The sequence below is a fragment of the Amycolatopsis sp. NPDC098790 genome (assembly GCF_044759945.1).
In the GTDB taxonomy this organism is placed as follows: Bacteria; Actinomycetota; Actinomycetes; order Mycobacteriales; family Pseudonocardiaceae; genus Amycolatopsis.
In genome coordinates, this window is record NZ_JBIWAI010000001.1 from 1,186,811 (window position 1) to 2,084,377 (window position 897,567).

General features: G+C 70.8%; 893 protein-coding genes, 6 tRNA genes, 1 other RNA gene, 6 pseudogenes and 3 riboswitches (2 of these 909 only partly in view). Of the genes and pseudogenes, 496 read left to right on the forward strand and 410 right to left on the reverse strand.

Translation table 11 applies throughout. The features are described 5' to 3' along the window. On the forward strand, positions 1-1,330 hold the 3' portion of the coding sequence (locus ACIQWX_RS05935; RefSeq protein WP_400866170.1) for an MFS transporter. The gene continues 86 nt to the left of window position 1, outside the view; only the last 1,330 of its 1,416 coding nucleotides appear in the window; its start codon lies beyond the left edge, outside the window; it ends in the stop codon at positions 1,328-1,330. A gap of 70 nt (positions 1,331-1,400) precedes the next feature. On the opposite strand, the gene ACIQWX_RS05940 is transcribed toward ACIQWX_RS05935, so the two are convergent. Beyond that, positions 1,401-2,060, reverse strand: coding sequence for a DUF1707 domain-containing protein (locus tag ACIQWX_RS05940; protein WP_400866173.1), 660 nt, complete (start codon positions 2,058-2,060; stop codon positions 1,401-1,403). A 192-nt stretch (positions 2,061-2,252) separates the two neighbouring features. On the opposite strand from ACIQWX_RS05940, the gene ACIQWX_RS05945 reads away from it, so the two are divergent. Beyond that, the gene (locus ACIQWX_RS05945; protein ID WP_400866175.1) at positions 2,253-3,173 is read left to right on the forward strand and encodes a hypothetical protein; all 921 of its coding nucleotides are present in this window, start codon (positions 2,253-2,255) and stop codon (positions 3,171-3,173) included. On the opposite strand, the gene ACIQWX_RS05950 is transcribed toward ACIQWX_RS05945, so the two are convergent. The 3 genes from ACIQWX_RS05950 to ACIQWX_RS05960 are packed head-to-tail and all read right to left on the reverse strand — an operon-like array spanning position 3,174 to position 6,204. After that, on the reverse strand, positions 3,174-3,833 hold the full coding sequence (locus tag ACIQWX_RS05950; protein ID WP_400866178.1) for a response regulator: 660 nt from the start codon (positions 3,831-3,833) through the stop codon (positions 3,174-3,176). Further along, positions 3,830-4,966 (reverse strand): MacS family sensor histidine kinase, encoded by a 1,137-nt coding sequence (macS, locus tag ACIQWX_RS05955; RefSeq protein ID WP_400866181.1) that lies wholly within the window; start codon positions 4,964-4,966, stop codon positions 3,830-3,832. Before macS ends, ACIQWX_RS05950 begins: the two co-directional genes overlap by 4 nt. Then, complete coding sequence (locus ACIQWX_RS05960; protein WP_400866184.1) at positions 4,963-6,204, reverse strand: AI-2E family transporter; 1,242 nt, start codon at positions 6,202-6,204, stop codon at positions 4,963-4,965. Before ACIQWX_RS05960 ends, macS begins: the two co-directional genes overlap by 4 nt. Before the next feature lie 236 nt (positions 6,205-6,440). On the opposite strand from ACIQWX_RS05960, the gene ACIQWX_RS05965 reads away from it, so the two are divergent. Both ACIQWX_RS05965 and ACIQWX_RS05970 read left to right on the forward strand, forming a co-directional pair. Next, positions 6,441-7,409, forward strand: a complete 969-nt coding sequence (locus ACIQWX_RS05965; RefSeq protein WP_400866187.1) for a hypothetical protein — start codon at positions 6,441-6,443, stop codon at positions 7,407-7,409. A gap of 186 nt (positions 7,410-7,595) precedes the next feature. Further along, on the forward strand, positions 7,596-10,823 hold the full coding sequence (locus ACIQWX_RS05970; RefSeq protein WP_400866190.1) for a beta strand repeat-containing protein: 3,228 nt from the start codon (positions 7,596-7,598) through the stop codon (positions 10,821-10,823). Between the two features lie 185 nt (positions 10,824-11,008). Here the strand turns inward: ACIQWX_RS05970 and ACIQWX_RS05975 are convergent, their stop codons facing one another. Together ACIQWX_RS05975 and ACIQWX_RS05980 are read right to left on the reverse strand one after the other, a co-directional pair. Further along, on the reverse strand, positions 11,009-11,779 hold the full coding sequence (locus ACIQWX_RS05975) for a dioxygenase (protein WP_400866193.1): 771 nt from the start codon (positions 11,777-11,779) through the stop codon (positions 11,009-11,011). A 23-nt stretch (positions 11,780-11,802) separates the two neighbouring features. Further along, entirely contained in the window at positions 11,803-12,228 is a 426-nt protein-coding gene (locus tag ACIQWX_RS05980) for a MarR family winged helix-turn-helix transcriptional regulator (RefSeq protein ID WP_400866196.1), read from the reverse strand. 67 nt (positions 12,229-12,295) lie between these two features. On the opposite strand from ACIQWX_RS05980, the gene ACIQWX_RS05985 reads away from it, so the two are divergent. Next, entirely contained in the window at positions 12,296-12,748 is a 453-nt protein-coding gene (locus ACIQWX_RS05985) for a MarR family winged helix-turn-helix transcriptional regulator (RefSeq protein WP_400866199.1), read from the forward strand. Here ACIQWX_RS05985 and dnaB read toward each other — a convergent pair. The 12 genes from dnaB to ACIQWX_RS06045 all read right to left on the reverse strand — a co-directional run bounded on the left by dnaB (position 12,745) and on the right by ACIQWX_RS06045 (position 22,487). Then, complete coding sequence (gene dnaB / locus ACIQWX_RS05990; RefSeq protein WP_400869406.1) at positions 12,745-14,160, reverse strand: replicative DNA helicase; 1,416 nt, start codon at positions 14,158-14,160, stop codon at positions 12,745-12,747. The two genes, ACIQWX_RS05985 and dnaB, sit on opposite strands and share 4 nt — an antisense overlap. A gap of 502 nt (positions 14,161-14,662) precedes the next feature. Next, positions 14,663-15,451 carry an ESX secretion-associated protein EspG gene (locus tag ACIQWX_RS05995; protein WP_400866201.1) on the reverse strand — a complete coding sequence of 263 codons (789 nt, stop codon included), beginning with the start codon at positions 15,449-15,451 and terminating at the stop codon, positions 14,663-14,665. Between the two features lie 87 nt (positions 15,452-15,538). After that, on the reverse strand, positions 15,539-16,903 hold the full coding sequence (locus ACIQWX_RS06000; protein WP_400866204.1) for a hypothetical protein: 1,365 nt from the start codon (positions 16,901-16,903) through the stop codon (positions 15,539-15,541). A 1-nt stretch (position 16,904) separates the two neighbouring features. Continuing rightward, a complete protein-coding gene (locus ACIQWX_RS06005; RefSeq protein WP_400866207.1) occupies positions 16,905-17,504 on the reverse strand; it encodes a DUF3558 domain-containing protein in 600 nt (199 codons plus the stop codon). Then, positions 17,501-17,854, reverse strand: a complete 354-nt coding sequence (locus ACIQWX_RS06010) for a hypothetical protein (protein ID WP_400866210.1) — start codon at positions 17,852-17,854, stop codon at positions 17,501-17,503. Before ACIQWX_RS06010 ends, ACIQWX_RS06005 begins: the two co-directional genes overlap by 4 nt. Positions 17,855-17,982: 128 nt before the next feature. Then, on the reverse strand, positions 17,983-18,441 hold the full coding sequence (gene rplI / locus ACIQWX_RS06015) for a 50S ribosomal protein L9 (protein WP_257926071.1): 459 nt from the start codon (positions 18,439-18,441) through the stop codon (positions 17,983-17,985). A 14-nt stretch (positions 18,442-18,455) separates the two neighbouring features. Then, on the reverse strand, positions 18,456-18,704 hold the full coding sequence (rpsR, locus tag ACIQWX_RS06020) for a 30S ribosomal protein S18 (protein ID WP_003098744.1): 249 nt from the start codon (positions 18,702-18,704) through the stop codon (positions 18,456-18,458). Positions 18,705-18,744: 40 nt separating this feature from the next. Then, entirely contained in the window at positions 18,745-19,254 is a 510-nt protein-coding gene (locus tag ACIQWX_RS06025; RefSeq protein WP_400866214.1) for a single-stranded DNA-binding protein, read from the reverse strand. Positions 19,255-19,271: 17 nt separating this feature from the next. Then, on the reverse strand, positions 19,272-19,598 hold the full coding sequence (gene rpsF / locus ACIQWX_RS06030; RefSeq protein WP_176173898.1) for a 30S ribosomal protein S6: 327 nt from the start codon (positions 19,596-19,598) through the stop codon (positions 19,272-19,274). Positions 19,599-19,700: 102 nt separating this feature from the next. Next, positions 19,701-20,573, reverse strand: coding sequence for a hypothetical protein (locus ACIQWX_RS06035; protein ID WP_400866217.1), 873 nt, complete (start codon positions 20,571-20,573; stop codon positions 19,701-19,703). Between the two features lie 87 nt (positions 20,574-20,660). Then, positions 20,661-21,572, reverse strand: a complete 912-nt coding sequence (locus ACIQWX_RS06040) for a hypothetical protein (RefSeq protein ID WP_400866220.1) — start codon at positions 21,570-21,572, stop codon at positions 20,661-20,663. 120 nt (positions 21,573-21,692) lie between these two features. Continuing rightward, positions 21,693-22,487, reverse strand: coding sequence for a hypothetical protein (locus ACIQWX_RS06045; protein ID WP_400866223.1), 795 nt, complete (start codon positions 22,485-22,487; stop codon positions 21,693-21,695). A gap of 114 nt (positions 22,488-22,601) precedes the next feature. On the opposite strand from ACIQWX_RS06045, the gene ACIQWX_RS06050 reads away from it, so the two are divergent. Further along, positions 22,602-23,375, forward strand: a complete 774-nt coding sequence (locus ACIQWX_RS06050) for a deoxyribonuclease IV (protein WP_400866226.1) — start codon at positions 22,602-22,604, stop codon at positions 23,373-23,375. On the opposite strand, the gene ACIQWX_RS06055 is transcribed toward ACIQWX_RS06050, so the two are convergent. Beyond that, positions 23,372-24,922, reverse strand: coding sequence for a glycosyltransferase family 87 protein (locus ACIQWX_RS06055; protein WP_400866229.1), 1,551 nt, complete (start codon positions 24,920-24,922; stop codon positions 23,372-23,374). The two genes, ACIQWX_RS06050 and ACIQWX_RS06055, sit on opposite strands and share 4 nt — an antisense overlap. Positions 24,923-24,971: 49 nt before the next feature. Then, complete coding sequence (locus ACIQWX_RS06060; protein WP_400866232.1) at positions 24,972-26,030, reverse strand: ROK family transcriptional regulator; 1,059 nt, start codon at positions 26,028-26,030, stop codon at positions 24,972-24,974. Positions 26,031-26,086: 56 nt separating this feature from the next. Between ACIQWX_RS06060 and ACIQWX_RS06065 the strand changes: the two genes are divergently transcribed. Beyond that, entirely contained in the window at positions 26,087-27,130 is a 1,044-nt protein-coding gene (locus ACIQWX_RS06065) for a Gfo/Idh/MocA family oxidoreductase (RefSeq protein WP_400866235.1), read from the forward strand. Between the two features lie 42 nt (positions 27,131-27,172). On the opposite strand, the gene ACIQWX_RS06070 is transcribed toward ACIQWX_RS06065, so the two are convergent. From ACIQWX_RS06070 to ACIQWX_RS06085, 4 genes are all read right to left on the reverse strand, one after another. Continuing rightward, a complete protein-coding gene (locus ACIQWX_RS06070; RefSeq protein ID WP_400866238.1) occupies positions 27,173-29,497 on the reverse strand; it encodes a transglycosylase domain-containing protein in 2,325 nt (774 codons plus the stop codon). A gap of 79 nt (positions 29,498-29,576) precedes the next feature. Beyond that, entirely contained in the window at positions 29,577-31,835 is a 2,259-nt protein-coding gene (locus ACIQWX_RS06075) for a transglycosylase domain-containing protein (RefSeq protein WP_400869408.1), read from the reverse strand. Between the two features lie 328 nt (positions 31,836-32,163). After that, positions 32,164-34,623: a transglycosylase domain-containing protein gene (locus ACIQWX_RS06080; RefSeq protein WP_400866241.1), complete on the reverse strand. Its 2,460-nt coding sequence runs from the start codon at positions 34,621-34,623 to the stop codon at positions 32,164-32,166. Positions 34,624-34,972: 349 nt separating this feature from the next. Beyond that, the gene (locus ACIQWX_RS06085; RefSeq protein WP_086679625.1) at positions 34,973-35,371 is read right to left on the reverse strand and encodes a DUF5318 domain-containing protein; all 399 of its coding nucleotides are present in this window, start codon (positions 35,369-35,371) and stop codon (positions 34,973-34,975) included. Between the two features lie 245 nt (positions 35,372-35,616). Between ACIQWX_RS06085 and ACIQWX_RS06090 the strand changes: the two genes are divergently transcribed. The 4 genes from ACIQWX_RS06090 to ACIQWX_RS06105 all read left to right on the forward strand — a co-directional run bounded on the left by ACIQWX_RS06090 (position 35,617) and on the right by ACIQWX_RS06105 (position 38,640). Then, complete coding sequence (locus ACIQWX_RS06090) at positions 35,617-36,162, forward strand: PadR family transcriptional regulator (protein WP_013230991.1); 546 nt, start codon at positions 35,617-35,619, stop codon at positions 36,160-36,162. 72 nt (positions 36,163-36,234) lie between these two features. After that, positions 36,235-37,323 carry an inositol-3-phosphate synthase gene (locus ACIQWX_RS06095; protein WP_400866245.1) on the forward strand — a complete coding sequence of 363 codons (1,089 nt, stop codon included), beginning with the start codon at positions 36,235-36,237 and terminating at the stop codon, positions 37,321-37,323. A gap of 91 nt (positions 37,324-37,414) precedes the next feature. Then, positions 37,415-37,945, forward strand: a complete 531-nt coding sequence (locus ACIQWX_RS06100; protein WP_400866248.1) for an RNA polymerase sigma factor — start codon at positions 37,415-37,417, stop codon at positions 37,943-37,945. Continuing rightward, complete coding sequence (locus tag ACIQWX_RS06105; RefSeq protein ID WP_400866251.1) at positions 37,942-38,640, forward strand: hypothetical protein; 699 nt, start codon at positions 37,942-37,944, stop codon at positions 38,638-38,640. Before ACIQWX_RS06100 ends, ACIQWX_RS06105 begins: the two co-directional genes overlap by 4 nt. Here ACIQWX_RS06105 and ACIQWX_RS06110 read toward each other — a convergent pair. Then, positions 38,633-39,271 carry an HAD family hydrolase gene (locus ACIQWX_RS06110; protein ID WP_400866254.1) on the reverse strand — a complete coding sequence of 213 codons (639 nt, stop codon included), beginning with the start codon at positions 39,269-39,271 and terminating at the stop codon, positions 38,633-38,635. The genes ACIQWX_RS06105 and ACIQWX_RS06110 overlap by 8 nt on opposite strands. 66 nt (positions 39,272-39,337) lie before the next feature. Here ACIQWX_RS06110 and ACIQWX_RS06115 point away from each other — a divergent pair, with 66 nt between their 5' ends. From ACIQWX_RS06115 to ACIQWX_RS06135, 5 genes are all read left to right on the forward strand, one after another. Beyond that, positions 39,338-39,796, forward strand: a complete 459-nt coding sequence (locus tag ACIQWX_RS06115) for a MarR family winged helix-turn-helix transcriptional regulator (RefSeq protein ID WP_400866257.1) — start codon at positions 39,338-39,340, stop codon at positions 39,794-39,796. Then, a complete protein-coding gene (locus tag ACIQWX_RS06120; RefSeq protein WP_400866260.1) occupies positions 39,786-41,003 on the forward strand; it encodes an MFS transporter in 1,218 nt (405 codons plus the stop codon). Before ACIQWX_RS06115 ends, ACIQWX_RS06120 begins: the two co-directional genes overlap by 11 nt. A gap of 109 nt (positions 41,004-41,112) precedes the next feature. Then, entirely contained in the window at positions 41,113-43,176 is a 2,064-nt protein-coding gene (locus ACIQWX_RS06125) for a PhoX family protein (RefSeq protein WP_400866263.1), read from the forward strand. A gap of 85 nt (positions 43,177-43,261) precedes the next feature. Next, a complete protein-coding gene (locus ACIQWX_RS06130) occupies positions 43,262-44,857 on the forward strand; it encodes an SdrD B-like domain-containing protein (protein ID WP_400866268.1) in 1,596 nt (531 codons plus the stop codon). 13 nt (positions 44,858-44,870) lie between these two features. Further along, positions 44,871-45,548, forward strand: coding sequence for an SDR family oxidoreductase (locus ACIQWX_RS06135; RefSeq protein WP_400866271.1), 678 nt, complete (start codon positions 44,871-44,873; stop codon positions 45,546-45,548). A 255-nt stretch (positions 45,549-45,803) separates the two neighbouring features. Here ACIQWX_RS06135 and ACIQWX_RS06140 read toward each other — a convergent pair whose 3' ends face one another. From ACIQWX_RS06140 to ACIQWX_RS06150, 3 genes are read right to left on the reverse strand one after another with little or no spacing between them, the layout of a single operon-like run. Next, the gene (locus tag ACIQWX_RS06140) at positions 45,804-47,111 is read right to left on the reverse strand and encodes an amidohydrolase family protein (protein WP_400866274.1); all 1,308 of its coding nucleotides are present in this window, start codon (positions 47,109-47,111) and stop codon (positions 45,804-45,806) included. A gap of 23 nt (positions 47,112-47,134) precedes the next feature. Next, positions 47,135-47,785, reverse strand: a complete 651-nt coding sequence (locus ACIQWX_RS06145; protein ID WP_400866277.1) for a response regulator — start codon at positions 47,783-47,785, stop codon at positions 47,135-47,137. Next, entirely contained in the window at positions 47,782-49,578 is a 1,797-nt protein-coding gene (locus ACIQWX_RS06150; protein WP_400866279.1) for a sensor histidine kinase, read from the reverse strand. Before ACIQWX_RS06150 ends, ACIQWX_RS06145 begins: the two co-directional genes overlap by 4 nt. A 173-nt stretch (positions 49,579-49,751) precedes the next feature. Between ACIQWX_RS06150 and ACIQWX_RS06155 the strand changes: the two genes are divergently transcribed. Together ACIQWX_RS06155 and ACIQWX_RS06160 are read left to right on the forward strand one after the other, a co-directional pair. Continuing rightward, positions 49,752-50,453, forward strand: coding sequence for an ABC transporter ATP-binding protein (locus tag ACIQWX_RS06155; protein ID WP_400866281.1), 702 nt, complete (start codon positions 49,752-49,754; stop codon positions 50,451-50,453). Next, the gene (locus tag ACIQWX_RS06160) at positions 50,450-52,702 is read left to right on the forward strand and encodes an FtsX-like permease family protein (RefSeq protein ID WP_400866284.1); all 2,253 of its coding nucleotides are present in this window, start codon (positions 50,450-50,452) and stop codon (positions 52,700-52,702) included. Before ACIQWX_RS06155 ends, ACIQWX_RS06160 begins: the two co-directional genes overlap by 4 nt. Before the next feature lie 39 nt (positions 52,703-52,741). Here the strand turns inward: ACIQWX_RS06160 and trmB are convergent, their stop codons facing one another. The 6 genes from trmB to ACIQWX_RS06190 all read right to left on the reverse strand — a co-directional run bounded on the left by trmB (position 52,742) and on the right by ACIQWX_RS06190 (position 57,632). After that, on the reverse strand, positions 52,742-53,437 hold the full coding sequence (gene trmB, locus ACIQWX_RS06165; RefSeq protein ID WP_400866287.1) for a tRNA (guanosine(46)-N7)-methyltransferase TrmB: 696 nt from the start codon (positions 53,435-53,437) through the stop codon (positions 52,742-52,744). A gap of 9 nt (positions 53,438-53,446) precedes the next feature. Then, positions 53,447-53,998, reverse strand: coding sequence for a hypothetical protein (locus ACIQWX_RS06170; protein ID WP_400869410.1), 552 nt, complete (start codon positions 53,996-53,998; stop codon positions 53,447-53,449). A gap of 174 nt (positions 53,999-54,172) precedes the next feature. Continuing rightward, the gene (locus tag ACIQWX_RS06175; RefSeq protein ID WP_400866290.1) at positions 54,173-54,934 is read right to left on the reverse strand and encodes a hypothetical protein; all 762 of its coding nucleotides are present in this window, start codon (positions 54,932-54,934) and stop codon (positions 54,173-54,175) included. Continuing rightward, on the reverse strand, positions 54,931-55,836 hold the full coding sequence (locus ACIQWX_RS06180) for an ABC transporter ATP-binding protein (protein WP_400866291.1): 906 nt from the start codon (positions 55,834-55,836) through the stop codon (positions 54,931-54,933). The genes ACIQWX_RS06175 and ACIQWX_RS06180 overlap by 4 nt, the downstream gene beginning before the upstream one ends. A gap of 90 nt (positions 55,837-55,926) precedes the next feature. After that, positions 55,927-56,676, reverse strand: a complete 750-nt coding sequence (locus ACIQWX_RS06185) for an ABC transporter permease (RefSeq protein ID WP_400866293.1) — start codon at positions 56,674-56,676, stop codon at positions 55,927-55,929. A 17-nt stretch (positions 56,677-56,693) separates the two neighbouring features. Beyond that, positions 56,694-57,632 (reverse strand): ABC transporter ATP-binding protein, encoded by a 939-nt coding sequence (locus ACIQWX_RS06190; protein ID WP_400866295.1) that lies wholly within the window; start codon positions 57,630-57,632, stop codon positions 56,694-56,696. A gap of 197 nt (positions 57,633-57,829) precedes the next feature. Between ACIQWX_RS06190 and ACIQWX_RS06195 the strand changes: the two genes are divergently transcribed. Further along, positions 57,830-58,417, forward strand: coding sequence for a TetR/AcrR family transcriptional regulator (locus ACIQWX_RS06195; protein WP_400866298.1), 588 nt, complete (start codon positions 57,830-57,832; stop codon positions 58,415-58,417). Beyond that, positions 58,414-59,325 (forward strand): SDR family NAD(P)-dependent oxidoreductase, encoded by a 912-nt coding sequence (locus ACIQWX_RS06200; protein ID WP_400866301.1) that lies wholly within the window; start codon positions 58,414-58,416, stop codon positions 59,323-59,325. Before ACIQWX_RS06195 ends, ACIQWX_RS06200 begins: the two co-directional genes overlap by 4 nt. A 1-nt stretch (position 59,326) precedes the next feature. Here the strand turns inward: ACIQWX_RS06200 and ACIQWX_RS06205 are convergent, their stop codons facing one another. After that, a complete protein-coding gene (locus tag ACIQWX_RS06205) occupies positions 59,327-59,983 on the reverse strand; it encodes a response regulator transcription factor (RefSeq protein ID WP_125309175.1) in 657 nt (218 codons plus the stop codon). After that, positions 59,980-61,131 carry a sensor histidine kinase gene (locus tag ACIQWX_RS06210; protein WP_400869412.1) on the reverse strand — a complete coding sequence of 384 codons (1,152 nt, stop codon included), beginning with the start codon at positions 61,129-61,131 and terminating at the stop codon, positions 59,980-59,982. The genes ACIQWX_RS06205 and ACIQWX_RS06210 overlap by 4 nt, the downstream gene beginning before the upstream one ends. A gap of 153 nt (positions 61,132-61,284) precedes the next feature. Between ACIQWX_RS06210 and ACIQWX_RS06215 the strand changes: the two genes are divergently transcribed. The 13 genes from ACIQWX_RS06215 (at position 61,285) to ACIQWX_RS06275 (ending at position 74,183) form a co-directional block, all read left to right on the forward strand. Continuing rightward, positions 61,285-62,844 carry a dynamin family protein gene (locus ACIQWX_RS06215; protein WP_400866304.1) on the forward strand — a complete coding sequence of 520 codons (1,560 nt, stop codon included), beginning with the start codon at positions 61,285-61,287 and terminating at the stop codon, positions 62,842-62,844. A gap of 59 nt (positions 62,845-62,903) precedes the next feature. Then, entirely contained in the window at positions 62,904-63,551 is a 648-nt protein-coding gene (locus ACIQWX_RS06220; protein ID WP_400866305.1) for a hypothetical protein, read from the forward strand. 45 nt (positions 63,552-63,596) lie between these two features. Continuing rightward, on the forward strand, positions 63,597-64,076 hold the full coding sequence (locus ACIQWX_RS06225; RefSeq protein ID WP_400866307.1) for a hypothetical protein: 480 nt from the start codon (positions 63,597-63,599) through the stop codon (positions 64,074-64,076). Then, on the forward strand, positions 64,073-64,687 hold the full coding sequence (locus ACIQWX_RS06230; RefSeq protein WP_400866310.1) for a TetR/AcrR family transcriptional regulator: 615 nt from the start codon (positions 64,073-64,075) through the stop codon (positions 64,685-64,687). Before ACIQWX_RS06225 ends, ACIQWX_RS06230 begins: the two co-directional genes overlap by 4 nt. An 18-nt stretch (positions 64,688-64,705) precedes the next feature. Further along, positions 64,706-65,092 carry a nucleotide exchange factor GrpE gene (locus tag ACIQWX_RS06235; RefSeq protein ID WP_400866312.1) on the forward strand — a complete coding sequence of 129 codons (387 nt, stop codon included), beginning with the start codon at positions 64,706-64,708 and terminating at the stop codon, positions 65,090-65,092. Then, complete coding sequence (locus tag ACIQWX_RS06240; RefSeq protein ID WP_400866315.1) at positions 65,089-66,927, forward strand: dynamin family protein; 1,839 nt, start codon at positions 65,089-65,091, stop codon at positions 66,925-66,927. The genes ACIQWX_RS06235 and ACIQWX_RS06240 overlap by 4 nt, the downstream gene beginning before the upstream one ends. Positions 66,928-67,031: 104 nt before the next feature. After that, positions 67,032-67,733: a hypothetical protein gene (locus tag ACIQWX_RS06245; RefSeq protein ID WP_400866317.1), complete on the forward strand. Its 702-nt coding sequence runs from the start codon at positions 67,032-67,034 to the stop codon at positions 67,731-67,733. 293 nt (positions 67,734-68,026) lie between these two features. Next, positions 68,027-69,850 carry a phosphoenolpyruvate carboxykinase (GTP) gene (locus ACIQWX_RS06250; RefSeq protein ID WP_400866320.1) on the forward strand — a complete coding sequence of 608 codons (1,824 nt, stop codon included), beginning with the start codon at positions 68,027-68,029 and terminating at the stop codon, positions 69,848-69,850. Positions 69,851-69,930: 80 nt separating this feature from the next. After that, positions 69,931-70,806, forward strand: coding sequence for a TIGR03621 family F420-dependent LLM class oxidoreductase (locus tag ACIQWX_RS06255; protein WP_400866323.1), 876 nt, complete (start codon positions 69,931-69,933; stop codon positions 70,804-70,806). Positions 70,807-70,819: 13 nt separating this feature from the next. Continuing rightward, on the forward strand, positions 70,820-71,701 hold the full coding sequence (locus ACIQWX_RS06260) for an LLM class F420-dependent oxidoreductase (protein ID WP_400866326.1): 882 nt from the start codon (positions 70,820-70,822) through the stop codon (positions 71,699-71,701). After that, a complete protein-coding gene (locus ACIQWX_RS06265; RefSeq protein ID WP_400866329.1) occupies positions 71,698-72,303 on the forward strand; it encodes an ATP-binding cassette domain-containing protein in 606 nt (201 codons plus the stop codon). The genes ACIQWX_RS06260 and ACIQWX_RS06265 overlap by 4 nt, the downstream gene beginning before the upstream one ends. Next, positions 72,297-73,574 carry a hypothetical protein gene (locus tag ACIQWX_RS06270; RefSeq protein WP_400866331.1) on the forward strand — a complete coding sequence of 426 codons (1,278 nt, stop codon included), beginning with the start codon at positions 72,297-72,299 and terminating at the stop codon, positions 73,572-73,574. The genes ACIQWX_RS06265 and ACIQWX_RS06270 overlap by 7 nt, the downstream gene beginning before the upstream one ends. 30 nt (positions 73,575-73,604) lie before the next feature. Further along, the gene (locus ACIQWX_RS06275) at positions 73,605-74,183 is read left to right on the forward strand and encodes an EndoU domain-containing protein (protein ID WP_400866333.1); all 579 of its coding nucleotides are present in this window, start codon (positions 73,605-73,607) and stop codon (positions 74,181-74,183) included. Here the strand turns inward: ACIQWX_RS06275 and ACIQWX_RS06280 are convergent. The 3 genes from ACIQWX_RS06280 to ACIQWX_RS06290 form a co-directional block, all read right to left on the reverse strand. Continuing rightward, positions 74,180-74,995 carry a GNAT family N-acetyltransferase gene (locus tag ACIQWX_RS06280; protein WP_400866335.1) on the reverse strand — a complete coding sequence of 272 codons (816 nt, stop codon included), beginning with the start codon at positions 74,993-74,995 and terminating at the stop codon, positions 74,180-74,182. The genes ACIQWX_RS06275 and ACIQWX_RS06280 overlap by 4 nt on opposite strands. A gap of 9 nt (positions 74,996-75,004) precedes the next feature. Next, on the reverse strand, positions 75,005-75,277 hold the full coding sequence (locus tag ACIQWX_RS06285) for a helix-turn-helix transcriptional regulator (RefSeq protein ID WP_364448300.1): 273 nt from the start codon (positions 75,275-75,277) through the stop codon (positions 75,005-75,007). A gap of 113 nt (positions 75,278-75,390) precedes the next feature. Further along, positions 75,391-77,010, reverse strand: a complete 1,620-nt coding sequence (locus ACIQWX_RS06290; protein ID WP_400866338.1) for an alpha/beta hydrolase — start codon at positions 77,008-77,010, stop codon at positions 75,391-75,393. Between the two features lie 188 nt (positions 77,011-77,198). Here ACIQWX_RS06290 and ACIQWX_RS06295 point away from each other — a divergent pair, with 188 nt between their 5' ends. Together ACIQWX_RS06295 and mctP are read left to right on the forward strand one after the other, a co-directional pair. Further along, a complete protein-coding gene (locus ACIQWX_RS06295; protein WP_400866340.1) occupies positions 77,199-77,477 on the forward strand; it encodes a DUF3311 domain-containing protein in 279 nt (92 codons plus the stop codon). Further along, positions 77,474-79,129, forward strand: coding sequence for a monocarboxylate uptake permease MctP (gene mctP / locus ACIQWX_RS06300; protein ID WP_400866343.1), 1,656 nt, complete (start codon positions 77,474-77,476; stop codon positions 79,127-79,129). The genes ACIQWX_RS06295 and mctP overlap by 4 nt, the downstream gene beginning before the upstream one ends. Before the next feature lie 14 nt (positions 79,130-79,143). On the opposite strand, the gene ACIQWX_RS06305 is transcribed toward mctP, so the two are convergent. Continuing rightward, positions 79,144-79,737 (reverse strand): hypothetical protein, encoded by a 594-nt coding sequence (locus ACIQWX_RS06305; protein ID WP_400866345.1) that lies wholly within the window; start codon positions 79,735-79,737, stop codon positions 79,144-79,146. Positions 79,738-79,945: 208 nt separating this feature from the next. On the opposite strand from ACIQWX_RS06305, the pseudogene ACIQWX_RS06310 reads away from it, so the two are divergent. Then, positions 79,946-80,317, forward strand: a pseudogene (locus ACIQWX_RS06310) (peroxidase-related enzyme); the annotation flags it as partial. Here ACIQWX_RS06310 and ACIQWX_RS06315 read toward each other — a convergent pair. The 4 genes from ACIQWX_RS06315 to ACIQWX_RS06330 form a co-directional block, all read right to left on the reverse strand. Then, positions 80,314-81,240, reverse strand: a complete 927-nt coding sequence (locus ACIQWX_RS06315) for a GNAT family N-acetyltransferase (RefSeq protein WP_400866347.1) — start codon at positions 81,238-81,240, stop codon at positions 80,314-80,316. The pseudogene ACIQWX_RS06310 and the gene ACIQWX_RS06315 sit on opposite strands and share 4 nt — an antisense overlap. A gap of 226 nt (positions 81,241-81,466) precedes the next feature. Next, positions 81,467-81,628, reverse strand: a complete 162-nt coding sequence (locus ACIQWX_RS06320) for a hypothetical protein (protein WP_400869608.1) — start codon at positions 81,626-81,628, stop codon at positions 81,467-81,469. Between the two features lie 225 nt (positions 81,629-81,853). After that, positions 81,854-83,044 carry an ATP-binding protein gene (locus ACIQWX_RS06325; RefSeq protein ID WP_086670979.1) on the reverse strand — a complete coding sequence of 397 codons (1,191 nt, stop codon included), beginning with the start codon at positions 83,042-83,044 and terminating at the stop codon, positions 81,854-81,856. A 153-nt stretch (positions 83,045-83,197) separates the two neighbouring features. Beyond that, complete coding sequence (locus ACIQWX_RS06330; RefSeq protein ID WP_400866350.1) at positions 83,198-83,932, reverse strand: MerR family transcriptional regulator; 735 nt, start codon at positions 83,930-83,932, stop codon at positions 83,198-83,200. A gap of 178 nt (positions 83,933-84,110) precedes the next feature. Here ACIQWX_RS06330 and ACIQWX_RS06335 point away from each other — a divergent pair, with 178 nt between their 5' ends. Next, the gene (locus tag ACIQWX_RS06335; RefSeq protein WP_400866353.1) at positions 84,111-84,650 is read left to right on the forward strand and encodes a DoxX family membrane protein; all 540 of its coding nucleotides are present in this window, start codon (positions 84,111-84,113) and stop codon (positions 84,648-84,650) included. A gap of 60 nt (positions 84,651-84,710) precedes the next feature. On the opposite strand, the gene ACIQWX_RS06340 is transcribed toward ACIQWX_RS06335, so the two are convergent. After that, complete coding sequence (locus tag ACIQWX_RS06340; protein ID WP_400866356.1) at positions 84,711-86,015, reverse strand: acetyl-CoA C-acetyltransferase; 1,305 nt, start codon at positions 86,013-86,015, stop codon at positions 84,711-84,713. Positions 86,016-86,107: 92 nt separating this feature from the next. Here ACIQWX_RS06340 and ACIQWX_RS06345 point away from each other — a divergent pair, with 92 nt between their 5' ends. Further along, positions 86,108-87,442, forward strand: a complete 1,335-nt coding sequence (locus ACIQWX_RS06345; protein ID WP_400866358.1) for a 3-oxoacyl-ACP reductase — start codon at positions 86,108-86,110, stop codon at positions 87,440-87,442. Position 87,443: 1 nt separating this feature from the next. Beyond that, complete coding sequence (locus ACIQWX_RS06350) at positions 87,444-88,277, forward strand: MaoC family dehydratase (protein WP_400866360.1); 834 nt, start codon at positions 87,444-87,446, stop codon at positions 88,275-88,277. On the opposite strand, the gene ACIQWX_RS06355 is transcribed toward ACIQWX_RS06350, so the two are convergent. Beyond that, positions 88,269-88,925 carry a TetR/AcrR family transcriptional regulator gene (locus ACIQWX_RS06355; protein WP_086670992.1) on the reverse strand — a complete coding sequence of 219 codons (657 nt, stop codon included), beginning with the start codon at positions 88,923-88,925 and terminating at the stop codon, positions 88,269-88,271. The two genes, ACIQWX_RS06350 and ACIQWX_RS06355, sit on opposite strands and share 9 nt — an antisense overlap. A gap of 126 nt (positions 88,926-89,051) precedes the next feature. Here ACIQWX_RS06355 and ACIQWX_RS06360 point away from each other — a divergent pair, with 126 nt between their 5' ends. The 3 genes from ACIQWX_RS06360 to ACIQWX_RS06370 all read left to right on the forward strand — a co-directional run bounded on the left by ACIQWX_RS06360 (position 89,052) and on the right by ACIQWX_RS06370 (position 91,595). Further along, positions 89,052-89,714: an SCP2 sterol-binding domain-containing protein gene (locus ACIQWX_RS06360; protein ID WP_400866363.1), complete on the forward strand. Its 663-nt coding sequence runs from the start codon at positions 89,052-89,054 to the stop codon at positions 89,712-89,714. A 69-nt stretch (positions 89,715-89,783) separates the two neighbouring features. Beyond that, complete coding sequence (locus ACIQWX_RS06365) at positions 89,784-90,335, forward strand: SCP2 sterol-binding domain-containing protein (protein WP_400869414.1); 552 nt, start codon at positions 89,784-89,786, stop codon at positions 90,333-90,335. A 54-nt stretch (positions 90,336-90,389) separates the two neighbouring features. Next, positions 90,390-91,595, forward strand: coding sequence for a YDG/SRA domain-containing protein (locus ACIQWX_RS06370; protein ID WP_400866366.1), 1,206 nt, complete (start codon positions 90,390-90,392; stop codon positions 91,593-91,595). On the opposite strand, the gene ACIQWX_RS06375 is transcribed toward ACIQWX_RS06370, so the two are convergent. Beyond that, entirely contained in the window at positions 91,582-92,055 is a 474-nt protein-coding gene (locus ACIQWX_RS06375) for an FxsA family protein (protein WP_400866369.1), read from the reverse strand. The two genes, ACIQWX_RS06370 and ACIQWX_RS06375, sit on opposite strands and share 14 nt — an antisense overlap. 68 nt (positions 92,056-92,123) lie before the next feature. Between ACIQWX_RS06375 and ACIQWX_RS06380 the strand changes: the two genes are divergently transcribed. Then, complete coding sequence (locus tag ACIQWX_RS06380) at positions 92,124-93,437, forward strand: hypothetical protein (protein ID WP_400866371.1); 1,314 nt, start codon at positions 92,124-92,126, stop codon at positions 93,435-93,437. On the opposite strand, the gene ACIQWX_RS06385 is transcribed toward ACIQWX_RS06380, so the two are convergent. The 5 genes from ACIQWX_RS06385 to pdhA form a co-directional block, all read right to left on the reverse strand. Beyond that, complete coding sequence (locus ACIQWX_RS06385; RefSeq protein WP_400869416.1) at positions 93,413-95,359, reverse strand: ABC transporter ATP-binding protein; 1,947 nt, start codon at positions 95,357-95,359, stop codon at positions 93,413-93,415. The two genes, ACIQWX_RS06380 and ACIQWX_RS06385, sit on opposite strands and share 25 nt — an antisense overlap. A gap of 20 nt (positions 95,360-95,379) precedes the next feature. After that, positions 95,380-95,970 (reverse strand): TetR/AcrR family transcriptional regulator, encoded by a 591-nt coding sequence (locus ACIQWX_RS06390; protein ID WP_400869418.1) that lies wholly within the window; start codon positions 95,968-95,970, stop codon positions 95,380-95,382. Positions 95,971-96,094: 124 nt separating this feature from the next. Next, on the reverse strand, positions 96,095-97,417 hold the full coding sequence (locus ACIQWX_RS06395; protein ID WP_400866373.1) for a dihydrolipoamide acetyltransferase family protein: 1,323 nt from the start codon (positions 97,415-97,417) through the stop codon (positions 96,095-96,097). Between the two features lie 8 nt (positions 97,418-97,425). After that, positions 97,426-98,418: an alpha-ketoacid dehydrogenase subunit beta gene (locus tag ACIQWX_RS06400; RefSeq protein WP_400866376.1), complete on the reverse strand. Its 993-nt coding sequence runs from the start codon at positions 98,416-98,418 to the stop codon at positions 97,426-97,428. After that, positions 98,418-99,623 carry a pyruvate dehydrogenase (acetyl-transferring) E1 component subunit alpha gene (gene pdhA / locus ACIQWX_RS06405; protein ID WP_400866378.1) on the reverse strand — a complete coding sequence of 402 codons (1,206 nt, stop codon included), beginning with the start codon at positions 99,621-99,623 and terminating at the stop codon, positions 98,418-98,420. Before pdhA ends, ACIQWX_RS06400 begins: the two co-directional genes overlap by 1 nt. A gap of 370 nt (positions 99,624-99,993) precedes the next feature. Between pdhA and ACIQWX_RS06410 the strand changes: the two genes are divergently transcribed. Continuing rightward, positions 99,994-101,415, forward strand: coding sequence for a M20/M25/M40 family metallo-hydrolase (locus ACIQWX_RS06410; protein ID WP_400866381.1), 1,422 nt, complete (start codon positions 99,994-99,996; stop codon positions 101,413-101,415). Positions 101,416-101,449: 34 nt separating this feature from the next. Here the strand turns inward: ACIQWX_RS06410 and ACIQWX_RS06415 are convergent. Both ACIQWX_RS06415 and ACIQWX_RS06420 read right to left on the reverse strand, forming a co-directional pair. Further along, positions 101,450-101,883: pseudogene (locus ACIQWX_RS06415) on the reverse strand (transglutaminase family protein); the annotation flags it as partial. 107 nt (positions 101,884-101,990) lie between these two features. After that, on the reverse strand, positions 101,991-102,281 hold the full coding sequence (locus tag ACIQWX_RS06420; protein WP_400866384.1) for a hypothetical protein: 291 nt from the start codon (positions 102,279-102,281) through the stop codon (positions 101,991-101,993). Positions 102,282-102,480: 199 nt separating this feature from the next. Here ACIQWX_RS06420 and ACIQWX_RS06425 point away from each other — a divergent pair, with 199 nt between their 5' ends. The 4 genes from ACIQWX_RS06425 (at position 102,481) to ACIQWX_RS06440 (ending at position 107,320) form a co-directional block, all read left to right on the forward strand. Continuing rightward, entirely contained in the window at positions 102,481-103,305 is an 825-nt protein-coding gene (locus ACIQWX_RS06425; RefSeq protein ID WP_400866386.1) for a basic amino acid ABC transporter substrate-binding protein, read from the forward strand. A gap of 81 nt (positions 103,306-103,386) precedes the next feature. Further along, a complete protein-coding gene (locus ACIQWX_RS06430) occupies positions 103,387-104,190 on the forward strand; it encodes an amino acid ABC transporter permease (protein WP_400866388.1) in 804 nt (267 codons plus the stop codon). Next, the gene (locus ACIQWX_RS06435; protein ID WP_400866391.1) at positions 104,187-104,945 is read left to right on the forward strand and encodes an amino acid ABC transporter ATP-binding protein; all 759 of its coding nucleotides are present in this window, start codon (positions 104,187-104,189) and stop codon (positions 104,943-104,945) included. Before ACIQWX_RS06430 ends, ACIQWX_RS06435 begins: the two co-directional genes overlap by 4 nt. Before the next feature lie 62 nt (positions 104,946-105,007). Then, on the forward strand, positions 105,008-107,320 hold the full coding sequence (locus ACIQWX_RS06440) for an oxidoreductase (protein ID WP_400866394.1): 2,313 nt from the start codon (positions 105,008-105,010) through the stop codon (positions 107,318-107,320). 47 nt (positions 107,321-107,367) lie between these two features. On the opposite strand, the gene ACIQWX_RS06445 is transcribed toward ACIQWX_RS06440, so the two are convergent. Continuing rightward, complete coding sequence (locus tag ACIQWX_RS06445; RefSeq protein ID WP_400866397.1) at positions 107,368-107,943, reverse strand: hypothetical protein; 576 nt, start codon at positions 107,941-107,943, stop codon at positions 107,368-107,370. 165 nt (positions 107,944-108,108) lie between these two features. Between ACIQWX_RS06445 and ACIQWX_RS06450 the strand changes: the two genes are divergently transcribed. The 3 genes from ACIQWX_RS06450 to ACIQWX_RS06460 all read left to right on the forward strand — a co-directional run bounded on the left by ACIQWX_RS06450 (position 108,109) and on the right by ACIQWX_RS06460 (position 112,623). Beyond that, the gene (locus ACIQWX_RS06450; RefSeq protein WP_400869420.1) at positions 108,109-109,920 is read left to right on the forward strand and encodes an NHL domain-containing thioredoxin family protein; all 1,812 of its coding nucleotides are present in this window, start codon (positions 108,109-108,111) and stop codon (positions 109,918-109,920) included. 1 nt (position 109,921) lies between these two features. After that, entirely contained in the window at positions 109,922-110,254 is a 333-nt protein-coding gene (locus ACIQWX_RS06455; protein ID WP_400866400.1) for a GroES family chaperonin, read from the forward strand. A gap of 413 nt (positions 110,255-110,667) precedes the next feature. After that, complete coding sequence (locus ACIQWX_RS06460; protein WP_400866403.1) at positions 110,668-112,623, forward strand: VanW family protein; 1,956 nt, start codon at positions 110,668-110,670, stop codon at positions 112,621-112,623. A gap of 4 nt (positions 112,624-112,627) precedes the next feature. On the opposite strand, the gene ACIQWX_RS06465 is transcribed toward ACIQWX_RS06460, so the two are convergent. Both ACIQWX_RS06465 and ACIQWX_RS06470 read right to left on the reverse strand, forming a co-directional pair. After that, entirely contained in the window at positions 112,628-113,335 is a 708-nt protein-coding gene (locus ACIQWX_RS06465) for a leucine-rich repeat domain-containing protein (RefSeq protein WP_400866406.1), read from the reverse strand. Next, a complete protein-coding gene (locus ACIQWX_RS06470; RefSeq protein ID WP_400866409.1) occupies positions 113,332-114,171 on the reverse strand; it encodes a helix-turn-helix transcriptional regulator in 840 nt (279 codons plus the stop codon). Before ACIQWX_RS06470 ends, ACIQWX_RS06465 begins: the two co-directional genes overlap by 4 nt. A gap of 110 nt (positions 114,172-114,281) precedes the next feature. On the opposite strand from ACIQWX_RS06470, the gene ACIQWX_RS06475 reads away from it, so the two are divergent. Next, positions 114,282-115,661, forward strand: a complete 1,380-nt coding sequence (locus ACIQWX_RS06475) for an MFS transporter (RefSeq protein ID WP_400866412.1) — start codon at positions 114,282-114,284, stop codon at positions 115,659-115,661. Here the strand turns inward: ACIQWX_RS06475 and ACIQWX_RS06480 are convergent. From ACIQWX_RS06480 to mug, 5 genes are all read right to left on the reverse strand, one after another. Next, positions 115,651-115,944, reverse strand: a complete 294-nt coding sequence (locus tag ACIQWX_RS06480; RefSeq protein WP_400866415.1) for a GlsB/YeaQ/YmgE family stress response membrane protein — start codon at positions 115,942-115,944, stop codon at positions 115,651-115,653. The genes ACIQWX_RS06475 and ACIQWX_RS06480 overlap by 11 nt on opposite strands. Positions 115,945-116,095: 151 nt before the next feature. Then, entirely contained in the window at positions 116,096-116,371 is a 276-nt protein-coding gene (locus tag ACIQWX_RS06485; protein WP_400866418.1) for a GlsB/YeaQ/YmgE family stress response membrane protein, read from the reverse strand. A gap of 135 nt (positions 116,372-116,506) precedes the next feature. Beyond that, complete coding sequence (locus ACIQWX_RS06490; protein WP_400866421.1) at positions 116,507-118,342, reverse strand: acyl-CoA dehydrogenase; 1,836 nt, start codon at positions 118,340-118,342, stop codon at positions 116,507-116,509. A gap of 139 nt (positions 118,343-118,481) precedes the next feature. Then, the gene (locus tag ACIQWX_RS06495; protein ID WP_400866424.1) at positions 118,482-119,267 is read right to left on the reverse strand and encodes a response regulator transcription factor; all 786 of its coding nucleotides are present in this window, start codon (positions 119,265-119,267) and stop codon (positions 118,482-118,484) included. A 248-nt stretch (positions 119,268-119,515) separates the two neighbouring features. Continuing rightward, positions 119,516-120,070 carry a G/U mismatch-specific DNA glycosylase gene (mug, locus tag ACIQWX_RS06500; RefSeq protein ID WP_400866427.1) on the reverse strand — a complete coding sequence of 185 codons (555 nt, stop codon included), beginning with the start codon at positions 120,068-120,070 and terminating at the stop codon, positions 119,516-119,518. Positions 120,071-120,097: 27 nt separating this feature from the next. On the opposite strand from mug, the gene ACIQWX_RS06505 reads away from it, so the two are divergent. After that, complete coding sequence (locus ACIQWX_RS06505; RefSeq protein ID WP_400866430.1) at positions 120,098-120,742, forward strand: class I SAM-dependent methyltransferase; 645 nt, start codon at positions 120,098-120,100, stop codon at positions 120,740-120,742. Positions 120,743-120,808: 66 nt separating this feature from the next. Then, entirely contained in the window at positions 120,809-120,985 is a 177-nt protein-coding gene (locus ACIQWX_RS06510; RefSeq protein ID WP_400866433.1) for a hypothetical protein, read from the forward strand. Here the strand turns inward: ACIQWX_RS06510 and ACIQWX_RS06515 are convergent. Continuing rightward, positions 120,926-121,552 carry a VanZ family protein gene (locus tag ACIQWX_RS06515; protein ID WP_400866436.1) on the reverse strand — a complete coding sequence of 209 codons (627 nt, stop codon included), beginning with the start codon at positions 121,550-121,552 and terminating at the stop codon, positions 120,926-120,928. The two genes, ACIQWX_RS06510 and ACIQWX_RS06515, sit on opposite strands and share 60 nt — an antisense overlap. A 370-nt stretch (positions 121,553-121,922) precedes the next feature. Between ACIQWX_RS06515 and ACIQWX_RS06520 the strand changes: the two genes are divergently transcribed. From ACIQWX_RS06520 to ACIQWX_RS06535, 4 genes are all read left to right on the forward strand, one after another. Then, entirely contained in the window at positions 121,923-123,002 is a 1,080-nt protein-coding gene (locus ACIQWX_RS06520; protein WP_400866439.1) for a Gfo/Idh/MocA family protein, read from the forward strand. A 50-nt stretch (positions 123,003-123,052) separates the two neighbouring features. Then, complete coding sequence (locus tag ACIQWX_RS06525; protein ID WP_400866442.1) at positions 123,053-123,832, forward strand: alpha/beta fold hydrolase; 780 nt, start codon at positions 123,053-123,055, stop codon at positions 123,830-123,832. Between the two features lie 114 nt (positions 123,833-123,946). Then, the gene (locus ACIQWX_RS06530; protein ID WP_400866445.1) at positions 123,947-125,641 is read left to right on the forward strand and encodes a bifunctional metallophosphatase/5'-nucleotidase; all 1,695 of its coding nucleotides are present in this window, start codon (positions 123,947-123,949) and stop codon (positions 125,639-125,641) included. 38 nt (positions 125,642-125,679) lie between these two features. Continuing rightward, entirely contained in the window at positions 125,680-126,006 is a 327-nt protein-coding gene (locus tag ACIQWX_RS06535) for an MmcQ/YjbR family DNA-binding protein (RefSeq protein ID WP_400866448.1), read from the forward strand. Here the strand turns inward: ACIQWX_RS06535 and ACIQWX_RS06540 are convergent. Beyond that, the gene (locus tag ACIQWX_RS06540) at positions 125,996-126,529 is read right to left on the reverse strand and encodes a GNAT family N-acetyltransferase (protein ID WP_400866451.1); all 534 of its coding nucleotides are present in this window, start codon (positions 126,527-126,529) and stop codon (positions 125,996-125,998) included. The genes ACIQWX_RS06535 and ACIQWX_RS06540 overlap by 11 nt on opposite strands. A gap of 94 nt (positions 126,530-126,623) precedes the next feature. Here ACIQWX_RS06540 and ACIQWX_RS06545 point away from each other — a divergent pair, with 94 nt between their 5' ends. From ACIQWX_RS06545 to ACIQWX_RS06555, 3 genes are all read left to right on the forward strand, one after another. Then, entirely contained in the window at positions 126,624-127,274 is a 651-nt protein-coding gene (locus ACIQWX_RS06545) for a hypothetical protein (protein ID WP_400866454.1), read from the forward strand. A 99-nt stretch (positions 127,275-127,373) separates the two neighbouring features. Then, on the forward strand, positions 127,374-127,724 hold the full coding sequence (locus ACIQWX_RS06550) for a YciI family protein (protein WP_086671078.1): 351 nt from the start codon (positions 127,374-127,376) through the stop codon (positions 127,722-127,724). Continuing rightward, entirely contained in the window at positions 127,721-128,947 is a 1,227-nt protein-coding gene (locus ACIQWX_RS06555; RefSeq protein ID WP_400866458.1) for an RNA polymerase sigma factor, read from the forward strand. The genes ACIQWX_RS06550 and ACIQWX_RS06555 overlap by 4 nt, the downstream gene beginning before the upstream one ends. Here the strand turns inward: ACIQWX_RS06555 and ACIQWX_RS06560 are convergent. Then, positions 128,939-129,009 (reverse strand) — tRNA-Gly (locus ACIQWX_RS06560). The genes ACIQWX_RS06555 and ACIQWX_RS06560 overlap by 9 nt on opposite strands. A gap of 110 nt (positions 129,010-129,119) precedes the next feature. Here ACIQWX_RS06560 and ACIQWX_RS06565 point away from each other — a divergent pair. Further along, positions 129,120-130,313: an oxygenase MpaB family protein gene (locus ACIQWX_RS06565; RefSeq protein ID WP_400866461.1), complete on the forward strand. Its 1,194-nt coding sequence runs from the start codon at positions 129,120-129,122 to the stop codon at positions 130,311-130,313. A gap of 45 nt (positions 130,314-130,358) precedes the next feature. Beyond that, positions 130,359-130,940, forward strand: coding sequence for a dCTP deaminase (dcd, locus tag ACIQWX_RS06570; protein WP_086671086.1), 582 nt, complete (start codon positions 130,359-130,361; stop codon positions 130,938-130,940). On the opposite strand, the gene ACIQWX_RS06575 is transcribed toward dcd, so the two are convergent. After that, positions 130,937-132,133 (reverse strand): FAD-dependent oxidoreductase, encoded by a 1,197-nt coding sequence (locus tag ACIQWX_RS06575; RefSeq protein WP_400866464.1) that lies wholly within the window; start codon positions 132,131-132,133, stop codon positions 130,937-130,939. The genes dcd and ACIQWX_RS06575 overlap by 4 nt on opposite strands. A gap of 73 nt (positions 132,134-132,206) precedes the next feature. Here ACIQWX_RS06575 and ACIQWX_RS06580 point away from each other — a divergent pair, with 73 nt between their 5' ends. The 3 genes from ACIQWX_RS06580 (at position 132,207) to ACIQWX_RS06590 (ending at position 138,057) form a co-directional block, all read left to right on the forward strand. Further along, positions 132,207-132,677 carry a MarR family winged helix-turn-helix transcriptional regulator gene (locus tag ACIQWX_RS06580; protein ID WP_400866467.1) on the forward strand — a complete coding sequence of 157 codons (471 nt, stop codon included), beginning with the start codon at positions 132,207-132,209 and terminating at the stop codon, positions 132,675-132,677. 116 nt (positions 132,678-132,793) lie between these two features. Further along, positions 132,794-137,212 (forward strand): hypothetical protein, encoded by a 4,419-nt coding sequence (locus ACIQWX_RS06585; RefSeq protein WP_400866470.1) that lies wholly within the window; start codon positions 132,794-132,796, stop codon positions 137,210-137,212. A gap of 155 nt (positions 137,213-137,367) precedes the next feature. Next, positions 137,368-138,057, forward strand: a complete 690-nt coding sequence (locus ACIQWX_RS06590) for a CAP domain-containing protein (protein ID WP_400866473.1) — start codon at positions 137,368-137,370, stop codon at positions 138,055-138,057. A 3-nt stretch (positions 138,058-138,060) separates the two neighbouring features. On the opposite strand, the gene ACIQWX_RS06595 is transcribed toward ACIQWX_RS06590, so the two are convergent. The 3 genes from ACIQWX_RS06595 to ACIQWX_RS06605 all read right to left on the reverse strand — a co-directional run bounded on the left by ACIQWX_RS06595 (position 138,061) and on the right by ACIQWX_RS06605 (position 141,998). Then, entirely contained in the window at positions 138,061-139,068 is a 1,008-nt protein-coding gene (locus tag ACIQWX_RS06595) for a cation diffusion facilitator family transporter (RefSeq protein WP_400866476.1), read from the reverse strand. A gap of 17 nt (positions 139,069-139,085) precedes the next feature. Further along, positions 139,086-139,547, reverse strand: a complete 462-nt coding sequence (locus ACIQWX_RS06600) for a DUF742 domain-containing protein (RefSeq protein ID WP_400866479.1) — start codon at positions 139,545-139,547, stop codon at positions 139,086-139,088. A 237-nt stretch (positions 139,548-139,784) separates the two neighbouring features. Continuing rightward, positions 139,785-141,998 (reverse strand): (Fe-S)-binding protein, encoded by a 2,214-nt coding sequence (locus tag ACIQWX_RS06605; RefSeq protein ID WP_400866482.1) that lies wholly within the window; start codon positions 141,996-141,998, stop codon positions 139,785-139,787. A gap of 166 nt (positions 141,999-142,164) precedes the next feature. Here ACIQWX_RS06605 and ACIQWX_RS06610 point away from each other — a divergent pair, with 166 nt between their 5' ends. From ACIQWX_RS06610 to ACIQWX_RS06620, 3 genes are read left to right on the forward strand one after another with little or no spacing between them, the layout of a single operon-like run. Beyond that, positions 142,165-142,494 carry a multidrug efflux SMR transporter gene (locus ACIQWX_RS06610; RefSeq protein ID WP_086671101.1) on the forward strand — a complete coding sequence of 110 codons (330 nt, stop codon included), beginning with the start codon at positions 142,165-142,167 and terminating at the stop codon, positions 142,492-142,494. Next, positions 142,491-143,051 carry a TetR/AcrR family transcriptional regulator gene (locus ACIQWX_RS06615; RefSeq protein WP_086671102.1) on the forward strand — a complete coding sequence of 187 codons (561 nt, stop codon included), beginning with the start codon at positions 142,491-142,493 and terminating at the stop codon, positions 143,049-143,051. The genes ACIQWX_RS06610 and ACIQWX_RS06615 overlap by 4 nt, the downstream gene beginning before the upstream one ends. 21 nt (positions 143,052-143,072) lie before the next feature. Further along, complete coding sequence (locus ACIQWX_RS06620) at positions 143,073-143,507, forward strand: GNAT family N-acetyltransferase (RefSeq protein ID WP_400866486.1); 435 nt, start codon at positions 143,073-143,075, stop codon at positions 143,505-143,507. Here the strand turns inward: ACIQWX_RS06620 and ACIQWX_RS06625 are convergent. The 3 genes from ACIQWX_RS06625 to ACIQWX_RS06635 all read right to left on the reverse strand — a co-directional run bounded on the left by ACIQWX_RS06625 (position 143,485) and on the right by ACIQWX_RS06635 (position 145,106). Next, positions 143,485-143,652 (reverse strand): DUF397 domain-containing protein, encoded by a 168-nt coding sequence (locus ACIQWX_RS06625; RefSeq protein ID WP_400866489.1) that lies wholly within the window; start codon positions 143,650-143,652, stop codon positions 143,485-143,487. The genes ACIQWX_RS06620 and ACIQWX_RS06625 overlap by 23 nt on opposite strands. 1 nt (position 143,653) lies before the next feature. Beyond that, positions 143,654-144,490 carry a helix-turn-helix transcriptional regulator gene (locus ACIQWX_RS06630; protein WP_400866492.1) on the reverse strand — a complete coding sequence of 279 codons (837 nt, stop codon included), beginning with the start codon at positions 144,488-144,490 and terminating at the stop codon, positions 143,654-143,656. 82 nt (positions 144,491-144,572) lie between these two features. After that, entirely contained in the window at positions 144,573-145,106 is a 534-nt protein-coding gene (locus ACIQWX_RS06635; protein WP_400866495.1) for a YbhB/YbcL family Raf kinase inhibitor-like protein, read from the reverse strand. A gap of 169 nt (positions 145,107-145,275) precedes the next feature. On the opposite strand from ACIQWX_RS06635, the gene ACIQWX_RS06640 reads away from it, so the two are divergent. From ACIQWX_RS06640 to ACIQWX_RS06670, 7 genes are all read left to right on the forward strand, one after another. Then, a complete protein-coding gene (locus tag ACIQWX_RS06640) occupies positions 145,276-146,046 on the forward strand; it encodes a DUF4097 family beta strand repeat-containing protein (RefSeq protein WP_400866498.1) in 771 nt (256 codons plus the stop codon). A gap of 28 nt (positions 146,047-146,074) precedes the next feature. Then, positions 146,075-146,308 carry a hypothetical protein gene (locus tag ACIQWX_RS06645; protein ID WP_400866501.1) on the forward strand — a complete coding sequence of 78 codons (234 nt, stop codon included), beginning with the start codon at positions 146,075-146,077 and terminating at the stop codon, positions 146,306-146,308. Between the two features lie 67 nt (positions 146,309-146,375). After that, positions 146,376-147,821 (forward strand): alpha/beta hydrolase, encoded by a 1,446-nt coding sequence (locus ACIQWX_RS06650; protein ID WP_400866504.1) that lies wholly within the window; start codon positions 146,376-146,378, stop codon positions 147,819-147,821. Between the two features lie 179 nt (positions 147,822-148,000). Next, complete coding sequence (gene dnaK / locus ACIQWX_RS06655) at positions 148,001-149,872, forward strand: molecular chaperone DnaK (protein WP_086671117.1); 1,872 nt, start codon at positions 148,001-148,003, stop codon at positions 149,870-149,872. Then, positions 149,869-150,576 carry a nucleotide exchange factor GrpE gene (gene grpE, locus ACIQWX_RS06660; RefSeq protein WP_400866508.1) on the forward strand — a complete coding sequence of 236 codons (708 nt, stop codon included), beginning with the start codon at positions 149,869-149,871 and terminating at the stop codon, positions 150,574-150,576. Before dnaK ends, grpE begins: the two co-directional genes overlap by 4 nt. A gap of 30 nt (positions 150,577-150,606) precedes the next feature. Next, entirely contained in the window at positions 150,607-151,788 is a 1,182-nt protein-coding gene (gene dnaJ / locus ACIQWX_RS06665) for a molecular chaperone DnaJ (protein WP_400866511.1), read from the forward strand. Positions 151,789-151,793: 5 nt separating this feature from the next. Further along, complete coding sequence (locus ACIQWX_RS06670; RefSeq protein ID WP_400866514.1) at positions 151,794-152,219, forward strand: heat shock protein transcriptional repressor HspR; 426 nt, start codon at positions 151,794-151,796, stop codon at positions 152,217-152,219. Positions 152,220-152,269: 50 nt separating this feature from the next. On the opposite strand, the gene ACIQWX_RS06675 is transcribed toward ACIQWX_RS06670, so the two are convergent. From ACIQWX_RS06675 to ACIQWX_RS06700, 6 genes are all read right to left on the reverse strand, one after another. Further along, positions 152,270-153,823, reverse strand: a complete 1,554-nt coding sequence (locus ACIQWX_RS06675; protein ID WP_400866517.1) for an ABC-F family ATP-binding cassette domain-containing protein — start codon at positions 153,821-153,823, stop codon at positions 152,270-152,272. A 387-nt stretch (positions 153,824-154,210) separates the two neighbouring features. After that, the gene (locus ACIQWX_RS06680; RefSeq protein ID WP_400866520.1) at positions 154,211-154,744 is read right to left on the reverse strand and encodes a DUF305 domain-containing protein; all 534 of its coding nucleotides are present in this window, start codon (positions 154,742-154,744) and stop codon (positions 154,211-154,213) included. Continuing rightward, positions 154,741-155,496 carry a lytic polysaccharide monooxygenase gene (locus ACIQWX_RS06685; protein ID WP_400866523.1) on the reverse strand — a complete coding sequence of 252 codons (756 nt, stop codon included), beginning with the start codon at positions 155,494-155,496 and terminating at the stop codon, positions 154,741-154,743. The genes ACIQWX_RS06680 and ACIQWX_RS06685 overlap by 4 nt, the downstream gene beginning before the upstream one ends. Before the next feature lie 145 nt (positions 155,497-155,641). After that, complete coding sequence (locus ACIQWX_RS06690) at positions 155,642-156,358, reverse strand: dienelactone hydrolase family protein (protein ID WP_400866526.1); 717 nt, start codon at positions 156,356-156,358, stop codon at positions 155,642-155,644. Positions 156,359-156,401: 43 nt separating this feature from the next. Then, entirely contained in the window at positions 156,402-157,505 is a 1,104-nt protein-coding gene (locus ACIQWX_RS06695; protein ID WP_400869422.1) for a globin domain-containing protein, read from the reverse strand. A 353-nt stretch (positions 157,506-157,858) separates the two neighbouring features. Continuing rightward, a complete protein-coding gene (locus ACIQWX_RS06700) occupies positions 157,859-159,034 on the reverse strand; it encodes a globin domain-containing protein (RefSeq protein ID WP_400866529.1) in 1,176 nt (391 codons plus the stop codon). A gap of 234 nt (positions 159,035-159,268) precedes the next feature. On the opposite strand from ACIQWX_RS06700, the gene ACIQWX_RS06705 reads away from it, so the two are divergent. The 4 genes from ACIQWX_RS06705 (at position 159,269) to ACIQWX_RS06720 (ending at position 164,681) form a co-directional block, all read left to right on the forward strand. Then, positions 159,269-159,754, forward strand: a complete 486-nt coding sequence (locus ACIQWX_RS06705; protein ID WP_400866532.1) for a MarR family winged helix-turn-helix transcriptional regulator — start codon at positions 159,269-159,271, stop codon at positions 159,752-159,754. A 100-nt stretch (positions 159,755-159,854) separates the two neighbouring features. Further along, complete coding sequence (locus tag ACIQWX_RS06710) at positions 159,855-161,042, forward strand: MFS transporter (protein ID WP_400866535.1); 1,188 nt, start codon at positions 159,855-159,857, stop codon at positions 161,040-161,042. 96 nt (positions 161,043-161,138) lie between these two features. Next, complete coding sequence (gene clpB / locus ACIQWX_RS06715; protein WP_400866538.1) at positions 161,139-163,733, forward strand: ATP-dependent chaperone ClpB; 2,595 nt, start codon at positions 161,139-161,141, stop codon at positions 163,731-163,733. A gap of 198 nt (positions 163,734-163,931) precedes the next feature. Beyond that, positions 163,932-164,681 carry a hypothetical protein gene (locus ACIQWX_RS06720; protein WP_400866541.1) on the forward strand — a complete coding sequence of 250 codons (750 nt, stop codon included), beginning with the start codon at positions 163,932-163,934 and terminating at the stop codon, positions 164,679-164,681. Here the strand turns inward: ACIQWX_RS06720 and ACIQWX_RS06725 are convergent. Then, on the reverse strand, positions 164,678-165,337 hold the full coding sequence (locus ACIQWX_RS06725) for a hypothetical protein (protein ID WP_400866544.1): 660 nt from the start codon (positions 165,335-165,337) through the stop codon (positions 164,678-164,680). The genes ACIQWX_RS06720 and ACIQWX_RS06725 overlap by 4 nt on opposite strands. Before the next feature lie 71 nt (positions 165,338-165,408). Here ACIQWX_RS06725 and ACIQWX_RS06730 point away from each other — a divergent pair, with 71 nt between their 5' ends. The 12 genes and pseudogenes from ACIQWX_RS06730 (at position 165,409) to ACIQWX_RS06785 (ending at position 173,744) form a co-directional block, all read left to right on the forward strand. Next, positions 165,409-166,176, forward strand: coding sequence for an SDR family NAD(P)-dependent oxidoreductase (locus tag ACIQWX_RS06730; protein ID WP_400866547.1), 768 nt, complete (start codon positions 165,409-165,411; stop codon positions 166,174-166,176). A 129-nt stretch (positions 166,177-166,305) separates the two neighbouring features. Further along, on the forward strand, positions 166,306-167,040 hold the full coding sequence (locus ACIQWX_RS06735) for an ABC transporter ATP-binding protein (RefSeq protein WP_400866550.1): 735 nt from the start codon (positions 166,306-166,308) through the stop codon (positions 167,038-167,040). After that, on the forward strand, positions 167,040-169,487 hold the full coding sequence (locus ACIQWX_RS06740) for an ABC transporter permease (protein WP_400869424.1): 2,448 nt from the start codon (positions 167,040-167,042) through the stop codon (positions 169,485-169,487). Before ACIQWX_RS06735 ends, ACIQWX_RS06740 begins: the two co-directional genes overlap by 1 nt. Positions 169,488-169,514: 27 nt before the next feature. Next, complete coding sequence (gene pyrE / locus ACIQWX_RS06745; protein WP_086671745.1) at positions 169,515-170,078, forward strand: orotate phosphoribosyltransferase; 564 nt, start codon at positions 169,515-169,517, stop codon at positions 170,076-170,078. 80 nt (positions 170,079-170,158) lie between these two features. Continuing rightward, entirely contained in the window at positions 170,159-170,713 is a 555-nt protein-coding gene (locus ACIQWX_RS06750) for an RNA polymerase sigma factor (RefSeq protein WP_400866554.1), read from the forward strand. Further along, positions 170,710-171,261, forward strand: a complete 552-nt coding sequence (locus ACIQWX_RS06755) for an Asp23/Gls24 family envelope stress response protein (RefSeq protein ID WP_400866557.1) — start codon at positions 170,710-170,712, stop codon at positions 171,259-171,261. Before ACIQWX_RS06750 ends, ACIQWX_RS06755 begins: the two co-directional genes overlap by 4 nt. After that, entirely contained in the window at positions 171,258-171,614 is a 357-nt protein-coding gene (locus ACIQWX_RS06760; RefSeq protein ID WP_400866560.1) for an Asp23/Gls24 family envelope stress response protein, read from the forward strand. Before ACIQWX_RS06755 ends, ACIQWX_RS06760 begins: the two co-directional genes overlap by 4 nt. Beyond that, positions 171,611-171,913, forward strand: coding sequence for a hypothetical protein (locus tag ACIQWX_RS06765; RefSeq protein ID WP_400866563.1), 303 nt, complete (start codon positions 171,611-171,613; stop codon positions 171,911-171,913). The genes ACIQWX_RS06760 and ACIQWX_RS06765 overlap by 4 nt, the downstream gene beginning before the upstream one ends. 61 nt (positions 171,914-171,974) lie before the next feature. Further along, positions 171,975-172,389 (forward strand): annotated as a pseudogene (locus ACIQWX_RS06770) (Asp23/Gls24 family envelope stress response protein). A gap of 19 nt (positions 172,390-172,408) precedes the next feature. After that, positions 172,409-172,570: a hypothetical protein gene (locus tag ACIQWX_RS06775; RefSeq protein ID WP_400866566.1), complete on the forward strand. Its 162-nt coding sequence runs from the start codon at positions 172,409-172,411 to the stop codon at positions 172,568-172,570. A gap of 110 nt (positions 172,571-172,680) precedes the next feature. Next, a complete protein-coding gene (locus ACIQWX_RS06780) occupies positions 172,681-173,073 on the forward strand; it encodes a DUF2784 domain-containing protein (protein ID WP_400866569.1) in 393 nt (130 codons plus the stop codon). 14 nt (positions 173,074-173,087) lie between these two features. Beyond that, on the forward strand, positions 173,088-173,744 hold the full coding sequence (locus ACIQWX_RS06785) for a TrmH family RNA methyltransferase (RefSeq protein WP_400866572.1): 657 nt from the start codon (positions 173,088-173,090) through the stop codon (positions 173,742-173,744). On the opposite strand, the gene ACIQWX_RS06790 is transcribed toward ACIQWX_RS06785, so the two are convergent. Further along, entirely contained in the window at positions 173,745-175,880 is a 2,136-nt protein-coding gene (locus tag ACIQWX_RS06790; RefSeq protein WP_400866575.1) for a molybdopterin-dependent oxidoreductase, read from the reverse strand. It abuts the gene before it with no gap. A 51-nt stretch (positions 175,881-175,931) separates the two neighbouring features. Between ACIQWX_RS06790 and ACIQWX_RS06795 the strand changes: the two genes are divergently transcribed. Next, positions 175,932-176,951, forward strand: coding sequence for a glycoside hydrolase family 76 protein (locus tag ACIQWX_RS06795; protein WP_400866578.1), 1,020 nt, complete (start codon positions 175,932-175,934; stop codon positions 176,949-176,951). Here the strand turns inward: ACIQWX_RS06795 and ACIQWX_RS06800 are convergent. The 4 genes from ACIQWX_RS06800 to ACIQWX_RS06815 all read right to left on the reverse strand — a co-directional run bounded on the left by ACIQWX_RS06800 (position 176,916) and on the right by ACIQWX_RS06815 (position 181,074). Beyond that, positions 176,916-177,437, reverse strand: a complete 522-nt coding sequence (locus ACIQWX_RS06800; RefSeq protein ID WP_400866581.1) for a GNAT family N-acetyltransferase — start codon at positions 177,435-177,437, stop codon at positions 176,916-176,918. The genes ACIQWX_RS06795 and ACIQWX_RS06800 overlap by 36 nt on opposite strands. 35 nt (positions 177,438-177,472) lie before the next feature. Next, on the reverse strand, positions 177,473-178,972 hold the full coding sequence (locus tag ACIQWX_RS06805) for a hypothetical protein (protein WP_400866584.1): 1,500 nt from the start codon (positions 178,970-178,972) through the stop codon (positions 177,473-177,475). Between the two features lie 125 nt (positions 178,973-179,097). Further along, positions 179,098-179,964, reverse strand: coding sequence for a LacI family DNA-binding transcriptional regulator (locus ACIQWX_RS06810; RefSeq protein ID WP_400866587.1), 867 nt, complete (start codon positions 179,962-179,964; stop codon positions 179,098-179,100). Between the two features lie 72 nt (positions 179,965-180,036). After that, positions 180,037-181,074 carry a LacI family DNA-binding transcriptional regulator gene (locus ACIQWX_RS06815; RefSeq protein WP_400866590.1) on the reverse strand — a complete coding sequence of 346 codons (1,038 nt, stop codon included), beginning with the start codon at positions 181,072-181,074 and terminating at the stop codon, positions 180,037-180,039. Positions 181,075-181,181: 107 nt separating this feature from the next. Between ACIQWX_RS06815 and ACIQWX_RS06820 the strand changes: the two genes are divergently transcribed. The 7 genes from ACIQWX_RS06820 to ACIQWX_RS06850 all read left to right on the forward strand — a co-directional run bounded on the left by ACIQWX_RS06820 (position 181,182) and on the right by ACIQWX_RS06850 (position 186,772). Beyond that, positions 181,182-182,198: a substrate-binding domain-containing protein gene (locus ACIQWX_RS06820; protein WP_400866593.1), complete on the forward strand. Its 1,017-nt coding sequence runs from the start codon at positions 181,182-181,184 to the stop codon at positions 182,196-182,198. After that, positions 182,195-183,184 carry an ABC transporter permease gene (locus ACIQWX_RS06825; protein ID WP_257923599.1) on the forward strand — a complete coding sequence of 330 codons (990 nt, stop codon included), beginning with the start codon at positions 182,195-182,197 and terminating at the stop codon, positions 183,182-183,184. The genes ACIQWX_RS06820 and ACIQWX_RS06825 overlap by 4 nt, the downstream gene beginning before the upstream one ends. Next, positions 183,181-183,987 carry an ATP-binding cassette domain-containing protein gene (locus ACIQWX_RS06830; protein ID WP_400866597.1) on the forward strand — a complete coding sequence of 269 codons (807 nt, stop codon included), beginning with the start codon at positions 183,181-183,183 and terminating at the stop codon, positions 183,985-183,987. Before ACIQWX_RS06825 ends, ACIQWX_RS06830 begins: the two co-directional genes overlap by 4 nt. Positions 183,988-183,989: 2 nt before the next feature. Further along, the gene (locus ACIQWX_RS06835) at positions 183,990-184,817 is read left to right on the forward strand and encodes a PfkB family carbohydrate kinase (RefSeq protein WP_400869427.1); all 828 of its coding nucleotides are present in this window, start codon (positions 183,990-183,992) and stop codon (positions 184,815-184,817) included. After that, the gene (locus ACIQWX_RS06840) at positions 184,814-185,449 is read left to right on the forward strand and encodes a nucleoside/nucleotide kinase family protein (RefSeq protein ID WP_400866600.1); all 636 of its coding nucleotides are present in this window, start codon (positions 184,814-184,816) and stop codon (positions 185,447-185,449) included. The genes ACIQWX_RS06835 and ACIQWX_RS06840 overlap by 4 nt, the downstream gene beginning before the upstream one ends. Then, on the forward strand, positions 185,446-186,186 hold the full coding sequence (locus ACIQWX_RS06845) for an SDR family oxidoreductase (RefSeq protein ID WP_400866603.1): 741 nt from the start codon (positions 185,446-185,448) through the stop codon (positions 186,184-186,186). The genes ACIQWX_RS06840 and ACIQWX_RS06845 overlap by 4 nt, the downstream gene beginning before the upstream one ends. Before the next feature lie 175 nt (positions 186,187-186,361). Next, on the forward strand, positions 186,362-186,772 hold the full coding sequence (locus tag ACIQWX_RS06850) for a VOC family protein (RefSeq protein ID WP_400866606.1): 411 nt from the start codon (positions 186,362-186,364) through the stop codon (positions 186,770-186,772). 1 nt (position 186,773) lies between these two features. Here ACIQWX_RS06850 and ACIQWX_RS06855 read toward each other — a convergent pair whose 3' ends face one another. From ACIQWX_RS06855 to ACIQWX_RS06870, 4 genes are all read right to left on the reverse strand, one after another. After that, entirely contained in the window at positions 186,774-187,442 is a 669-nt protein-coding gene (locus ACIQWX_RS06855) for a DedA family protein (RefSeq protein WP_400866609.1), read from the reverse strand. A gap of 130 nt (positions 187,443-187,572) precedes the next feature. Continuing rightward, positions 187,573-188,394, reverse strand: coding sequence for a YceI family protein (locus ACIQWX_RS06860; protein WP_400866612.1), 822 nt, complete (start codon positions 188,392-188,394; stop codon positions 187,573-187,575). Beyond that, complete coding sequence (locus tag ACIQWX_RS06865; RefSeq protein WP_400866615.1) at positions 188,391-190,964, reverse strand: MFS transporter; 2,574 nt, start codon at positions 190,962-190,964, stop codon at positions 188,391-188,393. Before ACIQWX_RS06865 ends, ACIQWX_RS06860 begins: the two co-directional genes overlap by 4 nt. Beyond that, positions 190,961-191,491 (reverse strand): MarR family winged helix-turn-helix transcriptional regulator, encoded by a 531-nt coding sequence (locus ACIQWX_RS06870; RefSeq protein ID WP_400866618.1) that lies wholly within the window; start codon positions 191,489-191,491, stop codon positions 190,961-190,963. Before ACIQWX_RS06870 ends, ACIQWX_RS06865 begins: the two co-directional genes overlap by 4 nt. Before the next feature lie 185 nt (positions 191,492-191,676). On the opposite strand from ACIQWX_RS06870, the gene ACIQWX_RS06875 reads away from it, so the two are divergent. Genes ACIQWX_RS06875 through ACIQWX_RS06890 form a run of 4 tightly spaced genes read left to right on the forward strand, consistent with a single transcriptional unit; the run spans position 191,677 to position 194,265 of the window. Then, entirely contained in the window at positions 191,677-192,102 is a 426-nt protein-coding gene (locus tag ACIQWX_RS06875) for a PPOX class F420-dependent oxidoreductase (RefSeq protein ID WP_400866621.1), read from the forward strand. Between the two features lie 57 nt (positions 192,103-192,159). Continuing rightward, positions 192,160-193,551, forward strand: a complete 1,392-nt coding sequence (locus ACIQWX_RS06880) for an FAD-binding oxidoreductase (protein ID WP_400866624.1) — start codon at positions 192,160-192,162, stop codon at positions 193,549-193,551. Positions 193,552-193,585: 34 nt separating this feature from the next. Next, positions 193,586-193,858 carry a type II toxin-antitoxin system Phd/YefM family antitoxin gene (locus tag ACIQWX_RS06885; protein ID WP_400866627.1) on the forward strand — a complete coding sequence of 91 codons (273 nt, stop codon included), beginning with the start codon at positions 193,586-193,588 and terminating at the stop codon, positions 193,856-193,858. Next, a complete protein-coding gene (locus ACIQWX_RS06890) occupies positions 193,858-194,265 on the forward strand; it encodes a type II toxin-antitoxin system VapC family toxin (protein WP_400866630.1) in 408 nt (135 codons plus the stop codon). The genes ACIQWX_RS06885 and ACIQWX_RS06890 overlap by 1 nt, the downstream gene beginning before the upstream one ends. A gap of 53 nt (positions 194,266-194,318) precedes the next feature. Here ACIQWX_RS06890 and ACIQWX_RS06895 read toward each other — a convergent pair whose 3' ends face one another. From ACIQWX_RS06895 to ACIQWX_RS06910, 4 genes are all read right to left on the reverse strand, one after another. After that, the gene (locus tag ACIQWX_RS06895; protein WP_400866633.1) at positions 194,319-195,023 is read right to left on the reverse strand and encodes a DedA family protein; all 705 of its coding nucleotides are present in this window, start codon (positions 195,021-195,023) and stop codon (positions 194,319-194,321) included. 45 nt (positions 195,024-195,068) lie between these two features. Beyond that, positions 195,069-195,410, reverse strand: coding sequence for a hypothetical protein (locus ACIQWX_RS06900; RefSeq protein WP_400866636.1), 342 nt, complete (start codon positions 195,408-195,410; stop codon positions 195,069-195,071). A 24-nt stretch (positions 195,411-195,434) separates the two neighbouring features. Then, positions 195,435-196,586 carry an N-acetylglucosamine-6-phosphate deacetylase gene (gene nagA, locus ACIQWX_RS06905; protein ID WP_400869429.1) on the reverse strand — a complete coding sequence of 384 codons (1,152 nt, stop codon included), beginning with the start codon at positions 196,584-196,586 and terminating at the stop codon, positions 195,435-195,437. A gap of 91 nt (positions 196,587-196,677) precedes the next feature. Further along, positions 196,678-197,250: an RNA polymerase sigma factor gene (locus ACIQWX_RS06910; RefSeq protein WP_167379675.1), complete on the reverse strand. Its 573-nt coding sequence runs from the start codon at positions 197,248-197,250 to the stop codon at positions 196,678-196,680. 188 nt (positions 197,251-197,438) lie between these two features. On the opposite strand from ACIQWX_RS06910, the gene ACIQWX_RS06915 reads away from it, so the two are divergent. Next, on the forward strand, positions 197,439-197,723 hold the full coding sequence (locus ACIQWX_RS06915; RefSeq protein ID WP_400866639.1) for a YciI family protein: 285 nt from the start codon (positions 197,439-197,441) through the stop codon (positions 197,721-197,723). Here ACIQWX_RS06915 and ACIQWX_RS06920 read toward each other — a convergent pair. From ACIQWX_RS06920 to ACIQWX_RS06945, 6 genes are all read right to left on the reverse strand, one after another. Continuing rightward, entirely contained in the window at positions 197,718-198,653 is a 936-nt protein-coding gene (locus ACIQWX_RS06920; RefSeq protein ID WP_400866642.1) for a PDR/VanB family oxidoreductase, read from the reverse strand. The genes ACIQWX_RS06915 and ACIQWX_RS06920 overlap by 6 nt on opposite strands. 50 nt (positions 198,654-198,703) lie before the next feature. Beyond that, positions 198,704-199,561 carry a metal-dependent hydrolase gene (locus tag ACIQWX_RS06925; RefSeq protein WP_400866645.1) on the reverse strand — a complete coding sequence of 286 codons (858 nt, stop codon included), beginning with the start codon at positions 199,559-199,561 and terminating at the stop codon, positions 198,704-198,706. Next, positions 199,558-201,030, reverse strand: a complete 1,473-nt coding sequence (locus ACIQWX_RS06930) for a flavin-containing monooxygenase (protein WP_400866648.1) — start codon at positions 201,028-201,030, stop codon at positions 199,558-199,560. Before ACIQWX_RS06930 ends, ACIQWX_RS06925 begins: the two co-directional genes overlap by 4 nt. Before the next feature lie 81 nt (positions 201,031-201,111). After that, positions 201,112-201,585, reverse strand: a complete 474-nt coding sequence (locus ACIQWX_RS06935) for a pyridoxamine 5'-phosphate oxidase family protein (RefSeq protein ID WP_400866651.1) — start codon at positions 201,583-201,585, stop codon at positions 201,112-201,114. Between the two features lie 2 nt (positions 201,586-201,587). Then, positions 201,588-202,499 carry an SDR family oxidoreductase gene (locus tag ACIQWX_RS06940; RefSeq protein WP_400866654.1) on the reverse strand — a complete coding sequence of 304 codons (912 nt, stop codon included), beginning with the start codon at positions 202,497-202,499 and terminating at the stop codon, positions 201,588-201,590. 81 nt (positions 202,500-202,580) lie between these two features. Then, positions 202,581-203,483, reverse strand: a complete 903-nt coding sequence (locus tag ACIQWX_RS06945; protein WP_400866657.1) for an aldo/keto reductase — start codon at positions 203,481-203,483, stop codon at positions 202,581-202,583. A 63-nt stretch (positions 203,484-203,546) separates the two neighbouring features. Between ACIQWX_RS06945 and ACIQWX_RS06950 the strand changes: the two genes are divergently transcribed. Both ACIQWX_RS06950 and fbaA read left to right on the forward strand, forming a co-directional pair. After that, entirely contained in the window at positions 203,547-204,371 is an 825-nt protein-coding gene (locus tag ACIQWX_RS06950; RefSeq protein ID WP_400866660.1) for an LLM class F420-dependent oxidoreductase, read from the forward strand. A gap of 154 nt (positions 204,372-204,525) precedes the next feature. After that, positions 204,526-205,557 (forward strand): class II fructose-bisphosphate aldolase, encoded by a 1,032-nt coding sequence (gene fbaA / locus ACIQWX_RS06955; protein WP_400866663.1) that lies wholly within the window; start codon positions 204,526-204,528, stop codon positions 205,555-205,557. Between the two features lie 54 nt (positions 205,558-205,611). Here the strand turns inward: fbaA and ACIQWX_RS06960 are convergent, their stop codons facing one another. Next, complete coding sequence (locus ACIQWX_RS06960) at positions 205,612-206,793, reverse strand: hypothetical protein (RefSeq protein WP_400866666.1); 1,182 nt, start codon at positions 206,791-206,793, stop codon at positions 205,612-205,614. Between the two features lie 242 nt (positions 206,794-207,035). Here ACIQWX_RS06960 and ACIQWX_RS06965 point away from each other — a divergent pair, with 242 nt between their 5' ends. Then, entirely contained in the window at positions 207,036-207,446 is a 411-nt protein-coding gene (locus ACIQWX_RS06965) for a DUF3151 domain-containing protein (RefSeq protein ID WP_372667318.1), read from the forward strand. A 40-nt stretch (positions 207,447-207,486) separates the two neighbouring features. On the opposite strand, the gene ACIQWX_RS06970 is transcribed toward ACIQWX_RS06965, so the two are convergent. Then, entirely contained in the window at positions 207,487-208,701 is a 1,215-nt protein-coding gene (locus ACIQWX_RS06970) for an alpha/beta fold hydrolase (RefSeq protein ID WP_400866670.1), read from the reverse strand. 87 nt (positions 208,702-208,788) lie between these two features. Here ACIQWX_RS06970 and ACIQWX_RS06975 point away from each other — a divergent pair, with 87 nt between their 5' ends. Next, the gene (locus ACIQWX_RS06975; protein WP_400866673.1) at positions 208,789-209,433 is read left to right on the forward strand and encodes a TetR/AcrR family transcriptional regulator; all 645 of its coding nucleotides are present in this window, start codon (positions 208,789-208,791) and stop codon (positions 209,431-209,433) included. Here ACIQWX_RS06975 and ACIQWX_RS06980 read toward each other — a convergent pair. The 3 genes from ACIQWX_RS06980 to ACIQWX_RS06990 form a co-directional block, all read right to left on the reverse strand. Then, positions 209,430-210,593, reverse strand: a complete 1,164-nt coding sequence (locus tag ACIQWX_RS06980) for a GGDEF domain-containing protein (protein WP_400869432.1) — start codon at positions 210,591-210,593, stop codon at positions 209,430-209,432. The genes ACIQWX_RS06975 and ACIQWX_RS06980 overlap by 4 nt on opposite strands. A gap of 322 nt (positions 210,594-210,915) precedes the next feature. Then, positions 210,916-212,178 (reverse strand): MFS transporter, encoded by a 1,263-nt coding sequence (locus ACIQWX_RS06985; protein ID WP_400866676.1) that lies wholly within the window; start codon positions 212,176-212,178, stop codon positions 210,916-210,918. 326 nt (positions 212,179-212,504) lie between these two features. Then, the gene (locus tag ACIQWX_RS06990; RefSeq protein WP_400866679.1) at positions 212,505-213,650 is read right to left on the reverse strand and encodes an LLM class flavin-dependent oxidoreductase; all 1,146 of its coding nucleotides are present in this window, start codon (positions 213,648-213,650) and stop codon (positions 212,505-212,507) included. Between the two features lie 177 nt (positions 213,651-213,827). Here ACIQWX_RS06990 and ACIQWX_RS06995 point away from each other — a divergent pair, with 177 nt between their 5' ends. Next, complete coding sequence (locus ACIQWX_RS06995; protein WP_400866682.1) at positions 213,828-215,708, forward strand: FAD/NAD(P)-binding protein; 1,881 nt, start codon at positions 213,828-213,830, stop codon at positions 215,706-215,708. Between the two features lie 15 nt (positions 215,709-215,723). On the opposite strand, the gene ACIQWX_RS07000 is transcribed toward ACIQWX_RS06995, so the two are convergent. The 8 genes from ACIQWX_RS07000 to ACIQWX_RS07035 all read right to left on the reverse strand — a co-directional run bounded on the left by ACIQWX_RS07000 (position 215,724) and on the right by ACIQWX_RS07035 (position 224,321). After that, a complete protein-coding gene (locus tag ACIQWX_RS07000; protein WP_400866685.1) occupies positions 215,724-216,830 on the reverse strand; it encodes a glycosyltransferase in 1,107 nt (368 codons plus the stop codon). Between the two features lie 16 nt (positions 216,831-216,846). Further along, on the reverse strand, positions 216,847-217,740 hold the full coding sequence (locus tag ACIQWX_RS07005; protein ID WP_400866688.1) for a glycosyl hydrolase family 18 protein: 894 nt from the start codon (positions 217,738-217,740) through the stop codon (positions 216,847-216,849). A gap of 69 nt (positions 217,741-217,809) precedes the next feature. Next, a complete protein-coding gene (locus tag ACIQWX_RS07010) occupies positions 217,810-219,357 on the reverse strand; it encodes a dipeptide ABC transporter ATP-binding protein (RefSeq protein WP_400866691.1) in 1,548 nt (515 codons plus the stop codon). Beyond that, a complete protein-coding gene (locus ACIQWX_RS07015) occupies positions 219,354-220,148 on the reverse strand; it encodes an ABC transporter permease (protein ID WP_400866694.1) in 795 nt (264 codons plus the stop codon). Before ACIQWX_RS07015 ends, ACIQWX_RS07010 begins: the two co-directional genes overlap by 4 nt. 28 nt (positions 220,149-220,176) lie before the next feature. Next, the gene (locus tag ACIQWX_RS07020; protein ID WP_400866697.1) at positions 220,177-221,130 is read right to left on the reverse strand and encodes an ABC transporter permease; all 954 of its coding nucleotides are present in this window, start codon (positions 221,128-221,130) and stop codon (positions 220,177-220,179) included. Continuing rightward, a complete protein-coding gene (locus ACIQWX_RS07025) occupies positions 221,127-222,734 on the reverse strand; it encodes an ABC transporter substrate-binding protein (RefSeq protein ID WP_400866700.1) in 1,608 nt (535 codons plus the stop codon). The genes ACIQWX_RS07020 and ACIQWX_RS07025 overlap by 4 nt, the downstream gene beginning before the upstream one ends. A 127-nt stretch (positions 222,735-222,861) precedes the next feature. Beyond that, positions 222,862-223,500, reverse strand: coding sequence for an HNH endonuclease family protein (locus ACIQWX_RS07030; RefSeq protein WP_400866703.1), 639 nt, complete (start codon positions 223,498-223,500; stop codon positions 222,862-222,864). A 140-nt stretch (positions 223,501-223,640) separates the two neighbouring features. Then, positions 223,641-224,321, reverse strand: a complete 681-nt coding sequence (locus ACIQWX_RS07035) for a hypothetical protein (protein WP_400866706.1) — start codon at positions 224,319-224,321, stop codon at positions 223,641-223,643. A 76-nt stretch (positions 224,322-224,397) separates the two neighbouring features. Between ACIQWX_RS07035 and ACIQWX_RS07040 the strand changes: the two genes are divergently transcribed. Continuing rightward, positions 224,398-225,684, forward strand: coding sequence for an adenylosuccinate synthase (locus ACIQWX_RS07040; RefSeq protein ID WP_372667303.1), 1,287 nt, complete (start codon positions 224,398-224,400; stop codon positions 225,682-225,684). Between the two features lie 11 nt (positions 225,685-225,695). Here the strand turns inward: ACIQWX_RS07040 and ACIQWX_RS07045 are convergent, their stop codons facing one another. Together ACIQWX_RS07045 and ACIQWX_RS07050 are read right to left on the reverse strand one after the other, a co-directional pair. Further along, the gene (locus tag ACIQWX_RS07045; protein WP_400866709.1) at positions 225,696-226,193 is read right to left on the reverse strand and encodes an OsmC family protein; all 498 of its coding nucleotides are present in this window, start codon (positions 226,191-226,193) and stop codon (positions 225,696-225,698) included. Positions 226,194-226,345: 152 nt separating this feature from the next. Continuing rightward, the gene (locus ACIQWX_RS07050; RefSeq protein ID WP_400866712.1) at positions 226,346-229,267 is read right to left on the reverse strand and encodes a BTAD domain-containing putative transcriptional regulator; all 2,922 of its coding nucleotides are present in this window, start codon (positions 229,265-229,267) and stop codon (positions 226,346-226,348) included. A 261-nt stretch (positions 229,268-229,528) separates the two neighbouring features. Here ACIQWX_RS07050 and ACIQWX_RS07055 point away from each other — a divergent pair, with 261 nt between their 5' ends. Both ACIQWX_RS07055 and ACIQWX_RS07060 read left to right on the forward strand, forming a co-directional pair. Beyond that, complete coding sequence (locus ACIQWX_RS07055; RefSeq protein WP_400866715.1) at positions 229,529-229,750, forward strand: hypothetical protein; 222 nt, start codon at positions 229,529-229,531, stop codon at positions 229,748-229,750. A gap of 53 nt (positions 229,751-229,803) precedes the next feature. Then, positions 229,804-230,709 (forward strand): TIGR03564 family F420-dependent LLM class oxidoreductase, encoded by a 906-nt coding sequence (locus tag ACIQWX_RS07060; RefSeq protein ID WP_400866718.1) that lies wholly within the window; start codon positions 229,804-229,806, stop codon positions 230,707-230,709. Here the strand turns inward: ACIQWX_RS07060 and ACIQWX_RS07065 are convergent. Continuing rightward, the gene (locus tag ACIQWX_RS07065; protein WP_400866721.1) at positions 230,690-232,324 is read right to left on the reverse strand and encodes a cation:proton antiporter; all 1,635 of its coding nucleotides are present in this window, start codon (positions 232,322-232,324) and stop codon (positions 230,690-230,692) included. The genes ACIQWX_RS07060 and ACIQWX_RS07065 overlap by 20 nt on opposite strands. A 149-nt stretch (positions 232,325-232,473) precedes the next feature. On the opposite strand from ACIQWX_RS07065, the gene ACIQWX_RS07070 reads away from it, so the two are divergent. Then, positions 232,474-233,703 carry an MFS transporter gene (locus tag ACIQWX_RS07070; protein ID WP_400866724.1) on the forward strand — a complete coding sequence of 410 codons (1,230 nt, stop codon included), beginning with the start codon at positions 232,474-232,476 and terminating at the stop codon, positions 233,701-233,703. Here the strand turns inward: ACIQWX_RS07070 and ACIQWX_RS07075 are convergent. The 3 genes from ACIQWX_RS07075 to ACIQWX_RS07085 form a co-directional block, all read right to left on the reverse strand. After that, on the reverse strand, positions 233,687-235,231 hold the full coding sequence (locus ACIQWX_RS07075; RefSeq protein WP_400866726.1) for an amino acid permease: 1,545 nt from the start codon (positions 235,229-235,231) through the stop codon (positions 233,687-233,689). The genes ACIQWX_RS07070 and ACIQWX_RS07075 overlap by 17 nt on opposite strands. A gap of 70 nt (positions 235,232-235,301) precedes the next feature. Next, on the reverse strand, positions 235,302-236,216 hold the full coding sequence (locus ACIQWX_RS07080; protein ID WP_400866729.1) for a serine hydrolase domain-containing protein: 915 nt from the start codon (positions 236,214-236,216) through the stop codon (positions 235,302-235,304). 41 nt (positions 236,217-236,257) lie between these two features. After that, positions 236,258-237,409, reverse strand: coding sequence for a glycerophosphodiester phosphodiesterase (locus ACIQWX_RS07085; RefSeq protein ID WP_400866732.1), 1,152 nt, complete (start codon positions 237,407-237,409; stop codon positions 236,258-236,260). 894 nt (positions 237,410-238,303) lie between these two features. Here ACIQWX_RS07085 and purD point away from each other — a divergent pair. From purD to ACIQWX_RS07130, 9 genes are all read left to right on the forward strand, one after another. Then, a complete protein-coding gene (gene purD / locus ACIQWX_RS07090; protein ID WP_400866734.1) occupies positions 238,304-239,575 on the forward strand; it encodes a phosphoribosylamine--glycine ligase in 1,272 nt (423 codons plus the stop codon). 114 nt (positions 239,576-239,689) lie between these two features. Then, the gene (locus tag ACIQWX_RS07095; RefSeq protein WP_400866736.1) at positions 239,690-240,070 is read left to right on the forward strand and encodes a hypothetical protein; all 381 of its coding nucleotides are present in this window, start codon (positions 239,690-239,692) and stop codon (positions 240,068-240,070) included. A gap of 25 nt (positions 240,071-240,095) precedes the next feature. Further along, complete coding sequence (locus ACIQWX_RS07100) at positions 240,096-240,662, forward strand: DUF3558 domain-containing protein (RefSeq protein WP_400869434.1); 567 nt, start codon at positions 240,096-240,098, stop codon at positions 240,660-240,662. A gap of 9 nt (positions 240,663-240,671) precedes the next feature. Further along, on the forward strand, positions 240,672-242,240 hold the full coding sequence (locus ACIQWX_RS07105; RefSeq protein ID WP_400866739.1) for a hypothetical protein: 1,569 nt from the start codon (positions 240,672-240,674) through the stop codon (positions 242,238-242,240). A gap of 2 nt (positions 242,241-242,242) precedes the next feature. Further along, positions 242,243-243,001 (forward strand): ESX secretion-associated protein EspG, encoded by a 759-nt coding sequence (locus tag ACIQWX_RS07110; protein WP_400866741.1) that lies wholly within the window; start codon positions 242,243-242,245, stop codon positions 242,999-243,001. Positions 243,002-243,134: 133 nt separating this feature from the next. Next, positions 243,135-243,446, forward strand: coding sequence for a hypothetical protein (locus ACIQWX_RS07115; RefSeq protein ID WP_364447879.1), 312 nt, complete (start codon positions 243,135-243,137; stop codon positions 243,444-243,446). 20 nt (positions 243,447-243,466) lie between these two features. Continuing rightward, the gene (locus ACIQWX_RS07120) at positions 243,467-244,606 is read left to right on the forward strand and encodes a transglycosylase SLT domain-containing protein (protein WP_400866744.1); all 1,140 of its coding nucleotides are present in this window, start codon (positions 243,467-243,469) and stop codon (positions 244,604-244,606) included. Positions 244,607-244,615: 9 nt separating this feature from the next. Further along, a complete protein-coding gene (locus tag ACIQWX_RS07125; RefSeq protein ID WP_400866746.1) occupies positions 244,616-245,788 on the forward strand; it encodes a pyridoxal phosphate-dependent aminotransferase in 1,173 nt (390 codons plus the stop codon). A 101-nt stretch (positions 245,789-245,889) separates the two neighbouring features. Further along, on the forward strand, positions 245,890-246,081 hold the full coding sequence (locus tag ACIQWX_RS07130) for a hypothetical protein (protein ID WP_400866748.1): 192 nt from the start codon (positions 245,890-245,892) through the stop codon (positions 246,079-246,081). Between the two features lie 19 nt (positions 246,082-246,100). Here ACIQWX_RS07130 and ACIQWX_RS07135 read toward each other — a convergent pair whose 3' ends face one another. Both ACIQWX_RS07135 and ACIQWX_RS07140 read right to left on the reverse strand, forming a co-directional pair. Next, a complete protein-coding gene (locus ACIQWX_RS07135; RefSeq protein WP_400866751.1) occupies positions 246,101-246,679 on the reverse strand; it encodes an HAD family hydrolase in 579 nt (192 codons plus the stop codon). 17 nt (positions 246,680-246,696) lie between these two features. After that, complete coding sequence (locus ACIQWX_RS07140; protein WP_400866753.1) at positions 246,697-247,719, reverse strand: threonine aldolase family protein; 1,023 nt, start codon at positions 247,717-247,719, stop codon at positions 246,697-246,699. A gap of 135 nt (positions 247,720-247,854) precedes the next feature. On the opposite strand from ACIQWX_RS07140, the gene ACIQWX_RS07145 reads away from it, so the two are divergent. The 4 genes from ACIQWX_RS07145 to ACIQWX_RS07160 are packed head-to-tail and all read left to right on the forward strand — an operon-like array spanning position 247,855 to position 250,640. Further along, complete coding sequence (locus tag ACIQWX_RS07145; RefSeq protein ID WP_400866756.1) at positions 247,855-248,364, forward strand: SigE family RNA polymerase sigma factor; 510 nt, start codon at positions 247,855-247,857, stop codon at positions 248,362-248,364. Next, positions 248,357-249,073: a hypothetical protein gene (locus ACIQWX_RS07150; RefSeq protein WP_400866759.1), complete on the forward strand. Its 717-nt coding sequence runs from the start codon at positions 248,357-248,359 to the stop codon at positions 249,071-249,073. Before ACIQWX_RS07145 ends, ACIQWX_RS07150 begins: the two co-directional genes overlap by 8 nt. Before the next feature lie 34 nt (positions 249,074-249,107). After that, positions 249,108-249,704 (forward strand): TetR/AcrR family transcriptional regulator, encoded by a 597-nt coding sequence (locus ACIQWX_RS07155; protein ID WP_400866761.1) that lies wholly within the window; start codon positions 249,108-249,110, stop codon positions 249,702-249,704. Between the two features lie 18 nt (positions 249,705-249,722). Next, positions 249,723-250,640, forward strand: a complete 918-nt coding sequence (locus ACIQWX_RS07160; protein ID WP_400866764.1) for a LysR family transcriptional regulator — start codon at positions 249,723-249,725, stop codon at positions 250,638-250,640. A gap of 58 nt (positions 250,641-250,698) precedes the next feature. Here the strand turns inward: ACIQWX_RS07160 and ACIQWX_RS07165 are convergent, their stop codons facing one another. From ACIQWX_RS07165 to ACIQWX_RS07175, 3 genes are read right to left on the reverse strand one after another with little or no spacing between them, the layout of a single operon-like run. Continuing rightward, positions 250,699-251,310 (reverse strand): NAD(P)-dependent oxidoreductase, encoded by a 612-nt coding sequence (locus ACIQWX_RS07165; protein ID WP_400866766.1) that lies wholly within the window; start codon positions 251,308-251,310, stop codon positions 250,699-250,701. Next, on the reverse strand, positions 251,307-252,074 hold the full coding sequence (locus ACIQWX_RS07170) for an inositol monophosphatase family protein (RefSeq protein ID WP_400866769.1): 768 nt from the start codon (positions 252,072-252,074) through the stop codon (positions 251,307-251,309). Before ACIQWX_RS07170 ends, ACIQWX_RS07165 begins: the two co-directional genes overlap by 4 nt. A 58-nt stretch (positions 252,075-252,132) precedes the next feature. Continuing rightward, on the reverse strand, positions 252,133-252,843 hold the full coding sequence (locus tag ACIQWX_RS07175) for a FadR/GntR family transcriptional regulator (RefSeq protein WP_400866772.1): 711 nt from the start codon (positions 252,841-252,843) through the stop codon (positions 252,133-252,135). A 159-nt stretch (positions 252,844-253,002) separates the two neighbouring features. On the opposite strand from ACIQWX_RS07175, the gene ACIQWX_RS07180 reads away from it, so the two are divergent. The 4 genes from ACIQWX_RS07180 to ACIQWX_RS07195 are packed head-to-tail and all read left to right on the forward strand — an operon-like array spanning position 253,003 to position 258,047. Next, positions 253,003-254,301: an ABC transporter substrate-binding protein gene (locus ACIQWX_RS07180; RefSeq protein WP_400866774.1), complete on the forward strand. Its 1,299-nt coding sequence runs from the start codon at positions 253,003-253,005 to the stop codon at positions 254,299-254,301. A gap of 1 nt (position 254,302) precedes the next feature. Next, positions 254,303-255,223 (forward strand): carbohydrate ABC transporter permease, encoded by a 921-nt coding sequence (locus tag ACIQWX_RS07185; RefSeq protein ID WP_400866777.1) that lies wholly within the window; start codon positions 254,303-254,305, stop codon positions 255,221-255,223. Next, positions 255,220-256,038: a carbohydrate ABC transporter permease gene (locus tag ACIQWX_RS07190; RefSeq protein WP_400866780.1), complete on the forward strand. Its 819-nt coding sequence runs from the start codon at positions 255,220-255,222 to the stop codon at positions 256,036-256,038. Before ACIQWX_RS07185 ends, ACIQWX_RS07190 begins: the two co-directional genes overlap by 4 nt. Positions 256,039-256,052: 14 nt before the next feature. Further along, positions 256,053-258,047: an alpha-galactosidase gene (locus ACIQWX_RS07195; protein ID WP_400866783.1), complete on the forward strand. Its 1,995-nt coding sequence runs from the start codon at positions 256,053-256,055 to the stop codon at positions 258,045-258,047. Here ACIQWX_RS07195 and ACIQWX_RS07200 read toward each other — a convergent pair. The 3 genes from ACIQWX_RS07200 to ACIQWX_RS07210 form a co-directional block, all read right to left on the reverse strand. Further along, positions 258,030-259,226, reverse strand: coding sequence for a glycosyltransferase (locus tag ACIQWX_RS07200; RefSeq protein ID WP_400866786.1), 1,197 nt, complete (start codon positions 259,224-259,226; stop codon positions 258,030-258,032). The two genes, ACIQWX_RS07195 and ACIQWX_RS07200, sit on opposite strands and share 18 nt — an antisense overlap. A gap of 118 nt (positions 259,227-259,344) precedes the next feature. Continuing rightward, positions 259,345-260,334 carry a lactonase family protein gene (locus tag ACIQWX_RS07205; RefSeq protein ID WP_400866788.1) on the reverse strand — a complete coding sequence of 330 codons (990 nt, stop codon included), beginning with the start codon at positions 260,332-260,334 and terminating at the stop codon, positions 259,345-259,347. Then, positions 260,327-260,944 carry a bifunctional 4-hydroxy-2-oxoglutarate aldolase/2-dehydro-3-deoxy-phosphogluconate aldolase gene (locus tag ACIQWX_RS07210; protein ID WP_400866791.1) on the reverse strand — a complete coding sequence of 206 codons (618 nt, stop codon included), beginning with the start codon at positions 260,942-260,944 and terminating at the stop codon, positions 260,327-260,329. The genes ACIQWX_RS07205 and ACIQWX_RS07210 overlap by 8 nt, the downstream gene beginning before the upstream one ends. A gap of 113 nt (positions 260,945-261,057) precedes the next feature. On the opposite strand from ACIQWX_RS07210, the gene ACIQWX_RS07215 reads away from it, so the two are divergent. From ACIQWX_RS07215 to ACIQWX_RS07265, 11 genes are all read left to right on the forward strand, one after another. Further along, entirely contained in the window at positions 261,058-263,097 is a 2,040-nt protein-coding gene (locus ACIQWX_RS07215; protein ID WP_400866793.1) for a hypothetical protein, read from the forward strand. A 16-nt stretch (positions 263,098-263,113) separates the two neighbouring features. Beyond that, complete coding sequence (locus ACIQWX_RS07220; RefSeq protein ID WP_400866796.1) at positions 263,114-263,797, forward strand: SDR family NAD(P)-dependent oxidoreductase; 684 nt, start codon at positions 263,114-263,116, stop codon at positions 263,795-263,797. Between the two features lie 13 nt (positions 263,798-263,810). Further along, the gene (dgoD, locus tag ACIQWX_RS07225; RefSeq protein ID WP_400866799.1) at positions 263,811-264,956 is read left to right on the forward strand and encodes a galactonate dehydratase; all 1,146 of its coding nucleotides are present in this window, start codon (positions 263,811-263,813) and stop codon (positions 264,954-264,956) included. Further along, positions 264,950-265,795 (forward strand): DUF4380 domain-containing protein, encoded by an 846-nt coding sequence (locus ACIQWX_RS07230; RefSeq protein ID WP_400866802.1) that lies wholly within the window; start codon positions 264,950-264,952, stop codon positions 265,793-265,795. The genes dgoD and ACIQWX_RS07230 overlap by 7 nt, the downstream gene beginning before the upstream one ends. Continuing rightward, complete coding sequence (gene purB / locus ACIQWX_RS07235) at positions 265,792-267,219, forward strand: adenylosuccinate lyase (RefSeq protein ID WP_400866805.1); 1,428 nt, start codon at positions 265,792-265,794, stop codon at positions 267,217-267,219. Before ACIQWX_RS07230 ends, purB begins: the two co-directional genes overlap by 4 nt. A 120-nt stretch (positions 267,220-267,339) precedes the next feature. Next, positions 267,340-268,158: a substrate-binding periplasmic protein gene (locus tag ACIQWX_RS07240; protein WP_400866807.1), complete on the forward strand. Its 819-nt coding sequence runs from the start codon at positions 267,340-267,342 to the stop codon at positions 268,156-268,158. Position 268,159: 1 nt separating this feature from the next. Further along, positions 268,160-268,936 (forward strand): ABC transporter substrate-binding protein, encoded by a 777-nt coding sequence (locus ACIQWX_RS07245; protein WP_400866810.1) that lies wholly within the window; start codon positions 268,160-268,162, stop codon positions 268,934-268,936. Then, positions 268,933-269,694, forward strand: a complete 762-nt coding sequence (locus ACIQWX_RS07250) for an ABC transporter substrate-binding protein (RefSeq protein ID WP_400866813.1) — start codon at positions 268,933-268,935, stop codon at positions 269,692-269,694. The genes ACIQWX_RS07245 and ACIQWX_RS07250 overlap by 4 nt, the downstream gene beginning before the upstream one ends. Then, entirely contained in the window at positions 269,695-270,447 is a 753-nt protein-coding gene (locus ACIQWX_RS07255) for an amino acid ABC transporter permease (RefSeq protein WP_400866816.1), read from the forward strand. After that, positions 270,444-271,184 (forward strand): amino acid ABC transporter ATP-binding protein, encoded by a 741-nt coding sequence (locus ACIQWX_RS07260; protein ID WP_400866819.1) that lies wholly within the window; start codon positions 270,444-270,446, stop codon positions 271,182-271,184. The genes ACIQWX_RS07255 and ACIQWX_RS07260 overlap by 4 nt, the downstream gene beginning before the upstream one ends. Positions 271,185-271,227: 43 nt before the next feature. Then, the gene (locus ACIQWX_RS07265; protein WP_400866822.1) at positions 271,228-272,109 is read left to right on the forward strand and encodes an MOSC domain-containing protein; all 882 of its coding nucleotides are present in this window, start codon (positions 271,228-271,230) and stop codon (positions 272,107-272,109) included. On the opposite strand, the gene ACIQWX_RS07270 is transcribed toward ACIQWX_RS07265, so the two are convergent. Continuing rightward, positions 271,992-272,798, reverse strand: coding sequence for an S-adenosyl-l-methionine hydroxide adenosyltransferase family protein (locus ACIQWX_RS07270; protein ID WP_400869436.1), 807 nt, complete (start codon positions 272,796-272,798; stop codon positions 271,992-271,994). The genes ACIQWX_RS07265 and ACIQWX_RS07270 overlap by 118 nt on opposite strands. Positions 272,799-272,845: 47 nt before the next feature. On the opposite strand from ACIQWX_RS07270, the gene ACIQWX_RS07275 reads away from it, so the two are divergent. From ACIQWX_RS07275 to ACIQWX_RS07285, 3 genes are all read left to right on the forward strand, one after another. Beyond that, complete coding sequence (locus ACIQWX_RS07275) at positions 272,846-273,850, forward strand: phosphoribosylaminoimidazolesuccinocarboxamide synthase (RefSeq protein ID WP_400866825.1); 1,005 nt, start codon at positions 272,846-272,848, stop codon at positions 273,848-273,850. After that, positions 273,771-274,235, forward strand: a complete 465-nt coding sequence (locus ACIQWX_RS07280; protein WP_400866828.1) for an NADPH-dependent FMN reductase — start codon at positions 273,771-273,773, stop codon at positions 274,233-274,235. Before ACIQWX_RS07275 ends, ACIQWX_RS07280 begins: the two co-directional genes overlap by 80 nt. A 74-nt stretch (positions 274,236-274,309) precedes the next feature. Beyond that, positions 274,310-275,005 carry a DUF2334 domain-containing protein gene (locus ACIQWX_RS07285; protein WP_400866831.1) on the forward strand — a complete coding sequence of 232 codons (696 nt, stop codon included), beginning with the start codon at positions 274,310-274,312 and terminating at the stop codon, positions 275,003-275,005. Here the strand turns inward: ACIQWX_RS07285 and ACIQWX_RS07290 are convergent. Then, positions 274,975-275,670 carry a DUF2306 domain-containing protein gene (locus ACIQWX_RS07290; RefSeq protein WP_400866834.1) on the reverse strand — a complete coding sequence of 232 codons (696 nt, stop codon included), beginning with the start codon at positions 275,668-275,670 and terminating at the stop codon, positions 274,975-274,977. The genes ACIQWX_RS07285 and ACIQWX_RS07290 overlap by 31 nt on opposite strands. A 40-nt stretch (positions 275,671-275,710) precedes the next feature. Here ACIQWX_RS07290 and ACIQWX_RS07295 point away from each other — a divergent pair, with 40 nt between their 5' ends. Beyond that, positions 275,711-276,469, forward strand: coding sequence for a TetR/AcrR family transcriptional regulator (locus tag ACIQWX_RS07295; RefSeq protein WP_400866837.1), 759 nt, complete (start codon positions 275,711-275,713; stop codon positions 276,467-276,469). On the opposite strand, the gene ACIQWX_RS07300 is transcribed toward ACIQWX_RS07295, so the two are convergent. Genes ACIQWX_RS07300 through ACIQWX_RS07310 form a run of 3 tightly spaced genes read right to left on the reverse strand, consistent with a single transcriptional unit; the run spans position 276,432 to position 278,804 of the window. Beyond that, the gene (locus tag ACIQWX_RS07300) at positions 276,432-277,067 is read right to left on the reverse strand and encodes an MBL fold metallo-hydrolase (protein WP_400866840.1); all 636 of its coding nucleotides are present in this window, start codon (positions 277,065-277,067) and stop codon (positions 276,432-276,434) included. The genes ACIQWX_RS07295 and ACIQWX_RS07300 overlap by 38 nt on opposite strands. A gap of 34 nt (positions 277,068-277,101) precedes the next feature. Further along, a complete protein-coding gene (locus tag ACIQWX_RS07305) occupies positions 277,102-277,869 on the reverse strand; it encodes a tyrosine-protein phosphatase (protein ID WP_400866843.1) in 768 nt (255 codons plus the stop codon). Positions 277,870-277,871: 2 nt separating this feature from the next. After that, entirely contained in the window at positions 277,872-278,804 is a 933-nt protein-coding gene (locus ACIQWX_RS07310; RefSeq protein ID WP_400866846.1) for a DUF5937 family protein, read from the reverse strand. A 61-nt stretch (positions 278,805-278,865) separates the two neighbouring features. On the opposite strand from ACIQWX_RS07310, the gene ACIQWX_RS07315 reads away from it, so the two are divergent. Further along, the gene (locus tag ACIQWX_RS07315) at positions 278,866-280,005 is read left to right on the forward strand and encodes an MFS transporter (protein ID WP_400866849.1); all 1,140 of its coding nucleotides are present in this window, start codon (positions 278,866-278,868) and stop codon (positions 280,003-280,005) included. Positions 280,006-280,039: 34 nt separating this feature from the next. Then, a complete protein-coding gene (locus ACIQWX_RS07320) occupies positions 280,040-281,536 on the forward strand; it encodes an aldehyde dehydrogenase family protein (protein ID WP_400866852.1) in 1,497 nt (498 codons plus the stop codon). Positions 281,537-281,627: 91 nt separating this feature from the next. On the opposite strand, the gene ACIQWX_RS07325 is transcribed toward ACIQWX_RS07320, so the two are convergent. After that, positions 281,628-283,187, reverse strand: coding sequence for a GMC family oxidoreductase (locus ACIQWX_RS07325; protein WP_400866855.1), 1,560 nt, complete (start codon positions 283,185-283,187; stop codon positions 281,628-281,630). A 149-nt stretch (positions 283,188-283,336) separates the two neighbouring features. On the opposite strand from ACIQWX_RS07325, the gene purS reads away from it, so the two are divergent. Both purS and purQ read left to right on the forward strand, forming a co-directional pair. Beyond that, the gene (gene purS / locus ACIQWX_RS07330; protein ID WP_086675945.1) at positions 283,337-283,576 is read left to right on the forward strand and encodes a phosphoribosylformylglycinamidine synthase subunit PurS; all 240 of its coding nucleotides are present in this window, start codon (positions 283,337-283,339) and stop codon (positions 283,574-283,576) included. Further along, positions 283,573-284,250 carry a phosphoribosylformylglycinamidine synthase subunit PurQ gene (purQ, locus tag ACIQWX_RS07335; protein WP_400866859.1) on the forward strand — a complete coding sequence of 226 codons (678 nt, stop codon included), beginning with the start codon at positions 283,573-283,575 and terminating at the stop codon, positions 284,248-284,250. The genes purS and purQ overlap by 4 nt, the downstream gene beginning before the upstream one ends. Positions 284,251-284,398: 148 nt before the next feature. On the opposite strand, the gene ACIQWX_RS07340 is transcribed toward purQ, so the two are convergent. The 3 genes from ACIQWX_RS07340 to ACIQWX_RS07350 all read right to left on the reverse strand — a co-directional run bounded on the left by ACIQWX_RS07340 (position 284,399) and on the right by ACIQWX_RS07350 (position 288,268). After that, entirely contained in the window at positions 284,399-284,824 is a 426-nt protein-coding gene (locus ACIQWX_RS07340; protein ID WP_400866862.1) for a pyridoxamine 5'-phosphate oxidase family protein, read from the reverse strand. A 67-nt stretch (positions 284,825-284,891) separates the two neighbouring features. Continuing rightward, a complete protein-coding gene (locus ACIQWX_RS07345; RefSeq protein ID WP_400866866.1) occupies positions 284,892-286,637 on the reverse strand; it encodes an ABC transporter ATP-binding protein in 1,746 nt (581 codons plus the stop codon). After that, complete coding sequence (locus ACIQWX_RS07350; RefSeq protein ID WP_400866868.1) at positions 286,634-288,268, reverse strand: ABC transporter ATP-binding protein; 1,635 nt, start codon at positions 288,266-288,268, stop codon at positions 286,634-286,636. Before ACIQWX_RS07350 ends, ACIQWX_RS07345 begins: the two co-directional genes overlap by 4 nt. Positions 288,269-288,670: 402 nt before the next feature. Between ACIQWX_RS07350 and purL the strand changes: the two genes are divergently transcribed. Beyond that, on the forward strand, positions 288,671-290,977 hold the full coding sequence (gene purL / locus ACIQWX_RS07355) for a phosphoribosylformylglycinamidine synthase subunit PurL (RefSeq protein ID WP_400866871.1): 2,307 nt from the start codon (positions 288,671-288,673) through the stop codon (positions 290,975-290,977). Between the two features lie 71 nt (positions 290,978-291,048). Here purL and ACIQWX_RS07360 read toward each other — a convergent pair whose 3' ends face one another. The 5 genes from ACIQWX_RS07360 to ACIQWX_RS07380 form a co-directional block, all read right to left on the reverse strand. Further along, a complete protein-coding gene (locus ACIQWX_RS07360) occupies positions 291,049-292,110 on the reverse strand; it encodes a pentapeptide repeat-containing protein (RefSeq protein WP_400866874.1) in 1,062 nt (353 codons plus the stop codon). A 4-nt stretch (positions 292,111-292,114) separates the two neighbouring features. Beyond that, on the reverse strand, positions 292,115-293,047 hold the full coding sequence (locus tag ACIQWX_RS07365) for a hypothetical protein (RefSeq protein ID WP_400866877.1): 933 nt from the start codon (positions 293,045-293,047) through the stop codon (positions 292,115-292,117). Between the two features lie 173 nt (positions 293,048-293,220). After that, entirely contained in the window at positions 293,221-294,090 is an 870-nt protein-coding gene (locus ACIQWX_RS07370; protein WP_400866880.1) for a lysozyme, read from the reverse strand. 192 nt (positions 294,091-294,282) lie between these two features. Further along, positions 294,283-295,080, reverse strand: a complete 798-nt coding sequence (locus ACIQWX_RS07375; protein WP_400866882.1) for a lysozyme — start codon at positions 295,078-295,080, stop codon at positions 294,283-294,285. Between the two features lie 99 nt (positions 295,081-295,179). Beyond that, a complete protein-coding gene (locus ACIQWX_RS07380) occupies positions 295,180-295,884 on the reverse strand; it encodes a type VII secretion system-associated protein (protein ID WP_400866885.1) in 705 nt (234 codons plus the stop codon). Positions 295,885-295,940: 56 nt separating this feature from the next. On the opposite strand from ACIQWX_RS07380, the gene ACIQWX_RS07385 reads away from it, so the two are divergent. Then, a complete protein-coding gene (locus ACIQWX_RS07385) occupies positions 295,941-296,321 on the forward strand; it encodes a sterol carrier family protein (protein WP_400866888.1) in 381 nt (126 codons plus the stop codon). Between the two features lie 13 nt (positions 296,322-296,334). Here ACIQWX_RS07385 and ACIQWX_RS07390 read toward each other — a convergent pair whose 3' ends face one another. Then, positions 296,335-297,132 carry an SAM-dependent methyltransferase gene (locus ACIQWX_RS07390; protein WP_400866891.1) on the reverse strand — a complete coding sequence of 266 codons (798 nt, stop codon included), beginning with the start codon at positions 297,130-297,132 and terminating at the stop codon, positions 296,335-296,337. A 200-nt stretch (positions 297,133-297,332) separates the two neighbouring features. Here ACIQWX_RS07390 and ACIQWX_RS07395 point away from each other — a divergent pair, with 200 nt between their 5' ends. From ACIQWX_RS07395 to arfB, 6 genes are all read left to right on the forward strand, one after another. After that, positions 297,333-298,211 carry a helix-turn-helix domain-containing protein gene (locus tag ACIQWX_RS07395; protein ID WP_400866893.1) on the forward strand — a complete coding sequence of 293 codons (879 nt, stop codon included), beginning with the start codon at positions 297,333-297,335 and terminating at the stop codon, positions 298,209-298,211. Between the two features lie 269 nt (positions 298,212-298,480). After that, positions 298,481-298,720 (forward strand): DUF397 domain-containing protein, encoded by a 240-nt coding sequence (locus ACIQWX_RS07400; RefSeq protein WP_072475608.1) that lies wholly within the window; start codon positions 298,481-298,483, stop codon positions 298,718-298,720. Then, complete coding sequence (locus ACIQWX_RS07405; protein ID WP_400866896.1) at positions 298,707-299,012, forward strand: hypothetical protein; 306 nt, start codon at positions 298,707-298,709, stop codon at positions 299,010-299,012. Before ACIQWX_RS07400 ends, ACIQWX_RS07405 begins: the two co-directional genes overlap by 14 nt. Before the next feature lie 118 nt (positions 299,013-299,130). Further along, complete coding sequence (gene purF / locus ACIQWX_RS07410) at positions 299,131-300,657, forward strand: amidophosphoribosyltransferase (protein ID WP_400866899.1); 1,527 nt, start codon at positions 299,131-299,133, stop codon at positions 300,655-300,657. Positions 300,658-300,685: 28 nt separating this feature from the next. Then, positions 300,686-301,756 (forward strand): phosphoribosylformylglycinamidine cyclo-ligase, encoded by a 1,071-nt coding sequence (gene purM / locus ACIQWX_RS07415; RefSeq protein ID WP_400866901.1) that lies wholly within the window; start codon positions 300,686-300,688, stop codon positions 301,754-301,756. Between the two features lie 50 nt (positions 301,757-301,806). Further along, entirely contained in the window at positions 301,807-302,223 is a 417-nt protein-coding gene (gene arfB / locus ACIQWX_RS07420; protein WP_400869439.1) for an alternative ribosome rescue aminoacyl-tRNA hydrolase ArfB, read from the forward strand. Here the strand turns inward: arfB and ACIQWX_RS07425 are convergent. From ACIQWX_RS07425 to ACIQWX_RS07435, 3 genes are all read right to left on the reverse strand, one after another. Beyond that, positions 302,220-302,954 carry a GNAT family N-acetyltransferase gene (locus tag ACIQWX_RS07425; protein WP_400866903.1) on the reverse strand — a complete coding sequence of 245 codons (735 nt, stop codon included), beginning with the start codon at positions 302,952-302,954 and terminating at the stop codon, positions 302,220-302,222. The genes arfB and ACIQWX_RS07425 overlap by 4 nt on opposite strands. 176 nt (positions 302,955-303,130) lie before the next feature. Beyond that, the gene (locus tag ACIQWX_RS07430) at positions 303,131-303,781 is read right to left on the reverse strand and encodes a VanZ family protein (RefSeq protein WP_400869441.1); all 651 of its coding nucleotides are present in this window, start codon (positions 303,779-303,781) and stop codon (positions 303,131-303,133) included. A gap of 239 nt (positions 303,782-304,020) precedes the next feature. Then, complete coding sequence (locus ACIQWX_RS07435; RefSeq protein ID WP_400866906.1) at positions 304,021-304,926, reverse strand: Gfo/Idh/MocA family protein; 906 nt, start codon at positions 304,924-304,926, stop codon at positions 304,021-304,023. A gap of 66 nt (positions 304,927-304,992) precedes the next feature. Between ACIQWX_RS07435 and ACIQWX_RS07440 the strand changes: the two genes are divergently transcribed. From ACIQWX_RS07440 to ACIQWX_RS07455, 4 genes are all read left to right on the forward strand, one after another. Then, positions 304,993-305,625 (forward strand): hypothetical protein, encoded by a 633-nt coding sequence (locus ACIQWX_RS07440; protein WP_400866908.1) that lies wholly within the window; start codon positions 304,993-304,995, stop codon positions 305,623-305,625. Then, positions 305,615-306,676 (forward strand): CbiQ family ECF transporter T component, encoded by a 1,062-nt coding sequence (locus ACIQWX_RS07445; RefSeq protein WP_400866911.1) that lies wholly within the window; start codon positions 305,615-305,617, stop codon positions 306,674-306,676. The genes ACIQWX_RS07440 and ACIQWX_RS07445 overlap by 11 nt, the downstream gene beginning before the upstream one ends. After that, on the forward strand, positions 306,673-308,271 hold the full coding sequence (locus ACIQWX_RS07450; RefSeq protein ID WP_400866914.1) for an ABC transporter ATP-binding protein: 1,599 nt from the start codon (positions 306,673-306,675) through the stop codon (positions 308,269-308,271). Before ACIQWX_RS07445 ends, ACIQWX_RS07450 begins: the two co-directional genes overlap by 4 nt. A gap of 597 nt (positions 308,272-308,868) precedes the next feature. Then, entirely contained in the window at positions 308,869-309,690 is an 822-nt protein-coding gene (locus ACIQWX_RS07455; RefSeq protein WP_400866916.1) for an ECF transporter S component, read from the forward strand. On the opposite strand, the gene ACIQWX_RS07460 is transcribed toward ACIQWX_RS07455, so the two are convergent. Both ACIQWX_RS07460 and ACIQWX_RS07465 read right to left on the reverse strand, forming a co-directional pair. After that, positions 309,681-310,535: a 3-hydroxybutyryl-CoA dehydrogenase gene (locus ACIQWX_RS07460; protein ID WP_400866918.1), complete on the reverse strand. Its 855-nt coding sequence runs from the start codon at positions 310,533-310,535 to the stop codon at positions 309,681-309,683. The two genes, ACIQWX_RS07455 and ACIQWX_RS07460, sit on opposite strands and share 10 nt — an antisense overlap. A gap of 105 nt (positions 310,536-310,640) precedes the next feature. After that, the gene (locus ACIQWX_RS07465; RefSeq protein WP_160698812.1) at positions 310,641-310,829 is read right to left on the reverse strand and encodes a DUF3073 domain-containing protein; all 189 of its coding nucleotides are present in this window, start codon (positions 310,827-310,829) and stop codon (positions 310,641-310,643) included. Positions 310,830-311,036: 207 nt separating this feature from the next. On the opposite strand from ACIQWX_RS07465, the gene ACIQWX_RS07470 reads away from it, so the two are divergent. Then, the gene (locus ACIQWX_RS07470) at positions 311,037-311,933 is read left to right on the forward strand and encodes a hypothetical protein (RefSeq protein WP_400866921.1); all 897 of its coding nucleotides are present in this window, start codon (positions 311,037-311,039) and stop codon (positions 311,931-311,933) included. 66 nt (positions 311,934-311,999) lie between these two features. On the opposite strand, the gene ACIQWX_RS07475 is transcribed toward ACIQWX_RS07470, so the two are convergent. The 3 genes from ACIQWX_RS07475 to ACIQWX_RS07485 are packed head-to-tail and all read right to left on the reverse strand — an operon-like array spanning position 312,000 to position 314,672. Next, positions 312,000-312,932: an asparaginase gene (locus tag ACIQWX_RS07475; protein WP_400866924.1), complete on the reverse strand. Its 933-nt coding sequence runs from the start codon at positions 312,930-312,932 to the stop codon at positions 312,000-312,002. Beyond that, positions 312,929-313,492: an aerial mycelium formation protein gene (locus tag ACIQWX_RS07480; RefSeq protein WP_400866927.1), complete on the reverse strand. Its 564-nt coding sequence runs from the start codon at positions 313,490-313,492 to the stop codon at positions 312,929-312,931. The genes ACIQWX_RS07475 and ACIQWX_RS07480 overlap by 4 nt, the downstream gene beginning before the upstream one ends. A 49-nt stretch (positions 313,493-313,541) precedes the next feature. After that, positions 313,542-314,672 carry a YgfZ/GcvT domain-containing protein gene (locus ACIQWX_RS07485; protein WP_400866930.1) on the reverse strand — a complete coding sequence of 377 codons (1,131 nt, stop codon included), beginning with the start codon at positions 314,670-314,672 and terminating at the stop codon, positions 313,542-313,544. Positions 314,673-314,703: 31 nt separating this feature from the next. On the opposite strand from ACIQWX_RS07485, the gene ACIQWX_RS07490 reads away from it, so the two are divergent. Beyond that, positions 314,704-315,552, forward strand: a complete 849-nt coding sequence (locus ACIQWX_RS07490; protein WP_400866932.1) for an aminodeoxychorismate lyase — start codon at positions 314,704-314,706, stop codon at positions 315,550-315,552. Here the strand turns inward: ACIQWX_RS07490 and ACIQWX_RS07495 are convergent. The 9 genes from ACIQWX_RS07495 to ACIQWX_RS07535 form a co-directional block, all read right to left on the reverse strand. Further along, entirely contained in the window at positions 315,531-315,956 is a 426-nt protein-coding gene (locus tag ACIQWX_RS07495; RefSeq protein ID WP_400866935.1) for a hypothetical protein, read from the reverse strand. The genes ACIQWX_RS07490 and ACIQWX_RS07495 overlap by 22 nt on opposite strands. Positions 315,957-316,089: 133 nt before the next feature. Further along, the gene (locus ACIQWX_RS07500) at positions 316,090-316,938 is read right to left on the reverse strand and encodes a biotin-dependent carboxyltransferase family protein (protein WP_400866938.1); all 849 of its coding nucleotides are present in this window, start codon (positions 316,936-316,938) and stop codon (positions 316,090-316,092) included. After that, positions 316,935-317,531, reverse strand: coding sequence for an allophanate hydrolase subunit 1 (locus ACIQWX_RS07505; RefSeq protein WP_400866941.1), 597 nt, complete (start codon positions 317,529-317,531; stop codon positions 316,935-316,937). The genes ACIQWX_RS07500 and ACIQWX_RS07505 overlap by 4 nt, the downstream gene beginning before the upstream one ends. Before the next feature lie 4 nt (positions 317,532-317,535). Next, complete coding sequence (locus tag ACIQWX_RS07510; RefSeq protein ID WP_372671748.1) at positions 317,536-318,150, reverse strand: FABP family protein; 615 nt, start codon at positions 318,148-318,150, stop codon at positions 317,536-317,538. 233 nt (positions 318,151-318,383) lie between these two features. Further along, complete coding sequence (locus ACIQWX_RS07515; protein ID WP_400866945.1) at positions 318,384-318,695, reverse strand: DUF1416 domain-containing protein; 312 nt, start codon at positions 318,693-318,695, stop codon at positions 318,384-318,386. Continuing rightward, complete coding sequence (locus ACIQWX_RS07520) at positions 318,695-319,531, reverse strand: sulfurtransferase (protein ID WP_400866948.1); 837 nt, start codon at positions 319,529-319,531, stop codon at positions 318,695-318,697. The genes ACIQWX_RS07515 and ACIQWX_RS07520 overlap by 1 nt, the downstream gene beginning before the upstream one ends. Positions 319,532-319,561: 30 nt before the next feature. Beyond that, positions 319,562-319,996 carry a DUF4395 domain-containing protein gene (locus ACIQWX_RS07525; protein ID WP_400866951.1) on the reverse strand — a complete coding sequence of 145 codons (435 nt, stop codon included), beginning with the start codon at positions 319,994-319,996 and terminating at the stop codon, positions 319,562-319,564. 262 nt (positions 319,997-320,258) lie between these two features. After that, complete coding sequence (locus ACIQWX_RS07530) at positions 320,259-320,684, reverse strand: TlpA family protein disulfide reductase (protein ID WP_400866954.1); 426 nt, start codon at positions 320,682-320,684, stop codon at positions 320,259-320,261. Between the two features lie 11 nt (positions 320,685-320,695). Continuing rightward, positions 320,696-321,592 carry a DUF2993 domain-containing protein gene (locus tag ACIQWX_RS07535; protein ID WP_400866957.1) on the reverse strand — a complete coding sequence of 299 codons (897 nt, stop codon included), beginning with the start codon at positions 321,590-321,592 and terminating at the stop codon, positions 320,696-320,698. A 152-nt stretch (positions 321,593-321,744) separates the two neighbouring features. On the opposite strand from ACIQWX_RS07535, the gene ACIQWX_RS07540 reads away from it, so the two are divergent. The 6 genes from ACIQWX_RS07540 (at position 321,745) to pstB (ending at position 327,644) form a co-directional block, all read left to right on the forward strand. Beyond that, positions 321,745-322,491, forward strand: coding sequence for a winged-helix domain-containing protein (locus ACIQWX_RS07540; RefSeq protein ID WP_400866960.1), 747 nt, complete (start codon positions 321,745-321,747; stop codon positions 322,489-322,491). Positions 322,492-322,558: 67 nt separating this feature from the next. Then, a complete protein-coding gene (gene mshD / locus ACIQWX_RS07545; RefSeq protein ID WP_400866963.1) occupies positions 322,559-323,464 on the forward strand; it encodes a mycothiol synthase in 906 nt (301 codons plus the stop codon). A 225-nt stretch (positions 323,465-323,689) separates the two neighbouring features. Continuing rightward, positions 323,690-324,820, forward strand: a complete 1,131-nt coding sequence (gene pstS / locus ACIQWX_RS07550; protein WP_400866966.1) for a phosphate ABC transporter substrate-binding protein PstS — start codon at positions 323,690-323,692, stop codon at positions 324,818-324,820. A 197-nt stretch (positions 324,821-325,017) separates the two neighbouring features. Beyond that, positions 325,018-325,938, forward strand: coding sequence for a phosphate ABC transporter permease subunit PstC (gene pstC, locus ACIQWX_RS07555; protein ID WP_400869444.1), 921 nt, complete (start codon positions 325,018-325,020; stop codon positions 325,936-325,938). Position 325,939: 1 nt separating this feature from the next. Further along, on the forward strand, positions 325,940-326,857 hold the full coding sequence (pstA, locus tag ACIQWX_RS07560) for a phosphate ABC transporter permease PstA (RefSeq protein WP_400866969.1): 918 nt from the start codon (positions 325,940-325,942) through the stop codon (positions 326,855-326,857). A gap of 10 nt (positions 326,858-326,867) precedes the next feature. After that, positions 326,868-327,644: a phosphate ABC transporter ATP-binding protein PstB gene (gene pstB / locus ACIQWX_RS07565; protein ID WP_103337881.1), complete on the forward strand. Its 777-nt coding sequence runs from the start codon at positions 326,868-326,870 to the stop codon at positions 327,642-327,644. A gap of 78 nt (positions 327,645-327,722) precedes the next feature. Here pstB and ACIQWX_RS07570 read toward each other — a convergent pair whose 3' ends face one another. The 14 genes and pseudogenes from ACIQWX_RS07570 to ACIQWX_RS07635 all read right to left on the reverse strand — a co-directional run. Beyond that, positions 327,723-328,283, reverse strand: coding sequence for a dihydrofolate reductase family protein (locus ACIQWX_RS07570; RefSeq protein WP_400866974.1), 561 nt, complete (start codon positions 328,281-328,283; stop codon positions 327,723-327,725). A 116-nt stretch (positions 328,284-328,399) separates the two neighbouring features. After that, positions 328,400-329,065 carry a phosphate signaling complex protein PhoU gene (gene phoU / locus ACIQWX_RS07575; protein ID WP_400866977.1) on the reverse strand — a complete coding sequence of 222 codons (666 nt, stop codon included), beginning with the start codon at positions 329,063-329,065 and terminating at the stop codon, positions 328,400-328,402. Between the two features lie 83 nt (positions 329,066-329,148). Next, a complete protein-coding gene (locus ACIQWX_RS07580; RefSeq protein WP_400866980.1) occupies positions 329,149-330,546 on the reverse strand; it encodes an LCP family protein in 1,398 nt (465 codons plus the stop codon). Between the two features lie 1,733 nt (positions 330,547-332,279). After that, a complete protein-coding gene (locus ACIQWX_RS07585; protein ID WP_400866982.1) occupies positions 332,280-332,948 on the reverse strand; it encodes a GGDEF domain-containing protein in 669 nt (222 codons plus the stop codon). Positions 332,949-333,057: 109 nt separating this feature from the next. After that, positions 333,058-333,621 carry an isopentenyl-diphosphate Delta-isomerase gene (gene idi / locus ACIQWX_RS07590; protein WP_400866985.1) on the reverse strand — a complete coding sequence of 188 codons (564 nt, stop codon included), beginning with the start codon at positions 333,619-333,621 and terminating at the stop codon, positions 333,058-333,060. Positions 333,622-333,707: 86 nt separating this feature from the next. Next, the gene (locus ACIQWX_RS07595; RefSeq protein WP_400866988.1) at positions 333,708-334,541 is read right to left on the reverse strand and encodes an alpha/beta fold hydrolase; all 834 of its coding nucleotides are present in this window, start codon (positions 334,539-334,541) and stop codon (positions 333,708-333,710) included. Positions 334,542-334,577: 36 nt separating this feature from the next. Beyond that, positions 334,578-337,718, reverse strand: coding sequence for an NACHT domain-containing protein (locus tag ACIQWX_RS07600; RefSeq protein ID WP_400866991.1), 3,141 nt, complete (start codon positions 337,716-337,718; stop codon positions 334,578-334,580). A gap of 10 nt (positions 337,719-337,728) precedes the next feature. Further along, the gene (locus ACIQWX_RS07605) at positions 337,729-338,256 is read right to left on the reverse strand and encodes a cysteine hydrolase family protein (protein WP_400866994.1); all 528 of its coding nucleotides are present in this window, start codon (positions 338,254-338,256) and stop codon (positions 337,729-337,731) included. Beyond that, positions 338,253-339,686, reverse strand: a complete 1,434-nt coding sequence (locus ACIQWX_RS07610) for a purine-cytosine permease family protein (protein ID WP_400866997.1) — start codon at positions 339,684-339,686, stop codon at positions 338,253-338,255. The genes ACIQWX_RS07605 and ACIQWX_RS07610 overlap by 4 nt, the downstream gene beginning before the upstream one ends. Then, positions 339,683-340,558 (reverse strand): PfkB family carbohydrate kinase, encoded by an 876-nt coding sequence (locus ACIQWX_RS07615; RefSeq protein ID WP_400867000.1) that lies wholly within the window; start codon positions 340,556-340,558, stop codon positions 339,683-339,685. Before ACIQWX_RS07615 ends, ACIQWX_RS07610 begins: the two co-directional genes overlap by 4 nt. Then, on the reverse strand, positions 340,555-341,550 hold the full coding sequence (locus ACIQWX_RS07620) for an ADP-ribosylglycohydrolase family protein (protein ID WP_400867003.1): 996 nt from the start codon (positions 341,548-341,550) through the stop codon (positions 340,555-340,557). Before ACIQWX_RS07620 ends, ACIQWX_RS07615 begins: the two co-directional genes overlap by 4 nt. Next, complete coding sequence (locus ACIQWX_RS07625; protein WP_400867006.1) at positions 341,547-342,239, reverse strand: GntR family transcriptional regulator; 693 nt, start codon at positions 342,237-342,239, stop codon at positions 341,547-341,549. Before ACIQWX_RS07625 ends, ACIQWX_RS07620 begins: the two co-directional genes overlap by 4 nt. A 33-nt stretch (positions 342,240-342,272) precedes the next feature. Further along, positions 342,273-342,911: a VC0807 family protein gene (locus ACIQWX_RS07630; protein ID WP_400867009.1), complete on the reverse strand. Its 639-nt coding sequence runs from the start codon at positions 342,909-342,911 to the stop codon at positions 342,273-342,275. 152 nt (positions 342,912-343,063) lie between these two features. Beyond that, a pseudogene (locus ACIQWX_RS07635) lies at positions 343,064-343,333 on the reverse strand (tRNA dihydrouridine synthase DusB); the annotation flags it as partial. 57 nt (positions 343,334-343,390) lie between these two features. Here ACIQWX_RS07635 and ACIQWX_RS07640 point away from each other — a divergent pair. From ACIQWX_RS07640 to ACIQWX_RS07650, 3 genes are all read left to right on the forward strand, one after another. Continuing rightward, positions 343,391-343,570 (forward strand): hypothetical protein, encoded by a 180-nt coding sequence (locus tag ACIQWX_RS07640; RefSeq protein WP_400867012.1) that lies wholly within the window; start codon positions 343,391-343,393, stop codon positions 343,568-343,570. Between the two features lie 258 nt (positions 343,571-343,828). Then, complete coding sequence (locus ACIQWX_RS07645) at positions 343,829-344,287, forward strand: hypothetical protein (RefSeq protein WP_400867014.1); 459 nt, start codon at positions 343,829-343,831, stop codon at positions 344,285-344,287. An 89-nt stretch (positions 344,288-344,376) separates the two neighbouring features. Further along, on the forward strand, positions 344,377-346,845 hold the full coding sequence (locus ACIQWX_RS07650; RefSeq protein ID WP_400867017.1) for a tetratricopeptide repeat protein: 2,469 nt from the start codon (positions 344,377-344,379) through the stop codon (positions 346,843-346,845). 228 nt (positions 346,846-347,073) lie between these two features. Here ACIQWX_RS07650 and ACIQWX_RS07655 read toward each other — a convergent pair whose 3' ends face one another. Both ACIQWX_RS07655 and ACIQWX_RS07660 read right to left on the reverse strand, forming a co-directional pair. Continuing rightward, on the reverse strand, positions 347,074-347,220 hold the full coding sequence (locus ACIQWX_RS07655) for a hypothetical protein (RefSeq protein ID WP_400867020.1): 147 nt from the start codon (positions 347,218-347,220) through the stop codon (positions 347,074-347,076). Then, the gene (locus tag ACIQWX_RS07660; protein ID WP_400867022.1) at positions 347,217-347,351 is read right to left on the reverse strand and encodes a hypothetical protein; all 135 of its coding nucleotides are present in this window, start codon (positions 347,349-347,351) and stop codon (positions 347,217-347,219) included. Before ACIQWX_RS07660 ends, ACIQWX_RS07655 begins: the two co-directional genes overlap by 4 nt. A 348-nt stretch (positions 347,352-347,699) precedes the next feature. On the opposite strand from ACIQWX_RS07660, the gene ACIQWX_RS07665 reads away from it, so the two are divergent. After that, the gene (locus tag ACIQWX_RS07665) at positions 347,700-348,116 is read left to right on the forward strand and encodes a hypothetical protein (RefSeq protein ID WP_400867025.1); all 417 of its coding nucleotides are present in this window, start codon (positions 347,700-347,702) and stop codon (positions 348,114-348,116) included. Between the two features lie 225 nt (positions 348,117-348,341). Continuing rightward, positions 348,342-349,073 carry a hypothetical protein gene (locus tag ACIQWX_RS07670; protein ID WP_400867027.1) on the forward strand — a complete coding sequence of 244 codons (732 nt, stop codon included), beginning with the start codon at positions 348,342-348,344 and terminating at the stop codon, positions 349,071-349,073. 116 nt (positions 349,074-349,189) lie between these two features. Here ACIQWX_RS07670 and dusB read toward each other — a convergent pair whose 3' ends face one another. Beyond that, complete coding sequence (dusB, locus tag ACIQWX_RS07675; RefSeq protein WP_400867030.1) at positions 349,190-350,335, reverse strand: tRNA dihydrouridine synthase DusB; 1,146 nt, start codon at positions 350,333-350,335, stop codon at positions 349,190-349,192. 57 nt (positions 350,336-350,392) lie between these two features. Then, positions 350,393-350,956, reverse strand: a complete 564-nt coding sequence (locus ACIQWX_RS07680) for a hypothetical protein (protein ID WP_400867033.1) — start codon at positions 350,954-350,956, stop codon at positions 350,393-350,395. 429 nt (positions 350,957-351,385) lie between these two features. Here ACIQWX_RS07680 and ACIQWX_RS07685 point away from each other — a divergent pair, with 429 nt between their 5' ends. The 3 genes from ACIQWX_RS07685 to ACIQWX_RS07695 are packed head-to-tail and all read left to right on the forward strand — an operon-like array spanning position 351,386 to position 353,462. Beyond that, the gene (locus ACIQWX_RS07685) at positions 351,386-352,417 is read left to right on the forward strand and encodes a hypothetical protein (protein ID WP_400867035.1); all 1,032 of its coding nucleotides are present in this window, start codon (positions 351,386-351,388) and stop codon (positions 352,415-352,417) included. 11 nt (positions 352,418-352,428) lie between these two features. Beyond that, positions 352,429-353,142: a radical SAM protein gene (locus ACIQWX_RS07690; protein WP_400867037.1), complete on the forward strand. Its 714-nt coding sequence runs from the start codon at positions 352,429-352,431 to the stop codon at positions 353,140-353,142. Next, positions 353,139-353,462 (forward strand): hypothetical protein, encoded by a 324-nt coding sequence (locus ACIQWX_RS07695; protein ID WP_400867038.1) that lies wholly within the window; start codon positions 353,139-353,141, stop codon positions 353,460-353,462. The genes ACIQWX_RS07690 and ACIQWX_RS07695 overlap by 4 nt, the downstream gene beginning before the upstream one ends. Before the next feature lie 26 nt (positions 353,463-353,488). On the opposite strand, the gene ACIQWX_RS07700 is transcribed toward ACIQWX_RS07695, so the two are convergent. Further along, the gene (locus tag ACIQWX_RS07700; protein ID WP_400867039.1) at positions 353,489-353,869 is read right to left on the reverse strand and encodes a hypothetical protein; all 381 of its coding nucleotides are present in this window, start codon (positions 353,867-353,869) and stop codon (positions 353,489-353,491) included. Between the two features lie 89 nt (positions 353,870-353,958). On the opposite strand from ACIQWX_RS07700, the gene ACIQWX_RS07705 reads away from it, so the two are divergent. Together ACIQWX_RS07705 and ACIQWX_RS07710 are read left to right on the forward strand one after the other, a co-directional pair. After that, positions 353,959-354,921: a Gfo/Idh/MocA family protein gene (locus ACIQWX_RS07705; RefSeq protein ID WP_400867041.1), complete on the forward strand. Its 963-nt coding sequence runs from the start codon at positions 353,959-353,961 to the stop codon at positions 354,919-354,921. Between the two features lie 45 nt (positions 354,922-354,966). Then, the gene (locus tag ACIQWX_RS07710; protein ID WP_400867042.1) at positions 354,967-356,820 is read left to right on the forward strand and encodes a DUF2339 domain-containing protein; all 1,854 of its coding nucleotides are present in this window, start codon (positions 354,967-354,969) and stop codon (positions 356,818-356,820) included. Positions 356,821-357,010: 190 nt separating this feature from the next. On the opposite strand, the gene ACIQWX_RS07715 is transcribed toward ACIQWX_RS07710, so the two are convergent. Both ACIQWX_RS07715 and ACIQWX_RS07720 read right to left on the reverse strand, forming a co-directional pair. Continuing rightward, entirely contained in the window at positions 357,011-357,619 is a 609-nt protein-coding gene (locus ACIQWX_RS07715; protein WP_400867044.1) for a GNAT family N-acetyltransferase, read from the reverse strand. Beyond that, positions 357,616-357,789 (reverse strand): hypothetical protein, encoded by a 174-nt coding sequence (locus ACIQWX_RS07720; RefSeq protein ID WP_400867046.1) that lies wholly within the window; start codon positions 357,787-357,789, stop codon positions 357,616-357,618. Before ACIQWX_RS07720 ends, ACIQWX_RS07715 begins: the two co-directional genes overlap by 4 nt. A 57-nt stretch (positions 357,790-357,846) precedes the next feature. Between ACIQWX_RS07720 and ACIQWX_RS07725 the strand changes: the two genes are divergently transcribed. Both ACIQWX_RS07725 and ACIQWX_RS07730 read left to right on the forward strand, forming a co-directional pair. Continuing rightward, positions 357,847-358,812, forward strand: coding sequence for a helix-turn-helix transcriptional regulator (locus tag ACIQWX_RS07725; protein WP_400867048.1), 966 nt, complete (start codon positions 357,847-357,849; stop codon positions 358,810-358,812). A gap of 61 nt (positions 358,813-358,873) precedes the next feature. Next, entirely contained in the window at positions 358,874-359,362 is a 489-nt protein-coding gene (locus ACIQWX_RS07730) for a DUF6328 family protein (protein ID WP_400867050.1), read from the forward strand. Here the strand turns inward: ACIQWX_RS07730 and ACIQWX_RS07735 are convergent. Beyond that, positions 359,338-359,721, reverse strand: coding sequence for a VOC family protein (locus tag ACIQWX_RS07735; protein ID WP_400867052.1), 384 nt, complete (start codon positions 359,719-359,721; stop codon positions 359,338-359,340). The genes ACIQWX_RS07730 and ACIQWX_RS07735 overlap by 25 nt on opposite strands. A 32-nt stretch (positions 359,722-359,753) precedes the next feature. On the opposite strand from ACIQWX_RS07735, the pseudogene ACIQWX_RS07740 reads away from it, so the two are divergent. Then, positions 359,754-360,073 (forward strand): annotated as a pseudogene (locus ACIQWX_RS07740) (Tat pathway signal sequence domain protein); the annotation flags it as partial. A 122-nt stretch (positions 360,074-360,195) separates the two neighbouring features. Beyond that, positions 360,196-362,370 (forward strand): RNA polymerase recycling motor ATPase HelR, encoded by a 2,175-nt coding sequence (gene helR, locus ACIQWX_RS07745; RefSeq protein ID WP_400867054.1) that lies wholly within the window; start codon positions 360,196-360,198, stop codon positions 362,368-362,370. Here helR and ACIQWX_RS07750 read toward each other — a convergent pair. Further along, a complete protein-coding gene (locus tag ACIQWX_RS07750; protein WP_086677247.1) occupies positions 362,360-362,836 on the reverse strand; it encodes an Lrp/AsnC family transcriptional regulator in 477 nt (158 codons plus the stop codon). The genes helR and ACIQWX_RS07750 overlap by 11 nt on opposite strands. Positions 362,837-363,101: 265 nt before the next feature. Here ACIQWX_RS07750 and ACIQWX_RS07755 point away from each other — a divergent pair, with 265 nt between their 5' ends. Continuing rightward, positions 363,102-364,628: an APC family permease gene (locus ACIQWX_RS07755; protein WP_400867057.1), complete on the forward strand. Its 1,527-nt coding sequence runs from the start codon at positions 363,102-363,104 to the stop codon at positions 364,626-364,628. On the opposite strand, the gene ACIQWX_RS07760 is transcribed toward ACIQWX_RS07755, so the two are convergent. Further along, positions 364,625-365,986, reverse strand: coding sequence for an FAD-dependent monooxygenase (locus tag ACIQWX_RS07760; protein WP_400867059.1), 1,362 nt, complete (start codon positions 365,984-365,986; stop codon positions 364,625-364,627). The genes ACIQWX_RS07755 and ACIQWX_RS07760 overlap by 4 nt on opposite strands. Before the next feature lie 63 nt (positions 365,987-366,049). Between ACIQWX_RS07760 and ACIQWX_RS07765 the strand changes: the two genes are divergently transcribed. Further along, on the forward strand, positions 366,050-366,670 hold the full coding sequence (locus ACIQWX_RS07765; RefSeq protein WP_400867061.1) for a TetR/AcrR family transcriptional regulator C-terminal domain-containing protein: 621 nt from the start codon (positions 366,050-366,052) through the stop codon (positions 366,668-366,670). Here ACIQWX_RS07765 and lysA read toward each other — a convergent pair. From lysA to ACIQWX_RS07780, 3 genes are all read right to left on the reverse strand, one after another. After that, a complete protein-coding gene (gene lysA / locus ACIQWX_RS07770; RefSeq protein WP_400867063.1) occupies positions 366,648-367,991 on the reverse strand; it encodes a diaminopimelate decarboxylase in 1,344 nt (447 codons plus the stop codon). The two genes, ACIQWX_RS07765 and lysA, sit on opposite strands and share 23 nt — an antisense overlap. A gap of 157 nt (positions 367,992-368,148) precedes the next feature. Beyond that, on the reverse strand, positions 368,149-369,054 hold the full coding sequence (locus tag ACIQWX_RS07775; RefSeq protein WP_400867065.1) for a dihydrodipicolinate synthase family protein: 906 nt from the start codon (positions 369,052-369,054) through the stop codon (positions 368,149-368,151). Beyond that, positions 369,051-369,737, reverse strand: coding sequence for a GntR family transcriptional regulator (locus tag ACIQWX_RS07780; protein ID WP_400869447.1), 687 nt, complete (start codon positions 369,735-369,737; stop codon positions 369,051-369,053). Before ACIQWX_RS07780 ends, ACIQWX_RS07775 begins: the two co-directional genes overlap by 4 nt. A 62-nt stretch (positions 369,738-369,799) precedes the next feature. Between ACIQWX_RS07780 and ACIQWX_RS07785 the strand changes: the two genes are divergently transcribed. The 5 genes from ACIQWX_RS07785 to ACIQWX_RS07805 all read left to right on the forward strand — a co-directional run bounded on the left by ACIQWX_RS07785 (position 369,800) and on the right by ACIQWX_RS07805 (position 374,736). After that, positions 369,800-371,026: an extracellular solute-binding protein gene (locus tag ACIQWX_RS07785; protein WP_400867067.1), complete on the forward strand. Its 1,227-nt coding sequence runs from the start codon at positions 369,800-369,802 to the stop codon at positions 371,024-371,026. Next, the gene (locus ACIQWX_RS07790) at positions 371,023-372,066 is read left to right on the forward strand and encodes an ABC transporter ATP-binding protein (RefSeq protein ID WP_400867069.1); all 1,044 of its coding nucleotides are present in this window, start codon (positions 371,023-371,025) and stop codon (positions 372,064-372,066) included. Before ACIQWX_RS07785 ends, ACIQWX_RS07790 begins: the two co-directional genes overlap by 4 nt. Then, positions 372,063-372,956, forward strand: coding sequence for an ABC transporter permease (locus ACIQWX_RS07795; RefSeq protein ID WP_400867071.1), 894 nt, complete (start codon positions 372,063-372,065; stop codon positions 372,954-372,956). Before ACIQWX_RS07790 ends, ACIQWX_RS07795 begins: the two co-directional genes overlap by 4 nt. Further along, positions 372,953-373,780 (forward strand): ABC transporter permease, encoded by an 828-nt coding sequence (locus ACIQWX_RS07800; protein ID WP_400867073.1) that lies wholly within the window; start codon positions 372,953-372,955, stop codon positions 373,778-373,780. The genes ACIQWX_RS07795 and ACIQWX_RS07800 overlap by 4 nt, the downstream gene beginning before the upstream one ends. A gap of 113 nt (positions 373,781-373,893) precedes the next feature. After that, entirely contained in the window at positions 373,894-374,736 is an 843-nt protein-coding gene (locus ACIQWX_RS07805) for a MerR family transcriptional regulator (protein WP_400867075.1), read from the forward strand. On the opposite strand, the gene thrS is transcribed toward ACIQWX_RS07805, so the two are convergent. From thrS to ACIQWX_RS07825, 4 genes are all read right to left on the reverse strand, one after another. Continuing rightward, the gene (gene thrS, locus ACIQWX_RS07810) at positions 374,666-375,934 is read right to left on the reverse strand and encodes a threonine--tRNA ligase (protein WP_400867077.1); all 1,269 of its coding nucleotides are present in this window, start codon (positions 375,932-375,934) and stop codon (positions 374,666-374,668) included. The genes ACIQWX_RS07805 and thrS overlap by 71 nt on opposite strands. Positions 375,935-376,061: 127 nt before the next feature. Beyond that, positions 376,062-376,685: a dihydrofolate reductase family protein gene (locus tag ACIQWX_RS07815; protein WP_400867079.1), complete on the reverse strand. Its 624-nt coding sequence runs from the start codon at positions 376,683-376,685 to the stop codon at positions 376,062-376,064. A gap of 60 nt (positions 376,686-376,745) precedes the next feature. After that, positions 376,746-377,213: a heme-degrading domain-containing protein gene (locus tag ACIQWX_RS07820; RefSeq protein ID WP_400867081.1), complete on the reverse strand. Its 468-nt coding sequence runs from the start codon at positions 377,211-377,213 to the stop codon at positions 376,746-376,748. 25 nt (positions 377,214-377,238) lie between these two features. After that, positions 377,239-377,616, reverse strand: a complete 378-nt coding sequence (locus tag ACIQWX_RS07825) for a VOC family protein (RefSeq protein ID WP_400867083.1) — start codon at positions 377,614-377,616, stop codon at positions 377,239-377,241. 74 nt (positions 377,617-377,690) lie between these two features. Here ACIQWX_RS07825 and ACIQWX_RS07830 point away from each other — a divergent pair, with 74 nt between their 5' ends. Continuing rightward, entirely contained in the window at positions 377,691-379,637 is a 1,947-nt protein-coding gene (locus ACIQWX_RS07830; protein ID WP_400867085.1) for a phosphocholine-specific phospholipase C, read from the forward strand. On the opposite strand, the gene ACIQWX_RS07835 is transcribed toward ACIQWX_RS07830, so the two are convergent. Further along, on the reverse strand, positions 379,634-380,863 hold the full coding sequence (locus tag ACIQWX_RS07835) for a M20 family metallopeptidase (protein ID WP_400867087.1): 1,230 nt from the start codon (positions 380,861-380,863) through the stop codon (positions 379,634-379,636). The two genes, ACIQWX_RS07830 and ACIQWX_RS07835, sit on opposite strands and share 4 nt — an antisense overlap. 77 nt (positions 380,864-380,940) lie before the next feature. Between ACIQWX_RS07835 and ACIQWX_RS07840 the strand changes: the two genes are divergently transcribed. The 4 genes from ACIQWX_RS07840 to ACIQWX_RS07855 all read left to right on the forward strand — a co-directional run bounded on the left by ACIQWX_RS07840 (position 380,941) and on the right by ACIQWX_RS07855 (position 382,232). After that, positions 380,941-381,423 carry a tRNA adenosine deaminase-associated protein gene (locus ACIQWX_RS07840; RefSeq protein ID WP_400867089.1) on the forward strand — a complete coding sequence of 161 codons (483 nt, stop codon included), beginning with the start codon at positions 380,941-380,943 and terminating at the stop codon, positions 381,421-381,423. Beyond that, positions 381,420-381,875 carry a nucleoside deaminase gene (locus ACIQWX_RS07845; protein ID WP_400869449.1) on the forward strand — a complete coding sequence of 152 codons (456 nt, stop codon included), beginning with the start codon at positions 381,420-381,422 and terminating at the stop codon, positions 381,873-381,875. Before ACIQWX_RS07840 ends, ACIQWX_RS07845 begins: the two co-directional genes overlap by 4 nt. 20 nt (positions 381,876-381,895) lie before the next feature. Then, positions 381,896-382,111 carry a CsbD family protein gene (locus ACIQWX_RS07850; RefSeq protein WP_400867091.1) on the forward strand — a complete coding sequence of 72 codons (216 nt, stop codon included), beginning with the start codon at positions 381,896-381,898 and terminating at the stop codon, positions 382,109-382,111. A gap of 33 nt (positions 382,112-382,144) precedes the next feature. Then, positions 382,145-382,232, forward strand: a tRNA-Ser gene (locus tag ACIQWX_RS07855). A gap of 88 nt (positions 382,233-382,320) precedes the next feature. On the opposite strand, the gene ACIQWX_RS07860 is transcribed toward ACIQWX_RS07855, so the two are convergent. Next, positions 382,321-383,379, reverse strand: coding sequence for a hypothetical protein (locus ACIQWX_RS07860; RefSeq protein WP_400867093.1), 1,059 nt, complete (start codon positions 383,377-383,379; stop codon positions 382,321-382,323). An 81-nt stretch (positions 383,380-383,460) separates the two neighbouring features. Beyond that, a complete protein-coding gene (locus ACIQWX_RS07865) occupies positions 383,461-384,129 on the reverse strand; it encodes an NBR1-Ig-like domain-containing protein (RefSeq protein ID WP_400867095.1) in 669 nt (222 codons plus the stop codon). 89 nt (positions 384,130-384,218) lie between these two features. Here ACIQWX_RS07865 and ACIQWX_RS07870 point away from each other — a divergent pair, with 89 nt between their 5' ends. Beyond that, on the forward strand, positions 384,219-384,641 hold the full coding sequence (locus ACIQWX_RS07870) for a hypothetical protein (RefSeq protein WP_400867097.1): 423 nt from the start codon (positions 384,219-384,221) through the stop codon (positions 384,639-384,641). Between the two features lie 68 nt (positions 384,642-384,709). Further along, entirely contained in the window at positions 384,710-385,477 is a 768-nt protein-coding gene (locus tag ACIQWX_RS07875; RefSeq protein WP_400867099.1) for an SDR family oxidoreductase, read from the forward strand. Here ACIQWX_RS07875 and ACIQWX_RS07880 read toward each other — a convergent pair. Then, positions 385,470-386,042: a hypothetical protein gene (locus ACIQWX_RS07880; RefSeq protein WP_400867101.1), complete on the reverse strand. Its 573-nt coding sequence runs from the start codon at positions 386,040-386,042 to the stop codon at positions 385,470-385,472. The two genes, ACIQWX_RS07875 and ACIQWX_RS07880, sit on opposite strands and share 8 nt — an antisense overlap. Continuing rightward, positions 386,039-386,350 (reverse strand): hypothetical protein, encoded by a 312-nt coding sequence (locus ACIQWX_RS07885; protein ID WP_400867103.1) that lies wholly within the window; start codon positions 386,348-386,350, stop codon positions 386,039-386,041. Before ACIQWX_RS07885 ends, ACIQWX_RS07880 begins: the two co-directional genes overlap by 4 nt. 109 nt (positions 386,351-386,459) lie before the next feature. On the opposite strand from ACIQWX_RS07885, the gene ACIQWX_RS07890 reads away from it, so the two are divergent. The 3 genes from ACIQWX_RS07890 to ACIQWX_RS07900 are packed head-to-tail and all read left to right on the forward strand — an operon-like array spanning position 386,460 to position 388,043. Then, complete coding sequence (locus ACIQWX_RS07890) at positions 386,460-386,615, forward strand: hypothetical protein (protein ID WP_400867105.1); 156 nt, start codon at positions 386,460-386,462, stop codon at positions 386,613-386,615. A 47-nt stretch (positions 386,616-386,662) separates the two neighbouring features. Continuing rightward, positions 386,663-387,580, forward strand: a complete 918-nt coding sequence (locus ACIQWX_RS07895) for a TauD/TfdA dioxygenase family protein (protein ID WP_400867107.1) — start codon at positions 386,663-386,665, stop codon at positions 387,578-387,580. A gap of 16 nt (positions 387,581-387,596) precedes the next feature. Continuing rightward, a complete protein-coding gene (locus ACIQWX_RS07900) occupies positions 387,597-388,043 on the forward strand; it encodes a limonene-1,2-epoxide hydrolase family protein (protein WP_400867109.1) in 447 nt (148 codons plus the stop codon). 293 nt (positions 388,044-388,336) lie between these two features. On the opposite strand, the gene ACIQWX_RS07905 is transcribed toward ACIQWX_RS07900, so the two are convergent. Beyond that, positions 388,337-389,275: a CapA family protein gene (locus ACIQWX_RS07905; protein WP_400867111.1), complete on the reverse strand. Its 939-nt coding sequence runs from the start codon at positions 389,273-389,275 to the stop codon at positions 388,337-388,339. A 126-nt stretch (positions 389,276-389,401) separates the two neighbouring features. On the opposite strand from ACIQWX_RS07905, the gene ACIQWX_RS07910 reads away from it, so the two are divergent. The 6 genes from ACIQWX_RS07910 (at position 389,402) to ACIQWX_RS07935 (ending at position 395,144) form a co-directional block, all read left to right on the forward strand. Beyond that, the gene (locus tag ACIQWX_RS07910; protein ID WP_400867113.1) at positions 389,402-391,879 is read left to right on the forward strand and encodes an endonuclease/exonuclease/phosphatase family protein; all 2,478 of its coding nucleotides are present in this window, start codon (positions 389,402-389,404) and stop codon (positions 391,877-391,879) included. A 134-nt stretch (positions 391,880-392,013) separates the two neighbouring features. Then, the gene (locus ACIQWX_RS07915) at positions 392,014-392,553 is read left to right on the forward strand and encodes a hypothetical protein (protein ID WP_400867115.1); all 540 of its coding nucleotides are present in this window, start codon (positions 392,014-392,016) and stop codon (positions 392,551-392,553) included. Next, positions 392,550-393,749: a putative T7SS-secreted protein gene (locus ACIQWX_RS07920; protein WP_400867117.1), complete on the forward strand. Its 1,200-nt coding sequence runs from the start codon at positions 392,550-392,552 to the stop codon at positions 393,747-393,749. The genes ACIQWX_RS07915 and ACIQWX_RS07920 overlap by 4 nt, the downstream gene beginning before the upstream one ends. Then, the gene (locus tag ACIQWX_RS07925; RefSeq protein WP_400867119.1) at positions 393,749-394,324 is read left to right on the forward strand and encodes a hypothetical protein; all 576 of its coding nucleotides are present in this window, start codon (positions 393,749-393,751) and stop codon (positions 394,322-394,324) included. Before ACIQWX_RS07920 ends, ACIQWX_RS07925 begins: the two co-directional genes overlap by 1 nt. After that, complete coding sequence (locus ACIQWX_RS07930; RefSeq protein WP_400867121.1) at positions 394,321-394,839, forward strand: hypothetical protein; 519 nt, start codon at positions 394,321-394,323, stop codon at positions 394,837-394,839. The genes ACIQWX_RS07925 and ACIQWX_RS07930 overlap by 4 nt, the downstream gene beginning before the upstream one ends. After that, entirely contained in the window at positions 394,836-395,144 is a 309-nt protein-coding gene (locus ACIQWX_RS07935; protein ID WP_400867123.1) for a YbaB/EbfC family DNA-binding protein, read from the forward strand. The genes ACIQWX_RS07930 and ACIQWX_RS07935 overlap by 4 nt, the downstream gene beginning before the upstream one ends. Here the strand turns inward: ACIQWX_RS07935 and ACIQWX_RS07940 are convergent. From ACIQWX_RS07940 to ACIQWX_RS07965, 6 genes are all read right to left on the reverse strand, one after another. Next, positions 395,141-395,545: a hypothetical protein gene (locus ACIQWX_RS07940; protein ID WP_400867125.1), complete on the reverse strand. Its 405-nt coding sequence runs from the start codon at positions 395,543-395,545 to the stop codon at positions 395,141-395,143. The genes ACIQWX_RS07935 and ACIQWX_RS07940 overlap by 4 nt on opposite strands. Then, entirely contained in the window at positions 395,542-398,268 is a 2,727-nt protein-coding gene (locus tag ACIQWX_RS07945) for an FtsK/SpoIIIE domain-containing protein (protein ID WP_400867127.1), read from the reverse strand. Before ACIQWX_RS07945 ends, ACIQWX_RS07940 begins: the two co-directional genes overlap by 4 nt. 32 nt (positions 398,269-398,300) lie before the next feature. Further along, positions 398,301-398,546: a hypothetical protein gene (locus ACIQWX_RS07950; RefSeq protein WP_086677304.1), complete on the reverse strand. Its 246-nt coding sequence runs from the start codon at positions 398,544-398,546 to the stop codon at positions 398,301-398,303. Between the two features lie 4 nt (positions 398,547-398,550). Then, on the reverse strand, positions 398,551-398,811 hold the full coding sequence (locus ACIQWX_RS07955; protein ID WP_086677306.1) for a hypothetical protein: 261 nt from the start codon (positions 398,809-398,811) through the stop codon (positions 398,551-398,553). A gap of 499 nt (positions 398,812-399,310) precedes the next feature. After that, positions 399,311-399,395: transfer RNA gene (locus ACIQWX_RS07960), tRNA-Ser, on the reverse strand. A gap of 44 nt (positions 399,396-399,439) precedes the next feature. Then, entirely contained in the window at positions 399,440-400,183 is a 744-nt protein-coding gene (locus ACIQWX_RS07965) for a PP2C family protein-serine/threonine phosphatase (protein ID WP_400867130.1), read from the reverse strand. A gap of 78 nt (positions 400,184-400,261) precedes the next feature. On the opposite strand from ACIQWX_RS07965, the gene ACIQWX_RS07970 reads away from it, so the two are divergent. Further along, complete coding sequence (locus ACIQWX_RS07970) at positions 400,262-401,947, forward strand: class I SAM-dependent DNA methyltransferase (RefSeq protein ID WP_400867132.1); 1,686 nt, start codon at positions 400,262-400,264, stop codon at positions 401,945-401,947. Between the two features lie 8 nt (positions 401,948-401,955). Next, positions 401,956-402,846, forward strand: coding sequence for a serine/threonine-protein kinase (locus ACIQWX_RS07975; protein WP_400867134.1), 891 nt, complete (start codon positions 401,956-401,958; stop codon positions 402,844-402,846). Here the strand turns inward: ACIQWX_RS07975 and ACIQWX_RS07980 are convergent. After that, positions 402,836-403,345 (reverse strand): hypothetical protein, encoded by a 510-nt coding sequence (locus ACIQWX_RS07980; RefSeq protein ID WP_400867136.1) that lies wholly within the window; start codon positions 403,343-403,345, stop codon positions 402,836-402,838. The two genes, ACIQWX_RS07975 and ACIQWX_RS07980, sit on opposite strands and share 11 nt — an antisense overlap. A gap of 215 nt (positions 403,346-403,560) precedes the next feature. Between ACIQWX_RS07980 and ACIQWX_RS07985 the strand changes: the two genes are divergently transcribed. Then, positions 403,561-404,208 (forward strand): L,D-transpeptidase, encoded by a 648-nt coding sequence (locus ACIQWX_RS07985; RefSeq protein WP_400867138.1) that lies wholly within the window; start codon positions 403,561-403,563, stop codon positions 404,206-404,208. 111 nt (positions 404,209-404,319) lie between these two features. Then, positions 404,320-407,151 carry a PQQ-dependent sugar dehydrogenase gene (locus tag ACIQWX_RS07990; RefSeq protein ID WP_400867140.1) on the forward strand — a complete coding sequence of 944 codons (2,832 nt, stop codon included), beginning with the start codon at positions 404,320-404,322 and terminating at the stop codon, positions 407,149-407,151. Positions 407,152-407,217: 66 nt separating this feature from the next. Here ACIQWX_RS07990 and ACIQWX_RS07995 read toward each other — a convergent pair whose 3' ends face one another. Next, positions 407,218-408,735, reverse strand: a complete 1,518-nt coding sequence (locus ACIQWX_RS07995; RefSeq protein ID WP_400867142.1) for a 3-hydroxyacyl-CoA dehydrogenase — start codon at positions 408,733-408,735, stop codon at positions 407,218-407,220. 38 nt (positions 408,736-408,773) lie between these two features. After that, positions 408,774-409,442 (reverse strand): TetR/AcrR family transcriptional regulator, encoded by a 669-nt coding sequence (locus ACIQWX_RS08000; RefSeq protein WP_400867144.1) that lies wholly within the window; start codon positions 409,440-409,442, stop codon positions 408,774-408,776. A gap of 127 nt (positions 409,443-409,569) precedes the next feature. Between ACIQWX_RS08000 and ACIQWX_RS08005 the strand changes: the two genes are divergently transcribed. After that, entirely contained in the window at positions 409,570-410,016 is a 447-nt protein-coding gene (locus tag ACIQWX_RS08005; protein ID WP_400867147.1) for a nitroreductase family deazaflavin-dependent oxidoreductase, read from the forward strand. Here ACIQWX_RS08005 and ACIQWX_RS08010 read toward each other — a convergent pair. From ACIQWX_RS08010 to ACIQWX_RS08025, 4 genes are all read right to left on the reverse strand, one after another. Further along, entirely contained in the window at positions 410,006-410,203 is a 198-nt protein-coding gene (locus ACIQWX_RS08010; protein WP_400867149.1) for a hypothetical protein, read from the reverse strand. The genes ACIQWX_RS08005 and ACIQWX_RS08010 overlap by 11 nt on opposite strands. 9 nt (positions 410,204-410,212) lie before the next feature. Then, on the reverse strand, positions 410,213-410,878 hold the full coding sequence (locus ACIQWX_RS08015) for a response regulator transcription factor (RefSeq protein ID WP_364447464.1): 666 nt from the start codon (positions 410,876-410,878) through the stop codon (positions 410,213-410,215). Continuing rightward, positions 410,875-412,029: a sensor histidine kinase gene (locus ACIQWX_RS08020; RefSeq protein WP_400867151.1), complete on the reverse strand. Its 1,155-nt coding sequence runs from the start codon at positions 412,027-412,029 to the stop codon at positions 410,875-410,877. Before ACIQWX_RS08020 ends, ACIQWX_RS08015 begins: the two co-directional genes overlap by 4 nt. Positions 412,030-412,552: 523 nt before the next feature. Next, complete coding sequence (locus tag ACIQWX_RS08025) at positions 412,553-413,197, reverse strand: hypothetical protein (protein ID WP_400867153.1); 645 nt, start codon at positions 413,195-413,197, stop codon at positions 412,553-412,555. A 168-nt stretch (positions 413,198-413,365) separates the two neighbouring features. Between ACIQWX_RS08025 and ACIQWX_RS08030 the strand changes: the two genes are divergently transcribed. The 11 genes from ACIQWX_RS08030 to ffs all read left to right on the forward strand — a co-directional run bounded on the left by ACIQWX_RS08030 (position 413,366) and on the right by ffs (position 424,972). Next, on the forward strand, positions 413,366-414,115 hold the full coding sequence (locus ACIQWX_RS08030) for a response regulator transcription factor (protein ID WP_276585749.1): 750 nt from the start codon (positions 413,366-413,368) through the stop codon (positions 414,113-414,115). Continuing rightward, a complete protein-coding gene (locus ACIQWX_RS08035; RefSeq protein WP_400867156.1) occupies positions 414,093-415,622 on the forward strand; it encodes a sensor histidine kinase in 1,530 nt (509 codons plus the stop codon). Before ACIQWX_RS08030 ends, ACIQWX_RS08035 begins: the two co-directional genes overlap by 23 nt. Positions 415,623-415,674: 52 nt before the next feature. Then, on the forward strand, positions 415,675-417,564 hold the full coding sequence (locus ACIQWX_RS08040) for a glycosyltransferase family 39 protein (RefSeq protein WP_400867158.1): 1,890 nt from the start codon (positions 415,675-415,677) through the stop codon (positions 417,562-417,564). Between the two features lie 553 nt (positions 417,565-418,117). Further along, positions 418,118-419,125, forward strand: a complete 1,008-nt coding sequence (locus tag ACIQWX_RS08045; RefSeq protein ID WP_400867160.1) for an ABC transporter substrate-binding protein — start codon at positions 418,118-418,120, stop codon at positions 419,123-419,125. Then, entirely contained in the window at positions 419,122-419,994 is an 873-nt protein-coding gene (locus ACIQWX_RS08050; RefSeq protein ID WP_400867162.1) for an ABC transporter permease, read from the forward strand. Before ACIQWX_RS08045 ends, ACIQWX_RS08050 begins: the two co-directional genes overlap by 4 nt. Further along, positions 419,991-420,779 carry an ABC transporter ATP-binding protein gene (locus tag ACIQWX_RS08055; RefSeq protein ID WP_400867164.1) on the forward strand — a complete coding sequence of 263 codons (789 nt, stop codon included), beginning with the start codon at positions 419,991-419,993 and terminating at the stop codon, positions 420,777-420,779. The genes ACIQWX_RS08050 and ACIQWX_RS08055 overlap by 4 nt, the downstream gene beginning before the upstream one ends. 25 nt (positions 420,780-420,804) lie before the next feature. Then, a complete protein-coding gene (locus ACIQWX_RS08060; protein WP_400867166.1) occupies positions 420,805-423,501 on the forward strand; it encodes a nitrate- and nitrite sensing domain-containing protein in 2,697 nt (898 codons plus the stop codon). Beyond that, positions 423,498-423,932, forward strand: a complete 435-nt coding sequence (locus tag ACIQWX_RS08065) for a roadblock/LC7 domain-containing protein (protein ID WP_361087652.1) — start codon at positions 423,498-423,500, stop codon at positions 423,930-423,932. Before ACIQWX_RS08060 ends, ACIQWX_RS08065 begins: the two co-directional genes overlap by 4 nt. Further along, on the forward strand, positions 423,932-424,279 hold the full coding sequence (locus tag ACIQWX_RS08070) for a DUF742 domain-containing protein (RefSeq protein ID WP_400869452.1): 348 nt from the start codon (positions 423,932-423,934) through the stop codon (positions 424,277-424,279). Before ACIQWX_RS08065 ends, ACIQWX_RS08070 begins: the two co-directional genes overlap by 1 nt. Further along, positions 424,257-424,856 (forward strand): GTP-binding protein, encoded by a 600-nt coding sequence (locus tag ACIQWX_RS08075; RefSeq protein ID WP_400867168.1) that lies wholly within the window; start codon positions 424,257-424,259, stop codon positions 424,854-424,856. The genes ACIQWX_RS08070 and ACIQWX_RS08075 overlap by 23 nt, the downstream gene beginning before the upstream one ends. A gap of 21 nt (positions 424,857-424,877) precedes the next feature. After that, an RNA gene (gene ffs / locus ACIQWX_RS08080) (signal recognition particle sRNA small type) lies at positions 424,878-424,972 on the forward strand. Positions 424,973-424,977: 5 nt separating this feature from the next. On the opposite strand, the gene ACIQWX_RS08085 is transcribed toward ffs, so the two are convergent. After that, positions 424,978-425,853, reverse strand: a complete 876-nt coding sequence (locus ACIQWX_RS08085; RefSeq protein ID WP_400867170.1) for a spermidine synthase — start codon at positions 425,851-425,853, stop codon at positions 424,978-424,980. A 55-nt stretch (positions 425,854-425,908) separates the two neighbouring features. Between ACIQWX_RS08085 and ACIQWX_RS08090 the strand changes: the two genes are divergently transcribed. After that, complete coding sequence (locus ACIQWX_RS08090) at positions 425,909-427,459, forward strand: ALF repeat-containing protein (protein WP_400867172.1); 1,551 nt, start codon at positions 425,909-425,911, stop codon at positions 427,457-427,459. A 43-nt stretch (positions 427,460-427,502) separates the two neighbouring features. Continuing rightward, a complete protein-coding gene (locus ACIQWX_RS08095) occupies positions 427,503-429,836 on the forward strand; it encodes a DNA polymerase III subunit gamma and tau (protein ID WP_400867174.1) in 2,334 nt (777 codons plus the stop codon). Here the strand turns inward: ACIQWX_RS08095 and ACIQWX_RS08100 are convergent. Then, entirely contained in the window at positions 429,833-430,261 is a 429-nt protein-coding gene (locus ACIQWX_RS08100) for a TIGR03618 family F420-dependent PPOX class oxidoreductase (RefSeq protein ID WP_400867176.1), read from the reverse strand. The genes ACIQWX_RS08095 and ACIQWX_RS08100 overlap by 4 nt on opposite strands. Positions 430,262-430,310: 49 nt before the next feature. Between ACIQWX_RS08100 and ACIQWX_RS08105 the strand changes: the two genes are divergently transcribed. Further along, the gene (locus tag ACIQWX_RS08105) at positions 430,311-430,664 is read left to right on the forward strand and encodes a winged helix-turn-helix transcriptional regulator (protein WP_400867178.1); all 354 of its coding nucleotides are present in this window, start codon (positions 430,311-430,313) and stop codon (positions 430,662-430,664) included. Here the strand turns inward: ACIQWX_RS08105 and ACIQWX_RS08110 are convergent. Then, on the reverse strand, positions 430,649-431,497 hold the full coding sequence (locus tag ACIQWX_RS08110) for an N-acetylmuramoyl-L-alanine amidase (RefSeq protein WP_400867180.1): 849 nt from the start codon (positions 431,495-431,497) through the stop codon (positions 430,649-430,651). The genes ACIQWX_RS08105 and ACIQWX_RS08110 overlap by 16 nt on opposite strands. A 79-nt stretch (positions 431,498-431,576) precedes the next feature. On the opposite strand from ACIQWX_RS08110, the gene ACIQWX_RS08115 reads away from it, so the two are divergent. The 3 genes from ACIQWX_RS08115 to ACIQWX_RS08125 all read left to right on the forward strand — a co-directional run bounded on the left by ACIQWX_RS08115 (position 431,577) and on the right by ACIQWX_RS08125 (position 432,937). Further along, on the forward strand, positions 431,577-431,936 hold the full coding sequence (locus ACIQWX_RS08115; RefSeq protein ID WP_400867182.1) for a YbaB/EbfC family nucleoid-associated protein: 360 nt from the start codon (positions 431,577-431,579) through the stop codon (positions 431,934-431,936). Positions 431,937-431,941: 5 nt separating this feature from the next. After that, on the forward strand, positions 431,942-432,538 hold the full coding sequence (gene recR, locus ACIQWX_RS08120) for a recombination mediator RecR (protein WP_364014686.1): 597 nt from the start codon (positions 431,942-431,944) through the stop codon (positions 432,536-432,538). A 159-nt stretch (positions 432,539-432,697) separates the two neighbouring features. Continuing rightward, complete coding sequence (locus tag ACIQWX_RS08125; RefSeq protein ID WP_400867185.1) at positions 432,698-432,937, forward strand: hypothetical protein; 240 nt, start codon at positions 432,698-432,700, stop codon at positions 432,935-432,937. On the opposite strand, the gene ACIQWX_RS08130 is transcribed toward ACIQWX_RS08125, so the two are convergent. Together ACIQWX_RS08130 and ACIQWX_RS08135 are read right to left on the reverse strand one after the other, a co-directional pair. Then, the gene (locus ACIQWX_RS08130) at positions 432,894-433,451 is read right to left on the reverse strand and encodes a glucosaminidase domain-containing protein (protein WP_400867187.1); all 558 of its coding nucleotides are present in this window, start codon (positions 433,449-433,451) and stop codon (positions 432,894-432,896) included. The genes ACIQWX_RS08125 and ACIQWX_RS08130 overlap by 44 nt on opposite strands. Before the next feature lie 56 nt (positions 433,452-433,507). Next, positions 433,508-434,605: a UDP-N-acetylglucosamine 2-epimerase gene (locus ACIQWX_RS08135; RefSeq protein ID WP_400867189.1), complete on the reverse strand. Its 1,098-nt coding sequence runs from the start codon at positions 434,603-434,605 to the stop codon at positions 433,508-433,510. A gap of 84 nt (positions 434,606-434,689) precedes the next feature. Here ACIQWX_RS08135 and ACIQWX_RS08140 point away from each other — a divergent pair, with 84 nt between their 5' ends. The 11 genes from ACIQWX_RS08140 to ACIQWX_RS08190 all read left to right on the forward strand — a co-directional run bounded on the left by ACIQWX_RS08140 (position 434,690) and on the right by ACIQWX_RS08190 (position 446,938). Continuing rightward, positions 434,690-435,712 carry a glycosyltransferase family 2 protein gene (locus ACIQWX_RS08140; RefSeq protein WP_400867191.1) on the forward strand — a complete coding sequence of 341 codons (1,023 nt, stop codon included), beginning with the start codon at positions 434,690-434,692 and terminating at the stop codon, positions 435,710-435,712. Between the two features lie 8 nt (positions 435,713-435,720). Then, positions 435,721-437,016 carry a lipopolysaccharide biosynthesis protein gene (locus tag ACIQWX_RS08145; protein WP_400867193.1) on the forward strand — a complete coding sequence of 432 codons (1,296 nt, stop codon included), beginning with the start codon at positions 435,721-435,723 and terminating at the stop codon, positions 437,014-437,016. Between the two features lie 61 nt (positions 437,017-437,077). After that, positions 437,078-439,057, forward strand: coding sequence for a DUF6541 family protein (locus tag ACIQWX_RS08150; protein ID WP_400867195.1), 1,980 nt, complete (start codon positions 437,078-437,080; stop codon positions 439,055-439,057). A gap of 59 nt (positions 439,058-439,116) precedes the next feature. Then, positions 439,117-439,818, forward strand: a complete 702-nt coding sequence (locus ACIQWX_RS08155; protein WP_372671766.1) for a glycosyltransferase family 2 protein — start codon at positions 439,117-439,119, stop codon at positions 439,816-439,818. 12 nt (positions 439,819-439,830) lie between these two features. After that, on the forward strand, positions 439,831-440,265 hold the full coding sequence (locus ACIQWX_RS08160; RefSeq protein ID WP_400867197.1) for a DUF2304 domain-containing protein: 435 nt from the start codon (positions 439,831-439,833) through the stop codon (positions 440,263-440,265). Between the two features lie 4 nt (positions 440,266-440,269). Next, positions 440,270-440,830, forward strand: a complete 561-nt coding sequence (locus ACIQWX_RS08165) for a uridine kinase (RefSeq protein ID WP_400867199.1) — start codon at positions 440,270-440,272, stop codon at positions 440,828-440,830. Positions 440,831-441,134: 304 nt separating this feature from the next. Continuing rightward, on the forward strand, positions 441,135-442,814 hold the full coding sequence (locus ACIQWX_RS08170) for an ABC transporter substrate-binding protein (protein WP_400867201.1): 1,680 nt from the start codon (positions 441,135-441,137) through the stop codon (positions 442,812-442,814). Positions 442,815-442,899: 85 nt separating this feature from the next. After that, positions 442,900-443,901 (forward strand): ABC transporter permease, encoded by a 1,002-nt coding sequence (locus tag ACIQWX_RS08175; protein ID WP_400867203.1) that lies wholly within the window; start codon positions 442,900-442,902, stop codon positions 443,899-443,901. Continuing rightward, on the forward strand, positions 443,898-444,827 hold the full coding sequence (locus tag ACIQWX_RS08180) for an ABC transporter permease (protein ID WP_400867205.1): 930 nt from the start codon (positions 443,898-443,900) through the stop codon (positions 444,825-444,827). The genes ACIQWX_RS08175 and ACIQWX_RS08180 overlap by 4 nt, the downstream gene beginning before the upstream one ends. 6 nt (positions 444,828-444,833) lie before the next feature. Beyond that, positions 444,834-445,829, forward strand: a complete 996-nt coding sequence (locus ACIQWX_RS08185) for an ABC transporter ATP-binding protein (protein WP_400867207.1) — start codon at positions 444,834-444,836, stop codon at positions 445,827-445,829. After that, on the forward strand, positions 445,826-446,938 hold the full coding sequence (locus tag ACIQWX_RS08190; RefSeq protein WP_400867209.1) for an ABC transporter ATP-binding protein: 1,113 nt from the start codon (positions 445,826-445,828) through the stop codon (positions 446,936-446,938). Before ACIQWX_RS08185 ends, ACIQWX_RS08190 begins: the two co-directional genes overlap by 4 nt. Before the next feature lie 53 nt (positions 446,939-446,991). Here ACIQWX_RS08190 and ACIQWX_RS08195 read toward each other — a convergent pair whose 3' ends face one another. Continuing rightward, positions 446,992-447,414: a YybH family protein gene (locus ACIQWX_RS08195; RefSeq protein WP_400867211.1), complete on the reverse strand. Its 423-nt coding sequence runs from the start codon at positions 447,412-447,414 to the stop codon at positions 446,992-446,994. 80 nt (positions 447,415-447,494) lie between these two features. On the opposite strand from ACIQWX_RS08195, the gene ACIQWX_RS08200 reads away from it, so the two are divergent. The 3 genes from ACIQWX_RS08200 to ACIQWX_RS08210 all read left to right on the forward strand — a co-directional run bounded on the left by ACIQWX_RS08200 (position 447,495) and on the right by ACIQWX_RS08210 (position 450,120). Continuing rightward, on the forward strand, positions 447,495-447,854 hold the full coding sequence (locus tag ACIQWX_RS08200; RefSeq protein WP_400867213.1) for a YciI family protein: 360 nt from the start codon (positions 447,495-447,497) through the stop codon (positions 447,852-447,854). Further along, complete coding sequence (locus ACIQWX_RS08205) at positions 447,851-449,038, forward strand: RNA polymerase sigma factor (protein WP_400867215.1); 1,188 nt, start codon at positions 447,851-447,853, stop codon at positions 449,036-449,038. Before ACIQWX_RS08200 ends, ACIQWX_RS08205 begins: the two co-directional genes overlap by 4 nt. A 434-nt stretch (positions 449,039-449,472) precedes the next feature. Continuing rightward, positions 449,473-450,120, forward strand: coding sequence for a DedA family protein (locus ACIQWX_RS08210; RefSeq protein ID WP_400867217.1), 648 nt, complete (start codon positions 449,473-449,475; stop codon positions 450,118-450,120). Here ACIQWX_RS08210 and ACIQWX_RS08215 read toward each other — a convergent pair. Beyond that, on the reverse strand, positions 450,117-451,013 hold the full coding sequence (locus ACIQWX_RS08215) for an EamA family transporter (RefSeq protein ID WP_400867219.1): 897 nt from the start codon (positions 451,011-451,013) through the stop codon (positions 450,117-450,119). The genes ACIQWX_RS08210 and ACIQWX_RS08215 overlap by 4 nt on opposite strands. An 86-nt stretch (positions 451,014-451,099) precedes the next feature. Here ACIQWX_RS08215 and ACIQWX_RS08220 point away from each other — a divergent pair, with 86 nt between their 5' ends. Continuing rightward, positions 451,100-452,008 carry a LysR family transcriptional regulator gene (locus ACIQWX_RS08220; protein WP_400867221.1) on the forward strand — a complete coding sequence of 303 codons (909 nt, stop codon included), beginning with the start codon at positions 451,100-451,102 and terminating at the stop codon, positions 452,006-452,008. Between the two features lie 15 nt (positions 452,009-452,023). Here ACIQWX_RS08220 and ACIQWX_RS08225 read toward each other — a convergent pair whose 3' ends face one another. Further along, positions 452,024-452,644, reverse strand: coding sequence for a TetR/AcrR family transcriptional regulator (locus ACIQWX_RS08225; RefSeq protein ID WP_400867223.1), 621 nt, complete (start codon positions 452,642-452,644; stop codon positions 452,024-452,026). A 61-nt stretch (positions 452,645-452,705) separates the two neighbouring features. On the opposite strand from ACIQWX_RS08225, the gene ACIQWX_RS08230 reads away from it, so the two are divergent. Then, positions 452,706-453,311: a peroxiredoxin-like family protein gene (locus ACIQWX_RS08230; RefSeq protein ID WP_400867225.1), complete on the forward strand. Its 606-nt coding sequence runs from the start codon at positions 452,706-452,708 to the stop codon at positions 453,309-453,311. Here the strand turns inward: ACIQWX_RS08230 and ACIQWX_RS08235 are convergent. Further along, complete coding sequence (locus ACIQWX_RS08235) at positions 453,298-453,849, reverse strand: DedA family protein (RefSeq protein ID WP_400867227.1); 552 nt, start codon at positions 453,847-453,849, stop codon at positions 453,298-453,300. The two genes, ACIQWX_RS08230 and ACIQWX_RS08235, sit on opposite strands and share 14 nt — an antisense overlap. Before the next feature lie 80 nt (positions 453,850-453,929). After that, positions 453,930-455,690 carry a 2-isopropylmalate synthase gene (leuA, locus tag ACIQWX_RS08240; protein ID WP_400867229.1) on the reverse strand — a complete coding sequence of 587 codons (1,761 nt, stop codon included), beginning with the start codon at positions 455,688-455,690 and terminating at the stop codon, positions 453,930-453,932. Positions 455,691-455,908: 218 nt separating this feature from the next. On the opposite strand from leuA, the gene ACIQWX_RS08245 reads away from it, so the two are divergent. Then, the gene (locus ACIQWX_RS08245; RefSeq protein WP_400867231.1) at positions 455,909-456,328 is read left to right on the forward strand and encodes a hypothetical protein; all 420 of its coding nucleotides are present in this window, start codon (positions 455,909-455,911) and stop codon (positions 456,326-456,328) included. A gap of 12 nt (positions 456,329-456,340) precedes the next feature. On the opposite strand, the gene ACIQWX_RS08250 is transcribed toward ACIQWX_RS08245, so the two are convergent. After that, on the reverse strand, positions 456,341-457,516 hold the full coding sequence (locus ACIQWX_RS08250; protein WP_400867233.1) for a Fic family protein: 1,176 nt from the start codon (positions 457,514-457,516) through the stop codon (positions 456,341-456,343). 131 nt (positions 457,517-457,647) lie between these two features. Continuing rightward, positions 457,648-458,238 (reverse strand): nitroreductase family protein, encoded by a 591-nt coding sequence (locus tag ACIQWX_RS08255; protein ID WP_400867235.1) that lies wholly within the window; start codon positions 458,236-458,238, stop codon positions 457,648-457,650. 227 nt (positions 458,239-458,465) lie between these two features. Here ACIQWX_RS08255 and ACIQWX_RS08260 point away from each other — a divergent pair, with 227 nt between their 5' ends. Next, positions 458,466-459,731 carry an aspartate kinase gene (locus tag ACIQWX_RS08260; RefSeq protein ID WP_372671620.1) on the forward strand — a complete coding sequence of 422 codons (1,266 nt, stop codon included), beginning with the start codon at positions 458,466-458,468 and terminating at the stop codon, positions 459,729-459,731. Continuing rightward, the gene (locus tag ACIQWX_RS08265) at positions 459,731-460,765 is read left to right on the forward strand and encodes an aspartate-semialdehyde dehydrogenase (protein WP_400867237.1); all 1,035 of its coding nucleotides are present in this window, start codon (positions 459,731-459,733) and stop codon (positions 460,763-460,765) included. The genes ACIQWX_RS08260 and ACIQWX_RS08265 overlap by 1 nt, the downstream gene beginning before the upstream one ends. A 49-nt stretch (positions 460,766-460,814) precedes the next feature. Here the strand turns inward: ACIQWX_RS08265 and ACIQWX_RS08270 are convergent, their stop codons facing one another. Both ACIQWX_RS08270 and ACIQWX_RS08275 read right to left on the reverse strand, forming a co-directional pair. Next, positions 460,815-461,912: a DUF4034 domain-containing protein gene (locus ACIQWX_RS08270; protein WP_400867239.1), complete on the reverse strand. Its 1,098-nt coding sequence runs from the start codon at positions 461,910-461,912 to the stop codon at positions 460,815-460,817. Positions 461,913-461,922: 10 nt separating this feature from the next. Continuing rightward, a complete protein-coding gene (locus ACIQWX_RS08275; protein WP_400867241.1) occupies positions 461,923-463,401 on the reverse strand; it encodes a M48 family metalloprotease in 1,479 nt (492 codons plus the stop codon). A 158-nt stretch (positions 463,402-463,559) separates the two neighbouring features. Here ACIQWX_RS08275 and ACIQWX_RS08280 point away from each other — a divergent pair, with 158 nt between their 5' ends. Both ACIQWX_RS08280 and ACIQWX_RS08285 read left to right on the forward strand, forming a co-directional pair. Beyond that, positions 463,560-464,750, forward strand: coding sequence for an RtcB family protein (locus tag ACIQWX_RS08280; RefSeq protein ID WP_400867243.1), 1,191 nt, complete (start codon positions 463,560-463,562; stop codon positions 464,748-464,750). A gap of 16 nt (positions 464,751-464,766) precedes the next feature. After that, positions 464,767-465,147, forward strand: coding sequence for a hypothetical protein (locus ACIQWX_RS08285; protein WP_400867245.1), 381 nt, complete (start codon positions 464,767-464,769; stop codon positions 465,145-465,147). A gap of 72 nt (positions 465,148-465,219) precedes the next feature. On the opposite strand, the gene ACIQWX_RS08290 is transcribed toward ACIQWX_RS08285, so the two are convergent. Next, positions 465,220-466,356, reverse strand: a complete 1,137-nt coding sequence (locus ACIQWX_RS08290; RefSeq protein ID WP_400869454.1) for an MFS transporter — start codon at positions 466,354-466,356, stop codon at positions 465,220-465,222. 172 nt (positions 466,357-466,528) lie between these two features. Between ACIQWX_RS08290 and ACIQWX_RS08295 the strand changes: the two genes are divergently transcribed. The 3 genes from ACIQWX_RS08295 to ACIQWX_RS08305 all read left to right on the forward strand — a co-directional run bounded on the left by ACIQWX_RS08295 (position 466,529) and on the right by ACIQWX_RS08305 (position 469,858). Next, positions 466,529-468,055, forward strand: coding sequence for a DHA2 family efflux MFS transporter permease subunit (locus ACIQWX_RS08295; protein WP_400867247.1), 1,527 nt, complete (start codon positions 466,529-466,531; stop codon positions 468,053-468,055). Further along, positions 468,036-468,635, forward strand: coding sequence for a TetR family transcriptional regulator (locus ACIQWX_RS08300; protein ID WP_400867250.1), 600 nt, complete (start codon positions 468,036-468,038; stop codon positions 468,633-468,635). Before ACIQWX_RS08295 ends, ACIQWX_RS08300 begins: the two co-directional genes overlap by 20 nt. Before the next feature lie 692 nt (positions 468,636-469,327). Beyond that, a complete protein-coding gene (locus ACIQWX_RS08305; protein ID WP_400867252.1) occupies positions 469,328-469,858 on the forward strand; it encodes a hypothetical protein in 531 nt (176 codons plus the stop codon). An 85-nt stretch (positions 469,859-469,943) separates the two neighbouring features. Here the strand turns inward: ACIQWX_RS08305 and ACIQWX_RS08310 are convergent, their stop codons facing one another. Next, positions 469,944-470,993 carry an alpha/beta hydrolase gene (locus ACIQWX_RS08310; RefSeq protein WP_400867254.1) on the reverse strand — a complete coding sequence of 350 codons (1,050 nt, stop codon included), beginning with the start codon at positions 470,991-470,993 and terminating at the stop codon, positions 469,944-469,946. Between the two features lie 145 nt (positions 470,994-471,138). Here ACIQWX_RS08310 and ACIQWX_RS08315 point away from each other — a divergent pair, with 145 nt between their 5' ends. The 4 genes from ACIQWX_RS08315 to ACIQWX_RS08330 all read left to right on the forward strand — a co-directional run bounded on the left by ACIQWX_RS08315 (position 471,139) and on the right by ACIQWX_RS08330 (position 474,224). Beyond that, entirely contained in the window at positions 471,139-471,687 is a 549-nt protein-coding gene (locus tag ACIQWX_RS08315) for an NADPH-dependent FMN reductase (protein ID WP_400869456.1), read from the forward strand. A 136-nt stretch (positions 471,688-471,823) separates the two neighbouring features. Continuing rightward, positions 471,824-472,246: an organic hydroperoxide resistance protein gene (locus ACIQWX_RS08320; protein WP_400867256.1), complete on the forward strand. Its 423-nt coding sequence runs from the start codon at positions 471,824-471,826 to the stop codon at positions 472,244-472,246. 39 nt (positions 472,247-472,285) lie between these two features. After that, the gene (locus ACIQWX_RS08325; protein ID WP_176174268.1) at positions 472,286-472,762 is read left to right on the forward strand and encodes a Dps family protein; all 477 of its coding nucleotides are present in this window, start codon (positions 472,286-472,288) and stop codon (positions 472,760-472,762) included. Positions 472,763-472,835: 73 nt separating this feature from the next. Beyond that, positions 472,836-474,224: a glutamate decarboxylase gene (locus tag ACIQWX_RS08330; protein ID WP_400867258.1), complete on the forward strand. Its 1,389-nt coding sequence runs from the start codon at positions 472,836-472,838 to the stop codon at positions 474,222-474,224. A gap of 51 nt (positions 474,225-474,275) precedes the next feature. Here ACIQWX_RS08330 and ACIQWX_RS08335 read toward each other — a convergent pair whose 3' ends face one another. Continuing rightward, positions 474,276-475,337: an NADH:flavin oxidoreductase/NADH oxidase gene (locus ACIQWX_RS08335; RefSeq protein WP_400867260.1), complete on the reverse strand. Its 1,062-nt coding sequence runs from the start codon at positions 475,335-475,337 to the stop codon at positions 474,276-474,278. A gap of 74 nt (positions 475,338-475,411) precedes the next feature. On the opposite strand from ACIQWX_RS08335, the gene ACIQWX_RS08340 reads away from it, so the two are divergent. Together ACIQWX_RS08340 and ACIQWX_RS08345 are read left to right on the forward strand one after the other, a co-directional pair. Beyond that, positions 475,412-476,038, forward strand: coding sequence for a TIGR03085 family metal-binding protein (locus tag ACIQWX_RS08340; protein WP_400867262.1), 627 nt, complete (start codon positions 475,412-475,414; stop codon positions 476,036-476,038). Between the two features lie 10 nt (positions 476,039-476,048). Continuing rightward, positions 476,049-476,234: a tautomerase family protein gene (locus ACIQWX_RS08345; RefSeq protein ID WP_176174273.1), complete on the forward strand. Its 186-nt coding sequence runs from the start codon at positions 476,049-476,051 to the stop codon at positions 476,232-476,234. A 4-nt stretch (positions 476,235-476,238) separates the two neighbouring features. Here the strand turns inward: ACIQWX_RS08345 and ACIQWX_RS08350 are convergent, their stop codons facing one another. Then, positions 476,239-478,089: a prolyl oligopeptidase family serine peptidase gene (locus ACIQWX_RS08350; protein ID WP_400867264.1), complete on the reverse strand. Its 1,851-nt coding sequence runs from the start codon at positions 478,087-478,089 to the stop codon at positions 476,239-476,241. 39 nt (positions 478,090-478,128) lie between these two features. Here ACIQWX_RS08350 and ACIQWX_RS08355 point away from each other — a divergent pair, with 39 nt between their 5' ends. After that, positions 478,129-478,893 carry a methyltransferase domain-containing protein gene (locus ACIQWX_RS08355; RefSeq protein WP_400867266.1) on the forward strand — a complete coding sequence of 255 codons (765 nt, stop codon included), beginning with the start codon at positions 478,129-478,131 and terminating at the stop codon, positions 478,891-478,893. Positions 478,894-479,019: 126 nt separating this feature from the next. On the opposite strand, the gene ACIQWX_RS08360 is transcribed toward ACIQWX_RS08355, so the two are convergent. Continuing rightward, a tRNA-Pro gene (locus ACIQWX_RS08360) sits at positions 479,020-479,093 on the reverse strand. Positions 479,094-479,122: 29 nt separating this feature from the next. Then, complete coding sequence (locus ACIQWX_RS08365) at positions 479,123-480,103, reverse strand: metallophosphoesterase (protein WP_400867268.1); 981 nt, start codon at positions 480,101-480,103, stop codon at positions 479,123-479,125. Between the two features lie 118 nt (positions 480,104-480,221). Here ACIQWX_RS08365 and ACIQWX_RS08370 point away from each other — a divergent pair, with 118 nt between their 5' ends. After that, complete coding sequence (locus ACIQWX_RS08370; protein WP_400867270.1) at positions 480,222-482,036, forward strand: protein kinase; 1,815 nt, start codon at positions 480,222-480,224, stop codon at positions 482,034-482,036. A gap of 6 nt (positions 482,037-482,042) precedes the next feature. Here ACIQWX_RS08370 and ACIQWX_RS08375 read toward each other — a convergent pair whose 3' ends face one another. Beyond that, positions 482,043-482,456 carry a hypothetical protein gene (locus tag ACIQWX_RS08375; protein WP_400867272.1) on the reverse strand — a complete coding sequence of 138 codons (414 nt, stop codon included), beginning with the start codon at positions 482,454-482,456 and terminating at the stop codon, positions 482,043-482,045. A 134-nt stretch (positions 482,457-482,590) separates the two neighbouring features. Beyond that, complete coding sequence (locus tag ACIQWX_RS08380) at positions 482,591-484,771, reverse strand: transglycosylase domain-containing protein (protein WP_400867274.1); 2,181 nt, start codon at positions 484,769-484,771, stop codon at positions 482,591-482,593. A 343-nt stretch (positions 484,772-485,114) separates the two neighbouring features. Between ACIQWX_RS08380 and ACIQWX_RS08385 the strand changes: the two genes are divergently transcribed. Continuing rightward, positions 485,115-485,411: a WhiB family transcriptional regulator gene (locus ACIQWX_RS08385; protein ID WP_400867276.1), complete on the forward strand. Its 297-nt coding sequence runs from the start codon at positions 485,115-485,117 to the stop codon at positions 485,409-485,411. An 85-nt stretch (positions 485,412-485,496) separates the two neighbouring features. Here ACIQWX_RS08385 and ACIQWX_RS08390 read toward each other — a convergent pair whose 3' ends face one another. Genes ACIQWX_RS08390 through ACIQWX_RS08400 form a run of 3 tightly spaced genes read right to left on the reverse strand, consistent with a single transcriptional unit; the run spans position 485,497 to position 487,880 of the window. After that, positions 485,497-486,606 carry an ArsA family ATPase gene (locus ACIQWX_RS08390; protein WP_400867277.1) on the reverse strand — a complete coding sequence of 370 codons (1,110 nt, stop codon included), beginning with the start codon at positions 486,604-486,606 and terminating at the stop codon, positions 485,497-485,499. After that, positions 486,603-487,610 (reverse strand): ArsA-related P-loop ATPase, encoded by a 1,008-nt coding sequence (locus tag ACIQWX_RS08395; RefSeq protein WP_400867279.1) that lies wholly within the window; start codon positions 487,608-487,610, stop codon positions 486,603-486,605. The genes ACIQWX_RS08390 and ACIQWX_RS08395 overlap by 4 nt, the downstream gene beginning before the upstream one ends. Positions 487,611-487,631: 21 nt before the next feature. Beyond that, positions 487,632-487,880 carry a hypothetical protein gene (locus ACIQWX_RS08400; protein WP_400867280.1) on the reverse strand — a complete coding sequence of 83 codons (249 nt, stop codon included), beginning with the start codon at positions 487,878-487,880 and terminating at the stop codon, positions 487,632-487,634. Positions 487,881-487,985: 105 nt separating this feature from the next. Between ACIQWX_RS08400 and ACIQWX_RS08405 the strand changes: the two genes are divergently transcribed. The 7 genes from ACIQWX_RS08405 to ACIQWX_RS08435 all read left to right on the forward strand — a co-directional run bounded on the left by ACIQWX_RS08405 (position 487,986) and on the right by ACIQWX_RS08435 (position 492,367). After that, positions 487,986-488,147, forward strand: coding sequence for a DUF4177 domain-containing protein (locus ACIQWX_RS08405; protein ID WP_003068074.1), 162 nt, complete (start codon positions 487,986-487,988; stop codon positions 488,145-488,147). 5 nt (positions 488,148-488,152) lie between these two features. Beyond that, positions 488,153-488,608 carry a RidA family protein gene (locus ACIQWX_RS08410; RefSeq protein ID WP_364465571.1) on the forward strand — a complete coding sequence of 152 codons (456 nt, stop codon included), beginning with the start codon at positions 488,153-488,155 and terminating at the stop codon, positions 488,606-488,608. Next, the gene (locus tag ACIQWX_RS08415; RefSeq protein WP_086679262.1) at positions 488,608-489,234 is read left to right on the forward strand and encodes a hypothetical protein; all 627 of its coding nucleotides are present in this window, start codon (positions 488,608-488,610) and stop codon (positions 489,232-489,234) included. The genes ACIQWX_RS08410 and ACIQWX_RS08415 overlap by 1 nt, the downstream gene beginning before the upstream one ends. A gap of 36 nt (positions 489,235-489,270) precedes the next feature. Beyond that, positions 489,271-490,422 (forward strand): hypothetical protein, encoded by a 1,152-nt coding sequence (locus ACIQWX_RS08420; RefSeq protein ID WP_400867281.1) that lies wholly within the window; start codon positions 489,271-489,273, stop codon positions 490,420-490,422. Positions 490,423-490,530: 108 nt separating this feature from the next. Next, positions 490,531-491,349, forward strand: a complete 819-nt coding sequence (locus tag ACIQWX_RS08425) for an NUDIX hydrolase (protein WP_400867282.1) — start codon at positions 490,531-490,533, stop codon at positions 491,347-491,349. Then, positions 491,346-492,116, forward strand: coding sequence for an MBL fold metallo-hydrolase (locus ACIQWX_RS08430; protein WP_400867283.1), 771 nt, complete (start codon positions 491,346-491,348; stop codon positions 492,114-492,116). Before ACIQWX_RS08425 ends, ACIQWX_RS08430 begins: the two co-directional genes overlap by 4 nt. Continuing rightward, entirely contained in the window at positions 492,113-492,367 is a 255-nt protein-coding gene (locus tag ACIQWX_RS08435; protein ID WP_400867284.1) for a glutaredoxin family protein, read from the forward strand. Before ACIQWX_RS08430 ends, ACIQWX_RS08435 begins: the two co-directional genes overlap by 4 nt. On the opposite strand, the gene ACIQWX_RS08440 is transcribed toward ACIQWX_RS08435, so the two are convergent. Together ACIQWX_RS08440 and ACIQWX_RS08445 are read right to left on the reverse strand one after the other, a co-directional pair. Next, entirely contained in the window at positions 492,345-493,502 is a 1,158-nt protein-coding gene (locus ACIQWX_RS08440) for a carboxylesterase family protein (RefSeq protein ID WP_400867286.1), read from the reverse strand. The two genes, ACIQWX_RS08435 and ACIQWX_RS08440, sit on opposite strands and share 23 nt — an antisense overlap. Beyond that, positions 493,499-494,314, reverse strand: a complete 816-nt coding sequence (locus tag ACIQWX_RS08445; RefSeq protein WP_400867288.1) for a VOC family protein — start codon at positions 494,312-494,314, stop codon at positions 493,499-493,501. Before ACIQWX_RS08445 ends, ACIQWX_RS08440 begins: the two co-directional genes overlap by 4 nt. Before the next feature lie 83 nt (positions 494,315-494,397). Between ACIQWX_RS08445 and ACIQWX_RS08450 the strand changes: the two genes are divergently transcribed. Next, positions 494,398-495,363, forward strand: coding sequence for an Lrp/AsnC family transcriptional regulator (locus ACIQWX_RS08450; RefSeq protein ID WP_400867290.1), 966 nt, complete (start codon positions 494,398-494,400; stop codon positions 495,361-495,363). Between the two features lie 129 nt (positions 495,364-495,492). Here the strand turns inward: ACIQWX_RS08450 and ACIQWX_RS08455 are convergent, their stop codons facing one another. From ACIQWX_RS08455 to ACIQWX_RS08470, 4 genes are all read right to left on the reverse strand, one after another. Further along, entirely contained in the window at positions 495,493-496,554 is a 1,062-nt protein-coding gene (locus tag ACIQWX_RS08455; protein WP_400867292.1) for a DNA polymerase III subunit beta, read from the reverse strand. A 95-nt stretch (positions 496,555-496,649) separates the two neighbouring features. Further along, positions 496,650-497,900, reverse strand: a complete 1,251-nt coding sequence (locus ACIQWX_RS08460; RefSeq protein WP_400867294.1) for an MFS transporter — start codon at positions 497,898-497,900, stop codon at positions 496,650-496,652. Between the two features lie 408 nt (positions 497,901-498,308). After that, positions 498,309-498,983, reverse strand: a complete 675-nt coding sequence (locus ACIQWX_RS08465) for a Crp/Fnr family transcriptional regulator (RefSeq protein WP_003081747.1) — start codon at positions 498,981-498,983, stop codon at positions 498,309-498,311. 149 nt (positions 498,984-499,132) lie between these two features. After that, positions 499,133-499,384, reverse strand: coding sequence for a hypothetical protein (locus ACIQWX_RS08470; protein WP_013230551.1), 252 nt, complete (start codon positions 499,382-499,384; stop codon positions 499,133-499,135). A gap of 227 nt (positions 499,385-499,611) precedes the next feature. Between ACIQWX_RS08470 and nth the strand changes: the two genes are divergently transcribed. Genes nth through ACIQWX_RS08490 form a run of 4 tightly spaced genes read left to right on the forward strand, consistent with a single transcriptional unit; the run spans position 499,612 to position 502,772 of the window. Then, positions 499,612-500,295 (forward strand): endonuclease III, encoded by a 684-nt coding sequence (nth, locus tag ACIQWX_RS08475; protein WP_400867296.1) that lies wholly within the window; start codon positions 499,612-499,614, stop codon positions 500,293-500,295. Continuing rightward, positions 500,292-500,891, forward strand: coding sequence for a TlpA family protein disulfide reductase (locus ACIQWX_RS08480; RefSeq protein WP_400867298.1), 600 nt, complete (start codon positions 500,292-500,294; stop codon positions 500,889-500,891). The genes nth and ACIQWX_RS08480 overlap by 4 nt, the downstream gene beginning before the upstream one ends. Continuing rightward, positions 500,888-501,583, forward strand: coding sequence for an NUDIX hydrolase (locus ACIQWX_RS08485; protein ID WP_400867300.1), 696 nt, complete (start codon positions 500,888-500,890; stop codon positions 501,581-501,583). Before ACIQWX_RS08480 ends, ACIQWX_RS08485 begins: the two co-directional genes overlap by 4 nt. A gap of 4 nt (positions 501,584-501,587) precedes the next feature. Then, the gene (locus tag ACIQWX_RS08490; RefSeq protein WP_400867301.1) at positions 501,588-502,772 is read left to right on the forward strand and encodes a MarP family serine protease; all 1,185 of its coding nucleotides are present in this window, start codon (positions 501,588-501,590) and stop codon (positions 502,770-502,772) included. On the opposite strand, the gene ACIQWX_RS08495 is transcribed toward ACIQWX_RS08490, so the two are convergent. Further along, complete coding sequence (locus ACIQWX_RS08495) at positions 502,769-503,650, reverse strand: GntR family transcriptional regulator (protein WP_400867303.1); 882 nt, start codon at positions 503,648-503,650, stop codon at positions 502,769-502,771. The genes ACIQWX_RS08490 and ACIQWX_RS08495 overlap by 4 nt on opposite strands. Positions 503,651-503,759: 109 nt before the next feature. On the opposite strand from ACIQWX_RS08495, the gene ACIQWX_RS08500 reads away from it, so the two are divergent. After that, positions 503,760-504,857 (forward strand): FAD-dependent monooxygenase, encoded by a 1,098-nt coding sequence (locus ACIQWX_RS08500; RefSeq protein ID WP_400867304.1) that lies wholly within the window; start codon positions 503,760-503,762, stop codon positions 504,855-504,857. Here ACIQWX_RS08500 and ACIQWX_RS08505 read toward each other — a convergent pair. Genes ACIQWX_RS08505 through nhaA form a run of 3 tightly spaced genes read right to left on the reverse strand, consistent with a single transcriptional unit; the run spans position 504,837 to position 507,489 of the window. After that, a complete protein-coding gene (locus tag ACIQWX_RS08505; RefSeq protein WP_400867306.1) occupies positions 504,837-505,754 on the reverse strand; it encodes an alpha/beta fold hydrolase in 918 nt (305 codons plus the stop codon). The genes ACIQWX_RS08500 and ACIQWX_RS08505 overlap by 21 nt on opposite strands. Before the next feature lie 4 nt (positions 505,755-505,758). Beyond that, a complete protein-coding gene (locus tag ACIQWX_RS08510; RefSeq protein ID WP_400867308.1) occupies positions 505,759-506,259 on the reverse strand; it encodes a phage holin family protein in 501 nt (166 codons plus the stop codon). 42 nt (positions 506,260-506,301) lie between these two features. Then, positions 506,302-507,489, reverse strand: coding sequence for a Na+/H+ antiporter NhaA (nhaA, locus tag ACIQWX_RS08515; protein ID WP_400867310.1), 1,188 nt, complete (start codon positions 507,487-507,489; stop codon positions 506,302-506,304). A gap of 189 nt (positions 507,490-507,678) precedes the next feature. On the opposite strand from nhaA, the gene ACIQWX_RS08520 reads away from it, so the two are divergent. Continuing rightward, a complete protein-coding gene (locus ACIQWX_RS08520; protein WP_400867311.1) occupies positions 507,679-509,136 on the forward strand; it encodes a peptide MFS transporter in 1,458 nt (485 codons plus the stop codon). Here ACIQWX_RS08520 and ACIQWX_RS08525 read toward each other — a convergent pair. Next, positions 509,133-509,849: a VIT family protein gene (locus ACIQWX_RS08525; protein ID WP_400867313.1), complete on the reverse strand. Its 717-nt coding sequence runs from the start codon at positions 509,847-509,849 to the stop codon at positions 509,133-509,135. The two genes, ACIQWX_RS08520 and ACIQWX_RS08525, sit on opposite strands and share 4 nt — an antisense overlap. A gap of 118 nt (positions 509,850-509,967) precedes the next feature. Here ACIQWX_RS08525 and ACIQWX_RS08530 point away from each other — a divergent pair, with 118 nt between their 5' ends. Further along, on the forward strand, positions 509,968-510,321 hold the full coding sequence (locus tag ACIQWX_RS08530; protein ID WP_400867315.1) for a cupin domain-containing protein: 354 nt from the start codon (positions 509,968-509,970) through the stop codon (positions 510,319-510,321). 58 nt (positions 510,322-510,379) lie between these two features. Here the strand turns inward: ACIQWX_RS08530 and ACIQWX_RS08535 are convergent, their stop codons facing one another. From ACIQWX_RS08535 to ACIQWX_RS08545, 3 genes are all read right to left on the reverse strand, one after another. Next, the gene (locus ACIQWX_RS08535; protein ID WP_400867317.1) at positions 510,380-510,874 is read right to left on the reverse strand and encodes a DUF6319 family protein; all 495 of its coding nucleotides are present in this window, start codon (positions 510,872-510,874) and stop codon (positions 510,380-510,382) included. Between the two features lie 142 nt (positions 510,875-511,016). Continuing rightward, a complete protein-coding gene (gene acs, locus ACIQWX_RS08540) occupies positions 511,017-512,999 on the reverse strand; it encodes an acetate--CoA ligase (RefSeq protein ID WP_400867318.1) in 1,983 nt (660 codons plus the stop codon). Between the two features lie 100 nt (positions 513,000-513,099). After that, positions 513,100-513,702, reverse strand: coding sequence for a GNAT family N-acetyltransferase (locus ACIQWX_RS08545; protein ID WP_400867320.1), 603 nt, complete (start codon positions 513,700-513,702; stop codon positions 513,100-513,102). A gap of 112 nt (positions 513,703-513,814) precedes the next feature. Here ACIQWX_RS08545 and ACIQWX_RS08550 point away from each other — a divergent pair, with 112 nt between their 5' ends. Together ACIQWX_RS08550 and ACIQWX_RS08555 are read left to right on the forward strand one after the other, a co-directional pair. Further along, positions 513,815-514,312: a phosphoribosyltransferase gene (locus tag ACIQWX_RS08550; RefSeq protein WP_372671571.1), complete on the forward strand. Its 498-nt coding sequence runs from the start codon at positions 513,815-513,817 to the stop codon at positions 514,310-514,312. After that, positions 514,305-515,027 carry an oxidoreductase gene (locus ACIQWX_RS08555; protein WP_400867322.1) on the forward strand — a complete coding sequence of 241 codons (723 nt, stop codon included), beginning with the start codon at positions 514,305-514,307 and terminating at the stop codon, positions 515,025-515,027. Before ACIQWX_RS08550 ends, ACIQWX_RS08555 begins: the two co-directional genes overlap by 8 nt. On the opposite strand, the gene ACIQWX_RS08560 is transcribed toward ACIQWX_RS08555, so the two are convergent. From ACIQWX_RS08560 to ACIQWX_RS08590, 7 genes are all read right to left on the reverse strand, one after another. Continuing rightward, positions 515,024-516,115, reverse strand: a complete 1,092-nt coding sequence (locus ACIQWX_RS08560) for a HoxN/HupN/NixA family nickel/cobalt transporter (RefSeq protein ID WP_400867324.1) — start codon at positions 516,113-516,115, stop codon at positions 515,024-515,026. The genes ACIQWX_RS08555 and ACIQWX_RS08560 overlap by 4 nt on opposite strands. Before the next feature lie 55 nt (positions 516,116-516,170). Further along, entirely contained in the window at positions 516,171-517,100 is a 930-nt protein-coding gene (locus ACIQWX_RS08565; RefSeq protein WP_400867326.1) for an N-acetylmuramic acid 6-phosphate etherase, read from the reverse strand. 23 nt (positions 517,101-517,123) lie between these two features. Further along, complete coding sequence (locus ACIQWX_RS08570; protein ID WP_400867328.1) at positions 517,124-518,125, reverse strand: MurR/RpiR family transcriptional regulator; 1,002 nt, start codon at positions 518,123-518,125, stop codon at positions 517,124-517,126. Positions 518,126-518,336: 211 nt separating this feature from the next. After that, entirely contained in the window at positions 518,337-520,058 is a 1,722-nt protein-coding gene (locus ACIQWX_RS08575; RefSeq protein ID WP_400869459.1) for a serine hydrolase, read from the reverse strand. A gap of 46 nt (positions 520,059-520,104) precedes the next feature. After that, positions 520,105-521,361 carry an exo-beta-N-acetylmuramidase NamZ domain-containing protein gene (locus ACIQWX_RS08580; RefSeq protein WP_400867330.1) on the reverse strand — a complete coding sequence of 419 codons (1,257 nt, stop codon included), beginning with the start codon at positions 521,359-521,361 and terminating at the stop codon, positions 520,105-520,107. Further along, positions 521,358-523,097, reverse strand: coding sequence for a glycoside hydrolase family 3 protein (locus ACIQWX_RS08585; protein ID WP_400869461.1), 1,740 nt, complete (start codon positions 523,095-523,097; stop codon positions 521,358-521,360). The genes ACIQWX_RS08580 and ACIQWX_RS08585 overlap by 4 nt, the downstream gene beginning before the upstream one ends. A 704-nt stretch (positions 523,098-523,801) precedes the next feature. Continuing rightward, positions 523,802-524,632: an HAD family phosphatase gene (locus ACIQWX_RS08590; RefSeq protein ID WP_086679259.1), complete on the reverse strand. Its 831-nt coding sequence runs from the start codon at positions 524,630-524,632 to the stop codon at positions 523,802-523,804. A gap of 614 nt (positions 524,633-525,246) precedes the next feature. Here ACIQWX_RS08590 and ssd point away from each other — a divergent pair. The 10 genes from ssd (at position 525,247) to ACIQWX_RS08640 (ending at position 531,713) form a co-directional block, all read left to right on the forward strand. Next, on the forward strand, positions 525,247-526,320 hold the full coding sequence (gene ssd / locus ACIQWX_RS08595; protein WP_400867331.1) for a septum site-determining protein Ssd: 1,074 nt from the start codon (positions 525,247-525,249) through the stop codon (positions 526,318-526,320). Beyond that, positions 526,317-526,496 (forward strand): hypothetical protein, encoded by a 180-nt coding sequence (locus ACIQWX_RS08600; protein WP_400867333.1) that lies wholly within the window; start codon positions 526,317-526,319, stop codon positions 526,494-526,496. Before ssd ends, ACIQWX_RS08600 begins: the two co-directional genes overlap by 4 nt. Positions 526,497-526,743: 247 nt before the next feature. After that, positions 526,744-526,923, forward strand: a complete 180-nt coding sequence (locus ACIQWX_RS08605) for a hypothetical protein (RefSeq protein WP_400867335.1) — start codon at positions 526,744-526,746, stop codon at positions 526,921-526,923. Beyond that, complete coding sequence (locus ACIQWX_RS08610) at positions 526,920-528,071, forward strand: TadA family conjugal transfer-associated ATPase (protein WP_400867337.1); 1,152 nt, start codon at positions 526,920-526,922, stop codon at positions 528,069-528,071. The genes ACIQWX_RS08605 and ACIQWX_RS08610 overlap by 4 nt, the downstream gene beginning before the upstream one ends. Before the next feature lie 13 nt (positions 528,072-528,084). After that, on the forward strand, positions 528,085-528,843 hold the full coding sequence (locus ACIQWX_RS08615) for a type II secretion system F family protein (protein ID WP_400867339.1): 759 nt from the start codon (positions 528,085-528,087) through the stop codon (positions 528,841-528,843). Then, positions 528,840-529,553, forward strand: coding sequence for a type II secretion system F family protein (locus tag ACIQWX_RS08620; RefSeq protein ID WP_400867341.1), 714 nt, complete (start codon positions 528,840-528,842; stop codon positions 529,551-529,553). Before ACIQWX_RS08615 ends, ACIQWX_RS08620 begins: the two co-directional genes overlap by 4 nt. A 28-nt stretch (positions 529,554-529,581) precedes the next feature. Continuing rightward, positions 529,582-529,746: a DUF4244 domain-containing protein gene (locus ACIQWX_RS08625; protein ID WP_091389387.1), complete on the forward strand. Its 165-nt coding sequence runs from the start codon at positions 529,582-529,584 to the stop codon at positions 529,744-529,746. 20 nt (positions 529,747-529,766) lie between these two features. Continuing rightward, on the forward strand, positions 529,767-530,102 hold the full coding sequence (locus ACIQWX_RS08630; protein ID WP_400869464.1) for a TadE family type IV pilus minor pilin: 336 nt from the start codon (positions 529,767-529,769) through the stop codon (positions 530,100-530,102). After that, positions 530,089-530,454, forward strand: a complete 366-nt coding sequence (locus ACIQWX_RS08635; RefSeq protein ID WP_400867342.1) for an Rv3654c family TadE-like protein — start codon at positions 530,089-530,091, stop codon at positions 530,452-530,454. The genes ACIQWX_RS08630 and ACIQWX_RS08635 overlap by 14 nt, the downstream gene beginning before the upstream one ends. 641 nt (positions 530,455-531,095) lie before the next feature. Continuing rightward, positions 531,096-531,713, forward strand: coding sequence for a bifunctional DNA primase/polymerase (locus tag ACIQWX_RS08640; protein ID WP_400867344.1), 618 nt, complete (start codon positions 531,096-531,098; stop codon positions 531,711-531,713). A gap of 98 nt (positions 531,714-531,811) precedes the next feature. Here the strand turns inward: ACIQWX_RS08640 and ACIQWX_RS08645 are convergent, their stop codons facing one another. Beyond that, the gene (locus ACIQWX_RS08645; RefSeq protein ID WP_400867346.1) at positions 531,812-534,298 is read right to left on the reverse strand and encodes a DEAD/DEAH box helicase; all 2,487 of its coding nucleotides are present in this window, start codon (positions 534,296-534,298) and stop codon (positions 531,812-531,814) included. 313 nt (positions 534,299-534,611) lie between these two features. Here ACIQWX_RS08645 and ACIQWX_RS08650 point away from each other — a divergent pair, with 313 nt between their 5' ends. The 3 genes from ACIQWX_RS08650 to ACIQWX_RS08660 all read left to right on the forward strand — a co-directional run bounded on the left by ACIQWX_RS08650 (position 534,612) and on the right by ACIQWX_RS08660 (position 538,404). Beyond that, positions 534,612-536,906: a sodium-translocating pyrophosphatase gene (locus tag ACIQWX_RS08650; RefSeq protein ID WP_400867347.1), complete on the forward strand. Its 2,295-nt coding sequence runs from the start codon at positions 534,612-534,614 to the stop codon at positions 536,904-536,906. A gap of 215 nt (positions 536,907-537,121) precedes the next feature. Next, on the forward strand, positions 537,122-537,712 hold the full coding sequence (locus ACIQWX_RS08655; protein ID WP_400867348.1) for a hypothetical protein: 591 nt from the start codon (positions 537,122-537,124) through the stop codon (positions 537,710-537,712). 41 nt (positions 537,713-537,753) lie between these two features. Beyond that, positions 537,754-538,404 carry a hypothetical protein gene (locus ACIQWX_RS08660; protein ID WP_400867350.1) on the forward strand — a complete coding sequence of 217 codons (651 nt, stop codon included), beginning with the start codon at positions 537,754-537,756 and terminating at the stop codon, positions 538,402-538,404. Positions 538,405-538,422: 18 nt separating this feature from the next. Here the strand turns inward: ACIQWX_RS08660 and ACIQWX_RS08665 are convergent, their stop codons facing one another. Further along, a complete protein-coding gene (locus ACIQWX_RS08665; RefSeq protein WP_400867352.1) occupies positions 538,423-539,229 on the reverse strand; it encodes a serine protease in 807 nt (268 codons plus the stop codon). A 296-nt stretch (positions 539,230-539,525) separates the two neighbouring features. Here ACIQWX_RS08665 and topA point away from each other — a divergent pair, with 296 nt between their 5' ends. From topA to ACIQWX_RS08715, 10 genes are all read left to right on the forward strand, one after another. Next, positions 539,526-542,405 carry a type I DNA topoisomerase gene (topA, locus tag ACIQWX_RS08670; RefSeq protein WP_400867354.1) on the forward strand — a complete coding sequence of 960 codons (2,880 nt, stop codon included), beginning with the start codon at positions 539,526-539,528 and terminating at the stop codon, positions 542,403-542,405. Between the two features lie 119 nt (positions 542,406-542,524). Continuing rightward, a complete protein-coding gene (locus tag ACIQWX_RS08675) occupies positions 542,525-543,133 on the forward strand; it encodes a hypothetical protein (protein WP_400867356.1) in 609 nt (202 codons plus the stop codon). An 86-nt stretch (positions 543,134-543,219) separates the two neighbouring features. Further along, the gene (locus tag ACIQWX_RS08680; protein WP_400867358.1) at positions 543,220-544,011 is read left to right on the forward strand and encodes an ESX secretion-associated protein EspG; all 792 of its coding nucleotides are present in this window, start codon (positions 543,220-543,222) and stop codon (positions 544,009-544,011) included. Then, positions 544,004-544,186, forward strand: a complete 183-nt coding sequence (locus ACIQWX_RS08685) for a hypothetical protein (RefSeq protein ID WP_400867360.1) — start codon at positions 544,004-544,006, stop codon at positions 544,184-544,186. Before ACIQWX_RS08680 ends, ACIQWX_RS08685 begins: the two co-directional genes overlap by 8 nt. Then, complete coding sequence (locus ACIQWX_RS08690; RefSeq protein WP_400867362.1) at positions 544,179-544,970, forward strand: hypothetical protein; 792 nt, start codon at positions 544,179-544,181, stop codon at positions 544,968-544,970. The genes ACIQWX_RS08685 and ACIQWX_RS08690 overlap by 8 nt, the downstream gene beginning before the upstream one ends. 472 nt (positions 544,971-545,442) lie before the next feature. After that, a complete protein-coding gene (locus ACIQWX_RS08695) occupies positions 545,443-546,054 on the forward strand; it encodes a hypothetical protein (protein ID WP_400867364.1) in 612 nt (203 codons plus the stop codon). A 148-nt stretch (positions 546,055-546,202) separates the two neighbouring features. Beyond that, on the forward strand, positions 546,203-548,332 hold the full coding sequence (locus tag ACIQWX_RS08700) for a bifunctional MFS transporter/dTMP kinase (protein ID WP_400867366.1): 2,130 nt from the start codon (positions 546,203-546,205) through the stop codon (positions 548,330-548,332). Continuing rightward, positions 548,329-549,534, forward strand: a complete 1,206-nt coding sequence (locus tag ACIQWX_RS08705; RefSeq protein WP_400867368.1) for a DNA polymerase III subunit delta' — start codon at positions 548,329-548,331, stop codon at positions 549,532-549,534. The genes ACIQWX_RS08700 and ACIQWX_RS08705 overlap by 4 nt, the downstream gene beginning before the upstream one ends. A gap of 85 nt (positions 549,535-549,619) precedes the next feature. Beyond that, positions 549,620-550,159 (forward strand): DUF6232 family protein, encoded by a 540-nt coding sequence (locus ACIQWX_RS08710; protein WP_400867370.1) that lies wholly within the window; start codon positions 549,620-549,622, stop codon positions 550,157-550,159. Positions 550,160-550,177: 18 nt separating this feature from the next. Further along, entirely contained in the window at positions 550,178-550,513 is a 336-nt protein-coding gene (locus ACIQWX_RS08715) for a hypothetical protein (protein WP_400867372.1), read from the forward strand. Between the two features lie 55 nt (positions 550,514-550,568). Here the strand turns inward: ACIQWX_RS08715 and ACIQWX_RS08720 are convergent, their stop codons facing one another. Continuing rightward, positions 550,569-552,233 carry a hypothetical protein gene (locus ACIQWX_RS08720; protein ID WP_400867374.1) on the reverse strand — a complete coding sequence of 555 codons (1,665 nt, stop codon included), beginning with the start codon at positions 552,231-552,233 and terminating at the stop codon, positions 550,569-550,571. Between the two features lie 133 nt (positions 552,234-552,366). Here ACIQWX_RS08720 and ACIQWX_RS08725 point away from each other — a divergent pair. Further along, a tRNA-Thr gene (locus ACIQWX_RS08725) sits at positions 552,367-552,440 on the forward strand. 210 nt (positions 552,441-552,650) lie between these two features. Then, positions 552,651-553,076 (forward strand): DUF2690 domain-containing protein, encoded by a 426-nt coding sequence (locus tag ACIQWX_RS08730; RefSeq protein WP_400867375.1) that lies wholly within the window; start codon positions 552,651-552,653, stop codon positions 553,074-553,076. 43 nt (positions 553,077-553,119) lie between these two features. Here the strand turns inward: ACIQWX_RS08730 and ACIQWX_RS08735 are convergent, their stop codons facing one another. Next, complete coding sequence (locus ACIQWX_RS08735; protein WP_400867377.1) at positions 553,120-553,575, reverse strand: GreA/GreB family elongation factor; 456 nt, start codon at positions 553,573-553,575, stop codon at positions 553,120-553,122. Positions 553,576-553,698: 123 nt separating this feature from the next. On the opposite strand from ACIQWX_RS08735, the gene ACIQWX_RS08740 reads away from it, so the two are divergent. The 7 genes from ACIQWX_RS08740 (at position 553,699) to ACIQWX_RS08770 (ending at position 560,217) form a co-directional block, all read left to right on the forward strand. Then, complete coding sequence (locus ACIQWX_RS08740) at positions 553,699-554,286, forward strand: TetR/AcrR family transcriptional regulator (RefSeq protein ID WP_372669805.1); 588 nt, start codon at positions 553,699-553,701, stop codon at positions 554,284-554,286. Positions 554,287-554,392: 106 nt separating this feature from the next. Beyond that, a complete protein-coding gene (locus ACIQWX_RS08745) occupies positions 554,393-555,595 on the forward strand; it encodes a M14 family metallopeptidase (RefSeq protein WP_400869467.1) in 1,203 nt (400 codons plus the stop codon). Positions 555,596-555,623: 28 nt separating this feature from the next. Further along, on the forward strand, positions 555,624-556,142 hold the full coding sequence (locus ACIQWX_RS08750; protein ID WP_176174334.1) for a gamma carbonic anhydrase family protein: 519 nt from the start codon (positions 555,624-555,626) through the stop codon (positions 556,140-556,142). A 33-nt stretch (positions 556,143-556,175) separates the two neighbouring features. Beyond that, the gene (locus ACIQWX_RS08755) at positions 556,176-556,598 is read left to right on the forward strand and encodes an uL11 family ribosomal protein (RefSeq protein WP_400867380.1); all 423 of its coding nucleotides are present in this window, start codon (positions 556,176-556,178) and stop codon (positions 556,596-556,598) included. 1 nt (position 556,599) lies between these two features. Next, positions 556,600-557,004 carry a hypothetical protein gene (locus ACIQWX_RS08760; RefSeq protein ID WP_400867382.1) on the forward strand — a complete coding sequence of 135 codons (405 nt, stop codon included), beginning with the start codon at positions 556,600-556,602 and terminating at the stop codon, positions 557,002-557,004. Positions 557,005-557,116: 112 nt separating this feature from the next. Continuing rightward, the gene (glyA, locus tag ACIQWX_RS08765; protein WP_400867384.1) at positions 557,117-558,385 is read left to right on the forward strand and encodes a serine hydroxymethyltransferase; all 1,269 of its coding nucleotides are present in this window, start codon (positions 557,117-557,119) and stop codon (positions 558,383-558,385) included. A 176-nt stretch (positions 558,386-558,561) separates the two neighbouring features. Then, on the forward strand, positions 558,562-560,217 hold the full coding sequence (locus tag ACIQWX_RS08770; RefSeq protein ID WP_400867386.1) for an MDR family MFS transporter: 1,656 nt from the start codon (positions 558,562-558,564) through the stop codon (positions 560,215-560,217). Between the two features lie 50 nt (positions 560,218-560,267). On the opposite strand, the gene ACIQWX_RS08775 is transcribed toward ACIQWX_RS08770, so the two are convergent. Further along, positions 560,268-560,780, reverse strand: coding sequence for an inorganic diphosphatase (locus tag ACIQWX_RS08775; protein WP_370969222.1), 513 nt, complete (start codon positions 560,778-560,780; stop codon positions 560,268-560,270). A gap of 176 nt (positions 560,781-560,956) precedes the next feature. On the opposite strand from ACIQWX_RS08775, the gene dacB reads away from it, so the two are divergent. The 13 genes from dacB to folK all read left to right on the forward strand — a co-directional run bounded on the left by dacB (position 560,957) and on the right by folK (position 574,730). Next, on the forward strand, positions 560,957-563,263 hold the full coding sequence (gene dacB, locus ACIQWX_RS08780; RefSeq protein ID WP_400867388.1) for a D-alanyl-D-alanine carboxypeptidase/D-alanyl-D-alanine-endopeptidase: 2,307 nt from the start codon (positions 560,957-560,959) through the stop codon (positions 563,261-563,263). Between the two features lie 81 nt (positions 563,264-563,344). After that, entirely contained in the window at positions 563,345-564,355 is a 1,011-nt protein-coding gene (locus ACIQWX_RS08785; RefSeq protein WP_400869470.1) for a zinc-dependent metalloprotease, read from the forward strand. Next, on the forward strand, positions 564,352-565,311 hold the full coding sequence (tilS, locus tag ACIQWX_RS08790) for a tRNA lysidine(34) synthetase TilS (protein ID WP_400867390.1): 960 nt from the start codon (positions 564,352-564,354) through the stop codon (positions 565,309-565,311). Before ACIQWX_RS08785 ends, tilS begins: the two co-directional genes overlap by 4 nt. A 3-nt stretch (positions 565,312-565,314) precedes the next feature. Then, positions 565,315-565,866: a hypoxanthine phosphoribosyltransferase gene (gene hpt / locus ACIQWX_RS08795; protein ID WP_086671409.1), complete on the forward strand. Its 552-nt coding sequence runs from the start codon at positions 565,315-565,317 to the stop codon at positions 565,864-565,866. Positions 565,867-566,010: 144 nt separating this feature from the next. Next, positions 566,011-566,376 carry a hypothetical protein gene (locus ACIQWX_RS08800; protein ID WP_160695415.1) on the forward strand — a complete coding sequence of 122 codons (366 nt, stop codon included), beginning with the start codon at positions 566,011-566,013 and terminating at the stop codon, positions 566,374-566,376. Between the two features lie 23 nt (positions 566,377-566,399). Then, entirely contained in the window at positions 566,400-567,797 is a 1,398-nt protein-coding gene (locus ACIQWX_RS08805; RefSeq protein WP_400867393.1) for a hypothetical protein, read from the forward strand. Between the two features lie 61 nt (positions 567,798-567,858). After that, the gene (locus ACIQWX_RS08810; protein WP_400867395.1) at positions 567,859-568,644 is read left to right on the forward strand and encodes an ESX secretion-associated protein EspG; all 786 of its coding nucleotides are present in this window, start codon (positions 567,859-567,861) and stop codon (positions 568,642-568,644) included. Between the two features lie 393 nt (positions 568,645-569,037). Beyond that, on the forward strand, positions 569,038-569,853 hold the full coding sequence (locus tag ACIQWX_RS08815; RefSeq protein ID WP_400867397.1) for an ESX secretion-associated protein EspG: 816 nt from the start codon (positions 569,038-569,040) through the stop codon (positions 569,851-569,853). 200 nt (positions 569,854-570,053) lie between these two features. Continuing rightward, positions 570,054-572,462 carry an ATP-dependent zinc metalloprotease FtsH gene (gene ftsH / locus ACIQWX_RS08820; protein WP_400867399.1) on the forward strand — a complete coding sequence of 803 codons (2,409 nt, stop codon included), beginning with the start codon at positions 570,054-570,056 and terminating at the stop codon, positions 572,460-572,462. After that, the gene (gene folE, locus ACIQWX_RS08825; protein WP_400869473.1) at positions 572,440-573,048 is read left to right on the forward strand and encodes a GTP cyclohydrolase I FolE; all 609 of its coding nucleotides are present in this window, start codon (positions 572,440-572,442) and stop codon (positions 573,046-573,048) included. The genes ftsH and folE overlap by 23 nt, the downstream gene beginning before the upstream one ends. Positions 573,049-573,083: 35 nt before the next feature. Next, on the forward strand, positions 573,084-573,890 hold the full coding sequence (gene folP / locus ACIQWX_RS08830; RefSeq protein ID WP_400869476.1) for a dihydropteroate synthase: 807 nt from the start codon (positions 573,084-573,086) through the stop codon (positions 573,888-573,890). After that, positions 573,883-574,242: a dihydroneopterin aldolase gene (gene folB, locus ACIQWX_RS08835; RefSeq protein ID WP_400867401.1), complete on the forward strand. Its 360-nt coding sequence runs from the start codon at positions 573,883-573,885 to the stop codon at positions 574,240-574,242. Before folP ends, folB begins: the two co-directional genes overlap by 8 nt. After that, positions 574,239-574,730 carry a 2-amino-4-hydroxy-6-hydroxymethyldihydropteridine diphosphokinase gene (gene folK, locus ACIQWX_RS08840; RefSeq protein ID WP_400867403.1) on the forward strand — a complete coding sequence of 164 codons (492 nt, stop codon included), beginning with the start codon at positions 574,239-574,241 and terminating at the stop codon, positions 574,728-574,730. Before folB ends, folK begins: the two co-directional genes overlap by 4 nt. 195 nt (positions 574,731-574,925) lie before the next feature. Here folK and ACIQWX_RS08845 read toward each other — a convergent pair whose 3' ends face one another. Then, positions 574,926-575,861, reverse strand: a complete 936-nt coding sequence (locus ACIQWX_RS08845) for a MerR family transcriptional regulator (RefSeq protein WP_400867405.1) — start codon at positions 575,859-575,861, stop codon at positions 574,926-574,928. A 61-nt stretch (positions 575,862-575,922) separates the two neighbouring features. Between ACIQWX_RS08845 and ACIQWX_RS08850 the strand changes: the two genes are divergently transcribed. The 7 genes from ACIQWX_RS08850 (at position 575,923) to ACIQWX_RS08880 (ending at position 583,334) form a co-directional block, all read left to right on the forward strand. Beyond that, entirely contained in the window at positions 575,923-576,384 is a 462-nt protein-coding gene (locus ACIQWX_RS08850; protein WP_400867407.1) for a DUF3180 domain-containing protein, read from the forward strand. Positions 576,385-576,453: 69 nt separating this feature from the next. Beyond that, complete coding sequence (locus ACIQWX_RS08855; RefSeq protein WP_400867409.1) at positions 576,454-578,706, forward strand: DUF6779 domain-containing protein; 2,253 nt, start codon at positions 576,454-576,456, stop codon at positions 578,704-578,706. 280 nt (positions 578,707-578,986) lie between these two features. Continuing rightward, positions 578,987-580,090, forward strand: a complete 1,104-nt coding sequence (locus ACIQWX_RS08860) for a PrsW family intramembrane metalloprotease (protein ID WP_400869479.1) — start codon at positions 578,987-578,989, stop codon at positions 580,088-580,090. A 90-nt stretch (positions 580,091-580,180) separates the two neighbouring features. Then, on the forward strand, positions 580,181-581,140 hold the full coding sequence (locus ACIQWX_RS08865) for a Rossmann-like and DUF2520 domain-containing protein (protein WP_400869482.1): 960 nt from the start codon (positions 580,181-580,183) through the stop codon (positions 581,138-581,140). Further along, positions 581,137-582,042 carry a pantoate--beta-alanine ligase gene (gene panC, locus ACIQWX_RS08870; RefSeq protein ID WP_400867411.1) on the forward strand — a complete coding sequence of 302 codons (906 nt, stop codon included), beginning with the start codon at positions 581,137-581,139 and terminating at the stop codon, positions 582,040-582,042. Before ACIQWX_RS08865 ends, panC begins: the two co-directional genes overlap by 4 nt. Before the next feature lie 9 nt (positions 582,043-582,051). After that, positions 582,052-582,549, forward strand: a complete 498-nt coding sequence (gene panD / locus ACIQWX_RS08875; RefSeq protein ID WP_400867413.1) for an aspartate 1-decarboxylase — start codon at positions 582,052-582,054, stop codon at positions 582,547-582,549. 5 nt (positions 582,550-582,554) lie between these two features. Then, positions 582,555-583,334, forward strand: coding sequence for a type III pantothenate kinase (locus tag ACIQWX_RS08880; RefSeq protein WP_400867415.1), 780 nt, complete (start codon positions 582,555-582,557; stop codon positions 583,332-583,334). On the opposite strand, the gene ACIQWX_RS08885 is transcribed toward ACIQWX_RS08880, so the two are convergent. Then, complete coding sequence (locus ACIQWX_RS08885; protein WP_400867417.1) at positions 583,331-583,897, reverse strand: TetR/AcrR family transcriptional regulator; 567 nt, start codon at positions 583,895-583,897, stop codon at positions 583,331-583,333. The two genes, ACIQWX_RS08880 and ACIQWX_RS08885, sit on opposite strands and share 4 nt — an antisense overlap. Positions 583,898-583,935: 38 nt before the next feature. On the opposite strand from ACIQWX_RS08885, the gene ACIQWX_RS08890 reads away from it, so the two are divergent. Beyond that, positions 583,936-584,781 carry an SDR family NAD(P)-dependent oxidoreductase gene (locus ACIQWX_RS08890; RefSeq protein WP_400867419.1) on the forward strand — a complete coding sequence of 282 codons (846 nt, stop codon included), beginning with the start codon at positions 583,936-583,938 and terminating at the stop codon, positions 584,779-584,781. Here ACIQWX_RS08890 and ACIQWX_RS08895 read toward each other — a convergent pair. From ACIQWX_RS08895 to ACIQWX_RS08905, 3 genes are all read right to left on the reverse strand, one after another. Then, positions 584,744-585,169 (reverse strand): DUF6640 family protein, encoded by a 426-nt coding sequence (locus ACIQWX_RS08895; protein ID WP_400867421.1) that lies wholly within the window; start codon positions 585,167-585,169, stop codon positions 584,744-584,746. The genes ACIQWX_RS08890 and ACIQWX_RS08895 overlap by 38 nt on opposite strands. A 33-nt stretch (positions 585,170-585,202) precedes the next feature. Further along, positions 585,203-585,508, reverse strand: a complete 306-nt coding sequence (locus ACIQWX_RS08900; RefSeq protein WP_400867423.1) for a DMT family transporter — start codon at positions 585,506-585,508, stop codon at positions 585,203-585,205. Between the two features lie 25 nt (positions 585,509-585,533). Further along, positions 585,534-585,597, reverse strand: a riboswitch (guanidine-III (ykkC-III) riboswitch). Between the two features lie 26 nt (positions 585,598-585,623). Further along, positions 585,624-586,376 (reverse strand): methyltransferase domain-containing protein, encoded by a 753-nt coding sequence (locus ACIQWX_RS08905; protein ID WP_400867425.1) that lies wholly within the window; start codon positions 586,374-586,376, stop codon positions 585,624-585,626. Positions 586,377-586,453: 77 nt separating this feature from the next. Between ACIQWX_RS08905 and lysS the strand changes: the two genes are divergently transcribed. Together lysS and ACIQWX_RS08915 are read left to right on the forward strand one after the other, a co-directional pair. Continuing rightward, on the forward strand, positions 586,454-587,965 hold the full coding sequence (lysS, locus tag ACIQWX_RS08910) for a lysine--tRNA ligase (protein WP_400867427.1): 1,512 nt from the start codon (positions 586,454-586,456) through the stop codon (positions 587,963-587,965). A gap of 134 nt (positions 587,966-588,099) precedes the next feature. Further along, complete coding sequence (locus ACIQWX_RS08915) at positions 588,100-588,450, forward strand: Lsr2 family protein (protein WP_086674451.1); 351 nt, start codon at positions 588,100-588,102, stop codon at positions 588,448-588,450. Positions 588,451-588,556: 106 nt separating this feature from the next. On the opposite strand, the gene ACIQWX_RS08920 is transcribed toward ACIQWX_RS08915, so the two are convergent. After that, entirely contained in the window at positions 588,557-589,390 is an 834-nt protein-coding gene (locus tag ACIQWX_RS08920) for a DUF6597 domain-containing transcriptional factor (protein ID WP_400867430.1), read from the reverse strand. A 63-nt stretch (positions 589,391-589,453) separates the two neighbouring features. Here ACIQWX_RS08920 and ACIQWX_RS08925 point away from each other — a divergent pair, with 63 nt between their 5' ends. After that, a complete protein-coding gene (locus tag ACIQWX_RS08925) occupies positions 589,454-590,011 on the forward strand; it encodes a TIGR03086 family metal-binding protein (RefSeq protein WP_400867432.1) in 558 nt (185 codons plus the stop codon). Between the two features lie 324 nt (positions 590,012-590,335). On the opposite strand, the gene ACIQWX_RS08930 is transcribed toward ACIQWX_RS08925, so the two are convergent. Then, entirely contained in the window at positions 590,336-591,160 is an 825-nt protein-coding gene (locus ACIQWX_RS08930) for a (2Fe-2S)-binding protein (protein WP_400867434.1), read from the reverse strand. A gap of 368 nt (positions 591,161-591,528) precedes the next feature. On the opposite strand from ACIQWX_RS08930, the gene ACIQWX_RS08935 reads away from it, so the two are divergent. The 4 genes and pseudogenes from ACIQWX_RS08935 to ACIQWX_RS08950 form a co-directional block, all read left to right on the forward strand. Further along, entirely contained in the window at positions 591,529-594,087 is a 2,559-nt protein-coding gene (locus ACIQWX_RS08935; protein WP_400867436.1) for an ATP-dependent Clp protease ATP-binding subunit, read from the forward strand. Positions 594,088-594,229: 142 nt separating this feature from the next. Then, complete coding sequence (locus ACIQWX_RS08940) at positions 594,230-594,595, forward strand: type II toxin-antitoxin system RelE/ParE family toxin (protein WP_400867438.1); 366 nt, start codon at positions 594,230-594,232, stop codon at positions 594,593-594,595. Between the two features lie 4 nt (positions 594,596-594,599). Further along, positions 594,600-594,953 (forward strand): helix-turn-helix domain-containing protein, encoded by a 354-nt coding sequence (locus ACIQWX_RS08945; protein WP_400867440.1) that lies wholly within the window; start codon positions 594,600-594,602, stop codon positions 594,951-594,953. Between the two features lie 58 nt (positions 594,954-595,011). Further along, positions 595,012-596,259: pseudogene (locus ACIQWX_RS08950) on the forward strand (Hsp70 family protein); the annotation flags it as partial. A gap of 13 nt (positions 596,260-596,272) precedes the next feature. On the opposite strand, the gene ACIQWX_RS08955 reads toward ACIQWX_RS08950, so the two are convergent. The 5 genes from ACIQWX_RS08955 to ACIQWX_RS08975 all read right to left on the reverse strand — a co-directional run bounded on the left by ACIQWX_RS08955 (position 596,273) and on the right by ACIQWX_RS08975 (position 600,405). Next, the gene (locus ACIQWX_RS08955; RefSeq protein ID WP_400867442.1) at positions 596,273-596,725 is read right to left on the reverse strand and encodes a YbaB/EbfC family nucleoid-associated protein; all 453 of its coding nucleotides are present in this window, start codon (positions 596,723-596,725) and stop codon (positions 596,273-596,275) included. Further along, the gene (locus tag ACIQWX_RS08960; protein WP_400867444.1) at positions 596,718-597,779 is read right to left on the reverse strand and encodes a hypothetical protein; all 1,062 of its coding nucleotides are present in this window, start codon (positions 597,777-597,779) and stop codon (positions 596,718-596,720) included. Before ACIQWX_RS08960 ends, ACIQWX_RS08955 begins: the two co-directional genes overlap by 8 nt. Before the next feature lie 7 nt (positions 597,780-597,786). Continuing rightward, positions 597,787-598,167 (reverse strand): hypothetical protein, encoded by a 381-nt coding sequence (locus ACIQWX_RS08965; protein WP_400867446.1) that lies wholly within the window; start codon positions 598,165-598,167, stop codon positions 597,787-597,789. Between the two features lie 100 nt (positions 598,168-598,267). Continuing rightward, entirely contained in the window at positions 598,268-598,906 is a 639-nt protein-coding gene (gene pcp / locus ACIQWX_RS08970; RefSeq protein WP_400867448.1) for a pyroglutamyl-peptidase I, read from the reverse strand. A gap of 65 nt (positions 598,907-598,971) precedes the next feature. Beyond that, entirely contained in the window at positions 598,972-600,405 is a 1,434-nt protein-coding gene (locus tag ACIQWX_RS08975) for a M1 family metallopeptidase (RefSeq protein WP_400867450.1), read from the reverse strand. 147 nt (positions 600,406-600,552) lie between these two features. Between ACIQWX_RS08975 and ACIQWX_RS08980 the strand changes: the two genes are divergently transcribed. Continuing rightward, positions 600,553-603,714 carry a BTAD domain-containing putative transcriptional regulator gene (locus tag ACIQWX_RS08980; protein WP_400867452.1) on the forward strand — a complete coding sequence of 1,054 codons (3,162 nt, stop codon included), beginning with the start codon at positions 600,553-600,555 and terminating at the stop codon, positions 603,712-603,714. 112 nt (positions 603,715-603,826) lie between these two features. On the opposite strand, the gene ACIQWX_RS08985 is transcribed toward ACIQWX_RS08980, so the two are convergent. After that, positions 603,827-604,633, reverse strand: coding sequence for an ABC transporter permease (locus ACIQWX_RS08985; protein ID WP_400867454.1), 807 nt, complete (start codon positions 604,631-604,633; stop codon positions 603,827-603,829). After that, entirely contained in the window at positions 604,630-605,607 is a 978-nt protein-coding gene (locus ACIQWX_RS08990; protein ID WP_400867456.1) for an ATP-binding cassette domain-containing protein, read from the reverse strand. Before ACIQWX_RS08990 ends, ACIQWX_RS08985 begins: the two co-directional genes overlap by 4 nt. A 105-nt stretch (positions 605,608-605,712) precedes the next feature. Between ACIQWX_RS08990 and ACIQWX_RS08995 the strand changes: the two genes are divergently transcribed. Then, positions 605,713-606,729 (forward strand): endonuclease/exonuclease/phosphatase family protein, encoded by a 1,017-nt coding sequence (locus tag ACIQWX_RS08995; RefSeq protein ID WP_400867458.1) that lies wholly within the window; start codon positions 605,713-605,715, stop codon positions 606,727-606,729. Here ACIQWX_RS08995 and ACIQWX_RS09000 read toward each other — a convergent pair. Continuing rightward, positions 606,716-607,513: an SIR2 family NAD-dependent protein deacylase gene (locus ACIQWX_RS09000; protein WP_400867460.1), complete on the reverse strand. Its 798-nt coding sequence runs from the start codon at positions 607,511-607,513 to the stop codon at positions 606,716-606,718. The two genes, ACIQWX_RS08995 and ACIQWX_RS09000, sit on opposite strands and share 14 nt — an antisense overlap. Further along, positions 607,506-607,817 (reverse strand): antibiotic biosynthesis monooxygenase family protein, encoded by a 312-nt coding sequence (locus ACIQWX_RS09005; protein WP_400867462.1) that lies wholly within the window; start codon positions 607,815-607,817, stop codon positions 607,506-607,508. Before ACIQWX_RS09005 ends, ACIQWX_RS09000 begins: the two co-directional genes overlap by 8 nt. Positions 607,818-607,867: 50 nt before the next feature. On the opposite strand from ACIQWX_RS09005, the gene ACIQWX_RS09010 reads away from it, so the two are divergent. After that, positions 607,868-609,256, forward strand: a complete 1,389-nt coding sequence (locus ACIQWX_RS09010) for an ATP-binding protein (protein ID WP_400867464.1) — start codon at positions 607,868-607,870, stop codon at positions 609,254-609,256. Here the strand turns inward: ACIQWX_RS09010 and ACIQWX_RS09015 are convergent. Continuing rightward, positions 609,242-610,648, reverse strand: a complete 1,407-nt coding sequence (locus tag ACIQWX_RS09015; RefSeq protein WP_400867466.1) for a M1 family metallopeptidase — start codon at positions 610,646-610,648, stop codon at positions 609,242-609,244. The two genes, ACIQWX_RS09010 and ACIQWX_RS09015, sit on opposite strands and share 15 nt — an antisense overlap. A gap of 68 nt (positions 610,649-610,716) precedes the next feature. On the opposite strand from ACIQWX_RS09015, the gene ACIQWX_RS09020 reads away from it, so the two are divergent. Further along, a complete protein-coding gene (locus ACIQWX_RS09020; RefSeq protein WP_400867468.1) occupies positions 610,717-611,463 on the forward strand; it encodes an alpha/beta fold hydrolase in 747 nt (248 codons plus the stop codon). On the opposite strand, the gene ACIQWX_RS09025 is transcribed toward ACIQWX_RS09020, so the two are convergent. The 4 genes from ACIQWX_RS09025 to ACIQWX_RS09040 all read right to left on the reverse strand — a co-directional run bounded on the left by ACIQWX_RS09025 (position 611,453) and on the right by ACIQWX_RS09040 (position 615,381). Beyond that, the gene (locus tag ACIQWX_RS09025) at positions 611,453-612,370 is read right to left on the reverse strand and encodes an N-acetylmuramoyl-L-alanine amidase (protein WP_400867470.1); all 918 of its coding nucleotides are present in this window, start codon (positions 612,368-612,370) and stop codon (positions 611,453-611,455) included. The two genes, ACIQWX_RS09020 and ACIQWX_RS09025, sit on opposite strands and share 11 nt — an antisense overlap. 195 nt (positions 612,371-612,565) lie before the next feature. Next, positions 612,566-613,441 (reverse strand): A/G-specific adenine glycosylase, encoded by an 876-nt coding sequence (locus ACIQWX_RS09030; protein ID WP_400867472.1) that lies wholly within the window; start codon positions 613,439-613,441, stop codon positions 612,566-612,568. Positions 613,442-613,689: 248 nt separating this feature from the next. After that, positions 613,690-614,181: a beta-class carbonic anhydrase gene (locus ACIQWX_RS09035; protein ID WP_400867474.1), complete on the reverse strand. Its 492-nt coding sequence runs from the start codon at positions 614,179-614,181 to the stop codon at positions 613,690-613,692. 99 nt (positions 614,182-614,280) lie between these two features. Then, positions 614,281-615,381: a LacI family DNA-binding transcriptional regulator gene (locus ACIQWX_RS09040; protein WP_400867476.1), complete on the reverse strand. Its 1,101-nt coding sequence runs from the start codon at positions 615,379-615,381 to the stop codon at positions 614,281-614,283. A 177-nt stretch (positions 615,382-615,558) separates the two neighbouring features. Here ACIQWX_RS09040 and ACIQWX_RS09045 point away from each other — a divergent pair, with 177 nt between their 5' ends. The 3 genes from ACIQWX_RS09045 to ACIQWX_RS09055 are packed head-to-tail and all read left to right on the forward strand — an operon-like array spanning position 615,559 to position 618,191. Beyond that, entirely contained in the window at positions 615,559-616,464 is a 906-nt protein-coding gene (locus ACIQWX_RS09045) for a metal ABC transporter solute-binding protein, Zn/Mn family (protein ID WP_400867478.1), read from the forward strand. Between the two features lie 2 nt (positions 616,465-616,466). Beyond that, positions 616,467-617,312, forward strand: a complete 846-nt coding sequence (locus ACIQWX_RS09050) for a metal ABC transporter ATP-binding protein (RefSeq protein WP_400867480.1) — start codon at positions 616,467-616,469, stop codon at positions 617,310-617,312. 3 nt (positions 617,313-617,315) lie between these two features. Further along, positions 617,316-618,191: a metal ABC transporter permease gene (locus ACIQWX_RS09055; protein ID WP_400867482.1), complete on the forward strand. Its 876-nt coding sequence runs from the start codon at positions 617,316-617,318 to the stop codon at positions 618,189-618,191. Here ACIQWX_RS09055 and ACIQWX_RS09060 read toward each other — a convergent pair. From ACIQWX_RS09060 to ACIQWX_RS09070, 3 genes are read right to left on the reverse strand one after another with little or no spacing between them, the layout of a single operon-like run. Continuing rightward, positions 618,188-619,396, reverse strand: a complete 1,209-nt coding sequence (locus ACIQWX_RS09060) for a DUF445 domain-containing protein (RefSeq protein WP_400867484.1) — start codon at positions 619,394-619,396, stop codon at positions 618,188-618,190. The genes ACIQWX_RS09055 and ACIQWX_RS09060 overlap by 4 nt on opposite strands. 38 nt (positions 619,397-619,434) lie before the next feature. Beyond that, positions 619,435-620,610, reverse strand: coding sequence for a DUF445 domain-containing protein (locus ACIQWX_RS09065; RefSeq protein ID WP_400869484.1), 1,176 nt, complete (start codon positions 620,608-620,610; stop codon positions 619,435-619,437). Positions 620,611-620,669: 59 nt separating this feature from the next. After that, complete coding sequence (locus ACIQWX_RS09070; protein WP_400869487.1) at positions 620,670-621,842, reverse strand: DUF445 family protein; 1,173 nt, start codon at positions 621,840-621,842, stop codon at positions 620,670-620,672. A 177-nt stretch (positions 621,843-622,019) separates the two neighbouring features. Between ACIQWX_RS09070 and ACIQWX_RS09075 the strand changes: the two genes are divergently transcribed. Both ACIQWX_RS09075 and ACIQWX_RS09080 read left to right on the forward strand, forming a co-directional pair. Further along, positions 622,020-622,943, forward strand: coding sequence for a hypothetical protein (locus ACIQWX_RS09075; protein WP_400867486.1), 924 nt, complete (start codon positions 622,020-622,022; stop codon positions 622,941-622,943). A 197-nt stretch (positions 622,944-623,140) separates the two neighbouring features. Next, positions 623,141-623,791: a class II aldolase/adducin family protein gene (locus ACIQWX_RS09080; protein WP_400867488.1), complete on the forward strand. Its 651-nt coding sequence runs from the start codon at positions 623,141-623,143 to the stop codon at positions 623,789-623,791. On the opposite strand, the gene ACIQWX_RS09085 is transcribed toward ACIQWX_RS09080, so the two are convergent. The 16 genes from ACIQWX_RS09085 to ACIQWX_RS09160 form a co-directional block, all read right to left on the reverse strand. Next, a complete protein-coding gene (locus ACIQWX_RS09085; protein ID WP_400867489.1) occupies positions 623,788-624,309 on the reverse strand; it encodes a hypothetical protein in 522 nt (173 codons plus the stop codon). The two genes, ACIQWX_RS09080 and ACIQWX_RS09085, sit on opposite strands and share 4 nt — an antisense overlap. Before the next feature lie 69 nt (positions 624,310-624,378). Beyond that, positions 624,379-625,050 (reverse strand): HD family phosphohydrolase, encoded by a 672-nt coding sequence (locus ACIQWX_RS09090; RefSeq protein WP_400867490.1) that lies wholly within the window; start codon positions 625,048-625,050, stop codon positions 624,379-624,381. 73 nt (positions 625,051-625,123) lie between these two features. Further along, positions 625,124-625,762 carry a hypothetical protein gene (locus tag ACIQWX_RS09095; protein WP_400867491.1) on the reverse strand — a complete coding sequence of 213 codons (639 nt, stop codon included), beginning with the start codon at positions 625,760-625,762 and terminating at the stop codon, positions 625,124-625,126. A 2-nt stretch (positions 625,763-625,764) separates the two neighbouring features. Then, positions 625,765-626,778, reverse strand: coding sequence for a hypothetical protein (locus tag ACIQWX_RS09100; protein ID WP_400867493.1), 1,014 nt, complete (start codon positions 626,776-626,778; stop codon positions 625,765-625,767). Positions 626,779-626,917: 139 nt separating this feature from the next. Beyond that, positions 626,918-627,544 carry a transglutaminase family protein gene (locus tag ACIQWX_RS09105; RefSeq protein ID WP_400867495.1) on the reverse strand — a complete coding sequence of 209 codons (627 nt, stop codon included), beginning with the start codon at positions 627,542-627,544 and terminating at the stop codon, positions 626,918-626,920. A gap of 73 nt (positions 627,545-627,617) precedes the next feature. Beyond that, positions 627,618-628,223: a histidine phosphatase family protein gene (locus tag ACIQWX_RS09110; RefSeq protein ID WP_400867497.1), complete on the reverse strand. Its 606-nt coding sequence runs from the start codon at positions 628,221-628,223 to the stop codon at positions 627,618-627,620. After that, positions 628,223-628,585: a hypothetical protein gene (locus tag ACIQWX_RS09115; RefSeq protein WP_400867498.1), complete on the reverse strand. Its 363-nt coding sequence runs from the start codon at positions 628,583-628,585 to the stop codon at positions 628,223-628,225. The genes ACIQWX_RS09110 and ACIQWX_RS09115 overlap by 1 nt, the downstream gene beginning before the upstream one ends. Before the next feature lie 14 nt (positions 628,586-628,599). Further along, on the reverse strand, positions 628,600-630,033 hold the full coding sequence (locus ACIQWX_RS09120; RefSeq protein ID WP_400867499.1) for an MBOAT family O-acyltransferase: 1,434 nt from the start codon (positions 630,031-630,033) through the stop codon (positions 628,600-628,602). A gap of 53 nt (positions 630,034-630,086) precedes the next feature. Next, positions 630,087-631,043, reverse strand: coding sequence for a 23S rRNA (guanosine(2251)-2'-O)-methyltransferase RlmB (rlmB, locus tag ACIQWX_RS09125; protein WP_372669925.1), 957 nt, complete (start codon positions 631,041-631,043; stop codon positions 630,087-630,089). Between the two features lie 29 nt (positions 631,044-631,072). Next, on the reverse strand, positions 631,073-632,461 hold the full coding sequence (gene cysS / locus ACIQWX_RS09130; protein ID WP_400867501.1) for a cysteine--tRNA ligase: 1,389 nt from the start codon (positions 632,459-632,461) through the stop codon (positions 631,073-631,075). Positions 632,462-632,504: 43 nt separating this feature from the next. Next, entirely contained in the window at positions 632,505-633,191 is a 687-nt protein-coding gene (locus ACIQWX_RS09135) for an HAD family hydrolase (protein ID WP_400867503.1), read from the reverse strand. Positions 633,192-633,212: 21 nt separating this feature from the next. Further along, on the reverse strand, positions 633,213-633,599 hold the full coding sequence (locus tag ACIQWX_RS09140; RefSeq protein ID WP_400867505.1) for a PPOX class F420-dependent oxidoreductase: 387 nt from the start codon (positions 633,597-633,599) through the stop codon (positions 633,213-633,215). A 10-nt stretch (positions 633,600-633,609) separates the two neighbouring features. Continuing rightward, a complete protein-coding gene (locus ACIQWX_RS09145) occupies positions 633,610-634,005 on the reverse strand; it encodes a PPOX class F420-dependent oxidoreductase (protein ID WP_400867507.1) in 396 nt (131 codons plus the stop codon). A 442-nt stretch (positions 634,006-634,447) separates the two neighbouring features. Next, on the reverse strand, positions 634,448-634,918 hold the full coding sequence (gene ispF / locus ACIQWX_RS09150; protein ID WP_400867509.1) for a 2-C-methyl-D-erythritol 2,4-cyclodiphosphate synthase: 471 nt from the start codon (positions 634,916-634,918) through the stop codon (positions 634,448-634,450). Then, positions 634,915-635,535, reverse strand: coding sequence for a 2-C-methyl-D-erythritol 4-phosphate cytidylyltransferase (locus ACIQWX_RS09155; RefSeq protein WP_400867511.1), 621 nt, complete (start codon positions 635,533-635,535; stop codon positions 634,915-634,917). The genes ispF and ACIQWX_RS09155 overlap by 4 nt, the downstream gene beginning before the upstream one ends. Positions 635,536-635,587: 52 nt before the next feature. Then, entirely contained in the window at positions 635,588-636,079 is a 492-nt protein-coding gene (locus tag ACIQWX_RS09160; protein ID WP_004559016.1) for a CarD family transcriptional regulator, read from the reverse strand. A 275-nt stretch (positions 636,080-636,354) separates the two neighbouring features. Here ACIQWX_RS09160 and ACIQWX_RS09165 point away from each other — a divergent pair, with 275 nt between their 5' ends. Together ACIQWX_RS09165 and radA are read left to right on the forward strand one after the other, a co-directional pair. After that, positions 636,355-637,035: a hypothetical protein gene (locus ACIQWX_RS09165; RefSeq protein WP_400867513.1), complete on the forward strand. Its 681-nt coding sequence runs from the start codon at positions 636,355-636,357 to the stop codon at positions 637,033-637,035. 39 nt (positions 637,036-637,074) lie between these two features. Continuing rightward, positions 637,075-638,433 carry a DNA repair protein RadA gene (gene radA, locus ACIQWX_RS09170; protein WP_400867515.1) on the forward strand — a complete coding sequence of 453 codons (1,359 nt, stop codon included), beginning with the start codon at positions 637,075-637,077 and terminating at the stop codon, positions 638,431-638,433. On the opposite strand, the gene ACIQWX_RS09175 is transcribed toward radA, so the two are convergent. Both ACIQWX_RS09175 and ACIQWX_RS09180 read right to left on the reverse strand, forming a co-directional pair. Next, complete coding sequence (locus tag ACIQWX_RS09175) at positions 638,434-639,543, reverse strand: hypothetical protein (protein WP_400867517.1); 1,110 nt, start codon at positions 639,541-639,543, stop codon at positions 638,434-638,436. Then, the gene (locus ACIQWX_RS09180) at positions 639,536-640,129 is read right to left on the reverse strand and encodes an RNA polymerase sigma factor (RefSeq protein WP_400867519.1); all 594 of its coding nucleotides are present in this window, start codon (positions 640,127-640,129) and stop codon (positions 639,536-639,538) included. Before ACIQWX_RS09180 ends, ACIQWX_RS09175 begins: the two co-directional genes overlap by 8 nt. A 56-nt stretch (positions 640,130-640,185) precedes the next feature. Between ACIQWX_RS09180 and ACIQWX_RS09185 the strand changes: the two genes are divergently transcribed. From ACIQWX_RS09185 to ACIQWX_RS09195, 3 genes are all read left to right on the forward strand, one after another. Further along, positions 640,186-640,872 (forward strand): contact-dependent growth inhibition system immunity protein, encoded by a 687-nt coding sequence (locus ACIQWX_RS09185; RefSeq protein WP_400867521.1) that lies wholly within the window; start codon positions 640,186-640,188, stop codon positions 640,870-640,872. Beyond that, a complete protein-coding gene (locus ACIQWX_RS09190; protein WP_400867523.1) occupies positions 640,869-641,546 on the forward strand; it encodes a contact-dependent growth inhibition system immunity protein in 678 nt (225 codons plus the stop codon). The genes ACIQWX_RS09185 and ACIQWX_RS09190 overlap by 4 nt, the downstream gene beginning before the upstream one ends. A gap of 97 nt (positions 641,547-641,643) precedes the next feature. Beyond that, the gene (locus tag ACIQWX_RS09195; RefSeq protein ID WP_400867525.1) at positions 641,644-642,237 is read left to right on the forward strand and encodes a C39 family peptidase; all 594 of its coding nucleotides are present in this window, start codon (positions 641,644-641,646) and stop codon (positions 642,235-642,237) included. Here ACIQWX_RS09195 and ACIQWX_RS09200 read toward each other — a convergent pair. After that, complete coding sequence (locus ACIQWX_RS09200) at positions 642,234-643,475, reverse strand: alpha/beta hydrolase family protein (protein WP_400869490.1); 1,242 nt, start codon at positions 643,473-643,475, stop codon at positions 642,234-642,236. The genes ACIQWX_RS09195 and ACIQWX_RS09200 overlap by 4 nt on opposite strands. Before the next feature lie 46 nt (positions 643,476-643,521). Beyond that, positions 643,522-644,094, reverse strand: a complete 573-nt coding sequence (locus tag ACIQWX_RS09205) for an ArsR/SmtB family transcription factor (RefSeq protein ID WP_400867527.1) — start codon at positions 644,092-644,094, stop codon at positions 643,522-643,524. A 120-nt stretch (positions 644,095-644,214) separates the two neighbouring features. Here ACIQWX_RS09205 and ACIQWX_RS09210 point away from each other — a divergent pair, with 120 nt between their 5' ends. Together ACIQWX_RS09210 and ACIQWX_RS09215 are read left to right on the forward strand one after the other, a co-directional pair. Next, the gene (locus tag ACIQWX_RS09210) at positions 644,215-644,970 is read left to right on the forward strand and encodes a helix-turn-helix domain-containing protein (protein WP_400867529.1); all 756 of its coding nucleotides are present in this window, start codon (positions 644,215-644,217) and stop codon (positions 644,968-644,970) included. A gap of 76 nt (positions 644,971-645,046) precedes the next feature. Beyond that, positions 645,047-645,229 carry a DUF397 domain-containing protein gene (locus ACIQWX_RS09215; RefSeq protein WP_400867531.1) on the forward strand — a complete coding sequence of 61 codons (183 nt, stop codon included), beginning with the start codon at positions 645,047-645,049 and terminating at the stop codon, positions 645,227-645,229. Here ACIQWX_RS09215 and ACIQWX_RS09220 read toward each other — a convergent pair. From ACIQWX_RS09220 to ACIQWX_RS09235, 4 genes are all read right to left on the reverse strand, one after another. Further along, on the reverse strand, positions 645,207-645,710 hold the full coding sequence (locus ACIQWX_RS09220; RefSeq protein ID WP_400867533.1) for a hypothetical protein: 504 nt from the start codon (positions 645,708-645,710) through the stop codon (positions 645,207-645,209). The two genes, ACIQWX_RS09215 and ACIQWX_RS09220, sit on opposite strands and share 23 nt — an antisense overlap. 88 nt (positions 645,711-645,798) lie before the next feature. Next, positions 645,799-648,333 (reverse strand): trehalose-phosphatase, encoded by a 2,535-nt coding sequence (otsB, locus tag ACIQWX_RS09225; RefSeq protein ID WP_400867535.1) that lies wholly within the window; start codon positions 648,331-648,333, stop codon positions 645,799-645,801. A gap of 38 nt (positions 648,334-648,371) precedes the next feature. After that, positions 648,372-649,811: a trehalose-6-phosphate synthase gene (locus ACIQWX_RS09230; RefSeq protein WP_400867537.1), complete on the reverse strand. Its 1,440-nt coding sequence runs from the start codon at positions 649,809-649,811 to the stop codon at positions 648,372-648,374. Between the two features lie 82 nt (positions 649,812-649,893). After that, the gene (locus ACIQWX_RS09235; RefSeq protein WP_400867539.1) at positions 649,894-651,387 is read right to left on the reverse strand and encodes a threonine/serine exporter ThrE family protein; all 1,494 of its coding nucleotides are present in this window, start codon (positions 651,385-651,387) and stop codon (positions 649,894-649,896) included. A 167-nt stretch (positions 651,388-651,554) separates the two neighbouring features. Between ACIQWX_RS09235 and ACIQWX_RS09240 the strand changes: the two genes are divergently transcribed. After that, positions 651,555-651,627 (forward strand) — tRNA-Thr (locus ACIQWX_RS09240). 3 nt (positions 651,628-651,630) lie between these two features. Here ACIQWX_RS09240 and ACIQWX_RS09245 read toward each other — a convergent pair. Beyond that, a complete protein-coding gene (locus ACIQWX_RS09245) occupies positions 651,631-652,026 on the reverse strand; it encodes a hypothetical protein (RefSeq protein ID WP_400867541.1) in 396 nt (131 codons plus the stop codon). Between the two features lie 45 nt (positions 652,027-652,071). Here ACIQWX_RS09245 and ACIQWX_RS09250 point away from each other — a divergent pair, with 45 nt between their 5' ends. The 3 genes from ACIQWX_RS09250 to ACIQWX_RS09260 are packed head-to-tail and all read left to right on the forward strand — an operon-like array spanning position 652,072 to position 655,318. Beyond that, on the forward strand, positions 652,072-652,884 hold the full coding sequence (locus ACIQWX_RS09250) for a hypothetical protein (protein WP_400867543.1): 813 nt from the start codon (positions 652,072-652,074) through the stop codon (positions 652,882-652,884). Next, positions 652,881-654,638, forward strand: a complete 1,758-nt coding sequence (locus ACIQWX_RS09255) for a hypothetical protein (RefSeq protein WP_400867545.1) — start codon at positions 652,881-652,883, stop codon at positions 654,636-654,638. The genes ACIQWX_RS09250 and ACIQWX_RS09255 overlap by 4 nt, the downstream gene beginning before the upstream one ends. Before the next feature lie 8 nt (positions 654,639-654,646). Then, positions 654,647-655,318: an SEFIR domain-containing protein gene (locus ACIQWX_RS09260; RefSeq protein WP_400867547.1), complete on the forward strand. Its 672-nt coding sequence runs from the start codon at positions 654,647-654,649 to the stop codon at positions 655,316-655,318. 3 nt (positions 655,319-655,321) lie between these two features. Here ACIQWX_RS09260 and ACIQWX_RS09265 read toward each other — a convergent pair whose 3' ends face one another. Further along, positions 655,322-655,519 carry a hypothetical protein gene (locus tag ACIQWX_RS09265; RefSeq protein ID WP_400867549.1) on the reverse strand — a complete coding sequence of 66 codons (198 nt, stop codon included), beginning with the start codon at positions 655,517-655,519 and terminating at the stop codon, positions 655,322-655,324. Positions 655,520-655,651: 132 nt separating this feature from the next. Next, positions 655,652-655,993 carry a hypothetical protein gene (locus tag ACIQWX_RS09270; RefSeq protein ID WP_400867551.1) on the reverse strand — a complete coding sequence of 114 codons (342 nt, stop codon included), beginning with the start codon at positions 655,991-655,993 and terminating at the stop codon, positions 655,652-655,654. A 300-nt stretch (positions 655,994-656,293) separates the two neighbouring features. On the opposite strand from ACIQWX_RS09270, the gene ACIQWX_RS09275 reads away from it, so the two are divergent. From ACIQWX_RS09275 to ACIQWX_RS09310, 8 genes are all read left to right on the forward strand, one after another. Further along, positions 656,294-656,998 carry a hypothetical protein gene (locus tag ACIQWX_RS09275; protein WP_400867553.1) on the forward strand — a complete coding sequence of 235 codons (705 nt, stop codon included), beginning with the start codon at positions 656,294-656,296 and terminating at the stop codon, positions 656,996-656,998. 62 nt (positions 656,999-657,060) lie between these two features. Further along, positions 657,061-657,729 (forward strand): hypothetical protein, encoded by a 669-nt coding sequence (locus tag ACIQWX_RS09280; protein WP_400867555.1) that lies wholly within the window; start codon positions 657,061-657,063, stop codon positions 657,727-657,729. A gap of 192 nt (positions 657,730-657,921) precedes the next feature. Then, positions 657,922-658,743 carry a lysostaphin resistance A-like protein gene (locus tag ACIQWX_RS09285; RefSeq protein ID WP_400867557.1) on the forward strand — a complete coding sequence of 274 codons (822 nt, stop codon included), beginning with the start codon at positions 657,922-657,924 and terminating at the stop codon, positions 658,741-658,743. Beyond that, a complete protein-coding gene (locus ACIQWX_RS09290) occupies positions 658,740-659,906 on the forward strand; it encodes a sensor histidine kinase (protein WP_400867559.1) in 1,167 nt (388 codons plus the stop codon). The genes ACIQWX_RS09285 and ACIQWX_RS09290 overlap by 4 nt, the downstream gene beginning before the upstream one ends. Further along, positions 659,903-660,547 carry a response regulator gene (locus ACIQWX_RS09295; RefSeq protein WP_400867561.1) on the forward strand — a complete coding sequence of 215 codons (645 nt, stop codon included), beginning with the start codon at positions 659,903-659,905 and terminating at the stop codon, positions 660,545-660,547. Before ACIQWX_RS09290 ends, ACIQWX_RS09295 begins: the two co-directional genes overlap by 4 nt. A gap of 77 nt (positions 660,548-660,624) precedes the next feature. Beyond that, a complete protein-coding gene (locus ACIQWX_RS09300; protein WP_400867563.1) occupies positions 660,625-661,488 on the forward strand; it encodes an alpha/beta fold hydrolase in 864 nt (287 codons plus the stop codon). Between the two features lie 103 nt (positions 661,489-661,591). Then, positions 661,592-662,995 carry an MFS transporter gene (locus ACIQWX_RS09305; protein ID WP_400867565.1) on the forward strand — a complete coding sequence of 468 codons (1,404 nt, stop codon included), beginning with the start codon at positions 661,592-661,594 and terminating at the stop codon, positions 662,993-662,995. Positions 662,996-663,009: 14 nt separating this feature from the next. Continuing rightward, positions 663,010-663,627, forward strand: coding sequence for a TetR/AcrR family transcriptional regulator (locus ACIQWX_RS09310; RefSeq protein ID WP_400867567.1), 618 nt, complete (start codon positions 663,010-663,012; stop codon positions 663,625-663,627). A gap of 2 nt (positions 663,628-663,629) precedes the next feature. Here the strand turns inward: ACIQWX_RS09310 and ACIQWX_RS09315 are convergent, their stop codons facing one another. Together ACIQWX_RS09315 and ACIQWX_RS09320 are read right to left on the reverse strand one after the other, a co-directional pair. Continuing rightward, entirely contained in the window at positions 663,630-663,788 is a 159-nt protein-coding gene (locus ACIQWX_RS09315; protein WP_400867569.1) for a hypothetical protein, read from the reverse strand. 373 nt (positions 663,789-664,161) lie between these two features. Beyond that, positions 664,162-666,354: a tetratricopeptide repeat protein gene (locus ACIQWX_RS09320; protein WP_400867571.1), complete on the reverse strand. Its 2,193-nt coding sequence runs from the start codon at positions 666,352-666,354 to the stop codon at positions 664,162-664,164. Positions 666,355-666,724: 370 nt separating this feature from the next. Between ACIQWX_RS09320 and ACIQWX_RS09325 the strand changes: the two genes are divergently transcribed. From ACIQWX_RS09325 to ACIQWX_RS09335, 3 genes are all read left to right on the forward strand, one after another. Next, positions 666,725-667,705, forward strand: a complete 981-nt coding sequence (locus ACIQWX_RS09325) for a hypothetical protein (protein WP_400867573.1) — start codon at positions 666,725-666,727, stop codon at positions 667,703-667,705. Positions 667,706-667,967: 262 nt separating this feature from the next. Further along, positions 667,968-669,350, forward strand: coding sequence for a TIR domain-containing protein (locus tag ACIQWX_RS09330; RefSeq protein WP_400867575.1), 1,383 nt, complete (start codon positions 667,968-667,970; stop codon positions 669,348-669,350). Then, on the forward strand, positions 669,325-670,179 hold the full coding sequence (locus ACIQWX_RS09335; protein WP_400867577.1) for an ion transporter: 855 nt from the start codon (positions 669,325-669,327) through the stop codon (positions 670,177-670,179). Before ACIQWX_RS09330 ends, ACIQWX_RS09335 begins: the two co-directional genes overlap by 26 nt. Here ACIQWX_RS09335 and ACIQWX_RS09340 read toward each other — a convergent pair. Then, positions 670,168-670,854: a TioE family transcriptional regulator gene (locus ACIQWX_RS09340; protein ID WP_400867579.1), complete on the reverse strand. Its 687-nt coding sequence runs from the start codon at positions 670,852-670,854 to the stop codon at positions 670,168-670,170. The genes ACIQWX_RS09335 and ACIQWX_RS09340 overlap by 12 nt on opposite strands. Before the next feature lie 29 nt (positions 670,855-670,883). Between ACIQWX_RS09340 and ACIQWX_RS09345 the strand changes: the two genes are divergently transcribed. Then, positions 670,884-671,852, forward strand: coding sequence for an erythromycin esterase family protein (locus ACIQWX_RS09345; RefSeq protein ID WP_400867581.1), 969 nt, complete (start codon positions 670,884-670,886; stop codon positions 671,850-671,852). Between the two features lie 52 nt (positions 671,853-671,904). Here ACIQWX_RS09345 and ACIQWX_RS09350 read toward each other — a convergent pair whose 3' ends face one another. Further along, the gene (locus ACIQWX_RS09350; RefSeq protein WP_400867583.1) at positions 671,905-674,229 is read right to left on the reverse strand and encodes a chitobiase/beta-hexosaminidase C-terminal domain-containing protein; all 2,325 of its coding nucleotides are present in this window, start codon (positions 674,227-674,229) and stop codon (positions 671,905-671,907) included. Between the two features lie 175 nt (positions 674,230-674,404). Next, positions 674,405-675,544 (reverse strand): DUF2716 domain-containing protein, encoded by a 1,140-nt coding sequence (locus ACIQWX_RS09355; RefSeq protein WP_400867585.1) that lies wholly within the window; start codon positions 675,542-675,544, stop codon positions 674,405-674,407. A gap of 77 nt (positions 675,545-675,621) precedes the next feature. Here ACIQWX_RS09355 and ACIQWX_RS09360 point away from each other — a divergent pair, with 77 nt between their 5' ends. Further along, positions 675,622-676,245, forward strand: a complete 624-nt coding sequence (locus tag ACIQWX_RS09360) for a hypothetical protein (RefSeq protein WP_400867587.1) — start codon at positions 675,622-675,624, stop codon at positions 676,243-676,245. On the opposite strand, the gene ACIQWX_RS09365 is transcribed toward ACIQWX_RS09360, so the two are convergent. Further along, on the reverse strand, positions 676,234-679,038 hold the full coding sequence (locus ACIQWX_RS09365) for an alpha-L-fucosidase (RefSeq protein WP_400867589.1): 2,805 nt from the start codon (positions 679,036-679,038) through the stop codon (positions 676,234-676,236). The two genes, ACIQWX_RS09360 and ACIQWX_RS09365, sit on opposite strands and share 12 nt — an antisense overlap. Positions 679,039-679,185: 147 nt before the next feature. On the opposite strand from ACIQWX_RS09365, the gene ACIQWX_RS09370 reads away from it, so the two are divergent. Next, the gene (locus tag ACIQWX_RS09370) at positions 679,186-680,067 is read left to right on the forward strand and encodes a sigma-70 family RNA polymerase sigma factor (RefSeq protein WP_400867591.1); all 882 of its coding nucleotides are present in this window, start codon (positions 679,186-679,188) and stop codon (positions 680,065-680,067) included. A gap of 104 nt (positions 680,068-680,171) precedes the next feature. Here the strand turns inward: ACIQWX_RS09370 and ACIQWX_RS09375 are convergent, their stop codons facing one another. Together ACIQWX_RS09375 and ACIQWX_RS09380 are read right to left on the reverse strand one after the other, a co-directional pair. Next, a complete protein-coding gene (locus ACIQWX_RS09375; protein WP_400867593.1) occupies positions 680,172-680,381 on the reverse strand; it encodes a hypothetical protein in 210 nt (69 codons plus the stop codon). Then, on the reverse strand, positions 680,378-683,506 hold the full coding sequence (locus ACIQWX_RS09380) for a SpvB/TcaC N-terminal domain-containing protein (RefSeq protein WP_400867595.1): 3,129 nt from the start codon (positions 683,504-683,506) through the stop codon (positions 680,378-680,380). The genes ACIQWX_RS09375 and ACIQWX_RS09380 overlap by 4 nt, the downstream gene beginning before the upstream one ends. 182 nt (positions 683,507-683,688) lie before the next feature. Here ACIQWX_RS09380 and ACIQWX_RS09385 point away from each other — a divergent pair, with 182 nt between their 5' ends. The 6 genes from ACIQWX_RS09385 (at position 683,689) to ACIQWX_RS09410 (ending at position 690,271) form a co-directional block, all read left to right on the forward strand. Further along, the gene (locus tag ACIQWX_RS09385) at positions 683,689-685,311 is read left to right on the forward strand and encodes a S8 family serine peptidase (RefSeq protein WP_400867597.1); all 1,623 of its coding nucleotides are present in this window, start codon (positions 683,689-683,691) and stop codon (positions 685,309-685,311) included. Continuing rightward, a complete protein-coding gene (locus ACIQWX_RS09390) occupies positions 685,308-685,883 on the forward strand; it encodes an RNA polymerase sigma factor (protein WP_400867599.1) in 576 nt (191 codons plus the stop codon). The genes ACIQWX_RS09385 and ACIQWX_RS09390 overlap by 4 nt, the downstream gene beginning before the upstream one ends. Next, positions 685,880-686,365, forward strand: coding sequence for a hypothetical protein (locus tag ACIQWX_RS09395; RefSeq protein ID WP_400867601.1), 486 nt, complete (start codon positions 685,880-685,882; stop codon positions 686,363-686,365). The genes ACIQWX_RS09390 and ACIQWX_RS09395 overlap by 4 nt, the downstream gene beginning before the upstream one ends. Before the next feature lie 140 nt (positions 686,366-686,505). Then, positions 686,506-689,019, forward strand: coding sequence for a CHAT domain-containing protein (locus tag ACIQWX_RS09400; RefSeq protein ID WP_400867603.1), 2,514 nt, complete (start codon positions 686,506-686,508; stop codon positions 689,017-689,019). A 131-nt stretch (positions 689,020-689,150) separates the two neighbouring features. After that, entirely contained in the window at positions 689,151-689,642 is a 492-nt protein-coding gene (locus tag ACIQWX_RS09405) for a DUF4232 domain-containing protein (RefSeq protein ID WP_400867605.1), read from the forward strand. A 20-nt stretch (positions 689,643-689,662) separates the two neighbouring features. Further along, positions 689,663-690,271, forward strand: a complete 609-nt coding sequence (locus ACIQWX_RS09410; RefSeq protein WP_400867607.1) for a DUF4232 domain-containing protein — start codon at positions 689,663-689,665, stop codon at positions 690,269-690,271. A gap of 123 nt (positions 690,272-690,394) precedes the next feature. Here the strand turns inward: ACIQWX_RS09410 and ACIQWX_RS09415 are convergent, their stop codons facing one another. Together ACIQWX_RS09415 and ACIQWX_RS09420 are read right to left on the reverse strand one after the other, a co-directional pair. After that, entirely contained in the window at positions 690,395-691,702 is a 1,308-nt protein-coding gene (locus ACIQWX_RS09415; protein WP_400867609.1) for a DUF2079 domain-containing protein, read from the reverse strand. Positions 691,703-691,758: 56 nt separating this feature from the next. Next, positions 691,759-693,057: a sensor histidine kinase gene (locus tag ACIQWX_RS09420; protein ID WP_400867611.1), complete on the reverse strand. Its 1,299-nt coding sequence runs from the start codon at positions 693,055-693,057 to the stop codon at positions 691,759-691,761. Positions 693,058-693,120: 63 nt separating this feature from the next. Here ACIQWX_RS09420 and ACIQWX_RS09425 point away from each other — a divergent pair, with 63 nt between their 5' ends. Continuing rightward, entirely contained in the window at positions 693,121-693,957 is an 837-nt protein-coding gene (locus ACIQWX_RS09425) for a maleylpyruvate isomerase family mycothiol-dependent enzyme (protein ID WP_400867613.1), read from the forward strand. Here the strand turns inward: ACIQWX_RS09425 and ACIQWX_RS09430 are convergent. Beyond that, entirely contained in the window at positions 693,954-696,701 is a 2,748-nt protein-coding gene (locus ACIQWX_RS09430; RefSeq protein ID WP_400867615.1) for a BTAD domain-containing putative transcriptional regulator, read from the reverse strand. The two genes, ACIQWX_RS09425 and ACIQWX_RS09430, sit on opposite strands and share 4 nt — an antisense overlap. A gap of 139 nt (positions 696,702-696,840) precedes the next feature. On the opposite strand from ACIQWX_RS09430, the gene ACIQWX_RS09435 reads away from it, so the two are divergent. Next, positions 696,841-697,203: a hypothetical protein gene (locus ACIQWX_RS09435; RefSeq protein WP_400867617.1), complete on the forward strand. Its 363-nt coding sequence runs from the start codon at positions 696,841-696,843 to the stop codon at positions 697,201-697,203. A gap of 135 nt (positions 697,204-697,338) precedes the next feature. Here the strand turns inward: ACIQWX_RS09435 and ACIQWX_RS09440 are convergent, their stop codons facing one another. Then, the gene (locus ACIQWX_RS09440; protein WP_400867619.1) at positions 697,339-697,911 is read right to left on the reverse strand and encodes a dihydrofolate reductase family protein; all 573 of its coding nucleotides are present in this window, start codon (positions 697,909-697,911) and stop codon (positions 697,339-697,341) included. Next, a complete protein-coding gene (locus tag ACIQWX_RS09445) occupies positions 697,908-698,882 on the reverse strand; it encodes a small ribosomal subunit Rsm22 family protein (RefSeq protein ID WP_400867621.1) in 975 nt (324 codons plus the stop codon). Before ACIQWX_RS09445 ends, ACIQWX_RS09440 begins: the two co-directional genes overlap by 4 nt. 147 nt (positions 698,883-699,029) lie before the next feature. On the opposite strand from ACIQWX_RS09445, the gene ACIQWX_RS09450 reads away from it, so the two are divergent. Genes ACIQWX_RS09450 through ACIQWX_RS09465 form a run of 4 tightly spaced genes read left to right on the forward strand, consistent with a single transcriptional unit; the run spans position 699,030 to position 701,882 of the window. Beyond that, positions 699,030-699,455, forward strand: a complete 426-nt coding sequence (locus ACIQWX_RS09450) for a YciI family protein (RefSeq protein WP_400867623.1) — start codon at positions 699,030-699,032, stop codon at positions 699,453-699,455. Beyond that, the gene (locus ACIQWX_RS09455) at positions 699,455-699,802 is read left to right on the forward strand and encodes a YciI family protein (protein ID WP_400867625.1); all 348 of its coding nucleotides are present in this window, start codon (positions 699,455-699,457) and stop codon (positions 699,800-699,802) included. The genes ACIQWX_RS09450 and ACIQWX_RS09455 overlap by 1 nt, the downstream gene beginning before the upstream one ends. 39 nt (positions 699,803-699,841) lie before the next feature. Continuing rightward, positions 699,842-701,107, forward strand: coding sequence for an RNA polymerase sigma factor (locus ACIQWX_RS09460; RefSeq protein WP_400867627.1), 1,266 nt, complete (start codon positions 699,842-699,844; stop codon positions 701,105-701,107). A gap of 4 nt (positions 701,108-701,111) precedes the next feature. Continuing rightward, positions 701,112-701,882 (forward strand): hypothetical protein, encoded by a 771-nt coding sequence (locus ACIQWX_RS09465; protein ID WP_400867628.1) that lies wholly within the window; start codon positions 701,112-701,114, stop codon positions 701,880-701,882. Here ACIQWX_RS09465 and ACIQWX_RS09470 read toward each other — a convergent pair. Genes ACIQWX_RS09470 through ACIQWX_RS09480 form a run of 3 tightly spaced genes read right to left on the reverse strand, consistent with a single transcriptional unit; the run spans position 701,879 to position 704,908 of the window. Continuing rightward, positions 701,879-702,433, reverse strand: a complete 555-nt coding sequence (locus tag ACIQWX_RS09470; RefSeq protein WP_400867630.1) for an HD family hydrolase — start codon at positions 702,431-702,433, stop codon at positions 701,879-701,881. The genes ACIQWX_RS09465 and ACIQWX_RS09470 overlap by 4 nt on opposite strands. 10 nt (positions 702,434-702,443) lie before the next feature. Next, entirely contained in the window at positions 702,444-704,129 is a 1,686-nt protein-coding gene (locus ACIQWX_RS09475) for an L-lactate permease (protein ID WP_400867632.1), read from the reverse strand. Next, positions 704,126-704,908 carry an IclR family transcriptional regulator gene (locus tag ACIQWX_RS09480; protein WP_400867633.1) on the reverse strand — a complete coding sequence of 261 codons (783 nt, stop codon included), beginning with the start codon at positions 704,906-704,908 and terminating at the stop codon, positions 704,126-704,128. Before ACIQWX_RS09480 ends, ACIQWX_RS09475 begins: the two co-directional genes overlap by 4 nt. Before the next feature lie 735 nt (positions 704,909-705,643). Between ACIQWX_RS09480 and ACIQWX_RS09485 the strand changes: the two genes are divergently transcribed. From ACIQWX_RS09485 to ACIQWX_RS09540, 12 genes are all read left to right on the forward strand, one after another. Continuing rightward, entirely contained in the window at positions 705,644-706,837 is a 1,194-nt protein-coding gene (locus ACIQWX_RS09485) for a MurT ligase domain-containing protein (RefSeq protein ID WP_400867634.1), read from the forward strand. Continuing rightward, a complete protein-coding gene (locus ACIQWX_RS09490) occupies positions 706,830-707,537 on the forward strand; it encodes a type 1 glutamine amidotransferase (RefSeq protein ID WP_400867636.1) in 708 nt (235 codons plus the stop codon). Before ACIQWX_RS09485 ends, ACIQWX_RS09490 begins: the two co-directional genes overlap by 8 nt. A gap of 26 nt (positions 707,538-707,563) precedes the next feature. Beyond that, on the forward strand, positions 707,564-708,943 hold the full coding sequence (locus ACIQWX_RS09495; protein WP_400867637.1) for a sensor histidine kinase: 1,380 nt from the start codon (positions 707,564-707,566) through the stop codon (positions 708,941-708,943). Continuing rightward, positions 708,943-709,623 (forward strand): response regulator transcription factor, encoded by a 681-nt coding sequence (locus tag ACIQWX_RS09500; protein ID WP_400867638.1) that lies wholly within the window; start codon positions 708,943-708,945, stop codon positions 709,621-709,623. The genes ACIQWX_RS09495 and ACIQWX_RS09500 overlap by 1 nt, the downstream gene beginning before the upstream one ends. 184 nt (positions 709,624-709,807) lie before the next feature. After that, positions 709,808-710,137 (forward strand): gas vesicle protein, encoded by a 330-nt coding sequence (locus ACIQWX_RS09505; protein ID WP_400867640.1) that lies wholly within the window; start codon positions 709,808-709,810, stop codon positions 710,135-710,137. Between the two features lie 59 nt (positions 710,138-710,196). Beyond that, on the forward strand, positions 710,197-710,469 hold the full coding sequence (locus ACIQWX_RS09510) for a gas vesicle protein (RefSeq protein WP_400867641.1): 273 nt from the start codon (positions 710,197-710,199) through the stop codon (positions 710,467-710,469). Continuing rightward, a complete protein-coding gene (locus ACIQWX_RS09515) occupies positions 710,466-711,197 on the forward strand; it encodes a GvpL/GvpF family gas vesicle protein (protein ID WP_400867643.1) in 732 nt (243 codons plus the stop codon). Before ACIQWX_RS09510 ends, ACIQWX_RS09515 begins: the two co-directional genes overlap by 4 nt. Next, on the forward strand, positions 711,190-711,339 hold the full coding sequence (gene gvpJ, locus ACIQWX_RS09520; RefSeq protein ID WP_400867644.1) for a gas vesicle protein GvpJ: 150 nt from the start codon (positions 711,190-711,192) through the stop codon (positions 711,337-711,339). Before ACIQWX_RS09515 ends, gvpJ (ACIQWX_RS09520) begins: the two co-directional genes overlap by 8 nt. Beyond that, on the forward strand, positions 711,336-711,551 hold the full coding sequence (gvpK, locus tag ACIQWX_RS09525; protein ID WP_400867646.1) for a gas vesicle protein GvpK: 216 nt from the start codon (positions 711,336-711,338) through the stop codon (positions 711,549-711,551). Before gvpJ (ACIQWX_RS09520) ends, gvpK begins: the two co-directional genes overlap by 4 nt. Next, a complete protein-coding gene (gene gvpJ / locus ACIQWX_RS09530; protein WP_400867648.1) occupies positions 711,552-711,869 on the forward strand; it encodes a gas vesicle protein GvpJ in 318 nt (105 codons plus the stop codon). It abuts the gene before it with no gap. Continuing rightward, the gene (locus tag ACIQWX_RS09535; protein WP_400867650.1) at positions 711,866-712,423 is read left to right on the forward strand and encodes a GvpL/GvpF family gas vesicle protein; all 558 of its coding nucleotides are present in this window, start codon (positions 711,866-711,868) and stop codon (positions 712,421-712,423) included. The genes gvpJ (ACIQWX_RS09530) and ACIQWX_RS09535 overlap by 4 nt, the downstream gene beginning before the upstream one ends. Before the next feature lie 74 nt (positions 712,424-712,497). Then, a complete protein-coding gene (locus tag ACIQWX_RS09540; RefSeq protein ID WP_400867652.1) occupies positions 712,498-713,025 on the forward strand; it encodes an NHL repeat-containing protein in 528 nt (175 codons plus the stop codon). On the opposite strand, the gene ACIQWX_RS09545 is transcribed toward ACIQWX_RS09540, so the two are convergent. From ACIQWX_RS09545 to ACIQWX_RS09560, 4 genes are read right to left on the reverse strand one after another with little or no spacing between them, the layout of a single operon-like run. Then, the gene (locus ACIQWX_RS09545; RefSeq protein WP_400867654.1) at positions 713,022-713,753 is read right to left on the reverse strand and encodes a dienelactone hydrolase family protein; all 732 of its coding nucleotides are present in this window, start codon (positions 713,751-713,753) and stop codon (positions 713,022-713,024) included. The genes ACIQWX_RS09540 and ACIQWX_RS09545 overlap by 4 nt on opposite strands. Before the next feature lie 37 nt (positions 713,754-713,790). Continuing rightward, the gene (locus tag ACIQWX_RS09550) at positions 713,791-714,192 is read right to left on the reverse strand and encodes a CoA-binding protein (protein ID WP_086674561.1); all 402 of its coding nucleotides are present in this window, start codon (positions 714,190-714,192) and stop codon (positions 713,791-713,793) included. Positions 714,193-714,216: 24 nt separating this feature from the next. Further along, on the reverse strand, positions 714,217-714,789 hold the full coding sequence (locus ACIQWX_RS09555) for a hypothetical protein (RefSeq protein ID WP_400867656.1): 573 nt from the start codon (positions 714,787-714,789) through the stop codon (positions 714,217-714,219). Positions 714,790-714,846: 57 nt separating this feature from the next. Further along, positions 714,847-715,350 carry a VOC family protein gene (locus tag ACIQWX_RS09560; RefSeq protein WP_400867658.1) on the reverse strand — a complete coding sequence of 168 codons (504 nt, stop codon included), beginning with the start codon at positions 715,348-715,350 and terminating at the stop codon, positions 714,847-714,849. A gap of 139 nt (positions 715,351-715,489) precedes the next feature. Here ACIQWX_RS09560 and ACIQWX_RS09565 point away from each other — a divergent pair, with 139 nt between their 5' ends. Next, positions 715,490-716,281 carry a 2-keto-4-pentenoate hydratase gene (locus ACIQWX_RS09565; RefSeq protein WP_400867660.1) on the forward strand — a complete coding sequence of 264 codons (792 nt, stop codon included), beginning with the start codon at positions 715,490-715,492 and terminating at the stop codon, positions 716,279-716,281. After that, entirely contained in the window at positions 716,278-717,033 is a 756-nt protein-coding gene (locus tag ACIQWX_RS09570) for a 2-keto-4-pentenoate hydratase (RefSeq protein ID WP_400867662.1), read from the forward strand. Before ACIQWX_RS09565 ends, ACIQWX_RS09570 begins: the two co-directional genes overlap by 4 nt. Here the strand turns inward: ACIQWX_RS09570 and ACIQWX_RS09575 are convergent. The 4 genes from ACIQWX_RS09575 to ACIQWX_RS09590 form a co-directional block, all read right to left on the reverse strand. Then, a complete protein-coding gene (locus tag ACIQWX_RS09575) occupies positions 717,017-717,901 on the reverse strand; it encodes an alpha/beta fold hydrolase (protein WP_400867664.1) in 885 nt (294 codons plus the stop codon). The two genes, ACIQWX_RS09570 and ACIQWX_RS09575, sit on opposite strands and share 17 nt — an antisense overlap. Further along, a complete protein-coding gene (locus tag ACIQWX_RS09580; protein WP_400867666.1) occupies positions 717,901-719,376 on the reverse strand; it encodes a wax ester/triacylglycerol synthase family O-acyltransferase in 1,476 nt (491 codons plus the stop codon). The genes ACIQWX_RS09575 and ACIQWX_RS09580 overlap by 1 nt, the downstream gene beginning before the upstream one ends. A gap of 104 nt (positions 719,377-719,480) precedes the next feature. Further along, positions 719,481-721,400, reverse strand: coding sequence for an ABC transporter ATP-binding protein (locus tag ACIQWX_RS09585; RefSeq protein WP_400869492.1), 1,920 nt, complete (start codon positions 721,398-721,400; stop codon positions 719,481-719,483). Between the two features lie 373 nt (positions 721,401-721,773). Next, the gene (locus ACIQWX_RS09590) at positions 721,774-722,241 is read right to left on the reverse strand and encodes a DUF1579 family protein (RefSeq protein ID WP_400867668.1); all 468 of its coding nucleotides are present in this window, start codon (positions 722,239-722,241) and stop codon (positions 721,774-721,776) included. A 49-nt stretch (positions 722,242-722,290) separates the two neighbouring features. Here ACIQWX_RS09590 and ACIQWX_RS09595 point away from each other — a divergent pair, with 49 nt between their 5' ends. Further along, positions 722,291-722,737: a MarR family winged helix-turn-helix transcriptional regulator gene (locus ACIQWX_RS09595; RefSeq protein WP_400867670.1), complete on the forward strand. Its 447-nt coding sequence runs from the start codon at positions 722,291-722,293 to the stop codon at positions 722,735-722,737. A 3-nt stretch (positions 722,738-722,740) separates the two neighbouring features. Here the strand turns inward: ACIQWX_RS09595 and ACIQWX_RS09600 are convergent, their stop codons facing one another. Continuing rightward, on the reverse strand, positions 722,741-723,196 hold the full coding sequence (locus ACIQWX_RS09600; protein ID WP_400867672.1) for a winged helix-turn-helix transcriptional regulator: 456 nt from the start codon (positions 723,194-723,196) through the stop codon (positions 722,741-722,743). Between the two features lie 87 nt (positions 723,197-723,283). Between ACIQWX_RS09600 and ACIQWX_RS09605 the strand changes: the two genes are divergently transcribed. Then, the gene (locus ACIQWX_RS09605; RefSeq protein WP_400867674.1) at positions 723,284-723,871 is read left to right on the forward strand and encodes a dihydrofolate reductase family protein; all 588 of its coding nucleotides are present in this window, start codon (positions 723,284-723,286) and stop codon (positions 723,869-723,871) included. Between the two features lie 20 nt (positions 723,872-723,891). After that, on the forward strand, positions 723,892-724,275 hold the full coding sequence (locus tag ACIQWX_RS09610; RefSeq protein ID WP_400867676.1) for a TIGR03618 family F420-dependent PPOX class oxidoreductase: 384 nt from the start codon (positions 723,892-723,894) through the stop codon (positions 724,273-724,275). 1 nt (position 724,276) lies between these two features. Here ACIQWX_RS09610 and ACIQWX_RS09615 read toward each other — a convergent pair whose 3' ends face one another. Together ACIQWX_RS09615 and ACIQWX_RS09620 are read right to left on the reverse strand one after the other, a co-directional pair. Then, positions 724,277-724,981: an MBL fold metallo-hydrolase gene (locus ACIQWX_RS09615; protein ID WP_400867678.1), complete on the reverse strand. Its 705-nt coding sequence runs from the start codon at positions 724,979-724,981 to the stop codon at positions 724,277-724,279. A gap of 48 nt (positions 724,982-725,029) precedes the next feature. Next, positions 725,030-725,611 carry a TetR/AcrR family transcriptional regulator gene (locus ACIQWX_RS09620; protein WP_400867680.1) on the reverse strand — a complete coding sequence of 194 codons (582 nt, stop codon included), beginning with the start codon at positions 725,609-725,611 and terminating at the stop codon, positions 725,030-725,032. Positions 725,612-725,685: 74 nt separating this feature from the next. On the opposite strand from ACIQWX_RS09620, the gene ACIQWX_RS09625 reads away from it, so the two are divergent. The 7 genes from ACIQWX_RS09625 (at position 725,686) to ACIQWX_RS09655 (ending at position 735,185) form a co-directional block, all read left to right on the forward strand. Next, complete coding sequence (locus ACIQWX_RS09625; protein WP_400867682.1) at positions 725,686-728,112, forward strand: beta-glucosidase H; 2,427 nt, start codon at positions 725,686-725,688, stop codon at positions 728,110-728,112. Between the two features lie 151 nt (positions 728,113-728,263). Next, a complete protein-coding gene (locus ACIQWX_RS09630) occupies positions 728,264-729,166 on the forward strand; it encodes a GNAT family N-acetyltransferase (protein WP_400867684.1) in 903 nt (300 codons plus the stop codon). A 98-nt stretch (positions 729,167-729,264) separates the two neighbouring features. Then, a complete protein-coding gene (locus ACIQWX_RS09635; protein WP_400867686.1) occupies positions 729,265-729,702 on the forward strand; it encodes a hypothetical protein in 438 nt (145 codons plus the stop codon). Between the two features lie 32 nt (positions 729,703-729,734). Continuing rightward, entirely contained in the window at positions 729,735-731,354 is a 1,620-nt protein-coding gene (boxC, locus tag ACIQWX_RS09640) for a 2,3-epoxybenzoyl-CoA dihydrolase (protein WP_400867687.1), read from the forward strand. A gap of 5 nt (positions 731,355-731,359) precedes the next feature. Continuing rightward, positions 731,360-732,781: a benzoyl-CoA 2,3-epoxidase subunit BoxB gene (boxB, locus tag ACIQWX_RS09645; protein WP_400867688.1), complete on the forward strand. Its 1,422-nt coding sequence runs from the start codon at positions 731,360-731,362 to the stop codon at positions 732,779-732,781. 8 nt (positions 732,782-732,789) lie between these two features. After that, positions 732,790-734,334, forward strand: coding sequence for a benzoate-CoA ligase family protein (locus ACIQWX_RS09650; protein WP_400867689.1), 1,545 nt, complete (start codon positions 732,790-732,792; stop codon positions 734,332-734,334). Further along, positions 734,331-735,185 carry an amidohydrolase family protein gene (locus tag ACIQWX_RS09655; protein WP_400867691.1) on the forward strand — a complete coding sequence of 285 codons (855 nt, stop codon included), beginning with the start codon at positions 734,331-734,333 and terminating at the stop codon, positions 735,183-735,185. The genes ACIQWX_RS09650 and ACIQWX_RS09655 overlap by 4 nt, the downstream gene beginning before the upstream one ends. Here the strand turns inward: ACIQWX_RS09655 and ACIQWX_RS09660 are convergent. Then, positions 735,177-735,557 (reverse strand): VOC family protein, encoded by a 381-nt coding sequence (locus ACIQWX_RS09660; RefSeq protein ID WP_400867692.1) that lies wholly within the window; start codon positions 735,555-735,557, stop codon positions 735,177-735,179. The genes ACIQWX_RS09655 and ACIQWX_RS09660 overlap by 9 nt on opposite strands. A 52-nt stretch (positions 735,558-735,609) precedes the next feature. After that, positions 735,610-736,056, reverse strand: coding sequence for a MarR family winged helix-turn-helix transcriptional regulator (locus tag ACIQWX_RS09665; RefSeq protein WP_400867694.1), 447 nt, complete (start codon positions 736,054-736,056; stop codon positions 735,610-735,612). An 83-nt stretch (positions 736,057-736,139) separates the two neighbouring features. Here ACIQWX_RS09665 and ACIQWX_RS09670 point away from each other — a divergent pair, with 83 nt between their 5' ends. The 5 genes from ACIQWX_RS09670 (at position 736,140) to ACIQWX_RS09690 (ending at position 739,837) form a co-directional block, all read left to right on the forward strand. Continuing rightward, entirely contained in the window at positions 736,140-737,105 is a 966-nt protein-coding gene (locus tag ACIQWX_RS09670) for a ring-cleaving dioxygenase (RefSeq protein WP_400867696.1), read from the forward strand. After that, positions 737,102-737,704, forward strand: a complete 603-nt coding sequence (locus ACIQWX_RS09675) for an alpha/beta hydrolase (protein ID WP_400867698.1) — start codon at positions 737,102-737,104, stop codon at positions 737,702-737,704. Before ACIQWX_RS09670 ends, ACIQWX_RS09675 begins: the two co-directional genes overlap by 4 nt. Before the next feature lie 42 nt (positions 737,705-737,746). Beyond that, positions 737,747-738,886, forward strand: coding sequence for a dipeptidase (locus ACIQWX_RS09680; RefSeq protein ID WP_400867700.1), 1,140 nt, complete (start codon positions 737,747-737,749; stop codon positions 738,884-738,886). Positions 738,887-738,932: 46 nt separating this feature from the next. After that, the gene (locus ACIQWX_RS09685; protein ID WP_400867702.1) at positions 738,933-739,397 is read left to right on the forward strand and encodes a lipopolysaccharide assembly protein LapA domain-containing protein; all 465 of its coding nucleotides are present in this window, start codon (positions 738,933-738,935) and stop codon (positions 739,395-739,397) included. A gap of 122 nt (positions 739,398-739,519) precedes the next feature. Continuing rightward, on the forward strand, positions 739,520-739,837 hold the full coding sequence (locus ACIQWX_RS09690; RefSeq protein ID WP_400867704.1) for a hypothetical protein: 318 nt from the start codon (positions 739,520-739,522) through the stop codon (positions 739,835-739,837). A 41-nt stretch (positions 739,838-739,878) separates the two neighbouring features. Here ACIQWX_RS09690 and ACIQWX_RS09695 read toward each other — a convergent pair whose 3' ends face one another. Continuing rightward, positions 739,879-740,703 (reverse strand): maleylpyruvate isomerase family mycothiol-dependent enzyme, encoded by an 825-nt coding sequence (locus ACIQWX_RS09695; protein WP_400867706.1) that lies wholly within the window; start codon positions 740,701-740,703, stop codon positions 739,879-739,881. 82 nt (positions 740,704-740,785) lie between these two features. Here ACIQWX_RS09695 and ACIQWX_RS09700 point away from each other — a divergent pair, with 82 nt between their 5' ends. From ACIQWX_RS09700 to ACIQWX_RS09735, 8 genes are all read left to right on the forward strand, one after another. Then, entirely contained in the window at positions 740,786-741,577 is a 792-nt protein-coding gene (locus ACIQWX_RS09700) for an Abi-alpha family protein (RefSeq protein ID WP_400867708.1), read from the forward strand. Positions 741,578-741,581: 4 nt separating this feature from the next. Further along, on the forward strand, positions 741,582-742,817 hold the full coding sequence (locus ACIQWX_RS09705) for a DUF445 domain-containing protein (RefSeq protein WP_400867710.1): 1,236 nt from the start codon (positions 741,582-741,584) through the stop codon (positions 742,815-742,817). 109 nt (positions 742,818-742,926) lie between these two features. Then, on the forward strand, positions 742,927-745,854 hold the full coding sequence (locus ACIQWX_RS09710) for a patatin-like protein (protein WP_400867712.1): 2,928 nt from the start codon (positions 742,927-742,929) through the stop codon (positions 745,852-745,854). Between the two features lie 219 nt (positions 745,855-746,073). Continuing rightward, the gene (gene ectA / locus ACIQWX_RS09715; protein ID WP_400867714.1) at positions 746,074-746,583 is read left to right on the forward strand and encodes a diaminobutyrate acetyltransferase; all 510 of its coding nucleotides are present in this window, start codon (positions 746,074-746,076) and stop codon (positions 746,581-746,583) included. A gap of 15 nt (positions 746,584-746,598) precedes the next feature. Further along, on the forward strand, positions 746,599-747,852 hold the full coding sequence (ectB, locus tag ACIQWX_RS09720) for a diaminobutyrate--2-oxoglutarate transaminase (protein WP_400867716.1): 1,254 nt from the start codon (positions 746,599-746,601) through the stop codon (positions 747,850-747,852). 12 nt (positions 747,853-747,864) lie between these two features. Then, complete coding sequence (locus ACIQWX_RS09725; protein ID WP_400867718.1) at positions 747,865-748,257, forward strand: ectoine synthase; 393 nt, start codon at positions 747,865-747,867, stop codon at positions 748,255-748,257. A 30-nt stretch (positions 748,258-748,287) separates the two neighbouring features. Further along, positions 748,288-749,190 carry an ectoine hydroxylase gene (thpD, locus tag ACIQWX_RS09730; RefSeq protein WP_400867720.1) on the forward strand — a complete coding sequence of 301 codons (903 nt, stop codon included), beginning with the start codon at positions 748,288-748,290 and terminating at the stop codon, positions 749,188-749,190. Positions 749,191-749,592: 402 nt separating this feature from the next. Next, complete coding sequence (locus ACIQWX_RS09735; protein WP_400867722.1) at positions 749,593-752,352, forward strand: BTAD domain-containing putative transcriptional regulator; 2,760 nt, start codon at positions 749,593-749,595, stop codon at positions 752,350-752,352. Between the two features lie 287 nt (positions 752,353-752,639). Here the strand turns inward: ACIQWX_RS09735 and ACIQWX_RS09740 are convergent, their stop codons facing one another. The 6 genes from ACIQWX_RS09740 to ACIQWX_RS09765 all read right to left on the reverse strand — a co-directional run bounded on the left by ACIQWX_RS09740 (position 752,640) and on the right by ACIQWX_RS09765 (position 757,599). After that, a complete protein-coding gene (locus ACIQWX_RS09740) occupies positions 752,640-753,308 on the reverse strand; it encodes a DUF4190 domain-containing protein (RefSeq protein ID WP_400867724.1) in 669 nt (222 codons plus the stop codon). A 250-nt stretch (positions 753,309-753,558) separates the two neighbouring features. Continuing rightward, the gene (locus ACIQWX_RS09745; RefSeq protein WP_400867725.1) at positions 753,559-754,443 is read right to left on the reverse strand and encodes a hypothetical protein; all 885 of its coding nucleotides are present in this window, start codon (positions 754,441-754,443) and stop codon (positions 753,559-753,561) included. After that, on the reverse strand, positions 754,440-754,916 hold the full coding sequence (locus ACIQWX_RS09750) for a DUF6932 family protein (RefSeq protein ID WP_400867727.1): 477 nt from the start codon (positions 754,914-754,916) through the stop codon (positions 754,440-754,442). The genes ACIQWX_RS09745 and ACIQWX_RS09750 overlap by 4 nt, the downstream gene beginning before the upstream one ends. 57 nt (positions 754,917-754,973) lie before the next feature. After that, positions 754,974-755,363 carry a hypothetical protein gene (locus ACIQWX_RS09755; RefSeq protein WP_400869495.1) on the reverse strand — a complete coding sequence of 130 codons (390 nt, stop codon included), beginning with the start codon at positions 755,361-755,363 and terminating at the stop codon, positions 754,974-754,976. Positions 755,364-755,379: 16 nt separating this feature from the next. After that, entirely contained in the window at positions 755,380-756,129 is a 750-nt protein-coding gene (locus ACIQWX_RS09760) for an OmpA family protein (RefSeq protein ID WP_400867729.1), read from the reverse strand. 651 nt (positions 756,130-756,780) lie between these two features. Next, on the reverse strand, positions 756,781-757,599 hold the full coding sequence (locus ACIQWX_RS09765; RefSeq protein ID WP_400867731.1) for an SGNH/GDSL hydrolase family protein: 819 nt from the start codon (positions 757,597-757,599) through the stop codon (positions 756,781-756,783). A gap of 255 nt (positions 757,600-757,854) precedes the next feature. Between ACIQWX_RS09765 and ACIQWX_RS09770 the strand changes: the two genes are divergently transcribed. Beyond that, positions 757,855-758,517, forward strand: coding sequence for a DUF3159 domain-containing protein (locus tag ACIQWX_RS09770; protein WP_400867733.1), 663 nt, complete (start codon positions 757,855-757,857; stop codon positions 758,515-758,517). Between the two features lie 108 nt (positions 758,518-758,625). Here the strand turns inward: ACIQWX_RS09770 and ACIQWX_RS09775 are convergent, their stop codons facing one another. Together ACIQWX_RS09775 and ACIQWX_RS09780 are read right to left on the reverse strand one after the other, a co-directional pair. After that, on the reverse strand, positions 758,626-759,582 hold the full coding sequence (locus tag ACIQWX_RS09775) for an N-acetylglucosamine kinase (RefSeq protein WP_400867735.1): 957 nt from the start codon (positions 759,580-759,582) through the stop codon (positions 758,626-758,628). Beyond that, the gene (locus ACIQWX_RS09780) at positions 759,579-760,625 is read right to left on the reverse strand and encodes an SIS domain-containing protein (protein WP_400867737.1); all 1,047 of its coding nucleotides are present in this window, start codon (positions 760,623-760,625) and stop codon (positions 759,579-759,581) included. The genes ACIQWX_RS09775 and ACIQWX_RS09780 overlap by 4 nt, the downstream gene beginning before the upstream one ends. A gap of 148 nt (positions 760,626-760,773) precedes the next feature. Here ACIQWX_RS09780 and ACIQWX_RS09785 point away from each other — a divergent pair, with 148 nt between their 5' ends. Both ACIQWX_RS09785 and ACIQWX_RS09790 read left to right on the forward strand, forming a co-directional pair. Further along, positions 760,774-761,529 (forward strand): GntR family transcriptional regulator, encoded by a 756-nt coding sequence (locus tag ACIQWX_RS09785; protein WP_086678867.1) that lies wholly within the window; start codon positions 760,774-760,776, stop codon positions 761,527-761,529. Next, a complete protein-coding gene (locus ACIQWX_RS09790; RefSeq protein ID WP_400867739.1) occupies positions 761,526-763,052 on the forward strand; it encodes an MFS transporter in 1,527 nt (508 codons plus the stop codon). The genes ACIQWX_RS09785 and ACIQWX_RS09790 overlap by 4 nt, the downstream gene beginning before the upstream one ends. A 158-nt stretch (positions 763,053-763,210) precedes the next feature. Here the strand turns inward: ACIQWX_RS09790 and ACIQWX_RS09795 are convergent, their stop codons facing one another. Continuing rightward, the gene (locus ACIQWX_RS09795; protein ID WP_400867741.1) at positions 763,211-764,161 is read right to left on the reverse strand and encodes a threonine/serine dehydratase; all 951 of its coding nucleotides are present in this window, start codon (positions 764,159-764,161) and stop codon (positions 763,211-763,213) included. Between the two features lie 147 nt (positions 764,162-764,308). Between ACIQWX_RS09795 and ACIQWX_RS09800 the strand changes: the two genes are divergently transcribed. Beyond that, a complete protein-coding gene (locus ACIQWX_RS09800; RefSeq protein ID WP_400867743.1) occupies positions 764,309-765,061 on the forward strand; it encodes a hypothetical protein in 753 nt (250 codons plus the stop codon). 543 nt (positions 765,062-765,604) lie between these two features. Here the strand turns inward: ACIQWX_RS09800 and thiE are convergent. Continuing rightward, complete coding sequence (thiE, locus tag ACIQWX_RS09805; protein ID WP_400867745.1) at positions 765,605-766,264, reverse strand: thiamine phosphate synthase; 660 nt, start codon at positions 766,262-766,264, stop codon at positions 765,605-765,607. 31 nt (positions 766,265-766,295) lie between these two features. Further along, a riboswitch (TPP riboswitch) is annotated at positions 766,296-766,401 on the forward strand. Between thiE and thiO the strand changes: the two genes are divergently transcribed. From thiO to ACIQWX_RS09825, 4 genes are all read left to right on the forward strand, one after another. Continuing rightward, positions 766,395-767,468 (forward strand): glycine oxidase ThiO, encoded by a 1,074-nt coding sequence (thiO, locus tag ACIQWX_RS09810; RefSeq protein WP_400867747.1) that lies wholly within the window; start codon positions 766,395-766,397, stop codon positions 767,466-767,468. Its footprint overlaps the riboswitch before it by 7 nt. Then, on the forward strand, positions 767,468-767,668 hold the full coding sequence (thiS, locus tag ACIQWX_RS09815; protein WP_329054587.1) for a sulfur carrier protein ThiS: 201 nt from the start codon (positions 767,468-767,470) through the stop codon (positions 767,666-767,668). Before thiO ends, thiS begins: the two co-directional genes overlap by 1 nt. A gap of 1 nt (position 767,669) precedes the next feature. Continuing rightward, positions 767,670-768,428: a thiazole synthase gene (locus tag ACIQWX_RS09820; protein WP_400867750.1), complete on the forward strand. Its 759-nt coding sequence runs from the start codon at positions 767,670-767,672 to the stop codon at positions 768,426-768,428. Between the two features lie 97 nt (positions 768,429-768,525). Beyond that, positions 768,526-768,954, forward strand: a complete 429-nt coding sequence (locus ACIQWX_RS09825; RefSeq protein ID WP_364452288.1) for a MarR family transcriptional regulator — start codon at positions 768,526-768,528, stop codon at positions 768,952-768,954. Here the strand turns inward: ACIQWX_RS09825 and ACIQWX_RS09830 are convergent. Both ACIQWX_RS09830 and thiD (ACIQWX_RS09835) read right to left on the reverse strand, forming a co-directional pair. Further along, positions 768,951-769,754, reverse strand: a complete 804-nt coding sequence (locus ACIQWX_RS09830) for an ion transporter (protein ID WP_400867752.1) — start codon at positions 769,752-769,754, stop codon at positions 768,951-768,953. The two genes, ACIQWX_RS09825 and ACIQWX_RS09830, sit on opposite strands and share 4 nt — an antisense overlap. Before the next feature lie 59 nt (positions 769,755-769,813). Next, entirely contained in the window at positions 769,814-770,641 is an 828-nt protein-coding gene (gene thiD, locus ACIQWX_RS09835; RefSeq protein ID WP_400867754.1) for a bifunctional hydroxymethylpyrimidine kinase/phosphomethylpyrimidine kinase, read from the reverse strand. Positions 770,642-770,746: 105 nt separating this feature from the next. Between thiD (ACIQWX_RS09835) and ACIQWX_RS09840 the strand changes: the two genes are divergently transcribed. After that, positions 770,747-771,757 carry a phosphatidylinositol-specific phospholipase C domain-containing protein gene (locus tag ACIQWX_RS09840; RefSeq protein ID WP_400867756.1) on the forward strand — a complete coding sequence of 337 codons (1,011 nt, stop codon included), beginning with the start codon at positions 770,747-770,749 and terminating at the stop codon, positions 771,755-771,757. Here the strand turns inward: ACIQWX_RS09840 and ACIQWX_RS09845 are convergent. After that, the gene (locus ACIQWX_RS09845) at positions 771,754-772,677 is read right to left on the reverse strand and encodes an NADP-dependent oxidoreductase (protein WP_400867758.1); all 924 of its coding nucleotides are present in this window, start codon (positions 772,675-772,677) and stop codon (positions 771,754-771,756) included. The genes ACIQWX_RS09840 and ACIQWX_RS09845 overlap by 4 nt on opposite strands. A gap of 92 nt (positions 772,678-772,769) precedes the next feature. On the opposite strand from ACIQWX_RS09845, the gene ACIQWX_RS09850 reads away from it, so the two are divergent. Further along, positions 772,770-773,165, forward strand: a complete 396-nt coding sequence (locus ACIQWX_RS09850) for a winged helix-turn-helix transcriptional regulator (protein ID WP_400867760.1) — start codon at positions 772,770-772,772, stop codon at positions 773,163-773,165. Here ACIQWX_RS09850 and thiD (ACIQWX_RS09855) read toward each other — a convergent pair. The 3 genes from thiD (ACIQWX_RS09855) to ACIQWX_RS09865 form a co-directional block, all read right to left on the reverse strand. Next, positions 773,148-773,948, reverse strand: coding sequence for a bifunctional hydroxymethylpyrimidine kinase/phosphomethylpyrimidine kinase (thiD, locus tag ACIQWX_RS09855; RefSeq protein WP_400867762.1), 801 nt, complete (start codon positions 773,946-773,948; stop codon positions 773,148-773,150). The two genes, ACIQWX_RS09850 and thiD (ACIQWX_RS09855), sit on opposite strands and share 18 nt — an antisense overlap. Continuing rightward, entirely contained in the window at positions 773,945-775,579 is a 1,635-nt protein-coding gene (gene thiC / locus ACIQWX_RS09860; RefSeq protein WP_400867764.1) for a phosphomethylpyrimidine synthase ThiC, read from the reverse strand. The genes thiD (ACIQWX_RS09855) and thiC overlap by 4 nt, the downstream gene beginning before the upstream one ends. Further along, a riboswitch (TPP riboswitch) is annotated at positions 775,573-775,694 on the reverse strand. It overlaps the preceding gene by 7 nt. A 38-nt stretch (positions 775,695-775,732) precedes the next feature. Further along, positions 775,733-776,644 carry a S1C family serine protease gene (locus tag ACIQWX_RS09865; protein ID WP_400867766.1) on the reverse strand — a complete coding sequence of 304 codons (912 nt, stop codon included), beginning with the start codon at positions 776,642-776,644 and terminating at the stop codon, positions 775,733-775,735. 201 nt (positions 776,645-776,845) lie between these two features. On the opposite strand from ACIQWX_RS09865, the gene ACIQWX_RS09870 reads away from it, so the two are divergent. Further along, positions 776,846-779,011, forward strand: coding sequence for a glycoside hydrolase family 15 protein (locus ACIQWX_RS09870; RefSeq protein ID WP_400867768.1), 2,166 nt, complete (start codon positions 776,846-776,848; stop codon positions 779,009-779,011). Between the two features lie 40 nt (positions 779,012-779,051). Here ACIQWX_RS09870 and ACIQWX_RS09875 read toward each other — a convergent pair whose 3' ends face one another. Then, a complete protein-coding gene (locus tag ACIQWX_RS09875) occupies positions 779,052-779,630 on the reverse strand; it encodes a peptide deformylase (protein ID WP_400867770.1) in 579 nt (192 codons plus the stop codon). 155 nt (positions 779,631-779,785) lie between these two features. Between ACIQWX_RS09875 and ACIQWX_RS09880 the strand changes: the two genes are divergently transcribed. Then, a complete protein-coding gene (locus ACIQWX_RS09880; protein ID WP_003101701.1) occupies positions 779,786-780,094 on the forward strand; it encodes a DUF3263 domain-containing protein in 309 nt (102 codons plus the stop codon). Then, positions 780,091-780,717 carry a LytR C-terminal domain-containing protein gene (locus ACIQWX_RS09885; protein WP_400867773.1) on the forward strand — a complete coding sequence of 209 codons (627 nt, stop codon included), beginning with the start codon at positions 780,091-780,093 and terminating at the stop codon, positions 780,715-780,717. Before ACIQWX_RS09880 ends, ACIQWX_RS09885 begins: the two co-directional genes overlap by 4 nt. Before the next feature lie 71 nt (positions 780,718-780,788). On the opposite strand, the gene ACIQWX_RS09890 is transcribed toward ACIQWX_RS09885, so the two are convergent. Genes ACIQWX_RS09890 through ACIQWX_RS09900 form a run of 3 tightly spaced genes read right to left on the reverse strand, consistent with a single transcriptional unit; the run spans position 780,789 to position 784,760 of the window. Beyond that, a complete protein-coding gene (locus ACIQWX_RS09890; RefSeq protein ID WP_400867774.1) occupies positions 780,789-783,059 on the reverse strand; it encodes an AAA family ATPase in 2,271 nt (756 codons plus the stop codon). A 24-nt stretch (positions 783,060-783,083) separates the two neighbouring features. Further along, positions 783,084-784,031: a CDP-diacylglycerol--serine O-phosphatidyltransferase gene (pssA, locus tag ACIQWX_RS09895; protein WP_400867776.1), complete on the reverse strand. Its 948-nt coding sequence runs from the start codon at positions 784,029-784,031 to the stop codon at positions 783,084-783,086. 3 nt (positions 784,032-784,034) lie between these two features. Then, positions 784,035-784,760, reverse strand: a complete 726-nt coding sequence (locus ACIQWX_RS09900; RefSeq protein WP_400867778.1) for a phosphatidylserine decarboxylase — start codon at positions 784,758-784,760, stop codon at positions 784,035-784,037. A gap of 249 nt (positions 784,761-785,009) precedes the next feature. Between ACIQWX_RS09900 and ACIQWX_RS09905 the strand changes: the two genes are divergently transcribed. Then, a complete protein-coding gene (locus ACIQWX_RS09905; RefSeq protein ID WP_400867780.1) occupies positions 785,010-785,228 on the forward strand; it encodes a hypothetical protein in 219 nt (72 codons plus the stop codon). Positions 785,229-785,268: 40 nt separating this feature from the next. On the opposite strand, the gene ACIQWX_RS09910 is transcribed toward ACIQWX_RS09905, so the two are convergent. Beyond that, a complete protein-coding gene (locus ACIQWX_RS09910; RefSeq protein WP_400867782.1) occupies positions 785,269-785,553 on the reverse strand; it encodes a GlsB/YeaQ/YmgE family stress response membrane protein in 285 nt (94 codons plus the stop codon). A gap of 72 nt (positions 785,554-785,625) precedes the next feature. On the opposite strand from ACIQWX_RS09910, the gene ACIQWX_RS09915 reads away from it, so the two are divergent. After that, entirely contained in the window at positions 785,626-786,192 is a 567-nt protein-coding gene (locus ACIQWX_RS09915; RefSeq protein ID WP_400867784.1) for a helix-turn-helix domain-containing protein, read from the forward strand. After that, complete coding sequence (locus ACIQWX_RS09920) at positions 786,189-787,442, forward strand: MFS transporter (RefSeq protein WP_400867785.1); 1,254 nt, start codon at positions 786,189-786,191, stop codon at positions 787,440-787,442. Before ACIQWX_RS09915 ends, ACIQWX_RS09920 begins: the two co-directional genes overlap by 4 nt. Here the strand turns inward: ACIQWX_RS09920 and glp are convergent. Next, a complete protein-coding gene (gene glp, locus ACIQWX_RS09925; protein WP_400867787.1) occupies positions 787,396-788,589 on the reverse strand; it encodes a gephyrin-like molybdotransferase Glp in 1,194 nt (397 codons plus the stop codon). The two genes, ACIQWX_RS09920 and glp, sit on opposite strands and share 47 nt — an antisense overlap. A 73-nt stretch (positions 788,590-788,662) precedes the next feature. On the opposite strand from glp, the gene ACIQWX_RS09930 reads away from it, so the two are divergent. From ACIQWX_RS09930 to groL, 5 genes are all read left to right on the forward strand, one after another. Continuing rightward, a complete protein-coding gene (locus ACIQWX_RS09930) occupies positions 788,663-789,340 on the forward strand; it encodes a TIGR00266 family protein (RefSeq protein ID WP_372670208.1) in 678 nt (225 codons plus the stop codon). Continuing rightward, positions 789,340-789,963 (forward strand): AIM24 family protein, encoded by a 624-nt coding sequence (locus ACIQWX_RS09935; protein ID WP_400867790.1) that lies wholly within the window; start codon positions 789,340-789,342, stop codon positions 789,961-789,963. Before ACIQWX_RS09930 ends, ACIQWX_RS09935 begins: the two co-directional genes overlap by 1 nt. A gap of 112 nt (positions 789,964-790,075) precedes the next feature. Next, entirely contained in the window at positions 790,076-790,282 is a 207-nt protein-coding gene (locus ACIQWX_RS09940) for a cold-shock protein (RefSeq protein WP_329054617.1), read from the forward strand. 66 nt (positions 790,283-790,348) lie between these two features. After that, positions 790,349-791,812: a serine/threonine-protein kinase gene (locus ACIQWX_RS09945; protein ID WP_400867791.1), complete on the forward strand. Its 1,464-nt coding sequence runs from the start codon at positions 790,349-790,351 to the stop codon at positions 791,810-791,812. 229 nt (positions 791,813-792,041) lie between these two features. Beyond that, positions 792,042-793,670 (forward strand): chaperonin GroEL, encoded by a 1,629-nt coding sequence (gene groL / locus ACIQWX_RS09950; RefSeq protein ID WP_003085442.1) that lies wholly within the window; start codon positions 792,042-792,044, stop codon positions 793,668-793,670. 51 nt (positions 793,671-793,721) lie between these two features. Here the strand turns inward: groL and ACIQWX_RS09955 are convergent, their stop codons facing one another. The 3 genes from ACIQWX_RS09955 to ACIQWX_RS09965 all read right to left on the reverse strand — a co-directional run bounded on the left by ACIQWX_RS09955 (position 793,722) and on the right by ACIQWX_RS09965 (position 795,548). Then, positions 793,722-794,045, reverse strand: a complete 324-nt coding sequence (locus tag ACIQWX_RS09955) for a hypothetical protein (RefSeq protein WP_400867793.1) — start codon at positions 794,043-794,045, stop codon at positions 793,722-793,724. A 261-nt stretch (positions 794,046-794,306) separates the two neighbouring features. Beyond that, positions 794,307-794,525, reverse strand: coding sequence for a PspC domain-containing protein (locus tag ACIQWX_RS09960; protein WP_400867795.1), 219 nt, complete (start codon positions 794,523-794,525; stop codon positions 794,307-794,309). 93 nt (positions 794,526-794,618) lie between these two features. Then, positions 794,619-795,548: an o-succinylbenzoate synthase gene (locus ACIQWX_RS09965; protein ID WP_400867797.1), complete on the reverse strand. Its 930-nt coding sequence runs from the start codon at positions 795,546-795,548 to the stop codon at positions 794,619-794,621. Positions 795,549-795,620: 72 nt separating this feature from the next. Between ACIQWX_RS09965 and ACIQWX_RS09970 the strand changes: the two genes are divergently transcribed. Then, the gene (locus ACIQWX_RS09970) at positions 795,621-798,410 is read left to right on the forward strand and encodes an AfsR/SARP family transcriptional regulator (protein ID WP_400867799.1); all 2,790 of its coding nucleotides are present in this window, start codon (positions 795,621-795,623) and stop codon (positions 798,408-798,410) included. 97 nt (positions 798,411-798,507) lie between these two features. Here the strand turns inward: ACIQWX_RS09970 and ACIQWX_RS09975 are convergent, their stop codons facing one another. Beyond that, positions 798,508-799,353 carry a DUF72 domain-containing protein gene (locus tag ACIQWX_RS09975; protein WP_400867802.1) on the reverse strand — a complete coding sequence of 282 codons (846 nt, stop codon included), beginning with the start codon at positions 799,351-799,353 and terminating at the stop codon, positions 798,508-798,510. Positions 799,354-800,100: 747 nt separating this feature from the next. Continuing rightward, positions 800,101-800,862 (reverse strand): DUF4253 domain-containing protein, encoded by a 762-nt coding sequence (locus ACIQWX_RS09980; RefSeq protein WP_400867805.1) that lies wholly within the window; start codon positions 800,860-800,862, stop codon positions 800,101-800,103. A gap of 291 nt (positions 800,863-801,153) precedes the next feature. Between ACIQWX_RS09980 and ACIQWX_RS09985 the strand changes: the two genes are divergently transcribed. The 3 genes from ACIQWX_RS09985 to ACIQWX_RS09995 all read left to right on the forward strand — a co-directional run bounded on the left by ACIQWX_RS09985 (position 801,154) and on the right by ACIQWX_RS09995 (position 804,713). After that, a complete protein-coding gene (locus ACIQWX_RS09985) occupies positions 801,154-804,168 on the forward strand; it encodes a BTAD domain-containing putative transcriptional regulator (RefSeq protein ID WP_400867807.1) in 3,015 nt (1,004 codons plus the stop codon). Between the two features lie 104 nt (positions 804,169-804,272). Then, entirely contained in the window at positions 804,273-804,443 is a 171-nt protein-coding gene (locus ACIQWX_RS09990; RefSeq protein WP_400867810.1) for a hypothetical protein, read from the forward strand. An 18-nt stretch (positions 804,444-804,461) separates the two neighbouring features. After that, a complete protein-coding gene (locus ACIQWX_RS09995) occupies positions 804,462-804,713 on the forward strand; it encodes a hypothetical protein (RefSeq protein WP_400867813.1) in 252 nt (83 codons plus the stop codon). Positions 804,714-804,772: 59 nt separating this feature from the next. Here the strand turns inward: ACIQWX_RS09995 and ACIQWX_RS10000 are convergent, their stop codons facing one another. Then, complete coding sequence (locus ACIQWX_RS10000) at positions 804,773-805,423, reverse strand: DedA family protein (protein WP_400867816.1); 651 nt, start codon at positions 805,421-805,423, stop codon at positions 804,773-804,775. A gap of 109 nt (positions 805,424-805,532) precedes the next feature. Between ACIQWX_RS10000 and ACIQWX_RS10005 the strand changes: the two genes are divergently transcribed. Further along, positions 805,533-806,648, forward strand: a complete 1,116-nt coding sequence (locus tag ACIQWX_RS10005) for a sensor histidine kinase (RefSeq protein ID WP_400867819.1) — start codon at positions 805,533-805,535, stop codon at positions 806,646-806,648. Then, entirely contained in the window at positions 806,639-807,283 is a 645-nt protein-coding gene (locus tag ACIQWX_RS10010) for a response regulator (RefSeq protein WP_400867822.1), read from the forward strand. Before ACIQWX_RS10005 ends, ACIQWX_RS10010 begins: the two co-directional genes overlap by 10 nt. 10 nt (positions 807,284-807,293) lie before the next feature. Here the strand turns inward: ACIQWX_RS10010 and ACIQWX_RS10015 are convergent, their stop codons facing one another. Beyond that, positions 807,294-808,940: a DNA repair helicase XPB gene (locus ACIQWX_RS10015; protein ID WP_400867825.1), complete on the reverse strand. Its 1,647-nt coding sequence runs from the start codon at positions 808,938-808,940 to the stop codon at positions 807,294-807,296. A 74-nt stretch (positions 808,941-809,014) separates the two neighbouring features. Between ACIQWX_RS10015 and ACIQWX_RS10020 the strand changes: the two genes are divergently transcribed. Continuing rightward, positions 809,015-809,629, forward strand: a complete 615-nt coding sequence (locus ACIQWX_RS10020) for a hypothetical protein (RefSeq protein WP_400867827.1) — start codon at positions 809,015-809,017, stop codon at positions 809,627-809,629. Here the strand turns inward: ACIQWX_RS10020 and ACIQWX_RS10025 are convergent. After that, positions 809,626-810,561: an NADP-dependent oxidoreductase gene (locus ACIQWX_RS10025; RefSeq protein ID WP_400867830.1), complete on the reverse strand. Its 936-nt coding sequence runs from the start codon at positions 810,559-810,561 to the stop codon at positions 809,626-809,628. The two genes, ACIQWX_RS10020 and ACIQWX_RS10025, sit on opposite strands and share 4 nt — an antisense overlap. Positions 810,562-810,658: 97 nt before the next feature. Here ACIQWX_RS10025 and ACIQWX_RS10030 point away from each other — a divergent pair, with 97 nt between their 5' ends. Beyond that, complete coding sequence (locus ACIQWX_RS10030; RefSeq protein WP_400867833.1) at positions 810,659-811,198, forward strand: TetR/AcrR family transcriptional regulator; 540 nt, start codon at positions 810,659-810,661, stop codon at positions 811,196-811,198. Here ACIQWX_RS10030 and ACIQWX_RS10035 read toward each other — a convergent pair. Further along, entirely contained in the window at positions 811,195-812,577 is a 1,383-nt protein-coding gene (locus tag ACIQWX_RS10035) for an FAD-dependent oxidoreductase (RefSeq protein WP_400867836.1), read from the reverse strand. The genes ACIQWX_RS10030 and ACIQWX_RS10035 overlap by 4 nt on opposite strands. A 59-nt stretch (positions 812,578-812,636) precedes the next feature. After that, entirely contained in the window at positions 812,637-813,602 is a 966-nt protein-coding gene (locus ACIQWX_RS10040; RefSeq protein WP_400867839.1) for an ABC transporter substrate-binding protein, read from the reverse strand. A 187-nt stretch (positions 813,603-813,789) separates the two neighbouring features. On the opposite strand from ACIQWX_RS10040, the gene ACIQWX_RS10045 reads away from it, so the two are divergent. The 8 genes from ACIQWX_RS10045 (at position 813,790) to mdlC (ending at position 823,456) form a co-directional block, all read left to right on the forward strand. After that, positions 813,790-816,540: a nitrate- and nitrite sensing domain-containing protein gene (locus tag ACIQWX_RS10045; protein WP_400867842.1), complete on the forward strand. Its 2,751-nt coding sequence runs from the start codon at positions 813,790-813,792 to the stop codon at positions 816,538-816,540. A 13-nt stretch (positions 816,541-816,553) separates the two neighbouring features. Further along, the gene (locus tag ACIQWX_RS10050) at positions 816,554-817,231 is read left to right on the forward strand and encodes a copper homeostasis protein CutC (protein WP_400867845.1); all 678 of its coding nucleotides are present in this window, start codon (positions 816,554-816,556) and stop codon (positions 817,229-817,231) included. Positions 817,232-817,734: 503 nt separating this feature from the next. Beyond that, entirely contained in the window at positions 817,735-817,947 is a 213-nt protein-coding gene (locus ACIQWX_RS10055; protein WP_400867848.1) for a hypothetical protein, read from the forward strand. A gap of 47 nt (positions 817,948-817,994) precedes the next feature. Next, the gene (locus ACIQWX_RS10060; protein ID WP_400867850.1) at positions 817,995-818,957 is read left to right on the forward strand and encodes a hypothetical protein; all 963 of its coding nucleotides are present in this window, start codon (positions 817,995-817,997) and stop codon (positions 818,955-818,957) included. Between the two features lie 167 nt (positions 818,958-819,124). Further along, complete coding sequence (locus tag ACIQWX_RS10065; RefSeq protein ID WP_400867853.1) at positions 819,125-820,771, forward strand: protease pro-enzyme activation domain-containing protein; 1,647 nt, start codon at positions 819,125-819,127, stop codon at positions 820,769-820,771. Between the two features lie 82 nt (positions 820,772-820,853). Then, a complete protein-coding gene (locus ACIQWX_RS10070; protein ID WP_400867856.1) occupies positions 820,854-821,696 on the forward strand; it encodes a Scr1 family TA system antitoxin-like transcriptional regulator in 843 nt (280 codons plus the stop codon). Between the two features lie 2 nt (positions 821,697-821,698). Next, the gene (locus ACIQWX_RS10075; RefSeq protein WP_400867859.1) at positions 821,699-821,860 is read left to right on the forward strand and encodes a DUF397 domain-containing protein; all 162 of its coding nucleotides are present in this window, start codon (positions 821,699-821,701) and stop codon (positions 821,858-821,860) included. A 9-nt stretch (positions 821,861-821,869) separates the two neighbouring features. Continuing rightward, complete coding sequence (mdlC, locus tag ACIQWX_RS10080; RefSeq protein ID WP_400867862.1) at positions 821,870-823,456, forward strand: benzoylformate decarboxylase; 1,587 nt, start codon at positions 821,870-821,872, stop codon at positions 823,454-823,456. A gap of 62 nt (positions 823,457-823,518) precedes the next feature. Here the strand turns inward: mdlC and ACIQWX_RS10085 are convergent, their stop codons facing one another. The 4 genes from ACIQWX_RS10085 to ACIQWX_RS10100 form a co-directional block, all read right to left on the reverse strand. After that, entirely contained in the window at positions 823,519-824,382 is an 864-nt protein-coding gene (locus ACIQWX_RS10085) for an ABC transporter ATP-binding protein (protein ID WP_400867864.1), read from the reverse strand. A 20-nt stretch (positions 824,383-824,402) separates the two neighbouring features. Beyond that, positions 824,403-825,236: an ABC transporter permease gene (locus ACIQWX_RS10090; RefSeq protein WP_400867866.1), complete on the reverse strand. Its 834-nt coding sequence runs from the start codon at positions 825,234-825,236 to the stop codon at positions 824,403-824,405. Beyond that, positions 825,233-826,003 carry an ABC transporter permease gene (locus ACIQWX_RS10095; protein WP_400867868.1) on the reverse strand — a complete coding sequence of 257 codons (771 nt, stop codon included), beginning with the start codon at positions 826,001-826,003 and terminating at the stop codon, positions 825,233-825,235. Before ACIQWX_RS10095 ends, ACIQWX_RS10090 begins: the two co-directional genes overlap by 4 nt. Before the next feature lie 92 nt (positions 826,004-826,095). Next, on the reverse strand, positions 826,096-827,103 hold the full coding sequence (locus tag ACIQWX_RS10100) for an ABC transporter substrate-binding protein (RefSeq protein WP_400867871.1): 1,008 nt from the start codon (positions 827,101-827,103) through the stop codon (positions 826,096-826,098). Between the two features lie 726 nt (positions 827,104-827,829). Here ACIQWX_RS10100 and ACIQWX_RS10105 point away from each other — a divergent pair. The 6 genes from ACIQWX_RS10105 (at position 827,830) to ACIQWX_RS10130 (ending at position 834,554) form a co-directional block, all read left to right on the forward strand. Continuing rightward, positions 827,830-831,009, forward strand: a complete 3,180-nt coding sequence (locus ACIQWX_RS10105; RefSeq protein WP_400867873.1) for a nitrate- and nitrite sensing domain-containing protein — start codon at positions 827,830-827,832, stop codon at positions 831,007-831,009. 20 nt (positions 831,010-831,029) lie between these two features. After that, a complete protein-coding gene (locus tag ACIQWX_RS10110) occupies positions 831,030-831,491 on the forward strand; it encodes a roadblock/LC7 domain-containing protein (protein WP_086676266.1) in 462 nt (153 codons plus the stop codon). 25 nt (positions 831,492-831,516) lie between these two features. Further along, complete coding sequence (locus ACIQWX_RS10115; protein WP_400867875.1) at positions 831,517-832,296, forward strand: DUF742 domain-containing protein; 780 nt, start codon at positions 831,517-831,519, stop codon at positions 832,294-832,296. Then, complete coding sequence (locus ACIQWX_RS10120; RefSeq protein WP_086861435.1) at positions 832,277-832,885, forward strand: ATP/GTP-binding protein; 609 nt, start codon at positions 832,277-832,279, stop codon at positions 832,883-832,885. The genes ACIQWX_RS10115 and ACIQWX_RS10120 overlap by 20 nt, the downstream gene beginning before the upstream one ends. A gap of 367 nt (positions 832,886-833,252) precedes the next feature. Beyond that, a complete protein-coding gene (locus tag ACIQWX_RS10125) occupies positions 833,253-833,669 on the forward strand; it encodes a roadblock/LC7 domain-containing protein (protein WP_091390236.1) in 417 nt (138 codons plus the stop codon). A 6-nt stretch (positions 833,670-833,675) separates the two neighbouring features. After that, positions 833,676-834,554, forward strand: a complete 879-nt coding sequence (locus tag ACIQWX_RS10130; RefSeq protein ID WP_400867878.1) for a DUF742 domain-containing protein — start codon at positions 833,676-833,678, stop codon at positions 834,552-834,554. Here the strand turns inward: ACIQWX_RS10130 and ACIQWX_RS10135 are convergent. Further along, a complete protein-coding gene (locus tag ACIQWX_RS10135; RefSeq protein WP_400867880.1) occupies positions 834,551-836,788 on the reverse strand; it encodes a helicase-associated domain-containing protein in 2,238 nt (745 codons plus the stop codon). The genes ACIQWX_RS10130 and ACIQWX_RS10135 overlap by 4 nt on opposite strands. A 91-nt stretch (positions 836,789-836,879) precedes the next feature. Between ACIQWX_RS10135 and ACIQWX_RS10140 the strand changes: the two genes are divergently transcribed. The 5 genes from ACIQWX_RS10140 (at position 836,880) to ACIQWX_RS10160 (ending at position 841,976) form a co-directional block, all read left to right on the forward strand. Next, entirely contained in the window at positions 836,880-837,059 is a 180-nt protein-coding gene (locus ACIQWX_RS10140; RefSeq protein ID WP_400867882.1) for a hypothetical protein, read from the forward strand. Between the two features lie 105 nt (positions 837,060-837,164). Then, positions 837,165-838,556: an NAD-dependent malic enzyme gene (locus tag ACIQWX_RS10145; RefSeq protein WP_372670265.1), complete on the forward strand. Its 1,392-nt coding sequence runs from the start codon at positions 837,165-837,167 to the stop codon at positions 838,554-838,556. 98 nt (positions 838,557-838,654) lie between these two features. After that, a complete protein-coding gene (locus ACIQWX_RS10150) occupies positions 838,655-840,154 on the forward strand; it encodes an alpha/beta hydrolase (RefSeq protein WP_400867884.1) in 1,500 nt (499 codons plus the stop codon). 434 nt (positions 840,155-840,588) lie between these two features. Then, positions 840,589-841,059 carry a cyclic pyranopterin monophosphate synthase MoaC gene (moaC, locus tag ACIQWX_RS10155; protein WP_400867886.1) on the forward strand — a complete coding sequence of 157 codons (471 nt, stop codon included), beginning with the start codon at positions 840,589-840,591 and terminating at the stop codon, positions 841,057-841,059. Continuing rightward, positions 841,056-841,976 carry a molybdenum cofactor biosynthesis protein MoaE gene (locus ACIQWX_RS10160; RefSeq protein WP_400867888.1) on the forward strand — a complete coding sequence of 307 codons (921 nt, stop codon included), beginning with the start codon at positions 841,056-841,058 and terminating at the stop codon, positions 841,974-841,976. Before moaC ends, ACIQWX_RS10160 begins: the two co-directional genes overlap by 4 nt. Here the strand turns inward: ACIQWX_RS10160 and ACIQWX_RS10165 are convergent. Continuing rightward, the gene (locus ACIQWX_RS10165) at positions 841,963-842,406 is read right to left on the reverse strand and encodes a nitroreductase family deazaflavin-dependent oxidoreductase (protein WP_400867890.1); all 444 of its coding nucleotides are present in this window, start codon (positions 842,404-842,406) and stop codon (positions 841,963-841,965) included. The two genes, ACIQWX_RS10160 and ACIQWX_RS10165, sit on opposite strands and share 14 nt — an antisense overlap. Positions 842,407-842,457: 51 nt before the next feature. On the opposite strand from ACIQWX_RS10165, the gene ACIQWX_RS10170 reads away from it, so the two are divergent. After that, positions 842,458-842,913, forward strand: a complete 456-nt coding sequence (locus tag ACIQWX_RS10170) for a MarR family winged helix-turn-helix transcriptional regulator (protein ID WP_400867892.1) — start codon at positions 842,458-842,460, stop codon at positions 842,911-842,913. 288 nt (positions 842,914-843,201) lie between these two features. Here ACIQWX_RS10170 and ACIQWX_RS10175 read toward each other — a convergent pair whose 3' ends face one another. The 3 genes from ACIQWX_RS10175 to moaA form a co-directional block, all read right to left on the reverse strand. Further along, on the reverse strand, positions 843,202-843,834 hold the full coding sequence (locus ACIQWX_RS10175) for a transglycosylase family protein (protein ID WP_400867894.1): 633 nt from the start codon (positions 843,832-843,834) through the stop codon (positions 843,202-843,204). A 1,152-nt stretch (positions 843,835-844,986) separates the two neighbouring features. Next, entirely contained in the window at positions 844,987-845,247 is a 261-nt protein-coding gene (locus tag ACIQWX_RS10180) for a MoaD/ThiS family protein (RefSeq protein WP_400867896.1), read from the reverse strand. Position 845,248: 1 nt separating this feature from the next. Continuing rightward, positions 845,249-846,256: a GTP 3',8-cyclase MoaA gene (moaA, locus tag ACIQWX_RS10185; RefSeq protein ID WP_400867898.1), complete on the reverse strand. Its 1,008-nt coding sequence runs from the start codon at positions 846,254-846,256 to the stop codon at positions 845,249-845,251. 151 nt (positions 846,257-846,407) lie between these two features. On the opposite strand from moaA, the gene ACIQWX_RS10190 reads away from it, so the two are divergent. The 5 genes from ACIQWX_RS10190 (at position 846,408) to ACIQWX_RS10210 (ending at position 850,021) form a co-directional block, all read left to right on the forward strand. After that, entirely contained in the window at positions 846,408-846,887 is a 480-nt protein-coding gene (locus ACIQWX_RS10190; protein WP_400867900.1) for a MarR family winged helix-turn-helix transcriptional regulator, read from the forward strand. Positions 846,888-846,920: 33 nt separating this feature from the next. Beyond that, positions 846,921-847,325, forward strand: coding sequence for a helix-turn-helix transcriptional regulator (locus ACIQWX_RS10195; protein ID WP_364452110.1), 405 nt, complete (start codon positions 846,921-846,923; stop codon positions 847,323-847,325). Further along, positions 847,322-848,131, forward strand: a complete 810-nt coding sequence (modA, locus tag ACIQWX_RS10200) for a molybdate ABC transporter substrate-binding protein (RefSeq protein WP_400867903.1) — start codon at positions 847,322-847,324, stop codon at positions 848,129-848,131. The genes ACIQWX_RS10195 and modA overlap by 4 nt, the downstream gene beginning before the upstream one ends. 67 nt (positions 848,132-848,198) lie before the next feature. Beyond that, on the forward strand, positions 848,199-848,957 hold the full coding sequence (locus tag ACIQWX_RS10205; RefSeq protein ID WP_400869498.1) for an ABC transporter permease: 759 nt from the start codon (positions 848,199-848,201) through the stop codon (positions 848,955-848,957). Then, positions 848,954-850,021: a sulfate/molybdate ABC transporter ATP-binding protein gene (locus tag ACIQWX_RS10210; RefSeq protein WP_400867905.1), complete on the forward strand. Its 1,068-nt coding sequence runs from the start codon at positions 848,954-848,956 to the stop codon at positions 850,019-850,021. Before ACIQWX_RS10205 ends, ACIQWX_RS10210 begins: the two co-directional genes overlap by 4 nt. 1 nt (position 850,022) lies before the next feature. On the opposite strand, the gene ACIQWX_RS10215 is transcribed toward ACIQWX_RS10210, so the two are convergent. Continuing rightward, a complete protein-coding gene (locus tag ACIQWX_RS10215) occupies positions 850,023-851,795 on the reverse strand; it encodes a multicopper oxidase family protein (RefSeq protein ID WP_400867907.1) in 1,773 nt (590 codons plus the stop codon). Between the two features lie 192 nt (positions 851,796-851,987). On the opposite strand from ACIQWX_RS10215, the gene ACIQWX_RS10220 reads away from it, so the two are divergent. After that, a complete protein-coding gene (locus ACIQWX_RS10220; RefSeq protein WP_372670279.1) occupies positions 851,988-852,782 on the forward strand; it encodes an HAD-IIA family hydrolase in 795 nt (264 codons plus the stop codon). A 37-nt stretch (positions 852,783-852,819) separates the two neighbouring features. Continuing rightward, positions 852,820-853,620 carry a metallophosphoesterase gene (locus ACIQWX_RS10225; RefSeq protein ID WP_400867909.1) on the forward strand — a complete coding sequence of 267 codons (801 nt, stop codon included), beginning with the start codon at positions 852,820-852,822 and terminating at the stop codon, positions 853,618-853,620. Here the strand turns inward: ACIQWX_RS10225 and ACIQWX_RS10230 are convergent, their stop codons facing one another. From ACIQWX_RS10230 to ACIQWX_RS10285, 12 genes are all read right to left on the reverse strand, one after another. After that, entirely contained in the window at positions 853,621-853,995 is a 375-nt protein-coding gene (locus ACIQWX_RS10230) for a YccF domain-containing protein (RefSeq protein ID WP_400867911.1), read from the reverse strand. Further along, the gene (locus ACIQWX_RS10235; protein ID WP_400867913.1) at positions 853,995-854,744 is read right to left on the reverse strand and encodes a PhzF family phenazine biosynthesis protein; all 750 of its coding nucleotides are present in this window, start codon (positions 854,742-854,744) and stop codon (positions 853,995-853,997) included. Before ACIQWX_RS10235 ends, ACIQWX_RS10230 begins: the two co-directional genes overlap by 1 nt. A 65-nt stretch (positions 854,745-854,809) precedes the next feature. Next, positions 854,810-856,222 carry a hypothetical protein gene (locus ACIQWX_RS10240; RefSeq protein WP_400867915.1) on the reverse strand — a complete coding sequence of 471 codons (1,413 nt, stop codon included), beginning with the start codon at positions 856,220-856,222 and terminating at the stop codon, positions 854,810-854,812. 14 nt (positions 856,223-856,236) lie between these two features. Next, positions 856,237-856,797 carry a DUF3558 family protein gene (locus ACIQWX_RS10245; protein WP_400867917.1) on the reverse strand — a complete coding sequence of 187 codons (561 nt, stop codon included), beginning with the start codon at positions 856,795-856,797 and terminating at the stop codon, positions 856,237-856,239. Further along, on the reverse strand, positions 856,794-857,315 hold the full coding sequence (locus ACIQWX_RS10250) for a hypothetical protein (protein WP_400867919.1): 522 nt from the start codon (positions 857,313-857,315) through the stop codon (positions 856,794-856,796). The genes ACIQWX_RS10245 and ACIQWX_RS10250 overlap by 4 nt, the downstream gene beginning before the upstream one ends. Positions 857,316-857,362: 47 nt before the next feature. Further along, a complete protein-coding gene (locus ACIQWX_RS10255; protein WP_400867921.1) occupies positions 857,363-858,055 on the reverse strand; it encodes an ESX secretion-associated protein EspG in 693 nt (230 codons plus the stop codon). Positions 858,056-858,088: 33 nt separating this feature from the next. After that, positions 858,089-859,318, reverse strand: coding sequence for a hypothetical protein (locus ACIQWX_RS10260; protein ID WP_400867923.1), 1,230 nt, complete (start codon positions 859,316-859,318; stop codon positions 858,089-858,091). After that, positions 859,315-859,752, reverse strand: coding sequence for a hypothetical protein (locus tag ACIQWX_RS10265; protein ID WP_400867925.1), 438 nt, complete (start codon positions 859,750-859,752; stop codon positions 859,315-859,317). Before ACIQWX_RS10265 ends, ACIQWX_RS10260 begins: the two co-directional genes overlap by 4 nt. Next, entirely contained in the window at positions 859,749-860,324 is a 576-nt protein-coding gene (locus ACIQWX_RS10270) for a 4Fe-4S single cluster domain-containing protein (protein WP_400867927.1), read from the reverse strand. The genes ACIQWX_RS10265 and ACIQWX_RS10270 overlap by 4 nt, the downstream gene beginning before the upstream one ends. Then, on the reverse strand, positions 860,312-860,527 hold the full coding sequence (locus tag ACIQWX_RS10275) for a DUF2997 domain-containing protein (protein ID WP_400867929.1): 216 nt from the start codon (positions 860,525-860,527) through the stop codon (positions 860,312-860,314). The genes ACIQWX_RS10270 and ACIQWX_RS10275 overlap by 13 nt, the downstream gene beginning before the upstream one ends. Then, positions 860,524-862,140: an AAA family ATPase gene (locus tag ACIQWX_RS10280; protein ID WP_400867931.1), complete on the reverse strand. Its 1,617-nt coding sequence runs from the start codon at positions 862,138-862,140 to the stop codon at positions 860,524-860,526. Before ACIQWX_RS10280 ends, ACIQWX_RS10275 begins: the two co-directional genes overlap by 4 nt. A gap of 30 nt (positions 862,141-862,170) precedes the next feature. Beyond that, the gene (locus tag ACIQWX_RS10285) at positions 862,171-863,070 is read right to left on the reverse strand and encodes a hypothetical protein (protein ID WP_400867933.1); all 900 of its coding nucleotides are present in this window, start codon (positions 863,068-863,070) and stop codon (positions 862,171-862,173) included. 103 nt (positions 863,071-863,173) lie between these two features. Between ACIQWX_RS10285 and ACIQWX_RS10290 the strand changes: the two genes are divergently transcribed. Beyond that, positions 863,174-864,832 carry an AMP-binding protein gene (locus ACIQWX_RS10290; protein ID WP_400867935.1) on the forward strand — a complete coding sequence of 553 codons (1,659 nt, stop codon included), beginning with the start codon at positions 863,174-863,176 and terminating at the stop codon, positions 864,830-864,832. Between the two features lie 87 nt (positions 864,833-864,919). Continuing rightward, positions 864,920-866,059, forward strand: coding sequence for a hypothetical protein (locus ACIQWX_RS10295; protein ID WP_400867937.1), 1,140 nt, complete (start codon positions 864,920-864,922; stop codon positions 866,057-866,059). 43 nt (positions 866,060-866,102) lie between these two features. Here ACIQWX_RS10295 and ACIQWX_RS10300 read toward each other — a convergent pair whose 3' ends face one another. Then, on the reverse strand, positions 866,103-867,071 hold the full coding sequence (locus ACIQWX_RS10300; RefSeq protein WP_400867939.1) for a R2-like ligand-binding oxidase: 969 nt from the start codon (positions 867,069-867,071) through the stop codon (positions 866,103-866,105). Then, on the reverse strand, positions 867,068-867,667 hold the full coding sequence (locus ACIQWX_RS10305) for a TetR/AcrR family transcriptional regulator (protein WP_086675184.1): 600 nt from the start codon (positions 867,665-867,667) through the stop codon (positions 867,068-867,070). Before ACIQWX_RS10305 ends, ACIQWX_RS10300 begins: the two co-directional genes overlap by 4 nt. A 95-nt stretch (positions 867,668-867,762) precedes the next feature. Here ACIQWX_RS10305 and ACIQWX_RS10310 point away from each other — a divergent pair, with 95 nt between their 5' ends. Further along, entirely contained in the window at positions 867,763-868,380 is a 618-nt protein-coding gene (locus ACIQWX_RS10310; RefSeq protein WP_400867942.1) for an HAD family hydrolase, read from the forward strand. Here ACIQWX_RS10310 and ACIQWX_RS10315 read toward each other — a convergent pair. Then, positions 868,377-868,613 (reverse strand): hypothetical protein, encoded by a 237-nt coding sequence (locus tag ACIQWX_RS10315; RefSeq protein ID WP_372670300.1) that lies wholly within the window; start codon positions 868,611-868,613, stop codon positions 868,377-868,379. The two genes, ACIQWX_RS10310 and ACIQWX_RS10315, sit on opposite strands and share 4 nt — an antisense overlap. Positions 868,614-868,744: 131 nt before the next feature. Between ACIQWX_RS10315 and ACIQWX_RS10320 the strand changes: the two genes are divergently transcribed. Beyond that, the gene (locus tag ACIQWX_RS10320; protein ID WP_086861937.1) at positions 868,745-869,131 is read left to right on the forward strand and encodes a cold-shock protein; all 387 of its coding nucleotides are present in this window, start codon (positions 868,745-868,747) and stop codon (positions 869,129-869,131) included. 10 nt (positions 869,132-869,141) lie between these two features. On the opposite strand, the gene ACIQWX_RS10325 is transcribed toward ACIQWX_RS10320, so the two are convergent. Genes ACIQWX_RS10325 through ACIQWX_RS10335 form a run of 3 tightly spaced genes read right to left on the reverse strand, consistent with a single transcriptional unit; the run spans position 869,142 to position 872,374 of the window. Beyond that, a complete protein-coding gene (locus ACIQWX_RS10325) occupies positions 869,142-869,618 on the reverse strand; it encodes a DUF2771 family protein (protein WP_400867944.1) in 477 nt (158 codons plus the stop codon). A gap of 10 nt (positions 869,619-869,628) precedes the next feature. After that, the gene (locus ACIQWX_RS10330) at positions 869,629-871,533 is read right to left on the reverse strand and encodes an MFS transporter (RefSeq protein WP_400867946.1); all 1,905 of its coding nucleotides are present in this window, start codon (positions 871,531-871,533) and stop codon (positions 869,629-869,631) included. A gap of 49 nt (positions 871,534-871,582) precedes the next feature. After that, on the reverse strand, positions 871,583-872,374 hold the full coding sequence (locus ACIQWX_RS10335) for a glutaminyl-peptide cyclotransferase (protein WP_400867948.1): 792 nt from the start codon (positions 872,372-872,374) through the stop codon (positions 871,583-871,585). A gap of 51 nt (positions 872,375-872,425) precedes the next feature. Between ACIQWX_RS10335 and ACIQWX_RS10340 the strand changes: the two genes are divergently transcribed. Together ACIQWX_RS10340 and ACIQWX_RS10345 are read left to right on the forward strand one after the other, a co-directional pair. Further along, positions 872,426-874,687: a DUF3027 domain-containing protein gene (locus ACIQWX_RS10340; RefSeq protein ID WP_400867950.1), complete on the forward strand. Its 2,262-nt coding sequence runs from the start codon at positions 872,426-872,428 to the stop codon at positions 874,685-874,687. After that, positions 874,653-877,490 carry a sacsin N-terminal ATP-binding-like domain-containing protein gene (locus ACIQWX_RS10345; protein WP_400867952.1) on the forward strand — a complete coding sequence of 946 codons (2,838 nt, stop codon included), beginning with the start codon at positions 874,653-874,655 and terminating at the stop codon, positions 877,488-877,490. The genes ACIQWX_RS10340 and ACIQWX_RS10345 overlap by 35 nt, the downstream gene beginning before the upstream one ends. Before the next feature lie 5 nt (positions 877,491-877,495). On the opposite strand, the gene ACIQWX_RS10350 is transcribed toward ACIQWX_RS10345, so the two are convergent. Next, complete coding sequence (locus tag ACIQWX_RS10350) at positions 877,496-877,723, reverse strand: DUF2530 domain-containing protein (RefSeq protein WP_086675179.1); 228 nt, start codon at positions 877,721-877,723, stop codon at positions 877,496-877,498. 82 nt (positions 877,724-877,805) lie between these two features. Between ACIQWX_RS10350 and ACIQWX_RS10355 the strand changes: the two genes are divergently transcribed. Further along, positions 877,806-879,275 carry an NCS2 family permease gene (locus tag ACIQWX_RS10355; protein ID WP_400869503.1) on the forward strand — a complete coding sequence of 490 codons (1,470 nt, stop codon included), beginning with the start codon at positions 877,806-877,808 and terminating at the stop codon, positions 879,273-879,275. Here the strand turns inward: ACIQWX_RS10355 and ACIQWX_RS10360 are convergent, their stop codons facing one another. Then, a complete protein-coding gene (locus tag ACIQWX_RS10360; RefSeq protein ID WP_400867954.1) occupies positions 879,276-879,854 on the reverse strand; it encodes a hypothetical protein in 579 nt (192 codons plus the stop codon). A gap of 100 nt (positions 879,855-879,954) precedes the next feature. On the opposite strand from ACIQWX_RS10360, the gene ACIQWX_RS10365 reads away from it, so the two are divergent. Both ACIQWX_RS10365 and ACIQWX_RS10370 read left to right on the forward strand, forming a co-directional pair. After that, the gene (locus ACIQWX_RS10365) at positions 879,955-880,386 is read left to right on the forward strand and encodes a MarR family winged helix-turn-helix transcriptional regulator (protein WP_400867956.1); all 432 of its coding nucleotides are present in this window, start codon (positions 879,955-879,957) and stop codon (positions 880,384-880,386) included. A 125-nt stretch (positions 880,387-880,511) separates the two neighbouring features. Then, positions 880,512-881,768, forward strand: coding sequence for an MFS transporter (locus ACIQWX_RS10370; protein ID WP_400867958.1), 1,257 nt, complete (start codon positions 880,512-880,514; stop codon positions 881,766-881,768). On the opposite strand, the gene ACIQWX_RS10375 is transcribed toward ACIQWX_RS10370, so the two are convergent. From ACIQWX_RS10375 to ACIQWX_RS10400, 6 genes are all read right to left on the reverse strand, one after another. Then, positions 881,765-882,034, reverse strand: coding sequence for a hypothetical protein (locus ACIQWX_RS10375; RefSeq protein WP_400867960.1), 270 nt, complete (start codon positions 882,032-882,034; stop codon positions 881,765-881,767). The genes ACIQWX_RS10370 and ACIQWX_RS10375 overlap by 4 nt on opposite strands. 368 nt (positions 882,035-882,402) lie before the next feature. Continuing rightward, positions 882,403-883,206 carry an arylamine N-acetyltransferase gene (locus ACIQWX_RS10380; protein ID WP_400867962.1) on the reverse strand — a complete coding sequence of 268 codons (804 nt, stop codon included), beginning with the start codon at positions 883,204-883,206 and terminating at the stop codon, positions 882,403-882,405. 103 nt (positions 883,207-883,309) lie between these two features. Further along, positions 883,310-883,933, reverse strand: coding sequence for a superoxide dismutase (locus tag ACIQWX_RS10385; protein WP_086675172.1), 624 nt, complete (start codon positions 883,931-883,933; stop codon positions 883,310-883,312). Between the two features lie 189 nt (positions 883,934-884,122). Then, entirely contained in the window at positions 884,123-884,782 is a 660-nt protein-coding gene (locus ACIQWX_RS10390; protein ID WP_400867964.1) for a heme oxygenase (biliverdin-producing), read from the reverse strand. A gap of 73 nt (positions 884,783-884,855) precedes the next feature. Beyond that, the gene (locus tag ACIQWX_RS10395) at positions 884,856-885,452 is read right to left on the reverse strand and encodes a TetR/AcrR family transcriptional regulator (RefSeq protein WP_400867966.1); all 597 of its coding nucleotides are present in this window, start codon (positions 885,450-885,452) and stop codon (positions 884,856-884,858) included. A gap of 16 nt (positions 885,453-885,468) precedes the next feature. Next, a complete protein-coding gene (locus tag ACIQWX_RS10400; protein WP_400867968.1) occupies positions 885,469-886,965 on the reverse strand; it encodes a glutamate--cysteine ligase in 1,497 nt (498 codons plus the stop codon). A gap of 211 nt (positions 886,966-887,176) precedes the next feature. Here ACIQWX_RS10400 and ACIQWX_RS10405 point away from each other — a divergent pair, with 211 nt between their 5' ends. Genes ACIQWX_RS10405 through ACIQWX_RS10415 form a run of 3 tightly spaced genes read left to right on the forward strand, consistent with a single transcriptional unit; the run spans position 887,177 to position 888,976 of the window. Continuing rightward, on the forward strand, positions 887,177-887,983 hold the full coding sequence (locus ACIQWX_RS10405; protein ID WP_400867970.1) for a TrmH family RNA methyltransferase: 807 nt from the start codon (positions 887,177-887,179) through the stop codon (positions 887,981-887,983). Between the two features lie 11 nt (positions 887,984-887,994). Beyond that, complete coding sequence (locus ACIQWX_RS10410; protein WP_400867972.1) at positions 887,995-888,606, forward strand: DUF2537 domain-containing protein; 612 nt, start codon at positions 887,995-887,997, stop codon at positions 888,604-888,606. Positions 888,607-888,622: 16 nt separating this feature from the next. Continuing rightward, positions 888,623-888,976, forward strand: coding sequence for an MmcQ/YjbR family DNA-binding protein (locus tag ACIQWX_RS10415; protein WP_400867974.1), 354 nt, complete (start codon positions 888,623-888,625; stop codon positions 888,974-888,976). Here the strand turns inward: ACIQWX_RS10415 and sepH are convergent. From sepH to ACIQWX_RS10430, 3 genes are all read right to left on the reverse strand, one after another. Next, positions 888,973-889,815 (reverse strand): septation protein SepH, encoded by an 843-nt coding sequence (sepH, locus tag ACIQWX_RS10420; RefSeq protein WP_400867976.1) that lies wholly within the window; start codon positions 889,813-889,815, stop codon positions 888,973-888,975. The two genes, ACIQWX_RS10415 and sepH, sit on opposite strands and share 4 nt — an antisense overlap. 236 nt (positions 889,816-890,051) lie before the next feature. Continuing rightward, positions 890,052-891,200 (reverse strand): sensor histidine kinase, encoded by a 1,149-nt coding sequence (locus tag ACIQWX_RS10425; RefSeq protein WP_400867978.1) that lies wholly within the window; start codon positions 891,198-891,200, stop codon positions 890,052-890,054. Next, positions 891,197-891,859 (reverse strand): response regulator transcription factor, encoded by a 663-nt coding sequence (locus ACIQWX_RS10430; RefSeq protein ID WP_400867980.1) that lies wholly within the window; start codon positions 891,857-891,859, stop codon positions 891,197-891,199. Before ACIQWX_RS10430 ends, ACIQWX_RS10425 begins: the two co-directional genes overlap by 4 nt. Positions 891,860-891,973: 114 nt before the next feature. On the opposite strand from ACIQWX_RS10430, the gene ACIQWX_RS10435 reads away from it, so the two are divergent. From ACIQWX_RS10435 to ACIQWX_RS10460, 6 genes are all read left to right on the forward strand, one after another. Continuing rightward, positions 891,974-892,516 (forward strand): hypothetical protein, encoded by a 543-nt coding sequence (locus ACIQWX_RS10435; protein WP_400867982.1) that lies wholly within the window; start codon positions 891,974-891,976, stop codon positions 892,514-892,516. After that, positions 892,513-893,607, forward strand: a complete 1,095-nt coding sequence (locus ACIQWX_RS10440; RefSeq protein ID WP_400867984.1) for a peptidoglycan-binding protein — start codon at positions 892,513-892,515, stop codon at positions 893,605-893,607. Before ACIQWX_RS10435 ends, ACIQWX_RS10440 begins: the two co-directional genes overlap by 4 nt. Next, positions 893,604-894,290 carry an ABC transporter ATP-binding protein gene (locus tag ACIQWX_RS10445; protein WP_400867986.1) on the forward strand — a complete coding sequence of 229 codons (687 nt, stop codon included), beginning with the start codon at positions 893,604-893,606 and terminating at the stop codon, positions 894,288-894,290. Before ACIQWX_RS10440 ends, ACIQWX_RS10445 begins: the two co-directional genes overlap by 4 nt. After that, positions 894,287-895,492 carry an ABC transporter permease gene (locus ACIQWX_RS10450; protein WP_400867988.1) on the forward strand — a complete coding sequence of 402 codons (1,206 nt, stop codon included), beginning with the start codon at positions 894,287-894,289 and terminating at the stop codon, positions 895,490-895,492. Before ACIQWX_RS10445 ends, ACIQWX_RS10450 begins: the two co-directional genes overlap by 4 nt. Positions 895,493-895,729: 237 nt before the next feature. Further along, a complete protein-coding gene (locus ACIQWX_RS10455) occupies positions 895,730-897,247 on the forward strand; it encodes an amidohydrolase family protein (RefSeq protein WP_400867990.1) in 1,518 nt (505 codons plus the stop codon). Positions 897,248-897,295: 48 nt separating this feature from the next. Beyond that, positions 897,296-897,567 carry the 5' portion of a glycosyltransferase 87 family protein gene (locus ACIQWX_RS10460; protein ID WP_400867992.1) on the forward strand. 970 nt of this gene lie beyond the right edge of the window, so the window shows 272 of its 1,242 coding nt (coding positions 1-272); it begins with the start codon at positions 897,296-897,298; the stop codon falls past the right edge of the window.

Here is an 897,567-nt window from a genome sequence, read left to right on the forward strand (position 1 = left end):
CGCGCTGGCCGTGCTGGCCCTGCCCACCCTGCTCGTCTCGCTCGACGTCTTCGTCCTCGTCCTCGCGCTGCCGAAGATCGCCGCCGGGTTGCACGCCGATGGGACCCAGCAGCTGTGGATCATGGACACCTACGGCTTCATGGTCGCCGGGTTCATGGTCACCATGGGGACCCTCGGCGATCGGATCGGGCGGCGGAAGCTGCTGCTCATCGGGGCCGCCGCCTTCGGGCTCGCCTCCGTCGGGGCCGCCTTCGCCACCAGTGCCGGGATGCTCATCGCCGCGCGGGCCGCGCTCGGGATCTCCGGCGCCACCCTCGCGCCCTCGACCCTCTCCCTCATCGGGACCCTCTTCAAGAACCCGCAGCAGCGCGCGCAGGCCATCGGGATCTGGGCCGGCTGCTTCACCGTCGGCGCCATCATCGGCCCCATGGTCGGCGGGCTGCTGCTCGAGCACTTCTGGTGGGGCTCGGTCTTCCTGCTCGGCGTCCCCGCGATGGTCCTGCTCCTCGTCATCGGCCCGAAGCTGCTGCCCGAGTACCGCGACGAGCAGGCCGGCCGGCTCGACCTCCCCAGTGTCTTCCTCTCGCTCGCCGCGATCCTGCCCGCCGTCTACGGCGTCAAGGAGCTCGCCCGCGATGGCTTCCACCTGGTCCCGGCCACGGCACTGATCATCGGCCTGGTCGTCGGGTACGTCTTCTACAAGCGGCAACGCGCCCTGAAGGACCCGCTCGTCGACTTCAGCCTCTTCGCCGCGAAGTCCTTCCGCACCACGCTCGGCGGGATGCTGCTGTTCAGCATGCTCGGCGGCACCACGATGCTGTTCACCGCGCAGTTCCTGCAGGTCGCGCAGCACCTTTCGCCGGTCGGGGCCGCGCTCGGGCTGCTGCCCGGGATGGCCGCCTCCACCGTCAGCTTCCTCGCCGCGCCGCACCTCGCGCGCCGGTTCAAGACACACGTCCTCATCGCCGGCGGGGTCGCCCTCGCCGCGGCCGGGATGGCGGTCCTCGCGCTCGTCGATCCCGCGGCCGGGCCGGCGTGGCCCGCGCTCGGGTTCGCCGTGACGTCGCTGGGGGTCGGGCCGATGGTCGCGCTCGGGACCGATCTCGTCGTCGGCTCGGTGCCGGAGCGCAAGGCCGGCGCCGCCGCGTCGCTCGCGCAGACCGTCAACGAGTTCGGCTACGCCATCGGCATCGCGACCGTCGGGACGCTGGGCAACGCCGTCGTCCACGCTCACGGCTTCGCCGCCGGGCTGCACGTCGTCGCCGGGCTCGCCGCCGTCGCGTTCGCCGTCCTCGTCGGCTTCGTCGCGCGGAACCTCCGGACCGCGTGAAAGCGAAGGCCTCCCCGCCCGATGCCTGGGCGGGGAGGCCTCCTTGACGCCGGGGGCAGAGGGGCCCCGGCTAGCCGAACAACCCGCGCCGCGGGTGCCGGATGACCAGCGAGCCGCCGTGGACCCGGCCGCTCAGCACGAACCGGGGGTTCCCCATGTGCCCGTTGCTGCGCGTCTTGTCCTCCAGCGAACCGAACTTGACGTCGGTGATCGAGTTGACGTCGACCGCCGCGTGCTCCGGGATGATCACCTCGACCGAACCCCACTTGGCGTCCAGCTCGATGTGCACCACCGGCGACTGGACCTGGGCCTCGGTGAAGTCGAGCTTCGTCGAGCCGTACTTGTTCCGCACGACCATCTCCGGCGGCACCACCCACGGCCCGCTGCGGACCAGCGACGAGTACTTCGCGTTCAGCTCGAACCGCCGCCCGGGCGCGAAGCTGCTCGTGGGCGGCGCCGCGTACGACGGCGCGGCGGCCATCGCGGCCGCCGGGTGGTAGAGCCCGGCGAGGTCGGCCAGCACGGCGTTCAGCTCGCCGCGCGTCCGGGACGCCAGCGCGCGGTCGGTGCGCTCGGTGAACTCGTCGAGGTCGATCATCCCGCGGCCGATCGCCTTCTGCAGCACCCCGACGACGTGCTCGCGCTCGTCGTCGGACACCCGAAGATCGCGCTCGCCCAACGGCTTGGTTTCGGTCACCGGTTCCGCCGCCGCGGTCTCTTCCTCGCCCATGCCCACGATGGTAGAACCGGATTTCACCAGGGAGATCGGGGGAAAACCCTGAACGGACCCGTATTCTGCGGCGCCGCCCTCTGCGCGGCGCTGATCCTGCTGCCCGGGTGCACGGCCGAAGCACCGCCGCCGCCACCGAGTACGAGTGCCCCGACCGCCCCGCCGACCGCGCCGCCGGAAGGACTCCGCGGCGTGCCGACCACCGGGGGCATCGGCGTCACCGTCCTGCTCCCCACCCTCGGTCCGACCGTGTTCGACGCCGACCGCGGACCCACGGCCACCCCGCCCGGCTACCCCGGCGACGACCAGCCGCTGAGCGTGCTCCGGGTCGGGAAGTCCGCCGTCCTGACGAGCTACCCGCCGGGCGGCGACCCCCTCGAAGTCCTCGTCTACACCGGCCCGGCGAGTCCGCCGCGTTCGCTCGGCCGCGCGCGGTCGGTGGCGCCGGGCGCCGACGGCGAGAGCGTGTGGCTGATCCGGCAGGACGCGCCGGACGACTGCCGCCTGCAGCACGTCTCGCTGTCCGGCGGCGACCTCGGCCGCGGCCAGCCGGCCAGCTGCCGCACCGGCGTCCGGACCGAGACCCGGCACGGCCTGCTGATCACCATCAACGCCGACGCGGCCGAGTCGACGGACGCGGTGATCGACCCCGGGACCGGCCGGACGGTCCAGCAGGCGCCACGCGTCCTCGCCGCCGCCGGCGACTGGCTGCTCCTCGACGGCCTCACCGACCTGACCCTCGTCGACCTGCGGGACGGCAGCCGCAAGCAGCTCAGCCGGCCGGTGATCGCGCGGACGCCCACCGTCGTCCCCTCCCGGGACGGCGGCGTCTGGGCCCTCGACTTCGCCGATCCCGCCTACCGCAGCACCAGCACGCAGACCCGTGACCTGTGGCTGCTGCGCCCGGACACGCTGACCTGGGAGCACGCCGCGGCGATGCCGTTCATCACCGAGCACCTCAAGCGCGGCGGCGGCTTCGACTGGTCCGAAGACGGCGACCTCGTGCTGGCCGACGGCGTCCTCGCCGCGTGGCACCCCGGCGAACCCCAGTGGCGGCTCGGCAAGGCGGCCCTGCCGAAGAGCGAGTGGTGGGGCTTCGCCGTGCTGCCGTGACTAGTCCTCGTCGAGGCCGTGCTCGATCGCGTACCGGGCCAGCTCCACGCGGTTGTGCAGCTGGAGCTTCCGCAGCGTCGACTGCACGTGGTTCTCCACCGTCCGGTGCGACAGCACGAGCCGCTCGGCGATCTGCCGCGCGGTCAGCCCTTTCGCGACCAGGCGCAGGACGTCGGTCTCGCGCTCGGTCAGCCGCGGCGGCTCGGCGCCCTCGGCCGGGGCGTCGGCCATCCGCCGGTACTCGCCGAGCACCAGCCCGGCCAGGCCCGCGGTGAACACCGGGTCGCCCGCCGCGGTCCGGTGCACGGCGTCCACCAGCTCCGCCGCCGAAGCCGACTTCACCAGATAGCCGGACGCGCCGGCCTTCACCGCCTCCAGCACGTCCTTGTGCTCGCCGCTCGCCGACAGCACCAGCACCTTCGTCGACGGCAGCGCCGAGGTGATCTCGCGGGTCGCGTCCACGCCCGAAGTGCTGCCCAGGTTGAGGTCCATCAGCACGACGTCCGGCAGGACGGTCCGCGCGATGCGCAGCGCCGCGTCGGCGTCCGGCGCCGTCGCCTTGACGTCGAAGCCGTGCTCGGTCAGGTCGCGGGCCACCCCGTCGCGCCAGATCGGGTGGTCGTCGACCACCATCACGGAGATCCGCGGCTCGTCGCTCATCTCGCACCCCTCGTGCTCGGCACCCTGACCTCCCACTCCGTGCCCCGGCCGGGCCCGGTGTCGAGGGTCGCGCTCCCGCCGAGGTCGCGGACCCTCCCCCGGATGGATTCCACCACGCCGAGGTGCCCGTCCGCGGCCGCTCGCTCGAGAACGCCGTCCGGAATGCCCGGTCCGTCGTCGCGGACGCTGACCACGACCTCGCCGCCGAGGTCCTCCAGCAGCACCCACGCCCGCGCGTCGGGGCCCGCGTGCTTCTCGACGTTGGAGAGCGCTTCGCGGGTAATGGCGACCAGCTCGTCGGTGACGTGGGCGGGCAGCTCGACGTCGTCCGCCGGGGCCGAGACCTGCACCGACGACGTCGCGAGCAGCTGCAGCGCCGCGCGCAGGCTCGCCGTGCCGCGGTCGTTCGGCGTCAGCGGCTCGGTCGTCACCAGCGACCGCAGTGCGATCTCCTGCTCGCCCGCCAGCTTCGCCAGTTCGGCCGCTTCGCCGCCGACTTCGTTGCCGCGCTTGCGGACGCGGGCCAGCACCTGCAGCACGCTGTCGTGGATCGACCGCGCGAGCCGCTCCCGCTCGGCCGTCGCCGCTTCCTTCCGCAGCGCCTGCTCCAGCCGCGCCGCGGACCGGCGGCCCATCGTCGCGGCCATCCCGACCAGCAGCCCGGCCGCGGCGAGCAGGACGCCGTCGCGAGCGACGTCGAGGTCGAACTTCTCCCGGGCCAGCCCGGTCGCCACGCCGACGACCAGCCCGGCCAGCACCCCGCCGCCCGCGCCGAAGCGCGCGCCCGCGGCGACCGGCGGCACGGCCGCCCACACCGTCGTGATCAGCGGGACGTTCAGCGCGAACTGCGCGTCGCTGAGCACCCACGGCGAAGTCAGCAGCAGCGCGGTCGTCAGCACGAGGTCGAAGACGACCAGCGCCGGCGGCCGCGTCCGCTCGCGCAGGTAGAGGAAGCTGCTGCCGACCGACCACAAGGCCATCACGCCGAGGACCGTCCAGGCCAGCCACTCGCGCTGGTAGTGGCCGCTCTGGACGATCACGGTGCCGCAGGCGAACGCCCAGGTGAGCACGCGGAACGCGAGCACGCCACGCCACATCGGCGTGATCGGGTCGGGCGTCCGCGCGGTGGTCACGGCTTGTCGGTGCGCTTCGGCGGCGCGGCCGTCGCCGAATCGGCTTCGTCCTCGGCGACCGTCGCGATTTCGGCCTTCGGCCCGCCGGGTTCGGCGTCGTTCGGCTGGGCGGCCTGGTCCTTCAGGACGTCCACCTCGGCCGGATCCGGGTTGGTTTCGTGCAGCAGCGACCGGACGCCGGCGTTCAGCACGGCCAGCAGCGGCACGGCCAGCAGCGCGCCGGCGATCCCGCCCGCGACCAGGCCGGCGGTGATGGCCAGGACCACGGCCAGCGGGTGCAGCTTCACGGCCCGGCCGAGCAGCAGCGGCTGCAGGATGTGGCTCTCCAGCTGCATCACGCCGATCACGATGGCCAGCACGATCACCGCGCCGATGAACCCGTTCGTCACCAGCGCGATCAGCACCGCGACACCGCCGGTGATGACCGCGCCGATGATCGGGATGAACGCGCCGATGAACACCAGCGTCGCCAGCGGGATCACCAGCGGCACACCCATGATCCACAGGCCGACGCCGATGCCGACCGCGTCGACCACGGCGACCGCGGCCGTCGCCCGCACGTAGCTGACCAGCGACGCGAACCCGCGGCGCCCGGCGACGTCGACGCGGTTGCGGACCCGCCGCGGCACGGCGCGGACGAGGAACGTCCAGATGCCGTCGCCGCCGCTGAGGAAGAAGATCGTGATGAACAGCGTCAGCAGGAAGCCGGTGAGGATCTCGCCGACGGTGCTCGCCGTGGTCAGCGCGGTCGTCGTGATGGACGCCTGGTTGTTCTGGATGAACCCGATCGCCTGGTTGATGAAGTCCTGGATCTGCTCCTGGCGCAGGTGCGGCGGCCCGTTGAGCAGCCACTCCTTGATCTGGTTGAGGCTGTCGTTGAGCTGCTGCTGCAGCTGCGGCAGGCCGGAGGAGAACTGCGTGATGACGAACGTCAGCAGGCCGCCGAGCACCGCCAGCCCGGCGATCAGCACGATCGCCGTCGCCAGCCCGCGCGGGAACTTCACCGCCACCAGCTTCTGCACCGCGGGCGCGAGCAGCGCCGACAGCAGCAGGGCGATGGACAGCGGGATGATGACGACGGACAGGTAGCCGATCACCCACACCACGGCGTACAGCGCGGCGACCACCACGATGAACCGCCACGCCAGCGCCGCGCTGATGCGCAGGCCCCGGGGGATCAGCCCGGTGATGTCCTCGTGCTCCGGCAGGAACGGGTCTTCGCGTCGCGCGTGGCTCACCGGATCACCGTACTGGCAACAGCGCCCGATTCGAGCGCTTTCCACGTGCCGAGTCCGACACGCTCGGCTGCCAGCGAAGATCACCGCGTGTCAGACCCGGTTGCACGCTGTGTTCTTCACACGATGGGGGCATCAAGTCGTGTCGAGGATGCGAGCCGTGTCGCGTATTTGGTTGAGTCGCTTCCGCAACGGCAATCGCCGAACGATCACCCGGTTTCGAAGGAGACGCACCAGTGGTGGACCACGCGACGAACGAGGGGCAGGGCGCCAAGCGCGCCGGCCGGCTCGTGTCGCGTGCGCTGCTGGTGCTGGGCGGCGCCGTCGCCGGCACCGCCGCCGCGTGGCTCGTCTCCGGCGCGGCCGCCTCCGCGGACACCGTCGAGGTCGGCACCGCCTCCGTCACGCCGTTCACCGACGCCACGTCCGGCAGCCTCGGCGACGTCAACCACGGCACCGCGCACCTCGCGGGCGACACGGCCGGCGGCCTCGCCGAAGCGGCGAGCTGCCACCAGGACGCGACGACGTGGAGCGAGCCGCAGCGGCCGTGCCACACCGACGCCCGCACCCTCGAGCACAAGGTCTCCGAGCGCGTCAGCGACTCGGTGTCGGACCTCACCGACGACGCGGTGCTGAGCCCGGTGGAGCGCACCCTCGGCGCGGCCGAGCACATCGCCCGCAAGCCGGAGGACACCCGCCAGGTCCTCGAGGAGACCGTCGCCCCGGCGCCGGCGCAGGACTTCGGCCACCGGGTGTGGCAGCTGCTCGACCCGGCCGGCCGTGGCGACCTCCTCCCCGAGCTGCCGGGCATCGACCCGGCCGGGCAGGAGCCGTCGACCTCCGGTGCCGCCCAGGCGGCCGCGCCGGTCGCCGTGACGACCGTCGAAATCCCCGAATCCGTGCGCGCCGCCCTCGCGATGGCGAAGGCCGCCGCGCACACCGACGGCACCGGTGCCGCGGGCTCGTCCCGTGACGGGCACCGTGACCTGCCGTCCCCGCTGACCCCGGCGCAGCTTCCGGTCGCGCCGGCCGTCCCCACCGCCCCGGGTGGCAGCACCGCCCCCGGTGGACACCTCGACGGCCCCAACTTCGGCGTCCCGTTCTGGACGACCGAAGCCGTCGAATCCGCCGTCGCGGCGATGAGCCGCGCCGGCCTGCGCACCTCGATGCGCACCCCGGGCGAGCAGCCCGGCGTCACTCCTGACTGAACACCTCCCTCCACGGGTCGCTGACGCGCCCGAGCCCGTCTTCGTCTGACGGCGCCTGCGTCCGCGAAACACCCGTGATCAGGCGGTGCGCTTTTTCGCGCCCGCAAAAGTTCTTTCCCCCTCCGGTGCGTATCGACGCACCCTCACAGGCCCGCAAGGGAACCCGAAATAAAGGAGAAAAACCCCATGCAGACGTGGGCAAAGCGCGGACTCCAGACCGCACTTGTCACGGGTGGGTTGCTGATGCTGGGTACCGGCATCGCCTCGGCTGACGAGAACGTCAACCCCGACACCCCTGCCTCGCCGCTCGACTTGAACGTCACGGTTCCGATCCAGGAAGCCAACAACGCGGTCGGCACCCCCTTCGGCCAGCTGGACCTGCCCGCCGGGCAGACGGAGCTGAGCGCCAAGCCGGTCACGCAGGCCGCGAACGAAGCCGCGAAGCAGTTCGACGACGCGAGCCCGATCAGCCAGAGCACCCTCGGCGGAAAGTTCACGCCGAGCCACAACAACCTCAAGGGCAACAAGGTCACGGGCGACGTCGTCGTCCCGATCCAGATCGTGGACAACGCGGTCGGTGTGCTCGGCGACGCGACGGTCCAGGGTGGCAACCACACCCAGACCTGGAGCCACGACCAGGACATCGACACCACCGGTGAGGACTCGAGCCTCGCGGGCAACGCGGTCGCCCTCGACTGGGCGCTCCCCGTCCAGATCGCCGGCAACGGCGGCGGCGTCGCCGGCGGCACCGGCCGCGTGGTCGGTGGGTCGGCCAGCCAGAGCACCACCGAGACCGGCGACGTCGACACGAACGGCGACGGCTCGGCCCTCTCCGGCAACGTGGTGGCCGGCCAGTTCGCCACCCCGGTGCAGGTGACCGGCAACGCCGCGTCGTACCTGCTCGGCAACGGCCAGAGCCACGGCTACACGGCCGACACCGTCGCGACCTCCGGCGGCTCGCTGTTCAGCTCCGGCGACCAGGCCAGCGGCTCCGGCAACGTGGTCGGCGCGCCGATCGCCCTGCCGGTCAAGTTCAACTGCAACTCGGGCGCCGTGTGGGGCTCGCTGTCGAACTCCGACGGCTGCAACACCTCGGCCGACGCCACCGCCGGGGACACCCGCGAGGGCAGCCTGGACATCCCGACCTACCTCGAGACGAGCGGCAACGACTCGTTCCTGTCCGGCAACGGCGGGGCGGCCTCGCTGTCCCCGATCGCGAACGTCGCGGGTGTCGCGGGCTCGTGGATCGGCAACGCCTCGGCGGGCATCCCCGACGCGGGCAGCTCCTCCAGCACGGTGGACTCGGGCGGCTTCGTCAAGACCGCCGGTGACAACGCGAGCGGCTCGGGCAACGTCCTGAACCCGTCGGTCGCGCTGCCGGTCGAGGCCTTCGGCATCGGTGGCACCTACATCGGCCAGGCCAACGCCGCGCACGACAACACCACCGACGCCAACGCGGGCAACGGTAGCTACACCAGGGGCAACGGCTCCGTCCTCGGCGGCAACATCGTCAACACCCAGGCCGCGGGCGCGCCCGAGGTCTTCGGCATCGGCGGCAGCCACATCGGCAACGCGACCGGCACGGCGACCGAGGACAAGACGGTCACCGCCGGGGCGTACGACGGCACGCAGGGCAACGACTCGTCCGGCTCGGGCAACGTCGTCCAGGTGCCGGTCGGCCTGCCCGCCGAGGTCTTCGGCGTTGGCGGCTCGTTCATCGGCCAGGGCTCCGGCTCGGCCGACGAGACCAAGGTCGTCTCCGGCGGCGGCGGTGGCAGCACCCACGACGACAACGGCTTCCTGAGCTCGAACCTGGGCACCGTGCCGGCTTCGCTGCCGGTGCAGGTCGCCAACATCGGCGGCGCGTTCGTCGGCCAGGGCCACGGCAAGGGCTCGACCGACACGACGTCCAACGCGGGCGGCGACGTCACGGCGAACGGCCCCGCGGGCGCCGGCGCCGGCAACATCATCGAGGCCCCGGTCTCGCTCCCGGTGCTGGCCGCCGGCAGCGGTGCCGCCCTCGCGGGCATCGGCACCGGTGAGAACGACAACATCACCGACTCCTCGGCGGGCGGCGACGCCCTCACCGACGGCCAGGACGGTGCGCTGACCGGCAACATCGTGAAGGCCCCGGTCGCGGGTGTCGCGCAGGTCTTCAGCGACGGCGTCGCGGCCGCGGCCCTGGGCCACGGCCTGGGCACCAGCGACACCACGTCGGAGGCGGGTGGCGACGCCACCACCAACGGTGACGGTGGCGCCGTGGCCGGCAACATCGTCGGCGCGGACGCGCTGCCGGTCGCGCAGGTCTTCGGGGACGCCGTCAGCGCGGCGGGTGTCGCCACCGGCACCGGGATCAACACGACGTCCGTGGAGAACGCGGGCGACGACACCACCTCGGGTGTCGAGGGCGCCATCTCCGGCAACATCCTCGACATCCCGGCCACGGCGATCGTGCAGCTGTTCGGCGACGCGGTGGCCGTGGGCGGCGTGGCGCACGCCATCGGCGACAACTCGCTGACCACGGAAAACGGTGGCGAGGCAATCACCGCCGGCGACGGGTCCAGCCTGTCGGGCTACAACTTCTACCACGCGTTCGCGCTGCCGGTGCAGATCTTCGGCGTGCCCCTCGAGCTGCTCGGGGTCGCGACCGCGGACGCGACGGACATGACGAGCATCGACGAGGCCGAGGACGCCATCGCGTTCCCGGTCGAGGGCTCCGAGCTGGCCGCCGACGAGCTGCCCTCGCTGGCCGCGCTGCGCAGTGGCCAAGCGACCGCGGGGCTGCCCACCCAGGGCCTGCCGTCGCTGGACGGGCTGACCGGCAAGCTGCCGATCGCCGGGCTGCCGACGGAGGGTCTTCCGTCGCTGGCGGGCCTGACCGGCAAGCTGCCGGTCGCCGGGCTGCCGGCGCAGGGCCTGCCCTCGGTGGACGGCCTGACCAGCAAGCTGCCGGTCGCCGGGCTGCCCACCCAGGGCCTGCCCGCGCTGCCGGTCGCCGCGCCCCTCGGCACCGAGCGCGCCGACCTGCCGACCGGTGGGGGCAACCCGCTGGCCGGGCTGACCAAGCTGGCGCAGCTGCCGGCCGCGGGTGGCCTCAACGGTGCCCCGGCGCTGCCGAAGGCGGGCCTGCCCACCCCCGCGTCGCTGCCCGTGGTGAACGGCCTGCCCGGCCACACCCAGCGTGCGGACCTGCCGGTCGCCGCCCCGGCCCTGCCGGTCGCGCTGCCGGTCGCCCTGCCGGTGACCCCGGCGCTGCCCGCCGCCCCGGCGCTGCCGGCCGCCCCGGCCCTGCCGGTGAACGCCAAGCTGCCGGTGCTGGACAGCGCGGCCCCGAACGCGCAGGTCCCGGCGATGTCGGGCCTGGACTCCACCGGCTTCCTCACGAAGCTGCTGGGTCTGGTGAAGCGCAAGTAGTTCGGTGACGCCGGGCGGGTTCCAGCCAGGACCCGCCCGGCCCTCCAACCCCGGCAGGCGCTCCACCGCGCCGCGAGGTCTCCTCGCACGGAGCGCCTGACGATCGATGGAACGCTCCTTCCCTGGAGACGGCGAGCCCCAGGAACCGATCAGGTTCCTGGGGCTCGTTCGTGTTCGCGGGCAGGTCAGGAGAACTGCAGGGACCGCTTCGCCAGCCCGTGCCAGAAGCCGTCGATCACCGTGCGGCCGGACTTCTCCTCCGCGGTCGCGCCGAGGGAGACGAACAGCGGCGCGAAGTGCTCGATCCGCGGGTGCGCGAGGGTCGCGGCCGGCGCCTTGTGCCGGAAGTCGAGCAGCGCGTCGACGTCACCGCCGCGCACGACCTCGTCGCCCCAGTGGTCGAACTCGGCCGACCACGCGGGCGGCGTCCCGTCGGTGGCGCGGGCCATGCCGCTGAGGTTGTGGGTGAAGAAGCCGCTGCCGATGATCAGCACGCCTTCGTCGCGCAGCGGCGCGAGCTTGCGGCCGAGGTCGAACAGCTCCTGCGGGTCGAGCGAGGGCATCGACACCTGCAGCACCGGGACGTCGGCGTCCGGGTACATCTCGACGAGCGGCACGTAGGCACCGTGGTCGAGGCCGCGCTCCGGCGCGTCGTGGACCGGTGTATCTGTGGAGCGGAGCAGTTTGCGCACCTTCTCCGCCAGCTCCGGCGCGCCCGGCGCCGCGTACTTCACCTGGTAGTAGCGCTCGGGGAAGCCCCAGAAGTCGTACACGAGCGGCACGGTCGTGGTGGCCGCGATGGTCAGCGGAGCCTCCTCCCAGTGCGCCGACACGACGAGGATCGCGCGGGGCTTGGGCAGGTCGGCCGACCAGGCGGCGAGCTGGCGGGTCCACACGGCGTCGTCGGCGAGCGGCGGCGCTCCGTGGCTGAGGTAGAGGACCGGGGTGCGGGTCATCGACGGCTCCAGTGCTTGAAAGTTCAACTACTAGGATAACCGACGCCGGCTCGGTCCGGGATATTCCTTTGGCGGCCCTCCAGGTTCGCGGCGCAGCGTTCGAGGGTGCGGATCGTCGTGCGGTAGTCGTCGTCGCTGACGCCGTCGGTCACCGCGGTGCGGAACGCCCGGACGCGCGCCTCGACCCGGGCGTGGGCTTCGCGGCCGGTGTCGGTGAGTTCGCCGCTTTCGGCGACCCACCCGCGAGTCCGGAGGTCGGCCACCTGTTGGGTGGTCGCGCCGAACGGGGCCAGCGCCGCGTCGACCTCCTCCGGCGTGCGCGCGCCGAGGGCGATCGTGTTGAGTACCTGCCAGTGCCGGCGGCTCAGCGACTCCGCGTCGAGGGCCTGGGCCATGGAGGACTCGAGGAGCTCGTGAACGTGGCGCAGGTGCCACCCGAGGGGTTTCATGGGTACTCCGAGATGTCGATGAACAACTACATGTAAAAGTACATGTAGTTTGGAGGGTGGAGCAACCATGACGGACGCGGTGGCCGAGGTCGAGCGAGCCATGATCGCGATCCGCCGCAGTCAGCAGCGGCGGGCGCTGAGCCGGATCGGCAAGGCTCGCGGCCAGGGTGCGCACGACGCCGTGCACGAACTACTGGACGTCGTCGAGGAACTCACCGAACGCGGCGAGGCCGGCACGGTGACCGCGTTGAGCGCGGCCATGGGCGTCGACCAGCCGCGCGCGAGCCGGCTCGTCGCACGCGCGGTCGAGCAGGGCCTGCTCCGCCGCGAAGCCGATCAGCGCGACGGACGGCGTGCGGTGCTCGTGCCGACCGAGGCCGGCCAGGCGCACCTCGACGAGCTGCACGCCTTCCGGCGCTCGGTGTTCGCCGAGGTCATGGCGGACTGGCCGGAGGAGGACCGCGACACCTTCGGCAGGCTCCTCACGGCGTTCGTCCGCGGGTACAGCGCGCTCGGTTAGTCGTGCGAAAGGTCCACGAACCGGCTGTAGTGCAGCTGGTGGGCGACGGTGATCGTCGCCGTCGGGCCGGCACGGTGCTTCGCGATGATCAGGTCCGCTTCGCCCGCGCGGGGGTCGTCGCGCTCCCAGGCGTCCGGGCGGTTGACCAGGATGACGAGGTCGGCGTCCTGCTCCAGTGAGCCGGACTCACGCAGGTCGGACAGCATCGGTTTCTTGTCCGTCCGCTGCTCGGGACCACGGTTCAGCTGGCTGATCGCGATCACCGGGACCTCGATCTCCTTCGCCAGCAGCTTCATCTGCCGCGAGAACTCCGAGACTTCCTGCTGCCGCGACTCGACGCGCTTGCCGGACGTCATCAGCTGCAGGTAGTCGAGGACGACGAGCTTCAGGTCGTTGCGCTGCTTGAGCCGCCGCGCCTTGGCCCGGATCTCCATCATCGTCATGTTCGGCGAGTCGTCGACGAACAGCGGCGCCTCGGACACCTCGCTCATCCGGCGGGCCAGGCGTGTCCAGTCGTCGTCGGACATCTTGCCGCCTCGCATGTCGGAGAGGCGGATCTTCGCCTCGGCCGAGAGCATGCGCATGACGATCTCGGTCCGGCTCATTTCCAGCGAGAAGATGACGCTGGTCAGCCCGTGCTTGATGGAGGCCGACCGGACGAAGTCGAGGCCCAGTGTCGACTTGCCGACACCGGGACGGGCCGCGACGATGATCATCTGCCCCGGGTGCAGGCCGTTGGTCAGCTCGTCGAAGTCGGAGAAGCCGGTCGGGATGCCCTGGGACTGGCCGCCGCGCGAGGCGATGGCGTCGATCTCGTCCATCGTCGGCTGCAGCAGCTCTTCCAGCGCGACGTAGTCCTCGCTGGTCCGCCGCTCGGTGACGTCGTAGATCGCGGCCTGCGCGCGGTCGACGACCTCGTCGATGTTCGCGCCGTCGGCCGCGGCCGCGCCGTAGCCGTACTGCACGATCCGGGTGCCCGCCTCGACCAGCCGGCGCAGCACCGCCTTCTCGGCGACGATCTCCGCGTAGTAGCCCGCGTTCGCCGCCGTCGGCACCGTCGCGATCAGCGTGTGCAGGTACGGCGCGCCGCCGACGCGGCCCAGCTCCCCGCGTCGCTCCAGCTCCGCCGAGATGGTGATCGGGTCGGCGGGCTCGCCGCGGCCGTAGAGGTCGAGGATGCAGTCGTAGATCGCCTGGTGCGCGGGCCGGTAGAAGTCGTCGGGGCCGAGCGCCTCGATGACGTCGGCGACCGCGTCCTTCGACAGCAGCATGCCGCCGAGCACGGACTGCTCGGCCGCGATGTCCTGCGGCGGCTGGCGGTCGAACCCGCCGCCCCCGCCACCTGGGCCGGGGTCGCTCGGCCCCGGGTCGGACTCCGCGTACATCGGACTGCGGTCGTCGGTCAGCGCCACCGCCCCGGACACCTCCTCATCGTGTCGAACACCCGTTCGAGTATGCCGGATCTTCGCTCTCGAAGCACGCGGCTCGATCCGCGTCACCCGTCCACGGGCCCCTCCCCGATGATCGGGGACAACGTCCGTCAGTCGTCTTAGACACGCGGAGCGCCACCGTGAGTACAGGCCCGAGCGGGCACGCTAGATCCCCCGGAAGGCGGATGGCAATTCAGGATGGGGACCCTTCTGTGGACAACCTGGGGATGAATGGGGGTAACCAGTCACAGGTGGCGCGAGAGCTGTGGACAAGTTGGGGACAAGGTTGATCGGCTTCGGCGAACCCGCAGGTCAAACCCTGTGAACAAGGTGTGGAGAACTTCCCGGAAACTCGTCCGGCGTGTCGCGTGAAACCTGTTGTTCGGCGTGTCGTGGACCAGCCGGAGCCCATTGAGCCACACGCCCTGTGGATGAATATCACGGAGGGTAGAGCGGTAACCCGGAGGGCTGAACGGCCGGCGGGTCAGGCCGCGGTGAGCCTGCCCTGTGCGCTGCGTAACCGGTCGGCGAGAACGCGCTGGTCGGCCGGGGTGAACGCGATCCGGTTCTCCCCGCGGCCCGGAACCTCTTCGGTCAGCCATCGGCCTTCCGAGGTATCGATGTAGTTCACCGGGCGTTCGATCCGGCGCCACGCGCCGGTGCGGCTGCGGGCGGCCACGTACAGGCTGCCACTCCCCATTCGGCGTAGCGCGAGGATCCGCTGGAGCTCCTGGACCTCCTGCGAGCCCTCGGCCGGGCGGTCGTTGCGGAGCACCGCGAACCCGCCGTCGTCACCGCGCGAGGTGCCCTCGAGCTGGTTCTTCGGCACCGCGAGCGGCGTTCCGCGTCCCGGCGCCAGCTTCGGGATCTGCCCGAGGAAGTCGTCGAGCAGCTCCCCCGGCCGGGTCGACTCCAGCACGACGACGTCCAGCTCTTCGTGCTTGGCCAGCACGAACGCCTCGCCGCCGGCGCTGCCGGCCAGCAGCCGGTAGCTGACCGGCTTGCCCTGGAACCCGCCGTCGACCCAGCCGTAGTACTCCAGCTGCGGCCGGGCGATCGCTTCGACCGTCGCGACGAACCCGGGGTGCATGCCGCGCGGGCCGAACAGCCCGGCCTTGGCGAGCTCGGCGTTGACGCGCTCGTCCTCGGCGCGCTGGGCCTCGTCGCTGTACCAGGTCGGCGTCTCGGACAGCACCGTGTGCGGCTCGCCGCCCCGGCGCCGGATCAGGTTGATCAGGGTGCCGGTCGAAATGGTGACCTGCCTGTCCAGCACGCTTTCCCCCAGTAGGAATCCGAACCCGGTACAGCTTGAGGAGCCGGGCGCGCCCATCTTGGCACGCACCCGGCCCTCCCGCGTGCGCTACTCGCCGATGACCGGCGGGGCCGTCAGCTCGTCGGTCCCGAAGATGTCGTTCGGGTCGTCGCCGAGCAGGTACTTCGACGTGCGTTCCTCGTCGCCGCCGCCCTGGCCCTTGGCGCCGTGGCCCATGCCGCCCATGCCACCCATCCCGGTGGAGCCGGTGCGCCCGGCCGCCGCGCCGCCCGCGCCCATCGCGCCGCCGGCGCCCATGCCGCCCCGGCCCGCGCCGGCCGCGCCCGCGCCACCCGGCAGGGCCGCGCCGCTCGAACCGCCGGGCCCGAAGCCCGCGCCGCCACCCGGGCCGAAGCCGGCCGTCGGGTCGCCGATCCCGCCCGACCCGCCGGGCCCGAACCCGCTGCCACCGCCACCGCCACCGGAGAAGCTCGGTGTGCCGCCACCGGGCCCGAAGCCCGGCATCCCCGGCACGTCGGACGGCGAGAAGCCCGACGAGTGCGTGCCGTCGTTGAAGTTCGGCGGGGTGTAGTTGCCGCCGCCGGGGAGCTTCGACGGGTCGTAGCCCCCGCTCGGCACCTTCCCCGGGTCGAAGCTCGGCACCTTGGACGGGTCGTACCCACCGCCCGGCACCTTCGACGGGTCGAAGCCGCCACCGGGCATGTTCGGCGGCTGGCCGTTGAACGACGGGACGCCGCCGGGGCCGGGCATGTTCACGCCGCCGGGCCCGGTGCCCGGAGCACCGCCGCGCTCGCCGTCGCCGGTTCCGGTGCCGTCACCGTTGCCGTCGCCCGGCTTCTTCTTGCCGTCGTCGACGTTGACGTTCTCCTGCTGCCCCTTCAGCGCGGAGTACGTCGGCAGCTTCTGGCCGTTGTCGTTGCTCGCCTTGTAGTAGGTGTTGAAGGCGTCGACATTGGCCTGGCCCTTGGTGTTGTAGTCGCGGATCGCCCGGTCGGTGTCGGTCGTCCACGGCGTCACCGCGTTGAGCAGGTTGTTCTTCGGCGGGTCCTTCGGGACCTCCTGCACCTGCGCGTGCACCGTGGTGAACGCGTTGTTCTGCTCGCCGAGGTACTTGTCGGAGTCGGTCAGCTTGGTGCCCGAGTCCTCCATCCACACCCGCAGCGGGTGCGCGCCGGCGTTCTGCGCCGCGTCCGAACCACTGCCGGTCCAGGCCGAGTCCATCTCCTTGGCCAGGGTGTCGATGGTCGTGAGCCGGTCCGCGTACGCGCCCTTCAGCCGGCTCGCCGCCGCCTGCCCGTTCTGGATCGAGCCGGTGCCGGGGCCGGTGGTGATCTGGTGCCAGATGTCGTAGCAGTCGATCTTGCGGTCGCCCTGCGTCGACGTGTGGTCGTCCGAGTGCGTGGTGGCCATGTTGTACGCGGCGAACCCGCCGAGCAGGACCAGTTCCAGCATCTCAGCCCCCCATCAAGGTCTGGATCATCGCTTCGCCGAACTTCCCCGCGACCGAGCACGGGTCCGACGCACCCGCGCCGTGGTCGTACTGGACCAGGATGTTGACCGCCAGCTCGTTGGTCACCCCGACGAACAGGCCGCACTTGCCGTTCTTGCGGTCGTCCAGCGCGGCGGCGTAGACGGCCGGGTACCCGTAGGCCTGCGACTCGCCGAAGTAGGCGTCGTTCGCCTTCGTGTCGTAGACGTCCTGGAGCCCGTTCTTGTTCGCCGTCACCGTGGTCACGTCGATCTGGTTGCCCGGGTCGGCGGCTTCCTGGAACGTGCAGCTCGGGCCGTTGCCGGTGCTGCGCGGGGTGCCGTCACCGAGGCCGAGCGTGGAGCGGCCGGCCGCGTTGATCGTGTTGCACGCGTCCGACGTGATGTTCGCGGTGTTCAGCGGCTCCGGCACGCGCGGCGCCGAGTCGGCGGCGGACCGGGAGGTCTCGCTGCCGGACTCGGCGGTCGCCGCCGGGTTGGCGGTGCCGCGGGTCTGGCCCGAACAGCCCGCGACGGCGAGCACGGCGAAGGCCAGGGCCGGAACGGCGAGGAGTCGTCGGTTCACGTGGCCTGGTTCCCCGTCTTCGAGAGGTCGGCCTGCGTCTCCGACTCCTTGGTGGTGATCTTCTGCTTCGCGGCCGTGAGTGCGTCGATGTAGTTCTTGACGTACTCCTGCATCTTGGAGTTCTGCTCGAGGAACGCCTTGCCGGACGGGTTCGCGAGCTTCTCCCAGTCGCCGCTCGCGAACTCCTTGCCGGGCGCCTTGACGTTCGCCATCAGGTTGGCGTCGTCGTAGTCGCGCTTGAGGTCGGCCTGGAGGTCCTGCCACTTCTTGATCACGCCGTCGATCTTGTCGGCGTCGAACGTGAAACCCCCGCCGCCGGACGGCGCGGACATGTTGACCTCGTTACCCATCCGAGTGCGCTCCCTTCGCGTCCCGCTCCATTGTCCTACGACGGCGGCCGCCTGTCCGGGGTTCCCCCGAAACGCGTGAAGGCGGGCCGCCCACCAGGGAGCGACCCGCCTTCGTCACGGCGTATGCCTTACTGCGAGGCCTTGACCTCGAGGCGCACGTCGACCTTGACGTCCGGGTGCAGCCGGGCGCCGACCGAGTGCTTGCCGACGGTCTTGATGTGGTCGCGCAGCTCGATGACGCGCTTGTCGAGCAGCGGGCCACCGGCCGCCTTGATCGCGTCGACGATCTCGCCGGCGGTGATCGAACCGAAGAGCTTCTTCGAGCCCTCGGCCGCCTTGCCGGTGAGCTGGATGGCGCCGAGGCCCTCCAGCGTCGCCTTGATCTCCTTGGCGTGGTCGAGGTCACGGATGCGACGGCTCTCCTGCGCGCGCTGGATCGTGCGGACGTTCTTCTCCGCGCCCTTGGAGGCCACGATCGCGTAGCCCCGCGGGAGCAGGTAGTTGCGCGCGTAACCGTCCTTGACCTCGACGATGTCGCCGGGGCCGCCGAGGTTGGCCACGTCCGTGGTGAGGATGATCTTCGCCATGTCAGTGCCCTCCCTTAGCGCGCGGTCGAGGTGTAGGGCAGCAGCGCCATCTCGCGGGAGTTCTTGACCGCGATGGCGATGTCACGCTGGTGCTGGCTGCAGTTGCCGGTGACGCGACGGGCACGGATCTTGCCGCGGTCGGAGATGTACTTCCGCAGCAGGTTGGTGTCCTTGTAGTCGATCAGTTCCGGGCGGCCCTTCTTCTCGGCCTTGCAGAACACGCAGACCTTCTTCTTGGGCTTGCGGATGGGTGGCTTGGCCACTGGTTACTCCTGGATCAAATCTGTGTGGATGTGTACGAGATCAGAACGGGGGCTCGTCGCTGAAGCCGCCGCCACCGCCGCCACCGGCCGGCGGGGCCGAGCCCCACGGGTCGTCGGCGGGGGCGCCGCCGCCACCGCGGTTGCCGCCGCCACCGCCGCCGCCGAAGTCACCGCCGCCGCCACCGCGGCTGACCTTGTTGACCTTGGCCGTGGCGTAGCGCAGCGAGGGCCCGATCTCGTCGACCTCGAGCTCGACGACGGTGCGCTTCTCGCCTTCCTTCGTCTCGAACGACCGCTGCTTCAGGCGGCCCTGCACGACGACGCGGGCGCCGCGGGTCAGGGACTCGGCGACGTTCTCCGCCGCCTGGCGCCAGATGTTGCAGCGCAGGAACAGCGCCTCGCCGTCCTTCCACTCGCCGGACTGCCGGTCGAGCGTGCGCGGGGTGGACGCGACGGTGAAGTTCGCGACCGCCGCACCGGACGGGGTGAAGCGCAGTTCCGGGTCGGACGTCAGGTTGCCGACCACCGTGATGACGGTGTCTCCAGCCATCGGGGTTCCCCTCGGGCTCAGGCCTTGGCGGCAGCGGGCTTGGCCGCGGCGCGCTTGACCTCGCGACGCATGACCTTGGTGCGGAGCACGGTCTCCTGCAGCGACAGCTGGCGGTCCAGCTCCTTCACCGCGTCCGAAGACGAGTTCAGGTCGAGCAGCGCGTAGATGCCCTCGGCGTGCTTCTTGATCTCGTACGAGAGGCGACGACGGCCCCAGACGTCGACCTTCTCCACGGAACCGCCCGAAGTGCGGATCACGTTGAGGAAGTTGTCCAGCGTGGGGGCGACCGTGCGCTCGTCGAGCGTGGGGTCCAGGATGACCATTACCTCGTAATGGCGTGACACAACCACTCACCTCCTATGGGCTCGCGGCCACGGACTGTCCGTGGCAGGAGGGTTTGTCCAGGTAAGGCTACCTGGGGGTGCTTCCGGGGCCGGAGGCCGGGGTCAGCTCGCGCGGCGCAGGACCCAGGTGCGGACGAGCCCCGCCGTGACGCCGGCCAGCACGATCACCGCGAGCAGCATCGGCAGCTGGACGTCGCTGGAGGCGCCGTTCGAGGCGAGCGACTGCGCGTTGCCCGCGTCCCGGATGCCGGCGCTCTGGCCGCTCTGGTCGCCCTGACCCGCCTGCGGGGCGGAGGCGTCACCGGGGAGCGTCCCGTTCGCCGGGTACCGCACACCGGGGGCGACGGCCGTGCCGGCGGTCGCCGTGGGGATCCCGCTGTAGTCGCGCATCGGGGCGCTGCCGCCCGTGCCGCCCGCGGTGCCGGGGTTGAGGTTCGAGAGGTTGCCGGTGCTGCCGCCGGGGACGGTCCCGGTGCCGCCCGGCGTGGTGCCCGTGCCGCCCGCACCCGGCTGGCCCGGCGTGCTCGGGGCAACGTAGTTGCCGGCGAGCAGCGTGAGGTTGCAAGCGTTCGCGACTGTGCTCTCCACGCTGTTCAGGGTCTTGTTCGGGTCGAAACCGAGACCCCACGTGCCTGAGTTCGCCAGTGCGGTGCGGACTGCCTTGCCGATCGCGGCACCGTTCGCCACGCCGCCGGCGGAGTTCGGGACCTGGCCCACCAGGATCGCGTGGTTCTTGGCGATCGAGTCGCCGGCCCAGCTGCCGATCGCGAGCGTGCCGGCGTTGTTCGCGCCGTTCGTGACGAGGGTCTTGACCGAAGCCCCGTCGATCGCAACCGAGTCGCCCATCTGGCCGGTGACTGTGCCCGTGCAGCTGTTGCTGACCACCTGCTGGGTCGCGGAGGCGGTGCCGGCGGAGAGGAATGCGCCGCCGGCCAAGAACGCGGCGACGGCGGTGGCGGTCAGGATCTTCCGCACGTGCGGGTCCTCCAAAGCGTTACGGGGGCGTCGTTCCAGGCACCAGGATCAACGAAGGAGATACGCGAAAGATACTCGGCAGTCGGGTCAATTCGCAGCGGCCATTCGGCGGAGCACCCAGGTTCGCACGAGGCCCGCGCTGACTCCGGAGAGTGCCAGCACCGCGATCAACAGGGGCAGGTTCGACCCGTCCGTGAAACCGTCGGACACCGACGGTAGCGCTTCGGCCTGGCCCGCCGTCTGGACGCCGGAGTTGCCGGCGGCGCTCTGGTCGGGCCCGGTGAGCCCGTACTGCGGCGCGTAACCCGGGATCTGGCTGCCGTACCGGAGGGCGGGCGACGGCGTGAAGAGCCCAGCCGTCGCGAACGGGATGCCGCTGTAGTCCCGCATCGGCGCGTAGCCCGTGCCGATGCTGAACGGGAACCCGCCGAACGCCGGGCTCGCGCCGCCGCCGGAGAAGCCGGGGAGCAGCGGGCTGTTCGCCTCCGGGATGCCGCCGGAGCCCTGCGGGGTGCCGCCCTGCTGGTTGCCGCCGGTCCCACCGGACGGCGGGTTCTGCTGCGGGTTGCCGCCCGTCCCGGGCTGCGGCGATGCCTGCCTGCCGCCGCTGTTGATCGAGTTGAGGCCGCTGGTCCCGGCGGTGTTCAGGCCGTCCGCGGCCTGGTTGAGCGCGCTCGCCGCGGGCGCGCCGACTCCCGGCACCGGGGCGACCACGTCGTTGACCACGGTGACGGTGACCTTGCAGACCGTGTTGAGCAGCCCGCCGACCACGCTCGTGAGCACGGTGGTCGCCTGGCCGACGATGCCGAGGTCGATGGCGGGCAGGCCGAGGATCGAACCCTTGATGTGGTCACCCGGCTTCGCGGTGACCGTGCTGCCGCAGGGGACGGTCTTCGTCTCGGCCGCCGAAGCCGTGCCGGGGGCGCCGAGCACGGCCGAACCCGCGAGCACGAACGCCGTCGCTCCGACCGCCGTTGCCCTCCGTGTCCGATCCTGCATGCTGCCACCCCATCGTCGGTGTCCCTTTCCCAGAACAACGACGTTAAGGCAGCACGGTGACGCCCGCTCGTTCAGAAATGTCCGGCATTCGAGTGGAAGCGGACGTCACCTTGGGTGAGATCAGGCCGGGTTGCGGCGGATCCAGACCCGGACGAGGGCCGCGGCGACGATCGCCAGCGCCAGGACCGCCAGCAGCATCGGCAGCTTCGCCGGCGGCGTGACGCCGGGCAGCGCCTCGGCCGTGCCGGACTTCTGCTCGTCGACCGTCGGGACCTGCTGGCCGGGGATGATCTGCGCGATCACCGGGGCCTGGACCAGGCTGCCCGGCAGCAGCGCGGAGTTGGTGAAGATGCCCGAGATCGCGTCGCCGGGCAGGCCCGCGTTGCCGGGACCGGTGAGCACCGGGCCGGTGCTGTCGCCGGGCGGGGTCTGCCCCGGCGGCGTCGGGCCGGGCGGGGCCGGTGGTGCGGGCGGGGCGGGCGGGTTCGGGCCCGGCGGGAGGGGTAGCGGAGGAAGATCGACGCCCTGCGTCACGCCGCCGACGGTGTTCACGACGGTCTGCGCGGCCGGGCAGACGACCTTCGAGGCCGCGTCGCCGACCACCGGCACGTCGCCGATGCCGAGCGCGCGGACGGTGTCGCCCACCGGCAGCGTGAGCAGCGGGGCTGAGCCGTTCGTGTTCCGGGACGTCGAGTCGAGCCCGACGGTCAGCCGGTCCGGGGCGTTCAGCGGGGCGCCGGCGTCCAGCAGGAGGCCAGTTTTCGCGTCGCGGGCCTGGCCGTTCTGCAGGGTGGCCGAGCAGTCGCCGCCGAGGGTCGGGCTCGGGTCCGCGCTCGCGACGCCCGGCAGCGCCAAAGCGGCCGAAGCGGCGAAGGTGAATCCCAGTGCGGTGATCCGGGTGAACTGCTTCCCCATCGATGCCCTCCGGCAGTCGGACCAATCTGGATCACGGAACGCGCTCACGGTACTCCACGAGCGTCACCAAACGGGCCCACAGGGCAAAGAAGCACCCGGAGTAGCGTGCTCGGCATGCTGATCGGTGCCCATGTCCGTGACGACGACCCGTTGACCGCGGTCGCCGAGCGCAAAGCCGACGTCGTCCAGTTCTTCCTCTCCGACCCGCAGGGCTGGAAGGCCCCGAAGCCGCACCCCCACGGCGAGGCCATCGCGGCCGACCCCGTCGAGGTGTTCATCCACTCCCCCTACCTCATCAACGTGGCTTCGCTGAACAACAAGATCCGGATCCCATCCCGCAAGAACGTCACGCAGCACGCGGACGGCGCCGCGGCGGTCGGCGCGAAGGGCCTGATCGTGCACGGGGGCCACGTCGGGGCGAACGACGACGTCGAGGCCGGCCTGGACAACTGGCGCAAGCTCTTCGAGCGCGAGCAGGAGAAGGGCGGCTTCAAGGTCCCGATCCTGATCGAGAACACCGCGGGCGGCGAGAACGCGATCACCCGCGACCTCGACGTCATCGCCCGGCTGTGGGACAAGGTCGGCGAGTTCGGCGCCGGGTTCTGCCTGGACACCTGCCACGCGTTCGCCGCGGGCTGGGACCTCGCGACCGCCGTCGAAAAGGTCAAGGCCATCACCGGCCGGATCGACCTGGTGCACCTCAACAACTCGCGCGACGAGTTCGGCTCGACCCGCGACCGGCACGCCAGCGTCGTCGAGGGCGAGGGCACGATCGACCCCGGGGTGCTGGTCGAGGTGGCCAGGGCCGCCGGCGCGCCGGTCGTCGTCGAGACGCCGGCCGACGGCCAGGCGACCGACATCGCCTACCTGCGCGAACAGCTGGGTTAAGCGGCCACGGCCTTGCGGCGGCGCCGGACGGCGTTCGGGACGACCACGTCCCGGGCGCCGTCGAGGAAGCCGCCCGCCGGGTCGTCGTCGCCCGCGACGCGGACCAGGTCCGTGCCCGGCCGGTAGATCTCGCGCACGACCAGCACGCACAGCGCGGCGACGGCGAGGTCGCGGAGCACGACCGTGCCGAGGAACCAGCCTTCGGGCAGGCCCTTGTGGTCGACGCCGAGGTAGTAGAACATCCGCGGCACCCAGACCAGGGCGTCGAGCAGCATCCAGCCGAGCAGCAGCCGCCAGCGCGGGATCGCCAGCACGGCCAGCGGCACCAGCCACAGCGAGTACTGCGGGCTCCACACCTTGTTCGTCAGCAGGAACGCGGCCACGACGAGGAACGCGAGCTGGCCCACGCGCGGCCGTCGCGGCGCGGCGAGCGCGAGGTAGGCGATGCCCGCGCAGCAGGCCAGGAACAGCACGGCGACCGTCAGGTTCAGGTACGCCGGGTTCTGGTTCTTCTGCAGCACGCCGTCGAAGCCGGCCCAGCCCGTCGTGTACGAGAGGACGTTGTACAGCGAGTCCGGGTCCATCGGCCGCAGCGTGTTGAGCCGGAAGAACTCCCACCAGCCGCGGGTCGCGGTCAGGATGAACGGCGCGTTCACCGCCAGCCACGTCACGACGGTGGCGGCCGCGGTCTTCCAGAACGGCGTGAGCTTCCCGGCGCGCAGGCACAGGAAGAAGAGCACGCCGAGCAGGAACAGCGGATAGAGCTTGGCCGTCGCGCCCAGGCCGAGCAGGAGCCCGGCCAGCAGCGGTTTCTTGCGCGCCCAGGCGAGCAGGCCGGTCGCGGTGAACGCGGTCGCGATCGCGTCGAAGTTCGTGAACGCGTGCACCAGCACCAGCGGTGACACGGCCACCAGCACCATGTCCCACGGCCGGCGTTTCGTCGTCCGGCCGGTCGCCCACACGGTGACCAGCCAGGCCAGCGCCAGGAACAACGCCGTCAGGTCGAAGTAGACGGCGACCGGCAGCGCGCCGGGCAGCCAGCCGCTCTCGGCGACGTTCAGCCAGCCCGCCGCGAGCTTCGCGTTCGCCCACTGGAAGAGGCCGGTGAACACCGGGTACTCCATGTACCGGGTGTCGTTCTCCGCGGTCTGTGAGCTCTCCTTCCACGACGTGTAGTACGGGAAGGTGCCCGGCCGGTCGAGCCGCTCGGAGCTGTAGAGCGGCACGATGTCGGAGTAGCACATCGCGACGAACGGGCGGCCCGCGCGCCAGTCGAGCTGGGTGGCGCCGCTGGAGTCCTGGTACTGCTGGATGCAGGAGCCCTTGCCGAGCCAGCAGAGCATCAGCGCGAGCGTGGCCAGCAGCAGGCCGACGCGCTGCGGAGACCAGAACCAGTGCCTGCCGACCGCCGCGTGCTCGCCGAGCGGGCCGCCGAGGGGTCTGGTGACCGCCGCCGCGAGGGGCTCGTTCCAGCTCGGGACGACCCGTTCCGCCCGGGTAAGCGTCACGGGGCCGGGGTCCGGCTCGCGCGTGGTCTCCTCTGGCACGAGTGCGGATGTTAGCGGGCGGCGCCCGCCACCGAGGTGAAGCCGGTGATCATGCCGGATTCGCGTAGTACGAGGCCAGGACCTCGGCGGCGGCTCCGCGCGTGACGATCTCCTCGCCGAAGGCGTCTTCGACGACCTCGATGCGCTGCCACTGCGGCAGCGGCAGCAGCTCCTCAAGCCGCTCCGAAACGGCGTCGCGGTACGTGCCCGGTTCGTCCCGCACGGCCCGCCCGGCCAGCACGATCCGCTCCAGGTCGAGCACCTGGACGAGGTCGGCGAGGCCGATCCCGAGGAACCCCGCGGCGGCCCGCGTGCCGGGCGCCCGCTTGGCCATGATCTCGACGCAGCCGCGCCGCCCGCAGGCGCAGACGGGCCCGTCGAAGGCGATCGTGGTGTGCCCGAACTCACCCGCGTTGGTCCGCGGGCCGCGGTAGAGCCGCCCGTCGATCAGCAGGCCGACGCCGATCCCGGTGCCGACGAGCACCACCGCGGTCGCCGTCGGCTCGCCGTGCGGCCAGAGCTGGGCGAACGCGGCGGCGTTGGTGTTCTTGTCGAGCGTCACCGGCAGCCCCGTGCGCTTCTCGAGCAGGTCGCGCAGGGGGACGTCGTGCCAGCCGGGCATGTTCGTCGCGTCGCGGACCACCCCGGCGAGGTGGTCGAGCGGGCCGACCGCGCCGAGGCCGAGGCCCAGCACGTCGAAGCCGTCGGCGAGCTCGGCCGCGGTCGTCCCGATGGCTTCGACGGCCTGCTCGGGCGTGAAGCCGGCCGGGAGCGGGCCGCCCGCCGTCTCCTCGACCTCGCCGATGAGGTTGGTGCGCAGCACGCGGTACTCGTCGCGGTCCAGGCGCGCGCCCAGCGCGTGGCGGGCGCCGGCCCGGATGGTCAGCTGCGTGCGGGGCTTGCCGACGCCCGTCGACGGCTGGCGTTCCTCGTCCAGCAGGCCGGCGTCGAGGAGTTCGGGCACGATCTTGGAGACGGCCTGCTGGGTGAGCCCGGTGCGTTCGGCGAGTTCGACGCGGCTGAGGCCGCCGGCGCGCAGGATGTGCGTGAGCAGGAGGGCGCGGTTGTGTTCGCGCACGTTGCGCAGGTTCACCCCGGTGTCCGCCATGGTCCGGATCTTCCCACGTCTGGTCAATAACGCAACAGTGTTGTTTAATGGGCCGCATGAGTGACTTGCGCGTGGGCATCCTCGGGTACGGCATCGGCGGACGCGTCTTCCACGCCCCGCTCGTGGCGGCGACGCCCGGCCTCACCCCCGCGGTGATCACGACGTCGAGCAACGCGACGCAGGCCCGCACCGACCACCCCGGCGCCGAGGTCGTCCCGAACGCCGACGCGTTGTTCGAGCGGGCCGGCGACCTCGACCTCGTCGTGGTCAGCACGCCCAACCGCACCCACGTGCCGCTCGCGCTGCGGGCGATCGAAGCCGGGCTGCCGGTGGTCGTCGACAAGCCGTTCGCGCCGACTGCGCTCGAGGCCGAGCAGGTCGTCGCCGCGGCGAAGGCGGCCGGCGTCGGCCTGACCGTCTTCCAGAACCGGCGGCTCGACTCCGACTTCCTCACCGTCCGGAAGGTCCTCGAGTCCGGCAAGCTCGGCGACGTCTTCCGCTTCGAGTCCCGCTACGACCGCTGGGTGCCCAAGCCCAAGGACAACTGGCGCGAGTTCGGCGACCCGGCCGAGGCCGGCGGCCTGCTCTACGACCTCGGCGCGCACATCGTCGACCAGGCGCTGCAGCTGTTCGGCCCGGTCACGCAGGTCTACGCGGAGACCGACCGCCGCCGCGCCGGCGTCCAGGTCGACGACGACGTGTTCGTCGCGCTCAAGCACGCCAACGGCGTCCGGTCGCACCTGTGGGCGTCCGCGCTCGCCGGCACCCTGAACCCCCGCTTCCGGGTGCTCGGCGACCAGGCGACGTTCACCAAGTACGGCCTCGACGTGCAGGAACCCCAGATCAAGGCGGGCATGCGCCCCGGCGACGACGGCTGGGCCGTCGAACCGGCGTCGGACGCGGGCAAGATCGGCGTCGGCAACGACGTCAAGACGGTCCCCACCGAGGCGGGCCGCTACGAGCAGTTCTACGCCGAGGTGCGCGACGCCCTGCGCGGCGAAGGCGCCTTCCCGGTCGACCCGGAGTCGTCGGTCGAAGCGCTGCGCGTGATCGAGGCGGCGCACCGCTCGGGCGTCGAAGGAACGGTCATCAAGCTCTGACCCCCGGTCTGGCCGTGACGCCGGTGTCCCCCAGCGCCGACGTCACGGCCTCTTCCTTCCTCGCTGCCGGTCCTGCAGTTCCTGCAGCCGCTGCTGGAACTGGCGGAACTGGTCCAGCTGCTGCTGGTCGCCCTGCCCCACCTGGATCCGCCGGTCCTGCTGCTGTTGTTGCTGCTGCGGCGGCTGCTGGACCTGCACCCGGTCCTGCGGCGAGCTGATCGCCGCCACGCGGTCGAAGCGCTCGCCCGGCCGGCCGGACAGGTACAGCTGCATGAACCGGTCCCAGATCGGGCCGGCCAAGGTCGAGCCGAACAGCGGGGCGCCGTTCGGGCCGCGCAGCGCCTTGTCGCCGTCGCTGCCCACCCAGACGGCCGCCGACACCGAGGGCGTGTAGCCCACCATCCACGTCTGCGAGTTCGCGTTCGCCGCCGACGCGGGTTCGTCGTTCTGCGGGGTGTGTTGCTGCGTACCGGTTTTCCCGGCGCATTCGTGGCCCGTGGGGCAACTCAGCCGCGAGAACTGGATCACCGGGGCCAGCGCCGCCGTGACGTTCCCGGCGATCTGCGCGCTCTTCTGCGGGTCGTTGTCGGCGAACGCGTCGGCCGAGCGATCCTTGGCCTCGTAGGCGGTTTCGCCGTTCGCGTTGGTCACCTTCTGCACGAAGTGCCGGTCGCGCTGGACGCCGTTCGCCGCGAAAGTCGCGTACCCCGAGGCCATGTCGGCCGCCGTCACCTGGGTGTCGCCGCCGCCGATGGAGATGTTGTTGTCGCCGGTGAACAGCTTGCTGCGCCCGCCGTTGTCCGACGTCCGGATTCCCGCTTCCTGCGCCGCTTCCGCGACCCCGGACGGCTTGGTGACGTTGAGGACCATGTCGTAGAACACCGTGTTCGTGGACCGCTGCATGGCTTCGGCGACCGTGCACTGCTGCGAGCAGCTGCTGCTGTCGCCCGCGTTGCGGATCGGCAGGTCGACGCCGGGGAACGTCCGCGGTGACGTGCCGTCGAAGCGCGCGTCGAGGCCGCGGCCGAGCTTGAGGAACGCGGCCAGGTCGAACGGCTTCATCGACGAACCCGGGTTGTGCGGCTCGTCGGCCCAGTCGCGGCCGGCCTGGTCCTCGCCGTTCGGGCCCTTCACGAGCGCGTCGCCGCCGTAGTACGCGAGCACGCCGCCGGTCTTCGGGTCGACGGCGACGAGCGCGTTGAGGATCCGGTCGTCGGTCTGGTCGGCCATGCCCTCGGCCACGGCTTTTTCCGCCGACTGCTGGGCCTGCGGGTCGATGGTGGTGAACACCTGGAACCCGCCCGCGTAGTACTGCTTCTCGTCGATGCCCTGCGCGGCCAGCTCGGCCTTGACCTTGGCCTTGATGAACGGGTTCAGCGCGCCGGCTTCCCGGCTCTCCTTCAGCGGGATCGGCGCCGGGAACTTCGCCGCCGTGCGCTGGGCCGCCGTCAGGTAGCCGTTCTTCTGCATCCGGTCGAGCGCGGTGTTCCACCGGCCCGTCGCGACGGCCGTGTTCTCCGAGCGGCCCGGCTGCTGGATCAGCCCGGCCAGCAACGCGGCCTGCGAGTAGTCGAGCTGCCCGACGTCCTTGCCGAAGTACGCCTGCGCGGCGGCCTGGATGCCGTAGGCGCCGCGGCCGAAGTAGATGATGTTGAGGTAGGCGGTGATGATGTCCGCCTTCTCGTAGGTCTGGTTCATCTTGAACGACTTCGCGAGCTCGACCCACTTGCGCGTCAAGGTCGGGTCGTCGTCGCCGGAGGCGTTCTTGATGTACTGCTGGGAAATCGTCGACCCGCCGCCGGTCCCGCCGGTGACCTGGTTGTACGCCGCGCGCAGGATGCCGCCGACGTCGAAGCCGGAGTTGGTCTCGAAGGACGCGTCCTCGGTCGCGATCACGGCTTTCTTGACGACGTCCGGGATCTGGTTCGCCGCCAGGATCTGCCGGTTGCCGCCGGTGGGCACGTCCTTGCCCATCTCGGTGCCGTCGCTGAACAGGTAGGTCACGGCCTGGCCCTGCGCCTGCGCGACGGTCTCCGGCGAGGGGACGTCGACGGCGAGGTAGGTGATCAGGAACCCGATCGCGGGAACGGCGAAGGACAGCCCGGCGACGACGTAGGCGATCCGGCGGACCCGCCGCCAGCGCCGTCGCCGCAGGTCCCGGTCGGTGAGCGGCCGCGGCCGGCGCGGCGGCTGGCCGGGACGCGGCCGCAGGATCGGCACGGTCGGCGGCTCGTCCTCGGTGCCGTTGTGCGCGTGGTGGGTGATCAGCTCCGGCTCGGTGCCCAGCAGGCCGGAGCGCGGCACCGGCCGCCGGGTACGTCGACGCGGGACGTGCTGCCGGCCGGGTGACGTGGGGTCGTGGTTCACGGGCCGTCCTCCACGGTGGGCTGCGGACGCAGTCCTCTCGAAGAGGACACGGACCGCGGCCCACCGTGGTTCAGCCCGGCTAGTTGTCCGGCTCGTCGGACTTCGTCGGTGTTTCCTTCGACGTCGGCGTCTTCGTGTGCTTCGGCGTGCTCGTCGGCGACGACGACTCGTTGCCGTGGTCGCCGCCCTGGTCGCCGTCGTTGCCGCCGCCGTTGTCGTTGCCGTCGCCCTGGTTGTCGCCGGTCGGGGTCGCGTCCGTCGTCGTGGCGACGTCGGACGCCGGCGGCGGGACCTCGCCGCCGATCCGGTCGACCTTGTCGAACCGCTCGCCCGGCGTGCCGGCCAGGTACAGCGAGAGGAACTTCTGCCACATCGGGCCGGCGATGGTCGAACCGTAGATCGGCGAGTTGTTCTTGCCGTGCAGCGGCTTGTTGCCGTCGCCGCCGACCCAGGCCGCCACCGAGACCGACGGCGTGTACCCGACCATCCACGTCTGCGAGTTCGCGTTCGCCGCCCACGACGGCTCGCCCGCGACCTTCGTGTGCTGCTGCGTCCCGGTCTTGCCGGCGCACTCGTGGCCGTTCGGGCACTTCAGCTTCGAGAAGTCGATGACCGGCTTCAGCGCCTCGGTGACGTTCCCGGCGATCTGGCGGCTCTTGTCGGAGTCGCTGTCGAACGCCGCCTTCCCGTCGGTCGGCGCCTCGTACGCGACTTCGCTCTGGCCGTTGGTCACCTTGAGCACGAAGTGCCGCTGCCGCTGCTCGCCGTTCGCGGCGAACGTCGCGTACGCCGAAGCCATGTCCAGCGGCGTGATCTGGGTTTCGCCACCGCCGAGGGAGATGTTGTTGTCCTTGGTCGAGATGATCGACTGGCCGCCGTCCTCCTTGACCTTGACGCCGGCCTCCTTCGCGGCTTCCTTGACCGGGCCCTGCTTGGTGTCGTTGAGGACCATGTCGTAGAACACCGTGTTCGCCGAGCGCATCATCGCCTCCGCGACCGTGCACTGCTGCGAGCACGAGCTGCCCGGACCGGCGTTGCGGACGACGCGGCCGTCGAACGTGCGGTTGTTCGAACCGTCGTAGGTCTTGTCGAGCCCCTGGCCCTTCTTCAGCAGCGCCGTGAGGTCGAACGGCTTCATCGACGAGCCCGGGTTCTGCGGCGTGTCCGCCCAGTCGCGTCCGGCCTGGTCCTGCCCGTTGACCTGCACGATCGGCTTGCCGCCGTAGTAGGCGAGCACGCCGCCGGTCTTCGGGTCGACGGCGACCAGCGCGTCGAGCAGGTTGTCGTCGACCTGGTTCTCGAGCGCCTCGGTGGCGGCCTTTTCCGCGGCCTGCTGCGCCTTCGGGTCGATCGTCGTCTGGACGACGAAGCCGCCGGAGTAGTAGCGGTCCTCCGGGATGTCGTGCGCGGCCAGTTCGTCCTTCACCTGCTGGACGACGAACGCGGGCGGCGCGCCGGCCTGCTGCTTGCTGTCCTCCAGGGGGATCGGCGTCGGGAACTGCGCCGCCGCGCGGTCGGCCGCGGTGATGTAGTTGTTCTTCACCATCCGGTCGAGCGCGGTGTTCCAGCGGTCGTTCGCGACCTTGGGGTTCTCCGACCGGCCCGGCTGCTGGATCAGCCCGGCCAGCAGCGCGGCTTCCGAGAAGGTCAGGTCCTTCGCTTCCTTGTGGAAGAAGGCCTGCGACGCCGCGCCGACCCCGTACGCCCCGCGCCCGAAGTAGATGATGTTCAGGTACGCGGTGATGATGTCCTTCTTCTCGTACGTCTGGTTCATCTTGAAGGACTTGGCCAGCTCGGTCCACTTGCGCGTCAACGTCGGGGCGTCGTTGTCGGTGGCCTTCTTGATGTACTGCTGCGAAATCGTCGAACCACCGCCCGTGCCGCCGGTGGCCTGGTTGTAGACCGCGCGCAGCAGGCCGCCGACGTCGAAGCCGGAGTTGGTCTCGAACGAGTCGTCCTCGGTCGCGATCGCCGCGTGCTTCATGACGTCGGGGATCTGCTCCGGCGTCAGCAGCACGCGGTTGCCGCCGCGCGGGACGTCCTTGCCCATCGGCGAGCCGTCGGCGAAGAGGTAGGTCACCGCCTGGCTCTGGCTCTGCGCGACCTCGGTCGGCGACGGCACGTCGACCAGGAAGTACGTGATGACGAACGCGATCGCGGGGAGCACGAAGAATACGCCGACGAACGCGTAGGCGACCCGCCGGATGATCTTCCAGCGGCGCTTCTTCTTCTGTTCCGGCGTGAGGACCGGCTTGCCGTCGTCATCCGGCCGGCCGTCGTCGTAGCCGTCCGGCTCTTCGTACGCGTGGTGCGTCATCAGCTCGGGGCCACCGCTCATCGGCGGCGGCTCGGGGCGGTACCCGCGCGGCGGCGTCCGCGGCGGCTGCTGGGGTGGCGGCGGTTGCTGCTGCCACGGCTGCTGCGGCCGGCGCGGTCCTTGGCCGGGCGGACCCTGGGGTGCGCGACGGCGCGGATCGGGTCCCTGGCCGGGCCAGGAGCGGGATCGATCGTCGGGCACGGTGCAGTCCTCCAGTGTGCGCGGGCAGCACGATTGCCGCCCCCTTCTGGAAAGGACGCGCGTGACGGGGAACGGTTGCGGAATGATCTTCCTGAAACGCTTCAGGGCCCTCCGCGCGTTCGCGGAGGGCCCTGAAGGAGGAACGTCGCTATCCGGGCCCGGAGCCCGGTGGCGAGGCGACCCCGCCACCACCTCCGAAGGTGTTGCCGTCACCGGGGTTGATGGACGTGATCGGCGGCCCCGGCCGGGTCCGGGACGTCCGCGTCGTGCTCGTCTCGGTGTCCGACGGCTCGGTGCTCGGCGGGGTCTCCGTGGTGGTCGGCGGCGTCGTCGTGGTCGGCGTGTCCGGCGGCTTCTGCTGCGTCGACGTCACGTCGTTGACGTCCTTGCCGATCGCCGCGACCTTGTCGAACTTCTCCGCCGGCTTGCCCTTGAGGTAGAGGTTCATGAAGTTCTGCCACGTCGGACCGGCGATGGTCGCACCGAAGATCGGCTTGTTCTTCGGGTCGTGCAGCGGCTTGTTGCCGTCGCCGCCGACCCAGACCGCCGCCGACACCGACGGCGTGTACCCGACCATCCACGTCTGCGCGTTGCGGTCGTTGTACGACGAGGGGTCGCCGGCCTTCGCCGTGTACTGCTGCGTACCGGTCTTGCCCGCGCACTCGTGGCCGCTCGGGCACTTCAGGTTCGAGTGGCTGATGACCGGCTGCAGCGCCTCGGTGACGTTGCCCGCGATCTGCTGGCTCTTCGACGCGTCGTCGTCGAACGCCGGGTTGGTCTTGATGTTGTTCTGGTCGAACTCGACCTCGTCCTGGTTGTTCGTCAGCTTCGCGACGAAGTGCTGCTCGTGGTACGTGCCGCCGCTGGCGAAGGACGCGTACGCGGCCGCCATGTCCTCCGGCGTCACGGCCGTGCCACCACCACCGAGCGAGATGTTGTTGTCGTCGGTGTAGAGGACGCTCTTGCCGTCCGGCGCCACCTTGACCCCGGCCTCCTTGGCCGCTTCCGCGACCCGGGACGGTTTCGTCACGTTCAGGACCATGTCGTAGAACACGGTGTTCGCCGAGATCTCCATCGCCTTCGCGACGGTGCAGTCCTTGCCGCAGCTGGCGCTGTCACCCGCGTTCCGGACCGTGCGGCCGCCGAGCACCCGGTTGTTCGAGCCGTCGAACGTCTCGCCGAGGCCCTTGCCCATCTTGAGGAACGCCGTGAGGTCGAACGCCTTGACCGACGAACCCGGGTTGCGCGCCTGGTTGGCCCGGTCCTGGCCGATCTGGTCCTTGCCCTCGGCGTCCTTCACCGTCTCCGGCCCGCCGTAGTAGGCGAGCACCCCGCCGGTCTTCGGGTCGACGGCGACGAGCGCGTTCAGCAGGTTCTCGTCGGTCTGGCCCTTCATGCCGTCGGCGGCGGCCTTCTCGGCCGCCTCCTGGGCCGCCGGGTCGATCGTCGTGTAGATCTTGGCGCCGCTGGAGAACAGCTTGTTCTCGTCGTAGCCCTTCACCGCGAGCTCGTCCTTGATCCGCTGCTGGACCTGGTAGGTCAGCTTGCCGGAGTTCTGCTCCTTGTTGGCGTTCTTCGGGATCGGCGTCGGGTACTGGAAGGTGGCCCGCTCGTCCGCGCGCAGCCACTTGTTGGCGACCATCTGGTCCATCACGTACGCCCAGCGCTTCTGGGCGTACGCCTGGTTTTCCGAACGGCCGGGACCCTGGATCAGGCCGGCCAGCAGCGAGGCTTCGGACGCGTTGAGGTCCTTGGCGTCCTTGTTGAAGTACGCCTTCGCGGCCGCCTGGATACCGTTCGCCCCGCGTCCGAAGTAGACGATGTTCAGGTAGGAAGTGATGATCTCTTCCTTGGACTGCTGGTTGTTCATCTTGAACGACTTGGCCAGCTCGGTCCACTTGCGGGTCAGCGTCGGGGCGTCGTTCTGCGTTGCCTGCTTGATGTACTGCTGGGAGATGGTCGAACCACCGCCCTGGCCGCCGGAGACCTGGTTCCAGACCGCGCGCAGGATGCCGGTGACGTCGAAGCCCGAGTTGGTCTCGAACGTCGCGTCCTCCGCCGAGTACACCGCGTGCTTGACGACCTCGGGCACCTCGCCCGGCTTGAGCAGCTGGCGGTCGCCGCCCGGCGGCAGCTCCCGGCCCATCACCTGACCGCTGGCGTCGTAGTAGGTGATCGGCTGGTTCTGCAGCGACTTGATGCTCTCCGGCGTCGGCACGTCGACCAGGAAGTACGTGATGACGAACGCGATCGCGGGCACGACGAAGAACAGCCCGACGAAGGCGTACGCCACCCGCCGGATGATCTTCCACCGGCGCTTCTTGCGCTGCGCCGGCGTGAGGACCTTCTTGCCCTTTTCGTCGAGCTCGTCCTGGGGCTCGACGTCGTCGGCGAACTCGTTGAAGGCGGCGTCGTCGTAGCCGTCGTCGTACGGGTCGCGGCCGAAGTCGTCGGTGCCGTTGTGCGCGTGGTGGGTGATCAGGTCCGGCTCGCGTCCCGGCGGCGGCACCGGCCGGTTGCCGGGCTGGCGGAAGCCCTGCGGCGGCGACCCGGGCGGACCCTGCTGGGCGCGCTGCCCGGGCGGCGGCATGGCCCGGCGCGGCGGCATGCCCTGCTGGCCCTGCTGACGCGGGCGCTGCGGCCGCCGTGGCGGCTCTTCGCCGGGCCACTGCGGGCCGCCTTCGTCGCCGGACGGCCACTCGGGCGACCCACCGCCACGCGGGTTGCCCCGGGGCGGCGTTCCACGCTGAGCCGATTCACCGCGTGGCCGGCGGGGAGCCTCTTCGCCGGGCCACGCCGGTCCGGCGTCTTCCCCCGGCCACGGGCCTTGGGCACGGCGAGGTGCATCTGGCTCCTGGCCGGGCCAGGAGCGGTTGCGGTCGTCGTTCACGAATGGGCCTCCCAGACCGGCACCCGGTAGTGCGCCGTTCTGCGCTCTTCAGCGGTTGTGATCCAGCTCACCGGCCTGCGGTCCTTCGCGGACCGTCGGCCGGTTCCCCCGTGCCGAGGACGTACGACCGGACCAGGTGGTTCCAGTGGCACGCCCGGCAGACTTCGACGTCGTACACGGTGAACTCAGCGAACAAACCGGCCATCCTGGCCAGCTCTTCGGGGGTCCTCGCCGAGCCCGCGACGTGCTTGAGTTCGTCACCGTAGACCCAGGACACCAGGGTCAGCGGTTCCTGGCGGCAGATCGGGCAGGGCTGGTCACCGGCCCGGCCGTGGAACTTCGCCGCCCGCAGCAGGTACGGGCTCGCGTCGCAGGCTTCGTAGCTGCCGACGCGCCCGGAGCGGACTTCGGCCAGCAGCGCACGGCGCTGCAGCGCGTAGTCCACGACCTGCCGCTGGTTAATCACCAGGACAGAGTACGGGCTCTTCCTGTGTCGTCCACGCCCCCTAGCGCGGGCAACCCCGCGACCGGGACGGACACGCCGGACGTTCGATAACTCTCCGGTGAATTTCCCCCACTCCAGAGTGAGGGTGCTCGTTAGCTTCGCCACTTCGATGTATCGGCGCGATATAGTGGCTGAGTAGGTTGGATCGAGGCGATCATTCGGAGCAACGCCCGTCGTCTCGGTTTGTTCCCGGAAGGGGGTGCGCTGTGCTGGAGTTCGCGATCCTGGGTCTTCTGCACGAAGCGCCCATGCACGGGTACGTGCTGCGCAAGCGGCTGCACGAGACGCTCGGCACGTTCCGGACGTTCTCGTACGGCTCGCTGTACCCGACCCTGCGGAAGCTGCTGCGGGCCGGGTACCTGGTCGAAGAGCTGGACGAGGCCGACGACCGGGCGTGGTCGCGGCGCGGACGGCGGGTCTACAAGCTCACCGCGGAGGGCAAGGAGCGCTTCGGCGAGCTGCTCGGCGACGCCGGGCCGCAGACCTGGGACGACGAAGGCTTCGGCGTCCACCTGGCCTTCTTCTCGCGGACCCCGGCCGACGTGCGGCTGCGGATCCTCGAGGGCCGCCGCCGTCGCGTCGAAGAACGCCGTGAGGGCATGCGGGCCGCGCTGGCCAGGGCCGAGGAGAAGATCGATCGCTACACCCGCGAGCTGCACCGGCTGGGGCTGGAGACCAGCGAGCGGGAGGTGCGCTGGCTCAACGAGCTGATCGCGCACGAACAAGCCGAACGGCAGGGTCCGGAGACCTGAGCCGCCCGGCGCGGGCCGCAGCGTCGCGGCACCAGACCTACTGAACAGACACGGATTGAAGGAGAAACCCCCATGGGCGAGAACCGCCGCGTACGGGTGGCCATCGTGGGCGTCGGCAACTGCGCGGCGTCGCTGGTCCAGGGTGTCCAGTACTACCGCGACGCGGACCCGGCCACCCGCGTCCCCGGTCTGATGCACGTCGACTTCGGCGGCTACCACGTCCGCGACATCGAGTTCGTCGCCGCGTTCGACGTGGACGCCAAGAAGGTCAGCCGCGACCTGTCCGAGGCGATCTTCGCTTCCGAGAACAACACCATCAAGATCGCCGACGTGCCGCCGCTCGGCGTCACCGTCCAGCGCGGGCACACCCACGACGGCCTCGGCCGCTTCTACCGCGAGACGATCGAGGAGTCCGACGAGACCCCGGTCGACATGGTCGCCGCGCTGCGCGAGGCGCAGGCCGACGTGCTCGTGTCGTACCTGCCGGTGGGCTCCGAGGTGGCGGACAAGTTCTACGCCCAGGCCGCGATCGACGCCGGCGTGGCGTTCGTCAACGCGCTGCCGGTGTTCATCGCCTCCGACCCGGAGTGGGCCCAGAAGTTCACCGACGCGGGCGTCCCGATCGTCGGCGACGACATCAAGTCCCAGGTCGGCGCCACCATCACGCACCGCGTGCTGGCGAAGCTGTTCGAGGACCGCGGCGTCCAGCTCGACCGGACGATGCAGCTCAACGTGGGCGGGAACATGGACTTCCTGAACATGAAGGAGCTCGAGCGGCTCGAGTCGAAGAAGATCTCCAAGACCCAGTCGGTGACTTCGCAGGTCGACCGCGAGCTCGGCAAGGGCAACGTCCACATCGGACCGTCGGACTACGTGCAGTGGCTCGACGACCGCAAGTGGGCCTACGTCCGGCTCGAGGGCCGCGCGTTCGGCGACGTCCCGCTGAACCTGGAGTACAAGCTCGAGGTGTGGGACTCGCCGAACTCGGCGGGCATCATCATCGACGCCGTGCGCGCCGCGAAGATCGCGCTCGACCGCGGCATCGGCGGCCCGATCCTGTCGGCGTCGTCGTACTTCATGAAGTCGCCGCCGGAGCAGTACGACGACGCGACCGCGCGCGACGCCGTCGAGAAGTTCATCCGCGGCGAGGTCGAACGCTGATCCACCGCTGAAGAGAAGGCCGTCACCGCTGGTGGCGGCCTTCTTCGCGTGGTGCACTAAACCGGTGGGGCGGGGTGTGCGTTGGCGGGGTGTGAGCGCGAGCGTGGGCGAAAGCGTGCCGGGGGACCTGGGCGCGCCGACCTTCCACGGCCTCTTCCGGGAGTACTTCGCCCAGATGACGAGGCTGGCGCACCTGCTCGGCGCGGACGACGCGGAGAACGTCGCCCAGGAGGCGTTCGTCAAGCTCCACCAGCGCTGGGACACGCTCAGTGATCACACGCGCGTGGCGGGGTACCTGCGCACGACCGTGGTGAACATGTCGCGGTCGCGCACGCGGCACCTGCGCGTGGTCCGGCGGACCCCGCAGGAGAGGCCGCCGGACGAGCTGTCGGCCGAGGTCCGGGCGGTCGCCAACTGGGAGCACGAGCGGTTGCGGACGGTGCTGGGGAAATTGTCCCGTCGCCAACGCGAGGTGCTGGTGCTTCGCTATTGGCTGGACCTCAGCACGGCGGGCATCGCGGAGACGCTCGGGATCTCCCCGGGCACGGTCAAGGCGACCACGCACCACGCGATGGAGAACCTGCGCAAGCACCTGGGGGAAGAGCCGGGAGGTGAGCGATGACCGACCTCGAACGCAAGCTGGCCGAAGCACTGCGGGGACAGGCGGAGAAGGTCACGCCCAACCTCGACGCGGCGTGGGCGGAGCAGCAGAGGAGGCAGCGGCGACGGCCGAGGCGCCGCCGGTTGACGGTGGTGGTCGCCCCCCTGGCGGCGGTCCTGGTGGTGCTGACCAGCGTGCTGCTGGCGACCGAGGTCAACGAGGCGCAGTCACCACCGGCAGCCCCGGCGACGCGGCCCGGGCAGGACCTGGTGTTCGCCGCCCCGGAGATCGCGCCGGCGAACGTGAGCGGCGGCGGCGAGCCGGTCGCCCTCACCGACTTCGCGGGCCAGACGGACGCCTGGACCTCCTTCGCCACCGACCCCGAAGACCCGGCGGGCCGGAAGCTGCTTTGCGTCGTGGCGTTCGTCAAGGGGATCCCCCATATCGCGCCCAAAGGCCAGTACGGCATCGAGTCGCCGTCGTGCGTCCCGCTGACGGACGGTGTCGTGCGGGCCGGGTACGTGGGCAAGGGCGGTGGGCCGCTGCCGGCAGGCAAGGCGGTCTTCCTGGTCGACCCGTCGGTGCGGGTGCTGCGCCTCTACGACTTCGACGGTGACCTGAGCCAAGCGAAGGCGGTCGGCAAGCTGGGCGAGAACCAGGTGTTCGTCGCCGACGTGAAGCTCGGCTCGCCGCCGGTGCGGTTCAGCGTCAGCTGAGCCCGAGCGCCCCCGGCAAGTCGGTGATCTTCTCCACCACCGCCGTGGCCTGCCCCAGCACCTCCGGATCCGGCGGGAAGTGCGGGTTCGGCACCGCATAGACCGCCATCCCGGCCGCCAAAGCCGACCGCAACCCGTTGGTCGTGTCCTCGACAGCCGCACAATCGCCCGGCGCCACGCCCAGCAGCTCAGCCGCCCGCAAGTACACATCCGGCGCCGGCTTCCCGGCCCCGACCTGCTCCGACGACACCGCCGCCCCCACCGGCAACCCCGTCACGTCCAGGAATCCTTTGATCAGGATCACCGGCGACGAGCTCGCGATCGCCACCGGCCACCGGCCCGAAACCTGCCGCACGACCTCCACCGCACCCGGGATCAGCGGCGGCTCGGCGGCGTACCGCGCCGCCATCCGCTTGACCACCAGCGTCGCGATCTCGGCCGGCGTGGACCGCGCCCCCAGCTCTTCCACCAGGTACCGGGCCCACTCGGGCGTGCTCATCCCCTGCTGCGCCCGCGTCGCCTCCGGGCGCCACGTGCCGCCGTGCTCGGCGACCACCGCGCGGCGCACCTCGTCCCAGATGCGCTCCGAGTCCACCAGGACGCCGTCGAGGTCGAAGATCACCGCTTCCATACCCCGAGCCTAGCCTGTGAGCGGAATTACTTAGCTACCCTTACTATATTTTGTTAGCCTGGCTAAGTGACTTCCCCGATCGCCGACCTCGCCCACCGGCTGCGGCCGCTGGTCTTCCGGTTGTACCACCAGGTGCGCCGCCAGACCCCGCAGCTGACGCTGACCCTCACCCAGGGCTCGGTGCTGAGCGAGCTGGTCAACGGCGGGCCGCGCCGGATGAGCGCGCTGGCCGAGTTCGAGCAGGTGAAGCTGCCGTCGATGACCGACGTCGTCAGCCGGCTCGAACGCCTCGGCCTCGCCACCCGCACGCCGGACCCCGCCGACCGGCGGGCCGTGCTCGTGGACGTCACCGACGAGGGCCGCCGCTTCTACGCCGAGACGGTGGCTGCCCGCGAGGAGTTCCTTCGCGAACGGCTCATCGCCATGGACGACACCGACCGCGCAGCGATCGAAGCCGCCCTCCCGGCTCTCGCCAAGCTACTGATCGACACCAAGAAGGAGGAACTGATCAGCGATGAGCGCTGAGCACCACTCGAGCCTGCTGGACGCCGTCAAGGGCCAGCCCAAGCAGGTGTGGATCACCGCGTTCGCCGCGGTCATCGCCTTCATGGGGATCGGGCTGGTCGACCCGATCCTGTTGTCCATCGCCAAGGGCCTGGACGCGACGCCGTCGCAGGTCACGCTGCTCTTCTCGTCCTACCTCGGCGTCCAGGTCATCGCGATGCTGGTCACCGGCGCGGCGAGCGCCAAGTTCGGGCCCAAGAAGACCGTCCTGGTCGGGCTGTCGCTGATCGTCGTGGCCACCGCGTTGTGTTCGGCCGCCGGCTCGATCGAGCAGCTCGTCGGGCTGCGTGCGGTCTGGGGGCTCGGCAACGCGTTCTTCATCGCGACCGCGCTTTCGGTGATCGTCGGCGCCGCGACCGGCGGGCAGTCCGGTGCGATCCTGCTGTACGAGGCCGCCCTCGGGGTCGGCCTGTCGGTCGGCCCGCTGCTGGGCGCGCTGCTCGGCTCGATCTCCTGGCGCGGCCCGTTCCTCGGCACCGCGATCCTGATGGCCGGCGCGCTCGTGCTGTGCGCGGTCTTCCTCAAGAGCGACAAGGGCGAGCAACGCGCCCCGATCAAGCTGCTCGACCCGCTTCGCGCGCTGAAGCACACCGGCCTGCTGCGCACGTCGGTCGCGTCGGCGCTGTACACGGCCGCGTTCTTCGCCGTGCTGGCCTGGTCGCCGTTCGTCCTCGGCTGGAGCGCCATCGCCGTCGGGCTGGTCTTCTGCGGCTGGGGCCTGTGCGTCGCCGTCGCCGGGGTCGCCCTCGCACCGCGCCTGGCCGCCAAGCTCGGCGAGCGGCACGCCGCCGCGGCCGCCGTCTTCGGCTACGCCGTGCTGATGCTGGTGCTCGCCGTGCCGAGCAAACCGGTCCTGGTCGCCGGGATCGTCGTCTCCGGGCTGGTGTCCGGCCTGCTGAACACGCTGTTCACCGGCACCGCGATGTCGATCAGTGACGCGCCGCGCCCAGTCGCCAGCGCGGGTTACAACTTCTGCCGCTGGCTCGGTGGTGCTGTCGCCGCAACGCTCGTCGGGCACGTCGCCGAGTGGTTCGGCTCGCCGCAAGCGCCGTTCATCGCCTCCGCCGTGCTGTGCGTCGTCGCGGGTGCGCTGCTCTCGCTGCGGGAGAAGAAGGCGGACCCGCACGCGGTGCCGCAGGAGGCCGTGCTCGTCGGCGAAGAGTTCTGACAGGACCGTTCGGAGCAGCCGTACACCCGCCGTTCACCTGTATGTCGAGAATGGCTGGTTTGGGAGGCTTACGGTCGGTTCGTTCCCGAACTCCCACCATGGAGGCCTCGTGCCCGACCGTCTGCTCCCGCTCTTCCCCGCCCACCCCGGCGGCCGCTCCCCGATCACCTGCGAATACCGCTGTGGCAACGCCTGTGCCCACCCCGAGCCGAACGAGTCCGGGAACGAGTACTTCGGCGACGTCGTGAAGGCCATCTCCCGCCGCGGGGCCTTCAAGGCCGGCGCAGTGATGGCCGCCGCCGCGGGCGGGTTCGCCGCGTTGTCCGGGACGGCCGCCGCCGCGCCGGCCGGGCACTCGCCCCGGCCGCCGCGCCCGGTGCCCGGCACCGACTTCGACCCGGTCCCGCCGAACAAGCTCGACGCGGTCACCGTCCCGGACGGGTACGCGCAGCGCGTCCTGATCCGCTGGGGCGACCCGGTCGTCGCCGGCGCCCCGAAGTTCGACTTCACCAAGCAAACGGCGGCCGCGCAGGCGAAGCAGTTCGGCTACAACAACGACTTCGTCGGCCTGATCCCGCAGGACCCGCTGGGCCTGACCAACCTGCTCGTCGTGAACCACGAGTACACGACCGAGGTCCACCTGTTCCCGGCCGACCAGTACGACCCGGCCAACCCCACCGAAGAGCAGGTCAAGATCGCCTGGGCGGCGCACGGCCTGTCGGTACTGCTGACCCGCCGCGACCCCGTCCGCGGCGGCCTCGAGGTCGTGCCCAGCCGGTACGGCCGCCGCATCACCCTCGACACGGTCTTCGAGGTCCGCGGCCCGGCCGCCGGGTCGAAGTACCTGAAGACGTCGGCCGACCCGAGCGGGCGCAAGGTCCGCGGCACGCAGAACAACTGCTCCGGCGGCGTGACGCCGTGGGGCACCGTGCTGTCCGGCGAGGAGAACATCCACCAGTACTTCGCCAACTCGGAGCAGCGGACCGACCCGGTCGAGTCCGCGCGGCTGAAGCGGTACGCGATCGGCACGGGCACGAGCACCCGCAAGTGGGAGCGGTTCGACAAGCGCTGGGACGTCGCGCAGGAGCCCAACGAGCCGAACCGCTTCGGCTGGGTCGTCGAGATCGACCCCAACGACCCGACGTCGACGCCGGTCAAGCACACCGCGCTCGGCAGGCTCAAGCACGAGGGCTCGAACATCAAGATCACCGCCGACGGCCGCGTCGCCGCCTACACCGGCGACGACGAGCGGTTCGAGTACATCTACAAGTTCGTCTCCAAGGGCAAGTACAAGCCGGGCAAGAGCGCGCACGCGCGTCGCCACAACTCGGCGCTGCTCGACGACGGCACCCTGTACGTCGCCCGCTTCACCGGCGACAGCCCGGGCGAGGTCGACGGCACCGGCAAGCTCCCCGCCGACGGCGAGTTCGACGGCGCCGGCGAATGGATCCCGCTGGCCAGCGGCACCAAGTCCTTTGTGGACGGCATGACCGCCGAGGAGGTCTACGTCTTCACGCGCCAGGCCGCCGACAAGGTCGCCGCGACGAAGATGGACCGGCCGGAGGACATCGAGCCGAACCCGGTCAACGGCCGGATCTACGCGGCGCTGACCAACAACTCCGACCGCGGCGCGGCGGGCAAGGCCGGCGTCGACGAGGTGAACCCGCGCGTGGCCAACAAGAACGGGCAGATCCTGGAGTGGGAGGAGGCCCGCGGCGACGCGGCGTCGACGAAGTTCTCCTGGCGGCTCCTGCTCGTCTGCGGTGACCCGGCCGCGGCCGACACCTACTACGGCGGCTTCGACAAGACCAAGGTCAGCCCGATCTCGTGCCCGGACAACGTCACGTTCGACCGGCACGGCAACCTCTGGATCTCGACCGACGGGAACGCGCTCGGCGCGAACGACGGCCTGTTCTCGGTGCCGGTGACCGGCCCGGAACGCGGGCACGTCAAGCAGTTCCTCTCGGTGCCGGTCGGCGCCGAGACGTGCGGCCCGAACGTCACCGACCACGTGGTGCTCGTCGCGGTCCAGCACCCGGGTGAGAACGCCGCCAGCTCGGCGAACCCGACGTCGCACTGGCCCGACGGTGGCACCTCGCAGCCGCGGCCGTCGCTGGTCTCGGTGTGGAAGAAGGGCCGCTTCGGCCTGCCCGGCCGCATCGGCGAACGCTGACCCGCGACCCGCACCGGCCGAGGTTCACTCTTAAGTGGACGGTTCTCGGCCGGTGCGGGCCCCGGCGCCGCGCCATAGTCGAGGCATGGTCCGTTCGGCGCGCGTGGTGGCAGTGGCGGTGGTGGCGCTCTCCGGGACGGTCGTACCCGCGGCCGTCGCGGATCCGCCGTCGGCGTGCGGCGGGATCGCCGCCAACCCGAGCGTCGAGGAGACGGCGCGCAACGGCGCCCCGGACGCCTACGTCTTCACCCCGGCCGCGCCCGTGCCGCCCGGTACGCCGCCCGCGAAGGCGCCGAGGCTGCTGACCGAGCAGGCGTTCGCCGTCGACGGGCAGCGTTCGGCGGTGATCCAGACGCCGGACGGCCGGGCCAGCACGGCCTACTCGACCGAGAAGTTCGTCCCCGGCGGCGTCTACACCTTGAGCGTGTCGACCGGCTCGTACGCGCCGGAGACCGGACCGGCGACCGGGCTGCGCTTCTTCGACGTGAACGGCGCCCAGGTCCAGGAGACCAAGCTCGTCGCGGGCCACTTCGCCGGTGACGGACAGCTCGTCCGGCAGGACTTCCCGGCGGCGACGGCCCCGGCGAAGGCGGCCGCGGTGAAGTTCTTCGCGACGACGAGGGCCGAACGGGTGCGCTGGGACTGCGTCGACCTGCAGCTCGCGGCGTACTCGGTGAAGAAGGAAGTGCAGAACCCGGCGACCGGCGCGTGGGGCCCGTTCGCGACGGTCACCGCGGGCGAGACCGCGCACTACCGCGTCACCGTGACGAACGACGGCACGCAGGACCTGAACGGCATCACCGTGGTGGACCCGTGGTGCACCGGGAAGTTCGAGCCGTTCGCGCTCGCGGCGGGGGCCAACAAGGCGCTGACCTGCGACCACCCGAACCTGACGGTGGCCGACACCGGGCACGTCAACACGGCGAAGGTGACCGGCGTCCAGTTCGACGGCGGCACGCTGGGCGACAAGACGGCGTCGGCGACGATCACCGTGCAGCCGCCGCCGTCGATCGCGAAGATCGGCGACTTCGCCTGGGCCGACCGCAACCGCGACGGCATCCAGGACCCGGACGAGCCCGGCGTCGCGGGCGTGAAGGTGACGCTGAAGGACGGCGCCGGCGGCACGGTCGGCACCGCGACGACGGACGACAAGGGCAAGTACGGCTTCGAGAAGCTGAAGGACGGCACGTACCAGGTCTGCTTCGCGGTGCCGTCGGGCTACGCGGTGACCAGCAAGGACGCGGCGCCGGACGACCGCGATTCGGACGCGGGCCCGGACGGCTGCACCGCACCGCGCACGGTCGGCGGCCCGTCGCACGAGGACTTCGCGGCGGACCTCGGCCTGGTGACGCCGACGAACCGGATCGGCGACTTCGCCTGGTCGGACACGAACGGCAACGGCCTGCAGGACGCCGGCGAGCCGGGCTTGGCCGGCGTGAAGGCGGTCCTGAACAACGGAACGAGCGTGGTCACCGGCCCGGACGGCGCGTACGGCTTCGACGGCCTCGAGGACGGCAGCTACCAGGTGTGCTTCACGGCGGAGGGCAAGCACCCGGCCCCGAAGGACGCGGACGACGACGCGAAGGATTCGGACGCGGACCCGGCGACGGGCTGCTCGGACCCGCGGCAGCTGGGGCCGGACAAGCGCGAAGACCGCGCGGTGGACGTCGGGTTCGCCTAGTTACGGTGGGGACATGACGGATCTTCCCCTCGCCCTCGTGACCGGCGCGTCCCGCGGCATCGGCAAGGCGGTCGCCCACCAGCTGGCCCCGACCCACCGCCTCCTCCTCGGCGGCCGGGACGCGGCGGCGCTCGAGGCGCTGGCGAAGGAGCTCCCGGGCGCGAAGCCGTGGCCGGTCGAGCTGACCAACCCGGACTCGCTCGCCTCGGCGGTCGCGGACATCGAGTCCCTGGACGTCCTGGTCCACTCGGCCGGGGTCGCCCGCATCGGCCGCATCGAAGACGTCTCCGCCGAAGCCTGGCGCGACAACTTCGAGGTCAACACCCTGGCGGTGGTCGAGCTGACGCGCCTGCTGCTCCCAGCATTGCGGGCGGCCAGCGGCCACGTGGTGGTGATCAACTCCGGAGCCGGCCGCAACGCCCGCCCCGGCTGGTCCCCGTACGCGGCGAGCAAGTTCGCGGTCCGCGCCTTCGCCGACGCCTTGCGCGAGGAGGAGCCGGAGATTCGGGTGACGTCGGTGTACCCGGGCCGCACGGACACGGAGATGCAGCAGGAGATCTTCAAGGGTGAAGGGCGCGACTACGACACGTCGCACCTGCTGAAGGCGGACTCGGTGGCGACCGCGGTGGTGACGGCGGTGTCCGCCACCCCCGACGCCCACCAGACCGAGGTCATCCTCCGCCCGCGTTGACCTCCCGGCCCCCGCCCTCTCCCGCGAGTGCAGGTGCCGGTGACGTCATGAAAGGGTCGTTCACCACGTCTGACGTCCTGAAAGAGTCGTTCATGACGTCCCGGCCGGCCCCTCGTTGGCCCACCACCCCGAAGCCGGATTGTGACGACGGACGGCAGCACCGGGTCAAGGCGGGAAAGCGTGCCTTGACCCGGCGCTGCCGTCCGTGTTCTGGCTTCGTATCGGGGTGGGGGGAGGTCTGGGTGGGGTGCCGGTTCAAGCCCGCAGCCGGGCGGCGGTCTCGGCCACCTCGGCCTGCACCTTCGCCCGATCGACGCGAAGCGACTCCCCATCGGCGACGACCTGCTCGCCCGCGACCCACACGTCCCGAACCCGCCGCGACCCCGCCGCCCAAACCAAGTTCGACAGCAGCTGCACGTCCGGCACGTCCAAGCCACAAGCGAACGCCGGGTCGTCCAAGTCGATGTGCACCAGGTCGGCCCACCGCCCCGGCTCCAGCACCCCGATGTCGTCCCGGCCCAACGCCGCAGCCCCGCCCCGGGTCGCCAGCAGGAACACGTCCGAAGCCGTCAACACCGTCGAATCGCCGGTCGCCAACCGCGCGAACATCGCCGACAGCTGCAGCTCTTCCCACAGGTCGATGTCGTCGTTGGACGCCGGCCCGTCCGTGCCGAGACCCACCGCGACCCCGGCCGCGCGCAAGTCCGCCACCCGTGCGATCCCCGAAGCCAGCTTCGCGTTCGACCCCGGGCAGTGCGCCATGCCGACGCCATACTGAGCGAACAGCGCGATGTCCGCGTCCGACAAGTGGATCGCGTGCGCCGCCAGCACCCGGCCGTCCAGCATGCCCAGCTCCCGCAACAGCGCCGGTACCGAACCGTGCGATTCCCGGACCGCGGTGTCCTCGAGCGCTGCCTCGGCGATGTGGATCTGCACCAGCGCACCCCGCGAAGCCGCCGACTCCGCCGTCGCGCGCAACCCCTCCGCGGACAGCATGTACGCCGAGTGCGGGCCGTAGCCCAGCTCGATGCGGTCGCCGGGGCCGAAGCGGAGGCCGTCCGTGTCGATCCAGCGCTCGATCGCTGCCAGCTGGGCCTTCCAGTCAAGGCCCGGCAGCTCCATCACCGGCGGTGCGACCAGCACTCGGCCGCCCGTCGTGAGGACCGCGTCGACCAGCTGCTCGCCTTCGAAGTACATCTCGGCGCTCGTCGTGACGCCGTGGCGGAGCATCTCGACCGAGCCCAGCAGCATGCCGGTGCGGACGTCCTCCGGCCGCAGCTTCGCTTCGGCGGGCCAGATGATCTCGTTGAGCCAGGGCAGCAGCGGCAGGTCGCCGCCCATGCCGCGCAGCAGCGTCATCGGGCTGTGCGCGTGCGTGTTGACCAGGCCGGGGAGCAGGATGCCGGTCAGGGTGGTGACCGGTGCGGCGGACCCGGGGGCGGTGGCCGCCGGTCCGCAGTAGGAAATGCGCCCGTCGGCGTCCACATCGACGACCGCGTCACGCAGGAGCGAACAGGACGCGTCGGCGGGGAGAACGACAGGGGCGTGGAAACGGCGTTGCATCTCTGGATACTACGCACCCTGGATTACGAGACGACTCCACTCCGCCACGCCCAGGCGGCGATTTCCACGCGGTTGCGTGCGCCGATCTTTCCCTGCACCGACGCCAGGTGCGTCTTCACCGTCGACAGCGACAGGAACAGCTCCGCGCCGATCTCGGTGTTCGTCAGCCCGCGCGCCGCCGCCTTGACGACGTCCATCTCCCGCGCGGTCAGCGGTTCCGACGGCGGGGCCACCTGCGACCGGGTCGAGCCGCCGTCGAAGTGCTTGAGCAGGCGGATCGTGATCTGCGGGGAAACCAGCGCGTCGCCGCGGTCGGCCGCGCGGACCGCCTCGATCAGCAGTGCCGGGCCCGCGTCCTTGAGCAGGAAGCCGTGTGCGCCGTTGCGCAACGCCGTGTGCACGTACTCGTCGAGGTCGAACGTCGTCACGACGACCACCTTCAGCGGGTCGGCGACGTCCGGGCCGGCCAGCTGCCGGGTGACCTCCAGCCCGTCGAGGCCCGGCATGCGGATGTCGAGCAGGCAGACGTCCGGGCGCAGCTCGCGGGCCTTCGACACCGCCGAGACGCCGTCCGCGACGTCGGCGACGACCTCGATGTCGTCCTGCGCGTCCAGGATCATGCGGAAGCCCATCCGCACCATCTCCTGGTCGTCGGCGATCAGTACCCGGATCACTCGTCCCCTTCCGTGTCTTCCCCGGCCGCCAGCGGCAGCCACGCTTCGACGCGCCAGCCGCCGTCCGGGCCGCGCCCGGCCGACAGCCGTCCCTTGAGCAGCGCGACGCGTTCGCGCATGCCGACCAGACCGTATCCGCCCGAGCCGCCGGCGGGCCGCCGCGCCGTCTCGTGGCCGTTGTCCGTCACCCGCAGGTGCAGCTCCGAGCCGCTCACCTCGGCCAGCACGAACGCGTCGGTCGCGTCCGAGGCGTGCTTGCCGACGTTCGTCAGCGACTCCTGCACGAGCCGCAGCGCCGAGCGGCCGACCTCGTGCGGCAGGTCCGGTGGCAGGTCGAGGTGCATCGACGTCGGCACGCCGTGGTTGGCGGTCTCGACCAGTTTCCGCAGGTCGGCTCCAAGATCGGTGGTGGCCTGCTCGCTGAACTCGCTCGACCCGGCGGGCGCGTCGCCGCGCATGGACCGGACCAGCCGCCGCATCGCGGCCAGCGCCTCGACGCCCGCGTTCTCGATCCGGGCCATCGCCTCGACCGCGACCTCCGGCTTCTGCGAGGCCATCATCCGCGCGGCCTGGGCCTGCACGACGATCCCGGTGACGTGGTGGGCGACGACGTCGTGCAGCTCGCGGGCCAGCGCCATCCGCTCGGCGGTCTGCGCGTCGGCCACCGCGGACTGGACGACCGTCGTGCGCTCGGAGTCGCGCGACCGCAGCATCATGCCGATCGCGATCGAGACGCCCAGCAGCAGCGTCGCGGTGAACGCCAGGATGGACAGCGTCTGCGGATCGGTCGTCAGGCCGGACGGCTTGTTCGAGTTGACGATCGCGCCGAGCGCCACGACGGCGGACAGGATGCCGATCCGCGGCCACGACTGGCTCAGCCCGCGGGCCCGGGTCACGTTCACCACCACGCCCATCCCGGCGATGACCTGCACGGCCGGGACGCCGCCCGGCATCGGGTAGTCGTAGCGCAGGTGCAGGAACGGCGTGACGAGCGTGGACACCAGCATGATCCCGGCGACGCCGAGGAGCGCGTCCGCGGGCCGCCGCGGCGAGAGCACCGCGATGAGGGCCGCGACGAGCGAGCAGAACAGGATCGGGAACCCGCGGGCGTTGCTCGAGTACGTGTAGCCGAACTCGAACAGCAGCGCGAACCCGAGCAGCCCGATCAGCGGCCACTGGCCCATGGCCAGCTCGTTGACCCGCTGCAGCTTCCGCGTCCGCGGATCGGCCTTCGGACGGCGGTCCCGGAGCGTGATGGCGGGGACGACCGGGCCGAGGAGCAGCAGCAGGCCGAACACCAGCCCCTGGGTCGCCGTGCCGCCGTCGATGTCGTCGACGCCGCGGTACCGGCCGAAGAGGGCGATCAGCCCGCCGACGACCAGGAAGCTGACCACGCAGAACGCCACGCCCGCCCGCGCGCGCCGGGTGACGTAGTAGACCATCAGCACCCCGGCCACGACCTCGGTGATGGTGATCTTCGGCAGCACGCTGGAGTACGGCGGGACGTGGAACGCGTGGATCCACAGCGTCGAGAACACGAGCACCGCGCCACCGGCCACGCCCGCGACCGCGGCGCGCTTCTGCGCCCACACCGCGCAGGCGGTCATCGCGAAGATGCCGGGCAGCAGCCCGAAGTCGATGAACTTGGGACCGTGGTCGTCGAGGGCCGCCTGGGTCGTGTAGACGACGTCGAAGAGCAGGGCGGCGTACAGGACGGCCGAGGGCACGCCGATGCGCCGCACGAGGGCGGCGACGCGGGTGTACAGCGTTTTCGGCGGGGGCGCGGCGGTCACAACGTGACGTTAGAGGATCCGCCCGCGTTCGCACCTTGGCCGAGTGGCCCGCGCTCCCTCGGCCGATCGGCCGATGCCGCACCGGGCGTGACTGGCCGTCTGCCCGAAGTGGACACCCCCGGCTCTCCGCGAAGCTCGTCGGCGTCAAGATCCGAACCGACAGGGAGAACGTGGTGGACCCGAACACTCCACAGTGGACAAATGGGCCGGTGCTCTCCGGCCGCGGGCTCGTGAAGCGCTACGGCGCGCAGTACGCCCTGGCCGGCATCGACATCGACATCCAGCCGCGGGACGCCGTCGCGATCGTCGGGCCGTCGGGCTCGGGCAAGACGTCGCTGCTGCACGTCCTGGCCGGCATCCTCAAGGCCGACGACGGGCAGATCTTCCTGGCCGGGCAGCGGATCGACCACCTCGGCGAGAAGAAGCGCAGCGAGCTGCGCCGCACCGAGTTCGGCTTCGTCTTCCAGTCGGGGATGCTGGTCGCGGAGCTGTCGGCCGAAGAGAACGTCGCGCTGCCGTCGCTGCTGGCGGGGCTCGGCCGCAAGGAAGCCATCGACGCCGGCCGCCAGTGGCTCTCGCGCCTCGGCCTGGCCGGCAAGGAGAAGCGCCGTCCCGGCGAGCTGTCCGGCGGCGAGGCTCAGCGCGTCGCGATCGCCCGGGCGCTGACCCACCGGCCGAAGGTCATCTTCGCCGACGAGCCGACCGGCGCCCTCGACACGCGCACCGGCCGCGACACGATGGACGCCCTGCTCGGCGCCGCCCACGAGACGGGCGCCGCGGTGATCGTGGTGACCCACGACCGCGAGCTGGCCGAGTCGATGCCCAAGACCGTCGCCATCCGCGACGGCCTCATCGCGACGAAGCTGGCAGCGTGAACTCGCTCCAGATCGCCCTGCGGGTGCTGAAGGTCGACCGGCGGACCCGGACGTCGGCGATCCTCACCGCGATCGGGGTGGCCGTCGCGACCGGGCTGGTGCTGCTGCTGGCGACGCTGCCGTTCGCCACGCAGCAGCGCGAGCAGCGTGCCCTCTGGCAGGGCGAACACTTCTACAGCGGCCTCGCCGGCGACGCCCCGGCCAAGATCCTCTACAGCTCGTCGAAGGACTACTTCGACGGGCAGCAGATCATGCGCGTCGACGTCGCGCCGGCCCCCGGCACCGCGGCGGCCGGAGTCGCGCTGCCGCCCGGGGTGCCGCAGCTGCCGGGACCCGGCGAGACCGTCGTGTCGCCCGCACTCGGCCGGCTCCTGCAGGGCCACCCGGCCGACCAGCTCGGCGACCGGTTCGGCAAGCCCGTCGGCGCGCTCGGCGAAGACGGCCTCCGCTACCCGGAGCAGCTCGTCGCGCTCGTCGGGCACACGCCGGACGCGATGCCGGTGCGCGCCGACCCGATCGGGGGCTTCCCCGCCGGGAAGGCGAGCCCGGACGCGCTGCTCATGCTGCTGTCCTGGGTCGGGATCATCGTGCTGCTGGTGCCGAGCCTGGTGCTCGTCGCGTCTTCGGCGCGGCTGACCGCGGCCCGGCGCGAGCGGCGGCTGGCCGCGATCCGGCTGGCCGGGGCGACGCCGGGGCAGGTCACGAACATGGTGGCCGCCGAGACGACGTTGTCCGCGGGCATCGGCGCGCTGCTGGGCCTGCTGATCAGCCCGGCGCTGCACGGCCTCGCGTCGTTCGTGCCGTGGGGCGGCGGCACGTGGCTCGCGTCCGACTTCGCGCTGCCGGTCGGCCTGACGGTGTTCATCGTCCTGGCCATCCCGGTGCTCGTGGTGCTCGCCGGTGTCCTCGGCCTGCGCCGCGTGCTCAAGAACCCGCTGTTCGCGACGGGCGGCCACACGAAGAAGCCGTTGCGCTGGTGGCGGCTGCTGGCGCTGCCCGCGGCCGGGCTGTTCTTCCTCGTCTCGGTGACGACGGCGAAGGACTCCGGCGGCATCACGATGGTCATGGCGGGGCTGTTCCTGCTGGTCGGCTCGGCCGCGATCGTCGGGCCGTGGGTGACGTCGGCGGTGGGTGGCACGTTCGTCCGGATCTGGCGGCGCCCGTCGGCGCTGCTCGCCGGCCGCCGCCTGCGTGACGACCCGAAGGGCGCCTACCGCGCCTCCGCCGGGATCGTGCTCGCGGTGTTCGCCGGGTCGATGGCGCTGACGCTGCTGCCGACGTTCGAGTCGATGGCCGGCGGCGGGCGGTCGTTCGTGGACTCCGCGCTCTACGTCGACACCGACGGGCAGCACGCGAGCAAGCTCGTCGAGCAGGCCAACGCGTCGCTGCAGAAGTACGGGCAGTCCGAGAAGGCCGTCGCCGTCGGCGAGGTCTACCTGGTCCAGGGCGAGGGGAACAACCGCACCGGTCACCGCGCGCTGGTGCTGACCTGCGCCGACGCGGTGAAGCTGACCCGGTTCGGGCTCACCGCGGAGAACTGCACGGGCGGGCCGGCCGTCTTCGGCGACTCGGCGCTCGACCTGGCGCAGTTCAAGATCACCGACACCTGGGAAGGGCAGGCGTCGCCGGTCAAGTCGGGGACGCGGGCGGAAGCGATCCGCCTGCCCGATTCGGACCTGTCGAGCACGTCGATCATCGACCCGGCCGCGCTGCCGGACGGCTTCACGCCGAAGTACGTCACCGTCGTCGCGCCGACCACCGACGCCAACCGCGAGATCGTCCGGACGGCGCTGGCCGCTCCGGCCGCCGGCGAGGAGATCGGCAGCCGGGACCAGTACCTGTTCAACCAGCAGACCGAGCTCGGCGACCTGCGCCGGGTCACGGTGATCGGGCTGATCGCCGCTGGTGTGCTGGCCGGCTGCAGTGCCGCGGTCGCGACCGCGGGCTCGGTGATGGACCGCCGTCGCACGTTCGGGGCGCTGATGGCCGCCGGCACGCCGGTGCGGGTGCTGGCGAGGGCGTTGCGGATGGAGGCCGCGCTGCCCGCTCTGGTCGCCACCATCGGCGCGGGAATCGTCGGGGTACTGGTCGGTGTTGGGCTCTACAGCATGGTCGACCCGCGGGGCATCGTGCTCAGCCCGTGGCTGCTGGCGCCGGTCGTGCTCGGCGTCGGCGTGGCCCTGCTCGGCGCGTCGGTCTGCACGCCCGCCCTCAAGCGGGTGCAGGCCGAGCCGCTGGCCGAGGAATAGGGAGGAAGTTCGCCCCTCTGTCGGGGGAGGGGCGAACTCCTACCGCTTTTCGAAGATCAGGTCGTGGGAGACGCGGCCGTCGACGTCGGCGCGCTGCTCGAACTTGGTCACCGGCCGCCACTCCGGCCGCGGCGCCCAGCCGTCGTACCGGTTCTTCAACGCCGGTTCGGCGGAGCAGACCTCGAGCATCTGCTCGGCGTAGTTCTCCCAGTCGGTCGCCATGTGGAAGGTGCCGCCGGGCGCGAGCCGCGACGCCACGAGCGCGGCGAACGACGGCGACACGATCCGCCGCTTGTGGTGCTTCTTCTTCGGCCAGGGGTCCGGGAAGAACAGCCGGACGCCGTGCAGCGTGTCCGGCTCGACGTGCTCGGTCAGCAGCACGACGGCGTCACCGTGCAGCAGCCGCAGGTTTTCGACGCCCAGCTTTTCGGCGCGCAGCATCAGCTGGCCGAGGCCCGGGTCGTAGACCTCGGCGGCGACGTAGTTCAGCTCCGGCGCGGCGGCGGCCAGCTGCGAGGTCGTCTCGCCCATGCCGGACCCGATCTCCAGCATGACCGGCGCTTCGCGGCCGAACCACTCGGTGAAGTCCAGCGTTCCGGCGGGCAGCTCACCGACCGTGCGGCCGAGCTTCGGCCACAGTTCGTCCCACGCTCGTTGCTGCCCGACGGTCATCCGGCCACCGCGCTTGACGTAGCTGACCACGCTGCGCAGCCGGGGCTGGTCCTCGTTTTCCACTCACCGAGGTTAACGAACGGCTTCGAGCACCCCGAGACGAGACCGCAGGCCCGCCAGCCCGGCGATCGCGATCGGTTCCGGCGTCGGCCCGGTGTGCGCGGGCAGGACGTCGATCCAGCCCGGGTGCCGGTCGGTGTTCATCACCGTCGTGGGAATCGCGTGCCCCGATTTCCCGCGTTCGGACGGCATGAACTCCCAGTAGCCGGATTCGCCGTCCGCCGCCCACGGGACGAATTCCCAGCCCGGCCGCCTGCCGAGCAGCTGCGCGATGCGGTCTTCGACGCGGAAACCCTGTTCCCGCGAATCGAGGGTGCCGTCGGCCACCGCCCGCAGCCACCACGGCGCGGGAATCGGCCCCGCCATGCCTGCCGAGGCGCGGAAGAGGGCCAGGACGCGGTCTTCGGGCGCGCGGTGCACCCACGCCCGGCGCAGCTCGGCCGGGTTCGCGGCCGCCGCGGCGGTCTGCGGGAGCTCGATCGCCCGCGACCATTCGAGGTCCAGCATGGGTTCGAGCCGGGGTACGTCGTCTTCGACGCGAGCTCGGGGAATGGTGCCGCCCAATTCTTGCCCGGTGTTCACCGTCAAGGATCACCTCCAGGGGAGCGCAGACGGTTCCGGTGCTCACTTACGAATATTGCCTGGTCATAGCAGTATGTCCGGTGCCTGTGAGAGAAGCCACAGCCTCTTCATCTTTTGTTAACACGAATTTTTGAGCTATTGACAGCGCCGTCACGCTCAGGCGTCGCGGCGTGCCGTGGTGATGACCCCGGCCACGAACAGTGCAACGCAGATCGCCGCGAAGTAACCGAGGTACCCCCACGGCCCGAGCGGCGCGGCCGGCAGCTGCATCGGCCCCGCGCCGAGCCCGCCGGCGCCGACGAACTGGTCGGCCGCGTGGAACGGCATCCACTGGTAGATGTGCTTGCCCGCGCCCGGGATGAAGATCACCACGCCTTCGAGCACCTGCGTCCAGACGAGCACGATCGTCAGCGCGAAGGCGACACTGCGCAGCAGCAGGGCGACGCCGACGCCGGCCACCGCGGAGAGCAGGAAGACCAGGCTCTGCCCGAGCACCGAGCGCCACTCCGCGCCGGAGTGCAGTGCGAGGTCGGCGTCCGGGTTCACCACCGTCGCGAGCCCCCACGAGCCGAAGCCGACGAGCAGCCCGAGCCCGGCACCGACCGCGCCGACGACGGCCACCTTCGCCAGCAGCGCGGGCACCCGGCTCGGCACGGCCTGGAACGTCAGCCGCATGGTGCCCCAGTTGAACTCCGACGCCGTCGCGAGGATCGCGAGGACGACCAGCACGGTCCGGCCGTTTCCGCTCGCGAGCTGGGTGTTGCCGACCGTCGGCGGGATCTCCGGGCCGGCCAGCGCGAAGAACAGCGCGGTGAACCCGAGCGGCGCGGCCAGCGCGAGCGCCAGGCACCACCACGGCGCCCGGGTGCTGAAGAGCTTGATGCGCTCGGCGCGCAGCAGGTTGGCGGTGGTGGTCATCGGCCGGCTCCAGCGGTGAACTCGGTGGCCTCGCGGGTGAGGTCGAGGTAGGCCTGTTCGAGCGAGCCGGTGATCGGGCTCAGCTCGTGCAGCGTCGCGCCGGCGTCGAAGGCGAGCTGCCCGATCCGGTCACTGTCCATTCCGGACACCACGAACGCGCCGCCGTCTTCGGTGAACTCCGCCTGCCCGGTCAGCGCGGCGCGCAGCTCGTCGGCGTGCGGGGTGCGCACGCGCACACCGTGCTGGCTCGTCTGCGCGACGAAGTCGTCCATGGTGCCCTGGTAGATCAGCCGGCCCCGGCCGATCACGACCAGGTCCTGGGCGGTCTGCGCCATCTCGGGCAGCAGGTGGCTGGAGACGAAGACGGTCCGGCCCTCGGCGGCCAGCGCGTGCAGCAGCTGGCGGATCCAGGCCATGCCCTCGGGGTCGAGGCCGTTCACCGGCTCGTCGAACAGCAGCACGCGGGGGTCGCCGAGCAGCGTGCAGGCGATGCCGAGCCGCTGCAGCATGCCGAGCGAGTACTGCCCGGCGCGGCGGCCCTCGGCGCTGGTCAGCCCGACCAGGGCGAGCACCTCGTCGACGCGCTTCTCGGGGAGGCCGTTGGTCGCGGCCAGCCAGCGCAGGTGGTCGCGCCCGCTGCGGCCGGGGTGGCGCCAGGTGGCGTCCAGCATCGCGCCGACCGTCCGAAGTGGATCTTTCAGCTGCCGGTACGGGACGCCGTCGACGAGGACGGTGCCCGCGTCGGGGGTGTCGAGGCCGAGGACCAGCCGCATGGTCGTGGACTTGCCGGCGCCGTTCGGGCCGAGGAAGCCGGTGACGCGGCCGGACCGCGCGGTGAACGTCAGCTCGTTGACGGCGGTGGTGGCGCCGTACCGCTTGGTCAGCGCGTTCGCTTCGATCACCTGGGGAGCGTACCGACAAAAGGGAATCCGGGTCGCCCCCCGACAGCGCGACCCGGATTCCCGTTTTCCCCTTTATCCCCTTGTTCCCCCTTATGCGTCCCGCTTCTTCGCGACCCCGAGTGCGATGAGCAGGAACACGACCGCGATGCCGGCGAAGTACGCCAGCGCCCAGCCCGGGCTCAGCGGCGAGTCCGACGGCGGGGGGCCGTCGACGACCGCCGAGCCGCGCAGGAACTTGTTCGCCACGTTGAACGGCATCCACTCGTGGATGTGGGCGCCGATCTTCGGGATGAGCTGCACCAGCTCCTCTACGGCCAAGTAGTAGATGAGCAGCAGTGCGATGGCACCGGCGCTGTGCCGGATGAGGATCCCGAGCGCGACGGCGAGCACCGCGCTGAGGGCGAACACCGGGCCGAGGCCCGCGACGTTCATCCAGTCCTGCGAGGTGTGCAGGCCGAGGCCGTCGTCCGGCCGCATGAGCATGCCGAGGCCCAGCGCGCCGAACGCGGCGATCTCCCCGATCACCAGCGCCACGAGCGCCACGACGACCGCCTTGGCGATCAGCGCCGGCGAGCGGTGCGGCACGGCCTGGAACGTGGTGCGGATGGTGTTGAAGCGGTATTCGGTGGTCACCGCGAGCGCGGCGAGCACCATCACGACGGCGATCCCGAACTGGGAGCCGCCGAACTGGGTGGCCGGCAGCGTGAGCTGCGCGTCGGACGGCGTCGCGCCGGCGATGATGGCGGCGAAGCCGATGGTCAGGGCCAGGGTGATGAGCGCGCACCACCACGGCGAACGAGTGGAGAACAGCTTGATGCGTTCCACGGCGAGCAGGTTCATGGTCTTGGTTTCCCCGGTTACTTGGCGGACTCGAGCACGTGCTGCGCCTCGGCGTCGAGGCCGGTGTGGTACTCGACGGAGTCGCCGGTGATCTGCATGAAGGCCTGCTCCAGCGAGCCGGTCTGCGGGCTCAGCTCGTGCAGCACGATCCGGTTGGCGGCGGCGATCTCGCCGATCTTGTCGCTGTCCATCCCGGACACCACGAGCGCGTTCGCCTCCTCGACGACGCCGGCGCTGGCGCGCTGCAGGGCGTCGCGCATCTCGGCCAGCTGCGGCGAGCGCACCTTGACCGTGTTCTCCGCGGCGCGGGCGACGAAGTCTTCGGTGGACGACTGCGAAATCAGCTGTCCCCGGCCGATCACCACGAGGTTGCTGGCGGTCAGCGCCATTTCCGAAAGCAGGTGGCTCGACACGAACACCGTGCGGCCTTCCTCGGCCAGGCGGTGCATGAACTTCCGGATCCAGAGGATGCCCTCCGGGTCCAGGCCGTTGACCGGCTCGTCGAACAGCAGTACTTCCGGGTCGCCCAGCAGGGCGGCCGCGATGCCGAGCCGCTGCGACATGCCGAGCGAGAACCCGCCGGCGCGCTTGCCCGCGACGCTGGTCAGGCCGACGGTCTCGAGCACCTCGTCGACGCGGCTCGCCGGGATGCGGTTGGACTTCGCCATCCACAGCAGGTGGGCGCGCGCCGAGCGGTTCGGGTGCACCCACTTCGCGTCGAGCAGCGCGCCGACGGTGCGCAGCGGTTCCTTGAGTTCGTGGTACTTCTTGCCCCCGATGGTGACCTGGCCGCCCGTCGGGTTGTCCAGGCCCAGGATCATCCGCATGGTGGTGGACTTGCCCGCCCCGTTCGGGCCGAGGAAGCCGGTGACCTGACCCGCGGCCACGGAGAACGACAGGTTGTTCACCGCCAGTGTCTTCCCGTACCGCTTGGTGAGGCCGGTTGCCTCGATCATGACTGCTCCTCTTCCGCCCCTCGCTTACGACGCGTTCATCGTCGCGGGTCGGGGGCGGTTCGCGCGTCACCCTGCGGGCCTAACCGCTCCCCCTACCTGAGTAGTACCTTGCTGGCTCTTCGGCTGATGCGCGATCCGTGATGACCCTGAGACGACCCTGATTCGACGTCATTAATGAACTATGGTTCAATAATGGCGTGGCCCGGCCGAGGAGCATCACCGACGAGCGGCTGCTGGGTGCGGCGGAGACCGTGATCGGCCGGTGCGGCCCCGGTTTCACGCTCGCGCAGGTGGCTTCGGAGGCCGGGGTTTCGGTCGGCACGGTCGCGCAGCGGTTCGGCTCGAAGAGCGGCCTGCTGCAGGAGATGAGCCGGCGGGCCACGCGGCGGGCGGTCGAGCAGATGCGGGAGTGCGCCGAGCGGGCGGACGACCCGGTCGACGGCCTGCGCGCCGCGGCGGTGGCGGTCTACGCGGTCCTCGGTGACGCCGAAGAGGCGGCGAACCACCTGGGCCAGCTCGGCGTGGACATCGGCGACCCGGTGCTGCGGTCGCTGCTGGGCGAGCACTTCACGGCGGTCGAGGAAGAACTGCGGCGGCTGGTGCGGGCGGCGGCAGGGTCGTTGCCGCACGCGCCGGGCGTGCCGCGGGCGGCCCGGGTCGTGCTGGACGTGATCAACGGAGTGTCGATCGACTGGTCGATCCGGCCGCACGGGCGGCTGGCCGACCGGCTGGCGGAGGACGTCGACGCGGTTTTGATCGCGTGGCGGGGACGGGAGGATTCATGAGTCTCGAAGGCAAGGTAGCGGTGGTCACGGGGGCGACCCGGGGCTGCGGCCGGGCGATCGCGGTGGAGCTGGGCCGCGCGGGCGCGACGGTGTACGTCACCGGCCGCACAACGCGCGAAACGGTGTCACCGATGAAGCGCCCGGAAACGATCGAAGAGACGGGCGAGCTGGTCGAGGCGGCGGGCGGCAAGGCCGTGGTCGTCCGCTGCGACTTCACGTCCCAGTCCGATGTGGACGCTTTGAGGACGCGCATCGAGTCCGAAGTGGACGGAATCGACCTCCTGGTCGACGACGTCTGGGGCGGCGACATGTACTTCCACTTCGACGCGCCGTTCTGGGAGACACCCCTCGAAGACGCGCTCACCTTGACGCACAACGCGTTGGACACCCACCTGATCGCGCTGCACAAGCTGCTGCCCCTGGTGGTGGCTCGCCGCGGCCTGGTGCTGGAGGTGACCGACGGCGACAACGACGACTACGTCGGCGCGGGCCTCCCCTACTACCTGGCCAAGTGCGGCATCCGCGCACTCGGCCGGGCGCTGGGCGTGGAGCTGAAGAAGAACGACTGCGTCGGCCTCGCGGTGACGCCGGGCTTCCTGCGTTCGGAGTCGATGCTCGACCACTTCGAGGTCACCGAGGAAAACTGGCGAGACGCGGTGGGCAAGCTGGCCCCGGTCGACTTCAAGATTTCCGAGACGCCGTACCTGCTGGCCCGCGGCGTCGCAGCCCTGGCCCAGGACCCCGCGGTGTCCCGCTTCGCCGGCCAAACACTGGCGTCCTGGACGTTGATGCACGAGTACAATCACACGGACATCGACGGCGACCGCCCCGACTTCGGCCGCTGGATCACCGAAGTCCGCAACGCGGGCAAGGACCCGGCGACGACTCCACCGGACAACTTCCGCTGATTCAGGCGAGGCCGGGGCGGGCGAGGCCGGTTTCGTAGGCCAAAACCACGGCCTGCACCCGGTCCCGCAGCTCCAGCTTCGCCAGGATCCGCCCGACGTGCGTCTTCACCGTCGCCTCCGAGAGGAACAGCGCCTCCGCGATCTCCAGGTTCGACATGCCCTTCGCGATCAGCACGAGCACCTCGCGCTCGCGGTCGGTCAGCACGTCCAGCTCCGCGGTGTCGCGCATCGGCGTGCCGCCGGAACCGACGAAACGGTCGAGCAGGCGGCGGGTCACCGATGGCGACACCACCGCGTCGCCCGAAGCCACCGCCCGCAGGGCCGACACCAGGTGGCCGGGCTGGGTGTCCTTCAGCAGGAACCCGCTCGCGCCACCCTGCAGCGCCGCGTAGACGTACTCGTCGAGGTCGAACGTCGTCATCACGAGCACGCGCGCGGTGCCGGCCGCGACGATCCGCTTGGTCGCCTCGACCCCGTCGAGCACCGGCATCCGGACGTCCATCAGGACGACGTCGGGCCGCAGTTGCGAAGCCAGTTCGATCGCCTGCGCGCCGTCGCCCGCCTCGCCGACGACGTCGATGTCGGCCTGTGCGCCCAGCACCATGCGGAACCCGACGCGCATCAGTTCCTGGTCGTCGACGACCACCACCCGGATCACTTGTCCAACCTAACCGGCAGGGCCGCGCGGACCTGCCACCCACCACCCGGAGCGGGGCCCACGTCGAGCGTCCCGCCGTACACGTGCGCGCGTTCGCGCATGCCGATCAAGCCGTTGCCGCCCGGCAGGCGCTGCGCGGAACCCGCCAGCTGCGGGACGCGCCCGGCGCCGTCGTCGGACACCAGCACCTCCACCAGGTCGCCGGTCCGGTGCACCCGCACCGACGCCGTCGCGCCGCGGCCGGCGTGCTTGAGCGTGTTCGTCAGCGACTCCTGCACGATCCGGTAGATCCCGAGCGAGACGCCGGCGGGCAGGTCGCCCAGGTCGTCGGCCTCCAGCTCGACCGGCACACCGGCGGTGCGCATCCGGTCGGCCAGGTCGGCGATGGCGTGCGCGTCCGGCTGCGGGACGCGGGGTTCGCCGTCGGCGTCGTCGCTGCGGAGCACGTCGAGCAGGCGCCGCAGCTCGCCGAGCGCACCGCGGCCGGTCTCGGAAATCGTTTGCAGGGCCCGTTGAGCGAGCTCGGGGTTGCTCTCGATCGCGTAGGACGCGCCGTCGGCCTGCACCACCATGACGCTCACCGCGTGCGCGACGACGTCGTGCAGCTCGCGCGCGATCCGCCCGCGCTCCTCGGCCACCGCGATCCGGGTGGCCTGGTCCCGTTCGGTCTCGAGCAGGTGCAACCTGGCCTCCACTTCCACGTCGTAGGCGCGCCGGGCGCCGACGAACTCGCCGAGCGTCCAGCACAGCGCGATGCCGAACGCGAGGAACAGGATCGCGATGACGAGCTCCTCGTCCGGCGGTTCCAGCGCCAGCTGCACGGCCGACGAGACGATGACCGCCCCGACGAAGATCAGCCCCTGGCGCCGCCCGGCGTAGACGACGACCGAGTAGATGCTCATCGCCAGCCCGGCGGCGCTGCCGATGCCGAGCATCAGCGTCGCGTGCACGATGCTGATCACCAGCACGACGTAGGCCGACCACAGCGGCGACTTCCGCCGGAACACCAGCGGCGCGACCATCGCGACGATGATCGGCACGGCGACGTACCAGGGCGGCAGCTCCGGCAGCTCGGTGAACTGGTCGGCGACGAAGAGCAGCAGGTCGACCAGGCCCAGCAGGACGGCGAGCACCGTGTCGCCCGCCATGGGGTGGGCACGCATCCAAAGACTCAGCCGTCGCACCAGGCAACACTAGGTCGCGGGCCCGGGATCGCGCGTCGGTCGCCGGTACCACCTTCGGTGCGACCTGCGGATGAGGGACATGGCACGATTCACGGGGTTGTCCGTACGAGGGGAGGCATGGGGGCCGTGACGTCACCGGAGCAGGGCCGGCTCGCGGGACCGCTGTCGATGTCGGTGGCCAACCTGTGCCACCGCCTGCAGTCGCAGGTCTCCGCGCGCACCGCGGCCGGCTTCGCCGAAGTGCTGCGCCGGCTCGGCGCGCCACTGCAGGTGGCCGTCGCCGGGCGGATCAAGTCGGGCAAGTCGACGCTGGTCAACGCGCTGATCGGGCGCCGGGTCGCGCCGACCGACATCGGCGAGTGCACGCGGCTGGTGACGCGGTTCCAGTACGGCACGGTCGACCGCGTCGAGATCGTCTTCACCGACGGCCGCAAGCAGGTGCTCCCCTTCGCCGCCGACGGCATGATCCCGGCCGAGCTGGGCGTCGACATCGACAAGGTGTCGCACATCGAGGCGTACCTGACCAACGCCGTCCTGCAGGGCATGACCGTGATCGACACCCCCGGTCTCGGCTCGCTCGACGCCGCTTCGGTGTCCCGGACCGAGCAGCTGCTGGGCGCCGCGAAGCACAGCGAGGACGAAGAAGGCTCCGACGAGCTCGACGACACCTCGCGCAACGCCGTCGCCGGCGCCGAAGCCGTCCTCTACGTCGTGACCCAGGGCGTCCGCGCCGACGACCAGCAGGCCCTCGCCGCCTTCACCGCCGCCACCGCGAGCCGCGAAGCGGGCCCGGTCAACGCCATCGCCGTGCTGAACAAGGCCGACACCATCGCGCCGGAGTCGGTCGAGGGCGCGGACGGCGACGTCTGGAAGGCCGCGACGATCCTGTCGGAGAAGCAGGCGAGCACGTTGAAGCCGCGCGTGGCCGACGTGCTGCCGGTGATCGGCCTGATCGCCGAGTCCGCCGAATCGGGCGGGTTCACCTCCGCCGACGCCGATGCGCTGCGGCAGCTCGCCGACCTCGACGACGACGTCCTGCAGACCATGCTGATCTCGGCCGACATCTTCACGACCTGGGAGTGCGACGTCCCGTCGGGCACCCGGCTGCGGCTGCTGGAGAAGCTCGACCTGTTCGGCATCTCGCACGCCGTCGAGGCCATCCGCAAGGAACCGGAGATCACGGCGGGCGCGCTGCGGCGTTCGCTGCTCGACGCGTCGGGTCTGGAAGCGGTGCGGCAGCGGCTGTCGATCGTGTTCGCCGCCCGCGCCGACGGCATCAAGGCGGCCGCGGCGCTGGCGTCGGTCACCGCGCTCGCGCACGCCTCCGGCGACCCGGGCGAACGCCAGCGCGTCCACGACGCCATCGAGGTGCTGCTCGCCAAGCCCGAGGCCCACCAGCTGCGGCTGCTCGAAGCGCTGACGCTGGTCGCGTCCGGCGCGGTCGACATGCCGGAAGACCTGTCCGAGGAGGTCCTGCGCGTCGGCAGCAACGCCGACATCGGGGCCCAGCTCGGCAAGCCCGGCGCGCCCCGGCCGGAGCTGGCCGCGCACGCGCTCGAACGCGCGGGGTGGTGGCGGTCGTTCGCGTCCTTCGGCGCGACGCCCGCGCAGAGCCGGGTCGCGCACGTCGTGCACCGGGCCTACTTCTTGATGTGGCAACAAGTCCGCGAAGCCTGAGTTTGTTTCTGCTTGCCGACTTCGCCGGTCAGGACCCGTTTCCCGCGTACTGTTGAGACGTGCGCCTAGAAAACACGACATCGTGGCGAGCGGGCTGGAGCAGCGAGAACGAGATCGACGTCGCGCTGTACATCCGTGACGCCCTCGCGCTGTCCGTTTCCGAAGGACAGGTGCTGCCGCCCGTGGAGCCGCAGGTCCCGGTGCACGTCCCACCCGAGATCGACCGCGCGGCCGTCCAGGCGCAGTGGGCCGACTGGTGGACCGACCTGCTGGCCTTCCTGCGCAACCGCGAGGACCCGGACCCGCGCAGCCCGCGCTCCCGCTACGGCAGGCCCGCGCTCGCGCAGGGCTCGGCGATGCGCCAGGCGCTCGACTTCTTCGGGCCCGCCGCGGCCCGCCACTTCGCCAACGCGCGCGGGCCCGCCCTGCGCGGCGCGGGCGAGCCGTCGGGCGGCACGCCGTGGGCGCCCGGCTTCTACCGGCGCCAGATCGTGGCCGGTGAACGGCTCGGCCAGCTCGTGCGCGAGGCCGAGGTCCGGCTGGGCCGGCGCGCGTACCCCTTCCGGCTGAACGTCATCGAGATCTCCGTCGCAGGGTCGATCTGGCTGCGCACGGCGGAGGACCAGTTGCTCGTCTCGTCCCGGCTCGCCGAGGACGGCCCCGGCCTCGAAGCCGTGCTCCGCGAGGTGATCGACCAGCTCGTCTGACCCCCGGCTTTCATAAACCGAGCACGCGGTCTAATAATAGACGGCATGGAGACGACCGTCGACGAGCCGTCGTGGCTGCGCACCGCGTCCTGGATCGGCTGCCCGCTGGTCGGCGGCGCGCTCGGCGTCGGCGTCTGGGCCATCGCGGCGTGGGTCAGCGGCCTGGACGCCTTCCCGTTCCAGGGCGTGTTCAAGGTGCTCACCAAGCTGCCGCAGCCGTGGGCGACGCTCGCCGCGGTCGCCGGCGGGCTCGTGCTCGGCCTCGTGTTCGCCGTGGTCTGGGCGGTCGAACGGCTGGTCGTCACGGTGTCGCCGACCCGCGTCACGCTGGTCCGCGGCGACAAGACGCGGCGCATCGAGGCGGACCTCGAAGCCGTCTACCTCGACGGCAAGGAACTCGTCCTGCGCACCACCGACGGCCGGGAAATCGCCCGCGAAAAGACCGACCTGCGCACCAGTGAGCTGGCACCCGCGTTCGCCGAGCACGGTTACCCCTGGCTCGACGAACCGCCGGTCGAGCGATGAGGACGGTCGACCCGGCCAAGCACGCGGCCAAGCGTGCCTCGATCGTCGACGCGGCCGCCGGCTGCTTCGCCGAGAAGGGCTTCGAGCGGACGACGACCGCGGACATCTGCCGGGCCGCGGGCATCAGCTCCGGCAGCCTCTTCCACTACTTCCCCAGCAAGCGCGCGGTGTTCACGGCGATCTTCACCGACGACGCGGCCCAGACGGCCGAACGCCTCGAAGCCGCCGCGAAGGCGGATAACCCGTTCGCCGGGCTGCTCGACGTCGTCGCCGAGCTGGCGGGCCAGCTCGCGCACCCCGCCGTGGTCCGGCTCGTCCTGGAGGCCGCCGCGCAGGCCGCCCGCGACGACGACTTCGCGGAGCTGATCCACCGCAACGACGGCGCCTTGCGCGACGGCCTGGCCGTGCTCCTCGAGCGGGCTGTCGAGGCCGGGCTGATCGACCCCGGCCTGCCGGCACCCGCGGCCGCCGGCTGGGTCGCCGGACTGCTCGACGCGATCATTTCCCGGGCCAGTCTCGACTCCGACCTCGATCTCGCGGCCGAACAGGCGATCCTCCGGACGATCCTGATCCGGTTCCTTCGCCCGGTTTCGCCCCCGGCTGGCGGCTGAATCCGCCAGACTGTCCGCATGGCGTGGTTTCGCAAGGACGGAACCGACCGCGGGTCCGCCGCGTCGGACACCGATGTGCACCCCTTGCAGCAGGTGAGTGATCTCGATCGGGCGCTCGCGGATCGCCACGCGCTGATCCAGATGTGCCTGTACGCCCTGGACCGCGCCCGCAGCGGCGGCGTCGTCGAACGCCTCGAAGAAGGGCTCGCCGCGATCGGCGTCCAGGCCCTGCGCCCCGACGGCGAGCGGTTCGACCCGGCTCGCCACGAGGCGGGCGGCGCGGTCCCGACCGACGACCCCGCGCTCGACGGCGTCGTCGCGGAAACCGAGGTCACCGGCTTCGCCGACCACGACCGGCTGCTGCGCGCCCCGATCGTCACCGTCTACGCGAAGAAGAACCCGTGAGCGCACCGACCGCGCCGAGCCTGCCCGCGCAGGTCCAGACGGCCCGCGACCAGCTGCTGACCGTCGTCCGCGACGCCGATCCGGACGCCGCCAAGTGGGTCGACGAGGTCCGCAGGGCCCGGCCGAAGAAGCCGGCCGTGGTGGTCGTCGGCGAGACGAACCGCGGGAAGAGCTCGCTGGTCAACGCGCTGCTCGCGACGCCGGGACTGTCCCCTGTGGACGCCGACGTCGCCACCGCCACCTACCTCGTGTTCGACCACGCCGACGCGTGGGGCGCGCAGGCCTGCTACCCCGGCCAGCTCGCGTCCGTCCCGATCGACCTCGGCCAGCTGATCAACTGGGTGTCCGCCGCGCACGAGCTGCCGCCCGGCCAGCTCCCGCCGCGGTACGTCGAGGTCACCGGGCCGGTCCCGCTGCTCGAACGGCTCTCGCTGGTCGACACCCCCGGCGTCGGCGGGCTCGACTCGCTGCACGGCGAGCTGGCCAAGGAAGCCGCCGCGGGCGCGACCGCGCTGCTGTTCGTCGTCGACGCCTCGGCGCCGTTCACCTCGACCGAGCTGCAGTTCCTGCGCGACGTCGGCGAGCGCGTCGAGACCGTGGTGTTCGCGCTGACCAAGGTGGACATGTTCCGCGGCTGGCGCGAGGTCATGGAGGCCGACAAGCAGCTGCTGCGGGACCACGCGCCCCGCTTCGCCGACGCCGTGTTCCACCCGGTGTCGGCGCGGATGTTCGAGACGGCCGCGAAGGCGCCGAACGAGCAGATGGCCGCGATGCTGCGGGAGAAGTCCGGCGTCGCCGCGGTGCAGACGGCGCTGCAGGAGCTGCTCGTCGGCCGCTCGGCCATGCTCGGCGAGGCCAACACGCTGCGCGCGTTGTCCAGCGCCCTCGGCGAGCTGAAGGCGAAGCTGCAGGCCGAGAGCCGGGCGCTGTCGGCGGGTGAGGCCGAGGCCGAGCAGCTGCGCGAACGCCGTGACCAGCTGCAGGCCGAGCGCCGGACGTCGACCCGCGGCTGGCAGCTGAAGCTGCGCGGCGAGGTGCAGCGCACCCGCGTCGAGGTCGGGCACGAGAGCGCCCGGCAGATGCGGGACGCCCAGACCCACTTCCGCCAGCTGATCGACGCGGCCAAGCGCGACGAGCTGGCCGCGCTCCCCCAGCAGGTCGACATCGCGCTGCAGACGACGTCGCAGCGCATTTCGATGCTGCTTTCGCAACGGCTGAACCAGGTCACCAACGTCTCGCTGTCGGAGCTGTTCTCCCCCGAGGAGCTGGACGTCATCCGCGCGCAGTTCGCCCGGGCCGGCGGCCCGCCGGTGGTGCTGCGCCCGCCGGACAAGAAGCCGCCGACGGCCGAGGACAAGCTGCTCGTCTTCATGGGCATCTCCGGCGGGGTCGGCGCGGGCAAGGTGGCCGCGCTGCCGCTGGCCGGCGTCGCGATCCTCAACCCCGTCGTGCTGCCCGCGACGATCATCATCGGCCTCGGCGCCGGCTGGTGGATGGCCCGCACCCGCAAGCACGCGGCCGACAAGCAGCACATGAAGCAGTGGCTGGTCGAGGCCATCGCGGACGCCCGCTCGACGCTCGACCAGCTCGTCGCCGAGCAGCTCATCGAGGCCGAGCAGCAGCTGTCGATGGCACTGGACGAGGCGTTGGGCCGGCGCATCGACGCCATCGAGGCGGAGCTGAAGGAAGTCGACAAGACGATCAAGATGGGCGCCCAGGAGCGCGCCAAGAAGATCGTCATCGTGTCGAAGCGGCTCAAAGAGGTCTCCGAAGGCCGCGACCGGGCCGAAGCGTTCCTCACCCGGATCCGGGCACTGCGGGACAAGACGACCTGAGCACCCGCCCGGTTGTGGAGCGGAACCGAACGGGCCTACGGTGAGTCATACCCTCCGACAGCAGGTCAGAGACGGCGTTACCCGGTTCTAAGGGGGCAGTTCCCATGTGGGTCGACGAGAGCGGCGGCAGCGACACCGACGCGAGCGGTACGAACGCGATGACCGTCCACGTCGACGGCCAGGAGTACCAGGCCGAGGTCAACTACGACGTGAACGAGGACGGCGTCGACGACACCGCGATCGTCGAACACGACGACGGCACCGCCCAGGCCTTCATCGACACGAACCACGACGGTGAGGCCGACCAGTACGCCGTGCTGGACGAGAACGGGAAGGTCGTCGAGCAGGCCGTCTACGACGAGGCCAGCGGCGAGTGGGTCGAGGCGTCCGGGGGCGGTCACGACGACTCGGACACGGGCGGCCGCGACGACGGCTCCGGCGGCCACATCCACGCGGACATGCCGGACGGCGAGGTCGACGCCGGTGCCGCGACCATCGACACCGACCACGACGGCCACAACGACACCGCCATCGTCGAGACGAAGAGCGGCGGCACGATCGCCTTCACCGACAAGGACGGCGACGGCGAAGCGGACATCGCCGTGCAGACCGACGCGGACGGCACGACCACGACGTTCGAGCACTCCGGACCCGGCCAGTGGACCGAGGTCTCCAGTGGACTGATGGATTCGGGCAGCGAGGGCGACCCGGCGGGCGACGCCGAATGGGGCGGCGCCGGCACGCAGACGCTGGAAGGCGTCGCGCGCATCGACTCCGGCACGGGACAGTGGATTTCGCCGAACTGACGTGACTCAGGTCATAGTTTGGAAAGCCCGGGGCTTCGGTCCCGGGCTTTCTTCATGTCGTCAACAAAAGAAATTGACCTTCTGAATCGATTCCCTTATCGGTCTTGTGAGAGAACGTACACGTCAGCTCTCTGTTACCTGCCGGTCATGCGGTTACTCTCGAAGAATCCCAAAATCCCGCACACCGGTTCACACCCGGTGCGCGAAGCCATTCGGTCGCCGGCAATGGAGCCCGCACCAGGACAGCGTCGTTCCGGTGCGGGCTCGTTTGTCGTCGGAAGTCAGGAGTAGAGATGACCGCAGTCGCCATCCCCGGACTGGACACCGCGCCGACGACGCACAGTGGCGTGCTGTCCTTCGTCCGGGAGGTCGCCGAGCTGACCACCCCGGACCGCGTGGTGTGGGTCGACGGGTCCGACGAAGAAGCCGCCCGGATCAACCAGGAGCTGGTCGAGGCCGGCACGTTCGTGCAGCTCAAGTCGAAGCCCAACTCCTTCTGGGCCACTTCCGACCCGAACGACGTCGCCCGCGTCGAAGACCGGACGTTCATCTGTTCGGAGCGCCCCGAGGACGCCGGGCCGACGAACAACTGGATGGACCCGGCCGAGATGAAAGCCACCATGACCGAGCTCTTCCGGGGCTCGATGCGCGGCCGCACGATGTACGTCATCCCCTTCTGCATGGGTCCCCTCGCCGACGAGAATCCCAAGCTGGGTATCGAAATCACCGATTTCGCCTACGTTGTCGCTTCGATGCGCGTGATGACCCGCGCGGGCAAGGCGGCCCTCGACAAGTTCGTCGCGCCGGATGGCACCGAGCGCGAATTCGTGCCCGCCCTCCACTCCGTGGGTGCGCCGCTCGAGCCGGGTCAGAAGGACGTTTCCTGGCCCTGCAACGAAACGAAGTACATTTCGCACTTCCCCGAAGAGCGCGCGATCTGGAGCTACGGCTCGGGCTACGGCGGCAACTCCCTGCTGGGCAAGAAGTGCTACTCGCTGCGCATCGCCTCGGTGATGGCCCGTGACGAGGGCTGGCTCGCCGAGCACATGCTGATCCTCAAGCTGATCTCGCCGGAGGACAAGGTCCACTACGTCGCGGCCGCGTTCCCGAGCGCCTGCGGCAAGACCAACCTCGCCATGCTGCAGCCGACCATCCCGGGCTGGCGCGCCGAGACCCTCGGCGACGACATCGCGTGGATGCGCTTCGGCGAGGATGGCCGGCTGTACGCGGTCAACCCCGAGTTCGGCTTCTTCGGCGTCGCGCCGGGCACCGACTGGCACACCAACCCGAACGCCATGCGCACGATCGAGAAGGGCAACACGGTCTTCACGAACGTCGCCCTGACCGACGACGGCGACATCTGGTGGGAGGGCATGGAGAACAAGCCCGCGCACGCCACCTCGTGGAAGCACCAGGACTGGACGCCCGACTCGGACGAGAAGGCCGCCCACCCGAACTCGCGCTACTGCACGCCGATGTCGCAGTGCCCGATCCTCGCGCCGGAGTGGGACGACCCGAAGGGCGTCCCGATCTCGGCGATCCTGTTCGGCGGCCGCCGCAAGACGACGGTCCCGCTGGTGAACGAGGCCCGCGACTGGCAGCACGGCGTCTTCATGGGTGCCACGATGTCGTCGGAGACGACGGCGGCGGCGGCCGGCGCGGTCGGCAACGTCCGCCGCGACCCGATGGCGATGCTGCCGTTCCTCGGCTACCACGCCGGTGACTACTTCAAGCACTGGCTGAACCTGGGCAAGAACGCCGACGCGAACAAGCTGCCGAAGATCTTCTACGTCAACTGGTTCCGCCGCGGCGACGACGGCCGCTTCCTGTGGCCGGGCTTCGGCGAGAACTCGCGGATCCTGAAGTGGGTCATCGAGCGCGTCGAGGGCAAGGGCAACGCCGTCGAGACGCCGGTCGGCTTCGTGCCGCGCGCCGAGGACCTCGACACCGAGGGCCTGACCGAGCCGATCGAGGACATCCAGGCCGCCCTGGACGTCAAGCCCGAGGAGTGGCGCGAAGAGCTGCCGCTGATCGAGGAGTGGTTCGAGAAGATCGGCGACAAGGTTCCGACGTCGCTGCGTGACGAGCTCGACGCTCTGGCCCAGCGCCTGAGCTGAGCTCCCTGAGACAGGAGGGGACGCTTCCCGGCCGCATCCGGGAAGCGTCCCCTTCTACCTTTCCCAGTAGTTTCGTTGCCATGAGACCGTTCCGCTTCGGCGTGGACCTGGTGGTGCCCGGCTCGCGGGCCGAGTGGGTGGAGAAGTGCCGGAAGGCCGAGGACCTCGGCTACGACGTCGTCGGCGCGGCCGACCACGTCGGGATGGCGCCGCCGTTCCCCGCGCTCGTGCTGGCCGGCGAGGCGACCGAACGCGTCCGGCTCAACACGTTCGTCATCAACGCCTGCTTCCACAACCCGGTGCTGCTCGCCCGGGACGTCACGGGCACCGACCGGTTCACCGACGGCCGGCTGGAGCTGGGCATCGGCGCGGGGTACGTCGAGGACGAGTTCCACGCGGCCGGGATCGAGTGGGGCACGCCCGGGCAGCGGTTCGCCCGGCTCGAACGCGCGGTCCTGGAACTGAAGCGGCTCTACGCGGACCCGTCGCACAAGCCGGAACCCGTGCAGAAGCCCGGCCCGCCGCTGCTGCTCGGCGGGCGCGGTGACCGCGTGCTCAAGCTGGCCGCCGAGCACGCCGACATCGTCGGCTTCACCGGCACCGCCGCGACGAAGACCGAAGGCCGGATGGCGCTGGCCGGCGCGGCCGAGCTGACCGAGCGCGTCGAGTTCGCGCGGAAGGCGTTGAACGGCCGGGACGTCGAGCTGAACCTGCTGGTGCACTTCACGCGGATCACCGACGACCGGCGAAGCGCGCTGGAAGCGGTCAACCGGCGGGTGCCCGATCTGTCCGCAGCAGAGCTGGGCGAACTGCCGACCGTGCTCGTGGGGTCCGCCGAGGCCGTCGCCGATCAGCTGCTGCGCACCCGCGAGACGCTCGGGATCAGCTACTTCACGGTGATCGAAGACGACCTGCCCCGGCTGGCCCCGGTGGTCGAACGGCTTCGCGACCGGTGAGTAGGTTGGGATCATGATTGGGGATTTCCGCTTCGGCGTGAACATGGTGGTTCCGGACAGCCGCACCGCGTGGGTCGAGAAGTGCCGCAAGGTCGAGGACCTCGGCTACGACGTCCTGTCCGTCGCCGACCACCTCGGCATGGCCACGCCGTTCCCGTCGCTCGTGCTCGCCGGCGAGGCCACTTCCCGCGTCAAGCTGAACACCTTCGTGCTCAACGCGCCCTTCTACAACCCGGTGCTGCTCGCCCGCGACGTCACGGGCACCGACCAGTTCACCGACGGCCGGCTCGAGCTGGGGCTCGGCGCCGGGTACGTCAAGGCGGAGTTCGAAGCGGCCGGGATGCGGTTCCCGTCCGCCGGCGAGCGCGTCGACCACCTCGAACGCACGATCCTCGAACTGAAGCGGCTGTACGCCGACCCCGAGCACAAGCCGTCGCCCGTGCGTCCGCAAGGCCCGCCGCTGCTGCTCGGCGGACGCGGCGACCGCGTGCTCGGCCTGGCCGTCGAGCACGCCGACATCATCGGCTTCACCGGCACGGCGAAGACGCCGGACGGCGCGCCCATCGCGGCGGGCACGCCCGAGGACGTCGACGAGCGCGTGGCGTTCGTCCGGGCGAAGCTCGGCGAGCGGGCGTCCGAGGTCGAGTTCAACCTGCTCTGCCAGTTCGTGAAGGTGACGAACGACCGCGCGGCCGGCCTGGCCGAGCTCGAACAGCTCGTCCCGGGCGGGATGACCGCCGAGCAGATCGGCGAGCTGCCGATCGCGCTCGTCGGCACGCCCGCCCAGATCGCCGACCAGATCCGCGCGCACCGGGAGCGGTGGGGGTTCACCTACTTCACGATCCTCGAGATGTTCCTCGACGAGTTCGCCCCGGTGCTCGAGCATCTCCGATGATCGACGCGCGGGGCATCGGGGTCCGGGCCGGCGAACTGTGGCTGTTCGACGACCTGGACTTCTCCGTCGACCCCGGCGAGTGCGCCGCGATCGTCGGGCCGAACGGCGTCGGCAAGTCGACCCTGATGCGCTGCTTCTACGGCATGCAGAAGCCGCAGCGGGGCCGGGTCCTCGTCGACGGCAAGGCGCCGGACGAGCGGGACGTCGAGTTCCGCCGCAAGGTGTCCGTGCTGTTCGACGACTCCGACTTCTTCGCCGAGCTGACGCCGATGCAGCACCTGGAACTCCTGTCCGGCTCGTTCGGCGCCGACCTCGGCGACCACGAGGAACTGCTGCGCGACGCGGGGCTGGGCGACCGCATGCGCGTCACGTCCGGGCACTTCTCCGCGGGGCAACGCCGTCGCCTGCTCCTGCTCGGCGTCACCGCCCGGCCGCACAAGCTCCTGCTGCTCGACGAGCCTGAGCGCGCACTCGACGTCGAAGGCAAGGAATGGCTGGTCGAGCTGATCGCCCGGTCGACGGCGGCCGGCGCGGCGGTCGTGGTGGCCACCCACCACCCGCCGCTGCTCGAAGCCGCCGACAGCACGCTCGAGCTGTGGTGACACTCGCGCCGCGCCGGATGCGGATCCCGGGCCGCAAGCGGTTCGGCGGGGTCTTCAGCGGCGACACGGCGTCGTTCCTCTTCCTGTTCGCCTTCGGGTTCCTGTTCACCGCCTTCTTCCACGTCGACGGCTGGCGTCAGGCCGTCTACGGCTCGGCCCACGTCGACTTCCCGGCCGTGCTCGGCCTGCTCACGCTCTGCTGCGCGGTGGGCTGGCGCGGCCTGCTGCGCCGCGGGTTCGCGTGGGTCGAACCGGCGGAGCTGACCTGGCTCGACTTCGCGCCGGTGGACCGCGGCCGCGTCGTCACGCTGCGGCTGCTCGGCGCCTGGACCGGCGTCGTCGCGGTGACCGGTTACCTGGCCGCGTTGCTGCTCGCGGTCGGTGGCGCGGGGCTGGACCAGTGGCGTGCCGGCATCGCCGTCGTGGCCGCGACCGCCGTCGTCGCCTTCGTGAGCGCGCGGCGGACGTCGCTGCGGTTCGACGCGTTCGGCCCGCTGGTGCTGGCGGTCGCCGGCCTGGCGATCACCGCTCTCGGGCTCGGCCCGGTGACCGTCGAGCTCGTCGCGGCGGGTGTGCTGGTCGCGGCGCTGCCGCTGGCCTTCGGCGGCGAACCGGTCTCGCGCGCGGGCCGGTCCGCGCTGCTCGCCGGGTGGGACGGCCGGGTGCTGCGCTCGGTCGCCGTCACCTTCCTCGACCCGATGATGCTGCTCCCGCCGTCCGCGCCGACCGGGCTCTCGGTCCGCCGGCCGACCCCGCTGCGGCTGGCGGTCGCGGGCACGCTCGGCCGGTCGCGGTACGCGGGTGCGGCGGTGCTGGTCGGCTTCGCGGTGGTCGTCGCGCACCTCGCGTTGCCGACCCTGCCGGGCGCGGTCCTGGTGGGCATCGGCGCGTACGTCGCGCTGACGCCGTTCGGCGCCGGGCTCGGCGAGCTGTGGCGCAACCCGGGCCGCCGCCGCTGGCTCGGGTCGTCGGACCGCGACCTCGTCCTGGCGCACGGCGTGGTGCTCGCCGGCACCGGCCTGCTCTGGACGGGCGTGCTCGCGGTGGTCACCCTCGCGGGTGGGACGTCGTTCGGCGCCGGGGCGTGGCTCGCCGTGCCGCTGGCGGTGCTTTCGATCCTGCGCACGGTCACGCGCACCGCCGTTGACTACGCGAATCCGGCTTTCGTGGACACCCCGATGGGGCCGATGCCCGCCAACCTGGCCCGCCAGCTGTTCCGCGGCCTCGACCTGCTGGTGCTCGGCATCGTGGTGCTGTCGGCCGCCGTTTGACCTACGCTCGTTGCGTCGAAGGGAGCAGCGGTGGGCGGCGGACACGCACCGGGCGTCGGGCGGAGGGCGACCAGTGAGTTCCCGCCCGGCTGGACCGACGAGCACATCATTTCGGTGGTCAAGGACGTCGCGAACGACCCCAGCGAGGCGCGGCGGCGGCAGCCGAACGGCCGCTGGCGCTGTGCCGGCGAGCGCTTCAACGTGCACCTGATCGTGCTGGTCGAGGAGGACGGCCACGTCCACACGGCGTACCCGGTGGCGGGCCCCGGCGTGGTCCGCAACCCGGACGCGGCCCGCGACCCGGCGAACCCGACGGTGGCCGACCTCAAGGAGAACCGGATCAGCTTCTTCGGCGACAGCGTCCTGACCCAGCTGGCCGGCCGCCTGTCCCCGGAGGACTACACGCACTACCGGACGCTGCTGTGGTCCGGCGAGTGGGAGGAACTGGCGGACGTCCTGGCGGCCCACGCGGTCAAGATCGGCTTCGCCTTCTCGACGGACGAGTTCTCCGACTTCGAGCGGCTGCTGAACAGCTACGACCTGCCGGTCCCGGCGTGCGCGTTCCTCAACGACCGCGAGCACATCCTGAACCAGCTCCGCCCGGTCTAGCGGAAGTCGTACCCGGTGAAGTTCGCGATCGGGACGTACCCGAGGCGCCGGTACAGGGCGTTGCTGGTGACGTTGGCGGGATCGGTGTAGAGGACGACGTCCGTCGCGCCCGCGGCCAGCGCGGCCTGGCTCACCGCGAACGTCACGGCGCCCGCGTAACCCCGGCCGCGGAACCGCGCCGGCGTGTAGACGGGGTCGACGCGGACCATGCCCGCCAGCACCGGGGTCGAGCCGGCGATGGCGACGGGACCGTCGGTCGCCCAGAACGTGAACTGCTTGCCGGCGAAGTTCGAGGCGGCCCAGGACCGCTCGTCGGAAATGGGCGCCTGCCCGACCGCGACGGCGAACTCACTGCACCAGCGGACGATCTCCGCGTGCTCCAGCGCGTTGACCGCGTGACCATCGGGCATCGGCTCCGGCGGGACGAGCGTGCCGAGCCGGTGCAGCCGGACCCGCACCCCGGGCACCGGCACCGCGCCGGTTCGCCGTTGCCACGCCTCGATGAACGCGGCGGCGGTGTCGTCCTCCGCGGTCACGCCGCACAACGGCTCGCCGTCCAGTTCCGCGGCGAGGGTGTCGGCCTGCTCGGGGCCGACCGCGGTGAGGAGCAGCCGTTGCGACGGGCGGCGGTAGCAGACCGCGCGGACCTCGCCGTCCTGCTCCAGCCGTCCGAAGAGAGTGCCCTTCTCCTCGTTCGTCCGCAGCTTCTCGAGCCGGGTCAGCTGCGAGGTGTGCAGCGCGGGCCGCGAACGCAGGAAGTCGCCGACGCGGGTGAGGAAGCCGTCGATGTCCTCGGTGAGGTGCCAGGCCATGTCCAGCGGTCAGCTCGCCTGGGACAGCGGTGGGGACGCCGTCGCCGCGACCGTCGCGCGCAGCTCGTCCAGCGGCAGGCCCACGGCGTCCGCGATGGCCGTGACCGTGAAGAACGCCGGTGTCGGGATGCGGCCGGTCTCGATCTTCCGCAGCGTCTCGACCGAAATCCCGGCCTCCGCGGCGACGTCGACCATGCTCCGGCCGGCCCGCGCCGTCCGCAGCGCCTGGCCGAGGCGTTCGCCCCGTTCGCGCTCTTCGTCCGTTAGCGGTACCCGCACCATGGGGCCAATACTAATACCAGAGTTGTCCACTGCCTGTGGACAACTCTGTGCACAGGTGTGGAAAAGGCCCCGCCGATCCGGAGATCGGCGGGGCCCCACCACATCTAGTGCCCTCAGGCGCCCGGAGGCACCGGAAGTGGCATGCCGGGCAGGCTCTGGTCGTTCGGCACGACGCCGTCGACCAGGTAGGCCTCCACGACCTTGTCCACACCCGCGTTGCCGCCGGCGTAGATGCCGTGGTCACCCTCACCGGTGATGGTCAGCATCCGCGAGTTGTCGAACGCCTTGTGCGCGCGCCGCGCACCCTCGATCGGCGTCGCCGGGTCGTGCTCCGACTCGACGATCAGCACCGGCGGGACACCCTTGCCGTTGAGCACGGGCAGCGGGGCCGGCTGCTTCTTCCAGAACAGGCACGGCTGGATGAACCAGCCCGCGCCGAGCAGGGGCAGCTGCTGGTCGATCAGCTTCTGCGACTGCTTGATCGCGCTCTGGGTCGAGCCGGTCCACGGACCCTCGTTGCACGGGATCGTCCAGAACGAGGCGTCGTAGGCGTCGCCGTCGGTCGGGACCATCAGCGGCTGCGCACCGGAGGTCTCGTTGCTCTTGTCCGCGGCCTTGACCTTCTGCGCGGCCGACGTCTTGGCCTGCGCGGACGCGGTGCCCTGGGTCAGCGTGCGGACGCTGACCAGGTAGTCGGCCAGCCCCGGGAACGAACGCTTCGAGTAGATGCTCGACGCGATGAAGGAGTCCAGGCCGTTGGCCGAGACGGTCGAGCCGTCGGGCAGGGTGACCGCGCCCTGGGTCAGTGCGTAGCGGACCTGCTCGTAGGTCTGGCGGGCGGCCTCGCCGGTGGTGCCGAAGTGGTAGAGCTTGTCGTACTTCGCCACCCACGGGAGGAAGTCCTGCCGGAAGCGGCGCTCGAAGCCGAGCGGCTGCCAGTCGAACGACTTCTGCCAGGTCGTGGTGAACTCCGTCGAGGAGTCGAGGACGAACCGGCCGGTGCGCGTCGGGTAGGCCTGCGCGTAGTGCGCGCCCATCCAGGTGCCCGCCGAGTAGCCGACCCAGTTGATCTTGTCGCGGCCGAGCAGCACGCGCAGCAGGTCGATGTCCTTGACCGTCTGGTCGGTGTTGATCAGCGGGCCCAGCTCGCCGGACTTCTGCTGGCAGGACAGCGCCGCGTACTTCGTCGCCTGGAGGATCAGGTTCAGGTTCTGCTTGCTGCGGTCACGCGGGTCCAGGTCCGAGCCGGTGCCGATGGCGCCACCGCACGTGATGTTCGTGCTCTTGCCGGTGCCGCGCGGGTCGAACCCGACGATCTCCTGGTGCTCGCGCAGCTTGGGCTGGTTGCGCAGGCGGGCCGGGAAGTTGCGCCCGGGCGCCCCCGGGCCGCCCGGGTTGGTGACGACGCTGGCCGTCGCGTCCTTGGTCGCCTTCAGGCGGCTGACCGCGATGGTCAGGTCGACCTGGGCGTTCGCCTGGTACCAGTTGCGCGGCGTCTTGTAGGTCGCGCACTCCATGTCCTCGGCGCCCGCGGGCGGGGCCGTCGGCAGCTCGTCGGGGACGGCGCACTTGTGCCAGCTCAGCGTCTGGTTCGCGTACTGCGGCGGGATGTTCGTGGAGTTCAGCGGCTGCTTGCCTGCCGCGGCGTCCTGGCCTGCGAAGGCAGGCGTGAACCCGGCCAGCAGGGTGCCGGCGATGGCCGGGATCACCACCGCGTAGCGGAGTCGTGTCATACGGTTGCCCCTTGTCGGGTTTTCGCGTGCGAGTCCGGCTATTCCTATAGGCCGGGTGGGGGCGGGGCAACCGACGTTGGTCGGCAACGCAGAGCGTGGCGATCAAATCGATATCGGACAGACGTGACTCCCTGTCACCCAGGTTCTAAGGTCAGGCGGTCGGTTACGGGAGTGTTAGGTGAGGTCCGATGTCGACTGCGAAGCACGACGGGAAGGTGCGCGGGCTGCGGTTCAGCCCGTGGAACCTGCTCCTGATCGTTCCGCTGCTGGTCCTGGTCACGCCACTGTTCAACATGGACGGTCCGCGGCTGTTCGGGATGCCGTTCTTCTACTGGTTCCAGTTCCTCATGGTGGCGGTCGGGGTGCTGAGCACCTGGATCGTCTACATGATGACGCGGGACAAGCCGACCGTTGACGCGCCGGACAAGCTGAGCGTCGAGGACCTGGACGAGGGGGACGCTCGATGAGCAACCTGCAGTGGCCCGAGCTGATCATCTTCACGGTCCTGTTCGCCCTGGTCACCGTGCTCGGCTTCATGGCGTCGCGCTGGCAGCGCGGCAGCACGCTGGACCACCTGGACGAATGGGGCCTCGGCGGCCGCAAGTTCGGCTCGTGGATCACCTGGTTCCTGCTCGGCGGCGACCTCTACACGGCGTACACGTTCGTCGCGGTGCCCGCGCTGGTGTTCAGCGCCGGCGCGCTCGGCCTCTACGCGCTGCCGTACACGATCGTCGTCTACCCGATCGTGCTGCTGCCGGCGCTGCGGATGTGGTCGGTCTCGCGGGTCCGCGGCTACGTGACCCCGGCCGACTTCGTGCGCGGCCGCTTCGGCTCGCCGATCCTCGCGCTGCTGATCGCGATCACCGGCATCGTCGCGACCATGCCGTACATCGCGTTGCAGCTGGTCGGCCTCGAAGCCGTGCTGCGGACGATGGGCATCAACGGCTCCGGCATCGTCGGGCACCTGCCGCTGCTGGTCGCGTTCGTGATCCTGGCCTTCTACACCTACCAGTCCGGCCTGCGGGCGCCCGCGCTGATCGCGTTCGTCAAGGACATCCTGATCTACATCGTGATCCTGGTGGCGATCATCTACCTGCCCTCGAAGCTGGGCGGCTGGTCGCACATCTTCGACACGGCGGCGGCGAAGCTCGGCACGCCGAACCCGACGACCGGCAAGCCGGCCGGGTCGATCCTGCTGACGGCCAACAACCAGCTGCAGTACGCGACGCTGGCGCTGGGGTCGGCGCTCGCGCTGTTCCTGTACCCGCACTCGCTGACCAGCGTGCTGGCCTCGCGCGGCCGCAACGTGATCAAGCGGAACATGGTCGCGCTGCCGGCGTACTCGCTGGTGCTGGGCCTGCTGGCGCTGCTCGGCTACGTGGCGATCACCGCCGGGGTCAAGCCGCTGACCAACGCGGCGACCGGCAAGGCGGACGGCAACACGATCGTCCCGGTGCTGTTCGACAACCAGTTCTCGTCGTGGTTCGCCGGCATCGCGTTCGCCGCGATCGGCATCGGCGCCCTGGTGCCCGCCGCGATCATGTCGATCGCCGCGGCGAACCTGTGGACGCGCAACATCTACAAGGAGTACATCCGCAAGAACGCGACCCCGGCTGAAGAGGCGAAGCAGGCAAAGCTGGCTTCGCTGGTCGTGAAGCTCGGCGCGGTGGCCGTGATCATCCTGATCGACCCGCAGTTCTCGATCGACCTCCAGCTGATCGGCGGCGTCCTGATCCTGCAGACGCTCCCCGCCGTCGCGCTGGCGCTGTACACGCGCTGGTTCCACCGCTGGGGCCTGATCGCGGGCTGGGTCGTCGGCATCGGCTGGGGCCTGATCATGCTGTACGGCATCCCCAACCCGGCCAACGGCAAGGCGCACTTCGGCGGTTCGGCGCTGGCCCTTGGCAACATGTCGATCTTCGGCTGGCACCCGTTCTCGGGTTCCCAGGTCCAGATCTACGTCGGTTTCGTCGCGTTGATCGCCAACCTGGTGGTGGCGGCGATTGTCACGGTGATCGCGCGGCAGATGAAGGTGTTCAACGGCACCGACGACACCAACGCCGAGGACTACCACGCCGACGAGAACGACAAGGACCTGCGGCCCATCGGTGTCCACTGAGTCCACTGTGTCCACTAAGGACGGATGACCGCGCGGGAGACGAGGTAGAGCACCAGCCCGTTGAGCAGGTGCCAGAGGAAGTGCGTGCCGACCGGGACGTAGTCGCAGACGTCCCGGTCGAGCGTGCGCAGGGACAGGGAAAGCGCGAAAACGGCCCCAGCGACGGCGAAGCGCGTCCAGGCGGCGTCGCGTTGGATGGCGAGCACCGCGGCAAAGCCGAACAGCCCGATCAGCGGGGCGAGGTAGAGCCCACCGCCCAGCAAGGCGGTGACCGCGGTGAGCACGAGAAACCCGGGCGCGGCAACCCAAGCCCACCGCCGGCTCCAGTAAGTCCGCACGAACACGACGGCGTACACCAGCACGAAGACGAGGATGGCCCCCGAGTCCGCGGCCCCCGCCCACCGCGTCGCAACAAGGTGGAAGACGCTGCTGGCCACGAAGACCAGCCCGATGAGAACGGCGAGCAACCGCCCGGTCCGGTCCCCCTTGGCCAGCCGCCAGACGAGAACGGCGGCGAGGAGGAAAGCAAGGTTCCCGAGATCGTTGAGCGGCTCACCCCAGAGCCCGGGCGCAACGCGTTCGCAGTACCCGTCGACGTAGTCCGTCACGGTGACAGCCAACCAGGGATCACCCGCACGCGGCCAGGTGCTGTTCCGGTTGCCCACAATCGGCCGGGGCTGTGGACAACCAGCTCGCACAGCACCGCGAACCCCACTTTTCGTCGGCGGCCGCCGATAAGCTGGACAAGGGCACGCCCCCCAGAGAGGGCGGGGGCCGTTCTTCGCCGGGTCGTCGCCCGCAGCTCCAACGGCGCACGAGCGCGAGCTGGTCGTCGTCGCCACCTCCGGCGCCAACCACTGCACCTACTGCGTCGTCGCGCACGGCGCCATCCTGCGCATCCGCGCCAAGGATCCCGAACTTGCCGACCGCGTCTCGAGCAACCCGTGGCAGGTCGAACTCGACGAGCGCGGCCGGGCGATCGTCGACCTCGCGCTCGCCCTCGCCCAGGACTCCGCCCTCTTCGGCGAGGGTGACCTCGAAGCCGCGCGCAACGCCGGCCTCACGGATGACGAGATCTGGGACGTCGGCGCGATCACGGCGTTGTTCGCGATGTCGAACCGCCTCGCCCACCTGACCGCGCTGCGCCCGAACCCCGAGTTCTACCTGCTCGGCCGCGTGCCGCGTTAGAACTTCACGCGCCACGTTTCGTCGGTCAGCTTCGGGCCCCAGTCGTCGAAGTCCTCCTCACGGACCAGCTCGAAGCCGGCGGCGCGGTAGATCGAACGCGCCGCGGCGAGGATCGAGACCGTCGACAGCTCCATCGCCCGGTAGCCGTGCGCTCGCGCGAACGAAACGCACTCGGTGACCAGCCGCTTGCCCACGCCGTGGCCCCGGGCTGACGGCTCGAGCAGCAGCAGCCGCAGCTTCGCGGTGTCGTCGTCCGGGCCGCGGGTGCACGCGATGCTGCCGACCCGCTCGCCGTCGAGCTCGGCGATCCAGAACGCCTGCCGCGGGTCGTCGTGCTCGGCGAAGTCGGCGACGATCCGGGCGACCAAGCCCTCGAACCGGGCGCTGAAGCCGTACTCGCGGCCGTAGACCGCGCCGTGGCGTTCCACCACCCAACCGAGGTCACCCGGTCGTGGCGGGCGAAGCACCAGCGCCGGGTCGCGACGGCGGTCGCCGACCAGGTCGCCGATCGTGCGCATCGCGGTCAGCAGGCGCTGCTGGTCTTCGTCGGCGAACCGGCGCAGCAGGCCGCCGATCTGCTCGGTGGACCGGGCGTTCAGCACGGCGAACGCGTCCCGGCCCGCGGCCGTGGGGCGCACGAGCTGGCGCCGCGCGTCCTCGTCGGAACGTTCACGCGCGACCAGCCCGCGTGACTCGAGCCGGGCGAGCAGCCTGCTGGCGTAGCCGGCGTCGAGGTCGAGACGTTTGCGCAGCTCAGTGACCGGCACCGGGTCCTGGTGCGCGAGCTCGAAGAGCACGCGGGCTTCCGGCAGCGAGTACTCGGCGTCGGCCGGTCCCTCGTCGAGCACGCCGATGACCCCGGTGTAGAGCCGGTTGAAGGCGCGGACCGCGGCCACGCGGTCGGCGAGCTGTGCGTCGTTCATTGACCACCTCAACAAGTTCGTTGACTAAGTCAAAGATTACTCGACAGACCGGCGCGGGCAAGGGACTCACCGGGGAAATGGGAAACCCCGCGATGCTGCCAGGTCGGGGGTCCGCCAGCATCACGGGGTCGTAGGGGGTATCGACCGCACTTTGCGTGTCGTTACACCTTCAGCACTTTGTGGCATAGGTCACTCTAATGGGCGACCGCCACGGGGTGAAACAGGATCAGCGCATGTAGCCCGAGCGAGCCTGCGCGATCGCGATGAGTTCCTGACGGACCGTCGCGGTCGCGGCGGTGTCGATCGCCCGGTTCAGCGCCCGGCGAGTGCGAGCCTCGGCGCGACGGGCACGGAGCTTGGCGGCGATGTTGTTCATCGGTGTCTGCATCCCCTTCAGGGTCTTCGGTTGCTTGTGTCTCTAGTATGCACCTTTTTTCACAAGGAAGCCAATGAATATCCGGTGACTTGGCGCACTAGCCGATGAATCATCGGCAAACTTGGGTATAGACCGGAGAGATCGGGGGTGGTCGCCGTCACGACGAAGCAACCCGATACATGCTTCTAGGGCTCTCTAGCTCAAATGCTAGAAAGCCTCAGAAACGCGGATAGCAGGTCAGTCGCGCCCGAGCAGGTAGTGGCCGAAGTGCGGCACGGTGAAGGCGATCTGGCCCCGCTCGGCGGAGTAGACCAGGCCCTTCTTCATCAAGCTGTCGCGCGCGGGCGACAGCGAGGACGGCTTCCGCCCGAGGAACACGGCGACGTCGGCGGTGCCGGCGGGCTCGTCGCGGCCCTGGGTCAGCTCGGCCATCGCCTGCAGGTACTCGCGCTCGGCCGGCGTCGCCCGGTCGTAGCGCGAGCCGAAGAAGCCGACCGCCAGTTCGGACTCGGCTTCGGGTGCCGCGACCTGGACGTCCTTGACGGTGATCGGGTCGGACGGCGCCGCGTCCCAGGCGGCCTTGCCGTAGGCCTGGATGAAGTACGGGTAGCCGCCGGACGCGTCGAAGAGCGCGTCGAGGGCTTCCGGCTCGATGCCGGCGTCCTCGCGCTCGATCGGCGCCATCACGGCGTAGTCGGCGTCCTCGCGGTCGAGCCGGTCGATGCGCGAGTACCGGAAGAGCCGCTCGGAGTAGGACTTCGACGCCGACAGCACGGCGGGCAGGTGCGGCAGCCCGGCGCCGACGACCACGAGTGGCGCCCCGGACTGGGACAGCTCGTGACAGGCCGCGCACAACGCCGAGACGTCGTCCGGCTGCAGGTCCTGCATTTCGTCGATGAGCAGCGCGACGCCGGTCCCGACGTCCGCGGCCAGCTCGGCGACGTCGGTGAAGAGCTCGACGAGGTCGATCTCGATGTCCCCGGAGTCCGCGCGCCCCTGGGCGGCGGGCACGTCGATGCCCGGCTGCCACCGGTCGCGCAGCTTGGCGTCGGCCTTGTTGGCCCGCAGCGCGAACGCCTTGAGCACGCCGAGCACCTCTTCGACCCGGTCGGGAGCGCGGTGCCGCACGGCGAGGTCCCGGATGGCCCGGTGCAGCGCGGCCGACAGCGGTCGCCGCAGCTCGGCGTCCGGCCGCGCTTCGATCTTCCCGGCACCCCACTTGTGCCGCACGGCCATCGCGCGCAGCTCCCCGAGCAGCACGGTTTTCCCGACGCCCCGCAAGCCGGTCAGGACGAGACTGCGTTCGGGTCTCCCCCGCGCGACCCGTTCGAGCACGACCTCGAAGGCCTTGAGCTCACGCTCACGCCCGGCCAGCTCGGGCGGCCGCTGTCCGGCGCCCGGCGCGAAGGGGTTGCGGATGGGGTCCACTCTGCCAAGTTATCGACGTATCTAGCGCGAGCCCGATATTCCGCCATAGTCGGCTAGGCGTGTCGCCGGAGTTCGACCGGATGGCCGTACATAGAGACGAACAGGTCTGCAGCCCTGCTCGTCCCTACCCCCAGCGCGCACTACGACGTAGCACTACGCGCCGAGGTTCCGTTCCGAGTAGATCTTCATCGCGTCGCGCACGAACTCCGCGCCTGCGCCTTCGAACCCGTAACGCGGGTCGTCGACGTACAGCTGCCCGAGCCCCGCGAAGTACCCCGCCGAAACGGACGAAACCGCCGGCTGCAGCCACACGTGCAGCCGCCGCGTGATCGCCTGGACTTCGTCGGAGCCGGCCGCGAGCCCAGCGGCGCGAGCGTCACCGAACGCCGTCGCGATGTCCACCTGCTCCTGCTGGTGGGCCTTCTTCTCGTCGGCCGACAACGAGCTCCACCACTGGTCGCCGCGCCGGTAAGCGTCCGCGCCCCAGCGACGTGTGACCTCTTCCTCGTACCGCGTGTGGTCGAAGCCGTCGAAAACCTCCTCCGCCATCAGTCGTTCACCTCCCTTCAGTTTCCGCAACGTGGTCCGGACCGAGTCGATCTGCCGCCCGATCCGCCGCCGCTCCTGTTCGAGCAGCTCCAGGTGGGTTTCGAGCGCCGTCGAACTGTCGCGTTGCCCGTTCAGGACCTCCGCGATCGCCGGGAGCCCGAGGCCCAGTTCGCGCAGCAGCAGGATCCGCTGCAGCCGGACGAGCGCCTGCTCGTCGTAGTAGCGGTAGCCGTTGCTGCCGACGCGGCTCGGTTCGAGCAGGCCGACCGCGCCGTAGTGGCGCAGCGTCCGGCTCGTCGTCCCGGCCGAGCGCGCGAGGTCCTGGATCGACCACTCCATGCCGACGACGATAGAAGTTGACGCAGCGTCAAGGTCAACCGCTAAAGCTATATAGCTCAATCTAGAACCAACACGATATTCCCGCAGAAACCGCGATGAGGATTCGACCGCAGGACGAGCGGGCACTCAGCGAGTAGGTTCGACCAGGCAGCGGCCCGTACGAGGAAGGCAAACGACCGTGATACTCCGTCGAGTGGCACGTCCCCTGCTCGCCACGATCTTCGTGACGGGCGGAATCAATGCGCTGAGGCAGGCCGAAGGGCACGCGAAGGCGGCGGAACCGTTCCTCAACAGCGCGTTCGAGAAGGTCGGCGACGTCGTGCCGGAGCAGGTTCCGCGCGACCCGGTGACGCTCGTCCGCATCGACGCCGCCGTGAAGATCGGCGCCGGTCTCGCGCTCGCGGCCGGCAAGGCGCCGCGGCTCGCGGCCGGGCTGCTGCTCGGCAGCCTCGTGCCGACGACGCTCGCGACGCACAGCTTCTGGACCATCAAGGACCCGGCCGAGAAGCAGCAGCAGCAGGTCAACTTCTTCAAGAACGCGAGCCTGGCCGGTGGCCTGCTGCTCGCGGTCAGCGACACGCACGGGAAGCCGTCGGCGGCCTGGCGCGCGCGTCACGCGGCCAAGGACGTCAGCGCCGCGGCCGGCAAGCTGAGCCGCAAGGGCCAGAAGCGCGCCAACAAGCTCGCGAAGCGGGCCCAGAAGGCCCTCCCCAACTAACCACTTTCATAGGGAAAGTGCCGCCCCCGGACATCGAGGGCGGCACTTTCCCTGCGAAAGCTACTTCTCCAGGATCGCGGTGACGCCCTGGCCGCCCGCCGCGCAGATCGAGATCAGGCCGCGGCCGGACCCCTTCTCGTGCAGCAGCTTCGCCAGCGTCGCGACGATCCGGCCGCCGGTCGCGGCGAACGGGTGCCCGGCCGCCAGCGACGAGCCGTTGACGTTCAGCTTCGCCCGGTCGATCGCGCCCAGCGGCGCGTCCAAGTCCAGCTTCTCCTTGGCGAACGCCGGGTCCTCCCACGCCTTGAGCGTGGCCAGCACCTGCGACGCGAACGCCTCGTGGATCTCGTAGAAGTCGAAGTCCTGCAGCGAAAGCCCGGCGCGCGCGAGCATCCGCGGCACGGCGTACGCGGGCGCCATCAGCAGGCCCTCTTCGCCGTGGACGTAGTCGACGGCCGCGGTCTGCGAGAACGTCAGGTACGCCTGCACCGGCAGCTTGTGCGCCTTCGCCCACTCGTCGGTGGCGAGCAGGACGGTCGACGCGCCGTCGGTCAGCGGCGTCGAGTTGCCCGCGGTCATCGTGCCGCCCGGGCCGCCGAACGCCGGCTTGAGCTTGGCGAGCTTCTCCGCGGTCGAGTCGGCACGCAGGTTCTGGTCGCGCGCGAGCTTGAGGAACGGCGTCACGAGGTCGTCGAAGAAGCCGCGGTCGTAGGCGGCGGCGAGGTGCTGGTGGCTGGCCGCGGCCAGCTCGTCCTGCGCCTCGCGCGTGATCTCCCAGATCTTCGCGGTGAGCGCCGCGTGCTCGCCCATCGACAGGCCCGTGCGCGGCTCTTCGTTGCGCGGGATCGCCGGCACGATGTGGCCGGGCCGGATCTTCGCGACGAGCTTGAGGCGGTCGCCGAGCGTCTTCGCGGCGTTGAGCTGGATGAGGATCTGGCGCAGGTCCTCGTTGACGGCCAGCGGCGCGTCGCTCGTCGTGTCGACGCCGCCGGCGATGGCCGAGTCGATCTGGCCGAGCGCGATCTTGTTGGCGACGTTCACGATGGCCTGCAGGCCGGTATCGCACGCCATCTGGACGTCGGACGCGGGCGTCGCGGGCGAAAGCTTGCTGCCCAGCACGCTCTCGCGGGCCAGGTTGAAGTCCTTCGAGTGCTTGAGCACGGCCCCGGCGGCGACCTCGCCGATCACCTCGCCCTGCAGTGAGAAGCGGCTGACCAGGCCGTCGAGCGCGGCGGTGAACATGTCCTGGTTCGACGCCTTCGCGTACGGACCGTTGGACCGCGCGAAGGGGATCCGGTTGCCCCCGATGATCGCGACCTTGCGAACGGAAGGTGCTGCTTTTGAATGTCGCGGTTTCGGCGGCATGACTCCACCTCTCTGGTCGGCTCTCTCACACTGTAACCTACTCCTGAGTAGGTTAGACTGCGACGTGACGCAGACTGCACGGGAGGCAATCGATGGCTGACAGGTACCAGCAGTTCACGAAAACCCCGGTGGGGAAGTTCGTGGTGCCGAAGCTCGGCCTGCCCAACCCGGCCACGCTGCGCCGCTACCAGCCCGGGCAACCCGCCCTCGAGGGTCCCGCACTTCTCGGCGCCGCGCCCGGCAGCCGGCTGGAGAAGACCCTTCGCGACCAGCTCGCCGACGCGGGCATCGAGGTCGTCACGTCGGCGGCCGACCGGCACGCGGCGCTCGTCTTCGACGCCACCGGCGTCACGGAGCCGGGGCGCCTGCGCGAGGTCTACGACTTCTTCCACCCGGTGATCCGCAGCGTCGGGCCGTCCGGCCGCGTGGTCATCCTGGGCACGCCGCCGGAGCAGGTCGAAGGCCGCGAGCGGATCGCGCAGCGCGCTCTCGAGGGCTTCGTGCGCTCTGTCGGCAAGGAGCTGAAGCGCGGCGCGACGGCGCAGCTCGTTTATGTCGCCGAAGGCGCCGAAGAGGCGACGGAGTCGACACTGCGTTTCCTGCTCTCGGCGAAGTCGGCATTCGTCGACGCGCAGGTCATCCGGATCGGCGCTGAAGGCAAGACGGCGTCCGCACCGGCGAACTGGGCGAAGCCCCTCGACGGCAAGGTCGCGCTGGTCACGGGCGCGTCCCGCGGCATCGGCGCGGCGATCGCCGAGGTACTGGCCCGCGACGGCGCGCACGTCGTCGCGCTCGACATCCCCGCCCAGGGCGGGGACCTGTCGAAGGTGGCCAACAAGATCGGCGGCTCGTCGCTGCAGCTCGACATCACTTCGCCGAGCGCGCCGGCGAAGCTCGCGGAGTACCTGAAGGAGCGTCACGGCGGCGTCGACGTCGTTGTCCACAACGCGGGCATTACCCGCGACAAGACGCTGGGCAACATGAGCGAGAGCGCGTGGGACTCGGTCATCGCGGTGAACCTGGCGGCGCAGCTCGCGGTGAACGACAAGCTCCTGGGTGACCGCGTGCTGAACGAGAACGGCCGCATCATCGGCGTCTCGTCGATCGCGGGCATCGCCGGCAACGTCGGCCAGACGAACTACGCGACGTCCAAGGCAGGCGTGATCGGCATGGTGAACGTCGGCGCGCCGCAGCTCGCGGCGTACGGCGGCACGATCAACGCCGTCGCGCCGGGGTTCATCGAGACGAAGATGACGGCGGCGGTCCCGCTGTTCATCCGCGAAGCCGGCCGGCGGCTGTCGAGCCTCGGCCAGGGCGGGCTGCCGGTCGACGTCGCCGAGACGATCGCCTGGTACGCGAACCCGGCGTCGGCCGCGGTGAACGGCAACGTGGTCCGCGTCTGCGGCCAGGCCCTGCTGGGGGCCTGACGTGGCGATCCGCGAACTCGACAGCACGCCGAGCCTGGCGACGCTGTACCCGAAGGCGCTGCTCGGCTTCCGCAAGACGGGCTCATCGCTGCCCGACACCGAGCTGGTCCGCACGGGTGTCGTCGTCGACCCGGCGCACCTCGCCGCGTACAACACGGTGTGCGGCTTCCGGCTGAGCGACGAGCTGCCGGCGACGTACCCGCACATGCTGGCGTTCCCGCTGCAGATGGCGCTGATGACCGAGCCGGGGTTCCCGTTCCCGCTGCTCGGCATGGTGCACGTGGCGAACCGGATCACGCAGCACCGCGCGTTGCGGCTGGGCGAGGCGTTGACGATCCGGGTGCGCGCGGAGAACCTGCGTGACCACGAGAAGGGTCGTCAGTTCGACGTCGTGAGCGAGGCGTGGGCCGGCGACGACCTGGTGTGGGTCGACGTGAGCACGTACCTGCGTCGCGGCTCTTCGTCGGGTTCCTCTCCGCGGCGGGACCAGCTGGCGCCGCCGACCCCGGACGCGATCTGGCGGGTACCGGGCGACATCGGCCGGCGCTACGCGGAGGTCTCGGGCGACCGCAACCCGATCCACCTGCATCCGCTGACGGCCCGCCTGTTCGGCTTCCCTCGCGCCATCGCGCACGGGATGTGGACGAAGGCCCACGCCCTGGCGGCCTTCGAGGGCCGGCTGCCGGCGGCGTTCACGATCGACGTCAAGTTCAAGCAGCCGGTGCTGCTGCCGGCCAAGGCGGGCTTCACGTCGTGGTCTTCCCCGGAGGGGTGGGCGTTCGAGCTGTGGAGCAAGGCGAAGCCGCACCTGGAGGGCACGATCACCTCACTCTGACGGCTTCCAGACCTCGCCCTCGATGAGGTCGTTGAAGCCGAGCCAGACGAGGTTCATCAGCCAGGACGCCAGGACGCCGTCGGAGATGTCGGGGTGGTCGAGGGCCCAGTCGGCCAGCGATTCGGCCGCCCCGACCAGCGCCGCGGACAGGCCTTCGCCGGAGAACTCGGCCTGCTCGCCGACGCCCTTGCGCGTGCCGGCCGACACGACGAGGGCCGCGACCAGCTGGATCGCGCGCGCCCGCATGTCGGTGATCTCCGCGGCGAACGCCCCGCCGACGGTGAGGGCCTGGCGGTGCAGCACCGTCCACGACTCGCGGTACTCCGCGACGAAGCGGTAGAACGACCGCAGGCCGTGCCAGAGCTGCATGTCCGGTGGCAGATCGGGCTGCACGCCGGCCTGGATGGCCTCGAGCAGCCGCGTCGCCTCGCGGCGGATGCACGCACCGAACAGGTCCTCTTTGGACCCGAGGTAGGTGTAGATCATCGGCTTCGAGACGCCGGCGACGTCGGAGATCTCGTCCATCGAGGCCGCGTGGTAGCCGTGGCGCGAGAAAACCTGGACGGCGGCGTCCAGGATCTGCCGCTCGCGCACCGCGCGCGGCAGCCGCCTGGCCCGTTCGGGCGGACGCTGATCATCCTCTGACACGCTGGACCTCCCTGTTGCTGACGGGAGACGGTACCGGGCGCTGCCCCGTCAGGGTGATTTCGGCACGCTTGCCCGCCTACCTACTGGCGGGTAGCCTTACGCGTGAGTAACAGCAGAGGAGTGACCATGGCCGACAACGCCGGGATGACCAGCGCCGATCAGGTCGCGGTGCTCCGTGGGGCGGCGCTGCTGGACGCCCTGGAGCGGCTCGACCCGCTGAGCCCCGAGGCGCACGCCCTCGACGTGAACGCCCTCGCCGACGCGGTGAACCCGCGCGACCTCGGCAAGGACGACTTCCGAAGACTCCTGAACGCGCTCCTGAGGCTGGCCGCCCAGGCACCGGCGTTCGACTTGAGCAAGGTCGAGCCGGCCCGGTTCGCATCGTTGGTGGCCTCGGCGTCGCGCGCGCAGCTGGAGAGCGTGGTCGCGGAGAGGCCGTTGCGCGACCGGGTACTGGACGAAATCTTCGCCCGCATGGGCGCGCACATCAGGCCGGACAGGGCCCGCGACCTGCACGCGGTGGTCCACTGGCGCCTCTCGGGCGGAGTCGGAGAGGGCGGCTACGACCGCTACGAGACGGCGATTTCGCACGGCTCGTGCACGGTGAGCCGAGAGATGCACTCGGCCCCGCGAGTAACGATCACCATCGCCCCGGCCGATTTCTTCCGGCTCATCACCCACCAGGCAACACCGGCGGTGTTGTTCGTCACGGGCAGGATAAAGGTCAAGGGCGATCTGGCCTTCGCGGCGGGCCTGATCGGCTACTTCGACCTCCCGCATCCCGTGTAGTTTGTCGCTGTGCCCCGAAAGACGAAGTGGCGCCTTTCCCGGCCCCGCGGAGTACGCGCCGGCGACGCGGTGAACGCGTTCGCGGACAAGCTCGTCATGGCCAACTTGACGCCCGCGCAGTTCATCCAGGTCCTGGAAACCCTGCACATGCTGGGTTCGGCGGGAGCGGGCATCGAGCTCAGTTCTCTGTCGACGGACGTCCTGGTGGACGTGGTCCGCAGGTGTTCCCGCGACCAGCTGAAGGCGATTGCTTCTCATGCCGAGCTGCGTTCTGTGTTCCTTGACGAGATTTTCCGCAGAATGTCAGAACACTTTTCCCCAGCGCGAGCCCGCCACGTGGATTTCGTGGTTTCGTGGCGCTTTTCCGAGGGTGCGGGCGAGGACGGTTACGACCGTTTCCAGACGGTGATCGAGGACGGGGTGTGCGTTTCCTCGCCAGACCTGTCCCGATCACCGGACACAACGATCACGTTGTCGGTGGACGACTTCATCCGGATGGCCACAGGCAACGCAGCAGTGGCGGCGATGTTCGTGACGGGCCGGGTGAAGGTGAAGGGCGAGTACGCCCCGGCGGTGCGGTTCTCGAGCTACTTCGACATCCCCAAGCCAACCGTGGACTAGCTGTCGCACGGCGGTGACACCAAACTGTCGGTGTCCCACCTTAGAGTGGTCGACATGAGCCTTGCCGACGTGAACCATGAGCACGTTCTTGCCGCTATAGACGAGTTCAACGAACTCGGGCGAGAAGCATTCTTGAGCAAGTACGGCTTCGCGGAAGCGCGTCAGTACGTGGTCTCCCACCAGGGTCAGGAGTACGACTCGAAAGCGCTGATCGGCGCAGCACATCGCTTCGCGCAGGGGCGAGCACTTCGGCCGGCTGAGTTCAGCGGCGGGGTGAAGACCGTGGGCGCGCGGCTCCTCGACCTCGGTTTCGATTTTCACGATGTTCGGCCACCGGCCAAGAACAAGCGGGTCTACGGCGACATCCCGGGCTACCCGGAGGGATCGATGTTCGCTAGCCGGGCGGAGGTAGCGGAGAGTGGAGTGCACCGCGCCCTACAAGCGGGCATTGTGGGAACCGGCGAACTGGGTGCCGAGTCGATCGTTTCGTCGGGTGGCTACGAGGACGACGATGATCGCGGTGAAGAACTGATCTACACCGGTCACGGTGGGCGCGACGAGCGCGGACGCCAGGTCGCCGACCAAACGTTCGCCGCACCGGGCAACGCCGCCCTCCTGACCAGCTCACAGACCAAAGAGCCGGTTCGCGTGGTGCGCGGCCCGGATCCGAAGTCGCCGCACGCTCCTGACCAGGGTTACCGCTACGACGGTCTCTACCGGGTGGAAGCCGCAGCGATGGAGCGCGGCCAAGGGGACTACCTGGTCTGCCGGTTCCAGATGATCAAGTTGACCAACGCGGCGGACGTCAGTTTCGGTCTGGGTGACTACCTCCTCCCTTCGGAACCGGCGCACCCCGGGAAGACGATCGGTAACGCTGAACCGGAGCGCAAGCCCGTGACGGCGCAACGCATCGTCCGCACCACCAGGGTCGCGGAAGACGTGAAGAAGATGTACAACCACACGTGCCAGATCTGTAGCACCCGGTTGTCCGTCGGCAACGGCGAAGCGTATTCAGAAGGCGCCCACATCAAGGCACTCGGTGGCTTGCACCGCGGGCCCGATCAAATGTGCAACGTGCTGTGCTTGTGTCCCAACTGCCACGTGCAGTTCGACCGCGGCGCGATCGTGATCGACGCCAACCGCACTGTGCTTCGCGAGGGCACGCCGGCCGGCACTTTGAAGGAGATGCCTGGGCACGAGATCAAGGATGAGTTCCTCGAGTACCACCGACAGGTGTACTCCGAACTCACCCCTCGATGATCCGGCCCTCGATCACCGTCGGCTGGTCACGCCGCGGCCCCGGCTCCGAAGGCGGAACGACCTCGCTGTCCACCACCATCACCGGCCCCCGGCGTTGGTTGGCGAACCGGACCGCCCGCTTCTCCATCCGCCGCAGCCACCACCGCCGGACCAGTGCCCGGGACGGCGGGAGCATCAACAGCAACCCCAGCACGTCGCTCACGAACCCCGGGACCAGGATGAACACCCCGCCGAGCGCGACGAGCATGCCGTCGGTCAGTTCCTTCTCCGCCGGCTGCCCCGCCCGGGCCGCCGACGTGAACGCCCGCATCGCCTTGCCGCCCTCGCGGCGGGCCAGCCAGGAGCCCAGGAACGCGCCGGCCAGGAGGAGGCCCAGCGTGCCGAGGACGCCGACGGCCGAGCCCACCGCCCAGATCGCGGCGATCTCGGCGAAGACGTAAATCAACAACGCGACAGCCATACCCGGTCAACGAACGACCTGTCCGTTTTGCTCCCGCGCCCCGAAGCAACCGGCTAGTCTCACCCTTCGTGTCCGACTGGCTCCGCTGGCTGCTCATCGCGTTGTGCCTGGTCCTGGCCCTGCTGATCGCCACGCGAGGACGGCGTCGGCGGGGGTTCGCCGGGGTCACGTGGACTCGACCACAGCGGACGGCGAAGCGGCGTGGGATGGCCGCCTCCGTCCTCGGCTGGCTCGTCGTCGCCCTGGTCGTCGCCGGGGCGACCGGCGGTGGCCTGCTCTGGTTCCTCGGCTGGCCGCGGCTGCCCAGCGCCGCGCAGTTCGACGTCGGCCAGGTGCTCGACCTGCTGAAGATCGCCCTCTCCGTCGTGGCCGGCTTCGGCGGGGTCGTGCTGCTCGCCGTCAACTACCGGAAGCAACGGGTTGCCGAAGATGAGCACGACCTGGCCGTCCAGCGGGCTGAACGGGAAGCCGTTCAGAAGTTCAACGAACGGTTCGGCAGCGCCGCCGAACAACTGGCCAACGACAACGCCGCCGTCCGGCTCGCCGGGGTTTACGCCCTGGCCGGCCTCGCCGACGACTGGGCCGACAAGCGCCAGGTCTGCGTCGACGTCCTCTGCGGCTACCTCCGGATCACCCGCGAGGCCGACGGCGAACACGAGGTGCGGGAGGCGATCCTGCGCGTGATCCGCGACCGCACCCGTCAGAGCGGGAAGCTGTCCTGGTCCGCGCTCGACTTCGACTTCACCGGCGTCACCTTCGAAAACGCCGATTTCGCGCGGCGGAAGTTCAGCGGCGAAGTCCTGTTCGACGGCGCGGACTTCGTGGGCGGGGTCGCTTCCTTCGCCGGTGCCGAGTTCGGGAAGCTCCTGAGCTGCCACGGCACCCGGTTCTCCGCCGCCGAAACGAACTTCGGCGGGCTGACCTTCACCTCCGGCAAAGCCGAGTTCGTCGGTGCCGAGTTCGGTGGCGAGAAAGTCGACTTCGCCGACGGATACCTGCAGTCCTCGTCGGTGGCCTTCTTCCGCTGCCGCTTCCGCGCGCCCGTCGTCGACTTCTCGCAGCTGGACTTCACCTTCGGCCGGGTGGTGTTCGACCGGTGCGACTTCGCGGACCTCGAACTCGACCTCTCGATCGGCCTCGACGACCAGCCGTTCTCCCTGGTGCCGCTACTCGCCGAGAACTGCCGGTTCGAACGGTGCCGGATCGAGCTGGGCCGGGGTGGCCAAGCGGTCAAGCTCGCGGACTGCGTGCTCGACACCGTGACCGTCGCCGACACCGGCGAGCACCCGCAACAGCACCCGTGGCCGGGCAACGAGCTGCGCGGTGGCACCTCACTGCCCGGCCACTACGTGACGTCTCAGCTCGGCACCTCGTCGAGGTAAGCGCGCGCCTGGAGGGTGAACAGGTCCGCGTACCCCGCCTTCGCCGCCATCAGCTGCTCGTGCGTGCCGTACTCCGCCACCTTTCCGTGGTCCAGCAACAAGATCCGCTCCGCCTGCCGCACCGTCGAGAACCGGTGCGAGATGTACAACGTCGTCCGGCCCTCGGACAGCTCACGCAACCGCGAGAACAGGTCGTGCTCGGCTTGCGCGTCCAGTGCCGACGTCGGCTCGTCCAGGATCAACAGCGGCGCCTCGCGCTGGAACGCCCGCGCCAGCGCGATCTTCTGCCACTCGCCGCCGGACAGCGAAACGCCCTGGTCGAACCAGCGCCCCAGCGGGCTGTCGTAGCCGGACGGCAGCCGCTCGATGCGCTCGTCCGCGCCCGCTCGGCGGGCCGAGTCCTCGATGTGGGGGCGGTCCTCCAGGCGGCCCAGGTCGCCCAAACCGATGTTCTCCGCCGCCGTTCCCTGGTACGTCACGTAGTCCTGGAACATCGCGCTGATCCGCGTGCGCAGCTCCACCGGGTCGTACTCGCGGATGTCGACGCCGTCCAGCAGGATCCGGCCGCCGGTCGGGTCGTACAGCCGGCAGAGCAGCTTGAACAGCGTCGACTTGCCCGCGCCGTTGCGGCCGACCACCGCCACCGTCTCGCCCGGGTGGATCTCGAAGCTGACGTCCTCCAAAGCCGGCTCCTCCGCGCCCGGGTAGGCGAACGTCACCGAGTCGAACTCGATGTGTCCGTCCACTTTGGAGGGAAGCGGACGTGGCGAAGCGGGTGCCGTGATCTCCGGCTTCGTGTCCAGGAAGCGGTACAGCGTGTCCAAGTAGAGGTTGTTCTCGTACATCCCCGAAAACGCCGTGAACAGCCCGGACACCGACGTCTGCACGGACGTCGCCGCGGCCGTGTACAGCGCCAGGTCGCCGAGCGTGAGCCGCCCACCGACCGCCTCCAGTGCGATGTACAACGCGATCGCCGAGCCCGCGAACGTGCTCAGCAGCCCCCAGGACGTCGAGCTGATGTTGCGGTTGATCGTCAGCTTCCGCTGCCGCTCGTACGACACCAAGCCGAGCCGGCGGAACCGGTCGACGAAGTACGGGCCGAGCCCGAACAGCTTCGTCTCCTTGGCGTAAGTGTCCGTCGTGACCAAAGAGGACAGGTAGTCCATCCGGCGCTTGATCGGCGACATCAGGAACGTCAGCCAGAACGCGCGCGAGCCGTACTTCGACTGCGAGATGAACGCCGGGATCGGCGCCAGCAGCGCGACCAGTGCGAGCAGCGGGCTGATCGCGACGAGCAGCGCGATCATGCTGCCGAACGTGATCAGCGTCCGGACTAGCCCCAACGCCGAGTTCATCATCGACAGCGGCCGCGTCGGCGCTTCCTGCGCGGCCTGGCGCAGCATGTCGTAGGACGCCGAACCCTCGAAGTACGCGAGGTGCAGCTCGCTGGCGTGCGCCATCACCTGGTGGCGGATGGTCAGCGTCATGCGTTCCTGCAGTAGCGACTGCGCGATCGACGTCATGGCGCTGCTGATCGCGGTCGCGGCGAGCACGCCGAACTGGAACAACGCGACGTTCACGATGTCGCCCGTGGTCCCCTTGCCCTGGATCGCCGCGACGACCGCGTCGAGCAGCAGCTTCGCGACGTACGCGGTCACGGTCGGCAGCAGGCCCGACAGCAGCGTGATCAGCGCCAGGAGGATCGTCAGGATCGGGCTCGCCTGCCACGTCAGCTTGACGACCTTCGGCAGGCCGCGGACCGTGCCCGCCACGGACGTCTTCGCCCGCTTGAGCCGCGAGCGCAGGTCCTTCGGCTGGTCTTCCGGCTTCGGTTCGGGGATGTCGACGGGCCCGGTGAGCCCGCTCTCCGGCACCGTCGACGCGTGCCGCCGCCGGCCGCGCCTGGCCAGCATGAACTCCATGCCGCCCCCACCGCCCGGGATCACGGGGCCTCCACGGCGCCGTGCAGGAAGACGTCGACCACCTGGCGCGTGGTGGGCGCATCGCCGTCCGCGGCCATCGGGCGGCCGCCGAAGAGCAGGGCCAGGAACAGCGAGGCGAGCTGCTCGGGCGGCAGCCGCAGCCGGTCCTTCTCGGGGGTGAACAGCTCGACCATCGCCCCGCGCATGGTGGCCATCGACTCGCGGCGGCCGCCCTTCCACGAGCCGCGCCGGTCCTTGAGGCGCTGTTCGGGATCACGCTGCTTGTGCCGTCCGGACGCGTGCAGGGCGCCCATCAGCGCACCCATCCGCTCGAGGTGCGCGCCGAGCGCGTCGGCGGCCTCGACGAGCCGGTCCGCCAGCGGCTGGTCGACGGGGATGTCGGCGATCGCGTCGAGCACGTGGTCGGGCCGCAACGCCTCGGCGGTGCAGGCGTCGAACAGCTCGTCCTTGTCCTTGAACGCGCGGAAGATGGTGCCCTCGCCGATGCCGGCGGCGCGGGCGATCTGGCTGGTCGTGACGTTGGCGCCGTGCTCCATGAGGAGCGGCAGCACCGCGTGCACGATCATGGCGCGCCGGGCTTCGACGCTCATGCCCGGCGCTCTCCGCCGGGTTTCGGGTGCTGGTGTCATGCCGTCCAGTGTGCGGAGTGAGTGCTCACTCCGTCAAGCGGATAAAAGCGAGGGCCGCCCGAAGACGGCCCTCACCTGCGAAAACTCAGTACGTCATCGCCATGGCCGGGTCGGCCAGGAGCGCGCCGACGTCGGCCAGGAACTCCGAGCCCTGCTGGCCGTCGACCACCCGGTGGTCGAAGCTCAGCGACAGCTGGAGCACCTTGCGGACCTTGATCTCGCCGTCCACCACCCACGGCTGGTCCTTGATCGCGCCGAGGCACAGGATCGCGGATTCGCCAGGGTTGATGATCGGCGTTCCGGTGTCGACGCCGAACACGCCCACGTTGGTGATCGTGATCGTGCCGTTCGCCATGTCCGCCGGTGACGTCTTGCCCTCGCGAGCCACGTCGGTCAACGTCGTCAGCGCCTGAGCCAGCTCCTTCAGCGACATGGAATCGGCGTCGCGGACCTTGGGCACGATCAGGCCGCGCGGGGTCGCCGCTGCGATGCCGAGGTGCACGTAGTCCTTGTAGACGATCTCCTGCGCCGCTTCGTCCCAAACCGCGTTGACGTCGGGCGTGCGCTTCGCCGCCAGGCAAACGGCTTTCGCCGCGAACGTCAGCGGCGTGACCTTGACCCCGGCGAACTCGCGCGACTTCTTCAGCTTCTCGCGGAACTCCATCATCGGCGTGACGTCGATGGTCAGGAACTCCGTGACGTGCGGAGCGGTGTACGCGCTCTGCACCATCGCCGCCGCGGTCATCTTGCGGACGCCCTTGATCGGCACGCGCCGCTCGCGGGAGCCGCTGTCCACAGTGGACACTACGGGCGTGGCCACCGCTGCTCCGTTGGCTGCCCGCTCGACGTCCTCGCGGGTGATCACGCCACCGGAAGCGCTACCCGTCAACGCGTGCAGGTCGACGCCGAGGTCCTTCGCCAGCTTCCGCACCGGCGGCTTCGCCAGCGGGACGTACCCGCCGCGAGGAGCCGCGACCGGGGCCGGAGCCACCGCGACCGGAACAGGCGCAGGAGCCGGAGGTGCGGCAACAGCGGCAGCCGCACCCTTGCGGGCTCGCCGCTGCGTCACCACGGCCTTGGAGCCGTAGCCGACCAGCGGCTTCATCTCCTCTTCTTCAGCAGGAGCGGGAGCAGCGGCGGCGGGAGCAGCCGAAGCCCCACCGGGGTCGACGTCGATGGTGAGGATCGGCGTGCCGACCTCCACCGTCTGGCCCGGCTCGACGTGCAGCTCCGTGACCACGCCGGCCCACGGGATCGGCAGCTCGACGGCGGCCTTCGCGGTCTCGATCTCGACCACGATCTGGTTGACCGTCACCGTGTCGCCCGGCTTCACGTGCCAGTTGAGGATGTCGGCTTCGGTCAGCCCCTCCGCCGTGTCGGCCAGGGGGAACTGTTTGAACGTAGGCATGATCCCCCTTACCAGGCGAGCGAGCGGTCGACGGCGTGCAGCACCCGGTCCAGGTCGGGGAGGTAGTGCTCCTCGAGCTTGGCCGGCGGGTACGGCGTGTCGAACCCGGTCACCCGGAGGACCGGCGCTTCCAGCGAGTAGAAGCACTCCTGCTGGACGCGCGCCGCGATCTCCGACGTCAGCGACGACTCCGAGGGCGCCTCCGACAGCGCGATCAGCCGGCCGGTCTTGCGGACCGACTCGAACACCGGGCCGAGGTCCAGCGGCGAGAGCGTGCGCAGGTCGATGACTTCCAGGGACTTGCCCTCGTCCTCCGCCGCGGCGGCCGCGTCGAGGGCGACCTTCACCGACGGGCCGTACGCGACGACCGTCGCGGTCGTGCCTTCGCGCACCACCTGCGAGGAGAACATCTTCTGAGGCGTGCCGGTGACGTCGATCTCCGCGCGCAGCGCACCCGAGTGGTACAGCCGCTTCGGCTCGAAGAACAGGATCGGGTCGTCCGACTTGATCGCTTCCTGGATGCCCCAGTAGGCGTCGACGGCGTTCGAAATGGACACGACCTTGAGGCCCGGGATGTGCGCGAACAGCGACTCCGGCGACTCCGAGTGGTGCTCGACCGCGCCGATCCCGCCGCCGAACGGCACCCGGATCACGACGGGCATCTTGACCTTGCCCTGCGTCCGGTAGTGCAGCTTCGCCAGCTGCGAGGAGATCTGGTCGAATCCCGGGAAGATGAAGCCCTCGAACTGGATTTCGCAGACCGGCCGGAAGCCGCGCACGGCCAGGCCGACCGCGGTGCCGATGATGCCGGACTCCGCCAGCGGCGTGTCCAGCACGCGCTGCTCGCCGAAGTCCTTCTGCAGGCCGTCGGTGATCCGGAAGACGCCGCCGAGCTTGCCGACGTCCTCGCCCATGATCAGGACCTTGGGGTCTTCTTCCATCGCGCGGCGCAGGCCGAGGTTGAGCGCCTTGCCGATGGTGAGTTTCTGGAGGTCGGTCATCAGTGCTCACCCGCCGATACGAAGCCGTCGAGGTAGGACAGGAACTCTTCGCGCTGCGCGTCCAGCACCGGGTTGCCCTCGGCGTAGACGTTGCTGAAGATCCGGTCCGGCGGGGGCTCCGGCATGTTGAACGTGTACTCGCGCAGGTCCGCGGCGAAGGTGTCCGCCTCGGCCTGGACGCTGTCGAAGAACGCCTGGTCGGCGTAGCCGCCGCGGGCCAGGAACGCCCGGACGCGCTCGATCGGGTCCTTGAGCTTCCACTCCTCCAGCTCGTCGGAGAGGCGGTAGCGGGTCGGGTCGTCGGTCGTCGTGTGCGCGTCCATCCGGTAGGTGAACGCCTCGATCAGGACGGGTCCGTTGCCGTGGCGGCACTCGTCGAGCGCCCAGCGCGACACCGCCAGGCACGCGAGGACATCGTTGCCGTCGACGCGGATGCCGGGGAAGCCGTAGCCGCGGGCGCGCTGGTACAGCGGCAGGCGCGACTGGCGCTCGGTCGGCTCGGAGATCGCCCACTGGTTGTTCTGGCAGAAGAACACCAGCGGCGCGTCGTAGACGGCGGCCCAGACGAATCCTTCGTGGACATCGCCCTGCGAAGTCGCTCCGTCACCGAAGTAGCAGATGGTGGCTTCGCCGTCGTCGTCGCCGACCTTGCCCTCGAACTTCTGGCCCATCGCGTAGCCGGCGGCGTTGAGCACCTGGTTGCCGATCACGATGGTGTACGGGTGGAAGCCCGTGCCCTGGTAGTCCCAGCCACTGTGGTCGGTGCAGCGGAAGATGCCCAGCAGGTCCTTCATGTCGACCCCGCGCGCGTACGCGACGCCGTGCTCGCGGTAGCTGGGGAACGCCATGTCGTTCTTCTTCAGCGCCCGGCCGGAGCCGATCTGCGCGGCCTCCTGCCCGAGCAGCGGGACCCAGATGCCGAGCTGGCCCTGACGCTGCATGGCGTTGGCCTCGCGGTCGGCGCGGCGCACCAGCACCATGTCGCGGTAGAGCCCGCGCAGCGCTTCGGCGTCGACGTCCTCGACGTACTTGTCGAACTGGGGCGAGGGGACCCGTTCGCCTTCGGGGGTGAGCAGCTGAGTCAGCTCAGCGCCACCTTCGCTGGTTGCCCGCAATCCGGCGATCACCTGCTCGGGGGAAGGCTGGGCCGCTACGGCGGCCGGCCCGTCTCCGGGCTCCGGGTGCGTCCACTGTTCGGACGGCATGCGCAGTACTCCTCGGTGTCGGTGCCTCTGGCGGCCGCTTGTGGCGACCACAGCGACTGCACCGGCGGGGACCAGCGCATCGGGTCCGAAGCGCTCGGTCACCGTCGGCGTTGACGGTTCACGCCGCCATCCTGGCACGAAGGTCGCTGTCTTGGTCAGACGCGGTTGCTGATTTGTTGCTGAGAAAGGGGGTCTGAACAGGGAAAACGCTTGGAAGCCCGAGCATCGGACCTACGAGAGTAGGTAATCGACGCGCGCGCTCACCAGGCGTGGCCGCGTCACCACGCGCACCGGACCGCACGCGATCACCCACATCGGGGACGACCTTGTGATGTGCCGCACTGTCGGACCCGCGTGGCACGATGGCGGCGTGGAGCAGAAATCCGTTCGTGAATCCGTCGTGACGTCGTGGACCGACGACGTCGTCCCGAGCCTGTCGGGCCTGGTGGCCATCCCCGCCCTGTCCCCGGCCTTCGACGCCGACTGGGCGACCACCGGGCACCTGGCCGCCGCCGTCGACCACGTCCGCGAGTGGATCGCCGCGCGCGACCTGCCCGGCGCGACGCTCGACGTCGTGCAGCTCGAAGGCCGCACGCCGCTGCTGCTCGTCGACGTCCCGGCGACCCCGGGCGCGGCGGGCAAGGGCACCGTCCTGATGTACGGCCACCTCGACAAGCAGCCGCCGGTCGGTGGCTGGTCCGAGGGCCTCGGCCCGTGGACGCCGGTGATCCGCGACGGCCGGCTGTACGGCCGCGGGTCCGTCGACGACGGCTACTCCGGCTACGCGGCGACGACGGCGATCCAGGCCGTGCACGCGGCCGGCGGCGAGCACGCCCGGATCGTCGTGCTGCTGGAGACCGGCGAGGAGTCCGGCAGCCCCGACCTGCCCGCGTACGTCGAGCACCTGGCCGACCGGATCGGCGACGTCTCGCTGGTGGTCTGCCTCGACGCCGGCGGCAGCGACTACGAGCGGTTGTGGCTGGTCACGAGCCTGCGCGGGATGCTGCACCTGGATGTCACCGTGCAGCTGCTGGGCTCCGCGCAGCACTCCGGCGTCGCCAGCGGTGTCGTCGCCAGCTCGTTCCGCGTGCTGCGCAAGCTGCTCGAACGGCTCGAGGACAGCGCCACCGGTGAGCTGCTGCTCGACGAGCTGAAGGTCGACGTCCCGGCGAACCGGCTGGCCGAGCTGAAGGCCGTCTCGCAGGACTTCCCGGAGGCGCTCGCGACGGCGTTCCCGCTGGTCGAAGGCGGCCGCGTGATCACCGAAGACGCGCTGGAGCTGGCGCTCAACAACACCTGGCGCCCGACGCTCTCGGTGATCGGAGCCGACGGCTTCCCGAAGCCCGCCGACGCCGGCAACGTGCTCCGCGAGAGCACCACGCTGACCCTGAGCTTCCGGCTCCCGCCGACGGCCGACGCCGAGAAGGGCCTCGAAGCCGTCAAGAAGGCCCTGACCACCGACGTCCCGTACGGCGCGAAGGTCACCTTCGGGCACAACCCGCAGGCGGAGGACGGCTGGAACGCGCCGACCGAGGCGCCGTGGCTGACCACCGCCCTGCGCACGGTCAGCGACGAGGTCTTCGGCCAGCCGCACCGGGCGGCCGGCATGGGCGGGTCGATCCCGTTCATGGGCCTGCTCTCGCGCAAGTACCCGGAGGCGCAGTTCCTGGTCACCGGCGCGTGCGGGTCGGACTCGAACATCCACGTGCCGGACGAGTGGCTGCACCTGGACTACGCGCAGCGGGTCACCGAGGCCGTCGCGCACATCCTGGACGCCCACGCCCGCGGCTGACCTTCCCTGAGCGGCGCTCTCCCGGGAGCGCCGCTCAGGCCAGCCGGGTCAGGTGCACCGAGACGTCCAAAGTGGACTGACCGCCGGTGAAAATTCCCTTCAGCGGCGCCGGTCCAGACGTCCACCCAGGCGTGCGACTCGCCCTCGACCACCTCGCCGAGCTTGGCGTCCGGCTTCGTCCTGGCAGACGCCTTCGCGCGCTTGCCAGGCGTCCGTCGCGGTCGAGTGAACGCCGGTCGTGCCCGGCTGGTACTTGAGCTGCTTGTCACCCACTCGCACACCGCCAGCACGGCGTCCGCCGGATCCAGCCCGGTTCGCAACGCGGTGGGCCTCGCGCGCCAGTTCGGGGTCGCGCGGGGTGTAGTCGGTCGGCGTCAGGTATTCGGTGCGGTGGTCGACGACCGTGTCGGACCGCAGGTCCTTCCACGACGCCGTGCGGATCGGCTCGGCTTCGTCCGCGGTCTCGACGCGCCCGGGCCATCGGATCGGCCACGTTCGCCGCGCGGTACGAAACACCGCCGTACCTCGAGCCGTGCACGGAGGGCCTGGCCGCCGTCAGCCGGAAGCGGCGCTCGTCAGCGTTCCGTGTAGGCGAATTCCCAGCTGTCCTTGAACCCGACGTAGTAGCAAGGCAAGACGATGCGGTAGTACCGAGCGTAGTTGTTCTGGACCTGCACACATTCGGGTCGGTTGGCGAAGCCCCCGACGAACCCTTCGGCCTGCGTGTCCGCCAAGGCCGGTCCGCCGGCCGCCAAGAAAGATCCGGCGATCACGCCGGCCAAGACGGCCGCTCTGCCGCGATTCGACATCTCTGTTCCTCCCTCGTCCGCGAGCCGGACCCGGCCCACGTTTTCGACGGTAGCCACAGCCTGAAAAGTCGATCAAGATCCCGACAGGGTGTGATCCAGATCACTCGTATCGGATCATCGCAGCCGGCGCCCCTCCGTACGTTGCGCGTCACCCCGGCCATCGCAACGTGTCTGTAACGGGCAGTCGCTGGGCGTTGAGTCGATTGAGTGGCAGTATGCGTACTCTCAGAACCTGAGAACTACGAGGAGTGACGACGTGGCCCGAGTACCCCAACTCAAGGCGCTCGCCCTGATCCCGGCTCTCGCCCTGGCCGCCGGTGCCCTGGCCGCGTGCGGGGGCGACGAAGGCGGCACCGCCGCCGGTGGTGTCCAGCTCATCGCGGCGGGCAAGCTCACGACCTGCACGCACCTGCCCTACCAGCCGTTCCAGGTGAAGCAGGGCGACAAGATCGTCGGCTTCGACGTCGACCTCGTGGACCTGGTCGCGAAGAAGCTGAACGTCCAGCAGAACATCGTCGACATCGCCTTCGAGAACATCGAATCCGGCGAAGCGATGAACAGCGGCCAGTGCGACCTCGCCGCCGCGGGCATGACGATCACCGACGAGCGCAAGCAGAAGTTCGACTTCTCGAACCCGTACTTCGAGGCCACCCAGGCCCTGCTGGTCAAGGCCGGTTCGCCGATCAAGGACTTCAGCAACGTCGCCGGCAAGAAGATCGGTGTGCAGTCGGCCACGACCGGTGCCAAGTACGCCCAGGAGCACGCGAAGGGCGCCGAGATCGTCACGTTCGACGACCTCGCTCTTGAGGAGCAGGCGGTCAAGAACGGCACCGTCGACGCGGGAGTCAACGACAACGGCGTCCTGTACGACTTCGTCAAGACGAACCCCGACACGGCGGTCTCGACCGAGTTCAAGACCAACGAGTTCTACGGCATCGGCGTCAAGCAGGGTAACTCCGCCCTGGTCACGGCGATCAACGACGCGTTGAAGACCTCGGTGACGGACGGCACCTACGCGCAGATCTACCAGAAGTGGTTCGGCAAGGCGCCGACGTGGCTGCCCGGTAACCCGACCCAGTAAGACCCCCGCCTGTGGCCGGTGCTTCGGCACCGGCCACAGCGGTGTTTCCGACGCCCTTTCCGGGCCTGCTCGAGGAGTGAAATGGCACTGAGCCGACGCCGGCGACGCTCGGCGTTCCGGGGTGCGCAGTACGTCCTGTTGCTCGTGATCGTCGTCGTCTTCGCCCTCCTGGCCAACTGGGGCCAGATCGGCCGGGCGTTCTTCGACCTCGACGTCGCGGCGAAGCAGTTCCCCGACGTCATCACGGTCGCGCTGAAGAACACCATCATCTTCACCGCGCTCGGCTTCGCGCTGGGCCTGGGCCTGGGCCTTGTGCTCGCCCTGATGCGGCTGTCCTCGGTGGGGCCGTACCGGTGGTTCGCGCGCGCCTACATCGAGTTCTTCCGCGGCCTGCCCGCGCTGCTCATCTTCCTGGCCGTCGGCGTCGGCGTCCCGATCGCGTTCCCGGACACCCACCTGCCGCGCAACATCTCCATCATGATCGCGCTCGGCATCGTGTCGTCGGCCTACATGGCGGAGACGATCCGGGCCGGTATCCAGGCCGTTCCGCGCGGGCAGGTCGAGGCCGCCCGCTCGCTCGGCATGTCGCCCACGCGGTCGATGATCACCATCGTCATCCCGCAGGCGTTCCGGATCGTGCTGCCGCCGCTGGCCAACGAGCTGATCATGCTGACCAAGGACTCGTCGCTGGCGTTCCTGCTCGGGACGACGCCGGCGCAGCAGGAGCTCGCGCAGTTCAGCCGCCAGGCGCTGCTGGAGGCGAAGGGCCTGACCCCGATCGTCGTCGCGGGTCTCTGCTACCTGGTCATCACCATCCCGCTGTCGATCCTGCAGCAGCGGCTGGAGAAGAAATACGGGGCCGGAGTGGCCGGGGGTACCAAGTGAGCGACGTGATCGTCGAAATTTCCGGCCTGCACAAGGCGTTCGGCTCGCTCGAGGTGCTCAAGGGCATCGACCTGCAGGTCGAGCGCGGCCAGGTCGTCTGCATCATCGGGCCGTCCGGCTCGGGCAAGTCGACGCTGCTGCGCTGCGTGAACCTCCTCGAGGAACCGCAGCAGGGCAAGATCGTCGTGAACGGCAACGAGATCACCGACGAGGACGTCGACATCGACGGCGCCCGGCGCAAGATCGGCATGGTCTTCCAGGGCTTCAACCTCTTCGCGCACCTGACGGTCCTGGAAAACCTGACCGTCGCGCAGCGCAAGGTCCTCAAGCGCGGCAAGGAAGAAGCCGAGCGGATCGCGCGCGAGAACCTCGAGAAGGTCGGGCTGAGCGAGAAGGAGACGTCGCTGCCCGGCCAGCTTTCCGGTGGTCAGCAGCAGCGTGTCGCGATCGCGCGGGCGCTGTCGATGAACCCGGACGTGATGCTGTTCGACGAGCCGACGTCCGCGCTGGACCCCGAGCTGGTCGGCGACGTGCTCGCCGTCATGCGGCAGCTGGCCGAAGAGGGCATGACGATGCTGGTCGTGACGCACGAGATGCAGTTCGCCCGCGAGGTGGCCGACAGCGTGCTGTTCATGGACGGCGGCGTCGTGGTCGAGCAGGGCCCGCCGAGCCAGGTGATCGGCGACCCGCAGCACGAACGCACGAAGTCGTTCCTGAAGCGGGTCCTGGATCCGACGCACAGCCTCGACGACTGAAACGCCTGCGAATTCCGTTCGCGTTCGCTACTTTGAGAGTGGGGTGAGGGAGGGGGCAGTCCGTGACGACCGAAAGCGCGCTGCCTCCCCTCGACCCCTTCGCGGGCATCCCCGACCGCCGCTACGAAGTCAAGGCCTCCGACCTGCTGAAACCCGGCAACGGCGGGTTGCTGCGCTGGCGCCGGACGGCCACCAACGCGCCGATCGTCTACGTCGAGGACGCCTACATCACCGGCACGCTGGACCTGCGCGCCGCGGACCTGAAGTACCTGTTCCGGTTCGAGCGCTGCCGGTTCGAGCACCCGCCGGACGTGCGCGAGGCCAACCTGCTCGGGCTGGTGTTCCGCAAGTGCTGGCTGCCCGGGCTCAAGGCCCGCAACATGCGCAGCCGCAACGACGTCCGGCTGATCCGCAGCGTCGTGCAGGTCGACGGCGCCGACCGCGAGATCGAGGAGACGACCGTCCAGCGCGGCGACGACCGCGAACGCGGGATGCCGAACGCCGCGGTCAACCTGACCGACGCCGTGATCGAGGGCTCGCTGGTGCTGACCCGCACGGTGATCGCCCACCCGCACGGCAAGGCGATCCACGCCGACCGGCTGGTGCTCGCCGGCGCGCTGCTGGCCTACCGGATGGTCGCGAACGGCGAAGTCCGGCTCCCGGGCCTGCGGACCGGCGGTAACGTCAACTTCTCCGGCGCCACGCTCAACAACCCGGACGGCTTCGCGCTCAACGGCAACGGCCTGCACATCGGCGGCAGCCTCCTGTGCGAGGTCGACAACTACGGGCCCGCCAGCCAGCGGAAGCGCTTCTCCGCCACCGGGATCATGTACCTGCCGAGCGCCACGGTGGACAGCGACATCGTGCTGCGCGAGGCCAAGCTGACGGTGTCCCAGCAGGGCCCGATCGCCGTCGACGCCTGGAAGTCCAACGACCCGTACATCGACCCGCGGCCCGCGCTGGTGGCCGACCGGCTGCGCGTCGACGGCAACGTCGAACTGTCCGACGGCCTCCAGGCGCTGGGGACGCTGCGCATGGTCAACGCCCGCATCGGCGGCTCGCTGCGGCTGGCCGGCGCCGAGGTCAGCGTGGTGCGCGGCAAGTCCCAGCCGTACTACGACCGCGCGCTGCACCTGGACGGCACGGAGATCGGCGGCGACATCGAGGCGACGAGCCTGCGCGTCCCCGCCGGCCAGCTGCGCCTGGCCGACGTCACGGTCGGCGGCAACTTCCTGGCCTGGAACTCGATGTTCCGCCACCCCGGCCGGGACGTGTTCTCGGCGCGCCGCTCGAAGATCGCGGGCAACTTCCAGCTCACGGACGCGACGATCCACGGCACGCTGCGCCTGCAGGGCGTCGAGGTCGGCGGCTCGATCAACCTGGCGGGCACGCGGCTGACCGAGCCAGGACTGCGCGCGACCAGCAGTTTCTCGCTGGACATCCGGACGGGCCGGATCGGCCGCGACCTGACTTTGCGGGACAACAACAGCCGCCCGTTCGTCGCGGAGGGCGGCGTCAACCTCGACGGCGCCCAGGTCGCCCGCCGCGTGGACCTGCGCGGTTCGGAGCTGAGGTCGCTGCCGCCGTTCAGCGTGGCGCTGGACGCGGGCGACGTCGCGGCGGACGAGTTCACGCTGACGCCGAACCTGCCCCCGGCCGGCCGGGTGGTCCTGCGCCGGGCGCACTGCGGAACGTTGACGGACAACGACGAGTTCTGGGCCTCGTCGGGCGGAATCGAGCTGGAGGACTTCCGCTACGACGCGCTGGGCCGGGGAATCCCGCTCGACGACGACAAGGCGCTGGATCGTCGGATCGAGCTGCTCCGCAAGGCAATGCGCGGTTACCGTCCGGGCCCGTACGACCAGCTGGCCCACATGCTCCGCGCGGCGGGCAACGAAGAGCACGCGTCGACGGTGGCGTTGCGCAAGCAGCAGTTCAGGTACGAGGCACTGGCCCGCGGCTTCAAGTTCTTCGGCCCGGGGGTCCGGCTGTGGAGCTGGCTGCAGCGGTCGATGGTCGGGTACGGCTACCGCCCGGTACGCGCGCTGGGGTGGCTGTTCACGCTGCTGGTGCTGGGCAGTCTGTGGTTCGGGCTGGGAACGGACGACTGCACCACCTGGAAGTCGGACGAGACGCACCAGATCATCGCGAACGGGCCGCGGTGCGTGGTCAACCAGCAGGACACGGGCCTGCAGTGGAACCCGGTGATCTACACGGCGGATCTGCTGGTGCCGATCGTGGACTTCGGGAACAAGTCGCGCTGGTACATGCACGGAACGGACATCTGGGTGGCGGCCGGGTTCACGGCCTCCGGGTGGATCTTGGCGACGACGGTGGCCGCGGGGGTCAGCCGGATGCTGCGCCGGGAGAATTGATCGCTCTTCGGCTTTCTAGCGCACGTTCTAGAGAACGCCAGAGTCCGTTAGTCGATGAAGCGGGACCAGAAGTCTATGTAGCGGGGCCCGTCCGGCGGGGCCGTGCTGATGCCGCCCGCCGCGAACTCGCGGTGCAGGTAATCCCGCAGGTCACAGCCGTACACGATGATGTCCGTCTGGTACACCGAGAGCACCGGGAAGCCCGTCGTGCCCGGCATTCCCGGCAGGTACCGGTGCCCGCAGACCGGCACCAGCTGGGGCACGCCGGCCAACCGGCGGCGGGCTTCGCGGACCGCGTCCTCCGGGCCGACCGGGCGCGTGCCCCAGTCGGGGAGCCAGAACCCGTTGTGCTCGACGTCGTAGAGGACGCCGTCGACCGGCCAGGCCAACCGTTTGCGCAGCTGCTCCGGGTTGCCGCAGCGCCAGTCCGGCCAGCGGTCGCCGATCGGGACGCCGGCGGACAGGAACGTGCGGTGGTCCGCGGCGAAATGGAAACCGAAGCGGCGCTCGACGTCGTCGAGCTCGGGTCCGGTCAGCCCGGGACGCACCGGTTCCCGGAGGTTCTCCTGCAGGTGCCGTGCCTCCTCGAAGGTGAGGGCGCCGGCCGGCTGGACGGGGGTCATGTGCCGAGCCTAAGCGGCGGCTCACCCCGCCGCGCGTCCTTTTCCGCCGTTTTCACGGGGCACCCCCATGGGGTGAGTTTGTTCTCTCATCGGCTGGACTTCGGAACAGAGGGTGAACGCGTGTAGTTCACTCTTGCCGTGACTTCACCCCGACCGCAGGCCCGCGTGCGCGCCCCCGAGCTGCGCGGCGACCTCTGGCTGAACACCGGCGGCCGCCCGCTGACCCTCGCCGAGCTGCGCGGACGCATCGTCCTGCTGGACTTCTGGACCAGCGGCTGCATCAACTGCCTCCACGTCCTCGACGAGCTGCGACCGCTGGAGGCCGAGTTCGCCGACGTGCTCGTCACCATCGGCGTCCACTCGCCGAAGTTCCTGCACGAGGGCGAGCCCGCGTCGATCGAAGCCGCGGTCCGGCGCTACGACGTGCACCACCCCGTCGTCAACGACCCGACGATGGAGCTGTGGTCGCAGTACGCGGTCCGCGCGTGGCCGACGCTCGCCGTCGTCGACCCCGAGGGGTACGTCGTGCACGTCGCCGCGGGCGAAGGGCACGAAGAGGCACTTCGCCGCGTCATCGCGGACCTCGTCACGAAGCACGAAGCGAAGGGGACGCTCCGCCGCGGCGGCAGCCCGTACGTGCCGGTCGAGGAGCAGGTCAGCGAGCTGCGGTTCCCGAGCAAGGCCGTCGCGACGGCCGAGGGACGCGTCCTCGTCGCCGACACCGGCCACCACGCGATCGTCGAGTTCGCGTCCGACGGCGAGACCGTCATCCGGCGCTTCGGCAGCGGGGAACGCGGCGGCCAGGACGGCCCGTTCGACATCGCGACCTTCGCCGAGCCGTCGGGCATCGCGCTGCTGCCCTACGACGTCGCCGAGCGCGCCGGCTACCACGCCGTCGTCGCCGACACCGCCGGTCACCGGCTGCGCGGCCTCGACCTGATCACCGGCGAGGTGACGACGGTCGCCGGCACCGGCGCGCAGTGGCGCAGCGGGCCGGACTCCGGCAAGGGCGTCGAGGTCGACCTGACGAGCCCGTGGGACGTCGTCTGGTACGGCCCGGCCGGCGGGATCGTCGTCGCGATGGCGGGCAACCACACGTTGAGCGTGTTCGACCCGGTCTCCGGCAGCATCCGCCGCTTCGCCGGGACGACCGTTGAAGGCCTGCGAGACGGCGACGTCGGCGAAGCGTTCTTCGCGCAGACGTCGGGGCTCGCCGTGGACGGCGACAAGCTGTGGCTCGCCGACGCCGAGACGTCGGCGCTGCGCTGGATCGAGCCCGACGGCGAGTCGTTCACCGTCCACACGGCGATCGGCGTCGACCTGTTTTCGTTCGGCCACACCGACGGCCCGGCCGACAAGGCGCTGCTGCAGCACCCGCTCGGCTTGGCGGTGCTGCCCGGCGACAAGATCGCGATCGCCGACACCTACAACGGCGCCGTACGCCGCTTCGACGTCTTCACGCGCGAAGTGACCACGATCGCCACCGGGCTTTCGGAGCCGCAGGGGCTACTTCTGCACGACGGCGAGCTGCTGGTCGTCGAGTCGGCGGGCAACCGCATCGGCCCGCTGTCCGCTGCCGAGCCGACGGTCGTGTCGGGAGACGCGCACGCCGTCCGCCGACCGCCGACGGTGCTGGCGCCCGGCGAGATCGACTTTTCGGTCGTCTTCAGCGCGCCGCCGGGCGAGAAGCTCGACGACCGCTTCGGCCCGTCGACGCGGCTGGAGGTCAGCGCGTCGCCGCCGTCGCTGCTGGTTGAGGGCGGGGGAACCGGCACGGACCTGAAGCGCACGATCCGGCTCGCCGACGGCGTGACCGAGGGTGTGCTGCAGGTCGTCGCGCAGGCCGCGAGCTGCGACGACGGCGGCGAGCACCCCGCGTGCCGGATCACCCGCCAGGACTGGGGCGTGCCGGTGCGCCTGGCCGCGGACGGGGCGCGGGAGCTGAGCCTGGTCATGGCGGGTGAGCCGGCCGAGTAGCATGCGGAGCGTGTCTGCCGGGCCGAAACTCGAGATCCAGATGCTGCACGACCGCGTGCTCGTGCGGCTGTCGCCGGAAGAGGGCGAGCGCCGCAGCAGCGGCGGCATCGTGATCCCCGCGACGGCGCAGGTCGCGCGGCGGCTCGCGTGGGGTGATGTACTGGGCGTCGGCAACAGTGTGCGGAACGTCAAGACCGGCGACCGCGTGCTCTTCAACCCGGACGACCAGCTCGAGGTCGAGATCCAGGGCGAAGGGCACCTGGTGATGCGCGAACGCGACATCCACGCGGTGGCGATGGAGCGGACCGAGCACGGCACGGGGCTCTACCTGTAAGCCGGCTCCCGCGGAGGGGCAGGGGCGTGGCGGACGACGACGAGCGCGAGCGCGCCGAGGTGTGGGAGCCGGGGGGTGCGGAGCCTGCCGTGGCTGAGCCCGGGGTGGGGGAGCCGGCCGAGGTTGCGCCCGAGACGGCTGCGCTTGGCGGGGAGTTACCCGCCGCGCCTGAAGCCGGGACCACGGATTCGCCTGCGGCGGAAACGCCCGCTGCCGAGCCACCCGCAGGGGTGGAGGTCGCGGCGGCGGATCCGGTCGGTGCGCTCGAAACCGAGGTCGGGGGCTCGGCGCCTGCCGCGCCCGAAGGTCCGGCGGCTGATGGCCTGGCCGCTACGACCGTGCTCGCCGAGCCCGCGGCTGAGGTCGAGGCGGCTGCGCCGGCTGCCGCCGGGGGTGCTGGCGAGCTGGCTGCCGTGGCTTGGCCTGCGGAGCCTGTCGTCGGGGAGCCGCCCGCGGTTGAGGTCGCCGGGACCGCGGAAACGCTCGCCGCCGAAAGCGCGGCCGGGCCCGTTGCGGCGCCGTCCGCGGTTGCGGTGGCCGAACCCACTGCGCAAGTCCCGGCCGTCGATGACGCCGGCGTCACCGCGGATCTCTTCTCCGATGATCTGCTCGGCGAACTCCTCGAAACCCCCGCTCCGCCGCCCGCGCCCGAAACGCCGGCGCGGAAGCTTCGGAAGGGCGTTGCCCGGACCATGATGTCCATCGGGATCGCGCTCGGGCTCTTCGTCATCCTCTACGCCGTCGATCTGCTCGTCAGCGCCGGTGATGTGCCGCGCGGGGTGACCGTTGCCGGGATCGATGTCGGGGGGCTCAGCCACGCCGAAGCCGAAGCCAAGCTGCGCAAGCAGCTCGAGCCGCGGCTGACCAAGCCCGTCGTCATCCACGCCGGCGATGTGCAGGCCGAGCTCGTGCCCTCGAAGTCCGGGCTCGGGCTCGACTGGCCGAACACCCTCGGGCTCGCCGGGCACCAGCCGCTCAGTCCGATCACGCGGGTCATGTCCTTCTTCTCCAGCCGCGAGGTCGGTGTCGCCACGCGGACCGACCCCAACCAGATCAGCCAGGCCGTGCGCGAACTCGCCGACGGCAAGCTGAACCACCCGGCCACCGAAGGCGCGGTCGGGTTCGTCGCGGTCGAGGGCAGCGACGGCCGCGTCACGCCCTACCCGATCCTGCCGCGGCAGGGTCAGCAGCTGACCGACCTCGGCGGCGCCGTGCGGACCGTCACCGACCACTGGCTCGACCCCGGCGGCGTCAAGCTCGGCATGGCGATCACACCCGTGAAAGCCACCGCCGCCGGCGTTCAGGCCGCCTACCAGCAGGTCGTCGTGCCCGCCGTGGCGCAGCCGGTCGTCGTGCACGGGCAGGGCAAGGACGTGCCGCTCACGCCCGCCACCATCGCGTCGGCGTTCCAGTTCGCCGCCGTCGAGGGCGGGGCCGTCGAGGTCCGCATCGACCAGGGCAAGCTGCAGGCCGCCCTCAAGGACCCGCTGGCGAGCACCGAGACCGACGGCAAGGACGCCCAGATCGTCTTCACCGGCGACCAGCCCGCCGTCGAGCCGTCCGAGGACGCCCGGAAGGTCAACTGGGAGAAGACCTTCCTGCCGCTCATCGACGTGCTCAAGAAGACCGGCGGCCGGGACCTGCCCGTCGTCTACAGCGCGTCGAGCCCCAGCGTGACGACCGACGCCGCCAGCGCGCTCGGCATCAAGGAGGTCGTCGGCGAGTTCACCACCGGCGGCCTGGCCGGCCCGGCCGCGACGAACAACCGGACGCTCGCCGCCCGCGTGTCCGGCACGATCGTCAAGCCCGGCGAGACCTTCAGCCTCAGCGCCCGCTCCGGCCCGCGCACCGCAGACGCCGGCTACGTGCCCGCCCCGGCCGACGAAGACGGCACCGGCGCCGAAGTCGTCGGTGGCGGCGTCTCCCAGCTCGCGTCCACTTTGTACAACGCGGGCTACCTCGCCGGCCTGACCGACGGCGGTCACCTCGAGCACGACCACTACCTCGACCGCTACCCCGCCGGCCGCGACGCCAAGGCCGTCAACGCCGACGGCAGCGCCGTCGAGCTCAAGCTGACCAACGACTCGCCGACCGGGATCGCCGTCCAAGCCACCGTTTCCGGCGACTCCGTGACCGTCCGGATCTGGGGCACCCGCCACTACCGCGTCGAGAGCCAGACCGGCGCGCAACTCCCCGGCGATCCGCCACCGGTCCAGTTCGGCGGCACCGAACCCTGCGTGCCCTCGATCGGCACGCCCGGCTTCAGCGTCACCGACACGCGCGTGCTCTACGACGTCACGAGCGGCGCCGAGATCCGCCGCACGTCGCACACGGCGACCTACGGCCCGCGTCCGACCGTCCTCTGTTGAGTTGTCAGCGAAGGACCATGCAACCAGCCTCCTCGAAGTCGCGCAGCCACGCCGGCTCCCGGAGGTGCTTGTTCCACCGCAGATCCAGCTTGTTTAATTTGGACAGCTGAGCGATCGACGACGGCAAGGTCTCCAGCAGGTTCTCCCGCAGGTCGAGCTGGCGCAGCTCGCTCAGCGAGCCGATCGACGACGGTAGCGACGTCAACCGGTTGCCCCGCAGGTGCAGCTCCCGCAGAGAACCGAGCGCACCGATCGACTCCGGCAACGCGGTCAACCCGTTGCGGTAGAGCCGGAGTTCGCGCAGCGAAGCCAACCCGGAGAGATCCGCGGGCAGCGACGAAATCCGATTGTCCGTGCACCCCAGGTACCGCAACCGGTCCAGCCGGCACCACGCCGAAGGGAACGACGTCAGCCGGTTGTCGCTGACGTACAGGTACTCGGTGAGCCCGGCCAGGTCGCCCAGCTCGTCCGGCAACACGTCGAACTCGTTGTGCCCCAGGTCCAGCGTGTGCAACGACGTCAGCGCCGAGATCCCCGGCGGCAGCGAAGAAAGCCGGTTCGCCGCCAGGTTGAGCACCTCCAGCCGGGTGTGCGCCCAGAGCGAAGAAGGCACCGCCGCAAGCGAATTGCGGTACAGATCGAGCCGGGTCACCCCCGGTGGCAGCGAAGGCACCGACGTCAGCCCCTGACCGCTCAACTCGACCGACGTCATGACGGCCTCCTGGTCCGGGGCAGCAACGCCCGGCTGCGAGCGTCGTCCGGAGTGGACACCTGGATTCGCAGCCCCGGCGCCTCGGACACCGCCAGTTCGGTCAGCCGGAGGTTCATCCGGCCGGCCTGGGGGTGGTTCAGCTGCCGCAGCCGCGCCTGGGGTTCGGCGACCTCGTGCCGGGCCCACAGCTCGGCGAACTCCGGGCTCAGCGCCGACAACCGGCGGATGTCCTCTTCCCACGATGGGTCGCCGACGTGCCTGCCGTACTCGGCGCGCAACCGCGCGACCATGTAGGGGACCTCCTCGTCGTAGTTCACGAAGAACCGCCGCGCGTTCGGCTCGGTCACGCAGCACCACAGCAGGTTCTTGTGCAGGCACGGCAAGCTGTGCCACTCCCAGAACAGCTCCTCCTGGGCCGCGTTCGACTCCAGGATGTCGAACCGGCCGTTGACCAGCGTGGCGGGCAGCGGGTCGAGCGCGCGCAGCACCTCGCGCACGGTGTCCGGCACCGTTTCCACCGTCGACGGCAGCCGCGACGGCGTCAGCTCCGCCAGCCGGTACAGGTGCTCCCGCTCCGGCGGTTCCATCCGCAGCGTGCGCGCCACGGCGTCGAGCACCTGCGAGCTCGCGTTGATCGGCCGCCCCTGCTCCAGCCACGTGTACCAAGTGACGCCGACGCCGGCGAGCAGCGCCACCTCCTCGCGGCGCAACCCGCTCAAGCGACGGCGTGGGCCGGGCGCGAGCCCGACCTCCTCCGGGCCGATCCGCGCGCGGCACGCCTTGAGGAACTGGCCGAGTTCCTCTCGGCGGCTGGTGTGGACCGGCGTCTGGGTCATGCGGACATGGTGCCGGAGGGGTACGACAATTCTGGCCGAAGCAGGTACTCCCAGCACCAGCATCACCAGGCTCTCTCCGCGAAGAGCCGGACAACCCCAAGGTCGGAGCCATGACTCTGACCACCTCTGCCCCGGCCACCGACCGGGCCGCCCGGCCGGACCGGCGGCCGTGGTTCATGCTGGCCGTCCTGCTGCTCGGCCAGTTCATGGCGCTGCTCGACGTCACCGTCGTGAACGTCGCCATGACCGACATCCGAACCGACCTGCACGCGTCCGGCGCCGCGCTGCAGCTCGTCGTTTCCGGCTACACCGTGGGCTACGCGATGCTGCTCATCACCGGCGCCCGCCTCGGCGAGCTGTTCGGACGGCGACGGCTGTTCGTCACCGGCACGATCGCCTTCACCGCCTGCTCCGCCCTCTGCGGCCTGGCGCCGGACGAAACAACCCTCATCATCGCCCGGATCGCCCAAGGAGCGGGCGCCGCGCTGATGATGCCGCAGGTCATCAGCCTCATCCAGGCACGGTTCACCGGCGCCGCGCGGGCGAAGGCGCTCAGCGCGTACACCGCCGTCATCTCGGTCGCGTTCGTGGCCGGGCAGGTGCTCGGTGGCGTGCTCGTCGGCGCGGACCTGTTCGGGGCGGGCTGGCGGCCGATCTTCCTGGTGAACGTCCCGATCGGCGTGCTCGTGGCCGTCCTCGCCGTGAAGCTGGTGCCCGGTGGCGTGGCCCAGGCGGGGCGCCGGCTGGACCTCGCGGGCCTCGCGATCGCCGTCCCGGCCGTGGTGCTCGTCGTGCTGCCACTGGTGCTCGGGCACGAGATCGGCTGGCCCGCCTGGACGTTCGCCTCGATCGCGGTGGGCGCGCTGCTGGCCGCGCTGTTCGTGGTCGTCGAACGCCGGGTGGCCGACCCGCTCGTCGATCTCGCCGTCCTGAAGATCCGCGGGGTCGCACCCGGCTTGGCGACGCTCGCGGCGGGCGTCGCGTCCTACGGCGGGTTCCTCTTCTGCGTGTCGCTGCACCTGCAGTCGGGCCTGGGCAAGACGGCGATGGCCGCCGGGCTGGCGATGGCGCCCGGTGGCGTCGTCTTCGGCCTGTGCGGGTTCTTCTGGAACCGGCTGCCGAAGCGGGTGCACGCCTGGCTGACCCCGTGCGGTTACGTGGGATCCGCGGCCGCCTACGCGCTGCTCGGCCTGGGCCGGGACGGCGGGACGCTGTTCTTCGTGGCCCTGCTGCTGTTCGGCCTGTCGATGGGACCCGCGTTCGGCGCCCTGATGGTGAACGCGCTGACGCACGTCCCGCTCGATCGAGCGGCGGACGTCAGCGGCCTGCTGACCACCACGCTGCAGCTGGGCCAGGTCGTCGGCGTGGCCACGTTCGGCAGCCTGTTCCTGACCCTGGCCGTGACGTCGTCCGCGACCGCTCTCACCACCGCGATGACCTGCGCCGCCGCGCTGCTGCTCGTCGGCGCAGGCCTGTCGCTCAAGCGGTAGTGCGGTGGCCGCCCTTGACCCGGGCGTAGATCGCCGAAGCCGCGATGACGCCGACGACGGCGGCCACGACCTGGAAGACGTGCCGGATCCAGTCGATACCGGCGGTGTCGCGGACGCCGAACACCCCGGCGAGCCAGTTGCCGATGAACGCGGCGACGATGCCGACGACGATCGTCAGCCAGATCGGGATCTTCTGGTCGCCCGGGGCGAACAGCCTGCCCAGCACGCCCAGGATCAGGCCCACGATGATCGTCGAGATGATGCCCCAAAGTCCGCCGAGCACAGCTGCCTCCTCGGATAGCGCAATAAGCGCCACGGTGGCACCGATCCCGCCGTCCCGCGCGCGCTGACCCCCGATGAGGTGACACGAAAAGACCCGGCCCGGTCCGCCCCCGACAGCGGACCGGACCGGGCCGGGTCTTCCGAAGTACCAGCTACCTGGTTACGCCTCGACGTCCGTACGCACCGGCGGCGATGCTCACACCGATGGCGGCGAGGACGACCTGGGTCAGGATCTCCAGCCAGTCGATGCCGTTGGTGTCGGCGTACCCGAGACCGCGCGCGATGGCCGTGCCGATGAAGGCGGCGATGATACCGATCACGATGGTCAGCCAGATCGGGATGCCCTGCTTGCCGGGTGCGACCAGCCGGCCCAGAACGCCGATGATCAGCCCGACGATGATGGCGCTGACGATGCCGGCGACAGTCATCACTTTCTCCTCTCAAGGATCCGCGAACCCGGCCACTCGGGTCCGTCGGACTCGGTGAGCGGAGTGCCCGCGCCGCCCGGCCCTGAAACACGGAACGGGCCCTCCTCACACGAGGAGAGCCCGTTTCGTGACCAATCAGAACGCGGCTTCGTCGAGCTCCATCAGCGCGTTGTCGGCGGCCTCCACGATGGCGCGGCGGGCGGTCAGCTCCGGCAGCACCTGCTTCGCGAAGAACGACGCCACGGCGATCTTGCCCTCGTAGAACGGGACGTCCTTGGCGGACGCGCCCGCGTCGAGCTTGCCGATCGCGACCTCGGCGTGCTTGAGCAGCTGCCAGCCGATGAGCAGGTCGCCGACCGACATCAGCAGGCGGACCGTGTGCTGGCCGACCTTGTTGATGTTCTGCGGGTCTTCCTGCGACGTCGTCAGGTAGCCGATCAGCGAGCCCAGCATGCCCTGGGTGTCCTCGAGGGCCTGCTTGAGCAGCGCGCGCTCGTTCTTGAGCCGGCCGTTGCCCGCCTCGGACTCGATGAACTTCGTGATCTCGCCGGCGACGAAGGCGAGCGACTGGCCCTTGTCGCGGACGATCTTGCGGAAGAAGAAGTCCAGCGACTGGATCGCCGTGGTGCCTTCGTAGAGCGAGTCGATCTTGGCGTCGCGGATGTACTGCTCGATCGGGTAGTCCTGCAGGAAGCCGGAACCGCCCAGCGTCTGCAGCGACTGCACGAGCTGCTCGGTGGCGCGCTCGGAGCCGACGCCCTTGACGATCGGCAGCAGCAGGTCGTTGACGCCGTGCGCGACCTTCTGGTCACCCTCGCCGGTCCACAGCTGGTCCTGGAACGACGCCGTGTAGAGGTACACCGCGCGGAGGCCCTCGGCGTACGCCTTCTGCAGCATCAGCGAGCGGCGGACGTCCGGGTGGTGCGTGATGGTGACGCGCGGCGCGGTCTTGTTCAGCATGTTCGGCAGGTCGGCGCCCTGGACGCGCTCCTTGGCGTACTCGAGCGCGTTGAGGTAGCCCGTCGACAGCGTCGCGATGGCCTTCGTGCCGACCATCATCCGGGCGTACTCGATGACCTGGAACATCTGCGCGATGCCGTCGTGGACCTCGCCGAGCAGCCAGCCCTTGGCCGGGGTGCCGTGCTGGCCGAACGTCAGCTCGCACGTCGTCGAGGCCTTGATGCCCATCTTGTGCTCGACGTTCGTGACGTAGGCGCCGTTGCGCTCGCCCAGCTCACCGGTCTTCGAGTCGAAGTGGAACTTCGGCACGAGGAACAGCGAAAGGCCCTTGGTGCCCGGCTTGGTCTCGATGCCGGGGCCCTCGGGGCGCGCCAGTACGAGGTGCATGATGTTTTCGCTCATGTCGTGCTCGGCCGAGGTGATGAACCGCTTCACGCCGTCGATGTGCCAGGAGCCGTCCTCCTGCTTGACGGCCTTGGTGCGGCCCGCGCCGACGTCGGAGCCGGCGTCCGGCTCGGTCAGCACCATCGTGGCGCCCCAGGCCCGGTCGATCATGAGCTGGGCCCAGTGCTTCTGCTCTTCGGTGCCGTTCTTGTCGACGATCATCGCGAAGTTCGGGCCCGCCATGTACATGAACAGCGGGGCGTTCGCGCCGAGGATCAGCTCGGACGCGGCCCACTGGACGGTCGGGGGAAGGCCGAAGCCGCCGAGGTCGTTGGTCAGGCCCAGACGCCACCACTCGCCCTCGATGAGCTGCTGGTAGCTCTTCTTGAACGACTCGGGGATCTTGACGCTGAAGGTCTTCGGGTCGTACACGGGCGGGTTGCGGTCGGCGTCGGCGAAGGACTCGGCGAGCGGGCCGGTCGCGAGCTTGTTCAGCTCGGACAGCACCCCGCGGGCGGTCTCCTCGTCGGACTCGGCGAGCACACCCTTGCCCAGGCGCTCCTGCACGCCCAGGACCTCGAAGAGGTTGAACTCCAGGTCTCGGACGTTGCTCTTGTAGTGGCCCATGTCGTCACTCCAATGTGTTCGGCTCCCCGGCCGGGCACATGTTCGCCTTACTCGCCGGTAACTTCAGGATATTACCTGCGGGTAACTGGAGCAAGCAGATCCGCACTTCCCGGTAAGGAAATCCGGGCCGTTTGAGGGGTCAGCGCTGGCCCGGGAGGGCGGTTGTGTCGGCAGTCACCGGCACGTGGCCGTCTTCCGCGCGGGCGACCAGTATCCCGCCGCGGAAGGCGATGGTGACGGCGTGCGTGCGGTCCCGCGCGGAGAGCTTGCGCAGGATGCTCTTGACGTGGGTCCGGACCGTTTCGACGGACAGGAACAGCAGCTTCGCGATCGCCGAGTTCTCGAGGCCTTCGGCGACCAGCTGGAGCACCTGGTACTCGCGCCGGGACAGCGGCATCGAGCCGCGCGGCGCGGGCGGGCTGTCGTGGGCGAGGTCGCCCTTGGGCACGGTCGCCCGCTTCGGCCGGGCGGTCAGCGCGGCCAGCGCCGGGTCGATGTACCGGCGCTCGGTGTGGGCGCGCCGGATCGCTTCGGCGAGGCGCCGCGAATCGATCGACCGCGGCACGATCGCGTGCGTGCCCGCGGCGATCGCGGCCGCGAGGTACTGCTGCGTGCGGTTCGTGTCCCGGATGAGCGTGACGAGGATCAGGGCCGGGTCGCCGGCGTTGAGCAGCTTCGTCAGGTGGCAGTTCGGATCGAGCGCCGAGTCGAGCACCACGACGTCCGGCTTGACCTGCTCGCACAGCTGCAACGCGGCGTGGTGGCTGGCCGCCTGGCCCGCCCAGTGCAGCCCCTGGCTGCGGTGGACGAGCGCGGCGAGGCCGTCGCGGAAGATCGGGACGGGGTCGACGACCGCCACGCCGAGACTGCGCCCGCCGGGTCCGGTCGGCCCGGTGGGCCTGCGGGTGGGCTCGATGCCGTGCATCGCGGGCCTCCGTCTCTGCGCCGTCGCTCCTGGGCGTCCGGTCCCCCCTGCCGGGACCGGCCAAAAGTGACTCCTCCTGCTTGGTACGAGTCGCGATTGCGCAGCTCATGACGCCAATTACCCCTCATGGCCCAATCCGCCGGTTACAGCAAACTTTCAGTAGAAGACGATCTTGATGGGGCGGTTCGGCCGGGCCGGGGAGGACCCGTTGGGGCGGTTGGCGCTACTGAGGGTGGCTCGCCCCGTATTCAACGATTTCGACGGGCGTTGGATGCGGCTCGCAGCTCGGCGAACTCGGCGGCGAGCCCGGCCGGCGTCCAGTGCGCGTTGAGCCCGCTCGGGTTCGGCAGCACCCACACGTGGGTGTCCCCGATCCGGTGTTCCTGCCGCCCGACGCGCGCCTTCGGAAAGCCGAAGGCGGTCCGGTAGGCGGTGATCCCGACGACGGCGAGCCACCGCGGCCGGTACTCCTCGACCTTGGCTGTCAGGATCTTGCCGCCTTCGCGGAATTCGTCGGCGGTGAGCTCGTTGGCGCGGGCGGTGGTCCTGGCGACGACGTTCGTGATGCCGAGTTTCAGGTCGAGCAGCTGGTCTTGTTCTTCCGGTGCGTACCGCCTCGGGGTGAAGCCGCTGTTGTGGAGAGCGGGCCAGAAGCGGTTGCCGGGCCGGGCGAAGTGCTGCTTGAGCGCGCCGGAGTAGAGGCCGGGGTTGATGCCGCAGAAGAGGACGTCGAGACCGGGCGCGATGACGTCCGGGATGGTCGTGTTGTGCGCGGCGGCCAGCTGGTCCTTGGTGGGTCTCACGTGCCCAGTTTCCGGCATGCTCGTTCTGTGGAAGTCACCGCGGACGGGTGCCCGGTCGAGGTCTACCTGCTGTTGCCGGCTGCGGGGGAGCCGGAGATCGTGCATGGGGCTTTGGCGCCGGGGGCGTCGATTCTGGAGCTGGGGTGCGGGGCCGGGCGGGTGACGCATCCGTTGGTGGCGTTGGGGCATCCGGTCGTCGCTGTGGACGATTCGGCGGCGATGCTCGCGCACGTTCGGGCGTCGACCGTGTGCGCTCGGATCGGGGAGCTGGACCTCGGGCGGACGTTCAATGCCGTGTTGCTGGGGAGCCATTTGATCAACACCGCGGTGGATGGTGATCGGTCGGCGATGCTGGCGGCCGCTCGGCGGCATCTTGGGCCTTCGGGGCGGTTGATCGTCGAGTGGCATCCGCCGTCTTGGTTCGACTCGGTTGGGTCCGGGCAGGGTGGGGCTTTCGGCGAGGTGGGGGTGGTGTTGTCCGATGTGGTCCGGGAGGGGGATTTGCTGTCGGCGACGGTTCGGTATTCGGCTCGGGGGCGGTCGTGGAGTCAGGAGTTCACGTGCCGGTGTCTCGAACTTGAGACCGTCCTGACCTCGGCTGATCTGGTCTTCGATCGGTGGCTCACCGCGGACCGCACCTGGTTCACGGCTCGAGCCCGTGGCGGGGGGTAGCGAATTCACCACCTACCTGCGTAACCTGTGTGATCTCCCGCACAGCGCCGTTCCGAGGAGGATTTCGTGCAGCTTCCGCTCATCCTCGGCCTCGTCGCGCTGGTCATCGCGGTCGCCGCCCTCGTGGTCGTTCTCGAAGACCGGCGCGCCGCCAAGCGGGCCGCCTTGCAGCGGAAGGCCCGGTTAGCGCGTCTCGGCGAGGTGGACCCGCTCGCGCCGAGCCGGCTGCGCGCCGATCGGTGAACGCAGGACCGTCAGCAGCAGCGCTCCGAACACCCAGCCGACTCCCGCGCCGGACGCGTTGTTCATGAGGTCGTCCACGTCGAAGATGCGGTAGACGTACGGCGCCGTCCCGAAGTTCGCCGTGAGCTGCGTGATCTCGATCAGCAGCGAGGCCGTGAAGCCGATCAGGAGCGTGCCGACCAGTCCGCGGCGCCACAGCACCCGCGCGAACACCCCCAGCGGGACGAACAGCAGCACGTTCAGGCACGCCTGCTGGAACGTCTGCGTCGCGAACCACTGCGACCCGTGCTTGAGCATCTCCGTGTGGATGTCGCTGATCCACTGGAACGGGTGCAGCTGCACGGTCTGGCTCAGCCGGCGTGTGCCCGGCCCGGGCAGCGGCAGGAAGACGACCGCCAGCGTCATGCACCCGTACAGCAGCACCGCGGCGGTCGACAGAAGACCCCGGACGCGCAGGCCGCCGTAGCGCGCGAGTTGCGTGATCAGCTGCGGCACCAGGACCACCGTCCACAGCGCCAGGAAGCCGATGAACCCGTACTGCAGGGCGGTGACCTGTGCGTTCGTCATGCCACCGACGTTATGGATCTTGCCCCGCGCGTACTTCGGTCGAAGAGCCCGACCGCATCGGCCACTCGGCCGACCGGTGGCGGGCCGATCGGTCAGTCGTCTTCGCGGTCTTCGGAACGTTCGGAGCGCCACGCGCTGAACACCGTGCCGCCGATCAGCAGTACGACGACGGCCAGCACCACGAGTACTACTTCGATGCCCACTTGTCCCCCACACGCCGTAGTGTCCGGCACATCGTCCCTGGCCGGGCGGCCGTTACCGGTGATCGATGTCATGCCGAGACATAACCGGTTGCTGCTTGCGCGGACCGGGGAATGCCCACGACGCTCGGCACGTCGAAGTCTTGTGCAGGGCAACGAAAGGAACGCTCATGGCACCGGTCCGGGTCGGCATCGTCGGGCTCAGCGCGAACGGCGGCTGGGCCGCCACCGCGCACGTGCCCGCGCTGGCCGTCGTGGACGGCTACGAACTCCGCGCGCTCAGCGGGAGCAGCGCCGAGTCGGCGCGGGTGGCCGGGGAGAAGTACGGCGTGCCGCTGACCTTCGGCGATGCCGGGGAGCTGGCGCGGCACCCGGAGGTCGACCTGGTCGTTGTCGCCGTGAAGGTGTCCGAGCACCGCGCGCTGATCGAGCCCGCGCTCGCCGCCGGCAAGCAGGTGCTCAGCGAGTGGCCGCTCGGCGCGAGCCTCGCCGAAACCGAGGCACTGGCGGCAGCGGCGAAGGACCACCAGACCGCCGTCGGCCTGCAGGGGCGGTCCGCGCCCGCGTTGCGCTACCTGCGCGACCTCATCAAGGACGGTTACGTCGGCCGCGTGCTTTCGACGTCGCTGATCGGCTCGGGCGGCAACTGGGGGCCGAGCGTGCGCGCCGGCCGGGACTACCAGCTGCACCCCGAAGGCGGGGCGACCATGCTGACGATCCCGTTCGCGCACACCGTCGACGCCTTCGACATGGTGCTCGGCCGGTTCGCCGAGCTGTCGGCGACGGTGGCGACCGTCCGGCAGCGCGTGCGCGACGAGGTCACCGGCGACTCCGTCCCGATGACCGCGCCGGACCAGATCGGCGTCACCGGTGTGCTGAACAGCGGCGCCGTCGCCTCGCTGCACCTGCGCGGCGGGTCGTCGCCCGCCACGGACTTCCACTGGGAGATCAACGGGACCGAGGGCACCCTGGTCGTCACCGCCGCGGACCCGCTGTTCTGGATCGCGAAGCTGACGCTGCGCGGCAGCCGGACCGGCACGCTGGAGAAGCTCACCGTGCCCGCGCGGTACGAGCTCCCGCAGCTGGCCGGGCGCAGTTCCGAGCCGTCGTACAACGTCGCGCACGCCTACGCGCGGCACCTCAAGGGCGACCTGCCGGACTTCGCGCACGCCCTGCGCGTACACCGCGTGCTCGACGCCGTCCAGCGATCGGCCGACGCCGGGACGCGGGTTCACCCGGACGCAGAGTAACTGTTACCCGCGGTTGTAGATTCCGTCCGGCTCGGACCTACTCTCGGGTAATGGACGACGTTGTCTTCGACCGCGCGGGCCGGGGCGAGCCACTGGTGCTGATCCACGGCATCGGGCACCGCCGTCAGGCGTGGGCGCCGGTGTTCCCGCTGCTCACGCCGCATCGCGACGTTATCGCCGTGGACCTGCCGGGCTTCGGCGAGTCGCCCGAGCCGTCCGGCGGGTACGGCGTCGAGCCCGCGCTGGTGATGTTCAAGGAGCTGTTCACCGAGCTGGGCCTCGACCGGCCGCACGTCGCGGGCAACTCGCTCGGCGGCCTGCTGTCGCTCGCGCTCGGGCAGGCCGGGCTCGTCCGCAGCGTCACGGCGTTGTCGCCGGCCGGGCTGTGGAACCGCACCCAGAAGATGTATGCGATCGCGACGCTCAAAGCCCACCGCGCGCTCGCCCAGCGCACGCCACCGCACGTCGTGCGCCGCATCGCCGCGACCCCGGCCGGGCGCAAGGCGCTGACCGGGATGATCGTCGGGAAGCCCGCGCTGCTCACCCCGGACGACGTCGTCGAGGACGCCCACGCGCTCGCGACCGCGCCCGGCTTCGAACCCACCGCCGCTCAGTCGCGCGGGGACTTCCGCTTCACCGGCCCGGTCACCGGCGTCCCGGTGACCATCGCCTGGGCCGAGCACGACCGGATCCTCGCCCGGCCCCGCGTCGCCGACCTGCGGAAGGTCGCGCCGGACGGGACGTTCCGGCTGCTGCCGGGCTGCGGGCACGTGCCGATGAACGACGACCCCGGACTCGTCGCGCGCGTACTGCTCCAGGGAAGCCGTTAGGTGACATTCGCTTTACGTCCGTCTTTTGACCCTGGTAGGTGACTGCTTCGCGAGGCAGAATCCTCCGCCGTGCGCCCGTTTGGGGACCTTGGGCGCGAATCGGAGGAAACACGCATGAGGCTTTCAACCCGGCTCGTGGTGCTCGCCGCGGCCGCGCTGGCGACGACCGCGGTGACCACCGCGCCCGCGTCCGCGGGCCAGCGCCCGGACCCCACCACCGACGTCCGGATCATCACCTTCAACGACTTCCACGGGAACCTCGAGCCGCCGTCCGGCTCCAGCGGCCGGGTGACGCAGTCCGACGGGACCACTGTGGACGCCGGCGGTGCCGCTTACCTGGCGACGCACGTGAAGCAGCTTCGCTCGCAGGTGCGCAACTCGCTCGTGCTGTCCGCCGGGGACAACGTCGGCGCGTCGCCGGTGATCTCGGCGCTGTTCCACGACGAGCCGACCATCGACTTCCTGAACCAGCTCGGCGTCAGCGCGTCCGTCGTCGGCAACCACGAGTTCGACGAGGGGTACAAGGAACTGCAGCGCATGCAGTTCGGCGGCTGCAACCCGACCGACGGTTGCCAGTTCGACAAGACCTTCAAGGGTGCGAACTTCCCGTTCCTCGGGTCCAATGTGTACTTCACCAACGGCTTGCCCGCGCTGCTGCCGTTCACCGTCAAGTTCGAAGGCGGCGTCCCGATCGGCGTCATCGGCGCGACGCTGAAGGACCTCCCGACCGTCGTCACGCCGGAGGCCATCAAGGGCCTCAAGTTCGGCGACGAGGTCGAGGCGATCAACCGCACCGCGAACCTGCTCGACTTCTTCGGCGTCAAGTCGCAGGTCGTGCTGCTGCACCAGGGTGACAGCACCGAGGTCGAGGGCCCGAACGACTGCCGCGTCCTGCCCGGCCCGGCCACCGCGATCGCGAAGGCCGTGACCCCGAAGGTCGACGCGATCTTCACCGGCCACAGCCACCAGCAGTACAACTGCGTGATCAACGACCCGGCCGGCCAGCCGCGCACGGTCATCCAGGGCGCGTCGTTCGGCCGCCTGCTGTCGGTGCTGGACCTGAAGATCAACCTGAAGACGCGCGACGTCGTCCGGTCGGCCACCCAGGCCCGCAACGAGATCGTCACCCGCACGGTAACGCCGGACCCGGCCGTCGCCGCGCTGGTCGCCGAGGCCAAGACCAAGGCGGCGCCGATCGCGAACCGCCAGGTCGGCACCATCACCGCGGACCTGCCGGCGGCGGGCAACGCGGCCGGTGAGTCCTCGCTCGGCGACGTCATCGCCGACGCGCAGCTCGAGGGCACGAAGGCGAACGACGCGGTCATCGCGATGACCAACCCGGGCGGCATCCGCGCCGACCTGACGTACAAGTCGTCGGCGAACAACGAGGGCGACGGCGTGGTGACCTACGGCGAGGCGTTCACCGTCCAGCCGTTCGCGAACATCATGCAGACGATCACGCTGACCGGCGCGAACCTGAAGAACGTGCTGGAGCAGCAGTGGGCGCCGGGCGTGAACCCGAAGTTCCTGCAGATCTCGAGCTCGCTGCACTACAGCTGGTCGGCGTCCGCGCCGCAGGGCTCGCGGGTCTCGAACATCACGGTGAACGGCACGCCGGTCGACCCGGCCGCGACGTTCCGCGTGTCGGTGAACAACTTCCTCGCCGCCGGCGGGGACGGCTTCACCGAGTTCACCAAGGGCACCAACCTGGCCGGCGGCCCGGTGGACCTGGACGCGCTGATCGCGTACCTGGGCGCCCACGCGAACGTGGCCCCGCCCGCGGCGGACCGGATCACCCGCCTGCCGTAGGTCCGCTTTTTCCAAGACCCCTGGTCGACAATGGACCCATGACGACCTGGGAAGACGTCGTACGCCTGGCCTCGGGACTCCCCGAGGTCGAGGCGGCGACCTGGTACCGCACGCCCGCGCTGAAGGTGGCGGGCAAGGGGTTCGCGCGGCTGCGCACCGAGGCCGAGGGCGGCCTGGTCGTGATGTGCGGGCTCGACGAGAAGGCCGCGTTGCTGGACTCCGGCGACGCGGCCTTTTTCACGACCCCGCACTACGACGGGCACGGCTCGATCATCGTCGACCTGGAGAAGGTCGACGTCGATCAGCTGCGTGAGCTGCTCGAAGACGCGTGGCGGCGGAAGGCGCCGAAGCGGCTCACCACTTGAGCTCGCCCTTGAGCATGCTCATCAGGATCATGTCGTGGCGCTCGCCGTCGGGCGCCACGAACGCCTCGCGGTGGCGGCCGTCCTCGGCGAACCCGACCTTGCGGTAGACGTGCCGGGCGCGGTCGTTTTCGGCGACCACCCAGAGCGTGATCATGTGCAGCCGCATGGAGTTGAAGCCGTAGCGGCACATCAGGCGCAGCGCCTCGGTGCCGTAGCCGCCGCCGTTGCGGTAGGCGGGGTCGCCGATGTAGATGTCCAGTTCGGCGTTGCCGACCTCGGGCAGGGCGTCGCGCAGGTCGACGATGCCGATGAGCTCGCCGCCGGCCACGGTCTCGATCCCGAGCACGACGGACTCGTAGCTGTTGACCGGGCGCTCTTCGGCGCGTTTGCGGATCTGCGCGAGCGAGCGCGGGTGGCTGTTGTCCATCCACCGGCTGACCTCGGGATCGCTCTGCCACAAGTGGATCTTCCCGGCGTCCTCCGGTTCGAGCGCGCGCAGCCGGACGAGTTCTCCTTCGAGCATGTCGTCATCGTGCCGGACATCGCGGCGGGGTTCGCGCGATTTTCGGGTGACCCCGGCTCCCGGCCCGATGTCGCCCGGTGGTGGGATATGGCGCATGTCGACCGAATGGCCGCTGCGCCAGGACCCGGAAGGGCCGGTCATCATCGCGCTGGCCCTGGTGAACGACCCGGACGCGCTGGGCTTCGTCGTGCTGGACGACGAGGACGACTGGTTCATCAGTGACGGCACCGAGCTGTCCGACGACGTGCTGGTCAACCGCGAGAGCTTCCGGAAGATGTCGCTGCGCGAAGCCGTCGAGCTGCTGCCGCAGATGACCGCTTTGCAGGACCTGCCTACGGGCATGGCCGCGGACTGGGACCCGGAGCGCCGGACGTGGCTGCTGTCGTCGGTGACCGGTTCCGACGACGAGGACGAGGACATCCGCCTGCTGACCCAGCGCCGCGAGTCCTGGGAGTTCGAAGGTTCGCCGGACGACGAGGCCCAGATCAGCACGGGCCTGACGGAGATCCCGACGGGCCCGCAGCAGCCGGTCCGCGCGGTCCGCCAGGTCGTCCGCGAGCAGGACGGTACTTGGCTGTTCGTCGGGTTCGAGGTCCCGGAGGCGGAGGACTTCGAGGTCGAAGGGCTGGAGCTGGAGCACGTGGCGGGGCTTTACCCGGACGTCCGCACGGTGCTGAAGGCCGCACCTGGCCAGGTGTACGACCGCGCGACCCCGGACTCCGAGTGGGAGCTCGTCGAGGGCTGAGAAAAGTTCGGGCGCGGTTGTCCCGGAGACGTCCGCGCCGTTCGTCCTTACAGTGAGAGCCGGCGATCGGCGCCGGTCAGGATCTGCGAGGAGCCCCTCATGCCCAAGTACGCCGCGATCATCTACGCCACCGACATCGACCCGACCGCGCCCGAGGCCGCGGACATGATGAAGGACTACGACGAGTTCGGTGCGGGCGCGGCAGCCGTGATCCGCGGTGGCGCGGCGCTGTACCCGACCGCGACCGCGACGACGGTCCGCGTCACCGGCGGCAAGGGCGGCGACCTCGTCACCAGCGACGGCCCGTACGCGGAGACCAAGGAAGCCCTCACCGGCTTCTACCTGATCGAGTGCGCCGACCTCGACGAGGCCGTCAAGGTCGCTTCGCGCATCCCGGGCGCCTGGGACGGCGCGATCGAGGTCCGGCCGGTCGTCGACTTCGGCAAGTGACCGGCGCCGGGGACGCGGTCGCGCGGCTGGTCCGGGATGAGGGCACCCGGGTACTGGCCACGCTGGTCCGCGTCACCGGCAGCGTCGACCTGGCCGAGGACGCGGTCCAGGACGCCGTCGTGCGCGCGCTCGAGACGTGGCCGCGCGACGGCGTCCCGGACAACCCGCGCGGCTGGCTCCTGGTGGCGGCCCGCCGCCGCGCGGTCGACGTCGTCCGCCGCGAAGCGAAGCGGCTCGGTAAGGAGGCGGACGCGATGCCGGCCGTCGACCCGTCCCCGGACCCGGTGTCCGTCCGCGACGACCTGCTGCGGCTCGTCTTCACGTGCTGCCACCCGGCGTTGTCACTGGACGCGCAGGTGGCTTTGGCGCTTCGGACGTTGGGCGGTTTGTCGACGTTGGAGGTCGCGCGGGCGTTGCTGCTTCCCGAGGCGACGATGGCGAAGCGCCTGACGCGGGCGAAGCAGAAGATCGCTCAGGCGCGCATTCCTTATCGAGTGCCTCCCGCCGAAGAGCTGCCTTCACGGCTGGCCGGGGTGGCGTCGACGGTGTACCTGATCTTCAACGAGGGCTACACGGGCCGCGAGTCGCTGCTGTCCGAGGGAGTCCGCTTGGCGCGGCTGCTGGCATCGCTGATGCCGGACGAGCCGACGGCGCTGGGGTTGCTGGCGTTGGTGCTGCTGCAGGACGCCCGCCGCGCGGCCCGGTTCTCATCGGGCGTGCCGGTGTTGCTGTCCTCGCAGGACCGGTCGACGTGGGACTTCGCGCTGATCAAGGAGGGCGTCGAACTGGTGGGCCAGGGGTTGCGCCGGACGCCGTCGACGCCGAACGCGTACGTAGTGCAAGCGGCGATCGCGGCCTGCCACGACCTGGCGCCTTCATACGAAGAAACGAACTGGGACGCGGTGATTTCCTGGTACGACGTGCTGTTGTCGATCCAGGACACCCCGGTGGTGCGCTTGAACCGCGCGGCGGCGGTGGCCGAACGCGACGGCCCGGCGGCGGGGTTGGCTTTGGTGGATTCCTTACCGGGGTTGGCTGATTACCCGTGGTGGCACGCGTCGCGGGCGGAGTTGTTGCACCGCATGGGTTCGCCGACGGCTGCCGAGGCTTTGGAAAGTGCGGCGGAAACCGGTTTGCCCGCCGCGCACGTGACGCATTTGCGCGCCCGGATACAAAACGAAAACCCCGGGCGAAATGCCCGGGGTTTCGATGAGAGCGGATGACGGGAATCGAACCCGCGTATTCAGCTTGGGAAGCTGATGTTCTACCATTGAACTACATCCGCAGTGCGTCGTCAGCATACACGGCGTCGTGATCCCCATGTCCAGGCCCCTCCCTCCTTGACTCCTCCGCTTCAAGTGACAACACTTGTTGTCGACCTCGGAGGTGAGCGCCATGGATGAGCCCGAGCTGTTCCGGGAAGGTGGGTTCCGGCTGGCCCAGCGGCTGTTCATCGATGGGGACATCCGGGGTGACGAGCGGCAGGTCGCGCGCATCCGGGAGTTCGCGCAGGTTCAGGACCAGCGGGCCGACGACGTCGTCGCCTGGATGGCTCGGCTGCCCAAAGGTGAAGGGCGGCGGCTCTTCGAAGACGCGTTGACGAACGGCGCCACCGCGGACGGGCCGCTCAAGGAGTTCTTCGACGACGTCGACGCCAAGCCCTACTGGGTCGATGACGAGCGCCTCGAACGCGGGGCCAAGGCCATCACGCGCGCCGGGTTGCTCGGGCTCTTCCCGCTCGGGGACATGTCGCTGATGGGCGGTTACCTCGCCTCCCGCGCCACGAAAGCCCTGGTCGGGACCGGGCAGATCGAATACAAGGCCACGCGGCGGCTCGTCGAGACCGCCACCTGGTGGATCGACGTCACCACCCCCGGCGCTCTCAAGCACGGTGAAAAGGGTTATGCCTCCGCTCTGCGGATCCGGCTCGTGCACGCCCACGTGCGCGCCGCGATGAATCGGCGGGACGACTGGGACTACGCCGCCTGGGATCGGCCCGTCAACCAGGTTCAGACCGCCGGGACCCTCCTCCTCTTCTCCCTCGTCTACGTCTTCGGCACGCAACTGCTCGGCCTGCGCTACTCCGCCCGCGAGCGCGGCGACATCCTGCACCTCTGGCGGTACATCGGCTGGCTCATGGGTGTCGACGACGAGCTGCTCCCCACCTCCGAAGAGGACGCCTGGCGCCTGCTCTGGCTGCTCGCCGCCACCGAGTTCATCCCGGACGACGACTCCAAGCGGCTCGCCAAGGCGCTGATCGAGGCCAACGCCGCCGTCGGTGAGGGGCGCGGCGCGGTCGGGAAAGTGCTGTCGCACGTCTCCGTCGCCGTGCACTCGTCGATCAGCCGGCTCGTGCTCGGGAAGACCAACGCCGACTTCCTCGGGCTGCCGAACGATCCCGTCGCGCAGGCCGCGATCGTCGCCGTCGCCGGGGTCAACTTCGCCGCCGAGACCGTGCGGCGGCTCATTCCCGGCGCCACCGCCTTGCAGGAGCGGATCGGCGAGGCCGGGCGCCGCGGGTACGTGAAGCGGCTCGAGAAGCTCTTCGCGCCCGACACCTCCTACGCGCAGCACATGCGGGTCGCCTGAGCATGCGTTCTCGGGTGGTCTGTTACCACCGGATAGGCTTCGGCCGTGCTGCTCAGTGACCGTGACCTCCGCAAAGAGCTCGACGCCGGCCGGCTCGGCATCGACCCCTTCGATGCCGGCATGGTCCAGCCGTCCAGCATCGACGTCCGGCTCGATCGCTTCTTCCGGGTCTTCGACAACAGCAAGTACACCCACATCGACCCGCAGCTGCAGCAGGACGAGCTGACCTCGCTCGTCGAGAAGGAGGGCGACGAGCCCTTCGTGCTGCACCCCGGCGAGTTCGTCCTCGGCTCGACGTTCGAGCTCGTCACCCTGGCCGACGACCTCGCCGGCCGCCTCGAGGGCAAGTCGTCGCTCGGGCGCCTCGGGCTGCTCACGCACTCGACCGCCGGCTTCATCGACCCCGGCTTCTCCGGGCACATCACCCTGGAACTGTCGAACGTCGCCAACCTGCCGATCACGCTCTGGCCGGGCATGAAGATCGGCCAGCTCTGCATCTTCCGGCTCTCCAGCTCGGCCGAGTTCCCGTACGGCTCGAGCGAGGCCGGGTCCCGCTACCAGGGGCAGCGCGGCCCGACCCCGAGCCGGGCGTACAAGAACTTCCACCGCGTCGACACCTGGCGCTAAGCGGCCGCGATCTTCTCGTCCCAGTCGATGTGGTGGCTCCACATGAACTCGTTCGGGTCCTCGTCGAACGGCTTCGAGAACACCCGCTTGATGAAGAAGTCCCGCACGACCCGCCCGACCGGGCCGATCACCTTCTGGTCGCCGTTGCGCTTCCCGGCCGCGACCACGGCCTCGACGCGCTCGCGCCGCAGACCCTCGTAGGTGGCGAGCGCCCGCTCGACGTCCGGTACGTCGCGCAGGCATTTGCCCAGCGTGACGGCGTCTTCGATGGCCATCGACGCGCCTTGGCCCGCCGCTGGTGACGTCGCGTGCGCCGCGTCGCCGATGATCACCATGCGGCCGCGGTGCCAGACCGGGACCGACGGGAAGTCGAACGTCGGCCACGCCGGGTAGACCTCGCGGGTCGCGCGGATGATCTCCGTCGCCGGCGTCCGGTCGGGCGCGACCAGGTGCAGCAGTTCGGCGCGCAGCTTCTCGCCGGCGAGCGTCGCCAGTTCGGACGCGGTCGGCTCGGACTTGCGCGCCGGGTTCGCGAACCACCAGACGCGGCCGTCCGGGCTGACGACGTGGCAGAAGAACACCCGCTTGCCGAACACCATGTTCAGCACGCCCGGCTCGTCCGGCAGGGACAGGCCTTCGGCGAACCCGCCGGTGTTGAGCAGCGGCACGTACCGCGGCGACGGCGCGTCCGGGTCGATGATCGTGCGGACGCGTGACCGGAGCCCGTCGGCGCCGATCAGCAGGTCGCCGGTTTCGTGCGAGCCGTCCGAGAACTCGGCTCTGACCTGCGAAGACGGCTGGCTCGCGCCGATCAGGCGTTTGCCGTACTCGGCGTGGATCCCGCGCCGGGCGGCCTCGTCGCGCAGGGCGACGTAGAGGTCGGAGCGCAGGACGGTCTGGCTCACCGTGCCGTCCGGCAGCGTGCCGCCCAGGGGGAATTCGGCCAGTTTGGTGCCGTTGCCGAGCGCGATCGACATGCGCGGCGAGTCGAAGCCCGTCTTCTTGACGACGTCCCTGAGCCCCAGCGGCAGCAGCGCGTCCAGGCCGTTCACCGCCAGCGTCAGGAACGCGCCGACGCCCTCGGCACCCCGGTCGTACGCCTCGAACAGCACCGGTTCGTGCCCGGCTTCGTGCAGCGCGATGGCCGTGATCGTGCCCGCGATGCCGCCCCCGATGATCAGCGCCTTGGTCATCTCGTTCGTCCCCTCGAATCTCTTAGAAACTAATTCGTTCTGTCGAACTAAAGAGTGGGCTAGGCTGGCGGCCGTGTCAAGCGAGCGAGCTCAGCTGGTCGAAGAAGTCCTGTTCAGGTCGCGGGAGCTGTCGACCGAGACGGTCATGTTCCACACCGCGATCGCCGAGACGCGGGGGCTGTCGGCGGTCGACGCCAAGGTCCTGGACTACCTCGCGCGGTTCGGTCCGCAGACGCCGAAGGACCTGGCCCGGCTGTCCGGCCTGGCGCCGGCGTCGGTGACGGCGATGATCGACCGGCTCGAGCGCAAGGGCATCGTCGGCCGCCGCCCGCACCCGGACGATCGCCGCCGCGTCTTCATCGAGCTGGACGAGCAGGCCATCGCCAGCGGCGTGCACCTGTGGGACAACCTGGTCAAGCGCATGTACGAGCTGTGCGACCGCTACACCGACGACGAACTCCGCACGGTGATCGGGTTCGTCGAGGCGGCCACGGAGATCACCCACGAGTCGACGCAGAAGCTGACCGGCGCCACGGACGGGTGAGAACCGGCGCGTAAACCCCTCTTTCGTGCCAGGCTCCGAAAGGTCGTCCCGGCCCCCGGAGGTAGCGAGGAATGCGGTTGCCGAATAGGCCGCTTCGCTTGGTTCTCGTTCTGGCAATGATCATTTCGGTATCGGCGGTGACGCCATCGGCCGGCGCGGCCGGCGCCCCACCGTTCGCGGTCGGCTACGACGACGTCGTCTACGGCGACTTCCTGTACGCGGGCAACGGCGTCCTGCGCTGCCCGCTCACCGCCGACCGCGCGCCGACCGCCGGCGCGGTGCACACTCCGACGGCGTGCGCGAACACCGCGGACCGCAAGGACACCCTGGTCAACGACGACTTCTTCATGCAGTGGGCGGACGTCGACGCCGACCCGGGCACGTTCGACTCGGCGAGCGCGTCCGTCCGCGTCCCGCCCGGTGCCCGGATCGTCTTCGCCCGGCTGAACTGGGCGGGCAACACGACCGGCACGACGTGCGGGTTCCGCGAGGGCGTTCCCGCGATCCCGCCGCCCGGGAACCCCGCGACGCAGAACGTCCGGCTTTCGGTGGGCAGCGCGAAATCGGTCGACGTTGCACCCTCGGCGTTCACCGAAGACGGCCCGTACTACTCCGCGCACGCCGACGTGACCAGCCGGTTCGCCGGGGTGCCGACCGGCACCCCGCTCGACGTGACCGTCGGCAACGTCTGGGCCCCCAAGGGCTTCGACTGCGTCGGCGGCTGGTCGATCGCGCTGGTCTACGCGTACCTGGAACGCAATCCGGACTTCGCGCCCAACAAGCGCAAGGTCGTCGTGGACGACGGCCACGTCCGCCAGACCGCCGACGTCCCCACCGAAACGACGATTACCGGCTTCCGCGCGGCGGCCGCCGACGCGCACGTCGGCGTCACCGCCTACGACGGCGACTGGGGTGGCTCCGGCGACCAGTTCCTGATCGACGGCACCCCGGCCGCCGAGCCCGCGACCGGCGGGACGTCGAACTTCTTCATCTCCAACGCGGACAACGCGTCCGCGCCGGGCGTGAAGAACAACTTCAGCGTGGACGCCAAGTCGTTCGACGTCGACACCATTCCCGCGGGCGCGACGAGCACGAAGCTCGGCTTCGTCACCAGCGGCGACACGTACCTCGCGCAGAACCTGGCGTTTTCCGTGCCGGTGCCCGAACTCCACGTCGCCGTGCGCCCGGCGCGGCCGAAGGCGCACGCCGGCGAGCCGGTGACGTTCGCCGTCGCCGTGACGAACCCGGGCAGCGTCCCGGCGACCGGCGTGCAGGCCACCGCCGACGCCGTTCCGGCGTGTGCCAAGGCACTCGGCACGCTCGCCCCGCACCAGACCGTCACCTACGACTGCACCGGCCCAGCCCCGGCCGACGACTTCACGAACACCGTGAAGGCGACGGGCACGAGCACCCTCGGCGACGCGCTCGACGGCACCGCGTCCGCGGCCGTCGACGTCGTGCACCCGGCGTTGGGCATGACGAAGACCGCCGACCAGCCCGCCTACCGCGCCGGCGACACCGCGACCTTCACGATCAAGGTCACGAACACCGGCGACACCGGGCTTTCCGGCCTGCGGGTCACCGACCCGAAGGCACCGGCGTGCGCCCTCACCGGAGCCCTCGCCCCGGGCGAGAGCCGCACGACGACGTGCACGGCCAAGGCCCCGATCGTCGACGGCGTCAACACCGCGACCGCGACCGCCACCGACGACCTCGGCAAGGACGACCTCGGCAAGGAGGTCACGGCCACCGCGGACGCACCCGCGCCGACGATCGCGCCCGCCGTCGAGGTCACCAAGACCGCGGACCCGCCGGTGATCCACGCGGGCGACGCCGTCACGTTCACCGTCGCGGTCAAGAACACCGGCGACAGCCCGCTCGCGCCGGTGAAGGTCACCGACGACACGACGACGTCGTGCTCGCGCACGTTCGACGGCCTGGGCCCGGGCGCGACGCAGACGTACACGTGCACGGCGAACCCGTCCACGACGAAGACGTCGCAGGTCACCGCCACCGGCATCGACCTGTCGGGTCGGCCGGTGGCCGCCACGGCGTCGGCGACCGTCACGGTGCTCACGCCGGCCCTGACGCTCGCGAAGGACGCGTCACCGGCCGTCGTGCGCGCCGGCGACCCGGTCACGTTCACGATCACGGTCGCCAACGCGGGCGACGCGCCGCTGACCGACGTCGCCGTCACCGACGACCGCACCCCGGCGTGCGCCAAGGCGATCGGCGCGCTCCCGCCGCAGGGCAGGCAGACGTACACCTGCACCGCCCCGGCCCCGCCGGACGACTTCACCAACACGGCGGCCGCGTCGGGGAAAGACCAGCTCGGCCGCACGGTGACGGTCACCGACGACGCCGTGGTCGACGTGATCCACCCGGCCGTGACGCTCGCCGCGCAGGCTTCGCCCGCGGCCGTCCGCGAAGGCGACCTGGTGACGTGGACGATCACCGCGTCGAACACCGGCGACGTGCCGCTGACCGGCGTGACAATCACGGACGACCAGGTCGCGGACTGCGCGAAGCCGCTCGGAACGCTGCCGCCGCAGGACACGCGGACGTACACGTGCACGACGCGCGCGGGCACCACCGGCGTCACGAACAAGCCGACGGTGACGGGTACCGACCCGACCGCCCGTCCGGTGACGGCGACCGCGGAGGCCGCGTTCGTGGTGCAGCACCCGGCCGTGGCGATCACCGCGCAGGTGACGGGCGGCCCGTTCCGCGAGGGCGACGCGGTACCGCTGCGCATCACCGCGCACAACGCGGGTGACGTGCCCCTGACCGGTCTCCGGGTCACGGACTCGTCGACGCCGGCACCCGTCGCCCCACGAGCCACCGGACCACAGGCGCGAGCCACGGGGTGCACCCAGGACCTCGACGGCACCGTCGAGCCAAGCGCCACCAAGGCCTACAGCTGCACCCTCACGGCACCGGCTGACGACGTCACCGCCAAGATCCAGGTCACCGCCACCGCACCGGTCGGCCCGCCGGTCACGGCGGAAAGCACCGCCACGATCGACGTGATCCACCCGGCCGTCGCGATCACCCGGTCCGCCGATCCGAAGACCGTGCGCCCCGGCGACACCGTCACGTCGGCGATCACCGTCACCAACACCGGCGACAGCGTGCTGCACGACGTCTCCGTGGCCGACCCGGGCGCACCGGCATGCGCCAAATCCCTGGGTTCACTCGAACCGCGAGCCACGCGGAACTACAGCTGCACGCAAACCGCCGGCGAAGCCGACTTCACCGCCGTCGTGAGAGTCACCGGTACCGACGCCACGAACCGTCCCGTGACCGCCACCGCCGGGCAACCGGTCCACGTCATCCACCCGGCGATCACCATCACGAACGACGCGACGCCCGCGCGGGTCCGGCAAGGCGACACCGTCACGTTCACCCTCGTCGTCACGAACACCGGCGACGTCCCCCTGACCGCAGTGTCCATTGCGGACAGTCGCACTCCGGCGTGCGCTCAGACCATCGGCATCCTCCCTCCCGGCGCTTCCCAGCACCACTCCTGCACGGTAAACGCCAGCACCGACAGTTTCGTGAGCTCCGCCACCGCGGAAGGCACCGATCCGGTGAACCGCCAGGTCAGCGCCACCGACGACGCGGCCTACACCGTCGTCCACCCCGGGTTGACGATCACGCAGGACCTCCACGGCGGCCCGTTCCACCCCGGCGACCCCGTGAGCAGCACGATCACCATCACGAACACCGGCGACGTCCCGCTCACCGACGTCAAGGCCGACCCGTGCGCGAAGACCTTCGACCGCCTCGAAGCCCAGCAGGTCCAGAAGTACGACTGCACCACGACCGCACCGCAGGACGACGTCGTGAGCACCGCGAAAGTCACGGCCACAGCTCCGATCGGCCCGCCCGTCGAGGCCAAGGACAGCGACGAGCTGGACGTCATTCACCCGGCCGTGAAGATCACGCAAGAAGCGAAGCCGGCACAGGTCCGCGCAGGCGACGACGTCACGTTCAGGATCACCGTCACGAACACCGGTGACGTCCCGCTGACCAGCGTGTCCGCACGTGACGACAAACCGTGCGCGAAGCAATTCGGCGCTTTGGCCGCCGGGGAAAAGCGGATCTACACCTGCACCCGAAAGGCACCGGCCGACGACTTCACGGATACCGTCGAAGTAACCGGAATGGACCCGGCCAATCGCTCGGTGCAATCGACGGCGGAAGCAAAAGTCGACGTCGTCCACCCGGAGATCGCCTTGATGAAGGACGCGACGCCGTACGAAGTCCGCGAAGGCGCGACGGTCACGTTCTCGATCCTGGTCAAGAACACCGGCGACGTCCCGCTCACCGCGGTGTACGTCGTGGACGACCACACGCAGACGTGTGCGCATTCCGTCGCGAACCTCGCCGCGGACGCCGAAATCACCTACACCTGCACGACGACCGCGGGGAAAGCGGGGTTCACGAGCAAGGCGACCGTCACCGGCCAGGACCCGACGGGCCGCCCCGTCCAAGCGTCCGGCGACGCCACCTTCGTCGTGCGAAGCGGCTGAACGGAGTAACGCCGGAGCGTCCGATTGCCGCGAAATTCCGGTCGGTCGTCGAATGCTCGGCGACCGGAATGTGATCAGCGCGTTCGTAGGGTTCTCGCTGTAATCGTTCCGTGATACGTTCTCGCGCCGTGTCCCCCATTGGTGAACGTGCTCGCGTGGTGATGGTGTCACTCAGTGTGCTGCTCGGCGTCCTTTCCGCCGCGACAGGCACCTGGATGGCCACCGCCGAAGGAAACACCGCCGAGCTCGGCGCCGCGGCGCTCGTGTTGCCCGATGCGCCGGCCGGAGCCGGCAGCGGCAGCGGTACCGACCTCGCGGGCGGCAAGGCCCCGGCTCCGAAGCAGGCCACGACCGAGGCGCCCGCGCCGACGACGACCTCCAGCGAGGCACCGGCCCCGACCGAGACCACGACCGCGCCGCCGACCACGTCCGAAGCGGCCCCGCCGCCGACCACCAAGGCCGCCGCCCGCGTCGCGCAGTCGACCACCGCGCAGGTCGTCTCCCTGGTCAACGACGAGCGCGCGCAGGCCGGCTGCAAGCCGCTGACCGAGGAATCGCACCTCACCGACGCCGCGCAGGACTACAGCGACGACATGTCGGCCCGCAACTTCTTCGCCCACACCAACCCCGAGGGCGTGACGTTCGACCAGCGCATCAAGATCGCCGGCTACTCGAAGCCGGGCGCGGAGAACATCGCGAAGGGCCAGACGTCCGCGGCGCAGGTCATGGACGCGTGGATGAACTCCGAGGGCCACCGCGCGAACATCCTGAACTGCTCGCTGACGAAGATCGGCGTCGGCTTCACAAAGGCGGGCAACTACTGGGTCCAGGACTTCGGGTACTGACCGCTACTGGTTCGGAGCGTTCCACCGCTCCGCGATCTCGCCGTAGCGCGCCAGCACGGTCGCGCGCAGCTCCGGGTCCGTCCGCGGCACCGGCTCGATGAACACCTCGGTGACGTCGTTGAACGACTCGGTCAGCTCGCCCGCCAGCCGGACGCACGCGCGTTCGAGGTCGCCGGCGCTCAGGGAGTCGTCGAAGTCGACGCGGGTGCAGACGAGGACCTGGTCGGTGCCCATCAGCATCGTCTGCAGGTCCACGACGGCCTCGATCTCCGGCGCGGCGGAGAGGTGGTCGCGGACGCCGCGGACGATCTCCGGGTTGGCCTGGCGGCCGATGAGCAGGCCGCGGTTCGTCCGCCCGAGCAGGTAGGCGACGCAGGCCAGCAGCACGCCGATGACGATCGACGCGACGCCGTCCCACACCTCCGACCCGGTGATCTGGTGCAGCCCGATGCCGGCGAACGCGACCAGCAGGCCGATCAGGGCGGCGGAGTCCTCGAACAGGACGGTCTTCGGCGTCGGGTCGTCGATCAGCCGCAGGTACTGCCAGAACGACCGGTTTTCGGCCTTGGACTCCCGGACGGTCTGGCGCACCGCCTGCACCCACGACGTGCCCTCGAGCAGGAACGCGACCGCCAGCACGATGTAGCTGAGGATCGACGTGCTCTGCGCCTCGCCGTGGCCGAACAGCGTCGACACGCCTTCGTAGAGCGCGAACATCGAGCCCGATGCGAAGATCGACACGGCGGCCAGCAGCGACCAGAAGTAGCGCTCCTTGCCGTAGCCGAAGGGGTGCACGCGGTCGGCGGGCCGGTCGGAACGTTTCAACGCCGTCAGCAGCAGGACCTCGGTGAACGTGTCGGCCACCGAGTGGGCTGCTTCGGAGAGCATCGCGCCGGAGCCGGTGATGATGCCCGCGATCAGCTTCATGATCGCGATCGCCAGGTTCACCCCACCGGCGAGCAGGACGGTCAGCGTGCTTTCGCCACCGGGCTTTTCGGGTTCCTCGCTCACCTTGGTGAGCGTAATGGTCAGAGGCGGCGCAGGCCGTGCAGCACGCGTTCCATGAGCGCCACGGCCGGGCGGCCTTCGGTGTTCACCCGCGTGTCGTGGATCGTGATCAGGCCCTGCTCGGCCATGTCGTCGAGCAGCACCCGGGCGACGCCGAGCGGCACGCTGAGCCGGGCCGCGACCTCGGCGACCGAGCGCGGGTGGAGGCACAGCGAACGCACCGAGCGGAACTCGCCGGTCAGCCGGGCGCCGTTCCAGGACGCGCCGGTCCGGGTGGAGATGAGGGCTTCGATCGCCAGGTGCCGCCGCGACTGCGTGCGGCCGCGCGTCAGGACGTACGGGCGGACGAGCGTCCGCTGCGTGGGAAGCGCGCCGGAGGAGGGCTCCATGCGGTACTCGCCGACGGGCGGGATGTCGCGGAGGGCGTGCCTGCCGGTGGTTTCCCCGAACCCGGTTCTCGTGGACCGCAGGTCCTCGCCCATCAACGCTGCCCCCTGATTCCTTGATCGTCGAAGTGGCCTCGCTGGCAGCGGTGGCGGCGAGGAAAGGCCAGCTTACGCCCGGTGGACAGGCTTTTGGCCAACGTTTGTTTCCGCCCTGATGGGCCATTGCGGTGAATATTGTGAACGTTATTCGTGTAATCGATTTCCGCGTTTCACGCAATGAGAAACGGCCCCGACCGGTAACCCGGTCGGGGCCGTGCGTTTCTCGTCCGTCTGTCACTCCTGCGCGAGCGACGGCGCTCCGAGGGCGATCGGCTTCGGCTCCGGCTTGCGCTTGACCGACTCCAGCAGCATCTGCGCGACGTCGACGATCTCGACCTTCTCGCTCGCGCTGCCGTCGGCCTGACGGGCCGTGAGACCGTCGTTCAGCATCACCTTGCAGAACGGGCAGCCGGTCGCGATCTTCGACGGCGCGGTGCCGAGCGCCTCGTCGACGCGCTCGACGTTGATCCGCTTGCCGATCTTCTCTTCCATCCACATCCGCGCGCCGCCGGCACCGCAGCACATCGACTTGTCGCCGTGCCGCGGCATCTCACGCAGCTGTGCGCCGGTCGCGCCGACCAGCTCGCGGGGCGCCTCGTAGACCTTGTTGTGGCGGCCGAGGTAGCACGGGTCGTGGTAGGTGACGTCCTCGGCGACCGGCGCCACCGGCACCAGCTGCTTCTCGCGGACCAGGCGGTTCAGCAGCTGCGTGTGGTGCACGACGTCGAACTGGCCGCCCAGCTCCGGGTACTCGTTGGCGAGGGTGTTGAAGCAGTGCGCGCAGGTCACGACGACCTTGCGGGCCTTGCGCTCGCGGCCCTCGAACACCGAGTTCAGGACCTCGACGTTCTGCTGCGCCAGCATCTGGAACAGGAACTCGTTGCCCGCGCGGCGGGCCGGGTCACCGGTGCAGGACTCCTCCGAGCCCAGCACCTTGTACTTCACGTCGGCCATGTGCAGCAGCTCGGCGACCGCGCGCGTTGTCTTCTTCGCGCGGTCCTCGAACGCGCCGGCGCAGCCGACCCAGAACAGGTACTCGGCGTCGCCCATGTCGCCGTCGAACACCGGGACCTCGAAGTCCAGGTCCTCGGTCCAGGCCAGCCGGTCCTTGGCGTTCTGGCCCCACGGGTTGCCCTTGTTCTCCAGGTTCTTGAACATGCCGTTCAGCTCGCTGGGGAACGACGACTCGATCATCACCTGGTAGCGGCGCATGTCCACGATGTGGTCGACGTGCTCGATGTCGACCGGGCACTGCTCGACGCACGCGCCGCAGCTGGTGCAGGACCACAGGACGTCCGGGTCGATGACGCCGCCGTCGTCGCCGATCAGGGCCTTCTGCGACTCGGCGATCGCGAGGACGTCGATCCCGGCGTACATGTTGTCGCCGGACAAGCCGACCTCGTCGCCCGCCATGTCCCGCTTGCCACCGGCCATGAGGTACGGCGCCTTCGCGTAGGCGTGGTCACGCAGCTGCGTGATGACCAGCTTCGGCGACAGCGGCTTGCCCGTGTTCCACGCGGGGCACTGCTCCTGGCAGCGGCCGCACTCGGTGCACGTCGAGAAGTCCAGCCAGCCCTTCCAGCTGAAGTCCTCGATCTTGCCGACGCCGAAGGTGTCCTCGTCCGGGTCGGCTTCCTCGAGGTCGAGGACCTTGCCGCCGCTCATCATCGGCTTGAGCGCGCCGAGGGCGACGCCGCCGTCGGCCTCGCGCTTGAAGTAGATGTTGAAGAACGCACTGAAGCGGTGCCAGGCGATGCCCATGGTCATCGTGCGCGCGACGACGATCAGCCAGACCGTGGCGCTCATCAGCTTGACGAACGCGAAGATCGTCACCAGGTTCGGGCTGGCCGGCAGCAGCTGGCCGATCGGGTTCGAGACGAAGGACGCCCACATCGGCCCTTCGTGGGTGTTCAGCGCGGACTTCGCGGCGCGGACGCCGATGATGCCGATGCCCTCGACCAGGACGACGGCCTCGATGAAGTACGCCCACTTGAAGTTCGAGCCGGCGAAGCGCGACTGGCGGTCGGCGCGGCGCGGGTGGTTGCGCTGGCGGATCGCCATCAGCACCAGGATGCCGACGATCGTGCCGAGCCCGAGCAGCTCCATGAGCAGCTGGAACGGCGGGAAGTCGTCGAGGATCGGCCAGCCCCACGTCGGGACGAAGACCTCGCCGTATGCCTCGAACAGGGCGAGCGAGCCGAGCAGGAAGCCCCACATGACGAGCCAGTGGGCCGGCCCGACGCTCTTCTTGCGGTTCATCCGCGTGTGAGCGGCGAACTCCTTGATCAGCGTCTTCATGCGCGGCATGAACGGGCCGTTGCGCGTCGAATCGGGCTGCCCGAGGCGGATCACCCGCACGAAACGGGCGATCGTCGCGGCGAACATGCCCCACGCGACGAGGCCGAGCACGACGGAGATCCCGCCGAGCGTCAGTTGCAGAGCGCCCATCGTTCGGGTGCCTTTCGTCCGGGAAACTGCGTTGATCAAAGCAGTGGTGGTGCGGGGAGACTAACCGTCCTTACTGATGAGTAACCCGTTGAGTGGCCCTAAGTCCCACCGATGTGGTGTACGTCGCTCTTTGTTTTGGGACGATCGTTCAGGTACTTTTCACCCTATGGGTGCGTACCTTCTCCTCGCGTTGGCGATCGCCGCCGAGGTCTCCGCGACGGTCTCGCTGAAGCTCTCCGAGGGCTTCTCCAAGCTCGGGCCGTCGATCGTCGTGGTGGCCGGGTACGCCGTCGCGTTCGTCGCGCTGTCGTACGTGCTGAAGATGGGGTTGCCGATCGGGGTCGCGTACGCGATCTGGGCCGCGGCCGGCGTCGCACTGGTGGCGATCGTCGGGGTGGTGTTCCTGAAGGAGCCGGTCAACGCGGCGATGATCGCCGGACTGGCCCTGGTCATCGGCGGTGTCGTGCTGATCGAGATCGGGAGTGCATCGACGTGAAACTGCAGGTCGACGGCCGTAAAGCGCGGGGCGACAAGCGGCGCGCGGAGATCATCGAGGCGACGCTGCGGGTGATCGAGCGCGACGGCGTCGCGGGCGTCACCCACCGGACGGTCGCAGCCGAGGCCGGCGTCCCGACGACGTCCACGACGTACCACTTTTCGTCCCTGGACGACCTGCTGGTCGCGACGCTCATCTCGTGCGCCCGCGACATGGCGACCGAGGTGTACTGGATGATCGACCGGGCCCGGTCACGCGGTTCGCGCGGCGCTTCGGAAGTCGCCGGCCTGCTCGCCGAGGCGTTGGGGCCACGCCGCGGCCGGACGATGGCCGAGTACGAGCTGTACCTCCTGGCGGCGCGCAAGCCCGAGTTGCGGCCGGCCGCGCGTCGCTGGCTGGACGTCCTGACGTCGATGGTCCGCCACGACGACGAAGTGGCGTTCCGGGTGTTCCTCGCGGGCATCGACGGCCTGCTCATCCAGGGGCTGATCGACGACGAGCCGCCGTCCGCGGAAGAGCTGCGTCCGGTGGTGGACTACCTGCTGAAACCGCGTTGACGGGGTAGTTAGCTTCGGATCATGCGAACCTTCGGTGAGTACGAACTGGACGACGATCGCGCGCGGCTCGACCTCGAGGTGGTGTGGAAGTTCTTGTCCACCGAGGCCTACTGGGGTCGCTGGCGGACGCGTGCGCAGGTCGAAGCCGCGATCGACGGCTCTTGGCGGGTCGTCGGCGCCTACCGCGGGTCCGAGCTGGTCGGCTTCGCGCGGGCCTTCTCCGACGGCGTCGGCTCGGCGTACCTGGCGGACGTGTTCGTCGTCGACTCCGCCCGGGGAACCGGTCTCGGCAAGGAGATCGTGCGCGAGATGATCGACAACGGGCCGGGCGCCGGTTTCCGCTGGATGCTGCACACGGCGGACGCGCACGGGCTGTACCGGCAGTTCGGCTTCGGCGAGCACACCAAGGGGCGCTATCTGGAGCGCGAAGGCGTCAACGCGGAGTCGTTGCGGTGAGCTGTAGGAAGGCGTCCCACGATCGGGTGGAGATTTCGAGGGTTCCGCCCGGGCGGTCCTTGGTGTCGCGGATCCGCACCACCTGAGCGAGGGCAACCTCCACGCAGTCCGCATCCGCGCTGTGGCTCGATTTCCGCCAGTGCATGTCAGGCCTCCAGTTCGCCGATCACCTCCCGGAGGAGCTGCGCGGAGTCGGGCTCGCTCAGCGCGAGGGAGGTCATGGATCCGATGGCGGCGCGGTAGGCCGCCACCTGATCGTCATCGTAGAGGTAGGCGCAGCCCTGGTACTGCTCCAGAAAGACGATGGGCGGCAGCGCCGGGAACTCCAGGATCGAGAACGAGCCCCACACCCCGGGGTGGCCGTGGTCAGTCGCCGGGAGGATCCGCAGCCCGATGTTCTCCCGGTTCATCGCCGTGAGCAGCCGGCGAAGCTGCTCCGCCATGGCCGCCGGGCCGCCGAAGCCCCGCCGCAACGCGGACTCGCCGAGCAGGACCGTGTAGTCCAGCCGATCCGGGCCGCGAAGCCGCTCCTGCCGGGCCAGCTTGACCGCGGTCAGCCGCTCGACCTCCTCCCTGGTGCGCTGAGGAAGCGCTACGACAGCGCGGATGTAGTCCTCGGTCTGCAGCAACCCGGGCATCAGGATCGGCTGCCAGGTGAACACCGTCGTCGCCGCGCGCTCGAATTCGGCGTGGGCGGCGACCTCGGGTGCCACTGTCGACTCAAGCCAGTTGGGCTCCCGGGCGTGCTCGGCCAGTTCGAGCAACCGGTTCCGCTCGGCCAACCCCACGCGTAGCTGCCCGAGCAGGAGCGCGACCTCCTCCATCTTGGGCACCCGCAACCCAAGCTCCCAATTGGAGAGTTCGGCGGGATGCACGTCCGTCGCCCGCGCCAGCTCGCGAAGGCCGTACCCGCGTGCCAAGCGTGCCGTCCGCAACCCGAACCCCAGCGCTCTCGACCGGGGTGTCGCTATCGGTGGTGACATGACCGCAGTGTGTCATCGGGCACCGACAAAAACGGGCCCGGCACCGTTGCCGATCCGCAACAGCACCGGGCCCGGGAAAACCTCAGCCCTTGTTCTCGTACACCGGCGTGATCACCGCGCGGGCCAACGTGTGGCCGAACATGTTGAAGCCGAGGAACGCCGGGGTCGCGTCCTCCGGGACGTCCAGCTTGTCCACATCCAGCGCGTGCACCGCGAAGTAATAACGGTGCGGGCCGTGCCCGGGCGGGGGCGCCGCGCCGAGGAACTGCTTCACCCCGCCGTCGCCCTTCAACGTCACCGCGCCTTCCGGCAGACCCGCACCGTCGCCCGCTCCCGAGGCCAGCTCCGTCACCGAGGCCGGCAGGTTGAACACGGCCCAGTGCCAGAAACCACTGCCGGTCGGGGCGTCCGGGTCGTAGCACGTCACCGCGAAGCTCTTCGTCTCCGCCGGGAAGCCTTCCCACGCCAGCTGCGGCGAACGGTCCTCGCCGCCCGCGCCGAAGATGCCGGAAAGGTGGGGTGTGGCGAGGGTTTCGCCGTCGGCGACGTCGTTGCTGCGGAGGGTGAAGGACGGCACGTCGGGCAGGGATTCGTACGGGCCGGGTGCTTGCGGCATGGATCCTCCTGATCACGGAACTGAGCCTGGCGCCAGGTTAGGCCCCTCGACCCGCCCCCGCGTGTCAGGGACGGATCTCAGGGTTCTTTCGGGGGGTTACCCCCATGTGCGCGCACCGCACCCGGCCATAACGTTTCTCACGCAGAGGAAACAACTGAGGGGAACGACCATGGCGCGCCCGCTTCTGGCTCTGGGTGGCATCGTCCTGATCGGCGTCGGCCTGGCGACCGCGTTCGGCTGGGGCTGGGGATCGGACTTCGAGAACAGCAAGACCCTTTCGGAGACGATTCGCAGCGTGAAGCTGGAAGGCGACTCGGGGTCGGTGAAGATCCGCACCGGGACGGGACCGTCCACAGTGCGCGAAAAAGTCAATTACCACTGGCGCAGCAAGCCGGGCGACACGTTCTTCCGCGTCGACGGCGACCAGCTCGTGCTCACCGACTGCGGGAACAACTGCTCGGTCGACTTCGAGGTCGTCGTCCCCGCCGGCGTGCCGGTGACCGGCCGGCTGGACTCGGGCGGCCTGGACGTCGCCGGGGTGGCGAGCGTGGACGTCCAGTCGGACTCCGGGCACGCCCGCGTCGAAGACGTGCCGGGCCTCGTGAAGCTGCGGCTGGAAAGCGGCGGGATCGACCTGTCGGACGTCGGCGAGGTCCAGGTGCACGCCGACTCGGGCAGCATCAAGGGCACCGGGGTGCGCGGGCCGGTCGACGTGACGGCGTCGAGCGGGAGCGTCGACTTCACGCTGGCCCAGGCGAACAACGTCAAGATCAAGGCGGACAGCGGCAGCATCGACGTCGAGGTGCCGGGCGGGCCGTACCGCGTCGTCGGTGACAGCGACAGCGGGCACCGCACCGTCGACGTCCCGACCGACGGGTCCGCGCCGAACACGCTCGACCTCACGACCGACAGCGGCAGCGTCACGGTCCGCGCGGCCTGACCTTCCTTACTACGGGGGCACTTTCACCATGGGCAAGATCGAACGGCGCGTGCTGGCGGCCGCGTTGCTGGGGGCCGTCGCGATGTTCGGCGTCGTGGGGTTCACGCGTGGGGAGGAGACCGCGGCGCCGGCGCAGGGGGTGCCGGTCGCCGCGGATTCCCACTATCGAGTGACTTCCTGGGTCGGTACTCCGGCGGAAGTCGTTGTGCGGCAAGGAAACTCGGATTTCTTCTTCTCTTCCTGGACCGGCCGCCGCTCCTGAACTGTCGGGGGTCGCTGTTAGGAATGGGGTGCGCCGAAGGACGGCGTGCAGGGGGAGGAACCACATCATGGACGTGCGCCGGGTCGTCGCGGTCATCGCGGCGGTCGTGGTCATGGGGGTCGTGCCGGCGGTCGCCTCAGCGGCTCCTTCGCTGTCGTGGCACGCGTGTGCGACGCAGCAGGAACCGACGGCCGAATGCGCGACGGTCGACGTGCCGATCGACCGTGCGCGACCGGAACTGGGGTCGGCGCGGCTCGCGCTGGCGCGGTTGCCGGCCGCCGATCCGTCACATCGGATCGGCTCGCTGCTGGTGAACCCCGGCGGGCCGGGTGGCTCCGGCGTCGGGTTCGTGCAGTTCGGCGGGCTGGCTTCGCCGGACCTCGCACGGCTGCGGCAGCGGTTCGACGTCGTGGGCTTCGACCCGCGCGGCGACTGGTTCAGCACGCCGCGCATCACGTGCGACCCCGGGACGCTCTTCGACCCGGCGCTGGACCGGTTCCCCGCTTCCCGTGCGAGCTTCGACGCGCTGGTCGCGCACAACCGCGCGGCGGGCGAGGACTGCGTGGCCCGGACCGGGCCGTTGCTGGCGAACGCGGACACGCAGAGCGCGGCCGACGACATCGAGACGATCCGCGTGGCGCTCGGCGAGCCGAAGATCTCGTGGCTGGGCCTGTCGTACGGCACCGAGCTGGGCGCGGTCTACGCGTCGAAGCACCCCGACCGGGTGCGCACGATGGTGCTCGACGGCGCCGTCGACCACGCCCGGCCACTGCGTCAGGCGATCCTCGAGGAGGCGGCGGCGACCGAGGACGCGCTGGTCCGGTTCGCGGGCTGGTGCCGTGGCTCGGCCGAGTGCGCCCTGCACGGGCAGGACGTCCTCCGCTTCTACGACGACGTCGTGGCCCGGGCCTCGCACGGCGCGGTGTGGGCGGGCGACCTGGGCCGCTCGGCGACGGCCGACGAGGTCTCGGCGGGCGTCTACAACCACCTCTACATCCGCGAGGAGTGGCCGGCGCTGGGCAAGGCTCTGGCCGCGGCCGGTGGCGAGTTCCCGGACGCGCGCGGGCTGACCGAGCGAAACCAGTTTCTGTCGCCGATCTACGGGGCGTACCGGGCGATCGGCTGCCACGACTTCCCGTCGCCGTTCACCGGGCCGGCCGACATGGCACTGACGGCCGGGCTGCTTCGCGCGGTGGCGCCGCACAGCTGGCGGTACTCGGAGTTCTGGGACTTCACCAGCGGCTGCACGGGCTGGCCGGTCCCGGCGAAGAACCCGCCCCAGCCGCACCCGGTCCACGGCGCCCCGCCGATCCTGGTGGTGGGCGGCGCTCACGACCCGGCGACGCCGCTGTCCTGGGCCCGCGCCTTGGCGTCGAGCATCGACGGCGCGGCCCTGCTCACCCGCACCGACGACGGCCACACGGGGCTGTTCAACTCCGCGTGCGCCCGGGAAGCCGAGGTGAACTACCTGGTGAGCGGGCTCACACCCGGTTCCCGCCAACTCTGCCGGTGAACCCGGGAACAAGAACCCGGAGTGCCTCGTTAGGCTGGGTACGAAGGTTGAGCGCAGTCGACTCAAGTCCGACTTGACGAGGTGCGCGACGGCCCGACTAAACTTGCCAAGGCCCCGCTCAAGGCGGTGGCGAACGTGCAGGTCACGAACATAGCAGGCTTACACAGGAGGAAAGCACCATGGCGCGAGCGGTCGGCATCGACCTCGGCACGACCAACTCGGTCGTCGCCGTCCTTGAGGGCGGCGAGCCGACGGTCATCGCCAACTCGGAAGGCTCCCGGACCACCCCTTCGATCGTCGCCTTCGCCAAGAACGGCGAAGTGCTGACCGGTCAGCCGGCGAAGAACCAGGCCGTGACGAACGTCGACCGGACGATCCGGTCCGTGAAGCGGCACATCGGCACCGACTGGAAGACCGAGATCGACGGCAAGAACTACACGTCGCAGGAGATCAGCGCCCGGGTGCTGATGAAGCTCAAGCGTGACGCCGAGGCGTACTTGGGCGAGACCATCACCGACGCGGTGATCACCGTCCCGGCGTACTTCGAGGACGCGCAGCGGCAGGCCACCAAGGAAGCCGGCCAGATCGCCGGCCTGAACGTGCTCCGCATCGTCAACGAGCCGACCGCCGCCGCGCTGGCGTACGGCCTGGACAAGGGCGAGAAGGAGCAGACCATCCTGGTCTTCGACCTCGGTGGTGGCACCTTCGACGTCTCGCTGCTGGAGATCGGCGAGGGCGTCGTCGAGGTCCGCGCGACCTCCGGTGACAACCACCTCGGTGGTGACGACTGGGACGAGCGCATCGTCAAGTGGCTGGTCGACAAGTTCAAGGCCACGAACGGCATCGACCTCACCAAGGACAAGATGGCGCTGCAGCGCATCCGCGAGGCGGCGGAGAAGGCGAAGATCGAGCTGTCCAGCTCGAACTCGGCCGGCATCAACCTGCCCTACATCACGGTCGACGCCGACAAGAACCCGCTGTTCCTCGACGAGCAGCTCTCGCGCGCCGAGTTCCAGAAGATCACCTCGGACCTGCTCGAGCGCACCCGGAACCCGTTCAACAACGTGATCCGCGACGCGGGCATCGCCGTCGGCGACATCGACCACGTCGTGCTCGTCGGTGGTTCCACCCGCATGCCGGCCGTGTCGGACCTGGTCAAGGAGCTGACCGGCGGCCGCGAGCCGAACAAGGGCGTGAACCCGGACGAGGTCGTCGCCGTCGGCGCGGCGCTGCAGGCCGGTGTCCTGAAGGGCGAGGTCAAGGACGTCCTGCTGCTGGACGTCACCCCGCTGTCGCTGGGCATCGAGACCAAGGGTGGCGTGTTCACCAAGCTCATCGAGCGCAACACCACGATCCCGACCAAGCGCTCGGAGATCTTCTCCACCGCGGACGACAACCAGCCGTCGGTGCAGATCCAGGTGTTCCAGGGTGAGCGCGAGATCGCCGCGCACAACAAGAAGCTCGGCATGTTCGAGCTGACCGGCCTCCCGCCCGCCCCGCGTGGCGTGCCGCAGATCGAGGTCACCTTCGACATCGACGCGAACGGCATCGTGCACGTCCTGGCGAAGGACCTGGGCACGAACAAGGAGCAGTCGATGACGATCACCGGTGGCTCCGCGCTGCCGAAGGACGACATCGAGCGCATGGTCAAGGACGCCGAGGCGCACGCCGAGGAGGACAAGACCCGCCGCGAAGAGGCCGAGACCCGCAACCAGGCCGAGACGCTGGTCTACCAGACCGAGAAGTTCCTCAAGGACAACGACGACAAGCTGCCCGAGGACCTCAAGGGCAAGGTCAAGTCCGCGATCGACGAGTCGAACGAGGCGCTCAAGGGCACCGACTCGGCGAAGATCCGCGAGTCGATCGAGAAGCTGAACACCGCTTCGCAGGAGCTGGGCACCGCCCTGTACGCCAACGCGAACGCCGCTCAGCCGGGCGCCGAGGGCGCCGCGGGTGCCGGTGCGGCCGGGGACGCCGGTGCGGCCGGCGGCCAGGCCAAGGCCGATGACGTGGTGGACGCCGAGATCGTCGAAGAGGACGAGAAGAAGTGACCCACAGCTACGACGAATCCGAGAACCAGGGCCGCGGCCCCGAGGAGCCGGTGGTCGTGCGGGACCGGCGTCGGGTGGACCCCCAGACCGGGCAGGTCCGCCCGCCCGGTCCGGCCCACGCCGCGCCGGACCCCGACGAGGCGCCCGTGGAGCACGCGGGCCCCTCGCTGGGTGAGTCCATTGTGGACGATTCGGTGTCGGTCGTCTCCGACGTCGAGAAGGAGCTGGCCGAGCGCACCGCCGACCTCCAGCGCCTGCAAGCGGAGTACGCCAACTACCGCAAGCGGGTCGAGCGCGACCGCGAGGCGGTCGTCCTCGGCGCGAAGGCGACCGTGGTGAACGACCTGCTGCCGCTGCTCGACGACCTCGAGCGGGCCGAGCAGCACGGTGACCTCACCGGCGCGTTCAAGGCGGTCGGCGACAAGCTGATCAGCGGCCTGCAGCGCGCGGGTCTCGAGTCGTTCGGCTCCGAGGGCGAAGCCTTCGACCCGAGCGTCCACGAGGCCGTGCAGCACAACACCTCGCCGGACGTGGCGGGACCGACGGTCACCGTGGTCATGCGCCGCGGCTACCGCTTCGGGGACCGCGTACTGCGGGCGGCGCTGGTCGGCGTGACCGACCACGAGCCCGGCGCGGCCCCGGTGGACCCGTCCGTCGGTGGCGAGCTGCCACTCGGCGGCGGACTCGATGACCAGCAGCAGTAAGAAGAACCCAGTGGGAGGAGGAGACGCCCGATGAGCGCACGGGAATGGATCGGTAAGGACTTCTACCGTGAGCTGGGCGTCTCCTCCGACGCCACCGCGGACGAGATCAAGAAGGCCTACCGCAAGCTGGCCAAGGAGAACCACCCGGACGCGAACGCCGGCAACGCGCAGGCGGAGCAGAAGTTCAAGGCGGTCTCCGAGGCCTACGGCGTGCTCTCCGACGCGAGCAAGCGCAAGGAGTACGACGAGGCGCGGCGCCTGTTCGGCGGCGCCGGGGGCGGGTTCAACTTCCCCGGCGGCAGCGGCGGGGCCGGCGGCTTCGACATGGGCGACATCTTCGGCCAGGCCGGGGCCGGCCAGCAGGGCGGCTTCGGCGGGCTCGGCGACATCCTCGGCGGGCTGTTCGGCCGCGGCCGGGCGTCGGCGGGCGCGACGGCCAACCGGCCGCAGCGCGGTGCCGACGTCGAGACCGACGTCCGGATCGACTTCACCGAGGCGGTCAAGGGCGCGACCCTGCCGCTGCGGCTGTCGAGCCCGGCGACCTGTTCGACGTGCGGCGGCAACGGCGCGAAGCCGGGCACGTCGCCGCGGACCTGCCCGACCTGTTCCGGGTCGGGGCTGGTCAGCCGCAGCCAGGGCGCGTTCGCGTTCTCCGAGCCGTGCCGCGACTGCCGCGGCCGCGGGCAGATCATCGACGACCCGTGCCCGGAGTGCGGCGGCGAAGGGGTCAGCACGCGGACCCGCACGCTCACCGTCCGGATCCCGCCGGGCGTCGACGACGACCAGCGGATCCGGCTGGCGGGCCAGGGCGAACCGGGCCGGGGTGGCGCGCAGGCGGGCGACTTGTACGTCCGGGTGCACGTGGCTCCGCACGCGTTGTTCGGCCGCAAGCCGAAGTCACTCGACCTGACGCTCACCGTGCCGGTGGACTTCACCGAGCTGACGCTCGGCACCACGATCACGGTGCCGACGCTGGACGCCAAGGTCTCGCTCAAGGTGCCGCCGGGCACGGCGAGCGGGCGGGTACTGCGCGTGCGCGGCAAGGGCATCGCCAAGCGCGACGGTTCGCAAGGTGACCTGCTCGTCACCCTCCAGGCCGCGATTCCCGCCAAACTGGACGACAAGGCGCGCGAGGCACTGCAGGCGTACGCCGAGTCGATGGCCGGGCACGACCCCCGGCCCGAGATCACTGAGCTGCTCGAAGGCAGGTGAGTGGGATGTTCGGCGGGATTCCGCAGGAGGGCGACGAAGAGACCCCGGTGTTCGTCATCTCGGTGGCGGCCCAGCTCGCCGGGATGCACGCGCAGACACTGCGCACGTACGACCGGCAGGGCCTGGTGTCGCCGGGCCGCACGGCCGGTGGCGGGCGACGCTACTCGATGCGGGACATCGCGCTGCTGCGCGAGGTGCAACGTCTGTCCCAAGAGGACGGTGTGAACCTGGCAGGCATCAAGCGCATCATCGAGCTGGAGAACCAGGTCGACGCGCTGCGGGCCCGGCTCGCGGAGATCACCGAGGAACTGGCGGCGGCGTACGCCGCGGGGGAACAGGCCGCGGCGGCCGCGCACGCGTCCTACCGCCGGGACCTGGTCCCGCTCAACCAGCAGACCGCGCTGGTGGTCTGGCGGCCCAAGCGCCGCTGACCGCTGGAGCGAAGAAGGCCTCCCCGGGCGACCGGGGAGGCCTTCTTGCGTCACAGCTCCAATCGAGGCCAGGTCGCCAGATCCGCCAGCATCCGGCGGTCGTGCGTGGCCACCACCACCGCGGCCGGGGTGGTCCGCAACGCCTCCGTCAGCTCCTCGACCAGCGTTGCCGACAGGTGGTTGGTCGGCTCGTCGAACACCAGCAGGTCCGGACGCCCGGCCAGGCGCAACGCCAGGTCGAGCCGCCGCTGCTGGCCCTGGGACATCCGGCCCACCGGCGTGCGCACCGCCTCCGCGTCGAGCAGGCCCATGGCCGAGAACGGGACACCCTCGCGCTCGAACAGCCGGCGTGCCGTCAGCTCCTCCGGCCACGCCGGAACTTCCTGGCCCACCAACGCGATCCGCGCGTCGGGAGCCCGGCGGACCGCGCCGCTCGTCGGGGCCAGCTCGCCGGTCAGGGCCGACAGGAACGTCGACTTGCCGGTGCCGTTGCCGCCCGTCACGAGTAGCCGGTCACCCCGGGCGATCGTCAGCGTGACCGGCCTCCGGAGGCGGCCGGCCACGGCGACCTCGTGCACGTCGACCAGCGAGCGGCGGGGGCTGGTGCCGAAATCGGGCCAGCGCAACGACAACGGCGGCTCCGGCACCGTCACGCGGTGCGCCTCCAACGCCGCGCGTTCCCGGTTCAGCGCCTGGACCACGCCGGGTGCGCGTGACTGGCGCTGGTGACGGCCAGTGCCCTTGTCCGGCCGCCAGCCCGTGCTGAGCCGGTCGCGGGCCTGCGTCACCGCGAGCGTCAGCTGCCGGTGCGTGTCCTGCTGCTCCTCGAACTCCTGCAGCCAGCGCTCGCGGTCGCGGCGGCGGCCGTCCTGCCAGGCTTGGTACCCGCCGGCGTACACGCGCGGGCGGCCGTCCTGGCTGGGGTCGAGGTCGAGGAACTCCGAAGCGACGTCGGCGAGCAGTGCGCGGTCGTGGCTGACCAGCGCGACGCCGCCGTCGTGCCCGCGCAGGCGGGCGGTGAGGAACGCGAGACCGTCGGCGTCGAGGTGGTTGCCTGGCTCGTCGAGCAGCAGGAAGTCGTGCCGCGCGCCGAGCAGGCAGGCCAGCCGCACGCGGTAGCGCTGCCCGACCGACAGCGTGCTCAGTTCGCGGCTCCGATCGGTGCAGGCGGCGAGGGCTTCGAGGGCGACGTCGACGCGGCGTTCGGCGTCCCACGCGTCGAGGCGCGTGGCCGCTTCGAGCGCCGTGGCGTAGCGGTCTTCGTCGAAGGGGACCGCCGCCACGTCGAGTGCTCGCAAGGCGTCGTGGGCTTCGCGAAGGGCTTCGGTGGTCAGCGTGCCGACGGTTTCGCCGGACCGGAACGGCAGGGCCTGCCGGGCGACGCCGACCGTGCCCGTGCGGTGGACGGTGCCGTGGTCGGGGGTCCGCAGCCCGGCGAGGACGTGCAGCAGGGTGGTCTTGCCGCGCCCGTTTTCGCCGACGATGGCCAGCCGGGACCGGGCCGACACGGTGACGCTCACGTCGTGCAGGACGCGGCGGGAGCCGAGCGTGACGCCGACGCCGTCCGCGCGCAGATGGGCGTGTTCGGTCGCAAGGGGGTTCAAGGGATGCTCCGCAGCTCTGGTGGGAGCCGGGCAGCACAAGAGCGGCCGCCCGGCGATGGCCGGAACGGCGGGCAGGGAAAAGAGAGTTCGGTGCGCCGCCGCTAGCGGCGGTTGCGTAACCTCGCGAAGACGGCGAAGGAGAACATCATGTTCGCGAGGTTAGTGGGGCGCGGGAAGGCGGCCAAGCGAATTTCGGCGCCGGGGCGGTTGCCGGGGCGCCCGGGGTGGCGCGCGGGGAGGGACTGCGACCGCAGGGGTGGCCGGGGTGGCGCAGGGAAGGGCCGCGGCCGGGGTGGCGCGCAGGCAAGCCCGCAACCGGAACCGCACCGGCCGCGAGCAGCCGGGCAGGAGGCTGCTCGCGGCCGGCACCCCGGGGCCGCGGGGACGTCACACCTTGAAGTTCAACAGCTGCTTCACCTCGGCGGTCCGCGACTCGATCACCCGCCGGGCCAGATCACGGACCTGGGCGTTGACCCCGCCGTTCGCCGAGTTCTCCGTCTGGGCCAGCTCGACCGCGCCCTGCTGCTGACCCGTCAACACGTCGAGGAACTTGCGCGGGAACTCGGCGGCCGGCGCCGTGCGGAGCGCTCCCAGCACGTCCGGTGCCGTCATCTTCATGCCACCGTGGCCCGCGTGGGCCTGGGGGTTCATGTCCATCGACTCGGGCTGGCCCCACGCCGTGAGCCAGTTCCTCATGTCGGTGATCTCCGTCTGCTGGGTCGACTCGATCGCCGCCGCCAGCTCCTTCAACGCCGCTGGCAGCGGACGGTCCGCGGCCAGCCGGACGACGTCGATGCCCTGCTGGTTCTGCGGGATCAGCATCTGCAGGAACATCACGTCGGCCGCGTTGTACGCGGGTGGAGCCGCCGTCGCGCTGCAACCCGTCAGCAGCAGCGCGACAGCGGCGAGCCATACCCTCACTGGCGCTGCCAGAGCGCCGGGGTGTTCGGCGGCTCCCAGCCCGCGATCGCCGTGTGCGGCTGGATGCAGCGGTAGCTCACCCCGTTGTACGTGACCGTGTCACCGACCTTGTACGCCGTCCCGGCCGCCCACGTTCCGCTCGAAGGCGGGGTCGTCGGCGTCGTGGTCGGCGGGCGGGTCGTGGTCGGGGGCGGAGTCGTCGTGGTCGGCGGCGGGGTGGTCGGGCCGCCCCCGCCGATCTGGAGGTCGACGCAGCTGTAGAACGCGTTGGCCGTGTCGGAGATGTTCCAGATCGCCAGCACCTTCACGCGGCCCGAGTAGCCGGCCAGGTTCACCGTGTGCTGCACGGTCGCCGGGGGCTGCTGGTTGTTGCCCGCGATGTTCGCGACGCGCGTGCCGCCGATGTAGTACTCGTAGTTCGACGTCGCGTGCCGGGCGGTGAACACCCAGTTGAACGTCACCGTCGTGCCGACCGACTTGGCGGGCCACGGCTTCGACTCGTCGGCCAGCTCGGCGAACTGCCCCAGCCCGGCGTTGCAGCTGCGCAGGCCCTTGGGACCTTCGACGCTCTGGGGTTCGTAGACGATCTGACCGCAGTTGGGCACCTTCCCGGCCGCGCAGTTGGCCTGCCGGCTGGGTGGGTCGGAGATGTATCCGTGCGCGCTCGCGGTGGTGGCGGGGAGGACGACGACCAGCACCGGGGCGAGCAGGACACCGGCAGCGGCCGCGAAAAGCTTTCTGTTCCAGGTCATTTCGGCTCCTCGATGGGGAACAGCGTTGTTCCAGGGGGAGGACGAACGAGCACATCCGGGGAAGATGTGGTCTAGACCATAAGTCGATTCGGGCACAACGGTCAATCAACTACAGCCGTTCGGCGAGATCGCTAGCCCGCTCGGCTCAGTGCGAAGGTCGGGCCGGTTGCTGCAGGTGTTCGCCGAAGAACGCCGTCACCCGGCGCCACGCGTCTTCCGACGCCCCGTGGTGGTAGGTGAACCCGACGACCTTGAGCAGCAGGTTCAGCGGCGCCGCGACCTCGATCTTGTTGGCGAACCCGTGGCTCGCGCCGTCGTACTCCTTGACGTCGTGCGGGATCGAACGCTCGGTGAGCGCCGTCTCGAGCTTCGCCGCCGCGCCGCGCAGCGAGAAGTCCTTCTTGCCGAAGCTCGCGACGATCGGGCACGCGTCGTCGAGGACCGACAGGTTCTTCGGCAGCTGCCCGTAGTAGGGCGCCGACGCCTCGAAGCCGCGTGACGCCGCGACGAGCGCGAAGCCGCCGCCCATGCAGAAGCCGGCGATGCCGATCCGGCCCGACGAGTCCGGCCGCTCTGCCAGAAGCGCGCGCGACGCCTCGATGTCGTCGAACGTCCGGCCCTGGTTCGCGAACATGTCCGAGAACACGCGACGCACGCAGCGGCGCATCCCGCCGCGCGAGTACAGGTCCGGGCTGAGCGCGAGGTAGCCCTCCGCGGCGAAGCGGTCGGTGATGTTCTTCGTGTCCTGGCTCAGCCCGAACGCGTCGTGGATCAGCACGACGCCCGGGTGCGGCCCCTCGCCCGCGGGCTCCGCCAGGTAGCCGCCGATGGTCCCGTCCGGAACCGGAATAGTCATCTCCATATCCGCGAAGATAGCGAGAATCCAAGCGGCCCGCCGAAATCCCTCAGTCCATGGTGAACGGGTCGAAGCGGATGCGCTCGAGCTCGACGCCGGCGGCCAGCAGCTTCGCGATCGTCGCCCGGATCATCTCCGGCGAGCCGGAGACGAGGACGTCGTGGTCCTTCCACGCGCCGCGCTGGGTCACCGCGTGGGCGAGCGTGCCGCGGTCGCCGCCCGGCACCGCGCCCTCCTCGGTGACCGGGGTGACCGTCAGCCACTTCGACACCGCCGTCAGCCGCCGGAGGTCGTCCAGCGCGTACAGGTCCTCCGGTCTTCGGCCGCCGAAGAACAGGTGCACCGGCGGGTTGCGCTTCCAGTGCGCGAGGTCGTCGAGGATCGAGACGAACGGCGTGACCCCGGTCCCGCCGGCGATCATCAGCAGCCGCTTGCGCGTCGCGGTCGGGCGCACGTTGAGCGTGCCCATCGCCGGCCCGAGCCGCCAGACGTCCCCCTGTTTCGTGTGGTTGACGATGCTGCCGCTGACCCAGCCGCCGGGTACCGCGCGCACGTGGAACGTCATCTGGCCGTCGCCGCGCGGCGCGCCCGCCGGGGAGAGGTAACGCCACATCCGCGGCCGCTGCGGCACCTCCACGCTCACGTAGCTGCCGGCCCGGTACGGCAGCAGGCCCTCGGTCTGCACCCGGACCATCGCGACGTCGCGGGACAGCTTGCGGTGGTCGAGCACCCGCGCCGCCCACGACGCCGGGCCGGTCTCGGCCTGCGCGGCCTCGCGCATGGTCTTGGCGATGAGCCCGTACGCCGTCGTCCACGCGCACTCCACCTCGTGCGTCCACTTCTGCTTGAGGAACCGCTTCAACGCGGCCAGCAGCGCGACCCCGACGGCGTCGTAGTGGCGGGAGACGACGGCGAACTTGCGGTGGTCGCGGCCCAGCTGCGCGAGGAACGTGGCCAGCTCGTCGGGCCGGTCGACCATCTGCACGACGTACACGATCGCGCGCAGCAACCGGCTCCGCTGGTTCGCCATGGTGACCGGGAAGAGGTCACGGCAATCGGGCGCGATGACGAACAACGCGCCGTAGAAGTACTGCGCGAGTTCGTCGGCTTTCGGTTCGATCTCCGCAAAACTTTCACGAATGAGTTTGGCCAGTTCGCGGCCTTCCACGGCCGAAACCGGAACGGCCGGGGGCAACGGCGAGACCTTCAGTGATTCAGCGTTCATCGGGAACGGTGTTCTCCAGTCGTGCAATGGCTTTTTTTGGTGCCGTGTGTGCGGCGTCGCCGTGCGGTGCCGCCCCCGAGGGTTCCCGACTGTAGGCGAATTCCCGTGCAGATGCGCGTGATTCCGCGTGGTCCGCTCGAACGGAGCAATTTCGCCACACGCGGTCAACCCCGTCTGGCGCAGCGTAAAAACGATCACCCGGACGGTTTACGCGAGGCGCGTAACAATTCCCGCAGTTCGTTCGATTTGTGCACCGGACCCGAGTGTCCGGAATGGGGGTGCTAGTCGATCGTGAACGGGTCGTACTGGATCTGGTCCAGCGCGCTGCCCGCGACCAGCATGCGCGACACCGTCGCGCGGATCATCGCCGGCGAGCCGGAGACGAGGATGTCGTGCTCCGGCCAGGCGCCGTACCGCGTGACCGCTTCGGCCAGCGTGCCCTGCTCGAACCCGGGGACGTCGCCGCCGCGCTCGACCACCGGCGTGACGGACAGCCAGGGGTTGACCGACGCGAGCGCGCGCAGCTCCTCGAGGTCGTACAGGTCCTCGCGGGACTGTCCACCGTAGAAGAGGTGCGTCTTAGGGTTCTCACCCCACAGTGCGAGGTGGTCGAGGATCGACCGCAGCGGCGCGACGCCCGTGCCGCCCGCGACCATCAGCACGCCTCGTGACCCTTCGCGGTCGACCGTCATCCGCCCGAGTGGCGGGCCGAGCCGCCAGACGTCGCCGGGCTGGGTGTGGCTGACTATCGCCCTGGACACCCAGCCGCCGTCGATGGCGCGGACGTGGAACTCGATGCCGCCGTCCTCACGCGGCGCGTTCGCCGGTGAGAGGTAGCGCCACAGCCGTGGCCGCTGCGGGACTTCGACGCTCACGTACTGGCCCGGGTGGTAGGGCACGGGCTGGTCGGGCACCAGCCGGACCAGGGCGAGGTCCCAGGTCAGCCGCCGGTGCTCGACGACGGTGGCCGACCACGACGGCGGGTTCGTGTCGGCCGCGGCGGCGTCCTGCATGGCCCGCGCGGCGATGGTGAACGCCTCGGCCCACGCGCGCTCGACCTGGGGCGTCCACTCCCGGCCGAGGTGGTTCTTCAGCGACGCGAGCAGCGCCGTCCCGACGGCTTCGTAGTGGCGCGGGACCACGCCGAACTTGCGGTGGTCACGGCCCAGCTGCCGCAGGAACGGCGCGAGGTCGTCGGGCCGGTCGACCATCTGCACGATGTGCACGAGCGCGCGCACCAGCCTGCCGCGCTGGATCTCCATGTTGATCGGGAAGAAGTCGCGCGTGGTCGGCGCGAGGGTGAACAGCATCCCGTAGAAGAACTGGGAGATTTCGGCGATGTAGGGCTCCGACTTGGCCCAGCTGTCCCGGATGAGCCGGACCATCGCCGTGACGGCCGCGGGTGCTTCACGCGGGGCCGAAGACCTGGGGAACGGGCTGACCGAGTCGGCGGTCATGGGTTGCGGCCGCCTCCTGGATCCATCGCCACTGCTGCACCTCTGTCACTCGGCCGCGCCGCGCGCGCGGTCCGTCCGCAGGGTAGCCGCCGGGCGCCCTTTTGCCCGCATTGTTGCTCCGACCGGGTGTATTGCGGCCGGTGACGGCGTGGGCGACCTCACCGGGGTGATCCTTGCTCGCGCAAGCGACGGGCAATAAACTTGTATTGCACAAGTAATCACAGGGAGGGCCCGATGGGCTTCGACGACACCGACGACGACGTCCGGGTCGAGCTCATGCGTGAGCTGAAGACCGCGTCGCAGCTCCAGCACGCCTGGGTCATGCAGGCCTGGCAGGACCAGCCGGGGCTGCACCCGGCGGCCGCGATGCTGCTGTCGGACCTCGCGAAGAACGGCGAAGCCAGGCCGTCCGAGCTGGCCAAGCGCCGGTTCGTCGACCTCTCGGTGGTCAGCAGGCAGATCACGCAGCTGTCCGCCGCCGGGCTGGTGGACCGCCGTCCCGCACCCGAAGACGGCCGCGCGTCCCTGGTGAGCGTGTCCGAGAAGGGCCGGGCCGAGCTCGCGCGCTGGCGGGTCAACTACCTCGAGTTCATGGAGAAGGCGCTCGGCGGCTGGGACGACGAGCGCGTCACCGACCTCACCGGACGGCTCGCCGAGATGAACGCCGACCTCCGGCGGGCGCTCGGCAGCGCGGCCTGCCTGGCCGACACGAACAAGTGACGGAGTGCCCGTGAAGGAGCACCGGCAGTTGCATTTCGCACGCCGGAAAGTCTCCGTTCGGGCCTGACCCGGCGGCGGGCCCCAGGGTTAACGTCGGTAGGTGACGCGTAGCCGGGTCGCACTGCTGTGCGCGCTGGGGATCGACAACTTCGGCTCAGGTCTGTTCCTCCCCTTGGCGCTGGTCTACGTGACGCAGGTGGTCGGTGTGCCGCTCGCGATGGCGGGCACGGCCGTCACGCTCGGCACCATCGGCGGGCTGGTCGTGCCGCCGCTGGCGGGCCGGCTCGTCGACCGCGTCGGACCACGGACCGTGGTCATCGGCGCCCAGCTGCTGCAGGCCGCCGGCGCGGGCGCGTACCTGCTCGCCGACGCCGCCGGCCCGGTCGTGGCGGCCGCGGTGCTGCTCGCCACCGGCCAGCAGCTCTTCTACAGCTCCCTCTTCGTGCTCATCGCCGACGTCGCGGGCGACGTCCAGAAGGATCGGCCGTTCGCCGAAGTGGGGATGGTGCGGGCCGGCTGCTTCGGCCTCGGTGGGCTCGTCGCGGGTGCGTTGCTGACCTGGCTCGGCGCGGGCGGGTACCGGGTCGCGCTCGTTCTCGACGCGGTGACGTTCTTCGTGGCCGCGTCGGTCCTCGCCCTGTTCGTCCGGCTCGCGCGGCCGCACAAACCGCAGTGCGAACGGTCGGTGAAGGTGCTGCGCGACCGGCCGTACCTCGCCTTGATCCTCTTCAGCGGGCTGTTCGGGCTCTCGCTCGACTTCTTCCTCATCGGCACGCCGGTGTTCGTGCTCGACCGGCTGCACGGTCCGGCCTGGCTGCCCGGCGCGATCCTCGCGCTGCTGACCGTGCTGACCAGCGTCGGCGGCACGCTCGCGCTGCGGCTCACCGCCCACCTGACCCGGATCGCGGCGATGCGCGCGGGCTCGGCGCTGTTCGCGGCGTGGTGCCTGGTCACCCTCGGCGTGCTGCTCGTGCCGGACGGCTGGCAGGTGGCGTACCTGCTGGTGTCGACCCTCATCTTCGCCGCCGGCGACCTGGTCTTCGGCCCGCGTTCGGGTGCGCTCGCCGAAGCCGCGGCACCTCCGGTCGCCCGCGGCCGTTATCTGGCTGCGTACCAGTACGCGTTCACCGTGGCGCAAGTCCTCGCACCCGCCGTGGTGGCGTTGTTCTCGGTCGCGGACTGGTTACCCTGGGTGCTGGTCGGGGCGTGCGCCGGCCTCGCCGTGGCCGGGCTCGGCACGCTGGGCTCCCGGTTGCCGGCGGGCGCCGTCGCACCCGGTCAGAGTTGAGCGGAACAGACTCAAGTTTTCGTGCGTTAAGGATAGTGACGGGCCTGGGTCAGGCCTGTCACCAGGACTTTTGATGTACCGAGCATGAGGTGAGGGATGGACGCTTTCAACCCGACCACGAAGACCCAGCAGGCGATCTCGTCCGCGGCGCAGGCGGCCACCATGGCCGGCAACCCGCACGTGTCGGCCGCCCACCTGCTGGGCGCCCTGCTGGCGCAGGGTGAAGGGCTGACCGCGCCGCTGCTGACCGCGGTCGGGGCCGACCCGGGGGTGGTGCACAAGGAGCTCGAGCCGCTGATCGCGGCGCTGCCGTCCGCGACCGGCGCGACGGTGTCGAGCCCGCAGTTCGACACCTTCGCCGTGAAGTCGCTGACGCGCGCGCAGAAGCTGGCCACCGAGCTGGGCGACGAGTACGTCTCGACCGAGCACCTGCTCGTCGGGCTCGCCACCGAAGGCGGCCAGGTCGCCGACCTGCTCAAGCGCCACGGCGCGACGCCGGACGCGCTGCAGGAGGCGTTCGTCAAGGTCCGCGGTTCCGCCCGGATCACCAGCGAAGACCCGGAGAGCACGTTCAAGGCGCTCGAGAAGTACGGCGTCGACCTGACCGAGCGCGCCCGCGCCGGCGAGCTCGACCCGGTCATCGGCCGCGACACCGAGATCCGCCGCGTCGTGCAGGTGCTGTCGCGGCGCACGAAGAACAACCCGGTCCTGATCGGCGAGCCGGGCGTCGGCAAGACGGCCATCGTCGAGGGCCTGGCCCAGCGCATCGTCGCCGGGGACGTGCCCGAGTCGCTGCGCGGCAAGCGCGTCGTCGCCCTCGACCTCGGGTCGATGGTGGCCGGCGCGAAGTTCCGCGGCGAGTTCGAGGAGCGGCTGAAGGCCGTGCTCAAGGAGATCACCGACTCCGCGGGCGAGGTCGTCACGTTCATCGACGAGCTGCACACGATCGTCGGCGCCGGCGCGACCGGCGAGGGCGCGATGGACGCCGGCAACATGATCAAGCCGATGCTCGCCCGCGGCGAGCTGCGGATGGTCGGCGCGACCACCCTCGACGAGTACCGCCAGCACATCGAGAAGGACGCCGCCCTGGAGCGGCGCTTCCAGCAGGTGCTGGTCGGCGAGCCGTCGCCGGAGGACACGATCGCGATCCTGCGCGGGCTCAAGGAGCGCTACGAGGTGCACCACGGGGTCCGGATCACGGACGCCGCGCTGGTCGCCGCCGCGACGCTGTCCGACCGCTACATCACCGCGCGCTTCCTGCCGGACAAGGCCATCGACCTGGTCGACGAGGCCGCGTCCAAGCTGCGCATGGAGATCGACTCTCGGCCGGTGGAGATCGACGAGGTCGAGCGGGCCGTGCGTCGCCTGGAGATCGAGGAGATGGCGCTCGCGAAGGAGAGCGACGCCGCTTCGAAGGAACGGCTCAACGCGTTGCGCGCGGAGCTGGCCGAGAAGCGCGAGACGCTGACCGCGTTGACCGCGCGCTGGCAGAACGAGAAGGGCTCGATCGAGAAGGTCCGTGAGCTGAAGGAGCAGCTGGAGCAGCTGCGCGGCGAGTCCGAACGCGCCGAGCGCGACGGTGACCTCGGCAAGGCCGCCGAGCTGCGCTACGGCCGGATCCCGGCGCTGGAGAAGGAGTTCGAAGCGGCCACCGAGGCGAGCGAGGCCAGCCAGCAGAACGTGATGCTGAAGGAAGAGGTCGGCGCGGACGACGTCGCCGACGTCGTGGCCGCGTGGACCGGCATCCCGGCGGGCCGGCTGCTCGAAGGCGAGACCGGCAAGCTGCTCCGGATGGAGGAGGAGCTCGGCAGGCGGGTCATCGGGCAGGCCGAGGCCGTGCAGGTCGTCGCGGACGCGGTGCGCCGCAGCCGGGCCGGCGTCGCCGACCCCGACCGCCCGACCGGCTCGTTCCTGTTCCTCGGCCCGACCGGCGTCGGCAAGACCGAGCTGGCCAAGGCGCTGGCGGAGTTCCTGTTCGACGACGAGCGCGCGATGCAGCGCATCGACATGAGCGAGTACGCCGAGAAGCACTCGGTGGCGCGCCTGGTCGGTGCCCCGCCCGGGTACGTCGGCTACGACCAGGGCGGCCAGCTGACCGAGGCCGTCCGGCGCCGGCCGTACTCGGTGGTTCTGCTCGACGAGGTCGAAAAGGCCCACCCGGACGTCTTCGACGTGCTGCTGCAGGTCCTCGACGACGGTCGGCTGACCGACGGACAGGGCCGGACGGTGGACTTCCGCAACACCATCCTGATCCTGACCTCGAACCTCGGTTCGCAGGCCATCGCCGACCCGTCGCTCGACGAGCGGCAGCGGCGGGACGCGGTGCTGAACGTGGTCCAGCGGCAGTTCAAGCCGGAGTTCCTCAACCGGCTCGACGACATCGTCGTGTTCCACTCGCTCGGCACCGAGCAGCTGACGTCCATTGTGGACATCCAGGTGGCCCGGCTGGCGGCGCGGCTCGCGCAGCGGCGGCTGAACCTGGACGTGACGGACGGCGCCCGCGAGTGGCTGGCGCTGAACGGCTTCGACCCGATCTACGGCGCCCGCCCGCTGCGGCGGCTGGTCCAGTCGGCGATCGGCGACAAGCTGGCGAAGGAGCTGCTGTTGGGCGAGATCCGGGACGGCGACACCGTGCGCGTCGACATCCCGGCCCTGGAGGCGGGCGACTCGCTGACCGTCGAGCGCGTCTGACCGCTCGTGAGTGAGAAACAGTGTTAGAACACTGTTTCTCACTCACGACCAGCCGCGGCGGACCACTCGGGCGTGGCGTCCACAGTGGTGAGTTGTGGCGATTTGTCGACTCAGTGCCGGGGAAATGCTCCGAACGGGCCCGGCGACACGGGTACCGGCGATCATCTCTTCGGCGTAGCAGGCGATACCCTGCACGTCGTGGGTATTCCGGCGTGGATCTGGTTCGTCATCGCGGCCGTCGCCCTGGTGGCGGGCCTCGGGCTGCTCGCTGCCGACCGGGCGAAGGAGGGCTCGCGCAACCGCGAGCGCATGCGCTGGGCCCAGTTGCGCGGCTGGCAGTTCGTCGAAGAGGACGAACGGCTGCCGCAGCAGTGGTCCGGCGGTGCGATCGGCTACTTCGGCGCGGACGCCGCCGTGAACGTCGTCGCGGGGTCGACCTTCACCTCCGACGGCCGCCGCCCGGTGTTCATCTTCGACATCGAGTCGGAGGGGCAGATCCCCGCGGTCGTCGTCGCCGTGCGCTGCAACAAGAAGCACCGGATCCCCATCGAGATGTGGCTGTCCAGCGTGCCGTTCCAGCGCGCCGACATGCCGGAGATGCTCGGCCCGATCGGTTCGCGCTACGCGTTCGCGGACGACGCCGACGGCGCCCGCGTGGTCATCACCCAGGAGCTCGTCGACGCCGCGGACCAGCTCGGCGGCGACGTCGGCGTGGCGTGGCTCGAGGCCGAGTGGGTGCTCGCCAGCGTCGTCCCGACCGCCGGCCCGTCCCGGCTCGAGCGGCTGCTGCGCGACCTCGGCGAGATCGCGGACATCGTCGACCCGTTCGACGAGGACTACGACGCGGGCCGCCACCAGGCGAGCGCGCCGATCCCGTCCGCCGGCGGCAACCCGCCGACTCCCGCCGCCGGGACGCCGATCCCGCCGCCCGCCGAGCCGCAGGACTAAAGAACCGGCTGGTCGAGCACGCTGGCCGCCAGCGTGCCGCGCAACGACGTCGTCCCGCCCTGGACGTGCACCACGTGGTCGACCCCGAGGTCGCCGCTGAAGGAGCCGGCTGACGTCTTGAGCAGGCCGGACGCCGGGCCGAGCTGGCCGCCGAGTTCGTGCGTCTGCCCGACCTCGAGGTCGCCCGCGAAGCTGCCGATGACGTGCTGCTCCGACGTCGTCCCGACCGCGCCCAGCCGGCCGAGGTCCACCGCCTGCCCGGACGACCGCCGCACGGCGACCCCGCCCGAGAGGTCTCCGGTGAAGAGCCCGGCGTCGAGCTGCTCGGCGTTCTCGCTCAGGACGTCGACGCCGTTGCCCAGCCAGACGCCGTGGCGGGCCCGCTCGACCGCGCCCGCGCGGTCGCCCCGCGTGGCGACCGCTTCCGTGCGGTCGGCCGCGATCCGGACGTCGCCGAGCTGCTTGCCGACGAAGTCGCGGCGGCCCGCTGACAGCGTGTCGCCGTCGTTGTCGAGCGTCATGGTGTGCCGGTGGTCGACGGGCAGGGACAGGTCGGCCGGGGACGCGAGCGCCGTCGCGGGGGCCGCGAACAGGAGGGCCACGGGCGCGGCGACCTTGGGCAGGTAGCCGCTCTTGCGCCTGCTGTGCTTACCCATGCGCGGGACGATAACCCGACGCCGAAACGGCTGCACGCGGAGGCCCTGACCTGTGGGTATCGTTCACCCACATGACCACCACCGCTCTCATCACCGGAGCCACCGCGGGCATCGGCGCGCAGTTCGCGCGCACGCTCGCCGCCGAGAAGTACGACCTCGTGCTCGTCGCGCGTGACACCGCGCGGCTGGAGGCCTACGCCGGTGAGCTGCGGGAACAGCACGGGGTCGCCGTCGAGGTGCTGCCCGCCGATCTGTCCGAAGTGGACGGCCGGGCGGCCGTCGAGGAGCGGCTCGCCGCCGGGCCGGTCGACCTGCTGGTCAACAACGCCGGGTTCGGGCTGAACGGCGACTTCTGGACCATCCCGCCGGACGCGCTGCAGCGCCAGCTCGACGTCAACGTCACCGCCGTCCTGCGGCTGACCCGGGCCGTGCTGCCCGGCATGATCGAGCGCGGTCACGGCGACATCATCCAGGTCAGCAGCGTCGCGGGGTTCTTCAGCGGCCGCGGTTCGACGTACACGGCCAGCAAGAACTGGGTCACGTCGTTCACCGAAGGCATCGCCGCTTCGCTGCCGAAGGGTGTCCGGATGATGGCGCTCTGCCCCGGTTTCACCGCGACCGAGTTCCACCAGCGGGCCGGCATCGGGAAACCGGGCCCGAAAATCGCCTGGCTGGGTGTCGAACAGGTGGTCGGCGAGGCGCTCACGGACCTGCGTCGCGGCAAGGTGATCTCGGTGCCGAGCCTGCAGTACAAGGCCGTCGTCGCGGTCGGCGGCCTGCTGCCGCGCGCGGTGCTGCGCCGGATCAGCGGCGGCTTCGGCGGCAAGGGCCGTACCTGAGGCCTCACTTTCCCTACGAAAGCTCCGCGGAGCTTTCGTAGGGAAAGTGACGGAGTAGGGCTGTCCCTACCCGCAAGACGCACGCGCGCACCAGGGTGGTTCCCCAGCGGGATCCATAGCGTTTTCCCCATGACGAACGAAGCGGTGCGGCTCGAGGCCGTGCGCAAGGAATACAGCGGTGTGGTCGCGCTGGACGGGGTCTCGATCTCGTTCCCGCGCGGCGGTTTCACGGCGGTGATGGGCCCGTCCGGGTCGGGCAAGAGCACGTTCCTGCACTGCGCGGCCGGGCTCGACCGGCCGACGGCGGGCCGGGTCGTGCTCGACGGCCAGGACCTCGACGGCAAGAGCGAGACGTACCTGACGAAGCTGCGGCGCGACCGCGTCGGCTTCGTCTTCCAGGCGTTCAACCTGCTGCCGGCGCTGACGGTCGAGCAGAACGTCGTGCTGCCGCTGCAGCTGGCCGGCAAGCGCCCGGACAAGCGGCTCGTCGCGCGGATCCTCGCGCACGTCGGCCTGGACGGGCGCCGCAAGCACCTGCCCGGGCAGCTGTCGGGCGGGCAGGCGCAGCGCGTCGCGATCGCGCGGGCGCTGGTCACCGACCCGGCCGTGCTGTTCGCCGACGAGCCGACCGGCGCGCTCGACACCCGCACCGCCGCCGACGTGCTCGGCCTGCTGCGCGACTCCGTGCGGTCGTCCGGCCAGACGGTGATCATGGTGACGCACGACCCGGTCGCCGCGTCCTACGCCGACCAGGTCGTCTTCCTGGCCGACGGCCGGATCGCCGGCCGCCTGGACCGGCCGACCGCGGAAGCCGTCGCCGAGCGGATGACCCACCTCGGCGCGTGGGACCGGGTGGCGGCGTGATGTTCTCCCTCGCACTCCGGACGCTGCGCCTGCGCAAGGGTGGCTTCCTGGCGACGTTCGTCGCCGTGTTCTTCGGCGCGCTGATCGTCTCGGCGTGCGGTGGCCTGATGGAAACGGGCATCCGGTCGGAGACGCCGGTGCAGCGGCTGGCCGCGGCACCGATCGTCGTCGGCGGGCAGCAAACGCTTGCGGTGCCCGAAGACGACCCGGCGACCCTCGACCCCGAGGACAAGCACAAGTACAAGAACGCGACGCTGCCCGAGCGCGTCCGGGTCGACGCGGCGCTGGCCGACCGCCTGCGCGCGGTCCCCGGCGTCACGGACGTCGTCGGCGAAGTCAGCTTCCCGGCGCAGCTCGGCGCGGCGAGCGCTTTGGGCCACGCATGGGATTCCGCCGCTTTGACGCCGTACGCGTTGACCGGCGATGCGCCGAAGCCGGGTGAAGTGGTCGTTGACGCCGACATGGGGATCGACGTCGGGACCACTCTGCCCGTCGCGGCGCACGGGACCGTCGGCCAGTACCGCGTGTCCGGCGTCGCGAAGGCGCCCCAGTCCATGCGGGACTCGGCGCTGTTCTTCGCCGCTTCCGACGCGGAAAGGCTCTCGGGACACCCTGGGCAGTTCGACGCGATCGGCGTCTTCGGCGGGGACGCGGCCGTGGTGTCGGCGGTCGTCGGCGACGCCGGGGTCGTGACGACCGGCGCCGACCGCGGGGCACTGGAGTTCCCCGAGGTGGCCAACAGCGGCGAGAACCTGATCGTGCTCGCCGCCGTCTCGGGCGGGCTGTCGGCGATGGTCATGGTGTTCGTCGTCGCGGGCACGCTCACGCTGTCGACCCAGCAGCGCCAGCGCGAACTCGCGCTGCTGCGGGCGATCGGCACGACCCCGCGGCAGCTGCGGCGGATGGTGCTCGGCGAGGCGCTCGTCGTCGGCCTGCTCGCGGTCGCCGTCGCGGTCGTGCTCGGGCCGGTGCTCGGGAACTGGCTGTTCGACCAGCTCGCGGCGAACCACGTCGTCCCGGACGTGCTGCGGTTCGGGCAGGGCTGGATCCCGGCGATCGTGGCCGCGGGCGCGTCCTTGGTGGCCGTCTTCGCCGCGTCCTTCGTGGCCGGTCGCCGGGCTTCGAAAGTTCGTCCCACCGAGGCGCTGGCCGAAGCGGCCGTCGAACGGCGCTGGCTGACGCCGATCCGGCTGATCACCGCGATCCTGTGCTTCGCGGGCGGGACGGCGCTGGCGATCGTCACGGTCGCCGTCATGACCGGCCCGGTCGCGGCCAGCACGGCCGGCCCGGCGGTGATGCTGTGGGCGTTCGGCCTGGCGGCGCTCAGCCCGGGCGTCACCAAGGTGGTGGCGATGCTGCTGCGCTGGCCGGTGCAGGCGCTGAGCGGCGTCACCGGCCGGGTCGCGCTGCGCAACACCCGCGTCGGCGCGGTGCGGACGGCCGGCGCGGTCACCCCGATCATGCTCGCGGTCGGCATCGCGACCGCCAACATCTACCTGCAGACGACCCAGGAGGCCGTCTCGAACCAGGCGTACACCGAGGAGCTGCGCGCGGACGCCGTCGTGGCCGGCCCGGGCGGGCTCGACCCGTCGGTGCTGGGGCGGGTGCGCGCGACCCCGGGGGTCGCCGGCGCGTCGGAGTACGTCACGAGCACGGTGTTCATCGAGAAGCCGTTCGATTCGAATCAGGACGACGACGGCTGGCCCGCGCTGGGCGTCAGCGAGCTGACCGGCAACGCGATCGAGGTGCCGGACACGCTGGGCCGCCACGTCGGCGACACGCTGTCGCTGCGGCTCGGCGACGGCGCTCCGGTGGACGTCCGGGTGGCCGCCGTCGTGAAGCAGCGCGCCGGGTTCGAGAAGCTCGTGCTGCCGGCCGACCTGCTCGCGCCGCACACGACCGCCGGTCTCGCGCCGCAGCTGCTGGTGCGCGCGGCTCCCGGTGTCGACGCGGCGACGCTGACTTCGCGGCTTCGCGAGGCGACAGCGGGAATGCCCGTCTCTATCGGTGATCGGGACGCGCTCATCGCGGCGCACGCGAAGGGCAACGAGGTCGGCGCGTGGGTCAACTACCTGCTCGTCGGGATGATCATCGCGTACACGGTGATTTCGGTGGTGAACACGCTGGTGATGGCGACGTCGAAGAGGCGGCGCGAGTTCGGGCTGCAGCGGCTGAGCGGGTTCACCCGCGGCCAGGTGCTGCGGATGGCCGGCGTCGAAGGCGGGCTGATCGCGACCATCGCCGTGCTGCTCGGGACGCTCGTCGCGGCGGGCTCGATCGTGCCGTTCTGCCTGGTGGTCAGCGGATCGCTGCTGCCGTCGGGGCCGCTCGCGATCTACCTGGTGGTGCTCGCGATCGCCGTGGTGCTCTCGCTCACCGCGATCCTCGTGCCGGCCTGGGCGGCGACGCGCGGGCGTGCGGTCGACGCCACATCCATCGGGGAGTGAGCGGGGCCGTGTGTAAGACTCTCGGCCGTGGCGAACCCCGGGTTGGATCAAGCGGCGAAACTCGAACTGGCCAGGCTGGTCACCGATCTTTCCGTGGTGCACGGAAAAGTGACCTTGGCCTCGGGCAAGGAAGCCGACTACTACATCGATCTCCGGCGCGCGACGCTGCACCACGCGGCCGCGCCGCTGATCGGCAAGCTGCTGCGCCAGCTGACGGCGGACTGGGACTACGTGGCGGCCGGCGGCCTGACGCTCGGCGCCGACCCGGTAGCGCTGGCGATGCTGCACTCGGCCGCGACGGACGGCGTGGTGCTGGACGCGTTCGTCGTCCGCAAGTCCGTCAAGGAACACGGCATGCAGCGCCGCATCGAGGGCATGGAGGTCCGCGGCCAGCGCGTGCTGGCGGTGGAGGACACGTCGACAACGGGCGGCAGCGTGCTGGAGGCGGTCGCGGCCCTGCGCGAAGCGGGCGCGAACGTGATCGGCGTGGTGACGGTGGTCGACCGCGACACCGGGGCGCGGGAGGCCATCGAGAAGGAAGGCCTGGAGTACCGGTACGTCCTGGGTAAGGACGACCTCGGCCTCGACTGAGTCGCCGCGGTGACCCAGGTCACCGACAATCACCCCGTGACGTTTCCCGTCCGCCGGTGTCCTCCTCCCGAGGAGGTGCCGTGACGACCACCGCAACGCCGCTCGACGACGCGACCCTCGTCGGGCGTGCCAAAGACGGCGATGTCCGGGCCTACGAACAGCTCGTGCTGCGCTACCAGGGCCCGATGTTCCGGCTCGCCGTGAAGATGCTCGCGCACCGCGGCGACGCCGAGGACGTCGTGCAGGAGGTGTTCCTCAACGCCTGGCGCAAGCTCGGGCAGCTCGGGGACGACGCCGCGTTCGTCGGGTGGCTCTACCGGGCCACCACGAACCGGTGCCTCAACACGATCCGCGCGCGCAAGCCGCAGGCGGACGTCGACCTCGACACCGCCGAGTCGCCGCGGGCGGACCTGCAGCCCGAACGGGCCGCGCAGGTGAGCGGGCAGCTCGCGGCGTTGAACGCGGCACTGGAACAGCTCACGCCCGAACAGAGAGCGTGCTGGCTGCTGCGAGAAGTGCACGGCCGGTCCTACGAAGAGATCGGCGAAGTCGTCGGCGCGACCGCGACCGCGGTGCGCGGCCGGATCGCGCGGGCCAGAGCCCAGCTGGCGGAGGTGATGCAGCCGTGGCGATGACGGACTACGAACTGCCCTGCGAACGCGACGTCGAGCAGGTGTGGGAGCGGCTCGACGCGGTCGGTGCCGGGCTGGCCGACGAGCACGAGCTGACCTGCCCGCACTGCCGAGCCGCGCGGGAAAGCCTGCTGGCGCTGCGGGAAGCGACCGCGGAACTGGCGGTCGAGGACGACGACGTGCCGCCCGCCCTGTTCGGCCGGATCATGTCCGCCGTCCGGGCCGAGGTGCGGCGCAGCTCGATGGTGGCGCTGCCGACGCCGGAACCGGGGTTCGTCGAGATCAGCGAGCAGGCCGTCGCGGCCGTGCTGCGGTACGCGGCGGACACGGTCGACGGCGTCCGGGCGCGACGCTGCCGGGTGCACACCCTCGCCGACGGCGGCGTCGAAGTCGAACTCACCCTCGCGGTGAGTCTCCGGAACGCCACCGGCGGTGCGGCGCTGGCGCTGGTGCGGGAGCGGGTGACCGCGGCGGCCGCGGCCCGGGTCGGGCTGACGCTGGCGAAACTGGACCTGCTGGTCGACGACGTGTACGGGGAGCCAGGGGAATGAACGTCGAGTACGTCATCGCCGATCCGGTGATCGCCAGCGTGGCGGCGAACGCGGCGAGCGCGACCCCCGGCGTCGTGCGGCTCGAACCGGGCCTGCGCGGCCTGGTGACGGCGTGGACGCGGGCCGCCCGGCAGCGCTGGAAGGGGCTCGACCCGGCGCCCGCCGACGGCGTCCGCGTCCGCACCGCCGACGGCCGGGTGAGCGTCGAGGTCGACCTGGTCACGTCGGCGGCCGACCAGGCCGCGGCGGTCGGCCGGGCGGTGCAGCGCTCGGTCGGCCGGTTCGTGACCGAGCAGACCGGGCTGGCCGTCGACGGGGTTTCGGTGTCCATCCTGGACATCGAGCCCCGGTGACCGGCGCCGAAGCCGTCGAGAAGATCGTCGGCGCCCTCGAAACCGTGGACGGCCTCCGTCCGGCGACCCTGGTCTCCCCCGAGACGACGTGGCTGCCAGTGGGTCAGGCCGTCGACTTGTCGGCCGACGTCGTCCAGATCCGCCTCATCGCCACGCGGCTGCCGATCCCGCCGTTGCTGGAACAGGCCGCGGCGGCGGTGCGCCCGGTGCTGGCCGGCACGGAGTGGGAAGGCGCGCGGTTGCGGCTGGTCGTCACGGACCTCGACGGCGCGGCCTTCAGGAGAGCCACGTCACAGTGATCCTCTCCCGTCCCCGGGGTCCTTGCCTACGAAGGGATCGAGACATCCAGGGAGGACCACGATGACCGCGACGGCCGAGACCACCGCCCTCGTCACCAAGCAGGGCACGACCACCATCGCCGACACCGTCGTGCAGAAGATCGCCGGGCTCGCCGCGCGCGAGGTCAGCGGCGTGCACGACCTCGGCGGCGGCGCCGCGCGGGCGTTCGGGGCGCTGCGCGACCGCATCCCGGGCGCGTCGGCCAGTGCCGGCCAGGGCGTCTCGGTCGAGGTCGGCGAGAAGCAGGCCGCGGTCGACCTGCACATCCTCGTCGACTACGGCGTCGCCATCGCCGACCTCGCGCGGTCGGTGCGCCGCAACGTCGTCGCGTCGATCGAGCATGACCGGGCTGCAGGTCGTCGAGGTGAACATCAACGTCAGCGACGTCCACCTGCCCGGCGACGAGGCGCCCGCGCCGGCCGACCGGGTCGGCTGATCCGGCGTACCGTCGAGGTGTGGAAGAGCCGTCGAAGCCCGACGAGCCGCCGGACCGGCCCGGGCACACCCCGCCGTGGAAGAAGCCGCAGCCGTACCCGCACGAGGAGCCGACGAAGTACCCCGCGAAGCGCCCGCCGGAGTTCCCACCGGGCGTGACGCCTCCGTCACCGCCCAGGTGACGAGGTTGCTCCGCAGGGTTGAACATCACACAACCGGGCACTCTCAGGGGCGGCCGAATCCGATCAGCGGAGTAAAGTCGCTGGTAGGGGGTCGGTGAAGGGGGCGTGTGGTGGCGAAGTTCCTGGCGGACGTGACTGTCGCGGTGCACATCCTGGCCCTGCTGCTCATCGGTTTCGGCGGGTTCGTCGCCTGGCGCTGGCCCAAGCTGATCTTCGTGCACATGCTGGGCGTGGCTTGGGGTGTCCTGGTCAACGTGGCGCCGGTGCCCTGCCCGTTCACCGCGCTGGAGAACTTCTTCCGGCACCAGCAGGGCCTCGGTGACCTGCCCGGCGGGTTCAACGCCTACTACCTCTACGACACGGTGTTCCCGAGGTCGTGGCTGCCGGTGATCGGCGTCGTCGCGATCGCCGTGGTGGTGTACTCCTACGTCGGCGTCTACCACCGCTGGCGCCACCGCGACCACAGCGAGGACGCCCGCCACCACCGGGTCCGGTTGGGCTAGGCGACAATCGGGGGGTGAGCACTTCCCCGGACGTCGGACCCACCGAGTGGGTGAGCCGCGAAGAGGTCGGTGTCGGCCCGTGGCCGGGTGAATGGCCGCCGGACGAGCGGTACGACCCGGACCTGCTGCGCGACGGCGACCGCCGCAACGTCGTCGACGCGTACCGCTACTGGCGCCGCGAGGCGATCGTGTCCGATGTGGACAGTCGCCGGCACCCGTTCCACGTCGCCATCGAGAACTTCCAGCACGACCACAACATCGGCACGGTGGTCCGCACGGCGAACGCCTTCGCGGCGGCGGAGGTCCACATAGTCGGCCGCCGCCGCTGGAACCGCCGCGGCGCGATGGTGACGGACCGCTACCAGCACCTGCGCCACCACGACGACGTCACCGGGTTGGTGGAGTTCGCTTCCACGCAGGGACTGGCGGTGGTCGCGGTCGACAACACCCCGGGGTCCGAACCGGTCGAGACGGCGTCGCTGCCGCGTGCGTGCGTCCTGGTGTTCGGCCAGGAAGGGCCGGGCTTGTCCGAGCCGACGCGAGAGGCGGCGTCGCTGACGGTGTCGATCGCCCAGTTCGGCACGACCCGCTCGATCAACGCGGGAGTGGCGGCGGGCATCGTCATGCACGCCTGGATCCGCCAGCACGCCGATTTGTCGACGGCCTGGTAGCTACGCCGGGGCGACCTCGACCGGGATGCCGTTCAGCACCGAGGTTCCCGACGGCACGTCGAGCAGCGTCTCGTCCGCGACCAGGTTCGAGTTGACCCCCGGGTTCGCGCTCGCCACCCGCGTCCGCGAACCGGCCGCGTCGTGGCCCCAGCCGTGGGGGATGCTGACCACGCCTTGCCTGACCTCGTCCGTCACCTCCACCGGTACCTCCAGCTTGCCCGCGCGTGAGGTCACCGACGCCAGCGCGCCGTCCGTCAGGCCCAGGCGCGTCGCGTCGGCCGGGTGGACCAGGACCGTGCAGCGGTTTCCGCCGCGGATCAGCGGGGCGAGGTTGTGCATCCACGAGTTGTTCGAGCTCAGGTGGCGCCGGCCGATCAGCACGAGACCGTCGTCGAGCGGGCGGTCCAGTTCGGCACGCAGCCGCGGGACATCGGCGACGACGTCCGGCGGCGCCAGCTCGATCCGGCCGGACGCCGTGCACAGCACCTCCGGGATCCGCGGCTTCAGCGGCCCGAAGTCCATCCCGTGCGGCGCGGCTTCGAGGTCGGCGAGCGTGACGTCGTACGGCCCGGCGCGCAGCAGCAGGTCGACCAGCCGCGCGGGCCCGGTGCGGTCGTGGGTCACCTCCAGCTTGGCGCGGCGGGCGACGTCCGCCGCGACGAAGTCGTCCAGCGCGGCGACGTCCGCTTCGGGGCCCTGACCGGTGACGATGCCGGTGAGCCGCAGCATCGTCTCCCACTCCTGCGGCAGCTGCGACGGCAGCGTCGCCGGCGTCCAGTTCGCGACGTTGCGCACCGAAAGCTGGTAGAACGCCAGGTCGAAGTGCGGCCGCTCGAGCGGTGACGGGCCGGGCAGGATGACGTCGGCCCGGCGGGACGTCTCGTTGAGGTAGACGTCGACCGAGATCATGAAGTCGAGGTGGTCGAGCGCCGCCGCGAGCCTGCCGGCGTTCGGTGTGCTCAGGCAGGGGTTGCCGCTGACCGTGATCAGCGCGCGGACCTGGCCGTCGCCCGGGCTTTCGATCTCGTCGGCGAGCGTCGCGACCGGCAGTTCGCCGACGACCTCCGGGTAGCCGCGCACGCGGCTGCGCCAGCGCCCGACCGCGAACGGCCGCCGGTTCCCGGTCGGCTGGCACGCCGCCAGCGGGAACATCGCGCCGCCGGGTGCGTCGAGGTTGCCGGTGAGCACGTTGAGGACGTCGACGAGCCAGCTCGCGACCGTGCCGAACGTCTGCGTCGTCGTGCCGATCCGCCCGTAGACCACGGCGTTCTCGGTGGCCAGCTCGAGCGCCATCCGGCGGATCTCGCCCGCGTCGATGCCGGTGCGCGGGGCGACGGCTTCGGGCGTGAACGGCTTGGCCAGCTCACGGACGTCGTCGAGGCCGTTGAGGTGGTCCGCAAGCCGTCCGGGGGTCACGCGGTTCTCCGCGAACAGCACGTTGACCAGCGCGAACAGCAGCAACGCGTCGGTGCCGGGCCGGATGGCGTGGTGCTCGTCGGCGAACGCGGCGGTGCGCGTGCGGCGGGGGTCGACGACCACGATCTTGCCGCCGCGCTCGCGGATCCCGCGCAGCCGGCCGCGGATGTCCGGCGCGGTCATCAGGCTGCCGTTGGACACGAGCGGGTTGGCGCCGAGGACCAGCAGGTGGCGCGTGCGGTCGAGGTCGGGGACCGGGATGGCGAGCGGGTCGCCGAACATGGTGCCGGCGGAGTAGTGCTTCGGCATCTGGTCGACGGAAGTCGCGCTGTAGAAGTTCTTGGTGCCCAACGCTTTGTAGAGCACGCGGCCGTAGAGCGTCAGCGCGATGTTGTGCACGCCGGGGTTGCCCGCGTAGACGGCGACGGCGTCCCGGCCGTGTTCCTCGAGGATCGGCGGGAGGCGACGCTCGATCTCGTCGTAGGCCTCCTGCCAGCTGACTTCGACGAACTCGCCGTCGCGCTTGAGCAGCGGCGCGGTCAGCCGGTCGGGGTCGTGGTGCAGCGCCCCGAGCGACGCGCCCTTCGGGCAGATGTAGCCCTTGGAGAAGACGTCGTTCTGGTCGCCCGTCACCCGGGTGACCTGCTGGTTCGCGTCGAGCGTCACTTCGAGGCCGCAGGTGGCTTCGCAGAGCGGGCAGGTCACGTGGGCCGTCGTCATGGCAACCCAACATACCGAGCGGTATGTCGATGGGCAAGGCACGATTGCGACATGGACGTCTCAGCCGCCGAACGCGCGGTGACCTCGCGGCACCTGCGCCGGGTGTGGGCGCTCCCCGGCACGGTCCTCGGCCGCAGCGGCTGGCCCCCGTCGCCCGGCCAGCGGCTGCACTGGCATTGGAACTACTGGTGGCAGGCGCACCTGCTGGACACCTTGGTCGACGCTCAGCTGCGTGCGCCCACCCCGGCGCGCCTGGCGCTGATCCGGTCGTTCGCGCGTTCGGTGCGGCTGCGCAACTTCGGCCGCTGGACGAACGACTACTACGACGACATCGCGTGGCTCGGCCTTGCACTGCAACGGGTTCAGTCCCTCGGCATCGACGTCGGCCCGGCGCTGGCGGCGATCGACACGCAGCTGCTGTCCGGCTGGACGCCCGCGGCGGGGGGCGGCATCTGGTGGCGCCGCGGCGACGACTTCAAGAACGCCCCGGCCAACGGCCCGGCGGCGATCTTCCACGCCCGGTCGGGAAACCTGACCCCCGCCCGCGAGATGACGGACTGGCTGACGTCCACTTTGGTCGATCCAGCGTCCGGTCTGGTCTGGGACGGCATCCGCGCGGACACCGGCGAGCTCGTGAAGCACATTTACACGTACTGCCAGGGCGTTTACCTGGGCGCCTGCCTCGAACTGTCCGAAATGGACAACGCGGCTCGCACGGTCCGCGCGGTCGCGGAGCACGTCGCACCGGGCGGCATCATCCGCGGCCAGGGCGGCGGCGACGGCGGCTTGTTCGGCGCGATCTTGGCCCGGTACTTGGCGTTGGCAGCGCACGCGTTGCCCGGCCCGGAGGCTTCGACGGCCCGCGAGCTGGTGCTGAAGTCGGCGGAGGCGTGCTGGTCGGGAGCCGCCGAGGGCCCGGTGTTCAGCGCGTACTGGGACCGTCCGGCGCCGTGGCCGTTGCCGGATGACGCACCGGAGCGGGACATGTCGGTGCAGGTGGGCGGCTGGATGCTCCTGGAAGCCGCGGCGACGCTCTCACCAGACGTCGCCGGCCCGCCAGTCGGCGGTTAGCTCGCCGTCGAGGTCGAGGGTCACCCGGCCCGGGAAGACGTAGACACCGCCGTCGTCGTCCTCGGTGCGCTGGACCCCGGTCGGCGTCAACGCGAACGTCGGCCCGCGCCACCGCTGCCAGCCGCGGCCCGCGTACAGCGGCGCGCCGGCCCGGGTCGCGCTCAGCGCGCCCACCTCGTACCCCGGCAGCAGCTCCTCCATCGCCGCCATCAACGCACTCGCGACTCCGCGCCTGCGGTGGTCCGGGTGCACGGCGACGCCCTCGACGTACCCCGTGTTCAGCACGCGGTCGCCGGACAGCAGCCGGCGTTGCACGAGCGACGCGTGGCCGACCAACTGGTCGCCCTCGAAGGTGAGGGCGTGCATGCCGCCCAGCGTGTTTTCCCAGCCCGGCGGGTCGAAGTCCGTGAACGCGCCTTCGAGCAGCGCCCGGACGGCGAGCAGGTCGGCGGCCGGCAGCTGGGCGGTGTGCGCGAGTCGGATCACCCCGCCATTCTCCCGCTACGGACGCGGGTGGCGAGTCACTGCTGGACGCCTTCCTTGCGCGGGTCGAGGTCGACTTCGGTGCGCTTGTCGTCCTCCCCGGCCTTGTGCCAGTCGGCGATCGCGGCCTGGAGCCGGGCCTTCTGCTCCGCGTCGCTCGCCGCGTACTTCTCCGCGGCCTTCTTGATGCGGTCGGCCGCCTGGAGGTAGCGCGCGGTCGTCTTCTGGAAGAACGACTCGACCTCGGTCCGCAGCGCGATCAACGCCGTGTCCCCCGCCGTGGGGACGACGCCGCGGCCGGCCAGCTGCCCGTCGGAGTAGGACGCCGTGGCGACCTTGCGCAGCAGTTCGGAGTAGTGCGAAGCGGCGTCGACGCAGTGCTGGGCGATCTCCATGACCACCACGACGTCCACGGCGAACCGGCCGGACGCCGACGGGTCGCTGTCGTCGCCGTCGGGACTGCTCTTCGTGAAGTCGTAGAGCTCCAGCATCGTGCGGTCGACGCCGGCGATCCGGTGGTCGATGGCCGTGATCGCCCGCTGGTAGTCCGTCTCGGCCGCGGTCAGCTCTTCGTGGAGGGCGCGGACGGCGGCGTCCAGGTGGGTGAAGAAGGCGCTCAGCTGCGGGAACTTCAGCTCTTCGTTCGGCTTTCCCTCGCGCAGGTTCAGCGCGAAGTCGATCAGGCTCAGCGCCGTGCCGATGCTGCCCGGAGCCTCTTCCCCCAACGCCGTGGTGACCGTCGTGACGATCCCCCACGCCTGGCTGGCGGCGTTCACCGCCACCTTCTCCTTCGGGGTGTCCGACGACGGCGCCGCGGCTTCGAACAGCTCGCTGGTGGCCCGGGCGAGGAGCTGCAGGGTGTTGTTCCGGGTGGCGTGGATCGTCGTGGCGCGCAAGGAATAGCAGTTCGCCAGCCACCGCACGAGAACGCTCTGGTTCTTCAGCGTGGGGCCGACCGTCGAAAGGAAGCCGCCCTTGAGGCTGTTCGCCGCGAGCCCCGTCCAGCCGGCCAGCCACGCCCGGTTGTTGTTGCTGTCGTCCCGGACGGAGAGCTTTTCGACGACGCCGGGCAGCGCGTAGGCGTCGACCGATCCCTCGGGTCGCAGCGTCTTGTCGGCATCGAGGAGGCTTTCCCGCGCGTCCTCGAGCGACGAGAGCTCCGGCCCGCCCGCGAGGTCCGGGAGCGCGGCCGCCAGCTGTTCCCGCTTCGCCCACGCCCAGTCCCCGACCTGGGAAAACACATCAGCCGCCCGGCACTCGACGTACCTGGCGTCCTGGACGCTCCAGCCGTCGCAGGGGGCGGACGGCCGGTTGGCCGGGGTGCTGTCGTTGACGGCCCAGGCGACGACCGGGCAGGTCGTCAGGTGGCCCCGCGCTTCGACCGGGACCTGCCACCGGGCGGGCTCGGGCGCGCCGTCGATCTGGGTGGTGCCGCCGCGCAGGGTCTGCCCGGCGTCCCGGGTCCAGCGGCGTTCGAGCGCCTGCCAGTAGTCGTTGAGCGCCGCCGAGAGGGAAGCCGAGTAAACGCTTCCGCTCATGTACTGACCGCTCATCCGTCATTTCCCCCGATTCGTTCGCTGTCGAGCGGGCCCGAGAGTAGCAACGAAGTGACGCATTTAGGGCAATTGTCACTCCATGGCGTCCGGAAGTGGCCGCTGTCCGGTCAGCAGCCGCAGGACGCGCCGTGCAGGAACCGCGGGGTCAGCGAAACCGACTCCGGGGGCCGGTCCGGATCGGCCACGCGGGCCAGCAGCAGCTGCACCGCCCGGCGGCCGAGGTCCGCGACGGGCTGGGCCAGCGTCGTCACCGCCGGGCTCACCCGGCGGGCCCACTCCATGTCGCCGTACCCGACCACCGCCAGCTCCGAGCCGATGCGGATGCCGCGGCGGTGGGCCTCGTACTGGACGCCCACGAGCATCGACTCGTCCGCGACCACCAGGGCCGTCGGGGAGGGCCAGCCGTCCAGGAGCTTCGCCGTCGCGCGGGCCGCGCCGCCCGACGTCGACAGGCCGCACTCCACGAGTTCGCGGTTGAACCGCAGCCCCGCCTGCTCGAGCCCCAGCCGGTAGCCGCGGACGCGCTCGCGGCTGGTCTCCAGGCCGTCGTCGCCCGAGATGAAGCCGATCTTGCGGTGCCGGCGCTCGGTCAGGTGCCGGACCAGCGACGCCACCGCGTGCACGTTCTCCGTGCCCACCTGGTCGACGTCGTTGCGGGCGGCCACCCGGTCGACCAGGACCGTCGGGACGCCCATCCGGACCAGGCCGTTGACCGCCGCTTCGGAGCCCGCCGACGGCACCAGCAGCACGCCGTCCACGAGGTCCGCCCGCAGGGCGCGGACGACCGCGGCCTCTTCGCTCACGGTGTCGCCGGTGTCGGCCAGGGTGACGTCGCAGCCCGACTGGGCGGCGGCTGCCTTGATCGAGCGCAGCAGCTCACCCGAGTAGGGGTTCGCGGTGACCCCCATCGCGACGCCGATCCGGTAGGTGACCGGGGGGTCCCACAACCGGAGCTCCGGCGAAAGTGCGGTCATACTCTGCCCTCGCAGACGTTCAGCCGAAACGTATCCGCTGAACGCCCGCAAGATGACGGCAAAACCCCAGAATCACTGATGTGAGTGAACCGACGGGCAGCCGCACGACTCGCGGTGACGCAGAGTGGGTGCCAGCCGGACCGTCTCGGCCTTGCGCGAAGGGTCGTTGATCCGGGCCAGCAGCAGCCGGACCGCCTGCCGGCCGATCTCCTCGATCGGCTGCGCCATCGTCGTCAGCGGCGGGTCGACCAGGTCCGCCCACTCGACGTCGTCGTAGACCACCACCGGCAGGTCACGGCCGATGCGCAGGCCGCGCCGCCGGGCCTCGTGCAGGACCCCGACCATCATGCTGTCGTTCCCGACGACCAGCGCCGTCGGCGGCTCGGGCAGCGCCAGCAGCGTGCTCAACGCCAGCGAGCCACCCTCGTGCGACGAGTTTCCGCAGGCCACGAGCTCGGACGACCACGTCAGCCCGGACCGGCCGAGCCCCAGCCGGTAGCCGAGCACGCGCTCCTCGCTCGTCGACAGCCCGGGCGCGCCGCTGATCATCCCGATCCGCCGGTGCCCGAGCGTCCCGAGGTGCGCGGTCAGCGCCGAGGTCGCCTGGATGTTCTCCGTGCCCACCTGGTCGACGTCGGTCCGGGTGGTCAGCCGGTCGATCAGCACCGTCGGCACGTCCAGCGACACGAGCTCGCCGATCACCGGGCCGTCGCCGGGCGCCGGGGTGATCAGCAGGCCGTCGACGCGACGGGAGCGCAGCGCCCGCACGGTGTCACGCTCCGTGTCCGCGGTGTCGTGCGTGTCGGCCAGCAGGACGGTGTAGCCGTGCGCCGACGCCTCCCGCTCGATCGCCTGCATCAGCGTCGCGAAGTACGGGTTGGCCACCAGCGAGATCGCCATCCCGATCGACCGCGTCCCGCCGGTGACCAGCGACCGGGCGATCGCGTCACCGGTGTAGCCGGTCGTCTCGATCGCCCGCAGGACGGCCGCCTTGGTGTCCTCGGCGACCGCCCGCGTCCCGTTGACGACGTGCGAGACGGTCGTGATCGAGACGCCGGCGAGCTCGGCGATGTCCCGCTGGGTCGGCCGCGATGATCTCGGCTGGGGCATGCCAATCCTTTCCGGCAAGCGTTTGCGCAAACGCTTGCGTGCACGGTGCAGTCTGTCTACCTTCCGGTCCATCGGCAAGCTTCGACACGAACAAAGGGTGGGAACCCATGAGACAGCGAAGTCTCACCGCAGTCGTGCTGGCCGCCGTCCTCGCCGCGACGACCGGGTGCACGGTCGAACGCCACTGGGGCGGCAACACCAACACCGGCGGGAGCGGCAAGGCCAAGGTCGGCCTGGTCACGAAGACCGACACCAATCCCTACTTCGTCGAACTCCGCAACGCCGCGAGAGCGGCCGCGCAGGCCAACGGCGCCGACTTCAGCGCGCTCGCGGGCCAGTTCGACGGCGACAACGACGGCCAGGTCCGCGCCATCGAGAACCTGCGGCAGCAGGGCGCGAACACGATCCTGATCACGCCCAGCTCGTCGACCGGCGTGCTCAAGGCGATCAAGGACGCCCGCGACGCCGGTGTCCTGGTCATCGCCCTCGACACGGCCACCGAACCGGCCGACGCCGTCGACGCGACCTTCGCCACCGACAACTTCGCGGCCGGCGAGCAGCAGGGCGCGTACGTCAAGGCCGCGCTGGCCGGCACCCCGCCCAAGCTGCTGATGGTCGACGGCACGGCGGGCAGCACGGTCGACACCCAGCGCCACGGCGGTTTCCTCAAGGGCATCGGGCTGACCGACGGCTCGCCGGAGATCAAGGGCCACACCGCGGCCAACGGCGACCAGAGCCTCGCTCAGCAGGGCATGGAGAACCTGCTCCAGCGCAGCACCGACATCAACGCCGTCTACTCGATGAACGAGCCGATGGGCCGTGGCGCGTACGCGGCGCTGAACGCCCGCGGGCTGACGAACCAGATCGTGATGGGCTCGATCGACGGCGGCTGCGAGGGCGTCCAGAACGTCAAGAACGGGCAGTTCGCCGCCACCGTCATGCAGTTCCCGAAGAAGATGGCCGAGCAGGGTGTGCTCGCCGCCGTCGAATACGCCAAGACCGGCAAGAAGCCGGCCGGGTTCGTGAACACCGGGTCCGCCGTGATCACCGACAAGCCGCTGCCCGGCATCGAGAGCCACGACTCCGCCTGGGGCCTGCAGAACTGCTGGGGAGGAAACAAATGACCACGGCAGTCGCCACCAAGGAACGTGAGTCGCTCGGTGACTTCCTCCTCCGCGCCCCCGCGGTCGGTCCGGCGCTCGCGCTGGTCGTCGCGATCGTGGTGTTCTCGCTCGCCACGGACACGTTCTTCGACCTCGACAACCTGTCCACAGTGGTCCAGCAGTCGCTGGTCGTCGGGACGCTCGCGTTAGGACAGACGCTCGTCATCCTCATCGCGGGCATCGACCTGTCCAACGCGTCTTCGATGGTCGTCGCGACGCTGATCATGGCGAAACTCGCGGCAGCCGGCACGAACGGCTTCGTCGCGCTGCTCGCCGGCGTGGTGCTGACGATCATCGTGGGCATCTTCATCGGCGGGCTCGCGACGCGGATCAAGCTGCCCGCGTTCATCATCACGCTCGGCACGTTCACCATGCTGACCGCGGTGTCGAAGCTGATCGCGGGCGGCCAGGCCGTGCCGGTGACCGATGGGCTGCTGCAGTGGCTCGGCACCAAGCGCTACCTCTTCGGCGGCATCCCGATCACCTACGGCATGACGCTGGCGCTGCTGATGTACCTCGGTGTCTGGTACGCGCTGACGAAAACCGCGTGGGGCAAGCACGTCTACGCGGTCGGCAACGCGCCGGAGTCCGCGCGGCTGTCCGGCATCAAGGTCAACCGCACGGTGCTGTCGGTGTACATCGTGGCCGGCCTGACCTTCGGCATCGCGGCCTGGCAGGCGCTCGGCCGGACGCCGAACGCCGACCCGAACCAGTTCCAGCTCGGCAACCTCGACTCGATCACCGCCGTCGTCCTCGGCGGCACGAGCCTCTTCGGCGGCCGCGGCTCGGTGCTCGGGACGCTGATGGGCGCGCTGGTCGTGGCGGTGCTGCGGTCGGGGCTGACGCAGATGAACGTCGACGGCAACTACCAGGACCTCGCCACCGGCGCCCTGCTCATCGCCGCCGTCGTGGTGGACCGGATCGCGAGGAGGCAGCAGCAGTCATGAGTGGACCCATCCTCCAGGCTCGCGGGCTGGTCAAGCGCTACGGCCGGGTGACGGCCATCGACGGCGCCGACTTCGACCTCCTGCCCGGCGAGGTGCTCGCCGTGGTCGGGGACAACGGCGCCGGGAAGTCCTCGCTCATCAAAGCCCTGTCCGGCGCGGTGATCCCGGACGAAGGCGAGATCAAAGTGGACGGCAAGACCGTCCACTTCAAGTCCCCTTTGGACGCTCGCCACTACGGGATCGAGACGGTGTACCAGGACCTCGCCGTCGCGCCCGCGCTCGACATCGCGTCGAACATGTTCCTCGGGCGCGAGAAACGCTTGAAGGGACCGTTCGGGCTGTTCCGCAAGCTCGACACCGCGACCATGCGGTCCGAGGCGCAGCGGATCCTCGACGAGCTGGGCATCAACATCAAGTCGATCACGCAGCCCGTCGAGACGCTTTCCGGTGGTCAGCGCCAAGGCGTCGCGGTGGCGCGCGCGGCCGCGTTCGGCACCAAGGCCGTGATCATGGACGAGCCGACCGCAGCTTTGGGGGTCGCCGAGTCCGGCAAGGTGCTCGACCTCATCGGCCGGATCCGCGACCGCGGCCTGCCGGTGGTCTTGATCAGCCACAACATGCCGCACGTCTTCGACATCGCCGACCGCATCCACGTGCACCGCCTCGGCAAGCGCGTCGCGGTCGTGTCGCCGAAGACGCATTCGATGAACCAGGTCGTCGGCCTGCTCACGGGTGCGTTGCGGCTCAACGAAAACGGCGAAGTCGAAGAAGCCGGCGCGACCCACGTGGCCGGCTTGAAGTGAAGGTGCTGCTGGCGGGTTTGTGCACTGTGGACGTCGTCCAGCGGGTCGACGAGCTTCCGGCGCCGGGCGAGAAGGTCCAGTCGCTGCGGGTGGACGTCGCGGCCGGGGGGCCCGCGACGAACGCCGCGGTGACGGCCGCCGCGCTCGGCGCCGAAGCGACCCTGCTGACCGTCCTCGGTGCACACCCGCTGGCCGCGCTCGCCCGCGCCGACCTCGAAGCGCACGGCGTCCACCTGATCGACCTGGCTCCTTCGCCCGAAGACCCGCCACCGGTCAGCGCGGTGGCGGTCCGAAACCACGACGGCGAGCGCACCGTCGTCGCCCGCAACGCCGCCGACCGGCACTTTCACGTGAAAGTGCCGCTTTTGGCAGCTGATGTCGTTTTGCTTGATGGGCACTATCCGAAACTGGCGCTGACTGTCGCGAGAGGGACCGAAGCGCCGGTGGTGCTGGACGCCGGGAGCTGGAAGCCCGTGCTCGACGAGCTGCTGCCCCTGGTCGACGTCGCCGCCTGCTCCGCGCACTTCGCCGCGCCGGAGCCGGGGCTGCACGCGCGGGGCGTCCCCACCGTCATCACCACCGCGGGCCCCGGGCCGGTGCGGTGGTCCACTGCGGACGGCGGCTCGGGTGAGGTGCCTGTCGCCGACGTGGAAGCGCGGGACACACTAGGTGCGGGCGACGTCTGGCACGGCGCCTTCGCCGTCGCCGTGTCCCGCGAACCGACGGTGACGGACCGGATCCGCTTCGCCAACGAGGTGGCCGCCGAACGGGTGCGGCATGTGGGACCGCGGTCGTGGACGACCGCGATCGCAGGAAGGAACAGGACATGACGGCGTTCGACGACTTGCTGGCCAGGGCCGAGGGCCTGACCGTGCGCGGGCAGCGCAACGTGCTGGGCATCATCGGCGCGCCCGCGTCGGGCAAGACCACGCTCGCGTGGGCGCTGGCCAACGCGCTCGGCTCGCGCGCCGCGGTGGTCGGCATGGACGGCTTCCACCTCGCGCAGGTCGAGCTGCGCCGGCTGGAGCGCACCGAGCGCAAGGGCGCGCCCGACACGTTCGACGCGGCGGGCTACTACCACCTGATCCGCCGGCTCGCCGAAGGCCGCGAGACGGTCTACGCGCCGGAGTTCCGCCGCGAGATCGAGGAGCCGATCGCGGGCGCGGTGGCCGTGCCGCCGGAGGTCCAGCTGGTGATCACGGAGGGCAACTACCTGCTGCTCCCGGACGACCCGTGGAGCGGCATCCGGCCGCTGCTGACCGAGGCGTGGTTCCTCGCCCCGGACGAGCCCGAGCGGATCGAACGCCTGGTGTCGCGCCACCGCCGTTACGGCCGCTCCCTGGTCGAGGCCCGCCGGCGCGCGCTGGGCTCGGACCAGCGCAATGCGGACCTGATCTCGCAGACCCGTGACCGCGCCGACCTGGTGCTGGAGAACCTGCCGCTGGCGAACTTCGCGATTTGACGCTCATCGTCACCGGCGGCAGCCGGGGGATCGGCGCGGCGATCTGCCTGCTCGCGGCCCAGCGCGGCTACGACGTCGTCGTGAACTACTCCGGTGACCCCGCGCCCGCTCGCGAAGTGGCCGAGCAGGTGCGTGCATCCGGCCGTCAGGCGCGGGCGGTCCGCGCGGACGTCTCGGTGGAGGACGACGTCGTCGCGCTGTTCGACGCGGCCGTGGAGCTGGGGCCGGTGACGGCGCTGGTCAACAACGCGGCGATCGTCGGCAACACGCCCGGGCGGCTCGACTCCTACGACGTCGACGTCGTCCGGCGCACCCTCGACGTCAACGTGACGGGGGTGTTCCTGTGCTGCCGCGAGGCGGTCCGCCGCATGTCGACCCGCTACGGCGGCGAAGGCGGCGCGATCGTCAACATCTCCTCGACGGCCGCGCGCACCGGCTCGGCCGGGGAGTGGGTGCACTACGCGGCGTCCAAGGCGGCCGTCGACACGCTGACGTTCGGGCTGGCCCAGGAGATCGCGGGCGAGGACGTGCGGGTCAACGCGGTCGCGCCGGGGATGATCCACACGGGTCTGCACGCGGCCGCGGGCCTGCCGGACCGGATGGCGAAGTACGCGCCGCAGATCCCGATGGGCCGCGCCGGGCAGCCGGCCGAGATCGCGGAAGCGGTGCTGTTCCTGCTGTCGCCGGCGTCGTCGTTCACGACGGGAGCGGTGCTCGACGTCGGTGGCGGCCGGTGACCGGTCAGGCACGCTCTGATAATTCGGAATGACCTTCGGTCACTGGCGTCCGCCTGCTGGGACGCCCGGAGACGGCGAGATCACGATCGGACGCGGACTTGGTCACCTCGGTTTCGGCCGGCGAACGCTGTGCAACTCTGGGGAGCCGCCACCCGAAAGGACGGCTTCGGAAGCCATGGCAAAACTCATGTCCGTGCACCACCTCGCGCTCACCGTGACCGACGTGGACCGCAGCGTGCCGTGGTACGTGCGCGTTCTGGACCTCGAGGAGGTCACCCGGCGCGAAGAGCCGGACACGGGGCTGCGGAAGGTTGTGCTCCGGTCCGCCGGGGACGAGTTCTCCGTGGTGCTGGTCCAGCACGCGGACACCGGCAGACGCGGGTTCGACGAGCGCCGGACCGGGCTCGACCACGTCGCCTTCCGGGTGCAGTCGACCACCGAGCTGGCCGAATGGGAATGCCGGCTCGCGGAGTTCGGCGTGTCCTACCTGCCGGCCGCGCCGTCACGGACGTTCGAAGGCTCGAAGGTCGTCGTGTTCCGCGATCCGGACGGCATCCAGCTCGAAATCTGGGCCGACCCGCAGTGACTCAGGCGCGGGCGTCGTCGCGTTCTTCGACGGGGCGGCGCATCTCCTGGCGGTAGCGAAGCACGCCGTAGCCCGTACCCACCACGAAGAACGCGATGCTGGCCCACAGCGCCACCGTCTTCAGCCACGGCAGGGCGTCCAGCAGTCCCGCGCCGTAGTAGCCGAGCAGCACTAGCGTCGGCACCCACAGCAGGCCGCCCAGCGCCGTCGCCGCCATGAAGCGGCGGGGGTCCATCCGGGCCGCGCCCGCGATCAGCGGGGCCAGCGTGCGGATCCACGGGATCCAGCGGGCCGCCACGATCGCGAAGAACCCCTTGCGGTCCAGGAACCGCTGCGCGCGCTCCAGGGCCTGGCGGTTCAGCACCTTGCCGTCGCGCCTCGCGATCAGCTTGGTGCCGCTCGTGCGGCCGATGTAGTAGCCGATCTGGTTGCCGAGCACGGCGACGATCAGCGCGGCTCCCGACAGGAACCACGCGTTCGCGTCCGAACCGTGCTGGGCCAGCACCACGCCGGCCCCGAACAGCAGCGAATCACCGGGCAGGAACAACCCGATGATCAACGCGCATTCGACCAGCACGAAGCTCAGCACGATCACCCAGACGAGCAGCGGCCCGGCGGTGTCCAGCCAGCTCACGCCGACGCCCGCGGCCTCGATGCTCACGACGTTCACACCGCGAGCCTACGTGGCCCAGGTGAACACCCCACGGCGAACGGTCGAATCGAGCTGTCCGGAATATTCAGGTTCTACGAACGGTGAAGGCCCCCTCACCAGCGGTGAGAGGGCCTTCCCGAAAAACGCGTCAGAACTGCGGCAGCGACTCGCCCTGCACCGCTTCGATGTCCAGCTCGACCTTCACGGTCGTGCCGACCGCCGCGACGCCGGCGCGGACCATCGCGCTGTAGTTGATCGCGAAGTCGTTCCGGTGCAGCGTCGTCTCGGCGTGGAACGCCGCGCGCACGCCACCCCACGGGTCCGGGCCCCAGCCGCCGTACGTCAGCTCCAGCTCGATCTCGCGGCGCTCGCCGTGCAGCGTCAGCTCGCCCCGCATCGTCCACGAGTCCGCGCCGCGCTGGTGCAGCCCGGTGCTCGTGAACGTGATCACCGGGTGGACGTCGACGTCGAGGAAGTCCGCCGAGCGCAGGTGGTCGTCGCGCATCCGGATGCCGGTGTCGATCGTCGCCGCCTTGATCTCGGCGTGCACCGACGACCGCTCGGCCGGGCGGCCGATCTCGATCCGGCCGGACAGGTCCGGGAACCGCGCCTTGATGCTCGCGATGCCCAGGTGCCGGGCGGTTGCGACCACCGACGAGTGCATCGGGTCGATCACCCACGGCCCGGCGGACGGCAGCTCGACCGCCTCGGCGACCGGGGCCAGCACGACGTCGCCGAGCGAGCCGGAGCCGTCCGAGGCGACCTGCGCCATCCGGGCGACCGGGGTGTACCCGGCCGCCGTGACGACGGCGGTGTACGTCCCCGCCGGGAGGCCGCCGGTGACGACCTCCCCGCGGACGTCGGCCGCCTGCCGGGCGACCTGCCGCCCGGCCGGGTCGGTCACGGTGAGCACCGCGTGCTCCACCGCCCACCCCTCGGCCGTGCGGAAGGTCGCGCGCAAGCCGCTCATGACCGGTCGACCAGCTCGTCGAGGGCCTGGTCGTAGCTCAGCCGGACGTCGTGGCCCGCTTCGCCGCCGGTCAGCTCCACCTGGCTGGTCGCCGGCGGGTAACCGCTCGCGACCACGGTGTACGCGCCCGCGGGCAGGTCGCTGACCAGGTACCGGCCATCGGCGTCGGTCCGCGCGACCGCGGCCACGTTGCCCTCGGCGTCGAGCACGGTGATCCGCGCGTCCGGGACGACCCGGTCGCCCTCGGTGCGCGCGACACCGGTCAGCTGCACCGAGCTGGCCAGCTCGATGTCGTGGCGCAGCACGCCGCTGTCGGGCACGGTCAGCGTCACCGCGACGGGCCGGTGGCCCGCGCCGCTGGCGACCAGGGTGTAGGCCCCGGCGCCGACCCCGACGAAGGCGTACGTGCCGTCCGTGGTCGTGATGAACGCGCCGTTGACCTCGCCGCGGCCGTCGGTCAGCGTGACCGTGACGTTCGCCAGCGGGGAGCCGGTGGCGGCCGCCCGGACGGTGCCGGTCAGCTCGCCGGACCCGGTGAGCGTGACGTCGACCGTCGCCGGCCCGTTGCTGATCACGACGCTGGAGGCCTGCGGCTGGTGGCCGTGGGCCGACACGATGAGGACGTACGCGCCCGGGCCCTGGCTGGGCACCGAGTAGCTGCCGTCCGCGGCGCCGGTGGCCCGCGCGACCTGGCGGCCGCGCTGGTCGATCAGGGTCAGCGCCGCGCCCGAGACGTGGCTGCCGTCCTGACGGCGGACGTGGCCGGTCACCGGCGCGCCACCCGCGCCGACCGGGGTGTCGAGCTCGGCGTCCGCGAGGGAGTTCGTGATCGGCAGCGCGCCCGAAACGGCCTGGTAGTCACCGTGCCCGTTCGTGCTCAGCGCGTGCCGCCCGCCGCCGACCAGCGCCGGCTCGCGGTCGACCGGCTTGACCGGCTCGACGATCTCGGTCGGCTCGTCCGCGTGGTCGTCCGCCTCGAGCAGCGCCTCGCCGCCCTCCATGGCCGCCGCGGCCGGGGCCGCGTTGGTCAGCGGGATCTCCTTCATGAACAGCAGCACGATCGTGGCCAGCAGGGCCACCGCACCCGCGATGTAGAACACCGTGGTGATCGACTCGGTGAAGCCGATCAGCACCGGGGTCTTGATCGCCTCGGGCAGGTTCTGGATGCCGCTGGTGTCCCCGGACAGGCTGCCGATGCCCGCGCCGGCGCCCTCGGGCAGCTTGCCGCCGAACGCCTTCGTGATGTTGGGCAGCAGGGTGTTGAACAGGACCGTCAGGAAGATCGCGACACCGGCGGTACCACCGATCTGGCGGAAGAACGTCGCCGACGCGGTCGAGACGCCCATGTCGCTGCGCGGGCCCGCGTTCTGCACCGCGATGATCAGCGTCTGCATGCACTGGCCGAGGCCGAGACCGATGATGGCGGCCGCGACGAGCGGGTGCCACAGCGGCGAGTCGTACTTGACCTGCGCGAAGAAGAACGCGCCACCGGCGATCAGGATCGTGCCGACGATCGGGAAGATCTTGTAGCGCCCGGTCTTCCCGGTCAGCCGGCCGGACACGATCGAGCTGGTCATGATGCCCGCCATCAGCGGCAGCATCAGCAGACCGGACTCGGTCGGGGTGTAGCCCTGCACGACCTGCATGAACTGCGGGATCATCGTGATCGCGCCGAACATCGCGACACCGACGATGACGCCGCCGATGATCGCCACGGTGAACGTCGAGTTCTTGAACAGCCGCAGCGGGATCAGCGCGGCGTCCTTCATGATCTTCTCGACCAGGATGAACGAGATGACGCCGACGCCGCCGACGACGTAGCAGAGGATCGCCTTGCCGTCGCCCCAGCCCCACTTCTGGCCCTGCTCGGCGACGATCAGGAACGGCACGACCGCGACGACCAGCGTCAGCGCGCCCCACCAGTCGATCTTGTGCTCGTGGCGCTCGTGCGGCACGTTCAGGACCTTGGCCACGACGAACAGCGCGATGATGCCGATCGGGACGTTGATCAGGAAGACCCAGCGCCAGCCGTGCAGGCCGGCCAGGTTGTCGATGCCGGCGAAGAAGCCGCCGAGCACCGGGCCGAGCACGGTCGACAGGCCGAACACGGCCAGGATGTAGCCCTGGTACTTCGCCCGCTCACGCGGCGGCACGATGTCGCCGAGGATGGTCATGGCCAGCGACATCAGACCGCCGGCGCCGAGGCCCTGCACCGCGCGGAACGCGGCCAGCTCGTACATCGACGTCGAGAAGGTCGACGCGGCGGAACCGGCGACGAAGATGCCGATCGCGGCCAGGTAGAACGGCTTGCGGCCGTAGATGTCGGAGAGCTTGCCGTAGATCGGCGTGACGATCGTCGAGGTGATCAGGTACGCCGTGGTCGCCCACGCCTGCAGGTCGAAGCCGTGCAGGTCGTTGGCGATCTTGACGATCGACGTGCCGACGATCGTCTGGTCGAGCGCGGCGAGGAACATGCCGCACATCAGGCCGCTCAGGATCGTGACGATCTGGCGGTGGCTCAGCCGTGGTGGTTCCTTCGCCACGGGTTGTTCGACGGTGGTGGTGCTCATGCGTTGGCCCCCTTGGCCGGTGCACCGGCGGACGCACTCGCGTCGGCCAGCTGTGGAGAGTGGTTCTCGATACCTGTGTTGAGCCGGCCGAACAGCGTGTTCAGGGTCTGGATCTCCCCTTCGGTCCAGTCCCCGAGCACTTCGGCCAGCCACTGGTTGCGCTGCTTGCGGTTCTCTTCGAACACCCGCATGCCCTCGGAGGTCGGTGCGAGCAGGCAGGCCCGGCCGTCTTCGGGATCGGCCTGGCGCTCGACCAGGCCGTGCTGGACGAGCGAGCTCGACTGCCTGCTGATCGTGGAGATCTCGGAGTGGAGCGACTCGGCGAGCCTGCTGGTGCGCTGCGGGCCCTCGTGGATGAGGGTGAAGAGGATCGCGTAGGCCGCCCGCTCGATGCCGTCGGGACCCTGCTTGGACACCTGGGACTTCGCCTTGTTGATCAGGCGGACCAGGCGCACGAGCTCGTGCCCGAGCTGGTCGGCGAGGTCCAGCTCGGCTTTGGGCCGGGTGGCGGAGACATCAGGTGCCATGGGTGGAGTCCTTCACGGCGTTGGTTGGCGGCTGCAACTAGTTGCCTCAGGCAAGGATGTGCCTTCACCACCGGTTATGCAAGCGGACGCCGGGTCGATGTGTCGGAACACACTTTAGTTGCCATACGCAAGCAGTTTCCCGGCGGCTCGCGGAACAAACGCGGCGGCACCCGGTTGGTACAGCTATGACGGACGACACAGCGCTGAAGGACTTCCTCGCCGCGCGCCGCCACGGCGTGCTGGCCACGATCCGCCGCGACGGGCGGCCCCAGCTGTCCACGATCACGCACCTGTACGACGCCGAGGCGAACACGATCGTCGCGTCGATCACCGAGACCAGGGCGAAGACGAAGAACATGCGCCGCGACCCGCGGGTGACCTACCACGTGGGCAGCGAGGACGGCTGGAGCTACGTCGTCGCGGAGGGAACGGCGTCGCTGACGGCGCCGGCGGCGTCACCGGACGACGAGACCGTCGAAGCGCTCGTCGACTACTACCGCCGGGCGGCGGGCGAGCACCCCGACTGGGACGAGTACCGCGCCGCGATGGTCAGCGACCAGCGAGTACTCCTTCGGGTGCACGTGGACAAGCTGCTGGGACTGGTCCGGTAGGGCCGTTTTGAAATAGAAGTTCCGCAGTGCGGAGTATCCGGGCTTACCATGAAAGCCATGAGCGACGAAGCTTTGGTCACCCGGCTGCGCGACCTGCTCGGCAAGGGCGCGGTGCTCACGGACGCCGACGTCACGGCGTCGTACGCGCGCGACATGATGCCGCTGGCGCCCTCGGGCCGGCCCCTGGCGGTGGTGCTGCCCGCGAACGTCGAGGAGGTGCAGGCGGTCGTCAAGGCGTGCGCCGAGGCGGGGGTGCCGATCGTGCCGCGCGGGGCGGGCAGCGGCCTGTCCGGCGCGGCGAACGCGATCGACGGCTGCGTGACGCTGTCGCTGACCAAGCTGAACGAGATCGTCGAGATCGACCCGGGCAACCGGCTGGCGGTCGTCCAGCCGGGCGTGGTCAACCTGGACTTCCGCAACGCGGTGGAGAAGCACGGGCTCTTCTATCCACCGGACCCGTCGAGCTACGACTGGTGCACGATCGGCGGCAACCTGTCGACCAACGCGGGCGGCCTGTGCTGCGTGAAGTACGGGGTCACGACGGACTCGGTGCTGGGCCTGGAGGTCGTCCTGGCGGACGGGTCCCTGCTGAAGACGGGGCGCCGGACGGTGAAGGGCGTGGCGGGCTACGACCTGGCCCGGCTGTTCGTGGGGAGCGAGGGCACGCTGGGCGTGATCACACAGGCGACGGTCCAGCTGAAGCCGCTGCCCCAGGCCCCGGCGACGCTGGTCGCGGGCTTCTCGACGACCGAGGCGGCCGGCGAGGCCGTAGCGCGGGTCGTGCGTGAGGGGCTCGTGCCGTCTCTGCTGGAGATCATGGACGCGTCGTCGATCAAGGCGTCCGAGACGTACTTGAAGACGGATCTGGGTGCCGGGTCGGACTGTCAGGCGTTGTTGCTGGGGCAGTCCGACGCCGGTGGCGAGGTCGCACGGCGGGAGCTGGCGGCGTTGGAGCAGATCTGCGTGGACTGCGGGGCGGATCTGGCGTACACGACCGAGGACCTCGAAGAGGGGCGGATGCTGCTGCAGGCCCGCCGGGTGGTGCTGACGGCTTTGGAGACCTACGGGCAGTGGCTGACCGATGACGTTTGCGTGCCGCGGACTCGGATCGCGGAGCTGATCCGCGGGTGCGAGAAGATCAGCTCCGAGGTGGGGCTGCGGATCGCGGTGGTCGGGCACGCGGGCGACGGCAACATGCACCCGACGATCGTCTACCAGCCCGACGACGCCGACGAGTTCGCTCGGGCACGGAAGGCGTTCGACGAGATCCTCGAGGTCGGGCTGTCCCTGGGTGGGACGGTGACCGGGGAGCACGGGGTCGGCAAGATCAAGCGCGAGTGGCTGGAGCGCGAGATCGGACCGGTGGGGATGCGGGTCCACCGCCAGATCAAGGCGGCGCTGGACCCGGGGAACCTGTTCAACCCGGGGTCGATGTTCTCGATGACCTGATTGTAGTACTACATCGTAGTACTACAATGGTGCCATGAATCAGGTAGCTGTCCGCGAGCTGAACCAGGACACGGCCGGTGTGCTGGCCAGGGTGAAGGCCGGTGAGGATGTCGAGATCACCGAACGCGGCACGGTCATCGCGCGGATCGTTCCCGCGCAGCCGAGTCCGGTTTCGGTGCTGATCGCGTCGGGGAAGCTGCACCCGGCCTCGGTGGACGGGCCGATGCCGCGCCCGCACGGACCTGTCCGAACCGACCTCGAAGCCGGGGAGCTGGTTCGCGCGCTCCGCGACGACGAACGCTACTGATGATCTATCTCGATACGGCTGCCTTGGTGAAGCTGGTCAGGCACGAGACCGAGAGTGAGGCGCTGGTCGACTGGCTGGACGAACGACAGGGCACCCTGCTCGTGACGTCGGTTCTGGCCGAAGTCGAACTGCCCCGGGCTCTCTTACGCAGCGACCCTGGCTTGCTGACCGATGTCCCCGCGGTGATGGCGCGGGTTGCGAAGTACGAGATTGACGACGTGGTGCGCCGGACCGCAGCAGCCTACCCATCACCTGATCTGCGCTCGTTGGACGCGATCCACCTGGCCACCGCGCACGCCGTGTTCGGCAGGCAGCTGACGTCGTTCGTCACCTACGACAAACGCCTGCTGGCCGTCGCCGAGGCGATGGGACTGCCGACCGACAGCCCGGGCGTGGACATCAAGTGACCTGACGGAAAAGGGCCCCACCGCCGACCGGTGGGGCCCTTCAAGTCCAAGCTTCAGTCCCGGACCCGCGGAATCCGCTGAGTGACCTCGGCGTCGGCCTCGGCCGGCACCGCCTTCTTCTCGCGCCGCGCCTTCAGGTACTCCAGCACGATCGGCACCACCGACACCAACACGATCAGCACGAAGATCGCGTCCACGTTGTTCGCGATGAACGACACCCCGCCCAGCAGCGACCCGAGCACCGTGATGCCCGCCGCCCACAGGATGCCGCCGATCACCGTGTACGTGAAGTAGCGCTTCGGGTCCATGCGGCCGATGCCCGCGATCCACGTGATGAACGTCCGGACGAACGGCACGAACCGGGCCAGCACCACCGCCTTGGGCCCGTGCTTCTCCAGGAACTCGTGCGTCTTGTCGACGTACTCCTTCTTGAAGAACTTCGAGTCGGGCCTGCTGAACAGCTTCGGCCCGACGAAGTAGCCGATGTAGTAACCGACCACGTTGCCGAGCAGCGCCGCGACCGTCACCAGCACGCAGACCAGCCACAACGGCGCGTCGAGGGTGCCGTTCGCGATGAACAGGCCCGCCGTGAACAGCAGGGAGTCACCGGGCAGCACCGGGAAGATGCTGCTCTCGATGAAGATGATCAGGCACAGCACCGCGATGACCGGCGTCGTCAGGCCGCTCAGCAGGTGCTGCGGGTCCAGCCACGACGGCAGCAGGGACATCGTGTTGACCGTGCTCTGGGCGAGAATCACCCCAAAAACGGTACAGGGTCACCCTGAGTCGTTACTGAGACCCGGTCAGACCAGCGTCAGCAGCCCCACCACGGACCCCGCGGCGAGGCCCAGCAGCACCGCCAGCAGCAGGATCCAGTACGCGGGCAGCTGCGCCGATTGACGCGGCGGGGGTGGCGGTGGCGGGGAGTACGCGGTGGGTGCTTCGGACGCCGCGTCCAGCGCCGCCCGCTCGCGCTCCAGCGAGTCCGCGCCGGCGCCCGAGAGGAGCCCGTACGCGGACGGCAGCTCATTGGTCGGGACGGCGTCCGTCTCCTTCTCCCGCGGCGGCGAAGCCGACGGGGCGAAGACGGCTTGCGCGCGAAGGGCGTCCGCCAGCAACTGCTCGGGGTCCTTCGGCTCGCTCATCTCCGCCCAATTCGCTCGTCCGTATCAGGTACTCAAGGTAGCCGTACCCACCTCGGCGACCCACTCACCCCGGCGCAGCACCTTCGCGGGCCGCAGGTCCTGGTCGAGGACGACGATGTCGGCCACGTACCCGGGGCACAGCATCCCGGTGCGGTCGGCGATGCCGAGCAGCTCGGCGGGCCGTTGCGACGTCGCGTGCACCGCGTCGAGGATGCCGAGTTTCGCACCCCGGACCAGATTGCGGAAGGCGGTGTCCATCGTCAGGGTGCTGCCGGCCAGCGAGCCGTTGTCGGCGAGGGTCGCGACGCCGTCGTGGACGTCGACCTCGAGACGGCCCAGCGTGTAGCGGCCGTCGGCGGCGTCGGTGGCCGACATCGCGTCGGTGATCAGCACCGTCCGGTTGCGGCCCGCGTGCTTCGCGGCCAGCCGCACGACCGTCGGGTGCAGGTGGACGAGGTCGCAGATGAGCTCGATCGTGATGCGCTCGTCATCGAGCAGTGCCCCGACCGGGCCCGGCTCGCGGTGGTGCAGCGGCCGCATGCCGTTGAACAGGTGCGTCGCGACGGAAGCGCCCGCGTCGATGGCGGGCAGCAGCTGCTCCTCGACGCCGTCGGTGTGCCCGATGGCGGCGATGACGCCCGACTCGGCCAGCTGCCGGACGGCCTTGATGCCGCCGTGCAGCTCCGGGGCGATGGTGACCATCCGGATCGCGCCCTGGCCGGCGCGCAGGAGCTTGTCGACCGTGCCGGTGTCCGGCTCCAGGAGCGTCTCCGGGTCGTGCGCCCCGCAGCGGGCCTTCGAGATGAACGGCCCCTCCAGGTGGATGCCCGCGACCTCGCCGTCCTGGACGAGCTCACGCAGCGCCGCGACCTGGTCACGCAGGATGTCCACCGGGTCGGACACCAGGCTGGCGAGCATGGTCGTGGTGCCGTGACGGCGGTGCGCTCGCACCGCCGTCAGGAGTTCCTCGGGATCGAGGGAGGTGAACGAAGCACCTCCCCCGCCGTGGCAGTGGGTGTCGACGAACCCGGGCACGACCAGTGCCCCGCCGACGTCGACGTGCTCGCCCGACGGCGGGGTCCCGGAACCCACGCCGGCGATCCGCCCGTCGGAGACGGCTACCCAGCCGTCGTCGAGTACACGGTCCGGGGCAGCGACCCGGCCGCCCATGATCACGAAATCTCCGGCGCCTCTCACGCACCCCAGCATATATTGGTCTGGACCAAGCATGGTGATACGACTCAGTGATCGGAATGGTCCACCCGGGTCACTGTGGGGCCTGCATGGCCTTCTGGAGTGCCTCGAGCGCCCGGCTGGCGGTCGACTTAACGGTACCCTTGGAAATGCCTGCGGCCTCAGAGATTTCGGCTTCGCTCAGCCCACCGTAGTAACGCAGCACCAGCACTTCGCGCTGGCGGGGCGGCAGCTTGGACAGCGCGCTGACCACCGCCTGGTGCTCGCTGGACAGCATCGCGAGGCTCTCCGCGGACCGCGCGTTGACCGCGTGCGGCGGCACGTATTCGCGAGCTGTCTTGCGGCGGCGCAGCACGCTGCGCGACCCGTTGACCACGGCCGTGCGCAGGTAGCCGACGGCGGCCGCGGCGTCCCGGAGGCGCCCCCAGTTGCGGTGCAGGCCGGTGAAGGCCTCCTGGACGACGTCTTCCGCGGTCGCGGGCTCGTCGACCAGCAGAATCGCCAGCCGGACCAGCCGCATGCGGTGCTGGCGGTAGAGGTCTTCGAGGGTCAGCGGTGTCGGCGTCTGCGCCGGGGCCGGACCGTCCATGACCCGCAGGTGGCCGAGGGTCGCCTCGACGCTGCGTTCCGCATTGCCCTCGAGCATGAACCCCTGCCTGTCCTCGACCCCGGTTTGCACGGTGTGTCGCGTCAGCAGGTTCACGGTATTCACAGCGCTCACACAGGTACTGACGCACGCCCAGCCTATCGGGTTGGGTTGCCGTCGCCACAGATCGGCCGCCGCGACACGGGTAGGTTCGGACGCGTACCGCCCGCGCGACCCCGGAGAGCCCCATGGCCTGGTTCCTCGTCGAAATCACCTACGTCCAGGAGAAGATGCCGGACGTCCGCCCCCGGCACCGCGAGTTCCTGAGCGCGCTGGCCGAGCAGGGCCGCGTCGCGGTCGCCGGCCCGCTCGGCGACGGCACCGGCGGCCTCACGCTCTACCAGGCCGACGACGAGGCGCACCTGAAGGAGACGATCGACCAGGACCCGTACTTCCTGGAAGGCGTCGTCGCCGAGCGGTCGATCCGCGAGTTCAAGCCGGTCATCGGCGCCTGGATCCCGCAGGGGTCATAGGTCGAGGACAGCGGTGCCGCGGTCGACGCAGATCCGCATCGGCGCGCCGCCGGCCGTCGGCACCGCGCACGTCCCGCAGAAGCCCTGCCGGCACGAGTAGGGCGTGGCCGGGCGCGCCTCGAGGAGCACGTCGAGGGCGGTTCGATCGCCCGGGACGTCGAGAACTTGCCCTGAGCTGCGCAGAGTGAGCCGGAACGGCTCGCCGGCGACGATCGGCGGCGGGGCGAACCGCTCGAAGTGCACCGCGCAATTCTTCAGCGCCAGGTCGACGCGGACGCCGGTGATCATCGGCACCGGGCCGCAGCAGTACACCGCTGCCCCTTCGGGCAGACCTTCCAGCAGCTCCGCGCCGGACGCCGGGACGCCGTATTCGGTGTCGGGGCGGATCCAGACGCGGTCGTCGTCCGGCAGTTCGTCCAGGAACGGCATCGACTCGCGGCTGCGGCCGGTGTAGACCAGCCGCCAATCCGCGCCGTTCGCCGCGGCCGTGTGGACCATCGGCAGGATCGGCGTGATCCCGATGCCGCCGGCGATGAACAGGAACGGGCCGCCGCCGACGAAGGGGAACGCGGTCCGCGGGCCCCGGACGGTCACCCGCGTGCCCGGCTCGAGCGCGTGGACCTCGGCCGACGCGACGCCGATCTTCCGCACGGCGATGCGGTAATGATCCTTTTCGGACGGATCGCCGCAGAGGGAGTACTGCCGCACCAGGCCCGAGGGCAGCACGAGATCGAGGTGCGCGCCCGGTCGCCAGCCCGGCAGCGGCCCGCCGTTCGCCAGTCGCAAGCTGACGACGTCCTCGGCCTCGGACCGCACTTCTTCGACCACCAGGTGCAGGTTCCGGTCCACGGCACGCACCGGAGGACGCCGCCGCCCGCTGAACCCGGACATCCGGCGGTAAACACCCACGACACCGACCAAAGTGGACATCAGGTGATCGGTCCGCCCACTCCCGTCCAGCCGGGCGGGCCGGCCGAGTGTCACCCGGCGGCCCGGGCGGCCGGGGAACTCGCCAGGTACGCCACCGCCTGCTCGGTGCTCCCCGTTTCGGTCGGGTGGTACGACTTCCGGAAGTACGGCCGGATTTCCTGTACCAGCTGACGCCCGCTCGGCAGCAACCCGCGCTTCGCGGCTCGGAAGTAACCCCGCAGCGACGCGCGGCCCGGGCGCGTCGGATCGTTATGCATCAGATATCGCGTGCCGCGTGCGAACACCCACGCCAGCACCGGCGTCACCGCCGCCATGCTCCGCACCCGCCGCGTGTACCGCCCGTCCAAGTGCATGAAGAGGTCGAACGCGACCGACCGGTGTTCGACCTCCTCGGCGCCGTGCCAGCGCAGCAGGTCGAGCATCACCGGGTCGGCGCCCGCGTCCTCCAGGGGCGCGTCGAGCACCCATTGGCCGAGGAACGCCGTGTAGTGCTCGATCGCGGCGACCATCCCGAGCCGTTCGACCAGCCACTCCTCGGCCGCGCGGCCGGTCAGGTCGCGGTCGCCGAGCAGCTTGCGGAACAGCCACTCCATCTGCGCGATGAACGGCCGCACCGGCACGCCGGCGGCTTCGAGGTGCGCGGCCGCGCCGTCGTGGGCCTCGGCGTGCACCGCCTCCTGGCCGATGAACCCGAGGACGTCGGCCTTGAGCCGCTCGTCGCGGATCAGCGGCACCGCCTGCTTGAACACCTCGACGAACCAGCGCTCGCCCTCGGGCAGCGCCAGGTGCAGGACGTTGATGGTGTGCGTGACCTGCGGTTCGCCCGGAACCCAGTGCATCGGCAGCGCCGCCCAGTCGAACTTCACGTCCCGCGCGTGCAGGACGAGCTGTTCGTCCGGGGAGGTCATGACGAGCGGCCGGACAGCTCGTAGTCCGCGGGGTCGACCTTGCGCGTCTCGAGCCAGTAGCGCCACGTGAAGCCGGGCCAGATCGTCCGGTTGACGCCCTTCGCGTCGAGGTACCAGCTCTTGCAGCCACCCTGCGTCCAGACGCCCTTGACCAGCTTGTCCTGGATCTCCCGCTGGAACTTGTCCTGCACGCTCGGCCGGACGTCGAGCGCGGCGGCGTCGCGGGAGTCGGCGAGCTTGATCGCGTCGACGACGTACCGCGACTGCGACTCGATCATGAACACGACGGAGTTGTGGCCCAGCGCGGTGTTCGGCCCGAGCAGGAAGAACAGGTTCGGGAAGCCGGACACGCTGATGCCCTTGTGCGTCTGCATCCCCTCGACGGCCCACTCCTTGGCGAGGTTGCGGCCGTCGACGCCGGTGATGTCGAGGTACTCGAGCGCGTCGGTGACCTTGAAGCCGGTGCCGTAGACGATGGCGTCGACTTCGTGCTCGACACCCGCGGAGTCGACGATCGAGTGCGCCTTGACCTCCTTGATCCCGGAGGTGTTCACGTCGACGTTCGGCCGGGCCAGCGCCGGGTAGTAGTCGTTGGAGATCAGGACGCGCTTGCAGCCCATCGTGTAGTCCGGCGTGACCTTCTTGCGCAGCGCGCGGTCCTGGATGCCCTTCGCGATGTTGCGCTTCGCGATCAGCTCGCCGGCCTTCATGATCGCCGGGTGGCCGTTGAAGCCGATGGCACGGGCTTCGAGCAGCCAGTACAGCGCATTGCGGTAGAGGCGCTGGACGCCGGGAACGCGCTTGAACAGCGTCTGCGCCCAGCCCGGCATCGCGTGGTCGGGCTTCGGCATGATCCACGGCGGCGTGCGCTGGAAGAGCGTCAGCTCCGCGACGTCCGGGGCGATCTTCGGGACGAACTGGACGGCGCTGGCACCGGTGCCGACGACGGCGACCTTCTTGCCGCGCAGGTCGTATTCGTGGTTCCACTGCGCGGAGTGCCAGGTCTGGCCCTTGAACTCCCCGATCCCGGGCAGCTCGGGGACCTGCGGGATGTGCAGGCCGCCGACGCCGGAGACGAGGAACTGCGCGACGAACTCGCGGCCGTCCTTCGTGGTCGCCGTCCAGCGGCGCTCGCCCTCGTCCCAGTGGGCGCCGGTGAGCTCGACGCCGAACCGGATCTTCTCGCGCAGCCGGTACTTGTCCGCGACGCCCTTGAGGTAGTCGAAGATCTCCGGCTGCGGCGAGAACGACCGCGACCAGCCCGGGTTCTGCTCGTACGAGAACGAGTACATGTGCGACTGCACGTCGCACGCGCACCCGGGGTAGGAGTTGTCGCGCCAGGTGCCACCCACCTCGTCGGCCTTCTCCAGGACCACGTAGTCCCGGATGCCGGCCTTTTCGAGCTGGATCGCCTGGCCCAGACCGGAAAACCCGGTCCCCACGATCACGACCTTGAACCGCTCGGTCATCTGTCGGCCTCCACCGCTTCGAGGATGCTGCCCAGATGACGTTACCTCAGGTAACAGTTACTTGGAAGTACTCCCTACCGATCAGTACGTCCCGCCGAGCTTGGTGTGGTCCCAGCTGACGACCTTCGTCGGGCGGAACACCAGCCCGACGCGTTTCGGGGCCTGACCTGCGATGAAGCCCTTGAGTTCGTCGGGGACGGGGTCGCCGGGCTTGGCGCCGGCGTAGCGCTGCATGAGCGTGATCCCCATCCGCGTGACTTCTTCGGTGTCCTCGATGAGCTCGACGTCCGCCTCGAGCGAGACGCCGCGGAGCTTCTCGTAGCTGTCGCCGTCCTCGATGAGCACGGTCGCCTCCGGCAGGCGGCGGAGGTTCTTCGCCTTCTGCGAGGTGCCGTACGTCCAGGTCGCGACGCCGTCCTCGTTCGGGTAGTACCAGAGCGGGGCGAGGTGCGGGCGGCCGTTCGGGCCGACGCTGGCGACGTTGATGACCTTCTGCTCGGCGAAGTACGCGCGGACTTCGTCGTCGGTCATCCGGATCTGGTCACGACGGGACATCTTCACCCCTTGGTGGCGGCCCGGCCGCCGTGGCCGGTGACCGCCGACTCGAACGCGCCGCGAGCCTCGATATCGGCGAGCGCGGCCTTGTCCGCCGAAGGTACCCGGCTGCGGGAGCCGATCTCGATGATCGGCGGGAGGAAGGTGCGGAGCAGCTTGAGGCCGCCGACCCAGCGCGGCACGTGGATGGTCCGGGCGCGCTTGAGGATGCCGGCTTCGAGGTCGTCGAGGGCGACGTCGAGGGGGTAGGTCTTGCCGATCAGGCCGGGCATCGACGCGCGGAGCTTGCCGAACACGGGGTGCGCGTCGGCGCTCTCGACGAGGTCGGTGCGGATCCACGTCGGGTGCGCGACGCCGACCTTGACGCCGAGGTGGGCGACTTCGGCGCGGAGGCTGTTGGAGAAGGCTTCGACGCCGGCCTTGGCGGCGGAGTAGTTCGCCATGCCCGGCGCGTGCGTGATCGCGGCGAGGCTGGAGATGGCCAGCAGGTAGCCCTTGCGCTCGATGACGTGCGGGAGCGTGACGCGGAACGTGCGCCAGACGCCGAGCAGGTCGACCTCGATCACCTTCTCGAACGCGGCGCGGTCGACCGAGCGGACGAAGCCCGCGGTCGCGATGCCGGCGTTCGCGATGACGATGTCGATGCCGCCGAAGTGCTCCACGACGCCCTTGGTGGCTTTTTCGAGCGCGTCCCAGCTGGTGACGTCGGCTTCCCAGGCGTGCGCGTTGGGTCCGATGCGGTCGGCGACCTTCTTCTGCTCGTCGGCTTCGAGGCCGACGAGGGCGACCTTCGCGCCGCGCGCGGCCAGCCGTTCGGCCAGGCCGGCGCCGATGCCGCGGGCCGCGCCGGTGATCAGCACGACCTTGCCGTCGACCTTCTTGGTGCCGCTCAGCAGCGAAAACGGGTTGGCCACGGTGCCCTCCTAGACGTCACTTGAGGGCACCGTACCTCAACTTACCCGCAGTAAGCTACCCAGCAGTAAGTCCTTCTTTCCCTAGGAAAGCTCGGCCAGTTCGTCGGGAGTCAGCGTCAGGGTGACCGACGCGATCAGGTCGGTGAGCTGCTCGGTCGTGCGGGCGCTGGCGATCGGCGCGGCGACCGTCGGCTGCTGCCGGAGCCAGGCGAGCGAGACCGCGGCGACCGACGTGCCGTGTGCCGCCGCCACCGCGTCGAGCTTGGCCAGGACGCGCTCGCCGTTACCGTCCAAATAGGACTCGGCGCGGGCGGCGCGCGGGCTGTCGACGTTGTGGTCCTTCGTGCGGTACTTGCCGGTCAAGAAGCCCTTCGCAAGGGAGAAGAAAGGCAGCGTGGCCAGGCCTTCGCGCTCGACGAGCGGGGCGAGGTCGCGTTCGTAGTCACGCTCGACGAGGTTGTAGTGCGGCTGCAGGACGGCGTAGCGGGCGAGGCCGCCTGTGTCCGAAATGGACAGTGCCTCGGCGAGCCGTTCGGCGCTGTAGTTGGACGCGCCGAGGTAGCGGACCTTGCCCGCGCGGACCAGCGCGTCGAAGGCTGCGAGCGTCTCCTCGAGCGGGGTGTCCAGGTCGTCCCGGTGCGCGTAGTAGAGGTCGATGTGGTCGGTCTTGAGGCGGCGCAGCGAGTCTTCGGCCGCGGCCTGGATGTTCTTCGCGGAGAGGCCCGGCCGGCCCTCCCACATGCCGACCTTGGTCGCGACGACGACGTCGTCCCGGTTGCCGCGCGCGGCCAGCCAGTTGCCGAGGATCTCCTCGGAGCCGCCCCCGCCGCCGTAGAGGTCGGCGGTGTCCACGAAGTTGCCCCCGGCGGCGGTGTAGGCGTCGAGCACGGCGAAGGACTGTGGCTCGTCCGCCGTCCAGCCGAAGACGTTGCCGCCGAGGTTGAGGCCGTACACGTCGAGGTCGGTGTTTCCCAGCTTGGTCATGTCTTCGACAGTAATTCGCCGGACCCGGGAGGAAAATCGCCGTCCCACGCGTTGGAGTGTTCCATGGCTATCGAACTGGGCAAGCTCGGGATCTGGCGGTACCACGCCAACGTGGACGCGAAGTTCGCGGCGGAAGCGGAAAAGCTCGGCTACGGGGCGATCTGGCTGGGCGGCTCACCCAGCGGCGACGACCTCGCGTCGGTGGACGGCATCCTGGAGGCGACGGACTCCCTGGTCATCGCGACCGGCATCGTGAACATCTGGCAGGACGAGCCGGCGGACATCGCGCGCGTCTACGAGCGCATCGCGGCGAAGTACCCGGACCGCTTCCTGCTCGGCGTCGGCGCGGGACACCGCGAAGCGACGAAGGAGTACAAGAAGCCGTACGCGGCCCTGGTCGACTACTTGGACGGCCTGGACGCGGCGGGTGTCCCGGTCGCCGGACGCGCGTTGGCGGCGTTGGGTCCGAAGGTGGTGGCGCTGTCGGGTGAGCGTACGGCGGGCGCGCACCCGTACCTGACGACGCCGGAGCACACCCGGTCGACGCGCGAGATCCTGGGTTCGGGCCCGCTGCTGGCGCCGGAGCACAAGGTCGTCTTGTCGACCGACGCGGACGAGGCCCGGGCGATCGGGCGGAACACCGTGAAGTACTACCTGGGGCTGTCGAACTACGTCGCCAACCTGCGCAAACTGGGCTTCACGGACTCCGACCTGGAAGGTGAAGGCAGCGACCGGCTGGTGGACGCGCTGGCGTTGCACGGCGACGCGGCGACGATCGCCGGCGGGCTGGCGGCGCACCTCGAGGCGGGGGCGGACCAGGTCGTCGTCCAGGTGCTGAACGAGGACCCGTGGCCGGGCTACCGCGCGCTGGCCGCCGAGCTGCTGTGATCTCCGTCCGGCCGCCGGCTCGCCCGGCGGCCGGACACACCCTCTTCTGAACCGATTCCACGTGCGGAAAAGTTTCTTCCCGGGGACCGGTGTGCGGCGGCGGTCCACCTCGTACGATGCGGTCGGGACCCATCCCTGCCAAGGAGGAATACCGATGCCCATCGCGACCCCCGAGGTCTACGCGGAGATGCTCGACCGGGCCAAGGCGAACGAGTTCGCCTACCCGGCCATCAACGTGACCTCGTCCGAGACCGTGAACGCCGCCATCCGCGGCTTCGCCGAGGCGGAGAGCGACGGCATCATCCAGTTCTCCACGGGTGGTGCGGAGTTCGCGTCGGGCCAGAAGGTCAAGGACATGGTGACCGGCGCGACCGCGCTCGCGGAGTTCGCCCAGGTCGTCGCCGCGAAGTACGACGTGAACGTGGCGCTGCACACCGACCACTGCCCGAAGGACAAGCTGGACGGCTTCGTCCGCCCGCTGATCGAGATCTCGGCCGAGCGCGTCAAGAACGGCCAGAACCCGCTGTTCCAGTCCCACATGTGGGACGGCTCGGCGATCGACCTCGACGAGAACCTCGAGATCGCCGCGGAGCTGCTCGCCAAGACGGCGGCCGCGAAGATCATCCTCGAGGTCGAGATCGGCGTCGTCGGCGGCGAAGAGGACGGCGTCGAGGCGGAGATCAACGAGAAGCTGTACACCGCCGAGGGCGACTTCCTGAAGACGATCGACGCGCTCGGCTCGGGCGACCGCGGCCGCTACCTGCTGGCGGCGACGTTCGGCAACGTCCACGGCGTGTACAAGCCGGGCAACGTGAAGCTCCGCCCGGACGTCCTGAAGGGCGGCCAGGAGGCGGCGTCGAAGAAGCTCGGCCTGGACGCGGGTTCGAAGCCGTTCGAGCTGGTCTTCCACGGCGGTTCGGGCTCGCTCCCGGAGGAGATCCGCGAGGCGGTGTCGTACGGCGTGGTGAAGATGAACGTCGACACGGACACGCAGTACGCGTTCACCCGCCCGATCGTGGACCACTTCTTCAAGAACTACGACGGCGTGCTGAAGATCGACGGCGAGGTCGGCAACAAGAAGGTCTACGACCCGCGCTCGTACCTGAAGGCGGCTGAGGCCGGGATGGCGCAGCGCGTCGTCGAGGCTTGCCAGGCTCTGGGCTCGGCGGGCACGAAGGTCAAGTAGTCAGACGACGAAGGGGCGGCACTTTCACGTGAAAGTGCCGCCCCTTCGTCGTGTTCAGACCGTTTCGGCGATTGAACGCCGAGCCGTCCAGCGGCGCGAAGCCGGACCGGCCGCTGCCCACAGCGCGAACACTCCCACCAGCACCACCAAAGCCGTCCAGTACGCGACCGGCGGGGCCGACTCCGTGTGCGCGTCACCCAGCACCCACGGCCGGAACTGCGACTGCACCCAGAACGCCCCATAGCCGAACGCCGTCACCAGCAGCGCCCCGGCCGCCGCGCGTACGACGCCGCTGCTCATCGCGAACGCCAGATCCACCGCCAGCCCCACGAACAACAGGTAGAACGGCACCGTCGACACCGGGAACCCCAGCCCCAGCAGCAGCGGCCACATCACCGACCGGTAGGCCACGTACGCCAAGGCCACGAGAGAAGCCGCCCAGCGGAAACCCAGCGTGCGGCGGGCCAGCACCAAGATCAACGCCATCACCCCGATGCCCCACAGGGGGTACACCCACGAAGGAATCGGCATCGTGAAGTGGATGACCGCGGCCTGGTCGACCGGGTGGCCGATCTGGTTGGCCGCGAACGAAAGCAGCGACGGCTCGGCCTCCGGCGTCCCGCGCTCCCACGCGCGCAACCCGAGGATCCCGTACTCCTGCTGGCCGTTCGGGAAGAACGTGTTCTCCAGGAAGAACGCCCACAGCGCGAGCAGCACGCCCGTCCGGAAGCGCCCCGGCGGGGACAGCCGCAGCCAGCCCAGCAGGACGCCCGCCTGCATGATGCCCGTGCCCAGGTACAGCATCATGTGGGACGGGCTCCACGCGGTCAGGTCCAGGCCGTTGACGCGGTGGTTGATCACGTCCAGTGGAGCCGCCACCAGGAACACCAGCAGGCCGATCTGCATCAGGCGCAGCGACGTCTTGTCCGCACCCAGGCCCGTGTAGCTGTGGATCGCCACCAGCACGACGATGATCACCGTGCCGACCGTGTTGATCAGGTGCGGCGGCGCGAGGTCGTCGCGCAGCCACATGAAGTGCCACGACATGTCCCACGACGAGCCCAGCAGCTTGAACGCGAACGCCGCCAGCCACATGCCGTAACAGAACCGGAGCACCCAGTCCGGGGTCGGCTGCCCCGGGGCGCCGCGGTGCCAGTGCCGCGTGAAGAACAGCCGCGTCTTGCCGAGGGGGCTGCGCGGGATCACGTCCACCGGGACGTCGACTGCCTTGGCCATGTCGGACATCATGGCCGGTCATGGTCACGAGCGGGTCAGGACCGTGGCGAAAGACGCGAAAATCGGGATTCACCCCTAAGGGTGGACGATTTGCTTCGGGCGTGCGTGGGTTGGCAAGGTGTGCCGCCATGATGCCGAAACGAGTTGTGGCCGCCGTTCTGGTCGGTGCTCTGGTCCTGGCCGGCGGCGGGGTTCTCGCGGGCCTGTTCTTCTGACCCGCGGGGGTGGGCAGAATGGGCGGCATGACGCACAACCTGCTCGGCCCCGAGCCGACGCTGCTGCCCGAGCACACCGCCGCCCAGGCCGCGCTCGACGCCGGGACCGACCCGGCCGCCGTCGCCGCCGAACACCCCGACTACAGCGAGGCGTGGGCTTCGCTGGCCGAGAAGGCCCTGGAGGCGGGCGAGACCGTCGCCGCGTACGCGTACGCGCGCACCGGCTACCACCGGGGCCTCGACCAGCTGCGCCGCGCCGGCTGGAAGGGCTTCGGCCCGGTGCCGTGGTCCCACCGCCCCAACCAGGGGTTCCTGCGGGCGCTGGCCGTGCTCGGCAAGGCCGCCGGGAAGATCGGCGAGACCGAGGAGTACGACCGCTGCCGCACGTTCCTCGCCGACTCCGACCCCGCCGCCGCGGAAGCCACCGGCCTCAAGTGACGCCGCGGGCCCGGGACCGCGCGGTCCCGGGCCCAGCGGGTCAGAACAGGCCGCAGTTGGACAACGCGGGCAGGCCGGCGAAGCGCGCCTCGAGCCACGCGAACGCCTCCGGGAACGCGCGCACCGCGGTGAGCACGTGCGTCGGCACCAGTGACGTGCTGAACTGCACCTTCACGCCCTTGCCGCACCACGTCCGGCCCAGCTCGCGGTCCTGCGCGTAGGGCACGATGTCGTCGAGTGCGCTGTGGACGATCAGCACCGGCACCGACGGCTTCAGCGTCCCGATCTTCTGCTCCGCCACCCTCGACGCGTACGGCTCCTCACCGAGGTACGCGGTCAGCGAGCGACCGTCGGTCGTCAACGTCGACGACCGCGTGAACGCGTGCGCCGCGATCGCCTCCACCGTGCACTCGGTCCGGACCTGCTCGAACAGCTGCTTGCCGCGCGCGTTGAGCAGCGCCGGGATGTTCAGCTCCGGGTACGCGTAGTTCATGCTCACCAGCGCGAACCCCAGGAACCCGACCGCGTAGTGCCCGTCGAGGTTCGCGGCCACCGAAGCCAGGTCCGCCGGCACCGCGCCCGCGTACGCGCCCTTCAACTTCAGCTCGGGCGCGTAGCTCGGCTGCAGCTCCGCCGCCGCGGCCGACGCGCCGCCGCCCTGGGAGTAGCCCGCGATCGCGACCGGGCCGTCGTCCGGCAGCCCCGCCTCCGGGAGCCGCTGCGCCGCGCGGATCGCGTCGAGCACCGCGTGCGCCTCGGCGGCCCGGTTGACGTACGTGTGGTCGCCCGGCGTGCCGAGCCCTTCGTAGTCGGTGACGACGACGCCGTAGCCCCGCGTCAGCAGCCCGGCGATGAACGGGCCCTCGTACTCGAACCCGGCGGCAAGCGCTTTCGACGGCGCGCAGTCGTCGCCCTCGCCCTGCGTGCCGACCGCGTAGGAGACGATCGGGCGCACGCCGGCGCCGTGCCACGCCGAGCGCGGGGTCAGCACCGTGCCGGTGACGGCGATCGGCGAACCGTGCGTGTCGGTGCTGCGGTACATGATCCGCTGGACGTTCGCGTCGGCCTTGATCAGCTTGACCGGGTCGATGTAGAACGTCGACGCCTCGTGCCGGATGACGTCGCCGTCGCTGCCGGCCGGAAGCGGTGACGGGGGATCGTAGAACGACGCCGCGGAGGCGCCGGGTGCCGCCACGGCCAGTGCGGAAACCGTGGCGACCGCCGCGAAGAGGACGCGGCGAGGGAAGATACGCATGCTTGCTCCTCGTTGAGCAGGTCGAGTGCGCGGGGAACACCTTTTTGGACAGAGGTGTCGGAAAAAGAGTCACGTGAGGTGGACCACATGTCAAGCCCGGCTCCGCGCGGGCGGCCGCGCAAGTTCCCGGTCGGGGAGCAGCGCGCCCGCGTGCTGCACGCGACGGCGAAGGTCGTCGCGCAGCACGGGATGCAGGGCGCGACGATCGAGCAGATCGCGCGCGAAGCCGGCGTTTCCCGCCAAGCCGTCTACGAGCAGTTCGGGGACCGCGCGACGCTGTTTTCCGAGGTCGTGGCCGTGACGGAGGAGCAGGCGTTCGCCGCGATCGCGGGCCCGTCGGTGACCGACCCGCAGCCCGGCCTGCGGGCCTGGGCGCGGGCCAACTACGCCAACATGGTCACCTTCGTCGCGGACAGCCCGGAGGCCTACGGCGTGCTCCGCGCGGCCGAGCGCGCGGGCGACCCCGCTCTCACCCGGTTGAGGGAGAGGCTGGCCGTCGTCTACGCCGACGCGAGCCGCAAGCGGTGGGCCGCGCACGGCATCGACTCCGGTCGCGCCGACCGCGCGCTCGTCACGCTCTTCTTCGCGATGACGGAGTCACTGGTGCAGGCGACCTGGGACGGCGAGCCGCCCGACCAGGAAGCCCTGATCGACCTGCTCACCGAATTCACGGTCGGCGGCGTCGCCCGCCTCCAGGCGAAGGCGAGCGACGTCATCGACCGGCTGCGCTAAGCCGCGGCGAGGGCCGCTTCGGCGGACCCCACCACGCGGTTCCGCCCGCCGTGCTTGGCCGCGTACACGGCCGCGTCGGCGGACGCCATCACTTCCTCGATCGACGACCCGTCGAGCGGGTAGGCGGCGACGCCGATCGACGCCGTCTGGCGTTCGATGTCGACGAAGGCGCCTTCGTTGGTCTTCGTGCTGATGATCAGCTCGCTGACCCGTTGCCGGATCCGTTCCGCGGTCACGATCGCGTCCTCTTTGGACGTCGACGGCAGCAGCGCGACGAACTCCTCGCCGCCGAACCGGCCGACCAGGTCGTGCGCGCGCGTCTCCTGCTTGACCACGGCCGCGACCGCCTTGAGCACGTCGTCCCCCGCGAGGTGCCCGTAGGTGTCGTTGATCCGCTTGAAGTGGTCGAGGTCGATCATCATGGCGCCGAAGCTGCCCTTGTCGCGCTCGGCGCGCGAGATCTCGCGCTGGGCGCCGTCCTGCCAGGTGGTGGCGTTGAGCAGCTGCGTCTTCTGGTCGGTCGTCGCCAGCTCCTCGAGCCGCTTGACCAGCACGGACCGCTGCAGCACGTACAGCGGGAGGATGACCAGCACCGAGAGCAGCGGCTCCTGGCCGAGCACCATCACCAGCAGCCCGCCGACGCACAGCGTGGACAGTTCGAGCAGGTTGTCGTCCATGCCGCCGAGGCAGTTCTCGACCGTGGCCTCCTCCGGGTTGGCCAGGTAGAGGCCGAGCCCGGTGAGGGCCGCGTTGACCACGAAGTACACCGCCACGGCGAGCGAGACGGCCGCGACGCTCAGCCCCGTCGAGAAGTGCGTGACCAGCCCGGCCGAGCACGCCGACAGCGTTGCGCTGGTGGCGTTCGCGGCGACCCGGTGCGGCTGCCCGGGACGGGTGCCGGACCAGCTGCGCAGCGCCAGGCCGACGTACAGGGTCACCCCGAGCAAGGTGACCAGCTGCGTCGGCAGCAGGAGCGCGGCGGGCAGCAGCCACACCGACGTCATGTTCATGTGCGGACCGTCGCTCAGGATGCGCCGCTGGCGCTCGATCCGACGGCTGACCTCGGTCTGGGCCAGGGCGAGCGCGCCCAGCAGGCCGAGGATGCCCAGGTGCTTCAGCGTGATCGTGGTGGTGACCGTGGCGACGGCCGTCCAGCCCACCAGTACTGCGATCGCCGCGAGCGTGACAGCGATCCAGCGGGGCGGCCGCCGCCACAGCGCCCAGCCCGCAACACCAGAAATCACGCCTTGTCCAGACCGTTCCCCCAATGTGACCATTTTTCCCCCAGACCCTTGCGCTCGGTGGTGGTGATGAACCACTCACGGACAGTTTCAGCCCGTTTGCCGTCTGTCCACAAGGGCCTTAGGTGTGTACATTTTCCGGGACGCCGGATCGAAGGGTGGCCAGCGATGCGTTCCAGAGATCAGTGAGCCGGAGCCGCGCCGCAAGGTCGCGATGACGAAACCAGCGTGTCGAGCGTGCTCAGGCGCGTTCGGCGCGCTGGGTCTCATAGTCATGCCCGCCTTCGCCCGCCCTCGAAAGCCGTGAGCGCCGCCAGGCGAGCGCGAGCGGAGCCGTAAGTATCAATCCGGCAACGCCGAAGATGCCGACGGTCGTCTGCGCCCCGACGAGGTCCGTCAGCACGCCGCCGATGAGCGGGCTGACGCCGAGCATCGTCGTCAACCCCGTGTTCGACAGGCCCATCGTCTGGGCGCGGTTCTCGTCCGGCACCGCGAGCGTGAGCGACGCCGTCGCCTGCAGCAGCGCGACCGAGCCGAACGCGCCGGACAGTACGAAGAGGACGATCGACACGTACGGGTTCGGCTGCGCGAAGCCGGCCAGCATGGGCACCGCGCACAGCGCCGACAGCGGCCCGATCAGCTTCGGCCGCGCCGCGGCGGGCACCCACCGCGTGAAGACGAACGTGCCGATGACGCTGCCCACCGGGTCGGCCGCGAGCAGGAGCCCGACGAGCTCGGGGCCGCCGCCCGCCGACGAGACGTACGGCGCGGCGATCCCCTCGTAGACCGGCAGCAGACCCATCAGCCAGGTGAACAGGACGAGCGCCCGCAGCGCGGGGTTGGCGAACGCCACCCGGCCGCCGGTGCCGATCATGGCGAAGAAGGACTTCCGCTTCTCGGCGTTCGCGGCCGGTGGCCGCGAACGCACGCCGAACCGGATGAAGGCGGCGGACAGCAGGAACGTCGCGGCGTCGAGCGCCAGGGCGACGTGCGGGTCGAGCGCCAGCAGCAGCGCACCGCCGCCGGCGAACCCGAGCAGCTGCGCCGTCTGCACGGTCATGCTCCGCACGCCCATGCCGACGACGAACCGGTCGCCTTCGAGGATCTGCGGCAGCAACGCGAGCTGCGCGGCCTTGAACGGCGGGTTGAGCAGCGACACGCCGGCGACGAGGACGCAGACGACCCAGAACGGCAGCGACGGGATGGCGACGAGCAGGATCAGCCCGGCCCGCACGAGGTCGACGGCGACCATGACGGTCCGGCGCGAGAACCGGTCGGCGAGGCCGGTCAGGAAGATGCCGCCGAGCAGCGACGGGGCGAAGGTCAGGGCGTAGGTGAGGCCCGTCAGCGTGGCCGAGCCGGTAGCGGTGAAGACGAGGATGGACAGCGCGACCCTGGCCAGCTGGTCCCCGGTGATCGAGAGCAGTTCCCCGAACCACAGCGCGCGGAACTCGGCGATCCCGAACACCTCGCGGAACGTGACGCGATCCCGCGGAGCTGCCATGCGCTTTCTCCCGACCTCTTGTGCAGACCGTGCCTCTCCCATGACCGATGGTGAGAAGAGGACCGGTCGGTCATGAGGCAGTCACGGTACGTGAGTTACCTCAGCCAGTGTCCCGTGACTGTTGGTAAATCTCTAGGTTCTTTCGCCGGTATCCAAGGTGTCACGGAGCTTTCCTGAACGGGTCAGACGATAGCCCGCAGTGTCTGGCCGGTCGCCCAGGAGTCACCAATGGATCATTCCGTACCCGATGGGCGGAGGACCAGAGGCAAAAGTAGCCACCTCGCGTTCGCGAGGTGGCTACGGAGGTCGGGAGGGGTTGGGCGTGGTCAGCCGTCGACGGCCAGGGCGTCCTCCGCCGGGGTCCGGATCGGCTGCGCCGCCCGTTCGGCGTCCCTCTTCGCCACCTCTTCCCGGACGATCGGGATGACGTACCGGCCGAAGTCGATCGTGTCGCCGAGCATGTCGTAGCCGCGCGCCGACAGGATCTCGACACCGAGGTCGTAGTAGTCCAGCAACGCCTGCGCGACCGTCTCCGGCGTCCCGACCAGCGCGTTCGAGTTGCCCGCGCCGCCCGTCGCGGCCGCCGTCGGGGTCCACAGCGCCCGGTCGAACCGCTCGCCCTCGGCCGCCAGCGCCAGGAGCCGCTGGGAGCCCGTGTTCTCCGGTTCGGTCAGCTTGTGCCGGCGGGTCAGGGGCTGGCCGCCCCTCGTGCGGTCCTTGATCGCCCCGACCGTCGCGTACGCCTTCTCCCAGGCCAGCTCCTCGGTCGGCGCGATGATCGGGCGGAACGCCACCTGGATCCGCGGCACGTCCGTGCGGCCGGCCGCCAGTGCCGCCGCCTTCACCGACTCGATCTGCTCCGCGGTCTGCGCGAGCGGCTCGCCCCAGAGGCAGTAGATGTCCGCCTCGGCGCCCCCGGCGGCGTACGCGGCCGGCGACGAGCCGCCGAACGACACACCCGGTCGCGGCTTCTGCACCGGCTTCACGTCGGACACGTAGTCCGCGAAGCGGTAGTACTCGCCTTCGAAGTCGAACGGCTCGTCCGACGTCCAGGCCTTCTTGATGATCTGGATGGCTTCGCGCGTCCGGGCGTAGCGCTGGTCCTTCGTGACGTAGTCGCCTTCGCGCTGCTGCTCGTGGTCGTTGCCGCCGGTGATGAAGTGGACCGTCAGGCGGCCGTCGGAGATCTGGTCGAGCGTCGCGAACGTCTTCGCCGCGAACGTCGGGTACGAGACGTTCGGGCGGTGCGCGAGCAGGATCTGCAGCCTCTCGAGCTTCGTGGCGACGTACGCGGCCGCCTGCGCCGGGTCCGGCGAGCCGGAGCCGTAGGCGAACAGCACCCGGTCCCAGCCGAAGTCCTCGTGCGCGCGGGCCAGGCGCAGCGTGTACTCCTTGTCGAACACCCCGCCCGACCGGGCGTGCGTCTCCGACCCGTCGTGCGTGCCTCCGATGCCCAGGAACTCGACCGGCATACCGTCCTCCATCCACGTCGGTACCGCCAGAGCTACGCCTCGCGAAAGAGCGCGGCAACGGAGTCCGCAGGGTGGAACCGGCGCCGGTGCCCGCCGGCGCGGTTTGGTTTTTATTCCCGCAATTCCGGAGTATGGGAAGGACGTCCGGCGCCGGATCCCGCGCGTAGCTTCGGTCGCGTGGCCGATCGCGCGCCGTTCACCCTCGCCGTCGTGGGCGCCGGACCCCGGGGGGTCGGCGTCCTCGAGCGGCTCGGCGCGAACGCGGACCTGCCGCGCGACCGGCGGCTCGAGGTGCACCTGATCGACCCGTTCCCGCCCGGGCCCGGCCGCGTGTGGCGCTACGACCAGTCGCCGTTGCTGCGGATGAACTCCATGCCCGAGGACGTCACGATGTTCACCGACGAGTCGGTGAAGATGGCGGGCCCGGTGCGGCCGGGGCCGACGCTCCTGGAGTGGGCGCGGAACGTGCGTGACGGCAAGCTGGACGCCGAAGTCCCGCCGGACGTCGTCGCCGAGCTGACCGCGCTCGACAGCTTCGACTTCCCGACCCGGCGGCTGCAGAGCGCCTACCTGACCTGGGTCTACCGCAAGGTCCTGGGCGACCTCCCCGACGGCATCGACGTCGTCGAGCACGCGGCGCGCGCGGTCGGCGTCGACGGCGACGACGTCAGCCTGTCCGACGGCACGACCGTGCGTGCGGACGCCGTCGTGTTCACCGTCGGGCACCTCGACGCGGAGCCGGACGAGCGGGAGCGTGAGCTGGTGACGTTCGCCGCGCGGCACGGGCTCGCCTACTACCCGGCCGGCTACACCGCCGACGTCGACTACTCCGGCATCGCGCCCGGAGAAACCGTGCTGGTGCGCGGGTTCGGGCTGGCGTTCGTCGACCTGATGCTGCTGCTCACCGAGGGCCGCGGCGGCCGGTTCGAGGAGCTCGACGGCGGTGGCCTGCGCTACCACCCGAGCGGCGTCGAGCCGGTGCTGCACGTCGGCTCGCGGCGCGGGGTGCCCTACCACGCGAAGATCGGCTACCGCCTACGCGGGAAACCGTTGCGGCTGCCCCGGTTCTTCGACGCCTACGCCATGGACGGCCTCGCCGGCGACGCGCTCGACTTCCGCACGGACGTCTGGCCGCTGATCGCGAAGGAACTGGCCTGGGGCTACTACAGCGAGCTGTTCACCGGGCACCCGGATCGCGTGTCCATGGACTTCGTGGTGTTCGCCGACGCCTTCGCCGACCTGCCGTGGGATTCCCCGGGCATGCACGACCTCGTGGCGCGGGCGGTGCCCGCCGAGGACGACCGGCTCGACCTCGACCGCCTGGACCGGCCCATGTCGGGCCGCGAGTTCGGCACGGCGGAGGAGTTCGGCAAGGAACTGCGCGAATACGTCGAAGCCGACCTCGCGCGCCGCGCGGACCAGGCGTTCAGCGCCGATCTGGGCGCGTTCATGGCGCTGCTGTCGGTGTACGGCCAGCTGCCGGTGTTAGTCCAAAAAGGACGGCTTGACGCGTCGTCGCAAGTGTCCGATATGGACGGCTGGTTCCACGGCTTCTTCTCCTACTACGCCAGCGGACCGCCGCCGCGCCGGCTGGAGGAGCTGCTGGCGCTGCACGAAGCCGGTGTGGTTTCCTTCGCCGGCGCCAAAATGCGGGTGACGACGGACGGCGGCGCGTTCGTCGCGACCAGCGCCAGCTACCCGGGGACGGTGTCCGCGCGGACGCTCGTCGAGGCGCGGCTCCCAGGTCCGAGCGTGACCCGCGCGGCCGACGGCCTGCTCCGGCAGCTGCGCGACGCGGGCGAGCTGGCCGAGGAGACGGTGGCCGACCCGGTGACCGGCGCGTTGCTGCCGTCGGGCCGGATCCACACGCGCGTGTCGGACTCGCGTCTGCTGGACGGCACGGGCCGCCCCCACCCGCACCGGTTCGCGGTGGGCCCGCACACGAGCGCCCGCTCGGCGGCGGCGTTCACCCGGCCCCGGACGAACGCGTCGAGCTTCCGCCAGAACGACGCCGTCGCCCGCGAGATCCTGGCCCTCGTGAGTGAGGAACAGGGTTAGAACACTGTTCCTCACTCACGAGGCCCAGGCGACCACCTCGGCGAGGACCTGCTCAACCGGCGGCATTTCCGCGATCTCGGCCGCGATGCCCCGAGCGGTGTCACGCGGTTTCGGGTTGTCGAGCAGCTCGCGGGCCGCCGCCTCGATCGCGGGGATGCGGATCTCGTCGCCGACCAGGGCCTTTGCGACGCCGAGGGTGGCGAGGCTTTCCGCGTTGGCGAACTGGTCGGCGCCTTGCGGCAGGATCAGCTGCGGCAGCCCGGCCGCGAGCGAGGCGAGGACGGTGCCCGTGCCGCCGTGGTGGACCACCAGTCCGGCGTGCTTCAGCACCTCCGCCTGCGGCACGAACCCGGCGACCTGGACACGAGACGGCAGCGAACCCAAAGCAGCGGGATCGCCGGGACCCAGCGCCACCAGCACGTCGACGTCGAGGTTCGCCAACGCGCGGATGGCGCCGCGCAGGACGTCCGTCGCGCCGAAGACGACCGTGCCGAGCGTCAGGTAGACGAAGCCGTCTTCCGGGAGCGGCGGCAGCGGAACGTCCGGGTCGTACGGCGTCGGCCGCATCCGGAACACCTTCGGGATGCTCGCGGTGCCCGGGTCGCGGACGCTGTCCGGCCAGACGTCGACGCAGGCGTCGCCGAAGAGCGCGTCGGAGGGGAGCGTGCCCCAGAGCGGCCGCAGCCGTTCCGCGGCGACGGCCAGCACCTCCGGCGGCATCGACCGCCCGATCACGACCGAGACGGCGGGGATGCCCGCGCGGCGGGCCGCGATCCCGGCGCCGACGTCGCTCATCTCGTAGACGACGAGGTCGGGACGCAGCTCCGGGAGCAGCGGCGTCAGGTCGTCGAGCAGCGACTGCGGCAGCAGCTCGGCGAACATCGTGATGCCGATGTCCATGAAGCCCGCGTCTTCGCCGTGGCGTTTCTTGGCTTCGGCCTCCGCCTCGCCGATGCCGATCCCGGCGCGGTGGACTTCGAAACCGAGGTCACGCACCTTTCCGGTGAACGCCTCACCGGTGCCGAAGACGACGTCGTGACCGGCTGCTTTCGCGGCGTTCGCGAGCGGCAGCAACGGGAACAGGTGGCCGTAGGCCGGGCGGCACGTGAAGAGGATGCGCACCACCCGAGCGTACTGCTCAGCCCTTGACGACCGGAGCGATTTGCTGCACCCACTGCTGCGGCGCCGTCGTCCCGCCGGGCAGGGAGTTGAAGTACTCCCAGCCGTCGATGCCGCCGAAGTCCGCGTACTTGCTCTTGAGGCTCCGCACGGTCGACTGGAGGGTCGACATGGCGACGTACCCGCTGCAGTTGGCGGGGTTGGTCACGGTCCCGGCGACGACCTTGCTCGCGGGCACGACCCCGCGGCGGATGATGTTGTCGTAGCCGGAGGTGCTGGAAAGGGAGCCCCAGCCGCAGTAGAACTGCGCGTTGAACCAGGAGATCTGCGCGCCGCGGTCGCGGTAGAGCGTGTCGTAGTTGAGGCCGGAGAGGCCGCCGCCGCCGCTGAGTTCGGTGGCGACCGGGGCGAGGGTGATCAGGAACGAGCTGCCGAAGTCGGCGCGCAACGCGTCGATCAGCTTGTTGAGGGCGCCGTTCGACATGTGCTCTTCGATGTCGAGGTCGATGCCGGAGAGCGAGTAGGTGCGGATGAGGTTCCGCAGCACCGGGTAGTAGGTGTCGAACTGGGTTTCGAGCCGCTGGAAGCTGCCCGCGGCGGCCCCGCCGACGAACGCGAGGACGTGCACACCCTGGCTGCGCAGGGTGGCGAGGTCCTGCCACATCCGCGTGAACTTGGCGGCGTTCGGGGGATCGTCGTTGAGGTGGACGACGCTGTTGGCGTCGAGGTGGACGGCCCCGACGATGACGTCCGTGGCCCCGGCGTCGCGCAGGGGAAGCGGCGAGACGTAGGAGGACCCGTTGTAGATGGTCTGGTAGTAGACGACAACCCTGCGCCCGGCGGCGGCCGAAGCCGGCACCGCACCCGAAATCATCAGCACCAAGGCCACGAAGGCCACGCCGATCCTCCGCATGGTCCAGACCATACGTCGCAGTGGGTGGTTGGGGAAACACCCACCGCTGGTTCTGTCCGGTTTCCTGTCTCAGCCCACCTCCTGGACCGACCGCCCCGGAATCGCCGCCAGCAGCTCCTTCGTGTACTCCGCCTGAGGGTCCTCCAGCACCTGCGCGACCGGCCCCAGCTCCACCAGCTGACCCGAGCGCATCACACCCACCTGGTCCGCGATCTGCCGCACCACCGCCAAATCGTGGGAAATGAACAGGTACGACAACCCCAGCGAAGACTGCAACTCCGCCAGCAACGCCAAGATCTGGGCCTGCACCGAAACGTCCAGCGCCGACACCGGTTCGTCGCACACCACCAGGTCCGGGCGCAACGCCAGCGCGCGGGCGATCGCCACCCGCTGGCGCTGGCCGCCCGACAGCTCCGCCGGCTTGCGACGCGCCACCGACGCCGGCAACGCCACCTGGTCGAGCAACGACGGGACCGAAGTGCGCGGCAGCCCGAACGCGCGCAACGGCTCCCCGACGACGTCCTCGATCGAGAGCTTCGGGTTCAGCGACGCGTACGGGTTCTGGTACACGATCTGCATCCGCCGCCGCAGCCGTCGCAGCTCCTCGCCGGACACCCCGGTGATGTCCTGGCCGTCGAACGACACCGATCCGGACGACGGCGTCTCCAACCGCAAGAGAAGACGGGCCGTCGTCGACTTGCCGGAACCCGACTCGCCCACCAGCGCCAGCGTCTGGCCGCGCGGGATGTCGAACGAAACGCCGTCGACAGCGCGGATGCTGTCGAACGACTTCGCGAGGTCCCGCACGGACACGATCGGCGAAGCAACCGGCGCGGGCGGACGCAGCGTGCTCGACAGGCTCGGCGCCGCCGCGATCAGCTGCCGCGTGTACGGGTGCGTCGGCGCGCTGACCACCGACGAACCCTCCTCGACCACCGACCCCTGGGACAGCACCACGATCCGCGACGCCCGATCCGCCGCGACGCCGAGGTCGTGCGTGATCAGCAGGATCGCCGTCCCCGACTCGGCGGCCAGCGACGTCAGGTGGTCGAGGATGCGCCGCTGGACCGTGACGTCCAGCGCCGACGTCGGCTCGTCCGCGATGATCAGCTTCGGTTGCCCGGCCAGCGCGGCCGCGATCAGCACGCGCTGCCGCAACCCGCCCGACAGCTGGTGCGGGTACTGCCGGGCGCGCAACGACGGTTCCGGGACGCCCGCGCGCTCCAGCAGGGAAATCGCTTCCAGCGACGCCGAACGCCGGTCCGCCAGGCCGTGGATCTTCAGCACCTCCGCGACCTGGTCGCCGATCCGGTGCACCGGGTTCAGCGACACCGCCGGGTCCTGCGGCACCAGCGCGATCTCGCGCCCGCGCACCGACCGCCATTGCCGAGGTGACAGCGAAAGCAGGTCGCGGCCGTCGAAGGTGATCGAACCGCCGTCGACGCGGCCGCCGCGGGGCAGCAGGCCGATCGCCGCATGCGCGGTCGTCGACTTGCCCGAGCCCGATTCGCCGACGACGGCGACCACTTCGCCGGCGCCGACGTCGAACCCGACGTCACGCACGGCCGGAATCCCCTTGTACGACACGGCCAGGTCCGAAATCCGCAGCAGGCTCATCGATCTCCTCCGTCCAGCGCGCGGGACAGCCGGTTCGCGGCGAGCACCACCGCCGCGACCGTCAGGCCCGGGAACGTCGTCATCCACCACGCGGTGGCCAGGAAGCTGCGCCCGCCCGCGACCAGCGAGCCCCACTCCGGCGTCGGCGGCGTCGCGCCGAAGCCGAGGAAGCTCAGCGCCGACACCTCCAGCACGGCCGTCCCCAGCGTCAAAGTCGCCAAGGCGAGCACCGGCCCCGCCGCGTTCGGCAGGACGTGCCGCAGCAGCACCCCCGACCAGCGCACGCCGGACGCGCGGGCCGCTTCGACGTACACGCCGTTTCGCACGCGAAGCACCTCCGCGCGCATGACCCGCGCGAAGGACGCCAGGTTCGCGATGCCGACGGCGATCGCGACGTTCGTCGTGCCGAAGCCCAGCGCCGTGACCAGGGCCAGCGACAGCAGGATCGGCGGGATGGCCAGGAAGACGTCGACGACCCGCATGATCGCCGTGTCCGCCCAGCCGCCGCGGAACCCGGCCAGCAGGCCCAGTGCCGAACCCGCGATCAGCGCCACCAGCACGGCGATCGCGGTGGCCCGCAGCGAGAGCGACGCGCCGTGGATCACGCGCGCGTAGACGTCCCGGCCGGTTTCGTCGGTGCCGAACAGGTGGTGCAGCGATGGTCCCTGCAGCCGTTCGGCCGGGACGCCGGTGATCGGGTCGTACCCGGTCAGCAGGCCCGGCACGAAGGCCGCGAGCAGCACGAACGCGAGCACCACCACCGCGAGCACCAGCCCGGGCGGAGCTTTCACGTGAAAGCTCCGCTTTTGAACGGCGAGGTCAACCACGGGCCACCTCCGGCGTCCGGGCGATGCGCGGGTCGAGCAGCGGGTACAGCAGGTCGACGACCAGGTTGAGGACCACGAACACCAGCGCGGCCAGCACGATCACCGCCTGCACGACCGGGACGTCCTGCGCGGTGACGGCGGCCGCGGTGATCCGGCCGACGCCGTCGCGGGAGAACACCGTCTCGGTGATCACCGAGCCCGCGACGAGGTTGCCCGCCACGACGCCGGCGACGGTCAGCGTCGGCACGGCCGCGTTGCGCAGTAGGTGTCCGAAGTGGACACGCCAACGGCTCGCCCCCTTGGCCGCCGCGATCTCCGCGTACGGCTCTTCCTGCTGCGTCGCCAGGCTCTTCGCCAGCACCTGCCCGATGATCGCGCCGGTCGGCAGGGCCAGCGTGATCGCGGGCAGGATCACCGCGGAGAACCCCTGCGTGCCCAGCGCGGGCAGCAGCCGCAGGCGGAACGAGAAGAACTGGATCAGCAGCAGCCCGACCCAGAACGGCGGCAGCGAGATGGCCAGCGACGGCAACGACAACAGCGCCTGCCGCAGCCAGCGGAACCGCGTGAACGTGCCGAGGACCGCCGACCCGCCGCCGAACAACACCGCGAACACGAGCGCCAGGCTCGTCACGGCGAGCGTCGGCGGCAACGCCGTGACGACCATGTGCGACGCGTCGTCGCCGGTCGCGACGCTGCGCCCGAAGTCGCCGTGCAGCGCCGAGACCAGCCGTTTCAGGTACTGGACCGGCAAGGGCGAGTCGAGGCCGTACTCCGCGCGGGCGGCGGCGAGCTGCTCGGGCGTGGCCGCCGAACCCGCGTCGCTGCTGGCGAGCTTCGCCGAAACGGCGTCACCCGGCAGCAGGTAGAGGATCAGGAACGACAGCGTGAACGCCGCCCACAGCACGAACACCGCCTGCCCGACGCGGCGGAGGAGGTAACGCCTCACGACAGCCACGCGTCGAACAGCTGCAGCCGCGACGACGCTTCGAAGTCGACGGCGTGCGCCTTCGAGCTGAGCGCGACGACCTGGGTCAGCTCGAACACCGGCACCGCGTAGGCGTGGTCGATGATGAGCTTCTGCACCTCGTCGGCGGACGGCTTGCGCTTGGCGGTGTCCACAGTGGACGACTGAGCGTCGAGCGCGACGTCCAGGGGGTTGCCCGGCGTCAGCTTGCTGCGGTTGCCCGCCTTGGTGGAGAACTGGCCGCGCAGGATGTCCGGGTCGGCGCGCGTGACGTTGTACCAGAGGAAGTCGTAGTTGCCGGACAGCTGGATCTGCGTGGTCTCGGCCGTCGTGTGCTGCTCGATCCGCAGGTCGAAGCCGATCTTGCGGAGCTGCTGCTGGACCAGCTCCAGCACGCTGCGGTTCTGGTTGAACACCGGCGAGAACACGACGGACGCGCTCAGCGGCTGCCCGTTCTTGACGCGGATCCCGTCGGGACCGGGCACCCAGCCGGCGGCGTCCAGCAGCGCGGCCGCGCCCTTCTGGTCGTACGCGAGCTGCTGCGAGAAGTCGCCGACCAGCGGGGTCGCTGAGCCGAGGATGCTGGTGGCGGCCTTGTAGCTCGGGGTCAGCACGGTGTTCACGACCTCGGTGCGGTCCACGCCCTTGAGCACGGCCTGGCGCACCTTCTCGTCGGTGAGCACGCCGCGGGTGGTGTTGGCGTGCAGGTTGAACACGACACCGGGGTTCGGCCGGATGTTCTCGCTGAAGCCGTTGCCGGTGAACTGCGGCTCGTCGACCGGCTGGATGTCGGTGGCCGCGTCGAGCTGGCCGGAGGCGAGGCTGCCGGTGCGGACGCCGGGCTCGGGCACGATCTTGTAGTCGATCTTGTCGAGGTAGGCCTCGCCCTGGTGCTTGAACAGCGACGAACCCCAGTTGTAGCCCGTGCGCTTGGCCAGGACGATCTCCTGGTTCTGCTTGAGGCTTTCGAAGACGAACGGTCCGGAGCCGATCAGTCCGTTGCCCTGGCAGCGCTGCTCCGGCGTCTTCTTGAACGCGGCGGGCGCGAGGAGGCCGAGCGACATCGTCGAGCTGGCCTGCAGGAACTGCGCGCTGGGCGCGGAAAAGTCCAGCCGCACGGTCTGCGGGTCGACGACCGTCGACGCCTTGTACGCGGCGAGGTAGCCGTAGCCGAGCTGAGCTTTCGTGCCGAGGGCCTTGATCGCGTCGAAGCTGGTCTTGACCGCGGCGGCGTCGACCGGGCTGCCGTCGGAGAACGTCGCGCCGGCGCGCAGGTGGAAGGTGAACGCCGTCGAATCGGCGTTGATCTCCCACTTCTCGGCCAGCCACGGCTTGATCTCGCCGGTCTTCGGGTCCTGGTCGGTCAGCGAGTCGACGAGCTGGCGGCCGACGTTGATGGACGCGTTCGTGGCGGCCTGCTGCGGGTCGATGCAGTCGGGCGCGGACGAGATGCCCAGCCGCAGCGTGCCACCGGGTTTCGGCGGCCCGGAAGCGGTTTCTTCGGTGCCGGCGGCGGAGCAGGCGGTGAGCAGGATCGGCAGGGCGAGCAGGGCCGCGGCGTTGCGGGCGCGGAAGAGTGGGGACACCGGACGGCCTCCAGCGGGGAGCGGTTGCGTCTTCAACCGGCGACGCTAACCACGCGCTGAAGGCCGTCCCATCAGGCGAACCGCGGTCCCAATCCCTGACACCGCAAGAATTCGGCCTTGACAGCGATCAGCAGCGGCCAAGCATGTCCGTCAGCGCGCTCTTCTCCGCCGTGCTGATCGTCAGCTTGAACTTGTACTTCACCGCGGTCCACATCTTCGCGTAGGTGCACCAGTAGCTCGTGAGCGGCGGCTTCCACTGGTCGGGCGACTTGTCGCCCTTCTCCTGGTTCACGTTGTCCGTCACGGCGATCAGCTGCGGGTCGGTCAAGTCGTTCGCGTACGCCTGGCGCTGCGCGGTCGTCCACGACGACGCGCCGGTGCGCCACGCGGCGGCCAGCGGCACGACGTGGTCGATGTCCACATCGGACGCGGCGGTCCAGGTCGCGCCGTCGTACGGGCTCTTCCAGCTGCCGGACGTCGGCGCGCAGTCCGAGCCGGTGGCGACGTTCGTGCCGTCGCGCTTCAGCACCACTTCCCGCGTGTTGCAGCTGTTGCCCTGGTCGATCCAGTGCGGGAACTTGTCGCGGCTGTAGCCGGTCTGCGAACCGTCGGCCTTGACGGTCAGGGACGCGAGCTCGGTCTTCGCCGTCGAAGCCGACGGGATGCCCGGCGGGGTGGCCTCGGCGACGCTGACCAGCGTCCCGGAGAGCACGGCGGTGGCCGCGAGAATGGTGAACGAATGACGAACAGCACGCCTGGTTGGCATTTTGCTGCCTCCGGTTCAGGTACGGGGACAGCTAACCCTGATACACCGGAGTGGCGTGTGCAACACGTATAGGTGACATGTTGCTGCCCGTTGGTGAACGCTTAGTTGCGCCACGGTCACTCAGCCGTGAAACTAGCAGGTCAGGCCGGTCCGCGGACCAGCCGAAGGTCTTGCGTGTGCCGGTACCAGGTCCACTTGTTCACAGCGCGCTCGTGGACGACGTCGTCGCTGACGGGCCGCGTCGGGATGCACCCGATCTGGAACGCGCGCGCGGAGAACGTCGTCGGCCGCTTGAAGATGGTGCCCTTCACGACGCGGATCGCCAGGCCGGGACCGCCCGGGTCCGGCGTCACCTCGACCGAGGACGCGGGCCCGCGCAGCGCGACCTGCTCGTCGGCGTAGGCCACCCCGCGCACCAGCCGCAGCTCGCCGCGCCCGACGAGCACGCCGCCGACGTCGTCGCGGATCAGCGGCACCGGGTCGACCTCGCCGCGCAGCGCGAGCGCGACGGCCTGCAGCGGCGTCTTCGGCAGGTTCCAGAGCGCGGCGACCGAGGAGTCCGGCGACGACGGCACGTACCCGACCGACACGCCGGAGAGCGCGTCCTTCCGCAGCAGGCGCAAGACGACCGCGGCGAGATCCGCGTCCGTGCCCGACACGACCAGGTGATCGTGTTCGCCCAGCAAGGGGTCGATTTCCGCCTTGCCGGGCCGGCTGGGTACGCGGACGGATTCGACGTCGTCGACTTCTTCGAAGCCGGCCGCGCCGTCACCACAGGCCACCACGATTCCGCGCACCCGCAGGTCCTCCGTTACAGTCATGCACCGGCATTTCGTCAGCGCCACCGGTGTCCGTCCGGGACACTAAACCTCAGTCGTCGAACACCTGGAGTGTCACATGCCGGCCATCGTGCTCATCGGTGCCCAATGGGGAGACGAAGGCAAGGGCAAGGCCACCGACCTGATGGGTGACCGCGTCCAGTGGGTCGTCCGCTACCAGGGCGGCAACAACGCCGGTCACACGGTCGTCCTGCCGAACGGCGAGAACTTCGCCCTGCACCTCATCCCTTCGGGCATCCTGACGCCGGGCGTGACGAACGTCATCGGCAACGGCGTGGTGGTCGACCCGGGTGTGCTGCTGGACGAGCTTTCGGGGCTGGAAGCGCGGGACGTCGACACGTCCAAGCTGCTGATCTCCGCCGACGCGCACCTGATCATGCCGTACCACGTGGCCATCGACAAAGTCACCGAGCGCTACCTCGGCAGCCGCAAGATCGGCACCACCGGCCGCGGCATCGGCCCGTGCTACCAGGACAAGATCGCCCGCGTCGGCGTCCGCGTGCAGGACCTGCTCGACGAGAAGATCTTCCGCCAGAAGGTCGAAGCCGCGCTGGAGTTCAAGAACCAGGTGCTGGTGAAGGTCTACAACCGCAAGGCCCTCGACGCGAACGAGGTCGCCGACGAGGTGCTGGCCGCCGGCGAGAAGTTCGCGCACCGCATCGCCGACACGCGCCTGCAGCTCAACCAGGCCCTCGAACGCGGCGAAACGGTGCTGCTGGAGGGTTCCCAGGGCACGCTGCTCGACGTCGACCACGGCACGTACCCGTTCGTGACGTCGTCGAACCCGACGTCCGGCGGCGCGAGCGCGGGCTCGGGCATCGGCCCGGGCCGGATCACCACGGTCCTCGGCATCCTCAAGGCGTACACGACCCGCGTCGGCTCGGGCCCGTTCCCGACCGAGCTGCACGACGAGTCCGGCGAGTACCTGCGCAAGCAGGGCGGCGAGTTCGGCGTGACGACGGGCCGTTCGCGCCGCACGGGCTGGTTCGACGCGGTGATCGCGCGCTACGCGGTGCGCGTCAACGGCATCACCGACTACTTCCTCACGAAGCTGGACGTGCTGTCCGGCCTGGAGAAGGTCCCGGTGTGCGTCGGCTACGAGGTCGACGGCTTCCGCACGCCGGACATGCCGATGACCCAGACCGACGTGCACCACGCGATCCCGATCTACGAAGAGCACCCGGGCTGGTTCGAGGACATCTCGGCGTGCCGCACGTTCGAGGAGCTCCCGGCGAACGCGCGCGCGTACGTCGAGCGCCTGGAAGAGCTGTCGGGCGCCCGGATTTCGGCGATCGGCGTGGGCCCGGGCCGGGACCAGACGATCGTCCGGCACACGTTTGTATAAGGCGCTGTCGTCTAAGTCAGTTTGGTGCTGACCGGCGTCTCGTTGCGGAAGAGGTCGAGCACCGGGCAGTGCTCGTCGACCTCGCGCTTGAGGTCTTCGTAGCGCTCCCGGCTCGCCGGCCCTTCGAGCTCCACGGACACACGCACGTCCCCGAAACCGGGGCGGGTGTTGAAGGAGAAGCCGAAGAAGCCGTGCAGGTCGAGATCGCCGTCGACGGTGACCTTGACGGAGTCGAGCGGAATGCCGCGCTTGGCCGCCCAGAACTGGTAGGTGACGACCTGGCAGGACCCGAGGGCGGCGAGCGCGTACTCGACGGGGTTCGCGGCCTGGTCGGTCCCGCCGAGCGCGGGCGGCTCGTCGACGGTGAAGCTGTGGTCCCGGACTTGGACGTGCACTTCGGTCCTGGTCCCGGTCTTGAGGGTGTTGGCAACGGAGAAGGAAACGGCGGCGTTGTGCGGATCGGCGTCGACGGCCTTGCGGGTGCCTTCGATGACGTCGGTGAGCGACATGGGTGCTCCTCGGTGATCGGTGATCACCACAGGGTGGGCGAATCCCGCGCAAGGCGCGCGGGTTCTCAAGTCCTGGGAGCGGCGGTGTCCGGCATGCGGAAGCGCTTGCGCGGGCGGGCGAGGCGGGGATTACGACCGCCGGGTTTCGCCGTTCAGGGTGAAGGCTCGGCGACCGCTCCGGCGAGCCCGTGGTAGCCGTGGGTTTCCGCGAGCTGCCGGGCCGATCCGAGGTAGTGGTCGCCTTGCGCCGTCGATCCGGCGGCGTGGTGGATCCGGCCGATCGTGATCAGTGCTTCGCATTCGTCGAACCGGGTGCCGGTCCGGCGGGCGAGCCGGAGCGCGTGGTGGCCGCTGACGAGCGCACGCTGGTGGTGACCGGCGGCCAGGAGGCTCACCGCGAGGGCGGCGTGCCCCGCGATTTCGGCACCGGGCACGCCGGTGCCGCGCGCGAACTCGAGCGCGGTTCCGGCGAGGCGAACGGCGCGCTCGGGATCGCCGGTACCCGCGTGGATGGTGCCGAGCACCGCGAGTGCGTACGCCTCGGTGCACCGGTCGCCGGATCTCCGTGCGTGCTGCGCGGCCTCTTCCGCGGCGGGCAGCGCGGCGTCGTAGTCGCCTCCCCTCGCGTGAACGCGGGCGAGCAGGACGAGATCGTGCGGACTGTGCGATTCAGCGGCCCGATCGGCGTAAGCCGTCGCCGCCTCGGTCAGCCGGCCGCGGTATTCGTGGAGGACGCCGAGACTTTGCCGGCGGAGCGCGCTACCCAGTGGATCGAGTGCGGCCGCCTCCGCGAAGAGAGCGTCGGCCCGGTCGAGATCACCGGCGTCCAGGTGGACGGTGGCCAGGTTGCCCAGCACACCGGTCACTCCCCGCCGGACCTGCGCCGTGCGGTAGAGCGCCAGCGCGGCTTGGAAGTGCGTGACGGCGGACGGGAACTCGTAGCGGAGCGCGTGAGTGGCCGCGAGGTTGTTGTGCGCGGCCGCCCGCACGTCCGGCAGACCGAGGGCTTCGGCGGATTCGAGGCCGATCCGGGCGAGTTCCGGCGCTTCCGCGAGCCAGGTGGTCATGCAGTGCCCGCGCAGGGCGTCGACGAGCTGCCAGGTCAGCAGGTGGTGCTTGCCTGCGTGGGCGCGGCGGATCGCGGCCACGAGGTTGTGGACTTCGGCGCTCAGCCAAGCCAGTGCGCTTTCCGCGCTGTCGAACGCGCTCCGCTGCGGCTCGGTCTCCGGCATGCGCAGGACGAACGGGTAAAGGATATCGGCGGCCGCGGCGGTGCGGGCGAGGTAGTGGTCGAGCAGCGCGTGCGTCGCCATGTCGCGTTCGTCTTCGAGGCAATCGGTGCGCGCGCGTTCGGTGGCGTAGCCGCGAAGCAGGTCGTGCAGCCGATAGCGCCCCGGCGCGTGCTCCTGGACGAGGTGTGCCAAGGCCAGCCGCTCGAGCTGCCGGGCCGCCGTCGAAGCCGGGGCGTCGATCAGGGCGGCGACCGCCGGCACGGTCGTGTCCGGGCCAGGCACCAGGCCGAGCAGCCGGAACGTGCGGCGGGTCGCGGCGTCGAGCGCCTCGTAGGAGAGGTCGTAGGCGACGCGCAGCGCGCTGGTGTCGCCGTCGGTGGTCAAGCTGTCCAGTACGCCGTGGTCGCGCAGGTCGGCTAGGTGATCGGCGACCCGGCGGCCGGTCCGGTGGCGGATCTGGGCACCGGTGATGCGCAGGGCGAGAGGCAGCCGCGCGCACGTTTCGGCCAGTGCGGCGGTGGCGGCCGGTTCCTGGGCCGCGCGCTCGGGGCCGATCGCGGCCCCGAGGACGGCCACCGCGTCGGCCGCGCCGAGGACGTCCAGCGCGAGGCGGTGCGCGCCGTCGAGGGCGACCAGGCCGTCGAGCCGGTTGCGGCTGGTCGCCACGACCATGCACCGCGGCGCGGCGGGCAGCAACGGGCGGACGTGCTCGGCATCGAGGGCGTCGTCGAGAACGCAGAGCACGGCCTTGGCCGCCAGCACGGACCGGAACAGCGCGGCGGCTTCGTCCACGTCGTCCGGGATCTCCCGCGCCGGGACGCCGAGGGCCCGCAGGAACCGCCCGAGCACCAGGCCGGGACGGGCGGAGCCGTGGAGGTCGGCGTAGAGCTGCCCGTCGGGAAAGCGGTCGCGGACGCGGTGCGCCCACTGGATCGCCAGATCCGACTTGCCGACCCCCGCCGTCCCGACGACGACCGCGAGCCGGGAACCGTCGCCCGCGGGCAGAAGACGATCGAGAGCCAGCAGTTCGGCGTGCCGTCCGTGGAACCCGGCCGCCGCCCGCGGAAGCTGCGCGGGACTCACGGACGACGTGACGGGAATTGCCTGCCGCAGCACGGCCAAATGGGCCGCACGCAGGTCGGAGCCCGGTTCGGTACCCAGCTCGGCGGCCAGCCGGCTGCGGATCGTGTCGTAGGCGCCGAGCGCCGCCGCCTGTTGTCCCGCGCCGGCCAGTGCGAGCATCAGCAGCGCCCACAGCCGTTCGCGGAGCGGGTGGTCGGCGACCAGCCGATGCAGCTCGCCGGCCACTTCCGAGCACGCACCCAGGTCGAGCCGCGCGCGGCAGTGGTGTTCGACGACGGCGAGCCGGGGCTCGGTCAGCCGATGGGCCTCGCCGTCGGTGGCCGCGGTCGCGGGCAGGTTGGCCAGCGGCCGTCCCCGCCACAACGCCAGGGCGCGCCCCAGCGTCTCCGCGGCGACCTTGCCGTCTCCGGCGAGGAGTGCTTGCCTGCCGGTCACGGCGAGGCGGTCGAACCGTTCGAGATCGATCTCGTCGGGCCGGGCTTCGATCAGGTAGCCGCCTGCCCTGGCGTGGATCCGCCGCGCGCCGGGCTCCAGTTCGGCGAGCTGCCGCCGCAGCTGGGCCACGTGGGTGCGCAGGTTCGCCGGCGCCGAGGGTGGCGCCGCCTCACCCCAGATCACCTCCACCAACCGGGCCGGTGAGACCACCACGTTGGGCGTCAGCAGGAGCGCGGCGAGAAGGGCCCGTTGCCGCCGCGAGGACAACCGCAGGTGCGCGGTTCCCGACCGGACCTCGACCGGGCCGAGGAGCAGGAACTCCACGACGTCCCTCCCGGTGATCGTGGCGTGAACAGTCGATGTTCCCCCGGATGTGCCGATCCTGTACAGCCGCCTGCCATCGTGGAGCCACTGGGGGTCCGGGCCGGTGTGCACGGCGGGGCGAGGGGGTCCACCGTGCGCACCGGCCCGGTTGCCGGCGCTGCGGAAGCACTCGACCGGGGGACGCGAAGACGGTAACGCCGGCGGTAACGGAGCGATAACGAGAGGACGGACACCGCAGCCACACCGCAGGAGAGCCCTTTCGTGGAGACGCACAGCCGAGGCCCGATCGACGTGACCCGGGTCGCCGGGTTCCGCACCGCCACCGCCGACCCGGAGGACCTGCGGCGCGCGGTCACCGCGTCGCCGGGATTCGCGCACGTCGATCAGCAGGCCGCGGTGCTCGAACTGGTTCTGCAGGCGGGGACTACTCGGCCGCGGGGCCGGCTTCGTTCCCTGCGAAGGCTTCTGGGCCGCCGACGTTGATCTCAGGTCCTGGGACGCCGGAAATCGGTGGCGCCGCTCGTTAACTTGGGGTCATGACCATCGGAGTCACGCTCCCCTCGGGCGACACCGACACCGCCCCGAACCTCGTCGACGAACTTCTCGCCCAAACCCGGCAAGCCGCCGACGCCGGACTGAAATCCGTCTGGTTCTCGCAGCTCCCGCTCAGCCAAGACGCCATCGCCGTCGCCGCGCTGGCCGGGCGCGAGAACCCCGGCCTCGAGGTCGGCACCTCCGTCGTCCCGACCTATCCCCGGCACCCCCTCCTCGTCGCGAGCGCCGCGCAGACCGCGCAAGCCGCCGCGCACGGGAACTTCACCCTCGGCATCGGGCTCGGCTCGAAAGGCTTCCTCGGTCCCGTCTACGGCCTCGACTACCCGCCGCCCATCCGGCACCTGCGCGAGTACCTCACCGTCCTCAAGAAGGTCTTCGCCGGCGAAGCCGTCGACTTCGATGGCGAAACCGTCCAGGCGAAACCGCTCGGACCGTCCACAGTGGCCGGCGCCGCCGACATCCCGATCATCGTCGCCGCAATGGGACCGCAAGCGCTCAAGGTCACCGCCGAACTCGCCGACGGCACCCTGCCCTTCCTCGCCGGTCCGAGAGCGCTTTCCGAAACGATCGTGCCTGCCATGGACGGCAAGCGGATCATCGCCGCCGTCCCCGCCATCGTCACCGATGAGCCGGAAAAAGTCCGGGAAAAAGCCGTCGAGCAGATGTCCTTCTACGGCCAGATCCCCTCCTACCGGCGGATCCTCGACGTCGAAGGCGTCGACCACGCGGCCGACCTCGCCATCATCGGCGACGAAAAGACCGTCCTGGAAGGGCTCCAGCGCTACTACGACGCCGGTGCCACCGACGTCCTCGTCTCCCAGACCGGAATCCGGTCGAGCGCGGAACGCCAAAGGACCTGGGAGGTCATCAGCTCAATCGGTTCGTGAGGGTCGCCGTCACCGACATCTCCTCGAGGTCCAGTTCGCGCAGCACCTTCTGCAGGACGTCGTCGTCGAGGCGGCCCGCCCGGTTCTCCTCGATCATCGCCTTGCGCTGGATGATCAGCAATTCCTTGCGGGCCTTCGCGAACTGGGCCTGCGGGGTGCCGGGACGGTCCTCGCCCGAGAGCTTGATCGTGGCTTCGGCGAACCGGTAGCGCGTGTCGACCAGTCGTTCCAGCCGCTCCTTGAGCCGCTGGACCTTCTCGGGCGGCAGGTCGAGCGACGCCAGCCGCTCGCGGCTGATCTCGCGCAGCCGGTCGTGCGCCGCCTTCTTCGCGACCTCGCGCGCGGCCAGTTCCTCGGCTTCGTCCCGTGATGCCTCCGACGGGTCCTGCACCTTCAGCACCCGGATCAGCGGCGGCAGCGTCAGCCCCTGGATCAGCACCGTCCCGATCGCCACGGTGAACGCGAACAGCTGGATCTCCTCGCGTCCCGGGGTTTCGGCGGGGACACCGGCCGCCGCGGCCAGCGTCACGACGCCGCGCATGCCCGTCCACGACAGCACCGCCAACGACCGCCACGGCGGGGCCTCGCGCCCACGGCCGAACAGCCGCATCGCCCGCGGTAGGTACGCGAAGACGAACACCGCCGGGATCCGCACTCCCATCGTCACCAGCAGGACGACCACCGCGACCAGCGCGAGCGTCCCGTTGTCGCGGGCCGCGTGCGCGGCGCCGTCGAGCACGAACGGCAGCTGCAGCCCCATCAGCGCGAACACCAGCGCTTCCAGCATGACGTCGATCGACGCCCACACCGATCTGTCCTGCATGCGCGTCGCCGGCGACGCGTAGAGCGAGCGCGCGCCCAGGTACAACCCCGCGGCGACGACCGCCAGCACGCCGGACCCGCTGAACTCCTCGCCGAACGGGTGCAGGTGCTCCGCGGTGACGTACGCGCCGAACGGCACGATGATCCCGAACGCCGACTCCATCAGCGGATCGTCGAGCAGGCGCCGCACCAGCACGACGGCCGCGCCGATCGCCAGGCCGACCGCGATGCCGAGCACGGTGGCGACGCCGAACACCGCGAACCCGTGGCCGGCCGAGCCCGCCGTGCCCGCGACCGCGGCGAGCGCGACCTTGTAGAGCGTCAGCGCGGCGGCGTCGTTGACCAGGCTTTCCCCGGTCAGCACGGTCATCAGCCGCCGCGGCAGGCCGAGCTTGCGCCCGATCGCCACCGCCGTCACCGCGTCGGGCGGCGCCACCACCGCGCCGAGGACCAGCGCCGAGGCGAACGGCACGTCCGGCAGCAGCAGGTGCACGACGAACGCGACGACCACCGCGGTCACCGCGACCAGCACCACGCCGAGCGCGACGATCGGCCGCAGGCTGTTCTTGAAGTGCGTCAACGAGCTTTCCAGCGACGTCGAGTAGAGCAGCGGCGGCAGCACGACGGTGAGCACCAGCTCGGGTTCCAGCTCGAACCGCGGGACGCCGGGGATCAGCGCGACCCCGAGCGCGACGACCACCACCAGCAACGGCGCCGAGAGGTTGCAGCGCCGGGCGAGCGCGGTCAGGGCCAGCGAGCCGGCGAGCACGCCCATCAGCGTCAGGATTTCCACCCGCCTGATCTTCCCGCAGGTAGAAGCCCTGCGCTCGGCTTCCGCTCAATGGAAGTGACCTGGATAACGTCGGACCCCCTGTGCATACTTGTGCGCAATACGCACACCTGTGCGGATCACGTGCACCGACGCACATCCGGAGGTTCCCCATGTCCCCTGGCACTCGCTCCTGGGTCGTGCCCCTGGCCTGGACCGCCGTCCTGCTCGACGGGTTCGACCTGGTCGTGCTCGGCACCGTGCTGCCCGTGCTGCTGCGCGACCACGTCTGGGGCCTGACGCCCGGCACGGCGTCGGTCGTCTCGACGGTCGGGCTGGCCGGGATGATGCTGGGCGGGCTGGCGATCGGCACGATCACCGACGTCATCGGCCGCCGGAAGTCGCTGATCATCTCGGTGACGCTGTTCTCGCTCTGCACGCTGCTGTGCGCGTTCGCGCCTTCGACGTTCATCTTCGGCCTGCTGCGGTTCATCGCCGGCCTCGGCCTCGGCGGCTGCCTGCCGACGGCGATCACGCTCGTCACGGAGTACGCGCGCCAAGGCAAGTCCGGCAGTGCGACGACCACGGTGATGACCGGCTACCACGTCGGCGCGGTGCTGACGGCGCTGCTCGGCATCGTGCTGATCTCGCCGCTTGGCTGGCGCGCGATGTTCGTCGCCGGCGCCATTCCCGCCGTCGTGCTGATCCCGTTGATGCTGAAGTTCCTGCCGGAGTCCGAGTCGTTCCAGCGGGTCCGCGAGACCGAGCGGTCGGCCGGGCACGCCGTCGCCGGCCTGTTCCGCGGCGGCCTGCTGCGCGCGACGATCGCGTTCTGGGTGACGTCGTTCATGGGGCTGCTGCTGGTGTACGGGCTGAACACGTGGCTGCCGGAGATCATGCGCCAGGCCGGCTACCCGCTGGGCGCGGCGCTGAGCCTGCTGCTGACGCTGAACGTCGGCGGCATCGTCGGGCTGCTGGTGGCGGGCCGGGTCGCCGACCGCGTCGGCATCCGGCCGTCGGCGATCGTGTGGTTCTGCGCGGGTGCGGTGTTCCTGGCCCTGCTGAGCGTGAAGCTGCCCGCCGTCGGGCTGTACGCGGCGGTGTTCCTGACCGGCTGCTTCGTGTTCAGCGCCCAGGTGCTGGTGTACGCGTACATCGGCCGCATCTACCCGGACGCGATCCGCGCGACGGGTCTCGGCTGGTCGGCGGGCATCGGCCGGATCGGCGCGATTTCGGGCCCGCTCCTCGGCGGCGCGCTGCTGACGGCCGGAATCGCGTACCCGTGGGGCTTCTACGCGTTCGCGGGAGTTGGCGCACTGGGCGCGGCGGCCGTGACGGTGGTCCGTCCCGGCCGCCACTCCACAGCGGCGGAAACCGCGCCGGACGTCAGCCGAGTTCCTTGAGCTCCTGCTCCACCGCGGCGAGCTCGGCGGCCGAGCCCTGGACCTTCGGGCCCGTGAACCACTTGCGGGCCGAAAGCACCCACCACAGGGCCGCGCCGCCGAGCACGACCAGGAACGCGATCGGCGTGTAGTTGAACGAATCCACCGTCACCGGCGACACCTGCGGCAGCATGAACAGCACGAAGATCACGACGACCCACGCCGTCGCGATGATGCCGACCGGCTTGCTCCAGCGGCCGAGGTGCCACGGGCCGCGCTCGAAGCTGTCGCCTCGGCGCACCCGCAGGAACACCGGGATCACGTAGGCGACGTAGAGCCCGACGGTCGCGATCGACGTCACCGCGGCGTAAGCCGTGGTGCTCCACAGGTACGGCAGGGCCAGCACCAGCGCGCCGCCGGCGCCGAGCCACACGGCGTTGGTCGGCGTCTGCGTGCGCTTGTTGATCTTGTGCCAGAAGCCCGACCCCGGGATCGCGCCGTCGCGGGCGAACGCGTAGATCATCCGCGAGTTCGCCGTCACCGACGCCATCCCGCAGAACAGCTGCGCGCCGATGCAGATCAGCAGCAGGAACTTGCCGGTGACCGCGCCGGTGGCGTCGATGAAGATCTGCGCGGGCGGGACGCCGGTGGCCGAGCCGACCGCGCCGTCGTAGTCCTGGATCGCGAACGTCAGGCCGATCAGCAGGATCCATCCCGCGACGAGCGAGACGACGATCGACATGACGATGCCGCGCGGCCCGGCCGTCGCCGCGCTCTTCGTCTCCTCCGTCATGTGCGCCGACGCGTCGTAGCCGGTCAACGTGTACTGCGCGACCAGCAATCCCAGTGCGAAGACGTAGAAGGCCGAGCCCCAGCCCGTCTGGTTGACGAAGCTGCCGAAGACGAACGACGCGTCCTGGTGCTTGGCCGGCACGAAGACCAGCACGCCGACGATCACCAGCACGCCGATGAGGTGCCACCACACGCTGACGTTGTTGAGGATCGCGACGATCCGGACGCCGAAGGTGTTCAGCAGGCCGTGCACCACGAGGATGATCGCGAGCAGCAGGATCGTGTGCCCCGGCGTCGCGGTGAAGCCCCACTGCAGGTCGAGGAACGCGTTGAGGAACAGCGCCGCGCCGAAGTCGATGCCGGCGGTGACCGCGATCTGCCCGATGAGGTTGAACCAGCCGGTGAACCACGACCACACGGGCCCGGACTTGTTCGGCGCGAGCTTCGCCGCCCAGTAGTAGAGGCCGCCCGCCGTCGGGTAGCTCGAGCAGACCTCGGCCATGCCGAGGCCGACCAGGATGACGAACACCCCGACCAGCGGCCAGCCCCAGATCATCGCGGCGGGTCCGCCGGTCTTCATGCCGAAGCCGTAGAGCGTCAGGCAGCCGGAGAGGATCGAGATGATCGTGAACGAGACGGCGAAGTTGGAGAACGCGGACATCGTCCGTTTGAGCTCTTGGGCGTACCCCAGCTGGTGCAGGCGCGCGCTGTCTTCGTCGGCGTGGTCGGGGGTGGTCTGCTGGTCGGAAAGATCCATCGGGCACCTCTTGAAAGGTATGCGGCCAGACCATTGAATTCGCCGAAGGTAGCCCTGGTCCCGAAGGGTGTCAAGCCTTCGTCAAATACTCGTCCAGCTGCTTGAGCAGGGGCCCGCCACCTCGGTGGTCGTTCGAGATGAGCGTCGCGGTGATGCCCGAGGACGGCTGGTGGTTGCTCCGGAACGTGACGCCGTGGTCGCCGCCTTCCAGCCGGACCACGCCCGGCCCTGGCAGCCAGAAACCGAGGCCGTAGTGCTCCCCGCGCAGCATCCGGTCGACCCACTCGCGGGGCACGATCCGGCCGTCGAGGAACGCGGGCCAGAACTTCCGGAAGTCCGGTGCGGAGCTGTAGATCCCGCCGTCGCCGAAGCCCACGACCGGCAGGCTGAACACGTTGGTGCGGCCGTCTTCGAGGTAGCCGGTGGCCGTCCGGGCGGGCAGCGCGTCCGAACGCAGGAACGCCGTGTCCGTCATCCCGGCGGGTTCGGTCACGCGGGCATGGACGAGTTCGGCGAAAGGTATGCCCGCGATCCGTTCGGCGATCAGGCTCAGGACGGCGAAGGCGCTGTTGTTGTAGTTGAACCGTTCGCCCGGCGGGAACTTCTGCGGGTAGCCGTCGAGCGCGGCGAGGTAGTCGGCCGACGTGGCGAGCAGCGGGGTCGGCAGCGGGTCCTCGTCTTCGTCGCAGTAGTCGCCGATGCCGGACGTGTGCGTCAGCAGGTGCTCGACGGTCACGCGGTCGTCAATCAGCGGCAGGTCGTCGCCGAGGACTTCCCTTGCCGTGGTTTCGAGCGTCAGGCGGCCTTCGGCGATGAGCCCGACGACGACCAGCGCCGTGAACCCCTTGGTGCCGCTGGCGATCGCGAACCGCGTGTCGACGGTGTTTTCGACGCCGTGGGCGATGTGCGCGTAACCGGACGCCTTGGCGAGCAGCGTCTCGTCGCCGCGGCTGACCAGCACGACACCGGAAAAGGGCGCTTCCATGGACTCAGCGTCCACGAAAAGCGCCCTTCACGGCAAAGCGATTACCGGCCCAGGAACGCGTGCAGCGACTCGAGCGCGGTGTCCGGCTGGTCGGCGAAGAAGCCGTCGACGCCGGCCTTGAGGAACGCGGCCTCCTCGGTGAAGACGTCACCGAAGGCGTCCGGCTCGGCCGACGAGCGTAGGTTCGCCGGCAGGAACGGGTTTTCGTTCCGGAACGTGTACGGCTGCACCTTCAGGCCCGCCTTGTGCGCGTCGGCGACGAGCGCGGTCGGCGAGGTCAGGTTCCCGGCGGCGTCGAGCGGGATGATCTGGCCCTTCTCCGGCCCGAGGTACTTCGCGTACTTCGCGACGTCCTTGAGGCCCTTCGGCGTCACGACATCCTTGTACGTCCGCGGGTCGCCCTTCGCGACGAAGTCAGCCGGGGCGCCGGTCGCCGAGGTCAGCTGCAGCAGCGGCGTCCGGACCTGCTTGTGCAGGTCGATCAGGTTCGACACCTCGAACGACTGGATGATCGCCGGCGCGTCCGGCCGGTCGAGGCCGTTGCGCTTGAGGAGCGAGACGAGCTTCGGCTCGGTCGGGTTGCCGATCGACTGGAAGAACGTCGAGTGCTTGACCTCGGGGTAGGTGCCGAGCGTCCGGTGCAGCTCCTTGCCGAGCCGCTTGGTCAGGTCGAGCACCTCCTGGAAGGTGGCGATCTGGTAGCGACCGTTGTAGAGCGTGTTGTGCGGGCGGTTCTGCGGGATCCGCTCGGTCGCGCGCAGGGTCTTCAGCTCGGCGAGCGTGAAGTCCTGGGTGAACCAGCCGGTGGTGGAGACGCCGTCGATGACGAGCGTCTTCTTGCGGTTCGCGAACTCGGGGTGCTTCGCGACGTCGGTGGTGCCGCCGATCTCCGGCTCGTGCCGGGCGACGAGCTGGCCGTCCTTGGTGGGCACGAGGTCGACGTCGACCCAGCTGACGCCCATCCGGTAGGCCAGCTCGTAGGAGGCGAGGGTGTGCTCCGGCCGGTAGCCGGGGGCACCGCGGTGTCCGACGATCACGGGGTCATCGTGGCCCCGCCCGTGCGCGGCCGCATCGGCGGACCCCCCGCTCGGGGAGGACGCTGTGGCCGCGCTCGCCGACCCGACGGCCAGCCCGGTGACGCTCAGCAACGCCAGTCCGGCGAGTGCCAGTACGCCGACACGTTTGCGCTTCATCTGGTGACCTCTTTTCACACAGGGTGTGCCCTGGATGTACTCGCGCCACCCTTGATGTCGCAAGCGTCCGAAGTGCGTATCCGGGCGAACCGGGCGGTGAACGGCCGGTGGACTCCTGTTCGCGGAAGTGTGCCCCGCGGCACGGCGGTGGGTGGCGCGGTCGAGGGCCGGGGCGCACTCCGCCGGCCGCGCGGCTGCGCGGTGCACTCCGCCGGCCCCGCGGCTGCGCGGCGCACCCCGCCCGCCGGCCGGTGCGGTGAACACCGGGTGGACTCCTTCTCGGGCAGCGCCGCCCCCGCGCAGCACCCCGCCCTCCCTGGGGGAACCCCCGCTTTCAGCGTATCGGCGCCCTCCGACGAAAACTCCGGTTCGCCGGGGCAGGCGGCCGAGTTGTCCACACCGGTGGCGACTTGTGGACAAGCTCGTCGGCCGCCTCCCTGACCGGCGATCGCTCGTCATTTCGGCGCGACCGTGCGCACCCGCCGTGCCTTAGGGCGGGAAAAGTCCGCCACGGCCGAGGGGCTGGCGGCACACTGGTTGCCGGCGGGCGCGGTGAACGCCGGGTGGGCTCCTGTTCGTGCAGTGCCCCGCCTTCCCGCGCGGCACCTCGCCCTCCTGTGCGGCACCCCGCCCCCTGCACGGCACCTCCGCCCGCCCGCGCAGCAGCCCGCCCTGCCTGGGGGAACCCCCGCTTCCAGCGTATCGGCGCCCTCCGACAAAACCCCCGCATCGCCGGCGCCGGAGACCGACTTGTCCACACCGGTGCCGACTTGTGGACAAGTCCGCCAACCGCACCCGGCCACCGCCCGTCACCCTCGGCGCGACCGCCCTCACCCGACGTGCCCACCGACGGCGAAATGTCCGGCGCGGAACCGGCCGGATACGCTGTGCGGCGTGCGCGTACTGGTAATCGGGTCCGGCGCCCGGGAGCATGCACTCGTCCTCGCGGCCTCCGGCGACCCCGCCGTCACCGCCCTGGCCTGCGCTCCCGGCAATGCCGGGACCGCCGCCGTGGCCGAGCAGCTCGGTGTCGAAGCGGCCGATCCCGAGGCGGTTGCCGCGCTCGCGAAGAGCTGGCAGGCCGATCTCGTCGTCGTCGGGCCCGAGGTCCCGCTCGTCGCCGGGGTCGCCGATGCCGTCCGGAAGGCGGGCATCGCCTGCTTCGGGCCCTCGGCCGCCGCCGCGCGGATCGAAGGCTCCAAGGCGTTCGCGAAGGACGTCATGGCGGCCGCGAACGTGCCGACCGCGCGCAGCGAGGTGGTCGACAACCCGGCCCGCCTCGACGCCGCGCTGGCCCGCTTCGGCCCGACCTGGGTGGTCAAGGACGACGGCCTCGCCGCCGGCAAGGGCGTCGTCGTCACCACCGACTACGACGTCGCGCGCAAGCACGCCATCATGCTGCTCGACGGCGGCCACCCGGTCCTCTTGGAGTCCTTTTTGGACGGTCCGGAAGCCTCGCTGTTCTGCTTCGTGGACGGCAACACCGTCGTCCCGCTGCTGCCCGCGCAGGACTTCAAGCGCGTCGGCGACGACGACGCCGGCCCGAACACCGGCGGCATGGGCGCCTACGCGCCGCTGCCCTGGGCGCCCGAAAACCTGGTCGACGAGCTGGTCGAGCGGGTCGTCCAGCCGGTCGCCGACGAGCTCGTCGAGCGCGGGGCGCCGTTCTCCGGCCTGCTCTACGCCGGGCTCGCGCTGACCTCCGACGGCCCGCAGGTCATCGAGTTCAACTGCCGCTTCGGCGACCCGGAGACGCAGGTCGTGCTGGCCCTGCTGCGCAGCCCGATCGCCGGGCTGATGCACGCCACCGCCACCGGCAAGCTCGCCGAGCACCCGCCGCTGGAGTGGGCCGGCGGCGCCGCGGTCACCGTCGTGATCGCCGCCGACGGCTACCCCGGCAAGCCGCGCACCGGTGACGTCATCGGCGGCGCCGAGCTGGAGGGCGTGCTGCACGCGGGCACCCGCCGCCGCGACGACGGCGCCGTCGTCTCCTCCGGCGGCCGCGTGCTGTCGGTCGTCGGCACCGGCAAGACGCTCAAGTCGGCGCGCAAGCACGCGTACGAGACCGTCGAGAAGATCCACCTCGCGGGCTCGCACCACCGCACGGACATCGCCCTCAAGGCGGCGAACGGCGAGGTCGGCGCCCCGGCTAAACAACGCGCCTGACGGGCGGAACCGGCGGCGTCCGGTCTTCGTCCAACCTCAGGCTCCTGCTACACGTGGGTTGGTAACCTCGTCGGGAGCCGGCCGGTCACTGTCCGCATGACGTCAGGGGAGAGCATGTCAGGACCCTCGTACGACCTCAGCCCGGCCGTCCCCGTGGCTCCGGCCGCCGCGGACGTCCTGGTCCACCCGGACAAGCTGCTCGACGTCGCCCGGATCGTCGAGGAGCAGGCCAACGCCCTCGAAGACCAGCTGCTCACCAAGCTCGGCCTGCTGCGGATCGACGCGCCCTCGGCCGATGTGATCAGCACCCAGTCCATCGAAGCCTGGAACGCCCTCATCGCCGACGGCGACCGCTCCTACGCGGGCCAGGTCCGCGAGTACGTCGCCGGCCTGAAGCGCCTCGTCTCGCAGCTGCGGGACGCCGCCAAGGACTACAAGGTCAGCGACGAGGAGAAGGCGGCCGTGTTCGGTGACCGCGGCAAGCACGGTGCGTAGCCGCGCGCTGCGGATCACCGGGGGCGTGCTCGCGACGGCGGCGCTCGCCGGCTGCTCGGCGGGCACCGAAGGCACCCCCTACCCGGTCGAGACGGCCGCGACAGCGGCGTCGCAGAGCGCGAAGGCGGCCCAGCTGCCGCAGCGCCCGGCCGACCTGCCGCTGCAGGGCGTCAACCTGTGCGACGTCTTCCCGCAGGTGCAGCTCGACGCGCTGAAGATCACCAGCACGCCCCGCGAAGGCCCGTCGGAGGACGGGCCGACGTGCGTGTTCGACGCCGACGGCGCCGAGCCGGTGCACGCCTACCACGTCCGCGCCGTGACGGCGGACCTCGACGAGTGGATCACCGGGGCCCGCAAGAAGAACAGCATGACCACCGAGCCGAAGACGATCGGCGGCTACCCGGCGCTGACGAACTACCGCGCGGCGGGCGACCCCGCCGACTGCGAGGCGCTCGTCGGCGTCGCGCGCGGCCAGACGCTGGCCGTCCAGACCTTCGCCATCACCCGCGGCCAGCTCACGCAGCCGCAGCTGTGCGAGATGTCGGTGCACGCCGCCGACATCGCGTTGCAGTCCTTGAAAGCACGCAACTAGGGAGGGCGCGTGGAATTCTCCGAGCTCGCGGCCGGCATCCAGAACCACCGCTTCGACGGCTGGACCAACACCGCGATCGCCGACCAGATCACGCGGATGGTCAACGGTGACGGCACCGGCAGCATCGGCACGGCCGTCGACGCGCTGAAGGCCGTCGCGACCGCGCTCGCCCACACCGACCAGACGCTGCGCGCGCAGCTGCTGAAGCTCGGCGTCGAGTGGCAGAGCCAGGCGGGCGGCGCGGCGAGCCAGGTGCTCACCGAGCAGGCCGGGTTCTCCCAGGACGCCACGACGAAGGTCGCGCACGCCGCCGAAATGGTGTTCGAGCAGGGCGAATCCTTCAACCGCACCAAGTACAAGCTGCCGGACGCCGAGACCGTCCGGAAGGGCGCGGGCGGCTACACGCTGACCGACGGCCTGCTGCTGTCCCTCATCGGCTTCGAGACCGACCACGCGCGTCAGGTCGAGGCCGCGAACAACGCCAAGGAGCAGGCGAAGCAGGCGCTCAACGAGTACGCGCAGGAGAGCGGCACCAACCTGCTCTCGACGCAGTCGCTGGCCGACCCCGAGTCGCTCAAGCTGGCCGCCCCCGGGATCACGCCGGGCGTGCTGGACGTCGCGGGCGCCGCCGTAGCGGTGACGCCGGACGGCGGCGTGAAGCCCGCTTCGGACAAGGTCCGCTCGGTGCGCGTCGAGCCGCCGGTGGTGCAGCCGGTGTCGCACACGGTCCACGCCGACCCGCCGACCCCGGTCTACGGCGTCGCGGCGCAGCAGCCGTCCCGGCCCGCGCCGCAGCCGCCGCGCCAGACCGGCTCGGCGACCGCGCCGGCCGCCCAGCACACGACGCCTTCGTCGTCGACGACCCCGGCCGGCGTCAAGCCGCCGACGTCGACGCCCGCGCCCGGCTGGGTCAACGCCCCGGGCCGCGGCACGGCGTCCGGCGACGCCACGCACTTCTCGCCCGGCCTGGCCGTCGGCGCGAGTGGTGAGCAGTTCGTCCCGCCGGGTGCGCCCGGCTCGCTGCCGCCCGGCTCGTCGCCGGCGACGGCGCCCATCAAGTCGCTCGGCGGCGGGGGCGCGTCCGGCGGCTCGGCCGGTCTCGACAGCTCGGCGGGCCGCGGCCCGGACGGGCTGCTGGCCAAGGGCCGCACGGTCGGCTCGATGCCGCAGGCGCCGCTCCCACCCGGCCAGTTCACGGCCGAACGCGGGTTCACGGTCAAGCCCGGCGCGACCCCCGGTGAGATCGGCGCGGGCGCGGCGGCGCTCGGCGCGGGCGCGGCCGGTGGCGCGCTGAGCGGCGACAAGGACCGCCAGCGGCGCGAGAAGGGCCCGGCCAAGGGCCCGGTGCGGCCGCTGCCGGTCGGCGAGCTGCCCGAGGAGGAGGCCGCCGCGCTGCGCAAGTCGGAGCAGATCAGCCCGAAGCAGAAGCCCGGCGAGGCGAAGTTCCTCAACGAGGCGGCCCCGCGGGAGGACGACGCCGAGCACGTCCGCCGCTTCGGCGTCGACGACCAGGACCTGTTCGCCGACCAGCGGATGGTCTCGCCCGACGTCATCGGCGACCACGAAGGGGACCGCTGACCGTGTCGCTGGTGCTGTCCGCGCACGAGTTCGACGTGCTCTGGGAGTCGCTCGAACTACCCCGCCGCCACGTCGCGCTGGACGTGCCGAGCGAGGGAACCACCCACGCCGAACGGCGCGAGCTGGTGGACGCGGCGTGGGCGTCGCTGAGCGAGCGGCGCCTGGCCCGCAACCGCCGGGTGACCGGCGAGGTGGCCGACCAGCTGCACCTGCTGGCCCGCCCGCAGTACGGCATCGACGTCTGGGTGTGGGCCGAGCGCGAGATCCGCGGCCGCGCGGTGAGCGCCCGCGGCCAGGCGGTCCTCGCGGTGGTCGACCACGGCGAGGTCTGGCTCATCCCGGCGACCGAAGACGGCCTCGCGGAGACGGCGGTCTCGGTGGCGGGCGACCTCGGCCCGGGCATCGGCCAGACGGTGAGCATCCCGTACGACGTCCTCCGCTCGGCCGATTCGGCGGCGAAGGGCGACGCGAAGGCACTGGTCACGGCGTTGGAGGACCGCGGCGTCGAGCTGTTCCACGCGCAGGAGCTGTCGGGGATGCTGCTGGGCCAGGAGGCCCGCGGCCAGTTCGGCGCGGAACGCGTCGGCCGCGACGGCGTGGTCCACCGAGCAGGTCGCGTGGTGGCGTTCTTCGACACCGACGCCGGCCGGTACCTGTTCCAGGTGGTCTCGGACCGCGAAGGCCGCGAGTGGGCGACCGTGACCCCGGCGGACAACGCCCTGCTCGCGACCCGGATCCGCGAGCTGGTGGCGGAGGCCTGAGCCCCGCCGGGTGGAAGTTGCCCGGGATCCGCACGCGCGCCCCTCGGGAAGTCATAAAGTAAGCGCGGGAACCGTCCCGGTCATGACGACGTCTGATCGGGCGGATACGAGTTTCCGAAGGGGATGACGAACCGTGCCTGTCTACGACACCGAATCGATGGCCATCGCGGCCGGCCAGGTGGAGAAGCTGAAGGACGAGTTCGAGAAGTCCAAGCAGAAGGTCACCGGCCTGGACCACGAGAAGGAAAGCCCCTTCGGCGGCATGGACGAGACGGGTGACGCGCACGGCGCGGTCGGCAAGTTCAAGGACGGCGTGCACAGCCAGTTCGACGCCGCGGGCAAGCACATGGAGGCGCTGGGGTTCGCCATGCGCAAGGCCGCCGGGCTGATCGCCGAGACCGACCAGGTCGGTGCGAGCGACCTGACCCTCCACGTCGACAAGTGAACTGAGCAGGGGGCACGAGAGTGGGCTTGAACGGGGTCGGCGCCGGAACGCCGGACAATTGGGACGCTTTCCTCAAGAAGGTCCAGCAGGTCGAAAAGGTCGACCTGCAGAAAATCACCGACGCGGCGACGCAGTTCCGCGAGGCGGGCAAGAACGCGGGTGACCACAACGCGTCGCTGAAGACGTCCACCGATTCGCTGGACGCGAAAGTGTGGGCCGGTCCGGCCGCCGACCAGTTCTTCACCTACGTCCGCCAGGTCCGCGACGCCGGCACCAAGGTGCAGACCCACCTCGAAGACGTCGCCAAGGACCTCGACGACCTGCAGGCGAGCCTCGCGCAGATCAAGAAGAACGTCCAGGACAAGCAGGACGGCGCGGAAAAGGCGGTCAACGCCCGCAACGCGCAGGCCCAGGACGCGATGAACAAGGCGGACGCCCAAGCCGCGCAGCACCAGCAAGACCCCAACAAGCCGGCCCCCGCCCAGAGTTCCGCGGACATCAAGGCGAAGGCCGCGACCGACATCCACGACATCACCGCCGGTTTCGACGGCGACGTGACGGGGTTGCAGACCCAGGCCGACACGGCGATCAAGGCGTCGCAGAAGCTGATGTCCCAGCAGATCGAGGGCGGCTACGACCAGGTCCCGCTCCCGGCGAGCACCCCGGCGGCCCCGCAGAGCACCGGCGGCATCCACAGCAACGGCTCCTCCCACCACGGCGGCGGTGGCGGAGGAGGCGGCGGCGGAGGTGGCGGAGGCGGCGGCCTCGGCCCGAGCGGCGGCCCGCCGTCGTCGCCCCCGCCCGGCAACGTCCAGCAGTGGATCCAGGAGGCCATCAAGGCACTCCAGGCCGCCGGCGTGCCGGTGACCGAGGCCGACATCCCGAACATCTGGGCGATCATCCAGCACGAGTCGGGCGGGAATCCCAACGCCATCAACAACTGGGACTCCAATGCTGCCGCGGGGCACCCGTCCAAGGGGCTCATGCAGTGCATCGACTCGACGTTCAACGCCCACAAGCTGCCCGGCCACGACAACATCTACAACCCGGTCGACAACATCATCGCGGGTGTCCGGTACTCCTACGACCGCTACGGCGGCCTCGACAACGTGCCCGGCATCAAGGCCATGGCCCACGGAGGTGCCTACCGGGGCTACTAGCCTGGCCCCATGGCCGACCTCGAGGCGGGTCCCGCGCTGCGGGCCGGTGTGCCGCCCTTCCACGTCATGGACGTCCTCTCCGCGGCGGGGGCCCGGCAGCGCAGCCACGGCGATCTCGTGTCGCTCGCCGCCGGGCAGCCCTCCGCTCCCGCTCCGAAGCCCGTGCTCGAAGCCGCGCAGAAGGCCCTCCAAGACAGCACCCTCGGCTACACCGAACAGCTCGGCGTCCCCGAGCTGCGCGAGGCCGTCGCCGGGCACTACCAGCGGAAGTACCGCCTCGACGTCAGCGCGCGGGACGTCGTCATGACCACCGGGTCGTCCGGCGGGTTCCTGCTCGCCTTCCTCAGCGCCTTCGACCCCGGTGCCAAGGTCGCGATGGCCCGGCCCGGCTACCCCGCCTACCGGAACCTGCTGTCCGTCCTCGGCTGCGAGGTCGTCGAGTTCGCGACCACCGCCGAGACGAACTTCCAGCCGACCGTTGAACTGCTGGACCAGCTCGGCCCGATCGACGGCCTGATCGTCGCCAGCCCGAGCAACCCGACCGGGACCGTCCTGCCGCCCGGCGAGCTCGCCGCCATCACCGGCTGGTGCTCGTCGCACGGCGTTCAGCTGATCAGCGACGAGATCTACCACGGCATCTCCTACGGCGCCGGGCTCGACTGCGCGTGGCAGTACGGGCGCGAGCCGCTCGTGCTCGGGAGCTTCTCGAAGTACTTCGCGATGACCGGCTGGCGGCTCGGCTGGATGCTCGTGCCGCAGCGGCTGCACCGCGCCGTCGACGTCCTGACCGGGAACTTCACCATCTGCCCGCCCGCGGTTTCGCAGTACGCCGCGCTCGCGGCCTTCACGCCGGAGGCGTACGCGGAGGCCGACGCGCACGTCGAGCACTACCGCGCCAACCGCGACCGGCTCTTCGCGGGGCTCAAGGGCATCGGCCTGGACAAGCTCGCCCCGGCCGACGGCGCCTTCTACGCGTACGCCGACGTCAGCGCGTACACCGAGGACAGCCTGAGCTGGTGCCAGCGGCTGCTCGCCGACACGGGCCTCGCCATCACGCCCGGCGTCGACTTCGACCCGGTCGACGGCGGCAAGTACGTCCGGTTCTCCTTCGCCGGCAGCGCGGCCGACATCGACGAAGGCGTCCGGCGGCTCGGGGGGTGGCTGCGCCAGGGGGAACCCTGATTCATCCCTGAACGTTGGCTCGACGAGGGGAGTTTCCCCGGCCGAGGTGCCACAGTGGAGGCATCGGGCCGGTGAGGCCACGGGAGCAATCGGAGGAAGCCATGTTCTGGAAGATCGTCGGCGGCCTGATCGTCGCCTGGGTGGCGTTCATGGTGCTGGGCGCCGTGATCGGCTTCGTGTTCAAGGCCGTCCTGTGGATCGCCATCATCGGCGGCATCGCCTTCCTCGGCGCGGCCGGCTACAAGGCCATCAGCGGCGGCCGCAAGGACCCGCGCCGCATCAACCGCTACTGACCGGCGGGCCGGGCGTGGCTCACTCGAGCCACGCCTTCGCCGCGTCGGCGCCGTTCCAGACCTCGGCCTTGAGCCCGACCGCGCGTGCTCCGTCCACATTGGACGGCCGGTCGTCGAAGAACAGGCAGTCGGCCGGTTCCGCGCCTAGCTCGTCGAGCAGGAGGCGGAAGATCTTCGCGTCCGGCTTCACGCACCGGACGTCGCCCGAGAACACCATCACGTGGAAGTGGCGCGCCCAGTCCTGCGCGCGGGCCCACTCGCCGAACACCACCGGCGCGTTCGAGAGCAGCGCCAGGTTCGCGCCCGCCTCGGCCAGCGCGTCGAGCAGTGCCGCGGAGGACGGCTCGAGGTGACCCCAGCCCTCGATGTCGACGCGCGTCAGCTCGGCCGACAGCTCTTCGCCGACGGACACGCCCAGCGCGTCGCCGACCGTCTGCCAGTACTCGAGCGGCGTGCTCCCGGCGTCGTACGGGATCCGGTAGTCCCAGTACGCCTTCTCGAACTCCGGCAGCGGCACGCCCATGCGCGCGGCCAGGTCCGGGCGGGCCAGGCTCGGCTTGCTCAGCACGTCGCCGTAGTCGAACACGATCCAGTTCACGGTTGCCCCCAGTTGAGTCAAGCGCCGGTCTTGATCCGGCGCAAAGCTTCTTCGACGTCGGCCGCGCTCAGGTCCCGGTGCGTGACGAACCGGACCCGGCCCGCCATCGGCACCGCGCGGATGCCGAGCGAGTCGAGCCAGGCGAGCGCGGTCGGGATGTCCGGGACGTCGGCGAGGACGATGTTGGTGTCCGGCTCGTTCGTCGGCCAGCCGTGCTCGCGCAGGCCCTCGGCCAGGCGCCGCGCGTTCTCGTGCGACTCGGCCAGCTCGGGGATCCGGTCGAGCGCGACCAGGCAGGCCGCGGCGAGGACACCGCCCTGCCGGACGCCGCCGCCGAGCATCTGCCGCATCCGGCGCGCCCGCTCGACGAACGCGACGCTGCCCGCGACGACCGAACCGACCGGCGCGCCCAAGCCCTTGCTGAAGCAGGCCGACACGCTGTCGACGCCGACCGTCAGCGCGGCGGGCGGCACCTCCAGCGCGACCGCGGCCTGCCAGAGGCGGGCGCCGTCGAGGTGCACGGTCAGGCCGGCTTCCTTCGCGACGGACAGCAGCTGGGCGTGCTCATCGGGCGGGGTCACCGCGCCGCCCGCCGCGTTGTGGGTGTTCTCGAGGCAGAGCAGCGATGTCCGTAATGTGAAGTACGGCCCGGGTTGTCCGATCGCGGCCGCGAGGGCGTCGGGCGATGGGCGGCCCGGGCCGCCGTCGTGTTCCAGGATGTCCGGCATGCCGCCGGCCAGCCACGCCGCCGAGCCCAGCTCGTTGGACAGGACGTGCGCGCCCCGCGTGGCCAGGAACCGGTCGCCGCGCTGCAGGTGGAGGCTCAGCGCGACGAGGTTCGCCATCGTCCCACTCGGTACCCACAGGGCGGCCGGCATGCCCAGGACGTGCGCGGCGCGTTCCTCCAGCGCCTGGATGGTCGGGTCGCGTTCGAGGACGTTGTCCCCGACCTCGGCGGACGCCATGGCCGCGCGCATCGTGTCATCCGGACGGGTGACGGTGTCGGAACGGAAGTCCAGCGGCGGCAGCGTGAAGGTCACGGAGCGATCACATCACATCAACCGGATGAGGATCAATGAGGCCTCGGGTGGTCGAACCCACTCGGTCCGTGCAACCGTGGACGCCCCTGATTCCGTCCTACCCACCGACGACAACAGAGCGGAGCACGACTGCGCGTGGACCAGCGCGACGAGGAGGAGTTCGCGGAGTACTTCGCCGCCAGGCGGGACGCCGTGCGCCGGACCGCGTACATGCTCTGCGGCGACTGGCACCGGGCGGACGACCTCGCGCAGACGGCGTTCGTCGCGCTGCACCGGAGGTGGAAGAAGATCAGGGATCCCGCGGCGACCGACGCGTACGTCCGCACGACGCTCGTCCGGGCGTCGATCGACGAATCGCGGCGTCCGTGGCGGCGTGAGTGGCAGACCGAGACGCTGCCCGAGCCCGCCGACGACACGCCCGGCCTCGACGACCTCGTCGCGACCAGGGAGGACCTGCTCGCGGCGTTGAAGGAAGTGCCGCCCAAGCAGCGGGCGGTGCTGGTCATGCGGTTCTTCGAAGGACTCGACGTGACCGGCGCGGCGAAGGCGCTGGGCTGCAGCGAAGGCAACGTGAAGAGCCAGACCGCGCGCGGGCTGGCGAACCTCAGGCAGGTCCTCGAGAGGGAGGTGGAGACCAATGGATGAGCAGGAGCTGCGGTCGTTGTTCTCCGCCGCGCCGGGCGACGCGCCCACGCCGGGCTTCACGCAGGACGACGTCGTCCGCGAATCCCGCCGCCAGACCGTGCGGCGCCGGAACCGGATCACCACCGGGGTGAGCGCCGCGGCGCTGGTCGTCGTCGGCTTCGGCGCATACGGACTGCTTTCCGGGGGTACTCCCGAGTCGATGACGACCGCGGACAACGGCGTGGTGTCGTCGCAATCCGGGCCGGGATCGGGGCAACCCGGGATCAGCCCGGCACGTCCTGAGATCGGTGGGGAGTCACCGAACTTCTCGTCCGAACCACCTCGGCAGGGAGGTGACCAGGGCGGGAAGACCGGCCAGCTGGCCGAAGGCGCCTCCGGGTGCGAAGAGGTGGACGGGGAGCTCGCCATTGCCCTCGCTGGCGAGCTCCCCGGCCACGTCGCCGGTACCCCGGCCGTGCCGGGCGGCGCCTGTTCGACGGCGGCGCGCTCCGCCGGGTTCCCGGTCCCGGGCGGTGAGGTCGCCGCGGCGGTGTACCCGAAGGGCCTCCCCGTGGTCTTCAAGTCCCAGCCCGCCGGCACGGTGACGGCCGAGGTCGCGACGGCGTCCGGTGGGAAATTGGTGCTGGTCAGCGTGCCTGCTTCGGGTGCGGCGGCGCCGTACGCGGGGCAGGTGGCGGCGTTCGCGCACGATCTCGCGGCCCGCTTCTGAGCCCCGGTTCGCCCGGTTGGCAGAATGACCGGTCATGACCGCTGCGACCACCCCGAAGGGGGAACGACGGCGCGCCGCGCTCGTCGAGGCCGCCGCGAAGCTGCTCGTCGAGGGCGGGTTCGACGCCGTCCGGCACCGGGCGGTCGCCGAGCGCGCGGGGCTGCCGCTCGCCTCGACGACGTACTACTTCGACTCGCTGGAAGACCTGGTCGCGGCGGCCGTCGAGCACCACGGGCACGGCGAGCTGGAGACCGGCCGCCGCCGGCTGGAGGAGCTGGCGACGCGCAACCGGGGCGTCCAGGCCACCGTCGAGCTGGTGCTGGAGATGCTGCTGGGGCCGGAGACCGACGACCCGGAAGCGGACGCGGAGGCGGTGCTGCTGCGGTACGAGCGGCTGGTCGCGACCGGCCGGCGTCCGTACCTGCGGCCGTTGATGCGGACGTTGTCGGCGCAGCTCGACGAGCTGCTGACGGAGATCTTCGCCCGCTCGGGCACGCCGGTTTCCGCCGCCGAGCTCGAACGGCTGATCGCCCTGGTCGACGGCGCGGTCGTCAACGCGCTGATCGCGGTCGACCCGGCCCCGCGCGCGGCGGCGTCACGCATGCTCCAGAACGCACTCGAAGGCACCTGATTCGTTACTGTCGTGCAGGTGGACTTGAACCTGCTGACGGCGTTGGACGCGTTGCTGGAAGAGAACTCCGTGCAGGCGGCGGCCGACCGGCTGCACCTCACCCCGCCGGCGATGAGCCGCACGCTGGCCCGGATCCGGGCGACGACCGGCGACGACATCCTGGTGCGCACCGGCCGCACGATGACCCCGACCCCACGCGCGCTGGCGATGCGCGACGAGGTCCGGACGCTGGTGGCCCGCGCGAACCGGGTGCTGGCCCCGGCCCGCACGGTCGACCCGGCGACGCTGCGGCGCACGTTCACCATCCAGGGCCACGACGCGCTGCTGGCGGCGCTGTTCCCGGCGTTGCTGCGGACGGCGTCGGCCGAGGCACCGGGAATCGGGCTGCGGTTGCTGGCGGAGGCCCCGGTGGACACGCCGGATTTGGCGCGTGGCCACGTCGACCTGGAGGTGGGGGCGACGGTGTCGGGCTCGCCCGAGATCAGCCACCTCGTGGTGGGTGAGGACCGGCTGGCGGTGGTGTCGCGGTCCGGCGTGCGGTTGGACGTCGAGGAGTTCGCGGCGGCGGAGCACGTGATCGTGTCGCGCCGGGGGCGGTTGCGCGACGGGGTGGACAAGGCGCTGGCGGAGCTCGGGTTGCGTCGCCGGGTGGTGGCGGCGTTGCCGACGGCGGCGCTGGCGTTGCAGGCGATCGCGCACAGCGACGTGGTGGGGGTGCTGGCGGTCCGCGCGACGGCGCCGGCGCGGGCGGACTTGGGGTTGACGGCAACAGAGCCGCCGATCGAGCTGCCGGGGGCGCCGGTGGTGGTGAGCTGGCACAGCCGGTACGACACGGACCCGGCGCACGAGTGGCTGCGAGGCCATTGCCGCACGGCGCTGGCGGAGGTCTTGGAGGGGGACGGAGCCGCGGAGTCCGCCCCCGCCCGGATGACGTGAATGACTCATTCATGTCGTCTGGCGACATGAATGACTCATTCATGTCGTTTGGTGAGCGTCACTTGGGCAGGGCCACCAGGACCTCGCCGCGGGGGCCGTTCTCGGCCGCGTCGAGCATGGCCGCCGCCACCGTTGCGTGCGTGACCGAGGCCGGGAACCACCGCCGCGGCACGTCGGCGAGTCCCACCGCTCGGCGCGTCGGGCTCACCGGGCCCGTCTTCATCGGGCCCACCTGGACCACCGTGCCGCCCATGCCGAGGATCGCCGCGTCCGCCGCGACCTTGTCCGGCAGTTCCTCCTTCATGAACTGCGAGAGCAACGTCCGGGTCAGCCAGCCCGCCGCGGACGCCGACGGGCCCGTCCCGAACGCCCCCACCGACACCACCCGCGACGGTCCCGCCGCCACCACCGCCCGCGCCCCCGCCGCCAGCACGCCCGGTGGGTCACCCTTCCGCAACCCCAAGGCGTCCAGCACGATCTCGTTGCCGCGCAACGCATCCGCGATCCCGGCGCCGTCGAACACGTCAGCCGCCACCGTGAGCAGCCCGTCCTCAGGAGGAAGCGACGGGCGCCGGCTGATCGCCACCACCGAATGCCCACGGGAAAGCGCTTGCCGCACCAGTTCGCTGCCCACCGCGCCCGACGCGCCGAGCACCGCCACCCGGCTCACGCGAGCACCTCGAGCGCCGCGGCGTGCAGACCCGGTGCCGCGACGAGGATGTCGGCGGAGTTGACGTCCCAAGTCCCGCCCGACAGGTCCGAAACCACCGCGCCCGCCTCGAGCGCCAGCAGCGAACCGGCCGCGGAGCCCGGCAGGTCGGGTTCGTACTGCCAGAACACGTCGTACTGCCCGGCGGCGAGGCCGAGCAACGGGAACGTCGTCGGGATCGTGTTGCGCACCAGCAACGCCTTCGAAGCCATTGCTGCCCAAGCATTCGCGAACCGCGCGTAGACCGCCGGGAAGCTGCCCGCCTGGCTCGCCGTCACCGCCGCGGCCGACAACTCGGTCTTCGCCGAGACGTGCAACCGCTGTCCATTGAGGAACGCGCCCTGCCCGCGTGCGGCGGTGTAGGTCAGGTCGCCGATCGGCTGGCGGACGACCGTCAGCTCCGGCTGCCCGTCCGTGATCAGCGTGATCGTCACCGCCCACTCCGGCAGGCCGTGCACGTGGTTGACCGCGCCCTCGGTGCCGTCGACCACCCACCACCGCCCGGCCGGCACCTCCCGGCCGCTCTCGTCTTCGTCCCACCAGCCCACGCCGTCGACGCCGTCGAGCGCCGAGCGCACCACCGAAGTCGAGGTCGCTTCGAGGCGAGTGCCGAGCGCGTACATCGCCTCCCGGTCCGGCGGGCGGCTCGCCGGGTCGAAGGAATCCAGCAACGCCTGTCCGGCCTTCGAGGCCGCGGCAACCATCGTGTCCAGAACGTCGGTCATGAACCCATTACGACACGACCGGCGACCTGATTCAAATGCAACTTTGTTACTCGACGAGTTACCCTCGTGCAGGCTTCCGCTGAGCCTTCTCCAGGTCGTCGCGGGACTTCGTGACGAGCGCGAGCATCGCCTGCTCGGCCGCCGTCGGGTCGCCGGCGACGATCGCGTCGAACACCTTCCGGTGGCTCGGCACCGGGTCTTCCGCCGCCGACGCGCCGTGCACGAGCTTGTCGCGCTCGGCGAGCCCGATCGCGATGATCCGTTCCATCCGCATCAGGAAGTTGTTGTGGGTGGCGGTCATCAGCCGCCGGTGGAAGGCCAGGTCGGCCTGGACGCTCGCCTCGGCGTCGTCGCCCGCCGCGGCCATGTCGGCCAGCGCCTCCCGCAGCGACTCGACGTCCTCGTCGGACGCCCGCTCGGCCGCGATCCGCGCCGCCGCCGGCTCGACGACCGCGCGAACCTCGGTCAGCTCGTCGAGCAGGCCCGGGTCGTCGGCGGCCGCGGTCTGCCAGCGCATGACGTCGGCGTCGAGCATGTTCCACTTCTCGCGCGGCTGGACGAACGTGCCGCGCTTCTGCCGCGCGTCGATCATCCCCTTCGCGGCCAGCACCTTCAGCGCCTCGCGCAGCGCGGTCAGGCTGATGTCGAGCTCTTCACGCAGCGCGGGCAGGTCCAGGACGGTGCCCTCGCCCCACTCGTCGGAGAGGATCCGGCTGGCCAGTGCCTCCACGGTCTGGCCGTGCAGCCCGCGTGGCCGGTGTTCGGTCAATGGAGGGCCTCTCAGCTGGCAGGTCGGGATCGGAGACATCCTACGCTGCCCACTAAGTCGTCATAAATTATGAATACATCTTGACACCGGCGTCGCCCGGTTGCACTCTTTGGCAGCAAGTCACGCCCTAGCGGGCGCCACCGACAAAGGGGTCACGACATGACGAGTGCAGGCCTGTCCCGCCGTCGTTTCCTGCGCAACGCGAGCCTCGCCGGGCTGGGCGCCGTCGGCTCGGGCAGCTTCCTCGCCGCCTGCGCCACCTCCGCGAACTCCGGCCCGGTCAAGCAGGCCGCCGGCGCGGTCACCGTCCAGTCGAACCTGTCCTCGCCCGAGGCGAAGAAGGCGATCGAAGCGCTGGCCAAGGCGTTCGGCGACAAGGGCGGCGCGACGGCGACCGTCAACACCGTCGCGTCGGAGACCTTCCGCACCCAGCTGCCCAGCTACCTGACCGCGGCCACCCCGCCGGACACCTTCACGTGGTACCCGGGTTCGCTGCTGTCCGGCTACGCGCGCAAGGGCCTGCTCCTCGACGTCGGCGACGTCTGGCAGACCATGGGCGACTACAGCGCCGCGTTCCGCGCGCTCTCCGGCGACGGCGCCGGCCACCAGGTCTTCATCCCGACGTCCTACTACTGGTGGGGCTTCTTCTACCGCAAGTCCAACTTCGCCAAGTGGGGCGTCCAGCCGCCGACGAACTGGACCGAGTTCCTCGCGCTCTGCGAAACGTTGAAGGGCAGGGGAATCTCGCCGATCGGGCTCGGCGCCGGCGGCAACACGCCGTGGACGGCGTCGGCCTGGTTCGACTACCTCAACATCCGGATCAACGGCGCGCCCTTCCACCGCGAACTCCTCGCCGGCAAGCAGCGCTTCGACGACCCGCACGTCAAGAAGATCTTCGACCCGTGGCGCCAAGCCCTGCCGTACTTCGACCCCAACGGCACCGCGATCGCGTTCCAGGACGCCACGACCGTGCTGCTGCAGGGCCGCACCGGCATGGTCCTGACCGGCACGTTCTTCGCCGACGCCGCCCCGAAAGACGCGCTCGACGACCTCGACTTCTTCCAGTTCCCGATCCTCGACCCGGCCGTGCCGGTGGCCGAGGAGGGCCCGACCGACGGCTTCTTCGCCAGCGCGCGCACCCCGCACGTCGCCGAGGTCAAGGAGTGGTTCAAGTACGTCGCGACGGCCGAAGCGCAGGAGCTGTACATCAAGAACTCCTCCGGCACGGTGTTGCCGACCAACCCTTCCGCGAAGGACAACGGCACCCCGCTGGTCCAAAAGGGACGCAAGATGCTCGCGGACGCCAAGGAGATCACGCAGTTCTTCAACCGCGACTCCTCTGACGCACTGCAGCCGACCGCCGACGCCGCGCTGATCCGGTTCATCCAGAAGCCCAACGAGCTGGACTCGATCCTGAGCGACTGGCAGACCGCCGCGCAGAAGGTCTGGCAGTCCTGACATGGCGGTGCTGACCGCCGAACGGCCGAAGACCGCGGCGCGGGCGCCGAAACGCCGTCGCCGGATCTCACCGGTGCTGCTGGCGTTCGTCCTGGTGCCCCTGGTCGTCGAGGGGTTCTGGGTGTTCTGGCCGGCGCTGCAGGGCTTCTACCTGGCGTTGACGAACTGGGACGGCGTCTCGGCGCCCACGTTCGTCGGTCTGGGCAACTTCGCCGAGATGTTCTCCGACGACATCTTCAAGACCGCCGCGCTCGACACGGTGATCTGGCTCGTGCTCTTCGGCGGGCTCTCGGCCGTCGGCGGGCTCGCGCTGGCGACCCTGTTGCAACGCGAGCGCAAGGGCGTCGGGTTCTACCGGGCCGCGCTGTTCACGCCGGTGGTGTTCTCGCTGGTCGCGACTTCGCTGATCTGGCAGGTGATCTACCAGCCGGACGGCGTCTTCAACAAGGTGCTCGGCGCGATCGGCCTCGGCAGCTGGCAGCACGCCTGGCTCGCCGACCCGAAAACGGCGCTGTACGCGGTGCTCGTCCCGGCGCTGTGGCGGCAGCTCGGGTACGTGATGGTGCTGTACCTGGCCGGCCTCAAGGGGATCGACCCGGTGCTCTACGAAGCGGCCAAACTGGACGGCGCCACGGCCTGGCAGCAGTTCCGCAACGTGACGTGGCCGCAGCTGCGCAGCGTCAACTCTGTAGTCCTGTCGGTGATCATCATCGACTCGCTGCGGTCGTTCGACGTCGTGTGGTCGATGACGAAGGGCGGGCCGTACCACTCGTCCGAGCTGCTCAGCACGTACATGTACGCGACGGCGTTCCAGTCTCTGCGCCTCGGCTACGCGTCCGCGCTCGCCGTGGTGATCTTCGTGCTGGCGTTCGGCGTGATCGTGACCTACCTCGTGCGCGCGTTCCGGGAGGAAGACCAGTGAGGGTACGGACCTTCGGTTTCCACCTCCTGTCCGGCGGGCTGGCGGTGCTGTGGCTGCTGCCGATCCTGCTGGTGCTGACGACGAGCGTCCGGTCCTTTTCGGACATCGCGTCGAACGGGCTCGGCGCGTTGCCGTCGTCGTTCACCTTGGACGGCTTCGGGCAGGCATGGGGCGAGGGCGGCGGCGGGCACGCGATGCTCAACAGCCTGCTCGTGACGATCCCGACCGTGTTGCTCGCGCTGCTGCTCAGCTCGGCGGCGGCGTTCGCGCTCAGCCGGTACCAGATCCCGTTCCGCCGCACGATCATCCTGGTGATGCTGGCCGGCAACCTGCTGCCGCCGCAGATCCTGCTCGTGCCGGTGGCGAAGCTGTCGGAGCTGCTGGGTATCTACGACACGCTGACGGCGTTGATCGTCGTGCAGGTCGGGTTCGGGCTCGGCTTCTACACGTTCGTGCTGCAGGGGTTCATGCGCTCGATCCCCGGCGAGATCCAGCAGGCGGCGCTGATCGACGGCGCCGGCGTCGCGCAGATCTTCTGGCGGATCATCCTGCCGATGACCCGCCCGGCGCTGGCCGCGCTCGGCGCGCTCGCGTTCACGTGGACGTTCAACGACCTGCTGTGGTCGATCACCGTGCTGCGCACCGGGACCGTGATGCCGGTGACGCCGGCGCTGCTCGGCCTGCAGGGCCAGTACGTGTCCAACTGGAACGTGATCGCGGCGGGCTCGGTCATCGCGGCCGTGCCGACCGTGGCCGTGTTCCTGCGGTTCCAGAAGCACTTCATCTCGGGTTTGGCGATCGGGGCGATCAAGTGACGTGGACCATGTCCATGAAGTCCACTTCGTACACCGTGGCGCTGGACCCCACCGAGCGCTGGCTCGAGCTGGTGGCGTGGGGTCCACACGGGATCGAGGACGGGCCGTCGGTGTTCACGAACGCGGGCGCGGTGCACTTCATCACCGACGCCGACGCGGCTCCGGTCGAGTACGCGCCGCTGGGGCAGCGCCCGTTCTCCGGCGCGGACGTCTCGGTGCGCGGTGGTTCGTGGTGGCGGTTCGACTCCGCGTCCTCGGGCGATGACCTGCGAGTGACCTTTGTGGACGATCCCTCGGGTCTGCGTGCGGTGCTGTGCTACCGGCCGGTGCCCGAAACGGACGTCCTGACCCGGTGGGTCGAGTTCGAGAACACGGGCTCGTCGACGCTGGAGTTCGACCGGCTGGGCTCGGCGGGTGTGTGCGTGCCGACGGTGTCCGGCGCCCGGTTGACGTACCTGACCGGCCAGTGGTCACAGGAGTTCACGCGCCGCACGGTGGACCTGCCCGCCGGCGGGTTCCGGATGGAGAGCCGGTTCGGCGTCCCGGGTCACGCGCACGTGCCGTGGCTGGCGGTGCAGGACGCGTCCGGCGGTCCCGCGTACGGCGTCTCCCTGGAGTGGCCGGGATCGTGGTCGATCGAAGCGGACGTCGAGCCTTCAGGCTTGACGCGCGTCCGGGCCGGACGATTGCCGTCGCCGGGTCCGGTGCTGCTGGAACCGGGTGCTTCCCTGGTGACGCCCGCGGTTGCACTGGCGTCCAGTGTGGACGGACTCGCCGGGCTCGCCTCGGTGTGGCACGACTACGACCGCGTGCTGGCCGGCTCCCGTTGGCGACGGCCGCGTCCAGTGCTCTACAACTCCTGGGAAGCCACCGGCTTCGACGTCCGGAGCGAGCACCAGCTGGAGCTGGCGAAGCGGGCGGCCGACCTCGGCGTCGAGCTGTTCGTGGTCGACGACGGCTGGTTCACCGGCCGCGACGACGACACCGGCGGGCTCGGCGACTGGACCCCGGCGGACCCGTCGTTCGGCGAATTCGTCGAGTCGGTGCGGGAACTGGGCCTGGAGTTCGGGCTGTGGGTCGAGCCCGAGTCGGTCAGCCCGAAGTCGCGGCTGTACGCCGAGCACCCGGACTGGGTGTACCGCATCGACGGCCGCCCGCAGACGCTGATCCGCAACCAGCTCCTGCTGGACCTCGGCTTGCCGGAGGTCGTCGCCTTCGTCAAGTCCACTTTGGACGCGTTGCTGACCGAGTACCCGATCTCGTACCTGAAGTGGGACATGAACCGCCCACCCACCGAACGCGGCCGCCCGGGCTCGCCGGATGCGGACTTGGACGCCGAGCACGTCGCCGGGTACCTGGCGGTGCTGGACCATCTGCGCGCGGCGCACCCGCACGTCACGATCGAGGCGTGCGCGGGCGGTGGCGGCCGGACGGACCTGGCGACGGTCGCGCGCACCGACGTCGTCTGGCCGAGCGACAACACGGGACCGCTGGACCGGCTGGCGATCCAGGACGGGTTCCTGCTGATGCACGCGCCGCACCTGATGAGCTCGTGGGTGACGGACTCCCCGGGCGTCTTCGACCCGCGGCCACGCTCGCTGCGCTTCCGGTTCGTCACGGCGATGGCCGGGGTGCTCGGGATCGGCGCCGACCTGTCGAAGTGGACGCCCGAGCAGCACGCCGAGGCAGCCGGACTGGTCGCGGTCTACAAGTCGATCCGGGACGTCGTCCACCACGGCGTCGCCCGGGTCCTGGCGGGCGCGAACCAGTACACCTCGGAGGACGGCGACACCGTGGTGGTGCTGGCGTGGAACACCGGCGAGCTGACGGGCGCACCGCTGGTCCCGGGACGCTCGTCGCGCGTGCGTCTCGAAGTGTGTCCCAAATCGTCCTATGTGGACGAAAGCGGAGCCCGGTACTCAGGCGCCTACCTGAAGTACGCGGGTCTCCCCTTCGACTGGACCGCGGCCCACGACGCGGACGTCGTCGTCCTACGCCGGGTCGAGTAGCAGCTTCGCGGCGGCGACGGTGCCGTCGGTGCTGACGAGCGCCGCCACCTCAGCGGCGCGGTCCTTCACGGCCAGGGCCGCGCCGAGTGCCGCCGTCAGGGATTCGACCGTCGGCACCGGACCGTCGTGGGCGACGCCGGCGCCCAACGCGGCGACCCGGCCCGCCCAGTACGGCTGGTCGGTCGCCTGCGGCACGACCACCTGAGGGACGCCGGCCCGCGCGGCCGTCGTCGTGGTCCCGGCGCCGCCGTGGTGCACGACCGCCGCCATCCGCGGGAACAGTGCCTGGTGGTTGACCTCGTCGACCAGGAAGACGTCGTCGCCCTCGACGGTCAGGCCCGCCCAGCCGCGCTTGAGCACCAGACGGCGGCCGTGCGCCCGCACCGCCGCCACGGCCACCTCGGCGACGTCCGCTGCCGCGTGCATCGGCATGCTCCCGAACCCGACGTACACGGGCGGCTCGCCGTCGGCCAGGAACGCCGCCAGGTCGGCGGGCAGCGGCCGCTCGTCCGGCACGATCCACGCGCCGGTCTGGACCACGTCGAGGTCCTCGTCCGGCAGCCACGGGTCCAGGACCCGGTCGGTCGCCAGCCACGGCCGCTTGCCGACGACGAACCCGCGCACGTCGTCCACCGCGGGCAGGCCGTGCGCGGCCCGGCTCGCGTTGAGGCCTGGCCCGAACAGCACGTTCAGGCTCTCTCGGTCGACGTCCCAGAGCGCGCGGTTGTCGGTGACGCCCGCCGGGTGCGGCCGGCCGGGGTAGGCGAGCGGCGCGTGGTGCGGCGACGGCAGCGACAGCTTCTGGAACGCCACGTAGTGCGCCGGGATCCCGGCCAGTTCGGCCACCGACAGCGCGCCGGCCGCGGTCGGCATCATGCCGGTGGCCACCAGCACGTCACAGTCCTCGGCGGCCGCCGGCATGACGTCGAACTGGGCCGCGATCAGCTGCGCGGCCCGCTCGGGCAGCGAAGACGGCGCCGGCGCGGCCTTCGTCAGCTCGCGCGCCGACGGCCCGACCGGCACCAGCGGCACGCCGACAGCGGCCAGCCGCCGCACGAAGTCCTCGTCCGGCGGCGCGCACACCGTCACCTCGGCGCCCAGTTCCTTCAGCCGCACCGCGAACGCCGCCAACGGCTCGACGTCGCCGCGGGAGCCGTAGGTGGACAGCAGAACACGCATCGCGCAAACCCCCAGGTCGTTGATCAGTGCGCTGATTCTGCGGGACGCACGGGGGCTTGCCGCAAGCCCGGGGGTGCGCTATACCTTGGGTACGCCGGAAGAGTCCCCTGTGGACTTCTCAGAGCGGGAGCACGAAGGTCGGCGAACCCGTCGGGTAGTGCCGCAGCTCCGCTTCCCCCGAAGCCGTCAGCGTGAACGCCGTGATCGCGTCCGCCGACTGCGCTGCGACGTAGCACGTGCCGTCCACCAGCGCGAAGTGCCGTGGGTTCGCGCCGCACGGCTGGTCGGCCACCGCGGCCGCCTCGTCCAGCGCGAACTCCGTCACGCAGTCCGGGCCGCGGTTCGACACGTACATGCGCGAACCGGTCAGCTCCAGGTGGGCCACCAGGTTCGGCGTCACCGACGACAGCGTCGACGCCGTGACCGACACCACGTCGAACGCGCCCGGCGAAGATTCCCGGACCGTCACGACGGTTCCGGCCAGTTCCCCGACGACGTACGCAAGGTCCGTGCCCGGACGGCGGACCAGCTGGCGCGGGCCGGTGCCCGGCGGCAACGCCGAGACCGCGAGCAGCTCGGCCGAACCGTCGGAGGACAGCGTGTAGCTGCGGATTTCGTCGGTGCCCAGGTCGACCGCGCTCACGATGCCGTCGCCGGGAACCGCCATGTGGACGTGCGCGGCTTCCTGGCGGTCGGTGCGCAGACCACTGCCTTCGTGCTGGACCAGCGCGGTCCGTGCCTCGATGGCGCCGTACGGCGATAAGGAGAACACGGCCAGGCTGCCGCCGGTGTAGTTGGCGCACACCAGGAACCGGCCGTCCGGGGTGACCGCGAGGTGGCACGGGTGCGCGCCACCCGTCTCGGCCGTGCCGAGGACCGACAGCTTGCCGGAGTCGTCGAAGGAAAGCGCTGTCACCGAACCGGTAGCGGTCTCGTTCACCGCGTACAGCACCGGCAACGAGGGGTGCCGGGTCAGCCACGACGGCGACTCCAGCGGCAGCGTGGCCACTTCCGTCAACGAACCGGTCGCGGACCGGGAGAACGTCGTGATGCCGGTGCCGTTCCCCGCTTCCCCGGTGTAGCACCCGACGAAGACCAGCTCAGCCATGCGCGCTCCTCAACAGCGTCTCGACCCGGGCGGAGATGTCCGCGGTGGTGCCGCGGGTCAACGCCGAGCCGACCCCGCACGCCACCGCGCCCGCTGCCAGCCAGCCTGGCACGTCCCCGGGCCCGATGCCGCCGGTGGGCACGAGCGGCGCCTGCGGGAGCGCGGCCCGCACGTCCGTCACCCACGACGGGGTCAGCGCGGAGGCGGGGAAAACCTTGACGGCGTCGGCACCTTCTTCGAGCGCACGCACGATTTCGGTGACCGAACCGGCCCCGGGGAAGGCGGCGGCCCCGTACCGGTGAGCGGTACGGATGACGGCGGCGTCCACCGACGGCGACACGAGGAACCGCGCCCCAGCGCGGATGGCGAGCACGGCGGAGGCCTCGTCGAGGACGGTGCCGGCGCCGATGGTCGCGTCCGGGTAGGCGGCGGCCAGGCCGGAGATGGCGTCGAGGGCACCGGGGTTGGTGAGCGGCAGTTCGACGGACCGCAACCCGGCTTCGAGCGCGGCGCGGGCGGCGGAGACCGCGGACTCCGCGTCGTAGGTGCGCACGATGCCGATGACGCCTTGGCGCAGTGCGTTCGCTGTGATCTCCCACCGGTAGCTCATCGGCCGAGCATACCCCGTGAAATCTTAATTTAGGATTTATTCTTGACGGGCGCCGAGACCGCCCGGCATGCTGCTCCCCGGCTCGCAGTTCACCGGAGAAAGGCGTCCGGCACATGCTCCTCAAGAGAACTCTGGCGGTGGTCGCCGCGATGGCGGCCGCGGTCACCGTGGCCCCCGCCCAAGCGGCCCCGGCCGTGGACCAAGGCGCTCCCGACTACTACGACAGCGGGGTCGCGAAGACCCCCTACATGGGCTGGAACACCTACTACGGCCTCGGCGCCCCGAGCGAGACGTCGGTCAAGTCCGTCGCGGACTTCCTCGTCTCCAGCGGCCTGCGCGACGCCGGCTACCGCTACGTCTGGATTGACGGCGGCTGGACCGCGCCCGATCCGCGTGACGCACAGGGCAACCTCCACGAGGACGCCGCGAAGTTCCCGAGTGGACTGTCCTCTTTGGTCACCTACCTGCACGGCAAGGGCCTGAAAGCCGGCATCTACACCGACGCCGGCGCCTCCGACGGCAAGAACTGCGCCGCCGGCTCGGGCGGCTACTACGAGCAGGACACCAAGCGGTTCGCGAGCTGGAAGTTCGACGCCGTCAAGGTCGACTTCCTCTGCGGCATCGCCCAGAACCTCAAGCCCGCCGAGGCGTTCACGCAGTTCAGCCAGGCCCTCGCCAAGGCGGGCCGCCCGATGGTGCTCAACATCTGCAACCCGGTCACCGACGAGTGGGGCGTCCCGCACGGGCCCGACCAGGTCGCCGGCATCGCCTACAGCTACGGCCCGCTCGTCGCCGACTCCTGGCGCACCAGCACGGACATCGCGTTCGGCACGCCGTACGAGGGCATCTGGAAAGACGTCCTGCGCAACATGGACGCCAACGCCGCGCACCCCGAGGCCAACGGGCCGGGTCACTACAACGACCCCGACTACCTCATCCCGATGCGCAAGACCGAGCAGGGCACCTACGAGCTGAACGAGGAGGAGTCGACCACCCAGTTCGTCATGTGGGCGGAGATGGCCTCCCCGCTCATCCTCGGCTCCGACCCGCGCACGCTCCCCGCGTCGATGCTGAAGACGTTGAAGAACCCCGAAATCGTCGGCGTCAACCAGGACCGCCTCGGCATCCAGGGCGTCCGCGTCGCGACGACCGGCAGCACCGACACCTACAGCAAGGTCCTCTCCCAGCGAGGCGACCGGGCCGTCGTGCTCCTCAACCGCGGTGAGACGCCGACGCAGATGACGCTGAAGTTCGCCGACGCGGGCCTCAGTGGCCGGGTGTCCATTCGCGACCTCCGCGCTCGCGCCGACCGCGGCACTGCCGTCGGCGAGTACACGGTCACCGTCCCGGCGCACGGCACCGCGTTCCTCCGCCTGCACGGCACCGACCTCGTCCCCGGCGACGACGTCGGCGGGCCCGCGTCCGCCAGCCCGGCGGTCGTCCGGACCGGCGGGAAGACCGTGACGTTCTTCCGCGACTCCGCCGGGAACCTCCGGCAGCACGGCCTCGACGGGTCGCTGCAGGTCGGCGGCAAGTTCCTCGGCCAGCCCGCCGCGGTGGCCACGCCGACCGGCATCGACGTCTACGTCCGCGGCCTCGACAACGCCCTCTACCAGCGCAGTTACTCGAAGCGCTGGGGCGACTGGAAGCGGCTCGGCGGCACGCTCACCGACTCGCCGTCCGTGACCGGCGACGGAACGGTCTTCGTCCGCGGTGCCGACGGCCAGGTCTGGCAGCGGACCAGCGCCGGTCAGTGGTCTGGTCTCGGCGCGCCCGGCGGCAAGCCGATCTACGGCCGTCCCGGCGCGGCGACGTCCACCAGCGGCACGGTCGTCGCCGTCCGCACCGCCGACGACAGCGTCTGGGCCCGCACGAAGACCGGTGACGCCTGGTCGGACTGGACGTCCATCGGCGGCACCGTCAGCAGCAGCCCGACGCTGGTCGCGGCCGGCGCGAAGGTCGCGCTCACCGCGTCCGCGAGCGACTACTCGCTGTGGGCCAACGAGTGGTCCGGCTCGTGGGCGGGCTGGTTCAAACGGCCGGAGTACCCGAGCGGGAGCATCGTGGGAACCCTCGGCGCGGCGTCCGACGGCGCGTCGCTGTGGTTCGCCGCCCGCGGGCCGGACGACCATGTGCACGTAGCGAAGTTCTGAGAAACGGAGAACGGCGATGTCCACGCGCACCGCGGTGGTGACCGGAGCGGCGTCCGGGATCGGGCTGGCCACGGCCCGCAAGCTCCTGGCCGACGGCTACCGCGTGCTGGGCGTGGACATCGCCGAACTCCCCGACGGCGTCACGCCGATCCGGGGCAGCGTCGCCGAGGAAGCGACCTGGGCGGACATCGGCGAGGTGGACGCCCTGGTCAGCAACGCCTACGTCCCCAGCACCGGGCCGCTGCACGAAATCGACCGCGCCGAGTGGCAGCGCCAGCTCGACGTCAACCTGACCGGCACCTACCTCGCATTGAAGGCGTGCCTGCCGTCCCTGCGAAAAAAGGGCGGCGCGGTCGTGCTCGTCTCGTCGGTGCACGCGCACTTCGGCCTGCCGGGCCACCCCGCGTACGCCGCCAGCAAGGGCGCGCTCGTCGCGCTGGCCCGGCAGCTCGCCGTCGAATACGCCCCGGACGTGCGGGTCAACTCCGTCCTGCCGGGCCCGGTGCTCACCGAGGCATGGGCGCGGATCTCGCCGGAAGACCGCGAGCGCAGCGCCCAGGCGACCCCGGCCCGCCGCCTCGGCGACCCGGCCGAAGTCGCGAACGTGATCGCGTTCCTGCTCTCGGACGCGGCATCGTTCGTCACCGGGGCCGAGCTGACCGTCGACGGCGGCTGGTCCGCCGCCAAGGATTCCGCGTAGATGGGGGACACGGGTGAAGATCACCGGGGTTGAAACGTTTCTGACCGCGCCGCGCTGGCTGTTCCTCAAGGTCAGCACGGACGAGGGCGTCTGCGGCTGGGGCGAGCCCGTGGTCGAGGGCCGCGCGGAGACCGTGCGCGCGGCCGTCCACGAGCTGTCCGAGCTGCTGATCGGCCAGGACCCGCTGCGCATCGAAGACCACTGGCAGGTGCTGCGCCGCGGCGGCTTCTACCGCGGCGGGCCGGTGCTCTCGAGTGCCTTGGCCGGGTACGACCACGCGCTGTGGGACATCGCCGGCAAGGTCCGCGACGCGCCGGTGCACGAGCTGCTCGGCGGCCCGGTGCGCGACCGCGTCCGCGTCTACAGCTGGGTCGGCGGCGACCGGCCGTCCGGCATCCGCGAAGCCGTGTCCGCGCAGGTCGAGGCCGGGTTCACGGCGGTGAAGATGAACGTCGCCGGCCCGCTGACGGCGATCGCTTCCCCCGCCGAGGCCGACGCGGCGGTGGCGCGCGCGTGGGAGGCGCGGGAGGTCCTCGGCCCGCACCGCGACCTGGCGATCGACTTCCACGGCCGCGTCTCGCCCGCGATGGCGCGGCGGCTGGTCAAGCTCCTGGAGGACGTCCAGCCGATGTTCGTCGAGGAGCCGATCCTGCCGGAGACCCAGGGCGACGCGCTGCGCTCGGTCGTCGAGGCGTCCACCGTGCCGATCGCGGTCGGTGAGCGGCTCTACTCCCGCTGGGAATTCAAGCCGGTGCTCGACGCGGGTGTCGCCGTGCTCCAGCCGGACCCGTCGCACGCCGGTGGCATCTCCGAGCTGCGGCGGATCGGCGCGCTGGCCGAGGTGTACGGCGCTTCGCTCGCCCCGCACTGCCCGCTCGGCCCGATTTCGCTGGCCGCGTCCATGCAGGTCGCGTTCGCGACGCCGAACTTCCTGATCCAGGAACAGAGCGTCGGCATGCACTACCACGAGGGCCGCGAGCACCAGTACCTCGTGGACGCGTCGCTCTTCGCGTTCCAGGACGGCTACGCGGCCCGGCCGGTGAAGCCCGGGCTCGGCATCGAGGTCGACGAAGAAGCCGTCCGGCGTGCCGACGCGGTCGGGCACAGCTGGCGCTCGCCGGTCTGGCGCCACGACGACGGCGGCCTCGCCGAATGGTGACCTGGCTCGAGCGCGGCGAACTGCGGCTCGGCCTGGTCCCGGAGCTGGGTGGGCGGCTGCTTTCGGTGCGCCACCGCGGTACCGAACTGCTCTGGCGGAACCCGGAGCTGCTCGACGACGACCTGCGCGGCGACTACCGGCCGAACTCCGGGCGGATGGGCGACTGGGTCAACTACGGCGGCGACAAGACGTGGCCCGCGCCCCAGGGGTGGTCCGGTCCCGGCGAATGGGCGGGCCCACCGGACCCGGTCCTCGACTCGGGGCCGTACGCGGCGGTCGTCGACGGCGACACGGTCACCATGACCAGCGCGCCGGACCCGCGCACCGGCCTCCGGTTCACCCGCGCGATCACGATCCTCGACGCCGGTTACGCGCTGCGGCTGAGCGCGCTCAACACCGCGGACCGCCCGGTCCGATGGGCGCTGTGGAACGTGACCCAGCTCCCCGGCGGTGGCACGGTCACGGCGGGACTCCGGCGGCCGGACGTCGTCGCGCTGGTCGCGGGCACCGGCACGCCGGAGTACACAGTGGACGGTGACCGGCTGGTCGTGCCGCCGCAGGACGTCGTCGGCAAGCTCGGCGTCCCGGGCACGGCGGGCTGGGTTTCCTACGGTGCCCTGACGCTGTCGTTCGACGTCGACCCGGCGGGCGAGTACCCGGACGAGGGGTCGCCGCTGGAGATCTGGCTGGAGCACCCGCTGCCGTCGCCGCTCGCCGGGCTGGGCGACCTCGACCCGCCCGCGCGGATCGTCGAACTCGAGGTGCTCGGCCCGCTGACCTGGCTCGACCCGGGAGCCACGACGAGCCTGACCATCCACGCGGGTATCGTTGAGCCGTGACGGACAAGCCCCGCATTCCGAACGTGCTCGCCGCCCGCTACGCCTCGCCGGAGCTGGTCCGGCTCTGGTCGCCCGAGGAGAAGGTCGTCCTGGAGCGGCAGCTCTGGATCGCCGTCCTCAAGGCGCAGAAGGACCTCGGCGTCGACGTGCCCGACGGCGTCGTGGAGGACTACCAGCGGGTGATCGGCACCGTCGACCTCGAGTCGATCGCCGCCCGCGAGCGCGTCACCCGGCACGACGTCAAGGCGCGGATCGAGGAGTTCAGCGACCTCGCCGGCCAGGAGCACATCCACAAGGGCATGACCTCGCGCGACCTCACCGAGAACGTCGAGCAGCTGCAGCTGCTCCGCTCGCTGGAGCTGATGCGCACCCGCGTCGCCGCCGTGCTGGCGAAGCTGGCCACCCTCGCGGTCGAGCACGCCGACACCGTCATGGCCGGCCGCTCGCACAACGTCGCCGCGCAGGCCACCACGCTGGGCAAGCGGTTCGCCACGGCGGCCGACGAGCTGCTCGTCGCCTTCGAACGGCTCGACAACCTCGTCGAGCGCTACCCGCTGCGGGGCATCAAGGGCCCGGTCGGCACCGCGCAGGACATGCTCGACCTCCTCGGTGACGAGTCCACTTTGGACCAGCTCGAAGACCGCGTGATGCAGCACCTGGGTTTCAACCAGCGGTTCGTCAGCGTCGGCCAGGTCTACCCGCGCTCGCTCGACTTCGACGTGCTGTCCACTGTGGTCCAGCTCGCGGCGGCGCCGTCCAGCCTGGCCAAGACGATCCGGCTGATGGCCGGCCACGAGCTGGTCACCGAGGGCTTCAAGCCCGGCCAGGTCGGCTCGTCCGCCATGCCGCACAAGATGAACACCCGCTCGTGCGAGCGCGTGAACGGCCTTGCCGTCGTGCTGCGCGGCTACCTCTCGATGATCGGCGAGCTGGCCGGCGACCAGTGGAACGAGGGTGACGTCTCCGACTCGGTCGTCCGCCGCGTCGCGCTGCCGGACGCGTTCTTCGCGCTCGACGGCCTGCTGGAGACGTTCCTCACGGTTCTTTCGGAGTTCGGCGCCTTCCCAGCGGTGATCGAGCGTGAGCTGGATCGCTATCTGCCGTTCCTCACCACGACGAAGGTGCTCATGGCGGCGGTCCGCGCCGGCGTCGGACGTGAGACGGCCCACGAAGCCATCAAGGAGAACGCCGTCGCCGTCGCGCTCGAGATGCGCGAAGGCCGCGCCGACAACGACCTCCTCGACCGCTTCGCCGCCGACGAGCGCATTCCGCTCGACCGCGGCGAGCTGGACAAACTCCTCGCCGACCGGATCTCCTTCACCGGCACGGCGGGCCGTCAGGTCGGACAGGTGGCCGAACGCGTGGCGCGGGTGCTGGAGCGCTTTCCCGAAGCCGCGGGCTACGCGCCGCAGCCGATCCTGTGAGCTGACGCACGCGTCCACGGACTGGAACGAATCCACTCGAACGGGCCAAATCCCTAATCTCGATCGCTGACCCCGTGTTCTCCGCGCGCGACCCGCGCGCGCTCACCCATGGAAGAAGCGATGAGATCCACGCTGTCGAAGATCGCCGCGCTCGTCACCTCGGGCGCGCTGGCGCTGACCCTGGCCGCGTGCGGCTCGGACAGTGGTTCGGCCACCGCCCTGCGCGTCGGCACCCTGAGCGACGCCCCGCCGTCGATCTACCTGGAGAACGGCCGGTTCACCGGCTACGACAACGAACTGCTGCGCGACATCGCCCAGCGTGAGGGCTTCGAGGTCGAGTTCGTCGGCACGGAGTTCGCCGGCCTGCTGGCGGGTGTGGCGAACGGCAAGTTCGACATCGGCAGCTCGACGATCTCGAGCACCGAGGCGCGCAAGAAGACGGTCGCGTTCTCCAACGGCTACAACACCGGCTTCACCACGATCGTGACGGCCAAGGGCGCGAACCTGAAGGAACCGGCGGCGTTCGCCGGCAAGCGGCTCGGCGTCGTCCAGGGTTCGGTGCAGGACGAGTTCGCGGGCAAGACCGCGGGTGCGCAGGTCGTGCGTTTCCCGGACTACAACGCGGGTTTCGCGCAGCTGAAGAACGGCACGCTCGACGGCTGGGTGGTCCCGCAGGACATCGGCCAGAAGTACCTCGACCAGAACCCCGCGGTCCCGCTGGAGCTCGGCTACACCGTCGAGGACAAGGACACCCCGTCGGCGTTCGCCGTGGCGAAGAAGAACACGGACCTGCTGAACAAGCTGAACGACGGGCTCGCGAAGGCCGTCGCCGACGGCACGGTCGCCCGGATCTACGGCCAGTTCTACAAGAGCACGCCGCTGTCCGAGGAACTCCAGCAGGGTGGGCCCGGGTTGCCCGTCAAGAACGTGGGTGTCTGAGATGAAGAAGCTGCTCATCACCGCGCTGGCCGCTGCGCTCACGCTGACCGCGTGCGGCGGTGGTTCGGACAGCGCTTCCTCGACGCTGCGCGTCGGCACCCTGAGCGACGCCCCGCCGAACATCTTCCTCAAGGACGGCAACTACACCGGCTTCGACAACGAGCTGCTCAAGGACATCGCGGCCAAGCAGAACCTCAAGCTGGAGTTCGCCGCGACCGACTTCTCCGCGCTGCTCGGGCAGGTCGCGTCCGGCCGCTACGACATCGCCAGCTCGGCGATCGCGCAGACCGACGAGCGCAAGAAGACCGTCGACTTCTCCGCGGCCTACGACTTCGAGACGATGAGCATCCAGGCCAAGCAGGGCACGCCGGTCACCGACGAGAAAGGCTTGGCGGGCAAGCGGGTCGCCGTCATCCAGGCGACCGTCGGCGACCACTGGCTCGGCACCACGGTCCCGGACGCCCACGCCGTGCGGTTCCCCGACTACGCCGCCGCGCTGACCGCGTTGAAGACCGGCGCTGTGGACGCGTACATCCTGGACAAGAGCATCGCCGAGAAGAACGTCACCGACAACCCGGACGCCAAGCTCGTCGTGGTGAAGAGCTTCGTCACCGACGTGCCGCACGGCTTCGCGGTGAAGAAGGGCAACACCGAGCTGCTCGGGAAGATCGACGACGGTCTCAAGAAGGCCATCGCCGACGGCACGTGGCTGAAGCTGCACCAGCAGTTCCTGCCGAACGCGCCGGTGCCGGCCGGGTTCTCCGGGGGCGGCTCGTGAAGAAGGCACTGATCACCGCGGTCGTCGCGGTGCTGCTGACCGCGTGCGGCAGCTCCGACAGCGGGCCGGACACCCTGCGCGTCGGGACGCTCAGCGACTCGAAACCCAACGCCTACCAGGAAAACGGCACCTTCACCGGGTTCGACAACGAGCTGCTCAAGGCCATCGCGCAGAAGGAGGGCCTGAAGCTCGAGTTCGTCGCGACCGACTTCTCCGCCCTGCTCGGCCAGGTCGCCAACGGCACCTTTGCGATCGGCAGTTCGGCGATCGCGCAGACCGAAGCCCGCAAGAAGACCGTCGGCTTCTCGGAGCCGTACAACTACCAGGCCCTCGGCATCGCGGCGCGCGACACGGCCGGCATCACCGACGAGAACTCGTTGTCCGGCAAGCGGATCGGCGTCGTCCAGGGCACGGTGTCGGACAACTGGCTGGCGTCCAACGCGCCGGCCGCGCAGGCCGTCCGGTTCCCGAACGACGCCGCCGCGTTGAGCGCGCTCAAGACCGGCGCGGTCGACGGCGCGGTGTTCGACCAGGCCACCGCCGAGGACTACGCGAAGAACAATCCCGGCCTCAAGGTCGCCAAGTCGATCGTCACGACCATCCCGCACGGCTTCGCCGTCAAGAAGGGCGACGACGAGCTCGTGAACAAGCTCAACGACGGCATCAAGAAGGTCGTCGCGGACGGGACGTGGCTCAAGGTGCACGACCAGTTCGAGCCGACCGCGCCCGTGCCCGCCGAATTCAAGCCGGGGCAATAGATGGACCAGTTCCTCGACACCTTCCTGAACTGGGAGTACATCTGGCAGGTCTTCCCGGACCTGCTCAAGACCGGCCTGCTCAACACGCTCGTCCTCGCGCTGACGTCTGGGTTGATCGGCATCGTGTTCGGCATGGTGCTGGCGGTGATGGGCCTGTCCACCAAGCGCTGGCTGCGCTGGCCCGCGCGGATCTACACGGACATCTTCCGCGGCCTGCCGGCGATCCTGACGATCCTCGTGATCGGCCAGGGCCTCGGCACGCTCGCGCGGGACGTCGTCGGCACCAACCCGTACCCGCTCGGCATCCTGGCGCTCAGCCTGATCGCGGCCGCCTACATCGGCGAGATCTTCCGGTCCGGCATCCAAAGCGTCGACAATGGACAGCTGGAAGCCAGCCGCGCGCTCGGGATGAGCTACGGCAAGGCGATGCTGCTGGTGATCATCCCGCAGGGCGTCCGGCGCGTGCTGCCCGCGCTGGTGAACCAGTTCATCGCGTTGATCAAGGACTCCAGCCTGGTGTACTTCCTCGGCCTGCTGTCCGAGCAGCGCGAGCTGTTCCGCATCGGGCAGGACCTCGCGGCCAACACCGGCAACCTGTCGCCGCTGGTCGCCGCCGGGTTCGTCTACCTGGTCATCACCGTGCCGCTGACGCACCTGGTCAACTACATCGACAAGAAGCTCCGGACCGGCCGCAAGGTGCGCGCCGACGAACCGGAGCCGGACCTCGTCTCCAGTGGAAAGGTCACTTCGTGACGACGGCAGTGCGATCGTCCAGTGTGGAACTGCGGGACATCCACGTCCGGTTCGGGACGCTGGAAGTGCTGCGAGGCGTGGACTTGCGCGTCGAACGCGGCAAGACGACGTGCGTCATCGGGCCGTCCGGCTCGGGCAAGTCGACGCTGCTGCGGTGCGTGAACCGGTTGCAGGAGCCCGATTCCGGCGACCTGCTGCTCGACGACGAGTCCGTGATCAAGGCGGACCCGGACGTCCTGCGCCAGCGCGTCGGCATGGTGTTCCAGCACTTCAACCTCTTCGGCCACCGGAGCGTGCTGGACAACATCGTGCTGCCGCTGCGCAGCGTGAAGAAGCTGAGCAAGGAAGAGGCGACGGCGATCGCCCGCGCCCGGCTCGCCGAGGTCGGCCTCGCGGACAAGGCGCCGTACCGCCCGAGCGCGTTGTCCGGCGGTCAGCAGCAGCGCGTCGCGATCGCGCGGGCGCTGGCGATGGACCCCGAGGTGATGCTCTTCGACGAGGCCACCAGCGCGCTCGACCCCGAGCTGGTCAAGGGCGTGCTGGACCTGATGGCCGGGCTCGCGTCGCGGGGGCTCACGCTGATCGTGGTCACGCACGAGATGGGCTTCGCCAGGAGCGTGGCCGACGAGGTCGCGTTCATGGACGCGGGCAAGATCGTCGAGCAGGGGCCGCCGGCGCAGCTCTTCGACGACCCGCAGAGCCCTCGCCTGCGGCGATTCCTGTCACAGGTCCTCTAGAAACGACGCGCTTCCCCGCCGGGCCCGCGGGTAGCCTGCGGGCATGGCGAGGATCGCGCGGTTGACGTACTACCCGGTCAAGGGCTGCGCCGGCACCGACGTGCCGGTCGCCGAGGTCACCCCGGCCGGGCTGGCGCACGACCGCGTCTTCCAGGTCGTCGCGCCCGACGGCGACTTCCGCAGCCAGCGCCGCTACCCGGTGCTGGCCGCGGTCCGGCCGCGGGTGCTCGGTGACCGGCTCACCCTGTCCGCGCCCGGCCGCGACGACCTCGAACTCGACGTCCGGCGCGACGGCCCGCGGCACCCGGGGTCGACGTTCTCCTGGCACGGCGAAGGCATCCACCAGGGCGCCGAAGCCGCGGAGTGGTTCTCGGACCTGCTCGGCCTGCCCTCGGTGCTGATCGGCGTCGCACCGGACCACGAGCGCGTGACGAGCGGTGAGACGCCCGGCACGGCCGCGTTCGCCGACGGGCACGCGCTGCTCGTCGCCAGTGAGTCCTCTTTGGACGGCTTGAACGCGCGCATCCTCGAACGCGGTGGCGAGCCGGTGCCGATGGACCGCTTCCGCCCCAACGTGGTCGTCTCCGGCTGGCTCGACCCGCACACCGAGGACGAGGTCCGCGCGATGACCGCGGGCAGCGTGGAGTTCGGCTACGCCAAACAATGCGTGCGCTGCACGGTCCCGATGGTCGACCAGGAAACGGGCAAGAAGGCCGGCCCCGAACCGATCCGCACGCTCGCCGGTTACCGCCGTCACGCCGACGGCGGGGTGACGTTCGGGATGAAGGCGGCCGTCGTCCGGCCGGGTCAGCTCGCGGTCGGCGACGAGGTGATCGTGCACTCCTGGGCCGGTCCGAGCCCGAGCACCGCCGCGGCCGAACCGCCGTTGACGGCGACGGCGAGCCGCCCCGCCGAGTCCGTGTAGAGCACGCTCGCCCCGGCCGGGACGTCGGCGAAGGTCCGCCCGATCTCGGTGGTCACCGCGACCCGCTCGCTGTGCACGGACACCGCGCCCGACAGCCCCGACAGCTCCAGGTCCGCCGGGGTCGCCGCGAGCTGGACGTTGCCGAAGTGGTCGACCGTCAGCACCTCCGACACGAGCTTCCCCGGGAACGCCGCCACGAACGGCTCGGGCAGCTCGACCAGGTCGTCGACGCGTTCGCCGAAGTCGCTCGGCGCCACCCCCAGCGCAAGGTGCGCGGCCGCGGGCGCGAAGACGTCCCGCCCGTGGAACGTCGCCGACGTGACCGGCAGCCGCATCGACGGCTCGGTCAGCTCGTAGGCCGCCCGGACCCCGCCGAGTGCGTGCGCGGCCGGCAGCAGCAGGCCGTTGTCCGGCCCGACCAGCAGCCCGCCCCCGGCGACGACGACCACGCCGAGCCGGGCCGTGCCGACGCCCGGGTCGACGACGGCGACGTGCACCGCTTCCGGGAGGAAGGGCACGGTCTGGGCCAGCGCCATCGCGCCGTGCCGGATGTCCTGGGGTGGTACTTCGTGCGTCACGTCGATCACCCGCACGGCAGGCGCGAGCCGCGCGATCACGCCGTGGCAGGCCGCCACGAAGCCGTCGCGCAGGCCGTAGTCGGTCGTCACCGAGATCCAGTCGTACGCCATGTGAGCATCATCCATGGTGGCGGAGGGTGCCCGTTAGGGTTCAGCGCGTGACACCCCTCCCCACCCCCGAGCGGCTCGCCACCGGCAAGGTCCGCGACCTCTACGCCGCGGGCGACGACCACCTGCTGGTCGTCGCCTCCGACCGCATTTCGGCCTTCGAGCGCGTGTTCCCGACCCCCGTCCCGGACAAGGGCCGGGTGCTCACCGCGATGAGCGTGTTCTGGTTCGGCGAGCTGGCCGACGTCGTCCCGAACCACCTGGTCGCCTGCGACGGGCCCCGGATCCCGAAGGCCTTCCGCGGCCGGGCGCTGCTGGTCGAGCGCCTGAAGATGCTGCCGGTGGAGGCCGTCGTCCGGGGGCACCTGGCCGGCCGGGGGTACGCGGAGTACCGCAAGTCCGGTTCGGTGTGCGGGGTCGCGCTGCCGCCGGGGCTCGCCGAGTCCGCGCGGCTGCCGGAGCCGATCTTCACGCCGTCCACGAAGGCGCGGCCCGGCGAGGTCGACGAGCACCTCGACTTCGGGACGTTCGCGTCGATCCTCGGCACGCGGCTCGCCGAGAAGGTGCGGGAGGCCTCGCTCGAGCTGTACCGCCGCGGCGCCGCGCGGGCCGGGGAGCAGGGCCTGCTGCTGGCCGACACGAAGTTCGAGTTCGGCGTCCGGCGCAACGGCGAGCTGGTGCTGGCCGACGAGCTGCTGACGCCGGATTCGGCACGCTACTGGCTCGCCGACGGCCACCGCCCCGGCCGCCCGCGCCCGTCGTTCGACAAGCAGCACGTGCGCGACTGGCTGGTCGGCCCGGCGTCGGGCTGGGACTGCGTCTCGGCGCTGCCGCCGCTGCCCCCGGAGGTGGTGACGGCCACGCGTGACCGGTACATCGAGGCGTACCACCGCGTCACCGGGCTTTCGCTGGCAGACTGGCCCCGTGATCCTGCTGATCTGCGGCAGCCTGCGAGCAGGCTCGGGCAATGCGGCGGTGCTGGGGACCGCCGCGACCCTCACCGCGAGCAAGACGTACACCGGCCTCGGCGACCTGCCGCACTTCAACCCCGATGACGACCGCGATCCGCTGCACCCGGCCGTCGCGGAGCTGCGCGCGTCGATCAAAGAGGCGGACGCGATCCTGATCTGCACGCCGGAGTACGCGGGCGGCCTGCCGGGCTCGTTCAAGAACCTCCTGGACTGGACGGTCGGCGGCGGCGAGATCTACGGCAAGCCGGTCTCGTGGATCAACGCGTCGTCGGTGGCGGCCCCGACGGGCGGCCGCGACGCACACGACTCGCTGCGAAAGGTGCTGAAGTACGCGGGCGCGAAGATCGTCGAAGAGGCGTGCGCGCGGATCCCGGTCTCGCGCGCGGACGTCGCCGACGGCCAGGTCGCCGATCCCGACCTGCGCGGCCGGATCGCCGTGGCGGTGTCGCGGCTGCGGGAAGGCGTCTGACCCTTCCGGCAACGGACGCTCGCCCGTTCTGCGCAGTTCACGGCGACGTCAGACGCGTGCGTCCCAATGGTGGCGTGGACGCTCGCTTGCTGGTTTCGCTGTCGGGAATCACCCCGCGCACGCTGCACCGGTGCGCCGACCTCGCGGCCGAGCTCGACCGCCGGAAGGTCCCGCTCTCGCTGCTCTACGCCGCCCGCACCGGCGAAGGCCCGGTGACGGAGTGGGTGCGCACGCGCGCCCGTGCCGGCGATTCCGTGCTGCTGCACGGCTACGACCACGCCGTCACGCCCTCCCACCGCGCGGTGTACCTGGGCAAGAAGGCGGAGTTCGCGACCCTGCCGGCGCACGAGGCGCGCCTGCGGTTGATCGCGGCGAAGGCGGCGTTGGACAACGCAGGCCTGTCCGTCGACGGCTTCGCGCCGCCGCGCTGGATCGCTTCACAGGGCACGCTGCAGGCGCTGACCGAGCACGGCTTCCGCCTGTGCGCGGACCTCGGCGCGGTCCGCGACCTGGTGACGGGCGAGGTCCGCCGGGCGCGCGTGCAGGAGTTCACGAGCCAGTCGCACCGCACGGAGACGGTCCGTTGTTTCGCGCTGGTGCTGGCGGCGGCGCGCTCGGCCCGCCGGGGCGGGCTGGTCCGGCTGGGGGTGGAAGCCACGGACCTGACCCGCCCCGGCCTCCGCCAGGCGCTGCTGGACGCGGTGGACGTGGCGTTGGAGAACCGCGCGTTCGGCGCGACTTACGGCTCGCTTCGCGCGGTCGCGGCCTGAGCCTTCCGAGCGCCGCCCTTGCGGCGTTCCAGCACCCAGTCCGTGACGAGGAGCAGCAGTAGCGGGCTGAGCCAGACACCGATGCTTGCGGCGCTGTAGCGCATCAGTTCTTCGCTGCCGCCGAACGTGGTGTTCACCTGCGGGGTCAGCACGATCGTGGCGACGACGTTGACCACCCGGCTCAGCACGATCGACATGGCGAGCGCGAAGCTGCGTGACATCCACCGGCGGTGTTCGCCGAAACGCCGTTGCCGGGCCATCCGAAGCCCGGCGATCGTCACCGCGAGCCACAGCGCCGAGCCGACGAGGTTGGCCACCCGCACCGACGGCCCGGCCGCCGTGTGCCAGCCGATGTAGAGGCCGAGCAGACCGGCCGGGAGCGCGCCCGCGAAGACGTAGATCCGGCCGGTGATCCGGTGCCCGCGCCGGTGGCGGGTGCGGAAGGCGGGCCAGATCTGGAAGCACGCGGTCACCATCGCGACGGTCCCGAACAGGACGTGCGCGACGAGCAGCGGGTAGTAGAGGTCGTTGCCTTCCGGCGGTCTCAGCCGGGACTGGGCGGGGTCGAGGGTCAGGTACGGCGGCACGGAGAAGGCCAGGAACGCCGCGGCCACCAGCATCAGCGGGACGACCCAGGGGCGGCGCCACCAAACTATGTACGTCATACATCTGAGTGTACGGCATACAGAGTTTTAGGATGGACGAATGGCGACGCAGGACGGCAATGTGGAGCGCAGTCTCGAGCTGCTGTGGGCCGGGCGGTCGAGGGGACGGCGCGGACCCCGGCCGCAGCTCAGCGTGGCGCGGATCGCGGACGCCGCCGTCCGGATCGCGGACGCGGACGGCTTGGAAGCGCTGTCGATGCAGCGGATCGCCACCGAGCTCGGCTATTCGACGATGGCGATCTACAACCACATCCCGAGCAAGGACCTGCTGCTCGAGGTGGTGGCCGACGTCGGCGCCGGCAAGCCGCCGGAGCTGGACGGCGACTTCCGGCAGGCGGTCCGGCAGTGGGCGGGCGCGCTGTGGGCGGGCTTCCGGCAGCGGCCGTGGATCCTGCGCGTCCCGCTCGGCCACACGCCGGTCGGCCCCCACCAGCTCGCGTGGCTCGACCGCCTGCTGCGGCCGTTGCTCGCGGCCGGCCTCGCGGGCGCCGAAGCCAGGGCGGCGGCCCTGCACCTGACGGCGGTCGTGCGCGGCACGGCGCAGATCAGCCTCCAGCTGGCCGGCCCCCGCACTGAAGGCGAGCTGGCGCGAGCTCTCGCCGGCGTCCTCGACCCGGCGGAGTACCCGGCGCTGACGGCGCTCCACGAGGCCGAAGCCGCGACCGGCCCCGAACCCGAGCGAACCGCCTCGGGCGACGAGCTGCCGGTCGAGCTCGGGTTCGGCGTGGACCGCTTCCTCGACGGCGTCGAGGCGTGGGTGGCTAGAACTTCGCCGGTTCGGCCCGCTCCAGCACCTTGACCTCGGTGCCTTCCGGCGCGAGGTTCCCGAAGAGGCCGTAGTGCAGGGCCGGGTTGGCGAGCACGGCTTCGTGGATCGGCACGGCTACGCGCGGCGCGACGGCCCGCAGGTAGTCGACGGCTTCACCGGCCTTGAGCCACGGCGCCCCGGTCGGCAGGCCGAGCACGTCGATCTTCTGCTCGGGCACGAAGAACGAGTCGCCGGGGTGGAAGAAGGCACCGTCGTCGAAGACGTACCCGATGTTCGGGATCACGGGGATGTCCGAGTGGATGACGGCGTGCTCCCCGCCGACGGCCTTGATCGAGGTGTCCCCGACGGCGAACGCGTCCCCCACATTGGCGACGTCGAACGGAAGGCCGAGCTTTTCGACCTCGGGAGCGGACCCGGGGTCGACGATCAGCTTGGCGTCCGGGTTCGCTTCGAGGACCTTGGGCAGCCGTTCGACGTCGAGGTGGTCGAAGTGCTGGTGCGTGACCAGCACGGCGGACAGCTCCCGCTCGCCCTCGAACCCGGTGGAGAACGCCCCGGGGTCGATCAGGATCCGCTCGGAGCCGGTCTCCAGCAACAGGCAGGCGTGTCCGAAATGGACGATACGCATCGATGTTCTCCTTCGCAGGTGGTCGTTTTCCAGCCTAGTCCCGGTTCACCAGCCGGTGCCGGATCGCGGCGAGGTCGCCGCGGCCGACGCCCGCGTCGAGGAGGTACCGCTCGGCGTCGAACCCGTCGAGCGTGTCCCGGATGGCCGCCGCGGTCGTCGTGCCCCGTTCCGCGAGGAGAGCCGCGATGGCCGGTCCCTGGTCTTCGGCGCCCATCGCGGCGAACAGTGGTTTCACGGCTTCGGCCGACAGGTCGTAGTCCGCGGCGATCACGTCGGGCTCGACGTCGGCCAGCGCCAGCAGGAGGAGCGCGACCAGGCCGGTCCGGTCGCGCCCGGCACCGCAGTGGAACAGCACGCCGCCGGGCGCGGACCGGGCGATCGCTTCGACGACGGCGGCGCAGCGCTCGGCCTTCCGTTCGAGGAAGACGCGGTAGTAGAGCGGGGTGCCGTTCAGCCGCCCGCGGTTGACGTACCGCCAGAACTCCAGGTCGTCGATGTCGTCGAGGGGAACTTCGATGCGGTCGATGCCCGCCGGGGTGGTCGGACCGGCGGCGGCGAACTGCGCCGAACCCGCCAGCGCCGTCGGCGAGTCCGCCGTCGGCCGGATTTCGTCGGCGTTGCGCAGGTCGATGACGGTCCGCACGCCGGACTCCCGCGCCTGCGCCCACCCCGCACCGGTCACGAACCGGAGGTCCGCAGCCCGGAAGAACGCGCCGTGGCGAGTCGTGCGCCCCGATCGCGTCGGCAGGCCGCCGAGGTCCCTGGTGTTGTGGAAGCCTTCCCAGGCCACTGCTCTGGTCACCGTCACAGTTTGCCGGTCAGCAACGCGTCGCCGAGTTCCGTGCGCCGGTACAGCACCCGATGCCCTCGACGTTCCGACGCCAGCAACCCGGCCGCGCGCAACGCCGTGAGGTGCGCGGAAACCGTCGCCGGCGCCAAGCCGTGCCGCCGGGCCAGTTCCGTCGTCGCCGCTGGGCGGTCCAGGCTCGTCAACAGCAGCGCCCGCGTCCGGCCGAGGACCTCCGCCAGCGCCTCCGGTGGGTCGGACGAGGACTCCCACAGCGAAGCCACCCCCCGCGCCGGGTACAGCAGCGAAATCTGCCACGGCGGCACCGTCACCACGCCGACGTTCGGCCACGCGAACACCGCCGGGATCAGCAGCAGGCCGCGCGCGTCCAGCTCCAGCCGCTCGCGGGCCCGGACGTCGACCAGGACCGACGTCTCCGACAGCCGCACTCGCGGGTGCAGCCCGGCCAGCATCCCCGCGATCCCGCCGGATCCCAGCTGCCGCGTCCGGTACGCGATGTCCGCCGCCAGCAACTCGCGTAAACGCGGCCACTCCGGCGCCAGCAGCGCGTTCCACACCGTCTCGAGCTGGCCGGCCAGCAGGTCGCGCGCGGCCGCGGGGTCGGGAGGCAGCCGCGACAGGTCCGCGTCCACCATCCCCAGCTCCAGCGCCACCTGCGCCGGCGGCGTCGCGCGCACGGCTTCGAGCTGCGCCTGCGCGGTGGTTTCCGGGCCGTCGGGCGGCGGGCTCAGGAACTCCGTGATGTAGTGCCGCGCGCTCAGGACCGCGGCCAGCTCGGGCACGTCGGGAAGCCCCGACAGCCACGGCAGCCGCGCCGGGTGCCGCCGGACGCCGAGCAGCGTCTGGACGGCGCCCAGCACCTCCTCCAACGGCGAGATCGCGAACCGGACGCGCTGCGCACCGGCCGCCGTCAGGACCAGCTCGATCATCGGTGATTCGTCCTCACCCGAATCAGTGTGCCCCGAACGGGCGGGGAACGACGCTACCGGCATGTCGTTGTTCACCCATCGCGCCTACTGGCGCTGGTCGGCCGGGGTCCAGTTCGCCCGGCTCCCGGCGACCATGGCGCCGCTCGCGTTCACCCTCCTGACCACCGCGACGACCGGCTCCTACCGGCTCGGCGGCGTGCTGATGTCGGTCTTCGTCGCCGCCGAGATGGCGTGCGCGGTGCCGGTCGGGCGGCTGCTCGACCGCGTCGGCCCGGCGCGCGGCCTGCCCGCGCTGCTGCTCCTGACCGCCGCCGGGTACGTCGTGCTGGCGCTGGCCGCCGACGCACCCGGACCCGTCCTGGTCGCGCTCGTCGTGCTGCCCGGCGTCTCGGCCGGCGCGTTGTCGGGCGGCTTCCGGACGCTGCTCGCGGACACCGTCGACGACGAACTGCTGCCGCGCGCGATCTCCGTCGACGCGATGCTCCTCGAAGGCGTGCTCATCGGCGGTCCGGCGCTGGTCGCGCTGCTCGACCTGGCCGGCACGGTCGTCCCGCTCGTCGCGATGGCGATCGCGTGCCTGGCGGCGGCGCTGCTCGTCCCGCGTCGCGTTCACGAGCACGAACGGGTGGAATCCGGTGACGACGTCCCACCCGCGCGGCTCGTCACCTACCTGCCGTGGCTGGGCTGCGCGTTCACCGTCGGGCTGCTGCTGTCGACGATCGAGGTGGCGCCGCTCCCGCTGGTCCAGCGGCTCGGCGCGCCCGAGACGGCGGCGCCGATCGTGATCGCCGTGCTGAGCGGGGCGAGCATCGCGGGCAGCGCGCTCTACGCGTGGCGCGGGAAGACCGGCGACCCGCGGTTGTTCCTCGCCGGGTTCGTCGCCGGCGGGCTCACCCTCGCGGGCGGCTTCGGCTGGGCCGGGCTCCTCGGCTCGGTGGCGCTGATCGGCGCCTGCACCGGGCCGCTGGTGGCCGCCACCTCGGTCAACCTGCAGCGCCTGCTGCCGAAGAACCGCAGGTCCGCCGGGTTCTCGCTGAGCTTCACCGTCCAGGCGGCCGGCTTCGGGCTGGGGTCGCTCGCGGTGGGCGTGCTGCCGCTGTGGGTCACCCCGTTGTTCGGTGTCTTTGCCGCGGCGATCGCCGGTGGAATGCTGGTGGCGAAGCCCGCGCGAGCTATTGGCACGATGTCAGTAACGTCGTAACCTGGGCTGACCCGCGACCTCCAGGGAGACGCCGATGACTGCCGTCCAGCCGAAGCCGACGTCGGTCGGCGAGACCTTCGACTCGCTCAGCCCGGCGACCGACGAGGTGGTCGGAACCTATCCGATCCACACCGCCGAGGACGTCCAGGCGGCCGTCGCGCGAGCGCGTGTCGCGGCGAAGTGGTGGGAAGAGCTGGGCTTCGCGGGGCGCGCCGAGCGGCTGCGGAGCTGGAAGGGCGTGCTGACGCGGCGGCTGCCGCAGCTGTGCCAGGTGGTCCGCGACGAGACCGGCAAGCCGATCGCGGACGCGCAGCTCGAGAGCGTCCTGGCCATCGAGCACATCGCGTGGGCGGGCAAGCACGCCAAGAAGATCCTCGGCAAGCAGAAGCGTTCGGCCGGCCTGCTGATGTCGAACCAGGCGGCGACCGTCGAGTACCAGCCGCTGGGCGTGGTCGGCGTGATCGGCCCGTGGAACTACCCGGTGTTCACGCCGCTGGGCTCGATCGCGTACGCGCTCGCGGCGGGCAACGCGGTGGTGTTCAAGCCGAGCGAGTACACGCCGGGCGTCGGGAAGTGGCTGGTCGACGCGTTCGCCGAGATCGTCCCGGAGCAGCCGGTGCTGCAGCTGGTGACGGGCTTCGGCGAGACGGGCGCGGCGCTGGTCGGCGCGGGTGTCGACAAGATCGCGTTCACCGGCTCGACGGCGACGGGCAAGCGCATCATGGCCGCGGCGGCCGAGACGCTGACCCCGGTGGTCATCGAGGCGGGCGGCAAGGACCCGGTCCTGGTGGACGCGGACGCGGACCTGGACGCGGCGGCCGACGCGACGGTCTGGGGCGCGTTCTCGAACTCGGGCCAGACGTGCATCGGCGTCGAGCGGGTGTACGTCCACGAGAAGGTCCACGACGAGTTCGTCGCGAAGGTGGTCGAGAAGTCGAAGGACGTGCGCGCGGGTTCGGACGAGGCCGCGCAGTACGGCCCGGTGACAATGCCGTCGCAGCTGGGCGTGATCAAGAGGCACATCCAGGACGCACTGGCCCGGGGAGGCAAGGCGGTCCTGGGCGGCGAGGACGCGGTCGGCGACCGGTACGCGCAGCCGACGGTGCTGATCGACGTCCCGGAGGACTCGGAAGCGGTGACGGAGGAGACGTTCGGCCCGACCGTGACGATCGCGAAGGTCGCCTCGATGGACGAAGCGGTCGAGAAGGCCAACAGCACGAAGTACGGCTTGGGTTCGACGGTGTTTTCGAAGTCCCGCGGAGTGGAGCTGGCCGAGAAGCTGCGCACGGGGATGACGGCGATCAACGCACCGCTGTCGTTCGCCGGCATCGCGTCGCTGCCGTTCGGTGGCGTGGGCGACTCGGGCTTCGGCCGCATCCACGGCCCGGAGGGCCTGCGCGAGTTCGCCCGCTCGAAGGCGATCGCGCGCCAGCGGTTCACGGCCCCGCTGACGTTGACGTCGTTCAGCCGCAAGGAATCAACGGACGCACTGGTGGCAAAGCTGGTGACGATCCTCCACGGCAAGCGCTGAGCCGGTCCGGGGCTGTGGACAACTCGCGTCCGCAGCCCCGGAATTGTCGGTGGCCCCCGGTAAACTGGTGACCGGGGGCCGCGGCCCGCCCTCACCGCCCCCGAATCAGGTCCGCGCCCTTCTCCGCCACCATGATCGTCGGCGCGTTGGTGTTCCCCCGCGGCACCACCGGCATCACCGACGCGTCCACGACCCGCAACCCCTCGACCCCCTGCACGCGCAGCTGCGGATCCACGACCGAACCGATCGAGCAAGTCCCCACCGGGTGATAAAGCGTCTGCGTGTTCTCCCGGATGTGGTCAGCCAGCTCGGAATCACTCAAATCGTGCCGCGCCGGCAGGAACGGCTGGTCCAGGAACCGCTTCAACGGCCCCGAGTGTCCGATCTCGATGAGCGCGCGCAACCCGGCGATCATCGTCTCCATGTCCCGCGACTCCGCGTAGTACGCCGGGTCGATTTCGGGCTTCCACAACGGGTTCGCCGACTTCAACCGCAGCCGGCCGCGGCTCGCGACGTCCACCAGCGTCGCCGCCGACGTGAACCCCGGAACCGTCGGTTCGCGCATCCCGTTGTCGTAGAACAACGTCGGCGCGACGTGGATCTGCATGTCCGGCGCCGGCAAACCATCGGTCGTCGGGAAGAACGCGCCCGCCTCGCCGATGTTCGACGCCAGCGGCCCGCGCTTCGTCAGCTGGTAGCGGACGAGCCCACCCGGCGTCGCCGCGTCGACGAGGTCCGTCGTGCCGCGCGTCGACCAGATGATCCCGCACGCCGGGTGGTCGTGCAGGTTCTCGCCGACGCCGGGCAGCGCCGCGACGACGTCGATGCCGTGCTCGCGCAGGTGTTCAGCCGGACCGACACCGCTCACCATCAGCAGCTGCGGCGAATTCACCGCGCCACCGCTCAAAATCACTTCGGCCGACGCACGCGCGGTCGTCTCGACGCCGTTGTCCAAATAGGACACGCCGACCGCGCGCGTCCCCTCGAAGACGACCCGCGTCGCGGGCGAGTTCGTCTTCACCGTCAGGTTCGGCCGCTCCAGCGCGGGCCGCAGGTACGCGTCGGCGGTCGACCAGCGACGGCCCTTCTTGCAGGTGACCTGGTAGACGCCGGCGCCTTCCTGGCTCTCGCCGTTGAAGTCGTCGGTGCGCTTGAGTCCCCAAGCGACGGCGGAGTCGACCCACGCGCTCGACAGCTCGTGGGTGAAGCGGCGGTCCTCGACGTGCAGCGGGCCGTCGGTGCCGTGCAGGGGCCCGTCGAGCCGCTGGTTGCCCTCGGCGCGCTTGAAGTACGGGAGGACGTCGTCCCAGCCCCAGCCTTCGGCGCCGTAAGAATCGCGCCAGCCGTCGTAGTCGGCGCGGTTGCCGCGGATGTAGATCATCGCGTTGATCGACGAGCAGCCGCCGAGCATCTTGCCGCGCGGCCAGTAGGCCGTCTTGCCGGTGTGCTTCTGCTCGACCGTCTCGTAGTTCCAGTCCCACTTGGTCTTGAACAGGCCCGGGAACGCGGCCGGGATGTGGATTTCGTCGGCGGTGTCCTCCGCGCCCGCTTCGAGCAGCAGGACCTGGGCGGACGGATCTTCGGTGAGCCGGTTCGCCAGCACGCACCCGGCGCTCCCGGCGCCGACGATCACGTAGTCGTAGGAGTCCACGGTGCCTCCACAGCTGTTGGCGCGATGTCAACGACTCATCATGGCGCAGGTCGGCGCGCACGGCCAGTCTAGGTCCTCGCGGGCCGCCGAACTGGGTGAACTATGCTCGGGAGGTACCCACGACCTGCGTGAATAAGGAGCAGCCTGCCGTGGCCCGAGTCGTCGTCGACGTCATGCCGAAGCCCGAAATCCTCGACCCGCAGGGGCAGGCCGCGCTCGGCGCCGCCGGTCGCCTGGGGTTCACCGGGATCAAGGAGATCCGCCAGGGCAAGCACTTCGAGATCGAGGTCGACGACACGGTCGACGACGCGACGCTCGAAAAGATCGCCGAGGGCTTCCTCGCGAACCCCGTCATCGAGCAGTGGACGATCACGCGGGTGGACGCGTGAGCGCGCGCATCGGCGTCATCACGTTCCCGGGCACGCTCGACGACGGCGACGCGGCCCGCGCGGTCACGTACGCCGGCGCCGAAGCGGTGCCGCTGTGGCACGCGGACGAGAACCTGCACGACGTCGACGCGGTCGTCGTCCCGGGCGGCTTCTCCTACGGCGACTACCTGCGCGCGGGCGTGATCGCCCGGTTCGCGCCGGTGATGACGCCGGTGATCGAGGCGGCGCGCGGCGGCATGCCGGTGCTCGGCATCTGCAACGGGTTCCAGATCCTCTGCGAGGCCGGGCTGCTGCCGGGCGCGATGATCCGCAACCAGGGCCTGCACTTCATCTGCCGCGACCAGTGGCTGCGGGTGGAGAACACGTCGACCGCGTGGACCACGCGCTACGACGAAGGCGCGGAAATCCTCATCCCGATGAAGAACATCGACGGGTGTTACGTGGCCGAGCAGTCCACTTTGGACGAGCTGGAGGCCGAGGGGCGCGTGGTGTTCCGGTACGTCGGCGGCAACCCGAACGGGTCACGCAACGACATCGCCGGGATCCGGTCGGAGAACGGCCGGGTCGTCGGGCTGATGCCGCACCCGGAGCACGCGATCGACGCGTTGACGGGCCCGTCGGACGACGGGCTGGGCATGTTCTTCAGCGCGGTGGACGCGCTGGTCAAGGCCTGATCTTCCGCGGCCGGGGAGTCTTCGGGCTCCCCGGGGCGTGGGGTAGCGGGCGGGCCTCGGCCCCCGTTCACCAGTTTACCGGCGGGCACCGACAGTTCCGGCGCGTTCCGGGGCCGCGGACACGAGTTGTCCACAGCCCCGGCCCCGGTCAGCTCTTGCTCTGGTCGTTCGACAGCCACTTCTCCGGCCGCACCCGCACCAGCACCGACCGTTCCCCGAGCGCCGAGTCGACATAGGCCCTCGCCTGGTCTTCAGGCCAGTACCGCCCCGCGATCCGCAGCGCCTGCTCGCGCGTCGGGGGCTCGTCGTTCGCCACCACCGGGCCCTCGACCGTCACGTACTTGTACGGCGGGTTCTCGTCCTGCACCGCCAGGCTCAACCGGCCGGCCGCGGTGATCGCCCGGTCCTTGACCGTGTCGCGCTCCATCCAGATCAGGACCTCGCCGCCGGGCGAGTAGTCGTACCAAACCGGGACCGCCAGCGGCGCCCGGCCGGCGCGCTCCACCGCCAGCACCCCCACGTGCACCCCGCTCAGGAACTCTTCGCGCTCCGAAGCGGTCATCACGAACGACATGGCACTCCCCAGGTAGAAGATCGGCCTACCTGGGGAGCAACCACCCGGCCACTCCGGACATTCCGGACTACGAAGCCGCGGCCACCAGACGTGCGTACGAGCCGCCCGCGGCCAGCAGCGAGGCGTGCGGGCCCAGCTCCGTGATCCGGCCGTCCTCGACCACCGCGACCCGGTCCGCCGCTGCCGCCGTGTGCAGGCGGTGGGCGATCGCGATCACCGTGCGCCCGGACAACACGCTGTTCAGCGACTTCTCCAGGTCGCGCGCCGAGCCCGTGTCCAGCAGCGACGTCGCCTCGTCCAGTACCAGCGTGTGCGGATCGGCCAGCACGACGCGGGCCAGCGCCAGCTGCTGCGCGATCGCCGCCGGCACCGGGTGCTCGCCCGAGCCCAGCTTCGTGTCGAGCCCGGACGGCAGCGTCGCCACCCACTCCGCCGCGCCCGCCGAGTCCAGCGCCGCCAGCAGTTCCTCGTCGGTCCAGTCGCCGCCCGCGCGACGCGCCGGCAGCGCCAGGTTCTGCCGCAGCGTTCCCGAGAACACGTGGTGCTCCTGGGTCAGCAGCAGAACCTCGCCGCGCAGGACGTCGTCGGCCAGCGCCGAGACGTCCTGGCCGCCGATGCGCACCGACCCCGCCGACGGCGCCGCGATGCCCGCCAGCAGCCGGCCGAGCGTCGACTTGCCCGCGCCGGACGGGCCGACGATCGCCAGCCGCTCGCCGCGCGGCACCCGCAGGTCGATGCCGTGCAGCACCTCGCGGTCGGCCGTGTAGGCGAACCGGACGCCGTGGACGTCGATGTCCCGCCCGCGCGGCACCTCCGTCACCTTCGGCGACTGCTCGAGTGACACCGAGTGGATGCCGCGGATCCGGCGTGCCGCGGCCGCCGCGACCTGCAGGTCCTCCAGCCAGAACAGCGCCTCGTTCAGCGGCCCCGACATCGCCTGGACGTACAGCAGCATCGTGGTGATCTCGCCGAGCCCGGCCCAGCCGCGCGTGTACGCGAGCAGCCCGAGCGGCAGCATGACCGCCAGCGGCAGCACGTAGCTGATCTCCAGCGACGGCAGCCACCGCAGCTGCAGCGCCCGCATCCGCCGCTCGCCGAGGATGCTCTGGTCCAGCGCGTCGTTCGCCGCGTCGACGCGCCGCTCGGTGAGGCCGAGCGCCTCGACCGTGCGCGCGCCCTCCGCCGTCTCGTGGACGCTGGTCGTCAGGTCCGCCCAGCGGTCCAGCATCCACTGCATCACCGACGGGATCCGCCGCTGGTACCAGACGTTGACGGGCACCAGCAGCGGCACCGCGACCAGCAAGCCCAGCGAGAGCAGCGGAGACGTCACCACCATCGCGACGACCGTGAACACCACGGTCACCGCCGCGATCAGGATCTCCGGCGCCGCGAACCGCGCCGCGTGGTCGATCCGGCCGAGGTCGGTGGTGGCGCGGCTGAGCAGGTCGCCGGTGCCGGCCGCCTCGACCGTGCCGAGCGGCAGCCGCAGCGCCGTCCCGACGAACTCCTCGCGCGTCTCGGCCAGCACCAGCTCACCGAACACCGCGCCGCGCATCCGCGCGATCTTCCGCGCGACCGCCTGCAGCACCAGGATCCCGACGAACACCGCCGCCAGCACGTCGACGTGACCCGTCGTCGTGCCGGCCGCGACGTCGTCGACCAGCGCGCCGAGCAGCTGTGGCCCGGCCAGCCCGATCAGCGTCGCCACGTACAGCGCGCCGAGCAGCAGCCCGAACTCGCGCTTGTGGGACACCGCCGTCTTCAGCGCCCAGCGCCGGACGTCGCGCCGGGACGCCGTGGGAAGCCGTTTCACACCGTCACCCCCTTCGCGGTGAAGACCTCGTCGGCCACATGTGTCCACAGTGGACTCTGGCTGAACACCACCGTCGTCTTGCCGCGGCGCAGGGCCGCGACGCGCTCGGTGATGCGTGCCTCCGTGTGCGCGTCGACCGCCGACGTCGGCTCGTCCAGCACGAGTACGTCGGCGTCCGTCGCCAGTGCGCGGGCCAGGTTCAGCCGCTGCCGCTGGCCGCCGGACACCTCTCGCCCGCGCTCGCCGATCACCTCGTCGACGCCGTCGGGCAGCGCGTCGACGATGTCGTCGGCGTCGGCCGCGTACAGCGCTTCGGTGATCCCGACGTCGCCCGGCCGCGACGGCGCCAGCTGCTCGCGCAGCACGCCGGAGAACCAGATGTCCTGGTTGTGCGCGTAGACGACCCGCCGTCGCAGCTCCGCGAGTGCGACGTGGTCCGCCCGGACGTCGTTGACCAGCACTTCTTCGCCTTCGGCCGGGTCGGCGAACCGGGCCAGCCGGTCGGCCACGGCTTCGCCGTCGGCGCCGAAGTCGACGACCGTCAGCCGCCCGGCCGCGACGCGCACGCCGGACTCGGTGTCGACCAGTTCCAGCGGCCCGTCGGGCAGCCGGACCGGCGTCTCCGGGTCCGCCAGCTTGGGTCGGATCGCCAGCAGCGCCACGACCTTCCGCGCCGCGACCAGGCCGGACGTGATCGACCCGACCGCCTCGGTGGCGGCGGTGACCGGCCAGATGAGGAACGCCGAGACGCCGTAGAACGCCACGAGCTGCCCGACGCCGATCTCCCCGGACACGGCGAGCCGCGCGCCCAGCCAGGTGATCACCACGGTGACCAGGCCGGGCAGCGCGATCTCGGCCGCGGCCAGCCACGCTTCGGCCTTGCCGACCTCGATACCGGCCAGCCGGACCCGTTGGCTCGTCTCGTGGAAGCGGGCGAAGAACCGCCGCTCGCCGCCGATGCCGCGCAGGATCCGCAGGCCGGACACGATGTCCGCGCCGAGCGCGTTGACGTCGCCGCGCTTCTCGCGTTGCTTCGCCTTGCGCTTCTGCAGGGGCGCCAGCAGCGGCCCGATGCCGAGCACCGCGACCGGTACGCCGACCAGCGCGACCACGCCGAGCAGCGGCGACGTCGAGATCAGCCAGATCGCGACGACGACGAACGCCAGCAACGAGCCGAACGCCCGGCCGGTCACCTCGACGGTGTTGCCGATGTGGTTGATGTCGGTGGTGCTGATCGCGACGAGGTTGCCGGTGGTGGTCTGTTCGCGCAGGCCGGCGCCGACGCGGGTGGTGTGCGCGGCGACGGCCCGCTGGGTCGAGCCCGCGCCGTGCAGCCAGAGGCCGTAGTTGAGGAAGTGCAGCCAGGTCCCGGTGAGCGTCTGCACCACCCCGAGCAGGGCGGCGGCGAGCGCCCAGCGCCAGACGGCATCGCCGTCGTGCGCGCTGACGGCACCGATGCCCTGCCCGATGACCAGCGGCACGAGGGCACCGGGAAGCGCCCAGACGACACCGAGCCCGGCGGCGCCCAGCACCGTGCCGAGCCGAGCCCGGAACACGGCGAGCAGGAAGCGGCTCGCACTCGGCCGCGCGGGCAGCCGCAGCGGCGGAAAGGGATAAGTGGCGGAAAGCACGATTCCCGACGGTAAGCCGCCGACCAGCGTAAGGCGACCGATTTTCCGGCGCGCGCACGCCGGCCGCCGCACCCCGGGCCCTCGGGGGACCCCCGGTTTCAACGTTACCGGTGGGGACTGACAATTCCGGATCCGCGCATCCCGCCGCCGGGCGCGTTGTCCACACCCGCCGCCGTCTTCCACACCCCACCGCCGTGGGGGGACCCCCGGTTTCAACGTTACCCGCGAGGACCGACAGTTCCGGGCCCGCGCACCCGAGTTGTCCCCAGGCGCGCCCGGACACGGCCGAGTTGTCCCCAGGGCCGCGCCCGGTGTCGTCCCGCTCACACCCACCTCGCGGCCGCTCGATCCCGGCGGGCCCACCGTCCGAAGCGTCCGGGTGCGACCCGTATCCTGGCGGCCGTGGCGAACCCTGACACGGACACCGTGACCAGCACCGTTGACACCACCGAGCGCGCCGGGGCGACCCCGGACCACAGCCAGCCCTACCGGGAACTGGGCCTCGCCGATGACGAGTACGCCCGCATCCGGGAGATCCTCGGCCGCCGGCCCACCGATGCCGAGCTGGCCATGTACTCGGTGATGTGGAGCGAGCACTGCTCCTACAAGTCCTCCAAGAAGCACCTCCGCTACTTCGGGGAGACCGCCACCGACGAGATGAAGGCCAAGATGCTGGCCGGCATCGGCGAGAACGCGGGCGTCGTCGACATCGGCGAAGGCTGGGCGGTCACCTTCAAGGTGGAGAGCCACAACCACCCGTCCTATGTGGAGCCGTACCAGGGCGCCGCGACCGGCGTCGGCGGCATCGTGCGCGACATCATGGCCATGGGCGCGCGGCCCCTCGCGGTCTCCGACGCGCTGCGCTTCGGCCCGGCCGACGCCCCCGACACCAAGCGCGTGCTGCCCGGTGTCGTCGCCGGCGTCGGCGGCTACGGCAACTGCCTCGGCCTGCCGAACATCGGCGGCGAGCTCGTCTTCGACCCGTCGTACTCCGGGAATCCACTGGTCAACGCCCTGTGCGTCGGCGCGATGCGCGTCGAAGACCTGCACCTGGCGTTCGCGTCCGGCACCGGCAACAAGATCATCCTGTTCGGCGCCCGCACCGGGCTCGACGGCATCGGCGGCGTTTCCGTCCTGGCGAGTGACACCTTCTCGGGTGACGAGTCGTCGGGTGGCCGCAAGAAGCTCCCGAGCGTCCAGGTCGGCGACCCGTTCACCGAGAAGGTGCTCATCGAGTGCTGCCTCGAGCTGTTCGCGCAGAAGCTGGTCGTCGGCATCCAGGACCTCGGCGGCGCCGGGCTGTCCTGCGCGACGTCGGAGCTGGCCGCGGCCGGTGACGGCGGCATGCACATCTACCTCGACCGCGTTCCGTTGCGCGCCACCGGGATGACGCCCGCCGAGGTGCTCTCGAGCGAGTCGCAGGAGCGCATGTGCGCCGTCGTCTCGCCGGAGAACGTCGAGGCGTTCATGGCGGTCTGCCGCAAGTGGGACGTCATCGCCACCGACATCGGCGAGGTCACCGACGGCGAGCACCTGGTCATCACCTGGAACGACGAGGTCGTCGTCGACGTCCCGGCGCACACGGTCGCCCACCAGGGCCCGGTGTACGACCGGCCGATCCAGCGTCCGTCCACTCAGGACGACCTGATCGCCGACACGTCGGACAAGCTGCCGCGTCCGTCCACTCCGGACGAACTGCGCGCGGACGTCCTCAACCTCATCGCCTCGCCGAACCAGGCGTCGAAGGAGTGGGTGACGTCGCAGTACGACCGGTACGTGCGCGGGAACTCCGTGCTGTCGCAGCCGTCGGACTCGGGCATGATCCGGATCGACGAGTCGTCCGGCCGCGGCGTCTCGGTCGCGACCGACTGCAACAGCAAGTTCGTCTACCTCGACCCGTACCGCGGCGCGCAACTGGCGCTCGCGGAGGCGTACCGCAACGTCGCGACGGGTGGCGCGACGCCGGTCGCGGTGTCGGACTGCCTGAACTTCGGCGCGCCGACGGACCCGGGCGTGATGTGGCAGTTCGAGCAGGCCGTGCACGGCCTCGCCGACGGCTGCGTCGAGCTCGGCATCCCGGTGACGGGCGGCAACGTCAGCTTCTTCAACCAGACGGGCTCGACGGCGATTCTGCCGACGCCGGTGATCGGCGTCCTCGGCGTGATCGACGACGTCACCCGCCGCATCCCGACCGGCATCGGCGCGGAGGCGGGCGAAACCCTGCTGCTGCTGGGCGAAACCCACGACGAGCTGGACGGTTCGGCGTGGGCCCGCGAGCTCCACGGCCACCTCGGCGGCGTCCCGCCGAAGGTCGACCTCGCCCGCGAAAAGCTGCTGGGCGAGATCCTCGTGGCGGGTTCCCGCGACGGCATGATCTCGGCGGCCCACGACCTTTCCGACGGCGGCCTGATCCAGACCCTGGTCGAGACCGTCCTCATCGGACAGTGCGGCGCCCGGGTGTTCCTCGACGCGGACGAGGACCCGTTCGTCCAGCTGTTCTCCGAGTCGGCGGGCCGCGTGCTGGTGGCCGTCCCGCGCACGGAGGAGCTGCGCTTCACCGAGATGTGCACGGCCCGCGGCCTGCCGTGGCGCAAGACCGGCGTGGTCGACCCGGAGTCGGGAACGCTGGAGCTGCAGGGCATCACGGAGTTCACGCTCGACGAGCTGCGCACGGCGTGGGAGTCCACCCTCCCGGCCCTGTTCGACTGACCTGTGGACAGCTGACCGGAGGGCACCGGCTTTTGTCGGTGCCCTCCGCTAGCGTGGAAAACGGGGGCTGCTCAGCCCGCCTCGGCGACGATCCGCACTTCCCCGTCGCGCAGTTCTTCGCCAGTCCAGCCGGCCGGCAGCCGAAGATCCTTCTCGGCGGCCACCTTCGTGTTGTACAACGAAACCGACGCCGGCAGCGAAGCGAACCGCAGGTCCGTCTGCCCGCCGAAAGAAGTCCGCCGCAGGTCCAGCTCGCACGACGCAACCGCTCCCGAGAACACCGCGTCCTTCGCGAACGTCGCGTCCTTGAACGTCGTCTTCCCCGCGAACGTCGTCTCGGTGAAGTCGGCGTCTTCGGCGAAAGTCGTTCCGCTGAACCACGCGTGGCTCTCGAACACCGCGCCGCGGCAGCGGAAGTACCCCAGCAGCCGGCCCGAGCCGGTGCCCGCCGAGGTCAGGTACACCCGGCCCGCGAACCGGCAGCCGCTGAAGTTGGTGCTGCTGTGCAGCGACGCGTACCGCAGCAGCAGGCCGCCGATCAGCTTGCCCGACAGGTCGAAGTACTCGAGCGTCGCGCCGGTCAGATCAAGGTCGTAGACCGGGCCTTCGGCGTCCCGCGCGGGCAGCAGGTCCGTGACCAGGCGCTGCGCCGTGAGCCGGACCGTCAGTTCGCGTTCCACGTCCGGAACGGTGCCGTCGCCGCGCGAAAACGGGCGCCGCAGGTACGAACACAGCACGTCCAGCACCGTCTGCGTGTACGACGGCCGGCTCCGCGCCAACCCCGCCAACGCGTGCAGCGCCCCGACACGCACCTGGTCCGCGTCGTGACCCAGCAGCTCGACGGCCTTCGCGAACCGCTCGTCGGCCACCCGCTCGCGGTCCTGCTCCGCGCGCTGGGCCTCCAGTTCGTGCCGGCGCCGCTCGATGTCCTGGCGCCGTTCCTCGACGCGGCGGCGCCGGTCGTTCAGCCACAGCGCGTACAGCGCCACGATCGCGCCGCCGGCGAGGCCGCCCGTCTTCAGCGCCTCGCTGCGGCTGGTGGCGGGGTCGGTCAGCAACCAGCCGCCGACGCCCGCCAGCAGGACCACCGACGCGAGGAACGTCCACGCCAGCGGTGATCGCCACAGCTTCACCGGGTCAGGAAACCAGCATCGTGCTGACGCAGAAGCCCTTGTCGTCGAAGTTCGTCGCGCTCAGCGTGCCCTTGACGTTCTTGCCCGCGGACGTCCCGGTGACCTGGCCCTCGACGAGGAACTCGTCGTCCGGCACGTCGCCGAGCGTCAGCTGCAGCGGCGGCTTGAGGAACGTCTTGAGCCACGAGTCGAGCAGGTCCTTCGAGTCCGAGCAGCCCAGCGCGAGCGCGCCCGCGTTGTCGCCCGCGTTCAGCTTGTCGATGAAGCCCTGCAGCACGACCTTGGCGTCCGCGCCACCACCGGACGACGGCGGCTTGCTGGTCGACGTCGGGGTCTTCTTCGTGGTCGACTTCGGCGCCGTCGGCTTGGCCGACGTGCTCGTCGACGGCGGCGCCGCGACGTTGTTGTTGTCGTCCTTCGACAGGAAGAAGCCCGGCGCGACGAAGCCGGTGATGCCCAGGACGGCCAGCACCACCACCACGACGGCGCCGATCGCGATCCACATCCCGGTCTTGCCCTGCTTCGGCGGCGCCGGCGGCCCGCCGAAGCCCTGGCCGTAGCCCCCGGACTGGTCCCAGCCCGCCATCTGGCCGCCCTGGTTCGGGTCCCAGGCCTGCTGGCCGTACTGCTGCGCGTTCGGGTCCGCCCACGCCGACTGCTGCTGCGCGTTCGGGTCGCCCCAGCCCTGCTGCTGCTGCGCGTTCGGGTCACCCCACTGCGGCTGCGGGGTCTGCGGGAACCCGCCCGAGGGGTAGCCCTGCTGCTGCTGGCTCGGGTCGAAGCCCTGCGGGTACTGCTGCGTCGGGTACGGCTGTTGCTGCTGGTTGGGGTCCCACCCACCCTGCTGCGGGTACGGCTGCTGGAAGCCGCCGGACTGCGGCTGCTGGCCGTACGGGTCGGGCTGGCCGGGCTGGCCCGGCTGAGGCGGGTACGTCATCTTTCATGCCTTCCGGGCGCTGGGTGTTCGTGCGCTTCCGACGTCCGCAAGGCCTGTTCGGTTCCCCCAGGACGTGGTGAGCAGCATTCTGCAAGCTCGGACGGTACGGCATGAAACCGGCTCCCGGGCGTGAGGACGCGAAGTCGTCACGATCCGGGAGCCGGTGGAGTGGATCAGCCGTTGGCGAGCGCCTGGAGCCGGTCGTAGGCACCGTTGAAGGTGTCCTGGTCGAGCGGGCTCGAGGTGTACTGCCAGACGGTGTAGAAGCCCCAGTTGTAGGGCAGGGTGCCGACCGACGACGAGTACCGCGCGACCCACAGCGGGGCCGTGCTGGAGAAGTCACCGCTCACGCAGCTGCTCCACCAGCTCGTCGACGTGTAGATCACCGGGTAGCGGCCGGTCAGGGAGTGGTAGGTGTCGTGGAAGTCGAGGATCCACGACGTCATCCCCGCTTTGCTCAGCCCGTAGCAGGTCGCGCCGTACGGGTTGTACTCCATGTCCAGCGCGCCGGGCAGCGTCCTGCCGTCCTTCGACCAGCCGCCGCCGTGGGCGACGAAGTACCGGGCCTGCGCCGCGCCGCTCGCGGTGTTCGGGGTGGCGAAGTGGTAGGCGCCGCGGATGAAGCCCTGGTTGTAGGAGCCGTTGTACTGCTGCGCGAAGTACGGGTTGGTGTAGCTGGTGCTCTCCGTGGCCTTGGTCCAGACGAACCGCTTGCCCTGGTTCCACCAGTTCGCCCAGTCGACGTTGCCCTGGTAGCTGGCGACGTCCATGCCGGCCACCGTGGCCAGCACCTGGCCCGGGATGGCCTGGGCGGGCTGCGGCTGCTGCGCCGCCTTCTGCGTGTCCGGAGTCGACTTGTCGCCTTCGACGCGCCGGATCTGCGACCCCAGTTCGTGGTTGTGCTGCGCGATGTCCGCGTTGATCGCGGACACGGGGTCGGCCTCGGGGGAGAAGGTCGCCGCCTGGGCCGTGCTGCCGAGCAGGAGCAGCGTGGCGGGGACGACCAGGGCGGTGAACAGCCGCCTTCTTCGGGAAGTGGACATCGTTGAATCCCTTCACAGATACCCTCGCTGAGGGCGGCTTACTGCAGGTAGCCGCCCGTGCACGATTGTTGGGGACGAAGTGGCGTTTGTCACTCAGTTCCGTGAAATTGGGTATACGTGTGGGTGATTTTCCCGGGAAGACGGTCGTCAACCGGTGACCGGTTAACACCTATAATTCGTGACCCCGCCCGGTCAGCCCAGCGCGAGGGCGCGCAGCCGGTCGGCCGAGCCGTTGAACCAGTTCTGGTCGCCGGGCAGGCTGCCGCGGTCGGCGAACTGCCAGATCGTGTGGATGCTCCAGGAAGCGGGCAGCTCGCCGATGAAGGTGTTGTAGCGGGCGATCCACAGCGGGTTGCCGCCGAAGCCGGAGTTGTTCGCGGTGCAGCGCTTCCACCAGCTCGTCGACGTGTAGATCGTCGGGTAGCGCCCGGTGGCCGCGCGGTAGGTCTCGGAGAAGTCGCTGATCCAGCGGGACATCCCGGCCGCGTCCTTGCCGTAGCAGGTTTCGCCGTAGGGGTTGTACTCCGCGTCGAGCGCGCCCGGCAGCGTCTTCCCGTCGGCCGACCAGCCGCCGCCGTGGGCGAGGAAGTAGCGCGCCTGCGACGCGCCGTCGGAGATGTCCGGCCGGGCGAAGTGGTAGGCGCCGCGGATCAGCCCCGCGTTGTAGGAACCGTTGTACTGCTGGGCGAACTGCGGGTTGACGAACCCGGTGCCCTCGGTCGCCTTGACGTAGACGAACTTCGCGCCGGTCCGCGCGGCGCCGGGCCAGTCGACCGGGCCCTGGTGCCCGCTGACGTCGTGGCCGAGCTGCTCGTCGTCGCCGCCGTACAGCACGCCGGGCGCCGCGTCGACGCCTTCGACCTTGGCGATCTGCGAACCGGCGAAGTGGTTTTCGGCGCCTTCGTAGATGTCGTCGGCCGTTGCCGGCGTCTGCCCGGCGACGAGCAGAGCGGCGACGGCGAAGGGCAGCAGCGTACGTTTCACCCTCATGCACCCCACCGGTCTCGTCAGACTTTTCCAGTCTCACGATGCACCCGAGTCGCCGGATTGGCGACTCGGGTGGTCACTCGATGGGGTTAAACCCGCAGGTCAGCGCGGTTCGTCGGCCAGCGCCTTCAGGAGGTGCTCGGCCGGCACGACGGCGGTGATCAGGTCGTGCGGGTTCACCGCGACGGGGTGACCGCCGAGCAGGCTGACGATGTCGCGCCCGAGCACCGCGCGCGCGTGCGGCCACTCGCGCGGCACCAGCGCCTTGCGCGTGTAGGCGGGCACCATGACGCGGCCGTCGGTGTTGTGGAAGCCGATCACCGTGCGCTGCACCGGCGACATCGCGTAGACGAACAGCGTCGCGTCGAGGACGACCTTCGGCAGGTCCGACGGCGGCCGGTGCTCGGTGCGGACGAGCTGCAGCATGTGCTCCAGGTCGTTCGTCGGCTCCGGGAAGCCGAGCGCCTTGGGCGACGGGCGGTAGCGGTCGTTGGCGTGGAAGTCCGCGACGACGTCGCCGGCGCCGTTCACCGGGTACGCGCCGACGACCGCCCACGACGGCACCGGGCCGTTCGGGTCGAAGGCCTCGTCGATGACGTAGAGCCAGCTGTTGGGGTTGGCGCGGGCGTTCGCGCGCATGTCCGCGGTGATCTCGGGCGTGCCGTGCTTGCCGGAGCGCCGGGCCTGCTGCCCGCCGCGGCGCGCGGCGCGGTTGGGCTTGCTGTGCTTGCCGGGGCGATCGGCCCCGCTTCCGGTGGGCTGCTGCGAAACCATCCGATCCGCCTCGTCCCGCTGCGCCATCGCCATCCCTGCGTTGTCGGGTGTCCCTGAAGAGTCTTGGTGCGCCACTCTACTGTTTGCCCATGGCCTCTTCGCGTTCGGTCGACCCCGGACAGTTACGTGCGGCGGTGCTGGCGATTTCCCCGTGGCTGCAGGGCGACGCGCCCGATCCCGCGCGGCCGGAACTGGCCGCGGCGGTCCGCCTCAGCCTGCGCGCGCTCGCGGCCGACGCGCCGGGCCGCACGGTCGAAGTCCGCGTGCCGCCGTTCGCGGCGGTGCAGTGCGTGGAGGGCCCGCGGCACACCCGCGGCACCCCGCCGAACGTGGTCGAGACCGACCCGCGCACGTGGCTCGAACTGGCCACCGGCCGGCTGGACTGGACCACGGCCGTGGCGGACGGCCGGGTGTCCGCGTCGGGCACCCGGGCCGACCTTTCCCACTGGCTGCCGATCGTCCAGCTCTGACCGGCCGGCCTCGCTACGGCTTGCGGCCGACGGCTCCGGCGATCGTCCGCTGCGCGACGTTGAGCTCCTTCAGGCGCGGGCCGTCCGGCCACCAGTCGGCGCACAGCGTCACGCCCGGGTCGACCAGTTCGAGGCCGGGGAAGAGTTCCTCGATCTCCTTCTGCGTCCGGAACGTGCCGGAGCCCATCGGGCTGTGCACGAAGAAGTCCTCCATGCGGCGCGCGGTCGCGGAGTCCTCGTTCTCGGGGTCGAAGAAGTGGCTGAGCCCGACGAAGGAGCCGGACGGCAGCGCGTCGACGTACTCCTTCATGATCTCCTTCGGCCGGTCGGCGTCGCCCTTGAAGTGGTGCAGCGTGCCCATCTGCAGCAGCACGAGCGGCTGGGTGAAGTCGATGTGCTCGCGGACGATCTCGTTCTCGAGGATCCGCTGCGGCTCGAAGATGTCCTCGGCGACGAAGTGCGTGTGCTCGTTCTCCTCCAGCAGCGCCCGGCCGTGCGCGAGGACCACGGGGTCGTTGTCGACGTAGACGACCTTGGTCTCCGGGTTGATCCGCTGGACGACCTGGTGCGTGTTCTCCGCGGTCGGCAGGCCGGACCCGAGGTCGAGGAACTGGGTGATGCCGGTCTGGCTGGCGAGGAAGCGGCACGCCCGGATGAGGAAACCCCGGTTCTCGAACGCGAGGTCCTGCGCCTCCGGTGCGGCCTGCTGCACCTTGTGCAGGACCTCCCGGTCGATTTCGTAGTTGTCCTTCCCGAGCAGGAAGGCGTCGTACACGCGCGCGATGCTCGCTCGGGTCGGGTCGACCCCCACGGGAACTCGTTCGGTCCGGGTCGCGGCGTCGGGCATCTTGAACCTCGCAAGTTCTGTGTCGAAAGTCTCGTACTCTACGTAGAGTAGGACTCCACACGCATGCGGTAAACCGGGTCACCTCTTTGCGCAGGACGGCCCAACGTGTACTTTCGGTAGTCGGGCTAGAACCCCCTGGTGACGTGAGCGCGGAAGGTCCGGGAATGAACGCGGTGAACGCGTCCGCAGGTGAACAGAACATCGGCCCCACGGCGCGCCGCATGATCCTGGGCTCGCAGCTTCGCCGACTCCGCGAAGAGGCCGGCATCACCCGTCAGCAGGCCGGTTACAACATCCGCGGGTCCGAATCCAAGATCAGCCGCCTCGAACTGGGCCGCGTCGGGTTCAAGGAACGCGACGTCACCGACCTGCTCACGATGTACGGCGTCGAGGACGCGACCGAGCGCCAGACGTTCCTCGACATGGTCAAGCAGTCGAACGAGCCCGGCTGGTGGCGCCGCTTCGGCGACACGATGCCGAACTGGTTCACCGACCTCGTCGGCCTCGAAGAGGCCGCGGCTCGAATCCAGATCTGGGAGCCGCTGTACGTCTCGGGCCTGCTCCAGATCGAGCCGTACGCGCGGGCGATCTTCAGCCACGGCCGCCCGGAGATGGCCGACGAGCGCGTCGACCAGCTGGTCGCGCTGCGCATGCGGCGCCAGAAGATGTTCAGCAGGCCGGACGCGCCCCGGGTGTGGATGGTGCTCGACGAGTCGGTGCTGTTCCGCCCGATCGGCGGGATGAAGGTGCTCAAGCAGCAGATCGAATACCTGCTGGAGATGAGCGCGCTGCCGCACGTGTCGGTGCAGGTCCTGCCGTTTTCGCGAAGCGGGCTGTCGGCCGAGCACGCGTTTTCGCTGCTGCGGTTCGGCGAGCCGGAACTGCCGAACATCGCGTACGTCGAGTACCTGACCGGCGCGCACTACATCGAAAAGCGCGAAGAGATCGAGAAGTACAGCCGGGCGCTGGACATGCTGGCGGTCGACGCGGAGACGCCGGAGCGCAGCCGCGCGTTGCTCGCCAAGCGGCGCGCGGAGATCTGAGCGCCGGAACCGGTCCCGGTGAACCGTCCGGCTCTCCCCGCCGTGACCCCACTGAGCGGTAACCCGCAGTAGCAGCTGAGCCATCCGGGCCGCTATCTATCACCCGATAGGTTAACCGTGGCCTGGTGATTCTTTACCGTCCGAGAACTTTGCACAAAATTCTGCACGTGCATTTACCGCTGCAAGCACACGTGCTAGCCTCCGATACGCGGGCAAATGCACATGCAGATGCAACGCCCTGGAAGCTTTTCCGCATCGAGAGGTGGACCATGGCTGAGCGATTCGAGAACGGCATCCCGGCCGACCGGCTGTCCGGTGCCGAGTGGCGCAAGGCGAGCTACAGCGGTGCCGTCGGCAACTGCGTCGAGGTCGCGCCGCTGTCCAGCGGTGAGATCGCGATGCGCAACTCGCGCTTCCCGACCGGCCCGGCGCTCGTCTACACGCGTGCGGAAATGGCGGCCTTCCTGGCCGGCGCCAAGGACGGTGAGTTCGACGATGTCCTCGGCTGAGGCCGTCGCCCCCGTTTTCGACATCGAGACCGGTCTGCAGGAACTGGTGGCCCGCGGCTACCAGTTCGTCCACCCCGCCGACGAGCGCGGCGAGGTCCTCGCCGTCGTCGGCGTGCGGGTGCACGACGACGTGGTGGACGTGGTCCGGCTCAACGCCGAAGACGACGTCGTGGCGACCCGGATGCCCGGCACCGAGGAGAACATCCTCGAGCCGGAGCGCTGGTTGTGGCGCCGCCGCGGGGAAGGCGCGCAGGTGCTCACGGAGATGCTCTCCCTACCGGATGCCTGCTAGCGATGAAGACTTCAGGCCCTGTCCGAAGTGGTCAGTACCACGTCGGGCGGGGCCTGACTCATGTCCGCACCGTCTACACTGAAAACCGGCCTGACCACGTCTTCCCAGGAGCTCCTCGGTGGTTTCCGACCCGCAGCTCGTGTCCGACCAGCCCGAACCGGAACCCCGTGAGGAGTGTGGCGTCTTCGGCGTCTGGGCTCCCGGGGAAGAAGTCGCGAAGCTGACCTACTACGGCCTCTACGCCCTGCAGCACCGCGGGCAGGAGGCCGCCGGCATCTCCGTCTCCGACGGCTCGCAGATCGTGGTCTTCAAGGACCTCGGCCTGGTCAGCCAGGTGTTCGACGAGCAGATCCTGCAGTCGCTGCAGGGCCACATCGCCGTCGGGCACTGCCGGTACTCGACCACCGGCGCGACCATCTGGGAGAACGCCCAGCCGATCTTCCGCACCACCGAGACCGGCAGCGGCCTTTCCTTCGCGCACAACGGCAACCTCGTCAACACGGCCGAGCTGCGCGAACGCACCATCGAGGCCGGGCTCAAGCCGCACGCGGGCCTGACCGGCTCGTCCAGCGACTCGGACCTGATCTGCGGGCTGCTCGCCGCGAACGCCGCGGACAAGGGCATCGAAGCCGCCGCGATGGACCTGCTGCCCACCTTGAAGGGCGCCTTCTGCCTGGTGTTCTCCGACGAGAACACGCTCTACGCGGCGCGTGACCCGCACGGGGTGCACCCGCTGGTGCTCGGCCGGCTCGAGCGCGGCTGGGTCGTCTCCAGCGAGACGGCGGGCCTCGACATCGTCGGCGCGTCCTTCGTCCGCGAGGTCGAGCCGGGCGAGCTCATCGCGATCGACGCCGCGGGCCTGCGTTCTTCGCGGTTCGCGAACCCGGACCCCAAGGGCTGCGTCTTCGAGTACGTCTACCTCGCGCGCCCGGACACCACGATCGCCGGCCGCGGCGTGCACGCCACCCGCGTCGAGATCGGCCGCCGGCTGGCCAAGGAGCAGCCGGTCGAGGCCGACCTCGTCATGCCCGTGCCGGAGTCCGGCACGCCGGCCGCGATCGGCTACGCGCAGGGCTCGGGCATCCCCTACGGCACCGGCCTGGTGAAGAACGCCTACGTCGGGCGCACGTTCATCCAGCCGTCGCAGACCATCCGCCAGCTCGGCATCCGGCTCAAGCTGAACCCGCTGCGCGACGTCATCCGCGGCAAGCGCCTGGTCGTGGTGGACGACTCGATCGTCCGCGGCAACACCCAGCGCGCGCTGGTCCGGATGCTGCGCGAGGCCGGCGCGCTCGAGGTGCACGTCCGGATCGCGTCGCCGCCCGTGCGCTGGCCGTGCTTCTACGGCATCGACTTCGCCTCGCGCGCCGAGCTGGTCGCGAACGGCGTCGACCTCGACGGCATCCGGCGCTCGATCGGCGCCGACTCCCTGGGTTACATTTCCCTGGACGGCCTGGTCGCGGCGGCGGAACAGCCGAAGTCGCGGCTGTGCACGGCGTGCTTCTCCGGCGAGTACCCGATCCCGCTGCCGGAGGACGCGCTGATCGGGAAGCACCTGCTCGAAAGCCTCGACTCGGTCAATGGCGCGGCGACCCCGGTCAGCCCCGCCGGGTACGGTGCCGAAGACGCCGTCCGGCGTCCCTGAGTTCCTTCCAGTAGGGAGTCCGTCCACCGTGAGCGAGTCCACGAGCGCCACGTACGCCGCCGCCGGGGTCAGCATCGACGCCGGCGACCAAGCCGTCGAGCTGCTCAAGCCGCACGCCGAGCGGGCCACGCGGCCCGAGGTCCTCGGCGGCGTCGGCGGCTTCGCCGGGCTCTTCTCCCTGAAGCTCGACAAGTGGAAGGAGCCGGTGCTCGCGTCCTCGACCGACGGCGTCGGCACCAAGATCGCGGTCGCGCAGGCGCTGGACAAGCACGACACCGTCGGCATCGACCTGGTCGCCATGGTGGTCGACGACCTGGTCGTGACCGGCGCCGAGCCGCTGTTCCTGCAGGACTACATCGCCGTCGGCAAGGTGCACCCGGAGAAGATCGCCGCGCTGGTCGGCGGCATCGCCGAGGGCTGCGTCCAGGCGGGCTGCGCGCTGCTGGGCGGCGAGACCGCCGAGCACCCGGGCCTGATGGGCGAGCACGACTACGACATGTCGGCCACCGGCGTCGGCGTGGTCGAGGCTTCGCAACTGCTTTCGCCGGAAAAGGTCCGTCCGGGTGACGTCGTGCTGGCCCTCGGCTCGTCCGGATTGCACTCGAACGGGTACTCCCTGGCCCGGCACGTGCTGCTCGACATCGCGCGGATGCCGCTCGGCGGGCACGTCGAGGAGTTCGGCCGCACCCTGGGCGAGGAGATGCTGGAGCCGACGCGGATCTACGCGAAGGACTGCCTGGCGCTCGCCGCCGAGACCGAGGTCCGGACGTTCGCGCACATCACCGGCGGTGGCCTGGAGGCCAACCTGGCCCGCGTCATGCCGCGCGGCCTGGTCGCCCGCCTCGAGCGCGGCACCTGGACGCCGGCGCCGGTGTTCGCCCTGATCGGCCAGCGCGGCAAGGTCGAGCGGGCCGAGCTGGAGAAGACGTTCAACATGGGCGTGGGCATGGTCGCGATCGTCGGCGCCGAAGACGTCGACCGCGCGCTGGCCATGCTGACCGCGCGGCACGTTCCCGCGTGGATCCTGGGCGACGTCCAGCCCGCCGGCGACGTCGACGGCCCGCGCGCGGTGCTCTCGGGTGACCACCCGCGCTTCTAGAAACGTGGTTGATCGCGGCTGTCACACTGGTTGACGTGGCAGCCGAAGACGTGGTGATCGGCTCCCGGTTCACGATCCCGGGAGCCGAGTTGAGCGAGCGCTTTTCGCGCTCGTCCGGCCCGGGCGGGCAGGGCGTGAACACCACGGACTCGCGCGTCGAACTGTCTTTCGACGTCGCCGCGTCGCCGTCGATCCCCGAGTACCTGCGTGACCGGGTCCTGGCCGGGCTCGGATCGCGGCTGGTCGACGGCGTCCTGACGATCGCGGCCAGCGAACACCGCTCCCAGCTGCAGAACCGCGAAGCAGCACGCGGCCGGCTCGCGAACCTGCTGCTCGACGCGTCGGCGCCGCCGCCCGCCAAGCGGCGCCCGACGAAGCCCTCGCGGGGTTCGAAGGAGCGCCGCCTGGCGTCGAAGAAGCGCCGGAGCGACGTGAAGCGTGGCCGCTCCGGCCGCTTCGACGATTAGCTCAGCGACAGGTGCACGCATTCCCCGGCCGGCTGGTAGCCGACGCGGGCGTAGACGTTCCCGATCCCCAGGTCACCGGGGGTGAGGAACGCCGTGTGCGCACCGGCCTCGTGTGCTTCGCGCGTGAGCCTCGCGGTGAGCGCCGCGGCGATCCCGCGGCCGCGGTACGGCTCGAGCACGGCGATCCCGGCGACCTCGGTGGTGCCGTCGACGACCTCGAGCGCGACCCCACCGCCGACGACGACGCCGCCGGCTTCCGCGAGGAGGTGCCGTCCGCTCGTCTTCAGCTGCTCGACCTCGTCGTCGCCGATCTCCGCGGGTGCGCCGAACGCCGTGTACTGCGCCGACCGCATGCGCCGGAAGTCCTCGCCGGACTCCGGGGCACGCAGCCGGATCCCGGCCGGCGCCGGCTTGTCGACCCTGCCGTCCGGGGTGCACGTCATCAGCGGCACCCGGCGTTCGAGCCCGTACCCCGCGTCGACCAGCAGCTTCTCCAGGTCGGGAGCGACGTCGGTGAAGTACTCCAGCCGCGGGAGCAGGTCCCGCCGCCGGTACGCCTCGGTCAGGGCGTCGATCTCGGACGGCGTCGGCCGCGCGCCGTCGTCCGGGATCGCGTAGTTGAGCATCGGGTGCGTGGTGCCGGGCGAGAAGGTGGCCAGGAACGGGCCGACCCGCTCGGTGTCGCGGCCGCGCGGTGCCGTCTTGCGGACATAGGCCTGAATGGCGGACATGTGAGCCTTTCGAAAAGCACGTCAAGGAACCGCAGCCCTCGGAAGCGGGCTTGCGGGCAGGTCGCTGGGCGTCGGGCCTAGCGGGGGCCGACGCCGAGAGCGGCGCCAGGCATAGGCGGTCATTCCTTGACTCGAAGGGGCTCTTCGCCTCCAGCTTCGCACGGGCCGCAACCGGATTACTGGCGTTCCGGGTGCGCGATGGCCGCGTAACGCGTGTCCCAGACCGAGCGCGGCACGCGCATCCGGAGCGTGGGCGACTCGCAGATCCGCCGCCGTTGCGCGGGAACGGTCACCGGGGGCGGCGGGTCCAGGGCACGCCACCCGCGACGGCTCAACGCGGCACCGAGCGTCGCGCCCGCGGTGTTGAGCAGGACGTCGTCGGCCGAGGTGACCCGGCCGCAGTGGATCAGATATTGCGTGCCTTCCACCAGCACGGACGCGAGCAACGCGGCCAGCGCGACGCGCAGCAGCGTGCGCAGCCGGCGGACCCGCAACGGCAGCAACGCGCCGAGCGGGCACAGCAGCAGGACGTTGCCGGTCACCTGCCAGAGCGAACCGTCGTCGGCGAAAGCCGCGGTGACGTCGGAACCGGGAACGAGGTCGAGCGTGCTCTCGGAGGAGCCGCCGACCGGCATGATGACCAGGCAGAACACCAGAAAGGCCAGGAGTGCGGCGGCGCAGTCGACGGCGGCCGTCGCGGTCGCGAAGCGGGCCGGGAGTCTCCGCCGGCGGCGGGCCGCGAGCAGTGGCCACCCCAGCAGCGCGTACGGCAGTGCGATCGCCGAAATCGGAATCATCCCCCAGAAGGCGCGAAGCAGCGCTTCCATGCGCGTCCTCTCTTGGAACCCCTCCATGCGAATTCACCTTCGCACCGCAAGATCGACTCGGCAGTCCGAGGGCACCGCACTATTCGGTGATCTTTCCGGTGGCGGCGTTTGTCTTCCCGTGGTTCGGTCAGGACGTGCACTGTCCACAGTGGAGATTGTGGACAACCCTGTGGATGAATTCGGGGAGTTCCAGGAGAAGCCTTACTTCACAACGTAAATCCGCGTGCCGGGCCTGTGTACTACTCGGCGAGCGCGCGGGCCTGTTCGAGCAGTTTCTGGAGGTGCAGACCACGCCGGACGTCACACGGGTGAGTGGTGGTGCCGCTCGCGATCATGGCGGCGAAGTCGTCCAGCAACGCGGTGTAGGACTCCTGCGCCGAGCCCGGTTTGCGCCCCAGCGTCCGGTATCCGTGCTCGCCCCAGACGGCGACTTCGACGACGGTCGGCTGCACCGGCAGCCGCAGCGAGAGCGTCGCGGTGCTGACCACACCGCCTTCGTGCGCGAGCATCAGGTGCCAAAGGTCGCCGGGGCTCTGCCGGGCCGCCACGACCTCGATGATCGGCCCGAGCGCGGCGTCCAGCATGTCGAGCGCGTGCGGGCCGATGTCGAACAGCGCGCCGCCGTCGTCCTGCCGCCATTCCGAAGCGGCGTACTGGCCGCCGAGCAGCGCGCCGGACAGCCAGCGCGCGCCACCGCCCGCCCAGCCACCCGCCTGGGCGAGGCCGGCGAGCCACTCCTGGGTCTGCGCGGAGTACCGCAGGGTCAGCACGACCAGCGCGGCGACGTCCGCGGCCGCGACGGCGTCGGCCAGCCGCTGCGCCCCGGCCAGGTCGGCGGCGATCGGCTTCTCCAGGATCAGGTGCTTCCCGGCTTCGGCCGCGCGCACGGCCAGCTCGGCTTGGATCGACGGCGGAACGGCGAACGCGACCGCGTCCACCTGCTCGAACAGCTCCTCGACGCTGCCGGCGGTGGCCGCGCAGTGCGTGTCCGCAAGCGCTTGCGCGGCCTCGGGCCGCCGGGCCCAGACCGCGGTCAGGGCGGTGCCGGGGTGATCGGCCAGTCCGGGTGCGTGGATCGTCGTGGCCCACGGGCCGGCGCCGATCAGGCCGACGCGCAGCTGTCCGTCCGCGATGAGCTGTCCCACGGCCCGCAGTCTAGGTGTGGTGCTCGTCGCGCCGGAACCGCGTCCGCCGCTGGTTAAGGTTCTCGCATGATCGCCGCACGTTTCGCCCGCTTGTCCGCCGTCTGCGCCCTGCTGCTGGGCGCCTCCTTCGCGGGCGCCGCGCCCGCCTCGGCTGCCGATGGGGCGTGCGCCGAAGGTGCCGGCGTGACGGTGGTCGTCGACTTCGGCGACCTGGGCCCGCAGCCGCTGATCCGCTGCGCCCCCGGCACGCCCGCGAACGGCATCGCCGCCCTGCAGGAGGCCGGGATCGACGTCGCCGGCTCGCAGAAGTACGGCCTCGCCGTGGCCTGCCGGATCGACGGCAAGCCGGGGCCCGACGTCGAGTCGTGCGCGGGGATGCCGTCGGCCACGGCGTACTGGAGCTACTGGCACGCTTCGGCGGGCGGGGCCTGGGAGTCGAGCCAGGAGGGCGCGCAGACGTCGAAGCCGGTGGCCGGTGGCTTCGAGGGCTGGGCGTTCGCGCGGCCGAAGTCGGCGAACGACCTGCCTGCCCCGCCTCGCGTCGCCCCGGTGCGCCAGGCCGCGACGGCCGCCCCGGACGTTTCCCAGGCCGGCGACGTCACCTTCCCGTGGGGTTTCGTGATCGGCGGCGTCGTGATCCTGCTGCTCGCCGGCGCGGGTGTGTTCGTCGCGTCGCGCCGGCGTCGCCGTGGTCAGTAGGGCGCTGCACCCCGGCGCCTGGTGGGTCTGGGCGCTCGCGCTGGCCGTCGCCGCCAGCCGGACGACGAACCCGCTGCTGCTCGGCCTGATCATCGCCGTCGCGGGGTTCGTCGTCGCGAACCGGCGCAGTGACGCGCCTTGGGCGCTGGCGTTCCGGCTCTACGCGTACGTCGGCGCGCTGATCGTCGCGTCGCGCGTGCTGTTCCGGCTCCTGGTCGGCGGCGAAGACGGCGGGCACGTCCTGCTGGCGCTGCCGCGGATCCCCCTGACGGCCGGGTTGTCCCTGCTCGGGCCGACGTCGGCGGAAGCGTTGCTCGGCGGGTTCTACGACGGCTTGCGGCTGGCCACGATGGTCGTCTGCGTCGGCGCGGCGAACGCGCTGGCCAACCCGAAACGCCTGCTCAAGGCGGTCCCGGGGGCGCTGTACGAAGTGGGCACGGCGGTCACGGTCGCCCTGACGGTCGCGCCGCAGCTCGTCGAGAGCGTCCAGCGCGTGCGGCGGGCGCGGCGGCTGCGGGCGGGCCGGACTCGCGGGCTGCGGGCGGTCAAGGGCATCGTGGTGCCGGTGCTGGAGGACGCGATGGACCGGGCGCTGCGGCTGGCGGCCGCGATGGACTCCCGGGGCTACGGGCGCCGCGCGTACCTGAGCCCCGGCGTGCGGGTGCTGATCGCCGCCTGCGTGCTGCTCGGACTGCTCGGCGTGTGCGTCGGCGTCTACGGCGTGCTCGACGGGACGTCGTCGTGGCCCGGGGTGCCGCTGCTGGTCCTTGGCCTGGCGGTGGCGGTCGTGGGGTTCGTCGTCGGCGGGCGGCGCGTGCGGCGGACGGCGTACCGGCCGGACCCGTGGCGGTTCCCGGAGACGCTGGTCGTGCTGGCCGGCGTCGGGTCGTGCGTTTCCCTCTTCGTTTTCGCCCAGGTCGATCCGGCGAACCTGTACCCGTCGTTGAGCCCGTTGCGGTGGCCGGAGGTTTCCCTGGTGCACGTGGTTTCCCTGCTCGTCGCGGCGCTGCCCGCGTTCGTGGCGCCGCCTCCGCCGGCGGTGGTCCGGTGATCGAGTTCTCGCGGGTCACGGTGACCTACCCGGACGCGGCGCGGCCGGTGCTTTCGGACGTGTCCCTGCAGGTCGAGGAGGGTGAGCTGTGCCTGGTCGCGGGCCCGACCGGAGCCGGCAAGTCGACGTTCCTCGGCGCGATCAACGGGCTCGTCCCGCACTTCACGGGTGGCCGGCTGGCCGGGCGGGTGCTGGTCGACGGGCGCGACACGGCGTCGTTCCCGCCGCGTGACCTGGCTTCGGTCGTCGGGGTGGTCGGGCAGGACCCGCTCGCCGGGTTCGTCACGGACACCGTCGAGGAGGAACTGGCGTACGCGATGGAGCAGCTCGCGGTGGCGCCGGACGTCATGCGCAAGCGCGTCGAGGAAACCCTTGACCTGCTGGGGATCGCGGACCTGCGCAACCGTCCACTTCGGACTCTGTCGGGCGGGCAGCAGCAGCGCGTGGCAATCGGCTCGGTGCTGACGGCGCACCCGTCGGTCGTCGTGCTCGACGAGCCGACGTCGGCGCTGGACCCGACGGCGGCCGAGGACGTGCTGGCGGCGATCACGCGGCTGGTGCACGACCTCGGGACGACGGTGGTCGTCGCGGAGCACCGGATGGAGCGGGTGGCGCAGTACGCGGACCGCCTGTTGTACCTGCCGGGCGACGGTTCGGTGCGCTCGGGACCACCCGCGGAGATCCTGGCGACGTCGTCGATCGCCCCGCCGATCGCCGAGCTGGGCCGGCTCGCGGGCTGGTCACCGCTGCCGTTGTCGGTCCGGGACGCGCGGCGGGTCGCGGGGCCGTTGCGATCGCGGCTTCAGAAATTGTCGGTGGTGGGTCGTACTCTCTCGGTCACCGGTTCGGCACTGGACGTGAGAGAGGTGGTGGTCCGATACGGGGATGTCCTGGCGGTGCGTGGGGTGGACCTGCGCGTCGGGCAGGGGGAAGTAGTCGCGCTGATGGGACGCAACGGCTCCGGCAAGTCGTCGCTTCTCTGGGCGGTGCAGGGCAGCGGCCCGAGGTCGGCGGGGAAGGTCGACGTCGGCGGCGCGGACCCGGCATCGCTCAAGCCACGAGCGGCCCGTCAGCGCGTGGGGCTGGTCCCGCAGACCCCGGCCGACCTGCTGTACCTCGATTCGGTCGACGCCGAGTGCGCACAGGCCGACACGGAGTCCGAGGTACCGGCGGGAACGGCCAGGGCCCTGCTGGACCGGCTCGCCCCCGGGATCGCCGGTGAAGCGCACCCCGGCGACCTGTCCGAAGGGCAGCGACTGGCGTTGGTGCTGGCGGTCCAGCTGGCGTCGGCCCCGCCGGTCGTGCTCTTGGACGAGCCCACGCGCGGCCTGGACTACCACGCAAAGCGGCGCTTCGCGGCGACCCTGCGAGAGCTGGCCTCGCAGGGTCACGCGGTAGTGCTGGCCACCCACGACGTCGAGTTCGTGGCGACGGTGGCGAGCCGCGTGGTGGTGATGGCCGAGGGCGAGGTGGTGGCGGACGGCCCGACGAAGGAGGTGATCGTCGCCTCACCGGCGTTCGCGCCACAGGTGGCGAAGATCCTGGCGCCGGAGAAGTGGTTGACGGTCGACGAGGTCGCCGAGGCGCTGGCATGAGGTCGGAGGAGGCGGAGGGGCGGGGCGGGGGCGGGCGGGGGGCCAAGGTCGGCGGCGAGCGATGGGCCGGCTGGTGGCTTGGTGCCTGGGCGCGCTCGGTGTCTTGGTGGTTCGGTCGGCTGGAAGTCAAGGTTTGCGGCGGGCGGTGGCTCGGCTGGCGGCTTGGTGCCTGGCGCGCACGGCGGTGCCTTGGTGGTTTGGTCGGCGGGGGGCCAAGGTCCGCGGCGAGCGATGGGCCGGCCGGAGGCTTGGTGCCTGGGCGCGCTCGGTGGTGCCTTGCTGGTTGGGTCGGCGGGGGGCCGAGGTCGGCGGCGGGCGGTGGCACGGTCGCCGGCTTGGCGCCTTGCTGGTTTCGTCGGCCGGAAGCCAAGGTCGCGGCGAGCGAGTGCGCGGTTCGCGCCTGGGTGCGCCCGGCGGCGATGGCCTGGTTCCTTCGACCGGAAGCCAAAGCCCGCGGCGAGCGGCGGCCCGGCCGGTTGCTCGGCGCCTCGGCGCGCCCCGCGGTGCGGGCCGAGGCGGCGAGCCACGCGTCAGCGGGCGTGAGTTCGGTGCGCCCGGCGGTGCCCTCAGCTCGCGTCGCCGCCTGGAGGTCGCGGCATGACTGACTTCCTCGGCCCGCCGACCCGCGCGGTCCGCGTCACCCTCCAGCCCGCGCTGGTCCTCGCCACGGCCACCATCCTCGGCCTCGCCATGTTCTGCTGGCCCCTCTTCGCCCACCCGCAACCCGCCGCGGCCGCGCACACCGCCGATGCGCCCTTCGTCTTCATGGCGACCCTGCCGGTGCTGATCCTGGTCGTCCTCGCCGAACTGTCCCGCGGTGGCATCGATGCCAAAGCCCTCGCCCTGCTCGGCGTGCTCTCGGCCGTCAACGCCGGGCTGCGGCCACTCGGCGCCGGCACCGGGGGCATCGAGCTGGTCTTCTTCCTGCTCGTCCTCGCCGGACGCGTCTTCGGACCCGGGTTCGGCTTCGTCCTGGGCTCGACGTCGCTGTTCACCAGCGCGCTGCTCACCGCCGGCGTTGGACCGTGGCTGCCGTTCCAGATGCTTGCGTCTTCACTCATCGGGCTCGGTGCCGGCCTGCTGCCACGCAAACCGCGCGGCAAAGGCGAAATCGCCATGCTCGTCGCGTACGGCGTCTTCGCGGCCTACTTCTTCGGGCTCCTGATGAGCCTGTGGTCGTGGCCGTTCCTCGCCGGCACCAGCACGCAGCTCGCGTTCGTGCCCGGCGCGCCGCTGCTCGACAACCTGCACCGGTTCGCGGCGTTCACGATCCTCACCTCGACGCTCGGCTGGGACACCGGCCGGGCGATCACCAACGCGGTTGCGATCGTGCTGCTCGGGCCGGCCGTCCTTGCCGTTTTGCGGCGCGCCAGCAGGCGGGCCGCCTTTGACGCGCCCGTGGAGTTCGATCAGCCGTAGGAGTAGAAGCCCCGGCCGGTCTTCTTGCCCAGCAGGCCCGCGTCCACCATGCGCAGCAGCAGCGGCGGCGACGAGTACAGCGGCTCCTTGAACTCCGCGTACATCGAGTCCGCGATGGCCTTGATCGTGTCCAGGCCGATCAGGTCCGACAACCTCAGCGGGCCCATCGGGTGCGCCGTGCCCAGCTCCATGCCGCGGTCGATGTCCTCCGCCGAGGCGAAGCCCGACTCGATCATGCGGATCGCCGAGAGCAGGTACGGCACCAGCAGCGAGTTCACGATGAACCCCGCGCGGTCCTGGGAGCGGATGACCGTCTTGCCCAGGGCCGTCGTCGCGTGCTCTTCCGCTCGGCGGGCCGTCTCGTCGCTCGTCAGCAGCGACGGGACCAGCTCCACCAGCGGCAGCACCGGCACCGGGTTGAAGAAGTGGATGCCGACCACCTGCTGCGGCCGGCTCGTCGCCATGCCCAGCTTCATGATCGGGATCGACGACGTGTTGGACGCGAACAACGCGTCCTCCGCCTCGACGATCTTGTCCAGCTGGCGGAAGACGTCGACCTTCGCCTGCTCCTGCTCGAGGATCGCCTCGATGACCAGTTCGCGGTCGGCGAACTCGGCGATGTCCGTCGTGAAGCGGAGCCTGCCCAGCGCCGCGTCGGCGTCTTCGGGGGTGAGCTTGCCGTTCTTGACGCCGCGCTGCAGCGACTTCTCGATGCGGGCCTTGCCCGCGTCGAGCGCCGGCTGGTTCACCTCGGTGACCACGACGTCCAACCCGGACCGGGCGTGCACCTCGGCGATGCCGGACCCCATGAGGCCCGCCCCGACGACTCCAACCCGACTTACCACCGGCTCACTCCTTCATCGCTTCGCAGGCCCGTTCTTGGGCAGCACGCAGCGCGCGAGGGCGGTGACCAGGTTGTGCCCGGCTCGCCCTCGCGCGGTTACGCGTGCTCAACGACGGTACTCGTCGTACCCGTCGTCGTACGGGTCTTGATCTTCGCTGTCGGACTCCTCGTAATGACCGCTGGAGGAGTTACTCGACAGCTCGCGCTGCAAAGCATCGAAGTCGGTCTCGTGCGAGCTGTACTTGAGCTCGCGCGCCACCTTCGTCTGCTTGGCCTTAGCCCGGCCGCGCCCCATGGCTCGACCCCCTCGCACAGGGGCGGGGCGGCCGGGGGAATCGGCGGCCCCGCATCGTCTCGACAATTCTTTCCTGCTCACACCGTACCGTGTCCGGGGGGTTCGATGCGACGTGGCACGGTGTGCCGGTGGTGACAGTGTCCGGCGGACACCGGTTACCGGCCGGTCGGTGACGATCGGCGCAGGTAGGCGTGCCACGATCTACTCGTGCTCCGTCCCTTCGCGGCCTACTTGCGGGTGTACGAACCCCTGCTCGCCCTGGGCGAGCCGCCGGACGAACGGCTGCGCGCGGCCGTCGCGGCGGCCAAGCTGCGGCGGACGGACGCGGGCACGCGCGAGCAGGCCATGTGGTTCAAGTCACAGGTCGCCGCGCCGCGGCGGCTGCTGCCCGCCGAGCTCGCCGACGGGCGTCCCGCACCGAGCCTGTTGACCGACGTCTTGGTGCTCTCGCCCGAAGACATCCCGGACGGCCGGGCCGGGCAGGGGCCGTTCGTCTGCCCGCTCGAGCTGCGGGCCCGCTCGGCCGCCGCGCTGGTCACGTTCATCGGGGACGCGCACCCGGCGCTGAAGAACGTCGTCCTCGACGAGGGTGGCTTCACGCAGGAGACGATCCGCGCGCGGACGAAGTCGGCGATGGCGGACCTGAGCACGTCGGCGGCGCACACGCTGTCGACGACGTGGACCGTCCCGCTGCCGTGGTTCGTGCTGGTCGACCCGGACGAGCGTCGGCTGGTGCTCGGCAGCGGCCGCGACGACCCGAAGCGGGAGCTGTCCTGGCGGACCACCCTCGCCGACGCGCAGCACCGGGCGCGCGAGGCGGGCGAGCTGCTGGAGCAGACGTTCGGCGACTCCGGACCCGGCCGCGTGCTGTTCGAGACGCGGCGGTGGCTGGACAACTTCCACGCGGACTCGGTGGTCGAGCTCGACTACGGCGGGCTCGTGCAGCTGTTCGCGGACCCGATCCTGGAGTCCGACAACACCGCGGACGAGGTCCACGACATCCTGGACGCGCTGCGCTCGGGCAACGTCGAGGAGCTCGCCGAGCTGTTCTCCGACCTGCGCGAGTTCTGGGGCGACCTCGCGGCGAAGGAACGCTCGAACTAGCCCGGGCGCCGCCGTCCGTCCCCGGAACTGTCGGTGCCCACCGGTAGCGTGGAAAACGGGGCCTGCTCAGCGCAGCTCGGGCACCCGCACCTCGCCGACCGGGCGCCCGCCACCGAGCACCGCGCCGCGGGCCAGATCGCCGAGCCCCGAGACGTCCGCGCCCAAGTACCGCAGCGCCTCGACCGCCAGGGGTGCGCAGGCCCGCTTGTTGCCGTCGTCGATCTTCATCGCCACCGCGAACCCGTCCGGGAGCGCGAACGCGTGGACGCCCTCCGCGCCGCCCTTGGCCACCAGACCGTCCACGGCGGACATCAGCTCCGTGTCCTCGCGGCCCGTCCCCGCCACCAGCCACGGGTGCGCGCGCATCGCCGAGGCGACCTCGGACAGGGGACCCGAAGGAGCGGACGCGACCCGGCCGAACGAGCGGGCCAGCCCCGTCAGCGAGAACGCGAAGAGCGGCGCGCCGCAGCCGTCGACACCCGTGTGGGCGATCGGCTCGCCCGTCAGCTCGGAAACGACCGCCGCGAGCGCCTGCTGCAGCGGGTGGTCCGGGGACTCGTACCCGGACGTCGGCCAGCCGGCGCGGACGCAGGTCGTCAGCATCGCCGTGTGCTTGCCGGAGCAGTTCATCATCACGCGCCGCGGCTCGGCGGCGTCGCGCATGCTCGGGACGTGCAGCGGGAAGTCGGGCGGGCAGGCCAGGTCGTCTTCGCCGAGCCCGGCCGCGTCGAGCAGCTCGAGCACCCGCTTCACGTGCCCCGGCTCGCCGGAGTGCGACGCGCACGCCAGCGCCAGCTCCTCGCCCGTGAAGTCCAGTCCGGACCGCAGCATGCCGACCGCCTGCAACGGCTTGTTGGACGAACGCGGGAAGACCGGCGAAGTCACGTCGCCGAGGGCCACGCGCGGGTCGCCTTCGGGGCCGGTGATCACGAGCGCGCCGCGGTGGACGCTCTCGACGAAACCGGACCGGACGACTTCCGCGAGGACGGGGTTCGTCACTCGCCGTGCCCGCCTTCGCTCTCCAGCAGCTCGTCCACAGTGGCCGAACCCTGCTGGTAGCGCTTCGCGATTTCCGCGTTGAGCGCGTCCATCACGCCTTGGACCTCACGGCGGAAGGACGAAACCGACAGCTCTTCGCTGGCGTAGGTGTCCAAAGCGGAGGCGAGCTTCTCGTCCGTCAGGGACTCGACGTCGGTGAAGTCGGTGTCGCCGATCAGGGCCTCGGCGTGCCGCCGGTGCTCGCCGGCGCGGGACGGCTCGAGCTGCTGGTGACGCCCGGAGCCCGCGGCCGGGCCCAGCGCGTTGTCGGCGAGGATCGTGGCCAGCTGGTCGACGATGCTCGACTCGCCGCCGGAGCTGCGCCGGGCCTGCTCGGCGCGGACGATGTCGATCCGGGCGTGCAGGAGACGGCGCAGGTAGGACAGGTCCGTCTCTTCCTGCGCGGCTTCGTCGCGCCGCTCGCGCAGCACCTTCAGCGGCAGTTCACCCAGGCCGCTGAGGTACCCCGGGCCGAGCACGCGGTCGATCCGCCGCCTGCCGCCGGGCCGCACTTCGATCACAGCGCAGTTTATCCCGGTTGAGCGTGATCTCGCCGTCAGGGGCTTTGGTTCAACCACGAAGTTGCGCCGCCGCCGCACGGCCGGGTGCGGGCTGCTCCGAAGGGACGGAATCGGGGTCGATCGCCGCCTGGACGAGGTTGTCCTCCGAGCCGGTCAGCAGCTCCGCGCCCACCGGGGTGGACCGCTTGACCAGCGCCAACGCGATCGGGCCGAGCTCGTGGTGCTGGATGACCGTGCCGATCCGGCCGACGGTCCGGCCGTCGAGCAGCACCGGGTCGCCGGTTTCCGGCGTGACCTCGGGCGAACCGTCGAGGTGCAGCAGGAGGAGGTTGCGCGGCGGGCGTCCCACGTTGTGGACCTTCGACACCGTCTCCTGGCCGCGGTAGCAGCCCTTGGCGACGTGCGCGGCCGAGCCGACCCAGCCCACCTCGTGCGGGATCGTGCGGTCGTCGGTGTCGACGCCGAGCCGTGGCCGCAGCGACTCGACGCGCAGGGCGTCGAACACCCAGCTGCCGGCCGCGCGGGCACCCGCGTCGGTGAGCTTCTTCCACCAGTCCACCAGCGACGCACGCGGGACCGCCAGGTCGACGCTCCACCGGCCGGGCCACGGCATCCGCCGCGCGAAGCCGCCGCCGGGCAGCGCCGCGACCGCGTACGGTTCCGGGCCGACCTCGGCGCCGACCGCGCTCAGCACGCGCTCGGCGTCCGGGCCGAGCACGGTGAGCAGCGCGAGCTCGCCGGTCGCGTCGCGGATGTCCACCTTGGACCAGAACTTCATCGCTTCGAGGTATTCGCGCAGCGTCTGGGGGCCGCCCTTCGGCAGCGCGCTGGTGACGCTCGTACCGGGGTCGGTGTCGAGGTAGACGGTGCCGTCGAGGTGCGCGACCACCATGTGCGTTTCGACGCGGCCCTGGCTGTCCAGCACCAGCGCCTCGGTGCCCGAGCCTTCGGCGAGTTCGGTCACGTGCTGCGAGATGACCAGGTGCAACCACGACAACCGTTCTTCGCCGCTGACGGCGAGGAATTCGCGGTGCGAGCGGTCGATCACGACCGCGCTGCGCGAGGCCGTGCGCTGCTCCGCGAAGGGGTCTCCCCAGTGCCAGGGGACGCCGGCTTCGGGGTGGTCGTCGGGGGCGGGGATCGATCCGGGCACGTCCAGCAGCGGCGAGCGGTACGGCATACCGCCCAGCCTAGGTGAGTACCGTGTCGGCATGCGCGTGCTCGTCCTCCTCGACGGAACCCCGGCCGACCCCGACATCGCCCAGATCAAGGTCGACGACCTCGGTCTGCTGCGCGGCGACGGCGTCTTCGAGACGATCCTGGTCGTCGACGGCCAGGCCCGTGAACTGCGCCCGCACCTCGAGCGGCTGGCCCGTTCGGCGGCCATGCTGGACCTCCCCGAGCCCGACCTCGCCGCGTGGGAACGGGTCGTCGCGCAGGTGCTCGAGAGCTGGACCGGCGGCCGCGAAATGACGCTGAAACTGGTGTACACCAGGGGATCCGACGGCGATCCGGCCGCCGTCCCGACCGGGTTCGCCCTCGGCTCCGAGGTGCCCGCGTCGATCTTGAAGGCCCGCGCCGAAGGTGTCGCCGCGATCACCCTCGAACGCGGCTTCCCGCCGGACCTCGCCGAGCGCGCGCCCTGGCTGCTGCTCGGCGCGAAGCCGTTGTCCTACGCCATGAACATGGCGGCCGTGCGCGAAGCCGGCCGCCGCGGCGCCGATGATGTGATTTTCACCGCCGCCGACGGTTCGATCTTCGAAGGGCCGACGTCGACCGTGGTGCTCGCGAAGGGGCGGACGCTCTACACGCCGCCGTCGAGCATCGGCATCCTGCCGGGCACGACCCAGGCCGCGCTGTTCCGCGGCGCCGAGAAGGCAGGCTGGGCGGTCAAGGTGGAGCCGCTGACCGTGCGCGACCTCGTCGAGGGCGACGGCGTGTTCATGGCGTCGAGCGTGCGGAAGCTGACCCGCGTGCACACGCTGGACGGCGAGCGGCTGCCGGACTCGTCGGCGGTGTACGCCGAGCTCGTGGCGGCCTACGAGGCCGAGTACGCCTGACCGAGGCGGATCCGGACGACGGCGGGGGCGACCTCTTCGGCGCGGTAGGCGGCGATCTTGTGGTGGCCGTCGAGGATCAGCTCGCGCTCGCCGTCGGCCAGCACGACCGCGACCGGGCGGTGGCCGGTGCGGATGGCGGTCCGGTAGTAGCCGACGCGGGACTCATCGGACGGCGGCCAGGTGTCGGTCGGCGTCAGCAGCTGGTCTTCCGGCAGCCGTTCCGGCCCGCTCACGCGGTAGTCGCCGTCGACGAGCAGGTCGAGGACCGGGCCGAGCGTGGTGGCGAGCGGGCGGCGCAGCTGACCGGTGGCCAGCGCGATCCGCAGCGACTGGGGCAGCTCCGCCCGCGTCCGCGCGTTCACGTCGAGGAAACCCGTGCCACCGCTGATCGTCACCTGTTCCACGCTTATCAGGACGGGTGGCGGCGCGACATGGTTCCAGCCCTCACGCGGACGGGTGCACGGCGTGATCCGGGTCTCACCCGCCTGGCGGTACAGGACTCACAAGCGCGGAGCTTTCACGTGAAAGGCTCCGCGCTCAGGTCGGGCGGAACCGCACCCGCGTGCCCGGCCGGGCCTGGGCGAGCGCGCCCAGCGCGGCGGGCCGCACGACTGCCGCGACGGGGTAGCCGCCGGTCGTCGGGTGGTCGGCGAGGAACACCACCGGCAGCCCGCTCGGCGGCACCTGGATCGCACCCGTGACAACGCCTTCGCTGGGCAGCTCGCCGTCGCTCGCGCGGCGCAGCGGCGTCCCGTCGAGGCGCAGGCCGACGCGGTTGGACTCCGCCGTGACGGTCCACCACGCGGAGAGGCCGCGTGCCGGGTCGTCGAGCCAGTCGTCACGCGGGCCGAGCGTCACCGGCACCACCAGCTCGGCCGGCGCCGGCGCCGGGACGACGACGTCCGCGCCCGCCGGAATGCCGGTGACCGAACCGAGGGGCAGCACGTCACCGCTCTTCAGCGGTTCGGGCCCGATGCCCGACAGGACGTCGCGGGAGCGGCTGCCCAGCGCCTCCTCGACGGCGATCCCGCCGGAGACCGCCAGGTAGCAGCGCAGCCCGGCCGACGGCGTGCCGACGGTCAGCGTCTGGCCGGCCCGCACCGGCACCGGGACGTGGGAGCCGAACGGGCGGCCGTCGACGGCGACTTCGACCGCCGGGCCGGTCACCGCGATCGTCGCGGACGCCGTGAGCCGGGCCGAAAGACCGCCAAGCAGCGCTTCGATGCCCGCGGCCGCCGGAGCGTTGCCGACCAGCCGGTTCGCCAGCTGCAGCGACGCGGTGTCCAGCGCGCCGGACGGCGCGACCCCGAGGTGCGCGTAGCCGGGCCGGCCCAGGTCCTCGACCAGCGCGTACCGCCCGGGGTCGAGCACTTCGAGGGACCTCACCGGACGCGCCGGAAGCGGACGCGGTCGCCCGGCGCGAACAGCGCGGGCGGGTCGGCGTGCGGGTCGAACAGCGTCGCCGACGTGTGGCCGAGCAGTCGCCAGCCACCTGGCGATTCACGCGGGTAGACGCCGGTGAACTCGCCCGCCAGCCCCACCGAACCGGCCGGGACGCGGGTGCGAGGGGACTCCAGCCGCGGCTGCTGAAGCTGGGACGGAAGCCCGGTCAGGTAGCCGAAGCCGGGCGCGAAACCGGTGAACGCGACCGTGTAGACGGCTTCGGTGTGCAGCTCGACGACGGCATCGGTGGAGATCCCGGCATCCGACGCGACCAGGGAAAGGTCCTCGCCGTCGTAGCGGACGTCGAGGGTCACTTCGCGCGGCTCGCCGGCGGGCGGGTGCGTCAGATCGGCGTCGTCCAGGAGCGCTCGCACCGCTGCGACACCCCCGACGACCAGGAGGCTGCGGGCGCCGGGCACGAGGTCGACGACGTCGGCCGGGCGGGCGGCGAGAACGGTCGCGTGGGCCGCCCGCATCTGCTCCAGGGAGTCGCAGTCGAGCAGGGCGGCGTCCGCGCCACACGGCCGCCAGCGCACGGCGTCAGCCGACGACGCGGCGCAGCAGGGCCGAGGAGTGCGGCTGCATCTCCTGGCCCACCATCGCGCGTTCCTCGACGTAGCCGAGGGAGCCTTCGATCAGGCCGTACAGCCGCTGGGCCGCGGTGACGTCCTTGGCCGTGGCCGTGCGGATCACCGCGTCGGTGCCGAGCTCCCAGGACGTCTGGTTGCGCGGCTTGCCGTAGTACAGCTCGACGATGCCGGTGTTGTGGGTGAGCAGCAGCTCGATCGTGTCGTCCTCCTGCGGCCGCCAGAACCCGGACTCGCGGGCGGCCGGGCGGATGACGTTGCCGTCGTCGTCCAGCAGCCAGGCACGGGCCTCGTGGATCAGGAAGGGGCGGCCGTCGTGGGAGATCGTCAGCTGCTGCGCGAACTTGCGGGGGCCGTCGATGGTCGGGTAGTCGACCTCGCCCTCCCCGCGCCAGACGCCGACGAGCGGCAGCAGGGCGAGACAGGCGTCGTTGAGGTTCGGGCCCTCACGCAGGTTCGCGGTGTCGTTCGGGATGGGCAGGTCGTCCCACAGCGGGAGGTTGCGCGTGCGGGTGCTCTCCGCACGGGCCTCCGCTGCCGCGATGGCTTCGTCGCCGCTGGCGGTCATGGGTCAGCGCTGGTCCGCGTACAGCCGGTAAACGACGTAGACGGCGAACCAGGTGATCGCGACGCCCGCCAGCACCAGGAGGGTCGTAAACAAGGCTTCCACGGCTGGCAGCTTAGTCCGCCGTCCCGCGTCCGGCCCCGCGCAGGGTCGTCACGGTGAGCACAGTCACCCGGCCGGAAACGCCACGGAGGGCACCTCCACCGAAGTGAAGGTGCCCTCCCGGAGGACGAACGTCAGCCGACCGAGATGGCCAGCTGGTGCAGGCCAGGGCCGTCCGCCGTGACCGAAGCCTCGCCGTTGCCCGTGCGGTGCAGGGCGCGGACCGTCCACTCACCCGGCGCCGCGTAGAAGCGGAAGTCGCCATCGGCCGAGGAGACCACCTCGCCGGTGAAGTCGCCGCCGCCGTCCAGCAGGCGGACGAACGCGCCGCCGACCGGGCCGTCCGCGCCGGTCACCTTGCCGGCCAGGACCACCTGGCCGCGGGTGTCGAAGTCCGCCGGCGTGGCCTCCTGGACCGGTGCGCCGCAGCTGTCGTCTACCGCCATCACTTGGCTCCCAACTCGACCGGCACGCCGACCAGCGAGCCGTATTCCGTCCACGAACCGTCGTAGTTCTTGACGTCCTCGTAGCCCAGCAGCTCGTGCAGCGCGAACCAGGCGATGGAGGAGCGCTCACCGATGCGGCAGTAGGCGATGGTGCCCTTGCCCTCGTCGATGCCCTCGTCCTTGTAGAGCTCCTTGATCTCTTCCTCGGTCTTGAAGGTGCCGTCCTCGTTGGCGACCTTCGCCCACGGCACGTTCAGCGCGCCGGGGATGTGGCCGGGAACCTGGGACTGCTCCTGCGGCAGGTGCGCCGGGGCGAGCAGCTTGCCGGAGAACTCGTCCGGCGAACGGACGTCGACGAAGTTCTTCGAGCCGATCGACTGGACGACCTCGTCGCGGAACGCGCGCAGCGAGAGGTCCTGGTCCTGCGCCTTGTACTGGGTCGTGTCGCGCTTGACCTCGTCCGAGTTCAGCTCGCGGCCGTCGAGCTCCCACTTCTTGCGGCCGCCGTCGAGCAGCTTGACCTTGTCGTGGCCGTACAGCTTGAAGTACCAGTAGGCGTACGCCGCGAACCAGTTGTTGTTGCCGCCGTAGAGGACGACGAGGTCGTCGTTCGAAATGCCCTTCTCCGACAGGAGCTTCTCGAAGCCCTCCTTGGAGACGAAGTCGCGGCGCACCCCGTCCTGCAGGTCGTTGCGCCAGTCGAACTTCACCGCGCCCCGGATGTGGCCGGCGTCGTAGGCGGTGGTGTCCTCGTCGACCTCGGCGAACACGACGCCGGGGGTGTCCAGGTTCTCCTCGGCCCACTGGGTGGTGACCAGGACGTCTTCACGGCTCATGGGAAACGGACTCTCTTTCTGGGTTGGACTTCAGGACGACGCGCGGGCGGGACTGAAGCGCTTGATCAGCAAGAACATTTCGCAGCCGAGGCAGAAGTCGAAAGCTGCGTTGAGGAAGGCCGCGAACAGCGCGAAGGCCGTGGCGACGATGCCGAGCGGGGTGATGTCGAGGGCGAACCCGATCGTGCCGGCCAGTGCGAACACGAACCCGACGGCCTGGGCGAACCGCAGCGGCGCCGCGTCCTCACGCTCGGACGTCGGGCCGAGGCGCGGGGCCACGAGCGTGCGGTACACGATCGAGTAAGGCGCCGGCTTGAGCCCGACGAACGCGCCGATGGCGAACACGACGGTCTGGATCGCCAGCAGCGGCCACCACTGGGTGACCAGGACGATCGCCAGCACGATCGTGGTCAGGATGGCGGCGAACCGCGGGCCTCGCGGGTCGACGGCCGGTCCGGCGGACATGGTTCCTCCAGCTGGAGCAGAGGGGGTGCGTGCGAACGGCACGCTTCAGCGGCTTCGGGGCTGGCTGGTTCCGGGCGTGGTTCAGCGCCGGTCGGAGGAAGCGCGACACAGGCTGCTGCGGACGCGGCAGAGGTCGACTGCGCGTCGCTGCGTCAAGAAGGTGGTCAGCCCGGTCACGGGTGCGAGGGTACCCAGAGCTCTCTCAGGGTGGGAACCACGTTCATACCTTGGGACGATTCCCAGCAGCCGGGACAATCCCCGGTCAAGCCGTCCGGGTCGTGAGATGCGGCCGCAGCGCGGCCAGCAGTTCGGGGCCCTTCGGGACGCCGCCGACGCGCAGCAGCTCCCGGCCGTCGGGGGTCAGCGCGATCGTGGTCGGCGTCCGCAGCACGGACAGCGACTGCGCGACCTCCGGCTGGTTCGTGACGTCGAGTTCGACGTGGTGCAGGCCGTCCGTCCGCTCGGCCAGCGGCCCGAGCACGGCCTTCGCGTGCCGGCAAGGCGCGCAGAAGGTGGTGGAGATCTGGACCAGCGTCACGGCGGACGCCGGGTCGAGCACGTCGGTGACGGGGCCGGGCAGATCACGCACGGGCTTGGCGTTTCGCACCCGGCCGTTGCGCGCCCGCAGCAGCAGGCCGACGGCCGTGGCCGCCACCAGCACCGCCACGAGCACCCACAGCCCCGTCACCGCACCGCTCCCTACTTGCTCAAGTCCGCGAAGGACACGTTCGTCGCTTCGCCCTTGATCGTCACCGATCCGCTCTGCACCCGCACGCCGGTCGGGGTGACCGACAGCGGCAGGTCCTTCGTGTTGATCGACGCCTTGAAGTTCGGCATCAGCGCGTTCTGCACCGCCTGGGGAACGACCGTGGTCTCCTGGTCATTCCCGAACTGCAGCCGCTTGGGGACGAAGTCGATCGTCCCGCCCTTCGCGTCGGCCTCGATCATCGCGAAGCAGAAGATTTCCAGATCCTTGCCCGCGAACTGAAGGTGTCCCGAAATGCGGACACCGGTGCTCGACTCGTCCTGGTCGGCCTGGCCCTCGGTGGTCGTCGTGGTCGGCGTCGGCTCGCTCTGCCCGCTGTCGCCGTTCTGGACGTACTCGGAGGTCGACGGCTCGATCCGCAGGTCCTTGATCTTGTCCAGCGGCGAGAGGCGCGCGAGGTCGGCGGCCTTGATGGTCACCGCGCCGGTCAGCTTGCCGATCGTGATCGCCTTGGTGTTGCCGTTCGTGATGTCCGACAGCGGCGCGGTGACGTCCTCGAGCTCGGCGTTGACCGCGACGTCCTGGAGCTTGTCGGCGACCGGCACGCCGGCGGCGGAGACGCTGATGTGACTGTAGTCACCGCCCAGGGCCTGCGTGAGGAACGGGAAGCCGTGGATCGTCACCGACGGGTCGTCGGTCAGCTGCAGCTGCGTGCGCGCCTTCTGGGAGATCATGTGCTCGGCGTACGCCGCAGCCCCGAAATCGGCGCCGACCAGCAGCAAGACCAGGACGACGAGCGCGATCACCCAGCGGCGGGCCCGGCGCCCGCGGCGCCGCGCGTCCGGCCTCGGTGCGGGTCGGTCGTCCCGGGTCACGGGCCTGCTCACCATCGCGTCCGTACTCCTGTTCGTCGGGGACACCGGGGATTTCTCCAGGTGTGATCGATCCAGCAAGGGTTAGGTGCCCGGCCGTTCAGCCGCTATTCTCACTTAGCACCGACCAACGCCGACGTGCGGCGACGATTGTGGAGGCGGTGCGGCTCATGAGCCTGGACCTTCTGGTACTGACTGCGGAAGCCGACGCCACTTCGGTGCTGCCCGCGCTGGACCTGCTGCCGCACACCGTACGCGTCCGCGCTCCCGAAGTGACCGCCCTGCTCGACGCGGGCCACCGCGACGTGATCCTCCTCGACGCCCGCAGCGACCTGGCCTCGGCGAAGAGCCTCTGCCGGCTGCTCAAGGGCACCGGCGAAGACGAGGCAGCGACCCCCATCATCGCCGTCGTCGGCGAGGGCGGGCTCGTCGCCGTCAGCGCCGAATGGCGCACCGACGACATCCTGCTGCCCACCGCTGGCCCCGCCGAGGTCGACGCGCGGCTGCGGCTGGTGACGACCCGCGACGGCGGTTCCCAGCAGGTCGACGCCGAGCTGCGCGTCGGCGAGCTGGTCATCGACGAGGCGACCTACACCGCCCGCCTGCGCAAGCGCACCCTCGAGCTCACCTACAAGGAGTTCGAGCTGCTCAAGTACCTCGCGCAGCACGCCGGCCGGGTGTTCACCCGCGCCCAGCTGCTGCAGGAGGTCTGGGGCTACGACTTCTTCGGCGGCACGCGCACGGTCGACGTGCACGTCCGGCGGCTGCGCGCCAAGCTCGGCCCCGAGCACGAGCAGATGATCGGCACCGTGCGCAACGTCGGCTACAAGTTCGAGCGGCCCGCCAAGGGCGGCGTGCGGCCGGGCGTGCCCGCTCAGGCCGAGGCGCCCGTCGAGGCCCCCGAACTCGCGCGCTGACGTCCCCACGTTCACCAGGACGCGTTGACAGCCTTCGCGTTGCCTCCCGCGCGGGTACGGTCGCAGGGTGACTGGAGACGGCGAGTGGCGCCAGGAACTGGACGACAAGCAGCTCGACGACGTCCGCGGGCTGCTGCTGGCCGTCCGCGACGCCGACGGGCGGCCCGAGGTCGAACCCGAGGGGGCGCTGCCCGGTGAGTTCGACGGCGGCGAGCACCTCGTCGCCTGCGTCGAGGGCGAGGTCGTCGGCTACGCCCACCTCGACACCACCGGCGACTCGTTCGGGCACCAGGTCGCCGAGCTGTTCGTGCACCCCGCCCACCGCGATCGCGGCTACGGCGCGAAGCTGCTTCAGGCCGTCGACGAGCGCGCCGCGGTCGGGTTCCGCATCTGGGCGCACGGCGACCACCCGGCAGCGCGCAAGCTGGCGCTGAAGACCGGCTTCGAGCGCAAGCGCGAGCTGCTCATCCTGCACACGGACGTCGAGGGCGCGGACTGGCCGGAGCCGCGGCTGCGTGACGGCGTCTCGCTGCGGACGTTCGTGCCGGGCCAGGACGAGGACGCCGTCGTCCGGGTCAACGCGCTGGCCTTCGACTGGCACCCCGAGCAGGGCGCGCTGACCGCCGACGACATCCGTGCCGACGAGGCGCGCCCCTGGTTCGACGCCGACGGCTTCTTCCTCGCCGAAGAGGACGGACAGGTCATCGGCTTCCACTGGACGAAGGTCCACGAGGCCACGCCGGGCCGGTTCGGCGGCGAGCGCGTCGGCGAGGTCTACGTCGTCGGCGTCGACCCCGCGGCGCAGGGCGGCGGGCTCGGGCGGGCGCTGACCCTCGCCGGGCTGCGGTACCTCGCGGGCCGGGGGCTGAGCCAGATCATCCTGTACGTCGAGGGCGACAACGCGCCGGCGCTCGCCGTCTACACCAAACTCGGGTTCGCGCGGCACGAGACCGACGTCCAATACGGTCGGTGAGCGTTACAAACGCCGTGCCAACAAACCGTCACAGTGTGCGAACGCCCAGGTCACGGGCGGGACACGGCACTCTTTCGGACTAGTAGCCCTGCTCACATCGACAGCCTTGTTCACTTTTCGTTCACCTGGACAGGGGGGACCGTCCACCGTGGCTGCCTAATGTCCGGATCCGGCGCGGCAGCACGCCGCGGCGACCCGGTCAAGCTCCTGATGGAGGAAACAGCAGTGAAGATCATGCGGCCCCTGAGCGCGGTGGGCATCGTCGCGAGCGCCGCCCTCGTGCTCGCCGCCTGTGGTTCCGACCCCGCGGCGTCCAACAGCAGTGGCTCGAACTCGGCTTCGGCGCCCGCTGCCACCGGCACCGCCGACGTGGAGTGCGGTGGCAAGAGCCCGCTCTCCGCGGAAGGTTCGTCGGCGCAGAAGAACGCCATCGACATCTTCACGCAGCAGTACGGCAAGAAGTGCTCCGGCCAGCAGGTGAACTACAACCCGAGCGGTTCGGGCGCGGGCGTCAAGCAGTTCAACGCCAACCAGATCGACTTCGGCGGCTCGGACTCGCCGGTCACCGGCGCGGACCTCGAAGCCGCCAACAAGCGCTGCGCGAGCGACGCCTGGAACATCCCGATGGTCGTCGGCCCGGTGGCCGTCGCCTACAAGCTGTCCGGTGTGGACAAGCTGACGCTGACCCCGTCGGTCATCGCGAAGATCTTCAGCGGTGGCATCACCAAGTGGAACGACCCGGCCATCAAGGCGGTCAAGGGCAACGAGAGCGCCAACCTGCCCGACAAGGCCATCCAGGTCGTCTCCCGCGCCGACGAGTCGGGCACCACCGACAACTTCCAGAAGTACCTGGGCGCGGCGGCGAAGGCCGACTGGACCAAGGGTGCCGGCAAGAAGTTCAACGGTGGCGTCGGCAACGGTGCGCAGGGCTCCAACGGTGTCGCGACCGCGGTGAAGGCCGCCGACGGCGCCATCACCTACGTCGAGGGCGCGTTCGCCAAGGACGGCCTGACCCCGGCCCTCATCGACAGCGGCTCCGGCGGCGTCGAGCTCAACGCGGCGAACGTGGCGAAGTCCCTCGACTCGGCCAAGTTCCTCAAGGACGGCTCGAACGACCTCGCGCTCGACCTCAACGGCATCTACGCCAGCAACACCCCGGGTGCCTACCCGCTGCTGCTGACGACCTACGAGATCGTCTGCTCGAAGTACGCGAACGCCGACGTCGCGAAGGCCGTCAAGGCGTTCCTGACGGTGGCCGCCACCGAAGGCCAGCAGCCGCTGTCCGCCAAGGGCTACGTGCCGATCCCGCAGTCGCTGCAGACCAAGGTCCTGGCCGCGGTCAAGGCGATCTCCTGAACGCCCGTTGCGACTGACATCCGAGTGATAGAGGCTGGTCAGCAGTCCTGATGAGCGAGTCATCCTCGACGCGAACGCCCACCGGCGACCCCGGTGGGCGTTCGTCGTCCGCCACGACGCCCCCGGAGGTCCCGATTTCGGAGCAAGCAGCACCGCCGGCGGCGCCCGAGCCGCCCGCGAGCGAAAAACCGAAGAAGGTGCGGCCCGGTGACCGCATCTTCCAGAACCTGACCACCGGGGCCGGGATCTTCGTCGTCGCCCTGATCGGCCTGATCGGGATCTTCCTGCTCATCCAGGCGATCCCGGCGCTGCAGGCCAACAAGGCGAACTTCCTCACCAACCACGGCTGGTCGACCAACGACCCCGCGAACATGTCGTTCGGCATCCTCGACCTCCTCGAGGTCACGGTGGCGACGTCGCTCGTGGCGCTGATCATCGCGATGCCGATTTCCCTGGGCATCGCGCTGTTCCTGACGCAGTACGCGCCCGCCCGCCTCTCGCGGCCGTTCGCCTACGTCATCGACCTGCTCGCCGCGGTCCCCTCGATCATCTTCGGCCTCTGGGGCATCCTCGTGTTCGCCCCGGCGATCGAGCCGTTCTCCCAGTGGATCAACGACACGTTCTCGTGGTTCCCGCTGCTGGCGCCCGGCAACGTCTCGCCGAGCGTGCGCGGCACGATCTTCACCGCCGGCATCGTGCTCGCCGTGATGATCCTGCCGATCATCACGTCGCTCTCGCGCGAGGTGTTCGAGCGGACGCCGACCCCGCACATCGAGGGCGCGCTGGCGCTCGGCGCGACGCGCTGGGAAGTCATCCGCACGACGGTGCTGCCGTTCGGCAAGGCCGGCTACATCGGCGCGTCGATGCTCGGCCTCGGCCGCGCGCTGGGCGAGACGATCGCCCTCGCCGTCATCCTGCTCATCCCGCAGGGGAAGAACTTCGACTGGAGCCTCTTCGACGGCGGGTCGACGTTCGCGTCGAAGATCGCCGCGAACTACAGCGAGTTCAACAACGAGACGTCGGCGGGCGCGTACATCGCGGCCGGTCTCGTGCTGTTCGTGCTCACGTTCCTCGTCAACTTCGCCGCGCGTTCGGTCATCGGGAAGAAGGTGGACTGACATGACCACGTCCACGCTCGAAGCGCCCGCGACAACGCCGGCGTTCCAGCAGGTCAGCATGGGTCGCAAGGTCAAGAACGGCCTGGCGACCACGCTGGTCTGGCTCTCGTTCCTGGTCGCCGTCGTCCCGCTGGTGTGGGTGCTGTACACGGTGATCGCGAACGGCGTCAAGCGCATCCCGTACAGCAACTGGTGGAGCGAAGACTTCGGCGACGTCCTGTCCGACGAGGTCGGCGGCGGCGTGCTGCACGCGATCATCGGCAGCCTGCTGCAGGGCCTCGTCTGCGCGATCATCGCCGTGCCGATCGGCATGCTCGTCGCGATCTACCTCGTCGAGTACGGCCGCGGCAAGCTCGCCAAGGCCACCACGTTCATGGTCGACATCCTCTCCGGTGTGCCGTCCATCGTGGCCGCGCTGTTCATCTACGCGCTGTGGGTCACCACGCTCGGCCTGCCGCGCAGCGGTTTCGCCGTGTCGCTGGCCCTGGTGCTGCTGATGATCCCGGTGGTCGTCCGCTCGTCGGAGGAGATGCTGCGGATCGTCCCGGACGACCTGCGCGAGGCGTCGTACGCGCTGGGCGTGCCGAAGTGGAAGACGATCATGAAGATCGTCCTCCCGACGGCGCTGTCCGGCATCGTCGGCGGCATCATGATGGCGCTGGCCCGCGTGATGGGCGAGACGGCACCGCTGCTGGTGCTGGTCGGCTACTCGGCCTACACGCACTGGGACATCTTCAGCGGCGAGCAGGCGGCGCTGCCCCTGCTGATGAACAACGAACGCGTCAGCAACCCGATGGACCCCGGCACGGTCGGCTTCGACCGGATCTGGGGCGCGGCCCTGACCCTGGTGCTCATCATCGCGATCATCAACCTCCTCGCCACCGTGTTCGCGCGCCTTGTCGCCCCGAAGAAGAAGTGAGCTGTAAGCCATGGCAAAGCGAATCGACGTCAAGGACGTCGACATCTACTACGGCAAGTTCCACGCCGTCGACGGTGTCACCCTGTCCGTGCCCCCGCGCAACGTCACCGCGTTCATCGGCCCGTCGGGCTGCGGCAAGTCGACGGTGCTCCGCACGCTGAACCGCATGCACGAGGTCATCCCCGGCGCCCGCGTCGAGGGCGACGTCCTGCTGGACGGCGAGAACATCTACGCCTCGGCGGTCGACCCGGTCCAGGTCCGCCGCACGATCGGCATGGTGTTCCAGCGCCCCAACCCGTTCCCGACGATGTCCATCAAGGACAACGTCGTCGCGGGCCTGAAGCTGGGCGGCACCAAGGGGAAGAAGACCCTCGACGACATCGCCGAGCGCGCCCTGCGCGGCGCGAACCTGTGGAACGAGGTCAAGGACCGGCTCAACAAGCCGGGCGGCGGCCTGTCGGGTGGTCAGCAGCAGCGTCTGTGCATCGCCCGCGCGATCGCGGTCCAGCCGGACGTCCTGCTGATGGACGAGCCGTGCTCGGCGCTGGACCCGATTTCGACGCTCGCGATCGAGGACCTGATCGGTGAGCTGAAGAAGGACTACACGATCGTCATCGTGACGCACAACATGCAGCAGGCGGCGCGGGTTTCCGACCAGACGGCGTTCTTCAACCTGGCCGGCGTGGGGCAGCCGGGCCGGCTGGTGGAGCTCAACGACACGGAGAAGATCTTCTCCAACCCGGACGAAAAGGCCACGGAAGACTACATTTCCGGCCGCTTCGGCTGAGTCGTCGTTGGGGGACAAGGCCTTTCTCGCCGGTGCTCGGGGTCGGCGAGAAAGGCCTTTCCTTTTGTCCTTTGTGGATCACCGCTTCGGGGTGTACCGCAGGGTCAGGATTCCCGATTCCCACGTTTTGCTTTCCAGCAAAAGCAATTCCCGCCGCTCGGTGAACATCGGCTGCCCCGCGCCGATCGCCGTCGGGTAGAGCTTGATCCAGTGTTCGTCCACCAGCCCGGCGCCGACGAACTGCTGCACGATCGACACCCCGCCGAAGAGCACCATGTCCTTGCCGGGCAACGCCTTCAGCGCGGCCACCTCCGCCGCGAGGTCGTCGCCCGCCAGCCGGTGCGGCTCGGCCACTTCCGCCAGCGACCGTGAGAACACCACCTGCGGCGTCGAGATCATCCACGTCGCGAAGTCCGCCAGCTCGGCCGGGCTCGCCGGGTCCGTCGCCTGCGCGCGGAAGTTCTGCTCGATCGCGTCGTGGAAGCCGCGCCCGGTCAGGATCGTGTCGACGCGGCCGCGCAGCTCGTCCGACAGCGCGATGTTCAGCTCCGGGTCGGGGAGCATCCAGTCCAGCTCGCCCGCCGGGCCGGCCAGGTGGCCGTCGAGGGTGAGGTTGACGTAGGCGATGACCTTGCGCATGTCCGGCTCCTTCGTGGGTGTGCTGTCACCCGTTGAGAGACACCGGCCGCGCGGAACTCATCGGTCTCCACGAAAAAAGCCCCTGACCTGCGTCAGGGGCCTTCTCGAAGGGTTGCTCAGATGTCGTCGTCGGAGCCGTAGCCCGGCATCTTGCCGGTGACCACGAAGATCATCCGCTTCGCGACCGACACCGCGTGGTCGGCGTAGCGCTCGTAGAAGCGGCCCAGCAGCGTCACGTCGACCGCGGCGGCCACGCCGTGCGGCCACTCGCGGTCCATCAGGACCGTGAACAGGTGGCGGTGGATGTCGTCGACCTGGTCGTCGTCGGACTCGATCGTCTTCGCCGCTTCGATGTCCTTCGAGTGGATGACCGCCTCGACCTGGCGGGCCAGCTTGACCGCGACCTCGCCCATCTCGGTGAAGTACGGCTTCACCGCCTCGGGCAGCACGGGGTCGGGGTGGCGGCGCCGCGCGGCCTTCGCCACGTGCAGCGCCAGGTCGCCCATCCGCTCCAGGCTTTCGGCGGCGTGGATCGCCGCCAGCACCGTGCGCAGATCGGTGGCCACGGGCGCCTGCAGGGCCAGCAGGGCGTACGCCTGCTCCTCGCACTGGGCGCGGGCGTCGTCGACCTTGGCGTCGTCGCTGATCACCTGCTCGGCGAGACTGAGATCGACCTCCAGCAGTGCCCTCGTGGCCCGCTCCATGGCGTCGGCGACCTGGACCGACATCGCGGCCAGGTGGTCGGCGAGCTGTTCGAGTTCGACATGGTAAGCCTCACGCATGGCCCAACCCTACGGGCAACCGTGTCCAAAAACCGAATCGCCGGATGAACCACACGTGAACCCGGTCTAACGATCCTCGCGGATCAGCCCGTGCTGCTGCTCTTCTTGCTCGTCGTCGACTTCGAGGTGCTGGTCTTCGACTTCGACGTGCTCGTCGGCGGCGCCTGCTCGCTCGCCGGGATCGGCGCGTTCGGGTCCGGCAGCGGGGTGTTGTTGCGCAGCGCGTCGAAGAGGGCCTTCGTCTTGCTGCGGACGAGCACCTCGTTGCCGCGGTTGTTCGGCAGGCCGACCGTCGGGACGGTGAGGAACGAGATCTTCGACGGGTCCAGGCCCTTCATCGACTGCGCCAGCGTCATCATCTGCTTGACGCCGAGGTTGTCGCCGAAGGTGGCCTTCGCGAACGCCGTGATGAAGTCGCTGAGCTTGCCGGGGTCGAGCACGACGTCCGACGACATGACCTTCTTCAGGAGCGCGCCGATGAACTCCTGCTGCCGCTTGATCCGGCCGTAGTCGGAGGTCTTGTCGCCCTTGACGTGCCGGGCGCGCACGAAGTTCAGCGCCTGGTCACCGGAGATCGTGACGTCCCCGGTCTCCAGCAGCACCTTGCCGAGGACGGTGTCGTCGATCGGGATCTCGTTGTGCACGGTCACGCCGTGCACGGCGTCGACCATTTCCTTGAAGCCGTTGAAGTCGATGCCGACGAAGTGGTTGATCCGCAGCCCGGTGAGCTGCTGGATCACCTTGGTGATGCAGGGCGGCCCGCCGACCGCGTAGGCGGTGTTGAGCTTGGCGATCTTCTGCCCGGGGACCTTCTCGTCGGTCGTCTTGCTCTGCGTGGTGTCCCAGCGCTGGCACTCGGGCCGGTCGATCTCGAGGTCACGCGGGAAGGACGTGACGACGACCCGCTTCCGGTCGGCGGGGATGTGCGCCACCATCACGGTGTCGCTCCGCGCACCCGGATTGCTGTCGGCGGTCCCGACGCCTTCCTCGGCGGACGCGCCGTCGCGGGTGTCGGAGCCGACCATCAGGAAGTTCTCGTCGTTGGCCTGGGCGTCGGCGTCCTGGATGTCGGAGGAGTTCTCGTCGAGCGCGGAGACCTGCGTGAACTTGGCGTCGAAGTAGGTCTGCGCGCCCCAGGCGCCCCCGATGCCGAGGAAGACGAGCCCGGCGACGACGGCCGCGGCGATCCGGCCGAAGCGGACCGAGCGTTCGATCTTGCGGGCTTTCTTTTCTTGGAGCCGGGTCTGCTCGGCCTTCTCGGCGTCCTCCGCTTCGGCCGCCGGCGTAGGAGTGACGACGCGCTGAAGGGCGGTCCGCGTGCTCTCGATGAGCGAAGCGGGCGAGAGGCGCTCACGGCGTTCGCGGCGCTTCGCTTCTTCGGCTTCCATCTCGTCGTGGGCGGCGGAGAACCGGGCGAGGGTGTGGTCGATCTTGCGCCGGTACTGCGTGGCCTCGTCGATCGCTTCCATCTCGTCGGTCATGGTGAGCGGATCGAGCTCGGCCCTGGCCGGGACGGCACCGGGCCGCCGCTTGGGCGGTTCGGCGACCGGGGGACGCTTCTGGGTGGGGGCATCGACCGCGGCTTCGGCACCGCTCTGCGCGACGCCTTCGGCTGCCGCGCGGCGCGGGCCGGGGCTGTCGGGCGTGGCGCCAGGGCGCCGGGGGCCAGCCGGATCGGGGCGGCCGGCGGTCTCGTCGGCGGCACCGGCACCGGCTCGGCGGGGGGCGGGCCCGTCGGCGTTCGCGCGGCGAGAGGCAGGCCCTTCGGCGGCGGGCCGACGTGCCGGCCGCTGCATCGCGGTGGCTTCGCCGGGCGATCCCTCGGGCGCGGGGCGCCGGGCGGCGGCCGTTTCAGGTGCTGCGGCCCGGCGAGCCGGCCGCTGCGGCGCGGCCGCTTCGGGAGAGCCTTCGGCGCGCCAATCGGAGGCGGGGCCGTCAGCCGCGCCGCGCCGCGGCGCAACGGCACTCGGACGCTGCACAGCCTCGGGAGCACTTTCGGCAGCGCGGCGGGCGCCCGGGCGCTGCGCGGCATCGGGAGCGCTTTCACCGCCGCGGCGAGCATGGCCGGCCGCACGCGGGGCGGCGGCTTCCGGAGAACCTTCGCCGGCGGCACGTCGGCCGGCGGGGCTGCCGGTGGCCGGGCGGGGCGCGGCAGCTTCAGGTGAGCTTTCCGGCCCCGGGCGCCCCTCGCCGGCACGGCGTCCCGGGCGGGGTGCGGCGACCTCGGAGGAGCCTTCGAAATCCGCGCGACCTCGGCCACCAGAGGCCGAGCGGGGGGCGGCGGCCTCAGGCGAGCTTTCCAGGCCCGGGAGCCCCTCGGCGGCGCGGCGTCCCGGGCGGGGTGCGGCTGCCTCGGAAGAGCTTTCGAAATCCGGGCGACCTCGGCCGCCGGTGGCCGAGCGGGGTCCGGCGGCCTCAGGCGAGCTTTCCGGAGCTGGGCGGCCCTCGGCGCGGCGAGCGGAGTGCGGTGCGGCGACCTCGGAAGCGCCTTCCGCACCCGGGCGCCCGTCGGCGGCACGCCGAGCGGGGCCGCCAGGCGCGGCCGGGCGCTGCGGTGCAGCTCCTTCCCCTTCCGGAGCCGGACGCCTCAACCGCCGTGGTGGCTGGGGTGCCGCCGCCGTCTGCTGGGGGCCGGGGTTGGCCGCCGGGGGGCGGCGCTGCAACGGGGCCTCCGGGGCCGGGGCCGCCGCCGTTGTGCGGCGGGGCTGGCGCGGCCTCGGGGGGCGCGGTTGACGGTTGGCGTCCGTGGGTACTGAGTCCTCGCCGGGGTCCGAGGGTCGCGCACGCGGTGGCTCGGCCGCGCGGGCCCGGCGGCCCGGCTGCTCGGGACGCTCCTCGCGCCCCGGGACCGGGCGGACGCCGGTGGACTTGGCGACGACGTCCGAGACGCTGATCCCGCCCTGGTCCTCCATCGACCGGCGTCTGCCGGTGCGGGGCCGCGCGGGACCGTCCGAACGGCGACCGGTTCCCGGGCTGTCGTGCTCGTCCGGCACTCGGTCTCCTTTCGCGCGATCGAAGGCGGGGTCGTGACTTGGCCGTCTTCCCCCGCGAGAGGTGATCGTTCCCCCGGAGGTTTTCGTTATCGTACGGATACCCCCCGTTCGTGACGACACCCTCCCGGAATTTTCTTCACCTTGAGTCGACGAACGGCCGCTGGCCGTCGACTAACGGGTGACCGATGCCCGCAGCTTTCCGGGGTAATGCGCGGTTTGTGTTACTCAGAGTGGGTTATTAACCGCGTGGTTTGCGCGTCGTGATAGGCGACTTTGTTCCGTCCGGCCCGTTTCGCGGCGTAAAGCAGGTCGTCGGCGCTTCGCAGCTGCCGCTCGGGCTCCGCCGGACCCTCGTGGGCCAGGCCGGCGCTGATGGTCACGCGCAGTCCCGGCTGCAGTTCCGACCAGGGATGACGGGCCACGCGCACGCGGGCGGCGTCGACGATCCGGACCGCGTGCCCGGCGTCGACGCCGGGCAGCCACAGCACGAACTCCTCGCCGCCGTAGCGAGCGCAGAACCCCTCCGGCGGCAGCTCCTCCTGGAGGAGGTCGGCCACCCGGCGGAGGACGCGGTCGCCGACGAGGTGACCGTACGTGTCGTTCACGCGCTTGAAGCGGTCCAGATCGACGAGCGCGAGGCCGAGCGGGCCGGGCTGCCGATCGGCGAACGGTCGGTACAGGCGCTCGTCGAGGTAGCGGCGGTTGTAGCTCGACGTCAGCGCGTCGCGCAGGCTGCCGTCGCGGGCGATGTCCAGCGCGGAGCGAAGGTGCTGGTAGGCGCGCCGCCAGTCGCCTTGGGTGGCGAAGAGCGTCGCGACGGCCTCGTGGAGGCGGAGCAGGTCCGGCGCGGGCGGGCTTCGGCGCAGCACGGCTTCGTCCCCGGCGACCATGCCCACCTCCACCACGCATTGGTTGTCGTCGTAGCGGAGGCCACGCTTGAGGACGAAGGTGAATTTAGCTCAAACGGGAGTGCGGTGGTCACACTCCGGAGTTGCGTCGTCAGAGTCCCGAGAACGGCTCGATGCCCTTGAGCTGGGCGAATTGGTCTTTGGCCCAGTAACTCACATTAGCCGTCTCGTCGTTCAGTAGCTCTTGGTAGCCGGTCCACGGAACCCAGCGCCACTCGCCGACCTCGGCCGGGTTCGGCTCCGGCTCGGCGTCGGCCCAGGCGGCGAAGACCGGGCAGAACTCGTTCTCGACGATCCCCTGGAACGGCGGCGTCCGGTAGCGGTACTTCGGCAGCACGCAGTGCAGGCCGGACAGCGACGGCAGCCCGAGCTCGTAGTCCGCGCGCCGGCGCACGGCGTCTTCGAGCGGCTCGCCCGGCGCCGGGTGACCGCAGACGCTGTTGGTCCAGACCCCCGGCCAGACCTTCTTGTGCAGCGCGCGCTGGGTGATCAGCAGGGCGTTGTCGGCGCGCCGCAGGACGTAGCACGAGAAGGCCAGGTGCAACCGGGTGTGCTCGTGGTGGCTGGCCAGCTTGGGGCCGGTTTCGCCGGTGGGCACGCCGTCTTCGGTGACGAAGACGACCTGCTCGGTCTCGGGTTCGATCGCGGTGTCCACACCCCCAGTGAACACGACGGGCGGGCGGCCCCCGTACCGCGATGCGGGTGGGTTACGGGTGGTCCGCCCGGCCGGGTGACGGGCCGTTACCGCGCGTCGAGGTGCTCGACGATGAGCGTCGTGACGGCCTCCGGCGCCTCTTCCGGCGCCCAGTGCGTCACGTCCTCGAGCATTTCGAACCGGTAGGGCCCGGTGACCCAGTTCGCGGTGTCGAGCGCCGCGGTCGAGCCGAACGAGACGTCCTCGGTGCTCCAGACGTAGAGCGTCGGCACGGAGATCTTGCCGATCTTCCCGCCGGGCCGGCCGGCGCGGTACCAGTTGAGGGCCGCGGTGAGCGCGCCCGGCTCGGACAGCCGCTGCACGTAGTCGTCGACCTTGGAAGGCGGCAGCCGCCGCTCGAACATCTCCCGCAGCGCGCGGCCGTCGTTCTCCAGCATCCGCCGCTCGGTGACGCGGGTCTGGCGCCACTCGGTCATGTACCGCGTCCGCAGGTGCTGGTCCTCGTCGGTCTTCATGGCGTTGGCGAGCGCGGCCGGGTGCGGTGTGGAGACGACGGTGAGGCTGCGCAGCCGTTCGGGGTGCGCATCGGCGGTCCACCAGGCGACGGCGCCGCCCCAGTCGTGCCCGACGAGGTCGAACTGCTTCCAGCCGAGCTGTTCGGTGATCGTGACGACGTCCCCGACGAGGTGGTCGATGGAGTAGTCGGAGGCGGGTTCGGGCCGCACATCGGGCGAGTAGCCGCGCTGATCGGGCGCGACGGCCCGGTAGCCGAGAACGCCGAGGGTGGCGACCTGGTGCTCCCACTCGACGGCGGCTTCGGGGAAGCCGTGCAACAGCAGCACCGGCCGGCCGTCTTCGGGCCCGGCCGCGATGGCGTCGAAGGAACCGGTTTCGGTGGGGATGCTGATGTGGTCGATCACGACTGGAATCTACTTCGCCCGGTTGAACGTCCGGTGTCAGCGCCCCTCGACGGTGACGACGGTGCTGTCCGGTCCGAGCAGTTCGGCCCCGACCGGCTCGACCAGGTCGCTGATGTGGATCGTGAGCCTCGGCCGCCCGGCGAACGGCCGCAGGTCGAGCCGGCCCATCCCCGTCACGGTCAGCTTTCCGAGCCGGTCGAGCCCGGCGAGCGGGGCCAGGTCGGGCATGCCGCGCAGGTCTCGCAACCGCAGGTCTCGCAGGTCCCTCAACGCGGACAGCAGCGAAAGGTCCGGGAGGTCGGTCGCGGTCAGGTCGAGCACCCGCAGCCCGGTCAGGTCCGCGATCGGTGCCGGATCCGCGGGCGGGCAGTCGATCAGGTGCAGGCGCCGGAGCCCGGCAGCCCAGCGGCGGAGCCCCGTCAAGTCCCCGAGCGCCTTGCAGCCGAGGAACGCCAGGGACGCCGGTGCTGTGAGGAAGGCGAGCGGTTCCAGGTCGGTGAGCCGGAAGACGTGGCTCAGCGACAACGACCGCAAGCCGGGCATGCGCACGAGATCGGCCAGCTCGGCGGGGTCGTGGAGCCAGCTCAGCTGAAGGCTTTCCAGCTGCGGCAGCCCGGCCAGCGCCGCCCAGCCGTGGGTGGCGACGTGGGCTTCGATCGAGGTGAGGCCCGGCACCGCGGCGAGCGGGGCGAGGTCGACCGACTCCGGTACCGGCGGCCCGGTCAACGCGAACCGGGACAGCCGGGTGCCCGCCAGCGACGGCAGGTCGTACCCGGCGAGGTCCGCGACGCCGAGTGCCTCGAGCCCGGGCAAGCCGCGAACGAAGTCCAGGCGTCCGTACCCGTCGTCGAACCGGCACCGCAGGTCTCTGAGGTGCCGGAGGTGTTCCAGGCCCGCCACCTCGGCCGGATCGTTCACGGTGAGCCGGCCGTCGTACAGCGGCGAGTCGGCGAGCACCCGCTCGGAAAAGTCGGCCGGGTCGAACAGCACCCGGGCCGCCATCAGTTGCCGGATGGCGGCGGGATCTTCGCTGGCGCCGTACCGGGCCAGCAGGTCGAGGGCGCCCGCGCCGCCGATCAGCGTGGCGGCACGCAGGAGGAAGGGCACTTCCGCCGGCTCGGGAGCGCAATCGGCCAGGAGGTCCAGGACGAACTCGCCGGCGTCCGCCAGCGCTTCGGCCTCTTCGAGGTTGGCCGGCGGGATCAGGGTGCTGGCGCGGTCCTCGATTTCGTTGCGCAGCCGCTCGCTCAACACCGGTGACGTCTCCAGGCACGCCAGCGCCACCAGGTCCAGCTTCAGCCGTTCCTGCTCGTCCGCGTCCCACCGGAGGATTCCGTCCAGCAGGCGCTCGCGCTGGGCCGGGTGGGCGTGGCCCGCGGCCAGGACCACCACTTCGCGCCACTCGTCGAGGTGGGCGTTCGCCGTCAGGATGCCGATGTCGTCCTCTTCCACCGCCGCCTGGGCGGCCAGGTACTCCTGGAACGTGCGGTGCACGAAGTCGATCCGGCCCGGGACCGGTTCGCGCAGCACGCCGCCGCGGTTCAGGAGGTGGCGGAACACCGTCCGCGGGGTCACGTCGATCTGGCCCATCGAGCGCAGCTTCGCCGCGACGCGGCCTTCGGCGTCGGCGGCCGGGACGTCCGTGTGGCCGTTGCGGACCAGCCAGTACGCCAGGTTCCGCAGCAACACCAGTTTCTCGGTCAGGGAAAGCCGGACGTTCGCTTCGATCCGGCGTTCGATGTCCCGGCTGTCGAGCAGCATCCGCAAGGCGACGTCGTAGAGCTCCATGCGGTTGCCCGGCAGCCGTCCGCTGCCCTCGTGGTGGAGGGCGCAGAGCAACGCGCACATCAGCGGGTTCTCGGCGAGCCGCCGCAACGCGCTCCGCGTGCCGATCGCCGCGACCAGTGCGTCGCCGCGGTCTTCCGGAGCCGGCAGCGCCTGGTGCCAGCGCGTGACGAACGTCCGGACGTCTCGGGGTGTCATCGGCTGGAGCCGGACTTCGGTGAACCCCTCGCCGCGCAGCCAGTCGGGGGCCACCGCGGCCGGGCGGGTGGTGACGACGAACCGGGTGCGCGGGAACGCGCCGATCAGCTCTCGCAGCCAGTCACGCACTTCGCGGCGGCGCTCGTCCGGGACCTCGTCGAGGCCGTCGACGAGCAGCACGGCGCGGCCGCCACGCAGGCGCCGCTGCACCCAGCCGGCCGGCATCTCGTCGGCGATGTGCCTGCCGACCTCGTCGAGGAAACGCTCCGGCGACGGCAGCGGCGACCGGCTGAACCGCCGCAGCCGCACCAGGAACGGCTCCAGCTCGGCCCAGCCTTCGACGTCCTGCAGCCGCCGGCTCGCGCACTGCACGGCCAGCCACTGCAGGAGCGTCGTCTTGCCGGACCCCGCTTCACCGCGCAGGAGGATCCGCGACGTCCGCGGCAGAACGTGCTCGATCCGGTCGTCGGCCGCGACGCCGTCTTCCGAAGTGACGGACAGGCTCAGGTAGGCGACCGACAGCGGGTACAACCGGGTCGCGTCGGGCAAGCTCGCGCCGAACAGCTCCATCCGGTCGAGCGCGGTGACCACCTGGCGGCGGAAGTCCGCGGCGAAGTCGTCGGGGTGACGGCGTTCGGGCAACGCGGCCAGGACGTTCCGGACCGTCTCGAGGATCTCCGTCTCCCGGCGCAGGACCTCGACGAGCGCGCCGGGCTGGAAGCGGGGCAGGGTGCTCGTCACCTGCACCACATACGCGCAGCACTCGCGGAGAACGCGCTGGTAGAGCTCGATTCCGTCGGCCGGGAGCAGCTTGGTGACGCCGGGGACGGTGCGGAGCAGGTAGCGGTAGAGGAACGTGGCGTCGAGGTCGGTCGCGAACAGGTCGTCGTCGGTGAGGGCGGCGCGCTCGAACGTTTCGCGGACCGCGTCCACCGCGGCCGCCCGCTCGTTGTCCGGCAGCGCCCGGAACTCGACGTCGAGGAACGGCAGGAGGCGGTCCGCCACCCGGGACTCGAGGTTCGTGAACAGCAGGCGGAGCTTGCGGCGGTCGTTCAGGCCGGTGAGCTGCTTCTCCGCCAGGTCGAGCACCTTGGCCGAGGCGTCGGCGGCGATCGGGCGGTCGCCGAGCCAGATCTTCGCCGCGGCCTTCACCACCGCTGTCGTCAGCGCGATCGCCGAAGCTTCGAGGCTCACCGAATCGAGCCTAGCCCAGCACCTCCTCCGTCGTGGCCACCTTCACCAACGGCCCGTACAGCCGCATGATGTCCAGCGCCTTCGCGTGGCTCTCGTCGTCCACTCCCGCGCACGCGTCCGACACCACCGTGACCGATACGCCCGCGTCCGCCGCGGCCAACGCCGTCGACAGCACGCAGCAGTCTGTCGACACACCGGCCAGGACCAAGCGTGCGCCGCCGACCCGGGTGGCCATGCGGGCCGTCCACTTGCCGAACGTGGTCGCGTCCACTGTGGACTGTGGTTGGAACTCGGGGATCACTTGGTAGAGCGGGTCGTCCGGTGGTCGCAGCGCGAACGGCCACTGCTCGTAGTACTGCTTCCACGCTCCTTCCGGGCGCGCCGGCGCGATGAACCTCGTGAACACGACGTCGTCGCCGAAAGCCGTTACCAAGCGGTGGATCCGCGGGAGTACCTCGGCGAAGCGCGGGGTGAACCATTCGCTCGCCGGGGTGGCGAACACGTTCTGCAGGTCGATGACCGCCAGGACCGATCTCACGCCGCCTCCTGCGCGTGGATGCGCCGCCGCGTCGACAACGTCACCACGAAACCGAGCGCCAGCGCCAGCAACACGCCCAGGTTCGCGTACGCCCACGAGCCGTCGCGGCCGCCGAGTCCCAACGGTTCCAGGAGGTAGCCCTGCCACTTCAGCCACTCCGCGGACGTGTTCGTCACCAAGCCCCAGCCCAGCGCCGTCGCCACCACGACCAGAGCGATCGGCCCGGGCCGGACGTCGCCGTAGCGGCCGGCCGGGTCGAACAGGTCGCGCTCGGCGTAGTCGCGCCGGCGCAGCAGGACGTCCGCGAGCATCACGCCGCACCACGCCGCCACCGGGACGCCCAGCGTCACCAGGAAACCCTGGAACTGGCCGAGGAACTCGCCGCCGAAGAAGACGATGTAGATCGTGCCCGCCACCATGAGCACGCCGTCGACGAACGCCGCCACCGGGCGCGGCACGCGCAACCCCGCCGAGAGCAGCGCCAAGCCCGACGAATAGATGTCCAGCACCGCGCCGCCGACCAGGCCGAGCACCGCCACGATCGCGAACGGCACCAGGAACCACAGCGGCAGCAACGTCGTCAGCGCGCCGATCGGGTCGGCCGCGATCGCCTTGTTCAGGTCCGGCGACGAGCCGGCCAGCAGCAGCCCGAACACCAGCAGCACCAGCGGCGCCACCGACGCGCCGAACGTCGTCCAGCCGACCACTCCGCGGCCCGACGACGAGCGCGGCAGGTAGCGCGAGTAGTCCGCGGCCGCGTTGACCCAGCCGAGGCCGAAGCCGGTCATCAGGAACACCAGCGCGCCGACCCACTGCTGCGCCGAGCCGGACGGCAGCGCGCTCACGGCGTCCCAGTGCACGTCACCGGCCACGAGCACGACGTAGACCACAGTGAGCACGCCGGTGATCCAGGTGATCCACGTCTGCAGCTTCATGATCGCGTCGAAGCCGAGCACGCCGGCGGCGACCGTCAGCGCGGCGACCACGACCAGCGCGATCACCTTCGTGGCGGTCCCGCCGCCCCAGCCGAGGCGCTCGAAGACCGTCGACGTCGCCAGCGTCGCCAACGCCGTCAGCACGGTTTCCCAGCCGACCGTCAGCAGCCACGAGATCGCCGACGGCAGCCGGTTGCCGCGGACGCCGAACGCCGCCCGCGAGAGCAGCATCGTCGGCGCCGAACCGCGCTTGCCGGCGATCGCGATGAACCCGCACAGCAGGAACGAGAACAGGATGCCGACGACACCCGCGACCAGCGCCTGCCAGAACGAGATGCCGAAGCCGAGCGTGAACGAGCCGTAGCTCAGCCCCAGCACCGACACGTTCGCGCCGAACCACGGCCAGAACAGCTGCCGCGGGCGCCCGCGGCGTTCGGCGTCGTCGATCACGTCGAGGCCGTTGGTCTCCACCTCGAGCCTGCGGGTACCGCTCATGTCGTGGCCTCCACCAGCTTGTCGATCTCCGCCCGGCGCGGTGCCGTCGCCGGGCCGCGGCGGGTCACCGAAAGCGCGGCCGCCGCGTTGGCGCGCACGGCGGCGTCGAGGAGGGTACTGCCGCGCAGCAGCTCCGCGGCCAGCACGCCGCAGTGCGTGTCGCCGGCGCCGTTCGTGTCCACGGCGTCGACCGGGAAGCCCGGCACGTCGGTGACGCGCCCGTGCTCGTGGACGCGGCAGCCCTTCGCGCCGTCCCGGACGACGGCGACCGGCGGCAGCTCGCCGAGCACGTCGGCCTCGCGGGCGTTGCAGCTTAGAATGTCTACAATGGACAGTAACTCGTAAAGGTCTCCAGGGGTGATTTCGGCGGCCAACGGGCCGGGATCGAACAGGATCCTCGAGCCGGGCAGCAGGGGTAGCCACTCGAGGAGAGCCGTGCGATTGCTCTTATGCAACAAACTGTAGCCAGTCACGTACACGACGTCGTCATCCTTTGGAACGACATCGGCGAGCGCGGCGGGCCGCAGCCGTCCTTCGGCGCCGGTGCCGGTCGCGAAGGTGCGCTCACCGCTCGCGTCGACCAGCGCGACGACGACGCCGGTGTCCAGCTCCGACGTCGGTTCGTGAGCCAGCTCGACACCTTCGTCCGCCAGGGCGGCACGCACGAGATCGCCGAAAGCACCGGTGCCGTGGCTGCCCGCGTAGAGCACGCGAGCACCGGAGCGCGCGGCCGCGGCCATGACGTTGAAACCCCCGCCGGGCAACAGGTTCGTGGAAGACGCCATGACGTCGCCACCCGGCGGGGGCAGGGCCGGCACCGCCATGACGAGGTCGAGGACGACCTGCCCGGTGTGCACCAGCCGCCCGGTCATCGGCGGCGCAGCTCGAGGAGCTCGTCGACCAGCGGGCCGAGGTCGAGGCGGTTGACGGCCAGGACGGTCTCGACGACGTCGGGGCGGAAGACGCCGACACCGTGCGCGGCGCCGAGCATCGCCCCGCAGATCGCGGCGACCGTGTCGGTGTCGCCGCCGAGCCCGGCGGCCAGCCGCAACGCCGCCGGCGGGTCGTCACCCATGGCCTCGGCCAGCGCGAACGCGGCCACGACGGACTCCTGCGAGGCGACGGACGTGCCGATGACCCGCGCGACCGCATCGGCGACGGCGGCCGGCGCCATGCCCCGCACCCAGCCGCGCGCCCAGCGAATCCGCGCGGCGATCTCCCCGCCGGGCGCCCAATGGCCGCGTTCCCCGCCGACGACGGCCGCGCGCTCACCCGCGTCGAGCGCTTCGGGCAGGCTCGCGCCGTCGACGCCGGCGGACACGGCGGCCGCGACCGCCGCGGCGGACGCGATGCCCAAGCTGGTGTTGTGCGTGACGCGCGCGGTCGCGACGACGGCGTCGACCAGCCGGTGCAGGTCCTCGGACGGCGTGGCGATGCCGACCGGCGTGACGCGCATGGCGGCGCCGTTGGTCGTGCCGGTGCGACCCGCCTCGTCGGCCGGGACACCGTTCTGCAGCTGGGAAAGCGCCCGTTTCGTCGATGGGCCGAGCAGGTCCGCGGAGCCGCGGCGGACCATGTCCGCCTCCCAGATGAGCAGGGCGTCGGCGAAGACGTGCGGCTCGACGGTGCCGCGGCCGTCGATGAGGAGGCGGGCCAGCAGGACGGCCTGCTCGGTGTCGTCGGTGACCGACCCCGCGGGCATCGACGGCGCGACCGGCTGCTCGGCGACGGCGGTGAGCAGGCCGGTGACCGGCCCGTAGGTGGCGGCGATCGCGGCGCGGGACATGGACTGCGTCGGCATGCCGAGCGCGTCGCCGACGGCGAGGCCGGTGAACGCGCCGAGCGCCCGGTCCCGCGCGGTCACCGGTGTCCGAAGGTGAGGTGGAACTGGAACCGGTCCGGGTCCAGGAGGCTGACGACGCGTTCGACGAGCCGGCCTTCGACGTCGACCGAGGTCCGCTCGGCGCGGAGGAAGAGCTCGCCGATGCTGCGGCCGAGGAGCCCGGCGGCGCAGGCGTCGAGGCGTTCGGTGCTGATCCACTGGTCGCCGCCGACGGAGATCCGCCCGGCGGCTTCGAGGGTCTTGGTGAGGGAGCCGTCGCGGAGGCCGGTTTCGGGAAGATCGGCGAGGAGTCCGACGGCGGGGACGGTGGCGGTTTCGAGCGAAACGCCCCGGTCGTGCTCCCGCCGCAGCCGCCGGACGGCGACGTAGGCCGTCTCGCCGAACTCCTCTTCGAGGGCTTGGTCTTCGACGGCCTCGATGCCGAGGAGCTCGGTGGTGACGGGCGCGCCGGCGTCGGCGAGGGCGCGGGCCCAGCCGATCCGCTGGTCGAGCTGGACGCCGTCGAAGGTGACGAACGAGCCGACGCCGGCCTGGGTGGAGATGAGTTCGAGCTGCTGGAGCTCGGAGAGGGCGCTGCGGACGGTGCCGCGGCTGACCTGGTACTGCAGGGCGAGCTGGTTCTCGCCGGGGAGCCGTTCGCCGTGGGCGAGGCGGCCCGAGCGGATCAGGTCGGAGAGGTCACCGACGAGCTGCTGCCGCTTGCTGTACATGTACACACCTGTACACCCCGGTGTTGTCGCAGGTCAAGCGGCGATCAGGTGGTTGGCGTCGGCTTCGATCATCTTGCCGGCCCGCTCGGCCGTCTTGCCGCCGACGACCATGATCACTGCGAAGGCGCCGACGAAGATGACGGTGCTCAGCCACACCATGGTCTCGATGGGCAGCGTGAAGGCGCCGACGATGCGAGCGGCGGACTCCAGGACGAAGCCGATGCCCCAGATGATGCTGGTGTGACGCATGATCTTTTCGAACGGCGCGGTGCCGGAGAGGCGTTCCCAGGCGGCTTCGTTTTCGGCTTTGCCGCGGGTGAGGAACGGCTGGATCGTCTTGGTCATGATCGGCGCCGCGGTGAACGCGGAGGCGAGGATGACGAGCCCGGTGATGCCGCTGCCGAGCGAGTCCTTGGCGATCATCATGCGGGCGTCGCCGGAAACGAAGGTCAGCAGCATGCCGACGACGTTCGTGACCAGGACGACCAGGGCGAGACCGTTGAGGGTGCGGTGCTTGGCGAACTGCTGGAGCGTCCTCGCGAGCGGGACGACGCCGCTGAGGGCGAGCGAGAGGAAGACGCTCACGCCGAGCGCGTGGAGCCCGTAGTAGACGCCGATGGGGACGGCGATGTCGATGGCGAGGGACTTGAGCGGGGAACCGTTGTTCGTCATGGGAAAAGCTTGTCGCGGTGGGGAGTCCGGGACGGATGCCGTCCGCCACGACTTGGACCTGACAGATGTCACGGCCGCGTCGTCGGGTCCGCATGGGAACCTTCTTGCGCGCCTTGCAGACTCGCACTCGTGCTGGCTCTTCGGGGTGAGCCTCAGCCGCCTGAATGCATGTCTTCCGCTTCGGGGACGCAGTCGTCGTCCGGGTCGTCCAGCCAGCCGTGCGGCAGCGTGACCTTGCCCGGCGAACCCTGGCGTCCTCGCGGCCCGGTCGCGGCTTCGGGGAACGGCGCGTCGTGGTCGAGCTGGGCGATCAGGTCGTCGAGCTGCTGCATCGAGGACAGCATCGCGAACCCGCGGCGCAGCTCCGAGCCGACCGGGAAGCCCATCAGGTACCACGCCATGTGCTTGCGGATGTCGCGCATGAAGCAGCCAGCCTGCCGCAGAAATATCCCCTCGCACGTCGCGGGAGGTACACCGTGATGCACGGTCGTTCGCGCCGAGTGCTGGTGCACGTCGAGCACCGCACCTTCACCCTCGACCGGGGCCAGGCGTCTCCCGCTGACTCGCCGGACAGCGTCGACGAGCCCGAGGATCGACTGTCCTACGCCGGGATTCTCCTGTCGTACCTGCAAGACGACGTCGTCGACCGCGAGATGTAGCTGCCGATGGGCGAGGCGCCCACCCTCACCGATGACGAAGCACTGATCACCGTGCTGCACATGACGATGCGCTGGAACCGAGGCGAACTCCCCGAACGCCTTCGGAACAACTAGTCCGAGGGCTCACTGCCCGCCACGGCGTCGGGCGGTACTGGAGGAGATGGTGTCCAGGGTCTCGTCGTGTCGCTTTTGGTTCTGCAGCGACGACTGTAGGTTGTGGTACCCCGGCCGGGGGTGTTGCGTGAGGGGAGCTGGCTGATGGGATTCGAAGTCGTGCTGGGGGCGTTGATCGCGTGGGCCGCGGGCAAAGCCCGCCGCGCAGGCAAGACGCTCGACGGTGTCGCGAACGACGTGATCGACGCTGTCACGGCGAAAGCCCGCGCCAGGGTGCTGAAGTTGGTGCTGAGCAAGATCGGGACCGACTCGGCGCTGGTGAAGCTGGAGGCAGAGGTCGCCGCGATCGGTGAAGTGTCGGAGCTGACCCGCACGCGGGTTGAGCTAGCTGTCACCGCCGCGCAGCAGGACGATCCGGACTTCGCTGCGGCCCTGGCCACGGCTGTGGCTGAAGCCGAACGCCACGGCGGGATGGTGGCGACGCAGGGCGGAACGGTCATCACCGGCACCGCGACGACCACCGGCCCGGGTGACGCGTTCGGTGCGGTGGGGTCGGTGACGAAGGTGGTGGCGCCGGGCCCTCGGACGCCGGGGCGGGCCTGACTCCACCCGCCCCGGCGCACACCCACCCGACGCTGTCGGGCCCGCCTGTTGCCGTCATCGGGCATTGCCATGCCGGCCCCGGCAGCACGGTGATCGGTGCGGTCGGCCAGCTCACCATGATCGCTACCGCGGCCGAGCCACGCCCGGCGGCGTTGGTAGACGTGCTGCGACCAGGCCGGGCCGCGGGCCTGTTCGTCGGCCGTGATGATGAGGTAGGGCAGTTGCTGGAGCTGCTCACTCCGGCTCCGGCGCTGGCGGCAACCGCGCCTGATGTGGGGCGGGGTGCAGTGGTGGTGTCGGCGGTGTCGGGGATGGGCGGCATCGGCAAGACCGCCTTGGCCGTGCACACCGCTCTGCTCGCTGCCGAGCGCGGCTGGTTTCCTGGCGGGGTGCTGCTGGTGGACCTGCGCGGCTACGCTCCCGGCCAGGTTCCAGTGCGTCCGGAGCAGGTGTACGCCTCGTTGTTGCGCGAGCTGGGCTTGCCTGCCGAGCAGATCCCCGGTACGTCCGCCGAGCAGGCCAGCCTCTACCAGGGGGTCCTCGACCAGCTTGCCATGATCGACGAGCGGGTGTTGCTGGTGCTGGACAATGTCGCCGACTCCTCCCAGGTGCGAGAGCTGCTACCGCGCCAGCTGGCGCATCGGGCGCTGGTCACCACTCGCGACGTTCTGGACCTGCTCGACGCGCGCCGGGTCTTCCTCGACGTGCTCAGCGATATCTCAGCGGTCGATCTGCTGACCCGGCTGCTGCGCGCCGACAACCCGGAAGACACGCGTTCGGACACCGAGCCGGAGGCGGTGGGGCGGCTGGTGGGGGTGTGCGGTCGGTTGCCCTTGGCGGTGAGGATCGTCGCGGCGATCCTCACCGACGAACCCGCCCTCACCGTCTCAGCGTTGGCTGAACAGCTCGCCGATGTTGAGACTCGCCTGAATGGCATGGCCTACGCAGGAGGGGATGTTGGCGCGGTCATCGATTTCTCTTACTGCCGCTTGGCCGCCCGCGCGCCACAAGCGGCTGAGCTGCTGGCGCTGCTGACGGTGAACCCGGGGCCGGACCTGTCGACCGAGACTGCCGCCGCGATCGGCGGCACCACCACCGCAGTGGCCGCGACGCGGTTGCGGGCCCTGAGGGCGGCGTCGCTGCTGCAGTACACCTCGACCGGTCGGTGGCGGCTGCACGACCTGCTCGCCCTCTATGCCCGACGCCATCTCGCCCTCGATGCCGCAGATCAGGCCACCACCCGCCTGCTGACCTACTACGCCGACGCCGCCCACGCCGCCGACGACCACCTGAAGGGCCTGCCCGGCCAGCCAGGTCCGGACCGATTTGCCGGCAGGCGGGATGCCCTGGCCTGGTTCGACGCCGAACACGCCAACCTCACTGCCGCCGTCGCGCACGCCCACCACACCGGCCATCTCAACCACACCACCGAGCTCGCCGCGTGCCTGGCAGATTATTTGAGCTGGCGACGGCATCTCAACGACTGGGTCACTGTCGCCACCCACGCATTCTCCGTCGCCACCACACTAGCCGACCCACAACACTGGGCCGGAGCTTGCAACAACCTCGGGATTGCGCTGCGGGCGTTGCGGCGGTTTGACGAGGCGATCACCGTCCTCCAGTGGGCCGGCGAAATCTATCGGGAGTTGGGCGATCGCCGCAGCGAAGCGCAGGCGTGGGGCAACCTCGGGATCGCGCTGCAGGAGGTGCGGCGGTTTGACGAGGCGATCATCGCTCATCAGCAGGCCGGCGACATTTTCCGGGAGTTGGGCGATCGCCACAGCGAGGGGCGGGCGTGGAACAACTTCGGGATTGCGCTGCAGGAGGTGCGGCGGTTTGACGAGGCGGTCATCGCTCATCAGCTGGCCGGTGACATCCACCGGGAGTTGGGCGATCGCCACGGCGAAGGTCGGGCGTGGAGCAACTTCGGGCTCGCGTTGCGGGCGGTGCGGCGGTTTGACGAGGCGGTCATCGCTCATCAGCAGGCTGGCGATATCTATCGGGAACTGGGCGATCGCCACAGCGAAGCGCAGGCGTGGAACAACCTCGGGATCGCGCTGCAGGAGGTGCAGCGCTTCGACGAGGCGATCACCGTCCTCCAGCGGGCCGGCGATATCTTCCGGGAGTTGGGCGATCGCCACAGCGAGGGGCGGGCGTGGAACAACTTCGGGCTCGCGTCGCAGGAGGTGCGGCGGTTTGACGAGGCGATCATCGCTCATCAGCTGGCCGGTGATATCTTCCGGGAGTTGGGCGATCGCCACGGCGAAGGTCGGGCGTGGAACAACTTCGGGCTCGCGTTGCGGGCGGTGCGGCGGTTTGACGAGGCGATCATCGCTCATCAGCTGGCCGGTGATATCTATCGGGAGTTGGGCGATCGCCACAGCGAAGGCCGGGCGTGGAACAACCTCGGGGCCGCGCTGCAGGAGGTGCGACAGTTCGATGAAGTCGTCCGTGCGTGGGGCGAGGCCGCTGCTGCCTTCGATGACGCTGGTGATGAGGAGTCGGCTGCTGTAGTGCGCCGCCAGTTGGAGAAGGTCGGCTGTGACGAAGCATCGTAGCCGTCTGGTGGGACCGCTCGCCTGTGGTTCCGCATGAACCGGCGAACGCTCCGCCCGCACCAAGTCAAGCCAACCGAAAGCGGGGTTCGGCGCCCACGGTGGTCTTCAACAGCAGGGCGCCCTCGTTGTCGAACATCTCGGCCCGTCGTCGGGCGCTCGGGAGCGCATGCAGGAAAGATGGGAGTGTGGCCCGCAAAGTTCTCGTGAAGCAGCCAAACCGAGCCTCCTTCACGTTGAGCGAGACTTCCGCTCCCGACGAGCACCATCTGCAAGAGGTGCTGAAACACCATCCCGAACTGTGGTGCCGGCGATCAGACCGGTGCCGGTGATGTGGGTGGAATCCAGCTCGTGCGCGATGCCGAAGTCGCTGATCATCGCGCCTTCTGCGCATCAAACTCGACGTCTGCTCCGTTGATCCGAAACTTCACTCGCTTCTTATCGCTGCGCCGGAGGAACATCCGGATGACGGCGGCCAGGGACGGCCAGAATGCCTCGTTGGTGATCACAGCGTGGACGATCTCGGTCGCGGTGTTGGAGTGCTCAAGGCCGAGGTTGTGCTGAATCTCTGCCTCGTCGAGTGCAAGCTCAAAAGGCTCGCGGTGACCTTCGGAATCCGGAGGGTGAGGTCGTTGGCTTCCCTGCTGGACTCAACTTCGAGATAGAACGTCGGTTCGGTGATGCTCGTGTCGGACATGGCAGTAAGCCTCGCACCTACGGTCAGTCGACGTCGTCGACTTGTGGGGAGTTGGCGCATCGTCGCAGTTAAAAACCCGGAACTGGCGCGTTCCGTTTCAGTCGCAAGTGGCGCTACGCGTCAACTTACTGTAACTTACTAGCTGTTACAGTAAGCGGGCATGGAGGCGAAGATGGTGCGGATGGTGGTCGGTGGTCGCGACTTGGACATCAAGAAGGAAGACGTCGTCAGGGCGATGCGCGATGCCCCCGTGGAAACGATCCGTAAGCACGTGGTCGAACTCGGGGAGACGGTGTACCCGCCGAAGCAGGTTCTTGCGACGGTTACTGGGTGGGATCGAACCTCCTTTACAACAGCGGAAGCGCAGCGTGTCCTGGCCCGGCTCGGCTTCGTCTGCCGCACCGCTGGGACCCTGCCGGACGGCACCCCAGCGTGGGTCGCTGCGGATGGCAGACCTGATCAGCTCGAAGATCGTGTTGCAGATTTGGAAGCAGCGCTCGCGGTCGCTCATCGGGCGATCGCGGGTCTTGCCTCCAGAGTCGATGAATTAGAGGGTCGAACCGAGGGGAAGGGTTGAGAAGTTGTCACTGTGTTGACATCGGTCGGCCAGAACCGAAGTTGGAAGTGACAACCGCTCGGATCTGGTCACAGTAGTGAACGCCGAGCAGCGCGATGTGGCCTTCGTGCGTGCAAGTGTCTAGGCATTGATGTGGTGCCGAGAACTCGACGAAATCAGTCAATCTGGGGTGACAGCTGGCTGCTGCGGCAGGCCGTCTTCCACCTCCCCGACACAGTGGACATCGTGACCACGAACCTAGACAATTCGACGAACGCACCGTGGCGACACCAGGCCGCATGGGCGCGGCATGCGTATGAGCGTCGAGCTGATCTGGACTGGTGGAGGACCAACGCGCCAGAGGATCCCAGGAGCCTCCAGGCTCGCTCATGGGCCTATGCACTACTCGCCTTCGCCAAGCACACCGCTGTCGTCGCAACAGCAGCGGATCTGGACCGGGTGCTCGATTCCCTGGCGCCTCACCAGTTCGCGGCGATCAAGATGGGATTTACCCGACACCTCAGCCGGGGTGGTCGCCGTCTTTCACTTCGCGACGAACTTCGGTTGGGAAAGGTCTCTGTCCGCGGGCGCACCGCCACTTTGCTAAGCGTGATCACTCACGACTCAACCCGCGAGCAACTGGCGAAAATCATCCAGCAGGAGCTTCCTGCGCTCCTGCGCGACGGGCTTTTGGCGCCGGCATCGGCGGAGAACTCAGCCGAATCCATTTCGATCAAAATCGACGGAATCCATGGTGTGAGACAGCTTGATCTAGAGGGTGTGGCTTTGGCCGGTCTGACTGATGCCAAGGCGGGGCGGGTGCTGGCTGCTCCACACGAGTGGCCGCCTGCTGTAGTGCAGGCAGCCGCGCAGCGGTTGTCACAGAAGGCGGCCCAGGCCAGGTCGCCTCTTGCGGTTACCGCAGAGGAGAATCGTTGGTTCCCGGACGTTCCGTGGCGGCACAGCGACGATCGCTGACTTCTAGGAATGAAACTATGCGAGCTTTCGTCGAAGATCAGCCAGCCTTATCATGCTGGCCGTAACTTACAGTTGCTGGGTACTTCGCAGCATCGACTGACGAGGTGGGTTGGGGGTCAGCCGCCCGAGTGCATGTCTTCCGCTTCGGGGACGCAGTCGTCGTCCGGATCGTCCAGCCAGCCGTGTGGCAGCGTGACCTTGCCCGGTGAACCCTGGCGCCCGCGGGGGCCGTCGGCGTTGTCGGGGAAGGGCGCGTCGTGGTCGAGGCGGCCGATGAGGTCGTCGAGCTCGGTCAGGCTGGACACCATCGCGAAGCCGCGGCGAAGTTCGGAGCCAACCGGGAAGTTCATAAAGTACCAGGCCATGTGCTTGCGCAGGTCGCGCAGGGCCTTGGTCTCGCCGTCGTGGGAGATGAGCAGCTCGGCGTGCTGGCGCAGCACCCCCGCCACCTCGCCGAGGTTGGGTGGCGTCGGCAGCGGGCGTCCGGCGAAGGCGGCTTCGAGCTCGCCGAACAGCCAGGGGCGGCCGAGGCAGCCGCGGCCGACGACGACGCCGTCGCAGCCGGTTTCGGCGACCATGCGCAGGGCGTCGTCGGCAGAGAAGATGTCGCCGTTGCCGAGGACGGGGATGCTGGTGACGGCTTCCTTGAGGGCGGCGATCTTGGTCCAGTCGGCTTGGCCGGAGTAGCGCTGGGCGGCAGTGCGGGCGTGGAGGCTGACGGCGGCGGCGCCTTCGGCTTCGGCGATGCGGCCGGCGTCGAGGTAGGTGCGGTGGTCGTCGTCGATGCCTATGCGGAACTTCGCGGTGAACGGGACGCCTGCTGGTTCGGCGGCTTTCACGCAGGCGGAGATGATGTCGGCGAACAGCTTCCGCTTGTACGGAAGCGCTGCCCCGCCGCCCTTGCGCGTGACTTTAGCGACAGGGCATCCCCAGTTGCTATCCACGTGGTCGGCCAGGCCTTCGCCGACGATGATCCGGACGGCTTCGGCCATGGTCTTGGGGTCGACGCCGTAGAGCTGCATCGACCGGGGCTTTTCGTTCGCCCCGAAGGTCATCATGTGCATGGTGCCGGGGTGGCGTTCGACAACGGCCCGCGCGGTGATCATTTCGCACACGTAGATGCCGGCGCCGTACTCGGCGCACAGCTGGCGGAAGGCGACGTTGGTGATGCCGGCCATCGGGGCGAGCACGACTGGCGGATCGACCTGGTAGGGGCCGATCTTCAGGGCGGGCTTGCTCAGGGTGGCGGTCACGTCCTCCATTGTCGCCTGTGGTGTCGGTCACTGGCGACCGGGCCAGGTCAGGGGGATTTCGGCGGCTTACTCCGGTCGCCCGGTGGCAGGGGTCATCCGGGCCGTCGGCCAGGTCCGCAGCCACGCGATCGCGTCGACCTCCTTGGCGCACACCCGGACCCGCTGGTAGTCGGCGGGATCGAGGCCGTAGTAACCGTGGCGGATCACGCCTTGGTAGATCACGTCCGACACGATGAGGACGACGTCCGGCTCGGTTGACGCCCGCAGCCGCGCATACGCGGCCTCCGCGTCGACCAGGCGGCAAGCCAGGTTGAGATCAGTGCCGAACCAGCCCGTGGCGTCCTGGATCAGCTCGCCCGCGTGGACGGCGACGCGGAGACGGATCCGGTCGCCGGCGGGATCCGCGTTCGCTGCGTGGATCGTTCTGGCGAGTCGTGGAAGCAGGAGGTCGAGCAGGTCCGCCTTCGAGACGGTCGGCGGGATCACCATGAGCACGCCGTCGCCGCGGTGGTGAACGGCCGGGCTCGCTCGGGTCAGCCCGATCGTTCGGATGGCAGCGTTCATCGATTCGTTCAGGATCGCTCGGGCCCGGAGCTGACCGCGATTGTTCAGCTTGCCGTAGCCCGCCATGTCCACCACCAGGATCGAGTGGTGCATCGGCCCCGGGGAGCGCCGTTGCCGCGGTACCGGCGTCAAACGTGAATTCGTTCCCTGAAGGTTCATCACGGCTGGTCACCGAATCGCGTGCAAGAGGCAAAGCTCGACCACGCGGCGTGACACGCCGGTGTAGCATCCGGCCACAACCTCGAGGTGCTTCCGCCGGGCGCGCCGGAGTGGTCGTGGAACGCATTCCCGGCATCGGACGGCAAAGGGGGCGGCATGGCGATCACTCCATCTCGGTTCGGGACCCGTTCAGTCTGGTGCCAAGGCGGCCACGGGTGAACGCCGAGATCCGTCCGGATCCGCCGAGTTGTGGCCCGGCCGCCGGATCACGGCCGGAACCGTCGGAAAAACGTCGAGGACTGCCGAGTTGTCGATCAGTGAAGGTGTGCACGAACCATGAACCCGGCAATGCAGTCTCCGGACGACAAGACCTATGTCGCGGCCCTGAGGGCACTGATCGGTCCGGGACTGTACGCGGCGGACCTGGAGAATTCTCCGTTGATCGATCTCCCTGTCGTGCATCGGCTGGCCGGAAGGGATTCGACACCGAACGCCAAGGCGCGTTCCTTCATCGAGCTCTTCGAGGGCGTGGTCACCGGGCAACTGGTCAAAAACGATCGTACGGCCGCCGAGATGCTGTTCGCGCTGGACAATTGGGCCGGTGTTCCCGCCCGGGACCGGCGGGTCGAGGTCGCCAGATTGCGCGATCCGAACTGGACCTGGGAGAGCAGTTACCGGAAGGAACCGCTCGAACGAGATCTCACCATGATATTTCGCGCACTCGTCCGATGGGGTGTCGAAGCCAGGCCTGCGCGGGGCGGCACTGACCCGGGCCAAACCCGCAACGCGGGTGAGGCGCTGCCGGAACACGCGAATTTCACGCCGGTCAGCTACACCACGAAATTCGCGATGCCTGACGTCCCGAGGTTCTGGAACGATCTCTGTCTGACTGCGAAGCGCAGGTTCTATCTGGTCGGCGGGACGAACAAGTCGTGGTTCGGCAAGAGCAGCGAGCAGTCCCACGAACTGGGGCAGGCGATGACCAGAATTCTGCTCGGCGGCGGCACGGTCAAAATCGTCTCGAGGCGGGACTCGGTCGTTGTTGCCCAGACGAAGCACTTCTTCGATCGGTTCGTATTCGATCCGGCTCGCCGGGATGGACAGCAGGCGGCCCTGCAAGCGGCCATCGATGCCCAAAGGCTTGTCTACGTCACGGTCCCGCATTCGAACTACGATGCGGTGATCTCCGATGATCGGATTGTTCTGCTTCCCATCCCGAACACGCCGAGCTTCCGGAACGAAGCGCTGGTGCTGGAATGGAAGCTGGACGGCGGGTACCATCCCTTCATGAACTACCTGGCGGACATCGACCGGACGATTTCCCAGGCTGACCCGGTCGGTTTCGATGCTCAGGTGGCCAACCGATAGGCGATGTGGTCATGAGCAGGACCCTCTCGGCCGATGCTGCCCGGTCCCTGTGCCGCCTCGGGCTGCGTCCGCGCGATCTGGTGCTCTACGTGACCTCGGCGTGCAACCTGCGGTGCCGCCACTGCTACGTGGGAACAGAACTGCTGAACGCCGCGGAGAGCTACGACGCGGCGGACGTGGTCGCGTTCGCCGCGAGTTTTCCTCGGCTGCGACGGGTGACCGTGCTCGGCGGGGAGCCGTTGCTGCACGAGCGGATCAACGAGATCCTCGCCGGGTTGGTCGCGCTCGCGATCGACGAACTGCGGGTGACGACCAACCTGACCGGCTTCTTCAACTTCGATCGGAGCCGGTTCCGTCCGGACGATCTGCTCGTGGCGGTCAGCCTGGACGGGCACGACGCCGCCACGCACGACGCCGTTCGCGGGCGTCGCCGCTTCGAACGCACGTGTGCGAACATCAGCGAACTGGTCGAAGCGGGATGGTGGGTCGAGGTCACGCACACCGTGATGCGGCACAACGTCGACCACCTGCGTCACCTGATCGAGCTTTGCCGCCGGCTCGGGGTGGGGCTGCTGAACCTGCATCTGATGTCGAACATGGGCAACGCACTCCAGAACCCGGACCTCGTCGTACCGGCCGAACGGTGGCTCGAAGCCCGCCGGATGCTGGAAGGTCTGAGCGATCCGCGTGGCGGGTTGAGGATCCGCTACCCCCGCTTTTCGTGACCGATGCCGAATACCGGGGAATGCTCGCCTCCGGCGAATACCACCCGCACGCGGCCGGGAGTTACTACGCGGACGGCGACCGAGTCGTGCTGTACCCCGACGGCCGTGTCTACATCTCTTCCGAGGCGTTCGGCACCGAGTCCCACATCGGGTGGATCGTGGACGGCCGGTTCCACGAGAACGTGTCGCCGAGCAGCGAACTCGCGCTGCTGGCGAGCGACCCCCAGCTCAGCATCGCCGAGGTGACGAAGGAACGTGCCGGCAGTGCTGAGCAGCCCAGAGTTCTCTCCGTGTCGTTCAAGCGCACGATCTTCGCGTAGTCGCACGGTGCGTCGACCAGGGGCGGTCAAGCGACGAGGTCGTCCCAGCGGACCAGCACCGCCGTCGCCAGGACGCCGGCCACGATGATCTTGATCAGGACCGCTCCGGTGGTCAGCCCGGTCACCGATGCGAAGTCCAGCAGGATGCTCGCCACGAACGCCGCCGCGAGCACCTGGGCGCCCCACCGGCGCTTGAAGGCGAGCGCGACGACCGCGACCAGCTGGATCGCCGTCGCGAACGCCGACAGCACGAGCCACGGCGTGGGATCGGGGTCGCTCGTCAGCAGCCGGATCTCCGCGATCATGAGCACCAGCGTGCCCAGGCCGAAGATGACCAGCATCACCGGCAGGAAGACACGTCCGGCGCCGGCGGGCGTGGCGCGTTCGGGCACACGGCGACGGGGCACGGCGAAGCCTCCGCTCGGCTCGGGAACCTCCACCGTGCCCGACCGCGCGGCGGCGATCCACCGTGCTTTTGCCGACATAGGGTTCCGGCATGACCGACAAGCCCCTCCGCTGGGGAATCATGGGGACCGGCGGCATCGCCGGCGCCTTCGCGGAAGACCTGAAGCTGACGGACTCCGGGGTCGTCGCGGCCGTCGGCTCGCGCACGGCCGGGAGCGCCGAGCGGTTCGGCGACGCGCGCGGCGTTCCGACCCGCCACAGCAGCTACGAAGCCCTCGCGAACGATCCGGACGTCGACGTCGTCTACGTCGCCACTCCGCATCCCCTCCACCACGGCAACGCGCGGCTCGCCCTCGAAGCCGGCAAGCCCGTGCTGGTCGAAAAGCCGTTCACCATGAACGCCGAAGAGGCGCGGGACCTCGTCGCACTGGCGAAGGAACGCGACCTGTTCCTCATGGAAGCCATGTGGACGCGCTTCCTGCCGCACGTCCGGCGCATCCGCGAGCTGCTGCCGAGCCTCGGCGACGTCGTCACCGTCGCCGCCGACCACGGGCAGTGGTTCGCCGAAGACCCCGCCTTCCGGCTCTTCGCGCCCGAACTCGGCGGTGGCGCCCTGCTCGACCTGGGGATCTACCCCGTGTCGTTCGCGTCGATGGTCCTCGGCACGCCCGAGCGCGTCGCCGCCATGGCGACCCCCGCCTTCACCGGCGTCGACGCGCAGATGTCGATGCTGTTCGGCTACCCGAGCGGTGCGCAGGCCGTGCTGAACTGCACGTTGAGCGCCGTTTCGCCGACCACCGCGGTCATCGTCGGGACGGACGCGCGCATCGAGGTCGACGGCCCGTTCTACGCTCCCGCGTCGTTCACGCTCGTCCCGCGCGAAGGCGAGCGGGTCCGCCACGAGTACGTCGACGAGGGCCGTGGCCTGCGGCACCAAGCCGACGAGGTCGCGCGGCGGCTGGCGGCGGGCGAGACCGAGAGCCCGCTCATGCCGCTCGGCGAAACCGTTTCCATCATGACGACCATGGACCGGGTACTCAGCGCGGTTGAGTAGTGCTACGGATCCGCTGGTGGGCCGGTGTGGGCGATTCTGTCCGGTATGACCACCGAGGCAGATGTGCTCCTCCGGCTCGCCGGCGAGATCGACGACTTGGGGCGTCGTCTCGCCGTGGTGGGCTCCGAACTCCGTTCCGTGCGGGCCGAGCAGCCGCAGCCGGCCGAACCGCAGGCCGAGCCGCCGAAGCAGGCTGAGCCGCCGAAGCAAGCCGTGCCGCCGAAGCAGGCCGTGCCGCCCCAGCCCCAGCCCCAGCCCCAGCCCCAGCCTTGGCCGCAGCCGCCTCCGCAACAGGCGCCCTGGCCGCAGAACCCCTGGCAGCCGCCCCAGCAGCGCTACGCCCCGCCGCCGTCGCCCTACCTCCCGCCCACGCCGCGGCCGACGCTGGGCGAAAAGCTCGGCAAGGAAGGCGCCGGCAGCCGCGTGCTGGCCTGGGTCGGCGGTGGCGTAACGCTGCTCGGCGTCGTCCTGCTGCTCGTGCTGGCCGTCCAGCGGGGCTGGCTCGGGCCGCTGCCGCGCGTGCTCGTCGGGGCCGCCTTCGGGCTCGCGCTGACGGGCGCCGGTGTCTGGCTGCACCGCAAGCCCGCCGGCCGCACCGGGGCGTTCGCCCTCGCCTGGACCGGCATCGCGACGCTCTACCTCGACGTCGTCGCCGCGACGACGCTGTACGACTTCCTGCCGGTCCTCGCCGGGCTCGCCGTGGGCCTCGCGGTCGCCGCCGGCGGCCTGTTCGTGGCCGTGCGCTGGGAATCGCCGCTGCTGGCCGCCGTCGTCGTGCTCGGCTGCGCGGTCTGCGCGCCGATGATCACCCGCGGGTTCACACCCGAGCTCGTCGCCTTCCTGCTGATGGTCCAGCTCGCGACGGTGCCGGCGCAGCTGCGCCGCGACTGGTCGTCCCTGACGCTCGCCGCCGGTGTGCCGCCGCTGCTCGCCTCCGTCATCAGCACCGCCGTGGTGCACAGCAGCTGGGCGAACACCGGCGCGGCGCTCGGCGCGGGACTCATCGGCGTGACGCTCGCGCTGATCGTCTTGCGCCGCCGCGAAAACGACCCTGCCGCGCTTTCCCTGCTCGCGATGGCGATCCTGCCGACGCTGGTCGCGGCCGTGCTGCTGCCGAAGGTCCAGGCGGTGCCCGTCGCGGCGGGTGCCGGGGTCGTCCTCCTGGCCGTGTGGGCGGCGCGCCGCTGGTGGCCGGGCCTCGCCGGGCAGCTGGCCGGGCTCGCCGGGCTGCTGGCGATCCTGCAGGCGACCGTCACGCAGTTCGACGGCCCGGCTCGCGCCGCGGTGCTGCTCGGCGAGGCGCTGCTGCTCGTCGTGGCCGCGCTGGGCGGGCGCAACAAGGTCGCCCTCGGCGCCGCGCTCGGCTTCGCCACGATCGGTGGCGTGATCGGCGTGTTCTTCGACGTCACCCCGGTTTTGCTGATGGTGTACCGGAGCCGGCCCGTCGGTGACGTCGCCGGCGCGCTCGCGGTCGCCGCGCTGCTCCTCGCGGTTTCGGTCGCGCTGCCGTGGGCGGCGCTGCGGCTGGCGGTCTTCCGCGGGCCGAACGACGACCTGCCGATCTGGCTCGTGGCCGGGGTTTCCGCGCTGTACGGCGCCGCCGGGGTCGTGCTGTGCGCGTCGCTGCTGGCCGTTCCCGGGCGCACCGGTTTCCTGCTCGGCCACGCGCTGATCACGGTGTCCTGGACGATCGCGGCGCTCGTCCTCCTGCTGCGCGGCATCGACGTCGTCGCGCTGCGCGTGATCGGGCTGGTCCTGGTCGGCGCGGCCGTGCTCAAGCTGGTGCTGTTCGACCTGGCGACGCTGGACGGCCTCGCGCGCGTCGGCGCTTTCCTCGGCGCGGGACTGGTGCTGCTCGTGGCCGGGACGCGGTACGCGCGGCGGGTCGCCTCGCGCTGAGGCGGGAGAATTGTCGGTCCCCTGTGGTTACCTGGGTCACAGCCCGACGACCAGGGGGAACGACCGATGACCGAACCGAACCTCGCGGCCGGCGTACGCCGCCATCGGGTTCGAGACACCCGATGGCTTCGACGCCGAGTACTCCGTCCGCATCCGCGTGGTGCCCGCCCGCACCTGGGGGTGGTGAGTATCAGTCCACTGTAGACAACTGAATACGCATGACCACGCGTCGCGGTGTGGGGTGGCTGACTTCGGTGAACCCGGCGTCGGCGAACACCTGACGGGCGCCGACGTGCAGTTCGCCCCACGTGATCTCCTTGCCCGGCTGGGTGATCATCGGGTACGCCTCGAGCGCGCGCGCACCGCGTTCACGGGCGAAGCCGATGGTGGCCTCGGCCAGCGGGTAGGTGAGGCCGCGGCCGCGGTAGCCCTTGCGGACGGCGAAGCACGTCACGGCCCAGACGCCGTCGTCGTCCTTGTCCTCGGCACGGCCGGACCACGGGACGCGCGAGCCGCGCAGCTTGGGGTAGGCGGTCCGCGGTGCCACGGCGACCCAGCCGGCCGGTTCGCCGCCGACGTACGCGACGAGCCCGCTCGTGGCGGCGTCCCGGTCACCGCAGCCCGTCTGGCTCCGCAGCATGGCGGTCCGCTGCTCCTGCGTGGAGTCGCGCCAGATCCAGCCGGCGACCTTGAACCGCTGGCACTGGCAGCGGCCGGGGTAGTCGGCGGTGCCGAAGATCGCGACGAGGTCGTCCCAGGACGCCTCGTTGGCGGGGACGACGGTGACGTCGGCCGTCATGCGGGCGCGTACTCCTCGATCATGTCCGCGATGATCCGCCGGAGGTTCGGGGTCCGCCCGTCGGGCCAGGTGAAGCTGCCGGGCAGGCCGCCGGGCGTCATCGTGCCGGCCGCGACCGTGGTCGGGAGCTCGTCGCCGTCGACCACGAGCGTCGGGTGGGAGTCGGTCATGGCCGCGCAGCCTAGGATCGGTTCCGGACGATCCACTTCCGGAATCGAGAAGGCACCGTGGCGGACGAGACGAGCCCGACGGCGCGGGCGTTGCGCACGCTGGAGCTGCTGCAGGCCACGCCGGGCATCACCGCCGACCGGCTGGCCGGCAAGCTCGGCGTGTCCGAACGCGCCGCCCGGAGGTACGTCGACATCTTGCGCGAGGCCGGCATCCCGGTGGTCGCCACCCGCGGGCCGTACGGCGGTTACCGGGTCGGGCGCGGCCTGCGGCTGCCGCCGTTGACGTTCAGCCCGGCGGAGGCGCTCGGGCTGGTCATGGCGGTGCTCGACGGCCACCACGACGCCGGCGACTCCGCGACGCTGGTCGGCGGCGCGCTCGGCAAGATCGTGCAGGCCCTGCCGGAGCCGGTCGCGGCGCAGGCCGAGGCCGTCCGGCGGACCGCCGCGGCCGCACCGGACACCGCCGCCGCGCGGCCCGACCCCGGCACCACGGCGGCCCTCGTGCACGCCTGCGCCGACCGCCGGCGGGTCCGGCTCGGCTACCGCTCGGAGGCGGGCCGGGAGTCCGACGGCGAGGTGGATCCGTGGGCGGTCGTCGTCCGCCACGGCCGGTGGTACCTGCTCTGCCGCACCCACCCGAAGGGCGCGCGACGCGCGTACCGGATCGACCGCGTCCGCGCCGTCGAGCTCGGCGACGACACCTTCGAGCCGCCGGAGGACCTCGACCCCGTCGCGACGGTCGAGGAGCACCTCGCGGCCGGCTGGGAGTACGACGTCGAAGTCCTCATCGACGCGCCGCTCGACCGCGTGGGCCGGTGCCTTCCGCGCGCGGTCGGGAGGCTCGAGCGCGTCGACGATCGCACGACCCGGCTGACCGGCAGCACCAGCAACCCCGCGTGGTACGCCGAGCAGCTCGCCCGGAGCCCGGCGCCGTTCCGGATCGTGCGGTGCCCCGAGGTCCGGGAGGCCGTCCGCGTGCTCGGGCAGCGCCTGCTGGCGGCCACCGAAAGTCCCCGTTCCTGAGCGGAAAGCAACCTTCGTTTCCCAGCGGGTGGACGACGGGGAGTCCACGTATCGTTTTTCCGTGGCCGAACACACCGGCGAGACCCGCAACGAGCAGCTGACGCGCAACGTCGGCGAGCTGCTGCAGGAGCTGCGCGTCGCACAGGCCGGCGTGCAGATCCTCTTCGGCTTCCTGCTTTCGGTCGTGTTCACCGACCGCTTCCACGACGCCAGCGGGTTCGAGAAGTCGCTGCACCTGTCCGCGGTGGCGCTCGCGGTGGCCGCGACGGCCCTCCTGACCGCGCCCGCCGCGTGGCACCGCCTGCTGTTCCGCACCGGGAGCCGGGAACGGATCCTGACGGTCGGCAACCGCCTCGTCCTGGTCGGCCTGGTCTGCCTGGCCCTGGCGATCACGTCGACCGTCGCGCTCATCGCCAAGGTCGTCTACGGCGAGATCGCGATGATCGTCATGGGGGTGCTGTGCGTGCTGATCTTCGGCATCCTCTGGTTCGCCATGCCGCTGCGGCTCAACCCCACCGAGGACGATCAGCCGACGGGACCGCCCAAGTAGAGCGTGTCCTCCTGGACGAAGCAGAGCGGGTTGCCGAAGGGGTCGTCGGCGTAGAAGGACCGTTCGCCCCAGAACTGCGTCTCGATGGCGTCGTCGAGCCAGCGCGGCCCGGCGCCGCGCACCCGCTCGAACGTCGCCTCGACGTCGTCGACCGCGAGGTAGACGATCCGCGGATCCTTGCGCGGCCGCGGTTCCCGGTGTTCGAGCGGCGCCTCGACGCAGGCGAGGACCACGCCGCCGCAGGTGAAGTAGTGCCGGTTGACCGCGATCCGCTCGCCGGGATCGCCGAGGACGGCGGCGTAGAAGGCGACCGCGACCTCGATGTCGTCGACGGGCTGGATGAGCCGGAAGACCCGCATGCGCGCACAGTACCGCTGTTCATCCGGTGTTCGGCCGCGACCCGAGCCGGGGCGCGTACCTGCGCACGGTCGACAAGCGCCGATCAACAAGCTGACGTTCGAGCGCGGCTACACCGTCGAAGCGTTCTTCCGGCTGGCGGCGAACTTCAAAGACGGCTGGTGCGGCCTGTCCGCCCGCGAGGGCAGCGGCGCGGCCGCGGGCAAGACCGGCGACGACCCGAAGGAGTCGGCGGCCACACTGTCCCTTTCGGATGGCGGCGAGCTGCAGTGGGCGGGGCGCACGATCGTCTACGTCGACGGCTGCCCGGTGGTGCGGAACCCGGCCACGCCGGCGGTCGGGCTCGCGAACCCGCGTGAATTCATGCTGGGCTGAGGCCCTTGACAGCGGGTGGACAATAAAAAATCGACGTGCCTTCCGAATTGAAGAGGAAGATCCGTCGAATGTTCCATCAGTCTAACCGCTGTGAGGGGAAATTGTCAAATCAGGGGTACGACGAGGAATTGCGGGACGAGCGCGCGTACGTCGACGGGCTGTACGCGCGCCTCGACCGTGAACGTGACGAGGCGAGCGCCCGCTACCGCTGCGCACTCGGGGAACCCGGGACCACGCTGGTGGAGCGGGACGCGGACGTGCGCATCCGGGCCCGGGAGACGGTCCGGCTGAACGTCGCCGACAACGGGCTCTGCTTCGGCCGGTTGGACGCCCTTTCGGGCGAAACCAGCTACATCGGCCGGATCGGTCTCTTCGACGGCGAAAACGACTACGAGCCCCTTCTGCTGGATTGGCGGGCGCCCGCGGCACGCCCGTTCTACGTCGCCACCGCGGCGACGCCGGAAAACACGCGCCGCCGTCGCCAGTTCCACACGCTGGGGCGGAAAGTCGTCGATTTCACCGATGAGGTGCTCGGCCGGCCGGGGGACGACGAGCGCGGGGACGCGGCGTTGCTGGCCGCCGTCGACGCGCCGCGCGGCGAGGGCATGCGGGACATCGTTGCGACGATCCAGGCCGAGCAGGACGAGATCATCCGGCTCGGCCACCCGGGGGTGCTAGTCGTCGAAGGCGGGCCGGGCACGGGAAAGACGGCCGTCGCGCTGCACCGCGTCGCCTACTTGCTCTACACCCGGCGCGAGCGGATGTCGCGCAGCGGTGTGCTGGTGGTCGGGCCGAGCCCGCTGTTCCTGGACCACATCGGCCGCGTGCTGCCGTCGCTCGGCGAGTCCGACGTCGTCTTCCTGACCACCGGCGACCTCGTCCCGGGCCTGCGCGTGACCGCCGAGGACACGCCGGAAGCGGCGCGGCTCAAAGGATCGCTCGACATCCTCGACGTGCTGAAGGCGGCGGTCGCCGACCGGCAGCGGGTGCCCGACGAACCGGTGCCGGTCGAGCTGGCCGACGTCACCGTCGACCTCGACGCCGCCGTCGCGGACGAGGCCCGGCTCGAGGCGCGCCGATCCGGGCTGCCGCACAACGAGGCCCGCGCGGTCTTCCGCGAGCACGTCGTGGGGACGCTCGCCGAGCAGGCCGTCAAGCGGATCGGCGAAGGCTGGCTGACCAGCGAAGACCGTGGGGCGTGGGCCGAACTGCGCGCCGACGTCGTCGACGAGCTGGCCGGGCACGAAGACCTCGGCGCCGCGATCGACGCGCTGTGGCCGGAGCTGACACCGGAGACGCTGCTGGCGCCGCTGTACATGTCACCGCGCCGGCTCGAGGCCGCGGGCGCCGACCCGGCGTTGTTCCGCGCGGACGGCGCGGCGTGGACGGTCTCGGACGTGCCGTTGCTCGACGAGCTGGTCGATCTGCTCGGGCACGACCACGCCGCCGAACGCGCGGCGGCCCGTCGGCGGGCGGAGGAGGACGCCGAGTACGCCGAAGGCGTCATGGACCTGATCAAGCTCGACCGCGAGGAGCTGGACGAAGACCTCGGCCTGGTCGCCACCGACCTGCTGTACGCCGAAGACCTGGCCGGCCGGTTCGTCGAGCGCGACACACGTGACCTGGCCGAACGCGCGGCCGCCGACCGCGACTGGACGTACGGGCACGTCGTCGTCGACGAAGCGCAGGAACTGTCCGAAATGGACTGGCGGGTGCTGGTGCGGCGGTGCCCGAGCCGGTCGTTCACGATCGTCGGCGACCTCGCGCAACGCCGCAGCCCGGCCGGGGCGACGTCGTGGGCGTCGATGCTCGAGCGGTACGTCGCCGACCGGTGGGTGTACCGGGAGCTGACGGTCAACTACCGGACGCCGGCGGAGATCATGACCGTCGCCGGCGCGCTCCTCGCGGAGTTCGCGCCGGAAGCGCGGCCGCCGGAATCGGTGCGCGCGTGCGGGATCCGGCCGTGGGCACGGCGAATCGTCGACGGCGAACTGCAGGACGCCGTCGACGAATTCGCCCGCGCCGAGGCCGGGCGCGAAGGCACCAGCGTCGTCATCGGCCCGCCGGACGTGCCCGGCGCGGTCCCGCCGTCGGCGGCCAAGGGCCTGGAGTTCGACGCCGTCCTCGTCGTCGAACCGGAGCGGATCCTGGCCGGAGGCGCGCGTGGCGCGGCCGAGCTGTACGTCGCGCTCACCCGCGCCACGCAGCGCCTCGGTGTGCTGCACCGGGATCCGCTGCCGGCGGTGTTGTCGGGGCTGGCCGAAGCTACGCCGTGAGCCGGCCCCAGGCGTAGTTCTGCTTGGCCAGCTTGAGGTAGACGAACAGCTCGGTCCCGGACACGCCGTCGATCTTGCGAATCTCCTCGCCGAGCACTTCGAGCATGTGGTCGTCGTCCCGGCAGACGAGTTCGGCCAGCAGGTCGTAGCGCCCGGCGCAGAGCACGACGTAGTGCACGTGCGCGAGCTCGGACAGCTTGTCCGCCACCTCGCGCGGATCAGCGCCGTCGACGCTGATCCCGACCATCGCCTGGCGGGTCAGATCGACGTTGACCGGGTCGGTCACCGCCACGATCTGCATGAGGTCGTCGCGCAGCAGCCGCTGCACGCGCTGGCGGACGGCTCCCTCCGAAAGCCCCACCGCCTTCGCGAGCGCGGTGAACGACGCGCGGCCGTCCTGCTGCAGCAGGGCGATGAGCGATCTGTCCGTGTTGTCCAGTCCGCGCGCACGTGAATCGTCACCCATGCCGTCCCTCCCTGTGTTTCGGCATGTGATTTGTCAAGTGCGCAGCGTATCGAGACCTGACCAGAAAGCGAGACCCCTGCGGCAGCTTCACGTGATCCGGCGCCAGGATCGTGATTTGCCGAGGATTCGGTGGCTGAGGGGGAAACTCACGAGTCATTCCGAGGCGGTTTTGTAAGCCCGCGCACAGCTCGACCCGCTCGCCGGGCCGCGGCGGGTACCGTCTGGCGGCTCCGCCGTCTCCCGCAACCCCAGGAGGACCAACGCAATGACCGTGGCACTCGCCCCCGCCGTCCCGGAAAAGGGACTGCGCGGCGGCGCGCTGGGCATGGTGTCGTCGATGGTCATCGGGATGTCGTCGACCGCGCCGGCGTACTCGATCGCGGCCACGCTCGGCCTGATCGTGCTGGCGGGCACCGGCTTCAAGGCGGCCGCGTTCGTGCTGCTGTCGTTCGTGCCTGTGTTGTTCGTCGCGTTCGCGTTCCGCGAGCTGAACACCGCGGAACCCGACTGCGGCACCAACTTCACGTGGGCCACGCGCGCGTTCGGCGCGCACGCGGGGTGGTTCACCGGCTGGGTCGTCACGGTCGCCCAGCTGCTGGTGATGAGCAGCCAGTCCGCGTTGACCGGCCGGTACACGCTGCTGCTGTTCGGCGCGTCGGACGCGGCGGGCAACCGGTGGGTCACGACGGCGATCGGTGCCGCGTGGCTGCTGGCGCTGTGCTGGCTCTGCTACCGCGGCATCGAGGTGTCCGCGCGGGCGCAGTGGATCCTGCTCGGCGTCGAACTCGCTGTCCTGGTGCTCTTCTCGGTCGTCGCGCTCGTCCGCGTCTTCGAAGGCACGGCCGGGCCGCAGGCGCAGGTGCCGCGTCTGGACTGGCTGTGGCCGGGTGGGGTCGGCGTCGGCACGGCGGTCTCGGCGGTGCTGCTGGCCGTGTTCATCTACTGGGGCTGGGAAAGCTCGCTGTCGGTCAACGAAGAGTCCGCCGATCCGCGCCACGCGCCGGGCCGCGCCGCCGTGCTCTCGACGGTGTTGCTGGTGCTGAACTACCTGCTCGTCACGGTCGCCGCGCTCGCCTTCGCCGGCGTCGGCACCGAGGGGATCGGCCTGGGCAACGAGGCCAACTCCGACGACGTCCTCGCCGGCCTCGGCGGCGCGGTGTTCGGCGACGGCGCGACGGGCAAGGTGCTGGGCGTGCTGCTGATCGTCTCGGTGCTCACCAGCGGCGCGGCCACCAGCCAGGCGACGATCATGCCCGCGGCGCGCACGACGTTGTCGATGGCCAGCCACGGCGCGCTGCCCCGCGTTTTCGGGCGGGTGCACCCGAAGTTCCGGACGCCGTCGGTGGCCACCTGGGCGTTCGGGCTCGTGTCGCTGGCCGTGTACGTCCTCCTGGTGCTGGTCAGCGACAACGTGCTGTCGGACTCGGTCGACGCGGTCGGGCTGACCATCGCGATCGAGTACACGATGACGGCGCTGGCCTGCGTCTGGGTGTTCCGCCGGACGCTCTTGGCGAGCGCGCGCAACTTCGTGCTGCGCGGGCTGTTGCCGTTCGTCGGCGGCGTGTTCTTCCTGGCCGTGCTGGTGTTCGCGCTCGTCGAGTACGCGAAGCCGGACGCGGGCGAGACGACGGTGTTCGGCATCGGTGGGGTCGCGGTGATCGGCGTGGTGTCGATCGTGCTCGGCGTGCCGCTGATGTTCGCCGTGCACCGCGCGTGCCGGGACTTCTTCGCCGGCCGCCGCCTGCCGCGCGGGGTGGTGCGGCGCGGCGGCGACGTCATCGAGCCGGTCTAGAACCAGGTGTCGAGCGCTGTCGCCAGTGGGCCTTCGCCCGCCCACGCGATGACGCCGTCGGGACGGAGGAGCAGCGGGCCGGTGTTCGTCACGCGGACGACGTCGACCCGCGGTTCGGTCACGGGCTCCGTCGTCAGCAGGAGGCCGCGGCCGGTGCGGGTGTGCTCGTGCAGCCGGGTTGTGGCGCCCTGATCATCGACGATTTCGAAGTCCGGGCAGTGCTCGCCGACCGGCTTTCCGGCGGGATAAGGGAAGTCGTAGCGGGTGTTGACGCCGGACAGGAGGTCCGCGAAGTACTTGTTCGCTTCGGGCAGGTCCATCAGCTCCGCGACGATCTCGCGCAGCGCGTCGACGTGCGGGCCGGGTGCCAGCAGTGCTGATTGGGCGCGTGTGTTGCGTAGCACCGCTTCGCCCGCCGGGTGCCTTTCGCGCGTGTACGTGTCGAGGAACGCTTCGGGCTTGTCGCCGCGGAGGACCGCGCCGAGCTTCCAGCCCAGGTTGACCGCGTCGAGCAAGCCGAGGTTGAGGCCCTGGCCGCCGCTGGGCGAGTGGACGTGCGCCGCGTCACCGGCGAGGAAGACGCGGCCGCGGCGGTAGTCGGCGGCCTGGCGGGCCTGGTCGCCGAACCGCCGTTCCTCGCGGAACTCCTCGACGACGACGTCCGCGCCGGTGATCCGCCGGATGCTCGCGGCGAAGTCCGCTGGAGTGAAGGGCTCCGGGTTCGACGCGGGCTCGGTGAGCCCGACCATGCTGCCGCCGTGCAGGAAGGCGCCCCCGGCGTACCGCCCGGCCGGCGGGACGTCGCCGGAGAAGCGCGCCTGCCCGGCGACCGTGCGCAGCAGCGCCGGCGTGCCGGGGAAGGCGAAGCCGGCCAGCTTTCGGACGGTGCTGCGGCCGCCGTCGCAGCCGACGACGTACCTTGCGCGCCACGTCTTCCCGGCGGTCACGGTGACGCCGTCCACATCGGACTCCAGCGCGGTGACGTCGTGGCCGCGCAGTACCCGGATACCTTCGGCGTGCTTCGCGAGGACGCGTTCCAGCTCCGGCTGCCAGATGTTGGTCCGGGGGCGGTCCTCCCGTGGCTCGATCTTGAAGATGCTCGCGAAGTGGCCGCGGGTGGTGCCGTGGTCGCGGGCGAGGTCCTTCGTACCTTCGACGTCGGCTTCGGCGAGCTGGCCGCCGAGACCGCGTCGCCAAAGTGCTTCGGTCGCCAGCGCGCCCAGGCCGCGTGCCTTCGGCTCCTCGGAGGGTGCTTCCAGTCGCTCCAGGACCAGCGGTTCGGCGCCGGCCAGCTTGAGTTCGGCCGCGAGGAGCAGGCCCACCGGGCCCGCGCCCACGACGATCACATCGACATCCACGGTTCCTCCTTAACTTGTTAAGGGCTAGGATGTCCTTAACAAGTTAAAGCGTCAAGGAGGAGCATGTCGCTGGACGTCGACGGCGCGGTGCGCGTCGCGCTTCGCCTGCTCGAAGCCGAGGGGCTGGACAAGCTGACCGTCCGGCGGCTGGCGACCGAGCTGGGCGTCAAGGCACCCGCGTTGTACTGGCACTTCCGCAGCAAGCGCGCGCTGCTGGATCACATGACGGACGCGATCGTCGCGCCGGTCGTCGTCGGGTTGCCGTCGTCGGGGCCGTGGCTCGAGTGGCTCGAAGACGCGGGCTTCGCGCTGCACACGGCGTTGCTCGCGCACCGCGACGGCGCTCGCGTCGCGCTGGGTGCGGACCTCACCGTGGCCCGCGCGCTCGGCGAGTTCGCCGAGCGCGCGGTCGGGGTGCTGCACGACGCGGGCTTCCCGATCGGCGAGGCCACCCGCGCGGCCGGGGTGCTCGTGCACTTCGTGCTGGGCCGGGCCGTTGAAGCCCAGACGCGGCCGTCGCCCGCCGAGGAGGCCGCGCTGATCGCGTCGGACTCGTTCCCGTTCCCGCTGATGGCGCGGGGACTGCGGGAACGTGCCGGCTCGACGGTCGAGGACGACTTCCGGTACGCGCTCGGCGTGCTGCTCGCCGGGTTGGCGGCGGCTAACCGAGGTCGCGACGGCTGAGGTCCTCCTCGGTTTCGCGGCGCACGAGCAGCGTCGCGACGCCGTCCTTGACGCCGACCAGCGGCGGCCGGCCGACCTGGTTGTAATTCGACGCCAGCGAGTGGTGGTACGCGCCGGTGCACGGCACGGCCAGGAGGTCGCCGGCGTGCAGGTCGCCGGGCAGGCTGATGCCGTCGGCGAGGACGTCGCCGGCTTCGCAGTGCCTGCCGACGACGGTCATCGGCACGCGCTTTTCCTTGGAGCGGCGCCCGACCAGGCGCGTTGTGTAGCGGGCGCCGTAGAGCGACGGGCGCGCGTTGTCGCTCATGCCGCCGTCGACCGCGACGAACGTGCGGCTGCCGCGTTTGACCGCGCACACGCGGTACACGGTGATCCCGGCCGGGCCGACGATCGCCCGGCCCGGCTCGATGGTCAGGCGCGGCATCGGGAAGCCGTGCGCCGCGCACTCGTAGGCGAGGGCGACGCGCAGCCGTCGCGAGTAGCCGCCGAGGTCGAACGCGGGTTCGCCGCCGACGTACGGCACGGCGTGCCCGCCGCCGAGGTCGAGTTCCCGCAGCGTGACGCCGTGGGTGTCGCGCAGCCGGACGAGGACCGCGGCCATCCGCCGCGCGGCGGCCTCGTACCGGTCGATCCTGGTCACCTGCGAGCCGATGTGGCAGTGCAGGCCGACGAGCCGCAACCCGGGTTGCGCCTTGATGGCTTCGGTTGCGGCGTCGACGTTGTCGGGTACGCCGTCGAGGAGGGAGAAGCCGAACTTCTGGCCTTCGGTGCCGGTGCTGATCGCTTGATGGGCCCCGGCCGCGACCCCGGGCGTCACGCGGATCATCACCTGCTGCGGGCCGTGCGCTAGGGCGCCGAGCTGCTCGATTTCGTCGAGCGAGTCGACGACGATCCGCCGGACGCCGTACGCGAGAGCGGCTTTCAGGTCTTCGGGCGTTTTCGCGTTGCCGTGCAGCAACATGCGCTCGGCGGGGAAGCCGACAGCGCGTGCGACAGCGATCTCGCCCGCGGAGCAGGTGTCGAGCGACAGCCCCTCTTCGGCAACCCAACGCAGTACGGACCGCGTACACAGCGCCTTGCTCGCGTACGCGACTTCGACGTCCGGCAGCGCTTCGCGGTACTCGCGGGCGGTGTCGCGGACCTGCTGCTCGTCGAGGAGGTAGGACGGCGTCCCGAACCGGGCGGCGAGGTGACTGACCTTCGCGCCGGCGAAGAGGAGTTCGCCGTCTTCGCCGAGTCGGGTGCTTCGCGGCCAGACTCCTGGCTCGAGGTGGTCGGCGGCTTCGCAGCCGAGGCTGGGAAGAAGCTCGCTGAGCGTCACGGGGTGCCTCCGGGCATCACGGCGGATCGGACCCGGTCAGGACACCGCTGTCCGGGCGCCCGGTGATCACCCGTGAATGCCGTCCTGACGGGTTCCCGCCGGCCGCTGACGGCTTGTTAACGCGTGAGTAACTTCGGCCACACGTTGCTCCCCGGACCTACGACAGCCCCCACGAAGACAGCAACCCGAACAGCTGCTCCCGCTCGCCCGCCGTCAGCAGGCGGCTCGGCGGGCGGACGTCGGGGCGGCACAGGCCCAGCTGGCCGAGCGCGTCCTTGACCACGCTGACGTTGTTCGCGTTGCCGTTCGCCGCGCGCAGCTCCTCGAACGGGCGGATCCGCTCCCAGACGGTCATCGCCGCTGGGTAGTCCCCTGTGGACAGCGCGCGCAACATCTCCAGTGACGTCGCCGGGTCGACGTTCACCAAGCCCGACGTGAACCCGGTCGCGCCGACGGCGAAGTAGCCTGGCGCCGAAAGCTCGGCCAGGCCGGCGATCCACACGAACCGCTCGAAGCCGGCGTCGCGCGCGACCGAGCCGAACCGCACCGGGTCCGGCACCGCGTACTTCACGCCGATGACGTTCGGTGCCGCCTCGCCCAGTGCCCGCAGCTGTTCACCGGCGATCGCCGGGTTGCGGACGTAGAGCACGACGCCGAGTTCGGGGACCGCGGACGCGATCGCGGCGTGGTAGTCGACCCAGCCGTCGCCGGAGATGTACGGGTGTACGGGCTGGTGGATCATGATCATGTCGGCGCCCGCGTCGCGCGCGTGCGCGGCGGCCCGCGTCGCCGACGTGACGTCGTGACCGATCCCGGCGAGCACGCTGGCCCGGCCGGCCACGGCTTCGACGGTGACTTCCAGGCACTGCCGGGCCTCCGCCGCGTCCAGCGCGTAGAACTCGCCGGTGTTCCCGTTCGGCGTCACGACCTCGATGCCGCCGGTGACCAGCCGGTCGACGAGTTTCGCGTACGTCTGCCCGTCGACGGCGCCGTCGGCGTCGAACGGCGTGACCGGGATGGCCACCACCCCGGACAGCCGCCGCCTCTGCTGCTCGAACGTCATCGGGCCCCTTTCGTGTGCTCACCCGGCAGGCCGCACGCGACCCGGTCGAGGAAATCCGTGATGTGCCGGCGCAGCAGGTGTTCGGCCTGCCGGGCGTTCCCGCTCTCGGCGGCGGCCAGGATCGCCCGGTGCTCGGCCGCCTCGCCCTGCCACGTCGGGCTGATGCCCCAGCCGGTGACGGTGATCAGCGCGGCCTGGTCGCGAAGGCCGTCCAGGACGTCGACCAGCAGCGGGTTACCGCACCCGGCGTAGAGCGCGCGGTGGAACAGCCGGTTGGTCAGGCTCGCCTTCGCGCGGTCGGCGGCGTTCGCGCCGGTCTCGACGCCGGCCAGCACCTGCCGCGCGTCACCGAAGTCCGCACCGCGCTCGACGGCGCGCCGGACGGCTTCGGGCTCGAGGATCGCGCGCAGGTCGTACACGGCGTGCGCGCTCTCGGCGTCCATGACCCGGACCGCGGCGCCCTTGTACGTGCTCATCGTGACCAAACCGGAACCGGCGAGGATTCGCAGCGCTTCGCGCACCGGCGTCTTCGACACCCCGAGCAGGGCGCCCACCTCGGCTTCGACGAGCGTTTCGCCCGGCCCGAACTCCCCGCTCAAGATCGCTTCCTTGATCGCGTCCCGCACGAAATCCGTGCGCGAGACGGGCGGCGGCGGCCTCCTGGCCGAAGAAGTGCTCGCCACTGGCATGTCCGATCTGATATACGATGCGACATACAACATTATCACGGACCCAGGGAGCAGCCATGCAGCGTCGCACCGGCTTCCGATTCCGACGAGTGCTGCTGGCGGCGAGCCTCGCGGCCGGCCTGGCGGCCTGTGGCGCGCCGGGCGGGGACGGCGGCCAGGCTGCGGATCCCTCGGCTGTGCCGGACAAGCCGAGCAAGCCCGTCGACCTGAACATCCTGGACGTCGCGGGCAACCTGCAGCTCACCAAGCAGATGATCGAGAACTTCAAGGCCGCGCACCCGGAAGTGCTCTCGAAGGTCACGTACTCGACGGCGCCCGCCCCGAGCATGGCGGGCAAGCTGAAGGCCGAGCAGGACGGCGGCGTCGCCCAGACGCACCTCGTCCTCAGCGGCACGGACGGCCTGTCCGCGGGCATCGCGAACGGCACGCTGGCGAAGGTCCTCCCGGACTTCGCCGGCCGGTTCCCGAACCTCATGCAGAACTACCTCGAGCCCGCGGCCAAGATGCAGGAGCTGGCCAACGGCTACGGCGTCGAGGTCGTCTACTACCCGTCCGGCCCGCTGCTGGAGTTCAACCCGGGCGCGGTGCCTTCCGCACCCGCGTCGCCGCAGGAGCTGCTCGACTGGGCCAAGGCGCACCCGGAGAAGTTCCAGTACGCGCAGCCGTCGAACTCCGGCCCGGGCCGCACGTTCCTGATGGGCCTGCCGTACCTGCTCGGTGACAAGGACCCGAAGGACCCGGACAAGGGCTGGGACAAGACCTGGGCGTTCCTGCAGGAGCTGGGCAAGTACGTGAAGTACTACCCCTCCGGCACGACCGAGACCATGAAGAACCTGGCGTCCGGTTCGGTGGACATGATCACGTCGACGACCGGCTGGGACATCAACCCGCGCAAGCTCGGCACGGTGCCCAACACGGTCAAGACCGCGATCATGCAGCCGATGCACTGGGTCACCGACGCCCAGTACGCCCTGATCCCGAAGGGTCTTTCGCCCGACCAGGAATCGGCGATCCTGCAGCTGATCGCGTGGATGCTGAAGCCGGACCAGCAGGCGATCGCCTACGACGACGGCTACTTCTACCCCGGCCCAGCGGTCAAGGACGTCACCCTGCAGATGGCGCCGCAGAAGAGCCAGGACACGATCAAGCAGTTCGGCCGCCCGGAGTACGAGCAGTGGATCGCGCAGTACCCCAAGGAGACCTCGCTGCCCGCCGAGCAGCAGGTCAAGGCGTTCGACAAGTGGAACCAGCTGGTCGGCGGCTCGAAGGTCGGCAAGAAGTGACGTTCGAGCAGCTGCGGCTGGACGGCGTCTCGCGCAGCTTCGGCACCGCGAACGCCCTGAGCGGCCTCGACCTCGCCATCGCGCGCGGCGAGTTCGTGGCCCTGCTCGGCCCGTCCGGCTGCGGCAAGTCGACCGCGCTGAACTGCCTCGCCGGCCTGCTGCCGCTGACGGGCGGCAGCATCTGGCTCGACGACACCCGCATCGACGGCCAGCCACCGGAGCAACGCGGGTTCGGGATGGTCTTCCAGAACTACGCGCTCTTCCCGCACATGTCGGTCCGCGCCAACGTCGGCTTCGGCCTCAAGATGCGCAAGGTCGGCCGCGCCGACGCCCGCCGCCGCGTGGACGAAGCCCTCCGCCTGGTCCAGCTCACCGACCACGCGGCGAAGTTCCCCGCGCAGCTGTCCGGCGGACAGCAGCAGCGCGTCGCCATCGCCCGGGCCGTGGTGCTCGAACCGCCGGTGGTCCTGATGGACGAGCCACTGTCCAACCTGGACGCCAAGCTCCGCCTCGAGATGCGGATGGAGATCCGCCGGCTTCACCAGACGCTCGGCCTGACCACGGTGTACGTCACCCACGACCAGGAGGAGGCCCTGTCACTGGCCGACCGCCTGGTCGTGCTGCGCGAAGGCTCCGTGCAGCAGATCGGCACACCGGAAGAGGTCTACGCCCAACCGGTCAACAGCTATGTGGCCTCCTTCATGGGATATCGCAACCTCCTGGACGTGACGGTCACCGAAACCGCCGGCTCCTCGGTCACCGTGGAGGGCTCGGGAGTCCGCCTGACCGGCCGCGGCTCGCTCACCGAGGGCCCGGCCAAGGTGGCCATCCGCCCGGAGGACTTCGTCGTCGGCGACGGCGCGGAGAACGCCCTCGACGTCACGGTCGAGATCGTCGAGTACCACGGCCGCGAGCTGTCGGTCTCGGCCCGCCTCGAGAACGGGACGCCGGTGTACTTCCGGACCGACAAGCGCCTGGCTCCCGGCGACACCACCCGGATCGGCGTCCCGGCCGAACGCGTCCTGGTGTTCGAGCCGTGACGGCCGTCGCGAGCGCCCGCCCGGCACTGCGTCACCGCCTGGCCGAACGCGGTGTCGACCGCACGCTGCTCCTCCTGGTGCCCGGCCTCCTGGTCACGGCCTGCCTGTTCCTGTACCCCTTCCTGTACGGCCTCCAGTTGTCGTTCGCCCCGCGCCGTGGCGGCGTCTTCGCCAACTACGCGCGCTTCTTCAGCGACCCCTACCTCCGCGACACCATCTGGACGACGCTCGCCATCGCACTGCCCGCGACGTTCATCAACGTGCTCGCCAGCATCCCGATCGCCTACGTGATGCGCGGCCGCGTCCGCGGCAAGCGCCTCCTGACGACGATCCTCGTCGTGCCGATCACGCTCGGCACGGTGCTCACCGCGCAGGGCCTGATCATGTACGGCGGCCCGGCGGGCTGGCTGAACAAGCTGCTCACCGTCCTCGGCGTCACCGACCAGCCGCTCCCGCTGATCCACAACTACACCGGCGTGCTGCTCTCCCTGGTGATCACCGGTTTCCCGTTCTCCTTCCTGCTGACGTTGTCCTACCTCTCGGGCATCGACCCCTCCCTGGAGAAGGCGGCCGCGACGCTCGGCGCCAACTGGGTCCAGCGCTTCCGCCGGATTACGCTGCCCCTGCTGGCTCCCGGCCTGGCGATCACCTTCTGCCTTTCGTTCGTGATGGCGTTCTCGGTCTTCCCGAGCGCGCAACTCGTCGGCGACCCCGCGAACGAGACCCGCGTCATCTCGATCGCGGCCTACCACGCCGCGTTCGAGGAGTACGACTACTCGATGGGCTCGGCCGTCGCGATGCTCATGGCGGTGGTCATGCTGATCGTGATCGGCCTGGTCATGGCGTGGCGCGGCACGCTGTACCGCGGAGCGACCGGAGGCAAGGGATGACCGGCTGGGTCGCGCGTCCCGGACGTTGGGTCGTCTGGACCGTCGTCGCGTTCTTCTTCGTCAACCTCGCCGGCGTCGTGCTCTCGGTGGTCGTCGACTCGTTCGGCACGCAGTGGTTCGGCACCTGGCTCCCGGACGGCTTCACCACCCACTGGTACGCCGACGCCTGGCGCGAGTTCGGCCTCTCCGACGTCCTCCTCACCACGGCGATCGTCGCCCTGGTGGTGATCGCCGTGTCGGTGGCGGTCGGCGTCCCGGCCGCCTACGCGCTGGCCCGCCGTTCGTTCCCCGGCAAGCGCCTGGTGATGCTGCTGTTCGTGCTGCCGATCCTGATTCCTCCCATCACCTACGGCATCCCGCTGGCCACCGTGCTCTACAAGTTCCACCTGGCCGGCACGATCACCGGCGTCATCCTGGCCAACCTGGTGCCCTCGGTGCCGTTCGTCGTGCTGACCATGACGCCGTTCATCGAGCAGATCGACCCGAAGATCGAAGCCGCCGCGCGCATGTCCGGCGCGCGCACGGTCTCGGTGTTCACCCGGATCCTCGGCCCGCTGCTGCTGCCGGGGATCCTGGCCGCCTCGATCCTCGTGCTGGTCCGGACGGTCGGCATGTTCGAGCTGACGTTCCTCACCGCCGGCCCGGATTCGACGACCCTCGTCGTGGCGCTCTACAACTCGGTGTTCGCCGCGGGCATCCGGGCCAACCAGTCGGTCGACGCCATGGCGACCATCTACACCGCCTCCATGCTCGTGCTCCTCCTCGTCGCGTTGCGGTTCGTGAACCCGACCCAGCTCGTCACCCGGATCCGGGAGGAGACCTAGCTCGTTCGCTCATGCGTTCGACTCTACCGCCGATCGTCGAACAAATGATCGACACGATCGAGCGAACCCGCAGGTCTTGCGCCTCCCCCGAGGGGAGCTGCCACTCTTGCGGCATGCGGTATTCGATCGGCGAACTCGCCCACCGGACCGGGCTGACCGTCAAGGCTGTCCGGTTCTACTCGGATCGCGGCCTCGTGCCGCCGTCCGGGCGCAACACCGCGGGCCAGCGCCGTTACGACGACGCCGCGCTCGCCCGGCTCGACGTCATCCGGGTCCTGCGCGACCTCGGTGTCGACCTCGCCACGATCCGGCAGGTGGTCGACGGCGAGACCACCGTCGCGGAGGTGGCGGCGGAGCACGCCGCGGCGGTGGAGGTGCAGATCGGCGTGCTGCGCCGGCGAAGGGAGGTGCTGTACGCAGTGGTGGATCGCGGCTCGAGCCCCGAGGAAGCGAGTCTCTCGCACCAGCGGGCCCTGCTGTCCGAAGTGGAGCGGCGGTGCCTGATCGGCGACTTCCTCGCCGCTGCCCTGGGTGATCGCCCCGACCTGGCGGGGATCGCCCGGACCCTGACCCCGGACCTGCCCGAGGACCCGAGCCCCGAGCAGGCTGAGGCGTGGCTCGAGCTGGCCGCGCTGATGCGGGACACGGAGTTCCGCGCGAACCTGCGCCGGTTCGCGGACGGTCACGAAGCCGGGTTGCGTCGCGACCTGGCGGCCGAGGTGCGGGACGCCGTCACCCCGGCCGTCGTGGCCGGGATCGTGCCGAAGTCCCCGGCGGCGAAGGCGATCGTCGACGGGTTGGGGCGCGATCCCGGCGAGCTGCGGAAATGGCTCGGCGTCGCCAACGATCCGCGCCGTGAGCGCTACATGCAGCTATTGGGGGTGATCAACGGCTGGGCAGCACCGGAAAGCCTGGCTCCCGCCTTCGACTGGCTGGCCGAGGCCATGGCGGCCTGATCGCCTCCACGATCGATGCCAGCGCGTCCGCCACCGGTTGGGCGTCCACCCGGCTTCCGTCGCGCAACCGGACGGAAAGCTGCCGGGCGGCGACCTCCTGCGGTCCGATCACGGCCTGGTAGGGCACGAGCCGGCCGTCCCGGATCCGTGCGCCGAGGCTGCCTTCGGCCGCGATCTCGACCCGCAGGTCGTCGTCGCAACTGTCCACAAGCGACTGAGCGTACGGCAGTTCCGCGGCGGACAGTGGCAGCAACCGCAGCTGCACCGGCGCCAGCCAGGCCGGGAACGCGCCGCCGTGGACCTCGACCAGGTGCGCCACCGCGCGTTCGACGCTGCCGATGATGCTGCGGTGCACCATGACCGGCCGGTGCTTCGCGGCGTCCGGGCCGACGTACTCGAGGCCGAACTGTTCCGGCTGGTGGAAGTCGACCTGGACGGTGGACAGGGTCGACTCGCGACCGGCGCCGTCGGCGATCTGGACGTCGATCTTCGGGCCGTAGAAGGCGGCTTCGCCCTCGACGGCGTCGTACGGGAGGCCGTCGAGGACCGACCGCAGGATGGCAACGGCGCCGTCCCAGTTCCCGGGCACGTACTTCCCGCCGGGACCGGGCAGGGACAGCCGGTAGCGCGCGGGGCGGATGCCGAGCGCGTCGTAGGCCTGCCGGATCAGCGCCAGCGCGGCGGCGGCCTCGGCTTCGACCTGGTCGGGGGTGCAGAAGACGTGCGCGTCGTTGAGCTGGATCGCGCGTACGCGGTTCAGCCCGCCGAGCACGCCGGAGAGCTCACTGCGGAACATCCCGCCGAGCTCGGCGATCCGCAGCGGCAGTTCGCGGTAGCTGCGGCCGCGCGAACGGTAGATCAGCGCGTGGTGCGGGCACAGGCTCGGCCGCAGCACGAGCTGCTCGCCGCCGACGTCCATGGGCGGGTACATGTCGTCGCGGTAGTGCGCCCAGTGCCCGGAAACCTCGTACAGCTCCCGTTTGCCGAGGACCGGGGAATGGACGTGCCGGTAGCCGGCGCGCCGTTCGAGGCGGTGGACGTACTCCTCGAGGCTGTGCCGGACGACGGCGCCGTCGGGCAGCCAGTAGGGCAGGCCGGCGCCGATGAGCGGGTCGGTGCCGAACAGGCCGAGTTCGCGGCCGAGCTTGCGATGGTCGTGCACTGTGGACTCCTCGTGGACGGCGAGGCGGAGGACCACAAGACGAAAGCCCGGGGCGACCGCCCCGGGCTTTGCGTGAGCATGGATCAGCGCGCCGGGACACTTTCCGGCGTCGTCGTGTTCGCTGCGCGCTCCATGGGTCCAAAGTAACGGGGGCGTCCAGCCGTTATTCCGCCACGAGCCGGAAGGTGTCGAACTCCGGTTTCCCGGCGGGCCGCAGCACGAGCACGGTGACCCCCGCGGCGGTGTGCCGGCTCTCGACGTGCTCGAACTTCTTCGGCAGCACCCCGTCCGGGAAGAGCCGCCGTCCCTTGCCGAGGACGACCGGGAACAGCCACAGCCGGTACTCGTCGACGAGGTCGTGGTCGATCAACGTCCGTAGCAGGGCACCGCTCCCGTGGACCTGGAGCTCGTCGCCCGGCCGTGCCTTCAGCTCGCGGACGGCCTCGACGACGTCGCCGGCCACGATCGACGTGCCCTGCCAAGGCGACTCCGTCAGGGTGCTCGAGACCACGTGCTTCGGCAGGCCGTTGAGCCGCGAGGCCAGCGGGTCGGCGGGGTCGGTGACCTTCGGCCAGTGCGCGGCGAAGATGTCGTGCGTCCGGCGGCCGAGCAGGAACGCACCCGCCCGGGCGATCCACTCCTCGGCGAGGGCCGCCATGCCCTCCTCGTAGAACGGCGTCACCCAGCCGCCCAGGTCGAACCCGCCGGACGTGTCCTCGTCGACGCCGCCAGGGCCCTGGTAGACGCCGTCCAGGCTCAGGAACGTCGTGGCGATCAGCTTGCTCATGGTGCCTCCTCGGATGCCGTGTACCAGTACGTCACCCGAGGAGGCGCCGGATCGACAGCGTCAGCGCGCCAGGAACAGCTCCAGCTGCTCGACGACGAACGCGTGGTCGTCGGCCTGCGGGAGCCCGGAGACACCCACCGTGCCGACCGGCCCGACGTCGCGGACCAGGACCGGGAACACGCCGCCGTGAGCCGCGTACTCGTCCGAGTCCAGCCGGGAGTCCGCCTCGAACGAGCCGCCCTTCGCGCGGAACTGCGTGCCCACGTGGAACGAGCTGTGGCCGTAGCGGTCGACCACCCGGCTCTTGCGGTCGATCCACGCGTCGTTGTCCGCGGACGTCCCGGGCAGGGCCGCGTGGAAGAGGCGCTGCCCGCCCCGCCGGACCGAGATCGTCACCGGCAGCCCGCGCTCCCGCGCCGCGGCCAGCAGCTGGGCGCCGAGGGCGAGCGCCGTCTCGTTGTCGAACTTCGTGAACTGGAGACGTTCTTCCTGGTCAGCGAGCTGGGCGAGGCGATCGGCTTCGGTCATCCACCCATTAAATCAACACTGTTGTTTAATCGCCAGTGAACTCGGTCAAGGACAGCACGTTGCCGTCCGGGTCGGGGAACCAGGCGATCCGGCCGCCCGGCGTGGTCCAGATTTTGTCGGTGTCCTGTGGCACCGTTTCGAACGTCAGGAACTCCACGCCCCGGTCGCGCAGGCCGGCCACCGCGACGCGGATGTCGGCCACCGCCCAGCCGAGCACCGTGAACGGCTGGGGCGTGAACTCGGGTACGGCCGTGACGCGCAGCATGGTCGCGCCACTGCGGAAGACACAAGCGAAGGGGGTCTGCTCGATGAACTCGAGCCCGGCGACATCCGTGTAGAAGGCACGTGAGCGCTCCAGGTCGGTCGACGGTGCGAAGGCGACCAGTTCCGCTGAGCCGAGCATGGCTTCACCTCATCTCTCGGCGGCGAACGTACCTGGTTCGCCGGCGTGGGCAAACCTCGTGCGAGGAGGCAGGCATGGGCCGCATCCGGCGGCGCACGGTGCTGGGCGGCGCGGCCGCGGCCACCGTCGCCGGCTCGTTGACGGCCTCGTGCGCCGCCCCGCCGCGGACGGGGACGATCGACGACGTCCGCCACGTCGTGGTGCTCATGCAGGAGAACCGGTCGTTCGACCACTACTACGGGACCATGGCCGGCGTACGCGGCTTCGGCGACCGCGCGGCGCTGCGGGACGTCTTCCGCCAGCGCGGCAAGGGCGCGCCGGTGCTGCCGTTCCGGGTCGACACGTCCGTTGTGGACGGCCAGGACCTCGGCGAGTTGCCACACGACTGGAACAGCTCGCACCGCGCGTGGAACGGCGGCGCGTACGACGCCTGGGTCGCGGCGAAGAGTCCCATGACGATGGGGTACTTCACGCGCGACGACATCCCGTTCCAGCGGGCGCTGGCGAGTGCGTTCACGCTGTGCGACCACTATTTCTGCTCGATCCAGGGTCCGACGCATCCGAACCGGCTGTTCCACTGGACCGGCACGATCGACCCGGACGGTGTCGCCGGCGGCCCCGTCACGCACAACTTCCCGGACTACGAGCCGTCGTTCCGCTGGACGACCTACCCCGAACGGCTCGAGTCCGCCGGGATCACGTGGCGGATCTACGCGAACGACGAAGAGCGCGGCGTCCCCGAGCACTTCGTCGGCGACTACGGCGACAACCCGCTGTGGCTGTTCCAGAACTTCCACGACGCGCTGTACTCGACGGACCCGGTGAAGCAGCGGCTGGCCGAGCGCGCGAACCTGCGCAAGAAGCTGCTGCCGGACTCGGGGAAGGGCAAGGACCTCGACCACGTGCTGGCCGAGTTCATCGCCGACTGCGCCGCCGGGGCGCTGCCCGCGGTGTCGTGGGTCGTGGCGCCGTACGGCTACTGCGAGCACCCCGCCGCCCGGCCGGTCGACGGCGCCGCCTACGTCCAGCGGATGCTGAAAGCGTTGTGGGACAACCCTTCGCTGTGGGAGTCGACGGTCGTCTTCATCAACTACGACGAGAACGACGGCTTCTTCGACCACGTCGTCCCGCCGACGCCGCCACCCGGGACCCCGGGCGAGTTCCTGCCGGGCGACCGGCCGGAGAAGGGCGGGGCGTCCGGCCCGCCGCAGCCGATCGGGCTGGGGCCGCGCGTGCCGATGACCGTCGTCTCGCCGTGGAGCCGCGGCGGCTGGGTGAACTCGCAGGTCTTCGACCACACGTCGGTGCTGCGTTTCCTCGAGACCTGGACCGGGGTGCGCGAGCCGAACATCTCGGCCTGGCGCCGGGCGATCTGCGGCGACCTGACCAGCTGTTTCGACTTCCGCACGCACGACACGACGATCCCGCTGCTGCCGGACGCGGACGCGTTGCGCGCCGAAGCCGACCGGACGCAGTCCCGGCTGCCGAAGCCCGGGCTGGGGCCCGCGGCGCTGGTGCAGGACCCCGGCACGGCGAAGGCGCGTCCGCTGCCGTACCAGCCGGTCGCCTGGGTGACGGCCGGGCCGGGCGCGCTGAAACTGCACCTGGCCAACCACGGCACGCAGGCGCTGCAGCTGGCCGCGTACGCCTACCACGCGGGCGGAGCTTCACAACGCTTCGACGTCGGCCCCGGCGCCGCCACGACAGGCGAAATCCCCTACGCCGAGTCGTACGACATCGCGATCCACGGGCCGAACGGCTTCGTCGTGGAGGCGTCCGGAAAACCGGGCCTCGACGCCTCCGTGACCTTCACCTCGGCGCCCGCGCTGCGCGTCACGGTGACCAACAACGGGCCGGCGCCGGTCGCGCTGAACGGCGTCACCCTCCCGCCGGGTGCCTCGCACGACTTTCCGGTGCCGGCGAAGAACGGCTGGTACGACGTCGTTTTCGAGACGCCGGGGTGGCGCCGCCGCTTCGCCGGCCACCTGGAGGACGGGCGCCCGTCGCGGACCGGGCCTTAGCGGAGGGAGTCGAGAGCGAAAGCAGCCAGCATCGCGACGCCGTTCGGCATGGCGTCCTCGTCGAAGAGCACGCGGTTGGAGTGGTTGGCCGCCGCCTCGGCGGGGTCGACGCCGGGCGGGCACGCGCCCAGGAACCCGTACGCGCCTTGGACGCGTTGCAGGACATAGGAAAAGTCCTCGGCGCCCATCAGCGGGTCCGCCATCAGCTCGACGTTCCCGGGGCCGAGCACGGCCTCGCCGAGCCGCAGGACCTCGGCGGCGACGCGGTCGTCGTTGACCGTCACCGGGTAGCCCGGCTCGACGTCGGCGACGACGCGGCAGCCGTACGCCGCGCCGACCTGCTCGCACACCTGGTACAGCTCGTCGCGGACCAGTGCCCGCGTCTGCTCGGACAGGGTGCGGATCGTGCCCTGCAGCTCGGCGGTCTCCGGGATGATGTTCGTCGTCGTGCCGGCCTGGATCCGCGTCACCGACAGCACCGCGGGATCGAACACGCTCACCCGGCGCGTGATCATCGTGTGCAGCGCGCCGACCATCGCCGCGGCCGCGGGCACCGGGTCGATCGTGTGCTGCGGCGCGGAGCCGTGGCCGCCCTTGCCGGTCACGTGCACCGTGAACGAGTCGGCCGACGCCATCTGCGGACCCGGCCGGATCGACAGCAGCCCGCTGCGGAGGTTGGCCAGGATGTGCACGCCGAACGCGCGTTCGACCCGCGTTCCGGCGGCGTCGAGCACGCCCTCGTGGATCATGAAGCGGGCGCCGTGGTGGCCCTCCTCGCCCGGCTGGAACATGAACACGACCGAGCCGGCCAGCTGGTCCTTCCGCTCGGCGAGCAGCCGGGCCGCCGACGCGAGCATCGCGACGTGGGTGTCGTGCCCGCACGCGTGCATCGACTCGGCGTCTTCGGACGCGAAGTCGAGGCCGGTCTCCTCGGTGAGCGGCAGCGCGTCCATGTCGCCGCGCAGGAGCACCGCCGGGCCGGGCTTGCCGCCGCGCAGGACGGCCGTCAGCGACGTCGTGGCCTTGCCTTCGGTGATCTCCAGCGGGAGGTCGCTCAGGGCCTCCTTGATCGCCGCCTGGGTGCGCGGCAGGTGGAGCCCCTGCTCCGGGTGGCGGTGCACGTCGCGCCGGAGCGCGACCGTGCGGTCCTGCAGCGCCCGCGCGTCGTCGAGGAGGCCGTCGAACGGCGTGCCGGGCAGGGTGGGCAGGTCAGTGGGGCCGGTCATGGTCCCGATAGTGCCCCATGCGGCGCTTCGGGCGCACCGTGCGTGCGTTCGGTCGAGCGGCGGAATACGGTGTGCGCATGGCGGTGGATGAGCCGGTCACGGGCTTCGCGGTAGCCGTGGTCCGGGAAGACGGTCGGTGGCGGTGCAGTGCGCTCGACCCGGGGGCGCTGACCGAGCTGGACGCGGCGATCACTGAACTGGGCAAACTACGTTCCACCGGCGCGAGCTTCGGGCTGCTGGCGGTCGACGACGAGTTCTTCGTCATCGTCCGCCCGAGCCCGCGGGGGCCGTCGTTGCTGCTCTCGGACGCGGCGGCGGCGCTGGACTACGACATCGCGGCGGACGTCCTCGACGTCCTGCGCGTCGACCCGCCGGACGAGGAGGACGACTCCGTCTGGCCCGAGGGCGACCTGGAGATCCTCGCGGACCTCGGGCTGCCCGGGCCGGAGCTGGAGGTCATCGTCGGCGAGGTCGACCTGTACCCGGACGAGCAGCTGCAGATGGTCGCGCAGCGGTGCGGCTTCGGCAGCGAGTTCGGCAAGCTCCTGGACGAGCTCTGAGACGGCTGTCCGACACCGAAGCGGTCGAGGCCGCGCTGGAGGCGGCGCGCGCCCCGGGCGCGGACGTCCCGATCGGGGCGGTCGTGTTCGGCCCGGACGGCACGCCCCTGGCGGCGGCGCGCAACGCACGCGTCGAGCTGGGCGACCCGACAGCGCACGCGGAGATCCTCGCGTTGCGCTCGGCGGCGTCCGTGGTCGGCGACGGCTGGCGCCTGGAGGGCTGCACGCTGGCGGTGACGCTGGAGCCGTGCACGATGTGCGCGGGGGCGCTGGTGCTGGCCCGCATCGCGCGCCTGGTGTTCGGGGCGTGGGAGCCGAAGACGGGCGCGGTGGGGTCCCTGTGGGACGTCGTGCGTGACCGCCGTCTCAACCACCGGCCCGAGGTGCACGGAGGCGTGCTTTCGGTGGAGTGCGCGGCGGTCTTGGAGACGTACTTCGCTACGCGGCGCTGATTTTTGGGTACTCCTCCGGTATGACGATGAAGCACAAGATCCAGCAGGCAGTGGGTAGTGCTCGCGAGAAGGCCGGCGAGGTGACCGGCAACCGCCGTCTGGAGTCATCGGGCCGAGCCCAGAAGCGGTCGGCCCAGTTCCGCTCCGCGGTCGACGACGTCCGGGTACGGGCGGGCCGAGCGGTGCGGGAAGCGCAGGTCAGGCTCCGCTCGGGGCGGCGTATCGACCCCTCGTGAGGCTGCGGAGGGCCTTCGGGTATTGTTCTCGGCGGTGGCGTGTCCGAGCGGCCGAAGGAGCACGACTCGAAATCGTGTGACGGCTAATCCCCGTCCGTGGGTTCAAATCCCACCGCCACCGCTCTCATCCGGACCCCCGGTCAGCCCAGCTGGCCGGGGGTCCGTGCGTTCTGTGCCCTTGCCGGACACCTTGCAGCGCTGGACGTTGTTCAGCCCTGGGGCTGAGCTTCATAGCCGAACGCCATGCCTTCTGGAGCCAGCTCCACCAGTTTGGCGAGAACCGGCTCCGTGTTCCGACCCCACATCTTGGTCAGTAACCAGGTGCGATCCGGTTCCCGCAGGGGCGCGTCGACGAACCAACGGTGAAGGTTGCCCTTGGCCTTGGGGTGTGCAGCCACGAACGCATCCGGCAGGTCGTCCGCATCGGGCGTTCCGGGAACGCTGACGAACCGTGTCTTCGGGAGAGCCTCGGCGAGCCGGGAGGCGGGCACCCCAGCGACGTGGAGACCGGTTACCAGGGCAAGAACTGCCTGGCGCTTGCGCAGTGGCTCGGTGGTTCCTGCGGGAGTCGTGATCGCGTACGGCGTCCAATCGCGTCCCTCGCTTTCGCGAGCCGCTCGAGCGTGCGATTCGCGGCGGCGCAGCTGGATGGTCAGATCAGTGGCTTCCGGAAGCGGGATGACCTGCTGTACGTCCAGCAACAGCCGCTCACCGACCTTGTACGGCGTGAGCCGGATGCACTGGATGTCGAGGCCGTAGACCTCGTTCAACCACAGGACGGTCGTCGTGATCTCGCGGTCGAACCCGCCGGAAACGAGAACCAGGCGTACCTCTCGGCTGAGGACGGCATCTTCTCCGCCGACGTCATCGAGCCAGCTCGCCAGCTGATGACGGGCGCCGTCCGCGGCTTCGGGATCAACCTGAAGCAAATAGCGTTCGAAGGCTTCACTGACATCGTCGAAGGTCAGGGCTGACACCATCGCCGCGTACCGCAGCGCCTGGAGTTCGAGGTGGCCGCCGTCCGTCGTGCGCTTGAGCTCGATGACCACGGGCTTGCCGTCACGATCGACGCCCAGCAGATCTATCCTCCGCCGAGCGCCGGCGAACTCCGCGAACTCTTCACTCACGATCAAAACGTCTTCGACCACCGCGTTGATCTGGGCCCGCAGCAGACGCTGAAGATCAGCTCGTTCCAGCACTTGCTCAGCGGCGAACGTCGACGACGGAACGGCTTCCAGCTTTTCAGCGGTCAGTTCGAAGAGAGGCATGGTTGCCAGCCTCGCGGGCGACGGCGATCAGGAGAAGCACCGCTTTGTCACAGCCGTGTTGCGTCCGCCCGAACGGCGCGGTCAAGCAAGGCGCCGAAGATCGGGTGCCGGTGCCCGGATGTCGACGACTATGGTCAGAAAAATTCCCTGGAAGTACCGGTCCGGAAAATATTCGTACCCCCGGTCGTCGACCATTTTCCAATGAGCTTCGGCCGTCCCCGGCAGAACGTGGGCCTTCAACGGCACAATGACATCGACGGTCTCGCCGGGGTGGGTGTCGCTGATCCGCACCTGAACCGGTGAACTCGGGATGCCCAGGCCGCCGGGTGCGCCAAGCCGCCGCAGGAATCTGCCGGTCCACGGAACCGTGCCGGTGTTTCGTAGGCGCCACACCTTCTCGAACTTGAATCCGGGCGGCATCACAGTCCCGTCGGGGACCGTCACGTCGGCGACGAAGGACGACTCGTCGCCGGGAATCGGGTAGCACGTGCCGTGTCGGGAGTCCCGGCGCCGCCGCGGGCCCGTGACAGTTTCCACGTACGCCGACCACAGATGGCCGTCACCGCCGTAGGCCGCTTCGTAGAAGTCGATCAAATTCCAGCCGGGGGTGTCCCGTCCTCGTTCCACGTTGCTCAGATGGCCCTTGCTCACCCCGGCCGCACGCGCGGCGGCGGTCAAGGTCACGTCGTTCGCGGTGCGGAGGTGCCGCATCGTCTCGCCAAGCGTCTCGAGGGCGCTCTCCCGGCTCATGGTGACCACCCTGGTTGGGGGTTCGCCAAACCGCAATCGGCCGATCTAGTTTTGTCTGCCCACCGCCGACGACGGTCAGGAGAACCTCCATGCTCAAGCCGCCCACAGATGCCGATCTTGGGCAGTCTTTGAGGCTCGTCCGCGTTGTCAACCAGCTCCGCGCGGAACGGGCCGGAGTGAATATTCTGGTGCACAACCACATCCTGGATCAGATTGCCTGGACGTCGATTTTCGCGATGCAGCAGGCGAAATTTGCACCTTCGAACTTCCTGCAGATGGAGGTGACCGACGGCAGCGTCCGCAAGACCGGGTTTCGAGCGGATCGGCTGGGGCAGTACTGGGCGTTCGACTTGGGGAACGGCTGGCAGAACAGCGACCAGGCCGCGCAGCTGGCGATCAAGGGCTGGGCGGAAAGCGTGGCCGGCTTCGGCGCCCTGGTGGTGGACAAGCACGTCGTCGGTTGCGGTGCCGCGCGCCTGAACAACAGCTGTGTGCTGGTCCTCGCCTGGTAGCGGCTTGACTTGAAGGGGACTTGAAGTGTGAGCGTGGTCGGCAGCACCCGATCACCAAGGAGCGCCACATGAAGGTCCTCGTCACCGGGGCCACCGGCAACACCGGCCGGCACGTTGTCACCGGCCTGCTCGACCACGGCGTCGACGTCAGAGTTCTCCTCCGCGACCCGGCCAAGGCACCCGGAGGAGAAATCGTCCAGGGCGACATCTCCGATCCGGCCGAAGCTGCCGAGGGTGTTGATGCCGTCTACTTCGTCTGGCCCTTCTACTCCTCCGAAGGAATCGACAAAGCCCTAAAATCCTTCGAAAACAAGAAAATCGTCTATGTCTCATCCGCGGCCGCCGAAGACGGGGGATTCTGGGGTGACGTGGAAGCCGCCGTCCAAAAAGTCACCGATGACTGGACCTTCCTCCGCATCACCGGCCTCGCCACCAACACCCTCGGCTGGGTGACCCAAGCCAAAACCGGCAAAGTCCGAGCCCCGTACGGGCAAGCCAAAAGATCCCTCGTGCACGAAAAAGACGTCGCCGACATGGCCGTCGAAGCCTTCACTGGAGACCACCGCAGCCAGATCTACCTCGTCACCGGTCCCGAGGCCCTCACCCAAGCACGGCAAGCGGAAATCCTCGGCGCGGCGCTGGGAACGCGCACCCGGTGGGAAGAACAACCCGAACACGAAGCAATTACGCAGCTGGGCGCGGAATTTGCGGCACAAGCACTGCCCTATTGGGCGTCTCTGGTAACAGAACCGGAACCCGTCTCGCTCGACGTCCCCACCGTCACCGGCCACCCCGCGCGGTCCTTCGAAGACTGGGCGCGGGAACGGTTCAGCTGAGCTCGACCACCGGCGACGTCAGCGGCTCCAGTTCGGCCGCCAGCAAGGACAACGACGCGATCTGGGCGAACACCGTCCGGACGACCGCCGTGCACGCAGAACTGACCGTGCTCACCACCTCGGCCGACCGGTCGCCCGCCAGGACCGCCGATACCGACGCCGACGCTGCGGCCGCCAGTTCGCACACCTGCGTCGACGTCGAAACCGCCACCGTGTCCAGTTCCGCGGCGATCCGGGCGCCCAGCGCGGCCGTGGCGGCGGCCGCGCGGGCGGCTGCCGCGTACTGACCGTCCACTGTGTCCGCCCAGATGCCGAACGTCTCCGCGCTGCCGCCGGTCTCCGCGTGCTCCACTCCCGCGCGGAACTCCGCGGAAGCCGATGTCACCAGCAACGCTCCCGAGTCGACCGCCGACGCCGACGCGCTGATCGACGGTGGTGAACAGTCCAGGTGACGCAGGGCCGCGACCGGGTCCGGGGCCCCGATGCGGCCCGCCGCCGCGCGCAACGACGCCAACGACGAAGCCGCCGCCGTCAGCGCCGGGTGCTCGAACACCGGGGACGTCACGGCGCCACCGCGATGCGGCCGCGGAAGCCCGTGCTGCGGGTGCTCTCCGCCGTCATGCGCAGGCGGCCGGCCAGGTCGGACGTCGCGTCGCCGAGCACCCGCGCGTCGGCTTCGCGGGCCGCCAGCGCCGCTGACCAGCGGGCCGCCAGCTCGCGGGCCTGGGCCGAGATGCCGAACGGCGTCGAGTCGACGCGGGCCTCGGCGAACCGGCCTGCCGCCTTATCGTCGGCGGCCGCGGCCTGGTCCAGCAGGTCGGCGGCCGCACGCAGCCGGTCCGAATCGATCCGCGAGCCTCTGCCTTCCGGCATGGGGACCTCCGTCGTCAAGGGCGCTCACCCGATCGTGGAAGATCTTGCCTCATGCCTCCCGGGCCGTCCGCATCGCGGTGACCTGCGGCGTTGAACAGCGTTCCACCAAGTGGACGTCTTGACCGCGACTCGGGAAGAACGCGACCATGAACGCATGCCCGCCACCTCGGAAAGCGCACCGATCCGGGCCTTCGAGCGGTCGATCGGAGAAGGCGTCGTGGAGCTCCTGCTGCGCCGCGGCCGCCTGGGCTCGCCCCCTGCCTGACGCGCGCCCGGCGTCCGAACCCTCCCGAAAACCCCTGGAGCACAACCATGTCCGTAGACGTCCCTGCCCGGATTCAGCTGCGCGAGGCCCGCACGCCCGCCGACGGCATCGTCGAAGGCCCGCGCGTCCTGCGCGAACCTCAGAGCACCTACGAACTCTTCCGGATCCGCCCGCTCGGCCGCGTGATCGGCGCGGAGGTCGACGGCGTCGACCTCCGCGAACCGCTCACCCCCGAGCTGCGCGAAGAGCTCAACCGCGCCCTGCGCGAGTGGAAAGTGCTCTTCTTCCGCGACCAGGACATCACGTCGGCGCAGCAGCGCGCGTTCGCCGCGAACTGGGGCGAGCTGGAGACCAACCCGTTCATCCCGAAGGGCGACGACGACGCCGTCACGCGCTTCGAGCGCACCGCCGCCATGCCCGGTTACGAGAACATCTGGCACGTCGACGTCACCTGGCGGCCCAACCCGGCCCTCGGCTCGGTGCTGCGGCTGATCGAGGTGCCGCCCGTCGGCGGCGACACGATGTGGGCCGACATGGCCGCCGCCTACGACAACCTGCCCGAGGACGTCCGCACCCGCATCGACGGGCTCACCGCCGTCCACGACTACCTCCCCGGCTTCGACCGGTTCTCCGATCCCGCGCTCCTCGCGCGGTGGCAGGAGCAGTTCCCGCCGGTCGAGCACCCGGTGGTCCGGACGCACCCGGAGACCGGGCGGCGCACGCTGTTCGTCAACCAGGCGTTCACCACGCACATCGTCGGCATGGACCGCGACGAGAGCGACCGGCTGCTGCGGTACCTGTTCCTGCAGGCCCACACGCCGGAGTTCCAGGTCCGGTTCAGCTGGCGGTCCAACTCGGTGGCGTTCTGGGACAACCGCGCGACGCAGCACTACGCGGTCAACGACTACCACCCGCACGTCCGGATCGCGGAGCGCGTCGCCATCGCGGGCGACCGGCCGTTCTGACCCTTAGCCTGGGGACATGACCGATGAACCCCAGGCAGTGGTGACCGGTTTCCTCAAAGCCCTTGAAGACCTCGACGTAGACCGCGCGCTGACGTTCGCGGCGAGCGACATCGTGTACCAGAACGTGCCGTTGCCGCCCGCTCGCGGCGTCGCCGCGGTCGAAAAGCAGCTGCGTCTCATGGCCAAGTACGGCTCCGGCTTCGAGGCGCGGACCCACCACATCGCCGCGGACGGCAACGTCGTGCTCACTGAACGCACCGACGTGCTGCGCCGCGGCGCGTGGGAAGCGGAGTTCTGGGTGTGCGGCACGTTCGAGGTCGAAGCCGGCCGGATCGTGCTGTGGCGCGACTACTTCGACTGGACGACGGTGCTGGCCGCGAGCGCGAAGGGCGCCGGGCGGGTCGCGCTCGCCGGCGCGCGCACGCTTTTCGGCCGCTACAAGGCGAAGCAGGCCGTGCGCTAGACCCGGTGTTCGCCGCGGTCGTGGTCCCGGAGGTCCACGACCGCGGCTATCCCCAGAACCAGCACGAACACGCAACTGAGAACAATCAGCCCCCACATGATGGTTCTCCCTCCCCCACGTGTTCGTGCTGGTCGAGAGCTGTCGAGGAGTGGTCTGTGCCACTTTTCCGGCGGCTCACGCAGACCGTACCGCCGCTTCACGCGGGTTGTTCCCGGTCTTAGGGAGCATTTAAGGCAGATGCGCCGGATGGGTGACACCGGCGCCAGAACCTGTCACAGCCCGCGCGCATTCGGTTACGCACCAACGACAACCGAGGCGATTCCATCCCTGATGGTGACGGTCGTCGAGCGCCGAGCCGAAAGATCCGCGACGTACTGCAGCACCTTGCCCGCTTCGTCCCCGGCGAGCGGTACGCACTCGTTGTCGGCGTTGCGGCGCACCGGGATCAGCTCGAGCCGCGGTTCGTCGCCGAACATGCAGCCGGCCAGCAGCCCGTCGACGTGGCGACCGCGCATCGCCGGCCAGTCGAACACGAGGTTGCCGAGGCTGTAGAGGATCGGGCGGCCGCGGTAGACCTCGACGGCCTGGATCGTGTGCGGCCCGTGTCCCGCGACCAGGTCGGCGCCGGCGTCGATCACCGCGCGGCCGTAGGTCACCTGGTACTCGGCGAGTTCGGGGCCCGGCAGACCCCAGTGCATCGAGACGACGACGTGGTCGTGGGCCGCCTTGGCCTGCTTGACGTCGGCGACGATCCGGTCCAGGTGCTCGGGCACCGGTGTCGTGCGCACCAGCGGCGGCCGGCCCGGAATCTCCGCGACGCGCGGATCGGGCTGGTACGCCGTGGTGGCAAACGCTTGCGCGACGCCGGGAAAGTCCAGATGCGCGCCATAGGGGCGAAGAGACGTGTACGCGAGGAAAGCGACCTTCTCCCCGGCTCGTTCGATCACGGCGGGTGCGTGCGCGGCGTCGAGGTTCGCGCCGGCGCCGCAGTGCGCGATCCCGGCGTGGTCGAGGACCGGCAGCGTCGCCGGCACGGCGAGGTCGTTGGCGCACGAGACGACGTCGATGCCCGCCGACGTCAGCGCTTCGGCCATCACCGCGTCGAGGGGACCCTCGAGGTTCGCGAACCGGACATCGGCGCCCTTGAGCAGCGGTTCCAGTCGCTCGAACGCCGTGGACGGCGTCACGCGCCCCTGAACGTTGACGTCTCCGCCGAGTACCAGCGTGATCACGAAACCTGCTCTGCCGAACGAGTGACGACGAAAGTAGTTGTTACGAATCGTTGCATCTTTGTCTTCCTCCTCCTCACTTGCCCGGGGGACTATGCCACGACTGTTCAAGCACAAAGGGGACTCAGGGTGACCAAGACCCACAGAGGCAAGGCCGCGCTCACCGCGGCCGTCGCGTCCGGCCTCGTACTCGGCGGCGTGGCCGCACCGGCCGCGCTCGCCGCGCCGAGCGCCGACGCGGTCATCGCCGAGGTCTACGGCGGTGGCGGCAACTCCGGCGCCACGTTGACCAACGACTTCGTCGAGCTCGCCAACCACGGTACTGCGGCCGCGAGCGTCGACGGGTTCAGCGTCCAGTACCTGCCCGGTTCGCCGAGCGCGTCCAGCACGTGGCAGGTGACGCAGCTGACCGGCAGCGTCGCGCCCGGCGGGCGGTACCTCGTCGCCGAGGGCAAGGGCAGCGGCGGCACGGTCGCGCTGCCCGCTCCGGACGCGACCGGCGCGATCGCGATGTCCGCGACCGCGGGCACGATCGCCCTCGTCTCCGGCACCACCGCGCTGACCTGCAAGACCGCCGCGGACTGCGCTGCCGACGCGCGGATCAAGGACCTCGTCGGCTTCGGCACGGCGACCGTGCGCGAAGGCGCCCCGACGGCCGCGCCGTCCAACACGACGTCCGTCGCGCGCGCCGCGGCGCTGGCCGACACCGACGACAACGCGGCGGACTTCGCCGTCGGCGACCCGACCCCGACGAACACCAAGGGCGAGACGACCGGCGGCGGCACCCCCGGCGACCCGGGAACCCCGGCGAAGATCCACGAAATCCAGGGCACCACGCGCATTTCGCCGTTCAAGGACAAGAAGGTCAGCGACGTCACCGGCGTCGTGACGGCGACCCGGAATTTCGGCTCCGTGCGCGGCTTCTGGCTGACGGACCCGAACCCGGACAGCGACCCGCGCACCAGCGAGGGCCTGTTCGTGTTCACCGGCTCGACCAGCCCGGCCGTCGCGGTCGGCGACGCGGTGACCGCGACCGGCACCGTCCGCGAGTTCTACCCGGACGCGCCGGCGACGTCGAACTACCAGTCGCTGACCGAGCTGAGCAGTGCACAGTGGACGGTCGGCTCGCACGGCAACGCGCTGCCCGCGCCGACCGTGCTCAACCCGGACACCGTGCCGACGACGTACGCGCCGTCGCCCGGCGGGAACATCGAGCCGCTCGCGCTGGAGCCCACCAAGTACGCGCTGGACTTCTGGGAGTCGCACGAGAGCGAGATCGTTTCGGTCACCGACGCCCGGGTCGTCGGCCCGTCGAACTCGTTCAACGAGCTGTACGTGACGTCCAAGCCGGACCAGCACGAGTCGGTCCGCGGCGGCAGTGTCTACTTGGGATACGACCAGCTCAACAGCGGCGTCATGAAGGTTTCGTCGCTGATCCCGTTCGACCAGCGGCCGTTCCCGCAGCTCAACGTCGGCGATGTGCTGACCGGCACCACGTCGGGCCCGGTCGAGTACAACAACTTCGGTGGCTACACGCTGTTCGCCAGCGTGCTGGGGACCGAAAAGGACAATGGGCTGCAGGCCGAGACCACGCGCAAGCAGCGGTCCGGCGAGCTGGCCGTCGCGACGTACAACGTCGAGAACCTGGCGCCCGGTGACCCGCAGGCGAAGTACGACCGGCTCGGCGAGGCGATCGTGACGCACCTCGCGACGCCGGACATCGTGAACCTGGAAGAGATCCAGGACAACACGGGCGCGACCGACGACGGAACGACCGCGGCGGACCAGACGCTGCAGAAGTTCACCGACGCGATCGTCGCCAAGGGCGGCCCGCGTTACCAGTGGCGCTCGATCGACCCGGTCAACGACCAGGACGGCGGCCAGCCGGGCGGCAACATCCGCGTGGCGTTCCTGTTCAACCCGGCGCGCGTGTCCTTTGTGGACCGTCCGGGTGGGACGCCGACCTCGGCGGTCGGCGTCGTCCGCGACCACGGGAAGACGCACCTGACGGCGTCGCCGGGCCGCGTCGACCCGACGAACGAAGCGTGGACGGCGAGCCGCAAGCCGCTGGCCGGCGAGTTCGTCTTCAAGGGCCGCACGGTGTTCGTCATCGCCAACCACTTCAACTCCAAGGGCGGCGACCAGCCCACGCACGGCCGCTTCCAGCCGCCGGTCCGCAGTTCCGAGGTGCAGCGGCAGAAGCAGGCCACGGTGCTGCGCGGGTTCGTGGATTCGCTGCTGGCGTCCGACCGCAACGCGAACATCGTGGTGGCCGGTGACCTGAACGACTACCCGTTCTCGCCGGCGGTCCAGACGCTCACCGCGGGTGGCGCGCTGAAGGACCTGATCGCGACGGTGCCGGAAGCGGAGCGGTACAGCTACGTGTTCGAGGGCCAGTCGCAGGTGCTGGACCACATCCTGGCGTCGAAGGCGCCGCGCGGGGTGGACTACGACGTCGTCCACATCAACGCGGAGTTCGCCGACCAGGCCAGCGACCACGACCCGCAGGTGATCCGGTTCCGGCCGAGCACGGGCAACGCGATCGCGGACGGGCTCAACGATCTGCTCGACTACCTGGAGCAGGTGCTGGGCAAGTACTTCCCGTAAGCCTCGTTGTCTAAGGCCGCCATCGGGCTCTGGCCCGGTGGCGGCCTTTTTCTGGTCCACTCCTTTGGGTGACTGTGAAACCGCGGAGCGTGCGCGGCCGTCTTTACTGGTGACGGACCACAGGGAGGGGTGGCGTGAACGGGTACGCGGTGAAGGTCGACGAACTGGGCAAGCTCATCGGCGACCTCGACACGGCGGCGGGCCGGATGGCCGACGCGAACAAGAAGCTCGGCGGCGGAGGGGCGTTCGGCTCCCTGGGGAGTGCCGACCTGGGCAAGGCGGGTATCGAGTTCGAGGATGCCTGGGGCTACGGGATCGGGCGGCTCGGCGACGCGGCTTCGGAGGTCACTGAGCGGCTGAGGCTGGCCAAGGGGAAGTACGAGCAGATCGAGGCGGAGTTCGGCGAAGGGCTGACGAAGTTCGGCTCGGCGGTGCTGGGCGACGATCCCGCCGAAGACGGGAAGACCGGCGGGACGCGGGGGACGTACCCGACGGTCGGGCAGCCGGCGGGCGACGGTCCGATCGGTGACGTGCCGGATGACGACGGCAAGGTGGGCGGCGGTGTCACCGGCGGCGTGCCGGGCATCAACGACCAGGCCGAACGCGACGAAGGCATGGTCGGCGGCGGCGCGACCGGCGGCATCACCGATCTCCTGAACGGCCTCGGCCGATGAGCGTCCGCGACTTCCCGGCCCTGGGCTTCGACCCGGCGCCCGGCGATCTCGACGGCATCACCGACCTGGCCGGCAAGTACCGCGCGGTGAGCACCGACCTCACCGAGGCCGACGACGCGCTTCGCCAGATCGTCCGCAAGCAGGGCATCTGGCAGGGCGAGGCGAGCGAGGCGTTCGCCCGGCGGATCGGCCCGCTGCCGCAGTACCTCGAAGGCGCCGCACGTTCGATGGGCGAAGCCGCCGACGCGCTCGAATCGTGGGCTCGCGATCTCGGTGACCTGCAGAAACGGGCGTCGGAGCTGGAGGCCCGAGCGGAAGCGGCAGCGAAGGCGGCCGAAGCGGCGCGGGCGAACCCGGACCTGGCGCTGGCGAACCGGACGTTCCCGGATCAGCAGTCGTTGCAGATCGCCCAGCGCCTGCTGGACAACGCCGGCCAGAAGCTCCAGACCGCGATCGACGGCTGCCAGAACGTCCAAGACGCGGCGAAGCAGCTTCAACAGGAGCACACGGAGGCCGCCGGCCGGGTCGCGGCGGCGCTGCGAAAGGCGAAGGAACTGGCGCCAGACGAGCCGGACCTCCTCGACAAGCTGGGTGACGCTGTCGGCGGGGCACTTGCCGACTTGTCGAACACCCTCGCCAATTCGGTGGACCAGGCATGGGACTTCGTCCAGGACCACGCCGAAGTGATCTCCAAGCTCTCGGACGTGGTGGGTGACCTGGGGAACGGACTCGGCGTTGTCAGCGACGCGGTCCCCGATCCGGCCGGCATGGTCCTGAGCGGGATAGCCACCGGTCTCGGGATCGCGGCGTTGGAGGGTCACGCGACGGCGAAACTCGCGGGTGCCGACGTGGCGCCCGAAACCCTCACGTTCGACGCACTCGGCGCGGTCACGTCGCTCGTGGGGGTGATTCCGATGGTGCCGGATTCCGCGGCGAAGGCGATGACCGTCGCGGGATACGGATTGGTGGCGGAACAAGTCGGCGGAGAACTCGCCGCCGACGCCGTGGGCAAGCAGTTCGAAGGGCCGATCGGCGACTTCAAGAACTACTGGATACCGAAGAGCACCGCGCAAGAAGCCGGAATGGCGTTTTCGTGGGCGGGCGTCGCGGCCTTGAACGCCGCGGACGCCGGGGCGCAGGCCGACAACGCGCCGGAGCGTCGGCGCGAGCGGGCGGAAGACGAGGTGTGGAACTGATGCCGCTGCAGATCGATCTACCGCCCGGTTTCGCCGGCATGCCGGTGGGCAGCGACGACAGGTTGAACCGGGGCCACGCCTGGATGGTCGCTGAGAACGTGGCGGCCGGTGCCGGGACGTCCGTCGAGGAGTTCGGCAGCTATCTGATGGCCCTGGTGCCCACCATGCAGGCCAACGGCATCCGCGTGTTCGGCAAGTTCGCGGTCGGCCGCCGCAAGGGTGACGTCGCCACCCTGACGCTCGGTGTCGCGCAGTGGCCGGAGACCTCACCCGAGAACCGCGATGCCTTGGTGGCAGCGATGGCCGAGCAGTACCGGAGCCGGCACAAGCTCGCGGTGGTGCGGCCTATCCGCCTGCCGATCGGTCCGGCGGTCGTGGCGTTCAGCGGAGGCGAATTCCACCTGCCCGAGGACGACGTGCGCACGCAGATCAAGGCGGAGTACCAGATCCCCCTGTCCGACGGCCGGTCCGTGGTGATCCTCTCCGTGGTCGCGGAGTCCGAGGATGCCTGGCCGGCGGTCGCGGAAGCGACGGCGAGGGTGGCTTGGAGTCTTCGCAGCGGGGAAGCGGCGTGATCAGCACGGGCGATCTGATCATCGCCGGCAGCCAGTTCCGGGGGAGCCGCACCGAGCTCTACCTGATAGTCGGGTCTTTCGTCGTGGTCGGGCTGACGGCCGCCGGGGTGTTTCTCTTCGTGAGGGGCAGGCTCGAGAAGAACCGGCGAGCCGGCATCGCATCGATCGCGCAGCTGCTCGACGGCCGTCCGTTCGCCTGCATCTCGTACGCCGAGTGTCCGCTGAGCGTGCCCGACCTGCTGAGCATGGCGCAGGCCCGTGGCTACGCCTTGACCCCGAACCCGGCGGCGTCGCGCTACGAGTTCGTGCTCGGCGCGCCGCAGACGGCGTTCACGGGCCACCCCCGTGCGGCCTACATCGCGCACATGCTGGACGGCCGTCCCGACTTGGAACTGCCGATCGTGTTCGAGCCGATGAGCCTTCCCGAGCTGATGGTCGTCGCGCACAGCCGGGGCTACACCGTCCAGAAGAGCGATCGGGTCTACGCGTTCATGCGACACCAGGAGAGGCCATGAGCAACGCACAACTGATCGAAGAAATGCGCTGGCAGCTCAAGCAGATCGAAGACCGCAAGGCCGAAAACCAGCGTCGCCTCGACGAAATCGCCGAGAGCGGGCCCGTCACCGTGCTCACCGGGCCCGATGGTCGGGTCAACGAAGTGCGGCTCGCACCCGACGCCATGCGACTCGACGCCGGCACGCTCAGCCAGATCATCACGGCCGCCATCCGCAAAGCCGGGCCCGCTGCCACGCCGCCATCGCGACGCAAGCCGATCCCCGCCGACGAAGATGAGCCCTACGACACCGTCTACGACGTCTAGGCCGGCGGCTGCTCTCCCCGCTTCGACGCCGCCCGCTTGGCGCGCCAGCCCAACGCGAGGACCGCCTGCACCAGCTCCTGATAACTCGGCTTGACCTCTTCGAGGTACCGGTCCAAGTACGCCGGACGCGCCGTTGCCACCGGGCGGGGCTCGTCGCCCGGGTCCAACCACAGCAAGCCCTGGATGTTGTGCAGCGCCATCTTCCACCAGCGCGTCGCTCGCGCGGCTGCCTGTGTCTCGCGGTCGGCCGCCGCCTCGATCGCTGCCTGGGCCGCCTCTATCTCCGCTTCCAAACCCTCCGCGCGGGACAGCTCCCATTCGCGCAGGTTCTCCGCCGAGCCGCGGGACAGCGCGATGATTTCCTTGTACCGCATGGCCGCGGTGGCGCCGTCGTCGGTCATTGGACGTTCTCCGGGCGCTGGAACGGGATGATCACTTCGGGGGCGCCGTGGGTCGTGCGGTCGAAGAACAACGCGCGGCCCGGGCGCGGGGACCAGTGCACCACCTGGCCCGCCGCGAACGGCGCCAGCTCGTTGCCCTGGACGTCGAGCGCTGCCCACGTGCCGATGTCGTCGGTGCCGGCGAAACCCAGCGTGTCCTTCAGCCGGGCGATGCTGCGCCACCAGCCGATCGTGTGGATGCCGTGGGCCGGCCCCTGTTTCAGCACCACGCGCAGGTGGTCCAGGCCACTCTTCAGCTGGCCGACGGCCTTCGCCTCCAACGTCGGCAACGCCGCGTCCACGCCGTACAGGAGCAGGATCTTCGCGCCGCCCGCCATCCCGCCGGTCATCGACTCCAGCACGCCGGTCAGGTCGTCGACCAGCGTTGCCGCGTGGTCTTGGCGCAGCCGCTCGGTCAGTTCCAGCGCGGCCGGCGCGCACGCCTCGATCGGGCAGCTCAGCACGAACTCGACCTCGCCGGGTTCGTACTGCTTGGCCAGCGACCGCGCCGCCGAGTCCATGATGGACAGTGCCTCGGCCGTCGCCGACCCGAGCACCGCGACGTTGCGGCCCGGCGCCCGTGGCAGGTCGACTCCGCACGCCGTCTCGGTCACGTCGATCGACTGGCCGAGCAGCGCGCGCGGCTTCGAGTTCGTCTTGAGGTCGAGGTACGCCGGGAACTGTTCCAGCACCGGCGAATGCGCGCCGTCGAACAGGCGCGGACGCGGGAAGTAGCCCGCGTACGACTCCCACAGCCGGTGCTGCAGCCGGACGAACACGTTCTTGCTGCTCGCGTCCGGGATGTGCGCCAGCTGGTTGCCGTGCGCCACACCGGAGTCGTGATTGATCACCGCGTGCCACTTCGGCGCCGACACCGCCGCGTTGTTCGTCTCCGCCAGCACGCGCCGTGCCTTCGGCATCGCGATGCGCAGCGTGCACTGCTCGAACACCGCGGGCTTGCCCCAGAACGCTTCGATGCCGGCGACGTCCTGGCTGGCCAGCACCAGGTGGATGCCCTGCGACCGGCCGCGCCGCGCGATGTCCTCCAGCAGCTGGGTCGCCGCCGCCGTCACCTGGTCGCGGCCCGCGAACAGGTACTGGAACTCGTCGATCACCGCGACGATCCGCGGCCAGTGCCCGCCCGGGTCCGCCTCGCGCAGGTCGGCGAGGTTGGTGACCTCGTGCTCCTTCGCGGCCGCGGACCGGCGACGCAGCTCGTCGGCCAGGAACCGCAGCAGCGCCAGGCCGAATTCGCGGTCGGTGTTGACGTTGACGCCGACGAGCCGCGCGTGCGGCAGCCAGCTCGCGTCCTTGCGCCCCGGCGCCAGCCCGGCGAACGAGACGCCTTCCTTGAAGTCCAGCAGGTACAGCGCCAGCTCGTCCGGGGTGTAGCGCGCCGCGAGACTGCCGAGCAGCGCGTACAGGAAGTTCGTCTTGCCCGAACCGGACGGTCCGCCGATCAGGGCGTGCGGGCTGGCGTCACCGATGACGACCTCGACCGGCTCGCCCTCGTAGAACCCGACCGGCGCGCGCAGTTCCCGCGCGGAGCTTTCGTGGCCGAGTTCGGCCGGCAGCAGGTCGTCGAACGACCGCGGCCCGCCCTGCTTGGCGATCAGCGCTTCGGCGATCTTGTCGACGGCGCGGATCACCTGCCCCGACGGCATCGGCGGGTCGAGGTCGACGGTCAGGTCGGTGCCGGTCATGCTGCTGATCGCGTGCCGGTCGTCGACGAGGCTCAGCGTCTCCACCGGCGCACTCACCGCCGTCGGCACGTCGACCATGATCAGGCAGATCCCGGCGGCCAGCGCGCCGCTCGCGACGCGCTTGAGGTCGCGGGCGCGTTCCGGTTCGAGGGTTTCGCCGTTGCCGTACAGCACGACGACGCGGAACGGCTCGATCCGCTGGCCCGACTTCTTCCGCAGCTCCCGCAAGGACGTGAAACCGGCCTGCATGCCGGTCGCGTGGATGCGGCGGATGTGCCCGGCCAGCTCGTCGAGGAGGTCCTCGAGGCGGCCCGGGTCGTACAGCGAAAGCGCGCTCGTGCGGCTCAGCGGGTAGAGGTCGGGCAGGATCGCGGTCAGCTGCCCGATGTCCCACAGGTGCACGCGCACCGCGCCCGGTTCGAACGTCGAGAGCACGCGGATCAGCAGGTTCTGCACGATGCCGTCGATGACGGGCCGCGTCTTCGGCGCCGACGTGATCGCCAGGTGCGACTCGTCGAGCAGCGGGACGGCGACGTCGAACACGCGAGAGGCGTCACTGCCCGCGGCCGTCGCGGAACCGACGCGCCACAGGCCGGGCGAGGTGATGCCCGCGTTGTGGCCGACGCGTCCGAGCCACTCGCCCGGCGGCAGCCCGGCCGGGCCCGGCGCGTTCTGCGCGACCAGCTCGCGCAGGATCGACGGACCTTGGCTCCAGTCGGTGTAGAAAGCGCTTCGCGCGTTGCTGAGCGCACCGAACACTTCGTGCGCGGCGGGGTGTTTGGCCCATTCGTTCTGCTGTTCGGTGGTCGCGTGGTTCATGCCGACGCGGACGATGTCCCGCTCCAGCTCGAGTTTCGCGAGGTCGGCCTCGGCGGCTTGGCGCGCGCCGGCGGCCGCGCCCAGCACCAGTCCGATCTGGTGGCGTACCCGGTCGAGCGCGGTTTCGACGCGGTTGCGTTGTTCGGCTGCCCTGTTGGCCATCGGCGTCCCCAAAAACGGTGTCCCTGTAAGGATTACAAACGCGACCGGTATCCGCTCACCAGATCCTCCGCGGAAGCCAGGCGGCCGAGGAGCTGGTCCAGCCCCTCGCCGGCCTGTGCGTACTGCGAAGGGAGCCAGGGATCGGCCTTGGCCTGGGCGTCCACGAGAGCCTGTCGAGCTTCTCCGAGCAGGCTGGTGGCCCGTTCGGAGTGGGCGCGCGCGTCGGCGAGCCCGGTGACGACAGCGGTGAGCAGCTGGTGGAGTTCGGCTAGCGTCATCCCGCTAGAGACGCGCCGAGTAGGAGTCGGCGGAGGAAATGCTCGCTTGGACGGTGCTCTGCAGACCGTTGATGCCCTGCAGGGCTTCCGCGAGCAGACCGTGGGCCTGGCTCACTTCGTGCTGGCTGCTGCCTTGGGTCGCCTGCGACAGCGACTGCTGCGCTTCTTCGAGAGACTGCGCTGCCTGTTGCAGGGCGGCGATGCTCGCGGACGCCTTTTCGTTGGCGAGTGCGATGCCAGCGCGGATCTCTTCGACTCCGGCCATCGGGCCTCATACTCCTCGGAATCGGGGTGGTTGAGAGGGGGACTTCTATTGAAACAGATCCAACGACTGAGCGTGATCATCTGATTGTGCGGAGTGATCGTGACCGCGAAATCAGCAAGGCCCCGGACGTGGGAACGTCCGGGGCCAGACCGATCACGGTGTGTGCTGGGGGTGGCCCGGCAGCACGACCGCACGCGAAACGTCGTTGGCCAGCGCTGTCGCAGGTCAGAGCGGTTTTCGTGCCACTGCTGGCCTTTCTGGAAGCGTTGGGCTCGGTTCGCGGAAAGACTAGCGCGACTGGAGCAGCGGCCTGCGCCCCACCCCATCGGCTAACTCCCTGTGGGCGCGCGAATTTGTCCGTCAGTCTGTCGAAGACATTTCACCTTCCGGTGGAGAGCTTGCTCCGACCGGCGGCACGGCACTAGGCGGTTCGCGCGACAGCGGCCTCGAAACGACGAAACGCCGGGCGCGGGGCCCGGCGTCTCGTCCGTTCAACGTGCGGAGGATACAGGATTCGAACCTGCGAGGGCGTGAACCCAACACGCTTTCCAAGCGTGCGCCTTAGGCCGCTCGGCCAATCCTCCGCGGGAGACGATACCGGATGGCTCCGACGTCTCCCGCACGTGGGTCAGCTCGTGACGTCGGCCACCACGCAGGTGATGTTGTCCGGGCCGCCGCCTTCGTTGGCCAGGCGGATCAGCTCCGGGATCGCGTCGGCCGGGTCGGGGATGGAGTCCAGGGCGTCGCGCAGGGTCGCTTCGGTCACCGGGCCGCTCAGGCCGTCCGAACACAGCAGGTACCGGTCGCCCGGCTTCGCCTTGAACGTCCAGATGTCCGGGTCGGCGGACCCGGTCGTCTGCAACGCTTTCATCAGCAGCGAACGCCGCGGGTGGGTCGCCGCGTCCTCGGCCGCGACCCGGCCGTCCTCGACCAGTGCCTGCACCAGCGTGTGGTCGCGGGTCAGCCGGCGCAGGTCGCCGTTGCGCAACAGGTAGCCGCGGGAGTCGCCGATGTGGGCGGCCGCGAACTCGGCGCCGTCGAACATCAGCGCCGTCAGCGTCGTGCCCATGCCTTCGGTCGCCGGTTCGTTGGACGCGACCTCCGCCAGCCGCTGGTGGATCGACTTGACCACGCCGGTCAGCGTCGCGGCGAGGTCGACGCCCGCCAGGTCCATCCGCCGCAGGTCGACGTCGAGCTCGCGCAGCACGTCGACCGCGGTCGCGCTGGCGACTTCGCCGTGCGGCTGGCCGCCGATGCCGTCGGCGACGGCGAGCAGGCGGGAACTCGCGTACAGCGAGTCCTCGTTGACCTTGCGGCGCCTGCCGACGTCCGACCCCGCGGCGTACCGGAGGACGTACCGATCGTGTGTCATGCCACCCATGAAAGCATTGGTTGACTGAGTTCACAAGCAACTCGGCTGAATGGAGCACTCTCCGATAGAGTGCCCGCCATGGACGACGACGCCACGGTCAGCGCGGCCGACATCGCGCGGCTCGCCGGGGTCGGCCGGGCCGCAGTGAGCAACTGGCGCCGTCGCTACCCGGACTTCCCGGCGCCCGTCGGCGGCACGGCGTCCAGCCCGTTGTTCGGCCTGTCCGCCGTCGCCGGCTGGTTCCGCGCTCGCGGCAAGAAGTTCGAGCTGTCCGCCGGCGAACGCGCGTGGCAGCGTCTGCGCGCGCTGGGCGACGACCTCGACCTCGCCGAGCGCGTGAGCCGCGCCGGCGTCTTCTTCGCCTTCCAGGCCGGAATCCTCGACACCTTCGACAGCAGGCTCGACGACCCCGAGCTGATCACCCTGCTCAGCGAGATGACGCACCGGGCGGGCCCGCTCGAGTCGTTCGAGCTGTTGTGCCACCGGTACTTCGAGGCGCATTCGCGGCGGCTGTCCGCGACGCCGGAACCGGTCGCCGAGCTGATGGCCCGGCTCGCCGGTCCGGTGTCGACGATCCTCGACCCCGCCTGCGGCTTCGGCGCCCTCGGGCTGGCGAGCGGCGCGAAAACCGTGCTGGGCCAGGACAGCGACCCGATGACGGCCTCGATCGCGACGCTGCGGCTGCGCCTGCGTGGCATCGAGGCCGAGGTCCACGCGGTCGACGCGCTGCGCGAGGACGCCTTCGCCGGCCGGACCGCCGAAGCCGTGCTGTGCGATCCGCCGTTCAACGAACGGGCCTGGGGACACGACGAGCTCGTCGGCGACGCGCGCTGGGAGTACGGCCTGCCGCCACGCGGCGAGCCCGAGCTCGCCTGGGTGCAGCACTGCCTGGCGCACGTCGAACCCGGTGGGGCGGTGGCGATCCTGATGCCGGGAGCGGCGGCCGGGCGGCGCAGCGGCAAGCGCATCCGCGGCAACCTGCTGCGCGCGGGCGCGGTCCGCGCGGTGATCACCCTGACCGGCTCCGACCTCTGGCTCCTGCGGCGGCCGGTGCCGGGGCAGCGTCCGCCGTCGACCGTGCTGCTCGCCGAGGCGGGCGACGATCTGTCCACAGTGGACGAGATGTGGCGGGAGTTCGGCGAGCGTCCCGAATCCGGCGTCCGGATCATCGACCTGCTGGACGACGACGTCGACTTGACACCGGCCCGGCGCCGCGGCCGCGACGAGGACCTCGGCCGCGCTTTCCAAGCCGTGCAAGGCCGGTTCGCCGAGCTGACGCCGCGGCTGCCGCCGCTCGAAGCGGCCGACACCGAACCCGCGTTCACGACGATCGGCGAGCTGGTCAAGGCCGGGGTCGTCGAGGTCAAGCACGCCGCTCGCACCGACGGCGAGCACCCGGTCGCCGAAGAGGGGAACGTCGTCGCGTCCGTGACCGGGATCGCGTACGTCCACAGTGGACCACCGGCGCCGGTCGGGGCCGGGCTCACCGTGTACCGCGTCGACCCGGACCGGCTGGACGCGGACTTCCTGGCCGGCTGCCTGCGCGCGGCCGACCTGCCCGCCGCGTCGGCGTCGACGCGGATCGACGGCAGGCGCGTGCGGATCCCGCGGGTGGCGATCGACGTCCAGCGCGAGTACGGGCAGGTCTTCCGGCGCCTCGCCGAGTTCGACACCGTCCTGCGCCAGACGGCGGAAACGGGCCGGGAGCTGGTCCGGCTAGGCTTTGCCGGACTTGTCGAAGGACGGCTCAGGCCGCGCCGATAGGGAAACGGATGCTGATCGCCGACCGCTACGAGCTCGACGAGCTGCCGCTCGGCCGCGGTGGGATGGGCGCGGTGCACGGCGGGCACGACCGCCGGCTGGGCCGGCGCGTGGCGATCAAGCTGCTCAGGCTGCCGGGCCGCGACGAAGAGCTCGAAGCCCGCTTCGCCCGCGAAGCGCGGATCCTGGCGACGCTCGACCACCCCGGCGTGCCGACGCTGTACGACTACGGCACGCACGACGACCGGTTGTTCCAGGTCATGCAGTTCGTCGACGGCGTGACGGTGGCCGACCTGCTCGCCGAGCACGGGCCGCTGCCGGTGCCGTGGGCCGCGGCGATCGCGGCGCAGGCGTGCGCGGTGCTCGCCGCCGCCCACGCGCTCGCGGTCTGCCACCGGGACCTCAAGCCGTCCAACCTGATGCTCGGGCCCGACGGCGGGGTCAAGGTGATGGACTTCGGGCTCGCGGTGCTGCGCGAGGCGGACGCGGCGCAGTTCACGCGGGCCGGGCAGCTGCTGGGGACGCCGTCGTACATGGCGCCCGAGCAGATCCAGCGCGGCGGCGCCGAACCGCGCAGCGACCTCTACGCGCTGGGCTGCGTGCTGCACGAGATGCTCACCGGGCGGCGGCTGTTCGACGGGCCGACCGCGTACGCCGTGTTCGAGCGGCAGGTCAAGGAGCTGCCGCCGCCGGTGCCGGGGGTGCCGAAGCCGCTCAACGCGCTGCTCGCCGAGATGCTGGAGAAGGACCCCGAAGCACGGCCGCCGGGCGCGGCCGTGCTGTACGAGCGGCTGGGCGCGTTCGTCGGCTCGCTGCCGCCGTTGCCGGGGTTCCTCGTGCCGCCGTCGGTGCCCAGCCCGGGCCGGATGTACGCGCGGATGCTGGGGCGCGTCAGCGGCTGAGCGCCGCGGGCCGCTGGTCGGCGAGCGGCAGGCCACGGCGTTGGATGCGGTAGTAGGTCGTGGCGTTCTGCACGGCGATGCTGACGCCGAGGGTGAAGGCGATCGACGCGGAGGTCAGCGGCCCGGAGATCCCGAGCGCGGTGCCGAGCGCGACCAGCCCGACCCGGACGCCGATCGTGAGCACCCACAACCCGATGGTGACGGCCGAACCCTTTTGAAAGGTGGTGCCGTCACGCTCGGTGAGCGTGGTGGTGGTGCTGCGCAGCACCCCGAGCCCGGCGAGGACGACGAGATCGGCGGCCAGCAGGCCCAGTTCGGCGCCCGACGCGCCAGGCAAGTCCTTGGCGGCGAGGTACGCGCCGACGGCGACGAGGACCAGCGGCATGACGGTCAGCGTCCGGCGGTTGAGCAGCGTGCCGCGGACCTGCTTGTAGACGACCCGGTAGAAGACGTAGGCGGCGATGGCCACGTAGAGCAGGACGTTCGCGGCGCTGGGCATGTCGGGGCTCCTCGGTTCCTTGTCGGTGCTGCCAGCTTCGCCGCGGCGGGCGTGGGTTTCGTCGGCTCGCGGATCGGGTCCGGGTTGATCTTGGCCTCAACCCACGGGTTGATGTTCTGACCGAATCGTGACCTTCCCGGACGAACCTCTACCGGGTGAACGTCGTCTTTACGGGTGTCCACAAGCGATGATCGAACAGCTGGGGGTTACGGATCGTGAAGAGGCTTTTGGCGGGAGCGGCCGCACTGGCCACCGCGTTCGTGCTGACCGCCTGCTCCGGGGGTGGGGCGGCGACGCCGAACGCGGGCGGCGGGGCCGTCGCCGCGGCCGGGACCGGGGGCGGGACGCCCACCACCACGTCGAGCACCACCGCGGCCCCCACCACGACGACCAGCGCCACCCCGACGCCGGCCCCGACGACGTCCAAGACCAAGCCGGCGCCGACCACCACCAAGCCGAAGCCCAAGCCGAAGCCCGCCGCTCCGGCGAGCGATCCCGGCGTCCCGTGCGCCGCCGCGGCGGCCGCGTCCGGCACCGCCGCCTGTGTCGACATCTCCGCGCACAAGGCGTGGATCCTGCAGGGTGGCAAGGTCGTCTACGGGCCGGTCCCGATGCTGCCGGGCCGCAAGGGCTACGCGACTCCGACCGGCACCTTCCACGTGCTGTCGAAGGAGAAGATGCACCTCTCCAAGGAGTTCGACAACGCGCCGATGCCGAACTCGGTGTTCTTCTACCCGGGCGACGCCTTCCACACCGGCAGCCTGTCGGTCTACTCGCACGGCTGCATCCACCTCTCGGCGAGCGCGTCCCTGAAGTTCTTCAACACTTTGCACATCGGTGACGTCGTGCAGGTTGTCCCGTAATCACTCACTGCCCAACACGGACAGTAGGTCACGAACAGATAAAATCACTCGGCGGAGTGCAACTGGCCCCCCTGCTCAGGCGATAAGTGATCGCTTGGGAAGGGGGGCCAAATGGCCTTGGGAAAGCTCAGAGCACTACGCCACGCCTTCGTGGCGGCAGTACTGACCGGCGCGCTACTGCCGGTCGTGTCCACTGGGGAAGCGGCAGCGGCGACGACGCTGCCGGGGGGATTCGTCCTGCGGGACACCAGCGCCGGGCTGGGGGAACAGCCACTCACGGACTTCGCGTACCTGCCGGACAACTCGACGTTCGTCGTCGGCAAGGGCGGCACGGTCCGCTGGCTGCCCGCCGACGGGGCGGCCGGCCGGACGATCGCGACGCTGCCGGTGCGGACCGATGAGGACCTCGGGCTCGTGGGGCTGGCCGTGGCGCCGGACTACGCGACGTCCCGCACCATCTACCTGACGCGGTCGATCAACCAGACCAGCGGTTTCGTCATGCGGCTGGCCAAGTTCACCGTCACCGTGGACGCGGCGGGCGCACCGGTCGGGCTGACCGGCGAGCAAACGCTGTTCGAGGTGCCGGGCATCTTCAACGTCCACGGCATCAACGGCGTGGTGGCCGCCGCCGACGGGACGATCTGGCTGTCCATCGGCGACAACGGCGACTTCCGGAAGGCCGACCCCGGCTCGCTGCGGGCCCAGGACATCAACCAGCCGTACGGCAAGGTCTTCCACCTGACCGCCGACGGCAAGGGCGTGCCCGCGAACCCGTACTACGACGCGGCCAACCCCGGCTCGACCGCGAGCAAGGTCTTCGCGCGCGGGTTCCGCAACCCGTTCCGGATGAGCGTCGACCAGAACTCCGGCCTGCCGGTCCTCGGTGACGTCGGCTGGAACACCTGGGAAGAGATCGACGTCGTCCAGCGCGGCTCCAACCAGGGCTGGCCCTGCTGGGAGGGTAACCACCCGACCCCGGGCTTCACCGGCCTCGCGGGTTGCGCCGGCGTCGCGAACCAGCCGCCGGTCTACGAGTACCAGCACGGCAGCGGCACCATGCAGGGCAACAGCGTCTCCGGCGGGATCGTCTACAACGGATCCAGCTACCCGGCCGCCTACCGCGGGTCCTACTTCTTCGGCGACTACGTCACCAACAAGATCTGGACACTGCGCTACGACGACCAGGGCAAGCTCACCCAGGCCCCGGAGAACCCGCCGGTCTTCACCGGCATCGGCGGCCCGGTGAAGTTCGCGGCGGCGCCGAACGGCGACATCGTCTACGCCGACATCCTCAGCGGCAGCCTGCGCCGGCTGAGCTACTCGGCGGGCAACACCGCGCCGGTCGCCAAGGCGACGACGGCCACCGACCCGGCCGCCCGCACGGTGTCGTTCGACGGCTCGACGTCGGTGGACTACGACAACGACCCGCTGAAGTACGACTGGGACTTCGGCGACGGGACCACCGCGGCCGACGCCGGCCCGACCGTGTCCCACGCCTACGCGGCGGGCACCGAGGCGTTCACCGCGAAGCTGACGGTCCGGGACCCGCTGGGTGCCACCGACACGACCACCATCGCGGTCGCGCCGGGCAACCACACGCCGGAGATCACGCTCACGACGCCGGGCGACACCGCGACCTTCGCGGTCGACCAGCAGGTCGCGCTCAGTGCCACCGCGACCGACGCCGAGGACGGCGCGCTGCCGATCACCTGGACCACGGCGGTGCGGCACTGCCCGAGCGAGGCAACGTGCCACTCGCACCCCGGTGCCGGCGGTACCGGAGCGAGCTTCTCGGCGCCGTTCACCGAGCACCCGGACTCCCGGATGGAGTTCACGGCGACGGTGACCGACAGCGCGGGTGTCGTCACGACGAAGACGTACACCGCCGTGCCGCGCCGGCACCGGATCACCCTGCTCAGCACGCAGCCCGCGGCGCTGAGCATCCCGGTCGAGGGCGGCGTGAACACGGCGCTGGTGACCGAGGGCGCCAGCTTCGACGTCGAAGCTTCGCCGCTGGGCACCGACGGCGTCTCGAAGTTCACCGGCTGGCAGGGCGGACCCACCGACACGACGTGGGTCGTCACGGTCGGCACGAGCGACATGACGCTGACGGCGAACTACGCGACCCCGATCGACCAGCGCTACAACGCCGACCCGGCGTTGCAGGCGAAGCTCGGGGCGCCGACGGCGGCCGAGGTCACCGACGGCACGGTCCACTACCGGGCCTACGCGAACGGCCGGCTGTACTGGAGCGCGGCGACCGGGGCCAAGTACCTGACCGGCCCGGTGCTGGACAAGTACGTCGCCATGGGCGGGCTCACCAAGCTCGGCCCGCCGACGACCGACACCGCGTCCACTTCGGACGGTGCGCAGTTCAGCGACTTCACCAACGGCGGCAACGTGGGCTCGATCTACTACACCGCCGCCACCGGTGCGCACGCGATCTACGGTGAGATCCGGAAGAAGTGGGCGGCGCTCGGCTACGGGGCGGTCATCGGGTACCCGACGAACGACGAAGACGGGACGCCCGACGGCATCGGCCGGTTCAACCACTTCATCAAGGGCACCAACGTCGGTTCGATCTACTTCACGCCCTCGACGGGTGCGCACGCGATCTACGGCGAGATCCGGAAGAAGTGGGCGGCGTTCGGGTACGAGCGCGGCCTCGGCTACCCGACGAACGACGAGGACGGCACGCCGGACGGCGTCGGCCGGTTCAACCACTTCAGCCTCGGTCACTCGATCTACTTCACGAACGCCACCGGGGCGCACGTGATCAAGGGCGAGATCCGCAAGCGCTGGGCGGCGCTGGGCTGGGAGCGGTCGTACCTGCGCTACCCGACGACGGACGAGTACGTGACGGGATCGGTGTACCGCAGCGACTTCCAGGGCGGTTACATCACGTACACGCCGCAGACGGGAGCGGTCGACCGTCCCTGGTGACGGATTTTCCTCTGAGTGAACGAAAGCGGGCCGTCTCCGGGATTCCGGAGGCGGCCCGCTGTCCTTTCAGGACCGGAGGTCGGCGGGGCTCGTGCCGGCCGACGTGAGGGGCAGTCCGAGCGCGACCCGCTCGGTGAGCCACGGGCTCGGGCGGTACCGCGGGTCTCCGGTGGTCGCCGCCAGGCCGCGCAGGATGCGCAGGACGATGTCGCCGCCCACCAGGTCGCCCCACTCCAGCGGGCCGCGCGGGTAGCCGAGGCCGAGCCGGACCGCCGTGTCGATGTCCGACGGCGTCGCCAGGTGCTGGCCCGCGATGAAGCACGCCGTGTTGACGATCGAGGCCAGGAGGCGCTGGGCGATCGGGGCCGGGCCGTCGCGGACGACCGTCACCGGCTTGCCCGTCGCCGCCAGCGCGCCCCACGCCGCGCGGCCCGCCGCCGGTTCGAGTCCCGGGTGGACGGACATCGTCAGGCGCCGTTCGTAGCCGCCCAACGGGTCGACGCCGGCGACGCGGGCCAGTGGCAGTCCGGCGCGCGTTCCCGCGTCCACTGTGGACTCGCCGTAGAGGGGTACGAGCAGGACCGCGTCCGGGTACGCGTCCGACACCACCTGCACGCCGGCCGCCGACAGCACGCGGGCGAGGTGCTCGTCCGCCGTGAACACCGGGCTCGACGGCTTCGGCGGCGCGGCCGGCTCGTCGGTGACCTGCTGCTTCCCGTCGGCGTAGGTGTAGAAGCCCTCGCCGTTCTTGCGGCCGAACAACCCGGCGGCCACCCGCGGACGCGTCAGCCACGACGGGCGCAGCCGCGGGTCGCCGTGGAAGCCGCTCCAGATGCTCTCCAGCACGGCGTGGGAGACGTCGAGCCCGGTCAGGTCGAGCAGTTCGAACGGCCCGAGCTTGAGGCCGAGCGTTTCCCGCGCGACGCGGTCGACGTCGGCCGGCTCGGCCAGCGCCTCGGCGAGGATCTGCAGCGCCTCGGTGTTCAGGCCGCGGCCGGCGTGGTTGACCAGGAAGCCCGGCGCGTCCTTCGCCAGCACCGGTTCGTGGCCCCAGCTCCGGACCAGGTCGAGCGCCTCGCCGGGCAGCCAGTCGTGCGTGCGCGTGCCCGGGACCACCTCGACCAGGCGCATCAGCGGCACCGGGTTGAAGAAGTGCAGGCCGATCAGGCGTCCCGGGTCGGCCAGCTCGGCGGCGATCTCGGTGACCGACAGCGAACTGGTGTTCGTCGCGAAGATCGTCTCCTGTGGACAGACGCGCTCGAGCTCGGCGAACAGGGCCCGCTTCGTCGCCAGGTCCTCCCGGACGGCCTCGACGACGAGGTCGACGCCGTCCGCGGGAGCGCCGGGCGCGTCCACCGGCACGAGCCGGGCGCGCACCGCCGCCGGGTCGTCGAGCTTGCCCTTCGCGGCCAGCTTGTCCACCATCGCGCCGACGTGCTCGATCGCTTCGGCGACGGCCTCGCGCCGGACGTCGGCCAGCTCGACGGTCACCCCCGCGGTCGCGGCCAGCTGGACGATCCCGCGGCCCATCACCCCGGTCCCGATCACCCGGATCCTGCCGACCTTCCCGGCCCACCCCGTCACGTCGCGCCGCCTTCCGCTGTTGGACTCCCGCCCACAGCCTAGAGGCCGACGAACTCCGCCATCCGCTTCGCCGAATGGGCGAAGAACGCGTCGGCCGGGTCGACGCTGCCGACGTACTGGCCGAACAGGTCGAAGCTGATCGCGCCGAACAGCTGGGTCCACGCCATCAGCAGCCGGGCGACGGTCTCGGGGCCGGCGACGAGCCCGAGGGCCTTCGTGAGCGTCTCGGCCTGGGCGCGCAGCTCGGGCGGGACGTCGCCCTCGGCCCGCAGCTCGGTCTGCGTGAGCACCTTGACCAGGGCGAGCGCGACGCGGGATGCCGGCACGACGGTGTCCTGCGGTGCCGCGTACCCGGGGATCGGCGAGCCGTAGATGAGCGCGTACTCGTGGGGGTGGGCGCGGGCCCAGTCGCGCGTGCCCTGCCAGATCGCCAGCCACCGGTCGCGGGGGTCGCCGGTGCCTGGGTCCGCCTTCTCGGCGGCTTCGCCGATGGCGTTGTAGGCGTCGACGATCAGGTCGGTCAGCAGCCGGTCGCGGCTCGGGAAATACCGGTAGAGCGCGGACGACACCATGCCCAGCTCGCGCGCCACCGCGCGCAGTGAAAGCCCGTGCGCGCCGACGTCGGCGAGCTGGCGGCGGGCCTCGTCCTTGATCTCCTGGGTGAGCTCGGCGCGGGCTCGTTCGCGCGCGGTGCGGGTCGCGGTCATGCGGATCAGTGTGCCACGACGAGAGCGCTGCACAAAACCGAGAGCACTGCTCTTGACATCAGTGCTCTCGTGGGTGTTCACTGCTCTTAACCGAGAGCACTGCTCTCCAAACTTTCCGGAGGACGCCATGACCGCCGCCCGCTACATCGAGCCGAAGAAGTCGACCAACGCGTTCAACGAGGCCGTCGCGAAGCTGACCAGGATGGGCTTCAGCGTCTGGGGCAGCCGGGTGCTGACCGTCGTCGGACGCAAGAGCGGCGAGCCGCGGTCGGTGCCGGTGAACCTGCTGACCGTGGACGGCGTCCGCTACCTCGTCGCCCCGCGTGGCGAGACGCAGTGGGTGCGCAACCTGCGCGTTGCCGGCGAAGGCACGCTTCGCGTCGGGAAGCGCGTCGAGGCGTTCACCTTCCGCGAGCTGGCCGACGACGAGAAGCCGGGCATCCTGCGCGCGTACCTCAAGCGCTGGAAGTTCGAGGTCGGCGTGTTCTTCGACGGCGTCGACGCGAAGGCGTCGGACGAGAAGCTGCGCGAGATCGCGCCCGGCTACCCGATCTTCGAGATCTTCACGAAGTAGGTTTGCGCCGCGTCAGGTTCGCCGCGACCAGGACCACGCCGACCAGGAACGCGACGAGCCCGATCAGGAACCACAGCTTCTGGCCGGTCATGAAGCTGCCGGTGATCACGCCGATGCCCTGCAGCACCCAGACGGCGCCGACCAGCACGAACACGACCCCGACCGCGAGGGTGATCCACCGCCTCATCGGCCCAGCTTAAGCCGGTCGCCCGTCGGGCACGAGTTTGTGGCGGTAGGCGTAGACGACGGCGTGCACGCGGTCGGGGAGGCCGAGCTTGCTGAGCACGCGGGAGACGTGCGTCTTGACCGTCTCTTCGCCGACGTGCAGCTGCCGCGCGATCTCCGCGTTGCTGCAGGCGTTGGCGATCAGCAGCAGGACCTCGCGTTCGCGGGAGGTCAGCCGGGCCAGCTCCGGGGGTTCGGCGGCCGCGGGTTCGAGCACCGCGGCGAACTTCGCGACCAGCCGCCGGGTCACCGACGGGTCGATCAGCGCGTCCCCGCGCGCGGCCACCCGCATCGCCGCGACCAGCTCCTCCGGCGCCAGGCTCTTCAGCAGGAACCCGCTCGCCCCGGCGCGCAGGGCGCGGTAGACGTACTCGTCGGCGTCGTAGGTGGTGAGCACGAGGACGCGGGTGTCGTTGCCCGGCGCGGCGAGGATCGCTTCGGTCGCGGCGAGGCCGTCGAGGCGGGGCATCCGGACGTCGAGGACGGCGACGTCCGGGCGCAGACGCGCGGTCTCGGCGACGGCTTCGCGGCCGTCGGAGGCCTCGCCGACGCAGGTGAAGTCTGGCTGGGTGTCGAGGAGCGCGCGCATCCCGGAGCGGAACATCGCGTGGTCGTCGGCCAGCAGGACGCGGATCATGTGCTCTCCACCGGGAAGGTCGTGCGCAGCTGCCATTGCTCGCCGGTTTCGCCGTAGGAGACCTGGCCGCCGAACAGGGTGACGCGCTGGCGGATGCCGGCCAGGCCGCGGTGGGCGTGCTCCCGCTGCGGGGTGCGGCCGGCCCGCAGGCCGTTCGTCACCGTGAGCACGACCTCGGTGCGGCCGTGGTTCAGCTCGACCTCGACCGGGCCTTCGCCGTGGCGCAGCGCGTTGGTCAGGGCTTCCTGGGCGATCCGGTACAGGGCGACGTCGAGCGAGCCGGGCAGCTCGCGGGGTTCGCCGCGCAGGGTCAGCCGGGTCGGCAGGCCGGCCGCGCGGACGGTCTCGACCAGCTCGTCGAGGTTGTCGAGGCCGGGTTGTTCGGCGTTGGGCTGGGCGTGCAGGAGGTCGAGGAGGCGGCGCAGGTCGGCCATCGCCGAGCGGCTCGCGGACTCGACCGCGCCGAGGGACCTGCGGACCGGGCCGTCGCCGTCGGGCAGGCCGAGCCGGGCCGCGCCGGCGTGCACGCCGATGGCGCTGACGTGGTGGGAGATGACGTCGTGGAGGTCGCGGGCGATGGTCGTGCGCTCCTCGAGGACGGCCCGTCTGACGGCTTCTTCTTCGTGCTGGCGGCGTTCGTCGGCGGCGCGTTCGAGGTCGGCGATGTAGGCGCGGCGGGCCGTCGTGTACCGGCCGACCAGCCACGGCAGGAGACCGCTGACGCTGACGCTGATGGCGATCAGCCGCCAGTCGGACGCGGTGCGCCCGCCGCCTTCGACGCACCCGGCGACGACCCCGGCGAGCAGGGCGAGGAGCGCGAGGACGGCGGGTTTCGGGCGCAGCCAGGCCCCGGCCCGGTAGCCGGCGATGAGGATGCCGGCGTTGTTGCCGACGACGTAACCGCTGCAGGTGCAGAGCAGAAGGGGCGAGCCGGCGAAGAGGACGGCGTGCGCGAGGGCGACCCAGCCGGAATACCGCGCGGGACCGGCGAGGGCGGCGTTGACGGCGATCCCGCCGAGCAGGACGACCCAGGCCCGCCACCCGGCCTCGGCGAGGGGAGCGCGAAGCCCGAAGAGGGCGGCGTCGCAGACGACACAGACGAGCGCGACCAGCAGCGACTGGCGTCGCAGGGAGCCGCTGATGTCGTGCACAGCTGCCACTGTGCCCTAGTCGAGGGCGAGGCCGGGCGGGAACGCCCCGATGCGGCGGGAGGGGGACGCGACATCGGGGCGTTCCCTGGTCAGAGGAACATCGGCCCGGGCACCGAACGCCACGTCGGGGCGCCGGTGCCCGGAAACTGTCGGTGCTGCCCGGTAGCGTTGAAACCGGGGGCTCCCCTACGCGCGCGGGTTGTGCGCGTAGGGCCGAGAGCGCTGGCTCGCGGCCGCCCGAGCGCCCCAAGGTGGCCTTCGGTGCGTGAGACGCACCCAATGTGGCCTTCGGTGCGTCTGACGCAACCAAGGCCACCTTGGGGCGCTCGGGCCAGGCGGTCCGGGGGGCAAGCGCGGTCGGGCAGGTCCGGACGTCATGAACGACTCGTTCAGGGCTCCTGACGTCATGAACGACTCGTTCAGGGCTCCTGACGTCATGAACGACTCGTTCAGGGCTCCTGACGTCATGAACGACTCGTTCATGACGTCCGCCAGCCCCCGCCGAGCCGGAATGCTCAGCCCGTCAGTTCGTCGGGCGGGCCGAGTAGTCCCCGCGGCGCTGGCCGCGCTGGCCCTGGCCGGCCTCCAACCCCTGACCCAACGAGGTCGCCGTCGCCGTCGTGCCTTCGACCTTCGCCACCACCGTCACGTTCGTGTCGCCCTGCTTGACCTCGCCCGTCTTCTGGGTCGACCCGTTGAGCGTGTACGTCTGCTTGTAGCCGTCCTTGCTCGTCAGCGTCACCGACGTCGCGCTCAGCTCCGTCACGTCGCCCGTCTGCAGGCGCTCCGTCGTGTAGCCGCCGCTGCCGTTCGACACCACGAAATCTCCGTGCAACGCCTCGCGCAGCGCTGCCATTCCGCCGCCGAAGTTGCCGCCTCCCGGGAAGCCCTGGCCCTGGCCGCCGCGGGGGAACTGGCCGCCGCCCGGGCCGCCGAAGCCGCCCGGGCCCTGCTGCGCCGAATTGTCGGCGCTGCTCGTGCCCGCCCAGATCGCCGCGCCGCCGCCGGCCGCGATCACCACCGCGATGCCGGCCGCGATCGCCGTCTTCTTGCCGGACCAGCCCTTCTTCGGCGCGGACTGGGCCGGGTCGCCCCAGTTGGCCGGGGCCGGCTCACCCCAGGCCGGGGTGCTCTCGGCAGGGGGTGGCGTGTTCGGCTCGGTCGTCATCGTGTCCTCCGGTGGTGCCCACACTGGTCCCGGCCAGGTTCGCCGCCGTGGCTGTGTTTGAGCTGTGCGCGGCGTCAGCGGGCGCTGTGCCTCGAACGAACGAACTCTCACAGGAAACGCACAGCGCAGACACAGTGAGCACCGATGAGGCGCCGAGAAGATGGCACTATGACCGCTATGAACGCCACGTCACCCGGCCCCGGCAAGGCCGACCTGCGCCGCGCCGACGGGAGCCCGGTCCGGGTCCTCGTCGTCGACGACGAGGCGACGCTGGCCGAGCTCGTGTCGATGGCCCTGCGCATGGAGGGCTGGGAGGTGCGCAGCGCGGGCGACGGCACGGAGGCCGTCCGGATCGCGCGCGACTTCCGCCCGGACGCCGTCGTCCTCGACGTCATGCTCCCCGACTTCAGCGGTCTCGAAGTCCTGCGCAGGATGCGCTCCGAGGCGCCGCACCTGCCCGTCCTCTTCCTGACGGCGAAGGACGCGGTCGAGGACCGCATCGCCGGGCTCACCGCGGGCGGCGACGACTACGTCACCAAGCCCTTCAGCCTCGAAGAGGTCGCGCTGCGCCTGCGCGCGCTGCTGCGTCGGGCGGGAGGGGTGACCGGCGCGAGCGGGTCGCAGCTGGTCGTCGGCGACCTTACCCTCGACGAGGACAGCCGCGAGGTGCACCGCGGCGGCGACCTCGTGCCGCTGACCGCCACCGAGTTCGAGCTGCTGCGCTACCTCATGCGCAACCCCAAGCGGGTGCTGTCGAAGGCGCAGATCCTGGACCGCGTGTGGAGCTACGACTTCGGCGGGCAGGCCAACATCGTCGAGCTCTACATCTCCTACCTGCGCAAGAAGATCGACGCCGACCGCGAGCCGATGATCCACACCATGCGGGGCGCCGGGTATGTCCTCAAGCCCGCCGGCTGAACCGAAGCGCGCCCGACGGCCGTGGTCGCTGCGGCGGCGGCTGATCGTCCAGCTCGCCGCGCTGCTCGCGCTGGTGTGCGTGGTCGTCGGCGTAGTCACGGAGTTCGCGCTGAGCGAGTTCCTCGTCGGCCAGCAGGACAAGCGGCTGGCCGCGGCGAGCGAACGCGGCAAGCACCCGGGTGAGCGTCCGCCCTGGGTCTACGGCGACACGCCGCCGCCGGACCCGCTGCGGGTGCTCGGCCAGGGCGACGGCACGCTCGCCGTCACGGTGACCGGCCCGGTGGTCCGGGCGAGCGTCCTCGACTTCACCGCCGGCGGCACCGGGCAGGGGAAGGGCAAGCCGCCGCTCAAGCCGATCACGGCCGAGCAGGTGAAGACGCTGCTCGCGCAGCCTGCCGACGGCCGTTCGCACAGCGTCGACCTCGGCGGCAGCCTCGGCGAGTACCGCGTGGTCTCGACGACGTCGCCCAACGGCGAGAAGACGGTCATCGGCCTGCCGCTGAAGGACGTCAACGAAACGCTCTGGCGGCTGGGCTTCATCCTCGGCGGCGTCGCGCTCGCCGGGATCCTGGTGGCCGGCGCGGTCGGCGCGGCGACGATCCGGCGCACGATGAAGCCGCTCGACCGGCTGGCCGCGACCGCGACGCGCGTTTCGGAACTGCCGCTGGACCGCGGTGAAGTCGCGTTGTCCGAACGGGTTCCCGAAGCGGACACCGACCCGGGCACCGAGGTCGGCAAGGTCGGCTCGGCGCTGAACCGGATGCTGCAGCACGTCGCGAACGCGCTGTCCGCGCGGCACGCGAGCGAGAACCGCGTCCGCCAGTTCGTCGCGGACGCGAGCCACGAGCTGCGCACGCCGCTGGCGGCGATCCGCGGGTACGCCGAGCTGACCCGGCGCAGCGGCGAGCAGGTGCCGCCGGACGTCGCGTTCGCGATGGGCCGCGTCGAGTCCGAGTCGCGCCGGATGACGACGCTGGTGGAGGACCTCCTGCTGCTCGCGCGCCTGGACTCCGGGCGCCCGGTGGTGCACGAGTGGGTGGACCTGTGCCGGCTGGTGGCCGACGCGGTCGCGGACGCGCACGTCGCGGGCCCGGACCACAAGTGGCTGATGGACGTCCCGGGCGAGCCGCTCGGCGTCCTCGGCGACGCGGGCCAGCTGCACCAGGTGGTGATCAACGTGCTGGCCAACGCGCGCACGCACACCCCGGCGGGCACGACGGTGACGACCACACTGTCCACAACGGACGGAGTGGTCCGGCTGCGCGTGGCCGACGACGGCCCCGGCATCCCGCCGGACGTCCTCCCGGACGTGTTCGAACGGTTCGCTCGAGGGGACAACTCGCGGTCGCGGGCGGCGGGGAGCACAGGACTGGGGCTGGCGATCGTGGCGGCGGTGGTCGGCGCGCACGGCGGCCGCGTCGGGGTGCAGAGCCGCCCGGGACGGACGGAGTTCGAGATCACCTTCCCGGAAGCCCCGGCCACCCGATCGGGGCCGATGCACAGCTGACGCACAGCTTCGGCACAAGTTCACCACATGCGCCGCCGACACGGTGAAGGTCATGACGACCACGCTGTCGGCGCCCGCGCACGCCCAGCCCGCTCCTGCTCCCACCCAAAAACCCCGGTGGGTCAAGCCTTCCGTGGCCGCGCTCCTCCTCGGAACCGGGCTGCTCTACCTGTGGGACCTGGCGAAGACGGGCTGGGCCAACGACTTCTACGCCATGGCCGCCCAGGCCGGCACGTGGAGCTGGAAGGCGCTGTTCTTCGGTTCGCTCGACCCCGGCAACGTCGTCACCGTCGACAAACCGCCTTTCTCGCTCTGGATCATGGGGTTGTCCGGCCGGATCTTCGGGTTTTCCAGCTGGAGCCTGCTCGTCCCGAACGCGCTCGCCGGGGTCGCCTCCGTCGGGCTGCTCTACCTCGCCGTGCGGCGGCTTTCCGGGCCCGGTGCCGGGCTGCTCGCCGGGGCCGCGCTCGCGTTGACGCCGGTCGCCGCGCTCATGTTCCGGTACGACAACCCCGATGCCTTCCTCGTGCTGCTGCTCGTCGCCGGTGCCTACTGCGTCGTGCGCGCGCTCGAGCGCGGCAGCACGACTTGGCTGGTGCTCGCCGGGGTCGCGATCGGGTTCGGCTTCCTCGACAAGATGCTGCAGGCATTCCTCGTCCTGCCCGCGTTCGTGCTCGCCTACGCCGTTGCGGCGCCGACGTCGGTCGGGCGGCGGGTCGGCCAGCTCTTCGCCGCGGCCGGGGCCGTGGTCGTCTCCGCGGGCTGGTGGATCGCCGCCGTCGCGCTGTGGCCGGTCGCCGACCGGCCCTACATCAGCGGTTCGACCGACAACACCGTGCTGGAACTGGCTTTCGGCTACAACGGCCTCGGCCGCATCTTCGGCGAAGGCCGGGGCGGGGGCGGCGGCGGGACGTTCACGCCGCCCGCCGGGGCGGAGCTGCCCGCCGGTGGCCGCGGGTTCGGTGGTGGTGGCTTCGGCGGCGAAACCGGCCTGACACGCTTGTTCAGCGGCGAGTTCGGCGGGGAAGCGTCGTGGCTGCTGCCCGCCGCGGTCATCGGCCTGGTCGCCGGCCTGTGGTTCACGCGCCGCGCGTCCCGCACCGACCGGACGCGGGCGGCGCTGCTGCTCTGGGGCGGCTGGCTGGTCGTCACCGCGCTCGTCTTCAGCTACATGAGCGGCATCATCCACCCGTACTACACGGTCGCGCTCGCCCCCGGGATCGCCGGCACGCTGGGCATCTCCGCGCGTGAACTCTGGCGCGGCCGGGCGAACTTCGCGGCCCGCGCGGTGCTGGCCGTCATGCTCGCCGTCTCCGCGGTCTGGGGGTTCGTGCTGCTCGCGCGGACGCCGGAGTGGCAGCCGTGGATCCGCTACGCGCTGCTCGTGCTCGGCGCGGCCGCCGTGCTGGCGCTGCTCTTCGGCGCCGACCGCGTCCGACGGCTCGGCCCGGTCGTCGCCGTGGTCGGCCTGTGCGGCGCGCTGCTCGGGACGGCGTCCTTCACCTTCGCCACGGCGGCGACCGCGCACTCCGGCGGGACGCCGTCGTCCGGCCCGTCCGTCGCGAGTGGACGCGGGTTCGGCGCCGGCGGCTTCGGCGAGGGGCAAACCGACGCCGCGGTGATCGACCTGCTGAAGGCCACGACGACGAAGTGGGCCGCGGCGCAGAGCGGCGCGATGCAGTCGGCCGGGCTGGCGCTCTCGAGCGGCCGCCCGGTGCTCGCGATCGGCGGCTTCAGCGGCAGCGACCCGGCGCCGACGCTCGCGCAGTTCCAGCAGTACGTCGCTGCCGGCGACATCCACTACTTCGTCGCCGGCGGGCGCGGTGGCTTCGGCGGCGGCCGCGGGACGTCGGGGGAAATCCAGTCCTGGGTGGAGCAGAACTTCGCACCGGTGACGGTCGGCGGCACCACGGTTTACGACCTGACAAAATCGGTCAATTGATCGAAATTCGGGAAATGTTTCAAGCGTGTTAACAGTCGAGGAATCATTCGCCGATCGGCGTTCGGTGCGGTATCGAATGGGTCGTACACCTGTTCGACCACCGTCTCGTCGAGCGGTGAATTCCGAACGATTGTTCGCTTCCGCGGCGTTGCCCTCGGTGATGATCACGACGTGGCGTAACGACTAGGAACTACAGCGCGTGCAGTTGCACGGGCCCGCGAGAAGATCTTGGCCGGGCGGCCGACAGAAACACGCGTGTACTTGATCTTCGCGAGCCGTGATGTTGCTGGTTGACACGGTTGACGGTCACTCGTTCGGAGGCATCCGCTGGGCATTGTGGTGATCTTGTGCTCCTCGCTAGGCTCTCGGCCGGGTGAGGGACAAGGGGTAGCTGATCCGGTGCGCTGAGGGACCGGATCTCACTGGGTGTGGGTGATCCCTGTCCGCGTTCTCTCACTCGTGACCCGATCAGGTGCGTCTGGAAGAGAGCAGCGATGACTGTGCGCTTTCGGCGCCGCAACACTCCACTTCCCCCGCCTCTTGGAGTTTCGCTGTGACTTTCCGCCCCCGTCGGCTGACGGTGTTCCTGACTTTGCTGACCCTCGCCGGCGTCACCGCCCTTTCCGGGTGCAGCGACAGCACCGCCGAAGGCACCGGCGGCAAGATCACCCTCGGGTTCAGCGCGTGGCCGGGCTGGTTCCCCTGGCAGGTGGCGCAGGAACAGGGCCTGTTCGCGAAGAACGGCGTGAACGTCGACCTGAAGTACTTCGACAACTACACCGACAGCATCAACGCGCTCTCCAGCGGGGCCATCGACGCGAACAGCCAGACCCTCAACGACACGCTTTCCTCGGCTTCCGGCGGCGCCAAGCTGTCGATCGTGCTGGTGAACGACAACTCCACCGGCAACGACAAGATCATCGCCCGTGAAGGCATCAACGCCGTCGCCGACCTGAAGGGCAAGAAGGTCGCGGTCGAGCAGGGCACGGTCGACCACTACCTGCTGCTGCTCGCGCTGCAGGAAGCGAAACTGACCGAAAAGGACATCGAGCTGGTCAACCTGCCGACCGACGCCGCCGCGGCCGCGTTCGTCGCCGGCCAGGTCGACGCGGTGGGCGCGTTCGCGCCGTTCACCTCCAAGGCCCTCGAGCGCCAGGGCAGCCGCGCGATCTCGACGTCGGCGGAGTTCCCCGGCGCCATCCCGGACCACCTCGTCACGTCGCAGAAGCTGGTCAAGGAGCGCCCGAAGGACGTCCAGGCGCTGGTCAACACCTGGTTCGAGACGCTGACCTGGATCAAGAACAACAAGGACGCGGCCGTCGGCATCATGGCCAAGCGCGGCGGGGTCTCCGACGCCGACTACAAGACCTACGACGCCGGCACCACGATCTTCACGCGCCAGCAGAACATCGACGCGTTCACGCCGGGGGTCACCGCGCAGCACCTCGACTTCCAGGCGAACAAGATCATCGACTTCATCGTCAGCACCGGACTCGCGCAGCAGCGGCCGTCGCTGGACGGGCTGTTCGACGACCAGTTCGTGAAGGCCGCGCCGCAGTGACCGGTCCGGCCCAGCAGCTCACCGAACGCCGCGAGTCGGCTCGCTCGGGGTGGGCCCCGCTGCCGCGCCGGGCCGCGCCCAAGACCGCGTCCGCGCTCTTTTCCCTGCGCACGCCCATTTCCGCGGGCGCGCGCTGGACGCTGGCGGTGCTGTCCTTCGCGATCCCGTTCCTCGCTTGGGTCGCGCTCAGCGTCAGCGGCGCCGTCGACTCGACGTTCCTGCCGTCGCCGGCCGCGGTGGTCAAGGCCGGTGTCGACATGGCGGGCACCGGCGAGCTCTTCGACGACCTCTGGGCGACGACCCAGCGCGTCCTCGAAGGCTTCGGCCTCGCCGTGCTCGTCTCGGTGCCGCTCGGCATCCTGATGGGCAGCTTCACCGCGGGGCAGGCGTTCTTCGAGCCGCTGATCGGGCTGCTGCGCTACCTGCCGGCGAGCGCGTTCATCCCGCTGCTGATCATCTGGCTCGGCCTCGGCGAGCCGTCGAAGATCGCCATCCTCTTCATCGGGACGGTCTTCTTCAACACGCTGATGACCGCCGACGTCGTCCGCGGCGTGCCGGGCGCGCTCATCGACGTCTCGTACACACTCGGCGCCCGCCGGGGCGAGGTGCTGCGCAAGGTCGTCGTGCCGCACTCGCTGCCGGGCATGATCGACGCGGTCCGCGTCAACGCCGCCGCGGCGTGGAACTTCGTGGTCGTCGCCGAGCTGATCAACTCCTCGGCCGGCCTCGGCTACCGGATCGTGCGGGCGCAGCGGTTCCTGCAGACCGACAAGATCTTCGCCGTGCTCGTGGTCATCGGGATCGCCGGGCTCGTCATCGACGTCCTGCTGCGCCTGCTGCGCACGCGGGTCGGGAAGTGGGCGGCATGACGCTGGAACTGCGGAACGTCGCCAAGGACTACACCGTGCGCGGCAAGGTGACCCGCGCGCTCGACGGCGTCGACCTCGAGGTGCTGCGCGGCGAGTTCGTCTGCGTCGTCGGCGCGAGCGGCTCGGGCAAGTCGACGCTGCTTTCGCTGGTGGCCGGGCTCGGCAAGCCGACCGAGGGCGAGATCGTGCTCGACGGCGTTCCGGTGACGGGCCCCGGCCCGGACCGCGGGCTCGTCTTCCAGTCGGGCGCGCTGTACCCGTGGCGCAGCGTCGAGAAGAACGTCGCGTTCGGACTGGAGCTGCTGCCGGTCGACGCGGCCGAGCGCGCCAAGCGGGTGGACTGGTACCTCGCCGAAACCGGGCTCGACGCCGTGCGCAAGTCGCTGCCGAAACAGCTTTCGGGCGGCCAGAAGCAGCGCGTCGCGATCGCCCGGGCGCTCGCCTGCGAACCGGATGTGCTGTTGCTGGACGAACCCTTCGGCGCCTTGGACGTCCAGACCAAAGAGGACATGCAGGTGCTCATCCGCCAGGTGTGGGCCGACACCGGCACCACGGTCCTGATGGTCACCCACGACGTCGAGGAAGCGGTGTTCCTGGGCGGCCGGGTGGTGGTGCTCGCCTCCGACCCCGGCCGCATCGCCGCCGACGTCGAGGTGACGCTGCCCGCCGAGCGGGACCTGGCGGTGAAGCGCGAACCGCGGTTCCTCGCGCTGCGCGCCCGGATCGAGGACCTCGTCCGGGAGCAGCACCGCGGGCACGTTAGCCGGGTGGCCGCGGACGCGTGAGAACGGAAGACGGGAAGGTGGCGGGATGAAGCACGGCGGGGCGACCGCGGAACGGCCGGGCGGCGGGGGAATCCTCGCCCGGCTCGGCATTCGCGGCAAGCTGAACCTGCTGCTCCTGCCCCCGCTGGTCGCGGTGGTGCTGGTGTCGGTGCCGTTCGTGCTGACGCAGGCGGGCAGCGCCGGTGCGGCGGCGCAGTCGGCCGCGGTTGCGCGGCAGGCCCAGCAGCTCGGCGGGCTGATGTGGCAGCTGCAGCGCGAGCGGCTGCTGACCGGCGCGTTCGTGGCGACGCCGTCGGCGAGCCCGGACCAGATGCTCCAGCAGCAGAAGGTGGTCGACCGGACGATCGCCGAGGTCCGCGGGGCGCTGGGTGCCGACGCGCCCGACGAGCTTTCCGCGGCGCTGACCCGGATCGGCTCGCTCGGCGAGCTGCGGCAGAACGCCGTCCGCCGCGGTGTCGCGCTCGACAGCGTGGCCCGCACCTACCACGCCGTGATCGACGCGGTGATCGACTCGCTGCGCCTGGTCCCGCAGCTCACCAGCGACGCCGAGGGCACCCGCGAGCTGACGGCGCTGGACGCGCTGCTGCGCGCGAACGAAGAGAGTTCGCTGCGCGCCATGGCCCTCATCGTGACCGCCGTGGCGCCCGAGGCCGGCCAGTCCATTTTGGACGACGCGACCCAGCAGGTGCCGATCTTCATCGACCGGTTCGTCAAGCAGGGCGACGACGGCGACGACAGCGAGCGGGCCGCGCTGGTCGTCCGGGTCGAGCAGAGCGACGCCGGCCGCCGCGTCGACGAGCTCGCCTCGCAGGTCGGCAACCCGCGGGACGCGGCGGGCACGACGCAGTACGTCGCCGACGTGCTCGCCGCGGCGGAAACCCATGCGGGGCAACGGAAGCTCGTGCAGGAACGCGCCACCGGCGAGATCGCCGACTCGGCGACCGGACGAGCCGACGCCGGCACGCGGCTGGCCTGGACGGTCGGCGCCGGCGCCGGGCTGCTGTTCCTGCTGGTCGCCTTCCTCGCCGTCGCGGTCTCCCGGTCGATCGCCCGGCCGCTGCGGCGGCTGACCACCGCGGCGACGTCGGTCGCCGACCTCGCCGGCACCGAGCTCGTCCGCGTCACCGACACCGAGGAGGCCGAGCAGCAGGTCCCGCGGCTGGCCACCATCGACGTCGTCTCGAGCGACGAGCTCGGCAAGCTGGCCGCCGCGTTCAACCGGGTCCAGACCACCGCGGCCGAGCTGGTCGAACGGCAGGCGCTGACCCGGCGCAACACCAGCCTGATGTTCGCGAACGTCGCCAAGCGCACGCAGAACCTCGTCGGCCGCCAGCTCGCGCTGATCGACGAGGTCGAGCGCAACGAGCAGGACACCCGGCTGCTGGCCAGCCTCTACCGGCTCGACCACCTCTCGACCCGCTTGCGCCGCAACGCCGACAACCTGCTCGTGGTGTCCGGCACCCGCGACGAAGCCCGGATCGCCGGCCCGATCGAGCTGGCCACGGCCCTGCGTTCCGCGCTCGCCGAGATCGAGGACTACCAGCGCGTCAAGCTCGGCGTCGTCGCGGAGATCCTGCTGTCCTCGGCCCTCGGCGCCGACCTGGTGCTCGTGTTCGCCGAGCTGCTGGAGAACGCGACGTCGTTCTCGCCGCCGGGGTCGGTGGTCGAGGTCGACACGATGCTCCTCGCCGACGGCTCGTGCCTGGTGAACATCGTCGACCACGGCATCGGCATGACCGCCGAGAAGCTGGCCGAGGAGAACCAGCGGCTCGTCGAGCGCGAACGCCTCGAGCTGGCCCCGACCAGCGTGCTCGGCCTGTTCGTCGTCGGCCGCCTCGCGCGGCGCCACGACCTGGGCGTCGAACTGCTCGCGACGCCGACCACCGGCGGCGTGACCGCGCGGCTGACGATCCCGCCGTCGCTGTTCAGCCACCGCTCGGGGCTGCGGCAGCCGACGTCGGCACCGGCACCCGCGCCGACCCCGATCGAGGCGCGGCCCGCCGAGGCCGTCGCGGTGTCCACTTCGGACGTTGCGCGGCCTGCCGAGCCGTTGCCGGCGCCGGCGATCCCGGCGCTGCTGAGCGTCGCGCACGCCAACGGCTTCCGCTGGTTCAACCAGCTGGAACCGGTGTGGCCGGACGCCGAACCCGCCGAGCCTGCGGCCGAGCCGGACGCCGAGAGCCGCGGTGGCCTGCGCCGCCGGGTCCGCGGCGCCCAGCTGCCCGGCCCGGGCGCGACCGCGCCGGTGGCCGTCGAAAAGCCGCGCCACGACCCGGAAGCGACCCGGACCGCCATGGACGGCTTCCAGAGCGCCTTCGCCAAGGCGGAGCTTTCACGTGAAAGCTCGGCCGTGCCTTCGCCGGGCGACGGCGCGTCGCTGCCGGTGCGCGTGCCCGGGGACTCGGCGATGCCCGCGTCGCACCCGGCGCGCGGCCTCGCCACCCCGCCGGCCGGTGTCCCGGCCGCCCCGCAGTCCCGGGACGGCCTGGTCCGCCGCGTCCCGGGTGCCCAGCTCGCCCCCGGCCTGCGCCCGCAGGCCACGGGCAGGCCGATCGCCCGCGCCGTCGTGAACCGCACCAGGCGGGACCCGGCGGCCGAGCGAGCGGCGTTCGACTCGTTCGCCGCCGGCCTCGCCAAGGCGGACGTGGTGACGGCAGACAGCCCGCCGTACGGCGTGGTCGCCGGTCGTGTGACGGAACGAGCAGAAGAGAGCAGGAAATGAGCATCCCCGCAGCAGGTGTCAGTGTCGAAGCCCAGAACTTCAACTGGCTGGTGAGCCGCTTCGCGCAGCACACCGCGGGCGCGATCGCCGCCATCGCCGTCTCGGCCGACGGCTTGCTGATCGCGATGTCGTCGGAGCTCGAGCGGTCCAACGCCGACCGCCTCGCCGCGATCTCCTCCGCCATGCTCGGCCTCGCCCACGGCGTCTCCGAAAGCCACCCGCTCGGCTCGCCGGACAAGGTGATCATCGAGCTGGAGCACGGGTACCTGCTGGTCTGCACCATCAGCATCGGCTGCTCGCTCGGCGTGCTGGCCAACAAGCAGGCGAGCCTCGGCACGATCGCCTACGAGATGGCGATGTTCGCCAACCGCGCCACCGAAGTCCTCACGCCGGGGCTCATCGAGGAGCTGAAGAACACCGTGGGTTCGTGATGACCGAAGAACCTTCGCTGCTGAGGCCGTACCTGATGACCTCGGGGCGGGCCCAGCCGGTCGACCAGAGCCTGGAGATCGAGGCGCAGGTGATGACGTCCCGCCTGGGCGCGGCGTCGCACCCGAAGCTCACGTTCGAGCGGCAGGAAATCGTTTCCCTCTGCCGGAACACCATGTCGGTCGCCGAGGTGGCGGCCATGCTCGGCCTCCACATCGGCGTCGCGCGCGTGCTGGTGGCCGACCTCGCCGAGCTGGGTTACGTCGTCGTCCGGCGGCCGGCGAACCACACGTCGCAGGACCTCGGCATGATCGAAAGGGTCATTCGTGGACTCGAAGCCATTCACTGAGCCGGCGGCCCGCCCGCCGGCCCCGGTCAAGATCGTCATCGCGGGCGGCTTCGGCGTCGGCAAGACGACGGCGGTCGGCGCCATTTCGGAGATCAAGCCGCTGACGACGGAGGCGGCGATCACGTCGGTGGCGGCTTCGGTGGACAGCACCGGCCACGTCCCGGCGAAGACCACGACGACGGTGGCGCTCGACTTCGGCTGCATCACGATCGACGACGAGGTGAAGCTGTACCTGTTCGGCACGCCCGGCCAGGACCGCTTCGGCTTCATGTGGCAGGACCTGGTCCACGGCGCGCTGGGGGCGCTGGTGATCGTGGACACCCGGAGGATGGACGACTGCTACCCGGCGGTCGACTACTTCGAGAACGCGGGCCTGCCGTTCGTGGTGGCGGTGAACATGTTCGACGGGTCGCTGGGCCACAACCTCGACGACGTGCGGTGGGCACTGGCGGTCAGCGAGGACGTCCCGCTGATCACGTTCGACGCGCGGCAGAAGCTTTCGGTCCGGGACGCCCTGCTGGCGGTCCTGCGCAACACGTTCAAGAAGGCCCGAGCCCAGGCGGGCGCGGGGGCCTGAACGCGTGTGGGTACACTGATCCACGGACCCCGCGCGGCGTCCACCCTGTGAACCTCCCCAGGGCCGGAAGGCAGCAAGGATAAGCAGGCTCTGACGGGTGCGCGGGGTCCCCTTTTTTGTCCTAGAACAGGCCCAGCACGTCGTCCGGTGGCTGGGGCGACGGTGGGCGGTCCTCGTCCCTGATCGGCGTGGCTCTTCCCGCCAGTTTTCGCAGCTCCGCCCCCTCCACGCACCTCGTCGGGAACGCCGCCGAGGCCGTCCGGCGGGCTATCTCCGCCGTCGGCAACGGTGACGCCGATGCCGCGAACACCAGGTTGCCGAAGCGGCGGCCCTTCAGCACCGCCGGGTCCGCCAGCAGCAGGACCTCCGGGAACACCTCCCGCAGCGTCGCCAGGAACCGCCGCGCGAACGGCAGGCCCGAGCCGTCCGTGATGTTCGCCAGGTAGATCCCCGCAGGACGCAGGATCGTCGCGATCGCGCCCGTCGCCTCCAGGGTTGCCAGGCCGCCCGCCAGTGTTGCGCGCTCGAACGCGTCGACCACCGCCAGGTCCGCCGTGTCCTCGCGGCGGGTCGCCAGGCCCGCCCGGCCGTCCGTGATCCGGACGCGCAGGCCCGGCACCCGCAGCCCGAGCTGGGCGCGGACCAGCTCCACCAGCTCGCCGTCGGCGTCGAACACCAGCTGGCGCGACCCCGGGCGCGACGCCGCCACGTACCGCGGCAGGGTGCACGCCGCCCCGCCGATGTGCAGCGCGTCCACCGGCCCCGGCGGCAGCTGGTCCACGACGTCGCCGAAGCGCCGGACGTAGTCGAACTCCAGGTTGGCCGGGTCGTCGAGGTCGACGTACGACTGGGCGACGCCGTCCACCGACACCAGCCACGCGTTGCCGCGGTCGGCGTCGCGCAGCAGCTCCGCCGTCCCGAACCGGACCGGGTAGCGCCCGGGCACCGGACCGGGTTTTCGCGAACGGCTCACGAAGCCGCAGCGTATCGGAAACATTCCGCCCGGCCCGGCGATAAGTGAGCGGAACGATCATCGATCGAGGGGGTTTTCCTTGCGTGCGAACGCAGTAATCGTCGCCGCGGCACTCGCCGCCGGGGTCTTCGCGACGCCGGCGGCCGCGGACGTGCTGCCCGACCGGGCCCAGGCCGTCGGGTACCTGGAAACCGGTGGCCCCGGCGTCGCCAGAGCCGCCGAAGCGGCGTTGTTCGGCTCGCCGGCCGACCTTCAGGCCTTCCTGGCGACGGGCCGCCAGCAGGCGAAGGACGACGACGACCGGGTCCTGGTGACCCAGACGCTCACGACCGGCGGCCCGGTCACCAAGCGCGCCGCCCAGGAAGCGCTCAACGGCACCATCGAGGACGTCCGCGCGTTCCTGGCCACCGGCCTGGCCCAGGCCCGCGTCGCCGACGACCGCATCGCCGTCGGCCAGGCCATGAGCACCGGTGGCCCGACGGTCAACGAGCGGGCCCAGCGCGCCCTCGACGGCACGCCCGCCGACGTCCGGGCGTTCCTCGAAACCGGCCTCCAGCTGGCGAAGGACGTCGACGACCGCGTCACGGCCAGCCAGGCCATGGCCGCCGGCGGCCCGGAGGTGAAGGCCGCCGCGCAGACCGCGCTCGACGGCACCCCGGCCGACGTCCGGTACTTCCTCTCCCTCTGGCGCCAGGTCGCCGCGGACGGCGACACCGAGCTCGCCGCGGTCCAGGGCCAGCTCGACGGCGCCAAGGCGGGCGCGGCGGCCAACCACCCGCTCATCGTGCGGCTCGCCGGGGAGCGAGCGCGGAAGATCGCGGCGGACGCGCGTCAGGCGAACACCGACCGGCTCGCCGCCCAGCGGGCCAAGGGGCAGCAGGACGGCCGGGCGGCCGCCGGGGCCGAGGCCGCCGCGCAGCAGGAGGCCCGCGACGCGGCGGCCCGCGCCGCGCAGGCCAAGACGGACAACGACAAGCTGCTCGCCGACGCGGCCGACCCGGCGCTGACCGTGCCGAACGGCCGTCGCGCGTCGGTCTACCTGCTGCGCAACGGCGGCGCCGCCGTCAAGAACGCCGCGCGCGCCGCGCTGAGTGGCACGGACGACGACGTCGTCACCTTCGTGCGCAGCGGGCTCGTCGCCGCACAGGAGACCGACGACCGCGCCGCCGTCGCCGCGATCGCGGCCGACACCACGGCCCGTCCGGGGCTGCGGCAGGCCGCTCGTGACGCGCTCGCCGGGCCGTACGCCGGGGTCGCCGCGCTGCTGCGCACGGGCGACTACCCGGGCCGCGACACCGACGACCGCGTCGAGGTCAACCAGATCATGGCCGCCGGCGGACCGGCGACGAAGTCGTGGGCGCAGCAGGCGCTCGACGGCACCGTCGCGGACGTCCGCGAGTTCCTCGCCCACGGTCAGCACGAAGCGCACCTGGTCGACCTGGACGTCTACGTGACCCGGACGCTGTCCGACGGCCCCGAGGTCGACGCCGTCGCGCAGGGCGTGCTCGACGGCCCGCGCTCGGGCCTGCAGCCGTACCTGGACGGCGAACTGGGCAAGGCGCGGGCGCGTGACGCCTTCACCGCGGCGCACGTCGCCAAGGTGAACGGCCTGCTGGCCCAGCTGCCCTGACCGCACGGCGAAGGTTGTCGGTGGTGCCCGGTACCCTCGCGAGGTGGCTCTCGCGCTGTACCGCAAGTACCGTCCGGCAACCTTCGCCGAGGTCGTCGGGCAGGAGCATGTGACCGAACCCCTCCGCACGGCGCTGTCCGCCGGGCGGATCAACCACGCCTACCTCTTCTCCGGTCCACGCGGCTGCGGGAAGACCTCGAGCGCGCGCATCATGGCGCGCTCGCTGAACTGCGTGAAGGGGCCGACGCCGGACCCGTGCGGCGAGTGCAACTCGTGCAAGGCGCTCGCGCCGGAGGGCTCGGGCAGCGTCGACGTCACGGAGCTGGACGCGGCGAGCCACGGTGGTGTCGACGACGCCCGCGAGCTGCGGGACAAGGCGTTCTACGCGCCGGCCGAGTCGCGGTACCGGGTGTTCATCATCGACGAGGCGCACATGGTCACCACGCAGGGCTTCAACGCCCTGCTGAAGATCGTGGAAGAGCCGCCCGAGCACGTCATCTTCATCTTCGCGACGACCGAGCCGGACAAGGTGCTGACCACCATCCGCTCGCGCACGCACCACTACCCGTTCCGGCTGATCCCGCCGAGCTCGATGCGCGCGCTGCTGGAGCGCAACATCGCGGCGGAGGGCGTCGAGGTCGAGCCGTCGGTGTACCCGCTGGTCATCCGCGCGGGCGGCGGCTCGGCGCGCGACACGCAGTCGGTGCTGGACCAGCTGCTGGCGGGCGCGGGCCCGGACGGCGTTTCGTATTCGCGCGCGGTGGCGCTGCTGGGCGTCACGGACGTCGCGCTGATCGACGACATGGTCGACGCGCTGTCGACGGAGGACGCCGCGACGGTGTTCTCGACGGTGGAGAAGCTCGCGGAGGCGGGCCACGACCCGCGCCGGTTCGCGACGGATCTCTTGGACCGCTTGCGTGATCTGGTGCTGCTGCGCGCGGTGCCGGATTCGGCGGGCGGGCTGGTGTCCGCGCCGGAGGAAGAGCTGACCCGGATGGTGGCGCAGGCCGAGCGCATCGGCCTGGCGACGCTGTCCCGGTACGCGGACATCGTCCACAATGGACTGCTGGAGATGCGCGGCGCGACTTCGCCGCGGCTGGTGCTCGAGCTGTTGTGCGCGCGGATGCTGCTGCCGTCGGTGACGGAGGCGGAGAAGGCGCTGCTGGCCCGGATCGAGCGGCTGGAGCGCCGGGCGACGCTGGCCGGTGGGGGTGGCGCTCCGGCGGAGGGTGGCGTGGAGCCCCCGGTGCGGGCGGCGTCGGAGAGGGAGTTTTCCCGGCCTTCGCAGCGAGCGTCGTCGGCTGGGCCGGCCCCGGTGGCGGCTCCCGAGCCGGCTGCGCGACCGGCACCCGCGGCGGCCAGCGCCGGCGTTTCAACCCCGGCGGCCGGACTCGGCACCTCGCCGGGCCAACCCGCCGACGGTCGTACTCCGAGCGGCGGCACGCCGGCGGTGGCAGCCGCCGGCGCCTCGGCGGGGCAGGCCGCTGCCGCAGCCCCCGCGACCCAGTCCGCCGACGGTGGCTGGGGAACTCCGCGCACCCCGGGCGGCGGCACCCCCGCCCCCGCGGCGGCGCAGCCCGCCCCCGCTGCCCAACCCGGCGATGGTGGCTGGGGAACTCCGCGGACTCCGGGCGGCGGCACTCCGGCTCAGCCCGCGGCCCAGTCCGGTGATGGTGGCTGGGGCACCCCGCGGACTCCGGGCGGCGGCGTTCCGGCCCAGCCCGCTGCGGCGGCTCCCGCGTCCCAGCCCGCCCCGGCCGCGGCCGAACCCGCTGCTTCCGGCGCTCTCGATGCCGCCGGGATCCGGAACGTCTGGCCGCAGCTCATGACCGCCCTGCGGAAGTTCACCGGCGGCCGGAGCCTCGAGGCGATGCTGACCCAGGCCACCGTCGCGAGCGTCGAAGGCAACTCGCTCACCCTCACCCACAAGTCCGAACCGCTGGCCCGCCGCCTGTCCGACCAGGACAACGCGCAGAAGATCGCCGGCGCGCTGGCCGACGTCCTGGGTGGTGACTGGCGGGTCCGCTGCGTCCACGGCAACGCCCCCGCCGCGCCCGCCGCCCGGGCCCAGCAGGCCGCGCCCGCGCCGGAACGGTCGTTCACCCGGCAGTCCGCGGCCGCCCCCGCTCCCGCCGCGGCGCCCGCGCGGCCCGCGCCCGCTCCGGCACCCGCTGCCGCCCCGGCGCGGCCGAAGGTCACCACCGCCGAGCCGGACATCCCGCTGCCCCCGGAACCGTCCGACGAGGACGACGACGACCTCTACAACGAGGACGCCAGCCCCGCCCCGCCGCCGCCCCCACCGCCGCCGGACCAGGACCCGGACGAGGTCGCCCGCAAGCTCATCTCCGACCACCTCGGCGCCCGCCCCCTGGACTAGGCCCAGGGGCCGATGCCCGTCACGCGGTCCGCGGTGATCCGCACGATGACCGCGGTCGGCGAGCCCTGGTTGCCCAGCAGGTACTTCGGGGCACCGAGGTAGCGCTGGGCCTGCCGGTCCATCAGCGCGGTGAACTCGTCGGCGATGTCCGGGCCGACGACCCGGGCCGTGCCGCGGACCAGCAGGTACTGCGGCAGCCCACGCTCGTCGTGCCCGTCGTGGTCTTCGATCAGCACGGTCACCCGCGGATCGCGGCGGATGTTGCGCACCTTGGGCCGCCGCCCTTCCATGCCCATGACGATCTCGTCGCCGTCGCGGCTGGCCCAGACCATCGAGGTCTGCGGCGAGCCGTCGGGGTTGATCGTGGTCAGCACGGCGTTGAACGGCCGCTCGAACAGGCGATGACTGCTTTCGGGAAGTTCCATGTCCCCGAGACTAGGAATCCGAAAGGAACCGCTCGGTACCTTGGTTCCCATGGGTGACTTCCCCGGCGACGTCTTCCTCGCCGACTGCCCCGCCCGGCTGGCGATCGAGATCATCGCCGACAAGTGGGCGGTCGTCGTCGTGTTCGCGCTCAGCCGCGGGCCTCGGCGGCACGGCGAGCTCGTCGACCTCATCGGCGGCATCTCCCGCAAGGTCCTCACCCAGACCCTGCGCAAGCTCCAGGGCTACGGCCTCGTCGACCGCCGCGCGTACGCCGAGGCGCCGCCCCGCGTCGAGTACCGGCTGACCGAGCTCGGGCAGACCCTCGTCGAACCCATCGGCGTCCTGACGAAGTGGGCCACGGTCAACGGTGACGCCGTCGTCGCGGCTCAGGACGCCAGGTAGGCCTCGATCGCCGCCGCGAGCGTGGATGCGTACTGCTGGCGCCCTTCCTCGCTGGTCATCCGGGCCGCCTCCGCCGCGTTGCGCATGTTGCCGCACTCCACCAGGACCGCCGGGCGGGTCGACAGGTTCAGCCCGCCCAGGTCCGACCGCGCCGACAAGCCGTTGCCGCCGATGTAGTTCGACGTGCTGAACCCCGACGTCCGCAGCGTGTCGCGGACCACCTGGGCGAGCCTCGTCGACGGCTCGCCCTGCGCCGCGTTCAGCGGTGGTGCCGAATACGCCACGTGGAAGCCGTTCGCGCCCGCCGCCGTCGAGCCGTCCGCGTGGATCGAGACGACCGCGTCCGCCGCGGCCTCGTTGCCGATCGCCGCGCGGCGGTCGACGCACGGGCCGACCCCGGTGTCGTTCTGTCGCGTGTAGACGACGCGAATTCCCTTGCCCGCCAGCGCTTTTCCGACCCGCTGCGCGACGTCCCAGGTGAACGCGTGCTCGGGGTAGCCGGCGTTGGTCGCGGTGCCCGTCGTGTTGCACGGCTTGGTCTGCCCGCGCCCCGCCGGCACCTGGCGGTTGATCTCGGCCGGGTGCGAGCCGTTCCCGCCGTTGTGCCCGGGGTCCAGCACGACGACCCTCCCGGACGCGACCGGCGGCGGCGCGGCAACCGACGAAGACAGGACCGGCGAAGTGACCGGCGAAGGAGCGGAAGTCACGGTCGTCGGCGTGACCGTCCTGGTGGTCAAGGGGACCGGCGCCGCCGGGACGTCGTCGGAGCAGCCCGTGAGCAGCAGGGCACCGGCCAGCAGGAAGGGGACAATCGCGCGTCGCACGGCGACCACGGTGCCACAGCCCGGCACCCCGCGTGGCGCGACTACCCTGGTGGCTGACACAGGCGTGCAGAGAGGACCCGAGCGAATCATGGCGCAACCCGGCGGCGGCTTCGACATTTCCCAGCTCATGCAGCAGGCGCAGCAGATGCAGCAGAAGCTCGTCGAAGCCCAGGAAGAGCTCGCGAACACCGAGGTCACCGGCACCGCCGGCGGCGGGCTGGTCACCGCGACCGTCTCCGGTGACAGCCAGCTGAAGAGCCTCAAGATCGACCCGAAGGTCGTCGACCCGGACGACGTCGAGACGCTGTCCGACCTGATCGTCGCGGCGGTGCGCGACGCGTCGGCGAGCGCGCAGAAGCTCACCGAGCAGAAGCTCGGCCCGCTGGCAGGCGGGCTCGGCGGCGGTGGCGGCATGCCGGACCTCGGCAGCCTCGGCTTCGGCGGCTGACGAACTTGTACGAAGGTGTCGTCCAGGACCTGATCGACGAGCTCGGGCGGCTGCCCGGGGTCGGGCCGAAGAGCGCCCAGCGGATCGCGTTCCACCTGCTGGCCACCGACCCGGCCGACATCGCGCGGCTGCAGGACGTGCTCGGCAAGGTCAAGGAGGGCGTGCAGTTCTGCGAGGTGTGCGGCAACGTCTCCGAGCAGCAGAAGTGCCGCATCTGCCGCGACGAGCGCCGCGACCTCACGGTGATCTGCGTGGTCGAGGAGCCGAAGGACGTGCTGGCGGTCGAGCGGACGCGCGAGTTCAAGGGCCGCTACCACGTCCTGGGCGGCGCGCTCGACCCGTTGTCCGGCATCGGGCCGGAGCAGCTGCGGATGCGCGAGCTGCTCAAGCGCATCGGCGAGGCGGACATCAAGGAGATCATCATCGCGACGGACCCCAACACGGAGGGCGAGGCGACGGCGACGTACCTGGTCCGCATGCTGCGGGACTTCCCGGGGTTGAGCGTGACGCGCTTGGCATCGGGGCTCCCGATGGGCGGCGACCTGGAGTTCGCGGACGAGCTGACTCTCGGACGCGCGCTTTCGGGCCGGCGGGTGCTCTAGGGACCGTCGAGCCGATCCGGACGTTCCTGCTCCTCGGGCGGGCGCGGAAGGCGGAGCTCGTCGACATCCAGGACTGCGCCGAGCTGCCCGGCTCGTACGGGGTCCACCGGCGCGACGGGATGCTGGAGCTGACCATCGGCGGAGGTCCCGCTGTGGGAAATGGACGGCGTGCTCCGGCTGGAGCTGGTGCCGGGCGGGGTGGTGCGCTTCGTCCTGGAGTTCGACGGCGGCCCGAGGCGGGCCGCCGTCGCCGGCGAGGAGGACCTGCTCGCCACGCTGACCATCGGCGGGGTCGCGTTCTTCGAGAAGCTCGGTGAACTGACCCAGGAGTTCTACGACCAGGAGATCGAGAAGCTCACCGGTCGAAGCGGCGCAGGTCGTACAGGTCCATCAACCTGATCACCTTGTTCGCGTACTCCGGGTCGGTGGCGTACTTCCGCGCCACCGCCCGGACGAACGCGTCGGGGTCGTCCCGCACCGGCAACGCCGCCGCGTAGTTCGACGACGTCGTCAGCAACCTTCCGTAATCGCGGAATGAGTCGGAAATCGACGCGTACGAGCGGAAATACGCATCCACCGGGTGACAAGGCGCCGGAATGCACTCCGTCGTCGGGTAGGAAGCGCACCGCACCGCGATCGGTCCCGGGCTCGCCGGCGTCACGCACTTGAAGCCGAAGTAGTTCAGCTCGTTCACCGACAGCCGGCTGCGGCCCCAGTTCGACTCCAGGATCGACTGCGCCACCGTCACCGACGCCGGGATGTCGTACGCCGCGTGGATCGCCTGCGCGATGGGTCCCGCCGAGCCGACGTACGCCTCCTGGAAACCCGAGGAAAGCGCCGCGTCGCGCACCGACGCCTGGTCGATGGGCGGCGGGACCACCGCCAGCAGCGCCGCCAGTCCGATGTGGATCATGGCGACACTTTGCCCGGCTCACCCCCGGAAAAACGCGGGGTCACCCCAAAGAGACCTCAGCAGTAGCCGAGCTGCGCCAGCGTGTCGACGACGATCTCGGACGGGTGGTACTTGTCCATCCAGGACTCGCCGCGGCGGTTCTGGTATGTGTCGAGGAAGTTCTGCAGCTTGTCGCCGCGCATTTCCGTGAGCACGACCGTCTCGCCGAGGTGCTGCGGCGTCTCCGTGCGCTCGCGGTGCACCGCGCAGGGGAGCCCGAGGTAGTAGCACTCCGCCGAAAGACCACCCGAGTCGGTGACGACGTACTCGGCGCGCGCCACCAGCGGGAGGAACTTCAGGTAACGCATCTTCGGCTGGACGATGAACTGGTCGTCGAAGATGTTCCCGATGCCCAGCGCGCGGATCTTCTCGCGCTCCGGCGCGCCGGCCATGTACAGGATCGGCATCTTGCGGCTCTGCTCGCGCAGGATCTCCAGCGCCTCGCGGTACTTGTCCGGGCGCGAGACCAGCTCGAAGCGGTGCAGCGTGGCGAGACCGAACTTCTCCGGCAGGTTCGGCACGTCCAGCGGCCCGTTGATGGCCAGGCGCATCGCGTCGATCGCCGTGTTGGCCTCGGTGTCGACGACCACGCCGCGGGCGTTGCGGAGGTTGTTGACCTCACGCGCGCTCGGCGCGAAGTGGATGTCGACGATCTTCGCCGCGATCTTGCGGTTCAGCTCCTCGGGCAGCGGCGACAGGATGCTGCCCGACCGCGCGCCGGCCTCGACGTGCCCGACGCGGGACTTGAGGATCCGCTTGCCGATCAGCGAGCCGTACGGCGTGGTGAACGTGTCGCCGTGCACCAGCACCAGCGGGGGACGGCCGTCCTCGGTCAGCGCGGCGCGCAGCTCCTGGCGACGGCTCCACGCGGTGCGCAGCACCTGCGCGGCCCAGCCCGGCACCTGCGCCGGCGACTCGAGGTTGTGGGCCTTCTCCTCCGGCACCAGCCAGACGTCCGGCGCGGGCATGTCGAGGTCCGCGAGGACGTCCGCGACCTCGTCGACGTGCTGCGCGGTGAACCAGATCTTCGGCCGCATCCCGCGCTCGCGGATCCCGTGGTAGACGGGCGCGATCTTGATCAGTTCCGCGGTGGTGCCGAGAATGAAGGAAATCACCGTGAAAGCCCATTTCTGGTCGGGTGCGGTGGCGTAAGGATACTGGCCGACCTCCCGTGGGGGCCGCCGGGTAGCCTCGGCCCGGTGAGTGCGAACCCGCTCCTCCCTTCGCTCAGCGTCGTGATCCCGGTCTACAACGAGCAGGACTGGATCGAACGCAGTGTCGGCGCGCTGCTCGCCTCGGCCGAGACGGCGAACTGGCCGATCGAGGTCGTGGTCGTCGACGACGGCAGCACGGACGCCACGCCGTCGCGGCTCGACGAGCTGCGCGAACGCCACGGCATCACCGTCGTCGGCCAGGCCAACTCCGGCCGCTTCGAAGCCCGGCGGGCGGGCATCGCCAAGGCCTCCGGCAACCAGATCCTGCTGCTCGACAGCCGGGTCGTGGTGGACGACGGCTCCCTGACCTTCCTGCGCGACCAGCTCGTCGACCACCCCGAGCGCACGGTGTGGAACGGCCACGTCAACGTCGCCTCCGAAAACAACCCGTACGCCGGTTTCATGGCCGGGCTGGTGAAGATTCCCTGGCGCCGCTACTGCGCCGACCCGCGCCTGATGTCCTTCGGCATCGAGGAGTTCGACCTCTTCCCGAAGGGCACCGGATTTTTTTCCGCGCCGCGCGGCGTTCTCGAAGCGGCTTCGGACGCTTTCGTTTCCCTGTTCGACGACGTGCGCTTCGCCAGCGACGACACCGGCGTCCTGCGCTGGATCGCCGAGCGCCACCGCATCTTCCTCGCCCCGGAGTTCTCCGCGACCTACCACGGGCGCGACAGCTTCAAGAAGTTCGCCGCGCAGGCCTACTTCCGCGGGACGACGTTCGTGGACTCCTACCTCGGCTCGCCCGGACCGGCCCGCAACGGCCTCTTCGCCGCGTTCGGTGTCGGCCTGCTCGGCCTCGGCGTCGCGGTCAGACGCCCGAAGACGGCCGTGCTGCTCGCGGCCGCCGGTTCGGCCGCGGCCGGGGCCGCCGTGACGCGCTTCGGCGCGACGACCGCGGAGGCCAAGGCCGTCGCGAAGCTCGCCCCGGTGTTCGGGGCCGGGTTCGGCGCCGGTGCCGTCCGCGGCCTCGTCATGGCGCTGCGCGCCCGCCGGCGGCGGGGACGATGAGCTCCCCGGTGACCGACGAAGCGGACGGGCGCAGCCTGGCGAAGGAGACCGGGCGCTCGGCCGGGAAGATCGGCGTCTCGCTGCTCGTCGCGATCGCGCTCGGGTACGTCCTGACGCTGCTCGCCACCCGCTGGCTCGGCCCGGAGAACAGCAAGGTCTACCTCTCGTTCTGGGGCATCCTGATGGGCCTCGGCAGCGCGCTGTCGCCGCTGGAGCAGGAGCTGTCCCGCCAGTCCGCGGTGGCCGCGCTCGACGGCGGCAAGGCCGGCAAACCCGCGTTGCGCGCCCTGACCGTCGGTGCCGTGACCGTCGCCGTCGTCGCCGCGCTGACGATGACCGTGCCGGTGCTGTCGGACCGGCTCTACAACGGCAACACCGCCCTCGGCGTCATCGTGCTCTGCGGCGCGATCTCGTTCGCCTGCCAGTTCGCCGCCCGCGGCCTGCTCGTCGGGCAGCAGCGGATCAAGCCGTACTCCTGGCTGGTCGTGGCCGAGGCCGCGGTCCGCGTGCTCGTCCTGTTCGGGATCGTCGCCGCCGGGCTCACCGGCGTGACGTCGTTCGCGATCGCGGCCGCGGCGGGCTCGTTCGCCTGGCTGCTGTTCGTCAAGCCGGTCTCCGGGCTGGTCGACCCGCACGCCGACGGCGAGGGCTGGGGCCCGGTGACCGCCCGGATCCTCGTCCTGCTGACCGGCGCCGCGCTGACCGCGAGCGTCATCACCGGCTACCCGGCGATGGTGAGCCTGCTCGCGCCCGGCGGCTCCGAGCGCGACGTCGGCGTCCTCTTCGCGACGCTCACCGTGTCGCGGGTGCCGTTGCTGCTGCTCTCGCCGCTGCAGGCGCTCGCCGTGCCGACGGTCGTCCGGCTTTCGGGCACCGAAGACGGGCAGCACCGGCTGCGGAAGCTCCTCGCGGTCGGCGCGCTCGGCACGATCGTCCTCGGCGTCGTCGGCGCACTGGTCGGCTGGCTGATCGGGCCGTGGCTGGTCTCCCTGCTCTACGGCTCGGGCTTCGTCGCCCAGGGCTGGTGGGTCGCGTGGATGGTGTGGGGTGCGGTGCTGCTCACGGCGCTGCAGCTGATGACCGCCGTGCTGGTGGCGCGCAAGGAAGCGAACAAGGTGCTCGTCACCTGGGCCGTGGTCGCGGTCGCCACCGCCGCGACGCTGCTGCTCGTGCCGGGCGACCCGATCCTCAAGGCGGTCGCCGGGCTGGCCGGGGGCCCCACGCTGGGGCTCGTGGTCGTGTTGGCGTTCGTCCTCCGGCGGCCGGGCAACGTGCGGCCCGCCCCGGACGTCCCAGTAGGGTGACCCGGCCGGAACCGGGACAGGATCGGCGTGAAACGCCGGTGAGGTTGGACAGCGGAAAACCATGAACGTACTTCTGGTCGTGCTCGCCTTCTGGCTGCCGGGCCTCGTCTTCGGGGCCGCGATCCGGCTGCGCGGCTGGCTGCTCGCCGCGGCCGCGCCGATCCTGACGTTCGGCATCGTCAGCCTGGGCGTCCCGGTGCTCGGCGGGCTCGGCATCCGCTGGACGACGCTCGACGTCGCCCTGTGGACGCTGGTGCTCTCGATCGTCGGCTTCGGGCTCGCCTTCGGAGTGCAGCGCTTCACCGCGCGCCGCCACCCGGACTGGGCCGAGAAGGACGCCGAGGCGGCCGCGCCCGCCCGTTCGCTGCGCGAGCACCTGCTGATCGGCGCCGGCGTCGGCGCGGGCAGCCTCGTCGGGATCGTCACGTTCCTGCGCGGCGCCCGCGGCCTGAACCAGGTCCAGCAGGGCTGGGACGCGCCGTTCCACGCCAACCTCGTCCGCTGGATCGCCGAGCACGGCGACGCCCGGCCCTCGACCGTCGGCACCATCGCGAACCTGCCGAACCAGACGAACTACTTCTACCCGGACACCTACCACGCCCTGCTCGCGCTGGTCTTCGACAAGGCCGGGCTGGCGATGATGCCGACGCTGAACATGGGCGCGCTCACGGTGATCCTGTGCGTGCCGATCGGCGTCGCGGCGATGGGCCACGTCTGGCGGATGCCCGCGCTCGCGGTCGCCGCGGCCGCCGCGGTGTCGGCGTCGTTCACCAACTTCCCGTACGACTCGCTGTGGCGCGGCCCGCTCTGGCCGTACGTCGCCGGCGTCGCGCTGATCCCGGCGATGCTCGCGCTCGCGCGCCGGCTGCTGGAGCCGCGCGGGATCGCCGGCCCGGTCGCGATCGGCGTCGGCGTGGCCGGCCTGATCGGCCTGCACACCAGCGTCGCGTTCGTCGTCGTCGTGTACTTCCTGCTCATCCTGCTCGCGGTGCTCTTCAAGTTCGAGCGGATCGACTGGCGCCGGTCGGCGGCCTCGCTCGGGGCCACGGTCGCGCTCGCCGTCGTCTGCGGGCTGCCGCTGGCGCTGCCTTCGCTGTACAACGCGGGCGGCGTGACGAGCGCGTTCTGGGCGTCGGAGGCCACCGTCACCGGCGGTCTGGGCGAGACCCTCACGTTCTCGCCGATGGCCGCGTTCCCGCAGTGGTGGATCGGCGTGCCCGCTCTCATCGGCGTCTTCCTGCTGGTCAAGCACCGCCGGATGCTGTGGATGGTCGCCGCCTACGTCGTCTTCGGCGGGCTGTTCGCGGCCACCGTCTCGCTCGAGACGCCGCTCATCCACACCCTCACCGGCATCTTCTACAACGACCACTGGCGGATCGGCGCGCTGGTTCCGCTGGCCGGCGCGGTCGCGTTCGGCGAGTTCACCGACACCGCCGCCCGCTGGATCGCGCGCAAGGCGGGCGGCCGGCTGCCGAACGTCTCACCGGCGACGCTCACCGCGGTCGGCGTCGTGCTGCTGGTCGTCGTCATCGGCGGGTTGAGCCGCGGCGGCTACATCGGCCGCAACGCCGCCCGGCTGCAGCAGAACTACAGCGGCGGCCCGACGGTCAGCAACGACGAGCGCTCGGCGTTCGACTGGCTCGCGGGCCACGTCGGGCCGGGCGAGCGGGTGATGAACGGCAAGGCCGACGGCTCGGTCTGGATGTACGCGCTCGACGGCGTCCAGCCGGTCGAGTGGACGTTCTACGGCGCCGAGATGGACACCCCCGCCGGCTACCTCAGCATCTACCTCGACGACATCGACCAGTTCCCGCGCGTGCGGGAGCTGCTCACCGACCTCAAGGTCCGGTACGTCTTCGTCGGCAAGGGCAAGGTCACGAAGGACACCAACAGCGGGCCCGGCCTGATGCACCTCGACACGACCCCCGGCTTCAAGGTCGTGTTCCGCAACCCCGGCGCGACCGTGTACGAGATCGAAGGCCAGCAGGGCGTCGTCGCAGCCGGTGCGGCTCCAGGGTCCGCGGCCGGTAACGGGCAGTGAAAGGCTAGAGTGATCGCGTGTCCAGCACCTCCGTGACCAGCCGCCGCGTGCTCATCGTGATGCCCGCGCTGAACGAGTCCGCGAGCGTCGCTTCGGTCATCGACCAGGTGAAACGCGCTCTGCCGAGCGGTGACCTGCTCGTCGTCGACGACGGTTCGGTCGACGAAACCGCCAAGCTCGCCCGCGCGGCCGGGGCCGAGGTGGCCCGCCTCGCGGTCAACCTGGGTGTCGGCGGCGCGATGCGCACCGGCTTCCGCTACGCCGCCGCCCGCGGGTACGACGTCGTCGTGCAGGTGGACGCGGACGGCCAGCACGACCCGGACGAGCTCGACGCGCTGCTGCGCGGGCTGGACGACGCCGACATCGTGATCGGCTCCCGGTTCGCCGGCAAGGGCTCGTACAAGGCGAGCGGGCCGCGCAAGTACGCGATGGTCGCGCTCTCGCTCGTGTTCTCGCGGCTGGCGAAGACCAAGCTCACCGACGTCACGTCGGGTTTCAAGGCGATGGGGCCGCGCGCGATCCGGCTGTTCGCCGGCTACTACCCGGCGGAGTACCTCGGCGACACCGTCGAGTCGCTGGTGATGGCCATCCGGGCCAAGCTGACCATCAAGGAAGTCCCGGTCGTCATGCGGGAGCGCGCGGGCGGCACGCCCAGCCACTCACCCGTCAAGTCCGCCGTCTACCTGAGCCGGGCGGGGCTCGCGCTGCTGCTGGCGCTGGTGCGCCGCCGGCCCGCGGTCGACTCGTCCGACTCGGCGTAAGGGGAAGCAGAAATGCAGGGTTGGCGCATCCTCAGCATCGTCGTCGCCTGTGTCGTGCTGTTCGTCGTCCTCGAGATGATGCGGCGGCGGAAGCTGCGCGAGAAGTACGCGGGCGTGTGGCTCGTCGTCGCGGTCGGCGTGGTCGTCCTCGCGGTGCTGCCGCAGGCGGCCGAGTTCCTCGCCGAGCACACCGGCGTGCAGACGCCGTCGAACTTCGTCTTCCTCCTCGCCGGCGTCGTGCTGGCACTGGTGTCGCTGCACCTCTCGACCGAGGTCGGGCACCTGGAGGAGGAGGTGCGCACGTCGGTCGAGGAGATCGCGCTGCTGCGCTGCGAGCTGGAGGACGCCAAGCGCGAGCTGGCGGGCCGGATCAGCGAGCTGGAGGCGCGCACGACCGCGCCGGACGACGTCAAAGGGCTTCCCGAGGTCGAGCGCGTCAGCAAGTGACGGCTTGATCGAGGCCCTGCTGGCCGCGCCCGCCCGCCTCGGCGGCGTCCGGGTCCTGGCCATCGACGGCCCGTCGGGTGCCGGGAAGTCCACGCTGGCCGCCCAGGTCGTCGCCGACCTGCGGGCGCGCGGCTGCCGGACCGAGCTCGTGAGCACCGACGCCTTCGCCACCTGGGACGACCCGGTTTCGTGGTGGCCGCGGCTGGTGGACGGCGTCCTGCGGCCCCTCGCGGCCGGCGTCGAAGGGGCTTACCGGCGGATGGACTGGACGAGCGGGACGCCCCGGCCGGGCGAGCTGGTCCGGGTGCCCGTGCCGGACGTCCTGGTGCTGGAGGGCGTTTCGAGCGGCCGCACTTCGGCAAGACCCCTGCTTTCGCACCTCTGCTGGCTTTCCGGCGGCTCCGACGCCGAGCGGCTGGCCCGGACCGTCGCGCGGGACGGCGTGGCCGCACAGGCCGAACTGGGCCGCTGGCAACGCTTCGAACGCGGCTGGTTCGCCGTCGACGGCACCGCGTCGGCCGCCGGATCCGACTTTCGTAGGGGTTCATCCGGTCACCGTGCGTGAGCGTTGGACTCCGTATCGATCAAGGTGGAACGGTTGCGCCACCACGACCGGGCTAACGTTGGTACCGCCATCTGAGTTAGTGATCCGGCACCGGGTGGAGTTGCGGGCCACAAACGGTCACATTTTGTCACGATTTACGGACACATTGCGGTCAAATCGGTGCCCACGTAGCGCGATCGTAACCTCACGTACTTAAGCCCAGGCCGACTTCCCGCTAGTGTCGCTGGGCACACCGATCGTCCGTCGAGTTCCTGACCGACCGGACGGTGACTTTGAAACCCGAACATCTCCCAAGGGGTGCCAGATGCAGCAATTGCGGCTGACCCGAACACGCCGCGTGGCCCTGATCGGGCTCGCCGGCGCGCTCGCGGTTTCGCTGTCCGCTTGTGCGGAATCCAAGCGTGAAGAGGGCGCGGGGGGTGGTTCCGGGGGCACGATGATCTTCGGTGCGGCCGGTAACCCGAAGTTGTTCGACCCGATCTTCAACGACGAGGGCGAGACCTTCCGGATCACGCGGCAGATCTTCGACACGCTGATCCAGAACAAGCCGGGCACCGCCGACCTCGAGCCCTCCCTCGCCGACAAGTGGGAGCCGAGCAACGACGGCAAGACCTGGACCTTCAGCCTGAAGCAGGGCGTGAAGTTCTCCGACGGCACCCCGTTCGACGCCACCGCCGTCTGCTTCAACTTCGACCGCTGGTTCAACATGAAGGGCGCCGCCGCCCAGAGCCAGATGATCTACTACGCCGACGTCTTCGGCGGCTTCGCGAAGAACGAGAGCGACGACTACAGCGACCCGGTCTACAAGAGCTGCGAGGCGAAGGACCCGGCGACCGCGGTCCTCAACCTGAACAAGGCCAAGGGCGCGTTCCCGGCGGCGTTCACGCTGCCCTCGTTCTCGATGCAGAGCCCGACCGCGCTGAAGCAGTACAACGCGGACCAGGTCACGCAGAGCGGTGACTCGTTCACCTACAGCGAGTACGCGAACAAGCACCCGGTCGGCACCGGGCCGTTCAAGTTCGACAGCTGGGACCAGGGCAAGGGTGAGATCACCCTGTCCAAGAACGACACCAGCCCGACGCAGACGGCGAAGCTCGACAAGCTGATCTTCAAGGTCATCCCGGACGAGAACGCCCGCAAGCAGGCCCTCAAGGCCGGCGACATCCAGGGCTACGACTACCCGGCGCCCGCCGACTACAACCTGCTGCGCGGGGACGGCGAGCAGGTGCTCGTGCGGCCGCCGTTCAACGTGCTGTACCTGGGCATCAACCAGTCCGGCCCGGCCGGGGAGAAGCTGAAGGACGTCCGCGTCCGCCAGGCGCTGGCCTACGGCATCAACCGCGAGCAGTTCGTCAAGAGCAAGCTGCCCGAGGGTTCCGAGGTGGCCACCGAGTTCGTCCCGAAGACGATCTCCGGCTACACCGACGACGTCACCAAGTACCCGTACGACCAGCAGAAGGCCAAGGACCTGCTGCAGCAGGCCGGCGCGACGAACCTGACGCTGAAGTTCTACTACCCGACCGAGGTCACCCGTCCGTACATGCCGAACCCGGCGGACGTCTTCACGTCGATCTCCGAGGACCTGAAGGCCATCGGCGTCAAGGTCGAGGCCGTCGCCAAGCCGTGGAACGGTGGCTACAAGGACGACGTGCAGAAGTTCGGCAAGCAGGACCTGCACCTGCTCGGCTGGACCGGTGACTACAACGACGCCGGGAACTTCGTCGGCACCTTCTTCGGCCGCAAGAAGCCGGAGTTCGGGTTCGACAACCCGCAGCTGTTCCAGGCGCTGGCCGCCGCGGACGCTTCGCCCGCCGGCGACGCGCACGCCAAGGCGTACCAGGACGTGAACAAGCAGATCATGGACTACCTGCCCGCGATCCCGATCTCCTACGGCCCGCCCGCCATCGTGGTCGGCCCGAAGGTCAAGGGTCTGGTCGCCAGTCCGCTGACCGATGAGCGGTTCAACACCGTCACCGTGAACTGACAGTTCCACCACGCGAGGCATGGGGTGGGTGCTACCGCGCCCACCCCATGCCCGTACTCAGCGGGCTCGCCCCAAAGGACTGCAAGTGCTCCGTTTCCTCGTGCGTCGGCTGCTACAAGCGATACCGACGCTCCTCATCCTGTCCATCCTGGTCTTCGCCTGGCTCCGCTCGCTGCCCGGAGGGCCCGCGGCCGCCCTCCTCGGCGACAAGGCGACGCCGGAGAAGATCGCCAACCTCAACCACGTGCTGGGGCTCGACCAGCCGGTCATCATCCAGTACTTCAAGTTCCTCGGCCGCGCGGTCACCGGTGACTTCGGCGCCTCGCTGGTCTCCACCCAGCCGGTGATGTCGGAGATCGGCACGTTCCTGCCGGCCACCATCGAGCTGGGGATCTCCGCGATGATCGTCGCGGTGATCATCGGCATCCCGGCCGGCTACCTCTCGGCCCGCTACCGCGGTGGCGCCGCTGACAACGTGATCATCGTGCTGACGCTGATCGGTGTCGCGGTCCCCGTGTTCTTCCTCGGCTACATGATGCAGGACCTGCTCGCCGGGCCGCTGGGCCTGCCGTCGCAGGGACGGCAGACCGCCGGGCTGGACGCCACCGCCGTCACGAACTTCGCGATCCTCGACGGCATCATGACCAGCGAGTGGGACGCCGTCTGGGACGCGATCAAGCACCTGATCCTCCCGGCGTTCGCGCTCGCGACCATCCCGCTCGCGGTGATCACGCGGATCACGCGCGCGTCGGTGCTGGAAGTGCTCAACGAGGACTTCATCCGCACGGCCAACTCGAAGGGCCTCACGCAGCCGGTGGTCCGCCGCCGGCACGTGCTGCGCAACGGCCTGCTCCCCGTGGTCACCACGATCGGCCTGCAGACCGGCGCGCTGCTCGGCGGCGCGGTGCTGACCGAGCGCGTGTTCAACTTCCGCGGCCTCGGGTTCCTGCTGGCCGAAGGCATCGAACGGCGTGACTACCCCCGGCTCCAGGCGCTGCTGCTGTTCGGGGCACTGGTCTACGTGCTGGTGAACATGCTGGTCGACGTCTCGTACGGGATCATCGACCCGAGGGTGCGTGTGCGATGAACACTCTGCTGAACAAGAAGAAAGAGCCGATCGACAAGCTCGCCGCGGCGAGCGGGCACAGCCTCGGCGGCGAAGCCCTCCGTCGGATGCTGCGCAGCCCGGTCGCCATCACCGGAGCCGTGATCACCGGCCTGTTCGTGCTGCTGGCGGTGTTCGCGCCGCTGGTCGCGCCCAAGGACCCGTTCGAGCGGTACCTGCAGGACAAGGTCGCCCTCGGCCAGGGGATCATCCCCGGCGCCCAGCCGGGTTACCCGCTCGGCGTGGACGACTTCGGCCGCGACGAGCTGTCGCGGCTGATCGCCGGCGCGCAGAACACCCTCCTGGTCGGCGTGCTGGCCACGGTGATCGGCGTGCTCCTCGGCGTCATCATCGGCGGGCTCGCCGGTGCCTTCGGCGGCTGGGTCGACACCGTCCTCATGCGACTGGTCGACGTCATGCTGTCGGTGCCGTCGCTGCTGCTGGCGATCTCGGTCGCGGCGCTGTTCGCCAAGCCGAGCCAGTGGACGGTGATCCTCGCCGTCTCGCTGATCGGCGTGCCGATCTTCGCCCGGCTGCTGCGCGGTTCGATGCTGGTGCAGCGGGGCAGCGACCACGTCCTCGCGGCGACGTCGCTGGGCGTGAAGCGCGGCGCGATCGTGTTCCGGCACATGCTGCCGAACTCGCTCGGCCCGGTCATCGTGCAGGCGACGCTGACCCTGGCGACCGCCATCCTCGAGGCCGCGGCGCTGTCGTTCCTCGGGCTGGGCGACCCGGACCCGAACCGGGCGGAGTGGGGCATCATGCTGAGCAAGGGTGCCCGGCAGTTCCTCGACGTCCGGCCCGAGCTGGCGTACTACCCCGCGATCGCGATCATCGTCGTCGCGCTGGGCTTCACGCTGCTCGGCGAGTCCCTCCGCGAAGCCCTCGACCCGAAGAACAGGCGGTGAACCCCCATGGCACTCCTTGAGGTCCGTGATCTCACGGTCCAGTTCGTCCGCCGTGGCGAGCAGTCGTTCACCGCGGTGGACAACGTCAGCTTCGACGTCGAGCCGGGCCAGACGGTCGGGCTGGTCGGCGAGTCCGGCTGCGGCAAGTCCGTGACGTCGCTGGCGATCATGCGGCTGCTGGCCAAGCGCGGCAACAAGGTCAGCGGTTCGGTGCGCTTCGAAGGCACCGATCTGCTCAAGCTGTCCAACAAGGAAATGAGCGACCGCCGCGGCCGCGACCTCGGCATGGTGTTCCAGGACCCGCTGTCCTCGCTGAACCCGGTCATCCCGATCGGGCTGCAGATCACCGAGGTGCTGGAGCGCCACCGCGGGATGTCGCGCAAGGCGGCGTCCGTCGAAGCGGTGGACCTGCTCGACAAGGTCGGCATCCCCGACCCGTCGCGCCGGCTTTCCGAGTACCCGCACCAGCTTTCCGGCGGGATGCGGCAGCGCGCGCTGATCGCGATCGCGCTGGCGTGCCGGCCGCGGCTGCTCATCGCCGACGAGCCGACGACCGCGCTCGACGTCACCATCCAGGCGCAGATCCTGGCGCTGCTGCGGGAACTGGTGCAGGACACCGGCACCGCGCTGATCATGATCACGCACGACCTCGGCGTCGTCGCCGGGCTCTGCGACGAGGTCAACGTGCTCTACGGCGGCAAGATCGTCGAGCGCGCGCAGCGGCACCAGCTGTTCGCCGAGCCGCGGCACCCGTACACGCACGGCCTGCTCGCCTCGATCCCGCGCCTCGACGCGGGCCGTGGCGAAAAGCTGATCCCCATCCGGGGCTCGGTGTCCGACAACATCCCGTGGGACCACGGGTGCGCGTTCGCGCCCCGGTGCCCCAACGCGCTGCCGGTCTGCCGTGAGGTCCAGCCGCAGCTGGTGCCCGACCAGGGCGGGCTGCTGCGCTGTCACAACCCCGTGCGGCCCGCGGTCGCGGCGGGAGGAGGAACCCGATGACCCGTCCTGCTGGTGACGTGCTGCTCGAGGTCGACGACCTCAAGGTGCACTTCCCGATCAAGCGCGGCGTCGTGTTCGACCGGACGGTCGGGCACGTGTACGCGGTCGACGGCGTCGACCTGGCCATCCGCCGCGGCGAAACCTACGGCCTGGTGGGCGAATCGGGCTGCGGCAAGTCCACTTTGGGCCGGGCGATCCTGCGGCTGAACGAGCCGACCTCCGGGTCCGTGAAGTTCGACGGCACCGACGTCGCCCAGCTCAAGGGAGAGGAGCTGCGGAAGGCCCGGCGCCGGATGCAGATGATCTTCCAGGACCCGATGTCCAGTTTGGACCCGCGCCAGTCGGTGGAGTCCATCCTGCTCGAGGGCATGCACGCGCACGGCCTCGACAAGGACAAGGAAGCCACCCAGCGGCGGCTGCGTCAGCTGCTGGCCGCGGTCGGCCTCCCGGAGACGTCGCTGCGCAAGTACCCGCACGAGTTCTCGGGCGGGCAGCGTCAGCGCATCGGCATCGCGCGGGCGCTGGCGGTGGAGCCGGACCTGATCGTCGCCGACGAGCCGGTGTCCGCATTGGACGTTTCGGTGCAGGCCCAGGTGGTCAACCTGCTGGAGGACCTGCAGGACCAGCTCGGGCTGACGTACGTGGTGATCGCGCACGACCTCGCGGTGGTGCGCCACATCTCCGACCGCATCGGCGTGATGTACCTGGGCGCGCTGGTCGAGGAGACCGACGCGGACTCGCTGTACCGGGACCCGCTGCACCCGTACACCCGGGCGCTGCTGTCGGCCATCCCGGTGCCGGACCCGCAGGTCGAGGACACCCGCGAGCAGATCCTGCTCGCCGGTGACCTGCCCTCGCCGGCGAACCCGCCGTCGGGCTGCCGCTTCCACACGCGCTGCCCGTGGCGGCAGGCGAGCCTGTGCGACACGGACCGCCCGCAGCTGCGCGAAGTCGGCGGCGGCCACCGGGTGGCGTGCCACTACGCGGAGGACATCCGCGACGGGCGCATCCAGCCGCACGAGGTCAAGCCGGAACTGGTGGAGCTCACCGGGGCGCTGAACCCCGACCTGGGCCCGCCGGACGTCGGCACGGCCGCCGAGATCCTCTGAGTTCTCGCGTTTCTGAGGGCCGGCCGGGGCTGTTCGCCCCGGCCGGCCCTTTTTCACGGCTTGAGGTCGAGCGCTGCGCTCATCGAACCGTCCATGTAGAACGGCGTCGAGTCGTGGACGTGGGTGATCCGCCACTCGCCGTCCTGCTCGCGGAAGCAGACGGTGGACCGGAACCACAGTTCGAAGGGCTGTGGCAGGCCCTTGGGTGTCGTCGACAGCCGGGTGAGCGCGTGGCAGTACGCGATGCCGCCGCCCACGGTGATTTCGAGGTCGCGGGTCTCGTACTCGATCGGGCCGTCGAAGGTGGCGAACCACGCTTCGCGGGCTTCGACGTCTTCGCCGTGGTGCACCAGCGGCGGGGCGAGGGTGAACGCCACGGCGTCCGGTGCGTACTGCGCCGCCAGCGCCTTGGCGTCGCGGGCGGTCATCGCCTTCGCACGCGCCGCCATCAGGTCGCGAATCCGCTGCTCGGTCATGCCATCCTCCTGGGGTGTGGTGCCTACGGAGGGGACGTAGGCGCCGCCGCGCGGATTTCGACACCCTTGCGGAGGCGATCGTGAAATATGTGGTGCTGATCTACGGCAACCCCGAGTCGCGCCAGGCGTGGGAGGGGATGAGCGAGGAGCAGCGGGCCGCCGGGCTCGCGTACTACCAGCAGCTCAACGACGACCTCGACGAGTCCGGCGAGCGCATCGTCTCCGAGCGGCTGGCGTACCCGGAGCTGACGACGCGGATCAGCGCCGGCACGACGACGGACGGGCCGTTCGCCGAGGCGAAGGAGTTCCTCGCCGGCTTCTACCTGCTCGACTGCGCGGATCTCGACCGAGCGCTGGAGATCGCGGCGCGCGTCCCGGAGGCGGCGTTCGGGGTGGTGGAGGTGCGGCCGGTGATGGGGCTGCACGGGCCGGAGCTGTGAACCCGGAGCTGCTGCGGACGCTGGCGCCCCAGGTACTGGCAGCGCTGGTCCGGAGGTACGGCGACTTCGAGGCGTGCGAGGACGCGGTCCAGGAGGCGTTGCTGGCGGCGTCGCAGCAGTGGCCGTCATCGGGGATCCCGGACCACCCGAAGGGGTGGTTGATCACGACGGCGTCGAGGCGGCGCATCGAGCAGTTGCGCAGCGAGTCGGCCCGTCAGCGGCGGGAGGTGGCGGTGGCGCTGTCGGAGCCGCCGGACCCGCTGGCTGCTTCCGGGGTGGACGACACGCTGACGTTGCTGCAGCTGTGCTGCCACCCGGCGCTTCCGCGGCCTTCGCAGGTGGCGTTGACGCTGCGTGCGGTGGGCGGCTTGACGACGGCGGAGATCGCCCGCGCGTTCTTGGTCCCCGAGGCGACGATCGGCCAGCGGATCAGCCGGGCGAAGCGCTCGCTGCGCGGGGTCCGCTTCGCCGGCGACGACCGTCCCGAGCGCCTGGCGGCGGTGCTCGAAGTGTTGTACTTGATCTTCACGGAGGGGCACACGGCGAGTTCCGGCGGTGCGGTGAGCCGCGTCGAGCTGACGACCGAGGCGATCCGGCTGGTGCGCGGGCTGCACGCGGAGGTGCCGGCCGACGGCGAGGTCACGGGTCTGCTGGCGCTGATGTTGCTGACGGAGGCCCGCCGCCCGGCCCGGGTGTCGGCTTCGGGGGCGCTGGTGCCGTTGGCTGCGCAGGACCGTTCGCTGTGGAACGGGTCGTTCATCGCGGAGGGGGTCGCTTTGATCACGGGGGCGCTGGTGTCGGCACCGATCGGGCCGTACCAGCTCCAGGCGGCGATCGCGGCGGTCCACGCGGAGGCGTCTTCGGCGGAGACGACGGACTGGACGCAGATCTTGACGTTGTACGACTTGCTGCGGGTGGTGGCGCCGGGTCCGATGGTGACTTTGAACCGGGTGGTGGCGTTCGCGCAGGTCCACGGGGCTGAGGCGGGGTTGGCGGAGCTGGCGCGGGCTTCGGATCCGGCGCTTGTGGGGCACTATCGGGTGGATGTGGTGCGGGGGCATCTGCTGGAGGAGGTGGGGGATTTCGCCGGGGCTCGGGAGGCGTACTCGGCTGCGGCGCGGCGGACGTTGAGTTTGCCAGAGCAGGCTTACCTGCAGGCTCGGGCTGCGAAGCTCAAGCCCTGAGCCGCACCGGAATCTCGGCCCGCTTGGACCCCGCCCCGCCAGGACCCCGCCCCGCCAGGACCCCGCCCCGCCAGGACCCCGCCCTTCCCTGGGGGGCGTGCCCAGGTCCAGTCTATCGGCCCCCACCGACCAAAACCGCCGTTCGCGCCAACCACCCACAACTTATCCACATGGGGGTGAACCCTGTGGACAACTCCGCGCCCCAACCCGCAACCCTGCCCCGCACCAGCCCGCAACCCCGACCCGCGCCATCCCTCAACCCGGCCCGAACCGACCCGCAACCCCGACCCGAACCGACCCGCAACCCCGACCCGCACCGACCCTCAACCCCGACCTAAGTCGTACCCCTGGCAATACCCGAGTAGGCCGCCCCCGCCACCCCACCCCCGGTACCCTGCGAAAAGCACATTCCGCGACAGCAGGGGGTTCGAACAGTGCACATCGACCAATGGCTGGAGGCGATCCCGCCGCTCTCGGTGTACCTGATCGTCGGCGCGGTGATCATGATCGAAAGCCTCGGCATTCCGCTGCCCGGCGAGATCGTGCTGGTCAGCGCCGCCCTCTTGGCCTCGCAGCACAGCAACCTCAGCCCCCTCTGGATCGGGATCCTCGCCAGCGCCGGCGCCATCATCGGGGACAGCATCGGTTACCTGATCGGGAAGACCGGCGGGCAACGGCTGTTCGCCTGGGCGGGCCGGAAATTCCCGAAGCACTTCGGCCCGACGCACATCGCCAACGCCGAACGGATCTTCAACAAACGCGGTGTCTGGGCCGTCTTCCTCGGCCGCTTCATCGCTTTCCTGCGCATCCTCGCCGGCCCGCTCGCCGGGTCGCTCCGCATGCACTACCCGAAGTTCCTGCTCGCGAACGCCGCCGGCGGGATCGTCTGGGCCGGTGGCACCACCGCCGCCGTCTACTACCTCGGCGTCGTCGCCGAAGAGTGGCTCGGGAACTTCTCCAAGTACGGCCTCGTCGCCGCCGTCGTGATCGGCATCGTCGTCTTCTTCGTCATGAAGAAGCGGCTCGGCAAGAAGCACGAGAGCGACGACGTGACGCCGAAGCAGGAAGAGAACGCGGCCTAGACCGTCACCAACTCCGGCGCAGGCTTGCGCGCCGGGCGCAGCGAGCCCAGCAGCACCCCCGCGATCACCACGACGGCGGCGCCGACCTCCAGCCAGGTCGGCCGCTCGCCGAGGAACGCGAACGACGCCGTCAGCCCGACCACCGGCACCAGCAGCGAGAACGGCGACACCACGCCGGCCGGGTTGCGGCGCATCAGCGTCGTCCACAGGCCCGAGCCGACGACCGTCCCGATCAGCACCACGTACGTCAGCCCGCCCAGCGCGGTCAGGCCCGTCGGCGTGCCGAGCGTCGTCAGCGACCGCCACTGCGCGGCCGGGCCCTCCATGACCAGCGACAGCGCGAACATCGGCAACGGCGGCACCACCGACATCCACAGCGTGAAGTGCAGCGGGTTGTCCGGCTCGGCCTTGCGCGTGCTGAGGTTGCCGAACGCCCAGCTCAGCGCGGCCAGCAGCGTCAGCACCATCGGCAGCAGCGCCGCGTGCCCGGACTGCTGCCACGCGATCGCCGCCATCCCGGCGACGGCCAGCACGATGCCGGTCAGCTGGTGCGGCGTGACGCGTTCGCGCAGGAAGACCGCGCCGAGCAGCACCGTGAACGGCGCCGACGCCTGCAGCACCAGCGACGCGAGCCCGGTCGGCATCCCGGTGTCCATCGCGATGAACAGGAACGCGAACTGCCCGGTGCCGAAGCCGAGGCCGTAGCCGAGCAGGTGCCGCACCTTCACCTTCGGCCAGGGCACGAACAGGATCGTCGGCACGGCGATTACGGCGAACCGCAGCGCACCCGCGAACACCGGCGGGAACTGGCCGAGGGTGGCGTGGATGGCGAGGAAGTTGAGGCCCCAGAGGACGGCGACGAGCACGGCGAGCAGGCGGTCACGAGCGGGCATACGTCCACTCTGACAACGCCGACCGTGAAGGACCAGCGAGAATATCTGCAGGGACTGTGTAGCCGCGCTTCAACTACGCTGGGGTCGTGGACCTGGGTCGCCTGCGCACGCTGCGCGAGTTCGCCGACCGCGGCAGCGTGACGGCGGCCGCGCGGGCGCTGCACTGCACGCCGTCCGCGGTTTCGCAGCAGCTGCGTGCGCTGCAGGGCGAGGTCGGGCTGCCGCTCACCGAACCGGCCGGGCGCGGGCTGCGGCTGACCGACGCCGGCCGCGCGCTGGTCGCCCGCGCCGACGAGGTGCTGGCCGCGCTCGAACGCGCCGAGTCCGAATTGGACACCTACCGCAGCGCGCCGCGCGGGCGCGTGCGGATCGCGATCTTCCAGTCGGCCGGGCTGATGCTGCTGCCGGGGCTGCTGACCCGCGTCGCCGGGTACGACGGCCTCGAGGTCGACGTCCGCGACGTCGACATGACGCCGCCGGAGGTGCCGGGCCTGGTCGCGGACTACGACGTCGTCGTCGCGCACCGGGACGAGCACGCGCCCGAGTTCGACCAGGACCGGCTCGACGTCGTGCCGCTGCTGCGGGAGCCGCTCGACGTGGCATTGCCGGCCGGACACCGCCTGGCGAGCCGGCGGCGCGTCGAGCTGGCCGAGCTGGCGGACGAACGCTGGATCGGCGTCGACCACGGCTTCCCGGTGGACGACGTGCTGCGCTCGCTGACCGTCCGCACCGGCGTCCGGCCGGTGGTGGTGCAGCGGATCAACGACTTCCGGATCACCGAGCGGCTGGTCGCGGCGGGCCACGGGATCGCGCTGGTGCCGCGCTACACGATCGACACCCGCCGCGGCAGCGGCTTGGTGAGCCGCCCGCTGGCCGGCATCCGCGCGGCGCGGCTGGTGGAGGCGGTCTGCCGCACCGGCGCGCTGCAGCGCCCGGCGGTCGCCAAGGTGATCGACGAGCTGCGCGCGGAGGTCGCCCAGCTCACCGCCTCGTGAGTGGGAAACAGTGTGCTAACCCTGTTTCCCACTCACGACCCGGAAGCCGCGCAGGTAGGCCAGGGCGATGCCCAGCGCGTCTTCGAGCGCCGTGAGGTCGTGGCGGATGTGGGCCAGCAGCAGTCCACCTTGGACGGACGTCATCGCCGCCTGCGCCAGCCGCGCCGGGTCGGCGTCGGGAGCCAGTTCTCCCTTGTCCCGCAACACTTCCAGCCCGCGCGTCAGGTGGGACTCCCACGTCCGGTAGGCCTGGTCGACCAGCGGCGCGAGCTTCGGGTTGTCGCCGACCTCGCCGGCGAGGTTGCCCAGCGGGCACGCGATCGGGCCGCCCGCGCGGCGGTGGACGTCCAGCAGCTGCTCGGTCCACGTCTCCAGATCGGCCCACGACGACAGCGTGAAGATCGCCGGCTGGTTGCCGAGGATCTGCTCGAGGTAGCGGTCGATCACCGCCCCGACCAGCTGTTCCTTGTTCTTGAAGTAGTGGTACATCTGCGATTTCCCGGCCCCGCTCGCGGCGAGCACCTTGTCGACGCTCGTGCCCGCGACGCCGTCGACGTACATCAAGCCCGCCGCCGCGTCGACGATCGCGTCACGCGTCCGCTTGCCGCGCGGGGTCGAAGCCGCTTGCGTCTCCATGTACTGAATAGTACAGTTCGCGTCACTGTACCGAACAGTACAACCGAGCCAGGGGGATCCCATGACGCTCAACAACGCGCTGACCGGAGTGAACGACCACCTCCGCGACGCCTTGCCGCCGGAGATCTTCGAGGTCCTCGAAGCGGACCGGCGCCGCGCCGCCGGGACGAAGTTCGCCGAAGTGGGCGAGAAGATCGAGGACTTCACGCTGCCCGCGGCCGATGGCGCACCGACGAGCCTGGGCGACCTGGTCGCGGACGGGCCGGCGGTGCTCGTCTTCTACCGCGGCCAGTGGTGCCCGTACTGCAACCTGACGCTGCGCACCTACCAGCAGGAACTCCTGCCCGAGCTGACGGCGAGGAACGCGACCCTCGTCGCGATCAGCCCGCAGAAGCCGGACGGCCCGCTCCCGGACCTGGACTTCCCGGTGCTCTCGGACGTCGGCAGCACGGTCGCGCGGGGGCTCGGGCTGAGCTACCCGGTGTCCGCCCCGGTCCGCGAGGCGATGGAGCAACTCGGCACGGACCTCGAGCAGGTCAACGGCACCTGGGAGCTGGTCCACCCGGCGGTGGTCGTGGTGGATCAGGACCGGGCACTGCGGTTCGTCGACGTCCACCCGGACTTCACGACGCGGACCGAGCCGGCCGACATCCTCAAAGCGCTCTAGCGGACCGCTTGACGCTGTAGGTGATCACCGAACCCAGGACCAGGGCGACGCCCAGGGAGAGCAGCATGCTGATCCCGGGTTCGGTGATGATCCGGCCGCCCGCGTAGCCGAGGAAGGCCACGTAGGACGTCCAGAGCGTGACGCCGACGGCGGAGGCGGTGAAGAACTCCGCCATCGGCCACCGCAGGGAGCCGGCGAGCAGGGCGCCGACCGTCCCGCCGGACGGCAGCCAGCGGGCGACCACCAGCACCGGACGCGGGTGGCGCTGCAGCCGGCCGTCGAGCCAGCCGATGCCGGCGGCGATCTTCCGCCGCCGGCTCAGCCGGTTCAGCGCCGCCCGGCCACCGAACCGGCCGAGGGCGTAGAGCGCCTGGTCGGACGCCAGGCACCCGGCACTCGCGACCGCGATCACGACCGCCAGCGACGTCCCGCCCTGCGCCGCCGCGACGCCCATCCCGAGGAGCGTCACCTCGGTGGGCAGCAGCGGCACCAGCGAGACGACGAACAGCACCAGCAGTCCGGCCGTAGTCGCGTCCACACCTCCATTAACCGCCTGCCGGGCCCGGAAAACTCCTGATCGAGGAGTACTCACAGGAACCCGACAGGCGGCCCACAGGTTCAGCGGTTGGCGCGGTTGACCGCCGAGACGACCGCGCGCAGCGACGCCGTCACGATCGACGGGTCGATGCCGATGCCCCAGAACACCCGGTCCGAGATCGCGCACTCGATGTACGACGCCGCGCGCGCGTCGTCGCCAGGGGAGAGCGTGTGCTCGGAGTAGTCCAGCAGGCGCAGGTCGAAGCCCACGGTCGACAGCGCGTCGAAGAACGCCGCGATCGGGCCGTTGCCGCGGCCGGTGACCTCGTGCTCGTCGCCCTCGACCTTCACGGTCGCGGTGATGTCGTACTCGCCGTCACCGTTGTCGCGGACGTGCTGGCGGACCAGCTCCAGCGGCGTCTTCAGCTCCAGGTACTCGGCCGAGAAGGCGTTGTACATCGTGGCCGGGTCGACCTCGCCGCCCTCGGTGTCGGTGTAGCGCTGGATGACCTTCGAGAACTCGATCTGCAGGCGCCGCGGCAGGTCGAGCTGGTGCTCGGCCTTCATGATGTAGGCGACGCCGCCCTTGCCGGACTGCGAGTTGACCCGGATCACGGCCTCGTACGTGCGGCCGACGTCCTTCGGGTCGATCGGCAGGTACGGGACCTCCCACGGGTACTCGTCGATCGGGACGCCCTGCTTGTCGGCGGCGTCCTTCAGCGCGTCGAGGCCCTTGTTGATCGCGTCCTGGTGGCTGCCCGAGAAGGCCGTGAACACCAGGTCGCCGCCCCACGGCGAGCGCTCGCCGACCGGTAGCTGGTTGCAGTACTCGACCGTCCGCTTGATCTCGTCCATGTCGGAGAAGTCGATCTGCGGGTCGATGCCCTGGCTGTAGAGGTTCATGCCCAGCGCGACCAGGTCGACGTTGCCGGTGCGCTCGCCGTTGCCGAACAGGCAGCCCTCGATGCGGTCGGCGCCGGCCTGGTAGCCCAGCTCGGCGGCGGCGATGCCGGTGCCGCGGTCGTTGTGCGGGTGCAGCGACAGGATCACCGAGTCGCGGCGCTCCAGGTTCCGCGACATCCACTCGATCGAGTCGGCGTAGACGTTCGGCGTCGCCATCTCGACGGTCGCCGGCAGGTTCAGGATGACCGGCTTCTCCGGCGTCGGCTGCCAGATCTCGGTGACGGCGTTGCAGACCTCGAGCGCGTAGGACAGCTCGGTGCCGGTGTAGGACTCGGGCGAGTACTGGAAGCGGAAGTCGGTGTCCGGCTGCTTCGCGGCCAGCTCGACGACCATTTCCGCGGCCTGCGTCGCGATCTTCTTGATGCCCTCGCGCTCCTCGCGGAAGACGACGCGGCGCTGCAGGATCGAGGTCGAGTTGTAGATGTGGACGATCGCCCGCGGCGCGCCTTCGAGCGACTGGAAGGTCCGCTCGATCAGCTCGGGACGGCACTGGGTCAGCACCTGGATGCTGACGTCGTCCGGGATGGCGCCCTCTTCGATGATCTCGCGGACGAAGTCGAAGTCGGTTTGCGACGCGGCCGGGAAGCCGACCTCGATCTCCTTGTAGCCCATGCGTACGAGCAGGTCGAAGAACTTCCGCTTGCGCGCGGGCGACATGGGGTCGATCAGGGCCTGGTTGCCGTCCCGCAGGTCGACGGCGCACCACAGCGGCGCGCGCTCGATGCGCTTGGTCGGCCACGTGCGGTCGGGCAGGTCGATGTTCTCGACGAGGTCGTACCAGGGGCGGTAGCGATGGACCGGCATGGAGGTACCGCGCTGGGTGTTCCAGACGGGCTGGTCAGCGGGCGCGGGACGAGAGGGCTTGCGGATCTTGCTCATGGGATTGGGGGTGTCTCCAGCTCGACGGGTGCGACCGGCACCACGAAGCCCCGCGACGAGGAGCCGGTCGGATCAGGCCCCGTCGCGGCAGCGAAGCAGGAGAACACGCGCCACGCCCCCACCATAACCACGGAACGCGGGATGAGGGAAGCCGGGAGGCCCCCACCGTGGGTTACCTGTGGGTAGCAATTGGCCGGTGGCCGTGCGAAACTGCGAGCATGGGTGAGCACGCAGAGTCGTCGTCTTCGGCGTCATCGACGTCCTCGTCGTCCTCGGCACCATCGTCGTCGTCTTCGGAGGAGACGAAGGTGTCCCGCAGGGCGCCGGTGGACTGGCGCGGCGCGAGCGGCCGCGTGGCCTCGGTGCTGGCGTCGATCGTCCGCTGGGTGGGGTTGATCTTCGCGGCGCTACTGGTGATCCACGTGATCTTCACGGTGGGCTCGGCGAACCCGGACAACGGCATCGTGTCGTTCGTCAAGTCGTGGGCCGACTCGCTGGCGCTGGGGTTCAGCGACTTGTTCACGCCCAGTGACGAGAAGCTGCGGGTGCTGGTGAACTACGGCATCGCGGCGCTCTTCTGGCTCGTGGTGTCCGGGATCCTCGCGAAGATCATCCGCCGGGTGGGCGGGGCTTCCTGAAGGTGCCGGGGCTCAGCTCTCCGCGAGCTCGTCGTACACCCGATCGCAGATGTAGCGACGTCCGTAACTTCCTCCGGTGATCTCCCGGAGGAAACCGGCGTCCTCCAGTTTCCGGATCGCGTTGGCGGCGGTCGGATAGGAAACGCCGAGGTCCGCCTGCACCTTCGGAATGGTCATCATCGGATAGCCGATGAGGTTCACAGCCAGCTCGTGGACGGTGCCGCGGGCACCGGTGCCCTTCATCGTCTCGATGACCTCTTGGGAGAACGCCATCAGGCTGCGGATCGTTTCCGCCGCCGCCAGCGCCCTGGCTTTCACCGCTTCGGCGAAGAACCGTACCCAGGGATCGAAGTTCCCGGTCATGCTCACGGTGCGCAGGTGGTCGATGTAGTCGTCGCGGCGGGGTTCCAGCCACGGGGACAGGTTCAGCACAGGGTGCTTGAGCACGTGCTCTTCGATGAGCTGCAGCGTGATGACCAAGCGGCCGATCCGGCCGTTCCCGTCGCTGAACGGGTGCAGGGTTTCGAACTGGTAGTGGCCGAGGGCCACTTTGACCAGTACCGGCATTTCCTGATCGGCGTTTATCCACTTTTCCCAGTCGCTCACGCCCTCGAGCAGCAGGTCGCCGTTGGGCGGCGGAACGAACCTGGATTGATCGATTCCCCTGCCTCGATCCCCGATGCAGACGAGCCGCTCGCGGAGCCGCCCGGCGTCGTATGCGTCGCCCCGGGTACCCGCCACGAGAATCCGCTGAAGAGTCGACACCACCTGCAGGCAGATCGGAAGCCTCTTGATGAGGTCGAGGCCGGCGAAGGCCGCCTGGACGTAGTTCCGCACTTCCCGCACCTCCGCCGTCGGCTGATGGCTTTCGACGTATTGGGCTTCCAGCACGTCGGCGTAGGGCGCGTACGTTCCTTCGAGTGCTGATGTGCTGACGGCTTCCCGGGTCAGCGACGGTCGCACCAGCAGCCCGGGGTTCGGCAGCCGGTCGGTCAGGGCGTCCAGCGCGCCGAGTGCTCGGTCGGCTTCACTGATGATCTTGTAAGTGCCGGGTGAGAGTTCGACTACACTCGGCAGTGATGCGGGTACGAACGCGAAGTGGTCGTAGGACTGCTTGGTTCGTCCGTCAACGCCGCTGACCGGCACCAGGCGGCCGACCGGTGACTGCTGGAACGCCTCTACCTGCACTTCTAAAGCTTAGCGTACGAAGCTTTAGTTCCGCGGTCGAGTTCTAAAGGTTCTTACGGTTGGCTGCCCTGAAATGCAAGGCATGGTCGCGATCCTTCAATACTCCTCGGCCCGTTGCTCCGCTGTCGGCCCTAGATCGCCGGCTTGCCCCACTGGCCGGTGAACGCGAACTCCTCCAGCGGCACCCGCACCCGTTCCGACTTCTCCCGCTCGACCCGCCACTCCTCCTCGAGCACCTCCGGGTCCCCAGGCGAACCCACGGCGATCGCCACCTTCGGGACGGCATCATCCGGGAGCGAGAACGCGGAACGAACAGCGTCCGCCGAAAAGCCCGCCATCTGGTGCGCCACCAATCCCAGCTCCACCGCCTGCAGCACGAGGTTCTCCGACGCCAGCCCCAGCCCGTACTCGGCGTACGGCACCGACCCCTTCGCGTTCGTCGTCACCATCACGCCGATCAGCAGCAACCCCGCCCGCCCTGCCCATGCCTGGTTGCCAGAGTTCAACGTCGACAAGATCGCGTCGAACGACGGCGTTCCGCGCAGGCCCACCAGGTAGCGGGCCGGCTGGGTGTTGCCGAACGACGGGGCCCAGCGGGCCGCCTCCAGCAGCGCCCGGACCTGGTCCGGCGTGACCACGGCAGCCGGGTCCAGAGCCCGCGGGCTCCACCGCTCGGCCATCAAGGAAGCGATCGGGACGCTCGTCACAGCTGGCTTTCGCACGATCTTGACGTTACCCGTGAGTGCTGTGCGTCACTCGGGAGGAAGGGCTCCGCGCATTTCCTTGGTGTTGCGGAAGATTTACTTCCAAGCCGCTCCGGGAAGCGGCCCGCCCCACGTCAAGAGGGTGGCGGGCCGTCCAACCCCCGGTAGGCTCCCAGTCAAATCAGGGACGCGGGGGCTCTCCGGTGCCCACCAGGGAGCCGCCCGGCCCGCGAGGAGGTTCGGGCGTGGCCCTCGTGGTCCAGAAGTACGGCGGATCGTCGCTGGAAAGTGCCGACCGGATCAAGCGCGTGGCGGAGCGGATCGTCGCGACGAAGAAGGCGGGCAACGACGTCGTCGTGGTCTGCTCGGCGATGGGTGACACCACCGACGAGCTGCTCGACCTGGCGCAGCAGGTCAACCCGGCGCCGCCGGAGCGGGAGATGGACATGCTGCTCACCGCCGGTGAGCGCATCTCGAACTCGCTCGTCGCCATGGCCATCGCGGCCCAGGGCGCCGAGGCCTGGTCGTTCACCGGTTCGCAGGCCGGCGTCGTCACGACGTCGGTGCACGGCAACGCGCGCATCATCGACGTCACCCCGAGCCGCGTCACCGAGGCGCTCGAGCAGGGCTACATCGCGCTCGTCGCGGGCTTCCAGGGCGTCGCGCAGGACACCAAGGACATCACCACGCTCGGCCGCGGCGGGTCGGACACCACCGCCGTCGCGCTGGCCGCCGCGCTGAACGCCGACGTCTGCGAGATCTACTCCGATGTGGACGGTGTGTACTCCGCCGACCCGCGGATCGTGCCGGACGCGAAGAAGCTCGACGTCATCCCCTACGAGGAGATGCTCGAGCTCGCCGCGAGCGGGTCGAAGATCCTGCACCTGCGTTCGGTCGAGTACGCGCGCCGCTACGGCGTGCCGATCCGAGTCCGCTCTTCCTACAGTGACAAGCCGGGCACGACGGTGACCGGTTCTATCGAGGAGATCCCCGTGGAACAAGCCCTGATCACCGGTGTGGCGCACGACCGCTCCGAAGCCAAGATCACGGTCACCGGGGTGCCGGACCACGCCGGTGCCGCGGCCCGGATCTTCCGCGTGATCGCCGACGCCGAGATCGACATCGACATGGTGCTGCAGAACGTGTCCAGCACCGTGTCCGGCCGCACCGACATCACGTTCACGCTGTCGAAGGCCAACGGCGCCAAGGCGGTCAAGGAACTGGAGAAGGTCAAGGCGGAGATCGGCTTCGAGTCCGTTCTCTACGACGACCACGTCGGCAAGGTCTCGCTGGTCGGCGCCGGGATGCGCTCGCACCCCGGTGTCACGGCGACGTTCTGCGAGGCGCTGGCGCAGTCCGGGGTCAACATCGAAATCATCAACACGTCGGAAATCCGGATCTCGGTGCTGATCAGGGACGCCCAGCTGGACGACGCCGTGCGCGCGATCCACGCCGCGTTCGAGCTCGGTGGCGACGAGGAAGCTGTGGTCTACGCGGGGAGTGGTCGCTGATGGCGGAAGGTCTGCGGGTCGGGGTGGTCGGCGCGACCGGCCAGGTCGGCGCGGTCATGCGCAAGCTGCTGGCGGAGCGGGAGTTCCCGATCGCCGAGCTCCGGTACTTCGCTTCGGCGCGCTCGGCGGGCTCGAAACTGCCTTGGCGTGACACGGAAATCACGGTCGAGGACGCGGCGACGGCCGATCCGTCCGGTTTGGACATCGCGCTGTTCTCCGCGGGCGGGTCGACGTCCAAGGCGCAGGCGCCGCGGTTCGCCGAGGCCGGCGCGACGGTGATCGACAACTCCTCGGCGTTCCGGATGGACCCGGACGTGCCGCTGGTCGTCAGCGAGGTGAACCCGCAGGCGATCAAGGAAGCGCGCAAGGGGATCATCGCCAACCCCAACTGCACCACCATGGCCGCGATGCCGGTGCTGAAGCCGCTGCACGACGAGGCTGGGCTGGTCCGGCTGGTCGCGTCGACGTACCAGGCGGTGTCCGGCAGCGGGCTTGCCGGCGTCGACGAGCTGGCGGGCCAGGTGAAGGCGGCCGCCGAGCACGCGTCGCTGCTGACCCACGACGGCGCGGCGATCGACTTCCCGAAGCCGGAGAAGTACGTCCGCCCGATCGCGTTCAACGTCCTCCCGATGGCCGGGTCCATTGTGGACGACGGCGAGTTCGAGACGGACGAAGAGAAGAAGTTCCGCAACGAGAGCCGCAAGATCCTGAGCATCCCCGGCCTCGGCGTCTCGTGCACCTGCGTGCGCGTGCCGGTGTTCTCGGGTCACTCGATCTCGGTCAACGCGCAGTTCGCGCAGCCGCTGTCCGTCGAGCGCGCGACGGAGCTGCTGACGCACGCGCCGGGCGTCGAGCTGTCGGAGGTCCCGACCCCGCTGCAGGCCGCGGGCAACGACCCGAGCTACGTCGGCCGCATCCGCGTCGACCAGGGTGTCGAGAACGGCCTCGCGCTGTTCATCTCGAACGACAACCTGCGCAAGGGCGCGGCGCTCAACGCCGTGCAGATCGCGGAGCTGATCGCCGAGCAGCACTGACGTCCACAGTGGAGGCCCCGCACCGGATCCGGTGCGGGGCCTTCGCTTGTCACGGCCGGGTCGCGCCGTGGCAGGCCAGGTAACGCGTCTTGACGAACTCGAACACCGGCTTGCCGCCGTAGGCCCAGACGAGGGCGTCCGCGTGCGCACCGAGCACCTTGAACTGCTCGACGGCCTCGTCGCAGCGGCCGTTGACCACCAGCGCCTTGGCCGCGTACGCGCGGTCACGCAGGTTTGCCGGGTGCTCCCGGCCGTCACCGGCCAGCCACGGCAGGACGACGTCGAGTGCGCGTCCGGTTCGGTCGCTCTTCCACGCCTCGACTTCCTTCGCCTCCGCTTCGTGCGCGGCGACCAGACCGAGGCCCGCGAGCGTCGGCGACTTGGCGACGGCCTCGTCGGCGAACGCGAACATCAGCTCGTGCGAGCCGAACCACTTGGCGCACCAGTACTGCAGCGCCTGCTCGTGACCCTGCCGGTGGAGCGGGTCGCGGGCCACGAGCTCCGCCCAGACCGCGCGGAAGTCGTCGTTTTCGTACTGCCGCCCGCGGGCGACCGTGAGCATGGTGAACCACGGCGTCGGGTCGGCCGGTGCCGCTTCGGCCGCGGCGTGGGCGGCCGTTTCGGCTTCCTCGAGCACGCGGAAGAACCCGGCCCACTGGTCCTCGGAAACGTGTTCGGGGGTGAACGACGTGCGGATCTGCCAGGCCAGCGCCACCAGGCCCTGCGCGTGGACGGCTTCGGCATCCGCGCTTCCGGCCGTCCGCCACTCCTTCAGCGGAGCGTCGTCGTCCGCGGCGGCGTCCCCGAGCTGCTGCACGGCGAAGGCCCGGCGGTCCCAGTCGGTGCCGAGGTCTGCCAGCAGCGCGGCACCCGGCTGCCAGTCGCCGGCGCGGTAGGCCGTGACGGCTTCGGCGAGACACGCGTCGGCGATGAACTTCGCCGACGTCACGTCCTTGTCGGGCGGGAGCCCCCACAGCGCGACGTCCGGCATCTCGGTCTTCGGCTTGTCCTCTTGCGGGACGTACTGCGCGAGTTCGGCCGGGGAAAGCGTTTTCGCGTAGTCCTCGACGCTCATCCCGCGGGCACGCGCGGCCTTCACCAGCGCGACGGCGGCCTTGCGGCGCTTGGAGTTGAACAGGGAAAGCAACGGGATCTCCTCAGGAACGGACGGGCAGCGCGCCGGCCGCGGCCAGCAGACGGCGCAGGGGGAGGGTGTCGGGGTCGGCCGCCGCGGCGACGTCGAGGGCGGCGGGCAGGCCGGTGTCGTACGGCTCGTCGACGACGAGCTCCGGCGGGCCGGACCAGGACAGCTTCCAGCGCAGCACACCGGCTTCGGCCAGCACCGGAGTGACCACAACGGACAGTCGCTCGCGGACGGACGTCGCCAGGAACTCGCGTTTCGCCCGTGGCCCGGCCGACGCAGGCGGTTTGCTGGCCGGATCGGCCAGCTCGGCCGCGTGGCCCGCGTCGATGAGGTCGAGCGCCGCGGCCAGGGTCCGTCCGGCGAGGACCTCGGCGGCGAACCGGGCACCGGTGTGGCGGAGACCGGTGTTCACGAGCGCGTCCCAATCGAGCCGCCCCTTGGCCTTCGCCTCGGGTGACAGCCCGTCGGTCATGACGGCGTCCAGGGTCGCGGCCGGGTCGCGCAGGACCTCGCTCGCCGGGCGGGCGCCGTCCGGCCGCGCCGGCACCTCGGGCCGGGCTTCCAGCGCGGCGATCCGCGCCGGCGTCGGCGGGTGCGAGTCGTAGCGCGACGCCTCTTCTTCCGGCGGGTTCCGCCGGATCCGGTCGAGCTCCTCGGCGCGCTCGGTGTCGGCGAGCAACAGCTGGAACCCGGCGGCCAGCCGGTCGGGCAGGTAGCCGGCGTCCCAGCCGAGCGAGGCGTAGCGGTTGAGGTAGAAGTCCCAGGCCACCGCGAGGGCTTCGACTTCGCGCAGCGCGCTGGTGGCGGCCGCGGTGCCGGCGAGGCTTGCGGCGGCCACGTCGGCGGCGAACTCCTGACGGCGGCAAACCGCCGCCGAAACCGAGAAGTAGAGCTTCGCGTAGAGCACGAACAGCTTGCGGACCAGCCCTTCGAACCAGCCGTCACCGTCCAGCCCGGTCAGCGCTTTCTCGATCGACCGGCGGCCGCGGTAGGTCAGCCCGGCCAGGCGGGTGTCGCGGTTGGTGTAGTGCGCCAGCTCGTGCCCGAGCAGGGCGCGCAGCTGGTCGTGGCGCAGACCGGCGAGCAGCTGGGCGCCGATGAACATCTCGCGCCGCCGGACCCGCAGCCCGAGCCACCCCGTCTGCTCACGCACGCCGGCGTTGACCTCGCTGACCAGCGTGATCGTGTCCGGCGGCCGGGTGCCGACGGTGTCGGCGAGTTCCCGCACGAGTGCCCACAGCCCGGGCTGGCCCGCCGGCGTCACCGGCACGCCCGGCAGGTCGCCACCGCGGGTCCGCTCGATCGCGAACAGGGCCTTGAGCAAGGCGAACGAGACCGGGACGACGACGATGCCGAGCTTGATCGCCAGCAGCCCCGACTGCCGGAAGGCGTAGTACTCGGCCACGGCGAAGCCGCCGACGACCAGCAGCACCAGCACCGGGAACCCGGCCAGCAACAGGACGGCGACCAACGCGCGCCACGACGTCTTCACGGTTCCTCCCCCACACCGTCCCTTCCGGACGGTCGGCTCATTCTGCCGGACCGATCGCGTCGGCCGGATTTCTTTTCGCTCACGAACGAAAACGCTTTGGTTGTTCGCCGGGCGATGGGGGATCCTTTGCACCGCAAGCAAGACAAAGGGGAGGAAACATGTACACCGCTGTCGACGGCGCGCGCGTCCCGATCCGGATGTGGGCGGACCCCGCGTCGGTCGAAGACCAGGCCATGCGGCAGCTGCAGAACGTCGCCAACCTGCCGTGGGTGCACGGTCTCGCCGTGATGCCCGACGTGCACTACGGCAAGGGCGCCACGGTCGGCAGCGTCATCGCCATGCGCGACGCCGTTTCGCCCGCCGCCGTCGGGGTCGACATCGGGTGCGGGATGAGCGCCGTCCGGACGTCGCTCACCGCCGCCGACCTGCCCGACGACCTCGGGAAGCTGCGCCGCCGGATCGAAAGCGCCGTGCCCGTGGGCTTCGGGCTGCACAAGACGCCCGTGAACCCCGCGAAGGTGCACGGCGTCGGCGGCTGGGACGCGTTCTGGAAGGGCTTCGGCCAGTTGCACGAGGGCGTCCAGGAGCTGCACGACCGGGCCGCGCGGCAGATCGGGAGCCTCGGCGGCGGGAACCACTTCATCGAGGTCTGCCTCGAGCAGGGTGGCGCCGACTCCGGGCGCGTCTGGCTGATGCTGCACTCGGGTTCGCGCAACATCGGCAAGGAGCTCGCCGAGCGGCACATGGCGGTCGCGCGGAAGCTGCCGCACAACGCCGACCTGCCCGACCGCGACCTCGCGGTGTTCGTCGCGGGCACGCCCGAGATGGCGGCGTACCGGCGCGACCTGTTCTGGGCGCAGGACTACGCGGCGCGCAACCGCGCGACGATGGTCGCGCTGGTGAAGCTGGCGCTCGCCGAGGTGGTGCCCGGCACCACCTTCGACGACGCGATCTCGTGCCACCACAACTACGTCGCGGAGGAGACCTACGACGGCGTCGAGCTGCTCGTCACCCGGAAGGGCGCGATCCGCGCCGGATCGGGTGACCTCGGGATCATCCCGGGCAGCATGGGGACCGGTTCGTACATCGTCCGCGGGCTCGGGAACACCGCGTCCTTCGAGTCGGCGTCGCACGGCGCCGGCCGCCGGATGTCGCGCAACAAGGCCAAGAAGCTGTTCACGGCCGACGACCTCGCGGCGCAGACGGCGGGCGTCGAGTGCCGCAAGGACTCGGGGGTCGTCGACGAGATCCCGGCCGCGTACAAGGACATCGAAACGGTGATCCAGGCCCAGACGGACCTGGTCGAGGTCGTGGCGCACCTCAAGCAGGTGGTCTGCGTCAAGGGCTGAGCGGTACCTTGGCGCCATGACGAGGGGTGGAACGACGGCCGCGCTGCTGGCCGGTGCCGCACTGCTGCTGAGCGGGTGCGCGGAGGTCAGCAACGCGGTCGACCAGGGGTCGAAGACCGTCGACAAGGTGGGCGTCTGCACCGAGGCCCTCGGGCTCGCGGACCTGAACCCGCTGGTCGACCCGGAGAAGCTCAAGGCGCGGGCCGCGGACAAGGAGAAGCGGCTGCGCGAGCTGGCGTCGGACGTCCAGGACCAGGACGTCAAGAACGCGCTGCTCGGCATGGCCGGGTCGTACGTCGAGGTGCAGAAGGAACGCATCGAAGACGCCGGCGTGGTGGCTCAGTGGGTCCAGCGCAACGTCAAGAAGCTCGACGCCCTCCGCGCCGCCTGCGGCTGACCCGCGAAAGCCGAGCTTTCACGTGAAAGCTCGGCCCCCAGGTGGGAGCTTTCACGTGAAAGCTCCGGCCGGCTAGCTCTCGGCCAGTGCCGGGACCGGCTCCGCGGCCGGTTCCGGTGCTCGCCGGTGCAGCAGGCCGGCCGCCGCGATCACCAGGCCGCCGAGCCCGGCCGCCGCGAAGCCCCACGCCGCGTTCGAGTGGTCGATCGCGAAGCCGACCACCGGGCTGCCCAGGGCCAGCCCGAGCCGCGTCGACGCGTCCTGCAGCCCCATCGCCTCGCCGCGGACCTGCGGCGGCGCGATCCGGCTGACCGTCTCGGTGGTCGCCGCGAGCGTCGGCGCGCAGAGCAGGTTCGTCGGGATCAGCACCAGCATCAGCAGCCACCACGGCTGGTCGGCCAGCCCGACCGGCACCACGAGCAGCGCGAGCAGCAGCATCAGCACACCCTGCGGCAGCGACTTCTTCACCGCGCCGTGCACGATGCCGCCGATGATCGACGCCACGCACATCACCGCGATGACCAGCCCCGTCACGCCGATGTCGCCGTTCGCGCGCAGGGCCGCGAGCGTCGCCAGTTCGGTGCCGACGAGCACGAACAGCGTGCCGGCGGCGATCAGCAGCGTCGCCACGAGCCGGCCGGTCAGCCAGCTCCGCAGCGGCGGCCGGGTGGTGGACGCGCCCGGCTCGACCGACTCGCGGATCGGCGGGTCGATGAGCCAGATCAGGAACGCCGTGCCGCCGAACAGCGCGCCGAGCGCGCTGAGCGTGAAGGTCGGCGAGAGCGTGGTGATCGCCGCGATGCCGATCGCCGGACCGATCATGAACGTCGCTTCGACGGAGATCGTGTCGAGCGAGTAGGCCGCGCGGCGCTCTTCGACCGGGACGAGCGCGGCCAGGATCTGCCGCGCCAGCGAGCCCGCCGGCACCGAGAGCATCCCGGCCGGAACGGCGACCGCGGCGAGCGCCGCGTAGGGCAGGTGCGGCGCGGCGAACCAGAACACCGTCGTGCCGATCCCGCAGACGGCGACGATCGGACGCAGGCCGTAGCGGTCGAGGCAGCGGCCCAGCAGCGGCGCGCCGAGGGCCATGCCGAGGGTGATCCCGGCCCCGACCAGCCCGGCGGCGCCGTAGCCGCGGTTCAGGCCGGTGACGATGTACAGCGTCATCAGCACGCCGTTCATGGTCATCGGCAGCCGCGCCGCGAACATCAGCGCCATCGTCGACGGGACTCGGGGGACGGTCAGGACCCGGCGGTACGGCTGGAACGGCACCTCTCGATGAGAACTCAAGGTGGTACGCGCGTGCAAGTTATTTCCTGGTGGCGTTCACTACTTCTGAGAGTTACTGTCATTTGGTAGTCACTACCAATTGGGGGTCGCTATGACTCAACTCCAGCCACGCAGGTGGTGGGCGCTCGGGGCGCTCGCGGTGAGCCTGCTGACCGTCGGGCTCGACCTGACGGTGCTGAACGTCGCCGTGCCGACGCTCGCCGTCGACCTCGGCGCGACGACCACGCAGCTGCAGTGGTTCGGCAACGCGTACACGCTCGCGCTGGCCGCCCTGCTGCTGCCCGCGGGCCTGCTGGGTGACCGGTTCGGCCCGAAGAAGCTGCTGCTCGGCGCGCTCGCGCTGTTCGGGCTGGCCTCGCTGGCCTGCGCCTGCGCAAGCACGCCCGGCCAGCTGATCGCCGCCCGCGTCGTGCTCGGCGCCGGCGCGGCGTTCCTCATCCCGCTGTCGCTTTCGCTGCTCAACGTCCTGTTCCCGCCGGAGGAGCGGGCGAAGGCGCTGACGACGTGGGTCATGGCGACCTTCGTCGGCATCCCGCTCGGACCGCTGCTCGGCGGCTGGCTGCTCGACCACTACGCGTGGGGTTCGGTGTTCCTGATCAACGTCCCGCTGACCGTGGTCGGCCTGGTCGCGGTGCTGGTCCTGGTGCCGCTCACGCCCGGCTCCGGCCGGGGCGCGATCGACTTCACGGGCATCGCGCTGTCGGCGGCCGGGTTAGTGGCGCTGACGTACGGCTTCGTCCACGCGGGCGAGCACGGCTGGGCCGACCCGGTGACGTACGGCCTGATCGCGCTCGGCGTCGCGGTGCTCGCGGTGTTCGGCCGGACGCAGACCCGGACCGCCGCACCCCTGACCGACCTGGCGTTGTTCCGCGAGCCGCGGTTCGTCTGGGGCGCGGTGCTCGCGACGATGGCGTCGTTCGCGCTGATGGGCCTGCTGTTCGTGCTGCCGCAGCTGTTCCAGGCGGTGCAGGGCGCCGACGCGCTGCAGACCGGCGTGCGGCTGCTGCCGCTGATCGGCGGGATGCTGGTGTCGGCGAAGATCGCCGAACGGCTGGTCGCCGCGGTGGGCGTGCGGGTGGTCGTCACGGCGGGGTTCGCGCTGCTCGCGGCCGGGCTGGCGTGGGGTTCGGCGACGTCGCCGTCCGACGGCTACGGCGTCACCGTGGCCTGGGAAAGCGTCATCGGCCTGGGCACGGGGTGCACGCTGCCGCCGCTGATGTCGATGGCGATGGGCGCGCTCACCGAGGGGCGCGCGGGTGCCGGGTCGGCGCTGATCCAGGTGCTGCGCCAGGTCGGCGGCACGATCGGGGTGGCGGTGCTGGGCACGGTGCTCAACGGCGTCTACCGCGACGGCGTTTCCACGGGTGGCTTGCCGGCACCGGTGGCCGACGCGGTGCGCGGGAGCGCTTCGGGTGCGGTGGCCGTCGCGGAGAAGCTGCACCTGCCGTCGCTGGCCGACTCCGCTCGGGTGGCGTTCACCGACGGCATGGCGGCGACGCTGTGGGTGTGCGCCGGGCTGGGTGTCGTGGGTGCGCTGCTCGCGCTGCTGTTCCTGCCCGGGCGGGCGGGGCCGGAGGTGCGGCCGCGAGAATCGGAGCATGACGTCGTCGCCGGCTGAGCCCTCGGGGCTGCGTGAACGCAAGAAGGCCAAGACGCGCGCCGCGATCCAGCGGCACGCGTTGCGGTTGTTCCGGGAGCAGGGTTACGCGGCCACGACGGTCGACCAGATCGCGGCGGCGGCGGAGATCTCGCCCAGCACGTTCTTCCGCTACTTCCCGACGAAGGAAGAGACGGTGCTGTACGACCCGTTCGACCCGCTGCTGATCGCGGCGGCGCTGGCCCAGCCGGCGGAGCTGAGCCCGATCGGCGCGTTGCGCGCGACGGTGGACGTGATCCGCGACCAGCTGTCGGGCGAGGCGTGGGAGCAGGAGAGGCAGCGGCAGCTGCTGGTGTTCCGCGAGCCGGAGCTGCGCTTGGCGGTGATGGACAAGTTCGCCGAGGGGATCGACTTGCTGGCGGGGCTGGCGGCCGAGCGGACGGGCCGCGCGGCGGACGACTTCGAGGTGCGCAACTGGGCGGGCGCGGTGGTCGGGGTGGTGCTGGCGGCGTTCGTCGGTGCGGCGGCGGATCCGGAGATGGACACGTTGGCGGTGCTGGATCGGGCGGTGGCGCACCTCGAGGCGGGGTTGCCCCTCTGACGAGCGGCTCGGCGAAGCTGCCCGATTCACCTGTCCCGGCGCCGCGGCCAAACGTCTTGAATGAGTCATTCAGGACCTCCGAGGTCCTGAATGACTCATTCAAGACAACTCACCGGCGGCACGGGCAGCGGTGTTGCCGACGGTGCCGGCGCGGCAGCCGGTCGGGTTCGGGCGCCGGTGGTCTCGACGGCTCGCCGGCCGCCGAGGCACGCGCGCCGGTCGCCGGGAGCCCGCCCGCGCCGATCGGCCATTCGTGTCTCCCGCCGCCGGCCGCCTTCCTCGCGAAGCGCTTTCCCGGCACCCGATTCCGGAACCGATTTCGCATTTCCGCCCCCACCTCGGGCAACACCGTGTGGGTGGCGGTGCGAGCGTGGGGGACGACCCGTCTGGAGCAGTCGCGACACGCGCTCCGACGGAGTGATGAAGCCAAATGATCACCGTTTACACCCGGGTGAGTGACCCACCCGTTCCACAGTGGACATCGACTACCAGCAGTAACAGTAAGAATCGATCAGGATGATCTTCAGGGGGAAGGGCAAGCTTCCGACGTTAATCAATTGCGGGACAGTTCGCCTCAAACGCATCCGGCACGTAAGGGTTAGAAAACATCCCCAACCGGTGATCGGGTGGCCTATCTCCGATACGGGGGGTATCGATTTACCCCGTCAGGTCTCGACGCCAGGAGGTAGGAAATGAAAGGCAAGTTCGGGCGGTCCATCGCCCTGGTAGCCGCGAGCAGTCTGCTGGCGGTCGGAATGGCCGGGATCGCGTCGGCGAGCCCGGGCGGGGGCAAGGGTTCCTCCAGCACCCAGGCCCTCGCCGCGCAGGTGCTCCAGATGCGTGACGACCTGACCAAGGTGGCCTACGCGGGCAACGTCGGTGCCACGCGCGCCGACCTCGGTCAGCTCAGTCCCGTGCTCGCGGACATCGCCGCCGGGAAGCGCTACACGATCCAGACCGACACCGAGCAGCTCGCCGGCCTGGCCAAGGGCCGGGCGGACGAGTCCAGCCGGCTGCTGGCCGACCCGACGGCCAAGGCCCGCCAGCTGCCGCCGCTGCCGGTGCCGATCCCGGCGCTGCCGGACCTGCCGGGGCCGCTGAAGATCGTCAGCGACCTGGTGAAAGCCCTGCTCGCCGCGGTCACCGGCATCCTGGGCGGAATCCTCGGCGGCCTGCCCGTGCCGCCGCTGCCGGTGCCGCCATTGCCGGTTCCCGGCTCGTAGCGCCACCGAAAGGCCACCGGAAAACAGGGGGGACCCGGAGCCCGGCCGCGGACATTTCTCCGCGCCGGGCTCCGGGTTCGTCCCGTCAGGCGAAAGACAGACCCTGCCGCAACGCACCAGCCGTCTCGGCCAGCGCCTCGCGGAACCGCGTCCCCACGCCGGTGAAGTTGATGAACCCGTGGATCAGGTCCTCGTGCCGGCGCAACGCCACTTCGACCCCCGCGGCACGCAGCTTTTCCGCGTACGCCTCACCTTCGTCGCGCAGCGGGTCGAACCCCGCCGTGACGACCAGAGCCGGCGGCAGGCCGCTCAAGTCGTCCGCGCGCAACGGTGACAGCCGCGGGTCGGTCAAGTCGGTGCCTTGCGGGACGTAGTGGCCCTCGAACCACTTCATGTGCACATCGGTCAGGAACAGGTCCTCGGCGAACAGGTCCTGCGAGCGGTACCGCTGCGCGAAGTCCGTCGCCGGGTAGATGAGCAGCTGGAACGCCGGCGCCGGGCCGCCGCGCCGGACCGCCTGCTGCGCCGTGACCGCCGCGAGGTTGCCGCCCGCGCTGTCGCCGCCGACCGCGATCCGCGCCGGGTCGGCGCCGAGGTCGCTCGCCTTCGCCACCGCGTACTCGAACGCCGCGAGCGCGTCCTCCGTCGCCGACGGGAACGGGAACTCCGGCGCCAGCCGGTACTCGATCGACAGCACCCGCACCCCGGCGTGCTTGGCCAGGAACCGGACGGCGTTGTCGTGGCTCGCGCGCGTCCCGATCACCCAGCCGCCGCCGTGGAAGAACACCAGCAGCGGCGACTTCTCGGGCAGCCCGACCGGCGTGTACAGCGTCGCCGGCAAGTCGCCGTCCGGCGTCGGCACGGCGATCTCGCGCACGGAAACCGGTTCGATCGGCCGGCCGCTGACCAGGTGCCGCCCGACGTCGAGCAGGGCGCGCGACTGCTCCACCGACCCCCGCACCAGCTCGGCGCCGGCCACCTTCTGCAGCCGCAGCAGCAGCTGGGCGTCGAGCGCGAGGTCCTGGCCGTCGATGCGCACCGGACGTCCGGCGACCGCCCGCCGCAACGGCGTGGGCAGCCAGAACGCGAGCTGGGACGCGGCGGCCTGGGCACGGACCGGGAGCGGGATCGCCATCGTTGCCTCCTGGGGGTCGCCGGGCACGTTACTCGTCAGTAGGTAGCCGGTCCAGCTGTGACGCGGGCCTCGGTCCCAAACTCTGGATATCCACTTAAGTGGAGGGGTTAGCCTGAAAGACGTGACTTCAGCCAGGACGATCAACGTGCTCGGGATCGGCGGCTCTCTGCGGGAGGGCTCGCAGTCCGAACGCGCGCTGCAGATCGCGCTCGACGGCGCGGCGGAAGTCGGCGTCCGGACCCGCATGCTCTCCGGTCCGGAACTGGTGCTGCCGTTCTACGACGCCGGCGAGCCGGACCGCGACGAGCGCGCCACCACCCTCATCGAAGCCGTGCGGCAGGCCGACGGGCTCATCGTCGTGTCGCCGGGCTACCACGGCGCGCTGTCCGGCCTGGTCAAGAACGCCCTGGACTACGTCGAGGACCTGCGCGACGACCAGCGCCCCTACCTCGACGGCCGCGCCGTCGGGCTGGCCGCCGTCGCGTACGGCTGGCAGGCCGCGGTCACCACGCTCGAGCAGCTGCGCACGATCACGCACGCGCTGCGCGGCTGGGCCACCCCCCTGGGTGGTTCGATCAACTCGGCCGAGACCAAGTTCGACGAAGGCGGCGGCGCGTCGGACGAGAAGAGTGTCCGCACCCTTCGCCTGATCGGTCGGCAGGTCGCTGAGTTCGCGGTGACGCGGGCCGCATGACGTTTCGCCCGGTGGCCGCCGGGGGTAATCGATCCACGTGACGCCTGCCATGTGGGGGCACTGTTCCGCGGGTGCGGGATGTTGTGTCCAGTGAGACGCTCGTTGGGGAGCGTCCGGGACAGAAGGCAGGCTGAGCATGGGTCAGGCGATCTACACCGCGGTGGCGACGGCGCGCGGCGACGGCCGCAACGGCGAGGTGACCTCCTCCGACGGCGTCATCGACGAGTCGCTGGCCATCCCGAAGGAGATGGGTGGCCCGGGCGGGGACAAGACCAACCCCGAGCAGCTCTTCGCCGCCGGTTATTCGGCCTGCTTCCACAGCGCCCTGCAGCTGGTCGCGCGCCAGGCCAAGGTCCCGCTGAACGGCTCGACCGTGACGGCGGAGGTCAGCGTGCTCAAGCAGGACGTCGGCTTCGGCCTCGGCGTCGCGCTGAACGTCTCCCTGCCGGGTCTCGAGCAGGCCCAGGCCGACCAGCTGGTCGAGCAGGCCCACCAGGTGTGCCCGTACTCCAACGCGACCCGCGGCAACATCGAGGTCGCGCTCTCCGCCACTGTCTGAACCCGCTTGTGTAGAAGTCCGAGGAAAGGATCACCAGAGATGAGCAAGTCTCCGATCAAGAGCCCGCTTTCCGAGGCCGACAAGGAAATCACCGGTAACGCCCTGCAGGCGACGCTGGTCGACCTGGTCGACCTGTCCCTCATCGCGAAGCAGGCGCACTGGAACGTCGTCGGCTCGAACTTCCGCAGCGCGCACCTGCAGCTCGACGAGCTGGTGAACACCGCGCGGCAGTACGTCGACGAGGTCGCCGAGCGCGCCAACGCCATCGGCATCTCGCCGAACGGCAAGGCGAAGACCGTCGTCGAGAGCTCGGGCGTGCCCGAGTACCCCGACAACTGGCAGTCCGTGGAGTCCACGGTCGCCGCGATCGTCGACATCCTCGCCGCGCTCATCGAGCGGCTGCGCCAGCGCATCGACGAGACCGACAAGAGCGACCTCGTCACGCAGGACCTGCTGATCGAGATCACCCGCGCGCTGGAAGAGGCGCACTGGATGTGGCAGGCCCAGCAGGCTTGATTTTTCGCGCGAAAGGGGTCGTTCCGGACGGGACGGCCCCTTTCGCGTTGCCGGGCTCAGTACGTTCGGTGGCATGGTCTTGCATCAGGGGAAAGCCGACCGCCCGGACCGCGCCGGCGGCACGAACCCGCTTTACGCCGGGGCGAACCCGGCGCTGGCGGCGGGGTTCGTCATGCCGCACGACAAGCTGCGCGACGACCCGCTGCCGCCGGACTCCGCGCTGCAGCTGGTGCGCGACGAGCTGATGCTCGACGGCAACGCGCGGCTCAACCTCGCCACGTTCGTCACGACGTGGATGGAGCCGCAGGCACGCGAGCTGATGGCCGAGTGCGTCGACAAGAACATGATCGACAAGGACGAGTACCCGCAGACGGCCGAGCTGGAGCGCCGCTGCGTCAACATCCTCGCCGACCTGTGGCACGCGCCCGATCCCACGGACATCATGGGCTGCTCGACGACCGGCTCGTCGGAAGCCTGCATGCTCGCCGGGATGGCGTTGAAGCGGCGCTGGTCCAAGCTCGGGCGCACCGGCAAGCCGAACTTGGTGATGGGCGTGAACGTCCAGGTGTGCTGGGAGAAGTTCTGCGAGTACTGGGAGGTCGAGCCGCGGCTGGTGCCGATGGACGGCGACCGGTACCACCTCTCGGCCTCGGAGGCCGTCGCGCGGTGTGACGAGAACACGATCGGGGTGGTGGCGATCCTGGGCTCGACGTTCGACGGCAGCTACGAGCCGGTCGCGGAGATCGCCGCGGCTCTGGACGCGCTGGAGGCGCGGACGGGCTGGGACATCCCGGTGCACGTCGACGGCGCTTCGGGCGCGATGATCGCGCCGTTCCTCGACCCGGAGCTGGAGTGGGACTTCCGGCTGCCGCGGGTGGCGTCGATCAACACGTCGGGCCACAAGTACGGGCTCGTGTACCCGGGCGTCGGCTGGGTGGTGTGGCGCGACCAGGCCGCGCTGCCGTCGGAGCTGGTGTTCAACGTCAACTACCTCGGCGGCGACATGCCGACGTTCGCGTTGAACTTCTCGCGCCCGGGCGCCGAGGTCGCGGCCCAGTACTACACGTTCGTGCGGCTCGGCCGGGAAGGCTTCCGGGCGGTGCAGCAGGCTTCGCGGGACGTCGCCCTTCACTTGTCCGCCGGAATCGCCGGGCTCGGGCCCTTCTCGTTGCTGACCCGCGGGGACCAGCTGCCGGTGTTCGCGTTCACGACCCGCTCGGACGCGGGTTTCGACGTCTTCGACGTGTCACGGCGGCTGCGTGAGCGGGGCTGGCTGGTGCCGGCGTACACGTTCCCGGAGAACCGGACGGACCTGGCGGTGCTGCGGATCGTCGTCCGCAACGGCTTCACGCACGACCTGGCGGACCTGCTGCTGGCGGACCTCGCTCGGGTCCTGCCGGAGCTGGAGAAGGAGGGCGGCCGCCCGAAGGACCCCGCCAAGGCGACCGCCTTCCACCACTGACCTCGTGAGTGAGAAACAGTGTTCTAACACTGTTTCTCACTCACGACGGGGTCAGTGCCAGGACTTGGCGCGGGCGTACTGGTCCGGCCACGGCACGTCCGCGCCGAGCACGTTGGCCGCGCGCAGCGGCCAGTGCGGGTCTCGCAGCAGGGCGCGGGCCAGGAAGACGACGTCGGCCTGGTCGTTCCCGATGATCTCCTCGGCCTGGTGCGGATCGGTGATCATGCCGACGGCGCCGGTCGGGAGGCCGGCTTCGGCGCGGATCCGCTCGGCGAACGGGACCTGGTAACCCGGGCCGAGCGGGATGTCCGGGTGCGGGGTGTTGCCGCCGGTCGAGGTGTCGATCAGGTCGATCCCGCGCTCGGCCAGCAGCTTCGCCAGGCGGACGGAGTCGTCGAGCGTCCAGCCGCCGTCGGTCCAGTCGGTGGCGCTCAGGCGGGCGAAGAGGGGAACGTTGGTCGTCGCGCGCACGGCGTCCGCGATCTCCAGCGCGAGCCGGGTGCGGCCCTCGAAGTCGCCGCCGTAGCGGTCGGTGCGGGTGTTCGACAGCGGCGACAGGAACTGGTGGACGAGGTAGCCGTGCGCGAAGTGCAGTTCGAGCACGTCGAAGCCGGCGTCGACCGCTCGACGGGCCGCCTCCGCGAACGCTTCCGGCAGGGCTGCCACCTCGTCCGTGGTCAGCTCGCGCGGGGTCGCGTACTGGCCGAACGCCGTCGCGGACGGGCCGACGCTCTCCCAGCCGCCCTCGTCCGGCGAGACGCTGCCGGGGCCTTCCCACGGCCGATGCGCCGAGCCCTTCCGGCCGGCGTGGCCGAGCTGCATGCCGATGGCGGTGCCCTGCCCGTGCACGAAGTCCACGATCCGGCGCCAGGCTTCGGCCTGGGCGTCGTTCCAGATGCCGGTGTCCTGCGGGCTGATCCGGCCTTCGGGCGTGACGGCGGTGGCCTCGGTCATGACGAGCCCGGCGCCACCGGTGGCGAACTGGCCGAGGTGCACGAGGTGCCAGTCACCGGGGACGCCCTCGGTGGCGGAGTACTGGCACATCGGCGACACCCAGGCGCGGTTCGGCAGGGTCAGGCCGCGGACGGTGATCGGGCTGAAGAGTCGGCTCACCTACGGATCAACGACACGTGCCGGTGGTCTCTTCCCGTCGCCACCACCCGGTACCGGCGGGTAACGTCGACCACATGGGTGTCGCTGCTGACGAACGCCAGGCCTTGAGCTCCCTCCTCGACGAACTCGGGCCCGACGCGCCCACCCTGTGCGCAGGGTGGACCACGCGGGACCTCGCCGCGCACCTCGTCGTGCGCGAACACCGGCCCGATGCCGCTCCCGGGATCGTCGTGCCCGCGCTCGCCGGGTACACGCAAAAAGTCCAGGACCGCTACGCCGCCAAGCCCTGGGGCACCCTCGTCGAGCAGGTGCGGAAGGGGCCGGCGAAGTTCTGGCCCACCGCCGTCGGCCCGCTCGACGAGCTGACCAACACCGCCGAGTTCCTCGTCCACCACGAAGACGTCCGGCGCGCGCAGCCCGGCTGGGAACCCCGGCCGGCCGACCCCACCCGGGACGCCGCCGCCTGGAAGTCCGCGCGGCAGGCCGCCAAGCTCAACCTCCGCAAGGCGCCCGTCGGCGTCACCCTCCGCACGAAGGACGGCCGCGAGGCCGCCGTCAAGACCGGGCCCGACCCCGTCACCGTCGTCGGCGAGCCCGTCGACCTGCTGCTGTTCGTGTTCGGCCGCGACGCCGTCGCTCTCGAATTCGAAGGCGACGCGGCCGCCGTCACGAAGCTGCGCTCGGTGAACCGGGGGCTTTAGGCTGCGCGTCATGCCGATGATCAGCGTTGCCATGTTCCCCGGCCGCACCCCCGCCCAGAAGAGCGCACTGGTCAGGGAGCTGACCGACGCCTTCATCCGCACCTGCGGCGGCAAGCCCGAGGGCGTCCAGGTGACGCTCGTCGAGATCGGCGCCGACCACTGGGCCACCGGCGGGGTCCTGCACTCCGAACGCTGACGGGTCAGCGCAGGCCGAGCGCCCGCAGCGCGAAGTGGACCTCGATCGACGTCTGCTTGATCGTCTCCGCGATCACCAGTGAGCCGTGGCCCGCGTCGTAGCGGTAGAACTCGTGGTGCAGCTCGCGGCCGCCGAGCCGGTCGAGGTAGTTCTCGATCTGGCGGATCGGGCAGCGCGGGTCGTTGTCGCCGGCCAGCACGAGCACCGGCGCCGTCACCGCGTCGACGTACGTGAGTGGCGAGCACTCCCGGTACACCGCCGGCACGTCCTCCGGCGAGCCGCCGAACAACGCCCGGTCGAACGAGCGCAGCTGCTCCATCTCGTCCTCGTACGCCGCGACGTAGTCCGCCACCGGCACCCCGGCGACGCCCGCCGCCCACCGCGTCGGCTGCGTGCCGAGCGCGAGCAGCGACAGGTAACCACCCCACGAAGCGCCGTTCACGACGCACTTGGCCGGGTCGCTCAGTCCACTTTGGACGGCCCAGTCGTGCACCGCGGCGACGTCCTCCAGCTCGGTCAGCCCGGGACGGCCCTCGATGGCGTCGCGCCACGCCGAGCCGTAGCCGGTCGAACCGCGGTAGTTGACCTCGACGACCGCGAACCCGGCGTCGAGCCAGGTCGCCCGATAGGCCGAGAAGCGGTCTTCGTCGGCCGCGTGCGGGCCGCCGTGCAGGGAAAACACCGTCGGCAGCGGGCCTTCCGGCGCGTCCGACGGCCGCGAGACCAGCGCGTGGATCCGCCCGCCGACGCCTTCGACGAACGCGTCGGTCACCGGCTCCGACCCCGGCGCGCGCTCGCCCGGCGGCTCGAGCAGCACCGAGTCGGCGCCGTCGGCGGTGCGCGCCCGGACCGCGGCCGGCTCGGCGGCGCTGGACCACGAGTACTCGACCGTCCCGTCCGGACGGACGCCCGCCCCGCCGATCCGGCCGGCCGGGGTGTCCACAGAGGACAGCTCGGCCGAGTCGAGGTCGTAGCGGTACAAGGAACTCCGGCCTTCGTGGAAGTGGACGACGAGCAAGGCACGCGCGTCCGGGTACCAGCCGGCGACGACCTCGCCGGGCAGGTCCAGCTCGATCTCCGTCTCGGTGTCCTCTCGGACGTCCCAGACCAGCAGCTCCTCGCGGCCCCGGCGCTCGTGCAGCACCAGCAGGCGCTGGTCGCCGGCCAGCGGCGAGAACTCGAGAGCGGTCAGGCCCTTGCCTTCGCCGTCCCACTTGTCGGCCACCGCGGCGAACCCGCCGGTGGCGAGCACCCGCAGGGCGGGGTGGCGCGAGTCGCCGTGCTCGGAGTGGGAGATCGCGATCAGGCTCTCGTCGCGGGAGAGCGACGCGATGCCGGCGTCGTCCGCGTGGCTGTAGAAGCGGTGCGTCTCGCCGCCGATCCGGGCGAACAGCTCGCTGCCGTCGTCGGTCGAGACGCCGACCGCGACGAGGTTCGCGCCGATCTCGAGGCCGGCGGGGTAGCCGTCGTGGACGTCCGGCACGGCCTTTTCGGGCTCGCTGCCCTCGGTCGCGGCGAAGGGCTCGCGCACCCACGAGCCGAACTCGTCGCCGTCGGTGTCGTCGAACCACCAGATCTGCTCGCCGTCCGGGGACGGCGTCGCGTGCAGGGTGCCGTTCGGCCGGTCGGTGACGCGGCGGTGTTCGCCGGTCGCGCGGTTCCAGGCGTAGACCTCCCAGACACCGCTGGAGTTGGAGACGTAGATGTTGGCGTCGGGGGCGTCGCGGGCCCACTCGGGGCTCGAGATGCGCGGCGCGTGGAAGCGGGCGCGCCAGCGGTTCTCGGCTTCGGCGTCGTCGAACAGCCGGTCCGGGACCACCGCGGGCGGGTATTGGTTCGCTGACTGCGTGCTCACCCCTCGATCCTGCCACCTTCTGGCCGTACTGTGTGCGGGGTGCTGGAGGGTTACGCGCCGGGCTACGGGCGAGACGCAGTTTCGATGATGTCCGCGCGCACGGCGGCGGAGCGCGCAACGTTCGCCCAGCCGCTGTTCGGACCGGGGACGTGGGTGGTCGACCTCGGCTGCGGCCCGGGCTCGATCACCGTGGGTCTCGCGGCGGAATCCCGGGTGACGGGCGTCGACGTCGACGCGGATCAGATCGCGCAGGCCCGCGCCGCCGCGCGCCGAGCCGGACGGTCCACAGTGGACTACCTGGTGGCGTCGGCGTACGACCTGCCCTTCGCTTCCGAGAGCGTGGACGTCGCTTTCTCGCACGCGTTGTTCGAGCACCTGTCGCGTCCCTTGGACGCGCTGGCGGAACTGCGTCGCGTGCTGAAGCCGGGCGGCAGGCTGGCCTTGTCCACATCGGACTGGAGCAAGGCGCGCCTGCGCCCGAAGACGGCGAACGTCGACGCCGCGTTGAGGGGGCACTACCTGCTGCGCCGCCAGGCGGGCGGCAACCCGTTCGCGGGCCGGGTGATCGCCGACCAGTGCGCGGAGGCGGGGTTCACGGAGGTCGTGTCGAGAGCCCGCTACCGCTCGGACATGAGCTACCGGGACCTGGCGAGGTACGTCGAGACGCGGCTGGAAGCGGCGCTCAAGGAAGAGGGCCGCGATCGCGACCAGCTGGCGAGCGCGGCGCGTTCGGCGTGGGTGTGGACCCGCGGCGGCGACGGCGACTTCAGCCAGTGCTGGGTCGAGGTGACGGCGACCCGCTAGCCGAGACGCGCGGGGGTCCGGGGGCGAAGCCGCCCGGCGGGGTTTGGGGTTCGACCCCAAAAAACACCGAGAGGGCCAGCGCGGTTGGCGTTTTCCGCCAACACACCGGCCCTCTCGGCGCTCTCGTCGGGGTGGCGGGATTCGAACCCACGACCTCCTCGACCCGAACGAGGCACGCTACCAAGCTGCGCCACACCCCGAGGTACTGCTTAACGGGTCGTGGAGAAGTCTAGCGGACCGTGTCTCGGGCTTTTCGGGGGGCCGACTTACGCGACTTCGGCGACCCCGACCCGCGCGGGACCAGGGTCAACAAGCTGGCTTCCGGCGGGCACGCGAACCGCGCCGGCGCCCACGGCGACGTCCCCAAGCCGGCCGAGACGTGCAGCCACATGTGCGCGCCCCACCGGGACACACCCCGGGCGCGACTGCGATCCAGCTCACAGTTCGTGACCAGGGCGCCGTAACCCGGGAGCCGGAGCTGGCCGCCGTGGGTGTGGCCCGCCAGGACCAGGTCGTAACCGTCCGTGGCGAACGTGTCCAGGACCCGCGGTTCCGGCGAGTGCGTCACGCCGATGCGGACCGCGGCGCCGCTGTCGGCCGGGCCCGCGATGTCGGTGTAGCGGTCACGGCGCAGGTGGGGGTCGTCGACGCCGGCCGCGAACACCGCCTGGCCGCCGACGTCGATCGTGCGGCGGACGTGCGTCAGGTCGGTCCAGCCGTGCTCGACGAACGCCGCGCGCAGGTCGCGCCACGGCAGCTGGACGCCGTGGATACGCTTCTTCTTGCCCTTCGGCATCAGGTACCGGGCCGGGTTCTTGGGCTTCGGCGCGTAGTAGTCGTTGCTGCCGAAGACGAACAGCCCGGGCCGGTCGAGCAGCGGGCCCAGCGCGCGCAGCACGGACGGGACCGCCGTCCGGTGCGACAGGTTGTCGCCGGTGTTGACGACGAGGTCGGGGTTCAGCTCGTCGAGCGCGGCGACCCAGCGCTGCTTGCTGCGGTGGCCCGGCAGCATGTGCAGGTCCGAGACGTGCAGGATCGTGAAGGGCCGCGACCCGGGCGCCAGCACCGGGAGCTCCGCGGTGCGCAGGGTCCAGTGGCGCCGTTCGATGCCGACGGCGTAACCGAGGGTCGCGACGCCAAGCGCCACCGTCCCCGCGGCGAGGCGCTTCGCGGTGGCCCCCGACGTGCTTGTGTTACTGAGCGTGCTCACGAAGTCCAGGATACGTGCTCAACGGTTGGGTGAACTCGCCGCCGTTCCGGGGAACCTGCCGCTTAGCATTTGCGTCGGCCCGACAAGGGACGAAGAGCCGGGGGGCTTGGGGAGAACGATGGAGCAGTTCGGGCCGTACCGGATCGAAGGCCTGCTCGGCCGCGGCGGCATGGGCGAGGTCCACCGGGCCTACGACACCGCGCACGACCGCGTCGTCGCGCTGAAGCTGTTGTCCGATCCGTTCGTCGCGGACGAGGCCTTCCGCGCGCGGTTCCGCCGCGAGTCGCAGATCGTCGCGCGGCTGCGCGAGCCGCACGTGATCCCGATCCACGCCTACGGCGAGATCGACGGCCGCCTGTACCTCGACATGCGGCTCGTCGAAGGCAAGGACCTCAAGGACGTGCTCCAGGAGGGCCCGCTCGAGCCCGCGCGGGCCGCCGGGATCGTCGACCAGGTCGCGGGCGCGCTCGACGCCGCCCACGAGGACGGCCTGGTGCACCGGGACGTCAAGCCGTCCAACGTGCTGGTGACGAGCGCGGACTTCGTGTACCTGGTGGACTTCGGCATCGCGCGGTCGATGACGGCCGAGGGGACGTCGATCACCGGCACCGGCAACGTGATCGGCACGCTCGACTACATGGCGCCCGAACGCTTCGGGGACGCGCCGATCACCGGGCTCGTCGACGTCTACGCGCTCGCGTGCGTGTTCTTCGAGTGCCTGACCGGGCGGCGCCCGTTCCCGGCGGAGGGCGCGGCCGCGCAGATGGGCGCGCACCTGAACGCGCCGCCGCCGGTGCCGTCGCGGGAGCGGCCGGGGGTGCCGCCGGCCTTGGACGCCGTGGTGGCGCGCGGGATGGCCAAGAACCCGGCCGACCGGTACCCGACGGCCCGGGCGTTCGCCGAGGCCGTCCGGACGGCCCTCGCGGCGCCGGCCACCCCGCACCCGACGTGGCAGAAGACCCTGCCGGGCCCGGTGACCCCGCTCGCCACCCCGGCCGCGCTGCCGCCGACGCTGGCCGCCCCGCCGCCGACCCTGGCCGCGCCGCCGCCCACCTTCGCGGGGCCGGTGTCGCAGCAGCACGCGGTGTCCGCGCCGATGACCCCGCCGCGGCCGATGCCCGCGCAGACCGGGCCGTACACGGGCCCGCGGAGCGTCCCGCCGCCGTTCACCGGGCCGTCGGGCAAGATCGCCCCGGCCGCGGGCGGGCCGCCGAAGTCCCAGCGGAACCGGTGGATCGCGTTGTGCGCCGCGCTGGCGGGTGTGGTGGTGGTCGCGCTGGTGATCACGTACGTGGTGACCAAGGGCGGGACGACCCAGATGGGCGGCCCGGGCCCGACGCCGCCGGTGACGGTCACGGACTCCCCGCCGCCGTCGCCGAAGCCCGAGACGACGTCGGAGACACCACCGTCCACTTCGGAATCGAAACCGGCCCGCGACACCAAGCTGTACGAGTCGATTCCGGCGGTGTACAAGCAATACACGTGCGAAGACGCGGAGCCGCCGCCCGGTGTGGCCGCGGCGGTCCAGTGCGGTGACTCGAACGTCGGGGACGTCAAGGCGGGCAACGTGGTGTTCCCGCAGCCGACGGGCGCGAAGTTCCTGCGGTTCGCCGACGCGGCGGCGATGGACAAGTGGTTCCAGGACATCGTGAAGACCCAGGGCCTCACCCGCAACGACGCCCAAGGCGCGTGCCGGCCGATGAAGTTCCCGAAGATCTGGGGCACGTACTACCGGGCCGAGACGCGCGCGCCGGTGCCCGGCGACTACCTGACGTGTTTCCTGGGCGACCCGGCCCAGCTCGTCTGGACGGACTCGAAGAAGCTGATGGGCGGGGTCCTGCTGTCCACGAAGGTCACGAACAACGACCAGCTGGACCAGCTGTACTACTGGTGGAACATGGAAATCCTGTCCGACATGCCCGGCGGGAGCTGACCGGGTTCAGCCGGTGAGCTTGACGACTTCGTCGAGCCCGGGGACGAAGAACACGTCCGAAGGGCACGGGCGGTCGACGAGGAGGATCGGAGCGGAGCCGGCGTCGCTGCTGACGTAGGACAGGCACAGCCGGATCCGGTGTTCCTGGTTCATGGATTGCCACGGTTCGTCGAACTGGGTCCGCAATTCGAACCCGGGGCTGTTGACGACCGCGTCCGCCGGATGCGGCGGTGACAGGTACCGTGCGGCGTTCTTCGCCGCCACCGCCGGATCGGCGTTCTTCACCGCGGGATCGGAGTTCATTTCCAGAAGTATCGATTTCGCCGAACTCACGGCGTTGTCGATCGCGTGCGCTCGCGCTTGTTTCGCGGCCGCCTCACTGGAGTATTGGCAAGCCACGGGGACGGCGAGCACGGCCAACGCGACCACGGCGGCGGCGATCGGGGCGCGTTTCACCTCTCCAAGTTAGCGGAACGAGCCGTTCACCAGTTCCCGATCGCGCCGACGAGAACGGGGCGGGAGATCGCGCGTCTCCCGCCCCGTTTTCGTTCGTGCTAGCGGGCGCCGCCGCCCATGTACCGCGGATCGGGTTGGGGCAACGGCAACACCGGCTGGCTCGCGTCCAGGATGTTCTTCATCGCGCCGAACCACGTCCTCGCCGGGGCCTTGCCACCGAAGATGTTGCCGGTGGGACAGACCCGGACCGTTCCCGGTGCGTTGCCGTCGCAGATGCCGCCCTGGCCGCCGCCGAACTTGAACGTCATCGCCGCTCCCGCCAGCTGCGGGGTGCCGCCGACGAACGTCGCCGAGACGTTGCCCTGGGTCGTGCCCGTCTTACCGATGATCGGGCGGTCCCACTTCACCGCGCTCGCCGCGCCGGCCGACGTGCCGCCGGTCTGGTCGTCCTTGCTCATGCCGACCGCGAGGGTGTTCGCCAGCCCCTCCGGCACCGCCTGCTCGCACGGCGCTTCCTTGACCGGAACGGGCTTGCCGTTGCGGTCCGTCACGCCGGCGATCGGCGTCGGCGGGCACCAGACGCCGCCCGAGAGGATCGTCGCCGCCACGTTGCCCAGCTCCAGACCGCTCAGCGGGCTGAAGCCCAGGGTGAACGCGCCGAACCCGGGGTTGTTGCCGCGCGGGCCGTAGTACTCGGCCTGGCTCAGCCGCTTCGCCTCCGACTCGGCCTTCGGGTCCACGGTGCCGCCGCCGATGTTGCTCGCCATCGTGTCGCGCATGCCGAGCCGCCGGGCCATGTCGATGCCCGGCGCGGTGCTGCCGAGCCGGTCTTCGAGCTCGACGAACGCGGTGTTCGGCGACGTCGCGAGCGCCGTCTGCAGGTTCGCGCCCTGGGCGATCCGGCTGTAGTCGCCGGCGTTGCCGACGCAGTACCAGTTCGAGTTGGCGGGCGGCCCGGTCTTCGGACAGGTCTTCGCGCCACCGGTGAACACGTGGGACACGTAGGTGTCCGGCACCTGGACCGGTGAGTAGATCCCCGCCACGCCCTTTTCGAGCGCCGCGGCCGAGGTGAAGATCTTGTACGTCGACCCCGCGCCACCGGTGTTGTAGACGCCGGTCGGCAGCGCGTACGTCGTCTGGCCGGCTTCCTGGTCCTGGCCGTAGTCGCGGTTGGCCGCCAGCGCGACCACCTCGTGCCGGTCCTTGCCCGGTCTGATCAGCGACAACGTGTTCGCCACGTACTTCTGGGTCTTGCCGACCTGCGTCTCCGCCGAGACCTTCGCCTCGTGGTTGGCGCGCTCGTCCAGCGTGCTCTTGATCGTGTAGCCGCCGGTATAGAGCTGGTCCTTGGTCATCCCGCCCGCCTTGAGCAGGTAGTCCTCGACGTACTGGCAGAAGAACCCGGACTCCGGGCCCGCGCCGATGCAGTTGGCCGGCGGCTTCGCCGGGAAGTCCGGCACCACGCCCAGCGGCTCGGCCTTGAAGCGGTCGGCGTCGGCCTTGGCCAGCTTCTTGTTCTCCACCATCCGGTCGAGCACCAGGTTGCGGCGCGCGGTCGCCTTGTCCGCGTGCTTCCACGGGTCGTTGTTGATCGGGTTGTTCACCAGCCCGGCCAGCAGCGCGGCCTGCGGCACGGTGAGCTTCTCCGGCGTCGTGTTGAAGTACGCGTGCGCGGCGGCGCCGACCCCGTAGATCTGCCGGGAGAACTCGACGATGTTGAGGTAGCCGGCGAGGATCTGCTGCTTGGTCAGCTTCGTCTCGAGCTGGATCGCGATCCGCGCTTCCTTCAGCTTGCGGGCGATCGACTGCTCCTGGGCCTTCTTCTGGCCGACCTCGTCGTTCCGGTAGACGACGTTGATGAGGTAGTTCTTCACGTACTGCTGGGTCAGCGTCGAGGCGCCCTGCGTGTCGGCGCCCGTGCTGTTGCTGACGGCCGCGCGCAGCGTGCCCTGCCAGTCGACGCCGTGGTGGTCGTAGAACCGCTTGTCCTCGACCGAGACCAGCGCCCACTTCATGGCCTCGTTGATCTGGTTCTCGTTGATCGGCAGCCGGTACTGGTCGTACAGGGTCGCGATCGGCTTCCCGGTGCTGTCGGTGACCGTCGTCACCAGGGGCGGCGGGATGTCGGCGAGGTCCGACGAAGTCTTCTCCACCGTCTCGCTGGCCTGGTTGGACATGACACCGGCAGCCCCCACGACGGGGAAGAGCATGCCGGCGACGAGCACCCCCGCGAGCAGACAGAGGCCGATGAGCTTGAACAAACCATCCGCTTTTCGCACGAGGGCCAGGCTACCCGGGGCGGGTCGGGTGCCGGTGACGCCGTGTCTCCGACGGTGTGAATTCAGTGACAAAACCGACCCCCTTCGGTGACATCTGGTAACGGAAGGCATCCTGGGTCTCGACGGGGGGAACCGAGGGCCCCTACAGTCCGTCAACGTCTCACGAAGACAAGCCGACGGATGGATCAACGCGGGTGGGAGCTCGCCTGGTCCGTTCGGCGGCACCGGCACCGGGGAGGTGCCCGGTAACCGACGTGAGCAGAGGGAGACACGCTCGCGGGGGCAAGGAGCGCAGTGCCTTTCCCCGCTGGTGCGTCGATCACCAGGGTAGGGAGCTGGGGGTATGGAAACCAACCAGTCGAGCTGGCGAATCAACGCGTCCTGCCGGGACGCCGACCCGGACGGCCTGTTCGTCCGGGGCGCGGAGCAGAACCGGGCCAAAGCGGTCTGCATGGGCTGCCCGGTCCGGACGGAATGCCTCGCCGAAGCACTCGACGGCCGGATCAACTTCGGCGTGTGGGGAGGCATGACCGAACGGGAGCGGCGGGCGTTGCTGCGCCGCCGCCCCGACGTGGTGAGCTGGGCGGAACTGCTCGACGCGGCCAAGAGGGACGCGCTCGAGCGGGTGGAAGTCGGCTGACGCGCGGCCCGAACGCCGTGAATGACTCATTCATGTCGCCAGATGACATGAATGAGTCATTCACGTCATCCGGCGACGGGGCCGCTCAACCGGCGAGCTTCACGCCGATGTCGCGCAGACCGTCCAGGTCGTGCACGTCACCGGCCAGAGCGGGGACCCGGGCCAGCGCCACCTCGGGGTGCGCCCGGGTGAACCGCGCCAGCAGCCGCTCCTCGCGGGCCGCCAGCGAGACGCGGTCCGCGTGCAGCCGCAGCACCGCCTCGGCCAGCGGCGCGTTCTGCACCGTCTCCGCCGCGGCCAGCGCCTCCGCGCCCGACAGCGAAGCCAGCACCGGGTGCGTCCGGTTCGCGATCAGCCCCGCCAGCGGCATCGACTCCGAAGACAGCCGCTCGACGAAGTAGGACGCCTCGCGCAGCGCGTCCGGCTCCGGCGCGGCCACCACGAGGAACGACGTCCCCGACGAGCGCAGCAGCTCCGCCGTCTTGCGGGCGCGCTCGCGGAAGCCGCCGAACATGCTGTCGAACGCCTGCATGAACGCCGACGCGTCGGTCAGCAGCTGGCCGCCGATGATCGTCGACACCGCTTTCGCGAACATCGAGAACCCCGCGTTGACGACCTTGCGCAGGCCCCAGCCGCCGGCCTTCGCCGGGCCCGTCAGCAACCGGATCATCCGGCCGTCCAAAGCGGACGACAGCCGCGTCGGCGCGTCCAGGAAGTCCAGCGCGGACCGGCTCGGCGGGGTGTCGACGATGATCAGGTCCCAGTCGCCGGTCGCCGCGAGCTGGCCCAGCTTCTCCATCGCCATGTACTCCTGCGTGCCGGAGAACGACGTGGAAATGGTCTGGTAGAAGGGGTTCTTCAGCAGCTGCTCGGCGCGTTCCGGGCCGGCGTGCACGCGCACCATGTCGTCGAACGTGCGGCGCATGTCGAGCATCATCGCCCACAGCTCGCCCTTGGGCTCGAACCCCTCGACCCGCACCTGCTTCGGGTGGTTGCCGAGTTCACGCAGCCCCAGCGCCTGCGCCAGCCGGCGCGCGGGGTCGATCGTCAGCACCACCGTCTGCCGCCCGCGCTCGGCCGCGCGCAGGGCCAGCGCCGCCGCCGTCGTCGTCTTGCCGACGCCGCCGGAGCCGCAGCAGACGATCACGCGGCTTTCGGAGTCGTCGAGCAGCGCGTCGATGTCGATGGTGGTCACAACCGCACCCCCTGGTCGGTCAGGGCCTCGGCCAGGTCGTAGAGAGCGGCGACGTCGACGCCGTCGGTCAGGTCCGGCAGTTCGAGCGTCGGCAGGTCGGCCTCGGCGAGTTGCTCACGCGCCCGCTGCTCGGCGGCGACGCGCACGGCGTGCTCGACGGTCTCCTCGACCAGCGCTTCGAGGGTGTCCTCCGGCAGCTTCAGCCCGGCCGACGCGAGCCCGTCGCGGACGCGGGAAGCGTCGACGCGCCCGTCCGCGGCGGCCGTCACCGACCGCGCGGGCAGCCGCGGCGGCCGGACCCGGTTGACCAGCACCGCGCCCGGGCGCAGGTCGGCGCCGTCCAGCTCGGCCACGGCCTCGACGGTCTCGCGGACCGGCATCTCCTCCAGCAGCGTGGCCAGGTGGATCACCGTCTCGCCGGAGTGCAGCAGCCGCACGACCCCTTCGGCCTGGCCGCGGATCGGGCCGGTCTTCGCGAGGTCGGTGAGGGCCTTGGTGACGTCGAGGAACTTGACGACCCGGCCGGTCGGCGGCGAGTCGACGACGACGGCGTCGTAGGTGTGCCGCCCGTCGGACTCGGTGCGCCCGACGCACTCCTTGACCTTCCCGGTGAGCAGGACGTCCCGCAGGCCCGGGGCGAGGGTGGTTGCGAACTCGATCGCGCCCATCCGCCGCAGCGTCCGGCCGGCGAAGCCCAGGTTGTAGAACATCTCGAAGTACTCGAGCAGCGCGGCTTCGACGTCGATGTGCAGCGCGCGCAGCTCGCCCCCGCCGGGGACGGACGCGATGCGCTGCTCGGCGTAGGGCAGCGGCTCGGTGTCGAAGAGCTGGGCGATGCCCTGCCGGCCTTCGACCTCGATGAGCAGCACCCGACGGCCTTCGCGGGCGAGCGCGAGGCCGAGCGCGGCGGCCAGCGTCGTCTTGCCGGTCCCGCCCTTGCCGGTGACGAAGTGCAGCCGGGCGCGGGCAAGCTCGTCGGTCCAGCCGGCATGGGGAATGGTCACTTCTTCACCCTAAATCAGCTCTCAGCTGGCCAGCAGCATGACGCTGACCGCAGCGGCGACCGCCGCGACCAGCACCCAGGCGACGAGCCCGGGCAGCACGGTGAGGGTGAGCACACCCAGGACGAGCACCAGCGTGAAGGTGATCACGCCGCCGAGGGCGACCTGGCCGGAGTTCTGCGTCCGGTCGCGCACTTTGGCCATCACGACGAGCACCAGGGGCAGCCCGGCCGCCGCGAGCAGCGCCGTCGCGATCACGCGCCACGTTTCCACGCACCCACGCTAGCGGCGTGAGATGAACCACACTCCGGCGCGTCGCGCGCGGTTTTCCGGCGGTGGCCCCCGGCGGTCTTGCCCGCTTGGCTACGCTCCCGTTCCATGAGCGCCACCAAGTGGGAGTACGCGACCGTCCCCCTCCTGATCCACGCGACGAAGCAGATCCTCGACCAGTGGGGCGAGGACGGCTGGGAGCTGGTCACCGTGCTGCCGAACCCGAGCGGCGAGCAGCACGTCGCGTACCTCAAGCGTCCGAAGGGCTGACCCGCGTGAGCTGGAGCGAACGGCTGAAGGAGCTCGGCATCGAGCTGCCCGGCGTGGCGGCCCCGCTGGCCGCCTACGTGCCCGCCGTCCAGAGCGGGAACCACGTCTACACCTCCGGCCAGCTGCCCTTCGTCGACGGCGTGCTCGCCGCGACCGGCAAGGTCGGCGCGGAGATCAGCCCCGAAGAGGCCAAGGGCCACGCCCGCACGTCGGCGCTCAACGCGCTCGCGGCCGTGCACGCGCTGGTGGGCATTGACAACGTCACGCGGATCGTCAAGGTTGTCGGCTTCGTGGCTTCCGCGGAGGGCTTCACCGGCCAGCCGGCGGTCGTCAACGGCGCGTCCGAGCTGCTCGGCGAGGTCTTCGGCGACGCGGGCATCCACGCCCGCTCGGCCGTCGGCGTCGCGGAGCTGCCCATCGGGTCGCCGGTGGAGGTCGAACTGATCGTGGAGGTGCAGTGATGGACCCGGACATCGAGCAGTCCACCCACGAGCTGCTGCTCCGGCTGGCCGGGCGGCTGCCCGACCAGCTGCTGTGGCGGTTCCGCGACTGGCTCGGCGAGGGCGCCATGGGCACGCTCGCCCGGACCCTGCCGAGGTCTTTGCTTAAGCACAGGATTGACCTCGACCAGACGGAGTACCGCCTGCTCGTGGCCGGTCTCATCCCGCACGGCGCCGACTGGCACCAGGTCAGTTCGACGCTGGGGGTAGACGACGTTGCCGAGAACCGGTACACATTCACGGCGAGTGCGCCCGAATGGGTTAACTCGGTCGACTCCGTGTCCGTGTTGATCCACGCAACGTTGCGCGGTCGCCCGGACGTGGGGGAAGTGCGGCAGAGCTGGCGACACGTCGGTGTGGTCGGGCAGGGCACGGCCAAGCGCGTCCTGCTGATCACCGCGCTCAACGGTCTGCCGAGGTTGACCGGCGAACTGCAGCGGGTGCTGCGCGTTCTGGGCGACGAAGAGCCCAGCGTCGAGGTCATCCCGCCGCGCTTCGACCTGCCGGAGTACCACCGGGCCGCGCTGGCCGATTCGGAACTGGTCTGCGTGGGCGCCGCTGCGGGGAACCGGCTAGTAGCCGCATAACGCTCGCCCGCCAGCGAGCTGGGAGGGAGCAAGGCAATGGTGGAGGTCCACGACGGCCCGCCCATGGACGGGTTTTCGGTGCCCCTGCGCCTGCACAACCTGTTGCTGGCCCTGGCGGGCCGGATCGACGACAGCGCGCTCACCGAAGCGCGTGAGCTGATCGCCCGGGCGCACATCGACGAGGCGGTCGAGCTGACCACCGGCACGCTCATCGCGGGCCGGATCCCGGTCAGCTCCGCCGAGCAGCGCGAGCTCGCGCTCGTCCTCGAGATGAGCCGGTCGGACGCGACGCTGGCGAACGACCTGCTGGTCGACGAGGCCGAGCCGGTCAACACGCACCGGTTCACCGGCGAGAACTCCCCGGAGTTCGGCATCGCCGAGGCGCTCGACCGGACGCTGCAGGTGCTGCCGGACGTCCGGTCGGTGCACGCGGTGTGGCGCAACACGCCGGCCGGGAGCGTGCCGGGCGCGCTGCCGCAGCGCGTGGTGCTGGTCGAGCTGGGGCCGGAGGGCAACCCGCCCGCCGTCGCGTTCCGCGTCGACACGGCGCTGCGCCGGGCCGGGATCCACTCCGTCGTCGAGGTCAGCGGTCCGGGCGTCGCGCACTCCGAGTACCACCAGGCGGCTTCGGCGGCCGCGTCGCCCGCGTGGGTGACCGGGAGCACGACGTCGTCCGCTTCGGTGTACCGGCCCGAGCCGGTCAAGCCGCCGGTGACGGTGAAGGCCGAGCCGGTCGCGGAGTCGTCGGGCAGCAGGCACAGCATCCGGTCGAGCACGGCCACGACGACCCCGCCGGAGCCGGTGGCCCCGGTGGTGCCGATCGTGTCGCCGCCGCCCGTCCCGGAGCCGCCCCGCCAGTCGCGGGCGGACCGGTCGTCCGACCGGTCCGAGACGCGGGCGGAGCGCACGGCCGACCTGACGCCGGCGGAGGTCGCGCAGCTGCGGCAGGCGCTGGCCGAGGACCCGGAGAAGGGCCGCGAGATCGCCGCGGGCAAGCCGTCGATGCACGAGGTCGTCGAGCTGCCGGCGCTGGACCTGGACGACCCGAGCCTGAGCGAGCGCGACCGGGCGCTGCTGCGTGAGCTGCACGCCGAGCTGGCCGAGCGCGAGCGGGCCGAGGCGGCGAAGATGCGGCTCAACGGCGCGTCCCGCTCCGGCGGCGACCAGCGCGGCTGGACCGCTCCTTAAGCTTTGCGGCGCAAAGCGGCACTTTCCCTGGGAAAGTGCCGCTTTCGCTGTGTCTGGGATGCCACAACCGCGCGACGGAACGCGGGGGTCCGGAGGTATGTTCCGGTGGTGGAGCAGCCAACGGAGTTTGTCTTCGACCTCCCCGTCGGTGCCGGGGTAGCCACCCGCGCCAATGCCGACGGGCCGCCCGTCGTCCCGAAGGACGCGGCCACCGTGATCCTGGTCCGAGACGGCGCCGACGGCGTCGAGATCTTCCTGCAGCACCGGGTCAAGGGCATGCCGTTCGCGGGCGGGATGACCGTCTTCCCCGGCGGCGGGGTCGACAAGCGCGACGCCGACGCGTCGGTGGCGTGGGCCGGCCCGGAGCCGTCGTGGTGGGCCTCGCGGTTCGGCTGCGACGACGCGCTCGCGCGGGCGCTGACCTGCGCGGCGGTGCGGGAGACGTTCGAGGAGTCCGGCGTCCTGCTCGCGGGCGGCGCGGACGACGTGCTGACCGACGTCACGCCGTACGCGGCCGCCCGCCAGGCGCTGGAGACGCGCGAGGTGTCGCTGGCCGGCTTCCTCGCCGACGCGGGCCTGACCCTGCGCGCCGACCTGCTGCGCCCGTGGGCGCACTGGATCACCCCCGAGCAGGAGCCGCGCCGGTACGACACCCGCTTCTACGTCGCGAAGCTGCCGGACGGCCAGCAGGCCGACGGCGCGACGTCGGAGGCGTCGAGCTCCGGCTGGCAGCGGCCCGAGGACGCGATCGCCGACGCGCGCGAAGGCCGCCGGATGCTGATGCCGCCGACCTGGCTGACGCTGAGCGAGCTGGCCAAGTTCGCGACCGCCGACGACATCCTGAACGAGCGGCGCGAGATCGTCCGCATCGCGCCGACGCTCGTCCGCGAGAACGACCACGTCCGCGTCGTGCTGGAGAAGCGATGAGCGCCCCCGCGTACGGCGTGCTGCGCCAGGTGTCCGAGACGGCGTCGGTGCTGCTGGAGAACAACCCGTCCTCGATGACGCTCGAAGGTACGAACAGCTGGGTCCTGCGGGCGACGCCGGACTCGCCTGCCGTCGTCGTCGACCCCGGTTACCGCGACCTCGAGCACCTCGAACTGCTGGCCGGCATCGGCTCAGTGGAGCTCGTCTTGCTGACCCACTTCCACCCCGACCACGCCGAGGGCGCGCCGTGGTTCGCCGAGCGCGTCGGCGCGCCGGTGCGGGCGTTCGACGCTTCGCTGTGCATCGGCTCCTCGTCCTTTGTGGACGGCGAGGTGATCTCGGCGGGCGGTCTCTCCATCCGGGTCCTGCACACCCCCGGGCACACCGACGACTCGGTGTCGCTGGTGCTCGACGGCCAGGTCCTGACCGGCGACACCATCCTCGGCCGCGGCACGACCGTGCTGCACGACCTCGGGGACTACCTGCGCTCGCTGCGGAAGCTGATCGAGCTCCCGGCGGGCACGCTCGGGCTGCCGGGGCACGGTCCAGAGCTGCCCGATCTCGCCGCGACTGCCGCCGAGTACCTTGCCCACCGGGAACAGCGGCTGGACCAGGTGCGTTCGGCACTGAAGACGCTGGGCGCGGACGCGTCCCCGCGCCAGGTCGTCGAAGTCGTGTACGCCGACGTCGACCGGGCGCTGTGGGCGCCGGCCGAACTGAGCGTGCAGGCGCAGCTGGACTACTTGCGGTCGGAGGAACAGGGATGAGCAACGTCGAGGTCGAGTTCTACTGGCGCCCGGGGTGCGGGTTCTGCGCCGCGCTGGACCGGCCGATGTCGAAGAGCGGCTTCAACATCCGCAAGATCAACATCTGGGAGGACCCCGACGCTGCCGCGCGCGTGCGCGAGGTCGCGAACGGCAACGAGACGGTGCCGACCGTGATCGTCGGCTCGACGGCCATGGTCAACCCGTCCTTCGCCGAGGTCGAGGCCGCGGTCAAGGCAGCTTCGGCGGGCTGAGCGTGCCGGGCCGCTCTCCGTGGAGGAAGGCGGCCCACACCTCGCGCAGCCCGGTTTCGTTCTCGAGGCCCTTCGGGGCGCCTTCGAGCATCGGCGCGTCCCAGACGTCGTGGGTGCCGAAGAGGAACGGGATGTCGATGCAGTGGCAGGCTCCGAACCGGTTGCCCGGGGCCTGCCAGTCGAAGCGGTAGGTGAAGGCGCCGAGTTTCTCCGCCAGCCGGTCGCTGGTGAAGAAGCGGTTCGCTTCGGCGATCACGTCCTGGGGCGCGTCGGGGACGAAGGCGCGCAGTTCTTCGCGGGTCCAGCTGATCAGTGCCGGGCCTTCGGGTGCCGCTTCGATGAGGTCCTTCGCGACGAGGTCGTCGTCGGCGACCAGCTGGAACGGCGGCTCGATCGAGCCGGGCTTGCCGGGGACCGAGAGCTGCGCGGCGAGCAGCCGCTCGACCGGGGCCGAGCGGATGTCGTCTTCGAGGGCTTCGGTGAACCGTCCGGCGGACACCGCGGCTTCGTCCGGTGTGGACGGTCGCATCCCGAGAGGCGCGCTCTGCAGCGCGATCCGCTTGAGGTCGGCGCGCTGTGACGACCACAGGGCGAGTGTGGACTGCGCGCCTGCCGACTGCCCGCCGAGCGTGACCTCGGCCGGGTTCCCGCCGAACGCGGCGATGTTGTCTCGCACCCAGTCGAGCGCGGCGAGCTGGTCGGCGATGCCGAGGTTCGGCGGAATCCCGTCGGCGTGCAGGAACCCGAGCACGCCGAGGCGGTAGTTGAGCGTCACGACGACGACGTCCGCCTCGCGGGCCAGGCGCGTGCCGGTGTACCAGACCTGGCCGCCCGAGCCGCTGGAGAACCCGCCGCCGTGGATCCACACGAGCACCGGGCGGCTCCCGCTGGTCGACGGCGTGAAGACGTTGAGGCTCAGGCAGTCTTCGCTCTGCGGCAAGGGCATCGGGCCGAGGGCGTGCTCCAGACGTGACGGCGGTTGCGGTGCCGCGGGGCCGGGCTCCAGCGCGTCGCGGACGCCGGTCCACGGCTCTGTTTTTGCCGGTGCCTCGAAGCGTTTCGCTGTGGCGTAGGGGATTCCCTTGAATTCGTTCGTGGTGCCACGGATCCGGCCGGTGCTGGTTTCGACGATCATCGTGCCTCCTCTTCGAAGTGGACGGCGGCCCCGAGGGCGTCTTCGGCGCTGACGAAGAATCCCTTGTGGTGGGTCGTGGTCGGGACGTGCTGCTCGATCAGTTTCCGCGCTTTCGCGAGATCCGCCACCACGACGCCGTGCGCGGCGAAGTAAGGCAGTTGCTTCGGGGTTTCGCCCGGGAGAAGGTCGTTCACGCCGACGATGTCGACGAGGTCGTGGCCGTCGGTGATGACGGCGTAGCGGCTCTTGTAGGCGTCGATTTCGTCATCGGGGACGACGAGCACGATCCCGGCGACGGCTTTGGCGCCGTTGGGGTGGTTCAGGTAGCGCGGCTGGTGGACGTACTCCGGGGTGAGGTGCTCGGCGGTGTGGAGGATGCCTTCGGGCGTGCGGTCGCGTCTGATGTGGACACTCCGGAAGCGCGCGGTGCGGGTGCCTTCGGGCAGTTCGACGTCCCGTTGCAGCTTCAGCACCCCCGACGTCGAGAGGCCGGCTTCGCGGAGTCTTTTGTCGGCTTGCTCGGAGTCGTCGACGCCGAAGGAGCAGCCGTGGAGGCCGTCGCCGCGGGCGTCGAGGATCGGCAGGACGTGCCAGGGGTCGCCGGCGGCTTCGTCGACGATGCCGATGAGTTCGAGGAAGGAGCCGCCGAAGTAGGCGCAGCGGTTCGCGGTGCAGCTCGGTACGGGTTCGCTCGTGCCGGTCGGGGCGGCGAAGTGCCGTGACGGCGGGCTGAGCGTGAAGCCGAGCTGCTCGTAGCGTTGCCAGGTGCGTTCGTAGTCCCTGGTCAGGAAGACGGTGTGGTCGATGTGCATGGTTCCAGGGTGGGTTGTGCGTAGGGTTTTTCCCTCTGGCGTGCTTCTTGTGCACGGAATCCGACAGTCTTTAGTCTCGTTTGGTGGAATCCGGCTTGCTCGACGACCTGGACCGCCGCCTGGCGCACGCGTTGCAGCTGGACGGGCGTGCGTCGTTCAGCACGATCGCGTCGGTACTGGGGGTCTCGGACCAGACGGTGGCGCGCCGCTACCGGAAACTGCGGTCGTCGGGGGTGCTGCGGGTGGTGGGCGTCCCGGAGGCGGCGCCGCTGGGGCAGGTGCACTGGTTAGTTAGGTTGCGTTGTGTCCCGGACGCGGCGGCTGCGATCGCGGCGGCCCTGGCCCGGCGGCCGGACACGCAGTGGGTGAGCTTGATGTCCGGCGGGACGGAGATCGTTTGCTTCATCCGGGCGCCGCTGCGCGAAGAGGCGGACGGGTTGCTGCTGGGACAGCTGCCCCGGACGCCGCGGGTGGTGTCGATGACGGCGTACCGGCTGCTGCGCCGGTTCGCGGGCGGGCCGGCGGGGTGGCCGGGCCGGTCCAGCGCGTTGTCCGCTGCTCAGGTCGCCGCCTTGCCGCCGGTGTTTTCGGGTGCGTCGTACGTTCCGGAGCCGGGCGACGTGGGCTTGCTGACCGCGTTGGCCCAGGACGGTCGTGCCGACATGTCGACATTGAGTGCGGCATCGGGCCGTTCGGAGTCGACGGTCCGCCGCCGGCTGTCGGCGTTGCGGGCCTCGGGAGCGCTGTACTTCGACGTAGAGGTGGACGCGGCCCTGCTGGGCTACCCGCTGACGGCGACGTTGTGGTTGACGGTGGCCCCATCGGCGTTGGAATCAACGGGACGCGCGTTGGCAAAGCACCCGCAGGTGGCCTTCGCGGCGGCGACCACGGGCCCGGCGAACATGGTGGCGAACATCGGATGTCGCGACGACGCGGCGCTGTATGCGTACTTAGCGGATGACCTGGGTGGGTTGGCGGGGGTCCAGCAGGTGGAGACGGCCCCGATGATCCGCACGCTGAAGCGCTTCGGCACGTTGCAGCCGGTGTAGCAGGACGACCCGCGCGGAGGTGCTGAGCGAGGCGGCTCGAAGCCGCAGATGCCTCGAACCGGTCGAGCAGGTGGCTCGCCGTCCGACGCTGGCGGCCGGGAACGACCCGAGCCGTCGACATCGGTGGATCTACCGGGCCAGCATCGGCATGAGGTAGTACGTCAGTTCCACCTCCCCGGGCTCCGCCGACCGAAGGATGCACGCCCGCATCCCCGGCTGGATCGACAGCTCCACCCGCTCACCCGAGAACGCCTGCAACGCGTCGAGCAAGTATTGAGCCTGGAACGACGGCGACGTCCGACCTCCACTGACCTCGGCCTTCAGCGTCTCCTCCGCCTCGCCCGTGTCCTGACGCGCGCTCGCCAACCGGACCTGCGAATCGCCGACCTCCACCGTCAACACCCGCCGGTCCTCCGCGTACACCCCCACCCGGCGAACCGCCGCCGCCAGGGCGTCCGCATCCAAAGACACCCGAGTGTCGACCGCCGATGACGGGATCGAGTCCTCCGAAAGAAACCCAGCGTCGAGGACAGCCGTGCCCACCAAGCCGCCCGGCCAGCTCAACCCGAACCGGCTCGGGCCCGCGTGCAGGCCGACCACTCCCTTTGCCTGGCGGGCCGCCTCCGTCAGGAGCGTTGCCGGGACCAGGACGTCCAATGACCCCGGGGATCGCAGCGGCAGGCGGGCCACCGCCATCCGGTAGCGGTCCGACGCCGTCAGCGTCAGCCGGGAATCCGCCCGGAGCCGGACCCCCGTGAACAGCGGGAGCGGGTCGTCCTTCGACGCCGTTCCCGCGACGATCCGCAGCGCCGATGCGAACGCCGCACCGTCCACTTCGGACACCAATGGGGGCTCCGAAGCCGGTGGGGCGGCCTCGGTGGACAGCAACGGCAGCGCGAACCGAGCGTTGTCGACCCGCAGGGCCAAGCGGCTGCCTTCGACGACCAAGCGCACCAGCTCGGCGTCGAGCATGCGAAGAGTCTCGGCCAGCGGGGCCGCCGGGACGGTGACCGAACCGTCCGTGTGGGCGGTCGCCGGGCAGTCGAACCGGACGGCCAGGTCCGGGTCGCTGCCGGCGACCGTCAGCCCGGCCGCGTCCGCCCTCAACCGCAGCCCGGCGCGGGCGGGCAGCAGTCGGGAAGCGGCGGTGACGGCCGCCGAGAGGCGGTGGGCAGGCGCGGTGACGTCCATACCCGCAAGCTAGCGGCGACCACCGACAAAAACGGTCGTGAGTGAGAAACAGGGTTAGAACACTGTTTCTCACTCACGACCAAGCCGCGGCAGACCTACCGGCCCGCGCCGACCAGCGAAGGGGCAGCCGGAGCCGCAATGGGCGCCCGGACCGTCCCCCGCAGCAGCCAAACCAGCAGCGCGAGGACCAACCCGGCCACGCTGGCCGTCAAGAACGCCGCCGAAGGACCGGCGTGCTCCACGACGTACCCGCTCACCGACTGCCCGGCGGCCAAGCCCAGCGTCACCGCCGTCAGCACCCAGCCGAACGCCTCCGCCGCGGTCCCGGACGGCGCCACCAGCTCGATCGCCGACGAGTGCGCCGTCGACTGGGGCGTGATCAACGCCCCCGCCAGCAGCATCATCAGCGCCAGCCCCCACAGCGACGACGGCCACGCGAGCAGCGCCACCAGCGCCCCGAAGCCGCCGAGCAGCGCCGGCAGCCGCAGGCCCATCCGGCGCGGCCACGGGCGCAAGCTGTACGCCACGCCGAACGCCACCGAGCTCAGCGACCACGCCGAGAGCAGCAACCCGCCGAACGACGGCTCGCCGGCCTCGGTCGCCGCCGCCGGGACCGCCACCTCGACGAACCCGATCACCACGCCGAACCCGAGCGCGGCCAGCGCCAGCGTCCGCATGCCCGGGCTCGCCAGCGCGCCCAGCAGCGAGCCGGACGACGCCGACGACGGACCCCACGCCCGGACCGCCGGGCTCAGCGCGAACAGCACCGCGCCGGTGAACTGCAGCGCGACGCCCAGCACCAGGCCGGTGCCCGCCCACGGGGCCAGCACCAGCAGCCCGGCGACGCCGGGGCCGAGGATGAAGAACACCTCCATGCTGATCGCCTCGTACGAGAACGCCGCGTTGCGCGCGCCACCCGGGGGCAGCAGCCGCGTCCACAGCGCCCGCGACGCCGAGCCGACCATCGGTTCCGACAGGCCGGTCGCCGCGGCGAACGCCACCAGAACCGTCGTCGATGCGTGCGATTCGATGGCCGTGACCAGGGCCGTCATGGACACCGCGAGCAGCGCCGACACGATGAGCAACGGCCGCGTCGGGCCGAACCGGTCGATCAGCCTGCCCTGGATCACCGCGCCCACCGAGACGCCGACGAGCGAGCCGGCCGAGACCAGCCCGGCGGCGGCGAAGGACCCGGTCTCGCGCTGGACGTAGAGCAGGGCCGAGATGCCGATCATGGCGATCGGCAGGCGCGCGAGCACGGACGCGACAGCCGGCCACCGGGCGGCGCGGGTCGTCAGCGCGCCGCGGTAGTCGGCCAGAGACGTACGACCTTCGGAGTGGGACACGCGTACCAGTATGCGACAGAGTGGTACGTGAGTACCAGTTATTTAACGGTCAGGTGCGTCACCAGGTCGACGTTCGGGTGCGTCACCCGGTCTCGATCGGGTAACAGTCACGATATTCTCCGTGAACTCGTGCAACGAAACGGCCGGGACGGCGTCCTTGAGAGTGAATGGCCTTGAATTCGTGGGTATGGGCCGTGATGGTTGAACAACAGCACAGAACCCAGCTCCCTCCGGCACTTGGGTCGGGGCCTGATCCCGGAGGGCGGGGAGCGCGGATCGTCGGGGGATGGTCCGCGCGACAACGAAGAGCCGGTGCGCCACGTCGGGGGTGGCGCCCGGCTCTTTGTTCTATCTATCAAGCCATGAAGAAGGCCCCTCGGCAAGCCGAGGGGCCTTCGACGTGAGAACTCAGCGAGCCCGGCGGGCCAGGCGCTCCGGGTCCAGGATCAGCACGCTCTTGCCTTCGAGCCGCAGCCACCCGCGGTGGGCGAAGTCGGCCAAAGCCTTGTTGACGGTCTCGCGGGACGCGCCGACGTACTGGGCGATCTCTTCCTGCGTCAGGTCGTGCGTGACCCGCAGCAGGCCCGCCTCCTGGCTGCCGAACCGCTGCGCGAGCTGCAGCAGCGCCCGCGCCACGCGGCCCGGGACGTCGGTGAAGATCAGCTCCGCGACCATGTTGTTCGTCCGGCGCAGGCGGCGCGCGACCACGCGCAGCAGCTGCTCGGCGATCTCCGGGCGGGTCGAGATCCACTGGCGCAGGGCCGGGCGGTCCATGGTGACCGCGCGGACCTCGGTGACCGTGGTCGCGCTCGACGTCCGGGGGCCGGGGTCGAAGATGGACAGCTCGCCGAACATGTCGGACGGGCCGAAGATGCCCAGCAGGTTCTCGCGGCCGTCGGGCGACTTGCGGCCGATCTTCACCTTGCCGGACTGGATGATGTAGAGCTTGTCGCCGGGTTCACCCTCGTTGAAGATGACGTGGCCGCGGGGGAACTCCACGGATTCCAAGGTCTGGGCCAGCGCCTCCGCCGCTGCCGGCTCCACACCCTGGAAAATGCCCGCACGGGCCAGGGTTTCGTCCACCTCGGGTGCCTCCTCGTCGAGAAACGTGCACGCCCTCCCGTGTGTGGAAGAGCGTGACGCCGATCACTTGCGCGTCAGTCTAGGGCGTACTCACGAGATCGCCCGTCGGACGCGCGCGCCCGCCGGATGATCTCGTTCGAACGTGGAGCCTAACTCCGCACGCGACGCGCGCGTAGCCTGGCTGCCCGTCCGCCCAGCCTACGCAGCCGGAACAGCTCCAGCGCACGGCCGATGCCGTGCCCGTAGAGCGCCCTGACCTCGTTGGGCTGCGCCTGCTCGAGGAACTCTTCGACCTCGTTCTCCTGCACCGCGACGTGCTTGAGCCGGCTTTCCACGCGCTCCATGAACAGCGCGAAGAACATGATCACCAGGGGGACCAGGATGACGAACCAGACGGTCATGACCGGACCCCGAAACACTCAGTGAAAAGCATCTACTCCAGATCCTCGCTCATGGCGGCCGGAAAACTGCGCCGAGGTGGTGCTCTGGCGTGTCGGTCGTCCACCGGTGCACTGACCGGCCCGTCCGACGGCGCCCGTAGGCTATCGGGGTGCCACCTGCCACCACGAACGCCCCCCAAGAGGGCGCTGGTGAAAGCCGGTTAGCTCTGGTGAGACGCGCCAGGCGGATGAAGCGTTGCTTGGACGACGTGTATCCGGACGCCCACTGCGAGCTCGACTTCACCACTCCACTGGAACTGCTGGTCGCGGTCGTGCTGTCCGCGCAGACCACCGACGTCCGGGTGAACCTCGTCACGCCCGCACTGTTCAAGCGCTACCGGACCGCCGCCGACTACGCGGGCGCCGACCGCACCGAGCTGGAGGAGTACCTCCGCAGCACCGGTTTCTACCGGGCCAAGGCGAACTCCGTCATGGGCCTGGGCGCGGCGCTCGTCGAGCGCTTCGACGGCGAGGTGCCGGGCAAGCTCGACGACCTCGTCACCCTGCCGGGTGTCGGCCGCAAGACGGCCAACGTCGTGCTCGGCAACGCCTTCGACGTCCCGGGCATCACCGTCGACACTCACTTCGGCAGGCTGGTCCGCCGCTGGGGCTGGACGGCCGAAGACGACCCGGTCAAGGTCGAGCACGCGGTCGGCGAGCTGATCCCCCGCAAGGAGTGGACGATGCTCTCCCACCGGGTGATCTTCCACGGCCGGCGCGTCTGCCACGCCAAGAAGCCCGCCTGCGGGGCCTGCCCGCTCGCCAAGGACTGCCCCTCCTACGGCACCGGCCCGACCGGCTTCGAGGAGGCCGCCAAGCTCGTCAAGGGCGTCGAAAAGGACCACATCCTGGCCATGGCGGCGCCCCGGTGACGACCGTCACCAAGTGGGCGCTGGCCGCCGCCGTGCTGGCGGTGGCGCTCATCGTCGCGCTGCTGCCCCGCGGGGGTGACGACAGCGCCGCGAAGCCGTCGGAGGACCTGGCGCCGGCCCGGTCCGCGGCGGCGCTCCAAGCATGTCCGGCTCCGAGCGCGAAGCAGCCCGTGAAACAGCTCCAAGGCGTCAAGGCCGACTGCCTCGGCGACGGCGCGAGCGTCGACGTCGGCCAGGCCCTCGCCGGCGCTCCGGTGCTGGTCAACGTGTGGGCGTCGTGGTGCGAGCCGTGCCGGACCGAGCTGCCCGTGCTCCAGGAGTACGCGAAGCAGCCGGGCGCCGTGCGCGTGCTCGGCGTCCAGGTGCAGAGCCCCGCGAAGGACGGGCTGGAACTGCTCGCCAAGCTGGGCGTGCACCTGCCGTCGGTCTACGACGGCGACGGGCAGAGCGGGCCCGTCCGGACGGCCCTCAAGGTGCCGGCTTCGCTCCCGGCGTCCTACTTGGTCACCGCGTCCGGCGAGGTCCGGTTCATCGCCAACCCGCGGGTCTTCGGGAACACTGACCAGGTGCGCGCGGCTGTGGGAGGGACTTCATGATCGGACCGCTGGTCGAGCCGGAGTCCGTTCCCGAGTGGCTCCGGCCGCTGGTCAAGGTCAGCGGCGAGGTCGATTCGAAGACGTTCACCCGGTTCAGCCCACCCGAGGGCAGCTACACGCGCGCCGCCGCGGTCCTCATCCTCTTCGGCGAGCGCGAGGCCGACGGCGAGCCCGACGTCCTGCTGCAGCGCCGCGCCGACACCCTGGGCTCGCACGCGGGCCAGGTCGCCTTCCCGGGCGGCGGCGCCGAGGACGGCGACGACGGCCCGGTCGGCACCGCGCTGCGCGAGGCCGAGGAGGAGACCGGGGTCGTCCCGTCCGGCGTCCGGCCGGTCGCGGTGCTGCCGGAACTGTTCGTCCCGGTCTCGAAGTTCGCCGTGACGCCGGTGCTGGCGCACTGGGACACCCCGTCGCCGGTGCACGCCGTCGACCCCGGCGAGACGGCGTCCGTCGCCCGCGTCGCGCTCGCCGACCTGGCCGACCCGGCCAACCGGTTCACGGTCCAGAAGGCCGGCGCGCCGTGGAAGGGCCCGGCGTTCGAGGTCTCGGGCCTGTTCGTCTGGGGTTTCACCGCCGGGTTGCTGTCCGTCCTGCTCGGCCTGGGAGGCTGGGAGCGCGAATGGGACTCGGGCGACGTCCGGGACCTCGACGAGGCGCTCGCCGCGTACCAGGCGCGGTTGACGGAGGGGTGACGCGGTGAACTGGGTCGATGTGCTGGTCCTGCTGCTGGCCGTGCTGGCGGCGGTGTCCGGTGCGTACCAGGGCGTGATCGTCGCGCTGCCGTCGCTCGTCGGCGTCGTGCTCGGCGCGCTCGTCGGGATCAAGCTCGCGCCGGTGGTCGTCGCGTTCTTCGACGACCCGGTCTGGAAGGTCGCTTTCGCGGTCGCGACCGTCGTGTTCCTGGTCGCCTTCGGCGAGGCGATCGGCGTCTACGTCGGCCGCAAGCTGCGGCAGAAGATCAACCCGGACAAGCTCTCCGGCATCGACAAGACGCTCGGCGCGGTCGTGCAGGCCCTCGTCGTCTTCGTGGTGGCGTGGCTGATCGCGACGCCGCTGACGACCGTGTCCGGCGTGCCGGGCCTGGCCAAGGCGATCAACGGCTCGGTGGTGCTCGGCAAGGTCAACGACGCCATGCCGGAGGCCGCGCAGGGCTTCCCGAGCCAGCTGCGCAAGCTGCTCGACGCGTCCGGCTTCCCGTCCATCGTCGACCCGTTCCAGAAGGCCCCGACGGCCGACACCTCGCCGCCCGACCCGGCACTGCAGAGCAGCGGGACCGTCCAGGCGCTGCACGGCAGCGTCGTCAAGATCCGCGGCAGCGCCAGCTCGTGCTCGCGGTCGCTGGAAGGCAGCGGGTTCGTGATCGCGCCGCAGCGGGTGATGACGAACGCGCACGTCGTGGCCGGCACCGACACCGTCGGCATCGAGACGACCCAGGGCGACTTCCCGGCCCGCGTCGTCTACTTCGACCCCGAGGTCGACATCGCGGTGCTCGCCGTGCCGCGGCTGCGTGCCGAGCCACTGCAGTTCGCGCCCGAGACCGCGCTCGCGGGCGACAGCGCGATCGTGCTCGGCTACCCGCTCGACGGCCCGTACCGCGCGACGCCGGCCCGGGTGCGCGGCCGGATCAACCTGCGCGGCCCGGACATCTACGACGCCAACACCGTGCAGCGGGACGTCTTCACCGTCCGCGCCGAGATCCGCAGCGGCAACTCGGGCGGCCCGATGGTGACGCCGGACGGCCGGGTCATCGGCGTCGTGTTCGGCGCGGCGGTCGAAGACCCGGAAACCGGCTTCACGCTCACCGCCGAGCAGGTGCGGGCCGAGGTCGACGCGGCGCCGTCGCAGACGACGAACGTGTCCACCGGCTCCTGCGCCGCCTAACGCCCGAACCGCAGCGCGAGGCCGTCCAGCAGGGCCCGCATGCCGGACTCGAAGAGGTCGTCGAGGACCAGGTCGTAGCCGTCACCGCCGAGGTCGCGGAGCATCTTGGCGAACACCGGCCGTCCGGCGGACATCGCCTCCAGGGCCGGGGTCTGCAGGTCGATCCACTGCTCTTCGGACAGCCCGGACGAGGCCAGCGCGCTCTGCTCGCGTTCGAGGTGGATCGCGATGCCCTGGACGTAGCTGAAGAACAGCACGTGCAGGTCGCACAGCGTCGCCGCGTCGACGTCCAGTTCGGACAGCGCGGAGAGGGCCCATTCGCCGTGCATGCCGAGGTTGCGCAGGGCCAGCGGCCGGGTGAGCGGCGCGAGCTGGGCGAGCCACGGGTGCCGCTTGTAGAGCGACCAGAGCGTGCGGCCGCCGAGCGTCAGCCGGTCCCGCCAGTCGCCGCGCGGGGTCGCCGGGTAGCCGCGCTCGCCGAACGCGCTGTCGGCCATGAGCATGACCAGCTCGTCCTTGCCCCGCACGTACTTGTACGGCGCCATCGCCGCGACGCCGAGGCGCGCCGCGACCCCGCGCATGGACAGCGCGCCGAGGCCCTCGGTGTCGGCGATCGCGATGGCGGTCCGCACGAGCTGCTCGCGGGTCAGGCCACGGGGGCCACCGCGGCGCTCCCGGCCCGCGACGACCGTGCCGGACCGCGGCTCGGCCTGCACGACGCCTTCCTGGCCGAGCAGGGCGAGCGCCTTCGCCGCGGTCGCCATGGCGACGCCGTGGTCGGCCGCGAGGCGCCGGGTCGAGGGCACCCGCGCACCCGGCGGCAGCTCGCCGCGCGTGATCCGGTCGCGCAGTTCGTCGGCGATGGCCACGTACTTCACGGCGTCTCCCTGACCTAGTACAGCCGACCATCTGTACTAGTACAGAACTGGCCTTTCAGCTGTGCCAACTCCAGTGTTGTCGCCATCAGCGTACGACTCTGGAGGGAACATGCGAAACGTCCTGATCTCCGGCGCGGGTGTCGCCGGCGGCACCCTGGCCTGGTACCTGGCGCGGGAGGGCTTCGACGTGACCGTCGTGGACCGGGCGCCCGGCGTCCGCAGCGGCGGGCAGGCGATCGACGTGCGCGGGGTCGCGCTCGACGTCGTCGACCGGATGGGCATCGGCGACCGGCTGCGCGCGGTGCGCACCCGGATGCGCGGGATGTCCATGGTGGACGGTGACGGCCACGAGCTGTTCCGGTCCGAGGAGTTCGCCTTGAGCAGCGGGCGGCTCGACAGCGACGACATCGAGGTGCTGCGCGACGACGTCGTCGCGATCCTGCACGAGGCCACCGACGTCGAGTACGTCTTCGGCGACTCGGTCACGGCGCTCACCGAAGAGCCGCACGGGGTCCGCGTCGAGTTCGAGCACGGCGGCTTCCGGACGTTCGACCTGGTCATCGGCGCGGACGGGCTGCACTCGGCCGTCCGGCGGCTGGCGTTCGGGCCGGAGGCGGGCTTCATCCACCACCTCGGGCAGTACCTCGCGATCTTCCCCACGGCCAACTTCCTCGGCCTCGAGGACTGGCAGGTCTGGTTCCGGCACGAGGAGACCGGCGGCGTCGCCTACCCGGTGCGCGGCAACAGCGAGTTGCGCGTGACGCTCGGCTTCGGCTCGGAGCCGCTGCCGCGGATGACCGTCCCGGAGCAGAAGCGGCTGATCGCCGAGCGGCTCGCCGGGGTCGGCTGGGAGGTGCCGAAGCTGCTCGAAGCGATGGCCGAGGCGGAGGTGTTCTACTTCGACGCCATGGCGCAGGTCCGGATGGACCGCTGGACGACGGGCCGGATCGCGCTGGTCGGCGACGCCGGTTACTGCGCTTCGCCGCTCTCCGGCCAGGGGACGAGCTTGGCGTTGGTCGGCGCGTACGTCCTGGCTCAGGAGCTGGGACGGGCGGGTCACGAAGAAGCCTTCGCGGCTTACGAACGGCGGATGCGGCCGTTCGTCGCGCTTAACCAGGCGCTGGCCACGGAGAACCCGACCGGTGGCCCGTCGGAGGAGTCGACCGGGCGCGCGAAGAACGCCATCTCACTTGAGGAAGTCCACTAGCGCCGCCGAAGTGCGCTCCGGGGCCTCGAGGTGGGGGAAGTGCCCGACGCCGGGCCAGAGCTCCGGCTCGGCGTGCGGGCCCGCCCAGCGCACCGACGCCGTCGCCGTCTCGGGGAGGATGCAGGTGTCGTCGGCGCCGTGCAGCTGCAGGGTCGGCGCCGCGATCCGGCTCCCGACGGCGTCGGTGAACCGGCGGCCCTCGCCGCGGAACTGCGCGCGGAACGCCCAGCGGTAGTACTCGAGCGCGCTGTGCGCGACGCCGGGCACGAGCATCGCCTGCCGGAAGGCCTCGACGCTGCCGTCGAAGTCCGAAGTGGACCGCCAGCGGCTGCCGGACCAGCCGCCGAACAGGTCCGCGACGGCCTGGGCGTCGTTCTTCACGAGCCACTTCTCCGGCGCCATCGGCAGCTGGAAGCGGAAGAGGTGCCCGGCCGCGCGGCCCTGGCCGCGCCACGGGCGGACCGACGAGCGCAGCGCGAGGGGGTGGGCGGCGCCGATCGCCGTCACCGACGAGACGAGCCGGGGGTGCAGCGACGCGACCGTCCAGGCGAGCATCCCGCCCCAGGCGTGCCCGACGAGGTGGGCGCGGCGGGCCCCCAGCGACTTGATCAGCCCGCCGACGTCGCCGGCGAGCGTCCAGGCGTCGTAGCCGCGGGGTGGCTTGTCCGAGTCGCCGTAACCGCGCAGGTCGACGGCGACCGCGCGGAACCCGGCGTCGGCGAGCGCCCGCAGCTGGTGGTGCCAGGTCCACCAGAACTCGGCGAACCCGTGCAGCAGCACCACGACGGGTCCGTCACCGAGTTCGGCGACGTGCAGTCGGATGCCGTTCGCGGACACGTCGCGGTGCGCCCACGGGCCGTCGAGCCGGACGCTCGACGGGTCGGGGGACGGGTGCAACGACTCAGTCGCGCGTGGTGGTCAGGTCGGCGTCGGGCGCCTTGTGCGGCTTCAGCGCGGCGGCCGTCTCCTTGACGCTGGCGATCGTCCGCTCGGGCGCCTTGAACTTCTTCACCTTGCGGTAGCCCAGGAACCCGGCCGCGCCAGCGACCAGCAGCATCAGGACGAACACGATGCCGAAGGCGCCCCAGCGGTGCAGCGGCCGGAACCAGTCCGCGAGTCCTTCGGACAGGAAGAAAAAGAAGAAGAACGAGCTGTACAGCAGGACGGTCAGCGCGATCAGGAAGTAAACGGCCCCCTTGAGGCCCTTCTTCACCTCGCCGACCAGCTCGGACTTCGCGAGCTCCATCTCCGCCCGGACCAGGGTCGAGATGTGCTGGGTCGCGTCGCCGACGAGCCTGCCGATCGACTGGTCGCCGGGGACGTCGGTGTCGGAGGACAGCGGGAGGTAAGGCACGGCCCCCACGCCGTCGGGGCCGGTGCGTTCGTGTTTGGGGCTGCTCACCGGGTCATCGTGCCATGTGTCCCGAAACCGGGCGCGGCGGCGTCACAGTGTGTCGGCGATTCGGGCGTGGACTTTGCTACGGCGGAGTAGCAGTGCCGCCGCCAGGAGGGACGCCGTCGCCGACGCGATCAGCACCGCCGCCTTCGCCAGTTCGCTCTCGCCCTCGGGCAACGCCAGCTCCGCGATCAGCAGGCTGACCGTGAACCCGACCCCGCCGAGCACGGACAACGCGGCCATGTCCCGCCAGCCCATGCCCCGCGGCTTCTCCGCCACGCGCAGCTTCACGGCGAGCAGGCTCGCCCCGAGGATGCCGGCGACCTTGCCGCCGAGCAGCCCGGCGAGCACGGCGAGCGGCAACGCCGTCGTGAACACCGCGCCGAGCGCGTCGCCGTTGACCGAGATCCCGGCGGCGAACAGCGCGAACACCGGCACGGCGACGGCCGCCGACCACGGCTGGAGCCGGTGTTCGAGCCGCAGCGCGGGCGCCTCGGCCTCGCCTTCGTCGGCGCGGACGCGGGTGAGCAGGCCGAGCGCGACGCCGGCGATCGTCGCGTGGATGCCGGCCGAGTGCACGGCGACCCAGACGACCAGCGCGAGCGGCACGTACAGCCACGGCGTCCGGACGCGGCGGTGCTGCAGGAAGGCGTACAGCGCGAGCGCGGCCACCGCCACGGCCACCGCGACCAGGTCGAAGCCGGTCGTGAAGACGACGGCGATGACGACGATCGCGCCGAGGTCGTCCACCACGGCCAGCGACAGCAGGAAGACCCGCGCGCTCGAGGGCAGGTTCGACGCGGTCAGCGCGAGCACGCCGAGCGCGAACGCGATGTCCGTGGCCACCGGGATCGCCCAGGCCCGCTCGATGCCGGGCGTGCCCCAGCCGACCGACAGCGCCACGAGCGCGGGCACGACCATGCCGCCTGCCGCGGCCACGACCGGCAGGATCGCCTGCTTGAACCGGGACAGCTCGCCGATGACGAGCTCACGCTTCAGCTCGAGGCCGGCGACGAAGAAGAACAAGGCGAGCAGGCCGTCCTTCGCCCAGTCGCCGATCGTCAGGTTCAGGTGCAGGAACTCCGGGCCGAGCCGGAAGTCGCGCAGCGCGTGGTAGCTGTCGCGCAGCGGGGAGTTGGCCCAGAGCAGGGCGACGGCGGTCGCGCCGAGCAGGATCAGCCCACCGGTCGTCTCGGTGCGCAGGTAGCGGGCGAATTCGCTGAACGGGCGGGTCATCGGGGCGGCTCCTGGGTTCGCTGATCACTGTTGCCGACCAGACTTCCCGGCGCACCTCGGCGTTATTTTAATCCCTCTTTGTCACCGACGGTTATGGCCGCCCTCACAAGGGGTGCCGGTGGTGGGTCACCAGGTGGGCTCATAGCATGCCAAGCGACAACGAAGTCCGAGACAAAGGAAGACAGAGTTGTGAGCACCTCCACCGAGGTCCAGCAGGACACGAGGTTCTTCGGGCACCCACGAGGACTGGCGAACCTCTTCGGCGTCGAGATGTGGGAGCGCTTCTCCTACTACGGGATGCTCGGCATCCTGCCGATCTACCTCTACTACAAGGTCGAGCAGGGCGGGCTGGGCCTGGCCCAGGAGTCGGCGCTCGGCATCGTCGGCGCGTACGGCGGCCTCGTCTACCTCTCCGCCGTCGTCGGCGCGTGGGTGGCCGACCGGCTGCTCGGCTCCGAACGGACGCTGTTCTACAGCGCCGTGCTGATCATGATCGGCCACATCAGCCTGGCGCTGCTGCCCGGACTGGCCGGCATCGGCGTCGGCCTCGTGTGCGTCGCGGTCGGCTCCGGCGGGCTGAAGTCCAACGCGACGGCGATCGTCGGCACGCTCTACGCCGACGGCGACGAGCGGCGCGACGCCGGCTTCACGATCTTCTACATGGGCGTCAACCTCGGTGGCTTCGTCGGCCCGCTGCTGACCGGGCTGGCGCAGACCGAGGTCGGCTTCCACCTCGGGTTCGGCCTCGCCGCGATCGGCATGGCGCTGGGCTTGATCCAGTACACGCTGGGCCGCAAGAACCTCGGCGAGAAGGCCAAGGAGATCCCGAACCCGCTGCCGTCGTCGCGGCGCGCGCTCGCGGTCGGCGGTGCTTTGGTGCTGGTCGCCGCGATCGTCGCGCTGGTGGTCAGCGGGGTCGTCAACCCGAACAACCTCGCCGACGTCGTCGTGTGGGTGGTCGGCGTGATCTCGGTGATCTACTTCCTCGTCATCCTGACCAGCGGCAAGATCACCGGCGTCGAGCGCAGCCGGGTGTTCTCGTTCATCCCGATGTTCATCGCGAGCGCGGTGTTCTTCTCGCTGTACCAGCAGCAGTTCACGGTCGTCGCGGCCTACACCGACCAGCGGCTGAACCGGAACCTGTTCGGCTGGGAGATGCCGGTGTCCTGGGTCAACTCGATCAACCCGGTGTTCATCATCGTCTTCGCCCCGCTCCTGGCGGCGCTGTGGACGAAGCTCGGCGAGCGCCAGCCGTCGACGCCGATGAAGTTCGTCCTCGGCACGGTGCTGATGGGCGCGGCGTTCCTGCTGTTCCTGCCGATGGTGGGGAGCGGGCAGAACGCGAGCCCGATGCTCGCGATGGTCGGCATCCTGTTCGTCTTCACGATCGCCGAGCTGTGCTTGTCACCGGTCGGGCTGTCGCTGTCGACGAAGCTCGCGCCGGAGGCGTTCCGGACGCAGATGGTGGCGTTGAACTTCCTGTCGATCTCGTTCGGCACGGCGATGTCCGGCAAGCTCGCCGAGTACTACTCGGTCGACGACGAAGCGCCGTACTTCAGCACGGTCGGCCTGGTCGCCATCGGCGTCGGCGTGCTGCTGTTCCTGGGCATCCCGTTCATCCGCAAGCTGATGAAGGGCGTCCACTAGCCGACGGTGACCCCGAAGATCACCCCGACGAAGTAGGTCACGACCATGGTGAGCGCGCCGACCCCGACGTTGCGGAGGATCGCGCGCCCCACGTTCGCGTCGCCGAGCCTGGCGCTGATGTACCCGGTCAGCGTCAGGCCGACGACGACCGCGGCCGCGCACGCCCACACCCGCAGGGAGACGCCGGCCCAGGCGATGGACAGGATCGGCAGCAGTGCGCCGACGGAGAACGCGAGCAGGGACGCCCACGCCGCCTGCCACGGGCTGGTCAGGTTGTCCGGGTCGATGCCGAGCTCGGCCTCGGCGTGCGCCTGCAGGGCGTCCTTTTCGGTCAGTTCGCGCGCGACGCGGTTCGCGAGGTCCGGCGAGAGGCCCTTGTCTTCGTAGATGCCGGCGAGCTCGCGCTCCTCGGCCTCCGGCATGGTCTTGAGCTCCTGCTTTTCCAGCCGGAGCAACGCCTGTTCGGTGTCGCGCTGGGTGCTCACGGAGACGTATTCCCCACCCGCCATGGAAAAGGCGCCGGCGACGAGCCCGGCGATTCCGGCGGTGAGGATCGTGGTGCTTTCCGTGGTCGCCCCGGCCACCCCGACGACGATCCCGGCGACGGACACGATCCCGTCGTTGGCCCCGAGAACCCCGGCCCGCAGCCAGTTCAGCTTCCCGCCGAGCCCCTGGTGCGGTTCGTGGGCGTGTTCCACGGCGATTTCGGTCACGGGACAAGTGAAACACGAATGGGGAATCGTGGCGAGACTTGTTCTTTTTGTCAGGTAGTCCTAATTGATGCGTGCCTTACCTAAGCCGTCCTGTGTGGACTCTCAGCCGCGATGGGTCATGATGTCGGGTATGGAGGAGCAGGTGTGGCAGCCGCTGCGGACGGTGGAGGGCCTCCCGCTGAACGGCGGCGAGGGCCGCTACCGGCTGCTGGAGACGGCGTCGAGCGGGCTGGCGTATTTGATCCACTACCCGGCGGGGGTGGCCTCGCCAACGCACGCGCACGACCACGACTCGATCGTCTACGTGCTGTCGGGGCGGTTGAGGGGTGCGGTGGACGGGGTGGAGGGGGAGCTGGAGCCGGGGGATTCGGTGCTGCACCCCCGCGGGGTGGCCCACCACGTAGAGGCGCTGACGGACTCGATGTGGGTGGAGTTCAAGTCCCCGCTGCCCGGGCGTCCACCAATCGCCTGAAAGCGGAAACGCCCGGCCCCGCTCGAAGCGGAACCGGGCGTTTCCTGGGAGTGAAGCCTCAGGCGTCCAGCTCGGCGAGGGCCTGCTTGGCCTTCTCGAGCTCGGCCTCGAGCGCCGCGACCTTCGCCGCCTGCGCCTCGCGGGCCTGGTTGATCACCTCGTCGATCGGGCCGGACAGGTCCGCGTGCAGCTCCTTGGCCGCGCGCGACACCGCCGCCGCGGGGATCTCCAGACCCTTCGCGACCCACTTCGAACCGTTCTTCAGCTCGGCCTGCCACTCGCCGTCGGCCGTGCCGGTGACGGTCAGGGTCAGCTCGACCGTGCGGGTCTTCTTCGCCGTCGACGCCGTCGCCGCACCCTTCGGGCGGCCGCGCTTCGGCTTCGGGGCCTCTTCGGCGGCGGGCTCGGCCGAGCCCTCCGAAGAAGCCGGGGACGCGGACTCGGTGACGGTCGCCTCGTCGGCGGAAACCTCCGGAGCCGGAGCGGCCGAAGCCGGAGCGGAAGCCGAAGCCGAAGCCGTTTCCTCGTCGTGCGTCAGGACATCCACGGTCATCGTCGTGTCGTCTCCTTGCCCGGGAAGGGGGTGTGGTTCGCGGCACAGCGTAGAACATGCGTTCGAGCCGTGCCACTCGGGGGGTCATGACAGAGCCCTCCCGGCGCGAAGCCGGAAGGGCCCTGACGACGAGAACGCTAGCTCACTCCTCGGACTTGCCCGACTTCAGGCCCGACGAGATCAGGTCCATCACCGACGAGTCGGCCAGCGTGGTCACGTCACCGACCTGCCGGTTCTCGGCCACATCCCGCAGGAGCCGGCGCATGATCTTGCCCGAGCGCGTCTTCGGCAGCTCCGGCACGACCATGATCTGCCGCGGCTTCGCGATCGGCCCGATCTCCTTGGCGACGTGGTTGCGCAGCGCCTGGATGGCCTCTTCGCCGCCGTCGACCGCGTTGCCGCGCAGGATGACGAACGCGACGATGCCCTGGCCGGTCGTCGGGTCGGTCGCGCCGACGACCGCGGCCTCGGCCACCGTCGGGTGCGACACGAGCGCCGACTCGACCTCGGTCGTCGAGATGCGGTGGCCGGACACGTTCATCACGTCGTCGACGCGGCCCAGCAGCCAGACGTCACCGTCGTTGTCGTACTTCGCGCCGTCGCCGGCGAAGTAGAAGCCCTGGTCCTTGAAGCGCGACCAGTACGTGTCGCGGAAGCGCTCCTCGTCGCCCCAGACGCCCCGCAGCATCGACGGCCACGGCTTGTCGAGCACCAGGTACCCGCCGCCGCCCGGGCCGACCTCGGTGCCCTGGTCGTCGACGACCTTCGCGGAGATGCCCGGCAGCGCCTTCTGCGCCGAGCCCGGCTTGGTCGAGGTGACGCCCGGCAGCGGCGAAATCATGATCGCGCCGGTTTCGGTCTGCCACCACGTGTCGACGATCGGCGTCTTGCCCGCGCCGATGTTCTCGCGGTACCAGATCCACGCCTCGGGGTTGATCGGCTCGCCGACCGAGCCCAGCACCCGCAGCGACGACAGGTCGTACTTCTCCGGGATTTCCGCGCCCCACTTCATGAACGTGCGGATCAGCGTCGGCGCCGTGTAGTAGAGGGAGACCTTGTACTTCTGGATGATCTCCCAGTGCCGGCCCTCGTGCGGGGTGTTCGGCGTGCCTTCGTAGACGACCTGCGTCACGCGGTTGGCGAGCGGGCCGTAGACGATGTAGCTGTGGCCGGTGATCCAGCCGATGTCGGCGGTGCACCAGTAGACGTCTTCGCCGGCCTTGTGGTCGAAGACGTTGTGGTGCGTGTACGCCGTCTGCGTCAGGTAACCGCCCGAAGTGTGGAGAATGCCCTTCGGCTTCCCGGTCGTTCCGGACGTGTAGAGGATGAACAGCGGGTGCTCGCTGTCGAACGCTTCGGGAGTGTGCTCTTCGGACTGTCCGTCGACGAGCTCGTGCCACCACAGGTCGCGGCCGTCGGTCCACGGGACGTCGCCCTCGAGCTTGTCGCCCGTGCGCCGCACGACGATGACCTTCTCGACGGTCTCGGCGCCTTCGAGCGCTTCGTCGACGTTGGCCTTCATCGGCGCGGCCTTGCCGCGGCGGAACTGGCCGTCGGAGGTGATCACGACCTTCGCGGCGGCGTCGTCGACGCGGGCCCGCAACGCCGTCGGGGAGAAGCCGCCGAAGACGACGTTGTGCAGCGCGCCGATCCGCGCGCACGCGAGCATCGCGAAGATGGCCTCGGGGACCATCTGCAGCTGGATCGCCACGACGTCGCCGGCGTTGACGCCCAGCGACGTGAGTGCGTTGGCGGCCTTGGAAACCTCGGTCTTCAGCTCGGCGTAGGTGATGTCCCGCGTGTCACCCGGCTCGCCGACCCAGTGGATCGCGACCTGCTCGCCGTGCCCGGACTCGACGTGCCGGTCGACGCAGTTGTACGCGACGTTCAGCTTGCCGCCGACGAACCACTTCGCGAAGGGCGCATTGGTCCAGTCCAGTACCGTGGTCCACTTCGTGTCCCACGTCAGCCGCTCCGCCTGCTTGGCCCAGAACGCTTCGCGATCGGCGTCCGCCTCGGCGTAGAGGTCGGCCTTCGCATTGGCCTGGCCAGCGAATTCGTCACTGGGCGGGAACGTGCGGCTCTCGGTGAGCAGGTTGTCCAGGGCGGGGGACTGCTCGGTCATGGTTGCAAGGCCTCCTGTAGTGCGCCGACATGACGGCTAGCGGCACGCTAGCGACGTTAGTCCGCCTTGTAAAAGGTTGCACCCACGTTGCCCGGTCGTTTCACCGAGGCAGGCGAGCCGCGGTGACTAAGCGTTCGTTCAGCCGCGCCTTCGCGGCGGGCCACTCCGGCGCCACCATCGAATAGGTGACGGTGTCGCGGGACGAGCCGTCCGGCCGGATCCGGTGCGCCCGCAGGATGCCTTCGCGAAGCGCGCCAAGCCGTTCGATGGCGCGTTGCGAACGCAGGTTGCGGATGTCGGTCTCCCACGCGACCCGTTGCGCACCAAGGGTTTCGAACGCGTGCTGCAGGAGGAGCCGCTTCGACTCGGTGTTCAGCCCGGTGCGCTGCCAGTCCGCGCCGATCCACGTATGCCCGATCGAAAGGATCCGGTGCTTCTCGACGACCTGGTAGTACGACGTCGTCCCGGCGACGCGCCCGGAGGCGACGTCGATCTGCGCGAAGGGCCGCCGGTCGGGGTCGGCGAGCGCCCCTTCGACGAACTGCTCCATGGCCGCGAGGTCGGCGGGCTGCCGGACGCTCAGCCACGCCCAGATGCCGGGGTCGGTGCCCGCTTCGAGGAGGCCCTTGGCGTGCTCGGGCGTCAGCGGCTCCAAGCGGACGTGCTCGCCGGACAGGGTCGGTTGGGTGTTCCAGTCGCTCACGTGATCACCGTAGGCGGCGCATTGGCTTTCCGAGATAGCCAGTTTCCGAGCATTTTCGAAGGCCACTTCGGGGTTGCCTATGCTCGGCTGACCACGACGAAGGGCGAGATCGATGGGCGAAGAGCGCGAAGAGCTGAGCTGGGAGCTGTTCGGCACCGCGAGCCGTGAACTGGCTCACACCATCGCCGACGACGGCTTCGCGCCGGACCTCATCCTGTCCATCGCCCGCGGCGGCCTCTTCGTCGCCGGCGCGCTCGGCTACGCGCTCGACGTCAAGAACCTGCACGTGATGAACGTCGAGTTCTACACCGGCGTCGACCAGCGCCTCGACCTGCCGGTGATGCTGCCGCCGGTGCCCAACGTCGTCGACCTGACGAGCAAGAAGGTGCTGATCGCCGACGACGTCGCCGACACCGGCGCCACGCTGAAGCTGGTCCGCGACTTCTGCCTCGAGCACGTCGCCGAGGTGCGCTCGGCGGTCGTCTACGAGAAACCGCACTCGACGGTGAAGTGCGAGTACGTCTGGCGGCACACCGACCGCTGGATCAACTTCCCGTGGTCGGTGCTGCCGCCCGTGGTCTCCCGCGAAGGCCAGGTCCTCGATGCCTGATCCGCTCAAGCCCCTCCTCGACCTCGAAGGCGTCGCGGCGGCCGCGAAGTCCGCTCAGGACGCCGTGTTCGCGGTCCACCGGCTCCCGGCCAACCTCCGCGGCGGCGCGGCGACCGCGGCCGAGGCGTCGGTCCGCGCGGCCCGCGCGTCCGCCGGCATCGAAGGCGCGAACCCCGAACTGCCGGCCGACGGCGCGGTCGCCGACCCGGTCCTGGCCGGCGCGCTGCGCGTCGCGGAGACGCTCGAAACGCTGCTCCCGACGTGGCGCCGCGCGCCGTTGCAAGCCTTGGCGCGCATGCACGTGCTGGCGGCGGCGGACCTCGTCGACGACCCGGATGCGTTGGGACGCCCGCATTCCGGCGGTGGCCGGCTCGAGCTGCTCGCCCAGCTCGTGACGGGCGCGACGTCGGCCCCGGGCCCCGTGCTGACGGCCGTCGTGCACGGGGAACTGCTGGCGCTCAAGCCGTTCGGCAGCGCGGACGGCGTCGTGGCGCGCGCCGCGGCCCGGCTGACGATGGTCGCGACGGGGCTGGACCCGAAGGCCCTGAGCATTCCCGAAGTCGCGTTCTTCCGCCGCGTGCCGCGTTATCTCGAAGCCGCTTCGGGGTTCGCAAGCGGGGAGCCCGAAGGCGTACGCGCGTGGCTGCTCTTCTGCTGCGAGGCGTTCGAAGCGGGCGCGCGCGAGGCGAAGAGCATCTCCGACGCGGCGTCTTAAGAGGACAGTTTCGCCGACCACTTCTCTTCGATGCGACCGAACCGCCACACCGCCAGCGCGACGACCCACGTCAGCACGAACAGCCCGACGATCCCGAACCCGACGTAGTCCAGGTCCACCGACGCGATCGCGGCCAGCGGTCCCGAGGTGATGTCGAGCTTCTCTGCGAGGATTGACACCAGCTCGATCGTGCCGATGACGAACGCGACGGCGACCGACAGCGTCGTCACCGTGATGTTGTAGAAGATCTTGCGCACCGGCTTCGCGAACGCCCAGCCGTAGGCGAAGTTCATGAAGCAGCCGTCCACGGTGTCGAACAGGCTCATCCCGGCGGCGAACAGGATCGGCAGCACGAGGATCGCGTACCAGGGCAGGGCGAACGTCGCCGCGCCGGCGGCCAGCACCAGCAGCCCGATCTCGGTCGCGGTGTCGAAGCCCAGCCCGAACAGCACGCCGACGGGGTAGATGTGCCACGGCTTGCGCACGGACTTCGTCGCGCCGCGCAGCAGGCGGTTCATCACGCCGCGGTTGTTCAGCTGGTGCTCCAGCGCGGCCTCGTCGAACTCGCCGTGCCGCATCCGCTTGAACACCCGCAGGATGCCGATCAGCACCACGAGGTTGAGGATCGCGATCACGTACAGGAACACGCCGGACACGGACGTCCCGATGATGCCGGTCGCGTTGTGCAGTGCCGAGGAGTCGTCCTCGACCTGCCCGGCCAGCGCGCGGACGCCGAGGGAAAGCAGCAGGCAGAGCGCGAACACGATCGTCGAGTGCCCGAGCGAGAACCAGAAGCCGACCGAAAGCGGACGCTGGCCGTCGGCCATCAGCTTGCGGGTCGTGTTGTCGATGGCGGCGATGTGGTCGGCGTCGAACGCGTGCCGCATGCCGAGCGTGAACGCCGTGACGCCGAGGCCGATCCCGAAGACCCCGGACGCGCCGAGCGCGTAGTGCTGGGGTGCGACGAAGACCGCCAGCACCACCCAGCCCACGACGTTGAGCAGCAGGATGAACCCGGCCATCCCGCCGATGGACACCCACTCGCGGCGCGAAAGCCCGCGCCGCGAGTCCTCGATCGTGCTCGCCATCGCCGCCCGCCTTCCCTCATCTGAGAGGTTAGACAGGTGAGCAGATGAAGAGCAATCAGCTGGCGCGCACGCGCACCAGGTCCAGCGCCTTCCGCACGTGCCCACCGGACGCGTGCAGTGCCTTCGCGGCGCTCTTGACGTCCTCGCCGGACAGCAAGTGCACCAGCGCCACCTTGAGGTCGCCCCCGGCCTCGGTGAGCGCGTCCGAGCAGTCCGCCATCGTCATGCCGGTGGCTTCCTGCAGGATCCGGATGGTCCGGCCGCGCAGCTTCGCGTTCGTCGCCCGCATGCTGACCATCAGGTTGGAGTAGGTCCGGCCCAGCTTGATCATCGTCGCCGTGGAGAACGACGTGAGGATCATCTTCTGCGCCGTGCCCGCCTTCATCCGGGTCGAGCCGGCGATCGCCTCCGGGCCGGTGTCGACGGCGATGAGCACGTCGACGCCGGTCGGCTTGGCGGCCTTCGGGTTGCCCGAGACCAGCCCGGTGCGGGCACCCTGGCGCGACGCCGCGGCCAGCGCACCCAGCACGTACGGCGTCCGGCCCGACGCCGTCAGCCCCAGCACGAAGTCGCCCGGCTGGACCATGGCGGCCATCTCGGCCGCGCCGGCCCCGTCGTCGTCCTCCGCGTTTTCGACGGCGCTGCGCAGGGCCTTCTCGCCGCCGGCGTGGTGCGCGATGAACCAGTCCGCCGGCACGTTGAACGTCGGCACCAGCTCGGCCGCGTCCAGCGTGGCCAGGCGCCCCGACGTGCCCGCGCCGACGTAGTGCACCCGGCCGCCCGCCCGCAGGGCTTCGACCGCGTAGTCCACCGCGCGGGCCACCTGCGGCAGCACCTCGGCCACCGCGCCGGCGACCGTGCGGTCCTCGGCGTTGATCGCGCCCAGGATCCCCGCGGTGGACATCAGGTCGATGTCCGTGGTGCGGGGATTGCGGGTTTCGGTCGGCGAATCGACGTGCACCGCCTGCGTGGGGACGGTCATCATGCGCCTCACATTTTCTCCGGTCATCACTTGCCGGTTTCCCGCGGACGGCGACGACCGTCCGGCCTGACCCCCAAGCGGTGCGAGCCGACCGCGTCCCTGGTCGCGTCCAGGGCGCTGACCGACGCGTCCATGTGCCGCTGCGCGACGCCGATGAACAGGCAGTCGATGACGGTGAGCTGGGCGATGCGGCTCGCCGTCGCTCCCGAACGGAAAGTGGTTTCCCGGGCTGCGGTCGTCAAAACGTAGTCGGCGACCTCGGTGATCGGGGACCGCGGGAAGTTCGTCACGGCGATGGTGACCGCGCCGTGCTCGCGGGCCACCCGCAGCGCCTCGACGGTGTCGGTGGTCGCGCCGGTGTGCGAGACGCCGATCGCGACGTCACCGGGGCTCAGCACCGCGGCCGAGGTCAGCATGATGTGCGTGTCCGACCACGAGAAGCAGACGCGGCCGATGCGGTGCAGCTTCTGCTGCAGGTCCGCGGCGACGAACGCGCTGGCGCCCACGCCGTAGACGTCCACGCGGCCGGCGCTCGCGACGACCTCGATCACGCGCTCCAGCGTGGCGACGTCGAGCTGGTCGGCGGTCTCTTCGACGGCACGCGCGTCGGCGAAGCTGACCTTGCCGATGACGGCCGCCAGGTCGTCCTCCGGGCCGATCTCGCCGCCGAGGTTGCGCGTGGTGCGCGCCTCGGTGCGCGCGGTGTCCGCGGCCAGCGCGATGCGCAGCTGCGGGTACCCGCCGACGCCGACGGCCTTGCAGAACCGCGTCACCGTGGTCTCGCTCGTGTTGGCGGCCAACGCCACCTCGGTGATGCTGCGTCTCGCCACCGAGGCGGGATCTTCCAGCACCACCTTGGCCACGCGCTGCTCGGCGCGGGCCAGTCCGGGGAGCAGGGACCGGATCCGCACCAGCGGGCTGGCGTCCGCGTCGCGCACGGCCGGCTGGACCGCGACGGCTTCGGACGGTGCCGCGCTGATTACGGATTCGGTATCACTCACCGTCGGAAAGTTACTAACCGTTGGCATCTGCGACAAGGCTACCCACACCCTTCGGTCGGATCGCAACCCGTCCGTGTCTGCGGATCTGGATTTGCGATTAATCACTGACCAGAAAGTCGCCAACCAGGTCGGTCTTGTTAACGAGGTCAAGCTAACGACTTGGCAACTTAGTGTCGCGGCGCAAACGGCAAGCAGACGGTAAACTCGGCGAGATTCTCGACGGTCGGCGACCGCGCGGTCACCTTGCGCTCAAGTGCCAACCCTCCGCGACGAACGCGGCGGGGTTTCGTTCACCGTCGAGGAGTGATCGGCCGCTCTCGGTGACTTTCACACCGTCGACCGAAACACCGCGGCCCGTGTAACTCGGGTCGGTGCTGTAACGCCAGCGCAGGCTCACCGAGGTTCCCCGCGGAAGGGTGCCCGCCGCCCGCCACCAGGCACGGTGCCCGTGTCCGGAGAGCGACGTCACATCTCCGGAGGGTGCGCCCGGGCCGGATACCGACAACGCGATCGGTTGCCAGTTCACCCCGTCGGTGGTCGCCTGCAGCTGAAGTGGATCAGTGCTTCCCTCGGTGTCCACGAAGGCGTAAAAGGACACGCGTGCTTGATCACTTTGCGTAGTAAAGGGGCCGGTACTCAGCGTGGCGACACCGGCGTTACCCAGCGTGCTCGTCCAGGCGTCCTTCCCTGCCTTGGGTTCGACGGCCATCGCCGTCGCCAGCGACGTCGCCCACACCTGGCGCGCGGTGTTGATCGAGCCCCAGTTGCGGGAGGGGTGCACGCGGTTGGTCAGCAGGATCGCGAAGGAGCGCGACTCCGGGTCGATGACCAGCGTCGTCCCGGTGAAGCCGGTGTGCCCGGCGGTGACCGGCGACGCCAGCGCGCCCATGTACCAGGGCTGGTCGAGCTCGAAGCCGAGGCCGTGCGCGTCGTCCGGGAACTGCTGGTTGTAGTTGGTCAGCATCATCTGCCGCACGGTGTCCTCGCGGAGGATCCGGTGCCCGCGGTAGCTGCCGCCGTTGAGCATCGTCTGGGCGAGGACGGCCATGTCGTTCGCGGTGCTGAACACGCCCGCGTGCCCGGCGACGCCGCCGAGCGACCACGCGTTCTCGTCGTGCACGCTGCCGCGGACCATCCCGCGCGGCGGGTTGGCCTCGTACTCCGTCGCGGCGATCCGGTTCAGCTTCGACGCGGGCGGGTTGTAGCCGGTGTCGACCATGCCGAGCGGCGCGGTGATCCGGTCGTGGACGACCTTGTCGAGGCTCTGCCCGGTCAGCTTCTCGACGATGAAGCCGAGGGTGAGCAGGTTGATGTCGGAGTAGAGGTAGGTCGTGCCCGGCTTGTTCTTCAGCGGGCTGTCGAGCACCGCCTGCCGGCGCGACGGGATGTCCGGGTAGCCGGCCCACAGCGACGGGATCGGGTCGGCGTCGAACCCGGAGACGTGCGTGAGCAGCATCTTGACGGTGATGGCGGCCTTGTCGCCGGTCGCGAACTCCGGGAAGAACTTCGACACGGGCGTGTCGATGGTCAGCTGCCCGCGTTCGACCAGCTGCAGCACGGCGATCGACGTGAACAGCTTCGAGATCGACGCCATGTCGAAGATGGTGTCGTTGCGCATCGGGACCTGCTGGTCGGCGGGCAGTTCGGTGCCCGCCGCGCCGGCGTACCGCAGCGCGCCGCCGACGGCGTACCGGTCGACGACCACGCCGTTGTGGGCCAGCAGGCCGACCGCGCCGGAGAAGTGCGGGTGCCCGGTGGCGTCCGGTTTCGTCCAGCTCGCCAGGAAGTCCTCGGCGGCCTTGATCGGCGCCGGATCGAGGTTGACCTCCCGGGGGCTCCCGGTGCGCAGCGTCGTCCACGCCGGGGCGAACCCCTGCTGCGGCCGGTCGAAGCGGCCTGCGTCGTCGTGGCGTCCGATGGCGCTGGCTCCCGAGGTCAACGTGGTCAGCGCGACCAGCACTCCGGTGGCCGCGGCGATGACCTTCCTAGCACGCACGAGTTCCCCCTCAGCGGTAGAGCAGGTGGCGACGACGTTTCCGGTCGAATTCGGCGAGCTCGGCCCGCCAGGCCCCGGTGACCTCGTCGACGCCCGCTCCGGCGTCGACCATGGTCCGCAGGCGGTCGGACCCGGAGAGCTTGTCGATGTAGTTGTCCGGGCGCCAGGCGAAGACGTCCGGGTGCAGCGCCTTCGCCGTCACGAGCATGGCGACCGCGGTGCGGATGGCGTCGAACACGCGCGGGTCGCCCACGCTCACCTGCACGCCCCCGCAGGCCTGGTTGACGAACTTGCTGAACGTCGGCACGAAGTAGATCTCGCGGAACTTCGCCCCGGGCAGCTGGAGGTCTTCGAGCTTCTCGCGCCAGCGCCAGTCGAGTCCGGGCGCGCCGATGATCTCGAACGGCCTGGTCGTGCCACGGCCTTCGGAGAACACCGTGCCTTCGAACATGCCGGTGCCGGGGTAGACGAGAGCCGTGTCGGGGGTCGGCATGTTCGGGCTCGGCAGCACCCAGTTCAGGCCGGTCTGCGCGAAGAGCGTGTCGCGCTGCCAGCCGCGGACCTGGACGACGTCGAGGTGGTCCAGCTGCACGCCTTCGCCGGGCAGGAACTCCTCGGCGAAGAAGCGGGCCAGCTCGCCGACGGTCATGCCGTGCTGCTGGACGATCGGTTTCCGGCCGATGCCGGACGCGAACTTCGGGTCGAGCAGCGGGCCCGCCGCCCGGCCGCCGATCGGGTTGGGCCGGTCGAGCACGACGAACGCGGCCTTGACCTGCGCGGCGGCCACCATCGCCGTGTAGAGCGACCAGATGTAGGTGTAGAAGCGCGCGCCGACGTCGGCGATGTCGAAGACGACCGTGTCGACGCCCGCCTTGGTGAACAGCGTCGCGAGTTTCGCCGCGTCGACGCCGTACGCGTCGTACACCGGGACGCCCGTGCGCGGGTCCGTGTAGTCGCCTTCGGAGCCGCCGGCCTGCGCGCTGCCGCGGAAGCCGTGCTCGGGCCCGAAGGCCGCGACCGGCTTGACGCCGGCCGCGACCATCGAGTCGACGATGTGGTCGCCGTTGAGCAGGACACCGGTCGGGTTCGACAGGACGCCCAGCTTGCGGCCCTTGAAACTTCGCCAGCCCTGGGCGGCCAGCTGCTCCGCGCCGGTGAGGACGCGACCGTGACCCTGGGGTTCGGCTCCGGCCACCGCGGAGCCGCCCGCGAGGGCCGGGACCGCGAGCGCGCCCGCGCCGAGGAAGTGGCGCCGGTTGAGGTTCACCAGGTCAGCCCGTGGCCGAAGGGGTACTTGACGGTGTGCACGTCGGCGCCCGCCGGGATGTCGACCGGCAGCTTCCCGACCGGCTTCGTCTCGCCGAGGATCACCTTGGCCAGTGCTTCGAGCGTCGGCCCGATGTAGCCGTAGGTCGCCAGCCAGGTCTTGACGGTGGACGCGTAACCGGCGTCGTACGGGATCTGCGCGGCGACCGCGACGACCGGCTTGCCCGTGGCCTGCAGAGCGTCGAGGAGCTTGGTCTGCAGCGGGAAGCCGCCGATGTTGTTGGTCAGCACGACGACCAGGTCGACGTTCTTGGCGTTGGCGACGGCTTGCGCGATCTGGGCGTCCGTCGGGGCCTGGCCGGTCTGGTAGGCCGTCGCGGCCGTGCCGTGGGCGGTCAGCTTCTGCGCGAGCGTCGTCGTGGTGGAGACGCCCCAGCCGGTGACGAGCGCCGTGGCGGGCTTCTGCTTCAGCGGCAGCAGGCCGGCGTCGTTCGCGACGGCCGTGATGCCGCGGTCGGCGATGTCCTGCGCGGTGGCGAGGTGCGCCGGCGTGCCGACGGTCTTCATCACCCGGTTCGGGTCGACGAACGGCGCGAAGAGCATGCCGCTCTTGAACTTCAGCTTCAGCACGCGCAGCACGCTCTGGTCGATCCGCTGCATCGGGATGTCGCCGGACTTCACGGCGGCGAGCACCGAGTTGATGGCGACGTCGAGGTGCACCGGCATGAGCAGCTGGTCGACGCCGGCCTTGAGCGCGAGGACCGGGATTTCGGCGTCGCTGTGCATCTCGCGCACGCCCTGCATCTCGAGGGAGTCGGTGATGACGACGCCGTTGTAGTGCAGCTCGTTGCGCAGCTTGCCGGTGACGATCGGCTTCGACAGCGTCGCCGGCTCGAGCGACGGGTCGAGGCTGGGGAACTGGATGTGCGCGGTCATGATCGAGTCGATGCCGGCCTTGATGGCGGCCTTGAACGGCGGCACGTCGGTGGCCCGCCACTGGTCCTCGGTGCTGTCGATCCGCGGCAGGCCGGTGTGGCTGTCGGTCGGCGCGGCGCCGTGGCCCGGGAAGTGCTTCGCGGTCGCGGCCACGGACTTCTGGAAGCCCCCGACCTCGGCGGTCACGAAGTCGCTGGCCAGGCCGGGCTGCCCGGCGAACGACCGGACGCCGATGACCGGGTTCACCGGGTTGGAGTTGACGTCGGAGTCGGGCGCGAAGTCCTGGTTGATGCCGACGGCCCGCAGCTCCTGGCCGAGGATGGTCGCGGCCTTCGTCGCGCGGCCGGTGTCCCGCCCGGCGGAGATGGCCATGGCGTTCGGGAACTCCGTGGCCGGCGCGCCCATCCGGGTGACGGTGCCACCCTCCTGGTCGGCGGCGACCTGCAGCGGGATGTGCGCCCCGCTGGTGATGGCGGCCTTCTGGAGGCCGTTGGACAGCTTCGCGACCTGCACCGGGTCGTCGAAGTTGTCGCGCGAGTCGTTGTTGAAGTAGATGACGCCGCCGAGGTGGTACTTCCGGACGACCTGGGCCGGGGTGTCGACCCCGAAGTCGGTCTGGTTCTTCGGGTTCACCTCGTCGGCGGACTTGCCGTTCACCCAGGTCACGAACAGCTGCCCGACCTTCTGCTCGAGCGTCAGCCCCCGCAGTGCCTGCGTCGCCGCGGCTTCCGCCTGCGCGTCGGCGCTCACCCGCGGCGCGCTCGCCGCGGTCGCGACACCCACACCGGTGAGGGCGAGCACCCCCGCGACGGGCAGGGCGAGCGCATGGAACCTCCGATTTCGGGTCGTCACGACCAGCCTCCCAGAAAGTTGCGGGCGCCCGGCGGACGTGAGAAGTCCACTCGGAGGCGCCAGTATCGGGAAGCTACTCACCGAATCCGTCGATGTCCATCGACCGACCGCACGAACGGTCCAGTCGTACCCGGATCGGTAGGAAAGTCGCCGTTCGCAACATGTGTGGCGGCCGAACGGGCGGCGGACCACTTCGGCGACTGGGCTGTACCCGGCTTTCCTTTACCGCCGACTTTCTGCATAGACGAGGCGGCGCCCGTGACCCCGAAGGGTCAACGGGCGCCGCCTGCAAGCGCGAACTTCTCGGGCGACCAAGCGTGCAACTCTGGTCGTACCTACATGGACTCGGCGTGTGGCGTCCCACTACGCAGTCCCTAGACGACGAGCCTCCCGCGGCGCGCTGCGCGTGGGTACCCGGAGTCCGCGCACGGAGGTTTGCCGGGGTGGAACAGGCTTCTCTTCTACCTGCTCCCTGGCCGACCGAACGTCCGCACCTACTTTCTACGCCGTGAGCCCGGTCACTTCAAGTGCGCGGATGGGTGCACCGGTACAGAGGCTGGATCGGGTGACACCGGCACCCTGCGCGACGGACAATTCGGGGCTGGGCCAAGCAAAGCCGAGGCCGTGCGGCCGTGTGGGTGGCGGTTGATCGGCTATCGGGACCGACGGCGACGGTTGAGGCCGTACCAGGTCGCGCCGGCCGCCACCGCGCCGACACCGAGCGCCACCATCCCCGCCGATCGCGTCGGGATCCGGCTGCGCAGCGACATCGGCCGGTCGAACGCCAGGATCGGCCACCCGCGCTCGAGGGCCTCCCGCCGCAGGAGCTTGTCCGGGTTGACCGCGTGCGGGTGCCCGACGACTTCGAGCAGCGGGATGTCGGTGCTCGAATCGGTGTAGGCGAAGCACTCGGCGAGGTCGTAGCCGTGGGTCGCGGCGAGCTGCTTCGCGGCGACTGCCTTGTTGGCGCCGTAGCAGTAGAAGTCGACTTCGCCGGAGTAGCGGCCGTCGACGATCTGCATGCGCGTCGCGACGCTCCGGGTCGCGCCGAGCATCTCCGCCACCGGCGCGACGACCTCTTCGCCGGTCGCCGACAGCACGATGACGTCGTGGCCGTCCTCGCGGTGGCGCGCGATCAGCTCCGCCGCCTCCGCGTACACGAGCGGGTCGACGACGTCGTGCAGGGTTTCGCGGACGATCGCCGAAACCTGGGCGACGTCCCAGCCCGCGCACAGCGCGGAAACCTCGGCCCGCAGCCGCTCGGTCTTGTTTTCGTCGGCGCCGGCGAGCGAAAACACCAGCTGCGCGTAGGCGCTCCGCAACGCGGCGCGACGGTTGATCAATCCTTCTTTCAGCAAGGGTTTGCTGAACGCCAGCGCGCTCGACGAGGCGATGATCGTCTTGTCCAGGTCGAAGAACGCGGCCACCGCGTGCTCCGGGCCCGGCTTCCGGATGCGCGACGGGGCGCTGCTCGGTTCGGCCACCTGCCCAGGATAGGAGCTTGATCGCGGCGCGTCCCGTTGATCCACCACCCGCGCGGCGCGGCAGGCGGAAAATCCATGACAGGAAGGCACTTCCGGCGCGCTGTGCCGTTACCGAACTGTGTGCCTCGCCCGGTGCGCGAACCGGCCACCGGCGGAGTTACAGTGAGGGAGCCCGGTGTCCAACCGGGCCGGTTCAGTCCGACCCCCCGGGGCTGAACCCACGGCGGCCCTCGTCCCTCCCCCCTGGCGAGGGCCGCCCTCTTAACTCTCCTCTTGCCTTTCCGGCCCGCGCGTCCGCCGCGGGCCGTTTTGCCTTCCGCTAACCTTTCTCGATTCTGTTTCCCCAGGCCGTGTCGGCCATTCTCGAATACGGTCGAATTCGTCGAATGCGGGCATTCGCCCGGCTTTCCCGCCGCAGGTGCGTCGCGGGCGGGCGCGATCTTGCCACACCCCACCGGCAAAACCGGCTCGCGAGCCGCGCACCGGGCACCAGTTGTCCACAACACCCCGGTTGTCCACAGCCGCCCGCCCACCCCGTTGCGCCCCCGCACCACCGCCCGCGACGGTGGGAACCGGGCCACCCACGGCCCCCACCGACGACGGGGGAGGAACGCATGACGGGGGAACGACCGCTCGTGGTCGCCGCGGACGAAACCGTGCTCGACGAAATCCTGCGCGTGGCCGCGGTCGCGGGCTGCGAGCTCGACCGGGCACCGGACCTGACGGCGGCCCGCGGCCACTGGGCCAGGGCGCCACTGGTGGTCCTCGACGAAGAAGCCGCGCGGCTGCCACCCGTGCTGCCCCGGCGGGGCGGGATCCTCCTGGTCTGCAAGGGCAGTCCGGGGCCGCGGACGTGGGAGAGCGCGTTCCGCGGCGGCGTCGAGCGCGTGATCTCGTTGCCGGACGAGGAGACCGAGCTCGCGGGAGCCTTCGCCGACGTCGTCGAGACGCCGGCGGAGGAAGCCGGCCTGGTGCTCGGCGTGGTCGGCGGCCGGGGCGGCGCGGGCGCGTCCGTCTTCGCCGCGACGCTGGCACTGGCGGCCGACCGCGAACCGGGCGGCGCCCTGCTGGCCGACTGCGATCCCCTCGGCGGCGGGCTGGACCTGTTGGTGGGGCTGGAAAAGACCCCGGGGTTTCGCTGGCCGGAGGTCCAGCCGGGCGGCCGCGTCTCGCTACCGGCGCTGGCAGCGGAGCTCCCGCAGCGAAGACATCGCGGCGGCAGCCTGCCGGTGCTGGCGTGCGGCGGCGAAGGTGAAGGCCCGGCGGTCGAGTCGCTGTCGGCGGTCCTCGCGGCCGGCCGCCGATCGGGCCGCACGGTGGTCTGCGACCTCCCGCGCGCGCTGACCGACGCGGCGGCGGAAGCGGTCGCGGTGGCCGACCTCGTCGTGCTGGTGGTCCCGGTGGAGTTCCGCGCCTGCATGGCGGCGAAACAGGTACTGCGGCAACTCTCGGCGTTGACGGCCCGCCTCGGCGTGGTCGCGTGTGGACGGTCCCGGACGGGCGCAACGCCCCTCCAGACAGCCGGCCTCCTGGGCCCACCCTTGCTGGCATCGATGGACCCGGAGCGAGGCCTGCCAACAGCGATCGAGCGCGGCGAGTTCCCGGCCAAGCCGGGAGGCCCCCTGGCAAAAGCGGCAGCGCAGGTGCTGGCGGTAGCCCGCCGCGAAGCCCGGACGGCGGCCCGATGAGCGCCCACCTCCACCCGCCGGCCCCGCCGATCCGGGTGGCCGAGCTGCTGCTGCCGACGGTCCTGGCGATGGCCGCCCGCGGCCCGGTGAGCGCGGAGAACTTCTTGACGGTGCTGGCGGGCACCCGCGTGACAGCCCATTCCGGAGACTCCCGACCGACGGCGGTGCGACCGTGACGACCAACTTCGTAGACCGCGCCCGCCCGCAGGCGCCGCCGATCGGGGCGGCCGAGTGCCTGACCGTGCTGGCCGGCACCCGCGTAACAGCCGCACGCGCCCGCGACCCCTTCCGCCCGCCAGCACCGCCGATCAGGGCGGCCGAGCTCCTGTTGCCCACGGTTTTGGCCCCCGCCGACCGCGGCCCGGTGACCGTGCCGGCGGGCACCCGCGTGACAGCTCACCCTCGTCCCACGGCGGTGCAACCGTGACCACCGACTTCGTAGACCGCAACCGCCTCTGTCCGCAGGCGCGGCCGATCCGGGTGGCCGAGCTTCTGTCGCCCACGGTCTTGATCCTCGCCGGCCGCGGCCCGGTGACCGCGCTGGCCGGCACCCGCGTGACAGCCCACCCCGGCGACCCCCAACCCGCGGCGGTGCATCCATGACCACCGACTTCGTAGACCGTGTCCGCAACCGCCTCGCCGGCGACCGCCGCCAAGCCGACCCGGTCGCGGTGGCGACGGCCGTCCGGGCCGAAGCCGGCGGCGCCCTCGGCCACGACGCGGTGCTCGACGCGGCCCGCCGCGCCCGCGACGAGTTCGTCGGCGCCGGCCCGCTGGCCCCGCTCCTCGAGAACCCGGCGACGACCGACGTGCTCGTCACCGGCCCGGCCGAAGTCTGGACGGACGGCGCGGAAGGCCTGGCCCGCACCGACATCCGGTTCCAAGACGAGGAAGCCGTCCGCCGCCTGGCCCAGCGCCTCGCCCTCGCGGCGGGCCGCCGCCTCGACGACGCACAGCCCTATGTGGACGGCTGGCTCCCCGGAGCCGGCCCCCACGGCCGCATCCGCGTGCACGCCGTCCTCCCGCCGGTCGCGGCGAACGGCACGTGCCTGTCGCTACGCGTCCTGCGCCCGGCGACGCACGACCTCGCGAAGCTGCAGGAGCTCGGCGCGTTCGACGAGAACGGCGCGAAGGTGCTGCGGACGGTCGTCAAGCGCCGGATGGCGTTCCTCGTCACCGGCGGCACGGGCGCGGGCAAGACGACGTTGCTGGCCGCGCTGCTCGGCGCGGTCGACCCGGCCGAGCGGATCGTGTGCGTCGAGGACGCCGGCGAGCTGCACCCGGCGCACCCGCAGTTCGTCAGCCTCGTCGCCCGGCCGGCCAATGTGGAGGGTGCGGGCGCGGTGGGCCTGCCGGAGCTCGTCCGCCAGGCGCTGCGCATGCGGCCCGACCGCCTGGTGGTCGGCGAGGTCCGCGGCGCCGAGGTGGGCGCCCTGCTCGCGGCCATGAACACGGGCCACGACGGCGGCGCGTGCACGGTCCACGCGAACTCCCCGGCCGAGGTACCGGCCCGCATCGAGGCGCTGGCCGCGCTGGGCGGCCTGCCCCGCGACGCGGTCCACAGCCAGCTGGTCGCGGCGATCCGCGTGGTCCTCCACATGCGACGCGACCCGGGCGGCCGTCGACGCCTCGCGGAAGTGGGCGTCCTGCGCGCGGAACACGGCCGCGCACGAGTCGTCCCGGTGTGGCGCGCGGGCCGCTGGACGATCGACCGCCACCTCTTCGCCGCGACGGGGGCGATCGCGTGCTGAGAAGGAGGTCCCGATGATCACGCCGTGGTTCCCGCTGTGCGCAGGGGCGGCCCTGGCGTGCTGGCCCGCGGCGCCGACTCGCCTCCAGGCCGCGGTCGAGCACCCGGCGACGTTCCGCCTCCCCGACGTGTGGGCGGTGCTCCGATGGCTGCTCCCCGCGGCGTTGGCCGGCGTACTGGCGGGCCTGGGAGGAGCGATCGCCGCGGGAGTGCTGACGCTGGCCTGGCACCAGGAGCGAAAAGCCCACCGCCGCGCCGCAAAGGACATCGAGCTGGCAGCCCACACGGCAACGGCTCTGCGCACGATGGTCGCGGAGCTGCGTTCCGGCGCCCACCCGGTGACGGCGGCGGAAGCAGCGGCCGAGGTGGTCCCAGCACTGGCAGACGACCTGCGAGCACTGGCCACATCGGCCCGCCTCGACGGCGAGCTGAAGGCACCGGCCCTCCCAGAACTGGCGACGGCGTGGACATTGGCCAAACGCCACGGCCTCCCGATGGCCGAGGTCCTGCAAGCGACCCGCAGCGACGCGGAGGCAACGTTGACGTTCGCCCGCCGAACCCGGGCCAAGCTGGCAGGCCCCCAAGCAAGCGCGGCGGTTCTGACGGGCCTCCCAGCGCTGTGCTTGGTGCTGGGCCAGGCGATGGGCGCATCCCCGCTGGAGGTGCTGACCGGGAGCACACCGGGCCAGGTGCTGCTGGTGGTGGGCAGCGTCCTGCTTTGGGCGGGAACAGCGTGGTGCCGAGCCTTGACGGGCCGGGTGAAGCTCCGATGACCGCGACCGTTCTCCTTCTCTGCGCCGCCGCTCTCCTCATCTGGCCGAACGAAGCTGCGGCGAGGCGATTCACCTGGCTGTCCAGCCCTCCAACCCCCGAGCCCCGCAAATGGCCCCGAGCGATCCCCCACCTCGCGACCAGCCTCGCCGGCATCTCGACCGCGGTCCTGATCGGCGGCCTGCCCGGGATGGCCGCAGGCGCCCTGGTGACCGCCGCCGGGTGGTGGGCCGTCCGCCGCAGCCGGCGGCCCCGCGCACCGAACCTCGACGTGGCGGCCAAGCTCCGGCTCGCCCGAACACTCGATCTCCTCGCGGCCTGCCTCCGCGCGGGGCTGCCGGTCCCGACGGCCCTCGACGCGGTGGCCGGCACCGCACCGGCCGAGGCGGGCGCGGCACTCCGCTCCACCGCCGGCCTGCTCGCCCTCGGCTCCACCGCGGAGGAGGCCTGGGCACGAACCGTCCCGGGGCTCGGCGAACTGGCGGCCGCGGCGATCCGGACGTCCCGTTCCGGAGCCGCGTTCGCCACGGCGGCCGCCGACCTCGCCGGGCGGTTCCGCGACGAACTCGCCACCGAAGCTGAGGAACGCGCGGAACGAGCCGGCGTGGCGCTGGCACTGCCCGTCGGCCTGTGTTTCCTGCCGGCCTTCTTCTGCCTGGGCGTGCTGCCGGTCGTCCTCGGCCTGGCCGGACGGCTCGGCCCGCTCTTCTGACCACCGACAAGTACTGAAGGGAAGACCCATGCGCGCGCCCCGCTCCGACGACGGTTCCACCACGGTCGAGTACGCGATCGTCACGGTCGCCGTCGCGGCTTTCGCGGCCGTCCTCTACACCCTCCTCACCGGCGACTCGGTCGTCTCGTGGCTGACGAACCTGGTCATGAAGGCCCTGACGGTGCCGTCGTGAGCCGAAGAGACGAAGGAGCGGTGACGGTCGAGGCGGCCCTCGGCCTGGCCGCCCTGACGGTGGTGACGGTCCTGCTGGTCGCGGGCCTCACGATCCTGACGAGCCAGCTCCGCTGCACGGACGCAGCCCGCGAGGCGGCGCGGCTCCTGGCCAGAGGCCAACCCCAGGAGGCGGCCTCGGCGGTCCACAACATCGCCCCACCGGGGGCGAACCTCGCCATCAGGCACGACGGCGACGCGATAACGGTCGAGGTGAGCACCCACCCGGCGGGCGGGCTGCTGCCGTCGATCGCCCTGAACGCGACGGCATACGCGGTCGCCGAACCCGGAACGGAGGCCGCCGATGAGCCAGGCTGAACCACGCTCTGACAGCGGCGTGGCCACCATCTGGACAGCAATGGCAGTGGCCGCGCTGACCGGGGTGGCGGTCCTCGGCTGCTGGCTCGCGACGGCGGTCCTGGCCCGTCACAGGGCAGAGACAGCCGCCGACCTGGGCGCGCTCGCGGCCGCCTCGCACGCGGTGGAAGGCCCGGTCCGGGCATGTGAGCGCGCGAGGTGGATCGCGGACCGGATGGCGGTCACGCTCCTGGCCTGCAGATGGCAGCAACTGGACGCCTTCGTGGAGGTGCGGGCACCGAGCCTGGCGTTCGGCGGACTGCCGGGCCCCTCCGCCAGAGCCCGCGCCGGCCCCGCGGGCCGACCACCGTGACCGGCTCATCGGCCGGAGCCCGCGCCGGGCCCACCGGTCGGAGCCCGCGCCGGGCCCACTGGCGGCCCACCCGGAGGCCAGGTGGCCCGTCAACCGGCCCGGGCCAGGTGGCCCGTCAACCGGCCCGGGCCGCAGCCCGAGTCGCCGACCGGCGACGTGCCGGGCCGGTGTGGCCACCGCGTCCGGATCGCCACGGCCCTGACCGCTCACCGGGACCCCGTGAACCGCCCGTTCGCCGGACGCCGACCGGTCGGTATGCCACGGTGACCGGCTGATCCGCCGGGGCGGACGATAAGTGGCCAATTGTCACGGGCAGCGGTCGGTAGTGCACGGTGAGCGGTCAAAAAGGCTGCTCACCTGGGCCGATTCCTCCGGCAAAAGCCGCCGCTCAACGTCCGGGCAAGCCCTCGGTCCTGGGGATTCGCGCGACGAACGGTCCGTCACCGGCTGCCGTTCACCGTCGATCGGACGTCGCCGGGTTCGGTCGGGCTTAGGGACTACCGGGCGTTCATCGCCGCGTAACCACCGGTTGTCGCGCGGGGGTTCCGGGCAATGTGCAACTTGCCGTTAAGTGAGATGTGCGACACCACGGCAGGGTCCCAGCCGGTCGCGGAGAACCGGAACCTAAGGCAGGAAAGACAATGTTGGACGCGAATTGGCCGGACAGCTGGCGCGGCGCCTTCCGCATCGAACTGCGGGCGGAGGCGATCGGTCTCGCCTGGCGTGGCTGGCCGGTGCTCCCGGGCGTCAACCCCGCCCCGCTCACCGAAGGCGACGACCTCACCTGGCGCCGTCCGGTGCCGGCCAGTGACGCCTGGCGCGAGCAGATCGGCACCCACGCCCACGAGGTCGCCACCTGGTTCTCCGACCGGACCCACAGCCTCCTCGTCGCCACCGGCACCGTGCTCGACGCCATCGAGGTCGACGACGAACTCGGCAAGCGCGCCTGCCGCCTGCTGCGCGCCCTCGGTCACCCGGCGCCGATCATCGCGCTGCCGAACGGCCGGTGGCTTTTCCTCACCACCGTCGCCGACCGCATCCCGGCCGAGCTGGCGGCGCGCGCCGACGTCCAGTGGCACGGCAAGGACAGCTACATCCCGCTGCCGCCGTCGCCGTTCCAGCACGGTGTCGTGCACTGGCGCGTCAAGCCCGAGGTCTGCGGCTGGCAGCTGCCGGACGCCGCCGAGGTGCAGGACGTCCTCGTCCGCGCACTGGCCGGTGCCGACGCCGCGCAGCTGGTCCACACCACCGCGGCCTGATCACCGGACGACAGAGCCACCCGAACCACCGCCGACGGCCGGTCCCAGCCCGGCCGAGGCGGAGCACGACACAACTCCATGAACCACCAAGTGGCCGTCTAGGCACCGTGTTGACGCAACGCCCCGAGCACGGTTCCCAGGACAGCCACTGCCCCCGCCTTGTCCAGCGGTTCGTTGCCGTTCCCGCACTTCGGCGACTGGACGCAGGACGGGCATCCCGTCGGGCACTCGCAGGAGACGATCGCCTCCCGCGTTGCGGCCAGCCACGGGACAATCGCGGCATAACCGCGTTCGGCGAATCCCGCACCCCCGGGATGGCCGTCATGCACGAACACCGTCGCCTCCCCGGTGTCTTCGTGCCACGCGGTACTCACCCCGCCGATGTCCCATCGGTCGCACGTAGCGAACAGCGGTAGCAGGCCGATCGCCGCGTGCTCGGCGGCATGCAGGGCACCGGGGACTCGTGCCGGAATCAGTCCGGCACTCCCCGGTGTCCTGCCACCACCCTCGTGAACGGGCCCCCGACCGTTCGCCAGGGGTTCCTCCCCGGTCCCCACCGGCCCCGCAGGTTCGGTCCCCACCCGATGGCCCCCGGTCCCCACCTCGCCATCGGCCGAAGCCCGCGGACGTCTTCCGGCGGCGGCAGCGACCGCCGGCCCCAGCAGCGAAGACGAGATCGTGTACCAGACCGCCCGCGTGTGCAGGCTCTGCTCCGGCAGGTCCAACGGCGTGTGGTCCAGCACCTCACCCGACGGCCGTCGCCGCAGGTAGCCGACCACCTGCGACGTCACCGCCACCTCGCCGAGGCACACACTCACCCCGCCGAAGTCCTGCTTCTCCTGCGTGCTCAGCACCGCGATGTCCACGATCTCGCGTGGGGTCGTCGTCCAGTCCGGGTTCTCCGAGTGGACCATCGCCAGCCCCTGGTCCAGGTCCAGCTCGTCGACGACGTACGACGACCCTTGGTGCAGGTAAACCGCGCCGGGGTGGACCGCGAAGCACGCCGACCCCGGATCGACCGTCCCGAGCATCCGCCCGGAGTCCGACTCGACCACCGCGATCTGCTCGCCACCCGTCCCGCGGATCCCGACCTCGGCGTGTGGCCGCTCCCGCGACGTCCAGTACCAGCCGCTCGACCGCCGGCGCAGCAGTTTCTGCTCCGCCAGCTCGGCCAGCACCTCCTGAGCCGCCGCGCCGCCGAACATCTCCAGCTCCGGAACGGTCAGCGGCAGCTCCGCCACCGCGCACGCGAGCTGCGGCGCCAGCACGTACGGGTTCGCCGGGTCAAGCACCGCCGTCTCGACCGGCCGCGAAAGCAGCGCCGCCGGGTGGTGCACCAGGTACGTGTCCAGCGGATCGTCCCGCGCGACGAACACCACCAGCGCCGAGTCGCCGGAACGCCCGGCCCGCCCGGCCTGCTGCCAGAACGACGCGAGCGTGCCCGGGTAGCCGGCCAGCACCACCGCGTCCAGCCCCGCGATGTCGACGCCCAGCTCGAGAGCATTGGTCGTCGCGACGCCCAGCAACCGTCCCGACAACAACGCCGCCTCCAACGCGCGACGCTCTTCCGGGAGGTAGCCGGACCGATACGCCGCAACGGTTTCCGTCAACGCCGGGTCCACTTCGGACAAAATGCGACGCGTACCCAGCGCGGCCAGCTCCGCGCCGCGCCGGGACCGGATGAACGCCAGCGAACGCGCACCTTCGACGACCAGATCGGCCAGGATCCGCGACGTCTCCGCGCCCGCCGAACGCCGGACCGGCGCGCCGTTTTCTCCAGTCAGTTCTTCCAGCAGCGGCGGCTCCCAAAGCGCCACCGTCCGTGCCCCGCGTGGCGAAGCGTCCTCTGTCACTGCGGAACAAGGCACGCCCGTCAACCGCGAAGCGAACGAAGCAGGCGAAGCCGTAGTAGCCGACGCAAGCACGAACACCGGCGAGGCGCCGTAATGCTCGGCCACACGCCGAAGCCGGCGAAGCAGCAATGCGACGTGCGAGCCGAAAACCCCGCGATAGCTGTGGCACTCGTCGACGACCACGCAGCTCAACCGCCGGAAGAACGCCGCCCACCGCCCGTGTTGCGAAAGGATCCCGCGGTGCAGCATGTCCGGGTTCGTGAACACCCAGTTGGCGTGCGCGCGCACCCAGTCGCGCTCCACCATCGGCGTGTCCCCGTCGAACGACGCCGCCCGTACTCCCGGGACGTCCAAAGAGGACACCGACCGCAGCTGGTCCGCGCCCAGCGCCTTCGTCGGCGACAGGTACAGCGCGTTCGCTTTCTCGCCCGCGGCGAGCCGCGACAGCACCGGCAGCTGGTAGGCGAGCGACTTGCCCGACGCCGTGCCGGTCGAGATCACGACGTGCCGGCCCTCGTACGCGTGCGAAGCCGCCTCCGCCTGGTGCGCCCACGGCAGCGAGACCCCGCAGTCACCGAACGCGCGCACCACCGCCGGATCGGCCCACGCCGGCCACGGCACGCACGTCGCGGACCGGCCCGGCAGGTCCGCGACGTGCGTGATCGGGTCTTCGCGCGCGGGGATGCCGGCGGTCACCCGCCCCAGCAGCCGCCGCCCCCGTGATTCGTCCACCCGCCGAGCTTGGCACAGGGGTACGACAGTTCCGGAGATCGCCGGAGCCCCAACGGAATCCGACCAGAGGGATCGATCAAGTGAGGAGGCTCACAAGGTAACGGAATGTACTGTCCCGGGGACGCCTTAAAGGCGCTGGTTGCGATACCAATACACTCCCGCAATCCACACCCTCTGTGGTGAGCGTCATGCGAGACGTGCATCGCCGCACGGCTAGCGTGTCGCTCGGTACAGGGTCCATGCCAGCGTCGGCCGTGTCGAACCCCCGGCTCGCCGTCGATGCTGGCGATCGGCGACGTCTCCTGGAGGACGAATGTCACGGCAGTTCCTCGCGGAGGGCGGGTCCATCACGCTCTCCGGAGGTGGCTACACGATTGTCGGTGTAGTCGCCGTGGTCGCGCTTGCCGCACTCGTCATCGGCTACGTCCTGCTCAAGGAGGTGCTGGCCGCAGGCCAGGGCACCGCCAAGATGCAGGACATCGCCAAGGCGGTGCAAGAAGGCGCGGCCGCTTACCTCAAGCGGCAGCGGAACACCCTCGCCATCTTCGGCGTGATCGTGTTCCTCCTGCTCTTTATCCTTCCCGCGGACGACTGGAACGAGAAGATCGGCCGTTCGATCTTCTTCCTGGTCGGTGCGGGTTTCTCGTTCGCGATCGGCTACCTCGGCATGTGGCTGGCCACGCAGGCGAACCTGCGGGTCGCCGCCGCCTCGCGTGAGGAGGGCGGCCGCGAGAAGGCGATGCGCGTCGCGTTCCGCACCGGTGGCGTTGTCGGCATGATCACCGTCGGCCTCGGCCTGTTCGGTGCCGCGGTCGTCGTGCTGGTCTACACCGGCCAGGCGCCCAAGGTGCTCGAGGGCTTCGGCTTCGGCGCCGCGCTGATCGCGATGTTCATGCGTGTCGGCGGCGGCATCTTCACCAAGGCCGCCGACGTCGGCGCGGACCTGGTCGGCAAGGTCGAGCAGGGCATCCCGGAGGACGACCCGCGCAACGCCGCGACCATCGCGGACAACGTGGGCGACAACGTCGGCGACTGCGCCGGCATGGCCGCGGACCTCTTCGAGTCCTACGCCGTCATGCTGGTCGCCGCGCTGATCCTGGGCAGCACCGCCTTCGGCGTGCACGGCCTGATCTTCCCGCTGATCGTCCCGGCCATCGGCGTCATCACCGCCGTCATCGGTGTCTACATCACCAAGGCGAAGACGGGCGAGGGCGGCCTGGTCACGATCAACCGCTCCTTCTACATCTCCGCGGTGATTTCCGCGGTGCTGTCGGCGATCGCGGCGTTCGTGTACCTGCCGAGCAGCTTCTCCGACTTCGGCGCGGGCTTCGAGGGCACGGGCAACCCGGCGGTCATCGCGACCATCGCGGTGATCATCGGCATCGTGCTCGCGGCGGTCATCCTCAAGCTGACCGGCTACTACACCGGGACCGAGTACAAGCCCGTCAAGGACGTCGGCCAGACGTCGGAAACCGGTGCGGCGACGGTCATCCTGTCCGGTATCTCGATCGGCTTCGAGTCCGCTGTGTACACCGCGCTCGTCATCGGCGCGGCGGTCTTCGGCGCGTACCTCCTCGGCGGCGGCATCGCGCTGTTCGCCGTGGCGCTGGCCGGCACCGGCCTGCTGACCACCGTCGGCGTCATCGTCGCGATGGACACGTTCGGCCCGGTTTCGGACAACGCGCAGGGCATCGCCGAGATGTCGGGCGACGTCGACGAGCAGGCCGCGCAGATCCTCACCGAGCTCGACGCGGTCGGCAACACCACCAAGGCCATCACCAAGGGAATCGCGATCGCCACGGCGGTCCTCGCCGCGACGGCGCTGTTCGGGTCCTACTCGGACGCGATCACGAAGACGCTGTCGGGCATGGGCAACGGCGTGGTCACCGGCGTCGACGCGGCGAAGTCGTTCGTCAACGAGATCGTCAGCCCGAACACGCTGGTCGGCGTGATCATCGGTGCGGCCGTGGTGTTCCTCTTCTCCGGTCTCGCCGTCAACGCGGTCTCCCGCGCGGCCGGCGCGGTGGTCTACGAGGTGCGCCGCCAGTTCCGCGACATCCCGGGGATCATGGAGGGCACCACCCGCCCCGAGTACGGCAAGGTCGTCGACATCGTCACGCGCGACTCCCTGCGTGAACTGACGACGCCGGGTCTGCTGGCGGTCTTCGCTCCCATCGCGGTCGGCTTCGGCCTCGGCACCGGCGCGCTCGCCGGCTACCTGGCCGGCGCGATCGCCTGCGGCACCCTGATGGCGATCTTCCTCGCCAACTCCGGTGGCGCGTGGGACAACGCGAAGAAGCTGGTCGAAGACGGCAACCACGGCGGCAAGGGCTCGTCCGCGCACGAGGCCACCATCATCGGTGACACCGTCGGTGACCCGTTCAAGGACACCGCCGGCCCGGCGATCAACCCGCTGATCAAGGTGATGAACCTGGTCTCCGTGCTGATCGCGCCCGCCGTCGTGCAGCTGACGATCGGCAACGACGCCAACACCGCGGTCCGCATCATCATCTCGCTGGTCGCGCTCGCCGTGATCGTGGCGGCGATCGTGGTGTCGAAGCGGCGGGGCACCGTCATCTCCGACACCCCGGCCGAGGTCAAGGCCTGACGCACCACCGTTCCCGGGCCCGGCACGCAGCGTCGCGTGCCGGGCCTGTGTCGTCCCGAGGCTTCGCCTCGGGGCCGGGGGCTCCGCCACCCGGAGCCCCCGAAAAGCGCCCGGGGGCGTGTCCGGTGTTCCCAAACAGGCTCGGCGACTTGCGAAGCAGCACCGAATCGGTACCGTCGGCCCTTCCGGGACGTCGTCGAGCAGGAGGTGTTCAGGTGCGGCCGCGGTCAACCGTCTTCGCCGCCCTAACCACGACGATCACGATCGGCCTCGCCGGCTGCGGGCAGCAAGCCCCCGCGCAGTCGCCGGCGCGGGACCAGGGTCTGTCGGTGACGACCGTGGTGCCGCAAGCCGATCCCGCGGCGAGATGGGCGGACGCCTACTGCGGTGCGGTGACGCACCTCGTCCGCGCGCTGGCGGACCTGCCGAGCGTCGACCCCAGCACGCCGCAGCAGGCGTCCAGGACGTCCAGTGACCTGCTTTCCTCGGTGGTCGGCGGGCTCGACCGGAGCCTGGCGGGCCTGAACGCGCTCGGCGCGCCCCCGGTGCCGTCCGGGGACAGCGGCCGCGAGAACGTCATCGGCCAGTTCTCCGAGATCCGCACGCAGGCCCAGAACGCCCGGCAGCGCATCGACGCCGTCCGCGGCGACGCGGCGGCGACCAAGGAGGCGCTCGGCGAGGCCAGGGCCACGCTCGACCGCATCGACGCGCTCGACTACCTCAAGGGCCTCAAGGGCGTGCCCGCGCTGGCCGCGGCGGAGCAGCGTGCTCCGGCGTGCCGCGAGCTCGATCAATCTTCTCGGTGAAGATCTCGCGCCGAATCGAACTTGTGTTCTAGTATGGCGCGGTGGATCGGACGATCTCGCTCTTCTCCGCCGAGGCCAGCGGGCCGGGTCTGGGCGACCTGGCCGGCCTGTTGTGCTGCCACGGCCAGATCACCGGCTTCGGGCGCACGGCCGCCCGGCTGTCGGTGGTCGTCGAGGAGCCGTGGCGGGCGCACGTCCTGGCGCGCGAGTTCCGCTGCCGCGGTGCCGACGCCCAGGTCTCGAAGGCCGACTGCGGCAGTCCGCAGGTGCGCACGTCCTTCCGCGTCGACCTGTTCCCGCTGGCGCTCAGGTGGCTGCGTGAGGGCTGCGCGGGCCCGGTGGAGGACGATTCGGGCAAAGCCGTTCCGGACGGCTTCCGGCTGAGCGGGGCGATGCTGCGGATGTGGGTGCTGGCCGGCGGCCGCCCCGGCACGCAGGGCTACCTGCTGGGCGTCGACCCGCTGGCGCCGGGCATGCACGAGCGGCTGGTCGAGGCGCTGACGCCGCTGGGTGTCGCGGCGAAGCTGACCGGCCCGAAGGCCGAGGTCCCCGCCGTCAAAGTCACCGGGAAACGCCGACTGGAGGCGCTGCTGGAACTGATCGGGCAACCACCACCGGGCGCCGAAGCGGCGTGGCCCGGGGCGGCACCGCAGCCGGTCCCGCACCCGGAGGCCGTGACGAGCACGGCCTGACCGGGCGCGGGCCGGGCGTCATGGCCGGGGCAGGGTGCAGCCGGCCTGCGTGAGGGCGATTTCGTTGGCCGCGGTGAGGCACGCGGGAATGCCGTACGTCTCCTGGCCGTAGTTCGTCTTGTAGCGCACGGTGACGTTCCCGGCCTGGTCGACCTCGCACGGGTTGTTGTCCGTGCAGCGCGCGCCGTCCTCGTTGCCGGTGTTGTTCACGCCGACGACCTTGCCGCCGGAGACGATCGGCGAACCCGACGTGCCGCCGATGGTCTGGCAGGCGGACGTGTAGCGGATCGAGTCCTTCCAGGTCCAGCTGCCCTCCTTCAGCCGGTAGACGAACCCGTCGATGTTGCAGGAGTAGATCCGCTTCCAGTAGCCGGAGACGACGTCGATCGCGGCGCCGGCCGTCGGGTGCGCGTTGGACAGCTCCAGCGGCGAGATCCCGTAGCTCGACCTGATCTGCGCGTAGGTGGTGGTGAGCTGGTAGAGCGACACGTCGGTGTCGGTCATCGTCCCGTAGACGATCTTCTTCGCGCGCAGCGTGCCCGCGTTGCCGCCGCTCGCGTTGAGCAGCGTGAACGTCCGGCTGGACGTCCGGTTGGTGATGACCTGCCCGGGTGCCGGGAAGCCGGTCTCGAGGCAGTGGCCGTTGGACATGACGAGCGCGGGGGCGGTGTCGGGCGTCGCGGCCGGCTTCACCACCGAGCCCGAGCAGTTGGACAGCGCGACCGTGCCGGCGAAGTTCGCCGCGGCCGCACTCGCCGGGGTCGTCCCCAGTAATACTGTGGCGGTCGCGGCGGTGAGCAGGGCGCCGAGGAGGCGTCGGGTCATGGCGGATCCTTTCGGCTGGGCGGGGAAACCAGTGAAGCGGTGACGTCCCCGCGCCCACCACCGTCGAACGGAGGGTATCCGTACGGTCACGCGCTAGGCTGCGCGGGACGTGGCCGAAATCACGTGGCAGGTACGTTGGGGAAACATCGTCGAGGTCAGCGGCGATGCGCTGGGCACAGGACCGGCGGCGTGTTGGGCCACCTCCGCGCCGTCCGGGCCGGAACAGCGTGCACACTGGCAGGTCGAGACGCGGGCCCTGGGCAGGGACGTGGTGCAGTTCCGCCTGGCGGGACGAGATGAGCGGAGAGCAGGACAGCGTGGCAGGAGCACGGACCAAGAAGAACGGAGCCTCGGCGGACAACGGCGCCGGGCACCGGCGGCTGGTGATCGTCGAGTCCCCGACGAAGGCCCGCAAGATCGCCCCCTACCTGGGCGGCGGGTACGTCGTCGAGTCCTCCGTCGGGCACATCCGCGACCTGCCGCGTGGTGCCGCCGACGTGCCCGCCCAGTACAAGGGCGAGTCCTGGGCGCGCCTCGGCGTCGACGTCGACAACGGCTTCAAGGCCCTCTACGTGGTCACCCCGGACAAGAAGTCCAAGGTCACCGAGCTCAAGGGCCTGCTGAAGGACGTCGACGAGCTCTACCTCGCCACGGACCCCGACCGCGAGGGCGAAGCCATCGCGTGGCACCTGCTCGAGACGCTGAAGCCGAAGGTCCCGGTCCGCCGGATGGTCTTCCACGAGGTCACCGAGCAGGCCATCCGCGCGGCCGCCGACTCGACCCGTGAGCTGGACGCCGACCTCGTCGACGCCCAGGAAACCCGCCGCATCCTCGACCGCCTCTACGGCTACGAGGTCTCGCCGGTGCTGTGGAAGAAGGTCATGCCGAAGCTCTCGGCGGGCCGCGTGCAGTCGGTGGCGACCCGGATCGTCGTGGAGCGCGAGCGTGAGCGGATGCGCTTCACGTCGGCGTCGTACTGGGACGTTTCCGCCACGATGGACGCCGGCGAAGAGGCGTCGCCGCGCAACTTCTCGGCCCGCTTGGTGGCCGTGGACGGCGCTCGCCTCGCCACGGGCCGCGACTTCGGCTCGGACGGGCAGCTGAAGGCGTCGAACAACGAGATCCGCGTGCTGGTGGAAGCCGACGCGCGGCGCCTCGCCGAGGGGCTCAAGCAGCGTGACTTCAAGGTCTCGAGCGTCGAAGAGAAGCCGTACACGCGGAAGCCGTACGCGCCCTTCATGACCTCGACGCTGCAGCAGGAGGCCGGCCGCAAGATGCGGTTCACCTCCGAGCGCACGATGCGGATCGCGCAGAAGCTGTACGAGAACGGCTACATCACCTACATGCGTACCGACTCCACGACGTTGTCGGAGTCGGCGATCTCGGCCGCGCGCAGCCAGGCCACGCAGCTGTACGGCAAGGAGTACGTCTCGCCGTCGCCGCGCCAGTACACGCGCAAGGTCAAGAACGCGCAGGAGGCCCACGAGGCGATCCGGCCGTCGGGCGAGGTCTTCCGCACGCCGGGCCAGGTCGCGGGCGAGCTGGACACCGACGAGTTCCGGCTCTACGAGATGATCTGGCAGCGCACGATCGCGTCGCAGATGGCGGACGCCAAGGGCACCACGATGTCCGTGCGCATCGTCGGCAACGCGGCTTCGGGCGAAGAGTGCACCTTCGCGGCTTCGGGCCGCACGATCACCTTCGCGGGCTTCCTGAAGGCGTACGTCGAGGCCGTCGACACCGAGACCGGTGGCGAGGCCGACGACAAGCAGAGCCGCCTGCCGGTGCTGGAGAAGGACCAGGCGCTCACCGCGTCGGACCTGAACCCGGACGGCCACACCACTTCGCCGCCGGCGCGGTACTCGGAGCCGAGCCTGGTCAGCAAGCTGGAAGAGCTGGGCATCGGCCGGCCGTCGACGTACGCGTCGATCATCAAGACCATCCAGGACCGCGGCTACGTCTGGAAGAAGGGCTCCGCGCTCGTTCCGTCGTGGGTCGCGTTCGCCGTGATCGGCCTGATGGAACGGCACTTCGAGCGGCTCGTCGACTACGACTTCACCGCCGGCATGGAGGACGAGCTCGACCGCATCGCGGCCGGTGACGAGCAGCGCGCGCAGTGGCTGTCGAAGTTCTACTTCGGCGGCGACATGGGCGTCGACGGCTCGATCGGCCGGCTGGGCGGCCTGAAGAAGCTGGTCGAAGGCAGCGTCGAGGACATCGACGCGCGGGAGATCAACTCGATCCCGCTGTTCAGCGACGCCGACGGGCACACGGTCGTGGTCCGCGTCGGGCGCTACGGGCCGTACCTCGAGCGCGAGGTCAACGGCGAGTCGCAGCGCGCGAACCTGCCCGAGGACCTGCCGCCGGACGAGCTGTCGCAGGAGATCGCGGAAAAGCTGTTCGCGACCCCGCAGGAGGGCCGCACGCTGGGCACCGACCCGGTGAGCGGGCACGACATCGTCGCGAAGGAAGGCCGCTTCGGGCCGTACGTCACCGAAGTGCTGCCGGAGATCGAGATCCCCGAAGACGCCACGGCCGCGCAGAAGAAGGCGGCCAAGGCGAAGGCACCGAAGCCGCGTACGGGCTCGCTGTTCAAGTCGATGGACATCGAGACCATCACGCTGGACGACGCGCTCAAGCTGCTCTCGCTGCCGCGCGTGGTGGGCAAGGACCCGGAGTCCGGTGACGAGATCACCGCGCAGAACGGGCGCTACGGGCCGTACCTGAAGAAGGGCACGGACTCGCGCTCGCTCTCGACCGAGGACCAGCTCTTCTCGATCACGCTCGAAGAGGCGCTGAAGATCTACTCGGAGCCGAAGCAGCGTGGGCGCTCCGCGACGGCGAAGCCGCCGCTCAAGGAGCTCGGCGAGGACCCGGTTTCGAAGAAGCCGATGGTCGTCAAGGACGGCCGGTTCGGCCCGTACGTGACCGACGGCGAGTACAACGCGACGCTGCGGAAGGGCGACGAGATCGAGTCCCTGACCGCGGAACGGGCGTCCGAGCTGCTGGCCGAGAAGCGGGCCAAGGGACCGGCGCCGAAGCGGAAGGCGCCGGCGCGCAAGCCGGCCGCGACGACGGCGAAGACGGTCAAGGCGGGCACGAGCAAGACCGCCAAGACCGCGGCCGCCAAGTCCACCACGACGAAGCGCAGCTCGACCGCGACGAAGGCCAAGTAGGACCGCTCACGAAGGCCCCCGGTCCGCCGGGGGCCTTCGTGGCGTCCGGCCACACTTTCGAGTGACACCTCGAACGGATGTTCGGGAAATTGTCGGTGGTCCCGGGTTTCCTGGACCGCGTGACCAAGACACCACGCACCGTGTACACGGTGACCACCAAGATCCTCAAGCCGGTCCGGGCGGCGGCCGCCGGCAGTACCACCGCCATGGACATGATGGCGTCGATGACCGGCTTCGCGGGCACCGGCGGCGTCTGCGGAGTGGCCGTCGCGATGTCCGGCGAGCCGTGGAGTTCGGCGTTCTTCGACGACCGGGCCGAGTTCGGGATCGCCGGGGACGGCTTGAGCCTGTCCGGGCCTTCGCCGGGCGGCGTCGCGGAGCTGCTCCGCCTGGCGTTGACGCGCCTGCCTCCGCTGCCGCCGGTGCCGGGCGAGGGGCTGTACCTCGACGCCGACGAGCGGGGCGTGCTCGAGCCCGAGCAGGAGTGCCTCGTCCTGGACCTGCTGGACGACCTGCGGCGGCCGCGGCGCGGCACGGTCCAGTTCGACATCGCCCGCGACGGCTCGCCTTCGCGGTGGGAGGTGCTCGCGTTCGTCGACGACGACCGCGGGCGGCACCTGGCGGCCCTGAGCAGACCGCGGGGCGGCCACCGCCGGCTCTGGTGGCTGCCCGGCACGGTGGAGCGGCTCGCGGACTTCGTCGAAGGGCGGGTGCCGGAGCATGGGTGAGCCGCTCGCCGACCGTTCACCGAACGACGTCACCCTCTCGAACATATGTGCGAGAAATTGTCGGTGCCAGGGTGTTCAATCTAGGGGTGAACACTTCAGTCGCCGTCTTCGACGTCATCGACGAGGTCATCGCCCCGCTCTCGGCCGAGGTGCCGGAGCGGCCCTCGGTGATGGAGTTCTACGACCCCGAGTTCGAGATCCCGCCGGTGCTGGCGGACACCGAACCGCTGCCGGGGCGCCGCTCCGCACCCGTGTCGAGCCTCGCCGACGAGGTGGAGCAGTACACCCGGTTCGTCGCCGGGATGGCCGCGATCGGCCTCGCCCCGGGTGGCGAGGTCACGGCGGAAGCGGTCGGGCTGTACCGGGCGCTGCGCGGCGGGTTCATCCGCGGCGTGGTCACCGGCGTCTTCCCGGCCCGGCGGGAGCCGTGGGAGGTGCGGTTCTTCGGCGACGAGGACTACACCACGGTGCTGCACAAGCTCGGCAACCGCGCGCGGCTGCGGTCCGGCTTCCTGAGCGAGCTGCCGGGCTGGGTGTTCGACGGCCTGCCCGACCGGCCGCCGGGGCCCGGGCCGCACCTGCGCATCGAGACCGACGAGGGCGGCCTGATCCCGCGCCGGTGCGAGCGGGCGGTGGAGCAGATCCGGGAGTGCGCAGCGCGGCCGCGGCTGGGCACGGTGCTGGTCGACCTCGCGGTGCGCGACGCGATCTTGGCCGAGTACCCGCACGGCGCGTTCGGGCTGGTGGACAACGACCTGGGCCGCTACCAGTTCAGCGCGGCGGTCGGCCGGACCGGGCGCTGGACGGTCACGTGGGGTCCTGCCTCGCGGAGCACGGCCGAGCAGTGGATCGTCGAGGCGGTGCAGAGCCATGCCTGAGCACGCGGCGGTCCGGGCGACGGCCGGGGAAGGGGTGGACAGGGTGGTCGCGGCGGCCCCTCGGGACCTGACGGTCCGCGACGCGATCCTCGAGGCGGCCGAGCTGAACAGCGGCGTTCCGGAGCCGCGTGCGGACGACGAGTCCGGTCCGAGCGAAAGGGGAAGGAATGGCTGACCGCACGGCGGCCCGGGAGCTGCTCGAGCTGGCGGCGGGCCCGGTGCTGGCGGCGATGCCGGACCGGGACCCGGTCGACCGGCTGTACAACCCGGACGTCAGCGACCACGACATCCTGGTCCACGGCCCGGTCTCGGACGACCCGGCGGACCTGGTGGCCGAGGTCGAGCGGCACACGGCGTGGGCGGCCTGGATCGACGGGACGCCGTTCGGCGAGGACGGCGAGCTGAACGAGCTCGGCTTCGAGGTGGTGTCGCTGATGCTGCGCGGTTCGGTGCGGGCGGCGCTGTGCGGCGTGTTCGACGGCGAGCCGGAAACGGCGGACATCCGCTGCTACGCGGACGGCGAGCGCGCGTTCATGATGGGCTCGCTCCCGGGCCGCACGGCGATCCACTTGGCGGACTTCGAGGAGCTGCCGGAGATGCTGGTGGCGGAGCTCCCGGAGGCCCCGTTCGGAGCGTCACCGCGCGCGATCTGGCTGTCGGTGGACGACGACGGCCTGGTCCACGACGGCCAGGACGACGACGTATGGGCAATGCGCGAGCTGCTGGCCAGACCCCGCTCAGGCACGGCGGTCCTGGACATGCTGGCGTTCGGCGGCCTGTGCGCGGAGTTCCCCGACCACGGGTTCGTCCTGGTGGACACGGACCTGGGCAGGTTCGCCCTGGCCGCCCTGGACCGCGGCGACGGTTGGAGACAGCTGGTGCTGAGCCCGTTCAGCCGGGGAATGCTGCGCGACTGGTGCCGAAAGATGATCGACCTGGGCCAGGAGGAGACACCATGAGCTGAGGCGGCCTCGTCCGAGCCGAGCCGAGCCGAGCCGAGCCGAGCCGGGCCCGGACGGGCCGGCCGCCTGGCAGCGCGACCCCGTCCCGACCGAGGGTGGGGGTGGCCGACAAACCCCGAATCGGCCGCCCCCCAATCAGCCCCCGCCGAAAGCCCCCGAACGACCCACCCCACTACCCCAGTCCCCAGGCGAACCCATGCCCAACTCGACCAGAACCCGGCAAACTGGTCACCACAGGACACCGACTGGCCACCCGCCCACCGAAAGCCCCTGTGATTGGACTCACTACGATCCGTCACCATTGGCGGTCGACCCGGCCACCGGCGGACTGGACACTGCAGGGGGTTCGGGCACGGGCTTGCACAGCGTGACCGACCCTCCAATGCAGACAGAGCCATTGGGCGGATGCGTTATCCGCCAGCGTCGCTACCCTGGAAAGGCGAGGACATTCAGTAGTGAGGTGGTCACCATGAGCGCGAACGGTGAGGCTCCCTTCTTCAATGCCCCCGAGCTCACTCAGCGCGACGGCACACTGTCCGCAGCACCCGGCGAAATGTTCGCCGACCCCGTCTCGGGGCTGGTCACGGCCGCCCCCGAACCGCACGCCGCGGTCGCGAATGGCCACGAGCCCGCCGCCGTGCCGGTGGCCGGGCCGGTGCCGCACGACGACGAGGCCGTGCGCCGGATGGTCGAGGAAACCCTCCGGGAGGAGGACGCCAAGACCCCGGAGGCGATCCCGCCCGCGGGCACCACGGGCGCCGTCGGCGGAGAACCAGCCCCGCCGATGGGGCTGCTCCCGCGGCAGCGCAACCGGCGGCGCACCTGGCCGAACCGGCCGCCGTTGCAGCGGCCGCTGAAGCGCAAGCCGCCCGTGGACGCGGGCGACGACTTCGACGAAGACCTCGAGGTGGTGCCCGTCAAGCGGCGGCGGCTGCCGGCGATGTCGATGCCGGCGTTCAACCGGCCGTCGTCGAGCGCAGCCGGGGTGATGCTCGCCGTGGTGTTGCTGATCGTGTTCGGTTTCGTCGCCATCGAGATGGTCTCGAGCCTGGTCAGCAGCGTGACCGGGCTGTTCGACTAGCGTCCGCTCGCTGGTCCCCGTCCCGCCGGGACCTCGGGGCCGTCCGCGCGGCAAGGGCCGATCGGGCTACCCTGACTTCACGGTCGGGCGACCTCACGAGGGCGTCCGGCATCGCCGTGACTAGTGGGGTGGGCGTATCAGCGAGGGCGTGCGATCGGTACCCGGGGCCGGCCCGGGTGGGTCGTCGGGCGCCGAGGCGTCCACGATCAACCGGGTCCGGCGGGTACTGGCGATCAAACCGTTCCGGCGCCTCTGGGGCGTCACGTACCTGTGCAGCGTGGCCGACTGGCTGAACATCCTCGCCCTGACCGGCCTGGCCACGAAGCTGACGAACAACTACTTCGCCCAGAACTTCGCCTTCGTCGGCGTTGTGCTGACCGGCCTGGCGCCGGGCCTGCTGTTCGCGCCCGTCGGCGGGCTGCTCGCGGACCGGTTCGACCGCCGCAAGGTCATGGTGGTCGCCGACCTGCTGCGCTGCGGCTTCCTGCTGTCCATCGCCTTCGTCAGCGCGCCGTGGTGGCTGCTCGTCGGCAACTTCCTGGTGGGCAGCGCGGCGAGCATGTGGATCCCCTCGAAAGAGGCAGCGGTCCCGAACCTGCTCCGCCGGCCCGACCAGGTCGAGACGGCCAACCAGCTCGGCATGGTGATGACGTACGGCCTGGCCGTCGTCACCGCGGCCGGCGCGAACGCGATCCTCACCGGGATCAACACGAACTTCCTCCACGTTCCCGGCGAAGACACCAGCCTCCGCATCGCGAAGCTGGTCGTCGTCATCACCGCCCTGCTCTACCTGGCCAGCGCGATCCTCATCGCCACCCGGATCCCCGAGCTTTCGCTGCGCAACGTCCACGCGCTGCCGGAGCAGAAGGTCAAGCAGGCCGACGAGGAAAAGCTCGGCATCGGCACGATGATCGCCGACGGCTTCCGGTTCATCCGCAGCACGCCGCTCGTGCGCGGCCTGCTGGTGGGCGCGTTCGGCGCGTTCGCCGCCGGCGGTGCCGTGATCGGCTCGGCCAAGCCGTACTCGTCGAGCCTGCTGGCCGGTGACTCGGCGTTCAGCCTCCTCGTGCTGGCCGTCTTCGTCGGCCTCGCCTCCGGGATGGCGGTCGCGCCCAAGCTTTCCCGGCGGCTCCCGCACGACCGGCTGTTCGGCGTCTCCATCATCGCGGCCGGGCTCTCGCTCGCCCTCGTGGCGCTGTCGCCACACCTGTCGATCTCGCTCGTCACCGTCGTGCTGGTCGGCTTCTGGGCGGGGACGGCGTTCCTCACCGGTGTCACGATCATCGGCTCGCGGGTCGAGGACGCCATCCGCGGCCGGATCAACGCGATCTACCAGCTGATGATGAAGCTCGTGCTGTTCGGCACGACCGTCACCGTGCCGGTGCTCGTCGGTGTCGTGGCGAAGCGCACCATCAACGTCTGGGGCAGTCCGGTCACGATCGACGGCACCCGGCCGATCATGCTCGCCGGTGCCGCGATCGCGCTGGTCGCGGGCCTGTTCGCCTACCGGCAGATGGACGACAAGCGCACCGAGCCGATCCTCTCCGACCTGCGCAACGCGCTGCGCCGCACGCCGCGGCGCGTCAACGGCTTCCTCATCGCCGTCGAGGGCACCACCGCGATCAACACGGCGATCCAGGCCGTCAACCTCGCCGACTGGATGCGCGGCGGCACCCGGCCCGTCGTCGTCGCGGCCGACCCGGCACTCGACGACCAGCGGCTCACCGCCCTCGTCTCCGGCGCGTCGCTGACCGGGGCGCGGGCCCAGGCGCTGGCCGCCGCGGCGGTGCGGGCCGACATCGTCGAGCGGCACGTCCAGCCGGCGCTCGACGCCGGTTCGGTCGTGGTCATGGAGCGGTTCGTCGACTCGCCGCTGGCGCACCTCTCGGCCGTCGCCGGCCTGGACAGCGACGAGCTCGAAGGCCTCGCCGACTGGGCGACCGGGCGGCTGCGCCCGGACCTCACCGTCCTGCTGGACTCCGCCCCGCACGGCGCGCCGCGCGACCGGTCGACCGCGATGAACGACCAGTGGCGCGTCCAGCACCTGCTCACCGAGATGGCCGCGGCCGACCCGGACCGGTACGTCGTGATCGACGCCGACGGCACGGACGCCGAGGTCGCCGAGCGCATCCGCACCGCGCTGCGCGCCGTGTTCGTCGGGCGCCTGTCCGCGCTCGCGCCGACGACGGAGAAGCCGGTGACGCTGCCGCTGGACGTCGACGTCGACGTCACCCTGCCCGTCGAAACCCCGGAAGAGCCTCGCGTGGAGGCGAAGTGACGACGACCGAGCGCATCGGCGTCTGGAACCAGCTCGTCGGCCAGGACCCGGCGGTCGAAACGCTGAGCTCGGCCGCGTCCGCCGCCGCGAAGATCGTCGCCGGCGAGCCCGCCCCGCCCGGCGCGATGACGCACGCGTGGCTGCTCACCGGGCCGCCCGGGTCCGGCCGCTCGGTGGCCGCGCGGACGTTCGCCGCGGCCCTGCAGTGCAGCACCGGCACCGGCTGCGACGCCTGCCCCGGCTGCCACACGACGATGGCCGGCACCCACGCCGACGTCCGGCTGGTGGTGCCGGAGGGCCTGTCCATCTCGGTCGCCGAGATGCGGGCCCTGGTGCAGGCGGCCGCGCGCCGCCCGACCACCGGCCACTGGCAGGTCGTGATCATCGAAGACGCCGACAGGCTCACCGAAGGCGCGTCGAACGCGCTGCTGAAGGCCGTCGAGGAACCGCCGGACCGCACGGTCTTCCTGCTCTGCGCGCCCTCGGACCACCCCGAGGACGTCTCGGTGACGATCCGCTCGCGCTGCCGCCTGGTGGCACTGCGGACCCCGCCGCCGGAGGCGATCGCGGACGTCCTGGTGCGCCGCGACCACGTCGACCCCGAGCGCGCGCAGTGGGCGGCTTCGGTGTGCGGCGGGCACGTCGGCCGCGCGCGCCGGCTCGCTACGGACGAGGCCGCGCGGCAGCGCCGGGCCACCGTGCTGCGCATTCCGCTGGGCTTGAGGCGGCCGAGTGACGTCTTCACGAGCGCGGACCAGCTGATCAGCGCGGCGGAGGCCGACGCCGGCGAGGCGAGCAAGTCCCGCGACGAAGACGAGCGCAACGAGCTGCGGACGGCGATGGGCGGCGACGGCGTCGGCAAGGGCGTCGCCGGCGCCAAGCGAGCCGCCGAAGCGGCGGTCAAGCAGCTGGAGAAGAAGCAGAAGTCGCGCGCGACCCGCACGCAGCGCGACACCCTCGACCTCGCCCTGGTCGACCTGGCCGCGTTCTACCGCGACGTCCTGGTGACGACGACGCGGTCCGGCGCGACGCTCAACCACCCCGACCACGCCGACCAGATCCGCGAAGCGGCGCAGGCGTGGACGCCGGAGTCGACGCTGCGCCGTCTCGAAGCGGTGCTGGAATGCCGCGAGGCGATCGACTTGAACGTGAAGCCGCGCATCGCCGTCGAAGCGATGGTCACAACTCTTCGCCAAGGCTGAGGTCCGCCCGAAAGGACATTGCCGCGGTTCTGCCCCCGGGTGACGCTGGTTGCCGTCACGTCGGCCGCACGGGGAGGACCGGAGCATGTCCGAGCGCAGCGGTGTCATCGGCGTCAAGGTCGAGAACCAGGTCCTCTGGGTCGGCCGCGAGGCCTACCCGGTCCGCAACATCGCGCGGGCGCGGGTCGTCCGGCTGACGATCCGGCGGGCGGCCGCGTTCGGCCGCTTCCTCGGCTTCACGCTGCTGTGGCTGGTGCTCGGCATGGGCGCGACCCTGGGTTTGCGAGCCGCGCGGAGCCAAGGCGTGCACCTGGACAAGAGCCTCGGCCAGGTCGTGGTGATCGTGACGGCGGTGCTGATCGGGATCAGCGCGGTCCGGCTGCTCTACCTGCTGCTGCGCCCGGCGCTGTTCGCGCTCGTCATCGAAACGGCCGGAAACCCGTACACCGCGCTGGCGACCACCGAACGGCACATCCTCGACGAGATCGTGCACGCGATCATGGCGGCCGTCGACGATCCGCGGGTGGTCTTCCACAAGACCGTGAACTACACCCGCTACGGCGACACCATCGGCGGGGACAAGTTCGAAGTCGGCGGACACGGCATCGGCAAGATCGTGCACTGAGCGGGAAAGGACCGGCTGATGAGCGGCACCCACTACTACGGCGACCAGGTCGGCGGCGACAAGTTCGAAGTGCACGACCAGGGCATCGGCAAGATCGTCCACCACGGGCCCGTCGACCAGCAGGCGGCGTTCCGCGAACTGCTCGCGGCCGTCCAGGCGCTGCGGCCGCAGGTGACCGGCACCGACCGCCAGGTGATCGACGAGTCGCTGGCCACCCTCCAGGCGCCCCGGCCGGAACCGGCCCGGCTACGGCGCGCGCTCGGCGCCGTCTCCGGCGTCGCGATGATGGTCGGCCAGGTCGGCGTCCCGGTCGCCGAAGCCGTGCGCAAGGTCATGACCGCCCTCGGCGCGTGACCCGCGCAAAGGAGCCCGCCAGGCGAACCTGGCGGGCTCCTTCACACCCCTCGGGTCAGTCGCGCGGCCGCGGTGACGGCTTGAACGGCTTCTCCTCGACCGCCACGGCCAGCGGACGACGGCGTGCGCCCGGCATCGCGGCCACCATCACCACGCCCAGCAGCAGCATCGCCGTGCCCGTCCAGAACAGCGGCACCGTGTCGTACGCGCCGCCGGTGTAGGCGAGGTTCTTCACCGGCCCCTTCGGCGCCTCGCCGCCCGCGGGCGGCGTCGACGTCGACCCGCAGACGACGCCGCCGGTCGGCGCGTAGGCCCGCGCGACCTGCTCGCCGAGCGAAAGCTGGGCCAGCGACGACGGCAGGTTCTTCGCCTGGTCGTCCGGCAGCAGGCTCTTGAGCTTGGTCGTCGGCAGCAGTTGCAGGTCGAACAACCGCGCCGACGCGCCCAGCTGGAAGCCCTTGAACGGCGTGGTCATCTGCGCCGACTTCTGGTCCAGCCCGGCGATGCTCAGTCGCAGCACACCGAGGTCCAGCACCGTGCCGGCGGTGTTGCCGACCTGCTGGATGCCCTTGGTCAGCGTCGAGACCAGCCCGCCGACCACCGGGATGTCGTTCAGCTGCCCGAACTGGTCGCTCAGGCCCTTCAGCGGCAGCCCGATCGGGATGTCCTTCGTCGGGTGCGCCGCGTCCAGCGTGTACAGCGTCTTGCCGCCGGCCGCGATGGTCAGCACCGGCGCGGTGTAGTCCACTTTGGACGTCTTCGCGTCACCGGTGGAGGTCACCTTCAGCGTCGGCTGGCTGGCCACCTTGATGCTCAGCGCCAGCGGCGTGCCCTTGAGGATCTCGATGTCCGCGGCCTGCAGCGTCGACGTCGACTGCACGGCCTTGTTCTTCGAGCCCGGCACGTCGACCAGCTTGACCTGCGACCGCGACGACAGCGTGTTCGGCAGGCTCAGCAGCGACCCGGTGCCGTTCGCCGCCGTCTGCCCGCCGCCCTGCAGCAGGCCACCCAGGCTCTGCAGGCCCTTCGTGAGGTCGAACCCGCTGGCCAGCGAGCTCGGGTCGAGCTTCGGCTTCAGCGCGTCCAGCCCCAGGTTCGGCATCGACGGGATGACGTTCAGCAGCGACAGGCTCGCCACCGACGTGCTCGCGTCCGCGATGGTGTCGACGCACGGACCGAGCGTCGGGCTCCACCGCGCGTGCGCGCTCCCGTTCAGCAGCCCGACGTTCAGCAGCGGGTTCGACGGCGCGTTGAGCCCCCCGCTGATCGGCTGCGGGTTGTCCGGCAAGGCGGTCTGCACGACGCTGCCGGGTGTCTGCGGCGCGTTCCCGCCGATCGACACCCCGAACGGCGAGGCTTGCGCGATCGCCTTCTCGTAGTTCAGGTAGGCGTCCGAGTTCGCCGACGCGCTCGACAGGCCCATCCCGGCCTCGAGCGCCGACTGCTTCGGCAAGGTGTCCCCGAACCCCGGCAGGATCGTGCTCGTCGGCACGGCGTTGGGCAGCAACCGCACGATCCCGAGAGCGGTCCCGGCATCCCCGACGGCCTGCCCCAGCGGTTGCGGCCCGACGGGCGCCGAGATCGGCGCCTGCCCCGGGTTCGCCGGCTGCGGGATCGGCGTGGTCGGATAGGCCGGATCGGCGCTCGCCGGCGCCGCGCTGAACAGGAGCAACGCAGCAGCTGCCGGCAGCGCCACCGAACGGGGCAGTCTTCGCCGCATGTGCCAGAGCCTCCAGATAGGTCGACCGGGGAGTGAGACCGACGTCATAGGGCCCTAACGACAGTCCCCCGGGAAAGTGACGCGCACAGCCTCCGCTACACTTGCTACTGTCGCCAGCGCGAGCCGGAGACACGCCGCCTTAGCTCAGTCGGCCAGAGCGATTCACTCGTAATGAATAGGTCAGGGGTTCGATTCCCCTAGGCGGCTCCGCAGGTCAGGCCCCATCCGAGACACCTCGGGTGGGGCCTGACTCGTCTGGTGGGTGACCAAGACGCCCGGCCAGCACGCGGAAATAGTTTTCCAAGATCACCCCTCTGGGGCATAGGTCCAGACCCCTTCGGCGGAAGCGGACCTCGCGCCGCTGGTGTTTCACTCGATTCGCGGTCCGCTCGGGCCGTCTTTCGAAGGGGGAGTTCAGTGAAAGTTCTGCGTGCTTCCGGGGTTCTCGCCGCGCTGGTCGTCTCCGGGGTGATGGTCGCCGCTCCGGTGGCAGGGGCTGCCGAGGCCGTTCCGCGTAGCTGTGATGGTGGGCAGCCCATCGCCACCGACACCATCACCGCCAAGAGCTCGACCTACGGGTCGATCATCGTCGAACTGCGGTACAGCCCCTCCTACGCCTGTGCCTGGGGGCGGATCCGGGGCGGCCGGGTCGGGGATGGCGTCTTCGTCAGCCGGCAGTGGAACGGGAACCCGAACGACGTCGAGTACAACATCGGCAGCGCCAACATCACGTCCGGCAGTGATGTCTACACCGCCTGGTTCGACGACGACGGGCACAAGATGTCCGCGTGCGCCAAGAACGATTCGACGCAGACCGTCTACACCTGCACCGGCTGGTACTGAACGGACGCGGGTGGGGCGGCCGCCGCCCCACCCGCGGTCGGGACTACTTCGGGGCGACCACCTTGACCACAGTGGACTTCGCTTCGCCTCGGGGGGTTCGGTAGGTGATCTCGTCGCCCGCCTTGGCTCCCACCAGGGCCAGGCCCAGGGGGCTGTCCGAGGTGATCGCATCCGCGTCCTCTCCCGGGACCGTCACCACCTGGAACGTCTCTTCGTCTCCGTCCGAGAAGCGGAGCGTCACCACTGTGCCGTCGGGGAGCTGGGAGTTGCCGTAGCCGCCGTGCTCCATCTTCGCCGCCAGGTCCGCTATCTGGCGGTCGAGGCGGGCCGCCGCCTCGGCGCGGTCGATCACGTCCGCCTGGTCCGCCGCGTCACCGGTGCGCTCCTGCTCGCCGGGTTGCGGCGCGAGGGCTTCCCGTTGCGCGCGCAGGTTCGCGATTTCCTTCTCCAGCTGGCTGCGCGCTGCCGAGCTGAGCCCCTTGTCCCCTGAGATCACCATGCCGGGCATTGTCCGCTGCGCGGAGCGGGGTGGCCAATCCGGTTTTTCACCCGGGGGCCACCCACGGGACGTCTGCCCTAGGATTCGGGGCTGCCGTCCAGTCAGAAGGTAACGAGAATCACCGTGAGCGCAGTCCCCGGTCGCAGCGACCGGCTCTCCCCGAACCAGCTGGCCAAGCAGGAGCAGATCGTCGAGGCCGCGCGGATCGTCCTCGCCCGCGACGGGCTCGCCGGGTGCACCGTCCGGGCCATCGCCGACGCCGGGCCGCTCACCAAGAGCGCGATCCACTACTACTTCGCCGACATCGACGTCCTCATCGACCGCGCCATGGCCGCGCACATCACCGCCTTCGCCGCGGGCCTGCGCGAAGTCGCCGCGAAGCACGACGACCCGCGTACACGCCTCTTCGCCGTCCTCGAGGAGTACCTGAGCGTCTTCGCCGCCAACCCCAACGCGGCGTTCCTCTGGTTCGAGTACTGGATCGCCGCCGGCCGCGCGCAGCACCCGCAGGCCATCGACGCCATGCTGACGTCGCTGACCGAGCTGCTGGCCGAGCTGCTCGCCCCGCTGGACGTCGACGACCCGCGCGCCCGGGCCCGCGCGCTCCTGTCGTACTTGCTCGGCACGGTCGTCCAGCAGCGGGTGCGGCCTCGGCCGTTCGCCGCGCTGCGCGGCGACATCGAGGCGCTCTGCTTCGCCAACTACGGCTAGCAACGCCCTTTAGATCCGTAGACGTACGGATTGCGTGGTACGTCCGGCTCCGGCCAGGGTCGAGAGACCCCCGAGAGCAGGAGACGCTATGCGCCCACGAACGTGCCTGGCGGCGGCCGCGGCCGCCCTCTTGATGCTCACCACCGGCGGCGTGGCCGCTGCCCAGCCCACCGGCCCGCAGGTCTACGAGGTGACCGGCACCGGCACGGCCCAGCAACGCACCGAGGTCGCGAGGACCGGCGCCGACATCCTCGACAGCACGAACGGCACGACGACCGTCATCGCCAACCCCGCCGAAGCAGCCCAGCTGCGCGCGCTCGGCTTCGGCGTCAGAGCGCTCGGCGCGGTCAACCGGCCGCGGACCGCCGCGACCGTCGAGGACTTCCCGGCCGGCTACACCGGCTACCACACCTACGCCGAAACGCAGACCGAGCTGCAGAAAGCCGTCGCCAACTACCCCTCACTGACGAAGCTGGGCAGTGCCGGGACGTCGTACGAAGGCCGCGCGCTTTCCCTGATCAAGATCTCCGACAACGCCGCGGCCGACGAGAACGAGCCCGAGGTGCTCTTCACCTGCAACCAGCACGCGCGCGAGCACCTCACGACGGAGATGTGCCTGCACATCGTGCAGCGGCTGACCAGCGGGTACGCCACGAACAGCGCGATCAAGCGGCTCGTCGACAGCACCGAGATCTGGGTCGTCCCGAGTGTCAACCCCGACGGCTCCGAGTACGACATCTCCGGCGGCACGTTCCACAGCTGGCGCAAGAACCGCCAGGGCCCCGGCACCGACACCAACCGCAACTGGGGCTACAAGTGGGGCTGCTGCGGCGGCTCGTCGGGCTCGACGTCCAGCGAGACCTACCGCGGCACGGCGGCGTTCTCCGCGCCCGAGACCCGCGCCGTCTCGAACTGGGTGAACTCGCGCGTGGTCGGCGGTGCGCAGCAGATCAAGACGCACATCGACTTCCACACCTACTCCGAGCTGGTGCTCTGGCCGTTCGGCTACACCTACGACCGGACCGCGCCCGGGCTCACCGCGGCCGAGGCGACGAAGTTCGAGAACCTGGGCCGCCAGATGGCCGCGACCAACGGCTACACGCCGCAGCAGTCCAGCGACCTCTACATCACCGACGGCAGCGTCAACGACTGGATGTGGGCGCAGCACAAGATCTGGAGCTTCACCTTCGAGATGTACCCGAAGGGCAGCAGCCCCGGCTTCTACCCGCGGGACACGCAGATCGTGCCGCAGACGACTCGCAACGACCAGGCCGTCGACATCCTGATCAACGCGGCGATCACGGGCTGAGCGCACGGGGGCGGTTTAGGGTCTGGGCATGCCTCTGTTCTCGTTCGAAGGGCTCAGCCCGCAGGTCCACCCGGACGCCTGGATCGCCCCCACCGCCACCCTCATCGGCGACGTCGTCGTCGAGAAGGACGCCTCGATCTGGTTCGGCGCGGTGATCCGGGCCGACTTCGGCCGGATCGTCATCCGCGAGGGCGCCAACATCCAGGACAACTCGGTGATCCACGTCAACGACGGCGTCTGCGAGGTCGGCAAGAACGTCACCGTCGGCCACCAGTGCCTGGTGCACGACTGCACGATCGGGGAGCAGGCGCTGATCGGCAACGGCTCGACGGTGCTCGACAAGGCGAAGATCGGCGCGCGGGCGCTGGTCGCGGCCGGGGCCACCGTCACGCCGGCGACGGAGGTGCCGGAGGAGGTCATCGCGATGGGCAGCCCGGCGAAGAAGTTCGTGCCGCTGACCGACTCGGCGCGCATGTGGGTCGAGCACAACGCGGCGATCTACCAGGAGCTGGCACGCCGGCACCGCGCGGGCACAAAACCGGTTTGACCCTCCAGTAACTGGAGACCCTAGCTTCGGGGCATGGCTCCGAAGAAACTCACCCACCAGGTCACCCTCGAACTCAGCGCGGGCAACGCCCCGGTCGTCGACCTCGGCAAGATGCTGGGGCAGACCGGGGTCAACCTCGTCGAGATCAAGAAGGCCTACGACACGGCGACGGCGACCCAGCGCGGCGACATCGTGCCGGTCGTCGTCTCGGTGTTCGAGGACCGCTCGTTCGCGCTGCGCCTCAAGACGCCCCCGACGTCGTTCCTCATCAAGAAGGCGCTGGGGGACAAGGGTTCTTCGCGTCCGGGGCACGAAGTCGCGGGCAAGATCACCAAGGAACAGCTGCGCGGGATCGCCGAGCGGAAGCTGCCGGACCTCAACACCTCCGACGTCGAGATGGCGATGCGCACGATCGCGGGCACGGCCAGGTCCATGGGCGTCGTGGTCGTGGACTGAGGTGCGCAAGCACGCGGTCGTGCCGCCGTTCCACGCGCTGGACCCCGAGCTCGGGGTGGCGGAACGGTTGCTGCGCAAGGGAAATCCGCAGTTGAACGGAATCGTCGCCCAGCTGCCCGATGAACACGCGGCCGCGCGCCGCCTCAACGCCGTGCTGGCGGAGGCCGGGGCGCGGCCGCGGCTCGTCGACACGGGCGCGGCGTGGCGGATCGTCTACGTGACGCCGCGAGCCGGCGAAAGCGAGCTGGCGGCCGGCGCCGCGGGGCTGGCCGAGCTGGTCACGGTGGGCGGCTGGCGGCGGGTGAAGCGCTGCGCGACCTGCGGCCGGCCGTTCTGCGACCGCACTTCGGGGTGCACCCGCAAGTGGTGCGCCGAACACCGTCGAGCCTCGAGCGCGGTGGACTAAGCTCTTCCGCGCAGCAGCGACTGGCGCCATCGAGGTGGAGCACCACCGGGAAGCGACGACGAGGCCGGCACCGCGCGCCTGGGTGAAGGCCACTCCAGAGCCGGAGCACGCCATGACACACCAGCCGAAACTGAACGCGCTCGCCACGGCCGACCCCGCGATCGCCGGGCTCGTCGAGGACGAGGCGAAGCGCCAGCACGACAAGATCCGCCTGATCGCGTCGGAGAACTACGTCTCGCAGGCCGTGCTCGAAGCGACCGGCACCGTGCTCACCAACAAGTACTCCGAGGGGTACGCCGGCAAGCGCTACTACGAGGGCCAGCAGTTCATCGACCAGGTCGAGCAGCTGGCCATCGAACGCGCGAAGGCCGTGTTCGGCGCGGACCACGCGAACGTCCAGCCGTACTCCGGGTCTCCGGCGAACCTGGCCATCTACCTGGCGTTCGCGCAGCCCGGCGACACCGTGCTCGGCATGGCGCTGCCGGACGGCGGCCACCTCACGCACGGCTGGAGCGTCTCGGCGACCGGCAAGTGGTTCAACCCCGTCCGCTACGGCGTCGCGAAGGAAACCGGCCGCGTCGACCTCGACCAGGTGCGCGACCTCGCGCGCCAGCACCGGCCGAAGCTGATCTTCGCCGGCGGCACGGCCATCCCGCGCACCATCGACTTCCCGGCGTTCGCCGAGATCGCGCGCGAGGTGGACGCGGTGCTCGTCGCCGACATCGCGCACATCGCCGGCCTGGTCGCGGGCGGCGCGCACCCGTCGCCGGTCGGGCACGCGCAGGTGATCACGACGACCACGCACAAGACGCTGCGCGGCCCGCGTGGCGCGATGATCCTGTCGGACGCCGACCACGCGAAGGCCGTCGACAAAGCGGTTTTCCCGGGCCTGCAGGGCGGCCCGCACAACCACACGACGGCCGCGATCGCCGTCGCGCTCGGCGAGGCGCAGCGCCCGGACTTCAGCGACTACGCCCACACGATCGTCGCCAACGCGAAGGCGCTGGCCGACGCACTCCTGGCGAAGGGCTACGACCTCGTGTCCGGCGGCACGGACAACCACCTGCTGCTGATCGACCTGACGAACAAGGCGGTCGCGGGCAAGCCGGCCGCGCAGGCGCTGGACCGCGCGGGCATCGAGCTGAACTACAACACGGTGCCGTTCGACCCGCGCAAGCCGTTCGACCCCTCCGGCATCCGCCTCGGCACGTCCGCGATCACGACCCGCGGCCTCAAGCCGGAGCACCAGCCGCAGGTGGCGGAGTGGATCGACCGCACGGTGACCGCCGCGGCGGCGTCCGACGACTCCTCCCTGGACGCGATCGCCGCGGAGATCCGCGAGTTCCTGGCGCCGTTCCCGATCCCGGGCTACTCGGCCTGACGTCCACCCGAAGGCGGCACTTTCCCTACGAAAGTGCCGCCTTCGGCGCGTCCGAACCCTGGGAGACCGGGGTCACAGGAAATTTGATTGCACCATGCAAGCTCTCTGGGAATACTTGGTCGAGACAAGTAGTTGACGGATACAAGCAACTACGCGAAGGCTGAGGGAGACCCACCATGAGCGACACCACCACGGCGGAAGGAGCAGCCGCTACGAACGGCAAACTGTCCCACCGCCAGATCCTGACCGTCCTGTCCGGGCTGATGCTCGGCATGTTCCTCGCCGCACTCGACCAGACGATCGTCTCGTCCTCGATGCGCACCATCGCCGACGAGCTCCACGGCCTGTCCCTGCAGGCCTGGGCCACCACGGCGTACCTGATCACCGCGACGCTCTCGACGCCGCTGTACGGCAAGCTGTCCGACCTCTACGGCCGCAAGCCCATGTACCTCACGGCGATCTCGCTGTTCCTGGTCGGCTCGCTGGCCAGCGGCATGGCGACGTCGATGTACGAGCTCGCCGCGTTCCGCGCCTTCCAGGGCCTCGGCGCCGGTGGCCTGATGTCCCTGGCGCTGGCGATCATCACCGACATCACCGCGCCGCGTGAGCGCAGCAAGTACCAGGGCTACTTCATGGCGGTGTTCGGCATCTCGAGCGTCGCGGGCCCGGTCGTCGGCGGGTTCTTCGCCGGCATCGACACCTTCGCCGGCATCACCGGCTGGCGCTGGGTCTTCCTGGTCAACGTCCCGATCGCGCTCGCCGCGCTGGTCGTCGTCACCAAGGTGCTGAACCTCCCGCACACCCGCGTGGACCAGAAGGTCGACTACTGGGGTGCCGTCGCGCTGGCCACCGGCCTGGTGCCGCTGCTGATCGTCGCCGAGCAGGGCCGCGAGTGGGGCTGGGGCTCCGCCGCTTCGATCGCGATGTACGTCGTCGGCGGGCTGGGCGTGGCCGCGTTCGTCTGGATCGAACGCCGGATGGGCGACGCCGCCCTGCTGCCGCTGCGCCTGTTCAAGCGGCCGGTCTTCCGGATGTCGACGCTCGTCACGGTCGTGCAGGGCGCGGGGATGTTCGGCGCGATGATGTCGCTGCCGCTGTACCTGCAGATCGTCAAGGGCGCGACGCCGACCCAGGCCGGCCTGCAGATGCTCCCGCTGACCCTGGGCATCATGATCGCCAGCCTGACCAGCGGCCGGATCATCTCGGCCACCGGGCGCTACAAGATGTTCGCGGTGGCCGGCATCGGCCTGATGGCGGTGGCCCTGTTCGCGCTGTCCACGATCACCGTCGACACCTCGCTGGCGCTGGTCATGGTCATCGCCTTCGTGATCGGCCTCGGGCTCGGCGCCTCGATGCAGACGCTGGTGCTGGCCGCGACCAACGACGTCCGCCCGCAGGACATCGGCGTCGCCACCTCGGCGGCGACGTTCTTCCGGCAGATCGGCGGCACGGCGGGCACCGCGGTGTTCCTGTCCATCCTGTTCGGCACGGTCGGCGACCGGATCGCGAACGCCATCCGCTCGGCGATGACCAGCCCGGCCTACGTCTCGGCGCTCGCCCAGAACCCCGCGTTCGCGCAGCAGATGAAGAGCGGTGCGCTGGACGTCAACGACACGTCGTTCCTGTCCACGCTCGACCCGACGCTGGCCCGGCCGATCCTGCAGGGCTTCGCCGAGTCGATGAGCACGGTGTTCCTGGTCGGCGGGATCGTGCTGACCGTCGGCTTCGCGCTGGTGTGGTTCCTCAAGGAGAAGCCGCTCTCGGACAAGTCGGCGATGGAGCAGCGCGCGGAGGCCGAGGCGGACGCTCCGGCCCTCGCCCTGGCGCACTGACCGCGTGAAAAGGCCCCCTCGGGATTCCCGAGGGGGCCTTTCGCATGGGCTCAGTGGCCGCCGTTGGCTTCTTCCTTGGCCAGGCGGTCGGTCTCGCGCTCGTACGACCGGGCGATCTCCGCCTCGGCCTCGGTGCGACCGACCCAGGAGGAGCCTTCGACGCTCTTGCCGGGCTCGAGGTCCTTGTAGACCTCGAAGAAGTGCTGGATCTCCAGCTTGTGGAACTCGTTCAGGTGGTGGATGTCGCGCAGGTGCTCGAGGCGCGGGTCGTTCGTCGGGACGGCGAGGACCTTGTCGTCCGGGCCCTTCTCGTCGGTCATCCGGAACATGCCGATCGCGCGGCAGCGGATCAGGCAGCCCGGGAACGTCGGCTCCTGGACGAGGACGAGCACGTCCAGCGGGTCGCCGTCCTGGCCGAGGGTGTCGTCGATGAAGCCGTAGTCGGCCGGGTACTGCGTGGCCGTGAACAGGGTCCGGTCCAGCTTGATGCGGCCGGTCTTGTGGTCGACCTCGTACTTGTTGCGCTCCCCTTTGGGGATTTCGATCGTGACGTCGAACTCCACGCCTGTCCTCACTGCTTCTTGATAGGTCCCGGCATCCCCTGCGTCGCAGGCGGCAACCTTCATGACTGTCTTGACGTCTCCTAGTGTGGACTACGCCCTGCGTCGGGGTCGCATCGATGTCGGCCTCGCGGCATGTGAGCTTGGCCCCTTCCGGGGCAGGTGAGAAGGAGTGGTGGGTGCCGGAAAACGACCAGCCGATGTGGCCGTCGTCGGACGAAGACGGCTCGTCGTCCGGTGCGCGGGAGACCACGCCGATGGCGCTGCCCGACCCGCCGGCGAGCGCTCCGGACGAGCCCGGCGTGCCCAAGGTCACAAGCAGTGAGGCGCCGAAGGGATCGTGGTTCGCGCCGAACGTCGCGCCCGAACCGGTCCCGGGCCTGAACGTGCCCGCGGAGGAGCCGCCGCCCCCGCCGCCCCCGGCGAAGCAGGACCTCGCCGACCGGCTCGGGTCCCGCGAACCGAAGCCGAAGCCCGCCGAGGCCGAGCCGGTCGCGGAGAGCACCCAGTACATCGACGTGAAGCAGGCCGAGAGCACCCAGTACATCGCGGCCGAGCCGAAGCCCGCGGACACCCAGCAGATGGCTCCGCAGAAGACGCCGATCGTGCCGGTGGAGCGCAACGTCTGGCCCGGTGAGCAGCCGGAACGCCACGACGAGCCGCGGTCCGAGAAGCCCGAAGCACAGCCGTGGCGCGAAGAGCTCCAGCACTGGCGCGAGGAGCAGCAGCGCCGCGAAGAGCAGCTGGCCCAGCGCCGCCAGGAGCCCCAGCAACCCCAGCAGCAGCGATCCGACGCGCCCTGGGCGCAGCGCATCGACGTGCCGGAACGCACCGCCGAGCCGGCCGAACGGCGTCCCGGGCTGCCGCCGGAGCCGCCGCGCGGGGTCGTCCCGTCGGCGTCCGCCGGGTCGCTGGCCCGGCCGCAGCGGATCGAGCCGGACGGTCAGCGGTTCGACGCCGAGGCGACCGTCGGGATCGAGCGGCCCACCCAGTTCCCGGGCGCCTTCCAGCAGCAGCCCCAGCCCCGCAACGAGCCGCCCGCGGAGCCGCCACCGCCCCCGGCCGAGCCCGCGGCCGCCGGGGAACCGCCGAAGAAGCGCCGCAAGGGCAAGGTCATCGCCATCGTCGCGGTCGTCGTGCTCCTGCTGGCCGGCGGCGGGGTCGCCGCCGCGATGCCGAAGGTGTCGAACCGCCTCGGCCTGCCGTGGGCCCCGAACGCGCCGAAGGGCGACAGCCCGGACCCGGTCGCGGCCACGCGCCAGCTGCAGGGCCCGGACCCGGCGGGGAAGGCGCCCACCGCGAACGGCGTCAAGTCGGTGCTGGCCGGCCCGGCGGGCAACAGCGCGCTGGGGCAGCTCAACGGCAGCGTCGTCGACCCGGTGACCGGCACGACGCTGTGGGACCACAGTGCGTCGACCGCGGTGACCCCCGCGTCGACGACGAAGGTGCTCACGACAGCCGCCGCGCTGCTGGCGATGGACCCGAACACGCGGCTGTCGACGAAGATCGTCCAGGGCGCCGACCCGGGCACGGTGATCCTGGTCGGCGGCGGCGACGTCACGCTGACCGCGCTGCCGCTGGGCACCGAGTCGCCGCTGTACCCGGGCGCCGCGCACGTCGACGACCTCGTCGCGCAGGTGAAGAAGGCCAACCCGGACGTCAAGAAGGTGCAGGTCGACCTCAGCCTGTTCAAGGGCGCGACGACCGCGCCGGGCTGGGCCGCGGGCGACGCGCCGTCGACGTTCGCCACCCAGATCGGGTCCGTGATGGCCGATGCCGGGCGTCAGGACCCGAAGAACAACAACTCCCAGCGCGTGCCCAACGCGGGCAGCGCGCTGGCAGGGACGATCGCGTCGAAGCTCAGCGCGTCGGCGGGCGGCCAGGCGACCGCGCCGAAGGACGCGAAGGTGCTCGCCGAGGTCAAGTCGGCCCCGCTGACCGAGCTGGTCAGCGACACGATGGAGCTGTCCGACGACGTCCTCGCCGAAGCGCTCGCCCGGCAGGTCGCGCTGGCGACCGGCCAGGAGGCGACCTTCGCGGGCGGCGCGGCGGCGACCATCAAGGTGCTGAAGGACCACGGTTTCGACACCGCCGGCGTCAAGCTGTCGGACGGCAGCGGCATCTCGACGGAGAACAAGATCCCGGCGAAGCTGCTGACCCAGCTGATGGCGGCCGCGGCGGCCCCGGACGGCAAGAACCCGAACACCGGCAAGCTGCGCGCGATGCTGGCCGGCCTCCCGGTGGCGGGCGGCTCGGGCACCCTCGCGGACAAGCGGTTCGAGACGCCGGCGTCGCAGGCCGGCCGCGGCTGGGTGCGCGCGAAGACGGGCACGCTGACCGGCGTCAACACGCTCGCCGGCCTGGTGCTGGACCAGGACGGCCGGGTGCTGGTGTTCGCGTTCATGTCCAACGGCTCCGACCAGCAACCGGGCCGGGACGCGATCGACGCCCTGGCCACCAGCCTGCGCAAGTGCGGGTGCTCGTAGAACCGTACGAAGATCGTGGCCGGAAACCGACCTGGGCCGGGTAGCGTCGGAAGGGTGAGTCAGGAAACCGAGACCCGGCCCATGGTCGACTGGGCGCTCGCCGCGCAGACGGGCGCGCTGCTCGTGCGCGGCGGTCCGCAGGTCCCTCGCGAAGAGGCCGAGGCGGCCGTCACCGATCTGCGCGAGCTGACCATCACCGCCGAGGGACACGTCCGCGAGCTGACGAACCTGGGCCTCGACCTGCCGCTGCTGTCCGGCGAAGTCGTCGACCGGCCCGGCTGGGTGCGCTCGGCCGCGAGCGGGCTGGACGCGCTGACCGGGCGTGCGCTGCCGCGGCAGGGCGGGCCGTTCGGGCCGATCCTCGCCGGTGGTGCCGGCGTGCAGACCGGGCTGGTGCTCGCGTTCCTGGCCAGCCGCGTCCTCGGGCAGTACGACCCGTTCGGCGGTCCGGACAAGGAAGGGCAGCTGCTGCTCGTCGCGCCGAACGTCGTCGCCGCCGAGCGCGCGATGGACGTCCCCGGCCGCGACTTCCGGCTCTGGGTCTGCCTGCACGAGTGCACCCACCGCCTCCAGTTCACCGCGGTCCGCTGGCTGCGCGACTACTTCGCCGACGAGGTCGAGCGGCTGGTCGCCGGGCTCGCCGGCGGCGGCTCCGACAGCCTCGCCGACCTCGTCGGACGGCTGCCCGAGGCGATCAAGCAGGGCCCGAAGCTGAACCTCGCCGAGCTGCTCCAGTCGCCGAAGGAACGCGCGGTCTTCGACCGGCTGCTGGCGCTTTCGACGCTGCTGGAAGGCCACGCCGACTTCGTGATGGACGCCGTCGGCCCGCAGGTCGTCCCGAGCGTCGACACGATCCGCGCGCGGTTCACCGCCCGGCGCAAGGGCGGCGGCGTCTTCGACCGGCTGCTGCGCGCGTTGCTCGGCGTCGACGCGAAGATCCGTCAGTACGAAGAAGGCGCGAAGTTCACGAAGCACGTCGTGGACGCCGTCGGCATGGAGGGCTTCAACGCCGTCTGGCGCTCGCCGAACACCCTGCCCTCGCGCGCCGAGATCGCCGACCCGGCCGCGTGGGTCCGGCGCCTGCACGGATGACCGGGCCGGCGGTCGCGGCCGTCCGGCGGGCTGTCCGCGGGTTCCTGGACGCCTTCGAAGCCCCGGACGAGCTGTGCGTCGCGGTTTCCGGCGGCGCCGACTCCCTCGCGCTGTGCGAGGCCGCGGCGTACGTCGGGCACCACCGCGGCCACCGCGTCCGCGCGCTGGTCGTCGACCACGGCCTGCAGGAGGGCTCGGCGAAGATCGCGTCCGACGCCGCCGCGGCCGCGAAGTCGCTGGGCGCCGACGAAGCCGAGGTGCGCCGGACCGAGGTCACCGGCCCGGGCGGTCCGGAAGCCGCCGCGCGCAAGGCCCGCTACCGCGCTTTGGCCGGCCACGACCTCGTCCTGCTCGGCCACACCCTCGACGACCAGGCGGAAACCGTCCTGCTCGGGCTCGGCCGCGGCTCCGGCCCGCGCAGCATGGCCGGGATGCGGCCGCACGACCCGCCGTGGGGCCGTCCGCTGCTCGCCGTCCCGCGCGCGACCACCCGGGCCGCGTGCGCCGAGCTCGGCGTCGAGCCCTGGGAGGACCCGCACAACGCCGAACCGCGCTTCACCCGCGTCCGGTTGCGCACCGAAGTCCTGCCGTTGCTGGAAGACGTCCTCAACGGCGGCGTCGCCGGCGCGCTCGCCCGCACGGCCGCGCAGCTGCGTGAGGACAGTGAGGCACTGGACACAATGGCGGACATGATCTTCACCCGCGCGGGCGGCTCCGAAGGGCTGGATGTAGGCGTCGTCGAAGCCGAGCCCGCGGCGATCCGGCGGCGGGTTATCCGCAGGTGGCTGCTGCAATCGGGTGTGCGCGAGCTCACCGACGGGCACCTCCGGGCGGTCGACGGCCTCGTCGCCCGGTGGCGTGGTCAAGGTGGCGTTTGGTTGCCGGGCAACTTGGAAGCCCGGCGGGCGCATGGCAGGCTCTGCGTCGTCTCCCAACCCACCACCCGAGGGGAATGACCCGTGTACGAGGGCGAAATCGCCTCCGTGCTCGTCACCGAGCAGCAGATCAAGGACAAGATCACGGAGCTGTCGGCGCAGATCGCCGCCGACTACCCGGCCAACGGGCAGGGCGAACTCCTGCTGGTGGGCGTCCTGAAGGGCGCGGTCATGTTCATGACCGACTTCGCCCGCGCGCTGCCGCTGCCGACGCAGCTGGAATTCATGGCCGTCTCCTCGTACGGCTCGGCGACGTCGTCGTCCGGCGTCGTGCGGATCCTCAAGGACCTCGACCGGGACATCGCCGGCCGGGACGTGCTGATCGTCGAGGACATCGTCGACTCGGGCCTGACGCTGTCGTGGCTGCTGAAGAACCTCGCGAGCCGGAACCCGGCGTCGCTCGAGGTCGTTTCGCTGCTGCGCAAGCCGGAAGCGGTCAAGGTGGACGTCCCGGTCAAGTACATCGGCTTCGACATCCCCAACGAGTTCGTCGTGGGCTACGGCCTCGACTACGCCGAGCGCTACCGGGACCTGCCGTACATCGGGACGCTGGACCCGAAGGTGTACACGGCGTAGTTCACCGACCGTTCACCGCAATTACCGGGTTCGCGGAACCCCACGGCCGGAGTTTGCGTCATACGCTCTGATCACGTGCGTTAACCTATGCGAAGACCATTCGTGCCCGCGGTGACCGGGTCGGGGGAACGGGAGAGAGCTCAGATGGGGAACAGCAGCGCTGCCGACGCGAACGCCTTCAAGGCCGCGGCCGCGGCGGGTCAGGTCGGGATCGACCCCGACGCCGCGCAGACCGTGCTGAACAAGATCCGCACCGGCAAGGACGCGGTCGAAGCACTCCTCAGCGGCGCGGGCACGCTCGCGCAGCCGCCGAAGCTCGGCGACAACCCGGTCGGCAACGCCATGGCCGCGAAGTTCGTCCAGCGCGCGGACGGCGGTGGCGACTCCTACGCCGCCGCCCTGCAGAACCTGCTGGACCAGTACTCCGCCGCCGAAGAGGGCATCGTCACGGCGATGTCCCGGTACCACGAGATCGACAACGCCGCCGCCGATCCGTTCCGCAACGCCTGAGTCCTGAGGGGGATCTCGAAGTCATGGCTCCGAACCACAGCGACCAGCCGGCGGCGACCACCGACCCGGGCTCGCTCGTCCCGCTCGGCGACAACTCCACGTCGCAGAACATCGTCGACAACGCCCGCGGCAGCGCCGGCGGCTTCGACATGGGCAGCGACCGCGCGATCGCGAACCCGCCGAACTGGAACGCCCAGGCCAGCCAGCAGCTGTACGAAGGCGCGGTCAACAACAACGACCCCGGCACGGCCGAGGCGACCGGGCACGCCTGGTCGCACCACGGCTCCGAGCTGAAGCAGGCGTCCGACCACCTGTACAACGCGATCTCCGAGCTGGGCAACGCCTGGGTCGGCCGCGGTGCCGCGGGTGCGCAGGGCGCGCTGGTGGCCATCGCGAACTCCGGTTCCCAGGCCTCCGACGCCGCGCACACGATGTCCGACCGGCTCGCCCGGCAGGCCGCGGCGGCCGCCGAGGTCAAGAAGATGCCCGCCCCCAAGGACTACGACCCGAAGCAGGCCATGGCGGCCGCGCTGGCGGGCGGCCCGGCGGCGCTGATCGCCGACCAGAAGGCGCAGGCGGACGCCGCCAACGACGTCAAGGCGCAGCAGGTCGCGTTCTTCAACGCCTACACCAAGGCGATGAGCGAGGTCGACAGCTCGACCCCGAGCTTCGGCCCGGAGTCGCTCGGCATGAAGCCGACCGGTTCGCACAACTCCGTGTCCTTCAACGGCATCAGCTCCGTCGGCAGCACCGGCCCGGTCCAGGGCCTGTCCGGCGCGGGCGGCGCGGTGTTCGCCTCGAGCGGCTCGGGCTTCGGCGGCCACGGCGGCGCGTTCGACGCGCAGCACGCGGCGGTCGGCCCGAACGGCGTCCACGGCGGCGTCGGCGGCTTCGGCCAGGACGCGGCGGCGCTCGGCGGCGACGGCACGAGCGGCCCGGGCGGCACGTCCGCCGGGACGGGTGCGGGCACGAGCACGGGTGCGGGCAGCGTCACCGGCGCCGGGCACCAGGGCGGCGGCAGCCCGCTGAGCAAGATCGGCATGGGCCTCGGCATCGGCGGCGCCGCGGGCGGCCTCGGCGCGCTGGCTTCCCGCGCGCTGGCCAAGGGCGGCAAGTCGGGCGCGAAGGCGAACGACACGTCGCTGGCCTCGGCCGACGGCCAGGGCCAGAGCGCCGCGTCGGCCCAGGCGCCGCAGCAGGGTCTCGTCTCGTCGGCGGGCACCATCGGCGGGCAGACCCCGCCGCCGATGAACCCGGGCATGGGCGGCATGGCCCCGCACGGCGCCCAGGGCGAGCAGGACGAGGAGCACACGCACGCGTCGTTCCTCATCGAAGCCGACCCGGACGCGGCCTTCGGCGCCGACCAGGCGACCCCGCCGCCGGTGATCGGCGCGTGGTCCGAGGACGACGAGAACCGCTGATCCTTCCCGGGCCGGGCACGCCGACGGCGCGCCCGGCCCGTTTTCTCCTGGGGGTGGCTCGATGCCGAACGCTGAGCTGCTCACCCCGGTCGAGGTGGACTTCCTCTGGGAGTCCGCCGGGCTGGGCGAGCTGCCGTACCCGCTGCGCGTCCGTTCGCACGGCCAGACCGTGGACGAGCGGTCGCTGCTGCGGCAGAGGACGCTGGAAGGGCTGGCCGCACGCGGGCTGGCCGACGGCCGCGGCCGGCCGGAACCGCACGTCGAGGACTACTTCGGCGTGCTGGCGCAGGCCGAGCTGAGCCTGGACGCGGTCCAGCTGATCGCCCCGGACGCCGAGCCCCTGCTGGCGATCGCCGGCGTACTGGGCGGCCAGGGCCTGCTGGCGGTCCAGGACACGCGTGGCCTGCACCTGCAGCCGTGCCCGGTGGACGGCCTGGCGAGCGCGATCGTCTCCCTGCTGCCGGGCGCCCCGCGCGGCTCGGAGAAGTCGGTGACGGTCCCGCTGGAGCAGCTGGTCGGCGCGCACGGGGTCGACTTCCTGTCCCGCCGCGCCAACGGCGACGAGCGCGCCTCGGCGGACGAGGACCGCAAGGCGCTGGCGAAGCTGCACGCCCAGCCGAGGCTGCGCGGCGGCCAGATCGCGGCCAACGCGCGGTCCCGCATGGGCGGCCGGACGAGGACGCCGGTGCTGAGCTGGTTCGACACGGAGACGGGCCGGTATTTCACGCAGGCGAGCCAGGGCCGCGACGGCCGAGACTGGATCACGATCGCCCCGGCGGACGCGGCGACGTTGCGCCACCGGCTGGGCGAGATGCTGGCCGGGGCCGCGCAGACGAGCACAGTCTGACGGCCGCTCCGGCGCGAGGGCTTCGGCCGGCTAAGCCGCGCCTCTGCCTCTGCCCCTGCCGCGCCCGCGCTCCTGCGCGGGCCGTCGGCCGCCGGGGGCTGGTCGGGCTCGCCCGCTCGCGCGCAGGCCTCTGGCCGCCGGGGAGGCTCAGCTTCACCCCGCCCAAGCGATGTCCTTCCGCACCCGGGGTGCCGGCAAAGTCTGCGGCCGCTTCGGCGACCCGGAACGCCGACTTCGCCGGCCCCTGCCCGCCGCCGGGCCGTACCGCGGCCACGGCCATCCCCGGCCTCTGCCAAGATCGGGCTCCGGCTTTCTCCGAGCGTGCGTGATCCGGCGATCCGTTTTTGTCGGTGCCGCGGGCTACGCTGAGCAAGAGTCCGAACCGGGAGAGTAGTGATGCAAGAGTTCTTCTCGCCGCTCGCGTTCGACTTCCTCTGGGAGTCGGCGCAGGTCGGTGAGCTGCCGTACCCGCTGCTGGTCAGGTCGCACGGCGCGACCGAAGACGAGCGCGTCTCGCTGCGCCACCGCGTGGACGCGGAGCTGAAGGCCCGCGGCGTCCGCGATCCGCGCGGCAGGCTCGCGCCGCCGATCGAAGACGCCCTGCAGCTGCTGGCCTTCGCCCCGCTGACCATCGACGCCCTGCACATCCCGCAGTTCGAGGCGCCCACCATCGGCGTGCTCGCGGCGGCCGACGACACCATGGGCGTCCTCGCGGTGCAGGACGCCGACGGCATCTGGCTGCGGGACGTCCCACCGGACGGCCTGGTCTCCGCCGTCGTCGGCGTGCTCCCGGCCGGGCCGCGCGGGAGCGAGGCGTCGGTCACACTTCCGCTGGACGACGCCCTGCGCACCGCGCCGATCCGGGTGCCGGTCTCGCTCCCGTCGAACCCGGCGGAGGAGCGCGGGAAGGCACGCCGGACACCGCTGAGCGAGCGCATCACCGCCGACCCGCGGGAGGCCTACGGCCGGATCTCCGGGCAGCCGCGGCAACGCGGCGGTCAGCTGGCAGCGAACAGCCGTTCGCAGGTCGGGGCCAAGCAACGGTCCCGGGTGCTGGCCTGGTTCGACACCGCGACCGGGCGGTACCTCAGCCTCTCCCGCGCAGGTACGGACGGCCGCGAGTGGGTCACGGTCGCCCCGGCCGACCCAGCGACGCTGCGGACCCGGCTGGGCGAGATGGTGAGCAGTGTGTCCGACGGCACGCGCTAGCGTGAACACCGTGGACGCCGGCCGGGAACCCGGGCGCGGTATCGCCCGTTGACCTGCGAGAGGCTCACAGGGGATGAACGCGGCAGCGGACGGTACCCTGATGGGACGGGTGTCCAGGCACCGGGTTGTCAACATCGTGATGGCGGGTATCACAGGAGCCGCCCAACCAGGGAGGGTCGAGGCCACCAGGGCCGAGTCGTATGAACCGGAAGAGCGTGCTCAGGAACCCACTGCTGTGGATCGTCGCGGGGTTGCTGGCGTTGTTCGCGTACAACACGATCTTCGACAGTGATCGTGGGTACACCCAGGCACCCATCTCGGTGGCGAACTCCCAGATCTCCTCGAACAACGTCAAGGAAGCCAGCCTCGAGGACAAGGAACAGCAGCTCAAGCTGCTGCTGTCCAAGCCCATCGACGTGGACGGGCAGCAGGTCACCCAGATCATTTCGCAGTACCCCTCGGACGCCACCCGCCCGATCTACGACTCGTTGATCGCGGCGAAGACCGGCGGCCAGCCGATCAAGTTCACCACCAAGGTGACCCAGCAGGGCGTGCTGACGCAGATCCTCATCTTCGCCATCCCGCTGGCCCTCGTCCTGGGCCTGCTGATGTGGATGATGAACAACGCCCAAGGCGGCGGCAACCGCGTCCTCAACTTCGGCAAGTCCAAGGCCAAGCAGCTGAACAAGGACATGCCCAAGACGACCTTCGGGGACGTCGCGGGTGCCGACGAGGCCGTCGAAGAGCTGTACGAGATCAAGGACTTCCTGCAGAACCCGGCGCGCTACCAGGCGCTCGGCGCGAAGATCCCGAAGGGCGTGCTGCTTTACGGGCCGCCGGGTACCGGTAAGACGCTGCTCGCGCGAGCCGTCGCCGGCGAGGCGGGCGTGCCGTTCTACACGATCTCCGGCTCGGACTTCGTCGAGATGTTCGTCGGTGTCGGTGCGTCGCGTGTGCGTGACCTGTTCGAGCAGGCCAAGCAGAACGCGCCGTGCATCATCTTCGTCGACGAGATCGACGCGGTCGGCCGCCAGCGCGGCGCCGGCCTCGGCGGCGGCCACGACGAGCGCGAGCAGACGCTGAACCAGCTGCTCGTCGAGATGGACGGCTTCGACGCCCGCGGCGGCATCATCCTCATCGCGGCCACCAACCGGCCCGACATCCTGGACCCGGCGCTGCTGCGCCCGGGCCGGTTCGACCGGCAGATCCCGGTGTCGGCGCCCGACCTGCGCGGCCGCAAGGCGATCCTCGAGGTGCACGCCAAGGGCAAGCCGATCGCCCAGGGCACCGACCTGAGCAGCCTGGCCAAGCGGACCGTCGGCATGTCCGGCGCCGACCTGGCGAACGTGCTCAACGAGGCCGCGCTGCTCACCGCCCGCCAGAACGGGCACGTGATCACCGATGCGGCGCTGGAGGAGTCGGTCGACCGCGTCGTCGGCGGCCCGGCGCGCAAGAGCCGGATCATCTCCGAGAAGGAGAAGAAGATCACGGCCTACCACGAGGGCGGGCACGCGCTCGCCGCGTGGGCGATGCCGGACATCGAACCGGTCTACAAGCTGACGATCCTGCCGCGCGGCCGCACGGGCGGGCACGCGTTGCTCGTCCCCGAGGACGACAAGGACCTGATGACCCGCTCCGAGATGATCGGGCGGCTGGTCTTCGCGATGGGTGGCCGCACGGCGGAGGAGCTCGTCTTCCACGAGCCCACCACCGGGGCGTCGTCCGACATCGAGCAGGCGACGAAGATCGCCCGCGCGATGGTCACCGAGTACGGCATGAGCGCCCGGCTCGGCGCGGTCAAGTACGGCCAGGAGCAGGGCGACCCGTTCCTCGGCCGCTCGGCCGGCCGCCAGGCGGACTACTCGCTCGAGGTGGCGCACGAGATCGACGAGGAGGTGCGCAAGCTCATCGAGACGGCGCACACCGAGGCGTGGCACGTGCTCAACACCTACCGCGACGTGCTCGACGAGCTGGTCATCGAGCTCCTGGAGAAGGAGACGCTGACCCGCAAGGACCTGGAGCGGATCTTCGCGACGGTCGAGAAGCGCCCGCACATCACCGTGTTCAACGAGTTCGGTGAGCGGACGCCGTCGGACAAGCCGCCGATCAAGACCCCGGGCGAGCTGGCGATGGAGCGTGGCGAGCCGTGGCCGCCGCCGGAGAAGGAGAAGCCGGTCCTGAAGCCGGAGCCGACCCCGGTCGGCACCGCCCAGGGCGCGGGCGACCTGCCCGGTGGTCCGCCGTACCCGTCGCCGTCGCCGGTGGACCCGAACGCGAACCCGTACGCCCCACCGCAGCCGGGCGCCTACCCGAACGGCGGCCGTCCCTACGGCGGCCCGAACGGTGGCCCCAACGGGACGTCGCACTGGCCGCAGAGCTACAGCGGCCAGCAGCCGGGCAGCTACCCGCCCGGCCAGAGCGGCCCCCCGAACTACGGTGCCCCTCCGGGCTGGACGCCCGCGACCTCGCCGGGCGGTCAGCCGGGCCAGTCGTGGCGGCCCGGTGGTGAAGAACGCCCTCGTGAGCACGGCTGGTTCGCCGACCAGGCGGGCAACCAGCAGAACGAGGGAGAACGACGTGACGTGGATGGACCCGAAAAGCCCCAGTGACGCCGTCGACCGCCCGGCCTTCGACCAGGACCGGGCGGAGAAGGCGATCCGCGAGCTTCTTCTGGCGTGCGGCGAGGACCCGGAGCGGGACGGTCTCAAGGAGACCCCCGCCCGGGTGGCCCGCGCGTACCACGAGATGTTCGCGGGCTTGTACACCGAGCCGGACGCGGTCCTGGACCGGACTTTCGACGAGTCGCACGAAGAACTCGTGCTGGTCACGGACATCCCGATGTTCAGCCAGTGTGAACACCACCTCGTGCCGTTCCACGGCGTCGCGCACGTCGGGTACATCCCGAACGCCGCCGGGAAGGTCACCGGGCTGTCCAAACTGGCCCGGCTCGTCGACCTCTACGCCAAGCGCCCGCAGGTCCAGGAGCGCCTGACCTCGCAGGTCGCCGACGCCATCGTGCGGAAGCTCGAACCGCGCGGCGTCATCGTCGTGATCGAGGCCGAACACCTCTGCATGGCCATGCGCGGCATCCGGAAGCCCGGCGCGCGCACGACCACGTCCGCCGTGCGCGGGCAGCTGAAGACCTCGCCGTCGTCGCGGGCGGAGGCGCTCGACCTGATCAAGGCGCGCCGGTGAGCGTGGGGCTTCCCGCTCCCGGCCGGTGCGTCGTGATGGGCGTGCTGAACGTGACCCCCGATTCCTTTTCGGACGGTGGCCGCTACCTCGGGCTCGAGCAGGCCCTGGAGCACGCGCGCGAGATGTGGGCGCGCGGCGCCGACCTGATCGACGTCGGCGGCGAGTCGACCCGGCCGGGTGCGGCGCGGGTGGACGCCGACACCGAAATGCAGCGCATCCTGCCGGTCATCCGCACCCTCGCCGGCGAGGGGATGGCGCTGTCGGTCGACACGACCCGCGCGGCCGTCGCCGCCGCGGCGCTCGAAGCCGGGGCGCACATCGTCAACGACGTCTCGGGTGGGCTGGCCGATCCGGACATGGCGCGCGTCGCCGCGGACAGCGGCGTGCCGTGGGTGCTGATGCACTGGCGCGGGCACAGCAAGGACATGCAGGCGCTGGCGTCCTACCAGGACGTCGTCGCCGACGTGCGCGCCGAGCTGCTGTCCCGAGTGGACGAAGCGCTCGCCGCCGGCGTCGCCGAAAGCGCGATCGTGCTGGACCCCGGCCTGGGCTTCGCGAAGAACGCCGAGCACGACTGGGCATTGCTGCGCGGGCTGGATTCGCTGCTCTCGCTGGGTTTTCCGGTGCTCGTCGGCGCGTCCCGCAAGCGGTTTCTCGGTCGGCTGCTGTCCGAAAAGGACGGGACACCGCGGCCGCCGGACGGCCGTGAGGACGCCACCGCCGCCATCTCCGCGCTCGCCGCGGCCGCGGGCGCGTGGGGCGTGCGGGTGCACGAGGTCGGGGCGTCGCTGGACGCGGTCGCCGTGGCCGCCGCTTGGTGGAAGGGTTCCCCGGATGTCTGACCGGATCACGCTGACCGGCTTGCGCGTGTTCGGCCGCCACGGCGTGTTCGAGCACGAGAAGCGCGACGGCCAGGAGTTCGTCGTCGACGTCACGGTGTGGCTGGACCTCGGGCCGGCCGCCGCGTCGGACGACCTGACGAAGACGCTGCACTACGGCGAGCTGGCCGAGCTGGCGGCGGGGATCGTCGCGGGCGAGCCGTACGACCTGATCGAGAGCGTCGCGGGCAAGATCGCCGACGAGGTCCTGCGCGACGAGCGCCTGGGCGCGGTCGAGGTGACGGTCCACAAGCCGTCGGCACCGATCCCGCTGACGTTCGACGACGTCGCGGTGACGGTCCGGCGCGACCGGTGAGCCGCGCGGTGCTGTCGCTGGGCTCGAACCTCGGCGACCGGCTCGGGTACTTGAAGCTCGCGCTCGACGCGGTGCGGCCGGCGCTGGTGGCGGTGTCGAGCGTGTACGAGACGAAGGCGTGGGGCGTCGAGGACCAGCCGGACTTCCTGAACGCGGTGTGCGTGGTCGACGACCCGGCGCGCGACCACTGGGCGTGGTTGCGCACGGGCCAGGCGGCCGAGCAGGAGGCGGGCCGCGTCCGCGAGCTGCGCTGGGGGCCGCGAACCCTGGACGTCGACGTGGTCACGGTGGACGGCGTGCGGTCTGACGACCCGGAGCTGCTCCTGCCGCACCCGGGAACGCCGGACCGCGCAAGCGTGCTGGTCCCGTGGGTGGAGATCGACCCGACAGCGGTCCTGCCGGGCCACGGCCCGATCGCGAAACTGCTGAAGGCCCGCCCGGCGGACGAAGTGGCCACGGTCCGCCGGACGACCCTCGAACTGCGCTGACACCGGGCCTGTGGGCAACCTCAGGACCCTGTGGACAACTCGCCTGCGCGGACCCGGAACTGTCGGCCCTCGCGAGTAACGTTGAAACCGGGGGTCCCCCAGCGGCCGGGGGTAGGAAAGATGGCCTATCGGTGAACCGGAGGTGGCCGTTACGGCTCACCTCCAGCCCGTCGCCGAGTTGCCTTCCCCGTGCGGTCAGCCGCGCAATGCGTCGATCATGAACCGGACCGCCGGCTGGGCCGTCGGCACCGGCGGCCACCCGTTGATCGTCGCCAGCAACTGCCAATACCTCTCCGCCCGCGGGTCGCCGCTGACCTCGAACCGGTCCGCCATCTCACGGCGGAACTCCGGCGACGCCGCATTCTGGTCCGGCCGAGCCGTCGCCGCCGCGATTTCCGCCGCAAGCGTTTGCCCCACCTCCGACGTGGGCGCTTCTCCCGCCGCCACCGCCTCTTCGGCCCGCGAGACCCAGCTCGGCCAGTTGGTCTGCCAAGCGTCCGAAGGCTGCTGGAACTCGCCCGACTTGATCTGCGCCGCCTGCGTCTCACTCATCCCGCGGATCAGCGCCCGGAACGACGGGTCCTGCACCAGCTCGGCGAACTCGATCCACGCCTCCAGCTGCTCCGGCGACGGGTCGTCCGGCAACTCCGGCTTGCCCGAACGCATGCGCTCGTAGAACGCCGAGTCGATCTCGAGCCCGGCGACCATCTCGTCCCAGAACTCGTCCACCAGGCGCTTGCGCTCTTCGTCGGACATCGACGCGAGACGGTTCATCAGTTTCACTTCCTCCAGCTCGGAATCACGCTTGGCCACCGCGCGCAGCACCGCCCGGCGCAGCCGCAGGCGCCGGATCTGCTCGTCCAGCGCCTCAACGTGCCGGGTCGCCAGCTCGCCGACCGTCGACGACTGCGTCAACGCCGCCGAGACGTCGGCGAGGCCCAGCCCCAGCTCGCGCAGGGTGCGGACCAGCTCGAGCCGGGCCATCGCCGCGGCGTCGTAGAGGCGGTAGCCGGCGTCCGTCCGCTCGGTCGGGGGCAGCAGGCCCTCGTCCGAATAGAAGCGGATCGTCTTGACCGGCAGGCCGGTCCGCCGGGCCAGCTCGCCGATGGTGAAGGTCGCGGTGGTGCCCACAAGACGCATCTTCAACTCTCCAGTCGGTGGAGAGTCAAGCCTTGCACGGTACGGTTGGTTCATGCACTTCACCCGGCCTCGAGACCTGGTGGTGGCCGGGCTGCTCGGCCTGGTCCTCGGCTACCTGCTCTTCGTCGTCGCGTACGGCTCGCTGCCGCAGCTGCCCACGTTCGCCGGTGTCACCTTCGCCGTGCTGGCCGTCGTCGAGGCCGGGCTCGCCCTCTCCATTCGCTCCCGGATCAAGAACGGCCGGGTCGTTGCCGCGATCGGGATCGCCCGATCGGTGGCGCTGGCGAAGGCTTCGTCACTCGCCGGAGCGTTCATGGGCGGCGCCTGGCTGGCCTCGCTCGCCTACGTTTTCCCGCGACGTGACGAACTCGTCGCCGCCGTGCTCGACACGCGGGCCGGCGTGGTCGGCGTCGTCTCGTCCGCGGCCCTGGTAGCAGCGGGTTTGTGGCTCGAGCACTGCTGCCGGACCCCGCGCGACCAAGACCGCGAGCACACCCGCGGGACGACCGGTTAGCGCTGGAATCCCACCGCTCGCGGGACCGAGTAGGTCTCGTTCGGATTACGAGCAGGTACGGTGTCAGGCATGACCGGCGTGGGTGACGACTCGCGCGGCCGCCTACTGGGCAGGCCGTGGCTCGTCGTCGGATTCGTCCTCGCCATCGGAGCCACCCTCGCACTGGTGCTCAGCGACGATCTCCGCTACCTCCGGCTCGGGATCGTCGCCGCCCTCTGGGCCGCCCTGATCGGCGCTTTCCTCGCCGTGAAGTACCGCAAGCACGCGGCACAGAGCGAGGACGCGGTTTCCGAGGCGCAGGCTGTGTACGAGCTGGAGCTGGAACGCGAGATCGCGGCCCGGCGCGAATTCGAGCTGGAGGTGGAGGCCGAGAACCGCACGGCGGCCGACTCCAAGGGCCGCGAGGAGCTGGAGGCGCTGCGCGCCGAGGTGTCCGCGCTGCGCGACAGCCTCCAGTCGCTGTTCGGCGGCGAGGTGCTGCTCGAACGCGTCGCGCTGACCGCGCAGGCGACCCGGATGCGCAAGCTCTCCGACGAGAACCGCATGATCCCCGACGCCGCGCCGAAGAAGCGGCCCGCTCAGCTGATGGCGGGCAAGAAGCCGGCCGAGCCGAACGAGCGGCCGACCGAGCTGATCGACCGCGTGCTCGACGAACGGCGCCGCAAGGCGTCGAACGGGAAGCCCGCGAACGGCAAGGGCCTCGGCAAGGGCAAGGGCTTCGGCGGCAAGCCGGTCCCGAAGACCCCCGCGAACGTCTCCGTGCAGAGCACCCAGCAGATTTCGCGGCCGGCGCCGTTGAGCGAACGCCGTCCGCCGGTGCCGTCGGTCGACCCGGCGCTGAACGCCGCGCAGCGCGAGCTGAAGGCCGCCGAGCTGCGCGCCGAGGCAGCCCGTCGTCAGGCCGAGTCGCAGCCGATGCGGCTGCCGAAGCCCGAAGAGGTCGCGAAGCCCGAACGCCGTCCCGAGGCCGCCGTCGAGCCGACGCGCCAGGTGCCGCGGCCCGAGCCGAAGACCGAGATCCGCCGCGCGCCGGAGCCGAAGACGGAGATCCGCCGTCCCGAGCCGCCGCCCGCGCGCCGGGCGGAGCTGTCGCGGCCGGCGATGCGCCCCGCCGAGGTGTCGCGATCGGACCTGCCGCGCGTCGAGGCGCCGCGCCCGGGCGAGGTGTCGCGGTCGGACATCCCGCGCGTCGAACGGTCCATGTCGGACATCCCGCGGGTCGAGCGGTCGATGCCGGCGATCCCGCGGGTGGAGATGTCACGTCCGGACATCCCGCGCGTCGAACGGTCCATGACCGACATCCCGCGTGTGGAGCGGTCGATGCCCGCCATTCCGCGGGTGGAGAGGTCCATGACCGACATTCCGCGCGTCGAGCGGTCGATGCCCGCGATCCCGCGCGTCGAGATGTCGCGCCCGGACCTGCCGCCGGTCGGGAACGGCCAGCGCAAGGCGCCCGAGCCCCCGCGGCCGGCGCCCGCCCGGCCCGCCCCGCCGGTGAAGCCGTCGGAGATGTCGCGGTCGGACCTCCGGCCGGTGACCGACCTGAGCGCGGCCTTCCAGAACCGCGACGACTTCGCCGAGCGCCAGCGGCCGAACCGGCCGAAGCCGCCGGAGCCGAAGGCCCCGCCGATGCCGCGGGACGCCCAGGCGTCGCGTCGCGACCTGCCGGTCGTCCCGCCGACGACCCCGGTGCCGAACAACCCGCCGGCCGCGCGGCAGCCGTCGCGCACGAACCTGCCGCCGGTGGTGCCGCCGACCACGCCGGTCCCGGCCGCCGACGGGCGCCGTCCGTCGCGGCTGGAGCAGTTCTCGCGGGCGGACATGTCGCCGATCCTCGACGAGCCGGCCTCGCGCCACGGGGGTTCGCACCGCGCGCCCGCCGAGGCCGCCCAGGCCGACGCGCCGATGGCGAACCCGACGCTGCCGGAGTCGGTCCGCAACTACCAGGGCCGCTCGGGCGGCCGCCGCCGCAAGCCGGACGAGTCGCAGCAGATGCCGGCCGTGCCCGCCGCGCCGCCGGAGCCGACGGGCGGTGGCCGCCGCCGTCGCCCGGACGGCGAGCCCCCGGCGTGGGAGGGCATGGTCGCCGAGCGGGCGTCGATGTCGCGCCGCAACATGGCCCCGGTCGACCCGGCCGAGGTGGAGCAGAACGGCAACGGCCACAACGGCGCGAGCAACGGCCACGCCCGCAACGGCCGCCGCGCGGCCGAGGCGCCCCCGGCCGGCGGTTCGCACACGGCGGGCCGTTCGGTGAGCGAGCTGCTGGCCGCGAACGGCGGAACGGGCTCAACGCCCCGCCGCCGTCGCCGCGCGGAGGACTGACCCCGGCGCAAGCCAGGACCCAAGCGCCCCAAGGCGGCCTTGGTTGCGTCTGACGCACCGAAGGCCACCTTGGGTGCGCGAGACGCAACCAAGGCCACATTGGGGCGCACCCGGGCACCCGGCGAGCAGCACCCCGCGCGCCCGCGTGGGCGGACGGCGCGCCGTGTGTGCCAGGTGGCGTTCCTCTCTCTGTCCGGTCTGCGTAGGGTGACCGGCTGTGAGCGGAACCCTCTCGCCCGCGACGGGACTCGACCGGGGACGGCGGCCTCGCCGGATCACCGTGCTGCTGCCGGTGCTCGGCCTGATCGTGGTCGCCCTCTGCGGCCTGTTCCTCTTCGGCCTCGCCACCGCGCGGGTCGGCCCGCTCGCCGTCACCATCGGCGTCCTCGCCGCACTCGTGCCGGTCGCGGGCGTCGTCGCCGGGTTCCTCTGGGTCGACCGCTGGGAGCCCGAACCGGCCAAGTTCCTCCTGCTCGCCTTCGCCTGGGGCGCCTGCATCGCGACCATCACCGCGCTGCTCATCAACACCACCGCCGAAGCCGTCGGCGACGAGCTCCTCGGCAAGGGCAGCGGCAACACCATCGCCGCGCTCATCTCGGCGCCCGTCGTAGAAGAGGCCGCGAAGGCCCTCTTCGTCGTCCTCATCCTCTGGCGCCGGTCCACCGAGTTCGACGGCGTCGTTGACGGCGTCGTCTACGCCGGGTTCAGCGCCGCCGGGTTCGCGTTCACCGAGAACATCTACTACTTCGGCCGCGCGTTCGCCGACTACGGCTTCGGCGACGGCCACAGCCAGGGCGTCATCACGGCGTTCTTCCTCCGCGGCGTCCTCGCGCCCTTCACACACCCGCTGTTCGCCGTGCTCACCGGCATCGGGATCGGCATCGCCGCGCGGACGACCACGAAGGCGATGCGGGTCGTCGCGCCCATCGCCGGCTACCTGGCCGCCGTCTGCCTGCACGCGCTGTGGAACAGCGCCGCGCTGCTCGGCGGCTCGAAGTTCCTCACCGTCTACTTCCTGATCATGCTGCCGCTGTTCCTCGGCGTGGTCTACCTCGTCGTCCTGCAACGACGGCGGGAGCAGCGCATCATCGCGGCCGCCCTGCCGCACATGGCCGCCGCGCGGTGGATCGCGCCGTCGGAGGTCGACCTGCTGGCCAGCCTGCCCGGGCGCCGGGCGTGGCGGCGGCAGGCGAAACGGCAGTCCGGCAAGCGCGCCGCGAAGGCCGTCGCCGTCTACCAGGCCAGCGTGACCGAGCTCGCGTTCCTGGACCGCCAGGAGCTCACGAGCGACGGCGACCGGCAGCGCCAGCAGGAGCTGCTGCGCACGTTGAAGGCCGCCCGCGCGGAGGCGACGCGCCTCGCCGACGAGGCCGCCCGAGGGTGACCCGGTCCGGGTGAAGCTGGTCACCCGGGCTCAACGCTTCCCGCTCAATCGAGTTAGTCTCGCGCCGTTCGTCCGGTACCCGGAAAGGGACTGGAACGAGAGCAGAGGGAGTCTGCCAACCATGAGCGTCCACAGGCGCACGCCATGATGAGGCCCGCTCGCCTGGCGGTCGGCGTCGTCTCCGCCGGCCGGGTGGGCAGCGTGCTCGGCGCCGCACTGGGCCGGGCGGGGCACACCGTGGTCGCCGCGTCGGGGCTGTCCGCCGCGTCGCTGGCCCGTGCCGAACGCCTCCTCCCCGACGTGCCCCTGCTGCCGCCCGACGAAACCGTCCGCCAAGCGGACCTGGTGCTGCTCGCCCTCCCCGACGACGCGCTGGCCGGCATGGTCCGCGGGCTCGTCGCGACCGAGTCGCTGCGGCCCGGCCAGATCGTCGTGCACACCTCCGGCGCGCAGGGCATCGACGTGCTCGCCCCCGCGGCCGAAGCCGGCGCGCTGGCGCTCGCGCTGCACCCGGTGATGACGTTCACCGGCCGCGAAGAGGACCTCGAGCGGCTGGCGGCGTGCAGCATCGGCGTCACGGCGGCAGCGGACGACGAGGCGGCCTGGAACGTCGGCGAGGCGCTCGCGGTCGAGATGGGCGCCGAGCCGGTGCGCATCCCCGACTCCGCGCGAGCGCTCTACCACGCTGCGTTGACCCACGGCGCGAACCACCTGATGACGCTGGTCGCCGACTGCGCGGAAGTCTTGCGGGAAGCGGGAATCGGGCACTCCGAACGCCTGGTGGCACCACTGCTTTCGGCGGCGTTGGATAATGTGCTGCGACACGGCGACCGCGCCCTCACCGGGCCGGTCGCGCGTGGCGATCTCGGCACCGTCCGCAAGCACCTCGCGGTGCTGGCGGACCGGGCGCCGGAGGTGGAGCCGGCCTACCGCGCGCTGGCCAGGCGCACGGTGGCGCGTTCGACGGCTGCCGGGCTGCTGGACACCGCGGCCGCCAAAGACCTCACCGAACTCCTCGACGATCCCGCCGAAGGGCAGCAAGACCAGTGACCACACCGAAATTCAGCCGCGGCACGTTGAACACGTTCGCGTCGCCGGAGCAGATGAGCCAGGTCAGCCGGGCCCTGCACGGCGTCGGCCGCAAGCTGGCGCTCGTGCCGACCATGGGTGCGCTGCACGCCGGGCACCGCGAGCTGATCCGCCGCGCGAAGCGGCTGCCGAACAACGTCGTGGCCACCTCGATCTTCGTCAACCCGCTGCAGTTCGGCGAGGGCGAAGACTTCGAGGCCTACCCGCGTCCGCTCGAGGCCGATCTCGCCGTCCTGGGCGAGGACGGCGTCGAAATCGCGTTCACGCCCAGCGCCGACGCCCTCTACGGCGAGGGCGCGGTCGTGACCGTGCACCCGGGCCCGCTCGGCGACGAGCTGGAGGGCGCCGTCCGGCCCGGCCACTTCGCCGGCGTGCTGACCGTCGTCGCGAAGCTGTTCAACCTGCTTCGCCCCGACTACGCGCTCTTCGGTGAGAAGGACTACCAGCAGCTGGTCCTGATCAAGCGGATGGTGCGCGACCTGAACATCGACACGCACGTCATCGGCGTGCCGACCGTGCGCGAGCGCGACGGGCTGGCGCTGTCGTCGCGCAACGTCTACCTGACGCCCGAACAGCGCGAAGACGCCGTCGTCCTGTCGGCCGCCCTCACCGCGGGGGCGTTCGTCGGGCGCGACGGTGCGGACGCGGTCATCGAGGCCGCGTCGAAGACCCTCGCCGCGCGGCCCGCGGTCGAGGTGGATTACCTGGAGTTGAGGGGAACCGACCTCGGGCCCGCGCCCGTCGATGGTGAAGCACGACTGTTGATCGCGGCCCGGGTGGGGAGTACCCGGCTGATCGACAACGTTCCAGTGTTGCTCGGCGCCGCTGTCGAGCACCCGGAGCGGCTGGACGCAGGGGAATAGGAGTCCACGATGTACCGCACCATGCTCAAGTCGAAGATCCACCGCGTCACCGTGACCCAGGCCGACCTGCACTACGTCGGTTCGGTGACGGTCGACGAGGACCTGATGGAGGCCGCGGACCTGCTGCCGGGGGAACAGGTGTCCATTGTGGACGTCACCAACGGCTCGCGGCTGGAGACCTACGTCATCAAGGGCGAGCGCGGCAGCGGCGTGCTCGGCATCAACGGCGCCGCGGCGCACCTGGTGCACCCGGGCGACCTGGTCATCCTCATTTCGTACGGCCAGATGGACGACGCCGAAGCCGCGACGTACGAACCGCGCGTGGTGTTCGTCGACGCGGACAACCGGATCGTCCACCGGCACGCCGATCCCGGCTACGCGCCCGAGGGTTCCGGGCTGCTGTCCGGCACGGTGACGCTGCCGCCGGAGGAGGAGACGGCGGTGTTCCCGGTCGCGGAGACGGCCGACGCCCGCCGCCTCGACGCGCTGCTGCACGCCGAGAGCTGACGCGCTTGCTGCTCACCGTCGACGTCGGCAACACGAACATCGTCCTGGGTCTCTGGTCCGGCCAGTCACTGGCCGGCGACTGGCGCATGCGCACGGACGCGCGCATCACGGCCGACGAGCTGGCGTTGACGGTGCGCGGTTTGCTGGGCCCGCACGCGGATTCGGTGACGGGCATCAGCGCGTTGTCGACGGTGCCGGCGGTGCTGCGCGAACTGCGCGTGATGCTGGCGCGGTACTACGCGGACGTCCCGAAGATCGTGGTGGAGCCGGGCGTGCGCACGGGCGTGGCGCTGCTGGTGGACAACCCGAAGGAGGTGGGCGCGGACCGCCTGGCGAACACGCTGGCCGCGCACCACCTCCACAGTGGAACGGCGTGCGTGGTGGTCGACTTCGGCACATCGACCAACGTGGACGCGATTTCGGCCCGCGGCGAGTTCCTGGGCGGTGCGTTCGCCCCGGGGATCGAGATTTCGGTGGACGCACTGGCGTTGCGCGCGGCGGCGTTGCGGAAGGTCGAGCTGGTCCCGCCGCGGTCGGTGATCGGCAAGAACACCGTGGAGTGCCTGCAGTCGGGGATCTTGTACGGGTTCGCGGGGCAGGTCGACGGGCTGGTGCGGCGGATCGTCCGGGAGCTGTCGCCGGGCGGGACGGAACCGGTCGCGGTGCTGGCGACGGGGGGCTTGGCGCCGCTGGTGATCAGCGAGTCGGAGACGATCACGGATCACGTCCCGGATTTGACGTTGCTCGGTTTACGGTTGGTCTACGAGCGCAACATCCGGGCTTAGGTTCCGATCGCGTCGACGAGCATGCGGACGAGCTGCTCGCCGTCGACGCCCCACTTTTCCGTGGCCAGGTGGCCGGTGAGTTCGAGCCCGGCGATGCCGTGCGCGCTCGACATCAGCAAAGCGCCGTAGCGACGGGCGTCGGCCGGCCCGACCAGACCGGCGACGACGTCGAGGTACTGCTTCTCGACGCGGCTCGCGGCGGCGACGGCGTCCGGGTCGTCCGCGGGGGTGCTGAACATCAAGGCGTAGAGGTGCGGTTGCCGCCGGCCGAGCCCGATGAGCGCCAGCAGCGCTCGTTCGAGCGTCTCGGCCGGGGTGGCGTCCGGGGCGGCGCGCAGGTGTTCGACCTTGTCGGCGACGGAGTTCCAGGCGTCGACGGCGAGCTGGGTCAGCAGGTGCGCTTTGTCTTCGAAGTGGCCGTACGGCGCGCCGCGCGAGACGCCGGCGCGAGCGCCCACCGCACGAAGCGTCACCGCGTCGGGCCCGCCTTCGTCGAGTAGCTCGGCCGCGGCGCGCACCAGGGCGCCCCGGGTCGCTGCCGCGCTCTCCGCTCGCGTCACCATGGTTGACATTGTCACATGAGTTCTGGACAGTGGTTCATATGACAACGTCACATGAACTGATGGTCGTCACCGGCGCTTCGACGGGATTGGGTGCGGCGACCACCCGCGCGCTCGCTGCTCGCGGCTACCACGTCTTGGCGGGCGTCCGCCGGGAAGCGGACGCCGTTCAAGCTGACGGCATCTCGCCGGTGATCCTGGACATCACGCGGCCTTCGGACATCGCTTCGCTCGCTTCACGCGTGTCTGCGTCGGGGCTTCCGTTGCGAGCCCTGATCAACAACGCGGGCATTTCGGTGAACGCGCCGGTCGAGACGCTGCCGCTCGACGAGTGGCGGCGGCTGTTCGAAGTGAACTTGTTCGGGCACGTCGCCGTGACGCAGGCCCTGCTGCCGTTCCTGCACCGCAGCGGCGGCCGGATCGTGAACATCAGCTCGGTGGGCGGAAAGGTCGCCATGGCGACTTACGGTCCGTACGCGGGAACGAAGTTCGCGCTCGAGGCGGTCAGTGACGCGCTTCGCCGGGAGCTCGCGCCGCACGGCGTGGAAGTGGTCGTGGTCGAGCCGGGCGCGGTGCGGACGGAGATGGGTGCGCGCGGCGCGGCCACCGCCACCGGGCTCGCTTCGAAGATGAGCGCGGAGCACCAACGGCGGTACGGCGGGCTGGTCGAGGCCGTCGTCGCTCATTCGTTGCGGTTCACCGGGGCGGGGATGCCGGCGGAGAAGGCCGCCCGGACCGTGGCCCGGGCGGCCACGACCCGGCGGCCGCGCACGCGGTACGCCATCGGGCGGGACGCGGGGTTGTTGACGCGGTTGGTGCGCGTGCTGCCGGATCGGGTGCTCGACCGGGTTACCGCGGCGACTCTGCGGCCGTACTTTCCGCAGTGAGCCGGCGCCGTTCGAGTACGTAGCCGAGTGCCGTCACCGCCAGCGCCGGGAACGCTGCCGCGGCCTGCGGAAACTTCTTCGTCCCCGGCGGGTCCACCGCCTTCGCACCCGGGTAAGCCAACGCCGAAATCTGCGTCAGCCAGTACAACGACGCCAGCACGGCCCCGGCGTCGAGCCCGGCGCGGGTCGGCCGGCGCCACAGCTGCCACAGACTCGTGGCACCCAGCGCCAACCCGAGGCTCATCGTCTGCCCGTTGTGGAACTTCGCGTGCGGCGGCCAAGCGGGGTTGAACACGTGCGTTTCATTCCAATCGGCACGGTACGGACCGACAGCCGTCACGAGGGATGTCAGCGAGATCAGTGCTCGCCCCAACGATTTCCTGCTCATCCCCGCAGTATCGAACCTCCAGCTTGATCGAGGTCAATGCAGCAGTTTCAACCCCACCACACCCGCCACGATCAACCCCAGGCAAGTGAGCCGGGCCGCCGTCGCGGAGTCGCCCAGCACGACCATCCCGTACAGCGCCGTGCCGATCGTGCCGATGCCCACCCACACCGCGTACCCCGTCCCCAACGGAATTTCCCGCAGCGCGTACCCCAGCCCGCTCATGCTCAGCACCAGCGCGACGACGAACGTCGCCACCGAAGCCGGCTTGAAGAACCCCTTGAGCGCCGCCGCCCAGACCGTTTCCAGGATTCCGGACACCACCAACACCAACCAGGACATGACAACCCTTTCGCAGTGCCTGCACACTGCGCCGTCTTGTCCTGACCGGGTACGACGCGCTCGTCCGGGACGTCCGGGTGACGTCCCTTCCGAAGCTAGCACGACAAAAAATGTCCTACCGGCGCCGGGCGCGCAGTACCCACGTCAGCAACGGCAGGTCGAACTCGCCGCTCGCCGTCGCCGGATTCGACGCCAGGAACTCGCGCAAGGTCGTCAACAGCGCCGACGACTCCTCCGGCGAAGACACGATCACCTTCGAATACGTCGCGATCGTTTCCAGGAGGCTCTCCGCCGTCCGGCGTTGCACATGGCGAAACCGGTCGCTTTCGAACGGTTCGAACCCCGGGTGCGCCACCTCACGCAAATCTTCGGTCCGGGCGGGCTTGCGCGTCCCTTCGCGGCCGAGCGCGGTGAACTTCGCCACCCACGGCACCGATTCGTCTTCGTAGTTCCACATCGGCACGAGCACGCCGCCCGGGCGCAGCACGCGGGCGATCTCCGTCATCGCCGGCGGCACGTCGAACCAATGGAACGCCTGGCCGACGAAAACCGCGTCGACGTCGGCGTCGGGCAACGGGATCCGTTCCGCACGGCCCGCCAGCGACGTCGCCGACGGCACCACTCTCCCCAGTTCGGCGCGCATTTCCGGGTCGGGTTCGACCGCCGTGACGTCGAGCCCGAGTTCGGCGAGGCCGAGGGTGAGCTTGCCGGTTCCGGCGCCCAGGTCCAGTACGCGCCGCGGTGCCTCGCGAGCGCCCGAAAGACCCCATTCGATCGCTTCCCGCGGGTAACCGGGCCGGTGCTCGGCGTACGCGGCGGCGCGGCTGCCGAACGAAGCCGCCCGGCGGGCGCGTCCAGGATCACTCACCCGGCCCAGGTTAATGGACGGAAAGGAAAGGTAATCCGGTTGGCGTAGCGCGCGGCCGGGTTCGTACCCTATGGGCCATGACCGAAAACCCCGCTTCCACCAGCGTGCCCGCCGAAGACGAACTGCCCGAGCAGATGCGGGTGCGCCGGGAGAAGCGCGACCGGATCCTCGCCGAGGGTATCGATCCCTACCCGGTCGAGGTACCCCGGACGCACTCGCTCGCCGAGGTGCGGGCGGCGCACGAGGGGCTGCCCGTCGACACCGCCACCGGCGAGACCGTCGGCGTCACCGGCCGGGTGATGTTCCTGCGCAACACGGGCAAGCTGTGCTTCGCGAGCCTTCGCGAGGGCGACGGCACCGAGCTGCAGGCCATGATCAGCCTGGCGAAGGTCGGCGAGGACGCGCTGGCGGCGTGGAAGTCCGACGTCGACCTCGGCGACCACGTCTTCGTGCAGGGTGAGGTCATCACCTCGAAGCGCGGCGAGCTGTCCGTGATGGCCGACGCGTGGCGCATCACGTCGAAGGCGCTGCGCCCGCTGCCCAACGCCTTCAAGGACCTGGCCGAGGAGACGCGGATCCGCCAGCGCTACGTCGACCTCATCATGCGCCCGAAGGCGCGGGACGTCGTGCGCACGCGCGCCGGCGTGGTCCGGTCGCTGCGGGAGTCGTTCCACCGCCGCGGGTTCACCGAGGTCGAGACGCCGATGCTGCAGACGCTGCACGGCGGCGCCGCGGCCCGCCCGTTCGTCACGCGCTCGAACGCGTTCGACATGGAGCTGTTCCTGCGGATCGCGCCGGAGCTCTACCTCAAGCGCTGCGTCGTCGGCGGCATCGAAAAGGTCTTCGAGATCAACCGCAACTTCCGGAACGAGGGCAGTGACTCCTCGCACTCGCCGGAGTTCGCGATGCTCGAGTACTACGAGGCGTACGCCACGTACGACACGAATGCGGTGATGACCCGCGAGCTGATCCAGGAGGCCGCGCAGGCGGTGCTGGACACCCAGGTCGTCACGCTGCCCGACGGTTCGGAGTACGACCTCTCCGGCGAATGGACCACACTCGGAATGTACGAGTCGTTGTCCGATTCGCTCGGCGAAGAGGTGACGCCGGAGACGCCCGCCGCCAAACTGTACGGATTCGCGCAGGCCAGGGGCCTGGAAGTCGATCCGAAGCTCGGCCACGGCAAGCTGGTCGAGGAACTGTGGGAACACCTCGTCGGAGATCACCTGCACGCCCCCACGTTTGTGCGTGATTTTCCGCTGGAGACGTCGCCATTGACGAGGCAGCACCGCTCGCGGCCCGGCGTCGCCGAGAAGTGGGACCTCTACGTGCGCGGATTCGAACTCGCCACCGGATACTCCGAGCTGGTCGATCCGGTCGTCGAACGGGAACGGCTCACCGAACAGTCCCTGCTGGCCGCGCAGGGCGATAGCGAAGCCATGCGCCTTGACGAGGATTTCCTGCGTGCCCTGGAGTACGGAATGCCGCCCAGCGGCGGTGTCGGAATGGGGATCGACCGGCTCCTGATGGCGCTGACCGGTCTCGGTATCCGGGAGACGATCCTCTTCCCGCTCGTGCGACCCGAATAACCCGGCCGTGTTGGTTATCCATATGAGATTTGCGCTGTCCTCCGGAAGCGGGTACTAATGTTCTAGACAAAGTCTTCTGTCCGGGGCTCGCCCCGTAACCAGATCATTGCGCAAGTCCCCGCAGGAGGAATCGGATGGCACAGAAGGTGCTCGTCTCGCTGGTCGACGACCTGGACGGCAGCGAGGCGGAAGAGACCGTCGAGTTCGGTTTGGACGGCGTCAGCTACCAGATCGACCTCTCTTCGGAAAACGCCGAGGAGCTGCGGGACGCACTCGCCCAGTACGTCGAGCACGCGCGTCGCGCCGGTGGCCGCAAGCGCGCTTCCGTGCGTCCGGTCGCGGGTAAGGGCCCGTCGCGTCCGGCCGCCGTCGACCGCGAGCAGAACCAGGCCATTCGCGCGTGGGCGCGCAAGAACGGTTACGCGGTTTCGGACCGGGGGCGGATCCCGTCCGAGGTCGTCGACGCCTACCACAAGAAGAACTGAGGACCCTTCCGCCGGTCCGGGTGCACGCAGGTCACCGGGCCGGCCGGAAACTCCTCGAAGCGGGGTACAGCCGAGGCCGCCGGGCGAATTCGCCCGGCGGCTTTCTTCATGTCCGATCGCTGTCCGGTGTCCGTTCGCTGTCCGGTCGGGACGCCCGGGCGTACTCCGCGGGAGGCTGACCCGTGACGGCGCGGAAATCGCGGATGAAGTGCGACTGGTCGCTATAGCCCAGCCGAACCGCCAGTCCGGCGTAATCCGGCTCACCTTCGGTGGCGATCCGCTGCGCGGCGTCGTTGAGGCGGTATATCCGGATCGCCCACTTGGGGGTGCAGCCGACGTGTTCGGCGAACAACCGCTGGACGGACCGGGTGGTTAGTCCAGTATCCGCGCACAGTTGCGCCACCCGGGTAATTCCCGGGTCCCGCGCGATTGATTCCACGGCCTCGGCGGCCCGCCGCGCGGCCGGCGAGAGCTCGACGAGATTTGCGATCAGCAAGTTGTCGATCGCGCGGACCATTTGCGCGTCGTCCGCCGCGTTCTGCACCGATTCCGCGGCGTCGATCGCCTTCGGTCCGAAAACGTCCGCGAGCGGGACAGCGCGATCGGTGATGTCACTCACCGGGGCGCCGAGGAACGCGCGGAAGCAGCCGGGCCGGAAACGCACCCCCAAGCCTTGGACACGGCCTTCGAGGCGGTGGGAAAAGACGTCGTGCATCGGGCCGTGGACGCCGGACGCGGTGGGGAAGAACGTCGCGTGCACCGCGAGGTTCGGCAGGACGCGCTGGTCGTGGGCCGGTTTGCCGCGCAGGTCCCAGTGCAGCACCCAGTGGTAGTCGACGAATTCCGCGAGTTCGGGCGCCGGTGCGTACCGGTTCAGCGTGAACATGGTGCGCGCGGTGGCCTCGGCCACGATGCCGCGCGGGATCCGGTGCTCGCCCACGCGCCCACGGTAGCTGTCGCGTTCGTTCAAGACGCCCCGGCGGCGCCCGGATTGGATCGCGGGATGAACGCCTCGCTCATCCGGCCCGCCGCGGCCGAGTTCCTCCGGGTCGCCGCCGCGCTGGACGATTTGACCGCCCCGACGCCGTGTGCGGGTTTTGACGTCCGGGGGTTGCTCAACCACCTCTTGTACTGGGGGCCGTGGCTCGTGGCTGCGGGTCGTCGTGAGGACCCTCCTTCGGCTGCTTCGGCCGGGCTCGTGACGGAGGACTGGCGGGCGGCGCTGGACAAGCAGACGGAGACGCTGGTGGACGTGTTCGAGACGCCGTCGGCTTGGGAGGGCACGACGGCGTTGGGTTCCTCGCCGCTCCCGGCGGCGGTGGTCGGCGACATGGTGCTGGGGGAGTTCGTCCTGCACGGGTGGGATTTGGCCCGGGCGAGCGGCCAGTCGCCCCGGTCCTCGGTCGACGCGGCGATGGCGGTGTACGAGTCCGCGGTGGCCATGGGTGAGCAGGCGCGGTCGATGGGCGTTTACGGGCCGGTTGTTCCGGTGCCGGGGGACGCGTCGCTGTTGGAGCGGGCTCTCGGCGCCTCCGGGCGGGACCCGGCCTGGACGCCCTGACCACTTGTCCACAGGGTGGCTCGGATGTGGACAGCTTCGGCGTTCGGGCGCCGATCGGCCGGTTTTGTCGGGGGCCGCCGATAGACTGGGTCGGGGACGCCCCCCAGGGACGGGCGGAGACTGTCTGGTGGCCGGAGGGGGCCGCAGGGGCCCGGCAAAGCCGGCGTTCCGGGTCGCCGAAGCGAAGCCCGAGTGACTTGAATGAGTCATTCAGGACGTCCGAAGACCTGAATGACTCATTCAAGACGTTGGGCGGGGCCGCCCGTCGCGGACTTGCCGGAACCCTGCCAGGGACGGGCGGGGGCTGTCTGAGGGGCCTGGGGGCTACCGGGCGCAGGTGCGCGGGCAGCCGTCGCACTCGGACTCGGCCGGCAGCAAGTACGAAAAACAGCAGCTCTCGCGCCGCCGGGTCCACTCTCGGTGGCCGTCCGCACCCTCCGCCAACCGCAAAGTCGATGCCGACGTCAACGGCGGGTACCGCGCATCCAAAACCAACGCCGCGTCCGCCACCCCCGCGCCCTCGGCCTCCGGTGTCCCACCTTGGCGGCCCGCCCACCACAGCGAGTTCTCCAGCGCGTCCGTCGCCGCCGCCCACAGCGTTCGGCGGCCTAGCCTGCTCGCCGGTGCGTACGCCCGGACGAACGCTGCCGCGTGGGCCAGGTAGCGCGCCCGCAGCACCGCCGCCAGTGCTCGCTCGTCGCGGACCACCGTGGCCTCCGGGCGGGCCGAACCCGGGTCCGTCGGGAGGCAGTGGAACTCGTCACCCAGCACCGCCATGCCGTCCGGGTGGGGGCGGTCGTCCGCCAGGCGGAACGCCAGCTCCGCGGGCTTCAGCGACGGCACCCGCCGCTCGTGGTGCAGCAGCAGCGCCCCCACGTACGCCGGGACGTGCAGGTACCACGTCAGCACCCAGCTGGCCGTCGTACTGGCCGGTGCCGAGGAGTGCTCGCGCAGCAGCCAGTCGCCCAGCAGCGCGCGCCACTCGTCGAAGTTCGCCGGGGTCTCCAGCAGCTCCGAGCAGCGGATCCAGCCCGCCGGGACGTCGCGGCGCAGCTCGGTGCGTTCCTGCAGGCCGGAGACCCGCAGGAGCGACGACGCGAGGCCGTCGCCGACCTCGCGCGCGTCACGGAAGGACCGCTGCTGGTTCAACCGCGGCCCTCCTTCAAGCCGTAGGTATTAGGCGTGCCTAACCTTACAGGCCCACGGCCACTGCGCCAATCGGGTGGCGATGAAAAGGGGTACTCCCAGGTTGCGGACTGTTCGCGGTGAGCGGACACCGCGCGAACGGCGGAATCCGGGTGGCCGCCCGCACGTTGGGGTTGACGTAAAGGTGCAGGGCAACCTGAAGATGGAAGCACCCGGAAGACCCCACGTCCGGGTGCGGAAAAGGCCACGAAGAGCCCCAGTGGTACGCCAGCGCGACCAGTTGGCTACTAGAGTGGTCTCACGGTGCTGAATCCATCGCGGTGAAAGCACGATGGAAACGGGCCGCCGGCGCAGCAGTCGAGGGAGTGCACATGTTTGAGAGGTTCACCGACCGCGCGAGGCGGGTGGTCGTCCTGGCTCAAGAAGAGGCCAGGATGCTCAACCACAACTACATCGGCACCGAGCACATCCTCCTGGGTCTGATCCACGAGGGTGAGGGTGTCGCCGCCAAGGCGCTGGAGTCGCTGGGCATCGCCCTGGAGGGCGTGCGCCAGCAGGTCGAAGAGATCATCGGCCAGGGCCAGCAGGCGCCGAGCGGGCACATCCCGTTCACGCCGCGGGCGAAGAAGGTGCTGGAGCTCTCGCTGCGCGAGGCGCTGCAGCTCGGCCACAACTACATCGGCACCGAGCACATCCTGCTGGGCCTGATCCGCGAGGGCGAAGGCGTCGCCGCGCAGGTCCTGGTCAAGCTCGGTGCGGACCTGAACCGCGTCCGCCAGCAGGTGCTCCAGCTGCTGTCCGGCTACCAGGGCAAGGAGTCCACCGAGACCGGTTCCGGCGGCCGCGGTGAGGGCACCCCGTCGTCGTCGCTGGTCCTGGACCAGTTCGGCCGCAACATGACCGTGCTGGCCCGCGAGGGCAAGCTCGACCCGGTCATCGGGCGCGGCAAGGAGATCGAGCGGGTCATGCAGGTGCTGTCCCGCCGGACCAAGAACAACCCGGTGCTCATCGGCGAGCCCGGCGTCGGCAAGACCGCCGTCGTCGAGGGCCTCGCGCAGAGCATCGTCAAGGGCGAGGTGCCCGAGACGCTCAAGGACAAGCAGCTCTACACGCTGGACCTGGGCTCCCTGGTCGCCGGCTCCCGCTACCGCGGTGACTTCGAAGAGCGCCTGAAGAAGGTGCTCAAGGAGATCAAGACCCGCGGCGACATCATCCTGTTCATCGACGAGCTGCACACGCTGGTCGGGGCGGGTGCCGCCGAGGGCGCGATCGACGCGGCTTCGATCCTGAAGCCGATGCTCGCCCGCGGTGAGCTGCAGACGATCGGTGCGACCACGCTCGAGGAGTACCGCAAGTACATCGAGAAGGACGCCGCCCTCGAGCGCCGGTTCCAGCCGATCCAGGTCGGCGAGCCGTCGCTGGAGCACACGATCGAGATCCTCAAGGGCCTGCGCGACCGGTACGAGGCGCACCACCGCGTCTCGATCACCGACTCGGCGCTGGTCGCCGCCGCGACCCTGGCGGACCGGTACATCAACGACCGGTTCCTCCCGGACAAGGCGATCGACCTGATCGACGAGGCCGGCGCCCGGATGCGCATCCGCCGGATGACCGCGCCGCCGGACCTGCGCGAGTTCGACGAGAAGATCGCGAACGTCCGCCGCGACAAGGAGTCCGCGATCGACGCGCAGGACTTCGAGCGGGCCGCCCGCCTGCGTGACGAGGAGAAGACGCTCCTCGGCCAGAAGGGCGAGCGGGAGAAGCAGTGGAAGGACGGCGACCTCGACGTCGTCGCCGAGGTCGACGACGAGCAGATCGCGGAGGTGCTGGCCAACTGGACCGGCATCCCGGTGTTCAAGCTGACCGAGGAGGAGACCACCCGGCTGCTGCGCATGGAGGACGAACTCCACAAGCGCATCATCGGCCAGGAGGACGCGGTCAAGGCCGTCTCGCAGGCGATCCGCCGTACGCGTGCCGGTCTGAAGGACCCGAAGCGCCCGTCGGGCTCGTTCATCTTCGCCGGCCCGTCCGGTGTCGGTAAGACCGAGCTGTCGAAGGCACTGGCCTCGTTCCTGTTCGGCGAGGACGACGCGCTCATCCAGATCGACATGGGTGAGTTCCACGACCGCTACACCGCTTCGCGGCTCTTCGGTGCCCCTCCGGGCTACGTGGGCTACGAAGAGGGCGGCCAGCTGACGGAGAAGGTGCGTCGCAAGCCGTTCTCGGTGGTCCTGTTCGACGAGATCGAGAAGGCGCACCAGGAGATCTACAACACGCTCCTGCAGGTGCTGGAGGACGGCCGCCTGACCGACGGTCAGGGCCGCACGGTCGACTTCAAGAACACGGTCCTCATCTTCACGTCCAACCTGGGCACGTCGGACATCTCGAAGTCCGTCTCGCTCGGGTTCGCCGGGTCCAACGACACCGGCACCCGGTACGAGAAGATGAAGCAGAAGGTCAACGAGGAAATGAAGAAGCATTTCCGCCCGGAGTTCCTGAACCGGATCGATGACATCATCGTGTTCCACCAGCTGACGCAGGACCAGATCATCATGATGGTCGACCTGATGATCGGCCGCGTCGAGACCCAGCTGCGCGCGAAGGACATGGAGCTGGAGCTCACGGCGAAGGCCAAGTCCCTCCTGGCGAAGCGCGGCTTCGACCCGGTGCTGGGCGCGCGGCCGCTGCGCCGCACGATCCAGCGCGAGATCGAGGACCAGCTGTCGGAGAAGATCCTGTTCGGCGAGGTCGAGCCGGGTCAGATCATCCTGGTCGACGTCGAAGGCTGGAGCGGCAACCCCGAGGACAAGGACGACCAGGCCCGGTTCACCTTCCGCGGTGAGCGCAAGCCGTCGTCGGTCCCGGACGCCCCGCCGGTCAGCATCGGCGCGGGCCACGAGGAGCAGGGCGGCGAAGCCGAAGGCGAGTGATCGTCGCGTAGTACGTCCGAAGGGCGGTTCCCCGGTTGGGGGGCCGCCCTTCGGCTTTGAGGCGCTTCGACCTTGCGTGGCCTGGACTCCCTGCCGAACATCTGGCGGGATCCGGTTATAAGGCGTACATTATAGTGGCTGGATGGATTGGGAGATCGAACTTCACGACGAGGTCGACCAGTGGTTCGTGGACCTGTGCCGGGAAGATCCGATCTCCGCAGACCGGGTCGAAGAGGCGATCGACTTGCTCGCCCGTGAGGGTCCTCGCCTCGGGCGTCCGCTGGTCGACCGGGTGAAGGGCTCGGACCTGCACAACCTGAAGGAGCTGCGACCTGCGTCCGCGGGAAGCAGCGAAATCAGGATCCTGTTCGCTTTCGACCCCGTCCGGCGCGCGTTGCTCCTGGTCGCCGGCGACAAGGCCGGAAACTGGAAAGGCTGGTACGACCGGAACATCCCGATCGCGGAGCGACGGTTTCGCGATCACCTGCGGCACGGAGAGGAGCACTGACGAGATGAGCCGGACCTGGAAAGAAGTGAAGGCGGGCAAGGCGGCCGTCGACCGGTCGACCGGCCGGGACGTCGACGCTGCTCGTAGTGCCGCGCGCGAGGCCACCGAGGCCTACGTGCTCGGGTTTCGCCTGGCTCAGCTCCGCGAGGACGCCGGCATCAGCCAGACCGAGCTCGCTAAGCGGATGGGCGTCAGTCAGCCCCGGATCAGCCAGCTCGAGCAGGGTGATCCCGGCCAGATGGAGCTGGACACCCTTCGCCGCTACATCACGGCGCTCGGCGGGCGGATGCGGGTCGTCGCGGACTTCGATGATCACGACGTCACCGTCTCGGCCGCCGAGCGGGACGTCTGCGCCTGAGCGAGGCCACCTCTCCGGCCCGTGAGACGATGCCTGCGGGGCTTGGGAGGGAACCGCCGTGGACGTGCTGTCGATCGACTTCGGGACTTCCAGCACGGTCGGGGTCCTCTCCGCTCTCGGGCGCGCGCCGCGGGCTGTTGAGGTCGATGGGTCCGTCACCATGTCCTCCGCCGTCTTCGTCGGCGATGACGGCCTCCTCATCGTCGGCCGGGACGCTGAACGGCGGGCGCGGCTCGATCCGAGCCGCTTCGAACCCAATCCCAAGCGCCGCATCGATGAGGGCACCCTCGATCTCGGCGGCGCGAAAGTCGACGTCACCGATGCCTTCGCCGCCGTTCTGCGGCGGCTCGGCGAGGAAGCCGAACGGCAGCTCGGCCGCCCTCCCGGGCAGACGCGGATCTCGCACCCCGCCGGCTGGGGCGCCACGCGGCAGGACGCCGTCCGGACCGCTGCCGCCAAGGCCGGCTTCGCCGATGTCCGGCTGATCCCGGAACCCGTTGCCGCCGCCGCGCACTACGCCAGCATCGGTCACCGGCTCGCCGGGCCCATCGGTGTCTACGACCTCGGGGCCGGCACCTTCGACTGCGCCGTCGTCGGTGTCACGCGGCAAGGCTTCGTCGTGCTCGCTGAAGACGGCCTGTCCGACCTCGGCAGCCTCGACATCGACCAGGCGCTGCTCGTCCACATCGGACGGTCCGTCTCACACGCCGATCCCGCGCAGTGGCAACGGCTCCTCCGCCCACAGTCCACTGCGGACCGTCGCACCCGGCGCGCGTTGCTGCAGGACGTCCGTGACGCCAAGGAAAGCCTTTCCCGCCACACCCAGACCCACGTGCCGATGCCCGAGCCGTTCGGCGACGTCCTGGTCAGCCGCGACGAGCTCGAAGCGCTCGTGCGGCCCAGCCTGCTCCGCAGCGCCGAATTGCTCGGCGCGACGATCCGGCGGGCCGGGCTGAGCCCCGCGCAGCTCGCCGGTGTCTACCTCGTCGGCGGGCCGAGCCGGATGCCGTTGCTGGCCACGCTGTTGGCGCGCCAGCTCGGCGTCACGCCGACCACGCAGGACCAGCCCGAGACCGCCGTGGCCTTCGGGCTGCACCACGTCCCGCTCGACGCCGTCGACGATCGCACCCTGCCCGCCTTCGCGCCGGTCCGCCCGCCCGTCGCGCCGCCGCGACCCCAGGCGTGGCAACAACAACCGGTCCGGCACGCGCCGCCGCCGCCGGAGCGCCGGGGCACCAACCCGTGGCTCGTCGCGCTGGTGGTGCTCGCCGCCGTCACGGTTGTCGTCACCGTCGTGGTCCTGGTCAGCCAGGGCTGACTCACCAGGCCTTGCCGAGCCGCATGCCCTCGTCGTACCAGTCGTCGTCCGCGACCGGGCCGGCCGGCGGTGCCTCGGGCGCGGCGTCCGAAGACCGGTCCTTCAGCACGACGTCGTCCGGTGCGGAAGCAGCGGAAACCGGAGCAGCAGGAACAGGAACGGAAGGCGGCTCGAACTGCATCCGCCAGCGCAGCCGGTCCATCAGGTAGCCGCCGGTGCCGACCTGCGCCAGCAGCTGCCCGGTCCGCTTCGCCGACTCCCGCTGCGCGTCGACGTACGTCCGCAGCACGGCGTCCGCGATCTCGGCCGGCGCCATCCCCGAGACGGCGTCGGTGAGCCGCAGCCGGGTCAGCACGCCGTCGGTGTTGACCGACAGCGAAACGGCGCCGTCGTCCGACGTCGCCGTCGCGGACAGCTCGGACAGCTCGGTCAGGAGGGCGTCGCGGTCAACCACCCAGCCTCCCGGCGTGCGTGGCGCCGCTCGACACCTGCCCGTCCGGCGCGATGTCGACGTTCGCGTCGCGCACGTTCTTCTCGGTCTGACGCGAAGTGTGGTCGGTTTCGAAGTTCGACGGGTCGAAGCTCGACCCCGGGCTGACGTCCGGCGCGTCGGGGATCTTCGGCAGGTCCACGGCTTCGTCGCCGATGCGGTTCGCGAGCGTGTGGGCCGCTTCGCCGGCGGCGTCGCGGATCTTGCCCGCGCTGTCCATGAAGCTGCTGTACAGGTCCATGGCGTTGTCGCCCTTGATCTCCGCCTGGTTGGCCACCATCGCGGTGATCGCGCCGCCCGCGGCGTTGCCGGCGACCAGCGCGCCGTTGGCGGCGGTGAAGATCGAAGCGCCCGCCGCCGCGCCGGCGCCGCCGGTGGCCACCGCGAGCAGGCCGGTGACCGCGCCCGCGAACGTCGCCGCGAGCACCTTCGACCCGGCCGCCGCGCGCTTGCGGTCCTGCTCCTTCTTGTAGTCCTCCGCCGTCTGCTTGAACGTGGTGCCGAGGCTGTTCAGGTCGTCCCGGGCCGACGCGATGGCCTCGCGCGCCGCGACGACACCGCTTTCCAGCACGGTGATCTTGGTTTCGACCTGGGTGAAGGTGTCGGCCAGATCGTTGAGGTACGCCTTGACGGCGTTCGCCGCCGAGCCGCGCCACACCTCGAGGAACTGCCGGGCGTCGTCGAGCTTCGGCTTCGAGTCGCGCTGCAGGTCCTTCCAGACGGCGTCGTGGTTCATGATCAGGTGCTGCAGGCCCGACGTCGACTCGTGGTCGATGTCGGCGTCGGAGAACTCGCGGTAGACCCCGGCGATCTCGTCCTGCATCTTCCGGACGTTCTCGTTGGAGTCGTCGAAGCCGAAGAGCAGGAAGTCGGTCGTCCGCAGGACGTCGATGGCGTCGAGCGCGTCGTTCGCGCCGCTCTTCAGGTCCTCGGAGATCCCCTCGAGGAGCTCGGCGCGGCGGTCCTCCCCGCTGGACATCGGTTCGGCGTCGAGGCCGGTGTCGAAGTAGCCGTCCATGGTTCCCTCAGTTCGCTTCCAGGCCCGCGGCCGCGCGGTTGACGTGCTGCTTCGAGTCCTCGTCGGCCTTTTCGTACAGTTCCGCGACCCGCATCAGCGCGTGGCTGGTGTCCGCGGTGGTCTGGTGCAGCCGCGCGACCAGCCGCTGGATCTTCGCCAGGTGGTCGTTGTAGGCCTTGGCGACCTCCGGCATCCCCAGTGACCGGCCGAAGGCGTTGTGCGCGGGCAGCATTCCGGTGATGCCGCCGAAGAGCCCGCCACCGTCCGACGAAACGGGCACGTCGCTCCCGCGCAGACCACTCGACGCGGCTTCGGCGGCGTCGGCGGCACCGGCCAGCGCGCGAGCGGAGTCGCGGAGATCCTGCAGGTCGGTCTCGAACCCGATCATCGTTCACCTCTTCTTCCGGGCAGGCGTCCGGACATGTAAACACCGTTCGGCCGCCCGCCATGGGGATTCGGAGGTGGTGTGCGTCAGATCACGATCATGATCAATGCTCCGCGCCCGCGGTGACGGCCAAGTCCTCCGCCGTCCGCAAAGCCGTGTCCGCCAAAGCTTCCAGCGCGTCCGCGATCCGGTCCACGCTCAGCGACGGCGCCGCCTTGCCGGACGCCGCGACCTGCTCCGGGCTGAACGGCACGTGCACGAACCCGCCGCGCACACCCGGGAACTCGGTCAGCAAGTGCATCAGCCCGTAGAAAACCTGATTGCACACATACGTCCCCGCCGTGTGGGACACCGAGGCCGGCACGCCCGCCGAGCGGATCGCCGCCACGCACGCCTTCACCGGCAGCGTCGTGAAGTACGCCGCCGGGCCGTCCGGGACCACCGGGACGTCCACCGGCTGCGCGCCCGCGTTGTCCGGGATGCGCGCGTCGATCAGGTTGATCGCGACGCGTTCCGGGGTCACCTCGAGCCGGCCACCCGCCTGCCCGACGCACACCACGAGCGACGGCCGGTGCTCTTCGAGAGAAGCGCGCAACGCGGGCAGGGACGCGGCGAACTCGCACGGCAGCTCGACCGCCGCGATGTCGTCCCGGCGCGCGGCCAGCAGTGAAACCGCCTGCCACGACGGGTTCACGGACTCGCCGCCGAACGGCGCGAACCCCGTCATCAGCACCTTCGCCACACCCACCTCCGAAACGCCGTGAAGGCCACCCTACGACCGCAGGGTGGCCTTCACGAACCACTGGATCAAGCGGCGGGCTTCAGCCCACCCGGGAAGAGGTACTGGTCAGCGGGCTTGCCGGCGCCGTACACCCACGCGTCGAAGAACCCCTGCAGGTTCTTGTGCGCGACGATTTCGGTGTACCGCTGGAACTCCTGCATGCTCGCGTTCCCGTCGCGGTGCAGCGACGGCCACGTCTTCAGCACCCGGGAGAAGGCCTGGTCACCGACGTAGTTGCGCAGCGCGTGCAGCATCATCGGGCCCTTGGAGTACACGGACGTGAACTCCCGGCCGGCGCCCATGTCGTAGAGCTTGCCGTTCCAGAACGCCGTCGACGCCTTCTTGACGTCGTCCGCGTACTGCTTGTCCAGATCGACGCCTTCCTTGCCCTCGTCCCAGAGCCACGTGGCGTAGGACGCGAAGCACTCGTTGAGGCAGACGTCCTTCCAGTGCGCCACCGCGACCGAGTCGCCGTACCACTGGTGGGCGTTCTCGTGGACGATCGTCGGGACCGTGCCCGCCCAGCCCGCGGAGTAGATCGGCCGGCTCATCGTCTCCAGCGAGAAGCCGATCTGCTCGTTGAGGAAGATGCCGCCCGCCGCGTCGATCGGGTACTTGCCGAACTTCGACTCGAGGAAGTCGAGGATCTCCGGCAGCCGCGCCTCCGCCTGCTTCGTCGAGTCGGGGACGCCGGGGGCGTAGGCGCTGACGATCGGCGTCCCGTCCTTGCGCTTCTGCCGGTCGAACGTCCACTTGTCGATCGCGACCGTCGTCATGTACGGCACGATCGGCGTTTCCTCGGCCCAGACGTGCGTGGTGCCGTTCGGCGTCTTGATCGACGGCTTCTCGCGGCCGTTGGCGATCACGCCCCACTCGTCGGGCACGGTGATCGCGAGGTGGAACGTGGCCTTGTCGAGCGGGGTGTCGTTGACCGGGTACCAGGTGGTCGCCGACTTCGGCTCGCCGGCGACGAACGCGCCGCCCGCCTGGGCGTACTGCCAGCCGTTGTTGCCGAGCGCCGGGTCGCTGATCGGCGCCGGAACGCCGTGGTAGGCGATCTTGACCTTGAAGTGCTGGCCGCGCCGCAGGGCGCGCGACGGCGTGACGACCAGCTCGTGGTCGCCGGTCCGGGCGAACTGCGCGGTCCGGCCGTCGACCTTCACCGAGTCGACGGTCAGGCCGTGCAGGTCCAGGTTGAACGAGCTGAGCGACTGGGTCGCCCGCGCGGCGATGTCCTGGTCGCCGGTGAGCTGGTGCGACGCGGGGTCGTAGCCGACCTTGAGGTTGTAGTCGGCGACGTCGTAGCCGCCGTTGCCGTCCTGCGGGTAGTAGCTGTCGCCGGCGCCGTCGCTGCCGGGCCTCGCCGGGCCCCAGCCGTCGCCCGCCGCGGCGACGCCGGTGCCGAGGCAGAGGCTGGCGACCACGGCGGCCGCGACCACGGCCGGTTTCTGTCCCCTCATGAACGCTCCTGTCCGTATCGGATGGACCTCGCCCGCAACGTATCGCCACGAATGCATGGTTCGAAGGGGCGCGTCGCTTTTGTCCGGATAATCAGCACTTCCGTCGGCCCGCCCCGCCGCCCGGCCGTCGTCTGGAAAGCTGGACGCATGCGCGTTGCGCTGCTGGGCCCGCTGCGGGCGGTGAACGACGACGGCACGCCGATCGACATCGGCGGCGCCCGCCTCCGCATGCTCCTGGCCCGGCTCGCGCTGGACGCCGGGCGCGCGGTCCCGGCCGACGCGCTCGTCGACGGCCTCTGGGGCGGCGAACCGCCCGCCGACGCCGCCAACGCCCTGCAGTCGCTGGTCTCGCGGCTGCGCAAGGCGCTGCCGGTGCCGGTCGAATCGGGCCCCGGCGGCTACCGGCTCGCCGTGGCCCGCGAAGACGTCGACGCCGAGCGCTTCGAACGGCTCGCCGCCGACGGCCGCCGCGAGCTGGCCGCGGGCCGGGACGCCCACGCGGCCGAGCTGCTCGCCGAAGCCCTCGGGTTGTGGCAGGGCGGCGCGCTCGCCGACGTCCTCGACGCGCCGTTCGCGCCCGCGCCCGCCCGCCGGCTCACCGAGCTGCGGGCCGAGGCGGCCGAAGACCGCTTCGACGCCCTGATCCGGCTGGGCGAGCACGCGGGCGTGCTCGCCGACCTGGCCGCCGCGGCCGACGCCGACCCGCTGCGCGAGCGGCTGGCCGGGCTGCGGATCCGCGCGCTCTGCGCGGCCGGGCGGCAGTCGGAGGCGCTGGGCGTCTACTCCGCGATCCGCCGGACCCTGGCCGACCAGCTCGGCGTCGACCCGTCGGCCGAGCTGCAGGAGATCCACCTGGCCGCGCTGCGCGGGGAGCTCGCGGCGCCGTCGCCGGTGACCGACCGGCTGCCGACCCGGCTGACGACGTTCATCGGCCGCGACGACGAGCTCGAGCTGCTGGCCGAGCTGCTCGGCGGCGCCCGGCTGGTCACCTTGACCGGGCCCGGTGGGGCGGGCAAGACGCGACTGGCCACCGAAGCGGCGTCGCGGCACCCGGCGCACCAGCAGGGCCGGGTCTGGTTCGCCGCGCTGGCCGGCGTCCGCGACCCCGACGACCTCGGCGGCGCGCTGCTCGGCGCGCTGGAGATCCGGGACATCCGCAGCACCGACACCGAGATCCGCCGTCCGCTCGAGCCCGTCGAGCAGGCCCTCGAGGTGCTCGGCGGCGCGGAAGCGCTGCTGGTGCTGGACAACTGCGAGCACGTCGTCGACGCCGCCGCCCGGCTGGCCGACGAGCTGCTGCAGCGCGCGCCGCGGCTGCGGATCCTGGCCACCAGCCGCGAGCCGCTCGCGATCACCGGGGAAGCGCTCTGCCCGCTCGGGCCATTGCCGGTGCCCGCGGAACGCGCCGCACCCGCGGAGGCCGCCGAACTCGACTCGACGCGGCTGTTCCTCGACCGCGCGGCCGCCGTCCGCCCCGACTTCGTGCTCGACGAGTCCACAGTGGACCAGGTCGGCGAGATCTGCCGCCGGCTGGACGGGATGCCGCTCGCGCTGGAGCTGGCCGCGGCGCGGCTGCGGTCGATGACCGTGGCCCAGATCGCCGGGCGGCTCGGCGACCGGTTCCGGCTGCTGACCTCGGGCAGCCGGACGGCGCTGCCGCGGCAGCGGACGCTGCGCGCGGTCGTCGAGTGGAGCTGGGACCTGCTGACCGAGGCCGAGCTGGTGCTGGCCCGGCGCCTGGCGGTGTTCGCCGGCGGCGCCGAGCTGGAGCCGGTCGAGGCCGTCTGCGCGGACGAGCTGCTGCCCGCCGCCGACGTCCCGTACGTCCTCGGCAGCCTGGTCGAAAAGTCCATTGTGGACACTGTCGACGGCGGCCGCGGCGAGCCGCGGTACCGGATGCTGGAGACGCTGCGCGCGTACGCCACCGAGCGGCTGGTCGAATCGGGCGAGCACGACCGGACGCGCCGGGCCATGGCGTCGTACTACGCCGCCCTCGCGCAGGACCTGGAGCCGACGCTGCGCACCGGCGAGCAGCTGAAGGCGATCGACGCGTACGAGGCCGAGAGCGACAACATGGTCGCCGCCCTGCGCGGCGCGATCGAGATGTCCGATGTGGACAACACGGTCGCCCTGCTGGACGGGATGTTCTGGTACTTCACCATCCTCGGCCAGGGCGGCCGGGTCGGCGGGCTGCTGCGCGAGACCCTCGAGTTCGGCGACCGGCTGCCGCCCGCGGCGTCGGCGGCCTACCGCGCGCTGATCTACCTCATGGACGCGATCCCGGTGCGCTCGGACCAGGCCGAGATCCTGCGGCTGGTCGACGATTGCGTGCGTACCGACGCGGTCGACCGCTACCCCGGGCTCGCGGTGGCCCTGCCGATGCTGGCCTTCCTCGGCGGCGACCGCGAGGTCGCCGTGCGCGAAGTGCACCGCGCCGCGCGGCACCCCGACCCCTGGACCCGGGCCGGCGGCCACTGGGTGGAGAGCTTCCTGCTCGACGACGCGGGTGACGTCGAGGGCGCGGACCGGGCGCGCGACCTGGCCCACGCCGGGTTCGCGGAGGTCGGCGACCGCTGGGGCATCGCGATGACGTTGAGCTTCAAGGGGTACGCGCTGTCCCAGGACGGCGACAGCGCTCAGGCCATCGAGATCTACCAGCAGGGACTGGCGCTGTCGATGGAGCTGCGCTCACACGAAGACGCCGTGCAGCACTGGTGGCGGCTGGCCGTCGAGCGGGCGCGGACGGGCGACTTCGAGGGTGCGTGGCGCGACCAGGAGGCGGCGGAGCGCTACGGCGAAGGCATCACGAACCCGCAGCAGCGGGCCGTGTTGATGTTCGGTCGGCTGGAGCTGTTCCTGCGCACCGGAAAGCTGGCCGAGGCGCGGGTGCTGCTCGGCCGCGTCGCCGAGTTCGGGGGCGACGAATGGTTCCCGGGCGGGATCGGCGACGAGTTCATCCACGCGTTCGAAGCCCGGATCCTGCTGGCCGAGGGCCGTGCGGACGACGCCGAGTCCCATGTGGACATCGCGATCCGGGCGACGAACCGCCGCGGCGACATGCCGGACCTGGCCGGCTCGGTGGAGCTGCTGGCGATGGTGCGCGCGGCGCAGGGCCGTCTCGAGCAGGCGGCGCGGGTGCTCGCGGCGTCGGCGGTGATCCGCGGGCGGATCGACCTCGGCAGCCCGGAGGTCCGGGCGCTGATCGACCAGCTGCGCGCTGCCTTGCCGGACTACGACTCGCGTTACGAGGAGTTCCGCGCCGCGTCCAAAAAGGACACCATCGCCTGGCTCCTGGGCGAGCTGGGCTGAAGGGCACCTTCGGTGCATGTGACGTGCTGAAGGGCACCTTCCTCGCATCTGGTGCGAGGAAGGTGCCCTTCAGCTCCCCTTGGCGCGGGTCACCCCCGTGTCGCGCGCCTTTTCAGACCCGCCGGCGGTAAGCCCAAGTCGCCAGCGGGAAGAACACGATGACCGCGCCGGCCATCCAAGCGAGCGCCCCGGCCAGCGGGCCGGCGACCGCGCCGCCGTTCATCAGGCCGCGCAGCGCGTTCGCCATCAGGCTGACCGGGCTGATGTCCGCCCACGCCCGCAGCCACCCCGGCATCGTGGACGTCTGGACGAACACGTTGCTGCCGAACGTGAGCGGCATGATGAAGACGAACATCAGTGCCTGCGCCGAACCCGGCGACTTCATCACCATGCCGACGAACACCGAGCCCCAGCAGAAGCACAGCCCGAACGCGAGCGCGAGCAGGATCGCCACCACGAACTCCGCCGGGCTGGTCGCGATGCGGTAGCCCATGATCGTGGCCACCACCATCAGCACCGTCAGGCACACGACGTACCGCACGATGTCCGCGAGCACCGCGCCGATCAGTGGCGCGGACCGGGCGATCGGCATGCTGCGGAACCGGTCGAAGACGCCCTTGGTGATGTCGGTGTTGAGGTTGGTCCCCACGGCGAGGCACGCCTGCAGGATGTTCATCACGATGATGCCGGGCACGACCATCTGCAGGTAGGCGTCGGTCGAGCCGGACAGCGCGCCGCCGAACAGGTACACGAACATCACCAGGAAGATGATCGGCATCAGGGTGACGTCGGCGAGCTGTTCGGGGTTCTTGCGGATCTTCAGGATGCCGCGCCACGCCAGGGAAAGCGCGTGCTGGAACCCCTTGCCGGGGCTGATGTGCCGCGGCGGGGCCGGGCGGTCGAGCGCCAGCGTCGTCATGCCAGGCTCCCTTCGAGGGTCTTGTCCGCAATGGACTGTTCGGCGGTGTGCCCGGTCAGGGCGAGGAACACCTCGTCGAGGCTGGGCAGCCGCAGCGCCAGCTCGTCGGCGGTGATGCCGGCTTCGTCCAGCTTGCGGACCAAAGTGGACAGCAGGACGGGGTCGTTGACCGGCGCGGTGAGCAGGCCGGTGGCGTCGTCGCGGGTCGGCCGGACGCCGGAGAGGTCGCCGAGGATCCGGTTGACGGCGTCCATGTCGGACAGCTGGGTCGGCCGGACCTGCAGCGTCTGGCCGCCGACGCGGCGCTTGAGCTCGTCGGCGCGGCCGTCGGCGACGACGCGGCCGTGGTCGAACACGGTGATCTTGTCGGCCAGCTGGTCGGCCTCTTCGAGGTACTGCGTGGTCAGCAGCACCGTGGCGCCCTCGGCGACGAGCGTGCGGACGACGTCCCAGACCTCGTTGCGGGCGTGCGGGTCGAGGCCGGTGGTCGGTTCGTCGAGGTAGAGCACCTCGGGCCGGCCGACGAGGCTGGCGGCGAGGTCGAGCCGCCGCCGCATACCACCGGAGTAGGTCCGGATCGGCCGCTTGGCCGCCTTGGTGAGCTCGAACCGCTCGATCAGCTCGGTGGCGCGGGCCTTGGACTGGGCGCGGGAGTGGCCGTACAACCGTCCGATGAGGACGAGGTTCTCGATGCCGTTGAGGTCCTCGTCGACCGACGCGTACTGGCCGGTGAGCCCGATCAGGCTGCGGACTCGCACCGGGTCGGTGACGACGTCGTAGCCGCCGACGGTGGCTCTGCCGGCGTCCGGTTTCATCAGGGTGGCCAGGATCCGGACGGCGGTCGTCTTGCCGGCGCCGTTCGGGCCGAGCACCCCCACGACCTGTCCGAACGGGACCTCGAGGTCCACCCCATCCAGTGCCTTGGTGTCCCCGAAGTGTTTGACCAGGCCCTCGGCCTGGATCGCGTGCGACATGGGCGTCCTCCTTCGCTGTCGCTGTTGGGCTTCACTTTGGACGGGGGCGCTGGCAGCACGCGCACAGCGCGCTGGCAGCGGCTGGCAGGCGCTGGTGGAGATCTTGTGGAGGAGTTGTCGCCGCCTGGGCCGCGCGGCGATCACCTCGGCATACTCGGCACCATGACGGTTGCGGAAGAGACGCGCGTCCGGCGGAAGAAACCGCTGGTCACGGCCTTGCTGGTGGTGCCGGTGGTGCCGCTGGCCGGACTGGCCGCGCTGCGCCTGATCGGCTACGACGGCGACTGGTACACGCTGGTCGCGTTGTCGCTGACGCCGTTCGTGGCGGTCGCGGGCCTGCTGCTCGGCGGCCTGGCGCTGGCGTTGCGGCGGTGGTGGGTCGGCGGGACCGCGCTGGTGCTGGCGGTCGCGTTGGCCGTCCTGGTCGTGCCGCGGGTGTCGGCGAGCGATCAGCGCGAAGTGCACGGGAAGACACTGCGCGTGCTCGCGTCGAACCTGCTCTACGGCCAGGCGGACCCGAAGGCCGTCGTCGACCTGGTGCGTTTGCAGCGGATCGACGTCCTGAACCTGGTCGAGATGACGCCGCGGGTGGTCGACGGGCTGACCGCGGCGGGGTTGTTCCAGCTGCTGCCGTACCGGGTGCTGCACCCGGCGCCGGGCGCGTTCGGCTCGGGGATCGTGTCGCGCTTCCCGCTGAAGGAGGTCAACCTGACGGGCGATTCGGCGGCCAAGCAGCCGGGCGCGCAGGCCGACCTCGGCGACGGCGTGGTGGCGGAGATCGTCGCCGTCCACCCGATCTCCCCGGACGTGGACACGCCGCAGTGGGAGCGCGAGATCAAGGACCTGTCCCGGGCGGCGGGCGAGCACGGCCTGCGCATCCTGGCGGGCGACTTCAACGCGACGCTGGACCACGCGGCGTTCCGCACGGTGCTGTCCCGCGGCTACAACGACGCGGCCGAGGAGCGCGGCGCGGGGCTGACGCCGACTTGGCCGTCCTCGTCCCCGGTGGTGACGATCGACCACGTGGTGGTCGACAACCGGGCGGCGGTCCAGGACTACCGCGTGTTCGACGTCGCGGGCAGTGACCACCGGGCGGTGTTCGCCGAAGTCAGGTTGCCGTGACGAGGGCTCGCAGCGTTTCCAGGGCGCCGGCCGGGATCGAGATGCCTCGGTTGTGGCGGATCTCCGGCTCGCGCGGGTTGATGCGGATCAACGCACCGGTCGCCGCGCTCGCCAGTTCGCTGTAGCGGCGGACCGTCGGGACCGCCTGGCCCGCGCCGAGCTCCACCACCACGAGGTCACGCGCGGTGCGGCGCCACGCCGTCAGCTCGTCGAGCTGGGCCTGGCTGCGGTCCGGGACCCAGTCGAAGTCCCCGAACATCAGGATGTTGGGCCGGGCCAGCCCGCCGCACCGCGGGCACGACGGCAGCGGCGGCACGGCCCGCATGGTTTCGGCGTCGATGGCGACGTTTTCGGAAGCCGGCCAGATGTCGTCGGAACAGCGGTCGAGGCACTGCAGGTGGTGGATCGACCCGTGCGCCTCGGCGACGTGCTCGAAACCGGCCTTCTGGAACTGTCCGTCCACATTGGACGTGAACACGCGCACGGACGGCGCGAAACCGAGCAGCAACCGGAAACCCTCGTGCGGCACGGTCTTCCGGTACAGGTCGAGCCGATGTCCGTAGAAACCCCACGCCAGCTCGGGGTCGTCGGCGAAGTGGCGCGGGTCGGCCAGCTCCTCGAACCGCAACCCCAGCCGGGCGTACGGCGGATAAGCACGCCAAAACCCTTCGCCGCCGCGGAAGTCCGGCAGCCCGGAGTCGACGCCCATCCCGGCGCCGGCGCAGATCAGCAGCGCGCCGGCGCCGTTCAGGAGCTCCGCGGCCCGCTCAAGAGCGTCACTCACCCGGCTTCGAACCGAGGACGACCTCGAACTCCAGCAGGTTGGCGCCGGTGGACACGGGCTTGGCGCTCTCGCCCGAGTGCGCCGCCGCGGCCGGGCCGCCCTTGGCCCACGCCTGGTAGGCCTCTTCCGTCTCCCACTTCGTGTAGACGAAGTAGCGCGTCTCGCCGGAAACCGGGCGCAGCAGCTCGAACCCGAGGAAGCCGGGCTGCTGGTCGACGGAGTGCATCCGCGCGGCGAACCGCTTCTCCAGCTCGGGGCCGGCGCCTTCGGGGACCTCGATCGCGTTGATCTTCACGACACTCATGACTCCACCCTAGTTGGCTTCGACGTGTGACCCGTGCCACTGTGGAAGCCATGGGGAGCACCGAGCGCGACCTCGCCACCGATCTCGCCCGGATCGTCCGGGCCACCGCCGACGAGGTCGAGGGTGGCCGGGGCAACGAGCTGATCGAGCGCGTGACCGGCCACCTGGGGGCACTGCTGCCGGAGGTGGTGGTCGTGACCCGCAACTGGCCGATGTGGGAGCACGCCAACATCCAGCGCGGGGTCGACGCGTACCTCGCCGAGCACGGCACGGCCGTGGGCTGGTTCGGCATCGCGGGCGGCCAGCGCACGCACGAGGACCTCATCGGGATGCTCGCCACCGCGCGCAGCAAGGGGATGTACGACCTCGGCTCGGTGGACTACACCACCACGGCGACGGGCCCGCACGACGCGACCGAAGCCGTCCAGCTGGGGCTGGTCGGCACCAGCGCGCCGGACGGGGAGCCGGTGCTGCTCGCCATCCGCGGCGCGACCCCGCAGTGGGGGCTCGAGCAGTGCCGGCTGGAGGTCCTGGCGACGTCGCGGGCGACCGCGACCGAAGTGCGCAACCGAGTCGAGCGGCTGATGGCCGAACGCGATCTCCTGCGGGGGCAGGTGGTGGCCTTCGGCACCAGCGAGCACCGCGCCAACGAGCTGCTCACGTTCCTCCCGCGGCCGGCGCTGACCGGCGAGGAGGTCGTGCTGCCGGACGGCGTGCTCGACGCGATCGAGCGGCACACGGTCGGCATCGCCGAACACGGCGAGCGGCTGCTGGCCGCGGGCCAGCACCTCAAGCGCGGGCTGCTGCTGCACGGCCCGCCCGGCATCGGCAAGACGCACACGGTCCGCTACCTGATGGGCCGCCTGCCGGACACCACGGTGATCATCCTGACCGGCACGGCGATGCGGTTCGTCGGCAAGGCCGCGGAGCTGGCGCGGCGGCTGCAGCCGAGCGTGGTCGTGCTGGAGGACGTCGACCTGATCGCGCAGGACCGCAGCTACGGGCCGATGGTCCAGCCCCTGCTGTTCACGCTGCTCGACGCGATGGACGGCGTGGGCGGCGACGCGGACGTGACGTTCCTGCTGACGACCAACCGCGCGAGCGAGCTGGAGAAGGCACTGGCCGACCGCCCGGGCCGGGTGGATCTGGCGGTGGAGATCCCGCTGCCGGACGCGGCGGGCCGCGAGGCGCTGCTCAGGCTGTACGCGCGGGGCCTGAAGCTGACGGCGGACCTGGCCCCGGTGGTGGCGGCGACGGAGGGGGTGACGGCGTCGTTCGCGAAGGAGCTGCTGCGCCGGGCATCGCTGCTGGCGCTGGCTGCGCGTCCGGAGGAGGACGTGTCGGTGGGCGACGAGGAGCTGACGACGGCGCTGCGCGAGATGCAGGAGGCGCACAGCGCGTTGACGCGGTCGCTGCTGGGCAGCTCAGCTGCGCAGTGAGCCGGGGAAGAGGTCCGCGTCCGCCGGCAGCTTCGTCCCCCTGAACCACTCGTCGAAGAACGCCCTCAAGTTCTGCCCGCTCACCTGGCCGGCCATCTTCTCGAAGTCGGCCCAAGAAGCGTTGCCGTGGCGATAACGCGCCGGCCAGTCGTGGAGGAGGCGGTCGAACGCCGGGTCGCCGATCTGCCTTCGCAACGCGTGCAGCGCCAGGATTCCCTTGTTGTACACGCCTTCGAACTCGTGACCCTGGCCCATGCCCACGAGCTTCTGGCCCCAGAAATCCGTGCTGCCGTGGGTGATCTCGATCGCCGCGCGGTAGCGGTCGTCGAGGCTCTGGCCCTCGCGCTCGGCCCACAGCCACTGCGCGTACGACGCGAAGCACTCGTTCAGGCAGATGTCCGACCAGTTCCGCAGGGACACCGAGTCGCCGAACCACTCGTGCGCGTTCTCGTGCACCAGCGTCGGCAGGTCGGCCCACTTCGCGTACGTCGGCCGCGTCTGCGTCTCCAGTGAGAACCGGACGTCCTCGTTCAGGAAGATCCCGCCCGCCGCCGACTGCGGGTACGGGCCGAACTTGCTCTTCAGGAACCCGAGCACCTCCGGCAGGCGGTCGCCGATCGCGCGGCGGGCCTCGGCTCCCGGGGAGTACGCCGTGACCACCGGGGTGCCGTCCGGCAGTGTCGACCTGTCGACACTGAACTTGCCGATCGCGATCGTCGTCAGGTAGCTCGCGACCGGGTTCGGCTCGGTCCACGTCCCCGGCGGGCCTTCGCGGCCGTTCGAGATGACCGTCCAGCCGGGCGGGACGTGCGCGGTCAGCGTGAAGGTCGCCTTGTCGCGCGGGATTTCGTTGACCGGGTACCAGAACGCGGCCGAGTGCGGCTCGCCGACCATGTACGCGCCGCCGTCGGCCGAGTGCTGCCAGCCGTTCTCGCTGCCGCCGTCGTGCGGGGTCTTCGCCGGGTCGCCGCCGTAGCGCACGCGGGTGCGGAACGTCGTCCCGGCGCGGATCGGCGACGCCGGCGTGATGACCAGCTCGAACGCCTTTTCGCGCGTGAAGTGCGCCGGCTGCCCGTCGACTTCGACGCTGTGGACGTCGAGACCGCGCAGGTCGAGGTCGAACCGGCTGAGGTCCTGGGTGGCCTTCGCGGTGACCGTCGTGTCGCCGTCGAGGTGGCCGCTCGGCGGGTCGTACGTGACGCCGACCTGGTAGCCGAGAGCGTCGTAACCGCCGTTGCCGTCTTCCGGGTAATACGGATCACCGGCCCCGGACGCGCCCGGAACCGGGTGCATGGGCGGCGGTGGGGGCGGCGCCGTGACGGCGTCACCGCTGCACGCCGCGGCGACGATCACCGCGGCGCAGACGGCGAGGGCAGCGAGTCGGCGGCGCATACCCACCACCATAGGTGATGGAAAGCGATCACTCGGTCACGCTTCGCACCAGCCATTATGGTGACCGCGTGCTCTGTTTCGGCGGCACCGGCGTGCCGATCGTCCTGCTCCACGGACTGATGGGCCGCGCGCGCACGTGGTCGCGGGTTGCGGAGTGGCTCCGGCCCTACGGCGCGGTGTACGGCCTCGACGCGCGCGGCCACGGCAGCGCCCCGCGTGTCGGCCCCTGGACGACCGAACGGTTCACCGACGACGTCGCCGCCGCCTTGAAAACCCTCGACGCGGGGCCGGCCGTGCTCATCGGGCACTCGATGGGCGGCCTGCACGCGTGGGCGACCGCCGCGAAGTACCCGGAACTCGTGCGCGCGGTCGTCTCCGAGGACTTCGCGCCGGACCAGCGCGGCCGGACCGTCGAGACGTGGCGCGGGTACTTCGAGAGCTGGCCGGTGCCGTTCACGTCGCTCGACCACGTCCGCGAGTTCTTCGGCGACGCGGGCGAGTACTTCGCCGACTGCGTCGAGGAGCGTTCGGACGGTTTTCACCTGGTCGCCGACCTCGAAGACCTGTACGTCATCGCCGCCGAATGGGGCCGCCGGGACTATTGGGACGTCGTCGACGCGATCCGCTGCCCGCTCCTGCTCATTGAAGGTGAACACACGGCGATGCCGCCCGGCCAGCAAGCGCTCGTGGCCGATCGGGTGCCGGGCGCGAAGCACCTCGTCGTCCCCGGTTCGGCCCACCTGCCCCACGACGAAGCCCCGGAGACCTACCGGGGCGCCGTCGAAGCGTTCCTGAGCCAGGTCCTCAAGCGCTAGCGAGGTCCGCCCGCCAGGCCGCCGTCGAGCGGTCCGAGGGGACGATCAGCGGCCAGACGTCGGCGCCGAGGAAGCCGGTCTCGTCCGTCGCCTTGGTCGCGGTGCACGTGTGGCGCGGCAATCCGGCCTGAACGGACAAAGCGGCCACGGCGTCCTTTGTAGACTTACCGAACACCCCGTCGGTCGGCACGTCGTACCCGTACGCGCGCAGGAACCGCTGTGCCTGCTGCACCTGACGGCCCGTGTCGCCCGGCTTGAGCAGCGGCCACTCGGCTTCGGCGCGCGCGACGGAGACGCCGAGGACGCGCCCGACGGCCGTCCGCAGCTCGGGCAGCCGGTTGTAGAGCACCGTGCCGGGGCACTCGGTCGAGTTGAAGTCGCGGTGGCCCTTGATGAACTCGGGCGCAATGCCGTATTGGTGGGCGATGTAGGCGACCAGGCCGACCAGCGAGTCCCAGAGCGCCTGCGGCACGTCGATCGTGCTGTAGAGGCCCTCGTTCTCGATGCCGATGACCTCGCTGTTGTGGTTGCCGACGTTCGCGCCCTGGACGTGCTGCGTGCCGCCGCGCAGGATTTCGAGGCTGCGGTGCCTGCCCTCGGTGACGAACCCGCCGCGGCTGTTCGTGAACTGCTGGCCGCTGTCGATCCAGCCGTTCTTGTCCATGTGCAGGTCCTGGATGAACTTCGCGACGTAGAACGCGCGCGCCAGCGAGAAGTCGTTGTTCATCGGCGGATCCACGGCGTGGTGCACGACGATGTAGGTCGGCTTGTGGTTCTCCACCACGATCGGCCCGGTGGCGGGCCGCGCGCCCCACTCGGCGCAGGTGTGGATCGTCGGTGCCGGCACGGCCGCGCTCGCCGTACCCGTGGTCGTCATCCCCAGTGCGCCGGCCGCGGTGGCGGTCACCCCTGCTTTGAACAGGGTCCGGCGGTCAACAGTGAGGCTTATTCTGGTTAGCCCGCCGCGCCCCTCACGCAGACCGCCGGTCAGCGCGGAAATCATGCGGCGGGCGACGGCTGAATAAGCCTCATTGACCATGCGGGAAAAGGTAGCTCCGCATCGCGCCGATGACAACTATTGACCAACTTTTGTTGTAGCGCGTTAGTGTTCGCCCGGGAGAGCGAAGAGGCCGCCCTCGGTCTGCTCCAGCAGGCCGTCGACGAGCAGGGAGTCCAGGCAGCGGTCGCGCTGGCCGCCGTCGTGCCACACCAGGTCGAGGCGTGCTTTCTCGACGGGCCCTTCGCTGCCGCGCAGGACGTCCAGCAGCAGGCCGCGGACCTGCCGGTCGGTGCCGGCGAACTTCTGCACCGGCTTGGCCGGGCCGGCGTACTCGGGCCGTCCGGCGAGCTGCCACGCGCACTCGTCGTAGATCGGACAATCCGCGCAACGCGGGCTTCGCGCCGTGCAGATGAGGGCGCCGAGCTCCATGATCGCGGCGGAGAACTTCGCGGCGGGCGCGTCTTCGGCGGGCAGCAGCGCCTCGACGTCGTTCATGTCCCGGGTGTTCGACGCGGGGCCGGCATCCCCGGCCCCGTGCACGGCCCGCGCGACCACCCGCCGCACGTTGGTGTCGACAACGGGCGCACGCAGGCCGTAGGCGAACGCGGCGACGGCGCGCGCGGTGTAGGCCCCGATCCCGGGCAGCGCGAGCAGGGTGTCCACATCGGACGGGACGACATCCCCGTGGTCCCGCGCGATGACACCGGCGGCTTCGTGCAGGCGCAGGGCGCGCCGCGGGTACCCGAGCTTCCCCCACGCCCGCACGACCTCGCCCTGGCTCGACGCGGCCAGCGCCGAGGGCACGGGCCAGCGAGCCATCCACTCGAGCCAGATCGGCTGCACGCGGGCGACGGGGGTCTGCTGGAGCATGATCTCGCTGACGAGCACACCCCAGGCCGAGCGGTCCGGCTCGCGCCAGGGCAGGTCCCGGCCGTGCGTGGAGAACCAGTCGAGCAGGGTTTCGGCGTCTACGGACACGCCGGGGAGGCTACTTCGCGTGCTTCGGCAACTCGCGGGCGACCTCGTCCGGTGACCTCACGTGGCGACAGGGTTTCCGCGATCGCGCCCAGCGTGATGTCGCTGCCGCCGTGTGCACGAACAGGTCTGTCTGCCCGATCGCCGCCGCCCCGGGGCATCCACGCCTGTGCGGTCACGTGGGCCGGAACGGGGGTTCAGCCCGAGCCGGCCCAGCGGCGCGTGAGGCCGGCGAAGAGGACGCGCAAGACCTACTTGACCTCGGTGAGCTTCCCCGTCTTGACGTCGTAGACGAACCCGCGCACGTTCTCCGTGTGCGGCAGGTAAGCGCTCCGCCGCACCCGTTCCACCGACGTCCGGACGCTGTTCTCCACGTTCCGGAACGCCTCGACCGACCACGTCGGACGCAGGCCGGTGGCCTCTTCGAGCTCGTCCTTGAAGTCGTCTTCGGTGACCGTCGACAGGCCGCACTCCGTGTGCTGGACCACCAGCACCTCGCGCGTGCCCAGCTTGCGCTGCGAAAGCGCCAGCGAGCGGATCATGTCGTCGGTCACCACGCCGCCCGCGTTGCGCAGCACGTGCGCCTCGCCCTGGAGCAGGCCGAACACCTCGAACACCCGGATGCGGGCGTCCATGCAGGTCAGGATGGCCACCTGCAGCGACGGCTTGGCCGACGAGCGGTCGCCCGGCGTCGCGTCGCCGAGTTCCTGGTTGCGCTTGAGCAGTACGTCGATCGAGGTCATCGGTCACCTTCCGGCCAGTGGCCCCGCGGCGCGGGCGTACCACTCCATTTGACCGGGTGAGTACCCCGCTGGGCAATGCACTACGAGCTATGTCACGGGTCAGCCCCCGAACCAGGGCTCCTCGACCGTCCTAGGGGGTGCCGACGTGCGGCCGACGCGCAGTTCGGTCGGCAGCGTGATCACCTTCGGCGCGCTCCGCTCGGCCGAGCCGAGCAGCAGCCGCCCGGCCGTCTTGCCCTTCTCGAGCACCGGCTGGTGGACCGTGGTGAGACCGATCCGCTCCGCTTCGGCGATGCCGTCGAAACCGGTGACGGTCAGGTCCTGCGGCACCCGCAGCCCTCGCCGCTCGGCCTCGGCCATGGCGCCGAGCGCGAGGATGTCCGACGTGCAGATCACCGCCGTGACCTGCGGGTACGCGTCCAGCAGCTGGCGCGCGGCGGACGCGCCGTCGTCCACCGTGTGGTCGAAGCGCTCGATGACCGGGACGCCGGCCCAGTCGACGCCGGCCGCGGAGAACGCCACGGCGAGCGCTTCCAGGCGGGTGCGCTGGACGTGGAAGTGCGCGCCGCTCTGGCGCGTCGCGGAGACGAAGTCGTCGTTGCGCTCGCGGGCCAGGCGCATGCAGATCACGCCGACCTGCCGGTGCCCCAGCGTCACGAGGTGCTCGGCGATCTTGCCGACCGCCGCCGCGTCGTCCGGGCCGACGCGGTCGATGCCCTCGAGGCTCGGCTGGTCGATGATCACCGTCGGGACCGGGCGCTCCAGCACCGCGGCCAGGTGCGGGTCGTCGTCCGGGACGGAGTAGACGACGAAGCCGTCGACACCCGCGCGGTGCACCGCGGCGACGTCCTCGCGGCCGGGGCTGGCGGGCACCAGGTGCAGGCCGACGCCGGCGTCTTCGCAGGCCAGGGCCAGTCCTTCGAGCACGCCGACGGCGGCGGGGTCGCGGAAGGCGTAGGAGAGGTTCTCGGTGAGCAGCAGGCCGACCGCGCCCGCCTTGCGCGTGCGCAGGGAGCGGGCGACCGGGTCGGGGCCGGGGTAGCCGAGCCGCCGCGCGGTCTCGAGGACCCGGCGGCGCAGTTCCGGGGACAGCTGGTCCGGCCGGTTGTAGGCGTTGGACACCGTGGTCCTGGACACACCGAGCTCCGCCGCGAGCGACGCCAGCGTCGCCTGCCTCCGGGTGCGAATAGGACGTCCCATCAGCAAACCGTAACGGTTCAGATCACTTTCTTGAAGAGACACCCCGGGTGGTCGATGTCTCGATCCGCATGCATGAACTCGCATACACCAAACCGGGATCGGATGGCCAGGAAGTCATCCGGATGGGGTAAGGTGAATCTGACAACGGTTTCCATTAGCGTCTCCAGGAGTCCTTCGATGAGTTCCCGCCGCACCAGGAGCGTGCTCGCCGCCGCTTCGGCCCTGTCCGTCTTCGCGCTGGCCGCGTGCTCCGGAGAGTCGTCCGACGGCGGTGGGCAGTCCGGCGGGTCCGACAAGATCAAGGTCGTCGCGTCGACGGACGTCTGGGGCAGCGTCGTCAGCGCCGTCGGAGGGGACAAAGTGGAGGTCAAGGCGATCATCCACGACCCGTCGGCCGACCCGCACTCGTACGAAACGACCGCCGACGACGCCCTCGCGGCGAAGGACGCGAAGCTGCTCCTCTCGAACGGTGGTGGCTACGACGAGTTCTTCGACAAGCTCACCGCGCAGGCCGGGGACGCCAAGAAGCTCGTCGCCTACGACATCGCCGCGACCGGCGACGAGAACGAGCACGTCTGGTACGACCTGCCGGGCGTCGACAAGGTCGCCGACCAGGTCGCGGCCCAGCTCGGGGAGCTGCAGCCGGCGTCGAAGCAGGCGTTCACCGACAACGCGACGGCGTTCAAGGCGAAGGTCGACGCGCTCGAGAAGCGCCTCGGCGAGCTCGGCACCACCCACCCGGGTACGAAGGTCGTCGTCACCGAGCCGGTCGCGCACTACCTGCTCCAGAGCGCGAAGCTGACGGACGCGACGCCGAAGGCCTTTTCGGACGCCGTCGAGAACGACACCGACGTACCGGCCGCCGCGGTGAACGAGTACAAGCAGCTCATCGCCACCAAGCAGGTCAAGGCGCTGATCAACAACGCGCAGACGGTGACCCCGCTGACCCAGGACGTCGTCGGGCAGGCGAAGGCCGCCGGGATCGGCGTGGTCGACGTGACCGAGACGCTGCCGCAGGGTGTGACCGACTACATTGGCTGGATGACCGGGGAAGTGGACGCGCTGGCGGGAGCGTTGAAGTAGGCATGGCTCCCGTCTCAGACGACGTACGCCCCGCGGTCCGGGTCCGCGGGGCGGGACTCGCGTTCGGACCCCGGACCCTCTGGTCGGGGCTGGACCTCGTCGTCGAGCCGGGTGAGTTCCTCGCCGTGCTCGGCCCGAACGGCTCCGGTAAGAGCAGCCTGCTGAAGGCGCTGCTCGGCATGCAGGGCCTGTCGGCGGGCTCGGTCGAGATCGCCGGCGGCCGCCCGGGCGGCGCGAACCGCAAGGTCGGCTACATCCCGCAGCAGCGCGCGATCGACGAGTCGCTGACGCTGCGCGGCGTCGACCTGGTCGGCCTCGGCCTCGACGGGCACCGCTGGGGAACGGGCCTGTTCGGCATGGCGGCCCGGCGCAGGCTCGTTTCGGAAGCGGTCGACGCGGTCGGGGCGACCCGGTACGCGAAGCAGCCGGTCGGCCGGCTCTCCGGCGGCGAGCAGCAGCGGCTGCGGGTCGCGCAGGCCCTGGTCGGCGACCCCGAGGTGCTGCTCTGCGACGAGCCGCTGCTGTCCCTGGACCTCGCGCACCAGCGCGCGATCAGCGAGCTGATCGACCGGCGCCGGCGGGTGTCGGGCACGGCGGTGCTGTTCGTGACGCACGAGATCAACCCGGTGCTGCCGTTCGTCGACCGGGTGCTGTACCTGGTCAACGGCCAGTTCCGGATCGGCAAGCCGGACGAGGTCATGACCACCGAGACGCTGTCGGAGCTGTACGGCACCCGCGTCGAGGTGCTGAAGGTCGGCGGGCAGATCCACATCGCGGGCGCGCAGAGCGCGTTGTGCGAGGAGGAGCCGCACCACCACGAACACGACGTCGAAGAGCAAGTGGGCTGAGTCTTGGATCTGTTCGACTTCGGCAAGACGTGGGAGCTGATCTCCGAGCTGGACGGCGTCCAGACGGCGCTGCTCGCGGCGGCGATCCTCGGCCTGGTGGCGGGGGTGCTGGGCCCGCTGATCGTGATGCGGCGGATGTCGTTCGCGGTGCACGGGACGTCCGAGCTGGCGTTCACCGGCGGCGCGGCGGCGTTGCTGCTCGGGATCGGCGTCGAGTACGGCGCGTTGATCGGCGCGGTGGTGGCCGCGCTGCTGCTGGGGATCCTCGGCGCGCGTGACGCGGACCGCGACTCGGTGATCGGCGTGATCCTGTCGTTCGGGCTCGGGATGGGCGTGCTGTTCCTGTCGTTCTACAAAGGACGGTCCGGGAACAAGTTCGGCATTCTCACCGGCCAGATCATCACGATCGATTCGACGAACCTGACGTTGTTCGTGGTGTCGTCGGTGGTGGTTTTGGCGGTGCTCGCTTTGGTGTACCGGCCGTTGCTGTTCGCTTCGGTGGACCGGAACGTGGCCGTGGCGCGCGGGGTTCCGGTGAAGACGCTGACCGTGGTGTTCGCGCTTCTGGTCGGTGTCTCGACCGCGTTGAGCGTGAAGGTCGTCGGATCGCTGCTGGTGGTGGCGTTGATGGTGACGCCGGCCGCGGCGGCGGCGCGCGTGACGGCGTCGCCGTGGAAGGCGACGGTGCTGTCCGTGGTCTTCGCGGAGGTGTCGGCGATCGGCGGGATCGTGCTGTCGCTGGCGCCGGGGCTGCCGGTGAGCGCGTTCGTGACGGCGATTTCGTTCTTGATCTACGTGGTCTGCCGCGTGATCGCCTGGCAGCGCGACCGCCGGACGCGCGTAAGTGCCGTGGAACCGGCGCTCGTCGCGGCGGCTTAACCCAGCATCAGCAGGACCTGCAGCTCGCCCACCACGAACCCGATCACCCCGCCGACCGCGATCAGCTTCCATTCGTCCTGCCGGAACGCCGGCCGCAGCAGCCCCTCGAACTCCAACGGCGTCAGCGCGAGCATCCGCTGCTCGATCATCTTCGCGACGTCCATCGCCTCGGTCAGATAGCCCTCGGCGTACCGGGCCGTGTCCGGCAACTGCTCCAGGGCCTTCCGGGCCGCCGCGTGCTTCATCTCCTTCAGCCGCGTGCCGCCCAGCGTCCGGGACAGGGGTACCTGCTTGTCGACCGTCTCCGAGACGAGGTTTTCGACCAACGCGGCCAGCCGGTCGGCGCGCGGGCCGCGCAGCACCGCGTCGAGGAGGTTCTGGACCGTCAGGACCTCGTTGGCGATCAGCTCGCCGTACTGCCGGGCCACCTCCGCGCGCCGGCGCTGGAACTTGCCTTGGAAGATCACCCGGCCCACGCGGACCGGCTCGCGCGGGACGAAGATCAGCTTGATCGCCAGCCAGTCCGTGAACAGCCCGATCGCGCCGCCGAAGATCGGCAGGACCAGCGGCTCGCGCGTGAACGCCCACACCAGCGTCTGGACGAGCCCGAGGCCGAAGCCGAAGTAGATGCCCATCCGCGCGATGAACGCCATCTCCGGGCGGGACGTCTCGCGGATCAGCCGGACCAGCAGCGCCTTGTCGCGCGTGAGCCGCTGGACCGTCATGTGCTGGACGTCGAGGACCTCGTCGAGGTTTTCGCGGACGTCGTCGAGGAACTCCCGGACCAGCCGCGGCGCCGACGCCTGGACCTGCTTGATCAGCATTTCCTGCGCCAGCGTCGGCATGACCTCCCACAGCCGCGGGTGGTGCTCGGCGAGCACTTCGCGCGCGATGTGGTCGACCGCGCGCAGCAGCGGCTGCTCCAGTTCGCTGGTGATGATCACCGGGTCGATCCGGCCGAAGACCTCGCGCAGGTCGAGCAGGTTCGCCGTCAGCAGCTCGGTCGCGACGGCCGCCATCCGCCCGCCGTGCTTCGGGACGACGCCCTGCCAGCCCAGCAGCGGCGGGATCCCGACGAAGTCCAGGGGCCGGAACATCATCTCGATGGCGACGCGCTTGGTGACGTACCCGATCAGCGCCGCGATGAACGGCATCGCCGTGTACAGCGGCCAGTGCAGCGCGAGGTCGTGCAGGACCGCGTCCAAGTCCGACCTCCTCCTGCCCAGAACGGAAACCGTACCGGCTACCCGAGCAGCGCGAGCACCTGCAACTCGCCGACGAGCCCGCCGATCACCGCGCCGACGGCGATCAGCTTCCACTCGTCCTGCCGGAACGCCGGCCGCAGCAGCTGCTCGAACTCCAGCGCGCTCAGCTTCTTCATCCGGTCGACGATCGTGTTGCGCACGTCGAGCGCGTTGATCGCGTAGTTCTCGGCGTACCGGATCGTCTCCGGGACGCGCTCCGCGGCCTTCGCCGCCGCCGTCTGCTTCATCTCCTGGAACTTCTTCGTCCCGACGGCGATGGCGACGAACGGCTTGACGACGCTGGCCTGCGCGTCGATCGTCTTCTGCACCTCGCGGGTGATCATCGCGAACAGCTTGTCGGACTTCGGCCCGCGCAGCACCGCTTCCAGCAGGTGGGGAATGGTGATGATCTCGCGCGCGATCATGTCGCCGTAGTCGGCGGCCACCTGGTCGCGGCGCTTCTGGAAGATGCCCTGCCAGGTGTAGACGCCGAAGAAGCGGCGAGGCTCGCGCGGCAGGAAGATCATCTTGAGCGCCAGCCAGTCGGTGAGCCAGCCGATGCCGAGGCCGAACAGCGGCAGCACGATCGGCGACTTCGTCAGCGCCCAGACCACCAGCTGCACGCAGCCGAGGATGAACCCGAACCAGATGCCCGAGCGCGCGATGAACCGCATCTCGGGCCGCGAGATGTCGCGGATCAGCCGGTTGAGCAGCGCCTTGTCGCGCACGAGGTTCGTCACGACCATGTGCTGCAGGTCGAGGACGTCCTCGATGTTGTCGGCGATCTCGCGCATGATCTTGGTGATCGCCTTCGGCGCCTCCGCCTGGACGCGCTTGAGGAGCAGCTGCTGCGCGCCGTTCGGCAGCACCTCCCACAGCCGCGGCTGGTAGGTCTCCATCACCTCGCGCGTGACGTCCTCGACCACCCGCAGCAGCGGTTGCTCGATCTCCTTCGCGACCTGCGCCGGGTCGAGCCGGGCGAAGATCTCCTTGGGGTCGACGAGGTTGGTCGTCAGCATCTCGGTGGCCGTCGCCGCCATGCGCTCGGCGTTCGCCGGCAGCACGCCCTGCCAGCCGAGGAACGGCTTGATGCCCTTGAATTCGAGCGGCCGGAACATCATCTCGATGGCGACGCGCTTGGTGACGTAGCCGATCAGCGCCGCGATGAACGGCATGGTGACGTACACCTGCCAGTGCGTGCCGAAGTCCACCCGCGCACGCTATCGGCCCGTGATCAGTGCAGCAGGAGCAGCACCTGGAGTTCACCCACCAGGCCACCGATGACCGCCCCGACGGCGATCAGCTTCCATTCGTCCTGCTTTAAGGCCGGGCGCAGGATGCCTTCGAACTCCAGCGGGGTCAGCTGCTGCATCTTCTCGACGATCGTGTTGCGGACGTCGAGCGCGCCGGTCGCGTAGCTCTCGACGTGCTTCACCGTTTCGGGGAGGTGCTCGATGACCTTGGCGGCCGCCGCGCGCTTCATCTCCTGGTACTGCCGGCCGCCGATGGTGAGCGCGACGACCGGCTTGGCCACGCTGACCTGCGCGTCGATCGTGCGCTGGACCTCGCGGGTGACGAGCGCGAACAGCTTGTCCGCGCGCGGGCCGGTGAGGATGGCTTCCAGGACGTTCCGGACGGTGAGGACCTCGTCGGCGATCAGCGCGCCGTAGTCCGCGGCGACCTCCTGGCGACGCTTCTGGAACATGCCCTGCCAGCGAAAGAAGCCGAACCCGCGCGGCTCGCGCGGGTAGAAGATCATCTTGAGCGCCAGCCAGTCCGTGACGAAGCCCGTGACGAAACCGAAGACCGGCATGATCAGCGGCTGTTTCGTCAGCGCCCAGGCGACGAACTGGACGAGCCCGATCACGGACCCGAACCAGATCCCCGAGCGCGCGATGAACCTGAACTCGGGTGCGGCGACCTCGCGGATCAGCCGGCAGGTCAGCGACTTGTCGCGGACCATGGCGCCGATGAGCATGTCGTTGACGTCGAGGACGTCGTCGATGTTGGTCGAGACCTCCCGCAGCAGCCGCTTGACGACCTGCGGCGCCTGCGCACGGACCTGGTCGACGAGCAGCCGTTGCGCGCGCGAGGGCAGCATTTCCCAGAGCCGGGGCTGGTGGGTTTCCATGACTTCGCGCGTGACGTCTTCGACGGCCTTGAGCAGGGGTGCTTCGAGCCCTTTGACCATTTCCTCCGGATCGAGGCGGCTGAAGATCTCCCGCGGGTCGACGAGGTTGCGGGTCAGCAGGTCGACGGCGGTGGTGGCCATCCGCCGCGCGTTCGCCGGGATGACGCCCTGCCAGCCGAAGAACGGCTTGACGCCTTTGAACTCCAGCGGCCGGAACATCATTTCGATGGCGACGCGCTTGGTGAGGTAGCCGATGAGGGCGGCGATCAGCGGCATGGTCGCGTAGACGTGCCAATGCGCGGCGATGTCGGCGAGTATGTCCACAGTGGCCTCCTCGCCGTTAACCGCTGGTCAACAAGGTCAGGATGCCATGCGTCACCGGGGGTTCCAATATCCGTGATGCATCCATTTGGCGGTACGTGCGAACGGGTCCCGGCTCATTAAGGTGGCGCGATGGTCGCGCCTGAGAAGCCCCAGTCCGCCCCGAAGACCGCCCAGTTCGCCGTGGGTGTCCGCGGCTACAACCAGCGTCAGGTCGACGAACGCCTCGCCGAGCTGAACAAGGACCTGCGCGAGACGTCCCGCAGCCGCGACGAAGCCGTCGCGACGTCGTCGGACCTCTCGAAGGCCCTCGCGTACGCGCAGAAGGAGCTGGCCGAGACGAAGGCCGCGCTGGCCAGGATGAGCTCGAGCCCGTCCGGCGCCGGCGCGATGGCCGAGCGCGTCCGGATGATGATGCAGCTGGCCGAGGAGGAGATCGCGGACCTGCGCGCGGCGGCGGAGGCGGACGCGGCCTCGACCCGCGACCAGGCGGACAAGTACGCGCACGAAACCCACCGCACGGCCGACAAGCTCGCGAAGGACGCAGAGGAAGAGCGCGCGCGCCTGCTGTCGGAGGCGAAGGGCGAGATCGAGAAGCTGAACGCGGCGGCGGGCGCGAAGAGGGTCGAGCAGGCGGCGGCGGCCGAGCGAGCCCGCAAGGAAGCGGACGCGGCGGCGGAGGCATCGGCGGCGGAAGCGCGTGCCGAGGCGGACCGGGTCGCGGCGGAGGAACTGGCGGCGCGGAAGAAGAAGTTCGACGAGGAGCACGCGAGGAAGAAGCAGGAGACCGAGGCGGCGCTGGCGTCGGCCCAGTCCCAGCAGGCGGAGGCCGACCGGAACCGGAAGCTGGCGCTGGACTTGAGGTCGAAGGTGGCCGAGCGGATCGCGGCTACGGATGTCGCGGTGCAGGAAGCGATGCGGTTGTTGGCTCCGGAGCCTGCCGCCGGGAAGCCGAGTCCGGCTCCCGCTTCTGCGCCTGCTCCCGGTTCTGCTCCCGCTTCTGCGGCGAAGGCTACTTCCGCTCCGGCCGCTCCCGCTGCTCCGGCGAAGGCGTAGTTATCCACATCGCCTCGAGTTGTCCACAGATTTCGGACGTGGCCGTTTTCGCAGCTCAGAGGCGATAGACTGGACAGGGGACGCCCCCCAGGGACGGGCGGGGGCTTGTCCTGCGGGGCCCGGGGGTGGCCGAAGCTCGTGGGTGGCTGGCAGTGTTCAGCTCAGCTGTCGATCACCCGCGAGAACGGACCCGCCGCATGCTCCTCGAGACCGAACGGGCCGCCGTGTGCGCCTACGCGCGGCGGATGGTCGGGGACGGCCTCGTCGTCGGGACCTCCGGGAACGTCTCGGTTCGGGCCGGCGACCTCGTCGCCGTCACGCCGACCGGCGTCCCGTACTCCAGCATGAACCCGGCCGACGTCCCCGTCGTCGACCTTGGCGGCCAGGTCGTCGACGGCTCGCTCAAGCCGACCAGCGAACTGCCGATGCACCTGTCCGTGTACTGGGACGTGCGCGATCCCGACCGCGAGCCCGTCACGGCCGTCGTGCACACGCACTCGCCGCACGCCACCGCCGTTTCGACGCTCGTGCGCGAGGTGCCGCCGATCCACTACATCCTCGCGACGATCGGCCCTTCAGTGCGCGTCGCGCGCTACGCGACCTATGGCACGCCCGAGCTGGCGGCAGCCGTGTTGGAGGCGCTCGAAGGGCGCCGCGGCTGCCTGATGGCCAACCACGGCACCCTCACCTACGGCGACGGCTTGGAGGCCGCCTACCACCGGGCTCAGCAGCTCGAATGGGCCTGCCGGGTGTGGTTGCTCGCGCAGGGCGCTGGGCGGCCGACCCTGCTGCCGCCGCCCGAGGTGGCGAAGGTCGTCGACCGGCTGCGCGGCTACGGCCAGGGTTAGCCCAGCGTCCCGGCGAGCATGAGCAGCCCGGCCACCAGAGCGAGCGCGGACAACGCGATGCCGACCGCGGCCATCGGCTTCCCGGAGCGGCGGCCGACGCAGCCGAGGACGCCGAGGACGAGCCCGGCCAGCCCGAACGGGAACGGGACGTACGCCCGGAACCCGGTCATGTCGACGGGCAGGAACGGCAGCACGAGCGCGAGCAGGCCGAGGACCAGCGCCGCGACGCCGAGCCAGAGCCCCTTCGCCGGAGGCACCGGGCCGCCGGGCCACGGCTGCTGGTACCCGTACGGCGACGCGGCTGCCCCGGGGTAAGGCGCCTGGCCGTCCGCGCCCGGGTACGGCGCCTGGCCGCCCGCGCCCGGGTACGGCTGGCCGACCGCGCCGGGGTGAGGCGGCTGACCGGCCGCCCCGGGGTACGGCGGCTGGCCGACCGCACCCGGATGCGGCGAAGTCGACCCTCCTGCCGCCGGATCCGGGTGCGGCGGGTTCGGCTCTGCTCCAAAACCGTCGGTCATGCGAACTCCTCACTACCGGAACCGCATGCCTACCAAACCCGCCACGCCACCGCGGCAGAATCCGCGAATCTACGACGCCAGCGCGTCGACCGCGTGGACCGCGTCCAGCAGCTCCGCCACCGTCGGGTCGTCGACCGCCTCCTTGATGCACTGCCACAGCTGGAGGTTCGCCGTCGCCCAGCGCGAATACGTTGCTGCCGCCTCGGGGTTGTAGAAGTAGTACCCCTCGTCGTGGACGTCGCACTGCTCGCCGACGATCTTGTCCGCCAGCTCGCGCAGGCTCAGCCCGTTCTCGCGCAGGTACCGGTGCGCGAGCACCACCGGCGTCACCGGCAGCGCCTTGAACAACGTGTCCGCGTCGCTCAGCGCCTGCGCCTCCAGCGAAATGTCGCGGCCGCGCGTGGCCATCTCGGCTTCGTCGACGATTTCGTCGACCCACCGAGCCACCTGGGACGGCACCCCGCACTCCGCGAGGATTTCCAGCCGCAGGCTCCGGCCCGCCGCCGCGGGCGAGTTGCGGAGCACCAGGTAGTTGACGTCGTGCACCAGCGCCGCCACCTCGACCACCGCGCGGTCGGCGCCGTTGTGCTGGGCGAAGCCGGCCGCCTTCGCGCGGACGAAACTCACGTGGTGCCAGCCGTGGAACGGCAGCCGTTCGGCATAACGGCGGCAAAGCCGGTGAACCCGGTTCGCGACGGCGTCGACGATGACGTGGTCGATCGTGCTTTCCTGCGTGCGCATACACCTCTCCGATCCCGGCCGTGGTGTTCAGACGGGTGGAGTAATGGTAAGCGCCGCTGACGCCGGTGTGTAGCTAGATGCGGTCGGCCAATTCCCCCAATCGGACCTCTACCGGAACGTGACGATGGCCGATTCCCGTGGCGGGGTCGAAAGAAAGGCTGAAACTGCTCACCGGGCGTGATTTCACGAGGAACGTCATCGTGCCGTCGGCCGCTTCGGGGATGCGGTGGAATTCGTCGGCCAGCATGGTGATGCACGCGCCGGCCTGGCACAACGCGCTGCGCCGCCGCCGCGTGGACGTGATCAGCCCGGTGCCGTCGTCGATCGTCGTCTCGTATCTCTCGTGCAGGTAGTCACCACGGAGAATGGTGGTGCAGAAGTGGTACCTGTGGTTGTGCACGGAATCCGCGTACCCCTCCCGCCAGTCCTCCTGCGCCTTGTATTCGTGCAGCCAGAAGGAAAACGGGTCGGACGGCGAATCGAGCAGGCACCAGGCGAAGTGCGTGGTCGTTTCCCGGGACGAGCGCAGCACCTTCGCGGCCTGCGCCGACGACAGCGCCCGCAGTTGCGAACGCAGTTCGTCCCGCAGGCCGGGCTGGGCGGCCCACGGCCGGAACCACTCGTCGACGGCCCGCCAGTCGGCGGCCGGCGGGAACTCGGCCGCGCGCAGGCGCGTGGCCAGTTCGGAAAGGGGGGACAGGCGGGTGAGCAAGGTCAGCTCCCTAGCTCGGCGACTTCGGAGAACTCCGCGCGGAAAGCGTGGAACTTGCTTTCCAGCTCGCGGAACTGCTCCTCGGACAGGGGGGATCCGGTGATCTTTTCGAACAGCGCCAGGAAATCCGTCCGCGTCGTCGCGGACGTGATGCGGAAGTGGCGGCCGGTCCGGGACTGCGAGACGCGCACGAACTCGGCGCGTTCCATGTTGTAGAGGAAGGAACCCTCGGTGAACCGCAAGGACCGCGGGTACAGCTTCGTGGCGCCGCGGACGTCGCTGTAGAGCGACACCCACACGCTGTCGTCGAACAGTTCGAGCCGGTCCAGCGGTGGGTCGGCGACGACGGTGATGTCGACCTGCGCGCACCGGCTGCGCGCCAGGAAGAGGCCGACGAGCCCGATCCGGATCTCTTCGTCGAGCCGGGTCTGGATCTGTTCGGAGTCGACGTCGCCGGCCTCGCGGCGCAGCAGGTAGCGGGCGCGCCCGCTGATCGAGCTGGCGTCACGCGGGTCGGCGATGACGGCCCGGAGTTCGCGTTCGGTGCGGGAAAGCAACAGGCGGGCGGCCGCGTGCCGCCCGGAGAAGCCGCGGAAGAAGTACTGCCGGGTCGCGTTGAGGTCGGCCATCAGCAACCGGTTGAAGCCGGGGTCGGGGTCCGTGGTCGCCTCGAACACGTCGGTGGGGAAGAACTCCTTGTTCAGCGCGCGGTATTCGGAGCTCAGGTCCTCCAGCGCGCGCCTGCTTTCCTCGATCACCGGGGTCACCAGCGCCTTCTGCGAGGCGCTGGCGGTGATCAGCGTGGTGCCGAATCCCACGATCGCGGAGATCAGGGTGCCGGTGCCCAGCGACGTCACCAGGTTCTTCCCGGTGCCGGGGTCCATCAGGCCGGCGAGCCACAGGCTGAGGCCGGCGACGACGACGAGCACCGTGAGGAGCAAGCTCGTCCTGGTCCAGAAGATCTCCTGCAGTGGGGTACGGCGGCGGGATCCGCCTTCCGTAGCCACTTGCTTCACCTCCCTCGAACCACTCGAACGGACGTATGCGTAAAGTGTCTGTTCGAGCGCGCGGAGTCACTTTACGCGTCCTGCGGGGGGCGCGAAATAAGAAGTTCGGGGGACAAGGCTGACGGACGGACGTCACTCTCGGCAATAATTAACCAGCTTTGCCGGGTTTTCGTAAATCACGGAAAACCGGCTTCAGAGCGTGGCCGGGAGCCCCTTTTCGTACCAGTCCGGCCCGGGTGCGGCGGTCATCAGGAACTCCACGACGACCGCCGCGGGGGCCGGGTGGATCTCCGGGTGATCGCGTTCGCCGCGCGCGGGGTCCACCGGCCAGGCCAGTTTCTCCTCGCCGAGCGAAAAACTCCCCGCGCGCGCCTGTTCGATTGCCGCGCGCGTCGAGACGCACCCATTTGCCGAGCAGGTGCACGGCGTTCAGCCCGTGCAGCGCGGACAGCTCCTGGTAGCAGAACCCGGCCGGAATCCCTTGCGCCCGAAGCAAAGCGGCGAGCAGGTGCGCCTTTGCGTGGCAGATCCCGACCCGCTCGCGCAGGACGTCCGACGCCCGCCAGGTGACGCGCGGATCGCGCGCGTCGATCACGTGGTCGACTTCGTCGCGCACGAACCGGAACGCGGCCTCGGCGCGGGCGACGGGGTCGTCGCCGGCGGCGCGGAAGCTGTCGGCCTTGGCGCGAACGGCCGGGTGCTCGTGATCGACGACGGCGTCCGAGGCGAGGTAGTCGCTCAGCCGTTTGGAGGTGGGCGACGGAACAGGACTCATCCGGCCATCCTGACAGGTGCCGCCATTCGGGCGAGCCTCCTTTTCCGGCGTCGCAACGCTCCGCGTTCGCCGGTTACGGAAGGTAAAACTCCGGTGAGAAACCCGTCCAGCGCAAATCGGCCGTCAGGTGCCCGACGTCGTTGTACGTCAGCAGGGCGGCGGGCCGTCCCGGCGAGTACTGGATGACGGTCAGCGCGGCGTTGGCGTGGTTCAGGGCGAGCCACCGCCACGGCGGCGCGTCCTGCGAGGCGCGCACGAGCCAGCCGGCGAGGAAGTTGTGCGTGACGAGCACTTCGTACCGCGTCTCGGCGCCCGGCACGGGCCCGGTGAACCGCCGCTCGGCCTCGGCGGCGAGCTCTTCGTCGGCGGGCGGCTGCTGTCGCGCGAAGGCGTGCAGGAGGTCGCCGGAGGTCTCGGGGAGCTCCTCGCGCATCGGCGTGTAGGGGACGAAGTCGCCGGCCGCTTTGTCGACGTAGATGGGGACGCCGGGCAGCTGGGTGGCGAGGAGCGCGGCGGTCTGGCTCGCGCGCGGGAGCGGACCGTGGTGGACGGCGTTGATCGGGATCTCCCGCAGCCGCCGCCCGAGGAGGACGGCCTGCCGGCGGCCGGCTTCGGTGAGCTCGCCGGTCGGAGCCGCTTCGCCGTGGCGGGTGAGGAAGAGGTACCGCGTGGCGAGCATCAGCCGACGGGGACGAGCGCACCCTGGGGTCCGTGGCTGGGCGCGAACTGGGCCTGCAGGCGGATCGGGGCGGGGTGCGGGGGGAGGACGGTCGAGGCGAACGGGGTGATCGTGTGCTCGTAGCCGCTGTTGGTGTGGAGGTGGACGCTCACGTGGACGTTGCGGTCGGCGGGGATCTCGAAGGTGACGGCGCCCCAGGAGACGATGTATTGGCGGCCGTCGATGCTGGCGATGGGGGCGTACGCGCGGACGGTGTGGCCGAGGTGGGGGATGTCGATCGTGAGGAGACGGCGGGGACCGTCGTGGTTGTCCACGTACGGGATCACGCCGGGCACCTTGGCCAGGTCGATCGGCTCGCTCATCCTTCGGGCTCCGCTCAGAACTGGTAGTACAAGAACGGGCTGAACGTGCCCGTCGCGATCAGGATTGCCGCGTACACCAACCCCACCGTCATCACGCCGATGCGCAACGCCGTGGCCGGCTTGCTTCGCGACGACTCCAACAGCGGTCCCGTCACCGGGTGGGCCGGCAGCAGGAACACCGCCAGCGCCGCGAGCAGCAACACCAGCCGCTGGTTCGTGAACGCCTCTTCCACTCCCGCGCCCAAGCCGTCGAAGTCCGGGATCAGCATGTGGCCGATCATCGACAGCGCGTGGCCCAGGTCCGCCGACCTGAAGAACACCCAGCCGAACACCACCAGCAGCATCGTCAACGCCCGGCGCGCCAGCCGCGGCCAGCGCGACGACGGGTCCAGGTCGAAGCCGAACCTGCGCTCGATCACCAGCAGGGCCCCGTGGTAGCAGCCCCACACCAGGAACGTCCACTGCGCTCCGTGCCAGAAGCCCGTCAGCACGAACACGATGCACAAGTTCCGGTACGTGTGGGCCGCCCCGTTTCGGTTGCCTCCCAACGGGATGTACACGTAGTCGCGGAACCAGCGGGACAGCGACATGTGCCAGCGGCGCCAGAACTCCGTGATCGTCACCGAGGAATACGGCCTCGCGAAGTTCTCCGGGAGCCGGAACCCCAGCATGCGGCCCAGGCCGATCGCCATGTCCGAATAACCCGAGAAGTCGAAGAACAGCTGGAGCGTGTAGCCGATCGCGCCGAGCCACGCCGTCGCGAACGTCATCTCGTCCGGGGGCACCTTGAAGCACGCTTCCACCAGCGGGCTCAGCGAATCCGCGATGATCGTCTTCTTGCACAGCCCCAACGCGAACCGGGGGAAGCCCGCCGCGATGTCGTCCAACCTGTGCGACCGCAGCTGCGGGAGCTGGTCGGCGATCTCGCGGTACCGGACGATCGGGCCCGCAACCAGCTGCGGGAACATCGCGATGTACGCCGCGAACGCCACCGGGTTGCGCAGTGCCTGGCGCTCGCCGCGGTAGATGTCGACCACGTACGAAATGTGGTGGAACGTGTAGAACGAGATGCCGATCGGCACCACCAGGCTCGCCACCGGCACGCTGCCGCCGAACCAGTGCGCGACCGCCGCGATCTGCTGCGTCGCGAACCCCGCGTACTTCCAGATCAGCAGCACCGCGACGTCCAGCGACACCACCGCGATCAGGATGCGGCGCCGCCGGACGCCGTCGACGTCGAACGGGTTCGGGGCCAGCAGCGGGCCGGCCAGGAAGTTGACCACCATGCAGCCCAGCAGCAGGAACACGAACGGGCCCGCGCCGATCGTGTAGAACAGCAGGCTGCCGACCGCGACGATGCCGTTGCGCCAGCTCCGCGGGCACACCAGCACGGCGACCAGCACCGCCGGCATGAAGTACCACAGGAACAGTGGCGATACGAACGACATCGGGTCCCCTCGGCTTTATCCGATGGTGACCTTAACCCGACCGGGTGGTGCGGTCAGACCCGACCGGCGACACGGCGGCGCCGCGCCACCTCCGCCAGCAGCACGCCGGCCGCCACGGACGCGTTCAGCGACTCCACGCCCGCCGCCATCGGGATCGACACCGTCGCGTCGCAGGTCTCGCGGACCAGGCGCGACAGCCCGCGGCCCTCCGAGCCCAGCACGATGACCAGCGGGTCGGCCGCCAGCTCCAGCTCGTCGATGTCCACCGAACCGTCGGCGTCCAGGCCGACCAGCATCAGGCCCTCGTTCGCCCACGCCTTGAGCTGACGCGTCAGGTTCGTCGCCACCGCGATCGGCAGCTTCGCCGCCGTGCCCGCGCTCGTGCGCCACGCCACCGCCGTCATGCCCGCGCTGCGCCGCTCCGGCAGCAGCACGCCGTGCGCGCCGAACGCGGCCGCCGAGCGGATCACCGCGCCCAGGTTGCGCGGGTCCGTGACGCCGTCGAGCGCGACGAACAGCGGCACCTCGCCCGAGTTGCGGGCCGCGGCCATCAGCTCGTCCGGGTGCGCGTACTCGAACGGCGGAACCTGCAGGCCCAGGCCCTGGTGCACGGCCCGGTTCGTCTTGCGGTCCAGCTCTTCGCGCGGGATTTCCAGGATCGAGATGCCCTTGTCGCCGGCCAGCCGGACGGCGTCGTTCACGCGGTCGTCGATCTCGATGTTCAGCGCGACGTACAGCGCGGTCGCGGGGACGCCCGCGCGCAGCGCCTCGACCACCGGGTTGCGCCCGGCGATCAGCTCCGGCTTGTCGGCCTTCTTCTGACGGGCCTGGTCGCGCTTCGTCTGCGCGTTCGCCTGGCGGTACGCCTTGTGCCCGGGCCGGTCCTCCGCCTTCGGGGTCGGGCCCTTGCCTTCGAGGGCCTTGCGGCGCTGCCCGCCCGAGCCGACGACGGCGCCCTTCTTGGTGCCCGTCTTGCGGATCGCGCCCTGGCGCCGCGAGTTGCCTGCCATGGTGAAAGTTTCCTTGCTGTGTAACGGGATCAGTCGGACTTGACTGTCCACTGAGGACCGTTGGGGGTGTCCTCCACCACGATGCCCGCCTGCGAGAGGCGGTCACGGGCGGCGTCCGCGCGGGCGAAGTCCTTCTCGGCGCGGGCCTGCTGGCGCTCGGCCAGCAACCCTTCGACGATCCGGGACAGCGCGTCCTTGGTGGGCGTGTCGGAACCGCCCGCCTCGGACCAGCGCGCGGACAGCGGGTCGAGGCCGAGCACGTCGGTCATCGCGCGGACAGCCGCGGCGAAGTCGAGTGCCTTGGGGGTGTCGCCCGCGTCGAACGCGGCGTTACCGTCGCGGACCGTGTTGTGCACCACGGCGAACGCCTGCGGCGTGGCCAGGTCGTCGTCGAGCGCGTTGGCGAACTCGACCGGGACCGTGCCCAGCGCGACCTCGCCCGACTGCGCGGCGCGGCGCAGGAACGTCTCGATCCGCCGGTAGCCCTGCGCGGCTTCGGACAGCGCGCCGTCGGAGTACTCGATGGTCGAGCGGTAGTGCGGCTGCACCAGGTAGTAGCGCAGTTCGGGCGCCCGGTAGCGCTCCAGCATCGACGGGATCGACACGGTGTTGCCGAGCGACTTCGACATCTTCTCGCCCGACATGGTCACCCAGGCGTTGTGCAGCCAGAACCGCGCGAAGCCGTCGCCGGCCGCGTTCGACTGGGCGCGCTCGTTCTCGTGGTGCGGGAAGACCAGGTCGATGCCGCCGCCGTGGATGTCGAACTCCGCGCCGAGGTACGCCGTCGCCATCGCCGAGCACTCCAGGTGCCAGCCCGGGCGGCCGTGTCCCCACGGCGTCGGCCACGACGGCTCGCCGGGCTTCGCGCTCTTCCACATGGTGAAGTCGCGGGGGTCGCGCTTGCCGCGGGTCGGCGTCTCGCCCTGCTGGACGTCCTCGAGGACCTGGCCGGAGAGCTTGCCGTACTCGTCGAACGACTTGACCGAGAAGTAGACGTCGCCGTCCGCGACGTAGCCGTGGCCGCCCTCGATGAGGCGTTCCATCAGCTCGACCATCTGGGTGACGTGCCCGGTCGCGCGCGGGTTGACCGACGGCGGCAGGCAGCCCAGCTGCTCGTACGCGGTCTCGAAGGCGCGCTCGTGCGTCGCGCCCCACTCCCACCAGGGCCGGCCGGCTTCGGCGGCCTTGGTCAGGATCTTGTCGTCGATGTCCGTGACGTTGCGGACCAGCAGCACGTCGAGTCCACTGTGGACGAGCCAGCGGCGCAGGACGTCGTAGTTCAGGACCCCGCGGACGTGCCCGATGTGCGGCACGCCCTGCACGGTGGCGCCACACACGTAGATCGACGCCGTTCCGCTACGGACGGGGTGGAACTCCCGCACGCTCCGGGTCGCTGTGTCGAAAAGGTGAAGGGCCACCCTGAAAGGGTACGGGGTCGGGCGTGAGCGACGTCTCTGGGTGTCAGCCGACGCCGTGGGTGCGCAGGGCCGTGAGCAGGGCGTCCGGCCGGTCGGCGGTCGGCAGCGGGTCGACCAGCGCGAACTCGCAGCCGAGCGCGCGGGCGCCGCCGTCGGCCTCCTCGCTGTCGCCGACCATCAGCGTCTCGGTGGCCGGGACGCCGAGCGCCGTGACGGCCGTGCGGAAGATCTCCAGCTCCGGCTTGATGGCGCCGACCTCGAAGGACAGGACGAACTCGTCGACGTAGGCGTCCCACCCGCGCGCGGTGAAGGCCGGCCGGATGTCGAAGGCGATGTTGCTCAGCACGCCGACCTTCAGGCCCCGCTCGGACGCCGCCTTGAGGGCGGCTTCGGTGTCCGGGTACGGCGTCCACTGGCTGGGGTCGATGAGCCGGTTGTAGAGGGCTTCGGCCTGGTCGCGGTGGGGGACGCCGGACTTCTTGAGCACCTCGAGGTAGACCTTCCGGTGCAGCACGGGGTCGCGGTCGCGCTCCCGCCAGGCGTGCACGTGCTCGGCGTCCAGCTCGACGACCTGCCCGACGGGGGCGGTCATCCGCCGCATGAGCTCGGCCTGCGCCTCGATGTCCAGCGGCTCGCCGTCGTGGTTGGTCAGTTCGGTGAGCCAGGACTCGTCCTGCTCGAGCCGGAAGAGCGTGCCGGAGTAGTCGAACAACACGGCCCTGATCGTCATGGGTTCAGCCTAACGGGATCATCAGGCGGAATGCCCTGTGATGTGTTCGGGGACAACGCGCACGAGCACGCGCACCACCTCCGGCGGCTCGGGCGGGAAGGTCGTGCCGGTGTACTTCCGGGCGAGTTCGTCGTTCAGCTCGGGGCCGCCTTCGACGGTGACCTCGGCGCGCCCGCGGATCTCGACGTAGTTCTCGGGATCGGCGAGGTCGAAGACGGAGAGCGAGACGCGGGGGTCGCGCTGGATGTTGCGTTCCTTGCGCCGGCCCTGGACGGTCACGAAGAGGACGGTGTCGCCGTCCCGTTTCGCCCAGACGACCGAGCTTTGCGGCGAGCCGTCGGCGTTGGTGGTGGCGACGACGGGGTAGTTGGTGCCGTCGAGGAGGGCCTTGGTGGCTTCGTTGAACATGGTCTGGACCCTATTTCACGTTGCCGGCGATCTTTTCGACTTTCAGGCGGACGATGACGCGCTCGGTTGTCTCGCTTTCCGGCGGCGGGTCCTGGGCGAGGTACTTGTGGCTGAGGGTCTTCGGGAGGGTTTTGCCGGGGTCGGGGGTGATGGTGGCGGTGCCGCGCAGCTGGGTGTGGCGGTAGGGATCGGTCGCGTCGGTGATGGAGACGCTGAGGCGCGGGTCGCGACGCAGGTTGCGGACCTTCCGGCGGTCCTCGGTGGCGCTGAAGACGAGATCGCCGTCGTCGAGGCCGATCCAGACGATCGAGGTTTGGGGGCCGCCGTCGGGGTCGAGGGTCGCGACGGTGGCGAAGTTCTTGCCGTCGATCAGGGCGCGGACGGAGTCGGGGAGGGTGAGGGGCATGTCACGCCGAACCGGCGCGGGAAGGGGCCTATTCCGGGCCGCGCCGCCTCGCAGGCGGCCCCCGCCCTCCTCCGGCAAAGTCGCGCGTGCTCATTCCCGCCTCTGCTCAGGGCGCACTGGAAGGTGAAAGGTCTCCTTCGGCTCGCGCTTCAAGCCGGAACGGCGATCGTCCTCGGCCGCCCGGAGAACGCGGCGGTGCCGCGAATGCCTCATTCGAGACCTCCCACGTCCCGAATGCGACATTCGCGACCTTCAAGTCCTGGCTGCTGCCAAGACTGGATCGCGCCACTTGGGACCCGACGGACTTTCGGCGGGCGCAGGTCGGCGGCATCACCGGCGGTTCAGTTGAGTTCGAGCCGGGGCCCGCGGCGGAGAACGTCGCGAATGACTCATTCGGGGCTTCGGAGGTCCCGAATGAGTCATTCGCGACGCCGGAGGGGGGCTATTCCTCCGCCGCCAGCAGCAACGCCGTCGCGAAGGCCGCGATCCCCTCGCCGCGCCCCGTGAGCCCCAACCCATCCGAAGTCGTCCCCGACACGCTCACCGGCCCCCCGACGGCCTCCGACAGCACCTTCTGCGCCTCTTCGCGCCGCTTCCCCACGCGAGGCGCGTTGCCCACGATCTGCACCGAAGCGTTCCCGACCCGCCAACCGGCAGCCGAAATCAACCCCCGAACTTCCACCAACATGTCCACCCCATGGGCACCGTCCATCCGCGGATCACCCGTCCCGAACACCGCCCCCAAATCCCCCAGCCCGGCCGCCGACAGCAACGCGTCGCACAGCGCGTGCGAAGCCACATCCCCATCCGAATGGCCGGCGCAACCGTCCACGCCCGGCCACGACAACCCCGCCATCCAGCACTCGCGGCCGGCCTCGATCGGGTGGACGTCGACTCCGTTGCCGATCCTCACAGCGTCTCCTCGTTCTTCGGTGCCGCCGCGATCGCCTCGGCCAGGGACAGTTCGAACTCCGTTGTGACGCGCATCGCGTCCGGGTGGCCGTCCACCAGTGCCGCGCCGGCCACGTCCCACGGGTCGGCCGCGGCCAGGAACGCCGGCAGCGTGTAGCCGATCGGGGTCTGGACGGTGCGCAGGTGCGTCCGGTCCTCCGTGCCGACGATGAGCGAGTCGGCTGAGGTCACCTTCACCGTGTCCGCCATCGGGAGCACCGGGACGACGATCGGGGCGTCACCCACCGCGGTGATCACGTCACGCACCGTCTCCGCAGGAATGAAGGCACGCAAAGCGTCGTGGAGGAGTACAACTGAGTCACGGGGAAGATCGGGCTCGACGGCGGCGAACGCCTGCCGGAGCGAGCCGGGGACGACCCGGCAATCGAGGCCGCGCAAGGCCTCGGAAAACGACGACGCACACCGCTGGGGGGCCGCCACGAGCACCAGATCGATCTCCGGTACGCCGAGCAGCCCCCGCACGGTGTGCGTGAGTAGCGCCTCACCATGGACCGGCGTGAGAGCGAGCTCTCCGTCGGAGGCATGATGTGCGACGGTCACGATCACGACGACGTTCATCGGTTCGCGATCGTAGAGGCACCTGCCCGCCCGTCGAGCAGACGCCTTGGGCTCAGACCGTCGCGGTTTCCAGAACTTCGTCGAGGAGGACTTCAGCCTTGTCCTCGTCGGTGCCCTCCGCGAGCGCGAGCTCGCTGACCAGAATTTGCCGCGCCTTGGCGAGCATGCGCTTCTCGCCTGCCGAAAGCCCGCGGTCCTTCTCTCGCCGCCAGAGGTCGCGCACCACTTCGGCCACCTTGTTCACATCGCCGGAGGCGAGCTTCTCGAGGTTGGCCTTGTACCGACGAGACCAGTTGGTTGGCTCCTCGGTGTGCGGAGCACGCAGAACGTCGAAGACCTTGTCCAGTCCTTCTTGCCCGACGACATCGCGCACGCCTACGATCTCGGCGTTGTCAGCGGGCACGCGAACCGTGAGATCCCCTTGCGCGACCTTGAGGACGAGGTACTTCTTTTCCTCGCCCTTGATCACGCGGGTCTCGATGGCTTCGATGAGTGCGGCACCGTGGTGCGGGTAGACGACGGTCTCTCCGACCTTGAAAACCATGTGTCCTCTGCCCCTTTCGCTGACTCCATCCTAGCACGGTCCGCCAGTGCCCACCTAGCGGGCCGGACTCGTCCTCGCAGGTCAGCGGCCTGGGCGGGGGTTGACAAACGTCCGACGCCCGTGCTCATGCAGGTGACCGGGACGGGTTTCACCAGGCACAACGAATTCCTTTGTGGACGGTTGATCTTGGGCGCAACGCGGACCGGTTCTGCCTCGGAGATCGCGCCCGGCTAGTCTTCGCGGGGACGAGGCCGTGAAACTGGAAGGACTGCGACGTGAGGCTGCAGAATCGTCGCGTGCTCGGCGCGGGCGTGCTGGCGCTCGGTGCCGCGCTCGCGCTCGCCGGGTGCGGGGCCGGCCAACTCACCCAGACCGACTCGCAGCAGCCTGCGGTCAACGGCACGTATGCCCAGGTCAAGACCATTGTCCTGCGTGACGCCGCGGTGCAGTACCCGACGTCGGGTCCCGGCTACCCGGCCGGCGCGACCCCGTCGCTGACGCTGACCGTCGTGAACATCGGCACCCAGGACGACTCGCTCGTCTCGGTGACGACCGAGGACGGCACCCAGGCGACCATCGGCGGCTCCAAGACCGTCGTCGCGGCGCACTCACTGGTGATCGGCCCGGACGACGCGGTCGAGTCCACCAATGAGGTGCAGACCACACCGCCGAGCGCGCCGTCCTCGACGGGCACGTCCGCCGGCTCGACGCCCACCAAGACCGAGACGAACACGCCGGGCAGCCTGACGGCGTCGTCGACGTCCGAGGTCCCGTCTTCCGGCCCGGCCGCGACGCCGACGGCGCCCGAGAAGGTCGGCCAGGCCACGGTCAAGCTGGCGGCGCTGAAGCAGCCGCTGTGGCCGGCGCAGACCATCAAGGTGACGTTCGTCTTCCAGAACGCGGGCCCGGTCACCGTGGAGCTGCCGGTCGCGGCTCCGGCGCACGTCAAGGAGTAGGTCCCCGGTTTTGTCGGTGGTCGCCGATAGCCTCGCGGGGTGAAGAAAGGGACCACCTACCGCTGCGGGAGCTGCGGGTACGAAGCGGCCAAGTGGCTGGGCCGGTGTCCGGAGTGCCAGGAATGGGGCTCCTTCGAGGAACGCGGGGCGCCGGTGAAGCCGGCCATCCAGCGCGTCGCCGCCGGGGCGCCCAGCGCGCCCGCGCGGCCCATCGGCGAGGTCGACGTCGAAGCCGCGCGCGCTCGCCGCACCGGCGTCTCGGAACTCGACCGGGTGCTCGGTGGTGGCCTCGTCCCGGGTGCCGTCGTCCTGCTCGCCGGTGAGCCCGGTGTCGGCAAGTCGACCCTGCTGCTCGAAGTCGCTTACCAGTGGGCGAAGACCGTCGACAGGTCTCTGTACGTCACCGGCGAGGAGTCCGCGGGCCAGGTCCGGTTGCGCGCTGAGCGAACGGGCAACGTCCACGACCGCATGTACCTCGCCGCCGAGAGCGACCTCTCGGCCATCCTCGGGCACGTCGACGACGTCAAACCGGGCGTGCTGATCGTCGACTCGGTGCAGACGATGGCATCGCCGCAGGTGGACGGCTCGCCGGGCGGCGTCACGCAGGTGCGCGCGGTGACGTCCGGGCTCGTCGCGCTGGCCAAGGAGCGCGGCCTGCCCGTCGTCCTGGTGGGGCACGTCACGAAAGACGGCTCGGTCGCCGGCCCGCGCGTCCTCGAACACCTGGTGGACGTCGTGCTGCAGTTCGAGGGCGACAAGCACTCGACGCTGCGGATGGTCCGCGGCATCAAGAACCGCTTCGGCGCGGCCGACGAGATCGGCTGCTTCGAGCTGCAGGAAGAAGGCATCGTCGGCGTGCCGGACCCGTCGGGGCTGTTCATCAGCCGCACGGCGGAGCCGGTCCCCGGCACGGCGATCACCGTCTCCCTCGAAGGCAAGCGGCCGCTGCTGGGCGAGGTCCAGGCGCTGGTGTCGTCGACGTCGGCGCCGCAGCCGCGGCGCGCGGTGAGCGGGCTGGACTCGGCGCGCGTGGCGATGGTCCTGGCCGTCCTCGAAAAGCGCGGTGGGCTGAAGCTGGGCGACAAGGACGTCTACACCGCCACCGTCGGCGGCATGAAGATCACCGAACCCGGGATCGACCTGGCGCTGGTGCTGGCGCTGACGTCGAGCTTCGAAGACGTCGCTTTGTCGCCCCGGCTGGTGTCAGTCGGCGAGGTCGGCCTGGCCGGCGAGATCCGCCGGGTGCCGAGCGTCGGGCGGCGGCTGGCCGAGGCCGCGCGGCTGGGCTTCACGCACGCCCTGGTCCCGCCGGACTCCGGGAAGCCGCCGGCGGGGATCCGCGTGTTGGAGGTGGCGAACGTCGCAGACGCGTTGAACGCGGCCAATCACGCCCGCTGATCACCCCGAGGTCCCGGTGATGGCGAAGAAGTACACCGTCGCCGGGGCCCGGGGGAGCTGCGGCGCGAGCGGCACGGTGTTCTGGGTGGTCGTGGCCGGCGGACCCGCCGAACTCGGTGGTGCCACGGGCGCGCTCAGCGGGACCTCCAGGCTGGTGGTGGTCGTCGCCGGGGTGCCCGGCGGGAAGTCCCAGGCCAGCAGCTGGGCCGTCGCCGGGTCGAAGTACAGGCGCTGGCCCGTGTCCCTCGCGGTGACGACGGTGGCCGGGCGGCCGTCCGGGGCCTCGCCGGGGGTCGCGGCCGCCATGGCGATCCCGCTGAGGGCGTCGCGCAGGCCTTCGCGGACCGGCTTCGGGGCCAGGCCCAGCTCCAGCACCATCCGCACCATCGTGAGCGCCTCGGTGGCGGTGTGCGCCCGGCCGTCCTCGGTGACGTCGATCGTGTCGTACAGCAGGCGCTTGACCAGCTTCGCCGGGTCCGAGCCCAGCGATGCCACCAGCCCGGCGTCGGGCGACAGCCAGTTCGTCAGCGGGGTGTTCCACCCGGGCCGCATCATCCCGGTCCGGAGCGGTTCGCCGGGGAACACGCCGGCCGGGCCGAATTCGTCCTTCGGGGCGCGGTTCACCTGCGCGCGGTCGCCCGGCGGCAGGCCGTCGATCGCGCCGGTCCACATCGTGCGGCGGTGCCAGGTCCCCTTCGGGTCGGCGGGGATCCACAGCTCCACCTTGCGCTGGACGTTGACCTGCCTGCCGAGCACGATTTCCGGCACCCAGGTGAGCCGTTGCGCGTAGTGGAACTCGCCCGGTGCCAGCGGGCGGTCCAGGTAGGCGAGCGACGTCGCCGGGCGGGCCGGCTCCGGCGCGGGCGGCCGCAGCGAAACGGCGAGCCCAACGCCGCCCAGCAGCGTGACGACGGCCGCGGCCACCGCGATCCACCGCGACCTTCCGCGCCGGCGTGGCTCCGGTGGCGCTTCGGCGGTGCCGGCCGCCGTCATCAGGGACGCGCGGGCGAAGGCGAGCCCGTCGTCTTCGTCGACGTCGTCGTGCAGGTCGGCCAGGGCCGCGTCGAGTTCGGCGTCGGACCAGATCTTCCGGACGTTGTCTTCACGCAAGGTCCTGCACCTCCTCTTGAGCCGGGGCGTTCGTCCTGAGCCAGCGTCTGATCCGGTGCAGCCGGGACCGGACGGTACCGGGCGGGATGCCGAGCGCTTCGGCGACCTCGGCCGGTTCGAGCCCGGCCCACGAGACGAGCAGCAGCGTGTCGCGGTCGGCGGGGTTGAGCTTGGCGAGAGCCCCGGCGAGCTGCGCGGCCCGCACTTGGGCATCAACCTGCTCGGCAACGCGCCCGTCGTGCGCGGCGTGGGTGTGCTCCCCGGTGCGGGCGAGCCGCGCGGTGGCCTGCAGGCCGCGCAGCTCGGACCGCACGTGGTGGCGCAGCAGGTTGGTGGCGATGCCGTAGAGCCAGGAGCGCGCGGTGCCGAGCTCCGGCCGGTAGGACTCCCGCCGCTTGAGCGCGACGAGGAAGGTCTCGGCGACGAGATCGTTGGCGGGCTCGATCCCGACGCGCCGGGCGAGGTACCGCCGGAGAGCGGCGGCATGGGTGTCGAAGAGCCGCCCGAACGCCGGCCCGGGCTCGGCTCCGCCCAGGTCCGGGCGGTCGTGCCCCCAGATCTCCGGACCCTCGTGGATCACCTGCATGCCCCCAGTTGCCCGCAGGAGACGATAGCGTTCACGGTGGACATGGGGGGATTTCGATGATCGTGAAGTGCACCGCCGACAGCGGCGGTCAACGGGTGGCGCCCGACTACGGCTGGACCTACCTCGGTCCGCCCGAGTTCGAGTTGATCCCCGGCCGCGAGTACGAGGTCTACGGGTTCGCGCTGTTCGAGAAAGGCCCGGCCTATCTCGTCCGCAACGACGACCGCGACCCCGAGTGGTACGCGACCAGCGTGTTCCGGGTCCTCGACAGCGAGGTTCCGGTCGGCTGGCGCGCCGGTCGGGGTGATGGGTACGAGCTGGTGCTCGCCTACCCGGAACTGGCGGCCTCGGAGACCGCCATGGCCGAGCTGGTCGAACTGCGGCAGGTCGCGCTACGGCCCTTCGCCCGGGAGGTGCAGGCGAGGACCAGCGCGCTCCCGGTGGATGCGACGCCTCCCTTCGACGTGCTCCTCGAGCTCGCCGAGCAGTTTCACCAGGACCACGACTTGGTCGCCGACACGCCGCTCGGCCTCATCGATGACGTCTACGGGGGCCTTGACGACGAGAAGCAGGCCATCGTGGCCGAACTCGACGCCCTCTTCGCCGCCGGCATGGACGACGTCGTCGCGCATCGGATCTGGCTCGTCGAGGGCGGGGCCAGCTACAACCCCGCCCGGGACGGCCTCACCTGCCTCGAGTGGCTCAAGCAGGTTCGGGACCACCTTGCGGGCGTGACTCGATGATCGTGAAGTGCACCGCCGAGTCCGGCGGGCAGCGGGTGGCGCCTGCCTATGGTTTGACTTACGTGTTTCCGGCCGAGTTCAAGCTGACGCAAGGCCGGGAGTACGAGGTCTACGGGTTTGCGCTGTTCGAGAAAGGCCCGGCCTACCTCGTCCGCAACGACGACCGCGACCCCGAGTGGTACGCGACCAGCGTGTTCGAGGTCCTCGACAGCGAGGTTCCGGCTGGGTGGCGAGCCGGCCGTGGTGACGGGTACGAGCTGGTGCTCGCCTACCCGCACCTCGCCGCTTCCGAGGCCGAAATGGCGGAGCTGGTCGAGCTGCGGCGGGACGCACTGCGCGCTTTCGCCCGGGAGGTGCAGACCCGGACGAGTTCTCTCCCGGTGAATGCGACCCCTTCTTTCGCGGCACTCGCGGACCTGGCCGGGCACTTCGATCAGGACTACGACATGGACGCCGAGACGCCGCTCGGCGTTATCGATGATGCTTACGAGGGCCTGGACGAAAAGAAGCGAGCCATCGTCGCCGAACTCGACACCCTCTTCGCCGCCGGTATGGACGAGGTCGTGGCCCATCGGATCTGGCTCGTCGAAGGCTGGGCCAGCTACGACCCCGCCCGGGACGGCCTCACCTGCCTCGAGTGGCTGAAACAGGTCAAAGACCACCTTTCGGCGTGATCCATCCGGGGTGGGGTGAGAGACGAACCCCACCCCGCACCGCGATCATCCTCGTGAGGCGCCAACCAACCGGCGCCACAACTGGGGAAGGATCGCCATGCGTAGATTCCGCGCGGGATTCGTCGCGCTCGCAGCCACCCTCGGGCTCGTCGGCCTGCCCGCCGTCGCCCAAGCCACCACCGAAGCCGTCCTCAACATCCAGTACCAAGTTCAGGAAACCGGGTACTGGTGCGGCCCCGCCGCCACGCGGATCGCCATGTCCGCGCGGACCGGGAACCTGCCCAGTCAAGGCGCGCTCGCCTCGCAGCTCGGGACCACCACCAACGGCACCGACTGGATCGGGCAGGTCACCGGCGTTCTCAACCAAGACCTCGGCACCTCCTGGTACGAGACCAAGGAAATGCCGAACGACCCGCCCACCCAGGCCCAGCGCGACCTGCTCTGGCGGGACATCACCCTCGACATCAACAACGGCTACGCCATCGTCGCCAACATCGTCGCCCCCGCGAACAACCACCCGCCCGGCTACCCGAACTACACCATCTACCACTACTTCACGATCATCGGTTACGACAGCTCGGACATGACCGTCAAGATCGCCGATCCGGCGAGCTTCGGCGGGAACCAGATCTACTGGCTCAGCTTCAACCAGCTCGCGACGCTGATCCCGCCGAAGGGCTACTCCGCCTAGATCCCCAGCAGTCCCCAATACAGAGCCCAGGGGACGAACACCACGCCGCCGGCCAGGGTTACGCCGAGACGTGGGGTTCGGTGCCGCCACCACGTCACCGCCGTGGCGATGGTGGCGGCCACCGTGCCCACCGCCAGCAGCTGCAACGCCAGCCACGGCAGCGGCCTGCCCAGCACCACCGGGCCCAGGCTCCGGCCCATCGTCACCTGGATCAGCACGTCGACGCCGAGGAAGCCCACCACCGTCAGCAACCCCGTCACGCCCAGCCGGCGCGTGCCGCGGCGCAGGCCGAAACCGAACGCCACCAGCAAGAACGCCAGCACGGCCAGCTGGAGCCACGTCGACTCGTACCAGGCCAACGGCGTCACGGACGTGCTCTGCCGGTCCTGCGCGGGCGGCGCGTCAGCCGAAGACGCGGCAGGCAGGTCGTGCACCCACGTGCCCACCGATTCCAGGTAGCCCGGTGCGTAGCCGGGCAGCTTGTCGTAGCCGTCCGTAGTGCGACGCAGCTGGTGTTGCGCGTCCGGGAACACCCGCAACGTGTAGTGCGCCAATGACTCCTGGAAGATCCGGACCGCTTCCCCCGGCGGCGTCAGGACGTCCTTCGCGCCCCACAGCCCCAATACCGGCTGGCGCAGGCTCTTCAGCACCGGTACCGGGTCGTAGTACGCCTCCGGGAACACGCCGCCACCGACGAGCTGGCGCATCATCGTCGACGACGCCATCCGCACCATCGACCCGTCCATCCCCAAGCGCCGCAACTGGTTTTCGATCGCCCACGCCTGTTGCCGCGACGGTTCCACCCCGTTCGCCCCCAGCGTCACCACGAAAGCCACGTCCGCGGAACGGGAAGCCGTCAGCGGCGCCACCCAGCCGCCTTCGCTCAGCCCCCAGACGCCGACTCGCGACGGGTCCACCTCAGGACGTTTCCGCAACGCCTCGACGGCCGCCAGCGCATCGTCCGCCAGTGTCGAATACGACCGTGAGAACTGCGAATACCCCTCGGTGCGCTTGTCGTAGATGAGTGTCGCTATTCCTTGACGCGCAAAGGCTTCCGCCTGGTCGCGGTAGTCCTCACGGCTGTGTTCCCCCGAGCCGTGGACCATCACCAGGCCCGGCAGTTTCGTTCCCCCCGGCGGTGCGACGACGCTGCCGTGCAACGTCACTCCGCCGTTCGTGAAAGTCACGTCCGACCCGTCGGCGGCGGATGCCGGCGGTGCCGAAACAGCCAGGATCACCCCGGCCAGTAGTAGTAGCGCCCCTCTTCGCATGTGAGATCCCCTGTCATGTCGATTCCCCTGGGTCCGGGAACGCGAGCAGGCGCACGAGCACGCGCCGCGCTTCCGGTGACCGGTCGTCCTCGGGCCGCCAGTACCGGCGGAACAGCTCCATGTAGTCGTCCCAGAACTGCTTCAGTTCCTCCGCGGTGAGCCACGTGCCGCCACGCGCGTAGAGCAGCGCGTCCGGCCAGTCGCCGGGCAGCTCGTCACGCGCCTCCGCGAACCGGTTCAGCTTTTCGAGGTCGTCCTCGAACCCCTGGCGCTGCATGTCGTCGAACAGCACGCGGGATTCGGCGCTCTGCGAACTGCGGCGCGGCCACCGGATGTCCCGCGGCCGCGTCCGCCACCACCGTTCCTTGCCCTTGGCCAGCTCCGGGACGTCCTCGACGAACCCGAACCGCGCCAGCTCCCGCAGGTGGTAGCTGGTCGCGCCGGTGTTCTCGCCGAGCGTCTGCGCGAGCTTCGTGGCGGTGGCCGGGCCCGCGGACAACACGCCGAGTATCCGGCGGCGCAACGGGTGCGTGACGGCCTTCAGGACGTCCGGGTCCAGTTCTTCCGGTGGTGGAGCGCTGGTCATGACCCCCAATGTAGCCGTACAAAGAAAGTTGTGCAAAGAAACTTGTGCACGTGGGAATCCCAGATCGTCAGACCCGGGGCTTACTATCCGTGCCCATGTGGTTCCGAGGGGTCAGACGTCGTGGGTGAGCCGAACCTGCCCGCGCGGCAGATGGGGCGTCAGCTGAAGCGCATGCGCGAACGGCTCGGCATGACGCAGGACGAAGCCGGCGCGCCGCTGCGCATGTCGACGAGCAAGATGTCGCGCATCGAGATGGGGTACCTGCCGCCCTACCACGACTTTCGCGCGCTCCTGGACCGCTACGGGGTGATCGTCTCCGACTGGGACGAGTACATCTCCAGCTACGACCGCGCGAAGGAGAAGGGCTGGTGGCACCACTATGGGGTGGGCAATCGCGGCTTCCTCCCCATCGAAGCCGAGGCGAGCAAGGTGCAGGAGTTCCAGTTCGGCTACATCCCCGGACTGCTGCAGACGGAGGCGTACATGCGCGAGGTCTTCGTGGCGGCGCGGGTGCCGATGAAGCCGAAGGTCCTGGAGAACCAGGTGGCCGTGCGCCTGCGGCGCCAGTTGCGGCTGACCGAGGAGCCGCTCCTCGCCTATCACGCGATCATCGACGAGAGCACCCTGCGGCGGCCGATCCTCTACGGGAAGGCGCGCCAGGAGCAGCTGCGGAACATCATCGAGCGGGCCGCCTTGCCGAACGTGACGGTCCAGGTGGTGGCCGAGGAGGTCGGTGCCTACCCCGGGCAGTTCGGCAGCGTGACCGTTGCGGGATTCGATGACTCCGAGGAGCCGGACATCGCCTACGTCGAGCACATCATCGGGTCGGTTCACATCGAGAAAAGGACGAGGTATCCGCTGCTAGGCTGGCTCTGAAGGATTTTGCGGACCGGGCTCTCGACGAGGAGGATTCGGTCGCGCTGATCGAGCGGCTCTGCGCGGGAGGCTGATTATGTCCACTGTGGACGCACGGTGGTTCAAGAGCAGCTATAGCGGCGACGGTGAGGGCAGCAACTGTGTTGAGGTTGCGTTCGGCGCGCCCGTCGCCGTGCGGGATTCCAAGGCGCCCCATGGCGAACTCCACCTCAGCGCCGCCGCCTGGTCGGCCTTCCTCACCAAATCGGGTGATCGCTGAACTTCCGCAGCGTCTGCATCGACGGCCGCACGAAGAACATCCCCGCCACATACCCCAACGTGGCGAAGACGAACGTCGCCAGTGTCGTCAGCACGTCCGGCCGCAGCCGGAACAGGATCGGGATCGTGAACAGCCCGAGAATCAGCACGAGCGTCAGCACGTACGCGAACAGCAACGCCGTGCGCGCCGCCGTCGCCGTCGCGACCACCAGGTAGTCGCCGCGCAGGCACCGCCTCGACGTCAGCACCAGCACCGCGATCGCCAGCACGCCCAGCGGCGGCAGCACCACCGCGCCCTTCCCGACCAGCGAATCCGGGAAGGGGTGCCCGTGGGCGAGGCTCTCCAGGAACGTCGTGAGGCCGACCAGCGCCACCATCGCGGCGATCATCGAGCACCCGACGACCACCGAGCCCGCGCGCACCCGTTCGGCGAAGCGAGGCGGGAGGGGCACGAACTCGACCTGTCCGAAGGTTCCTTGCACCGGCCCTCACCTCCGAAGTCCGTGGATGCCACAGTAAGGGACACCAGGTCCCCCGATGTGACATCCACGGACTTTCAGACCGAAAGGGCTAACTGGCCGCCAGCAAGTTGGCGCACCGGATCAGCCCGATGTGCGAATAGGCCTGCGGGTGGTTGCCGAGGGACCGCTCGGCGATGGGGTCGTACTGCTCGGGCAGCAGGCCCGTCGGGCCGGCGGCCGCGACGATCTGGTCGAACAGCTCCTGCGCCTCGGTGCGCCGCCCGGTGAGCAGGTACGCCTCGATCAGCCACGCCGCGCAGATGTGGAACCCGCCCTCACCACCGGGAAGGCCGTCGTCGCGGCGGTAACGGTACACAGTGGACCCACTGCGCAGCTCCGCCTCGATCGCGGTGACCGTCTGCTGGAAGCGCTCGTCGGCCGGGTCGATCAGGCCGGTGAGCCCGACGAACAGCGAGGCCGCGTCGAGGTCCGTGCCGTCGTAGGCCGTGGTGAAGGCCTGGACCTCGTCGTTCCAGCCGTGCGTGAGGACATCGTGCTTGATTTCCTCGCGCAATCCCTGCCAGTTGCCCGGGATCTCGCGGCCGTACTGCTCGCCGAGCTTGATCGCGCGGTCGATGGTCACCCAGCACATCACCCGCGAGTAGACCCGGTGGCGCGGCACGTGCCGCTCCTCCCAGATGCCGTGGTCGGGCTCGTTCCAGCGCCGCGTCACGGCTTCCGCCATCGCGCGGACCATCTGCCAGTCCTCGTCACGCAGGTCGCTGCGCGCCGCGGCCAGCGTGCCGACCAGCTCGACGACCGGGCCGAAGACGTCCAGCTGCACCTGGTGGTTCGCCAGGTTGCCGACGCGAACCGGGCGGGAACCGGCATAACCGGGCAGCGACTCGATGACCGCTTCGGCGCCGATCACGCTGCCCGCCAAGGTGTACAGCGGGTGCAGCCGCTCCGGGCCGGCCAGCGTCGCGAGCACGCCGTGCAGCCACCGCAGGTAGCCCTCGGCCTCCTCGATCGAGCCCAGGTGCACGAGCTCCCGCACGGTCATCGCGGCGTCGCGGATCCAGCAGTAGCGGTAGTCCCAGTTGCGGACGCCGCCGATCTCCTCCGGCAGCGACGACGTCGCCGCCGCCAGCACGCCACCGGTGTCGGTGTTGACCAGGCCGCGCAGGGTCAGCGCCGAGCGCAGGACCAGGTCGGTCTGGACCGTCGGGAGCTGCAGCTTCGACGTCCACTCGCTCCAGTAGCGGCCGGCGCGGTCGCGTCGCTCCACTTCGGACAGTTCGTGCGGGCCGAGGTCCGTGGTGCCGCAGCGCAGCTCCAGCACGACCGGCCGGGTCGGCGTCGGCTGGACCAGCGCAGTCGCGGTGTCGTGCAGGCCGTCGGAGGTCAGCGTCCACTCGACGCCCGGCGAATACAGCACGAACGGCTCGGACGTGCCGAGCACCCGCAGACCGCCTTCGACGATCTCCAGCTTCACCGGCACGCCGCCGAACTCCGGACGCGGCGCGAACTTGACGCTCGCCACCGCCTCACCCGAGATCACGCGGACGAGGTCCGTCCGGTGCTGCGGGCTCTCCGGCTCGAGGTAGTCGGTGACGAGCAGGCGCGACCAGCGCGTCTCGACCGTCATCGTGTTCGGCAGGTAGCGCTGGCCGAGTGGCAGGCCGTTGCGGTGCGGCTTGATCGAGAAGTGGCCGGCACCTTCGCCGCCGAGCAGGTCGGCGAACACGGCGGGCGCGTCCGGGCCGGGGTGGCAGAGCCAGGTCAGCTTGGCGTCCGGCGTCAGCAGCGCGACCGAACGCTCGTTGGCCAGCATCGACAGCCGCTCGATCGGCGGCGCCGACTCGCCGTAGAGCCAGTTGCGCCGCTCTTCCAGCATGAACGCGAGCACCAGGGCGACGTCCACGGTGTCCGGGACGCGGTAGCCGGCGAGCGTCTCGCCGTCGCCGACCTTGATGCCCAGGTCCGGGCCGGACAGGCGGGCGAAGGCCTTCTCGTCGGTGACGTCGTCGCCGAGGAAGATCGCCGCGGTGGCGCCGACCTGGTGGCGCAGGATGTCGAGCGCGCGGCCCTTGTCCGTCTGGACGACGGCGAGCTCGACCACCTCCTTGCCGTCGGTGGTCGACACACCCTCCCATGTGGACGGTCCGGAGTGGACGGCCGCGAGCACGCGGCGCCCGGCCTCGTGCTCGGCGCGGCGCACGTGCACCGCGATGCTGGCCGGCTTGACCTCCAGCGACACGCCCGGGACGTCCAGCACGAGCTGTTCGAGCTCGGCCTCCAGCCGCCGGTGCAGGTCGCGCGCCTTCTCGTCGAGGGCGTGGATGAAGCCGATGTCGAATTCCGAGCCGTGGCTGCCGACGAGGTTCACCTCGGAGGGCAGCCGCGACAGCGTCGCCAGGTCACGCAGCGCGCGGCCGGAGATGACCGCCGTGGTGGTCTCGTGCAGACCGGCGAGCGATCTGAGGGCCCCGACGGACTCGGGCAGCGGGCGTGCCTCGTCCGGGTTGAGCGTGATGGGTGCCAGCGTGCCGTCGTAGTCGCAGGCGACCAGCAGACGCGGAGTACGGGCGATCTGGACGATCGCGCGCCGCAGCTCGGCGGGCAGGGCCTCGGCAGTCAACACTCCTCCTCAGGAGCTCGTGCATGGGTCGGGGGACTATGTCAGTCGACCGCCTCCGCACCCAGAGCCTGTAGGAACGAGCGCGCCCATCGATCGACGTCATGGGTGAGGACCTGGCGACGCATGGCGCGCATCCGGCGACGGCCCTCGGCCGGGTCGAGCGTAATGGCAGCTACTAAAGCGTCCTTCACCCCGTCCAGGTCGTGGGGGTTGACGAGGAATGCGCTAGAGAGCTCGGCCGCCGCGCCGGCGAACTCCGACAGCACCAGCGCGCCGCCGAGGTCGTGCCGGGCGGCGACGTACTCCTTGCAGACGAGGTTCATGCCGTCACGCAGCGGCGTCACGACCATGACGTCCGCGGCGGTGAAGAAGGCGGCCAGCTCGGTGCGGTCGACCGATTGGTGCAGGTAGTGGACGACCGGGTGCCCGACGCGGGAGAACTCGCCGTTGATCCGGCCGACCATCTGCTCGATCTCACCGCGCATCCGCTGGTAGTGCTCGACGCGCTCGCGGCTGGGGGTGGCGAGCTGGACGAACGTGACGTCGTCCGGCTGCAGCCTGCCCTCGTGCAGCAGCTCGTGCAGCGCCTGCAGCCGCAGGTCGATGCCCTTGGTGTAGTCGAGCCGGTCGACGCCGAGCATCACGATCTTCGGGTTGCCGAGGTCGCGCCGCAGCTGCGCGGCCCGCTCCTGGACGCCCTTCGTGCGGGCGAGGGTGTCGAGGCCGGCGGCGTCGATGGAGATGGGGAAGGCGCCGACCCGGACGGTCCGGTCGCCGACCTGCATGGTGCCCGGCCGCGACCGGACGCCGACCGCGCCGCGCGTCGACTCGAGGCCGATCAGCTGGCGGCACAGCCAGAGGAAGTTCTGCGCGCCGCCCGGGCGGTGGAAGCCGACCAGGTCGGCGCCGGTGAGGCCGCGGATGAGCGCGGCGCGCCACGGCATCTGCATGAACAGCTCGACCGGCGGGAACGGGATGTGCAGGAAGAAGCCGATGCGCAGGTCGGGTCTGAGCTCGCGCAGCATCGCCGGCACCAGCTGCAGCTGGTAGTCCTGGATCCAGACGGTCGCGCCCGGGGCGGCGACCTCGGCGCTGGCCTTCGCGAACCGCCGGTTCACCTTGACGTAGCTGTTCCACCACGCCCGGTCGAACACCGGGCGCTCGACGACGTCGTGGTAGAGCGGCCAGAGCGTGGCGTTGGAGAAGCCCTCGTAGTAGTCGCGGACCTCGTCGGCGCTGAGCGAGACGGGGTGCAGCACGAGGCCGTCGTCGTCGAACTCCTCGACGTCGACGTCCGGGATGCCCGGCCAGCCCACCCAGGCACCCTTGCGCGACCGCAGGAACGGCTCCAGCGCGGAGACGAGCCCGCCGGGGCTGGCCGTCCAGCGGCGTTCGCCGTCCGTCGTGCGTTCGAGGTCCACCGGTAGCCGGTTCGCCACTACGACGAAATCGGCCTGGTTCCCGTTCTCCTTGTCACTCACAGCTGCTGCTCCTCGCGTCCTGGGTCGCGGCCCCAGAGTGAAACCCTATCGCGTGAGCGATGAACAGCCGGTGACTGCGGGGTTACTCCAAGCTTCGTTCGGTCGGTTCGAGCGGACCAGCCATGCGCGGTCCGGCGAACCGCCGCTCGAGCCTGCCCAGACCGGTCCGCACCGGCTGGGCGAGCCATTCCCCGAGTACCACGCCCGCTGCCAGCGCAAGCCCGATTGCGACGGCGGTCATGAGCGTCGAGATGTTGCCACTGGGCTCGACCCCGATCTGATACAGACCACGGTAGGTGGAGAGGCCGGGAAGCAGCGGAGTGATCCCGGACACGGCTACTACCAGTGGAGTAACGCCGAGTCGCCGCGCGAGCACGCCACCGCAGAACCCGACGAGCGTCGCGGCGATGGCGGAGGAGCTGACACCGTCCAATCGGGCGAGCATGAGCGACCCGTAGACGGCGGCGCCGATCCCCCCGGCGGCCGCGGCGACGAGCATCGCGCGCATCTTGGAGTAGCTGGCGAGCGCGAAGCAGGCGGCGGCGCCGGCCCCGCCGAGCACGACCATCGGCAGCTGCAGCGCGGTCGACGTCGGCACGTCCGGCAGCGGCGTCCGGGGGAGGCCGAGCATGACGGCGATCCGCAGGGCGAGCACGACTCCGGCGATCAGGCCGGCGGACATCAGCGCGGTCTCCATGGTGCGTCCGGCGGCGGTGACGTTGTAGCCGGTGATGGCGTCCTGAACGGCGGAGACGGTGGAGAGGCCGGACAGCAGCACGGTGACCGCGGCGGCGACCACCAGCGTCGGTTTGTCGGTGGTCAGGACGTTGAAGCTGACGATGGCCATGGCCGAGAGCGTCGCGACCAGGCCCCCGATGACCTGCTGGAAGAAGAACGGCAGGCCGTACCGGTTGACGAACCGCCCGATCCGGTCGATGACGCCGGAGATGACGAAGGCGACGAGCGCGATGTCGAGGCCCCCGCCGAGCAGCAGGGTGATGAAGGCGGCGACCCCGCCCCAGGCGAGCGTCGCGGTCCAGCGCGGGTAGGGGTGCGAGGCCTGCGTGATCCGCTCGAGCTCCTGCTGCGCCTGCTCGGCACCGACGTTCCCGCGCACGATCTGCCGGATGAGCTTCTCGGTCTCGGTGAGCCGGGTGTAGTCGAGGCTCCGGCTCCGCACGACGCGCAGCGCGGTGACGGGCGTGAGGTCGCTGCCGCGGTGGCAGGTGACGGTGATCGAGGTGAAGATGACGTCCACCTCGCAGTGCGGCAGCCCGAGCGCCCCGGCGATGGCGATGATGGTGGCGGTGACGTCGGACGCGCCGGCCCCGCTGGCCATCTGGACCTCACCGATGCGAAGCGAGAGGTCGAGCACGAAGTTGACGGTGGCCTCGTCCGGCAGCTGAGGCCCCATGGCCTCCTCGGCGTCGACGGCGGGGAACTCACCGGTCGGCGCCTCGAGAACGTGCCAGGGGCGGCGCTTGAGGAGGTTCGGGCGGTGGCTCCTCGGTTTCTGTTCGGGGGGTTCGAGGAGGGGCCATCTGTTCGTCGTGTGCCCGTTGCTGTCGATCTTCAAGATCCACCTCCTCGTCCTGTCGTCCTCTGGTGCATCGACGCGGGTGTGCCGGTCGTTGCAGTGGCGTTGACCACGTCGCTCCATAGTGGCCTGGAGCTGGTGATCTTGCCTCTTGACAGGGAGTCGGGGCAGGGCCGATACACTGGGTCCGGCGCCTCGGGTGCCAGGCCGCTATAGCTCAGCTGGTAGAGCATCTGTCTTGTAAACAGAAGGTCAGGGGTTCGAGCCCCCTTGGCGGCTCCGCTACAAGCCGTTGCGGCAGACGAGTGCCGCGATCCGGTCGGCTTCGATCTGCCAGCGCCGCGTGCGGTGCCGCAGCGTCACGACGACGAGTGCGGCGCTGCTCAGGACGCCGGCCGTCACCACCGCGCCGACGTCGCCGTCCAAGCCGCCGCTGATCACCCAGAGCAAGCCGATCGCCGCGGCTGCCGTGGCGAACGCGATCGCGGAGATCGGCGCGCGCCACGTCCACGCCTCGCCCGCCTCGATCTCCTTCTTGAGCGATCGGGCCGCCGCCTGGACGGCGTTGCCGCCCGCGCCGAGCTCGATGATCCGGTCGGCCGCGGCCGCGCAGAACTCCCGCTGGCCCCGCGTGGTCGTGACCGGGCGGCGATCGCGGGTCAGGCTCCGCACCCGCACGGTCGATTCCGCCAGCGCCCGCGCGAGCCGATCGCGGGTTTCTTCGTGGCCGGGATCCGCGGCAATCGCGTGTTCGAGACGTTCCAAGTCGGCGAAAAGATCTTTCAGGGAACTGTTCACGGAAGGATTCTCCAATGCGTCCACAACGGGCCGGGCACACCATGCTACGGTCTGCGCCCGCGGCGACGCGGCCAGATCACGGTTTTGGGGAGGATCTCGGGAATGTCCGCGAGCAACACCCGGTTCGCTGCCGTTGTCGGCGCGGCGAACCTCCTTGTTTGTGCGGCGGTCGGAACGGTACTGCTGCTGGTGCACGGAACCGAAGGACAAACCGTCCAGTCGGTTTCGGCAATCGATCCGGTTCCGCCCGGTTACGAATCTTCGGCACCGGCGACCGGCATTTACCCGAACACGCCGGCGCGGGTCGACGAAGGCTACGAAACCGTCACCGCGCCCGATGGGTTCAGCACCGTCGTCCCGCGGGGCTGGCCCAGCGAACCGAAGAACCCGGGTTCCTTCCAGGCGACCGATCCGGCCGACGACTCGCACTACGTCCGTTACGGCGCGACCGAAGCACGCGGTGAACTCGTGGGCACGCACGTCGCCGCCGAGAAGGACACGGCCACCCGGCTCACCGGCCTGCGCCGCGTCCGGATGGACCCGATCGACGTGCGTGGCAGCGAAGCCGTCGACTGGGAGTTCACCTGGGAGTCGCTCAAGGAGGGAACGCGGCACGTGCGCGCGGTCTATTGGCGCACCGGAGGAGTGGAGTACTTCGTGTACGTTTCCGCCCTGGATTCAGCCTGGCAGCCGATGCCGGAGCTGCTGGGCACGATGGTCGACCGGAGCCGCCCGTGACCATCCACGAGCCCTCGACCGATTGGACCCGCTTCGCCGCCGAGCACGCCGAAGCCGAACTGCCACCGCTCGACGACAACACCCGTTACCTCGCCGCGGCAGCGCACCTGGACCGCCGTTATTGCGACGAGGCCGTTCGCGAACTGCTGGTCGAAGACACCCGCCAGGTGCCGTTGACGCCCGGTCTGGACACCGCCACGGTGCTCACCGAAGTCGTCGCGGCGCGGACCCGGCGCAAATTCCGCGACGGCGCTTTGGCGTTGTTGACGATCGCCTTCGTGACGACGAGCTTGGGGAGTTCCGGGCTCGCCGCGTGGTTGACCTGGGCCGCGTTGCTGTCGATCAAACCGATCTGGAAATCGGCCCGATGGGGTCGTCCCGGCTCGGGGTTGTTCGTTTTCGGGAAGTTCCTGGCCGTATTCTCCCTGCTCACGGTGGCGACGCTGCTCCCGTTGATCGCCGGGCTGCTCTCATCGCTGGAGAGTTCGTCGAGCCGATCCACGCGCGTCGGTTCCGAAAGCAGTCCGTTCGACACCTCGGATCTGCTGCCCAGCTGGTTCGGGCTGGACGCGGCGGTGGTTTCCGGCTCCTCCGCACTGCTCATGCTGATCATCCTGATCGCGGACCGGGTCGTCGTCTGGCGGACGGTCAGGCGGTACTTCGGCCGCCGGGCCCGGGTGCCGGGCGCGGTGAAACGGCCGTCCCCCGATCGCCTCTCGCTCCTCTGCAGCCCGCCTCGGCTCCGGCTGGCCCTCGACCGGCACCGCGCCGGCCGCGTCGCCGAGTCGCCCGACGCCCGGGTCCCGCTGATCGTCTACCGGGGGCGGAACCCGTTCGTCGGCGCCGGGACCAGCGTGACGCCGTGGTCGCTGGCACTGCCACTGGAACCGCTCGGCTCGCCGGCCGAGCAGCCGCTCACCACCGCGCGGTTCTACGAAGAAGTCGGGAAGGCGGTCGAGGAACTGCAGCGGCACGCGGCTCTCTCGCCGGACGAACGGCTGCGGGACCTGCGGGTCGAAGGCATGGTGTTCAGCCCGGCCGAAGGCCTGATCGACCGCGTGCACGAACCGGTCACGACGCCCTACCTGGCCGGCGTTTCCCGGCCGCCCGCGCACTACCTGCCGGCGGAGGAGGCGGGGCGGATCTACCACCGCCCGCGCGAGTGGGCGCGGTACTACCTCTGCTTCCAGGTCGAGACGTGGAACCGGGAGCTCGTCCTCTCGGCGTTCCTGCACGCGGCCGTCGAGGAGAGCACGCTGTACATCGAGTGGACGCCGTGCGTGCTCGCGCCGATCCGGCAGGAGTTCCGCGCCGGGGACACGATGACCGCGGACTGGTGGCGGCCGGTCTGGCAAGGCTTCCTGCGGTGGCTGAAGCTCCCGGTGACCGGCCCGGGCCGCGTCTGGAACGCGCTCAAGGTGATCCGGCCGCTGCCGCACGACGGGTACACGCTCAACGCCGACCGCTACGGCTCGGCGCGCACGTTGCGGGAGCTCGGCGCCGCCGACGCCGCCCGCGACTACTTCCAGGTCGTCGACGCCGAGCGGTACACGAAGCTGCTGGAAAGCCGTCTCGTGCCGGCGATCAGCAAGGTGCTCAGCGATTCCGGGTACTCACCCGCGTCGTTCGAGCGCCGGGTCGCCGCCGTCACGACGAACAACGTGACCATCCACGGCAGCAACACCGGTCCGATGGTCTTCGGCGGTGTGGTCGAAGGCGATGTTTCCGGCGGCACAATCGCGCCCCGGAGCTGAGGAGTCCCATGCCCGAGCAGAACTCCTTCACCAACACCGGGACGAACACCGGGCCGGTGATCTTCGGGGGCACGGTCAAGGGTTCCGTGCGCGGGGGCGACGTCCGGCGAGAGGCCGAGGTGGCTGCCCCGCTCGTCGTGTCGCGGACCGATCCGGCGAGAGAGCAACGCAGTACGCCGGGCGCTGGGAAACCGCCCCGGGTCTTCGTCACCTATTCCCACGACGACGAACGGCACCGCGAGCTCGTCCGTGACTTCGCGACGTTCTTGCGCACCCGTGCGGGACTCGACGTCCGGCTCGACCAGTGGGCCGACGACGGCCGCCGGGACTGGTCGCTCTGGGCGATCGAGCAGCTCGCCGAAGCGGATTTCGTGCTCGTGATCGCTTCGCCCGACTACAAGCGGCGTGCGGAGGGGACCGAGGAGCCGCACCTGGGGCGCGGTGCGCAGTTCGAGGCCGCGATGATCCGCGACAACCTCACCAAGGATCTGCCCCGGGCCACCCGGCGGATCCTGCCCGTCGTGCTGCCGGGCCGGCGGGTCGAGGAAATCCCGTCGTTCCTCAACGCGTATTCCACTACGCGCTACGAAATCGCGGAGTTCACGCTCGCCGGCGTCGAAGAACTGCTCGCCGCGATCACCGGCGTGGCGCGCTTTTCGCTGCCCGAAATCGGCACCTGACCGTCAGCCGGCCGGGACGAGGATGAGCGGGTACGTGCGGTCGACCACGCAGAGGGCGTTCGTGGCCCACATCGCGAGGGAGCTGCCCACGCAGCGCACCCCCGGCGTGGGTTCGGCCTGCGCCGACGCCGTCCCGGTCGCTCCGAGGAGGACTCCGGTCGTCAAAGCCAAGGCACCGATCGTGGCGGTGATGCGTCGCATGGCGATACTCCTGTCCTAGAGCCGGTTTGCTCGTGCGGACGGGGAGTGCCCCGAAACGGTGCGGTGGAACGGATCCGACGCCCACGGCACCGTCTCGGGTGACACCCACTGGAGCACCAGGCCGTGGCGGGGTCAGTCGCCCTGGCTGGTGCCGCCGTCGGTGACGGCGCCCGAGGCGCAGTTGTCCGGGTTCTCGCCGCTGGCCTCGTGCTCGCCCGGCGACAGGATCGGCACGCCGATGCCGTTGAGCGAGTCCTGGATCGGCACCTGCACGCCGAGGACGTTGACGTTGTTGCCGCAGACGCCCGGCGCCACGTTCAGGTTGTGCAGGACGTCGGTGTTGTGGAGGTTGACCAAGCCGGCCTCGCCGAACTCGTCGCCCTGGTAGCCGGGGGTGTCTGCGGAGGCGATCCCGCCGGTCAGGAACGCGCCGGCGGCGAGGGCGGCGGTGATCAGGCCGATCTTCTTGATCATGGAGATCTCCTCGGGTGAGAATGAAACACGGATTGACGACGTGGGGGAAAGCGTCGTCGCGGCAAGGATGCACCCCGCGGTGGCGATTCATGCGCGGGACCCTCGATCGTGTCGTAAAACGTCGCCGAAATTCAGCGGTGTTGTAGCTGAATCGGGTGAGTTTGCCCTGGTCGGCGCCGTGCTTATCAGGGGGTAACGCGGAAGTGCTGAATGGCTTGTGGTTATGGTGTGCGCGATTGATCGAGTCGGTGAACAGGCGGGATCGCGATCGTGATGAGTGGCACGCGGGGAGGCGACACGGTGAACGCCGGTCGCATTCTCGGGCGCGCGCTCGTCGTGCTCGGCGGCGCCGCCGCGGCCTGCGCGATCGCGTGGCTGACGGCCACGGCGTCGGCCAGCACCGTCACCTCGGTCACGGACGGGCCGATCGCTGTCGTACAGCCGCCCGTGCTGGATTCGATTCCCGTGGTGCGGCAGGCGCGTGACGCCGCGGCCCCCGCGGTCGCCCGGGTGCGCGAGCTGTCTGGAGCAGCCGCGCACACGGCCCGGTTCGCGACCGATGTGGTGGCCTCGGTGCCTGCCACCGTCGTCTCGGTCGGGCGGACTGCCGTTGCGACGCCGGGTGCACCGGCCGCCGGCCCGCGCGACCACGTCGAAAAGCCGGCCGCCGGTCCCGATGTCGCGGAGGCGTCCGGCTCGGCGCGCGCGACGGTGAACAGTGGCCCGCGTGAACGTTCCACCGCCTTCTCCTCGGTGGTCCCGGTTCGCGCGGGGGTCGTGGATCAGCCGCACAGCCGGTCCGAGCACGGTGACGGCGGCCAGTCGTGGCTGCTGTCGTGCGTCGGTCCGGCCGTCGCCGGTTTCACGGCCGGTCACGACCGCAATTGCGGTGAGGCGATCCAGGAATCGGCAGCGGTGCGCCCGCAGCCGTCGCACCGCGGGTACGGCGTGCTGCGCCGGCCCGTGGCATCGGCGGAAATCCAGCCCGGCGTCACGCCGGACTGACGTCTGCTTCGCACTTTCGCCGTTCCATTCCCCCCTTTCTTTTTCCTCAAGGAGTATTTGTCATGCGCATCCAGACGAAGCGAACCCTGCAGGTGGCACTGGTCAGCGGCGGCCTGCTGATGGTGGGCGCGGGCGCCGCCTCGGCGGCCGTCAGCGGCGACACGGTGCCCGCGGCCTCCCAGCAGCGTCCCGCCCCGGCGACCGACGCGCCGGCGTCCATCCCGCTGCTGCACACGGTGCCCGTCCACCTGCTCCAGCACGAAGTGACGCCGAGCGCCGACGTCACCGGTGAGCTGCCCGAACACGACCTCAACGCGCCGCTGGGCAGCGAGCTGACGGCGACCGAGGTGCCGTCCCTGCCGATCGCGCTGCCGCTGACGGCGGCGGCGGACACCGCCCCGGACCGCACGACGGTCACGCCGATCGACGGCGGCCTGCCGCTGCACGGAACCATCACGACGAACCCCCTCAACCCGGCCGAGGGCACTCGGGTGACCGGCGTGAGCACGTCCGAGAGCCGGCGCGCGGACACGGGCCTTCCCCTGCTGGGCTCGCTGCTGCCGAGCGGCATCCTCCCGACGGACCTGACGTCGCTCGCCGGGGTGACCAAGCTGGCCGGAAGCACCCCGCTGAACCAGGGCGGCCGCTACAGCACGGGAGCGGTAACGGCCCCGGTGACCCAGCACGGCCCGGCAGCGCTGGAGAAGGTGACCAAGCTGCTGGGTAAGTAGTTTTCCCTCCTTCAGGGCCGGAAGCGCACGCGCTTCCGGCCCTGAACGTTTTCACGGGCGCGCAGCCGGGCTTGTCCCCCGTGCGAGCTACCCGGAACTGTCCACTCCACGGTGACGTTCCCAGCCGCCGAAATCCCTAGCGTTCTCCACGTCCCCAGCACTCCCGCCGGGGGTTCTCGCTAAGGAGTCGTCGTGCGACTGTTCTTGCAGCTCGTGACCGTCGCGGTCGTGGCCCTCGCCGGCAGCCTCGCCGTCAGCGCGGTGCAGTGGAACACCCCGCTCACCCTCGTTCTCGGGCTCGCCAGCGCGGCCCTCGCCGTCGTCGCCTACCGGTGGATCGTTCGCAAGACCGAACACCGCGTTCCGGGCGAACTCACCAAGAACAACGCGGCTCTCGGGCGCGGGCTGGTCATCGGGTTCGGGCTCTTCGCCTGCGTCATCGGGAACATCGCCCTGGTCGGCGGGTACGACCTGCTCGGCTGGGGTTCCGTCGGCGGGGCGCTCGCGTTGTTCGGGTTCAGCGCGGCCGCCGCCGTCACCGAAGAGCTCATCTTCCGCGGCATCCTCTTCCGGTTCGTCGAACGGTGGATCGGCACCTGGCTCGCCCTGACGCTCACCGGCTTGCTCTTCGGGCTCTCGCACCTCTTCAACGCCCACGCCACGCTCTGGGGCGCCGTCGCGATCGCCGTCGAGGCCGGGGGCATGCTCGCCGCCGCCTACGCCGCCACCCGGACGCTCTGGCTGCCGATCGGGCTGCACTTCGCGTGGAACTTCGCCGAGGGCGGGATCTTCGGCGCCGGCGTCTCGGGCACCGACGCCCCCGAAGGGCTGCTGCACGCCGTCATGTCCGGTCCGGCCGCGCTCACCGGCGGGGAGTTCGGGCCCGAGGCGAGCGTCTACTCGGTGGTCGCCGGTGTCGTCACGACGGCAGTCTTCATGGTGCTCGCCCGGCGACGCGGCCACATCGTTCCGCTCCGCGGGCGCACCGCCGAGACCGCTACTGTCGTCGCGTGATCGACCTCTGGCGGCGGCTCGACGTCACGGTCCGGGATCTCGCGTTCGGCCTGCTGCTCGCCGGCCTGGCGCTGATCCCGGCCCTCGGCGGCTACGGGACCCAGGTCGGCAACCTGCCGACGCGGCCGATGGACGCCTTCGCGCTCGTGGTGGTCGCCGTCGAGTGCCTGCCGCTGGCCCTGCGCCGACGGTTGCCGGCCGGCTGCCTCGCGCTCGTCTCGGCCGGCTTCGCCGTCGACCAGCTTTGGGGCTACCACACGGTTTCCGGCTCCGCGCTGCCGATCGCGCTGCTGAGCGCGGCCGCCTACCTGGAGCGGTACCGGTGGCCGACCGTGGCCGTCGCTTCGGCGGCGTACGCGGTTCTCGCCGTCGCGCTCGCTTCGCGCGGTTCGTCCGAGGGCTGGACCGGGTTCGTGACGTTCTACTTCGCGCTCGCCCTCGCGTGGGGCATCGGCGCGTGGCTGCGGCAGTCGCGGGCGGCCGAGGCGGAGCACCGCCTTCACGTCGCCGAGACGACCCGCACCGCCGAACGCACCCGCATCGCGCGCGAGCTCCACGACGTCGTGACCCACCACGTGACGGCGATGGTCGTGCAGACGGAGGCGGCGCGCTACCTGACCGCGGCGCCCGAGCGGCTCGACCAGGCGCTGACGGCGATCACCGACACCGGGCGGCTGGCCATCACGGACCTGCGGCACCTGCTCGACCTGCTCAACCCCGACTACGGCACCGAGCCGCGGACGTCCGGCTCGTTGGCGACGCTCGTCGAGCAGACGCGGCGCGCGGGGCAGCCGGTCGAGTTCACCGAGGTCGGTTCGCCCGCGACGGCGGGGAGCGCGGAGGCGGTGGCGTACCGGGTCGTCCAGGAGGCGTTGACGAACGCGCTCAAGCACGCGCACGGCAGCCGCACCGACGTCCGCGTGGAGCACGGCGCTCACGAGGTCGTCGTGGAGGTGACCTCCGGAGCGCCGAAACTGTCGGTGCCGTCCGGTAGCGTGGAAAACGGGGGCGCCCCCGCGGGCCCGGTGGTGTTGCGCGGGAGCGGGCGGGGTCTGGCGGGGCTGCGCGAGCGCGTCGACGTGCTCGGCGGAGAGTTCACTGCGGAGCGTCGTGAAGGCGGATTTCTGGTGAGGGCAAGGATTCCTGCCGGGCGGGCGCCGTGATCAAGGTGCTGGTCTGCGACGACCAGGCGTTGATCCGCACGGGCTTCGCGACGATCATCGACGCCCAGCCCGACCTCGAGGTGATCGGCGAATGCGGCGACGGCCGCACGGCGGTCGACCTCGCGGGTTCGCTGCACCCGGACGTCGTGGTGATGGACGTCCGCATGCCGGTCCTGGACGGCATCGAGGCGACGCGCCTGCTGGCCGGCGCGGGCGTCGAGCAGCCGGTGAAGGTGCTGGTGGTGACGACGTTCAACCTCGACGAGTACGTGTACGAGGCGTTGCGCGCGGGGGCGAGCGGGTTCCTGTTGAAGGACGCCCCGCCGGCGCAGCTGCTGCACGGAATCCGCACGGTGGCGACCGGAGCGGCACTGCTGGATCCCGAGGTGACGCGGCGGTTGGTGGGCAAGTACGCGGCGCGGATCCGGCCGGCGTCGTCCGCTGAAGTCGCTTTGGCGCCCCGGGAACTGGAAGTGTTGCGGTTGATCGCCGATGGGTTGTCCAACAGCGAGATCGCTGGTGCGCTGGTGATCAGCCAGGAGACCGTGAAGACGTACGTGTCGCGGATCCTGACCAAGCTGGACCTGCGGGATCGGGTGCAGGCGGTGGTGTACGCGTACCGGACCGGACTGGTCAGTTGACGCGTTGACGCACGACCGCCCGAAACTGTCGGTGCCCCGGTTTACGCTGCCCCCAACGTCCGGATTGGGGAGGCACCATGACCACGCACACACTGGAAACACCCGAGGCCGACATCGTCTACGACGTCCACGGTCCCGCGCCCGCCGAGAGTCCACGACCACCTCTGCTCATGGTCGGGCAACCCATGGACGCCACCGGGTTCGGCACGCTGGCGTCCTTCTTCCCCGAACGCACCGTCGTCACCTACGACCCGCGCGGGCTCGGGCGCAGCGTCCGCAAGGACGGCCGGGAAGACCACGATCCCGCCACTCAAGCGGGTGACATCCACGCCGTCGTCCAGGCGCTCGGTGCCGGCCCGGTCGAGGTGTTCGGGAGCAGCGGGGGCGCCGTCGCCGCGCTCGCGCTCGTCACCGCCCACCCCGAAGACGTCCGCACGCTCGTCGCGCACGAGCCGCCGATCGTCGGGGTGCTGCCCGACGCCGACGCGGCCGAACGGGCCGGGAAGGCCTTCCGGGATGCCTACCAGGCGCGTGGCTTCGGGGCCGGCATGGCGGCCTTCATGGCCATGACCTCGTGGAAGGGCGAGTTCACCGGCGACTACTTCGCTCAGCCCGCGCCGGACCCGGCCCAGTTCGGCATGCCCACCGAAGACGACGGCCGCCGCGACGATCCGCTGATGAGCGATCGCTCCCTGGCCGTCAGCGCCTACCAGCTCGACGTCGATGCGCTGCACGCCGCGCCGACGCGAGTCGTGATCGCCGTCGGTGAGGAGTCCATCGACGTCATGACCGGGCGCGCGGCCCTCGCCACCGCCGAGCGCCTCGGCCAGGAGGCGACGGTCTTTCCCAGCCACCACGGCGGTTTCCTCGGCGGCGAGTTCGGCTACGCCGGCCAGCCCGAGGCGTTCGCCCAGAAGCTGCGGGAGGTGCTTAAAGGCTGATAATCACCCCACTGACGAACTGAATCAAACAACTGGTTGACAGAGTATGTCGACTGGTTGATGCTTGCTGCGTCGAGTTCGCTCGTGGAGCAAGGGGGACGTCGTGGGGAAGCACGCGCTCAGGTGGTGGGCACTGGCGGTCGCGGTACTGGCCGTCCTGGTGGACATGATCGACAACCAGATCGTGGCGGTCGCGCTGCCGACCGTCCAGCGGGAGCTCGGCACCGGAGAAGCCGCGCTGCAGTGGATTTCGGCCGGCTACGCGCTCGGGTTCGCGCTGACGCTGATCACCGGCGGCCGCCTGGGCGACCGCCACGGCACGAAGAAGCTGTTCGTGGCCGGCATGCTCGTGTTCACCGCGGCGTCGCTGGCCGCCGGCCTCGCCGGGCACGTCGGCGTGCTCATCGCCGCGCGTGTCGTGCAGGGCGTCGGGTCCGGGCTGATGGTGCCGCAGGTGCTTTCGTTCGTCCACGCGGAGTTCGACGAGCGCGAGCGCCCGAAGGCGATGGCCTGGTACGCGGGCGCGTTCCCGGTCGGCGGGCTCGCCGGCCCGCTGCTCGGCGGCGCGCTGACCCAGGCCGACCTCTTCGGCACCGGCTGGCGCGCGATCTTCCTGGTGAACGTGCCCATCGGCGTGCTCGCGCTGGCCGGCGCGGTCGTCACGATGCCGAGCCGGCCCGGGTTCCTCCGGCACCGCTTGGACCTCGGCGGCCTCGCGCTGCTCACCGCCGGGTTGTTCGCGGTGTTCTACCCGCTGGTGCAGGGGCGCGAACTGGGCTGGCCGGCGTGGTCGGTCGTGCTGCTGGTGGCGGCCGTCCCGCTGTTCGGCGTTTTCGTGCTGTATCAACGGGTTCAGGCTCGCCACGGCGGCGAACCGCTGGTGCCGCCGGACCTGGTGCGGCGGCTGGCGAGCGGTCAGGCGGTGCTGTTCTGCGTCAACACCGGGGTCGGCGTGTTCTTCGTCCTGACGCTGCACCTGCAGCTGGGCCTCGGGTTCACGCCGTGGGAAGCGGCGGTGACGTTCGCGCCGTCGACGCTCGGCATCGTCGCGGGCAACGTCCTGGGCATGCGGCTCGCGCCGTCGCTCGGGCGGTCGTTCGCCGCCGGCGCCGTCGCGGTGCTGCTGGCGAGCCTGGTCGCGGTCGCCGTTTTGGTGCTGTCACAGGGCGCGGCGCTGAGCGGCTGGGTGCTGCTGGCGCCGGTGATCGGCGTCGGGCTGGGCATGGGCGCGGTGCTGAACGCGCTGTTCGCGTCGGCGATGGCGGCGATCCGGCCGGACCAGGCGGGCGCGGCGTCCGGCGTCGTGAACACCACCATCCAGCTGGGCACGGCGACCGGGATCGCGGTCTTCGGCACGGTGTTCTTCACCCGCCTCGACGGCGGGTACGCGGCCGCGACGGCCGGCGCCCTCGCGGTCAGCGCGGGTGTGCTGGTGCTGGCGCTCGCGCTGACGGCGGCACTGCCGGCTCGTCACCCTTCTGTTCCGCAGAGTCAACCGGCTGGTTGACGTATAGTCGCGGCGTGACCGCCTCGAAGCCCCGCCGTTCGCCGAAACCCCAGGAGCGGCAACGGGATCCGGAACGCACCCGCCGGCTGATCCTGGAGGCGGCGGGCGCGGAGTTCGCGGCGAAGGGCTACGCGGGCGCGCGGATCGCGTCGATCGCGGGACGTGCGGGGGTGAACCAGCAGCTGATTTCGTACTACTTCGACGGCAAAGAGGGCTTGTACCGGGCGCTGTCGGAGCAGTGGACCGAGCAGCAACGGGAACTGGTCGCGCCGGACACGCCGTTGGCGGAACAGGTGCGGCGGCACGCGCTGTCGAGCCGCGACGGGATGCGGCTGGTGGCGTGGTCGGGCCTGGAGTACGACGGTGCCGAGTCGGATCCCGACCACGCGCCGAGGACGCAGCGCCTGGCCGGGACGGTGGAGCGGATCGCGTCGATGAAGGCCGACGGCCGGCTGCCCGAGTGGGTCGACCCGGAGTGCCTGACGGTCCTGCTGATGGCGGCGGCGATGGCCCCGGTGACGCTGCCGCACGTGGCCGAGGGGTTGACGCGGACCGCGCCGGACTCGCCGGAGTTCGTGGAACGGTACGCCGACCAGCTGGCCAAACTGGTGGAGCACTTGTCCGCCACGTGAGGTCAGTGCTCGACGGGTTCGGAGGTGGTCACGGCGGGCCCCTGACCGGGCGTGCCGGAGGGGGCACTGGGCCCGGCGAGCGACACACCGGCGACGAGCGCGACCGCGACGAGGAAAAGCGCGGCGCGGAGCAGGGCGGAAAACGAACAGACGACCATCATGACTCGCTCCTCGGGATTTCCCGGACCAACGGGGATTTCGGCGATTCCGCGGGGTGGGCGCGGAATTCGGAACTGTATTGATGGTGCGCTTCCGCGGAGGTGGGGGACAAGGCGTTTCCGTTGCCGGAAACGGTTTGTGCGGGGGGAAACGGTGTGGGGGCGGCATGAGCCAGGGCCCGCGGTGACCCGCGGGCCCTGGCTCGGCGGCGGACAGGTGTTGTCCAATCCTCAGGGCTGGCGGGCTGGCGGGCTGGCGGGCTGGCGGGCTGGCGGGCTGGCGGGCTGGCGGGCTGGCAGATCGGCGAAACCGCCGATCCGCCGGCGAAATTGCCGATCCGCCGGTGAGCCGACCGGCCGGTGGCCCAGCGCAACCTCAGCTGACCGCCGCGCGATCTCGGTACTCCGCCTCGCCGAGCACCCTCGGTTCCAACGTCACCCGGTACCCGGCCGCCTCCGTCCACCAGCGGGCCGCTGCCTCGCGGTCACCTCTACCCGCCGCCGTGTTGCCCAGCCCCGTCAGCGCGCGGGCTTTCTCGTACTCGTTGGCCGCGTCGTCCGCCAGCTCGGCCGCGCGGCGGTAACACCCCTCCGCCTCCGCCCACTGCCCGGCGCGGAACCGTACCCATGCCTCGCAATTGACCGACATCGCCCGATCCACCGGCAACTGAGCCAACTGAACCGCCTCTTGCGCACTCGACAACGCCTCCGGAAAGCGCCCCAACACCGTCGAAGCGAGCGCGATGCCGCGGAGCGCGATCACCACGTTGCGCGTCCGGCCGGTCCGGCGATAAACCGCCAACACCGTCGTCAGATCCGTCAACGTCGCTTCCGCTTCACCCCGGTACAAGCGCGCCCACGCCAGGCTGGACAGCGCGTCTATCGCGCCGCGGTCGTCGCGGGCCCGCGCGAAACACTCCTGTGCCCGCTCGTGGAAACCGATTGCCTCGTCGACGCGGCCCGACTCCACGTGGGCCATGCCCAGGTTGTTCAAGATCATGCCGGTCGCGCTCGCGTTGCCGGTCGCGTGCGTCGCTTCGAGGGCTCGCTCGTGCGTGCGGATCCACGGCTCGAACAGCTTTTCCCGGAAAAAGTACGCGCGGAGCACGAACGCCAGCTGCCAGCAACGGTCGTGAAGCCCGTGCCGGAACGCGGAATCGACCATCTCGACGAGCATCGGCCACTGCGCAGCCAGCCACGCGAGCGCGCCGTCCGCGTCGGTGAACGGGACGCTCACCGGTGGGAGGCCGGTGGGCGGGCGGAACCGGTACGGCTCCGCCAGCTCGTCGGCCGCCAGCGTTGTCGCGAGCGCGTGGTCGACGAGCCGGCCCATGGCCGACGAACGGTCCTCCGGCTCGACGCCGGGCAGTGCGTGCGTCGAAGCGAACATCCGCATCAGGTCGTGGAGCTCGACGTACCCGCGCTCGTCGCGGACGACCAGGTGGGCGTCGTGCAGCCGGTCGACCAGCCGGTCCGCTTCGCCGGGGCCGAGGCCCGCCAGCGCCTCGACCGCCGCGACCTCCGCCGCGGTCGCGGGGTGCAGCGCCAGCAGGCCGAACAGCCGCCGCTGGTCGCCGGGCAGGGACTCGTAGGACACCGCGAACGCCGTCGCGACGCTGCGCTCGCCGTCGTCCAGCGTGCCGAGGCGGGTCGTTTCGTCCGCGAGCCGGTCGCGCAGCCGGGCCGGTGTCCAGCCACCCGCGACGAACCGGGCCGCGACGATCCGCACGGCAAGCGGGAGCTGCCCGCAGTGGCGGACGATCTCGGTCGCCACGCTCTCGTCGTCCGGTGCGTGCGAACCGGCGACCGAGCGCAGCAACCGCACGGCGTCGGCGAGCGGCAGCACGTCCACCGGGAAGTGCCAGGCGTCGTCGAGCGCGGGGAGCCGGCCCCGGCTCGTCACGAGGATCCGGGACGACGTCTCGCCCGGGACGATCGCGCGGATCTGCTCGGCGGACCGCACGTTGTCCAGCACGAGGATCATCCGGCGGCCGCGCAGCTGGTCGCGGACCAGGTTGGCGAGGCCGTCCTCGTCGGCGGGCAGCTGGTCGGCCGAGACGTCCAGCAGCCGCAGCAGCCGGCCCAAAGCCTCACCGGCGGACAGCTCGGCCGCGCCGGGCGTGTGCCCGCGCAGGTCGAAGAACAGGCAGCCGTCCGGGAAGGACCGTTCGACGCGCCGGGCCGCGGCGACGGCCAGCGCCGTCTTGCCCGCGCCCGCCATGCCGTGCACCACGCCGACGCGGGCGTCGTCCGGGTCGAGCAGCAGCGCGGACAGCGCGTCGAGTTCCGCTTCCCGGCCGACGAACCAGCGGCCGGCGTCCGGCAGCCCGGCGATGCCGCCGGCGCTGCGCCGCGCGGGCGAGCCCGGTTCCGTGACGAGGGCGAGCAGCTCCCCGTCGGCGCCGAGCGCGAGGTCGCACGCCTTGGCCAGTTCCCGGTTCACCCGGGTCTTGCCGTTCTCCACCTTGCTCAGGTAGCCCTTGGTGAAATGCACGGCCGCCGCGAGTCCGGTCAGTGACATGCCGACCGACGTACGTCGACGTTTCAATTCCGCTCCAAAGTCCGGCATCGGTCAATCATCCTGTACTAGGCGAACGGGGGGAAGGTGTGACCGGCGGCCCGGGCCCGCCGGCCGGTTCCTGGTCAGCCCAGCAGGGAGACCAGCTGGCCCAGCACGATGACGATGTGCGTGTGCATCGCTTTCCCCTTTCCGCATCGGATTCCTGGTTTCGCCGAAACGATTCCGGCGGAACCAGCATCACCCGGGGAGTCGCGACGCGGACAGGAGTTTCCCGTTGCCGGTCAAGGGGAAACGGCCGCTACCGAATCGGCCTGCGCTGTTTCCCGGTTCCGGAAACCGCTGGGAAACAGGTGACGGCGCGCCCGCGCCGGCGCACCATGAGTAGACTTCCCCGCAGCGACCAAGACGGAGGTGCGGCTTGGCTCAGGAGGCGGCCGAAGCGAAGATCAACGCTCTCTCAACGGAGCTGAAACTGCTTCGCAAAGGCCTGGGTGTCCAAGCGAAGAACCTGCCGGGGGACGTCGGCGAAGCGCTGCGCGAAGTGTGCGGCGTCGGCGAGGGCGACGCGCCGGGAACGGTCCGCGCGAAAGTCGTCGCCACCCTGGTTTCCTTGATCGAAAAGCTGCCCGCGGCGCAGCGGGAAACGGCGAAGATCGTGCTCGGCTTCGGCACCGGCGCGAACGAGCGCTACACCGCGCGCCTCGAGCTGCTGGGCAGCGGGGCCGACCGCAACGTCCGCACGATGCAACGCCGCGCCGACGACGTCCTCTACCTGATCGCCGAAACCGCTTACCGGTCGCCGGCCGCGTTCGGCGGGGTGCCGTCGAACAGTCAGGACCCGTGGCACACCTCGGCGCTGAAGGTCCGGCTGACCTTCACCGGGGCCGCGGCGGAGGTCTTCGAGACCCGGCGCATCGTCAGCCACGTCGCCGGGCTGGAGGAGATCGAGCACGGCGTCTCCCTCGCGCGTCCCGCCAGCACGACGGCCCCGCCGGACCTCTCCCGGCTCGGCGTCGACGTCGTCGCGGGCGGCGAGGTGCATTCCGAACGGCTGGTGTCCTCCACGCGCGTGGCGTTCCGGCTGCGGCCGCCGCGGCCGCTGGACGCCGGTGACCAGCACGAGTTCTTCTTCCGCATCAAGCTGGAAGCGCTGCCCGCGCCGTTCTACTGCTGCACGCCGGAGTTCCCGTGCGACAGTTTCGACCTCAACGTCCGGTTCGACCGGAGCGAGCCGCCGCAGCGGGTCTGGCGCATCGACGGCGACCTCTCCAAGGACGCGGGCGACCCGGTGCCGGCCCGCAAGCCCCTGTTCCTCGACAGCGCGGGCGAAGTGCACACCCGGTTCCACGACCTCCAGCCCGCGCGGTCCTACGGGGTGGGCTGGCAGCCGGCCGGCTGACGCCGTCATGCTCCTCCTCGCGGTGCTGGTCTTCTTCCAGAATGCCGTATCCGGCGGGGGAAAGCCGCACCGGACGCACGACAAAACCACGACAATTCCCGCACCCGTCCACTGACGTCTTTTACCCGGAATTTCACCGGATGCTTTTGAACCGGTGACGATCCGGTCAAGTGGCGTGGCGCCGGTAACGCGTCGCGCCAATACCGCGACGTCCGCGGAAAGAATCATGCGGCGAGGCGCCGTAAAACCGCGAGGAGGTTCGATGCGCCCCCATGACGTCTTCCTCAGTTTCACCTGGTCGGACACCGCCGAGGTGAACGCGCTCGAGAGCGCTCTGCGCGCCGCCGGGCTGCGGGTTTTCCGGGATCGGGGAATCGACAGGTTCGACGGTGTCACCGAGAAGCTGGTCTCCGCTCTCGCCGAGTCGAAGGTGCTGCTCGCCTACTATTCCCGCCGGTTCCCGACCCGGTACGCGTGCCAATGGGAACTGACGTCCGCCTTTCTCGCGGCGCAGCGCTTCGGCGATCCCCGGCGGCGGGTGCTCGTGGTCAACCCCGAGCCCGACGGGGACCACATCGCGCCGGTCGAACTGGCGGACGCCGCGTACTTCGGCCGGCCGCGCACCGAGCAGGACCTGGCCCGCATCGCCGAGCGCGTCGCCGAGGTGGTCCGGGCGGCGGACACCCCGCTGGGCGCGGTGCGCAGCACGGCGCCGCTGCTGCCCCGGCTGCTGCGGCCCCGGCGGTTCGTGGGCCGGTACCGGCAGCTCTGGGCGGTGCACAGCGCCCTGCACGCGCGCGACCTGCCGGCCACCACGCCGCGGACGTCGGCCGCGCTCGCCGTCGTGCGCGGGGCCGCCGGGCTCGGGAAGACCAGCCTGGCCGAGCAGTACGCGTTCCTCTTCCGGGACGCCTTCCCCGGCGGGGTGCGGTGGCTCGGCCTGTCCGGGAAGGACGATCCCGCGGGTGCGCTCGCGCGGTTCCACGCGCACCTGCGCGCGATCGCGGCGGACCTCGGCGCCGACGTCGGCGACCGGTCGCCGGACGAGGTCCGCGACCTGGTCGCCGGGCGCATCGAAGCCGCGCGTGAGCCGCAGCTGTGGGTCGTCGACGACGTCCCGCCGGACCTGCCGGCCGCCGTGCTCGACGAGCTGGTGATGCCGACGTCGTACGTCCGGACGGTGCTCACCACGCGGTTCGGCCACCCCGGGTGGCCGGCTCCGGTCGTCGACCTCGGTGGCCTGACCGAGGACGAGGGAACCGAGCTGTACACGGAGATCGCCGGTTCGGCCGACCCCGTCGAGCTCGCCGCCGTGCGCCGGCTCGTCGAGCGGTGTGGTGGCCATCCGATCGTGCTGACGAGCGTGAGCACGGCACTGCGCGACCGCCGCAGCGCGACCGGGATCGCCGGCGCGCTCGACGCCGTGACGGGCTCCGCCGCCGACGTCCTGCGGGAGGCGGCGATCGCCAGGGCACCCGTGCCGCGGCGGGGCCGCCGGGAGCCGGTTGGCGAGCTCGTCCGGCACGCGCTGCGGAGCCACCTCGGCGTCGACGGGCCGGTCCTGGTCCGCGACACGACGGCGAACCGGCTGATCAACGCGGTGCGTGCCATCATCGGGCATGGTCACCCTTCGCGATACCCGTGAGCCGGAGCTCAACAGCGGGGTCCTGCCCGGGAACGTGCGGGCCGACGACTGGGTCATGCTGGTCCTCGCCGCCGGTTCGGTCGGGTTGCTCGGGTTCATGCTGCTGAGCCCGCCCGCGCGGGACGCCGGTCTGGTGATCTTCTACGTCGACTGCGGGATCTGCGGCGTCTTCCTCCTCGAGTTCCTCTGGCGGTGGCGGAAACGGCGGTGGGCCAAGAAGTTCCTGGTGCGCAACTGGTACGAGCTGTTCGCGATGATCCCCGTCGCGCACCCCGCGATGGCCGCGCACAAGTTCGTCGGCGTGGTGCTGCTGCTGATCCGGATCGGGCGCGCGGCGGACCGGGCCGTCGGCGAGCAGTTCACCTACCGGCTCGTCGACAAGCTGTCCGAGCCGATCGTGAAGGCGATCAAGAAGCCGGTGACCATCGCCGTGCTCGACGAGGTCGTCAAGGTGCTGGAAACCGGGAACTACCCGGAAAACCTCGCGAAGTCGCTCAACGCCAACAAGGACGAGCTGCGCACGATCATCGCCGAGAAGATCGCCGAGGACCCGCAGCTCGGGAAGCTCCGGCGGCTGCCGTTCCACGACGAGATCGTGCGGACCGTCGTCGACACGTCGTTCCGCGTGCTGCTCGAAGTCCTCGTCGACCCGCGGATCGACGACTTCTTCTCCGCCGTCGTGCGCGACAACCGCGAGCAGATCCGGCAGGCCGTGCAGCTCGGCCTGCACGAGACCGAGGACGACGAGAAGGAGCAGTCGCTGCCCGTGCGCACCCAGCACTCGGCCGCGCTCGAGTACGACCGGCTGCACCCGAAGTCACGGCCGTGACCGCAGGTACGCGCCGAGCAGGCCGGCCGCGTCGAGCATGGCCACGCCCCGGGCAGTGAGTCGTTCCTGCCAGGACGCCAGGGCGTCCACGAGGGACTGTGTGCCACCGGCCGTGCGGACCTGCTCGACGACCGTCGCGATGTGCTCCAGCGGGTAGCCGCCGCGCCGCAGCAGGTGCGTCAGTTCGGCGTCGCGGATGTCGGCGGCGGTGAAGACCCGGTAGCCGGTCGCGGGGTTGCGGCGCGGCACGAGGATGCCCGCGCGTTCCCAGGCCCGGATGGTCGCCGCCGTGACGTCGAGGCGGTGGGCCAGCTCGCCGATCGACCAGCCGGTCGCGACCGGCTCGGGTGCCGCGGTCGTCAGGTGGCCGATGGCCGTGCGGACGGCGTTGAGGGTTTCGCGGTCGCGCAGCAGCTGCTCGTGCCCGCGGTCGACGAGCGTCAGCGCGCGGCCGAGGTCGTCGTCGTGGACGGCGTGCATGATCCCGCCCGCCGTCGCGTGGCCGTAGGTCGAGACCAGCGCCAGGAACGCACGCAGGGCAGCAGCGTGGGCGTCGGTGTAGATCCGGTAGCCGCTCGGTGTGCGCGTGGCCGGCGGGAGGAAGCCGTCCCGCTCGTGGTTGCGGACCGCCTGCGTGGAGATGCCGTGCTCGCGGGCCAGGTCAGCAGGTCTCAACCGTGTCTTCAAGGATATGATTTAACCACATGGACCTCACGGACTTCACCGCCGAACTGCTCGCGTTCGGCGAGCCGACGCACTTCGAACCGGCCTTCGCGCGGATCCGCAACGAGCTGTTCGCCCGGCTCGCCGAGCACGGCTTCCGGGCGATCGCGCTGGAGACCGACCGCGTCGCCGCGCTCGACGGCGGGTTCTCGCACGGCTTCGGCGAGATCGCCGCCAACCGGGAACTGCTCGACTGGCTGCGCGAGTACAACGAGACCGCCGACGAGCCACTGACCTTCCACGGCTTCGACGCCCCGACGGAGACGTTCAGCGCGCCCAGTCCCCGGACCTACCTCGAACACGCCCGCGACTTCCTCGGCCTCGACGTCGACATCGCGGCCCTGACCGGCGACGACGAACGGTGGAGCCGGTCCGAAGCGATCCTCGACCCGGCCGCGTCACCCGGCGCGTCACCCGAGGCGCGTGAGCTGCGGGTCATCGCAGACGACCTCCTCATGGCCCTCGACGCCCGCGTCTCAGGCGCGCTCTGGGAACGCGCCCGGATCCACGCCACCGCCGGCCTCGACCTGCTGCGCTACCACGCGGCGTCGGCGCTGCCCGGAGATCGGGACACGAGGATCGCGCGGCTCGCGGGTGCCCGCGCGGTCATCATGGCCCGGAACCTGTTGGACATCCACACTTCGCAACCGGGCCGAACGCTGGTGTTCGCGCACAACGGCCACTTGGGATCCGGCACGGGGGCGATCGTCGCGTCGCGGCTCGGCGACCGGTACGCGTTCATCGCCGGCAGCCTCGGCCACAGCGAAGCCCTCAGCCTCGGCGAGCCGGACCCCGATACTTACGAAGGTTCGCTGCAACGCGAAACGAAGACCTGGCGGCTGACCACCGATATCCCGGCCGGCCGCACCCGGGAAGACGCCGACCACCGGTACGCGCCGCTCACCCGGGAGCTGCTCGACGCCGCCGGCGCCGTCCTGCACATCGCGTGAAAAGCGGCCCCGCACCGGGTCGGGACCGGTGCGGGGCCGCTGTTCACCCGGGTTACGGGTAGTTCACCACGTTGACCGGCACCGTGCCGGAAGGCGTGACGCCGCCGGTGTCGTTGATGACGTGGGTGATCGTGCCGCGGTAGTTGAGCGACACCGTCAGCAGGCTGTGGAACCGGACGCCGCTGTTGTTCGGCACCTCGAACGCGTGGTAGCTGGACACCGCCGGGTTCGTGTCGAAGAAGCAGTAGCTCCCGAGTCCCCACGCCTCATGGGACGTCACGTTCGCGCCGACCTTGTAGGCGGCATACCCGGCGACTCCCGATGGTGCGTTCCAGGACGCCTGGTTCGGCACGTCGTAGGGCATCTCGTTCTGGAAGAAGATCGTCTTCCCGCCCTGGCCGTTCCAGATCACCTGGTACTTCTGGTAGTGCTCGACGAACAGGCCGGTGGCCAGCACGTTCGCGCCGTTCACCACGAGCCCGGTGTCGGCCGTGTTGGTGTTCCAGCCGACCGTGCCGCCGTTGCCGTGGTCGGCGCGCCACGCCCAGATGTGGTCGATGACCGTGTTGGCGCTGTTGACGATCAGGCTGTTCGTCGCCTTGCCGGCGATCGCGCCGCCGATCCGGAAGAACACGTCCTGGACCGTCGTCGGGTTGGCCGCGTGCGACGCCGACGAGCCGGACTGTCCGACCGTCAGCAAGGCCTGCGAGTTCGTCGTGCCCGCGTCGAAGAGCAGGCCCTTGAGCCGGACACCGTCCACATCGGACACCTGCATCGCGTTGACGCCGTTGTCGGGGATCAGCGTCGGGTAGCCGATGCCGAGGACCGTGGTGTTCGCGCGGGTCACGTTGAGCGTCTGGTTGAGGTGGTAGACGCCCGGCGTGAAGAACAGGTTGCAGCCCGCGGCGAGCGCGTTGTTGATCGACGCGGCCGTGTCGCCGGCCTTGACGACGTAGAACTGGCTCATCGGCGCCGACGTGCCGGGGGTGCTGCCGTTCGCCCAGCTCGGGCCGGAAGCGTTGGTGCGCAACGAAGGCAGGAAGACGCGGTACTTGCCGGTGCCGTCGACGTAGAGGTAGGGCACGTCACGGGAGACCGGGGTCGTCGCGAGCGTCGTCTCCGGCGGGTTCGGGAACGTGTTCGCCGGCGCGCCGCTCGTGCCGGAGAAGACCATGTTCCAGACGCCGCCGTTCCAGCTGCCGAGCTGGGAGTCGCGGGTGTACCACTGCTGCTGCGACACCGACGCGGCCTGGCCGGCCACCTTCGTGTCGGCGATGTAGCCGCCGCTGGCGAAGCCGTAGCTCGCCGGGTAGAGCTGCAGCCCGCCACGGACGTCCATCCGGCGGAACGGCGCGGCCTGCGCGACCGCCCAGCGCTCGTTGCCGCCCGAGGGGTTGACGGCCATGTTCTCCGCCGAGCGCCAGAAGTTCTGCAGCGCGACGCCGTTGTCGGAAGCGTTGAAGGCATCGACCGTGACGTCACCGTTGATCAGGACGTCACCGGGGTTCTGGCCGAGGCCGGCCACCGAGGTGTAGAAGCCGACGTTGTCGTGCACGTTGTTGTACGTGCCCGGCTTGAAGAGGTGCGCGACGCGCCGGTCCGCCATCTGCGCGGTCAGCGTGTCCTTCTGGTTGTTGAAGTCGGTGTCCAGCTGCGCCTGGATCGTCGCCGCCGACATGCTCGGGTCGAAGATCCGCACGTTCGGCCCGAAGTTCGGGGTGTCGGACTGCGTCGGGCAGCCGGCCTGCGTGCCGATCGTGTAGGTCGCGCTCGACACCGGGGAGTTCGTCGAACCGGACTTGAGCGCGATCGCGTTGACCGTGCGCGAGTTCGGGACGCTGATCGGTCCACTGTAGAGCGTCGAGGACGCGGTCGGCGTCGAGCCGTCCACTGTGTACCGGATGGTCGCGCCCGAGGTGGCGCTGCTGATCGTCACCGTCTGGGCGGACGAGTAGGTGCCGCCGGGCGGGCTGAACGTCGGCGCCGCGACCGTCGTCGAGCTGCCGCCGACGGTGTAGCTGAAGTGCGGGGTGTCGTACTGCGGGCCGCTCTTCTCGTAGGTGAACCAGTAGTCGAGCGTGTTCCCGGTGCTCAGGCCGCTGACGGTGGTCCGCCAGGTGCCGGAGCCGTTGGTCATCCGCACGTTCTGCTGGCCGACGCCCGGGACGCCGGTGTAGTGGACGTCCACGTACACCGCGGGGGTGGTCGGGGTGAAGTTGAGCTGCACCTGCGTCGAGCTCAGCTGGCTGACGCTCTGGGTGTAGTCGTCGGCCGCGAGGGCGGCCGGGGCGCTCAGCCCGGCCGCCACCAGCAGCGTCGATGCGACGAGCGCGAGCCTCGGGCCGCGTCGTCGAAGCTTGTCCAAGGTCCGGTTCACGCCGTGACACCTCCGCCGTTGGGGATCCACGAGGCATTTGTTGCGAGTCACAACAAAGTAGCTCCCGGTGAGCGGTGCTTTGATCTCTTTTTGGTAACACTTGTCTGGACCAATGCCTTAACGGCCGCGGCGGCTCGTCACTCTTCGTCCAGACGGGTGCACGGTGAGCGAGACTTCAAGCTTCCGAACGCCGGACCGGCTCGCCGAGCGCGGCGGTCAGCTCTGCGTCGATCCGCGTCAGCAGGTCGCCGAAGACGCAGATCGTTTCCTCCCACGGGTGCCCGAAGGTGCCCAGACGGAGGTCGCGCGTCAGGTAGCTGTGGTAGTCCCCGTCCGGAAAGGTGAAGCCGGGCCAGCGCGGTCCGGCGCCGTCGACCCGGGCGGGGTCGAAGCGGTAGCCGGCGTGGTGCCAGTCGAGCCAGTACAGCTCCTCCCCGTCCACAACGGACTCGCGAAGTCCCTTGTGGACGATGTCGGGGAGGGCGTCGAGCTGCGCGTCGGTGAGGTCGCCGACGTACCACGTCGCCGAGTTCGGCGGTTCGGTGATACCCGGGAACTCCCTCGTGTCCGGCCGGAAGGCGAACTCCCGGTAGAAGCGCGCCCAGATGTCGTCGTGTTCAGGCTCGGAAAAGAGCCGGCGAACGGGACGGGTCCGCGCGGGCTCGCCGGGCGACGGCAGGCGGTAGCGGGTGACCGTGGTGACCTCGCGCATCCCCGCGGCTTCGAACGCTTCACGCAGGGCGCCGGTCGCCTCGGCGCGCAGGAACCGCGCCGCCGGGTGACGCCAGTCATGGGCGACGACCGCGGCGGCGAAGCCGGGGTCGGTCACGCCGCCGACGACCACGGCGTCCCCGATCGCTTCCAGCCAAGCGGCCCGATCGCCGTCGAGGACGACTTCGGACGACTGGCTCAAGTGGGCCGCGTCGGCGAGGAACTCGGCGTAGGGACGGCGGTGCGGACCGGACCCGGCGGCCAGCTCCGCGACCCGCTGGTGCCCGGTCCAGTCGTGCCCGATCCGGCCGAGCGGGGTGGTGTCCGTCCCGATCGGACAGACGAGCACCGCCCGCGCCGGCTCCGCTTCGAAGCCCGCGGCGAGCAGGGCCTCGCCGAGCCGAGTGTCGCCGTACACCGGCCACACCACCGGCTCGTTCCGGCGCGCGAAGGCCTCGGCCTGGCGCGCCACCAGCGCGTCGAGATCGCCCTCGGGCAGTGGCCCGTGGCTCACCTCGCCGTGCGTGCCGTAGTGGGTTCGCACGACCGGACCGTCGCGGTCGACCACCGCGCCGACGGGTGGGAGCTGCACAGCGTCGTTCACGAGTCCGATCTTGCCCGGACGGGTGACGTTCGCGCAGCGCATTTTCGCTTGTCCCCGCGCGGGGTAAGGATGTCGGCATGCTGGACACCGAAGTCCTCCCGGAGGCGTCTTCGCGGGTGCTCGACGTCGTCACCCCGCTCGGGGACGTGCGGTTCGCCGTCCGCGCCGGCGGTTGGGACGTGCCCGCGAGACCCGAGCTGACCTGGGAGCTCGGCTCGGGCGCGCGGCTGTGCCGGTGGCGGCACGAGTCCGTCCGGCTCGACGTGCTGTCCGGGGCCACCGCTTCGGGGACGCCCGGCGTGACCCGCGAGACGACGATCTTCCGGCTGCTCGCCAGGGAAGACGTCAGCGAGTTCGTCGTCCAGGCCGAGCTGGCCGGCGCACCGGTGGAGGCGCGGATCTGGGAAAGCGCCTTCACCGCCGAGATGGCCGGCGCCGTGGTGAGCATCGGCGGTCCGAGCGCCGACGTACTTCGGCGGTGTTCGCGGGCCGGGCAGCACGTGCCGCCGTACTGGTCGAGGTTGCTCGGCGGCGACGCCGTCGAGCGGACCGGCGGCCGGCTCACCTGGCGGCTGCCCGCCGTCGAACGCGGGGACTACGCCGAGCTCTGGGTGACCGTCGCCTGGAGCGCGGCGGGCAGCGACCCGGGCCGGGCGCTCGACATCGACCCGGCCCGGGTGCTGCGCGAGCTAACCCAGTGAAACCCGATCCAGATCCGGCGCCCCGCTCCGGTCGTTGCCGATCCGGAGCGTATGGGCGCCCGCGGTCAGCGTCACCGGGACCGAAGTGGTGTACGGCGTGCTGTTGCCGGCGCCGCTCACCTTGACCTCCACCGGCGCGCCGCCGTCGACCGACACGAAGTACGAGCGGTCGCCGTTGACGGTGAAGTCGAGGTACAAGGTGTACTGACCGGCCGCGCCGACCGTGACGCCGGGGAACGTCACCGCCGCGCCCGCGCTGCCGCCGATGTTGCGCACTTTCTGCCCGCCCGAACACGCCGAGCAGCTCGTGACGCCGGCGTCGCCGATGTCGTTGGCCGAGTCCTCGGCCTCCCGCATGAACACCCGGTCGGCCGGGCGTTGCTTGACCTGCACCGGTTTGCTGACCGACTTGGCACGCCCGAGCGTCGTGAAGTTCGCCGTCACCGGGATGGTGACGTCCTGAGCGGCCGGGGCGGTTACCGTCCACGATCCACTGAGGACTTGGCCGAGCCGCAGGTTCGCGGCGGTCACCGGGGCGCCCTGGAGCATCCAGCCCGCCGGGACGGCCGGGGCCAGCGACACCTGGTCGAGCGGGTCGTCGACGTCGAGCCGCAGGGATGCGGTGACCTTTATGGACTGCTGGCCAGGTGAAACCCATTGCACGCCAGCCGGTTCCACAGTCAGGGTCGTCTTCGGTGTGTAAGACTCGGGTGGCAGCGGTGCGACCGCGATCCGGTCGAGGGCGGCCGTGCCGGAGACCTTGACGGTGTTGGCGCCGGCGGTGAACGGCACCGCGATCGCGCCCGGGGCGTTGACGGTGACCGGTGCGGCACCGTTCACGCTCACCGACAGCGTCCCGGGGCCGGCCGTGTCGAGCTGCAGCCGCGACGGACCCGTGGCCTGGACGTTCCGGTAGACGACGGCACCGCGGTCGAGACCGGCGACCGCGGCCGTTCCCGAGCACGCCTCGCACCACACCGGGGATGCTTTGCCCTCGAAGCCGTTGCGGGGTGATTCAGCCTCTAGCGGCACCTCGCCGCGGGGATCGGGGTAGCCGTAGGCGACGTCGATCTCGTCGAGCGCGAGCTGGTGGAAGAACGGCTTGGCCTGCGGTCCGGACCACGTGTTGAGCACCTCGAGCTTGAGGTAGCGCGCGTGCACCTCGCCGACGTCGACGAACTGGACGCCGCGAGCACTCGGCAAGGCTCCGGTGCGCACCGTGCGCCAGTTCTTCCCGTCGTCACTGGCGTCGACGCGGTAGTCCTTGATCCGCGCGGAATCCTCGGCGCGGCCGAAGGACTCGCGCGCGGCCGTCGGCGACGACTCGCGCTCGTGCACCGCCAGGTACGCCGTGGACCGTTTCCGGCCGAGGTCCAGCGTGACCGACACCGGCTGCTGACCGCCGGCGTCCCAGTAGTTCAGGTAGCTGCCGTCGGCGAGGTTGGCCGCCGGGTGACCCGGTGCCGACGCCGACGCGGTCGCCTTGATCGTGCTCTTGTCGTAGAAGTACTGCTGCCCGGCGGTGTCCACTTGGAACACTGTGTCGTAGGTGTCCCAGTCCTTGATGTCCAAGATGGACAGATAGCCGCCGGACTGGGCGAAGCGTATCGGCTTGCCGCTGCGCACATCGGACACCCCGGTGACGCGGTAACCGTTGTCGCGCAGGCGGACCAGGTTCGTCGACGGCCGCGTGACGACGTGCACGTACTGCGTTCGCCCCTTCATGGTGATGACGCCGTGTGCACCGTCGTTCCAGAAGCCGGGTTGCATGCCGCCGTACATGTAGCCACCACCTTCGGTGCCTTCCAGCGTCTTCCTGATCGGCTGCGTCCAGGTGGCCATGAAGTTGTTGAACGCTTCCTGCTGCGGCGGGAACTTCCCGTTCAGCATGGCGGTTTCGGCCATCAGCGACTTGATCGACGAGCCCGCGTTCGTGATGTAGCGGCCGGTGGAGAGCCGGAAGTCGACGGCCTGGTCGCCGCCGCTGTACCACCAGTCGCCGTTGGTCGGCAGCTTGTAGTCGGCCTCGGTGAGCCGCGGCATCGGCGTGTAGATCGCTTGGGGGTAGTCGTAGGACGGCGTCATGCCGGTCTTCTGCTCGTTGCTGACCGTGTCCATGATCGGCGTGTCCTCGTTGTTGTTGCTCAGCAACCAGGATGGCCGCTCCTCGCGGATGTGCTCGTAGAGGCCGTGCTGCTCCCAGTACTCGTTGTCGTTGTCGATCCAGAAGCCGGCGAGGTCGGCGTAGCGGTCCATGACCTCGTCGAACAGGTCGTAGCTGAACTCGCCGAAGCCGGGGCGGGTCGTGAGGTCGACCGGGTGGCCCTTGTACGCCGAGTAGGCGGCCGAATCGAGGGACTCGTGGCCGGTTTCGTTGTGCCACTGGGGATCGTCGGTCATGTAGAGCATCACGCGGACGCCCTTGGCCTTGCCGGCGGCGATCAGCTCGCCGAGGAAGTCGCGTTGGGTCGAGCAGCTGCCGGGGATCTTCGACGGCCACGGCCGCGCGTAGCCCAGCCGGCTGTGGAACGTCGTCAGTACGACGTAGGACGCGCCCAGCTTCGTGGCTTCGTCGATCCAGTAGCCCGGCGTCCAGCCGCCGGCGGTGACGTCGTGCTCCCAGGCGGCGCAGTCGGTGTGCCGCGGCGCGGTGAACATGCCCCAGTGCAGGAACAGGCCGGCCGTCGAGGCCCGCAGCCAGTCCTGGCGCGGGTGGTACAGCTCGGCGTGCGCGGGGGTGACCAGGGTCGCCAGCAGCACGATGACCGCGGCGAGGCAGGCTCGGACTCTCATGGCCTCTCCTTCGTCGGAGAGGTCCGATGATTATGCGGTGATATATCGTACGTCAAGGGCAGATGCCGGTGAGCGGGACGTAGTCGTCAGACCTGTCACAACCTTGGCGCGGGATACGTCATGGTGGTGAACCGAAAGGACGTGCCCGTGAACGACGACATCTTGGCTCGCGGCTTCGAGAGCCACCGGAGCCACCTGCGGTCCGTCGCCTACCGGATGCTGGGCTCGCTGAGCGAGGCCGAGGACGCCGTGCAGGAGTCGTGGCTGCGGCTGAGCCGGAGCGATTCGGCCGCGGTCGAAAACCTCGGCGGCTGGCTGACGACGGTCGTCGGGCGCGTCTGCCTCGACATGCTGCGCTCGCGCAAGGCCCGGCGCGAGGAGCCGTGGGACGTCGTGGTGCCCGACCCGATCATCGGCCGCGAAGACGCCGGACCCGAGCACGAAGCGCTGATGGCGGACTCGGTCGGGCTCGCGCTGCTGGTCGTGCTCGACACGCTCACCCCGGGCGAGCGGCTGGCGTTCGTGCTGCGGGACATGTTCGCGATGCCGTTCGAGGAGATCGCGCCGATCGTCGGCCGCTCCGAGGCGGCGACCCGCCAGCTGGCGAGCCGCGCCCGGCGGCGCGTCCAGGGTGCCCCGGTGGCGCCGGACCCGGACCTCGCCCGGCAGCGCGAAGTCGTGGAGGCTTTCCTGGCGGCGGCCCACGGCGGCGACTTCGACGCGCTGGTGGCGGTCCTCGACCCGGAGGTCGTGCTGCGCGCGGACCGCGGCACGGCGTTGGGCGGCTCGGTGGAGGTCCACGGCCCGGCGGCGGTGGCCGGCCAGGCGCTGACGTTCTCCCGTCTGGGCGCGGGCGGCGCGGTGATCCGCCACGCACTGGTCAACGGCGCGGCGGGCGTGGTGGCGACCCGCGACGGGCGGCCGTTCTCGGTGCTGGGCTTCACGGTGGCCGGTGGGCGCATCGTGGAGATCGACATCCTCGCGGACCCGGAGCGCCTCAGCCGGCTGGACCTGGCGGTGCTCGACTGACCCAAGCGCCCCAAGGCGGCCTTGGTTGCGTCTCACGCACCCAAGGCGGCCTTCGGTGCGTGTGACGCACCGAAGGCCACATTGGGGCGCTTGGTTCCGGCGAGTCACGCAGCCGGGCGCTCCGCCGCCAGTGGCCGGTTCGCCGACGTCTTGAATGAGTCATTCAGGACCTCGGAGGTCCTGAATGACTCATTCAAGACTTTTGGGCGGAACCGCTGCTGAGTGCCCGCCGGGACTTCGCCGAAATCCTGGCCGTCCTCGGCTGACATGAACGACTCTTTCAGCGCGTCCGACGACATGAAAGAGTCGTTCATGTCCTTTCGGCGACCACCGCGCCGGAGTCGTCGGTGGTCAGGGCCACCTCGTCGCGGTCGTCGAAGTGGAGGTACTCGCGGCGGCCGTCCGCGTACTGGCGGACCGTGCCCGCCACCACGACCACCAGCTCGCCGTCCTCGATCGCGTACAGGTCGTCCGGCGTCAGGACCTCGTGGATGTGCGTGCCGTTCGTGATCAGCGTGCGGACGCGGCGGCCCGTGTGGTCGTAGCCGTACAGCGCGTTCACCCCGTCGTCGCCGTGCACTCCGCGCAGCCGGTCGAACGCGTCGCGGATCTCGCTGCCCGGCCGCGGTTCCGCCGGTTCCCCGGGCCGCACCGGGTGCAGCAGGCCGCCAGGGCCCGTGACCACGTGCTCCGGCGTGAAGTGCTCGCTCACCCCGTTCGCGTAGTGCACCGCGGTCCGGCGGCCGCGCAGGTCGTACTGGACCGCGTCGACGAACCCCGGCACGCTCACCAGCCGCCCGACCTCGTCGTACTGGTGGCGGACCGTCAACCTTCCGTCGCCCGCGTCCGGGTAGACCACTTCGGACAGTCGGCCGTCCGCCCGCCGCGTCACGTCCAGGCGGTACTCGACGGCGATGTGCGCCGGCCGCCAGCGCCGCTCCGCCGGGTGGCCGAGCGGGTCGTAGCCGTACAGCGTCACGCCGGATTCGTCGGCGACGCGCACCAGCCGCCCGCAGCTGTGCGGGCCCGCTTCGAGGGGGACCGGGAGCCCGCCGTCGTGGTGGGTGAACGTCGTGACCGGCGTGCCGCCCGGGTCGTCGACCAGCACCGCGACCACCCGGTCGGCCGCGTCGTGCACGCGGTACACCGTGTGCCCGCTCGCGGTCCGCGTCTCGACCGCATTGCCGGCCGCGTCCCGCGCGTGCACCACCCCTTCGGCGTCCCGCAGCTCGCGGCCCAGCAAGTCCCGCACGACCCCAGTAGAGGAGTCCGATGTGGACGTCCCCAGTGGACGGCCGAGCGCGTCGTAGTGGAACGACTCGAAGGCCACCGGTGCCTGGGAAGCGGGGAACGCCCGGCTCGTCCGGCACACCAGGCCGCGCGCGCAGTACTCGTGGTGCTCGTCGACGACGTCGCCGAGCAGTTCCGCGTGCCGGCGCTGCAGCAGCCGGCCGGCGCCGTCGCGCAGCTCCGCCGTCACGAGCACCTCGGCCTCGCCGGACACCGCGCGCTGCTCGGTCGTCACCCGGGCACCTTCGTAGCGGTACCGGACGGTCGGCAGGTCCGCCGAATCACCCGGCCGCACCACGGTTTCCGGCCGCCCCAGCGGGTCGTGCGTCACCGTGGTCACCGCGCCCGCCGGGTCGGTCACCTCGCACACGCGTGCCGTGCGGACGTCGTAGCGCGTCGACGTCACGTTCCCGAGCGGGTCCGAGAACACCTCGGGGAAGCACCGGTCGGCCGAGTACCGCACCTCGTGGGTGTGGCCGTGCGGCCCGGTCGTCGTGGTGCGCAGCCCGGCGACGGTGTCGAGCCGCCCGTGGAACGTCGTCACCCACCAGCCGTCCTCGCCGGGGCGCCGGTGGTAGCCGTGGTGCCGGAAGTCCGGCACGATCGGGCCGTAGACGCCGGCGACGAGCGCGTCGGTGAGCGCCAGCTCCTCCCGCGCGGTGAGCAGGCCGTGCGAACCCGCGGTGCCGTCGGGCCGCTCGTCGTACCGGAAAACCCGGTCCGCCAGCACTTTCCCGCCGCCGTCCACCGTCCGGACCCGCGCGGGCAGCGCGGTGAACCGGCGCTCGGGAGCCGTCGCGTACGTCGTGCGGGTGTCGCGGACGAGCGGCTCGCGGCCCGGCCGTTTGACGGTTTCCACCTCACGGACCGGGTTTCCGGAGGTGTCGAATTCCGTCTCCGTCGTGGTCACCGAGACCGGCCGGTCGTGGCGCTCGAAGTCGGTCGCGACCGAGCGAGTCCACTTCGGACGGCGAGCGTGCTCGACCCGGCGGTACGGCCGATCCTCCGAAGTGGACCCGTCGAGGCCGTAGACCTCTTCCTTGTTCAGGATCCCGCCGTCGCCGAACCAGCGCACGGTTCGCAGCGTCGGCGCGTACTCGTCGCCGAGCTCGTCCTGGATGACGCGGCCGAAGCCGTCGTGGTAGGAGAACACCGTCACGCCCGTCTGCCCCGTGACCGCTTCGCGCCGCGTGACGCGCCGGACCACCGGGACCGTCTCGACGGTCGCGTACTCGACCGAGGTGAGCAGCCCGAGCCCGTTGTCGATCTCGCTCAGCCGCCCGGTACGCGGGAGGTCGGCGGGATCGAGGGAGAAGCACGGCGCGGAGTCGTCGAGCAGCAGCACACCACCGCCACCACCACCGGCGGCCCGGGCCGGCGCGGCGACGTGGACCCGGCGCGCGACCGGCGGTTCCGCGCGGGCGTAGGCCAGCCGCAGCACCGGCGCGGCCGCCTCGGCGCCGTGCGCGTCGAACCCGGTGAGCGCGACCGACGTCAGCAGCGAAACGCCGGTGACGTCGTCCTCGTCGTAGCCGAGGTGCCACCGGCGCACGAGCGGCCGCGCGTCCGCGGGCACCCGCAGGTCGACGCGGGTGCACCGCAACGCCGTCGTGACGAGCGTGCCGCTGCGGCCCCAGCGCAGCACGTCCGGCCGTTCGTCGTAGGTGAAGTCGACTTCGTACGGGCCGTAGGCCACGCGGGCGAGGTACGCCTGCCCGCTGTGGTGCGCCCAGCTGAAGTCCACGGCGTTCCCGAACGGGTCCTCGGTCCGTTCGAGGTACCAGGCAGTGCCGGCCGACCGGCCGCCGTCGGTCGTGCCGAGCAGGTGCCGGACGCCCGACCGGGTGGTGAGCACGAACCCGTCGCCGCGGCGGACGAGCTTGCCGCCGTCGCCGGAGCGCGCGCGGCCGTCGGTCAGCCGGACGTGCGGCAGCGGCAGCGCGAACCCGCCGCCGAAGACGCCGTTCGGCGCGCCGGTCGTGTAGCGCAGCGCCAGCGCGGGCGCGATGCCGCCGGGACCCGGCGGCAGGTCGAGCGGGACGGCGAAGCAGCCGCCGCCGGTGGCCGGATCCGGGGTGAACGCGCCGCCCAGCCCCCGGACCGGCGCGGGCCGGTCCGCTTCCTGTGCGCTCGACCGGAGCACAACCATGCTGATCTCCCCGAATGCATCCGTGACTTCCGGGGGCCAAGTGGGTGAGGCGGACCCGTCAGATACGTCTTCACCCGTTTGCCGTGCTTGTTACCCATTCGTGACGTTGGTGTCGTATCCCAATGGCGGCCCACGGGTCTTTCCCGGGTGCCATCAGTGATCAATGGCGGAGGGTGGACCCGATGGTCGTCAAGTTCGTGCGGGACGAGACCGCGGAAGCGACGGAGGACGCGAGCACGCTCAACGAGCTCCCGACCCCGCCCAGACAGTTGCTCGACCGGCACGGCGCGCGGGTGCTCGACCCGGCCACGGCGGTCGTCGCCGCCGGGCAGCCGGTCCCGCGCACGACCGTGTACCGGCCGGGCGCCTTCCTGCTCCCCAACCGGTACCTGCGCGACCAGGAGACCCTGGCCGCGATCAACCGCGTGCTCGCCCGCATCGGCATCTACGCCGAACCGGCCGACCGGGGCGGCGACTCGAAGGGGTACGCGCGCGCCCGGCAGCTCGACGACCTGCCCGCCCGCGCGCTGCTGAACGTCCGCGCGGACTCCGACCCCGTCGTCGTCGACTGCTGGAAGGCGCTGCAGCTGCTGCGCTCGGCCGCGTCCGGCGAAAAGCCCGAGATCGACCCGGAGATCGTCGCGCGGGTCTCCGTCGAGCACCTGCTGTTCACCTCGCCGGTGTTCGGCGGGGTGCCGTGGGAGACCAGCGGCCTCGGCGGCACGCCCTGGGAGACCAGCGGGTTCGGCGCGGGCAGCTCGTACGGGCGCACCCACGGCGCCAACCGGATCCCGGTGACGCTGGCCGCGGACCCGCCCTTCCGCAGCAAGAAGCCCGCGCACCGGCGTCCGGTCGTCGCCGTGCTCGACACCGGCATCGGCCCGCACCGCTGGTTCGGGCTGGGCGACCGCAGCGGGCCGCCGCCCGCCGGGTCGGGCCTGCGCGTCGCCCCCGACATCCAGGCGGCGATCCTGCAGGCCGAGCTCGCGTCGAACACCGTGCCGACCCAGCTGCTCCACGACTACTGGGACGCGCCGACGACCGGCCAGCCGCTGATCGGCGACATCGACACCGACACCGGGCACGGCCTGTTCATCGCGGGCATCATCCGGCAGGCCTGCCCGGAGGCCGACACGCTCGCGATCCGCGTCGTGCACAGCGACGGCGTCGCGTACGAGGCCGACGTCCTGCTGGCGCTGCACCTGCTGGCCGACCGCGTCCGGAACGCGCAGGCGAACGACCGGCCCGAGGACATGGTCGACATCGTCTCGCTCTCGATGGGCTACTACGTCGAAGACCCGGCGGACGTCGCGTTCACCGGCCTCTTCGGCGCGGCGATCGCCGACCTGCTCTCGCTGGGTGTGCTGGTCGTCGCGGCCGCGGGCAACGACGCCACCACCCGCCGCTTCTACCCGGCGGCCTTCGCCGACCAGCCGCTCGGCGGCGGCTGCGGCCCGCAGGTGATCAGCGTCGGGGCGCTCAACCCCGACGTCGGCGCGACCCGGGCGCTGTTCTCGAACGAAGGCCCGTGGGTGAAGTGCTGGGCGACCGGCGCGGGCATCGTCAGCACGTACCCGGACGACGTCCGCGGCAGCGCGGCCGCCGACCACGAGCTGCCCGGCCGTGGTTCCTTCGACCCGGACGACTACAGCGCCGGCTTCGCGGTCTGGGACGGGACGTCGTTCGCGGCGCCGCTCGCCGCCGCCGAGATCGCCAAGGCGCTGTTCCAGCACGCGGGCGACCTGGCGACGGTCGACCGCGACACCGTCGTCAAGCGCGCCTGGGCCGCGCTGGGCTCGCTGTGAACGTGGCCAAGACCGACCACAGCCGGGTAGCGGCCCTGTTCGACGCCGCGCGGTCGGGTGACCGCGCGGCGCTGGACGAACTGGTTTCCCTGCTCACGCCGCTGCTCTGGCAGGTCGCGCGCGATCAGGGGCTGGACGCCGACCAGGCCGCCGACGTCGTGCAGACGACGTGGCTGCGCCTGCTCGGTTCGTTCGCGGAGATCCGCTCGCCGGTCGCGCTGACCGGCTGGCTGATCACCGTGACCAAGCGGGAGGCCTGGCGGGCTGGGGAAAAACGCCAGGTCGAGCGGCCGCTGCCGGAGCTCCCGGAGCGGCTCGCCGAAGCGTCACCGGCACCCGAGGAGGGGGTGCTGCGCGACGACCAGCGCGCGAGGTTGTGGCGCGCGGTCGACATGTTGCCCGAACGCTGCCGCAGCCTGCTGCGGATCGTGGCGTTCGTGCACCGGCCGGACTACGCCGAAGTGGGCGCCCGGCTGGGAATGCCGAGGGGGAGTATCGGCCCGACCAGGGGACGTTGCCTCGCGCGCCTGCGCGAGCAGCTACTCGCCAACGGCGAAGGAGATTGGCTGTGACCACCGTCGAACCACCCGGCGCGAACGAGCCCTTGGACGAGCTCGACTTCCGGTTGCTGACCGGACTGCGCGAGCTGTGGGAAGACGCCGACCCGATGCCCGCCACGCTGGTGGAGCAGATCCGCTTCGCGATCCAGCTGGAGGACGTCGACCTCGAGGTGATGCGGATCCGGGAACAGGAGGGACTGGCGGGCGCGCGCAGCGCCGCCGAGCAGGGCCGGCTGATCACGTTCGACAGCGAAAGCCTGACGATCATGGTGAACGTGAGCCCCGAGCCCGGGGGGACGATCCGGCTGGACGGGTGGTTGACCCCGCCGGCCGAGCACCCGATCGAAGTCCGGACGGCGGGTGGTCCGCTGACGACCACTTCGGACGCCGAGGGGCGCTTCGCGGTGAGCGGGGTGCCGCACGGGATGGTGCAGGTTCTGGTGCGGACGCTGGGTAGGTCGAGGACGGTGAGCACACCGGCTGTCGAGCTATGAGGTGAAAATCTGCCCTCCCGGCAAGAACTCCCGGACGGCCACGACCCGGAGGTACGATCCGGGACGTCCTTCTCGGCCGAGGGGGACGGCCCCGGCCGGAAGGGCAGCCTGTGGTCGCGTCGCCGAGGGCGGAAGACCGGGTGCGCGACCTGCATCGGCGTGCGGTCGCGGCGACCAACAACGGCCAGCCGGTCGTCGGTGGGCGCCTGATCCGTTCTGCCGCAAGGCTGCTCGGCCTGCCCGCCACGCAGCCGCCGCCGGAGTGGCCGGCCTGGACCGACCTCGCCACGCGCGTCCTCGGCACGTACGCCGCCGTCGAAACCGCGCTCGGCAACAGCGCTCGCGGACTGGCCCTGCTGGACGAAGCCGACGTCCTCGTCTCGGACGCCGGGCGCGGGATCCTGCGCCAGCAACGGGGTCTCGTCCTCATCCTGATCGGCCGGATGGACGAAGCGCTGGTCTGCTTCGACGAAGCGATCCCGCTGCTGCGCCAGGCCGGCGAGTTCGTCGTGCTCGCCCGGACACTGCTCAACCGCGCCATGCTGCACCAGTACGCCGGGCGCGTCCGGCTCGCGCTCGCCGACCTCGACCAGTGCGAGCAGATCGGCGCGGGGCAGCCGGAAGAAGACCTGGCCAGGATTTTCGCCAAGGCCGCGCACGGCCGCGGCCAAGCGCGTGTCCTCACGGGAGACATTCCCGGCGCACTCCGGGACTTCGACGCGGCCAGCGGGTTCTACGCCGAACAGAGCGTCGGGATGCTGCCGGTGCTGGCCGTCGACAAGGCCCGCGCGCTGCTCGCCGCCGGGCTGCCGCAGGAGGCCGCCGCCGAACTGGACGCCGCCCTCGAGCAGTTCCCGCGGTCGCGGATGAACCAGGAGCACGCCGAAGCCGAGCTGACCCGGGCACTGGCCGCGCTGGCGAGCGGTGACCCGGCGACCGCGCGCAGCTGGGCCGGGCGTGCCGAACGACGATTTCGCCGTCGTGGCAATGAAACCTGGGCCGCGGTCGCCCAGCTGACCGTGCTGCGCGCGGACTTCGCGGCCGGACGGCGGATCGCCCGCGTCGCCGCCGAAGCGACCGCGCTGGCCGATCGGCTCACGGCGTTGGGCCTGCGCAACGACGCCGAGATCGCCGCGCTCCTGGCCGCCCGCGCGCGCATCGCGCTCGGCGACCTCGACGGCGCCCGCGCCGGCATCGCCCCGCGCGACCGCCGGGCCGCGCCGCTGGAAAACCGGCTGGTGCGGCGGCTCGCGCTGGCCGAACTCGGGGCCGCGAGCGGCGACCGGCGCGTCACCTTCGCGAACGCGCGCGCCGGGTTGACGCAGCTGGAGCGTCACCGCGGCCGGTTCGGCAGCATCGACCTGCAGACCGGGACGACGTCGCTGGGCAAGGAACTCGCCGACGCGGGCCTCGCCGCCGCGCTCGCCCAGCGCTCTCCCGGCGTCGTGTTCCGGTGGCTCGACCGCTCGCGCGCGCAGGCGTTCCGGTTCCGGCCGGTGCGCCCGCCCGCGGACCCGGAGACCGTCGACGCCGTCGCCGAGCTGCGGTACCTCTCGATGCAGATCCGTGCCGGCGAGCTGTCCGGGAAGCCGGACGCCCACGCCGTCAAGCGCTGCGCCGCGCTGGAACGCGAGATCCGCGCCAAGGGCTGGCAGGCCGAGGGCACCGACGTCGACCACCCGGAGGCGAAGCTGCGCGAAATCGGCGACGAGCTGGCCGAGACCGGCAGCGCGATGGTCTGCTTCCTCGCCGACCACGGCGCCCTCTGCGCGCAGGTGATCGCGAACCACCGGGTCGCGCTGATCGAGCTGGGCCCGGCGTCGGCCGTCGCCGAACCGGTCGCGCGGCTGCACAGCGACCTCGACGCGTTGTGCGGGCGCCAGCTGCCCCCGCGGCTCGACCAGGTCATCCGCCGGTCGGTGCGGACGCAGGTCACGGCGCTGGACTCGATCCTGCTGGCGCCGCTGGCGTCCCGGCTGGGCGACCTCGACGTCGTCGTGGTGCCGACCGGCGCGCTTTCGGCCATCCCGTGGGGCCTGCTGCCGACGTTGCACGGCCGGCCGGTGACGGTCACGCCGTCGTCGTCGGCCTGGCTTGACGCCGGCCGCCGCCCGCGCCGGGCGGCCGGGGCGCCGCTGCTGGTCGCGGGCTCGGACCTGACCCACGCGGAGACCGAGGTTTCGTCGCTGGCGCCGCTCTACCCGGAGGCCGAGGTGCTGACGGGCGCGGACGCGACGGTCTCGGCGACGCTCAAGGCGTTCGACGGCTGCCGCCTCGCGCACTTCGCCGCGCACGGCCACCACGAGCAGGAAAACGTGCTGTTCTCCCGGCTCAACCTGGCCGACGGGCCGCTGATGGCCTACGACGTCCAGCAGCTGTCGACGGCGCCGGAGCAGGTGGTGCTGTCGTCGTGCGACGTCGGCCAGGCGGTGGTCCGCGCGGGCGACGAGGTCCTCGGCTTCACGGCGGCGCTGCTCTACGGCGGCAGCCGGACCGTGGTGTCGAGCGTGGCGCGGGTCGACGACCGCACGGCAGGCGGCGTCATGCTGGCCTACCACCGCGCGTTGTCGGCGGGCACGCCCCCTGCGCGTGCCCTGGCCGACGCGGCCCGGGCCGAGCCGCTGATGCCGTTCGTCTGCTTCGGCCGAAGCTGACATTCCTTTTGACGCACGGGGTTCGCCGAGGTTGCTTTCCGGTGATCGACCCCATCCCGGCGCATCCCCGGGCCGTCCCTGGGCATCTCCTCCAGTGAGTCCAGTTGATCACGGAACGAGGGAGGACGACCATGAAGCGCACTGTCACCGCGTTGCTCGTCGGGGGTTTCACGGCCGGCGGGCTGGTGCTGGCGGCGGGGGCCGCGAACGCCATGCCGAGCGACCACCCGTGCGGGGCGTCGGACGTCCGCGTGTCGGTGGCGCCGGACCCGTCGAACGCCGCCGGGCACGAGGCTTACGTGCTCACCTACACCGCGGCTTCGCCGACGACCAACTGCAAGCTGGAAGGCGCGCCGACGGCGGTGTCCTTCCTGGCCGGCGGGCAGCCGCTGGCGATCTCCGCGACGCCGGACGGCAGCGAGTCCGTGCCGGTGAACCTGCGTGACGGCCACCCGGCGGTGTCGCGCGTCATCCAGCGCTCGGCGGCGACGCCGTCGGCCGCGCCGGAGTTCGTGACGTTCGACCTGCCGACCGGTCCGTACGGCCAGCCGGTGAGCGTCGCGTGGCCCGCGGGGGCGTCCGTGAAGGGCGACTCCGTCCAGGTCACGCCGGTGAGCAACTGAGTTCGGGGAGGGGAATCCACATGAAGCGCATCCTGATGGGGATCGGCACGGCGGCGGGCGCGTTCGCGCTGGCGGCGTGCGGGACGTCGACGGCGGCCCAGGCACCGGCCGCTCCGGCCGCTGTCGGCCCGGCGTCCGTTGCTCCGGCGGCGGGCGGGTCCGGGGGTGGCGTCGCGGCGGCGTCGACCGCGACACCGCGTTGCACCACGGCCGATCTGGAGGTCCTGCTGGGCAAGCCGGCCGAGAAGAACGACGCGCCGGGCCAGTACGACATCCCGCTGACCTACCGCAACACGACGGACCACACGTGCGGCCTGTACGGCGTGCCGGGCGTCGACCTGGTCGGCCCGGACGACGCGACGTTCGGCCCGGTGTACCACCTGCCGCGCGTCGACAACGGCGTGAAGTACAACGAGGTGACGGCGGGGACGACGGCGTCGGCGACGATCACGGTCGTCAAGCCGGCGGCCGGCGAGCCGACCTGGACGCCGTCGAAGCTGAACACGATCCCGCCGGGTTCCACCTCCGCGCTCACCGCGCAGTGGCCGGCGGACCTCCCGGTGCTGCGCCAGGACGCGGCGACGCACCCGGGTTCGTACGTCAACGGCATCCTGGCCGACCCGGCCTGACTGTCACTCGATCGGGTGAAGCGGAGGGCCGCGCGTCATTCTCGGCGTGTGGCCCCCTCTTTCTTCGTGCGGCGGTAACCGGCCGGCACGCCCCCCGACTGGCCGGTTACCGCTGCGGTCCTTCTACCCACGGTGGAGCAGCACGACGGAGTCCGTCTCCGCGACGCTCAGGTATCCGGTGTCTCGCAGCCCGTCGAGAGCGGAATCCTTCGTCGCCAACGTCGTCGGCCACGACTGTTCGGGACGGGCCACCACCACCCACTCCGGCCGCTCGCGCGTCACGCCGTCGAAGAACAGCACCGTGCAGCGGGACGTCAGCCGCGGGGCCAGCCGGTTGGAAGCCAGCACCGTCGCGCCGGACGGGATGCGCGCCAGGACCGCGTCGATGCCCGCTCGCTGCGACGGTGTCCACACGCCGTCCGTCAGGTGGGCCGCCTGCAGCCCCAGCGAAGCCAGCCCGGCGACCAACGCGCACGCCGGCAGCAGCCGGGCCGCTCGGCGAGCACCGTGCAGGCCCGCGAGGAACACGATCGGCATCAGGACCGCGCTGTAGTGGTAGCCCAGGCCCCAGTAGCGGTCGTTCGCCGAGACCAGCCGCCACAGCAGCGTCGGCACCGCCAGCAGCAGCACCGGCGACCGCAGCGCCGCGAACGCCGTGGGCACCAGCAGGGCCAGCAGCATCGAGACCTTGACGATCGCGCCGCCGAACGGGTTCAAGCCGCCGCCGTGCGCGTAAACCCCGGCCGGGTTCAGCGCCGGCAGCACGACCAGGAACAGCACCGCCGAACAGGTCACGCCGAAGACGATCACCGCCCAGCCGAGCCGTCGCTGCCGGTTGAGCACCAGCACGACACCCACCGCGGCGAGCGTCAGCGGCAGGTCTTCCTTGACCAGCACCAGCGGCAGCGCGCACCAGACCGCCGCCCGCCACCGTTCGCGCAGCAGGTGCTCGGCCGCGAACGCCACCATCGGGACGGCGAAGCAGACCTCGTGGAAGTCGAAGTTCACCGCGGACAGCAGGCCCCACGACAGCACGTATCCGACGCCGGCGACCGCGCCCCGGCGGCTGCCGAGCACCTGCACCGCGCACCGCGTCACCGGTATCGCCGACAGCGCGAACAGGAGAGCCTGGGCGACCAGCAGGCACGCCGGTGATGGCCAGAGCAGGTAAAACGGCGCCAGCAGCGCCAGGATCGGGTGGAAGTGGTCGCCGAGCGCCGGCGCGCCGGGGCCGAGCAGGTCCGCCACCGGCCAGTGCCCGTGCGCGTAGGACCGGACGACCTGTTCGAAGATCCCCAGGTCGAACCCGCTGGCGTCGAACGTCCGCAGCCGCTGCAGCGACCAGGCGGCGTACCCGGCGAAGGCGACCGCGGCGACGACGTGGGGGACCGCGCGCGTACGCACCTGGACCGGTGCGAAGTCGATCAGCATGGCGGGATGGTCTTGGGGCCACGCTGAACGGGAGCTTAAGCGAGCTGAAGACGTCTTCAGGCAAGCGGGAGGCGCAGCTCCAGACGGGCACCCGACGTGCTGTCGGCGACGCGCAGCGTCCCGCCGTGTGACCGGGCGATCTCGGCGGCGATCGCCAGGCCCAGCCCGGCGCCGCCGTCGTCGTCCCGGGCGCGGTCGGCGTCGAGGCGCACGAACCGGTCGAAGACGCGCTCGCGGTCGTCGGCCGGGATGCCGGGGCCGTCGTCCTGGACCGTCAGCACGGCTTCGCTGTCGGACGCGGAGAGCGTGACCGTGACGCGGCTTTTCGCGTGGCGTTCGGCGTTGTCGACGAGGTTGCGCAGCACGCGCTCCAGCCGGCCCGCGTGGCCGCGCACCACCGGCGTCGCCTCGATGTGCACCTCGATGCCGTCACGAGGAGCGGGCAGCAAGTCCGCCGGCGCCACCGGTTTGGTGCCGGCCGGCTGGCCGGCGTCGAGCTTGCTGAGCAGCAGGAGGTCCGCGGAAAGGGTCTCCATCCGCGTCACGTCGAGCACGGCGTTTTCGCAGCTGCGGCGCCAGTCGAGGCGGTCGGGGTGGGCGAGCTGCACTTCGAGCTGGGTGCGCAGGGACGCCAGCGGTGTGCGCAGCTCGTGCGACGCGTCCGCGGTGAACTGGCTCTGCCGCCGCACCGACCGGTCGAGCCTGGCCAGCATCTCGTTCATCGTGACGGCGAGTGCGGTGATCTCGTCGCCGGAGTCCGGCACGGGGACGCGGCGGCCGAGGTCGCCCGCGCGCACGCCGTCGACCTCGGCGCGGATGGCGCCCACCGCGCGCAGCGACCGCCGGACGGCGAACCAGGCGACGCCGCCGACGAGCAGCGCGGCGGCGGGCACGCCGCCCCAGAGGATCCGTTCGGCGGTGGCGACGGTTTCGAGGCCGACGGGGTCGATCGGCACCGACGCGCGAACGAAGTGCTTGCCGTCGAGGGTTCCGGACTGCGACACGACGGTGTTCTCGCCGCCGAAGGGCCGGCTCAGCACACAGTCCGTCCCGTAGACCACGGCCCGCCCGACGTTCGCGCGGGGAGCGTCCGGGCAGCTTTCGGTCTTGTCGGGGCTGATCCAGTAGCCGCTGTAGTCGAGCTGCCCGGCGACGTCGACGGGCTTGACCCCGGCGTCGAGCAGGCCGGCGACCGCCCTGGCCTTCTCGCTGGCGAGCTGGTTCGCGGAGCTGTCCAGCCCGCTGCGCAGCGCCTGCACGAACCAGTACGACCCGAGGCCGAGGACGAGCGCCGCCGCGAGCGCCGCGAAGAGGGCGACCCGCCACCGGGTCGACCGGGGCAGGAGCCGGATCATGCCCCGAAGATAACCGCACCTTCGGAGACCCGGGACGGCGTCCGGGCTCCTACCGTCGAGAGCGTGACGCTCGAAAAGTGGCAGGCGGTGCGCGCGGCACTGCCGGAGACCGGCGCCCGGTTCGCGGACCTGGTGGCCGGCGTGCGGTACGCCGACGCGACCTCCCTCGGGGAGTGGACGATCGCCGAAACGGCGTCCCACGTGGGGATGATCGCGCTGATGTACACGTCGATGATCCGCGGCGACGGCGGCCCGCTCCCGTTGCCGGGCTTGGAGGAGCCGATCAACGCGGCGAGCGTTGACACGATCTCGCGGATGAACGCGCTGGCGCTGCAGCTCTACCCGGAACGCGACCCGGTCCGGCTGGCCGAGCGGCTGCGCGCGGACATCGCGGAGGTGCTGCTGGTCAGCGAGGACCTGGACCCGGAGAAGCCGGTGTGGTGGCTGGGCGGTTCGCGCGTGCCGGTGGCCGGGGTACTCGCGCACCTGGTCAACGAGATGCTGATCCACGGCTTGGACATCGCCCGCGCGATCCGCCGCCCGTGGCCGATCCCGGCGTCGCACGAGGCACTGTTCTTGGAGCTGTTCCTGTTCGGCATGGTCCGCAACGACATGGGCCGGTTGCTGGACGACGCAACGCCGTCGTCGCGCCGGATCGCGGTCGAGTTCCGGTCGTCGTTGACCGAGCCTGCGGTGCTGGCGCTGCAGCACGGGAGGTTGCGGTTCGAGGAGCCGGACGGGACGGCGGACGTGCGGCTGACGTTCGACCCGGCGGTGCTGGTGCCGATGATGTTCGGGCGGGTTTCGAAGGTTCGCGCTGTGGTGGGTGGCGGGGTGCGGATCGGCGGGCCACGGCCGTGGTTGTTGCCGGCCTTCCTGCGGACTGTGCGGATGCCTTAGACGTTGTCGAGTTGCCGTCGCACTCGCTCGGCGTCGTCGTCGCGGCCTTGTTCCCGGTACAGCGCCAGTGCTTCTTGCCACGCCTTACGAGCCTGGTCGTGTTGTCCGAGGGCGGCGTGGGGGTGTCCCAAGCCGTCAAGGGTTTTCGCGACTTCGTAGGCGTCGTCGAGGGTGCGGAACAGGGTGAGGGCCTGCTCGTAGTGGTCGACGGCCTGCCGGTGCTCGCCGACGCGGTGGGCGATGTACCCGAGGCTGTCCAGGGTGGCTGCCTCGCCATTGGGGTGGTGGTGGCGCCGGAGCAGGGTGAGGGCGGCGGAGCAGTGGGCACGGGCGGTGCCGAAGTTGCCCAGGCGTGCGTCGAACCAGCCCAGCACGTTGAGGGCGTGTGCCTCCCACACCGGACGGCCGAGGGTGCGGTAGAGGTCGACGGCGGATCGGGCGTGGTCCACGGCCCGCCGGTCATCCCCCTGCTGGCCCCAGGCGATCGCGAGCTGCTGGCGGGTGTGTGCCTGTTCGGCGGGATCGCGGTGGCGCACGGCCAAGTCGAGGGCCCGGCCCAGGTGTTCGGTGGCCTCCTCGTGCAGACCCAGCCGGGAGCAGGCACGGCCGAAGTTGCGGTGGGTGCGGCTGCGAATGGCGGGGCCGGGCAGGTGCGGGGCGGCGTCGAGCGCGGCACGCCATGCGGCGAAGGCGTCGTGCCGGTGTCCCCGCCGGCGGTGGAAGGTGTCCAGTGCCCGGGCGAGGTGCCAGACAACGTGGTGGCGGCCGAGTGCGGCCGCGGCGCGCTGGGTGGCCAGCAGGGTGGCGTGCTCGGTCCGCAGCCAGGACATCGCGGCGGCGGCGTCGGGCAGCGGGTGCCGATGAGCACCGGGTGCGGGCGGGGCGGGTGGTACGAGCGGGCGGTCGGGGTCGAGCAGGCGGTCGGCGGCGAACGCGGTGTGCAGGTGGAAGTCCGTCACCCGCACCAGCGCCTGGCGCCGCACGTCCTCGGGCAGCTCCTGGACCGTCGTACTGGCGTAGGCGCGGACCAGGTCGTGCATCGCGTACCGGCCGTGCGGTCGACGTTCGACGAGCGATGCCTCCTCCAGCGCCGACAACGCTTTGCGCGCGGCGGTCGCGGACAGGCCGGCGAGAGCGACCACGGCGGGCAAGGTGGTGTCGGAGCCCGGCGTGATGCCCAGCAGCCCGAACAGGGTGCGCTGGGTGCCGGTGAGCCGGCGCAGGGACCAGGACAGCACGGCGGGCAGGCTGGCGGCGGGGTCGGTGTCGTGGTCGAGCACCTCCAGCCCCAGCTCACGCAGCTCGGCGGCGATCTCGTCCAGCGGGACGGCGGGGCGGGTGGCGGCGTTGCGGGCCGTGATCGACAAGGCCAGCGGGTAACGCCCGCACAGCTCCACCAGCTCGTCCACGGCGCCGTACTCGGCGGTGGCGCGGTCCGTGCCGAGGCGCGCGGTCAGCAGGGCCCGGGCCTCGGACCGGTCCAGGACGTCCAGCTGCAGGTGGCGGGCACCGTGACGGTCGATCAGCGAGGCGAGCCTGGTGCGGCCGGTGACCAGCAGGGTGCACGTCGAGCCGCCCGGCAGCAGCGGCACGACCTGCTCGGCGGTGGCCGCGTTGTCCAGCACCACCAGCATCCGCCGGCTCGCGACCAAGCTCCGGTACAGCGCCGCCTGGGCGTCGAGGTCGAGGGGAATCCGGCCGGGGGTGACCCCAAGGGCGTCGAGGCACCCGCGCACCGCCACCGCCGGGGTCATCGGCTCTTCGGCGGGGCTGAACCCGTGCAGGTCGACGAACAGCTGGCCGTCGGGGAACCGGTCCAGGTGGCGGTGTGCCCACGCCAGCGCGAGCCAGGTCTTGCCGATCCCGCCCGCCCCGCCGATCGCCGAGATCAGCACCGTGCCGGACGGTTCCACCAGCGTCTCGTCCAGCAGTGCCAGTTCGGTGGCGCGGCCGGTGAACACCGGCGGCGCCGGCAGTTGCCGCGGCACGTCCGGCGTCGCGGTGTGACCGAGGGCCGGGTCGGTCCGCAGGATTCTCCGGTGCAGCTCCCGCAACTCCGGCCCCGGATCGGTACCCACCTCGTCGGCCAGCCGGGCACGGAAGCCGTCGAACCGCAGGAGTGCCTCGGCCTGCCGGCCGTTGCGGTACAACGCGAGCATCAACTGCCCGGCGACCCGTTCGTCCAGCGGATGCGCGTCCGCTCGCTCGGCCAGCTCGGCGCACAAGGCCGCGTGGCCGCCCTGTGCCAGCGCCAGGTCCGCGCGGTCGAGATCGGCGGCGAACCGCTCCTGCGCCAGGCCTTCACGGACAGCGGCGATCCACGGGGTGTCCAGCCCCTCGAACGCTTCGCCGCGCCACAGTGCCGCCGCAGCCTCCAGCAGCGCCAGCGCCCGAACGTCTTCGCGCCCGCGCGCCTGCTCCACGAGCCGGCGGAACCGATGCAGGTCCACCGCATCCGGATCGACCTCCAGAACGTACCCACCGCCCCGCCGCACGACCGCGACACCACCAGCCGGCGTCAGCACCTGCCGTAGCCGCGACACGTAGTTGCTCGCCACCTGCCGAGCCTTGTGGGGCAACCGATCCGCCCACACGCGGTCCAGCAGCTTCTCCATCGTGATGACCCGGTTCGCCTCCACCAGCAGGACCGCCAGCACGCACCGCAGCCGCGCGTGACCGACCTCCACCCGCCGGCCGTCGACCCGCAGCTCGATCTGCCCGAGCACACGCAGCTCCGTCGACACGACGTCCACCTCCCCCGGCCCCTTGGTACTCCACCCGCACACCGTCTTACGACCGCTGACCAGGCGATTGCCAAATCGCGGTGACGTTTCGAGGACTCAGCGGGCCATCGTCTTGCGAATCGGACCCGAGGAGGAACGCATGAAGTTCAGGATGAGGATCGCGGGGCTGGCGGCGGTCGTCGCGTCGGCTGTGTCGGTGATCGCGGCCGGCCCCGCGTTCGCCACTTCGGCGAGCTGCCGGGTGCTCGACGACGGGGACAACTACTGCGTGACGCGGGCGATCAGCGTGAAACCGACCAACATCTTCCACCTGGCCACGACCGGAGGTCCGCAGCGGAACTGGCTTCTCTCGATCACGGACGTCACGAACGGGGACCGGGTCGTCGAGGAGCTCATCTTCGGCAACGCCGACGTCTGGCGGAGCAATGTGTACGCGTCTTACAAGGCAGAGGTCATCTGCTACTCACCTTGCCCCAACCTCGTGGCTTACTTCTCCAACTGAGACCGGCGGGCGGCCTGCCCGTTCCCGGGGGAGGGGCGGCTCGGTCAATGGCTCACCCGGCGCGGCTGCCGGATCGCGTCACGGGCATTGGCCGGGCCGCCGCCCCGATGGATCGCGGCGCTCCGGCACAGACCGCTAGTTCAGGACCCGGAACGTCAAGTGGGTCGCGTTCGGCGTCTCCTCGACGGCCACGCGCTCCAGCTTCACGTGCGTCCCGACTTCGGCGTCGAACAACCGCACCCCAGCTCCGAACAACACCGGGACAACGTGCAACCGCAGCTCGTCGACCAGCCCCGCCAGCAGGTACTGCCGCAACGTCGTGCCGCCGCCCATCAGCATCACGTTGTCGGCGCCCGCCGCGGCTTTCGCCTGCCGCAGGGCGTTTTCCGGTCCGCCGGTGACGAACGTGAACGTCGTCGGGCCCTTCACCACCGGCTCGTGCGGCCGGTTCGTCACGACGAAAACCGGCTTCTTGAACGTGCCGTCGGCGCCCCACGGCTCCTCGCCGGCCTCGAACATCGTGCGGCCGACGACGAACGCGCCGATGCCGTCGAAGAGCCGGGCCGCGACCGCGCCGTCGGCGTCCGTGCCGGCGAACATCCAGTCGTGCAGCAGGTCGCCGTCCCGGCCGAGGCGGTGGTCCGCGCTCGTGTCCGGTCCGGCCACGATCCCGTCCGCCGACACGCTGATCTCCGCGATGACCGTCACCAGCCGTCCCCCCATTCCGCGTCGCGGGCCGCGCGGTACCGCGCGCCCTGCTTCTTCGAGACTGCCACGCCGGGCTTCAGCCCATCCGACGAAGTGCACAAGTCGAGGGCGACCCAGCCCTTGTGCTTCTTCGGGTGCCGGATGATCCGCGCGTCCGGCCGCTCCGGCGCCGACCGCGAAGCGACGACGTACGCGAACTTCTCGTCCTCGAACCCGAGCGTCCCCGCCTTGAGCCGCCGGTGCAGGCCTGACCGCGGGAGCCGCGCGGCGAAGTGGCACCAGTCCTCGCCGGGCGCGATCGGGCACGCCGCGTCGTGCGGGCACGGCGCGACCACGTGCAGGCCCAGCTCGATCAGCTGCGCGCGGGCGGCGCGGATGCGTTCGTAGCCCGCCGGCGTTCCCGGCTCGATCAGGGCGACCGCCCCGGCCGACCCGGCCAGCCAGCGCACGACGTCCGCGCGGGTGGCGTCCGGCAGCTCGCCGAGCACGTAGGAGAGCGTCACGAGGTCGGCGTCCGGTGACGGCGCGGCCGGGTCGACGAACCCGCGCCGCCACTCGGCGTCCCGCACCGCCGGCAGCGACGCGCCCGCCGCGAGCCGCTTGCCCAGCCCGATGGCCCCGGCGACCTGCTCGAGGACCGTGCACTTCTCCAGCGACGGCCAGACGGCGGCGGCCGCCCACAGCGCGGCACCGGTGCCGCCGCCGACGTCGATCTGGGTCCGCGGTTCGAACCCGGGCGCGCGCAAGGCGGCTTCGGCGAGCACAGCGTGTACGGCCGCGTAGGTGGCCGGCATCCGATAGCCGGCGTACGCGGCGACGTCGACGTCGGAGCTGAGGATCGGTGAGGTCGCCGCGTCACCCTGGCGGTAGCGCGTGCTCAGCCGGTCGACGGACTGCGTCAGCCGGGGCAGCGGGTGCCGGGCCAGCTCGTCGTCGAGCGCGGAGGAGAGGTCGTCGGGGAGTACCGCCACGGCTGACGATTCTGCCCTGTCCGAAATGTCCCGCCGACGTGGCCCTGAGCTGCTAGTTTTCCGGCGCGAAAGTTTTTCGGCCGACGCTGTCGATCCGGGGCGTGGCCGTTCGACGCGTAGGCAGCAACCGAGCGAAAGGAGACCGCTGTGCGGTTCATGGTGATCATCAAGTCGAACGAGGAGTCCGAGGCCGGGGATGGCCCGAGCGCCGAACTGCTGACCGAGATGGCGAAGTTCAACGAAGAGCTGGTCAAGGCCGGCGTCCTGCTCGCCGGCGAGGGCCTCACGCCCAGTTCGGAAGGCGCCCGGGTCGTCTTCTCGGGCTCGGAGACCCCCAAGGTCGTCGACGGTCCGTTCGCCGAGACCAAGGAGCTCGTCGGCGGCTTCTGGATCCTCCAGTGCCGCGACCGCGACGAGTGCGTCGAGTGGATCAAGCGGATGCCGAACCCCGACGGCCAGGCCGGCGTCGTCGAGATCCGCCGCGTCGCCGAGGCGTCCGACTTCGAGAACATGACCCCCGAGGTCGAGGAGCTGGAGGGACGGCTTCGCGCGCAGAGCGCCGGAGAGGCGTGATGCGCTTCCTGGTGATGGTCAAGGCGAGCCCGGAGTCCGAAACCGGCGTCGGTCCCAGCCGCGAAGAGCTGGAGACGATGTCGAAGTTCAACGAGGAACTGCTGGACGACGGCCGGATCGTCCTCGCCGAAGGCTTGACCCCGAGTTCGGAGGGCGTGCGCGTCCTCTTCGAAGGCGACGCCGAGCCGAAGGTGATCGACGGGCCGTTCGCCGAGACCAAGGAGCTCGTCGCCGGGATCTGGGTGCTGAACGGGGAGTCGCTCGAGGACGTCGTCGCGCTGATGCAGCGCGCGCCGAACCCCGAGGCGAAGGGTGGTGTCATCGAGATCCGCCCCATCAGCGAGTAGTGGGTTGCACCGCGACCGATCACCCTGTCGAATGGCCGGGTGACGGTTGCGGACACCCGGAGCACGGTCGAAACGGTTTGGCGCATCGAATCGCCGCGGCTCATCGCGGGCCTGGCCCGGATGGCCCGCGGCGACGTCGGGCTCGCCGAAGAGCTGGCGCAGGACGCGCTCGTCGCGGCGCTGGAGCAGTGGCCGGAGTCCGGCGTGCCGCGCAACCCGGGCGCGTGGCTGATGACGATCGCCAAGCGCCGCGCGATCGACCAGTTCCGCCGCAACGAGCGGTACGCGGAGAAGCTCGAGGAGGTCGGCCGCGGCGAGCGGGTCGGCGACGGCGTCCTGCCCGACTTCGACGCGGGCCTGGACGACCACATCGAGGACGACCTGCTGCGCCTGCTGTTCGTCGCGTGCCACCCGGTGCTGAACACGCAGGCCCGCGTCGCGCTGACGCTGCGGATGCTCGGCGGCCTGACCACCGACGAGATCGCGCGCGCGTTCCTGGTCCGCGAGTCGACGATCGCGCAGCGGATCGTGCGCGCGAAGAAGGCGCTGACGGCGGCGAAGGTCCCGTTCGAGGTCCCGGAGGGCGACGAGCGCGTCGCGCGGCTGTCGTCCGTGCTCGAGGTCATCTACCTGGTGTTCAACGAGGGCTATTCGGCCACCCGCGGCGACGACTGGATGCGCCCGGCGCTGTGCGAGGAGGCGATGCGCCTCGGCCGCATCCTCGCCGGGCTGATGCCGGGTGAGTCCGAGGTGCACGGCCTGGTCGCGCTGATGGAGCTGCAGTCGTCGCGCGCGAAGGCCCGCACCGGCCCGAACGGCGAGCCGGTGCTGCTGCTCGACCAGGACCGCACCCGCTGGGACCGGTTCCTGATCCAGCACGGCTTGGCGGCGTTGACGCTGTCGGAGCAGATCGCCGAGGGCGCGTACGGGCCATATTCGGCGCAGGCGGCGATCGCGGCTTGCCACGCGCGCGCCCGGACGGCGTCCGAGACGGATTGGGCCCGCATCGCGGCGCTGTATGAAGGGCTGGGCAAGCTGCAGCCGTCCCCGGTGATCGAGCTGAACCGCGGAGTGGCGGTGGCGATGGCGTACGGGCCATCGGCGGGCCTGGAGGTGGTCGACGCGGTGGCGGGCGACCCGGCGTTGAAGGACTACCACCTGCTGCCGAGCGTCCGCGGGGACCTGCTGGAGAAGCTGGGGCGGTTGGCGGAGGCAGAGGCGGAGTTCCGACGGGCGGCGGAGATGACGGAGAACGCCCGGGAGCGGGCGTTGCTGCTGGACCGCGCGACGGCGGTGGGCCGCTGACGCCGTGTTGGCCTCGCTGCTGCCGGGCTTCCGGGACGTGCGGAGTGCGCTGGTGGCGGGCTACATGTGGTTCGGCGCCGGCTGGCTGCTGATCGGCCACTACGGAAGACCGCCGGCGGGGTTGCTCGCGCGGCCGGCGGTGGAGCTGCTGGAGTTGTTCGGGACCGGTGGCCGGCTGGCGGCGATCAGCGTGCTGTGCCTGCTGATCGGCGAGGTGACGGGCAGTGTTGTCGCCGGGGTGTTCGGCCGGCTGAGCCAGACGTACTTGCACCGGCTCACGGCGGCGGACCTCGACCACCTGCCGGGCGGCCCGCTGGCCGTGTTCCGCCCGGTGAGCGGCCGGACCGTCGAGCGCATGCGCGGCCGGATCCGGCAGGAGCACCGGCAGCGTCAAGAAGAGCTGATCTCCGACGCCACGCCCCGCGGCATCAACCCGCACGAGGTGGACCGGATCGCGCTCGACGCCGTGCGCGAGGTCCTGCACGTGTCACCGCGGCTGATCGTCGCGAAGCCCGAGCTCTTCGCGGAGTACAGCCGGTTCAAGGCGGAGAGCGAGTTCCGCGACGCCATCCTGCTGCCGCTCCCGGTGCTCGCCGTGGCGGTGTGCGTGAACCTGACCGCGCCGGCGTGGCTCGAAGCTCTCGTGATCGCCGCGGTCCTGCTGGCCGACGGGTACCTGTTCGCCCAGTCGCGCAAGCGGTTCCGCCAGGCGCACAGCCTGATCGGGCACAGCGTCGCGGACGGGACGATCAGCTCCGCGGCGATGAGCGACTAGCGGCCCCGCCAAGACAGCGGCGACATCGTCAACGCCGCCTCCGCGATCTTCCGCGCGGTCTCCGTCTTGAGGCCCTTGCGCGCCGACTCGATCCACTCGTCCACCGGCCGGACCCCGATGTCCCGGTACTCCAGCGCCTGCAGCAGCATCTCCAGCTTGTCGGCGTCCTTGGCGCACAACGCTTCCGGCGACTCGCGGGTCTCGTACTCGTCAACGGCGTCCCGCACGAGCGCGCGGGAGCGGGCCGGCAGCCGCGCCGTCTGATCGGCCGTGATCTCCCGCGGCTCCGGCTTGCGCAGGTACTCCACGGCCGTTAGCGGCAGATCACCCGTCCGGGTCTCCTGCGTGTCGTGCCACACCGCCAGGAACGCCGCCCGCTCCGGCGACGCCCCCTCCTCCGCCGCGATCAGCGCCGCCAGCTGGGCCGCCCGCAGGCTGTGCTCGCCCACCGACTCCGGGTCGCGGACCCCCGCGTGCCACCAGCCCGACCGCCGGATCCGCTTCAGCAGGCCCAGCTCGTAGCCGAACGCGGCCAACCCTTCGGAAGTCATGCCACCCAGCCTAGGGCGTCGGGATCATCGCCGTCAGGATCGTCGCCTGCAGCAGGGAGATCACGCCGACGACCGCGGTCAGCAGCAGGGACCACAGGAACGTCTGGCGCAGCAGCGATCCCTCCTTGCCGCTCTGCCCGATCGCCGTCGCGCCGATCGAGAGGTTCTGCGGCGAGATCATCTTGCCCATCACGCCGCCCGACGTGTTCGTCGCGCCGGCCAGGATCGGGTTGAGGTTCAGCTGCTGCGCCGAAATCACCTGCATGGGACCGAACAGGCTGTTCGTCGACGCGTCCGAGCCGGTCAGGAACACGCCCAGCCAGCCGATGTACGCCGAGAACAGCGGGAAGACCGCGCCCGTCGTCGCCAGCGCGAGGCCCAGCGTCTGCGTCGCGCCCGAGTAGTTCATCACGAACGCGATCGCCAGGATCATGAAGATCGTCGCGAGCGCCCAGCGCATCTGGAACAGCGTCTGCCGGTACGTCTTGAGCAGCAACCCCGCGCGGCCGCCCATCGCGAAGCCGGCGATGACCGCCGCGATCAACGCGACCGTGCCCGGTGAGAACAGGAAGTCCACGGTGAACGTCGCCGCGTACGGCGCGTTCTTCGGGGTGATCGGCGGGTGCTGGACGACGTGGTTGTGCAGCCCCGGCCACGCGAAGATCCAGTCGGCCTTGTGCAACAGCTTCGTCAGGTCGAGCCAGGCCGGCAGGTTCTTGAAGATCGTGCCGATCCGGGACAGGAAGATCGCCAGGATCAGGATGATGTACGGCATCCACGCGTAGAGCGCGCCGCGTTCGGACTGCGCCGCACCCAGGTTCTTGACAGCGCTTTCTTCGCCGTCGAACCGCCACACCGACGCCGGCTGCCAGAACCGCGTCAGGATCCACAGCGCGGCCATCGCGGTGAGCGCGGCGAGGACGTCGACCAGGCTCGCGCTGATGTAGTTGGACGCGACGAACTGCATGGCCGCGAACGCGAGCCCGGCGGTCAGCACCGCGGGCCACACCTCGAGCATGCGCTTCCAGCCGGCGAGGACGACGACGAGGAACGCGGGGATGATCAGCGCCAGCACCGGGACCTGACGGCCGACGGCCGCCGAAAACAGCTCGGTCGCCTGGTCCTGCTTGAGGTGCATGATCGGCGCGGTCAGCCTGCCGAGCACGATCAGCGGGTTGCCGAGGCCGCCGAACGCGACCGGCGCGGTGTTCGCCAGCAGCGCCAGCACGACGGCCTTCACCGGCGGGAACCCGAGCGCGGCCATCATCGCGGCGGTGATCGCGATCGGCGACCCGCCGCCCGCGACGCCTTCGAGCAGCGCGCCGAAGCCGAACGCGATGAGCAGCGCCTGCAGCCGCCGGTCCTCGCTGAAGCCGGCGAGCACGCGCTTGATGGCGTCGAACCGGCCGGTGGCGACGGTGACGTTGTGGAAGTAGACGGCGTGGAACGCGATCCACGCGACCGACCACACGCCGAAGAGCACGCCCATGGCGGCGGAGTCGAACGCGAGCGCGGCCGGCATCCGGTACAGCAGCAGCGCGACGCCGAGCGCGGTGACCAGCGCGAGCGCGGCCGAAAGGTGCGCGGAGAAGCGGACGACGCCGAGCGCGACGAGCAGCACGACGATCGGCAGGGCGGCGAGCAGCGCGGAGAGCCACAGGCCGCCGGCCGGCTGGTAGTCCTGGATCCAGGTCATGCGCGCTGCCCCCGCACGTAGCCGAGCCGCAGCGAAAGGGCGGCGGCGGTCCCGGCGACGGAGGCGCCGAGCTCGTCGAGCCGCCGCAGCACGCGCGGCGCGGGCCCGGCGATGCTGATGGCGGCGATGGGGCGCCCGGAGTGGTCCCGCACGGCGGCGGCGACGCACCCGACGTCCGGCTCGTTCTCGACTTCGTCGATCGCCCACCCGCGCCGGCTGGTCCGGGCGAGGTCGTCGAGCAGGCGCAGGGGATCGTTGATCGTCTTGAGCGTGAGCGAGTCGAGTTTCATGCGCCGCACGCGTTCGGCCCGATCGGACTCGGGCAGCGCGGCGAGCCAGGCTTTCCCGAGCGAGGTGGCGTGCTGCGGTCGCCGGGTGCCGAGCCGGCAGGCGAGGGTGACGGCGCTGGCACTGCGTTCGGTGGCGACGTAGACCATGGTGTCGTTGTCGGGAACGGCGAGGTAGGTGGTCTCGCCGGACCGTTCGGCGAGCGAGGCGAGGTACCGCGGAGCGCAGCGGTGCAAGTCGGTGGCGGCCATGGCTCGCGCGCCGAGTTCGACGAGCCGCGTGCCGAGCCGCACCCGCCCGGTGACCTGGTCGGCTTCGAGGTATTCGAGGCTCTTCAGGGTGCCGACGATCCGGTAGGCGGCGCTGCGGGAAAGCCCCAGTTGCCGCGCGATCGCATTGGTGGAAATCTCCTGGTGCCGACCCACGTGCTCGAGCACCGCGAGCCCGCGTTCGAGAGTTCCGCTGTTCTCCAGCCCGCGCTCCGGTCCCACGCTGCCCTCCGTTGGACGTTCCCCGGCTTCCGGTTTCCGCTCAGCGGTACGCATTTCCGCTGGGTGGGGTTGGACGGTAACACCTCCGATGTATGGGCGGAAGATCTTGAAACGCTTCAGGAAGAATGCGGTTGGTTGTGCATGCTAATTGGTACAACCTCCGATGGTTAAGTTTCCTACCTATGGCGGTTGCGGAGGTGTTGACGGCGTCGTTCGACGGGTTCGACAGTCGCGGGTTCATATTCGTGAATGGCTCGTGAAGGGAGTAGAGGAGTTGTCAACAGGCCGGTCGTAATGTGGATAGACCGCGCTGCGGAGGGTCTTTCCGGGCTTTTCTGTCGGGGGTGGGCGATACGCTGGAGCGGGGACGCCCCCAGGGAAGGGCGGGGGCTGCGTCGTTGGGGGTGGCCGGGCGAGGCGAGTGGCCGGGCCAGGTGAGCGCCCGGGTGAGGCGAGTGGCTGGGTGAGGTGAGCGGCCGAGCAAGCTGAGCGGCCGAGCAAGCTGAGCGGCCTGGCGAGCGCAAGCGGCTGAGCGCAGTGTGCGGGCGACGTCATGAACGACCCGTTCACCTCGTCTGGCGTCATGAACGACTCGTTCATGACGTTCGCCGACCCAGCACGGCCGCGCGCAACCCGAGCCTGGTGGCCGGGGTCACGGACTCAGCAAACTCACAGCGCCCACCGAGCACCATCCAGCCGGTGCCCGACCGCCGCCCCCTCCGTACCCGCGCCTCCGTGACCGCCGGGCAGCTCACCGCCTGGCTCTCGCGAAGCGCCGGCCTCGGCAAAGGCGCCGTCATCGGCGGCCGGATCGCCCTCGCGCTCGACCCGAAGGCCCTGCGACGACTAGGCCAAACCCGGACCGTAGTGCTCGTCACCGGGACCAACGGCAAGACCACCACGGCCCTCATGATCACCAAAGCCCTCGAAGCCCTGGCCGAAGTCGCCGCCAACAGCGATGGCGCCAACATGCCCGACGGCGTCCTCGCTGCCCTCGCCGCGCGCCCCACGGCTCCCTACGCCGTTCTCGAAGTCGACGAAACCTACGTCCCCTGGGTTGCCGACCAGCTGAACCCCGCCGTCCTCGTGCTGCTCAACCTCAGCCGGGACCAGCTCGACCGCGTCGGCGAAGTCCGGTCCACCGAAAGGGAACTCCGCAAAGCGATCGGAAACCATCCCGAAACCACGATCGTCGCCAATTCCGACGACGTTCTCGTCACCTCTGCGGCGGCCGAAGCCGTCAGGCCGCTCTGGGTCGGCACCGGACGGCGCTGGACCGGCGACTCCACCGCCTGCCCGCGCTGCGACGGCCTGATCGTCCACGAAAAAGCCCACTGGAGCTGCCCCTGCGGCCTCGCCCGCCCCGAACCCGCCTGGACCCTCGACGGCGACCTCGTCCGCACCCCTGGTGGCCGCCACGTCGATCTCGACCTGCGGCTGCCCGGCGACGCCAACCGCGCCAACGCCGCCTTCGCGCTCGCCGCCGCTCACCGGCTCGGGGTTCCGCCGCACACCGCCGCCGCGCGGCTGCGGGCCATCACCGACATCGGCGGCCGGTACCGGACCGTCCGGCGGTCGCGGCACTCCGTGCGGCTCATGCTCGCCAAGAACCCCGCCGGCTGGGTGGAAACGCTGCGCGTGCTCGACGAAGACACTCCCGTCGTCGTCGCCGTCAACGCCCAGGAAGCCGACGGCCGCGACCTCTCCTGGCTCTGGGACGTCCACTTCGAACGGCTCCGCGGCCGCCAGGTCGTCGTCACCGGCGAACGCTGCGCCGACCTCGCGGTCCGGCTCTGCTACGCCGAAGTCGCGCACTGGGCCGAAGCCGATCCGGTCAAGGCGATCGACGCGCTGCCGCCCGGTGGCGTCGAGTTCGTCGCCAACTACACCGCCTTCCGCGACCTCGTCGGCAGGCTGCCCGGTGCCTGAGTCAACCGTCCACATCGGACTTCTGCTGCCCGAGGTGCTCGGCACCTACGGCGACAGCGGCAACGCGCAGGTCCTCTGCCAGCGGCTGCGTTGGCGCGGGTTCGACGCCGAGGTCGTGCCGGTCGGGCTCGGCGAGCCGGTACCGTCCACTTTGGACCTCTACCTCCTCGGTGGCGGCGAGGACGGCGCCCAGGCCCTCGCCGCCGCCCACCTGTGCAAGTACCGGCGCGCCCTGACGCCGGACGCGGTGGTCTTCGGCGTCTGCGCCGGCCTGCAGGTGCTCGGCACCCGCTTCCGCGGCCTCGACGGCATCGACCACGACGGTCTCGGCCTGCTCGACGTCACCACCGAGCCCGGCGAGCGCCGCGCCGTTGCGGAGCTGGTCGCGACGTCGCCGGAACCCTTGGGGCCGCTCACCGGCTTCGAGAACCACCTCGGTGTCAGCAAGCTCGGCGCCGACAGCCAACCGCTCGGCCAGGTCGTGCGCGGCACCGGCAACGGCGACGGCACCGAAGGCGCGGTGACCGGCCACGTCGTCGGCACGTACCTGCACGGCCCGGCACTCGCCCGCAACCCCGCGCTGGCCGACCTGCTGCTGGCGTGGACGGCCGGCCACCCGCTGCCGCCGCTGGAACTGCCCGAGGTCGACCGCCTGCGCGTCGAACGGCTCACCGCCACGCGCCGTCGGCGGACCTCGTGACGGCGGCTCGTGGTTACGCTGAGTCGGTGAAACTGATCGCCGCGACCGGCGTGCGGATGCGGACCACCGCGGTGGCCGTCTTCGCGCTTGCGCTGGCCATCGCGGCCGCGCTCGCCGTCGTCGTGGTGCTGCTCGAAGAGTCGCTCGACCGCAGTGTCACCGAGAGTGCCCGCAGCACCGGCCGCCAGGTCGCCATCCAGCTCGTCCGCGAGGGCGCGCGCGACCTCAGCGCGTCCGACGTCGCCAGCACCGGTGACACCGAGGCCGTCACCCAGGTCCTGAACGCGCGGGGCGTGCCGATCGCGAGCGACCCGGCGATCGTCGGGCACCCGCCGCTGACCGCCGCGCGCCCGGCCGTCGGGCAGGAGACCATCGAGACCCTCCCGCTCGGGCTCAACGGCGACAGCGACGACTACCGCGTCGTGTCGCAGCAGGTCACCGGGCCGGGTGGGCCGTACACGGTGATCTCCGCGCGGTCGCTGGAGCCGGTCACCGAAGCCTCGACGCGCCTGACGCTGCTGCTCGGCCTGATCGCGATCCCGCTGCTGGCGATCTCCGGCCTCGCCGTCTACCGCGCGGTCGGCTCGGCGCTGCGCCCGGTCGAGCGGATGCGCCGGACCGTCGCCGAAATCTCGACGCGCGACCTCGCCGCCCGCGTCCCGCTGCCGCCGGGCGGCGACGAGGTGCACCGGCTGGCCGTGACGCTCAACGAGATGCTCGGCCGGCTCGCGTCGGCGCAGGCGGCGCAACGCCGGTTCGTCGCGGACGCCAGCCACGAACTGCGCTCGCCGCTGTCGACGATCAGCACCGCGCTCGACGTCTCCGGGCGGCATCCCGAGAGCGCGCAAGACCTGGTGCCGGTGATCGCCCGCGAGACCGCGCGGCTGCGCGAGCTCGTCGACGACCTGCTGATGCTCGCGCGCACCGACGACGCGACCGACCGGCCGTCGCGCACCGAGGTCGACCTCGACGACATCGTGCGCGCGGAGGCCGAGCGGGTCCGCGGCGAATGCGCGCTGGACGTCGAGGTCCGCGCCGGGCCGGCGAAGGTCCGCGGCAGCGAGGCCCAGCTGCGGCGGGCGGTGCGGAACCTGGTCGACAACGCCCGCGGGCACGCGCGCACGCGCATCCGGGTGGCCAGTTCGGTGCGCGGCGACCTCGCCGTCGTCGAGGTGAGCGACGACGGCCCGGGCGTCGCGGAAGCCGACCGCGACCGGATCTTCGAGCGGTTCGTCCGGCTCGACGCGTCGCGGCAGCGTGAACACGGCGGCACCGGGCTGGGCCTGCCGATCGTCGCGGGCATCGCGGCGCGCCACGGCGGGAGCGCGCGCTACGCCGCGTCGGACGAGCCGGGCGCGCGGTTCGTGCTCGAGCTGCCCGTGCTCGACCTGCCGGAGGAGGAGTAGTGCGGCTGCTGATCGTGGAGGACGAGCGCGAGTTCGCGGAGACGCTGCGGCGCGGCCTGGTCGCCGAGGGATTCACCGTCGACGTCGCGCGCACCGGCCGCGAGGGGCTCTGGCGGGCGACCGAGCACGAGTACGACGTCGTCGTGCTCGACATCATGCTGCCCGAGCTGTCCGGCTACGAGGTGCTCAAACGCTTGCGGGCAGCCGAGAACTGGACGCCGGTGCTGATGCTCACCGCGAAGGACGGCGAGTACGACGAAGCCGACGCGTTCGACCTCGGCGCCGACGACTACCTGTCCAAGCCGTTCTCCTTCGTCGTGCTGATCGCCCGGCTGCGCGCGCTGCTGCGCCGCGGTGCGCCGGCCCGGCCCGCCGTCCTGGAGGCGGGCGACCTGCGGCTCGACCCGTCGGCCCGGACCGTCCACAGGGGACAGACGCGGATCGAGCTGACCGCGCGGGAGTTCGGGTTGCTGGAGTTCCTGTTGCGGCGCCCGGGAACCGCGTTGACGAAGAACGAGATCCTGAGCCACGTCTGGGACGCGCACTACGACGGCGACGAGAACGTCGTCGAGGTCTACATCGGGTACCTGCGGCGCAAGATCGACGTGCCCTTCGGCACCCGGACCATCGAGACGGTCCGCGGTGTCGGCTACCGGCTGGTAGACGTTACTCGATCGTGATGTTTCGGGACTTTTCCCGGAATTGGTGCCGCTGGGCGTGCCGGTGCTCCGCCGTTTGCCGCCGCCGGTTGCCGCAGATCGCCCAAGCGTTCCCGCGAACCGGTGAAAAATACCGTGCCGCTGCTCACCTGCGCGCGGTTGTGCCCGTTGCTACGGTGGGCACCCACCCGAGACCAGGAAAGCGATGACGGAATCGCCACAGCCGTTCCTTGCCCAAAGCAACAATGTACCGGAAAGTTCCGGGAAATCCGTTTCCCGGCTTCGCGCCGTCGACGCCATTCGCGAAGCGACGGCTCAGTTCGGCGTGGTCACGGGGATGACCCCGCACGCCGTGACCGGGGTCCGGACCCGCGCCGACGGCGGCTGGTCCGTGCTCGTCGACGTCGTCGAGCTGGCCCGGATCCCGGACTCCACCAGTGTGCTGGCCACCTACCGGGTCGACGTCGACGCCGCCGGTGAGCTGACCGCGTGCGAACGGCTGCGGCGGTTCACGCGGGGCACCACCGATTCCTGAAAGGAAGGGTGACACGATTGGCCGCTTCGTCCGATTCATTGGCGGACATTCTGGAACGCGTGCTCGACAAGGGCGTCGTGATAGCCGGTGACATCGGCGTCAGCGTCGTCGACGTCGAATTGCTGACGTTGCGGATCCGGCTCTTCATCGCCTCCGCGCAGACCGCCCGGGAAATGGGCATGGACTGGTGGACGAACGACCCGTTCTTCGCGCCGAACGCACCGCGGGAGGAACTGGCGCACAGCGCCGGCGAAAAACTGGACCTGGCGGCCCGCGTCGCCGAACTCGAGGCTCGGCTGCCCGTGCCGAGCGGGAGGGAAGAACCCCGGTGACCACCCGCGACTGGCTCTGCGCCTACGCGATCACCCGCAACCGCGACGGGCTGGACCTCGGCCCGGCGCCCCGGCTCGTCGGCTACCGCGACCTCGGCGTCGTCGTCTCGGAAGTCAGCCCGGCGCGCTTCGACCGCATCGACACGCTCGACCCGGTGGACGGCGCGCTCGCCGAGCTGGCCCGCGAACACGACGCCGTCGTGCGCGCGGTGTTCCGTCACGAACCGGTGCTGCCGCTGCGGTTCGGCACGGTCCTCGACGGCGAAGCCTCGGTGAAACGGCTCCTGGAGGTCGCCTACGACCAAGCCCGGGACTGCCTGGACGAGGTCGAGGGGCACCGCGAGTGGGGCGTGCGCGTCCGGCACACCGAGCCCGCCGCGACCACCCGGCCGGACACCGCGGGCCTGACCGGCACGCAGTACCTCGTCCGGCGGCGCGAGCGGCTGAAGGCGCTCCAGCAGGCGCGCGAGGACGTCGTCGGCGCGGCCGGGCGGCTCCAGAACGCGTTGCGCCGGCACGCGGCCGACAGCATCGAACGCGCGCGGCCGCACGGCGTGCTGGTCAACACCGCCTTCCTCGTCGAAACCGGGCGCGAGGCCGCGTTCCACGCGGAGTTCGAGTGGTTCGCCCGCGAGCTGCGCGCGGCGGGCGCGACGGTGGAGACGTCGGGGCCGTGGCCGCCGTACTCGTTCACCGACGTCGAGCTGGGTGTGATGGCCGATGGCTGACGCCGTCGAGTCCGTCGCCGACCTGCTCGACCGGGTCGTGCACCGCGGCGCCGTCGTGACCGGGGACGTGATCATTTCGCTCGCGGGCATCGACCTGGTCCGGCTCGACCTGCGGTTGCTGCTGCTCGGGCTCGAAGGATGAGCGAGCCCGTCCGGATCCCCGCCGACGCCGGCCGGGGACTCGGCCACCTGGTCGTCACCGTGCTCGACGTCCTCCGCGAAGTGCTCGAACGCCAGGCGCTGCGGCGCATGGAGACCCTCAGTCCCGCCCAGGTCGAAGACCTCGGCCAGGCCCTGATCGCGCTGGAGGCCCGGTTCGCCGAGCTCCGCGTGGTCCTCGACGAAAGGTTTTAGGTGACCAGACCGGGACAGACCGGCGGCGGCCTCGCCGACACGCTCGACATCCTGCTCGACAAGGGACTCGTCATCGACGCTTCGGTGCGGGTGTCGGTGATCGGGATCGAGCTGCTGGCGATCGAGGCGCGGATCGTGATCGCCAGCGTCGACACCTACATCCGCTACCTCGAGGCCATGCAGCGGCTGCAAAGTACGCCCGCGCCCGGGCAGATCTCGCAGGGGCTCGGCCAGACGACCGGGCTCATCCCGCCTCCGCCTCCGACACCCGCGGTGGCCGTGCCGGTGGAGGCGGCGATCCCGGTCGAACGGCCGTGACGCTGCAGCTCTACGGCGTCGTGCGGGCCGGGCACCCGCGGGCGCCGCGGACGGTGGGCTGGGAGGACCTGGCGATGGTCGTCGGCGACCCCGAGCCGGATCCGGCCGTGCACCTTGCGGTCGTGTCCGCGCTGGTCGAAGGCGGGCCGGTGCTGCCGGTCCGGTTCGGCACGGTGGCCGACGACGAGGACGCCGTCCGCGCCGAGGTCCTGATGCCGTCGGCCGACACCTACCGCGCCGACCTCGACCGGCTCGACGGCCTGGCCGAGGTCCACGTCTGCCTGCGGTTCACCGAGCCCGGCTCGGCGTGGCGGGCGGCGCGCTCAGACGTGCTGCTGTCCGAGGTCGCCGAGCGGGCCCGCGACTCCGTGGCGCTGCCGGCGGGCGAGTCCGCCGACGAGCGCTGGGCGTTCCTCGTCGGGATGGGCGACCTGCTGGTCGTGCGCGATGCGGTCACGGCGTTGGCTCGCGGCGGCGTCGAGGCCGACTGGCTCGGGCCGCTGCCCGCGTACAGCTTCCTGGACCGCCGGACGTGCTCCAGGTGGACCTGGTGAGCGACGGCCGAACAGTCGCTGAACACTCTTTTCGGTACTGGCCGCCGTGGCTCGCGGTCGGCGATCCTGATGCCGTGGCCACCAGTGAAGTCGCGTCGCTCCCGCGCGCGTTCGGCGGGCCCGGCGCCGGGCCGGGTCAGTTCCGCGCACCCTCCGGGATCGCCGTCGACGTCCGCGGCCGCGTGTGGGTGGCCGACACGGGCAACGACCGCGTCCAGGCGTTCACCCGCGACGGCGCGCTGGTCCGCGTCCTGGCCGGGCGGCTGAAGGCGCCGGAAGGAGTGGCGGTCGACGCGGCCGGCCACGTGTACGTCGCCGACACGGGCAACCGCCGGGTGGTCCAGTTCTCGTGGTGGGGCGGGTTCGTCCGCGAGTTCGGCGGTTTGGACCGGCCGCGCGGACTGGCGCTGGACCACGCGGGACGGCTGCTGGTCGACGACACCGGGCGCGTGGCCCGGTTCGACACCCGCACGGGATCGGCGCTGTCCGACACGACGGAGCCGATCAGCTCCCCGAGGGACATGGCCGATGACGGCGTGGGCGGGGTTTGGGTGGCCGAGACCAGGAACCACCGGATCGTCCACTTCGGAGCGTCGGCTTAGGTCAGCCCGGCCAGCAGCGGCAGCAGGCGGTCCCAGTGGAGCTGTAGAGCCGCGGGGTCGAAGGCGTCGGTGTCCGACATCGTGAAGCCGTGGACGGTTCCGGGGTAGATCTCGGACGTGTAGTCGATGCCCGCGGCGTCGAGGACTTGGTTCAGCTCGCCGAGTTTTTCCGGCGTCAGGTCGGTCTCGGCGTGGCCGAAGTGGACTCGGGCGGTGAGCCGGTGCAAGCTTTCGGGCCCGGCTGCCCCCACCGGGGCGTGGAACGCGGCGAGGGCGGCCACCTGGTCCGGGTGGGCCGCGGCGGTGCGCGTCGCGAGGAGCCCGCCGATGCAGTATCCGGTCACGGCGACCGGTCCGGCGCCGGCCTCCTGCTGGGCGCGGAGGAACTGGAGGAAGGCGTCGGCGTCACGCAGGACGCGTTCGGTGGTGTGCGCCTCGATCATGGGCATCAGCTCGGCGAAGATCGCGGGCCGGGCTTCCTCGCCGATGTGCTCGGGAAGGTCGAGCACCGGGGCCGGGCCGGTGCGGTAGAAGAAGTTGGGGACGAGCACGTAGTACCCGTGGCCGGCCAGTTCGCGGGCCATGTCCCGCAGCACGGGACGGATGCCGAAGCCGTCCGGGTACATCAGCACCCCCGGGTGCCGCCCCTGGCCGGGGAAGGCGGCGAGAGCGTCGGCTTCGCCGTCGGGGGTCGGGATCCGCAGTGTCTTGGTGAGCAGTGTCGTCATCGCTTCGGAGCATAGGCCGCCCGGCGAGGAGCGCCTTCTAGTTTTTCGAGATCGCCGCCGTCGCGCGGACCACCGCCGTGCAGCGGTTCTCGACGTACTCGAGTCCGCCCTCCTCGGCGATCCGGCGCGCCTCGGCCGACATGATCCCCTGCTGCAGCCACAACGCCTTCGCGCCGATCTCCACGGCTTCGCGCGCGATGCCCGGCGCCTCCGGGGACGGCCGGAACACGTCGACCAGGTCGACCGGCTCCGGGATGTCCTTCAACGACCGGTAGACCTTCTCGCCGAGCAGCTCCGTCGCCGTCGGGTGGACCGGGATGATGCGGAACCCGTGCGCCTGCAGGACCGCCGGGACGCCGTGCGCGGCCTTGGCCGGGTCGCGGCTCAGGCCCACCACCGCGATCGTCTTCGCGCCTTCGAGGATTTCCTCTGCCTTCATGTCAATGAGAACGCCAAGCGGGCGTCAAAGCTTCCAGAGACGCAGGCCACGAACGCGGTAGACGGGCCAGATCACGTGCCACGGCTTGCGGCGGGCGAAGGTCGCCGCGCACGTCAGGATGTTGCGGGCGGACGTCACCGCGACTTCGTGCTGGTCGGGCCACGCCGCGCCCTTCGCGCCGACCGCGATGCGGAACACCGTCAGCAGCCCGCGGCCCTGGAGGTCGTACTTCGCGCCGGTGTCGCCGGAGTCCGGCGCGAGCTCGGCGATCTCGGCGCCGAACGCGCGGGCGGCCTGCGGCGCGACCTCGGCGGGGACCACGCCGACGCTGCGCGTGATCGCCTTGCCGTGCATCCGACGCGCGTACCGGAACAGCAGCGACCGCTCCCACCACGGCAGCAGCCGGTGGTGGGCCAGCAGCGCGGCGCACTCGCCGTGCCCGATCGCGAAGATGCTCGTCAGCTCGTCGTACGCGCCGTTCGTCGCCGGCTCGTTCAGGTGCAGCCGGACCTCGAAGCGGGTGCGCGCGGTGAGTTCGTCGAGCAGCTCGCGGCGATCGAGCCGCGCCTTCGCGCGGGAAAGCGACCAGTCGGACATGGGGACCTCCAGGCGTCGCGCACAGGCTAAACGCCGCGCGACGCCCGGAACACGCTTTCAGCCGATCTTCTCGCCGTACATCTCGCCGAGGGGATCGGAGATCAGCTCGACGCGGGCACCGTCCGGATCGGACAGGTAGATCGACGTCTTGCTCTCCAGCAGGTACTGCACGCCGGCCTCGTCGAGCTTGTCCTTGATCGCGCTCCACCGTTCGGGCGTGACGGACAGCGCCAGGTGGTGCAGTCCACCGAGGACTTCCGCGTACGGGCCGAGGTCCAGCCCGGGCAGGTCGAAGAACGCGACCGCGTTGCCGTTGCCGACGTCGAAGAAGAAGTGGGACGAGCCGGGGTAGTCGCGGTTCTCGATCAGTTCGGTGAGCGGAAAGCCCAGGATGTCCTGGTAAAACTCGATGGTCCGCTCGACGTCGCTGGAGATCAGCGCGGTGTGGTGGATGCCGCGCCCGTTCGTCGCCGGGCGGTCGGCGGCCGGGCGCAGGTGGCGCTCGCGCAGCTCGTCGCGGATTTCGGCGAGCTTGGTGACCTCGGCCTGGGTCGGTGCCATGTCCCTCACGTCCCTTCCTGGTGGTGTTCACCAAGCTACGCTCCATTTCTCTCGCGCACAAGAGGTTGACTGGCGAGAGGTCCGCTGAGCGGAACAGCGAGGCTTGTGCGCGGGGTGTGCGCACGGCAGAGTCCCCGGAGTGGACGTCAGCAAGGTGCAGGAGGCCGCCGCCGCTTTGGCGCGGGCCTACGCGACGCGTGAACCGATCGAGCCGCTGATCAAGCTCTACCCGGACGCGGGGGTCGAGGATGCGTACCGGATCCAGCAGGAGCAGGTGCGGCAGTGGACCGGGGCCGGCGACGCCGTCCGCGGGCACAAGGTCGGGCTCGCCTCCGCCGCCATGCAGCGGCAGATGGGCGTCGACCAGCCCGACTACGGGCACCTCACCGGCGGCATGTTCCACCTGGAGCACCAGCCGATCCCGACGACGGCGTTCCTGCAGCCGCGGATCGAGCCGGAGATCGCGTTCGTGCTCGGCTCGGCGCTGCGCGGCCCCGGCGTCACGGTCGCCGACGCCGTGCGGGCGGTCGACTTCGTGCTGCCGTCGCTGGAGATCGTCGACTCGCGGATCCGGGACTGGAAAATCTCGCTGTTCGACACGATCGCGGACAACGCGTCGTCCGGCGGGGTCGTGCTGGGCAGCCGCCCGACGGCGCTGCGCGACGCCGACCTGCGGCTGGCCGGTTGCGTGCTGCACCAGAACGGTTCGGTGGCGGCCACCGGCGCGGGTGGCGCGGTGCTCGGGTCGCCGCTGAACTCACTGGTGTGGCTGGCGAACACGGTCGGGCCGCTCGGCGTCACTCTGGAGCCCGGGCACGTCGTGCTGCCGGGCTCGATGACCCGCGCGATCCCGGTGTCGCCGGGCGACACGGTCGTCGCGACCATCGCCGGCCTGGGCAGTGTCACCGCGGTCTTTTCGGAGGAATCGTGAACGTGCGCGAGGCGGCCGCTGCGCTGCTGGGGACGACTTCGGAGCGTTCGCCGCTTTCGGAGGACTGGCCCGAACTGGACGTCGACACGGCGTACGCGATCCAGGACGAGGCGTTGCGGCAGCGGCGGGCCCGCGGCGAGACGCTGGTCGGACTGAAACTGGGCCTGACGTCCCGGGCGAAGCAGGAGCGGATGGGCATCGACGCGCCGCTGCTGGCCTGGCTGACGGACGCGATGGTGCTTCCGGCCGGTGTCCCCGTGCCGCAGCTGATCCACCCGCGCGCCGAGCCGGAACTGGTCTTCGTGATGCGGGATCGCTTGTCGGGCCCCGGCGTCACGGCGGCGACGGCGCTGGCCGCGGTCGACCGCGTGTACGGCGGCGTCGAGATCATCGACAGCCGGTACACCGACTACCGCTTCACGCTCCCGGACGCCGTCGCGGACAACGGCTCGTCGGCGTACTTCAGCGTGGGCCCGGTGGGACTGCCGCCTGCTTCGCTCGATCTTTCGCTGGAGGCGGCGCTGCTGGAGGTCGACGGCCAGATCGTCGACACGGCGACGGGCGCGGCGGTCCAGGGCCACCCGGCGGAGGCGCTGGCGCTGGCGGCGAACGCACTGGGCGCGCGCGGGCTGGCGCTGGAGCCGGGCTGGATCGTGTTGACGGGCGGGATGACGGACGCCGTCCCGCTGCGGCGCGGGTCCCGCGTCGCGGCGCACTTCTCCCACCTGGGTTCGATCACGCTCTCGGGGTGACCTCCTCCGCGCGGTCCGCGATCCGCGTGATGCCGTTGACGATCCGCGGCCAGACTTCGCGGGGCAGGTCGTGGCCCATGCCCGGGACGACGTCGAGGTCGGCGCCCGGGATCGCTCTCGCCGTCGCGCGGCCGCCCGACACGTGGACCAGCGGGTCGCGGGCGCCGTGGACCACCAACGCGGGTGTGCGCACCTTCCGCAGCCGGGGCGCCCGGTCGCGGTCGGCCATGATCGCCGCGAGCTGGCGCAGCGTGCCGCCCGGGTGGACGCCGCGGTCGAACGTGCGCTCGGCGCGGTCGCGCATGCGGGCCTCGTCGAACGGATAGCCCGGCGAGCCGATCAGCCGGAACGTCCGCACCAGCATTTCGACGTACTCCGCGCGGCTGCGCGGCGGGGCGGTGAGCAGCAGCGACATCGCCCGGCCGCTCGGGCGGCCGACGAGCCGCCCGCCGGTGCTGGACATGATCGACGTCAGCGACAGCACTCGCTCGGGGTGCCGGATCGCCAGCGTCTGCGCGATCATCCCGCCCATCGACGCGCCCGCGACGTGCGCGGCCGGGATGCCCAGCGCGTCCAGCAGGCCCGCGGCATCGGCGGCCATGTCCGCGAGTGAGTAGGGCGCGCTGTGCAGCAGGTACGCCTGGGCGAGGTTGGCCCGGCCCCGCAGCCGGCTCGACCGCCCGGCGTCCCGGTTGTCGAACCGGATGACGCGGAACCCTTGCGCGGCAAGGGATGCGCAGAACTCCTCGTCCCACCAGATCATCGGTGCGCCGAGGCCCATGACGAGCAGCAGCGGCCGCCCGCCCGCGTCGCCGAACGTCTCGTGGCACAGCTCGATCCCGCCGACCTCGGCGATCTGCTCCGCCATCAGGCCTCCCGGGCGTGCTCGGCGGCCAGTTTGGTCAGCTCGGCCAGCGCTTCGTGCAGGTGGCCGACCAGGTCCCAGACGTCCGGGATCAGCTCGCGGCAGGCGACGAACCCGAAGTCCAGCTTGCCGTCGTAGGACATGACGGTGATGTTCAGCCCGCCACTCGCGTCGGTGATCGCGGACACCGGGTAGTTGGCGAGCAGCCGCGCGCCCGCGAGGTACAGCGGCTTTTGCGAGCCCGGCACGTTCGACACGACGAGGTTCACGACCGGCGCGGTGGCGCCCAGGAACTTCATGGTGGCGCGCGCGGCGAGCCCGCCGAGCGCGGCCGGCAGCATCCCGCTGAAGTCCACCAGCCACGACGCGGGCAGCGGCTGGTACCGCTGCTTCGCGGCGACCATCGCGCTGGTGACCTCGGCCAGCCGCGCGGCCGGGTCGGCGAGGTGCGTCGGCAGCGGCGCGAGCATGACGGAGACCTGGTTGCCGGCGTCCTTCGCCTGTGCGGGCGTGCGCACCGACAGCGGGACGAGCGTGACGAGCGGCTGGTCGGGCAGGGCGTCGTGGTCGGCCAGCCACCGGCGCAGGACGCTCGCGCACAACGCCAGCACGACGTCGTTCACGGTGACGCCGAAGGTGTTCTTGACGTGCTTGACCTCGTCGAGGGGCAGCGAGCCGTACGCGAAGCGGCGGTGCGGGCCGATCGGGCCGTTGAACGGAGTGTCGGGCGCGACGAGCCGCGGCCGGGCGGCCTCGTGGCGGCCGGAGCCCTGGCGCGTGACGCGGTTGAGGACGCCGCCGGCCTTCGCGAGCAGCCCGACGCCGGGGTAGCGCCCGAGGCCGGGGACGTCGTCGAGGTGCTGCAGGAGCTTCGGGACCTGCAGCGCGGCTTTGACGGGGTGCAGCACGAGCTTCTTCGCCCCGTTGAGAGCGAGCGCGACGGGGGTGGGGACGGGCTCCCTCCGCGGTGTCTTCGGCGGTTCTCGCGGTAGCGGCTCGGCGGTGGCGTCCATGAGGACGCCGATGAGCTCGGCCCCGGAGACGCCGTCGATGGCGCTGTGGTGGACCTTCGTGTAGACGGCGACGGTGCCGTTCTGCAGGCCGTGGACGAGGTAGGCCTCCCAGAGCGGCCGCCGCCGGTCCAGCGGCCGCGCGGTGAGCCGGGCGACCTGTTCCCCGAGCTGTTTCGCGTCACCGGGAGCGGGCAGGGCGATCTCGCGGACGTGGTACTCGAGGTCGAACTCGGGATCGTCGATCCAGTAGGGGTGGTCGAGCCCGAGCGGCACGGGCAGCAGCCGCCAGCGGAGGGGCTTGGCGAGGTGCAGCCGCGAGCCGATGTGCTCACGCAGGTCGTCGAGGGTGAGCTTCCGGTTCGGCGCGGTCAGGGGGTCGAGGATGGAAAGGCCCCCGACGTGCCCGGTGGTGGTGGTCGACTCGGCGTTGAGGAACTGCACGTCCAGGGCGGAGAGCTGGCGCATCAGGCCTCCTCGGGCTCGGCAAGCCAGTGTGCCCCGGGGGATCGGCGCGGTAAATCCGCTGGGCGGGGGTCCGGGTGACGCCCCTTCGGCGGACACCGGGCCGCTCACCGGGAAGGCGCCGCGCCGGGCGAGGGCTCGTTCCGCGCGCTCGTGGTGCGCGGCGCCGGCACGTCCACGCCGTACGCGCGGGCCTGGATTTCGTACAGCTCGTGGTACGTCCCGCCCGCTTTGATCAGTTCCTCGTGGGTGCCCTGCTCGATCAGCCTTCCCTTCTCCAGCACCAGGATCCGGTCCGCCGAGCGGATGTTCGCCAGCCGGTGGGTGACCAGGATCGTCGTGCGCCTGCCGTGGTGGGACGCGCTCGCGTGTTGCAGGCCGGCGAAGACGCGGGCCTCCGCGCGGGCGTCGAGCGCCGCCGTCGGTTCGTCGGCCACCAGGACCGAGGCGTCGCGGTAGATGCCGCGGGCGATGCCCATGCGCTGCCACTGGCCGCCGGAGAGGTCCTGGCCCTCGTCGAACTTCTTGGACAGCATCGTGTTCTCCTTGGCGGGCAACGATTCGATCACCTCGCCCGCGCCCGAGTAGTCCACTGCCTCGCGCCACGAACGGCCGTCCGGGTCCGCGCGGCCGAGGCGGCCCACCGTGACGTTGTTCGCCGCCGTCATCGGCCACTCCGCCGGTTCCTGCGCGATCACCGCGATGTTCGCGTGCACCGACGCCGGGTCCGCGTGCGCGAGGTCGACGTCGTCCCAGCGCACCACACCCTCGTCCGGCGGGTACAGCCCGGTCAGCAGCTTGCCCAGCGTCGTCTTGCCCGACCCGTTCTCCCCGACGAGCGCGACCACCTCGCCGCGCCGGATGGTCACCGAGATGTCCCGCAGCGCCGGTCGTTGCCCGCCCGGGTAGGTGAACGAGACGCCCTCCAGCCGGATCTCGGCCGGGTCGGGCGGCGCGGACAGCGCCGTGGGCGGTGGTTGCCGCCGCACCGACTCCACCAGCAGCTGGTTGTAGAACCCGATGTAGAACGAGTCTTCGTACAGCGAATTGACCGCGCCCGTGGTGTTGGACAGCGCCGTCGACGCCGTGCGCATCGCCAGCACCGCCGTGCCGGCCAGCGCCAGCTCCATCCCGCCGGAGTAGAGCAGCCAGCCGAGCACCAGGTACGCCACGGCGGTGCCGAACCCGGCCGCCGCCCGGCCGGTCGTGCGCACCAGGTTGCTGCGGTGCGCCAGCCGGACCTCCTCGCGCGTCAGGCTGCGCGAGATGCGCCGGTACTCGCCGAGCAGCGGCTCCTGCAACGTCAGCGCGTGCCGTTCGAGGGCCATCGACCGCCAGGTGGCGACCTCTTCGACGACCGACTTGCGGATGTTGCGCCCGACCGTGTCGATGAAGTGCCGGTAGTTCAGCTTCGCGATGCGCGCGGCCGCGAAGCCGTCGGCCGCCGCGGCGAGCAGCAGGACCGGCGCCAGCCACGGGTTGAGCAGCCCCGCCGTCAGCATCGCCGCGGCGAGCGAGATCGCCGACGACGTCAGGTCGGCGACCCGGCGCAGGCTCGTCTCGATCGCCCGGACCCCGAACCGCGCGCCCTGCCGCGCCAGCTCGCGGAAGTCCGCGTCCTCGAACGCGATCAGCCCGACGCGCACCACCGCCGCCGTCACCGCGTCGTCCGCCGCCGCGGTGACGCGCGGCCGCAACGCGCCTTCGACGGCCGCGACGGCGGCGTCGAGCAACGCGCGCGCCGCGTACGAGCCGGTGACGACCGCGATCGCGGGCAGCGACTGCAGCACCCGCTCCGGGGTCGGGCCCTGTTCGAGCAGCGCGGTGAAGACGTTCGCGGTGGCGAGCAGCCCGAACGCCGTGACGCAACCCGAGACGACGTGCACGAAGCCGGCCAGCAGCGTCAGCCGCGGCGATGTCCGCCAGGCCAGCCGCAGCACGACGGCGATCGCGGCCGGCAGGGCGCGCACGGCCTGGCCGAAGCCGGCCGCGGCCACGCGTTCGTCGACGCGTGCCCATTCGGGCATCTTCACGTTCTCGACCCCGATCAGCGGGGGCGGGTCCGTGGCGTCCTGGGGTGTTCCGGCGGGTCTGCGCACGCATCCATCTCTACTCCGGGGGTCTGACAATTCCGGAGCTCCGAGGTCCGCCAGGGCCCCGGTGAGCGGGTTGGACGCTAGGCCGTTCGGGTGAAAGTAATCGATTTCCCTGGGCCTGCGCGAGTATCGAGGACACACTCGCTGCAGAACGTCAAATCGAGCACGGGTGAATAACTAATAATTGTTGTGAAATTGACCCGTCGCTGGACCGCCCGGGTCGGCAGGTCTGCGGATGTGGTGGCAGAGACCGGAAACAGGTGACGTCCTCGTGCCAGGGGGGAGGGGCGTCACCTGTTTCCTCCTACCCGTTTTCCCGTGTGTACCGCGCGCGCAGAAATGGGCTGAATTCGCGGTCTTCGCCCATCTTCACGTCGATTTCGTGCGTCAGGCTGTCGCCGTCCGGGGTGAGCCGGTGCCGGGCCACCCCGCGGGCGGTCTTCTTCTCGAGGACGAGCGTCTCGCCGGACCAGTCGCCGCGAGCGGGCGACTCGGGCGGGAAGCCGTAGCTGTCGAAGCCGTACCAGAGCGTTTCGCCGGTCCGCGGGTCCACGGTGAAGACGTTGTGCCCCAGGAACTCCGTGCCGTCTTCGCGCAGCTGCCGGTAGTCCTGGAGCAACGCGAAACCGTTCAGCTCCAGGCGATAGCGGCACTCGGCGCGCGCGGTCGAGGCCGGCGCCCACGGTGAAGCGGCGAGCTCCTCGGTGCCGGCCCAGTCGCCGGCGAAGGCCTTCAACGCGTCGTGCGCGGGGCCGAGGGTGGGCATGTCCATGGTCGTCTCCATTTCGACAGGTACCTGTCGATGTGCGAGACTAGCACGCATGCGGTCCCCTCGAGCCGAGACGTTCACCCGGGTGATCGACGCCGTCTTCGCCTGCAACGGCGGCTTCCTGTCCGCGGGTGACGCGCTGACCGAGCCGGTCGGGCTGACGGCCGCGCAGTGGCAGGTCCTCGGCTTCCTCGAGGACGGCCCGGCGACCGCGGCCGAGGTGGCGCGCCGCCGCGGGTTGCGTCGCCAGAGCGTCCAGGAGACGGTGAACCGCTTGCTGCGCAACGGAATGCTCGACCGCCTGCCGAACCCGGCCGACGCGCGGGCGCCGCTGCTGTCGCTGACGCGGCGGGCGAAGGCGGCGATGCGCGAACTGGGTGCGGCGCAGGTCGAGTGGGCGGAGGACGTGGCGGGCGCGGTGTCCCAGGAGGACCTGGAGACGACGCTGCGGACGCTGCGCCGGCTGCGTGAGGTCGTGGCGCAGCCGCGCTTGCTCTGAGAGCTACGCGGCCACGCCGGGGCCGGGGAGCGCGTCGACGTCGCGGGCGTGCATCGGCTCGCCGCAGTGGGTGCAGCGGAGGTCGACGGTGGTGATTTCGCCGCACGCGTGGTGCCGGTAGAGCACGGGCGGGCCGGCTTCGCCCGCGAGCCACTTGTCGCCCCAGCGGGTCATGACCATCAGCATGTCGACGAGCTCGGTGCCCTTCTCGGTCAGGACGTACTCGTAGCGCGGCCGCCGGTCGTACGGCCGCCGCTCGACGATGCCCTGGTCGACGAGGTGGTTCAGGCGTTCGGTGAGGACCTTGCGCGAGATGCCGAGGTCGGCCTGGATCTGCTCGAACCGGCTGACCCCGACCCACACGTCCCGCAGGATCAGGGGTGACCAGGGTTCGCCGATGACGTCGAGCGTGCGCGCGATCGAGCACGCGGCCAGTTCGCTGAAGTTCGTGCGCTGCATGAAGCCACTTTAACATTTGGGGTTCCCTTAGGGAACTCATGCTGCTACGTTAACGGAGTCTCCTCAAGGAACTCCGAAAGGATCGCGATGAGCAAGGTCTTCAGCGCCCACGCCGTGTCGGTCGACGGGTACATCACCGGCCGCGGCGCCGGTCCCGGGAACGGCCTCGGCGACGGCGGGACGCTCTTCGACTGGTACACCGACGGCGACACGCAGAGCCGCGTGTTCGACTTCTTCAAGCTCAGCGCACCGAGCGCCCGCGTCTTCGACGACCTCGCCGGGCGCGTCGGCGCGATCGTGGCCGGCCGGAACACCTACGAGGACTCGGACCACTTCGGCGGCGGCAGCCCGCACCCCGGCGCCCCGCTCTTCCTGCTCAGCCACCGGCCGGCGCCGGAGCTGACGCCGCGGCAGACCCTGGTCGGGGACATCAAGGAGGCCATCGAGGCCGCGCGCGAAGCGGCGGGCGGCAAGGACGTCGGCCTGATGGGCGGCGGGGTCCTGACATCGGCGCTGGCCGCGGGCCTGGTCGACGAGGTCGTCCTCCACCAGGTCCCGGTCCTGCTCGGCGGCGGGCGGTCGTTCTTCCAGGAGCTGCCCTCGCACGTGCGGCTGCGGCTGCTCGAAGCCGTCCCCGCGCCCGGCGTCACCCACCTCCACTACTCGGTCGCCTGAACCCACCCAAGGAGAAAGCCGTGCTGAACGACGACATCCGCCGCATCCTCTCGACGAACGTGGTGGCGCACCTGGCCACGGTGCTGCCCGACGGCGCCCCGCACTCGATCCCGCTGTGGGTCGACCCGGAGGGCGACCGCATCGCGATCATGACCGGGCCGGACTCCCGCAAGGCCCGCAACCTCCGGCGCGACCCGCGGGTGGCGCTGTCCCTGACCCCGGCGGACAACCCGTTCGAGCCGGTGATCATCCGCGGCCGCGTGGTCGAGTGGATCGACGGCGACGCGGGCTGGGAAATCGTCGACCGCATCGCCACCAAGTACATCGGGCAGGGCTATCCGCGGGAGCAGGTGCGGGTGGTCGGGCTGATCGAGGTGGAGCGGCAGAGCATCGGGATGGGCTGAGCTACGTGCGCTTCCCCCAGCGCTCGTCGTCCGGTTCTTCGCCGCGCCGCAACGCTTGGAGGTAGGCGCGATCGGTCGCGAAGCGGGACGCGATGTCGTTTCCTTCGGCGACGGAGCCGTGGCCGGGGATCAGGACGTCGACATCTTCGGTGGCCGCTTCGAGCCGGTCGAGGGCGGCGGGGTAGGCGTCCTCCTGGCCGGAGCGACGGGGGTCGAGGAGCGGGATGAGGACGTCGGAGAGCATGTCGCCGACGAGCAGGACACCACGGTCGGCGAGCAGCAGGGCGGCGTGGCCGACGGCGTGGGCGTCGTGCTCGATGACCTCGCCGGGCAGAGGGTTGTCTTCCGGTAGCGGGGTCACGAGCGCGACCAGGTCGAGGGGGATGTCGGGCGCGGTCTCGGCAGCCATGGCTTGCGCGCGCTCCCGGGCTTCGGTGGCGACTTCGGCCGCGGCCGGGGTGGCGTAGCGGGGGACGTCGCCGAAGCGGGGGTGCCAGAGCAGGTGGTCGAAGTGGGGGTGGGTGCAGAACCCGGCGACCACGGGTGCGCCGAGCTGGTCGAGGTCGTCGGCTAGGTCGTTCAGCTCGGCGCCGGTGATGCCGGGGTCGACGAGGACCAGGCCGTCGTCCGTGCGAATGACGGTGGTGTTGCTCCAGACCCATTCGCTCTGCCGGACCCAGACGTCGTCGGCGACCTGCTTCAGCATCGGAACACGGTGTCAGGTGGTTCGGCCGGGCGCAATCCCGCTGGTGTGTCAGTCCGGTTTGATGCCCAGCAGCGTCAAGAACGTGCGGAACCCGGCCGACATGTCGACCTCCGTCGCGTCCAGCAGCCACTGCAGCTGCAGCCCGTCCAGCACCGCGATCGCGATCGGGGCCAGCTGTTCCGGTGTCGTCCCCGGGGGCAGCTCGTCACGGTGGCGCTCCAGCATCTGCGTCATGCCCGCCCGCACCCGCTGGTACCGGTCGTGGAAGTACTCCCTTGCCGGGTGGTCGTCCGTGACGCTGTCCGCCGACAGCACCGTGTACGTCTGCACGATCCCCGGCCTCGTCGCGTTGTAGTCGACCAGGTCCGCCAGCTGGTTGACCGTCATCGACGACTCGTCGCCCGGGGGAGCGTGCCCGAAGTGCAGCAAGTCCCACTCGTCGCGGGTCTCCAGCACCGCCGTCAGCAAGTCCTCCTTCGTGGGGAAGTAGTGCATCAGCCCCTGCTGCGTCAGCCCGACGCGTTCGGCCACCGCGGCCAGGGAGGTGCCCCGGTAGCCGCGTTCGGCGATCACCTCGAACGCCGCTCGGACGATGCTCGCGCGGCGGTCGGCGCCCCTGGCCCGGGTCATGATCCCGAGCCTACGGGACGCGCTGTCACGAAACTGTAACGTTCACTACTCATCGCCAGGTAGAGTAAGCGCCCATGAGCTTCGACGTCGACGCGCTGCTGGCCGGGCTCGACCTGGACGCCAAGGCGAGCCTGCTCGCCGGCCAGGACGTCTGGAGCCTGCCCGCCCTGCCGGACCTCGGCCTGGCCTCCCTCGTGCTCTCCGACGGCCCGGTCGGCGTCCGCGGGACGCGGTGGAGCCCGGACGACCCCTCCGTGACGCTCCCCAGCCCGACGGCGCTCGCCGCGAGCTGGGACCCGCGGCTGGCCGTGCGCGTCGGGCGGCTGCTCGCGCAGGAGGCCCGCCGCAAGGGCGTGCACGTCCTCCTCGCCCCGACGGTCAACCTCCAGCGCTCGCCCCTGGGCGGCCGCCACTTCGAGTGCTACTCGGAAGATCCCCTCCTCACCGGGATGATCGGCGCCGGCTACGTCACCGGCGTGCAGGACGGCGGGGTCGCCGTCACGGTCAAGCACTTCGTCGCCAACGACTTCGAGACCGAACGCTTCACTGCCGACGTCCACGTCGGCGAACGCGCACTGCGCGAGCTCTACCTCGCGCCCTTCGAACTCATCGTCCGGCGGGCGAAGCCGTGGGGGATCATGGCCGCCTACAACAGCGTCAACGGCACCACGATGACCCAGCACGCCGGACTCCTCAACGGCGTGCTGCGCGACGAATGGGGCTTCGACGGCTTCGTCGTCTCCGACTGGCTGGCCGCGCGCGACACCGTCGCCTCCGCCAACGGCGGCCTCGACGTCGCCATGCCCGGCCCCCGCACGGTTTTCGGCGAGCGGCTCGCGGAGGCCGTGCGCGGCGGCGAAGTCGACGAAGAAGTCGTCGACGACATGGTCCGCCGCGTGCTCCTGCTCGCCCACCGGACCGGCGCGCTCGGCGACGGCCCGGCTCCCGTGCAGTCCACTGTGGACGGCGAAGCGATCGCGCGCGAGGTCGCGCACCGGTCGTTCGTGCTGCTGAGCAACGAAACCGGTGTTCTCCCGCTCAAGCAGCCGCAAAGCATCGCCCTGATCGGCGCGCTGGCCGCGGACCCCAAGATCCTCGGCGGCGGCAGCGCCACCGTGTTCCCCGATCACGTCGTCTCCCCTCTCGACGGCCTCCGCAAGGCCGTTCCCCCTGGCACCGACCTGGCGTTCGCCATCGGTGCCGATCCGCGAACGACGCTACCGCCGGCCACCGACAATTTCCGGCTCCGCGCGACCGCCAAAGCCGCCGATGGCACCCGATTGGCTGAATTTCCGCTCAGGGAAGCCAAAATCGACTGGATCGGGGAACTGCCCGAGGGGCTCGATCTCGCCACGCTCGCGTCGGTCGAGATCGAAGGCACGTACCTGCCGGAACGCAGCGGCACCCACACCTTCGCCGTCACCGGCCCCGGCGACCTCCGCCTCACCGTCGCGGGCCAGACCCTCTTCGACGGCGTCAACCTGCCCGAAGGCGGCGACGTCTTCACCTCGATCATGCAGGTGCGGGAGCAACGCCGCGAGATCGAGCTGACGGCGGACGAACTGGTCGACGTCAGCCTGACGTACTGGATCCCGTCGGAGATGGCGGAGTTCGCGCGCGGCACGTTCGCCTGGGTCACCTTCGCCCTCGGCCACCGCGGCCCGGTACCGGCCCCGGACGCCGCGCTCGACGAAGCCGTTGCCCTGGCGGGGAAGTCGGACGTCGCCGTGGTCGTGGTGGGCACCACCGCCGAGGTCGAAAGCGAGGGCTTCGACCGGACTTCACTGAAGCTGCCGGGCAGGCAGGACGAACTCGTCACGCGAGTCGCGAAAGCCAACCCCAGCACGGTGGTCGTCGTGAACGCCGGCTCCCCGGTGGAACTGCCGTGGCGCGACGAAGTCGCCGCGGTGCTGCTCACCTGGTTCCCCGGCCAGTCGGGCGGCGACGCACTCGCCGACGTCCTCTTCGGCCGCGAAGAACCCGGCGGCCGCTTGCCGACGACCTGGCCCGCGAAGCTCGAAGACGCGCCAGTCACCGACGTGACGCCGGAAGAAGGCGTTCTCGAGTACGGCGAAGGCGTCTACATCGGCTACAGCGCCTGGGCGCGCGAAGGAACACAACCCGCGTATTGGTTCGGCCACGGCCAGGGCTACACGACCTGGGTGTACGAAGAACTCGACGTCTACCCGGACGACGAAGGCGGCGCGCGCGTCCGAGTCCGCGTACGCAACTCAGGAACGCGTAAGGGCCGCGAAGTCGTCCAGCTCTACCTGTCCCCGACCGAGCGCGGCGACCGCCCGCCCCGCTGGCTCGCCGGCTTCGCGAGCGTCGAAGCCGGGCCCGGCGGGGCCGCCGAGACCGACATCGTCATCGCGCCGAGGTCCGCCGAGGTCTGGCGCGACGGCTGGCGGCACATCGCCGGCGAGTACGTCCTGGAGGCGTCGCACGCCTACGACCAGCCGCGGCTGAGCACGCGGGTCGTCCTCCAGAAAATACGTTGACGCCCGGCGCGGGAGGCCCTAACTTCACGCAGGCACCCATGATCAGCGAAAGGAGGTGGGACCGATGATCACGCAACCGATCACGCGCTCCCACCTCGGAACGAGGGTGCCGGGTACCTGACCGGGAGCGCGTACTCCTGGAAGGAATCCCGTGACCGAACTGGTCATCCGCCCGCTCGAAGCGGGCGAAGAAGCCCTGTTCACCTCCCTGCCCGACCGCGGGCTCGTCGGCCGCAAGCTGTTCGGCAACGACTTCGTCGAAATGGCCGCGAAGGGCGAATACCGGCCCGGGTGGGTTTGGGTCGCGCTGCGCGACGACGTCGTCGTGGCGCGGGCCGCCTGGTGGGGCACGCCGAAGGACGAGACGCCGATCGCGCTCGACTGGTTCGACTTCACCGACCCCGACGCGGGCGTCGAGCTGCTGAAGAAGGTGCCGCTGCGCGCGGAGTACTCCCTGACCACGCCGCCCGCGTGGCAGGACGACCCCGACGTCGCGCACGAGGTCACCATCCGCGTCGAGGCGGCCGAGAAGGCGGGCTACCGCAAGCTCGTCGAGCGCTACCGGTTCTGCTGGACGCCGGAAAACGGCCTGCCGGAGAAGCCGGGACGGCTCGAGTTCCGGCCCGAGCCGGACGACGACGTCATCCTGGACGTCTTCAAGCGCGTGCACGTCGGCAGCCTCGACGCGCACGTCCGCAAGACGATCGAGGAGCACGGCCTCGACGCGGCCGCCCGAGAGGACCTCGACATCATGAAGTGGATGCCGGCGCCCCGGGACTGGTGGCGGCTGGCGTACACGCCGGAAGGTGAGCTCGTCGGGCTCACGTTGCCGAGCCGCAACGCGTACGACCCGGTCGTCGGGTACGTCGCCGTGGTGCCGGAGCAGCGCGGGCAGGGCTACGCCTACGACCTGCTGGTCGAGGCCACGCACGACCTCGTCGGGTACGGCGCGGAGCAGATCGTCGCGGGCACCGACGTCGGCAACGTCCCGATGGCCAAGGCGTTCGCCAAGGCCGGTTACCCGGTGACCCAGCACCGCATCGACCTCGTCTGAGACCGAGCTTTCGTAGGGAAAGTGCGAAGTCGCACTTTCCCTACGAAAGATGCGGCGGTACCTTCGCTAGAGCGATCTATCAAATCCAGGGGGCTGTGATGGACGTTCTCAAGGAAAAGGGCCTGACGCCGCTTCGCGTGATCCTCGGCTTCTCGCTGGTCAGCACCGTGTTGCACTACGCGCACAACGTCATCCGGGCCGCGGACTACCCGCAGCTCCCGGGCGTTTCCGTGCTCGCGACGCAGATCGTGGTCGCCTTCGCCTGGGTGCTGTTCACGGTGTTCGGCTGGCTCGGTTACCGGGCATACGAACAGCGGCGATACCCGCGGGCGCTGGCGTTCCTGCTGGTCTACTCGCTGTCCGGGCTCGCGAGCGCCGGCCACTTCCTGGTCGGCGACGTGCACATCCCCGCGTTCTGGTTCGCGACGATCTTCACCGACTCGGCGGCAGCGCTCGCCCTGTGGGTGTTCGTAACGTGGGGGTGGGCGGTGCTCAACCGGGTGACCTCGCGAGATCAAGTTTCTACACAACATTGACGTTCGTCTGACTCATGTAGACAATCGGGTGAGTGACCACCACCACACCGGTGACCTTCGACCGCCGTCCGGACGAGTACCGCCACTGGCGCCTCCACGTCGACGGGGAGGTGGCCTGGCTGGAGCTGGACGTCGACGAGCAGGGCGGGCTGGTCCCGGGCTACGAGCTCAAGCTGAACTCCTACGACCTCGGCGTCGACATCGAGCTGTACGACGCCACCCAGCGGCTGCGGTTCGAGCACCCCGAGGTCCGCGTGGTGGTGGTGACCAGCGCGAAGGACAAGGTCTTCTGCGCCGGCGCGAACATCCGGATGCTCGCCGCGTCCGAGCACCACTGGAAGGTGAACTTCTGCAAGTTCACCAACGAGACCCGCAACGGCATGGAGGACGCCACCGCGCACTCCGGCCAGACGTACGTCGCCGCGGTGAACGGCACCTGCGCCGGCGGCGGCTACGAGATCGCGCTGGCCTGCGACAAGATCCTCCTGATCGACGACAACTCCTCGACGGTCGCGCTGCCGGAGGTGCCGCTGCTCGGCGTGCTGCCCGGCACCGGCGGGCTGACCCGCGTCGTCGACAAACGGCGGGTGCGCAAGGACCTCGCCGACGTCTTCGCGACGCGCCCCGACGGCGTCAAGGGCAAGACGGCGGTCGACTGGCGGCTGGTCGACGAGCTGGTGCCGCGGCAGGGCTTCCGCGAGGCCGTGGCGAAGCGCGCGCGGGAGATCGCGCGCGAGTCCGACCGGGCCGGTGAGGGCGGCATCGAGCTGACGCCGCTGGAACATCGCTATGTCGACATCGAGGTCGAGAAGGACCAGGTCACGATCACCGTCAAGGGTCCCGAGAACGACCCCGGCGACCTGCACGAAGAAGGCGCGAACGGCTGGTTCCTCGCCATGACCCGCGAGCTGGACGACGCCATCCTGCGGCTGCGCACCAACGAGGTCGAAGCCGGCACGTGGATCCTGAAGACCCAGGGCGACCCGGAAAAGGTGCTCGCGCACGAACAGGCCGTCCTCGGCGCGAAGGACTGGCTGGGCAACGAGATCACGCACTACTTCAAGCGCACGCTCAAGCGCCTCGACGTCACCAGCCGCACGCTGATCGCGCTGATCGAGCCCGGCAGCTGCTTCGCCGGGTCGCTGCTCGAACTCGCGCTGGCCGCCGACCGCCAGTACCTCCTCGACGGCCCGCCGATCGACGACGAAGACTCCGAGGAACGGGCGACGATCAGGCTCAGCGAAGCCAACTTCGGCCCGTTCCCGATGGGCAACGGGCTCACCAGGCTGCAGACGCGCTTCTACGGCGACGACGACCACCTCGCCTGGCTCGCGCGCGAGAAGGACCACGAGCTGAGCGCGGCCGAAGCCGTCGAGCTCGGCCTGGTCACCGACGCCCCGGACGACCTCGACTGGGAGGACGAGATCCGGATCGCGCTGGAAGGCCGGGCGTCGCTCTCCCCGGACGCGCTCACCGGCATGGAGGCCAACCACCGGTTCGTCGGTCCCGAGACCATCGAGACCAAGATCTTCGGCCGGCTGGCGGCGTGGCAGAACTGGATTTTCACCCGGCCGAACGCGTCCGGGCCGGAAGGCGCGCTGCGCCGATACGGTACGGGTCAGAAGGCCGTCTTCGACAGGAAGCGGGTCTAGCGCAGATGCCCGAGAAGATCGACTACGACGCCAAGATCCCCAACAACGTCAACCTCTCCGAGGACCGTCGGCTGCAACGCGCGCTGGAGGGCTGGCAGCCGAAGTTCATGCACTGGTGGGGCGAGATGGGCCCGACGCTGGAGACGCAGGGCGTCTACCTGCGCACCGCCGTCAGCGTCGGGCGCGAGGGGTGGGCGCACTTCGACCACGTCAACGTGCCCGACTACCGCTGGGGCATCTTCCTCGCCGAGCGCGACCCGGACCGCCGCATCGCCTTCGGGGAGCACCAGGGCGAGCCGGTCTGGCAGCAGGTGCCCGGCGAATACCGCGCGGACCTGCAGCGGCTGATCGTCATCCAGGGCGACACCGAACCGGCGTCGGTCGAGCAGCAGAAGCTCCTCGGCCTGACCGCGCCGAGCCTCTACGACCTGCGAAACCTCTTCCAGGTCAACGTCGAAGAGGGCCGGCACCTGTGGGCGATGGTGTACCTGCTGCACGCCTACTTCGGGCGCGAAGGCCGCGACGAGGCCGAAGGGCTGCTGCTGCGCAACTCGGGTAGCCCCGACGCGCCGCGCATCCTCGGTGCGTTCAACGAGGAGACCGCCGACTGGCTGGCCTTCTACATGTTCACCTACTTCACCGACCGCGACGGGAAGTACCAGCTCGGCACGCTCAAGGAGTCCTCCTTCGACCCGCTCTCGCGCACCTGCGAGTTCATGCTCAAGGAGGAAGCCCACCACATGATGGTCGGCACCACCGGCGTCGACCGCGTGGTGACCCGCAGCGCCGAGCTGATCCGCGAGCACGACACGCTCGACATCGGCCCGCACGGCGGCATCCCCCTGGACCTCATCCAGAAGTACATCAACTTCCACTACACGGTGTCCCTGGACCTGTTCGGCAGCGAGACGTCGACGAACGCGGCGAACTACTACACCGCCGGGCTGAAGGGCCGCTGGCAGGAGACCCGCCGCCGGGACGACCACAAGCTCACCGACGACGCCCGAACGCTGGAGAAGCCGACCGGCGACGGCACCTGGACGTCGGAGGAGTTGCAGGCGATCCTGCTGCTGAACCTCGACCTGCGCAGCGAGTACGTGGCCGACTGCCAGACCGGCGTCAACCGCTGGAACAAGATCCTCTCCGAGGCCGGCATCGACCACGCGTTCCGCTTGCCGCACCCTGGCTTCAACCGCGAAGTCGGCATAAACTCCGGCCACCACGTCACTCCCGACGGCACCATCGTCGACGAGCCGACCTGGGAAGCAGGCAAACGCAAGTGGCTGCCCACCACCGAGGACCTCGCGTTCGTCCGCTCGCTGATGCACCCGGTGTACGAGCGGGGGAAGATCGCGAGCTGGGTGGCCCCGCCGCGGCAGGGCATCAACGGGAAGCCCTTCGACTACGAGTACGTGCACCTCACGTAGGAGGTCTGGTGGCGACAGCGTTCAACGCCGCGGAGTACCTGCTCGGCGCCGGGCACCCGGACGCGACCGCGGTCGTGTCGCCCCGCCGCACCCTCACCTACGCCGAGCTGGCCGAGGAGTCCCGCCGCGTCGCGGGCGGGCTCGTCGAACTCGGCGTGCGGCCCGAAGAGCGCGTCATGTTCTGCATGGTCGACGACGTCGAACTGCTCACCGGCATCCTCGGCGCGATGCTGGCCGGCGCGGTCGCCGTGCCGGTGTCGACCATGGTCACCGGGCTGGAGCTGGGCAAGGTGCTCGCCGACTCGCGGGCACGCCTGCTGTGCGTCTCCGGCGAGTTCGCCGAGCAGGCCGTGACCGCGCTCGGGTTCGCGCCCGAGGTCACCGACGTCCTGCTCGACCGGGCGGACGCGGCGGGGTTCGGCGTCCGGACGCACGAGTGGTCGTCGCTGGGCGGGACGTTCCACAGTGGACGGACGTGGGAGGACTCGCCCGCGTTGTGGCTCTACACGTCCGGGACGACGGGCCAGCCGAAGGGCGCGATGCACCGGCACGCGAGCATCCGCGCGGTGTGCGAGACGTACGCGCGCGGCGTGCTCGCGACGACCCCGGTCGACCGGTTCCTGTCCGTGCCGAAGCTCTTCTTCGCCTACGGGCTCGGCAATTCGTGCTTCTTCCCGCTGGGCGCCGGCGGCACGACGCTGCTCGAGCCTTCGCGGCCGACTCCGGCGTTGTTCGCGCGACGGGCGCGTGAAGAGCAGCCGTCGTTGTTCTTCGCCGTCCCGACGTTCTACGCGGCACTGCTCGCCAGCGACGTCCCGGACGACTCGTTCGCCTCGGTGCGGCATGCGGTTTCGGCCGGTGAGCCGCTGCCCGCGTCGCTGTTCGAACGGTTCCGCGCCCGCTTCGGGCTGGAGATCCTCGACGGGATCGGCTCCACGGAGGCGTTGCACATCTTCCTCTCGAACCGGCCCGGCGCGGTGCGGTCGGGCACTACCGGCGTCGCGGTGCCGGGGTATTCCCTGCAGATCCGCGACGAGGCGGGCGCGGTGATCGACGCCGCGGGCAAGCCGGGCGAGCTGTTCGTCGCCGGCCCGTCCACGGCGACCGGCTACTGGGCCCGGTACGACGCGACGAAGCTCGTGTTCCAAGGCGAATGGCTGCGAACCGGCGACAGCTACGTCCGCAACGAGGACGGCACTTTCACCTGCCTCGGCCGGTTCGGCGACATGCTGAAGGCGGGCGGGATCTGGGTGTCACCGTCCGAAGTGGAGGAACGGCTGCGGCAGCACCCGGCGGTCGCGGAGGTCGCGGTGGTCGCCGCGCCGGACGCCGACGGGCTCGACAAGCCGGTGGCGTGCGTGGTCGCCGCGCCCGGCTTCGCGGTGGACCCGGACGAGCTGATCGAGTTCTGCCGCGAGGGTCTCGCGGCGTTCAAGCGCCCGCGGGGAGTGGTCGAACTGGCGGAACTGCCGAAGACGGCGACCGGCAAGATCCGCCGCAACGTGATCCGCGAGCAGGTCCGCGACGTGCTGCGGGTGGTGCCCAGTCCGTGATCGACGGGTACTTCGTGGTGGACGCGCACGTCCACACCCCGCGCCTGCCGACGCTCAAACCCGCGTGGCTGCAGTGGGCGCACGACTTCGCGGGGTCGTACCCGTGGCGTTCGGTGTATGCCGCTGACGGGTCGGTGATCCCTTCGGCGATGGACGAGCTGATGGCGTCCGAAGGCGTCGACCGGGTGCTGCTGTTCTGCGAGTACAGCCCGCGGGCGACCGGCATTCAGTCCATTGAGGACAACCTGCCGCTCGTGGAGCACAACCCGTCCCGGTTCCGGCTGGTGGCGAACGTCAACCCGTACCTGCACCACCCGCCGGCGGCCGAGGTCGCGCGGCAGCTGGACCTCGGCGCGGTGGCGCTGAAGATCCACCCCGTGCACGGCGCGTTTTCGCCGGCGGACAAGGAGCTGTACCCGGTCTACGCGTTGTGCGCCGAGCGTGGGGTGCCGGTGATCCTCCATTCCGGAACGTCGAGTTTCCCGGGGTCCCGGACCAGTTTCGGGAATCCCGAGCTGATGTCCGATGTGGTCGAGGACTTCCCGTCGGTGCAGTTCGTCTTCGCCCACGGCGGCCGCGGCTGGTGGTACGACGTGGCGGCGTTCCTCGCCTTGGCGCGCGACAACGTCTGGCTGGACTTGGCCGGGTTGCCGCCGAAGAAGCTGCCGGAGTACTACCAGCGGTTCGACTTGGCCCGGCTGGCCGGGAAGTTCATCTTCGGGACGGACTGGCCCGGCGTGCCGAGCGTGGCGAAGAACGTCCGGACGCTGCTCGGGCTGGGCCTGCCGGAGGACGTCCTGGCCGGCGTGCTGTCGGGCAACGCGGTCAAGCTGATGCCGGGCCTAGCCTAGGAGCTGGTGCAGGCAAAGGACGTTGCCTTCGGAGTCGGTGAACCACGCCGCCCGTTCGTTGCCCAGCTCGGCGATGTGGTCGACCGTCTTCAGGCCCTCCATCTCGAAGTCCTGGAACTTCACCCCGTGGCTTTCGAGGGCCGAAATCTCGCCGGGGAGATCCGAGACTTCGAAGCTCAACGCCGTGTTCTCGCTCTGCGCGCCCGCCGGCATGGTCCGGAGCCCGATGGCACCCGCGCCCGCCGCGAAGTACAGCGTTCCGTCCTCGCCCTTCCCCGTCTGCTTCAGGCCCAGGGAGTCCGCGTAGAAGTGGCCGGCGCGTTCGCTGTCGGTCACCGGGAGCATCGTCGTGATCGTCGATTCGGTCAGCATGCACCTATCGTGCGCGCCGGGGAAACCGCTGACCAGCGAGGCTTTTTCAACGTCAGGCGTTGAACGCGCGCAGTGTCCGCATCGCTTCCGCGAGTGCCTGCGCGTCGTCACCCAGCGGAGTCAGCACGATGCGCCGCAGGATCTCCGCCGCCGCGGACCGCGCCTTGTTCGCCATGTCCAGGCCGTGGTCGGTCAGCGCCGCGAACGTGACGCGGCGGTCGTCCGGACTCGGGACGCGGCAGATCAGGTCCGCCGCGACCAGCCGGTCCGCCACCTTCGTGAAGCCGCCGCTGGACAGCGCCGCCTCGGTGGCCAGTTTGGTCATCGGCATCCGGTGCTCGGGCGAGCGGACCAGCCGCAGCAGGATGTCGAACGACGCCGGCGCGAGGCCGAGGCGGTCGGCGATCTCGCCCATCAGCTTGTCCTGCGTGGCCAGGTAGCCCTCGATCACCAGGCCCCACCACGTGACGATCTCGTCGTCGTCGGTCTTCGGATCCACCGCGCCAGCCTACCCGAAAGTCTGTACGGAATATATCTTGCTCGCGAGAGGTTCTGCGGTTACCTTGAAACCAGGAGGCAACCATGTCGATCAAGACGTCCGGCCTGCACCACGTCACCGCGATCGGCGGCGACCCGCAGCGCAACGCCGACTTCTACCTGCGGACCCTGGGCCTGCGGCTGGTGAAGACCACCGTGAACTTCGACGACCCGGGCACCTACCACCTCTACTACGGAGACAGCTCCGGCAAGCCCGGCTCGCTGATGACGTTCTTCCCGTGGCCCGACGCGCCGAGCGGCCGCCACGGCACCGGCCAGGCGACGACCACGTCGTTCTCCATCCCCGAAGCGTCGCTGGGCTGGTGGAAGCAGCACCTGGCCGCTCAGAAGATCGAAACCGGCCAGGTCCGCAACGCCGACAACGAGGAAACGATCACCTTCCGCGACCCCGACGGCCTGAAGCTCGCCCTCGTCGCGCACCCGCAGGGCGACCCGCGCGACCCGTGGGACACCGAGCTCGTCCCGGCCGAACACGCCATCCGCGGCCTGCACTCGGTGACGCTCTCGGTGACCGAAGAGGACGCCACCGCCGGCATGCTCACCGACGGCCTCGGCCTCACCTTCGCCAACCAGGACAGCAACCGCCTGCGCTTCGCCGCCGGTGAAGGCGGGCCGGGCGCGCTGGTCGACGTCCTCGTGACGCCGGACGCGCCGCGCGGCCTGGTCGCCGCGGGCACCGTGCACCACGTCGCCTGGCGCGCGCCCGACGAGGAGACCCAGAAGACCTGGCGCGAAGAGCTCGTCGACCAGGGTGTGCACGTCACGTCCATCTTGGACCGCCAGTACTTCCGCTCGATCTACTTCCGCGAGCCGGGCGGCACGCTCCTGGAGGTCGCGACGGACGAACCCGGGTTCGCGATCGACGAGCCGCTGCTGGAGCTGGGCCGCGCGCTCAAGCTGCCGCCGTGGCTGGAGCCGCGCCGCGAGGAAATCCAGCACATGCTGCCCAAGCTCAACCTCCCCGCCGAGAACAACCCGGAGCTGTCATGACGCTGGAGCACAAGTACGTCGAAGGCTCCCCGGACGCGCCGCTGCTGCTCCTGCTGCACGGCACCGGCGGCAGCCCGGACGACCTGCTCGGCCTGGCGCGCGAGCTGAGCCCGGACTCCGCGGTGCTGGCCCCGGCCGGCCCGGTGTCCGAGCACGGCGCCGCGCGCTGGTTCCGGCGGCTCGCCGAGGGCGTCTTCGACCACGAGGACGTCGTCAAGCGCGCGAACGAACTCGCGGACTTCGTCGTGGAGGCCCGGGAGAAGTACGGGCTCGGCGACCGGCGGCTGGTCGCCGTCGGGTTCTCGAACGGCGCCAACATCGCGGCCGCCGTGACGCTGCTGCGGCCGGAGGTCGTCCGCGAAGCCGCGTTGTTCGCGGCGATGTCGCCGGTCCCGCAGCCGCCTGACCACGACCTGAGCGCGACGCGGGTCTTCCTGGCCAGCGGCGAACGCGACCCGATGGCGCCGCTGGCGTCCACCGAAGAGCTGATCCGGCTGCTGCGCGAGCGCGGTGCCGACGTCATCACCCAGCGCCATCCCGGCGGGCACCAGATCACGCTCGACGGCGTCCGCGCGGCCGCGAAGTGGATCATGACCTGACGTTTGTACGGAGCGTATACCGGCTCGCCCTACTATCGGGCGATGACTAACGAGGCACTACAGCGTGCTACGAAACTGCTGGACGCCGTCATCCTCGCCGACGGGCACAACGACCTGCCGTGGGAGCTGCGGCAGCACGGCGGCCCGAACCCGGTCGAGGCGGCCGCGTCGCTCGACCTGACCGTCCGGCAGCCCGCCCTGCACACCGACTTCCCCAAGCTCGCGGACGGGAAGCTCGGCATGCAGTTCTGGTCGGTGTACGTGCCCTGCGAGTTCGAGGGCCACAGCGCCGTGACGGCGGTGCTGGAGCAGATCGAGGTCGTCCACCAGCTGGCCGAGCGCTACCCCGACCGGCTGCGGCTGGTCGACACCGCGGACGAGGCCGAAGCCGCGTTCGCCGACGGCCGGATCGCGTCGCTGCTCGGCGCCGAAGGCGGGCACAGCATCGCCGAGTCGCTCGGCGTGCTGCGGGTCCTGCGCCGCCTCGGCGTCCGCTACATGACGCTGACGCACAACTACAACACCACCTGGGCCGACTCGGGCACCGACGAGCCGGCCCACGGCGGGCTCACCGAGTTCGGCCGCGACGTCGTGCGCGAGATGAACAAGATCGGCATGATGGTCGACCTGTCGCACGTCGCGCCGTCGACCATGCGCGACGCGATCGAGGTCAGCTCGGTCCCGGTGATCTTCAGCCACTCCTCGTGCCTCGCGGTGAACGACCACCCGCGCAACATCCCGGACGACGTCCTGGCGCAGCTGCCCGGCAACGGCGGCGTCGCGATGACCACGTTCGTGCCCGCGTTCATCTCGCCGAAGGTCTCGGCGTGGGACCACGAGCTGAAGGCCGCGATGGAGGCGGCGGGCCAGGACTACCGGAACCTCGGCCTGCGCGGGAAGTTCGCGAAGGAGTGGGACGGCCCGGCCAAGCCGAAGGCCACGGTCGACGACGTCGTCGCGCACGTCGAGCACGCCCGCGAGGTCGCCGGGATCGACCACATCGGCCTCGGCGGCGACTACGACGGCGTCGGCACGCTGCCGGAGGGCCTGGAGGACACGTCCAAGTACCCGGTGTTGTTCGCGGCACTGCTCGAGCGCGGGTGGAGTGAGGAAGACTGCGCGAAGCTGGCCGGGAAGAACACGCTCCGCGTGCTCCGGGAGGTTGACGGTTTCGCCCGTTAGGGGGTTTGACGCGGCGCTCCCCGCGTGCCGGACGGACACTGAAGACATGACGCACGCGCGCGGGGGCGCTGCCGACCGCCCCACCGGCCCCACCAGCCACGACCTGCCCGGAAGCGGCGGCCCGGGCCGCCACGGCCTGCCCGGGAACGAGGTGCCCGAGGGCGCACTCGAACCCGCCGAGCTGCGCGCCGGCGACGTCCGGCCCGGCGCCGAGGAGGTCACGCCGGTCCGGCCGGCGCCCAGCAGGCCCGCGTCCGCGGCGAAGAAGCCCCGGCCGACGCGGATCAGCGGCACCTGGGTGGCGGTCATCGCCGGCCTGGTCGTGCTGATCGTCCTGCTGATCTTCATCCTGCAGAACCTGGACTCGGTGACCGTGCACTTCTTCGGCGCGGACGGCAGCCTGCCGCTGGCCATCGCGATGCTGTTCTCCGCGATCGGCGGAGCGGCGCTGGTCGCGTTGATCGGCGGCGCCAGGATCCTGCAGCTGCGGAAGCAGGCCCGGCGCCGCTGACGCGTGGCGGTGGCCCCTGAGCAGCGTTTTTCGACGTCATTCCCCAAATCGCGACGGCAACCGGTCAAAAGAGTCAGAATGGTCGTTGCCGAACGAAAGTCGACTAAGGGGAGAAGATCGGAATGCGTCGTATTTCGGTGATCGCGACGGCCGCGGCCATGGCCACGGCCGTGACCGGACTCGCGGGCGGGCAGGCTTCGGCGAGCGTGCAGAGCCTCGGGACCTGCGTCACGCACTACGGGAACACCGTGGCCTGGATGGACTGCAAGGGCGGCACGCAGGCGAGCTGGGTCCGGCTGGGCTACAACTGCGGCATCCCGCCGGCCACCGTCAACCGCCTCACCCAGTGGTACGTGCTCGCCGCCGGCGGCAAGGGCACCGTCAGTGCGCGGTGCGCCTTGCCGATGAACAGAGCGTGGTACAACGTGCGCGTCTATTGATCGTAAAAGGGGCGTTTCCCGGAATTCGGGCAACGCCCCTTTTACGAAACGATGATCGACGTCATGCCCAGAACCGTCGAGCAAACGTTTTCGTCCCCGGTCGTCCGGACGCGCTCGACGTCGCCCGCATTCCGGGTGCAGAGCCGCCAGAACGTGTCCAGGTCCGTCGTCACCGTGGCCAGCGGGGTGCGCGACGGCGGGGCGCCGCGGTCGAGCGTCCAGCCGTCGCGCTCGCGGCGGGCGTGCCACTTGCCGGCGCCGGTGACCGTGTAGCCGACCTGCTTGCCGACGCGGGCGTCGACGTCGCGCAGGGTGTGCGGCAGCGCGCGGACGAACGTGTCGGCGATCGGCTCGGCGTACTCGGCGTCCAGCGGCGTGTGCTCGAGGGCTTCGCGGATCTGGACGTGGTGGACCCAGAACTCCGAATAGTCGCGGGCCGCGTCGAGCCAGCGCGGCGCCGGCTCGTCGCCGGCCCAGCTCACGGGTTCACCGAGAACGTCGAGGTCGAGCTTCGCCCAGTACTCGGTCGTCTGGCCCATGAACTCGTACATCATCGTGAGCAGCACGTCCGTCGAGAGCCGGCGGCACGCGACGACCCACTCCTCGTTGAGCCGGTCGATGAACCGCGGGAACGACTCACCCGGACGGGGGGCTTCGGCGGTGTGCCCGTCGCGGCCGCGGGACAGCCGGCCGACCTTGTCCCCCAGCAGGTGGGCGGCGACGTCCTTGACCGTCCAGCCCGCGCACATCGTCGGACGCTCCCAGTCCTCCTCGGTCAGCGCGCCGAGCAGTGTCATCAGCGCCTGCTCTTCCTTGGAGAAGTACGGGAGGACGTCGATCGGCGGGCCCCAGCGCGTCGGACTCATGTGTGCATCCAACACGGACATCACACCTCCGTTCGGCCTACCCGCAGGTAGCATCAGCCCGTACGCAGAGGGGAGTGGCCTGGTGAACGCAGAGCGACCGAACGGCCGGGGCACCGGCGACGAGGTGGCCGACCTCGCCCGCCGCGCCGGGCAGCTGGCCGGCTGGGCCGCGCGCACCGGCTTCGCGCTCGGGCGCAAGCTCCCCGGCGTCGAGACCGCCGAACGCACGGTGCGGCAGGTCGAGCACCAGCTGCTGGCCGAGCTGCGGCGCCGGCTCGACGAGGTCGACGACCCGTACCACGCGGCGCTGACGGCGGCGTCGGCGATGAACCGCCCGGCGGTGCCCGGGAAGGTCGAAGCGACCGTCACGCTCGTCCCCGCGCGCGACAACCACGCCGAGCCGCTGCGCGCCGCGATGGCCGAGCTGCTCAACCACTCCATCGGCTTCGGCCGCGAACGCGCCCGCGAATACTTCTACGCGATCATCCTGCGCCAGCTGACACCTGACGAGGCACGGATCCTGTCCGCGCTGTCGGACGGCTCGCCGTTCCCCGCGGTCGACGTCGTCGAGCGGACCGGCCTGGGTGGCGCCGGGCGCGTCGCACTGCGCAACGCCTCCACGGTCGGCAAGGCGGCCGGGGTGTCCCTGCCCGACCAGGTGCCCGGGTACGTGACGCGGCTGATCGGGCTGGGCCTGGTCGACCTCGACGAAGAGGTGCCGTCGCTGGAGACGCAGTACGAGATCCTGCTGACCGACGAGACCGTGCGCGACGCGGAGAAGCACGTCAAACGCGCGAAGTACGTCCGGCGGACGATCCACATCTCGCGCCTGGGAGCGCAGTTCTGGCAGGCCTGCGACCCGAGCTTCGCGTAGCCGGATGGGGGCCTTCCTCAGCGGCGTCCTCGCCGACTTCGGGCAGCACTGGCCCCTCTACGTCTCGATCCCGGTCGTGGCCGCGCTGATCGGCTACGGCACCAAGCTCGTCGCGATCCGGATGATGTTCCAGCCGGTGGAGTTCATCGGCGTCAAGCCGTTCCTGGGCTGGCAGGGCATCGTGCCCAAGCGCGCGGCGCGGATGGCGAGCATCGCGTGCGACACGATGACCGAGCAGCTGATCGAGCCGGCCGAGGTCGTCGCGCGGCTGGACGCGTCCCGAATAGCCCAGGAGATCGAGAAACCGCTGCTGGCGGGCGTCGAGGACATCGTCCGCGAGGTGGCCGGGCACTACCAGCCGGGGCTGTGGGAGTCCCTGCCGGTCCGGGTCCAGCGCCTGGTGATCGAGCGCGTCCAGCACGAGTCGCCGCGCATGGTCGCGGCGGTGCTCGACCTGATCAAGTCCGATGTGGACAGTGTCTTCGACCTCAAGGGCATGGTGGTCACCAGCCTGGTCAAGGACAAGCGGCTGCTCAACCGCATCTTCCAGGAGGCGGGCGCCGACGAGTTCAAGTTCATCGCGCGGTCGGGCCTGGTGTTCGGCGGCGCGATCGGCGTGATCCAGATGGTGGCGTGGGTGCTGTTCAAGTTCCCGCCGATCATGCCGATCTTCGGCTTGTTCACCGGCTGGTTCACCGACTGGCTGGCGCTGCGGATGATCTTCTACCCGATCGAGCCGCGGCGGTACTTCGGCGTGGAGTGGCAGGGCCTGTTCCTGAAGCGGCGCGCGGAGGTCGCGGAGGCGTACGGGTCGCTGATCGCGAAGGAGATCATCACCCCGCACAACGTCATCGAGGCCATCCTGCACGGGCCGCTGTCGGACCGGGTGCTGGCGTTGATCCAGCGTCAGCTGGACCGGGAGCTGGGGAGCGTCGCGAAGCCGTTGCTGGTGTTCGCGGTGGGAAGCCGCAAGTACCAGGACGTGAAGCTGGCGATCGCGTCGCAGATCATGTCCCGGCTGCCGGAGACGATGCGGTACATCGAGGACTACGCGACCGATGCGATGGACATCCGGAACGTGCTGGTGTCGAAGATGAAGGAACTGTCGCCGCGCGAGTTCGAGCGGTTGCTGCGGCCGGCTTTCGAGCAGGACGAGTGGATCCTGATCGCCACCGGGGCGGTACTGGGCTTCGCGGTCGGTGAGGGTCAGGTGCTGCTGCTGGAGCACCTGGCGGCCTAGGCCCGCTCGGCCGAGCAACTCCACCCGAACGGCCGTACACCCGGACGTATCCCGGTGCTTACCTTGCGCCACTAGTCTGCGTCACGACGACGAGCGGGCGGGGGAGCCCATGACTGCTGAACCTTGGCCGCAGGAGATCCGCCTGGCGGTCACCATGGTGGGCGGCTCCAGCCTCGCCATCTGGATGGGCGGGGTCGCCACCGAGACCTCGCGGCTGCTTCGCGAGTCGAGGGGTGACGTCGAACCGGGGCTCTACCGGCAACTCCTCGACCTCCTCCGCGCCACCGTCTCCGTCGACGTCCTCACCGGGACCAGCGCCGGGGGCATCAACGCCGCCTGCCTGGGCCTCGCCGAAGCCTTCGGCTCGACGCCCGAAGTCCTGCGCGACACCTGGATCACCACCGGCTCGCTGGAAAACCTGATCCGGGACCCGCGCGAAAAGGAGCCGCGGTCGGTCCTCGACGGTGATCGCGTGCTGCTCCACGACCTCGAAGAAGCGCTGCGGCAGATCGCCGGCCAAGGAAAGCCGCCCGCCGCCGAACCCGACGTCACCGTGCTGCTCACCGGCACCATGATCGACGGCGAGACGACCCGGTTCGACGACGCGCTCGGGAACCTCGTGCGGGACACCGAACACCGGATGCTCTTCCGGTTCTGCGGTCCACTGTGGACACCTGGCGTCGAGGGGCCGCTCGCGCTCGCGGCCCGCTCCACCGCGTCGTTCCCCGGTGCGTTCGAACTGTCGCGGATGCCCATCGGCCCGGAAGGCACCGACCGGCTGCACCCCGACATGACGCCGTACACCGAGCTGACCCGCTCGCACTGGCTCACCGACGGCGGCGTGCTGCTGAAGAAACCGCTGCAGCCCGCCCTGCGCGAGATCTTCGAACGCCCGTCGCACGCCGACGTCCGGCGGCTGCTGCTCTACGTCGTGCCCACCGGCGAAAAGGACGTCGACGCCGTCGAATGCGACGCCGCGAACCCGCCGCTGCTGTCGCACGCCATGGCCAAGGTCGTCAACACCGTGATGAGCCAGTCGATCAGCGCCGAGCTGGACGAGCTGACCCGGCACAACGACGCCGTGCTCCGCGCGCGGGACACCCGGGTTTCCCTTGCCGCGCTGGGACTTCGCGGCGGGCCCGAGCACCTCGTCGACGAGCGGATCGCCGCCGCCTACCTCGAGCGGCGGACCGCCGAGGACGCCGCCGAGCTCGTCCGGGTCGCCGCGCGGCGGTACGCGCTGTCCGAAGCGGACACCCCGGACCGCGACTGGGCGTCCGGGATGTCGCGGCAGCTGCGCGCGATCGCCGTCGCCGGGCTGAGCAGCGGGGTCCCGGCCGGGCCGCCGGCCGCGAGCCTCGCCGTCGCCGATCTCGTCGGCTACCGGACGACCGCGCTCGACGACGCCGTCGCCACCGGCCTGCAGCTGGTCAACGCCGGGTTCCGGCTGCAGCCGGACGCCACCCGTGCGAAGGAGCTCAACGACGCCCGCGCCGAGCTGCACGCGGCGCGGTCGACGGCCGCGCGCGGGGTGCGGCTCGGGCAGTGGGTGGCCGCGCACGCCGGGCCCGGCGCGAGCAGCACCCTCGAAGAGTGGATCCGCGAGCTGGCCGAGGAGTGGGCCGGGCTGGGCCGCTCGGCCGCCGTCGCCGAGGCGTGGCCGAAGGTGGTCGCCGGCCTGCGGGCCGCGGCGCCGACGTTGCGGACGCTGACCGACGACACCGGCACGGTGACCACGCTGCTGGACTGGCTCGCGCTCGACGAGGCCGACGAAGTCGTCCAGGCCCGGCTGCTCGCCCTGCACGTGGCGACGCGCGGGCTGCTCGCCCAGGCGCCGTCGGTCGACCAGCGCGTCGACCTCGTGCAGGTCAGCGCCGATTCACGGACGCTGCTGGACATGACGCGGCAGCGGTCGGGCGACAAGCTGACCGGGCTGCAGGCGAACTACTTCGGCGCGTTCTACAAGGCGTCCTGGCGGGCCAGCGACTGGATGTGGGGCCGCGTCGACGGCGCCGGCTGGCTCGTCCAGTGCCTGCTCGACCCCGTCCGCCTCGAGACGCTGCGGGACGTCGTCGGCCGGGAGCGGTTCCGCGACGAGCTCGTCGCCGCGTTCGGCCCGGCCTGGCGCAAGCCCGACGAACGGGACCGCTGCACCCCGCAGGAGGCGGCGCAGCTGCGCGACCAGCTCGCGGCCGAACTGGCTTTCCTCGGCCTCGACGCCGATCTCAAGCCCGTCGAGTTCACGACCGACCGGCCGGTCAGCCTGCCGGTGACGGCGATGGTGCTGGCCCGGCCGCGGCAGGCCGAGATCGCCGCGGAAGAGCTGCCGGTCGTCGACCTCGCGGTCCGCCACGATGCTCGTGACGCCAAGAACATCGAAGACGCACTCGCGCAGGAGCGCCCCCGTGTCGAGGCCCGCGCCGCGCAGGCGCAGTTCCAGGCGTGCCGCGTCTCGGCCGAACGGCTCGCCGGAGAGCAGGGCACCGCGCGGCTGACCCGCACGCTCGTCGCGCTCGGCGCGGCTGTCGTGAACGCCGGCACGGTCGCGTTCCGGCTGCCCGGCGGCTGGCCGCAAACGGTTGCGGGCATGCTGCGGACGGTGGCCCGGAGCACGGCGAAGGTCGCCCAGGGCGCGTCCCGCCTCGGCACGGCGGGCTCCCTCGGCGCCGGTGTGCTCGCCCTCCTCGCCGGCCTGGTGCTCGGCAACAACGGCGGCGCGGTGCTGCAGTGGATCGGCCTCCCCGTCCTCGCGGGCGCGGTCGTCTACCTGGCGACGGCGCTGCTCACGATGGGCCGGTTCGCGCGGAGGCTGATCGCCGCGCTCGGCGTGCTGGTGGTCGCGACCCTGCTGCTGGCCGCGTTCCTGCCCCCGGTCGCCGGGCCGTTCTTCGGCTGGCTCGGCGGGGTGGTCGCGGGCTGGCGACGCGGCGAAGGCGCGGTGTGGTGGCTCGTCGTCTCCGGGCTGCTGATCCTGCCCGCGATCGTGATGCCGCTGAGCGGGATCCGGCGTCGCATCCGGAGCCGCAAGCGCGCCTGAATCGGCCCGTCGCCTTGCGATCACGGCGCCGAGGGTTCATCGTGCGGATAGGTCGCGAGCCACGCGCGAGCGACCCAGGCGCGCGTGTGCCCAAGCACCGTCCACTTCAAACATGTTTGTGGGACTGCTCACCGGGTACTCCGCGTCGCCGCAGGTCATCACGGGGGTCGTGAGCTGCGTCGCTGGCACGGCGAAAATTCTCTGTTACGTTTCCTGAGTATGTCCGTAACGCACTTGATCGAATCCCCGACCAAGGCGGACGGCGCGGAGCTGTGGAGAATCGCGCGCGATTCCGCCAAGCTCGATCTCAACTCGCCGTACGCATACATGCTGTGGTGCCGCGATTTCGCCGAGTCCTCGGTGGTCGCGCGTGAAGACGGCAAGGCGGTCGGATTCGTCATCGCCTACCGCAGGCCGGACGAGCCGGAGGCGGCGCTCGTCTGGCAGGTCGCGGTCGACGCGTCGCAACGCGGGAAGGGCCTGGCCGGAGCGCTGCTCGACGAGCTCTACACGCGCCTGGTCGACGGCGGGGTGCGTTACCTCGAGACCACCATCACCCCGGACAACGAAGCGTCCATCCGGCTGTTCACGTCGTTTGCGAAGCGCTGGAACGCCGCGGTGGAAACGAGTGTGCTGTTCCCGGGCGAGGAATTCCCCGAAGCCGGGCACCTCCCCGAAGAGCTTTACCGCATCGGTCCACTGACACCGCGCAAAGATCCGGGCGAGTAGGAGAAAAAAACCGTCATGAGCATCTTCGAAGAGCTCGAATCCGAAGTACGCAGCTACAGCCGCGGCTGGCCGGTCGTGTTCGACCGCGCCCAGGGCAGCCACCTCTACGACGAGAGCGGAAAGCCCTATCTGGACTTCTTCGCCGGCGCCGGCGCGCTGAACTACGGGCACAACAACCCGAAGCTGAAGCAGGCGCTGATCGACTACATCCAGCGCGACGGCGTCACCCACGCCCTGGACATGTTCACCGTGGCCAAGCGCGACTTCCTGCAGTCCTTCCGCGACAAGATCCTCGACCCGCGCGGCCTGAACTACAAGGTCGTCTTCCCGGGCCCGGGTGGCGCGAACGCCGTCGAAGCCGCGCTGAAGCTGGCGCGCAAGGTGACCGGCAAGGAGTCGGTCATCAACTTCACCAACGCGTTCCACGGCATGACGCTCGGCGCGCTGTCGGTCACCGGCAACTCGATGAAGCGCGGCGGCGCCGGCGTCCCGCTGGTGCACGCCACCCCGATGCCGTACGACAAGTACTTCGACGGCGCGATGCCGGACTTCCTGTACTTCGAGAAGCTCCTCGAAGACTCCGGCAGCGGGCTCAACGAGCCCGCCGCGGTGATCGTCGAGGGCGTGCAGGGCGAGGGCGGCATCAACGCCGCGCGCCTGGAGTGGCTGAAGGGTCTCGACGACCTCTGCAAGCGCCACAACATCCTGCTGATCCTCGACGACGTCCAGATGGGCTGCGGCCGCACCGGCCCGTTCTTCAGCTTCGAGGACGCCGGGATCAAGCCGGACATCGTCTGCCTCTCGAAGTCCATCGGCGGCTACGGCATCCCGATGGCGCTGACGCTGATCAAGCCGGAGCTCGACGTCTGGGAACCCGGCGAGCACAACGGCACCTTCCGCGGCATCAGCCCGGCGTTCGTCACCGCCAAGGAAGCCATCGACGTCTACTGGAGCGACGACGAGCTCGAGAAGTCGACCAAGGCCAAGGGCGAGCGCATCGCCGCGGCGTTCTCCGGCATCGTCGAGGCATACCCCGACGCGAAGCTGTTCGCCAAGGGCCGCGGTCTCGCGCGCGGCATCGAGTTCCAGAGCGGCGACCTGGCCGGCCGCGTCTGCGCGGAAGCGTTCGCGCGCGGCCTGCTGATGGAAACCTCCGGTCCCGACGGCGAAGTCATGAAGCTGCTGCCGCCGCTGACCCTCACCGACGACGAACTGACCCAGGGCCTGTCGATCATCGACGAATCGATCAAGGCCGTCCTCAAGAAGTAAAGGAGATCGCCCGTGCTCGTCCGCACCCTCGACGAGGTCACCGACACCGACGCCGACATCAAGACCCCCAACTGGCGCAGCAAGAGGATCATCCTCGCCAAGGAGGGCGTCGGCTTCTCGGTGCACGAGACCACGCTGTACGCGGGAACGGTCAACGACTTCTGGTACGCCAACCACATCGAGGCGGTGTTCATCACCTCCGGCGAGGGCGAGGTCGAGGACCTCGCCACCGGCAAGGTGTACGAGCTCAAGCCGGGGACGCTGTACCTGCTCAACGACCACGACAAGCACCAGGTCCGGCCGAAGACCGAGATCAAGTGCGTGTGCGTGTTCAACCCGCCGGTGACCGGCCGCGAGGTGCACGACGAGAACGGCGTGTACCCGCTGATCACCGAGGACTCGTAAACACCGGAGAGGAAACAGGAGGCGAAGCCCGTGACGCTGACGGACACCCGGGTCGACGACGGTTACCCGACCCGAATCACCGGTAAGCCGGAGCACCTGCCGCGCGTGCACCCCACGGTGTGGGGTAGCGAAGCCGACGGCCCGATCGACGCCGCGACCCTGGCGAACCACGAGGCACGCGGTTACACCGTGGTCGAGGACCTGCTCTCCGTCGGGGAGGTGCAGACGTACTGGCAGGAGCTGGTGCGGCTGTCCTCCGACGCGGAGCTCGCCGGGGACGAGCGCGTGATCACCGAGGCGAAGACCGGTGAGGTCCGGTCGATCTTCGACGTCCACGAGATCTCGGCCCTGATCGCCGAACTGGTGCGCGACCCGCGCGTGCTGGACCGGGCCCGGCAGCTGCTCGGCTCCGAGGTGTACGTCCACCAGAGCCGCGTCAACTACATGCCCGGGTTCAAGGGCACCGGCTTCTACTGGCACTCGGACTTCGAAACCTGGCACGCGGAGGACGGCATGCCGTCGCCGCGCGCGGTCAGCTGCTCCATCGCGCTGACCGACAACTACCCGTTCAACGGCGGGCTGATGATCATGCCGGGCTCGCACCGGACGTTCGTCCAGTGCGCCGGCGAGACGCCGGACGAGAACTACAAGGCCTCGCTCAAGGACCAGCGGGTGGGCGTGCCGAGCGAGGACGACATCACGAAGATGGCGGCCGAGCACGGCATCGACCAGTTCACCGGCCAGGCGGGCTCGGCCCTGTGGTTCGACTCGAACATCATGCACGGCTCCGGCAACAACATCACGCCGTACCCGCGCTCGAACATCTTCCTGGTGTTCAACAGCGTGGAGAACGCGCTGCAGGAGCCGTTCGCGGCGAGCACGCCGCGGCCCGCGTTCATCGCCGGCCGCGACTCGACGCCGATCACACGGTGAACCCGGCGGTGACCGGCCCGGTGCGCTTTGTTACCGTGTCGCCACCGCGTGGGCGTGTGGTCCGCGCAACAGACGTCTTCGCGGACGATCGGCGGGTGCTTCGCTCGGGGTGAGCTCACCCGCCCGGTCGCCTGGGAAGACGACGGGCGGACCGTGCCCCCTGACGGCCCGGCCGGAGGATTCACCACGACCCCTTACCAGCGGATCGGGACCGCTGGTAAGGGGTCGTGTCATGTCCGCCGGTGGATGTCGCACCGCTTCCCGCTGACCGCTACGGAATTCGCAGAAGCCCTAAAACTCCTGGTACCGGCGCTGCTCGACAGCCGGTGACCACGGTAGGTTGACTTCCCGGCGAGGGAGACGCCGAACCGACCGTGAACCCCCGGGGAGGTGGGCGCGAGCATGGCCGAATGCCGGTTGCAGCTGCTCGGGCCCGTCCAGCTCTTCGCCGGTGACGTCGCCGTCCCGATCGGCGGTCCGGGCGTACGCGGCCTGCTCGCCCTGCTGGCGCTCAAGCCCGGCAAGGTCGTCGGGCTCGACGAGATCATCGACGCACTCTGGGGTCACGACCCGCCGGCCACCGCGCGCACCATCGTCCACGGCAACGTCTCCCACCTGCGGCGGATCCTGCGCGACGTCGACGGCCCGAGCATCCTGACCACCCCGCCGGGCTACCTGCTGGCGGTCGAGCCCGAGCGCGTCGACGTCCACCGGGCGCGCGGCCTGCTGGACCAGGCCTCGCTCGCCGCCCCGGAGACCGCCGCCGCGCTGCTGGCCGAGGCGCTTGCGCTCTGGCAGGGCCCGGCGCTGGGCGGCGTCCCGGACTCACTGCGGGCCCCCGAACTCGAGGACCTGCGCCTGGCCGTGCACGGCGCCCGCGTCGACGCCGACCTCGACCTCGGCCGGCACGCCGAGCTGATCGTCGAGCTGAGCCCGATCGTCCGTGCCGACCCGCTCGCCGAGCGGACCGCCGGCCAGCTCATGCGCGCGCTCTACCACGCCGGGCGGCGCGGGGACGCGCTCGAGCTGTACCGGACCGTCTCGCGCGCCACCTTGCGCACCCTGGGCGTCGAGCCCGGCGCCGAACTGCGGTGGCTGCACGAGCGCGTCCTCAACGACGACCTCCCCGAGCGTCCCGAAGCGGCACTTTCACGTGAAAGTGCCGCCGTCGACGAGCGGGGGCAGCCGGTGTCGCAGCTGCCCGCCGCCGTGCCGAGCCTGGCCGGGCGCGCCGACGAGCTCGCCTGGCTCGACGGCCTGGTCACCCGCGCGGAAGCCGGCGAGACGACGATCGCCGTCGTCACCGGGACCGCCGGGGTCGGCAAGAGCACGCTGGTGGTCTGGTGGGCGCACCGCGTCGCGCCGCGGTTCCCGGACGGCGTGCTGTTCGCGTCGCTGCGCGGCTTCGACCCGCACCACCCGCCGCTGGAGCCGGCCGACCTGCTCACGCAGTTCCTGCTCGGCCTCGGCGTCGAAACCGCGAAGATCCCCGAACTGCTGCACGAACGCGTCGCGCTCTACCGGTCGCTGATCGCCGGGCGCCGGATGCTCGTGCTGCTCGACGACGCCCGCACCGCCGAGCAGGTGCGCCCGCTGCTGCCGCCGAGCGCGCGGACGATGACCGTCGTGACCAGCCGGTCGCGCCTGGACGGGCTCGCGGTGTCGAACGCGGCCAAGCAGCGCGTCCTCGGCACGCTCGCGCCCGACGACGCCGTGCGGCTCATCGAGGAGCTCGCCGGCCCGGCCGCGCTCAACCACGCGCTGGCGCGGCTCTGCGGCTACCTCCCGCTCGCCCTGCGGATCGCCGGCGCGCGGCTCTCGGCGAGCGCGCAGCGGACCGCGGAGGAGCTGGTCGACGAGCTGGGCAACGAACGCACCCGGCTGGCGGGCCTGCAGGTCGACGGCGCCGACGACGGCGTGCGCGCCGCGTTCGACGTCTCCTTCCGCGGCCTGCCCGGCGAGATCGCCGAGACGTTCCTGCAGCTCGGCGCGGTGCCCGGGGTGCTGGTCGGGCCGCACCTGATGGCCGCGGTCGCGCAGATCCCGGTCGCCGAGGCCCGGCGCCGGCTGCGCGCGCTGGCCGCGCACAACCTGATTGAGGAGACCGCCCGGGACGTCTTCGCGCCGCACGACCTCGTCTGGCTCTACCTGCGCGAACTCGCCGAACACGAGCTGGGCGAGAAGGAACGCGACGAGGCGCTCGGCTGGACGGTCCGCTACTACCAGGCGGTGGCCGACCGGGCGCGGCGCCGGCTGGGCCACGTCGCCGACCCGCTGGACTTCACCGGCGTGCTCGCCGACGAGGCGATGCCGCCGCTGACGGGCTTCGCCGAGGCGCAGGACTGGTTCGCGGCCGAGTGGCCGAACCTCCTCGCGGCCCTGGACGCGGCGTACGCGGCCGGCCGCCACGACGACGTCTGGCGGCTCGCGCTCCTGGGCCACACCTACCGCGTGGTGTGCCCGCTGCTGGACGAGTGGACGCGGATGGCGGACCTCGGCGTCGAAGCGGCGGAGGCGGCGGGCGACGTCGAAGGCCAGTGCTGGCTGCGGCTCGCGCGGTGCGAGATCGCGCTGGCGTTCGACCTGCCGGGCTACGGGTTCGCGGACGCCGAACGGGCCGCGGCGCTGGCAGCGGGCTCCGCCGACACGCGGCTGACCACGTCGGCCGACGTGCACCTGGGCCGCGCGCTGAGCCGGCGCGGCGAGCACCAGAAGGCGATCGACCGCCTGGCGAAGGCGATCGCGGAGGCCCCGGACGTCACGCTGCGCGGCCAGGCGCTCGGCAGCTGCGCGCAGGCGGAGAAGCGGGCGGGCCGGCTGGCCGAGGCGGTCGCCCACCAGCTCGCCGGGCTGGAGATCGACCGCTCACTCGGCGACGACGACCGCGTCGTGGTGGCGCTGGACAAGCTGGCCGACCTGAACCTGCGCGCGGGCGACCTGGAGGCGGCGGAGCGGCACGTCTGGGAGGCGATCGACCTGGCGATCAGCCGCGAGTTCGTCGCGCGCGAGGGCGCGTTGCGGCTGACGCTCGGGCGGGTGCTGCGAACGAGGGGCGATCTCGACGGCGCACGGGAGCAGCTGGCGTTGTCCGTGCGCATTTACGAGCGCGTGCACCCGAAGCTCGTCGGTGAGGTGCGGAGCGAACTCGCCGAACTCCAGTGAGGCTTTCGCGCGACAACTCCACGCCGGTGCTCGACATTCGTGAAGAGAGTTGCGAATGGATCACGGCACCCCGCCCGGCCGTGAATCCTTAGTGGATTCTTAGTGCCCGCGGGCGGCGTCCGCGTAGGTTCGGCAGTGCCGGCTGAGCCCTAGGGGAGGGGCAGGCTGAGACGCCGGCGCCGGGCCCCGTGCGGGAAAACCCCGCCGGGGCCGGGAGCCGCCAGGAGCGGCTCGTGGCGGCCCGGCCGGCCGACGTGGGGGTAGGCCGGCCGGTCGCCAGGCTCGCCTCAGCCCACGTTCGCCGTGCAGAGCGCGATCGTCGTCCCGCTGTTTTCCGCGACCTTCTTGCCGTCGACGAGAATGGCGCAGCTGATTTCGTTGGTCATGTTCGAATTGCGGGTGTCGGCGGTCAGCGTCAACAGGTACGAACCATTGTTGTACGACGCCGCGCCCTCCCACGCGTCGGTGCTCGCCGGCGCGTTCTCCGTGCGCTGGTCCGACAGGCTGCCGTAGCGGACGGTCGCGCCGCCGGCGGAGGTCACCTGGAACGTCACGGTGTGCTTGTCCCCGCCCACGGCGGGCAGGTGCAGGCCGGATTCGCCGCCGCCGAGGAAGGTCGAGTACAGCAGCATGCCGGCGGTCGTCAGCAGCGCGGCGACCGTGGCCACCAGCGCGGTGATCGCGAGCCCGCGGTCGCCGACCGTGCCCTTCTTGACCAGGACCAGTCCGGTGATCGCCAGCACGAGCCCGATCCCGCCCAGCGGCCACGCGACGAATTCGACGTCCGGGACGAACGTGACGACCAGGGCGGCCACGCCGAGCAGCAGGCCGACGACGGCGAAGATGTTCCGCCCGGGTTTGGCGTTGGCCTGACGACGCTCCGTGGCCGTCACCGGTGGCGCGGGCCGTCCGTGGCGCGCGGTGGTCGGCGGCGGGTACTGCGGGTCGGTCATCATGCGGGCCCCTTCGGGTGGGAGTGCGACGACGTTAACCCATAAGAGTGCCCGCGAACGAAATTGTTACATTCTGGAAAAAGTCATTGTCCCACCATTTCGCGCGAAGTACCGGTATTTCCTGACATCGCGCGCAGGGTGTGGCCGAGTGATCAATGGGGAGAATATCGGGGTTCCCACTGTTTTCGTGGCCGTACGGCCTACGACGACCGTCGGTACCGGTGTTCAAGACTAAAGTCGCGAGCAGGACTTTTCAGTCGAAAAGGCTCACTTCGGGGGTGATTTCGAGGAGTTCGAACACCGGACGGCCGCGGCGGCCGTCGATCGTCGTGGTGCGCACGACGCGCAACCGGGCGGTCACCGGCCGGTCGAGGTTCTCCTTGATCTGGTCGAGCAGGTCCGGCGCCACCGCGCCCTGGATCGTCCCGCCCGGCTCGCGGTCGAGGTAGAAGATCCGGCGCCGGGTGCGGACGCCGTCGAGCCGCCCGCGCACCGTCTCGTAGCCGACCGCCTCGCGCGACTCCCGGAGGCTGCCCTGCAGGATCCGCGCCTGCTCGGTGGTCATGCTGCGCGTGACCTGCTCGCCCGCGGTCGGCGTCAGCGCCATCCCGATGCCGGCGTTCTTCGCGACGGCGTTCACGATGTCGCTCACGGCGTTGCGGACGGTGTCGCGCTGCAGCAGCACGGCGTCGAGCGCGCCGTCGTCCGAGCCGTTGGCCGGCAGGAAGTCGCACAGCTCCTTGACGGCCCGCTCGGACAGTGTCTCGATGCCGTCGACGATCAGCGCGTCGTCGGAGACGTCGAGCTCCGGGAAGCCGAAGAAGATCGCGTTGCCGGCTTGGCCGCGCTGGATCAGCGGCGCCTTGTCGCGGTCGGCCTGCTGGACCTGGGTGACCTCGCCGGACGGGTTGCGGATGATGTGCCCGATCTTCGCCGTCGCGTCCTGCAGCGCGCGGCTGATGTCGGAGAACGTGTAGGCGTCGATCGTCTGCTCGCCGATCACCGAGACGTGCAGCAGCGGCGACCGGGACGTCCGCTCGAACTTGGCGTTCGCGGCCATCGCCGACGCGCGCGCCAGGTCGTCGAGCCACGTGCCGCCCGGGATCTCGTCGGCGATGCGCCGGAACTCGTTCCTCACCAGATCATCTCCGGGTAGCCCCTGCCGCCTTCGGCCCAGACCTCGGCCCAGACGTCCTCGTCACCGGGACGGCAGAGGAAGCCGTCCAGCATGCCCCCGACCGGTTGCACCTGGTCGAGGTACATCGCGGGCTGCCCGACGATCACGCCGCGCAGCGTGAGCAGGCCGTACAGCGCCGACCGGCCGGCGTCGTCGAGCCGCTTGAGCGCGCCCCACTCGTCCGGGATGAGGACGACGTCGAGGCTCTGCGGCGGGTGCGCGGTGCGCGTGACGAGCTCACCGCCGATCCAGGCCCGCCCGGACGGCATGATCCGCCGGGCGACGCCGAGGTAGCTGTTGAGCGCGCTGAAGAGGATCTCGCGCTCGTTCTGGTGCGGGGCGTCGAAGACCAGGCGTTCGTAGACGTCGGCGAGGTCGCAGGCGTGGCGGCCCGGCGGCAGGACCTGCTGCGACGTCCAATGGGGGAGCGCCACGCCACCCCCTCCTCAGGCCTCGCTCACAGTGCGTAGCCGAACTTACCAGGATGGGTGTCAGCCACCGCGCCCAGGCTGCTGCGGCCACTGCGGCGTGGGTTCGTCGGACTCGGGCCAGGCGGGTTCGTCCTCGGTGGGCCAGTCTTCGGCCTGCGCGCCGCGCTGCGGCGGCAGCGGCAGGTGCCCCTCGCGGTGGCCGACGGGCTCGGGTTCGTCGTCGTCGTGGACGACCGGGGTCCGTTCGGTGCCGGGCTGCATCCACGCGGCGGGGATGAACTGGGTCTGCTCGGCGGGCTCTTCGTAGTGAACTTCGGGCTCGGGGTCGGGTTCGGGCTCCGGTTGCGGCTTCGGGCGCTGGGCGGCGCGCAGGACAAGCCACGAGGTGAGCGCGCCGAGGGCGAAGGCGATGACCAGCCACAGCCAGATCTGCCCGAACAGCCACACCATCTGCTCACTCACCCCTTCAAACGACGGTGATTTCGACGCGCCGGTCTTCTTCGCCGCCTGCCGGGCGCGTGTCGCCCAGCCCGCGGTAGGTGACGCGCTTGGTCGTCAGCCCGTTGGTGGTGAGGATCCGCGTGACGGCCCTGGCGCGGTCCCGGGAGAGCTTGAGGGCGCCGCTCGCGCTGCCGGTCCCGCGGGCGGCGTGGCCGGTGACGCGGTACCGGAAGGTGTCCGGGGACTTGGCGAGCGCGACGGCGACGGCGCGGGCGGCCTGCTCGCCTTCGGGCGTGAGCCGGGCGCTGTCCGGTTCGAAGGTGATCGGGGTTTCGGCGAGCATCCGGTCGATCTCGGCCTGCACGCCGGCCTTGTCGGTGGGCGGCGGCGGAGCGGTGGCGCTGGTGGTGGGTGGTTCGGTGGTGGGCGGAGCCGGCGCGCTGGTGGGCGGCGCGGTCGTGCTCGGCGCGCTCGCGCTCGGTGCCACGGGGACGACGTCGCCTTGGAGTTGGGCGGCCCGCACGCCGTCGACGTTCTGGACGACTTCGAGGGCCTTCAGGGCCTGGTCGGGCGGGAAGCCGCTGAGGGTGGCGTCGCGGCCGTCGAAGGTGACGGTGCCTTTTTGCAGGCCGGCTTGGGTGAGGGCGGCCTGGGTGTCGGCGGCGAGGTCACGCTGGATGTTCCCGGCCTGTGCCCAGGTGACGACCCCCGCGAGCAAGGCGGTGACCAGCACCGCGATCGGGACCACAAGGATCCAGCGACGACCACCGGACATAAGGGGACTGTAAGCCGGGTGGGGCGGGTTGGCGAGCCGGGGAAGGGTGGTCTTCCACAAGTTGTCCCCAGGCGAGTCGACATGTGGACAACTCGGGGCGCGGTGATCGGTTGAGCACGTTGTGTCGGAGGTGGCCGATAGGATGGACTTGGGGACGCCCCCCCCTGGGAGCGGCGGGGGATGTCTGTGGGTCTCGGGGGTGGGCTGCTGCGCAGTGCGCCGGTAGGGCGGATACCTCGGTGGCTTCGCGGGCGGCTGTCTTGAATGAGTCATTCAGGGCGTGGGAGGTCCTGAATGACTCATTCAAGACGTTCGCACGCTGCGCCCCGTCCGCCGGCGCCCACGGCCGAGGGTCGCGAATGCCTCATTGGGGACCTCCGACGTCCCCAATGCGTCATTCGCGACGCGTGCCCGGACTCCGGGGCCAGCGGCGGGGGCGGGGGCGGGTTGCTGCGCAGCGCGCCGGTAAGGCGCATGCCTCGGTGGCCTCGCGGGCGATGTCTTGAATGAGTCATTCAGGGCGTGGGAGGTCCTGAATGACTCATTCAGGACGTTTGCACGCTGCGCCCCGTCCGCCGGCGCCCACGGCCGTGCGTCGCGAACCCCTCATCCGCGACACCTGCCCGACCCCCAGACCGGGAAAAGAACCCCTCAGCTGGCCTGCTGCCGAGCCTGGGCGTTGTCCGGCACCTCAAGCACGTCCAAAGGCAACAGAGGCGCCAGCTGAGGCCGCTTGGGCGACAACCCATCCCCCATGGACTGCCCCCGCAACTGCCGCCGGATCCACGGCAGCAGGTGCACCTTCGTCCACGTCAAATCCGACCGCCGCGAGTCGATCCACCGGTACGGCGCCGCCTCCGATGGCCACGGCTCGCGCCAATCACCCTCGAGCGGGATCCCCAGCACCTCCGCCGACTTCAACGCGATCCGGCGGTGGGCCTCCGGGGAGAAGTGCAGCCGGTCGTCGCTCCAGGCTCGGCGGTCGTGCAGCGGCCCCATCGTCCACAGGTCCACCATGCGCGCTCCGTAGCGGTCCGCGATCGCCCACAGGTGGGTGTTGTAGATCGCCACCTTGCCGCGCAGCACCGACATCACGGACAGGACCTTCGTGTCCGGGCCGTTGAAGATCAGCACCGGGATGCCCGCCTCGCGCAGCTTCGCGACGCCTTCCTCGAAGCGCGCCGTCACCGCGTCCACGTCCGCTCCCGGGACGATGATGTCGTTGCCGCCCGCGCACAGCGTGACCAGGTCGGGCTTCAGTTCCAACGCGATCGGGAGCTGCTCGTCCATGATCTCGTCGAGCATCTTGCCGCGCAGGGCGAGGTTCGCGTACCGGAAGTCGGGCCGCCCGGCCGCCAGGATCTCGGCGAGCCGGTCGGCCCAGCCGCGGAACGAGCCGTCCGGGAGCCCGTCGTTGAGCCCTTCGGTGAAGCTGTCCCCGATCGCCACATAGCTGTCGAATCCGTACACGTTGGGTCCCCTTCCCGTCCTGCAGCCGACTCCCCGACATGTAGTTGTACACCACAACTAACCATCGGGACCCCCTGCCCGCGTTCAGCCAGTGGTAACAGTGTCTTATCTTGTCGGCCCTCTCCGCCTCTCTATTACGTAGTCTTCACCCTCCGCATGCCGTGAGACAGCACACTCGGAGGCCATTACCACATCCGATGTGGCGAAAATCTCCCTGCTTGGAGCGTCCGCGCCGCGATCCGGCACGCTGGAGGGGTGTCCGCAGAACCCCGTGAGTCGCTCGCGCAGATCCTCGGCGGCCGCCGCGGTGCGCTCGACGCCAGCATCCCGCCCGTCGGCTTCGTCGCCGGCTGGCTCGCGGCCGGGCAGTCCATCGCCTGGGGCGCCGGTGCCGCCGTCGTGGTCGCCGTCGCGCTCGGCGCCTACCGGGTCGTGCGCGGCGGGAAGGTCCGCGCGGTGGTCGTCAGCCTCGCCGCCGTCATCGCGGCCGCGCTGATCGCCCTGCACACCGGCCGCGCCCAGGACTTCTTCCTGCTGCAGCTGATGTCCAATGTGGCCAGCGCGCTGCTCTGGGCGGCCAGCATCGTGATCCGCTGGCCGCTGCTCGGCGTCGTCGTCGGCCTGGTGCTCGGCCAGAAGACGCGCTGGCGCCGCGACCCCGTGCTGCTCAAGGCGTACTCGCGCGCCAGCTGGGTGTGGGTGTTCGGCCAGTACACGCTGCGCGTGGTCGTCTACGGCCTGCTGTGGTGGTCCGGCCAGGTGATCGCGCTCGGCGTGGCCCGCACGGTGCTGTCGTGGCCCCTGGTCGCGCTGACCGTCGCGGTGAGCGGCTGGGTGCTCTACCGGGCCCTGCCACCGGAGCACCCGGGGCTGCGCTTGGCCCCCGAAACCGGCGGGGAAGACGTACCCCGGACATAAGGCGGCCCCCGGCGAGGGGGGAGGGTCCGGGGGCCACTGCCTACGTTACCCGGAAAACCCGGGTTCAGTCGACGTTTTGACGTGTTCCCGGCACGGGTTTTGCTCGTTCTAGGGAAATACTGGTCTAACCACCCCTTCGCCGAACGCGTCCACGGCGGCGAGCCAAGCGGCCCCGAGCACCCCGTCAGAGCTGGTCAGCACCTCGAGCCCGGACAGACCGCGGCGCACGAGCCCGCCGATCGGGCTTTGTCCGGTGAGCACCGAACCCACGAGCACGACCGGGGTCGACTCGCCGGGCTCGCGCGCGGCGAGCGCGTTGGCGACCAGAAGTTCGGCCGCACGGGTGACGATCGCCGACGCGGCGGGCTCGCCCGCGTCGTGCGCCGCACTCACCAATGGGGCGAACCGGGCGAGCCGGACGGGCGCCTCGGCGTTGGCCGCGGTGATCAACGCGCGCGACGCCGCGAGCCGGTCGGTGTCGGTCCGGACGTCCAAACCGGACGGTCCGAGCGCGGCGGCGAGCACCGCCGAAGGCAGCCCGTCGAGGGGCAGCCCGCGCCCGAGAGCCTCCAAAGTGGATCGGACGGCTTCGCGGCCGAGCCAGAACGCCGACCCCTCGTCGCCGAGCAGCCAGCCGTAGCCGCCCGCGGTGCCGGCGAGGCGCCGCTTGCGGATCCGGCCCGCGATGGAACCGGTGCCGGCGACGAGCACGGTCCCGTCCGGCGCCGACGTCGCGGACGCGTAGGCCACTTCGGCGTCGGCGACCACCCGCACGTTCGTGAGCCCGATTCGCGTCCAGGCCGCGTCGAACACCGCCGCCACGCGCACGTCGCTGAGCTTGCTGACCCCCGCCATGCCGACGACGCACGCGCGCACGTCGCCGGGGTCGCGGGAACCCAGCGCCGCGGTGATCGCGTCGGCGATCCGGCCCGCGGCGACCTCGGGCGCGTGCGAATTGGGGTTGGCGCCGTCGCCGCGCCCGGTACCCAGCACCGCGCCGGCGGCGTCGACCAGTGCGGCCCTGGTCGACGTTCCGCCGGCGTCGACGCCGATCGCGAAGCTCACCTCGTCTTGGTCACCTTCAGCAGGCCGCGCGGGCTGTCCGGGTCGCCGCCGCGGGCGAGCGACAGGCCGAGCGCGATCCGCTGGATCGGCAGGATCTCCAGGATCGGCGCGAGCTCTTCGACCGTCGGCGCGACGTCGATGCGCAGCGCCGCGGGCACCTCGGAGGCGGCCGAGCCGACCGCGAGGACGTCCGCGCCGCGCTTGCCGACGGCGTCGAGCACCTCGTGCATCGCCTGCCCGCCCTGGCCCCTGCTGGTCACCGCGAGGACGGCGGTTTCGCCGTCGACCGCCGCGACCGGGCCGTGCAGCAGGTCCGCGCCGCTGTACGCGCGGGCGGCGAGGTAGCTGGTCTCGGCCAGCTTCAGCGAGCCTTCGAGCGCGGTGGCGTAGGAGTAGCCGCGGCCGGTGGTGAGGACGCGGTCCACGAAGCGGTACCGGTCGACCGCGCGCTGGACGCCCTCGGCGGCGCCGTCCAGGGTCTGGCTCGCCAGCTCGCCGATCTTCTCGGCGTCGGCCGCCTTGCCGCCGCGGACGGCGTCGATGAGCAGGTAGAGCGCCATCAGCGTCGCCGAGTACGTCTTGGTCGCGGCGACGGCCTTCTCGACGCCGGCGCCGATGTCGACGCCCAGTTCGGACGCCGCGCGCAGCGGCGACTCCGGCGTGTTGGTGACGGAAACGGTCAGCGCGCCCTGGCGCCGCGCCGATTCGGTGACCTCGATCAGGTCAGGCGAACCGCCGCTCTGGCTGACGGTGACGAACAGCACGTCCCGCAGATCGGGCCGCGCGCCGTAGAGCGTCGCCGTGGACGGGGAGACAAGACCAGCCGGAAGGCCGAGGAGTACCTCGATCAGGTACTTCGCGTACAACGCTGCGTGGTCGCTCGATCCACGCGCGGCGAGCAAAGCGAAGCGCGGCGGCCTCTGTGAGATCTTTTCCGCCACCTCCGCGATTTCCGCCTGACGCTCCACCAGTCCCGCCAGTACCTCCGGCTGCTGGGCGATCTCCGCGGCCATGTGCTCGCCGGGCCGTTGTTCGGTCATCATTTTCCTCTCCACCTCCGGCATTATGTACCGGACTCAGGCGGCGTCGGTCAGGTCTAGACCAATGTTAGTGGGGCGGCGCGTTTGGGGAAAAGGGTACGTTTCTTACGGGGACGTGGCGTGCGATGAGGGAAGACATAGGGAGTCGGGCATGTTGGAGACCACCACCACGGGCGAGGCGAGCGCCGTCGCCGGGATGCGCGGGCAGCGCGAGCCCAAGTACTGGGCGCTGAAACAGCACCTCCTCGACCTCCTGGACGTGCTGCCGCCGGGGTCGCCGATCCCGACCGAACGCGCGCTCGCCGGGGAGTTCACGGTCTCCCGCACCACCGTGCGCCAGGCGCTGGCCGACCTCACCGCCGAAGGCCGCCTGCACCGCGTGCAGGGCAAGGGCACCTTCGCGGCCGAGCCGAAGCTCGCGCAGCGGCTGCAGTTGTCGTCCTACACCGAGGACATGCGCCGGCAGGGCCTGAAGCCGTCGTCGAAGCTGCTCGAGCTCGAGGAGCTGCCGGCCGAGGGCGACCTCGCGAAACTGCTCGGAATCCGTACTGGTGCGAAAATTCTTCGCCTTCGACGGCTTCGACTGGCGGACTCGCAGCCGATGGCCCTAGAAACGTCGCACCTGCCCGCCGGCCGATTCCGCGGGCTGCGCAAGCACGTCTCCGCCGGCGGTTCGTTGTACGCCGTTCTACGCGAGCACTACGGCGTCGAACTCGAACGCGCCGAGGAGTCGATCGAGACATCGCTCGCCGGCCCGGAAGAGGCGGAGATGCTCGGTGCCGACGTCGGCATGCCGGTGCTGCGGCTGACCCGGCACTCGTTCGCCACCGACGGCAAGCCCGTCGAGTACGCCCGCTCGGTCTACCGCGGCGACCGCTACAAGTTCGTCACGACGCTGATGCCGTGACCGCCACGGAAGACACCGGGATCCGCTGGGGGACGCACGCCGCGCGCGGCGTGCTGGCCACCACGATCCTCGGCTCGGGCATGGCGATGCTCGACGGCACCATCGTCAACGTCGCCCTGCCCCGCATCGGCGCCGAGCTGAACGCCTCCGTCGCGGGGCTGCAGTGGATCCTCGACGGCTACATGCTGGCGCTCGCCGCGCTCATCCTGGTCGCCGGCTCGCTCGGCGACCGGTACGGCAGGCGCCGCATGTACCTGATCGGCGTCGTCTGGTTCGGCGTCGCCTCCGGGCTGTGCGCCGCCGCCGTGTCCACCGAGATGCTGGTCGCGATGCGGATCCTGCAGGGCGTCGGCGGCGCGCTGCTGACACCGGGGTCGCTCGCGATCCTGCAGGCGTCCTTCGCGCACGACGCCCGCGCCCGCGCGATCGGCGCGTGGTCCGGCCTCGGCGGCATCGCCGCAGCCGCCGGACCGCTGCTCGGCGGCTTCCTCGTCCAGGTGTGGTCGTGGCGCCTGGCGTTCCTGATCAACGTCCCGATCGCCATCGTCGTCGTGCTGATGGCCCGGAAGTTCGTGCCCGAGTCGCGCGACCCGGAAGCGACCGGGCACCCGGACTTCGGCGCCGCGGCACTCGGCGCGATCGGCCTCGCCGGCGTCACCGGCGCGCTGGTCGAAGCGCCCGGGCGAGGCATCGGCGACCCGATCGTGCTGGTCGCGGGCCTGCTGGGAATCGCGGGGCTGACGGCGTTCGTCGTCGTCCAGCACCGCTCGCGCGAGCCGCTGGTGCCGCCGTCGCTGTTCCGCGACCGCACGTTCACCCTGGCCAACGCGCTGACCTTCGCCATGTACGCGGCGCTCGGCGGCGTGATGATGCTGCTGGTCATGCAGCTGCAGGTGTCGCTGCACTACTCGCCGACCGCGGCCGGCCTGGCCGGGCTGCCGCTCACGGTGGTCATGCTGCTGCTGTCGGGCCGGTCGGGCGCGCTGGCCCAGCGCATCGGGCCGCGGACGCAGCTGGTGGTCGGCCCGATCGTCGTCGGCATCGGGATGCTGCTGATGCTGCGCATCGCGCCGGGCGCGTCCTACCTCGGCGCGGTGCTGCCCGCGGTGGTGGTGTTCGGCCTGGGGCTGGCAACGGTGGTCGCCCCGGTGACGGCGACGGTCCTCGCGGCGGCGCCGGACCGCTACGCCGGCGTCGCGTCCGGGGTCAACAACGCGATCGCGCGGTCGGGCGGGTTGTTGGCGGTGGCGGTGCTGCCCGCGGCGGCCGGGTTGACGGGCGAGGCGTACGCGGACCCGGCGGCGCTGACCGCGGGTTGGCGAATGGCGCTGGTGATCTGCGCGGCGCTGGCGATCGTCGGCGGGCTGATCGCGCTGGGCATCCACAACGGGGTGCTCTCGCCACCCACGCCGGCCGCCCCTTCGGACGACGAGTGCCCCCACCTGGGCGAGTGCTACCACTGCGGAGTCGAGGGCCCGCCAACGCACGTCCGCGGCGGCGGGACCCCGGTCTCCGGTTCGTAGGACCCAAGCGCCCCAATGTGGCCTTCGGTGCGTCAGACGCACCGAAGGCCGCCTTGGGTGCTCCACCCATGCCCCCGCCGCCACCCTCAACGGAGGCGCTTCGCGCCGCAGTGCCTATTCAACGCAACCAATGTGGCCTTGGGGCGCTTGGGTGCCCGCTAACTCGCGAGGATCTCGGCGAACAGCGCCGGGTCGGCGTTGCCGCCCGAGACGATCGCGACCGTCTTGCCCGCCGGCAGCTCGGCCGCATGGAACAGGTACGCCGCCGTCGTCACCGCGCCGCTGGGCTCGGCCACCAGCCGGGCCTTGCGGGCGAGGGCGCGGACGGCCTCGCGGATCTCGTCTTCGGTGACCGTCACCATCTCGTCGACGACTGCGCGCAGGTGCGCGAACGTCAGCTCGGACGGCTGCGCGCGCAGGCCGTCGGCGATCGTGCGGGCGCGGTCGGCCTGCGGCCAGTCGACCTGGCGGCCCAGGCGGTGCCCCTCGGTCGCGTCGCCGGCCAGCGCGGGCTCGACCCCGATGACCTTCGCGTGCGGCGCGCGCGCCTTGATCGCGGTGCCGACGCCGGAGGCCAGCCCGCCGCCGCTGACCGGCACCAGCACGACGTCGACGTCGGGGAGGTCCTCGGCGATCTCGAGGCCGGCCGTGCCCTGCCCGGCGATGACGGCCGCGTCGTCGTAGGGCGGGATGAGGGTCAGCCCGCGTTCGGCGGCCAGTTCGCGCGCTTTGCCCTCGTGCTCGCCGATCGGCACCTCGATCACCTCGGCGCCGTACCCGCGAGTGGCCTCGACCTTGATCCGCGGCGCGATGTCCGGCACGACGATCACCGCGGGCACGCCGTACCGCTGCGCCGCGTACGCGACCGCTTGCGCGTGGTTGCCGCTGGAATAGGCGATGACGCCGCGGGTACGCCGTTCGTCGTCGAGGGTGGCGATCGCGTTGAACGCGCCGCGCACCTTGAACGCGCCGACCGGTTGGAGGCTTTCGGGTTTGAGCCACAGGGTTTCGCGGGGATCCCACGTCTGGAGCAGCAGGGGCGTGCGCACGGCGACATCCCGGACGCGCTTCGCCGCGGCCTCGATGTCAGAGATCGTCACCAGTTCCATGTGCCGAGTATGTCAAGAAAGTGTTCGGCGTGGAGTGTCTACTGTGGACGGTGAGAGTGGTGCTCCTCACGCTCCGGCAACGCGGGGAGTTCCTCGCGCGCCTTACACGTTGGGAACGGGGAGAAGACTTTCTAGCGGATCGGGATCATGAGCGAGGAGAAAGAAGCGGCTTCGGAAGAGAAGTCAGGACTGCGCATCGCGCAGGTGATGGCGGCGGCGCTCGCGGCGGTGACCGCGGCACTGCTGGGATCGACGCTCGGCGTGGCGGGCACGGTGGTCGGCGCGGGCGTGGCGAGCGTGGTGTCGACGGTCGGCAGCGAGCTGTACCTGCGCTCGCTGCAGCGCACCCGCGAGGCGGCGCTGAAGGCGAGGCAGCTGGCGACATCGGGAATCCGCCGGCGCGGGGTACCCGACCTGCCGGCGGAGGCCGAGGTGCCGATCACCGACCAGCCGACGGTCCAGCTGGCGAAACCGCCTGCGGAGCCGCCTGCGGAGCCGTCGTCGGGGCTGTCGTCGCGGCTGCGGAAGCTGCGCTGGCCGTTGATCATCGGCACGAGCGTGGCGGCGTTCGCGGTGGCAATCCTGGCGATAGTCGGCTTCGAGTCGGCAACGGGCACCCAGATCGGCGGCGGAACGGGCACGAGCATCGGCAAGATCTTCGGCAACGGCGGTGGCCAGACGGACCCGACCCCGTCGACGACGCCTTCGACTTCGACGGACACCCAGGTGTCCCCGACGGAGACGACCACGACGCCTTCGGACACGTCGACGGCCCCGACGACGTCAACGGAGACGCCGACGACGACACCGAGCACGACAACGCAGCAGCCGTCGACCTCGGCCCCGGCGACGACAACGGCCCCGACCAGCAAGGGCGCGGCGACCACGCCGACCCCATAGCCGATTCGGCCTTTCGCCGCAACGGCTTGTCCACAGGCGCGCCGGTTTTCGACGGCCCCGTGCGAAGTTGTCCACAACTTCGCTCGGGGCCGTTTTTGCAGGTCGGGGGCCGATAGACTGGGACGGGGACGCCCCCCAGGGATGGGCGGGGGCTGTCTGTCTTGGTTAGGGGGAGGCGCGCGCAGCTTCCGCGCCGCGGCGAACCGTCTTGAATGAGTCATTCAGGACGTCCGGGGTCCTGAATGACTCATTCAAGACAACCGCCGGTGAAGCCAGCGACCTGCGCCCGAAGAAACTTCCGCCGGGTCCTGAGCGGCGCGATCCAGCCGAGCAGTCAAAACTCGAAGGTCGCGAATGTCGCATTCGGGACGTGGGAGGTCCCGAATGCGACATTCGCGGCACCGCCGCGGCCTCCGCGCCCCGCGGACGAGCGCTGTTCAGCTTGAAGCGCGAGCTAAAGGGACCTTCAGCGCGCCCCGAGCAGAGACGGGGAACGAGCACACGCGACTTCGCCGGAACCCTGCCCAGGGATGGGCGGAGCGGTCAGGGGAGCCGGGCCCGCAACTCCCGCGCCGCAGCCTCCGGGTCCTCGGCCTCGGTGATCGCCCGCACCACCACGATCCGGGACGCGCCCGCCGAGAGCACCGAGGGCAGCCGCGAACCGTCGATGCCGCCGATTGCGAACCATGGCCGGGAAGGCGCAGCCGCGGCCGTCGAACGCACCAAGTCCAGCCCGGGCGCCGACCGCCCCGGCTTGGTCGGCGTCGGCCAGCAGGGACCCGTGCAGAAGTAGTCGACTCCCGGCTCCGCGGCCGCCGCGAGGGCCTGGTCGAGCGAGTGCGTCGACCGGCCGATCACCACGTCGTCCCCCAGGATCCGGCGGGCCAACCCCACCGGGATGTCGTCCTGACCCAGGTGCAGCACGTCCGCGCCGACCGCCAAAGCCACATCCGCCCGGTCGTTCACCGACAGCAACGCTCCGTGGCGCGCGCACGCCTCGGCCAGCACCTCCAGCGCCGCGATCTCCTGGGTGGCTTCCAAAGCGCCGGTCTTGTCGCGCAGCTGGATGATGTCGACTCCGCCCGCGAGGGCCGCGTCGGCGAACGATGCCAAGTCGCCGCGAGAGGTTCGGGCGTCCGTGCAGAGGTACAGGCGGGCCGCGTCGAGGCGGGCGCGGATCTTGTCACCGGAGAGGGCGGGCATAGCGGCGACCGTACCCCGGCGGCTAGGGTGGAGGAGTCCGCACGGGAGCCCGAGGGACGGGCTGAGAGGGAGCTGCCGCTCCGACCGTGGAACCTGATCCGGGTCATGCCGGCGCAGGGAGCGTGATCCCATGACGAACCTGGCAGTGGTGGGCGGCGGCGTGATCGGCCTGTCCACGGCCTGGCGCGCGGCCGCGAAGGGCCACGACGTCAGCCTCTACGACCCCGAGCCCGTCCGCGGCGGCGCATCCTGGCTGGCCGGGGGCATGCTCGCCCCCGTCACCGAGGCCTGGCCGGGTGAGGAGGACGTCCTCGCCCTCGGCGAAGAATCGCTCAGGAGATGGCCCGGCTTCGCGAGCGACCTGGCAAAAGAAGGCGTCGACCCCGGCCTGGCCGGACACGGCACGCTCGTCGTCGCCTTCGACAGCGCCGACGCCGGTTACCTCGACATCCTCGCCGACCACCTGCGCCGGCTCGGGCGCGTGGCCGACCGGCTCACCGGCCGGGAGGCCAAGCGGCTCGAACCCGGTGTCGGCTCTGTCCGAAGTGGACTCCACGTGCCCGGCGACCTGGCCGTGGACAACCGGAAACTGCTCCAAGCCCTGTACGCGGCCTGCGTCGACCACCAAGTCCGGTTCGTCCGCGAACGCGTCGAGCGAACACCGGACGCCGAAGCCGTCGTGCTCGCCGCCGGCGCCTGGACCGGGCGGCTGCACCCGCAGCTGGCCGACGCCGTCCGGCCGCTCAAGGGCGAGATCCTGCGGCTCAAGCCCCGCCGGGGCTGCCTGCCGCCGCCCGGACACACCGTCCGCGCCGTCGTCGAGGGCAAGCCCATCTACCTCGTCCCGCGCGGCGACCAGGAGCTCGTCCTCGGCGCGACGCAGTACGAAGCGGGCTTCGACCAGGCCGTCACCGCGCGCGGCGTGCGTGAGCTGATCGAGGGCGCCGAACGCGTCTTCCCCGCGATCACCGAGTACGAGCTGGCCGAGACCGCCGCGGGCCTGCGTGCCGGCAGCCGCGACGTGCTGCCGTACATCGGCGTCCTGGACGACGGCGTCTTCGCCGCCACCGGGCACCACCGCAACGGCCTGTTGCTGGCCCCCGTGACCGCGGACGCCGTGGTCGCCTGGCTCGAGGGTGAGAAGCCGCCCGAAGGCGTCGAAGCGGCTTCGCCCGCCCGCCTGCACCAGAAGGAGCACGTGTGATGGAAATCAAGCTCAACGGGACGTGGACGGAGTTCCCGGACGGCGCCACGGTCGCCGACGTCCTCGACGCGTCGGGCGGGCAGCGGCCCGGCATCGCCGTCGCGGTCGACGGCGTCGTCGTCCGCCGGAGCGACTGGCCCACCACCGCCGTGCCCAAGGGCGCGGGCGTCGACGTGCTCACCGCGGTCCAGGGAGGCTGAAGTGGACGAAGAACCGCTGGTCATCGGCACCGCCAAGCTGACGTCCCGGCTGATCATCGGCACCGGTGGCGCGGCCAACCTGGCCGTCCTCGAACGCGCGCTGGTCGCGTCCGGCACCGAGCTGACCACCGTCGCGATGCGCCGCGCCGACGCCGAAGGCGGCTCCGGCGTCCTCGAACTGCTGAACCGGCTCGGGATCGAGCTGCTGCCGAACACCGCGGGCTGCCGGACGGCCGCCGAAGCCGTGCTCACCGCGCAGCTCGCCCGGGAAGCGCTGGACACCGACCTGATCAAGCTCGAGGTGCACGCCGACGACCGGACGCTGCTGCCGGACCCGGTCGAGACCCTCGACGCCGCCGAACGGCTGGCCGCCGACGGGTTCACCGTGTTCGCCTACACGAACGACGACCCGGTGCTCGCGCTGCGCCTGGAGGAGGCTGGCTGCGCCGCCGTCATGCCGCTGGGTGCGCCGATCGGCACCGGCCTCGGCATCCGGAATCCGCACAACATCGAGCTGATCGTTTCGCGGGCGGGCGTGCCGGTGATCCTGGACGCCGGAATCGGCACGGCATCGGACGCGACACTGGCGATGGAGCTCGGCTGCGACGCCGTCCTGCTGTCCACCGCGGTCACCCGGGCGGCCGACCCGGAGCGGATGGCCGCCGCGATGCGCTCGGCCGTCGTCGCCGGTCACCTGGCGCGCGGGGCCGGCCGGGTTCCGCAGCGCTTCTGGGCCAAGGCGTCGAGTCCACCACGGTGAACCAGGGTGGCTTCACGCCGAACGCGCACGGCGAACCCGTAAGGTGGACGGCACTTTCCGGCGCACCGGCGGCGGGGCGAGGCAAAAGGAGCCAGCCGTGACGAGCACATCGGTCCAGGACGTCTCGGGCAGGTTGTACCTGGCCGTCGGCAGGCTGTCCCGGTCGCTGCGGCAGGCCGGCGTGCCCGGTCCCGGCCACGGCGCCATCTCGGCCCTCGCGACGCTGGTGATCTCCGGACAGCTGCGCCTCGGCGACCTCGCCGCGAAGGAGGGCGTCGCCGCGGCGACGATGTCGCGGATCATCGCGTCCCTGGTCGAGGCGGGGTACGTCAGCCGCGAGTCCGACCCGGTCGACCGCCGGGCGTGGCTGGCGAAGGCGACGGAAGAGGGCGAGCGGCTGGTGTCCGGCGTCCGGTCGACGCGGGTGCAGGAGCTGAACCGGCGTCTCGACCGCCTGACGCCCGAGCACCGCGAAGCGCTCACGGCGGCGCTCCCGGCGCTCGAGGCCCTGATCGCGGACGACTAGACGGCCGTCTTTCGCAGCTCGGCCAGCTCCGCGCGCACCGCGCGCAGCTCCTCGAGGATCTCCCGGTTCGCGGCGGCCTGGGCTTCGGCCTGCTTCTCCTCTTCCTCGCGGATGTCCTGGCGCAGCTCGTCCTCCATGCCGCTGACCACCACGGCGATGAAGAGGTTCAGCACCGCGAAGCTCGACACCAGGATGTAGACGACGAAGAAGATCCAGGCCATCGGCGCCTGGACCATGATCTCCTTCGCGATGTCCGGCCACGCCTCGCCGGTCATCACCTGGAACAGCGTGAACAGCGAGGTACCGAGGTCGCCGAAGTTCTCCGGGGAGATGCCGCCGAACAGCTTGGTCGCCATCACGCCTGCCACGAAGATGATCAGCGCGAGCAGCGCGGCGATCGACGCCATCCCGGGGATCGCGGCGAGCAGACCCGAGACGACCTTGCGCATCGACGGCACGACCGAGATCAGCCGCAGGACGCGCAGCACGCGCAACGACCGCAGGACGGCGAACGGCCCGGTCGCCGGGATCACCGCGATGCCGACGACCAGCAGGTCGAAGACGTTCCAGTTGTCGCGGAAGAACGCGCCGCGGTAGGCGTAGAACTTCGCCAGCAGCTCGGTGACGAAGATGCCGAGGGCGACGTGGTCGAGGGCGTGCAGGAGGTCGCCGTAGCCCGCCATGATCGACGTCGACGTCTCCATGCCGAGCGTGACCGCGTTGAACACGATCACGGCGATGATGAAGTTCTGGAAGCGGCGGTCTTCGAGGACCTTCGCCACCCGCTCGCGTCCGGTCAAGGCCGCCCCCTGCTTGGTTCAAGGATCAGTAAACGCAGGGATGGTAACCGGGCCGGTGCTCAGCGCTCCTCGGGTGCCAGCCGCCAGAAGGCCGAGACCGGGCCGACCTTGGCGCCCATCGGGTAGGCGTGCTCGACGGCCTGCGAGACGAACCACTTGCCGTACCGCGCGGCCTCGACCACCGACATGCCCTTGGCGAGCCCCGCCGTCAGCGCCGACGCCATCGTGTCGCCCGCGCCGTGCGTGTGCGGTGTCGCGTAGCGCTTGCCCGGCAGCTCCACGAACGTCGAGCCGTCGAACAGGAGGTCCACGCACTCCGGGTCGGCCTGCAGGTGGCCGCTCTTGACCAGGACGTACCGCGGGCCCATCCGCTGCAGCACCACGGCCGCGGTGTGCATGCCCTCGCGGTCCTTCACGGTCATGCCGGTGAGCAGGCGGACCTCGTCCAGGTTCGGCGTCAGGACCGTCGCGCGCGGCAGCAGCTCGTCGCGCAGGGCGTGCAGGCCGGCGTCGTCGAACAGCGGGTGGCCGTGCATCGACGCCGCGACCGGGTCGACGACGAACGGGATCTTCTCGTCACGGCCGATCTCCGCCTTGTCGCACGCCGCCGCGACGGCGTGGATGATCTCGGCCGACGCCAGCATGCCGGTCTTGGCCGCGCCGACGCCCATGTCCGCCGCGACCGCCTCGATCTGCCCGGCCACGATGTGCGGCGGCAGGTCGGCGCGGTCGTGCACGCCGAGGGTGTTCTGGACGGTGACGGCGGTGACCGCGACCAGGCCGTGCACGCCGCACGTCAGGAACGTGCGCAGGTCCGCCTGCAGCCCGGCGGCACCACCGGAATCCGACCCGGCGATGGTCAACGCGGTCGGCAGGCTCGTCGTCATGGTGGTTTCCCGACTTCTGGTCTAGGCCAATCAGCCTCTTTTGCTTCATCAACAGTCAACCACGGTGAGACATTGTGAACGTTACTCACGTTCGAAGGAGCCTGGATGAAGCTCTTCTCGGTGGCGGTCCTCACGGCGGCGCTCGTGCTCTCCGGGGCGACGGCCGCGAACGCGGACAGCCCGAAGCTCTCCCACGTCACGACGGTCGGCGTGCACAACACGTACGACCCGGCGGCCTACGACTACCTGGCCCGGGCACTCGACGCCGGCTCGTCGCTGATCGAGCTGGACGTCTGGCCGGACTTCTTCACCCACGAGTGGAAGGTCAGCCACTCGAACCCGTTGGGAAACAACAACAACTGCGTCGCGGCGACGTCGGCCGCGCAGCTGTACACCGGCGGCAAGAACAAGAACCTCGAATACTGCCTCGACGACATCCGGATCTGGCTGGCCGCCCACCCGGGGCACACGCCGATCACTTTGAAACTGGAGATGAAGACGGGCTTCTCGGACAACACCGGCATGGGCCCGGACGAGCTGGACGCCACGTTCCGCTCGCACCTCGGCAGCGTCGCCTTCCGCCCGGCCGAGCTGCTCGGGAGCTACGCCACGCTCGACGACGCGTCCAAGGCGGACAACTGGCCGTCGGTGGACGCGTTGCGGGGCCGGGTGATCACCGAGATCATCCCGGGCACGGTCGAGGAGGGGAACCCGACCGACACGCTGAAGACCGACGTCGAGTACGCGCGGTACCTGGTCGGGCTCAAGAACGCGGGCAAGCTGGGCGACGCGAACATCTTCCCGACCGTGCACGGCGCGGCCGGCGGTGACCCGCGGGACAAGTACACCGCCGACCTCAAGCCGTGGTTCGTCGTGTTCGACGGCGACGCGAACGCGTGGGTGACGCAGACCGGGCCGTGGTGGTACGACGCCAACCACTACTACGTCGTGATGACCGACGGCCAGAACGTCGCGCCGGCCATCGACGCCCACAACCCGACGGTCGACCAGGCCAACCAGCGCGTCGCCGACCTGGCGAAGCAGCACGCGTCGGTGGTCACGTCGGACTGGACCGGGTTGACGACGGTGCTGCCCCAGGTGCTCGCCAGGGGTTAGACGGTCAGCACGAGCTTGCCGGACACCCGGCCGGACTCACCCAGCTCGTGCGCCTTGGCCGCCTCTTCGAGCGGGAACGTCTGCTCGACGCGGACCTTGAGCTGACCGGCCTCGATCAGTCCGACGAGGCCGGTCAGCCCGCCGCGGTCCGGCTCGACGAGGATCCGTTCCGTCCGCACTTTCCTTGCCGCGGCGGCTTTTTCGACGCGATCCGCGACGCCGCTCGGCACGCCGATCAGCAGGCCGCCTTCCTTGATCGAGGGCAGCCAGCGCAGGTCGCTCTTCTCGCCGACGAGTCCGAAGTAGACGTCCACATCGGACGTGGTGGCGTTCTCGTCGTGGTAGTCGAGGGGTTCGTCGACGCCGAGTTCGCGCAGCAGGTCGTGCTTGCCGGCGCTGGCCGTGCCGATGACGTGCGCGCCGCGCGCCTTGGCGATCTGCACGGCCAGGTGGCCGACCCCGCCCGCGGCGGCGTCGACGAACACCCGCTGTCCTTCGTGGACGTTCGCGACGTCCACAAGTCCCTGCCACGCGGTGAGTCCGGCGAGGGGGAGTGCGGCGGCCTCGGCGAACGACAGCCCGGCCGGCTTGCGCACGAAGTGCCGCGAGGGCGCGGTGACGTACTCCGCGTAGGCGCCGGCGGGGCGCGGGAACCACGGCATGCCGAGGACTTCGTCGCCTTCGCGGACGCCGGTGGCGCCGAAACCGGCCTGCTCGACGACGCCGGCGACGTCCCAGCCGACGGTGAACGGCGGTTCGCCGAGGAACCCGCCGCCCGCGCGCACCTTCCAGTCGACGGGGTTGATGCCGGCCGCGTGCACCCGCACCAGGACCTCCGTCGGCCCGGGCTCCGGGCGTGGTGCTTCGGTGACGCGGAGCACCTCCGGCCCGCCGAGCGTCTCCTGGGTCACGATGCGCATCTCTGCTCTCCTTCTATCCGAGGGTCTCCTCCTATACTCGGAGCGTTCGTCACTTTTCGCCAGAAGGCACTAATAAGTGAAGTAGGTACCTGATGGAAACCACCTGTGACCAGGACGGACCCTGGGATGTGTATCTCCGGAGCTGCCCTTGCCGGGACGTGCTGGACCTGCTGGCCAACAAGTGGACGGCCCTGATGCTGGGCGCACTGGCCCGGGGTCCCCACCGGTTCGGCGAGCTGCGCCGGGCTGTCGACGGCATCAGCCAGAAGATGCTCACGCAGAACCTCCGCCAGCTGGAGCGCGACGGCTTTCTGACGCGCACGGTGTACCCGACCACGCCCCCGACGGTGGAGTACGCGCTGACGGAGATGGGCGCGGAGGTGGGCGCGCACCTGGTGGCGCTGAGCACGTGGTCGCAGGCGAACTTCGACCGCATCCGCTCCTCTCGCGAGGAGTACGACAGCCGGGAGCTAGCGCCGGTCCGGTAGCACCCAGAACGGCGAGACCGGGCCCACTCCCGCACCGAGCGGGTAGGACTCCGCCACGCAGCGCTCGATGAACTTCTTGCCCGCCGCCACCGCGTCCGGCACGGACGCGCCCTTCGCCAGCGACGACGTGATCGCCGAGGCCATCGTGTCGCCGCCGCCGTGGGTGTTGTCCGTTTCGAACCTCGGGCCGCTCAGCGAAACGTACTCGCGGCCATCGGTGAGGAGGTCGACGCAGGTGCTGCCGGTCATGTGGCCGCCCTTGACGAGCACCCACTGCGACCCGAACTCCAGCAGTGCCTCCGCCGCCGCGCGCTGGGAGGTCGCGTCGGACACCGAGATGCCCGTCAGCAGGCCGACTTCGTCCAGGTTCGGCGTGATCAGCGTCGCGCGGGGGAACAGCTCCGTGCGGATCGCCTCCAGCGCGTCCTCGCGCAGCAGCGCGTGACCCGTCATCGACGCCGCCACCGGGTCGACCACCAGCGGGCCCACCTCGACCTCGTCGAGGGTCTTGGCGACCGACCGGATGATCTCCGCCGTCGCCAGCATTCCCGTCTTCGCCGCGTTCACGCCCATGTCGGACGCCACCGCCTTGATCTGCGCGGTCACCACGTCGGCCGGGATCTCCGTGAAACCCTGTACGCCCAACGAGTTCTGCACGGTGACCGCGGTCAGCGCCACCAGCCCGTGGAGGCCGTGGGCGAAGAACGTCCGCAGGTCCGCCTGGATGCCCGCACCACCGCCGGAGTCCGAGCCGGCGATGGTGAGGGCAGTGGGCGGTGTCATGGCTGAACTACGGGCAGGTAGACCTGGCCGCCGGACTCGGTGAACTCGGCCGACTTCGAAGCCATGCCGGCCTCGATGGCCTCCACGGTGGACAGACCGTGCTCCTCGGCGTACTTGCGGACGTCCTGCGTGATCCGCATCGAGCAGAACTTCGGCCCGCACATCGAGCAGAAGTGCGCGGTCTTGGCCGGCTCGGCGGGCAGTGTCTCGTCGTGGAACGAGCGCGCGGTGTCGGGGTCCAGGGACAGGTTGAACTGGTCGTTCCAGCGGAACTCGAAGCGCGCCTTCGACAGCTCGTCGTCCCACTCCTGCGCGTACTGGTGCCCCTTGGCCAGGTCGGCGGCGTGCGCGGCGATCTTGTACGTGATCACGCCGGTCTTGACGTCGTCGCGGTTCGGCAGGCCGAGGTGCTCCTTCGGCGTGACGTAGCACAGCATCGCCGTGCCGTACCAGCCGATCTGGGCCGCGCCGATGGCCGACGTGATGTGGTCATAAGCCGGCGCGATGTCCGTCGCGAGTGGACCGAGCGTGTAGAAAGGTGCTTCGCCGCAGAGCTTTTCTTCCAGCTCGACGTTCTCCTTGATCTTGTGCATCGGCACGTGGCCGGGGCCCTCGATCATCACCTGGACGTCGTGCGACCGCGCGATGTGCGTGAGCTCGCCCAGCGTTTCCAGCTCGGCGAACTGGGCGCGGTCGTTGGCGTCGGCGATCGAACCCGGGCGCAGGCCGTCGCCGAGGGAGAACGTGACGTCGTACTGCCGGAGGATCTCGCAGAGCTCCTCGAAGTGCGTGTACAAAAAGGACTCTTGGTGATGTGCGAGGCACCACGCGGCCATGATCGAACCGCCGCGGCTGACGATCCCGGTGACGCGCCGGGCGGTCAGCGGGATGTAGCGCAGCAGCACGCCGGCGTGCACGGTGACGTAGTCGACGCCCTGTTCGCACTGCTCGATGATCGTGTCGCGGTAGATCTCCCACGACAGCTTTTCCGGTTCGCCGTCGACCTTCTCCAGTGCCTGGTAGATCGGCACGGTGCCGACCGGGACCGGCGAGTTGCGGATGATCCACTCGCGCGTCTCGTGGATCCGCTTGCCGGTGGAGAGGTCCATGATCGTGTCGGCGCCCCAGCGGGTCGCCCAGACCATCTTGTCGACCTCTTCCTCGACCGACGACCAGACGGCCGAGTTGCCCATGTTGGCGTTGATCTTCACGAGGAAGTTCTTGCCGATGATCATCGGCTCGGTTTCGGGGTGCTTGCGGTTGACCGGGATCACCGCACGCCCGCGGGCCACCTCGTCGCGCACGAACTCCGCGGAAACCCGTTCACGGGCCGCGATGTACTCCATTTCGCGCGTGATGACACCCTGTTTGGCCCAGCCGAGCTGGGTGTTGTGCTCGCGCCCGTCGGCCCAGCCGGCGCGCAGCCGGTGGAGTCCACTGTGGACGTCGATGGCCACGTCGGGATCCGTGTACGGGCCCGAAGTGTCGTAGACGTCGAAGTGCTCGCCGTTCGAGAGGTCGATCCGGCGGGCAGGAACACGCAAACCGGATTCGGTCTGGTGGTAAACCTTGTGCGAGCCCGTGATCGGGCCGGTCGTGACGGAGACGTGCTTGTTCTCCAATGTCGTCAACGACTTTCACTCCCTACGCCGGCATTACCCGGTCAGGTTCATGCGGTCGGTGACGCCGGGAAAACCCCAGTCACCCTCTCAGCCCGCCATGGCGCGAGCTCCCGCGTTGGTGTTGTGCCACCGACCATGCCACGCCGGAGCGCGATACTCAAGTCACCCGACCAACTCGGCCGGAGTGGCGTAGACGTCGACCATGGCTCCGTTGCGCAGCACGGTGATCGGCAGTGCGGTGCCGATCACTTCCGCGAACAGCTGCCGCTGGATGCCTTGCGCGTCCGAGACGCGGGTGCGGCCGACGGTCAGCACGAGGTCCCCGGCGCGCAGTCCGGCCCGCTCGGCGGGGCCGCCGGACACGACTTCGCGCACCCGCAGCCCGGCGGCCTGCCCGGTGCGCTCGGCGACGTCGTCCGGCAGCGGCGCGGGCACGCCGACGACGCCGAGGTACGCGCGCCGCACCCGGCCCTCGACGACGAGCGTGTCGATGATCCGCCGAGTGGTCGCGTTGATCGGCACGGCGAGCCCGAGCCCGACGCCGGCGACCGCGGTGTTGACGCCGACGACCCGGCCGGCGGAGTCGGCGAGCGCGCCGCCGGAGTTGCCGGGGTTGAGCGCGGCGTCGGTCTGGATGACGTCCTCGATCACCCGCCCGGCGCGGCCGTGGCGCACCGGCAACGCCCGGCCGAGCGCGCTGACGACGCCGGCGGTGACGGTGCCGGAGAACCCGAGCGGGCTCCCGATGGCCACGACGAGCTGCCCGACGACGAGGTTGTCGGCGTCGCCGAGCTGAGCGGCCGACGGCGTCTCGCCGCGAGCCCGCAGCACGGCGAGATCGGACAGCGGGTCGGCGCCGACGACGTCGAAGGGCACTTCGCTACCGTCCGCGAAGGTCGCGACGCCGCGCCGGTGATCGGCGACGACGTGGGCGTTGGTGAGCAGGTGGCCGTCGTCGGCGAAGACGACGGCCGACCCGCTGCCGCGCGCGAGCTGGACCCCGGCGACGTGCGGGGTGACGGTCTTCGCGACCGTGCTGACCACGCGCGAGTAGGCGTCCATCGCGTCTTCCATGAGGGCACCTCGATTACACCGTTGCAGGTACTTCAAGTTTGCTCCCGAAAGAGGTGGACGGTGGTTCGCTGTCCGTGAACCGCCGACCGGACCAGTGACGGTCAGTGGTTCACCGGTTCGGACCATGCGCCGGTGAAGGATCGGCGAGACACTTCCAGGCGCTTCTGTAACGGTGCAGAAGCGATCTTCTGTGGGGTTGATATGCGCAAACTCATGTTCGGCGCCCTCGCTGGGCTGCTGGTCACCGGCCTGATCCCGGCGACCGCGGCGGCGCAGGGCGAGGCTCCCGGCGCTCCGGGCGCCCATCCCAGCTGGCTGCCCGCCAACAAGACCGGTTTCGGCACGGCTCACAACCGGTCGAGCAACGTCTGGTTCACCCTCCAAGGTGGCCAGATGTCCGAGGTCTACTACCCGGACCTGTCGACGCCGAGCGTCCGGTCGATGAACTTCGTCGTCACCGACGGCCGCAGCTTCGCGACCGTCGACTACACCGCGAAGTCGCAGCAGGTCCGGCGCACCGACGACGACAGCCTGGTCTACGAGCAGACGATCACCGACGACCAGCACCGCTGGCGCCTGCGCAAGACCTACGTCACCGACCCGGCCGCCACGACGGTGCTGGTGGACGTCGACTTCCAGTCGCTCACCGGGCGGCCGTACCAGCTCTACGCGGTCGCCGACCCGGACCTCACCAACGACGGTTCGGACGACTCCGCCGCGCGTAAGGGCGACGCCGTCACCGCGCAGGACGCCACGAACGCCGCCGCCCTGACCGCCAAGCCCGCCTTCACGAAGACGAGCGTCGGCTACGCGGGCGCGTCCGACGGGAACACGCAGCTCACCAAGACGTTCAAGCTGACCACCTACGACACCGCCGCCAAGGGCAACGTCCTGCTGACCGGGCAGACCGCGGCCGACGGCGTCCGCAACCGGCACGTCACCCTCGCGCTCGGCATGGGCGCGAAGGCCGGCGACGCGCTCGGCAGCGCGCAGGCGTCGCAGCGACGCGGCGTCCGCGACATCACGCGCGCGTACGACCGCGGCTGGCAGCAGTACCTGCGCGGGGTGAGCAAGCCGCCGTCGTCGCTGAAGACCGACGCCGAGCGCGACCTATACAAGGCGTCGATGCTGACGCTCGCCGCGAGCGAGGACAAGCACCACCCGGGCGCGTTCATCGCGTCGCCGAGCATGCCGTGGCGGTTCGGGAACAACGACCCCGAGTGGTCGCCGTCCGGCACCTACCACCTGGTCTGGCCGCGCGACCTCTACCAGATCGCGACCGGGCTGGCCGCCGGCGGCGACACGGCCGCGGCGAACCGTTCGGTGTCCTACATGTTCGGCACGCAGCAGCAGCCCGACGGGCACATGCCGCAGAACAGCCGCGTCGACGGCGTCCCGTACTGGACGTCGATCCAGCTCGACGAAACCGCTTTCCCGATCGTGCTGGCCCAGCAGCTCGGCCGCAACGACCTGTGGCCCGGCGTCCGCAAGGCCGCCGACTTCATCCTCGGCTACCGGGGCCCGAACGGGCAGCCTTCGCCGTACACGCAGCAGGAGCGGTGGGAGGAGCAGGACGGCTGGTCCCCGTCGACGATCGCGTCGGTGATCGCCGGGCTGGTCTGCGCGGCGGACATCGCGTCGCACAACGGCGCGGCCACCGACGCCGCCCGCTACCTCGCCGCGGCCGACAAGATGAAGGCCGACCTGCCGAAGCAGACGATCACCACGAACGGGCCGCTGTCGAAGGACCCGTACTTCGTCCGCCTGACCAAGGACGCCAACGCGAACAACGGGACGACGTACAACCTCGGCAACTCGAGCGTGACCATGGACCAGCGCGCGGTCACCGACGCGGGCTTCCTCGACCTCGTCCGGCTCGGCATCTACCGCGCGGACGACCCGGTGATCCGCAACAGCATCCGCGTCACCGACAAGGACATCGCGTTCACGACCCCGACCGGGCAGTTCTGGCACCGGTACACGAAGGACGGCTACGGCGAGCAGGCCGACGGTTCGCCGTGGGACTACACGTTCCCGGCCGAAAGCCGCACGACGTTCGGCCGGCTCTGGCCGCTGCTGGCGGGTGAGCGCGGCGAGTACGAGCTGACGCTCGGCGACCCGGCCTCGGCGGCGCGGCGGCTGCGTGACCTCGGCCGGGTCAGCAGCTCGGCGGAGACCATGCCGGAGCAGGTGTGGGACGAGAACCCGCCGTCCGGGCAGACCGGCTTCCCGCCGGGCACGCCCAACGCGTCGGCGACCCCGCTGGCCTGGACGCACGCGCAGTACGTCCGGCTCGCGCAGGACGTCAAGGCGGGCTCGGTCCTGGAGACGCCGCGCGTGGTCCGCTGCCACTTCCTCGGCTGCTGAACCGGCGAAGGGCCCCTCGATCGAGGGGCCCTTCGTGGTCTCAGATGACGGCGCCGTCGTCCTCGGGGGTTTTCGGCGGGAGCCACGAGTTGCCCGGGACGCCCCACTTGTTGTGCTTCAGCATCTTCTTCGCCGCGCGTGCGTGGCGGCCGACCAGGCGGTCCAAGTAGATGTACCCGTCCAGGTGGTCGGTTTCGTGCTGCAGGCAGCGCGCGAAGTAGCCGGTGCCCTCGACCTCGATCGGGTTGCCCTCGATGTCGGAGCCGGTCACCTTCGCCCACTTCGCGCGGCCCGTCGGGTACGACTCGCCGGGCGCTGAGAGGCAGCCCTCCCAGTCGTCGTCCGGGTCCGGCATGGTTTCCGGGATCTCCGACGTCTCGAGCTTCGGGTTGACCACGACGCCCTTGTGCCGCACGCCTTCGTCGTCCGGGCAGTCGTAGACGAACACCCGCAGGTCGAGGCCGATCTGGTTGGCCGCGAGGCCGACGCCCTCGGCGGCGTACATCGTCTCGAACATGTCGTCCACGAGCGTGCGCAGCTGCGCGTCGAACTCGGTGATCTCCCGGGTCGGCTGGTGCAGCACGGGTTCGCCGGCGATAACGATGGGGTGGATGGTCACGGCGAGCCAGTTTAGTCGGACCCTTCTGGTAGACCTGCATCAGACCGTGACGCGCCGACGTCGAAGCCCACGTCGGCGGCCGCTTCCGTGGTTGAATGGCGCCCGCGGAAGAGCTAGGTCTGATTCGCCATGACGCCCGATTGAGAGGGACTCGGATGGACGCCGCGGAGTCGATGGCTGAGCCGCAGCCGTCGCCGCCGAAGCCCGTGCCCGGCCTGACCGAACGCGAGGTCGAGATCCTCGCCTTCGAGCGCCAGTGGTGGCGACACGCCGGGGCGAAGGAGAACGCCATCCGCGAACGCTTCGATCTGTCCGCCACTCGCTACTACCAGCTGCTCAACAAGCTGCTGGAGAAGCCGGAGGCGATCGAGGCCGACCCGATGCTGGTGAAGCGGCTGCGCAAGACCCGCGCCGCCCGCCAGCGCAAACGAGGTGCCCGGCGACTGGGGATCGAGCTGAAATGAGCGTGTTTTCGGGAATGTCCCGGCCGATGAAGGCCGCGGGCGTCGCCCTGGTCGGCGTGGCGATCATCGCCGCGGTCATCGGCGGGATCACCGCACTGGGCGGGGGCAACGGGTCCGACGAGGCCGGGCCGAGCGGCACGACGACGCAGCCGGGCACGTCCGGCGGGACGTCGGCGCCGCCCGCCACTTCGTCGACGGCCACCCCGCCCTCGACCTCGACGAACCCGTCGTCGCCCACCCCGCCGCCGGCGACGACCACGCCACCCGCTGGCCAGCCCACGCCGGGACAGCCGGGTCAGCCCGGTGACCAGCAGGCGTCCAACAAGTGGGTGACCGTCCGGGTCTTCAACAACTCGACGATCAAGGGCCTGGCGGACCGCGCGGCCGAGGACTTCCGCGGCGGCGGCTGGAACGTCAACGAGGTCAGCAACTACTCGCAGGGCGTCATCCCGACGACGACGGCGTTCTACCGCCCGGGCACCGACGAGGAAGCCGCGGCCAAGCAGCTCGCGCAGGAGTTCGGCATCAAGGCCGAGCCCCGCTTCCCGGGCATCGAGAGCGCGAGCCCCGGCGTGATCGTCATCGTGACCAAGGAATACGAGTCCGGCCACAAGGGCAGCTGACGCACCTGCTTCACACCACAAAGCCGCACTTTCCCTAGGAAAGTGCGGCTTTGTGGTGCAAAGCGGGAAGTTCAGTCGCCGGCCTGGGTCTTCGCGTACGCCTCCAGCGTGGCGAGCTGGGCCGGGTCGAGGCTTGGCCGGACCGTCTTGCGGGCCGCGTCCAGGTGCGCCGCGGTGACTTCGCGGGCCTCCAGTGACTCGCGCATCGCCGTCAGCGCCGCCTCGCGGATCAGCGCCGCGCAGTCGGCCGCCGAGTAGCCGTCCAGAGTGGACGCCACCTCGGTGAGGTCCACATCGGACGCCAGCGGCGTGTTCTTCGAGCTGGCGGCGAGGATCGCGGCGCGGGCCTCGGCGTCCGGCGGCGGCACGTAGACGCGGCGCTCGAGCCGTCCCGGCCGCAGCAACGCCGGGTCGACCAGCTCCGGCCGGTTCGTCGCGCCCAGCACGACGACCTCGCGCATCGGCTCGACACCGTCCAATTCGGTCAGCAGCGCCGCGACCACGCGGTCGGCGACCCCGGAGTCCGACGACTGGCCGCGGCGCGGGGCCAGCGCGTCGATCTCGTCCAGGAAGATCAGCGACGGCGCGGCCTCGGCGGCCCGGCGGAACAGCTCCCGCACCGCGCGCTCGGACTCGCCGACCCACTTGTCCATCAGTTCGGCGCCCTTGACCGCGAAGACGTTCAGCGCGCCGGTGCCGGCCAGCGCCCGGACCAGGAACGTCTTGCCGCCGCCGGGCGGGCCGTACAGCAGCACGCCACGCGGCGGTTCGACGCCGAGCCGCGCGAACGAGTCCGGGTACCGCAGCGGCCACAGCACCGCCTCGGTGAGCGACTGCTTGACGTCGACCATGTTGCCGACGTCGTCCAGGGTCAGGCCGCCGGTGGCCAGGTTGTCCGAAGTGGACATCGAGACCGGCCGGACGGTGGCCAGCGCGTCCAGCAGGTCCTGCTGCGAGATGCGCGGCTCCTCGGCCTCGCGCTGGCGCAAGGCCGCGCGCAACGCGGCGTCGCGGCGCAACGCGATGAGGTCCGCGGCGACGAACCCCGGCGTCCGCTCGGCGAGGACGCCGCAGTCGATGCCGGTGTCGAGCGGGACGTCGCGGAGCAGGACGTTCAGCAGTTCGCGGCGCGTTTTCGCGTCCGGCAGCGCGAGGGACAGCTCCCGGTCCAGCAGGTCGGCGGCGCGCAGGCGCGGGTCGGCGGACTCGGCGCGGGCCGTCGTCGCGACGACGGCGAAGCGCTCGCGCCGCAGTGCCGTCCGCAGCTCCTCGAGCACGACGGTCGCGACCGGCGGCGGCGTGGCCGCGGGCAGCAGCGCGTCGACGTCGGTGAGCAGCAGGACCGTGGGCCCGTCGGCCGCGCGGACGGCCTCGCGCAGGCGCGCGACCGCGACGTTCGGGTCCAGCACGGCGAGGTTCGGGGCGGCCACCGGCACCACGCGGATGTCGGCCTCGTTCGCCACCGACCGCACGAGCGTCGCCTTGCCGACGCCTTCGGGGCCGGACAGCAGGACGCCGAGGTGGGCGGGCGCGCCCAGCCGGGCCAGCAGCTCGGGGCGGTGGAACGCGAGGTCGAACCACTCGGCGAGCTTGCGCGCGGCCGCCTCGGCGCCGATCAGGTCGGCCAGCGGGACGGCGGGTTCGGCGGCCTCCTCGACCACGGCGACTTCGTCTTCGACGATCTCCGCGTCGATCCACTCCTCGGCCGCGGTGACGGCGGAGGTGCGCACGAGCGCGGTCGCCGTCCGGGGCGCGGCGGGTTCGGGGGCGGGCCGGGCGCCGTCGCGCCAGACGACCACAGTGGACGGTCCGACCGCGACGGTGCCGGCCGGCTCGGTCGCGGTGACGGTGAGCAGCTCGTTGGTCCAGGTCGCGCCGATCGCCCGCGACAGCTGGCCGCGCAGGCCGGCCGGGTCGGACCCCGGCTGCGGCGCGAGGTCCTGCGGCAGCAGGGAAACGGCGTCGCCGACGGTGAGCACCTTGCCGATCAGGGCGAGCCGCAGCATGTGCGGGCTGACCGAGACGCTGGCCAGCCGCGACCCGGCGACGGTGACCGTCTTGGCCGCGGCGACGTCGGCCGGCGCGACCACGACCTCGGCGCCTTCGGTGACGCCGAGGTTCGACATGGTGACGTCGTCGGTGAGGACGATCCCGGGCACGTCGGCCTCGTCGGTCGGCGCGGCGAGGGCGGCGCTGACCCGGGCGCCGGTGAGGTGCACGGCGTCCCAGGCCCGCAGGCCGAGGGCGTCGAGGACTTCGGGGTGCAGCCGGACGACACCGCGGCGGGTGTCCAGCGCGGACGGCGTGTGCCGGACGGTCAGCGTGATCTGCGGGTGGCTCACGCCGTTCACCCTAGCGATCCGGAGCTACTTGCGGCGCAGGCCGATCTGCCGCCATGACCGGCGCCGCGGCCCCTGGCCGTTCTCTGACGTTCCTCGCGGAGTCCGGACCGTCTCCCGCGGCAGCCGGACCGCGCGAACCGCGCCCGCCACCCGGCGGCGCAGCGGCGGCCGCAAGCCCAGGCGGCGCGACGAACGGGCCCGGCGGATCGCCCGGCGCTCGCGCGGCGGGACCGTCCACGCCTCCGGGTGCGCCGCCAGCCAGCGGTGCCGGTAGACCGAGTACGGGATGTGCGCCAGGTACAGGACCATCGCCACGAGCAGCGCGACCAGCGGGAACTGGATGATCGCCGCGGCCAGCAGGGCCACGCCGATCAGCAGCGGGGCGATCGCCTTGGCCGGGGCCTTGACCGTCTTCAGCGACAGCGTCGGGATGCGGCTGATCAGCAGGGCCGCGATCGCGATCGTCCACGCCCACACGACGTACTGCGAGGACCACCAGCCCGAACCCCACTGCAGGTACGCCACCAGCGGCAGCATCGCCAGCAGGCCGCCGGCCGGGGCCGGGACGCCGACGAAGAACTCGCTCGCGTACGGGGGCTGCTCGGTGTCGTCCAGCAGCGTGTTGAAGCGCGCCAGCCGCAGGATCATGCAGACGGCGAAGATCAGCGACGCCACCCAGCCGATCCGGTCCGCGCCCGTCTGCCACACGTAGATGACCAGCGCCGGGGCGACGCCGAAGGAGATGCCGTCGGACAGCGAGTCCAGCTCCGCGCCCATTTTCGACGTCGCGTCCAGGAGACGCGCGATCCGGCCGTCCAGGCTGTCGAGCACCGCCGCGATGCCGATCGAGGCGATCGCCATCGCGTAGTTCTTCGTCAGCGCGAACTGCACGGCCGACAGCCCCGCGCACAGCGCGAGCACGGTGATGGCGTTCGGCAGCAACCGGACGCCGGGGGTGGTCACGCGGACCATCGATCAGCCTTTCGCAGGCGCGGCAGGGAGTTCGGCGATCACGGTCTCGCCGCCGATCGTGCGCTGACCCTTGCTCACCAGCACGGTCGAGCCCGGCGGAAGGTAGAGGTCGACCCGCGAGCCGAACCGGATGATGCCGTAGGTCGACGCGGCGCCGACCTTGTCGCCCTCGCGGATCTCGCAGAGGATGCGGCGCGCGACCAGCCCGGCGATCTGCACGACGACGAGCTCGTGGCCGTCTTCGGTGCGCATCAGCACGGAGTTGCGTTCGTTGTCGTCGCTGGCCTTGTCCAGGTCGGCGGAGAGGAACTTGCCCGGCCGGTAGGCGACGCGCTCGATCACGCCGTTCGCCGGCACGCGCTGGACGTGCACGTCGAACACCGAGAGGAACACCGACACGCGCATCCGCGGCTCGGCAGGCAGGCCCAGCTCGGCGGGCGGGACGGCTTCCTCGATCAGCGACACCAGCCCGTCGGCCGACGCGAGCGCGACGCCGTCACGCGGCGGCGGGACCCGCTTCGGCTCGCGGAAGAACGCGGCGGTCGCCACGGTCGCGAGCGCCCCGACGAGTCCGAGGCGCTTGGAGAACCGGCGCGCGAGCAGCGTCGCGGCGATCCCGCCCGCCACGAACGGCCGGCCGGCCGGGTGCATCGGCGGCAGCGTCTCGCGGGCGAGCTGCAGGGCGTGTGCGACGGGGTTGGCGCCGGGCTCCGGCCGGGTGCCGCTCATGGTCGGGTCCCCTGGTTTCGTGTCGGAAGGAGGTGTCGGCGCCGGGGTCCGGCCGCCGCGTACGGGCGCCACCACGCTACCGCTGCCCCAGGCGGGGCTCGCCGCGTGCCCCTGGTCGGCTCCCTCGCGAGGGTGTCCCCGCAGCGGGTGGGAGGGACCACATCCCGGTAACGCTTGGTCGAATTCAGCGACAACTCTCAGTAGTTGACGCCGTTCGGGGCGCTGCCACTTGAGCCTTGGGAGGGGACGATGACCGATCACCGCGATCCAGCCGACGCCCGCCTCGACGAGCTGTTCGGGGCGTGGCTGGCGGAGATCGACGAGGTGCCGCTGCCGGCCCTGCTGGACCCGCTGCGCGCCGTCGACGTGGTGCTCGAAGCGAAGAAGCGGAACCGGGGCCGGGTGCATCCGCCCCCCGACGGCGCATGCACCCGGCCACCGGGAGATGCGCGTGAGGAAGCAGTTTAGCGGCTGATGGCCGGTTGATCACCGAATGTCCGAGCAAAAGTTACGAACGGTCACTCGGACGGCGGCCGACACCGGTTACGAGCCGCAGGATCGCCAGCAGCACGACGGCGCCGAGGATGGCCACGCCGAAGCTGGGGAAGTCGAAGTCGAACGTCTTGGACTGGCCGGTCGCGAGCCGGTAGAGCAGCCCGCCGAGCGCCGCGCCGACCACGCCGACGAGTACGCTGACCAGGCAACCTTGCCGGCGCCGGTCCCGGCCGCCGACGACCAGGTTCCCGGCCCAGCCGACGATCGCCCCGAAGATCACCCATGCGACGAAACCCATGGCGGGAGCTTACGCGAACGCTTGCACAAGAGCCATTGCACAAGAGGTGTTGTACAACTACTCTTGTGCGTCATGGTGAGGGAAGAGAACGTCCGGGAGATCCGGGACTCGAAGGCACTGGCCGCGATCGCGCACCCGCTGCGCCACCGCCTGCTGGACCTGCTGCACCTCGACGGCCCGGCGACGGCGTCGCTGCTGGCGGAGAAGACGGACCAGGCGGTGGGGAACATCAGCCACCACCTCAAGGTGCTGGCGGCCAGCGAGCTCATCGAGGAGGCGCCCGAGCTGGCCAGGGACCGCCGGGAACGGTGGTGGCGGCGGACCTCCAGCGCGATCAAGTGGGGCGCCCAGGACTTCCCCGACGACCCGATCGCCGAAGCGGCCGAGGTGCTGACCCTCGACCACCAGCACGCGATCGCCCGCGAGTGGCTGGTCAAGCGCGACACCTATCCCGAGGAGTGGCGCGGGGCGCTGTTCAGCATCGACGGCTGGGCGCGGCTGTCCATCGCCGAACTGGCCGAGCTGAACGACCGGATCGTCGTGATGCTCGCCGAGTACCGGAACCGCGCCGTGCCGGACGACGACGTCGAGCGCCGTCCGGTCTTCTTCGCCGCGCGGACTTCGCTGGGCCAGCCGTGAAGGGGCTCTGGGGGAACAGGGACTTCCGGCTGCTCTGGACCGGCGAGACCACGAGCATGCTCGGCAGCATGGTCGCGACCACGGCGTTGCCGCTGGTCGCGGTGGTCACGCTGGACGCGAGCACATTCCAGGTCGCGCTCCTGACCGCGGCGGCCTGGCTGCCCTGGCTGCTCGTCGGCCTGCCCGCCGGCGCGTGGGTCGACCGGCTGCCGAAGCGCCCGGTCATGCTGATCTGCAACACGGTGTCGATGGCGGTGTTCGGGAGCATCCCGCTCGCGGCCGCGTTCGGCGTGCTCACGATGTCGTTCCTGCTGGTCGCGGCCCTCCTCGGCGGCGTCGCGAAGGTGTTCTTCAGCCTCGCCTACCGCGCTTACCTGCCGTCGCTGGTCCCCGGCGGCGACCTCCTGGGCGCCAACGCGAAGCTGCAGGGCAGCGAGTCGGCGACGCAGGTCGCCGGGCCCGGCCTGGCCGGCCTGCTGGCTCAGGCGTTCGGGCCGGTCAGCGGCGTTCTCGCGGACGCCGTCAGCTTCGGCGTCTCGGTGCTGTGCGTGCGGGCGATCCGAGTCCGCGAGGCCGTGGTCCCGCCGGCCCGGACGCGGCTGCGCAGCCAGATCGCCGAGGGCCTCCGGTTCGTCGCCGGCGACCGGTACCTGCGGTCGATGATGGCGTTCGCCGCCGTCTCGAACCTCGCGCTGTCCGGGTACCAGGCCATCCAGATCGTCTTCCTGTCCCGCACGCTCGGCGCGGCACCCGGCCTGGTCGGCCTGGTCCTGGCGGTGGCAGCGACCGGCGGAGTGCTCGGCGCGGCGCTGGCCGGCCGCCTCGGCGCGCGCTTCGGCGCCGCCCGCGCGTTCCTGCTGTGCGAGCTGTTCGCCGCGCCGATGATGCTGCTCGGGCCGCTGAGCGGACCGGGCTGGGGGCTCGGGCTCTTCGTCCTCGCCGAGTTCGGCGTCTGCGCCGGTGTCGTGGCCTCGAACGTGCTGACCACGACGTTCCGGCAGCAGTACTGCCCGCCCGAGCTGTTCGGCCGGATCACCTCCAGCGCGTCGCTGGTCGCCTACGGCACGATCCCGCTCGCCGGCGTGCTCGGTGGCGTGCTGGGCGAGACGATCGGCGTCCGCGAGACGCTGTGGGTGATGTCCGGCGTGCTGATCGCCGCGCTCCCGCTGCTCGCGCCGTACCGGAGGCTGCGGGAGTTCCCGGCTAGAGCAGCAGGACGTCCACCTCGTCGCCTTCCGCTGCCGACGTGACGTCCTCCGGCAGCACGATCAGGCAGTTGGCCTGCGTGAACGCGGCCAGCAGGTGCGAGCCAGGCCCGCCGCGCGGCCCGACGACCCCGGTGACCTCGCGGTCGGACGGCGTGAACACGCCCCGGCGGTACTGGCGGCGGCCGGCCGGCGAGGACATCGCCTCCAGCAGCCGGGCCCGCACGCGCCGGCGCGAGACGTCGGTGTGGCCCATGGCCGTCAGCAGCGCCGGGCGCAGGAACGCCTCGAACGACACGAGCACGCTGACGGGGTTGCCGGGCAGGGTCACGACCGGCACTCCCTGCCAGCGTCCGCAGCCCTGCGGCCCGCCCGGCTGCATCGCGATCTTCGCGAACTCGACGCCCTGGCCGGACAGCGCGTCCTTCACCACTTCGTACGCGCCCGCGCTGACGCCACCGGAGGTGACGAGCAGATCGGCGTCGGCGAGCTTCGGCTCGATGACCTTGCGGAACTCCTCGACGTCGTCGACGACGCTGCGGACCACCTCGACCTCGCAGCCGAGGCCGCGGACCGCGGCGGCGAGCATCACGCTGTTGGACTCGTAGATCTGGCCGTGCCGCAGCGGCGCGGGCGCGTCGATCAGCTCGGTGCCGGTGGAGGCGATCAGCACCCGCAGCGGCCGGTGCACCCGCACCTCGGCGAGCCCGACCGCGGCGGCCAGGCCGAGCTGGGAGTGGCCGAGGACGGTCCCGGCGTGCAGGGCGAGGGCGCCTTCGAGGACGTCCTCACCGGAGCGCCGGATGTGCGCGCCTTCGGTGGCCGTGGCGGAGATCGTCACGGTCTCGGTGCCGCCGTCGGTGTCCTCGACCATCACGACGGCGTCCGCGCCGGGCGGCAGCGGCGCGCCGGTCATGATCCGGTGCGCGGTGCCCGGTTCCAGCGGCCGGACGTCGACCCGGCCCGCCGGGATGTCGTCGGCGACCGGCAGGGTCACCGGTGCCGCGGCGACGTCGGCGGCGCGGACCGCGTAGCCGTCCATCGCGGAGTTGTCGAAGGGCGGGAGGGACACGCCGGCCCGCACGTCTTCGGCGAGCACGAGGCCGGCCGCGGCGGCGAGGGGCAGGGCGGTCGCGGGGGAGGTGCCCAGGAGCGCGGCCACTTTGTCGCGGTAGTCGTCGACGGAGATCACCGGACCATCCTCCCCGCGTTTCGCGGGCGTGCAAGACTCTGCCCCGTCACAGGCACGCCGTAGGGGAGCACGCATGCAGGTCGGAGTCCGTCAACAGCCCTCGTTCGCCGTCGCCCGGCTGATGCTGGCGCCCGGGGAGCCGTGCCAGGTCGAGTCCGGCGCCATGATGGCCACCAGCTACGGCGTGCAGGTCCAGTCGCAGGCCCAGGGCGGGATCATGAAGGGCCTCGGGCGCGCGTTCCTCTCCGGCGAGTCCTTCTTCATCTCCACCTTCACCGCGCCGCAGAACGGCGGCTGGGTCGACGTCGCGGCCAACCTGCCCGGCGACATCCAGGTGATCACCCTCGACGGCCGCACCGGCTGGGCCGTCACCCGCGGCTGCTGGCTCGCGTCGTCGCACGGCGTGCAGACGGAGACCAAGTGGGGCGGCATGAAGAACCTGATGGGCGGCGAAGGCGGGTTCCTGACCCACGCCACCGGCCAGGGCCAGCTGCTCGTCTCCTGCTACGGCGCCGTCGAGACGATCACGCTGCAGCAGGGCGAGATGGTGACCATCGACACCGGGCACGTCGTCGCGTACGCCGACACCGTCCAGTACCAGATCCGGAAGGTCGCCACCGGCATCATCCAGTCCATGAAGAGCGGCGAAGGGCTCGTGTTCGACTTCGTCGGTCCCGGCCAGATCATGACGCAGACGCGCAACCCGTCCGCGCTGATCAGCTGGATCATCTCCCACGTCCCGTCCCGCTGATGCGCGTCCAGACCCGGCACACGCCCGCCTTCGGCGTCGCCCGCGTCCTGCTCGACCCGGGCGAGTCGGTGCAGGCCGCGCCGGACACGCTGCTCGCCAGCCGGTTCGGCGTCACCGAAGCGCCGGCGGGCCGCGGCGGCGTCCGCGCGGGCAAGTCCGCGGCGACCGTCTACACCGCACCCGCCGACGGCGGCTGGCTCGACTTCGCGCCGCTGCGCCCCGGCGACGTCTACCCGCTCGAGCTCGGCGGCGGCACCGGCTGGGCGGTGCACCGCGACGCCGTGCTGGTCCGGCCGTCGTCGGTCCGGCACGACCCGGGCTGGGCGCCGCTGCAGCAGCTCTTCGGCGCCGACTCCGGGTTCCTGGAGCACTACAGCGGAACCGGGCCGCTCGTGCTGGCCGCGCCGGGCCCGGTGGACGCGTTCGAGCTCGGCCAGGGCGAGCTGGTCACGGTCCGGCCGGACTACCTGCTGGCCTACCCCGACACCGTCCAGTGCCGGCTGCGCGCGCTCGATCCGGGCGGTCCTCAGTCGTTGCGCACCGGCGAAGGACTCGCCGTCGACTTCGCCGGGCCCGGGACGGTGCTCGTGCAAGCGCGGAACAGACGCCTTTCTTCGACGTGATCTTCAAACGAATTGCCCATTGCCGAGGGCGGTAATTCCGGTAGCGTGATTGGCACTTCCGCCGCTGGCATCCGCTCGGGCCAGCGGATCCTTTGTGCTGAGGGAGGGCGCCGTGGCTGTCGGCACCGTCAAATGGTTCAACTCGGAAAAGGGCTACGGGTTCATCGAATCCACCGACGGTCCGGACGTGTTCGTCCACTATTCGGCCATCCAGGCCGAAGGATTCCGCACTTTGGACGAAGGCGACCGCGTCGAGTTCGAAGTCCAGTCCGGGCGTGACGGGCGGAGTCAGGCGGCGGACGTCCGCAAGGTGTCATAGCAGCGCTGATCACCCGATTGGCGAACCCCCGGCAGCCTGCGAACCTGGGACGTTAGGCTGCCGGGCGTGACAGGCGATGTGTCGGGGGACCTCACCGGTCGCCGGCTGGGCAACTACCGCATCGACGGGGTGCTCGGCAAAGGCGGCATGAGCGTCACCTACAAGGCCACGGACGTGCGTCTCGGCCGCAAGGTGGCGCTGAAGGTGATCGGTGACCACCTCGGGGCCGACGCCGAGTTCCGCGAGCGGTTCGTCGACGAGGCGCGCAACACGTCCGCGATCGACCACGCCAACGTCGTGCCGCTGTACGACTTCGGCGAGCTCGACGGCATGCTCTACATCGCCATGCGCATGGTCGACGGCGGCGATCTCGCCGGGTTGATCTCGGGCGGTCCCATCGCGCCCGCGCGCGCCCTGACGATGCTCGACCAGGTCGCGGACGCCCTCGACACGCTGCACAACCGTGGTCTGGTCCACCTGGACGTCAAGCCGGCCAACGTGCTCGTGACGAAGAAGGAGACGTCACGCGAGCACGTGTACGTCGCCGACTTCGGGCTGACGCGCCGCGGCGCGACGGGCCACCGCACGCGCGGCGGCGACTTCCTCGGCTCGCCGACGTACGCGGCGCCCGAGCACCTGCGCGGCGAACCCCTGGACGGGCGCACCGACCAGTACGCGCTGACGTGCGTCCTCTTCGCGTGCCTGACGGGCAGCCCGCCGTTCAAGGGCGACGTCCCGACGGTGATCAAGGGCCACCTCAACGGCGACCCGCCGTCGATCTCCCGGGTGGTCGCGCTGCCGCCGGCGATCGACGAGGTGATCCGCCGCGGCATGGCCAAGAACCCGGCCGACCGCTACCCCAGCTGCGTCGAGATGATCGCGGCCGCCCGCCGCGCGCTCGGCGCCCAGGCGGCGTCGGACACCCCGCCGGGCCCACCCGGGTCCAATTCGGGTGGAATCCCCGCGCCGCAGCGCCATGGTCAGGTACAACAGGGGCCGCACCAGAACAGCGCACCGCAGGGAGAGGGGGCCCCCGTGCACCCGTACGGAGGACAGCAGCAGCCCGGCTACGGCCAGGGCCCCGGTCCCGGCGGTCCGCAGGGGCCACCGCCCGGTCCGCCGGGGATGCCGCCGCAGGGCCCGCCGCCCGGCTACGGCTACCCACAGCAGGGGCCGCCCCCGGGTTACGGCTACCCGCAGCAGCCGGGGATGCCGCCGCAGGGCCTGCCCCCGCAGGGCTACGGCCAGGACCCGATGCGGCTGCGTCCCCCGATGCCCGCCGGCGGCGCGGGCGCGTTCCACCAGCCGAAGAGCGGCGGTGGCAAGAAGTGGCTCTTCGTCGTCCTCGGCCTGGTCGTCGTGGCGGGGCTGATCGTGGGCGCGATCTTCCTGTTCAGCGACGGCGGCAGCGGGGGCGGCGGCACGACGACGGCCCCGAACATCCCGGTCGGCCCCGGCGACTCGCAGAGCAACCCGACGTCTTCGTTGAACACACCCCCGACGTCGATCACCATCAAGCCGGGCAACTGAATCCGTGCCGCGCTGAGCTGGCCTTCTTGCACTCTCCCCCCGAGAGTGCTAAACACGGTGTTGGCACTCGACGCCGTCGAGTGCCAAAGGTCGGGACGGTGAGGCTGGCCCCCACCCGGGTCCAGTCGTCCGTCGCGGGCACCGAGCCTGGCCGAGGAAGAGTCCTGCTGCCGCCGCTGCACAAGCAACAGCGCGGCGGCTGCGCCCAATACCGGAGGACCACACCGCAATGGCCAAACTGATCGCGTTCGACGAGGACGCCCGCCGCGGTCTCGAGCGCGGCTTGAACACCCTCGCCGAAGCCGTCAAGGTGACCCTCGGCCCGCGGGGCCGGAACGTCGTGCTCGAAAAGAAGTGGGGCGCGCCGACCATCACCAACGACGGTGTCTCCATCGCCAAGGAGATCGAGCTCGAGGACCCGTGGGAGAAGATCGGGGCCGAGCTCGTCAAGGAGGTCGCCAAGAAGACCGACGACGTCGCGGGTGACGGCACCACCACCGCCACCGTGCTCGCCCAGGCCCTCGTCCGCGAGGGGCTGCGCAACGTCGCCGCCGGCGCCGACCCCATCTCCCTCAAGCGTGGCATCGAGGCGGCCGTCGAGGCCGTCACCGAGCAGCTGCACAAGGCCGCCGTCCAGATCGAGACCAAGGAGCAGATCGCTGCTACCGCCTCGATCTCGGCCGCTGACCGCACCATCGGCGAGCTGATCGCCGAGGCGCTGGACAAGGTCGGCAAGGAAGGCGTCGTCACCGTCGAGGAGAGCAACACCTTCGGCCTCGAGCTCGAGCTCACCGAGGGCATGCGCTTCGACAAGGGCTACATCTCCGGTTACTTCGTGACCGACCCGGAGCGTCAGGAAGCCGAGCTGGAGGACCCGTACATTCTCCTCTTCGGTTCCAAGATCTCCACCGTCAAGGACGTCCTGCCGCTGCTGGAGAAGGTCATCCAGTCCGGCAAGCCGCTGCTGATCATCGCCGAGGACGTCGAGGGCGAGGCCCTGGCCACCCTCATCGTCAACAAGATGCGCGGCACCTTCAAGTCCGTCGCCGTCAAGGCCCCGGGCTTCGGTGACCGCCGCAAGGCGATCCTGCAGGACATCGCGATCCTGACCGGTGGCCAGGTCATCTCCGAGGACGTCGGCCTCAAGCTGGAGAACGCGGACCTGTCCCTGCTGGGCAAGGCCCGCAAGGCCGTCATCACCAAGGACGAGACGACCATCGTCGAGGGTGCGGGCGACGCCGACCAGATCCAGGGTCGCGTCAACCAGATCCGCGCCGAGATCGACAACTCGGACTCGGACTACGACCGCGAGAAGCTGCAGGAGCGGCTCGCGAAGCTGGCCGGCGGCGTGGCCGTCATCAAGGCCGGCGCCGCGACCGAGGTCGAGCTCAAGGAGCGCAAGCACCGCATCGAGGACGCGGTGCGCAACGCGAAGGCCGCCGTTGAAGAGGGCATCGTCGCCGGTGGTGGCGTCGCTCTCATCCAGGCTGCCGAAGCCGCGTTCGCGGGCCTGAAGCTCGAGGGCGACGAGGCCACTGGCGCCAACATCGTCAAGGTGGCCGTCGAGGCCCCGCTCAAGCAGATCGCGATCAACGCCGGCCTCGAAGGCGGCGTCGTGGTGGAGAAGGTCAAGGGCCTGCCGCAGGGTCACGGCCTCAACGCCGCCACGGGTGTCTACGAGGACCTGCTCGCCGCCGGCGTGCCGGACCCGACGAAGGTCACCCGCTCCGCGCTGCAGAACGCCGCCTCCATCGCGGCGCTGTTCCTGACCACCGAGGCCGTCGTGGCGGACAAGCCGGAGAAGGCTTCGGCCGCTCCCGCCGACCCGTCCGGTGGCATGGGTGGCATGGACTTCTGAGTTCGCTGCTTTGCCGGGAAGCCCGGTCCGCTTCGGCGGGCCGGGCTTTTCTCATGGCTTGGTGAAGAACCAGACGGCGTAGGCGCCGAGGATGACGACGCCGAGCGCGAGCACCCCGAGTCCCCCGAGCCAGGCGGTGCTGGCTTCTTCGGCTTCGAGCGCGACGACGATGGCCCCGATCCCGGTGAGCAGGATCCAGATGGCCAGGCCCGCGGCGGTGTAGAGGACGGTCTTGGTGACGCTGCTGCTGCCGGTGTCGTTGAAGGCGAGCGCGAAGAAGGCGGAGAAGGCGGTCAGCCCCAGCCCGGCGATCAGGTAGAGCCCACCCAGAATCCCGACGACGATCTTCGCCGCCGTCCTGCTGCCTTGATCCACGACCGCGAACCCTAACCCCTCGGGCGGGGGTCACGTCGGGCTTTTGGGCTGGTCGGAGTAGGGGTGTACGCCGAACGGCCCGGACGCTCCCCTCGGCGTCCGGGCCGTTCGTTTGCCGTGTCCCCCGACGACGGCGTCCCCGCGTCCCCTGGCGCGAGTGTCAGTTCCCCCCTGGACCCGCGTCCCCCGACAGCGGCCCTTGGTGCACCCCCGGTGTCCGGCGGGCACCGGCTCCCCCTGCGAGCCGGCGCCCGCCCGGCGTCAGGAATCCTCTTCCGGCGTCAGGATCGCGGCGGCGACGTAGACCGGAATGGCGATGCCGACGGAGAGGAAAACGGCGGCGACCATGCCGATGCGCAGAACGCTGGCGTCGAGGCCGAGGTAGGTGGCCCAGCCACCGCAGACACCGGTGAGCATCTTGTCGCTCTTGCTGCGGCGAAGCTTCTTGGTGGTTTCCGGGGTGTACACGCTGTTCGTCATGGCTCAATGGTGTCTCCCGGCAGGCCCCGCCCACATCGGGAACGGCCCGGACCCCGACCCTGAACTTGGCCTCGGGGAAACCCTAGATACCACTCACGACAACCCGCGCACCCGCTCGAGCCGGGCTTCCCACGCGGCTCGCACTTCGGATGACGCCGGGTACGCGTCCGTCGGTTCCGGGGCCTGCCGCGGCACCGGCAGGTATCCATCCACAGGGGACAGTGGCGACGCGCAGACGTCCCCCTCCAGCAACGAAATCGTCCCCAGTCCACACGCGAACTCCAGCGAAGGCAACGCGCCCGCCAACGCCAATCCCGCCGCCAGGCCGACGCTCGTCTCCACCGCCGACGACACCACGCACGGCAGCCCGCACGCCTCCGCGACCTCCAACGCCCGTCGCACGCCGCCCAGCGGCGACACCTTCAGCACCGCGATGTCCGCCGCTCCCGCGACCGCCACCTTCAGCGGGTCCTCCGCGCGGCGGATCGACTCGTCGGCCGCGATGCGGACCGGCACCCGGCGGCGGACCGCCGCCAGGTCGTCGATCGTCGGGCACGGCTGCTCCGCGTACTCCAGCCCGCCCGCCGCCTTGTCGAGGTCCGTGATCGCGCGGACCGCCGTGTCGACGTCCCACGCCATGTTCGCGTCGATGCGGACCGCGCCGGACGGGCCGAGCGCGTCGCGGACCGCCGCCACCCGGTCGCAGTCGTCGGCCAGGGACGAGCGCGGGTCGGCCACCTTCACCTTCGCCGTGCGGCAGCCCGACGCGCGGACCAGCTCGTACGCCTTCTCCGCGCCGACGACCGGCACCGTCGTGTTCACCTCGACCCGGTCGCGGACCGGCGCCGGCCAGCCCGACTCGCTCGCCTCCAGCGCCGCGTGCAGCCACGGCACGCTCTCGGCGTCCGAGTAGTCGGCGAACGGACAGAACTCGCCCCAGCCCGCCGGGCCGGGCAGCAGCACGCCTTCCCGGACGGTGATGCCGCGGAAACGGTTGCGCAGGGGAATCGCGTAGACCTTCATCGCCGCCGATCATGCCATCCCGAGTTGGGCCGAACGGCTGCCGAACAGCGCGTTTCCGGCGAGAATGTTCCCGTGGTCCTCGACTTCCGCGTGCTGGGTCCGGCCGAGGTCACGGCAGACGGCCACCCGGTGCCGCTCGGGGGCAGCCGGCCGCTGATCGTGCTGGCCGGGCTTTTGCTGCGCGCGAACCGGGTCGTGCCGGTCGACGAGCTCGGCCGCTGGCTCTGGAACGACGACCGCCGCCGCTCGAAAGGCGCGCTCCAGACGTACGTGCTGCGCCTGCGCCGCGCGCTCGGCGACCAGGTCGCGATCCGCACCGAGAGCGGCGGCTACCTGATCGAGCTCGACGACGACCTCCTCGACCTCTCCCGGTTTCGCGCCCTCGCGACCCGGGGCAAAGCCGCGGTCGACCGCGGCGAAAGCCGTCAGGCGGCCACGCACTTCGCCGACGCGCTCGCGCAGTGGCGCGGCCCGGCGCTGCTGAACGTCGAGTCGGACGCGCTGCACCGCGACGAGGTCGGCCAGCTCGCCGAAGAACGGCTGCGCGTGCGCGAACAGTGGGCCGACGCCCTGCTCGACGTCGGCGAGTACGGCACCGTCGTTCCCGAACTGACCCGGCTGACCAGGGAAAACCCGCTGCGGGAGCGGCTGCACGAGCAGCTGATGGTCGCGTTGTACCGGTCCGGCCGCCAGGCCGAGGCGCTCGACGTCCACCGCCGGATCAGCGACGTGCTGGCCGAGGAGCTCGGGCTCGACCCCGGGCCCGCGCTGCAGCGCACCCGCCAGGCGATCCTGACCGGCACCGACGACGGGCACGCGACCCCGGCGCGCTACCGGCTGGGTGCCGAGCCGCAGGTGCCGCACCAGCTGCCCGCCGACCTGCCGACGTTCTCCGGGCGCGAGTGCGACCTCAAGGCGTTGCACGCGCTGCTGCCGGAGGCGGTCGACGCCGACACCTCGACGCCCATCGCGTCCGTCGAAGGCATGGGCGGCATCGGCAAGACGACCCTGGCCGTGCACTTCGCGCACGAGATCGCCGACCGGTTCCCGGGCGGGCAGGTCTACCTCAACCTGCGCGGTTACGGGCCCGGTGAGCCGGTCGAGCCGTCGGCGGCGCTGGAGGCGATGCTGACCGCGCTCGGCGTGCCGTGCGAAGCGATCCCCGGCGACCTCGACGGCCGCGCGGCGAGCTGGCGGACGCACAGCGCCGGACGGCGGCTGCTGGTCCTGCTCGACAACGCCAACCGCACCGAGCAGGTGCGCCCGCTGCTGCCGGGGCCGGGCTGCCTGGTCGTCGTCACGAGCCGCTGGCAGCTGCGCGGGCTGGTCGCGACGCACGGCGCGCGGCGGATCGCGCTGGCGGAAATGGGTGAGGAGGACGCCGTCGAACTGCTCGCGTCGACGATCGGCCTCGACCGCGTCGCACGCGATCCCGCCGCGACCGAGCGGTTCGTGCGCTACTGCGGCGGGCTGCCGCTGGCGATCCGGATCCTCGCCGTGCGGGCGGCGCAGTTCCCGGACCTGCCGCTCGACGAGTTCGTCGACTCGCTGGACGCCGACCTGCTCGGCTCGTTCGACCTCGCCGACGGCGAAGGCACGAACATCCGGTCGGTGTTTTCGTACTCCTACCAGGCGCTGGAACCCTCGACGGCGCGGTTGCTGCGGCTGCTCGGGCTGCCCACCGGCGTCGACTTCACCGCGCCGGCGGCGGCCGCGGTCGCCGGTCTGGACCTCGTGGCGGCCCGGCCGAAGCTGGAGACCCTGGCCGCCGCGCACCTGCTCGCCCAGCCGCGGCCCGGGCGCTACCAGTTCCACGACCTCATCCGCGCGTACGCGGGCGAAGTCGCTTCGCAGGTCGACACGGCGTCTGAGCGCGACGCGGCTTTGGACCGGCTGCTGGACTGGTACCTGGCGTCGGCGCTGAGCGCGTCCCGGCGGATGCGGCCGGAGCGCTACTACCGGCTGCTGGAGCTGGACGGCCTCGCCGGCGGCCTGTCCTTCGCCGGCTACCACGACGCCTTGGACTGGTTCGGCGAAGAGGCGGGCAACCTGATCGCCGCGGTGCACCTGGCGCGGCGCCGGCGCGACGACGTCTGCTGGAAGCTCGCGTGGCTGCTGCAGAGCTACTTCGTGACGCGCTCGCGGCTCGACGACTGGCGTTCGGTGTTCGTCGTGGCGCTCGAAGCCGCGCGCGCGAGCGGGCACCGGCCGGGCGAGGCGGGCATCCTGAGCGGGCTCGGCGTCGTCAACGGCGTCGCGCGTGAATACGACGAGTCGCGGCGCTACCTGGAGCAGGTGCTCGCGATCCAGCGCGAGCTCGGCGCGCGGGAGGGCGAGGCGCGGGCGCAGTACAACCTGGCGATGGCGGCGCACAACCTCGACGACTACGCCTGGGCGTACGAACACGGGATGCAGGCGCTGGAGATCGTCCGCGACCTGGGGCTGGGCGCGTTCGAAGCGAGCGTGCTGCGGGCGCTCGGCGACATCTGCACGTCGATGGGCGACCACGACCAGGCGTTGCGGCTCGCGGATGCGGCGTTGGCCGTCCTGGGGCCGGACGGCGAGCCGGTGGACACGCGGTTCACCCTGCACACGCGGGGGCTGGCGCTGGTCGGGCTGGGCCGCGTCGACGAAGGGATCGCGGGCATCCGCGAGTCGGTCTCGATGTTCTTCGAGATGGGCGAGCAGTACGAGGCCGCGGACGTGCTGGCCCAGCTGGGCACGATCCACCTGCGCCACGGCGACCGGGCGCTGGCCAGGGAGTGCTGGGTCCGGTCGGCGCGGCTGCTGACGGAGCTGCGGCACCCGGACGCGGACGACGTGCGCACGAAGCTGGCGGCGCTGGTGGGCGCGGGGGGTTGAGGGCTGGGCGGACCCGCCCGCGTGCCGACCCCCAGCGACAGCACGCAAGCCGGTCCGGCCCGCGTGGCCACTCAAGCCGATGGCGCTCACTGTCCACTCACTGTCTCGTCAGCGGGGTCACGCCGAGCAGGTCCGCCAGGGTTTCGGCGTTGCGGGGTGCCTCGACCTTGACGTCGTTGTCGAAGTAGACGTGCACGTCGCGCTTCCCACCGTCGTGCCAGGTCCGGATCTTGTCGGCCCAGGTGCGCAACGCCTGGTTGGAATAGCCGCTGACGTACAGCTCCTCGTCGCCGTGGAGGCGGACGTACGCGAAGTCGGCGGTCTGGTCCTCCAGGAACGGCCACTTGCCGGCCGTGTCCGCGGTGACCAGGGCGATGCCGTGTTCCTTGAGCAATTTCGTGGCGGCCGGCTCGGCGAAGCTGGGGTGCCGGACTTCCAGTGCGTGCTTCAGGGGCTTTCGCGGTCCTGGTTCGAGGTAGGGGGTGCCCTTCAGTTTGTCGTCGTGCTTCGTCGCGAGTTGGGCCGCGTCCGTTGTCGTTCGCGGTAGGAGGGCGAAGAAGTTCGCCAGGCGGTCGGGGTGGAACGTCAGTCTGGGTGGGAGCTGCCAGAGGAACGGGCCCAGTTTTGCGCCCAGGGCGAGGACTCCGGAGGCGTAGAAGTTCGCCAGGGCCGTTTCGATGTCTCGGAGCTGCTTCATGTGGGTGATGAAGCGGCCTCCTTTGACCGCGAAGAGGAAGTTCTCCGGGGTCTCCTCGAACCAGGCTCGGTAGCGCTCCGGGCGTTGGAGGGAGTAGAACGAGCCGTTGATTTCGACGGCGTTCATCCGGTGTGAGAGGTGTTCGAGTTCTCGGCGTTGGGGCAGGCCTGGCGGGTAGAACACTCCTCGCCATGGGGGGTAGCGCCAGCCTGACGTGCCGATTCGGATCTCGGCGATTGGTCTCACCGCCTTTCCGGGGTGGGTGATTCCCGGTGGGGGGTGTCGGCAAACTCGGGTTCGGTGGGGCGGGTGGACTGGAGGGTGGGACAGGTGACCCAGTTTTGGGGACGGTCGTCTTAGGGGGCCTCGCGTTTGTTTGCTCATCTGGTGGGCGCTGTCCTTGTTGCTGCCGGTGTCGGTGCCGGTGCTGTTGAAAAGACTGTCCTCGCCGGACGGGCAGGCTCTGGGATGGCCATGGGTTTTGCTCTCGTCTCGCCTTTGGTTGGGGTTGCTGGGTGGTCATCCCGTCGCCTGATCGAGGCCTAGCACTTTGAGCCAGGCCCGCAAGGTTGGGCTTTCTTCTCGCCTTGGTCGGTGGGTTGCGGGCCTGGCTCAAAGTGCTTTTGCGGCCTCAGGCGACGGGATGACCACCCAGCTCTTTGGTTCGCCTCGCCTCGCCTTCGGCATCGGCGTGGGCCTCGCCTTCGGCGTCGGCCGGCGGGCCTCGCCTTCGGCGTCGGCCGGGCGTCGGCCGGGGTGGGCGGGCCCGGCTTGGCCCGGTCGCCGGGCCGGGCGTAGCGCCGCGAAAGTCGCATTCGCGGCACCAGAGGTCCCGAATGAGTCATTCGCGACCTCGCGACCCTGCCGAGCGGCCCTCCAGTTCGCCCGGCGCGGGCTCGCCTCGCCTTCGGCATCGGCCGGCGGGCCTCGCCTTCGGGCTCGCCTCGCCTCGCCTTCGGCATCGGCGTGGGCCTCGCCTTCGGCGTCGGGCTGTCAGGCCCAGGAGAACCTCCATAGCCGGGACTGCACCAACCCCGATGCGTACTCCCGCAAGTTGCCCGGCTGTCCCGCGAACGTCGGCAAGCTGAACGCTCGGTGCTCTGCCGCCACCGTCAGGGCCCTTGCCTGGTTCCTTGGTGGGGCCGCTACCGACAGCTCGATCGAGTCGAATCCCAGCGTTACCAGCGTTGCTCCGAAGCGGTCCTCCCAGCTCCTCAGTACCGCTGACAGCTCCGCCACCTGGTCCGTGCACTTGATCATCCCCGTCCAGCCCAGGAGTGCCGGGATGTCTGCCGGGCGCTCGGTCTGGACCAGGCCCAGCCGGTGGGGGGCTCGGTTTGCCAGGATCGAGCCCGTGTTGCCCGCCTCCGCCAACGGGTCCGACCTGCGCGGGCTCTTCTTCGCCAGCCCGGGAAAGCGCGCGCCGAACGGGCGGAGGCAGGCTCCGTCGCAGCACGAGCCGTCCCACCAGCGCTCCAGGGCTCCTGCCGGGTCTGCCGACGACACCCGGTGGCCCGCCGGGGCCAGGCGGCCTCGGTCGTCGATCCAGTCCTCGCCCTTGGCCGCGAACCTCTGGTCGTGGGGGATCAGCACCGGCCACAGACCGGACCGGTCGAACTCGGCCACGCAGCCCAAATAGCGCTCGGGCCGGGTCAGCGGCAGGTCGGACACCCACAGCCGGCCGTGCCACGATCCCGGTGGCAGGGTCTGGACCGGCGGCGCGGGCGTACCGGGGCGGAGCGGTGCGATCGTCATGGACGTCCCCTCGAACTTGTGTTCGGCTACTGCCCCTCGAACAGTAGTTCGAGGGTCCGACAATTTCCAGCGATCCGGCCGCTCATCCGTTCGAGTGAATCCATAAATCCGCAGGTCAGAGCGTTGCTGATGCTCGTGTGACACAAGGTGTTGCTGAGACACGCCATTGCGCCGAAGGGGTGGCCGGGCGCGGCGAGACGAACCCGGCAGACCGGTCACCGGTGCGGATCTTGCCTAGCCGGTGATCGATTGCCAGGCTCTGCAGGACGAACGCGGTCCCGGAGGAGGTGCATGGAGTTCCACGTGCTGGGCCAGGTCGAGGTGGCCGTCGACGGCCGGGCGGTCGGACTCGGCGGCCCGAAGCCGCGCACCCTGCTCGCGCTGCTGGCCGTGCACGCGGGGCACGTCGTGCCGCTCGAGCAGGTCATCGACGCGATCTGGGGCGAGGAACCGCCGGACCAGGCCCGCGCCGCCGTCTACACCTACGTTTCGGCCCTGCGGCGGGCCCTGGCGGCCGGCGGTGATCCCGACGTGCTGGCGCGCAGCGGGGGCGGCTACCGGCTGGCCGTCGACCTCGACCAGGTCGACCTGCACGTCTTCACCCGCGATCTGTCGGCCGGCCGGCGCGCGCGGGCCGCTGGTGAGCCCGGGCGCGCCGTCGCCCTCATGCGGGACGCCCTCGGGGCGTGGCGGGGGACCGCGCTCGGCGGCACGCAGGGTCGGTGGGCCGAGAACGAACGGGCGCGGCTGGAGGAACTGCGCGTCGCCGCGCTGGAGGACCGCGTCGACGTCGAGCTCGAGACCGGCGAAGGGGAGTCCCTGGTCCCGGAACTGACCTCGGCCGTCGCCGCGCACCCGCTGCGGGAACGCCTGCGCGCCCAGCTCATGCTCGCGCTGCACCAAAGCGGCCGCCGCGCCGACGCCCTCGCCTGCTACCAGGACGGCCGCACCACGCTCCTCGACGAACTGGGGCTGGAACCCGGACCGGTGCTGCAGTCCGCGCACGAGCGCGTCCTGCGCGACGAGCACGAGACGCCCGCCGACCGGCCGCGGCCGGAGGCCCAGCGCGTCCCGAGCCAGCTCCCCTTCGACATCGCCGACTTCACCGGACGCGCCCGCGAAGCGGCGGAGCTGGCCAGGAACCTCTCCGAACCGGCGGGCGGGTCGCGGCTGTGCGCCGTGTACGGCAAGCCCGGCTCGGGCAAGAGCACCGTCGCCGCGCACGTCGCGCACCGCGTGCGCGAGCACTTCCCCGACGGCCAGCTCTACGCGTCGCTGCGCGGTGTGCAGGCCGTCCGCGCCGATCCCGCCGAGGTGCTGGCCGGGTTCCTGCGCGCGCTCGGCGTGCCGGACCAGGACATCCCGGCGCGCCAGGAGGAACGCGCCCAGCTCTACCGCACGATGCTCGCCGACCGGCGCATCCTCGTCGTGCTCGACGACGCCTCCGACGAACGCCAGGTCCGCCCGCTGCTGCCCGGCGGCCACACCTGCGCCGCGCTCGTGACCAGCCGGGAACGCCTCGGCGCGGTCGGCGGCGCCACCCACCTGCACCTGCCCGTGCTGGACGACGCGGAAGCGCTGGAGCTGCTGACCCGCGTCGTCGGTGGCACGCGGGTGGCGGAGCAGCCCGAAGCCGCCCGCGAGCTGGTGCGCCTGTGCGGCAACCTGCCGCTCGCCGTGCGCATCGCCGGCGCCCGGCTCGCCGCGCGGCCGCGGTGGCCGGTCGGCAAGCTCACCGAACGCCTCCGCGTGCAGCACCGCGTCCTGCAGGAGCTCACCCTCGGCGACCTCGAGGTGCGCGGCAGCCTCGCCCTCAGCTACGACGACCTGGCCGACCGGGAACGCGCCGCGCTGCGCCGGCTCGGCCTGCTCGACGTCTCCTCGTTCGGCGCCTGGGTCGCGGCGCCCTTGCTCGACTGCGACGGCCACGAGGCGGAGGAGGTCGTCGAGCGGCTCGTCGACGCCCAGCTGCTCGACGTGTCCACAGTGGACGACGGTGGTGCCGTGCGCTACCAGATCCACGACCTGACGCGTGCTTTCGCCCGCGAGCGCGGGGAGGCCGAGGAGTCCGGGGACGACGCCAAGGCGGTGACCGCGCGGGCCGCCGAGTGCTGGCTGGAGCTGGTCGAGCTCGCGGGCCGCCGGGCACCGCACGTCCCCGCCGAGACGGGCTCGCTCGTCCGGTACCTCGACCCGGCGCGGATCGACGAGATCCTCACCGACCCCGAAGCGTGGTTCGACGCCGAGCAGACCGGCCTCGTCGGCGTGGTCGAGCGCGTCAGCGGGCTGGACCTCACCGACGTCGCCACCCGGCTGGCCGCGGCGCTGTGCTCGTCGGTCTTCGCGGTGCGCAACCTGTTCGGCCAATGGTGGCGTACGCACAACGCGGCACTCGCGGCCGCGCGCCGGACCGGTGACCGCACCGGGGAGGCGAGGCTGCTGTCGGGCCTGGGCTGGCTGCGCTACGAACAGGACCGCTTCGACGAGTCGATCGCCTACCACGAGCAGGCCCTCGCCGCCTACGAGCTCGGCGGCGATCGGCACGGGCAGGCCATGAGCCGACTCGACCTCAGCACCGTGCAGTGCGAGTACGGCCAGTTCGCCCAGGCGCGGCAGTCCCTCGACCTCGCGCTTCCCGAACTGCGCGAGCTGGGTGAGGAGCAGGCCGTGGTCCAGGCGCTGCACGGCCTCGGCCGCGTCCTCACCGAACAGGGCGAGCTGGACGACGCCTTGATCGCCGCCGAAGCCGCGGCGGCGGGGTACGAGAAGACGGACGACGCCGGCAGCCGGGCGGTCGCCCTGCGTTCGCTGAGCCTCGTGCACCGCGCCGCCGGCCGGCTCGGCGAAGCGGCCCGCCACAGCCAGGAGGCGGTGGACCTGCTGCGCGGCCTCGGCGACCCGCTGATGTCCGCGTACGCCGTGCAGGCGCTCGCCAAGGTCCGCATCCGCCAGGGCCGCGGCGACGAGGTGCGCGACGACATGCTCGCGTGCCTGGCGACGTGCCACGAGATGCAGGACGGCTTCGGCCAGGGCCTGATGCTGCGCACCCTCGGCGAACTGGAGCTCGCCGCCGGCCGGTTCCCCGACGCGCGGGCCCACCTCGAGCGGTCGGTCCAGTGGTGGGACGCCCTCGTGCTGCCGGTCTGGCGGGCGCGCGCCCTGCGCGACCTCGCCACCACGCTCGACGCCCTCGGCGAGACCGCGGCCGCCGAAACGGCGTGGACCGAGGCCGAGGGCATCTTCCGGCTGCACGGCAGCCGCGAAGCACGGGAGCCGCGGCGCCTCTCGCGGCCGGTCCGCGGCTGAAAACCGGCTTTCAGGTTTCTTTGACCGCGCTGGGAGAGGCTGCTCCCCGTCCTGAGGAGAACAGGGACGCACAGCTCTTTCCCACGGTGTTGAAGGGACGAATGATGTCTTCGGTCAGGATCACGTTCACCACCGCTGCGCTCGTCGCGGGCATCGCGGCCGCCGGCCTGCAGGCGACCGCGTCGGCCGGGGAGCTGCCGCCGGGTGCCCAGCGCGTCGGCGTGCTGGCCGGCGGGCAGCTGCTCGTGAAGGAAGGGAACCTCTACGACTCCTAGGTCCCGGAGATCGACGGGGTGAAGAAGTTCGAGATCGCCGGCGACCGGATCGGCGTGCTGACCGCGGACTCGCGCCTGCTGGTCAAGGAAGGCAACCTCTGGACGAGCTGGGCCGAGGAAGCGGGCGACGTCCACGACTTCCGGCTCGCCGGCAACCGGATCGGCGTGGTGCGCAACGACTCCACGGTCGCGGTCAAGGACGGCGCGCTGAACGCGAACTGGGTCGAGCAGACCGGTGGCGTGGGCGGCTTCCAGCTCACGAACTACTGATCGCGCGAGGTGCGGGCCACGTCGAGGGGGCGTGGCCCGCACCCGTGCGCCGGGGTCGGTCATCGCGCGACCTGCCGGCGCTGTCGCAGCCGGACCACCACGAAGAGCCCGATCGCGATCGCGACGGTGGCCAGCACGACGTACTGGAACACCGACGCATAGCGGTCGACGAGCGACCAGCTCTCGCCGAGCAGGTAGCCGGCGACGACGAACGCCGTGTTCCACAGCAGGCTGCCGGCCGTGGTGAGCAGGAGGAACCGGCCGAACGGCATGCGCTCGACGCCGGCGGGCAGCGAGATCAGGCTGCGGAAGATCGGCACCATCCGCCCGAGGAACACCGCCTTGCCGCCGTGCCGCGCGAACCAGGCCTCGGTGCGGTCGAAGTCGCCCACGTGCAGCAGCGGGATGCGGGCCACCAGTGCGCGGGTGCGGTCGCGGCCGAGCAGCGCGCCGATCCAGTAGACGACCAGCGCGCCGGCCAGTGAGCCCAGCGTCGTCCAGAACAGCGCGCCGAGCAGGGTGAACGCGCCCCGGCTCGCGGAGAACCCGGCGAGCGGAAGCACGAGCTCGCTGGGAATCGGGGGGAACAGATTGTCGAGCCCGACGATGATGGCGGCGCCGGGACCGCCGAGCGTGTCGATGAGCCCGACGGCCCAGCCGGCCAGTCCGGTCATCGGTTCGGCGGGGGTGGAGGTGAGCGAGAGGTCCATGCCCTCGAACGTACGAATCCGCGGCCGGGAACACATTGCCGAATGCCACCCGGAAACACTGCGGAAAACCGCAATGTGGAAAGACCGCCGCGCTCGCTAGCCTGGCGTCGTGATCATTTGGGCTGCGCGCACCACAGCGGGCGTCGGCCTCGGCGCGCTGACCGCGATCGCTGAGGTGCTGTACGTCCTGCTGAGTGCACCCCTGCTCGTCTTACCGACGACGCGCAAGGGCGTATGGCGCGGGGCCCGGGAGCTCGCCGAAGTCGAACGCGGTCGGCTGCTTCAGTTCTTTGACAACTACAACGACGACGATTACGACGGCCGCCGGGCACTGCAATACCTCGTCCCGCGGGCTTTGGTCGGGCTGCTCGGGCTGGGCGTCTGGGCGTGCCTCGGCGCCGGGGTGGTGGCGGCCGTGTTCTACGCCAAGCAGCTGGTCACCGGACGCGCACCCGGTGGGCAGGGCGAAGGGACGGCCGCCGCCTGGATCCTGGTCGCCGCGCTCGCGACGATCGCGGTGTTCCTCTGCTGGCAGGGGATGGCGGGCGTGGCGGAGCTGGACCGGCGGCTGGCCCGGCGGTTCTTCACCCCGAGCCACCGGACGCTGCTGGAGCGCCGGATGTCCTTCCTCGCCAGCACCCGCGCGGAAGTCGTCGAGGCGGTGAACGGTGAACGCCGCCGCATCGAGCGCGCCCTGCACGACGGTGTGCAGCAGCGGCTGGTGGCCCTGGGCGTGCTGCTCGGCCGCGCCCGGCGCACGGGGGACACCGAACTGGTCCGGCAGGCGCACGAGGAGGTCCAGGAAGCCCTGCGCGAGCTGCGGGAGGTCTCCTGGAACGTGTACCCGATCGCGCTGGACGACGGCGGTCTCGACGCCGCTCTGGAATCCCTCGCCGAACGGGCGGCCATTCCGGTCGAGGTGCGGTACAGGCTCTTCATGTCGCCTTCCCTCGCGCTGTCGACGGTGATCTACTTCGTGGTGTCGGAGTCCGTCACCAACGCGGCCAAGCACTCCGGCGCCACGCGGATCACAATCGACGTCTCCTACGAGGGCTTGAAGATCGTGGTGGAGATCGCCGACGACGGTTCGGGTGGTGCTTGGGTCGCCCGAACGGGTGGACTCAGTGGGCTGGCGCGCAGGGTGGCGGCAGCGGACGGCGAGTTCACTGTGGACAGCCCGGCAGGCGGCCCGACGGTGGTGCGGGCGGTGCTCCCGTGCGGGTGATCCTGGCCGAAGATTCGACCCTGCTGCGGGAAGGCCTGGTGCGCCTGCTGGCCGAGGAGGGCCACGAGGTGGTCGCCGCGGTCGGTGACGCCGAAGCGCTACTCGAAGCGGTGAGAACGCATGAGCCCGACGTTGTCGTCACCGACGTCCGGATGCCGCCGACCCACACCGACGAGGGTCTGCGTGCGGCACTCGAGATCCGGGAAGAGCGGCCGGACACCGGCGTGCTGGTCCTCTCCCAGTACGTCGAGAAGCGGTACGCCGCCAAGCTGGTCAGCGGTGACGGTGGCCGGGTCGGCTACCTGCTCAAGGACCGCGTCGCCCAGGTCGGCGAGTTCCTCGACGCGCTGGAGCGGGTCGGCGAAGGCGGCGCGGCCTTCGACCCCGAAGTCGTGCGGCGGCTGGTGGCCCGCACGTCCCACGAGGACGCGCTCGGCCGGCTGACCACGCGCGAGCGCGACGTCCTGGACAAGATGGCGCAGGGCCACACGAACGCGAGCATCGCTCAGCTGCTGTACGTCTCGCAGAGCTCGGTCGAGAAGCACGCCAACGCGATCTTCGACAAGCTCGACCTGCCCCAGGCGGCCGGGTACAGCCGTCGCGTCCTGGCGGTCCTGCGCTACCTCGGGTCGTGACGGTACTTCCTCAGAGCGGCCGGAGCAGGTCGTCCGCGTCGACGATGTGGTACGCGTACCCCTGCTCCGCGAGGAACCGCTGGCGGTGCGCCGCGTACTCCGTGTCGACCGTGTCGCGCGAGACGATCGAGTAGAAGTGCGCCTGACGGCCGTCACCCTTGGGACGCAACAACCGCCCGAGGCGCTGGGCCTCCTCCTGGCGCGAGCCGAACGTCCCGGAGATCTGGATCGCCACCGATGCCTCGGGCAGGTCGATCGAGAAGTTCGCCACCTTCGAGACCACCAGCGTCCGGATCTCGCCGCGGCGGAACTTGTCGAACAGCTCCTCGCGCTCCTTGTTGCGGGTGGCGCCCTGGATCACCGGGGCGTCGAGCTCGTCGCCGAGCATCTCCAGCTGGTCGAGGTACGCGCCGATCACCAGGGTCGGCTCGCCCGCGTGACTCGCCACGATGGACTTGATCACGGGGGTCTTCGTCAGCGCCGTCGCCGCGAGCTTGTACCGCTCGTCGGCCTCGGCCGTGGCGTACTCCAGGCGTTCCGCGTCGGTCAGCGTCACGCGCACCTCGGTGCACTTCGCCGGCGCGATCCAGCCCTGCGCCTCGATGTCGCGCCACGGCACGTCGTAGCGCTTCGGCCCGATCAGCGAGAAGACGTCGCCCTCGCGGCCGTCCTCGCGCACCAGCGTCGCGGTCAGGCCGAGCCGGCGCCGGGACTGCAGGTCCGCCGTCATCCGGAACACCGGCGCCGGCAGCAGGTGGACCTCGTCGTAGACGACCAGGCCCCAGTCGCGCGAGTCGAACAGCTCCAGGTGCCGGTACTCGCCCTTGGTCTTGCGGGTGACGACCTGGTAGGTCGCGATCGTGACCGGGCGGATCTCCTTCTTCTCGCCGGAGTACTCGCCGATCTCCTCCTCGGTCAGCGACGTCCGCGCGATCAGCTCGCGCTTCCACTGCCGGCCGGCGACCGTGTTGGTCACCAGGATCAGCGTCGTCGCCTCGGCCTTGGCCATCGCCGCCGCGCCGACCATCGTCTTGCCGGCACCGCAGGGCAGCACGACGACGCCGGAGCCGCCCGCCCAGAACGCCTCCGCCGCCTGGCGCTGGTAGTCGCGCAGCTGCCAGTCCGTCTCGTCCAAGGCGATCGGGTGCGCCTCGCCGTCGACGTACCCGGCGAGGTCCTCGGCGGGCCAGCCGACCTTCAGCAGCGCCTGCTTCAGCCGCCCGCGCTCGGACGGGTGCACGATGACCGTGTCCTCGTCGATCTTGGCGCCGAGCATCGGGCTGATCTTCTTGTTCCGGGCGACCTCGGTCAGCACCGCGCGGTCGGTGGTCGACATCACCAGGCCGTGCGCCGGGTGGTTGGCGATCTGGAGCCGCCCGAACCGGCCCATGACGTCGACGACGTCGATCAGCAGCGGCTGCGGCACCGGGAAGCGCGAGTACGTCGTCAGCGCGTCGACGACCTGCTCGGCGTCGTGGCCGGCGGCGCGCGCGTTCCACAAGGCCAGCGGCGTGATCCGGTAGGTGTGGACGTGCTCGGGCGCCCGTTCGAGCTCGGCGAACGGCGCGATCGCGATCCGCGCGTCATCGGCCTGGGGGTGGTCGACCTCCAGGAGCACGGTCTTGTCGGACTGGACGATCAGGGGGCCATCAGTCACAACTACTGTTATACGTGCCTCGCTCGCGGCGCCGCCGGTGGGACGAGGTGCCGAGGGGATCACGGGAGGGCACTTTGACCACACCACCGTCCGACGACAACCCGTTCCGGACGCCGAGCTACGCCGCGGCACCGGCCCCGATGCCGCAGGCGCCGGGCCACCGGCCCATCCCGCACTGGTTCACCCCGAAGGTGCGGATCACGCTGATCGCGTGCGTCGTCCTGGCGCTGGCCGTGGGGTCGCTGAGCGCGTGGGGCCTGAGCCGGGTCGGGAGCTCCGGCACGCCCACGAACGGCGACTGCCTGTACCTGACCCGGGAGAGCGGCGACCGGATCGCCTACCACCACGTCGGCTGCAGCTCCGACCGCGCGACGTACAAGGTCGAGAACACCTACCGCGGGGGCATCGCGTGCCCTCCGGGCGACTACGTGCGGTTCCGGCTCGGCTCCGGCGCCGGCCAGACGCTCTGCCTGGCCCTGAACGTCCGGACCGGCGACTGCCTGCGCGGCCTCGACGACGACACGAGCGTCGCCAAGGTGAGCTGCTCCGACCCGGCGGTGCAGGACCGCGTCCAGATCCTTTCCGGCTACGGGCGCGACGACGAGTGCGAGCGCGCCGACAAGGTGCTGACCTACACGGGGCCGCCGTCGCGCACGCTGTGCCTGGCCCCGCCGGGCGAGAACATCTAGCTCCCGAGGTCGATGACGACCTTGCCGTGCACGTGCCGGCCGGCCTGGAGTGCGGCCGCGTGGCGGATCCGCTCGATCGGGAAGCTCGCCGCGATCGGCACGCGGAGCCGGCCCGCCGCGACCAGGCGGGCGATCTCGGCCAGGGCACCGGGAGCGGCGTTCGCGCCGTTGGCCGCCGGCACGCCGTCGATCTGCGTGGCGATGGTGCAGATGCGGTCGTCCGGGACGCCGAGTTCCCGCGCGACCTGCACTGTTTCCGTCCCGTGCAGGTCGACGGCGGCGGTGACCCCGCCCGGGGCGAGGGCCCGGACCCGGTCGGCCAGGCCGTCGCCGTAAGCGACCGGCTCGGCACCGAGATCGCGCAGGAAGTCGGCCGAAGCCGCCGACCCCGTGCCGAGCACGCGCGCTCCCGCGATCCGGGCCAGCTGGACCGCGAACACCCCGACCCCGCCCGCCGCGCCGCCGATCAGCACGGTGTCGTCCGGGCCCGGGGCGACCACGGCGAGGGTGGCGGCTGCCGTGCGACCGGCGATCGCGAGGGTGGCGGCGGTGCGGTCGTCGACGCCGTCGGGCGTGTGGTGGGCTTCGTTCGCCGCGGTCTCCCCGGCCGCGTCGACCACCACGAAGCCGGCGACCGCGCGGGACAGGGCGCCGCCGAACACCCGGTCGCCCGGGGCGAAGCCGGTCACCCCCTCGCCGACCTGGTCGACCACGCCCGCGTAGTCGGTCCCGAACCCGGCCGGCAGGGACAGGCCGAACTGGGCGGCGGTGTCCGCGTCGGCGGTCATGATCCAGTCCATCGGGTTCAAGCCGGCAGCGGTGACCCGCACGCGGACCTGGCCTGGACCGGCCTGCGGCGCGGGGACCTCCTGGACGTCGAGCACTTCGGGGCCGCCGAACGCGTCGAGCCGGACCGCCCTGTGTTTCTGCATGATTCTCCTCCGGACGCAGCTAAACGGACTATGCTCCGTTTCTGTTGCCGACCCTAACACAACAACCGGAGCGTGATCCGTTTTGACCGAGGAGCCGATGCGGGCGGACGCCGCCCGCAACCGCGACCAGCTGCTCGCGGTCGCGACCGGCCTGTTCGTCTCGGCCGATGCCGAGCCGTCGATGCGGGCGATCGCCCGGGAGGCCGGCGTCGGCATCGCCACGCTGTACCGGCACTTCCCGACCCGCGAGTCGCTGGTCGACGCGGTCTACCGGGACCAGGTCGTCCGGCTGACGACCGGTGCCCGCGAGCTGCTCGACGAGCTGGCCCCGGCCGCGGCGATGCGGCGCTGGATGGACTTGTTCGGCGACTGGATCGCGACGAAGAACGGCATGCTCGACACGCTGCTCGCGATGATCGAGGCGGGCGAGATCGCCCACGCGCGGACCCGGACCGAGCTGCTGGCGGCCATCACCACAATCCTCGACGCTGGCCGCGCGGCGGGCGACCTCCGCCCCGACGTCACCGCCGAAGACATCGCCGCCTCCCTCATCGGCATCTTCACCGTGGCATCCCGGCACGACGCTCAGGCCGGCCGCCTGTGCGACCTGCTGATGGACGGCCTCCGGGCGCGCTAGCCGAACCAGCGGGTCAGGTCCGCGGGGTCGACGGCGTACCCGTCCGGGCGCAGGAGCAGCAGCCGGCCGCGGAACTCGTCGTCCGCGGCCGCCGCGCGGACGAGACGGACCTGCCCGCGGAAGCCCGGCGGTTCGGGGTGGTCGCCGAGGTCGAGGAGCAGGCCGCGGCCGTCGTGCAGCAGCGCCGAAAGCCGCGTCGGGCCGGCCGCCGTCGTCAGGTCGAGGTCGGGGACTCGGTGCGCGCCGGGATAGCTCAGCGCGAGCCCGGACAGCAGCCCGCTGAAGTAGCGGTTGCCGTCCGGGGTCCGCATGAGGTCGACGACGATCTCGCGCAGGGCCTCGACGTTCTCGGTGCGTTCGGGCGTCGTGAACACGCGCTGGGCCGCCGTGTGCCGGAGCACGCGCGCGGCGGCCGGGTGGCGTTCGTCGTGGTAGCTGTCGAGCAGCCCGGACGGCGCCGTGCCGCGGACCGTTGCGGCCAGCTTCCAGCCGAGGTTCACGGCGTCCTGGACGCCGAGGTTGAGTCCCTGCCCGCCGAGCGGCGGGTGGATGTGCGCGGCGTCGCCGGCGAACAGGACCCGGCCGTGGCGGTAGCGCTCCAGCTGCCGCGTGGCGTCGTTGAACCGCGAAGCGCCGTACACCTCGCCCAGCCGCGTCTCGGCGCAGTACAGGGCCGTCAGGGCTTCGGTGACCTCGGTGTCCGACACGGGGGCGTCGCGGCCCGGCTGCGTCGCCGTGGAGCCGAAGACGAACCGGTGGGCGCCGTCGCCGAGCGGGGTGAGCATCGACCAGTAGCCGTTCGCCTGCCGCGTCACCTGGCTGAAGTGCGCGGCGCGGGCCGGGACGAGCTCGGACGCAGCCGCGAGCCGGACGTGCGCGAGCGTGGCCACGTAGGTCTCGGTGCGGCCGGGGAACGACAGCCCGAGCAGCCGCCGGACGGTGCTGTGCGCGCCGTCGCAGGCCACGAGCCAGCGGGCGCGGACGCCGTCGACCGTGACGCCGTCCGCGTCGGCGTCGACGGTGGTGACCTCGTGGCCGCGCTCGATGACCGCGCCGTGCTTGAGCGCGTGCTCGGCGAGCATCGCCTCGACGTCGTCCTGCGTGCGGTTGAGCACCCGGGGGTACCGGGTCCGCCAGACGCTGTGGTCCAGGGCCACCGGCAGCCCGGCGAAGTGCCCGCTCGGGCCGTCGACCTCCGGGCTGGTGTCCAGCCCGCGCAGGTCGAACAGCTCCGCGGTGCGGGGCTGGAGGCCGACCGGCCGTGGCAGGCCCGGGCCGTCCCGGTGTTCCAGGACGGTCACCTCGACCCCGGCCAGTGCGAGTTCGGCGGCGAGCATGAGCCCGGTCGGGCCGGCTCCGGCGATCAGGACGTCGGTCATCAACGCACTCCTCAAGTAGACTGAGTGCAAAAGTAGACCAAGTGCAGGATTGGTGGAAGCTAAATACCGCTCTGGTCGGGGAGCAGGGCTTGGACGTCGAGGCGGTCCGCCAGCAGCGCCGAGTTGTGCATGAGGTCGGCGACCCGCTGCAGCCGGATGCCGTTGAGCGACGTCGGGTACGAGCCGAGCGAGATCAGCGCCGCCGTGGTCGTGTCGATGTCGGAGAACTTCGGGAGCGCGTCGCGGACGATCGCCGGGTCGGTCGCGGTCTGCTGGGCCGCGCCCAGTGCCTTGCGGAACGCCGCGAGCGTGCGCGGGTTGGCCTGGGCGAACGGCTTGGCCGACGCGTACGCCGACAGCGGGAAGTCGAGCGTTGCGCCGCGGGCGCCGTCGGCGAGGATGTGGGCGCCGAGGTCCTTCTCGGCGCGGGTGATGAACGGCTCGATCATCAGCGCCGCGTCGACGTCGCCGGCCTGCAGCGCTTGCGGCATCTGGTCGAACGCCACCTGCTTGAACTTGATCTTCGTCACGTCGACGCCCGCCGTCCCGAGCACCGAACGCGCGGCGAGCGCGCCGGTGTCGTCGAGCATGTTCACCGCGATCCGGGGCGACTTCTTCGACGTCGGCACGGTGTAGTCGGAGCCGGGTAGGGTGACCAGCGCCATCGTGTTCGGGCCGGACGTGTAGGCCTCGCCCTGCAGTTGCAACGCCGTCCCGCCGGCCGCGGCGCGGAACAATGCGATGTCGGACCCGAACGTGACGTCGAGATCACCCGCGGTCAGCTTGGCCAGCCCGTCCTCCCCGCCGAGCTCGACGAGCTGCACGTTCAGGCCGACGGCGCCGAACTTCCCGCCCGCGACGGCGATCCGCAGCGGGGCCGTGTCGATGGCGTTGCCCACACCGACGCGCAGGGTGGTCCGTTCCAATGGCGGCGGCGGAGCCGACGAACCGGATTCGAACACGCCACAGCCCGCGGTCGCCAGAAACGCCGCTACCAGCGGAATCAGCATTCCGCGTCTGATCATGAACCTTCACCTACCGCGAGAATCTGGTTCTCGTGCTGGATCGTATGGTCCGCGCCCCATACGATCGCGGGCAGGGCCGTATCGCGCCAGCGCGGCTTTCGGATCTTCATGGGGCGGGCTACCGTTCAGTAGGTTCGAGGTGCTGTCAGATCCGCGGGTTCCCGCCCGCGGCGGAAAAGGAAACCAGGTGACCCGTCGCGACAAGCGTCCCCGCAAGGGCGGCGCCACGGCGGATCCACGTCCGGCCGGCGGCCGCTGGCGGCTCCGCAACTGGCGTCTCGGCACGAAGCTCTTCGCCGTCCTCCTCATCCCCGCGCTGGCGGTGATCGCGCTCGTCGGCCTGCGGATCAGCTCGGACCTGCGTGACGCCCGGCAGCTCGCGGAGTTCGCCACCCGCGGCCGCGTCGACAACACGGTCGCCGAAGCCATCCACGAGCTGCAGCGCGAGCGCGACCTCACCGTCCGGTTCGTCGCCCAGGACCGCCAGGGCGACACCGCCGACCTGACCGGCCAGCGCAAACGCGTCGACCAGGCGATCGGCACGTTCGAACGGACCCTCGCCGACAGTAAACCCCGGCTCGACGCCAAGGCGGCGGAAAGCCTGCAGCAGACCGACGACCGGCTGCGCGTGCTCGGCGGCCTCCGGTTCTCCGCGGAGCATTCGGCGTTCCCCGCCGACGCCGTGCTGCGCTCCTACAGCGAGCTGATCTCCGGCCTGCTCGACATCAGCGACTCGGCCGCCGCCGACGTCTCGGACCCCGAGCTCGCGCGGCTGCGCCTGGCCGGCAACGCGCTGGCCCGGATCAAGGACCAGATGTCGGTCAAGCGCGCGGTGCTGGCCGAGGCGCTCGCCGCGGGCAGCCTCAACCGCGACCGCACGCGCGCGCTGCTCGGCGCCGAAGCCGAGCTCGCCGCCGCGCGCAACGACTACCGCACCTTCGCGACGCCCGAGCAGCAGCGGATGTTCGACGACACGGTGATCGGCCTGGTCGTCGACATCGGCAACGACATGGTCGAGTCCGCGCTCACCCGCACCGAGAACGGCCAGAACCTCAACGGCCTCGACCCGAACCAGTGGGACGTCTCGGCGACGCACACGGTCAACCTCGCCCACCAGGTGCAGCAAGCCCTGCTGGTCCAGTTGCAGGAGCGCACGGACGCCCTGGCCGCGCAGGCGCGCACGGCGGCGATCTGGGACGGCGGCGTCGTGCTCGGCGTCCTGCTCGTCGCGGGCGTGCTGTCGGTGGTCATCGCCCGCTCGCTGCTGCGCCCCCTGCGGATCCTGCGCCGCACGGCCCTCGAGGTCGCCGAGCACCGGCTGCCCGCGGCCGTGCAGAACTTGCTCACCGATCCCGAGCCGGCGCCGGAGAACCTGCGGAAACGGCTGGCCGTCGCACCCGTCCCGGTGTTCACGCGCGAGGAGGTCGGCCAGGTCGCGCGGGCGTTCGACGCGGTGCACGGCGAGGCCGTCCGGCTGGCGGGCGAGCAGGCGATGCTGCGCGAGAACGTCAACGCGATGTTCGTCAACCTCTCGCAGCGCAGCCAGGACCTCGTCGAGCGGCAGCTGTCGGTGCTCGACCGGATGGAGGCCGACGAGCAGGACCCGGACACCCTCGCCGGCCTCTTCGAGCTCGACCACCTCGCGACGCGGATGCGGCGCAACAGCGAGAACCTGCTGGTCCTGTCCGGGCAGGACTCCGCGCGTGAGGACGCCGGCGCCGTCTCGGCCGACGAGATCATCGGTGCCGCGCTTTCGGAAGTCGAGCACTACCAGCGGATCGAGCTCGGGCCGGCGCCGCAGGTCGCCGTGCGCGGGGAAGCCGTCAACGACCTCGTGCACGTCGTTTCGGAGCTGCTGGAGAACGCGACGCGCTACTCGGGCAAGGCGACGGTCACCGTCGCGAGCGCCGAAACCCACGACGGCGACTGGCAGATCGAGATCATCGACCACGGCGCCGGCATGCCGCAGGCCGAGATCGACCGCACCAACGCGCGGCTCGCGCACCCGCCGGACGTCGACGTCGAGGTCTCGCGCCGGATGGGCCTGTTCGTGGTCGCGACGCTGGCCACCCGCCACCGCATCGACGTCAGCCTGAGCCCGGGCGCGGGCGGCGGGCTCGTCGCGACGGTGCTCGTGCCCACCGCCCTGATCGTCGAGCTGCCGCCGATGCCGGGCCCGCCCCCGCCCGCGGAGCCCGCCGAGGCGCCCGAACCGGAGCTGCTGGCACCGCTGGCCCCGCTCACGCCGGCCGAACCGGAGCCCGAACCCGAACCGGAGCCGGAGGAGCTGTCGCCGCCGTCGATCGAGGCCGGCCCGCCGCGCCGGGCGCCCGTGGTGGCCCGCGAACACAGCCCGGAGTGGCCGACGGCGGACGACGACTCGCACCTCGACTTCGACGCCCCGACCGAGCGGATGCCCGCCTACCGCGACGTCCTGTCGCGCTGGTTCGACGCGGCGGCCGCCCCCGCGGCGGCACCCGAGCGGCCGGCCGCAGAGCCGCTGCCGGTGGCGCAGGAGGCCCGGCCCGCCGAACCGCAGCCGCGCCACGCGCTGTCCGCCGCGCCCCCGCCGCCACCCCCACCCCCGCCGCTTTCCCGGGAAAGCGGCGACCTGGGGCCGGAGCTTTCACGTGAAAGCTCCGGCTCGAACCCGGACGACGAGGACACCGACCCGCAGTTCCCGCCCGTCACGCCGCCGGCCGCGATCGAGCCCGCCTACGAGTGGCCGACCCCGGCCGAGCTGGAGCAGGAGGACGGCGCCGAGGACACCTGGCCGTTCCTGCAGACCGACGACGTCGCCGCCGGGCCGGGAGCGGTGCCGGAGCAGCGGCCGATACTCTCTCTTTCCCCGGAAGCGGTGCGCGAGCGGATGACGAGCCTTCAAGGCGGCTTCCGGCGAGGGCGTCATGCGAGGGGGGACGACACCCGGAACCAGTGAAACGGATTGAGGCATGAGCTCGAAGACGCCCCTGCTGGAAGTGATCGCGCTGGACGCGGCGGACGCCGAAGGCGCGCAGGCGGGCGGGGCGGACCGCCTCGAACTGGTGACGGACATGGCGCAGGACGGCCTGACCCCGACCGTGGAAACCCTGCGCGACGTGCTTTCGGCGACCGACCTCCCGGTGCGGGTCATGTTGCGGGACAACGGTTCCTTCGCCGTCGGTGACCTCGAAGGGCTGCGTGCGGACACCGCCCGGCTGATCGACGCGGGCGCGCGCGAGTTCGTCTTCGGCTTCTTGAACATCGACAGCGAGATCGACCTCGACGCCTGCGAAGCGCTGATGAAAGAGGTCGACGGTCTGCCGTGGACGTTTCACCGCGCCATCGACCGCACCCGGGATCCCTTGCGCGCCTACGATCAGCTGGCCGCGCTCGGGTGTGACACCGTGCTCGCGGCGGGCCACCCCAACGGGGTAGCCAGTGGGCTTTCCGTGCTGCAGCGGCTCGCGCAGCGCGACAGCGGGCCGGAGCTGCTCGTCGGCGGCGGCCTGCGCGCGCAGCAGGTGCACCTCTTGCGCGCGGGTGGGGTGCGCGGGTTCCATGTCGGGAGTGCGGTCCGGCCCGGCGGGTGGCAGTCACCGGTCGACGCCGGAACGGTGCGCACGTGGGTGGAACTCGTAAAAAACTGATCGACTGCGGAACCCGTACGCAATACCGGACCTCCGTATACCGATCCGCAGCCGGTCGGCGGACAATTGCGTGATCCGTCGGCCGGTTATACCAGTATTCGTAGCCATTGAATCGTTATGGTGAATTTGCATTCGGTCTGTGCGAATGGGGCCCGGTCATCACCTGTGCAGGTGCACGTGCAGAACCCTGGTTGGGCTGCTTGGCGGCTGATGGCCCGGCAGGTGCTGGCTATCGTGGTTTGAAGTCGGGAAACGCCGGCCGGTGCGGCGGGCGGGGTGAACTGTGACGGGCGTGTCGCCGTTCACCCGGATGGTGTCAAGAATTGTTCGGCTAGCGCGGGAGGCGTCGCTGTGGGCGCGCGTATTCGGTTCGCGGTCAATTCGATGAGGAGCCATCAAGAAACCAGGATGTCGACCATCCGGTGGATTTCCGTCGCGCGGGAACGGCTGATTCCCCGCGACGACCGCCCGGGCGCGTCCGCACCGAGCCGGAAGGTCGAATCGTGACCGGCGCGCTACCGCGGCAACGCGGAACCGAAACCTCCGAAGACGAGTTCGCGAAGCTGGGGCTCGGCGGCTCGCTCGCCCTCACCGGCCTGCTGGCCGCCGTCAAGATCGCGGAAACCGCCACGGGTGTGGTGCTCACCGCCGCCGGGGTACTCCCCGGTGCCAGTCCCTCGAAGGAACGGGCTCCGGCCTGGCCCGGCGGGGAATGAACGGGAGCTGCCCGGCATCGGCAGCTCTCTACGGACGGAGGGCTGCCATGACGGGCAGTGCAGGGCGGGACGACGTACGCGGCACGCGCGTGGGGCTCGCCGACGTGCGTCGGCTCGAGGACGTCGTCGCGGAGCTCAGAGCGCTGGACTACCGCTACGGCGGTGGCGCCTGCAGCGCGGCCGTCGAGGCGCGGTTGCCCGCCGCCGTGGCGCTGCTGGACGGCGTGACCAAGACCGTCGTGCTGGCTCGGCTCTGCACCGCCGTCGCCGACCTCTACAACCTGTCCGGCTGGACCAACTTCGACCACGACCGCCCGGCCGCCGCGCTGGAGGCGTTCGCGCGGGCGCTGGAGCTGGCCGTCGAAGCCGGGAACGACGACCTGCAGGCCAACATCCGCTACCGCATCGGGCGGCTGCACCTGCACTACGGCGCCGTCGACGCGGCGCTCGCCGAGTTCGCGCGCGGCCGGGAGGCGGCCCTGCAGGCCCACTCCAAGCTCGCGCTGGCGATCCTCTCGGCCAACCAGGCGTGGGCGCACGCCAAGAAGGCCGACGTCACCGAGGCGCTGACCTTCCTGCGCCGCGCGCGTCAGGAGTTCGCCGAGGCCGAGGGACGCGAACCGTCGCCGTGGGACGCGTTCTTCGGGCCCACCGACATGGCCGCCATGGTCGGCACGGTGCACGGCGAACTGGCCCAGGTGGTCGACGTCCGGCACGGCCGCGACGGGATTCCCGCGCTCACCGAAGCGATCGCGGGGTACGAGCGCGGCATGACGCGCAGCCGGTCGCTGACCCTGATCTGGCTGGCCACCGTGCACGCGCTGGACGGCGACCTCGACGTCGCCACCGCCGTCGGCGAGGAGGCGATCGAGCTCGCGGGTGCTCTGCGGTCACCGCGCACGCGCCAGCGGCTGCACTCGCTGTCGGCGGCCGCCCGGCGGTTTTCCGGCAACGCGGACGCGCAGGAGATCGTCGACCGCGTCGACGATTTGGGGCATTCCGGACGCTAATCGAATCGCCATGGAAAGGTAAACGTCGCGGAAAATAAAAATGGGATCCGCGAAACGGCAGCCAAAAGTAGGTTCCTGGGCGGCCTGACGGCTTCTTATGCTTCTCGGCAACCTGCGGCGAGTATTGCGGCGCAGGCCCGGTCCCCACCGCCGAGAGGAAATCCCCCATGCGCTTGCGCAAGCTCGTCGCGGCCGCCGTGCCGCTGCCGGCGTTGCTCGGCCTCGCCGTGGCCGTCCCGGCCGCCGCGGCGACGGAACCCCTGGTCACCCTGGCCGACAACGCCGCTCCGCTCGTCAACAGCGCCCGCGTCGGCGACGTCGCGGGCGGCCAGCGGATCACCGCCGCGCTGTCGTTGAAACTGCACAACCAGCAGGCGCTGGAAAAGTTCCTCGCCGATGTCCAGAACCCGGCTTCGCCGCAATACCACCACTTTCTGACCGCCGATCAGTTCAATGCCGAGTTCGGCCCGACCCGGGCCGACGTCAGCAAGGCCGTCTCATTCCTCGAGAAATCGGGCGCGACCGGGATCGAGGTTTCCGGCAACCGCCAGGCGATCACGTTCACGGGTTCGGCGGCCCAGCTGGAATCGGCGTTCCACACCCGCATCGGGACCTACCACGACCAGACGTCCGGCCGGGACTTCTTCGCCAACGACGCCGCACCGACCGTGCCGGCGGACGTCTCGGGTGTCGTCGGCAACGTCGTCGGCCTGGACGACCACGCCGTGCGGACGCACGCGCAGGCCGTCGCGAAGCCCAACGTCGTCAAGGCGGTGACCCCGCCGGTGCTCAAGACCGCTTACGGCACCAGCGGTCTGTCGGCGACCGGCAGCGGCGTGAAGGTCGGCTTCGTCGAGTTCGACGGCTACCAGAAGTCGAACATCACCAAGTACGACAGCACGTACGGCCTGTCGGCGGGCTCGGTGACGACGGTTCCGGTGAGCGGCGCGAACTACGACTCGTCGCCGGGCGACGGCCAGATCGAGGTCGAGCTGGACATCGAGGTCGTGCACGCGCTGGCGGCCGCGGCGAGCGACTACGTGTACGAGGCCCCGAACACCAGCGCCGGCGAACTGGCGATGTACCAGAAGATCGCGTCCGACCACACGGTCAACGTCGTCTCGATCTCTTGGGGCGCTTGCGAATCCGCCGAGGGTTCGAGCGCGGCGAAGAGCGTCAGCAACGCGATCGCGACGGGCACGGCGGAGGGCATCTCGTACTTCGCGGCCGCGGGCGACGACGGCACGACCGACTGCTACCGCCAGACGGGCTCGACGGCGAAGGCGGTCGACTTCCCGGCGTCCAGCCCGAACGTGACGGGTGTCGGTGGGACGCAGCTGACGGTGACGTCGTCGAACGCGTACAGCAGTGAGAAGGCGTGGAACGACGGCGCGTCCAACGGTTCCACGGGCGGCGGAATCTCGACGGTCTTCACGGCGCCGTCGTGGCAGTCGTCGCAGAGCACGACGTACCGCAAGGTCCCGGACGTCTCGGCGGACGCGGCGAGTGGTTCCGGCTACTACATCTACACGGCGGGTTCGTGGGAGACGGTGTGGGGAACCTCGGGCGCGGCCCCGCTGTGGGCGGCGTTCGCGACGCTGCAGAACCAGGTCCACGGTGGTGGGCTGGGGAACCTGAACCCGAAGTTCTACTCGATCGGGAACGGGTCTTCGTACGGGACTGGGTTCCACGACGTGACCACGGGCAACAACACCCTGCACGGGACGACCGGGTTCAGCGCCGGTACCGGGTACGACCAGGTGACGGGCTGGGGGTCGTTCAAGGGTTCCGGCTTGTCGGGGCTGATCGGCTGAGTGGTGGGGAGGCCGGGGCTGTCGCAACTGTGCGACAGCCCCGGTTCCCGTTTTTGTCGGTGGTCGCTGACACACTGTGTGCATGGCGACACTGGTAGCTACACCGAGGTCCCGCGCGCTGGGGTTCGGCTTGCGTCACGCGCGGGAGGCGCGTGGGCTCGGTGTGCGCGAGCTCGCCCGGCTGGCGCAGGTGGTGGCGCAGGACGTGTCGAGCTGGGAGAGCGGGCTGCGGGTGCCCAAATTGGAGCAGCTGGGTGTGTTGTTCGGGGCGCTGCGGGTGGCGCCGCCCGAGCGGGCGCGGTTGGTGGAGCTGGCGAGGAACGCCCGCGAACCCAACTGGCTCGAGCGCAGCATGCCCGGCATCTCGCCGGCCCTGTCGACGTATGTCGAGTACGAGCGCACGGCGACGGAGATGGTCAACTGGGAACCCTTGCTGGTGCCCGGCCTCCTCCAGGCCCCCGGTTATGCCGAAGCCATCATGAGGGCCCACCGTCTCCCGCCGCGGATGGTCGAGCGGGAGGTGGCGATCCGCCTGCGGCGGCGAGAAGTGCTCACCCGTCACGATCCGCTGGTGCTCAAGCTCTTCCTCGGCGAAGAAGCCCTTCGCCGATCCATCGCCGACCCCGCCGCGATGGCCGAGCAGTTGCGGCTGCTGGTGCGCGCGGCGCAGCCGCGCACCAGCAGCATCCGCGTGGTGCCCGCGAATGTCGGCTACCACCCGGGGCAGGCCGGGCACTTCGTCATCTTCGACTTCGCCCACCTCCCTTCGGTGGTGCACATCGAGCACCTCCGAGGCAGCGCTCACCTCTACGATGGAGACCACGTGGCCGCCTTCCGCGCAGCCGCGGAAACCTTGTCGGACCTGGCGCTGAGTGAGCAGGAATCGCTCGCACTCATCCAGGGGGTGATCACCGGACTGGAGTGAGAATGCGCGAGTGGCGCAAGTCGAGCTACACCGACGAAACCAACTGCGTCGAGGTGCGCCTCGGGCCGGTGTCGCAGATCCGCGACACCAAGGACCGCTCCGGTGGCACGCTGACCGTCGATGCGGCCACTTGGAGGGCTTTCCTTCGCAAAACTAAGCATTAGTCTGTCGGCATGATCAAGCGCACGGTGCTGGAGGCCACCCGCGAGCTCCTCCGCGAGCTCGGCCTCACCACGGTTTTCGGCAACCCCGGCACCACCGAGGTCCCGTTCCTCACCGACTGGCCGGACGACTTCGACTACGTCCTCGGGCTGCAGGAGTCCGCCGTCGTGGCGATGGCCGATGCCTACTCGCAGGCCACGCGCCAGGCTGTGCTCGTCAACCTGCACTCCGCCGGCGGCGTCGGGCACGGGCTCGGGAGCCTCTTCACCGCCTACCGCAACCGGACGCCCTTGATCGTCGTCGCGGGGCAGCAGACGCGGAACCTCCTGCCGCACGATCCCTTCCTCGGTGCCGTCGACGCCGCCGGCTTCCCGAAGCCGTACGTCAAGTGGTCGGTCGAGCCCGCCACCGCCGAAGACGTTCCCGCCGCTCTCGCCCGGGCCTACCACGTTGCGACGCAGGCGCCGTCCGGTCCGGTCTTCGTCTCCGTCCCCGCCGACGACTGGACCGCCACCACCGAACGCCCGATCGTCAGCCGGCCGCGGATCCGCGGGTTCGCGCCCGATCCCGAGGCGATCGACGAGCTCGTCGCCGCCCTGGAAACGAGTGAACGGCCGGCCGTCGTCGTCGGGGGAGCCGTCGACCAGGACTTCGCCGTCGTCGAGACCGTCGCACTCGCCGAACGGCTGAACGCCGCCGTGTACGTCGCGCCCATGTCGTTCCGGTGCTCGTTCCCCGAAGACCACCCGCTGTTCCAGGGCTTCCTCGACCCCGAACGCGGTGCCGTCTCGGACAAGCTCGCCGGGCACGACCTCGTCCTCGTGCTCGGGGCGCCCGCGTTCACCTACCACGTCGACCGCGGACGCGGGGAAGCTCCGCTGCCGCCGCTGTTCATCCTGAGCGACGACGAGCAGGTCCTCGCGCGGGCCTTCGAAGGCACCGGCATCCGCTCGACGCCGAAGCTCGGCATCCGCGCGCTGCTGAACGTCGTCGACCGCAGCACCCGGCCCGCGCCGGCGCCGCTGGCGCGTCCCGCGAAGCCCGCCGCCGACGAGCTCTCCGCCGAATTCGTCTTCTCGACGCTCGCGGACCTGGTGCCGGACAACGCGATCCTCGTCGAGGAGACGCCCAGCCACCGCGGCATCCTGCACGACCACCTGCCCATCAAGAGCACCGACACGGGCTTCCTGACGATGGCCAGCGGCACGCTCGGCTACGGCGTCCCGGGCGTGGTCGGCGCGGCGCTCGCCCGCCCGGACCGCCCGGTCGTCGGCGTGGTCGGCGACGGCTCCAGCATGTACGGCATCCAGGCCCTCTGGACGGCCGCGCGCCAGGAGCTCCCGGTGACGATCGTGATCATGGACAACACGGAGTACGCGGCGGTCCGCATCCTCGGCGAGACGATCGGCGGCGAGAAGCTCCCCGGCACCGAACTGGGCGGCATCGACTTCGCGGCGCTGGCGTCGAGCATGGGTTGCCAGGGCGTGACGATCAGCGAGCCGTCCGGCCTGGTCCCGGGCTTGACGGCGGCCCTGGCCGACCCGCGGCCGACGCTGGTGCACATCAAGGTGGCCGCCTCGGAACGGACGCTGTACTGACCAACGGAAAAGCCGCGGCGGATCAAGGAGATCCGCCGCGGCTCTACAAGTCCTAAGTGGACTCAGCTACGGGTCTTGCTGCCCCGCGGGACATCCGAAGCCCGCTCGGCCAGCTCCCACTCCGCAGCATCGGATGCAGCCGTGACGGCCTCCGCGGGGCTCCCACCGTGCAGCAGACGCGCCACTTCGCCGCGCAGTGTCACGAACTCCGCCGACTCGCGGGTCGTGATCTGGTCCCGCGCGGCCGGCAACCCCACCGGCAGGTCCGCCACGATCGACGCCGGCGACTTCGACAGCACCAGCACCCGGTCGGACAGGTACACGCTCTCGTCGATGTCGTGCGTGACGACCAGGATCGTGCTGCCCTGCTCGCGCTGCACGCGGCGGGTCAGGTCCTCGAGCTCGAAGCGCGTCTGGGCGTCGACCGACGCGAACGGCTCGTCCATCAGCAGCAGCGCCGGCCGGCTGGCCAGCGCGCGGGCGATCGACACCCGCTGCTGCATGCCGCCCGACAGCTGCCACGGGAACTTGCCGCCGACACCCGACAGCCCGACCTGCTCCAGCGCCTCCGCCGCGCGCGAACGCCGCTCGGCGCGCGAAATCTGCCGCCAGCGCAACGGGAACTCGACGTTCTTCTGCACCGAAAGCCACGGGAACAGCGACCGGCTGTAGTCCTGGAACACGACGGCGAGGTCGTCCGGCACGCCGTTGACGCGGTCGCCGTGCAGGCTCACCGTGCCCTCGGTCGGCGGGGTCAGCCCGGCGACGCAGCGCAGCAGCGTCGACTTGCCGCAGCCCGACGGGCCGACGATGCTGGCCAGCTGCCCGGCCTCGACGGTGAACGACAGGTCGTTCACCGCGGTGTGCGCCTTCGCGCCCGAGCCGTAGCGGTGGCTGAGGCCGGACACTTCGAGCATGGTTGACATGGGGAGATGCCTTTCCAGCGTCAGTCGCGGCCGAGGCGGGTCGGCTGCCAGGCCAGCACCCGTCGCTCCGCGGCCAGGAAGATCGTGTTGAAGACGTAGCCGAGGATGCCCAGCAGCACCAGCCACGACCACATGTTCGGGAAGTCGAAGTCCTGCTGGGCGTTCAGCAGCGACCGCCCGATGCCGTTGTACGCGCCGACCAGCTCGGAGACCACCATCAGCAGCAGCGAGATGGACAGGCTCACCCGCAGGCCGGCGAAGATCTTCGGCGCCGCCGCGGGCAGCACCACCATCGTGATCCAGTACCGCTTGGGCGTGCGGAAGGACCGCGAGGTCTCCACCTTCACCTGGTCGACCGACCGGACGCCGTCGACCGCGTTGAGCAGCACCGGCCAGATCGCGCCGAAGATGATCGACCCGATCTGCATGCCCGAGCTCAGCCCGAACAGCACCGCGAACACCGGGATCAGCGCGGGCGGCGGGATCGCGCGGAAGAACGCGAACAACGGCCCGACGTAGTCCATCGCGGTCTTGGAACGGCCCAGCAGCACGCCGAGGAAGACGCCGACGATCGCGGCCAGCGCCCAGCCGCCGAGCGTCCGGCCGAGGCTGGGGAACACGTTGTCGAACACCGTGTCGGTGAGGAACAGGTGCGACGCGGGCCCGGTGAACCACAGCTTCGCGGCAGCGACGGCGATTTCGCTCGGTGGTGGGAAGAACTTGCTGCCGCCGGCGCGGGCGGCGAACTCCCAGACGACCACGAGGATCGCGAAGAGCAGCCAGTTGCGGGCGACCGTCGCGGCACCGCGGGCGGCGCGCCGGCCCACCCGCCCGGAAAGTGTCACCGCGCTCATGCGATCGCCTCCCGGTCGACGGTGCTCCACTTGAACAGCCGCTTGCCCAGTTGCTCGAGCCCTTCGTTGATCAGGTAGCCCAGCACCCCCGCGACCACGGTACCGGCCAGGACCAGGTCGAACCGGATCGAGCCGGTGCTGGCCACCAGGATGAAGCTGCCCAGGCCGACTTCGGAACCGGCCAGGAACTCGACGCTGACGACGGCGATCAGCGAGATGATCGCCGACAGCCGGACGCCCGTGAAGACGAACGGCGCGGTCTGCGGCAGCGCGACCGACGAAAGCATCCGGAACCGGCTGGTCCCGCAGGCGCGCGCGGTCTCCATCAGGACCGGGTCGATTTCACCCATGCCGTAGATGGTGTTGAACATGATCGGCCACAGCGATGCGTAGACCGCGAGGGTGATCTTCGCGTCGGGACCGGAGCCGATCACCAGCAGCACCAGCGGCACGAGCGCGGTGACCGGGATCGGGCGGAGGAATTCGACGATCGCGGCGGTGGCGGTGCGCAGCGCCGGGACGCTGCCCAGCAGCAGCCCGGCGGGTACGCCGACGGCGATCGCGATGGCGATGGCGATCAGCCAGGCCAGCATGGTCGCGACGATGTCGCGGATGAAGGAGGGGTCGCCCAGCAGGTCCCCGACGGTGACCAGGACGACGCTCGGCGGCGGGGTGAACGTCTTACTGACCAGGCCGACCTGGACGACGACCTCCCAGAGCAGGAGGAAGCCGACCAGGCCGGCCAGGCCGCGGAGCAGTTTCTTCAACTCGGAACCTTGGTTGGTTGGGCCGGCGCGCTACCGGCCGCGGGGCGCGGACCTGCGGCCGGCGTCGCGCCGGCCGCAGGTGGAGCAGGTTCTCAGCTGGTCACCTGCGGGGCGATCATCGCCGCGGCGTCGACCTTGCTGGTGATGACGCCCATCTGCAGCAGCAGGTCGGGGACCCGCTGGATGCGCCGGGCGTCGAGGGTGGAGCCGTAGCCGGGCAGCGTCAGCAGCTTGGCCGTGTCCTCGTCGATCTTCGCGTACTTGACCAGCAGCGGCTCGACCTTCGAGCGGTCGTTGATCGCGTCGAGGGTGGCCTTCTTCATGGCGCGCTGGAAGGCCGCGAGGGTCTTCGGGTTCGCCTGCACCCACTTCGTCGCCGCGCCGTAGCCGGTCAGCGGGAAGTCCTGGCTGGCGCCGGTGTTGACGTCGATGACCGGGGTCGCGCCCGCGATCTTCGCCGCCTGGGAGAGCTGCGGTTCCGGCATGTAGGCCGCGTCCACCTGGCCCTGCTGCAATGCCGCGGCCATGTTCGGCAGCTGCATCGTCACCCAGTTGACGCTGTTGAAGTCGACGCCGTGGTCCTTCATGACGGACTTCGTCAGGATGTCGGACGCGGTGTTCTTCGCCGTGATCGCGATCCGCTTGCCGGCGAGGTCGTTGACCGTCTTCACCGTGGAGTTCGGCACTGTCACGATCGCGTTGCTCTTGGCGTTGACCGAGGTGGCGTCGGCGACCAGCTGCACGTCCGCGGCGCCGGTGCTCTTGGCGACGAAGAACGGGATGTACGTCGACAGCGCGATGTCCGCTTCCCCGGAGATCGCCTTGGTCATCGAAGCCTGGCCGCTGGCGGCGACGACCGACTCGACGTCGAGGCCCTCGGCCTTGAAGTAGCCGCCGTCCTGGGCGAGCCAGAACGGCGCCAGGTCGGTGGTCGGCAAGATCGAGACCTTGATCTTCGACTTCTCCAGGCCGCCCCCGGTCGACGTGCTGCTCGAGTCGTCCGAGCCGAGCGCGCTGCAGCCGGTGAGGGCCGTGGCGGCTGCGACGGTGAGGGCGAGCCCGAGCGCGGCGCGGCGAGTGCGTACCCGGCCACTGCTCATGGCGTTTCCAAGCAAGGCCTGCTCCTTGGGTGAAAAAATTGACGGTTGGTGGACCGAATCCCGGGGAAGTACGTGACTCATTCTCGGGAGAGCCCGCGGGCCACTGTAGAGGCGGTGACAGCTCGCTCACAACGGGTGGGATCAATACCCGAGAGGGTGGCGCACATCACTCTTTCGGCCTCTGGTCTAGACCCACTGCTCCACTCGCCGTAGTCATTCACCCAGCGTAAAGCCAAGATCTTGAATACAGGATGACCAGCTGTGGGCCAGCTGAGCGAACGCTGTGCAACATCGGGCACTAAGCGTCAGGAGGGTTACATCTTCTCCGGCCGTTCGCTACCCTCTGCACCTGCGGGGAGGTATCAACCTCCGATGTAGTGAGAGAGAGTGCCTGGATGGCCGATCAAGACAAGCTTCGGTTTACCAGGGCTCACTGTGCTTTTCCTGAGAGATTCTCCCCCGCAGAGACCACTGCCTGGCCGTGCTCAGCCGCCGTGCCGGTGGACTGAACCGACCAAACAGACCGATGCAGACCAGCGCAGGGACCCGACCGTGATGCTCGAGCTGAACCGATTCCGTCCGGCCGGACGGGGTTCAGGAACCCCCAAAGCCGACACTGAAGACGATCTTTTCACCCTTACGGGTAGCGTCTCGCGCTGGTTCCTGCCGATCGGCCACCGAGCCGGAACGCCGGGAGCGTGCTGACGAGTGGCTGAGGAGAACGCGATGCGCCCTGGCGGGCGCTGGACCGAGCAGGGTTTCACGAGCACGAACGATGATGGTGGTGCGGCGGTGCCGAACGAAGACGCCGCGGGGGTGGGAGGGACCCCTGCGCAGTCGCCCGGAGATGCTCCGGGCCGGAAGGCCGGGCTGTTCTCCGGCATGCGCGACTGGCGGCTGCGCTCGAAGCTCGCCGCGATCCTCCTGATCCCGACGCTGACCGCGCTCGTGCTGGGCACGTTGCGCGTGGTCGACGACGCCCAGGAAGCGGCCGAGTTCCAGCGGACGGCCGACCAGGTCGCCTTCGCCGTCAAGGTCACCACGGTGGTCCACGAGCTGCAGAACGAACGCTCGCTGGCCGTCGCGCGGATCTCGTCGAACAAGCAGCTGCTGCAGACCGGGCTGGACGCGCAGATCGCCAAGGTCGACCGGGAGGTGACGAACCTCCGGTCGGCGGCGGCGACGCTGAACTACGACGACCAGGCGACCAAGGACCGCTACACGCGCGGTCTCCAGCGCCTCGACGCCCTGCGCCCGCTGCGGGCGGCGTTCAACACCTCGAGCGGCCTGCCCGACATCACGGTGATGACCGCCTACTCGGGCATCCTCGACTCGCTCATCGAGCTCGGCCGCGAGGTGACCACCGCGGTCACCGACCGGGACGTGCTGCGGCTGGGCACGAGCACGCAGGCGATCAGCGAGGCCAAGGAGTTCACCACCCGCTCCGACGCCGAGCTGCAGATCGCCGCGTTCCGCGGCAACTTCCCGGGCGACCTGCTGGACCAGACGCGCGCGTCGGCCTCCAGCGCGGACGCCTCGGTCCAGGCCTTCCTCGCGAACGCCGACGACGACCAGCGCCAGCTCTACAACGACACCTACTCCGGCCCGGAGGTCGACGACCGCCGCCGGATCCAGACCGCGGCGTTCTCCTTCGCCCAGCTGGGCGAGGCGCCGAACATCGACACGACGGCGCTCGGCAAGGACAGCACCGTCTCGGCGGACAAGCTGCACGCGGTCGAGTCGAACCTGCTGGCCCAGCTCAAGACCCGCGCCGACGACCTCGCCACGGCGGCGGTCAACTCGGCCTGGGTCGGCGGTGCCGTCGTGCTCGCCGCGCTGGCCGCCGCGATCGCGCTGATGCTGGTCGTCGCCCGCCTGATGCTGCGCCCGCTGCGGGTGCTGCGGAAGAGCGCGCTGGACGTCGCCTACACCCGGCTGCCGGAAACCGTGCAGGCGATCCTGGACGACCCGGACCCGGTCGGCGCCTCCAAGAAGGCCGTCCAGCCGGTGCCCGTCACCTCCCGCGACGAGATCGGCGAGGTCGCGCGGTCGTTCGACATCGTCCACGAACAAGCCGTCAAGATGGCCGCCGAGCAGGCCCTCCTGCGCGAGAACGTCAACGGCATCTTCGTGAACCTCTCGCGGCGGTCGCAGCGGCTGGTGGAACGCCAGCTCGGCGTCATCGACCGGCTCGAGGCCGACGAGCAGGACCCGGACCACTTGGCCAGCCTGTTCGAGCTCGACCACCTGGCCACGCGGCTGCGGCGCAACGGTGAGTCCCTGCTGGTGCTCTCCGGCGCCGGCCTGGCGAAGTCCGTGCCCAAGCCGGTGCCCGCCGCCGACGTCATCGGCGCCGCGGTGTCCGAGATCGAGCAGTACGCCCGGATCGAGGTCGGCATCGTGCCCGACGTCGCGGTCCAGGGCCTCGCGATCCACGACCTCGTGCACGTCCTCGCCGAGCTGCTCGACAACGCGACCTACTTCTCCGAGCCGGAGACGAAGGTCATCGTGCGGGCCGTGGTGACCCGCCGGAAGGCGCTCGCCATCCAGGTCACCGACCACGGTGTCGGGATGAGCGAGGAGCGCCTGGCCGAGGTCAACGCGCGCCTGGCCGAGCCGCCGGACCTGGACGTGTCGGTGACCCGCCGGATGGGTCTGTACGTGGTCTCGCGCCTGGCCAAGCGCCACGGCATCGAGGTCCGGCTGCGCGAGAACGAGGACATCGAGGGTGGCGTGATCGCCCGCGTCGTCGTCCCGGCCGAGCTGCTCACGCCGCTGCGCCCGGGCATGGCACGGCAGACCCCGCCGCCGGCGAACCGGTCCGAGACGTCGATGTCGATGCCGAGCATCCCGATCCCGGCCGCGCGCTCGGACTTCGACCAGACCCAGACGCACACGCCGGTGCCGCCCTCGGCACCGCCGCCCCCACCGCGTCCGCCTGCTCCCGAGCCGGTGGCGAACCAGGGGGGTCTGGTCCCGCTCGACCAGCCGATCAGCCTGGACGACCTGGTCAGCGGCGGCCGCGCGGCGGGCCCGTTCCTGTCGCCCGAGCTGCCGAAGCCCGAGACGCCGGCCTGGCCGACCGCCGAGGACCTCGCGCCGCTGACCCCGCAGCCGAACGGCGACGGCGCCAGCTCGCGGGCCGGTGACACGCAGTTCGCGCCGCTGGTCCTGCCGAAGCGGGAGCCGAAGTACGTCCCGCCGGAGGAGCAGCCGCCACCCCCACCGCCGCCCGCGGCGGAGGTCGGGTCGTCGGCCCTCGAGGACGATGTACCCACCCGGCGGCTGCCCATCTACCAGTCGGTGCTGTCACGCTGGTTCAGTGAGGGCGACGACTCGGCTGCCGACCCGGTGCAGCCGCGGAGCGAGGGTGAAGACCCGAACCTGCCGCCCCTCACCGGTTCCGACGAGCCGGTGGCCGAACCGGTGGCCGCCCGGCGCCAGGAGCGTCCGGAGCGCCAGGAACGCCAGGAGCGCCAGGAGCCGGTCGACGAGCTGCTGCCGACGGCCGCGACCCGGCACCCGCTCCTCCCCGCCGACGACGGCTGGCACAGCGCCTCCGACGACGGCTGGCAGGCGGCGCAGTCGCTGCTGGAGTCCAAGAACGAGGAGATCACCCCGGCCGGGCTGCCCAAGCGCGTCCCGAACCAGTACCTGGTCCCGGGGTCGATCAACAGTCCTTCGGCCGAAGCGCCGGCGCAGAACAGCTTCGCGGACAACACCGCGGGGATGCCCGGAACGGGTGCGATCACCCGCTCGGCGTCCGCGGCGCGGAGCCGGATGGCAAGCTTCCAGCGGGGCTACACCTCGGGACGGCATGCGTTGAAGGAACTCCCGGGCGAAGAACAGCTGGAAAGCAGCAGGGTTCCGGGGCGTGGCAACACCACAGACAGCAGTGAGGAGTGAAAGTGACACGGGCGGGTGCAATGCAGCCGGGTGGCTCCGCGCAGCCGAACGGCCAAGCGCATGCCAAGGCGAACAATGCCGGCAGCTTCGCTTGGCTGATCACGGATTTCGTGCACCGGGTGCCCGGCGCGGCCCATGCGGTCGTGGTGTCGGCCGACGGCCTGCTCCTGGCGGCTTCGCGTGGCTTGCCGAAGGACCGGGCGGACCAGCTGGCCGCGGTGGCGTCGGGGCTCACCAGCCTCGCGCGCGGTGCGGCCAAGGTGTTCGAAGGCGGGACGGTCGCGCAGACGGTCGTCGAAATGGCGAACGGCTTCCTCTTCCTCATGTCGGTTTCCGACGGTTCGTGCCTGGCGGTCCTCGGTTCGCCGGAGAGTGACATCGGCTTGGTCGTCTACGAGATGACCCTGCTGGTGGAGCGGGTCGGCCAGCAGCTGACTCCGGAGATGCGGGCGCAACTGCAGGGTGCGGCGATCCGCCGCTGAGGACCCGGGAACCGAGGAGAGAGCCGTGGACGACGGGCGCTTGAGGGGCGATGGCCGGCTCGGTGACGACTTCTCCGGCGGGTGGTCCGAGCACTCGGACGACGGCCGCGAGGACTGGCAGTCGTTCCGGGACCGGGTCGACCGCGAGTGGCGGTCGCGCCGGGTGCAGGCCTCCGACAGCGACCCCGTGCGGGAACCGCCGAACTGGCTGACCGACAGCAATGCCGGTCAGGAGCCGATCCGGCCGATCGCCGGGACCGGTGAGTACCGCGACCGGCTGCTGGGCGGACCGGGTGCGGAGCTGTTCGGCGGGTCGAGCGGGCCGCTGTACGACGCGCGGGACTTCGCCGCGTACAGCACCGAGCGCGACTTCTCGTCGGGCCCGGACTCCGGTGAGCTCGCGGCGGCGCTGCCGCAGCAGGCCCACCAGGAGTACGTCGACGCGCCGGCGCCGACGGAGATGGAGACGTCCGGACTGGTCCGGCCGTACTTCCGGACCCGGGGCCGGACGAAGGCGACGCTCGACCTGGCGATCGAGGCGCTGATCTCGACCAGCGAACAGGGCCGGATGCTCGACCGGGTCCGGGTGCCCGAGCACCGGTCGATCTGCGACCTGTGCCTCGACACCCGGTCGGTGGCCGAAGTGGCGGCGCTGCTGCGGCTGCCGCTCGGCGTGGTGCGGGTGTTGATTGGTGACGTGGCGGGCCTCGGGCTGGTGCTGGTGCACTCCAGCAGCCCGACCGTGGGCGACCGCCCGAGTATCGAGTTCATGGAAAGGGTGCTCAGTGGGCTTCGGAGAATTTGACTCCGACGCGAACGCGCCGCAGGTGACGGGTCCGACCTCGTCGGCCAAGATCGTGGTCGCAGGCGGGTTCGGTTCGGGGAAGACAACGCTGGTCGGGGCGATCTCCGAGATCGACCCGCTGACCACCGAGGCCATGATGACCGAGGCGAGCGTCGGGCACGACGACACCTCGGCCACGCCCAACAAGACCACCACCACCGTGGCGATGGACTTCGGGCGCATCTCGCTGGACTCGGACCTGGTGCTGTACGTCTTCGGTACGCCGGGTCAGCACCGGTTCTGGTTCATGTGGGACGACCTCGCGGTCGGTGCCATCGGGGCGGTCGTGCTGGTGGACACGCGGCGGCTCGCCGACGCGTTCCCCTCGATCGACTTCTTCGAGAACCGGAAGCTGCCCTACGTCGTGGCGATCAACTGCTTCGACCGGCTCCTGCACCACCAGATCGAGGACGTGCGGCACGCGCTCACCATCGCGCCGTCGGTCCCGATCATGGCGTGCGACGCGCGTGAGCGCGACTCCGCCAAGCAGGTGCTGATCTCCGTCGTCCAGCACGCGATCGCGCACGATTCGGCGCTGCGCGCGGGCTGACGGTATGGCTGGCCGGACGGGATGCGGCCGTTGGGGTGAACTCCACGGGCTTCACCCACTTCGGGGAGCCTTGCCGCCGTCCGGAGGACGGAACGGCCGCCGCTGTCCGGTACCGGTGACGGCTCGGTCCGGCGTCCGCCGGTCTGACCTGCGCGGACAGCCTGCCGTGGTGGCTCGCGGGGTGAGCTCCGCCCGCGCCGTCCGGACCGGGCCGGCGCGGAGCGCGCCCGGGCGCACACGTAGGGTGCGCAGCGGCCGGCCGGTGGTCGACTCGACACTTCCGGCGGGGCGCATACGCTTGAGCGTGGGCCGTGCCGGCCACTCCGGAGTGCGGCGCGCGGCGCCGCAGGAGCAAGGAGGGGCAGTAGTGACGGCTTCCGGCCAGGGTTCGTTCGGCTGGCTCATCACGGACTTCGTGCGCCGGGTACCCGGCGCCGCGCACGCCGTTCTGGTGTCCGCGGACGGCCTGCTCCTGGCGCCGTCGGAAGGGCTGCCCCAGGAGCGCGCCGAGCAGCTGTCCGCGGTCGCGTCCGGGCTGATCAGCCTGACGTTCGGCGCCGCGCGCTGCTTCGAGGCGGGCGGGGTCAACCAGACCGTGGTGGAGATGGAACGCGGCTACCTGTTCCTGATGTCCGTTTCGGACGGTTCGTCGCTGGCGGTGCTGGCCGCGCCGACGTGCGACATCGGCACGGTCGCGTACGAGATGACGCTGCTCGTCGAGCGCGTGGGCCAGCAGATCACCCCCGAGCTGCGCGCCCAGCTGCAGGGCGGCGTGCGTGGGTAGGACACGATGAGGATTTCGGGATTCGACGATCCGGACTCCAGCGGCTGGGACGCGCTGCACCGCGGCACCGAGCGCGAGGGTTTCGATTCGCCCAGCAAGTTCGACATGTCGACGCTGTCGATGATCATGCCCAAGCGCAAGCCGGCGCGGCCGCAACCGGACCCGCAGGGCTACACCGACGAGGACACCCGCGAGTGGGGTTCGCCGTCGCCCGAAGACGGCTACGACGACGGTTACGAGCCCGGCGAGCCGGAGTGGCAGGACGAGGAGCGGTACGAGCCGGAGCCCCCGCCGCTCGAGCCGGCGTGGACGCCTCCGCGCGGCGCCCGGCCGCCCGCTCCGCCGCGGCCACCGGCCCCGCCGGCGCCCCGGCCGCCCGCACCGAGACCCCCGGTGTCCAGAACCCAGGCGGCGCCCCCGCCGTCGTGGGCCCCGCCGATCGACCCGCGCACCGGCTGGACGCCCCCGCCGGACCCGGAGACCCGCTGGATCCCGCAGCCCGAGCCGTGGGAGGAACCGGCCCGCGTCGCGGCGCCCGTCGCCCCGGCGGGTTCGCGCGTGCGCCCGTACACGCGGACGGGCGGCCGCACGAGGTCCGACCACAACCTGGCCCTGGAGGCCCTGGTCTCGACGTCCGACGACGGCCGCCGGTACCGCGGCGTGCGGTCGGTCGAGCACCGCCGCATCTGCGACCTGTGCCTGGACACGCGCTCGGTGGCCGAGATCGCGGCGCACCTGCGGCTGCCGCTGGGCGTGGTGAAGGTGCTGGTGGGCGACATGTCCGACATCGGGCTGGTGCTGATCCACCAGACGGAGCTGATCCTCGGGGACCGCTCGTCCCGCGAGTTCATGGAGCGCGTCCTGGCCGGCCTGCGGGCGCTCTAGTCCTCGACCAGCGCCGCGGACGTGATGCGGTGCAGCGAGTACCGCTCGTTGTTGTCGCCTTCGAGGATCCCGCCGCCGACCCGCACCGGCCGGACCACGCGCTGGCTGGCCGTCCCCTTCGCGTCGACGAAGCCGATCCAGACCTCACGGCGTTCCAGCGTCGCCCGCGACAGCAGCTCCAGCGTCGCCGACGTGTCCGCGCCGCCGCCCACCGGAGCCCGCACCGCCGATCCCCGCCGTCGCGCCGACGCCGCGTCGCCCGCGCGCAGGTTGGAGACGATCCGCGTCGCCTGGTCCGGCGTCAGCACCGCCTGCTCGCCCGGGCTGCGCTTGGGTCCGCGCGCCTTGGCCGGCAGCCGGCGCCCGCCGGGGCGGATGTCGACGACGCGGCCGTCCGGACCCTCGGCCGCCGGGGCGAACCCAGCGGCGCGCAGCCCGGCGAGGACCTCGTGCAGCGGGTCCGGGCTGACCACGACCGTCGGCGCGATCAGGCGCAGGTCGTGCTCCGCCGCGACCGGGTTGGCCAGCACCTCCGCCAGCAGGGCCTCGTCGTCGCACCGCAGGAACGACGCCGCCGCGCCGCCGCGCAACCGGCCGTGCCGGCGGGCGACGTCGTCGACCAGGTAGCTCAGCCCCTGCGGGACCGGCGTCGCGGACTTCTTCTTGAACAAGGCGTGCAGCTCGTCGGCGGTGCGCCCGGTGTCCAGCGCCCGCCGCACGGAGGCCTCGGTGATCCGGTAGACCGTCGCGTGCCCGGCCGATTCGACGTCCGCGACGGCGGAGATTTCCGCCGCCAGCTCCGGCTCCAGCGGGCCGGGCGCGACGACCGTCAGGTCGGCCTGCAGCAGCACGTGGTCCACCGGCGCGGGCAGCGCGTCCAGGATCGCTTCGACGGCTCCCGGCCGGTCGTCGGCCAGCAGCGCGCGCGTCGCCGTCGTGAGGCCGCCGAGCCCGACGATCCCCAGCGCGGACGCCTCGGACATCGTCCAGCGGACGGTCTCGTCCCGCAGCCGGCCGCCCCGCCGCGGGGCCCGCCAGGCCAGCACCGCGACGAGCTCGTCGACGCTCTTCACGCCGGCGCCCTCGGGCAGGTCCGCCAGTGCGGCCAGCACCCGCCGGCGCGTGACCGGGGCCAGCGGGCGGCGCAGGTCCTCCGACAGCGGCGCGATCGGCTTGTCCTTGGCGTCGCGGCCGCCGGCCATCCCGGGCAGCCGCGGCAGCTCGAGCCACGCCTGCGCGAGCGTCATCCAGCGCTGGGCGGTCGGCGACGCGAGCCACGAGTCGGTCAGCGTCGTCGGGACCCATTCGGGCACGGTGGACTCGCTGTCGGCGACCAGCCCGGCGCCGACGGCCAGCTCGGCGAGCAGCACCGCCTGCGTCTCGTCGATCTCGAGGTCCTTGGCCAGCTTCTTCAGCTCGCGCACGCCGAGGCCGCCCGACTTGAGCACCGGCGGCGGCGCCGCGGACCACGAGCGCAGCAGGGATTCGGTGTGGCGCAGGAACTCCATCGCCTCGCCGGCCGCGGCCGCGTCCAAAGTGGACGTCTGATGGGGATGGACCGGCAGCTCGGGTTCGGTGAGCGCGCCCGGCGCGAAGACGCTCCCGCGCACCGCGATGCCGAGCTCGCGCGGCAGCTCGACGGTCTGGTCGTCGCGCCGCAGCAGCAGCCCGCGCGCCAGCAGCTTCTGCACCGGCGTCTCGGCTTTGTCGAGCGTCAGGTCGAGCCCGGCGTCGCGGGTGCGGCCGATGGGCGGGCCGGCGGCGAGGGCGTTCAGGACGGCGCGCTCGTCGTCGGACAGCTCCGCGAGCCGCGCGCCGAGGTCTTCGCCGGCCAGCGACGGCGCCGACGTGCCCAGCCCGGCCGGGAACGGCCCGAGCGCCTCCCGGACCGCGGGCGGCACGCGCAGGGCGTCGTCCGGGCCCCAGGCGAGCGCCCGCGCGCGCAGCCGGGCCAGCGGCGCGGTGACGTCGGCGCCGACGAGGCCGGTGACCTCGGCGACGGGCACCGGGTCGCGGTCCGCGCCGGCCAGCAGGCACGCTTCGAGCACGGCGATGGTGACCGTGTCGAGGTCTTCGCAGGCGCGCGCGACCGAGCCGGGCGTGCCGGCGCGGGTGGCCAGCACCGTGCTGTCGGAGGGTGGCGGCGTGGAGAGGTCGCGTCGCGTGCGAAGCAGCTCTTCGAGTGCGGTGTCGGACTCCGCGCGCAGCCAGTCCGCCAAGGAGGTCGCGGGCATAGAAGGCCAGGATACCGGGCGGTTGCGCCGAGCCGCCGTGGCTCAGGCAGACTGTCTTTCGTAGAGAGCGATCACGGCTGTGGAGGACGTTGTGGCCAAGGGTGAGAAGAAGAACAACGGTATCGACCCGACCTGGCCGGGCGAAGCCGGCGAGCACCCCGTGACGGAGCTCGCGTCCGACCGCCAGGGCTCGCTGTCGCCGTTCGGTGACGTCACGTTCCCGCTCGACTCGGTGCCCTACGTGCACCCGGAGACCGAGATCAACCGCTGATCGCATAGTTACTGGTCAGTACCGGTATCGGGCCCTCGTGAGGGCGGTCACGGGAGTAGGTTCGCTCCCGTCCTGCCCGACCTTTCCCATGCGGGGGTAAGTGCCATGCCGGTTCCCGGTCCCGGATACTCGATCACCGTCCGGGTCGAGGCCCCGGCCTCGTCCAGCGCGGCGGGTGACCTCACCACCGCCGTCGGGCGCGTCGGCGGCGTCCTGACCGCGTTCGACGTCGTGGAGTCCCACTCCGACTCGATCGTGGTCGACATCAGCGCCAACGCGCTGTCGGAGAACCACGCGAACGACATCACGCAGACGCTCGACTCGCTGCCCGGCGTCAAGGTCCGCAAGGTCTCCGACCGGACGTTCCTGATCCACCTCGGCGGCAAGATCGAGGTCACGCCCAAGGTCGCGCTCCGCAACCGTGACGACCTCTCCCGCGCCTACACCCCGGGTGTCGCCCGCGTCTGCCAGGCGATCGCGAACAACCCCGAGGACGCGCGCCGGCTGACCATCAAGCGCAACACGGTCGCGGTGCTCACCGACGGCTCCGCCGTGCTCGGCCTCGGCAACATCGGCCCGGCCGCCGCGCTGCCGGTGATGGAGGGCAAGGCGGCGCTGTTCAAGAAGTTCGCCGACGTCGACGCGTGGCCGGTCTGCCTGGACACCCAGGACACCGAAGAGATCATCCTGATCGCGAAGGCGCTCGCGCCGGTGTACGCGGGCATCAACCTCGAGGACATCGCCGCGCCGCGCTGCTTCGAGATCGAGAAGCGCCTTCGCGAGCAGCTGGACATCCCGGTGTTCCACGACGACCAGCACGGCACCGCGATCGTCGTCGTCGCCGCGCTGCGCAACGCCCTGCGCGTGGTCGGGAAGAACATCGAGGACTGCAAGATCGTGGTCAGCGGCGTCGGCGCGGCGGGTTCGGCGATCATCCGCCTGCTGCTGCACAAGAACCCGGGCGACATCGTCGCCGCGGACATCGACGGCGTCGTCCACTCCGCGCGCGGCAACCTCGACGACAACCTGACCTGGATCGCGTCGCACACGAACAAGGAGCAGGTCAGCGGCACCCTGCACGAGGCGCTGAACGGCGCGGACGTCTTCATCGGCGTCTCGGCGCCCAACCTGTTCGGCGCCGAGCAGGTCGCCACGATGAACAAGGACGCCGTCGTCTTCGCGCTGGCCAACCCGGACCCGGAGATCGACCCGCTGGAAGCGCAGAAGCACGCCGCCGTCGTCGCGACCGGCCGCAGCGACTTCCCGAACCAGATCAACAACGTCCTGGCGTTCCCGGGCGTCTTCCGCGGCCTCCTGGACGCGCACGCGCACAACATCGACGACTCGATGCTGCTCGCGGCGGCCGACGCGATCGCCGACGTCGTCGACAACGGGAAGCTCAACGCGTCGTTCATCGTGCCGAGCGTGTTCGACAGCGCGGTGGCGCCGGCGGTCGCCGAGGCCGTGCGGAAGGCCGTGCGCGCCGAGCAAGGCTGAGTCATCGGTTCGGAGGACCCCGGAATCGTTCTTTCGACGGACGACCGGGGTCCGCCGGCGTCCTAGGCTGAAGCCCGACACGTTTGGGGGGAAGCCGAATGCGGAGGACTTTGCTGGTCGCGGCGGTGGCCGTCGTGGTGGCATCGGTGGTGCCGGGAGTGGCCCAGGCCGCGCCTGGTGCGGTGACGTGGGGCGCGTGCCCGGCGGACGTCACCGCGCCGGGCCTCGAGTGCTCGACGCTCGAAGTGCCGCTGGACTACCGGAAACCGGACGGCACGCGGATCGAGGTCGCGATCTCGCGGCTGAAGAGCACGAACCCGGCCGCGCGGCGCGGGATCCTGCTGACCAACCCGGGCGGGCCCGGAGGCCCGGGCCTTGACCTGCCGGCGCAGCTGAAGCTGCTCGGGTGGCCGCAGAGCGTGCTGGACACGTACGACGTGATCGGGTTCGACCCGCGCGGCGTCGGCCACAGCACACCGGTGACGTGCGACCTGGCGCCGGCGCAGCAGACGAGCAACGTGCCGCCGTACGCGTCGAACCCGGCCGACGTCAAGGCGCGCGCCGAGTACGTGAAGGGCATCGCGCACCAGTGCGGCACTTCGCGGACGGCGTCGATGCTGCCGTACGTCACGACGGCGAACACGGCCCGCGACATGGACCGCATCCGCGTGGCGCTGGGCGAGCCGAAGCTGTCGTACTACGGGGTTTCGTACGGTTCGTACCTGGGCGCGGTGTACACGACGCTGTTCCCGCAGCGCAGTGATCGCATCCTGCTGGACAGCAACACGGGGCCGAGCGGCCTGGACGTCGAGGGTTCGCGGTTGCTGGCCCGCGGCTTCGAGGACCGGTTCCCGGACTTCGCGGCGTTCGCGGCGGCCCACCCCGAGTACGGCCTTGGCACGACCCCGGCCGCGGTGAAGGCGAAGTACTTCGACCTCGCCGCTCGCCTGGACGCGCAGCCGAATTCGCAAGGCATCGACGGAAAGCTGTTCCGCCAGGTGACGTTCGGAATGCTGTACTACAACGCGACGCTGCCGTACTTGGCCACGGCGTGGCACGCATTGGACACCGGCCAGCCGATCCCCCCACCCCCGGGCGGTTCGATCCCGAACGTGGAGAACCTGCTGTCGAGCCAGCTGTACGTGGTGTGCGGCGACGCCGACTGGCCGGAGTCGGTGTGGAGGTACCAGAAGAACGTGGCGATCGACAGGGTGCGCCACCCGATGTTCGGAGCGGCGGCGGCCAACGTCTGGGCATGCGCGTACTGGCCATCGGAGCCGGTGGAGCCCCCAGTGCGGATCAGCGACCGAGGCCCATCGAACGTGCTGATGGTTCAGAACCTGCGAGACCCGGCAACGCCGTTGACGGGAGCGTTGCGGCTACGCCAGGCACTCGGCAACCGAGCCCGTCTGGTGACGGCCGACCAGGGCGGCCACGGAACGTACTTCTTCGGCACAAACACGTGCACGAACAACGCGGCAACCGCTTTCTTGGCCACCGGGGTCCGCCCGGCACGAGATTTGGCATGCGCGGCGGAGCCGGCCCAGCCGGCGCCCAGTGCGGCGATGCGTGTGCTCGGAGGTGGCTTTGGCAGGTGAGAGTGCCCGGTTGCCGGTTCGGCCGTTCTGAGCCGTTCTCCAGCCGGGCCACTGCCCCGCCGGTCCCGCGGTCATCACCGTTGACGATGACCCGCTCGCTGCTCCCACGGCGGCCGTGGTGAGGCGGGCATCTCCACCGCCTGATGGCCGGCGCTCCCCGAGAGGCGGCCGCCTCGCGCGGGGCGACTTGGCGTGCGCGACGAGACCGGGCCGGCCGGTGCCGCGTCGACGAGAGGGCGCGACCTACGAGGCGATGCTTCGGGCTGGTCACTTTCCGAGCCCCCGGAGCTGAGGCCTGGCGTGTGCGGTGGCGTCGACCGGCGCGGTCTGGATGCTCGCGGTCTCCGGCAAGGCGCCAGCCTGGCGTGCGCGGCCGAGCCCACCCACCCGGTGCCCACCGCCGCACCGTCCGCGCCCGGAAGTAGCCTCGGCTTGTGAGTGAACTCAGCCACGTCGACGAAACCGGCGCCGCCCGGATGGTCGATGTCTCCGGCAAGACCGCCACCGCGCGCACCGCGCTCGCCGCCGGGACCGTGCGGACCACCGCCGAGGTTCTCCGGCTCCTCGCCACCGACGGCCTCCCCAAGGGCGATGCCCTCGCCACCGCGCGCATCGCCGGGATCATGGGCGCCAAGCGCGTCCCCGACCTCATCCCGCTGTGCCACCAGATCGCGCTCTCCGGGGTCAAGGTCGAGTTCACCCTCGGCGAGACCGAAGTCGGCATCCGCGCGACGGCGAAGACCACCGACGTCACCGGCGTCGAGATGGAAGCGCTGACCGCCGTCGCAGTGGCCGGGCTGACCCTGCACGACATGATCAAGGCCGTCGACCCGGCGGCGACGCTCGACGACGTCCGCCTGCTCCGCAAGGACGGCGGCAAGACCGGGACCTGGGAGCGGCCGTGAAGCGCACCGCACGCGTCATCGTGGCGTCCAACCGCGCTGCGAAGGGCGTCTACGAGGACAAGACCGGCCCGGTGATCGTCGCCTGGCTGGCCGGGCGCGGGTACGACGTGCCGGCGCCGGTCGTCGTCGAGGACGGCGGTCCCGTGGGCGTCGCGCTGCGGGCCGCCCTGGCCGACGGTGTCGCTGTCGTGCTCACCACCGGCGGCACCGGCATCTCGCCGACCGACCGCACCCCGGACGTCACGCGCGCCGTCCTCGACCACGAGCTGCCGGGCGTCGCGGACGCGATCCGCGCGGCCGGGCTGCCCAAGGTGCCGACGGCGGTGCTCTCGCGCGGCGTCGCGGGCGTGGCGGGCCGGACCCTGGTCGTGAACCTCCCGGGCTCCAGCGGCGGCGTGAAGGACGGCCTGGGCGTGCTGGACGGCATCCTGGACCACGCCGTCGACCAGCTGGCCGGGGGCGACCACCCGCGGCCCGCGGCGCAGACGCCGGACGTGCGCGTCGCGCGCGCTCTGGTGACCGAGGACCTGCTGTCGGTCGAGGAGCACGCGCGGCTCGTCGAGGACGACGCGGCGGGCGCGGTGGTGACGTTCGCCGGCGTGGTCCGCGACCACGACGGCGGCAAGGGCGTCCGCGACCTGACGTACGAGGGTCACCCCAGCGCGGGTGACGTGATCGCGGAGGTCGTTGCCGATTTGTCGACCCGCTGGGCAGGCGTGCGCGCGGTGGCCGTGAGCCACCGCGTCGGTCACCTGGCGATCGGCGACGTGGCGCTGGCGTGCGCGGTGGCGGCCGAGCACCGCGGCCAGGCGTTCTCGGCGTGCTCGGACCTGGTGGACGAGGTGAAGGCGCGGCTCCCGATCTGGAAGCACCAGCACTTCACCGACGGCACGGACGAGTGGGTCAACTCGCCGTGACCCGGAAGACGGCGACGCGGTCGGCGGCCGCGGCGAACTCGTCGGGGTCGGCCTCGGTGACGAGGCCGAGCTTGACGAACATCGGCACCCCGTGCGGCACCTCGCGCGGGAAGGCGCGCATGACCCGCGCGCGGACGTCGTGGTCGCCGACCTCTTCGAGCGTCACGGCTTGTTTCCGGCGCCCGTGGGCTAGCTCGCCACGGCCGGCGGCGCGGACGTTGCGCGCCCAATCGCCGTGGGGAAGCCCGGCGATCACGTAGCGCCGGCCGTCGACGGTCAGCGGCGAGACGGGGGTGGGCCGCGGCGCGCCGGACTTGCGGCCGGAGACGGTCAGGACGTGGATCGTGCCGAGCCGCAGGCCCAGGCGGGTCAGCAGGCGGACGAACCGGTTGGCCGGGCGGAGCCAGCGAGGCAGGGCTTGAGGCGTCACCACAATCCTTTCGATTATCGAAGTATTCGTGGTCACGGTAGACTCTTTCGAGTGTCGAAGCAATCTCTGGTCACGGAGGCAACGCGGGCGGCGGCGGCCTCGGGCGCGGCGAGCGACGTGGTCGACGAAGCCGCGGCGGCAGCGTTCGGGGTGAACCGGACGGACCTGCGCATCATCGGCCTGGTCGCGGCGGCGGAGACGTTGACGGCGGGCGAGCTGGCAACGCAGGCCCGGCTGAGCCCCGCGGCGACGACAACGGCGATCCAGCGGTTGACGCACGCGGGACACCTGACGCGTCGCACGGCCACGGAGGACCGCCGCCGGGCGGTGGTGGAGCTGACTCCGGAGGCGGCGAGGCTGCTGGGGGAGATCTACGCCCCGATCGAGCGCGCGGGGAGGGCGATCCTGGAGGACTACGCGGCCGAGCAGCTGGCGGTGGTCGTGGAGGTGCTGCGGCGGGGCGAGGAGATGCAGCTGAGGGAGGCGGAGCGGATCCGCGGGCTCTGACGGCCGTTCAGGCAGCCGACTGGCCTGGCGCCGGCTGAGGTCGCGCAGCCGGTTCGCAACCCGCTCGCTCGTGCGAAGCAGGCCCAGCTCAGGTGGCTTCCGCGCGGCGAAGGGCGCAGAGACCCGCCGGCAGCAAGCCAGCAGCGGTCACTCGCGCGTCACGGCGAGCCCGATGTCTCGGAGCCGCCGTCGAGAACGCAGCGAGCCCTCCACCGCCCGGGGGATTGGCGGTGGAGGGCTTGACAGTCGCGGCTCGAGGCCGGACTTACGCATCGCTGCGCGAGATCGTCACTTGGTGGCGATCTTCTGGCCGACGAGGATCAGGTCCGCGTTCGGGATGTACTTCGCGTTCAGGTCCTGCAGCTTCTGGTAGCCGCCCTGGACGTTGAACTGCTTGGCGATCTTGGACAGCGTGTCGCCCGCCACGACGGTGTAGTCACCGGCCGGGTTGGAGCTCGCCACGCCGGTCGCCGCGGGGGCCACCGGGGCCGCCTTCTTCGGGGCGACCGTGGTCTTCTTCGGCGTGGTCGACTGCTTCGTGGTGGTCTTGTGGGTGGCCTTGGGGGCCGACGAGCCGCCGCCCTTCTTGCCACAGACCGGCCACGCGCCGATGCCCTGACCCTGCAGGACGCGCTCGGCCACGGCGATCTGCTGCTCGCGGGAAGCGTTCGCCGCGCTGCCGGTGCCGCCGTAGGCCTTCCACGTGCTCTGCGAGAACTGCAGGCCGCCGTAGTAGCCGTTGCCGGTGTTGGTGTTCCAGTTGCCGCTGCTCTCGCACTGCGCGATGGCGTCCCAGTTGGTCGCCGACGCGGGGGTCGCGGCGATGGCGAGGGGCGCGCCGACCGCGATGCCCGCGATGGCGACGCGAGCGACGGTGCGGGTGGCAGCGGACATCTTGCGGTGCTTGCCTCGGTAAGACATTTGGATGCTTCTCGGTTTCCCAGCGCCTACGAACCTGTGGTGAGGGTCAGGATCGGGGTCCTGGCGCCGGCCGTCTCAGACCGGCGGGCGAGTCCGACGCACGGCGCGTCTTCGTCGTCCCCTCGTCCCTGTCCGGAAATGCTTTCGCTCGGGGTATGGGTCCGGGGATCCGTTGGACAGGGCTAGGCGCTACGGATTCCCGGTCGTGCTGGTTGGTCGGGGCCAACCGAAAAGCGACGGTACGTAACGATGGCCGTGATCGGAAATTATTCGGGGCGTGACCTACGTCACAGTAACAGCACGCAACCCCTGTCGATGCGGGTGTTTGCGCAGGTCAGCTGGCCGTTATCTGGTCGTTTCCTTGCCGAGATAAAACACGGATCGTGAGGCTTGCATCACGTGTTTTGCGCAGCGAATGGACCATTCGCGACGTCCAGGCGGCGATTGAAGCGCGCATCTTATGACTGCTCGCCGGACCACGCCAGACTTGACAAGTCTGCCTCATGTGCCCCTTGAGTCACAACAGTCCCACCTGTTCGTGGGGTTTTGCGCCACTCCCGGAACCGTGCGCCACCGTGCGGAGGCCTGGTGGAGGCAACGCACCGCGACGGACCAGGCGAAACGTGTCACCGAAAGGCTTGGCGGCAGGGCGCGATCAGCTTCTCGCGAACAGCCGGAATTGGTGACACGCCACGCCGAGGCCGGAAGGAGGTTCGCCGAGCGGTCGGCGGCGCCGCGCGAGCGGTCGCCTGTTTATAGGAAGGACGAAGTCACGTGCGGACGCGGCGGCCGGGCGAGCGCGGGCGACACGCCGACAGTTCGGCAGGGGGTGGCGGCCCGGGCAGAGCCCGGTAGAGGCCCGGCGGCTTGGCGGGGCCGGGCAGCCTCGGCAAGGTCGGTTAGCTCGGTAGGGGCTTGGCGGCTCAGCAGGGTCCCGCAGTCCGGCAGGACGGAGCGAGGCCGCCGAAGTGTCCACAGGCCGACCGTGATGTGGATGATCCGGGCCGCCACCCTCGTTTTTCGGCCTTTTCGACAGACCTGGCCGATACGCTGAAGCGGGGCTCGTCCCCCGGGATGGGTGGGGTCTGCTTTCCGGCGCCTCAGCTGGGCAAGTCGGCAGGGCTGCAGCCCAACAGGTGTCGAAGCCGGGACTCAGCCGCCCGCGAAGGGCGGCAAGACGTCCAACTCGGCGCCATCCCGCAGCTCACGCCCGAGATCCCGCACCGCAATCCCGTCCAGCAGGTAACTCGCAGCGTCCAGCACCCGCGGCAACCCCACCGGGTGGAGCCGCCGCAACTCCGTCACCGCGTCGCCCACCGAAGCGCCCGCCGGCAGCTGGACCTTCTCCTCTTCTTCCCCCGCCGCGGCTCGCGCTGACGCGAAGTACCGCACCACGATGGTCAAAGTCGACATCTCAGCCGCCGATCGCGCTCATCGGCCGGATCGGCTGGGCGAATCCGGCGTCGTTGATCTCGTGTCCCGCGAGCTTGCCCCACATCGTTGCCCGCCACGCGTCCGCAATCTCTTCATCGCGCGCGCCCGCGCGCGCGAGGGAGCGCAAGTCCGTCTCGTCGTTGCTGAACAAGCACGACCGCACCGCGCCGTCCGCCGTCAGGCGCGTTCGCTCGCACGCCGCGCAGAACGGGCGGGTCACCGAGGCGATCACGCCGACGTCGCCCGGGCCGCCGTCGACCAGCCAGCGCTCGGCGGGCGCCCCGCCCCGCGCCTCGGAGGCCGGCGTCAGCTCGAACGAGGTCGAAAGCATCGCAAGGATCTCCGCGGCGGTGATCATCTCGCCGCGGTTCCAGCCGTGCTGGGCGTCCAGCGGCATCTGCTCGATGAACCGCAGGTGGTAGCCCTCGGCGAGGCAGAACTTCAGCAGCGGCACGGCTTCGGTCTCGTTGACGCCCCGCATGAGCACCGCGTTGACCTTCACCGGCGACATCCCGGCGTCGCGCGCGGCCGCCATGCCGGCCAGCACGTGCGAGAGCCGGTCGCGCCGCGTGATCGTCTTGAAGGTCTCCGCGTCGATGGTGTCGAGCGAGACGTTGATCCGGTTCAGCCCGGCCTCGGCGAGGCCCGCCGCGCGCCCGGCCAGCCCGATCCCGTTGGTGGTCATGGACAACCGGGGCCGGGGCGACAACGCCGTGATCCGCCCGACGATGTCCTCGAGGCCCCGCCGCAGCAGCGGTTCGCCGCCGGTGAGCCGGATGTCGGTGACGCCGAGGTGCTCGACGGCGATCCGCACCAGCCGGACCAGCTCGTCGTCGGTCAGCACCTGCTCGCCCGGCATCCAGTCGAGGCCCTCCGCGGGCATGCAGTAGGTGCAGCGCAGGTTGCACCGATCCGTCAGGGAAACCCGCAGATCGGTGGCCACCCGGCCGAAGGTGTCGATGAGGTGCGGGTTCTCGGGCCTGGGCACGCGAGATGACCCTCGTGTACCGGGGACGCGAGGAAACCCGAGATCCACTGCTGTCATTACGCACAGCGTAGCTCCGGAACACGCGATCTCGTCTTCCCAAGTAGGATCCTTTGTCGAGTGAGTGGTTCAGTTGCCGAACTAACGAGGGCCTGTGACGGAAAAGACTTACCCGGTCACCGAAGACGAGCTCTTCCGCTTCGCGGAACTGGGTCGCGCGGGCAGCACGTTCACCGTCCTGCGCCACGCGCGGATCGCCGAGCGGATGGGTCTGTCCGGCACCGACCACAAGACGTTCGACCTGGTCATCCAATCGGGCGGACCGTTGACCGCGGGCCGGATCGCCGAGCTGACGGGCCTCTCGACCGGCGCTGTGACGGGCGTCATCGACCGCCTCGAGAAGGTCGGCCTGGTGCGCCGCGTGCGCGATCCCGAGGATCGGCGCAAGGTCCTCGTGGAGGTCGTGCCGGGGGCCGCCGAGCGCTTCGCGCCCCTCTTCGAGTCGGCCTTCGACACCCTCCGCGAGACGCTCGCGCAGTTCTCCCCGGCCGAGCGGAAAGCGATCGAGCGTTATCAGAATGTCATCCTCGAACAGCTGCGGGCCGAAGTGATGCACAATTCACGCCCCGCGTAGCTTTTCCTCAACTGCGGAGATAATGTCAGCGCCATGCCGCAATTTCGGTTGTCCGAGGCCGCGCGCCTGCTCGGCGTCAGCGACGACACCGTCCGGAGGTGGGTGCGCGCGGGGCAGCTGACCGCGACCGACGACGCCGCCGGCCGCAAGGTCGTCGACGGCGCTCAGCTCGCGGGCTTCGCCCGGGCACAGGCCTCCGGCCCCGAGGACCCCTCCGCCGTGGGCCGCTCCGCCCGCAACAGGTTCGTCGGGCTGGTCACCGAGGTCATCGCCGACAAGGTGATGGCCCAGGTGGAACTGCAGTGCGGGGCACACCGCGTGGTGTCCCTGATGAGTACGGAAGCCGTCCGCGAGCTGGGCCTGCGCCCGGGGGTGCTCGCGGTTGCGGTGGTCAAAGCGACCACCGTCGTGGTGGAAACACCGGAAGGATCTAGATGAAGAAGCTAGCTCTCGCCGTCGCGGCCGTCGCCCTGTTCGCGGGCGCGTGCAGCAGCTCGGACGAGCCCAGCACGCAGTCCGGCGGGTCGTCGGTCACCGCGCCCGCGCCCAAGGGCAGCGGCGACGCCGGCACCGGCACGCTCACCGTGTTCGCCGCCGCGTCCCTCACCGAGTCGTTCACCGCGCTCGGCAAGGAGTTCGAGGCCCAGCACCCCGGCGTCACCGTGAAGTTCAGCTTCGCGGGCTCGTCCGGCCTGGTGCAGCAGCTGACCAACGGCGCCAAGGCGGACGTCTTCGCCTCGGCCGACCAGGCCAACATGGACAAAGCGGTCCAGGGCGGCGTGATCGACGGCCAGCCGACGGTCTTCGCGACCAACAAGCTCGCCATCGCCGTCGCGCCGGGCAACCCCAAGGGCATCAAGTCCTTCGCGGACCTCAACAAGGCCGGCCTGACCGTCGTCACGTGCGCGCCGCAGGTGCCGTGCGGCTCGGCGACCAAGAAGGTGGAAACCGCCACCGGCGTCACGCTCAAGCCGAAGAGCGAGGAGCAGGACGTCAAGCAGGTCCTGAACAAGGTCGCTTCCGGTGACGCCGACGCGGGCCTGGTGTACGTCACCGACGCCACGTCGGCCGCGGGCAAGGTCGAGAAGGTCGACTTCCCCGAGGCGTCGGGCGCGATCAACAACTACCCGATCGCCGTGGTCAAGGGCGGGCAGAGCGCGCTGGCCAAGGAGTTCGACGACTTCGTCCTCGGCAACGAGGGCAAGACCGAGCTGAGCAAGGTCGGGTTCGGCCCTGCGCAGTAAGCGTCTCGCGAGCGGCCGGCCGGGATCCGTCCCGGCCGGCCGTTCTCGCGTCCCGTGGGTCCTCGCGATCCCGGCGACCCTCGCGCTGGCCCTCGTCGTCCTGCCGGTCGTCGGGCTGCTGGTGCGCTCGGACCTGACGCGGCTGCCGTCGCTGGTCGCCACGCCGTCGTCGTGGCACGCGCTGCGGTTGTCGCTCATCACGGCCGCTTTGTCCACTTCGGCGTGTGTGCTGCTGGGCGTGCCGCTGGCCGTCGTCCTCGCGCGGGCCCGCTTCCGCGGGGTGCGGCTGCTGCGCTCGATCGTGCTGCTGCCGCTGGTGCTGCCGCCGGTCGTCGGCGGTCTCGCCCTGCTCTACCTGCTCGGCCGCAAGGGCTTCCTCGGCATGCTGATCACGACGCTGACCGGGGAGTCGGTGCCGTTCACCACGACCGCGGTGGTCATCGCGCAGACGTTCGTCGCGATGCCGTTCCTCGTGGTCAGCCTCGAAGGGGCGCTGCGCGGCTCCGGCGACCGCTACGAGCAGGTCGCCGCGACCCTCGGCGCGCGCCCGTGGACCGTCTTCCGGCGCGTCACGCTCCCGCTGCTGCTGCCCGCGCTCGGCTCCGGCGTCGTGCTGAGCTTCGCCCGCGCGCTCGGCGAGTTCGGCGCGACGATCACGTTCGCCGGCAGCCTCGAAGACGTCACCCGCACGCTGCCGCTCGAGGTCTACACGCAGGCCGAAGTGGACATCGACAGCGCCGTCGCGCTCTCGCTGCTGCTCATCGTCGTGGCGGTCCTCGTCATCGCCGTCGCGCGGCCGCGCTCGTGGGAAGGCGGCCTGCGGTGAGCCTGACCGCCCGGATCGAAGCCGTCCGCGGCACGTTCTCTTTGGACGTCGACCTCGACGTGCCCACCGGCACGGTGCTGGCGCTGCTCGGGCCCAACGGCTCCGGGAAGTCGACGGTGCTGGGCTGCCTGTCCGGGTTGATCACGCCGACGTCGGCGGAGATCACCGTGGCCGGGCGCGCGCTGGCCGGCGTCGCGCCGCACCGGCGGGGGATCGGCCTGCTGTCCCAGGACGCGCTGCTCTTCCCGCACCTGTCCGCGGCCGACAACGTCGCGTTCTCGCCGCGCTCGACCGGCGCCGGCCGCCGCGCCGCGCGGGAGCGGGCCTTCTACTGGCTGGCCGAAGTGGACGCCGTCGCCCTGGCGGACCGGCGGCCGGGGCAGCTGTCCGGCGGGCAGGCCCAGCGCGTCGCGATCGCCAGGGCGCTGGCCGCCGAACCGGACCTGCTGCTGCTCGACGAGCCGTTCGCGGCGCTCGACGTCGACGCCGCGCCGGCCATCCGCGGCCTGCTGCGGCGGGTCCTGAAGACCGGGCCGACGACCGTGCTCGTCACGCACGACCCGCTGGACGCACTGGCGCTCGCCGACCACGTCGCGGTGATGAACGGCGGCCGGATCGTCGAACGCGGCCCGACCCGTGAAGTGCTTTCCGCACCGCGGACGGCGTTCACCGCGCGGATCGCCGGCCTCAACCTTGTCGCCGGCACCGCGGTCTCGGACGGCCTTCGGACGGCTTCGGGCGAGGTGGTCGCCGGTCTCCCGGCGGCGGACGTGGTCGTGGGGGAGGCCGCGGTGGCGGTGTTCCCGCCGAACGCCGTCGCCGTCTACCCGCACGACGGCGAGCACCGCGGCAGCCCGCGCAACACGACCGACGCTGTCGTCGCGGCCCTGGAACCGCACGGGCCGGTGATCCGCGTCCGAGCCGAGGGGGACGGCTGGGCGCACGGCCTGACCGCCGACCTGACGCCGGCCGCCGTGGCCGAGCTCGCCCTGGAACCCGGCACGGCGGTCACGCTGTCGGTGAAGGCCGCGACCGTGGCGGTGCACCCGGCCGCGGCCTCCTGAGTCACCCCTCGTGGTGGTGGCCGCCGCCCGGGTGGACGTGGAACTTCGCCACCTCCGGCGGGTGCACGACGAACGGCCGCATCATGCCCTCGTCCTCGTGGTCGAGGATGTGGCAGTGGTACATGAACTGGCCGGTGCCGCCGCCGAACTGGCCGGCCACGCTCACCCACTGGCCGGGGTTCACGATGATCGTGTCCTTCCAGCCCTCCTCGTACTTCTCCAGCGGGACGTCGGTGAAGCCGTCGATCGGCCTCGTCGTCCGTTCCGAGGGCTGGTCGAACGTCGTCGTGAACGACCGCCGGAACAGCGCCTGGAACTCCGTCAGGTGGATGTGGATCGGGTGCGCGGGCCCGCCGTTCGCGACGTGCAGGATGTTCCACACCGCCCACCGGTCGTGGTCGATGAAGATGCCCGTGGTGTCGTCGAAGAGCCGCCCGATCATCCGGAACGTCTTCAGCCCGCCGGCCGGGTCCTGGACCTGGATGACGCCCTCGCCGCCCGGGTCGGCGTCGACCTGCTCGAGGTCCCACATCTCCGGGTGACCGGACTTGTTGAGCAGGAGCGCGATCCAGACGTGGTCGTGGTCCTCCGGCAGCGTCGTGCCGTGCTGCAGCCGGATGTAGGACGGTGACACCTTTTCCGGCAGCTCGAAGGAGTCGTGCTTCGCGCGGCCGTCCACCCGGAACTCCACGAGGTCCGGCTCGATCCCGCCGAGCCGCGGGTCGGCGTTGCGCAGCTTGAGCTTCTGCCCCTTGAAGCGGCTGAAGTCGATCAGCACGTCGAAGCGCTCGGCCGGGGCGACGGCCAGGCCGTTCGCCGGGAGGGGTGCGGGCGCCGGCAGCAGGCCGCCGTCGGTGCCGATCAGGCGGACGGCATCGTTCACCGGGTTGTTGTTCTCGTCGACCAGGTTCAGCGTGTAGAACCGCGAGTTGGCCGCGTTGAGCAGCCGGAAGCGGTACCACTTCGCGTCGACGTCCAGGTGCGGCCAGATCACGCCGTTCACCAGGTTGAACGGTCCGGAGAACGGGATCATCGGGCCGTTCGGGACGTACGGGAACTTGAACAGCAGCTGCCCGGTGAGCGCGCCGGTCGCCGGGTCCGTGTCGAGGTTCCGGTCGGTGATGATCAGCGGGATCTCGCGGTCGCCGTGCGGCAGGTCGAGCGCGTCCTCCTCGTCGTCGCGGATCAGGTACATCCCGGCCAAGCCGGTGTGGACGTTGAAGCGAGTGATCGCCATGGCGTGGTCGTGGTACCAGAGCGGCATCGACGGCTGGCGGTTCTGGTACTCGGTCAGCTGCGACGTGCCCTTGAGGCCCGCGTTGTGCGCCCAGCCGTCGTTGCCCGCGTTCGTCCGCGCGCCGTGCAGGTGGACGACCGTCCAGGCCGGCAGGTCGGCGACGCCCTCGACGATCGAGTAGCCCGGCCGGTCCAGCTCACGGCCGGGCCGGCTCGTCGGGCCGTCCGTCACCGGCCCCTGAACGGCGACGAGCGGGAACTCGCCGTCGATTTCGTTCGACCACGAAATCCGCAGCTGCTTGCCGCTGCGCACTTCGATCGTCGGACCCGGGAAATGGCCCGCGTACGTCCACAACGTACTTTCGGGCAATTGCGAGTGCAGCCGCTGGCGCTTGGTCACCATCGGAATGGTGATCATTTCCCGGCCGCGGGCCCGGAAGACGGGCGGAATCGGCAGTGCGTCGAGGAACTTGGTGAGTCCCCAGTTCGGCCCGGTGATCGGCGTGGCCGCGGCCGGACGCTCGATGATTTCGGTCATTCGTTCTCCCCCTTCGCGTTCGGGGGCAGGAAGAATTGCGCGGCGACGCACAGCGCCGACGACGTCGAAAAGTATTCCCCCGAACCCCCTCGGTGGCCGGGAACGCGACTCCCCTCGCGGTACCGGCAATTCCCACTGTAGCCGTTTTCGCGGTGCACCGCAGGTGTCTCGCGCGCGTGATAGGTTCCGCGCATGAACGATCGCCGGTGGACGTACCTCTCCGACATGGACGGCGTCCTGGTCAAGGAGGAGCACCTCGTCCCCGGGGCCGACGAGTTCCTCGCCGAGCTGAAGTCGAACGGCATCGACTTCCTGGTGCTGACGAACAACTCGATCTACACCCCGCGCGACCTGCGGGCCCGGCTGGAGCGCACCGGGCTCGACATCCCGGAGGAGTCGATCTGGACCTCGGCGCTGGCGACCGCGAAGTTCCTCTCGTCGCAGCGGCCGAACGGCTCGGCGTACGTCATCGGCGAAGCGGGCCTCACGACGGCGCTGCACGAGGTCGGTTACGTCCTGACCGAGCGCGACCCGGACTACGTCGTGCTGGGCGAGACCCGCACGTACAGCTTCAGCGCCATCACGCGCGCGATCCGCCTGATCGAGGGCGGCGCCAAGTTCATCGCGACCAACCCGGACGCGACCGGCCCGAGCGTCGAGGGCTCGATGCCGGCCACCGGGTCCGTCGCGGCGCTGATCGAGAAGGCCACCGGCCGCTCGCCCTACTACGTCGGCAAGCCGAACCCGCTGATGATGCGCTCGGCGTTGCGCCGATTGGGTGCGCATTCGGAGTCGACGCTGATGATCGGCGACCGGATGGACACCGACGTGCACTCGGGCATCGAGGCCGGGCTGCAGACGATCCTGGTGCTCACCGGCATATCCACCCGGGAGTCGGCCGAACGCTATCCGTATCGGCCCACACTGGTGATCGACTCGGTCGCTGACCTGATCGGGCGGACCCTGGACCCGTTCGGCGAAGGCTGACCACCGGCCGGGTGGGCGAAGGGCTTATCGTCACCGGATGAGCAACTCCACGTACGTTGTCGGCGACGTGCACGGCCACCGCGACGAGCTGGTCGACGCACTGCGCGCCGAGGGGTTGGTGGACGACGAAGGCAACTGGTCGGGGGACGGGGACCAGCTGTGGTTCCTGGGGGACTTCGTCGACCGCGGCCCGGACGGCGTCGGCGCGATCGACCTGGTCATGCGGCTCGAGGAGCAGGCGGCCGAGGCGGGCGGCCAGGTGCAGACGCTGCTCGGCAACCACGAGATCCTGGCGCTGGGGATGTACCACTTCGGCGACGAGCCGGTGCCGTCCGACTTCGGCCCGCGCAGTTTCGCCCGCAGCTGGGAGATCAACGGCGGCCTGCTGTCGGACCAGGACCGGCTAACGCCCGAGCACATCGAGTGGCTTTCCCAGCGACCGCTGGCGGCGCTGGCGGCCGACCACCTGCTCCTGCACTCGGACACGCTGGAGTACCTGGACTGGGGGTCCACGGTCCCGGAGATCAACGAGGCCGCGGCGGACATCCTGGCCGGCTCGGACATCGAGGCGTGGTGGGACGTCTGGCGCCGGATGACCACGCGGTACGCGTTCCGCGGCCCGGACGGCGAGGAGAACGCGCAGAAGCTGATGGACGCGCTCGGCGGGACCCGGATCGTGCACGGGCACAGCGTCATCGCCGACCAGCTGGGCATCCACCCGACGCAGATCGAGGGGCCGTTCCTGTATGCGGGAGGCAAGGCGCTGGGCGTCGACGGCGGGTTGTTCGTCGGCGGGCCGTGCCTGGTGGTGCAGCTGCCGTACGAGCCGGAGTCCTGATCAGGGGATTTCGACGATCTCCTTGCCGAGCGGCATGAGCGACACCGGGATCATCTTGAAGTTCGCCACGCCCAGCGGGATGCCGATGATCGTGACGCACAGGGCGATGCCGGTGAAGATGTGCCCGATGGCCAGCCAGAGCCCGGCGAAGATGAACCAGATGACGTTGCCGACGAAGGACGCGGCGCCGGCGTCGCGGCGGTCGACGACCGTGCGGCCGAACGGCCAGAGCGCGTAGTTCGCGATCCGGAACGACGCCAGCCCGAACGGGATGGTGATGATCAGGATGCAGCAGACGACGCCGGCGAGCAGGTAGCCCAGCGCCATCCAGAAGCCGCACAGGACGAGCCAGATGATGTTCAGCAGCGTGCGCATCAGACGTGCAGCTCCCCGCTCACGACGGTGACGGCCTGGCCGGCGAGGTGGACGCGGTCGCCGTCCTGGCGGGTCCGGACGACGCCGCCGCGTGCCGAGATCTGGTGGCCGGTGAGTTCTTTGGTTTGGAGTTTCTCGGACCAGTACGGCGACAGGATGCAGTGCGCCGAGCCGGTTACGGGGTCTTCGTCGATGCCGACGCCAGGGGCGAAGAAGCGGCTGACGTAGTCGTCGCCCTTCGCGGTGACCAGCAGGCGTCCGGTCCAGGTGTCCTTGAGCTTGGCGAGGTCGGGTTCGAGGTTTTTGACCGTTTCGGCGTCTTTGAGGACGGCGAAGAGGTTCTCGACGCCGCGTCCGACGTATTCGATGTCGATGCCGGGGAGGATTTCGGAGAGGTCGTCATCGGTCGGCGTCGGCGGGTCGGAGGGGAAGTCCAGCTCGACCCAGCCGTCGTTCGCCTTGGCGCGCAGTTCGCCGCTCTTGGTGGTGTAGGTCTGTTCGCCGCCGAGGACGTGCGTGGCGGCGACGGTGGCGTGCCCGCACAACGCGACCTCGACCGCGGGGGTGAACCACCGGAGCGACTTGGGGCCTTCGTCCGTGGCCACGACGAAGGCGGTCTCGGCGTGCTTCATCTCGGTGGCGACGGCCTGCATCCAGGTGGGGTCGGCAGGCTCGTCGAGCAGGACGACCCCGGCGGAGTTCCCGGCGAAGGCCTGGTCGGTGAAGGCGTCGACGACGAAGAAGCGCATGCTCCCAATGTAGCCCGCGCCCTCGGCGTGTTGATCATTTATCAGGGAGATCCCGGGGTTGTCCCCTACGCCTCCCCGATGGTGGGCTTGACGATCTTTTCGCCGTCGGGACCGCGTTCGGGCTTGAGGTCGAAGACGTCTTCGTCGACGGCGTACTTGTTCTTGTGTTCCTTGTCGTCGTCTTTTTTCTTGCCGGCAGCGCCCGCGGCCCCGGCCGCTCCGGCGCCTTTACCCTTCGCAGCCGCGGCGGCGGTGGCGCCGCGTTCGAGCCGTTCGCCGGGCGCCTTCCCACCGGTCTTGCCCGCAGCCTTGCCTTCACCGGCGGCCTCTTTCGGGGCACCGGTGAGGCCGCCCCCGGAGACCCGCGAGCCGGCGAACCCGCTCCCGGCGCGTCCGGCGCCGGACTTGCCGCGGACGGTGTCCCCGCTGCTTCCTCCGGTGGTGCCGGCAGTGGTGCCGGGCATGGCGAGCCCATCGGGAGTCATGCGCGGGAAGGCACTGGGGGCGGGGGTGGCGCGGAAGTTCGTGTTGCCACCGGCGAAGTTGTTGCCGGTGCCACTGGTGACACCCGGCTGCACGAAGTTCGGCGGGGTGGTGCCGGGGGGTGTCACGCCGGGTGGGGTGGTGCCGCCCGGGATGTAGCTGCCACTGGTGCCGCCGATGCCCGTGGTGCCGCCTCCGATGGTGGGGGTGCCGGTGAAGCTGGTGCTGCTGGTGCCGTGGAAGCCGGAGACGGAGGTGGAGTCGTTTCCTAGTTGCGGGGGTGGGGCGTAGGTGGGTTGGGAGCTGGCGGTTTCGTGGTAGGTGCCGTCGAGGTTTTGGAGGACCTGAACGGCTTGCTGGTGAGCGGCGTCGGCTTGTTGCTGCTTGACTTGGATGCCGGCCATGGTGCTGCTCATGCCGATGAGGTTGCCGGAGTTGTACTGCTGTTTGGCCTTGTCGAGCTCGGCTTGCTGGTCGAAGCCGGTGGGCTCGGGCATGTTGGTCTTGGCGTAGTGCGCGGCGGCCGACTGCTGGGAGTAGTGGTTGCTGACCAGCTGCATCGCGTTGCCGGTTTGTTCGGTGTGGCTCGCGGTGTTCTGGAAGAAGCCGTTCGCCTGCTCGGCTGCGGGCCCCTGCCACGAGCCACCGGCAGCGGTTGCGGCGTCACGGAATTGGTTGGAGGCGTCGGCCAGCCAGTTGCCGTAGACGTTGGCCACGCGGCTGCGATCGTTGATGCCCTCGATGTCGAGGTCCTTGTGCACCATGTCGTACAGCACTTCGTGCGGGCTGTTGGCGTAGTTCTCGCCGGGTGCGGGCGAGTCACCCCGCAGGCTTTGCCCCTCCTGCAGGAGTTTCCCTTGCGCGACCGAGTAGTCCGAGGACGCTTGCTGGGTGGCTCGCTGGCCGTCGGCACCTTGGCCGTGGAGCTTTTGGGCGGTTTCCGCGTAGTAGTCACCCTCGGACTGGCGATGCTGCGCCCGGTGCGGCTGACTCATGGCAGGACTCCGTCTCAGTTCTTCGGCAGTAGCGGCTCGATCTTCGCGGCGACGTCTTCGACCAGCTGGCAGGCTTTTGCGGTATCCGAGCCCGATGCCAGCAGCACAAAAGCACGAGAGTTGGGTTTCACTTCCAGCCACACGTCGCACTGCCCGGGTGAGTTCATCGGTTCGCGTTCCATGACCGCGGGCCGCCCGTTGACGTTGCCTTCACTTGCTTGGCTGGGATTACCGACGTTTTCCTTGTACCCCCGCCCCGAGTCCAGGGAAAGGCCGATGTCCACACCTGGTGAATCGCCGGACGTCGGCTTGGTGGTTCGGCAACCTGTCTTCGGGTTCGCGACCAGTGGCTCGGCCTTGGGGTAGTCCTGGCCGGCGAGCGCTTGGTCGATGATCGTGCACGGACTCAGGCCGGCGAACGGGTTGTCGGGGTCCGTGGTCGCGCTCCCGGTGGGAGGAGTGGCCGATCCGGTCGCGGGCGTGCTGGGAGCAGCCTGACCACCGACCTGACTCGTGCAGGCCGTCAAGGCGAGTGCCGCCGCGGCGAGCGCCGCCGCGGTGCGTCGTGCGGTCACTGCTCCTGCAGACCCTTGCTGAGCTGACTGAAAGTCATGCTGTGGGCATCCTCTGTCTCGCGGTAGTTCTTGCGCGCGATCACCATCGCCTCGCGTGCTTGCTGAACCCCGTCGCGCATCCGGAGCAAGTTGGGGATCAACGATTGCTCGTCGCCGTCGGCGACCCTCACGTTGAAGGCGGCGACTGCCTTGGCGTACTCGCTGCCGCCCATCTTGGCTTGAGCCGACAGTTCTCGAACATCGAGGATCATCCGGTTGTAGCCGTCCAGGAAGAAGTCGCAGGCCTTGATGTACGCCTGGAAGCCGGCCTCGTTCACCGCGAACTGGCCGCCCTCGGCGAGCGACTTCAAGTGGTGCCCACCTTCGCTGACCCGCTTGGCGGCCTCGGAGTCGACAGGTCCGTCGACGATCCCCGAGAGGAAGTTGGCTCCCGCGTCACCCTCGCCGGGTGGGGGTGTGAACGATCCCGGTGCGCCGAACTGCGAACCGCCCATGACGCCCTCCCAGCCGTCGTCCAACCACCCTGCGTGGTCCCTTGCACTGTACTAGTGACGAACCGGCGACGTCAGTGGTTCCGGCCACGCTCCAGCAGCCACGTCCGCAGGTGAGAACCATCCGATGGGGTGAACGTCACCCGGGTCTCGTTGCCCGGTAACGACTCGCTGAACATCAGGAACCGGCCGCCCTCGTTGTCCACGAACGTCACCGTTCCCGCCGGCTTCAGCGCCCCAGACGACCGCACTGACAACTCGAACGTCCCGTACCGGTGCAACGGCCACGCCGAGAACTCCGTCGCCGCGTCGGCGTCGCGGCGGGTGCCCGGCTCGATGAACGTCAGCTCGGCCAACGGGACCGGGCGGTACGCCGGCAACATGCCGACCACTAGGTCGACCAGCCGGTCCGGGCGGGTCTGGGCGAACACGACCTCCTCGCCCGCCAGCTCCGAGAACACCCCCAGCCCGTGCCCGACCGCCGCGCGGTAGAACACCTGGCGGCCCTCCTCCGCCGCGCGGACGATGATCAGCACGTCCGGCTGGGTCCACGCCCGCAGCGTCTGCTCCACCTCGATGTCCAGCTTGTCCGGACCCGCCAGGCCGCGCGCCCGCATCGACTCCCACGACGCGGCCGCGATGCGCTCGTTTTCGAGCAGAGTCCGGCCCGGGCTGCGGATTTCGAACGGGTGCCAGTTCGCCGGAAGGCCGGTACGCCGGACCGCCGTGTCGACCTCAGCCAGGCCCAGTGAGAATTCCTCCGGCACGTCCCCGAGCGTAGCGGAACGGCCACCCCGCGCTCAGATGTCGAGCTGCCGCACGCCCGTCTCGCGGAACGTCACCCGGCCGGCCGTCGCCTGTTTGCGCAAGCGGACGATTTCGTGCGGTTGTAACCCGACCGCGACGCCGAACGCCTCCACGTCCGGGAACCCGCCCTGCCGCTGACGCAGCTCCAGCGCCTTCGCCACCTGCTCCGCCGACAACACCCGTGCGAGCTCCGGTCCCGACGCCGAATTGACGTCCAGAAGCGGCGCAGCAGGAGCCGAAACAGCGACCGGAGCAGCGGCTGGAACAGCGACCGGCGGCGGAGCCAGCGCGACGGCGTCAGCGGGCACGTAAGCCTCGATCGTGTCGTTCTGTCGCAAATCCCGGAACGCCAACCCGACCGTGAACGTCCGCGTCCCGCCGTTCGTCCGCACCGCGACCCCGTCCCGCGCCAACGACAGGATCCGCAGGTCCGACGCCACGACCGTGCTGCGCTCGTTGAACGTCGTCCCCACTGGCCGCAGCACCCGCGCCCGCGTGCCGACGGTGAACAGCGACCCGCGCCCCTCCGGGACCTCGACCGCCGCCACCACCGAGCCGTTGCCCAGGTCGTTCAGCCCGTGCACCACGGCGACGCCCTCGCGCCGCTCCAGGTGGTCGTGCGACGGCTCGTCGAACGCGGTCAGCCCGTCACCCGCCATCGGCGGCACGTCGCACTGGAAGCCGAGCAGCACCGTGCCTTGCTGCCCCGCCTGCAGCTCCGAAACCGGCCCGGGACCGAACAGCCCGAGCACCCGCATCGGCTGCCCTCCGCGCGACAGCGCGACCAAAGCGCCGAACCGCAGGACACCGTCCCGGACGACCACCTGGACGTGGAACCCGGTCAGCTGGTCGTAACCCGGCGCGACGACCTGGGCAACGCCGTCCGGCTGACTCAGATCCGGGCCGACCTGGTCGTCGGTGTACAGCTCCAGCGAGTCGCCGCTCCCGAGGTCGCTCCGCCCGACCGCGACGAACACGTCCTTGAGGAACCCGGCGTCGGTCACCGGCTCGACGTCGCTGGAGAAGAACTTCTTCCGCACCATGATCCCGAGGCGCAGGTTGTCGGCCAGAACCCGGTCGCCGCGCAGCAACCGCGCGCGGGCGCCGCGGACGGCGCGCCCCATGCTCACTTGCCCTCCGGGCAGCTCCCCGAGGCCGGGGAGGGCGACCGAGTCGTTGAGCGCCTTGCCGAACTCGATCAGCCCGACCCTGACCTCGGTCACGACGTGGCGGCCAGGGTGACGCTGATCGACTGGTCGGCGTTGACGCGCTCGGATTCGACGACCATCCCGTTCGAGGCCGCGCGTTCCTTCAGCCGCGCGAGCACCGAGCGCTGCACCTCCGCCGCATACGCCTCGTCGACGGACAGCACCAGCCGCTGGGCTTCAGCTTCGGCGAGACCGGGGCCGTCGACGTGGGCCATCTGAACGCCGTCAGGGCCGTAGACGAACGTGATCCGCCGCCCCTCCCACGCGGCGACGACGGAGCCGCCGTCGTCGGTCACCTGCGCCCGCAACCCGGTCAGCGCGCGGGAAAGGAGGTCGCGGTGGCGCATCCGCGTCCGCACGGTGACCACGCCGGCCTGCAGGTGCGCCGCGATCGTGGCGGCGTTGAGCTGGGCCAGCGCCTCGCTGCGCAGCTTGAGCGTGACACTCATCGGTGATCCCTTTCGAGCAGCGCTTCGAGCACTTCGGTGGTGGCGAACCCGTTCAGCTCGATCGCACCGTCCGGGGCGATCGTCAGTTCCAGGCGGTTCGGGGTGGTGAAGATCGACTCGTCGTAGCGGTCGGTGAGGAAGTGGAACCGCTGGTTCTCCGACCCGACCCACGGGCGCGACGGCTCCGGCCGGTCGGCCAGGAAAGGCCCGTCCACCAGCAGATCCGTCGAGTCCAGGAGTTTCGACGGCGGCAGGTCCTCCAGGACGTGCCCGGTGAACGTCATCACCGACAGGCCCTCGGAACGGACCGCGGACGCGAAGAGCCCCAGCGGCCCCGGCTGGTCGAACGGTTCGCCGCCCAGCAGCGTGACGCCTTCGATGCCGGGGATCGCCAGGACGCGCGAAACCAGGTCCGGCCACGCCAACCGGAACCCGCCGCGGGTCGTCCACGTCTGCGGGTTGAAGCAGCCGGGGCAGCGCACCGAGCACCCCTGCGTCCACACCGCGCACCGCAGGCCGGGGCCTTCGGCCGCGGTGACGTCGACGATCCGGTGCAGGTTCAGGAGTTCCATTGCGACTGCTGCTGCGACGCGGTGTTTTCGGTGGAAGCGGACGTTCGCCGGTAGTCCTCGGTGAACTCCGACGTTTCGGTCTCCGCGCCGAGCAGGTCTTCGAGCAGCGGGATGTAGTCGAGGCACTTGGACCCGGTCACGCCGTGCGTTTCGGCGCTGATCGAGCCGTCCTTGCCGATGGTGACGGTCACGCGGTGCGTCATACGTCGATCGTCCTTCCCCTCGGGGACTCCGGCTGCGGCGGGGCGACGGGCGCCTCGACGACGTCGCCGGAGGTGTCCGTCGCTGCGACGGCCCGGGTCTCCGCCCAGTTCCGGATGGCCAGGATTTCGTCGGCCTGGGTGACCGACAGCGGCACGGTCGACTTCACCGCGCGCACGAGGTCGTCGCGCCGCAGCGGCCGCTTCTCGGCGAACGCGTCGACCAGGCCGGCCAGCACGGCCTGCTCGATCTCGGCGCCGCTGTAGCCCGCGCTGACGTCGGCGAGCTCGGCGAACAGCGCGTCGTCGAGACGCAGCTCGCTCGCCACGAACGAGTCGGTGACGCGCCTGCGCAGGTGGATCCGCCAGATCGCGGCGCGTTCGGCCTCCGACGGCAGGTCGACGAAGAAGATCTCGTCGAACCGGCCCTTGCGCAGGAATTCGGGAGGCAGCGAGCCGACCTGGTTCGCGGTGGCCATCACGAACACCGGCGCCGTCTTCTCCTGCATCCACGACAGGAACGTGCCGAACACGCGGCGCGCGGTGCCGCCGTCGCCACCGCCGCCGGCGCCGGCCAGGCCCTTCTCGATCTCGTCGACCCACAGCACGCACGGCGCGATGCCCTCCGCGGTGCGGATGACCGTGCGGATGTTCTTCTCGCTGGAGCCGACCAGCCCGGCGAAGACGCGGCCGAGGTCGAGGCGCAGCAGCGGCAGCCGCCACATGTTCGCGACGCACACCGCGGACAGGCTCTTGCCGCAGCCGGGGACGCCGGTGAGCAGCAGGCCCTTCGGTGCGGCGAGGTTGTACGCCGACGCCGCCGGTGTCCAGGTGCCGGTCCGCTTGGTGAGCCACCGCTTGAGCCGGTCGAGGCCGCCGACGGCGTCGAAGCTCGTCTCCGCCGGCACGATGTCGAGCATCCCGGACCGCCGGACGGCCTGGCGCTTCTCGGCGAGGATCAGTTCGAGGTCGCTGGGGTCGAGGCCGCCGCCCTCGACGAGCGCCCTCGCGAAGGCGTTCTCGGCCTCGGGCAGCGTGAGGCCCCGCGCGGCGGCGACGATCATGTCCCGGTCGTCGCGGTCGATGCTGATCCGGACGTTCTGCCGGTGCGCGGCGACCATGCCGTCGAGCAGCTCGCCGATCTGGCGCTGGTCGGGCAGTGGGAAGTCGACGACGGTGGCGTCGTGCTCCAGTTCGGGCGGCACGGGCAGCGACGGCGAAACGAGGATGAGGCTGAGCGGCACGGGCCGGTTCTTGAACGCGGCGGCGAGCTCACGCAGCCGCCGGACGACGTCGGGATCGGGCCGGTGCCCGCCTTCGGAGACGAGCGAGGGGTGCAGGTCGGCGAAGACGAAGACGGCGGGCTCACCCCAGCCGTAGATCCGTTCGAGCGCGGCGGCCGCGCTGCGGGTCTCGCTGATGGGTGGGCCACCGGCGGGGGCCAGGCCGGTGGTCGAGGACCAGACGTAGACGCGCCGCGGTGTGCGAAGGCGCTGCTGGTCTTCGGCGACCGCGCGGATTTCCCGCAGGACCCGCTGCTCTTCGTGCGTCTCGACGACCAGCAGCGGGTAACGCGCCTGCAGCAACTGGGTCAGCTCGTCGCGGAACCCGGCCATCGATCGCCCCCCTCGAAGTCCGTTCGAACCTTACGCGCCGACGACGAGGACTTCGTAGGTCGGACTGGTGGGCGGGTAGCCGCTGTAGATGTGGGAGTTGACGACGGCCAGGCGGTTGCCGGTCTTGATCGCCGAGACCGGCTGGTCGAACAGCGGGTCGGTGATCGTGCCGTCGGGCCGGCCGTGGCTCAGGTCGCCGTCGAGGCACCACCGGGTGATCTTGTCGTCGAGCTGCACCGCCCAGAGCCGGTTCCCTTCGAGCACGAGGCTGGCGACGCTGGGTGCGTCGACGCCCGCGATCTCCTCGCTGACCCCGGTGCGCGGATCGATCTTGAACACCTTGCCGGGGATCGTCGCGGCCACGAGCAGGGTCTTGCCGGACGGCGTGGCGATGACGTCGTTCATGAAGAAGTTCCCCGGCGAACCGCCCGCCCCCGGCCCGCTCAACGGCAGGGTGCGCGGTGTGCCGAGCCGGCCGGCCACGACCGGCACGAAGAACAGCTGCGGGTGGTAGGAGTCGGTGAACCAGGCGCCCTGCGGCGTCACGACCACGTCGTTGACGTAGGACGTCTCCGGGTCGCCGAAGGTGAAGTCCGCGACCTTCGCCCTGGTGCGGACGTCGTAGACGTAAGCCTTGCCGCCGGCCGCGCCGGCGACGAACAGCAGGCCGTGGCGCCGGTCGAAGTCCACCCCGGCCGCCATGGTGCCGGGCGGTGCCTCGATGAAGCGCTCGGCCGTGCCGCGCCGGAGGTTTTCGCGGAAGATCGTGCCGGCGATGAGGTCGCCGGTGTAGTAGTCACCGCCGCCGGCCGCGGTGATGCCTTCGGCGGACGTCGCGCCGGGCAGCACGATCACCTTCGTCGCCGCCGACGCCGGTGTGGCCGGCACGAGCAGCAAGATCGCCGCGGTCAAGGCCAGGATTCTTCGCATCGGGTCCCCTCCCTTTTCGCAGGTGGATCCTGCCACCGAGCTGGCTGCCCCGGTACCGGGTTCTTAGACTCGGCGGCAGTCACCGCCGACTTCAGGAGGCACCATGCCTGACGCGCCCGCCCTGCCGAGCTACGCCTCGGGGATCTCCGAGGTCCCGCTGCTCGGGGACACCATCGGGGACAACTTCGACCGGACGGTGGCCGCCTTCGGGGAGCGGGACGCCCTCGTCGACCGGACCGCCGGGCGCCGGTGGACCTACCGGGAGCTGGCCGCCGAAGTCGACGCGCTCGCGCTGGGCCTGGTCGCGCAGGGCATCGGGAAGGGCGACCGGGTCGGGATCTGGTCGCCGAACCGGGCCGAGTGGACCTTCCTGCAGTACGCCACCGCCAAGATCGGCGCGATCCTCGTCAACATCAACCCCGCCTACCGGTCGCACGAGCTCGAGTACGTGCTCAACCAGGCCGGCATCCGGCTGCTCGTCGCGTCGGACGCGTTCAAGACGTCCGACTACCCCGCGATGGTCGACGAGGTGCGCGAGAAGTGCACCGCTCTCGAACACGTCGTCATCCTCGGCACCGGGAGCTGGGACGCGCTGCTGGACGCGGGCCGGCAGGGCGACCCGGCGACGCTCGTCGAGAAACAGGCCGCCCTCTCCGCCGACGACCCGATCAACATCCAGTACACCTCCGGGACCACCGGCTTCCCCAAGGGCGCCACGCTGTCCCACCACAACATCCTGAACAACGGCTACTTCGTCGGCGAGCTCTGCAACTACACCGAGCAGGACAAGGTCTGCATCCCGGTGCCCTTCTACCACTGCTTCGGCATGGTGATGGGCAACCTCGCGTGCACCAGCCACGGCTCGTGCATGGTGATCCCCGCGCCGGCGTTCGATCCGAAAGCGACGCTGGAAGCGGTGTCGGCCGAGCAGTGCACGTCCCTCTACGGCGTGCCGACCATGTTCATCGCCGAGCTGAACCACCCGGACTTCGCGAGCTTCGACCTGTCGTCGCTGCGCACCGGCATCATGGCGGGCTCGCCGTGCCCGGTCGAGGTGATGAAGCAGGTCATCGACCGGATGGGCATGGGCGAGGTGTCGATCTGCTACGGCATGACCGAGACGTCGCCGGTGTCGACGCAGACCCGCGCGGACGACTCGATCGAGCGCCGCGTGTCGACCGTCGGACGCGTCGGGCCGCACCTGGAGGTCAAGGTCGTCGACCCGGAGACCGGGCTGACGGTGCCGCGCGGCGAGCCGGGCGAGCTGTGCACGCGCGGCTATTCGGTGATGCTCGGGTACTGGGAGCAGCCGGACAAAACGGCGGAAGCGATCGACAAGGCGCGCTGGATGCACACGGGCGATCTGGCGATCATGGACGGCGACGGCTACCTCAACATCACCGGCCGCATCAAGGACATGGTCATCCGCGGCGGCGAAAACCTGTACCCGCGCGAGATCGAGGAGTTCCTCTACACGCACCCGGACATCCTCGACGCGCAGGTCATCGGCGTCCCGGACGAGAAGTACGGCGAAGAGCTGATGGCCTGGGTCCGGATGCGCGAGGGCGCGGAGCCGTTGACGGCGGAGAGGGTGCGCGAGTTCTGCGAAGGCAAGCTGGCGCGCTACAAGGTCCCGCGGTACGTGCACGTCGTCGAGGAGTTCCCGATGACGGTGACGGGCAAGGTCCGCAAGGTCGAGATGCGCGAGAAGTCGATCAGCCTGCTGGGCTTGGAAAAGGCGGCGGCGACCAAGCACGCCTAAACCGGCCGGGGCGGCCGGGCGTTGACCCTTCGCGGCGGAGGGGGGCGCTTCCACCCGGAAGCGACGGAAGCCGCCGGAGGGGGAGTCATGCTGTCCTGCCTGAAAAAGCCGCTCACCGTGGGGACGCTGCTCGTGGCGGCCGCGGTGGGCCTGCCGGGAGTGGCGGCCGCGGCCACCGTCGCGCCGGTCGACCTGGGCACCCTGCCGGGTGACCGGTTCAGCTCCGTGGCCGCGATCAACGCCGGCGGCACCATGGTCGGCGAGTCGTACCCGCAGGACGTGCGCCTGCGGTACCACCCGGTGAAGTGGGACCGGCAGGGCCGGATCAGCGCCCTGCCGACGCTCGGCGGCGAGCTGGGCAGCGCGGTCGCCGTCAACGACGCCGGCGTGGCCGTGGGCTGGGCCCAGGACGGGAACGGCGACCAGCACGCGGTCCGCTGGGCCCCGGACGGCTCGGTCACCGCGCTGCCGTGGGCGGGGTCTTCCGACGCGGTCGTCATCAGCCGGACCGGCGTGGTCGCCGGCGGCGGCAGCGACTCGCAGGGGACGTACGTCGCGCTGCGCTGGGCTCCGGACGGCTCGGTCACCCGGCTCGCGTCGCTGCCCGGCGGCAGGCAGGCCACCGTCACCGGGATCACCGGGGACGGCGCGCTGATCAGCGGCGACGCCGTGGACGCCGCCGGCAACCAGCACGCGGTCCGCTGGAGCGCCACCGGCGCGATCACCGATCTCTCGCCGGGCAACCAGGGCAACCCCGGCGCCACGGCGGCCGCGATCAACGACTTCGGGGTGATCGCCGGGACCGTCACCGAGGCCGGTTGGCCCGCCCCGGTGGCTTGGACGCGGGACGGCAGGCAGGTGCGGCTCGGCTGGCCGGCGTCACCGGCCTCCGCGACGCCACTGGCGATCAACCGCGCCGGGGTGGTCGTCGGCAGCGGGTACGTCGACTTCGCCGAGTACCGGGCCCTGCGCTGGACCGCCGGCGGGGTGACCGTGCTGGAGAGCGAGCGGCGTTCGGAGGCGGTGGCGCTCAACGCGTCGGGCACGGCGGTCGGCAACGTCGAATCGGTGGCGGCCCGCTGGGACGCCGACGGCACGGAGACGAACCTCGGCGCCCTGCCCGGCGGTGAGTACAGCTGGGCGACCGGGATCGCCCCCGACGGCACGATCATCGGGCGGTCCGACCTGGACTACGGCTGGCACGCGGTCTACTGGCCGGCCGGCTGAAATCCACGAGGGGCACCTGCGCGGGTGCCCCTCGTGGCACGCCTCAGGAGACCGCCGCGGCCGCTTCCGCGATGGCCTTCGCGTCTTCCTCGCCGAAGGTCTCTTCGAGGTGCTCCGGCGAGTAGTCCAGGTCGATCTGCTCCACCGGCATCCCACGCGCCGACTCGATCGCGCCCAGGCGGCGCTGGGCCCGGTCCGCCGCGTACTGGATGATCTCCTCCGGGTCGTTGTCGAACGGGACCTCCTCGAACTGGTCCTGCACCCACTGGATCATGTTCAGCGCGTGGGGCAGCAGCTCACCCATCCGCTGCTGGACCGCGTCCCACAGCGAGTCGTCCGCGGCGACGTGGCGGCGGCACGTGAACGTCCCCCACGCCATGTGGCGGCGCTCGTCGTCGCCGATGCGGCGGACCAGTTCCTGCATGCCCGGCAGGATGTCGTTCTGCGTGCAGATCAGCTGCCACGAGTAGTACCCCGTCAGCGCGAGGCTGCCCTCGATCACGTGGTTGTACGTCACGCTCGCGCGGATCTGGTTGAGCGGGCTGGGATCGTCCTCCAGCGCCCGCAGCGACTGCGGTAGCTCCTCGTAGAACAGCTTGCGGTAGTGCGGGTTTTCGGCGACGTACGGGTGGAGGTCCTCCGTCAGCCCGACCGCGTCCATCCAGCGGCGGAACACTTCCGTGTGCTTGGCCTCCTCGAAGCAGAACTGCGTCAGGTACATCTCGTCGCCGAAGCGGCCGGTCGCCGACATCGCGCGCATGAACGGCTGGATGTCCTCGGTGACGGCCTCTTCGCCGGCGATGAACTGCGCGACCAGGTACGTCGTACTGCGTTTCTGCTCGTCGTTCAGCGTGTCCCAGCCCTCGCGCTCGCGGCTGAAGTCGATGTCGGCCGGGTTCCAGAACTTCTTGTTGCCCTTGACGAACAGCCGCAGCGGGAACGAATCCCAGTTCAGCCCGCCCTTGCGCAGCGAGGAGAAGCCGGTCCGCAGTTCGGAGAGCGTGTCGGTCATCGTTTCACTCCATTGTGGACGAATTGGCGGATGACGGGTTCGAGCACGGTGGTGACGGAGTCGGCGGCCTCCGTCGCCGAGTGCGTCGGGAGCACCAGGTGTGACAGGGAAAGCCGCACGACGGTCTCCGCGAGCAGGGCGGCGGCTTCGGCCGAGAGCCCCGGTTCGAATTCGCGGTACTGCTCGGCGGCGAGGTCCGCGGCCGCGGTGAGGATCGGCTCGCCCCGGCTCGTCAGCAGCGGCAGCAGGTCTTCGCCCGCTTCGGTGCCGAGCGCCGCCGCGACCAGGCGGTTCTCCCGCGCGTGCTCGATCGTGTAGACGACGGCGTGGTGGATGCCCGCGAGCAGCCCGTCCGCCGTTTCGAACCGCTGCCGGATCCCGTCGAGGAACTCCGCCGCGGTGCGCAGCGCCACCGCCTGGGTCAGCGCCGCCTTGTTGCCGAACTCGTTGTAGACGGTTTGCCTGCTCACGCCGGCTTTCGCTGCGACGTCGGCCATCCGCAGACCCGCGTGCCCGCGGTCCGGCAGCAGGTCGGCCGCGGCGTCGAGGAGCGCTTCCCGCAGGGACGCCTTCGTCCGGTCAGTGAAGCTGGTCACACCCTCACCTTGACACAGTCACGTCCGCTGTCAAGGTGCTGTACATGATCAGCTCATGTGTAAAACTGTCGGTGGTCGCCAGTACCGTGTGGAGCGTGGGCATCACGGTGGGGTTCGACCTCGACATGACACTGATCGACGCGCGGCCGGGCATGGCCGCGGCGATGAACGCGCTCGGCGCCGAATCCGGCCTGCCGCTGGACGGTGACGCGTTCGCGGCCAACCTCGGCCCGCCGCTCGACGACATCCTGCGCGGCTTCGAGGCGCCGGAAGAACGCATCCCAGGGCTCGTCGACCGGTTCCGCGCGATGTACCCCGAAGTGGTCGTGCCGAGCACGGTCGCGCTGCCGGGCGCGGTCGAGTCGCTCCGCGCGGTGCGAAAGGCGGGCGGGCGCACCCTGGTCGTCACCGGGAAGTACGGGCCGAACGCGCAGCTGCACGTCGACGCGCTCGGCTTGGACGTCGACGAGGTCGTCGGCGAGCTGTGGTCGACGCGGAAGGCCGAGGCCCTCCTGGCGCACGACGCGCGCGTGTATGTCGGAGATCACGCGGGTGACATCCGGGGCGCCTTGGCGGCCAACGCGATCGCGGTCGGCGTCACGACGGGTCCGTGCGACCGCACGCTCCTGCTGAGCGAAGGAGCGGAGGTGGTGTTCGAGTCGCTGACGGAGTTCCCGGAGTGGTTCGAGAAGACGTTCGCCGCGGTCTCTTAGTTCTTGGCGCGAGCCTCGCGGACCAGGGCGATCAGGCCCAGCAGCAGGCCCAGCGGCGTGACGACCCCGGCGCCGACGGACAGCCAGATCGGCAGGTTCTCGAGGCCGGCGGCGAACAGGATGAACACGGTGAGCACCGCCAGCATGCCGATGCCGAACAAGCCGATGCCGACGCGCATCAGGAACGGTTTGCCGGTGGCGGCCACGGCGGCCTCCTTCGTCGCCTTACTCATGAAGCAGAGGGTATCCGGCGGTATCGACTTCTCCCCAGGGCATGTGGCGAGATACCCTTTACCCAGCGCGCCCTGGGTACGCCCCCGGGCGCGTTCGTCGTGAGCGGGACACAGAAGGACTGGTGAGGGAAGTGCCGACCGGCAAGGTCAAGTGGTACGACGCGGAGAAGGGGTTCGGGTTCGTCACGCAGGACGGTGGCGCCGACGTCTACATTCGCAAGGCCGCGCTGCCGCAGGGCGTCGAGGGGCTCAAAGCCGGGCAGCGGCTGGAGTTCGGCGTCGCCGACGGCCGCCGCGGGCCGCAGGCGCTCTCCGTCCGGCTGCTCGACCCGCCGCCGTCCGTCGCCGAGGCGCGCCGCCGCCCCGCGGAGGAACTGCACGGCCTGATCGAGGACATGATCAAGCTCCTCGAGCTGAAGGTGCAGCCGGACCTGCGGCGCAACCGCTACCCGGACCGCAAGCACACCAAGCAGATCGGCGAGATCATGCGCGCGGTGGCCCGGGACTTGGATCCCTAAAGAGCGATCCCTACGCCTCCAGCCGCAGACCCCAGACGTCGCTGGGCAGCAGGCCCGACTCGCCGGTGCTCGAGTTGAGCACGGCCGTGTACTTCTGCACGTCCACCGCGGAAATGCGGTCGGCGGGCGTCGGCGGCGTCACGGTGTAGGCGTAGCGGTCCAGCGACGTGAACGGGATCGGGTCGCTCTGCTTGTACTCGCCCTGCGGGGTGACGTACTCGTAGACGATCTGCCACGGCGCCTCGGCGACCTCGCCGGGCACGGAGATCTGCACGGGCTTGCCCGGGCGGACCTTCAGCGTGCGCGTGTCGCCCTTGGCGCTGCACGGCTGCGCGAGCTGCTGGGAGTAGTCGCACGTCAGCACCGGCGTGGTGTTGATCGTGTGGCCGTCGGCGTAGAACGTGACCTCGGCCGGGCCGGGTGCCGAGCAGCCGGCCACCGCGAACCCACCGGCCGCAAGCAGGGCCACCACCCGGGAACGTCGCATGCCGCGGAGCCTACCGGCGGGGCGCGGCGTCCCTGGGCAGGCCCTGGGCCGGGAAGCTGCCGGTCGGCTCGGGGCGCAGCGGCCGGTCGCCGCCGAGGCCCGGCACGAGCGAACCGCCGCGGCGCACCAGGTACGTCTGCGTGAGGCCGACGGCCAGCACGATCGTGATCACCAGGAAGCCGATCCAGTACGTCGGCGGCAGCAGCAGGCCCGCGCCGCCGCCGAGGCACCAGGCCAGCTGCAGCACGGTCTCCGAGCGGCCGAACGCCGACGCGCGCGACTCCTCCGGCAGGTCCTCCTGGATGACGGCGTCGAGGCTGATCTTGGCCAGCGCGCTGGCCGTCGCGCCGACCAGGCCGACGATCGCGGCCGTGGCGAGGCCGGGCAAGATCGTCGCGACCAGCGCGGCGAGCACGCAGCCCGCCACGCAGCCGACGATCACCTGGTCGGGGCTGCCGAAGTGCAGGCGCGAGCCCAGCGCGTTGCCGAGGAAGCCGCCGGCGCCCGCGGCGGCGCCGATCACGCCGAGCAGCAGCAGCTGCATGAACGGCGTCTGCCCGCTGCCCTCGGTCTGGGCCTTGACCGCGAACGCGGCGAACATCATCAGGAAGCCGGTGAGGACGCGCACCGAGCCGTTGCCCCACAGCGCGACGACGATGTGGCGCCCCAGCGGCTGGCGCCGCTTCTTCTCGGTGGGGTGCGCGGAAAGCGACGTCGGGACCTCGCCCTCGGTCGCCTCCACCCAGGCCGGGATGCGCATCGACTGCACGGCGGCGGCGACGCAGATCAGCGCCGTGAACCACAGCGCGCCGGCCGAGCCGGCGATCGCGTTGACGCCACTGGCCAGCGCGCCGAACGCGCCCGCGGCGACCAGGCCGAACGTCGTCAGCCGGGCGTTGGTCTTGGAGAGCGTGATCTCCGACGGCAGCACGCGAGGGGTCACGGCGGCCTTGAGCACGGTGAACGACTTGGACAGCACCATCATCCCGAGCGCGGCGGGGTAGAGCAGCCAGTCGTCGAAGTGCAGGGCCATCACGACGGCCATCAGGCCCTGGCCGACCGAAGACGCGCACATCGCCAGCCGCCGGCCGCGCTGCACCCGGTCGAGCGCGGGCCCGATCACCGGCGCGACCAGCGCGAACGGCGCGATCGTGATGAGCAGGTAGAGCGCGACCTTGCCCTTGCTCTCCCCGCTGGTCGCGGCGAAGAAGAGGGTGTTGGCCAGCGCAATGGCCATCGCCGCGTCGCTGGCGTAGTTCAGCATCACGGCGTAGGTCAGCGAGGTCAGGCCGGACTTTTCGGCGCCGTCGGCCTTCGTCGCGCGCTGGAAGGCGCCGACGGCCTGGCCGGTCAGCTGCCGGCTGCGCATCGCCGCGACCCGCGTGACGGTGATCTTCTTCGGCAGCTTCGGCGTGCCGCCGGGCGTCTGCGGTTCCTCGCGCGGCGGCAGGGGCGCCGGCTCCGGCGGCCGGGGCTCGCCCGCGTAGCCACCGGTGTCGTAGTGCTCGTACTCGCCGCTGCCGGGACGGCGTTCGCCCTGGTAGAAGCCGGGCGGCTCGCGACGGACCGGCTCGGTGCGGTTCGGGTCGTGCGGCGGGTAGGGCCGCGCCCCGCGTGGCGGCGGGGGTGGTGGCGGCCGGTGCCCGGTCGGCGCGGCGGCGGTCGGGGCTTCGTTGGCGTCGAAGTACGCGGCGCGCGGTGGGGCGTCGTAGTACTCGCCGCGCTGGACGGGCCGCTCCACGCGGGTGGGCGGCGGCGCGCTGCGGTGCTCGACGCGGGTGTCGTCCGCGCGCGGGGGTGCGGCGGCCTCGCGCCACGGCTTGGCCTGGCCGGCGCCCGGCTCCGGCGTCCAGCGTCGCTTCGACTTCCGGCCGCGTTGCTGCGAGCCGTCGGAGCGGGAGCCGAAGAGTGCCACGTCTCAATCCTGCCTTACCGGGGGGCGGTTCCGCCTGCTCATCCGTGCTTTACGCGTTCTTCGGGACGAACCTCACCCGGAACGTGACCGGCCACTGCTTCCCGGTGAGCAAGTATTCGTCGGTGCCCGGGACGGCCGCTATGCCATTGAGGACGTCTTCGGCGCCGGTTGCGTTCACTTGGGCGCGCAGCTGGCCAGCGTCGATCGTGCCGGTGACGTGCCCGGTGGCGGCGTCGATCCGCAGGGCGGTGTCGGTGTGCCAAACGTTTGCGTAGACGTCACCGCCGACGCATTCGAGCTCGTTGAGCTGGTCGCGCCCGACGTCGACGCTCCCGGTGACGGCGAAGGTCTCGGGGTCGCGGAAGGTGAGCCGCGAGGAGCCGTTGCTCATGACGAGCCGTCCGCCGGCCTGGTGGCAGAGGCCCCAGCCCTCGCCGTCGTACTTGACGCGGCGCAGCTCGGCGAGGGTTTTCGAGTCGCGTTCGATGGCGACGCCGTCCTGCCAGGTGAGCTGCCAGAGCGTCGGACCGAGGACGGTGACGCCCTCGCCGAAGAGGGGAGCGGGGAGGGTGGCTTTGGTCGCGGGCGGGCCGCCGGCCGGACCCGCGGTGAGCGTCGACTGCCCGGCGAGGCCGGTGCTTTCGTAGAGGACGTCGCCGGCGAACTCGAGGCCTTCGGTGAAGGCGGCGGGGTCGTGCGGCAGGGTCGAGACGACCTGGACGGTGAGCTGTTCGGGAGCGGTGTCTCGGCCGGGTTCTTGGCCGGGTTCTTGGCCGGGGGCGGCGGCACAGCCGCTCAGCGCGGCGGCTGCCAGCAGGGTGGTGAGGATCGGCGTGCGCACGATGAACAGCCTGGCACGGGCGGCGGGGAGGCGTGCGGCACAATTGGCCGCATGACGCTGCTGCTGACCCTCGACGACGGTTCCGTGCAGCGCAAGCTCGCCGATGCGGTGGAGTTCGCGCGCGCGGCGGTGCTCGAAGAAACGCCCGAGGAGCAGATCGGCACCCACGTGGGTGTCACCCGCGAGGACGCGGTCACGGCGAGTCACCTGTTCGAGGCCCAGGTCCCGGGTTACCGAGGCTGGCGCTGGTCGGTGACGGTGGCCCTGGCGGGCGACGACGAGCCGGTGACGGTCAGCGAGGTCGTGCTGGTGCCGGGCCCGTCGGCGTTGATCGCCCCGGCGTGGGTGCCGTGGGAGCGCCGGGTGCGCGCGGGTGATCTCGGAGTCGGCGACATCTTCCCGACGGACGAGAACGACCCCCGCCTGGCCCCGGCGTACCTGCAGTCGGACGACCCGGCGGTGGAGGAGGTCTCGCGCGAAGCAGGGCTGGGCCGGGTACACGTGTTGTCCCGTTTCGGCCGCACGGACGCGGCGGCGAGGTGGCACGGCGGCGAGTTCGGCCCCCGCTCCGACATGGCGCGGAGTGCACCGGACGTGTGCGGGACGTGCGGGTTCTTCGTGCCGCTGGCGGGTTCGTTGCGCGGGGTGTTCGGGGTGTGCAGCAACGACATAGCCCCAGCGGACGGCCACGTGGTGGACGTGGAGTACGGCTGCGGAGCGCACTCGGAGGTAGAGGTCGAGGTGACGTCATCGGTCCCGGTGGCGGAGCTGGTGTACGACGATTCGTTGTTGGACTTCACGCCGGCACCATCGGAGGTAGCGGAGACGGCCGCAGCCGAGCCGGAGACGGCGATCGCGGAGTCGGACTTGTCGCCGGCAGAGGTGGAGCCGGAGATCGCGGCCGAGGTGGGCGCGGTTGCGGAGCCGGAAGCGGCCGAGGCGGATGCGGTTGCTCCGCCGGCTGCGCCCGAGGCGGCGGGCGTGGTCGATGGGCTGGCCGAGTCCGACGCGGCGCAGGCGGAAGCAGCCGGCGCGGTTGCGGCTGAGCGGGGCGCGGTCGCGGAGCCGGTCGCGGCCGGCGGTGAGTCGGCGGCGGCGGAAGCGGCTGGCGTGGTTGCGGAACCAGAAGCGGCCGAGGTGGCGGGCGCGGTCGACGGGCTGGCCAAGTCCGAGGCGGCGCAGGCGGAAGCGGCTGGTGCGGTTGCGGCTGAGCCGAACGCGAACGCGGGCGCGGTTGCGGCCGAGCCCGAGGCGGCTGGCGTGATTGCGGAGCCGGAAGCGGCCAAGGCGACGGGCGCGGCCATTGAGCCGACCGAGTCCGACGCGGCGCCGACGGAAGCGCCGGCGGTCGCCGAGGCCGAAGCGACCGGCGTGGCCGCCGAGCCGGCCGAGTCGGGCGCGGCGCAGGCGGAAGCGCCCGTTGTGGCCGAGGCCGGTGTGGTCGCCGAGGTGGCGCAGACCGATGTGGCGGAGGAGCCGGCCGAAGCCGGGTCGCCGCAGGCTGAGGTGGCGGCTTCCGCGGACGCAGCGCAGTCCGAGCAGGCCGAGGTAGCGACCGCCGAGCCGGTCGCGGCGCGGGAGGATGCGGTTGCCGAGCCGCAGGCAGCGGTGACGGAGCCCGCCGCCGAGACTGCTCCGCCGACGGAAGATGAGCCGGCTCAGACCGGCGCGGCTGCCCAGCCGGACGCGGCCGAGACTCCTGTTGCGACTGACGTTCCCGAGCCGGCCGAGGCGGAGCCCACGCAGGCTGAGGTGACCGATGCGGTTGCCGAGCCGGCAGCGGGTGAGGGTGCTGCGGGTGGTTCGGTGCAGGGTGTGGGCGAGCCGGTTGTGGCTGAGCCGACTCAGGTCGAGGTGACTGATGCGGTTGCCGAGCCGGCAGCGGGTGAGCCTGCGACGAGTGGTTCGGCGCAGGGTGAGGGCGAGCCAGTTGTCGCTGAGCCGACTCAGGCTGAGGTGACCGATGCGGTAGCTGAGTCCGCGGTCGAACCGACTCAGGCTGGGGTGGCCGAGCCGGCGGCTGGTGAGTCTCCGGTGGGTGAATCGGCCGTGGCTCAGGGCGACGTTGCGCCCGGTGAGACTGCCGAGCCCGAGGCTGGTGGTTCCTCGCTGGGTGAGCCGGGGCAGGATGAGGCCGCTGCGCGTCAAGCCGAGGCGGTTGATGAGCTTCCTGCCGCCGCCCTCACTGATGCCGTTGTCACCGGGGCCGATGCACCCCCTGCCGCTGATGTGCCCGCCGGCGAAGCCGATGAGGCTCAGGCTCGGATCGATACCCCCGATGAAGCCGCTCGTGATGAGCAGCGGGATCACTGAGGCCGACGGGGCCGCCGATCCCTTTGGCACCGCGCGGCTTCGGGACTCCACCCTGCGCTCCTGGCGGGACTCGCCCACTCGGCTCATCGAGGACACCAACGTCGAGCGGGATCTGCGCGTTGGGGCCTATCGGGATCGGCTCTTCGTCGAGCTTGCGCAGAACGCCGCCGATGCCGCCATGGTGCAAGGGACTCCCGGGAAGATCCGGGTGTCCCTTGTGGACCGGGAACTCCGGTTCGCCAACACCGGTGCGCCCCTTGACTCGCGGGGTGTTGCCTCCCTTGCTTCTCTTCGGGCCTCCGGGAAGACCGGGGACACTGTTGGCCGCTTCGGGGTTGGCTTTGCCGCTGTTCGGACCGTTTCCGATGCGCCGCGCGTTGTCTCGACCAGCGGGGGTGTCCTCTTCTCCGCTGATCGGACCCGTGATGCCGCTGGCATCCAGGGCGATGTTCCCGTTCTCCGGCTTCCCTGGCCGATCGACGATGACGTTCCCGACGGCTTTGACACCGAGGTTCGGCTCCCGCTCAGGGATGACGTTGCTGGGCGCGCCCTGCTCGACCAGCTTGTCGAAGACATTGCCGACCTTCTTCTTGCCCTTCCGTGGCTGGCTGAAGCCGATGTGGACGGTCGCGGTTGGACTCGTCAAAGCCACGGTGATGTTGTTGAGATTCGGGGTCCCGAAAGGGAAACTCGGTGGCTGACTCATCGTGGTGACGTCGTGTGGGCCGTTCCGGTTGACCAGCGCGGCCGTCCGAGGCCCCTCGAAGAAGACGTTCTTCACGCGCCCACCCCCACCGACGACGGACTTTCGCTGCCCGCACGTCTTCTCGCTTCCGTTCCGGTCGAACCGTCACGTCGTCGGGCGCTCCCTGGGACTGAGCTGACCGCGTCGCTCAAGGCCGCCGCTGCCGAGTACGTTCAACTGGTCAGGCTGTTGCCTGCTGAACAGCGATTCGCGCTCGTGCCGCCGCCTGGGTTCCCTAAGTCTACTGTGGACGCTCAACTTCGCGACGAAGTGATTGCCACTCTCAGCAAAGAATCGTGGCTGTCCACTCAGGACGGCCGGGACGTCGCGGGGAGGCAAGCGAAAGTCCTAGACGTCGATGTCAAAGGGCTGCCCGAGCTGATCGCCGACGTTGTTCCCGGGCTGATCAGAGGCGCCGCGCCCGCCAGTGTGCTGAAAGCCGTTGGCGTGCAAGTGACCAGCGTCGAAGAAGTGCTGGAAACGCTCACCGGCACCTCCCGGGAACCGAGCTGGTGGCACGACGTCTACGCGGCGCTCGCGAAGGCCGTCGAGTCCCACGCGCTCGCCAGTGAACGGCTGGATGGCCTGCCCGTCCCGTTGTCCGACGGCCGGACGCTGCCGGGCGCGCGCGGGTGCCTGCTTGTCGAGGGCTCGGCCGAACTGCTCGAACTGCTGTCCGATGTGGACATTCCAGGGCTGCGGCTGGTGCACCCCGCCGCGTCGCATCCGTTGCTGGAACGGCTCGGTGCCAAGCATGCCGACGCTCGTGAGCTGCTCAACGCCGATCAGCTCCGCGACGCCGTCGAGCGCAGTGTCGAAGACGTTCGGTCCGGATTGGACGGTACGACGCTCGCGGGCGCCGTCCTCCGGCTGGTCGCCGACTGCGGGGACGACGCCCCTCGCTGGGTCGGTGCCCTCGCTCTGCCCGCCACCGACACCTGGCGACGCGCCGACGAACTCGTGCTGCCGACGTCGCCGCTGCTGGACGTCTTCGACGAAGAAGTCTTCGAGGAGGACGGCGCTCTCGACGTCCTCGACGAGGACTTCGCCGAAGACTGGCCACAAAGCACACTCGAAGCCGCCGGTGTGCTCGACTCCTTTGCTCTCGTCGAAGACGACGAGCCGCATGAACCCGACCACGACCTGCCGGACGAAGAAGCCTGGTGGGACTCGCTGTCTGAGCCGCCGTCGACGCTCGTCGCCATCCGGGACCTCGACCTCGTCGGCGATGACGCCTGGCCGGCCGCGCTCAAGCTGCTCGCCGGGCGGCCTGAAACCTGGCACGCCTTGCGCGCACCGCAGGGTCACGCGCGCTGGTGGATCGCGCAGTACGCCGTGCTCGGCGGCCTCGCGCCCACCGAGTGGCGGCTGTCGGACGCCGATCTGGCGGGGCTCTACGACGTCGTTCCGGATCTCGGGCTGAGTGACGATCTGCTCAAGACGGCCGGGGTGCGGACCGACCTCACGCTGTCCAGTGTGGACGAAGCCGCCGACGTCCTGAAGCGCCTTGCGGATCCGGATCGGACGGTCTCACCCGGACTGACCACCCGCGCCTACGACGCCGTCGCCGAGTCCGGGTTCGAACCCGGGCCGCCGGATGCCGTGCGGGCCGCCGACGGGTCCGTTGTGGACGGTGCGCTGGTCCTCGACGTGCCGTGGGTCGCCGGGGCTCTGCCGCCCGACCAGTACGTCGTCGCGCCGGAAGACGCCGACCGCTTGTCCGCGCTGCTTGACCTCCCGCTCGCCAGCACGGAAGAAGCCGAGGTGACCAGCGAGGGCGAGTACGCGCCCTGGGCCGAACTGCCCGCGCTGAAGCTCGTCGCGGATCAGCTCGGCGTCCAGTTGCCGGAGGGCGGTGTTCTGGTGCACGACCCGCTCACCGTGCGGATCCAGGGCGCCGAGCACGACGTCCAGTGGTGGTCCGACGGCCGGCTGCACGCGGCCGACACCTCCGAGGGGCTGGCTCGCGCCTTCGCCTGGGCGGCCGATCGGTGGCCCGACCGGCACCTCATCACGGCGCTGCTCGACGACCCGTCACCGCGGACGCTGCTGGCTTAAAGCGCCTAGAGCCGCTGGGCCGACTTCGAGCCCCGGCGGGCGGCGGCGCGCTGCCAGCCGATGATCGCCAGGCCGACGAACCCGAGCACGAACCCGGACAGCGCGGTCTGCACCCACAGCCCCGAAGTCGTGAAGAAGAGCACCACCAGCGCGACAGCCCAGATCGAGGTGCCTACGATCACCACCGGCGTCAGGTCGGTCAGCTTCTTGGGCAGCTCCGGCGTGTGCCGCAACGAGCCCGTAACCTCCGGTGGATTGATCGGTTCACTCACGAGGTGCAGGGTACTCCGCAGCAGCGACAGAATGGGCAGGCCAATGGCGGAGCAGGAGACGACCCGCGCCGGGACGTCCACACTGGACCGGTTCTTCAAGATCACCGAACGGGGCTCGACCGTCCCGCGCGAGCTGCGCGGCGGCCTGGTCACCTTCGTCACGATGGCCTACATCGTGGTGCTGAACCCGCTGATCATCGGCAGCTTCTCGGCCGACGACTCGGGCGCGCACAAGGACCTCCTCGGCGGCATCCTGCCCGTGCCGCAGGTCGCCGCGGTGACGGCGCTCGTCGCCGGCGTCATGACCATCCTGATGGGCCTGGTCGCGAACTACCCCTTCGCCATCGCGACCGGCCTGGGCATCAACAGCCTGGTCGCGGTCACCATCGCCCCGCAGATGACCTGGCCCGAGGCGATGGGCCTGGTCGTCATCGAGGGCGTGATCATCGTCCTGCTGGTGCTCACCGGCTTCCGGACCGCGGTGTTCCGGGCCGTGCCGGCCGCGCTGAAGTCCGCGATCGCCGTCGGCATCGGTGTGTTCATCTGCCTGATCGGCCTGGTCGACGCCGGGTTCGTGCGGCGGCTGCCGGACGCCGCGCACACGACCGTCCCGGTGGGCCTGGGCATCAACGGCTCCATCGCCTCCTGGCCGACCGCGGTGTTCGTCGTCGGCCTGCTGGTCACCGGCGTCCTGGTCGTGCGCAAGGTCAAGGGCGCGATCCTGATCGGCGTGCTGGCGTCGACCGTGCTGGCCATCGTCGTCGAGGCGATCGTCAAGGCCGGGCCGTCGCAGGGCACGAACCCGAAGGGCTGGAACCTCGGCTACCCGGCGCTGCCGGACCAGGTCGTCGGCCTGCCGAACCTCTCGCTGGTGGGCGACGTCTCGTTCGGCGCCTGGACGCGGCTGCCGATCATCACCGTCTGCCTGCTGGTGTTCACGCTGGTCCTGGCGGACTTCTTCGACGCCATGGGCACCATGACCGGCCTCGCGAAGGAGGCCGACCTGCTGCCGAAGGACGGCCAGCTGCCCAACGTCGGCAAGGCGCTGTTCGTCGAGGGCCTCGCGGGCGCGGCCGGCGGGTTCGGCTCGGCCAGCTCGAACACGGTGTTCGTCGAGTCGGCGTCCGGTATCGCCGAGGGCGCGCGGACGGGCCTGGCGAACGTCGTCACCGGCGTGCTGTTCATCGCCGCGATGTTCCTGACGCCGCTCTACCAGGTGGTGCCGGTCGAGGCGGCCGCGCCGGCGCTGGTCGTGGTCGGCGCGATGCTGATGTCGCAGGTCCGCGACATCGACTTCACCGACTACTCGATCGCGCTGCCCGCGTTCCTGACGATCGTCGTCATGCCGTTCACCTACTCGATCGCCAACGGCATCGGCGCCGGCTTCGTCAGCTACGTCGTGATCCGCGCCGCCACCGGCAAGGCCCGCCAGGTGCACCCGCTGATGTGGGTGATCGCGCTGGCCTTCGTCGCCTACTTCGCCGTCGGTCCGCTGCAGGCGGCGTTCCGCTGATCAGCCGGCGGCCTCGACCTGGAGAGCCTGGGTGAGGACGGGCAGGTTCGCCTCGAAGGCGGGCTGCGGGGCGTCGTAGCGGATGGTGATCAGCACATCGCCGGTTCCGACGCCGATCTCGCGGACCTGCCGGGTGGCGCCCTGCTTCCGGTAGGTGAAGTCCCACTCACCGGCGTCGCTCGACGCGACCGGCTCGTGCTCGGCGATCGACGTCAGCCGGTAGCCGGGATCCTGGTTCGCCTTGGCCAGCGCCCGCAGGCCGCTCACCGGGTCCTCCTGGTCGAGCGGCACGCGGTCGGTCTCGAGGACCACCCCGCTGGCCGAGTCGAGGTAGGTGGCGCGGTCGCCGACGTGGTCCGACGGCCAGGGCGGCACCGGGATCGCGAAGTTCCAGCCGCGCCCGTCGGCGACGTCGGGGAAGGTGTAGACCTCCTGGTGCGCGACCTGGGTGCTCGGCGCCGGCGATGGTGGCGGTGGTGCCGCTGCCGGTGCGTCGTCACCGCCGCTCAGGAACTGCGCCGCCACGATCGCGAGGACCGCCGCGCCGATCACGGCCGAGCCCACCAGCTTCTTGTTCATCCGACCCCCAGGTCTCGTCCTGGGGGAGACGCTCGAGCCGCGGTGGGGTTGCGGTGGAGATCACCCGTTCGCCCGAAGTTTCGTAAGGTATGCTAACTATATGTCCGGCGACACGCACGAACGCTCCTTGGCGAGCCGTCTGCGTCTCGCGGTGGTCCGGCTCAACCGCCGGCTGCGGGCACAGCGCGTCGGGGACGACCTCACGCTGACTCAGGTCGCCGCGCTGTCCACCTTGCACAAGTGCGGTGCGCTGACCCCGGGTCAGCTCGCCGCGAAGGAAGGCGTCCAGCCGCCCTCGATGACGAGGGTGATCGCCGCGCTCGAGGAGATGAAGTTCGTCGAGCGGCGCCCGCACCCGACCGATGGCAGGCAAGCCATCGTCGAGCTGTCCGAGAGCGGACGGGCCTACGTGCAGAAGGCCATCTCCGTGCGGGAGGCGTGGCTGGACCGGCAATTGGCTGACCTCGGCGACGAAGAGCGCGAAGTGCTCTCGAAAGCCGCCGAAATCATAGACAGGATGGCGGGGAACTAACCACGGTGACGGCCACGGGTAGCGAGACGAAGCGTTCCATCGAAACCACTGCTACCCGGGACACGGCCCCACCGCCGTCCGCTTCACCACCGTCTTCACCACCGTCGCCCGCCAAACGCGGCAGCATGTTCGCCTCGCTGCGCGTGCGCAACTACCGGCTGTTCTTCACCGGCCAGGTCATCTCGAACATCGGCACCTGGATGCAGCGCATCGCCCAGGACTGGCTGGTGTTCACCCTCAGCGGCAACAACCCGATCGCCCTCGGCATCGCCGTCGCGCTGCAGTTCGCGCCGACGCTGTTCCTCTCGCTGTGGGCCGGCGTCCTCGCCGACCGCGTCGACAAGCGGCGGCTGCTCACCTGGATCCAGGTGGCGGCGTGTTCGCAGGCCGTGGTGCTCGGCGTCCTCGACATCACCGGGCTCGTGGCGCTGTGGCAGGTCTACGTCCTGTGCTTCACGCTCGGCATCACCGCGTCGCTCGAAGTGCCGACGCGGCAGTCGTTCGTCGCCGAAATGGTCGGCCGGGACCAGATCGCGAACGCCGTCGCGCTCAACTCGTCGATCTTCAACATGGCGCGGATCGTCGGGCCGGCGATCGCCGGGTTCGCGATCACGTGGATCGGCACCGGCTGGCTGTTCATCGCGAACGCGCTGAGCACGGTCGCGGTGATCACCGGGCTGGTCCTGATGAACCCGGACAAGCTCTTCCGCGTCGCGGCGGTGCCGCGCGAGAAGGGCCAGCTCGCCGAGGGGCTGCGGTACGTCCGGCGGCGCTCGGACCTGATGACGGTGATGGTGCTCGTGCTGTTCGTCAGCACGTTCGGCATCACCTACTTCAGCTCGCTGCCGATCGTCGCGGCGAACGTCTTCCACACGGCCGCGGACGGCTACGGCCTCCTTTCCACGCTGGTCGCGGTCGGCACGTTCACCGGCGCGATCATGTCGGCCCGCCGCGGCACGAAGGGCCGGCCGCGGGTGCGGCTGATGCTGGTGTCCGCGTTCTTCCTCGGCGTGTTCGAGCTGATCACGGCGTTCATGCCGACGTACCTGACGTTCGGCCTCGGCCTGATCCCGCTCGGCTTCGCCACGATGACGTTCCTCAACACGGCGAACGCGCTGGTCCAGACGTCGGTCAGCCCCGAGATGCGCGGTCGCGTGATGGGGCTGTACGTGCTGGTGCTCATCGGCGGCAACCCGATCGGCGGGCCGATGGTGGGGTGGATGGCCCAGGCGTTCGGCGGGCGGTCTCCCTTCTACATCGGTGGAGCGGTTTCGGCGGTGGCCGCGGTCGTGTGCGCGGTGGTGCTGATCCGGCGGGGTGGCGTTTCGTGGCCGGTCCAGCGCGGGTTCGGGCTGCGGGTGCTCAAGCGGACGAAGGTTTAGCGGCCCAGTAGTGGCGGCACCGCCTTCCCGGCGAGCCGCTGCAGTTCGCCGGCCGCCGCCTGGGTGCCGGCGACGCGGGTGGTCTCGACGCTCCGGAGCGAGGTGTCGATGAGCCGGATCTCCAAGCCGGCACCGGGTGTCCGCTCGTGAGCGGGCCGGCCGGCGGCCGTGGTGCCGAAAGCGTGGGTGCTCTCGGGGCGGTGGACGAGCTTGGTCGACGTGTCGCCTTGGCTGATCTCGCACGAGCCGAAGGAGTCGGGCTTCACTTGGCCCAGCGGGGACGTTCGGCACCGCGTTGCACGGCACCTGGCCGGCGGTGAACGCCGGCAGGGCCAGCCCGCCGGCCGGCATGAAGACCACCGTCAGCGCGACGGCGATCAGCACGGTGCGGTCCTGGTACATCCCCCTCATGTTCACGGCGTAACCGTATCGGCACGCACCGACAAAAAATGGCGGTCCGGGACCCCGCTGTCACTCGAAAGGGTGAGATCGGGGTCTCCTCGTGAGACCTCTTGCCGGGAGAGATGAGGTTAGGCTAACCTCATACACGTCCGCTTCGTGGTGGGAGCGGCAGTCAGTTCGGGAACGGACGGAGCCCCGGCCCTGGGAACCCCAGGCCGGGGCTTCGTTCACTTCACGGCAGTGTCGGGCTGAGTTCGCCGCTCGTCAAGGGACTCTCACCCGGTGGCGTGGGCAGCCGGCTCAGCGCCAGGCCGAAGTAGACGCGGTACGCCAGCCGGATCGCCGCTTCGGAAGCCAGGACGACCTCGTGCCGGACGCCGTCGACCGTCTCGATCAGGCGGTCGCCCGAGAGCGTCACGCGGCCCTGGGACGTCGGGCGCGAGCACGTCAGCGACTTCGTGAAGTGCGACGACGGGGACGTCGCCTGCCACCAGGCCATCGGGACGAAGTCCGAGAGCGGCCGTGGACGGCGTTCCAGGCGGTACTGCGGCTTGCCGTCCTGCAGGACGTCGATGTCGCCGAGAGGCGCGTCCAGCACGAGGAACTCGCCGTCCGGATCGGACTGCGCGTCCACGCCGGCCAGGCGCAGCGGGTGCCGGGAGAAGCGGCCGAAGCCGACGTCGACCAGCCAGTCCTCGTCCAGGGAAACCACGATCGCCGCGTGGTCCAGCGGCGGGCCGAGCGTGCCGTCCGGACGGAACACCTGGGCCGCGTGCAGCGAAACGTCGTACCCCAGCGAACGCAGCAGCGCCGCGAAGAGGCCGTTGAGCTCGTAGCAGAAACCGCCCCGCCGGCGGCGCACGATCTTGCCGAACAACGCGTCTTCGGTCAGCTCGATCGGCTCGCCCAAGTGGATGCTCAGGTTCTCGAACGGCACCGCGGCCAGGTGCCGTTCCTGCAGGTGGCGCAGCGTCGCGAGGTCCGGTGCCGCCGGCCACGCGACGCCGAGGCGGTCCAGATACGCGTCGACGTCCATGGGACAACTCAAACACCTCGACCGCACTCGAGGTCAAGCGAATTCAGCCGACGACGAAAACGGGGCCCTCCCGCGAAGGAGGACCCCGTCAGCGCGAAGAAGCTCAGCCGAGCAGCAGGCCGTTGCCGCCGGCGACGGCGTTGTCGAAGCGCTTGGAGATCTCGGCCCAGTTGAAGATGTTCCACAGAGCCTTGACGTAGTCCGGCTTCACGTTCTTGTAGTCCAGGTAGAACGCGTGCTCCCAGACGTCGACCAGCAGGATCGGCACGGTCGGCAGGATCAGGTTGTTGTGGTGGTCGCGCAGCTGCTGGGTGATCAGCGTCTTGCCGATCGGGTCCCAGGAGAGCGCGCCCCAGCCGTTGCCCTGGATCGTGGTCGAGACGGCGGTGAACTGCGCCTTGAACTTGTCGAAGGAGCCGAACGCCTCGTCGATCGCCGCGGCCAGCTCGCCGGTCGGCTTGTCGCCACCCTCGGGCGACAGGATCTTCCACCACACGACGTGGTTGGCGTGGCCGGCCAGGTTGAAGGCCAGCGTGGTCTCCAGGCCGACGATCGAGCCGAAGTCGTTCGCTTCGCGGGCGGCTTCGAGCTTGTCGAGCGTGTCGTTCGCGCCCTTGACGTAGGTCGCGTGGTGCTTGCTGTGGTGCAGCTCGTTGATCTCGCCGGAGATGTGCGGCGCGAGGGCGCTGTAGTCGTAGTCGAGATCGGGGAGCTCGTAGCGGGCCATTGGCCCTCCTTCTGTCTTCGACACAAGATTCCGGTATCGAACCTAGTAGCACACGCCCCTCCGCGGCGAGCGGGGGCATGTCGTGATCACCGCCTGGGATGACCGGCTCGTGGGTGGCGTACCCGAGGGTCCGCCGCCCGAAACCGAGCCTGCTACCTGGACTTAACTGGAGGTCAACGAGCTGTGAGATCACGCACGGAAGTCGTCGAGCCGCGAAGCCAGCTCCTCGAAGACGGCGACGTTGCACTCGAACGCCACCAGCGTTTCGTCGATGACCCGCGCGCGCTCGGCTTCGTCCCACGGCGCGTTGTCCAGCTTCGCCCGATAAGCGTCGCGGAACCGGGGAGCGCTGCCGATGCCGTCGAAGTGGTAGAAGAGCGTGCCCGCGTCGGCGACGTCGTACTGGCGCTCCAGCAGCCGCCGGATGGCCTGGCCGCCGGCGATGTCGCCGAGGTAGCGCGTGTAGTGGTGCGCCACGTACCCGCCCGCCCACGACGACGCTTCCTCGACCCGCGCGACGTAAGCCTGCGTGGAAGCGAGCGGCGTGATCGTCGAGCGCCAGTCCGGGCCGACCAGGTGGGCCAGGTCGCGCTCCAGGTTCGGCAGCCGGCGCAGCTCGTCGAAGACGAACTCGCCGCCGACCGGGTCGCCCGCCATGCGGTCGCTCGCCGCTTCGATGGCGCCGTAGACGAAGTAGTACTGGACGGCCAGCTGGGTGTAGCCCTCCTGCGTCAGCTCGCCGCCGAGCAGGGCACGCATGTACGTCGAGTAGTTCGCCTTCTCGTGCACCTCGAGCGTCGACGCGCGCAGGGTCGCCGAGAACGGGCGAGCGTCCGTGGTCACCGTCATGGGGCAGCCTCCCGGCGATCGATCTGACACGCTGTCAGAAAGATCGTAGGGCACAATCGCGGCTTAGGCTACCCTAAACCGCCGCTCCGACCGCTCTCAAGACGAATCGGACGGCGGCTTCGACGACGTCGTCCAGCTGCTCGGGCGGTCCGTCGACGAGCGTCCGGTTGCCGAGCGCCGCGGTGATCATCGGGATCAGGACGTCCGGGTCCTCGGCGGGCCAGCGCCCGAGGTCGACGCCGCCGGCCAGGATCGCGCGCAGCCGGTCGGTGATCGGGTCGGCGTGCGCGCTGATCCGGCGGTAGGCCGCGGGTGCCAGCGCCGACGCGAGCGCCGTGCCCGGCGGCATGTGGTACTCGGCCAGCACGCGCAGCTGCAGCCGGACGAACGTCGCCAGCTGGTCGATCGGGTCGGCCCGCGCTTCGACGGCTTCGGTCAGGCGCGTGACGTACCGCGCCGCCTCGTCCTCGACGAAGGCGACGAGCAGGCTTTCCTTGTCGGGGAAGTGGTTGTAGAGCGCGGTCCGGCCCACCCCGGCCGCCGAGGCGACGCCGGCGAGCGTGATCGCGTCGAAACCGCGTTCGTAGAGCTGGGCGCGCAGGACTTCGAAGACCCGCGTGCGGACTTCGCGCCGGTGCGCCTCCAGCGACTCACCGAGAATCTTCGGCATCGGCTCAGGCTATCGCTCAATCACCGAGCTGCCAGGTGTGCACCGGCTCGCCGGACTCCGACAGCTCCAGGTACCGCCCGAGCATGCGGTTCAGCGCCTCTTCCCGGTCGAGACCGCGTTCCTGCGCGCGCAGGACGTAGTCACGCTGCCAGGTCGCGCCCGTCCGCCGCGCGAGGCACCGCCGCTCGATGATCCCGAGGTAGCGCTCGCGGGCTTCGTCGGAGACGTCGGAGCGGCGCAGGCCCTCGTGGGCGAGCGGGAGCAGCACGCGCAGCGCCAGCTCGTCCGGCGGGATCCAGCCGATGCCCGGCCAGTACAACTGCGCCTCGAACCCGCGGCGGGCGCCTGCGTAGAGGTTCTCCTCCGCCGCCTGGAAGGACATCTGGCTCCACACCGGGCGTTCCGCCTCGGCGAGCGCGCGCTGGGCGCCGTAGAAGAACGCCGCGTTCGCGACCGTGTCGACGACCGTCGGCCCGGCGGGCAGCACGCGGTTCTCCACGCGCAGGTGCGGCAGGCCGTCCACGACGTCGTACACCGGGCGGTTCCAGCGCCAGATCGTCCCGTTGTGCATGCGCAGCTCGGTCAGCTTCGGCGCCTGGCCCGCGTCGAGCGCCTCGATCGGGTCCTCGGTGTCGGTTTCCGGGAGCAGGCCGGGGAAGTAGCGGACGTTCTCCTCGAACAGGTCGAAGATGGACGTGATCCAGCGCTCGCCGAACCAGACGCGCGGCCGCACGCCCTGGTTCTTGAGCTCTTCGGGCCGGGTGTCGGTCGCCTGCAGGAACAGCGGAATGCGCGTCTCGTGCCAGAGCGCCTTCCCCAGCAGGAACGGCGAGTTCGTCGCGAGCGCGATCTGCGCTCCGGCCAGGCACTGCGCCGCGTTCCAGTGCGCCGCGAACTCCTCGGGCGCGACCTGCAGGTGCAGCTGCACGCTGGTGCACGCGGCCTCCGGCAGGATCGACTCCGCGTAGCTGCGCAAGCGTTCGGACTGCTGCCTCGGCAGCGCGGCGCCTTCCATCGCGAGCACCGTGCGTTCGCCGCGCGCGGCGAAGATCTGGTCGTTCAGCGTGGCGTAGCGGGCCTTGTTGGTGAGCCACTTCTGGTCGAAGTGCTCGTGCTTCAACGTCGGCAGGATGCCGATCATGGCCAGCTGCGACCCGGTGTCGCGCGCCTTCGACGCCGCCGTCGCGAGGTACGCGCGGAGGTCGTCTTCGAGCTGGAGAGCGGAATCGCCGGCCAGCGGCCGCGGCGGCACGTTCAGCTCGATGTTGTGCTGGCCCAGCTCGGTGGTGAACGACGGGTCGTCCAGCGCGTCCAGCACGGCGGTGTTCGTCATCGACGGGCGCAGCTCGCGGTCCACCAGGTTGAGCTCGACCTCGAGGCCGATGTTCTTGCGGGGGAACGAAAAGCTGCCGTCGGTCAGCATGCGGGCCAACGTGTCGAGACAACGCTGCACCTTGCGGCGGTACCTCCCGCGGTCCAGCGTGTTCGGTTGAGCCGCGAGGTCCATCCCCATGACCATCCCTGCTTTGCGTCGGCGTGGAACTAGGACGTGTTTCAGGCCCCGGCGGACAACCGTTTCACAGGCGATGCAGCCGGGCTAGCGGCCAAACTGGTGCTCTCCGTCACGACGAGTTAACTGACAGCAAAATCCCCCCGTTCGTACCACTGCCGGTTCGACGTTCGGACCAGTGGGGCGCCCGGCAAGCGGGTGACAGACTGGGCGGATGGGCGTGATCCACATCGACGAAATCGACGACCCGCGCGTCGACGATTTCCGCGACCTGTCCACTGCGGACCGCCGTCCGGACCGCCCGGGCGGCAAGGGACTCGTCATCGCCGAGGGCACGGTCGTCGTGTCCCGGCTGCTGGCGTCGCGGTACCCGGTGCGGGCGCTGCTGGGCGTCGAACGGCGGTTCGCCGAGCTGGCGGACGACCTCGCCGGGCTCGACGTGCCGCAGTACGCCGCCTCCGCCGAGACGATGGCCGAGGTCGTCGGCTTCCACCTCAACCGCGGGGTCCTCGCCGTCGCGGACCGGCCGGCGCCGCTGACGGTTTCCGAAGTCGTCGGCGGCGCGAGCACGATCGCCGTGCTGGAAGGCGTCGGCGACCACGAAAACCTCGGCGCGCTCTTCCGCAACGCCGCCGCGCTCGGCGTCGGCGGCGTCCTGCTCGGCCCCGGCTGTTCGGATCCGCTGTACCGGCGCAGCGTGCGCGTGTCGATGGGTCACGTCCTGCGCGTGCCGTTCGGGCACCTCGCGGACTGGCCCGGCGGGCTCGACGACCTGCGGGCGCGCGGGTTCGCCGTCGCCGCGTTCACGCCGCGGCCGGGTTCGGTCCCGCTGCGCGAACTGCGTGCGCTCGCGCCCGGCCGGGTGGCCCTGCTGTTCGGCGCCGAAGGTCCGGGACTGACGGAAACGGCGCTGGCGGCGGCTGATCACGCCGTCCGGATACCCATGCCGGCCGGAGTCGACTCACTCAACATCGCCACGGCCGCGGCCGTGGCCTTCTACGAACTGGCGCGGGCCGACTAAGGTTCCGGTTCATGGAGCTGCGGATCCGCGGTGAGCGCGCCGTGCTGGCCGGACCGGGCGGGGAACAGGCGCGCGAAGTCGACCCGCACAAGCTCGCGATCGGCGCCGACCTGGCGCAGGCCCTGCACGAGTGGGCGCGCGTGGCGGCCGCGGTCTCGGCCGGGTCCGGGGCCGAAGCGGGCGCGGTCGTTTCGCAGCGCGGCCGTCAGCTGGCCGGCAGGCTCGCCTCGGTGATGGGCACGACCGTGCGGTTCGTGGACCCGGTGACGGGCGCCGACACGGTCGTCGAGCCGCCCCCGCGAGAGAGCGCGCCCGGCCGCAAGTTCGTCCGGACCGTGCTCGGTCCGCCCGGCCCGCCGGGGGAACCGACGCCGTGGTTCACCGGGCTGACGGTGTCGGCGTTCATCGCGGCCGTGGTCGTGGTGGCGATGCTGGCGCTGGCCTCGACGCTGGCGCGGGAGACGAGCGGCTGGCTGGCGCTGGTGGCGTCGGTCGTCGTGACCGCCGGGATCACGCCGTCGCTGTGGCTGATCCGCCGCACGCCGATCCTGCGGTGGGCCGCGTACGGCGCGGCCGGCGGTGTCGTGATCGCGTGGATCGGCGTGCTGGTCATCGCCTTCTGACGGCTAACCTGATCCGATGCGGCAGCTCGACGCGTTGCGGAAGTTGTGCCTGGCCCTGCCCGAGGCGACCGAGCGGCTGAGCCACGGCGCGCCCACCTGGTTCGTGCGCGGCAAGAAGTCCTTCGTCATGTTCCACGACGACCACCACGGCGACGGCAGGCTCGCGTTCTGGTGCCCGGCGCCGCCCGGGGCGCAGGAAGAGCTCGTGCGGACCGAGCCCGAGCGCTTCTTCCGGCCGGCCTACGTCGGGCACCGCGGGTGGCTGGGCGTGCGGCTGGACGTCGACGTCGACTGGGCCGAGGTCGACCGGATCGTGCGCGAGGCCTACCGCCAGGTCGCGCCGAAGACGCTCGCCGCGCGGGTGGACTAGCCGCGCTGCGAGCGGACCCCGAGCAGGACGTCCTCCCAGGACGGGACGATCGGGTGGTTCTTCTTGGCCTTCGGCCGCGGCTCGGCGTGGTCCTCTTCCGGGTCCGCCGGGACGCGCGGGATCTCGCGGGTGTCGTCGTCCGGGTCCGGCTCGGCGGCCGGCAGCTCGGCGTGGTCCTGCGGCGGCACCGAGTCCAGCGTCGGCTGGAACTCCGCCTCGCGGGCCGGTTCGAGGGCGCGGACCGTGCGGGGCGCGCGGTAGGCGTTCGGGTCGAGCAGGACCTCGGCGTTCTCGTCGAGCGCCATGACCGTGCCGCCGTGCGCCCCCGGCGAGAACGCCCAGTGCGCGCGGTTGTCCGACCGCCCGGCCTTCCAGCGCAGCACGACGACCCAGCGGCCGTCGTCGCCCTTCCACGAGTCCCAGGTGGCCTGCGAGTAGTCGTGCCCGCGGACACCGAAGCCGTACGCGACGACCTCGCCGAGCGTCTGCACGTCGGGACCGTCTTCGCGGACCGGGTGCGCGCTCTGCGCGAGCTCGGCGGTCCGGGACCGCTCGAGCAGGACGGGGTAGGCGTAGCGCTCGACGCGCTGCGTCGACACCCCGGCGCTCGCGGCGACCTGCTCGACGGACTCGCCGGCGCGGATGCGCTGCTGGATCTCGCGTGGCCGCATCTGGCTCTCCAACTCGATTTCGATCTGGCCGAGGCGGGTGATGTCACCCCGCGCCGCCGCGCGCAGTCGCTCATCAGCCGGGAGCAGGAAACGAGTACGGCTCGCCGGGTCTTCGAGCACGATGGACTTCCCGTCCTCGTGCAGCCCGACCACTCGCAGCGCCCGCATTGTTCTCGCCTCCCCGATCTTCTTCACCGTTGTGGGTGCCCACGTTAGAACGGCGCGTCGGCTTGACGTGCGAGGCGCGCCGAGTCCGTGTCGAACTGCCCACTGTTCACTTAGCGACTCCCGCATCATGGGTCACCCAGGTCAGCGGCTGCTGGGTGACACGCCGGACACGGTCAGTCACGATCGAGTGGATCAAGGTCGTGAGTGGGAAACAGTGTTCTAACCCTGTTCCACACTCACGAGGGCGGCAGGCGGACCGTCACGGTGAGCCCGCCACGCCGCCCGGGCTGGGCCTCGGCGTAACCCCCGTGCGCCGACGCCACCGAGCGCACGATCGACAACCCCAGCCCCGCGTTGCGCGTGTCGCCGGTCCGCTCCGAGCCCACCCGGCGGAACGGCTCGAACAGCGTCGGCACGGCCTCGGGCGGCACCACCGGCCCCGAGTTCCGCACCTCCAGGGCCGGATCGCCGCGGACTTCGACGTACACCCAGCCGCCGGCGGCGTTGTACGTGATCGCGTTGACCACCAGGTTGGTCACCAGCCGCTCGAGCAGCACCGGGTCGCCCGCCACCACGCGCGGCCGCAGGCGGGTCTCGACCGTCACGCCGGCCGCCTCCGCCGACGCCGCGGTCGCCCGGACCACCGCCGTCACGACGTCGTCGAGCCGGACCGGCGCCCGCGCCTGCAGGCCGCGGTCGCTGCGGGCCAGCACCAGCAGGCCCTCGATCATCCGTTCGCTGCGTTCGTTCGTGTGCAGCAGGTGCGTGCCGAGCTTCCGCAGCTCCGGCGCCGCTTCGGGGTCGGCCATCGCCACTTCGACGAGCGTCCGCTGCACGGCCAGGGGCGTCCGCAGCTCGTGGGACGCGTTCGCGACGAACCGCTTCTGGCTGTCGAACGACTCCGCGAGCCGGTCGAGCATGCCGTCGAACGTGTCCGCCAGCTCCTTCAGCTCGTCGGGCGGTCCCTCCAGGTTGATCCGGCGGTCGAGTTTGCCCGCTTCCAGCCGGCGCGCCGCCGACGTGATGTCGTGGAGGGGCCGCAGCGCGCGGCCCGCCATCAGCCAGCCGAACAGCACGGCCAGCGCGGCCGTCGCGACCAGCGCGATCGCCGAGCCGACGACCAGCGTGGACAGCGTCGAGGAGCGGTACTCGTCCAGCGACCCGCTGAGCAGCCGCACCGCGACGCCCGGGGAGCCGACGACCGTGTCGGCCTGGACGCCGTAGAGCGCGTCGGCCGAGCCGATCGTCGTCGAGGCGACCCGGGCGGGGTCCGGCAGCTCACTCTGCACCAGCAGGTAGTTGAGGACGACGAGGACCAGCCCGGCGAGCAGGAACAGCCCGCCGTACCAGGCCGTGAGCTTCGTCCGGACCGACAGCGGGTTCACGGCGTGCCGAACCGGTAGCCGGCGCCGGGCACGGTCTCGATCACCGGCGGGTCGCCGAGCTTGCGCCGCAACGTCATCACCGCGACGCGCACCGCGTTCGTGAACGGGTCGGCGTGCTCGTCCCACGCCTTCTCCAGCAGGTCTTCGGCGCTGACCACCGCGCCTTCGGCCCGCATGAGCACCTCCAGCACGGCGAACTCCTTCGGCGAGAGCAGCAGGAACCGGCCGTCGCGCGCGGCCTGGTGACGCGGCAGGTCGAGCACGACGCCGTCGCGCTCCAGCACCGGCGGCAACGCGGGCCGCGCGCGCCGCGACAGCGCCTGCACCCGGGCGACCAGCTCGGCGAAGGCGAACGGCTTCGTCAGGTAGTCGTCGGCGCCGAGGCCCAGGCCGGCGACGCGGTCGGTGACGTCGGCGGCCGCGGTCAGCATCAGCACCCGCGCCTCGCCGCCCGCCTGGACGACCGCGGCGCAGACGGCGTCGCCGTGCACCTTCGGCAGGTCGCGGTCGAGGACCACGACGTCGTAGCCGTGCACGCCCACGCGTTCCAGGGCTTGCTCGCCGTCGTAGCAGACGTCGACGGCCATCGAGAACCGCCGCAGCCCCTCCGCGACCGAGTCGGCCAGCAGCCGCTCGTCCTCCACCACCAGCACGCGCACCCGCCCAGTCTGCGCAGGAGGGCCATAAGGACCGCATAAGCGACGTCGCTTAGCGCGCCCGAATCCCCCGATCCGTAGACCTGGCACCCAACCGGAGGACGAAAGGAGCGAGCCATGCGGACACGGATCTTCGCCGCGGCGCTCGGGGCGGCGCTGCTGCTCGGGGGCTGCGGCGCGAAGGCCGACGACGGGTCGAAGGTCGCGTCGATCTCGACGCCGCCGAAGTCGGGCGGGCCGACGGCCGCCGACAACAGCGGCAAGAGCGACGAGGACAAGATGCGCGACTTCGCCAAGTGCATGCGCGAGCACGGCGTCGACATGCCCGACCCGAAACCGGCGGGCGACGGCAAGGGCATGGCGATCACCCTCGGCGGCGACGAGAAGGACCGGTCGAAGATCGACGCCGCGCAGAACGCGTGCAAGCACCTCATGCCCAACGGCGGCGAGATGAAGCCGCCGAGCGCCGAGGAGCTCGACAAGATGCGTCAGCAGGCCAAGTGCATGCGTGAGCACGGCATCGACATGCCGGATCCCGACCCGACCGGCAAGGGCGCGACGCGGATCGGCGGGCCGGGCGAAGACCCGAAGAAGTTCGAAGAGGCCGCGAAGGCGTGCGGCCTGGGCATGTCCGTGCACTCCGAGGCGGCGGGCAAGTGAGCGAAGTGACCCACCTCAAGCCGCGCCGTCGCGGCCGGACGCGCTGGTTCGTCGCCGGTGCCGTTCTCGTCGTGGTGCTGGGGACCAGCTCGGTCGTGGTCCTGACGCGGGTGTCGAGCGCGACGCCGGTGAAGGAGGCCGCGCCGCCCGCGGTCGAGACGGCCGAGGTCGTCAAGACCGACCTCAGCGAAGAGGAAGAAGCCGACGGCACGCTCGGGTACGGCGACGAGTCGAGCGTCCAGGGCCGCAAGCCCGGCACGATCACGTCGCTGCCCGTCGCCGGCGCCAAGATCACCCGCTGCCAGTCGGTGTACGGCGTGGACGCGAAGCCGGTGCCGCTGTTCTACGGAACGCTGCCCTTCTATCGCGACCTCGCGACCGGCGTGGACGACGGCGCCGACGTCAAGCAGCTGGAGGAGAACCTCAAGGCGTGCGGCTTCGGCGGGTTCGGCACGCCGGACAAGAAGTTCACCTCGGCGACGGCGGCCGCGCTGAAGAAGTGGCAGAAGTCGCTGGGGCTGGAGCAAACCGGCGCGTTCGGTCAGGGCGACGTCGTGCTCGCGGCGGGCGAAGTTCGCGTGTCGGCGTTGTCGGCCAAGCCCGGCTCGCCCGCCCAAGGCGAGGTGCTCAAGACGACCGGGACCGTCCGGTCGGTGCAGGTGAAGCTGGACGCGGCGAAGCAGGATCTCGCGCAGCAGGGCGCGAAAGCGTCCGTGACGATCAACGGGAAGACGACCACCGGCACGATCACCGACGTCGGGCGGACCGCCGTCGAGGGCAAGGACGCCGCCGGCCAGGACGACGGCAAGCCCAAGATCACCGTGACCGTCGGGCTGGACGACCCGACGTCGGGCGGCACGCTCGACTCGGCGCCGGCGACCGTCCGCTTCACCAAGGACGTCCACGCCGGCGTGCTGGCGGTCCCCGTCGGTGCGTTGCTCGCGCTCGCCGAGGGCGGATATGCCGTCGAGGTCGACCAAAACGGGCAGCGCCGGCTCATCGGTGTCCAAACGGGACTGTTCAGTGGCGGCAAGGTCGAGGTCACCGGCGACGGGCTCACCGCGGGCATGCGGGTGGTGACGACGTCGTGACGCCCGTGCTGCGCGTCCACGAGGTCACGCGCACCTACCCCGGCGGGGTCGCCGCGCTCGACGGCGTCTCGCTGTCGCTGGAGAACAGCGAGATGGTGGCGATCGTCGGGCCGTCCGGGTCCGGGAAGTCGACCCTGCTGCACCTGATGGGCACGCTCGACCGGCCGTCGTCGGGGCGCGTCGAGCTGCACGGCCACGACGTCGCCGCGCTGCCGGACCGGAAGGTCTCCGCGCTGCGGTCGCGCTGGATCGGGTTCGTGTTCCAGCAGTTCTTCCTCGACGAAGGGATGAGTGCGGTGGACAACGTGTGCACCGGCCTGCTCTACGCGGGGGTGCCGCGGCGACGGCGGCGCGACCGGGCGCTGGCCGCGCTCGACCGCGTCAAGCTGGGGCACCGGGCGTGGCACCGGCCGGGGGAGCTGTCGGGCGGGGAACGCCAGCGCGTCGCGATCGCGCGGGCCGTGGTGAACGAGCCGTCGATCCTGCTGGCCGACGAGCCGACCGGCAACCTCGACACCGGTACCGGCGCGTCCGTGCTGTCGTTGCTCGGCGAGCTGTCTGCGGACGGCACCACGATCGTCGTCATCACCCACGACCGCGAGATCGCGGCGGGCATGCCGCGCCGGATCGAGCTGCTCGACGGGCACCTGCGCCTCGACACCGGCCTGGTGGGTGCGCGGTGACCGCGGTGCTGCTGCCGGAGCCGGCCCGGCTCAAGCCGCCGGACGTCGTCGCGCTGGGCGCGCACGGCATGCGGACGCGGCCGGTCCGCGCGGTGCTTTCCGCGCTGGGCATCGCGATCGGCGTCGCGGCGATGGTCGCGGTGCTGGCGATCCCGGCGTCCGGCGGGCAGGCCCTGCACGACCGGCTGGCCGCGCTCGGCACGAACCTGCTCACCGCCGGGCCGGGCCAGACGCTGTTCGGCGACGACGCGACGCTGCCCGACGACGCCGTCCCGATGGCCAAGCGGATCGGGCCGGTCCAGGCGGCCAGCGGCACCGGGACGACGTCGGCGAGCGTGCGGCGCAGCGACAAGATCGCGCCGGACGACACGTCCGGGCTCGCGGTCTACGCGGCGAAGCCGGATCTGCTGGGCGTGCTCGGCGGGAAGGTGCGGGTCGGTGCCTTTCTCGCGGCGGGCAACCAGAACTACCCGGTGACGGTGCTCGGTTCCCAGGCGGCGGCCCGCCTCGGCATCGACCGCATCGACCCCGCGCGGCCGCCGCAGGTGCTCATCGGGACGCAGTGGTTCACGGTGGTCGGGATCCTTTCGCCGATGCCACTGGCGCCGGAGATCGAGCGGTCGGCACTGGTCGGCTGGGACGTCGCGAAGCGGCTGCTGGAGTTCGACGGCCATCCGTCCACTGTGTACGTCCGTGCGGAGGAGTCCCAAGTGGATGGTGTGCGGTCGGTGCTGGGCGCGACGCTGAACCCGCAGGCGCCCAACGAGGTCGAGGTGCGCCGCCCGTCGGACGCGCTCGCCGCGCAGAAGCTCACGGACACGACGTACAGCGCGTTGTTCCTGGGGCTGGGCGGGGTGGCGTTGCTGGTCGGCGGGGTCGGGGTGGCGAACACGATGGTGATTTCGGTGCTGGAGAGGCGAAGGGAGATCGGCCTGCGCCGCGCGCTGGGGGCGACGAAGCGGCAGATCCGCTGGCAGTTCCTGGCGGAGTCGGTGTTGTTGTCGGGGCTCGGCGGGCTGGCGGGGGTGCTGGCCGGGGTGCTGGTGACGGCGGGGTACGCGCTGAGCCAGGGGTGGCCGGCGGTGCTGCCGTGGGCGACGCTGGCGGGAGGTGTCGGAGTGGCGGCACTGGTGGGCGCGATCGCGGGCGCGTACCCGGCAATGCGGGCGGCCCGGCTGGCACCCACGCAGGCCCTGGCCTGAGGGCGGCACTTTCCCTACGAAAGTGGACCGGAGTCCGCACTCCGGGTCGCTTTCACGTGAAAGCTCGCACCTGGGCCCCGAGCTTTCACGTGAAAGCTCGCACGTGCACTTTCGTAGGGAAAGTGCCGCCTCCGCTACCTCCGAGGGTGCGCAGCGCGAAGACCGCACGCAGGGAGAACCACCTCCTTCGCCCGCCGGGTTGAATGATCCGTGAACCCGAGCGAAGGGGGGGCGGCCGTGGTGCGGGTCGAGGCGAACCGGCGTGACTTCCTCCGCTGGCTGGCAGCCGCCGGCGCGGGGCTCGCCACCGCGGGGATCGCCCCCGCCGTCTTCGCCCGGGAGGCCGCCGCGGCCGGTTCGGATGTCGTCGTCGTTCTCGGGGCCACCCTCATCGACGGGACCGATGGCCCGCCGCTGCCGGACGCCGCCGTCGTGCTCGTCGGCGACCGGATCGCCTGGACCGGCCCCGCCGCGCACCTGCCGTCCCCGGCCGGCGTCCGGACCGTCGACGGCCGGGGCCGGTACCTCGTGCCCGGCCTCTGGGACCTGCACACGCACGGCCTCGACCTCGAGACGGTCTTCCCGCCGCTGTACCTGGCCAACGGCGTCACCGGCATCCGCGAGATGTGGGGCTACGCCGAAAACCGCGCGACGCGCGACAAGATCGCCCGCGGGGAGCTGGCCGGCCCCCGGGTCGTCATGGGCAGCTCGATCGTCGACGGTCCCGTCTCCATGCTGGAACCGCCGGTGACGCGGGTGACGACGGCGGCCGAGGCGCGCGCCGCCGTGCGGACCGCGCTCGCCGAGGGCGCCGACTTCGTCAAGGTGTACTCCTACCTGGGCGCGGAGGCCTTCACGGCGATCGCCGACGAGTGCCGCCGGGCCGGGCTGCCGTTCGCCGGGCACTGGCCGTACCGCGTCCCGCAACCGGCCGCGAGCGACGCCGGCCAGCACAGCTTGGAGCACCTCTTCGGCGTCCCGCTCTACACGTCGGCGCACCGGGACGAGTTCGTCCGGACGCTGGCCGCGACACCGTTCGACCCGGCGGACCCGCGCGCGTTCTTCGTGACGGCCCGGGAGCTGGACCGGCGCGCGACCGAGGCGTACAGCCCGTGGCGCGCCCAGGAGTTCTTCGCCCGCCTCGCCGGCAACGGAACCCGGCTGACCCCGACGATGGTCGTCAACAAGGTGATGTGCTCGCCCGCCGACACCTACGCGCACGACCCGCGGCTGAAGTACATCCCGGGGGACGTCCGGGACAACTGGGCCGAGCAGGTGCGGATCCGCACGCCGGTCACGCCCGAGGAGGTCGCGCGGCAGGACGTCTACTTCCACGCGCAGGTGGAGCTGGCCGGCGCGGCGCACCGGGCGGGCGTCGCCCTCCTCGCCGGCACGGACTGCCTGAACCCGTACGTCTTCCCCGGCTTCAGCCTGCACGACGAGCTGGCGCACCTGGTCGACGCGGGCCTGTCGCCGCGGCGGGCGCTGCAGGTGGCCACGCGGGACGCGGCCGCGTTCCTCGGCCGGTCCGCGACCGCGGGCACGATCACCCCGGGCAAGGTGGCCGACCTGGTGCTCCTCGACGCGAACCCCTTGGCCGACATCGGGGCGGTCCGGCGGATCGACACGGTCGTGGCGGCCGGGCGGGTGTACGGCCGCGCGGCGCTGGACCGCATGCTGGCCGGCGTCGAAGCCGCGACGAGCGCGGGCGCGAACGCCAGGTCAGTGGGCTTGCCGGTGCGCAGCTGCTGCTGAGCGCCCGGTAATCTCGGCCGGTCGGAGACCTGGGTTCGAGGGGGCGCGTTGACTGGGCGGAAGCTGGCGTGGTCGCTCGCGGTGCTCGAAATCGCCGCCGTCGTCCTGGTCCTGGTCCTCAAGCGGTTCGACGGTCTCGACCTCGAGGTCTACCTCGGCGGGGCCAAAGCGCTGGCCGAGCAGGGCTCGCCGTACGACGCGTGGGTGCCGACCACGCACCAGATCCTGCTGCCGTTCACCTACACGCCGTTCGCCGCGGCCGCGTTCTGGCCGGGCACGCTGCTGCCCTTCGCCGTCACGATTAAGCTGGTCAGCATCGC

Bases quoted from the DNA above. Each gene is read 5' to 3' on its own strand.
- ACIQWX_RS05940 (WP_400866173.1), bottom strand. From the start codon at position 2,060: ATGGGCGAGGAAGAGACCGCGGCGGCGGAACCGGTGACCGAAACCAAG.
- ACIQWX_RS05950 (WP_400866178.1), bottom strand. From the start codon at position 3,833: ATGAGCGACGAGCCGCGGATCTCCGTGATGGTGGTCGACGACCACCCG.
- ACIQWX_RS05970 (WP_400866190.1), top strand. From the start codon at position 7,596: ATGCAGACGTGGGCAAAGCGCGGACTCCAGACCGCACTTGTCACGGGT.
- ACIQWX_RS05975 (WP_400866193.1), bottom strand. From the start codon at position 11,779: ATGACCCGCACCCCGGTCCTCTACCTCAGCCACGGAGCGCCGCCGCTC.
- ACIQWX_RS05980 (WP_400866196.1), bottom strand. From the start codon at position 12,228: ATGAAACCCCTCGGGTGGCACCTGCGCCACGTTCACGAGCTCCTCGAG.
- ACIQWX_RS05985 (WP_400866199.1), top strand. From the start codon at position 12,296: ATGACGGACGCGGTGGCCGAGGTCGAGCGAGCCATGATCGCGATCCGC.
- ACIQWX_RS06000 (WP_400866204.1), bottom strand. From the start codon at position 16,903: ATGCTGGAACTGGTCCTGCTCGGCGGGTTCGCCGCGTACAACATGGCC.
- ACIQWX_RS06010 (WP_400866210.1), bottom strand. From the start codon at position 17,854: ATGGGTAACGAGGTCAACATGTCCGCGCCGTCCGGCGGCGGGGGTTTC.
- rplI (WP_257926071.1), bottom strand. From the start codon at position 18,441: ATGGCGAAGATCATCCTCACCACGGACGTGGCCAACCTCGGCGGCCCC.
- ACIQWX_RS06025 (WP_400866214.1), bottom strand. From the start codon at position 19,254: ATGGCTGGAGACACCGTCATCACGGTGGTCGGCAACCTGACGTCCGAC.
- ACIQWX_RS06040 (WP_400866220.1), bottom strand. From the start codon at position 21,572: ATGCAGGATCGGACACGGAGGGCAACGGCGGTCGGAGCGACGGCGTTC.
- ACIQWX_RS06045 (WP_400866223.1), bottom strand. From the start codon at position 22,487: ATGGGGAAGCAGTTCACCCGGATCACCGCACTGGGATTCACCTTCGCC.
- ACIQWX_RS06050 (WP_400866226.1), top strand. From the start codon at position 22,602: ATGCTGATCGGTGCCCATGTCCGTGACGACGACCCGTTGACCGCGGTC.
- ACIQWX_RS06060 (WP_400866232.1), bottom strand. From the start codon at position 26,030: ATGGCGGACACCGGGGTGAACCTGCGCAACGTGCGCGAACACAACCGC.
- ACIQWX_RS06065 (WP_400866235.1), top strand. From the start codon at position 26,087: ATGAGTGACTTGCGCGTGGGCATCCTCGGGTACGGCATCGGCGGACGC.
- ACIQWX_RS06075 (WP_400869408.1), bottom strand. From the start codon at position 31,835: ATGAGCGGTGGCCCCGAGCTGATGACGCACCACGCGTACGAAGAGCCG.
- ACIQWX_RS06080 (WP_400866241.1), bottom strand. From the start codon at position 34,623: ATGCCGCCGCGCCGGGCCATGCCGCCGCCCGGGCAGCGCGCCCAGCAG.
- ACIQWX_RS06095 (WP_400866245.1), top strand. From the start codon at position 36,235: ATGGGCGAGAACCGCCGCGTACGGGTGGCCATCGTGGGCGTCGGCAAC.
- ACIQWX_RS06105 (WP_400866251.1), top strand. From the start codon at position 37,942: ATGACCGACCTCGAACGCAAGCTGGCCGAAGCACTGCGGGGACAGGCG.
- ACIQWX_RS06110 (WP_400866254.1), bottom strand. From the start codon at position 39,271: ATGGAAGCGGTGATCTTCGACCTCGACGGCGTCCTGGTGGACTCGGAG.
- ACIQWX_RS06120 (WP_400866260.1), top strand. From the start codon at position 39,786: ATGAGCGCTGAGCACCACTCGAGCCTGCTGGACGCCGTCAAGGGCCAG.
- ACIQWX_RS06130 (WP_400866268.1), top strand. From the start codon at position 43,262: ATGGTCCGTTCGGCGCGCGTGGTGGCAGTGGCGGTGGTGGCGCTCTCC.
- ACIQWX_RS06135 (WP_400866271.1), top strand. From the start codon at position 44,871: ATGACGGATCTTCCCCTCGCCCTCGTGACCGGCGCGTCCCGCGGCATC.
- ACIQWX_RS06140 (WP_400866274.1), bottom strand. From the start codon at position 47,111: ATGCAACGCCGTTTCCACGCCCCTGTCGTTCTCCCCGCCGACGCGTCC.
- ACIQWX_RS06175 (WP_400866290.1), bottom strand. From the start codon at position 54,934: ATGACCACCACCGCCAACCTGCTGCGCGCCGAGCGCATCAAGCTCTTC.
- ACIQWX_RS06185 (WP_400866293.1), bottom strand. From the start codon at position 56,676: ATGAACCTGCTCGCCGTGGAACGCATCAAGCTGTTCTCCACTCGTTCG.
- ACIQWX_RS06190 (WP_400866295.1), bottom strand. From the start codon at position 57,632: ATGATCGAGGCAACCGGCCTCACCAAGCGGTACGGGAAGACACTGGCG.
- ACIQWX_RS06200 (WP_400866301.1), top strand. From the start codon at position 58,414: ATGAGTCTCGAAGGCAAGGTAGCGGTGGTCACGGGGGCGACCCGGGGC.
- ACIQWX_RS06210 (WP_400869412.1), bottom strand. From the start codon at position 61,131: ATGGCGGGCGACACGGTGCTCGCCGTCCTGCTGGGCCTGGTCGACCTG.
- ACIQWX_RS06215 (WP_400866304.1), top strand. From the start codon at position 61,285: ATGGGGGCCGTGACGTCACCGGAGCAGGGCCGGCTCGCGGGACCGCTG.
- ACIQWX_RS06225 (WP_400866307.1), top strand. From the start codon at position 63,597: ATGGAGACGACCGTCGACGAGCCGTCGTGGCTGCGCACCGCGTCCTGG.
- ACIQWX_RS06230 (WP_400866310.1), top strand. From the start codon at position 64,073: ATGAGGACGGTCGACCCGGCCAAGCACGCGGCCAAGCGTGCCTCGATC.
- ACIQWX_RS06235 (WP_400866312.1), top strand. From the start codon at position 64,706: ATGGCGTGGTTTCGCAAGGACGGAACCGACCGCGGGTCCGCCGCGTCG.
- ACIQWX_RS06245 (WP_400866317.1), top strand. From the start codon at position 67,032: ATGTGGGTCGACGAGAGCGGCGGCAGCGACACCGACGCGAGCGGTACG.
- ACIQWX_RS06250 (WP_400866320.1), top strand. From the start codon at position 68,027: ATGACCGCAGTCGCCATCCCCGGACTGGACACCGCGCCGACGACGCAC.
- ACIQWX_RS06255 (WP_400866323.1), top strand. From the start codon at position 69,931: ATGAGACCGTTCCGCTTCGGCGTGGACCTGGTGGTGCCCGGCTCGCGG.
- ACIQWX_RS06260 (WP_400866326.1), top strand. From the start codon at position 70,820: ATGATTGGGGATTTCCGCTTCGGCGTGAACATGGTGGTTCCGGACAGC.
- ACIQWX_RS06265 (WP_400866329.1), top strand. From the start codon at position 71,698: ATGATCGACGCGCGGGGCATCGGGGTCCGGGCCGGCGAACTGTGGCTG.
- ACIQWX_RS06280 (WP_400866335.1), bottom strand. From the start codon at position 74,995: ATGGCCTGGCACCTCACCGAGGACATCGACGGCTTCCTCACCCGCGTC.
- ACIQWX_RS06285 (WP_364448300.1), bottom strand. From the start codon at position 75,277: ATGGTGCGGGTACCGCTAACGGACGAAGAGCGCGAACGGGGCGAACGC.
- ACIQWX_RS06290 (WP_400866338.1), bottom strand. From the start codon at position 77,010: ATGACACGACTCCGCTACGCGGTGGTGATCCCGGCCATCGCCGGCACC.
- ACIQWX_RS06295 (WP_400866340.1), top strand. From the start codon at position 77,199: ATGTCGACTGCGAAGCACGACGGGAAGGTGCGCGGGCTGCGGTTCAGC.
- mctP (WP_400866343.1), top strand. From the start codon at position 77,474: ATGAGCAACCTGCAGTGGCCCGAGCTGATCATCTTCACGGTCCTGTTC.
- ACIQWX_RS06315 (WP_400866347.1), bottom strand. From the start codon at position 81,240: ATGAACGACGCACAGCTCGCCGACCGCGTGGCCGCGGTCCGCGCCTTC.
- ACIQWX_RS06320 (WP_400869608.1), bottom strand. From the start codon at position 81,628: ATGCAGACACCGATGAACAACATCGCCGCCAAGCTCCGTGCCCGTCGC.
- ACIQWX_RS06330 (WP_400866350.1), bottom strand. From the start codon at position 83,932: ATGGAGTGGTCGATCCAGGACCTCGCGCGCTCGGCCGGGACGACGAGC.
- ACIQWX_RS06340 (WP_400866356.1), bottom strand. From the start codon at position 86,015: ATGCCGCCGAAACCGCGACATTCAAAAGCAGCACCTTCCGTTCGCAAG.
- ACIQWX_RS06345 (WP_400866358.1), top strand. From the start codon at position 86,108: ATGGCTGACAGGTACCAGCAGTTCACGAAAACCCCGGTGGGGAAGTTC.
- ACIQWX_RS06360 (WP_400866363.1), top strand. From the start codon at position 89,052: ATGGCCGACAACGCCGGGATGACCAGCGCCGATCAGGTCGCGGTGCTC.
- ACIQWX_RS06370 (WP_400866366.1), top strand. From the start codon at position 90,390: ATGAGCCTTGCCGACGTGAACCATGAGCACGTTCTTGCCGCTATAGAC.
- ACIQWX_RS06375 (WP_400866369.1), bottom strand. From the start codon at position 92,055: ATGGCTGTCGCGTTGTTGATTTACGTCTTCGCCGAGATCGCCGCGATC.
- ACIQWX_RS06385 (WP_400869416.1), bottom strand. From the start codon at position 95,359: ATGGAGTTCATGCTGGCCAGGCGCGGCCGGCGGCGGCACGCGTCGACG.
- ACIQWX_RS06390 (WP_400869418.1), bottom strand. From the start codon at position 95,970: ATGAGCGTCGAAGCCCGGCGCGCCATGATCGTGCACGCGGTGCTGCCG.
- ACIQWX_RS06395 (WP_400866373.1), bottom strand. From the start codon at position 97,417: ATGCCTACGTTCAAACAGTTCCCCCTGGCCGACACGGCGGAGGGGCTG.
- ACIQWX_RS06400 (WP_400866376.1), bottom strand. From the start codon at position 98,418: ATGACCGACCTCCAGAAACTCACCATCGGCAAGGCGCTCAACCTCGGC.
- pdhA (WP_400866378.1), bottom strand. From the start codon at position 99,623: ATGCCGTCCGAACAGTGGACGCACCCGGAGCCCGGAGACGGGCCGGCC.
- ACIQWX_RS06430 (WP_400866388.1), top strand. From the start codon at position 103,387: ATGGCACTGAGCCGACGCCGGCGACGCTCGGCGTTCCGGGGTGCGCAG.
- ACIQWX_RS06445 (WP_400866397.1), bottom strand. From the start codon at position 107,943: ATGACCCCCGTCCAGCCGGCCGGCGCCCTCACCTTCGAGGAGGCACGG.
- ACIQWX_RS06455 (WP_400866400.1), top strand. From the start codon at position 109,922: ATGCGGAGCGTGTCTGCCGGGCCGAAACTCGAGATCCAGATGCTGCAC.
- ACIQWX_RS06465 (WP_400866406.1), bottom strand. From the start codon at position 113,335: ATGACGTCGGTCGAGTTGAGCGGTCAGGGGCTGACGTCGGTGCCTTCG.
- ACIQWX_RS06470 (WP_400866409.1), bottom strand. From the start codon at position 114,171: ATGACCCAGACGCCGGTCCACACCAGCCGCCGAGAGGAACTCGGCCAG.
- ACIQWX_RS06475 (WP_400866412.1), top strand. From the start codon at position 114,282: ATGACTCTGACCACCTCTGCCCCGGCCACCGACCGGGCCGCCCGGCCG.
- ACIQWX_RS06485 (WP_400866418.1), bottom strand. From the start codon at position 116,371: ATGACTGTCGCCGGCATCGTCAGCGCCATCATCGTCGGGCTGATCATC.
- ACIQWX_RS06490 (WP_400866421.1), bottom strand. From the start codon at position 118,342: ATGGGCCACTACAAGAGCAACGTCCGAGACCTGGAGTTCAACCTCTTC.
- ACIQWX_RS06495 (WP_400866424.1), bottom strand. From the start codon at position 119,267: ATGCACGGCATCGAGCCCACCCGCAGGCCCACCGGGCCGACCGGACCC.
- ACIQWX_RS06515 (WP_400866436.1), bottom strand. From the start codon at position 121,552: ATGACGAACGCACAGGTCACCGCCCTGCAGTACGGGTTCATCGGCTTC.
- ACIQWX_RS06520 (WP_400866439.1), top strand. From the start codon at position 121,923: ATGGCACCGGTCCGGGTCGGCATCGTCGGGCTCAGCGCGAACGGCGGC.
- ACIQWX_RS06525 (WP_400866442.1), top strand. From the start codon at position 123,053: ATGGACGACGTTGTCTTCGACCGCGCGGGCCGGGGCGAGCCACTGGTG.
- ACIQWX_RS06530 (WP_400866445.1), top strand. From the start codon at position 123,947: ATGAGGCTTTCAACCCGGCTCGTGGTGCTCGCCGCGGCCGCGCTGGCG.
- ACIQWX_RS06535 (WP_400866448.1), top strand. From the start codon at position 125,680: ATGACGACCTGGGAAGACGTCGTACGCCTGGCCTCGGGACTCCCCGAG.
- ACIQWX_RS06540 (WP_400866451.1), bottom strand. From the start codon at position 126,529: ATGCTCGAAGGAGAACTCGTCCGGCTGCGCGCGCTCGAACCGGAGGAC.
- ACIQWX_RS06545 (WP_400866454.1), top strand. From the start codon at position 126,624: ATGTCGACCGAATGGCCGCTGCGCCAGGACCCGGAAGGGCCGGTCATC.
- ACIQWX_RS06550 (WP_086671078.1), top strand. From the start codon at position 127,374: ATGCCCAAGTACGCCGCGATCATCTACGCCACCGACATCGACCCGACC.
- ACIQWX_RS06565 (WP_400866461.1), top strand. From the start codon at position 129,120: ATGGATGAGCCCGAGCTGTTCCGGGAAGGTGGGTTCCGGCTGGCCCAG.
- ACIQWX_RS06575 (WP_400866464.1), bottom strand. From the start codon at position 132,133: ATGACCAAGGCGCTGATCATCGGGGGCGGCATCGCGGGCACGATCACG.
- ACIQWX_RS06585 (WP_400866470.1), top strand. From the start codon at position 132,794: ATGATCATTTCGGTATCGGCGGTGACGCCATCGGCCGGCGCGGCCGGC.
- ACIQWX_RS06600 (WP_400866479.1), bottom strand. From the start codon at position 139,547: ATGGGCGAGGACCTGCGGTCCACGAGAACCGGGTTCGGGGAAACCACC.
- ACIQWX_RS06605 (WP_400866482.1), bottom strand. From the start codon at position 141,998: ATGGGCGCTCTGCAACTGACGCTCGGCGGGATCTCCGTCGTGCTCGGC.
- ACIQWX_RS06610 (WP_086671101.1), top strand. From the start codon at position 142,165: ATGGGTGCGTACCTTCTCCTCGCGTTGGCGATCGCCGCCGAGGTCTCC.
- ACIQWX_RS06620 (WP_400866486.1), top strand. From the start codon at position 143,073: ATGCGAACCTTCGGTGAGTACGAACTGGACGACGATCGCGCGCGGCTC.
- ACIQWX_RS06625 (WP_400866489.1), bottom strand. From the start codon at position 143,652: ATGCACTGGCGGAAATCGAGCCACAGCGCGGATGCGGACTGCGTGGAG.
- ACIQWX_RS06630 (WP_400866492.1), bottom strand. From the start codon at position 144,490: ATGTCACCACCGATAGCGACACCCCGGTCGAGAGCGCTGGGGTTCGGG.
- ACIQWX_RS06635 (WP_400866495.1), bottom strand. From the start codon at position 145,106: ATGCCGCAAGCACCCGGCCCGTACGAATCCCTGCCCGACGTGCCGTCC.
- ACIQWX_RS06640 (WP_400866498.1), top strand. From the start codon at position 145,276: ATGGCGCGCCCGCTTCTGGCTCTGGGTGGCATCGTCCTGATCGGCGTC.
- ACIQWX_RS06645 (WP_400866501.1), top strand. From the start codon at position 146,075: ATGGGCAAGATCGAACGGCGCGTGCTGGCGGCCGCGTTGCTGGGGGCC.
- ACIQWX_RS06650 (WP_400866504.1), top strand. From the start codon at position 146,376: ATGGACGTGCGCCGGGTCGTCGCGGTCATCGCGGCGGTCGTGGTCATG.
- dnaK (WP_086671117.1), top strand. From the start codon at position 148,001: ATGGCGCGAGCGGTCGGCATCGACCTCGGCACGACCAACTCGGTCGTC.
- dnaJ (WP_400866511.1), top strand. From the start codon at position 150,607: ATGAGCGCACGGGAATGGATCGGTAAGGACTTCTACCGTGAGCTGGGC.
- ACIQWX_RS06670 (WP_400866514.1), top strand. From the start codon at position 151,794: ATGTTCGGCGGGATTCCGCAGGAGGGCGACGAAGAGACCCCGGTGTTC.
- ACIQWX_RS06685 (WP_400866523.1), bottom strand. From the start codon at position 155,496: ATGACCTGGAACAGAAAGCTTTTCGCGGCCGCTGCCGGTGTCCTGCTC.
- ACIQWX_RS06690 (WP_400866526.1), bottom strand. From the start codon at position 156,358: ATGGAGATGACTATTCCGGTTCCGGACGGGACCATCGGCGGCTACCTG.
- ACIQWX_RS06700 (WP_400866529.1), bottom strand. From the start codon at position 159,034: ATGACCGCCGACTCGGTCAGCCCGTTCCCCAGGTCTTCGGCCCCGCGT.
- ACIQWX_RS06705 (WP_400866532.1), top strand. From the start codon at position 159,269: ATGGGCTTCGACGACACCGACGACGACGTCCGGGTCGAGCTCATGCGT.
- clpB (WP_400866538.1), top strand. From the start codon at position 161,139: ATGGACGCTTTCAACCCGACCACGAAGACCCAGCAGGCGATCTCGTCC.
- ACIQWX_RS06725 (WP_400866544.1), bottom strand. From the start codon at position 165,337: ATGGGTAAGCACAGCAGGCGCAAGAGCGGCTACCTGCCCAAGGTCGCC.
- ACIQWX_RS06730 (WP_400866547.1), top strand. From the start codon at position 165,409: ATGACCACCACCGCTCTCATCACCGGAGCCACCGCGGGCATCGGCGCG.
- ACIQWX_RS06735 (WP_400866550.1), top strand. From the start codon at position 166,306: ATGACGAACGAAGCGGTGCGGCTCGAGGCCGTGCGCAAGGAATACAGC.
- ACIQWX_RS06740 (WP_400869424.1), top strand. From the start codon at position 167,040: ATGTTCTCCCTCGCACTCCGGACGCTGCGCCTGCGCAAGGGTGGCTTC.
- ACIQWX_RS06755 (WP_400866557.1), top strand. From the start codon at position 170,710: ATGACGGACTACGAACTGCCCTGCGAACGCGACGTCGAGCAGGTGTGG.
- ACIQWX_RS06760 (WP_400866560.1), top strand. From the start codon at position 171,258: ATGAACGTCGAGTACGTCATCGCCGATCCGGTGATCGCCAGCGTGGCG.
- ACIQWX_RS06790 (WP_400866575.1), bottom strand. From the start codon at position 175,880: ATGACGACGGCCCACGTGACCTGCCCGCTCTGCGAAGCCACCTGCGGC.
- ACIQWX_RS06795 (WP_400866578.1), top strand. From the start codon at position 175,932: ATGGACGTCTCAGCCGCCGAACGCGCGGTGACCTCGCGGCACCTGCGC.
- ACIQWX_RS06805 (WP_400866584.1), bottom strand. From the start codon at position 178,972: ATGAGCGGAAGCGTTTACTCGGCTTCCCTCTCGGCGGCGCTCAACGAC.
- ACIQWX_RS06810 (WP_400866587.1), bottom strand. From the start codon at position 179,964: ATGACCGCACTTTCGCCGGAGCTCCGGTTGTGGGACCCCCCGGTCACC.
- ACIQWX_RS06815 (WP_400866590.1), bottom strand. From the start codon at position 181,074: ATGCCCCAGCCGAGATCATCGCGGCCGACCCAGCGGGACATCGCCGAG.
- ACIQWX_RS06820 (WP_400866593.1), top strand. From the start codon at position 181,182: ATGAGACAGCGAAGTCTCACCGCAGTCGTGCTGGCCGCCGTCCTCGCC.
- ACIQWX_RS06825 (WP_257923599.1), top strand. From the start codon at position 182,195: ATGACCACGGCAGTCGCCACCAAGGAACGTGAGTCGCTCGGTGACTTC.
- ACIQWX_RS06830 (WP_400866597.1), top strand. From the start codon at position 183,181: ATGAGTGGACCCATCCTCCAGGCTCGCGGGCTGGTCAAGCGCTACGGC.
- ACIQWX_RS06840 (WP_400866600.1), top strand. From the start codon at position 184,814: ATGACGGCGTTCGACGACTTGCTGGCCAGGGCCGAGGGCCTGACCGTG.
- ACIQWX_RS06850 (WP_400866606.1), top strand. From the start codon at position 186,362: ATGGCAAAACTCATGTCCGTGCACCACCTCGCGCTCACCGTGACCGAC.
- ACIQWX_RS06860 (WP_400866612.1), bottom strand. From the start codon at position 188,394: ATGAGCGGCTTGCGCGCGACCTTCCGCACGGCCGAGGGGTGGGCGGTG.
- ACIQWX_RS06865 (WP_400866615.1), bottom strand. From the start codon at position 190,964: ATGAGCACCACCACCGTCGAACAACCCGTGGCGAAGGAACCACCACGG.
- ACIQWX_RS06870 (WP_400866618.1), bottom strand. From the start codon at position 191,491: ATGGCACCTGATGTCTCCGCCACCCGGCCCAAAGCCGAGCTGGACCTC.
- ACIQWX_RS06875 (WP_400866621.1), top strand. From the start codon at position 191,677: ATGACGGACGACACAGCGCTGAAGGACTTCCTCGCCGCGCGCCGCCAC.
- ACIQWX_RS06880 (WP_400866624.1), top strand. From the start codon at position 192,160: ATGAGCGACGAAGCTTTGGTCACCCGGCTGCGCGACCTGCTCGGCAAG.
- ACIQWX_RS06885 (WP_400866627.1), top strand. From the start codon at position 193,586: ATGAATCAGGTAGCTGTCCGCGAGCTGAACCAGGACACGGCCGGTGTG.
- ACIQWX_RS06890 (WP_400866630.1), top strand. From the start codon at position 193,858: ATGATCTATCTCGATACGGCTGCCTTGGTGAAGCTGGTCAGGCACGAG.
- ACIQWX_RS06900 (WP_400866636.1), bottom strand. From the start codon at position 195,410: ATGAGCGAGCCGAAGGACCCCGAGCAGTTGCTGGCGGACGCCCTTCGC.
- ACIQWX_RS06910 (WP_167379675.1), bottom strand. From the start codon at position 197,250: ATGCTCGAGGGCAATGCGGAACGCAGCGTCGAGGCGACCCTCGGCCAC.
- ACIQWX_RS06915 (WP_400866639.1), top strand. From the start codon at position 197,439: ATGGCCTGGTTCCTCGTCGAAATCACCTACGTCCAGGAGAAGATGCCG.
- ACIQWX_RS06920 (WP_400866642.1), bottom strand. From the start codon at position 198,653: ATGTCCACTTTGGTCGGTGTCGTGGGTGTTTACCGCCGGATGTCCGGG.
- ACIQWX_RS06925 (WP_400866645.1), bottom strand. From the start codon at position 199,561: ATGACCTCCCCGGACGAACAGCTCGTCCTGCACGCGCGGGACGTGAAG.
- ACIQWX_RS06930 (WP_400866648.1), bottom strand. From the start codon at position 201,030: ATGACCGAGCGGTTCAAGGTCGTGATCGTGGGGACCGGGTTTTCCGGT.
- ACIQWX_RS06935 (WP_400866651.1), bottom strand. From the start codon at position 201,585: ATGTCCCGTCGTGACCAGATCCGGATGACCGACGACGAAGTCCGCGCG.
- ACIQWX_RS06945 (WP_400866657.1), bottom strand. From the start codon at position 203,483: ATGACCAAGCTGGGAAACACCGACCTCGACGTGTACGGCCTCAACCTC.
- ACIQWX_RS06950 (WP_400866660.1), top strand. From the start codon at position 203,547: ATGGCTATCGAACTGGGCAAGCTCGGGATCTGGCGGTACCACGCCAAC.
- fbaA (WP_400866663.1), top strand. From the start codon at position 204,526: ATGCCCATCGCGACCCCCGAGGTCTACGCGGAGATGCTCGACCGGGCC.
- ACIQWX_RS06960 (WP_400866666.1), bottom strand. From the start codon at position 206,793: ATGGCCAAGGCAGTCGACGTCCCGGTGGACGTGATCCCGCGCAGCCCC.
- ACIQWX_RS06965 (WP_372667318.1), top strand. From the start codon at position 207,036: ATGACGCACAACCTGCTCGGCCCCGAGCCGACGCTGCTGCCCGAGCAC.
- ACIQWX_RS06970 (WP_400866670.1), bottom strand. From the start codon at position 208,701: ATGCGTATCTTCCCTCGCCGCGTCCTCTTCGCGGCGGTCGCCACGGTT.
- ACIQWX_RS06975 (WP_400866673.1), top strand. From the start codon at position 208,789: ATGTCAAGCCCGGCTCCGCGCGGGCGGCCGCGCAAGTTCCCGGTCGGG.
- ACIQWX_RS06985 (WP_400866676.1), bottom strand. From the start codon at position 212,178: ATGGCAGCTCCGCGGGATCGCGTCACGTTCCGCGAGGTGTTCGGGATC.
- ACIQWX_RS06990 (WP_400866679.1), bottom strand. From the start codon at position 213,650: ATGCCGGTCGAGTTCCTGGGCATCGGAGGCACGCACGACGGGTCGGAG.
- ACIQWX_RS07005 (WP_400866688.1), bottom strand. From the start codon at position 217,740: ATGCGGAGGATCGGCGTGGCCTTCGTGGCCTTGGTGCTGATGATTTCG.
- ACIQWX_RS07010 (WP_400866691.1), bottom strand. From the start codon at position 219,357: ATGAGCCTGCTGCGGATTTCGGACCTGGCCGTGTCGTACAAGGGGATT.
- ACIQWX_RS07030 (WP_400866703.1), bottom strand. From the start codon at position 223,500: ATGCCAACCAGGCGTGCTGTTCGTCATTCGTTCACCATTCTCGCGGCC.
- ACIQWX_RS07035 (WP_400866706.1), bottom strand. From the start codon at position 224,321: ATGACTGTAACGGAGGACCTGCGGGTGCGCGGAATCGTGGTGGCCTGT.
- ACIQWX_RS07040 (WP_372667303.1), top strand. From the start codon at position 224,398: ATGCCGGCCATCGTGCTCATCGGTGCCCAATGGGGAGACGAAGGCAAG.
- ACIQWX_RS07045 (WP_400866709.1), bottom strand. From the start codon at position 226,193: ATGTCGCTCACCGACGTCATCGAAGGCACCCGCAAGGCCGTCGACGCC.
- ACIQWX_RS07060 (WP_400866718.1), top strand. From the start codon at position 229,804: ATGACCATCGGAGTCACGCTCCCCTCGGGCGACACCGACACCGCCCCG.
- ACIQWX_RS07070 (WP_400866724.1), top strand. From the start codon at position 232,474: ATGTCCCCTGGCACTCGCTCCTGGGTCGTGCCCCTGGCCTGGACCGCC.
- ACIQWX_RS07075 (WP_400866726.1), bottom strand. From the start codon at position 235,231: ATGGATCTTTCCGACCAGCAGACCACCCCCGACCACGCCGACGAAGAC.
- ACIQWX_RS07080 (WP_400866729.1), bottom strand. From the start codon at position 236,216: ATGGAAGCGCCCTTTTCCGGTGTCGTGCTGGTCAGCCGCGGCGACGAG.
- ACIQWX_RS07085 (WP_400866732.1), bottom strand. From the start codon at position 237,409: ATGAAGCGCAAACGTGTCGGCGTACTGGCACTCGCCGGACTGGCGTTG.
- ACIQWX_RS07095 (WP_400866736.1), top strand. From the start codon at position 239,690: ATGTCAGGACCCTCGTACGACCTCAGCCCGGCCGTCCCCGTGGCTCCG.
- ACIQWX_RS07125 (WP_400866746.1), top strand. From the start codon at position 244,616: ATGGCCGACCTCGAGGCGGGTCCCGCGCTGCGGGCCGGTGTGCCGCCC.
- ACIQWX_RS07130 (WP_400866748.1), top strand. From the start codon at position 245,890: ATGTTCTGGAAGATCGTCGGCGGCCTGATCGTCGCCTGGGTGGCGTTC.
- ACIQWX_RS07150 (WP_400866759.1), top strand. From the start codon at position 248,357: ATGGATGAGCAGGAGCTGCGGTCGTTGTTCTCCGCCGCGCCGGGCGAC.
- ACIQWX_RS07155 (WP_400866761.1), top strand. From the start codon at position 249,108: ATGACCGCTGCGACCACCCCGAAGGGGGAACGACGGCGCGCCGCGCTC.
- ACIQWX_RS07170 (WP_400866769.1), bottom strand. From the start codon at position 252,074: ATGACCGACGTTCTGGACACGATGGTTGCCGCGGCCTCGAAGGCCGGA.
- ACIQWX_RS07180 (WP_400866774.1), top strand. From the start codon at position 253,003: ATGACGAGTGCAGGCCTGTCCCGCCGTCGTTTCCTGCGCAACGCGAGC.
- ACIQWX_RS07185 (WP_400866777.1), top strand. From the start codon at position 254,303: ATGGCGGTGCTGACCGCCGAACGGCCGAAGACCGCGGCGCGGGCGCCG.
- ACIQWX_RS07195 (WP_400866783.1), top strand. From the start codon at position 256,053: ATGAAGTCCACTTCGTACACCGTGGCGCTGGACCCCACCGAGCGCTGG.
- ACIQWX_RS07200 (WP_400866786.1), bottom strand. From the start codon at position 259,226: ATGCGTGTTCTGCTGTCCACCTACGGCTCCCGCGGCGACGTCGAGCCG.
- ACIQWX_RS07205 (WP_400866788.1), bottom strand. From the start codon at position 260,334: ATGGCTGAGCTGGTCTTCGTCGGGTGCTACACCGGGGAAGCGGGGAAC.
- ACIQWX_RS07210 (WP_400866791.1), bottom strand. From the start codon at position 260,944: ATGAGCTACCGGTGGGAGATCACAGCGAACGCACTGCGCCAAGGCGTC.
- ACIQWX_RS07215 (WP_400866793.1), top strand. From the start codon at position 261,058: ATGCTCCTCAAGAGAACTCTGGCGGTGGTCGCCGCGATGGCGGCCGCG.
- ACIQWX_RS07220 (WP_400866796.1), top strand. From the start codon at position 263,114: ATGTCCACGCGCACCGCGGTGGTGACCGGAGCGGCGTCCGGGATCGGG.
- ACIQWX_RS07230 (WP_400866802.1), top strand. From the start codon at position 264,950: ATGGTGACCTGGCTCGAGCGCGGCGAACTGCGGCTCGGCCTGGTCCCG.
- ACIQWX_RS07240 (WP_400866807.1), top strand. From the start codon at position 267,340: ATGAGATCCACGCTGTCGAAGATCGCCGCGCTCGTCACCTCGGGCGCG.
- ACIQWX_RS07245 (WP_400866810.1), top strand. From the start codon at position 268,160: ATGAAGAAGCTGCTCATCACCGCGCTGGCCGCTGCGCTCACGCTGACC.
- ACIQWX_RS07255 (WP_400866816.1), top strand. From the start codon at position 269,695: ATGGACCAGTTCCTCGACACCTTCCTGAACTGGGAGTACATCTGGCAG.
- ACIQWX_RS07265 (WP_400866822.1), top strand. From the start codon at position 271,228: ATGGCGAGGATCGCGCGGTTGACGTACTACCCGGTCAAGGGCTGCGCC.
- ACIQWX_RS07270 (WP_400869436.1), bottom strand. From the start codon at position 272,798: ATGGCGTACGACTGGATCTCGGTGACGACCGACTACGGCCTGCGCGAC.
- ACIQWX_RS07290 (WP_400866834.1), bottom strand. From the start codon at position 275,670: ATGACGTACATAGTTTGGTGGCGCCGCCCCTGGGTCGTCCCGCTGATG.
- ACIQWX_RS07295 (WP_400866837.1), top strand. From the start codon at position 275,711: ATGGCGACGCAGGACGGCAATGTGGAGCGCAGTCTCGAGCTGCTGTGG.
- ACIQWX_RS07300 (WP_400866840.1), bottom strand. From the start codon at position 277,067: ATGCGTATCGTCCATTTCGGACACGCCTGCCTGTTGCTGGAGACCGGC.
- ACIQWX_RS07310 (WP_400866846.1), bottom strand. From the start codon at position 278,804: ATGATCGAGCTGGTCCTGACGGCGGCCGGTGCGCAGCGCGTCCGGTTC.
- ACIQWX_RS07315 (WP_400866849.1), top strand. From the start codon at position 278,866: ATGTCGTTGTTCACCCATCGCGCCTACTGGCGCTGGTCGGCCGGGGTC.
- ACIQWX_RS07320 (WP_400866852.1), top strand. From the start codon at position 280,040: ATGACTGCCGTCCAGCCGAAGCCGACGTCGGTCGGCGAGACCTTCGAC.
- ACIQWX_RS07340 (WP_400866862.1), bottom strand. From the start codon at position 284,824: ATGTCGTTCGTGATGACCGCTTCGGAGCGCGAAGAGTTCCTGAGCGGG.
- ACIQWX_RS07365 (WP_400866877.1), bottom strand. From the start codon at position 293,047: ATGACGTACCCGCCTCAGCCGGGCCAGCCCGGCCAGCCCGACCCGTAC.
- ACIQWX_RS07370 (WP_400866880.1), bottom strand. From the start codon at position 294,090: ATGTCCACTTCCCGAAGAAGGCGGCTGTTCACCGCCCTGGTCGTCCCC.
- ACIQWX_RS07375 (WP_400866882.1), bottom strand. From the start codon at position 295,080: ATGAGGGTGAAACGTACGCTGCTGCCCTTCGCCGTCGCCGCTCTGCTC.
- ACIQWX_RS07380 (WP_400866885.1), bottom strand. From the start codon at position 295,884: ATGGCGATGGCGCAGCGGGACGAGGCGGATCGGATGGTTTCGCAGCAG.
- ACIQWX_RS07385 (WP_400866888.1), top strand. From the start codon at position 295,941: ATGGCCTCTTCGCGTTCGGTCGACCCCGGACAGTTACGTGCGGCGGTG.
- ACIQWX_RS07395 (WP_400866893.1), top strand. From the start codon at position 297,333: ATGAACGCGGTGAACGCGTCCGCAGGTGAACAGAACATCGGCCCCACG.
- ACIQWX_RS07400 (WP_072475608.1), top strand. From the start codon at position 298,481: ATGGCTGAGCGATTCGAGAACGGCATCCCGGCCGACCGGCTGTCCGGT.
- ACIQWX_RS07405 (WP_400866896.1), top strand. From the start codon at position 298,707: ATGTCCTCGGCTGAGGCCGTCGCCCCCGTTTTCGACATCGAGACCGGT.
- ACIQWX_RS07425 (WP_400866903.1), bottom strand. From the start codon at position 302,954: ATGTCCGCCATTCAGGCCTATGTCCGCAAGACGGCACCGCGCGGCCGC.
- ACIQWX_RS07430 (WP_400869441.1), bottom strand. From the start codon at position 303,781: ATGGAAGCGCTGCTTCGCGCCTTCTGGGGGATGATTCCGATTTCGGCG.
- ACIQWX_RS07440 (WP_400866908.1), top strand. From the start codon at position 304,993: ATGATCGCCGCACGTTTCGCCCGCTTGTCCGCCGTCTGCGCCCTGCTG.
- ACIQWX_RS07455 (WP_400866916.1), top strand. From the start codon at position 308,869: ATGACTGACTTCCTCGGCCCGCCGACCCGCGCGGTCCGCGTCACCCTC.
- ACIQWX_RS07465 (WP_160698812.1), bottom strand. From the start codon at position 310,829: ATGGGGCGCGGCCGGGCTAAGGCCAAGCAGACGAAGGTGGCGCGCGAG.
- ACIQWX_RS07485 (WP_400866930.1), bottom strand. From the start codon at position 314,672: ATGCCGTACCGCTCGCCGCTGCTGGACGTGCCCGGATCGATCCCCGCC.
- ACIQWX_RS07490 (WP_400866932.1), top strand. From the start codon at position 314,704: ATGCGCGTGCTCGTCCTCCTCGACGGAACCCCGGCCGACCCCGACATC.
- ACIQWX_RS07510 (WP_372671748.1), bottom strand. From the start codon at position 318,150: ATGACCGCCAGCGGCGACGAAGCCATCGCGGCAGCGGAGGCCCGTGCG.
- ACIQWX_RS07515 (WP_400866945.1), bottom strand. From the start codon at position 318,695: ATGGCGGTAGACGACAGCTGCGGCGCACCGGTCCAGGAGGCCACGCCG.
- ACIQWX_RS07520 (WP_400866948.1), bottom strand. From the start codon at position 319,531: ATGAGCCGTGAAGACGTCCTGGTCACCACCCAGTGGGCCGAGGAGAAC.
- ACIQWX_RS07525 (WP_400866951.1), bottom strand. From the start codon at position 319,996: ATGTCCGCCGGACCGGCCGTCGACCCGCGAGGCCCGCGGTTCGCCGCC.
- ACIQWX_RS07535 (WP_400866957.1), bottom strand. From the start codon at position 321,592: ATGGTGAGCAGGCCCGTGACCCGGGACGACCGACCCGCACCGAGGCCG.
- ACIQWX_RS07540 (WP_400866960.1), top strand. From the start codon at position 321,745: ATGAGCCTGGACCTTCTGGTACTGACTGCGGAAGCCGACGCCACTTCG.
- pstA (WP_400866969.1), top strand. From the start codon at position 325,940: ATGACCACGTCCACGCTCGAAGCGCCCGCGACAACGCCGGCGTTCCAG.
- pstB (WP_103337881.1), top strand. From the start codon at position 326,868: ATGGCAAAGCGAATCGACGTCAAGGACGTCGACATCTACTACGGCAAG.
- ACIQWX_RS07570 (WP_400866974.1), bottom strand. From the start codon at position 328,283: ATGCGCAAGGTCATCGCCTACGTCAACCTCACCCTCGACGGCCACCTG.
- phoU (WP_400866977.1), bottom strand. From the start codon at position 329,065: ATGCGTGAGGCTTACCATGTCGAACTCGAACAGCTCGCCGACCACCTG.
- ACIQWX_RS07580 (WP_400866980.1), bottom strand. From the start codon at position 330,546: ATGACCGACGAGATGGAAGCGATCGACGAGGCCACGCAGTACCGGCGC.
- ACIQWX_RS07585 (WP_400866982.1), bottom strand. From the start codon at position 332,948: ATGGTCGCCGGGGACGAAGCCGTGCTGCGCCGAAGCCCGCCCGCGCCG.
- ACIQWX_RS07610 (WP_400866997.1), bottom strand. From the start codon at position 339,686: ATGAGCGGTACCCGCAGGCTCGAGGTGGAGACCAACGGCCTCGACGTG.
- ACIQWX_RS07615 (WP_400867000.1), bottom strand. From the start codon at position 340,558: ATGACCGGGCGGCTGGTGCACACCGGGCAGGTCGTCCTCGACCTCGTC.
- ACIQWX_RS07625 (WP_400867006.1), bottom strand. From the start codon at position 342,239: ATGTACAGCAAGCGGCAGCAGCTCGTCGGTGACCTCTCCGACCTGATC.
- ACIQWX_RS07630 (WP_400867009.1), bottom strand. From the start codon at position 342,911: ATGACGAACAACGGTTCCCCGCTCAAGTCCCTCGCCATCGACATCGCC.
- ACIQWX_RS07640 (WP_400867012.1), top strand. From the start codon at position 343,391: ATGCACGGTCGTTCGCGCCGAGTGCTGGTGCACGTCGAGCACCGCACC.
- ACIQWX_RS07645 (WP_400867014.1), top strand. From the start codon at position 343,829: ATGGGATTCGAAGTCGTGCTGGGGGCGTTGATCGCGTGGGCCGCGGGC.
- ACIQWX_RS07655 (WP_400867020.1), bottom strand. From the start codon at position 347,220: ATGATCAGCGACTTCGGCATCGCGCACGAGCTGGATTCCACCCACATC.
- ACIQWX_RS07665 (WP_400867025.1), top strand. From the start codon at position 347,700: ATGGAGGCGAAGATGGTGCGGATGGTGGTCGGTGGTCGCGACTTGGAC.
- dusB (WP_400867030.1), bottom strand. From the start codon at position 350,335: ATGGAGGACGTGACCGCCACCCTGAGCAAGCCCGCCCTGAAGATCGGC.
- ACIQWX_RS07680 (WP_400867033.1), bottom strand. From the start codon at position 350,956: ATGGCGGGCTACGGCAAGCTGAACAATCGCGGTCAGCTCCGGGCCCGA.
- ACIQWX_RS07685 (WP_400867035.1), top strand. From the start codon at position 351,386: ATGAACCCGGCAATGCAGTCTCCGGACGACAAGACCTATGTCGCGGCC.
- ACIQWX_RS07690 (WP_400867037.1), top strand. From the start codon at position 352,429: ATGAGCAGGACCCTCTCGGCCGATGCTGCCCGGTCCCTGTGCCGCCTC.
- ACIQWX_RS07705 (WP_400867041.1), top strand. From the start codon at position 353,959: ATGACCGACAAGCCCCTCCGCTGGGGAATCATGGGGACCGGCGGCATC.
- ACIQWX_RS07710 (WP_400867042.1), top strand. From the start codon at position 354,967: ATGACCACCGAGGCAGATGTGCTCCTCCGGCTCGCCGGCGAGATCGAC.
- ACIQWX_RS07715 (WP_400867044.1), bottom strand. From the start codon at position 357,619: ATGACGGCCGACGTCACCGTCGTCCCCGCCAACGAGGCGTCCTGGGAC.
- ACIQWX_RS07720 (WP_400867046.1), bottom strand. From the start codon at position 357,789: ATGACCGACTCCCACCCGACGCTCGTGGTCGACGGCGACGAGCTCCCG.
- ACIQWX_RS07735 (WP_400867052.1), bottom strand. From the start codon at position 359,721: ATGCGGGTCTTCCGGCTCATCCAGCCCGTCGACGACATCGAGGTCGCG.
- ACIQWX_RS07750 (WP_086677247.1), bottom strand. From the start codon at position 362,836: ATGGGTGACGATTCACGTGCGCGCGGACTGGACAACACGGACAGATCG.
- ACIQWX_RS07755 (WP_400867057.1), top strand. From the start codon at position 363,102: ATGACCGTGGCACTCGCCCCCGCCGTCCCGGAAAAGGGACTGCGCGGC.
- ACIQWX_RS07765 (WP_400867061.1), top strand. From the start codon at position 366,050: ATGTCGCTGGACGTCGACGGCGCGGTGCGCGTCGCGCTTCGCCTGCTC.
- ACIQWX_RS07775 (WP_400867065.1), bottom strand. From the start codon at position 369,054: ATGACGTTCGAGCAGCAGAGGCGGCGGCTGTCCGGGGTGGTGGCCATC.
- ACIQWX_RS07785 (WP_400867067.1), top strand. From the start codon at position 369,800: ATGCAGCGTCGCACCGGCTTCCGATTCCGACGAGTGCTGCTGGCGGCG.
- ACIQWX_RS07800 (WP_400867073.1), top strand. From the start codon at position 372,953: ATGACCGGCTGGGTCGCGCGTCCCGGACGTTGGGTCGTCTGGACCGTC.
- ACIQWX_RS07805 (WP_400867075.1), top strand. From the start codon at position 373,894: ATGCGGTATTCGATCGGCGAACTCGCCCACCGGACCGGGCTGACCGTC.
- ACIQWX_RS07815 (WP_400867079.1), bottom strand. From the start codon at position 376,685: ATGAGCAAGCTGATCGCCACGACGTTCCTGAGCCTGGACGGCGTCTAC.
- ACIQWX_RS07820 (WP_400867081.1), bottom strand. From the start codon at position 377,213: ATGACCGAAGCCGATCGCCTCGCCCAGCTCGCTGACCAGGAAGAACGT.
- ACIQWX_RS07825 (WP_400867083.1), bottom strand. From the start codon at position 377,616: ATGCTCGGCTCAGCGGAACTGGTCGCCTTCGCACCGTCGACCGACCTG.
- ACIQWX_RS07830 (WP_400867085.1), top strand. From the start codon at position 377,691: ATGGGCCGCATCCGGCGGCGCACGGTGCTGGGCGGCGCGGCCGCGGCC.
- ACIQWX_RS07835 (WP_400867087.1), bottom strand. From the start codon at position 380,863: ATGACCGGCCCCACTGACCTGCCCACCCTGCCCGGCACGCCGTTCGAC.
- ACIQWX_RS07840 (WP_400867089.1), top strand. From the start codon at position 380,941: ATGGCGGTGGATGAGCCGGTCACGGGCTTCGCGGTAGCCGTGGTCCGG.
- ACIQWX_RS07850 (WP_400867091.1), top strand. From the start codon at position 381,896: ATGACGATGAAGCACAAGATCCAGCAGGCAGTGGGTAGTGCTCGCGAG.
- ACIQWX_RS07860 (WP_400867093.1), bottom strand. From the start codon at position 383,379: ATGCCTCTCTTCGAACTGACCGCTGAAAAGCTGGAAGCCGTTCCGTCG.
- ACIQWX_RS07865 (WP_400867095.1), bottom strand. From the start codon at position 384,129: ATGAGCCGGGAGAGCGCCCTCGAGACGCTTGGCGAGACGATGCGGCAC.
- ACIQWX_RS07870 (WP_400867097.1), top strand. From the start codon at position 384,219: ATGCTCAAGCCGCCCACAGATGCCGATCTTGGGCAGTCTTTGAGGCTC.
- ACIQWX_RS07875 (WP_400867099.1), top strand. From the start codon at position 384,710: ATGAAGGTCCTCGTCACCGGGGCCACCGGCAACACCGGCCGGCACGTT.
- ACIQWX_RS07885 (WP_400867103.1), bottom strand. From the start codon at position 386,350: ATGCCGGAAGGCAGAGGCTCGCGGATCGATTCGGACCGGCTGCGTGCG.
- ACIQWX_RS07895 (WP_400867107.1), top strand. From the start codon at position 386,663: ATGTCCGTAGACGTCCCTGCCCGGATTCAGCTGCGCGAGGCCCGCACG.
- ACIQWX_RS07900 (WP_400867109.1), top strand. From the start codon at position 387,597: ATGACCGATGAACCCCAGGCAGTGGTGACCGGTTTCCTCAAAGCCCTT.
- ACIQWX_RS07920 (WP_400867117.1), top strand. From the start codon at position 392,550: ATGAGCGTCCGCGACTTCCCGGCCCTGGGCTTCGACCCGGCGCCCGGC.
- ACIQWX_RS07925 (WP_400867119.1), top strand. From the start codon at position 393,749: ATGCCGCTGCAGATCGATCTACCGCCCGGTTTCGCCGGCATGCCGGTG.
- ACIQWX_RS07935 (WP_400867123.1), top strand. From the start codon at position 394,836: ATGAGCAACGCACAACTGATCGAAGAAATGCGCTGGCAGCTCAAGCAG.
- ACIQWX_RS07940 (WP_400867125.1), bottom strand. From the start codon at position 395,545: ATGACCGACGACGGCGCCACCGCGGCCATGCGGTACAAGGAAATCATC.
- ACIQWX_RS07945 (WP_400867127.1), bottom strand. From the start codon at position 398,268: ATGGCCAACAGGGCAGCCGAACAACGCAACCGCGTCGAAACCGCGCTC.
- ACIQWX_RS07950 (WP_086677304.1), bottom strand. From the start codon at position 398,546: ATGACGCTAGCCGAACTCCACCAGCTGCTCACCGCTGTCGTCACCGGG.
- ACIQWX_RS07955 (WP_086677306.1), bottom strand. From the start codon at position 398,811: ATGGCCGGAGTCGAAGAGATCCGCGCTGGCATCGCACTCGCCAACGAA.
- ACIQWX_RS07965 (WP_400867130.1), bottom strand. From the start codon at position 400,183: ATGACACACGATCGGTACGTCCTCCGGTACGCCGCGGGGTCGGACGTC.
- ACIQWX_RS07970 (WP_400867132.1), top strand. From the start codon at position 400,262: ATGGACGACGACGCCACGGTCAGCGCGGCCGACATCGCGCGGCTCGCC.
- ACIQWX_RS07975 (WP_400867134.1), top strand. From the start codon at position 401,956: ATGCTGATCGCCGACCGCTACGAGCTCGACGAGCTGCCGCTCGGCCGC.
- ACIQWX_RS07980 (WP_400867136.1), bottom strand. From the start codon at position 403,345: ATGCCCAGCGCCGCGAACGTCCTGCTCTACGTGGCCATCGCCGCCTAC.
- ACIQWX_RS07990 (WP_400867140.1), top strand. From the start codon at position 404,320: ATGGCCTTGGGAAAGCTCAGAGCACTACGCCACGCCTTCGTGGCGGCA.
- ACIQWX_RS08000 (WP_400867144.1), bottom strand. From the start codon at position 409,442: ATGACCGCGACCCGCACCGCGCGCGAACGAGCCCGCGCCGAGCTCACC.
- ACIQWX_RS08005 (WP_400867147.1), top strand. From the start codon at position 409,570: ATGACCGCCGCCCGCTACATCGAGCCGAAGAAGTCGACCAACGCGTTC.
- ACIQWX_RS08010 (WP_400867149.1), bottom strand. From the start codon at position 410,203: ATGAGGCGGTGGATCACCCTCGCGGTCGGGGTCGTGTTCGTGCTGGTC.
- ACIQWX_RS08015 (WP_364447464.1), bottom strand. From the start codon at position 410,878: ATGATCCGCGTCCTGCTGGCCGACGACCACGCGATGTTCCGCTCCGGG.
- ACIQWX_RS08025 (WP_400867153.1), bottom strand. From the start codon at position 413,197: ATGACGACCGAGCCGAACACGCCACCCCCTGCCGAGAGCACCCCGGCC.
- ACIQWX_RS08030 (WP_276585749.1), top strand. From the start codon at position 413,366: ATGACCGCTATGAACGCCACGTCACCCGGCCCCGGCAAGGCCGACCTG.
- ACIQWX_RS08035 (WP_400867156.1), top strand. From the start codon at position 414,093: ATGTCCTCAAGCCCGCCGGCTGAACCGAAGCGCGCCCGACGGCCGTGG.
- ACIQWX_RS08040 (WP_400867158.1), top strand. From the start codon at position 415,675: ATGACGACCACGCTGTCGGCGCCCGCGCACGCCCAGCCCGCTCCTGCT.
- ACIQWX_RS08055 (WP_400867164.1), top strand. From the start codon at position 419,991: ATGACGCTGGAACTGCGGAACGTCGCCAAGGACTACACCGTGCGCGGC.
- ACIQWX_RS08060 (WP_400867166.1), top strand. From the start codon at position 420,805: ATGAAGCACGGCGGGGCGACCGCGGAACGGCCGGGCGGCGGGGGAATC.
- ACIQWX_RS08065 (WP_361087652.1), top strand. From the start codon at position 423,498: ATGAGCATCCCCGCAGCAGGTGTCAGTGTCGAAGCCCAGAACTTCAAC.
- ACIQWX_RS08070 (WP_400869452.1), top strand. From the start codon at position 423,932: ATGACCGAAGAACCTTCGCTGCTGAGGCCGTACCTGATGACCTCGGGG.
- ACIQWX_RS08085 (WP_400867170.1), bottom strand. From the start codon at position 425,853: ATGTTTCCGATACGCTGCGGCTTCGTGAGCCGTTCGCGAAAACCCGGT.
- ACIQWX_RS08100 (WP_400867176.1), bottom strand. From the start codon at position 430,261: ATGGAACTTCCCGAAAGCAGTCATCGCCTGTTCGAGCGGCCGTTCAAC.
- ACIQWX_RS08105 (WP_400867178.1), top strand. From the start codon at position 430,311: ATGGGTGACTTCCCCGGCGACGTCTTCCTCGCCGACTGCCCCGCCCGG.
- ACIQWX_RS08115 (WP_400867182.1), top strand. From the start codon at position 431,577: ATGGCGCAACCCGGCGGCGGCTTCGACATTTCCCAGCTCATGCAGCAG.
- ACIQWX_RS08125 (WP_400867185.1), top strand. From the start codon at position 432,698: ATGGACGGCGTGCTCCGGCTGGAGCTGGTGCCGGGCGGGGTGGTGCGC.
- ACIQWX_RS08130 (WP_400867187.1), bottom strand. From the start codon at position 433,451: ATGATCCACATCGGACTGGCGGCGCTGCTGGCGGTGGTCCCGCCGCCC.
- ACIQWX_RS08150 (WP_400867195.1), top strand. From the start codon at position 437,078: ATGAACGTACTTCTGGTCGTGCTCGCCTTCTGGCTGCCGGGCCTCGTC.
- ACIQWX_RS08155 (WP_372671766.1), top strand. From the start codon at position 439,117: ATGCCCGCGCTGAACGAGTCCGCGAGCGTCGCTTCGGTCATCGACCAG.
- ACIQWX_RS08160 (WP_400867197.1), top strand. From the start codon at position 439,831: ATGCAGGGTTGGCGCATCCTCAGCATCGTCGTCGCCTGTGTCGTGCTG.
- ACIQWX_RS08170 (WP_400867201.1), top strand. From the start codon at position 441,135: ATGCAGCAATTGCGGCTGACCCGAACACGCCGCGTGGCCCTGATCGGG.
- ACIQWX_RS08180 (WP_400867205.1), top strand. From the start codon at position 443,898: ATGAACACTCTGCTGAACAAGAAGAAAGAGCCGATCGACAAGCTCGCC.
- ACIQWX_RS08185 (WP_400867207.1), top strand. From the start codon at position 444,834: ATGGCACTCCTTGAGGTCCGTGATCTCACGGTCCAGTTCGTCCGCCGT.
- ACIQWX_RS08190 (WP_400867209.1), top strand. From the start codon at position 445,826: ATGACCCGTCCTGCTGGTGACGTGCTGCTCGAGGTCGACGACCTCAAG.
- ACIQWX_RS08195 (WP_400867211.1), bottom strand. From the start codon at position 447,414: ATGACCGAGCAGCGGATTCGCGACCTGATGGCGGCGCGTGCGAAGGCG.
- ACIQWX_RS08215 (WP_400867219.1), bottom strand. From the start codon at position 451,013: ATGCCCGCTCGTGACCGCCTGCTCGCCGTGCTCGTCGCCGTCCTCTGG.
- ACIQWX_RS08225 (WP_400867223.1), bottom strand. From the start codon at position 452,644: ATGGAGACGCAAGCGGCTTCGACCCCGCGCGGCAAGCGGACGCGTGAC.
- ACIQWX_RS08230 (WP_400867225.1), top strand. From the start codon at position 452,706: ATGACGCTCAACAACGCGCTGACCGGAGTGAACGACCACCTCCGCGAC.
- leuA (WP_400867229.1), bottom strand. From the start codon at position 455,690: ATGAGCAAGATCCGCAAGCCCTCTCGTCCCGCGCCCGCTGACCAGCCC.
- ACIQWX_RS08245 (WP_400867231.1), top strand. From the start codon at position 455,909: ATGGGTGAGCACGCAGAGTCGTCGTCTTCGGCGTCATCGACGTCCTCG.
- ACIQWX_RS08265 (WP_400867237.1), top strand. From the start codon at position 459,731: ATGGCGGAAGGTCTGCGGGTCGGGGTGGTCGGCGCGACCGGCCAGGTC.
- ACIQWX_RS08280 (WP_400867243.1), top strand. From the start codon at position 463,560: ATGTACACCGCTGTCGACGGCGCGCGCGTCCCGATCCGGATGTGGGCG.
- ACIQWX_RS08285 (WP_400867245.1), top strand. From the start codon at position 464,767: ATGACGAGGGGTGGAACGACGGCCGCGCTGCTGGCCGGTGCCGCACTG.
- ACIQWX_RS08290 (WP_400869454.1), bottom strand. From the start codon at position 466,356: ATGTTCGCGGCGCGGCTGCCGATGACCATGAACGGCGTGCTGATGACG.
- ACIQWX_RS08295 (WP_400867247.1), top strand. From the start codon at position 466,529: ATGACTCAACTCCAGCCACGCAGGTGGTGGGCGCTCGGGGCGCTCGCG.
- ACIQWX_RS08300 (WP_400867250.1), top strand. From the start codon at position 468,036: ATGACGTCGTCGCCGGCTGAGCCCTCGGGGCTGCGTGAACGCAAGAAG.
- ACIQWX_RS08305 (WP_400867252.1), top strand. From the start codon at position 469,328: ATGAAAGGCAAGTTCGGGCGGTCCATCGCCCTGGTAGCCGCGAGCAGT.
- ACIQWX_RS08310 (WP_400867254.1), bottom strand. From the start codon at position 470,993: ATGGCGATCCCGCTCCCGGTCCGTGCCCAGGCCGCCGCGTCCCAGCTC.
- ACIQWX_RS08320 (WP_400867256.1), top strand. From the start codon at position 471,824: ATGGGTCAGGCGATCTACACCGCGGTGGCGACGGCGCGCGGCGACGGC.
- ACIQWX_RS08325 (WP_176174268.1), top strand. From the start codon at position 472,286: ATGAGCAAGTCTCCGATCAAGAGCCCGCTTTCCGAGGCCGACAAGGAA.
- ACIQWX_RS08330 (WP_400867258.1), top strand. From the start codon at position 472,836: ATGGTCTTGCATCAGGGGAAAGCCGACCGCCCGGACCGCGCCGGCGGC.
- ACIQWX_RS08340 (WP_400867262.1), top strand. From the start codon at position 475,412: ATGGGTGTCGCTGCTGACGAACGCCAGGCCTTGAGCTCCCTCCTCGAC.
- ACIQWX_RS08345 (WP_176174273.1), top strand. From the start codon at position 476,049: ATGCCGATGATCAGCGTTGCCATGTTCCCCGGCCGCACCCCCGCCCAG.
- ACIQWX_RS08370 (WP_400867270.1), top strand. From the start codon at position 480,222: ATGGAGCAGTTCGGGCCGTACCGGATCGAAGGCCTGCTCGGCCGCGGC.
- ACIQWX_RS08385 (WP_400867276.1), top strand. From the start codon at position 485,115: ATGGAAACCAACCAGTCGAGCTGGCGAATCAACGCGTCCTGCCGGGAC.
- ACIQWX_RS08405 (WP_003068074.1), top strand. From the start codon at position 487,986: ATGAGCGCCACCAAGTGGGAGTACGCGACCGTCCCCCTCCTGATCCAC.
- ACIQWX_RS08415 (WP_086679262.1), top strand. From the start codon at position 488,608: ATGGACCCGGACATCGAGCAGTCCACCCACGAGCTGCTGCTCCGGCTG.
- ACIQWX_RS08420 (WP_400867281.1), top strand. From the start codon at position 489,271: ATGGTGGAGGTCCACGACGGCCCGCCCATGGACGGGTTTTCGGTGCCC.
- ACIQWX_RS08430 (WP_400867283.1), top strand. From the start codon at position 491,346: ATGAGCGCCCCCGCGTACGGCGTGCTGCGCCAGGTGTCCGAGACGGCG.
- ACIQWX_RS08435 (WP_400867284.1), top strand. From the start codon at position 492,113: ATGAGCAACGTCGAGGTCGAGTTCTACTGGCGCCCGGGGTGCGGGTTC.
- ACIQWX_RS08440 (WP_400867286.1), bottom strand. From the start codon at position 493,502: ATGATCGTCGAAACCAGCACCGGCCGGATCCGTGGCACCACGAACGAA.
- ACIQWX_RS08445 (WP_400867288.1), bottom strand. From the start codon at position 494,314: ATGCACATCGACCACACCGTCTTCCTGACCAGGGACTACGAACGCACC.
- ACIQWX_RS08455 (WP_400867292.1), bottom strand. From the start codon at position 496,554: ATGGACGTCACCGCGCCTGCCCACCGCCTCTCGGCGGCCGTCACCGCC.
- ACIQWX_RS08470 (WP_013230551.1), bottom strand. From the start codon at position 499,384: ATGACCGTCTGGTTCGTCATCCTGGTCCCCCTGGTGATCATGTTCTTC.
- nth (WP_400867296.1), top strand. From the start codon at position 499,612: ATGAAGCGTTGCTTGGACGACGTGTATCCGGACGCCCACTGCGAGCTC.
- ACIQWX_RS08485 (WP_400867300.1), top strand. From the start codon at position 500,888: ATGATCGGACCGCTGGTCGAGCCGGAGTCCGTTCCCGAGTGGCTCCGG.
- ACIQWX_RS08500 (WP_400867304.1), top strand. From the start codon at position 503,760: ATGCGAAACGTCCTGATCTCCGGCGCGGGTGTCGCCGGCGGCACCCTG.
- nhaA (WP_400867310.1), bottom strand. From the start codon at position 507,489: ATGACCCGCCCGTTCAGCGAATTCGCCCGCTACCTGCGCACCGAGACG.
- ACIQWX_RS08530 (WP_400867315.1), top strand. From the start codon at position 509,968: ATGATGTCGGGTATGGAGGAGCAGGTGTGGCAGCCGCTGCGGACGGTG.
- ACIQWX_RS08535 (WP_400867317.1), bottom strand. From the start codon at position 510,874: ATGACCGTGGATGTCCTGACGCACGACGAGGAAACGGCTTCGGCTTCG.
- acs (WP_400867318.1), bottom strand. From the start codon at position 512,999: ATGACCGAGCAGTCCCCCGCCCTGGACAACCTGCTCACCGAGAGCCGC.
- ACIQWX_RS08550 (WP_372671571.1), top strand. From the start codon at position 513,815: ATGGGCGAAGAGCGCGAAGAGCTGAGCTGGGAGCTGTTCGGCACCGCG.
- ACIQWX_RS08555 (WP_400867322.1), top strand. From the start codon at position 514,305: ATGCCTGATCCGCTCAAGCCCCTCCTCGACCTCGAAGGCGTCGCGGCG.
- ACIQWX_RS08560 (WP_400867324.1), bottom strand. From the start codon at position 516,115: ATGGCGAGCACGATCGAGGACTCGCGGCGCGGGCTTTCGCGCCGCGAG.
- ACIQWX_RS08565 (WP_400867326.1), bottom strand. From the start codon at position 517,100: ATGATGACCGTCCCCACGCAGGCGGTGCACGTCGATTCGCCGACCGAA.
- ACIQWX_RS08570 (WP_400867328.1), bottom strand. From the start codon at position 518,125: ATGCCAACGGTTAGTAACTTTCCGACGGTGAGTGATACCGAATCCGTA.
- ssd (WP_400867331.1), top strand. From the start codon at position 525,247: ATGACGGGGGAACGACCGCTCGTGGTCGCCGCGGACGAAACCGTGCTC.
- ACIQWX_RS08600 (WP_400867333.1), top strand. From the start codon at position 526,317: ATGAGCGCCCACCTCCACCCGCCGGCCCCGCCGATCCGGGTGGCCGAG.
- ACIQWX_RS08610 (WP_400867337.1), top strand. From the start codon at position 526,920: ATGACCACCGACTTCGTAGACCGTGTCCGCAACCGCCTCGCCGGCGAC.
- ACIQWX_RS08615 (WP_400867339.1), top strand. From the start codon at position 528,085: ATGATCACGCCGTGGTTCCCGCTGTGCGCAGGGGCGGCCCTGGCGTGC.
- ACIQWX_RS08620 (WP_400867341.1), top strand. From the start codon at position 528,840: ATGACCGCGACCGTTCTCCTTCTCTGCGCCGCCGCTCTCCTCATCTGG.
- ACIQWX_RS08625 (WP_091389387.1), top strand. From the start codon at position 529,582: ATGCGCGCGCCCCGCTCCGACGACGGTTCCACCACGGTCGAGTACGCG.
- ACIQWX_RS08635 (WP_400867342.1), top strand. From the start codon at position 530,089: ATGAGCCAGGCTGAACCACGCTCTGACAGCGGCGTGGCCACCATCTGG.
- ACIQWX_RS08640 (WP_400867344.1), top strand. From the start codon at position 531,096: ATGTTGGACGCGAATTGGCCGGACAGCTGGCGCGGCGCCTTCCGCATC.
- ACIQWX_RS08650 (WP_400867347.1), top strand. From the start codon at position 534,612: ATGTCACGGCAGTTCCTCGCGGAGGGCGGGTCCATCACGCTCTCCGGA.
- ACIQWX_RS08665 (WP_400867352.1), bottom strand. From the start codon at position 539,229: ATGACCCGACGCCTCCTCGGCGCCCTGCTCACCGCCGCGACCGCCACA.
- topA (WP_400867354.1), top strand. From the start codon at position 539,526: ATGAGCGGAGAGCAGGACAGCGTGGCAGGAGCACGGACCAAGAAGAAC.
- ACIQWX_RS08685 (WP_400867360.1), top strand. From the start codon at position 544,004: ATGCCTGAGCACGCGGCGGTCCGGGCGACGGCCGGGGAAGGGGTGGAC.
- ACIQWX_RS08690 (WP_400867362.1), top strand. From the start codon at position 544,179: ATGGCTGACCGCACGGCGGCCCGGGAGCTGCTCGAGCTGGCGGCGGGC.
- ACIQWX_RS08695 (WP_400867364.1), top strand. From the start codon at position 545,443: ATGAGCGCGAACGGTGAGGCTCCCTTCTTCAATGCCCCCGAGCTCACT.
- ACIQWX_RS08710 (WP_400867370.1), top strand. From the start codon at position 549,620: ATGTCCGAGCGCAGCGGTGTCATCGGCGTCAAGGTCGAGAACCAGGTC.
- ACIQWX_RS08715 (WP_400867372.1), top strand. From the start codon at position 550,178: ATGAGCGGCACCCACTACTACGGCGACCAGGTCGGCGGCGACAAGTTC.
- ACIQWX_RS08720 (WP_400867374.1), bottom strand. From the start codon at position 552,233: ATGCGGCGAAGACTGCCCCGTTCGGTGGCGCTGCCGGCAGCTGCTGCG.
- ACIQWX_RS08735 (WP_400867377.1), bottom strand. From the start codon at position 553,575: ATGGTGATCTCAGGGGACAAGGGGCTCAGCTCGGCAGCGCGCAGCCAG.
- ACIQWX_RS08750 (WP_176174334.1), top strand. From the start codon at position 555,624: ATGCCTCTGTTCTCGTTCGAAGGGCTCAGCCCGCAGGTCCACCCGGAC.
- ACIQWX_RS08755 (WP_400867380.1), top strand. From the start codon at position 556,176: ATGGCTCCGAAGAAACTCACCCACCAGGTCACCCTCGAACTCAGCGCG.
- glyA (WP_400867384.1), top strand. From the start codon at position 557,117: ATGACACACCAGCCGAAACTGAACGCGCTCGCCACGGCCGACCCCGCG.
- ACIQWX_RS08770 (WP_400867386.1), top strand. From the start codon at position 558,562: ATGAGCGACACCACCACGGCGGAAGGAGCAGCCGCTACGAACGGCAAA.
- ACIQWX_RS08785 (WP_400869470.1), top strand. From the start codon at position 563,345: ATGGTCGACTGGGCGCTCGCCGCGCAGACGGGCGCGCTGCTCGTGCGC.
- tilS (WP_400867390.1), top strand. From the start codon at position 564,352: ATGACCGGGCCGGCGGTCGCGGCCGTCCGGCGGGCTGTCCGCGGGTTC.
- ACIQWX_RS08800 (WP_160695415.1), top strand. From the start codon at position 566,011: ATGGGGAACAGCAGCGCTGCCGACGCGAACGCCTTCAAGGCCGCGGCC.
- ACIQWX_RS08805 (WP_400867393.1), top strand. From the start codon at position 566,400: ATGGCTCCGAACCACAGCGACCAGCCGGCGGCGACCACCGACCCGGGC.
- ACIQWX_RS08810 (WP_400867395.1), top strand. From the start codon at position 567,859: ATGCCGAACGCTGAGCTGCTCACCCCGGTCGAGGTGGACTTCCTCTGG.
- ftsH (WP_400867399.1), top strand. From the start codon at position 570,054: ATGAACCGGAAGAGCGTGCTCAGGAACCCACTGCTGTGGATCGTCGCG.
- folE (WP_400869473.1), top strand. From the start codon at position 572,440: ATGGACCCGAAAAGCCCCAGTGACGCCGTCGACCGCCCGGCCTTCGAC.
- folP (WP_400869476.1), top strand. From the start codon at position 573,084: ATGGGCGTGCTGAACGTGACCCCCGATTCCTTTTCGGACGGTGGCCGC.
- folB (WP_400867401.1), top strand. From the start codon at position 573,883: ATGTCTGACCGGATCACGCTGACCGGCTTGCGCGTGTTCGGCCGCCAC.
- ACIQWX_RS08850 (WP_400867407.1), top strand. From the start codon at position 575,923: ATGCACTTCACCCGGCCTCGAGACCTGGTGGTGGCCGGGCTGCTCGGC.
- ACIQWX_RS08855 (WP_400867409.1), top strand. From the start codon at position 576,454: ATGACCGGCGTGGGTGACGACTCGCGCGGCCGCCTACTGGGCAGGCCG.
- panD (WP_400867413.1), top strand. From the start codon at position 582,052: ATGTACCGCACCATGCTCAAGTCGAAGATCCACCGCGTCACCGTGACC.
- ACIQWX_RS08885 (WP_400867417.1), bottom strand. From the start codon at position 583,897: ATGGTGACGCGAGCGGAGAGCGCGGCAGCGACCCGGGGCGCCCTGGTG.
- ACIQWX_RS08890 (WP_400867419.1), top strand. From the start codon at position 583,936: ATGACAACGTCACATGAACTGATGGTCGTCACCGGCGCTTCGACGGGA.
- ACIQWX_RS08895 (WP_400867421.1), bottom strand. From the start codon at position 585,169: ATGAGCAGGAAATCGTTGGGGCGAGCACTGATCTCGCTGACATCCCTC.
- ACIQWX_RS08900 (WP_400867423.1), bottom strand. From the start codon at position 585,508: ATGTCCTGGTTGGTGTTGGTGGTGTCCGGAATCCTGGAAACGGTCTGG.
- lysS (WP_400867427.1), top strand. From the start codon at position 586,454: ATGACCGAAAACCCCGCTTCCACCAGCGTGCCCGCCGAAGACGAACTG.
- ACIQWX_RS08915 (WP_086674451.1), top strand. From the start codon at position 588,100: ATGGCACAGAAGGTGCTCGTCTCGCTGGTCGACGACCTGGACGGCAGC.
- ACIQWX_RS08925 (WP_400867432.1), top strand. From the start codon at position 589,454: ATGAACGCCTCGCTCATCCGGCCCGCCGCGGCCGAGTTCCTCCGGGTC.
- ACIQWX_RS08935 (WP_400867436.1), top strand. From the start codon at position 591,529: ATGTTTGAGAGGTTCACCGACCGCGCGAGGCGGGTGGTCGTCCTGGCT.
- ACIQWX_RS08940 (WP_400867438.1), top strand. From the start codon at position 594,230: ATGGATTGGGAGATCGAACTTCACGACGAGGTCGACCAGTGGTTCGTG.
- ACIQWX_RS08945 (WP_400867440.1), top strand. From the start codon at position 594,600: ATGAGCCGGACCTGGAAAGAAGTGAAGGCGGGCAAGGCGGCCGTCGAC.
- ACIQWX_RS08960 (WP_400867444.1), bottom strand. From the start codon at position 597,779: ATGGACGGCTACTTCGACACCGGCCTCGACGCCGAACCGATGTCCAGC.
- ACIQWX_RS08965 (WP_400867446.1), bottom strand. From the start codon at position 598,167: ATGATCGGGTTCGAGACCGACCTGCAGGATCTCCGCGACTCCGCTCGC.
- ACIQWX_RS08975 (WP_400867450.1), bottom strand. From the start codon at position 600,405: ATGAGGGGACAGAAACCGGCCGTGGTCGCGGCCGCCGTGGTCGCCAGC.
- ACIQWX_RS08980 (WP_400867452.1), top strand. From the start codon at position 600,553: ATGCGCGTTGCGCTGCTGGGCCCGCTGCGGGCGGTGAACGACGACGGC.
- ACIQWX_RS08985 (WP_400867454.1), bottom strand. From the start codon at position 604,633: ATGACGACGCTGGCGCTCGACCGCCCGGCCCCGCCGCGGCACATCAGC.
- ACIQWX_RS08990 (WP_400867456.1), bottom strand. From the start codon at position 605,607: ATGTCGCACGCGATCCAGGCCGAGGGCCTGGTCAAACACTTCGGGGAC.
- ACIQWX_RS09005 (WP_400867462.1), bottom strand. From the start codon at position 607,817: ATGAGTGTCGTGAAGATCAACGCGATCGAGGTCCCCGAAGGCGCCGGC.
- ACIQWX_RS09010 (WP_400867464.1), top strand. From the start codon at position 607,868: ATGGGGAGCACCGAGCGCGACCTCGCCACCGATCTCGCCCGGATCGTC.
- ACIQWX_RS09015 (WP_400867466.1), bottom strand. From the start codon at position 610,648: ATGCGCCGCCGACTCGCTGCCCTCGCCGTCTGCGCCGCGGTGATCGTC.
- ACIQWX_RS09035 (WP_400867474.1), bottom strand. From the start codon at position 614,181: ATGACCTCGATCGACGTACTGCTCAAGCGCAACCAGGAACTCGGCGAC.
- ACIQWX_RS09040 (WP_400867476.1), bottom strand. From the start codon at position 615,381: ATGGGACGTCCTATTCGCACCCGGAGGCAGGCGACGCTGGCGTCGCTC.
- ACIQWX_RS09045 (WP_400867478.1), top strand. From the start codon at position 615,559: ATGAGTTCCCGCCGCACCAGGAGCGTGCTCGCCGCCGCTTCGGCCCTG.
- ACIQWX_RS09050 (WP_400867480.1), top strand. From the start codon at position 616,467: ATGGCTCCCGTCTCAGACGACGTACGCCCCGCGGTCCGGGTCCGCGGG.
- ACIQWX_RS09065 (WP_400869484.1), bottom strand. From the start codon at position 620,610: ATGCCGTTCATCGCGGCGCTGATCGGCTACGTCACCAAGCGCGTCGCC.
- ACIQWX_RS09070 (WP_400869487.1), bottom strand. From the start codon at position 621,842: ATGCCGCTGATCGCCGCCCTCATCGGCTACCTCACCAAGCGCGTCGCC.
- ACIQWX_RS09075 (WP_400867486.1), top strand. From the start codon at position 622,020: ATGGTCGCGCCTGAGAAGCCCCAGTCCGCCCCGAAGACCGCCCAGTTC.
- ACIQWX_RS09080 (WP_400867488.1), top strand. From the start codon at position 623,141: ATGCTCCTCGAGACCGAACGGGCCGCCGTGTGCGCCTACGCGCGGCGG.
- ACIQWX_RS09085 (WP_400867489.1), bottom strand. From the start codon at position 624,309: ATGACCGACGGTTTTGGAGCAGAGCCGAACCCGCCGCACCCGGATCCG.
- ACIQWX_RS09090 (WP_400867490.1), bottom strand. From the start codon at position 625,050: ATGCGCACGCAGGAAAGCACGATCGACCACGTCATCGTCGACGCCGTC.
- ACIQWX_RS09105 (WP_400867495.1), bottom strand. From the start codon at position 627,544: ATGAGTCCTGTTCCGTCGCCCACCTCCAAACGGCTGAGCGACTACCTC.
- ACIQWX_RS09110 (WP_400867497.1), bottom strand. From the start codon at position 628,223: ATGCTCGCCACGCGGTACCTCTTCCTCACCCGCCACGGCGAAGCGGCT.
- ACIQWX_RS09115 (WP_400867498.1), bottom strand. From the start codon at position 628,585: ATGAGCGAGCCGATCGACCTGGCCAAGGTGCCCGGCGTGATCCCGTAC.
- ACIQWX_RS09120 (WP_400867499.1), bottom strand. From the start codon at position 630,033: ATGTCGTTCGTATCGCCACTGTTCCTGTGGTACTTCATGCCGGCGGTG.
- rlmB (WP_372669925.1), bottom strand. From the start codon at position 631,043: ATGGCAGGCAACTCGCGGCGCCAGGGCGCGATCCGCAAGACGGGCACC.
- ACIQWX_RS09135 (WP_400867503.1), bottom strand. From the start codon at position 633,191: ATGACGATCAGGGCCGTGTTGTTCGACTACTCCGGCACGCTCTTCCGG.
- ACIQWX_RS09140 (WP_400867505.1), bottom strand. From the start codon at position 633,599: ATGTTCAACGAAGCCACCAAGGCCCTCCTCGACGGCACCAACTACCCC.
- ACIQWX_RS09145 (WP_400867507.1), bottom strand. From the start codon at position 634,005: ATGCCCCTCACCCTCCCCGACTCCGTCCGCGCCCTGATCGACGGCAAG.
- ACIQWX_RS09155 (WP_400867511.1), bottom strand. From the start codon at position 635,535: ATGAACGTCGTCGTGATCGTGACCGTCGCACATCATGCCTCCGACGGA.
- ACIQWX_RS09160 (WP_004559016.1), bottom strand. From the start codon at position 636,079: ATGGTTTTCAAGGTCGGAGAGACCGTCGTCTACCCGCACCACGGTGCC.
- ACIQWX_RS09180 (WP_400867519.1), bottom strand. From the start codon at position 640,129: ATGCAGGTGATCCACGAGGGTCCGGAGATCTGGGGGCACGACCGCCCG.
- ACIQWX_RS09185 (WP_400867521.1), top strand. From the start codon at position 640,186: ATGATCGTGAAGTGCACCGCCGACAGCGGCGGTCAACGGGTGGCGCCC.
- ACIQWX_RS09190 (WP_400867523.1), top strand. From the start codon at position 640,869: ATGATCGTGAAGTGCACCGCCGAGTCCGGCGGGCAGCGGGTGGCGCCT.
- ACIQWX_RS09195 (WP_400867525.1), top strand. From the start codon at position 641,644: ATGCGTAGATTCCGCGCGGGATTCGTCGCGCTCGCAGCCACCCTCGGG.
- ACIQWX_RS09205 (WP_400867527.1), bottom strand. From the start codon at position 644,094: ATGACCAGCGCTCCACCACCGGAAGAACTGGACCCGGACGTCCTGAAG.
- ACIQWX_RS09215 (WP_400867531.1), top strand. From the start codon at position 645,047: ATGTCCACTGTGGACGCACGGTGGTTCAAGAGCAGCTATAGCGGCGAC.
- ACIQWX_RS09260 (WP_400867547.1), top strand. From the start codon at position 654,647: ATGCCCGAGCAGAACTCCTTCACCAACACCGGGACGAACACCGGGCCG.
- ACIQWX_RS09265 (WP_400867549.1), bottom strand. From the start codon at position 655,519: ATGCGACGCATCACCGCCACGATCGGTGCCTTGGCTTTGACGACCGGA.
- ACIQWX_RS09270 (WP_400867551.1), bottom strand. From the start codon at position 655,993: ATGATCAAGAAGATCGGCCTGATCACCGCCGCCCTCGCCGCCGGCGCG.
- ACIQWX_RS09280 (WP_400867555.1), top strand. From the start codon at position 657,061: ATGCGCATCCAGACGAAGCGAACCCTGCAGGTGGCACTGGTCAGCGGC.
- ACIQWX_RS09300 (WP_400867563.1), top strand. From the start codon at position 660,625: ATGACCACGCACACACTGGAAACACCCGAGGCCGACATCGTCTACGAC.
- ACIQWX_RS09315 (WP_400867569.1), bottom strand. From the start codon at position 663,788: ATGATGGTCGTCTGTTCGTTTTCCGCCCTGCTCCGCGCCGCGCTTTTC.
- ACIQWX_RS09320 (WP_400867571.1), bottom strand. From the start codon at position 666,354: ATGCCGGACTTTGGAGCGGAATTGAAACGTCGACGTACGTCGGTCGGC.
- ACIQWX_RS09330 (WP_400867575.1), top strand. From the start codon at position 667,968: ATGCGCCCCCATGACGTCTTCCTCAGTTTCACCTGGTCGGACACCGCC.
- ACIQWX_RS09335 (WP_400867577.1), top strand. From the start codon at position 669,325: ATGGTCACCCTTCGCGATACCCGTGAGCCGGAGCTCAACAGCGGGGTC.
- ACIQWX_RS09345 (WP_400867581.1), top strand. From the start codon at position 670,884: ATGGACCTCACGGACTTCACCGCCGAACTGCTCGCGTTCGGCGAGCCG.
- ACIQWX_RS09360 (WP_400867587.1), top strand. From the start codon at position 675,622: ATGCTGGACACCGAAGTCCTCCCGGAGGCGTCTTCGCGGGTGCTCGAC.
- ACIQWX_RS09365 (WP_400867589.1), bottom strand. From the start codon at position 679,038: ATGAGAGTCCGAGCCTGCCTCGCCGCGGTCATCGTGCTGCTGGCGACC.
- ACIQWX_RS09375 (WP_400867593.1), bottom strand. From the start codon at position 680,381: ATGAACGACTCTTTCATGTCGTCGGACGCGCTGAAAGAGTCGTTCATG.
- ACIQWX_RS09380 (WP_400867595.1), bottom strand. From the start codon at position 683,506: ATGGTTGTGCTCCGGTCGAGCGCACAGGAAGCGGACCGGCCCGCGCCG.
- ACIQWX_RS09385 (WP_400867597.1), top strand. From the start codon at position 683,689: ATGGTCGTCAAGTTCGTGCGGGACGAGACCGCGGAAGCGACGGAGGAC.
- ACIQWX_RS09405 (WP_400867605.1), top strand. From the start codon at position 689,151: ATGAAGCGCACTGTCACCGCGTTGCTCGTCGGGGGTTTCACGGCCGGC.
- ACIQWX_RS09410 (WP_400867607.1), top strand. From the start codon at position 689,663: ATGAAGCGCATCCTGATGGGGATCGGCACGGCGGCGGGCGCGTTCGCG.
- ACIQWX_RS09415 (WP_400867609.1), bottom strand. From the start codon at position 691,702: ATGCTGATCGACTTCGCACCGGTCCAGGTGCGTACGCGCGCGGTCCCC.
- ACIQWX_RS09420 (WP_400867611.1), bottom strand. From the start codon at position 693,057: ATGATCCGGCTCCTGCCCCGGTCGACCCGGTGGCGGGTCGCCCTCTTC.
- ACIQWX_RS09435 (WP_400867617.1), top strand. From the start codon at position 696,841: ATGAAGTTCAGGATGAGGATCGCGGGGCTGGCGGCGGTCGTCGCGTCG.
- ACIQWX_RS09455 (WP_400867625.1), top strand. From the start codon at position 699,455: ATGCGCTTCCTGGTGATGGTCAAGGCGAGCCCGGAGTCCGAAACCGGC.
- ACIQWX_RS09470 (WP_400867630.1), bottom strand. From the start codon at position 702,433: ATGACTTCCGAAGGGTTGGCCGCGTTCGGCTACGAGCTGGGCCTGCTG.
- ACIQWX_RS09475 (WP_400867632.1), bottom strand. From the start codon at position 704,129: ATGACCTGGATCCAGGACTACCAGCCGGCCGGCGGCCTGTGGCTCTCC.
- ACIQWX_RS09505 (WP_400867640.1), top strand. From the start codon at position 709,808: ATGACGGAATCGCCACAGCCGTTCCTTGCCCAAAGCAACAATGTACCG.
- gvpJ (WP_400867644.1), top strand. From the start codon at position 711,190: ATGGCTGACGCCGTCGAGTCCGTCGCCGACCTGCTCGACCGGGTCGTG.
- gvpK (WP_400867646.1), top strand. From the start codon at position 711,336: ATGAGCGAGCCCGTCCGGATCCCCGCCGACGCCGGCCGGGGACTCGGC.
- ACIQWX_RS09545 (WP_400867654.1), bottom strand. From the start codon at position 713,753: ATGACGACACTGCTCACCAAGACACTGCGGATCCCGACCCCCGACGGC.
- ACIQWX_RS09550 (WP_086674561.1), bottom strand. From the start codon at position 714,192: ATGAAGGCAGAGGAAATCCTCGAAGGCGCGAAGACGATCGCGGTGGTG.
- ACIQWX_RS09555 (WP_400867656.1), bottom strand. From the start codon at position 714,789: ATGTCCGACTGGTCGCTTTCCCGCGCGAAGGCGCGGCTCGATCGCCGC.
- ACIQWX_RS09560 (WP_400867658.1), bottom strand. From the start codon at position 715,350: ATGGCACCGACCCAGGCCGAGGTCACCAAGCTCGCCGAAATCCGCGAC.
- ACIQWX_RS09575 (WP_400867664.1), bottom strand. From the start codon at position 717,901: ATGGCGGAGCAGATCGCCGAGGTCGGCGGGATCGAGCTGTGCCACGAG.
- ACIQWX_RS09580 (WP_400867666.1), bottom strand. From the start codon at position 719,376: ATGCGCCAGCTCTCCGCCCTGGACGTGCAGTTCCTCAACGCCGAGTCG.
- ACIQWX_RS09585 (WP_400869492.1), bottom strand. From the start codon at position 721,400: ATGCCCGAATGGGCACGCGTCGACGAACGCGTGGCCGCGGCCGGCTTC.
- ACIQWX_RS09590 (WP_400867668.1), bottom strand. From the start codon at position 722,241: ATGGACATGCCCACCCTCGGCCCCGCGCACGACGCGTTGAAGGCCTTC.
- ACIQWX_RS09595 (WP_400867670.1), top strand. From the start codon at position 722,291: ATGCGGTCCCCTCGAGCCGAGACGTTCACCCGGGTGATCGACGCCGTC.
- ACIQWX_RS09600 (WP_400867672.1), bottom strand. From the start codon at position 723,196: ATGCAGCGCACGAACTTCAGCGAACTGGCCGCGTGCTCGATCGCGCGC.
- ACIQWX_RS09605 (WP_400867674.1), top strand. From the start codon at position 723,284: ATGAGCAAGGTCTTCAGCGCCCACGCCGTGTCGGTCGACGGGTACATC.
- ACIQWX_RS09615 (WP_400867678.1), bottom strand. From the start codon at position 724,981: ATGCTGAAGCAGGTCGCCGACGACGTCTGGGTCCGGCAGAGCGAATGG.
- ACIQWX_RS09620 (WP_400867680.1), bottom strand. From the start codon at position 725,611: ATGACCCGGGCCAGGGGCGCCGACCGCCGCGCGAGCATCGTCCGAGCG.
- ACIQWX_RS09625 (WP_400867682.1), top strand. From the start codon at position 725,686: ATGAGCTTCGACGTCGACGCGCTGCTGGCCGGGCTCGACCTGGACGCC.
- ACIQWX_RS09635 (WP_400867686.1), top strand. From the start codon at position 729,265: ATGGACGTTCTCAAGGAAAAGGGCCTGACGCCGCTTCGCGTGATCCTC.
- boxB (WP_400867688.1), top strand. From the start codon at position 731,360: ATGCCCGAGAAGATCGACTACGACGCCAAGATCCCCAACAACGTCAAC.
- ACIQWX_RS09660 (WP_400867692.1), bottom strand. From the start codon at position 735,557: ATGCTGACCGAATCGACGATCACGACGATGCTCCCGGTGACCGACAGC.
- ACIQWX_RS09670 (WP_400867696.1), top strand. From the start codon at position 736,140: ATGTCGATCAAGACGTCCGGCCTGCACCACGTCACCGCGATCGGCGGC.
- ACIQWX_RS09675 (WP_400867698.1), top strand. From the start codon at position 737,102: ATGACGCTGGAGCACAAGTACGTCGAAGGCTCCCCGGACGCGCCGCTG.
- ACIQWX_RS09680 (WP_400867700.1), top strand. From the start codon at position 737,747: ATGACTAACGAGGCACTACAGCGTGCTACGAAACTGCTGGACGCCGTC.
- ACIQWX_RS09685 (WP_400867702.1), top strand. From the start codon at position 738,933: ATGACGCACGCGCGCGGGGGCGCTGCCGACCGCCCCACCGGCCCCACC.
- ACIQWX_RS09690 (WP_400867704.1), top strand. From the start codon at position 739,520: ATGCGTCGTATTTCGGTGATCGCGACGGCCGCGGCCATGGCCACGGCC.
- ACIQWX_RS09695 (WP_400867706.1), bottom strand. From the start codon at position 740,703: ATGAGTCCGACGCGCTGGGGCCCGCCGATCGACGTCCTCCCGTACTTC.
- ACIQWX_RS09705 (WP_400867710.1), top strand. From the start codon at position 741,582: ATGGGGGCCTTCCTCAGCGGCGTCCTCGCCGACTTCGGGCAGCACTGG.
- ACIQWX_RS09710 (WP_400867712.1), top strand. From the start codon at position 742,927: ATGACTGCTGAACCTTGGCCGCAGGAGATCCGCCTGGCGGTCACCATG.
- ectA (WP_400867714.1), top strand. From the start codon at position 746,074: ATGTCCGTAACGCACTTGATCGAATCCCCGACCAAGGCGGACGGCGCG.
- ectB (WP_400867716.1), top strand. From the start codon at position 746,599: ATGAGCATCTTCGAAGAGCTCGAATCCGAAGTACGCAGCTACAGCCGC.
- ACIQWX_RS09735 (WP_400867722.1), top strand. From the start codon at position 749,593: ATGGCCGAATGCCGGTTGCAGCTGCTCGGGCCCGTCCAGCTCTTCGCC.
- ACIQWX_RS09740 (WP_400867724.1), bottom strand. From the start codon at position 753,308: ATGATGACCGACCCGCAGTACCCGCCGCCGACCACCGCGCGCCACGGA.
- ACIQWX_RS09755 (WP_400869495.1), bottom strand. From the start codon at position 755,363: ATGGTGTGGCTGTTCGGGCAGATCTGGCTGTGGCTGGTCATCGCCTTC.
- ACIQWX_RS09760 (WP_400867729.1), bottom strand. From the start codon at position 756,129: ATGTCCGGTGGTCGTCGCTGGATCCTTGTGGTCCCGATCGCGGTGCTG.
- ACIQWX_RS09780 (WP_400867737.1), bottom strand. From the start codon at position 760,625: ATGATGACCGAACAACGGCCCGGCGAGCACATGGCCGCGGAGATCGCC.
- ACIQWX_RS09785 (WP_086678867.1), top strand. From the start codon at position 760,774: ATGTTGGAGACCACCACCACGGGCGAGGCGAGCGCCGTCGCCGGGATG.
- ACIQWX_RS09795 (WP_400867741.1), bottom strand. From the start codon at position 764,161: ATGGAACTGGTGACGATCTCTGACATCGAGGCCGCGGCGAAGCGCGTC.
- ACIQWX_RS09800 (WP_400867743.1), top strand. From the start codon at position 764,309: ATGAGCGAGGAGAAAGAAGCGGCTTCGGAAGAGAAGTCAGGACTGCGC.
- thiE (WP_400867745.1), bottom strand. From the start codon at position 766,264: ATGCCCGCCCTCTCCGGTGACAAGATCCGCGCCCGCCTCGACGCGGCC.
- thiO (WP_400867747.1), top strand. From the start codon at position 766,395: ATGACGAACCTGGCAGTGGTGGGCGGCGGCGTGATCGGCCTGTCCACG.
- thiS (WP_329054587.1), top strand. From the start codon at position 767,468: ATGGAAATCAAGCTCAACGGGACGTGGACGGAGTTCCCGGACGGCGCC.
- thiD (WP_400867754.1), bottom strand. From the start codon at position 770,641: ATGACGACGAGCCTGCCGACCGCGTTGACCATCGCCGGGTCGGATTCC.
- ACIQWX_RS09840 (WP_400867756.1), top strand. From the start codon at position 770,747: ATGAAGCTCTTCTCGGTGGCGGTCCTCACGGCGGCGCTCGTGCTCTCC.
- ACIQWX_RS09845 (WP_400867758.1), bottom strand. From the start codon at position 772,677: ATGCGCATCGTGACCCAGGAGACGCTCGGCGGGCCGGAGGTGCTCCGC.
- ACIQWX_RS09850 (WP_400867760.1), top strand. From the start codon at position 772,770: ATGGAAACCACCTGTGACCAGGACGGACCCTGGGATGTGTATCTCCGG.
- thiD (WP_400867762.1), bottom strand. From the start codon at position 773,948: ATGACACCGCCCACTGCCCTCACCATCGCCGGCTCGGACTCCGGCGGT.
- ACIQWX_RS09865 (WP_400867766.1), bottom strand. From the start codon at position 776,644: ATGGAAGACGCGATGGACGCCTACTCGCGCGTGGTCAGCACGGTCGCG.
- ACIQWX_RS09870 (WP_400867768.1), top strand. From the start codon at position 776,846: ATGCGCAAACTCATGTTCGGCGCCCTCGCTGGGCTGCTGGTCACCGGC.
- ACIQWX_RS09880 (WP_003101701.1), top strand. From the start codon at position 779,786: ATGGACGCCGCGGAGTCGATGGCTGAGCCGCAGCCGTCGCCGCCGAAG.
- ACIQWX_RS09885 (WP_400867773.1), top strand. From the start codon at position 780,091: ATGAGCGTGTTTTCGGGAATGTCCCGGCCGATGAAGGCCGCGGGCGTC.
- pssA (WP_400867776.1), bottom strand. From the start codon at position 784,031: ATGGTCCGCGTGACCACCCCCGGCGTCCGGTTGCTGCCGAACGCCATC.
- ACIQWX_RS09900 (WP_400867778.1), bottom strand. From the start codon at position 784,760: ATGAGCGGCACCCGGCCGGAGCCCGGCGCCAACCCCGTCGCACACGCC.
- ACIQWX_RS09905 (WP_400867780.1), top strand. From the start codon at position 785,010: ATGACCGATCACCGCGATCCAGCCGACGCCCGCCTCGACGAGCTGTTC.
- ACIQWX_RS09910 (WP_400867782.1), bottom strand. From the start codon at position 785,553: ATGGGTTTCGTCGCATGGGTGATCTTCGGGGCGATCGTCGGCTGGGCC.
- ACIQWX_RS09915 (WP_400867784.1), top strand. From the start codon at position 785,626: ATGGTGAGGGAAGAGAACGTCCGGGAGATCCGGGACTCGAAGGCACTG.
- ACIQWX_RS09930 (WP_372670208.1), top strand. From the start codon at position 788,663: ATGCAGGTCGGAGTCCGTCAACAGCCCTCGTTCGCCGTCGCCCGGCTG.
- ACIQWX_RS09935 (WP_400867790.1), top strand. From the start codon at position 789,340: ATGCGCGTCCAGACCCGGCACACGCCCGCCTTCGGCGTCGCCCGCGTC.
- groL (WP_003085442.1), top strand. From the start codon at position 792,042: ATGGCCAAACTGATCGCGTTCGACGAGGACGCCCGCCGCGGTCTCGAG.
- ACIQWX_RS09960 (WP_400867795.1), bottom strand. From the start codon at position 794,525: ATGACGAACAGCGTGTACACCCCGGAAACCACCAAGAAGCTTCGCCGC.
- ACIQWX_RS09965 (WP_400867797.1), bottom strand. From the start codon at position 795,548: ATGAAGGTCTACGCGATTCCCCTGCGCAACCGTTTCCGCGGCATCACC.
- ACIQWX_RS09980 (WP_400867805.1), bottom strand. From the start codon at position 800,862: ATGACGATCGCACCGCTCCGCCCCGGTACGCCCGCGCCGCCGGTCCAG.
- ACIQWX_RS09985 (WP_400867807.1), top strand. From the start codon at position 801,154: ATGGAGTTCCACGTGCTGGGCCAGGTCGAGGTGGCCGTCGACGGCCGG.
- ACIQWX_RS09990 (WP_400867810.1), top strand. From the start codon at position 804,273: ATGTCTTCGGTCAGGATCACGTTCACCACCGCTGCGCTCGTCGCGGGC.
- ACIQWX_RS10000 (WP_400867816.1), bottom strand. From the start codon at position 805,423: ATGGACCTCTCGCTCACCTCCACCCCCGCCGAACCGATGACCGGACTG.
- ACIQWX_RS10025 (WP_400867830.1), bottom strand. From the start codon at position 810,561: ATGCAGAAACACAGGGCGGTCCGGCTCGACGCGTTCGGCGGCCCCGAA.
- ACIQWX_RS10030 (WP_400867833.1), top strand. From the start codon at position 810,659: ATGCGGGCGGACGCCGCCCGCAACCGCGACCAGCTGCTCGCGGTCGCG.
- ACIQWX_RS10035 (WP_400867836.1), bottom strand. From the start codon at position 812,577: ATGACCGACGTCCTGATCGCCGGAGCCGGCCCGACCGGGCTCATGCTC.
- ACIQWX_RS10040 (WP_400867839.1), bottom strand. From the start codon at position 813,602: ATGATCAGACGCGGAATGCTGATTCCGCTGGTAGCGGCGTTTCTGGCG.
- ACIQWX_RS10050 (WP_400867845.1), top strand. From the start codon at position 816,554: ATGAGCTCGAAGACGCCCCTGCTGGAAGTGATCGCGCTGGACGCGGCG.
- ACIQWX_RS10060 (WP_400867850.1), top strand. From the start codon at position 817,995: ATGACGGGCAGTGCAGGGCGGGACGACGTACGCGGCACGCGCGTGGGG.
- ACIQWX_RS10065 (WP_400867853.1), top strand. From the start codon at position 819,125: ATGCGCTTGCGCAAGCTCGTCGCGGCCGCCGTGCCGCTGCCGGCGTTG.
- ACIQWX_RS10070 (WP_400867856.1), top strand. From the start codon at position 820,854: ATGGCGACACTGGTAGCTACACCGAGGTCCCGCGCGCTGGGGTTCGGC.
- ACIQWX_RS10075 (WP_400867859.1), top strand. From the start codon at position 821,699: ATGCGCGAGTGGCGCAAGTCGAGCTACACCGACGAAACCAACTGCGTC.
- mdlC (WP_400867862.1), top strand. From the start codon at position 821,870: ATGATCAAGCGCACGGTGCTGGAGGCCACCCGCGAGCTCCTCCGCGAG.
- ACIQWX_RS10085 (WP_400867864.1), bottom strand. From the start codon at position 824,382: ATGTCAACCATGCTCGAAGTGTCCGGCCTCAGCCACCGCTACGGCTCG.
- ACIQWX_RS10090 (WP_400867866.1), bottom strand. From the start codon at position 825,236: ATGAGCGCGGTGACACTTTCCGGGCGGGTGGGCCGGCGCGCCGCCCGC.
- ACIQWX_RS10100 (WP_400867871.1), bottom strand. From the start codon at position 827,103: ATGAGCAGTGGCCGGGTACGCACTCGCCGCGCCGCGCTCGGGCTCGCC.
- ACIQWX_RS10105 (WP_400867873.1), top strand. From the start codon at position 827,830: ATGCGCCCTGGCGGGCGCTGGACCGAGCAGGGTTTCACGAGCACGAAC.
- ACIQWX_RS10110 (WP_086676266.1), top strand. From the start codon at position 831,030: ATGCAGCCGGGTGGCTCCGCGCAGCCGAACGGCCAAGCGCATGCCAAG.
- ACIQWX_RS10130 (WP_400867878.1), top strand. From the start codon at position 833,676: ATGAGGATTTCGGGATTCGACGATCCGGACTCCAGCGGCTGGGACGCG.
- ACIQWX_RS10135 (WP_400867880.1), bottom strand. From the start codon at position 836,788: ATGCCCGCGACCTCCTTGGCGGACTGGCTGCGCGCGGAGTCCGACACC.
- ACIQWX_RS10145 (WP_372670265.1), top strand. From the start codon at position 837,165: ATGCCGGTTCCCGGTCCCGGATACTCGATCACCGTCCGGGTCGAGGCC.
- ACIQWX_RS10150 (WP_400867884.1), top strand. From the start codon at position 838,655: ATGCGGAGGACTTTGCTGGTCGCGGCGGTGGCCGTCGTGGTGGCATCG.
- ACIQWX_RS10175 (WP_400867894.1), bottom strand. From the start codon at position 843,834: ATGTCTTACCGAGGCAAGCACCGCAAGATGTCCGCTGCCACCCGCACC.
- ACIQWX_RS10180 (WP_400867896.1), bottom strand. From the start codon at position 845,247: ATGTCGACTTTGACCATCGTGGTGCGGTACTTCGCGTCAGCGCGAGCC.
- ACIQWX_RS10195 (WP_364452110.1), top strand. From the start codon at position 846,921: ATGCCGCAATTTCGGTTGTCCGAGGCCGCGCGCCTGCTCGGCGTCAGC.
- modA (WP_400867903.1), top strand. From the start codon at position 847,322: ATGAAGAAGCTAGCTCTCGCCGTCGCGGCCGTCGCCCTGTTCGCGGGC.
- ACIQWX_RS10215 (WP_400867907.1), bottom strand. From the start codon at position 851,795: ATGACCGAAATCATCGAGCGTCCGGCCGCGGCCACGCCGATCACCGGG.
- ACIQWX_RS10220 (WP_372670279.1), top strand. From the start codon at position 851,988: ATGAACGATCGCCGGTGGACGTACCTCTCCGACATGGACGGCGTCCTG.
- ACIQWX_RS10225 (WP_400867909.1), top strand. From the start codon at position 852,820: ATGAGCAACTCCACGTACGTTGTCGGCGACGTGCACGGCCACCGCGAC.
- ACIQWX_RS10230 (WP_400867911.1), bottom strand. From the start codon at position 853,995: ATGCGCACGCTGCTGAACATCATCTGGCTCGTCCTGTGCGGCTTCTGG.
- ACIQWX_RS10235 (WP_400867913.1), bottom strand. From the start codon at position 854,744: ATGCGCTTCTTCGTCGTCGACGCCTTCACCGACCAGGCCTTCGCCGGG.
- ACIQWX_RS10240 (WP_400867915.1), bottom strand. From the start codon at position 856,222: ATGAGTCAGCCGCACCGGGCGCAGCATCGCCAGTCCGAGGGTGACTAC.
- ACIQWX_RS10265 (WP_400867925.1), bottom strand. From the start codon at position 859,752: ATGAGTGTCACGCTCAAGCTGCGCAGCGAGGCGCTGGCCCAGCTCAAC.
- ACIQWX_RS10270 (WP_400867927.1), bottom strand. From the start codon at position 860,324: ATGGAACTCCTGAACCTGCACCGGATCGTCGACGTCACCGCGGCCGAA.
- ACIQWX_RS10275 (WP_400867929.1), bottom strand. From the start codon at position 860,527: ATGACGCACCGCGTGACCGTCACCATCGGCAAGGACGGCTCGATCAGC.
- ACIQWX_RS10280 (WP_400867931.1), bottom strand. From the start codon at position 862,140: ATGGCCGGGTTCCGCGACGAGCTGACCCAGTTGCTGCAGGCGCGTTAC.
- ACIQWX_RS10285 (WP_400867933.1), bottom strand. From the start codon at position 863,070: ATGCGAAGAATCCTGGCCTTGACCGCGGCGATCTTGCTGCTCGTGCCG.
- ACIQWX_RS10290 (WP_400867935.1), top strand. From the start codon at position 863,174: ATGCCTGACGCGCCCGCCCTGCCGAGCTACGCCTCGGGGATCTCCGAG.
- ACIQWX_RS10295 (WP_400867937.1), top strand. From the start codon at position 864,920: ATGCTGTCCTGCCTGAAAAAGCCGCTCACCGTGGGGACGCTGCTCGTG.
- ACIQWX_RS10300 (WP_400867939.1), bottom strand. From the start codon at position 867,071: ATGACCGACACGCTCTCCGAACTGCGGACCGGCTTCTCCTCGCTGCGC.
- ACIQWX_RS10315 (WP_372670300.1), bottom strand. From the start codon at position 868,613: ATGAGTAAGGCGACGAAGGAGGCCGCCGTGGCCGCCACCGGCAAACCG.
- ACIQWX_RS10325 (WP_400867944.1), bottom strand. From the start codon at position 869,618: ATGCGACGTTCCCGGGTGGTGGCCCTGCTTGCGGCCGGTGGGTTCGCG.
- ACIQWX_RS10340 (WP_400867950.1), top strand. From the start codon at position 872,426: ATGACGCTGCTGCTGACCCTCGACGACGGTTCCGTGCAGCGCAAGCTC.
- ACIQWX_RS10345 (WP_400867952.1), top strand. From the start codon at position 874,653: ATGAAGCCGCTCGTGATGAGCAGCGGGATCACTGAGGCCGACGGGGCC.
- ACIQWX_RS10355 (WP_400869503.1), top strand. From the start codon at position 877,806: ATGGCGGAGCAGGAGACGACCCGCGCCGGGACGTCCACACTGGACCGG.
- ACIQWX_RS10360 (WP_400867954.1), bottom strand. From the start codon at position 879,854: ATGAACAAGAAGCTGGTGGGCTCGGCCGTGATCGGCGCGGCGGTCCTC.
- ACIQWX_RS10365 (WP_400867956.1), top strand. From the start codon at position 879,955: ATGTCCGGCGACACGCACGAACGCTCCTTGGCGAGCCGTCTGCGTCTC.
- ACIQWX_RS10370 (WP_400867958.1), top strand. From the start codon at position 880,512: ATGTTCGCCTCGCTGCGCGTGCGCAACTACCGGCTGTTCTTCACCGGC.
- ACIQWX_RS10380 (WP_400867962.1), bottom strand. From the start codon at position 883,206: ATGGACGTCGACGCGTATCTGGACCGCCTCGGCGTCGCGTGGCCGGCG.
- ACIQWX_RS10385 (WP_086675172.1), bottom strand. From the start codon at position 883,933: ATGGCCCGCTACGAGCTCCCCGATCTCGACTACGACTACAGCGCCCTC.
- ACIQWX_RS10390 (WP_400867964.1), bottom strand. From the start codon at position 884,782: ATGACGGTGACCACGGACGCTCGCCCGTTCTCGGCGACCCTGCGCGCG.
- ACIQWX_RS10395 (WP_400867966.1), bottom strand. From the start codon at position 885,452: ATGCCGAAGATTCTCGGTGAGTCGCTGGAGGCGCACCGGCGCGAAGTC.
- ACIQWX_RS10400 (WP_400867968.1), bottom strand. From the start codon at position 886,965: ATGGGGATGGACCTCGCGGCTCAACCGAACACGCTGGACCGCGGGAGG.
- ACIQWX_RS10405 (WP_400867970.1), top strand. From the start codon at position 887,177: ATGGGCGTGATCCACATCGACGAAATCGACGACCCGCGCGTCGACGAT.
- ACIQWX_RS10410 (WP_400867972.1), top strand. From the start codon at position 887,995: ATGGAGCTGCGGATCCGCGGTGAGCGCGCCGTGCTGGCCGGACCGGGC.
- ACIQWX_RS10415 (WP_400867974.1), top strand. From the start codon at position 888,623: ATGCGGCAGCTCGACGCGTTGCGGAAGTTGTGCCTGGCCCTGCCCGAG.
- sepH (WP_400867976.1), bottom strand. From the start codon at position 889,815: ATGCGGGCGCTGCGAGTGGTCGGGCTGCACGAGGACGGGAAGTCCATC.
- ACIQWX_RS10435 (WP_400867982.1), top strand. From the start codon at position 891,974: ATGCGGACACGGATCTTCGCCGCGGCGCTCGGGGCGGCGCTGCTGCTC.